The sequence below is a fragment of the Gimesia sp. genome, assembly GCF_048262075.1.
In the GTDB taxonomy this organism is placed as follows: Bacteria; Planctomycetota; Planctomycetia; order Planctomycetales; family Planctomycetaceae; genus Gimesia.
The window spans coordinates 115,344-1,005,430 of the sequence record NZ_JBLXFK010000001.1 but is presented as its reverse complement, the minus strand read 5'-3'; the positions used below and the strand labels follow the sequence as shown (position 1 = coordinate 1,005,430).

636 protein-coding genes, 5 tRNA genes and 12 pseudogenes (1 of these 653 only partly in view) are annotated in these 890,087 nt (G+C 49.0%); 329 read left to right on the top strand and 324 right to left on the bottom strand.

Annotated features, from left to right (window positions below; translation table 11 throughout):
• Positions 1 to 226: 226 nt before the first annotated feature.
• On the bottom strand, positions 227 to 1,246 hold the full coding sequence (locus ACN0YH_RS03725) for a Gfo/Idh/MocA family protein (RefSeq protein WP_417378202.1): 1,020 nt from the start codon (positions 1,244 to 1,246) through the stop codon (positions 227 to 229).
• 355 nt (positions 1,247 to 1,601) lie between these two features.
• Here ACN0YH_RS03725 and ACN0YH_RS03720 point away from each other — a divergent pair, with 355 nt between their 5' ends.
• Positions 1,602 to 2,462: a hypothetical protein gene (locus ACN0YH_RS03720; protein WP_417378201.1), complete on the top strand. Its 861-nt coding sequence runs from the start codon at positions 1,602 to 1,604 to the stop codon at positions 2,460 to 2,462.
• 58 nt (positions 2,463 to 2,520) lie between these two features.
• On the opposite strand, the gene ettA is transcribed toward ACN0YH_RS03720, so the two are convergent.
• Together ettA and ACN0YH_RS03710 are read right to left on the bottom strand one after the other, a co-directional pair.
• Complete coding sequence (gene ettA / locus ACN0YH_RS03715) at positions 2,521 to 4,194, bottom strand: energy-dependent translational throttle protein EttA (RefSeq protein ID WP_417378200.1); 1,674 nt, start codon at positions 4,192 to 4,194, stop codon at positions 2,521 to 2,523.
• Between the two features lie 186 nt (positions 4,195 to 4,380).
• Positions 4,381 to 6,516, bottom strand: a complete 2,136-nt coding sequence (locus ACN0YH_RS03710) for a DUF2079 domain-containing protein (RefSeq protein WP_417378199.1) — start codon at positions 6,514 to 6,516, stop codon at positions 4,381 to 4,383.
• A gap of 201 nt (positions 6,517 to 6,717) precedes the next feature.
• Here ACN0YH_RS03710 and ACN0YH_RS03705 point away from each other — a divergent pair, with 201 nt between their 5' ends.
• From ACN0YH_RS03705 to ACN0YH_RS03675, 7 genes are all read left to right on the top strand, one after another.
• On the top strand, positions 6,718 to 7,380 hold the full coding sequence (locus ACN0YH_RS03705) for a nucleoside 2-deoxyribosyltransferase (RefSeq protein WP_417378198.1): 663 nt from the start codon (positions 6,718 to 6,720) through the stop codon (positions 7,378 to 7,380).
• Positions 7,381 to 7,418: 38 nt separating this feature from the next.
• On the top strand, positions 7,419 to 8,750 hold the full coding sequence (locus tag ACN0YH_RS03700) for an HD domain-containing protein (protein WP_417378197.1): 1,332 nt from the start codon (positions 7,419 to 7,421) through the stop codon (positions 8,748 to 8,750).
• A gap of 64 nt (positions 8,751 to 8,814) precedes the next feature.
• A complete protein-coding gene (locus ACN0YH_RS03695) occupies positions 8,815 to 10,089 on the top strand; it encodes a formylglycine-generating enzyme family protein (RefSeq protein WP_417378196.1) in 1,275 nt (424 codons plus the stop codon).
• A 328-nt stretch (positions 10,090 to 10,417) separates the two neighbouring features.
• Entirely contained in the window at positions 10,418 to 10,873 is a 456-nt protein-coding gene (locus tag ACN0YH_RS03690) for a MarR family winged helix-turn-helix transcriptional regulator (RefSeq protein WP_417378195.1), read from the top strand.
• 60 nt (positions 10,874 to 10,933) lie between these two features.
• Complete coding sequence (locus ACN0YH_RS03685) at positions 10,934 to 12,229, top strand: efflux RND transporter periplasmic adaptor subunit (RefSeq protein ID WP_417378194.1); 1,296 nt, start codon at positions 10,934 to 10,936, stop codon at positions 12,227 to 12,229.
• A 12-nt stretch (positions 12,230 to 12,241) separates the two neighbouring features.
• A complete protein-coding gene (locus tag ACN0YH_RS03680) occupies positions 12,242 to 15,799 on the top strand; it encodes an efflux RND transporter permease subunit (protein WP_417378193.1) in 3,558 nt (1,185 codons plus the stop codon).
• A gap of 253 nt (positions 15,800 to 16,052) precedes the next feature.
• Positions 16,053 to 18,899, top strand: coding sequence for an FG-GAP-like repeat-containing protein (locus tag ACN0YH_RS03675; protein WP_417378192.1), 2,847 nt, complete (start codon positions 16,053 to 16,055; stop codon positions 18,897 to 18,899).
• Between the two features lie 25 nt (positions 18,900 to 18,924).
• Here the strand turns inward: ACN0YH_RS03675 and ACN0YH_RS03670 are convergent, their stop codons facing one another.
• Complete coding sequence (locus ACN0YH_RS03670; protein ID WP_417378191.1) at positions 18,925 to 19,626, bottom strand: hypothetical protein; 702 nt, start codon at positions 19,624 to 19,626, stop codon at positions 18,925 to 18,927.
• Positions 19,627 to 20,362: 736 nt separating this feature from the next.
• On the opposite strand from ACN0YH_RS03670, the gene ACN0YH_RS03665 reads away from it, so the two are divergent.
• Positions 20,363 to 21,364 carry a DUF481 domain-containing protein gene (locus ACN0YH_RS03665; protein WP_417378190.1) on the top strand — a complete coding sequence of 334 codons (1,002 nt, stop codon included), beginning with the start codon at positions 20,363 to 20,365 and terminating at the stop codon, positions 21,362 to 21,364.
• 21 nt (positions 21,365 to 21,385) lie between these two features.
• Here the strand turns inward: ACN0YH_RS03665 and ACN0YH_RS03660 are convergent, their stop codons facing one another.
• The gene (locus tag ACN0YH_RS03660; protein ID WP_417378189.1) at positions 21,386 to 23,455 is read right to left on the bottom strand and encodes a M20/M25/M40 family metallo-hydrolase; all 2,070 of its coding nucleotides are present in this window, start codon (positions 23,453 to 23,455) and stop codon (positions 21,386 to 21,388) included.
• 307 nt (positions 23,456 to 23,762) lie between these two features.
• Between ACN0YH_RS03660 and ACN0YH_RS03655 the strand changes: the two genes are divergently transcribed.
• From ACN0YH_RS03655 to ACN0YH_RS03610, 10 genes are all read left to right on the top strand, one after another.
• Complete coding sequence (locus ACN0YH_RS03655) at positions 23,763 to 25,802, top strand: AMP-binding protein (protein WP_417378188.1); 2,040 nt, start codon at positions 23,763 to 23,765, stop codon at positions 25,800 to 25,802.
• Positions 25,799 to 27,010, top strand: coding sequence for an acetyl-CoA C-acetyltransferase (locus ACN0YH_RS03650; protein WP_417378187.1), 1,212 nt, complete (start codon positions 25,799 to 25,801; stop codon positions 27,008 to 27,010). The genes ACN0YH_RS03655 and ACN0YH_RS03650 overlap by 4 nt, the downstream gene beginning before the upstream one ends.
• 18 nt (positions 27,011 to 27,028) lie before the next feature.
• Positions 27,029 to 27,964: a 3-hydroxyacyl-CoA dehydrogenase family protein gene (locus ACN0YH_RS03645; protein WP_417378214.1), complete on the top strand. Its 936-nt coding sequence runs from the start codon at positions 27,029 to 27,031 to the stop codon at positions 27,962 to 27,964.
• Positions 27,964 to 28,731, top strand: coding sequence for a 3-hydroxybutyrate dehydrogenase (locus ACN0YH_RS03640; RefSeq protein WP_417378186.1), 768 nt, complete (start codon positions 27,964 to 27,966; stop codon positions 28,729 to 28,731). Before ACN0YH_RS03645 ends, ACN0YH_RS03640 begins: the two co-directional genes overlap by 1 nt.
• Positions 28,732 to 28,889: 158 nt before the next feature.
• On the top strand, positions 28,890 to 32,129 hold the full coding sequence (locus tag ACN0YH_RS03635; RefSeq protein WP_417378185.1) for a DUF1549 domain-containing protein: 3,240 nt from the start codon (positions 28,890 to 28,892) through the stop codon (positions 32,127 to 32,129).
• 48 nt (positions 32,130 to 32,177) lie between these two features.
• The gene (locus ACN0YH_RS03630) at positions 32,178 to 33,476 is read left to right on the top strand and encodes a DUF1501 domain-containing protein (RefSeq protein ID WP_417378184.1); all 1,299 of its coding nucleotides are present in this window, start codon (positions 32,178 to 32,180) and stop codon (positions 33,474 to 33,476) included.
• A gap of 265 nt (positions 33,477 to 33,741) precedes the next feature.
• Entirely contained in the window at positions 33,742 to 35,082 is a 1,341-nt protein-coding gene (locus ACN0YH_RS03625) for a sulfatase-like hydrolase/transferase (protein WP_417378183.1), read from the top strand.
• Positions 35,083 to 35,111: 29 nt separating this feature from the next.
• Positions 35,112 to 36,527, top strand: a complete 1,416-nt coding sequence (locus ACN0YH_RS03620; RefSeq protein ID WP_417378182.1) for a neutral/alkaline non-lysosomal ceramidase N-terminal domain-containing protein — start codon at positions 35,112 to 35,114, stop codon at positions 36,525 to 36,527.
• A 46-nt stretch (positions 36,528 to 36,573) separates the two neighbouring features.
• Positions 36,574 to 37,359, top strand: coding sequence for a 3-keto-disaccharide hydrolase (locus ACN0YH_RS03615; protein WP_417378181.1), 786 nt, complete (start codon positions 36,574 to 36,576; stop codon positions 37,357 to 37,359).
• 81 nt (positions 37,360 to 37,440) lie between these two features.
• On the top strand, positions 37,441 to 38,472 hold the full coding sequence (locus ACN0YH_RS03610) for a nucleoside hydrolase (protein WP_417378180.1): 1,032 nt from the start codon (positions 37,441 to 37,443) through the stop codon (positions 38,470 to 38,472).
• Between the two features lie 21 nt (positions 38,473 to 38,493).
• Here ACN0YH_RS03610 and ACN0YH_RS03605 read toward each other — a convergent pair whose 3' ends face one another.
• On the bottom strand, positions 38,494 to 39,114 hold the full coding sequence (locus ACN0YH_RS03605; protein WP_417378179.1) for a response regulator: 621 nt from the start codon (positions 39,112 to 39,114) through the stop codon (positions 38,494 to 38,496).
• Positions 39,115 to 39,877: 763 nt separating this feature from the next.
• On the opposite strand from ACN0YH_RS03605, the gene ACN0YH_RS03600 reads away from it, so the two are divergent.
• Positions 39,878 to 40,513: a response regulator transcription factor gene (locus ACN0YH_RS03600; protein ID WP_417378178.1), complete on the top strand. Its 636-nt coding sequence runs from the start codon at positions 39,878 to 39,880 to the stop codon at positions 40,511 to 40,513.
• A gap of 371 nt (positions 40,514 to 40,884) precedes the next feature.
• Positions 40,885 to 42,564, top strand: a complete 1,680-nt coding sequence (locus ACN0YH_RS03595; protein WP_417378177.1) for a response regulator — start codon at positions 40,885 to 40,887, stop codon at positions 42,562 to 42,564.
• 45 nt (positions 42,565 to 42,609) lie between these two features.
• Here the strand turns inward: ACN0YH_RS03595 and ACN0YH_RS03590 are convergent, their stop codons facing one another.
• Entirely contained in the window at positions 42,610 to 44,604 is a 1,995-nt protein-coding gene (locus ACN0YH_RS03590; protein ID WP_417378176.1) for a PAS domain-containing sensor histidine kinase, read from the bottom strand.
• A 723-nt stretch (positions 44,605 to 45,327) separates the two neighbouring features.
• Positions 45,328 to 46,143, bottom strand: coding sequence for a hypothetical protein (locus tag ACN0YH_RS03585; RefSeq protein WP_417378175.1), 816 nt, complete (start codon positions 46,141 to 46,143; stop codon positions 45,328 to 45,330).
• A 401-nt stretch (positions 46,144 to 46,544) separates the two neighbouring features.
• Here ACN0YH_RS03585 and ACN0YH_RS03580 point away from each other — a divergent pair, with 401 nt between their 5' ends.
• From ACN0YH_RS03580 to ACN0YH_RS03565, 4 genes are all read left to right on the top strand, one after another.
• Complete coding sequence (locus tag ACN0YH_RS03580; protein ID WP_417378174.1) at positions 46,545 to 47,372, top strand: HNH endonuclease; 828 nt, start codon at positions 46,545 to 46,547, stop codon at positions 47,370 to 47,372.
• Between the two features lie 24 nt (positions 47,373 to 47,396).
• On the top strand, positions 47,397 to 48,116 hold the full coding sequence (locus tag ACN0YH_RS03575) for a hypothetical protein (RefSeq protein ID WP_417378173.1): 720 nt from the start codon (positions 47,397 to 47,399) through the stop codon (positions 48,114 to 48,116).
• Between the two features lie 181 nt (positions 48,117 to 48,297).
• A complete protein-coding gene (locus ACN0YH_RS03570) occupies positions 48,298 to 48,612 on the top strand; it encodes a hypothetical protein (RefSeq protein ID WP_417378172.1) in 315 nt (104 codons plus the stop codon).
• Positions 48,613 to 48,614: 2 nt separating this feature from the next.
• The gene (locus ACN0YH_RS03565; protein ID WP_417378171.1) at positions 48,615 to 49,109 is read left to right on the top strand and encodes a hypothetical protein; all 495 of its coding nucleotides are present in this window, start codon (positions 48,615 to 48,617) and stop codon (positions 49,107 to 49,109) included.
• Positions 49,110 to 49,307: 198 nt separating this feature from the next.
• Here the strand turns inward: ACN0YH_RS03565 and ACN0YH_RS03560 are convergent, their stop codons facing one another.
• Positions 49,308 to 49,949, bottom strand: coding sequence for a hypothetical protein (locus ACN0YH_RS03560; protein ID WP_417378170.1), 642 nt, complete (start codon positions 49,947 to 49,949; stop codon positions 49,308 to 49,310).
• A gap of 451 nt (positions 49,950 to 50,400) precedes the next feature.
• Here ACN0YH_RS03560 and ACN0YH_RS03555 point away from each other — a divergent pair, with 451 nt between their 5' ends.
• From ACN0YH_RS03555 to ACN0YH_RS03535, 5 genes are all read left to right on the top strand, one after another.
• A complete protein-coding gene (locus ACN0YH_RS03555) occupies positions 50,401 to 51,285 on the top strand; it encodes a hypothetical protein (RefSeq protein ID WP_417378169.1) in 885 nt (294 codons plus the stop codon).
• A gap of 170 nt (positions 51,286 to 51,455) precedes the next feature.
• Complete coding sequence (locus ACN0YH_RS03550) at positions 51,456 to 51,695, top strand: helix-turn-helix domain-containing protein (RefSeq protein WP_417378168.1); 240 nt, start codon at positions 51,456 to 51,458, stop codon at positions 51,693 to 51,695.
• 114 nt (positions 51,696 to 51,809) lie between these two features.
• Positions 51,810 to 53,720 carry a hypothetical protein gene (locus ACN0YH_RS03545; RefSeq protein WP_417378167.1) on the top strand — a complete coding sequence of 637 codons (1,911 nt, stop codon included), beginning with the start codon at positions 51,810 to 51,812 and terminating at the stop codon, positions 53,718 to 53,720.
• Positions 53,717 to 54,832, top strand: a complete 1,116-nt coding sequence (locus ACN0YH_RS03540) for a hypothetical protein (RefSeq protein WP_417378166.1) — start codon at positions 53,717 to 53,719, stop codon at positions 54,830 to 54,832. Before ACN0YH_RS03545 ends, ACN0YH_RS03540 begins: the two co-directional genes overlap by 4 nt.
• Positions 54,829 to 55,098 (top strand): hypothetical protein, encoded by a 270-nt coding sequence (locus ACN0YH_RS03535; RefSeq protein ID WP_417378165.1) that lies wholly within the window; start codon positions 54,829 to 54,831, stop codon positions 55,096 to 55,098. The genes ACN0YH_RS03540 and ACN0YH_RS03535 overlap by 4 nt, the downstream gene beginning before the upstream one ends.
• A 279-nt stretch (positions 55,099 to 55,377) precedes the next feature.
• Here the strand turns inward: ACN0YH_RS03535 and ACN0YH_RS03530 are convergent, their stop codons facing one another.
• Positions 55,378 to 55,812: a hypothetical protein gene (locus tag ACN0YH_RS03530; RefSeq protein ID WP_417378164.1), complete on the bottom strand. Its 435-nt coding sequence runs from the start codon at positions 55,810 to 55,812 to the stop codon at positions 55,378 to 55,380.
• A 111-nt stretch (positions 55,813 to 55,923) separates the two neighbouring features.
• On the opposite strand from ACN0YH_RS03530, the gene ACN0YH_RS03525 reads away from it, so the two are divergent.
• From ACN0YH_RS03525 to ACN0YH_RS03495, 7 genes are all read left to right on the top strand, one after another.
• The gene (locus ACN0YH_RS03525) at positions 55,924 to 56,175 is read left to right on the top strand and encodes a hypothetical protein (protein ID WP_417378163.1); all 252 of its coding nucleotides are present in this window, start codon (positions 55,924 to 55,926) and stop codon (positions 56,173 to 56,175) included.
• 404 nt (positions 56,176 to 56,579) lie between these two features.
• A complete protein-coding gene (locus ACN0YH_RS03520; protein ID WP_417378162.1) occupies positions 56,580 to 57,827 on the top strand; it encodes a hypothetical protein in 1,248 nt (415 codons plus the stop codon).
• Positions 57,828 to 57,975: 148 nt separating this feature from the next.
• On the top strand, positions 57,976 to 58,206 hold the full coding sequence (locus tag ACN0YH_RS03515; RefSeq protein WP_417378161.1) for a hypothetical protein: 231 nt from the start codon (positions 57,976 to 57,978) through the stop codon (positions 58,204 to 58,206).
• A gap of 208 nt (positions 58,207 to 58,414) precedes the next feature.
• Entirely contained in the window at positions 58,415 to 58,645 is a 231-nt protein-coding gene (locus tag ACN0YH_RS03510; protein WP_417378160.1) for a helix-turn-helix domain-containing protein, read from the top strand.
• 37 nt (positions 58,646 to 58,682) lie between these two features.
• On the top strand, positions 58,683 to 59,144 hold the full coding sequence (locus ACN0YH_RS03505) for a helix-turn-helix domain-containing protein (protein WP_417378159.1): 462 nt from the start codon (positions 58,683 to 58,685) through the stop codon (positions 59,142 to 59,144).
• Positions 59,141 to 59,395 carry a hypothetical protein gene (locus tag ACN0YH_RS03500; protein ID WP_417378158.1) on the top strand — a complete coding sequence of 85 codons (255 nt, stop codon included), beginning with the start codon at positions 59,141 to 59,143 and terminating at the stop codon, positions 59,393 to 59,395. The genes ACN0YH_RS03505 and ACN0YH_RS03500 overlap by 4 nt, the downstream gene beginning before the upstream one ends.
• Positions 59,396 to 59,619: 224 nt before the next feature.
• Positions 59,620 to 60,585 carry a tyrosine-type recombinase/integrase gene (locus ACN0YH_RS03495; RefSeq protein ID WP_417378157.1) on the top strand — a complete coding sequence of 322 codons (966 nt, stop codon included), beginning with the start codon at positions 59,620 to 59,622 and terminating at the stop codon, positions 60,583 to 60,585.
• A gap of 60 nt (positions 60,586 to 60,645) precedes the next feature.
• Here ACN0YH_RS03495 and ACN0YH_RS03490 read toward each other — a convergent pair.
• The 8 genes from ACN0YH_RS03490 to ACN0YH_RS03455 form a co-directional block, all read right to left on the bottom strand.
• Positions 60,646 to 60,729 (bottom strand) — tRNA-Leu (locus ACN0YH_RS03490).
• Positions 60,730 to 61,087: 358 nt separating this feature from the next.
• Entirely contained in the window at positions 61,088 to 61,471 is a 384-nt protein-coding gene (locus tag ACN0YH_RS03485; protein WP_417378156.1) for a GlsB/YeaQ/YmgE family stress response membrane protein, read from the bottom strand.
• A gap of 327 nt (positions 61,472 to 61,798) precedes the next feature.
• Entirely contained in the window at positions 61,799 to 62,860 is a 1,062-nt protein-coding gene (locus ACN0YH_RS03480) for a dihydrodipicolinate synthase family protein (protein ID WP_417378155.1), read from the bottom strand.
• 48 nt (positions 62,861 to 62,908) lie between these two features.
• Complete coding sequence (locus tag ACN0YH_RS03475) at positions 62,909 to 63,949, bottom strand: NAD-dependent epimerase/dehydratase family protein (RefSeq protein WP_417378154.1); 1,041 nt, start codon at positions 63,947 to 63,949, stop codon at positions 62,909 to 62,911.
• Between the two features lie 102 nt (positions 63,950 to 64,051).
• Positions 64,052 to 64,588 (bottom strand): SelL-related redox protein, encoded by a 537-nt coding sequence (locus tag ACN0YH_RS03470; protein ID WP_417378153.1) that lies wholly within the window; start codon positions 64,586 to 64,588, stop codon positions 64,052 to 64,054.
• Positions 64,589 to 64,669: 81 nt separating this feature from the next.
• Positions 64,670 to 64,909 (bottom strand): hypothetical protein, encoded by a 240-nt coding sequence (locus ACN0YH_RS03465; RefSeq protein ID WP_417378152.1) that lies wholly within the window; start codon positions 64,907 to 64,909, stop codon positions 64,670 to 64,672.
• Between the two features lie 73 nt (positions 64,910 to 64,982).
• Entirely contained in the window at positions 64,983 to 66,362 is a 1,380-nt protein-coding gene (locus tag ACN0YH_RS03460; protein ID WP_417378151.1) for a DUF1501 domain-containing protein, read from the bottom strand.
• Positions 66,363 to 66,513: 151 nt separating this feature from the next.
• A complete protein-coding gene (locus ACN0YH_RS03455) occupies positions 66,514 to 67,419 on the bottom strand; it encodes a YihY/virulence factor BrkB family protein (protein ID WP_417378150.1) in 906 nt (301 codons plus the stop codon).
• Between the two features lie 218 nt (positions 67,420 to 67,637).
• Between ACN0YH_RS03455 and ACN0YH_RS03450 the strand changes: the two genes are divergently transcribed.
• Together ACN0YH_RS03450 and ACN0YH_RS03445 are read left to right on the top strand one after the other, a co-directional pair.
• Positions 67,638 to 68,342 (top strand): hypothetical protein, encoded by a 705-nt coding sequence (locus ACN0YH_RS03450; RefSeq protein ID WP_417378149.1) that lies wholly within the window; start codon positions 67,638 to 67,640, stop codon positions 68,340 to 68,342.
• 100 nt (positions 68,343 to 68,442) lie between these two features.
• Positions 68,443 to 69,891 carry a right-handed parallel beta-helix repeat-containing protein gene (locus ACN0YH_RS03445; protein WP_417378148.1) on the top strand — a complete coding sequence of 483 codons (1,449 nt, stop codon included), beginning with the start codon at positions 68,443 to 68,445 and terminating at the stop codon, positions 69,889 to 69,891.
• A gap of 10 nt (positions 69,892 to 69,901) precedes the next feature.
• Here ACN0YH_RS03445 and ACN0YH_RS03440 read toward each other — a convergent pair whose 3' ends face one another.
• Positions 69,902 to 71,395 (bottom strand): leucyl aminopeptidase, encoded by a 1,494-nt coding sequence (locus ACN0YH_RS03440; protein WP_417378147.1) that lies wholly within the window; start codon positions 71,393 to 71,395, stop codon positions 69,902 to 69,904.
• Between the two features lie 102 nt (positions 71,396 to 71,497).
• Between ACN0YH_RS03440 and ACN0YH_RS03435 the strand changes: the two genes are divergently transcribed.
• Complete coding sequence (locus tag ACN0YH_RS03435) at positions 71,498 to 72,454, top strand: nitrilase family protein (RefSeq protein ID WP_417378146.1); 957 nt, start codon at positions 71,498 to 71,500, stop codon at positions 72,452 to 72,454.
• Between the two features lie 5 nt (positions 72,455 to 72,459).
• Here the strand turns inward: ACN0YH_RS03435 and queC are convergent, their stop codons facing one another.
• Together queC and ACN0YH_RS03425 are read right to left on the bottom strand one after the other, a co-directional pair.
• The gene (gene queC, locus ACN0YH_RS03430) at positions 72,460 to 73,158 is read right to left on the bottom strand and encodes a 7-cyano-7-deazaguanine synthase QueC (RefSeq protein WP_417378145.1); all 699 of its coding nucleotides are present in this window, start codon (positions 73,156 to 73,158) and stop codon (positions 72,460 to 72,462) included.
• 141 nt (positions 73,159 to 73,299) lie between these two features.
• The gene (locus ACN0YH_RS03425) at positions 73,300 to 73,935 is read right to left on the bottom strand and encodes a hypothetical protein (RefSeq protein ID WP_417378144.1); all 636 of its coding nucleotides are present in this window, start codon (positions 73,933 to 73,935) and stop codon (positions 73,300 to 73,302) included.
• 282 nt (positions 73,936 to 74,217) lie between these two features.
• Here ACN0YH_RS03425 and argH point away from each other — a divergent pair, with 282 nt between their 5' ends.
• From argH to bioA, 5 genes are all read left to right on the top strand, one after another.
• Complete coding sequence (argH, locus tag ACN0YH_RS03420; RefSeq protein ID WP_417378143.1) at positions 74,218 to 75,597, top strand: argininosuccinate lyase; 1,380 nt, start codon at positions 74,218 to 74,220, stop codon at positions 75,595 to 75,597.
• A gap of 51 nt (positions 75,598 to 75,648) precedes the next feature.
• Positions 75,649 to 76,452 (top strand): tRNA pseudouridine(38-40) synthase TruA, encoded by an 804-nt coding sequence (truA, locus tag ACN0YH_RS03415; protein WP_417378142.1) that lies wholly within the window; start codon positions 75,649 to 75,651, stop codon positions 76,450 to 76,452.
• A gap of 138 nt (positions 76,453 to 76,590) precedes the next feature.
• On the top strand, positions 76,591 to 77,766 hold the full coding sequence (locus ACN0YH_RS03410) for a hypothetical protein (protein ID WP_417378141.1): 1,176 nt from the start codon (positions 76,591 to 76,593) through the stop codon (positions 77,764 to 77,766).
• 233 nt (positions 77,767 to 77,999) lie between these two features.
• Entirely contained in the window at positions 78,000 to 78,992 is a 993-nt protein-coding gene (locus ACN0YH_RS03405; RefSeq protein ID WP_417378140.1) for a malate dehydrogenase, read from the top strand.
• Between the two features lie 99 nt (positions 78,993 to 79,091).
• Positions 79,092 to 80,459: an adenosylmethionine--8-amino-7-oxononanoate transaminase gene (bioA, locus tag ACN0YH_RS03400; RefSeq protein WP_417378139.1), complete on the top strand. Its 1,368-nt coding sequence runs from the start codon at positions 79,092 to 79,094 to the stop codon at positions 80,457 to 80,459.
• 9 nt (positions 80,460 to 80,468) lie between these two features.
• Here bioA and ACN0YH_RS03395 read toward each other — a convergent pair whose 3' ends face one another.
• From ACN0YH_RS03395 to aceE, 4 genes are all read right to left on the bottom strand, one after another.
• On the bottom strand, positions 80,469 to 81,551 hold the full coding sequence (locus ACN0YH_RS03395; RefSeq protein ID WP_417378138.1) for a hypothetical protein: 1,083 nt from the start codon (positions 81,549 to 81,551) through the stop codon (positions 80,469 to 80,471).
• Positions 81,552 to 81,628: 77 nt separating this feature from the next.
• A complete protein-coding gene (lpdA, locus tag ACN0YH_RS03390) occupies positions 81,629 to 83,056 on the bottom strand; it encodes a dihydrolipoyl dehydrogenase (RefSeq protein WP_417378137.1) in 1,428 nt (475 codons plus the stop codon).
• A 47-nt stretch (positions 83,057 to 83,103) separates the two neighbouring features.
• Positions 83,104 to 84,417 (bottom strand): 2-oxo acid dehydrogenase subunit E2, encoded by a 1,314-nt coding sequence (locus ACN0YH_RS03385; RefSeq protein WP_417378136.1) that lies wholly within the window; start codon positions 84,415 to 84,417, stop codon positions 83,104 to 83,106.
• 56 nt (positions 84,418 to 84,473) lie between these two features.
• Positions 84,474 to 87,167 (bottom strand): pyruvate dehydrogenase (acetyl-transferring), homodimeric type, encoded by a 2,694-nt coding sequence (aceE, locus tag ACN0YH_RS03380; protein ID WP_417378135.1) that lies wholly within the window; start codon positions 87,165 to 87,167, stop codon positions 84,474 to 84,476.
• Positions 87,168 to 87,838: 671 nt separating this feature from the next.
• Between aceE and ACN0YH_RS03375 the strand changes: the two genes are divergently transcribed.
• The 5 genes from ACN0YH_RS03375 (at position 87,839) to ACN0YH_RS03355 (ending at position 94,200) form a co-directional block, all read left to right on the top strand.
• Positions 87,839 to 88,888 carry a sigma-70 family RNA polymerase sigma factor gene (locus ACN0YH_RS03375; RefSeq protein ID WP_417378134.1) on the top strand — a complete coding sequence of 350 codons (1,050 nt, stop codon included), beginning with the start codon at positions 87,839 to 87,841 and terminating at the stop codon, positions 88,886 to 88,888.
• A gap of 115 nt (positions 88,889 to 89,003) precedes the next feature.
• Positions 89,004 to 90,062: a pseudouridine synthase gene (locus ACN0YH_RS03370; RefSeq protein WP_417378133.1), complete on the top strand. Its 1,059-nt coding sequence runs from the start codon at positions 89,004 to 89,006 to the stop codon at positions 90,060 to 90,062.
• Positions 90,059 to 90,931, top strand: coding sequence for a dihydroorotate dehydrogenase electron transfer subunit (locus ACN0YH_RS03365; protein ID WP_417378132.1), 873 nt, complete (start codon positions 90,059 to 90,061; stop codon positions 90,929 to 90,931). The genes ACN0YH_RS03370 and ACN0YH_RS03365 overlap by 4 nt, the downstream gene beginning before the upstream one ends.
• Positions 90,932 to 91,106: 175 nt before the next feature.
• Positions 91,107 to 92,120 carry a hypothetical protein gene (locus ACN0YH_RS03360; RefSeq protein ID WP_417378131.1) on the top strand — a complete coding sequence of 338 codons (1,014 nt, stop codon included), beginning with the start codon at positions 91,107 to 91,109 and terminating at the stop codon, positions 92,118 to 92,120.
• Between the two features lie 385 nt (positions 92,121 to 92,505).
• Positions 92,506 to 94,200 (top strand): serine/threonine protein kinase, encoded by a 1,695-nt coding sequence (locus tag ACN0YH_RS03355; protein WP_417378130.1) that lies wholly within the window; start codon positions 92,506 to 92,508, stop codon positions 94,198 to 94,200.
• A gap of 317 nt (positions 94,201 to 94,517) precedes the next feature.
• Here the strand turns inward: ACN0YH_RS03355 and ACN0YH_RS03350 are convergent, their stop codons facing one another.
• Positions 94,518 to 95,579 carry an Ldh family oxidoreductase gene (locus ACN0YH_RS03350; RefSeq protein WP_417378129.1) on the bottom strand — a complete coding sequence of 354 codons (1,062 nt, stop codon included), beginning with the start codon at positions 95,577 to 95,579 and terminating at the stop codon, positions 94,518 to 94,520.
• A 525-nt stretch (positions 95,580 to 96,104) separates the two neighbouring features.
• Here ACN0YH_RS03350 and ACN0YH_RS03345 point away from each other — a divergent pair.
• Positions 96,105 to 96,404 (top strand): hypothetical protein, encoded by a 300-nt coding sequence (locus ACN0YH_RS03345; RefSeq protein ID WP_417378128.1) that lies wholly within the window; start codon positions 96,105 to 96,107, stop codon positions 96,402 to 96,404.
• A gap of 23 nt (positions 96,405 to 96,427) precedes the next feature.
• Here the strand turns inward: ACN0YH_RS03345 and ACN0YH_RS03340 are convergent, their stop codons facing one another.
• Positions 96,428 to 97,048, bottom strand: coding sequence for a hypothetical protein (locus ACN0YH_RS03340; RefSeq protein ID WP_417378127.1), 621 nt, complete (start codon positions 97,046 to 97,048; stop codon positions 96,428 to 96,430).
• 214 nt (positions 97,049 to 97,262) lie between these two features.
• Here ACN0YH_RS03340 and ACN0YH_RS03335 point away from each other — a divergent pair, with 214 nt between their 5' ends.
• Complete coding sequence (locus ACN0YH_RS03335; protein WP_417378126.1) at positions 97,263 to 98,933, top strand: arylsulfatase; 1,671 nt, start codon at positions 97,263 to 97,265, stop codon at positions 98,931 to 98,933.
• Positions 98,934 to 98,996: 63 nt separating this feature from the next.
• On the opposite strand, the gene ACN0YH_RS03330 is transcribed toward ACN0YH_RS03335, so the two are convergent.
• From ACN0YH_RS03330 to ACN0YH_RS03315, 4 genes are all read right to left on the bottom strand, one after another.
• Positions 98,997 to 100,640 (bottom strand): hypothetical protein, encoded by a 1,644-nt coding sequence (locus tag ACN0YH_RS03330; RefSeq protein WP_417378125.1) that lies wholly within the window; start codon positions 100,638 to 100,640, stop codon positions 98,997 to 98,999.
• Positions 100,641 to 101,129: 489 nt separating this feature from the next.
• Entirely contained in the window at positions 101,130 to 102,686 is a 1,557-nt protein-coding gene (locus ACN0YH_RS03325; protein WP_417378124.1) for a UxaA family hydrolase, read from the bottom strand.
• Positions 102,687 to 102,840: 154 nt separating this feature from the next.
• The gene (locus ACN0YH_RS03320) at positions 102,841 to 104,313 is read right to left on the bottom strand and encodes a sulfatase (RefSeq protein ID WP_417378123.1); all 1,473 of its coding nucleotides are present in this window, start codon (positions 104,311 to 104,313) and stop codon (positions 102,841 to 102,843) included.
• Positions 104,314 to 104,347: 34 nt separating this feature from the next.
• Positions 104,348 to 105,982 (bottom strand): arylsulfatase, encoded by a 1,635-nt coding sequence (locus ACN0YH_RS03315; protein ID WP_417378122.1) that lies wholly within the window; start codon positions 105,980 to 105,982, stop codon positions 104,348 to 104,350.
• Positions 105,983 to 107,183: 1,201 nt separating this feature from the next.
• Between ACN0YH_RS03315 and ACN0YH_RS03310 the strand changes: the two genes are divergently transcribed.
• Positions 107,184 to 108,377, top strand: a complete 1,194-nt coding sequence (locus tag ACN0YH_RS03310; RefSeq protein WP_417378121.1) for a PP2C family protein-serine/threonine phosphatase — start codon at positions 107,184 to 107,186, stop codon at positions 108,375 to 108,377.
• Positions 108,378 to 108,447: 70 nt separating this feature from the next.
• On the top strand, positions 108,448 to 109,365 hold the full coding sequence (locus ACN0YH_RS03305) for a bestrophin family ion channel (protein WP_417378120.1): 918 nt from the start codon (positions 108,448 to 108,450) through the stop codon (positions 109,363 to 109,365).
• Between the two features lie 7 nt (positions 109,366 to 109,372).
• Here ACN0YH_RS03305 and ACN0YH_RS03300 read toward each other — a convergent pair whose 3' ends face one another.
• The 4 genes from ACN0YH_RS03300 to ACN0YH_RS03285 all read right to left on the bottom strand — a co-directional run bounded on the left by ACN0YH_RS03300 (position 109,373) and on the right by ACN0YH_RS03285 (position 112,693).
• Positions 109,373 to 109,816 (bottom strand): DUF695 domain-containing protein, encoded by a 444-nt coding sequence (locus ACN0YH_RS03300; protein ID WP_417378119.1) that lies wholly within the window; start codon positions 109,814 to 109,816, stop codon positions 109,373 to 109,375.
• Positions 109,813 to 111,768 carry a cation acetate symporter gene (locus ACN0YH_RS03295; RefSeq protein WP_417378118.1) on the bottom strand — a complete coding sequence of 652 codons (1,956 nt, stop codon included), beginning with the start codon at positions 111,766 to 111,768 and terminating at the stop codon, positions 109,813 to 109,815. The genes ACN0YH_RS03300 and ACN0YH_RS03295 overlap by 4 nt, the downstream gene beginning before the upstream one ends.
• Complete coding sequence (locus tag ACN0YH_RS03290; protein ID WP_417378117.1) at positions 111,765 to 112,070, bottom strand: DUF485 domain-containing protein; 306 nt, start codon at positions 112,068 to 112,070, stop codon at positions 111,765 to 111,767. The genes ACN0YH_RS03295 and ACN0YH_RS03290 overlap by 4 nt, the downstream gene beginning before the upstream one ends.
• Before the next feature lie 227 nt (positions 112,071 to 112,297).
• On the bottom strand, positions 112,298 to 112,693 hold the full coding sequence (locus tag ACN0YH_RS03285; protein WP_417378116.1) for a ComEA family DNA-binding protein: 396 nt from the start codon (positions 112,691 to 112,693) through the stop codon (positions 112,298 to 112,300).
• 217 nt (positions 112,694 to 112,910) lie between these two features.
• On the opposite strand from ACN0YH_RS03285, the gene ACN0YH_RS03280 reads away from it, so the two are divergent.
• Positions 112,911 to 113,885, top strand: a complete 975-nt coding sequence (locus tag ACN0YH_RS03280) for an alpha/beta hydrolase (protein ID WP_417378115.1) — start codon at positions 112,911 to 112,913, stop codon at positions 113,883 to 113,885.
• 31 nt (positions 113,886 to 113,916) lie between these two features.
• Here ACN0YH_RS03280 and ACN0YH_RS03275 read toward each other — a convergent pair whose 3' ends face one another.
• Entirely contained in the window at positions 113,917 to 114,846 is a 930-nt protein-coding gene (locus tag ACN0YH_RS03275) for a hypothetical protein (RefSeq protein WP_417378114.1), read from the bottom strand.
• A gap of 497 nt (positions 114,847 to 115,343) precedes the next feature.
• On the opposite strand from ACN0YH_RS03275, the gene ACN0YH_RS03270 reads away from it, so the two are divergent.
• Entirely contained in the window at positions 115,344 to 115,913 is a 570-nt protein-coding gene (locus tag ACN0YH_RS03270; RefSeq protein WP_417378113.1) for a hypothetical protein, read from the top strand.
• Between the two features lie 506 nt (positions 115,914 to 116,419).
• A complete protein-coding gene (glgX, locus tag ACN0YH_RS03265; protein WP_417378112.1) occupies positions 116,420 to 118,516 on the top strand; it encodes a glycogen debranching protein GlgX in 2,097 nt (698 codons plus the stop codon).
• Between the two features lie 13 nt (positions 118,517 to 118,529).
• Here glgX and ACN0YH_RS03260 read toward each other — a convergent pair whose 3' ends face one another.
• Positions 118,530 to 119,297 carry an undecaprenyl-diphosphate phosphatase gene (locus ACN0YH_RS03260; RefSeq protein WP_417378111.1) on the bottom strand — a complete coding sequence of 256 codons (768 nt, stop codon included), beginning with the start codon at positions 119,295 to 119,297 and terminating at the stop codon, positions 118,530 to 118,532.
• A gap of 327 nt (positions 119,298 to 119,624) precedes the next feature.
• Between ACN0YH_RS03260 and ACN0YH_RS03255 the strand changes: the two genes are divergently transcribed.
• The gene (locus ACN0YH_RS03255) at positions 119,625 to 120,026 is read left to right on the top strand and encodes a thioredoxin family protein (RefSeq protein ID WP_417378109.1); all 402 of its coding nucleotides are present in this window, start codon (positions 119,625 to 119,627) and stop codon (positions 120,024 to 120,026) included.
• Positions 120,027 to 120,039: 13 nt separating this feature from the next.
• Here the strand turns inward: ACN0YH_RS03255 and ACN0YH_RS03250 are convergent, their stop codons facing one another.
• Together ACN0YH_RS03250 and ACN0YH_RS03245 are read right to left on the bottom strand one after the other, a co-directional pair.
• Entirely contained in the window at positions 120,040 to 121,875 is a 1,836-nt protein-coding gene (locus ACN0YH_RS03250) for a GTPase (RefSeq protein ID WP_417378107.1), read from the bottom strand.
• Between the two features lie 69 nt (positions 121,876 to 121,944).
• Entirely contained in the window at positions 121,945 to 123,849 is a 1,905-nt protein-coding gene (locus ACN0YH_RS03245) for a GTPase (protein WP_417378106.1), read from the bottom strand.
• Positions 123,850 to 124,213: 364 nt separating this feature from the next.
• On the opposite strand from ACN0YH_RS03245, the gene rpsB reads away from it, so the two are divergent.
• The 3 genes from rpsB to pyrH all read left to right on the top strand — a co-directional run bounded on the left by rpsB (position 124,214) and on the right by pyrH (position 126,841).
• Complete coding sequence (gene rpsB, locus ACN0YH_RS03240) at positions 124,214 to 124,972, top strand: 30S ribosomal protein S2 (RefSeq protein WP_417378105.1); 759 nt, start codon at positions 124,214 to 124,216, stop codon at positions 124,970 to 124,972.
• A gap of 147 nt (positions 124,973 to 125,119) precedes the next feature.
• Positions 125,120 to 125,956 (top strand): translation elongation factor Ts, encoded by an 837-nt coding sequence (tsf, locus tag ACN0YH_RS03235; RefSeq protein WP_417378104.1) that lies wholly within the window; start codon positions 125,120 to 125,122, stop codon positions 125,954 to 125,956.
• Positions 125,957 to 126,073: 117 nt separating this feature from the next.
• Complete coding sequence (gene pyrH / locus ACN0YH_RS03230) at positions 126,074 to 126,841, top strand: UMP kinase (RefSeq protein WP_417378103.1); 768 nt, start codon at positions 126,074 to 126,076, stop codon at positions 126,839 to 126,841.
• 108 nt (positions 126,842 to 126,949) lie between these two features.
• On the opposite strand, the gene ACN0YH_RS03225 is transcribed toward pyrH, so the two are convergent.
• The 7 genes from ACN0YH_RS03225 to ACN0YH_RS03195 form a co-directional block, all read right to left on the bottom strand.
• The gene (locus tag ACN0YH_RS03225; RefSeq protein WP_417378102.1) at positions 126,950 to 127,729 is read right to left on the bottom strand and encodes a class I SAM-dependent methyltransferase; all 780 of its coding nucleotides are present in this window, start codon (positions 127,727 to 127,729) and stop codon (positions 126,950 to 126,952) included.
• 141 nt (positions 127,730 to 127,870) lie between these two features.
• Positions 127,871 to 128,332, bottom strand: a complete 462-nt coding sequence (locus ACN0YH_RS03220) for a hypothetical protein (protein ID WP_417378101.1) — start codon at positions 128,330 to 128,332, stop codon at positions 127,871 to 127,873.
• A gap of 304 nt (positions 128,333 to 128,636) precedes the next feature.
• Positions 128,637 to 129,566, bottom strand: a complete 930-nt coding sequence (locus tag ACN0YH_RS03215) for a hypothetical protein (RefSeq protein ID WP_417378100.1) — start codon at positions 129,564 to 129,566, stop codon at positions 128,637 to 128,639.
• Positions 129,567 to 129,592: 26 nt separating this feature from the next.
• Entirely contained in the window at positions 129,593 to 130,081 is a 489-nt protein-coding gene (ruvX, locus tag ACN0YH_RS03210) for a Holliday junction resolvase RuvX (protein WP_417378099.1), read from the bottom strand.
• A complete protein-coding gene (locus ACN0YH_RS03205; RefSeq protein WP_417378098.1) occupies positions 130,065 to 131,141 on the bottom strand; it encodes a mannose-1-phosphate guanylyltransferase in 1,077 nt (358 codons plus the stop codon). The genes ruvX and ACN0YH_RS03205 overlap by 17 nt, the downstream gene beginning before the upstream one ends.
• Positions 131,142 to 131,221: 80 nt before the next feature.
• Positions 131,222 to 132,643, bottom strand: a complete 1,422-nt coding sequence (locus ACN0YH_RS03200) for a UTP--glucose-1-phosphate uridylyltransferase (protein WP_417378097.1) — start codon at positions 132,641 to 132,643, stop codon at positions 131,222 to 131,224.
• A gap of 36 nt (positions 132,644 to 132,679) precedes the next feature.
• Positions 132,680 to 134,371: a dihydroxy-acid dehydratase gene (locus tag ACN0YH_RS03195; RefSeq protein WP_417378096.1), complete on the bottom strand. Its 1,692-nt coding sequence runs from the start codon at positions 134,369 to 134,371 to the stop codon at positions 132,680 to 132,682.
• Positions 134,372 to 134,991: 620 nt separating this feature from the next.
• On the opposite strand from ACN0YH_RS03195, the gene ACN0YH_RS03190 reads away from it, so the two are divergent.
• From ACN0YH_RS03190 to murA, 4 genes are all read left to right on the top strand, one after another.
• Complete coding sequence (locus tag ACN0YH_RS03190; RefSeq protein WP_145229334.1) at positions 134,992 to 135,279, top strand: type B 50S ribosomal protein L31; 288 nt, start codon at positions 134,992 to 134,994, stop codon at positions 135,277 to 135,279.
• Positions 135,280 to 135,446: 167 nt separating this feature from the next.
• The gene (gene prfA, locus ACN0YH_RS03185) at positions 135,447 to 136,529 is read left to right on the top strand and encodes a peptide chain release factor 1 (protein ID WP_417378095.1); all 1,083 of its coding nucleotides are present in this window, start codon (positions 135,447 to 135,449) and stop codon (positions 136,527 to 136,529) included.
• A gap of 51 nt (positions 136,530 to 136,580) precedes the next feature.
• Positions 136,581 to 137,498, top strand: coding sequence for a peptide chain release factor N(5)-glutamine methyltransferase (prmC, locus tag ACN0YH_RS03180; protein ID WP_417378094.1), 918 nt, complete (start codon positions 136,581 to 136,583; stop codon positions 137,496 to 137,498).
• A gap of 59 nt (positions 137,499 to 137,557) precedes the next feature.
• Positions 137,558 to 139,006, top strand: a complete 1,449-nt coding sequence (murA, locus tag ACN0YH_RS03175) for a UDP-N-acetylglucosamine 1-carboxyvinyltransferase (RefSeq protein ID WP_417378093.1) — start codon at positions 137,558 to 137,560, stop codon at positions 139,004 to 139,006.
• A 32-nt stretch (positions 139,007 to 139,038) separates the two neighbouring features.
• Here murA and ACN0YH_RS03170 read toward each other — a convergent pair whose 3' ends face one another.
• From ACN0YH_RS03170 to ACN0YH_RS03150, 5 genes are all read right to left on the bottom strand, one after another.
• Positions 139,039 to 140,568 (bottom strand): PQQ-binding-like beta-propeller repeat protein, encoded by a 1,530-nt coding sequence (locus ACN0YH_RS03170; RefSeq protein ID WP_417378092.1) that lies wholly within the window; start codon positions 140,566 to 140,568, stop codon positions 139,039 to 139,041.
• Positions 140,569 to 140,592: 24 nt separating this feature from the next.
• Positions 140,593 to 142,095, bottom strand: coding sequence for a DUF6798 domain-containing protein (locus ACN0YH_RS03165; protein ID WP_417378091.1), 1,503 nt, complete (start codon positions 142,093 to 142,095; stop codon positions 140,593 to 140,595).
• Positions 142,096 to 142,271: 176 nt separating this feature from the next.
• The gene (locus tag ACN0YH_RS03160) at positions 142,272 to 142,514 is read right to left on the bottom strand and encodes an RNA polymerase subunit sigma (protein ID WP_417378090.1); all 243 of its coding nucleotides are present in this window, start codon (positions 142,512 to 142,514) and stop codon (positions 142,272 to 142,274) included.
• A gap of 149 nt (positions 142,515 to 142,663) precedes the next feature.
• Positions 142,664 to 144,232, bottom strand: coding sequence for a pyridoxal phosphate-dependent decarboxylase family protein (locus ACN0YH_RS03155; RefSeq protein ID WP_417378089.1), 1,569 nt, complete (start codon positions 144,230 to 144,232; stop codon positions 142,664 to 142,666).
• Positions 144,233 to 144,391: 159 nt separating this feature from the next.
• Positions 144,392 to 145,510 (bottom strand): FtsW/RodA/SpoVE family cell cycle protein, encoded by a 1,119-nt coding sequence (locus ACN0YH_RS03150; protein WP_417378088.1) that lies wholly within the window; start codon positions 145,508 to 145,510, stop codon positions 144,392 to 144,394.
• A 189-nt stretch (positions 145,511 to 145,699) separates the two neighbouring features.
• Here ACN0YH_RS03150 and ACN0YH_RS03145 point away from each other — a divergent pair, with 189 nt between their 5' ends.
• The 3 genes from ACN0YH_RS03145 to ACN0YH_RS03135 all read left to right on the top strand — a co-directional run bounded on the left by ACN0YH_RS03145 (position 145,700) and on the right by ACN0YH_RS03135 (position 150,164).
• The gene (locus tag ACN0YH_RS03145) at positions 145,700 to 146,962 is read left to right on the top strand and encodes a rhomboid family intramembrane serine protease (protein WP_417378087.1); all 1,263 of its coding nucleotides are present in this window, start codon (positions 145,700 to 145,702) and stop codon (positions 146,960 to 146,962) included.
• Positions 146,963 to 147,235: 273 nt separating this feature from the next.
• Complete coding sequence (locus ACN0YH_RS03140; RefSeq protein WP_417378086.1) at positions 147,236 to 148,828, top strand: hypothetical protein; 1,593 nt, start codon at positions 147,236 to 147,238, stop codon at positions 148,826 to 148,828.
• Positions 148,829 to 148,889: 61 nt separating this feature from the next.
• On the top strand, positions 148,890 to 150,164 hold the full coding sequence (locus ACN0YH_RS03135) for a hypothetical protein (protein ID WP_417378085.1): 1,275 nt from the start codon (positions 148,890 to 148,892) through the stop codon (positions 150,162 to 150,164).
• An 18-nt stretch (positions 150,165 to 150,182) separates the two neighbouring features.
• Here the strand turns inward: ACN0YH_RS03135 and ACN0YH_RS03130 are convergent, their stop codons facing one another.
• Together ACN0YH_RS03130 and ACN0YH_RS03125 are read right to left on the bottom strand one after the other, a co-directional pair.
• Positions 150,183 to 151,967, bottom strand: coding sequence for a HEAT repeat domain-containing protein (locus ACN0YH_RS03130; protein WP_417378084.1), 1,785 nt, complete (start codon positions 151,965 to 151,967; stop codon positions 150,183 to 150,185).
• A gap of 145 nt (positions 151,968 to 152,112) precedes the next feature.
• On the bottom strand, positions 152,113 to 154,731 hold the full coding sequence (locus ACN0YH_RS03125) for a PVC-type heme-binding CxxCH protein (RefSeq protein WP_417378083.1): 2,619 nt from the start codon (positions 154,729 to 154,731) through the stop codon (positions 152,113 to 152,115).
• Between the two features lie 204 nt (positions 154,732 to 154,935).
• On the opposite strand from ACN0YH_RS03125, the gene ACN0YH_RS03120 reads away from it, so the two are divergent.
• Positions 154,936 to 158,232: a PAS domain S-box protein gene (locus ACN0YH_RS03120; protein WP_417378082.1), complete on the top strand. Its 3,297-nt coding sequence runs from the start codon at positions 154,936 to 154,938 to the stop codon at positions 158,230 to 158,232.
• Here ACN0YH_RS03120 and ACN0YH_RS03115 read toward each other — a convergent pair.
• The 3 genes from ACN0YH_RS03115 to ACN0YH_RS03105 all read right to left on the bottom strand — a co-directional run bounded on the left by ACN0YH_RS03115 (position 158,229) and on the right by ACN0YH_RS03105 (position 163,009).
• Positions 158,229 to 159,554, bottom strand: a complete 1,326-nt coding sequence (locus ACN0YH_RS03115; RefSeq protein ID WP_417378081.1) for a 4Fe-4S binding protein — start codon at positions 159,552 to 159,554, stop codon at positions 158,229 to 158,231. The genes ACN0YH_RS03120 and ACN0YH_RS03115 overlap by 4 nt on opposite strands.
• A 103-nt stretch (positions 159,555 to 159,657) precedes the next feature.
• Entirely contained in the window at positions 159,658 to 161,955 is a 2,298-nt protein-coding gene (locus ACN0YH_RS03110; protein WP_417378080.1) for an FAD-dependent oxidoreductase, read from the bottom strand.
• Positions 161,956 to 162,124: 169 nt separating this feature from the next.
• Positions 162,125 to 163,009 (bottom strand): hypothetical protein, encoded by an 885-nt coding sequence (locus ACN0YH_RS03105; protein WP_417378079.1) that lies wholly within the window; start codon positions 163,007 to 163,009, stop codon positions 162,125 to 162,127.
• A 267-nt stretch (positions 163,010 to 163,276) separates the two neighbouring features.
• Between ACN0YH_RS03105 and ACN0YH_RS03100 the strand changes: the two genes are divergently transcribed.
• Together ACN0YH_RS03100 and ACN0YH_RS03095 are read left to right on the top strand one after the other, a co-directional pair.
• A complete protein-coding gene (locus ACN0YH_RS03100; protein WP_417378078.1) occupies positions 163,277 to 163,897 on the top strand; it encodes an ECF-type sigma factor in 621 nt (206 codons plus the stop codon).
• A complete protein-coding gene (locus ACN0YH_RS03095; RefSeq protein ID WP_417378077.1) occupies positions 163,894 to 166,449 on the top strand; it encodes a protein kinase domain-containing protein in 2,556 nt (851 codons plus the stop codon). The genes ACN0YH_RS03100 and ACN0YH_RS03095 overlap by 4 nt, the downstream gene beginning before the upstream one ends.
• A 24-nt stretch (positions 166,450 to 166,473) precedes the next feature.
• Here the strand turns inward: ACN0YH_RS03095 and ACN0YH_RS03090 are convergent, their stop codons facing one another.
• From ACN0YH_RS03090 to ACN0YH_RS03080, 3 genes are read right to left on the bottom strand one after another with little or no spacing between them, the layout of a single operon-like run.
• Positions 166,474 to 167,112 (bottom strand): hypothetical protein, encoded by a 639-nt coding sequence (locus ACN0YH_RS03090; RefSeq protein WP_417378076.1) that lies wholly within the window; start codon positions 167,110 to 167,112, stop codon positions 166,474 to 166,476.
• Between the two features lie 48 nt (positions 167,113 to 167,160).
• Complete coding sequence (locus ACN0YH_RS03085) at positions 167,161 to 168,858, bottom strand: FAD-dependent oxidoreductase (protein WP_417378075.1); 1,698 nt, start codon at positions 168,856 to 168,858, stop codon at positions 167,161 to 167,163.
• Positions 168,859 to 168,881: 23 nt separating this feature from the next.
• Positions 168,882 to 169,343, bottom strand: coding sequence for a GNAT family N-acetyltransferase (locus ACN0YH_RS03080; RefSeq protein WP_417378074.1), 462 nt, complete (start codon positions 169,341 to 169,343; stop codon positions 168,882 to 168,884).
• A gap of 198 nt (positions 169,344 to 169,541) precedes the next feature.
• Here ACN0YH_RS03080 and ACN0YH_RS03075 point away from each other — a divergent pair, with 198 nt between their 5' ends.
• The 6 genes from ACN0YH_RS03075 (at position 169,542) to ACN0YH_RS03050 (ending at position 176,939) form a co-directional block, all read left to right on the top strand.
• Complete coding sequence (locus ACN0YH_RS03075; RefSeq protein WP_417378073.1) at positions 169,542 to 170,699, top strand: XylR family transcriptional regulator; 1,158 nt, start codon at positions 169,542 to 169,544, stop codon at positions 170,697 to 170,699.
• 181 nt (positions 170,700 to 170,880) lie between these two features.
• On the top strand, positions 170,881 to 171,444 hold the full coding sequence (locus ACN0YH_RS03070; RefSeq protein ID WP_417378072.1) for a DJ-1/PfpI family protein: 564 nt from the start codon (positions 170,881 to 170,883) through the stop codon (positions 171,442 to 171,444).
• 41 nt (positions 171,445 to 171,485) lie between these two features.
• Positions 171,486 to 172,814: a Gfo/Idh/MocA family protein gene (locus ACN0YH_RS03065; RefSeq protein WP_417378071.1), complete on the top strand. Its 1,329-nt coding sequence runs from the start codon at positions 171,486 to 171,488 to the stop codon at positions 172,812 to 172,814.
• A 61-nt stretch (positions 172,815 to 172,875) separates the two neighbouring features.
• Positions 172,876 to 173,634 (top strand): phytanoyl-CoA dioxygenase family protein, encoded by a 759-nt coding sequence (locus ACN0YH_RS03060; protein ID WP_417378070.1) that lies wholly within the window; start codon positions 172,876 to 172,878, stop codon positions 173,632 to 173,634.
• 39 nt (positions 173,635 to 173,673) lie between these two features.
• Entirely contained in the window at positions 173,674 to 174,615 is a 942-nt protein-coding gene (locus tag ACN0YH_RS03055; RefSeq protein WP_417378069.1) for a sugar phosphate isomerase/epimerase family protein, read from the top strand.
• A gap of 524 nt (positions 174,616 to 175,139) precedes the next feature.
• Positions 175,140 to 176,939, top strand: a complete 1,800-nt coding sequence (locus ACN0YH_RS03050; RefSeq protein ID WP_417378068.1) for a sulfatase-like hydrolase/transferase — start codon at positions 175,140 to 175,142, stop codon at positions 176,937 to 176,939.
• A 29-nt stretch (positions 176,940 to 176,968) separates the two neighbouring features.
• Here the strand turns inward: ACN0YH_RS03050 and gltS are convergent, their stop codons facing one another.
• The 5 genes from gltS to ACN0YH_RS03025 all read right to left on the bottom strand — a co-directional run bounded on the left by gltS (position 176,969) and on the right by ACN0YH_RS03025 (position 184,328).
• Positions 176,969 to 178,156: a sodium/glutamate symporter gene (gene gltS, locus ACN0YH_RS03045; RefSeq protein WP_417378067.1), complete on the bottom strand. Its 1,188-nt coding sequence runs from the start codon at positions 178,154 to 178,156 to the stop codon at positions 176,969 to 176,971.
• A 48-nt stretch (positions 178,157 to 178,204) separates the two neighbouring features.
• Positions 178,205 to 178,465, bottom strand: coding sequence for a hypothetical protein (locus ACN0YH_RS03040; RefSeq protein WP_154933456.1), 261 nt, complete (start codon positions 178,463 to 178,465; stop codon positions 178,205 to 178,207).
• A gap of 229 nt (positions 178,466 to 178,694) precedes the next feature.
• Positions 178,695 to 179,372: a TPM domain-containing protein gene (locus ACN0YH_RS03035; RefSeq protein WP_417378066.1), complete on the bottom strand. Its 678-nt coding sequence runs from the start codon at positions 179,370 to 179,372 to the stop codon at positions 178,695 to 178,697.
• Between the two features lie 51 nt (positions 179,373 to 179,423).
• On the bottom strand, positions 179,424 to 180,221 hold the full coding sequence (locus ACN0YH_RS03030) for a TPM domain-containing protein (RefSeq protein WP_417378065.1): 798 nt from the start codon (positions 180,219 to 180,221) through the stop codon (positions 179,424 to 179,426).
• A gap of 147 nt (positions 180,222 to 180,368) precedes the next feature.
• Positions 180,369 to 184,328, bottom strand: a complete 3,960-nt coding sequence (locus ACN0YH_RS03025; protein WP_417378064.1) for a PQQ-binding-like beta-propeller repeat protein — start codon at positions 184,326 to 184,328, stop codon at positions 180,369 to 180,371.
• Between the two features lie 436 nt (positions 184,329 to 184,764).
• Between ACN0YH_RS03025 and ACN0YH_RS03020 the strand changes: the two genes are divergently transcribed.
• Both ACN0YH_RS03020 and ACN0YH_RS03015 read left to right on the top strand, forming a co-directional pair.
• The gene (locus tag ACN0YH_RS03020) at positions 184,765 to 186,090 is read left to right on the top strand and encodes a leucine-rich repeat domain-containing protein (protein ID WP_417378063.1); all 1,326 of its coding nucleotides are present in this window, start codon (positions 184,765 to 184,767) and stop codon (positions 186,088 to 186,090) included.
• Positions 186,091 to 186,106: 16 nt separating this feature from the next.
• Positions 186,107 to 186,994: a uracil-DNA glycosylase gene (locus ACN0YH_RS03015; protein WP_417378062.1), complete on the top strand. Its 888-nt coding sequence runs from the start codon at positions 186,107 to 186,109 to the stop codon at positions 186,992 to 186,994.
• Between the two features lie 15 nt (positions 186,995 to 187,009).
• On the opposite strand, the gene ACN0YH_RS03010 is transcribed toward ACN0YH_RS03015, so the two are convergent.
• From ACN0YH_RS03010 to ACN0YH_RS03000, 3 genes are all read right to left on the bottom strand, one after another.
• Entirely contained in the window at positions 187,010 to 187,537 is a 528-nt protein-coding gene (locus tag ACN0YH_RS03010; protein ID WP_417378061.1) for an HPP family protein, read from the bottom strand.
• Positions 187,538 to 187,827: 290 nt separating this feature from the next.
• Positions 187,828 to 188,907: an alpha/beta hydrolase family protein gene (locus ACN0YH_RS03005; RefSeq protein ID WP_417378060.1), complete on the bottom strand. Its 1,080-nt coding sequence runs from the start codon at positions 188,905 to 188,907 to the stop codon at positions 187,828 to 187,830.
• A gap of 19 nt (positions 188,908 to 188,926) precedes the next feature.
• On the bottom strand, positions 188,927 to 189,559 hold the full coding sequence (locus ACN0YH_RS03000; protein ID WP_417378059.1) for a redoxin family protein: 633 nt from the start codon (positions 189,557 to 189,559) through the stop codon (positions 188,927 to 188,929).
• A 151-nt stretch (positions 189,560 to 189,710) separates the two neighbouring features.
• Between ACN0YH_RS03000 and ACN0YH_RS02995 the strand changes: the two genes are divergently transcribed.
• Entirely contained in the window at positions 189,711 to 190,952 is a 1,242-nt protein-coding gene (locus ACN0YH_RS02995) for a hypothetical protein (RefSeq protein ID WP_417378058.1), read from the top strand.
• 13 nt (positions 190,953 to 190,965) lie between these two features.
• Here ACN0YH_RS02995 and cls read toward each other — a convergent pair whose 3' ends face one another.
• The gene (gene cls / locus ACN0YH_RS02990; protein WP_417378057.1) at positions 190,966 to 192,396 is read right to left on the bottom strand and encodes a cardiolipin synthase; all 1,431 of its coding nucleotides are present in this window, start codon (positions 192,394 to 192,396) and stop codon (positions 190,966 to 190,968) included.
• Positions 192,397 to 192,722: 326 nt separating this feature from the next.
• Here cls and ACN0YH_RS02985 point away from each other — a divergent pair, with 326 nt between their 5' ends.
• Positions 192,723 to 198,803: an alpha-2-macroglobulin family protein gene (locus tag ACN0YH_RS02985; RefSeq protein ID WP_417378056.1), complete on the top strand. Its 6,081-nt coding sequence runs from the start codon at positions 192,723 to 192,725 to the stop codon at positions 198,801 to 198,803.
• Positions 198,804 to 198,818: 15 nt separating this feature from the next.
• On the opposite strand, the gene ACN0YH_RS02980 is transcribed toward ACN0YH_RS02985, so the two are convergent.
• The 4 genes from ACN0YH_RS02980 to ACN0YH_RS02965 all read right to left on the bottom strand — a co-directional run bounded on the left by ACN0YH_RS02980 (position 198,819) and on the right by ACN0YH_RS02965 (position 205,219).
• On the bottom strand, positions 198,819 to 200,795 hold the full coding sequence (locus tag ACN0YH_RS02980) for an ArnT family glycosyltransferase (protein ID WP_417378055.1): 1,977 nt from the start codon (positions 200,793 to 200,795) through the stop codon (positions 198,819 to 198,821).
• Positions 200,796 to 201,042: 247 nt separating this feature from the next.
• A complete protein-coding gene (locus tag ACN0YH_RS02975) occupies positions 201,043 to 201,432 on the bottom strand; it encodes a hypothetical protein (RefSeq protein WP_417378054.1) in 390 nt (129 codons plus the stop codon).
• A 127-nt stretch (positions 201,433 to 201,559) separates the two neighbouring features.
• A complete protein-coding gene (gene mutS, locus ACN0YH_RS02970; protein WP_417378053.1) occupies positions 201,560 to 204,160 on the bottom strand; it encodes a DNA mismatch repair protein MutS in 2,601 nt (866 codons plus the stop codon).
• Positions 204,161 to 204,202: 42 nt separating this feature from the next.
• Positions 204,203 to 205,219, bottom strand: a complete 1,017-nt coding sequence (locus tag ACN0YH_RS02965; RefSeq protein ID WP_417378052.1) for a ribose-phosphate diphosphokinase — start codon at positions 205,217 to 205,219, stop codon at positions 204,203 to 204,205.
• 264 nt (positions 205,220 to 205,483) lie between these two features.
• On the opposite strand from ACN0YH_RS02965, the gene serC reads away from it, so the two are divergent.
• Both serC and ACN0YH_RS02955 read left to right on the top strand, forming a co-directional pair.
• Positions 205,484 to 206,569 carry a 3-phosphoserine/phosphohydroxythreonine transaminase gene (gene serC, locus ACN0YH_RS02960; protein WP_417378051.1) on the top strand — a complete coding sequence of 362 codons (1,086 nt, stop codon included), beginning with the start codon at positions 205,484 to 205,486 and terminating at the stop codon, positions 206,567 to 206,569.
• Complete coding sequence (locus ACN0YH_RS02955; RefSeq protein ID WP_417378050.1) at positions 206,566 to 207,324, top strand: 5'-methylthioadenosine nucleosidase; 759 nt, start codon at positions 206,566 to 206,568, stop codon at positions 207,322 to 207,324. Before serC ends, ACN0YH_RS02955 begins: the two co-directional genes overlap by 4 nt.
• A 292-nt stretch (positions 207,325 to 207,616) precedes the next feature.
• Here ACN0YH_RS02955 and ACN0YH_RS02950 read toward each other — a convergent pair whose 3' ends face one another.
• The 5 genes from ACN0YH_RS02950 to ACN0YH_RS02930 form a co-directional block, all read right to left on the bottom strand.
• Positions 207,617 to 208,195 carry a DUF1559 domain-containing protein gene (locus ACN0YH_RS02950; protein ID WP_417378213.1) on the bottom strand — a complete coding sequence of 193 codons (579 nt, stop codon included), beginning with the start codon at positions 208,193 to 208,195 and terminating at the stop codon, positions 207,617 to 207,619.
• 12 nt (positions 208,196 to 208,207) lie between these two features.
• Positions 208,208 to 208,525, bottom strand: a complete 318-nt coding sequence (locus ACN0YH_RS02945; protein WP_417378049.1) for a DUF4339 domain-containing protein — start codon at positions 208,523 to 208,525, stop codon at positions 208,208 to 208,210.
• A gap of 69 nt (positions 208,526 to 208,594) precedes the next feature.
• Positions 208,595 to 209,344 carry a DUF1559 domain-containing protein gene (locus ACN0YH_RS02940; protein WP_417378048.1) on the bottom strand — a complete coding sequence of 250 codons (750 nt, stop codon included), beginning with the start codon at positions 209,342 to 209,344 and terminating at the stop codon, positions 208,595 to 208,597.
• A 356-nt stretch (positions 209,345 to 209,700) separates the two neighbouring features.
• Entirely contained in the window at positions 209,701 to 210,474 is a 774-nt protein-coding gene (locus ACN0YH_RS02935) for a DUF1559 domain-containing protein (RefSeq protein ID WP_417378047.1), read from the bottom strand.
• Positions 210,464 to 211,423: a DUF1559 domain-containing protein gene (locus tag ACN0YH_RS02930; RefSeq protein ID WP_417378046.1), complete on the bottom strand. Its 960-nt coding sequence runs from the start codon at positions 211,421 to 211,423 to the stop codon at positions 210,464 to 210,466. Before ACN0YH_RS02930 ends, ACN0YH_RS02935 begins: the two co-directional genes overlap by 11 nt.
• Before the next feature lie 206 nt (positions 211,424 to 211,629).
• Between ACN0YH_RS02930 and ACN0YH_RS02925 the strand changes: the two genes are divergently transcribed.
• From ACN0YH_RS02925 to ACN0YH_RS02915, 3 genes are read left to right on the top strand one after another with little or no spacing between them, the layout of a single operon-like run.
• Entirely contained in the window at positions 211,630 to 212,433 is an 804-nt protein-coding gene (locus ACN0YH_RS02925; protein WP_154933417.1) for a creatininase family protein, read from the top strand.
• Positions 212,414 to 214,165 carry a CRTAC1 family protein gene (locus ACN0YH_RS02920; protein WP_417378045.1) on the top strand — a complete coding sequence of 584 codons (1,752 nt, stop codon included), beginning with the start codon at positions 212,414 to 212,416 and terminating at the stop codon, positions 214,163 to 214,165. Before ACN0YH_RS02925 ends, ACN0YH_RS02920 begins: the two co-directional genes overlap by 20 nt.
• A gap of 2 nt (positions 214,166 to 214,167) precedes the next feature.
• Complete coding sequence (locus ACN0YH_RS02915) at positions 214,168 to 215,292, top strand: tetratricopeptide repeat protein (protein ID WP_417378044.1); 1,125 nt, start codon at positions 214,168 to 214,170, stop codon at positions 215,290 to 215,292.
• A 27-nt stretch (positions 215,293 to 215,319) separates the two neighbouring features.
• Here ACN0YH_RS02915 and ACN0YH_RS02910 read toward each other — a convergent pair whose 3' ends face one another.
• The 5 genes from ACN0YH_RS02910 to ACN0YH_RS02890 all read right to left on the bottom strand — a co-directional run bounded on the left by ACN0YH_RS02910 (position 215,320) and on the right by ACN0YH_RS02890 (position 219,311).
• Positions 215,320 to 215,703: an Hsp20/alpha crystallin family protein gene (locus ACN0YH_RS02910; protein WP_417378043.1), complete on the bottom strand. Its 384-nt coding sequence runs from the start codon at positions 215,701 to 215,703 to the stop codon at positions 215,320 to 215,322.
• Positions 215,704 to 215,712: 9 nt separating this feature from the next.
• Entirely contained in the window at positions 215,713 to 216,168 is a 456-nt protein-coding gene (locus ACN0YH_RS02905; RefSeq protein WP_417378042.1) for an Hsp20/alpha crystallin family protein, read from the bottom strand.
• A gap of 264 nt (positions 216,169 to 216,432) precedes the next feature.
• A complete protein-coding gene (locus tag ACN0YH_RS02900; RefSeq protein ID WP_417378041.1) occupies positions 216,433 to 216,666 on the bottom strand; it encodes a hypothetical protein in 234 nt (77 codons plus the stop codon).
• A 170-nt stretch (positions 216,667 to 216,836) separates the two neighbouring features.
• Entirely contained in the window at positions 216,837 to 218,246 is a 1,410-nt protein-coding gene (locus ACN0YH_RS02895) for an MFS transporter (protein WP_417378040.1), read from the bottom strand.
• Positions 218,247 to 218,303: 57 nt separating this feature from the next.
• Positions 218,304 to 219,311 carry a 3-keto-disaccharide hydrolase gene (locus ACN0YH_RS02890; RefSeq protein ID WP_417378039.1) on the bottom strand — a complete coding sequence of 336 codons (1,008 nt, stop codon included), beginning with the start codon at positions 219,309 to 219,311 and terminating at the stop codon, positions 218,304 to 218,306.
• A gap of 302 nt (positions 219,312 to 219,613) precedes the next feature.
• Between ACN0YH_RS02890 and ACN0YH_RS02885 the strand changes: the two genes are divergently transcribed.
• Complete coding sequence (locus ACN0YH_RS02885; protein WP_417378038.1) at positions 219,614 to 221,074, top strand: tetratricopeptide repeat protein; 1,461 nt, start codon at positions 219,614 to 219,616, stop codon at positions 221,072 to 221,074.
• Positions 221,075 to 221,446: 372 nt separating this feature from the next.
• Positions 221,447 to 221,719 carry a 30S ribosomal protein S20 gene (gene rpsT, locus ACN0YH_RS02880; protein WP_417378037.1) on the top strand — a complete coding sequence of 91 codons (273 nt, stop codon included), beginning with the start codon at positions 221,447 to 221,449 and terminating at the stop codon, positions 221,717 to 221,719.
• 88 nt (positions 221,720 to 221,807) lie between these two features.
• Here rpsT and ACN0YH_RS02875 read toward each other — a convergent pair whose 3' ends face one another.
• Complete coding sequence (locus ACN0YH_RS02875) at positions 221,808 to 222,617, bottom strand: SDR family NAD(P)-dependent oxidoreductase (RefSeq protein ID WP_417378036.1); 810 nt, start codon at positions 222,615 to 222,617, stop codon at positions 221,808 to 221,810.
• Positions 222,618 to 222,759: 142 nt separating this feature from the next.
• Here ACN0YH_RS02875 and ACN0YH_RS02870 point away from each other — a divergent pair, with 142 nt between their 5' ends.
• From ACN0YH_RS02870 to ACN0YH_RS02835, 8 genes are all read left to right on the top strand, one after another.
• The gene (locus ACN0YH_RS02870) at positions 222,760 to 223,581 is read left to right on the top strand and encodes a sugar phosphate isomerase/epimerase family protein (protein WP_417378035.1); all 822 of its coding nucleotides are present in this window, start codon (positions 222,760 to 222,762) and stop codon (positions 223,579 to 223,581) included.
• Positions 223,582 to 223,744: 163 nt separating this feature from the next.
• A complete protein-coding gene (locus ACN0YH_RS02865; RefSeq protein ID WP_417378034.1) occupies positions 223,745 to 225,004 on the top strand; it encodes a sulfate adenylyltransferase in 1,260 nt (419 codons plus the stop codon).
• Positions 225,005 to 225,235: 231 nt separating this feature from the next.
• The gene (locus ACN0YH_RS02860) at positions 225,236 to 225,772 is read left to right on the top strand and encodes a sigma-70 family RNA polymerase sigma factor (RefSeq protein WP_417378033.1); all 537 of its coding nucleotides are present in this window, start codon (positions 225,236 to 225,238) and stop codon (positions 225,770 to 225,772) included.
• Positions 225,769 to 227,139 (top strand): FecR domain-containing protein, encoded by a 1,371-nt coding sequence (locus tag ACN0YH_RS02855; RefSeq protein ID WP_417378032.1) that lies wholly within the window; start codon positions 225,769 to 225,771, stop codon positions 227,137 to 227,139. The genes ACN0YH_RS02860 and ACN0YH_RS02855 overlap by 4 nt, the downstream gene beginning before the upstream one ends.
• 61 nt (positions 227,140 to 227,200) lie before the next feature.
• Entirely contained in the window at positions 227,201 to 228,157 is a 957-nt protein-coding gene (locus tag ACN0YH_RS02850; protein WP_417378031.1) for a DUF1559 domain-containing protein, read from the top strand.
• An 811-nt stretch (positions 228,158 to 228,968) separates the two neighbouring features.
• Complete coding sequence (locus ACN0YH_RS02845; RefSeq protein WP_417378030.1) at positions 228,969 to 229,373, top strand: hypothetical protein; 405 nt, start codon at positions 228,969 to 228,971, stop codon at positions 229,371 to 229,373.
• An 88-nt stretch (positions 229,374 to 229,461) separates the two neighbouring features.
• Positions 229,462 to 230,751 (top strand): Gfo/Idh/MocA family protein, encoded by a 1,290-nt coding sequence (locus tag ACN0YH_RS02840; protein WP_417378029.1) that lies wholly within the window; start codon positions 229,462 to 229,464, stop codon positions 230,749 to 230,751.
• Positions 230,752 to 230,753: 2 nt separating this feature from the next.
• Complete coding sequence (locus ACN0YH_RS02835) at positions 230,754 to 232,004, top strand: PmoA family protein (RefSeq protein ID WP_417378028.1); 1,251 nt, start codon at positions 230,754 to 230,756, stop codon at positions 232,002 to 232,004.
• A gap of 31 nt (positions 232,005 to 232,035) precedes the next feature.
• Here ACN0YH_RS02835 and ACN0YH_RS02830 read toward each other — a convergent pair whose 3' ends face one another.
• Together ACN0YH_RS02830 and ACN0YH_RS02825 are read right to left on the bottom strand one after the other, a co-directional pair.
• On the bottom strand, positions 232,036 to 232,689 hold the full coding sequence (locus tag ACN0YH_RS02830) for a hypothetical protein (protein WP_417378027.1): 654 nt from the start codon (positions 232,687 to 232,689) through the stop codon (positions 232,036 to 232,038).
• A 253-nt stretch (positions 232,690 to 232,942) separates the two neighbouring features.
• The gene (locus ACN0YH_RS02825; protein ID WP_417378026.1) at positions 232,943 to 234,247 is read right to left on the bottom strand and encodes a hypothetical protein; all 1,305 of its coding nucleotides are present in this window, start codon (positions 234,245 to 234,247) and stop codon (positions 232,943 to 232,945) included.
• Between the two features lie 606 nt (positions 234,248 to 234,853).
• Between ACN0YH_RS02825 and ACN0YH_RS02820 the strand changes: the two genes are divergently transcribed.
• The 3 genes from ACN0YH_RS02820 (at position 234,854) to ACN0YH_RS02810 (ending at position 237,946) form a co-directional block, all read left to right on the top strand.
• Entirely contained in the window at positions 234,854 to 236,500 is a 1,647-nt protein-coding gene (locus ACN0YH_RS02820; RefSeq protein WP_417378025.1) for a hypothetical protein, read from the top strand.
• A 345-nt stretch (positions 236,501 to 236,845) separates the two neighbouring features.
• Positions 236,846 to 237,130 carry a hypothetical protein gene (locus ACN0YH_RS02815; protein WP_417378024.1) on the top strand — a complete coding sequence of 95 codons (285 nt, stop codon included), beginning with the start codon at positions 236,846 to 236,848 and terminating at the stop codon, positions 237,128 to 237,130.
• Positions 237,131 to 237,394: 264 nt separating this feature from the next.
• On the top strand, positions 237,395 to 237,946 hold the full coding sequence (locus ACN0YH_RS02810) for an RNA polymerase sigma factor (RefSeq protein WP_145229181.1): 552 nt from the start codon (positions 237,395 to 237,397) through the stop codon (positions 237,944 to 237,946).
• A gap of 90 nt (positions 237,947 to 238,036) precedes the next feature.
• Here the strand turns inward: ACN0YH_RS02810 and ACN0YH_RS02805 are convergent, their stop codons facing one another.
• The 4 genes from ACN0YH_RS02805 to kdsB form a co-directional block, all read right to left on the bottom strand.
• Positions 238,037 to 238,612, bottom strand: coding sequence for a Maf family protein (locus tag ACN0YH_RS02805; protein ID WP_417378023.1), 576 nt, complete (start codon positions 238,610 to 238,612; stop codon positions 238,037 to 238,039).
• A 142-nt stretch (positions 238,613 to 238,754) separates the two neighbouring features.
• Positions 238,755 to 239,687, bottom strand: coding sequence for a tRNA pseudouridine(55) synthase TruB (truB, locus tag ACN0YH_RS02800; protein ID WP_417378022.1), 933 nt, complete (start codon positions 239,685 to 239,687; stop codon positions 238,755 to 238,757).
• 58 nt (positions 239,688 to 239,745) lie between these two features.
• Positions 239,746 to 241,422 (bottom strand): CTP synthase, encoded by a 1,677-nt coding sequence (locus tag ACN0YH_RS02795; protein WP_417378021.1) that lies wholly within the window; start codon positions 241,420 to 241,422, stop codon positions 239,746 to 239,748.
• Between the two features lie 169 nt (positions 241,423 to 241,591).
• Positions 241,592 to 242,344 (bottom strand): 3-deoxy-manno-octulosonate cytidylyltransferase, encoded by a 753-nt coding sequence (gene kdsB, locus ACN0YH_RS02790; protein ID WP_417378020.1) that lies wholly within the window; start codon positions 242,342 to 242,344, stop codon positions 241,592 to 241,594.
• Positions 242,345 to 242,588: 244 nt separating this feature from the next.
• On the opposite strand from kdsB, the gene ACN0YH_RS02785 reads away from it, so the two are divergent.
• A complete protein-coding gene (locus ACN0YH_RS02785; RefSeq protein ID WP_417378019.1) occupies positions 242,589 to 243,083 on the top strand; it encodes a DUF420 domain-containing protein in 495 nt (164 codons plus the stop codon).
• Between the two features lie 16 nt (positions 243,084 to 243,099).
• Here ACN0YH_RS02785 and ACN0YH_RS02780 read toward each other — a convergent pair whose 3' ends face one another.
• The 3 genes from ACN0YH_RS02780 to ACN0YH_RS02770 form a co-directional block, all read right to left on the bottom strand.
• Positions 243,100 to 243,528 carry a response regulator transcription factor gene (locus tag ACN0YH_RS02780; RefSeq protein WP_417378018.1) on the bottom strand — a complete coding sequence of 143 codons (429 nt, stop codon included), beginning with the start codon at positions 243,526 to 243,528 and terminating at the stop codon, positions 243,100 to 243,102.
• A 209-nt stretch (positions 243,529 to 243,737) separates the two neighbouring features.
• Positions 243,738 to 244,394 carry a phosphoribosylanthranilate isomerase gene (locus tag ACN0YH_RS02775; RefSeq protein ID WP_417378017.1) on the bottom strand — a complete coding sequence of 219 codons (657 nt, stop codon included), beginning with the start codon at positions 244,392 to 244,394 and terminating at the stop codon, positions 243,738 to 243,740.
• 101 nt (positions 244,395 to 244,495) lie between these two features.
• Complete coding sequence (locus ACN0YH_RS02770; protein ID WP_417378016.1) at positions 244,496 to 245,704, bottom strand: lactonase family protein; 1,209 nt, start codon at positions 245,702 to 245,704, stop codon at positions 244,496 to 244,498.
• 184 nt (positions 245,705 to 245,888) lie between these two features.
• On the opposite strand from ACN0YH_RS02770, the gene ACN0YH_RS02765 reads away from it, so the two are divergent.
• From ACN0YH_RS02765 to ACN0YH_RS02740, 6 genes are all read left to right on the top strand, one after another.
• Positions 245,889 to 247,232 (top strand): AAA family ATPase, encoded by a 1,344-nt coding sequence (locus tag ACN0YH_RS02765; protein WP_417378015.1) that lies wholly within the window; start codon positions 245,889 to 245,891, stop codon positions 247,230 to 247,232.
• Positions 247,222 to 248,169, top strand: a complete 948-nt coding sequence (locus ACN0YH_RS02760; RefSeq protein WP_417378014.1) for a metallophosphoesterase — start codon at positions 247,222 to 247,224, stop codon at positions 248,167 to 248,169. The genes ACN0YH_RS02765 and ACN0YH_RS02760 overlap by 11 nt, the downstream gene beginning before the upstream one ends.
• Entirely contained in the window at positions 248,159 to 248,467 is a 309-nt protein-coding gene (locus ACN0YH_RS02755) for a hypothetical protein (protein WP_417378013.1), read from the top strand. Before ACN0YH_RS02760 ends, ACN0YH_RS02755 begins: the two co-directional genes overlap by 11 nt.
• Positions 248,468 to 248,481: 14 nt before the next feature.
• The gene (locus tag ACN0YH_RS02750; RefSeq protein ID WP_417378012.1) at positions 248,482 to 249,192 is read left to right on the top strand and encodes a DNA repair protein; all 711 of its coding nucleotides are present in this window, start codon (positions 248,482 to 248,484) and stop codon (positions 249,190 to 249,192) included.
• Complete coding sequence (locus tag ACN0YH_RS02745) at positions 249,189 to 250,625, top strand: POT family MFS transporter (protein WP_417378011.1); 1,437 nt, start codon at positions 249,189 to 249,191, stop codon at positions 250,623 to 250,625. The genes ACN0YH_RS02750 and ACN0YH_RS02745 overlap by 4 nt, the downstream gene beginning before the upstream one ends.
• Positions 250,626 to 250,762: 137 nt before the next feature.
• Positions 250,763 to 251,392, top strand: a complete 630-nt coding sequence (locus ACN0YH_RS02740) for a hypothetical protein (protein ID WP_417378010.1) — start codon at positions 250,763 to 250,765, stop codon at positions 251,390 to 251,392.
• Positions 251,393 to 251,481: 89 nt separating this feature from the next.
• Here the strand turns inward: ACN0YH_RS02740 and ACN0YH_RS02735 are convergent, their stop codons facing one another.
• Positions 251,482 to 253,509 carry an efflux RND transporter periplasmic adaptor subunit gene (locus tag ACN0YH_RS02735; protein ID WP_417378009.1) on the bottom strand — a complete coding sequence of 676 codons (2,028 nt, stop codon included), beginning with the start codon at positions 253,507 to 253,509 and terminating at the stop codon, positions 251,482 to 251,484.
• A gap of 676 nt (positions 253,510 to 254,185) precedes the next feature.
• Here ACN0YH_RS02735 and ACN0YH_RS02730 point away from each other — a divergent pair.
• The 3 genes from ACN0YH_RS02730 (at position 254,186) to ACN0YH_RS02720 (ending at position 258,827) form a co-directional block, all read left to right on the top strand.
• Positions 254,186 to 255,130, top strand: a complete 945-nt coding sequence (locus ACN0YH_RS02730; RefSeq protein WP_417378008.1) for an efflux RND transporter periplasmic adaptor subunit — start codon at positions 254,186 to 254,188, stop codon at positions 255,128 to 255,130.
• 64 nt (positions 255,131 to 255,194) lie between these two features.
• On the top strand, positions 255,195 to 257,417 hold the full coding sequence (locus ACN0YH_RS02725; RefSeq protein WP_417378007.1) for a biotin/lipoyl-binding protein: 2,223 nt from the start codon (positions 255,195 to 255,197) through the stop codon (positions 257,415 to 257,417).
• 54 nt (positions 257,418 to 257,471) lie between these two features.
• Positions 257,472 to 258,827 (top strand): tetratricopeptide repeat-containing sulfotransferase family protein, encoded by a 1,356-nt coding sequence (locus tag ACN0YH_RS02720; protein ID WP_417378006.1) that lies wholly within the window; start codon positions 257,472 to 257,474, stop codon positions 258,825 to 258,827.
• A 17-nt stretch (positions 258,828 to 258,844) separates the two neighbouring features.
• Here ACN0YH_RS02720 and ACN0YH_RS02715 read toward each other — a convergent pair whose 3' ends face one another.
• Positions 258,845 to 260,101 carry a HEAT repeat domain-containing protein gene (locus ACN0YH_RS02715; RefSeq protein WP_417378005.1) on the bottom strand — a complete coding sequence of 419 codons (1,257 nt, stop codon included), beginning with the start codon at positions 260,099 to 260,101 and terminating at the stop codon, positions 258,845 to 258,847.
• Positions 260,102 to 260,866: 765 nt separating this feature from the next.
• Here ACN0YH_RS02715 and ACN0YH_RS02710 point away from each other — a divergent pair.
• Positions 260,867 to 262,075, top strand: a complete 1,209-nt coding sequence (locus tag ACN0YH_RS02710; RefSeq protein WP_417378004.1) for a PQQ-binding-like beta-propeller repeat protein — start codon at positions 260,867 to 260,869, stop codon at positions 262,073 to 262,075.
• A 203-nt stretch (positions 262,076 to 262,278) separates the two neighbouring features.
• A complete protein-coding gene (gene purH / locus ACN0YH_RS02705; RefSeq protein WP_417378003.1) occupies positions 262,279 to 263,856 on the top strand; it encodes a bifunctional phosphoribosylaminoimidazolecarboxamide formyltransferase/IMP cyclohydrolase in 1,578 nt (525 codons plus the stop codon).
• A 539-nt stretch (positions 263,857 to 264,395) separates the two neighbouring features.
• Here purH and ACN0YH_RS02700 read toward each other — a convergent pair.
• The 3 genes from ACN0YH_RS02700 to rhaB form a co-directional block, all read right to left on the bottom strand.
• On the bottom strand, positions 264,396 to 265,838 hold the full coding sequence (locus ACN0YH_RS02700; protein ID WP_417378002.1) for a porin: 1,443 nt from the start codon (positions 265,836 to 265,838) through the stop codon (positions 264,396 to 264,398).
• A gap of 408 nt (positions 265,839 to 266,246) precedes the next feature.
• Entirely contained in the window at positions 266,247 to 267,194 is a 948-nt protein-coding gene (gene ftsY, locus ACN0YH_RS02695) for a signal recognition particle-docking protein FtsY (RefSeq protein ID WP_417378001.1), read from the bottom strand.
• A gap of 119 nt (positions 267,195 to 267,313) precedes the next feature.
• Entirely contained in the window at positions 267,314 to 268,816 is a 1,503-nt protein-coding gene (gene rhaB / locus ACN0YH_RS02690; protein WP_417378000.1) for a rhamnulokinase, read from the bottom strand.
• Positions 268,817 to 269,065: 249 nt separating this feature from the next.
• Between rhaB and ACN0YH_RS02685 the strand changes: the two genes are divergently transcribed.
• From ACN0YH_RS02685 to ACN0YH_RS02675, 3 genes are all read left to right on the top strand, one after another.
• On the top strand, positions 269,066 to 270,079 hold the full coding sequence (locus tag ACN0YH_RS02685) for a nucleoside hydrolase (protein WP_417377999.1): 1,014 nt from the start codon (positions 269,066 to 269,068) through the stop codon (positions 270,077 to 270,079).
• Between the two features lie 41 nt (positions 270,080 to 270,120).
• Positions 270,121 to 270,678 (top strand): TMEM43 family protein, encoded by a 558-nt coding sequence (locus ACN0YH_RS02680; protein ID WP_417377998.1) that lies wholly within the window; start codon positions 270,121 to 270,123, stop codon positions 270,676 to 270,678.
• A gap of 305 nt (positions 270,679 to 270,983) precedes the next feature.
• Positions 270,984 to 272,342: a BBP7 family outer membrane beta-barrel protein gene (locus ACN0YH_RS02675; RefSeq protein ID WP_417377997.1), complete on the top strand. Its 1,359-nt coding sequence runs from the start codon at positions 270,984 to 270,986 to the stop codon at positions 272,340 to 272,342.
• Positions 272,343 to 272,363: 21 nt separating this feature from the next.
• On the opposite strand, the gene ACN0YH_RS02670 is transcribed toward ACN0YH_RS02675, so the two are convergent.
• From ACN0YH_RS02670 to ACN0YH_RS02655, 4 genes are all read right to left on the bottom strand, one after another.
• Positions 272,364 to 273,842 (bottom strand): DUF1501 domain-containing protein, encoded by a 1,479-nt coding sequence (locus ACN0YH_RS02670; RefSeq protein WP_417377996.1) that lies wholly within the window; start codon positions 273,840 to 273,842, stop codon positions 272,364 to 272,366.
• A gap of 66 nt (positions 273,843 to 273,908) precedes the next feature.
• A complete protein-coding gene (locus tag ACN0YH_RS02665; RefSeq protein WP_417377995.1) occupies positions 273,909 to 277,022 on the bottom strand; it encodes a PSD1 and planctomycete cytochrome C domain-containing protein in 3,114 nt (1,037 codons plus the stop codon).
• Between the two features lie 172 nt (positions 277,023 to 277,194).
• The gene (locus ACN0YH_RS02660; protein WP_417377994.1) at positions 277,195 to 278,136 is read right to left on the bottom strand and encodes a PIG-L deacetylase family protein; all 942 of its coding nucleotides are present in this window, start codon (positions 278,134 to 278,136) and stop codon (positions 277,195 to 277,197) included.
• Positions 278,137 to 278,290: 154 nt separating this feature from the next.
• Positions 278,291 to 279,169, bottom strand: coding sequence for a hypothetical protein (locus ACN0YH_RS02655; RefSeq protein WP_417377993.1), 879 nt, complete (start codon positions 279,167 to 279,169; stop codon positions 278,291 to 278,293).
• 398 nt (positions 279,170 to 279,567) lie between these two features.
• Here ACN0YH_RS02655 and ACN0YH_RS02650 point away from each other — a divergent pair, with 398 nt between their 5' ends.
• Positions 279,568 to 280,614 carry a phosphotransferase family protein gene (locus ACN0YH_RS02650; RefSeq protein WP_417377992.1) on the top strand — a complete coding sequence of 349 codons (1,047 nt, stop codon included), beginning with the start codon at positions 279,568 to 279,570 and terminating at the stop codon, positions 280,612 to 280,614.
• Positions 280,615 to 280,726: 112 nt separating this feature from the next.
• Positions 280,727 to 282,097 carry a phosphopyruvate hydratase gene (gene eno / locus ACN0YH_RS02645; RefSeq protein WP_417377991.1) on the top strand — a complete coding sequence of 457 codons (1,371 nt, stop codon included), beginning with the start codon at positions 280,727 to 280,729 and terminating at the stop codon, positions 282,095 to 282,097.
• An 83-nt stretch (positions 282,098 to 282,180) separates the two neighbouring features.
• On the opposite strand, the gene ACN0YH_RS02640 is transcribed toward eno, so the two are convergent.
• Positions 282,181 to 282,669: a hypothetical protein gene (locus ACN0YH_RS02640; RefSeq protein ID WP_417377990.1), complete on the bottom strand. Its 489-nt coding sequence runs from the start codon at positions 282,667 to 282,669 to the stop codon at positions 282,181 to 282,183.
• A 21-nt stretch (positions 282,670 to 282,690) separates the two neighbouring features.
• Between ACN0YH_RS02640 and ACN0YH_RS02635 the strand changes: the two genes are divergently transcribed.
• Positions 282,691 to 282,846 carry a hypothetical protein gene (locus ACN0YH_RS02635; protein WP_417377989.1) on the top strand — a complete coding sequence of 52 codons (156 nt, stop codon included), beginning with the start codon at positions 282,691 to 282,693 and terminating at the stop codon, positions 282,844 to 282,846.
• Here ACN0YH_RS02635 and ACN0YH_RS02630 read toward each other — a convergent pair.
• Positions 282,834 to 283,145 carry a hypothetical protein gene (locus ACN0YH_RS02630; RefSeq protein WP_417377988.1) on the bottom strand — a complete coding sequence of 104 codons (312 nt, stop codon included), beginning with the start codon at positions 283,143 to 283,145 and terminating at the stop codon, positions 282,834 to 282,836. The two genes, ACN0YH_RS02635 and ACN0YH_RS02630, sit on opposite strands and share 13 nt — an antisense overlap.
• A gap of 242 nt (positions 283,146 to 283,387) precedes the next feature.
• On the bottom strand, positions 283,388 to 285,628 hold the full coding sequence (locus ACN0YH_RS02625) for a serine/threonine-protein kinase (protein WP_417377987.1): 2,241 nt from the start codon (positions 285,626 to 285,628) through the stop codon (positions 283,388 to 283,390).
• A 194-nt stretch (positions 285,629 to 285,822) separates the two neighbouring features.
• Between ACN0YH_RS02625 and ACN0YH_RS02620 the strand changes: the two genes are divergently transcribed.
• Positions 285,823 to 286,446: an RNA polymerase sigma factor gene (locus ACN0YH_RS02620; protein WP_417377986.1), complete on the top strand. Its 624-nt coding sequence runs from the start codon at positions 285,823 to 285,825 to the stop codon at positions 286,444 to 286,446.
• Between the two features lie 121 nt (positions 286,447 to 286,567).
• Here the strand turns inward: ACN0YH_RS02620 and ACN0YH_RS02615 are convergent, their stop codons facing one another.
• The 3 genes from ACN0YH_RS02615 to ACN0YH_RS02605 form a co-directional block, all read right to left on the bottom strand.
• A complete protein-coding gene (locus ACN0YH_RS02615) occupies positions 286,568 to 287,638 on the bottom strand; it encodes a TIGR00730 family Rossman fold protein (RefSeq protein ID WP_417377985.1) in 1,071 nt (356 codons plus the stop codon).
• Between the two features lie 58 nt (positions 287,639 to 287,696).
• Positions 287,697 to 288,062: an STAS domain-containing protein gene (locus ACN0YH_RS02610; protein ID WP_002645248.1), complete on the bottom strand. Its 366-nt coding sequence runs from the start codon at positions 288,060 to 288,062 to the stop codon at positions 287,697 to 287,699.
• 121 nt (positions 288,063 to 288,183) lie between these two features.
• The gene (locus tag ACN0YH_RS02605; RefSeq protein WP_417377984.1) at positions 288,184 to 290,895 is read right to left on the bottom strand and encodes a HEAT repeat domain-containing protein; all 2,712 of its coding nucleotides are present in this window, start codon (positions 290,893 to 290,895) and stop codon (positions 288,184 to 288,186) included.
• 446 nt (positions 290,896 to 291,341) lie between these two features.
• Between ACN0YH_RS02605 and ACN0YH_RS02600 the strand changes: the two genes are divergently transcribed.
• Positions 291,342 to 292,151, top strand: coding sequence for a prolyl oligopeptidase family serine peptidase (locus tag ACN0YH_RS02600; protein ID WP_417377983.1), 810 nt, complete (start codon positions 291,342 to 291,344; stop codon positions 292,149 to 292,151).
• A 14-nt stretch (positions 292,152 to 292,165) separates the two neighbouring features.
• On the opposite strand, the gene ACN0YH_RS02595 is transcribed toward ACN0YH_RS02600, so the two are convergent.
• The 3 genes from ACN0YH_RS02595 to ACN0YH_RS02585 all read right to left on the bottom strand — a co-directional run bounded on the left by ACN0YH_RS02595 (position 292,166) and on the right by ACN0YH_RS02585 (position 296,343).
• On the bottom strand, positions 292,166 to 293,092 hold the full coding sequence (locus ACN0YH_RS02595; RefSeq protein WP_417377982.1) for an ABC transporter ATP-binding protein: 927 nt from the start codon (positions 293,090 to 293,092) through the stop codon (positions 292,166 to 292,168).
• Positions 293,089 to 295,398 (bottom strand): hypothetical protein, encoded by a 2,310-nt coding sequence (locus ACN0YH_RS02590; protein WP_417377981.1) that lies wholly within the window; start codon positions 295,396 to 295,398, stop codon positions 293,089 to 293,091. The genes ACN0YH_RS02595 and ACN0YH_RS02590 overlap by 4 nt, the downstream gene beginning before the upstream one ends.
• Positions 295,399 to 295,602: 204 nt before the next feature.
• Entirely contained in the window at positions 295,603 to 296,343 is a 741-nt protein-coding gene (locus tag ACN0YH_RS02585) for an alpha/beta hydrolase (RefSeq protein WP_417377980.1), read from the bottom strand.
• Between the two features lie 268 nt (positions 296,344 to 296,611).
• On the opposite strand from ACN0YH_RS02585, the gene ACN0YH_RS02580 reads away from it, so the two are divergent.
• Both ACN0YH_RS02580 and ACN0YH_RS02575 read left to right on the top strand, forming a co-directional pair.
• Positions 296,612 to 297,484, top strand: coding sequence for a hypothetical protein (locus tag ACN0YH_RS02580; protein WP_417377979.1), 873 nt, complete (start codon positions 296,612 to 296,614; stop codon positions 297,482 to 297,484).
• Positions 297,485 to 297,598: 114 nt separating this feature from the next.
• Positions 297,599 to 298,051 carry a YiiD C-terminal domain-containing protein gene (locus tag ACN0YH_RS02575; protein WP_417377978.1) on the top strand — a complete coding sequence of 151 codons (453 nt, stop codon included), beginning with the start codon at positions 297,599 to 297,601 and terminating at the stop codon, positions 298,049 to 298,051.
• A gap of 18 nt (positions 298,052 to 298,069) precedes the next feature.
• Here ACN0YH_RS02575 and ACN0YH_RS02570 read toward each other — a convergent pair whose 3' ends face one another.
• Positions 298,070 to 301,603: a mechanosensitive ion channel domain-containing protein gene (locus ACN0YH_RS02570; RefSeq protein ID WP_417377977.1), complete on the bottom strand. Its 3,534-nt coding sequence runs from the start codon at positions 301,601 to 301,603 to the stop codon at positions 298,070 to 298,072.
• Between the two features lie 432 nt (positions 301,604 to 302,035).
• On the opposite strand from ACN0YH_RS02570, the gene ACN0YH_RS02565 reads away from it, so the two are divergent.
• From ACN0YH_RS02565 to ACN0YH_RS02525, 9 genes are all read left to right on the top strand, one after another.
• Complete coding sequence (locus tag ACN0YH_RS02565; RefSeq protein ID WP_417377976.1) at positions 302,036 to 302,536, top strand: hypothetical protein; 501 nt, start codon at positions 302,036 to 302,038, stop codon at positions 302,534 to 302,536.
• A 124-nt stretch (positions 302,537 to 302,660) separates the two neighbouring features.
• Entirely contained in the window at positions 302,661 to 304,121 is a 1,461-nt protein-coding gene (locus ACN0YH_RS02560; protein ID WP_417377975.1) for an efflux RND transporter periplasmic adaptor subunit, read from the top strand.
• Between the two features lie 55 nt (positions 304,122 to 304,176).
• Complete coding sequence (locus ACN0YH_RS02555) at positions 304,177 to 307,290, top strand: efflux RND transporter permease subunit (protein ID WP_417377974.1); 3,114 nt, start codon at positions 304,177 to 304,179, stop codon at positions 307,288 to 307,290.
• 169 nt (positions 307,291 to 307,459) lie between these two features.
• Complete coding sequence (locus tag ACN0YH_RS02550; protein ID WP_417377973.1) at positions 307,460 to 308,221, top strand: IclR family transcriptional regulator; 762 nt, start codon at positions 307,460 to 307,462, stop codon at positions 308,219 to 308,221.
• Positions 308,221 to 311,181, top strand: coding sequence for a PSD1 and planctomycete cytochrome C domain-containing protein (locus tag ACN0YH_RS02545; RefSeq protein WP_417377972.1), 2,961 nt, complete (start codon positions 308,221 to 308,223; stop codon positions 311,179 to 311,181). The genes ACN0YH_RS02550 and ACN0YH_RS02545 overlap by 1 nt, the downstream gene beginning before the upstream one ends.
• A gap of 17 nt (positions 311,182 to 311,198) precedes the next feature.
• Positions 311,199 to 312,614 carry a DUF1501 domain-containing protein gene (locus tag ACN0YH_RS02540; protein ID WP_417377971.1) on the top strand — a complete coding sequence of 472 codons (1,416 nt, stop codon included), beginning with the start codon at positions 311,199 to 311,201 and terminating at the stop codon, positions 312,612 to 312,614.
• 148 nt (positions 312,615 to 312,762) lie between these two features.
• Positions 312,763 to 315,039 (top strand): ethanolamine ammonia-lyase subunit EutB, encoded by a 2,277-nt coding sequence (gene eutB, locus ACN0YH_RS02535; protein WP_417378212.1) that lies wholly within the window; start codon positions 312,763 to 312,765, stop codon positions 315,037 to 315,039.
• Positions 315,040 to 315,235: 196 nt separating this feature from the next.
• Positions 315,236 to 315,967, top strand: a complete 732-nt coding sequence (locus ACN0YH_RS02530) for a class I SAM-dependent methyltransferase (protein ID WP_417377970.1) — start codon at positions 315,236 to 315,238, stop codon at positions 315,965 to 315,967.
• Positions 315,954 to 316,427 carry a hypothetical protein gene (locus tag ACN0YH_RS02525; RefSeq protein ID WP_417377969.1) on the top strand — a complete coding sequence of 158 codons (474 nt, stop codon included), beginning with the start codon at positions 315,954 to 315,956 and terminating at the stop codon, positions 316,425 to 316,427. The genes ACN0YH_RS02530 and ACN0YH_RS02525 overlap by 14 nt, the downstream gene beginning before the upstream one ends.
• A gap of 15 nt (positions 316,428 to 316,442) precedes the next feature.
• Here ACN0YH_RS02525 and ACN0YH_RS02520 read toward each other — a convergent pair whose 3' ends face one another.
• Positions 316,443 to 317,435 carry a S1/P1 nuclease gene (locus tag ACN0YH_RS02520; protein ID WP_417377968.1) on the bottom strand — a complete coding sequence of 331 codons (993 nt, stop codon included), beginning with the start codon at positions 317,433 to 317,435 and terminating at the stop codon, positions 316,443 to 316,445.
• 1,180 nt (positions 317,436 to 318,615) lie between these two features.
• Here ACN0YH_RS02520 and ACN0YH_RS02515 point away from each other — a divergent pair.
• Together ACN0YH_RS02515 and ACN0YH_RS02510 are read left to right on the top strand one after the other, a co-directional pair.
• A complete protein-coding gene (locus ACN0YH_RS02515; protein WP_417377967.1) occupies positions 318,616 to 319,722 on the top strand; it encodes a DUF4419 domain-containing protein in 1,107 nt (368 codons plus the stop codon).
• Between the two features lie 280 nt (positions 319,723 to 320,002).
• A complete protein-coding gene (locus ACN0YH_RS02510; RefSeq protein WP_417377966.1) occupies positions 320,003 to 320,308 on the top strand; it encodes a hypothetical protein in 306 nt (101 codons plus the stop codon).
• A 536-nt stretch (positions 320,309 to 320,844) separates the two neighbouring features.
• Here ACN0YH_RS02510 and ACN0YH_RS02505 read toward each other — a convergent pair.
• The 3 genes from ACN0YH_RS02505 to ACN0YH_RS02495 all read right to left on the bottom strand — a co-directional run bounded on the left by ACN0YH_RS02505 (position 320,845) and on the right by ACN0YH_RS02495 (position 324,462).
• Positions 320,845 to 321,114 carry a hypothetical protein gene (locus ACN0YH_RS02505; protein ID WP_417377965.1) on the bottom strand — a complete coding sequence of 90 codons (270 nt, stop codon included), beginning with the start codon at positions 321,112 to 321,114 and terminating at the stop codon, positions 320,845 to 320,847.
• A gap of 606 nt (positions 321,115 to 321,720) precedes the next feature.
• Complete coding sequence (locus tag ACN0YH_RS02500; RefSeq protein WP_417377964.1) at positions 321,721 to 322,290, bottom strand: hypothetical protein; 570 nt, start codon at positions 322,288 to 322,290, stop codon at positions 321,721 to 321,723.
• A gap of 204 nt (positions 322,291 to 322,494) precedes the next feature.
• Complete coding sequence (locus ACN0YH_RS02495; RefSeq protein ID WP_417377963.1) at positions 322,495 to 324,462, bottom strand: ATP-binding protein; 1,968 nt, start codon at positions 324,460 to 324,462, stop codon at positions 322,495 to 322,497.
• A gap of 404 nt (positions 324,463 to 324,866) precedes the next feature.
• On the opposite strand from ACN0YH_RS02495, the gene ACN0YH_RS02490 reads away from it, so the two are divergent.
• The 8 genes from ACN0YH_RS02490 to ACN0YH_RS02455 all read left to right on the top strand — a co-directional run bounded on the left by ACN0YH_RS02490 (position 324,867) and on the right by ACN0YH_RS02455 (position 332,785).
• Positions 324,867 to 325,370 carry a response regulator gene (locus tag ACN0YH_RS02490; RefSeq protein ID WP_417377962.1) on the top strand — a complete coding sequence of 168 codons (504 nt, stop codon included), beginning with the start codon at positions 324,867 to 324,869 and terminating at the stop codon, positions 325,368 to 325,370.
• Positions 325,363 to 326,946, top strand: coding sequence for an ATP-binding protein (locus ACN0YH_RS02485; RefSeq protein WP_417377961.1), 1,584 nt, complete (start codon positions 325,363 to 325,365; stop codon positions 326,944 to 326,946). The genes ACN0YH_RS02490 and ACN0YH_RS02485 overlap by 8 nt, the downstream gene beginning before the upstream one ends.
• 120 nt (positions 326,947 to 327,066) lie before the next feature.
• A complete protein-coding gene (locus ACN0YH_RS02480) occupies positions 327,067 to 327,507 on the top strand; it encodes a response regulator (protein WP_417377960.1) in 441 nt (146 codons plus the stop codon).
• Positions 327,497 to 328,501 (top strand): response regulator, encoded by a 1,005-nt coding sequence (locus ACN0YH_RS02475; RefSeq protein WP_417377959.1) that lies wholly within the window; start codon positions 327,497 to 327,499, stop codon positions 328,499 to 328,501. Before ACN0YH_RS02480 ends, ACN0YH_RS02475 begins: the two co-directional genes overlap by 11 nt.
• A 38-nt stretch (positions 328,502 to 328,539) precedes the next feature.
• The gene (locus ACN0YH_RS02470; protein ID WP_417377958.1) at positions 328,540 to 328,920 is read left to right on the top strand and encodes a response regulator; all 381 of its coding nucleotides are present in this window, start codon (positions 328,540 to 328,542) and stop codon (positions 328,918 to 328,920) included.
• Positions 328,921 to 329,074: 154 nt separating this feature from the next.
• Positions 329,075 to 330,373, top strand: a complete 1,299-nt coding sequence (locus ACN0YH_RS02465) for an ABC transporter substrate-binding protein (RefSeq protein ID WP_417377957.1) — start codon at positions 329,075 to 329,077, stop codon at positions 330,371 to 330,373.
• An 89-nt stretch (positions 330,374 to 330,462) separates the two neighbouring features.
• Positions 330,463 to 332,301 carry a sensor histidine kinase gene (locus ACN0YH_RS02460; protein ID WP_417377956.1) on the top strand — a complete coding sequence of 613 codons (1,839 nt, stop codon included), beginning with the start codon at positions 330,463 to 330,465 and terminating at the stop codon, positions 332,299 to 332,301.
• Positions 332,302 to 332,347: 46 nt separating this feature from the next.
• Complete coding sequence (locus ACN0YH_RS02455; protein ID WP_417377955.1) at positions 332,348 to 332,785, top strand: response regulator; 438 nt, start codon at positions 332,348 to 332,350, stop codon at positions 332,783 to 332,785.
• A gap of 326 nt (positions 332,786 to 333,111) precedes the next feature.
• Here the strand turns inward: ACN0YH_RS02455 and ACN0YH_RS02450 are convergent, their stop codons facing one another.
• A complete protein-coding gene (locus tag ACN0YH_RS02450) occupies positions 333,112 to 334,584 on the bottom strand; it encodes an aldehyde dehydrogenase family protein (RefSeq protein WP_417377954.1) in 1,473 nt (490 codons plus the stop codon).
• Between the two features lie 383 nt (positions 334,585 to 334,967).
• Positions 334,968 to 336,380 carry a sialidase family protein gene (locus tag ACN0YH_RS02445; protein ID WP_417377953.1) on the bottom strand — a complete coding sequence of 471 codons (1,413 nt, stop codon included), beginning with the start codon at positions 336,378 to 336,380 and terminating at the stop codon, positions 334,968 to 334,970.
• A gap of 437 nt (positions 336,381 to 336,817) precedes the next feature.
• Between ACN0YH_RS02445 and ACN0YH_RS02440 the strand changes: the two genes are divergently transcribed.
• Complete coding sequence (locus ACN0YH_RS02440) at positions 336,818 to 339,241, top strand: fatty acid cis/trans isomerase (RefSeq protein ID WP_417377952.1); 2,424 nt, start codon at positions 336,818 to 336,820, stop codon at positions 339,239 to 339,241.
• Between the two features lie 206 nt (positions 339,242 to 339,447).
• Here ACN0YH_RS02440 and ACN0YH_RS02435 read toward each other — a convergent pair whose 3' ends face one another.
• Positions 339,448 to 340,884 (bottom strand): sulfatase-like hydrolase/transferase, encoded by a 1,437-nt coding sequence (locus ACN0YH_RS02435; protein ID WP_417377951.1) that lies wholly within the window; start codon positions 340,882 to 340,884, stop codon positions 339,448 to 339,450.
• 785 nt (positions 340,885 to 341,669) lie between these two features.
• Positions 341,670 to 343,106 (bottom strand): hypothetical protein, encoded by a 1,437-nt coding sequence (locus ACN0YH_RS02430; protein WP_417377950.1) that lies wholly within the window; start codon positions 343,104 to 343,106, stop codon positions 341,670 to 341,672.
• A gap of 335 nt (positions 343,107 to 343,441) precedes the next feature.
• On the opposite strand from ACN0YH_RS02430, the gene ACN0YH_RS02425 reads away from it, so the two are divergent.
• From ACN0YH_RS02425 to ACN0YH_RS02410, 4 genes are all read left to right on the top strand, one after another.
• Positions 343,442 to 344,773 (top strand): Gfo/Idh/MocA family protein, encoded by a 1,332-nt coding sequence (locus ACN0YH_RS02425; RefSeq protein ID WP_417377949.1) that lies wholly within the window; start codon positions 343,442 to 343,444, stop codon positions 344,771 to 344,773.
• Between the two features lie 141 nt (positions 344,774 to 344,914).
• The gene (locus ACN0YH_RS02420; RefSeq protein ID WP_417377948.1) at positions 344,915 to 345,538 is read left to right on the top strand and encodes a hypothetical protein; all 624 of its coding nucleotides are present in this window, start codon (positions 344,915 to 344,917) and stop codon (positions 345,536 to 345,538) included.
• Positions 345,539 to 345,818: 280 nt separating this feature from the next.
• On the top strand, positions 345,819 to 346,055 hold the full coding sequence (locus ACN0YH_RS02415; protein WP_417377947.1) for a hypothetical protein: 237 nt from the start codon (positions 345,819 to 345,821) through the stop codon (positions 346,053 to 346,055).
• A gap of 143 nt (positions 346,056 to 346,198) precedes the next feature.
• The gene (locus ACN0YH_RS02410; RefSeq protein WP_417377946.1) at positions 346,199 to 347,845 is read left to right on the top strand and encodes a hypothetical protein; all 1,647 of its coding nucleotides are present in this window, start codon (positions 346,199 to 346,201) and stop codon (positions 347,843 to 347,845) included.
• Between the two features lie 299 nt (positions 347,846 to 348,144).
• Here the strand turns inward: ACN0YH_RS02410 and ACN0YH_RS02405 are convergent, their stop codons facing one another.
• The 3 genes from ACN0YH_RS02405 to ACN0YH_RS02395 form a co-directional block, all read right to left on the bottom strand.
• Positions 348,145 to 348,408, bottom strand: a complete 264-nt coding sequence (locus ACN0YH_RS02405) for a hypothetical protein (RefSeq protein WP_417377945.1) — start codon at positions 348,406 to 348,408, stop codon at positions 348,145 to 348,147.
• Between the two features lie 17 nt (positions 348,409 to 348,425).
• Complete coding sequence (locus ACN0YH_RS02400; RefSeq protein WP_417377944.1) at positions 348,426 to 349,436, bottom strand: hypothetical protein; 1,011 nt, start codon at positions 349,434 to 349,436, stop codon at positions 348,426 to 348,428.
• 596 nt (positions 349,437 to 350,032) lie between these two features.
• Positions 350,033 to 350,623 carry a hypothetical protein gene (locus ACN0YH_RS02395; protein ID WP_417377943.1) on the bottom strand — a complete coding sequence of 197 codons (591 nt, stop codon included), beginning with the start codon at positions 350,621 to 350,623 and terminating at the stop codon, positions 350,033 to 350,035.
• Between the two features lie 403 nt (positions 350,624 to 351,026).
• Here ACN0YH_RS02395 and ACN0YH_RS02390 point away from each other — a divergent pair, with 403 nt between their 5' ends.
• The 4 genes and pseudogenes from ACN0YH_RS02390 to ACN0YH_RS02375 all read left to right on the top strand — a co-directional run.
• Positions 351,027 to 351,191: a hypothetical protein gene (locus ACN0YH_RS02390; protein ID WP_417377942.1), complete on the top strand. Its 165-nt coding sequence runs from the start codon at positions 351,027 to 351,029 to the stop codon at positions 351,189 to 351,191.
• Between the two features lie 92 nt (positions 351,192 to 351,283).
• Positions 351,284 to 351,565, top strand: a complete 282-nt coding sequence (locus ACN0YH_RS02385; protein ID WP_417377941.1) for a hypothetical protein — start codon at positions 351,284 to 351,286, stop codon at positions 351,563 to 351,565.
• A 51-nt stretch (positions 351,566 to 351,616) separates the two neighbouring features.
• Positions 351,617 to 352,042, top strand: coding sequence for a hypothetical protein (locus tag ACN0YH_RS02380; protein ID WP_417377940.1), 426 nt, complete (start codon positions 351,617 to 351,619; stop codon positions 352,040 to 352,042).
• Between the two features lie 15 nt (positions 352,043 to 352,057).
• Positions 352,058 to 352,339: pseudogene (locus tag ACN0YH_RS02375) on the top strand (IS66 family transposase); the annotation flags it as partial.
• Positions 352,340 to 352,556: 217 nt separating this feature from the next.
• Here ACN0YH_RS02375 and ACN0YH_RS02370 read toward each other — a convergent pair.
• Complete coding sequence (locus ACN0YH_RS02370) at positions 352,557 to 353,813, bottom strand: hypothetical protein (RefSeq protein ID WP_417377939.1); 1,257 nt, start codon at positions 353,811 to 353,813, stop codon at positions 352,557 to 352,559.
• Between the two features lie 977 nt (positions 353,814 to 354,790).
• Here ACN0YH_RS02370 and ACN0YH_RS02365 point away from each other — a divergent pair.
• Entirely contained in the window at positions 354,791 to 358,108 is a 3,318-nt protein-coding gene (locus tag ACN0YH_RS02365) for a hypothetical protein (RefSeq protein ID WP_417377938.1), read from the top strand.
• Between the two features lie 196 nt (positions 358,109 to 358,304).
• Positions 358,305 to 358,730, top strand: coding sequence for a transposase (locus tag ACN0YH_RS02360; protein ID WP_417377937.1), 426 nt, complete (start codon positions 358,305 to 358,307; stop codon positions 358,728 to 358,730).
• Here the strand turns inward: ACN0YH_RS02360 and ACN0YH_RS02355 are convergent.
• Positions 358,717 to 359,004 carry a hypothetical protein gene (locus ACN0YH_RS02355; protein ID WP_417377936.1) on the bottom strand — a complete coding sequence of 96 codons (288 nt, stop codon included), beginning with the start codon at positions 359,002 to 359,004 and terminating at the stop codon, positions 358,717 to 358,719. The two genes, ACN0YH_RS02360 and ACN0YH_RS02355, sit on opposite strands and share 14 nt — an antisense overlap.
• Between ACN0YH_RS02355 and ACN0YH_RS02350 the strand changes: the two genes are divergently transcribed.
• Both ACN0YH_RS02350 and ACN0YH_RS02345 read left to right on the top strand, forming a co-directional pair.
• Positions 358,957 to 359,154, top strand: a complete 198-nt coding sequence (locus ACN0YH_RS02350; protein ID WP_417378211.1) for a transposase — start codon at positions 358,957 to 358,959, stop codon at positions 359,152 to 359,154. The genes ACN0YH_RS02355 and ACN0YH_RS02350 overlap by 48 nt on opposite strands.
• A 77-nt stretch (positions 359,155 to 359,231) precedes the next feature.
• Positions 359,232 to 359,540 carry an IS3 family transposase gene (locus ACN0YH_RS02345; RefSeq protein WP_417377935.1) on the top strand — a complete coding sequence of 103 codons (309 nt, stop codon included), beginning with the start codon at positions 359,232 to 359,234 and terminating at the stop codon, positions 359,538 to 359,540.
• Between the two features lie 165 nt (positions 359,541 to 359,705).
• On the opposite strand, the gene ACN0YH_RS02340 is transcribed toward ACN0YH_RS02345, so the two are convergent.
• Positions 359,706 to 360,734: an alpha/beta hydrolase gene (locus tag ACN0YH_RS02340; protein ID WP_417377934.1), complete on the bottom strand. Its 1,029-nt coding sequence runs from the start codon at positions 360,732 to 360,734 to the stop codon at positions 359,706 to 359,708.
• Positions 360,735 to 361,176: 442 nt separating this feature from the next.
• Between ACN0YH_RS02340 and ACN0YH_RS02335 the strand changes: the two genes are divergently transcribed.
• Positions 361,177 to 361,980, top strand: coding sequence for a hypothetical protein (locus ACN0YH_RS02335; RefSeq protein WP_417377933.1), 804 nt, complete (start codon positions 361,177 to 361,179; stop codon positions 361,978 to 361,980).
• Between the two features lie 114 nt (positions 361,981 to 362,094).
• Positions 362,095 to 362,289 carry a hypothetical protein gene (locus ACN0YH_RS02330; RefSeq protein ID WP_417377932.1) on the top strand — a complete coding sequence of 65 codons (195 nt, stop codon included), beginning with the start codon at positions 362,095 to 362,097 and terminating at the stop codon, positions 362,287 to 362,289.
• Between the two features lie 5 nt (positions 362,290 to 362,294).
• Here ACN0YH_RS02330 and ACN0YH_RS02325 read toward each other — a convergent pair whose 3' ends face one another.
• From ACN0YH_RS02325 to ACN0YH_RS02305, 5 genes and pseudogenes are all read right to left on the bottom strand, one after another.
• Complete coding sequence (locus ACN0YH_RS02325) at positions 362,295 to 362,603, bottom strand: hypothetical protein (RefSeq protein WP_417377931.1); 309 nt, start codon at positions 362,601 to 362,603, stop codon at positions 362,295 to 362,297.
• A 204-nt stretch (positions 362,604 to 362,807) separates the two neighbouring features.
• Positions 362,808 to 363,142: pseudogene (locus ACN0YH_RS02320) on the bottom strand (transposase); the annotation flags it as partial.
• A complete protein-coding gene (locus ACN0YH_RS02315; protein ID WP_417378210.1) occupies positions 363,094 to 363,276 on the bottom strand; it encodes a transposase in 183 nt (60 codons plus the stop codon). The pseudogene ACN0YH_RS02320 and the gene ACN0YH_RS02315, both read right to left, overlap by 49 nt.
• Positions 363,277 to 363,782: 506 nt before the next feature.
• On the bottom strand, positions 363,783 to 364,184 hold the full coding sequence (locus ACN0YH_RS02310; RefSeq protein WP_417377930.1) for a transposase: 402 nt from the start codon (positions 364,182 to 364,184) through the stop codon (positions 363,783 to 363,785).
• Complete coding sequence (locus ACN0YH_RS02305) at positions 364,181 to 364,513, bottom strand: transposase (protein WP_417377929.1); 333 nt, start codon at positions 364,511 to 364,513, stop codon at positions 364,181 to 364,183. The genes ACN0YH_RS02310 and ACN0YH_RS02305 overlap by 4 nt, the downstream gene beginning before the upstream one ends.
• 253 nt (positions 364,514 to 364,766) lie before the next feature.
• Between ACN0YH_RS02305 and ACN0YH_RS02300 the strand changes: the two genes are divergently transcribed.
• From ACN0YH_RS02300 to ACN0YH_RS02290, 3 genes are read left to right on the top strand one after another with little or no spacing between them, the layout of a single operon-like run.
• Positions 364,767 to 365,009 (top strand): hypothetical protein, encoded by a 243-nt coding sequence (locus ACN0YH_RS02300; protein WP_417377928.1) that lies wholly within the window; start codon positions 364,767 to 364,769, stop codon positions 365,007 to 365,009.
• Between the two features lie 54 nt (positions 365,010 to 365,063).
• Positions 365,064 to 365,327 (top strand): hypothetical protein, encoded by a 264-nt coding sequence (locus tag ACN0YH_RS02295; RefSeq protein WP_417377927.1) that lies wholly within the window; start codon positions 365,064 to 365,066, stop codon positions 365,325 to 365,327.
• Complete coding sequence (locus ACN0YH_RS02290) at positions 365,328 to 365,627, top strand: transposase (protein ID WP_417378209.1); 300 nt, start codon at positions 365,328 to 365,330, stop codon at positions 365,625 to 365,627.
• Positions 365,628 to 365,706: 79 nt separating this feature from the next.
• On the opposite strand, the gene ACN0YH_RS02285 is transcribed toward ACN0YH_RS02290, so the two are convergent.
• Entirely contained in the window at positions 365,707 to 366,231 is a 525-nt protein-coding gene (locus tag ACN0YH_RS02285) for a hypothetical protein (RefSeq protein WP_417377926.1), read from the bottom strand.
• A 72-nt stretch (positions 366,232 to 366,303) separates the two neighbouring features.
• On the opposite strand from ACN0YH_RS02285, the gene ACN0YH_RS02280 reads away from it, so the two are divergent.
• Positions 366,304 to 369,555, top strand: coding sequence for a hypothetical protein (locus ACN0YH_RS02280; RefSeq protein WP_417377925.1), 3,252 nt, complete (start codon positions 366,304 to 366,306; stop codon positions 369,553 to 369,555).
• Between the two features lie 170 nt (positions 369,556 to 369,725).
• Here ACN0YH_RS02280 and ACN0YH_RS02275 read toward each other — a convergent pair.
• A protein-coding gene (locus tag ACN0YH_RS02275; RefSeq protein WP_417377924.1) for an IS3 family transposase occupies positions 369,726 to 370,900 on the bottom strand; the annotation gives its coding sequence in 2 pieces (ribosomal slippage) (positions 369,726 to 370,621 and positions 370,621 to 370,900; 1,176 coding nt in all).
• A 50-nt stretch (positions 370,901 to 370,950) separates the two neighbouring features.
• On the opposite strand from ACN0YH_RS02275, the gene ACN0YH_RS02270 reads away from it, so the two are divergent.
• Complete coding sequence (locus tag ACN0YH_RS02270; RefSeq protein ID WP_417378208.1) at positions 370,951 to 371,103, top strand: IS66 family transposase; 153 nt, start codon at positions 370,951 to 370,953, stop codon at positions 371,101 to 371,103.
• Between the two features lie 263 nt (positions 371,104 to 371,366).
• On the opposite strand, the gene ACN0YH_RS02265 is transcribed toward ACN0YH_RS02270, so the two are convergent.
• A complete protein-coding gene (locus ACN0YH_RS02265; protein ID WP_417377923.1) occupies positions 371,367 to 371,630 on the bottom strand; it encodes a hypothetical protein in 264 nt (87 codons plus the stop codon).
• A 165-nt stretch (positions 371,631 to 371,795) separates the two neighbouring features.
• Between ACN0YH_RS02265 and ACN0YH_RS02260 the strand changes: the two genes are divergently transcribed.
• Positions 371,796 to 372,812, top strand: a complete 1,017-nt coding sequence (locus ACN0YH_RS02260) for a hypothetical protein (protein ID WP_417377922.1) — start codon at positions 371,796 to 371,798, stop codon at positions 372,810 to 372,812.
• 221 nt (positions 372,813 to 373,033) lie between these two features.
• On the opposite strand, the gene ACN0YH_RS02255 is transcribed toward ACN0YH_RS02260, so the two are convergent.
• Entirely contained in the window at positions 373,034 to 373,276 is a 243-nt protein-coding gene (locus tag ACN0YH_RS02255; protein ID WP_417377921.1) for a hypothetical protein, read from the bottom strand.
• Between ACN0YH_RS02255 and ACN0YH_RS02250 the strand changes: the two are divergent.
• Positions 373,204 to 373,528: pseudogene (locus ACN0YH_RS02250) on the top strand (tyrosine-type recombinase/integrase); the annotation flags it as partial. The gene ACN0YH_RS02255 and the pseudogene ACN0YH_RS02250 overlap by 73 nt on opposite strands.
• A 151-nt stretch (positions 373,529 to 373,679) precedes the next feature.
• On the opposite strand, the pseudogene ACN0YH_RS02245 reads toward ACN0YH_RS02250, so the two are convergent.
• The 5 genes and pseudogenes from ACN0YH_RS02245 to ACN0YH_RS02225 form a co-directional block, all read right to left on the bottom strand.
• A pseudogene (locus ACN0YH_RS02245) lies at positions 373,680 to 373,841 on the bottom strand (ISNCY family transposase); the annotation flags it as partial.
• A 4-nt stretch (positions 373,842 to 373,845) separates the two neighbouring features.
• Positions 373,846 to 374,193 (bottom strand): IS66 family insertion sequence element accessory protein TnpA, encoded by a 348-nt coding sequence (gene tnpA, locus ACN0YH_RS02240; protein ID WP_417377920.1) that lies wholly within the window; start codon positions 374,191 to 374,193, stop codon positions 373,846 to 373,848.
• Between the two features lie 29 nt (positions 374,194 to 374,222).
• Positions 374,223 to 374,366: pseudogene (locus ACN0YH_RS02235) on the bottom strand (IS3 family transposase); the annotation flags it as partial.
• 70 nt (positions 374,367 to 374,436) lie between these two features.
• Complete coding sequence (locus tag ACN0YH_RS02230; protein ID WP_417377919.1) at positions 374,437 to 376,698, bottom strand: tetratricopeptide repeat protein; 2,262 nt, start codon at positions 376,696 to 376,698, stop codon at positions 374,437 to 374,439.
• Positions 376,695 to 377,222 carry a DUF4062 domain-containing protein gene (locus tag ACN0YH_RS02225; RefSeq protein ID WP_417377918.1) on the bottom strand — a complete coding sequence of 176 codons (528 nt, stop codon included), beginning with the start codon at positions 377,220 to 377,222 and terminating at the stop codon, positions 376,695 to 376,697. The genes ACN0YH_RS02230 and ACN0YH_RS02225 overlap by 4 nt, the downstream gene beginning before the upstream one ends.
• Before the next feature lie 384 nt (positions 377,223 to 377,606).
• Here ACN0YH_RS02225 and ACN0YH_RS02220 point away from each other — a divergent pair, with 384 nt between their 5' ends.
• The 3 genes from ACN0YH_RS02220 to ACN0YH_RS02210 all read left to right on the top strand — a co-directional run bounded on the left by ACN0YH_RS02220 (position 377,607) and on the right by ACN0YH_RS02210 (position 382,185).
• Positions 377,607 to 378,791 carry a hypothetical protein gene (locus ACN0YH_RS02220; RefSeq protein WP_417377917.1) on the top strand — a complete coding sequence of 395 codons (1,185 nt, stop codon included), beginning with the start codon at positions 377,607 to 377,609 and terminating at the stop codon, positions 378,789 to 378,791.
• Between the two features lie 13 nt (positions 378,792 to 378,804).
• Complete coding sequence (locus ACN0YH_RS02215) at positions 378,805 to 380,910, top strand: hypothetical protein (RefSeq protein ID WP_417377916.1); 2,106 nt, start codon at positions 378,805 to 378,807, stop codon at positions 380,908 to 380,910.
• Between the two features lie 81 nt (positions 380,911 to 380,991).
• Positions 380,992 to 382,185 (top strand): hypothetical protein, encoded by a 1,194-nt coding sequence (locus ACN0YH_RS02210; RefSeq protein ID WP_417377915.1) that lies wholly within the window; start codon positions 380,992 to 380,994, stop codon positions 382,183 to 382,185.
• Between the two features lie 73 nt (positions 382,186 to 382,258).
• On the opposite strand, the gene ACN0YH_RS02205 is transcribed toward ACN0YH_RS02210, so the two are convergent.
• The 13 genes from ACN0YH_RS02205 to ACN0YH_RS02145 all read right to left on the bottom strand — a co-directional run bounded on the left by ACN0YH_RS02205 (position 382,259) and on the right by ACN0YH_RS02145 (position 405,950).
• Entirely contained in the window at positions 382,259 to 382,729 is a 471-nt protein-coding gene (locus ACN0YH_RS02205; RefSeq protein ID WP_417377914.1) for a PGDYG domain-containing protein, read from the bottom strand.
• A gap of 134 nt (positions 382,730 to 382,863) precedes the next feature.
• The gene (locus ACN0YH_RS02200) at positions 382,864 to 387,645 is read right to left on the bottom strand and encodes a tetratricopeptide repeat protein (protein ID WP_417377913.1); all 4,782 of its coding nucleotides are present in this window, start codon (positions 387,643 to 387,645) and stop codon (positions 382,864 to 382,866) included.
• A gap of 68 nt (positions 387,646 to 387,713) precedes the next feature.
• Positions 387,714 to 390,650, bottom strand: a complete 2,937-nt coding sequence (locus ACN0YH_RS02195) for a hypothetical protein (RefSeq protein WP_417377912.1) — start codon at positions 390,648 to 390,650, stop codon at positions 387,714 to 387,716.
• A gap of 275 nt (positions 390,651 to 390,925) precedes the next feature.
• The gene (locus ACN0YH_RS02190) at positions 390,926 to 391,777 is read right to left on the bottom strand and encodes a TIR domain-containing protein (protein ID WP_417377911.1); all 852 of its coding nucleotides are present in this window, start codon (positions 391,775 to 391,777) and stop codon (positions 390,926 to 390,928) included.
• 138 nt (positions 391,778 to 391,915) lie between these two features.
• Positions 391,916 to 394,870: an ATP-binding protein gene (locus ACN0YH_RS02185; RefSeq protein ID WP_417377910.1), complete on the bottom strand. Its 2,955-nt coding sequence runs from the start codon at positions 394,868 to 394,870 to the stop codon at positions 391,916 to 391,918.
• 30 nt (positions 394,871 to 394,900) lie between these two features.
• Complete coding sequence (locus ACN0YH_RS02180; protein WP_339683107.1) at positions 394,901 to 395,497, bottom strand: hypothetical protein; 597 nt, start codon at positions 395,495 to 395,497, stop codon at positions 394,901 to 394,903.
• Positions 395,497 to 396,369: a hypothetical protein gene (locus tag ACN0YH_RS02175; RefSeq protein ID WP_417377909.1), complete on the bottom strand. Its 873-nt coding sequence runs from the start codon at positions 396,367 to 396,369 to the stop codon at positions 395,497 to 395,499. The genes ACN0YH_RS02180 and ACN0YH_RS02175 overlap by 1 nt, the downstream gene beginning before the upstream one ends.
• Before the next feature lie 15 nt (positions 396,370 to 396,384).
• Complete coding sequence (locus ACN0YH_RS02170; RefSeq protein ID WP_417377908.1) at positions 396,385 to 397,203, bottom strand: DUF429 domain-containing protein; 819 nt, start codon at positions 397,201 to 397,203, stop codon at positions 396,385 to 396,387.
• Positions 397,200 to 400,235 (bottom strand): DUF1156 domain-containing protein, encoded by a 3,036-nt coding sequence (locus ACN0YH_RS02165; protein ID WP_417377907.1) that lies wholly within the window; start codon positions 400,233 to 400,235, stop codon positions 397,200 to 397,202. Before ACN0YH_RS02165 ends, ACN0YH_RS02170 begins: the two co-directional genes overlap by 4 nt.
• Before the next feature lie 7 nt (positions 400,236 to 400,242).
• A complete protein-coding gene (locus ACN0YH_RS02160) occupies positions 400,243 to 401,172 on the bottom strand; it encodes a hypothetical protein (protein ID WP_417377906.1) in 930 nt (309 codons plus the stop codon).
• Positions 401,173 to 401,301: 129 nt separating this feature from the next.
• The gene (locus ACN0YH_RS02155; RefSeq protein WP_417377905.1) at positions 401,302 to 402,288 is read right to left on the bottom strand and encodes a hypothetical protein; all 987 of its coding nucleotides are present in this window, start codon (positions 402,286 to 402,288) and stop codon (positions 401,302 to 401,304) included.
• Positions 402,266 to 405,715 carry a helicase-related protein gene (locus ACN0YH_RS02150; protein WP_417377904.1) on the bottom strand — a complete coding sequence of 1,150 codons (3,450 nt, stop codon included), beginning with the start codon at positions 405,713 to 405,715 and terminating at the stop codon, positions 402,266 to 402,268. The genes ACN0YH_RS02155 and ACN0YH_RS02150 overlap by 23 nt, the downstream gene beginning before the upstream one ends.
• Positions 405,716 to 405,737: 22 nt before the next feature.
• The gene (locus tag ACN0YH_RS02145; protein WP_417377903.1) at positions 405,738 to 405,950 is read right to left on the bottom strand and encodes a MerR family transcriptional regulator; all 213 of its coding nucleotides are present in this window, start codon (positions 405,948 to 405,950) and stop codon (positions 405,738 to 405,740) included.
• A gap of 422 nt (positions 405,951 to 406,372) precedes the next feature.
• On the opposite strand from ACN0YH_RS02145, the gene ACN0YH_RS02140 reads away from it, so the two are divergent.
• Positions 406,373 to 406,687, top strand: a complete 315-nt coding sequence (locus tag ACN0YH_RS02140) for a hypothetical protein (RefSeq protein WP_417377902.1) — start codon at positions 406,373 to 406,375, stop codon at positions 406,685 to 406,687.
• 6 nt (positions 406,688 to 406,693) lie between these two features.
• Here the strand turns inward: ACN0YH_RS02140 and ACN0YH_RS02135 are convergent, their stop codons facing one another.
• Positions 406,694 to 406,915 carry a helix-turn-helix domain-containing protein gene (locus tag ACN0YH_RS02135; RefSeq protein ID WP_417377901.1) on the bottom strand — a complete coding sequence of 74 codons (222 nt, stop codon included), beginning with the start codon at positions 406,913 to 406,915 and terminating at the stop codon, positions 406,694 to 406,696.
• 250 nt (positions 406,916 to 407,165) lie between these two features.
• Here ACN0YH_RS02135 and ACN0YH_RS02130 point away from each other — a divergent pair, with 250 nt between their 5' ends.
• The 11 genes from ACN0YH_RS02130 to ACN0YH_RS02080 all read left to right on the top strand — a co-directional run bounded on the left by ACN0YH_RS02130 (position 407,166) and on the right by ACN0YH_RS02080 (position 413,335).
• The gene (locus tag ACN0YH_RS02130; protein ID WP_417377900.1) at positions 407,166 to 407,909 is read left to right on the top strand and encodes a DUF4339 domain-containing protein; all 744 of its coding nucleotides are present in this window, start codon (positions 407,166 to 407,168) and stop codon (positions 407,907 to 407,909) included.
• 62 nt (positions 407,910 to 407,971) lie between these two features.
• Positions 407,972 to 408,520 carry a hypothetical protein gene (locus tag ACN0YH_RS02125; protein WP_417377899.1) on the top strand — a complete coding sequence of 183 codons (549 nt, stop codon included), beginning with the start codon at positions 407,972 to 407,974 and terminating at the stop codon, positions 408,518 to 408,520.
• Between the two features lie 278 nt (positions 408,521 to 408,798).
• Complete coding sequence (locus ACN0YH_RS02120) at positions 408,799 to 409,167, top strand: DUF1257 domain-containing protein (protein WP_417377898.1); 369 nt, start codon at positions 408,799 to 408,801, stop codon at positions 409,165 to 409,167.
• Positions 409,164 to 409,352: a DUF2997 domain-containing protein gene (locus ACN0YH_RS02115; RefSeq protein WP_417377897.1), complete on the top strand. Its 189-nt coding sequence runs from the start codon at positions 409,164 to 409,166 to the stop codon at positions 409,350 to 409,352. Before ACN0YH_RS02120 ends, ACN0YH_RS02115 begins: the two co-directional genes overlap by 4 nt.
• Positions 409,353 to 409,406: 54 nt before the next feature.
• Positions 409,407 to 410,891, top strand: coding sequence for an AAA family ATPase (locus tag ACN0YH_RS02110; protein ID WP_417377896.1), 1,485 nt, complete (start codon positions 409,407 to 409,409; stop codon positions 410,889 to 410,891).
• Positions 410,892 to 410,978: 87 nt separating this feature from the next.
• A complete protein-coding gene (locus ACN0YH_RS02105) occupies positions 410,979 to 411,923 on the top strand; it encodes a hypothetical protein (RefSeq protein ID WP_417377895.1) in 945 nt (314 codons plus the stop codon).
• 13 nt (positions 411,924 to 411,936) lie between these two features.
• Positions 411,937 to 412,182, top strand: coding sequence for a hypothetical protein (locus tag ACN0YH_RS02100; protein WP_417377894.1), 246 nt, complete (start codon positions 411,937 to 411,939; stop codon positions 412,180 to 412,182).
• A gap of 92 nt (positions 412,183 to 412,274) precedes the next feature.
• Complete coding sequence (locus ACN0YH_RS02095; protein ID WP_417377893.1) at positions 412,275 to 412,496, top strand: hypothetical protein; 222 nt, start codon at positions 412,275 to 412,277, stop codon at positions 412,494 to 412,496.
• A gap of 82 nt (positions 412,497 to 412,578) precedes the next feature.
• A complete protein-coding gene (locus tag ACN0YH_RS02090) occupies positions 412,579 to 412,821 on the top strand; it encodes a hypothetical protein (RefSeq protein WP_417377892.1) in 243 nt (80 codons plus the stop codon).
• Between the two features lie 47 nt (positions 412,822 to 412,868).
• On the top strand, positions 412,869 to 413,192 hold the full coding sequence (locus tag ACN0YH_RS02085) for a hypothetical protein (protein ID WP_417377891.1): 324 nt from the start codon (positions 412,869 to 412,871) through the stop codon (positions 413,190 to 413,192).
• A complete protein-coding gene (locus tag ACN0YH_RS02080) occupies positions 413,144 to 413,335 on the top strand; it encodes a hypothetical protein (RefSeq protein ID WP_417377890.1) in 192 nt (63 codons plus the stop codon). Before ACN0YH_RS02085 ends, ACN0YH_RS02080 begins: the two co-directional genes overlap by 49 nt.
• 311 nt (positions 413,336 to 413,646) lie before the next feature.
• Here ACN0YH_RS02080 and ACN0YH_RS02075 read toward each other — a convergent pair whose 3' ends face one another.
• Positions 413,647 to 414,123 (bottom strand): hypothetical protein, encoded by a 477-nt coding sequence (locus ACN0YH_RS02075; RefSeq protein ID WP_417377889.1) that lies wholly within the window; start codon positions 414,121 to 414,123, stop codon positions 413,647 to 413,649.
• 118 nt (positions 414,124 to 414,241) lie between these two features.
• Here ACN0YH_RS02075 and ACN0YH_RS02070 point away from each other — a divergent pair, with 118 nt between their 5' ends.
• From ACN0YH_RS02070 to ACN0YH_RS02060, 3 genes are all read left to right on the top strand, one after another.
• Entirely contained in the window at positions 414,242 to 414,976 is a 735-nt protein-coding gene (locus ACN0YH_RS02070) for a hypothetical protein (protein ID WP_417377888.1), read from the top strand.
• 44 nt (positions 414,977 to 415,020) lie between these two features.
• Entirely contained in the window at positions 415,021 to 415,677 is a 657-nt protein-coding gene (locus tag ACN0YH_RS02065; RefSeq protein ID WP_417377887.1) for a ThiF family adenylyltransferase, read from the top strand.
• 394 nt (positions 415,678 to 416,071) lie between these two features.
• Complete coding sequence (locus tag ACN0YH_RS02060) at positions 416,072 to 417,337, top strand: IS110 family transposase (RefSeq protein ID WP_417377886.1); 1,266 nt, start codon at positions 416,072 to 416,074, stop codon at positions 417,335 to 417,337.
• Positions 417,338 to 417,909: 572 nt separating this feature from the next.
• Here ACN0YH_RS02060 and ACN0YH_RS02055 read toward each other — a convergent pair.
• A complete protein-coding gene (locus ACN0YH_RS02055; RefSeq protein WP_417377885.1) occupies positions 417,910 to 418,452 on the bottom strand; it encodes a hypothetical protein in 543 nt (180 codons plus the stop codon).
• Between the two features lie 283 nt (positions 418,453 to 418,735).
• Positions 418,736 to 418,903, bottom strand: a pseudogene (locus ACN0YH_RS02050) (ISNCY family transposase); the annotation flags it as partial.
• Between the two features lie 784 nt (positions 418,904 to 419,687).
• Between ACN0YH_RS02050 and ACN0YH_RS02045 the strand changes: the two are divergent.
• The 3 genes from ACN0YH_RS02045 (at position 419,688) to ACN0YH_RS02035 (ending at position 425,254) form a co-directional block, all read left to right on the top strand.
• Positions 419,688 to 422,684 (top strand): hypothetical protein, encoded by a 2,997-nt coding sequence (locus ACN0YH_RS02045; RefSeq protein ID WP_417377884.1) that lies wholly within the window; start codon positions 419,688 to 419,690, stop codon positions 422,682 to 422,684.
• Between the two features lie 100 nt (positions 422,685 to 422,784).
• Positions 422,785 to 423,720, top strand: coding sequence for an ATP-binding protein (locus tag ACN0YH_RS02040; protein ID WP_417377883.1), 936 nt, complete (start codon positions 422,785 to 422,787; stop codon positions 423,718 to 423,720).
• Between the two features lie 913 nt (positions 423,721 to 424,633).
• A complete protein-coding gene (locus ACN0YH_RS02035; protein ID WP_417377882.1) occupies positions 424,634 to 425,254 on the top strand; it encodes an RNA polymerase sigma factor in 621 nt (206 codons plus the stop codon).
• A gap of 62 nt (positions 425,255 to 425,316) precedes the next feature.
• Here ACN0YH_RS02035 and ACN0YH_RS02030 read toward each other — a convergent pair whose 3' ends face one another.
• The 17 genes from ACN0YH_RS02030 to ACN0YH_RS01950 all read right to left on the bottom strand — a co-directional run bounded on the left by ACN0YH_RS02030 (position 425,317) and on the right by ACN0YH_RS01950 (position 454,210).
• On the bottom strand, positions 425,317 to 425,982 hold the full coding sequence (locus ACN0YH_RS02030) for a DUF4230 domain-containing protein (protein ID WP_417377881.1): 666 nt from the start codon (positions 425,980 to 425,982) through the stop codon (positions 425,317 to 425,319).
• 467 nt (positions 425,983 to 426,449) lie between these two features.
• On the bottom strand, positions 426,450 to 426,728 hold the full coding sequence (locus tag ACN0YH_RS02025) for a hypothetical protein (RefSeq protein ID WP_417377880.1): 279 nt from the start codon (positions 426,726 to 426,728) through the stop codon (positions 426,450 to 426,452).
• 344 nt (positions 426,729 to 427,072) lie between these two features.
• Complete coding sequence (locus tag ACN0YH_RS02020) at positions 427,073 to 429,874, bottom strand: protein kinase domain-containing protein (RefSeq protein WP_417377879.1); 2,802 nt, start codon at positions 429,872 to 429,874, stop codon at positions 427,073 to 427,075.
• A 453-nt stretch (positions 429,875 to 430,327) separates the two neighbouring features.
• Positions 430,328 to 430,936: a sigma-70 family RNA polymerase sigma factor gene (locus ACN0YH_RS02015; protein WP_291169906.1), complete on the bottom strand. Its 609-nt coding sequence runs from the start codon at positions 430,934 to 430,936 to the stop codon at positions 430,328 to 430,330.
• Positions 430,937 to 431,318: 382 nt separating this feature from the next.
• Positions 431,319 to 431,609: a hypothetical protein gene (locus ACN0YH_RS02010; protein ID WP_417377878.1), complete on the bottom strand. Its 291-nt coding sequence runs from the start codon at positions 431,607 to 431,609 to the stop codon at positions 431,319 to 431,321.
• Between the two features lie 1,046 nt (positions 431,610 to 432,655).
• Positions 432,656 to 433,336 carry a hypothetical protein gene (locus ACN0YH_RS02005; protein WP_417377877.1) on the bottom strand — a complete coding sequence of 227 codons (681 nt, stop codon included), beginning with the start codon at positions 433,334 to 433,336 and terminating at the stop codon, positions 432,656 to 432,658.
• A 13-nt stretch (positions 433,337 to 433,349) separates the two neighbouring features.
• Positions 433,350 to 433,661: a hypothetical protein gene (locus tag ACN0YH_RS02000; protein ID WP_417377876.1), complete on the bottom strand. Its 312-nt coding sequence runs from the start codon at positions 433,659 to 433,661 to the stop codon at positions 433,350 to 433,352.
• A 402-nt stretch (positions 433,662 to 434,063) separates the two neighbouring features.
• Complete coding sequence (locus ACN0YH_RS01995) at positions 434,064 to 435,830, bottom strand: DegT/DnrJ/EryC1/StrS family aminotransferase (protein WP_417377875.1); 1,767 nt, start codon at positions 435,828 to 435,830, stop codon at positions 434,064 to 434,066.
• Between the two features lie 140 nt (positions 435,831 to 435,970).
• Positions 435,971 to 437,389 carry a glycosyltransferase family 39 protein gene (locus tag ACN0YH_RS01990; protein WP_417378207.1) on the bottom strand — a complete coding sequence of 473 codons (1,419 nt, stop codon included), beginning with the start codon at positions 437,387 to 437,389 and terminating at the stop codon, positions 435,971 to 435,973.
• A gap of 190 nt (positions 437,390 to 437,579) precedes the next feature.
• Positions 437,580 to 439,007 carry a glycosyltransferase family 39 protein gene (locus tag ACN0YH_RS01985; RefSeq protein WP_417377874.1) on the bottom strand — a complete coding sequence of 476 codons (1,428 nt, stop codon included), beginning with the start codon at positions 439,005 to 439,007 and terminating at the stop codon, positions 437,580 to 437,582.
• Between the two features lie 366 nt (positions 439,008 to 439,373).
• Positions 439,374 to 441,329 carry an SUMF1/EgtB/PvdO family nonheme iron enzyme gene (locus tag ACN0YH_RS01980; protein WP_417377873.1) on the bottom strand — a complete coding sequence of 652 codons (1,956 nt, stop codon included), beginning with the start codon at positions 441,327 to 441,329 and terminating at the stop codon, positions 439,374 to 439,376.
• A 60-nt stretch (positions 441,330 to 441,389) separates the two neighbouring features.
• On the bottom strand, positions 441,390 to 447,242 hold the full coding sequence (locus ACN0YH_RS01975) for a hypothetical protein (protein WP_417377872.1): 5,853 nt from the start codon (positions 447,240 to 447,242) through the stop codon (positions 441,390 to 441,392).
• Between the two features lie 147 nt (positions 447,243 to 447,389).
• Positions 447,390 to 447,986: a prolyl oligopeptidase family serine peptidase gene (locus tag ACN0YH_RS01970; RefSeq protein WP_417377871.1), complete on the bottom strand. Its 597-nt coding sequence runs from the start codon at positions 447,984 to 447,986 to the stop codon at positions 447,390 to 447,392.
• Positions 447,987 to 448,732: 746 nt separating this feature from the next.
• A complete protein-coding gene (locus ACN0YH_RS01965; RefSeq protein ID WP_417377870.1) occupies positions 448,733 to 450,052 on the bottom strand; it encodes an EF-hand domain-containing protein in 1,320 nt (439 codons plus the stop codon).
• Between the two features lie 319 nt (positions 450,053 to 450,371).
• Positions 450,372 to 451,790 carry a glycosyltransferase family 39 protein gene (locus tag ACN0YH_RS01960; protein WP_417378206.1) on the bottom strand — a complete coding sequence of 473 codons (1,419 nt, stop codon included), beginning with the start codon at positions 451,788 to 451,790 and terminating at the stop codon, positions 450,372 to 450,374.
• Between the two features lie 211 nt (positions 451,791 to 452,001).
• Positions 452,002 to 453,090 carry a DUF1559 domain-containing protein gene (locus ACN0YH_RS01955; RefSeq protein ID WP_417377869.1) on the bottom strand — a complete coding sequence of 363 codons (1,089 nt, stop codon included), beginning with the start codon at positions 453,088 to 453,090 and terminating at the stop codon, positions 452,002 to 452,004.
• A complete protein-coding gene (locus ACN0YH_RS01950; protein ID WP_417377868.1) occupies positions 453,080 to 454,210 on the bottom strand; it encodes a DUF4339 domain-containing protein in 1,131 nt (376 codons plus the stop codon). Before ACN0YH_RS01950 ends, ACN0YH_RS01955 begins: the two co-directional genes overlap by 11 nt.
• A gap of 274 nt (positions 454,211 to 454,484) precedes the next feature.
• On the opposite strand from ACN0YH_RS01950, the gene ACN0YH_RS01945 reads away from it, so the two are divergent.
• From ACN0YH_RS01945 to ACN0YH_RS01925, 5 genes and pseudogenes are all read left to right on the top strand, one after another.
• Positions 454,485 to 454,754, top strand: coding sequence for an integrase core domain-containing protein (locus tag ACN0YH_RS01945; RefSeq protein ID WP_417377867.1), 270 nt, complete (start codon positions 454,485 to 454,487; stop codon positions 454,752 to 454,754).
• Positions 454,755 to 454,937: 183 nt separating this feature from the next.
• On the top strand, positions 454,938 to 456,662 hold the full coding sequence (locus ACN0YH_RS01940) for an ArnT family glycosyltransferase (RefSeq protein WP_417377866.1): 1,725 nt from the start codon (positions 454,938 to 454,940) through the stop codon (positions 456,660 to 456,662).
• A gap of 1,372 nt (positions 456,663 to 458,034) precedes the next feature.
• Positions 458,035 to 458,238, top strand: a pseudogene (locus ACN0YH_RS01935) (IS256 family transposase); the annotation flags it as partial.
• A gap of 97 nt (positions 458,239 to 458,335) precedes the next feature.
• Positions 458,336 to 459,400, top strand: a complete 1,065-nt coding sequence (locus ACN0YH_RS01930; protein WP_417377865.1) for a hypothetical protein — start codon at positions 458,336 to 458,338, stop codon at positions 459,398 to 459,400.
• A 41-nt stretch (positions 459,401 to 459,441) separates the two neighbouring features.
• The gene (locus ACN0YH_RS01925) at positions 459,442 to 460,185 is read left to right on the top strand and encodes a DUF1573 domain-containing protein (RefSeq protein ID WP_417377864.1); all 744 of its coding nucleotides are present in this window, start codon (positions 459,442 to 459,444) and stop codon (positions 460,183 to 460,185) included.
• A 178-nt stretch (positions 460,186 to 460,363) separates the two neighbouring features.
• On the opposite strand, the pseudogene ACN0YH_RS01920 reads toward ACN0YH_RS01925, so the two are convergent.
• The 4 genes and pseudogenes from ACN0YH_RS01920 to ACN0YH_RS01905 form a co-directional block, all read right to left on the bottom strand.
• Positions 460,364 to 460,572, bottom strand: a pseudogene (locus tag ACN0YH_RS01920) (transposase); the annotation flags it as partial.
• 424 nt (positions 460,573 to 460,996) lie between these two features.
• Complete coding sequence (locus tag ACN0YH_RS01915; protein WP_417378205.1) at positions 460,997 to 461,689, bottom strand: IS3 family transposase; 693 nt, start codon at positions 461,687 to 461,689, stop codon at positions 460,997 to 460,999.
• A 194-nt stretch (positions 461,690 to 461,883) separates the two neighbouring features.
• Entirely contained in the window at positions 461,884 to 462,009 is a 126-nt protein-coding gene (locus tag ACN0YH_RS01910) for a hypothetical protein (protein WP_417377863.1), read from the bottom strand.
• Between the two features lie 354 nt (positions 462,010 to 462,363).
• Positions 462,364 to 463,854 (bottom strand): hypothetical protein, encoded by a 1,491-nt coding sequence (locus ACN0YH_RS01905; RefSeq protein WP_417377862.1) that lies wholly within the window; start codon positions 463,852 to 463,854, stop codon positions 462,364 to 462,366.
• A gap of 314 nt (positions 463,855 to 464,168) precedes the next feature.
• Here ACN0YH_RS01905 and ACN0YH_RS01900 point away from each other — a divergent pair, with 314 nt between their 5' ends.
• On the top strand, positions 464,169 to 464,642 hold the full coding sequence (locus ACN0YH_RS01900) for a hypothetical protein (RefSeq protein ID WP_417377861.1): 474 nt from the start codon (positions 464,169 to 464,171) through the stop codon (positions 464,640 to 464,642).
• Positions 464,643 to 464,909: 267 nt separating this feature from the next.
• Entirely contained in the window at positions 464,910 to 465,113 is a 204-nt protein-coding gene (locus ACN0YH_RS01895; protein WP_417377860.1) for a hypothetical protein, read from the top strand.
• Between the two features lie 108 nt (positions 465,114 to 465,221).
• On the opposite strand, the gene ACN0YH_RS01890 is transcribed toward ACN0YH_RS01895, so the two are convergent.
• The 3 genes from ACN0YH_RS01890 to ACN0YH_RS01880 form a co-directional block, all read right to left on the bottom strand.
• Positions 465,222 to 465,560: a helix-turn-helix domain-containing protein gene (locus ACN0YH_RS01890; protein ID WP_417377859.1), complete on the bottom strand. Its 339-nt coding sequence runs from the start codon at positions 465,558 to 465,560 to the stop codon at positions 465,222 to 465,224.
• Positions 465,561 to 466,259: 699 nt separating this feature from the next.
• Positions 466,260 to 466,332 (bottom strand) — tRNA-Lys (locus ACN0YH_RS01885).
• A gap of 273 nt (positions 466,333 to 466,605) precedes the next feature.
• A complete protein-coding gene (locus ACN0YH_RS01880; RefSeq protein ID WP_417377858.1) occupies positions 466,606 to 468,189 on the bottom strand; it encodes an aldehyde dehydrogenase (NADP(+)) in 1,584 nt (527 codons plus the stop codon).
• Positions 468,190 to 468,289: 100 nt separating this feature from the next.
• On the opposite strand from ACN0YH_RS01880, the gene ACN0YH_RS01875 reads away from it, so the two are divergent.
• Positions 468,290 to 469,771 carry an NAD(P)/FAD-dependent oxidoreductase gene (locus ACN0YH_RS01875; protein ID WP_417377857.1) on the top strand — a complete coding sequence of 494 codons (1,482 nt, stop codon included), beginning with the start codon at positions 468,290 to 468,292 and terminating at the stop codon, positions 469,769 to 469,771.
• Positions 469,772 to 469,957: 186 nt separating this feature from the next.
• Here ACN0YH_RS01875 and htpG read toward each other — a convergent pair whose 3' ends face one another.
• Positions 469,958 to 471,868, bottom strand: coding sequence for a molecular chaperone HtpG (gene htpG / locus ACN0YH_RS01870; protein ID WP_417377856.1), 1,911 nt, complete (start codon positions 471,866 to 471,868; stop codon positions 469,958 to 469,960).
• Positions 471,869 to 472,163: 295 nt separating this feature from the next.
• Between htpG and ACN0YH_RS01865 the strand changes: the two genes are divergently transcribed.
• Positions 472,164 to 473,057, top strand: coding sequence for a TIM barrel protein (locus ACN0YH_RS01865; RefSeq protein ID WP_417377855.1), 894 nt, complete (start codon positions 472,164 to 472,166; stop codon positions 473,055 to 473,057).
• A 44-nt stretch (positions 473,058 to 473,101) separates the two neighbouring features.
• Here the strand turns inward: ACN0YH_RS01865 and csrA are convergent, their stop codons facing one another.
• The 13 genes from csrA to ACN0YH_RS01800 form a co-directional block, all read right to left on the bottom strand.
• A complete protein-coding gene (gene csrA, locus ACN0YH_RS01860; RefSeq protein ID WP_417377854.1) occupies positions 473,102 to 473,299 on the bottom strand; it encodes a carbon storage regulator CsrA in 198 nt (65 codons plus the stop codon).
• Positions 473,300 to 473,543: 244 nt separating this feature from the next.
• The gene (locus tag ACN0YH_RS01855; protein WP_417377853.1) at positions 473,544 to 474,335 is read right to left on the bottom strand and encodes an MOSC domain-containing protein; all 792 of its coding nucleotides are present in this window, start codon (positions 474,333 to 474,335) and stop codon (positions 473,544 to 473,546) included.
• A gap of 25 nt (positions 474,336 to 474,360) precedes the next feature.
• On the bottom strand, positions 474,361 to 475,959 hold the full coding sequence (locus ACN0YH_RS01850; protein WP_417377852.1) for a hypothetical protein: 1,599 nt from the start codon (positions 475,957 to 475,959) through the stop codon (positions 474,361 to 474,363).
• A gap of 44 nt (positions 475,960 to 476,003) precedes the next feature.
• Entirely contained in the window at positions 476,004 to 478,532 is a 2,529-nt protein-coding gene (locus ACN0YH_RS01845; protein WP_417377851.1) for an ABC transporter substrate-binding protein, read from the bottom strand.
• A complete protein-coding gene (locus ACN0YH_RS01840; protein WP_417377850.1) occupies positions 478,529 to 482,182 on the bottom strand; it encodes a PQQ-binding-like beta-propeller repeat protein in 3,654 nt (1,217 codons plus the stop codon). Before ACN0YH_RS01840 ends, ACN0YH_RS01845 begins: the two co-directional genes overlap by 4 nt.
• Before the next feature lie 65 nt (positions 482,183 to 482,247).
• Positions 482,248 to 483,393 carry a biopolymer transporter ExbD gene (locus tag ACN0YH_RS01835; RefSeq protein ID WP_417377849.1) on the bottom strand — a complete coding sequence of 382 codons (1,146 nt, stop codon included), beginning with the start codon at positions 483,391 to 483,393 and terminating at the stop codon, positions 482,248 to 482,250.
• Positions 483,394 to 483,462: 69 nt separating this feature from the next.
• Positions 483,463 to 483,939 (bottom strand): ExbD/TolR family protein, encoded by a 477-nt coding sequence (locus ACN0YH_RS01830; protein ID WP_417377848.1) that lies wholly within the window; start codon positions 483,937 to 483,939, stop codon positions 483,463 to 483,465.
• A 20-nt stretch (positions 483,940 to 483,959) separates the two neighbouring features.
• Complete coding sequence (locus tag ACN0YH_RS01825; protein WP_417377847.1) at positions 483,960 to 484,616, bottom strand: MotA/TolQ/ExbB proton channel family protein; 657 nt, start codon at positions 484,614 to 484,616, stop codon at positions 483,960 to 483,962.
• 22 nt (positions 484,617 to 484,638) lie between these two features.
• The gene (locus tag ACN0YH_RS01820) at positions 484,639 to 485,538 is read right to left on the bottom strand and encodes a hypothetical protein (RefSeq protein WP_417377846.1); all 900 of its coding nucleotides are present in this window, start codon (positions 485,536 to 485,538) and stop codon (positions 484,639 to 484,641) included.
• Positions 485,539 to 485,576: 38 nt separating this feature from the next.
• Positions 485,577 to 487,274, bottom strand: a complete 1,698-nt coding sequence (locus ACN0YH_RS01815; protein WP_417377845.1) for a HEAT repeat domain-containing protein — start codon at positions 487,272 to 487,274, stop codon at positions 485,577 to 485,579.
• A 219-nt stretch (positions 487,275 to 487,493) separates the two neighbouring features.
• Positions 487,494 to 487,862, bottom strand: coding sequence for a MazG nucleotide pyrophosphohydrolase domain-containing protein (locus ACN0YH_RS01810; RefSeq protein ID WP_417377844.1), 369 nt, complete (start codon positions 487,860 to 487,862; stop codon positions 487,494 to 487,496).
• A gap of 38 nt (positions 487,863 to 487,900) precedes the next feature.
• Positions 487,901 to 490,804 carry a tetratricopeptide repeat protein gene (locus tag ACN0YH_RS01805; protein ID WP_417378204.1) on the bottom strand — a complete coding sequence of 968 codons (2,904 nt, stop codon included), beginning with the start codon at positions 490,802 to 490,804 and terminating at the stop codon, positions 487,901 to 487,903.
• Between the two features lie 94 nt (positions 490,805 to 490,898).
• Positions 490,899 to 495,497 (bottom strand): DEAD/DEAH box helicase, encoded by a 4,599-nt coding sequence (locus ACN0YH_RS01800; RefSeq protein ID WP_417377843.1) that lies wholly within the window; start codon positions 495,495 to 495,497, stop codon positions 490,899 to 490,901.
• A gap of 443 nt (positions 495,498 to 495,940) precedes the next feature.
• On the opposite strand from ACN0YH_RS01800, the gene ACN0YH_RS01795 reads away from it, so the two are divergent.
• The 10 genes from ACN0YH_RS01795 (at position 495,941) to ACN0YH_RS01750 (ending at position 511,837) form a co-directional block, all read left to right on the top strand.
• Entirely contained in the window at positions 495,941 to 498,241 is a 2,301-nt protein-coding gene (locus tag ACN0YH_RS01795; protein ID WP_417377842.1) for an NfeD family protein, read from the top strand.
• Positions 498,242 to 498,568: 327 nt separating this feature from the next.
• Positions 498,569 to 498,838, top strand: coding sequence for a 30S ribosomal protein S15 (gene rpsO / locus ACN0YH_RS01790; RefSeq protein ID WP_145228993.1), 270 nt, complete (start codon positions 498,569 to 498,571; stop codon positions 498,836 to 498,838).
• A 55-nt stretch (positions 498,839 to 498,893) separates the two neighbouring features.
• Positions 498,894 to 501,029, top strand: coding sequence for a polyribonucleotide nucleotidyltransferase (locus tag ACN0YH_RS01785; protein ID WP_417377841.1), 2,136 nt, complete (start codon positions 498,894 to 498,896; stop codon positions 501,027 to 501,029).
• 141 nt (positions 501,030 to 501,170) lie between these two features.
• On the top strand, positions 501,171 to 501,905 hold the full coding sequence (locus ACN0YH_RS01780; protein WP_417377840.1) for a sensor histidine kinase: 735 nt from the start codon (positions 501,171 to 501,173) through the stop codon (positions 501,903 to 501,905).
• A gap of 163 nt (positions 501,906 to 502,068) precedes the next feature.
• Positions 502,069 to 503,499: a sigma-54-dependent transcriptional regulator gene (locus ACN0YH_RS01775; protein ID WP_417377839.1), complete on the top strand. Its 1,431-nt coding sequence runs from the start codon at positions 502,069 to 502,071 to the stop codon at positions 503,497 to 503,499.
• A gap of 377 nt (positions 503,500 to 503,876) precedes the next feature.
• Positions 503,877 to 504,605 (top strand): TetR/AcrR family transcriptional regulator, encoded by a 729-nt coding sequence (locus ACN0YH_RS01770; protein WP_417377838.1) that lies wholly within the window; start codon positions 503,877 to 503,879, stop codon positions 504,603 to 504,605.
• Between the two features lie 22 nt (positions 504,606 to 504,627).
• A complete protein-coding gene (locus tag ACN0YH_RS01765; RefSeq protein ID WP_417377837.1) occupies positions 504,628 to 505,935 on the top strand; it encodes an efflux RND transporter periplasmic adaptor subunit in 1,308 nt (435 codons plus the stop codon).
• A gap of 86 nt (positions 505,936 to 506,021) precedes the next feature.
• Complete coding sequence (locus ACN0YH_RS01760) at positions 506,022 to 509,189, top strand: efflux RND transporter permease subunit (RefSeq protein ID WP_417377836.1); 3,168 nt, start codon at positions 506,022 to 506,024, stop codon at positions 509,187 to 509,189.
• A 98-nt stretch (positions 509,190 to 509,287) separates the two neighbouring features.
• Positions 509,288 to 510,385 (top strand): sialidase family protein, encoded by a 1,098-nt coding sequence (locus tag ACN0YH_RS01755; protein ID WP_417377835.1) that lies wholly within the window; start codon positions 509,288 to 509,290, stop codon positions 510,383 to 510,385.
• 312 nt (positions 510,386 to 510,697) lie between these two features.
• Positions 510,698 to 511,837 (top strand): DUF3179 domain-containing protein, encoded by a 1,140-nt coding sequence (locus tag ACN0YH_RS01750; protein WP_417377834.1) that lies wholly within the window; start codon positions 510,698 to 510,700, stop codon positions 511,835 to 511,837.
• 81 nt (positions 511,838 to 511,918) lie between these two features.
• Here ACN0YH_RS01750 and ACN0YH_RS01745 read toward each other — a convergent pair whose 3' ends face one another.
• Positions 511,919 to 513,241 (bottom strand): PQQ-binding-like beta-propeller repeat protein, encoded by a 1,323-nt coding sequence (locus ACN0YH_RS01745; protein WP_417377833.1) that lies wholly within the window; start codon positions 513,239 to 513,241, stop codon positions 511,919 to 511,921.
• A 749-nt stretch (positions 513,242 to 513,990) separates the two neighbouring features.
• On the opposite strand from ACN0YH_RS01745, the gene ACN0YH_RS01740 reads away from it, so the two are divergent.
• The 3 genes from ACN0YH_RS01740 (at position 513,991) to ACN0YH_RS01730 (ending at position 516,723) form a co-directional block, all read left to right on the top strand.
• A complete protein-coding gene (locus tag ACN0YH_RS01740) occupies positions 513,991 to 515,022 on the top strand; it encodes a DUF1559 domain-containing protein (RefSeq protein WP_145228969.1) in 1,032 nt (343 codons plus the stop codon).
• A gap of 103 nt (positions 515,023 to 515,125) precedes the next feature.
• Positions 515,126 to 515,512: a carboxypeptidase-like regulatory domain-containing protein gene (locus ACN0YH_RS01735; protein WP_417377832.1), complete on the top strand. Its 387-nt coding sequence runs from the start codon at positions 515,126 to 515,128 to the stop codon at positions 515,510 to 515,512.
• A 221-nt stretch (positions 515,513 to 515,733) separates the two neighbouring features.
• The gene (locus ACN0YH_RS01730) at positions 515,734 to 516,723 is read left to right on the top strand and encodes a DUF1559 domain-containing protein (protein WP_145228965.1); all 990 of its coding nucleotides are present in this window, start codon (positions 515,734 to 515,736) and stop codon (positions 516,721 to 516,723) included.
• 42 nt (positions 516,724 to 516,765) lie between these two features.
• On the opposite strand, the gene ACN0YH_RS01725 is transcribed toward ACN0YH_RS01730, so the two are convergent.
• Both ACN0YH_RS01725 and ACN0YH_RS01720 read right to left on the bottom strand, forming a co-directional pair.
• Positions 516,766 to 518,112, bottom strand: a complete 1,347-nt coding sequence (locus ACN0YH_RS01725) for a DUF1501 domain-containing protein (protein ID WP_417377831.1) — start codon at positions 518,110 to 518,112, stop codon at positions 516,766 to 516,768.
• A 256-nt stretch (positions 518,113 to 518,368) separates the two neighbouring features.
• Positions 518,369 to 518,656: a hypothetical protein gene (locus ACN0YH_RS01720; protein WP_417377830.1), complete on the bottom strand. Its 288-nt coding sequence runs from the start codon at positions 518,654 to 518,656 to the stop codon at positions 518,369 to 518,371.
• A 475-nt stretch (positions 518,657 to 519,131) separates the two neighbouring features.
• On the opposite strand from ACN0YH_RS01720, the gene ACN0YH_RS01715 reads away from it, so the two are divergent.
• Positions 519,132 to 520,580 carry a DUF1501 domain-containing protein gene (locus tag ACN0YH_RS01715; RefSeq protein ID WP_417377829.1) on the top strand — a complete coding sequence of 483 codons (1,449 nt, stop codon included), beginning with the start codon at positions 519,132 to 519,134 and terminating at the stop codon, positions 520,578 to 520,580.
• A gap of 19 nt (positions 520,581 to 520,599) precedes the next feature.
• Here ACN0YH_RS01715 and ACN0YH_RS01710 read toward each other — a convergent pair whose 3' ends face one another.
• The 17 genes from ACN0YH_RS01710 to ACN0YH_RS01630 form a co-directional block, all read right to left on the bottom strand.
• Positions 520,600 to 521,739, bottom strand: a complete 1,140-nt coding sequence (locus ACN0YH_RS01710) for an ABC transporter permease (protein WP_417377828.1) — start codon at positions 521,737 to 521,739, stop codon at positions 520,600 to 520,602.
• Complete coding sequence (locus tag ACN0YH_RS01705) at positions 521,736 to 522,467, bottom strand: ABC transporter ATP-binding protein (RefSeq protein WP_417377827.1); 732 nt, start codon at positions 522,465 to 522,467, stop codon at positions 521,736 to 521,738. Before ACN0YH_RS01705 ends, ACN0YH_RS01710 begins: the two co-directional genes overlap by 4 nt.
• Before the next feature lie 2 nt (positions 522,468 to 522,469).
• Positions 522,470 to 524,023 (bottom strand): HlyD family secretion protein, encoded by a 1,554-nt coding sequence (locus tag ACN0YH_RS01700; protein ID WP_417377826.1) that lies wholly within the window; start codon positions 524,021 to 524,023, stop codon positions 522,470 to 522,472.
• A 3-nt stretch (positions 524,024 to 524,026) separates the two neighbouring features.
• The gene (locus tag ACN0YH_RS01695; RefSeq protein WP_417377825.1) at positions 524,027 to 524,566 is read right to left on the bottom strand and encodes a hypothetical protein; all 540 of its coding nucleotides are present in this window, start codon (positions 524,564 to 524,566) and stop codon (positions 524,027 to 524,029) included.
• A gap of 52 nt (positions 524,567 to 524,618) precedes the next feature.
• A complete protein-coding gene (locus tag ACN0YH_RS01690; RefSeq protein ID WP_417377824.1) occupies positions 524,619 to 525,788 on the bottom strand; it encodes an ABC transporter permease in 1,170 nt (389 codons plus the stop codon).
• A gap of 110 nt (positions 525,789 to 525,898) precedes the next feature.
• Positions 525,899 to 526,276 carry a hypothetical protein gene (locus ACN0YH_RS01685; RefSeq protein WP_417377823.1) on the bottom strand — a complete coding sequence of 126 codons (378 nt, stop codon included), beginning with the start codon at positions 526,274 to 526,276 and terminating at the stop codon, positions 525,899 to 525,901.
• A gap of 60 nt (positions 526,277 to 526,336) precedes the next feature.
• Entirely contained in the window at positions 526,337 to 527,512 is a 1,176-nt protein-coding gene (locus tag ACN0YH_RS01680; RefSeq protein ID WP_417377822.1) for a multiheme c-type cytochrome, read from the bottom strand.
• Complete coding sequence (locus ACN0YH_RS01675) at positions 527,509 to 529,656, bottom strand: tetratricopeptide repeat protein (protein ID WP_417377821.1); 2,148 nt, start codon at positions 529,654 to 529,656, stop codon at positions 527,509 to 527,511. Before ACN0YH_RS01675 ends, ACN0YH_RS01680 begins: the two co-directional genes overlap by 4 nt.
• Positions 529,657 to 529,857: 201 nt before the next feature.
• Positions 529,858 to 531,981: a neutral/alkaline non-lysosomal ceramidase N-terminal domain-containing protein gene (locus ACN0YH_RS01670; RefSeq protein ID WP_417377820.1), complete on the bottom strand. Its 2,124-nt coding sequence runs from the start codon at positions 531,979 to 531,981 to the stop codon at positions 529,858 to 529,860.
• 167 nt (positions 531,982 to 532,148) lie between these two features.
• Positions 532,149 to 532,592, bottom strand: a complete 444-nt coding sequence (locus ACN0YH_RS01665) for a carboxypeptidase-like regulatory domain-containing protein (protein ID WP_417377819.1) — start codon at positions 532,590 to 532,592, stop codon at positions 532,149 to 532,151.
• 103 nt (positions 532,593 to 532,695) lie between these two features.
• On the bottom strand, positions 532,696 to 533,694 hold the full coding sequence (locus ACN0YH_RS01660) for a DUF1559 domain-containing protein (RefSeq protein ID WP_417377818.1): 999 nt from the start codon (positions 533,692 to 533,694) through the stop codon (positions 532,696 to 532,698).
• Between the two features lie 232 nt (positions 533,695 to 533,926).
• Positions 533,927 to 534,790 (bottom strand): DUF1559 domain-containing protein, encoded by an 864-nt coding sequence (locus ACN0YH_RS01655; RefSeq protein WP_417377817.1) that lies wholly within the window; start codon positions 534,788 to 534,790, stop codon positions 533,927 to 533,929.
• Positions 534,791 to 535,019: 229 nt separating this feature from the next.
• Positions 535,020 to 535,391, bottom strand: coding sequence for a cupin domain-containing protein (locus ACN0YH_RS01650; protein ID WP_417377816.1), 372 nt, complete (start codon positions 535,389 to 535,391; stop codon positions 535,020 to 535,022).
• Positions 535,392 to 535,586: 195 nt separating this feature from the next.
• On the bottom strand, positions 535,587 to 536,906 hold the full coding sequence (locus ACN0YH_RS01645; protein WP_417377815.1) for a DUF1552 domain-containing protein: 1,320 nt from the start codon (positions 536,904 to 536,906) through the stop codon (positions 535,587 to 535,589).
• A gap of 15 nt (positions 536,907 to 536,921) precedes the next feature.
• The gene (locus tag ACN0YH_RS01640; RefSeq protein ID WP_417377814.1) at positions 536,922 to 539,237 is read right to left on the bottom strand and encodes a DUF1592 domain-containing protein; all 2,316 of its coding nucleotides are present in this window, start codon (positions 539,235 to 539,237) and stop codon (positions 536,922 to 536,924) included.
• A 207-nt stretch (positions 539,238 to 539,444) separates the two neighbouring features.
• The gene (locus tag ACN0YH_RS01635; protein WP_417377813.1) at positions 539,445 to 540,167 is read right to left on the bottom strand and encodes a 3-keto-disaccharide hydrolase; all 723 of its coding nucleotides are present in this window, start codon (positions 540,165 to 540,167) and stop codon (positions 539,445 to 539,447) included.
• Positions 540,168 to 540,302: 135 nt separating this feature from the next.
• Positions 540,303 to 541,712, bottom strand: coding sequence for a DUF1501 domain-containing protein (locus tag ACN0YH_RS01630; RefSeq protein ID WP_417377812.1), 1,410 nt, complete (start codon positions 541,710 to 541,712; stop codon positions 540,303 to 540,305).
• Positions 541,713 to 542,384: 672 nt separating this feature from the next.
• Between ACN0YH_RS01630 and ACN0YH_RS01625 the strand changes: the two genes are divergently transcribed.
• From ACN0YH_RS01625 to ACN0YH_RS01615, 3 genes are all read left to right on the top strand, one after another.
• Positions 542,385 to 542,948 (top strand): sigma-70 family RNA polymerase sigma factor, encoded by a 564-nt coding sequence (locus ACN0YH_RS01625; protein WP_291172032.1) that lies wholly within the window; start codon positions 542,385 to 542,387, stop codon positions 542,946 to 542,948.
• A complete protein-coding gene (locus tag ACN0YH_RS01620) occupies positions 542,935 to 544,239 on the top strand; it encodes a hypothetical protein (protein ID WP_417377811.1) in 1,305 nt (434 codons plus the stop codon). The genes ACN0YH_RS01625 and ACN0YH_RS01620 overlap by 14 nt, the downstream gene beginning before the upstream one ends.
• Before the next feature lie 99 nt (positions 544,240 to 544,338).
• Complete coding sequence (locus tag ACN0YH_RS01615; protein ID WP_417377810.1) at positions 544,339 to 545,799, top strand: sulfatase; 1,461 nt, start codon at positions 544,339 to 544,341, stop codon at positions 545,797 to 545,799.
• A gap of 18 nt (positions 545,800 to 545,817) precedes the next feature.
• On the opposite strand, the gene ACN0YH_RS01610 is transcribed toward ACN0YH_RS01615, so the two are convergent.
• The 3 genes from ACN0YH_RS01610 to ACN0YH_RS01600 form a co-directional block, all read right to left on the bottom strand.
• The gene (locus tag ACN0YH_RS01610) at positions 545,818 to 546,858 is read right to left on the bottom strand and encodes a Gfo/Idh/MocA family protein (RefSeq protein WP_417377809.1); all 1,041 of its coding nucleotides are present in this window, start codon (positions 546,856 to 546,858) and stop codon (positions 545,818 to 545,820) included.
• 48 nt (positions 546,859 to 546,906) lie between these two features.
• Entirely contained in the window at positions 546,907 to 548,196 is a 1,290-nt protein-coding gene (locus tag ACN0YH_RS01605) for a Gfo/Idh/MocA family protein (RefSeq protein WP_417377808.1), read from the bottom strand.
• A gap of 154 nt (positions 548,197 to 548,350) precedes the next feature.
• Complete coding sequence (locus ACN0YH_RS01600; RefSeq protein WP_417377807.1) at positions 548,351 to 549,631, bottom strand: sialidase family protein; 1,281 nt, start codon at positions 549,629 to 549,631, stop codon at positions 548,351 to 548,353.
• Positions 549,632 to 549,846: 215 nt separating this feature from the next.
• On the opposite strand from ACN0YH_RS01600, the gene ACN0YH_RS01595 reads away from it, so the two are divergent.
• Complete coding sequence (locus ACN0YH_RS01595) at positions 549,847 to 551,124, top strand: PQQ-binding-like beta-propeller repeat protein (RefSeq protein WP_417377806.1); 1,278 nt, start codon at positions 549,847 to 549,849, stop codon at positions 551,122 to 551,124.
• A gap of 66 nt (positions 551,125 to 551,190) precedes the next feature.
• Here ACN0YH_RS01595 and ACN0YH_RS01590 read toward each other — a convergent pair whose 3' ends face one another.
• Entirely contained in the window at positions 551,191 to 553,107 is a 1,917-nt protein-coding gene (locus tag ACN0YH_RS01590; protein ID WP_417377805.1) for an exo-alpha-sialidase, read from the bottom strand.
• A 79-nt stretch (positions 553,108 to 553,186) separates the two neighbouring features.
• Positions 553,187 to 554,290 (bottom strand): twin-arginine translocation signal domain-containing protein, encoded by a 1,104-nt coding sequence (locus tag ACN0YH_RS01585; protein ID WP_417377804.1) that lies wholly within the window; start codon positions 554,288 to 554,290, stop codon positions 553,187 to 553,189.
• Positions 554,291 to 554,528: 238 nt separating this feature from the next.
• Here ACN0YH_RS01585 and ACN0YH_RS01580 point away from each other — a divergent pair, with 238 nt between their 5' ends.
• Positions 554,529 to 556,124: an arylsulfatase gene (locus tag ACN0YH_RS01580; RefSeq protein WP_417377803.1), complete on the top strand. Its 1,596-nt coding sequence runs from the start codon at positions 554,529 to 554,531 to the stop codon at positions 556,122 to 556,124.
• Between the two features lie 5 nt (positions 556,125 to 556,129).
• On the opposite strand, the gene ACN0YH_RS01575 is transcribed toward ACN0YH_RS01580, so the two are convergent.
• Entirely contained in the window at positions 556,130 to 556,921 is a 792-nt protein-coding gene (locus ACN0YH_RS01575; protein ID WP_417377802.1) for a polysaccharide deacetylase family protein, read from the bottom strand.
• A gap of 58 nt (positions 556,922 to 556,979) precedes the next feature.
• Positions 556,980 to 557,741: a hypothetical protein gene (locus tag ACN0YH_RS01570; protein WP_417377801.1), complete on the bottom strand. Its 762-nt coding sequence runs from the start codon at positions 557,739 to 557,741 to the stop codon at positions 556,980 to 556,982.
• Positions 557,742 to 557,946: 205 nt separating this feature from the next.
• Between ACN0YH_RS01570 and ACN0YH_RS01565 the strand changes: the two genes are divergently transcribed.
• The 3 genes from ACN0YH_RS01565 (at position 557,947) to ACN0YH_RS01555 (ending at position 563,759) form a co-directional block, all read left to right on the top strand.
• Entirely contained in the window at positions 557,947 to 558,519 is a 573-nt protein-coding gene (locus ACN0YH_RS01565; RefSeq protein WP_417377800.1) for a sigma-70 family RNA polymerase sigma factor, read from the top strand.
• Positions 558,520 to 558,708: 189 nt separating this feature from the next.
• Positions 558,709 to 563,274 carry a protein kinase domain-containing protein gene (locus ACN0YH_RS01560; protein ID WP_417377799.1) on the top strand — a complete coding sequence of 1,522 codons (4,566 nt, stop codon included), beginning with the start codon at positions 558,709 to 558,711 and terminating at the stop codon, positions 563,272 to 563,274.
• Positions 563,275 to 563,345: 71 nt separating this feature from the next.
• The gene (locus tag ACN0YH_RS01555; protein ID WP_417377798.1) at positions 563,346 to 563,759 is read left to right on the top strand and encodes a hypothetical protein; all 414 of its coding nucleotides are present in this window, start codon (positions 563,346 to 563,348) and stop codon (positions 563,757 to 563,759) included.
• 40 nt (positions 563,760 to 563,799) lie between these two features.
• Here the strand turns inward: ACN0YH_RS01555 and ACN0YH_RS01550 are convergent, their stop codons facing one another.
• The 3 genes from ACN0YH_RS01550 to ACN0YH_RS01540 form a co-directional block, all read right to left on the bottom strand.
• The gene (locus tag ACN0YH_RS01550; RefSeq protein WP_417377797.1) at positions 563,800 to 568,020 is read right to left on the bottom strand and encodes a Calx-beta domain-containing protein; all 4,221 of its coding nucleotides are present in this window, start codon (positions 568,018 to 568,020) and stop codon (positions 563,800 to 563,802) included.
• A 442-nt stretch (positions 568,021 to 568,462) separates the two neighbouring features.
• Positions 568,463 to 569,476: a DUF1559 domain-containing protein gene (locus ACN0YH_RS01545; RefSeq protein WP_417377796.1), complete on the bottom strand. Its 1,014-nt coding sequence runs from the start codon at positions 569,474 to 569,476 to the stop codon at positions 568,463 to 568,465.
• Between the two features lie 70 nt (positions 569,477 to 569,546).
• A complete protein-coding gene (locus tag ACN0YH_RS01540) occupies positions 569,547 to 571,016 on the bottom strand; it encodes a DUF1559 domain-containing protein (RefSeq protein WP_417377795.1) in 1,470 nt (489 codons plus the stop codon).
• A 385-nt stretch (positions 571,017 to 571,401) separates the two neighbouring features.
• Here ACN0YH_RS01540 and ACN0YH_RS01535 point away from each other — a divergent pair, with 385 nt between their 5' ends.
• A complete protein-coding gene (locus tag ACN0YH_RS01535) occupies positions 571,402 to 572,673 on the top strand; it encodes a beta-propeller fold lactonase family protein (RefSeq protein WP_417377794.1) in 1,272 nt (423 codons plus the stop codon).
• Between the two features lie 100 nt (positions 572,674 to 572,773).
• On the opposite strand, the gene ACN0YH_RS01530 is transcribed toward ACN0YH_RS01535, so the two are convergent.
• The 14 genes from ACN0YH_RS01530 to ACN0YH_RS01465 form a co-directional block, all read right to left on the bottom strand.
• A tRNA-Leu gene (locus tag ACN0YH_RS01530) sits at positions 572,774 to 572,858 on the bottom strand.
• A gap of 118 nt (positions 572,859 to 572,976) precedes the next feature.
• Positions 572,977 to 573,762, bottom strand: a complete 786-nt coding sequence (locus ACN0YH_RS01525) for a sensor histidine kinase (RefSeq protein ID WP_417377793.1) — start codon at positions 573,760 to 573,762, stop codon at positions 572,977 to 572,979.
• 667 nt (positions 573,763 to 574,429) lie between these two features.
• Positions 574,430 to 575,431, bottom strand: coding sequence for a glycosyltransferase (locus ACN0YH_RS01520; protein WP_417377792.1), 1,002 nt, complete (start codon positions 575,429 to 575,431; stop codon positions 574,430 to 574,432).
• Positions 575,432 to 575,667: 236 nt separating this feature from the next.
• The gene (locus ACN0YH_RS01515) at positions 575,668 to 576,894 is read right to left on the bottom strand and encodes a hypothetical protein (RefSeq protein ID WP_417377791.1); all 1,227 of its coding nucleotides are present in this window, start codon (positions 576,892 to 576,894) and stop codon (positions 575,668 to 575,670) included.
• A gap of 6 nt (positions 576,895 to 576,900) precedes the next feature.
• On the bottom strand, positions 576,901 to 578,175 hold the full coding sequence (locus ACN0YH_RS01510; protein ID WP_417377790.1) for a glycosyltransferase family 2 protein: 1,275 nt from the start codon (positions 578,173 to 578,175) through the stop codon (positions 576,901 to 576,903).
• Positions 578,172 to 578,756, bottom strand: coding sequence for a serine O-acetyltransferase (locus ACN0YH_RS01505; RefSeq protein WP_417377789.1), 585 nt, complete (start codon positions 578,754 to 578,756; stop codon positions 578,172 to 578,174). Before ACN0YH_RS01505 ends, ACN0YH_RS01510 begins: the two co-directional genes overlap by 4 nt.
• A gap of 49 nt (positions 578,757 to 578,805) precedes the next feature.
• A complete protein-coding gene (locus ACN0YH_RS01500; protein ID WP_417377788.1) occupies positions 578,806 to 580,215 on the bottom strand; it encodes a hypothetical protein in 1,410 nt (469 codons plus the stop codon).
• Between the two features lie 28 nt (positions 580,216 to 580,243).
• Positions 580,244 to 580,981 carry a polysaccharide deacetylase family protein gene (locus ACN0YH_RS01495; protein ID WP_417377787.1) on the bottom strand — a complete coding sequence of 246 codons (738 nt, stop codon included), beginning with the start codon at positions 580,979 to 580,981 and terminating at the stop codon, positions 580,244 to 580,246.
• An 11-nt stretch (positions 580,982 to 580,992) separates the two neighbouring features.
• Positions 580,993 to 582,243, bottom strand: coding sequence for a glycosyltransferase (locus ACN0YH_RS01490; protein WP_417377786.1), 1,251 nt, complete (start codon positions 582,241 to 582,243; stop codon positions 580,993 to 580,995).
• Positions 582,244 to 582,293: 50 nt separating this feature from the next.
• Complete coding sequence (locus ACN0YH_RS01485) at positions 582,294 to 583,553, bottom strand: GNAT family N-acetyltransferase (RefSeq protein ID WP_417377785.1); 1,260 nt, start codon at positions 583,551 to 583,553, stop codon at positions 582,294 to 582,296.
• A gap of 5 nt (positions 583,554 to 583,558) precedes the next feature.
• The gene (gene pelF / locus ACN0YH_RS01480; protein ID WP_417377784.1) at positions 583,559 to 584,707 is read right to left on the bottom strand and encodes a GT4 family glycosyltransferase PelF; all 1,149 of its coding nucleotides are present in this window, start codon (positions 584,705 to 584,707) and stop codon (positions 583,559 to 583,561) included.
• A gap of 26 nt (positions 584,708 to 584,733) precedes the next feature.
• A complete protein-coding gene (locus ACN0YH_RS01475) occupies positions 584,734 to 585,906 on the bottom strand; it encodes a GNAT family N-acetyltransferase (RefSeq protein WP_417377783.1) in 1,173 nt (390 codons plus the stop codon).
• A 33-nt stretch (positions 585,907 to 585,939) separates the two neighbouring features.
• Positions 585,940 to 587,451, bottom strand: a complete 1,512-nt coding sequence (locus ACN0YH_RS01470; RefSeq protein ID WP_417377782.1) for an oligosaccharide flippase family protein — start codon at positions 587,449 to 587,451, stop codon at positions 585,940 to 585,942.
• A gap of 33 nt (positions 587,452 to 587,484) precedes the next feature.
• Positions 587,485 to 588,651, bottom strand: a complete 1,167-nt coding sequence (locus ACN0YH_RS01465) for an O-antigen ligase family protein (protein WP_417377781.1) — start codon at positions 588,649 to 588,651, stop codon at positions 587,485 to 587,487.
• A gap of 644 nt (positions 588,652 to 589,295) precedes the next feature.
• On the opposite strand from ACN0YH_RS01465, the gene ACN0YH_RS01460 reads away from it, so the two are divergent.
• Entirely contained in the window at positions 589,296 to 591,074 is a 1,779-nt protein-coding gene (locus ACN0YH_RS01460) for an ABC-F family ATP-binding cassette domain-containing protein (RefSeq protein ID WP_417377780.1), read from the top strand.
• Between the two features lie 12 nt (positions 591,075 to 591,086).
• On the opposite strand, the gene ACN0YH_RS01455 is transcribed toward ACN0YH_RS01460, so the two are convergent.
• From ACN0YH_RS01455 to ACN0YH_RS01445, 3 genes are read right to left on the bottom strand one after another with little or no spacing between them, the layout of a single operon-like run.
• Positions 591,087 to 592,565, bottom strand: a complete 1,479-nt coding sequence (locus ACN0YH_RS01455; protein WP_417377779.1) for a Gfo/Idh/MocA family protein — start codon at positions 592,563 to 592,565, stop codon at positions 591,087 to 591,089.
• Positions 592,566 to 592,597: 32 nt separating this feature from the next.
• A complete protein-coding gene (locus ACN0YH_RS01450) occupies positions 592,598 to 594,592 on the bottom strand; it encodes a sulfatase-like hydrolase/transferase (protein ID WP_417377778.1) in 1,995 nt (664 codons plus the stop codon).
• Between the two features lie 47 nt (positions 594,593 to 594,639).
• Positions 594,640 to 595,821 carry a sialidase family protein gene (locus tag ACN0YH_RS01445; RefSeq protein WP_417377777.1) on the bottom strand — a complete coding sequence of 394 codons (1,182 nt, stop codon included), beginning with the start codon at positions 595,819 to 595,821 and terminating at the stop codon, positions 594,640 to 594,642.
• A 379-nt stretch (positions 595,822 to 596,200) separates the two neighbouring features.
• Between ACN0YH_RS01445 and ACN0YH_RS01440 the strand changes: the two genes are divergently transcribed.
• The 3 genes from ACN0YH_RS01440 to ACN0YH_RS01430 all read left to right on the top strand — a co-directional run bounded on the left by ACN0YH_RS01440 (position 596,201) and on the right by ACN0YH_RS01430 (position 598,786).
• Positions 596,201 to 596,479: a GlsB/YeaQ/YmgE family stress response membrane protein gene (locus ACN0YH_RS01440; protein ID WP_417377776.1), complete on the top strand. Its 279-nt coding sequence runs from the start codon at positions 596,201 to 596,203 to the stop codon at positions 596,477 to 596,479.
• A 149-nt stretch (positions 596,480 to 596,628) separates the two neighbouring features.
• Complete coding sequence (locus ACN0YH_RS01435; protein ID WP_417377775.1) at positions 596,629 to 598,419, top strand: ATP-binding cassette domain-containing protein; 1,791 nt, start codon at positions 596,629 to 596,631, stop codon at positions 598,417 to 598,419.
• A gap of 25 nt (positions 598,420 to 598,444) precedes the next feature.
• Complete coding sequence (locus ACN0YH_RS01430; RefSeq protein WP_417377774.1) at positions 598,445 to 598,786, top strand: translation initiation factor; 342 nt, start codon at positions 598,445 to 598,447, stop codon at positions 598,784 to 598,786.
• Between the two features lie 13 nt (positions 598,787 to 598,799).
• Here the strand turns inward: ACN0YH_RS01430 and ACN0YH_RS01425 are convergent, their stop codons facing one another.
• Positions 598,800 to 600,302 (bottom strand): M81 family metallopeptidase, encoded by a 1,503-nt coding sequence (locus ACN0YH_RS01425; RefSeq protein WP_417377773.1) that lies wholly within the window; start codon positions 600,300 to 600,302, stop codon positions 598,800 to 598,802.
• Positions 600,303 to 600,493: 191 nt separating this feature from the next.
• Here ACN0YH_RS01425 and ACN0YH_RS01420 point away from each other — a divergent pair, with 191 nt between their 5' ends.
• Complete coding sequence (locus ACN0YH_RS01420) at positions 600,494 to 601,666, top strand: FAD-dependent oxidoreductase (RefSeq protein WP_417377772.1); 1,173 nt, start codon at positions 600,494 to 600,496, stop codon at positions 601,664 to 601,666.
• 21 nt (positions 601,667 to 601,687) lie between these two features.
• On the opposite strand, the gene ACN0YH_RS01415 is transcribed toward ACN0YH_RS01420, so the two are convergent.
• Positions 601,688 to 602,425 carry a CorA family divalent cation transporter gene (locus ACN0YH_RS01415; protein ID WP_417377771.1) on the bottom strand — a complete coding sequence of 246 codons (738 nt, stop codon included), beginning with the start codon at positions 602,423 to 602,425 and terminating at the stop codon, positions 601,688 to 601,690.
• Positions 602,426 to 602,584: 159 nt separating this feature from the next.
• On the opposite strand from ACN0YH_RS01415, the gene ACN0YH_RS01410 reads away from it, so the two are divergent.
• Together ACN0YH_RS01410 and ACN0YH_RS01405 are read left to right on the top strand one after the other, a co-directional pair.
• Positions 602,585 to 603,889: an efflux RND transporter periplasmic adaptor subunit gene (locus ACN0YH_RS01410; RefSeq protein WP_417377770.1), complete on the top strand. Its 1,305-nt coding sequence runs from the start codon at positions 602,585 to 602,587 to the stop codon at positions 603,887 to 603,889.
• A 76-nt stretch (positions 603,890 to 603,965) separates the two neighbouring features.
• A complete protein-coding gene (locus ACN0YH_RS01405) occupies positions 603,966 to 607,121 on the top strand; it encodes an efflux RND transporter permease subunit (RefSeq protein ID WP_417377769.1) in 3,156 nt (1,051 codons plus the stop codon).
• 13 nt (positions 607,122 to 607,134) lie between these two features.
• Here ACN0YH_RS01405 and rlmB read toward each other — a convergent pair whose 3' ends face one another.
• Positions 607,135 to 607,920: a 23S rRNA (guanosine(2251)-2'-O)-methyltransferase RlmB gene (rlmB, locus tag ACN0YH_RS01400; RefSeq protein WP_417377768.1), complete on the bottom strand. Its 786-nt coding sequence runs from the start codon at positions 607,918 to 607,920 to the stop codon at positions 607,135 to 607,137.
• 211 nt (positions 607,921 to 608,131) lie between these two features.
• On the opposite strand from rlmB, the gene map reads away from it, so the two are divergent.
• The 4 genes from map (at position 608,132) to ACN0YH_RS01380 (ending at position 613,957) form a co-directional block, all read left to right on the top strand.
• Positions 608,132 to 608,923, top strand: a complete 792-nt coding sequence (gene map / locus ACN0YH_RS01395) for a type I methionyl aminopeptidase (RefSeq protein WP_417377767.1) — start codon at positions 608,132 to 608,134, stop codon at positions 608,921 to 608,923.
• A gap of 226 nt (positions 608,924 to 609,149) precedes the next feature.
• Positions 609,150 to 611,327, top strand: a complete 2,178-nt coding sequence (locus ACN0YH_RS01390; RefSeq protein ID WP_417377766.1) for a GDSL-type esterase/lipase family protein — start codon at positions 609,150 to 609,152, stop codon at positions 611,325 to 611,327.
• 51 nt (positions 611,328 to 611,378) lie between these two features.
• Positions 611,379 to 612,269 (top strand): acetamidase/formamidase family protein, encoded by an 891-nt coding sequence (locus tag ACN0YH_RS01385; RefSeq protein WP_417377765.1) that lies wholly within the window; start codon positions 611,379 to 611,381, stop codon positions 612,267 to 612,269.
• A gap of 74 nt (positions 612,270 to 612,343) precedes the next feature.
• Positions 612,344 to 613,957 carry a N,N-dimethylformamidase beta subunit family domain-containing protein gene (locus ACN0YH_RS01380; protein WP_417377764.1) on the top strand — a complete coding sequence of 538 codons (1,614 nt, stop codon included), beginning with the start codon at positions 612,344 to 612,346 and terminating at the stop codon, positions 613,955 to 613,957.
• 11 nt (positions 613,958 to 613,968) lie between these two features.
• On the opposite strand, the gene ACN0YH_RS01375 is transcribed toward ACN0YH_RS01380, so the two are convergent.
• Together ACN0YH_RS01375 and ACN0YH_RS01370 are read right to left on the bottom strand one after the other, a co-directional pair.
• A complete protein-coding gene (locus ACN0YH_RS01375) occupies positions 613,969 to 615,438 on the bottom strand; it encodes a DUF1501 domain-containing protein (RefSeq protein ID WP_417377763.1) in 1,470 nt (489 codons plus the stop codon).
• A 42-nt stretch (positions 615,439 to 615,480) separates the two neighbouring features.
• Positions 615,481 to 618,999 carry a DUF1553 domain-containing protein gene (locus tag ACN0YH_RS01370; RefSeq protein ID WP_417377762.1) on the bottom strand — a complete coding sequence of 1,173 codons (3,519 nt, stop codon included), beginning with the start codon at positions 618,997 to 618,999 and terminating at the stop codon, positions 615,481 to 615,483.
• A gap of 222 nt (positions 619,000 to 619,221) precedes the next feature.
• Here ACN0YH_RS01370 and ACN0YH_RS01365 point away from each other — a divergent pair, with 222 nt between their 5' ends.
• From ACN0YH_RS01365 to ACN0YH_RS01350, 4 genes are all read left to right on the top strand, one after another.
• On the top strand, positions 619,222 to 620,628 hold the full coding sequence (locus tag ACN0YH_RS01365) for an SBBP repeat-containing protein (RefSeq protein WP_417377761.1): 1,407 nt from the start codon (positions 619,222 to 619,224) through the stop codon (positions 620,626 to 620,628).
• A 70-nt stretch (positions 620,629 to 620,698) separates the two neighbouring features.
• On the top strand, positions 620,699 to 621,691 hold the full coding sequence (locus ACN0YH_RS01360) for a hypothetical protein (RefSeq protein WP_417377760.1): 993 nt from the start codon (positions 620,699 to 620,701) through the stop codon (positions 621,689 to 621,691).
• Positions 621,692 to 622,172: 481 nt separating this feature from the next.
• Positions 622,173 to 623,117, top strand: a complete 945-nt coding sequence (locus ACN0YH_RS01355; protein ID WP_417377759.1) for a DUF1559 domain-containing protein — start codon at positions 622,173 to 622,175, stop codon at positions 623,115 to 623,117.
• 100 nt (positions 623,118 to 623,217) lie between these two features.
• Positions 623,218 to 623,658 (top strand): carboxypeptidase-like regulatory domain-containing protein, encoded by a 441-nt coding sequence (locus tag ACN0YH_RS01350; RefSeq protein ID WP_417377758.1) that lies wholly within the window; start codon positions 623,218 to 623,220, stop codon positions 623,656 to 623,658.
• A gap of 87 nt (positions 623,659 to 623,745) precedes the next feature.
• On the opposite strand, the gene ACN0YH_RS01345 is transcribed toward ACN0YH_RS01350, so the two are convergent.
• The 7 genes from ACN0YH_RS01345 to ACN0YH_RS01315 all read right to left on the bottom strand — a co-directional run bounded on the left by ACN0YH_RS01345 (position 623,746) and on the right by ACN0YH_RS01315 (position 631,480).
• Entirely contained in the window at positions 623,746 to 624,108 is a 363-nt protein-coding gene (locus ACN0YH_RS01345) for an EamA family transporter (protein WP_417377757.1), read from the bottom strand.
• 30 nt (positions 624,109 to 624,138) lie between these two features.
• Positions 624,139 to 625,323 (bottom strand): ATP-grasp domain-containing protein, encoded by a 1,185-nt coding sequence (locus ACN0YH_RS01340; protein WP_417377756.1) that lies wholly within the window; start codon positions 625,321 to 625,323, stop codon positions 624,139 to 624,141.
• Positions 625,313 to 626,419 (bottom strand): FkbM family methyltransferase, encoded by a 1,107-nt coding sequence (locus ACN0YH_RS01335; protein WP_417377755.1) that lies wholly within the window; start codon positions 626,417 to 626,419, stop codon positions 625,313 to 625,315. The genes ACN0YH_RS01340 and ACN0YH_RS01335 overlap by 11 nt, the downstream gene beginning before the upstream one ends.
• A complete protein-coding gene (locus ACN0YH_RS01330) occupies positions 626,416 to 627,564 on the bottom strand; it encodes a Gfo/Idh/MocA family protein (RefSeq protein ID WP_417377754.1) in 1,149 nt (382 codons plus the stop codon). The genes ACN0YH_RS01335 and ACN0YH_RS01330 overlap by 4 nt, the downstream gene beginning before the upstream one ends.
• Positions 627,557 to 628,549 (bottom strand): glycosyltransferase family 2 protein, encoded by a 993-nt coding sequence (locus ACN0YH_RS01325; protein ID WP_417377753.1) that lies wholly within the window; start codon positions 628,547 to 628,549, stop codon positions 627,557 to 627,559. The genes ACN0YH_RS01330 and ACN0YH_RS01325 overlap by 8 nt, the downstream gene beginning before the upstream one ends.
• 77 nt (positions 628,550 to 628,626) lie before the next feature.
• Entirely contained in the window at positions 628,627 to 629,817 is a 1,191-nt protein-coding gene (rffA, locus tag ACN0YH_RS01320; RefSeq protein ID WP_417377752.1) for a dTDP-4-amino-4,6-dideoxygalactose transaminase, read from the bottom strand.
• Between the two features lie 790 nt (positions 629,818 to 630,607).
• Positions 630,608 to 631,480: a hypothetical protein gene (locus ACN0YH_RS01315; RefSeq protein WP_417377751.1), complete on the bottom strand. Its 873-nt coding sequence runs from the start codon at positions 631,478 to 631,480 to the stop codon at positions 630,608 to 630,610.
• 924 nt (positions 631,481 to 632,404) lie between these two features.
• On the opposite strand from ACN0YH_RS01315, the gene ACN0YH_RS01310 reads away from it, so the two are divergent.
• From ACN0YH_RS01310 to ACN0YH_RS01275, 8 genes and pseudogenes are all read left to right on the top strand, one after another.
• On the top strand, positions 632,405 to 633,727 hold the full coding sequence (locus ACN0YH_RS01310; protein ID WP_417377750.1) for a hypothetical protein: 1,323 nt from the start codon (positions 632,405 to 632,407) through the stop codon (positions 633,725 to 633,727).
• A gap of 160 nt (positions 633,728 to 633,887) precedes the next feature.
• On the top strand, positions 633,888 to 634,205 hold the full coding sequence (locus ACN0YH_RS01305) for a transposase (protein ID WP_417377749.1): 318 nt from the start codon (positions 633,888 to 633,890) through the stop codon (positions 634,203 to 634,205).
• A pseudogene (locus ACN0YH_RS01300) lies at positions 634,196 to 635,086 on the top strand (IS3 family transposase); the annotation flags it as partial. The gene ACN0YH_RS01305 and the pseudogene ACN0YH_RS01300, both read left to right, overlap by 10 nt.
• A gap of 1,238 nt (positions 635,087 to 636,324) precedes the next feature.
• Positions 636,325 to 637,818 carry a glycosyltransferase family 39 protein gene (locus tag ACN0YH_RS01295; protein WP_417377748.1) on the top strand — a complete coding sequence of 498 codons (1,494 nt, stop codon included), beginning with the start codon at positions 636,325 to 636,327 and terminating at the stop codon, positions 637,816 to 637,818.
• Between the two features lie 100 nt (positions 637,819 to 637,918).
• A complete protein-coding gene (locus ACN0YH_RS01290; RefSeq protein ID WP_417377747.1) occupies positions 637,919 to 639,568 on the top strand; it encodes a glycosyltransferase in 1,650 nt (549 codons plus the stop codon).
• 249 nt (positions 639,569 to 639,817) lie between these two features.
• Positions 639,818 to 642,265 carry a tetratricopeptide repeat protein gene (locus ACN0YH_RS01285; protein ID WP_417377746.1) on the top strand — a complete coding sequence of 816 codons (2,448 nt, stop codon included), beginning with the start codon at positions 639,818 to 639,820 and terminating at the stop codon, positions 642,263 to 642,265.
• Between the two features lie 571 nt (positions 642,266 to 642,836).
• Positions 642,837 to 643,739, top strand: a complete 903-nt coding sequence (locus ACN0YH_RS01280; protein WP_417377745.1) for a YybH family protein — start codon at positions 642,837 to 642,839, stop codon at positions 643,737 to 643,739.
• Between the two features lie 59 nt (positions 643,740 to 643,798).
• On the top strand, positions 643,799 to 645,226 hold the full coding sequence (locus ACN0YH_RS01275; RefSeq protein ID WP_417377744.1) for a hypothetical protein: 1,428 nt from the start codon (positions 643,799 to 643,801) through the stop codon (positions 645,224 to 645,226).
• A gap of 174 nt (positions 645,227 to 645,400) precedes the next feature.
• Here ACN0YH_RS01275 and ACN0YH_RS01270 read toward each other — a convergent pair whose 3' ends face one another.
• Positions 645,401 to 646,885 (bottom strand): neutral/alkaline non-lysosomal ceramidase N-terminal domain-containing protein, encoded by a 1,485-nt coding sequence (locus tag ACN0YH_RS01270; protein ID WP_417377743.1) that lies wholly within the window; start codon positions 646,883 to 646,885, stop codon positions 645,401 to 645,403.
• Between the two features lie 404 nt (positions 646,886 to 647,289).
• Here ACN0YH_RS01270 and ACN0YH_RS01265 point away from each other — a divergent pair, with 404 nt between their 5' ends.
• Entirely contained in the window at positions 647,290 to 647,430 is a 141-nt protein-coding gene (locus ACN0YH_RS01265) for a hypothetical protein (protein WP_417377742.1), read from the top strand.
• 65 nt (positions 647,431 to 647,495) lie between these two features.
• Here ACN0YH_RS01265 and ACN0YH_RS01260 read toward each other — a convergent pair whose 3' ends face one another.
• Positions 647,496 to 647,933 (bottom strand): CBS domain-containing protein, encoded by a 438-nt coding sequence (locus ACN0YH_RS01260; protein WP_417377741.1) that lies wholly within the window; start codon positions 647,931 to 647,933, stop codon positions 647,496 to 647,498.
• 277 nt (positions 647,934 to 648,210) lie between these two features.
• Between ACN0YH_RS01260 and ACN0YH_RS01255 the strand changes: the two genes are divergently transcribed.
• The 5 genes from ACN0YH_RS01255 to ACN0YH_RS01235 all read left to right on the top strand — a co-directional run bounded on the left by ACN0YH_RS01255 (position 648,211) and on the right by ACN0YH_RS01235 (position 651,720).
• On the top strand, positions 648,211 to 648,462 hold the full coding sequence (locus ACN0YH_RS01255; protein WP_417377740.1) for a hypothetical protein: 252 nt from the start codon (positions 648,211 to 648,213) through the stop codon (positions 648,460 to 648,462).
• Between the two features lie 186 nt (positions 648,463 to 648,648).
• Positions 648,649 to 649,179, top strand: coding sequence for an Hsp20/alpha crystallin family protein (locus ACN0YH_RS01250; RefSeq protein WP_417377739.1), 531 nt, complete (start codon positions 648,649 to 648,651; stop codon positions 649,177 to 649,179).
• A 554-nt stretch (positions 649,180 to 649,733) separates the two neighbouring features.
• Positions 649,734 to 650,219 (top strand): hemerythrin domain-containing protein, encoded by a 486-nt coding sequence (locus ACN0YH_RS01245; protein ID WP_417377738.1) that lies wholly within the window; start codon positions 649,734 to 649,736, stop codon positions 650,217 to 650,219.
• A gap of 246 nt (positions 650,220 to 650,465) precedes the next feature.
• Entirely contained in the window at positions 650,466 to 651,131 is a 666-nt protein-coding gene (locus tag ACN0YH_RS01240; RefSeq protein ID WP_417377737.1) for a response regulator transcription factor, read from the top strand.
• 193 nt (positions 651,132 to 651,324) lie between these two features.
• A complete protein-coding gene (locus ACN0YH_RS01235) occupies positions 651,325 to 651,720 on the top strand; it encodes a rhodanese-like domain-containing protein (protein WP_417377736.1) in 396 nt (131 codons plus the stop codon).
• Here ACN0YH_RS01235 and ACN0YH_RS01230 read toward each other — a convergent pair.
• A complete protein-coding gene (locus ACN0YH_RS01230; RefSeq protein WP_417377735.1) occupies positions 651,717 to 652,097 on the bottom strand; it encodes a BON domain-containing protein in 381 nt (126 codons plus the stop codon). The two genes, ACN0YH_RS01235 and ACN0YH_RS01230, sit on opposite strands and share 4 nt — an antisense overlap.
• A gap of 420 nt (positions 652,098 to 652,517) precedes the next feature.
• Between ACN0YH_RS01230 and ACN0YH_RS01225 the strand changes: the two genes are divergently transcribed.
• Positions 652,518 to 653,954 carry a PAS domain S-box protein gene (locus tag ACN0YH_RS01225; protein ID WP_417377734.1) on the top strand — a complete coding sequence of 479 codons (1,437 nt, stop codon included), beginning with the start codon at positions 652,518 to 652,520 and terminating at the stop codon, positions 653,952 to 653,954.
• Positions 653,955 to 653,975: 21 nt separating this feature from the next.
• Here the strand turns inward: ACN0YH_RS01225 and ACN0YH_RS01220 are convergent, their stop codons facing one another.
• From ACN0YH_RS01220 to ACN0YH_RS01195, 6 genes are all read right to left on the bottom strand, one after another.
• Positions 653,976 to 655,403: a DUF1552 domain-containing protein gene (locus tag ACN0YH_RS01220; RefSeq protein WP_417377733.1), complete on the bottom strand. Its 1,428-nt coding sequence runs from the start codon at positions 655,401 to 655,403 to the stop codon at positions 653,976 to 653,978.
• Positions 655,400 to 658,063, bottom strand: a complete 2,664-nt coding sequence (locus ACN0YH_RS01215) for a DUF1592 domain-containing protein (protein ID WP_417377732.1) — start codon at positions 658,061 to 658,063, stop codon at positions 655,400 to 655,402. The genes ACN0YH_RS01220 and ACN0YH_RS01215 overlap by 4 nt, the downstream gene beginning before the upstream one ends.
• A 188-nt stretch (positions 658,064 to 658,251) precedes the next feature.
• Positions 658,252 to 659,580 carry a sulfatase-like hydrolase/transferase gene (locus ACN0YH_RS01210; RefSeq protein ID WP_417377731.1) on the bottom strand — a complete coding sequence of 443 codons (1,329 nt, stop codon included), beginning with the start codon at positions 659,578 to 659,580 and terminating at the stop codon, positions 658,252 to 658,254.
• A gap of 33 nt (positions 659,581 to 659,613) precedes the next feature.
• Positions 659,614 to 661,521, bottom strand: a complete 1,908-nt coding sequence (locus ACN0YH_RS01205; protein WP_417377730.1) for an alpha/beta hydrolase family protein — start codon at positions 661,519 to 661,521, stop codon at positions 659,614 to 659,616.
• 25 nt (positions 661,522 to 661,546) lie between these two features.
• Positions 661,547 to 662,998, bottom strand: a complete 1,452-nt coding sequence (locus tag ACN0YH_RS01200; RefSeq protein WP_417377729.1) for a DUF1501 domain-containing protein — start codon at positions 662,996 to 662,998, stop codon at positions 661,547 to 661,549.
• A gap of 5 nt (positions 662,999 to 663,003) precedes the next feature.
• Complete coding sequence (locus tag ACN0YH_RS01195; RefSeq protein WP_417377728.1) at positions 663,004 to 665,415, bottom strand: PSD1 and planctomycete cytochrome C domain-containing protein; 2,412 nt, start codon at positions 665,413 to 665,415, stop codon at positions 663,004 to 663,006.
• A gap of 361 nt (positions 665,416 to 665,776) precedes the next feature.
• Here ACN0YH_RS01195 and ACN0YH_RS01190 point away from each other — a divergent pair, with 361 nt between their 5' ends.
• The 4 genes from ACN0YH_RS01190 to ACN0YH_RS01175 all read left to right on the top strand — a co-directional run bounded on the left by ACN0YH_RS01190 (position 665,777) and on the right by ACN0YH_RS01175 (position 672,239).
• Complete coding sequence (locus ACN0YH_RS01190; protein WP_417377727.1) at positions 665,777 to 667,966, top strand: sulfatase-like hydrolase/transferase; 2,190 nt, start codon at positions 665,777 to 665,779, stop codon at positions 667,964 to 667,966.
• A gap of 199 nt (positions 667,967 to 668,165) precedes the next feature.
• Positions 668,166 to 669,845, top strand: coding sequence for a DUF1549 domain-containing protein (locus tag ACN0YH_RS01185; protein ID WP_417377726.1), 1,680 nt, complete (start codon positions 668,166 to 668,168; stop codon positions 669,843 to 669,845).
• A gap of 37 nt (positions 669,846 to 669,882) precedes the next feature.
• Positions 669,883 to 671,145, top strand: coding sequence for a DUF1501 domain-containing protein (locus ACN0YH_RS01180; RefSeq protein WP_417377725.1), 1,263 nt, complete (start codon positions 669,883 to 669,885; stop codon positions 671,143 to 671,145).
• Positions 671,142 to 672,239 carry a WD40 repeat domain-containing protein gene (locus ACN0YH_RS01175; RefSeq protein ID WP_417377724.1) on the top strand — a complete coding sequence of 366 codons (1,098 nt, stop codon included), beginning with the start codon at positions 671,142 to 671,144 and terminating at the stop codon, positions 672,237 to 672,239. The genes ACN0YH_RS01180 and ACN0YH_RS01175 overlap by 4 nt, the downstream gene beginning before the upstream one ends.
• 36 nt (positions 672,240 to 672,275) lie before the next feature.
• Here the strand turns inward: ACN0YH_RS01175 and ACN0YH_RS01170 are convergent, their stop codons facing one another.
• The 4 genes from ACN0YH_RS01170 to ACN0YH_RS01155 form a co-directional block, all read right to left on the bottom strand.
• Entirely contained in the window at positions 672,276 to 673,757 is a 1,482-nt protein-coding gene (locus ACN0YH_RS01170; RefSeq protein WP_417377723.1) for a DUF1501 domain-containing protein, read from the bottom strand.
• Between the two features lie 36 nt (positions 673,758 to 673,793).
• Positions 673,794 to 676,424, bottom strand: coding sequence for a DUF1549 and DUF1553 domain-containing protein (locus ACN0YH_RS01165; protein ID WP_417377722.1), 2,631 nt, complete (start codon positions 676,422 to 676,424; stop codon positions 673,794 to 673,796).
• 300 nt (positions 676,425 to 676,724) lie between these two features.
• Entirely contained in the window at positions 676,725 to 677,354 is a 630-nt protein-coding gene (locus ACN0YH_RS01160; protein WP_417377721.1) for a family 16 glycoside hydrolase, read from the bottom strand.
• Entirely contained in the window at positions 677,351 to 679,327 is a 1,977-nt protein-coding gene (locus ACN0YH_RS01155) for a sulfatase (RefSeq protein ID WP_417377720.1), read from the bottom strand. Before ACN0YH_RS01155 ends, ACN0YH_RS01160 begins: the two co-directional genes overlap by 4 nt.
• 313 nt (positions 679,328 to 679,640) lie before the next feature.
• Between ACN0YH_RS01155 and ACN0YH_RS01150 the strand changes: the two genes are divergently transcribed.
• The 5 genes from ACN0YH_RS01150 to ACN0YH_RS01130 all read left to right on the top strand — a co-directional run bounded on the left by ACN0YH_RS01150 (position 679,641) and on the right by ACN0YH_RS01130 (position 685,499).
• Positions 679,641 to 681,065, top strand: a complete 1,425-nt coding sequence (locus tag ACN0YH_RS01150; RefSeq protein ID WP_417377719.1) for a sulfatase-like hydrolase/transferase — start codon at positions 679,641 to 679,643, stop codon at positions 681,063 to 681,065.
• Positions 681,066 to 681,172: 107 nt separating this feature from the next.
• Complete coding sequence (locus ACN0YH_RS01145) at positions 681,173 to 682,153, top strand: hypothetical protein (RefSeq protein WP_417377718.1); 981 nt, start codon at positions 681,173 to 681,175, stop codon at positions 682,151 to 682,153.
• Positions 682,154 to 682,235: 82 nt separating this feature from the next.
• Positions 682,236 to 683,714: a neutral/alkaline non-lysosomal ceramidase N-terminal domain-containing protein gene (locus tag ACN0YH_RS01140; protein ID WP_417377717.1), complete on the top strand. Its 1,479-nt coding sequence runs from the start codon at positions 682,236 to 682,238 to the stop codon at positions 683,712 to 683,714.
• A 20-nt stretch (positions 683,715 to 683,734) separates the two neighbouring features.
• A complete protein-coding gene (locus ACN0YH_RS01135; protein ID WP_417377716.1) occupies positions 683,735 to 684,757 on the top strand; it encodes a sialidase family protein in 1,023 nt (340 codons plus the stop codon).
• A gap of 256 nt (positions 684,758 to 685,013) precedes the next feature.
• Positions 685,014 to 685,499, top strand: coding sequence for a T6SS immunity protein Tdi1 domain-containing protein (locus ACN0YH_RS01130; protein ID WP_417377715.1), 486 nt, complete (start codon positions 685,014 to 685,016; stop codon positions 685,497 to 685,499).
• Between the two features lie 220 nt (positions 685,500 to 685,719).
• Here the strand turns inward: ACN0YH_RS01130 and ACN0YH_RS01125 are convergent, their stop codons facing one another.
• The 5 genes from ACN0YH_RS01125 to ACN0YH_RS01105 all read right to left on the bottom strand — a co-directional run bounded on the left by ACN0YH_RS01125 (position 685,720) and on the right by ACN0YH_RS01105 (position 692,539).
• Positions 685,720 to 686,013: a hypothetical protein gene (locus tag ACN0YH_RS01125; RefSeq protein WP_417377714.1), complete on the bottom strand. Its 294-nt coding sequence runs from the start codon at positions 686,011 to 686,013 to the stop codon at positions 685,720 to 685,722.
• A gap of 230 nt (positions 686,014 to 686,243) precedes the next feature.
• Positions 686,244 to 686,453 carry a hypothetical protein gene (locus ACN0YH_RS01120; RefSeq protein ID WP_417377713.1) on the bottom strand — a complete coding sequence of 70 codons (210 nt, stop codon included), beginning with the start codon at positions 686,451 to 686,453 and terminating at the stop codon, positions 686,244 to 686,246.
• Positions 686,454 to 686,628: 175 nt separating this feature from the next.
• Positions 686,629 to 688,584 (bottom strand): PQQ-dependent sugar dehydrogenase, encoded by a 1,956-nt coding sequence (locus ACN0YH_RS01115; protein WP_417377712.1) that lies wholly within the window; start codon positions 688,582 to 688,584, stop codon positions 686,629 to 686,631.
• A 222-nt stretch (positions 688,585 to 688,806) separates the two neighbouring features.
• Positions 688,807 to 690,078, bottom strand: a complete 1,272-nt coding sequence (locus ACN0YH_RS01110; RefSeq protein WP_417377711.1) for a hypothetical protein — start codon at positions 690,076 to 690,078, stop codon at positions 688,807 to 688,809.
• Positions 690,079 to 690,808: 730 nt separating this feature from the next.
• Positions 690,809 to 692,539 carry a hypothetical protein gene (locus ACN0YH_RS01105; RefSeq protein WP_417377710.1) on the bottom strand — a complete coding sequence of 577 codons (1,731 nt, stop codon included), beginning with the start codon at positions 692,537 to 692,539 and terminating at the stop codon, positions 690,809 to 690,811.
• 565 nt (positions 692,540 to 693,104) lie between these two features.
• Here ACN0YH_RS01105 and ACN0YH_RS01100 point away from each other — a divergent pair.
• From ACN0YH_RS01100 to ACN0YH_RS01070, 7 genes are all read left to right on the top strand, one after another.
• Positions 693,105 to 696,572: a hypothetical protein gene (locus ACN0YH_RS01100; protein WP_417377709.1), complete on the top strand. Its 3,468-nt coding sequence runs from the start codon at positions 693,105 to 693,107 to the stop codon at positions 696,570 to 696,572.
• Positions 696,573 to 697,369: 797 nt separating this feature from the next.
• A complete protein-coding gene (locus ACN0YH_RS01095) occupies positions 697,370 to 698,335 on the top strand; it encodes a DUF1559 domain-containing protein (protein WP_417377708.1) in 966 nt (321 codons plus the stop codon).
• 345 nt (positions 698,336 to 698,680) lie between these two features.
• Positions 698,681 to 699,109, top strand: a complete 429-nt coding sequence (locus tag ACN0YH_RS01090) for a hypothetical protein (RefSeq protein ID WP_417377707.1) — start codon at positions 698,681 to 698,683, stop codon at positions 699,107 to 699,109.
• Positions 699,110 to 699,704: 595 nt separating this feature from the next.
• On the top strand, positions 699,705 to 700,232 hold the full coding sequence (locus ACN0YH_RS01085; RefSeq protein WP_417377706.1) for a sigma-70 family RNA polymerase sigma factor: 528 nt from the start codon (positions 699,705 to 699,707) through the stop codon (positions 700,230 to 700,232).
• On the top strand, positions 700,225 to 701,871 hold the full coding sequence (locus ACN0YH_RS01080) for a FecR family protein (protein ID WP_417377705.1): 1,647 nt from the start codon (positions 700,225 to 700,227) through the stop codon (positions 701,869 to 701,871). Before ACN0YH_RS01085 ends, ACN0YH_RS01080 begins: the two co-directional genes overlap by 8 nt.
• Before the next feature lie 20 nt (positions 701,872 to 701,891).
• On the top strand, positions 701,892 to 705,107 hold the full coding sequence (locus ACN0YH_RS01075) for a DUF1549 domain-containing protein (protein WP_417377704.1): 3,216 nt from the start codon (positions 701,892 to 701,894) through the stop codon (positions 705,105 to 705,107).
• Positions 705,108 to 705,116: 9 nt separating this feature from the next.
• Entirely contained in the window at positions 705,117 to 706,550 is a 1,434-nt protein-coding gene (locus ACN0YH_RS01070; RefSeq protein WP_417377703.1) for a DUF1501 domain-containing protein, read from the top strand.
• A gap of 22 nt (positions 706,551 to 706,572) precedes the next feature.
• Here the strand turns inward: ACN0YH_RS01070 and ACN0YH_RS01065 are convergent, their stop codons facing one another.
• On the bottom strand, positions 706,573 to 707,472 hold the full coding sequence (locus ACN0YH_RS01065; protein ID WP_417377702.1) for a DUF6268 family outer membrane beta-barrel protein: 900 nt from the start codon (positions 707,470 to 707,472) through the stop codon (positions 706,573 to 706,575).
• Between the two features lie 1,021 nt (positions 707,473 to 708,493).
• Between ACN0YH_RS01065 and ACN0YH_RS01060 the strand changes: the two genes are divergently transcribed.
• The 3 genes from ACN0YH_RS01060 (at position 708,494) to ACN0YH_RS01050 (ending at position 713,988) form a co-directional block, all read left to right on the top strand.
• Positions 708,494 to 710,629, top strand: coding sequence for a peptidase domain-containing ABC transporter (locus tag ACN0YH_RS01060; protein ID WP_417377701.1), 2,136 nt, complete (start codon positions 708,494 to 708,496; stop codon positions 710,627 to 710,629).
• Positions 710,619 to 712,103 (top strand): HlyD family secretion protein, encoded by a 1,485-nt coding sequence (locus ACN0YH_RS01055; protein ID WP_417377700.1) that lies wholly within the window; start codon positions 710,619 to 710,621, stop codon positions 712,101 to 712,103. Before ACN0YH_RS01060 ends, ACN0YH_RS01055 begins: the two co-directional genes overlap by 11 nt.
• A gap of 208 nt (positions 712,104 to 712,311) precedes the next feature.
• The gene (locus tag ACN0YH_RS01050; protein ID WP_417377699.1) at positions 712,312 to 713,988 is read left to right on the top strand and encodes a TolC family protein; all 1,677 of its coding nucleotides are present in this window, start codon (positions 712,312 to 712,314) and stop codon (positions 713,986 to 713,988) included.
• Positions 713,989 to 714,012: 24 nt separating this feature from the next.
• On the opposite strand, the gene ACN0YH_RS01045 is transcribed toward ACN0YH_RS01050, so the two are convergent.
• A complete protein-coding gene (locus ACN0YH_RS01045) occupies positions 714,013 to 716,031 on the bottom strand; it encodes a CehA/McbA family metallohydrolase (protein WP_417377698.1) in 2,019 nt (672 codons plus the stop codon).
• 486 nt (positions 716,032 to 716,517) lie between these two features.
• Here ACN0YH_RS01045 and ACN0YH_RS01040 point away from each other — a divergent pair.
• The 6 genes and pseudogenes from ACN0YH_RS01040 to ACN0YH_RS01015 all read left to right on the top strand — a co-directional run.
• A pseudogene (locus tag ACN0YH_RS01040) lies at positions 716,518 to 716,683 on the top strand (DNA methyltransferase); the annotation flags it as partial.
• Entirely contained in the window at positions 716,676 to 717,116 is a 441-nt protein-coding gene (locus tag ACN0YH_RS01035) for a hypothetical protein (RefSeq protein ID WP_417377697.1), read from the top strand. The pseudogene ACN0YH_RS01040 and the gene ACN0YH_RS01035, both read left to right, overlap by 8 nt.
• A gap of 54 nt (positions 717,117 to 717,170) precedes the next feature.
• Positions 717,171 to 717,437 (top strand): annotated as a pseudogene (locus ACN0YH_RS01030) (DNA methyltransferase); the annotation flags it as partial.
• Positions 717,438 to 717,539: 102 nt separating this feature from the next.
• The gene (locus ACN0YH_RS01025; RefSeq protein WP_417377696.1) at positions 717,540 to 718,928 is read left to right on the top strand and encodes a hypothetical protein; all 1,389 of its coding nucleotides are present in this window, start codon (positions 717,540 to 717,542) and stop codon (positions 718,926 to 718,928) included.
• A gap of 26 nt (positions 718,929 to 718,954) precedes the next feature.
• Positions 718,955 to 719,833: a DNA adenine methylase gene (locus ACN0YH_RS01020; protein WP_417377695.1), complete on the top strand. Its 879-nt coding sequence runs from the start codon at positions 718,955 to 718,957 to the stop codon at positions 719,831 to 719,833.
• Between the two features lie 17 nt (positions 719,834 to 719,850).
• Entirely contained in the window at positions 719,851 to 720,408 is a 558-nt protein-coding gene (locus ACN0YH_RS01015; protein WP_417377694.1) for a hypothetical protein, read from the top strand.
• Here ACN0YH_RS01015 and ACN0YH_RS01010 read toward each other — a convergent pair.
• The 4 genes from ACN0YH_RS01010 to ACN0YH_RS00995 form a co-directional block, all read right to left on the bottom strand.
• Positions 720,360 to 723,155, bottom strand: coding sequence for a UvrD-helicase domain-containing protein (locus ACN0YH_RS01010; protein WP_417377693.1), 2,796 nt, complete (start codon positions 723,153 to 723,155; stop codon positions 720,360 to 720,362). The two genes, ACN0YH_RS01015 and ACN0YH_RS01010, sit on opposite strands and share 49 nt — an antisense overlap.
• A complete protein-coding gene (locus tag ACN0YH_RS01005) occupies positions 723,152 to 723,730 on the bottom strand; it encodes a hypothetical protein (RefSeq protein WP_417377692.1) in 579 nt (192 codons plus the stop codon). Before ACN0YH_RS01005 ends, ACN0YH_RS01010 begins: the two co-directional genes overlap by 4 nt.
• An 874-nt stretch (positions 723,731 to 724,604) precedes the next feature.
• Positions 724,605 to 725,813, bottom strand: coding sequence for an ankyrin repeat domain-containing protein (locus ACN0YH_RS01000; protein WP_417377690.1), 1,209 nt, complete (start codon positions 725,811 to 725,813; stop codon positions 724,605 to 724,607).
• A complete protein-coding gene (locus ACN0YH_RS00995; protein WP_417377689.1) occupies positions 725,804 to 726,988 on the bottom strand; it encodes a hypothetical protein in 1,185 nt (394 codons plus the stop codon). The genes ACN0YH_RS01000 and ACN0YH_RS00995 overlap by 10 nt, the downstream gene beginning before the upstream one ends.
• Before the next feature lie 241 nt (positions 726,989 to 727,229).
• Between ACN0YH_RS00995 and ACN0YH_RS00990 the strand changes: the two genes are divergently transcribed.
• Positions 727,230 to 729,338, top strand: coding sequence for a hypothetical protein (locus tag ACN0YH_RS00990; protein ID WP_417377688.1), 2,109 nt, complete (start codon positions 727,230 to 727,232; stop codon positions 729,336 to 729,338).
• A 482-nt stretch (positions 729,339 to 729,820) separates the two neighbouring features.
• Here the strand turns inward: ACN0YH_RS00990 and ACN0YH_RS00985 are convergent, their stop codons facing one another.
• Positions 729,821 to 731,287 (bottom strand): alkaline phosphatase family protein, encoded by a 1,467-nt coding sequence (locus ACN0YH_RS00985; RefSeq protein WP_417377687.1) that lies wholly within the window; start codon positions 731,285 to 731,287, stop codon positions 729,821 to 729,823.
• 316 nt (positions 731,288 to 731,603) lie between these two features.
• Between ACN0YH_RS00985 and ACN0YH_RS00980 the strand changes: the two are divergent.
• Positions 731,604 to 731,762, top strand: a pseudogene (locus ACN0YH_RS00980) (IS3 family transposase); the annotation flags it as partial.
• 108 nt (positions 731,763 to 731,870) lie between these two features.
• Positions 731,871 to 732,686: a hypothetical protein gene (locus ACN0YH_RS00975; protein ID WP_417377686.1), complete on the top strand. Its 816-nt coding sequence runs from the start codon at positions 731,871 to 731,873 to the stop codon at positions 732,684 to 732,686.
• A 333-nt stretch (positions 732,687 to 733,019) separates the two neighbouring features.
• Here ACN0YH_RS00975 and ACN0YH_RS00970 read toward each other — a convergent pair.
• From ACN0YH_RS00970 to leuC, 10 genes are all read right to left on the bottom strand, one after another.
• Positions 733,020 to 733,093: transfer RNA gene (locus ACN0YH_RS00970), tRNA-Pro, on the bottom strand.
• 354 nt (positions 733,094 to 733,447) lie between these two features.
• On the bottom strand, positions 733,448 to 734,470 hold the full coding sequence (locus tag ACN0YH_RS00965; RefSeq protein ID WP_417377685.1) for a tetratricopeptide repeat protein: 1,023 nt from the start codon (positions 734,468 to 734,470) through the stop codon (positions 733,448 to 733,450).
• Positions 734,471 to 734,778: 308 nt separating this feature from the next.
• Positions 734,779 to 737,154 carry a hypothetical protein gene (locus ACN0YH_RS00960; protein WP_417377684.1) on the bottom strand — a complete coding sequence of 792 codons (2,376 nt, stop codon included), beginning with the start codon at positions 737,152 to 737,154 and terminating at the stop codon, positions 734,779 to 734,781.
• 256 nt (positions 737,155 to 737,410) lie between these two features.
• Positions 737,411 to 738,247 (bottom strand): DUF1573 domain-containing protein, encoded by an 837-nt coding sequence (locus ACN0YH_RS00955; protein ID WP_417377683.1) that lies wholly within the window; start codon positions 738,245 to 738,247, stop codon positions 737,411 to 737,413.
• Positions 738,248 to 738,355: 108 nt separating this feature from the next.
• Positions 738,356 to 739,654, bottom strand: coding sequence for an MFS transporter (locus ACN0YH_RS00950; RefSeq protein ID WP_417377682.1), 1,299 nt, complete (start codon positions 739,652 to 739,654; stop codon positions 738,356 to 738,358).
• Between the two features lie 117 nt (positions 739,655 to 739,771).
• Positions 739,772 to 741,319 carry a Gfo/Idh/MocA family protein gene (locus ACN0YH_RS00945; RefSeq protein ID WP_417377681.1) on the bottom strand — a complete coding sequence of 516 codons (1,548 nt, stop codon included), beginning with the start codon at positions 741,317 to 741,319 and terminating at the stop codon, positions 739,772 to 739,774.
• Positions 741,320 to 741,443: 124 nt separating this feature from the next.
• Complete coding sequence (locus ACN0YH_RS00940) at positions 741,444 to 742,685, bottom strand: DoxX family protein (protein WP_417377680.1); 1,242 nt, start codon at positions 742,683 to 742,685, stop codon at positions 741,444 to 741,446.
• A 255-nt stretch (positions 742,686 to 742,940) separates the two neighbouring features.
• The gene (locus ACN0YH_RS00935; protein ID WP_417377679.1) at positions 742,941 to 744,047 is read right to left on the bottom strand and encodes an FAD:protein FMN transferase; all 1,107 of its coding nucleotides are present in this window, start codon (positions 744,045 to 744,047) and stop codon (positions 742,941 to 742,943) included.
• A gap of 91 nt (positions 744,048 to 744,138) precedes the next feature.
• Complete coding sequence (gene leuD, locus ACN0YH_RS00930; protein ID WP_417377678.1) at positions 744,139 to 744,729, bottom strand: 3-isopropylmalate dehydratase small subunit; 591 nt, start codon at positions 744,727 to 744,729, stop codon at positions 744,139 to 744,141.
• 69 nt (positions 744,730 to 744,798) lie between these two features.
• Positions 744,799 to 746,220 (bottom strand): 3-isopropylmalate dehydratase large subunit, encoded by a 1,422-nt coding sequence (gene leuC, locus ACN0YH_RS00925; protein ID WP_417377677.1) that lies wholly within the window; start codon positions 746,218 to 746,220, stop codon positions 744,799 to 744,801.
• Between the two features lie 628 nt (positions 746,221 to 746,848).
• On the opposite strand from leuC, the gene ffh reads away from it, so the two are divergent.
• From ffh to ligA, 11 genes are all read left to right on the top strand, one after another.
• Complete coding sequence (gene ffh, locus ACN0YH_RS00920) at positions 746,849 to 748,327, top strand: signal recognition particle protein (protein WP_417377676.1); 1,479 nt, start codon at positions 746,849 to 746,851, stop codon at positions 748,325 to 748,327.
• 95 nt (positions 748,328 to 748,422) lie between these two features.
• Positions 748,423 to 748,815: a 30S ribosomal protein S16 gene (gene rpsP, locus ACN0YH_RS00915; RefSeq protein WP_417377675.1), complete on the top strand. Its 393-nt coding sequence runs from the start codon at positions 748,423 to 748,425 to the stop codon at positions 748,813 to 748,815.
• A 46-nt stretch (positions 748,816 to 748,861) separates the two neighbouring features.
• Positions 748,862 to 749,563, top strand: coding sequence for a tRNA (guanosine(37)-N1)-methyltransferase TrmD (trmD, locus tag ACN0YH_RS00910; protein ID WP_417377674.1), 702 nt, complete (start codon positions 748,862 to 748,864; stop codon positions 749,561 to 749,563).
• A gap of 75 nt (positions 749,564 to 749,638) precedes the next feature.
• The gene (rplS, locus tag ACN0YH_RS00905; protein WP_417377673.1) at positions 749,639 to 750,004 is read left to right on the top strand and encodes a 50S ribosomal protein L19; all 366 of its coding nucleotides are present in this window, start codon (positions 749,639 to 749,641) and stop codon (positions 750,002 to 750,004) included.
• 107 nt (positions 750,005 to 750,111) lie between these two features.
• Complete coding sequence (locus tag ACN0YH_RS00900) at positions 750,112 to 750,510, top strand: YraN family protein (RefSeq protein ID WP_417377672.1); 399 nt, start codon at positions 750,112 to 750,114, stop codon at positions 750,508 to 750,510.
• Positions 750,511 to 750,687: 177 nt separating this feature from the next.
• Positions 750,688 to 751,131, top strand: a complete 444-nt coding sequence (locus tag ACN0YH_RS00895) for a RidA family protein (RefSeq protein WP_417377671.1) — start codon at positions 750,688 to 750,690, stop codon at positions 751,129 to 751,131.
• 595 nt (positions 751,132 to 751,726) lie between these two features.
• The gene (locus tag ACN0YH_RS00890) at positions 751,727 to 753,016 is read left to right on the top strand and encodes a beta-ketoacyl-[acyl-carrier-protein] synthase family protein (RefSeq protein ID WP_417377670.1); all 1,290 of its coding nucleotides are present in this window, start codon (positions 751,727 to 751,729) and stop codon (positions 753,014 to 753,016) included.
• A gap of 323 nt (positions 753,017 to 753,339) precedes the next feature.
• Positions 753,340 to 754,818 carry an aldehyde dehydrogenase family protein gene (locus tag ACN0YH_RS00885; RefSeq protein ID WP_417377669.1) on the top strand — a complete coding sequence of 493 codons (1,479 nt, stop codon included), beginning with the start codon at positions 753,340 to 753,342 and terminating at the stop codon, positions 754,816 to 754,818.
• Between the two features lie 189 nt (positions 754,819 to 755,007).
• Positions 755,008 to 756,717, top strand: a complete 1,710-nt coding sequence (locus ACN0YH_RS00880) for a cation:proton antiporter (RefSeq protein ID WP_417377668.1) — start codon at positions 755,008 to 755,010, stop codon at positions 756,715 to 756,717.
• 130 nt (positions 756,718 to 756,847) lie between these two features.
• Complete coding sequence (gmd, locus tag ACN0YH_RS00875) at positions 756,848 to 757,831, top strand: GDP-mannose 4,6-dehydratase (RefSeq protein WP_417377667.1); 984 nt, start codon at positions 756,848 to 756,850, stop codon at positions 757,829 to 757,831.
• A gap of 40 nt (positions 757,832 to 757,871) precedes the next feature.
• On the top strand, positions 757,872 to 759,884 hold the full coding sequence (gene ligA / locus ACN0YH_RS00870; protein ID WP_417377666.1) for an NAD-dependent DNA ligase LigA: 2,013 nt from the start codon (positions 757,872 to 757,874) through the stop codon (positions 759,882 to 759,884).
• A gap of 12 nt (positions 759,885 to 759,896) precedes the next feature.
• Here the strand turns inward: ligA and ACN0YH_RS00865 are convergent, their stop codons facing one another.
• Together ACN0YH_RS00865 and ACN0YH_RS00860 are read right to left on the bottom strand one after the other, a co-directional pair.
• Positions 759,897 to 760,817, bottom strand: a complete 921-nt coding sequence (locus tag ACN0YH_RS00865) for a radical SAM protein (protein ID WP_417377665.1) — start codon at positions 760,815 to 760,817, stop codon at positions 759,897 to 759,899.
• 21 nt (positions 760,818 to 760,838) lie between these two features.
• The gene (locus ACN0YH_RS00860) at positions 760,839 to 762,170 is read right to left on the bottom strand and encodes an asparagine synthase-related protein (RefSeq protein ID WP_417377664.1); all 1,332 of its coding nucleotides are present in this window, start codon (positions 762,168 to 762,170) and stop codon (positions 760,839 to 760,841) included.
• 284 nt (positions 762,171 to 762,454) lie between these two features.
• Between ACN0YH_RS00860 and ACN0YH_RS00855 the strand changes: the two genes are divergently transcribed.
• The 3 genes from ACN0YH_RS00855 (at position 762,455) to metH (ending at position 771,788) form a co-directional block, all read left to right on the top strand.
• Positions 762,455 to 763,819, top strand: coding sequence for a DUF1501 domain-containing protein (locus ACN0YH_RS00855; RefSeq protein WP_417377663.1), 1,365 nt, complete (start codon positions 762,455 to 762,457; stop codon positions 763,817 to 763,819).
• Between the two features lie 295 nt (positions 763,820 to 764,114).
• The gene (locus tag ACN0YH_RS00850; RefSeq protein WP_417377662.1) at positions 764,115 to 767,666 is read left to right on the top strand and encodes a hypothetical protein; all 3,552 of its coding nucleotides are present in this window, start codon (positions 764,115 to 764,117) and stop codon (positions 767,664 to 767,666) included.
• Positions 767,667 to 768,083: 417 nt separating this feature from the next.
• Positions 768,084 to 771,788 (top strand): methionine synthase, encoded by a 3,705-nt coding sequence (gene metH / locus ACN0YH_RS00845; RefSeq protein WP_417377661.1) that lies wholly within the window; start codon positions 768,084 to 768,086, stop codon positions 771,786 to 771,788.
• A 109-nt stretch (positions 771,789 to 771,897) separates the two neighbouring features.
• On the opposite strand, the gene ACN0YH_RS00840 is transcribed toward metH, so the two are convergent.
• Positions 771,898 to 772,551 carry an ATP:cob(I)alamin adenosyltransferase gene (locus tag ACN0YH_RS00840; protein WP_417377660.1) on the bottom strand — a complete coding sequence of 218 codons (654 nt, stop codon included), beginning with the start codon at positions 772,549 to 772,551 and terminating at the stop codon, positions 771,898 to 771,900.
• Between the two features lie 306 nt (positions 772,552 to 772,857).
• Here ACN0YH_RS00840 and ACN0YH_RS00835 point away from each other — a divergent pair.
• From ACN0YH_RS00835 to ACN0YH_RS00810, 6 genes are all read left to right on the top strand, one after another.
• A tRNA-Ser gene (locus tag ACN0YH_RS00835) sits at positions 772,858 to 772,942 on the top strand.
• Positions 772,943 to 773,449: 507 nt separating this feature from the next.
• The gene (locus ACN0YH_RS00830; RefSeq protein WP_417377659.1) at positions 773,450 to 776,194 is read left to right on the top strand and encodes an MGH1-like glycoside hydrolase domain-containing protein; all 2,745 of its coding nucleotides are present in this window, start codon (positions 773,450 to 773,452) and stop codon (positions 776,192 to 776,194) included.
• Positions 776,195 to 776,314: 120 nt separating this feature from the next.
• Positions 776,315 to 777,370 carry an alpha/beta hydrolase gene (locus tag ACN0YH_RS00825; RefSeq protein WP_417377658.1) on the top strand — a complete coding sequence of 352 codons (1,056 nt, stop codon included), beginning with the start codon at positions 776,315 to 776,317 and terminating at the stop codon, positions 777,368 to 777,370.
• Positions 777,371 to 777,634: 264 nt separating this feature from the next.
• Entirely contained in the window at positions 777,635 to 778,204 is a 570-nt protein-coding gene (locus ACN0YH_RS00820; protein WP_417377657.1) for a hypothetical protein, read from the top strand.
• Between the two features lie 124 nt (positions 778,205 to 778,328).
• Positions 778,329 to 778,859, top strand: coding sequence for a hypothetical protein (locus tag ACN0YH_RS00815; RefSeq protein ID WP_417377656.1), 531 nt, complete (start codon positions 778,329 to 778,331; stop codon positions 778,857 to 778,859).
• Between the two features lie 125 nt (positions 778,860 to 778,984).
• Entirely contained in the window at positions 778,985 to 779,233 is a 249-nt protein-coding gene (locus tag ACN0YH_RS00810) for a hypothetical protein (RefSeq protein ID WP_417377655.1), read from the top strand.
• Between the two features lie 223 nt (positions 779,234 to 779,456).
• On the opposite strand, the gene ACN0YH_RS00805 is transcribed toward ACN0YH_RS00810, so the two are convergent.
• The 7 genes from ACN0YH_RS00805 to ACN0YH_RS00775 all read right to left on the bottom strand — a co-directional run bounded on the left by ACN0YH_RS00805 (position 779,457) and on the right by ACN0YH_RS00775 (position 788,756).
• The gene (locus tag ACN0YH_RS00805; RefSeq protein WP_417377654.1) at positions 779,457 to 779,906 is read right to left on the bottom strand and encodes a DoxX family protein; all 450 of its coding nucleotides are present in this window, start codon (positions 779,904 to 779,906) and stop codon (positions 779,457 to 779,459) included.
• Positions 779,907 to 780,085: 179 nt separating this feature from the next.
• Positions 780,086 to 780,565 (bottom strand): hypothetical protein, encoded by a 480-nt coding sequence (locus ACN0YH_RS00800; RefSeq protein WP_417377653.1) that lies wholly within the window; start codon positions 780,563 to 780,565, stop codon positions 780,086 to 780,088.
• A gap of 90 nt (positions 780,566 to 780,655) precedes the next feature.
• Entirely contained in the window at positions 780,656 to 782,056 is a 1,401-nt protein-coding gene (locus tag ACN0YH_RS00795) for a pentapeptide repeat-containing protein (RefSeq protein ID WP_417377652.1), read from the bottom strand.
• 138 nt (positions 782,057 to 782,194) lie between these two features.
• Positions 782,195 to 782,887, bottom strand: a complete 693-nt coding sequence (locus ACN0YH_RS00790) for a hypothetical protein (protein WP_417377651.1) — start codon at positions 782,885 to 782,887, stop codon at positions 782,195 to 782,197.
• Positions 782,888 to 783,140: 253 nt separating this feature from the next.
• Entirely contained in the window at positions 783,141 to 784,157 is a 1,017-nt protein-coding gene (locus tag ACN0YH_RS00785; protein ID WP_417377650.1) for an alpha/beta hydrolase family protein, read from the bottom strand.
• A 194-nt stretch (positions 784,158 to 784,351) separates the two neighbouring features.
• The gene (ilvA, locus tag ACN0YH_RS00780) at positions 784,352 to 785,872 is read right to left on the bottom strand and encodes a threonine ammonia-lyase, biosynthetic (protein ID WP_417377649.1); all 1,521 of its coding nucleotides are present in this window, start codon (positions 785,870 to 785,872) and stop codon (positions 784,352 to 784,354) included.
• A gap of 802 nt (positions 785,873 to 786,674) precedes the next feature.
• A complete protein-coding gene (locus ACN0YH_RS00775) occupies positions 786,675 to 788,756 on the bottom strand; it encodes an amidase family protein (protein WP_417377648.1) in 2,082 nt (693 codons plus the stop codon).
• Between the two features lie 600 nt (positions 788,757 to 789,356).
• Between ACN0YH_RS00775 and ACN0YH_RS00770 the strand changes: the two genes are divergently transcribed.
• The 5 genes from ACN0YH_RS00770 to ACN0YH_RS00750 all read left to right on the top strand — a co-directional run bounded on the left by ACN0YH_RS00770 (position 789,357) and on the right by ACN0YH_RS00750 (position 795,205).
• Complete coding sequence (locus ACN0YH_RS00770) at positions 789,357 to 790,229, top strand: sulfite exporter TauE/SafE family protein (RefSeq protein WP_417377647.1); 873 nt, start codon at positions 789,357 to 789,359, stop codon at positions 790,227 to 790,229.
• A complete protein-coding gene (locus ACN0YH_RS00765; protein ID WP_417377646.1) occupies positions 790,229 to 791,692 on the top strand; it encodes an MBL fold metallo-hydrolase in 1,464 nt (487 codons plus the stop codon). Before ACN0YH_RS00770 ends, ACN0YH_RS00765 begins: the two co-directional genes overlap by 1 nt.
• A gap of 224 nt (positions 791,693 to 791,916) precedes the next feature.
• Positions 791,917 to 793,167: an FAD-dependent oxidoreductase gene (locus ACN0YH_RS00760; RefSeq protein WP_417377645.1), complete on the top strand. Its 1,251-nt coding sequence runs from the start codon at positions 791,917 to 791,919 to the stop codon at positions 793,165 to 793,167.
• A gap of 58 nt (positions 793,168 to 793,225) precedes the next feature.
• The gene (locus ACN0YH_RS00755) at positions 793,226 to 794,248 is read left to right on the top strand and encodes a DsrE family protein (RefSeq protein WP_417377644.1); all 1,023 of its coding nucleotides are present in this window, start codon (positions 793,226 to 793,228) and stop codon (positions 794,246 to 794,248) included.
• Positions 794,249 to 794,380: 132 nt separating this feature from the next.
• On the top strand, positions 794,381 to 795,205 hold the full coding sequence (locus ACN0YH_RS00750) for a c-type cytochrome (protein WP_417377643.1): 825 nt from the start codon (positions 794,381 to 794,383) through the stop codon (positions 795,203 to 795,205).
• A 74-nt stretch (positions 795,206 to 795,279) separates the two neighbouring features.
• On the opposite strand, the gene ACN0YH_RS00745 is transcribed toward ACN0YH_RS00750, so the two are convergent.
• On the bottom strand, positions 795,280 to 795,852 hold the full coding sequence (locus tag ACN0YH_RS00745) for an antibiotic biosynthesis monooxygenase (protein ID WP_417377642.1): 573 nt from the start codon (positions 795,850 to 795,852) through the stop codon (positions 795,280 to 795,282).
• 358 nt (positions 795,853 to 796,210) lie between these two features.
• Here ACN0YH_RS00745 and ACN0YH_RS00740 point away from each other — a divergent pair, with 358 nt between their 5' ends.
• Positions 796,211 to 796,816, top strand: coding sequence for a glycine zipper domain-containing protein (locus ACN0YH_RS00740; protein ID WP_417377641.1), 606 nt, complete (start codon positions 796,211 to 796,213; stop codon positions 796,814 to 796,816).
• Here the strand turns inward: ACN0YH_RS00740 and ACN0YH_RS00735 are convergent.
• Together ACN0YH_RS00735 and ACN0YH_RS00730 are read right to left on the bottom strand one after the other, a co-directional pair.
• Positions 796,813 to 801,951, bottom strand: coding sequence for a protein kinase domain-containing protein (locus tag ACN0YH_RS00735; protein ID WP_417377640.1), 5,139 nt, complete (start codon positions 801,949 to 801,951; stop codon positions 796,813 to 796,815). The two genes, ACN0YH_RS00740 and ACN0YH_RS00735, sit on opposite strands and share 4 nt — an antisense overlap.
• Before the next feature lie 130 nt (positions 801,952 to 802,081).
• Positions 802,082 to 818,653, bottom strand: a complete 16,572-nt coding sequence (locus tag ACN0YH_RS00730; RefSeq protein WP_417377639.1) for a LamG-like jellyroll fold domain-containing protein — start codon at positions 818,651 to 818,653, stop codon at positions 802,082 to 802,084.
• Positions 818,654 to 819,569: 916 nt separating this feature from the next.
• Between ACN0YH_RS00730 and ACN0YH_RS00725 the strand changes: the two genes are divergently transcribed.
• Entirely contained in the window at positions 819,570 to 820,433 is an 864-nt protein-coding gene (locus ACN0YH_RS00725; protein ID WP_417377638.1) for a hypothetical protein, read from the top strand.
• Between the two features lie 7 nt (positions 820,434 to 820,440).
• Here the strand turns inward: ACN0YH_RS00725 and ACN0YH_RS00720 are convergent, their stop codons facing one another.
• Positions 820,441 to 821,631, bottom strand: a complete 1,191-nt coding sequence (locus ACN0YH_RS00720) for a mandelate racemase/muconate lactonizing enzyme family protein (RefSeq protein ID WP_417377637.1) — start codon at positions 821,629 to 821,631, stop codon at positions 820,441 to 820,443.
• Between the two features lie 138 nt (positions 821,632 to 821,769).
• Here ACN0YH_RS00720 and hpnH point away from each other — a divergent pair, with 138 nt between their 5' ends.
• From hpnH to ACN0YH_RS00700, 4 genes are all read left to right on the top strand, one after another.
• On the top strand, positions 821,770 to 822,927 hold the full coding sequence (gene hpnH / locus ACN0YH_RS00715; protein ID WP_417377636.1) for an adenosyl-hopene transferase HpnH: 1,158 nt from the start codon (positions 821,770 to 821,772) through the stop codon (positions 822,925 to 822,927).
• 211 nt (positions 822,928 to 823,138) lie between these two features.
• Positions 823,139 to 823,537, top strand: coding sequence for a BlaI/MecI/CopY family transcriptional regulator (locus ACN0YH_RS00710; RefSeq protein WP_145223984.1), 399 nt, complete (start codon positions 823,139 to 823,141; stop codon positions 823,535 to 823,537).
• Positions 823,537 to 826,323: a M56 family metallopeptidase gene (locus ACN0YH_RS00705; RefSeq protein ID WP_417377635.1), complete on the top strand. Its 2,787-nt coding sequence runs from the start codon at positions 823,537 to 823,539 to the stop codon at positions 826,321 to 826,323. The genes ACN0YH_RS00710 and ACN0YH_RS00705 overlap by 1 nt, the downstream gene beginning before the upstream one ends.
• 562 nt (positions 826,324 to 826,885) lie before the next feature.
• A complete protein-coding gene (locus tag ACN0YH_RS00700; RefSeq protein WP_417377634.1) occupies positions 826,886 to 828,259 on the top strand; it encodes a DUF1501 domain-containing protein in 1,374 nt (457 codons plus the stop codon).
• 149 nt (positions 828,260 to 828,408) lie between these two features.
• Here ACN0YH_RS00700 and ACN0YH_RS00695 read toward each other — a convergent pair whose 3' ends face one another.
• The 13 genes from ACN0YH_RS00695 to ACN0YH_RS00635 all read right to left on the bottom strand — a co-directional run bounded on the left by ACN0YH_RS00695 (position 828,409) and on the right by ACN0YH_RS00635 (position 838,603).
• On the bottom strand, positions 828,409 to 829,566 hold the full coding sequence (locus ACN0YH_RS00695; RefSeq protein WP_417377633.1) for a hypothetical protein: 1,158 nt from the start codon (positions 829,564 to 829,566) through the stop codon (positions 828,409 to 828,411).
• Between the two features lie 29 nt (positions 829,567 to 829,595).
• Positions 829,596 to 829,970: a hypothetical protein gene (locus ACN0YH_RS00690; RefSeq protein ID WP_417377632.1), complete on the bottom strand. Its 375-nt coding sequence runs from the start codon at positions 829,968 to 829,970 to the stop codon at positions 829,596 to 829,598.
• 387 nt (positions 829,971 to 830,357) lie between these two features.
• Positions 830,358 to 830,558 carry a hypothetical protein gene (locus ACN0YH_RS00685; RefSeq protein ID WP_417377631.1) on the bottom strand — a complete coding sequence of 67 codons (201 nt, stop codon included), beginning with the start codon at positions 830,556 to 830,558 and terminating at the stop codon, positions 830,358 to 830,360.
• A 106-nt stretch (positions 830,559 to 830,664) separates the two neighbouring features.
• A complete protein-coding gene (locus ACN0YH_RS00680; RefSeq protein WP_417377630.1) occupies positions 830,665 to 831,066 on the bottom strand; it encodes a FoF1 ATP synthase subunit delta/epsilon in 402 nt (133 codons plus the stop codon).
• Positions 831,067 to 831,164: 98 nt separating this feature from the next.
• Positions 831,165 to 832,616: a F0F1 ATP synthase subunit beta gene (gene atpD / locus ACN0YH_RS00675; protein ID WP_417377629.1), complete on the bottom strand. Its 1,452-nt coding sequence runs from the start codon at positions 832,614 to 832,616 to the stop codon at positions 831,165 to 831,167.
• Between the two features lie 74 nt (positions 832,617 to 832,690).
• The gene (atpG, locus tag ACN0YH_RS00670) at positions 832,691 to 833,566 is read right to left on the bottom strand and encodes an ATP synthase F1 subunit gamma (RefSeq protein WP_417377628.1); all 876 of its coding nucleotides are present in this window, start codon (positions 833,564 to 833,566) and stop codon (positions 832,691 to 832,693) included.
• Between the two features lie 54 nt (positions 833,567 to 833,620).
• Positions 833,621 to 835,138 carry a F0F1 ATP synthase subunit alpha gene (atpA, locus tag ACN0YH_RS00665; protein ID WP_417377627.1) on the bottom strand — a complete coding sequence of 506 codons (1,518 nt, stop codon included), beginning with the start codon at positions 835,136 to 835,138 and terminating at the stop codon, positions 833,621 to 833,623.
• On the bottom strand, positions 835,089 to 835,742 hold the full coding sequence (gene atpH / locus ACN0YH_RS00660; protein ID WP_417377626.1) for an ATP synthase F1 subunit delta: 654 nt from the start codon (positions 835,740 to 835,742) through the stop codon (positions 835,089 to 835,091). Before atpH ends, atpA begins: the two co-directional genes overlap by 50 nt.
• A 70-nt stretch (positions 835,743 to 835,812) precedes the next feature.
• On the bottom strand, positions 835,813 to 836,403 hold the full coding sequence (atpF, locus tag ACN0YH_RS00655; protein WP_417377625.1) for a F0F1 ATP synthase subunit B: 591 nt from the start codon (positions 836,401 to 836,403) through the stop codon (positions 835,813 to 835,815).
• A 138-nt stretch (positions 836,404 to 836,541) separates the two neighbouring features.
• On the bottom strand, positions 836,542 to 836,826 hold the full coding sequence (locus ACN0YH_RS00650) for an ATP synthase F0 subunit C (protein ID WP_002643745.1): 285 nt from the start codon (positions 836,824 to 836,826) through the stop codon (positions 836,542 to 836,544).
• Positions 836,827 to 836,909: 83 nt separating this feature from the next.
• Positions 836,910 to 837,770 carry a F0F1 ATP synthase subunit A gene (gene atpB, locus ACN0YH_RS00645; RefSeq protein ID WP_417377624.1) on the bottom strand — a complete coding sequence of 287 codons (861 nt, stop codon included), beginning with the start codon at positions 837,768 to 837,770 and terminating at the stop codon, positions 836,910 to 836,912.
• 65 nt (positions 837,771 to 837,835) lie between these two features.
• On the bottom strand, positions 837,836 to 838,231 hold the full coding sequence (locus ACN0YH_RS00640) for a hypothetical protein (RefSeq protein WP_417377623.1): 396 nt from the start codon (positions 838,229 to 838,231) through the stop codon (positions 837,836 to 837,838).
• An 87-nt stretch (positions 838,232 to 838,318) separates the two neighbouring features.
• Complete coding sequence (locus ACN0YH_RS00635; protein WP_417377622.1) at positions 838,319 to 838,603, bottom strand: AtpZ/AtpI family protein; 285 nt, start codon at positions 838,601 to 838,603, stop codon at positions 838,319 to 838,321.
• A 953-nt stretch (positions 838,604 to 839,556) separates the two neighbouring features.
• Between ACN0YH_RS00635 and ACN0YH_RS00630 the strand changes: the two genes are divergently transcribed.
• On the top strand, positions 839,557 to 840,666 hold the full coding sequence (locus ACN0YH_RS00630; protein ID WP_417377621.1) for a DUF4912 domain-containing protein: 1,110 nt from the start codon (positions 839,557 to 839,559) through the stop codon (positions 840,664 to 840,666).
• Between the two features lie 48 nt (positions 840,667 to 840,714).
• Here the strand turns inward: ACN0YH_RS00630 and ACN0YH_RS00625 are convergent, their stop codons facing one another.
• From ACN0YH_RS00625 to ilvN, 3 genes are all read right to left on the bottom strand, one after another.
• Positions 840,715 to 841,584 (bottom strand): radical SAM protein, encoded by an 870-nt coding sequence (locus ACN0YH_RS00625; protein WP_417377620.1) that lies wholly within the window; start codon positions 841,582 to 841,584, stop codon positions 840,715 to 840,717.
• 185 nt (positions 841,585 to 841,769) lie between these two features.
• On the bottom strand, positions 841,770 to 842,774 hold the full coding sequence (gene ilvC, locus ACN0YH_RS00620; protein WP_417377619.1) for a ketol-acid reductoisomerase: 1,005 nt from the start codon (positions 842,772 to 842,774) through the stop codon (positions 841,770 to 841,772).
• Between the two features lie 176 nt (positions 842,775 to 842,950).
• Positions 842,951 to 843,466, bottom strand: a complete 516-nt coding sequence (gene ilvN, locus ACN0YH_RS00615; RefSeq protein WP_145224001.1) for an acetolactate synthase small subunit — start codon at positions 843,464 to 843,466, stop codon at positions 842,951 to 842,953.
• A 345-nt stretch (positions 843,467 to 843,811) separates the two neighbouring features.
• Here ilvN and recJ point away from each other — a divergent pair, with 345 nt between their 5' ends.
• The gene (gene recJ, locus ACN0YH_RS00610) at positions 843,812 to 845,575 is read left to right on the top strand and encodes a single-stranded-DNA-specific exonuclease RecJ (protein WP_417377618.1); all 1,764 of its coding nucleotides are present in this window, start codon (positions 843,812 to 843,814) and stop codon (positions 845,573 to 845,575) included.
• 1 nt (position 845,576) lies between these two features.
• Here recJ and ACN0YH_RS00605 read toward each other — a convergent pair whose 3' ends face one another.
• Both ACN0YH_RS00605 and ACN0YH_RS00600 read right to left on the bottom strand, forming a co-directional pair.
• Positions 845,577 to 849,923, bottom strand: coding sequence for a PQQ-binding-like beta-propeller repeat protein (locus ACN0YH_RS00605; RefSeq protein ID WP_417377617.1), 4,347 nt, complete (start codon positions 849,921 to 849,923; stop codon positions 845,577 to 845,579).
• Positions 849,924 to 850,019: 96 nt separating this feature from the next.
• A complete protein-coding gene (locus ACN0YH_RS00600; protein ID WP_417377616.1) occupies positions 850,020 to 850,217 on the bottom strand; it encodes a hypothetical protein in 198 nt (65 codons plus the stop codon).
• Positions 850,218 to 850,532: 315 nt separating this feature from the next.
• On the opposite strand from ACN0YH_RS00600, the gene ACN0YH_RS00595 reads away from it, so the two are divergent.
• From ACN0YH_RS00595 to ACN0YH_RS00515, 17 genes are all read left to right on the top strand, one after another.
• A complete protein-coding gene (locus ACN0YH_RS00595; protein ID WP_417377615.1) occupies positions 850,533 to 852,185 on the top strand; it encodes a DUF1549 and DUF1553 domain-containing protein in 1,653 nt (550 codons plus the stop codon).
• Between the two features lie 29 nt (positions 852,186 to 852,214).
• A complete protein-coding gene (locus ACN0YH_RS00590) occupies positions 852,215 to 853,870 on the top strand; it encodes a hypothetical protein (protein WP_417377614.1) in 1,656 nt (551 codons plus the stop codon).
• 37 nt (positions 853,871 to 853,907) lie between these two features.
• Positions 853,908 to 855,530 carry a hypothetical protein gene (locus ACN0YH_RS00585; protein ID WP_417377613.1) on the top strand — a complete coding sequence of 541 codons (1,623 nt, stop codon included), beginning with the start codon at positions 853,908 to 853,910 and terminating at the stop codon, positions 855,528 to 855,530.
• Positions 855,527 to 856,570 (top strand): extracellular solute-binding protein, encoded by a 1,044-nt coding sequence (locus ACN0YH_RS00580; protein WP_417377612.1) that lies wholly within the window; start codon positions 855,527 to 855,529, stop codon positions 856,568 to 856,570. Before ACN0YH_RS00585 ends, ACN0YH_RS00580 begins: the two co-directional genes overlap by 4 nt.
• Entirely contained in the window at positions 856,567 to 858,033 is a 1,467-nt protein-coding gene (locus tag ACN0YH_RS00575; RefSeq protein ID WP_417377611.1) for a hypothetical protein, read from the top strand. Before ACN0YH_RS00580 ends, ACN0YH_RS00575 begins: the two co-directional genes overlap by 4 nt.
• Positions 858,033 to 859,901, top strand: a complete 1,869-nt coding sequence (locus ACN0YH_RS00570; protein WP_417377610.1) for an ATP-binding cassette domain-containing protein — start codon at positions 858,033 to 858,035, stop codon at positions 859,899 to 859,901. The genes ACN0YH_RS00575 and ACN0YH_RS00570 overlap by 1 nt, the downstream gene beginning before the upstream one ends.
• Positions 859,898 to 862,936: a VWA domain-containing protein gene (locus ACN0YH_RS00565; protein WP_417377609.1), complete on the top strand. Its 3,039-nt coding sequence runs from the start codon at positions 859,898 to 859,900 to the stop codon at positions 862,934 to 862,936. The genes ACN0YH_RS00570 and ACN0YH_RS00565 overlap by 4 nt, the downstream gene beginning before the upstream one ends.
• A gap of 28 nt (positions 862,937 to 862,964) precedes the next feature.
• Positions 862,965 to 863,981, top strand: coding sequence for an AAA family ATPase (locus ACN0YH_RS00560; protein ID WP_417377608.1), 1,017 nt, complete (start codon positions 862,965 to 862,967; stop codon positions 863,979 to 863,981).
• A 6-nt stretch (positions 863,982 to 863,987) separates the two neighbouring features.
• Entirely contained in the window at positions 863,988 to 864,893 is a 906-nt protein-coding gene (locus ACN0YH_RS00555; RefSeq protein WP_417377607.1) for a DUF58 domain-containing protein, read from the top strand.
• A complete protein-coding gene (locus tag ACN0YH_RS00550) occupies positions 864,890 to 866,773 on the top strand; it encodes a vWA domain-containing protein (protein WP_417377606.1) in 1,884 nt (627 codons plus the stop codon). Before ACN0YH_RS00555 ends, ACN0YH_RS00550 begins: the two co-directional genes overlap by 4 nt.
• A 30-nt stretch (positions 866,774 to 866,803) precedes the next feature.
• On the top strand, positions 866,804 to 868,984 hold the full coding sequence (locus ACN0YH_RS00545; RefSeq protein ID WP_417377605.1) for a hypothetical protein: 2,181 nt from the start codon (positions 866,804 to 866,806) through the stop codon (positions 868,982 to 868,984).
• Between the two features lie 130 nt (positions 868,985 to 869,114).
• The gene (locus tag ACN0YH_RS00540; protein WP_417377604.1) at positions 869,115 to 870,062 is read left to right on the top strand and encodes an ABC transporter ATP-binding protein; all 948 of its coding nucleotides are present in this window, start codon (positions 869,115 to 869,117) and stop codon (positions 870,060 to 870,062) included.
• Complete coding sequence (locus tag ACN0YH_RS00535; protein ID WP_417377603.1) at positions 870,059 to 871,948, top strand: ABC transporter permease subunit; 1,890 nt, start codon at positions 870,059 to 870,061, stop codon at positions 871,946 to 871,948. The genes ACN0YH_RS00540 and ACN0YH_RS00535 overlap by 4 nt, the downstream gene beginning before the upstream one ends.
• 77 nt (positions 871,949 to 872,025) lie before the next feature.
• Entirely contained in the window at positions 872,026 to 873,873 is a 1,848-nt protein-coding gene (locus tag ACN0YH_RS00530) for a hypothetical protein (protein ID WP_417377602.1), read from the top strand.
• Positions 873,854 to 874,813: an ABC transporter ATP-binding protein gene (locus ACN0YH_RS00525; RefSeq protein ID WP_417377601.1), complete on the top strand. Its 960-nt coding sequence runs from the start codon at positions 873,854 to 873,856 to the stop codon at positions 874,811 to 874,813. The genes ACN0YH_RS00530 and ACN0YH_RS00525 overlap by 20 nt, the downstream gene beginning before the upstream one ends.
• Positions 874,813 to 876,372, top strand: a complete 1,560-nt coding sequence (locus ACN0YH_RS00520; RefSeq protein ID WP_417377600.1) for an ABC transporter permease subunit — start codon at positions 874,813 to 874,815, stop codon at positions 876,370 to 876,372. The genes ACN0YH_RS00525 and ACN0YH_RS00520 overlap by 1 nt, the downstream gene beginning before the upstream one ends.
• 37 nt (positions 876,373 to 876,409) lie before the next feature.
• On the top strand, positions 876,410 to 877,309 hold the full coding sequence (locus tag ACN0YH_RS00515) for a hydroxypyruvate isomerase family protein (RefSeq protein WP_417377599.1): 900 nt from the start codon (positions 876,410 to 876,412) through the stop codon (positions 877,307 to 877,309).
• 81 nt (positions 877,310 to 877,390) lie between these two features.
• Here the strand turns inward: ACN0YH_RS00515 and leuB are convergent, their stop codons facing one another.
• The gene (gene leuB / locus ACN0YH_RS00510; protein WP_417377598.1) at positions 877,391 to 878,464 is read right to left on the bottom strand and encodes a 3-isopropylmalate dehydrogenase; all 1,074 of its coding nucleotides are present in this window, start codon (positions 878,462 to 878,464) and stop codon (positions 877,391 to 877,393) included.
• Positions 878,465 to 878,926: 462 nt separating this feature from the next.
• On the opposite strand from leuB, the gene ACN0YH_RS00505 reads away from it, so the two are divergent.
• On the top strand, positions 878,927 to 879,205 hold the full coding sequence (locus tag ACN0YH_RS00505) for a hypothetical protein (RefSeq protein ID WP_417377597.1): 279 nt from the start codon (positions 878,927 to 878,929) through the stop codon (positions 879,203 to 879,205).
• A gap of 61 nt (positions 879,206 to 879,266) precedes the next feature.
• Here the strand turns inward: ACN0YH_RS00505 and ACN0YH_RS00500 are convergent, their stop codons facing one another.
• On the bottom strand, positions 879,267 to 879,863 hold the full coding sequence (locus ACN0YH_RS00500) for a hypothetical protein (protein WP_417377596.1): 597 nt from the start codon (positions 879,861 to 879,863) through the stop codon (positions 879,267 to 879,269).
• 175 nt (positions 879,864 to 880,038) lie between these two features.
• Between ACN0YH_RS00500 and ACN0YH_RS00495 the strand changes: the two genes are divergently transcribed.
• From ACN0YH_RS00495 to ACN0YH_RS00480, 4 genes are all read left to right on the top strand, one after another.
• Positions 880,039 to 882,600 (top strand): excinuclease ABC subunit UvrA, encoded by a 2,562-nt coding sequence (locus tag ACN0YH_RS00495; protein WP_417377595.1) that lies wholly within the window; start codon positions 880,039 to 880,041, stop codon positions 882,598 to 882,600.
• 207 nt (positions 882,601 to 882,807) lie between these two features.
• Positions 882,808 to 883,266 (top strand): hypothetical protein, encoded by a 459-nt coding sequence (locus ACN0YH_RS00490; RefSeq protein WP_417377594.1) that lies wholly within the window; start codon positions 882,808 to 882,810, stop codon positions 883,264 to 883,266.
• Positions 883,267 to 883,459: 193 nt separating this feature from the next.
• A complete protein-coding gene (locus ACN0YH_RS00485) occupies positions 883,460 to 883,687 on the top strand; it encodes a winged helix-turn-helix domain-containing protein (protein ID WP_002643778.1) in 228 nt (75 codons plus the stop codon).
• A gap of 111 nt (positions 883,688 to 883,798) precedes the next feature.
• Entirely contained in the window at positions 883,799 to 884,749 is a 951-nt protein-coding gene (locus tag ACN0YH_RS00480; protein WP_417377593.1) for a tetratricopeptide repeat protein, read from the top strand.
• Between the two features lie 7 nt (positions 884,750 to 884,756).
• On the opposite strand, the gene ACN0YH_RS00475 is transcribed toward ACN0YH_RS00480, so the two are convergent.
• Together ACN0YH_RS00475 and ACN0YH_RS00470 are read right to left on the bottom strand one after the other, a co-directional pair.
• Entirely contained in the window at positions 884,757 to 887,378 is a 2,622-nt protein-coding gene (locus ACN0YH_RS00475) for a ComEC/Rec2 family competence protein (protein WP_417377592.1), read from the bottom strand.
• Between the two features lie 19 nt (positions 887,379 to 887,397).
• The gene (locus tag ACN0YH_RS00470) at positions 887,398 to 888,336 is read right to left on the bottom strand and encodes a glycosylase (RefSeq protein WP_417377591.1); all 939 of its coding nucleotides are present in this window, start codon (positions 888,334 to 888,336) and stop codon (positions 887,398 to 887,400) included.
• 172 nt (positions 888,337 to 888,508) lie between these two features.
• On the opposite strand from ACN0YH_RS00470, the gene ACN0YH_RS00465 reads away from it, so the two are divergent.
• Positions 888,509 to 890,087, top strand: the 5' portion of a protein-coding gene (locus ACN0YH_RS00465; RefSeq protein ID WP_417377590.1) for an ABC transporter ATP-binding protein. It continues 293 nt past the right edge of the window; the window shows 1,579 of its 1,872 coding nt (coding positions 1-1,579); the start codon lies at positions 888,509 to 888,511; its stop codon lies off the right edge, out of view.

Genomic DNA, 890,087 nt, shown 5'->3' with positions numbered 1-890,087 from the left:
GACGGCAGCAGCTTCCATGACCAGGTTGACTACTGTGATGGCGAGAACGATATCGTCTGCGACCGTTCACCACGTAATGAAGGTAACGGCTACTACAACTGATGGTCGGCTTGAATAGCTGACTGAAACATCCGGCTTTCCTGACAGGGAAGCAAGCTTGCATCGAGGCGGAGGTCTCCACCTCAGGCACTCTCATCGAACTGGTGAGAGTGCTTTTTTTATGCGCTTATGCAGGGAAGAAGTCAGCAAGGTTCACAACTGTCTCTGTGCGTGCGGAATAGTCCAGAGCGTTCAGAACCCGTTGTGTATTGATTCCCAGATCGGGCCATTGCTGTTCCAGGTGACCTGAGCGAATGATCTTACAGAAATGATTGATCATGCAGGTTTCCTGTAAGGGGTTCTCTGTTTCATAATTCTTGGAATTCCCCTGGGAATCTATAATACGAAAGTTTGGTTTTGTCTTTTCCCAGGGCCGTGTAAAATCGTCGCAGACTAAGGAGCCTTTCGTTCCGGCCAGTTCAAACCATTTTCGCATGCTGACATCAAAACCACAGTCAAAGGATGCGATGCGATTTTTACTGAACCACATGATTCCCGAGAAGTTGTAGTCCACATCGTTATAAGGCCGTGCTGTTCCAAAAACTTTTTGTGGCAGTTCATTAAATGCCCACAGGCTGGCTCCGATGCAATACCAGCCCAGGTCACCCAGGGAACCACCTCCCAGATTTCGCTGTAATCTCAGATCATTTTCCGGGACCGTCTCCCAGCAGAAGCTGAATGCGGATGTCAGGCGGCGGTGCTCTCCGAGCGCATCACTGCGGATCAGTTCCAATATTTTTTTGGCTCGCGGATGATGATACCACATGACCCCATCCATCAGTTGTACTTGATTTTCCAGACAAACACGACGCATTTCGCGTGCCTGATTCACATTCAGTGCCAATGGTTTTTCACAAAGTACGTGCTTGCCGGCTTTTGCAGCACGGACAGTCCACTCGCCATGAAGTGAAGGGGGGAGGGGGATGTAGACAGCGTCGATTTCGGGGTCATGCAGAAGAGCGTCGTAACTGCCAACACTACGTTTCACTCGATGTTTCTTTGCCCAGGCAGCTGCTTTCACTGGATCACGACTTGCGACACAGGTGAGTTCTGCATGATCTGCCTGATGAATGGCGACGCTGATTTTCTCTGCAATTCGAGCCGTACCCAGGATTCCCCAGCGTACAGTTCGGTTTGAGTCTCTCATGAGATGTGTTCCATAGCGGTATGAAATAAGATTTATGAAAAAAAATTTGAAATCTTCAGACCAAATCGTTATTGTTGAGAGAACGAGCAGCCTGTCTTTATTTAATTATCAATTCTTAATTTCACGTAATATCTGCTCAATATCACAGACTTACAAAGTTCTGTAAAGTGATCGTCGTTCAGTTTACCTGTCAGATTTTAAGTCGCGCTCAAATCACTATTCATATTCACCGCGTTTGACGAGGCATACACGTTTCTACTGTGCAGGCCTTGTACATATGCGTTCTAAAAATGCGTTCGCATTGAACACTATTGCAAGGTCTTCATTCGAGTGACGTGGTAGACAGGAGTTGAAAATGGTCAAACGAATACAACTGCCGACTGTTCTGGGGATCGTGCTGCTGTTGTGTAGTACATCCATAGCACCCGTAAATGGCACACCTAAAAAAGGCCCCATGACAACCTTGAGTGTCAAGCCGGATGCTCCCCAGGTGGAGCTGTTTGAGGGGATCGAAAAACAGCAACTGGGAGCCCGTGTCTATCCGATGAGTGCTTACAGTTCTTCCGTTTACATTTCGAATCTGACGACAGCGCCACTCACGGTCAAAGTTCCTGCTGCCGTTTCTTCGGTTCATATACTGGCCCAGGCGGGACCAAACCCGGGACTGTTGCAGGGATTGCAGGGAGGTCAGCAGACTCAACTGGGAGACAGTCAGGCTGTAGGAGGTAACCTGAATCCTGTAGGAAATAATCAGAATAATGACTTCAATGGGTTCTTTACCATTCCCCCCGAGAAAACGGTGAAATTAAAACTGAGTTCGGTTTGTCTGGAACATGGTAAACCCTGTCCCTCCAGTTTGAAAACTTATGAATTAAGACCCATTGAATCCCAGGTGCAGGATAAGGCGCTTCTTTTAGTTCTACAGAAGTACAATCCGAAACGTGATGATCTGGAAATGGTGCAGGCCATCGCCTGGCATCTGAGTAGTCACCTGGGGTGGCAGGAGCTTGCCAGCAAAAAGAAACATCAGATTGTGGGTGGTGGAGTTCCGTTTTTTACTGCTGCCCAGTTGATGGCAGCGAAAAAAGTGGTTGAAGTTGCCAGAATTGAATCACATAAACTGGCCGCCCAGGAAGCAAAATCATTTCCTGATTCCAAACAGGATTCAGAAACGCGTCCCGTATTGAGTCGAGTTCGCCAGGGGGCGCGACGATAAAAAAAGTGGGGACTATGAAAGTCCCCTGTCCAAGTCTCAATTCTGGTCTGAGTGAGCATTAGCGCGAAAGAGGTTTAAACTGCAGTCGGTGTGGAGAGTCTGCATCTTTCCCCAGTTCTTCATGCCGCTTGGCTTCGTACATCTTGTAGTTGCCTTCGAACCAGCGGACCTGGCTATCGCCTTCGAACGCGATAATATGAGTCGCCAGTCGATCCAGAAACCAGCGGTCGTGGCTGACTACCAGCGCACAGCCAGTGTAATGTTCGAGGCCTTCTTCCAGGGATCGCAGTGTATCGACATCAAGGTCGTTGGTTGGTTCGTCCAGTAGCAGCAGGTTTCCACCGGATCGCAGAAGTTTGGCCATGTGGACCCGGTTGCGTTCTCCACCAGACAACTCGCCAACCAGTTTCTGTTGATCGGGGCCTTTGAAGTTAAAGCGACCTACGTAGGTACGGGCATGAATACTCGTTTTTCCTACAACCAGATGTTCGTGTCCCTGGGAAATTTCCTCGTATACGGTTTTTTTAGGGTTCAACGAATCACGGCTCTGATCGACATACGATAGTTCTACAGTTTCGCCTAACTCCAGTTTCCCGCTGTCAGGCTGTTCCTGTCCCATGATCATTTTGAAGAGTGTTGTTTTACCGGCTCCATTCGGACCAATCACTCCGACAATCCCCCCACGGGGTAATTCAAAATTGAAGTTCTCGAATAACAGTTTGTCACCAAAGCCTTTTGTCAGATTTTCAGCGACGAGTACCCGGCTGCCCAGAGGCCGGGAAATCGGGATTTGGATATCTGAAGCATCGTCACGATTCGCATAATCTTCCGCGGCGAGTTCTTCATAGCGTTGCACTCGGGCTTTGTTTTTGGTGGCCTGGGCTTTGGGGGACATGCGGACCCATTCGAGTTCCTTCTTAAGGAATTTCTGTCGCTTTGATTCCTGTTTTTCTTCGACAGCCAGTCGCGCCTGCTTTTGCTCGAGCCAGGATGAATAGTTGCCTTCGAAGGGAATGCCCCGTCCGCGTTCAAGTTCCAGAATCCAGCCGGCAACGTTATCCAGGAAGTAGCGATCGTGAGTGATCGCGACAACGGTACCCTGGAACGTATGCAGATAGCGTTCCAGCCAGGCGACCGATTCAGCGTCCAGGTGGTTGGTCGGTTCATCAAGCAGCAACAGATCAGGGTTCTGCAGCAGGATTTTACACATGGCAACGCGGCGTTGCTCACCACCAGACAAAGTGCCAATCACAGCATCTCCGGGGGGCACACGCATCGCGTCCATGGCGATTTCAAGCGTTCGGTCCAGTTCCCAGAGATTGGCGGCATCAATCTGATCCTGCAGTTTGGCCTGCTCTTCGATCAGCTTTTCCATCTCTTCAGGAGTAGGGTCTTCGCCGAACTTCATATTGACTTCATTGTATCGATCCAGAATTCCCTGTGACTCTGCAACCGCTTCAGCAATACATTCCTCAACGGTCTGATCAGGATTTAAATCGGGTTCCTGTTTGAAATAACCGATTTTGATTCCCTTGGCAGGACGGGCATCACCTGAGAAGCTGGTGTCCTCGCCGGCCATGATTTTCAGCAGTGTACTTTTACCCGCACCATTAGTACCCAGGACACCGATTTTTGCTCCCGGGAAAAAGGACAGCCAAATGTCTTTCAGAACCTCTTTCTGTTCAAAGACTTTGGTGACGCCTTCCAGTTGCATAATGTATTGCTGTGCCATGACTTATTCTCTTGTCCTGCAGGACGGATACTCTTGATTGAAAATTTAGTTTTGAACGCTTGTGTTCGACTTGCCGCATACCATAGCTGTACGGTCGCTGCAAGTCACTCGAAACGGGGGGCTACTCTCGGAAATAGTTAAAAAACCCGGTAAATGGCGCTGATTTTAGTCATCTTGAAGAGGAATTCAAGGGCCCGCGGGGGGCTGCATTTGTGAGGGTGCCGATTCAGGCTTTCGCTTTAAAATGATGAAATATCCATCGGTCTGATCAGGGACCAGCTCCCAGCGTTCGGGATGATCGTGGTATTCAGGGATCTGGTCCGGCGTTTTAATTTTGCTGTAAGGGTGTTGTGTATCGATTACGATAAAATCTGTATCAGGGGGCGCGCCGGGCTGATAATCATTCACTTTGCGACCAAAGTCACTGTAATCATAGGAACGATCAAAGTGGGTATACCGAGGGTGAACAAAATCCGTTGATGCCACCCGGCTTTCCGGTGGGATCAGGTTTTCTATTTTGGCAAACTGGCGGGCGCGTTCACCGGGAACATAAAGGCGTCGCCAGTAATATTCTGAGCCGGGATCCCAGAAGACCAGCCCCAGCGGGCTGAGACTGAAAAAGATTGCCGTTGCCAGAGACGAAGTCCAGAGGAAATGTGTTGAAAAGCTTGAATGGTGAACCGAGTCCGTTTGAAATGCTTTACTGTAACGTTTCAATACCACAGGGACATTAGTCACACCAAAAGCAGCCGCCCATGCCAGGATGGGAACGATTGGGGCATGAAAATGATGACGTGGATCAGTGGCGACTTCATTCAGACAAAGCAGAGCGAACAGTGGTGCCACAACCAGCAGTCGACTGGGGGAAAACAGAGGAAGGAAACCGAGCGGAACCAGAAATGCCAGCAAATTCATTAAGGTTGCAGGACGCACGAGTCGGCCGAACAGCAGGCTGGGATTAAAGAGTATGTTTTCGACAATTTCTTTTGGTGTTTCACCGAACTGGCTGAAATAGCCAACATAATGGACTTTCGCTCCGTCGCGGAACAAGGGGATCAGCACGACCACTACCAGTGCCAGGTAAACAACTGCGAACAGCGAGAGGCTAATCCCTGGTGCAATCGACTTTAACTTTTCCAGGACTGACGGTGGGGCTGAATTAGTAGACTGTTTGAGTTCCTGAACAGCGCGCCAGGCAATCCAGAGTCCCAGCGGACCCAGGATGATGGCATAGTCTTCTTTTGCGGCGAGGGTCAGCAGCATGAGAATAATGGCAGTTTTCCAGTGTTTGAGCTCGATTGCTTCCAGGGCAAATAATAACAGGGGAACTCCAAACGAAATGGGGCGGAACGTTTTCAGGTCAATGGAAATGTCGAGAAAATGGAGAGGGAAGTAACACAGGTAAGCAGCGACCATCGCTTTCCCTGCAGTGCTGGAACCACTGTGTCTGACCGCCATGCGATACAGGGGGATTGCTCCCACAGCCAGCGCCACGGTTTCACAAAGTTCCATAGTCAGGTGGGAAGGCCAGATCAGATAGAGCGGGAGCAGAAACAGATGAATGAACTGGATGTGTTCCCCCCAGAACAGTCCCTGATCCAGATAACTGCGAAAACCTTTTCCATGAGCAAAATTCCAGAGGTGCTCTTCATACATGGCCGAGTCGCCGTGGGGAATCAGCAGTCCGTCGTATAATCGCCAGTTCATCCAGGTGAAAATGAATGTAAAGATTCCCATCATCAACCATGTGGTGAGGGGAATCGATACCTTTGTCGAAACTTCTTGCTTAACCGCAGGTGAGTTGTACTGGAGAGGGATCAGCATACTCGCCAATGTTGCCAGCCAGCCTGCGATGCTGACAGCAAACCAGAATTGGGAAGTCGCCAGTAGAATCGATTCAACGTTGTTCCATTTCAGGATATAAGATGTGATCCGCAGCATTTCCCACCCAGCAGGCAGCAGCCACCAGCGAAATCCACGGACGCCCCAGTCTGTTAAAGCCGTTCTAAAAGACTGGCTACGGATTTTAGAGATCAGGAACGTACCCGCAAACCAGAAACCGCAGGCAGCGATGAGTAGATACAGCAGTAAGGGAAAAAATGGGATGATGGCTGTCTGGCTGGTGGGATCGATTTTGTCGGACCAGGTTTGAACCAGTGATTGCCAGAGTGAGTCACTCACATAAAAACCGGACAGTTCCCGGTTCCCTAAAATGGTCTGCAGGACCAGAGTGACAGAACCACTGCCCAGTAGAATACAGAGCAGGGCAAAGGTAAACTGTCGGCTGTCGAAAGTTGACTTGGTGTCAGGACGCTGGTTCATTAATTTCGATCTGGATTCAGGTATATATCAGCAGATTGTGACAGGACAGATAATTCAAATTTCAATTTTTTAGAGAAGCAGGCTGAAAAGAATCTGATTCGGGTGAAAAAAAACAGGCTCTTGCTACAATATGCTGCACACCCCTCTCAATCAACATTCTAAATGGTTTTCATTCAGCAGGGAAGCATTACAGGTTAGACCATGAAACATTCTGATGAGCCGATTCGTGTTTACTGTGCAGGTCCTCTGTTTAATCGCAGTGAACGTGAAGAAATGACAGCAATCGCCGACCTGTTAATGGAGTCCGGTTACACCGTTTACCTGCCCCACCGTGATGGCATGGAGTTTCGACTGATACTGGATGTTCTGGTTGAACGCAACTGGGATACGCCGACTGCTGCCCAGTTCCTGCATGAAGCGATTTTTGCACTGGATGTTTACCAACTGGTCATAGAATGTGAAGTGATGGTCTGGAATCTGAATGGTCGTACGCCGGATGAAGGAGCCGTTTCAGAGGCAGCGATGGCCTGGATGCTGGGCAAACCGTTGATTGCATATCAGGATGACGTACGCTCGCTGATTCAAGGTCGGGTTAATCCGCTACTGGTGGGAATGGTGGATTTTGAATCAGTCGATGAAATTGATCTCATCCCGGATACACTTTCTGCAACCATTAAGGTTCAGGGGATTCATTCATCGGTCTCGACAGAACAGTTACCTCTCAAGGTTCAACGGGCAGTTAAAGCAGGTCAGATTTTGTGGGAAGCGCTCTGTTCCGAAGGGGCACAGGAAAATAATGAAATGATTGCCTCTGTCGTCGAAGAACTCTTTGCTCCCAATGATCCCTCTACAATACTCGCTTGATCTGTAAGATTAAGCGACCGGAAAACTATCGAATTCATATGAACCATCCTTATGTAGAGATCCCGGAGTTATCGAGTTTGCAGTCAGGTAGCGGCCTGGTGCGAATTCCCTACCAGCAGGATGTGCCTTTTACTAAACGCGTTCGGGCGCTGGTCGATACGGCCGAATTTCGCAGGCTGTCGCATATCACGCAGTTGGGTTTTACTGCGCTTGTTTATCCGGGGGCAACTCACACGCGGTTCGAGCATGCGCTGGGTGTGTATCAGAATGCGCTGCAGTATCTCTGGCAGTTAGGGAAAGATCCGCGTTTCACTGCCACGATTGACGTGCATACAGCCGAAGTATTGATCGCAGCGGCTTTGCTGCACGACCTGGGACACTGGCCTTTTTGTCATTTGATTGAAGATATGTCACTGGAAGGGATTCCCCGACATGAATCCTTTGCAAGAGAGTTTCTCTCAGACGGTCGTGAACTGGCAGAGATTCTGCGATCAGAATGGGGAATTGAACCAGCCGAAGTACTCGATATTTTAGTACCCAGTTCCGACACCCCGCAAATGCGACTGGTCCGTTCGATTCTGTCTGGGCCCATTGATATCGACAAGATGGATTATCTCGATCGGGACAGCCTGCATGCCGGTGTTCCCTATGGTCGTAATTTTGATAAAAACCGACTGATTCAATCGTTGATGGTCAATGCAGCCGGAGATGGCCTGGCGATCGGATCTAAAGGGAAAACAGCAGCAGAACTGATGGTTTTTGCCCGTTATGTCATGTTCAGCGAAGTGTACTGGCATCATGCCGTTCGCTCAGCCAGTACCATGTTTGCGCGGGCCTTCTACCACTTGTATCCACGGCTGGATCTATCCAGTTACTTTCAGCTGACGGAAGCAGATGCAGTTTCCGTGTTACGTGCGCAAGCGCGCGGAACGGAATGCGAGCGCCTGGTGGAAGGGATTTTCAGCACGAAACGATTGTTATATAAACGCGTTGCTGAATTCAGTTACTATGAATCTTCCGAAGTTTTCGAGCTGATAGCACATCAGCCGGTTTCATCACTGGTCCGCTGGAGTGAAAGTCTGGCAAAACGGCTGTCTCAGAAATTTCAACAACCGGTCGCTTCCACCGATATTCTGATTGATGCACCTCCCACACATCGTGAAGTGGAATTCAATGTTGAAATTTATTCTTCGCGTGAGGGGAAATATCGACCGTTGCATGTGGTGTCTCCCGTGGTGGATACCCTGGCCCGCAAGCAGTTTGACGATTTTGTAAAACGCGTGCGGGTTTTTGCCCATCCCGATATTGCCCGACTTTGTGTTGAGATGGATGATTTTGAAAACTTGTTGATTGTAGCAGTCACAGAATGATACGATTGAGATACATAAAAGGCTGTTTTTCATAAACTCACTGTGATAAACTTGTGGATGTGATATGTACCGTCAGACACATTATTCTAAATGGCTGGTCTCTAATATGGTCCGAAATTATCAATTTAATGAGCAAGTCTGTGCTGGTTTTGTGGGATTCTCTCTGTTGTTCATCGCAGGGTGTGGTGGAGGTAGTGAACCCGTCAGGCAGCAGTCACAACCGCCTCGACAGGCTACCGGCTCTTCTTCTAATATGCAGGCACCGACCTTAAAGCCGGCTGGAGTCAAACCGACTCCGAAAAAAACTGTGAAAAACAATCAGACAGTACCAGGGGGGAATCCGGACGATCTGTTTGATGTGGTCGATTACCTGCATAACTTTGAGGTTCAGAAACCGGATACAGCAGGTTCATCTGAGGATGAGTTTGTAGCGATGTTGCCTGCGGGACCGGGAGTGAATTCTTCCAGTTATTCCATCGTCAAATCTGGTACAGAAGCCGAACCGAATCAACCGGATTCTTCCTTCAAATTACCGGAAGGCTTTACTGTGATCAAAGAAGCCGGGTATTCACAGCAGGGGCTTCCCAACCGAATTCGCAGCGATCTCGATTATAGTGAAATGGTGCTGGTACCTGCAGGAGTTTCTATACAGGGAGTCCTTGCAGGAGATGCGAATGCCAAACCTCAGTTTTCTGTTTATCAGGATGCCTTTTATATTGATGAGCATGAAGTGACACTGGAGCAGTATCGTCGCTGGCGTTCAGAAATGATTGCGAAGAAAGGGAAAGTTCCCGAGCCTGCGGGCAATGATTCGCAATCATCAGATTTGCCGGCGATGGGAGTTTCTTACACGGATGCCCTCAACTATTCTCGCTCGATGAAGAAGCAGCTTCCCCGAGAGACACAATGGGAAAAAGCAGCGCGAGGAGAGCAGGGGTTTCCTTACCCCTGGGGGAGTGGTAGACCACTCTGGCAGGTGAATCGTCAGCCCGGACAAATTGATCCTGCAGCAACGTTTCCCGGCGACCGCAGCCCCTATGGAGTATATGATATGGCGGGAAATGCCCGCGAATGGTGCGATGACTGGTACTCGAAAAATGCGTATCAGGCGGCGCTGGCTCTGGCGGATGCAGGTGTTGTTCGCGGCTGGATGGGCCCGCGACGAGCTGTCGAACCCAGTATGCGTGTGGTACGTGGGGATCAGAAATCCTGGGAAGTCTGGAAACGGTCTGGAGAAAATATGAGAACTCCACCCGCCGATGTAGGATTTCGCTGTGTGCTTAATCTCAATTCTGCCTCTGCTGATCCGGAAAAAACAAAATCAGACAGTACTTTTTAAGTCCTGGTCCCTGTTGTTTTTTTGCCTCATTCTTTGTTCAGGGCTCTCTGGACAAGCAAGAATCTGTCGATCTCTATCGAAAAATCGCTAGACAGTGTGCAGCCCTACTGAAGCGTCTCCCAGGCTAGTTGGCCCGGGTATATTTGATTGAGGACGCTATCGCTAACATTAATTCGCTCTAGATCTCCTCAAACTGCTTAAATAAAAGCTTCAAAGCGGGATAGATCGCGAAATCAGGTCTTGTCACAGGGGGGAAATCATTAGTATAACAGGGCTAATGATTAGCCAGGCTAATAAATCCCGATTCTGATGTCACAGGGAGAAACTGATGCTGCAATACGACTTTGAGGAAAGTGTTGGTTATTGGATTACCATGACCTCTCATTGCTATCAGGATGCATTAAATCAGGAGTTGATTCCTTACGGGATCACTTTTCGTCAGTTTCAGGTAATTGGCTGGCTGGTCTATGAAGGTCCTCTCTCGCAAGTCGATCTGGCTGAGCGGATGCTGATTGAACCTCCCACACTGGTTCGCATTCTTGATCGAATGGAACGTGATCAATGGATCAAGCGCGAGAACGATCCTAATGATCGTCGTCGCAAAGTAATCAAGGTATTACCAGAAGCAAAACCGGTCTGGTCAAAGATGGTGGCCTGTTTAAAACGTCTCAGGAAGAAAGCAACCGATGGCATGACTCCCGAACAGGTGCAGACACTGAAATCATTACTGGCTCAAGTTCAGGAAAACCTGGGAGCCAGAGTAACTGAACTTGAGGCTTCCTGATCACAGAGAAATATAAAGTGAATCAGATTCACCTAACTTAATATGTTGTTGAGGAATCAAATGAGAATTGTAACCAGTCTTACTGCAGTGATGTGTATGACGGTCATGGCCGTTGAACCACTTCAGGCGCAACGGGGGCCAGCTAAGGTCGATGTCGCAAAGATCGTCGAGCGTGAAGTCGCCTCGGGGCAGACCTTTGTGGGGACCGTGATGCCGATTAAACGCAGTGTGATCGGCAGTGCTGTGGGGGGGCGTGTTGCAGAATTTCCTGTTAATGAAGGTGACTTTGTTCGTGCCAAACAGCCATTGGCTCAGTTGCTGATCAACACGATCAGCCTTGAAGTGGATTCCGAAACAGCCACTCTTGATCTGCGGAAAGAGGAATTAAAGGAACTCGAAAATGGATCGCGACCCGATGAAATTAAGCGGGCAAAAGCATTAATGATGGCTGCCAAAGCAGACAGCGAATATCAGAAGAAACGTCTCAAACGCCTCGAATCATTATATGCCCGAAAAGCGGTCAATGATGATGATATTCAGTCCGTCGTTTCTGAGTCAATTCGAGCTGAAGAAATGTTTTCGGAAGCGGAGGCTGCTTATAAGCTGGCAGTGGAAGGCCCCCGGAAGGAACAGATTGCCCAGGCACGGGCCCGGGTAGCCGTACAACAGGCGCTGGTCGATAAACTCGAAAGCCAGGTCGTCAAACACACAATCATTTCACCCTTTGATGGCTATGTGGTAGCCGAGCATACCGAAGTCGGTCAGTGGGTGAATTCGGGTGAACTGGTCGCCGAAGTGATTGCACTGGATTACGTCGATGTTCGTGTGCAGGTTCTGGAAAATCATGTACCACATGTTCGACTGAAAACCGAGGTCCGGGTAGAAATCCCCGCCATTCCCGAAAAGGTCTTTATCGGAGAAGTTGTGTTGATTGTTCCACAGGCGGATGTCAGAGCAAGAACCTTTCCTGTTAAGGTTCGTATCAAGAATGAGATTCATGACGATGGTCCCCTCCTGAAATCGGGCATGCTGGCACGGGCGGTTCTTCCTACAGGCCCCAAACAGATGGCATTAATGGTTTCCAAAGATGCGCTGGTTCTGGGGGGACCGACTCCCATGATTTATGTAGTGGAACCGGGAAAAGAAAACGGAAAACAGGGCAAGGCACGTGCCGTTCCCGTACAGGTAGGTGTGGCCGAGGGCCGGTTGATACAGGTAAAAGGAGATCTGGAAAGTGGTGGTTATGTTGTCATAAGGGGTAACGAACGCTTGCGCCCCGGGCAAGATGTCACGATTTCGAACGTCCTGTCACCTGACGCATTACCAACAGCCAAAGCCATCAATTCTGACGGTTAAAGAGGAACAGCAATGAATTTCATTAACGCCATTGTACATAACCCAGTCAAAGTGACGGTGGGCGTATTGATGACTGTTTTATTCGGTCTGGTTGCCTTGACGCGAATGCCGATGCAACTGACACCCGAGGTACAACGTCCCACGATTACTGTCGAAACACGCTGGCCTGGAGCGAGTCCGCAGGAAGTGGAACGTGAAATAGTGCTGGAGCAGGAAGAGCAGTTGAAGAGTGTTGAAGGCATTACCAAACTGAGTTCCGAAAGTGCTGATTCCAAAGGGACGATCACACTGGAGTTTCTGGTTGGTACGAATATGGATGAAGCGCTGCTGAAAGTGAATTCGCGTCTACAGCAGGTTCCCGAGTATCCGGAAGACGCAGATCAGCCGATTATCAGTACGGCGAATGCTGCGGACCGTCCGATTGCCTGGTTCATTCTCAGCAGTCGTTTGCCTGCAGATGAAAAGATTGTGGCCTTTCAGGAGGCACACCCGGAAGTCAAAGATCAACTGGAGATCGTTCGGAATACACCCAATCCAGGATTGGCAATGTTACGACTGCGTTTGCTGGCAGAGGAATATCCCGCGGTCCGTGGCGGGATTCTGCCGGAAAAAGATATTGAAGTCACAAAATTACGACGTTTTGCAGAAGACGAAATTGAATCGCGGTTCGAGCGTGTGTCAGGAGTTTCACAGTCAAATGTACTGGGAGGGCTGGAAGATGAACTGCAGGTGGTTGTGGACTCGGAACAACTCGCTGCGCGACAGTTAACCATTGGGGATGTTCGCAATGTATTGCGTGGTCAGAACGCAGATACTTCTGCCGGTGATTTCTGGGAAGGAAAACGCCGTTGGGTCGTGCGAACTCTGGGGCAGTTCCGCAATAAAGAAGAAGTAGAGAATCAGTTACTGGCGGTCAGTGATGGTGCGCCGGTCTATGTAAGAGACGTAGCGGAAGTACGCCTGGGTTACAAAAAGCCCGATGGTCTGGTCAGGCGGTTTGGTGAATCGAGTATTGCTGTGAACTGTGTCCGTGAAACCGGCGCCAATGTGCTGGATATTATGGATGGTTTAAGAGAAGCAGTCAAAGACATCGATGAAAATATTCTCAAGCCACGCGGCCTGCAACTGGTACAGGTTTACGACGAAACCGATTATATCTATTCCTCAGTTGATCTGGTGCAGAATAATATTTTCATCGGCGGTGCCTTGACCATGATTGTATTGATGTCCTTCCTGCACCTGGGGATTCGCACGCTGATCGTCGTGCCTTTCATTATCATCACTGCCGTTGCTGCGACTTTTATCTCACCCTGGTTTTTTGCGATCTGCCTGACTCTGATCATTGGATCCGGGTTCTGGTTTGCCCGTGGCGCGCTGGTGGTGGGGTTGGCGATTCCGACCAGTATCATTGGTACCTTCCTGATTCTGGGCGCGCTGGGACGCTCGTTGAATGTCATCAGTCTGGCCGGTCTGGCTTTTGCCGTCGGGATGCTCGTTGATAATGCAGTGGTGGTGCTGGAAAATATTTATCGACATTATTCATTGGGGGAATCTCCCTTCCGGGCAGCGATCAAGGGGACACATGAGGTCTGGGGCGCGGTTCTGGCATCGACCTTAACGACAATCGCTGTCTTTCTGCCTGTTGTTTTCATAGAGGAAGAGGCGGGACAGTTGTTTCAGGATATCGCGTTGGCCATCAGTGCAGCCGTCGGTTTGTCACTGCTTGTGTCGATGACATTAATTTCGACCGCTTCAGCACGCCTGCTGCATAAACGAGATGACCAGGGACTTGAAGACGACCAGATTTCCAGTCATCCTGAAGATGATATTGATCAGACCAGGAAAAAAGGCACACTGCATCGAGCCATTATTGGACCGATTGAATCCGGCGGCGCTTTGTTTGTAAAAACCGTCGTTGGCGTGAATCGTTGGATCCAGGGAGGGACACTGAGGCGGTTGGTCGTTATCTGCACCCTCGTAGGAGCCGCCGTTGGAATCAGCTGGCAGTTATGGCCAAAGGTAGAATATCTGCCTACCGGTAACCGGAATCTGATTTTCTGTATTTTGATTCCGCCACCCGGATACAACCTGAACCAGTTAATGGAGCTGGGAGAGACGGTAGAGTCAGATTTGCGTCCCTACTGGGATATCGATCCAGAGAGTGAAGATGCAAAGAAACTCAACTATCCGGTTATTGGAGATTTTTTCTTTGTGGCACGTGGACGACAGGTATTCATGGGGATTCGCGCTTTTGATTCGCAGCGTGTTGCGGAGCTGATTCCGTTGGTGCAGCAGGCAGGCTCGAAGCTGCCTGGAACGTTTACCGTGGCGAAACAATCCAGTCTGTTCGAACAGGGTTTGACGGGGGGGCGGACAATTGAGATCGAGATTATTGGCCCTGATCTTGAGAAACTGGTTGCTATGGGCGGACAGGTTCTGGTCAAGTCCAAGCAGATGATCCCTGATGCGCAGGTGCGTCCAATCCCCAGTCTGGATCTTTCCAGTCCGGAAGTGCACATTGAACCAAAACTGATGCAGGCTGCTGAAAATCGAGTCAGCAGTGCAGATCTTGGGTACACGGCCAATGCGCTGATCGATGGTGCTTTTGCCGGTGATTATTACCTGGGAGGAGATAAAATTGATTTGACGATTATCGGACAGTCTCGTCATATTCAGAACACCCAGGATGTTGCAGCACTCTCCGTGGCGACTCCGGACGGGAAACTGATTCCATTAGGAGCATTGGCTGATGTGCATATCACCAGTGGTCCGGAACAGGTCAATCACCGTGAGCGGCAGCGTGCGATTACTATCGAAGTTTCGCCTCCCGAAGAAATGGCGCTGGAAGATGCCATGAATCAGATTCAGTCGGAAATTGTCCAGCCTATGCGCGAAAGCGGGCAACTGGCAGGCGGCTATCGTATCAACCTGTCTGGTACGGCCGATAAGTTACGTGATACCTGGGCCGCTTTGCAATTTAATGTTTTGCTGGCGTTGATGATTACCTATTTGTTGATGGCTGCTTTATTTGAGTCGTGGCTATACCCGATGGTTATTATTTTCAGTGTGCCACTTGGTGCGGTCGGTGGAATTCTGGGGCTCAGTATTCTGAATCTCTTTATGCTGCAGACTCTGGATGTGCTCACCATGCTGGGATTCGTGATCCTGATCGGAACTGTAGTGAATAACCCGATTCTGATTATCCACCAGTCACTGAATCATATTAACGAAGATGGTATGACTCCCCGGGAAGCAATTCTGGAAAGTATCCGAACTCGAATTCGTCCGATTTTTATGACAACGACCACTACAGTGCTGGGATTGTTACCACTGGTATTGTTTCCCGGTTCCGGAAGTGAACTCTATCGCGGACTGGGAAGTGTGGTGCTGGGAGGATTGATTGTGTCCACTTTGTTTACACTGATTCTGGTTCCCACTCTGTTCAGTCTGACAATGGACGCCAAACAGTGGGGCCTGAAGCTGCTACGACCCAGCACATTGAAACGGTCAAAGCAGTCTGCCGCTCCAGACGAGGTGGAAATTGATTCCAAGGAAAATGTGACCGTGTAACGTGTTGGTTTCACACTGGTATCAGGCCTACTGCCCGTTTATATTACAATACAAGGCAGACATCGAACGGGGGGGCAGTTATTCATTCCAGAGAGAAGCGGTATTCTGCTGAAAACCGTTTAATTGAAGGGGAATTCGTCTTTCTCAATATGGATAAATTTATTGGAATGAAAGTATCAGTACATTGGTGCGTGTAATCTGGATCAGTGTAATACTCCTGGCAATAGGCTGCGCCGTTTTTTTTTCAGGACTGTTGAAGCAGGACCCGGATGCAGTTTTTCAACGAGCTGCTAATGCATACCGCACGCTGAAATACGAGGAAGCAAAGCAGTTTGTTAATCAACTGCTCGATACTCCTACACATCAGATTCCAGCGGCCATGCTTGGTGCAGAAATTGCAATCAAAGAACGCAATCCGGTCGAAGCTATTCGCTATTATGAGTATGTTCCCGATAATGGCAGTCGGGAAGCATTGAAAGCCCGAATACGTTCCGGTGAACTCTATTTGTTTCAGTTGAAGCAGCTGTCAAAAGCACAGAACGAATTTCTGCGCGCACAACAGTCGTTTCCGGATGATCCTCTCATTCTTGAGCGATTGTCTTATCTTTATGGACTGACTGCCCGTTCCTGGGAAGCAGTTCCAGTCAGACTGAAACTGCTGCAGCAAAAGAGTCTTGACCCTCTGGTGCTTTATCTGCTGGCAATGAGTGATCGGTCTCTGGAAAATCCGCAGCTGATTTCCGAATACGCAGCAGCGGCACCAGACGATCCACTGGTCCAACTGGTTCAGGCGCGGCTGGAAATTGACAGACAGGAATATAAGGCTGCGGAAAAACGATTGTTGCAACTGGTTTCAACTCAACCCGATTTGAGCCAGGCGCAGGTTTTACTGGGGCAGATTCTGTTTCTGCAAGATGAGGGACGACGCTTCGAGGAATGGCAGTTATCGTTGTCCGGTCATGTTCGGGAACATCCCGATATCTGGACTATTGAGGGGAAATGGTATCAGAAACAGGGGGAACGTGATTCAGCAATCCACAGTTTTGCAGAAGCACTCAAAAGGGATTCGACAAATTCCACTTCCTGTTATCAATTGGGGCAATTGCTGTTGCAGACGGATAATGAAAACGCTGAAATCCTGCTGGAATATGCCAGGAAGCTACAGGAGTATGAAGGTCTGGTTAAAGTGGTCTATGGTGATAAAGATCTTCGTCCTGCGCCACGGATGGTCGCGCTGGCAAAAGAACTGGGATTACTCTGGGAAGCGTATGGCTGGAGTCGGGCGTCCTTACTGCTGAATCCTCAACTGGAGTGGGCGCAAACGACAGAGCAAGAACTTAAACCTGTGTTGGCAAACTTATCGCTTACCAGAATGATTACAGGCAGGAATCCCGTTTCTCATTTATCACTTCCCGAACAGAAAACAATTTCAGGGAGAAACACAGCAGGGAAGTTGAATCAACGCAAAGAAGTCGAAGCGGTCTCTTCCATCTCATTTGAGGAAGTATCTGAAGCTGCGGGGATTTCCTTTCAGTATTTTAATGGTCAGGATTGGCCGGATACTGCTCATAAAATGTATGAATTCACCGGCGGGGGCGTTGGCATTCTGGATTTTAACGCGGATGGCTGGCCTGATATTTATCTGACACAGGGATCCGCATGGCCTGTGAATGAACTGCAGAAGCAATATTATGATCGTTTGTTTGAGAATCAGGGCGATGGTACATTCCGTGACGTGACCAGTTCAACGGGAATCTTTGAAAATCGATTCAGTCAGGGAGTTACGATCGGCGATCTGAATAATGATGGCTTTGATGATATTTATGTTGGCAATATTGGTCTGAATCGATTGTATCTGAATAATGGAGACGGGACCTATTCTGAATCAGATCAGGCACGGGGATCAGACAGAGACTGGACAACCAGTTGCCTGATTGCAGATTTGAACGGCGATGGCGGACCGGAGATCTATGCCGTCAATTATCTCTCAGGAAATGATATCTTCGATCGTGTTTGTCAAAATACAGATGGTTCAGAGCGATCCTGTATGCCTTTAAATTTTCCGGGAGCACAAGATCAGCTATTTGAAAATATAAATAACGGTCAGTTCGAAAACATTACTTCGTCCTCTGGTATTCAGGTAACCGAGGGAAAGGGGCTGGGAATTATCGCCGCTGATCTGAAAGGTAACGGGTTTCCAGATTTATTTATCGCCAATGATGCGGTTGCCAATTTTTTCCTGGTGAATCAGGGGGCACAAAAGCCTAGGTTTCAAGAAGAAGCATTGTTGTCGGGCCTGGCTTTAAATGGGCAGGGGCGAACAGAAGCCTGTATGGGAGTAGCAGTTGGAGACGCTGATGCGGATGGGCTGCTCGATTTTTTTGTGACGAATTACTTCAGGGAAACGAATACCCTGTACCGTCAAGTGGCCCCCGATTCCTTCATCGATGAAACTCAGGCAGCGAAGATGTCTGATACGACACTCTATCAACTTGGGTTCGGAACACAGTTTCTGGATGCTGACCTGGATGGCCTGCTGGATCTGCTGATCGTCAATGGGCATGTCGAGGATCTGTCTAAAGAAGGTGTACCCTGGCAGATGGAGCCGCAGTTGATGCTGAATCAAGGTCAGGGAGTTTTTCAGGAATGGAAGTCACCTGGAATGGGAATGTTTTTTAAGCAGAAGAGGTTGGGAAGGGGACTGGCACGTATCGACTGGAATCGAGATGGCCGGGCAGAAGCAGTGGTGACCAGTCTGGATCAACCTGTGGCTCTGCTTAAAAATACAACAGAACCACACGGGCATCGGCTCGTGGTAACTTTGACAGGGACAATGTCCAGCCGCGATGCCATTGGTACGACTGTGCGATTGCATTCAGAAGGTCTGACATTGTTACGGCAGTTGACAGCCGGCGATGGATATCAGGCTCGAAATCAACGTTGTCTGATATTTGGAACAGGAGAGCGTACTGCTGTTGTGCAGCTTGAAGTCAGTTGGCCTTCAGGCTTGAAGCAGGTATTCGAGGGGATAGGCATTGATCAGGAAATACAACTGATTGAAGGGCAGGGGACACCTGTTGTTAAGCGGATCTTCGAATGAGTTGGCTTTCGAGGTGAGTTGGGAATCAGAACGAATCAGAATGTTCGAATTCGATCCCCAGTCGGTACTTCAACTGTTCCAGCTCTTCAATGGATTCATCACTGGATGAGTGCACATGCTCTGCTTCGGTGATGAATTTCAAATCGTTGATATGGGGGATTCCATATTCATCCAGCGTCTGTTCGAACTGTTCAATACCCTGGCCATACATAATCAGCAGTTTGTGTTCATCGAACTGGACTTCGAGAGGAATTTGCGGGTTCAAAACAGCAATTCCTGCACAGCCATCATTCAGAAGCAGATCTTCGTAATCGTAGAGGGTACTTTTCAGAACGGGTAGATCCATATGTTCGCGATACAGATCCTGATGCTGGTTATTAGAACCATCGTGACTGGTTTCCAGCACGACATCCACTTCATGTCCCAGTGGATCCAACAGATCAATGAAGAGGTCAAACAAAATTTCCCGGGAAGCGGAAGCCATCAGGACGGGGATTTTTATACCGGTTTCTTTGTCGGTGTAAACATCGTGACGATAACCAGCCTGAGGTACGACTTCCAGATCGTAGGAAGGTCGAATTGCATCGGTCAGCATAAAATCGCCGTATTTAGCAATCCTCAAGTGTGTTTCCAATTGGTCTTCTGAGAGACTTTCGAAACTGCTGCGCGCTTTACCCGCGGCATTATCTCGATAAGTTGTCTTCAAGAATCGTTTCAAGAATCCCATAATCTAATCTTTCCCCCCTCACGACAGGCAACAAACATGTTGCCAACCGGGCTAGAACTGCCCATGTTTTGCTTTGTGTTTTGGTTTGTTGTTTTGACTGCTCAGAAAGTTCATTGCTGCTGGCCCGGAACAAACTGCAATCAAAAAACTCTAGCACGCAAAATCAGGCGAGGTCTGAAGTACTCGGGATGTTGTCTGCTTTTTCGTGGAGTATGAGACGGGGAAGCCGGAAGGATGAGATACGGTAAGAGTTCCAGACAGTTAAAATGTCCGGTTATACTGATCAGGCAATTTTCCGGAGATCATTCGGGGGGTAAGAACGCGCAGAACTGCTGTATTCCGTGTGATCGCTACGATAATACTGGATCAGAAAAAAAACAGAGCGTCATACATACGGATATTGCATAAGTGCCTGTTTAATAGCGGCTTAAGAGGGTTTATCTTTGATTTTTCTGATAAGGCTTATCTGGTGAGACTGGTTACCAGATTCAATAGAGATTCACATTGCAGTAAATCAGGAGCCTTACTAAAATCCGAACCCCACCTCTCCTGTTCTAAAATTGTGAACTCCACAACAATATCCTGAATCTCACAACTGAGTTGTCCAGCCACGGATGGTTAAATGGGTTGTTCCAGCCTCTTTATTCAATCAAAAACCCTACTGCAGATCCTGTTGATACATTTAATGTGTCTCTGGGGACTAACAGGCATTTCGTATTCAGCCGAAGAGTATGAAATGGAAACACTTTACCTGAAGAGCGGTGAGTTCTTCTCCGGTGAAAGTATTGGCTTTGAGAATGGAAACATTCTGTTTCAGCTGTCAGACGGACAGGTACAGTCTATTCTGCTGGAGAACGTGGATCGACTGGAATATAAAGGAGCCGGTACCGAAGCAGATGGAAGTGATCGACTCCTGGTCAGTAATGACAATGCAGAATTACCACCATTACCTTCGATGATCAATCAGGTTCCTGTGCCGAAACCACTGGGAGTAGCTCCTGATTTTGATGCTGGCGTAGATGAAGAATCGGCTTTAGGGCAAATTTCCGAATATTCTGATCAATGCTGGGAGTATGTAGAAGTCTGGACAAAACGGTTCGAACTGGGGGGGACATTTCTTTCCGGGAATACCGATCGGGATTACGTTACAACAGGGTTGAATCTCGAAAAATCGGACAATGATAATTTGTTCGAGTTCGAAATTGGTGGTCGCTGGGGCCAGGCAAATGGAGTCCGGGATGCAAACCGCTGGTATGGAAATGCTACGTTAGATATTGCACGTACCACCAACTGGATCGTCTTCGTCACAAATAAAAATACATATGATGAGTTTGAAAACCTGGACTGGCGTGGAACGATTTCCTCTGGTCTGGGATATCGGTTTATCAATGAGGGTGACAAACGACTGATTATTCGTATTGGACCTGGTGGAACGCGTGAAATTTATAACAGTCCCACATTGAAGCGAACCACGTTCGATGTGTTTGCGGAACTCGAGTTTAAGTGGCCACTTTCCGACCATATCAAGCTGGAACATAAGCAGACCTGGACTCCCAGTGTGGATGTAGCACAGATTCTACGTGTCACCACTGAAACCGGACTGTTGTTTAAACTGGATAATCAAGATCGATGGAATCTGCGTATGGGACTTCTGCAGGTTTATAACTCATTTCCGAACGCTGGACGCAAGAAAAGTGATTACACGGGAAGTGTTTCACTGGTCTATACACGCAAATAGTTATCAGTATCACGGCTGATTTTATTTGGGTTTTCCCAATTTGACGGTCAGCTTTTCTCGCTTACCCTCACGCAAGACAGTCACTTCCACCTCTTCACCAGGAGAGAACATACGAAGTGCCAGGTCAAAATCGTCGAGCCCATCAATTTTCGTTTTTCCCATTTTGATGATGGTATCGCCGGCTTTGAGGCCCGCTTTATCCGCAGGGCTCCCGGGAGAGGCACCGGAAATATGATAACCGGGACCTTCGCCACCAAAATCAGGAATACTGCCAAAGTAAGGACGATTACCAGATCGCATGGTTGTGGCAGGGCGTTCGATTTTTACGTACTCAGGACGCTTCGGGTTTTCGGCCGTCGCAATGGCAATCTCTTCCAGAAACCCGATCACTCGCTGCATACCTGGAATGTTGATTTTGTCCCAGTCATCGGATGGTCGATGGTAGTCGCTGTGTGTACCGGTAAATAGATGGAGCACGGGAATCTGTTTCCCGTAGAAAGAACTGTGATCACTCGGGCCAAACCCCTCTGGTTTAAGCGACAGTTTCAGATCGTATGCTTTCGCAGTTTCTTCGACCAGTTTTTCCCAGCGGGGGGCTGTCCCCGTACCGAAAACGGTAAGTTTATCATCGGTCAGTCGTCCTACCATATCCATGTTCAGCATGGCGACGGTGTTCTTGATATCGAAAATCGGATTCTTCACATAATGCGCAGAGCCAATCAGTCCCCGCTCTTCGCCGGTAAACGCAATAAAAACAATTCGGCGTGGCAGTGGTTTTTTTCGAGCTGCGAGTTTACGTGCCAGTTCGATTAGTGCGACTGTGCCGGACGCATTATCATCTGCTCCGTTATGGACGTCGGTCGAACCGGGAGCCAGAGAACCTTCTCCGCCGTAGCCTACATGATCGTAATGAGCACCAATTACAATGGTTTCATCAGCATGCGGACCTTTCCCTTCCAGTACGCCAATCACATTTTTGATTTCCGTACGGATCTGCTCGACGGATATCTCACCTTTGGCTTTCCAGTCTGTCAGGACAAAGCTCTCTGGTTTCAGATCTTTATCAATATTCTCTTCCAGTTCCTGAAGCATCGGCTTTCCGGCTGCTTTAAATAACTGATTACAGGCATCAATGGTAATATGCGCAATTGGTATCGAACGTCCGTCTCCACTGCCAGCGTAACCGAACTCCATCAGTTTATCGAACTTCGCATCTTTTAAAACTTGCCGTGCCTGTTGTATGTCGTGTAACGCTTTTTTGAGCTCGCGTTCAGCATCTTCCTGTTTTTTATCGTCCGCTTTCTCCCATTTTTCCGTCGCCGTGATCAGTTCTTCGATGGCATCCTGCTCAAGTTCTTTCGCTTCTTTTTTGTTTTCTTGAATCGAATTAACATCATTGACGAACAGAATCGCTTTGGCCCCTTTGCCGAAAGCTGTACTGACTTTGTAACGTAAGGCAGCATAACGGGAAATTCCATGAGCACCGGCAAACGGACTTTTTTTATCTCCCTGTTGAGGCGTCCGGCGCATAATGATCACGACTTTGTCTTTGACATCTACATTAGTGTAGTCGTTATATTTCAGGTCATTGGCATCTATGCCGTATCCACAGAACACCAGTTCCGCATCGAATTTTCCTGAGCCTCCAAACGAACAGGAGCGAAAATCCTGATCGTATTTCAGGGGTATGGTTTTTCCGTCTGCACCAGTCAGATCCAGTTGATTGACCGGTCCCAGTTTGCTTCCCGTATTGATTGAGAACTTCTGGAAGGCACCCTCTTCGATGACATTTACATTCAAACCGGCCTGCTGAAACTCTTTGAATATATAATCCGCAGCGAGGTTGATCCCCTGTGTATCGACTCCACGGCCCTCCAACTCATCGGAAGCCAGATATTTGATGGCATCCAGCATGCGTTTCCCACTGGTAGAATCAGGGACTGATTTGACTTTGACTTCTGGTTTGGCGGGTGCCTCCCCATAAGTGAGTGAGGAGCCTGGCGTGGAGAGCAGACTCAAACCGAACAGGCTGAATAAACAGGCTCTGAATAAAACCGGGGTCACAGCGGATTTGATATTCCAGACAGACATATAACCTCTTTCTCTTTCGATTTGTCTGTAAAACAAGTCATTACATACTACGTCAACCAAGGGGCACATGTTGGAATGACAAGTCGATTTCCAATTTCATTGAGTTGGCATACTCTCTATTTTCGCAATTACCAGACGGAATGGAAGTCAGTACACAGGATTAAATAGAAATTCAAAAATGGTTATCAAATCTTTTTGGCTGCTGAGTTTATGCAGTGCGAGCCTGAACTGGCGATTTGATTCCAGAACGGGTAGAGTTTAAAATTTCATACAGACCTGAGACCCCCGATTGATAATGGAACCATTGATGGAGATTCCCACAGCGGCGCTCATAGACTGTGGTCTACCAGCAGAGGAAGCAAATCAGCTGGCTGATTTACTGAAACAGATCCCCGTCCAGTCGGATGAGGAGTTCTGGCGGTTTCTGATTGAAGAGATACTGACACCTGCCATCCCATTCTGCGTCCACCAGTACTTGTATCAACGTGTTTTTGCAGAACGCATATCAAAAGGTGAGCCGGCACCTGCCTGGTTTCCTGGGGAACGGGAACGTAATGGTTCACACCTCGCTGCATGGACGGCTGACTTGAAGCTGGATGGCTTTGAAGCGGTATACGACTGGTCGATTTCGAACCGGGAAGAATTCACGGTTAGGTTAATTGAATCTCTAAGAATTCAATTTCAAGAAGCACCTCAAAAGATCATGGATTTGCATGCTGATATTGAGCAGGTTGAGTGGTTTAGTGGAGCGAAACTGAATATTGTAGAATCCTGTTTTCGGGAGAAATCGGAAGAAACGGCGATCCTGTTTCAGCGCCATACTGATGAAGTGCAGCGTATCAGCTATCGGGAACTCAAGACATTGACAGCCCGGGTGGCAAACGGTTTAACCGAGGCAGGCATCGTACCAGGGGAACGTGTAGCGGTGATGCTGCCTATGACGCTGGAATCGGTGGCGATCTTTCTGGGAATCATTGCTGCTGGCTGTGTGGTCGTTACCATTGCAGACAGCTTCTCTGCTGAAGAAATGCTGGTGCGTCTTAAAATTACCTCGCCCCGGCTGATCTTTATTCAGGATGTCATCACGCGAAATGGACGTCAATTACCTCTGTTTACAAAGCTGGAGTCTTTACCGGAGTTGCCGGCAGTTGTACTTCCTGAATCGGAATCGCCTGAAGTTTCACTTCGTAAGCGAGACCAACTGTGGTCGGAGTTTCTTTCTACAGACTCGGAGTTAACCTGTGTTCCTCGACAGCCGCACGATGAGACGACGATTCTGTTTTCCTCGGGAACAACGGGCAGTCCAAAAGGAATTCCCTGGGATCAGACGACACCGATCAAATCCGCGGGGGACGGGTTTCTGCATCATGATATCCATAGGGGTGACATTGTCTGCTGGCCGACCAATCTAGGTTGGATGATGGGCCCCTGGCTCGTATATGCCTCCTTGATCAATGATGCCACGGTTGCGCTGTCAGATGCGGTGCCCACAAGTCGTCGTTTTTGTGAATTCGTTCAGAACGCAGGCGTCAACATGTTGGGACTTGTGCCGAGTATCGTTTCCGCCTGGCGAAGTCAGGATGCGACCGCGGGGCTGGACTGGTCGCGGATCAAGGTTTTCAGCTCCACCGGTGAGTGTTCCAATCCTGAAGATATGTTGTGGCTGATGTCGCGTGCGGGTTACCGACCGGTGATTGAATATTGCGGCGGTACAGAGACCGGCGGGGGGTATATTACAGGGACCGTTACGAAGCCAGGCGTGCCTGGTCTTTTCTCCTGTCCGGCGCTCGGATTTGAATGGCTGTTACTGAATGAATCGGGGGCGGAAACAACGAATGGAGAAGTCTTCTTTGTACCTCCTGTGATTGGATTATCGACGCGATTAATAAATCGCGACCACCACGAAGTCTATTTCGCGGAGATCGCACCTGGTCCTGACGGACAGACACTCCGCCGACATGGAGACCAGATTGAAGCTTTACCCGGTGGTTATTACCGGGCCCATGGGCGTGTCGATGATGCCATGAATCTGGGAGGGATTAAAGTCAGCTCTGTTCAAATCGAAGAACTGTTAATGCAATTATCTGTGATAAGAGAAGCCGCTGCCATTGCGATGGCGCCTCCCGGAGGAGGTCCTGCCCAACTGGTGATCTTTGTAGTGATGCAAGGCGGAGTGGTCTTTGAAACAGCAGAGCTACAACAGAAGATGCAGCAGATCATTCGCAGTCAATTGAACCCCCTTTTCAAAATCCATGACGTCCGAGAAATTAAACGACTGCCCCGTACGGCATCCAATAAAGTGATGCGGCGGAAATTACGTGATCTATATCAGAGTGAGGAATCATGAGTCAGCAGAAACAGACAAGAGTCGCCGTGCTGAGTGCCACCCGCACTCCGATAGGTTCATTTAATGGTGTTTTTAAAGACCTTACAGCAGTCAACCTGGGAACGATTGCTGCAAAGGAAACGTTGACACGCGGGCAACTGAGCGCCAATCAGGTGGATGAAGTTTATCTGGGGCAGGTATTTACAGCCGGGTGCGGCATGAATCCGGCCCGGCAGGTGGCGCTCAACGCTGGTATGCCGTTTGGTGTGCCCGCCACCACTGTGAATATGGTATGCGGGTCGGGTTTGAAATCGGTGGCGCTGGGCGTGCAGTCTATTCTGTGTGGCAATGCCCGTGTTGTCCTGGCGGGGGGCATGGAAAGCATGAGCAATGCTCCCTATCTGCTGCCCGGGGCCCGCAGTGGTTTCAGGATGGGAAATCAGCAACTGATCGATTCGATGATTCAGGATGCATTGTGGGATGCTTTTTATGACTGTCACATGGGAATTACGGCTGAGAATCTTTCCGAAAAATATGACATCTCACGGGCAGAACAGGATCGCTATGCGGTTCAGAGTCAGGAACGCTGTCAACTCGCTATTGAATCCGGAAAATTCATTGAGGAGATCGTGAATGTTCCCGTTACGAACAGAAAAAAAGAAACAACGCTGATTTCCCAGGATGAATACCCCCGCAAAGGCACCAGTTATGAAACGATCTCCTGTTTACGTCCTGCATTCAAACCGGAGGGAACTGTTACAGCCGCCAATTCTTCAGGAATTAATGATGGCGCCGCCACGCTGCTGATTGCTGAGGAAAGTTTTGTTGCCGAACACAATCTACAGCCACTGGCTTGGATTCGCGCATTTTCCAATGTGGGACTGGATCCAAAATATATGGGGATGGGGCCCACGTATGCAATCCAGGCTTTACTGAAAGAGGAACAACTCTCACTGGCAGACATTGATCTGCTGGAGGTCAACGAAGCCTTTGCCGCCCAGACGCTGGCGGTGGGGAAATCATTGAGCTGGGAAGAGGAGCGGGTGAATGTAAACGGCGGTGCGATTGCTCTGGGGCATCCTCTGGGAGCCAGTGGCGCGCGAATCGCAGTGAGTTTATTACACGAGATGCAGAAACGGAGTGCACAACGGGGAATTGCATCATTATGTATCGGCGGCGGAATGGGAATTGCCATGATGTTCGAAGCGAATGGAACTGATAAGTCATAACAGGAAAGCAAACGAGTGATGCAGGAAATCGGAATTCTGGGAGCGGGGTTAATCGGTGCCAGTTGGGCTACTTTCTTTGCAGCGCAGGGATTGAAGGTCCGCATCTTTGATGTAAATGACACAGTGAAACAGCAGGCATTAGATCAGTCAGTTAAAAATCTGCAACGTCTGACAGAGCTGGAATTGCTCACTCAGCAGGCAACGGCAACAGCAGAGGAGAACCTGAAATTAGTTGACTCGCTGGAGGAACTGCTTCTGGACGTGGAATACGTTCAGGAATCGGTGATAGAAGATTATGAAATCAAAGCAGACGTCTATCGTCAGTTTGAGCAGCATGCACCGGAAACAGCGATTCTGGGCAGTAGTTCATCGGGGTTGTTGATGACGCGGATGCAGGCGGTAATGCAGAATCCCGGGCGGGCATTAATCGCGCATCCCTTTAATCCACCACATCTGATCCCGCTGGTAGAGTTGGTTCCCGGTGAGCAGACAGAAGTAGAGACAATGGAGAAAGTCAAAGCCTTCTTTCTTGAATTGGGAAAACATCCTGTGGTTTTAAAAAAGGAGGTACCCGGGCACATTGCCAATCGGCTGGCGGCGGCGGTCTGGAGGGAATCACTGGCGTTGCTGGATGCAGGAGTTGCCAGTGTGGAAGATATCGATGCAGCGCTCTGCCAGGGGCCGGGCCTGCGGTGGGCGCTGATGGGCCAGCATCAGATCTATGAACTCGGCGGAGGCGCAGGCGGCTATCAGAAATTTATTGATACGATCGGAGCTTCCTTTGAAGCATACTGGGAAGATATGGAGCACTGGACGAGTATCCCTGAATCGGCAAAGCAGAAGGCAGTCTCCGGAACACAGGTTTATCTGAATCAGAAAAGCCCCGCTGAATGGGCTGCCTGGAGGGATGAGAAACTGGCTCGTATTCAACAAATCTTACGTGAGGAACGCTGATGTCCACACCTCGAACTGTTTTGATAACTGGAGCCGCGAGTGGCATTGGAGCTGAAATCGCCCAGACCCTGTTTCGTGAAGGTTGTCATGTAGTAATTGCTGACCGGAATGAACCAGAGTATCTGGTGGACCTTACTGCAGAGCATCAGCGTACAAGGTTTATTGCCACTGATCTATCACAACTGGCTGACTGTCAAACACTGGTCGAACAAACGTTAAGGGAGTTTGGATCGATTGACATTTTAATCAATAATGCAGGTTTTCAACATGTCGCACCGTTGGAAGAATTTCCAGAAGCAACATGGAATAATATGCTGCAGGTCATGCTGACAGCACCATTTCTGTTAACTAAGTATGTCTTTCCCGGCATGAAACAACAGGGCTGGGGACGCATTATTAATATGGGATCGATTCATTCACAGGTAGCATCACTCAATAAAGCCGGTTATATCGCAGCAAAACACGGTCTGGTAGGACTGACGAAATCGACGGCTCTGGAGGGGGGGCCGTTTCAGATTACCGCGAATGTTATATGTCCTGCTTATGTGAGAACTCCCCTGGTCGAGCAGCAGATTGCAGCGCAGGCAGAAACCCTGGGAATCAGTACCGAGGAGGTCGAAAGCCAGGTTTTTCTGAAAGCATCCGCGACCGGAAAGATGATTGAGCCGGCGGAAGTCGCTGCGATGGTTCGTTATCTGTGCTCAGATCAGGCGAAGTCAATCACCGGTGCCTGCTGGACCATAGATGCGGGCTGGACTGCGCAATAAATTGAACCCACCATTGCTTCAAGGCCTGCCTGAATAATTGAAAATCAGTAGACAGTCATTTATTTAACATTGCTTAGATCTGCCAGACGCATTAGAGTGTGTTTATGTAAGTGGCTCAGTCAGATACCTGTTGGAATTGATTTTCGAAGGGGTGAGAGATGCAGCTCCGACAGCGGCTTATGGTGGTTTTGCTCGTATTGATTTTCGCGCAGCCAGTTTTTGCAGCGGAGGTTGAAACTCCCGTTGAAGCCAAAACTCCCGAAGAGCTGGCAGTGGAAGGACTACGGGGGTTTTGGACAAACCTGCAGACGAATAAAGATGGCAGCGTTCGTCTCGTCCGATTGAGTAAACCACATGTGACACTCGAAGCATTGGCCCATCTGGAACAGTTCCATCAACTCGACTATCTGGCACTGGTCTGTCCACAGTTTGGTGATGAAGCACTACCGTATATTCAAGAGCTGACCAACCTGGATAGCCTGATGCTCTCCGAATCGGCGGTTGGTGATTCCGGAATGAGTTATCTGCAGAAACTCCACAAACTGGAACGCCTCTATCTGGACAATACGAAAGTCACCGATGCAGGATTGCGGCAGTTAGCACATCTCCAGCAACTCAAAGTGCTTTCCTTACGAAATACGACTGTGACTGATCAGGGAATGCGCGCTCTGGCTGGTCTGAAAAATCTCGAAGTGGTGTTTCTGTCCGGGACGAAAGTCAGTGATGCCGGCTTCAAATCGCTGGCGAAACTGAAACAGTTGAAAGTTCTGTATCTCGCGCGGACGGAAGTGACCGGGACCGGTCTGTCTGAACTGAAGTCTTTGGCGAAGCTTGAGTATCTGGTCCTCAATCGAAATAAGTTACAGCCGACTGTGGTTGAAGCTTTATCCAGTCTGACTCAATTGAAAGGTCTGGAGCTTCAATATACTGGCCTGCCTGATTCTTCGATTCAACAACTCAAAAAAAGTCTGGAAAAGACCGATCTTTTTGTGAATGAGAAATCAGACGCATCCACAAGTCTGGTCTTACTTGCTGAACCGGACTCCATTAATTTAAAAGCAGTCCTGCCGTCGATTCAATCGCGAATTACAGCCGGTGAAAAACTCACACCCGATTTTCAGCAACATGTCATTCCCCTGTTGGGACGCCTGGGCTGTAACAGTCGGAACTGTCATGGTTCTTTTCAGGGACGGGGTGGGTTTCAGCTGTCGATGTTTGGCTATGACTTCAAGCTGGACCACGACAACCTCTTGAAACGGATTGATAAAGAACATCCGGAACAAAGTCTGGTGCTGAATAAGCCCACTTCGGAAGATGAACATGAAGGTGGCTTGAGACTGCCTCCCGGTGGCTGGGAGCAGAAACTGTTACGTGAGTGGATCAAAGCCGGTGCAAAGTCGATTGATAAAACAGCACCGCGGTTTGTCCGTCTGGATGTGACGCCACAGCAGATTGTCTTCTCAGAAAAGGGAGATTCAGTCCCACTCAACGCCATCGCGGTCTGGTCGGATGGCACTCGCGAGGATGTGACATGCCTGACGCGATTTGAATCAAAAGATGACAGTGTAGCGGAAGTAACGCCGGAAGGAACGATCCATTCCAAAGGTTCTGGAGATACGTATGTGATTTCCTACTATGATAACGGAATCTTTTCTACGCAGGTCATTTTGCCGGTTAAGAAGTATGAGGACAATCTCTATCCTGATATACCGACGCCGACCAAAGTCGATGAGCATGTCGTCAACAAGCTGCGCAAACTGGGAATTCAGCCTTCGGTATTATGTACGGATGAGGAATTTTTAAGACGCGTCAGCCTGGATATGACGGGCACTCTGCCTGCTCCTGACGAAATTCAAAAATTTCTAAAAGATTCATCTAAGGAAAAGCGGGCACAAAAAATTGAGGAACTGCTCCAACGCGAAGCTTACGTTGCCTGGTGGAGTATGAAACTTTCAGATCTGACGGGCAGCAATGCCGGATATCTGGGCGGGACAGAAATGGCACAACCTGTTGCCGGTCAGTGGAATGCCTGGATTCAAAGACGAGTGGAAGACAACGTCGGCTGGGACAAAATCGTAAGCGGTATTATTCTGGGAACCAGCCGTCTGCCAGGGCAGACCTTTGAAGAATTTATGGCCCAGCAGAGTGAATTCACCAGTATTAAGGACCGGGCTGATTTTACCGCGCTGGAGAATACGATGCCCCATTACTGGGCGCGGGGAAATATGACGGTGCCTTCAGATAAAGCGCTTGCTTTCGGTTATACCTTCCTGGGAATGCGGCTGGACTGTGCCCAATGCCATAAGCATCCTTTTGATGAATGGTCCAAGCAGGATTTTGAACTCTTTACCGAATTCTTTACCCGGGTCAAATTTGGCGTGCCCCCCGATGCCGCTGTTTTGCATGAACAGACCCGTAACATGTTGGGGGTTCCCGTGAAGTTAAATACAGCTGCTTTACGGAGACAAAGTTATTTACGTATTGCAGCAGAAGGACGTCCTGTTCCCTGGCGCGAAGTTTATATTGAACCTGCGAAAACAGAAAAGCAGGTCGCTAAACTGTTGGGGGGAGAGGAAATTGACATCAGTGAGATTAGTGATCCACGCGAGCTACTGATGCAGTGGATGCTGGAGGAGCCGAACCATTATTTTGCCAAAGCGTTTGTGAACCGGATCTGGGCACATTATTTTAATGTGGGTATCATCAATCCGCCGGACGATCTGAACCAGGCCAATCCTCCCAGTAACAAGGCTCTGCTCGATTACCTTGTGAAAGGGTTTATTGACAGTGGTTACAATATGAAGTGGCTGCATCGGACCATAGCAAACAGCCGAACGTATCAACTCAGTTGGCGGCCCCATCCGACGAATCGAAAGGATTTGCGAAATTTCAGTCACGCGGTATTAAGACGACTGCCAGCGGAAGTGGCCATAGATGCGATTCTGCAGGCCACAGCCAGTCAAAAGAAGCTTTCAGAACTGGCGATTCAGACTGACCGGCGTAAGATTACGCAGCATCCGCTTTCCTATCAGACCCGGGCGATTGATTTTTCTCTACTGGTGTTTGGAAAACCTTTAAGGACGACCAACTGTGACTGCGAACGTCAGGATGAACCGACACTACTGCAATCACTCTATGTGCGCAATGATGCTGAAATGCTGGGCCACCTGACACGTTCGGACAGCTGGTTGTCGGAGTTAAAGGGGAAATCATTCACTCAGGAAGAGCAGGAAAGACTGGTTACTGATGCGTACCTGCGGACACTTTCGCGTTTACCGGAAGAAACAGAATGGAAAGAAAGTCTAAAGCATCTGCAAAATATGGAAACGGTTCAGGAAGGTCTGCATGATCTGATGTGGGTACTGTTGAACACACAGGAATTCATTACCAACCATTGATCCAGCGAGACAGACCGGAAAAGATAATTCCCTGAGAGGGCAATAACGATGAATCACCACAATTTAATCAGCAGACGTAATGCCTTACAGATTGGGTTTCTGGGTGGACTCGGATTATCTTTGCCTGGATTCCTCAAGCTATCTGCTGTCAACGCAGAGCACGCGGCTTCGAAGAAAACAAAAGCGGATGCAGTCCTGTTCCTGAATCTGGCGGGAGGTGTCTCGCATCTGGATACACTGGACAGGAAACCCGAAGCGCCGACTGAGACGCAGGGAGAGTTTAAGTCGATTCAGACCTGCATTTCCGGATTTAATGTCTGTGAGCACATGCCAAAATATGCCGCGAAAGCGGATCAATTTACATTGATTCGCGGGATCTCGCATTCGGCAGGTGCCCATCCTCAGGGACAGTCCTGGATTTCTACCGGGAATCGACCTGTACCCGCGCTGATCTATCCCTCACTGGGGTCGGTGATCAGTAAGGAAGTCTCGAGCAAACCGGATCTGCCTGGCTATGTGGCGATTCCCAAAACTGAATGGAATGCCGGCTATATGGGAGATGCCTATGCACCTTTCAAAACCAATACCGTGCCGCGACCAGGACAACCTTTTCAGGTGCGCGGAATTTCGCTACCTGAAGGACTTACACTGGAGAAGGTTAACCAGCGACAACAACTGCTTGAGAAATTGAACCGGCGTTTTAAAGACGAAGTGACCGAAAGCCAGTTGCTGGAAGCGCTGGATCAGTTTGGCTCACAGGCATATAATATGATCACTTCAAAGCGGGCGCGGGCGGCGTTTGATGTGGAACAGGAAGCGAAACCGATTCGGGATCTGTTTACACCAGATGAATTCAATCAGTCTGTCTTTCTGGGGTGCCGACTGATTGAATATGGTGTGCCCTTTGTGACGGTGACTTATGATGGCTGGGACACGCATACAGAAAATTTTGTCGGTCATCGTCGGCTCCTGCCCGCGTTAGACGGCGGGATGACAGCCGGAATGGAAATGCTGAAGCAGAAAGGATTGCTGGAACGGACGCTGGTTGTGATTATGGGAGAGTTCGGTCGCACACCTAAAATCAATATCAATGCAGGACGCGATCATTATCCACGTGTGAACTGGTGTCTGATGACGGGGGCTGGTATCAAACCAGGTCAGTTTGTCGGTGGGACAACCAAAGCAGGGGATGCACCTGATGAGAGTACCGAGATCAAACCCGATGATATCGCCGCGACGATTTATCACAGCCTGGGGATTGATCCTTTGAAGGAATATTTTACTAATACCGGACGTCCCACGATGCTGGTCCCCCACGGTCGCATTATGCATGAACTGTTTGCCTGAACGCATTTGAGACAGACAGGGGATTTAATTTAAGCCCCCCCCCATGGTTTGGATTGAATTGTATCACAGCCTGCGGTCTAATTGAGTGTTGGTGCAGTGATCCGTTTCGCTAATCTAAAGCCATCCCATTTAACCGTAGCGTCTCTCAATCTGATATACTCGAGTCAAACAGCCCTGGCGACGCTACAGAAAAACTGGACACAGTCTAAACAGATAAATGAATTTCCTGCATGGCATCGTTTGCTCCTGAATATGAGGTAGCTCTGTGATAAGAACTCTGATCATTGCTCTGTCGGTGAATACCTTTCTGCCTGTCATGCTGTCAGCCGAAGACAGCATTCAGAACCCCAATATCGTGCTGATTATGGCCGACGACTTAGGTTATGGAGACCTGAGCTGTTATGGGAGTAAGGAGTGTGATACTCCGCATTTGGATCGACTTGCTGCGAATGGAATGCGATTTACCGATTTTCATTCCAGTGGGGCTGTCTGCAGTCCCACCCGGGCAGGATTACTGACAGGTCGTTATCAGCAGAGAGCAGGTATTGCGGGAGTGGTCTTTGCGAACCCCATGAAGAACCGACATCATGGTCTTCAGAAAAATGAAATCACCCTGGCACAATGTCTGCGGGATGCAGGTTACCAGACGGGTATGTTTGGCAAATGGCACCTGGGGTATCAACGGCAGTACAACCCGACATTTCGTGGGTTTCAGAAGTTTGTTGGCTACGTGAGTGGGAATGTTGACTACTTTGCTCACCTGGACGGAACCGGCGTATTTGACTGGTGGCATAATGCGGAGTTGAACCGAAATGAGCAGGGATATGTGACTCATCTGATAAATGACCATGCCGTGGAATTCATTCGCCAGCAACAAGAGAAACCATTTTTTGTCTATATCGCGCATGAGGCCGTTCATTACCCATATCAGGGACCTCATGATCAGCCGATGAGGAAAGAGGGGGTTGGTGACATCAAGTCTGCCAAACGAAAAGATATTACGAATGCCTACCGCGAGATGAATACTGAAATGGATAAAGGCATCAGTAAAGTGGTTGATGTTTTAAAAGAACTGAATCTGACGGACAATACGTTCATTTTCTTTCTGTCCGATAATGGTGCAAATAATAAAGGATCGAACGGAAAATTGCGTGGGTTCAAGGGAGGGCTCTGGGAAGGGGGACATCGTGTGCCGGCAATCGCCTGCTGGCCAGGTCAGATTCCTGCAAAAACCGTTTGTGATGAGACCGTGATTAGTATCGATCTGATGCCCACCATTCTGGAATTGACGAAAGCAAAAGTCCCAGCGGGACACAAGCTGGATGGAGTCAGTCTGGTCACCCTGTTAACAGACCAGCAGTCATTAGCACCCCGACAGATCTTTTGGGATTACAACGGTAAATCTGCAGTAAGGCAGGGACCTTGGAAACTGATAATGAATCAGACGCGCAAGGAACCGGTTGAACTATATGATCTCAGCGGGGATCTATCGGAATCAAACAATCTGGCTGACGCCCAGCATCAGCGTGTTCAGCAAATGCAGTCTGCGCTCGCTGCCTGGAAAACAGAGGTGCAACAAACCGCAACGCCTCAGCCTGAAAAATAAACTATGCAATGTTGGCAGGAGAATCAAAGATGCTTCGACTCACGATTTTGTTAGTACTACTGTTTCCCATGTTATTGACGACGGCAGAAGCAGCACCGGATTCATTACAGGCGGGAGCGGCAAAATATAATATCACACCGCGAAAATTTCCTGTCTCAATGACGGGCAGCTTTCAGGATCGTCAGGCTCAATCTGCGCATGACCCCTTGCATGCCCGGGCGCTGGTTTTAAAGAGCGGTGATACCAGCATTGCTTTTGTCGTCTGTGATATCTGTCTGATTTCCCGCGAGATATTTGATGCTGCCAAGCAACAGGCATCCCTCAAGACCGGTATCCCCACCAGCAACATGCTGACCTCAGCCACTCATACGCATACAGCTCCCACTTCTGTACCCTTGGCACAATGTCATCCCAGTCCGGCATATGTGCAGTTTCTGACGGAGGGAATTGCACAATCCATTATCAATGCGCATGCGCAATTAGCACCAGCACAGATAGCCTGGGGAGTGACAGAGGAACCGGCTGAAGTAAACAATCGGCGGTGGTATGTCAAAGAAGGAGAGATCCAGCTTAACCCGTTTGGGAAGAAGACGGACAAGGTACGGACAAATCCCCCGCGCGGTAGCGAAATACTGATCAAACCGGCCGGTCCCATAGATCCGACAATTTCTTTTCTCTCAGTTCAGACAATTGAGGGGCGGCCTTTGGCGTTGCTGGCTAATTATTCGTTACACTATGTAGGGGGAATTCCGCCAAATCAGCTCTCCGCAGATTATTTTGGGGAGTATGCACGGCAGATTAAAAAGCGGCTGGGTGGAGATGATACTTTTGTAGGCATTATGTCTAATGGCGCGAGCGGAGATATCAATAACTACAATTTTAAAGAACCACGTCCGCGTGCGGCCTCCTTTGAACGTATTATTCAAGTCGCCTCAGTCATCGCAGAGCGTACATACGAAGCTGTAAAAAAACTAAAGTATCAGAGGAAGTTAGAAATTCTGATGCTGGAACAAACTCTGGATCTGGGTATTCGCAAACCGGATCAGGAGGAGTTGGCCTATGCGAAGAAACTCTTGTCTGAAGCGAAAGATCGCGACCGTTTAACCACAAACGAAGTATATGCCCGGGAAACAGTGAATATTGACCAGGGGCCCGATACCGTCAATATCAAACTGCAGACTCTGAGAATTGGTGAACTGGGAGTCGTAGCGATTCCCTGTGAGGTCTTTGCAGAAATCGGACTTGAGATTAAACGGAGAAGCCCACTCAAGCCAACCTTTGTTATTGGGCTGGCGAATGGCTATAACGGTTATCTGCCTACTCCGGAACAGCACGTGTTGCAGGGCTACGAGACCTGGAGGTCCAGTTGGAGTTATCTGGAACCGGATGCCTCAAATAAAATCAATTCACAGATATTTAAGATGCTGAATCAGATTTCAGACTGACTTACTTTATCAAATATGATCTAAAACGAAACACTGAGGACGGAATATGAAAAAGCAGATTTCAATCATCTGTCTGGGATGCCTGGTCCTTCTAATGTCCAATCAGTCAGGTTGTACTTCTGAGCCGAATCAATTATCGGAACAGGAACAGCAGCAGGGATTCAAACTTTTGTTTAATGGTAGGGATCTGACAGACTGGCAGCACAGTGGCAACTGGAAAGTGGAAGAAGGGGTGATTACCCGGTCCGGCAACGGGGGAAGTCTGGTTTATGAAACAGAGCCTGTGCCCGATAACTTTGAGCTGAAGTTTGAATGGAAGGTTGCGGAAGGAAGTAATAGCGGTGTCTATTACCGTTCCGGTCAATATGAATATCAGATCCTGGATAATCAGAAGCACGTGGATGGCAAGAACCCTCGCACCAGTGCGGCTTCGATCTATTTTTGTCTGCCTCCTTCACACGACGCGACACGACCGGTGGGCGAATGGAATACGGGACGCATCGTTTGTCAGGGGACTGTCATTCAACACTGGCTGAATGGGGAAAAAGTGATTGATCTGGATTATACGGACCCACGCTATGCCTGGCATGTAGAACTTCTGGCCAATCGGGGAGGAAACCTGAGTGATCGTGGAGCAAACCTGTCTCTCCAGGATCATGGTGATCCGGTCTGGTACCGCGCTTTAAAAATGCGGAGTATTCCTGATACAGAGAAACTCAAACACAGTAATGTGAATCCTGCGGAAATTACCGATGCGATGATGGCTGCTGAACAACGTAAACTGCAGCGGATTATGGAAAGTCGGGCACGGCAACAACAGAAAAAACAGTAAGCGGTATGCTGGGGCAAATTCAAACTGATGATTCGATTATAAAATCTGACGAGCAAATATATATTAAAGGATGATTTTTCCATGTTCTGGAAACGCTTAGGTGAAATCTGCTTAATCATGTTAATGACAACCCGATTTGTGTCAGCAGCAGAGCCGGTTCAAGTGATTTTTGATACGGATCTCTCTGGAGATGTCGATGATGTACTGGCATTGGCAATGTTACACACGCTGGCGGATCGGGGAGAATGTGATTTACTGGCAGTGACCATATCCAAAATCAATCCTTTGACTGGTCCCTTCACAGACGCCACAAATACATTTTACGGACGAGGCGATATTCCTATCGGAGTGACACGCGATGCACAGAAACGCGAGAGCCGCTATCTGAAACTTATCAACGAAAGGCAGGGCAATCAGAGTCGTTACCCGCATGATGTCAGGTCGAATCAACAGCTTCCGGATGCGGTCAAACTGCTGCGGAAAACGCTGGCTGCATCAGCTGACGGTTCCATTGTGATTATACAGGTCGGTTTAGCAGCAAATCTGGCTGATCTGGTTGAGTCGAAAGCAGATGAGTTCAGCCCGCTTTCCGGTCCCGAATTGATCAGACGAAAAGTCAAACTGGTCTCCGTGATGGCAGGTGCGTTTGAACCCATTGATGGGAATACACATTTTCTGGAAGCAAACGTGCGAAATGGAATTCAATCCATGCAGCGATTTGTACGACAGTGGCCTGTGAGTACGCCTGTCGTCTGGAGTGGATTTGAAATCGGCATTGCCGTCCGCTATCCGCGCGAGAGTATTGCCCGGGATTTTAACTATATGGAACACCACATCGTACGGGAGGCTTATCTGCTGCATAGTGGGGCGGAACACGATCGTCCCAGTTGGGACTTAACGAGTGTGTTGTATGCAGTTCGACCCCACGATGGCTATTTTGATCTTTCCGAGCCAGGAAAAGTTACCGTTGACGATGATGGCTTTTTGAGTTTCCATTCAGCAAAACAGGGGCGGGATCGCTATCTTAAAATGAATCCCCTGCAGGCGGTGCAGGTAAAGGAAGTCTTACGCAGTCTGGTCAGTCAGCCTCCAGTCATCCGAACACTTCCATAATAAAGTGCGAGAGCGTGTTGATTATTGATCCGAGTTTCGACTGACTTCCTCCAGCAAGGTATCGATTGATTCACACATTTCTTTTTTGAGGGCATACAGACTGTTCTGCATTTCTTTGAGTTGATCAATTCGATTTTTTGAATTGACGGGCCGCGAACGCTGTTCAATTTCGGTTTCGTGAGTGTTTTCAGTCTGTGAGTCTGCTTCTACAGGATGGTCACTACTAACCTCTTTACTCTCCATGATTATTGAGCTTCTTAATTTAGTCACAAGCAACTCAGTATCAATCGGTTTGACCAGCAGGTCTTTAAAACCAAGTGCCAACGCCTCACGAGTCAGTTGCTTCATCTTAGGCGAAGACGTGCCGTGCTCTTTGGTCACCATCAGATAAAAATTCAGCGGAGGAATTACTCCTTCGTCATTGAAGCGTTCGATTCTGGCGGCAGCCCTGTATAAATCAAGGGCATTCATCGTTGGTAGAAACAGACTTGTTAAAACAGCGTCAATCGAAAAATCGGTTTTCAAAATCAGTAATGCTTCTTCACCACTTTCTGCAGAGATAGTCTCGAAGTGATGCAGCCCCAGTTTCTGGTTCAAACTTTGACGAATGAATCCGATTTCGTCAACAATCAGTATTTTCATAGTTTTATCCTGATGTGAATTTAAGAATCGATCGCGATAGCTATCTGATTTGAAAGAAGTTCACATAATCTTGTATCGCCCTCTCGAAAAAAAATAAAAATGGGGGAAATTACCCAATTCTTTGTACTGTAATCACCTCAATATTGAATGAGGAGCTACGTTTGGGTAAAAGGGATAGAATGGGGTGGTGTGGGTGCATGCTGGGGATGTGTGATACAGGAGAATGGATAAATAAGGCAGATACTGTAGATTTCAGAATATAATCGAGATTACAGACTGTGAAATTACAGTCTGTAGTTTTGGATAATCTGTTGAACGGGAGCATCCAAACAGTTTACCAGGGAATATATCGGATCAACAAAATCTGTCATCAGGTCCGTTGTTTATTGTTGATAGTTTATTCGTGAACTGACCTTTCATTACTGTTCCATTGAATTCCCGCTTAGTGGAAACAATCTGTTGGCACTGCTGTTATGTTGCCATCATTTCATACAAATAAATGCCTACTGACAATTAGTATTCCTGATCCTGCTATGAGGAGGAGTGTTGATATCCTTTGTGGAAGTAATGGACTTTGTTGTCGTATTTATTTGGAAGCTGAATTGAAAGAGGATATGTAAATGCGAAAGTTGGCAAAAGCATTTCTTTACGCGCAGTGTTCTCTTTAAATCGTGTCAATGAATTTTGCTAAACACTGAAAGAGGAGCAGAAATCATTTGTATCAGATCGTATTACGTTTGAGGGCCCAATGACGGAATTTATTGTGTACATCATTGACGATGACCCTGATGTCTTAGATTCGATTTCCTATCTGCTGCGAACTTCCGGCTATAAGGTCAAACCGTTTAACAGTGTTTTCTCTTTTCTGGAATCAAACGATTTTAATACGCCGGGCTGTGTTCTCATCGATCTGATCATGCCTGAAATTTCTGGAATCGAAGCTATGCTGTTATTTGACAAACGTCAGATTCGATTTCCGGTGATCATGATGAGTGCTTATGGAGATATTGAAAAAGCAGTATTAGCTGTAAAGCAGGGGGCATGTGAATATCTGGAAAAGCCATTTGCGAAAGATAAGTGTGTTCAGGCAGTAGAAACAGCACGTGCAATCTGGAATGAGAATTCACAAGAGACAGCCGATAACAGCATGAAATATCTGCAGTTATATGATGGTCTCACCCGTCGGGAAAAACAGGTATTTCATCTGATTGCAGAAGGCCATTCAGGGAAACAGATTGCGAATTCCATGTCGATCAGTTATCGAACTATGGAAAAACATAAAGCACATGTTCTCACTAAATTAGGTGTTTCCAGCACCACTGATATCGTACATATTCTTTATAAAATTAAAGATATGCCAGGCTACCGAAAAACTGGAATGCCTGATGCGTCTCAATAGGTTGTAGTGACTGCGGTTAGGTAGTTATCTCTTGCACTCTCTTCTTCGGTATATCAACCACCTTGCCGGCCCCGTAAGTGCCTGTCAAAGAATCTGTTTCGGATTGTTAAAGTAATCAGATTGGCAGTTAAGTGGGTTATCGCTGCCATTTGCCTGGCAGGATCGTAATTCCCAGCTGTTTAAGCAGGGGTGGGGGAATTCCCCCATCAATTGAGGAGGTCTTTCACGTCGATAAGAAATGAACTGATGAGTAAGAAAAAAACAGGGGTCGAAGATATGAACACAAAGTTATTCAAAATCGCGTTTTTAAAGGCAAAGGGGTAAATCCAAAAGTATTGAACCGTAGTATTACCAAAAGATAAGGGCCAGGTATGAAATCCAGACAAACCGGATATTGTAAAGATCACTTCGCTGAGCAGATGATGAGATTCAGTATAGATGTGGTTGTTGCAATGACCGAGGCCGGTAATATTCTGATGGCGAGCCCTTCCATTGAATCTGCCTGGGGATGGAGCACGGAGGAGATTTCTGGAAAGAATATTTACGAACTGCTGACTGCAGCGTCCTGTGAACCGTGCCAGCATTGTTTTTCAGAGTGTGTCGTTTCAGGAAACTCTGCTGTTTGTGAGCTTGTGATCAAACGTGAAGATCACTCCTGTAGTCCGTATGCATTGACTCTCCATCAACTTGAAGAATCAAATGAAGACGTTCAATTCATCGGTATCTTCCGCGAAATCGCTGAGCGATTTCGGTTTCAGGACCAGCAGACTGAATACCTGGAACGTCTGAAACAGACTCGCCGGGAACTGAAGCGAAAAGAATTTGAGCTTAAATCCGCACTCGGCATGGTTGAACAGGCTAATCGGGCAAAGAGTGAGTTCCTGTCGAATATGAGTCATGAGATTCGTACTCCAATGACAGCAATTGTTGGTTATTCCGAAGTATTAAAAGAATCGACAAGTCAAGCGGAGCAGCATGATCTGATTGAAATCATCCAGAGAAATGGTGACCATCTTCTGCAGTTGGTGAACGATATTCTGGATATTTCAAAAATTGAGTTGGGGCAGTACGAAGTCAGAGAAGAAGAGTGTTCTCCTGTAAAAGTTCTGCAGGAAGTGATGACGGCTTATCAACCCAAAGCAGTTGAAAAGGGACTGCAGTTGCTTACCAATATTCAGGAGACGATTCCCGTCGTTATTCAGTCTGATCCAGCGCGGCTGAAGCAGGTTCTGGAGAACCTGGTGAGTAATGCGATCAAGTTTACGGACAACGGCTTTGTTCGCCTTGAGATCAGAGCGATTTCCCAGCCGAACCATGAGCGCCTGCTACAGTTTAATATTGCAGATACAGGAATTGGTATTTCACAGGAAATTCTGAAGCATATATATGATCCTTTTATTCAGGCTGACAGTTCCTCGTCGCGAGCTTATAGTGGTACAGGACTGGGTTTGACACTGACACATAAGCTGGTGCAGTTACTGGGAGGAAAACTGACTGTGCAATCATCGGTGAATCAGGGAAGCGTGTTTTCTGTGACTTTGAATGTCGGAAATATAACTTCGCAGATGAGGCAAACAGGCAGACGGCCTGATCTTAGTTGTAACAAAACACTTTCGCAAACAGCACCTGGTGTCCGAGTGGGGAGAGACCCCACTGGTATGAAAGGCAGGGTATTGCTGGTTGACGATACACACGAGATTCGCAGACTCTTCAATTATATGTTGTCAAAGATGGGGTTGGATGTAGTGACTGCTTCTAATGGCAGGGAGGCTATTGAGCTGATTCAGGATGCAGAAAACCAGGGGGAGCCTCACGATCTGATCCTGATGGACATGCAGATGCCGGTCATGGATGGTTATGAAGCGACCCGGTTTCTCAGAAGTCAGAATCATCAGGTACCCGTCATTGCAATTACTGCTCATACTCTGATTGCCGATCGAGAAAAATGTATTGCTGCAGGTTGCAGTGACTATCTTGGAAAACCCGTCAAATATGATGTACTGACAGAGATGGTCTCCCGCTATCTGAATGCTACTTTGAAAGTACGGTAAATCCTGCCCCTGTTTTTTCAAGCTCAGTTCAAAGAAAACACCGTCTCAGGAAGTTGAGTCAGCATGATCCTGATGAGGTGGAGATGCAGGCAGTGACAGATGGAAAATCGCACCTCCCTCCGGATTGGGGGTATACCACATTTTTCCACCAGAGGCATCGACGAGAGAGTGGCTGAGCGAAAGCCCGATACCAATGCCCTCTTCCTTGGTTGTGGTAAACGGCGTGAATAACCGGCGGGCAAGCTCAGCCGAGATCCCGAGGCCTGTGTCTTTAACCGATATTTGAATCATATTGTGTTCGACAGCAGCTGATGTAATTGTCAGAATTCTGGGAGAGGGAGTGTGTGCCATGGCCTCAACCGCATTTTTTAACAGATTGACCAGTACCTGTTCGATCTGGACCTGATCTGCATAAACCATAGTGAATTTATTTTCGTTCCTGGTTTGTACCTGAATCTGTTTTAAGCGGATCTGGTACTTCATTAATTGTATGGCGCTACGGATACTATATTGAATGTTAAACAGAAACCGTTGCTGCCTGCGTTTTTTGACCAGGGAACGCAATCGTCGGACGATCTCGCCGGAACGCAGGGACTGCTCGACCACTTTATCAACCAGTTCAGAAATATCTTCTCCCCGCTCCAGAAGATTTTTTATGGCAGCGCTGTAGTTGGCGATCGCAGTCAAAGGCTGATTTAACTCATGTGAAAGACCCGCAGCAAGTTCTCCCATCACAGAGAGCCGGGACACATGCGCAAGCTCGTCCCGATATTCCTGAGTGATACGATCCGTTTCGTATTTTTTGGTAATATCCTGAATCGTGCCATACATTAACGGCGTTTGTTGATCGGGCGACATTTTGAGTGCCGCCTGTTGATGCACGTAACGGATCTCACCATTAGGCCTGATAATCCGATGTTCGATGCTGAATGGTAAATCGTTTTTTAACGTATTGATGATAACCCGTGACACTAACTCCCGGTCTTCCTCATGGATGATCTGGAGAAAAGAGTTGTAATCTGGTTGCGGTTCCGTTTCAGGCATATCTAGAATGCGAAAAACTTCTTCCGACCACCAGAGGGTGTTATTCTGTGGATCCCACTCCCAACTGCCGATGTGCGCTAGCCGTTGTGCTTCGTACAATCTTGAATGAACGCGATTCACTTCAATTTCTGATGCCTTGAGTTCGGAAATATCCTGGATGATGACTAGAACTTCTTCCGGCTGATAAGGCAGTAATCTTGCCTGGAACCAGTGCGTATGAAACTCGGCTTGCAGTGAATACTCAAACGTCACAGTTTTCTGAGTCTGTATTACCTGATCAATCGCCAGTTCAAACTGGGAGACTACGGCTTTGGGAAACAGCTCACAGATCTGCTTTTGATACAGTGTTTCTGTCGGGAGCAAAAAGTTTTTCAGCTTTCCACTTTCATCGCCGACAATGGTTCCGTCAATACTCAAGTGAAAGAACAGATCAGGATTGACCTGCAACATGGCTTCAAGTTCCGCTGTCTTTTTGATAACGATATTTTCTGCTATCAGTCGGTCAGTAATATCCACTGCAGAGCCGATAATCTGGCAGAGTTGTCCTTCATCGTCATAGAGTGGTCCAAATGTAAAGTCCAGATCCATCATTCTGGTTTCTGACAAGCGGACTTTTGTGTCGAGACGGACGATTTCACCCTGCGCAGATCTCAGCAGAGCCTGCCTGAGTGTCTGTTGTGCTTTGAAAGAATGTGACCACCAGTATGTTTCCCACAACGGTTTTTGCATCACGTCAGATTGATTGAAAATATCCGTTTCCAGAGGGGCATGTTTTAGTTCAAGCAAGACACCTTCTGTCGAAAAGACACCCACAAAAACAAACAGGCTGTCCAGGAGATCTTGAGTCTGTTGTGATGAAGGTTGCAGTTTTTTTTTATTCTGCCTGTGTTTTAAAAGTTCCTGCTTGTGGCTTTCGTGAGTCTGGTTGAGTGTTGCAGGACTGGAAACGAAGTGCCTGGATGTCTGTGAGATCTGCTGGTTTGTTGAGGTGTCCATACCGATTTTCGTACGCCTTAGATTGAGTAACTAGAGCGTATCACAATTAACTGCAGCGTCTTTCGAAAAAATATATTCGATCCAAATGCCACTAGAGACGTTACAAATAACTGGACACAGTCTGGTGTGTTCGTCTTTGAATTTCAGAGTAAACAACTATGGAATTCTCAGGAAAATAACGCAGGCAGGAGACGAAACAGATCTTGGGTCGAAGTTGACATCCATTTTCCAGACACACCGAGTCCTTGCCATTCAATGATCAGTCGCTACTATGGTCTGAGGCTATTGCGTCAGGCATATCACACTTGATCGTTGCATGGTGGCCAGAGGAATCTGATTAACGTGAGTCTAAACTCCGATTAATTGTTCGGGATCCGTAAAGAGGACAGAGATATGATATTATGTGCTTTATCTGAATTGAGATAAACCCCGGTTTATCTCAGATTTTGAATCTTTCAGATTGGCAATTTACACATGGGAAAGAGATATCCCCGATAGAAAGTCTGGGAATCATGTGGGCATGCTACGAAGAAACAGAGACAGAACGGAAATCAATTACTCTGTTTGAGGGGGCTTTGAAAAAGATAGCCGAGGTGGGACTCGAATTGTTATCTCTATCCGCATTAAGCGTAAATAGTTACGCAATCTGTAAACCAGAATGATGCTGTATGCGCTGCAGTTCTTGGTTTCAGCTTTAAAAGTCATGGGGAGATTGATTCTAATCTAGAGGCGTGTCCACCAGTAGTAGAGCCAGAGAGGAATGATTTTAGTTGAAATATAACATCTCCAACAATCGGAAATCAAGAAAAGCGTTCGAAAGGTAAAGTAAAAATTGAGCCATCGTTTTGCCCATTTGGTTCTGTCTCTTTTTGACTCGATATAATCTTCAAGAAGCTCTGTGTGAGCAGGGGCATAAACACGTTCTCGGGTTGATTTTGGTAATAAAAATCTACCTAAGGCCCAAAATCGAGGCCAACCTGGTAAAAAATTTGCAGGCAGAGTTTTGGCTATATTATAAGGATGAATAGCGAGTATGTTATTATAGAATAATGTTGTAAAGTCAGCAAAGAAGCGTAGAACTGCCAAAGGTATTTTCGCAAGAACACCAATAATTACTGATGGAAAAAAAACGATTGTAGCCGCAAACAGTGAGCAGCAGATCATATATAACACGCTTGTGATATTGACCACGCAAAAACCAAGTCCAATGCCAAAAATTACAGGAAAAATCGTCGCTATGAGGGTATAAATGGCATTAGCATTTTGAGAATATTCAACTTCTTGAGATACTGTCTCACTGGTTCTCGCAACTTGATCCTTAATGCTCAATGTATTCAAATCTAAATAAAGGCCATTCAGAAAACCAACTAATAGCCCGGCTGCCATTCCAACCCAAATTCCTACATCTTGACTAGGGAAGTTCGTAAGGTATATGCAATAACCAAGGTAAAATGAAACGGAAAAAATTGTTAAGTAAAGACCTGAGACAAAACAGTCAAATACTCTAGAACTAGTTTTAATTTCGTTAGCAAGTTCCATTACACAGCCCTTCCCATCCAATTCCATGATTTGACTGCAGATAAAAAGCTGTAGATTCTTCAGCGGATTTAATTCCAAAGGATAGAATCTTATATCGCCGCTCTTTTATAGTGACACCATCAATGTGTTTCGACTCATACCAGCCCCTTACCATATTAGTGTCCTCTAACCGAGACATGAGCTGATAAAAGGCTGCAAGTGTTTTCTTCTGCTTATGTTCTGATTGCAGCTTTTCGCGGACCTCACGGCCTGACTTCTCGCCATCCATCAAAGTGGAAAGCACGTAGAATTGTAAGTGGGTCAGTCTAGGGAACATTAGTTTTGCTTTGGTATACGAGTCTACAAAACCAAATCGAAGCAGTCCTTTCCTTAAGTATCCGCTAGAAATAATATGATTTACCATGAACAGTCATTGGTCTGATGAAGAATTGGAAGTAGCAAGTTTTCTTTATACCTGGAACCCAGACGACTGGAATTGGATTGATCTCCAAGATGCAATTTATCGTGTTAATAACGACAAAAACTATTGTACGCACTGGAGCTGTGGTTCTACAAAGCACAAGATTCATATTGGCGACATGTTCTTTTTGATGCGTCTTGGTGTAGATCCAAAGGGAATTGTTGGTTGTGGGTACATAACTTCGACTCCGTTCCTTTTACCTCATTGGGATAAGGAAAAAGCTGCTAAGGGAATAACAGCACTACAGACGGATACATTGTTTAAGGCTTTGTCCAATGTGCCGATAATTCCTTTGGAAGACTTGAAGGCTAAGTACCCAAACTATGGATGGACTCCTATAGGCGGTGGGGTAACTATACCAGGTGAAATAGCAACGGACCTTCTGTCATTCATTGTGAAAGACGAACAACATGAGTTTGAACAACAGTCTGTAGAAAAAATTCATTCATTTTCAGAAGGAAGCGTGAAGACTGTAACTTGTAAATCGTATGATAGGAGCGCAGAGGCCAGACAGTCATGCTTAGAACATTGGGGTTATACATGTATTGCTTGTGGATTTAAGTTTGAAGATAAATATGGGGAGTTAGGTCGTGATTATATTGAAGTTCACCATTTGAAACCGATTTCTGAAATTGGCGAAGAGTATGAAATCAATCCGATAGATGATCTTCGTCCTGTCTGTGCCAATTGCCACAGAATGCTACATATGAAAAAACCAGCCCTCTCAATTCAAGAATTAGAGTCTTTAATAAACCTTGGCAGTAATTGAGTAAAAGTATTTTGGAGCGATATCGTGAACCGGTTATTTGTCTTACTCATATTATTGTTTCCATCATTTGCAGATGCCGAGCCAAACACGATCATTCATATCCTCAATTATCACTATGTTTCACCAGGGGAATTCGCAGCCGACCTGAAAGACCAGGACAACACGGTCACTCAAGAGCAGATCGACAAGGCATACAGCTACTTCCTGAAGGTGGTTGAAGCGAATCAGCGGGATCAGATGAAACTGCTCCGGCGGCTGATCAAGGAACACAATCTGAAGGCTGTCTACGTCGAAGGACTAACAGAACAGAACCATAAAGGAACGCTACGGTTCATCGAGACTCTTAAGAAGTACGAGCGAACAAAGACAGATCCACCAGAAAGCGGTATCGACAGACTGGTTGCAGCACAGAACAGACTCGACCGTCTCGAACTGGGGGCAGTTGGGCTGCTGGTTGTCTCAGGCGAACTGGAGACGATCCTACCAGCAGAGGACTCAGCAGCCTTTGATGCAGCAAATCCGGTTAAGGCTGATGGTTCAATAGAGTTTGATAAAGAGGCCGAAGAACGGCGCGAGGATGCGATTGTCAGAAACCTGTTGAAAGCTGATGGAGTTGCAGTAATCACTCTGGGAGAAGCACATGTTTTGAGTGACAATCTGCGGCGGTTGGGATCGGACTGTAAGTATAAGCTGGTGGTTGCTAACCCACAGGTGATTAAACGGGCCCCATCAGTCAAAGAATGACACATTTGAAGGAGCACCAACTACAAACGTACTGCACTTATAAAATCTAAAGTAGTGACGAAAGGCTAAGTATTATTGGATTTATGGCTATTCGTTAAAAATCCGTGAAAATCCTCTTGCCTAAATAAACTATGCAGTGAATAATAGGTCGTGTTACATTCACTTTGGTCGAGGATCTAAAATGTTGCCTACACTCACTCACTTACAGTTTTACGTTCTTTCTATATTGATGGAAGGACAGAAAACGGGGCGTGAAGTCAGAGAAATGCTCCGAACAGAACATGGACAGAAGAAAACACTGGCTGCGTTTTATCAGCTCATGTCACGTTTAGAAGATAGTGACCTTATCAAAGGTTGGTACGAGTCGAAACATATTGATGGTGTAACGATAAAAGAACGCAGATACGAGATCCTGGGGGCAGGAGTAAGAGCTCTTCAATTGCAGGATGAATTTTATAATTCAATACGTCGTAAAGTCGTATTTGGAGGTGCTTGATTATGGTAGGAAGAGCCGAATTTAATTTTCCGGATTTTAAAAAAACTGAACCTCCAATCGTCTCATCAACATCAAAGGGAGACTATGAAATCCAGGGAGCAGAATTTGATTTGAGTGCGGTTTGGGAAAGGATAGCCTCTTTCGCAATCTCCCAACTTAATAACATCAAAAATTTGGCCGATGCTTTTCAAACGACTTCAAAAAAATTAACGCCAGGCTGGCCCCGTTTCTGGGAGATGGGACAATATCTTTTGCCAAAAAAGACACGGGAGCGAGTTTATACCCCCGCTCATCAGGAGCTTACTGAGGATTATATCAAAACCAGAAAGATTCGTTCTAAGTGGGCTAGGCGATGGTTAAATCTCTGTTTTACATTTAGAACGCTTTTACTAATTACCGACTGCTGGCGTGCTCTACTTACCGACAAGTCATTTCAGATGCTTTTAAAATTAGTTCCGGTACCTTTTCGTGAATGGTGGTCACGCCCTCGGTTCTGAAGAACCCTTTGCGCTATCTTATCAACTTGAGTTAACTGGCTCTGTCCACTTTGAGGTAGACCAGTAAGACGTATGCTGATCATTGAGACTACGCCAAGAGGCTTAGAGGTTGTGGAAAATATGCGGCTGCGGTTTTGTGGGGATGTTTCGTAATTAAACGTCTAAAATAGATGTGAGCAGATAGTGTTTTAAATTCACTTAATCAGGTGTCAGGTATTCGTTAAGTAGATAATCAACGTCTGCTATTGTTTGGACTCGGAACATATCGGTAAAGTGGCTTCTTTTGAATTCACGCAGTTTATTGAGCCTCAATCCAAAGAAGGAGAATAAACGCCATTTAGCATACCGTTTTACTTCCTTTGATTTATCAGGCCCGATTTCCAATCCGGTAAATATCAAGTCGTATACAGAATACAGAACTATCAAAAATACCATTGGGGAAAACATCAGTGACATAGCAAAAGGAAAAATGAATTGCCGAAATGTATCCCATAGGTCGAGAGTATCGAATCCGGTATAAGCTTTCCAGATTGAATAACCTAGCAATCCTATCCCACATAATCCAAGAATGACATCAAACAGAAGTTCAACATCCTTAAGCTTATCATCTTGGCTTGCGACAGCTTTCGTGACTGCGATCACAGTAATAAATGGCACAAAAATCAGTTCGAGAATTAGAGGCATTGTGAAGAAATTTACCATGAATTCAGCCAATATGATTGCCTTGATCGAATCTTTAAACACCTTCTTGAAAACAGAATTATCTTCGGGTGATGTGATTAAATCACCAGTTACTAATACACCAGTAAAGAACAACCAAACAGCTGCATCCTTAACCATTCCTGTATTCCACAAATTGATCGAATACAATAGAGCGCAGGCACAAGCGGTGTAGGCAATCATAATGAAAACCATCAATAGTATTTTTCGGCAGAGAATTGAGAGAACTAATCGCACTATCGATGCTCTGACGTTCGGTTCACACAAGGCCCATATCATGAACGCGGAAAACCATATCAGAATGGAGATCTCTCGATTGGTATACAATAAATATTACCTTGTCAAAACGTGCCCGCTTTTTTCGTTGAGACTGTATAATATGAAATTGATGCTATGGACTATTAACGTCAAAAGCAAGGAAAACTACAGAGTCAGGTTCTCATGAATTATTTCAGGATACCTTTCTCATCTGTCAACAACACGCGGCTAGGTTCGCTACCGAAACACCAGCTCCCTGAACTGGTTTGCCGCGCTGTTTTTCTTATCAGGGATTATGCCACAGGGGGCAATTATGGATTTTCCAATCGAAGATGAGAAGCTGAAAGCAGCGTCTTCCAACCTTGTTATTTACCTCGTGTATGCTGTGAGGGTGATCAACTGGCATAGCTGGGAGAAAGCCAGGGTAAAAGACAAAGCCAAGCGGGAGAAAGTAACGGCAAATTTCGACAGTATGGAAAATAAGGTGAGGGAAAACTTCCCGAATGCGGATGAGATTATCAATAATTCATTTCATGTTTTTGCTGCTAAGTCTGATCTGTACTCGATTGAATCCGTAGCCATCCCATCTACCAACCCGTTTATATTCGTTGAAGAGTATGACGAAATCATCGGAACGAGCGCTCACCATGCTTGTGTGTGTTTCCTACGGCGGTGCCTGCGGGCTGATTTCTGGAAGGACAACCAGTCTGTTATGGATCGGTGGAAGTCTGAACTGCTGCCAAAACTCAACCAGAATCAGCTACAGTTGCGGATGTATTGGGAACGGATGCGCGTTTTTGAAACTTCTGATTTCGGAGTCAATCATAATTATGAAGGGATTCCCACTACAGATCAGTTGATTGAGGACGCAAATTCCAAAGGGGAGAAAATCAAGAAGGGATTTCACTCGCCTACGGAAGACATTCCGTCAACATTCAGTGATGAAAAAAGAGACTCATCTTGCAGGCTCACTGGGAATCAGGCTCAGTTAGCCCACGCACTAGGCTTATCAGAGTACCGGTTCAAGCAGAAGGCAAGAGGTAAATCAATTTGGGTCATACAACATACACCTAACGATCTGGAGGTGTTGATTCACAAAATGGATCGACACAAGGTTGAGGAATACCGGAATAGACTCGCTGAATATGAGCCATCTCCCCCAAAAAAGAAGACTTCCCGTAAACGAAAACAGAAGTAATCTGAAATAAAATAAAGTAATCTAAAACAACCTTAAATCCTCTTTTTTTACTGACACAAAAAAGGGTTCTTTAGTCTTCTCACCCTGATCGGACCGCTTATAAATAGTCCAGACGGTGACTCACAGCGAGTTATCACAACGGACCATTTAGTACGATTTAGGGAGAAGTCATGTCAACTACCATTTCTCAGAATCCCCCCCTGCTGTTATCCGAAGCTGAAGCCGGTGAACTGCTCAATGTGTGCGCGAAAACCGTGTACCGGATGCGGAAAGAGGGGAAGATTTCATTCTTACGTCTTCGCGGAGTAGTCAGGTATTCCCGCGACGATCTGCTCGCCTTTATAGCTGCAGAATCGAAGACCGTCTCAGCAGACGACTCAACCACAACGGACAACGCCCCCAGATCCTAGCCGATCCGAGGGCGTTTTTTCGTGTATCCAAAGGACACAAATAACAGGTAACCATAGTATGAATGATGCGTGCGTATTGGTCAACTGTTTTCCAGATCGGGAGTGCGTTTGACCATGAATAAAAACATTCTGACCAACTTCAAAGAAGTGAAGGTTACGAACAAAGACGGTTCGGTAAAAAAGGCATGCGTGCCTAAGTCGATGCAGGAGATGGTGAAAGAAACACAATCTTTCCTGAAGGGCTGGCCGAAGGTTTGCGGCAATGAGCTGTTCTACCATGATCATAAATCAGGCACGAAGGTTGATTTCATATCGAATGCGGCGGCGCTGGGCGGGATCATCGGCACATTAACAGGGCAGCCGTCTAAGTTCCTGAATTTTCCAGGCTATCACAAACTGTCTGAATTCTTAAAAGAGCTGATCCGGGTTTCTGAGAGATTCGATGACATTGCTGATTTGCCACACGAACCGAAAATGCCGGGTACTTATTACGCCTGCGATATTCCAGAACCGGGAAATGGTGATGCGCTGCAGGGGTTGGTTGACCGTTTCAGTCCAGAGACTCAGATTGACGCGCATCTAATTCTAGCTGCAATCGTGACGCTGTTCTGGGGTGGTCGTGGAGGACAGCGGCCCGCGTTTCTGGTCACCTCAGACGATGGACCGGGCAGCGGTAAAAGTCAGTTTGTGAACTGCTTGAGCAAACTTGTAAATGGCAAACTGGATATATCATCGAAAGAAGATTCTTCGCAAATCAAACAGCGAATGCTTTCAACAGAGGCCACAGGCAAGCGGATTTTCTCAATTGATAATCTCAAGTCATACAAGTATTCAAACTCAGAACTTGAAGCCATGATTACGCTGGCTGAGATTTCCGGCAAACGTCTCTATGTTGGCGAAGCGACCAGGCCGAACACGTTCTGCTATTTCATTACGGTGAATGGTGCTTCTCTCTCAAAAGACCTCGCTCAACGGTGTGTGATTATCAAACTTTCCAAACCGCGTTACTCGCTCGGATGGGAAGACGAGATTCACGATTACATCGAAAAATATCAGGCTGCAATTATCTCTGATGTGATTGGTTTTCTCAGGAAAGACGTTGAAGAGCTGGAACACGTAAGCAGCCGATGGGGACCATGGTATCGCGACGTATTGTCCAGGCTACCCGATCCAATCGAAGCCCATAGGGTTATTCGTGAACGACAGCAGATCACCGACGTTGACCAAGAAGAGACTGGAATCATTGAAGACTACTTCAGGGAAAAACTGAAGGACTGTCAGTACTTGGTTGATACTGAAAAAGTCTTCATTCCTAACCCCTATACGGTCGAACTGATTACAGCAGGTGATAGTAAATCTGATCTGGATGGTTTGTATCAACTGAATTCCCGTTACAACGGCAAGCAGCAGCGCAGAGACCACGTAAGCACCACCAGAGTTAATACCAATATGGTAAGGAAACCAGGTGCAACAATGGTTCTGTCTTTCGTCGGAACGCATGACAGCGGGGAGGTGATTAGAACCAATACCCTGACGGTTACACATGCTGCGATCACAACCACAGTTTACGAGGGGACCGGATACCAGCTCACGAAACAGTCAGGTGATGCCTCTCTCCCTGACGATGTTTGGTTGTCCTACAATCTCGAGGCGAACATGCCTTTATGGTTTGAGATCGATCAGGATTGCAGCCTAGACGGTCTTTATACCTTATGGCCGGATTATCTACCCACTACCACAGACGCAGAGTTTGCAACGTCTAAAGGCTACTTTCACCAGCCAGACGGAACCAGATCGACACTGCCTTACCACATGGAATACAACGCGTCGTCGGATGTATTCACCATTGATGCCGGTGATTTTGAATATACCTGTGATCTGTCAGACTTCAGTTTAGAAAACGGTTCTAAGATGACATTCAATAAAACGGTCGATACTACTGGTTTTGATCTGCCTGACACCATGACAGTAAAGCGACCGGCAACAAGTTACACGCGCACTATTAGACTGGAAGATCAATTATGAACGGACAATTTGAAGCCTTTGAATTATATCAGACGGTTGCTCAAGAGGGGGAATCATACCCGGCAGCGCCTGCCCAACCTGACATACTGACTCAAGTTCAGAACGCGCCTACTGTCTGGCATGTTAAAAAACTGAACAAAGCAAAACACACGACACGAAGCCTGCCAGACGTTCACGGAATCGGCGGTGAGGATACCGGCAAGGTTCACAGTATGTTTGTGATGGGAAACGGCCCGGTGTATGGAAATTATACACTTACCAGGGGTATGGTGCGGGCGTATCTGCCTGAAGGAACCTATCTGGCTGGGTTCTGGAATAATGGTCAGTTATTCGGCGTACCCCTCACAGAGTCGATACCGACAGTAACGCCAACGTGTAATATTGAAGTGTATCCAGTGAATACGACATCGGACGCGGAACGAGTTTTCTATAATAATCTGGTCGACAGCAATATTGATATCCTCTTGGTACACTCTTTAAATTTCGGCGGCTCAGGGCAAGCGTATAACAGCGGTTGCACATGGCAGCCCCCTTTGTATCCCGGTGAATCAGATACAGACAACCAGTTTATTGAGTTTCTGAAGACAGGCAGGTCAATCATAATCTCTGCTGAGCAGGAAAGTAGGCCCCCTGATTTATTCGGCCAAACGTTTGACGGTTGTTTTAGTCAAGATGATTGCGACCAATTGAACGATTTCTGCTCTTCTATCGGTGGGATTGCGACCGTATCGCCTGCAGACCTAGCACCAGCAGCAGCAAACCCGGCAGGCGTGGAGTGCTTCACAGGCTCTATTGTGGCAGACGACGAGCATCCTTTTTGCCTAGATGAGAATGGAGATCAAAACGTTTTTTACTTCCAGGTGCGCGGGAGTGGGAAAGTAACCGCGAACGGTAGCACTGAATTAGCGTATGTCTGGGATTCTGGAACGGGAACGGACTCAAGTAACTGCTTGATGGCTGGTAATCAATACGATGCCCCCAATGCCGGGTGGGTGTTCCTTTGCGGAGACGCGGACATGGTGAGAAATGAAATTTGTTACGGCCCGGATATGAGTGTCATGTTTTCCAATATCTGCAGACTTCAGAACGGCTTTAAGATACCGACAGAATGAAGATAACAAACCCTAACATGCTAGCGATTGCCAGCGGGCAGACTGATCATCCTGACGCAGCGGTGAGGGTGTACCGGGCTGAGTGGGAGAAGCAAGGCTATGAACTCCCTGACTGGAAGCCGAGCGGCAAGGTGTCGGGCAGTTCAAAAGGTTGCGGCGGGTGCCAGAAACGGCAGGCGGCCATGAATCGAGTGATACCGGGTTCTGGGGATCTGCTGGAAAGTGTTCTGACTGCCATCGGATTTAAGCAGGCTGAGAATGAGTGAAAAGGGCGTAAACCGCTATGTTTTACCGAGTGGCAGTTTCTGCCGTTCGAGAGATTCACCAAAGGTTCATTTTGGACCTTTGGGAAAAACAAGGCAAAAACCGCTATGTTTTGCCAGAGTCTCAAAATGAGACTTTGGGAGAATACTCGACTGTCCAAAATGGACACTCGACAAAATAAGGCAGAAAACGCCTATGTTTCTCCGAAGGTCCAAAATGAACCTTCGGGAGAACCGGCAATTTTTGGGAGAGTAGTTATTCAGAAAGAATCAAAACAATACTTAAGCGGTCTGTTTAACCGTTCGCCTCTGTACGGTCATCATGGTGCCGACCTTCTCCCGTTCCGGTACTGTAATCTGTTCTTTGCAAACCGGGCAGGGAAACGAGCGCCCCGCGTGCTTCTGGTCATTGTTGACGGTGGAACCACAGTGTTTACAGGGCCATATCAACTTGTCTTCCTTGATCCAGACCTTTACCCGTTTGTTGTGGCAGCCAGGGCAGAGAACGGCAGTTCCCGAGACACGCGATCCGCAAACATTACAGGAACCGAACTCAACCAGCATTGCGATCACGATTCCCAGCGGCCCGAGCAGGAAGCCAACAGCAAAGGCTTTGCCCGGATAGCGATCCTGAACGAAAGCGGCAATCATGCCACAGACAAGAGACGTAGCAAGAATGGTGAAAATGAATAAACCAGAATTACTATCGTTTGACATGGTATCCATAAGAAGAAAGCCCTTTGCAGTAATGACGGATAGTGCCTGCTTCCCGTTTGTGTCTGTTGATGGTATCCAGCGGGTGCAGGTGTAGCAATGCGGGAGGCTGGAATGATGATTTTACAGCGGTCTGTCTGCTCCACAGTAGGGGCAAAGATATTCAGCACTGGGGAAACTGTTACGACATCGTTTGCACTGTACCAAACGGGAAGCCTCAACCCTTTTCCGATGCTCGAAATAAATCAGAACCATCAAACCCGGGAAGCTGAAAATGAAACAAAACAGAAACCACAGTTGCTTATATTCGGTGGATATCAGCAGAGAAACCAGAGCACAGGCCAGCAAATAGGAAAAGATAACTAACTCAACCATATCGAGGCCCCTTTCTGGTTCAGGATGGAAACGGCAATGATCATCATACTCAGTAAATCAACTGGTCGGACGAGCAATGTAATAACCAGGGGGCGTGCCTGCTTCCCGTTTGCGTTTATTCATGGTACAGGCTGTTTTTTGGACAGACAAGCATTATTAACCCTTAATGCAATATTGACAGGGGATGCAGTCGGGGCGATACTGCTTTCTTCTAAAAGCTATATGCGTAAAGTAACAAATTCTAAAATCAATAAAGTAAACAGGAGCGCCAGCTCTTGGCAGTGTGGAATTTCCGTGAGGGATTCCGGGTGGCACTTTACCGCCTTAGAAGCAGTGCTCAGAGCTGGCACTCTTTTTTTACGTACTGTCCTCAGTGCGTGGAAAGGTGGTTCTCAATGACCACTACACAAAACCCCTCTTGCAGCTGTAACGCTCAAACCGTTTCCCCAGTTGACCAGCCACAGCAGACCGACGACCAACCGCCAGAGCTGGCAGAATGGCCGGTCTATATGTGTTCCGTTCCTGCTGACTGGGAGCCAAAATCAGGTAGCGCACTTCCCCCCAATGCAAAGCGGTTTAACAATGGCCGAATTGCCGTTGAAGTCGCGACTATGCTCAATCGTGAGATTCTGAAGCAAAGCACAGACGGAACTGTTCAATCATGGTTTATCAGGATCAGCAAAAGGTCAGAGGTACAGGGTGTAATCAGTGTTTCGATTCCTGCCTATCTGGGCTGGAAGCCTGTAGACGCGCACGACATGCCCCCTGCACAGCTCACCATTAAGGGGATGCTTGCCGATGCCCGGCGCGAAGTGGCAGCGATGAATCAGGCTTTATCTGACGACCAGTACAAAGAACACAGGTTTTATATCGGGTTCTCCATCAGTGCTGTACCAGAGTGGAAGCAGAAGCCAGCACAGCCTGAAAAGGTTGAAGCTGATCCGGTGAAAGACCAGGAACGTAAAAAGGAATTCGGAACAATCTACCTAGTAGATATCCCCAGTGATTACGATGCATCGTCAAGCTGGAAGGCATTGCCATCGTTGTTCCAGAAAGTCAAAAATAAAGAGATTGCCAAGATTGCAGCCGTTGGCGGAAATCAAAGGATTCTTAACAGGTCGCAAGATGGAACCGTGCAATCATGGTATGCCGTTGTAGAGGCGGTCGGTGGTTTCGGTATCGTGCAAATCTCTCTCCCTGATGGCTGGAAGCCTGCAGACGTGTACGACATGCCTAAAGCATTCAACATGATCGAAGGGCGTAAAGAGCGAACCGAGTACATCAAAACACTCAATCAGCAGCTCGACCGGATAACAAACAAGAAGTCGCGTAAACGTGCTTATTCTGCCTTGCGGGTATTTCGTCCCGAAACCACAGAAGACCAGCCAGACGCGAAACCAGAGCCTCAGACAGTGCCTGCAGAACGGAAGCCAATTTCAGCAGGAACCCCGGTTGCAGACTGGGAACAGTTCATCCCTCAGGGCGGGAATCCTGTAACGGTGTCGGGTATCCGGTATGCCTCAGACGACAGGCAGCCACTGACAGCGGTTGACCTGCTGAAACGTCATGGACTCGAGATCCATCAAGTGAATGTTGACCAGCGGGAAAAACGGATTGAACGATTTTTAAGTGAGATGAAGTAGCGTGATTCTCCCCAGTCTGGCCGGTGCTGGGCTGGGGTTTTCTTACTAATTGCAGAAAAACAGCATGATATTTCATTTCCCGTTATGCAGAATGGCAAGTATCGGATAGTCCGGCCGCTTGAACATTCATCAAATGGGAATAGAAGAAATGAAACAACAGAAAGAAGCGTTGTCAGGCGCAGATGCAAAACATGGTTATCCTTTCGGCTGTAATGGTGTGATCGATTACGAGGCAGCAGCAGACCGGCTTGGCGTTTCAAAGCGAACTGTCGATCGTTACACGAAGAAAGATCGATTCCGACATGGGAAACATCCAGACGGAAAGAACGTCGTTTGTGTGAGGTCCCTCAATGAATACATATCTAGCCTAGAAAAATAATCGGAGTGAAACCCAATGAACCGACCGAAACCAATCAAGCCGATTATGCCTTTCATACTGGGATCGATTTACCGAAAGACTGATGCTCAGGATCTACTGAGAATAGGGCGAGACCTGATGACAGCCCTGAAGCGGAAAGGATTGATCGAAGTTCTTAGGATCGGCAGCAAAGAGTATTATCAAAAACTGCAAAAAGGAGACCGAAAAAATGAGCAATCCTAAAGAACAGTCAACTGGAGCTGACGCAAAGTATGGGTATCGATTCGGTTGTGATGGTGTGATGGATGTCAAGGAAGCAGGCGACACACTTGGTGTCTGTGAACGCACGGTGTGGAACTACATCGAACAGAATCGATTCCGACACGGTAACCATCCGGGAGGGAAAAAGATAATCTGTACTCGGTCGCTTCGTGAGTACTTATCCAGCCTGGAAAGTTGACCGGGAGTGAAATCAAATGAAACGACGGGAGGGCAAAATGAGCGAAACTAAACTAGATACAAGTGGACTACGAAAGCTCGATCTTAATTGCATCTATCCAGCCAGTGAAATAATGAGAATCACAGGAGCAGACAAAGAGGTAATGAAGCTGTTGAAACGCGATGGTCTTGAATTCCGCTGGCTGGTGGGTGATCAGTGGATAAAGGCTATTGACCTCTGGGAAATGATGAAACCGGTTTTTAACAAATACGCAAAACAAAAGACTGAGACCAGTGAATTAGACTCAACTATTACTGACCAGCCCGGACTGGCTACATATGCTGAAGTTGCTGAGTTTCTGAAGATCAGTCGTACAACTCTTCACAGGCTGGTGAGCAAAGATGAATTGCCAGTTATCTACATCGGAACTGCTCCCCGTATTGAGTGGTCAGAGCTGGAGAAGTATTTAAAGAAACAGCGAGCATCATCAAAGACTGCCAGAAGGAAACCGAAAAAATGAATCATCAGAAAGAAGAGCTGACAGGAGCTGATGCGGAATATGGATATCGATTTGGCTGTGAGGGATTGATGAGCCTCAAGCATACAGCTGAGTTTTTGGACGTTTGCGAGAACACGGTTCGCCAACTGTGCAAAGACGGCTATTTACGAAAAGGCAAACGACCTTACAAGGGAGCGAAGTCAGACCAGCACAAACGCGTCGTGATTTGCCGTTGTTCGCTTCGTAAGCACATTGAATTAACTCAGGAGTAGAGGATGGTGAAATTATGGCGAGTGTAAGTACAGATAAAAACGGTCACAGGATTATCCAGTTCTACGACGCGTCAAATCGGCGTAGGACGTTAAGAGTTGGAAAGGTACCTATCAAGACAGCGAATTCCATACGGTCGCATGTAGAGCGTCTGGTTTCGTCTCAGATCACAGGCCACGCGGTTGACGATGTAACCTCGCTTTGGGTGTCGAACCTGGATCAGAAGATGACCAAGAAATTAGCCAATGCCGGATTGATTGCCGCGCGGGAGTCTTCCACGTTGGGAGAATTGGTCGATAGTTTTATTAAACTGCGAACAGGTGACGTGAAGCCTCGCACAATGGCGAAATATACTGGAGTCAGAAAACACTTGATTGATCATTTTGGCGAAAACAGACCGTTAAAATCATTGACCGTAGCAGATGCAAAGGAGTTTCGCGCGTTCCTGATAAATAAGAATCTGTCAGAAAACACGGTTCGCAAAGTCTGCGGTGTATCTAAGACATTTCTTAACTTGGGGATCGACAAGGAACTACTCTTAAAGAATCCGTTTGAGGGGGTACCTTCAGCATTCGTGGCGACCAGGGTGCGACATTATTACGTCACGCCTGCAGAAATCGAACAGGTGATTGCTCAGTGTCCTGATGATGAATGGAAACTGATTATCGCACTGGCCAGGTATGGAGGGCTCAGAACGCCATCAGAGACGTTTGCTCTGACTTGGGATGATATCTGCTGGGAGAAAGATCGGTTCTATGTCAGGTCTCCTAAAACAGAACGCTACGCAGGTAAGGAAGGACGCGTTGTGCCGATCTTCCCAGAGCTGCGACCATACTTATACAAGTGTGCTGAAACTGCAGAGGATGGCGCACAGCAGGTGATAACAAAGCACAGGCCGAATAGTCACAATCTGAGGACTCGGTTTCATAGGATTATCACACAAGCCGGTTTGGTTCCGTGGCAGAAAGTGTTCCAGAATCTACGTTCCAGCCGGGAAACTGAACTGCTCGAACAATTCCCGATTCAGACGGTAGTGAGCTGGCTTGGGAATAGTCCGCAAGTTGCACTACAGAGTTACCTGTTAGTGAGGGAAACTGACTTTGAGAAGGCGGTGAAAAGTGATGCCACAGGCGCTGCAGACCATGTCGAATTAGGCCGAACTAAAGGTGACAGCGTGAAGGTGGCAAACTAATGAAAGTCCTACGCAGTCAGTGTTTTTCGTTCTTAGTCCTGGCAGGGCATGTTTGTATAGTAGCCGAGGTGGGACTCGAACCCACACGCCCTTTACGGACCCGGGATTTTAAGTCCCGTGCGTCTGCCATTCCGCCACTCGGCCATGCTGTTTAAGAGTATATAGCGTATTAAGTTATGCAGTTCAACCCAGTTTACCAGGAAAATCCCGGCCATTTCTTCGCCCGATGAAATATTTATAGCTCACGTGTCATGCGAAAAATGTTTTTCAAGAAGTTGGTAGTCTCTCCTGGACTGTATACAGTTTTAGTGTAGCGACTCCAGGGCTGTTTGGCCCAAGTCTATTCGATTGAGAGATACGATAGTTAAATGTGATGCGCTCTTGCTGGCTGACTGCAAATATGGGATGGATTAAGATTGTGAATGAACCTCAATTCGACCCGGCAGCCGGGAACTTCTGTCTCTGTTCTGACCGGGAATTAAGAGATTATGAAGGAATCTGCTTAATACGTTTCGTCCGCCAGACCACGGGCACGACGACGTCGGCGGCGACGGTGGAGCCAGCGTTCGCCATCTTCGGCTTCAGAGAAAAAAGAACCAGAGAGCAGTCGATAGAAAAACAGGAGGACAAAGGCGCCGCCTGTTGCGGCGAGAAAACCAAATGTACTGATCGGAGTGACCCGGGCTCCATCCCAGAAAAACATCAGAGTCCCACATCCGACCACGCTGCCGCCGATGCCCATCAACAGAGTGCTCACAGCGCCCCCAGGATCTTTTCCCGGCATGATTGCTTTGGCAGCCAGACCGACCAGAGTCCCAAAACCTACCCAGACTAACATCTCGTTAACGGCTTCCTGGAGGATTCGGCTGGTATTCTCATCCAACATTATGACGGTCCTTCGTCGATAAATACTTATCAGTAAAAACTTTACAGTGTAGAAGTGATAAGGGCTTGTATACTGGAAGTGAGCCTTTTATTACTTGTTATTATCATTATCGTCAACCCCGGCCTGAAACTTGGGTAATCAAGTAACGAATTGATTTTAGCCTAAAGTTTTGTAGCGTTAAGTAGTGCTTTGAAGTCCGCAACTTTGAAGCAGAGTCTGTTAAATGCGCATGAAAATTCCAGAGATGATTTCCGTCATGACAGGCAGAGTTCATATACTGACTGCTCCAAGTTGGGAAATATTCTGTTTCTAACTGCGGAAAAAGAATCAGCCACTAAGCCAGTCACTCCGATTCGCTGCGACAAACTCATCATCATTCAGATGGGGGTAAGCTGCATAGATGCGGTCTATCTCTTCCAACTGACCATGGCCGAGAGTCTCGTTGGGATTGAGACACCAGGTGCCTTCGAGTAATCCCTGGCGTCGCAGCACATCGTGGATGCCGGGGATACAGCCTTGGAACCGGTTGGCAACGTCAAACAGCACCGCATTGCAGTCAGTGACCTCGGTGTTGCGATGCAGGATGGAGAGTGGGATATCCGAGTTTGTGGCTGCGACCTGCTGGCATTCCTTGAGAAGTTCTACGGCTTTGCTGGTCCAGACCGCCCAGTGACCGAGCAGTCCCCCCGCGATTCGACGCTCGATCTGCTTCCCATCTGAATTGAAACGAAAAGGCGTGACTAGATCAAGCACGATGTTGTCATCATTGCCGGTATATAAGGCTATCTCCTCACGGCCCGATTCTGCAACAGCCCGGATGACGTCCAAAGTATGATAGCGATTGAAGGGGGCCATCTTGATTGCAGCGACATTTTCGATTTCGCAGAATCGGCGCCAGAAGGAATATGGCAACAGACGTCCGCCTACATCGGGTTGCAGGTAGAAGCCGAATACAGGGATGACTTCCGAGACAGCCTGACAATGTTGAATCAAAGTGTCTTGATCGGCGTCTTTCAAGGCAGACAGACTGAGCAGGCCGAAATGGTAGCCGGCTTCACGTGCGATGGCAGCTTCACTGGTTGCCTGTTTTGTATCTCCACAGATCCCGGCGACACGCAGGAGGGGATTCTCGCGCAGCGCATCGGCACGGTTCATTTCTTCTGCTGCCAACTCCAGAACGGGCTGGTACAGGTCAATGCCGGGATTACGAATTTCAAACTGCGTCGTATGTACGCCGACGGCCAGGCCGCCGACACCGCTGGCGATATAGTAACGCGAGAGTGCCCGTTGTCGTCGCTCATCCAGTTTACGGGAAGCAGTCAAAGCAAGAGGGTGAGCGGGGATGGCAGTTCCCTGCTGCAGAATTTCAGTGATCAGAGAAGCATTCACGGTTCTAAATTCCTGAACTATCGATCGTTGATGCCAGACAGGCTATGATTAAAATTTGCCACTCCGCGATTCAAAATGCGTCGGTTTGCCCAGCAGTGGCTGTTCGTTTTGAATCCAGTCAGCAGTCCAGTCGAAGATCTGGTCCACATTGATCTGAGGTGTACCATAACGTTTGTGTCCGAATTGACCGTTATTGAGCAAGGCATCTTCGGCCTCTATTCCAGTAAATTTGGGTTGTTTCTTGAACCGGTTACCAAACTGTTCACAGATGTCACGAACTTTGAGTATCTGAGGTCCTGAGACATTTAAGTATGCCGGGGGGGAAGCAGCATCGGGCATTGAGCAGAGTGTCATTGCATTCGCGTCCCCCTGCCAGATGACATTCACATAACCCATGGAGAGGTCAACCGTCTGCTCGTGGTAGACCTGCAATGCCAGATCAACGAGCACGCCGTACCGGCATTCGGTAGCGTAGTTCAGACGGATGATGGTCATCGGGATATTCAGGGTACGACTGAAGTATTCGAACATCCGTTCGCGTCCCAGGCAGCTCATTGCATATTCACCGACTGGATCAGGCTTGTCTGTTTCGACCGAACCCTGACCGGAAGCCGGGACCAGGCCATAGATATTACCTGTTGAGAATGCGGTGATCCTGCTGTTTTGGTATTTGTTGCAGACTAGCGCGGGGAGATAGGTGTTCATTGCCCAGGTAAGGGACTCATTGCCTGTGGCGCCAAATTTCATCCCTGCCATATAGATGACATTGGGGACGTCGGGCAGGCTGTTGATAAATTCGGTATTGAGCAGATCCCCTTTGATGGTCTCTATCCCCAGTTCTTCAAGAGGCTGTCTGCTGGCTTCATCAGAAAAGCGGCTAACACCAGTCACCCGTCTTTTGATGCCTGCGGCTTCATCGCCACGTAGAATCATGCGGGCTAATGTCGGTCCCATTTTGCCGGCAATACCCAGCAAAATAATATCTCCTGTCGTCTGCTGGAGTGCTTGAATCACCTGGGGAGTGGGGCGGCTTAAGAGTTCATCGAGTTGTTCGATCTGATTGATCTTCTCTGGGAAATCGGTAGTCATGATATGGCTGAAACTATCAGTGTTGAAATTGAATAAAGCGAGGTTTGTTCCACGTTACCGCATTATGGCAGGTTCGTGAATGAATTGGAAATCAACGTTAAGTTATTCCCGGGGAAGCTCACAGGCCAGGAGTTGATCCCAGTCGGGCAGGTCGGCTGAATTTTGTGAGAAGTAACTGGTGACGACTTTGCCTTGATCAAGTATCAGGGCGGCCCCCAGTTGTTGAACATCCTTGCCTGGAATGCCGGGAAGGTAACCAGAAAGAATTGTGGTTTTAAAGCCGGACCACCAGACAGCTGGGCCTACGGTCTCAGACAGATTGCCGCGTTTGACCTGAAAGAGTTCGTAGAGCTTGCGTTCCGGGTCGCTGAAACTGAAAACGTTCTGTAACGAGTAGTGGGACAACAATTTCGTTGCCTCTTTTTCATCCATCATATGCACAATGGCCAGTTGCAGATGACGTTCCGCCAGTTGAGCAGAGAGTGCTTTCAGTTGATCAAGTACCTGACGACAGAACGGGCAACCACCGTGTCTGAGAAAAACAACCAGTACCGGAGTGTCATCTGACAGCTCTATGAGCGTTTTTCCCTGAGCAGAAGGAAAGCGGGAAAGGGACTCTCGGAACGGGGGGGATTCCATGGAAAACTTTCGGTTTGAGAATCATGAGCCTGATCAGACTGTCGCGTAAGATCAGTTCAGAAGTGAAGGTCTCTATCCAGCTTACCACAAGGCGTCCGGATGTGCCTTGTGAAAGTTCGAAATATTCTGCACTGTGTCTTCGATCGTTTCCAGGTCAGAATAGAACATGGCCGTGGGATCAATCTGTTTTTCTTCAAGAAAATCGATTTCTGCCTTCACTTGCGGGATGGTGGCGATCTGAGGAAAGACGACCAGCCAGAGCAGGCAGACGGCGGCTAACAGTAACAGGAATCGAACCCATCGCTGTCGGGAATGAGCCATACCTTCCGGTGATTTTCCAGAACATGATTCAGGATGTGTGGTAAACACTCTAATATACAGACTGTTGTGAGGTTTAAAAAAGTTCGTGAATGACTTCACCGTGGTCGATGGCAGCAATGGGTCTGCCTGAGTGATCGGGGAAATAAGTTTCAGGATCCATACCCAGCACACGATAAATAGTGTGGTGAATATGCCCGGGGCGTACCGGTCGGTCAGCGGGGGCTTCCCCCAGTCGGTTGGTGGAACCGATGATGCGTCCGCCTTTAACACCTCCGCCACCCATCAGGCAGGTCATCGAGTTCCCCCAGTGGTCGCGGCCCGGGGTTCCCTTGCTGAGTGGAGGACCGCCGTTACCACCATTATTCATGCGTGGTGTTCGACTGAACTCTCCACAAAGTACAACGAGCACCTTCTCACTCAAGCCACGCTGCGCCAGATCTTCAAACAGAGCACTCACTGCCTGATCGACGCGAGGCAGGTAGCTATCCATTCCACTTTGCAGATTCCAGTGGTGATCCCAACCACCAAAATGCACGGTAACAAATGTAGTTCCCGCTTCGACCAGACGGCGTGCCAGAAGGACGCTTTGTCCCCAGGTGTTTCGGCCATATTTTTCACGTAGCTCATTATCTTCTGTGTTCAGATCGAATGCCTGCCGGGCCTTTTCCCCGGTCACCATTTCGTAGGCCTTCTGATCCAGTCGATCCATGGAATTGAGCATGCCTGACTGATCTACATCGCGACGTAACTGGTCGAAGCTTTTCAGCAGAGTTTTTCGTTCTTTGAGACGATCGATCGACAGGCTTGTATTGGTGTTCAGATTCTTGACCTGGAAATTCGGGCTGTTGGGATCGGATCCGGTTTCAAACGGGTCATGTTGCACGCCCAGAAAATTTCCTCCAAAATAGCCCGGTCGCAAGCCGATGCTGGAGGCATAGGGGACCGAAACATAAGCAGGCATGCTGGGATCCCGCGGGCCCAGGACTTTGGTCGCCATGGACGAGATCGAAGGGTTTCGTCCGGGGGTGCTACCACCACTCACGCCACCACGACCGGTGAGCATCCAGTGGCCGCCGGTAAAGTGGTCGCCGGTGTTATGATGTAATGAACGCACCAGCGAGAATTTGTCAGCACATTTTGCCTGCAGCGGGAACATTTCGGTGATGTCCATGCCTGGTACATTCGTGTGGATGGGATTCCAGATTCCCTTATACTCACTCGGGGCTTCGGGCTTCAGGTCATAGAGATCCATGTGGCTGGGGCCACCATCCAGCCAGAGTAGGATGACTGAAGTATCTTTCTTTTCCACACCCGCCTGTTCGGACAGCGATTTCGCGTGCAGAATTTGTGAGAGACTGGCCGATCCCATCCCGGCGATCCCTGCCTGTAGAAAATGGCGTCTGCTGATGCCATCACAGTACTTCCCTGATTTACCAAATTCAACGCGGAACATATTTGCGATCCTTAGCGCGAAATAAAAATAAGAGTTCTCTTATGTGTGTATTTTATTGATCGTGATCTGGTTTCGTCAATAAGGAACCACATTGATTTATGGCGAATTACAGGCCCGGGTAACAAGTTCCTCAGGGAGAGCTGAGTGACTATCAGGAAGTTTGTTCCGATTTCCGTTTCGCAGCTCGATAGATCACACCGTTGATTTCACCACCGATCATCAGGATTGCCCCGGTCAGATAGAGCCATGCCAGCAGCACAATGAATCCCCCGATCGTGCCATAGGTTTCGTTGTAGTGGGCAAAATTTTCGACATACAGGCGAAAGCCCTGCAGCATCAGGACCCAGCTGATGATGACAAACATGCTGCCGGGAGTAAAAATCTTCCAAGGCAGCGTAATACTGGGGACGGCCCAGTAGATCACTGAGGTGGAAATCAACATGAAACCGCAAGCCACAGACCAGCGGACGCCAGCAGAAAATAACAGATGCAGCCAGGCGGAGTGAAAATTTGCGATCAGCAGACTGGCAATTTCAGGCCCTACTACCAGAAGAATGGATGCAGTGAGCAACAAAATCAGAACTCCAAACGTCAGTAGGAGTGCCAATCCACCCGATCTGAGAAATGATCTGCGATGTTCGACTTCAAAGACAGAATCCAGGCCATTTTCCATCGTAATAAACAAGCGGATTCCCCCCCAGGCGAGTAGAAACACCCCCCCGATAATCAGGCTAAGGGTGGTTTTCTGTTGTATATCTGAGATTTGATCAAACAGCATGTTGGAAACATTACTTGGTAATCCCTGATTGATGGCATTTTCGATGCTCAGAATCACGCCCTGAATCGGCAGTTGTGCGAGACATCCGATGATGACAATCAGTAAGGGGAAAAGTGTGAAAATGGAATAATAGGCAAATTGCGCGCTGTGGGCGCCGAGCTGGTGCTTGTTGTACCCTCTCAGCGTTTGAATAATTAAGTCCCAGGGAGTCAGCCCTCCGAATTTCCACATGGCGCGGAACCCAATTTTTCCCAGCTGTATCTGTTCCTGTTCTGTCATTTCAGGCCATTCTTATGTGTTGTGATTTCGTACTTTAGGGTGACTGGAGTGGTTTCAATATAATTGAAGCGAATTCGTTATAATTCCTATAATCATTAAAGGTTAACATTTTGAAATGTCGATGACAGTGATAAGGGGAACTTGCATCAGAAGTTCTCCCTCACCGAACTGACTGAAACTACTAAATTTGAAGAACAGAGATTAATCGGATTTTCAAAATGAATTCGTTGCTCAAACTGATTGCGGGAATTGTACTTTGTCTGCCACTGACGGGTTGTGCGGGTCCGGGATATTATGATCCTGCTACTGGCATGGTGTGCAGCGGTCCCATGTACGGCCCCACAGATTTCATGGATGATATCAAATGCAAGCTTTCAAAGCACCGTGCTCAGCGAATGATGAAACATTGCTGTAATCCCTGTTCGTCTTGTGATCCTTGCAATACTTGTGATCCCTGTGGTGGAAGTAGTTTTGGTGGTACGATTCCCGGCATGATGACTTCAGGAACATTCAGTTATGGCGGGGACAATGGTTCTATGGAATCCTACCCCACGCCAAGCTATGCTCCGCAGTCCAGCTGTCCCACTTGTGGGCCTCAGGGCTATTCGGGGCCACAAGCTTATGAAACCCCTCAAACCTACGAAACGCCTCAAACCTATGAAGGCGAATATTTGCAGGAGTCCGTACCGCCAGAGACCGCCCCACATACAGGACCGGCCACTGTGGTTCCCCAGAAAATCTCACCGGTTCCCCATAATGGAGCAAAAGGTGTGATGGGCAAACCAGCACCGGCTCCAGCTGCGGAAGAACCAATGTCATCGGTTCCTCCCGCATTATTGCATGCCCCGGCTATGATTCCCAGTTCCGCTCAACCGCGTCAGGGAGCCCGGCCAGTGCAGTGGGTTCCAGCCCAGGTTCATTAGTCTTTCGCGACATCAAACGAACAGATCAGCGGGGACGGAGAGTTGAGCATCCCCATGCTTCACAGGCAAAGACGGGATTGTTCAGAAAGGATCAAGTGGTGTGAATCAGCCTGATCGTGTGAATCAACGGTATCTCAGGCTGCGAAGCCAGGATTATTCTCGAATTCTTATCTGCCTTGCTTGCGGCCTGTTTTGTCTGTTCACTGCTGAAGTCGAGGCGACTGTCTACGAAGTCGGCCCCGGCAAAAAATATTCCCTGGTCGAGAAAGTTCCCTGGGAAAGTCTGGTTGCCGGGGATGAAGTGCAGATTCATTGGCGAGCTCAGCCTTATCACACCAAGTGGGTTCTCTGTCGTCGTGGCACTAAGGAGAAACCGATTGTCGTCAAAGGCATTCCCTCGGAAAAAGGGGAGCTGCCTGTTCTCGATGGGCGCCGGGCAATGACGCGTCCCCAGTTACGATTCTGGGGCGAACAGCGAGGCGTTATCAAGATTGGTGGCGCTCGCGACCCTGCAGATACAATGCCCGCTTATATCGTGATTGAAAACCTTGATATTCGCAGTGCGCGTCCTTCCTTTTTCTATTTCAGTTCGGAAGGGCTGCAGAAATACTTTCAGAATGCGGCGGCCATTTTTATTGAAAAGGGGGAGCATATTACGATTCGTAACTGCTACCTGCATGACTGTGGCAATGGGCTGTTCGTAGCGTATGAGACTAAAGATCTGCTGGTCGAGAACTGTTCGATCTACCATAACGGGATTGCCGACAGTTATTACGAACATAATGTCTACACAGAGGCAGCGGGAATCACGTTTCAGGGGAACTACCTGGGGCCATTACGAAAAAACTGCCTGGGGAATAACCTCAAAGACCGTTCGGCGGGACTGGTTGTGCGCTACAACTGGATAGAAAGCGGAAACCGCCAGCTGGATCTCGTCGATTCCGAAGGCGGCGATAGCATTCGCTTTGATCCCCGCTATCGCAGCAGCTACGTGTATGGAAATGTGCTGGTCAAACTGGAAGAAGATTCCAACAGCCAGATGATTCACTATGGCGGCGACAGTGGTGATGAAAGTGCCTATCGAAAGGGAACACTGTTTCTGTATAACAACACGATGGTTTCCAGGCGATCCTCAACAACTCTGGTAAGACTCTCTACCAACAGCGAGCATCTGGAGTGCCGCAACAATATCTTATTTACCACGCATGCAGGCAGCAGTTTAGCGATTCTGGATGAGAAGGGGACAGCGGGCCTCAGCTATAACTGGATCAAATCGGGCTGGAAAGCCGCCCATTCCAGCAGTTACGGGAATGTGAAATCAGAAGCAGAAATCCATTCCGGTGATGATCCTGGTTTTCAGGATGAAGCGAAGAATCTCTTCTTTCTGACGGCAAAATCTGCTTGCCTTAACAAAGCCGGTCCGCTTACGGCTGCGATTCAAAAAAACTTCCCAGTCACACAGCAGTTCAAAGGTCCGCGTGGAATCGAAAAACGCCCCACAGTATCGTTGAAAGACCTGGGGGCGCTGGAAAGAGAATCAGAGGAGTAACTGGTTCATCTTATTTGGATGAGCCATACTGCGCGGCGACTTCTACCAGAGTTTTGACCATGCAGCCAGTTCCCCCCCCTTCGCGGTGAGGGGCATTCGCAGATGCAAATGCCGGTCCAGCGATATCCAGGTGAACCCAGGGGGTTTCGCTGACAAAGTTCTCCAGAAACTTAGCGGCTGTGATCGCACCGCCCCAGCGGGTTCCGATATTCTTAAGGTCGGCGACATCGCTTTTCAGTTGATCGGCAAACTGCGGAAACATGGGCATTTCCCAGACATCTTCTCCGCTGGCTTGTGCTGCATCCTGGACCGCTTGGGACCAGTCGGCGTTATTTGCAAAGACCCCGGTTACTTCTTCGCCCAGGGCAACTACGCAGGCCCCCGTCAATGTCGCCAGGTCAATAATGTTGGAAGCACCACGATCGACGGCGAAAGAGAGAACATCCGCCAGAACGAGTCGACCTTCAGCATCAGTATTGAGGACTTCGATTGTTTTGCCGTTGCGGGCCGTCAGGACATCTCCCAGTTTAAAAGACGAACCGTTGACCATGTTTTCCACGAGGCCCATATAGCCGATGACATTCACGGGCAGCTTGAGTTGGGCGATTGCATTCAAGGCTCCCAGGACTGCTGCGGCGCCCCCCATGTCACACTTCATTGTTTTCATGCCGTCGCTGGGCTTGAGGGATAGTCCACCACTGTCGAAGGTGACTCCTTTGCCGACCAGCGCCAGGGTCGGAGCAGAAGCGTCTGCCCCCTGGTATTTCAGAATGGCCAGACGGGCTGGCTGATCGCTGCCTTGTGCGACGCCCAGCATGGAGCCCATCCTTTCCTGTTTGAGTTGATTTTCATCCAGAATTTCGGCTTCGAGTCCTGTCGACTTCGCCACTTCGAGCACACGGTCAGCAAAACTGATGGGGAAAATGTCTCCCGCATGGCGGTTGACCATTTCCCGCGCGAGGTTGATCGATTCCCCCAGAACCGAACCACGATCCACTGCCTGCTGACAAGTGGCTGCATCACCGTTGCCTGCGATCGTGATCTGCTGGAAGGGAGACCGTGCTGCTTCTTTGCGATACAGATCCTGGCCGACGGCACCCACGATCATTGATGCGCTGATCACAGTGGCGAATTGTTCTGACGAGAGTGAACTGTTTTCGATCTCGGGCAGGGCAACGACGACACTGGTATTCGGTTTACTGGAAATCGAACGGGCGGCGGTTTTCATCGCTTTTTCCAGCGATGCGAGACTGATGTTTTCGGCAGTTCCCAGCCCTGCCAGCAGAATGCGTGGTGTTTTGATTTCGGTGATGCCGAGCAGTGTGGTGGTTGTGCCGGCCTTACCTGTGAAGTCTTCGCTTTCGATCAGTCGGGAAATCAGACCGCCTAATGCCTGATCCAGTTCAGCAATAGGGGCATTCAGGGGAGCCGATTCGGCCAGCCCCAGAACCAGCCAGTCAGCAGTGAGAGAGGAGAGTGATTCATTTGAAAATTGCGTTGCCATCGGTTCGATCAGTCCCTTTATTGTTGAAAATCATCAGATTAAGATAGGTTTGTTCCACAGATTGGTTGTTCTACAGTTTAGCAGATCAGGAATAAAAACGAAATGAGAGACATCAGGATCGCTGCCGTCCAGTTTGAACACCGTAATAGAGACAAAGCTTTTAATCTGCAACGGATTCGTGAACTCTCACAACAGGCGGTCGAACAGGGAGCAGAAATTGTCAGCTTTCATGAGTGTTGTATCCCCGCTTACACGTTTGTGCAATCATTCTCGAAAGAGGAACTGCTGGAACTGGCGGAGCAGGTTCCCGATGGCCCTAGTACCCGGGAGCTGATGCAGATTTCACAGGAAGTGGGAGTGCCGATTCTGGCGGGGCTGTTCGAAGTGGATCAGGGTGAAGTCTATAACACCTATATCTGCGTGGATGGCGGTGAACTGGTAGCCCGTTTTCGCAAGCTACATGCGTTTGTGAATTCGCATCTGGCTTCAGGCAGCGAGTATGTGGTTTTCGATCTGCGGGGATGCCGCTGTGGTATTTTGATCTGTTACGACAATAACCTGGTTGAGAATGTGCGGATGACAGCGATGCTGGGGGCCGACATTATTTTTATGCCTCATGTGACCTGCTGTCTGCCGTCCGTGATGCCCGGACGCGGCCTGGTGGATCCTGCACTCTGGCACAATCGCGATCGTGATCCGGTCAGGTTACGTCAGGAATTTCAGGGACCGAAAGGGAAAGGCTGGCTGATGAAGTGGCTGCCTGCACGGGCCTATGATAATGGCGTGTATGCGATCTTCACAAACCCGGTTGGCATGGATGATCAGGAAATCAAACCGGGACTCTCGATGATTCTGGATCCGTTTGGGGAGATCATAGCCGAATGTACAAAACTGGGGGATGATATCGCGATTGCGTTGTGCACGGATGAAAAACTAAATCAGGCCGGGGGACGTCGTTACATACGTGCCCGTCGACCGGACCTGTATGGAAAACTGGTTGAAGCACCGGTGGAGCCACCGGTCACAGAGCCTGGCTGGGAACTGAAACCGTCCAGTTGAGTTTGTCAGTCTGTTTTTAATGCGGGATCGGCGTAACCGGCTTCCTGAAAACCTTTGGCGCGAAGCTGACAGGAATCACAGTGGCCACAAGGGGTGCCGTCAGGTAGTGGATCGTAGCAACTGTGTGTCAGTCCGTAGTCGACGCCTAGCTCCATACCTGTTTTGATAATGTCAGCTTTCTTCAACGAGATGAGGGGAGTATGGATTTTCCAGTGGCCAGAATGCTCGACTCCGGTTTTTGTCGCCAGTGAAGCGACTGTCTGAAAGGCACTGATGAACTCGGGACGACAATCGGGATAGCCACTGTAGTCCACAGCGTTCACACCGATAAACAGATCAAAGGCGTTCAGCGTTTCTGCCCAGGCCAATGCGATTGAAAGAAAGACAGTATTCCGCGCGGGGACATAGGTGATGGGGATGCCGGTTTCCAGATCATGGTCAGAGCGATCTTTGGGGACATCAATATCAGCCGTCAATGCGGAACCACCAAAGACGCGTAAATCCAGCGGGAAGGTCACGAATCTTTTGACATCAAATGACTGGCAGACTTTCTCCGCTGCTTTCAGTTCGTGCCGATGGCGCTGACCGTAATCAAAAGACAGGGCATACAGTTCAAACCCGGCATCGGCAGCAATGGCTAATGTTGTTGCCGAATCGAGGCCTCCACTGACGAGAACGACGGCTTTAGGGGCTTCAGTCGTCATTGATATTCAGACTCCTTCGAGGATCAGTTACGTTTAAAAAAACCTGCAGGCAGGTTGAAAACTGAAAACTAGCAGGAGCGATCTGCGGATGCAATCCTCTTGAGAAGGAGAGACATGTTTTAGATAACTTTGAGAGGACGATTACAAGCCAAGTTGAGAGGCAATCGCGAGAGCCGCATAAAAATCACGCAGACCGGCGAACTGATATCCAAAGGGAATAATCCGCGGATTATACATGCGATCATAATTACCAAATCCACGGAACTGCAGAGAACCAAAACGGAAGGAAGGCCGGTAACCGTTGTAATAGAATGTGTTTCCGTGGTAAGGCGAACCAAACCAGTTAGAGCGAATGAAATCACCGTACATGTAACTGGCCGGGGAACCCTGCAGACGTGCGAATGAGGAACTCTGATACCAGGGCATGGATCGCAGGTAATAACTGCGATTAATTGGTGTCGAATGTGCGGTGCAGTTTTCACAAATCGCGGTGGATTTAACATCAGGAATCGCACGCGGCGTAATGACGATCAGATCTTTTGAGTCAGACTTGCTGACAACAGGATGCGGTCTTTGATCCAGGGGAAAGCGGGTTTCCCGTGTGGCATACGAATTCACACCCGGAGCCGGTGAAATCTGAACAATCCACTCCGGAGTTGCGTCAGTGCTTGTGGTTTCTGAGTTAGAAACCGGTTTCTGAGCTTCAATAGCAGCTTCCGACTGGGAGATTCCCAGCAGGCAGGCAACAGTGGTCAGGAGTAGCAGGAAGTTTTTCATGTTAGTGGCTTCAAAGGTTCAAATTGTAGTCTTCGGATGTGTCGAAGCGAGGCAGAAATGCCACGCTCTGAATTCCATCGTAAAGGGGGAAAGAGACCATTTACCAACAAAAACCAGATTACCGGGCCAAAAAGCATAAATTATCGCTGCATTTTGACTCCGGGCTGGCAGGCGGCTTGATGGATGGCGGTCTGCCGATTAATCTCCTGTTCAGGACCTGTTACCTTTTGTCACAGGGATCCGAGATCAACTTTCAAATTCAACTTGCAGTGGAGAAGCACCGTGGCCGCAAAAGCCTGGGGAGGACGATTTCAACAGCAAACTGATGCCCGCGTGGAAGCGTTTACGGAATCGATCAGTTTTGATAGCCGACTGGCGGCAGTGGACATTCAGGGGTCGCAGGCCCATGCCCGCATGCTGGCCAAGGTCGGACTGATCAGTGATGACGAATGCACGCAGATCGTTGAGACGCTGACCCAGATCGGTAGTGAAATTGAAGCCGGAAATTTCGAGTTTCGTTTTGATCTGGAAGACATCCACATGCATATTGAAAGCGCACTGATCGAACGGATCGGCGATGTGGGACGCAAACTGCATACCGCGCGGAGCCGTAATGATCAGGTTTCGACTGATCTGAAGCTCTACACTCGTGAAGCGATTCAACGCGTGGACGGTCTGCTCAAAGATCTGCAGACCGCATTCGTCGAACGCTGCGATCGAGACCAGGATCTCGTACTGCCTGGCTTCACACACCTGCAGCGGGCACAACCGGTGAAAGCCGCCCATTACTGGCTGGCTTACTGTGAGAAATTCGACCGCGATCGACAACGACTGGAGGACTGCCTGAAGCGGGTGAATGTCTCACCACTGGGAGGTGCGGCTCTGGCGGGAACTTCATTGCCCATAGATCGGCATTACACGGCGGAACTGCTGGATTTCACTGACGTAGCCCGCAACAGTCTGGATATCTCCAGTGACCGGGATTACCTGGCGGAGTTCTGTTTCTGTATGGCGTTGACCGCAACCCATCTGAGTAACTGGGCGGAAGAATGGATTGCCTGGTTCTCCACGGAATTCGGGTTCATCAAACTGCCCGATGCATTTACGACGGGTTCTTCGATTATGCCTCAAAAACGAAATCCGGATGTGCTGGAATTAATTCGTGGCAAGTCGGCCCGACCTATCTCCGATGTGCAGCAGATCCTGGTGTTGTTGAAAGGTCTGCCGATGGCTTACAACCGTGATATGCAGGAAGACAAGCTGGCGCTGTTCGATGCCTATGATACAGTAGCTGCCTGCCTGGAACTGGCAGCAGCAATGGTAGAAGGGGCAGACCTGCAGCAGGAAACGATCGCCAATAAGCTGGAAGATGGATTTCTTGACGCGACCGCGCTGATGGAATACCTGATCAAAAAAGGGACGCCAATGCGGACCGGCCATGGTATCGTAGGAAAACTGGTTTCACTCTGTGAATCCCGTTCCATTCGTCTGGTAGATCTGTCTTTAGAGGATCTACAGCAGGCCTGTCCGCAGATTGAAGAGGACATCTACCAGGTCCTGGGGGCGCGTAATGCGATGGCGGCACTCTGCAGTTTTGGTTCAGGGGGAGAAGCACCGGTGCAGGAACAGACCGAGTACTGGAAGAAAAAACTGGGACTGTAAGAGAATTGTTGTAGTCTTCTGCGCCTGCTGATCTCTGATAACTGAATGTCCATGAGAAATATCAAACTGACTTTAGCCTATGATGGAGCAGACTACGCGGGGTGGCAGGTGCAACCCAATGGGCCGTCAGTCCAGGCTTGTGTGGAAAAGGCGATTGAACAGCTTACGCAGCAGCGAAGTCAGGTGCTGGTTGCCGGCCGCACGGATGCCGGCGTGCACGCGCTAGGTCAGGTGGCCAGTTTTCAGACGGAATCAGCCATTCCCTGTAAGAACCTGCAGACAGGATTACAGCGGTTTCTGCCAGACAGTATCTGTGTGCGCGAAGCACGAGAAGTACAGCCAGACTTTCATGCGACCTATTCGGCGGTTCAGAAACGGTATCGGTATGTGATTCACAATTCTGCAGTGCCTTACCCGTTCCTGAAAAGATATGTGAGTGAGTTTGGCCGCCCGCTGGACTCTGACAGTATGCATATCGCCGGCCAGGAGTTGCTGGGGAAACATGATTTTCGTTCTTTTGAATCACATTTCCCGAATAAAGCGACCAGCGTGCGGACGATTAAAGAACTGACGGTCCAGCGGACCGGGGTTTGGCCTGTCTGGGGGAGACTGGAGCAGGCGGATCTCTCGCCGGGCAATTCAACCGGAGGGGAGTTTATTACGGTTGATATCGTGGCAGACGGTTTTTTATACAATATGGTACGAGCGATTGTGGGGACACTGCTTGAAGTCGGCGTTGGCCGCTGGACTCCGAACGATGTACAGAATATTCTGGCAGGAATGGATCGTTCCCAGGCCGGGCCGACTGCGCCGGCCTGTGGATTATATCTGGTTCAGGTTGACTATCCGGAATGAATTCTGCAAATTAGATTTGATCCAAACGGGGAAAATTTACGTTTGCTGTAAGTCGAGTGTTCTTAAGGGACCGGGATTATATCCATTCGGATTCAGGGAGATTGAAGGGTTCGCCACCTTCAATCCGGAAAGTGAAAGATGAGTCAACAACCACCGCCTTTACCTCCGCACGATGCCGATGAGCCTATCTTTCTGGAAGACTCATTTGATGGAGGGGGAGAACGGATAGACGATGAGAATGGCCGGATCTTTCCCTGCGAGAGTTGTGGTGCCGATCTGGTCTTCAATATTAAAACACAGAAACTGCGTTGTGCTCATTGTGGATATGAAAAAGAGATCGGCATCGACCCGGACCGGGAAGTCGAAGAGCAGGATATCTACGCGATGCTGGCGCACCTGCGTGAACTGCGGGAACAACCGGATCAGGAAGGAGACGAGCGGGAACAGGAAGTGCGTTGCGAGAGTTGTGGTGCCACGCTGCTGTTTGTGGATTCAGTTACCAGTTCCGAATGTCCATATTGTGCGTCTCCCATTCAGCTGGAGCATGCACATACCTCTGAAAAGCGGGTTCCCGTGGATGCGGTTCTGCCATTTCTGATTGCAGAACCTGTTGCGCGGGAACAGTTACGAGCGTGGGTGAAGTCACTCTGGTTTGCGCCGAATGAGTTTGTAGAGAAGGGGGTCGAGGGTAAATTTCACGGCGTATATATGCCTTATTTCACTTACGATTCGATGACCAGTACCCGCTATTCCGGTCAGCGGGGTGAGTATTATTATGTTACAGTGGGGACAGGTAAGAACCGTCGGCAGGAAAGACGGACGCGGTGGTATCCCGCTTCGGGGGCCTTTCAGCGTTTTTTCGATGATGTGATCATTCTGGCTTCGCATGGCTTACCAAGACAGTTGATTCGCGAACTGGAACCGTTTCCACTGCATCTGATGGTTCCGTTTAAGCATGCCTATCTGGCGGGCTTTACTGCGCGAACTTATGAGATCGAACTGGATGACGGGTTCGTGCTGGGAAAAGAGCGGATCGATGCCGCTTTGTATTCCGAAGTCTGCAGCCGCATCGGCGGCGATACCCAGCGGGTTGATTCAGTCGAGAGTCATTACGATGCTATTACGTACAAACACCTGCTGTTGCCTTTGTGGCTGATGAGTTACAAATATAAGGATACGCTGTATCAGGTCGCCGTGAACGCAGCGACTGGCGAAGTGAATGGGGAGCGTCCTTACAGCTGGGTGAAAATCATGTTTGCTTCACTGGCCGCGGCTGTAGTGGCTATCGGTGGAACCGTGCTGTTCAATCAGTAATGACCATGTTGTCTGCTTGAGACAGATTTGCCGGAATCTCTGGATTTATTCAAGTTTCTGACCTCTATTTACGGGCAATGCGCAGTAGTCTCCAGAAATTAGAAACAGATGCCTCACGACGGTTGCCGATCTGTCCGCAGGGAGGTAAAAAAACGTAAGATTCCGCATTAATCCTGACCTGTGTTCAGGGGCAGGTACACTGGTAATATTCAATGTTAAGGAGTGTTTAAGAGATGACTCATCCGATTCGAGTTGCGGTAACCGGGGCAGCAGGCCAGATTGGCTACGCGATGCTGTTCCGTCTGGCTTCCGGGGAAATTTTTGGCCCTGACCAGCCTGTCATTCTGCATCTTGTCGAAATTCCTCCGATGCTGTCCGCATTAGACGGAGTTGAGATGGAGCTTGACGACTGTGCCTTCCCAACTCTGGCTGGCGTTGTCAAAGCAGACAGTGACCATCTGGAAGACGCGTTTGCGGGCTGTAACTTTGTCGTGTGTGTCGGAAGTATTCCCCGTAAAGCCGGCATGGAACGCGGTGACCTGATTCGGATTAATGGTCCGATTTTTACCAGTACCGGAAAAGCAATTGAAGCTGCTGCTGCTGATGATGTCCGAGTTCTCGTTGTCGGGAATCCCTGTAATACCAACTGCCTGATCGCGATGAGCAATGCTCCTAAAGTCCCCCGTGATCGCTGGTATGCCATGACCCGTCTGGATCAGAATCGTGCCATGACACAGATCGCCAAGAAAGCAGGTCAACCTGTTTCAGCGATTAAGAATATGAACATCTGGGGCAATCACTCAGCGACTCAGTTCCCTGATTTCTATCATGCAACAATCCACGGTAATCCGGTTCCTGAAATTATTGAAGACCATGACTGGTTACGCGGCGAATTCATCGAAACCGTGCAGAAACGTGGTGCCGCCGTCATTCAGGCTCGTGGTGCTTCCAGTGCTGCTTCTGCTGCAAATGCGGCCCTCGATACGATCAAGAGCATTATCACACCGACCCCATTGGGCGAAAGTTTCTCAGCTGCTGTCTGCAGTGATGGCAGCTATGGTGTAGATGAAGGCCTGATCTGTGGTTACCCCCTGACCAGTGACGGAACTACCTGGAAAATCGTCGAAGGTCAGGAGCATGATGATTTTGCTCAAGCCAAATTTGAAGCGACTTTGCAGGAATTGCGGGATGAACGGGATGTCGTTCGTGACCTGCTGCCTGGTTAGTCCTGTGTAAAAATTGAAGTCTCAGTGAAAGAGTCACGCTCAATCGACGTGGCTCTTTCTCTTTTTATAATCATCTATGAAAACCATTCCGAGTCAAAAATGCAGTCTGACGAGTTACGTAAAATCGATAATGAACATGTCTGGCATCCGTTTACCCAAATGCAGGGGCACCGCGATGAGAACGTTCCGATCATCGAATCGGGCGATGGCTTCTTGCTGATCGATACGGATGGGTGTACGTATCTGGATGGCGTGTCGTCGCTATGGTGCAATGTGCACGGGCATCGGGTGCCTGAGCTGGATCAGGCAATCCGTGATCAACTGGACCAGATCGCGCATTCGACATTATTAGGGCTGGCGAGTGTGCCCTCGATTGAACTGGCGGATGAACTGGTCAAACGCACGCCTGCTGAATTGACCAAAGTCTTTTATTCGGACAGCGGTTCGACGGCAGTGGAAATTGCGCTGAAGATGGCGTTTCAGTATCATTCACAGAAGCCTGTTGCTGAAGAGCAGCCCCGCGATCTGTTTGCATGTATGCAGCATGCTTATCATGGAGATACGATTGGTTCGGTCAGTGTCGGCGGGATTTCGATTTTTCATCAGATCTTCGGCAAGCTGCTGTTTGAATCAGTACAGATTCCGTGCCCCACAGCCTATCATCGTCCTGAGGGGTACACGGAAGCGGGTTATCTTGAATTCTGCTTTGCAGAACTCGAACGACTGCTTGCAGAACATCATCAGCGACTGGCAGCATTTGTGATTGAACCGCTGGTCCAGGGGGCGGCTGGTATGCTGATGCATCCGACTGGTTATCTGAAACGCGTGCGGGAGCTGACGAGCCAGTATGGAATTCCACTGATTGCCGATGAAGTGGCAGTCGGCCTGGGACGGACCGGGACGATGTTCGCCTGCGAGCAGGAAGGGGTGACTCCTGATTTTCTCTGTCTGGCGAAAGGGATTACTGGTGGCTATCTACCGTTGGCGGTGACGATGACGACCGATGAAATCGCCGCTGCCTTTGAAGGTGCTCACACAGACTATAATGCGTTTTATCACGGACACACTTATACAGGGAACTCTCTGGCTTGTGCCGCGGCTCTGGCCACGCTGAAACTGTTCGATGAAAACAGGACGTTGGATAACATTCGGGAGACTTCTGAAGTTCTGGCGAAACGTCTGGATGAGCTCAAAGATCATCCGCACGTCGGAGAGATTCGTCACAAAGGGTTAATGGTGGGGATTGAACTGGTTGCGAACCGCGAAGCCAGATCTGCTTTTCCTGCTGAGCAACGCATGGGGCACCAGGTGACACTGGCTGCCAGAAAGAAGGGAGTCATTGTGCGTCCGCTGGGGGATGTGATCATTCTGATGCCAGCCCCGGGGATGCCCGCCGAGCTGATTGAACAACTGTGTGATACCGTGTTTGCCGCGATTGATGAAGCGATTCAGATGCAGGTTGCTTGACCTGCTGTGTCATTTCTGGCGGTCGGTCTGATCTGAGGCAGGTGGTTCCTGATTTTCCTGGCCCATTTGTTTCAATACATCGTTGATGTCCACGGTTTCGATATTGTTCAGACTGTCCATGGACATGTCAGGGCGCTGCATCAGTTTCGCGGTTCGACTGCGGGAAAACTTCTGATCGCTGACCATAAATCTCCAGATCAGGAAACCCAGCGCGATGCCAATGACCAGAAACAGACTGACAATGTATTTGACTGCTCCTGAGGAAGAGGGAGCGGTCTGTTGCGAAGGGGGAAACCAGCGGACCTGGCGGGCAATCAGCAATGGTGCTGTCTGAAGTTTTCCGGATGCTGATGGATAGCCGTATTTTTTAAAGTAATATCCAGTAACCTGGACTTCAGGCATATCTGTAAGGTTATCACCGACAGGGATTCCCGGCGGGAGTTGTGTACAGAGTACTCGCCAGGGATGAGTCCCGGAATCTTTTGAGAAAAACCAACCCTCGTACAGGGAAGACACACCGTACTTGTTTTCTTCGACAGGTAGAGATCTAAGTCGTTTCAGTTGTCCTTTGACGGTCATCAGTGTTCCCCGGTATTGGGGAGATTCTGTCATGACCACGACAAATGGCGGTGCAGGTTCTGCTGACTGTTCCAGAACGTTCTGCGGGATGGCAGTAGCTTTGGCAAGCAGATAATACAGAGCGTTCGCCTCATGAGACCGAATCCCCAGGGTACTGTCGGATACGGAATTCAGCAGTCGCGGATCGACACGCACATCAAATTCACCACTTTCCAACTGGGTGATGACCTGCTCGGGAACCTCGATTTCAGGTGCTGGCTCAGAGAGAAATTCTTCCGGTCTCAGTGTCGGTTTTTCCTTGACACTAAAGTCAATTTCGCGGGGCGCTTCTTTGGCCTGCTGTCGGGCGGGATCGTCTGCGGGGCGTCCCGTGAGCCAGTACCAGTTTTCTTCGCGCGATGCGTAAAGCATTGCGAGGAAAATGACACCTAAAGCAGCAACCAGTCGAAACAGCCGAATCTGATCACGGCGGCTAAAATAAGAAGGCGTCGTTGATTGTTTATGAAATCGCATTCAACAACGCCCTTTTGCTGCTTCCTGTTTATTTTGATCCGAACTGCAGTCGATTCTGACTACAGTTCGAACGTCAGTTATTTTCGCCTGGGTTTATACATGTGTGTCGCCTGACCGATGAAACCTTCTGCCGCTTCCATTAAGGTCTCAGACAGCGTGGGATGGGCGTGAATGCTTTGGGCGACGTCTTCTGCGACGGCAGCCATCTCGACAGCGATCACGCCTTCAGCAATCAGTTCACCGGCACCCGGTCCAACGATCCCGACGCCGAGCACGCGTCCGGTTTTTTTGTCGAAGATCATTTTGGTGAGACCTTCCGTGCGGCCCAGAGTCTGGGCCCTGCCTGAAGCAGCCCAGGGGAAACGGGTGATTTCCACATCCAGTCCCTGGTCTTTGGCTTCCTGCTCGGTCACGCCACACCAGGCGAGTTCCGGATCGGTGAAGACGACCGCTGGGATGGCGATGTTATCAAACTCGCCGAATTCACCGGCAATACTATCAACGGCAACTTTGGCTTCACGGGTTGCCTTGTGTGCCAGCATTGGTTCGCCTGCAATATCACCAATGGCATAAATGTGAGGCTCGGCAGTCCGCTGCTGCGCGTCGTGTTTGATAAAGCCGCGTTCGTCGAGTTCCAGTTTTGTATTTTCGAAGCCGATGCCTTTGTTGTTGGGGCGACGGCCAATCGAAATCAGCACGCGATCGAAGACCTGTTGAGGTTCGACGCCTTCACCGCTCAAGTCGGCAGTGATTCCCTTGTCGCCGGGAGTCAGTTTTTCGACTTTGGTATTCAGGTGAATTGCGGCAAAGCTTTCGGTAAGACGTTTCTGCAGCGGGCGAACCAGATCGCGGTCGGCACCGGGGAGCAGTCCGCCTGTCATTTCTACCACGGTGACTTCCGAGCCGAGTGCAGCATACACGCTACCCATTTCCAGGCCGATGTAACCACCGCCAACTACGAGCAATTTTTTAGGGATGTCAGCCAGTTCCAAGGCACCCGTGGAATCCATGATTCTGTCATCATCCAGATCGAATACCGGAGGGACAGCTGGTGAAGATCCTGTAGCCACGATCGCGTATTTAAATTGAATCGTTTCTTTGGTGCCATCCTGTTTCGAGACTTCTACCGAGTTGGCATCCTTGAACCGTCCAAAGCCTTTGAGGATTTCCACATTGCGGGCACCGGCCAGTTGTCCGATACCGCCGGTTAACTGTGTAACAACCTTGTTTTTGAAGTCCCGTAACTGATCGAGGTTGATTTCCGGTTTCTGGAACGTGATACCCCACTCAGCGGATTCTCTGGTTTCGTTGATCAGCTTGGCGACGTGCAACAGCGCTTTGGAGGGAATACAACCCCGATTCAGGCAGACACCACCGGGGGCAACGTCATCATTGACCATGATGACCTTATAGCCTTTGTCAGCTGCTTCAAATGCCGCCGGATAACCGCCGGGGCCACCGCCGATGACAACAATATCCGTTTCTCTGGTAGCTAATCCAGACATAATATCGATCAACCTTTTATTGTATTACTTCAGTGTAGATAACGATCTCAGCAGTCAACCAGCAGATTGAACGGATCAGAGAGCAAACTGGAAAGACGCACGATGAATCGAGCAGCATCTGCACCGTTGATGACTCGATGGTCGTATGATAATGACAGCGGGAGCATCAGGCGGGGAACGGGGTTATCATTCACCAGTTGGAATTCATGCCGCGAGCGTGACATACCCAGAATGGCAACTTCAGGATAATTGACGATCGGTGTAAAGGACGTACCACCGAGTCCACCCAGATTAGTGATGGTAAACGTGCCGCCCTGCATGTCGCTCATTTCCAGTTTACGATCGCGGGCCTTGATTGCCAATGCGTTCATTTCGTTGGCAATGGTGATGATGTTTTTCTTATCAACATCTTTGACAACCGGAACGACCAGGCCGTTTTCGGTATCAACGGCAACGCCAATGTTGATGTAGTTTTTAATAACAATTTCATCGGTCTGCGTATCGAAGCTGGAATTGAAGCTGGGATATTCGTGCAGCGCGATGGCGATGGCTTTCATGGCCAGGGCAGTCATGGTTACTTTAGGGCCCGAATAATTTGGCTTGGAGATGAACAGCTTGCGTGCTGTTTCCAGGTCGGTGATGTCCGCCAGGTCGTGTTGTGTGACATGGGGAATGACCTGCCAGGAAAGGCTGAGGTTGTTAGCAGAGACACGTGCCAGCTTTTTGAGTTTCTTGCGTTCCACTTCTCCGAACTGGGTGAAGTCAGGCAGGGGAGGAACAGTGATACCGCCGCCACCACCTGCAGGACTGCCATTGGCGATCAGGTTCTTCACGTAGTTCTCGACGTCTTCCTGAGTGACGCGACCACCGGGTTCGGAGCCGGTGACCTGATGCAGGTCAACTCCCAGCTTACGAGCCAGTTTGCGAGTGGCAGGACCAGCGGGAACAGGTGGTTTATCGCCAGACGAAACCGTGGAAGCAGGTTTCGCAGCAGCTGGTTGTGCAGCTGGTTTGCTTTCTTCTTTTGCTTCAGAAGGAGCAGGCTGTTCGGCTTTGGCCGGTTCTGGTGCTGCTGCTTTGGGTTCTGCTGGCTTTTCTGCAGCGGGAGCGGAAGGAGCACCATTGGATTCTTCAATCGACAGCAAAACCGCGCCGATTGAGACCGAATCACCTTCAGAGACTTTGAGCTCTGCAATAGTCCCTGAGTAAGGCGATTCGAGCTGGACGACCGCTTTATCGGTTTCAATGTCCATCAGAACCTGTCCCTGCTCCACTGTATCGCCTACCGCGACAGAGATTTGTCCGACATCCGCTGTCTCGACACCCTCACTCACTTCAGGAAGTTTAAATTCAGTAGCCATAGTATTCTGTTCTATCTTCTTGTGGTAATGCTTCAATGAAACCTGTTATTAGGGAATTAAGCGAGCCGTGGATTCACTTTCTCCGGATCGATTCCCAGTTCTTTAATGATGGCAGGCAGCTTTGATTTATCGAACTGACCTTCTTCGGCTAAAGAGACCAGCGTTGCGACGACTACATTTTCAGCATCAATTTCAAAATGACGTCTGAGTGATTCACGGGTTTCACTGCGGCCGAACCCATCGGTTCCCAGTACACAGTAATTACCGGGAATGTCTTCACGAATCTGGTCTGCGACCAGCTTGATGTTATCACTGGAAGCGATGAAGGGGCCTGCGACTCCTTCGAAGATCGTTTCCAGATATGACTTCTGTGGCTCTGCATCCGGATGCAGCCTGTTCTCACGTTCGACGTCTTTGACATTCCGGGCCAACTGGTTATAGCTGGTGACACTCCAGACGTCTGTCGCGACGTTGAACTGTTCCGCCAGGATTTCCTGGGCCCGCAACACTTCACGCAGGATGGGACCACTGCCAAACAGTTGTGGCCGCATTGAGACAGCCGGTTTTTCCACTTCCTGAGCCCGGAATTTATAAATTCCGTTGATGATGCCTTCAACGACGTGATCGCCTTCAGGCATGGGAGCCATTTCATAGTTTTCATTGTAGACGGAGAGATAATAGAAGATCTCTTCGCCTTCCTGGTACATGCGACGCAAACCTTCCTGGATGATGACAGCCAGCTCATAAGCGTAGGCTGGATCGTACGCCAGCAAGGTCGGTACGGTGGAAGCCATGACATGGCTGTGTCCATCCTGGTGCTGCAGACCTTCACCGTTGAGTGTGGTTCTCCCGGAAGTTCCTCCCAGCATGAAACCTTTGGTGCGGGAATCTGCTGCTGCCCAGACCAGATCGCCGACACGCTGGAATCCGAACATGGAATAATAAACGTAGAAGGGAATCATGTTGACACCCTGGTTGGCGTAGGCGGTGCCTGCCGCGATGAACGAAGAAATCGCTCCCGCTTCATTGATGCCTTCTTCCAGAATTTGCCCATCTTTTGCTTCTTTGTAGTACATCAACTGATCACGGTCGACCGGCTCATATAACTGTCCCTGGCTGGCGTAGATACCACATTGTTTGAAGAGGCCTTCCATACCGAATGTACGGGCTTCATCAGGAATGATGGGGACAATACGTTTGCCGATGACTTTGTCTCTCAACAGGCTACCCAGCAGGATGCCGAAGGCACCGGTAGTGGACCCTTTTTTGCCTGCCATACTCGACAGGAATTTATCGAGGGATTCCAGGGTCGGCGTTTCCAGCCGTTCTTCGGTGGGCGTCCGTTTGGGGAGATAACCACCTAGTTCTTCCCGTTTTTTCTGCAGGTATTGCATTTCGGGACTGTTTTCATCGGGGCGATAGAAGGGAGTGTCCTTGACGTCTTCGTCGCGAATCGGAATACCGAAACGAGATCGGAAATCCCTTAATTCTTCTTCGTTCGCCTTTTTCACATTATGTGCAATGTTTCGGCCTTCGCCTGCTTCACCGAGGCCGTAACCTTTGATGGTTTTCGCCAGGATCACGGTGGGAGAACCTGTGTGGTTCACAGCCGAGTTAAAAGCAGCGTAGACTTTTTCAGGATCATGTCCACCACGCTTCATGCGTTTGAGCTGGTCGTCAGACAGGTGCTCTGCCATTTTTGCCAGTTCGGGGTTGTCACCAAAGAAGTGTTCGCGGATATAGGAACCTGGCTCGACGACGTACTTCTGGTACTGTCCATCGATGACTTCACCCATGCGTTTAACAAGGAGTCCATCTTCGTCTTCCGCCAGCAGGGGATCCCAGTCACTGCCCCAGACGACTTTGATGCAATTCCAGCCGGCACCACGAAAAGCGGCTTCCAGCTCCTGAATGATTTTGCCGTTACCACGAACCGGACCGTCCAGACGCTGCAGGTTACAGTTGATGACAAAAATCAGGTTGTCCAGGTGTTCGCGGGACGCGAGGGTGATGGCTCCCAGGGTTTCGGGTTCATCGGTTTCTCCATCGCCAACAAAGCACCAGACTTTGGATTTGGAGGTATCCATGATACCGCGGTTATGCAGGTATCGCAGAAAACGGGCATGATAAATGGACATAATCGGGCCCAGACCCATGGAGACAGTCGGGAACTGCCAGAATTCAGGCATCAACCAGGGATGCGGGTAGGATGAGAGTCCACCACCGCGGGGAAGTTCCTGCCGGAAACGTTCGAGGTTCTCTTCAGTCAGGCGCCCTTCAACGAAGGCACGTGCATAAACACCGGGAGAAGCGTGTCCCTGGAAGTAGACCACGTCTCCCGAGTGATCTTCTGTGCGGGAATGGAAGAAGTGATTGAATCCTATTTCCCAGAGTGTGGCTGCGGAAGCATAGGTTGAAATATGTCCGCCGATGCCATCATGATATTTATTGGCACGCACGACCATCGCCATCGCATTCCAGCGGATGATACTTTTGATGCGACGTTCAATCTCACGGTTCCCGGGGAAGGGGGTCTGCTCATCGACGGGAATGGTATTGATGTACGGTGTGTTGGCCGTGAAGGGCATCGTCACTCCCTGACGATAAGCACGTTCCTGGAGGATTGCCAGCACATTTTTGACTCTCTCTTTACCGTACCGGATGATAAGGTCATCCAGCGATTCAAACCATTCTTCGAGTTCCGCCGGATCGACTCCAGGCACTGCACCTGTAACTGTCTGTTCTACCATGAGATATGGTTCTTTCAACCTGCTTAAGTATTTTCGATGAGCGTAACTTCTCTTAGATCACTGACAGTAGCCATCCAGGGAGAAATCACGCAGATGAGTTCTCTACAATTCTAGGTATGCACCGCGACTAAAGGAACTATCACGGTTCTTTTTTGAGATCATTCAGCTTCCGATTCAGAGTTGAGAATGCTGCGACAGATCTCAGTTAGGGAAATGCTAACTAATTTCAGTCTGTTTTGCGAGTCAAAGCAATGGGTCTAAACTCTTTAATAGACATAGCAAACGGCAAACAGAACTGAGATCGCGTTTGGGAGGGAATTTTTGAGGAAAATGAGACGGAAATAATGAAATGGTTTAAGGGATCATCGGATGAGTTCACCCCTTATTTTATTGATCGGCTATTGTTGAATAAGGCGTGAGTCCGTCTCGGAATTCCTGGCGGTGTAATAATAGTCAGTTGTGTTTTGAATGGTCAAAATTTAGCTGCTGAAAATCAGAGTCCGAAGTGTCTACAAGTTCTTACCCCGTCTTAAGATCATTAATTATCGAGCAATATTAACAATTCTGCCTGTTAAAATTGTTTTATTGAAACAGATTTCCTAGTATGTCCGCAGTGTCTCTGAAGAGAGGTCGCGATTTAAGTAAGCATAACTTCAGCGAGTTTCTATTTCATGTACAGCACATCGACGGCTGAATTCCTGCAGGCGGATTCATTCTCCCAACTGGGTGAGCGGGCGATTCTTGCAGATCAGTCGAAATCCTGTCAGTGCGAACTGCTGGCCGTCAAAAAAGCGGTTCGTATGAGGAAGGTTTGCGTTACACGTGAGTTACAGAAACGCGCCGAACAGATCTATGCGACTGAAATCGAATATGTCTACAGTGAGCGGTTTGAACAAGCTGCAGCCAGAGATGAAATTTTGCAGCCACTCCAGAAGCTGTGTACGGATTTAAATCCGAATTCAGATTACGAAGTGTCTGAATTCAATTTCCAGCAGGCGCAACTGTATACAGTGCCTCTGCTGAATAAGGAGCAGGAAGTCATCCTGTTCCGGGGGATGAATTATCTCAAATTTCGTGCCGAGTTGCTGAAGTCACAGATTGATCTGAAGTCTCCCTGCATAGGTCTGTTGGACCGGATTGAGCAGAAACTGAAAGATGCACGGCGACTCAGAAATTACATTATTCAAGCCAATCTGCGTCTGGTTGTTTCAATCGCGAAAAATCTGACTGACCGTGCCAATCTGTTCGAAGATATTGTCAGCGACGGTCATCTGCCGCTGATTCGCGCGGTTGAGATTTTTGATGTAGAGCGTGGCAACCGATTCAGTACCTATGGGACCTGGGCAGTGCGTAACTTTCTGTTTCGTACTACAAAAAAAGGGCGAAAATACCGCAAAACATTTCTGAATGGTGCGGAAACACTGGCGCTGGGGATGAGCGACAGCCGCTCGACACAGCGTTCGCATGAAACTTATCACCAGACCATTGATGCTGTTCTGCAGAAGGTACTGCACACTCTGGATGAGCGGGAGCAACTGATTCTGAAGCGTCGGTTTGGCCTTGCAAAATCAGATACCCCGGAAAAGTTTCGTGAGATCGCGGAAGACCTGGGGGTCAGCACAGAACGGGTTCGGCAGTTGACAATTCGCTCACTGCAACGAATGCGGGAAGCGATTGAGGAACAAAAACTGGAAATACCGGATATTCCGGAAATCATTTGAGTTCCCTGTAAAGAAACCCTGCAGCATAATTGGTATCGCGCGCCCGCTGTGTTATAAGAAACACAGGCGAAAATGCCTTTTCCTTACGTTTTCCTTTTCACCATAGTTGAAAATCATGAGTTCCGATTCCGACCCGCAAACCCAGCCCGAAGAACCATCAGCCGAAGACGAGAGTCACCTGATCCGCTTGCAGAAATTTCTGGCAGCCACCGGTCTGGGATCCCGCCGTCATTGCGAAGAATATATCGAAACCGGACGCGTGAGCATTGATGGTGATGTCGTCACGGAGTTAGGAGCGAAGGTTGATCCGGAAACACAAGTAATCGAAGTGGATGGCGAGCGGGTTCGACTTCAGCCCCGTCGGTATTATCTGCTGAATAAACCTTCCGGATTTCTTTGTACCAATAATGATCCCGCGGGTAGAAGACGGGTGGTCGATCTGTTTCCGAATGATGGTCAGCGACTGTTTACCGTTGGTCGTCTGGATGAAAACAGCGAAGGGCTGATTCTGGTAACCAATGATGGTGAACTGGCCCAGCGGTTGGCACACCCCCGGTATCGTGTTGCCCGCACCTACCATGTGCAGGTGGTAGGGAATCCGCCGCGCGAAAAGCTGGACGAGCTTCGAAAAGGGGTCCGTTTTAAAGAAGGCGTGTTTCGGGTCGCGGGGCTCAAGTATCTCAAAAAACAGGGCAAGAGCGCCTTTCTTGAATTAACGCTGCATGAAGGGCAAAATCGTGAAATTCGTCGCATGATGGCGCGAATCGGTCACAAGGTCATTCAACTGGTCCGGATTCGCTTTGGTCCACTGAATCTGGGAAAACTCAAAACAGGGGAGTTTCGGCGTTTAACCGATACTGAGCTGAAAAAATTGCGGCAATTGTTAAATGAGAAACATTCCCCGGACATCCGTCATCGCAAGGGGAAGAAAAACGCTGCACCTGCGAAAGCCCGGGCACCGCGAAAAGCTGTGGGTAAGAGGTCGGGTGAACGAGGGGCAGCCGCTGGTAAAAATGTTTCAGAGAGAGTTTCAGGCGGTAAAAAAGCAGGTGGAAAGCGGTCTGTCACCCCAGGGCGAAAATCTGGAGCAGACTCCACGAAACCGAAAACAACAGGACGTAGAATCATCGGCGATGTTTCAGGCAAACAGACACGTCAAGGAAAGCGCAAATGACAGAGTCTTCACAATTCAGTGATTGTGCAACTCCCCAGTATCTTTCAGCCCATGTGGTCGAGCAGGAACGCATGGCGCAGGACACTTATCGATTGCGTCTCGCGTGTCCCGAGGTGGCGCAGGTTATTTTACCAGGCCAGTTTTTCATGGTGCGGGAACCAGGAGTCAATGACCCCCTGCTGGGACGGCCTTTCGCCTTGTATGATACCTGTCTGGATGAAAGTGGAACGCCGAGTGGCTTCGATTTTGGTTATGTCGTGGTCGGAAAACTGACGACCCGGATGACGCACTGGCAACCGGGAGATCGCGTTGAGATCTGGGGGCCTTTAGGAAATGGGTTTCCCCATCCGGGCAGCGGGTCACTGGTTATGGTCGCGGGGGGAATCGGGCAGACACCGTTTCTGGCCACAGCACGAGAAGCATTGGGACAGCGGAAATACGGGCAACCCGAGCGAACCCTGCCGGAGCTGCCAGAACGTGTGAGCCTGCTCTATGGCGCACGATCAAAAGACTATCTGGCTGGTCTGGATGATTTTCAGTTAGAGGGACTGGATGTCGAAGTGGCGACCGATGATGGATCGTACGGACATCCGGGCTTTGTGACCGAGTTGTTACAGCAGCGAATTCAAAACGAGAAGCCACCCACAACCATTTTCTGTTGTGGTCCGGAACCGATGATGGAAGCGGTCAGCAAGATTGCTGCGCAGGCAGGGATTTCCTGCTGGTTGTCTCTGGAGACTCCCATGGCTTGCGGTTTTGGTGCCTGCTTCAGTTGCGTGGCCAAAGTCCGTATCAGCGATGAGGAGTGGGATTATCGGCGCACCTGTGTTGAAGGTCCTGTTTTCAATGCGGAATCGCTGATCTTCTAATCCCGTTCCGCGGATTTCCCGCTTTGAGCCTGGGTCTGATGACGATTTGGGGTATTCTGTGAGCCGGGACGGGCCAGAGAATCATAACTAGCTTTAAAGTCAGCAGTTGCAGCGATCTCATATTGACAATTTTCATTAAAAAACTCTATAGTCCTGCCAATAGACAGGCCCGATAATGAGTGTGAAACATGATAAGCACAATCTGATCGACACGGAATCCTTTGCCGAATTGATGCAAAGTCAGACAGGGTCCGGCTCAACCGACTGCGAAGAGCAACAGGCAGAGAGTTCTCTTCAGCAACTGATCCCTTCTGGTTTTAAAGGCTTGTTTATCAGTGAGGTACGACCAATATGGGTGGGACTGGCATTACGACTGGATGCGATCGGCTGTAGTGAACCACGCTTTGAATGGGTATCTACAGCGGAGGAAGCGTTAACACAACTGAGAAATGACAGCTATGACTGTCTGCTGATCGAAATTGATAACGTACTGAAAAAATCACGGTTGGAACTTTTGAACGCCATTCGTATCAGTGGATGTCATGAGCCTGTTGTCCTGTTGCTGTCAGCTCCCGATGATCAGGTCACGCTGGCTGCCTGTGAATATCAGGCGGAAATACTTGTTTCTACCGCGTTATGGGAGTCACCCGCTCTGTTAAGTGTCGTGCGTCGCGCCTTACTTTTTCAGCAACTTGGCGAAGAAAACCATCAATTGCAGGTGGAAAAACACCGGCGACTGATACGTGAACGCGATGAAGCAGAACGTCTACTGAATCAGCAGCGTTCCATGGTGGAAGAACTGCAGACCCTGGTTTATCCAGATGCATTAGGTGAACCGCAGTCTGGTTCAGAACGGGCCGATACACCGGATCTCCACGAATCCGATCTCCCGGTAGAACTTCCGCAGATTCCGTTTGAAGTTCGGGATTACTATCACGAATTACTACGAACCTATGTGATTATGGGAGCAGGAAGCCTCAAAGAAGAAATCCTGCAGATTGCAGAATTACTGGCGGCGGCTGACTTAACGCCTCCTCAGGTTCTTGAATTCCATCTGCAGTGTGTAGAACTGATTGTCAAAGGTCTGGGGAATCGTAGTTCCCGGCACGTGATGAGTCGAGCTGATCTGCTGGCGCTGGAGATGATGGTTCATCTGGGAGAATGCTATCAGAAAAAACAGGGCTGTTAATTGCTGTTCAGAATTGATTCTGTCTGTTTTGAATCGTTAAATCGAATTGAAGCGATCAAGAGATGAAGGCTTTTAGAGAGTTGCGTTATTGTTTAAGTGTCTGTCATTAAAAAACTTATGAGGTCTGAGTCTTATTTGTGGGACGCCGTCAAAAAGTACTATAAAACATTTCTTTTACAACGTATAATAGAGCAAAATGATCTGTAAGATGTGGTCAGCTTTTTACTCTTTCCCCATGATACGCAGATCCTGATTGTGTTTTTCAGTGTCATGATCAAGGTAGACAGACGCATCAGGGTCGATCGTATCAGGTCGTGAAATTGACTCGCCAATTCTGATCCGCAATCTACATTTACAATAATTGACCATGTCTGGGACATTGAGGATGGGTTCAGAACAAGATGCCGGGGCGAACACTCAGGCGATCGCGAAATTGATTCCTGAGGAATTTAAAAAAGAAGCAGGCAAATTCTGTCCGCATGCCGGTGTGGTATCACGTGGCTCCGGGATGTTTCAGGAGCAGGGACGTGTCCTGCTGCTCAGTCGGCTCAGAATGGCATCCCTGCTGCTGGCTCTGGCTTCCCTGGCATTTCTGGTACGTGGCTTATGGCTGGGAGAGTTTGACGACCGCCATGGTCAGGAAATGCTGATTCTGGATTCCATTTTGACGGGAATTCTGTTTGCAGTATCGGGGGTCCTCTGGTTAAAACCCTGTCTGTGTCTGTGGCGTCTGAGAATTTGCGAGGCGATTACTTTTGGCGCGCCGGCTGCTTTCTTTATCTGGTGGCATTTTTGTGAGCTATGCGCCTGTGATCCCGTGCTGCTGGGCAAGGTGGCGTTTGCATTTCCGTTGCGCACCGTGTTCCCGTGGATGATCCTGATCTATACATATGGCTTTTTCATTCCTAACTCTCTGCGGGGGGTGATCTCTGTAGTGAGCCTGATGGTGATCAGTCCGATCGCCGGGGCTATCATGACAGGGATGCAGGTGCCTCAGGTTTCGGAAGTGCTCTACTCAGGTGGATTGTCTGAAATGATCATTCTGCTGTTGATTGCTGCGAGTACAGCCGTCTACGGTTCGCATCGTGTGGGCAGCTTGAGACGAGAGGCCTTCGATGCGAAGAGCATCGGCATGTACACCTTGCGTAAGCAGGTTGGCAGTGGAGGAATGGGAGAAGTCTATCTCGCAGAGCATCGTCTGCTCAAACGACCGTGTGCGATTAAACTGATTCGACGGGATAAAGTAGATGATGAAAATGTCTTGCTGCGGTTTGAAAGCGAAGTGCAGGCAACGGCGGGGTTAACACATCCCAATACCATCGAAATCTATGATTACGGTCATACTGAAGAAGGAACATTCTATTATGTGATGGAGTTTCTGCCGGGCTTGAATCTGCAGGAAATTGTCGAACGATTTGGTGTCCTGCCTCCCGAACGGGTTGTCTATCTCTTAAAGCAGGTCTGTTCGGCTCTGGCGGAAGCACATCATAAAGGTCTGATCCATCGGGATATCAAACCGGGAAATATTTTTTCAGCCGAGCGTGGCGGGCTGTACGATGTTGCCAAGCTGCTGGATTTTGGACTGGTCAAGGATAATCGCTCGAATGAAGATTCGCTGAATTTGACCATGGAGGGAGCTGTTGTTGGATCGCCACTTTATACCAGCCCCGAAGCAGTGACTGGAGACGGGACCCCTGATCCCCGTTCCGATATCTATTCCCTGGGAGCCAGTACCTATTATTTACTGACAGGCAAACCAGTCTTCGATGGTGAAAATGCGTTGAAAGTCATGTTTGCACATGCGAGCAAGACGGTCGTTTCTCCGACTTCGATTAACCCCCGCATCCCGGAAGAACTGGAAGCGATCGTCATGAAGTGCCTGGAGAAAAAACCAGAAGATCGATACCAGCGAGCAGAAGAACTGAGTGCCGCATTAAACTCGTTACAGGTTGAAGAATGGACGCAAGAGCAGGCGATTGCCTGGTGGTCTGAAGCCGAACAGATTGTGCAGCGGGAACCTGATGCAGAGTATGTATCAGATTATATGAAGGCCACCACCATCCTGCCTGTAAATGCCTGAGTTTTTAACTTAGCTGAGTCGGAACGTGGCAGCGGTTCTTATCTTTTCCGATTCTGCCAGTTCAAACGGTCCCGGGTCAGGAAACCGTGCCTGAGAGCACAGTCGACACAATATAGTTCATGGCCGTTAGTCACCAGGATCTCACCATGCATTAACAGGTGAAAGTGGTCCTGCCCGGGAAATTTGGAGAAGCAATATTCTTTGGACGACGAACGTTTCACGATGAGGTTGATGTTATCTGTCTCGTTGACAGGAACATATAACCGCGCATCAGGAGTTTGATTTTGATCCGTTTTGTTATCCATTTTGAATACAGACTATGCCTGGACTTCAGGTACAGGGACTCCCAGTTCCTCTGCGAGTTTGGTTAAGGCTTCCCAGTTGCCTTTATCCAGCGAGATTCCTGTTGTCTTACGGGTGGCAGCGGTTTTCTTTTCCGGATCGCCGGGTAAAAAGATCTCACTGGCGCCCTCTTTGAGGGGGACGCTTCTGACATATTTCTCCAGATTGGTGATTTCGTTCAGCAGATGATTCTGGCCTCCCAGGTGACCGGGATCAATGACCACGACGAACACACAGTTTCCCTGTGGTGGTGGTGGGTCAGGGAAGGCACATTGTCCGCCAGAGAGCGCACCACACAGCATCTCAACCATGAAAGAGAGTCCGAAGCCTTTGTATGCCTGGTCTCCTCCCATTGGAAGAATCGTGCCTGGGGGATCACCATAAAGCATGTTGGGGTCAGTGGTGGGGTTTCCATCGGGGTCCAGAATCAGTCCGGGGGGGACCTGTTCGCCGGCGATTTTTTTGATGCGTACTTTACCTTCCGCGGTGGCAGAGGTACCGAAGTCGAGGACGAAGGGGCCTTCCACACCGCCGGGCATGCCGATACAGATCGGGTTGGTTCCGAGTCGAGGTCGTTTACCGCCTACGGGAGCGACGCGGGGGGCAGAGCCATGTGTATTGGCGCAGATGATGGAAGCCATGCCTTTAGCGGCAGCCATTTCAGCATATTCTCCCAGACGTCCGATATGTGAAGCGCGTTTGAGTGTGCCGCAGGAGACGCCGAGGGTGCCCGCTTTTTCAATTAACCGATTCATGAGATCGTGCATGACAGTCTGCCCAAACCCCCAGCAGCCATCACCGGTAATCGCTGCCGGTGTTTCATTTAGAATCTGCAGTTTTTCCCCCGCCTTCAGGATGCCCTCTTTCACACGACCCAGATAAAAGGGTAGACGCATGACGCCGTGCGAGTCGTGTCCCAGCAGATTGGCGTCGACCAGACTGTGAGAAACGATCCGTGCTTCTTCTTCGTTGGCACCTCCCTGGAGCAGGAGTGATTCAGTAAAGTTTTGCAGAGACTGAGCAGAGATAACGGGCACTTCAGGTAGTCCTTCGGATAAGTAATATGGTTGAGCCAATTCGGGACAAAAGATTGAATTGCAGTTTGCATCAGTTTCTATCATACAAACTATTTTATATCGGGTAAATTTAGGGGATATCAGGATTTTCGCTGTTGCTCAGAAAAAACGATGCACCGCAAAGGCATATTTGAATCCTGCAGGCAGTAAAGTAAACCAGCTGTTCTGATTAGATAAAACAATTCAGCCTGAACAAGCACTGAGCACTCGAGATATTGGCGCTGTTTTTGTATTGATCTTCAGTTCTGTTTTATGGATTTCGTGGAAAACTGAGAAATAGTTCCTCCGAGTAACGAATACGGGAAATTCATCATCTTCTCAAATTTTAACAAAGAGACGGGCGCCTCAACTCTTCTGACAGATGCCTGCCTGACTGGACGATACTCGTCAGGTCAACCTGTTGATTCGGGATTAAGTGAAAGTAAGCGAACAGCTGACTTCACTGAAAAAACAGGTGAACGAGATTATTTGAAAGAGGGACCGTGAATGAGTTTCAGTGTAGAGAACATCCAGTCGCTTGACGAACTGCGACAATTTATTCATAAAACGCTGTGCGAGAAAGAAAACCTGCTGGAAGAGCAGTTCTCGATGTCAGAAATGTCCCTGATTCGTCGAGGACGCAGCTGTGGTCTGCAGTTTTCGATCAACGGCCCGCGTAGCGTACGCCTGGGCGCTATCTGGGCCTCTGATTCAAATATGGTCTACTTTTACGACGCACGGGGAGAACGCTATAACAAGGTGCATCTTCCCAATCGGATTTTTATTGCGGAAGAAGAAGCTGCCTGATCGCTGCGTTACTTCACTCCGATTCAGTCTGGTGTGTTCTGTGCACTGATCGAAGTCAGTTCCTGCAGACGAGCCGCAGCTTGATTGCTGCCATACTTTTTCGCGTTCCGATAATGCAGGATGGCGATGGTGGGGGTGGAGTGTTTTTTCTCCGCCTGCTGTCCCAGTTCATAAAACCGTTCTGCCTTGGACTGCCTGATTTCAGTGGCATTTGAAATTATATTCGAAGGTGTCCTGTCTACTGACTGAGTCACCGCGGTCTGATTCAGTAACTGGTTTCGCCAGTGCTGATGTGCAGTAGGGGATTTCCGGGAATCGCGTACTACGCGGGGCGCGGAATTAAGTAGCATCTGATCCATGGCTTCAAAGTCATGGATGTAGACACCGACACTGCTGGTAGAACTCTGGAAAGAATGACCGTATGTGGAACCTCTGCGAAATGGTCCACTCTGCCTGGAATGCATGGCCCCTGATTGAATCCCTCCCAGTAACGCAGAACCCCGATCGGGAACAGTAAGTGTTGTTCCCACTGAATATTGTTGTACGATAGGTTGCTGGATTCTGACAGCCTGTGCTTCAGTAACTTCAACGTGAACTGTCATCAGGCAGATCAACATGCAGCAGCTGACAGCAATGGATTTCATAATTGGTGTCTCCGCTTCGAGAATGCGGCTGATTGATCTCTCTATCGTAAGATATCAGTCAGGGAGCAACAACTGTTTTTTCCGGATAAGGCTCAGCACAGCCTTAAGTACAGACCTGTTTTTGGAGTGATTACATCAACTTTTAAAGGCTGGGATGATGATGAACGAGTTTTATTTCTCTACTGTGAAATGGATTGCGGGAATTCTGTTCCTGGTGTCATGCACTTTCGGTGCGGAAGAAACAGCGTATGCCGCAAAACGTCCGAATGTGATCATCATTCTGACCGATGATCAGGGGTATGGTGATGTCGGATTTCACGGGAACTCCAAAATTAATACGCCGCACCTGGATCGCATGGCAGAAAAAAGTGTCGAGTTGACCCGGTTCTATTGCAGTCCCGTCTGCGCACCAACGCGTGCCAGCCTGTTGACGGGGCGTAACCATTATCGCACGGGAGTCATTCATACCTCGCGCGGTGGTGCAAAAATGCAAGGTGAAGAAGTCACTATTGCCGAGTTACTGCAGCAGTCGGGTTATCAGACCGGGATCTTCGGGAAATGGCATCTGGGTGATAATTATCCGATGCGGCCACAGGATCAGGGATTTATGGAAACGTTGATTCATAAAAGTGGAGGGATTGGGCAGAGTCCCGATCAGCCCAACAGTTATTTTAATCCCAAGCTGTGGAAGAATGGCGAAGCGTTTCAATCTACCGGTTATTGTACGGACGTGTTTTTTGATGCAGCGCTGGAATTTATTGATCAACACAGACAGACAGAAAAACCGTTCTTTGTTTATCTGTCGACCAATGCGCCTCACACGCCTTTGGAAATTGCTGAATCGTACTGGAAGCCTTATCAGCGACAGGGACTCGATGAAACGACAGCCCGCGTCTATGGAATGATTACGAACCTGGATGAAAACATCGGGAAGCTGTTATCTCATCTCGATCAAACCGGCCTGGCCGAAACAACGCTGGTACTGTTTCTGGGAGATAATGGCCCGCAGCAGAAGCGGTATACCGGAGGCCTGCGCGGTCGGAAATCCTGGACTTATGAAGGGGGGATTCGTGTTCCCTGTCTGGCGCAATGGCCTGGACATATTCAGGAAGGGGAAAAAATAGATCAGATTGCCGCACACATTGATCTGATGCCGACGTTGTTGGCCCTGACGAATACTAAAATTCCGGAAGGTCTCAAACTGGATGGAATCGATCTGTCACCGCTGTTGACAGGAAGTAAAAATAAAATGCCGGAACGAAGTCTGTTTTTCCAGGTGCATCGCGGATTGACGCCACAACGCTATCAGAATTTCGCCGTGGTGACAGAACGGTTCAAACTGGCAGGTTACCCTGGTACATTTGGAAACGAAAATCTGATGCTGCAGGCAGAACCCGTTCTGGAGCTGTATGATCTTTCGGTAGACCCGGGTGAGCAGAAGAATGTGCTGCATTCACATCCGGAAACGGTGAAAAAATTGCTTTCACAGTATGAAGACTGGTTTACAGAGATGAAATCTACACGGAACTTTGAACCCGGTCTGATTGTGATCGATCGGGAACAGGAGAATCCCAGTGTCCTGTGCCGTTATCAGGATGGATCGTTTCAGCAAGGTATGTCAGAAGGCTGGATGGTGAAAATCGTCCGAGCAGGGCTGTATCAGGTCAAGATCAACCGAGGCACTGCCAGACCGGGCAGACTATGTGTGAACTGGCAGGGCAGGACAGTGCATGATTTCCTGTCCGAGGGAGAATCCGTGACTGAGTTCGAATTGACAGCCGGGACCGGGCTGCTTGATATCTGGTTTCAGGCGGATGGAGAGGAACGGGTTTATCCTGGCGATAACAGTGTGAGAGGGGATGTTGTTCTCACTCAGGTCAAATGAAAAACCGGCAGGGAACTCTCATTCCCAGCCGGTTCATCTGTTTGGTTGTATCAACTGACTGTCTTAATAGTTCCAGTCCAGACCGACACTCCAGGTTCCGACACTCCATTTTTCCCGTTTAACATCAATGGTTGGGAACAGGCCTCGTGTTGGCATCCCTGTCCAGAGAATACTTTCATAAGGTCGAGTGACTTCCCCGGCGACAATGTATGTATAGCCGACTTTCAGTTTGGCTTCTTCCAGCAGCTTCATGCGTTTCAGTACTGGTACTTTGTCAAAGAGGTTCATTTCAGCAAAGATTGACTGTTCAAACAGTGGTGAAATGTGTGTGTGAGTCTGGTAATCTGTGAATTCGTTTGGATTGGGGTCAGCGGTGGTTGGTGTAATCAGAGCCTGAGGACGATCGAAGTCGGTCGGGTCATCCCGGGTGATAAAACCAATATTATCACCGTTGAGTTTGATCTTTTCTCTATTAGCCATGATACCGACTTTAGTCTGACCCCAGATTTTGAATTTATCGCCACCCAGATCAAACTGAAAACCGATTTCAGGACCAGCCAGATTCGTATCGACTGTGTTGTTTACATAGGAAGTTACAGGGTCATTCTGGAAGAGGAAAATGACGGCTGTGGTGCTACCGGTCGTTCCAGTAGAATCATCTTCTGAGAAACCGGTGTTGTCAATAATTCCATCCTGGTTTTCGTCTGTACCAGTGGGGAGTGAAACCAGTTTCAAGTCAGGCTGGGTACTGGCAGCCGTTGTGCCTTCGGCATAAATCAGACCACTGTCACGACCGTAGAAACTGAATCCTTCCCGGACCTTTAAGTAGCGGGCACCAGCCAGACCACGGATTTTCAGGTTTTTCTTATCCACAATGGGGGTTGACATCCAGGTCACATTGGTACCCCAGGATTGACTGATAGTCTTGATTCGAAAGTCAATATCATAAGGGACGGAAACCCCGTCGACCGTGCCGTCATCCAGAGGGAGTGAAGCAAGGTTTTTCAATTCCTCTTCCAGAATATTTGCAATATCTTCGACAGAGTAGCCGGGAATGGCATTGAAAATGAAGTCTGGAGGAGACATCAGGATATCAAAGACTGCCTGATTGGCCGGGTTTGATTTGTGTGTTGAACGTTCATCAGCGGACCAGACTGAGTCTGCTCGTGAGAGCCACCAGCCAGTGACTTCAAAGCCGCTGTCATCGTCGTTCGTCCATCCCCAGCGAAGTCTAGTACCAGGTGCATTCATATTGGGGACCACATCGTATGTGGTACGGTCGAAAAAGTTGAGTCCTGTATTATCGTTGAACCGATCGTAGTACTCTTGATCGATTTCCAGAATGAGTTCATCCTCCATCATATCCAGATAGGAAATGGAAGAATCATCACCAAGTACAGCACTGCCTGGTCGACGATAGCGAGCGAACAGGGCTTCCATGCTGAAGAAATGTCTCTTCCCCTGGTTGCTTGATCGAAACATCCAGAGTCCATCTTTTTCAACTCGATGCTGTTGAAACTGATGTTCGAAGGGAGACATTCGGGGGAATGCACTCACTGGTGCCTCGGGACCTATATTCATAGGAACTCCGGGTGCCGTGGGTTGTCCATATGGTCCAGCTGGTTGCTGAAAGTAACCAGGTGGTGGTTGGACCATGGTTCGTCCATAGGGGGGAGCCCCGGGATCGTATGATACAGGTTGTACCATTCCGGCTCCCTGGTATGAGGGCGGATATCCCTGCGCATGAACTTGAGAGTGTGCATGCGAGATGAGAACGATGCTCAATACCGGTGCTAGCCAATGAAGAAGCCGCATCTATACGTCCTTACAAACAGCGGAAACTTTGATAACAATCCGCGCGGTCTAATACGGAAAAGCGCGGAGTCTGTTGCTGGTTATATCGGACAGTGCTTCTGGTAAACTGTAGCGATTATTCGGAAGATGCCGAATTTTCCTGTTTCAATAGTCCTGACGATTTTACTGGCGCAGCGTATGTGTGTACGTAGGTATCTTTGTGGAGCCTGGGGATCTCCGAAACAGGGATTACGAACGGCAGAGAGCTTCAGGTTGGGGATGTTGTAAGGTACTGATATAAAACAACATAAGCGCTGGTAGATACAGGGTGGTTATCAATTGCACTTAAAGTGGTGCCCCATACGAAGTCAGTTCAACCGAATCCGTGTAACTATGACAAAATTAGAGAACCGGGCCGATACTCCAGGGGCAAAATTCCTCATCTCCGATGCCCTGAGCCTCGCTTTTTGTTTTTTTACCACTGGCAACTTCAATGATCAGCTCAAAGATTTCCTGCCCCACCTGCTCGACAGAAGTGCCATGCAGGATGCGGCCCGCGTCCAGATCCATGTCATCTTCCATGCGTTCGAACATGGGGGTATTGGTCGAAATTTTGATACTGGGAACCGGTTTGCAACCGAAGCAGCTGCCTCGTCCGGTGGTGAAGGCGACAACATTGGCACCGCCGGCAACCATCCCGGTGACGGAAGCCGGGTCATAACCGGGCGTATCCATAATGACAAAGCCTTTTTCGGTGACAGGTTCTGCAAAGCGGTAGACTTCCCGCAGCGCGGTGCTGCCCCCCTTGGCGATGGCTCCCAGTGATTTCTCGTAAATCGTGGTCAGACCACCTCTTTTGTTACCGGGAGAGGGGTTGTTATCAATGACAACTCCAAACTTTCCTGTGTATTCTTCCCACCAGCGAATGCGTTCGATGAGTTTTTTTCCGATTTCAGGTGTGATTGCCCGTCGCGTCAGAAGGTGTTCGCCGCCATAGATTTCGGATGTTTCACCCAGAATGGATGTCGCACCATGGGCGACCAGCAGATCGCTGGCGATACCGAGCGCGGGATTAGCCGTTACACCACTGTTACCATCACTGCCCCCGCATTCGGTGCCTAAAATGAGTTCCGAGACGGGAATGGGGACGCGAGTGACATCATTAACCTGGGGGAGATACTCTTTCAGCAGAGCCGAAACCTGTTTCACGGTCTTGGCGATACCGCCGATATCCTGAATGTTAAGTACAAGAGGTGCATTAGCAGGCGGTTCTTTGAGATTGGGGAGTTGCACCAGGCCTTCTGAATCAGAGAGAAACGCGCCCTGACCCGTTTCGCAGCCCAGTCCCAGAATTACATAGGCGCCTATGTTGGGGTGTTTCGCAAAACCACCCAAAGTACGCATCAGTTGATGATGGTCTTCTCCATCATATTGCATGGCGCATCCCCCCTTGTGAACCAGGGGAATAATTCCATCGATATTGGGGAAGTCCTTCAGTGAGGTTTGAGCGAGTTCTCGGGCGATGTACTTGGAAGCGGTGGCAGAACAGTTTACCGTACTGACAATCGCCAGATAGTTTCTGGTTCCCGCTTTACCATTGGGTCGGCGGTATCCCATGAAGGTGCGGCCTGTGATTGGCTCAGGGGGAGCGGGGACATCGGTTGAGTATGCGTAATCCAGGCTTAACTCGCCTGCTGCCAGGTTATGGCTGTGAATCCAGTCTCCGGGCTGAATATCACAAGTGGCGAATCCGATCACCTGACCAAATTTGCGGATCGCTTCCCCTTTATTGATCTGTTTAATGGCGACTTTATGTCCCAGATCGATGTCTTCCCGCGTGGTGACGCTTTCCGTTTCTGATAATTCACACTCCTGGTTCTCGCCAACTGAATTGCGGGCGATGGCGATATTATCTTCAGAATGTAATTTTAACAGGGGAGAGTGGGCGACGGCAGACATGTTTTATAACGATCTTATTGAGAGATAAATGGATGCGCAACTGACTCAGATGACGATCCAGACTGTTTCCTGCTGAATTCAATAGAATTCAGGTCACATATCATAGAATATCCCGATTTATGCCTGCAGAATCAAGGGAGCGATCACTCAGTCATCAGTTTACCTGATCGATGCGCGTCTTTTTTCGTTCGGGAACCGGTCGATTCGTGCGACGATTCCAGAACTCAGAGGCCCGCGCAGGATCGTATTTCGGATTCATGACGGGCATCGCCGCTCCGGTACTGGTTCTCCAGTCTGCCAGTTTCTGCTGCAGTTCCGCTGCTTTTTCTGGATTTTTCGCGGCCAGATTGGTCGTTTCAGAAAGATCCTGTTTCAGATTATAGAGTTCCAGATTTCCATCTGCGAAGAACTCAATCAGCTTCCAGTCTCCCGCACGAGTGGCACCTGCCGGGGTTGAATGATGGTAATGGGGGTAATGAAAATAGATCGCGTCGCGATGGAGGTGGCTGGAAGGATCTTTTAACAGGGGAACCAGGCTCAAGCCATCGATGGTCTGGTGTGGAGGAGGGTTCGCATGTGCGATTTCAGCAAAGGTCGGCCAGAAATCGACGCTGATGGTGGGTTCGGCACACGTTTTCCCTGAAACGGCGACTCCAGGCCACTTGATGATCAACGGAACCCGAACCCCCCCTTCATAGAGTGAGCCTTTCTCATCTCTGAGTGGCGCGTTCGTGGAAACAATGTCACCTCCCGAGAAGCTCTGTCGCAGACCACCATTGTCCGAAGTGAAAATTACAACGGTGTTATCAGTCAGTTCCAGTTCTTCCAGAGCAGCGACGATACGGCCTACACTTTCGTCCACGTGTGCAACCATCGCAGCGTAAATGGGATTATTGATTCCAGAAGCCGGTTTGGGTTTCTGCTGGTATTTCCTGATCATCTGCTGTTTGGCTTCCAACGGGATATGGACTGCGTAATGCGACAACTGTACGAAGAAAGGTTCTGATTTACTCTGTTCCATAAATTCGATCGTTTTGTCTGTCAGGAAATCAGCGAGATAGGCTTTGTCAGGAACTTTAGTGGGCGGAGTTGTGCGGAAGCGCGGAGCAAAATGACGACCGCCGGTGACCAGTGAAGTCTGATACCCCTGCTGGTCCGGGTTATGTGATTCCGGGCCCAGATGCCATTTTCCGAAGTAGGCCGTTTTGTAGCCTGCCGATGACATCAATTCACCCGGTGTGACGATTTCCAGAGGCAGATGGGGGGCGTTTTCAGGAACAATCAGTTTCTCAAATGGGCGCCAGTGGCCAGGAATAAAATCGGTCAGCTGCATTCGCGCCTGGTATTGTCCTGCCTGGATACTGGCTCGCGTGGGAGAGCAGACCGGGCAGGCGGCGTAAAAATCGGTGAAGCGAACGCCCTCGCTGGCCAGTTGATCGATGTGCGGCGTATCGTGAAAAGTATGACCGTAACTGACGGGGTCGGGCCAGCCCATGTCATCTATCAAGATGAATACAATGTTCGGGCGGGAAGAGGCGGTCTTCTGCTCTGCGTGTAAAGTAGTGACTGGTAACAGCAGCAAACACACGGCGAGCAACTGACTCTGATGAAGTGATTTCAGTTTCATATCTTAAGCCTCTTAAAGAGATGGGATGCGTGGTTTACTTTTTACGATAAAAATCGGGACCCTTACTGCGATAGCCTGGCGCCGGCAATTGCTCCCAGGGGACGACTCCCACTTTCTCTGCCCAAGTCTGCCAGGCATCCGTAAGAGAAGCAGCGCGTTCTGGTTCTGATTTTGCCAGATCGTGCAATTCGCTTCGATCCTGATTCAGATCATAAAGTTCCCAGTCGTGCTGGTGTTCTTTAACCAGTTTCCATTTTCCCTGGTGAATGGCTTTGTTCCCTTCATGTTCCCAGAAGAGTGTGCGGGGTGTTGTCTGTTCAGGGTTCTTAAAAGCAGGTAATAGACTGATACCGGCAAGTGGAGTGATCTGTTTCCCATTGTTAGTCTTTTGATATTTAGCTTTTGAAATATCAACAAAAGTGGCCAGCAAATCAATGACATGCCCGGTCTGTTGCGTCCAGCCGCCGGTCTGATTGATCTGAGCAGGCCAGCGGGCAATCAAAGGCGTTGAGATACCTCCTTCATGCATCCACATTTTATGGAAGCGGAACGGTGTGTTACTGGCATTGGCCCAGCCGACTTCGGCACAGCGATATGATTCGCGCGTGCCTGTGATTGCGCCAGGCTGATGTCCGCGATCGATGTATTCGGCACTGGCTCCATTGTCAGACAGAAAGAGGACCAGGGTATTATTAGCGGCATCCATCTGGTCAAGTTGTTTGAGTACCTGACCGATGCCTCGGTCCATACTGGTAATCATGGCGGCGTAGACGGACATCCGCAGATCCCATTCCTGCTGTTCCTCTTTCGTGAGTGATTCCCAGGCTCTCGCATCCGGATCGCGTGGAGAGAGCGGGCTGTTGATCAGGCCGAGTTGTTTCATTTTCTGGTGTCGCTGTTTGCGAAGTTGATCCCAGCCTTTCTGATAGTTTCCACGATAGCGGGCGATATCTTCTGGCCAGGCATGCAGCGGAAAGTGAGGAGCCGTATAAGCCAGGTACAAAAAGAAGGGGTGCTGCGGCTGTTTTTGTGTATGATCTTTCAGGTAGTCGACGGCGCGCTGGCTGAAGGCATCGGTGACGTAGTAACCCTGTTGTGGTGGCTTGATATGCTGATTGTCCTCGTAAAGTGGGCGGGGTGCAAAATAGTTACCGCCTCCCCCGGTTCCATAGGCGCGGGCAAAGCCTCGTCCCAGAGGCCAGTTTTCGTTGGGTTCCCGCATGCGGAAAGTCAGATGCCATTTGCCGACGTGATAGCATTGGTAGCCTGCCGGCGAAAGGACCTGGGGAATGCTGAGACAGTGTTCGTTCAGTTCGCCCCGATAGCCGGGCAGTTTGTCATTGCGATTCATCCAGCCCACACCCGCCTGATGTGGATAGAGACCGGTCATCAGGGAAGCACGCGTGGGACAGCAGCGTCCTGCATTATAAAATTGCGAGAATCGCAGTCCATCTTTCGCCAGCTGATCCAGATGGGGTGTCTGGATTTCCGAGCCGTAACAACCCAGGTCGGAGAAACCAAGATCGTCGGCCATGATCAGGATGATGTTGGGTAACTCAGCCTGACAGGTACTTGTCGGAACACAGAACAGGATCGCGCAGAGCAGAAGCAGTAAACCAGGCCGGTTCCGTCGGCAAGTTGCATATTTCGAGTTTTGATCCTGGTACATGATGTTTCTGGTGGTCCTTTGCCGTGAGCGTCTATATGCGAAACTGTATCGTGTCAATCAAGGGGAGCCAGTTCTAAGAACTGCTTTAATTGTCTTTTACCCTCTTCTGTCTATCTCCTGCAGTATGCTGTCAGCGTATTCTGCTAGTGACTCTGATTGAGCAGCATGCGTTGCTTACAGCGTCATTCAGAATCAGAAAAAAGATGGTGGTTGACTGGTAGAAAGGGACAATAACTGAATGAAGTGGATTGCGAGAGAGATGCTCTCTGTCAGCTTTCCAGTTATCAATTATCACTTCCGGGTTTGGAGAGAGTCAATGAGCCTGCAAGCTTTTCGGAGAATTCTGAGTTCTTTAGTGAAATTGATTTATTCATGCTAACTCGTCAGGTTTCTGATACTGACTGGGAATCAGGAGATTCGCTGGCCGTCGGGATCCAGGCTAGAGCGACGCGCCGCTGGTTTGAATTTTCCTGCCTTCAGAATAAATGATCGCATCATCTATTCGACTTCTCGACTTCATAGAGACAGATCTGCAGCTCTGCTGTGTGTTTATCTCTTGAGATGAAATGGCTTCTGTTAAAATCGCAGCGGAACCGGGACTCTCACATTGTCAGATTCCCACTGGGTAGTCGCGTATGTCTGTCTGATTCAACCGTTCTGAATAGAAGCAGGATTGTTCTTGTGAAATATAATTCTACGATTTGTTTTAATGACATCATTTTCGACAGAGGCATGAGATCGTCAAGACTGACTCACAAAAGGAGTTGGCGATACTGGTGTGAAGTGTTGCGGTGCCGTGTTGATTTATGCCCACAAACTGGTGAAGCCGTCCGAGGTGTGTCGACCCGCAGATGGCTTTTGTGCACTGGTTGGGAAAAACGGGCTGAAACCAGTGGTTTTGATCGTGCTGGTTTGAGCCCGGTTACCGGTGATCACTTGAAATTCCAGTGCACTCGCGCGCGACTCACAATGAAGTATCTTGCGCCGCGGCGTGTGAGGATCAAGTGCTGTTTTATCAGCACTCAAGAGAGCAGATTGCGAGCGGATAGCTGCAGGTGTGAGAATGTGCATGACTGTTAGTTTGAATGAGTTATCTCTTCCTAAACGTACTGTTGCCGGTAATTTGTGTCGATATCTGAAGATAAATTTTATATGATAGATCAGTTAATTAATTATGAATTCGATTTTAATGGGGCCACATATGCGAATTCTGATTGGGTGGGATAATCCCGATGAATGCGAACTCATTTCTCTGTATCTGGGAGTGGGTGAAAATGATCTGACAATCTGTGCGACGCCTGAAGACTTCCTGTCGCAGGCACTGGAAGAACATGCGTGGGACATCATCCTGATGTCGATCATGTCACCGGATCCGCAAATTGCCTTTGAATATTTTGAGCAGATACGGCAGAAGCACCTGGATACCCCCGTTGTAGGTGCGTGTCCCACACAGGGTACTTTTCATGTCGCCCGCTTCTTAACAGCAGGTATGCGGGCTTACATTATCCGCGATGAAGGCGGAGACTTCATGTTTCTGATGGAGACCACATTGCAGAGCGTTGTGGATTCGGTCCGCGCAGAGCGCGAACGTTTTGTGGCAGAGCGTTTGCGCGAAGAAGTAGAGTCGGTGCGCAAGCTGCAGGAATCGATCATCCCGACAAACCTGATCTCCCCCGACCGGTTTGATGTTACTGCGCGGTATGAATCGTCGCAGATACGTGTGTTCGGTGGTCAGCCGGTAACGCTGGCGGGGGGAGATTATTACGATGTCTTTATGCTGGATGATGATAATCTGGTGTTACTGGTCGGCGATGCTTCGGGGCATGGCATGAAAGCCTGCATGTCGATCATGACCATGCATACGCTGGTGGGAATGATTCGTTCCAATAAATATCTGGATACGGCTGCCTTTGTGAAAGATGTGAATAATCGATTATGTGATCAGGCGATCGTAAATGATGATGGGGGTTTTATCACGCTGCTCTATGGAATCCTGAATTCCAAAACCAATGAATTTCAATGGACGTCCGCCGGGGCGCCGATTCCGATGATTCAGGAACTGGAAACCAATCAAATTCATGAATTGGGAACAATTGATGATGGGGGGCTGCCACTGGGTATTGTGCCTGATGCAGAATATGATATTCACACCTCTGTTGTCCCGCCTGACAGTCGCCTGCTGATTTTTACCGATGGTCTGGCGGAAGCGTTTCCCGGAGAGAAAGAGACCTTTGGCGAATTCGGAATTCCCGGGATCATGCAGTCATTGCAGGCATCGAGGAGTGAGAATCTGGAACAGTCGCTCGATAATCTGTTTCGTGATTCCAATGCTTTTACAGACGGATCTGGCAGGCACGATGATACATCAGTTGTATTATTAGAGCGAAAAAACTAGAGTTCCTGTATTAATTTGAAACGAACTGAACGGATAAGTTTGTCTGGTTTAATGCAGGGTTTTCGGTTTTATGGCAGCTGATGCAGAATTGAATCTCTCGTTTATCGAGAAGAAATTAGGTACGCTCGGACGTATTTCACTCTATGCCGGCCTGGTTGGCGTTTATAGTTTGATCCCTGTGATAAAAGAGAACAGTGACTGGCTACGGCATCTGGGACTGTCTCCCACTCAAATTGAAACAGTGGAAAAGTTCGGTGATCTGTCTTCCAGTCTGCATGGTATTCTCGGTCTGGTGCTTGGTCTGCTATTGGTGTTTCGTACGAACAGCTCGTATTCCCGCTGGTGGGAAGCGCGCAAACTCTGGGGGCGACTGGTCAATGTGACCCGTAACATGGCGATCAAGTTTCGGGAATTTACCAATTTCGATCGTGAAGGGCTACGGGAACTGGCAGGAATCATCGTGGCATTTCCTGAAGCGTTACGAGATCACCTGCGTGAAGATGATGACTTCGACATGTTTCCGGAACTCGAACAGATCGATCCTCCTCCGCGTCATATTCCCGCCTATATTGCTGACCTGATCTACCGCCGTGTGATTGGCTGGAAACGATCCGGTGTGATTGATGGTGACGATATGCGAATCATTGATACCGAAGTCCGGGAGTTGATGGAAATCTGCGGTGGTTGTGAGCGAATCCGTAGAACGCGGCTTTCCCCTTCGTACCGTCTGTTCGTGCGTCACTGTATTACGCTTTATCTATGTACGCTCCCCTGGGGGCTGGCAGAAGATTTTGCATTATGGACGGTGCCTCTGACGGTCATTATGGCTTACTTCATGATCGGGATTGAAGTAATTGCGCATTCAGTAGAAGAGCCTTTCGGCCTGGACGAAGACGACCTGGATCTGGATGGTCTGTGTATAACGATTCGATCCACGGTCAATGAAATTCTGGATCGCTTCGGTAATCAGACAGAAAAGGAAGCCTGAACTGCAATCAGGCTGTAACCTGTTCCATAAAGTTTGAGTAAGCATACCAGTCGGGATCGGTTTCGGTATGGAATTCGATTGGCAGTGGTGCCGCGTCAGCAAGCGCTTCGTTCAATACCTGCAGCGCCTCATCTGCATCGCGCAGATACCATTGCCATTCGCAGATCTGGTTGCCTGTGATCAACATGGTGAGGTGTCCCAGACCCGGTTTGAGCCAGATCTCGACCAGTTGTTCTTCAAACTGATTCATCTGCTGCTGATCGTTCGGACCGGGCATGCCCGTGGCGTTAGGTGATGTATACGACCAGATGATTTCGACCCGGGCAGGAAACTCAGCCGTACTGATCTCCTGTGGTATTGTCGGCAGGAGGCGAAACAGGACGGAGAATTCATCCTCCATGGCGGTCGCCGTGAGCCATTCCTGTTCTGGTTCAAGTGGTTGTTCTGTCAATTGACTGACTCCTGTGATTTGGGCTGCGTCATTAATGAGACGACTATCAGGACAATGAAGCCCAGCGGTATGGTCACCAGTCCGGGTTGACTGAAGGGGACGATCGCATCTTCCGGATTCCATCCGTAAATCCCTTTATATGAGTCTGCGCTCAACAGGATCCAGCCCAGGGAAGAGATCATTCCAGTGAAGATGGCAACAGTGATTCCCTGCTTAGTGGTTTTGGGCCAGAAGAGCAGCATCACCAGCGCCGGCAGATTCGCAGAAGCAGCCACACTGAAGGCCCAGCCAACCAGGTAGTTCACGTTGAACTTTTCAAACAGGATACCCAGGATGATGGCAATCACACCTACGACAACTGACGCAATCTTAGCAATGCGCACTTTGGCGAAATCATTCATTTCAATTTTCAGAAAGCTCGACATCAGATCGTGCACAACGGCGCCGCTGGAAGCGATAATCAGACCGCTCACGGTTCCAAGTACGGTGGTAAAGGCAATCGCAGAAATAATCGCAAACAGCCAGTCCCCGATGCTTTTTGCCAGCAGAGGGGCAGCCATATTGGAGTTGGTCACATCCATGGCGCCACTGGTCATGGCTCCCAGGCCCATAAACAGGGTCAGGATATAGAAGTAGCCAATACTGCCGATGCCGACGATTGTACTTTTGCGGGCACTGGCCTGATCTTTCACCGTATAGTAGCGAATCAGAATGTGTGGCAGCGACGCGGTTCCACAGAAGAGGGCCAGCATCAATGAGAGGAAATTGAGTTTTTCGGAGAATTTATCACCACGGATACCGGCAAACTTGGGGTGGTTGCCGGGACTGAGGACTTTTTCCCCGGAAGTCGGTTTGGGGAAATAAATCGTCAGTGCTGAACCGTCTTCTTCTTTAATGGATTCCGAACCCCAGAGAATGATTTCACTTTCCCGAATGGTACTTAAAAAACTGGTCAGTCCCAGTGGGCCGGTTTCAGTTTTATCACCGGGCAGTTTGCTGATCCGACCGACAGGATAAAAATCGGTTTCTCCTTCGCCGGTCCCCTGTGGCAAGCCATTAATGATGACTGCGCCCTGGGAAGTAGTCAGTTTGTATTGGGTTTCGGAAAGAAAATACTGTTGTTCTTCATTTTCAGAAATCTTCCAGTAAGAGGTTTTGCCGTCCTGAGTCAGTTGCAGAAATCCTTTTTTTGCCCATGCGCCCTGATCGAGAGAAGTCAGTTTGTCCTGATCGGTCAGCTTGAGTTCTGATCTCCATTGCTGAAGATCATTCTCTGCAACGGGACCGAGGATCTGGAACTGGTGTGTGCTCTTGCCGTCGTTGACCGGTTCGGTAGAAAGCCCGCGTTGCAGAATCAGAACCGTGAGAATTGTGCTGAAGATGACGAGCAGAGAGCCTTTGAGAAACTGCACGTAAGTTGTGCTGACCATGCCTGCGGTGACCACAATCAGGATAACGATGGTTCCGACCATCAGTACGCCCACATAATGCGGAAAGCCGAGCAGGGGGGTAATCAGTGCGCCGGCACCGACCATCTGGGGGATCAGATAAAAGATGCTGACTGCCAGTGTGCTGATGGCGGCAGCCAGTTTGATCCCTCTTGACTGGAATTTGCTGTCGAGCGCATCGGCGAAGGTAAAACGCCCCATGCGTTTCAGTGGTTCTGCAATGACGAACAATGCGACGATCCAGCCTGCCAGGTAACCGATGGAGTACAGGAACCCATCGTATCCATAAAAGGCAATCATGCCACAGATACCGAGGAATGAAGCGGCTGACAGGTAATCTCCTGCGAAGGCCACCCCGTTTACAAACCAGTGGATACCACCGCCGGCTGCGAAATAACCTTTCGCTGATTTGGCTTTGGCTCCCAACCAGAAACTGAGCCCGAGCGTCACGGCAACGATGGCGCCGAAGATTAATACGGCCATCAGGGACGGTTCATAAATCATGATTTCGCCTCCCCGTTCTCTGCAGTCGGGGAGTCAATCTCATTACGGCACATCCAGCCATAAATCATGGCGAGCAGAAACGCGGCGATGATCAGGGTAAAGCCATACACGATGGCCAGATTTAATCCGGCAAAGACGACCAGTTCCATCTGGGCAGGCGAAAACGTATTTAGAAAAACAAATCCGCCATACAATACCAGATAGACTATGAAGAGTTTGAGACCCAGGCGCGTGTTTCGCGAAATGGTCTCGAGGCTCTCCTGTTCATCTGGCTCATTGGAGCCATGATCAAAACCTGCCATAAGAAGTAAACCCTTTAGATGAAACGCTATTTCGGGCAAGATCCGCCAGAAAGACTGGATCTGGATAAATGATTGAAATGACTATTCAACCGTGATTCGGGTGTGGAATCAACTGACTTCAGAACGAGAGCCACAAAGATATTGAAAAACGGCTGTTTTTGTTGGTGAATCAACGGGCTTCCCCTTTCTGGGCTGTACAAGCCTGAACAGATCCCGGCTTCAGTGACTTAAGGGGGGCCAGTCGGATTCAAAATCAGATGCTTCCGGTTCACGTTCAGTTTCTTTTCGCCGATTCCATTGACATTTTTAATATCATCAATGGAGGCGAACGGCCCATTGGCTTCCCGGTAGGCGACGATCCGTTTTCCCAGTGAAGGGCCGATACCCTCAAGCTGAGCAAACTCCACCCAGGTTGCCCGATTAATATCAATCTGATACTCGAAATGGAGATGTGGCAGTCGTTCTATTTCAATTGATTTTGATCCCCAGTGTGACATCTGAATTAAATGAATCAGCGCAACAAGAAGGATAGCGGCGAACAGGATTCCCAGGAAATACTGATCATCCCTTTGCAGACCAAGAAATGGTCGCGCGGGGGTTTCGTTGGTTTCCTGGTTCTGCATTGACGATCTGTTCTCGCGTTGAAATAAGGATTAAATGTACTGAAAAATACAGTAATCGTGAGAGGGAAGATCCTGAAAAGCGAGGACACTAATTGACCTCACTGTAAATAAACCATAGAATAAAAGTATAGTTCAACAAAAATATTGCCTATCCAAGACCGTTTGCAGCATCAAGCTTACAGCCACTAAGAAATTATTCCAACGTTGAGGGGGTTCCGTGCGAAATCTTTTATACTGTACGAAAAAAAGTCACCTGATTTATTCGATCTTCACGTTGGTTACCATCTCGTTGGTCAGTAGCAGTGCGGTCTTTGCCCAGTCGAAAGATACCAAGGGACCACCTAAACCTCAGGAGATGAGTTTAACGGCACAGGGTGGTTGGCCGATTGCGATTACCTACTTTGAATCCAGTAACGCCTCAGATTCGCCCGTGGTTGTGTTGCTGCATGGCAAAGGGGGAAATAAGCGGGCATGGGATATGAGTTTAGCACCCCTTCTGCAGAAGAACGGGTATGCTGTGGTATCTGTTGATTTGCGAAAGCATGGCAAAAGTCAGTTGACTGCCGCCGATGCAGGAGGCAATCAGAACCAGAAAGGGAGTTCCCGGGATAAGCTTTCGGCTTTGGATTACAGGGCGATGGTCGCTTACGATATGGAAGCTGTCTGGAAATTTCTGTACGACGAACATCAGAAAAAACATTTAAACATGCAGAAGACGGCGATCATTGCTGCTGATATGAGCGTGCCGATTGTTTTGAATTATGCTCTGTATGACTGGAGTAAGGTTCCCTATGACGATGCACCCGTGCTGGCTGCTAAAACTCCCAAAGGCCAGACTGTCAGGGCGCTGGTGCTGATTTCACCAGATGCCAGTGTGCCAGGAGTCTCGGGCTCTCGCGCTGCAGTTAAGGTCAAGGACCCGATATTAGGGATGGGCTTTTTCGTGTGTACAGGTGCCAGCGATTCTCTGGATCGTGGGGCTGCCAGCAAACTGTACACGCAATTATCTTCTGCACAGGATTCCAAAGAGCGGATGTACTTCAAGGAGTATCCCGGCAAACTGCGCGGCACTGATATGCTCGGAAAGCGATTGGGGCTTGAACTGGATATCTTAAAGTTTCTGGAAAAGCACCTGAAACGACTGCCTGGCGACTGGTCTGATCGTCGTCCCCGTTATGATCGTGATGAGTAATCACGCTGCCATGATTTGAGGGGAAATGCTGTCAGGCTGCTTTTCTTTGCGGTGTATCGTCCTGGCAGGTCTCCTCGCAGACGGACAGCGAGTTCAAGGCAATCCTGTCCGAGAGCATCGCGATTTCAGTTTTGATTTTAGTGATTTCGCGTTCTTTCTCCTGGAGCTGGGCTTCCAGGCGTGTGATCCGTTTTTCCGGATTTCGTTGCAATATTCGGTTGATGGCCTCCAGCATCAGCATGGCACGGTAGAGTTTCATGACCAGACTCTTGATACGGAAGATGCGCGCCGATTTCGATAACTGCTGCAATTTTGATAACTGCTGTAGTTTAAGCAGTCCGCTGATTTTAAGGGCACGCAGGAATGCAATCATTGGCAGGCAGATGACAGCCAGGTCAATCCAGTGCTTGCGGCAGTACTCGATACGTTTCTTTTCGATAGAAATCATCACGATGAATTCGAGAGTGAACGCAAACCAGATGAGCCCGGTTGCTAAGGCTGTGATATCTGCCAGGGTCGGGCTTGCTTCAATTTGCTTTTGCCAATAGTGCTCAACTGCAAACAGCGGGAGTACCAGCAGTGCCATCACCAGCATCGGTAGTGCAAATGACTTTCTGGTTCGTTCCCGGAATGCCTGATTCACTTCTCGCCATGCCAGGATGGGGAACCACACGGCGCGTCCGGTCATTTGATCGCGTGCGCAAATTCTGAGAGGGGGGATGAGGCAATACAGAAGGTTAAATTTCCAGCGAGGGCTGCCTAAAGCGATGTGAGTAACCGCTTCTATCACAAAGCAGGGGTAAATTAAAAACAGACACCAGTTGCAGATGGTCAGGGCAAGTCCTGGCGAATCCAGGTTATAAAGATGCATCGAGCCTGCAAAAAAAGCCAGAAACAGAATGGAACAGCAGAACATGGGGGCTGCTGCAAACTGGTCGACTTTTTTGGTGTAGCGATTCATGGTTCTCATCACTGCAAATGGGGATACGTGAAATCACACCCCAATGAAAACGTCTGTTGAGCTGAGGGAGCGGATTTATATTGGATATCGGCAGGAGCGTCTATTCAGAATAACCGGACGAGTCTGCCAGAAGAAAAAACTGGCTAATCAAAATGATAACATAAATGAGCTGTCTGATTGACTGTAAACCCCGTTCAAAATTGACTGATCATTACAGATTAGCCGGACAGTTTACCACTTTTGATAGAAAACAGTATTATGGAGAAATGTTTGTAGAAATGATGTCGTAATTGTTACAAAAAAGTTGGTGATGTGTTGCGGATATGATTTATGTGAAGTGTTGAGATATTCTGTAAAGTGTTTGTGGGAAATGGTATAGGGTTGTGTTTTTTGTTAGGGGTAAACTGTTTGGCACGGCGGGTGCATTAGTGTTTGATTACCACAATGTGGTTTAAATGATAACAGTAACCCGTCTTTACAAATGTGGAGAAATCTCGATGAAACGTTTCCTTACAACTTTAGCTATTTGTGCCGCAGCTGTTGTGATGCTGGCTGGTGACTCTCAGGCTGCTGAAACTCAGACTGCTTTTTTTCAACCTCGTCCCGGTGGTGTCGTTGATGTAATTACCTCACCTTTTCGGGCGTTGACGCGACCGGTCAGCTATCGTACCGCTCAGCAGACATACCGTCCCTATTATGGACAGTCTTCGTATGGTCAAGCTTCTTATGGTAGTACAAATTGTGTGAACGGTGTCTGTTACCCCACCAGTAACTACACGAGCAATTACGCCAGCCCCTGTGCTTCAGGGAACTGTGGAACCGGATATGGCTCTGCCAGTTGCCCCGGTGGTAATTGTGGAACAGGTTACAGTACCGCAAACTGTCCTGGTGGCAACTGTAACTTGACTCAATATCGTTACCCTACCCAGAGTTACACCGGGTACCGGGGAACAGGTTTGAACAATGTGCAGTATCCGGCTTACCGCCCCGTGGCCCAGCCAGTCAGATACCGGACCTCGGTGCCGGCATCTACTAATTCCATGCGAAATGATCCATTTTTCCCTTAAGAAAAAGCGTGATTTCACTGGAAAACTGGTTCGAAACTACAGGATGAAAAATGTGGTTATGCAAGCACTGAACTGCTGGGACGTTCCAGCAGTTCAGTTGTCATTTTTGGGAAATTACTCTGGGTAAAGTTATTTTACTTGTTAAACTATCTGCAGCTGTGAGTTAATTTATGTATAAACTGAGTATTGGTTGAATAAAGTGCAAAACGATCTTTCTCTCGGTCATAGCTTCAATCTGATACTGATTTTAAAGTTCTTAATTTCAGTAAAAAAAGAATGATCAATTACTGGCAGGGACGTCGAAGTATAGAATTAGGGATAATGGTTAAAATTTAATGGCGGTTGCCTCTGTCCGATGGCATAAGGCTAACAGCCGTTTGGAAATATTAGAGATAGATTACTGTGTTGGACGGAACGTTCTGATTTCTTTTTTTGGCGCTCAGGAGAAGAGTTCGTAATTTTCAAATTAAACGTTCAATGCAGTCATTGTGAGGAACAGGTCAGCAATGGGTCGCGAATTGGTACACTCTCTCAGCTCCCCGATTCATTCAATGCATACTTTTTCCTACGGCGCTGTGCCGCAGGACAACGGGGTGCTTTTTTCTGTTTACAGTCGATCAGCCACATCTATGTGGCTCTTGCTGTATAATCATGTTGATGATACAGAGCCTACGGAAGTCATCCGCTTCAACCAGGAATATGGACGCCTCGGAGATATCTGGACGGCGTTCATCTCGGGCATTGGCCCGGGCCAGCTTTATCATTTTCAGGCAGATGGTCCCTTTCAGCCGGAAATCGGCCAGCGATTTGATAAGCGGGCGCGCCTGATTGATCCCTATGCGAAAGCGCTGGCCGGAAATTTTCAGCCTTCATTAGATGGTATCGTGAGACCTCCCAAATGTGTGGTCGTTGATGATCAGTTTGACTGGCAGGGAGATCGCCATGTCCGTCACCACCTGGCTGATACCGTCATCTATGAAATGCATGTGCGCGGCTTTACCAACTCACCCTCGAGTGGAGTGGAGAATCCCGGTACTTACCTGGGAGTCATTGAAAAAATTCCTTATTTGATCGACCTGGGCGTCACCGCCGTTGAGTTAATGCCCATTCATGAATTCCCGATGAATGAAGCCGATGGTACATTTACAGACCATCAAAATTATTGGGGATATGAAACATTGGCCTTCTTTGCGCCGCACCGTGGTTATGCGACGAATTCAGAGCCAGGTGCGCAGGTCCGCGAATTCAAAGAGATGGTACGGGCACTGCATGAAGCCGGCATCGAAGTCATTCTGGACGTGGTATTCAATCATACTGCGGAAGGAAACGAGAACGGTCCTACCCTCTCATTCCGTGGACTGGAGAACCAGGTTTATTACCATCTGGATCAGGGAGGGAAGTACTATAAAAATTATTCCGGGTGTGGAAACGCGATCAATGGAAATCATCCGGTAGTTCGTGAAATGATCTTTCATTGTCTGCGGCACTGGACCTGCAATTATCATATTGATGGCTTCCGTTTCGATTTAGCTTCAATTCTGAGCCGCGATCGTAGTGGTAATCTTGTTCCCAGTCCTCCCCTGGTGGAAGCGATCGCTGAAGATCCCTTGCTCGCAGATACCAAGCTGATTGCAGAAGCCTGGGATGCTGCCGGCGCTTATCAGGTCGGTTCGTTTTCTCATATTCGCTGGGCGGAGTGGAACGGTCGCTATCGGGATGATATTCGCCGATTCTGGAGGGGGGATGTTCCCACACTGGGCGATTATGCTACACGACTTTCAGGGTCGAGCGACCTCTATCAGAAGACGGGACGCGAACCTTTTCATGGCGTGAACTTTATTACCGCCCATGATGGCTTCACGCTGAATGACCTGGTGAGCTACGAACACAAACATAATTATGCCAACCGTGAAGATAATCAGGATGGCGAAAATAACAATATCAGCATGAATTTTGGTGCTGAAGGTCCCACTGATGACCCTGCAATCATCGGGATGCGTGAGCGTCAGATTAAGAATATGCTGGCAACACTCTTTTTGAGCCAGGGGGTTCCGATGCTGCTCGCCGGTGATGAATGCCGCCGAACTCAGCGTGGAAACAATAATACTTACTGTCAGGATAATGCGATCTCATGGTTTGACTGGTCACTGGTCAAAAAGTACAAAGGCCTGTATCGGTTTACCAAAGAACTGATCCATTTCCGGCTTTGTGAGCCCACGCTCAGGCAGCGGAATTTTCTTACCGGCGACTCAGATGGTGTAGAGAAATTGCCCGATGTCAGCTGGTATAACGTCATGGGGCACTCTGTCGACTGGGCCCATGATAAGAACTGCCTGTTGTGCATCCTGGGAGCAAGGCATACCTCACGTAGGGTACGCGATGGTTCTGATTTGATGATCCTGGTGAACTCCTCACACGAACCGCAGGCATTTGAATTGCCTGTGGGAATCAAACCTAAGGAGTGGAACCTGACGATTGATACCTCAGCCCGTTCTCCATTGGATATTTTCCCCAAACGGGATGGAGCGACGCTGTATCCCCGTGTTGCCGTACTGCCACCACGCTCACTGCGTTGTTATGTACGTCGGAGTGGTCGTAAGTAAGCAGATTGATCTTTCAGATCAACTGCATGATGACAATCAGGATTCCCAGGGGAATGCACCAGTACGCGAAGTAGTGCAGCTTACCTTTTTCCAGCCAGCGCACGAGCAGCCAGAGTGCCACCAGTCCTACCACTGCTGCGATCAGTGCACCGGTGAGTAACAGGCTCAGTGGGGTGCTGAGATGCTGGTTCGAAATGATTTCCGCCGTTTCCAGAATGGTTGCGCCGGAAATTGCCGGGATGGCAAGCAGAAAAGAGAAGGTGGCAGCCGACTGTCTCGACATCCCTGTGAGCAGTCCTGCAACGATCGTACTCCCACTACGGGAGATTCCCGGCAGAATTGCAATTGCCTGTGCCAGTCCAATCAGGATCGCCTGCTTGTATGTGATTTTGGTGTAGCTCTGGTCGTGATGTGGAATTCGGGGAATCAGCAGCAGGAACAGTCCCGTCACAGGCAGCATGCAGCCAGCCAGCAGCGGGCTCTCCAGATAATGTTCAGCATATTTTTTGGCCGTCAGTCCAATCACAACAACTGGCAGCGTACCTACAATCAGCAATGGAATGACGCGCATGTCCTGGCTTAGGAGTCGGAAGATCGTTTTGTGATAAAAGATCAGGATCGACAGCAGTGTTCCCGCATGCAGCACGATGTTCACGTCCGTCTGATCTGCCTGGATCTCCAGCAGGCTTTCCACAATCACCAGGTGCCCGGAAGAGCTGATCGGCAGGAACTCGCTGATTCCCTGTATGATGGACAGGAGTATCATTTTTAACCAGGTCATGGGGCGTCTTTTCAAGGATACGGGACGTGATTGATTAACACTGGCGTGTGAACCGATCAATTGTAATAGATGCTGATAATGACGGGAGTTTTAATGCTTCGAAGTTAAAGGTAATGTAAGTGCTAATGGTGAAGAGGATTACGGATTGTGATGGATAGAGAATCTAAATGAAAATCATTAGATTCTATTGCAAAGACTCTATAACGAGGAATCGGAATCTTGTCAATTTGAGTCAAGTTTAACGGTTGAACGGGTTAGCTTGAGTCGCTATGGTTGTTGCCTACTGTAAATGAGGTTTCAATAGTCTTTAAATTGTAATGGATCACAATGAATACACTCATCCCAGCAACATTGGTGTTATCTCTTTCATTAGCACCAGCTCAGTCAGTGGAAGTGCCTGCGTTGCCTGAAAATGTCATTCAGCTTTTTAAAATGGAAGAAGATGTCTCCAGCCATCAACTGTTACTGTTTACAGCAAGCTGGTGTCCTGCCTGTGTGCAAATGAAGAACAATGAATTTCCCGCGCTGAAAAAACAGAACTGGGAAATCAGTGAATCAGAATCAAGTCATATCCGTGTGATCGATGTCGATCAGCACGCAGGTTTGACTGATAAATATAATGTGCAGTCTCTGCCAACACTGATCCTGATCATTGATGGCAAAGAAGTCAGTCGATCCGGTTCATTGAATGCCTATAGCATTGCTGAGATGTTCTATAATCGCAAATGACCAGCGTCCAGGTTTAATGCGTTGATTGTGAGCCGACGTGTTTTGTCGGCTCATTTACTTTCCAGGATCCTAAGATTCTGGATGATGCAATTTCTGAGCGGAGCTGATGTACTTCTCCCCGCATGCGTTCCAGTGAATGTTGTTGTGAGTAAACCTGGCGACACTCGCGTTCCAGATGTGGGAACAGGCCGTGTGAAAGTCTGGTCTTGGCCAGATGATCTGCCAGCTGATTAATCTCCTGTTCCAGTCCTCGTTTCAATTTGCGGGTAAACATCATCACCAGGAACCCGGTCCAGATCAGAAAAATGACTCCTGCTGTGACATAAAAGTCAATCGCCAGGATATTCGATTCGTCGAGGAACGAGTCGTAGAAAAAGTTTTTTCCAATACGGACGAGTGCATAGACGACCAATACAAGAAACAGGGTCTCATACACACAGCGCGTCAACCAGCCTGAGTTTTTATGGGCCAGTCGGGTAATAATACTGTCGATTTTTGTGCCGGCGTCATTCAGGAACTGTTCTTCGACATGCGCAGCTTCCGTCTGCAGATATTCCAGTGATCCGCTCTGGTGTCCGGGCGGAGGAGTGAGTCCTGCAGCCTGTGTGTAGCCGTCAATCATCAGTTGTGATTCGCGCAGCTTGTTATCATCCAGTCCGAAAGAGCCAATACGTTTCATGCGGTCATCCGCCGCCTGTTCCTGGTGGCGATTACCCAGCCAGCGAGCACCCTGCAGGGCACCGATTAATGCGACCTGCGCGGAATTTCTGGCACGAAACAGACTGGCTGAGGCAACCAGGTTGCCTAATCCGTTATACAGACGGAGCATCATGGAAAACGGGCTGGAGCCCCAGGAATCAGAGACACAGGACAAGAGTCTGCGCTCCCAGAGATTGCGGCTGACGAGTAATTCCGATCTTAGTTCCTGTGACATTTGTCCGGTGAGAACGACCTGTTGTTGCTTCAGGAAGGACTCAAGTTCATGGACCGCAGGCAGTCCGTTTTCGATTTTTCTGGAACAGTGGTCGATGGCGTTTTGCATCAGTTCCAAGAGGTTGGCTCGGCGGACCTGAAGTCGTTCCGACTTACCGAGCTGTGCACTCAAGATGTTTTGTAAAGCAGCAAATTCCGGGTCTGGAGTTCGGTCCGCCAGCTGATCTTCTAACGCCTTGACCGAGTCGACAAAATAGATTTCCGGAACTTCAAACTGTTGTGAAAGTTGTTGTTTCCAGTCATCGCGAATATCTTCATCCAGGCCGGCGTGTGTCTGTACGAAGATCAGTCGTCGGCCGATTGCTGCTTCAATCAGCTCTTCAGAGACCCGTGCGGAACGGTACTTCTGCTGGGTCGAGGTGTAGAGCAATATGTCGCATAGTGGAATGATATGCTGCAGGCGAGTCAGGTTGTTTTCTTCGAGATTGGATTCGGATGTGTCCGGGTCAGGGCAGTCGATCAGGATGATATTCTGCAACTGATCCAGTTTTTTCTGTTCGACATGAAACTGGCTCAGATCCAGCCCGAGTCGGTCAAGGTCGGTCTCCGGGTGAGAAATCAGGACCGGCTTGGTTGTTGTCGGCCTCTGTCTTCCGGATGTGGTGCAGTAAGATCCAATCAGCGCATTGACGAGGCTGCTTTTACCTGTTCCCGTGCCGCCAAAGGTAGCGATGACCAGAGGAGATTCCAGTCGCACGCGGAGCATGTCCAGCCGGGGCAGCAACTGCTGGATCACTGCCTGGCATTGGTGTGCCGTTTTCCAATGCGTCTGCTGCTCACTCCATTGTTTGAGCTGCTGAATCAGATTGTCCACAGCTGCCAGCATTTCAATTTGTGCTAATTCTGATGTAGGCATGGTTTCTGTCTTTGTTTGTGGTCTCTTATCTCAGGTGAAGTTTGATACTGTTCCCCAACTCAAGGGGGCTTAAAGTGTAATTTGAATTTGATTCAACTGTTGTTCCAGTTCGTTGGTGGTCTGTTGGACTGCGTGAAAATGTTCGGAGTCTGGCAAGGCAACAGCCGACTTCAGTTCTTCCGGAAGTGTTTTCAGTAAATGGGTTCGAATGGCATTCGCCAGCCATTCGGTTCGTTTCTGTGCGAAGACGGCGTGAAATCGTCTGATTTTTGCTTCGAGATAACCCATACCCGATGCAGCGGAGCTGCTGACGGCGGTCTCTCCGACTGTCGTGGCAGCGGCGCCTCCGGCCACATCACCGGCTACATTGACGACCGACTGGATCATGGTATCGGTGACGATTTGCGTTCCCACATCGCCGACCGCACCGAAGCCGACAAAGAATAATCCGACACTGAGGACCGGGCGTCCCACGGCAGCGGCACGGTCAATCTGTTTGATTAATGCATAATATTGCGGGCTTTCCGATTTGAAACTGGTCATTTCTCTATCGACCAGTTCTTCAAACTGAGTCGTGAAGTCGAACTGTGAGTGTTCCTCATGTAACGTCTTCAACAGGGCCTCACGCGAAGTTCCATTTAACAGCATTTTCAGCCGACTGGTCAGCAGTTCGTTACCCAGTTCACTGACGAGTGTCAGGCGATCATAGATTCCCTCGACAGTCTGCAGCACCACAGACCATTCCTGGTCACGGTAAACTTCCATGGGGGGGCGTTTTTCTTCTGTTGTAAGCGAATGCAGGTAACGGACCGGCCAGAGGACTCCTTTACCGAGTGAATTGTAGAAACCGTGCACATGGGCTGACCAGCCTTCCCGTTGTTCCTGCCACCATTTTCGGACGGCGGCGACGATCACGGCATTGGGGACCAGTGGCCAGTTTTCGATCTCGGCCAGTTCATGCTCTGAAAGTAACTCCGCAGCAGAACGGAATTCCTGACTGCGCGATTTGATTTCCCGCAGATAAGAGGGTACTCCCGAGTCCTGCTGGATAAGATATTTCAGTGCGCCACGCAGCGTCTGAACTTTGATCTCGCCGAATTGCATTTGTGACAGGACTTCCATCAGATTTACAGCGGTAGCCGTTTGAGGATGACTGGCATCGACCTCGGGAGTTGAATCTGTTGTCGTCGGTTCAAATTGACGCGGGTAGAAAGGGAGTTCCAGGTTGGTTGCGGCACGTCGATCGTTCGGGGCAATGAAAACCAGCTCCGGATGCGCACCGGTCTCCTGGCAGAATGTGTTTAACCAGAGAGGCCAATAGGCTTCATCATCGGGCAACTGGCATTGATTAAAAACGGTGATAATGACCTTATCTTCCCGGGCAGCTTCCCGGAAAAACTTTTTCACCGCGGCATCATTGTATTTCTGTTGTGTCAACACGGTAACCAGTACATCCGCGCATTGCCTGATCCGCTCTGCGCGTTCCCAGTTGACTTCGGCATCGCTGTCAATATCGGGCGTGTCCAGTACGAGGAGATTCGAAGCGAGTGTGTCACAGTTTTTCCAGAAGAGCAGATGCCGCTCATCCTGTTTGAGGGGGTCTTCCGCCGATGACCAGGGAGTCAGCTCGAACCCCTGGAATACCTTGCGTAAATCGTGCTGCTGCGCAAAGTGCCGGGGCACGAGGCAAACCGGATGGCGTGTCTGAGAGGCCAGGGGGCTGATGGCGCTGGTCTGCTGATCTACCAGATGATTGAAGATGACGCTCTTGCCAATATTGGTTCCACCCACCACTGCGACGACCAGATACATCTCGTTAGTCAACTGGGGGATCAGCTTGCGTTCCAGGATATCGAACCATTCGCGGCCACTGAGCCTGGGGATTTCCAGCTGACTGGATTCTGCTTCCAATGCCTGCAGATGGTTCCGCAACTGGTGGATCGTATTCGAAAATTTGTGAAGCGTGGTGGACATAGGGTAATTGAGTTCAGGAATGGTTGATGTTAGCGTTTGTGATTCGTCCGTCAGAGCTCATTCTTATTACGAAGTCGCAATGTTTGAGTATATCGATTTCGGGAACTCAGGATGAGTCCAAATTGGCTAACAGACGCTTCAAATTCGATCCAATTCCCTGAATTAACGGTCGCGAGGTTTGACGGGCACAAATAACTCAGATAGGATCCACCCAGCCGCACTTTGCAGTGTTCTCAGCTCAAGTTGCGCAAAGAGAATTTGTAGATGCTGTTTGACGCCTTCAATAGATAAGTCTATTGATTGTAATTCTTTAAGAACGTGGCCCCTGGCAGGTCATGTGCCCATTAACAAAGAGGAGTGAAAAATGTCGGAATTGGTAGTCAAGGATATTCTTGAGGCAGGTGTTCACTACGGTCATAAAACCAGCCGCTGGAATCCTAAAATGCGTCCCTACATTTACGGACGTCGTAACCAGATTCATATTATCGACCTGAAAGAAACCGTCCGCGGTATTATTCGTGGAAAACGTTATCTGGAACGGGTCGCCTCGCAGGGAAGTCTGATCCTGTTCGTCGGTACTAAAAAGCAGGCTCAAGGCCCGATCCGCGATGCAGCAACCGCCTGTGGTATGCCTTATGTGACCGAACGCTGGCTGGGTGGTGCCTTAACCAACTTCCGCACTGTGCGTAACCGTCTGAAACGTCTGGAAGAGCTGGAATCATTTGATGAAACTGGTGAAATCCATTCTTATTCCAAGAAGATGCAGTCCACACTGCTGCGTGAAAAGCGAAAAGTTTTCCGTAACCTGAACGGAATTCGTACTATGAACCGTCTGCCCGAAGCCCTGGTCGTGGTTGATCCGACCAAGGAAAAGAATGCGGTTCACGAAGCACACATTCTGGGAATCAAGGTTGTGGGTCTGATTGATACCGACTCCGATCCTGATGAAGTCGATCTGCCGATCCCCGGTAATGATGATAGTATTCGTTCTATCCGTCTGGTAATGAACCAGTTGGCATCTTCCATCATGGCAGGCAAAGGCAAGCTGCCTGACACTGGTAAAAAAGATGATAGTGGTGAAGCAGGCGCTGAAGAAGAATTCAAGCCAGTCCCTTCACTGTAAGAGATACATCGCAAATCGAGATGGCAAAAGTGTCTGCCGCTGACTGGTGATCGAGCCAGCCAGCGGAGTCACTTCAAAACCCAAACAAATCGGAATATCAAATTAAAGCAATTGATGAAGCAGTTGCTTTCGAAGGAGATTACTGAGATGGCTGAAATCACAGCAGCAGCCGTGAAAGCATTACGTGAAATTACCGACCTGCCCATGATGGCCTGCAAAAAAGCACTGCAGGAAGCAGGCGGCGATCAGGAAAAGGCAATCGAAATTCTGCGGGAAGAAGCCGGCAAGATTCAGCTGAAGCGGAGTGACAATGCGACTTCCGAAGGTCGCATCACAGTTCTGTCCAGCGAAGATGGTTCCGAAACCGTGATGCTGGAAGTGGCCTGCGAGTCGGCCCCGGTTGCCAGTGGCGAAGACCTGGTTAACTTTTCCAACGCATGTGTCGCGCAACTGATTGCCAATCCGGAAGTGGATACGGTAGAAGGTCTGCTGGCACTGCCATCCGTAAAAACACCGGGAAAAACTCTGAATGATGATTTCATGGATATGTTAAACAAGATCCGTGAAAAAATTGTCGTCACCCGTATTGCCCGCTCACAGGGACCAACAGGCAGCTACGTGCACCATGATGGCAAAACCGGCGTTCTGCTGCAGGCAAAAGGTGAAACAGCTGATGCCGAACTGCTTCGCGGCGTGGCAATGCACATTGCTGCTTTGAAACCGGTTGCTGTCAATGAATCAGATCTGGACCCTGCCGTTGTTCAGGAAGAACGTGACCGTCTGGTTGCGGAAGCCAAAGCGACAGGCAAGCCAGATAATATTATTGAAAAAATTGTAGATGGCCGCATGAAAACATTTTTTGTGGAACAGGGAGTACTGAATTATCAGCCGTATGCGGTTGATGATTCCAAAACTGTCAGCCAGGCTTTGGCCGAAAAAGGTCTGGAAGCAGTTTCCTTTACCCGTTGTGCAATTGGCGGTTAAGCATTTGAAAACTGTGACGCATGCGTACTGATTGAGTGCGCGTGCGTTTTTTTCTATATCGATTCTGAGTGCTCTGATTTTTTACTAACTCCTGACCGACTATTGAGGATACCACGGATGACCGATTCTCCTGCCCCTTTGCTTAAGCCTGCTTATGAGCGTGTTTTACTCAAATTAAGTGGCGAAGTATTCTGCCGCGATGGTGAAGGTGGCATCAGCATGTCTGAGTTGGAGTCAATTTCCGCTCAGATCAAGCGACTGGTTGATTCAGGAGTTCAGTTGGCCATCGTCTGTGGTGGCGGCAATATTCTGCGAGGCAAACAGTTCTCTTCATCCAGTGGTTCCATCAATCCCGCCACCGCGCATTATATGGGTATGCTGGCGACAGTAATTAACGGTCTCGCCTTACAGGATGCTCTGGAAAATGCGGGTGTGCCAACTCGCCTGCAGACGGCGATTCGTATGGAAGGAGTGGCAGAGCCTTTTATACGTCGGCGCTGTGTTCGTCATCTGGAGAAGGGGCGAGTGGTCATTCTGGCTGCCGGAACCGGTAGCCCCTTTGTCACAACTGATACTGCTGCGGCATTGCGTTCGCGTGAGATTGACGCGGACATTCTTCTGAAGGCAACCAAGGTCGACGGGATCTATTCTGATGATCCTGAGAAAAACCCGCATGCCGTCCGTTTTTCTGAGATCAGCTACCAGGACGTTCTGCATAAGAATCTGCAGGTCATGGATGCCCAGGCACTGCATCATTGTATGGAGCATGGAATCCCGATCCTGGTTTTCAATTTCCGCAAAACCGGGAACATCGAAAAAGCAGTGGCCGGCGAAAACATTGGTACCCGCGTGCTGCCGACCGTCGAATCGCGTACCGACGGTTAGATCGCATCACTTTTAATCATAGCGTCTCTCAATTTAATATGCTCGGTCCAAAAGCCTTGGAGACGCTTCAGTCAGCCTGGACACAGTCCAGGCTGAGTCGCTTCCCGATTATTTTTTACGCAGAATGAAGACAACATCTTCGGTCTGCGCATCGAGTTCGATGGTAAAGTCCATTTCATACATGAAGTCGTACAATTCAACGACCTCGAACTCAGGGACTTTTTTCAGCAACGCCTTAAATTGCGGCGCAGTATAAGTTCGGTAGTCCATCGTATCGAACAACTGAAACTGTCGTGATGGAGTGTAGACGTCAAACGTCATCTCCAGATGTTCGTTACGCTTTTTGTGATCCGTCCAGATCGACTGCATATGTGAGTTGATCTGAAGGTTTCCCCGTCGGGCTGACCAGCTTTCGCTCTGCATTGGTTCGCCTACTGTAGGAGTCAGGTGCAGACCCAGAATATACAATCCGCCTGGGGCGAGTGCATCAGCCACGCATTTTAAGTGATTTTTTGCTGCGGATTCGGAAGGCAGGTGACGAAAGCTATTGATGGTATTAAAGGCAGCATCGACGGGCTTTTTCAGTTTGAAGTCTGACATGTCTCCCAGGTCGGCAGAGCGGGGGAAGCCGAAGCGTTCGAGTCGGTCATTACAGTATTTGATGGCATGTTGATTGAGGTCGTTACCCGAGACCTGATAGCCGGCCTGAGCCAGTTTGATCAGCAGGCGGCCGGTTCCACAGGCTGGTTCAAATAATCGTTTCACCTTACGTGTGGCGTGCTTCTTGAAGCAGCTTTGCAGAAAGTCAAACTCGGCTTTCCAGTCATCACCAAAAATGAGATCGTAATATTTGGGGTAGTCGTACAGGTGGCCTTTAATTGTTTCCATGTTTTATTCTTACCGGGGTTCGTATTCTGCTCTGGAATGTGTGTGGTTCTAAGCGTCAGTAAAAAAAGCCTTAAGCAGACGTTATAGTCTGCTTAAGGCTGATGTTCAACCAGTGGCGAAAGAATCTGTCTTAAGCCGAGCTTACAGGGTTTTTCCCAGGGTATGTGTGGGCAAGTCTTTAATCATCTCTCCCGGGCCATGGACGAAATCAATCGAGGGGTTTTCTCCCAGGCCGACATATACTGAAATCGAATAGTCTTTAAAGAAACCTTTCCAGGTATACTGCTTCATTTTTTTACACATCTGAGTATGGTTATCTGCAGGCTTTGTCACAACACTGGGGGTGCCTGCGATGTATAGATTCACATCAGACATCCGCAGATCTTTGTTCTGATCGAGCATCTCAGTCTGTGCATGTTGTAAAGCAAGTTCGGTCTCATGAGCGTAGGTCTGGGCATAAAAGTCAATCATTGCCAGGCAGAATACGATTGTACCCAGGGTCCAGGTCAACATTCTGATCGCGGACTGTGTATATGATTCGACAGAGAATGTGGAGGGACCGTTGGAGCGCGATTCGGGCGCTTCGATGGTGATCGTTGACATCTTCGGGCCTTTCTGTAGTTCCTACGTAAGGTGGGTGTAGGTAAGGGGTGGGAAAATAAGGCGTTTCATCTTTAAAGTAGGGTGGGAACGTAATCTTTAACTGGCGGGATGTTACCTCCTGATTTTGAAAAAAACAAAGTCAACAGGTTAATTTGTCATGAATCAGCAGAGTTTTCCGGAAGAGAATCCTGAATGATCCATGGCCTGTTTTAGTACAGGCATTTGTTACATATATGGTAGGGGATTAACAGCAGGATTGACAAGTCTGATTTCCGGGATTGCCGGAAAATGATACGAATGAATACTACTTTGGGTCGAGATCCTCAAACTTAACGTCTTTGACCATAAACTGATTCAAATCTAAATTTCCTTTCAGTTCTGAGTCAATCAACTGCAGACGCGCTTCAATCTTATGTAATCGGGCTTCCAGAGCAGGATGAAACACAGATTTACCGGTTTGAGGCAGATTTCTCGGGACTTCAGGATAGCCCAGTTGTCGTTGCAGGGCCCCGAACATATACAGGGGGTCACGATTGTGGTTGGCTTTGGCGATGCGCCCATCCTGGCTGCTGAATAAAACGGGATAGCGGGGCTGAAATTCAGCATTTCCCGGGCGTTTACGCTGTTCATCAACAAAATGCTGAGAGCGCAGGTAGATCAGATCTGCAAAATCAACCGATCCCAGTTGCTGTTTCAGCTTTCGGATCCACTCTGACCAGTCGGTGTTATATTGCGTATCTCGGGAGATGGCTTCCAGTCCATGATGATATCCCAACCTGTTGCGTGAAATACATTCAAACTGATAAATGAACATGCCTGCGCTACTGGGGTTTTCAGTACGATATTTTGCTTCCCGTTCCAGAATTTTCAATGCAATTTTCTGGTCGAATTTTGATTTATCATCTTCCGCGTTTTTCATGATGTATGTCTGAAATGGTGTGAAATAGTGCGAAAGTTTTTCCATTCCGTCAGAGATACGACCGGTTAACATTAACTCGCCTTTGAGGAAGTCGATCGCCATCGGGAGTTTGGTCGTGGCGAGAACTTCTTCAAAGATCGTGGACAGAACGACCTGTGAAGGGATCGCGTCTTCCAGTCTTTCGCGGTAATTGCGAAAGAAATAAGTCTGTTCGATGTATTCTTCACGATCGAGGGGCATCTGTGTCATAGACTTGAATTCGAAATCATAGGGTGTGAGAAAGCAGGTCGACAACGTTTGCCGTATTGTTTTCATTATACCGCATCAGGAGCATAAACGATTCAAAAAGATCCGGGAATCTGTGTACGGTCGGGACTGTCGAGAAATGCCTGCAAAATGATCTGGGCTGCGAGTTTATCCAGATAGGCTTTGCGTTTATTGCGGCTCATATTCATGTTGACCAGAATCTCTTCCGCCGTCGCGGAAGAATAGCGTTCATCCCAGTAACAGACGGGGATTTCTGCAAATTGGCTGACCCAGTTCCCAAACTGTCGTGCTTCTTTGGCTTTCTGTCCTTCGTCACCACTCATATGCACGGGAAGACCTACGACCAGCCCTTTACACCGGTATTCCGTAATGATTTTGGAGAGATGTTTCTGGTCCTGCTGCAGGCTTTGGCGGTTATAATTATCGAGCGGGCTGGCGATATTCTGTTCAAACGTGGAAATGGCGATGCCGACGCGTTTTGTGCCATAATCGAGTCCCAGCAACCGTCCCTCCGCAGGGAATTCCGCTTCAAAGGGCTGTCCTGTCTCAGAGGTATTGCTCATAGCCGCGCTCCTCGATCAGGGTGACCAGTTTTTTGACGGCGGATTCATCGTCTTTGGGAGCAATCAATGTCGCATCGGGAGTGTGCACGATCAGGCAGTCTTCTACCCCAAACGTTGCGATCAGATGGTCGTCGGTGGAGCGGATAATGCTGTTACGTGTTTCCAGGCCGCAGTGCAGTCCCAGTACAGTGTTTCCTTCGGCATCAGTCGGAAAGTATTTCTGCAAAGTATTCCAGTTTCCAACATCGTCCCATTTAAACTCGGCAGGGATCACTGCCAGATGTTCTCGCGAGTGTTCAAGGACCGCATAATCGATGGAAGTGGACTTCATTTTGGGAAAAGTGTCTGCGAGTACTTTCGTATATTCCGGTTTTTCAATGACCGCCGCAATCTGCATCAGTAGCTCATACATTTCCGGTTCAAATTGTGAGATCGCATCCAGTATCGTTTGCGCTTTCCAGGCAAATATTCCGCAGTTCCAGAGATAGTCACCACTGTCACAATACTGCTGCGCGGTTTCCGGATCTGGTTTTTCCTTAAACTCTTTGACATTTAAACCAGGCAGGTTTGCCGTGATCGCTGATCCGGTCTGAATATAGCCGTAACCAGTGGCAGGGTAAGCAGGTGAAATACCGATGAGTGCGAGAGTTTTCGGTTCAGCTTCAATCAGTGTAACCGTCTGCCTGATGGTGTTCACAAAAGCCGATTCAGGCTGAATGGCATGATCAGACGAGACCACGAGCATAATGGCTTCGGGATCAACGTGGAGCAGGTGGATCGCTGCCAGTCCAATACAGGGAGCGGTATTGCGCGCCGCTGGTTCGACCAGAATGTGTTCCGGGTTTAACTGAGGCAGTTGCCGTTTGACTTCAGGTGAAAGTGTACTGTTCGTGGCGATCCAGATCTGTGGATCATCTGAAAGATCACGGCAGCGCGACACCGTCTCCTGAATCATGGTCTGTTGGCCTACGAGTTTCAGCAGTTGTTTGGGAATTGCTTTGCGGCTTTGAGGCCAGAAGCGTGTTCCGCTGCCACCTGCCATGACAACTGTATGAAGCATGAAGCCTGTTACTCCGAAAGGGAAAGGTTGTTCTCTTGATTCAAAGCGAGCGTAGATCCTGACTGCGCCGCTGCCGACTACTATTCTCCCAGATACAAGGGAGATGTAAATTGTGCATCGGCTGAGATCTTTTGTTTTAACTCTGTTTCATCGACAGCAAATAAGGGACTGATCTCAACAGTTGCGTCTGCAGGGAGCGTAACACCACAGGACTGCAGCCAGCCGGAAAAGATCCGATTGAGTGCCTCATGAGCTGTCTGGGGAGAATCCTGGCCTTCCGCATTTTTGACGGGATTAAATTCGCGCGATCGATCAATTTCATAAACCAGAACGGTTTCTGCTTCAGGCAGCACATCAAAGATAAACCGTTCAAACTTGATGGCGTTGGGAACTTCAGGAGTAACTTGTCTCCCCGATTCATCAATATGGGGCACTTTTTTATTCGCCTGATGAAACGGGAGCCGCGCATCGTCATTGGCAATTTGCTCCAGAAAATCGCGGTTGAAAATATGAATCGCAGTGCTACCTGCCCAGTGCAGCAGGTTGCCGTCGTCATCAGTCTGTGCGGCGATATCATCTGGAAGATCACTGTATTCGATAATCTGAGTTTTCTGGTCGACGTCGCAGACGATTCCCATTTTTTCATCGGGTGAGCGTTTCGAGACCACTTTGACCGATACGTCTGCTTGGGCATTCTGATGATAACCCAGGAACTCGGGGTCACACACGATGGCGGTCGGGTTGTCGACCTGATGATAATAGAGCGTGTCGATTCCTTTTTCCCGCATCACATCAAACATACCGTTGTTCTTGAGGGCTGCGAGCATGCCCCCATGTCCGTCCGGGCTGACAGCAATCCGTTTTTTTTCTTCCAACAGGATCTGACCGGATTCCGCGTCGACTGCGGGCATTGTGCCCTGTTTGAAGAAGTGCAGATCGTCTGAGGACATTCCAAAATTCTGATGCTGCTGGAAATAATCCACTGTTTCATCGTGAGTGGCATCGCTGGTCATGATGAAGTAACTGATCGGCTTTCCCGCCTGTCGTGCGCGGGCCCGCAATTGTTCCACCAGAATCTGGAACAGGGAAGTCTGCTTGACCGGTCCGATGGGGTACATGCCTTTGGGATGGCTGAAGCCCAGTCGGGAACCCTGACCGCCTGCGACAAGAATCGCACCCACTCTACCTGCTTCCAGCAGTTTTCTGCCTTGTTCCGTCGCCTTTTCAGATTTAGCGGGAGACGTGTTCCGCTCTTCCAGACGGACAACAGTCGCCGGACGCGTGGCACGTTCTGCTTTCTGTGCTGGCGATTCTGACTTTTGCGCTGTCTCTCCGGGGGCATACAGTCGCTGGATCTGCGCGAAGTTGATCGCCTGGAGTTGTGTTAACAGTTGGGACTGCTCTGTATCATTCAGGTCATTCCACCATTTTAGTAGATGGGTTTGCTGAAAGTCTGCTAATGTCTGGTAAAGATCCGCTGGAAAGGATTCGGGGGCTGACATATATCTGGTTCCCTTATCTTTAATGGGGGGCCGGGTTTATTCACAATCAGGCAACAGGGCTTTACTCACACAGCCATGATGGGCCTGTGAGGTCGTGGCTGAAAAGTCAGCCAGATATCCGCGGGTATGTCTGACGGGTTTGAGTTGGTAACTGTCGTGGCGTTGCTGTAATTCCTGATCAGATACATCAACGCTGATTTCGCCTTTGAGCAGATCAAATGAGATCGGATCTCCATCCTGGACCAGGCCAATGGGCCCGCCGACGGCTGCTTCCGGAGAACAGTGCACGCCAATCGCACCGTGTGAAACACCGGATACACGTGTGTCCGAGATGAACGCTACTTTGCCATCGAGTTCCGGCACAGTCAATGCGGCTGTCGCCACAAGCACCTCAGGCATGCCGGAAGCGACCGGTCCGAGGTTGCGTAATACAATGACACTGCCTGGCTTAATCTTACCGGCTTCGACGGCTTCGACCACCCCTTTAGCTTCATCAAAGCAACAGGCGGTTCCTGTGAAATGTGATTCCTGCATGCTGGAGACTTTAAAGACAATTCCCCCCGGTGCCAGGTTACCAAAGCAAATTTGCATATCGGCATAAGTTTTATAAGGTTGATCCAGCGGTGCGATCAGTTCCTGGTCAGCGGGGACATCATCGATACCTGCCAGATTTTCAGACAGTGTTCTGCCTGTTACGGTCAGACAACTTCCGTCAATGATGCCTGCTTTGAGCAGGTGTTTCAGGAGGATTGGTGTGCCACCCAGTTGGTGCAGATCGACCATGGTCTTTTTGCCCCGCGGTGCAAAACTGCAGTACACGGGCGTTTTTCTGAGGATTTCCTGAATGTCCTGCAGATGGAATTCGACTCCCGCTTCCCGTGCTAACGCGAGCAGATGCAGGATTCCATTCGTGGAGCCGCCGACGGCTGCGATGGTGGCAGCTGCATTTTCAAATGCTTTACGAGTCAGAATGTCGCGCGGCCGAATATTTTTCTGCAGAAGGTTTCGCACGGCGGAGGCGACATTGAGACATTCTGTTTTCTTAGCATTATCGATGGCAGGCGTTGAACTGCTGTAAGGAAGCATAAGACCGATGGCTTCGAGCGCGATGCCCCAGGTATTGAAGGAAGCGGCGATCCCACATCCCCCCGGACCCGGGCAAGCGGTTTTCAGAATCTGTTCCGCTTCCTCTTGCTCCATCGCACCGACAGAGGCAGCGGCCTGGGAGTCGTAAACGTCGAGGATCGAAATGTCCTGTCCTTTATGGCAGCCGGGCATGATACTGCCGCCACTGACGACCAGTCCGGGATAGTTGAGTCGTGCCAAAGCCATGGCGAATCCCGGTCCATTTTTGTCACAGTTGTGCAGGCCAATCAGGGCATCATAAGAGTGAGCACTGACGACGCATTCTGCGGCGTTGGCGATCATGTTGCGAGAGGGGAGGCTGGCATTGCCTCCTTCCTGTCCCTGGGTGATGTTGTCACTGACGGCGGGAACTCCGAAGGGAAGACCAATCATGTCTGCAGATTGACATCCTTCTGCAATGACTTTCGCCAGTTCATAGGCGTGCACATTACAGAGATTGCCATCCAGTAACGGAACACCAATACCGATCTGGGCCTTATCGAAATCCTGGTCCGAAAAACCCAGCCCATAGTAAAATGCGGTGACTCCCCGCTGCCAGCCGTGAGTCAGGTTTTGACTGTTCCAGTTTAAAGGGTGATCCATGATGATGTTCCTGAGCGAATTGATATGTGACTGGGGACAATAGCCCTCTTTTTTATCTAACTCTAAACAGTCGACTGCGGCAGGCCAAGTTACTTAACATTTGATTTTCAAAACGGATACAGAGTCCTGCTTTCTATTCTTGAAAGGTCCCTCCTGGAGTTGGCAGATATCCTGAAAAGGGACAGTCAGGTGCAAAAAATAATCATATGAGTGTCTGAAGATCCAAATCCAGGTCAGGAAAATCTGAAAAATTGCTTGAATTGTTTAAAATTAGAGGGTCTGAAATAACTGTATGTCATATTTATAGAAAGAGTTGCGGCGATTTGTTCTTGCAGGCCTTTGCGCTTGCTCATTCGTGCAGAGGAACGTAAACTGTGATGTTTCATGAAGCAGATATTTCTATAAGCTGTTTTGTTTTCTAATTTTAGGAATCTGAGTACTCGGGCGTTTTCGTTTGAGAGATCATTCCGGCAAAACGGTCCGATGGTTGGCATCGGTTATAAAGCAGAGTCAGGGACAGCACACGGCAAGAAGTGCTTTCGGAGTCCCGATCCACAAGACTGGCAGCAGACAGTCTGTGAAATCGATTAAGGTTTTCAGGTAATAAAGAAGCTGAGAAAATGAAAAAAGACATTCATCCCGACTATCATCCTGTTGTATTCAAGGATACTTCAACAGGTGATTCATTCCTCATTCAGTCAACAGCCACTTCTAAAGCGACAGTGGAATGGGAAGATGGAAACACTTACCCATTGGTGGCAGTGGAAATCAGCTCCAAGTCTCATCCCTACTACACAGGTAAGATGAAGTTTGTTGACAGTGCCGGTCGCGTTGAAAAATTCCAGAAGAAATACAACTGGGACAAACGCAAAGGTGCAGAAGAAGGCGACAAAAAAGAAGACCAGTAGCACAATTCCCTATTGTCTAAAATTGAGGCTCTACGGACGATCCGTATGAGCCTCGTTTAATGCATGGTCGTCACTTTTCTATTTTTTTATGTCTGGGTTTGAATTTCAATACTATATTGAGATGCAAACCAAACACCACAGACAGGCTTATTCGTGGATTTGGGTAAATGAAGTTTCCTACCCTGCAGGTAAAACTGGATCGTTACGAGGAGTTGGAAAAAGAACTCCAGGATCCGGAAGTTCTGGCTAATACCAGTAAGCTGGTTGAAATCCAGCGCGAGTATGGCGGCCTGGCGAAGGTTGCGTTAGCAGTTCGCGCGTATAATACCCGGGCCGAAGACATTGAAGTCGCCCAGGAGATGCTGGAAGAAGAAACTGATCCGGCTGCTAAAGAATATGCGCAAAAGGAACTGGACGAACTCTGCGAAGAACACGAGAAGCATACAAAAGAACTCGAAGATCTGGTCGTCGCCGGTGATTCCATCACACGTGGCGGCTTAATCATGGAGATCCGAGCTGGTGCGGGCGGTGATGAAGCTGCCCTGTTTGCACGCGAACTCTTCGATATGTACATGCATTATGTCGAAGCGCAAAAAGGCTGGAAAACAGAAGTGTTGAACATGAGTGCCACCGAGTTGGGTGGGATGAAAGAAGTCACGTTTTCGATTGCCGGTGAAGGTGCCTATCACCGATTACAGTTTGAAAGCGGCGGACACCGCGTGCAGCGAGTTCCTGAGACAGAAACACAGGGGCGCGTGCATACGAGTGCCGCTACCGTCGCAGTGCTGCCTGAAGCCAGTGAAGTGGAAGTTGATATTAAACCAGACGACATTCGCCTCGATACCTTCCACGCGAGTGGTCCTGGTGGGCAGAAAGTGAATAAAACGGAAAGCGCCGTGCGGATCACTCACTTGCCGACAGGTACCGTGGTGCAGTGCCAGGATGAAAAAAGTCAGCATAAGAATAAAGCCAAGGCGATGCGTGTGCTGCGAAGTCGTGTGCTGGAACAGATGCAGCAGCAGGCAGCCGATGAACGTGCGGATCAGCGTCGGACTTTAATTGGCTCGGGTGACCGCAGCCAGCGAATTCGCACTTATAACTTCCCTCAAGGTCGCGTGACGGACCATCGCATCAATCTTTCGCTTTACAAAATTGATCAGATTATGCAGGGTGACCTGGATGAACTGGTCAATGCCCTGTTACAGTTTGACCGAGAAGAGCGTTTACTGGGCAACGGCTCAAAAAATTAAATACAACTATCTACCAATAATCGGTTAGCTGTAACTACGATGGATCGTGCCGTGAATGAGAACTCACCATCACCGGATCGCTCTTCTGATGCTGCATCGGAACCCTGGACGGTTCGTCGGATTCTGGACTGGACGACCGCCCATTTAGAGAAACACGGCAGCGATTCTCCGCGTCTGGATACTGAAGTTCTGCTGGCTCATGCGCGAAACTGTGAACGGATTCGCCTTTACACGAATTATGAGGATGTCGTCACAGAGCAGGAGCGTGCCTTAATGCGGCAACTCGTGCAAAGGCGGGCGAATTCCGAACCGGTTGCCTACCTGGTAGGGAAGCGTGAGTTTTTCGGACTTGACTTTTACGTCGATAAGAACGTGCTGGTTCCCCGGCCCGACACGGAAACTCTGGTCATCGAACTAGTCGATGAGGCGCAGAAACTCACGAACCCTTCCGTTTTGGATTTGTGCACCGGGAGTGGCTGTATCGCCATTTCGGCTGCTGCGAATTGTCACAATGCGAAATTTCTGGCAACGGATCTCAGTGAACCTGCGCTGGCGATTGCTCAAAAAAATGCTTCTGCGAATGAATTGGCAAACCAGGTCCAATTTCTGCTCAGTGACTGTTTCGAACAGATCCCCTCCGGCACGTTGTTTGATATCATTGTGAGTAATCCACCATATATTCCTGATGCGGAAATCGAACAACTGGAAAAGGATGTCAGGCAGCATGAACCTCGACTGGCTTTGTCAGGGGGAAGGGATGGGTTGGACTTCTATCGTAGAATCATTCAGCAGGCGGGACGCTATTTAAAAGACCAGGGTTTGCTGATGCTGGAGTTCTCACCAGAACAGGAAACTGATTTACGGACACTGTTTAAAGCGACTGGTGAATACACAGATGTGAGGGTGAAAGCCGATTTGGCAGGGCGGGCTCGGGTGATTATCGGGCAGAAATTGCCTATCTTAAAATGAATGGATTTTCTATACTGCGTCAGTAAATCTACGTTTAATCTACAACAGGAGATCCAGGGATGGATATGTTTATCGTTCGCGGAGGCGAGCGGCTTTCGGGTAGCGTTTCTGTCAGTGGTGCGAAAAATTCCGCGTTACCACTCATGGCAGCAGCAATGGCCTGTGAAGGTGAGACCACCCTGTGCTCCATCCCTGATCTGGTAGACGTCAAAACTCAGTCCCAGGTTCTGGGTTCTCTTGGAATGGATGTCAATCGCGATTCAGACGGTGCATTGCGTCTCAAGACGGTAGATGAGACATCCTGTATCGCCGATTATGAACTGGTGCGACGCATGCGGGCCAGTGTCTGCGTGCTGGGACCACTGCTGGCCAAACGTCGGATGGCATGTGTCTCGTTACCAGGCGGATGTAATATTGGTGATCGACCGATCGATCTGCATCTGAAAGGACTGTCCGCACTGGGGGCTCAGATCCGTGTAGATCGTGGTTATGTCATCGCGAGAGCGGATCGTCTGCGTGGCGCGAATATCTTTCTGGGTGGTGCTTTCGGGAGTACGGTCACGGGGACCTGCAATGTGATGATCGCTGCTGCTCTGGCGAAAGGTACAACCACTATTGAATCGGCGGCCTGTGAACCGGAAGTCGTTGATGTCGGTAACTTCCTGAATGCGGCGGGAGCAAAAATCGCAGGATTGGGAACACCGTTTCTGACGATTGAGGGTGTTGAACAACTCAATGGCGTCAAACATGAAGTCATCCCTGACCGTATTGAAGCTGCTACGCTAATGATTGCCGCCGCCATCACGGGAGGCGATGTCTGTTTGAAACAGGTGAGACCCGATCATATTACAGCGGTGATAGAAAAGCTCAGAGAAATCGGTGTGTCAGTCCAACTCGAATTTCCAAATCAGCCTGCAAAAAAACAGTCTGTCACGGTGCAGGTGACTCAACCTCTGCGTTCAATTGACTGTATCGCGCTACCTTATCCGGGTATTCCGACGGACGTACAGGCGCAGTTAATGTCCTTGCTGGCGTGTGTCCCCGGAATCAGTATTGTCACCGACAAAGTCTTTCCGGATCGGTTCATGCACGCTTCCGAGCTGGCACGTATGGGAGCGAACATCCGCAGAGAATCGGCCAGTGCGATTTTGAATGGTGTCTCTCGTTTGAGTGGTGCGTGTGTGATGGCCTCTGATTTACGTGCCAGTGCCGCGCTGGTTTTAGCCGGCCTGGCAGCGGAAGGGGAGACCGTCATTCGACGGATTTATCATCTGGATCGCGGCTATGAACGTCTGGAAGAAAAACTGATCTCATTGGGCGCACACGTCGAGCGCGTCAGAGACGAACCACAAAACATGCCCGATAGTCTGAAGCTGACGGATGGGGAAAGTCGTCCCAGTTATTCTGAACTGCTCGATGCGTTAACGGGGCCGCATTGGAATCAGAGTGCCACTCAACAGAATCCCGAAAGCATAGCTACACCAGGGGACGCCACAGTCGAAGACTGAGGTGGCTTCCTTCGAGAACTTGGGTTGAGTGATTATTCTTTCTTTTCAGACTGCTTTTTGGCAAAGTCCAGGCAGATCAGATGTGATTCGCTTCTGAGATACAGTTTCTTATGAGCGAGCACGGGGGCCGCCCAGGCGGGATAATTGATTTGTGGAAATGACGTGCGGCAGACTTCATGGAATTTCTGGGGATCGACTTTGACTATCGCCAGAGTGCCCCGTTCTCCCAGGACAATGAACTTGTTGTCCGCCAGGATTGCTGAGCCACGTCCATAAAAAGGCCAGGGCGCAGTTTTGCCGGAATCAATCCACTGGAACTGTCCGGTGAGAGTATTGCGTTTGATTTTGTCGACCACGGGGGCAGTTCCATCAGTTTCCCACATTACTTTGCCGTCAGACAGACGCACGCAGCGCATTGTCGCGTCGCGCTCGTGGCGACCGCTGAAGCCATAGAGATAACCATCGTGATGGATGGTGGTCGACCAGTGAGTCAGCATGTTGGTCGGGTTACGCCAGAGTTCTTTATAGCTTTTGCCGTTAGGCTCAACCTGGAGCAGTGCCGAACCTACCTGATAGGCGGCGGAGAGAAAGATTTTATCCTCGATGACAACCGGTCGGGCCGCATTGACGGAGTCGTTGATCATCGATCGGAACCAGTATTTGAAATTGAGCGAACCATCATCGGGATTGAGAGAAACCAGCCCCTGGCGCATCAGGCAGAGCAGGTGTCGTTTTCCATGAATGGTGACGGCAAGCGGAGAGGAGTAGCTGGAGAGTTTTTCATTTCCGCGCCATTTGTAGGCAGGCATTCTCTCCCAGCCTGTCGCGGTGCCATTCCAGACGTCTTTACCGACATTATGCCAGAGTGTTTTGCCAGTCTTCGCATCGAAGGCGACCATTCCGAAATCAGGCTTACCGCCGACCATGACGATGAGCTTATTGCCTTCCAGAATGGGAGTGGCGCCGACGCCGAAGAAACCGGGTGGCACATCGAACTCCTGCAGGCAGTCATGATGCCAGACCAGCGTACCGTCTTTGATATTGAGGCAGTACAGCTTTCCCTGTGCACCAAACGTATAACAGAATTGTTCAGTCAGCAGGGGAGAGCAGCGTGGTCCATTGTTATATCCATAGGGGTCACGGAAATCAGAGTCGTAGGCATATTTCCAGATTTCCTTTCCTGTATCTGCAGCAAGACATTGAATGACTTCCTTCCCTTCATCATCCCCTTTTTCCGGACGATGGTGGATGACCAGACGGTTGCCCAGAACCGAGGGGGCGCTGTAACCAGTGCCAATTCTCTTTTCCCAGAGCAACGGTGGTCCTGACTGCAGGAAGTCATCAATCAAATTAGTCTCTGCTGAAATACCCGTCTGTTCTGGTCCGAGAAAGTAAGGCCAGTCACCTGTTTTGACAACCGGTGGTTGGGCTGGAAGAGACGCCGTTGGCTGGCCTGTTTGAGGCATGGGTAATGACAGGTTCAACAGGAGGATGATTCCCAGGCAGATGCTGAGGCAGAATTTTCGGTTGAAGTGATTCATGGGAGAGTCTGTCGCTTTCATCAGTAAACCAGTCAAAGGCAGGTATCAGGGAAGTTGGTAGACTTTATAAGTTCGATTTTGATAGATCGGGTCGATGCTTGTAAAGGGGCCCAGACGTTTTACCAGCAAATGCGTAATCCCGGTCTTCTGCTGCAACGCCTGTAAGGCACGATCATCAAAGCCTTTATTATAATATTCCTGGCCCCATTTTCGAAGGTACTTGAGGCGTCGATTCCACTCAACGATACCACTGGCGTCCTGGGGACAGTCTTTGAATGTCACATATTCGGGCCGCTGGGCATACCATTTGAAATCAGTTGTATGCGCCGGTGTCAGAAAAAGCGTATCATCCGGAGTATGATTTTGAATCCACTCACAGGCGTCGATCCAGTCAGCCCGCTGTGAGAGGGACATCTTATGGACTGGTGGATGGTTCCAGGCAGAATAAAGTGTGCCGGTAAAGATTCCCAGGCAGAGTACAACCAGAATCGTTTTGCACAGGGAAAGCGTGAGCCAGTCAGGTTTGGCTTTCTCTGTTGCGCTGTGAAACAAATATTGCTGGATCAGGCGAATTAAGGCAATTGAGAATGCCAGCGGTAGTAAGGCGTCAAACAGGCGAAAGGGATAGAATTTGAGGAGCGACATGCGAAATGCGTAATAAGGCATTTCGCTGGCGGGGCGGGGGCCAATCCCCAGTAGAATTCCAATGCCGGCCAGACCGACGGAGCCGATGATGAAACATTGGAAGAAGCGATTGGCGAACGACGGACTTTCCTTACGTACCAGAAACAACCAGGCTACCAGCAGAATCGCATACAAGAGGTAGCTGAAAAGATCGAAATCCATGGGGTCCAGATGGTGCTTCAGTCGATAAAAAACCTGAATATAATTTGCGGCAAAACTGTCCTGTGGATTTCCCTGTATGAGCAGTGCCACCGAGGGGACCAGTCCAGGCAGCGAACAGAGAATGAGGTATCCACAGGCAGGAATCGCAGTTTTAATACAGCTTGTGGTCATAGCGCGATCGATGCGTGCTCGGTTCAGAAATCCCAGGCAAAGCAAACCAAACAGACTGCAAGCCAGCGCCCAGATTCCCACGACAGGATGCCAGGTGATGCTTAGTCCGGCATAGATGCCGGCCCGGTTCCAGTTTTGTTCACAGGCATTTGCCAGAGCCAGGAACAGAAAACCGTACGCGAAGACTTTGGATTCAATTCCGCCAATGATCCATTCCCCCGAGAAATTTCCGATTGCTGCCAGCGCGAGATAGAACCAGGCTGTAATCAAAGGGGACCAGAGCCCCGGGCATAAAACGCGAATCAGGCGATACCAGCCAACCGCCAGCAGCAGGAACGCTGTGATTCTTCCCAGTACCGCTGTCAGCGACAGGGACAGTACCTGTGTTACCGCGCCGACTGTCTGGAAAAAAAAGAGATGCGCATTAGATGATTCGAGAAAAAAATCATCGGCGCACCACTGTGGATTCCAGTAATGACGTGCCTTTGTGAGGTAATGCGGCTCGTTGGTGCCTGGGATCGGAAATCGCATGAATGAATCAGCGGCAAATGATCCGCCGATCAATAATATCATGAGTATGGCTGGAAACGGTATCTTAGTCGCTGTGGATTCAGGATTCACTGAACTTGAGACCTTGTTTAGCCATCAGACGTCGACCGGAATAGCGCCTGCCGGATCAGTATCTGGGAGTCTGTTCCGGAATCAGATTATTTTTTCTTAGTTTTCTTTTTAGCCGTTTTTTTTGTTGCGGCTTTTTTGGCAGTCACTTTTTTAGCAGAAGTTTTTGCAGCGGGGGTTTTGCCTGCAGTTTTTTTAGCAGTTTTTTTCTTTGTACTTTTTTTGGCTGCTGCTTTCTTTTTGGTGCCTTTTTTGGCTGGATCGCCGAAGATCTTGTCATAATTTTCCCAGAACTTGGGAGTCGTACCTGTTCGAACAATCGGGCCACTCATAATCTTACTTCTCCATTTCGAATCTTGATTCACACGCTGGCGAATTCAAACACAACATATTTACGTCAAAAGTTAGTAATCGAATTATAACAAGAGACTGTGTTCTTGTCTTTTCTGAGCGGTGATTCTTTCGATCTCACCTTGAATTGTCAAGTCTGTTCACAATGATCGAGCAGAGGCAGGGTATCAAATGTCTTTTGCAGTTCGCTGGCGCTATGTCGAATTGTATTTAATAACTGATTCAGATGGACTTCTGTCGTCAGTGGATTCATTACAGTAATCCGGAATGCTGCCTGTTCGTTAATAACGGAATGCACGATGTAAAATTCGCCAGATTCAATCAGTTGTCGTCGCAGCTTGAAATGAAACAGGTTCTGTTGTTCCAGCGGCAGGGCATTGAACCATTCAGACTGATAGCGAAAAACGACAATATTACATTCCGGTTCATGGACAGGTTCAAAATCAGTTGCCTGCTGGAGCAGGTCATAAAATGTCCGGGCTGTGGCAAAGGTGATGTCCACCAGGTCGGCGAACAGGCTTTTTCCAAACAGCGACCAGATTCCCCAGAGTGCGTAGCTATTGGCGCGTTTGGTACATTCGATGGTACGCAGGCCGATATCGTATTCTGCAATTTCTGGTGCTGAAGGATCGAACAGGTAAGCAGCCTGCTGCTGGAAGGCTGAGAACTGATGTGCTTTGTTTTTATAAAACAGAAATGCACAAAGCGCAGGCATGAACATCATCTTGTGGGCATCGAAGACGACGCTGTCTGCCCGATGCAGGCCTGCAGTTAAATGTTTATGCTGCGTTGAGAAACAGGTCGGACCACCATGGGCGGCGTCCACGTGCAGCCAGAGGTCATGTTGTTCGCAGAGGTCGGCAATGTCATTCAGCGGGTCAAAGGCACCGATGGGGGTGGCACAGGCACAGGCGACCACGGCAATGATATTCCTGTTTTCAGCCTGACAGGACAGGATCAGTTTCTGAAGGGCAGCGGGGTTCATTCTCCGTCGATCATCGAGAGGAACCTTAATAATATTATCCGCACCGATTCCCAGAATCCCGGCCGAACGTGTGACACTGTAGTGGGCATCGCTGGAAACCAGGATCACGGGGACAGAATCCAGTTTCGCCTGTGGTCCTTGTGACCAGAGTTCAGGGCATTTCAGATTGCGGGCCGCCAGCAGGCCTGTCAGGTTTGCCAGCGAACCTCCATGTGTCACCAGACCGGCAAACTTACCCGGTGTGAAACCGATTTCGCGGCCGAGAGATTCGATCAGAGCCAGCTCGACGGCAGTGGCCCAGGGCCCCATTTCATAGACGGCCATGACCTGATTGGTGACCGACACGATGGCTTCGAACAGACCAGCCAGAGGCAGGGACGCAGGGACTTGGTGGCCTATATAACGAGGGTTCTGCAGGTTATGTCCGCTGTCCAGCATGGTCTGAGCCAACTGGCGAAAGGCTGCGATGGTCTGAGGGATATCAATTTTCTCCGCACCATTCATCGGGGCCTGGTTGAGTTGCTGAAATGCAGCTTTGAAGTTGTCTGCCGGGGGCGCCCAGTTGAGGACGTTCGTGGTCTCAAGTTGCAGGGAACGCGCATGTTGTGTGAGTAATTCACTTAAGGTCTGGCTGGCCGATTCCAGTAACTCGGGGGAGTAAACCGCTTGAATGCGGGTTTGGGCTGCTGAAAAATCGGGGTCTGTTGTACTCATGAGAATTTCTATATAGATGGCGAATTCAGGCAGTTCTATGGGAGGAGAGCAGTCAGCCTGTTCGTCTATTGTATCTGTTTTTCAGCATGCGGGAATGTGTACAAAACGAAATCTGAATGGTTCGAAGCAGAACAGCCGGGAAGCTTCCTGAAGAGAGATTTAAAACCGAAATGGTTCGGCATTCATTTCGTAGCCGGGGTGCATGCAGATATTAATCAGCAGTCCCAGCGCCAGACAAGTACTGAGCATACTGGTGCCACCGTAACTCATCAGGGGAAGCGTCATCCCGGTGATCGGCATCAGGCCCACGGTCATGCCGGTATTGATAATTGTCTGTGAAGCTAACAGCGTCACGATGCCGACAGCGACGAGACGTCCGAATGGTTCGCGGGTGGCAGTCGCGATTTGCAGACCGCGAATATACAGCGCAGCGAACACCAGGATCGTAAACAGACAGCCCATCATGCCAAAACGTTCGCCGACAAGGCAGAAAATAAAGTCGGTCCGTCCGGCGGGAAGATGGTAGGCAGCAGGATCGTCCACGGGCATACCGGCAATTTCACTCCCCCAGACACCCCCCAGAGCCAGCATCTGCTTGGATTGATAAAGATGGTAGCCATCTCCCTTGGGTAACTCACCTCCATCCTGTTGTGTGAACAAGGCAACGATACGTGATTTCTGTTCCGGGTTCATTTCCAACCAGAGCAGGGGAAGTGTGCAGATTCCCAGAATCACGATGGTTACCAGATGTCTGGGACGTGCCCCGGCGGAAAACAACATGGCAAACAGAATGGGAAAAAAGAGCAGCGATGTTCCCAGGTCTGGTTCGCGTAGAATCAGAAAGACGGGGACGCAGGTCAGAACAAAGGGGACGATCAGTCCGGGGATCCGTCGGTAGTTCTTGCGATACATCAGGTAATGTGCGAGGGCGAGGATGTACGTGATTTTTGCTAGCTCGGAAGGTTGGAACTTGAAAAATCCGAGGGGAATCCAGCGGCGGGATCCGTTGACCGCGGGAATAAAAAAGACCGCGACCAGGAACAGGAGTGTTCCTAGAAAAAGGGGATAGCTGATGCCACGCAGATTACGATAGGGAAACAGCATGGTCCCAAACAGGGCGGTCAGGGAGATCAGAATCCAGATGCATTGCTTCTGAAAATAGTGTCCCTGGCCGACCAGTTCATCTCCGCGCGCAATTCCCGCCAGGCCGCATCCCATCAGAATCAGGATACAGCAGAGGATCGACCATGGAATCCTACGAATGCCTGTATGGATCATTGCGAACTCGACCTCAGAGTATTGAAACGAACAGGCGTTTTTTAGCGAAAATCAGCAGATCAGGAAAGAGGGATCTTTTTTTGATGAAGTTCGCTCGGTGGAAATTGAATTACGGGTGTCAAAGCTCTGTAAATCAGCTATTCTTTGCATGTCAGTCCTTCATTTTTCGGTTTAAATCAATCATTTTTTATGTTTCATTCACTGCGAAGAGCCTGTTCAAAGTATCCTGTCACTGCAGCCTATATTGCCTGTGCAATCGGGTTATTTCTGGCGGTACAGATATACAGAATCGATCAGGGGATCTCAAATCAGGGAAGTTTTGACGATGCGCTGTGGAATTTAGGTGCTGTTCAGTCACTGGTCTTCGTGTACGACCATCCGCTGGTTGAGGAAAAAGAATATCCGACCGGGGGGCCCTTTGATCTGTGGTCGGGGGAGTGGTGGCGCATTCTGATCAGCGGCTTTCATCATGGCGATGTGTTGCATCTGCTGATGAACTGCCTGGCAATTGGATTTTTAGGGCGGCTGATTGAGCCTGTGATGAAGCATTGGATTTATGCTGCGTTTCTGATTCTGGCGACCTATGTTTCCTTACTGCCGGAATATTTTCTGGAACATTATCCCGTGGGTTTATCGGGGGGCGCCTTTGCGATGTTCGGGTTACTGATGATGCTCCGCCGCATTCATCCTGAAATCGCGGAAGTGTTTACTGATCGTGAAATCAACTGGGGCCTGAGCTGGCTAATCCTGTGTTTTGTTTTAACACATTTCGGAATTCTGAATATTGCGAATGCTGCACATCTTTCCGGATTTGTCTACGGGCTCCTGGCGGGGGCCGTCATCATCAATCGATCCCGCTTTGCTGGGACGCTGCGGTCTCTGTTTGTATTGTCCCAGATTTTGGTAATTCCGGGTACGTATCTGGTTTGTCATCCGGTCTGGAATGGTAAGTATTACTGGTACCTGGCGCGGCATGAAAATGATCTTGAACAAAAGATTGCCTATCTGCAGCAGGGGGTAGAACTGTCGCCAGGTGAACCGAAGATCGGGGCAGAACTGGCACTCAGTCTGTTTCAAACGGAGGAAGTTCCATTACGTTCCTGGGAGATCATGCTGCGATCTCTGGAGCGCAATCGTTCCTATGATAAAGGGGTCGAGATTACACGATTAATCTGGAAACAGTTCAATACTGATCAACAGAAGCAGGAAGCGCTCGGGATCGTCACGGATGTTTTCGGCGACGAATCCGCTGCCTGGCTGGAACGGTTCAAACTGGATCAGTCCGCAGTGGCGTCGGCAGATGTGCCTTTTCCCAAGTCAGATGAATCCGGAAATGAGCTTCTGTTTCTGAGAGAAGCGGACCGCCGGGTCGCTCCCCAGCCACGTGATCAGTTTGCACCTCCGGTTGATCCCCGCTCTCCCCAGAGTGCGGTGGAAGGGGTTACACTTTAACTCAGAAGTGTGACTCACAGAATCGGCAGAATTGATACATTAAGCATGACTGTCAAGGACGAATGTTGTTTTTTGGCGACAGTCCCGATTCCCGCAAGACAGTTTTTCACCACTGGCTTACCTGACCTACTCTTTACGTAAACAAATCTGTTGTGATGCTGCGCTACTGGTCTTTTCGCAGAGAGAAATACCGAATTGGTTGTTCTCCCTCGATTGGCCTGTGCGGGCAACATATGATGTAATTAATTCCCTTTTCATATCGATCTGTTTATTATGGCTACAGCTTTGGAAAACCAAAACGACTCCACAAATCAGAATACTGACGAAGAACAGTCCGAAGATGCGGTTCTGGTCGATCGCTTTCCGGAGGCGCTGCGTGTTTCGCGCTTTACTTTCTTCACAGTCTGTGTTCTCTCCGTCGCATTTGTGTTATTCAGTTCAATGCCGCTCTGGCATACCGATATCTGGGGCCATTTGACTTATGGTCAGCTGATCTGGGAGACCGGTGGCATTCCTGCGGTGGAGCCCCTGGTTCCGCTGTCATCGGGAGTGCCATTTATCGATACCGCCTGGTTGACTCAGATCTTTGCCTTTCAGACGTATGAACTCTTCGGTGTGGCAGGAATTAAACTGTTGTATGCGGCTGCCATTACCGCCTGCCTGGGGCTGTTACTGTTTCGTGTGCAAAAGCGGACCAGCAGTTTCTGGTGGAGTCTGGTTTGCGTGTCTGCCTTTCTGGTCTGTGACTGGAAGCAACTGGGGATCGTAAGGCCTCAACTGGCTGGACTGCTTGGTTTTGTGTTGCTTTTCACATTATTGAATGCCCGCCAATGGCGCAATTTCTACTGGTTTATGATTCCCGCGGTATTTGCGATGTGGGCGAATCTGCATGGCTCATTCCCGGTGGGACTGGGATTGATTGGCTGTTTTCTGGTGGGTCGCGCAGTGGATGTAGGCCGAAAAGCTGGTTCCTGGAAAGCCATGTTTGGAGACAGCGTCACGCGTCGCTATTTTCTGCTGCTGGAACTGTCAGCGGTTGCCGTTCTGTTCAATCCTTATGGAATCCAATTGTATTCAGAAGTCTTTAGCTTTTCTTCCAATCCTAATCTGGAGGCCCTTATTGAATGGAATCCGCTGACGCTGCGAATGTTCCAGGGGAAAACAGCCGCTGTACTGGCATTGCTGATCGTGATTGCCAGCCGTTTTACTCCGCGTCGAATTGGAACTTCAGAGGTTCTACTGCTGGTGGGACTGGGAGCAGCCGCCATGTGGAGTTCGCGAATGGTACTGTGGTGGGCTCCTGTTGCCGCCTATTACCTGGCGTTACACGGTGCAGCGATCTGGGGACAAAAACGCCGACAACTGGCAGATCCCGAGGCTGAAGAGGTATATTGTGCCGGGAAATGGACGGTGGTTTCTGTGGGGATGGTATGGATCTGTTTTGCGATTACTCCGATTGGTTCACAAATTCTGCATGGTAAACAGGTCGATTTCAAGAAGAGTGTCTCCGCTTCGACTCCCATCGGTGCTGCAGAATATCTCAAAGAGAAAAAAATTGAAGGTCAGCTGTTTAATTCGATGGAACTGGGAGATTACCTGCTCTGGGATGGCCCGGAGAATGCCTCTGTTTTTGCAGATTCTCACGTGCATCTTCTGCCTCGCGAAGTCTGGGACCATTATCTCAGAATTGTGAATTCAGCCGGAGATGCGGAAGAACTGCTGGAACGTTACGGAGTGAATACCGTTGTACTTGATTTACCACGGCGCAATGTACTGATGCGACGTCTGCAACGGGACGGAGCGTGGCGTGTAGGTTACAAAGATGATCGCTCAGTTGTCTTGCTGAGAAACAAGCCGATTCAATAAGCGATATCGCTTCACATTATAAATTACATTGTTCTTATTTTAATCTTTATCGAGATCTGTCATGAAATCACGCAAGTTGTCATCGAAATCCATGATTGCGGTTCAGGTTCTGGTAGTCGTCGCTTTTTGCGGAGCGTATACATTGGGATCACGCGATACCCGCCAGGCATTCAACAGCACATTTCTGGATCAGGCATACTACCCGGAAGTGAAAATCGAACGGGAAGTCCCATTGCGTATTTCCGCCTTATATGATGATCCTTCGGTGGTGACTGATGAGGAACTGGCGGCTGTATTGAAGCAGGTACGGCCCAGGTTTCCGCGTAAACATCTGAAACCAAACCATGTCGAACATGCCTTACGTACCTGGAGTATCCATTCCACATTTCAGGATCCGAGTGTAGTTTCGGGCGCTGAAATGTGTGATTTTCTTACCGACCACGGCCGCTACCTGGCATCGTGGGGTGATGAAGCTTCGCCGCTGCTGGTTGATGAACCGCAGGGGATTTCAATTCGCTGGGGTAGCCAGGTAGGAGGCTCGGTCCACCACGACCACTGGCTGGCTTCCTTAACGGAAGCTGGCATCCAGCGAGATGCCCCGGTGTTTGCACCATCCCGACGCGACATGGATATCAATGATGTGATTCAGCAGTCATTAAGAGATTTTCGTCTGGATGAACGCGAAGTTGAATGGTCCGCGATGGCGTTTGGCTTGTGGATTCCTCCTGTAAAAGAGTGGCAGACGACCGATGGTCGGACTGTTTCGTTTGATCAATTAACACGCAGACTGATACGCGGGCATAAGAAGTATGGTGTCTGTGTGGGAACTCACCGGGTTTATTCCCTGATGTTGTTGATTCGCCTGGATGACGAGTACAATATTCTCTCCGATTCAGCACGGGCGGAAGCATACTCCTACCTGGAGCGGGTACGGGACTTGATCAGTGAATGTCAGTATGAAGATGGGCACTGGCCTGCCAACTGGATGGAAGGTAAGGCGGCATTGACCAGTAGTGAGGAGATTCCCGAATACAAAAATGTAATTGCGACAGGCCATCATCTGGAATGGCTGGCGATTGCTCCCAGGGAACTGCATCCTCCGCATGAGCAGATTGTAAAGGCTGCGAAGTGGGTGATTAAGAATACCACTTCGCATACCGAAGCAGAAATTCTGCAGAAATATACCTTCTACAGCCACGTTGGAAATGCCCTCGCGCTCTGGCGGAATACTCATGCCGCTCCCTTCTGGAAGGAATGGCAGAAGACGCATCCCTATGTACCGGATGCGACTGCGGAACAGGATGAAGCGATCGAAGCCCCTAAGCCTGCACTGTAGGGGCTATTCGCAATGAGATTACTTTCCACCGACCACGGTAAATGATGCTTTCGAGCCGGCAGGTTTGAAGAACTCAGCTTGTACGCCCTGGTCACTCCGCTTGGAAAGGTCGATCAGCAGTGTCAGTTTATGAACGCCTTTGGAGAGTTCAAATACATTTTCTGTTTGAGATTTCAGGCGATGTGAATCGATCCAGATGCGCGTGTCCTGAGCGGAATTGATGCGAACGCCAACGGTGCCCGGTTCGGTAACATTCAGCTCAGCCTGCAGCAGGATTTTCGAGTCGGAACTCAGGCTTTTGAGCTCTTCGAAGGGGAGCAGACCAGCCAGCATCGCGTATTGGGGAACGAATGCTGTGATCGGTGCTCGCAGTATCTGTTCTTCGAACAGTTCTTCATCCGGGTTTTCATTGGTGGTGAGCAACAGGTTGGGGATTTCCCGCATTGCCAGCCAGCGCTGAATGGTTGGTTTCGAGCGGATGGCATAAGGACCTGGTTTGCCCAGCACGGACAGGTATTTTACAAGGTCAATCAGTTCATCACGTGTCAGGAATTTGGTGAGACCCTGCGGCATCAGGGAGCCCCCTTCTGCTTCATCGTCGATGTCATCAACGGGAATGATGATTTCTTTACCGTTGGCATCTTTGAGTAACACGCGTTCTTCATTGCGATCTACGATGATGCCACGAATGATTTTGCCTTCGATGGTGACGATCACATAGGTCTGGTAAGCTTCTTTGACTGCCTGGTTGGGGTAGAGGATGGAACGGACAAGATAATCAACGGGTGAACTGGCGCCGATGGGACTCAGGTCAGGGCCGACTTCACCGCCCGCTTTGCTGATAGAGTGACATTTCATGCAGCTTAAATCGGCGCGTCGGAAAATCTGTTCGCCTCGTTCAGCATTACCATGCGCGATGACATCAGCGAGAAGTTTTTTGAATTCTTCTTCTGTGAGCTTTTTGTCTTCGTTTGACATGCCGGCTGCTTTACTGAGGGCATCGCTTAATGCTTTATCACTGCGGCCTACAGAATACATATAGCGCAGCTGTTTTTTGGCGACATCTTCCGGTATTTTTTGTGTTGAAAGAGCGGCTGCGAGTTGATCGGCGGCGCCTTGTGTATCGAGGATTGCTGCAATAAACGGGGTGGGATCACCTTCTTTCGAAGTAGACATGATTTTGATACCCGCTGTGATGGCCTGTTTCAGATCAAGCGTGACCAGGGCGGCTGCACCCAGATAGCGGATGTCTGGCGGGGAATTCTCTTCCGTCAGTTTCCGCATGGCTTTGATGCTCTCAGGGCCACCAATAGAAACCAATGCGTCGATGGCTGCGGTTCGTGATTTTTCACCCGTCTTGGCAGAGAGAGCCAGTTGCTGTAATTTGTCTGCGGCCCCGGCGACTTTCCATAAACCTGCCAGTTCGATGGCGATTTGATTGACTGGAGGCTTGGCGTCGATCAGTTTGCTGATGTCTGCCAGGGAGCCTGCGGGGATGATTTTTCGATTTTGAAACGCTTCTTTCAGCGCGAGCAATGATTTTTCTTTGACTTCTCCCTGGAACTTATCATTGACGATCTGTTCCCAGATATACCCGAGTTCTTCCGGATTTCCTTTGCGGCAGATCAGTTCAATAATTGTTCCCTGGCGAGAGGCAGGCACGCGGCCGCTTTTGAGTAGCCGCATCATGGGAGAGACACTGCTTTGGGACTGGGCGAAAACAGGTTCGTGGCTGGCTAAACTCAGCAGCAACGTGATTGCTGAGAGGCTAAGGGCGGAAAAAATACGGGGTCGAATTCTCATTATCAAACTAACTCTGCATAAGGTGTGAAAACAGGACAGGCTGTCAGATGCCTGACAGCAAAGGAATTCAGGGTGAGGGTAAACCATCCCGGAGAACTGATTGGCTCCGGAATGGTTTTGATTCCTTCAGGTGTAACTCGAAAAGCTAATTGGCTTCCATGCGTTTTTCGAGCGTATCCATCGTTTCTTTCAATGCGTACTCGAGATAATAGTCCTGTGGGTGAATCAGTGATTCAACGGCAATCTCAAGTGCACGAGGATCATGATAAAAGCTGAGTGCACGAATGGCTTCCAGCCTGACCCGTGGATTTTCATCATTAATCTGAACCTGCAGCAGATCCAGAGAGTTGTCAACGCGATCGCGCCAGTAGCAGAGGACCCGCGTGGCGGCGGCACGTGCTTTGGGCTCCGGGGACTGCAGCATCTTTTTCAGGAAGTCGACATCGACGACATCCAGGTTCTGGCGGACCCAGAGGGCTTCCAAGAGGTTATGCTGATAGTTTTCGTCTTTAGTATCCAGGCCGGCGACCCATTTATCAAGTGCGTCGATGACTTGCTTGGTGTCACGAACACGGAGTTCACGACGAACCCGGTAACGAACCTGGTCTTCATAGGTTTTCAGCAGATCGAGCAATTCCGGGATGGAAGCGTCTGCGATATTCGGATCTTTAAGCAATGGTTTTTTGGAATAAGTGACACGCCAGATACGACCGTGCTGTGCATCGCGGTTGGGATCACGAATTGAATGCTGCATGTGACCTACGAGCGGGTTGAACCAGTCAATCAGGTATAAAGCTCCGTCGGGGCCGAACTGCAGGTCAACAGGACGGAAGTTCGTGTCAGTTGATTTGACCAGTGGCTCTACTGGATCGGCTGCGAACCCGGAACCATCTTCTTTCATTTTGTACTGCAGAACGCCGTGAAATCCGATGCAGTTATTCAGCAGGTAATTTCCCTGAAGTTCTTCCGGGAACTGGCGACTGGAAACGAATTCGCAACCGGCGGTCGGTCGCCACTGCTTTTTCAGGAAGTGTTTCATACCGGCATGCTTGCGGGGGTAATCCAGATCACCTGAATAGGCTGTGCCGAAGTAATTGGCTCCGCCTGAAGCATCGGCGACAAAGTTCTGTCCCCAGCGATCGAAGACATGTCCCCAGGGATTGGCGTAGTTGTAGGAGACAAAGATGCTTGTTTTTTCAGTACGGGGTTCATAGCGGAAGATGCCTGCGTTCTTCACCCGTTGTGGACCATAGGGAGTTTCGACCTGGCTGTGGTGGAAGGTCCCTTCCTGGAAGTACAGTCCACCGCCGGGTCCCCAGGTAAAGGCGCTGATGGAGTGGTGTGAGTCTGCAGAATCGAATCCGTGCAGGACGATTTCTTTATGGTCAGCATGATCATCACCATCCGTGTCTTTCAGGAAGACCAGGTTTGGTTGTTGAGCAACATAGACTCCACCATCTCCGAGTTCAATCCCGGTAGGCAGATGCAGGCCGTCTGCGAAGACCGTTTGTTTATCGGCACGTCCGTCGCCATCTGTATCTTCCAAAATCAGGATTTTGTCATCCACTTCTTTTCCCGGCAGGTACATCGGGTAGGAAGCCATCGTGCAGACCCAGAGACGACCTTTGCTGTCGAAGGCGAACTGCACGGGGTTCTTGAGTTCAGGGAACTCGACTTCGGAAGCGAACAGGTTAATTTCGAAACCTTCCGGTAATTCGAATTGTTTCTGTGATTCTTCCGGAGAGGTGATTTTAATGGAAGCGGGGTCTTTGACATTAGTTTTGATGTCGGCAAAGTCACCGGTATTGCTGTCATCAATTTTGACAGGAACGGTTTTGCCTTGTGCAACAGACCAGATGCGTTTGTCTCGATTGGCGATCATTTTACGGAGTTTGGCAAACTCTGCGGGAAAGTTGACCACGCCAAACGGTTCTTTGCGGCCGCCATAAATATAGTAACCATTGACGGCGCGATAGTCGTACCAGAACTGTTTGTTCTTTTCCAGCACTTCGGCGCGGAGTTTCTTCATGTCCACCGTGGAGCCTGATGAGTCACGCGGTCCAAATAAGGCTTCGTCAATTACAGGAGCGAGTTGCTGGTATCCGTAATCTGTCAGGTGAATGCCATTGAAAGTTAAATCGTGATCGTCAGCTTCCATCAGCTTTTTACTGGGAGTGAAAAGATCAACGAAGATCACATTCTTTTCTTTGGCGATTTTCTGCATCGCGTCCGTGTAGAGCTTAATACGTTCGTTATTTTCTTTTCCGTCTGTGAGGCCAGGACGGTTCAGCTTTTCTGTGGCAATGGGGGAAAAGAGAACCAGACGCGGATGTGATTTCCCGTTGTATTTAGCAGACAGCGTTGTGTCGATGAAATTATTCAGATCCTCTTCGAATTTGGGGAGTCCTGCTTTTCCGGCAAAGGACTCATTGAACCCAAAGCAGGCGATAATGACATCTGCTTTGTGATCTTCCAGGTTATGCCCGTGATCCTGGAAGTCTTTGGAGCGAGGACGCAATGTCAGTTCATCAGCCGACCAGCCCAGGTTTCTGACAACGAGTTCCTTATCCGGGAAGCGACTGTGAAGCAGGGTTTCAAAATAACCTGCGTCCTGCATCCGCTCGGGAAAGGTATTGCCGATGAAAACAATATGATCGTGAGGTTTCAGTTCGAGTCTCTGCTCGTTTGCTCTGATCTCTTTTAATGATATTGCAGCCAGACTCGCTGTGATCAGGCACAGAGAAAATATTATCGATTTCTTCACTACTGTGGGCTTTCTTTTAGGACTTATGAGGCAGGAGACCCTGAGGGCAAATTTGTGAGTCAAATCTTCAGGATCGTGTGTTTGGCATATCGATCTCAACTCTAATTTTGTAGCATATGCCTACCTATGTCAAATCAAAGTCAGGGGTTGTAAGGAATGACCGGGTACTTTGAATATCAGTAACAGACCGGGGAGTCTCAGTGAATGAAGTTCCACTTCGCTTCCACCAGAGGGAACATTAAACAGTTCCGTATAGATACTACGCAAAATAGGACGGATTCAACAAAACAATCCTATCCGCAAGTTTCTGACAATGCATCTATTAAATTAATAATCGAAAGTATTCCCGCGGGTGTGGTATTCTGCTCGGGTGAAACGCTCTTTATCAACCAGCAATCCGAAGAGCTACTGGGGAACTCAAGCGAATCTCCCGAATTATTTGAAGCGAATCTGGAGCGGCTGTTTGAACTGAAGGCGGCGGAATCAGAAACAGATTCCAGCGATCCAGATCAGGCTGAAATCTGGTTTGAACAAGCAGATGGTGTTCAGCATTTATGTGAAGTCAAACTGCCGAACAACCCCGAACAGCAACTCTGGCTGTTGAATAGTATTTCCGCACAGCGACAAAATGAGCGATTACTGAAAATTTTGACTGAAGCTACAAGTGATGTCACCGGCGATGAATTTTTTAAACGTCTGGTGCAGGAATTATCTCGTGCTTTAAAAATGAAATATGTCTGCCTGGTTCAGCATCGAAATGACCAGCGACTTAAATGTAAGACCTTCGGTGTTTCTGTTGATGGAGATCCGGGACCCGATTTTGAGTACGACATTGAGGGCTCTCCCTGTGAGCATGCCATCGGTAGGGAACCCTATGCAGTACATCAGGGAGTTTCCAGGATGTATCCGGAAGATGAATTTCTCATCAAAAATGGCATTGAATCTTATTTCAGTCTCCCAATGATCGATAAGGATGGTGAGGTTCAAGGCCATCTGATGCTGCTGGGAGATCGTCCTGTCTTAGAAAATCTGTGTAAACTTCGTGTCATTCGGAATTATACCTATCGGGCATCTGCTGAACTCAGTCGCGCACAGGCGGAAAAGAAACTACAGGAAAGCGAACTGCGCATTACCATGGCTGCCCGGGGTTCGTCCATCGGATTCTGGGAATATAACCTGACGACAGGTCAAGTCTATTTTGATGAGCACTGGTATGCCATGCTCGGTTATGGTCCCGGCGAATTTCCTGACTCGTTTGCGAAGTTGCAGGATTTGAAAGATCCGGCAGAACTGGAAGCTGCCATCAATCAGGCGTGGACTCAAATGATCCACCCTGAGGACTATGTGACATCGGTGAAAGCGTTGAACGATTATGTTTCAGGGAAAGCGAGTTCTTATGATGTCGAAGTTCGAATCAAGAAAAAAGACGGTAGCTGGAAATGGGTTTTTACACGTGGCAGAATCTCTGCTTACAGCCCGCAAAAGGTTCCGCTGCAGATCATCGGAACCCATATTGATATTGATGACCTGAAACGTTCCCAGCAGATTCGCCTGGAAAGTGAAGCACGCCTGCGGATCATTATGGATCAGATTCCAGCCATCCTGTGGACGACTGATCTGGATAATCAATATACATCTATCGTAGGAGCCGGGCTGAACCAGTTGGGGATTCAACCGGAAGATACGGTGGGTAAAGGGATCTATGATTTTCATAAATCGCAGGATGTTTCTGTCAATATGACCGCGATGCATCAGCGAACCCTGACAGGTGAATCTGTACGCTTCGAACAACAGTATGAGAATACCTCCCTGGATATCCATATCGAGCCGTTACGGAATATCAATGATGAAATTATTGGTTGTATCGGGTTGGCGATTGATGTAACGGTTCGAAAGAAAACGATCGAGCAACTGAATCGGCAACGAATATTATTACAGACTATTTTCCACTCCGTAACCGATGTGATGATTGTGACTGACCGCAGCCATAATATTGTCATGTGTAACGAGTCGATTCAGATCCATTTCCGGTGCAAAGAAGCTGATTTGCTGGGAAGGCCGATTCGCGAACTCATTGTCTCCTCCAGTCTGTATGAAGAGCAATTCAACCGTGTTTCGTTTCCCAATACCCGTGTTTTAAAACCGTTTATTGTAGAGTATTTGCGTGCCGATGGTTCCCGCTTTCAGGGGGAGACGATCGTAACCCCTCTCAGACGTTCTGATAATCAGATTACCGGATACATCAAGGTAATCCGGGATATCACAGATCGCATTCAGATTGAGGAAGAAAAAGATCATCTGCATGCACAAATGCTGCATGCTCAGAAATTGGAAAGTCTGGGTGTACTTGCTGGTGGTGTGGCACATGATTTTAATAACTTACTTCTGGCGATCATCGGGAATACGAATCTCGTGTTAATGGAACTGGATGAGGAATCTCCAGTGAGTCCCTACGTGAAAAGCATAGAAATGGCCGCGCGTCATGCTGCGAAAATCTGCGAGCGGCTCCTGGCGTATTCCGGGCGACGCACCTTTGCCTCAATGACCTTTAATTTAAATCGCGTGATTCAGGAAACAGTGGAGATCATGAAATCGATTGTTTCTCCGAATGCACCCATTGATCTGGATCTGTCCGCTGAAGAATTAATGATTCATGGTGATACAGGACAGATAGAGCAGGTCGTGCTGAATTTACTGACCAATGCTTCTGAAGCGATTCAAAACCAGGCCGAAGCAGGCAAGATCAGGATTCGTACCGGAGTCTGCGAGATAGGCAAGCACGAATTTTCAGATTACTACTTCTGTGAAAATGGAACTCCCGGACGGTTTGTCTATCTCGAAGTGGAAGATAACGGGAGCGGTATGGATGATGACTGTCAGTCCAAAATGTTTGATCCGTTTTTTACAACCAAATTTACCGGTCGGGGTCTCGGGCTGGCTGGTGTTTCTGGAATTATCAGAGGGCACCATGGGGGTTTACGCGTAGAGTCTGTGATAGATCAAGGCTCCTGCTTTCGCGTCATTCTGCCTCTGGCAATCGCGGCGTCTACCGATCTCGATGATGAAGGCAGTGCCGAATCGCATGTACCGGTGGAAGCCGGTTCTATCCTGGTAATTGATGATGACATGGCGGTATGTAATGTGGTGAATCGCGTGTTGCAACGTTTTGGTTTTTCCGTGATGTCAGCTTATTCCGGTAGAGAAGGTGTCGACATTTATGAGAATCATCGTGATGAGATCAGCGTGATTCTGCTGGATATGACCATGCCAGGTTTAAGTGGTGTCGAGACGTTTGAACTGCTCAGGGAGAAGGGAGTGGACATCCCTGTGATTCTTACCAGTGGATTGAGTGAAACTGATATTTCGGAACAGATGCAGGGGTCAGAGATCGTGCATTTTCTCAAAAAACCCTACAAACCTAAAAAACTGGTGAATGTGATCAGCAAAGCATTGATCAGACAACAGATCCAGGACGATGCGTCCAATATCAATATCGATTAGAGTCCGTTCAGCAGTAACTGCTGTAATTGATCCGCATAGCGGTTCAAAATCATCGCCAGAACCAGAAACAGCCCGGCTACCAGATCGCTTCTCCCGAAATGATCCGCCCTGCCATGCGATCGTACAAATTCAAAGATGGCACCGGTGGGGCAGCCATAGTGACAGTAAGCCTGTGGGACAAACAGGGAAGCTACGAGTCCGACAACTGCAATGATAATCGATGCGATCCCTGCGGACGCCAGCAAATATGCATCAAAGGCTTCCAGTTCTGCCAGATCAATTGGGATTCCTAAAAAGAGAATCAAAAGAATCAACCCGATTAATAAAGCCGGGATCCAGCGTAATGCCCGTTTGATATCGGGTCTGATTTTCCACTTTGACCGTGCGGGAAGTAATCGTCCCAGAAATTCCTGTGCGGTACCATGCGGGCAGATGCTCTGACAATAAACATTCCGACGGGTCGTCCAGGGAATCAGCACCGCGACTGCAGCCAGAACCACAAGTCCAAAGACTGTTCTCCAGGGAACCGCATATCTGGCCCAGCCGGCAAATAATGATTCTGCCAGCAGGTCTCCCGTCCAGAAGCCGAGATAAATCAATGCGACGAGTTTGAAAAACTTTCGTAACCAGTGAATTCGCTTGAGGCGTGTAAAAGTAATCAGACACGCGACAACACAAAAGCCAATAATAGTTGCGTCTCTTCCCCGGAACAGAAAAGGGGGATCTTCCTGCGTCTTCTGTTCCGAAAAGCGAATTCGATGAGCGATGGCATGTGCGATGCCCATGCTGGTCATGGTCGCGCCGGAAACGCCTTCGACTTCCCCTGACTGAAGATCCAGGTTGGCGATACGATTCCAGCCATATTCTTTCCAGAGGTTCATCCAGTATTCATTCTGGCGGACATCATTTACATGAGAGGTAGTGTCACCACTGCTGCGGACTGAGATGCCGAGGATTTGGTCTGTCTGAGAATTAAATACGATTAAGGTATCCGAGGGGCCGCAGTAGCCGATAATGTCGTCGGAGACCGGAGAAGTGCGGATGGCGTACCCAACAGTTTTCTGTTTTTCGTCCAATACAAACAGCCCCATCCGGTCCGAGTGATCGACTTTTAGCGAATGCGCAGCAGGTAGTAGCTTCCGGACTTCCTGTAATTCGATGGGAGACTCGCCCTGCACGCGCTGTCTTACGAAGTAGTCTCTGATCAGACAGATAATAAGAACCAGGATAGCGATCCGGTAGAGTTTGAGAAAAAGCGACTTTAAGTGACTGGCGCGCCGTTTCGGTCGTGGAGGCTTCACGGCTTGCGGTATGTCTGTCATCCTGTTCTCATCGACTCAGGCAATCTGTATTGCCTGAGTCGTTTATCGCATAGGTGTTGAGTTCATGTGAAGTGCAGTCAGAGTCGTATTCCAGACGGCAAAATCAGTCAGCAGGCAGGACCTGGATTGCATCGGCGTGCACATTGCCATCCACTCCCTCATTGGACATGACGACCTCAATTTGCTGACCTTTTTCAAATTCAAAGGTTCCAAGAGAAATAAAGCCATTCTTTAAAGGTGGTTTCACTCTCTGATTGATTTTTACTGTTTTCTCATTCTGCGGTGAGCGAACGGTGACAGGAGTGTTGGTTGCACGATTTTCATGGTGACCATAAGCCAGGCGGACTTCATATTTTCCCGTTTTATCGACCTGGAAATGAAAGTGGATTTCGGCTTTTTTACCTTTGCCATGATAGACATAGTGATTACCAATAAAGCCTTTCAATCCTTCACCTTTGGTCCAGGTGCCCACGAACTGAACGTTGTTGTTTTCATCATCGATGACCAGCCCCGGGAGAGTTTCCGGGTCGATATAGGCATCAATGATAGGAGGCAGTTCTTTGGAGTCCTTCCGGATATAAAACTGACCATCAATTGTATCACGGCGTTCGACGCCTTTCCGCGACATCAGTTTTTCGAGGTCCTGATAGTAGTCTGTATAGACTTCACGGGGGCTGCAGTCTTTAGCTGTGCAGACGGCTGCCGCCTTACCGACGACTTCGCCCATCATACCCCCCGTTTTCATTACACGCACTGTTCCGAGTGCTTCATGCGTCACACTGATGCAGCGCCCAGCCATAAACAGGTTCGGGATGTTGCGTGAGTAAAAACAGCGGTAGGGAACGGGATAGCCGAATCTGCGGTCAACACGACTGTCGAATACGGCTTGTGAAATAAAGGGGTCTTCCGGGTATTTCTGCATGTATTGTTTTTTGGGATAGTGTAAATCGATGGACCAGGTGCTGGGGACGCAGCCATCGGGAAATGTGATTTTGTTTACGATATCTTTTTTACGCAGAATGACATCGCCTCGGAGCATACGGGATTCACGTGGTCCGCCGATGTAAGCCATCCAGGTTAATTCCGCGTTGGCATGTTTGTCTTTGCCTGCTTTGTTTTTCATGGCGTTCCAGGCACCATAGACGGCGCGGAAATTCCAGTCCCGCATAGATTCCAGATCTTTGATCGGATCTTTATCAAAGCCACTCTCCCAGAACCATTCGCCATGAAAACGCTTGGGGTAGGGGAAGTCTTCCATATTCAGGTTGAGTGCCCAGCTGACATCCGGAAATGATTTTTCCGTTTCGGCTTCCTTCCAGGTCCACATGTTGCTCATGCCCATGTGTCCTTTTTCGTGTGTATAATAGTCGGCACCCGCCAGGTATCCGATTTCTCCATGGCCTGTGCAGTCCGCGAAGAGGGAACCTAGAAATTCCGTGCGTTTGCTGGATTTGGTATTGAAGGCAGTCACGCTCTGAATTGCTTCACCCTCTTTTTTTACAGCATACGCACGCGTATTCAGGAACAGGTCGATATTTTTTTCGGCGTGGACAATATCTTCTTTTAATTTGTCGCCATATTCTTCATAAGTGCCCGGAGATGCTGCAGCCGAATCTGCAAATTCAGCGATGATTTCCCCGATATGTGGATATTTTCCACGACGAACCAGTCCCTGTGCCCAGACACGGACTTCTGAACTGCCGTTACCACCCAGAACAGGACGATCCTGGATGAGCGCGACCGAACAGCCCATGCGGGCAGCGGAGAGGGCGGCACCCATGCCGGAATAACCACCGCCGACAACGACCAGGTCGTACTTCTTCGTTTTTTCCGGTTGGTCCGGCAGGCCGAGCATCCCTTTACGCCACTGATCCATGGGGGACAGATCGTTGGGGGGCTGATAGTTGAGATCTTTGGTAAACAAAATGGCATCACAGCGCCCTTCAAAACCTGTCAGGTCATGCAGTGCCAGTTTTGCTTCCGGTTTTGTGATCTCGATCGTACCACCATCGTGCCAGAACCATTTGGCGCTTTTTGTTCCAAAAGTTTCTTTTAACGGTTTCCCATCAATCAACAGCTGGAAACGGCCCGGCACCCCGGAGGCTTTCCAGGGAGCAACCCAGTCTTTAGTGCGAACGAGAACGCGATATTTTCCGGTAGAAGGAAACTGGACGGTCGTTTCTGCGTCTGCCACTGGCTGGCCCAGTCCATGCGCCAACAGATAGGGAGAGCCCATGATGTTGATAAACTGGGTATCCAGTTTCCAGCCGCCCTGCTGGTCGAAACTTTCTGCTTCTACCAGAACGCCTTCAACAGGCTGGGAAGCGGCCGCGTATTCGACCGTGAATAGTGTGATCGCAAGCACTGCGAATAAAGAGAGGTATTTAACCGGGTAACGCATTCTCACAGACTCCTGACATTGATTTGCCGCGTAGATATCATCTCACTCTTATTCAGAACGGATTCGATCCGAAATAAACATTTGATGAGATTATAAACCCGCCCGCGAATCAATTGCAAACAGGGTGTCGCGTGAAATGTCTCGAGGGTCTGTTAAGTAATGTTCTTAATTATTGGGCTTGCTCACCTAGAAACTGTAAAAGTTGAGAATCTGAGACCTCTGCCGGGTTCGAGAATGATTTCCCCTGTAATGAGGTCGGCACGTCGGGACGCTGGAAATGCACATAGTCAAATCCGGCGACCAGATCCGGACGACCGTTCCGAATGACCTGCGTATTCTGCTGGGGCGCTTTCAAGCGGGAAGCAGTCGAGTAGTCAGTATAGACAGTGAGTCCCACCTGTAACTGATCAGGCATATCAGCGCGGCGATAGCGTTGATGGACATTCCAGTTTCCCTCTGGTGTTTTTTTCAGCAGGATGAAGTCATTTCCAATGCGCGCGATCTGGATGATCGCGACAGGAGTCCCGGCGTTGGTGACCGCCAGTGTCGATCGACTGTTGAGGGTGGTTTTGACTTCAAACTGAAATGAGCCAGGTCGATTCGCAGCGCCCAGGGAGAGAAAGATATAATTTTCGCCGCCCGGTTTCCAGGTTTGAGGAGTGACATCACGGGGAGTACGAATCATGAGTCCTGCCAGAGAATAATTACTGCGTGGTGCACCATCGCCACCCCGTTGGGCGACACGAATGCGGGAAGTGACCACAAAATCTCCTTTGATTTCTTTGTAGGCCAGAACCCCCCGGTAGTCCTTGTACCACGTGCTGCTGTAAGGCATCATGACCATCCAACCCGGCTTCGTTTTAGCGATATCAAACTGTTCGAGTTGGTCGGCATTGCTCTGTTCCGTCTGATAAATTCTCGACCACTGTTTCAAAGTAGACGCATCATCAAAGTCATCACTCAATATTTTGAGATCGTCCCGCTGGTTCCGAATCTGTTGAGCATGCGCAGCGACGTCCATCAGGCAACTGACTGCAAGAAAGCTACAGCTCAACAAGCAAGCTTTGAATTGGTTTGAGGAAAAATGGAACATAATGACTTTCTTCGCTGAAATCGGGTGATGTACACAGATCAGCCTGCTTTTTCTGATCTGCTCAGACGGCTGTTGCAGAGAATTCGTCAGCGAATGTTAAGATGCGACAAAAAATTCGCGAAATAAGATACTTTCCGCGAGAATGAGACCGAAGCTGTTGAATGCCTGGACTTCACGATATAATAGCAATCTGAATTTCGGAAAAGCCGTTCAGGAAAGCATGTCTGCATGTCTGTCATTGAAGAAACCGTCACACAGTGGATTGATCAGATAAAATCGGGTGACGCTCAGGCTGCGCAGAGGTTGTGGGAATCGTATTTTCTGGAAATGGTAGATGTCGCCCGCCAGAAATTACGAGGTGCTCCACGAGCGATGGCGGACGAAGAAGATGTGGCGCTGAGTGCTTTTAAAAGTTTCTGTATGGGGGCACAGAATGGCCGTTTTTCACAGATCACCGATCGGCAGAATTTATGGCCGCTCCTGGTGGCCATTACCACGCATAAATCAGTGGACCTGATTCGACTGGAAAACAGGCAGAAACGCGGCGGTAGCGGGAAAAGCGAAGGGGCTGGGATGCACAGGAAGCAAACGTCCATGCAGGTTGATTTTGAATCGATTATCCAGCAGCAACCCTCTCCCGAATTTGCGGTTCAGATGGCCGAAGAACTGGAAGGTCTGTTGAATTTATTAGACAAAACAGGTGATTCGGCCTTAAGACAGGTTGCATTGGCCAAAATGGAAGGGGAAACTACAACTGAAATTGCGCAGAATCAAGGTTGCGCCCGCCGAACCGTTGAACGAAAACTTCAGTTGATTACCCGTCTGTGGCATGAGGATTGCAATTTGTGAAATCGCGAAATGAAACAGATTTCGAACAGCTTCCTTCAGACCTGATGCTGAGAATCAACCAACTGTGTGATCAGTACGAATCAGAGTTGAGGCTGGGGGAACTGCCTTCGATTGATGACTATCTGGAAAATGTCGCATTAGAATACCGGGAAGTCATTCTCAAAGAATTGATTCCTCTGGAGATCGAGCATCGCTGTCAACTGGGGCAAACTCCGAAATCTGTCGATTACCTGGAACTGTTTCCCGGCCTTGAGCCGGACTGGTTGGTGTCTGTAATCGAAACGACACAAGCGGACCAACTCGCAACTGCAATGAATTCTGCAGCCGACGCACAACAAAGCGTTCCAGCTCCAATTTCATTGGAGCGGTGTACGCAACGGATTGTGGAAGAGGGCATTGTTTCGCAAGCAGAACTGACGAAACTGCAAGAATCGACAAAGGGAGAGCAAACCAGTCAAACCTCTGCAGATCTGACTGAACAACTGGTGGAGTCCGGGAAAATGACGGACTACCAGTCGGATGTATTGCTGTCCAACGATAACAGGCGTTTGTTAATTGCCGATTACCTGATCCTGGAACCAATTGGTTCGGGTGGAATGGGCACCGTTTATAAGGCACTGCATCGTCGGATGAAACGTATTGTTGCGTTGAAAGTGATTCGCTCTGACCTGCAGAATATTCCCGATCGCCTGAAACGTTTTGAACGCGAAGTAGAGACGGCAGCAAAGCTTTCACATCCTCACATCGTGACTGCCTATGATGCTGGAGAAGATCAGGGAATCCATTACCTGATCTGTGAATACATCGACGGTGAGAGCCTGACGCAGTTGGTACGTAGCTCTGGTCCACTGGACTTTTTCGACGCCTTGAACTGCATTCTGCAGGTGGCACAGGGACTGGAGTATGCACACCGCCAGGGAGTCATTCATCGTGATATTAAACCTGCCAATATTCTGGTCGATGACCAGGGGGATCTGAAAATCCTGGATATGGGACTGGCTCGTCTCCAGCAGCCCAATGATATGATCCAGGGAGCTGATGCGCAAACCGAATTAACTTCCAGCCAGTTTTTTATGGGGACCATTGACTATATGGCTCCCGAACAGGCGCGGAATACGAAGCTGGCGGACCACCGGTCAGACATTTACAGTCTAGGCTGCACGTTCTATTTTCTGTTGACGGCCCAGCCTGTCTATCGGGGAGAAACGACAGTAGAACGCATTCTGGCTCACAGAGAAGAACCGATTCCCCGTCTGTCGGAGCGGCTCAGTCTGGTCCCGGCCGAATTCGATCCCATTTTCGAAAAGATGCTGGCAAAGTCTCCCGATGATCGCTACCAGTCAGCAACCGAACTGATTAGTGATCTGGAAAGTTTCTCAACGGAATTTTCGAATGATCAGACCGTGATGGTACCGCAGGACGAGCGTTCACAACGGCAGGCCAACCAAGCTGGCTGGGCCAGTGCGCCGACCGAAATTGAACCAGCGATTCCCGAGTTGACCATGCTGGCGAGTAACAGTCAGCAGGAACTGGCAAAGACTGGTTCCAATTCTAACCGCGGTTTGATCTGGGGGGGACTGGCTGTTGCCGCTGCCATTCTGATTGGCGCCTTTTCCTGGAAACCGGAGGGGCCGGATCACACGGTTACCGAATCCGAAGTAACAGCAGGTTCTTCGAAAACAAATCCGGCTGATCCGACAGTTGCTCCCCTGCAGCTGACGTATGCTGCGAAAATGAATCTACCTGTCAAGCGTGAGGTTGTCGTCGGTGCCGGTGAATCAGAAGTCGAAATTGATCTGATGTTGATTCCCCCCGGCAAATTTCAGATGGGAGATCAGGGGGAGTCTTCAGCAGATTCTGATGCACCAGCTCACAATGTGACTCTTACCCGGCCGTTTTACATGAGCGCCACTGAAGTCACGAACCAGCAGTTCCGTGAATTTGTCAACGCGACGAACTATCAAACGGATGCAGAACGCAGTGGTGGTTATGGAATGTCAGGCGGCAACTGGGTGAAGACGATGGAGTATTCCTGGAAAAATCTGGGTGACCTGCCTGTGAATGATCAGGCCCCCGCAGTTAGTATCAGTTGGAATGATGCCACCGCATTCTGTGAGTGGCTTTCCGATCAAACAGGGGATCGGTATCGTCTGCCTACAGAGGCCGAGTGGGAATATGCGTGCCGGGCCGGAACCGATTCCGCGTGGTTTTTTGGAGATCAATCTGAAGAGATGCATCAGTATGCGTGGTTCCTGAATAATTCTGAAAGTCAGGTCTATCCGGTCAAACAGAAACGTCCCAATGACTTTGGTCTGTATGATGTCTATGGGAATGAATGGGAATGGTGCCAGGATTATTACAGTCCCCGTTACTATTCCGATTCACCTGTTGAGAATCCAACGGGACCGGCTCAAGGGCGTGAACGTGTTCGGCGGGGAGGGGGATTTCAGCAACCAGCGGAACAACTGACTTCATATCTCCGAGGACATGGTCTGCCGGAAACACCATCTCGCGGGGCGTTCCGCATTGTTCGTGAAGTGCCGCTTGACTGATACCGTGTGCCGTGTATCGGGGGATTAAGTACTACAGAACCACCAGAACGTTTCGACGACGTCAGGGAATTCATTACACTGTAATGCAATGACCGGAAGATTCCTTGCGTTTACAAAATCCAGGTAAACGGAAAATGTGAGCCCCATTTTCTGCATGTTTTCGTCTCCAATGGGAAAGCGTGTTCCCGGTCTGGAGTCCATGATTTGGTCATGCATCTTGAAATCCATACACAACGACAGCGCCATATAGGTGTCTAAAAAATCAGCTGCGATTTCTTTGATGTAGGCCATTTTCGCTTCTGGTTCAATGAAACGGGAGTCGATGTCGATGATATCAATCGTTAATGCGATTTTGGCTGCATCCCTGAGCACATAGGGCTTGTGGATCTTTTCACCCGGACTCCAACCCGATCTTAAAGAGTGTCGGATGATGCGTTTCACATGGGACGGTTTGATCGATTGCATTTGCGACTGGAATCGCCATTTGCCGTCAGGACTGCGCACATAGAGGTCGCGGCAGTGGAAGTAGGTCTGCAGTTTTTGACCTGGCTCGTCAGCCAACTCAATCACGAGATTGATTGCATTATCATGAACCGAAGCAACCCAGCGATAGCGAACCTCATCAACAACCAGAGAGCGGCTCCCTTTTTTGGGAATTGTCATTTGTCTGAGTCCCACTTGATGAAAATAGAAAAAAAGACAATCCGCTGATTAACTGACGGCTTTCCCGTAATACTTCGCCAGATGCTGTTTGTATTCATCGATTGAAGTGGGGATTTCCGCAGCATCCAGTTTGCCCGCTTCCACCAGGCAGTCAGCGAGCGCCTGCAGGGTGGATGCCTGCAGGGTTTCATCAAAGATCAACATCAGCCGACGTTCGACGAGGTCACCGATGGTCTCGACCCATTCGTTATTAATGGTCCAGAGGACGTATTGGCGGGGAATGTTGGTTCCGGGCAGCAACTCGGAAGAAAAGTCGGGCAGGGATTCCAGGATTTCTTCGATCAGGGTTCCCTGTAGAACCCAGAGCGTCTGAATACTTGCCAGAGGCAGTTGAAACTTCTCGGCGAGGCGATCCTGTTCTGCTTTGAGGATCTCGGGTGTTTGCGGATAATGTTCTGCGCCGGGGATCAGTCTGGTTTTCGATTCTGTGTGATAGCTTTTTCCCAGTTTTTTCAGGATGCGACTGGTGACGTTCTCAGCGAAGGCACGCCACGATGTTAATTTCCCACCCACCAGAGTGACGATCCAGCCAGAAGGGCCTTCGTATTCCTTAATGGAGTGATCGCGCGAAATCGATGCTGCTTTGCCTTCCGGCTGATAAGGCAGGGGACGAACGCCGCTGTAATGCAGGTTGATATCATCGGTCGTCAGCTTCACTTGCGGGAAGACCATGTTGACCATGCCGACCAGATAGTCCAACTCTTCGGGACTGGCAGCGACGTCGAGCGGATTGCCCTCAACGCGGACGTCGGTCGTGCCAATCAAAGTGCAGTCTCCAAAAGGAAGAATAAAGACGAGTCGTCCGTCGCTGGCTTCGGAATAAATGGCCTGCTCACCTAACGCGTCCCGAAGTGGTTGATTGAAGGTGATGATGTGGCTTCCCTTGGTGCCTCCCATCAGGCGGGGAGAGGGAATGTCAACCTGTTGCAGGGTCAGATCACCACAGGCCCCTGATGCGTTGATGATGACTGTGGGAGCAAACAAGTCGTGATTTAAACCTGGATGCCGCAGGGAGGTCAACTGGGCGTTCCTGTTTTTCAGTGACAGTTGATGGTAGGTCAGGAGTTCAAACGCGACGCCTTTCTGCTGGGCAATTTTCTGGCAGTCATGTAATAATGCGACGACAAATCGTTCGGGGAAATGCATTTGTGCGTCGGAATAGCAGGCAAGCCAGCGAAATTTCTCTTTGTTGATCTCTGGTAATCCTGGTTCACCCACATCGTGTACCGAATGGCGGGGGAGATTGCCTTTGGAGGCGAACCAGTCATACATGGTGAGTCCCATGTCAACCAGATACATGCCTCGCTCAGACGAAAAGGAAAACTTGTTGTTGAGCCAGTGTGCGCCGGGAACGCGGAAACCACTGAGGAAACGGAGTCCGGACGACATGACGCCCGTTGCGCGATGGGCCAGCGGGATGGCGAACCTCAGCGGTTTGACAAAATGAGGCGCCAGGTCAAGCAGAATCCCGCGTTCATGAACGGATTCTTTTACCAGCGAAAAATCACCATATTCCAGGTAGCGCAGGCCGCCATGAACCAGTCGGGATGATTTTGATGTTGCCCCCTGTGAGAGATCTCCCTGGTCAATCATGCAGACGGGAATCCCGTTCAACAATAACTCGCGGGCAATCGCAACGCCATTGATGCCTGCTCCCAAAATGAGTACCCGCTCAGTCTGATTCATAAAAAAATCCATTTGTCAAAAGATTAAGTGGCAGGTTGGAATTCCATCAACAGTCGATGTTCATGGGGGCGATAATAGCCTTCGATTTTCTTTCTGATCTGGAAACCAAAGCTCTCATACAGCTTCACAGCAGGTCTGTTTTCGGGGTTCACGGTGAGTAATACAACCTTATCAGCCCGTTGCAAAGCCTGTTTCATTAGCGCAGAGCCGATCCCCTGTCCCCGGAAATCTGCGTGAACCATGATTTTATGCAGAAAGATTTCGTCTGTATTCGTCGGAAACATCAACAGCGCACCTGCGAGTGTCTGTGCCGGTCCTTCAGCGGTAGAAACAGCGATGAGGACCGTTGCGTATTCACACCAGAGTCTCCAGGCATGTTCGCCATCCGGGATGTAAGTATCCGGCTCTATGGGCCAGGCGATACGATCTAACGCTGCAATTTCCAGAAAATCATGAGCCTGAGCCTGCTTGATCTGATAGTCCACGAAAGCCTTTCACTGTCAATTCTTATCTGGCGTGGTGTAAATAAAGTTCATGAAAAGTATTGTACGAAGTCTGCCTATCTGTTTCGATCATGATTGAACAGAAAACGGACTTGCTGTAAAAGATTACCTTCATTGAATTGAAATGACGTCCCCGACTGCATTCCTGATGCAGAATAGATATCGATTGAATCGACACTGATGGCTAAGACTTCCCTACCTCATGTGGCTTTACTGATTGAAACATCTCGCTCACACGGGCGGGGGTTGCTGAATGGGATTCGTCAGTTTATCACGGAAAAAGAAGAATGGTCTGTATTCGTGATGCCGCGATCACTGGATTCCCAGGTTCCGGGATGGATTTCCCGCTGGAAAGGTGATGGGATTCTGAGCCGCACGACCAGTCAGGAAATGGCGGATGCCATTACGGATTCGGGGATTCCTGCGGTCGAATTACGTTCCACCAAGCTTGAGCATTCCTTTCCTTTTCTGGGAATTGATAACCAGGCGATGGGGCGGATGGTGGCGGAACACTTTCTGGAACGGGGGATTCGTCACTTTGGCGTCTATGAAATCGGTTGTGAAGTCTACTTCGAAGAACGTCGCGATAACTACATTCAAACCATCAAAAACGCCGGCTATGAAGTGAGCGTGTTTTCCTCTCCCGATGACTCCGAAGTGCCGCGCGAGTGGGAAAAACATCAGGAACAGATGGTGAAGTGGGTCCGTGAATTGCCTAAGCCCGTGGGGATAATGGCTTGTACCGACCAGTTGGGTTTCTGGCTGCTCGATGCCTGTGATCGTGCGGGAATTTCGGTTCCTGATGAAGTTGCTGTCGTCGGAGTCGAGAATGATGAAATCCTGTGTATGATGGCGCGGCCGCCTTTGTCGAGCGTGGCTTTCAATTCGACACGTATCGGCTTTGAGGCAGCGGCGCTATTGAGCCGCATGATGAAGGGGGCTCCTGTTCCTGCGGAGCCTTATCTGCTCAAGCCATTGGGAATCGTGACGCGACAGTCCTCCGATGTGGTTGCCGTTGATGATCCCGAGCTCGCGCTGGCATTACGATTTATCCGCGAAAATGCCTGCAAGGGAATTCAGGTTTCCGATATCCTGAAAGCGGTTCCCATGTCTCGGACCGCGCTGGAACGCCAGATGAAATCCGCGATTGGCAGGTCTCCCAAAGCAGAGATCATCCGCACGCAGATGGAGCGGGCCAAGGAACTGCTGGCCTCGACCGATTTGTCCCTCTCGCAGATCACGCAACGCATTGGTTTTCGCCATACACAGCACTTCAGCACGCTGTTCAAAGAAAAAGCAGGCGAGACCCCTGGCGAATTCAGGGCGAAAATGCATTGATCACATGCATACTGCACTACTCCAGAAAATGCCTGAAAACAGAGGCATTCTGCACTTTCAAGTTTTATAATCTACGCAAAACCTGATAATGTTTATGAGATTCCGTAATGACCGGTCTGGATTCCCCAGTAGAATGGAATCCAATTCAATGCTTGAATTTAACGTAGAAGGAATGTTTTGAATGAACAAAGTGTTAATCATCGTTGGTGATGCAACTGAGACTGTCGACACACTTTATCCCTACTATCGACTGATTGAAGGGGGCTATGAGCCCGTCGTTGCTGCACCTGAAAAACGTCTGTATCAGATGGTCCTCCACGAAGTGAAACCGGGCTGGACGATTACTAAGGAGTGGGAAGGCTATACGATCCAGGCAGATATTGCCTTTAAAGATATCAAAGAAGAAGAGTACCTGGGCATCTTTTTCAGCGGCGGCCGTGCTCCCGAGTACATTCGTGATGATGAAGACCTGATTCGGATCACTCAGCATTTCTTTGAAAAGAATAAACCCGTTGCTTCTGTGTGTCATGGCGTAGAAATTCCAGCACGCGCCGGTTGTGTGAAAGGGCGTCGTATGGCGACCGTTCCCAAATGCCAGTTTGATCTGGAAGTCTGTGGCGGCATTTTCGTGAATGAAGCCTGTGTGATTGACGGAAACATGGTCAGTGGGCGTACCTATCATGATCATGGTCAATACATCGGTCCCTGGATGAAATTGCTGGATGAGGCACGAAATCAGTACTGATAACTAGTTTTAAAATCACTCGATACTCAGAGGAGACTGCGATGACTTCACAAAAACTTTCTCGTCGAACGTTTGTTAAAACAGCGGCTGCAGGGCTGCCCCTGGCCTGTCTGGCGCCGGGAGTTTTTGTGAATACGGCTCGTGCTGCAGAGAAGGCCCGCAATCCGAATGAACGGTTGAAAATCGGTTCGATTGGAATGCGGTACCAGGGTTCGGTCATTGCGGATAAAGCCCAGCAGTATGGCGACATCGTGGCGATTGCCGATGTGGACCGGGAAATCGCGGAGAAAGCCCGCAAGCAGTTTGGCGGAAAAGCGACCCTGTTTGAAGATTATCGGGAGATGCTGGAGAAGGCCGACATCGACGTCGTGACAATTGGTGCCCCCGATCACTGGCATACCAAAATGCTGATCGATGCCTGTCGTGCCGGCAAGGACGTCTATTGTGAGAAACCATTATCGTTGACTGTCGATGAAGGGAAAATCATTAACAAAGTTGTTGATGAGACCAAAGCCGTCGTTCAAGTCGGTACCTGGCAGAGAAGCGATCACCGTTTTCGTCAGGCCGTCGAAATGATCAAGGATGGCCGGATTGGTAATTTGAAGAAAGTAACGGTCACTCTCAGCAAAAATAAAACTGGTGGACCCTTCAAACCTGAAGCAGTTCCCTCTGTCTTGAACTGGGATTTGTGGCAGGGACAGACACCCGATGTTCCTTACATCAAGGAACGCTGCCATTATACGTTCCGCTGGTGGTATGAGTATTCGGGAGGTCAGATGACCGACTGGGGCGCGCATCATATTGATATCGCCCAGTGGGGGGCCGGCATGCAGGAAACCGGTCCCGTTGATATTGAAGGAACGGCGACGTTCCCAAATGTCGAGAACGGATATAACGTAGCCCTCGATTATCATTTGAAAGCCCGGTATGCCAATGGCGTGATTCTGGAAGTCAATGATACCGGGCGTACCGGAGTCATGTTTGAAGGAGACGAGGGACGCATCTTTGTCAACCGGGGTACGATTGCCGGTAAACCCGTTGAAGATCTGGCAAAGAATCCCTTGCCTCGCGAATCGTTTAATGTCTATGCCCACGATAATCTTTCGCGACCGCCCCGCATGGGCAAACTGGATGCGATTGTGAATCACATGGGGAACTTCTTCGATTGCATCGAGACGCGGGCCACGCCGATTTCCAGTGTGCAGAATCAGCATCGCTCAGTGACAGTCTGCCACATCGGAAACATCTCACAGCGGCTGGGGCGCAAACTGACCTGGGATCCACAACAGGAGCAGTTCGTCGGTGATGCCGAAGCCAACACCTGGCTTAAACGCGAACAGCGTGCCGGTTATGAGATCAAGGATACTTAAAGTTCTTTGAATTCTATCACTCGTGATTGCTTAACCATTTCTTTTGTTTTCAGGAGAAACGATGACTGTCTCGACCGGGATCATTACCGAAGAACATAAAAAACAGTTTCAGGAAGAAGGCTATTTCATTCTGGAACGGGCGATTTGCGAAGAACATCTGCAGATTGTTCGCGACGCCTGTGATCATCTGATTGATCTAATGCATCAGGAGATGGATCGACTGGGTACCGATCACATTCACATCAGCCATCGGGGCAAACGTTATCATATTGCGAAGAAATATGATCAGGCGCCGCGTCTGGAAGAATACGTATTCAGCGATCTGATGGCAGAAATCTGTAAAGCCACGATCGGTGATACGTCGTACCTGTTTTACGATCAGTATGTCGTGAAAGCGGCGGAAAAAGGGATCAAGTTTTCCTGGCATCAGGACTCCGGCTACCTTGGTTTCCTGCATCGACCTTACGTGACCGTCTGGGCCGCCGTCGATGACATGACACTGGAAAACGGGACGGTTGACGTGCTGCCTTATTCCACGGTCGGCATTCGTTCGCTGGTCGAACATATTCGCGATCCCGAAACCGGTGACAAAACGGGATACTTTGGCAAAGAACCGGGGGTGACCGCAGTCGTTCCCGCAGGCAGCCTGGCCGTGTTCAGCTCGTTGACGTTTCACCGCAGTGGTGCGAATACCACAGACAAAATGCGGCGGGCTTACGTGACACAGTATTCTCCCGAACCGATTATCGATCCCGAGACTCAACAGCCTAAGCACCTGGTGGTTCCTTTTCTGAAGGATGGGGAACGAGTCGTTTCTTAAACCGCTTAGGATTTATCAGCAACAGAAAGATACCGAATCATGAACGCTCAGCTCAGTCGACGCGATTTTAATAAACAGCTTCTGGGAACCGCCTGCTCGGCGGGTTTACTGGGAACGGCGTTGGGAGCCGGAACAGAAGCTTCACAGAAGCCTTTCCAACTGAACTATATTGTCGCTTCCTGTATGTATGGCACACTGCCATTGGAAACGATTCTGCAGGAAACTCCCAAAACAGGTGCCGAATATATTGAGATCTGGGCGAAGCGTCACGGTAATCAACGCGAACAGATTGACGAACTGGGTGTCGAAAAAACAAAGCAACTGCTCGACAAGTATAAGGTCAAACTGGGGAGTTTCACCTGTTTTAAATACGGCCTGTTTAACATGCGAGGCGAAATGGATCTGGTGAGTCAGCTGGGCGGAGACATGGTGATCTGCAACAGTGGTGGTCCCAAAGGATTAAAAGGGGCCGAGCTGAAAGCCGGGATTAAAGCATTCGCCGAAAAACTCAAACCGCACGTCGCTGCTGCCGAAGAAAAAGGCGTGATGATCGGTCTGGAAAATCATGGCGGCGGCTTGATTAACGACCCGGATACACAACGCTGGCTGATGGAAATGCTGCCGGCAAAGAATTTCGGTATGGCACTCGCCCCTTATCATCTGGAGCAGGACCCGGAAATGATCGGTAAGTTGATTACCGACCTCGATGATCGTCTGCTGCACTTCCAGGCCTGGCAACATGGCATGGGCTGTATCAAGAAACTTCCGAAAGAACAGGAATTGTTACAGTTACCCGGACGGGGTGAGTTGAACTTCGTCCCTCTGCTGGCAGCTTTGAAGAAGATCAATTACCAGGGACGCACTGAGATCTTCATGCATCCGGTACCACGGGGCATTCCCATTCTGCCCACGGCAGAAGAGGTGACCGCGGAGATTAATCACTCGCGGGAATATCTGGAAAACTGCCTGAAACAAGCATGATTCAGGTAGAGAATGGAGTGGAACTGGTGAACAGTTCGATTAGCGAATATGATTTCGATGAGGAGGGACTGCTCATGTCCGAAAATCTAACCATCGAAACCAACACGATCGAATATCATAATCGGGGCTTACAGTTAATCGCCTTATTGTCGTTATTCGTATTCGCTACCTGGGTACCGACTATATGTTTTACACTCTATTCTTTTCTCATTCGCGGCGGCGGTGTTATCAATGAATTACCATATACATTAATCATCGTAATTACGTTTATGTGTTCTTTCGACTCAATCGTAATTCAGTGGGAATCCTTAATATTTACCTGGTCTTTATTGGCTGCAATCGTATTTCTTTGGCCTGAACCATTTAGTAGAAAAGCCTGGTGTGCAGGGTTCGTCCTGTTGGTCCATGGTTTTGTGGGCGGCTACTTGGTTTTTCTGAGGTTTGCTTAAGGTCTAAGAGTTCTTAATCTGATTCCGCGATCTCAATAATATATTAAGAATAACTCTGAGAAGGTAATCTGACTTATGAACCCGCGACGTATTATTCTGACTTCGATTGTATTTCTAGTCTATATTCTGCTATGTCTGGACAGTCAGTCACTTCACGCGAAAGAAAAATCCCGACAGCCGAATATTATTCTGGTGATGACCGACGATCAGGGCTATTGGGATACGGAGATTTCCGGTAACCCGAAGATCGAAACGCCGACGATTAAGCGGATGGCAAAGGAAGGGGTTACCTTCACTCGCTTCTATGCGAACATGGTTTGCGCACCAACCCGGGCCGGGTTGATGACGGGCAGGCATTATCTGCGCACCGGTCTGTACAATACGCGGTTTGGGGGAGACACACTCGGGCAGCATGAAACGACGATTGCGCAGGTTCTGCAGAAAGCAGGCTACAAAACGGGTTTGTTCGGCAAATGGCATCTCGGGCGATACGCACAATATCAACCGCATCGACGGGGGTTCGATCATTTCTTTGGACATTATCATGGACACATTGAACGCTATACCAACCCGGATCAGGTGGTCGTGAATGGGAAGCCGGTTGAAACACGCGGTTATGTGACCGACCTGTTTACGGATGCGGCCATTGATTTCATCCAGCGAAATCAGAAGCAGCCTTTTTTCTGTTATCTGGCGTATAACGCACCGCATTCGCCGTTCCTGCTCGATACGTCTCATTTCGGTCAGCCCGAAGGAGACAAACTGATTGAAAAATATCTGGCGAAAGGGCTGCCATTACGCGAAGCGCGGATCTATGCCATGATTGAACGCATTGATCAGAATCTGAATCGTTTACTGCAGACAGTCAGCGAATTGAAACTGGATCAGGAAACGGTGGTGATCTTCACCAGCGATAACGGTGGCGTGAGTCGTGGCTTTAAAGCCGGTCTGAAAGGGGGCAAAGCGAGTGCCTATGAAGGAGGAACCCGCGTCCCGTTTGTTGTCCGTTGGACCAACCATTTCCCGGCAGGCAAGACAACCGATGCGATGGTGGCGCAGACCGATCTGTTTCCGACATTCTGTCAGCTGGCGGGAGTCAAGATTCCCAAGGGGCTTAAGCTGGATGGAAAGTCGATTCTGTCATTGATGGAACAGGGGAGTGGGAAATCACCTCATCAATATTTATATCATACCTGGGATCGTTATACCCCGAACCCGTGGCATCGCTGGTCAATTCACGGCGAACGGTTCAAGTTGGTAGGCCATGATCCTCAAGGAAAAAAGAAACAACAGGAGCCAGCGGGGCAGTTGTATGATCTGCAGGCAGATCCGGGAGAGTCGAAAGATGTGTCGCGCCAGTATCCGGAAGAGGCGTCACGTCTACGTAACGAATTTTTGCGCTGGTTTAATGAGGTAACCGAGGGGCAAAATTATCAGCCAGCGGCCATTCCCGTCGGCGATTCCGAAGAACCAGTCGTTGAACTGCAGCCGAGCTGGGCGATTCTCAAGGGGGACGGGCTGGAATATTCGTTTGACGGTTACGACTGGGATACGATTGATGGTTGGAATTCAAACACCGGCTCAGCGACCTGGCAGTTGGATGTACTGCAGCCAGGCCGGTATGCGGTGGAGTTGAGTTATGGATATCGAGACGCATCACCTGCTACAGGAATGCTTGAAATTTCAGTCGGTGAAACGACTCTTTCCTGTGATCTTTCGATGAGTACGAGCCAGAATGTGTTTCTCAAACAATCGGTGGGGACTCTGGATCTCAAAGCGGGTAAGCAGACTTTGAGGGTTCAAGCAGCCGATTCAGGCGGTATTCCAGGCCTGCGATTGAATTCGCTCTGGTTGAAGTCGCTGAGCATCGAGTAGCGGGCTGGGGCCTTCAACGGGGACGCAGATCAATAAATCGGCAGTGATAAAAACAGGCGCAGAATCATTGCATTGGCGATATCAATAAAGAAGGCCCCCAGTAAGGGGATCACCAGAAATGCCTGGGGTGAGGGACCATACTTTTTCACGATCGCGTCCATGTTTGCCATAGCGACAGGTGTGGCGCCTAATCCCAGGCCAATGAAGCCGCCCGACATAACCGCGGCGTCGTAATTCTTTCCCATGAATCGAAACACAATATGGTAAGCAATGAGGGCCATCACGGTGATTTGAACGAGTACGACAGTTAACAGCGGGCCGATCCCGGAAGCAAGCGTCCAGAGCTGCATGCTCATCAGGCTCATACTGAGGAACAATTCCAGTGAAATATCGCCACAGAGCCGAATCGCGTTGGAATTGAGTTCTTTCTGAAAGAGATCCAGAGAGTTGGTCAATACGATGCCCACAAACAGTGCGGTGAGAAAACCGGGTAGCCCCAGTCCTTTGGTTTGCAGCCACTGGTTGACAACATCGCCGGCGGACACACAGATGGCCAAAGCCAGAATGGTGCCGAGCATGCCATCGATTGTGACCGGGATCGAATTGGTGCTCGATTCGATCTCGTTTAAATCATTTACCTGGTCGCTTGATCCATTGAGCTTGTTTTTTTGAATCAAGTACTCGGCGAGCGGGCCACCGATTAAACCACCGGTAATCAGCCCGAATGTGGCGCAAGCGATTCCTGCTTCGGTCGCACCGTGGAGGCCAGCTTCCCGCGCCACCTCTCCCCAGCTGATCGCCGTGCCAAATCCGCCGGCAAATGAGATACTTCCTGCTACCAGACCATAAGCGGGGTTGGCATCAAACAGAGCAGCAACGCTGATTCCGGCGATGTTTTGCATGACCAGAAACAGAACGGAAATGAGCAACATCTTACCTAAAGCGATGCCGCCATCAGCCAGCGTGCGCAGCTTTGCTGATAAGCCGATGGTGCTGAAGAAAACAAGCAATAGCAGATCGCGCAGAGACAGGTCGAACGTGATCTCATGGCCGGTTGCCGTATAGAAAATCGCTACGAGAACGCTACAAAGGATGCCTCCCACCACGGCGGACGGGATGTTGTATTTACTCAGCCAGCGAATACGGGTCTGCAGGAACGTTCCGACATAGAGCACGATAATACTGATAATCAGTGTTTGCGTGACTGAGATGTTCATAAATCAAATGCTTGCTGAGAAAAGAATCTGAACTCTCGCGGGAATGATTCAGAGCGATTTGCGAATCCGCTGAAAACTCGCCTGGATCTCTTTTCCCACGTTGAACAGGGCATCGGTCACGCTACCGGCAGATTCTTTCATGGCGTCTTTGACAGGCCGATAATCGTCTTTTAATTTATCCAGCCGATCTGTGACCTGCTTCCATTCATCTTTCGCTTCCTGCTTACCCAGATGAATTTTCAAGGCAAGTTCATCTTTCTGTTGCTCCAGAGCTTCGATCAGTTCATCCATTCGATTGCGGTTGGTCATGATGCGGTCCTTTTATTGATTCGATTTTCCCAGTACACGATTCAGGTGTCATTGACAGACAATTAAGAATGATTCTACAGCATTCCTGGTGCAGGCTGTCCATTCTCACCAATCATTATACCATTTCTCAATGGGCGCCAACAGTTGACAATTTGAAAGAATCTCCCGTTATGACTTTTAAAAGGTTTCAACTCAGGAAACCTTGATGGCGATTTTCTTACTGCTTGACTCAATCGATCAGAACCAGGGCATCATGAAGCTCATTCTGATCATCTGCTGCGCGGGGTAGTGGCGTGGAAGCCTGATCGCCGATCTCCTGGATGACGTTGCAAATTGCTGCTGTCGCATCGCCTGAATGCAGACCTTCCGTCAGTTTCTGACAGATTTGATCAAGGAAAGGCTGCCCGAGTTTGTCAATAACCGACTGGTCCGCAAGAGCGACTGCCCTGTGCTCGAACAGGGAGATGTAGATCAGGATGCCGGTTCCCCCTTCGGTGTGGTGTACGCGTTTGTCGAAGAAGATTTCGCGAGCCCGAGCGGCGACTTCATCCTGCATTTGTAGACGGGGTGTAAATAGTCGTCTGAGCCACCCGATCCGACTGCCGGCGATTGCCCCTAAAATGAATGCGATGGCAAGCAGGACCGCAGCGAGAAACATCTCAACGATCACGGGCATGCCCCCCCAGTCGCCTGCCTGACCACCATTGCGGGGGAAGAAAAACCAGAGACAAAGTGCGGTAATGATCGTCAGCCAGAGTCCGACAACGTCTTCCGGTCGATCGTAGCGCCCTGAGGAAGTGGCGATGACAGGCACGATTTCACAGGATGTCTGTTTTTCTGCAGCGACGACGGCCTGTTCTACCTGCTGCTGTTGCTCTTCATTTAAATAGTTGAATGCGCTTTGCATGAATTTAGTCTTTTCGTAAGACGGAGTTGCGAAGGGGAAAGAACTCAGAGATTACCAGGAGCCGGAAGCACCGCCACCGCCTGAAAAACCACCACCAAAGGAGCCACCGCCAAATCCTCCGCCTCCCCCACGATTATTGAGCATCTGGTATAGAATCGTGCCTATGACAGCGAATACGACTCCCCAGAACAGCCAGGCCCAGCCACTGGAGCCTCGGCGGATGAGAGAGACGACTGTGAAAATAACCAGACCAACGGCAACAGCGATGATAACATAGGTCCAGGGAGAAACTGGTTTAGTGGGCAACTCCAGCTTTCGCGCCATTTTATCGAGCGCTTCTACGCCCGCGAGAATCCCCTGGTCAAACTGTCCCTGTTTGAAATGGGGAATGATGTAATCATCCATGATCTGGCGACATTGCTCGTCTTCACGACGTCCCCAGCCAGCCCCCAGTTCGATGCGGGCTTTGCGATCATTTTTGGAAACGAGCAGCAGAATACCTGTGTTCCAGTCCTGGTCTCCCAGCTTCGCATGTCCGATCTGCCATTGGTTAAACAGGATCGTGGCGAAGGTCTCAATCCGCATGTCCGCACCGCCGTACTGGGCCATCGAATCGATGGTGACCACAATGATCGGGGTTGCCTTGTCGGTGAGTAGTTTATCGCAGAGCTCTTTGATCTTTTTGGTCGTGGTCTCATCGAGCATACCGGCGAGATCGCGAACGAATTCCCGATCTCCAGGCGGTTCCAAAGTCAGTTCCAGTGCCTGGACAGAGGAGAGCCTGCTGAAACCAGTTAGAATGAGGACCAGACAGAAAACGGCTGATTTGCTGTAAAGATGGTATTTCACATTATCTCGCTTGAAGTAGAGAGCGGGCAGAAGATATGTATCTAGAACGCATCACATTTTAGCATCGTGTCTCGCGTACTATTTTGTACTCGGTCAAAATGCCTCTGGAGATGCTACAGTAAAACTGGATACAGTCTGAATGCCAGTCTATGAATCTGAGCGGATAATTTCAATTCCACTTAAAGCCGCGGGGGTCAGTCTTGCTGATTCATTTTGCGGGACCAGTTCGAGCTGTAAATTCTCTTTAACGGGTACCCCTTCGAATTTGAGTGTCTGTGTGGACTTTGCTGTCTGAGGGTTAAAGTCTTTCTGAACCACTTGACCCTGCAGTTTGATCTCATAGAGCGGTGGTTCCTGCTGGTTGTTTAAAGAGACCGGTTCCAGTCCTGAGAAAGAGAGTTCCACGGTGTAAGTGGCTGGGGTATCGTCTTTCCCCAGTAGCGGGATTGTGCATTCCTTCAGCCCTTTGGCCCAGGAAGTATAGACCCAGCCCGGTTCGGCATTTTTGACAGGATGAGTGATTTCATTCAGACTGTCGTAGCCTCCCCCCTCGCTGAATTTGGGTTGGATATCAAATTTGAAGTCGAGTCCGGTTTCCCGACTTGGTTTGGGGCGGGGATAGGCCATCCAGACTGTCCCATGCGCGTCGCGGCGGTCACCGGGGGCACCCATGTTCAATGCCATATGCTGGACCGGAGTCTTGGGGCCGACAGAACTGAAGATGGTCCAGTGAGTTCGTTCTTCGCGCGGTTCCAGCACAATGGTCGAAGAGATTGAGAATAGACAGACGCAGCCTGCAGAGGATTCGGGAATCATTACCAGTCCGTTGGCAGGGATGGCATTGATCCAGCAGCCGGTACGATGGCCGGCAAAATGGCGGGTACCAGCATCTTTTTCCAGATCATAGAAACCGGTGTAGCCGGAGCGGAACATTAACAGGTTTTCTGAAGCGGAAAGCATGCCACAATGATGACCTTCCCGCATGATGCTCCAGGGGACTTCCTGTCCGGTCAGGGGATGTTTGCGTGTATGTTGAATGCCGGTGTAAAGATCGTAGGACCAGGGTTCTGCGATAATCTTGTCACCGACGACGATCGGGCGATGGCGATAGTTGGCATCTTTCTTCCAGAGCAGGGCGCCATCGCCGGCATTGAGAGCTACCAGGCGTCGGCGGGAAAAGTCACCGGCAATAAACTGTTTCCAGTAATGGCCGTTGGCGTTGGCTCCACAGAGCAGTAGCACGTTATTCTGGTACAGTAATGTCAGCTTGCCACCGCCGATCCCGATTTCACTGCAATCTGTCACGTCGACAGGTTTAGACCAGAGTTTTTTGCCGGTTTTGATATCGAGAGCGACAGCCAGCCGCAGGTCCTGTTTTTTGAGCCGATCTTCGGCGATTTCGCGTTCTTTGCCGGTCAGTTTTTCCAGATGTGATTTGTCCTGACGCAAAATTTCAGCGCGTTGCTCGCTGGTGATGGAACTGTCGATGAAGTAAGCCGCTTCCGGCCCGATGGCAATTGTGTGATGAGCGATGTTTTTGCCCTGATAGCTCCAGGCCGGTTTTCCGGTTTTGACATCGATGGCGAACAATGCATCGGTAGAATCTTCTGTTCTGCGGCCACGGCGAATCTGTCGGGCTTCGAGTTCTTTGCGTGTCGTGGCGGTCCCAAAGATCAAACCGTTCTGATACGCGAGATAACCCCATTCGTGTTTGCCATCATTGAGTTTTTCAGGCAAAGGGATTTTAGCAACAGTTTTCCCGGTAGCCGCATCGAGCTGGTAGCAGCTTTCTTTCATCATAAAGTACAGATTGTCATCGCTGGCAACCAGGTTACCCGGATTCTGGTTCTGGAACACGCCGGTACGAATTGCCTGTGGGTTTTCCCGTTCCCAGAGGAACAGACCATTGTAGGCATCAAACGCCATAATGGTGCTTTCACCCTGAATAAACAGACGACCGTTGATCGCGAGGGGGCCGACAGCGCCTTCATGGCGGTTGACCATCTTCTTTTCACCGGGATCGCCAAACCAGAGAACACCTAATCCGCCTCGAACAAGCTGGTCTTTACTGCTCGCGGTATTACCCGGATCGCCGTACTGATGGGACCAGCTGCCTGCGCCGGGTAAGGCACCCCGAACCAGTGTGGCGTAACCTTGCTGGTCCTTGATTTTGGAAGTTTCCGTGAGTCCAGTCTGTTTCAGCCAGTCCATCAGTTGTGGTTTTTCGGCCTTGTCAGCTTGAGAATCGGCGGGTACTCCCAGACAAATCGTTCCCCCCAGCGGTTTGACATGAGAGGCGATATCTTTGGGGATCCCCGGGATCTGGCCTGTTTTGAGCAGCGAATCTGAGACGACCAGGTTTGCAAAGTAACGCGAGTACGGGAGTGGAGAGAGTTCGGTCTGATGCACGGTCACACGATGGCCATAAAAACCGGCCTGGGAGAGCTTCTGCCGAGACGCTTCTGCTTTTTTTGTATCTGGTTCGATGCAGTAGATTTTCAGATTACTGTTACGGGCCAGTTCATAAGCGAGTCGGCCTTCTTCGCTACCCAGAACCAGACAGAATCCATCTTTAATGTTGGTGTGTGCTAGAATATCTTTGGCTGCCTGCTGATACACAGGAGTCATTTTATCTGCAGCGTAGGGTGAAGCTGCTGTCAGAGGATTGATCTGAGTAGCCGGTTGAGCAGACTTTGAACTTCCGTACCCAATGACTTCACCAGCCGAAGTGCTGACGACCAGTTGTCCATCGGAAACCGCCAGTCCGCGTGCCTGTCCTTTGACTTTTAATGTCTCCAGAAGTTTTCCCGTGGCTTCATCAAGTATTAATACCTGATCTTCACCACCCACAATGACTTTATCACCGGCCACAATCAGAGCATCACGGGCGGGGGCAGCAACTTCCCAGAGGACTCCTGCTTCAGCGAACGTTTTATTTTCTTCCTGCAGAGCTTTGATTTCAGCTCGTGCCTCTTCCGCTTTTTTCCCTTTCAGACTACGAAGTTTTCTTAGTAGCCCGTTAATGGTCATGTCATTTTTGTGAGCTTTCTGCGAACCCAGGGCGTGTTCACCCCGGTTGACTTTCAGGATCGAAGATCCTGTAGCGAGGTAAGCGAACTCTCCCTGGACCGCCATCTGCTGTCCGGTGATCCAGGCAAAACCGATATCACCTTCATCCTGTGTTAATGCCAGAATATGGTGTGCCCCCATGGAATAAATCTGACCATCTGCAAGCAGAGCCTGGGTTCCTCCCACGACTCCACCGGCAGTACTTCTCCAACTGTAAGACCGTTTGTGTTCTTCCTCGCCCGTTTTTTTGTTGAACGCAGCCGGCAGTGACCGCCCTGATGGGAAAAATAGAAACTCGTCATTGGCCAGAATGTATCCCTGGGGAGAGAGTTCATTGCGGCCGGCTGAGGTCTGGCTAAGATTATCAATTTTCCAGATGACGTTTCCGGTTTTCGCATCAACGGCGTAAAGATAGATATTTTCGTGAGGAAAGATGCCAGCACCAAAGTAGGCGATCCCTTCATCGACCAGAACATTTGTCCGGACAGGCCAGCGCGAGACCATTTCCCCGCGGGCAATAATCATTTCTTCGTTAAGACCAGCGCGTAGCTTCCAGACTTCTTTTCCCGTTTTTGCGTCCAGACAATATACGAATCCATCATCGGAACCGAAATAGATGCGAGAGTGACTGATCGTGGGGGAGAGCCGGATTGGCCCGCCCGTAAAATAGGACCAGAGAACCTTACCCGATTTCAGATCGACACAGCGCATCAGATGATCGACGGAGGAGCCGAAGTAAGCACGACCATCGGCGATCGCGACCTGGAGCGCATCATCAAAATCAACACGTGATTCCAGATCGTGGCCTTCAATGACACGCTCTCCCGGATCAGTCTGACCGGTTTTTGGCGTACTGGGAGCGACGTATTTCCAGGCTGGAGCGAGCGGTAGCGAAATCGTATCAGTTGTGGACCCCGCACGTTCTCGGTCTGCGAGATAAGTATTCCAGTCTTTTGCCTGTATCTGCTGGGAGAACAGTGCACTGATAATGGTCAGACAGAGAAACAGCAGGGCGGGAAAAGCGAGGCGATGTTTCACTTAAAGATCCTTGGATGGTTGGTGGTGATCGAACTTACCGTGGGGGGTAAACGGGTCAAAATCTCAAGTCAACATATAGAAGTCTGTTTATGCTATTGAGTATAGCCGGTTTGGACCGGGAATCGCAAGTAGTTGCAGAAAACAGAGTCACTGAATTGCAATGTTTCGGTATTGGCTCTATTTTGGGGATCATTGTTAGCATCATAAGAGGCTTCTGTGAAACTTTGATGTCAAGCAGGATTACGTTAATAATGCTGGTCGGCACATAGAGCCAATCCATTTAGACTGTGTTCAGATTAACTGTCGCGTCTCCAGGGCTGTTTGGCCCGAGTATATTAGATTGAGAGACGCTATACTTAAATATGATGCGCTCTAGAATGTGCCTGGAACGCTCTACCCGGTTTTAGCCAGTTCGAGCATAACAAAGGATATCAGGATGAATACGAGAGTGTTTCTTTCTCTGGCGGGATTATGTCTGTTAACAGGATGTCCCAGTACAAGTACTCCCCCCGCTGATCCAGAGAAGACGGCTTCATCAGCGACCAGTGAACAGGCTCCTGAAACTGAAAAACAGCAGGCAGCATTCGAGCCAGATTCGCCGGAAGCGGTGAAAGCGTTTAAGGATCTGGATGCCAAGCTGGGGATGTCCAGTAATGGTCGCGTTCAGATTCTGGACCTGAAGGGGACCAATGCGAAAGATGAGGATCTCAAGCATCTGGCAGGTCTGCCTTCGCTGGAGCGGCTGATTCTCTGGGGGCCTCAATTCACCGACGTTGCCACAGAGGAGATTGGCAAAAAAAAGAAACTGTGGTTTCTGAGTCTGGAAAGTACCGCTGTCGGAGATGAGGGAGTTAAGAATCTGTCGGACTTGAAAGATCTGCAGGTGCTTTCACTTCGTGCAACGAACATTACTAATGACGCATTGAAGGTGGTCGCTGGGTTCCCGGAGCTCAAAGATCTGGATCTGCGTTTTAATAAAGAGATCAACGATGAGGGAATGCCTCATATTAAAGGGATGAAAAACCTGAAAGTGCTCAAAGTCCAGGCGACGCAGGTTACGGATGATGGAATGAAAGATATTGCTGCCCTTCCGAATCTGCAGCGTTTGAATACCTGGGGAAGAAATATTTCCGATACGACTCTGAAATTGTTGAAAGATAAAAATCTGGTTTCACTGGAACTGGATGATACGGAAATCTCTGATGAAGGGATGAAGTATTTAAAGGACATGACAAACATGGAAGCCCTGCATCTGCGGCGGGACTTTGTCGGCAATCCCGGAATTGAAAATATCCAGAACATGAAAAAACTCCAGACACTTCACCTGCGGGACACGGTGGTTACCGATGAAGGCATGAAGTATCTGTCAGGACTGACCGATCTGACTTATCTGGACCTGGATGAATCGATGATTGGTGATCAGGGACTGGAACAGATCAAGAATCTGAAGAAACTGACCCGACTTGGATTATGGGGCACGGAAACGACGGATGAAGGGTTGAAGATCATTTCCGGTTTCACGGAACTGAACCGCCTGAATCTGGAAGGGACACCGATCACTGACGAGGGACTGAATCATTTATTGCCCCTCAATAAACTGGAATATCTGAATTTGAGTAAAACGGATATTACCGATGATGGTTTAAAGAAACTGGCTGCTTTGAAAAACCTGAAAGAACTTCAATTGAGTTTTTCTCAGGTTACCGATGACGGAGTCAAACAATTCGAGGCTGCCGTCCCCGGATGTAAAGTAAAGCGATAAAGACTGGTAAGGACTGATGAATCAGGATGCGAAAACACGCTCACAGCGAGCGGTCCGCCAGTTGCTGGAAAGCTGGCAGCGGTCTGGGGTGACGTATTTGAGGCAGATGGAACCTGTTTCTCAAATGTCTGCTGATGTGCCATCAGTCGTAGAAGCTCCTCAGGAAAAGCCTGTGCAAACTGTTGCGCCCAGAGCTTCGTTCCCCCCGCAATCAATCGTACCGCCGCCTCAATCAACTGAAACTCCAGAGGAGCCGACCCTGGAGTCGGATCAAGCTCGAAAGGAAATGAGTGTGCCCCGAACGACTAAATCGAAAATGAACAAGGGTGATCGTCAGGCAGAACTGGAGATCATCGCTTCGCAGGTCTCCCAGTGCACGAAATGCCCGGAACTGGCTGAGACACGAACTCAAACCGTGTTTGGCGTAGGAAACCCCCGGGCAAAAATCATGTTTATCGGCGAAGCCCCGGGAGCAGATGAGGATAAACAGGGAGAACCATTTGTAGGCCGGGCTGGAAAGCTGCTGGACAAAATTATCGAAGCGTGTCAGCTGAAACGCAGCGATATTTATATCGCGAATATCCTGCGGTGTCGTCCGCCGGGAAACCGTAACCCTTCGGATCTTGAAGCATCCAACTGTCGTGGGTTTCTGGACGCACAGATTGAAATTGTAGACCCGGATTATATTGTCTGCTGGGGGTCTGTGGCGGCAAAGAACTTATTACACTCAGATCTTCCTATCGGGAAAATGCGGGGAGACTTCTACGAATATGGGCGGGCGAAAGTCGTGTGTACTTATCATCCCTCCTACCTGCTGCGGAATCCTTCCGCGAAGAAGAATGTCTGGGAAGATATGATCTACCTGTTTGCCGACATGGGCATTGATTTGAAAACCCAGGACTGATCAATCTGCGGACCGTTATTTGTCGGAACTGGAGTTCAACTGTAGTCGATTCACAGGTGTTCTGTAGGGAGGTAAATGCGGCGGGTTGATTGTTGCTGAGGCTGAGTGAATTACCTCTTTCTCCGACGTATTCTGTTCTGATCTTTGTTCGGGATCTTCTATCGCATCGAGTGTCAGTATCGCACGAAACAGGTCACGGCAGCTTAATTTTCCTACCAGGAGACCATGTTCAGTGACAGCCATACAGCTGTTTCGACGATCTCGAAACAGAGGGGCAAGCTGGAGTGCATCATCTTCCGGCGAGAGCGATTCAATCTGGACATACATCAGAGAATCAATGGGCGCCTCGAGGTGATAATGTGTCAGGCGGTATTTGAGAAGATCATATTCGGGGACTACACCGACCAGCCGTCGCTGCTGGTCTATTACATAGATTTCTGAGGCTTCTCCCTGCACCATCTGTTCTGCAGCTGCCTGAAGTGTCGTTCCCAGACATACACTAACCGGATTAACGGTCATCAAATCGCGAACTCGTACCCGCATCGTGACTCCCCTGATCAACTTTCGTTTTGTTCAAAGTGAACAATAACGAATCACTAAAGAGACGGATGAACCACTTTTATCTAACAGTAAGATAAAAGAACTGGCCCGCTGGAGAACTCAACTGCGGATCAGGTGAAAACGTAATCCACTCTTGAGTCTCTACTGAGAGAATAAGTTGCCCGCAGACAACATGATGCCTTTATTCAACAGAAACTAATGAAAATGTGAGTATTCTAATTGTAGAGAGACAGGTCATACAGATTGTAACGGTTGCATTTTCTCTACTGCTACTACGTTTCTTTTGTAGTCGAAGCAGCAATAGAATCTACGGGAAACTTCCAGAAATGAAGAATATCTTCTGCGACCCGCGCGACAACCTTCGGACCTGTAGTCGCTTCAATGTGTCCCAGGGCATGGTGAGTAATTTGTGCGTTCCATTGCTCTGCCAGTGCCTCAATTCGGAATGAAGGAACAAACCGGTCATAGTCGGCTGCGTGCAGAAAAATGGCTGAGCCAGGCAACTGTGAATTCCAGTGTGGGACTCTCAGTGGCTGGCAAATCTGTTCGAGTTGCTGTTCACTCAGGTCAGACTCGCGAACGCCGCGTCGGATGGCATTCACGACTGTGCCGCCTTCATCAAGAATATGAAAGAGGTCTACAGGAGGAGTGATCGCCATCACAAACTGGAGCTGTTCTATTAAAAGCGATGCCGTCAAAGTCATCCAGGCTCCATGGCTGATACCCATCAGGCCGACCTGGTGACCCTGTGATTGCAGATGTCGAATCAGGCTCCAGAGATCAAGAATGCCCTGGCGGGCTACGGACAGTTGATGTTCCAGATTCCCTCCTGCAATTAACTGGCCGGGACGGTATCCCGGGGGAGTTCTTCTATAATTAAAAGGACTGTCCAGCATGACGACATCAATTCCATGCGGAGTGAGCCGCTGTGCGAGACTGTTAAAGCTGCGTACGCCCAGTTGAACAATGCCGTCGATTCCAATCACTGTGCAACGGGAACCTGAATTCACGGCAGACGGGGATTCCGTTGATTTCCAGTGGCGCCCTTTAACGAGATCATTTTCAGGAAAGCCCGTTTGCATCGAACTGAGAAACTGAAAGTCTTGCACCTCGGCCGCGGGAAATATTGTCTGCGAGGGGGGATGAAGTTGAGACAGGTATTCTAAAGCCGCTGCTTCAGGGACTGGAGAAAAAAAAGATGACAGCTCACCACTCATCAGGTCAGGTGATTCCTGCCCGGCAGTCGAAATGATCAGGGGTTGCTTTTTATAATAGAAAAACCTGTGTAACAGGTAGAAGCCTGTGATTTCATCCAGGCAGGTCGACCAGAGTTTACGAATCATGGATTTCACTGAATCTGTCGATCCTGAATTATTCTGGTTTCTGTTTCAGGGCTTCCTGAATTGCGGTTTCAATATCCTCTTGAGTAAACAGCTTGTCCGGGTCAGCGAAGGAAAACTTTTTGATCAGCTTGCCCGTTCGGTCATAAATCCGATAATGCGGCAGTGCCCCGCCATCAATGCCAAAGGTGTCTATCGGATCCTGGTCGTCTGCAGCAGTCGCGAGAATATTTGTAAATTGTGCGTCTTCTTTTTCCAGAAACTTGAGGACTGCTTTCTGAGTATCTTCATCCGACTCATCCATCGAGACTGAAATCACGCTGAGACCCTGGTCGGCATATTTCTGACTCCATTCGACGGTGTGATGAAAATTCTTGACACAGGGGACACACCAGGTGGCCCAGAAATCGACCAGGACGACTTTGCCATTTTGTTTCGCCAGTATTTCCTTAAAACCTTCTGCATCGCTTAAGGTCAGGGTGATGTCAACCGTTTTCTCCGGTTTGATCTCAGCAGATGTGCTTTCAGGTTGTGTCTCAGGTTGGGAAGTATCTGTCGGCTCATTTGAAGAACAACTCCAGCAGATGATTCCGAGGAGCAGCACGCTGAGTGTGTGAGAACCGGTTCTGGTAATATGATGAAATCTGGACTGGCAGTCTGGCATGATTCGTCCCTGAAAATGAGAAGGAGTGTTGATTTACCTGAGTTAATTTTAAACAAAAATCAGAAATGAACATAGTGTGAAGCCTGTGAACTTCTGTAAGATTATGATTCCATTATGATTTCAACATTTCAGACGAAAGCAGGCATCTCAGATGGGCAGCCAAAAGAAAAAAATACTGATTCAGCTACTCGTCTTCGGTCTGGTGTGCACTGGAATCGGGAATTTCAGCCGAGCCGAAACGCCATCAATTGCCTTTAAGATTGATCGCCTGGAAGACACGATGCTACAGGAAGTAGCAGAAGGTGATTTTCGAATCATGGTCGCAGGCGAACCCCTGGAACGTTTAACGGGAGCCGAATTTACTGCCCTGCGCGAGCAGGAACTGAAACTGCAAAACCAGAAACCCGGCGATGCAGAAATGGAACGCAAACTGATTGCCTTATTAATCGCGATGGCGCGAATTGCGGATGAACCCACGCTGATTTACCTGCATGAACTGTTTGAATCTTATCCGGAGCGGAGAGATGATGTCGCAGAGGCCATCAGCTGGTATGCTGAAGAAAACCAGCGTCGGGACGCCGACTGGCGGATTCTGGTTCGATCGCTGAATGTCATTGAGGGTGATCAGGCGAAAGCAGTCATGCGTGCGCTGACACGTTTTCGTCGTCGCTCTAATAAAGCACAGTGGATCAGACAGCTGATTCTGGTCGGGTTGGAACAGGATCCAGAGGGGCAACAGATCGCTGCCAGCCTGTTAACTCATTGGACGGGGCAGACATTCAAATCGGAAAATGATGCAGCATACCCGAGCATGCAGCATTGGCAGAAATGGTTTACATCAAAATATCCAGATGAGCTTCCCGCAGTTCTGCCGATCGAGGCGGACGACAGTCGCTGGAAATACAATGAGCTACTGGCAGTATTACAGCGGCAGACTAAAGACACGCTCGATTTAAAACTCGGTGCGCAGGCGTTTGTAAAAGCAACCTGTATCAAATGCCATCGCTTCGGGGAGTTAGGAGAAAAGGTTGGTCCTGATTTGACCTATGTCAGTCGTCGCTTCCAGCAGAAAGAGGTTCTGCAGGCTACTATGTTTCCTTCCCATTTCGTTTCGGAAGAATATCCCACGTTTACGATTGTAACTAAATCAGGTAAGACCTTTACTGGAATGATGGGGGCCGCGGGAGCAGATGAGATCATGCTACTGACGGAAGCTGGTAAGCGGGTGATGATCAACAAGCAGGAGGTAGATGAAATCGTGCCTTCTAAAAAATCTGCAATGCCGGATGGCTTACTGAATCTGCTTTCAAAGGGCGAAGCGATCCAGTTGATCAAGTACCTGGGGACCTTGCCTGCAGGGGCTTCAGATAAATATCGTCATAAACTCCCTTAGGCAATCGATCGCATTACATGACAGGTGCGAATAATCGACACAGATTTTGCAACAAGATCGTGGGTTTGCTCCGTTTGTCCCAGTCAGTGTGTGTGATCTTGATCGCGTTCAGAAAATCCTGTTCGATGGATTCCCTCAGACGCTGGGCAAATTTTCGATCATAAAGCGCCAGTCCCACTTCAAAGTTCAGGATTAAGCTTCGGAAGTCAAAGTTAGGGGTGCCGACCAGAGACCAGCTGTCATCAATCGTCAGGGTTTTCGAGTGCAGAATCCCTTTGGTGTATTCAAAAATCTCGACACCCGCATCCAGTAGCGAGTCATAGTACGAACGACCTGCGTGTACCGTTGCCGGATTGGCTGACTTACTGGAAAGCAGGAGCCTTACATGCACTCCGCGGCGCGCTGCCGACTCCAGTGCAGTAGTCAGGGATTCGGGGGGGACAAAATAAGATGTGGTCAGGACGATACTGTGTCGTGCTTCATTGATGGCTGCAAACATCAGAGTTAAAAAGACATCGGCATTCTTTTCCGGACCTGAAAGTAAAGTCTGGGCAGTCACCGTACCTGTCGGGTCCGGGTGGGGGTAATATTTCTGCTGAGTTAATGCTTCGCCGGTTGCAAAAAACCAGTCTTCAGCGAACACCTGTTGAAGTTGTAGCGTTTCCGGACCTTCAATCTTGAGATGGGTATCTCTCCAGAATCCCAGATCCTGATTTAACCCCAGATATTCATCGCCGATATTCATTCCGCCCGTGAACGCCATTTTTCCATCAACAATGACGATTTTACGGTGGTTTCTCAGGTTAATCGACCAGCGTTCGCGAAAGGAGGCACCGGGAAGAAACGGGGCAATCTGGATGCCTGCTTCCCGCATCGGTTTAAAAAAAAGTTTACCTAATCCAAAGGACCCCAGTCCATCATACAGAAAACGGACTTCCACTCCCGCGCGGGCTTTTTCAATCAGCAGATCGCGGAGTAGCGTTCCGGACTGGTCGGGTTGCCAGATATAATATTCCAGATGTAAAGAGTGCTCGGCAGTTAAAATTGCCTGTTTGATCAAGCCCAGAGTTCGATTGGTATCGGTTAACAGCTCCACATGATTACCAAATGTGGGAACGGTATGCCCGATATTTTGAGCCAGTCGCATCAGATTCTGGTTTAAAGGCAGATAGTCTTCACTGGAGAGCAGTTGGTTCTGGACGATTTGAGGAAGTTTGGGAGCGAGAGACTGATTGGCTTTCTCTTTGGAGAGAGACCGCCTTTGAACTCGATTGATACCGAAGAACAGGTATGTGATTCCCCCCAGTCCAGGCAGAAGAATAATGGTTAAAATCCACGAAACCGTAGAAACCGGATGACGGTTCTTTTTTAAAAGGATGCTGGGGATTAAAGCCAGGGTAATCAGGTAGCCACAGAGCGATAAGGCAGCAGTAATCCAATCCATTAAACTTTCTCTTCGGCGCTTTAGAGCAGAATGCTGTGTAAGTCGGATGCGGTTGATGTCGGATTATGCAGTAATCTGATTAGTTCTCATACCTCGTTCCCGTGCAGTTCGTTTAAAATTATGAGAATTCCGGGAACCGAAGGCAAATTCATTTCGTCAAACAGACGTAACGTATTATGATCCCGTCTGATATTCAAAACTGAATCCCATCTAAATATACAGGTTTCACCATGTTTTTGCTCAAAACTCTTCGCAGTGTTTCTGCTATGCTATTTTTACTCTTGTTGACGACCCTGGGCGTTTACCTTTTTGCAGATGAGAAAAGTATGACTGAATCGCGTTCCCTGGCTCAAACCTATCAAAAACAGGGAAATTATCGAGATGCCTGGCAAATCTATCAGAAACTGGCTGTCCAGCCCGGAAATTCTGAAACGGGAGTCGTTCATGATTTACAGAATGGGATTGAGTGCCTGCAACATTTAAACAGGGTTAGTGAGTTGGATGAATACCGCGAAAGTGTCTTAAAAGTTCATGCAGAACAGCCCCTGGTATTATGGAAGCTCGCTGAGAGTTATCTTCACGGTCCTCATTACGGATACATACTCGATGGCAAATTCATTCGAGGCCATCAGCGAGGCGGAGGTCGTTATTTCAATACTCATGAGCAGGATCGAGTGACAGCCCTTAATTTGATGAATCAGGCCATTGAGCAAATCAAGAACCAGAATGATTCTGAGCTGGCTTCCAATATTTATTTTCATGCTGCTGCATACTATCTGTCCGGTCGTGAGGGGCAGAATGCCTGGAAACTGCAGATTCTGACAGACCTGAATACGCCCCCTGATTTTGAAGGTGTTGGCTCGGAACCGGGGCGTTTCTTTCGAGGCGGTCCCAGTGGGGGACCAGAGGGAGCACCCGTTGATAATGCCGGAGATCCTGTCTATTACCGGGTTCCCACTTCATTTGAGACAGCGAAAAATGATGGGGAACGCTGGCGGTGGATGCTTGATCAATCCATGAAACAAAAGCCAGAGAGAAAGGCAGAGGTGATTCTGCAGATTGCTGATTTTAATCGCAGCCAGTTTGGGGTGCAGACACTGCAGAACTATATGCCTTATTTCTTCGGACCGAAAAATGATGAGGATTCTCAGGACGAAGAGCAGGTCAATCCCTTCTCGCTGGAGAGCCTGAAGGAAACAGAATCACTGACTCGTCTGGCGACAGGCATTCAGCGGATCAACCTGCCGGATGACCTTAATTATATCCGCCTGTACCAGCAGGTCGTCGAACTGGGGAAAAGCAGTTGGGGGGAAAACGCGTTAGGTCAGTTAGCCAGTATATTCGAGAATCGTCGCCAATATCCCCAGGCGGCAAAGTACATTCAGCAGAGTATTCAGGAATATGGTGACCCCCATCAGCATAAACGGCAGCACTTGAATCAGATTGTGGGGAACTGGGGACAGTTTGCCCCGAATCCTTCACAGGTCGCCGGGCAGGGGGCCCAGGTTGATTATCGGTTTCGCAATGGACAGCGTGTGGAGTTTGAAGCATATCAGATTCATGTGGAAAAATTGCTGTCGGATGTTAAAAACCATCTCAAATCACATCCCGAACAACTGGACTGGAATCAGATCAATATTTCGAACATCGGATATCGGCTGGTTCACGAACAGCAGAAAAAATATTTGGGGGCTCTGGTCTCACGCTGGGGGCTGGACCTGAAACCCTTATCCGGGCATCGCGATCAGCACGTCACGGTAACAACACCGCTGCAGAATGCAGGCGCGTACCTGCTGGTTGCCAAAATGCAAGATGGAAATACCAGCCGCATTATTGTCTGGCTGGATGATACTGCCATCATTCACAAAAGAATGTCAGACAAGACGTATTATTACGTTGCTGATGCTCGAAGTGGTAAACCAGTGGCTGGTGCGAATCTCGAGTTCTTCGGCTATCGACATACGCGGGTCGGGCGGAACCAGCAACAGACGCAGACCGTTAATTTCGCAGAACGAACAGACGAAAACGGTCAGGCATTTCCTTCAGAATCCCAGTTGGAGAAAAACTACCAATGGATCACGATCGCCCGCACAGCAGAGGGACGGTTTGCCTATACCGGTTTTGACCGTTTCTGGTATTCGCATCAATCTGACCAGAGTTTGGACGCTGTCAAAATTTACGGAATCACGGATCGTCCCGTGTATCGCCCCGATCAGAAAGTGAACTATAAATTCTGGGTGCGAAATGTAGGTTATGATTTAACGAAAGCAGAGGACTCTGAATTTGCAAACCATAATGTGAACCTGAAACTGATTGGGACAAATAACAAAACGGTTTTCCAGAAAACATTGAAGACAGACGAATATGGTGGCTGTCAGGGAGACTGGAGCATACCGGCAGATGCAGACCTGGGCGTTTATTATTTACAGCTCACTGTTGACACTCGTGCGCAGGCAGGCAGGAACCGACGACCTCAAGTTTCTTCTCAGATTTCATTCCGCGTGGAAGAGTACAAAAAACCGGAATTCGAAGTGCTCGTTGAGGCTCCGGAAGAACCTGTGGCTCTGGGGGATGTCGTTACGGCAAAAATTAAAGCGAAATATTATTTCGGTAGCCCGGTGGTGAATGGGCAGGTCAAATACAAGGTGACCCGTACCGCATACGATCAACGCTGGTATCCCGTGGATCACTGGGACTGGTTGTATGGTTCCGGTTACTGGTGGTTCACCGGAGATTACACCTGGTATCCGGGTTGGGGCAAATGGGGATGCGTTGCGCCCGGACCGTGGTGGATTCATCGTCCTACACCACCGCCGGAAGTTGTGCTTTCCAATACCGTGGAGATTGGCTCAGACGGGGAAGTTGAAATTAAAATCGATACCGCCCTGGCGAAAGCAATTCATGGGGATCAGGATCATAAATACGAAATCACTGCGGAAGTCGTCGATGAGTCACGGAGAACGATTGTCGGGCAGGGTTCGGTGCTGGTTTCGCGTAAGCCTTTCAAAGTCTTTGCCTGGATGAATAGAGGCTACTATCAGGTGGGCGATACAATGACCGCATCGTTTAAGGCCCAGACACTGGATTCCAAGCCAGTCAGCGGTAAGGGCAAAGTGGTACTGTACCGCATTTCCTATAATGATCAGGGAGAACCAAAAGAGACTGCCGTTCAGGAGTGGGAAATGAATCCAACGGAAGACGGTACAGCCAGCCAGAAGATCGCGGCGACTCAGGCAGGACAGTACCGTGTCTCTTATACGGTGACTGACAGACAAGGGAATCAGATCGAAGGGGGGAGCCTGTTTTCCATCCGTGGCGCAGGATTTGATGGCAGGGAATACCGTTTCAACGATCTGGAACTCGTCGTCGAGAAAAAACATTACCAGCCAGGCGAAAAGGTACGGCTGTTAATCAATACGAATCAACCGGGCAGTACGGTCCTGTTGTTTGTTCGACCGGTCAACGGAATATATTCCAAACCGGAAGTCCTTAAACTGGCAGGTAAGAGTACGGTCTATGAGTTGGATATCGCGAAGAATGATATGCCCAACTTCTTTGTCGAAGCGGTCACGATTCATCAGGGGGACGTACATACGATTGCGAAAGAAATTGCGGTTCCACCGGAACAGCGAGTGGTGAATCTGGATGTTGAGCCTTCCGAAACAGAGTACAAGCCGGGTGAAGAAGCCACCGTCAAACTGAAAGTAACCGACGTGGATGGAAAACCCGTACCCGGCTCACTGGTAGTCAGCGTGTATGACAAGAGTGTGGAGTATATCAGTGGTGGTTCCAATGTGAGCGATATCAAATCGTTTTTCTGGAAGTGGAAACGCTCTCATCATCCTGCCACAGCCGACAGTCTGAGTCGATATTTTCATAATTTGTTACGTCCCCAGGAAGTGGGGATGCAGGTGATTGGTGCCTTTGGGAATCTGATCATCGAATCAGAGTCGCAGTACCCGAATTATGCAGCCGTAGGGGCAGGCTTCGGTGGAGGCGCTATGCGAAAGTCCAGGGCCATGGACGGGATGGCAATGGAAGGTGCGGCAATGCCGATGGCTGCGAAATCAATGGCGGCGGATGCAGCCGCACCTGCAATTTCCTCTGCGGTCGTTGAGCCTGTCGTGCGTCAGAATTTCGCTGATACCGCGTATTGGAACGCAGCGATCACAGCGGATGCCGAAGGTCTGGCGGAAGTCTCGTTTAAAATGCCCGAAAACCTGACCAGCTGGAAAATTCGCAGCTGGGCGATGGGAGAGGGAGCACGCGTCGGTGATGGAGAACAACTGGTTGTCACGCGCAAAAATCTGATATTGCGATTGCAGGCACCTCGCTTCTTTACAGAGACCGATGAGGTCGTGTTGAGTGCGAACGTGCATAATTATCTGAAGACCTCCAAAGAGGTGAAAGTCGTACTGGAACTGGACGGAGATACTCTGGAACCTTTAGACGCTGTTGCTCAGACAGTCACGATTGACGCCAACGGCGAACAACGGATCGACTGGCGTGTGAAAGCGGTTCGTCCCGGGTTTGCTGTGATTCGGATGAAAGCATTAACCGATGAAGAGTCGGATGCGATGCAGATGACGTTCCCGGTCAAAGTGCATGGCATTCTGAAAACCGAGTCTTTCACCGGCATGATTCGCCGTGATGCAGATCAGGCACAGATCAGTTTTCAGGTTCCCGATCAACGCAAAGCAGAATTGAGCCGTCTGGAACTCTTCTACTCACCCTCACTGGCAGGAGCAATGGTTGACGCACTGCCTTACCTGGTCTATTCACCCCATAAGACAACCGACTGCACACTCTATCGTTTTCTGCCAACGGTGATGACACAGAATATTCTCAAACGGATGGGTTTAAATCTGAAAGAAATTGAGGAAAAACGGACGAATCTGAACGCCCAGGAGATTGGCGATGACCAGAAACGTGCCGAACAGTGGAAGCGCTATGATCAAAATCCGGTCTTCAGTCAGTCGAAAGTGGAGCAGCTGGTCAAGCAGGGGGTTGCTGATTTAACCAGTATGCAGTTGTCTGATGGAGGCTGGGGCTGGTTTTCCGGCTGGCAGGAACGTTCTTCCCCCTACTTCACCGCACGTATCGTTCAAGGGCTGGCTCTGGCAAAACAGAATGACGTTGCGCTGGTCCCTGGCACTCTGGAACGGGGAGTTGAATGGTTGAAAACCTATCAGCAGAAAGAACTGCAGAAACTGCTGAATGCTGCGTCGAAGAAAAAACCGTATAAAACCACGGCTTCCAACCTGGATGCATATGTATTTCTTGTGCTGGTCAATCAGGGAGTTGCCGATCAGAAAATGTATGATTTCCTGTATCGGGATCGGACCAAACTCTCGGTTTATGCTCTGGGAATGTTAGGACTGGCATCGCATGAACTGAAAAATCAGGATCGTCTGGCGATGATCATGAATAACATGGATCAATACCTGGTTCAGGATGCGGAAAATCAGACTGCTTATCTCAATCTGCCTCAAAGTAATTACTGGTGGCACTGGTACGGCAGTGAAGTCGAAGCCAATGCGTACTACTTGAAACTGCTTTCAAAAGCAGATCCTCAGAACCCCAAGGCGGCTCAACTCGTCAAGTATCTGTTGAACAATCGCAAACATGCGACTTACTGGAGTTCCGTCTCCGATACTGCGATCGCCATTGAAGCATTAGCAGAATACTGGTCAGCCAGCGGTGAGAATCAACCGGACCTGACGCTGGATATTTTTCTGGATGGGAAGAAACAGAAAACGGTTCAGATTAACGCGGAGAATCTATTTACCTTCGATAATAAATTCGTGTTGGAAGGGGAAGCACTGACGTCAGGCGCCCATCGTCTGGAGATTCGCAAACAGGGGAGCGGACCTTTGTACTATAATGCGTACGTGACGAACTTTACGAAGGAAGATTTCATCACGGCGACGGGACTGGAAATCAAAGTGCAGCGGAAGTATTACCGGCTGATTCTAGAAGAAGCTGCCATTAAAACCTCGGGGTCGAAAGGTCAGGCCGTGGATCAACGGGTTGAAAAATACCGCCGTGAGGCAATTGATTATGAAACAGAACTGACCAGCGGAGACCTGATTGAGGTAGAGCTCATTTTCGAGAGCAAAAACGATTACGAGTACCTGGTCTTCGAAGATTTCCGGCCGGCGGGTCTGGAAGCGGTCGAGCTGAGCAGTGGCTATTCCCGGAACGGCCTGGGGGCTTATCAGGAGTTTCGTGATGACCGGGTGGTAAATTACCTGCGACAGTTACCGCGTGGGAAGCATAGCCTGAGCTATCGACTGCGGGCAGAAATTCCCGGTCGTTTCAGTGGATTGCCCACGCAGGGATATGGAATGTATGCTCCGGAACTGAAAGCCAATTCCGATGAAATCAAACTGAAAATCAAGGATTAATACTCAACACCATTATCATACACGTTCCCAGAAACGACCGTTCCAGCGACTGAGTCGGTTCTGGGCAGCGTCGAACAGATAAAGGGTTCGATCCGGGAAAATGGACTGCAGTTGAGCCGGAGTATGCTGCTCGGGACGGTAACGGCCTGTGAGAATCGGAGTATTTAATTGTGGGGCATTGATGACATAATCAATGTGCCGATCAGAGGGATCGTGGGCAATCAGAATCAAGGCAGGCTGTTTGATCTGCGGATGGTGCTGAATCATCTGTTGGAACTGGAAATGTTTCAATCGTGAAAACGCGACATTATTGATCACGATTTCCAGTTTGGAAACAGTCCAGAGGGGCGGGATCGCGGCCAGGTTGGTGGCAACCGCGATCAGTATCATGGCGGACCAGAGCCAGCTCATCAATGGTCGTTCGAGATGATGCCAGATGCGAAACAGGCTCTGCGTCACCCGCGCGAAAATGAGTGCCCACAATGGTCCGGTTTCGAACACATAATGCCAGTGCATGATTCCATCGTACCAGTAGGGAATATGAGCCACATGCAGGGAGATGATGGAGGCAAAGATCAGCCACCAGCGACTCCAGCGCCTGCATTCGGTGATCAGGAATAGCAGTCCTGCCAGTGAGAGTGGTACCAGCCCCAAGGTCCATTGGAGACTGGCCAGCAGGCGATTTTGAACATTCTGGGCCGCTAATGCTGGCGTCAGGTTCTCAGCCCACTTGTCATAGTTATCCAGAACTTTCGGGCCAAGCTTCTGTTCTCCCCGCACGACATTATCGAAGCCGTAAACGTGTCGCGGGGTGTAGATATCAGTATATAACTGGTAGGGCATTTTCCAGCCACTGCCGGTGATTGATTGATTGTAAAAGAACATCCCCATCAGGCCGCAGGCCAGGGGAATCGCCAGGCCTGTTACCAGGGGTAAGACTGGCTTAACTTTTAATTGGCTGGTCTCTTTACGATTTATTCTCGTCAGGCACCAGCGAACGAGTTCCACTCCCAGCCAGATACCGAACGGTAATGCAAAACCGGCAGCAGTCATCGGCCGGCATAGCATCCCAAAAGTAAGTCCTGCACCCGCCAGAACAGCATCCCGAAATGAACGGGTTCTCTGCATTCGGAGAAAAAAATACAGGAAGAGGGACAGCCCCATCAGTGTGGGGTGATGAGCCAACAGCAGGTTGCTGAAGATAGCCATGCCTGGTGAGAGGGCTACGATGAATCCAGCCAGTAACCCGACGCCGTTTCCGGCCAGTTCCCTTCCGGACCAGAAGATAAAGAACGTGGTGATCGCTCCTGCCAGCCAGTAAGCCCAGTCAGGATGTCCCCAGGCAACAAAAGGAGCCAGCCAGAGACCTGTTCCCGGAAAGTAGCGGCTGGCCATTTTACCTTCATTCAGGACATGAACCTGATCGAAAATTGCGGCGGCTTCGGGGTGACCGGGAACCGAGGTCCGACCGTCGAGAAAGGTTCTGGCCTGAAACAGATAGCTGTATTCATCATGATAAGCAGGAGGCAGGTCACCCAATGTCAGTTGCATTTCCGGATTCACGGTATGAGAAGCCGTCCAGAAACTCATGCCCAGTGAAGTGAAGGCCAGAAACAGACCAAGTACGATGGCAAAAAAGTCAATCTGTTTTTTTGTCTGTCGGTTACGTACCCACTCCTGTGATAATCTGGGACGAATGTGACTTGAGAAAAATCGAAAGTGAATTGCAGGGCGAATCCACCAGCAGAAGGGGCTAAACAGTAACAGCAGGAAATATGGCGTTGTATCGATATTCACATACAGAAAAAAACGGGTCAGGAGTGGCAGATGCTGATTGTCGGTCTGAACGCGTTGCCACTCGAAATATCCCAGAAAACAGAACAGCAAGCTCACTATCAGGAAATGGATCAGTGGGATCCAGAACGAAGTGCCTGGTTGATTCTGCCCTGTCCCGGGAGGCTGTTGAACTGATATGGGCTGATTGGAATCCATTAATGAGTGGTTTTCAGTAAGATAGAATCGGATATGTCTGGATCGGGAGTTAGTTAACTAGACTGTGTCCAGTTTTACTGTAGCGTCTTCAGGTCCATTTGGGCCGAGTCTATTAGATTGACAGACGCTATGATAAAATGTGATACGCTCTAGAGAAAAGTATAGCTTGAAAGTTCGCTAAAAAGAAAGGGCGTGATCCGGTTCAGATCACGCCCTGCAGTTGTTTCAGTATTGAGACTCAGTGGTTTTATTTTTTCGCCGTCTTTTTACTTGAGGCATCCGCAAGAATCTTGTCCAGGATTGTTTTCTGTGAGGGTTCCAGAACGGTGACAATTTCCGCATTCTTCTTTTTATTCAATTCTGCCAGTTGCTTTTTCAGGCTGTCGATTTCGGACTTGTAGTTGGCCTGAATCTTATAAATTTTGTCGCGTTGGATATCGGAGAGATTTAATTTCCCGTAATGATTGGGGAGTCGCCCTTTGGGCTTCTTAACGGCTGGTTTACTCTCTTTGGCTGTGGCTGCCGTTTTACCTGCTTCCTTCTTCTGAGCAGATAAGGAATCGACTGAGCAAATGGTTAATGATACGCCTGTCAATACAATAGCAAATACTCTTAGAGTGTTCTTTGCAAACATCATCTTCTCCTGTTCATTGAATACACACAACACTTGAACAAGGTACTCGTGTACCTCTAATGTGTATATTGTGAACAAGTGGTTTGTGCGAGTTCAACTGCCAGCAGGTGTAAATTTGAAAATATGCTTTTTAGTTCAGTTGTTCGCGAATGCGGTATAATTCTTCCAGCGCGGCGAGAGGAGTCATTTCATCGACTTTTAAGTCTCTGATTTCATCTAAAACGGGATGTGCTGTATTGCCGAACAGGGAGAGTTGCTGATGTGAAGATTTCTTGTCGATGCGTGGAGGGATTGTCGTTTGACCACTCTCGTCAATATGATCTTTTTCCAGGGTGGAAAGGATCTGATTGGCGCGTTGAATGACCTGATCAGGAATTCCAGCTAACCGAGCCACGTGAATTCCATAACTTTTATTCGCAGACCCTTCGACGATTTTGTGCAGAAATACGATTTCCCCGTCCTGCTCGTGCACGGCAACATTCCAGTTACTGGTCTGTTTGAGTGTCTGGGTTAACTCGGTCAGTTCATGATAATGTGTCGCGAACAGTGTCCGCGCTTTAATTTTGTCATGCAGATATTCTGTCATGGACCAGGCCAGAGAAATGCCGTCATAGGTGCTCGTGCCACGCCCGATCTCGTCCAGGATGACCAGGCTTCGTTCCGAGGCTGAGTTCAAAATGCGGGCGGCTTCCGTCATTTCGACCATAAACGTACTCTGGCCTTTACTCAGTTCATCGCTGGCACCTACGCGTGCGAAAATTCGATCGGCGATGCCGATCCGTGCTTCACTGGCTGGAATGAAAGAGCCAATCTGCGCCATCAGGGTTAAAAGTGCTGCCTGGCGGATATAAGTACTTTTTCCTGCCATGTTGGGCCCCGTGATAATCTGCACGCGACCATAAGGTTCTCCCAGCAGAACGTCATTGGGGACAAATTCCCCGGAGGGTTGCAGACGGTCAAGCACGGGATGCCGACTCTCTCTGATGTCAAGCACTGGTTCTTCCGTCATCTCCGGTCGCGTATATCCTGCATGAGTTGCCAGATGCGCCAGACCGAACAGCACATCAATCTGGGCCAGGATTTCCGCTGTTTTCTGCGTACGTGGCGCTTCTTTGGCCACGCGTTCCCGCAATTCATCGAACATGGACTGTTCGAGTTCGACTGCCCGGTCTTCAGCCTGGAGCACTTTCTCTTCGTACTCTTTCAGTTCGGGAGTAATATAGCGTTCCTGGTTTTTCAGGGTCTGTTTACGAATATAGTGATCAGGTACCTTCGCTGCATGAGCGGCAGAGACTTCGAGGTAATAGCCGAAGACTTTGTTGTACCCGACTTTCAAATTGGGGATGCCAATCCGTTCGGATTCTTCATTGCGATAACCGGCGATCCATTCTTTTCCCCCCTTGGAGAGCGAGCGGAGTTCATCCAGTTCCTCGCTGAACCCCGGACGAATGACGCCCCCTTCGTTTAACGTTAACGGAGGATCTTCGATGATCATCGTCTCGATATCTGAACGAACCTCGGCACACAGGTCAATTTCTGCTTCCAGAGATTGCAGCAGTTCCGCTTTGCGACCCGCCAGTTTCGCTTTCAGTTTGGGAAGTAATGCCAGTGTCTGTGCCAGAAAACTCAGGTCCCGGGCGCTGGCTCTGCCCGTCGCGATGCGTGCAGTGAGTCGCTGCAGATCGTAGGTTTTGGCGAGTTGCTCGCGTACTTCAGTACAGAGCACCGGGTTCTGGGAGAGTTCTTCGACGGCATCGAGACGATGTTCAATCTGTGAGAGTCTGGTTAAAGGATTGGCGATCCAGTCTGTCAGCAGACGGGCTCCCATGGAAGTCACGGTTTCGTCCAGAACCGAAATCAGGCTGCCTTCCCGTTTGCCTTCTCGAATGGTGCGGGTCAGTTCGAGGCTGCGACGGGTGGCTTCATCGATCAGCAGTCGATCACCGCGTTCATAGGGTTCGATCTGATTGATATGCGGGATGGAACTTTTCTGGGTATCCTGTACATATTCGAGCAGCGCGCCGGCAGCTGTGACTGAGGGAGTGCCTGTTTGCAGGTTGAAACCTTCCAGCGTTTTTGTGCCAAAGTGATCCAGCAGTCGTTTTTCTGATTCCCCTTCTGCAAACGACCAGGGAGGTCGCTCGGTCAGCATCGTATCGAGATGTCCCACCGCATTCTGTAAAGCCGTATTACCTTCTGCGAAAATACATTCGGCAGGATGAATGCGGGCCAGTTCGTCAACCAGGTGTTCTGCTGTTGTATTGGAAGTCAGGAAGCGACCGGTCGAGAGTTCCAGCCAGGCCAGTCCGATATTGGATTTGCCAAAATAGATACTGGCCAGGAAGTTGTTCTCATGCGGATCCAGCAGGGCATCATCAGTCAGGGTTCCGGGAGTGACAACCCGCGTAACTTCCCGTTTGACCATGCCTTTGGCTTTTTTGGGATCTTCCACCTGGTCACAAATGGAGGCTCGATAGCCGGCATGGATCAGTTTATACAGATAGTTGTCCAGAGAATGATGTGGGAATCCAGCCATCGGAATCGGGTTGCTGGAAGTTTTATCGCGACTGGTGAGTGTGATACCCAGAATGCGGGCTGCGATCTCAGCGTCTTCATGAAAGAGTTCATAGAAATCGCCCATACGAAACAAGAGGAGTGTACCCGGATTCTGGCGTTTGACTTCCAGATACCGCTCCATCATCGGGGTCAGCTTCTTGCCTGATTTCGTCATGCGTCCTGATCTTCTCTGACTTTAAGCTTCTAAAATACGTGATTATTTCTTCGACCGTTTTTCCGGAAACAGCGTGCTGACACTGGTCCGGTCGTGAATCGATCGGATGGCCGCGGCGAAGGAATGCGCGACTGAAAGCACTTCAATGTTCTCCGGCAGCGGGTCAAATTGTGTTTCCAGGGTATTGGTCATAAACATCTTTTTCAAAGGACTTGCACCAATCCGCTCGGCTGCCCCCTTGGAAAGGACGCCGTGTGTGACCGCTGCATAAATGTCTTTGGCTCCTTTTTTCTTCAGGACTTCCGCCATACTGATCAGGGTGCGTCCCGTGATGGTGAAGTCGTCGACCAGGATCACATTTTTGCCTTCCACTTCGCCGATGACTTCCAGAACTTCCACGGTTTCCGAATGGTCTTTGCGTAGTTTGTTGCCGATCACGACAGGAGTTCCCAGCAGCTTCGCGAAATCGGATGCTTCCTTGGCAAACCCGACGTCTGGACTGCAGACAACCAGATCTTTAATATTCAACTTGCGAATATGGTCGCTGATCACATGTCGTCCGTAAAGATGGTCCACGGGAACACTGAAAAAGCCCTGAATCTGTGGACTGTGCAGATCCATCGTCAAAACACGGTCGGCTCCCGCGACTTCAATTGCGTCGGCACAGACACGCGCCCGGATCGAAACCCGCGGCTCATCTTTTTTATCCCCCTTGGCGTAGCTGAAAAAGGGGATGACCGCGGTAATCTGCTGCGCGCTGGCGCGTTTCAGAGCATCGATCCAGAACAGAAGTTCAACAAAGTTGTCATTTACAGGGTAATGCACGCCCTGGATGATATAGACATCGCGGCCTCGTACATTTTCCAGAATGCGGACAAAGATATTACCTTCACTGAACTGGTGCGCTTCACAGGGTGTCAGACGGATGCCAAGCTCATCGGCAATCGCTTGAGCCAGAATGGGATTTCCGGAGCCGGCCATGATGGTCAAATCGCCTTGAGGAGGCTGAAAGGACTGGACACGGGGCCCTCTGGAAAGTGGATTGGGAGAGCTGGACATTAAATAACAGATCAATCAAACAGGGCAATGATTCGCCGGAAAACGTGACTATTCTTGGGAATTCTGGATAATTAGGCTCTACTCCATTTATGAAGAAAAGCAGACTCCATAATATCGATGCTGAATGGCAAAACAAGCGAACGCTTGCCAATATCCTCAAGGATGGTTCCAAGAGGTACGGTATCGTCCGTAATATTGACACAAAACTGATGACTCAGGACTGAACCCATCAATCAGTCCGCAATTGATGTTGAGATATCTAAAATGACAGAAAGAATTTATAACTTTTCTGCGGGACCGGCGGCTCTTCCCTTACCAGTACTGGAACAGGCACAGAAAGATCTGATTTCCCTGGGCGATACCGGAATCGGGGTTCTGGAACACTCGCATCGAAGTAAAGCATTCCTTGCCGTTTATGAAGAAGCAGAAGCCCTGGTTCGGGAGCTGGCTTCGGTTCCCGATAACTACAAGGTTCTGTTCCTGCAGGGTGGAGCATCGAGCCAGTTTTTCATGATTCCCATGAACCTGTTGAAGAAAGATCAGACCGCCGATTACCTGGTCACCGGTTCCTGGTCGAAAAAAGCAGTGAAAGAAGCCAAGAGCTTCGGGAATGTGAATGTCGCCTGCAGCAGTGAAGACAAGAACTTTTCTTACATTCCTGAGGACGTTTCGCTCAGCGACAATCCAGCCTACGTGCATTTCACTTCCAATAATACAATTTATGGAACTGAATTCGCGACTGAGCCGACGGTGCCGGCTGGCGTTCCCCTGATCTGTGATGCGAGCAGTGACATTTTCTCGCGTCCTATTGATATCTCAAAATATGGAATTGTTTACGCGGGTGCTCAGAAAAATCTGGGGCCTAGTGGCGTGACGCTGGTCATCATTCGCGATGATCTGATTGAGCAGGGACCGACTGATATTCCAACGATGTTACAGTACCGTACCCACTCTGAAGCGGGCTCGATGTACAATACGCCTCCCACTTTTGGTATTTATGTGTTGGGGCGAGTTCTGAAATGGCTGAAAGATCAGGGCGGGTTAGCTGCGATCCAGGAGAAAAATCAGGCCAAAGCAGGTAAGTTGTATGGTTACCTGGAACAGAGCAAGCTGTTTAAAGCGACCGCTGCGAAACAGGATCGTTCGTTGATGAATGTCACCTTCGTCACCGGCGATGCCGACCTGGATGCTCAATTCATCGCTAAGGCAACCGCAGCCGGGCTGGATGGTCTGAAAGGACATCGCAGTGTCGGCGGGATGCGTGCCAGTATCTATAATGCATTTCCTGCTGAAGGTGTGGATAAGTTAATTGAAATAATGAGTCAGTTCGAACAGGAACACGCCTCTTGAATCAACCCGAAGTCGATAAATCGCATGCGGATATAGGGCTGGTTTGTGCTCTGCCGATGGAGATCCAGCCTTTTCTGGATCGCTGTGAGCACGTCAAAAAGTATACCGGCGGTTCGTATGTGTTTCGAGGTGGGTTTCTGGATCGAATCAAAGTCGCGGTCGTGCAGACGGGAGTGGGTTTTGCCCGCGCCCGGGCTGCCACCCAGGCTTTGATTGACGCGCATTCGCCTCCCTGGGTTTTGTCAGTGGGATTTTCTGGTGCTTTGAAACCGGAAATGAAGATTGGCGATATTGTGGTAGCGACTGCGGTGTGTGACCTGCATGGACAGGAACTGCAGAACGATGTCCACTTTCCGGAAGACCCTGAACATGGTTTGCATGTCGGGCGGATTATCAACACAGATGAGATTGTTCGCACCGTCGAAGAAAAATTAAAACTGGCAGCACAGTTTGACGCGCTCGCGGTCGACCTGGAGAGCCTGGCGGTAGCACAAGTCTGCCAGGCAGCACAGAAAGGCTTCATGGCGATCCGAGCGATCAGTGATGACTGCTCTGCCGACCTGCCTCCCGAAGTGATGTCAATTCTGGGCGAAACCGGGGCTGTCAGAGCCGGGGCTGCGCTGGGCGCCGTCTTCAAACGACCGGAAAGCATCAAGGAAATGTGGAAGATGCGCGGCGATGCTTCGCGGGCGGCAACACGACTGGCCAGTTTTCTGGACGGTGTCGTCGTCCAACTCTACGAAGCCAGGCATTAGACTGTGTCCAGTTTTACTGTAGCGCTTCCAAGACCATTTGCACCGGGTATTGCAGATCGGGAGACGCTACGGTTAAATGTGATGCGTTCTAAGGTGAGGTTTCCTCTCTGCGAGATGAAGAACCGGGGCTAAGGCCCTTCGGCTAATAGCGAATGGCGCGCGGTTACCAGCGTGGTGGATCAGGGAACGCCGACTGACAAAGTTCCGAAAACAAGATCAGCCTCGGGTAGTACCAATTATGGTAAACGTCACTTACCTGAGAATCACCTCAAATCGATTTAATAAACTCGCTCTAATACTCACCAATCTCTTCACCGCCGGCGGGTGTGCTCAAGGCTTTTAATATTTCCGGATCAATGTCTTCGGGGATAAATCGTACTGCGCCATCTGCCAGCAGGACATTGGTCCCCCCGGTTGAGGGAGATTTTCTGTTGGGACCGATCACTTTTTCTGGTGTGGTCAACGAAGTCGGGTCGCCCCAGGGTTTGAAGTGTTCGCCGATTTCCACGGCCAGGATGGTATTGGACATCCCATCGCGAATTTCATTGAAAGGCATGCCGGCTTTCTGTTTCAGAAGCAGCTCATTTCCTACGTAATGCGATAAGGCATAACCATCGGACGAGTGTCTGGCTTCCGTTTTCGGATTGAGATATTCAGGGACTTCCTTCAGGAACGGTTTCTGGTTGGCGCGGGCATGCCAGGGCTTGCTGAAATCAATCTGTTGGTAAAGTGCCTGCTGATCCAGATAGGGCAGAATCAATGTTTGCCAGCTATGCAGGGGCTTTCCTTGCGGATTGGTAATCGCACCTGGTGGAAATATCTGCAGGGCCGTTGGTTCCTTTGAGTTGAAGCTGTAGTTGTGTAATGCCAGCCCGATCTGTTTCTAGTTGTTTTTAGTAATAGAGCGTCGATATCCTCTTTTCTGTTGTAAAACGGGTAACAAAACTCCTGCTAGCATAATCACGAACAGCACGAATAGCAGTGCCGGGACTCTACTGCGGCGGACTTCAAACGCCTGTCTCGGGGCATCGATGTCAATGAACAGACCGGGCAGCAGGGAGGCGGGGAAAAAGTCTCGACCCTCTTTCTGGCTGATCAGGTCTGATTCGATGACTTCGCCCGCTGCCACAAAGTCTTCGAGCTGCTGCCTGGTAAAGGGACCTGTGATTTGATCATTTTTTTTGAGATACCAGAGTGACATGATAGTTCCACCCGACTTTAGCTTTCACATGAGGAATCTGGGCCTAACATCATTGTATCTGCCTGGTACTTAAAAATCTCCCACTTTTTCGCCGCGATCAGGTGTGCTTAATGCTTTCAGGACAGCGGGATCTGTGAGTTCTGAAAGAAATTGCACTCGACCATCGCCGAACAGGACGTGTTTGCCTCCCACATACGGGGTCTTTTTTCCGGGGGCAAACATTTGAGCGGGGTTGGTGAGATTCGCGGGATCGCCCCAGGATTTGAAGTCTTCTCCCACTTCGACTGCAAAAATGGTGTTCGACTCACCGTCCCTGATTTCATTGATACCTGTTCCCTGGTTCGGATGTAAAACCAGTTCATTTCCCTGGTAGCTGCTCAGTGCATAGCCCTCGGGGGAGACCGTTTCCTGAATTTTGGGATTATGATAAATATTCACTAATTGTTGAAACGGACGCTGATTGGCGGGATCATTCCAGGCATTGTTAAAATCGATCTGTTGATGCAGATTCCATTGATCGAGATAGGGTAGCATGGCAGTCAGCCAGCTGTGGCCGGGTTGGGCTTCCGCTGTTTCAATGGAACCAGCGGGAAGCAGATCATACTGATTATGATAGAGATGGAATGCGAGTCCGATCTGTTTCAGGTTATTTTTTGATGTACTCCGCCTTGCCGCATCTCTTGACTGCTCAACCGGAGGGAGAATGGAAGGCAGGATGATCAGTCCCAGAATCAGAATACCACCAGCGATTGCCGTGTAATACAGGAAGGAGCTCTGTTCTGCATTATGGTTGTCGGGTTTATCCAGTTCGAAGTTCATCAGTCACTCCTGGGCACAGACTGATCTTGTAAGGGCTCATTAGTTTGAGCGTACTGTCTCTGCTCTGCTTCTTGAATATGATAATTCTGTAACGCGAGTTCAATTTGTTTCAGATTATGTTTTATATTTTCACGTTGAGTTGCTGAGCGCGCTTCATGGTATCCGGTCCTGACCAGTGCGGTGAGAACAAAGAGGCTATACAAGGCAATCACGGCAATCAATAGGATCATCGCGAAACGGGGGACGCTCATTTTCTGTCGTGGTGGTTGAGAGCGATTGAAGTCCTCTTCAGATACATGATCGCCGTGAGGCATAAATTTGTCTTTTTTTTCGTGTGGTAATTCAGATTTGTAGAATTAAAATTCGCATTTTGTTTTTCCCCCATCGGGGGTGCTGAGGTCTTTCAGGATTTGCGAGTCGATTTTATTGGATACGAATTGAACGTGACCGTCACTGAAGAGGATGAGATTACCGCCGGGTAACAGGGTATTCTTATCGGGACCAATGATATCGGCGGGCCTGGCAAGATTGGTGGGATCTCCCCAGGCTTTGAAATCATCCCCTCGATCGACTGCCGTAATCGTGTTCGATTTTCCATCGGTGATCTGGCTCAGCTTCATACCCTGATTCTGTTTGAGCAGAAGTTCGTTCCCTACATAATGAGACAGCGCATAACCCTCAGGCGAGATTTTTTCTTCACTCCAGGGTACGACATAACACCGGACTATTTGTTGAAAGTGCTGTTGATTTACCGGATCGTTCCAGGGTTTCTCTAAATCGATCTGCTGATACAGTTGATCCTGATCGACAAAGGGGAGGATCCGGGTCTGCCAGCTGTGCAGAGGCGTTCCTTCTGCGGTGAACGTCGCGCCCGCAGGGAATGTCTGGTGTTCTTCCTGATAGTTCCACAATGCCAATCCCAGTTGTTTCATGTTGTTTTTTGAAACCCGTTGACGGGCCATCTCGCGTTGATGGATATTCATCTTTTCGAAAACGGGAGCGAACAGGAAAATCATTAAGCCGACGGCAATCAGGCAACCCGCCAGGATCAAGAAAAAGGTACCGGCAGAGGGGGTGAAGTTGTCCGGTTCTGATTGACTGTTCAGGGGTTGTTCGGAATTAGTATTCATCGATACGTTCGCCTCCGTCAGGCGTGCTCAAAGCTTTCAATACGGCGGGATCAATCTTCTCTGACACAAAACGGACACTGCCATCTCCCATCAGGACCTGGTTCCCTCCTGTGGTAGCAGACCGGTTGGAGGGACCGATGCGATCTGCCGGGACAGCGAAATTAGTGGGATCTCCCCAGGGCTTGAAGTCTTCCCCTGCTTCATAAGCCAGGATCGTATTGGCCAGACCATCTGTCACATTTCGAAACCGGCTATTTCCATTTGGTCCCATCATCAATTTATTTCCCACATAATGGGAGAGTGCCAGTCCTTCCGGGGAAACTATTTCGTCGATATTCGGGTTCAGGTATACAGGTATCTCCTTTGTGAAGAAGCCCTGATTGGCAGGATGGTTCCAGGCATAGTCGAAATCGATCTGGTTATAGAGGGGACCCTGATCCATGTAAGGCAGAAGGAATGTTTGCCAACTTTGTGAGGGGGCGCCTTCCACTGTTAATGTGCCTCCGGGAGGTAAAACTCGATGAGTCTCATGGTAGTTGTGCATCGCCAGGCCAATTTGCTTCAAATTGTTTTTTGATTGTGATCGGCGAGCCGCTTCACGTGCCTGCTGTACTGCCGGCAGCAGCAATGCAAGCAGGATTCCCACGACAAAAATTCCTCCCACGCCGACCACTGCCAGAATGATTATCAGTGACATCTTACTGCTTTTGGGAGCGGGTTGTCGGGAGAGAGATTCTGTTTCCGGGCCGGACTCGAATTCATCCCTGGCGGATGATTCAGAGTCAGTGAAGAGGTCAGTCACTTCTGCGGCAGGGTAAAACTCGCCGTCCTCACCCTCTCTGACCAGATCCGTTTTTTGAACTTTGCCTTCGGCAGCCAGTTGATCCAGACGTTCTCGAGTCAGGGGGCCAGCGACTTGACTTCCGCGTTTCACATACCAATTCGCCATGATTCTTCTTTCATAATGACCTGTCAGATATTAACTCATTCAGCATACTGGTTCTGTTCATTAGAATACAAGGAAACATAAGAGAAGAATGTATATATTTCTGTTATGAGCAGGTGCGAGAACATGAGGTTCTGCATGGATTATGATAGTATGATTGTACTCTGAAAATGGTCGATTCAAATCTAAACAGGTGAGGAGAAAACCGCGTGTCTGCTGAATCTGCAATCCGTCCCTGGATTCTGTCCGAGATCAATTATGCTTATGTGAAAGAGAATCCTTACCAAGTCGCCGTGTTACCGATGGGGGCGACTGAACCCCATAATCTGCATCTGCCTTACGGGACCGATACCTACGAAGCTGACGCCATCAGTTCGCGCGTCTGTGAAGCGGCGCATCAGCGGGGGGCAAAAGTCGTGATGCTGCCTCCGATTCCATACGGCACGGAAACCAATCAGGCGGCTTTTCCGCTGTCCATGAATGTGAATCCTTCGACGCTGGGGCAGATGATTATGGATCTGGTTGATTCCCTGGCAAATCATGGGGTTAATAAACTTCTGATTCTCAACAGTCATGGCGGGAATGACTTTAAACCCCTGCTGCGTGAATTGCATGGTTCCACGTCAGTACAGATTTTCCTGGCAGACTGGTTTCGGGGCACGTCAGCAGATGTGAAAGCAGAGATTTTCGAGAATCCGGATGATCATGCGGGGGAGATGGAAACGTCGCTGGCGCTGGCTTATTTTCCTCAGCTGGTCAACCGCGATGCAGAAACGGGCGCGTTACATGCAGACGACGGTGCGACGAATGCGACTCGCTTTTCCGCAGTCAATGAGGGCTGGGTCAGTATTACCCGTCCGTGGCATTTACTCACGACCAATTCGGGATCAGGAAATCCACACCAGGCGACAGCAGAAAAGGGGGAGCGGTTGATGCAGATCTTAGTTGACCGCCTGTCTCAATTTGTCGTCGAACTCTCTGAGGCGAAGGTGGATGACCAGTTTCCTTTTTAATCGAACTATCGGATCGGTCTGTCTGGCTGCTTCCTGCGGTCTCCTGCTTTTCTCGATGAATTGCTCCCTCTTCGCAGAGGAGAAACTGTCGTCAATCTCCTTTCAGGATGTGACCAATGCTGCGCAGATAACTTTTCAGCATCGTTCTCCCGTGACAGTAAAACGACATCTGCATCTGATGATGGGGTCTGGGGTCGGATGGATTGATTATGATCGTGATGGATTTCCGGATCTGTACTGCGCACAGGGAGAAGAGTGGAGTAGCCTCGAACGCAAACAGAGTCAGCCTGTCGACATTGCACGCTCCAATCGGCTGTACTGGAATCGCAGGAACAGTCAGTTTCAGGACGTGACCGCGGTGTCAGGTTTGACGGTTTTGAACTACTCGATGGGAATCGCGGTGGGCGATTATAATCATGATGGTTTCGACGATTTGTATGTGAGCGCCTTCGGACGAAACCTGTTGTATTGCAATCAGGGGGATGGAACTTTTTCAGAAGATTCTTCGGCTGCGCATGTCGACGATCCGGGGTATGGGGCGAGTTGTACCTGGGCCGACCTGAATGGTGACGGGCTGCTGGATCTGTATGTCGTGAACTACCTGGAGATTGATCGGGACCACTATCCGATCTGCAGTCGTCGAATTGATGGGGCACGCGTGTATTTTATCTGTCACCCGCGCTACGTTCCGGGGCAGTATGATGTGGTGTATCTCAATCTGGGGAATGGGGCGTTTCTGGATGTTTCCCAAAAGGCAGGTCTGCATAGCGAACCTGCGCGCCAGGGGCTGGGAGTCTTCGCTGCTGACTTTGATCAGGATGGAGACATGGATTTGTACGTTGCCAACGATTCGGTGGCAAATCAGCTCTGGATCAATGACGGCCGAGGGGTTTTTACGGATCAGGCGCTGGTCGCCGGCCTGGCATTTAATCGGACCGGGGATCGGGAAGCCGGCATGGGACTGGCAGGAGCCGACTATAATGGCGACGGTCAACTGGATCTGTTTGTCACAAATTATTTTGGTGAAACCAATACACTTTATCGCAATGAAGGCGCGTTGTTTTTTCTGGATGTGACTGATGAAACGGGGTTGGCTGCGCCGAGCCGCGCGCGTCTGGGGTTTGGGACATCGTTTCTGGATGTGAATAATGATGGCTGGGAAGATCTGTTTGTGACGAACGGACATGTGCACGATCGATTGTCTCAACTGGGGAAAACGGAGCCCTACGAACAGGAGCCGCAATTGTTTCTCAATCTGGCTGGTTCGCGGTTTGATAATGTTTCCGCGCAGTCTGGGGAATTCTTCCGCACGAAACAGGTGGGCCGAGGTTGTGCCGTAGCTGATTTTAACCAGGATGGACTGGTGGATCTTGCTATTTCCCACCTGGATGAGCGACTGGTATTGCTGGAAAACCGCTCGCAGCGAACACACCCGAGCCTGGCATTGCAACTGGTGGGCACCACTTCCAATCGGAGTGCGATCGGGGCCGTTCTGGAAGTGAAATGTGACTCGCGAAAAATCACCCGGTTGAGAAAAGGGAGCAGCAGTTATCTTTCGGCGGATGAAGCGTGGCTGACGTGTGGACTGGGAGACTGCAGATCGCCTGTCACAGTCAAAGTCAGATGGCCGGGGGGCAAAACCGAAAACTGGACTGGATTACAGCCGGGAGGACGTTATACATTGATAGAAGGAACCAGCGTTTTACCAGACCAGTCTCAAATCCAGCCCTGAAAATGAATCGCCTGACCGATCCTGAAAATTTGACGAATGCTTTTGCTCAGCAGAAGAGAAACCCCTTTTTATCAAGTGGTTCCCTGATTCTGGCTGGTGGCTGCATCGTGCTCTTACTCTTTCTTCTGCTTCAGGGGGAATCAGGGAACTCCCGACATGATCAGTCTGCAGTTTCGGAACAGGAAACTCAGACTTCAGAAAAGACGAAGCGTAAGGAACTGATTGCCTATCTGCAGAAGTATCCCGATGACGAATTTGCTCATTTTCAGCTGGGAGAACTGATCCAGGATCGTGCTCCGTTTCAAGCTCTGGAAAACTTTTCGCATGTGACGGAACGACATCCTCGGTATTTCGAGGCAGTCGAAGCAATTTCAGAGATCGCGTTAGAACAGGGGCTCGATGGTCGGGCGAAGTCTGCGTTACTGATACTGGTCCGAGAGTATCCGGAAGAAGGCCACTATCAGAAACGTCTGGCGCGATTACTTTTCGCAGAGGGTAAATTCAATTGGGCACTCAGATACGCCAGGCGAAATATCGAATCAGGCGGTCGGCAGGCAGAGGATTATCTGCTGGTTGCTGAAATCTTACGGCAGGCGGGACGCACCATTGAAATGACGGGACCGCTGAAACAGGCACTCTACCTGGAACCCGATTTATATGAAGCCCATTTAAATCTGGCGTATGCGGCTTTGTATTCTGGAGATCCGGAAACAGCGACACGGGAAGCGCGCTGGTGTCTTTCAGAAAATCCTGAGTCGACAACCGCTCTACGGTACCTGGCTATAATTAATCGAAATCAGGGAGACATTGATGAGTCGATTTCTTATCTCAATCAGGCATTAAGTATCGACCCTCAGGATCTCGAGTGTCTACTGCTGAAAGCTGATATCCTGGTTTTTCAGCGAAAGGGTGAGCAGGCGTATGAGCTGTTAAAGCCTCTGTATGCGACTCAACAGACAGACAGACGCTATGTTTCTGCTTTGGCGCGAGCGGCGGGTTTAACGGGGAGGCGTGAAGAAGCCCTCGAGTTGCAGCAGCTCAATCAGCGGCTGATCAAAGAAGAGGATTTACGGCCTTCTTCCCTGCAGAGCGAGAGTGTGCAGAAAACGCAGGCTGGCCGAAAGTAATGTATGAGAAGAGTAGTGAGACGCATCTCAGCCGGTATTCACCTGGATGCGGCGTGGTTCTGCTTTGGGGGCTTTCGGAAGAAAAATCCTCAGGACGCCATTCGCTAGCTTCGCTTCAATTTCGCTGTGAACGATTTCGCCACTCAAGATAAAAGATCGAAGATAATTGCCGACTTCGTATTCTTTATGTAAGGGACGCGCTCCCTCGGGGATTTGTGGTTCGACTTTTCCCAGGAGAGTCAGCTTATTGTCCTGAACCTGAAGTTCCAGCGATCCGACCGAAACGCCGGGGAGGTCCGCGTAAAGAACCAGTCCTTCGTCGGTTTCATAGATATCAATTGGTGGAGTAAAAACAAACTGCTCCGGAGAGGAGAGTTCCCTTTGCTCATCATCACTGTGTTGGCGGCTCATTGCTTTGTCCTATTCTCCTGAACTCACAGGAATCTGACGGGGAAGCTCCTCTTCCAGCTTGGGAAGATGAATTTTCAGCACACCATCATTGAATTCTGCGGAAAGGTGTTCGTCAGAGATTCGGTCCGGGATACTGATGGACCTCTGCCATTCACCAAAAGTACGTTCTCTGCGCCGAAATCGTTCTTCGGGAATGTCTCGGTTATCTACAACCGGGGAATCTCGATGTCCTTTTAAGGTCAGAACACCATTGGCGATTGTCAGTTCCAGGTCTTCAACCTGCATTCCCGGTAGTTCTGCTGTGATCAGGAACTCATGTTCCAGCTCAAATATATTGACCGCAGGGTACTGGCGAGGCATACGAATTCCCTGAACGGTGAATTCAACGCCCTGAATCAGGCGGTCTACTTCACGCTCAAGATCTCGTAATGGATTCCATGACTGGTCCCAGCGAAATATTGGCATCTTCCCTAATCCTTCTTACTTCTGTAAAAAATAGCTGAATAGTTAATAAGCAAAGGGCATACCATTTAATAAGAGTTAGTGTTTTTAGAGGCTATGGGCTGTAAGTGACTAAATTATAAGACATTAGGGGATTGTAGTCTGGTCATGAGCCGGGAGGGATCTGGTGCTGGATGTCAATCTGGCATGATGTTAACGTCACAATCACAGACAGGGTATGTGCCATTCTGGCAGATCTGATCTCTACGTGGAAAGGCTTTTTTCGCATCAATCCCATTGAATAGGTTGGATCCATCCAGCCGCCAGTGCACCCCCGAAGAGTAAGCCTGTCATGAAAATCAGGCGTAATACCCAGAGGGCGCGTGCTGCTCCAAAGGAATTCGTGAGTCTTTGACCCTTGCGAGTATTGGCGAGAAACCACTGGTCTTTCAGCAAGCCAATCAAAGACAGAATCAAAACGACTCCACCAATCAGTTGATGTTCTGCAATATGAAATGGCATCCAGACTGTGTCCAGTTTTATTAAAGCGTTTCCAGGGCTGCTTGGCCCGAGCATATTAGATTGAGAGACGCTATCGTTAAATGTGATGTAATCCAGGCTGTGTCCAGTTTTACTGTAGCGTCTGCAGTGCGATTCGGACCGAGACTGTGTCAGGTGGGACTGAGGTATTTTTATCCCAGATCTTCTGTATGTGCCATACGTTGAGATGTGTCTGTTTTGGGAAATAATACCCAGAACATCAGCGTGGCAAATAAGGCAATCGCAGCACTACTGAGCCAGATGCCCGGCCAGTCCCGCAGCATCTGCGACGTTTCGCCTACCAGGTTTTTCTGGGAAAATTCGATGATACCCGACTGAGAGGGAATATTCCACTTTGTGCGCAAGAGTGTGTCTTTTCCAGTCGAGGTGAAAAAATCGCCTATTGTCCCGCTGATGAATCCTCCAGCGAACATTCCCAGACCAAACACAAACGTCCCAAAAAACGTCTGCATGGAGCCACGCACATCCAGAGGCGCGACTTTGTCGACGTAAATATAAGCAGCGGCCAGAAAGCAACCAAAGCAAAGCCCATGCATCGCCTGTCCCAGGCAGGTAAGTGCGATAGCAACAGTGAAGCCTTTTGCAATGGCGACTGTTCCAATTGTAGAGGCATAGGCAAAGATGAGGCTGCGTACCAGGTAGGAGAGCAGTCCGACCAGCATCACCGTTTTAAAGCCGTATTTTTTGATTCCGAATCCAAGGACCGCCATCACCAGCACTTCAAAAACCTGACCGATGGAACTGATGCGTTGTTCCCAGGCCCCGGTGATATCAGCCTGCTTAAGGACCGCACTCAAGAAGGGACTGTTCCATTGAAAGTAAAACTTATGGACGATTGAAATAATAAAGGCAACGGTCACCAGCACCAGAAAATGCCGATACCTGAGCATTTTAAGTACTTTCCCCGGAGCCAGATCTTTTTTATCACTTTTCACAGGGGGAGTATGCGGCAGTGTTAGACAGTAGGCAGCCATCAACAGTCCGACAACTCCTGCCATCGCCAGCACGATACCGCGACCTGTATTCAGCGCTTCCCCTTCAAGACTTGCCAGAAAGACTCCTTCTGCAATCCAGGCGGGAACAACAAAGCCGATTGTGCCCCACAAGCGGATCAGGGGAAATTCCTTATCGCTGTCTTTCAGGTGTTGGAACGATAACGAATTCGTCAACATCATGGTGGGAACATAGAGAATGGAATACAGCACCCCCAGGATGACGACCGGCCAGAATCTCTGTTGTACGAATAGTGCCAGCATAATGACACCACCAGATAAGTGACAAAATGCGAGTACCCGTTCTGTCGCATAGTGACGATCGACGATTTGACCAAACAGGAAAGGAGCTAATAACGGTCCCACAGCCAGCGCTGCGCCAAAGACACCAATCTGCCAGGCGGAAAAGCCCAAAGCCTGGATCAGATACAGAGTAATAATCGGCAAGTAGCATCCCTGCACGAAGTACTGCAGAAACATCATCAGGCAGAGTCGGGTTTTGAGTGCTGTTTCTGTACTTTCAGCGGGCAGATTGTCCGTGTCTGTCATCTGGTTGTGGCCCTTTTAAGGAAAATCAGGATGTGAATGCGGGAAGGGGGCGCGTGCTTATTTTTCCATCACCCAGATATTTCGGAAGCGGACCGGATTGGAATGGTTCTGCAGAAACAGGGGGCCCGCTACGGATTCATCCTTGTTGGTCCCGCCCGGGGTTGGCTCATTAATTTCCTGGTCGTCCTGGACGGTCACTCCATTGTGCTTCACAGTGATGCGTGCTTTGGCTGTTTTGTTACCTGCTTTATCATATTTGGCAGATTGGAAATCGATGTCATACGTCTGCCAGGCCAGGGGAGGGAAGCACATGTTGACACTCGGAGCGCCCAGTTTGTAGATGCCGCCACATTCGTTATCTTTGCCTTCCAGGCCAAATGAGTCCAGGATCTGAACTTCATATCGCCCTAACACATAACAACCACTGTTGCTTCTCCCCTGTCCACGGGCCTGTGGCATGAAGGGCAATTGAAATTCCAGATGCAGGTGACCATCTTTAAAGGTCTTTTTGCTGGTGACTCCTTCTTTCAGCAGGCCCTCTTTGGTGATCTGACCGTTCTCAAAATTCTTGACCGTTTGTTTTGCCTGTTCTGAATCAAACAAAACAGTGGCTCCTGCTGGTGCTTTTTTGCCAAGAGTGGGGCTTTTGCGATGAACTTTATTCAGAACGCCCACTTCAGTTCCTTCTAAGTCGAACAGCGTCATTTCTTCATCGACCAGATCACCGCGGCCTTGCTCTGAGACGAAGCTGATTACGTCGCCTCTTTTTTCACCTTTGGCAGTGATTTTCTCTTCCTGATTCCAGCCATCACCGGGCAGGCCACCTGGATAACCGACCGCCTGGAATTCACCATCTCCCAGAGCGATGACCTGAACCCCGTATTTCAGTGCATCGTCACCTTCACCGATTGTGCCCGAGTATTCTCCCTGTTTCTGGTAATCGGGGCCCGCCTGCTCTACGCTTGTGGCAGCCCACTTGGGTGACTTAGATTCTGCCTGACCAAGGTGAGTGAAAATTAATAGAGCACAGCAGCCTGAAAGGGCGCAAATCGAAAACTGCTTCATGGTATTCTCCAATTGCCGTTATTTGTTGTGGGGATGAATGGTTTAATTCTGCATGGAGTTCAGAGCCCGGCAGGCTCATGGTTTGAATTCTATTGTGGGTTTCAGAGATCAGAGTTGCAAGTACCGTGGCAGAGGTTTCTGACGTGTACGGTACGAGTGTGTATTGAAATTAAGTAAAACTTGTGATGGTAAGGTGTTAAAAAATTTAGTAAGATGTAACACTGGTACGTAAGGAAGTGTAGCCACTGGAAGTGCAGGCATCGCCACCGAATCGGTACGACACAGATTCGAGGGGGGCTGTCATGGCCTCCTCTTTTGATTTAAGTATTGGGTTAACAGCGGAAGAGCAAATGACATCGGACAGAAATAAAAAGATCGCTGCAGACTGCTGGAGACGGGGCAATGAAGCCTTGTCAAAAGAGAACTGGGATTATTCCATTGAGATGTTTACGACTGCGGTAAAACTGGAGCCGGAAGCACTGTTGTATCGACAGACCAAGCGGGGTGCCGAGCGTAAAAAGTACGGTGATAATCATTCCGGTTCGAAAATGGGAATGTTGAAATTAGCGGGTTTAAAAACGAAAATCAAAAATTCCCGACGCAAGAAAGACTGGGCAGCAGTCGATCAACTGGCTGAAGAAGGTTTGTCACTGAATCCCTGGGACCCGGGATTGAATGCCGACATGGCGGAAGCCTGTGCAAACCTGGGCTACGAAGATGCTGCCATCTTTGGGTTTAAAAGTGCGATTGAAAATGATAAGTCCAATAAAGGGTATTATACCGAACTGGGTGAACTGCTCGAAGAAAAAGGGGAGTTCAAGTCGGCCCGGGAATGCTGGGAGATGGCGTTCAAACTGGATCCCATGGATGGAGTTGCGCGTTCTAAAGTGACCTCGTTGATGGCGACCGAGACGCGGGTTCGAGGCGGATATGAAGGCGCGCAGAAATCAAGCAGCGTCAAACGCCAGTCTGCCTACGACGAAGACCGTGCGACTCCTGAACAACGTCAACAGGCCCAAAAGGGAAATGTGGCAGATGGTCCCGGGCAGTCCCAGGAAGCAGATTTACAACGGGCTATTCGCAAAGAGCCTGAAAATAAGGACCATTATCTCAGACTGGCCGATTTCTATCGTCGTGAAGGGAAATTGATCGAATCCAAAACTAATTATGAAAAGGCTTACGAGCTTTCCGGAAAAGATTCCAATATCGGCGAACAGATCGAAGATATTGAACTGGAATTGTTACGGGATAAACTCACGTCTGCGAAAGATGAATTTAATCGTGATCGTGAAAATGCAGAGGCCAAAAAACAGGTCACTCTGATCAGCAAAGCCCTGATCAAAAGAGAAATCGAAATCTTTACCAAACGTGTCGAACGCTATCCCGCGGACATGAGAATCAAGTATGAGCTGGCACAGAGATTTATTCGACTGAAGAAATGGTCGTCCGCGATCTCTTTACTGCAGCAATCGGTGAAAGATTCACGTATCAGCTCTGATGCGCTCGTGGCATTAGGAAAATGCTTCTATGCTGATGGCAAAAAAGAACTTGCCAAGCGTCAATTCGAAAAGGCACTTCCCAAACTGTCGGGTGATGATAAACCGGAAATATTCAAAGAAGCCCATTATCTCCTGGGGCGGCTCTACCAGGAGGCTGGGCAAAAAGCGCAGGCGGACGATCATTACAGTGAAATTCTTGCCTTGGATTATGACTATAAAGATGCCCGGCAACGGCTAGAGGATGATGGTACGGGCGGAAACTGATGAATCTGGATTGTGTCCCGGTTTCATGTAGCGTTTCCAGGGCTGTCTGGTCCGATTACATTAGATTGAGAAACGCTCTCGTTAAATGGGATGTGCTCGAGTGAGGATGTCGTAATCGAATTGAAACCAGATTGCTGCTGTTTTTACCGGTCGATTGCAGAGCTACTGTATGAATGCTCTGCTATTCAATCTTGATGGTTTTTCCAAAATTCCTGATAAAAGCTGGTTTTAGCTGTTCTGAATGGGTGGAATATCGATCAGCAGGTTGTTAAACTCCTCAGTCTGCCTGAGATCTTCATGTGGCGACTGTCTTCAACGACGTGAGCCAGTTTGTATCGTAAACAGTTACTCAGAAAATACTTAAGTCGAAACATGCCAAACACAAAAAGTGCCAAAAGAGCGTTGCGAAAAAGTGATGTCCGTCGTCTTCGTAATCGTTCGACCCGTTCGGAATTAAGATCTGCTATTAAAATTGCCCGTACCGCAATCTCAGGTGATGATGCGCAGGCTGCTACAAAAGCTCTGCAGTCTGCTACCAAGCAGATTGATCAGGCGGCTGCGAAAGGGATCATTCATAAGAATGCTGCTGCCCGCACCAAGTCACGTCTGGCTAAATCCGCCAACAAGGCTCAAGCTGCTGAGTAGTCAGCAATACTGAATTCAAATAGCCCTTCGTAACTGGTTCTATTCAACAAGAACTGATTTACGCAGGGCTTTATTTTTTGACCTCTGCTTACCAGTGCATTACAAATCCACCATCGACATTGATGGTCTGTCCTGTCACCTGAGCCGCCCGGTCTGAGCTGAGAAATACGATCATGTCGGCAATATCTTCCGGGGTCTGCCAGCGCTGGAGTGGAACCAGTTGCCTGATTTTTTCACCAGCCCAGTCAGCATATGATTTCTGATTTTCCGGTGCCTGTCGATCATTCCAGGACTGCCAGACGGATTGATTCAGAGGAGTCTGCACCATGCCGGGACAGACTGAATTCACGCGAATCCCATGGGGAGCCAGATCTTTGGCCATGCATTGCGCAAAGTTAATGTTCGCTGCCTTGGAGGCACTGTAAGGCGGATCTGTCTGGGAACCTATCTGTCCGGCGATTGAACTGATAAAAGTCAGGCAGCCCTGTCTGGCATCCTGCATGACGGGAGCCACAGCATGTGCGACGTGAACCATTCCCTGCATGTTGACTTCAAAGACACGTGGCCAGTCTGCAGGAGTCAGGTTCGTAAATGGGAAACCGAATTTGCCGGAACCAATCGCTGCAGCATGCACCAGGTGGGTAATCCTGGAGACAAGCGCTAATGTCCGTTCTGTGGTTTTCTGAACTGCAGAAAAATCGGTGAGATCAACCTGGAATCCCGAGACACTTTGACCGGTTTCTTCGCTTAATTGACTGGCTATTTTCGTGACCTGGTCCGACTGATCCCAGAGTACGGTTTGTGCGCCTTCTGCAGCGAAAGTGCGTGCCGTCGCCAGTCCTATGCCGCTGGCACCGCCGGTGATGACCACAGACGCGCCAGATAAATTCAGATCCATGGGCTTTCATCCTGCAGAGGAATGGGTTTCAGAGGAAGAGTCAAAAGCTCATTCTGATCAATGACTTTTCCCACTGCAAGCGGGCTGTTATCTTAATATGGCAGGAAATAGACGATGATCACGATAGGATGAGGTACAGACCATGAAACTGGGCATGATTAATTCCGCATGGGCGCAAGCGGGCCGCGATACCGCCTGGGGGTTACAGAAAACAAAAGAGATCGGTTTTGACTGCGTTGATATCTTCATTGATCCGTTCGATGTGGATGTTCGCGAACGAAAGCTGGTCAAAGATACCTGTGAGCGTCTGGAGTTGCCGATTGTTTCCGTCTGCTGTGTCGCCGTGGGACTGATCGATTTTAATCCAAGCGTCCAGCGTTTCCATCTGCAGCGCGTGAAAGCGTATCTGGACCTGTGTTATGAATACGAGGCAAAAAACCTGCTGCTTGTGCTGGGCGAATACATCTGGAACCGTGAGGTTATTCCACCGGAAGAGCAATGGCAGCTCGGCATTGATCAGTGTCGGGAACTGGCTCGTTATGCCGATTCGCTGGGGCTGCAGATCGCTTTGGAATTGGAACCCTTTCCACTTTCGCTCCTGAATAGCGTGGATGCGATGGTACGTTTTGTAGATGAAGTCGATCATCCGGCATTGAAAGCCAATATTGACGTTTCACACCTCCTGTTAGCGAATGTGGAGCCAGTGGAACTCCGAAAACTGCAGGATAAGGCGATTCATGTCCATGTTTCGGACTGTGATGGCAAAGTTCACGGCGACCTGCCTCCTGGACGAGGAGTCGTCCCATTTGAACCTTACCTGAATGAAATTCGGGATTTACACATTTCCGGAGCCATCTCGCTGGAACTGGAGTACTCTCCTGAACCAGATAAAATTGAGGAATGGGTCCGAGAAGCTTACACTGCGACTGACTTACTGATGCAGCAGGCAGGTTTAAGAGGTTAAATGCCTCTGAAATCCTTCTGAAACAAGAGAGTTTTTTGAATTCGGTGAATCCTCGCGTCTGTTGCTTGAAGTTTTCCCTGCGTTTCCCTAATTTCGCAACTAGAAACGCCCAATGGTTGGCGTTACTTCTGGAACCTTTTTGTAAATATTGAGAATACAAACAATGGCCGATCTTATTGCCCCTCATGGAGGTTTGAGCGAACCTGTCTGTTGTACAGTACCTGCTGGCGAAATTGACAGCTTCAAATCTGAAGCAGCAGGACTTCCCCAGGTCCCTGTTTCTGCCGCGGATTTGTCAACCGTATATCGTCTGGGCGATGGCACACTCAGTCCTCTGACAGGACCGATGAATAGTGAAGTTTATAACCGTGTACTGGACGAAGCCTGCATTGAAGTCAACGGCAAGCAGTACGCCTGGACCATTCCCCTTTCACTGCCAGTCACATCAGAACTTGCGGGCACACTGTCAAGCGGACAGAAAGTCGCTTTAACCAATCCTGATGGGGAAATCGTCGCCACTCTGGATATTACTGATGTATTCGAATGGGATAAACCCAAATACATCAAGAGTGTTTATCAGACTGAGCGTACAGATCATCCCGGTGCCGCGATGGTCCTCGAAGGGGATGCAGATAAAACCCATCTGATTGGTGGAGAAATTCGCGTTCTGCCTCAGCCCAAAAACAGCGCTTTCGGAAAATACGTTCTCACACCTCGTGAAGTTCGTGCCCTGATCGCTGAAAAAGGCTGGGATGCTGTTGTCGCCTTTCAGACCCGTAATCCACTGCACCGTGCACATGAATATGCTCTCGTGTACGGTCTGGAATCCTTGTTGAAAGCCGGCAAAAATGCAGGCGCTGTTCTGAATCCGCTGATCGGTGAAACCAAGAGCGATGACGTCAGTGCTGAAATCCGGATGGAAACGTATGAGAAGCTGATCGAAAATCGCGAACTCGGTGAAGGTGACAGTGATCCTGAACTCTGGGGGCCACGCGAAGATACACCTCCGGATCGTGTTTTACTGCTCGGCCTGGATATTAAAATGTTCTATGGCGGACCCAAAGAAGCGGTCATGCACGGTATTTATCGTCAGAACATGGGCTATACGAACATCGTCATTGGTCGTAAGCACGCTGATGCTCCCTATGCAGATGGGACCGCCATCTGGGGTGACTTCGACGCTCAGGAAATCTTCAATAACCTGGCTGGCGAACTGTTGATCGAACCAGTCAATGTTGGATTTGCTGCCTACTATGAATCATTGGGACGCGTTGACCTGATGGAAAACCATTCTGAAGAAAAACCGGTTTTCATCTCTGGTAAACAGGTCCGTGCGACTCTGCAGGAAGGTGAGTTGGTCGATCCTCGCATCATGCGGGAAAGTACTTCCAAGATTCTGGCTGAAGCCATGAAAGTTTCCTGATTCACTGTCAGGTGAACTAAATAATTTATGAAAGGCAGACAGGTATTTGACCTGTCTGCCTTTTTTCGTGAACGGGTAGTAAAAAACGGAAATCACGGACTATGTTCCGTTCCGATTGCTGTTGGACGGACTATTTTGATAATTATTTAATAATCTTCAAATTAGCGCGTCAAAAAATGAGGAGTTGATTCCTCTATGAAATGGGAAGTTCAATTTTTTCGAAAGTAATGTATGCCTGCTGATATGGAAACACAATCAGACGCTGCTCAGTTGCTGGTACAGTATAAAGCACCGCTGTATGCCTACATTCATGCCAGTGTTCGCAACCGTTCTGATGCAGACGACATCTTTCAGGAAGTATCAGTGGCGGTGGTCGAATCATTTGCAAAGTTGAAATCGGAGGCCGGTTTTTTTCCCTGGGCTCGGGAAATCGCGTTTCGTCGCGTGCTGGCCTACTATCGAAATTACGATCGGGAAAAACCAGTGAACCCGCAGTTAATTGCTGTTTTGGCGGAGGCAGCTGAGCGAGTAGAGCAGAAACAACCTGTTTCAACCAGGCGAGAAAAGTTACTGGAATGTCTGGAGCGTTTGCCAGACGTGAGTCGAACTCTGATTGCACGTTGTTATGACAATTCGGGCGAGAGTCTGGGGGCGATTGCTGCCCAGTCTGGACTCAAAGTGACTGCTTTCTATGCCAGGGTTCATCGCATTCGCGCCATCCTGAGAGATTGCGTTGCGCAACGACTCCTGGAGGAATCTGTCGAATGATTCAGCTAAACGATGACCGGCTGTTACAGGAGTACCTCGACAGAACACTGTCTCCAGAAGAACTCCATTCATTCGAAGAACGTCTGTGTCATGAACCGGAACTGGCCGAGCGATTGATCACATTTGCCAGCGATGATCTGGTATTGGCTGAGTGGGGGGCTGACATTGAACTGGAACAGCAGACTCTTCCAGATGAGAGTGCTGTAGTTTCACGAGCTAACCAGTTCTTTTCCAGAAGCAATAGAACAGTGGGCATCTCAGTACTGGCTTCGATATTCAGTATTTTCCTCTTACTGGGCGGGTATTTTCTTTACCAGTCTGTCTCGAGTTCTCCCCTCGTGTCGATTTCAGAGGGCGTTGTTTTCAGCTCAGGCGAACCGATTAAAAACCATATCCGACAGACTCTTAAACAGGGATCAGCCGAGTTGCATTTTCCGACCGGCGCTAAAGTTCTTATTTCTGCTCCTGCCTCCTATGAAGTGACAGGCAATAATTCGATGCATTTACAACAGGGGAGTTTTATTGCCAACGTTCCCCGTTCCGGAATCGGATTTCAGGTGGACACTCCTCATGGGCGTGTGATTGACCTGGGGACTTTATTCTCTGTACAGACCGTCGAAAAAATTGATACGCGGATTCAGGTTTACCGGGGGAAAGTGATTGCCTCGCTGATGAATCAAGCGGGAGGGATCCAGTCGAGTAAACAGGTTTCAGAACATCATTCAGCTACGATCGACTCTGTTAAAAATGAGATTGCGGAAGCATCTGATACTCTCTCTCTCGCTGAAAAGTGTGGCATTCTTAATTACTCTGATTCTGTGGTGTTACAGGAGAACATGCCTGATGCACTGGCAACTGGCATGTATCAGGTCTTTGAGCACGATGGCCTGGCATTTATCTTTCCAGAGCGGATGCAGGTATTGCTAAATAGAGAGTTGATGCTTGTGGCAAAACCCTCGGAAACCGGACCACCGAAGAGAGCAGGCACGGTATCCGCAGGGACGAAAGTGGACTGCTACCGCATTTATTATGATCCTGCAGTACAAGAAGGGACTTTTATTCCTGTTCAAGGTGAGATTCATTTTGACCGACCCATTCTGGGGGTCATATTGGATAAAAAAATCCTGTCTCAAACGGATCGACTTTTTCATCCCCTGAGTCTGAACAATTCCAAGCGTGAATTTGTTCATCAGGGAACTGAAACTGATACTGGCGGCAATGATCCACAGGCCAGATATGATGAAGTTTCTATTTCACCAGACCGACGCACACTGTCGTTCATGCTGCTTTCAGGAGAGCGTTTCGTCGATGAATTTCGTGTGATCGTTCAATCTTCGCATCAAGAATCCCTCACCGAACTCCCCTGACAGCCTTACCTTCCCTGAAATTGTTTTCATTCCTTTTATAATAATTATGAAGAGAGGAGTTATGGAATTTCTAGATCGACATCGAAAGGGTTTTACATTAATTGAACTGTTGGTGGTGATCGCGATTATTGCGATCCTGGTTGCACTGTTATTACCTGCAGTACAGCAGGCCAGGGAGGCTGCCCGCCGGAGTACCTGTAAGAATAATTTAAAACAGCTGGGGATTGCGCTGCACAACTACCATGATTCTCATCGCGTCTTTCCTTTTGCAACCGTTTGTGGTGTGAATACTGCAGCCTACACCGGACAGAATCATGCACGTCAATCATGGTTTCATATGGTTTTGCCTTACGTCGATCAGGCACCATTGTATGATAAGCTGAGAGACGGTTTTCAATCAGGCACTGTCAGTGACTTTGCTTCCCATCCGCAGCGATCAGTCAAAGTACCGGTTTTTATGTGTCCCTCCGATCCCAACAGCGGCAAAATTGGGAGTCAGAAGAGTACGTTTTATTCGAATTATTTACTCTGCTCAGGATCGACGACACAAGGAGCAGATGGAACCTTTCCTAAATTAAACGGGATGTTCTTTTATGTGTCACGGGTCAGAATGAGCGATGTGACCGATGGCACGTCCAATACCATCGCCGCCGGGGAAATTAATCTGGTTCCCGATGTCGCAGGGGGTAGCTCCATTGCAGATTGTCTGACGATTGGTGATCTCCGTGGGAGGATCTGGGGGACCAAATATGTGGGTGGCGGGACGTTTACCACGTTGCAGGGACCCAATACTTCAGTACCTGATACCGTGACCTACGGTTACCACAGAGATTATGCCCCCATCAGTACAACCTGCTCCAGTAGTGATAATGCCGTATATGCACGCAGCAGACATACAGGGGGAGTCCATTTTCTACTGGCAGATGGTGCAGTGAGGTTCATTTCCGACAATGTCGACACCACTACATTTCGTCATCTGGGAACACGGGCAGGGGGAGAAGTGCTGGGAGAATTTTAGGTCTGGTTTAACCTGTTCAGTGATTCGGGATTTCCATCTGCGTGGGACTAAAGAGATCGAGTAAAATCTGTCTGCAGGGCAAGTCGTGGATTGTGACTCACTGCCGGTTCTGCGGGCTGACACTTGAAGCACGCCTTTTGGGCAAGGCAGGTCGGGTGTGTGACACTGTTTTACATGTTTACCCTGACTGTTTCCTGTTGTTTGCGACAACCCCGAATTGCATTCGGGGCTATCCGGTCGGGAGGAGTGACTCTTGTTTTTCAACAGTAGCATTGGGCAAGTCAACTATACCACCTGGGGGCGTGAGAAGACATTGAGTATTTTCGTTATTGCGGGGTTCAGTCCTGTGTGGGATCGAATGTCTGATTTCTGTGTTGTGTTGCATGGTGGAGTATTTTCGGGAAGGGCATGGGGAGGTCAAGGGGAGATGAACAACAAAATGTGGCGATATATGTTGATGTGGGCGCGATATGGGACGTTACCGGGGCGGTGCCGGGACGAAGTATTTCGAAGTGTGGCGATCCGCAGGCATACATTACGAACAGGTGTGGTTTCAGGCAGTGCAAATCTGGAAAAAACAGGCTCATTTGCAGTGAAGATAAAGAACAACTGGCCCGTGTTTCAGTGCACTGTAAACTGGTCACGCGCGCGACTCAGTTAGGCGCTTATCATGGTTCGTCGCAGGAGGGAGTCAAGTCGAATTTATTCAGTGTCTCTTTTCAACAGATTGTGAATGATTTTCGTTGTTGTGTAGAAGTATTCGGTTCGAATTTAAAAACTGTTCGAGGTGTCAGCCATTTTCAATTCAAGAATGATTCCAGTTTATCATGTCCTTTCGTGTGCACTGCTTCTGCCAGTCTTCAGCGGTTGCGGGAATCAGGGAAGTGAGGAGCCAGTATTTGTCACAGTCAAAGGTTCTGTTTCACTGGACGGAGATTCCATTCCGGTCGGGGACATTATTTTCGAGCCCGCTGATGGTGCAGGACCAGCAGCTGCCGGGCAAATACAGGCTGGGAAATTCGATCTGCAATGTCCTGTCGGAACAAAAAAAATAATCATTTCAGCGGCGCGAAAGACCGGCAAAAAAGGGAAAGACTTTGGTGAGGATATCATGGAATCCTACATACCTGCGAAATACAACACGGAGAGCGAGCTACAGGAAAATGTCAGCCAGGACTCTGAAAACGAATTTCATTTTGTCCTGAAATCAATGTAGAATATAAAGAGAAACCCGATCCATAGATCTGAAAGCATGGAGAAGTGATAAAGTAATGCCATTAGATTCCAGAATTACGCGTCGAAAAATGTTACGAGATTCGGTACTGGGAAGTGCCGGTCTCTGGGTTGGGGGGAGTTCCCTGGCTGCAGAAAATAAATCAGCCAATGAGAAACTCAATATCGCCTGTATCGGCCTGGGGAACCAGGGGAATGCGAATCTGGGATTGGTTTCCAGCCAGAATATCGTCGGACTGTGTGATGTCGATTCAGCGCGTACGGCAAAATATGCAGCGAAATATCCCAAAGCGAAAACCTATGCCGATTTTCGCATCATGCTGGAGCAACTCGATAAAGAGATTGATGCGGTCGTCGTCACCACTCCCAATCATTCACATGCGACGATTGCCATTGATGCGATGCGCCGAGGAAAGCACTGCTATTGTGAAAAACCCCTGGCACATTCCATCCATGAAGTCCGTGAGATGCAGCGGGTCGCGAAAGAGCAAAAAGTCGTCACGCAGATGGGGACACAGAATCATGCGGGAGATAATTACCGCCGGACTGTCGAACTGATTCAGTCAGGCGCGATTGGCGATGTGAAGCAGGTGCATGTCTGGTTTGGACGACCGGGTGGCTGGAGACGCTATCAGCGTGTCGTGGATCGCCCTGTGAAACCACAACCGATTCCCAAAACTCTGAACTGGGATTTGTGGGTTGGTCCGGCTCCTATGCAGAATTTTCATCCCTGTTATCATCCCCATGACTGGCATTACTGGTGGGACTTTGGCAATGGCACGCTGGGCAACATGGGATGCCACTATATGGATCTGATCTTCTGGTCTCTCAACCTGCAGTATCCCACATCCGTTGAAACTAAGGGACCAGAGTTGCATCCCGATTCCACTCCCTTCTGGCTCGACTGTCATTGGCAGTTTCCTGCACGGGATTTGATGCCTCCGGTAGAAGTGATCTGGTATCACGGCCGTAATACTCCGCAGGCTGTTCTCGATCTGGGAGGCCCGGAGTGGGCAGCCGGGATTCTATTTGTTGGCGAATCGGGGATGCTCGCGGCAGATTACAATAAGCGGGTGTTAATGCCTGAGGAAAAATATGTTGGCTTCAAACCACCCGAAAAAACGATTCCAGACGCGATTGGCAATCATCGCATGGAATGGTATGAAGCCTGTAAAGGAAACGGGAACACATTGTGTCACTTTGATTATGCCGCTCCCCTGACCGAAACGATTCTGCTGGGGAATCTGGCATTTCGGGCGGGTAAAAAAGTGGAATGGGATGCGGAAGCCATGCAGGTCAGAAATGTTCCCGAAGCAGCCAAATATCTTCAACGCGAATACCGCTCAGGATGGACTCTCTGATAATGACAAATCGAACAATCAAACAGACCCTGATTTCTAACCTTGCAGCTTTGATGGTGAGTCTGTTGGGGGGGCTCGCCGTTACAGAAGCCGGTCCCGGTTTATATCTGGAAGTTGCTGCAGGAAATCAGGCACGTCAAAACTGTGTGATCAGTATGCCGGTACCGGACATCTTTAAAAATCAGCAACGTCTGGCACTGTTCCGTCTGGATAACAAGCAGGAAATTCCCATTCAGATCGATCAAGCAGGAGAGCAGCAAGAACTGGTCTGGATTTTAAGGGACCCATTACCTGCAGGCGCGACCAGGAAATACCAGGTTCTCACCGGTGGTCCTGGAACAGCGCAGGTTGAGCAGGTCAGCGTGAACGATGATGGCAAACATTTGAAAGTCAAAGTCGCTGAGAAACCGGTCCTGACGTATAATCATGCGATTGTTAAAGCACCCAAACGGGATGAAGCTTATTACGACAAAAGTGGTTACATTCATCCGCTCTACACGCCTTCGGGAAAAGTAATCTCTGATGATTTCAATCCCGATCATCCGCATCAGCATGGCATTATGTTATCGTGGCGTAAAATCATCTTCGAAGGTCGCGAAAATAATGGCTGGGATCAGAAATCGCAGTTAGGAAAAGTGGAACACAACCAGGTCAATTCGTTCTCCGGCGGCCCGGTTTTTGGATCATTTACGACGACCATTGATCATATCGATCTGACAAAAAAATCGGGACCTGTGACGATGCTCAAAGAAACCTGGCAGGTCCGGGTTTATGCACTGGATGAACAGTTTCTATTCGATATTCGGTCGACCCAGAAGTGTGCTACAGACCAACCGGTCACGATAGATAAGATTCATTATGGAGGCATGACGGTGCGCGGCCATGCTGACTGGCATGGAGCGGATGCGTATAATTATCTAACCAGCGAAGGGAAGGATAAACTGAATGGCAATCAATCCCGTCCGTCGTGGGTCGAGATGTATGGCCGATTGGGAGCCGAGACAGCGGGTATCGCTATTCTGGATCATCCGGGGAATTTCCGGTTTCCACAACCTGTCAGGCTGCATCCCACGATGCCTTACTTCTGTTTTGCTGTTGCTTCGCTGGATCCGTTTATCATAGAGCCGGGGAAAACGTTCGTCTCACGCTATCGCTATTACGTGCACGATGGCAAGCCGGATGCGGAACGGGATCAACGTTTATGGGATGATTACGCTCATCCTCCCAAAATCAAAATTATTTCGGCTCCGTGAATCCACGTTTCAAACGGATTGATCCATTTGGTTATTCTGGTTTCGAAACCGGCTTCTGGTCTATTGCAGGTTTTTCTTCATCTACTGGCTTCTCCTCAGCCTTTGGATTTTTTGAGGGGAGTTGTATCGATTCGATCATCTTGACAATTTCTTCTTCGTTATAACTTTCGGTCGCAATCTGCACAAACAGGAAAGCGGCTCCCTGCTTGCCTGGAAATACTCCTGTAATCTGCTGGAATTCCGTACCGTTTTCATCATTACCTTCTGCGAAGTTAAATTTTATTTTTTCCCCATCAATAGTGAATTCCCGCTCTTCCTCTTTGGTGATGGTGAGCTCCCGCTGGTTTTGCTTTTGTCGCTTCATGCCGTCGCGGAATTCCTTGTCCATATCAACCATCCCATCGTTGGGGATTCCCAGGCTCATTATCACAAGTGCGCCTTGTTGCTCTTGTTCTTCGTAGATCACCATGCGGATTCGTGAACTGGCAACATTGATGGAGATACCACCCTGGGTATGGAAACTGTCAGGAATTGTTATATCAGTGATCTCATTTTGAATTTCCAGGATCTCATTTTTTTTATCAGTAACTTTGAATTCTGTACCGCGAGCCACATAATAAACCCCGCCACAGCACAACAGCATACACAGCCCGCCAAAGCCGAGTAGTGCCAGCAGCACTTTCACCCCAGTGCTCATTCCCTGTTTGGGTTGTAAAGAAGACTCAGGAGGAAAATCGTTATCTTCTGAATAAAAGTTGTCGTCAGACATGGGGGTAGTACCTTTTCACGAAGCTGCAGGTCGATGTTATAGATGGCTGCAGGAATTGAAATTCCAGGAGCCTGAGTGGAAAAACGCGGTCTTCCATAAAGGGAAAGTCTATACGGAATGAAGTAGAGAAACGAGCGTAATCTAAAACCGGATCATAAAAATGTGAGAATTATGACCAGTCTGATTCGTCCTCAGTGGAATTCTGACGTTCAGCTTCACGCCATTGTTTCTGCAGTTTGCGGCGTTCCCGTTTGCTTAAGCCTTTAAGCTGTTCCGGGTCGTGTGGCTGATCGACACGAATGTTCTTTTTTGCCGATCTGGTTTTTTGTTTCGTGACGGTTTTAGCTGGAGCAGGCTGTGATTCAGCTTGAACAGGTTCAGGGGTCTTTGCCTTTTCGGGAACTGAAGCCTTTTTCTTTGGAGTTGGGGCAGGTTTAGGTTCTTTAGATTCAGCAGGAGGATCTGGCTGATTCTGTTGTACTCTGGCCGCTTCTTCACATCGCGTTTTTTCTGCGGCTTCCTGTTCTAACCGGGTGACTGCCAGCTCTTTTTTGCGAAGGATTGCTTTCGCGACTCGTTTTGCTTTCTGTCTGATACGACGACGACGCAGATACTCGCCTCCGATTTTTGTGAATCGTGAAGGAACCTTTTCCGGCAGGTCGACAGACTGATATAGCAGGTGATGTATATGCAAGAGCAGGCTTGTGAAGAAACACCAGTGTGCGAACAACAGCAAGCCAGATCCAATTAAATGGTGATAGGCGGTTCCCGGAATCAGATTATCAGTAAACTGGAATGTTAAATAGGCAACATATGAAGCGACTGCGATGATTGTCATGTTCAATCCCGCACGGTCGCCACGCAGCTCAAGATACGTCATCAAGGCCACACTGGAACCCAGTACCAGTGCCGGAACCATCCAGGCTAAAAGATTGGTATGGGGGCCCCAGTCAAACAGCCTTAATTCAATCACGGTGCTGGCCCAGACCTGATGCAGGCTCGTGGTAGTGCACAAGGCAAATAGAAACAATCCGCAGGCAACCCACTTCCAGAGGCGATATCTGCCTGAAAAATCATGCAGACTCTGAGTTCGCAAGGAAGCGATCAGAAGTGCCAGTTGTCCAGAAACTAACAAGAGTGCGCCACTAAGAACATGCGACAGGGGACTGGTTTTTAATGACAGATAACCGGCCAGAGCGGAATCAGGTTTAGTCAATTCCGGTCGATAAAGGTCAGCAGCCACTAACGCGGCAAAACAGAAGAGAACAGGTAGATAAAAAGCTGACAGTTTCCAGCGTCGGGGGAAAATGACTGTCCGCAACGGATACTGTCCAGCCGCGAAACGATGGGTTCGGGCGATATTCTGAGATGTAGTGTCCTCGTTCGAATCCTCCAGGGACTCGGAAGATTCCGACGCCAGTCTGCGACGTCGGCGTTCATCTATGGAACGAGAGCCGGCAAATCCTGTAGACATTGATACTCTGTACGATCCTTCAACGAGATCTTTGTCGTCTATTTGAGATTACTGTAAGACAGTTGAGAAACCAAAAATGAGTGGGCCACGATCCTCGGGCGAACACGCGCTGATTTCATCAACCGGAAAAAGTAGGACACTTCTTTCATCGGACGAATTCGATCTTAGACAAGAGGGTCGGTTTTGAATTGGATTCTGATTTAATGGTTCAGACTGCTGCATGAGATTTATGTTTTTTAATCGATACAGTTTGTTTGATAGGCAGTGTCTTCCCAGTTGTTCCATGGCTCCCAGATTAAATGGGGATGATTTGATACGATCAAACCTTCGCGAAAATAATCAGACGCTAAGAGTGGTTAACTGCCGAATTATAAGTGGTTTAAGAATAGTTGCGGTTTATAGGTCTGGGGCAGTGCTCTCGCTGATTTATAAAGTATATAATAGGGCATCAGACTACCAACCTTCGCAATTTTTAATAGATGGAGTGTTTCTATTATGTTCGCTAACTGGAAGAATCTGCTGATTATCAGTGTGCTTCTTTTTTCTTGTACAGGCGTTTTGGCGGCTGAATTTCCGCATTCAGCTGTTTCTTCAGGGGCTGGTATTGTGATCCGTCTTAAACAGCCTCGTGTAACACTACAAAAGTTGACGGCCATCATAAATCAGGTGGATGAATCTCTGAGCCCAATACTGCAGGGAAATTTACGGACTGTTCTGGGACGTTCCATATCTAACCCCACACTGGCAGGAGTCGATAACACGCGTGATATGTATGTGGGTGTATTTCTGAGTAAAACCAAATCACCAGGGATTTTGTATGTGGTGCCGGTCAAAGATGAAGCTGTAATCATAAAGGAACTCGGTGAAAAATATAAAAGTGTGGTTCAGGAAAAGTGGATCATTTACAGCGAAGACCGGAGCCTCATTGATCAGGCGGTACTTGTCAGTCAGGATCCAATACTCAATTTCCAGTCCCTGATGAGCGCTGAAGCGAAAGATATGTTTGAGAAAGGCGATTTCTCAGTCTATGTCAATTCAGAGAATCTGGTCTCGATCTACGAGCCTCAACTGATGTTGGCCGGTCAGCAGTTCGAGCAGGCTTTGAATCAGCTTTCGAAATCGGTAAAGGCATCACCTGGTGTGAACACAGAACCGATTTTAGCGATGTATTCCACGTTGGGTAAAGGAGCTCTGCAGGCTGTTCAGGATTCCCGCAGTTATACAACTGCACTTCACATCGAACAGGGGGGCATCGGCCTGGAAAGTCTGTTTGAAGTAAAATCAGACTCACAAACCGATCAATTGTTTCAGAAAAACCCTCCCCAGAACTTTAAGCTTCTGGGGAAGTTTCCAGCCGGTCAGCTGACTTATTTCGCAGGTGCCGGTAATACCGATGCCCTGATTACCTGGGGGATGAATTTCACGGCACAGATGTTTGATGAGACTAAAGAGAGCGATGAAGCTCGTAAGAACTTTGAATCAATTGTGAAAGCGATCCGTAGTTTGAAATTTGGGAGCTATTACTTTTCATTCGAATTAGGCAAGCTGTCAGACGGTGTGTTGAATGCGTATACGGTTTCAGAAGTATCACCGTCTGCTGAAATGCGAAAATACACTCGTCAAATGATGGCAATGATGAAAGAGATGTCCTTTCCCGGTATAAAGCAGGAGATTAAGTACACACCGGACGCGGAAAAAATTGGAGAGGAAACGGTGGATCTTACTGTAATCAAGCAGGAAGTAGATCTCGCCTCTGATCCACTCCAGGTGCAGAAACGTATGCTGGAAATTCTGTACGGTCCTGAAGGGATAACCAACCGGATGGCTTACCCTGAAGGCATGGTGCTTCAGGCAATGGGGGGGACAGCGTCTATGAAGAAATTCCTGGATGCGATAAATGCTTCTGACAGTTCTGAGGAAATTGCACAGAACCAACCTGCTTTTCAGGCTGCCCGCAAACAGGGACTCAGAGAAGCTAATATTCTCGCTTTAATAGATGTGCCTGCTACAGTAGCCAGAATCTATAACGTGTTATCAGAAAGTCGCCAACAGGACGGGGTGTTCTCCGATGAACTGCTGAAAAAACAGGGAATACCTGCTTCGTATCTTACTTTCAGTTTGGGGCTGAGCAGGCAGTCAATGGTCACGAAAACCTATCTGCCAGTTCAGACCCTGCAGGGTGGTTTTAAAATCTTTTCGATCATATCCGGCCAAAAACTCTCTCAGCAGGTTGAAAAACAGAAAAATAACTGAAAATCTGTCTGGCCTGAAAAATGGCTGTATGGTCGCTTGTAAGTTGAATTCAGTAAGTGAGATACGTCTTCTGGTTATTATGATTGATATCTTGTCGATTGTAGAATCAGAGCTGATTTTGCAAAACATCTCTTGAATGATTCGACATTTTACCGAAAACTGTCAAAAATACGCGAACCTTTATCAGCCAGGCTCGGTCTAGCTGGTGTAGGAGGATTCCTGATTTATGAGTTGGGAATTTTCTGTATTTTATTTGTGAACGGAATTGTTCCGTTTTTTCCTTTCGAGGTAGTAACCTCGCTTTTTTAGTCTCTTTCTCTGCGGTTTAACGCAGGAGGTGCACTGATGATTTTCAATAAACAGAATCGTCGTTTCGTCGTCAAAGCAATTAACAACAGCGCGTTTGTCAAAGCAGCTGTCGTGAAAGCCATTGATGTCGTCTGTGCCGCCCTCCGTCTGGATTCGTTAAGCCCTCTAAGTGGAGAACGATTGTCGGAATCCGGTGGTATGCCGGGGACCCCCCCGATGGGTTGGCATTCTTGTCAACATCAACCATCAAGGCATTCGCTATATCAAAGATATACGCGGATAACGGGTACCCAAACCACTGTGACCGGAACTGCTTCGTAGGCAGTCTCCAATTCCCTGCTTTTCAGCAGAAAATCGTTCCTCAAAGTGGTTGGTTTAACTCAATTCGGGTTGAGCTGACCGTGCCGTTTTTGATGGCGTGAGCAACACTTTGGTTGTCTTCCTGCAGTTAAAAGAATCTATTCTTTTAACTGCACTCGACTGACATCTGATGCTGTTCTGTTCTCACATCAATACTGCATGTCATGCCACTTTGATACTCCTTGAATAAATGTCCTTTTTCAGGGACAGAGAAGAGATAGTACAATGGAAGATCAGAACTTAATTGAATTAGTTACTGCTGCTCAGAATGGTGATCGAGAAGCTTTTGGTTCACTGGTGGTTCAGTTTGAATCAACTGTATTTGCGATCGTCATGAAGCGACTACGGAATCATGCAGAAGCCAGCGAAGTAACTCAGGATGTATTCATCCAGGCAATGCGAAAACTGTCTCAGCTGAATGCACCAGAGCGATTCGGTGGCTGGTTGCGACAGATTGCCGTCCGGATGTCAATCAATCGAGCTGTGCGTCGGCCTAATGAATGCATTCAGAGCCCGGATACAATTATCGTCCTGGACGATGAGCCAGAAAGTCCTTTGGACAAACTTCTGGAAAGTGAACGGGCAACTGAATTGCGAGGCGGACTGGAACAGCTGGGTGAAGTTGACCGGCAGACGCTGATCTCATTCTACTTCAAAGGTCAGTCCCTGAAGGAGATGAGTCACGAATTTGATCGACCCATCGGTACGATCAAGCGGCGACTGCACACGGCCCGTAATCGACTGCGGGAAGCATTGCTGGATCTGCAGTCCGTTTAATGCGGATTAATAGTAACAAGAAAAACGCCTGTAGAGGGAAACTTCTGCAGGCGTTTTATTTTATATCGATCTATGAAATACCATCCCCGGTCAGGGAACCGTTATGCCTGCTTTGATCAGCAGCGAGGTCAATGCGATCAGCGGGATTCCTGTTATCGCAGAATGATCTGTGGATTGAATCTCTTCAAATAATGTAATCCCCTGGCGCTCCAGTTTATAAGCTCCCGCACAATTCAGAGGTTGATCGAAGCGGACATAGCGTTCGATGGCAGTTCTACTGAGTGCTCTCATCTTGAGGGTGGTCTGATTGAGGTGAGTCTCTAAAAAATCAGGACCAAGTACTGCGATAGCGGTGATCAATAGATGGGTTCGACCTTGCATTGACAGTAACTGTTCAATCGCAAGTTCCTCTGAGCCAGGCTTTCCCAGAATGCAGTTTTCAAAAGAAACCAGCTGATCACCTCCAATGACTACTGCTTGGGGGTTCTGTTGAGCTACCGTCTTTGCTTTCTCCAAGGCCAGAACTTCAGCCAATGTATCAGGGGTAAATCCGGCTTGTTTGAACAGTTCTTCATCCACTTGGGGATCACATGTCTCAAATTCTAATCCCATTCGTGTTAATTGTTGAGCACGATAGGGAGAGGTACTGGCCAGAATGAGTTTCATATTGTGGTCTCTCAACGAAAATCTACTCAGTTCTTCTAGAGCGCATCAAATTTAACCATAGCGTCTCTCAAACTATTATACTCGGTTCAAATAGCCCTGGAGACGCTATAGTAAAACTGGACACAGTCTAGCTGGATTGAATTTATTTATCAGGTGCGGGATGGAACACCTGACGTGGAGACAGCTGGTCTTCTGCTGGCTCCCAGTCGGCAATCGCTACCAGTCCACCTTGGGGGCTGATCACCGCGATTTCAATATTCTCTTGCGTTGCCGGAAATTGTTCTGGCTTACATTTCAACTTTTGTCCCTGGCTGAGCGACAGGAGTTCCCGTTCATTGCAGTGGTAGTGGGGCAGTTGTTCCACAGCGAGTATCGCCGGTTGTAAATTCTCGGCAATCGTGACGAGAGATAGTTCTTCATTCAGTTCCATTGCTGAATCCAAATTGAAGGGACCGATTCGGGTACGCGTCAGTGCCGACATGGTGGCGCCCACGCCCAGTTGTTCGCCCAGGTCACGGCCGATTGAGCGGATATAGGTTCCCGAACCACACAAGATTCGTAATTGAAACCGGGGAAAAGAAAAGTCCAATAATTCGATTTCGTAAACATCGACTTTACGGGGCTGAATTTCAAAAGATTTACCACGCCGCGCGAGATCATAGGCTCGTCTTCCGTCGATATGAACGGCGGAGTACTGAGGCGGAATCTGATCAATTTTTCCCTTGAATGCAGGCAGGCAGGTTTCCAGCTCCTGCTGTGTTACCAGTCGACAGTTGGCTGTCTCGCTGATAACACCTGTGATGTCATCAGTATCACTGCGCTTTCCCAGAATAAATTCACCGATGTATTCTTTGGGCTGTTGTTGGATGAAGCGAATCAGACGTGTGTTGGATCCAGTACACAGTACCAGTACCCCCGTCGCCAGCGGGTCAAGGGTTCCCGCATGACCAACGCGGACTGGTTTGATCAACTTCTGGACCTGATTAACCACCTGCCGGGATGTAATACCTTTTGGTTTATTGATATTCAGCAGGCCTGAAATGGTCAGACTGGATCCAGATGTTTTGGAACTCATCGGAGAATGTGCCCATTGTTTCTGGTGGTTACAGCAAATGGTACGCTCTATCTTTGATTCAGACAGAAACCCGTACTTTTTGTTGATGATAATTCAAAGCAGCACCGACAAAACCTGCAAACAGAGGATGCGGGCTGACTGGTTTGGATTTGAATTCCGGATGAAACTGCACTGCGAGGTACCAGGGATGATCCGGAATCTCAACAATTTCTACCAGGTTACCATTGGGACTGGTTCCGGTTGGAATCATGCCCGCTTCAATCATCTGTTTGCGATATTCAGGATTGAATTCATAGCGATGTCGATGACGCTCACTGATTGAGTCAGCTCCGTAGCAGGTATGAGCGTGTGAGTCTTTGGAGATGATGCAATCCTGGGCTCCCAGTCGCATCGTGCCTCCCTTCTCAGTAATCTCTTTCTGCTCTTCGAGTAGGCAGATGACGGGAGCATTTGATTCGCTGTTAAATTCAGTGCTGTGTGCGTCCGGCAGTCCCAGGACATTTCGGGCAAACTCAATGACAGCACATTGCATCCCCAGACAGATACCAAAGTAGGGTATTTTATTCTCACGGGCAAATTTTACGGTAGCAATCTTTCCTTCGATGCCACGTTTGCCAAAGCCTCCCGGAACCAGAATACCGTCTACATTCGACAGCAACGCTTCGGTGCCCTGTTGTTCGATTTCTTCTGCTTCGATCCGCTTGAGAAGGATACGTGTAGAATGATGGAAGCCGGCATGAAACAGGGATTCATAAATCGATTTGTAAGCATCTTTGTGGTCGATATATTTGCCAACCACTGCAATCGTGACTTCATGTTCCGGATTCTTGATACGGTTCAACAGGGAACGCCAGTTTGACAGATCCAATGGTTCCGCATCGATCTCCAGTTTTTTGATGATCAGCTTGTCCAGGCCATCATCGGCAAGACCCTGTGGGACTTCGTAAATTGAATACTCCGTATCAACCTCTTCTATTACGGCTCCTTTTTCGACGTTACAGAATAAGGCGATTTTGTCTGCATGGTCTTTTTCCATCGGACGCTCTGTGCGGACAATCAGTACGTCTGGTTGAATACCAATCTGACGAAGCAGGCCGACGCTATGCTGCGTCGGTTTCGTTTTCATTTCCCCGGCGGCTTTGATGTAGGGGACCAGGGTTAGATGGATGAACAGACAGTTTTCCTTGCCGATATCCAGAGGGATCTGTCGAATCGCTTCCAGAAAGGGGAGCCCTTCGATGTCCCCCACGGTCCCTCCCAGTTCAGTAATCACCACATCGACATCGGAACTGGCCAGGTTATAAACCGACTCTTTGATTTCGTCTGTAATGTGGGGAATCACTTGCACGGTGGCCCCCAGGTATTCGCCGCGACGTTCTTTTTCAATTACGCGCTGATAAATCTGCCCCGTCGTGTAGTTCGATTTTCGCGAAAGAGGGCTGTTGGTAAATCTCTCGTAGTGTCCCAGGTCCAGATCGGTTTCTGAGCCATCGTCGAGCACATAAACTTCGCCATGCTCATAAGGGTTCATTGTGCCTGGATCAATGTTAATGTAAGGGTCGAGCTTTTGCATGCGGACTCGCAAGCCGCGCTGTTCCAGCAGGAGTCCAACGGATGCCGAAGTCAGGCCTTTACCCAGGGAACTGACTACTCCGCCAGTAACAAAAATATGTTTTGTTGTGTGTTTGGTCATTTCGCGATCTGTTTCTCGAGACGTCATTGAATAATGTTGCATGATAGGCAATTCTTCCTGAAATTGCACGCTTCAAAATCAGGAAAACCCCAGCCAGATTTAAGGAAGAACAACCGACAGTGATTGTGAGGTAAATCTGGTGTATCGGATTAAGGTAAATAATATCAGTCACTTAAGATGGGTGGCAGTATCTTGTTCCGGGTAGGGAGGCTTATTTATTCTGCTGATAGCGTGAAACAAATTGAGCGTAATCTTCAGGAGTATCAATACCCACGGAAGGGTGGGAAACTTGAGCGACTTGAATAGTGGCACCTGATTCCAGAGCACGTAACTGTTCCAGCTTTTCCAACTGCTCCAAAGGAGTCGGTGGAATCTGAGTCAGGTTCAGCAGGAAAGGCCGACGGTACGCATAGATCCCCAGATGTAGCAGCCAGGGACTCTGGTCTGGCAGGAGTGATTCTGGACTCTGATCACGAGTAAAAGGGATAGGCAGGCGACTAAAGTACATTGCAGAGCCATCCGTGCGACAGACAACTTTCGTACAAGAAGAATCCTGCAACTGCTCCAATTCACGAATCGGAGTAGCCAGCGTAGCCATATCTGCAGTCGGAGACTGAATTAAAACTTCGATAAGCTGATCGATAAATACGGGTGAAATTTCAGGCTCATCTCCCTGAATATTAACCAGAATTTCAGCATCAAACAGCTCGTGCTTTGCCAATTCTGCAATTCGGTCGGTACCATTGGGATGCTCACCTGTCAGGCAGGCTTTCCCGCCAAATCCATGTACACATTCCATGATTTCCAGACTGTCTGTAGCGACGATCAACCGATCCAGCTTTTCGGAACTGGCGGCGGCTTCCCAAGTGTGCTGAATTAACGTTTTACCCGTTTCGTTCAGCAATAGTTTTCCGGGTAGTCGAGTGGATTGCAGTCTGGCGGGAATCACGCCGCACACTTGCATGTGAACACCTCCTGTGTTTTATGATGGACGGCTCTCTTGGTAACAATTGTCTGTTTCGTCAATTTATCAACACTCTGACAAAGACATCAAGCGGGGGACAAGCAAAACTGCAGCATTATTGACAGGAATCTTCCGGAGAGCAGATCGCTGGGTTAACAGGCTGCTATTGGAGGGGATCAGCACTTCTGATATGGTGTGCTGCTAACAGTTTAGCCCCTTACAGATTCCCAGACAGGATTTTCAGATGGAACATGGATTTCTAGGCTATCGCTCAACTTTCATGTTGGATTTTGTTGTCTCGGCACTCATCCTTATCGTGCCTTTACTGTTATTCAGTCTCTTCACAGTCAAAATTAAACGTAATTTTTCCTTACACAAAAAACTGCAGATATTACTGGGAGCAGTACTGCTGGTTGCTGTAACTGCGTTTGAAGTCGACGTGCAACTCATGCACGGTGGTTGGCAGAATATTGTCAATCAGCGCGAGACACCGTTGACTCCCGAACAGTTCCAGTATGTTCGGAATGTGCTCTATGTTCACCTGGTATTTGCTGTCAGCACACCACTGTTCTGGGCTACTACGTTGGTTCTGGCATTGAAACGGATTCCTAATCCGCCCACACCCTGTGCACACAGCGGGCTCCATAAGAAGCTGGGTTGGATTTCAACAATTGATATCACGCTGACTTCGGTAACAGGCTTGTATTGGTACTACGTCGCGTTTGTTGTCAGCAGTTAAGAGCCTCTTTTTCTGATCAGGACTTTTTGCGAGAGCGGGTAACTGGTCCTTTGGCTGGCTTCGCGTCGTCACTGCTGTCTTTAGCAAGGACGCGTGCGATCGCATCCAGAAAAACATCCATTGCGAATGGTTTTCGGAGATAATCATCTACGCCCAGCATTTCAGCGTAAGCTTTATGGCGTCCTCCTTCGTTCGCAGTAATCATGATGACTCTCGGAGGGGATGGGAGTGATTTCAAAGACTCTAATACCGGGAACCCGCCCATTTTGGGCATCATCATATCGGTAATGACCAGATCCGGGTTTTCAGCTTGTGCCAGTTTTTGACCTTCCAGACCATTGGGGGCAACAAGCACATTGTAACCTGCTGCCTTGATGACACCGCTTAGCGTACTTGAAATTTCACGGTCATCTTCGATCAATAAAATCGTATAATCGGTTGACATGGTTTTTAAATTCCCTGGAGAAACCAGTTGTTTCTCGCGACTCCTGAATTAAAGTGACCCAGCGCCACATCCTCGAGACACACCTGCCCTGTGTATATGGTATGCCTCTATCAATCGATTCTCAAGGCAGTTATGGAAAACTGTGATGAATCTTAAACTTTCAGGTGAATAGTAAGCCCTGTTGTAGCGGCTTTAGCGAAGAATTTTCTTCACTTTTTCGCCTGATTTATAAATGCTTCAACTCGGGCCCGGTTTTTCACGCCCGGTTGCTCCTCGACTCCGCTGGCAGTGTCGACACCAAAGGGCTGAACGGCGCTGATTGCTTCTGCTACATTCTCTGGGGTCAGTCCTCCTGCCAAAATCAGTGGTGGCCAGTCGTCAATCTGATAGTGTTCCTGAATCACAGTCCAGGGAGCCACTTTTCCGGTCCCACCAAAGGCCGTTGGTGAATAAGCGTCAATCAACAGGAAGTCCGGTCGTTTCCCACAGCGATTGCATTCATTCATATAAGCGGCGACAGATGCAAGGTCGGATTCTCGTACCCGAAACGCACGAATCAGGGGCAGCTCAGGAAAGCGTAGTCCCAGTTCAGCCAGATATTCGGGGGATTCATCGCCGTGCAACTGGAGCAGGTCGAGAGAAATCGCCCCGCAGATCGTCTCAATTTCCTCCAGACTGTGATTGACGAACAGTCCCACCAGAGACACATCTTTGTCTGCGACAGCAGCTTCAATTTCCCGGGCGGTTTCGACACTGATTGACCGCGGTGAGGGGGTATAAAAATTCAATCCCAGCGCGGAAGCACCGAGCGCGGCCACCATTCGGGCTGTTTCGGCATCGCGAATGCCGCATATTTTCGTCCACATTGTTGATCGGTCTTATCCTGGCTCGATATCTTGAAAAGCGAATCGACCGCGGCAATCATCGGGTGACGCGGACTGGACTCTCATTATAGTCGCCGGGCCACTCAGCGCGTAGAGCTGACAGGCAGGAACTGGATACAGACTGGCTTGGGCACAGTGATTTCATGGCCCGTCGGTATGAGCAACCCCGTTTTTTGATCGATCTTGAAAACGACTACATTGTTCGAATCCTGGTTGGCAGCCAGCAGAAATTTTCCACTGGGATCGATGTTGAAATTACGGGGAATGGCCCCGCCGGTCGGCTGATAGCCCAGTAACGTCAGTTTCCCTGTTGTCTGATCAATCCGGTACATGACAATTGTGTTCGGTCCCCGGTTCGAGCCGTACAGGAATTTCCCGGAAGGATGCACCAGGACCTGGGCCGTCGAATTCCCTTTCCGCCTGGTTCCTGCGGGAACCGTAGAGATATTCTGAATGATCTCTAATTCGCCCGTCTTTTGATTGTAGTTCATCGCAGTCACGGTCAGGTTCAGCTCGTTGATCACATAACCCCATTTCCCGCTCGGATGAAAGGCGAAGTGGCGAGGTCCGGCTCCCGGGGCCATTTTGATCTCGTGGGAGCCGTTTGAATTCGGAGATAGAACACCCTGTTTGGGATCAAAGATATATACAAGCAGCTTATCGATGCCTAAATCAGCTGCGACCGCATATTTATTCTCAGGATCCAGGTTGATGGAGTGAGCGTGGGGCGACTGCTGACGCTGGGGGTTAATACTTGAGCCACTATGTTGTATTACCGATTTGCAGTCATCGATCGCACCGTCTTTTTTGATCGAAAATGAACAAATTCTCCCGTTGGAGTAATTGGCCACGAGCACCGTTGTTCCGGTCCGGTCGACCACCAGATAGCAGGGAGAGCCTCCCTCGGATGCAATCTGGTTCAGAAAAGTCAACTTACCACTGTCCGAGTCAATCGAAAACGCACTGACAGCTCCGGAGGGCAGATTTGGAAAATCAACAATCCCATGGGGGAAATCATTGATTTCGTTGACAGCATACAGGAATTTCTGATTGGGGTGAATCGCCAGGAACGACGGGTTTACGACATTTTCCGTAGCATCCACGTGCGTCAGTTTGCCCGTCTCGCTGTCCAGCAGCAGCTGGTAGATCCCTTTGCTATCACTGCCGCGGGTGTAAGTGCCCACATAAACCCGGTATTGATCGGCGCCCCGGGCGGTCTCAGTGAACAGGGTTGAGCAGACAGCACCTGACAACATGGTGACGTACAGGAAATATTGAGTCTGCGAGAGCATGGGTAGTCCTATTTAAGAATGCAGGAAGAAACGAGCAGGTCACGAGTTTCGAGCCCTATGGTCGTATTTCAGATTATTTGACTCCAATCCACTACGGAACGCAAGCCTCTGTTTCGGACGAGATCTGAAATACCGGGGGTATAAATCCTGTGATTCGGAAAACGAAATGATTATACTTTGAAGCATGTTGAAACGGATTACACTACATAACTTTATGAGCCATGCGTTTACCGAGATCGAGCTGTCGCCCGGATTGACCGTGTTGACAGGGCCTAATAACTGCGGTAAGTCGGCGTTCGTTTCTGCGCTGCAGGTTCTGGCTGAAAATACCTCTGGCGATTATATGGTCAGGCACGGTGCGAAAGAGTGCCGTGTGATCGTGGAAACCGATGATGGCCACGTCATCGAATGGAAGCGCAAAAAGAAAGTGGTCAGCTACACGATTGACGGGCAGGATTTTCATCGCCTCCGAAACAGCGTCCCGGAGAACCTGAACGAAGTTCTGCGGCTGGCGAAAGTCAAGTCGGGGGACAGCGATGAATTCGACGTGCATTTCGGCGAGCAGAAGTCGCCCATTTTTCTGTTAGGCGACCGGGGTAGTCGTGCCGCCCGTTTTTTTGCGTCTTCCTCTGATGCATCGGTCCTGATCGAAATGCAGAAGCTGCACCGCAGTAAAGTCAAAGTATCACAGCAGGAATGTCAGCGTAAGCAGGCCGAGCAGAAACTGAATGCCGCGACCCTGGAACTCCTGCAGCCAGTTCCGGATCTGGAATCGCGACTGGATGAACTCGACCAGACCTATCATACGCTCCAGGCCGAAGTACAGCAGATTCAGCAGCTGGAAACCCTGATACAGGGACTGACACAGGCTAGTGAACGTGTAGAATTCTGCTCCCACCACACGGCCTGTTTGAACGACTTGCCAATGGAACTCCAGCAGGAAAATGAGCGTCCGCTGGAAGCACTCGTTCATCGCTGGCAGGGGATCGAACAGGAACTGCAACGTTCCCAGGTCACCGTCACCGCATTACAACCTTTAAATACACCGCCAACGATTGAAGATGAGTCCGCGCTAGTGGCTTTGATCAGAGAGACGGAGCTGCAAACCGGGATCTGTCAGTATTCCACTATTACACACAGTTGCCTGGAAGATCTGCAGGATCCTCCCCAGTTGACCTCACCAGACAATCTGGAGAAGCTGATTACTCGACTGTCCGCGGCGGCAGAACGGGTTCAACTGGATCAGCAGGAAGCACAAATACTCGTGGGATGTGTTCCACCCCCTGAACTGGTTGACGGCGCCCGCCTGGAGCAGGTCTGTCAGCAGTGGACCGCCGCGGAAACCGAGTTTTTGGAACGGAAACAGATTCACGCGGAAGCAGAAGCAGCATTTGAACGCGTGCGTGTGGAAATGCGGGACTGGGTGGCAGAAAACCCCACCTGTCCGACCTGTGGCGCGGAGCTTGAACCGGATCAGTTTCTGCAGTCTGCAGAGACTGGATTGAGGGGGCACACACATGACCCATGAGGAATACCAGGGGGTGCTGCTCATCGGGGATCCACACGTCGAGGGACGGGTTCCTGGCTTTCGTAAAGACGACTATCCCCGCGTGGTGCTGGAGAAGCTGAAATGGTGCCTGCAGACAGCACAGGAGCAGAAACTGCTGCCCGTGATTCTCGGGGATCTGTTTCATGTCCCCCGAGACAATCAGAACTGGTTGCTCTGCGAGCTGCTCACGCTATTCGATACGCCCGTGTATGGTATCTACGGGAATCATGACTGCCGGGAAAACCAACTGAATGAACATGACACGCTGAGCATCCTGATTCAGGCCGGCCGCTATCGCCTGCTTTCGTCAGAAACTCCCTGGCGGGGCACCATGGCGGGACGATCTGTCCTGGTGGGGGGCACCTCCTGGGGACAGAAACTGCCCAAAGCCAATGCTTTTGAGAAAGAAGCTGAATCGCCACTTGTTGTCTGGGTCACCCATCACGATATTCTGGTACCCGGATACGAAGAACAGGGGCACTTGAGACCATACGAAATCGAAGGCGTGGCTTACGTCGTGAATGGGCACATTCACCGGCAGCTGGAAGACGTGCAAAAGGGACAGACCACCTGGGTCACGCCGGGTAACATTATCCGCCGCTCTCGCAGTGATGCCACGCGGGCACACGTTCCCTCTGTACTCAAGCTGGAAGTATCCGCAGCGGGCTGGCAGCGCTCGAAACTCGTCATTCCGCATGAGTCATTTGAGGATATCTTTCATCCCGAAGTGCAGGATGAAACCGAGGAAGGGCTCCCTTCCGCTTTCATTTCGGGGTTGGCCGAATTACAGTCTCGCCGAACAGATACAGGGGCAGGTCTTAAACTGTTCCTGGAGAAAAATCTGCCACAGTTCGAAACAACCGTGGCAACTGAAATACAGAAATTAGCAGATGAGGTGTCCAGCCATGACGAATAATGACCAGCCGGGAGCCGTTCCCGATATTGAAACGTTGACGGAGCAGTTCCAGAAACTGAATAAACGCAAAATTGAGTCCGAACGCGATCTGGTAAACGCCGAAAAGAACCTGAACGAGCTCAAACAGCAGGCCCAGGAAGAGTATGGCACCGATCAGCTGGAAGAACTCAAAACGAAGTTGCAGCAGATCAAAGATGAAAATGCCCGTAAGCGGGCTGAGTACCATCAGAGCCTGGAAAAGATAGAGGCGGAACTCACCAAAATTGAAACGGCCCACAATGCGTCCGATGCATCCTGAACGGGGCGGCTGAAATGAGCGATATGAACGGCGATATGACTTCTCAAACTGATGCGGCGACCACGCCAGCGGAACTGCGGGCTCCCCTGAGTCTACAGCGTCGCTGCTGGGAATTATCCGCGGTGCGCAAACAGAAAGAGAAGGATCAGGCGCAGCTCAAACAGCAGTTGCAGCAGACAGAAGCGTACCTGGCCATTTCAGAGCAGGTGACCGAAGCGCTGGAGACGCTGAGCGGACAATTGTTCGAGCAGGAACTGCAGATGATTCAGGACAAGCTGACCATCGCATTACAGGAAGTCCTGGAACAGCCACTCAAACTCAAGGCGGTTGCCGAGTGGAAACGTAACGCGGCCACCGTCGAGTTTCAGATTGAACGAGAAGGAAACACGGAAGACATCATGCGGGGGCAGGGAGGCTCGGTTGCGAATATCCTCTCGGTCGGTCTGCGGATGTTTGCTTTGATGACACTCGATGAAAAAGAGCATCGACGCGTACTGGTACTGGACGAACAGGATTGCTGGCTGCGACCCGATCTGGTACCACGGTTAGTCAAAATTATTCATGAGGCGGGGCAGGCACTCGGCTTCCAGATTATCATGATCAGTCACCACGACCCGGTGATGTTTGAACGTTATGCCGACACCATCTTTCAGTTCACACCCTCTCCCGAAGGAGTCCAGGTGGAACGGATCGTAACGGACCGGCAGCAGAATGAGTCAACTTGAACCGAAGTCGAGAACGCATTGAAGGACCCTACCCACTGATGTCATCGCCAACTTACAAGACCGCTCCCGTTCCCTCGAAAAAAATGCCGACCGGCATCCCCTATATTGTCGGTAATGAGGCTGCTGAACGCTTCAGTTATTACGGGATGCGGGGGATTCTCGTGGTTTTCATGACTCAGTACATGCTGAATTCAGAAGGCATGGATGATCATATGAGCGATCAGCAGGCAAGTACTTATTTCCACCTGTTTGTCGCCGCCTGTTATTTCTTTCCGCTGCTGGGATCCATTATTTCTGATATCTTCTGGGGAAAGTATCGTACAATTCTGGTCCTCTCTATGGTTTACTGCTTCGGGCATCTGGCTCTGGCCATTGATGAAACACGCACAGGACTGCTGATCGGTTTAACATTAATCGCCATTGGGGCGGGGGGCATCAAACCCTGTGTCTCCGCGCATGTGGGAGACCAGTTTGGCAGCCAGAACCAGTCTCTGCTCAGCCGGGTGTTTGGCTGGTTTTACCTGTCCATCAACATGGGGGCGTTTGCTTCCTCTTTGTTGATTCCGGTCATACTTGAGGAGTATGGACCGCATTATGCATTCGGTCTCCCCGGGGTGTTGATGCTGATTGCCACCATCCTGTTCTGGTTGGGACGCAATGAATTTGTACACATCCCCGCCTCCGGCTGGAAAAAATTCCGCACCGAAACATTCAGCCGGGAAGGTATGCAGGCACTACTTAATCTCTGCGTTCTGTTTTACGTCTTTCTGCCCGTCTTCTGGTCACTTTTCGATCAGACCGGTTCCTCCTGGGTGCTGCAGGGGCAAAAGATGAATCTGAAATTGGGTGAGTATGTACTGAACCCGGCACAAATGCAGGCACTCAATCCCCTGTTTATTCTGTTGCTGGTACCGACCTTCACCTACGTGATTTACCCTTTGATCGAGAAGGTCTTTCCGCTGACACCCCTGCGTAAAATCTCGATCGGTTTCTTTGTGGCGTCAGCCTCGTTTGCAATTAGTGCCCTGCTCGAGTCGTGGATTAATCATACTCCGGATACCCCCCCGCACATTTTCTGGCAGGCCGTTCCCTACCTGGTATTAACGGCTGCGGAAGTCATGGTCTCTATTACTTGCCTGGAGTTTTCTTATACACAGGCACCCAAATCAATAAAATCCTTCATCATGTCCTTGTTCTGGCTGGCAGTCACAGTCGGGAATCTGCTGACGGCGGGAGTGAATAAAGCCAATATGATTGATAAAGACCGCTCCTATCTCGAAGGGGCGAAGTACTTCTGGTTTTTCTCCGTTTTGATGCTGGTTGCAGCGGTACTATTTGTCTTCGTGGCTCAGCGGTACAAAGGCAAAACCTACATTCAGGATGACGGCACTGACGAATCGCAGGCGACAGCAGAAGGGATTCAGGTCCAGTGATCTCTGATCGAAACTTCCTGGCATGCTTTCCTTTGTGGATGATCCTGCTATGATTTGCACAACAAAGGTATTTACGCGAACCGGTTTCGCTTTTCGAAATAACCAATGATTTAATCTACCTGAGAAAGGAATTAGAAATGCGTTTCTCGCAAACATTTCAAGTAGCTCTCTGTGGTCTCGGACTGGCATTCTTCGCAGGTTGTTCTGCACAGAGTGACACTCGTACTTTTGATGAAAAAGATTCGACAGCATCGGCGGAAGCAGAGCATGCACACGAACATGAACATGAACATGGACCCAATGGTGGCCATCTACTGGAAGTAGGGGAAGAGCAGTACCATGTGGAAGTGGTCTTCGATGAAACGGGGCGCACACTGACAGCCTACATTCTTGGACCTGATGCCAAAACAGCATTTCCAATTGCCGGAAAGTCGATCGACTTTGATCTTGAAGTTGGTGACAAAGAGCACGAAATTCCCCTGGCTGCCAAACCCCTGGAAGGGGAAAAGGATGGGAAATCCTCACGGTTTGTTGCGGAAGGAAAAGCCATTCCCGATTCAATCAAAAAGGAAGCAGATTTGAATGGTCACTTCCACCTGGATATCGGTGAAAATCACTTTCATGTTGATCTGAGTCATGGTGAGCATGAAGGACACGATCATGCGGAACACGGACATGATCATGAAAAGACTGAGACTAAAAAGCCAGAAGCTGAAAAGCCAGCTCCGGCTAAAGAGGAAGCCAAAGCCAAAACAGACGAGAAATAATTCAGCAGTGAATGATAAGAAAAAAACTCCCCTGTTCAGTAAAGCAGGGGAGTTTTTTATTTGATTGCAGTTTACAGTAGAAAAAGGGATTAAAACCAGAAGTACCGACGACAGGTTTCGACCACGTCTCCAAACAGTACGTAGAACAGACTACGTTCGCCACAATCAATTTTGGCACTGACTTCCGCACCGATACGGAGTAGAGGCAGTTTTTCCTTATCAAACGTGGCATAGGTTTCTACGATACTTCCACTCTCTTCAGAAGGATTGGCACGCGTCGAAATTTCGGTAACTTCACCTTCATAAGACAATTCATTCGATGTAGCCAGAATAAATTCGACAGGCAACCCGAGGTCTCCCTTTTTTTCGGCGGCACGCAGGATATGGCCCATCCGTTTTTCTTCCACGTCCAGCTCCAACTGCCAGGGACCATTCGGGTCCATAATTTCCAGAAGCAGTTCCCCACGCTGGACCGGGCGATTGATGAGCAATTGTTCGATCTGGAATGTGGTCACTACACCATCAATGGGAGCTTTTACATTCAGTTTGTCCAACCGGTCTTTCAGAATCTCGAGCTGTTTCAGTATTCCGGAGATCTGGGTCTCTGTCTCGTTTAACTGGCCACGCAGTTTCGTCATCTCATCGACGGGACGATTGTTGTTATTTCCGGATTGCAGTTGGGCATTCAGTGTTAAACGCATCAGCTTGAGCTCATTGAGCTTGTTCTCTGTTTCCAGTAACTGCGCTTTGAGATCCTCATTACGAATTTCGATCAGGAGGTCTCCCTTTTTGACGCGTTGACCACTTTCAACGTGGATCTTGATAACTTCGCCTTCCCAGTTGGTAAAGACTTCACGCTGGACTGTAGGCATTAGCCGACCATCACAACTCACTCGATAATCGTAAGGGACGAGTGCCAGAGCGATACCTGCAGCGACGATTAAGCCAATAATAACCAGTGTTTTTACCAGTGTTTTGCCTCGTAATGCAGCGAAGCAGCGGCCGACAAACCTCCAGAGAGGCATCAGAAAGATACTTTCATAATTGCGCGAGTTAGCAATTCCACTGGCAATGTGCCCGGATAGAAGCTCAGCCCGGCTTTCGAGGTGGGGGCGGGGCTGGCTGTCGGTAATCTGTTCTACAATCAGGCCACCAATCAGTTTTTTCGGCGCATCTTTCATGCGTCCCAGTGCTTCTTCGTCTGATTTAATAATCTGGTCTGGCTCGAAGAGAGGCACTATCAGAATCATACGCGCTCCACTTTCCTGCAGGTAATCAGCCAGTGGCTCTTCAATCTGGGGAGGAATTGCTTCGTTCGATCCGGAATAGAGGAAGTTTTCCCGCATTGCCAGTGATTTGTTTGCTAATTTGGATAGCAGGCGGACTGTGTTGGCACGTTTGTTGACCTTATCCTGCCCGTTGATGGCTTCAATGACAGTTTTCTTTCCGTACTGCATCGCCAGGCTGACACGATCTGCATTCAGCAGTTGACGACCATCATTAACAACAGTAGCGCCGACTTCCGACAGATTCAGGCTGCGATGAATCTGTTGTACAAACTGATCAACTTCTTCCCATACTTCCAGTGAAGCGTCTGTCTGGCTGGCTTTCTCCCGTTCGGCCAGATAATGAGAGGCGTAACCAGACATTTGCTCAACAAACTGCAGATAGCCGGGGTGAGCCTGTTTGGGGGCGTTGGATCTCTGAAAGATTTCTATGACACCAACTGGTTTTTTTCGAATCGTGAGCGCTGCGACAATAATCAGATTGTCTGTCGGTAAATGGACGTCGTTTTCGGCATCGGCAGTAAAGATCCGTGCTTCCGCAGTTGATAAGACATCAGATAACAGACGCTGGTTTTTGAGAATCGCTTCCGGTTCTTCATAGAATCCGGTATCAGCCAGATTTATTTCACTTTTCACTGCCAGCCGACCGCTGTCGTCAATGAGCCACGCAGCTCCCGCAGTCGCGCCCAATCCTGCGACTACTCGTCGGAGAAATTCTCGAAAGAAGGTCTCTGCAGCCACATTTGAGTGAGCGAACTCTTCGATCTCCCGTGCGATACGAATAACACGTTCACGGGTCTGCCCCGGCGTCGGTGATTGAGTGCTTGTCATAGAGATACATTACCTGTTATGTCGTTCGAGTAATTCCGGTACCTGATTGTCAGAAGCTGAGTCACTTCCACAAATTATACGGTATGTTTGTGAGAAACACGGGTTTTTTGCTGTAAGCTCACTCCGGATTTATGATCTGGACAGTCTTACATTCTGATCATTTTATGGAAGCAGGGGGGCGATTGCAAAATTCCATTTTGCTGTAAATGTATTTTTTTACCCATGTTGCGTAGAAGAAACGGAAGATTTGCCTAACCCATCCAGTAGCCAATAATCCTATAAACGGCCTTCATAGGAAAAGACGGTCAAATATTTAAAGTATAACATACGTATCATGTTTAACCGGTTTAATATGAATTCTGGTAGCGACTTACAAGAATCAAGAGTTATTGGGGGCTCATGTCAGGGGTTCGCAGTATGTTAATATGGAGCGAAGGGGGTGTGTATGAGGATTGTGAGGCTAAGTTACTATTTGTCAGCGCGTCGTTACGGACCGTTCCGTCCTGTCAAATTCAACTGAGTTATGTAAGAAAGCGCTTGTCAGAGGGGGGAGAGAAGCGTTAGATATTATGCCCAGAAGTGTCTATATTTATATGTCCGGGTATTTTGTCTGACAGAGGCACTACGAAATACAATATTCTCATCACAATCTGCGAATCTGATTTGGAACAAAGTCATGAATTTAACTTTGAAGAAAACGTTGCTCTACTCGATGCTGACATTCGGAGCCTGTCTGATTCTGGGCGACAGCCCCCTTCCTGCAGACGAAAAGCAGGGGGCTGATGCATCAATCGTTAATCCGGACTCTTCGATTACTGTCAACAACTGCCGAATCAAATTGATCGACCGGGTGATCCTGGGAAGTGATCGACCAGGAGTACTTGAGTTCGTTGAACCCAATGAAGGCGAACTGGTCAAAAAAGGCCAAGTGATTGCTGCCTTAAAAAGTGATGCTTTACAGGCAGCAAAAACAACTGCAACGAAAAAAGCGACGAATGATATCGAGATTCGTTATGCCAAAAAGGCAAAAGACACAGCCTATGTTGAATTGGAAATCAATCTGGATATCAATCGGCGTTTACCGAATGCCGTGACTAAACTGGATATCAAACGCCTGACACTGAATGCTGAGAAAAGTGATCTGCAGATCGAGCAGGCGGAGCTGGAATTTGAAATGAATAAATTACAGCTGAACGAAATTGATGCGCAGATAGAAGAGACTAAAATTATTGCACCCTTTGATGGCATTGTTACCAAAAAGTTTCGATCAACGGGTGAAGTCGTCCGGCATGGCGATGAAGTTCTGGAACTCGTCAGTACCAAACGCGTCAAGGTGGAATCCTATGTGAATATCGAAGACACATGGAAGTTTCAGATCGGAACACCGGTAGAGGTTCAATTGGACATTCCAGGCATCCGTCTGCCGATCGAAGAAAAACTGTATCCTGGCAAGATTATTTTTGTTGATGTCGAAGTCGAACCGATCCATGGGAAATCGATTCGCGTCTGGGCAGAAGTCGAAAATCAGGAAAATGATTTGAAAGCCGGGTACATGGCGACCATGAAAATATTAACTGATAAGCCAGACAGCAAGGTCGCCCAGAAGTCCGAATTAAAATAATCACATCATCAGTTACAAAAGAGATTACAAATCACATTCTCCTGATTGAATTCAGAACAGGCTTATGAGCACATTAAGTGAATCCATGACATCCTCAACGGAACGCCCTATTCCGTTGAGTGTGCGCGATGATTTAATCAGTAAATGGATTCATTATAAAGGGCTCGGGTACTGGGTCATCAAAGATCCTGTTTCGCTGAAATATACTCGACTCCATCCAGAACAGTATTACATCCTTAATCTTTTGAACGGGTCGCGATGTCCAGAAGAAATCAGGGATGAAGTTCATCGACAATACCCCACACTGCTGCTTTCCATTTCAGAGATTCAACAATTAATCTCTGACCTCTACCGAAAAGGTCTGCTGACCAGTGGGCGACCCGGGCAGGGGGTTACTCTGATCAAACAAAGCCGGGAAGAGCATAAAAAGAAATTAACAACAACATTTAAGAATCTGCTTTATCTCAGGCTCCCGGGCTGGGACCCGGAAACAACATTACAGAAACTTTATCCGTATGTGAAATGGATGTGGAAGCCCTGGGCAACGTTGATGTTTGCCCTGTTGATTGTCTCTTCCTGGGTATTAATCGGGGTCCAGTTTGAAGCCTTTCGCAGTCGACTTCCGGAATTTCAACAGTTCTTTGGCTGGCCTAACCTGATCTACATGTGGTTTGTGCTGGGGGCAGCAAAGATTATCCACGAATTTGGGCACGGGCTATCCTGTAAACATTATGGTGGTGAATGCCACGGCATGGGAATCATGTTTCTGGTATTCAGCCCCTGTCTTTACTGTGACGTTTCTGATTCCTGGATGCTTAGAAATAAATGGCAGCGGATAATTATCGGCGGAGCCGGGATGTATATCGAGGTGATTATGTCAGCTATTGCAGTCTGGGTCTGGTGGTTTACCAAACCTGGTCTGCTGAACCATTTGGCATTGAACCTGTTCTTCGTTTCAACAGTGACGACTGTGATCTTCAACGCCAACCCGTTGATGCGATTCGACGGTTACTACATGATGAGCGATTTACTGGAAATTCCGAATCTCAGACAGAAAGCTGATAAGCATCTGCGTGATACTTTTGCCTGGTATTGCCTGGGGATTGAGTCTCAGCGTGATCCCTTTATGCCGGAAACTGGAAAATTCTGGTTTATCATTTACGCCCTTTCTGCAGCGCTTTATCGCTGGTTTATTATGTTTGGGATTACACTGTTCCTGTACACCGTCTTGAAACCTTATGACTTACAGAGTATCGGGATCACGTTGGCTGTGGTCTCCATCGCCTCTTTTTTTGGTGGTATCGTCTTTAACATTTACAAAATTATTGCTGCTCCGAGGGCCGAACCCATGAATTACTTCAAAGTCTCAGCGACGCTGACCGTTGCCGCCGCTCTGATTCTCGGAATTCTGCTGATTCCTGTTCCCATGCATTTTGAAGCACCCTTCATTATAGAAGGTTATGACGTAAGGGAAGTTCGTACGACCGGCAGCGGTCGCCTGGAGAAAGTCTACGTCGAACCGGGGCAGCATGTTGTAAAAGGTCAGAAGCTCGCGAATATTGTAAATATTGAAAAGCAGGATGAATTGCGCCAGTTAAACACGGATCGCGAGATTCAAATGGATGAGATTGCAAAATATCGGGCTCTGGACGATCTGGCAGGTCTCACTGTTTCAGAAGAAAAACTGTCAAATATTGAAGAACGAATCGCTGAGATTAAAGAACAACTCAAAAATCTGGAAGTCATCGCTCCTGTCAGTGGAGTCGTTGTAGCGCCCGCGAGTCAACCAGAACCGAAACTGTCTGATTCCAAAAAACAGCTTTCGCGCTGGTTTGGGACACCTCTTGATGCCAAAAATGCGAATTGTTATCTCGATGAGCGCACTCACATGTTGAGTATTGCACCTGAATCGCGTTATCAGGCAGTATTGTTTATCGATCAGGAATATCGAAATGACTTCACCCAAGGCCAGACGGTTGAGCTGAAGTTGGAACACCTTCCCGATAAGATTTATACTTCAAAAATTGAAAGTATCGGGCACGGGCATCAGGATTATGTTCCTTCCACTCTTTCTAATAAGATGGGGGGAGAATTACCTACGGTGACTGATAAAGATGGTGGGGAAAAACTGACAAGCACTGCCTACAAGGCAATCGTGCCTCTAGATGAAGACGTAGTTCTATTCCGGTCTAATATGCGGGGGAAGGCACGATTTCTGGTGAGTAAGTTAACGACGGGGCAATGGATCTGGCGCTACTTCCGAAAAACATTTCATTTTCGACTCTGAGACTACGATTACAGCGACTTGGGGAAACGTTGAAATCCAGAATCGGGGATCAGTATGAGTAATGTCATAACCGAAGCCGTAAAACTTTTGCAGGCAAATCAGCCAATAAAAGCTGAAGCCCTGATGAGGCCTTACTATCCAGCCAACGCTGGTAATGCTCAGTTTCTCCATTTCTATGCTCTGGCGAATTCTCAATCCGGCGAACACTCTCTAGGAATCGACCTTCTAAAGAAAGCGATTTCGCTTAATTCGAATGTCGCAGAGTATCATCATAACATTGCCGCGATTTATCGGCTGGTAGGGGACTTCAATCTCTCGGAAGAACATTATCTGACCGCTCTGAAATTAAAGCCCGATTATGCAGAAGCATACTTCAATTATTCAGCGACCAGAAAGTTTAAAGCAGATGAACCAATTCTAGCTGAGCTTGAGCGACAGTCGGCCAGAACCGATTTATCCGATCAGGATCGCTGTTTTCTGGGTTTTGCTGCCGGTAAAATCTTTAATGATGTCAAAGAGTACGATAAAGCATTTTATTTTTATCAGATGGGAAATCGCTGCAAAGGTGCTGCATTTGATATCGATTGCTTTCGAAAAGAGATTGACCGAATTATCTCAGTATTTACAGCCGAACGAATCGGGGAACTGGCAGTCCTGGGACATCAGAGCAGGGTTCCTGTTTTTATCGTCGGCATGCCTCGGACAGGAACCACCCTGGTAGAACAAATCCTGTCAAGTCATCCTGAAATCCACGGGGCTGGTGAACTTCCCGATATTTCCAGTATCTCTGGAACGATGCCGCAGCATGCTACACCAAAGACGAATTACCCGGAATGTATAACCTGTCTGCCGCAAAAGGTCTTTGCTGGATTTGCTGATGCTTATCTGCGTCGGCTGCGATCTTTCAATCAGTCGGCTGCACGTATTATTGATAAAATGCCTGGAAATTTTTTACACCTCGGTCTGCTTGCGATAATGTTTCCTCAGGCGAAAGTAATTCACTGTCGCAGGCATCCGCTTGATACCTGTCTCTCCTGTTATTTTCAGCGCTTTCGTCGTGGTCACGAATACTCGTTCGATTTGTCTCACCAGGGGCTTTACTTTCGTGAGTACGAACGGCTGATGCAGCACTGGCTGGAAGTATTGCCAACAACTCCTTTTGATCTGCATTACTCTGATCTGGTGAATCAACAGGAAGATGTCTCCCGGAAACTGGTCGAATGGACAGGCATGCCCTGGGACGATTCCTGCCTGTCATTTCATGATAACTCCCGGCCTGTTACAACGGCGAGTAACTGGCAGGTCCGCAGGCCGATGAATAAATCTGGTCTTGATCGCTGGAAAAACTATGATCAGTATCTTGCACCGCTCCGAGAAGCTTTAGCTGATACTGACCTAAGTCTTAATTGAGTCGGGCCAGATAGTGCTTACTGAACCACAGGTACAATTCCTGTTTTATTTTGGGTTGAAGACCACCAGAGTTGCCAGAGTCGTTGATTATATCCAAAATTCTGCTGAGTGATCTGCTGCAGTGCAGACAAAACGGCTTCGTTCTGATGGCTATGTTTGACTGAAACTGTTCGCATCGGGACCCGGGGCTGTTGTGAAGGCAGTACGATAACTCCATTGGGATACCGACCTGCCAGCAGTCCCGCTTCTATATCAGGAGGCAGGACAACTCCTGTATTACCAAAACTTCCGTTCGTGCCAAAACTGTATGTCGATGTTGTATCGGGAACCCTGACGCGATAGGTGTGACTTGTTATCAGAGCAGAGATCAACTCCGGTACAACAGATTCGTCTCCGATGACTTCCAGACCCTCCCCAGCCCTCTGGACAATCTGGTTTGATCTGTTTTTCAGTGCTTCTATGAAATAGACGATCGCTTGTGATACATCTCGTTTGGAAAGTGCTTGCAGGGCTGACTTTCGAATCGCCTGCACGGGATCTGTCAAAGCGAGTTCTGCCAGTGGTCTGAGAGGCTTGTCACCTGTAATCTGAGAAAGTGTGACAACAAGAAGTGATCGTACCAGATAGTTTTCATGTTTGCCCATCTGCCGCGCCAAAGCGGACACGGCGAACGGGTCTTTTATTGTCTGAATATTTTTGAGGCCCTCCTGCTGAAGTTGGGCATCGTTACTGTTCATCAAAGTCAGCCAGAGCTTGACTTTTTTAAACCATTTTCGCTCTTCTGCCAGTTCCGCTTCATTTTTTTCCAGTAATTCCAATTCAGCGGTAGAGACATATCGTCCTTTGTATTTGATGTATCCATTTTTTCGCATCAATTCATCTCGGGTCATCCATTCCCCATCTCGTAGTGTATACCCCAGCGCTGCTCGGGCTTTTGCATGATCCGGTTCCAGTAAGAGCACTTTCTCCAGTTCTGCATGTCGTTGAGAGGTGAGATGATTTTCAGAACACCAGTTTGCCAGTTCCAGATGCGCTTCTACCGTATCAGCGATTGAATTGCAGCGGGATTCATATTCTTCGACTGACAACGGGCGATTTGTGATGAATTCAATGTGTTGCGAGGCAACGGCGATCTTACCGCCAGTCAGCGTTTCAATGATACGAACCGCTCCCGATTCTGAAGCCAACTTCTGCAACTTGCCGCGAATTTCTCCACCCTGTTTGAGTTTGATCAGATCGCAATGCCCCGGAACCTGCTGACCCCCAATGATCATTAGAAGTGTTACAGAAAATGCGAGTCTTGAAGCTTGGAGAATATGTTCTGGATACATTATGCCAGTTCTCATATCCATTGAAGAATTGATTTAATGTTCTGTGAGCGACGAGCTAACTCATATAATAGCTGGAATCTGATTTTATCATTTTCAATAAGAGTAGGACAGCATCTTTTTTCTGGGAGATGCCTGTTTTTGTGATTCGTATCGATTAATGATGCAACCTCCAGTAGAGAAAGCCAGATTCAGAAAAGAACTAGTGCTTTGTCAAGCTTGAAATTGAGGGGGGGGGGGGAGAGTCGTTTACGTGCTCCGTTGTCGCACTCTCGTGATATCTATCAACCCATAATTTAAAAATGACAATCCACCAGGGGAGGAACCAACTTGAAGCCTATAGCGACAAAATACCGGTGATTATAAAGGGATGTACAGTTTTTCTAGTGGAAATTCTTTAAATGATTTGATAACAATGCTGGATTCCCCTTTGGTGGAGTGGGTAGAATGGGATATGTGAGCCAGGGTGGGATACTGAGAATTCTGCTTTGCAAACGGTTTTTAAAGACAGTTTGCGGTCAAAGTCAGTCTGTATTGTAGACTTGAGAAGAGTAACTTCTATTTGCCGTAGACGATCCAGATCATTTTACTTGATCTGAGTATGCCCGTTCTAAAAATCATCTTGAAAAAGTTGGTACTATGCCTGTGTGGAAGAAATTGACAATTAGTTTTCTGATGTTCGTGGTAGCAGTCACTGGGAGTGATTGCCTGATGGCTCAACGTTTGAATGAGTCTTCGGTTGGTATCACAATTCCTACACAACGGCAATTGGGACAGGATGATCTGGAACGCGTCTGGTGGGGACAGGCTGTCGTCGATCCGCAACGGGACCGAATTGTGCATTTATCAATTGATGAAATCAATTTGTATGCACTATCCACCGCAGGCATCATAACTGCGTTTAACAATGAAACCGGCAAAAAGCTGTGGGCGACTCAACTGGGGCGGGGTAACAATATCGGTTATTCGCCGGTATCCAATTCGAAATACGTCTTCATCACAGTGGGGACTAAATTATATTCCATTAATAGATTAAATGGTGAAATCGACTGGGAACTGCAACTACCGGGCTCCGCTTCAACCAGTCCTACTGTCGACGAAGATGCAATCTATGTTGGCACGTTGAGTGGTCGGGTTTATGCCTGGGATCTGAAAAAACTGAATGAATTAAGCAATGAGTCAAAACTTCCGGCATGGCGTGAAAGTGCAATCCGCTGGACATATCAGTCAGGTGATACCATTAACACACCCGCACTTGTCACCAACCGGACCTTATTGTTCGCCAGCCAGGATGGTTCACTGTATTCAGTGACACTTCAGGATCGGCAACTTGCTTTTCAGTTTGAGACTGATGCGCCTATTTCAGCCAATCTAGCTGAAGATGAGAAGAGCATTTTCCTCGCTTCAGAGGACCAGAATCTCTATTGTCTGAATAAACTGAATGGTATTGTTCGTTGGAGAATCCGAACTTCGTTTCCATTAATTTATCCGGTTTCTGTTCTGGATAACGAAGTCTATCTTTCTTCGAAGAAGCGGGGGCTGTTTCAACTTTCAGCTCAAACGGGACAGGAGCAGTGGTGGCAACCACTGGGTTCACGATTTATTTCACTGTCACCAACTCGAGTCTATGTCACAGATGAGCTTGGAAATCTACTGGTACTCTCACGCATAGATGGTGCAGTTCTTTCTGCGGTACCCCTGCGTAAATACCAGGTTAAACTGATGAACGACCAGACGGATCGAATTTACTGTGCTTCAGAATCGGGAATTATTCTGTGTCTGAAACAGAAGGATCTGCCTTTTCCGATCCGCTTCAAAAATCAGGATAAGTATCCGATTCTTCCCGAGGTGACACCGGAACCGACAGTAAAGGATGTTCAATCAGAAACCCCTGCAAACGATGAAAATACGGATAACTAAGTCGTTTTTAACAACTTCTTCCGCTACTCAGGCCTCATTTGTTTTCTGAACAGATTCTGGCTAAACTGAGTCCGTGTTATGCCTGGAATGGCTTTGGTAAGCCCTGCTACTGAAGATCTGATTCGCCCAGGCCCGGGAAAATTCTTTCAACTACAGCTGGACTGTGTCCAGTCTGTATTCTCAGGTGATTGACTAAGAAACAAATGAGTAATTCACATCCACGTCGTGCATTAGTAAGTGTCAGTGATAAAACGGGTCTTGATGGATTTGTAAAAGGTCTGGCTGAACTGGGTTTTGAGTTTATCTCGACTGGTGGAACCCGCCGTTATCTGGAAGAACAGGGTGTGAATGTTATCGATATTTCAGAGTACACCGGCTTTCCTGAAATCATGGACGGGCGCGTTAAAACTCTGCATCCTAAAGTTCATGGTGCAATTCTGGGCCGCCCTGATCTGGCTGGTGATGCCGCTGCGATAGAGGAATTTGAGATTGTGCCTTTCGAACTGGTTGTCTGCAATCTTTATCCGTTTGAAGAAACAATTGCAAAACCGAATGTGTCTCTCTCAGAAGCAATCGAACAGATCGATATTGGTGGACCAAGTATGGTGAGATCAGCCGCTAAAAACCATGCTTATGTCGGAATTGTGACCTCGCAGAACCAATACAGTCGTGTGCTGGATGCATTACAGTCAGGGCCATTGACTCCGGAATTCCGTCTTGAACTTTCTGCTGCAGCCTTTGAAATGACCACCTGTTATGATCGTGCCGTTGCAAATTACATGTCGTCAGTTCTACCCGACAGTGAATCGACTCGATTTTCGCAACAGATCAGTATCAAGTTAGTGCGAAGAGATCAGTTGCGCTATGGCGAAAATCCCCATCAAAGTGCCGCTTTCTATGTGGAAAATCAACCACCAGCAGCAAGTGTGGCACAGGCAGAACAGTTAAATGGTAAGGAACTTTCCTACAATAACTATCTGGATCTGGATGCGGCTCTGCAGATTGCCGGTGATTTTGATAAGCCGGCTGCTGTCGTGATTAAGCATACGAATCCTTGTGGTTGTGCCACTGCTGATTCTCTGGTGGAAGCGTTTGAAAAAGCCTATGCAGGAGACCCGGTCAGTGCATTTGGATCTATTATCAGCTTCAATCGCGCTCTTGATAAAGCAACCGCTGAAAAATTATGCGAGCCCAACCGTTTTATCGAAGCGATTATTGCCCCCGGTTATGATCCAGATGCGTTTGAACTGCTGACCACAAAGCCCAAGTGGAAAAAAAATGTCAGACTCATGAAGTGTCCCCTGATGGAAGCACCTGCAGTAGCCAGCCTCGACTATCGTAGAGTCTCTGGAGGTTTACTCGTGCAGGAGAAAGACGAATTACGAGATGACTCCCGTGACTGGAAAGTCGTCACCAGTCGCGCACCAGATTCTCGTGAATTGAATGACCTGGCTTTTGGCTGGATCGTCTGTAAGCATGTGAAATCAAACGCCATTGTGCTGGCAAAAGATGAAATGCTTCTGGGGGCAGGAGCAGGTCAGATGAGCCGCCTGGATTCTTCCTATATCGCCGCGTACAAAGCTGGCGAGCGTAGTCAGGGGGCAGTAGTGGCGTCTGACGCATTTTTCCCATTTCGTGATGGAGTCGATGAAGCAGCTAAGGCCGGGGTGACTGCCATTATTCAACCCGGGGGATCAGTTCGAGATGAGGAAGTGATTACTGCCTGCAACGAGCATGGAATCGCCATGATCTTCACGGGACGACGTCATTTCAAGCACTAGAGCGCTTTGCCAAGCTAGAAATTGAGGGTTGGGGGTATGGTTTACGTGCTCCGTTGTCGCATTCTCGTGATATCTATCAACCCAAAATTTAAAAATGACACTCCACTAGGATAGAACCGGATACTTACGGCGCTGATGCTTCAGTTATCCGTTTGTACCACCTGGCAAAATCATTTGACATGGATTTACTCGCTCTGGCTCCTGTGTGAAGTGAGCTGTGGTTTCTGTTCTATCTTCATTCTGGTCGAATTACCCGGACCAGGTTCTGTTTCCGGGGCTGAAACAAGGGAACCGAAGGCAGGAAACAAACTGCTTTCCCCACCCCCAGGTATTCATGTTGAATGCTTTGTATTCAGTGGCGTCGGGACGATACCAACCTGTTTCAAGCGATTTGATATGTGTCGAAGATGGGGGCTGAATCTTCGTGGCTGAGATAAAATTAAAGGAGCCTTCTTCAGCGAAGAAGGCTCCTTTCGTTATGGCCTGTTGATTCGGAATGATCCGAATGGTAGCTGGTAAAAAGTTACCCGCTGGTTTTATTAGAAGACAAGAATAACGTCTGTACCAACAGTGAACTGGCTGTCTTTGGTAGCACCGCTTTTGGTTGTCCAGGGATTTGAACCATCAGCCCAGTCCCAGCGAATTTCAGGACGAACCTGAATGCAGGAGTTGAGTTTGTGATTCAAGCCAGCAGTGATTTCGTAGTAGCTCGTACCGGGGTTACCCAATTGAGTACCATTCTGATCACGCCACCATTCAGCTCGCAGACCGGCACGAGTGCAATCACTCATGTCGTAGAACAGGTACTGGTTAATACCATAGGCTTCTGCGTTTCTTCCTGCATCTGCAGCATCACCATTCATGAAGAACATGTGGTCGTGCTGGAATACGTAAGATAAATTGTCTGTCAACTTCTGTTGAGCAACGATACTGTAAACGGTCAGGTTAGAAGTTCCACCTAATGCATCATTTTCATTACCAGAGCTCAAAGCGAAAGCAACAGAAGTGTCTTCGCTGTCGCTGGTCCAGGTAGCCATACCCAGGAAACTCCATTGATGGTTCTGGTTTTCGAAGTCATCCCAACCTGTAGTGATACCACCCGTTACTGAGACATTGTCACTCAGGTCGGTGCTGGCTAAGACACCAGTGTGGGTAAACGGCTCATCATACTGCATTGTGTAAGCATGTGAGTAAAAGAAGTTACCGGTAGCAGGTACAACTTCATATCCGATGAGGGTATAGAAGTGACCAGCGTTGACGGTGACACCGTTACCAATTGGGGCGTAGACCGATGCATATAACTGTGGCATCGCCAGACCGATCTGGTTGGCAGTAGCGTTATTGTTGTCAGACCAGATCCCATCGAAGTTAGGGTTGCTGTTAGGTCCACCGAAAGTTGATGTGTCCTGAGCGTCAGAACCAACAACCAGGTCGACACGACCACCCCAGCCGAAGCAATCTTCGTTGGCAGCAGCGTCTTTTTCCAGAACAAAGTACAGCTGGTTCAGCATGAACTGGCTGTCAGCCTGGTTGAAACCCACACCGGGAGTGTTTAAGTCGTTAGCAGGTCGGTTACCATTGAAGGTAATACCGAACTCCAGCCAACCGCTCAAAGACCAACCGTTATCTTCGAGGAAGTTTCCACAGCCATCGCAGTCGTCAAACAGACGAGTCAGACGGCCGCTGCAGCAGTCTCCGTCATCACTTGATTCTTCGCCGCAGCAGGTGTCAGGATTGGTACAGGTAGGAGCACAAGTCTTAGGTGCACAGCACTCTGCTGTTAACCGTTCGAGTTCTGCAGCTAATTTAGTACCAGCTTCCTCATACACTTTCGTGCAGCAGGCATTTGGTTGATCTGGTGTGCACGAAGGGGCACATCCAGCATCACCACCAAATGCAGGTGATACAGCCATGAGACCCAGCCCACTTAATAGGAGCCCAGTCAGTCTGGCTTTTCTTTTCAGTTCATTCAGTTTTCGCATATTTTAACTCCTGAGTACACGCTAAAGGTGCTTGGTCTCCATACCGTCAGAAGGGAGGCGTATATGCTTTCCAAAACATTGAATTGGTAGAAGCCATACTGACGGTCTAATCAAAATCCCATCGTTACAATTAGATGACCTGCGAGGTCCGACAAATTGAGCGCTAACATAACGATGGCTCTAACACGGAATATCGGAATTCTCCGTAGTAGCTTTGATGAAAAGAGATACGTCAAGAATATCCTGACTGATCAGGAAGGTCTGGCTTGTTCTGCCAGATACCGGAAGCGTTAAAGTTTAACAAATCATAAATTATGTTAAGCTTGCGCGAAGAGTAAGCACTCAAGATACGTAATGGTACTCAATCCGGAGTAAAGTCTTCATAATAAGACATTATCGAGAGAGTAATTATGAGGCACTTGCAAAGAGCGCGTCCACGAATCCTTGTGAGTTAAACAGTTCGAGGTCATCAATTTGCTCTCCGACACCGACGTATTTCACTGGGATTCCCATCTTCTGACGGATGGCAACAGTGACTCCACCCCGCGCTGTTCCATCTAATTTTGCTAAAATTAGTCCAGAACATTCGATAGATTTTGAAAAATGTTCTGCTTGGCTAATGCCATTTTGTCCAGTAGTCGCATCCAGGACTAACAGGCTTTCATGAGGCGCATTGGGTATTTTTTTGCTCACAACACGTTTGATTTTTTCCAGTTCTTCCATCAGGTTTGTATGAGTCTGCAGTCGTCCCGCCGTGTCGATAATCAGGTAATCAACGCCAGTTTCCAGGGCTCGCTCACAACCTGAATAGGCTACACTGGCAGGGTCAGTACCATCGGGTCTGGTGACAATTTCACACCCTAGTCTATCAGCCCACATGGTAAGCTGTTCAACGGCAGCGGCCCGAAATGTATCTCCCGCTGCTAATAGGACTGTTTTTTTCTGTTTCAGGATCAGATTTGCCAGTTTTGCAATCGATGTGGTTTTTCCAACACCATTCACTCCTGCCACCAGAATAACGGTAACACCTTCTGGATTCTTATTTAATGGAGACAATGGGTCTGATGTATCCCATTTTGCATCTCCTTCACCCTCTAGCAGCGTACGGATTTTCTCTTTAACGGTCTCTTCGATTTCATCCAGTATGACAGTACGGCCGCCATGCTTTTTGCGAATTTCCTCACAAATTGCTGAAGAGGCAACAACTCCCATGTCCGTTTTGATTAAACGGGCCTCAAACTGTTCAATCTTCTGGTCATCCAGGATTTCGCCCGCTTTAAATAAATCGCGAACATCTGTCCTCAATACTTCTTTTGTTTTTTCTAAACCACGTTTTAATCGGTCAAACAGACCCATTTTTCTTCTCTCTTACTGGATACAGCTGATTGATATTAGTTCTGGATCATTAGGATCTCAGTCGGGGATAATATAGTGTCGGGAGTCAGACAGCAAGTATCTGCTTTTCTGACATAAATCTATGATTCTATTTTCCTATGGTTGAGCAGGCCCTCAAATCGATGAATTGCCAGTTCCCAAACGGCCTGATCCTGTGGATCATACTGTTGGGTTTCTATTGAATTCAGCACAATCTCCCGTATTTCGGATAGTGAACTGACCGCGCCTACAGCCCTTGCCTGAACTAATACATTTCCGAGTCCTGTAGCTTCTACCGGACCGGTGATGACCGGTATCTGACAGGCATTTGCGGTGAATTGATTCAGTAGCTCGTTTTTAGTTCCTCCCCCGACGATATGAATGACTTCGATGGGGATTCCGGTCAATTCTTCCAGCCAGCCTGAAACCTTGTGATATTTCAGTGCCAGGCTTTCCAATGCACAGCGAATATACTGGCCCGCAGTTTCCGGTACTGGCTGTTTGGTTTCTTCGCAGTACTGTGAAATTGCTTCCAGCATGTCAGGTGGGTTTAAGAATCGTGGATCATCCGGGTCAACAAGTGAACGGAACGGTTCTGCAGAGGCTGCAGCTTCAGCCAGTTCCGAATACTCCAGGGTTTGTCCCTGGCGTTCATAGGAACGCTTGCATTCCTGTACCAGCCAGAGTCCCATAATATTTTTCAGTAATCGATAAGTGCCATCAATGCCGCCTTCGTTTGTAAAATTCAATTCAAAGGCTCGTTTGCCTAAAACGGCAGAGTTGACTTCGACTCCCATCAGAGACCACGTACCGGAACTGATGTAAGACCAGTTTGGATTTCCTGTCTGAGTGGTCGGGATGGCAGCGACTGCAGAAGCTGTATCGTGAGTAGCAGGAGTGATGACATCAATTTTACGGAGTCCTGTATGGAGCATGACTTCTTCGCGTAAGGTTCCCAGTTTTGTTCCAGGTGGGACTAATTTGGGAAGCATGGATGTCGGGATTTCGAGCTTATTAAGCAAATCATAGGCCCAGTCTCCCGTCAGGGGATTAAGGCATTGTGTTGTCGTGGCATTCGTAAATTCTACAACCTGACTACCGGAGAGCAACCAATGAAAGAAGTCAGCCATCATCAGGAATGTCCCGGCCTGGTTGAGTAATTCAGGGTCAGTCTGCTGCATCGCTAACAGCTGGTACAGAGTGTTGATCTCCATGAACTGGAGGCCGGTAGCGTCAAATATTTCCTGTTGCGGGACTCGCGAGGTAGCTAGATTCAGCATGCCTTCCGTGCGCGGATCTCGATAATGATAAGGTTGCCCCAGCATTTCCTGGTTTTTAGAAAGCAGAACATAGTCAACTCCCCAGGTGTCTACCCCGACGGAAATAATCTGATCGCCATATTTTTGTGAGGCGAGCGAGAGGCCTTTCAGTATGGAAGACCAGAGGCCTGTTACGTTCCAGCGACGTGTTCCTGCAAGAGGGACAGGCCCATTACTGAAACGATATATTTCTTCCAGCTGAATTTTATTTTCATTCAGGATGCCTGCCAGGACACGTCCGCTTTCTGCCCCCAGATCAACTCCTAAAAAACACTGCGCCGGCATTGATGATCCCTTTTGATTCACTAAAGACTTCTGCCTGGTAAAAGGTAAAGAATGTTAATTACAGTCCTGTATCATACAATAACTTCATTTAAATTTCATTGGATACCGGTTGTCACACAGTAAAGATTTACAGATCATGGAATCTTATTACTGGTTGATTGTAGTTTTTGAAAACAGATTCTATCCTGAATAAAACCGAATATGAATAATTACATAATTGAATGAGAACTGGTTCCCATGAAACTGACGATGTCTTTGTTGGCTCTCTTCCTGTGTTTCTCGATGGTTCAGTCGGGATCGTATGCCTCTGATCCGGCAAAACTGATATTCGATACGGATATGGGAAATGATATCGATGATGCGATGGCGCTGGCGGTCATACATGCTCTCCAGAGCAGGGGGGAATGTGAATTACTGGCAGTCACCAGCAGTAAAGATAACCCCTGGTCAATTCTGTACTGTGATGTGGTAAATTCTTTTTACGGCCGACCAGAGATACCACTGGGAAGAGTCAGCCAGGGAGTGACTAACCTTGACGGATCGTATACACGAAAGGTCGTGGAAACATCTGAGAACGGAAAACCAGTTTTTGCCAGACGCTTTCAAGATGCCAAGGACATACCTGAGGCTGTTTCTGTTTTAAGGTCTACTCTGGCAGCCCAGCCAGATCATTCTGTGACTCTTGTTGTAGTCGGGTTTTCAACGAATGTCGCCAGACTACTTCAGTCGCCTGGGGATCAGATCAGTCCCCAGACAGGGCTGGAACTTGTGACCCGGAAAGTAAAACTTCTCTCTCAGATGATTGGTCGCTTTGACAGGGATAAGCCTGCCAAATTCCATGAATACAATGTCAGGCTGGATGTGCCTGCCGCGAAAGCTGTGTACGAAATATGGCCAAAGGAAATTCCCGTTGTTGTCAGTGGCTGGGAGGTGGGACGTGCGATTCAGATTCGGGCCACCAGCATCCAAAATGATTATGATTATGTGAAATATCATCCGATCAGGCTGGGATACGAATATTGGCATAAAATGCCTTACAATCGACCTACCTATGATTTAACAAGTATTCTCTATGCGGTCAGGCCCGAGCGAGGATATTTTGGATTATCCAAGGCGGGTCAATTTAAGATCAACGAACTTGGAAAACTGGAACACATTGATAAAACAGATGGAAAGCAGCAATTTCTGACTGTGACTCCAGAACAGATTGTCAGGGGACAGGAAGTTCTGGAAAATCTTTCCAGTCAGCCTCCCGCAAAATAGAACAGAATTAGACAGATCAATCACACTGGAGGAGGATTCCTGTGAATCACAAAGCAGAAGATCATATAGAACCATCCTTCGGTAAGCGCTTTCAAACCGCTGTGAAGAATCTGGGGATCGGGATCATTTTCCTGATGGCGGGATTGTTTTTGCTCTGGCACAACGAGTCTGAAATTCTTGAGAGGGAAATCAAAAACTCGTACGCAAAGTCTATCCTGTCAGAAAATCAGGAAGAGAGTTCCGAGCAGCAGAACCAGGCAACGAAAGAAGTTCGTGATTTGCAATCAACGACACTTTTCAACTGGGGACTTCGCTTTGCCGGTTGGATTATTGTTTTTCTGGGGTTGGCAACTCTCTTTAAGCCTCTGGTGGTCCTCGTTGATAAGATCCCCTTCCTCTGGAATTTTGTCGGTCGTGGAATCACGGTATTTGCCTTGCTGAGTTCGTTCAGTCTGACATTGATTCTACTGTCAGCTGTCTGGATGGTAACGCGACCTGTTTTTGGTGCAGTCTTACTGCTGTCCGGGGTCGTTCCATTACTCATTCTCTATCGTTCTGGAAGACGGGCCCGATTGAAGCATGCACTTAAAAGAGCCTGATTTGATCTGACCTGCCCCGATTCGAGTTTTGTAACAATTGCAAGTCAGGTTGTTTCTTTTCTGGCTGACCCAGGTTCTCTGTTTTGTGATTTGGGGCCACTCTTGTTCCCAACTTTCTGCCTGAGATCTCAGGATTCCTACAAGTCGAATAACCCACATAACCGATACCTTTGATATATCTAATACCCTTCACGCGGAATTTCCTGCGCCGCAGGGTGGTTATTTGTTAGGGCTGTCTGAGTTTGAAGACAGTTTCGTAGAGCCTCCGGCTTGTAGACTTCTTTAACATGAGATTGAAGTAGAACATGGTAAATCCGGCCTGCCGATTATTGCTTGGGATGGTTGTTCTCCTGTCAGGGGTAGAGACACTTTCTGCACAGGCTCAATATTCTCCAGACATGGGAGCGATGATTCAGCCTGTCAGTTACAATACGGCTGCAGCTTATCGTCCCGATTACCAGCCTCAAAATATGTATGAACCATCGCCCGATTACTATCAATCGGTTGATGGGTACCCTGCAGAATATTATGGGGGGATGCCTCCATCCGATTCTGTCATGCGGGTTCTTCCAGAAGATCGTGGCTGGGGATACGACCATCCCATGGATGGTCTTTTTAAGAATCTGGCAAATAACAGTTGGATGCGAATCGAATATTTACTCTGGAAAGCGCCTCCGGGGAACATGCTGATCGGTACACAAAACGACTCGAACAGTGACCCACGAAATGCTTATATAACGGATGATTTTCTGGGTTTTCCCACGCTCTCGACGAAAGCCGCTGATTTGGGTTCTATTGGCAAGAATGGTTCCAATGGGATTCGTGGTACGTTTGGCATCGATTTCGACAGTGGTACTATTGAGGCCATCTTTTTCGGTATGAAGACAGATACCAGCGGATATACCTATGACCAGAATGATCTTCTCGGTGCTTCGTTTGGTGAGACCGATATGATTTCCATTCCCCTTTTATTCAATGGCCAAATATCAAATGCCCAGCGAAATTTCAATGAGAAATTTCGCGTCAGTTATAAAACGCAGGCGTGGGGAGCGGAAAGTAATTATGTTTTCAATACGGAGAGACTGTTTTTTCGAACCTATTATGGAGCAGGTGGATTGCAGATTCGTCCTTTGGTTGGTTTTCGTTATCTGAAAATCGGAGAGGAGATGGTGGTGAAAGGAGAGTTTGAACGTGCAGACACGATCCCACCATTCCCGTTATTTGATTCGACAATCAGAAGTCAGACACACAATAGCCTGTATGTTCCTCAGGCTGGTATCCGAATGGAATTCGTGCATCCCTGGTTCACGATTTCGGCTGAACCGAAGTTTGGTTTCGGCGTTAATCAATACAATGGAAATGTTATGACCGATCAGTTCCTGGGACCTGATGACCCGACTCATTATACCTCTATATCTGCGACGCGTTTTTCACCGACATTCGAATTTGGTATTAATGCCCGCTTTCATCTAAGTGAATACTTCACCTTCAATGTTGGTTATAACTTCCTATGGGCCAATCATGTTGCCCGGGCAGGGGGGATTCCTTATTACAACCTACAGGATTCTTTCGCAGCCAACGATGTCTCTATTCGAGCCCAGGACAGTACGGATACCTACAAGCTCCACGGCCTGGTGATCGGTGGGGAGTTCAGTTGGCCATAATAGCCACTTAGATTGTAGATTTCACGCAATCAGTTTTTCGACAACTTTTCCACCGACATTCGTCAGTCGAATATCCAGGCCACCAAAATTCTGCGCCAGTTTCAGGTGATTGAGACCGAACAGATGCAGAAGTGTGGCATGGAAATCATTAATGTGGACGGGATCTTCTTCCACTGACCAGCCTAATTCAGTCGTCTTGCCGATGACCTGTCCCCCTTTGACTCCCCCGCCCGCCATCCACAGGCTAAAGGCGCCCGGATGATGGTCTCGGCCTGTGACTGCTTTCGAACCAGTTCTGTTTTCACCAAGTGGTGTCCGCCCGAATTCACCAGCCATAACAACCAGCGTTGAGTCGAGAAGCCCTCGTTGCTTCAGGTCTTTCAGAAGTGCTGCGACGGGTTGGTCTACGATTCCTGCATTCCGTTTTATTCCTGCATCCAGACCACTGTGGTGGTCCCACGAAGCATGGTACAGATTGACAAACCGGACTCCACGTTCCACCAGTCGACGGGCCAGCAGGCAGTTCCGTGCAAATGCGGCTTCCGTATCGGATCCCCCACCACGTTTACCGCTCTTTGTGTCTCCCTTGCGGTTTACACCATAGGCTTCTTGCGTCTCTTTTGTCTCACTGGCTAATTCAATCAGCTCCGGTGCCGAAGACTGCATTTGAAAAGCAAGTTCGTAACTGGCAATGCGACTGGCGATTTCATCATCGCCTGATTCAGAAAGTTGTTCATTGTTCAATTGTTTGATTGCTTCCAGCCCCGATTTCTGCATGGCGGAGCTGATCCCGGGAGGATTATTCAAATTTAGTACCGGCTCACCCTGGTTGCGGAACAGTACGCCAGCATACGTTGACGGTAGAGAGCCACTGGACCAGAGCGAGGCGCCACCGCTGGCACCCCGGCCTGCCGTCAGAACCACGTATCCTGGCAGATTATTAGATTGACTGCCCAGTCCATAGGTCAGCCAGGAACCCACACTGGGTCTTCCGAAGCGTCCAACCCCTGTATTCATCATCAATTGTGCCGGATGATGGTTAAACTGTTCGGTATACATTGAGCGAATTAAAGCGATGTCGTCTGCACAGGATGCAATATGGGGGAGCACATCTGAAAACTCGGTCCCACATTCACCGGATTTCGTGAACTTTCTTGGACTGCCACTCAGGGTTGCCGTCTCTTTATTGATGAATGCAAATCGGACTTTATCAGTCAGTTCACTGGGAAGAGGCTGTCCATTTAATTCCTGCAACTTGGGTTTAGGGTCATAGAGATCAATCTGGCTGGGACCTCCCGCCAGAAAAATAAAAATGCAGTTCTTAGCGGTTCCAGGGAAATGTGCATTTTTGGGAGCCAGTGGATTGGCGAGGCTTGTATCTGAGGCAAATAATCCCTCTTTTTCCAGCATTGCCGCCAGAGCATAGCTGGCGATACTGCAGGATGAATTCATCAGGAAGCGACGTCGTGCCAGATTGAGATTGAATGGTTCAGCGTTCATGATTACTTCGTTCCGGTGTTGAGATACTGGCACTCAGGTATTCAGGACAGTTAATAATGATTAAAATTATCCGCGGGTTACAAACTCATCAAGATTCATTAATACCCGTCCAATCATTATCCAGGTGGCGACTTCCCGGGGGGGACTTCCATCAGGGATCTGGAGTTGATTTGTCAATTCGCTGACTGCCGACTGATCTGCCTGCAGCAGTTTTGTCTGTTCCTGATGGAGTTGACGGATAATATGCATTTCCTGTTCTGACGGCTGTCGTGCCAGACAGAGTTCAAATGCGTAGTTGATGCGCTCATCCAGAGAGGGAGAATCATTTTGTGTTCCGGCGACAATTCGTATTCCCAGCTTTTGTGAACATTCAAAAAAGACGGGGTCATTCCAGATTGTTAAAGCCTGCAGTGGTGTATTGGATCGCTCTCTATGGGTACAGCTCAGATTAGAATCGGGTGTGTCAAAAGTCATCAACATGGGATACGGTACGGTACGTTGAAAGAATGTATATAGCCCACGACGGTAGCGGTCATCACCTTTGCTGGCAGTCCATTTCACTGAATTGGCATAACCCAGATTAGCGATACCCTCGGGTTGGGGAGGGTTCACACTGGGGCCGCCTACCTTATGTTTCATCAGTCCGCTGACTGTCAGAGCCTGGTCGCGAATGATTTCCGCTTCGACGCGGAGGCGGTTCTGATGAGACAACCAGGTGTTATAAGGGTCTCGTTCCGCGAGTTCCGGTCGGTTGATGGAAGACTGGCGATACGTGGCAGAAGTGACGATCAGTTTGTGGAGTTGTTTGAGACTCCAGTTATTTTTTCGAAATTGAATGGCCAGCCAGTCGAGTAACTCCGGGTGCGAGGGGGGCTCACCCTGTGTGCCAAAATCGTTAACCGTGAAGACGATTCCCCGACCAAAATAACGACTCCAGATGCGATTAACAGTCACCCGTGCCGTTAAAGGATGACGACGATCAAATAACCAACGTGCCAGATCAAGACGGTTGGGACTGTCTGTTCCAATAGGTGGCAGGATCGCCGGTGTATTCGCCTTGACTTCATCCGCAGGATTCAGAAAGTCACCTCTTACCAGCAAGTGGGTTTTGCGGGGTACCTTGAGGTGATCGACTACCTGGGCTTTCGTGGTTTCTGCGGGATCACGAGGTGCTTTTTTACGATGTGCCAGTTCCTGTGCTTTCAGTTTATTTAACTGAGGATCGATGGTGCGAAAATATTCCAGTAGTTCCTGCTGTTGCTGAGAAGTTCGTTGCTCAGTCGGTGTATTCAATGCCTTTGCGATCAGGTCTGTCATTCCAGTGAGAGGCAATGGCGCGTCTGCAGTTGTCAGTGAAATGCGGAAACGTCCCAGGTTATGGTATGTTTTACGCGTGGTGGACTGCCGCAATGAGACGGTGACCAATGTACCCTTTTCGAATCCAAATGGTTTTTTTGCCTCGAATGTGGCAATCTGTTTTTTCCCCTCCTGGGGAGCGATTGACCAGCCGGTATGGGGACTGTTGTTGATGACACGATCAACTTTGTAGCCCTCCATTTCAAAACTGGCCTGTGCATTTTGGAGAGCGACTTCCTTAGCTGAATCTGGAGATTCCAGTGGGGCAGTTTTAATCGTAAGCATCGTCAGTTCGAAATCACCGGTTGCACTCCTCCCAGGACCCTGTCGGGGGAGACTGGGGTCTGGGAGTGCTTCGAGCCGAATACCATTTATATTCTGTAAATCTGTTTTAAAAGTAATTGTATAAACTTCAGCACGCCCGGGATTTTCACCTGTTGCCAGCACACTGCGATCCTGCAGGATCTTCAATGTCGTTTTCTGTTTGGCTTGTACGGCTTCCGGTTTCAGGACTGTCCAGACAGGATTCTTTTCCGGATTTTGTTTTTCCCAGAGGCTCAAGGCTGAAGCCAATTGGTTCTGTTCATAATCTTGAATGGCCTGTACGAGAGGCTGATGGGCTGTCTGATAGACCTGATTCGCTTTCTCAAAATTTGCCTGTTCGGCGGCCAAGGGGGCACCGATATCAGGCTCTGTCATTGAATTGAAAAAGGAGTACAGCCGATAATATTCGCGTTGGGTGACAGGATCATATTTATGAGTGTGGCATTGGGCACACTCTACTGTGATCCCGAGCCAGATCGATCCCAGAGTATTCGTGCGATCGACAGTACGTTTAACGCGATCTTCTTCCGGGTCTGTTCCACCTTCCGTGTTGATCAGGGTATTACGATGGAATCCCGTAGCAACCAGTTCGGACAGGGAAGGATCGGGCAACAGGTCTCCGGCGATCTGCTGCAGTGAAAACTGATCGAAGGGGATGTCCTGGTTCAAAGCATTGATCACCCACGTTCGCCAGCGCCAGGCATGTGGTCTTTTACGATCTTTTTCGTAACCATCGCTATCCGCGTACCGGGCGAGATCGAGCCAGTGCCGGGCCCAACGTTCTCCATAATGTGGAGAAGCCAGCAGATGGTCAACGAGATGTTCGTACCAGTCCGGGTTGGGATCTGAACTCCACTTTTGCCATTCTTCAACTGTAGGGGGAAGCCCGGTCAAATCCAGATAGATGCGCCGAATAAGAGTGCTGCGGTCCGCTTCTTCAGAGGGACTCACTTTTTCCTGTTCTAATTTTTGTAGAATAAATGCATCGATGCCATTTTTAATCCAGTCAGGCTGCTGCACCTCTGGTAAGGAAACCTCTTTGATGGGTTGAAATGACCAGTGGTCAGATCCAGCCAGACCCGTTTTTGAATTTGCTGTCTCAGGCCATGGGGCTCCCAGTTCAATCCATTCTTTGACCAAAGCCAATTCGTCTTTACTCAGTGGGGTTCCTTCGCCTTCCGGGGGCATCTGATCGCCATCCCCGGTACCAGAAAGACGGTGATAGAGTTCGCTTTTGTGGCTGTTGCCGGGAGTAATGGCCCGACCACTGTCTCCCCCTTCCAGGGCGCGGCTTTTCAAATCCAGGCGAAAGCCACCTTCCTGAACTTCTCGACCGTGACAAGAATAACATTTGGCTTGAAACAGTGGTTTGATCTGTTTCAGAAAATCGATTTTGTTTTTCTCTACAACAGCTTCTGCAGCAGACAGGCATGCAGGTGGGAGTAATAGAGTACTCAGGCTTAACAGCCAGAAAGTAGAATCGAAGAAAAGGCGGTTCATTTGCTTGCCCTCATTGTTATCAGGCAATTCAACGATCCGGGTGCGTCTCTGGAAGGCCAATGCTGCTCCATTGCAGCATGGGAGAACAGGTAAGTCCCCTGGGTGATCGCTTTTTTATATATTACTAAGTAATAGCCACAAATGTCAAATAATGACTGACTGAAGCGGAGGCTTATTTATGATCGGAGACAGGGATTGAGGCCTGGATGGGAAACAGTTTCAGTAGCAATTTTTTATTTGGTTTGGAACCATATTCGCAAAGTTCAAACGATTCCGCGAATTTGACCTGCTTACCAACTTCCTCTCCATAGATGTTGATCAATTCTGTGCGATATTTATTTGCTTCAGAGGACTGACGTCGAGACCAGGCAGGACGAAGATATTCAACACGCAGTTCTGGTGGATCAGCAGGTGGGACTTTAGCAGCCCGTTCCGGACTTCCGCCAGCGCCTCCTTCCAGCGATTGTGAAACGAGTTGTGCAACAGCTTTCAGTTTCTGGTCAAAAACATTATCCACGGCAACGACCACATCCGGACGAAAGGGGTAAGGCTTCTGAAATCCGTCACTGGAGTACATGAAGACTGGATTCTTCTTAAGGCGAGGGACATCAGGACAGAAGTAGGGGACGGTTACCATAAACGCGGCATCCTGAACCAGTACACCAACGTATCGATGGTCGGGGTGATAATCCCAGGGACGATGTGAAATGACGAGGTCTGCATTCCATTCCCGAATCAGTTTTACGATCTTCTTACGGTTCTCCAGTGTCGGAAGTAATTCTCCATCATGTATATCCAACACTTCCGATTCGACTCCCAGGATATTTCCTGCGGCTTTGACTTCGGCAGCTCTTCGCTGGGCCAATGTACCTCCCGCCATTTCGAAGTGACCAATATCCCCATTTGTCACCGAGACCAGTTTTACTTTATGCCCCTGTTGAGCCCAAAGTGCTGCAGTTCCCCCGTTTTTATATTCCGCGTCATCAGGATGAGCCCCAAAGCAGATAATACGTAAGGGGGCATCTTCGTCAGCCTGGAGCGAATGAGTGTTACACAACAGGGGGAGAGTTATTAAAAGTGTAGAGCAGATTATACTTCTCAGGTACAGCAGCATGATTTTTGACTCCAGTTATCTAAGGAAGAATCAACGAATGTTTATTTAAAGTACCTGAGATGGTGTTTAGATGAAAGTGATTCAATAAAAAAAGGCTCGCAAATGCGAGCCTTGGTGCAGCAGTCTTTTCAGACCGGACTGATTCTGTCATGGGTTATTTTTCAAAACTGCGAGCGGTTTCTGTTCTCGCTTTGGTTGTTGAAGCTGTCTCGGTTGTTTTGCTTCTGTTGCGGGCACGTTCATGAGCCATACCAACCAGCTGAGATGCATACTGCAGTTCTGCACGATTGAAGTAAGGAGTTGGAGGAGCACCACCTAAATGTTTGACTGACTTTGCGGCCAGTTCCTGCCAGCTCATTTTATCTGCCAGATGCCATGCTGCTGCCTGCCCTGCCTGTTGATTCACGCGACCAGTTGCAACTAAAAGGAGGAGTTCCTGGAGTGCAGGATCTTTCACCATTTCTTCGGTGGGGACCATACGGTATTCCATACGGGGTGCTGGTTCAACCTTACCGTGTTCGAGACAGACTGATGTGTAGGGGACATAAACTGTTTTTTCAGGAGGTATGGAGAAGAAACCACCGCCGGCACCGCCAGCTCCACCGGCTCCCATTCCGCCGAGTCCGCCACCCAGACCACCGCCGCCACCTCCGCCAGTTGTTTGTGCCTGACCACCTTGTCCGCCGCCTCCCAGGCCGCCACCCAAACCACCACCGCCGAGTCCACCACCCAAGGCTCCCTGTTTCAGGACCTGAACCGCGAGGAATGTGTCGGGCAGTTTCACATTGAGTGGTTTCTCATTATTGTTGGTAATCATAACGTTGCCACCCTTAGAGTTTTTGGCAACAATTTTGACGTCAACCAGACCGGCTTCCATTGCTTCAAATAAATCATCAGCTTTTTCTGCTGAAGGATCATACTTCTGAGGAGGGATTGGTTTTTTCGCTGCTTCCAGAGTGGTACTCAAGCAGAGTGCCAGACATGTCACAGAAAAAAACATCAAAAAACGCGAAGCCGATTTTGTGGACAACATAGAAAATGTTCCTGTGGTTCACTGGAAGGATACCACGCTGACGTGGTGTAAGGTTAGTAATCACTCTTTAGACTGAAATAGCTATTTACTACAACTATCCCAATATTATCATCTTACAGCATACAAAACGGGTCTGGCAATAAAAAGTTGTCGTGAAAGTAACTTTTTCACAACTCGGAGTGCCGGCTATTAATATAGAACCGATCAGGTAAAGGCTGAGCGGTATCAGATTATGCTGATTATATCGAGTAAAACAGTAGCAGAACCTGCCAGGCAGCGTCATAATTTTCCAAGAGTGGCTGAAATCAGAAGAAATTGGCAGGCAGATCAACACATCTGGTATTTCAGCATAACTAACTCTTAAATGGTATTGAGCCAGTAACTTACGGGAATTCATCATGGTCCGGGAGATCACCGCAGATAATGCCATCGTTTACCTGGAGGAGATGCAGCAATTATCTCCTGAGGAAGAGGTTTCAGCGGAAGCACTGGCGTGGGGTGTTTCGAATATAGTCATTCGTATAGATCGTGAGGCTGGCGATGATTTTGTCATCAAGCAGTCACGCAAGCAACTGCGAACTCAGGCAGAGTGGTTCAGTCAGCTTGAACGGATTTGGCGCGAGTTGGAAGTCATGCAGGAATTGCAGTATCTGCTGCCTGCCGGAGTCGTTCCCCGCGTCCTGTTTGAAGATCGTGATAATTATCTGTTTGCAATGGAGGCAATCGATAAGAACCATAAGGTCTGGAAAGCGGAATTGCTGGATGGAAAATTTGACCTCTCGATTGCCTCGAGATTGGGAAGGTACCTGGGGGCCATTCACCGGTTGAGTTTTCAGAGTCAGCAGTTTCAAGATCGGTGGGGTGACTGGACTATCTTTGACCAGCTTCGCATTGACCCATTTTATCGGTTTATTATTAAAGCTCATCCCGAAATAAAGGGGTGGGTGGATGATCTGATTACCGAAATGGGGGACAATCGTATCTGTCTTGTCCTGGCCGATTTCAGTCCTAAAAATATTTTGATTTCTGGAGATCAGATTCATCTCGTCGATTTTGAGACAGCCCATTATGGGGATCCGGCATTCGATCTGGGTTTCTTTCTGAGTCATTTGATGTTGAAAGCAGTCTTCTTCCGCGAACGCGGAGCTCATTGTATTCAACTGGTAGAATCTTTCTGGGAACAGTATCTGGCTGAAATTCACCCCTTGTCTGATTCCGGAGAAAAAGAAGCCTTTAAGATGAGCCAGCAGGAGTTGGAGCGTCGTACGATTCGCCATCTGGCAGCATGCATGTTGTCTCGTGTTGATGGTAAGAGCACAGTTGATTATCTTGGCGAACCAGATTTACAGGATCAGGTTCGTTCGTTTGCGCTCTCGCTGATCCTTGATCCACCGTCTACGATTCATCAATCGACATTAAGATTAAGTGAGATGCAGAATTCCTGAAGGAGCTATGGGTGAAGGTTATGTTCGATCCTGATATCATATGAGGGAGAATTAAGTTTTTGCTGTTTATAAACAATGTCGCTGAAAATCACTGTTGGGAGTGTGATCTGATATGACGCAAATTGAGTACGTCAACGCGCGCGAAGTATTTGATAGTCGTGGTAATCCGACTGTAGAGGTCGAGATCTGTTGTGCCGGCTCACGTTGCGGGCGTGCCATCGTTCCCAGCGGTGCCAGTACCGGAAAATTTGAAGCCGTTGAGTTACGTGATCAGGATGCAGCCCGGTTTGATGGTTTAGGTGTCACCCAGGCGGTCGAAAATGTCAGACGGGAAATTGCTGCTGCATTAATAGGGCAGGATGCTTTGGACCAGAGGGGCATCGATGCGATTCTCTGTGAACTGGATGGGACAGAGAATAAGTCTCGCCTGGGAGCGAATGCAATACTGGGGACTTCACTGGCAGTCGCCTATGCTGCTGCCGAGTCACAGGGACAGACACCGGTCGAGCGTTTTGCGGAAATCTGGTCCGATTATATCAGTTCTGGTTTTGCAGAAGACACGGAGCAGAATCAGCGGACGAATCTTCTCTCCCGATCAATGTCCCTGCCTCTGCCGATGGTCAATATGATTTCCGGTGGACTGCACGCAGGTCGCAATCTGGATTTTCAGGACTTCCTGATTCTACCTGTAGGCGCAACTTCTTATCGGCAGGCTTTTGAATGGATTGTGACAATCTACCGCCGACTGGGGCAAATTCTCAATAAGACCGGACATGAAGGAACTCTCATTGGTGACGAAGGCGGTTATGGCCCGAAATTAAATTCCAACAGTGAAGCAGTTAAATACGTCGTTGCAGCCATTGAAGCTTCAGGATTGAATCCTGGTGAAGATGTGGCAATTGGACTGGATGTGGCCAGTACCCATTTCTACGATGCTGAGACTGACACTTACCATCTGAATGCGACGGGAGATGAAGCGTTATCGGCGGATGATGTGATTGATATGCTGGAACGCTGGGTTGACACTTATCCCATCATCAGTATTGAAGACGGATTGGCGGAAGATGACTGGTCGGGCTGGAAGAAACTGACCGAACGACTGGGGCATCGCGTCCAGTTAATTGGTGATGATCTGTTTGTGACGAACCAGAAACGCCTGCAGCAGGGAATCGAAAGCCAGACGGCAAATAGTGTACTGATTAAGTTAAATCAGATTGGAACACTGACGGAAACTCTGGAAACGTTGAAGATGGCCATTGATCATGGTTACTGGCCGGTGGTCTCTGCCAGAAGCGGAGAAACAGAAGATACGACCATTGCCGATCTGGTTGTCGCAACGGGGGCTGGTCAACTTAAGGTAGGATCGGTAGGACGTAGCGAACGACTGGCGAAGTATAATCAACTGCTGCGACTGGAAGAGTCTCTTTCTGACAGGGCTCTGTATCATGGCGGCGGAATCTTTTCCAGTTTGAAATCAAAATAAGATTACCACAGTTTCAAGGGTAAACTGAAAAGCGTCTTCGAGTAGATCGAAGACGCTTTATTTATTCTCAGAGTGGATACAGCTCAGTTGGAAGCAACTGGATTTGTTACACTTTCGGTCGCGGGCAGCAGGTTAATATCCAGAGTCGCCAGTAACTGACCTTTGCTGTTCATGACATGCATTTTGGCTTCTGTTGCTTTAGCCAGCCCGATCTGAGGGGTCTGGAAAGCCAGAATGTTGTCTTCCCATTTTTCAATTTTCGCAGGCAGCCCCATTTCATTGATTTCCAGAACAACCATCCCCTGCTCATTTCCCAGACCTTCTGCTGAGAGTTGAAACAGTTTTCCAGAGACCAGTTCCAATAGTTCCTGTTCAACGGGTTCCGGACTGGTTTGAGTTTCTGCAATTTCTTCTGTTCCGGATCCTTCAGATACTTCAAGGACTGTTACACCGGCTTCATTGTAATTCAGGGGGGCACATGCTGTGATCACACAGGGAGTCAGAACAGGTTCTGCACAGGGAACCGGAAACCAGGGGCGACAGACTGGAGGACACCAGGAGCGAGTATTCATATGAATCCAGGAACGATTCCAATGATGATGTCCATGCTGGACGTTATGGTGGCCATTGTGATGGCCATGGAACTTGTTGTGTTTGATTGTTTTCTGGTCAGTCTTGAAGGGACGTTGTGTTGCTTTGTGTTGCGGGTTGATCTTTCTTTTATCGTCAAACCGACTCAGTTTGTTTGAAACGTTCTGTTTGGGAGCTGGTTTGAAGTGATAATTGTTTCTCTTTGAGAATTTGCTGGATTGAACTGGAGTGGACTTTGAGTTGTCGGATGCTTTGTAGTTGTGTTGTCCCATAGAAGGTTTCTTGTTTTGAGAGAACCGTTGATTTGTGGAACGATGATTGTACTGCGAATTACTGGAACGATTGTTGAAGTTTTTGCTTCGATGATTATTGTTTCTGTTCCCGTGATGGCCGAAGGAACGGCTGGAAGAGCTCTTACCTGATTTACCGGAAAAACGATTGTTTCCAGCTGATGCATTTTCTGAAGCCAAAAGCAGTGAAACTATAAAGCAAGTGAACAGGGTGGCGGTCGTTTTCATCGTTTCGTTCCTTGGAATTTTGATTAAGTGTTGTGTTGTGTGTCTCACACTTAACCAAGCGGGAACGGATAAAATCTGTTACAGCAATTATCAAAAAAAATAAAAAACGAAATGTACACTTTGTTTGAGGTGTTTTTGACTGAAATGACCGGGGTTTTAGCGATGGCAGGTTGAACCAAAATTATTTCAGTGAGGAGTGAACACGCCTGGAAAGCTCTTCCAATGCATCCAGATCTGCCTGCAAAGTCTGAAAAATCCGAAAGATGCTGACCGCTCCCAGGGTACCAGCGACGGTGAGAATGCCGATTGCAATTTTGTCATCCAGGTTGATCATCGCCAGCGAAGCAATACTGAGCGTTGGTACCAGGAATGCCATGATCAGATAAACCCAGCTCAAGCGTTTGAGTTGCTGATAAGAGTCAGGTGCCAACTGAGTGAAATCGGAATTCTGGATCAGCCGAGGGTAGATCGTATGTAGACTGAAATAGGTAACGCCAAAAAAAGGATAGCTGGCGGCGATCAGGCCACACAGGAGCAGGGAGCCCAGGAAATGAATATATGCGGTCACTGGTAATGAACCAATCGCATAATGCATGCTGACCGGATACGCGATTCCGGCAATGATCCACTCCGCCGTACAGATCAAGGCGGCATAATGGCCCAGACGCAGGCAGCGTTTCTGTATGATGACACTTTTTTGCAGATCCGGCTTTGAACGTGTTTCACTATCAGCAGCAAACCTCAGCAGCAGCCAGGTCAACCAGCCTATCAAACCAAGTCCTGTCGGATAGGCGATCAGGTTGATCGCAAATTGGATCTTCCAGAAGGCATCCTGGGAGTTTTTTAAGTGTTCAATAATATGTTTCTGATTGTGAAAGAAATTGAACATTCCCGCCAGAATATTTGGGATTGCCACAATCAGGATGACGAGCGGTACTTCCCAGCCTTTGAGCTTCGCAAACCAGCTTTTTGATGAGGGAAACAGAATCTGCTGAGCCCGGGGATTCAGACAGAGTTCCAGTTGGCTGGCGAGTTCAGCTCCTGAACGCCAGCGATCGGCAGGATCAGGGGCCAGGCATTTTTGCAGGACAGAAACAAGATGCTCCGGGCAGTCAGCAGGCAAATGTTGGGGGCTGGCAGCTAATGAGATTCCTGTTTTACGTTGTTGGATCATCTGTTTCAGCAGGTCGGACCAGTTGGATTGGGTGGAGGGATCCTGAAAGGGACGGGTTCCCGTTAATAACTCTGCCAGCATTAGCCCCAGTGAATACAGGTCACTGCGTTCGTCCAGACTTTCAGGTAGTCTGGCATCGGTGGGGTCGTAGGCTTCGAGTTGCTCGGGCGACATGTACGCCAGGCTGCCGCCAAAATAGGCGGCGGGAGTTGTGCTACTGAGATGGGAACTGAAGCTGATGTTGAAATCAGCCAGTTTCGGGATGCCTTCTGCTGTCAGTAGAACATTAGCGGGCTTAATATCCCGGTGCAACACGCCTTTATGATGAGCATAGTCTAAAGCCTGAGCCAGTCTGATTCCCAGCCAACAGATTGTTTCAGACCAGGATAATGATTGAAACTGCTGATAAGTGATCGATTCTGCAGGTCTTGATTCACCTCTCAGGTCCAGAGACTGATCGAGTGCATTGATCAGAATTCTTCCAGAACGCTCATCAGGGGCCGTTTTGCGAACAATCTCGACGACCGCATGTAAGGTGCCTCCCGGCAGATACTGCATGTAGAGCAATCTGATTTTCTGATCTGCCAGCAATCGCTGGTCGAACACGCGCACGATATTGTCATGATCCAGTTGGGCAAGTGTTTGTGGTTCATCACTTGAATCCTCTGAAACTTTCAGTGCCACGATTCGCTGCATCGAGTTTTGCCGTGCCTGGTAAACTTTAGCAAAGGCACCTTTACCCAGCAGTGTTAAGAGCTCGAAGTCATCAACAGTATCCCCCGGCTGAAACTGCTGGAAAGTCTGATGTGGGGAATGATTGAACATCTTCGTCGTGCTGTAGGCATGGTCGAGGTCAAACAGCTGTCTGACCTGCGGGTTGGCTGTGGGGATAAAACTGATGTACTCTTCCGGGTCGACCTCGAAACCATTTTGACGGCGCAGGTGGTATTCCTCATACAGCAAATCGACTGGAACTTCTGGTTCTTTCAGGATGGGAAAGTCATCGAGATATTCAAGAATTCGTCTGGGAAAATTAAACTGTTGCCAGCGAAATTCCAGATCAATTTTGATCAGTTCAGTTAACAGAAACCGAAATTGAGGATCTGCAGCTGAAACATAGTCTTTTAAGTCAGGCGGGGTCTGACGGGATTCCCACTGAAAAACAAATCGCTCCATCACTTCGGTGAGTGCATCAATCGCAAGTTGACTTTCTGAAACCTTTTGGTTTGGCTCTGAAGCAGACAACATTGAGCTCCCGGAGTTCTGGGTAAAGGCCCTGCCTTAATGATCCTCAAAGTTTCAGTGGATGACAGGCTTTTTTGATGGTATAACGATGACAGGTAAGTATTCTGAACTGGCATAGTAACCGATTGGGAACAGGTAGGAAAGCAGAATGCGTCACAGAATCAATGGACTTGGCTTAGCAGGGATTACTGAGTTTTATGACGACTGATATCGAGATTCTGATTAAGGAGATCAAGCAGGGAAGTGAGTCGGCTTTACTGACTTTTCTGGAACTGCATCGTGCTCCTCTGCTGGCATTCATTAATAAAAATATGAGTGATGCACTCAAGTCCAAAGTGGAGGCTACTGATATTCTGCAGGAAGTCTCATTGAATGCCGTCGATTCCTTTCTGAGTATGGATTTCGAACAGAAACCCCCATTCAACTGGTTATGCCACCTCGCTGAACGACGGATTATCGACAACCATCGGAAATATTTTCAGGTTCAAAAACGGGCGGCGGGACGCGAAGTAAGACAACCGGTCTCCGCGGAAGGAGAAGGACAAGGGTTTATGGATCTGTTGGTTGCCAGTATCACCAGTCCCAGTCAGGCGTTTTCCCGAGGGGCTAAGGAAATGAAACTGCTGGTGGCTTTGGAGAGCCTGCCTGCAGAGAATCGGGAAGCCATTCGTCTAAAATATGTGGAAGGCCTGCCGACAAAAGAGATTGCAGAGCAGTTGGATAAATCTGACGTTGCCGTCCGTGTGATGATCAGTCGTTCGATGGTCAAGTTGCAGGAGCTGCTAAAACATGAAGACGAATTTAAAAGCCTGCTGGGATAACCTGATATCAGACAGACGCGTGAAACACGCTAGATCGCATCTCATTAAAGAATAGCGTATCTCAATCTGATTTACGCGGGCCAAACAGCCTTGGAAATGCTCCAGTAAAACTGGACACAGACTATTCTTCCTCTTCTGCTTCTTCAGAACTTTGCGGGCCCAGTTCCGAGTTGATGCGATCAATCATCTGTCGCAGTCGGCCGAGATTCTTGCGATTGAACATGAGAGAAATACGAGGCAGGTCAGCTAGATGCTCGTCATCTTTTTCCAGCTCGTGTGCTTCGACTTTTGTGATAATTCCTGACTCGAGTATATCTTTGAATTCATTGTTCAGCTGTTCAATGAATTCATTGCTGGGTTCGACATGCAGGCGGAGCACAAGCCGCCCTTTGACGTATCTCATACTGTTATAGACGCTGTAAAAGCCAATCACTTCATCAACGGCATCTTCAATATCATCTGTGACATGAAACAGTGACAGGTCTTCTTTGGAGATCAATTCCTGTTTCAAAAGGTTGTTTTTAAGAAATTCTTCCCAGTCTTTCCAGTAAGATCCTCCGGGAGTGTCCAGCAGCACAATCGGCATGGGATCGCGTTTTCCTGTCTGTACGAGCGTCAAAGTTTCAAATGCTTCGTCCAGAGTGCCAAATCCACCGGCACAGCAGACGATGGCATGGACTTCTTTGACGAACAGGAGTTTGCGAGTGAAGAAGTAATTTAAATTAACCAGCTTTTCGTTTTTATGGATGACATAGTTGGGTTCCTGCTCGAATGGCAGCATGATATTGACGCCCATCGACATGTCGGTTCCGGCACCAACATGTGCGGCTTCCATGATTCCCGGACCAGCACCTGTAACGATCATCCATTTTTCTTCCGCCATTCTCCGTCCAAACTGCAGGGCCTGCTGATAGGCAGGGTCGTCGGGATTCGTACGGGCAGAACCAAAGACGGTGACCTTACGTTGCTTTCGATAGGGAGTGAAAACCTTGAAAGCATACCGTAGTTCTTTGAGTGCGCGATCCAGAATTTTGAGGTCGCCGCGGGTTGCCTGGTCCTGTTTGAGTTTATCGGCCGTCTCTTTGATACTGGCAACGATAGACTGGTGCGGATACAGTTCCGAACTATGTTCTGTTGGTAATACGTCAGACTCTGAGACGCCGGGACGTGTTTTTCGATATTTCCTCGACATGATCCATTAATCCTTTAACATAGCGGGTCGAGACGAATGTGAGAACCAGACTCCCTGGTCAGCCCATCAGGGCATCCAGCGCTTCATCTCTGGTCTCGTAGATAGCCCAGAGAGTGTCCAGAGCTGTGATACGCAAGAGTTCGTTGGCCATCTTGCTGGCACCACACAAAACTAACTCTCCTCCTCGACTGCGAACATGTTTGTGGCAGCGCAACAGAAGTGCCAGGAACACGGAGCCGAAATAACTGACGTCGCTCAGGTCGAAGACGACCATCGGGATTTCGACTTCCTGTAGCGGTGCCATGACGATATCAGCGGCCTGTTCAATCAGATCCCAGCTCATTGACTCGACATTGCTCGCAGGAATGATTACGACCGTATTTCCATGCCATTCCAGTTGAAAGTCGTCGTGGTAGTTAGCCATGTAGTGGTTCCGCAGTGATGAATACATTCTTTGGAGAGAAAATAATTGATTGAGGCTCCATGATACTGATATCCTTAAGACGAGAACAACCATCAAGTACCTCAAAAACAAGAATTCATACTTAACGTCCTGTAAACAGTCGCGAACCTTGTCCAGAGTGTTGTGTTTGCCACCAGTTCATCCAGCTTTTAGCCTGATCTGACTGGTCCTGCTGGGGTGTCAGATTGGCGGGTTGTTCCGAATCTGGTACCAGTTGATCGAGACTGTTCAGGATTTCTTTGAGTGTAGAGTTGTTTCTCTCGGTCCAGGCCATCTTGATCAGAGGTTCCACATAACGGGTCTGTCCGGAGTTGCCCATTTCCCGTATGGCCTCTTTTCGCATCGCAATCTGGGTATCATTCGAAAGTCGCAGTAGTTCCTGCATGCCGGCAAAATCACCGAGTCGACTTAAAGCCACAACCGTTTCAAAGCGGACCCGTCGATTTGAATGAGTCAGTAGAGAACGAAGTGAAGGCGTTGAATTCTGGCTTTCACCTGTTTTATGCAAGCCTGATATCGCGATGGGGTTATGGCATTGCCCGATTGCCCGGATGGCAGCCAACTGAACTGTGTGGTTCTTGTCATCCAGCAATGGGAGCAACCAGTTTGCATACTGGGGCAAGCCATGGGAACCAAAATACTCGCAACCCAGGATTCTAATATCAGGCCAGTTATGATTGATTGCCAGCAATGCCAGTTGGGAAGCCTCATCGTAGTTGTCTTTTTCAACAGATGACATCACAATTCGCCAGACCAGCCGATCCTGTTCATGTATCATCAGCTTTCGCAGTCGGGCTACTACCACTGGGGTCAATGATATGTTTTGTGAGCTGATAAACAACTGTTGCGCGGCTTCACGTCGATCTGTGATATGGGGACTGGTCAGTTGATTTAATGCAGCATATTCGGGAGTCTGGTCTGCCAGTAAATCTGTGTAGATTTCACTCGGAATTTCGATCGCAGTTTCTCTGATCAGCTTCTCCAGCACTTTGACTTCGGCAGGACTGATGTTTGACAGTTCCTGATAGGCCTGCTGGTACTCAGGAGAATCCCGAGATTGATTTACCAGGTTATGAAAGTAGGACTGGAGTTCAGCAGCGCGTCCCTGGTTGACTTTCTGAGCTGTTTTAAGTCCCTCTTGCATGAGCTGTCCCCAGAAGCTTCCCGGGAGTTGGCCACTCTGGACCAGTTCATTGACAGCAGCGACTCTTTCATTTTGTGGGGCTTCGATCGAAATAGAACCTCCCAGACCGGTTCGGTTAACCAGCTGTAGTATGCTTTGGCGTCGTGTTTTATAGACACCCTCCTGAATCCCATCGAGCAGTAATGGTACGGCCAGATCATCGGGCCAATCAGAAATGGCTTGAATGACCGCGTGTTGTACCTGGGGACTGCGATCGTCAATCAGGGAACGGAGATGCAGAGCAGATTCGGCAGTCGGAGTTTTTCCCAAGCCTGATGCAACCTCCAGTCTGACGGCGGAAGAGGTGTCATTTTTCAGAGGGATGAGATGCATCGGGCCCCAGGAACTGAGACCTTTCACGGCAGCAACACGGATACTTTCTTCCGGACGTTGCGCGTACTCTTTCACGGTCTGGAGGGCTGTTTGTGTCTTCATAATTCCCAGGTGTTCGATGGCTTTTGTCTGAACTACCAGATCCGCATCTCTCAGTTGGGAGGTGAGAATTGTTTCGGCATCAGGGTGGCGAATTAACGCAGCCCAGTAACCAAAGTTCCAACGCATATTCGCATCGGAGTCCCAGCGGACCTGCATGATATTGGCAGGCCACTCCCTGGGGCTGAATGTACGAGTCCGATCAGGACCATCAAGCCGATTCTGTTCTGAGTGAAACCAGAGTCCATGTAGAATACAGGCTTGCATCGCTGCTCGTCTTAGTGATTTGGGTGGGGTTGCGCTTTGCTCAGTGATTTCCAGCGACTGTTCCAGTGAGGGAATACTGGCAGGAGACATGAAGCGGGCCAGGGAGAGATAAAGTTCGCTTCGCAGTGAAAGGGAAAGATCCGGACGCTGCAGTCGCTGTGTCAGTCGATTGCGGGTTTTGAGAGGTATCGCGTCGGCTTGAGCCAGTACCAGTGAGATCGCATTCAAGGCGGCATACTGCATCGCCTCTGAAACAGCATGCTGATCTGGCTTTCCAGAATCATCTTCTGCATTCACGTGAGATCCATATGGGGGATCCAGGCCTACTTTTTCCAGAACAGGCAGTGCCTCAATAGCCGTTGCAGGCGATAAAGTGGCCCAGAGGATCGCCGCATTCCAGCCAGCCAGGTTATCCCATGTGGACAATTCCTGCAGTGCTTCAAGTTTGTCTGATCGTTGTTTATTTGTCAGCTGTGAGTTTTGATTTTTCTGATCGAAGAAAAAATCCTGCAACGCGTTAAATGACCAGTTTTCCGGTTTCTGCAGATCTGTCTGCTCAGTCGCATTTGGTTTTGCTGTCTGATCGGGGACTGACTGCTCTGCATCAGACTCTGTTTCTGAAGATGTCTGTTGGGGGGCAGTCAATGGTTTCCGCGTATTAACTTCGCTCAAAAGGGTTTTCTGGTCAACGGATCCAAATACCCAGCGTTGCACCTCAATCGGCGCGAGGTGGTCCTCTGTCTTGACGCGCTGAAATGTTTTCCATTCCTGTTCTGTAGACCAGTTACGATTTCTGACCCAGAGGTCACGAGAAAGGTAAGCCTGTAATCCTGCCAGGTCTTCCGGTACTTTTCGTGTCACTTTCTCTTTCAAGGATACGGCTATCGGAGTTTCGCGCACATTTTGCAGCATGCTTTTCTGGCATCCGGAAAAAGCTGCGCAGCATAATAAAACTCCCATCCAGAACGGTTTCCAGGAAACTCGTTTGAAATCAGAATTGGATTGTGAAATAAATTTTCCGCCAGGAATCGCAGAATTCATGTGTGAGAGGGGGATTGAGTTAAGATGAATGGAAGGGAGAGAATTTGAGAGTTGAGACCTGACTTTAGCAAAAAAACGTTTCTGGTTGAAGAGCATTCTGGAGTGATATCATACGATCAGAATGGGGACCGTCACGAAATCTGAGTTCTTCATACTGTTTATTTTAACAGGATTTATGGTCTTGAAGTGGTAGGGGCAATCCCAGACTGAATTAGAGAACCTTTTATGCTTGAAGTCTTTAAGACTCTCTGTCATGCTCGTGTCCTAGATTACTTATTTTATCAGTGGTGACATTGTTGATCCGGAGAGAAACTCAGATGTTAAAAAAAATAGTAACTGTCTGTGTCATATTTACTGCTTATGCGACGACTGATTCCAGTGAAGCAGCAGAGAAAAAGGAATCAGGAAGTCAGTCTGCAGCCGAGCTGAACACTACGATTCCCGTTAAGATGAAATACCTGCTCTATCTTCCTGAGAACTACGATGAAAAAGAAAAATGGCCTCTGGTCTTGTTTCTTCATGGTGCAGGAGAACGGGGGGACGATCTGGATCTGGTGACGGTTCATGGTCCACCAAAGCTGGTCAAAAACGGAAAACAGTTTCCATTTATCGTTGTTTCTCCTCAATGCCCCAAAGACCAGCTCTGGCAGCCGGTTGAATTGACTGCGCTACTGAATGACATCGAGAAGAAATACAAAGTCGATAAAGACCGCATTTATGTGACTGGTTTAAGTATGGGAGGATTTGGTAGTTGGTCTCTAGCGGCTTACACTCCCTATCGTTTTGCCGCGCTGGTACCTATCTGTGGGGGTGGCGAAAAATTCTGGGTCAAGAAAATCAAGCATGTTCCGATCTGGGTATTTCATGGAGGCAAGGACACGGCAGTGCCTCTCGAGCGATCTCAGACTTTGGTAGATGTCCTGAAGAAAGAAAAGTCAGACGTAAAATTCACTATTTACCCGGAAGCGGGGCACGATTCCTGGACAGAGACTTATGATAATCCGGAAGTCTATGACTGGTTATTGCAGCAGGTGCGCAAGCCGGAAGCGGAAGTGAAAGCGGCTGAAGAAAAAGAAGCAGAAGCCCGTAAAGCAAAACGGGCTGCTGCCAGAAAGAAGAAAAAGTAGTTTGCCGGTCAGGGTTACTGGACTAGACCTTTAGTCAATTCCATGAATGCCGTTTCCAGATTGATTTCTTCTTCGCGGAACAGGCAGAGCTTGAATCCCTCGCTGATCAGCAGCGAGGGGATGAAGGTGTAGTCTTTCACATCATTCTTGAGTGTCACCAGCATGACATTTTTATCAATTTCAAGTTTGGAAACCAGTTCGTGAGCATTCAACAGTGTAGCAGCCTGTTCTGTATTCTCACTCACGCCGACATACAGCAGGATACGCTGTCTGGCTTTTTTCATGACCGCATCGACATTGTCGTCAACAATCAGGTTTCCTTTTTCGATCATTCCGACGCGCGTACAGACGTCAGCAAGTTCGGGCAGAATATGACTGGAGACGATCACTGTTTTTTTCAGTTCTCCCAGTCGTTTCAGCAGGTTTCGAATTTCTATTCTCGCACGGGGGTCAAGCCCACTGGCCGGCTCATCAAGCAGAAGTACCTGGGGCTCATGTAACAGTACGCGAGCCAGTCCGATACGCTGTGTCTGGCCTCGGGAGAGCTGGTTGACCATCGCATCCCGTTTGAATGTCATGTCGACCAGTTCCAGTTTTTCCTCACAGATTTTTCGACGCTGTGGACCTTTAATCCGGTATGCAGACGCAAAGAATTCGAGATATTCAATCACTGTCATATCATCATAGACACCAAAAAAGTCAGGCATGAATCCGACCAGGCGTCTGATTTCTTCCGGATGTGTATAAATCGACTTTCCACACACATACGCTTCACCATAATCCGGGCTGAGCAATGTGGCGATCATTCGCATGGTAGTGGTTTTACCTGAACCATTAGGGCCGATAAAACCGAAAACATCGCCTTCGCCGAGGCTCAGGTTGATATTGTTAACAGCGATCAGATCGCCGTAGCGTTTCGTTAAATTCCGTGTTTCAATCACTCGTTATCGCTCCCGGAAGTTGTTTCCTGCTGATCTTTGGTCTCTTTGTCTTTTTTATCTAATGACGGCAATTCATATTGAATTTCGGTCGAAATACTGACGGGTATCACAACTCGAATATAGGTATCCTGGTGTTTTGGATCGAGTTGGTTCTGATCCAGCTCTGCAACACTGAGTGGTGTATCCAGACGCGCGAACAGAACAGCTCTCCCCAGGCGAAGTTGTTCTGTCAAATCCAGCTGCGCGCTTGAAATATTGGAAAGTCCAGTGTAGCCATAACCACCTGACATCTCATGGAACGTCAGGATTTTGAGGATTTCATAAGTATCTTTTGCAAATGGATTATAGTCAGTTTGAACCGTTACGATGGTGGCATTATTCTGCCCTTTTTGTTCAATCCGACGAGAAACAGACCGGGTCAGATATCCCTTGATATTCCTCGATTCGATCCGGGGGCCGTTAATCGACCAGGCCTGGTTGGCGGGAATATAAGACTCGTCGAGCTGTTCTGGATTGGTAACCGGCAGATACACTCGATTTCCGTAAGCCAGGACCCAGTCTTTCAGGGGGGTGGAAAATTGATGAGTAAGAGTCCCCGAAAGTTGCCCCAGATTGTTTCCTGTCAGTTTGGAAGTGACCAGATCTGATTGCTGTTGTGTCCACTCAGCCAACAGGCTTTTTGTACCCCACTTCAATACCGGCAGATTCTCAATACCCATCGATTGTTCAGAGAACTGGTATGCAGGTCCGGAAATGGTGCCTTCCGCCGAGCGATACATTCCTGCAAATGTCGTTTCCGGTAGCCCGTTCCAGCTGAGATGTGTGGGAAAGTAAGGTTGATCCTTTGACTGAGAAGGAACGGATGATTTGACACTAACCTGATAACGCCGAGTTTCCGGACTGTATAAATTCAGATAAAACCGTCCGCGCATCTGTCCCGCCGAGGCATCGTAGTCAACAACGTTTAGCTGAGTCGAATGTAAGAGGCTGCCGTTATCTTTCAGGGCTGTAAATCCCCCCCATGCGATGGCGATGCACACCATCACTGGAAAGGTAAACCAGGTGATATGAGGTTTTTTCAAGATCCTGTGTACCAGGAAATAATCGAGCGGGCCAATCAACAGCAGGTAACTCAGAATCAAAGCCATGACCCACCAGTGTGAAGGTCGTTCGATACCTGGAAAATTTTGCTGAGAATGAAAGAGCTGTGTATCCAGTTCCGAGATCCCGGTTTGAGAAATTCGTTTACCCAGAACCGCATTCTGTTGACTGGTTGCGATCGGTTGTTTGGCTCGTGTTGCCAGTTTGGGGCTCAGGCTATTTAAGCCATCCCAGTTTTGCAGCGGGCTGGTATTCAAGTCGAGCGCCAGGAATGTGACGATTCCCAATCCATACGGAACCCGGACTAACAGTGGACCATCGAGTCCAGTTGCCAGGATCTCGCCGGTTGAGATTTCGATCCGACTGGCTGTGGCGACCCCACGAATCCGGGAGCGAACAGCAGCGTATAATTCCAGGCTGCTCAAATCACGGACAGTCGTAGTGCCCAGAGTTTTTACGGGTACCCAACTTGCATATTTGCTCTGTTGATAAGCTTCAACATCTGAACCGACGCATAAAACCAGATGTCCGCCATTGGCAACCCAGTTTCGAATGACTTCATTTTTTTGCGGTTCCGAAGAGAAATCTGCATCCACAACCAGCGTGTCGAGAGAGTCATAACCGTAAGCGGATTCGGGCAGAGATGCCTGGTCTTCAATCAATGCTGCATACTGATCGAGATTCTGATCAAGGTCCGCCAGTGATTCGGATGAGACTGCGTCCAATCCTGGGACCGGTCCAATCATGGCCCAGAGTTCGACAGATTGTTTCAATCCAATGGCGGTGAACTGATTTTGCTTCGACTGGGGGGTGAAAGAAAACTCTTTCAGGATTGATTGTGTTTGAGCATCCCGCAGGCGAATTTTAAGCGGACTGTCCAGCAAGCCCGTTTTAAACTCTGAAAACAGGCGGTGCGTTCCCGGCGTCTTGAGTGAATAGACCTGGGAAGGTACTTCGGTCGGATTTCCATCAGGCGAACGTGCGATCGTAGAGATTTGCACGTCGAGGGGGCTGTCGGTCGTTAATTCCAGGTAGACCGGAACCCAGCGTCCTACCTTGTAGAGACCGTCAAAACCAACTTGAATATTTGTGATTTCCAGGCTGTCTGTTTTCTGATCTGCTGCAAAAGACAGCGAAGCATTCAGCAAATTACTCAGCAGCAGGACCAGCAGAGTCAAGGATCGAAAAAACAGAGATGATTTCATGAGTTTATATTCTGGTTGCGACAAGGCAATATTTCGTCTGGAGACCAGTTTCGGTAATGATAGTGTACGAAAATGTCTAATGACGCTTGAGTTGCGAAGTGGGCCGTTTACAGGAATTAAATCATATTATGGCTTGGGTTTGCATCAGGCTCAATGCATTGCCTTTACAAATAAAGGGTTTCCGCAGATTAACCTGTGATTCATTCAAAGACTGCCCGTCAGATCACTAAGCAGGTTACGAAATTTTTCGATTGCCATTTCAGGAATGGTATGTGGGCCGACAAATTCTGAAAAGTCGACCGTAAAATCATGCTGTTCCAGCATCTCTTTTAACCAGAGGGCACCCGCAAAGGGAAGAATCGGATCCTGCGTTCCGTGGCTCTGCTGAATCGGAAAGCGAGGTGACTGATCAGCCAGGCTTCCCCAGCGTTGTTCACAAAGTAAGGTACCTGACCAGATCACCAGCGCCGCGGGTGTTTGTGGCAACTGAAAGGCGACTTCTGTTGAGACCATCGATCCTTGTGAAAAACCAGCCAGCACGATTTGAGAATACGATAAGCCCGACTCCTGTTGAACAGCGATGACGAATTCTCGCAGTTGTTGACCCGCTTCAACTAAGCCTTCTGGAGTTTTATCTCGCTGGTCCCGGATTGATCCGGAAGCAATCGCGGCATTTAATTCTGCGACATCCAACATCCACCACGCACGACCGCCAGGCATTCCCATCTCCAGTAACGAAAGGGGAGCAGCAGGAAAAATAAACCGTACACGGTCAGATAACTGTGGTTGATTCCTAAGGATCTCCGGCCCTAAAGCTACGAGATCGTCTCCCGGCGCACCAAATCCATGACTGACAATAGCGATGACGTCAGGGGACTGATCGGCGGGTAAATTATCATAGATCTGACAACTGAGCGGACCAAACTTACGTGTCGTGAGAGGCATAGTGAATGAATCTTCCGAAGTATTTGAATAGACTGTGTTTAAGCTGAATTAATGATTATAGGCTGAAGACAACAGGGGAGAAAGGGCAGGCAATCTGGTTTCATTCGCTTTGAGATCAATTTGAAGCAGCTGTCATCGAATTTACTTCGGAACTCAAGTCACCCTGCAGGCGAATGGCCAGGAGTAAGTGATCTCTGATACGTTAAGTGACTGAATTCAAATAGTTTACAGGCGGTGAGATATTTACGTGGAAATTAGGGAACATGTTTTGCTTCATTGCACACCTGATGCAGAAATTCACTGGCGGTCAAAAGGTTTTACTGACGTCGATGGCTGGGTAGCCATAGACCAGGAGGATAGCAAGATGTTTCATAAAGGTCGAAATTCAATCATACTCGCACTTGTTTTACTTGTTACGATATCTGCGAATTTCGTACAGGCTCAACCAGCGGAAGTCGCGACTCTGGGGGGGAGACTCAATCGGGACTCATTTACGGTATGCAGAGAAATTCGCACACAGTTTCGTGGGATCAGGGGGCAACGCCTGTTATTCGATAAGGCATATGAAATTCATGAACTGGCAGATAATATCCATCGAATGATGATCCTGCAGGCACCAGTGCAAGGCATGCAGCGGGCATTAGCAGATCTGGAACGCCTGGTGGATGATTTGGATCATACTCTGGCCGTGATGCAATTACCCGTACTCAGGGAGCCTGTTATTCGACCAACGGGACCAAACGGTTACATTTTCGAGGGGGGTAATGGCTACCCTCAGCCACGATTTGAATACCGTGGCTATCCGTATCGAATGATTCCGGAACGTGAAATAACCAGCTTAAGTCAAACACTGGAAGGGATGCAGACTACCATCAGTCAACTGCAGGCTCATTTCTCCCCCCAGCCTGTTCGCGCACCCGTTAGAGAAACCTTTCCGGCTCCTTTTCCTGATCAGGAATTTGAGCAGAACAAGACTCGACCACAAACAGGACCAGTCGGACCGGCGTTACCAGATTGGGATAGCGGCTGGCAACCTTCCCGAAAAACGGGACCACTCTTTCCATCAGTACAGCCACCCAAATTAAAGGCTCCTGCCAGTGGAGGCCCTGAATTCTTACCGCCACTTCCTTCTCCAGAGTGATGCAGGAGCCAGTGATTCAATCGATCCTGCAACGCTTGTGTTTTCTTCAAGGATAGACCAGTATTGCTTCAGAGGTGATTTCTGAATGTGGTGCGTATCTGTCTGGAAGGAACAATGATGGAATTCGATGTTGAGGAGGTGACTGCTTACTTACATCAGCACATTCCGGTAACCCGGGCTATGCAGTTCAGTGTATTACCTGTGACAGGTGGTTCACTGAAACTGAGCGCAAAACTAACTCCCAATCTGAACCACCAGGAAACTGCTTTCGGGGGCAGTATCGCAAGTCTGGGGATTCTGGCAGGCTGGACCTTGATTCATCTGCGGCTCAGAGGCGACCAGCAGAAATATAAAATCGTCATTCAGAAAAGTGAAATTGAGTTTTTGCGACCTGTCGAAGCCGACTTTACAGCAGAGTGCCCTTTTCCTGATGACGGCTTATGGACGCCATTTCATAGTAGTCTTCAGCGAAAACGGCGCGGAAGAATCACATTAGAATCGACAGTGAAAGTAAACGGTCAGGTTGCGGCAGTGATTAAGGGTACCTTTGTGGCGAAGCTATTCTGAATTCTTGTGGAGGACAGCTTACTCACCTTCAGTTTGATTTTGAGGTCCTGGTTCTGTGGCCTGTAGATTCGGTGTCGCAACCAGGGTTGACTGATTCTCGTAAAACAAATGAACGTCGCGCTGGGGGAAGGCAATTTCAATTCCAGCTTTGGCATATTGTTCATGGATCGATGTGTGGATTTGGTGAATCACAACCAGGCGCTTTTCCAGGTCCGGCAGATAAGCTCGCAGAGTCAGGTTCAAGGTACTGTCGCCGAAGGATTCAAAGGTGATACTTGGTAGCGGGTCTTCCAGGACCAGGGGATGATCCATAAGAATTTTCATGGCGATTTCAGAGGCATGATTCGTATCTGTTCCATATGCCACGCCCACGGTGATGGTAATGCGATTTACCGAATCAGTTAAAGTCCAGTTGAGTAGTTTGCCGGTAATGAAATCACGGTTCGGAACAATATATTCCTTGCGGTCCCAATTGGTAATTGTAGTGGCACGCATGCGAATCCGGGAGACAATTCCGGTGATGTCATCGACGGTGATGATATCGCCGACTCGGATCGGACGTTCTATCAACAGAATCAGGCCAGAAACAAAGTTAGCAAATATTTCCTGAAGTCCGAAACCAAGCCCGAAGGTTAGAGCGGTCGCCAGCCATTGCAATTTTGTCCAGCCAATCCCCATCGTCGAGAAGACGACAAATATTCCAATCAATGCGACAAAGTAGCGTGCAAGAGTGGTAATCGCATATTTGACAGAAGCGTCCAGAGGCAGTCGTTGCAGGACCAGAAACTCCAGTAGCCCGGGCGCATTGTTGGTGGCAACAATGGCAAACACAGCGAAGATCAATGCCATGCCCAGGTCCAGGTAGGTGACTGGTTCCAGCCGTTCCGTTATTTTGCCATTTGGAGTACCGTCAGCGTCTTCTCCTACGACCTGCACTGTGGTATCCCACACTTTATAGTCTACGGTATCCAGTCGATTAAAGGCCGGAAGTGTGTCACTCCAGATCCAGAATGCCCCAACCAGCAGAATCACCGTCATACTCGCATTGACCAGTTTTTTAATTTGAGCAGAAATCTTCGTGAGATCAGCCGGATTCTCCTCTTCGGTAGTTATTCCGGCAATATTTGTTTCTGAGCTGGAATCGAGTGATTCCTTACGGATCGTATCCAGTCGTTCCCGGTTCTGCTGATAACTGAGTTTACGGTGATGAATCAGAATCCAACGTAGTAAAATCGCTCTGAATAGAATCACGACCAGGAACAGCCAGAGTGTCAGAAAGATCAGATGGAACAGGCTCATGGCTGTAAAGTAAAAGCCAATCAACGCCAGGAAGATCAGTAAGCAGGGAAGAAACAGCGCCTGGAAATAGACTACATATTTCAGGCGGTCATACCAGACTTCATGGTTGTAATTCATGATGGACTGAAACAGTCCAGACCGCGGGTGAAATACACGTCGGGCAAAAATAGTGTAGACGACCAATAGCCCTATGAAGAACAATCGTTCCAGCAGATCCTGTGTGCGGTCTACTTCTTTTCCATGTAACAGCAGCGTAATGAACAGCAGTGGAATAGAGATCGGGATCACCCAGCGAATATTTTTGCGCACGTATAAAACGGTTTGTTTATACCAGCCAAAATGCGATTCACCGAGCCCGAGGGGACGGCAGATCTGCCTGATGAGTTCCCAGAAAAACAGTAGCCAGCCCACTTGGCGCAAACTGTAATCGACGGCTTTGACAAAGGGGGGGGCATCAGGATGACTGCCCACACGCCAGGCAATGAACCAGATGAAGCCAGGCCAGACAATTGCGATAAACAGTGTGAGGAACGCAACCCGGGCTGTGATTCCAAACTTGCGAAAACTGCTGCGGATGATTTCTTTATTGATAATGCGTAACTGCTGACGCACATTATAAGCCAGGTACAGCAGGCTGAGAAAACAGAAAAAAGCCGTGAAATAGATGACAGGATTCCCGAATACATCCTGTTTGACGGCGATAAATAATTGCTTCCAATGAGTGGGAGCAAAGAGCCACTTAATGGTATTGGAAGTTTCTTTGGCTTCTGAGATCGAGATCGGAGGCGAACTTTTAATCCAGAAGATCCGTTCCTGGATATAGTCGGAATATTTTTCCGTTTCTTTTACCAGTTGACCTTCAGTAGTGTAGATGTCGAGAAGTTTGGTGAAGTAGCTTTTATTACTGCGAATCAGTGTATCTAAGTATTCTTTTTGTTTACTGAGAGTTTCTTCGATGACATTTTTGAGATTGAGTTCTTCTTCTTCGGTCAGTTCACGCGGACTGTTATCACGGATTTCATCAAACTTTTCATCGACGGAGGGAAAATCAGCCCAGGCCTCATCCAACTCAAACTGATTTAAATTGACCTGATCAATCGTTTTACTGTATTTTTCGATATCCAGTTTTCGGTTTTCAATATCGGGCAGGTTGGCCTGCTGACTGCGGAGCATTAAGCCGATCGGTCCAGTCAGGCCAATCAATTCTTCTTTTGCCTTAGTCTGGTCAAACTGCTTTTTAAGGTCTTCGAGAATCTTAACCGTTTGCGAGTATTTTTTATCTGTTGACTCGATTTTTTTATTGAGAGCTACGATTTCTTCGGCATAGTTTTGATTTTTTTCCGCGAGTGGCTGCAGGAGTGGATTGGTTTCGAAAACCTGTCGTTTTGCTTCTTTCACCCGCATTGAAGCTTCACGATCACGCAGCTTTTTAATCTGAGCTTTGAGTGCATCTACCAGCTCTGACTGTTTTTTGACTTCAGCTTTCAAAAAATCCTGATTGGTGCGAGGAAATCCGATTGCTTCTTCCGCTTCATAAACAGTCAGTTCGCTCTTTAGAGCTGGCTTTTCGGCTTTCCGCATGTTTGAACGGGTAAAGAGCTCCATTCTTCTGGCATCTGTTACAGCCGCAGGTTCGTCGGCTGGAGCAGGCAGTTTCAGCTGTTTCTCCAGCTCACTAATTTTATCATCCAGTTCGGTCACCCGGGTTAACACCTCTTTCTGGCGATTCGACCGGCGTGCGATTTCTTCGTCCCAACTGGAAGCAGCGGCTTTGTCAGCTTCCAGCTTCGCTTCTTCCTGAACCAGTTGCTGCTCTAGTTGGGAGAGTGTCTGGTTCTCCGCAAATGAAGGAACCGGTTTTTTATTTAGATTCTCTATTTCTAATTTTTTCGCTTCCAGACGCTGCATCGCATTCTGAGCGAGCGTTGCGTTTCCTAGTGCGTCAGCCTGGAAATCCGCTGTTTTTTTCAGATTGACCAGTGATTGATTATATAAATCGAGAGCTTTCTTCTGGTTCTCTTCAGAAAGGTCTTTGACCTCCTTGAGTTGTTCTATCCGTTTTTGAACAGCATCGCTGGTGACGGTTGGCGTTTGCGTTGTAGAAGTGGCAGGCGCAGGCGTTGAGGGAGGGGGAGTTGGTATCGGTGAATTAGTCTGTGTCTGTCCATTAGCCTGTATGGTTAAAAACAGGACCAGAAGCAGACAGACGACAGGTAAGGAAAGTGTTCTCAGAGAATCAGTACGAGCAGGCATACGATATTATGTTTCTCAAATAGATTAAGCTGGCTTGGTAGTTTAGGAGTCTTTATCAAAATAAAGCGCAGCCCAGTTTAGTAGTTTCCAGTGGAATAGGGCAAGGTGGGATCAAAACTTCGAGAGGACTGGCTTAATCCAAGATGCGAATTACTGTCTTATGATAATCAGAGAGAAGAATTTGTCAGCCTGCTAAACAGCGGCTACTGACAGAAAATAGTGAGGATGTATCTGATAATCTGTCCTGTAGATCCGAAATTCCGCCCGATTGGCAGGTGAGACAGAATCTCTTGTCGAAGAAGTTAGGGGAGATCGAATAGAAATTACTTGACATAATTACTCTCTGGTCCGAATAATACAGTAACTAATTCTGCCACACAGATTTCCTGCCTGAATTCCTCCTGTGTAACTTCCTTCATTGGCTCTATTCCCGTGCAAATCACTTCCATTTTAAATTACGAAATGCAGTTACGCTGGACGACGCGCTGTCTGATTCGCGCCTGTCTGCTGCTTTCGTTGTGGAATCTGCCGTTCCCATGGGTTCATAACCATGAACTGGCTCTGGGAGCAGAACAGGGGGTCTGGCTGCCAACTCATCTGAAAGAGTATCACGGAATTCCCGAATCAGACGAACAGGGCTGGCATCTGCACTTTGTCTACTTTGGGATGGACAATTGTAATAATCCCCTGGAAAAGAAGTATCCGCCTCAGCACTATTTTATTGCAGGTGAATCTGCCAATTCGCTGCCTGCCTGTGCACGCCTTTCTGCAGATCAGTTACAACTTGCGACATCTGTGACGGTACCCGTGGATTGCTCTCTCCAGGAAAGTCAGCCCCAGCCGGTTCACCGGGATAGAGTAGCGGGGCTCCATTTCATGCAGGCTTTCCAGCAGCGATCCCTTCACGATCTGATCAGTATCTCTCTTTGCTGATTCTGTTTCTTTCTGAGTAAACGACGTCTCGTTTTAACAGCGGGATTATGCGCAGAAATCCTCTTACGATATTCTAAGCTCAGCATAATTCCTCTCTCATTTCCGTCGATTCGGGAGAAGAAACATGAAAATTCAGAATCAAATTATCCTGGCGATCATCATTCTTGCCGCAGCTATAGGCATTATATGGAAAGTATGGCCGCAGGCAGCGAGTGAGTCACAATCAACGCAAGTGGATCCATCAGAAAATAACGCCGATCAGGAGTTACAGCCTGTAGAGGTTTCTCTTTCCGATGAGAAGATGAAAGCGATTCGTTTAACCGTATCACCGGTGCAACGACAGAAACTGAATCAGGCCCGGGTTGTCCCCGGACGATTGCAATACGATGATCGTAAGCATGTCGCAGTCAAAGCACCGGCCGAGGGGGTACTGGTTGAAATCCGCGTCAAGCCCGGGGACATTGTTGAAGCAGGGGAGGTTCTGGCAGTTCTGAACAGTCGGGAAATTGGAACCGCGCGAGCTGATCTCCTGCAGCGGACAGCGGATTATCAACTGGTGCGTAAGCAGTATGACTGGAAATTATTGATTCAGAATAATGTACAGAAACTGGTTGACGCGCTGTTAAGTCATCAGGCTATGGAGGCTGTCGAGACTCAATTCGCTGACACTAAACTGGGGAGTTATCGTTCGCAGTTATTGCCGGCCTATACCCGGTATTTACTGGCCGTGATGATCAGTAAAAAATCGGCTCCCCTGGCAAAGTCGGGAGCAATCTCACAGCAGACAATTCAGATGCGAGAAGCTGATGTCCAGGAAACCAGAGCCGCGTTAAAGGCCTTATGTGAGCAGTCAATTTATGATGTCAAACTGGAACGGGATCAGGCATTCGCAGATCTGAATGACGCGGAACATCGTATGACGATCACGCGTCAGCATCTGGAATCTCTGGTGGGGTGTGGCGTTGATCTTAACAGTGCCGACTTAAAAGCAGCAGAGAAATTATCGCGACTGGAAATCATCGCTCCTTTTACCGGAACGATTGAGGAAAGAACTTTCAGTCAGTCAGAACGGGTGAATCGTGCCGATTCCCTGTTTACCCTGGCGCAGACTGACACCCTCTGGGTGGCTGCCGATATCCGAGAATCAGACTGGAACTCGATAGAGTTAAACAAAGGGCAAAACCTGACCGTGACTGTGAACGCAGTTCCCGGATCGACTTTTCCCGCACGATTACACTACCTGGGACGTCAGGTGTCGACAGCGACAAATTCAGTCCCATTAATCGCTGAAATCAAAAATCCAGACGGAATTCTCAGGCCGGGCATGTATGCTCAGGTACGAATTCCAGGTAAGCAGCACGCAGAAGTGATCGCAGTACCTGCGCGAGCGGTACTCGATGATGCGGCTCAGGAATTTGTGTTTGTCAAAGATTCGGACAGATCATTTCGACGCGTCGATATTCAGTCAGGGCTTAAAACAGAGGATTGGGTTGAAGTCCAACAGGGGCTCAAGGGGGGGGAGCAGGTCGTAGAAGACGGCGCTTTTACCTTGAAGTCCGAACTGCTGCTGGAAAGAGAAGAGTAGTTTTTCAGCAGGTCCATTTCTTCCTGTTTATCCGTATCCTCATGGAGTAAAGCTGATGCTCTCGCGATTGATTGAATTTTCTCTGGCAAACCGGTTTATTATTCTGGTCCTGACCTTTTTGATGGCAGCAGGTGGAGTTTATTCGGCGATTCACCTTCCCATCGATGCAGTACCAGACATGACCAACGTCCAGGTACAGGTGGTAACCGATGCCGGATTCCTTTCACCGGTGGAAGTGGAACGTTACGTGACTTACCCCGTGGAAACAATCATGGGGGGACTGCCTGCTGTGGAAGAAGTTCGCAGTGTGTCCAAGTTTGGTATCTCTGTGGTAACGATTGTCTTCGAGGAAGGCACCGATATTTACTGGGCGCGGCAACTGGTCACCGAGCGCATTACCATGGTTTCTGCTGACATACCACCGGGATATGGAACTCCTCAACTGGGACCGCTGGCTACTGCTCTGGGGGAGATTCTGCAGTTCGAAGTCCGCGGGAAAGATTACACTCCCATGCAGTTGCGTACGATGCTCGAATGGGAGATTGCTCCCAAAATGCGTGAAGTGCAGGGAGTTACTGAAATTAATACGCATGGCGGTTTCTACAAAACATTTGAAGTTCAGCCGAATCCGGATCGTCTCAACAGCTATGGGATTTCACTGGGAGATCTGTTTCAGCGGATTCAGGAAAACAACTCGATCGCCGGGGGAGGCTATGTTGTCCATAACCAAGAGCAGAGGTTTATTCGTGGTCAGGCTTTATTGAAAGATCAGCATGACATTGAAAATATCTTCGTGCGAAATGATAAAAACAGTACGCCCATTCTGGTTCGAGATGTTGCCGAAGTCAAAATTGCACCGATGACCAGGCAAGGCGCAGTGACCCGCGATGGTCGGGGTGAAGCCGTGACAGGGTTGGTGATGATGTTAATTGGCGAAAATTCACGCGAAGTGGTGACCGCCTCCAAGGCGCGCTTGAAAGAAATTGAGAAAACACTTCCCCCGGGAGTGACGCTGGAAATTACCTACGATCGTTCTTCGCTTATCAGTCGTACATTGCGGACTGTACTGACTAATCTGGTCGAAGGGGGCATCCTGGTGATTATTGTGTTACTCGTGATGCTGGGCAGTTTTCGTGCAGGACTGATCGTGGCATTGGCCATTCCGCTTTCAATGCTGTTTGCCACAAACCTGATGGCGGCCACAGGAATCACGGCCAGTCTGATGAGCCTGGGAGCCATTGACTTTGGACTCATTGTAGACAGCTCGGTGATCATGGTCGAAAACTGCATTCGCCGACTTTCCATGAATCAGTCGGGAAAATCGTATCTGGCTGTGATTCGCGATGCAGCAATTGAGGTTCGGAAGCCGACCATGTTTGGCGAACTGATTATTTCCGTTGTCTATTTACCTATTCTGGCGTTGCAGGGAACCGAAGGAAAACTGTTTCGTCCGATGGCATTGACCGTCCTGTTTGCTTTAGCCGGTTCACTGGTACTCTCATTGACGTTGATGCCGGCACTCGCTTCGCTGGCGCTCCCCAAAAAGATGTCGGAGAAAGAAATCTTTTTAATTCGCTGGGTAAAATGGATTTACCGGCCCCTGGTGAGTTGGACCATCCACCGGCCCTGGCTGACAGTCGGGATCGCATTTCTGGTCTTTATCATTAGCCTGCCAGTCGGCTGGAACCTGGGGGCAGAGTTTATGCCCCGTCTGGAAGAAGGAGATTTACTGGTAGAAGCCGTTCGCTTACCCTCTGCCACCATCGAAGGTTCGGTAGAGATGTCGACCCAGATTGAAAATGTGCTGATCAAGTACCCGGAGGTCGAAACAGTCTTCTCTAAGACCGGTCGTCCTGAAATCGCGAATGACGTGATGGGAGTGCATCAGACTGATGTCTGGGTAATTCTGAAACCTCAACCGGAATGGCCGCAACCTAAGACGCGTGATGAACTCATTGAGGAAATGTCGGCTGAATTGAACCAAAGTGTCCCCGGGGTCGCATTTGGTTTTACACAGCCGATTGAAATGCGAGTGGATGAACTGGTGGCAGGTGTGAAAGCCGATGTGGCCGTGTTGCTTTATGGTGACGAGCTGGAAGTTTTGAGTTCCAAAGGGAAAGAGATCGAACGTGTACTGAAAAAAGTTCCCGGTGCCGTTGATGTCAAAGCGGATATCCAGTCCAGCCTGCCGACGATTCGTATCGAACCAAAATGGGATGTACTCGCGCGGAATGGAATGGATGCCAAAAATGTGATGGATGTTGTTTCGTCATTGGGCGGGCATCAGGTCGGACTGATCTTTGAAGGGCGCGCGAGGTTTCCGATTATCGTCAGGATTCCACAGAGCTGGCGTGAGAAAATGAGTCTGCTTGAGCAATTGCCGGTTTCCAATTCCAATGGTACTCCGGTTCCTTTAAAGGAACTGGCTGAGATTACGTTTGAGGAGACTCCTCCCGCTGTGCAACATGAGTCGAATCGACGACGGACGTTTATTCAGGCCAATGTCAGAGGTCGTGACGTCGCCAGTTTTGTTGCCGATGCCAAGCAGGCAGTGCAGGACCATATCCAGTTACCCAATGGATATGAAATTCGCTGGGGTGGAGATTTTGAGAACCTGCAGTCTGCCAGCAAGCGTCTGGTGATCATTACTCCGATCGTGCTGTTGTTAATTTTTCTACTGTTACACACAACATTTCGGTCGGTACGTCTGGCATTGCTCATCTTTCTGGCAGTTCCCATGGCGGCCTCGGGAGGTGTGTTTGCACTGGCGTTGCGCGACATGCCTTTCAGTATTTCCGCTGGTGTGGGGTTCATTGCCTTGTTTGGAGTAGCGGTATTGAATGGCCTGGTCTGGGTCAGTGCTGCGGAGAATCTGCGCACCAAAGAACTGGTCCCCGTGTCTGATGCAACATTCCAGGCAGCCATGGCGCGATTACGGCCTGTGCTGATGACAGCGATGGTGGCCAGCCTGGGATTCCTGCCGATGGCACTCTCACATAGTGACGGTGCAGAAATGCAGCGACCGTTGGCCAGTGTGGTGATCGGAGGGCTGATTACTTCCACCCTGTTGACATCATTGGTCGTGCCGGCAATTTATCCCTGGTTTGCTCCTGAACTGAAAGAGGTTGAATTGAAGAATCTCGGTTCTCAGACACAGGATGATTTCTAAATCTAGATAGTTCGAATATTTTATGGGGCCATCAATTCAATATGAGTATCTACCGTAAGCACTAAGGTATTGCGTATTGAGAGAAAAGTATTTGACTGATTGTAAGGCTGTTGTTATTCTGGTGTGACGCGTTACGTATATGTGACATGGTCCTGCCGTCGGAGGAAGAATGAAAGCAGCAACCACGAGTGTGCCTGCCTTGGAGCGTGGCCTGGATGTTCTGGAACTTCTGAGCCAGGTCCCTGAAGGTCTGGGGATCAGTGAACTCGCCACACGACTCGTTCTCAATAAGAATGCTGTCTTTCGGATTACTCATACACTGATGGCTCGCAATTATCTGGAACGTGATCCACTAACAAAACGTTTTCGGTTGTCGACGAAGTTTCTGACCCTTGGTTTGCCACAGATTGGGGATGTGAGTCTGGTCGAAGCAGCCTTGCCCGTGATGAGAGCCTTGCGAGACGAGACCCGGGAAACGGTACAACTCGGTCTACGCGTCAGGGATGAAGGCATCATCATCGAGCAGGTAAGCGGCCTGCATCCTTTACGGATCGCCGTCGATATCGGATTACGCTTTCCTCTGCATAATAATGCTCCCGGAAAAATATTATTGGCCTGGCAAAGCACATCTGACCTCAAAGAAACGATTGAACGAATTCCCTTAACGCAAGATACTACGCGAACCATCACAGATCCGAAATCATTGCGTCAGGAATGTGAGCAGGTTCGCGAGCGAGGTTATGCGACTGATTATGCAGAAGCGGACGAAGGGATCCACTGCATTTCTGCACCTGTTCTCGGGCAGGATACACAACTGATCGCCGTCCTCTGGGTTTCTGCTCCTTCGAAACGACTGCCAAAAGGCATGTTCTCAAGTGTCGGGAAACAGGTCATGCTAAGCGCAGATGAGATTTCCAGGAGGCTTTTCTAATGAAAGACATCCTCGCCTTATGCATGTTCTTAAGCCTGTTGATGCCAGTTTCCAGTAGCTTTGCCGACGAGAAAACATTTTTTCGTGACTCGGTTGAACCCATACTGAGCAAACACTGTTATGACTGTCATTCACATTCTGCCGGTCTCATGGAGGGAGGGCTTACCCTGGACTGGCAGAGTGGCTGGAAAACCGGAGGCACGCGAGGTCCTGCAGTCATCCCCGGTCAACCTGACCAAAGCCTTTTAATCAAAGTGATTCAACACACAGACCCGGAATTGCAGATGCCAGAGGCAAAAATGTCGCAGGTTGAGATTGCGATATTGGTACGCTGGGTCAGGCAGGGGGCCGTGGATCCCCGTAATACAAAGCCGGTCAGCAAGAATGCCGATGCGACCGACTGGTGGTCGTTGGAGCCACTTCAGCGTCCGGACGTGCCAGCAATGCAGGCAGGCAATTCAATTGATGCCTTTATCCAGGCACGCCTGAAGACGGAAGGAATGACTGCATCCCCACCCGCAGATCGCCGTACATTGATTCGACGATTGACCTTTGATTTGCATGGCTTACAACCCACCCTCGCAGATGTGACAGCTTTTGAGAATGACTCAGCCCCCGATGCCTACTCCCGCCTGGTGGATCGCTTGCTGGATTCTCCCCACTACGGAGAACGCTGGGCACGCCACTGGCTCGATACCGTTCACTTTGCAGATTCGCACGGCTTCGAACATGATGTCTTCCGACCGCATGCCTGGAGATATCGTGATTATGTTATCCAACGTTTGAATGCAGATGTTCCCTGGTCACAATTGATCCGAGAGCAACTTGCCGTTGATTATTTCTTTCCCGAGCAAACAGAATTAAAGCCGGCCCTCGGGTTCCTGGGGGCAGGCCCTTATGACCAGAGCGCTGCTGCGACGGCTCCGAAATCATTTGAGTATCTGGACCGCGACGATCTGGTGACGCAGACCATGGGAGCCTTTGCCAGTACTACCGCCAACTGCGCGCGATGTCATACTCATAAATTCGACCCCATCACCCAGACAGATTATTTTGCGCTCCAGGCCGTTTTTGCGGGGATCGGGAAGGGAGATGTCTCGTTTGACGCCGACCAAAAAACAGCATCACAGCGCTCCCATTGGGAAGCATTGAAGACGGCAGCGTTGAATCAAAATGCCGAAGTATTATTGTCACCCGAAAATCAAAAACTCGTCGCGGAGTGGGAGCAGTCCCGCGGTCCTTTACCGCGCTGGGAAACATTACAATCAGAAACTTTCGTTTCAACGCAAGGTGCCAACTTAAAACGATTACCCGATGGTTCTATCCTGTCCGCAGCAGGACCTCCTGAACAGGAGACCGTTGTTGTGACCGGGAGCACGAAGCTTTCAACGGTTACTGCAGTACGACTGGATCTATTGACAGATGATGCGCTTCCCCACAAAGGACCTGGCAGAGCCCATAACGGCAATCTGCATCTGAGCGAATTCGAACTGCAGTTCTTTCCAGCTAATGCGACAACTGGTACAGTCATTCCGATTCGACGGGCGACCGCTGATTTCAATCAGGAAGGCTGGACGATTCAGCATGCCCTTGATGGGGATCTGAAAACCGCCTGGGGCATTTATCCCCAGGTCAGCGTCGGACATTATGCCGTGTTCGAGTTGGAAAGTCCGCTGGTAATTGAACCTGGTATCAAGTTGGTAGTCACATTAAAACAGTTACATGGCGGCGCTCATATTATTGGTCGTTTTAAACTGTCCGTGACCGATGCCTCGAAGCTGGATGGGGTTGCACTCCCCGCTGAAGCGGAAACGGTACTCACGATTCCTCAAGCACAGAGAACACCCGCGCAACAGCTGATTCTGGCTCCCATCATTCTGAAGCATCAGGCAGAACAGAAATTAAAGCAGCTTCCCCCTCAAGTCAAAGTCTACGCAGCCGCAGCGGAGGCTGCTAATGAACGTGGAGTGGTAAAGTATCCGCAGCCTCGCGAAATTCATCTGCTGGCGCGAGGCGATCTCGAAAAACCACGGGAAGTTGTTCCTCCCGGAACCTTGAGTGTATTGTCGCCGCTACCAGGTCGGTTTGATTTACCCGCTTCGCATCATGAGTCTGCGCGACGGGCTGCCCTGGCAGACTGGCTGGCAGATACCAGGAATCCATTGACCTGGCGGAGTATCGCCAATCGAGTCTGGCACTATCATTTTGGGACAGGGCTTTGTGATACACCGAATGATTTCGGTCGTATGGGAGGATCACCATCACATCCAGAGTTGCTGGACTGGCTGGCCTGTGAATTACGGGACGGGAATGGATCACTGAAGCACCTGCATCGTCTCATCTGTAACAGTCAGACGTATCAGCAGACATCTGCTTCCCGACCTGAACTGGTAAAAGTGGATCCGGATAATCGGCTCTTAGCCCGGTTGTCACGACGTCGGCTCGATGCAGACAGCTTTCGAGATTCCGTTCTGCTTGTCAGCGGTGAACTTGATCTGAAACGAGGCGGTCCCGGAGATTCCCATTTCACAACCACGCCTGGTCCGCAGGTAACACCAGTATTGCATTATGATCAGTTTGATTTGAATCGCCCTGATGCACACCGGCGAAGTATCTATCGAGTCGTCTGGCGAGGAATCCCCGATCCTCTGATGGATGCTCTGGATTTTCCAGATCTGGGACTGCTGGCTCCAACACGCGGTTTTTCTGCTTCCCCCTTACAGTCGCTGGTGTTGTTAAACAATCGATTTGTTTTACACTTCGCTCAGAAAATGGCCGAACGGGCAGTGAACTCGGAAACCAGACGACCTGATCAAATCAGGCAAATCGTCCTCTGGACCTGGCTGCGTGAGCCAACTGCAGATGAATTAAACCAACTGACAGAGCTGGCGAATCAGCACGGTCTGGAATCCGTCTGTCGGCTGGTCCTGAACAGTAATGAATTTCTTTTTGTCGAGTAAGGAAAGGCAACCTGCTGATGCACAACCCTCTCACCAGACGAGAATTGCTTTCCTGCTCGGGCAACAGTTTTGGCGCAGCCGTTCTGGCCTGCTGGCTCGGAAGTGAATCATCTGAAGCTGCTAAACCGGACTTGAATGGTGGGCTGCATCATCGGGCAAAAGTAAAACGGGTCATTCAACTGTTCATGAACGGTGGTGCCAGTCCCATGGATACGTTCGACTTTAAGCCGGAGTTAAAGCGCCTGCATGGACAGAATCTGGGCCCGAAGGAAAAACCGGAAGGCTTCACGGGAGCAGTCGGCTCGGTGATGAAAAGTCCGTTCGAGTTTAAGCAATACGGAGAAACAGGACGCTGGGTCAGTTCCGTCTTTCCACATCAGGCTCAGATTGTCGATGAGCTGGCATTCCTGATGGCCATGACCACCAAAACGAACGTGCACGGACCGGCGAGTTACATGATGAATACCGGTTTCATGCTGCCGGGCTTTCCCTGTCTGGGGGCCTGGGTCTCTTATGGGCTGGGAAATCTCGCTGACAATCTTCCCACATTTGTAGTACTCCCCGACAGCCGCGGTCTTCCTTATAATCAGAAAGCCAATTTCAGTTGTGGGTTTCTGCCTGCGAAGCATCAGGGAACTCTGGTGAATGCCGCCAGTCAGACTCCGATTCCGGATCTGTTTGCCGACACACAATACAAATTCGCCCGCGGTTCTGCAGATCAGGATACGGTCGCATTGCTGCAGCAGTTGAATCGACAACATGCAGCAATCCGTCCGGAAGATTCCCGTCTGGAAGCTCGTATCGCGGCCGGGGAACTCGCAGCAAAAATGCAACTGAGTGCGCCGGAAGCGTTCGATCTGACTCGCGAAACCAAAGAAACTCATTCCGCCTACGGACTCGATCAAAAAGAAACCGAAGACTTTGGCAGACGCTGTCTGCTGGGAAGACGTCTGCTCGAGCGGGGGACTCGCTTTGTGCAGGTCTGGAGCGGCCCGCAGGGCGCGGTCAATAACTGGGACAATCATGGCAATATTCAAACCGAATTACCCCCCATTGCCAAAAGTGTCGACCAGCCGATCGCAGCCCTGTTTCGAGATTTGAAATCTCGGGGTAAGCTGGATGATACGCTGGTCATCTGGACGACCGAGTTCGGCCGCACTCCCTTTGCGCAGGGAAGCCTGGGCCGCGATCATAACCGGGGAACCTTCGTGACCTGGTTGGCAGGAGCAGGAGTGAAAGCAGGTGCCAGCTACGGAAAAAGCGATGATCTGGGGTATCAGACAGCGGAAGGGAAGACGTACTGTTACGACCTGCACGCCACGATACTGCATCTGCTGGGGATCGATCACAAACAGTTAACCTTCCGCACCGCTGGTATCGACCGCCGTCTGACAGATGTGCACGGACACGTGGTGCAGGAGATTCTGAGTTAATCTCAGTCATTTCTTGCTCTCACGTTTTCCAACATGTTATCATAAATATCTTCTCTCAGGGCGCGCTGTCCCTGGATGCTTGAATTCCAGTTCGCTTCTTAAAGGAATCTGAACCGTGCCGTTGAACAGACGTGACTTCGTACAGGCGATGCTGGGAAGCTCGATGGCTCTGACACTTTCCTACACGCAGTCCAGGAAAACTTCCGCTGAAACGGAAAGTGTCGGCGATGTTTCAATTCCTGAGACTATCGCTGGAGAAGATCTGTTCTTCTATATCAATCGCATGCGTGGCACTTTTGATCCAGTCCTGTATCGCCAGCTTCTCGGCGCGGCAAATGAGTTCAAAGAGGGAGATCAAATGATCGGCGTGGCTGCCGCGGATCAACCCTCGCGGCTGCATGCCAGGTCGCTTCTGGCAAATACACACATCAAAGATATTGACGCCCATCCGGTCTATCAGGATAAATTGACAGAATATATCACCCCGGACAAAGTAATCTCACCTCCTTCCCATTCAGTTAAAACTGTGGGTGATTTGAAACAGTTTCTGCTGACCGAAAACGAAGCAACGATCAAACAGATCTCAGAGCAGCTTTCCAGCGACGTCATTGGCTGCGTTGTCAAACTGATGAATCAGCAGGAACTGATTGCCGTCGGCGCCAAAATCTTCAATCCACTTCCCGACAGCCGGATTGGAGCGAAGGGCTATCTGGGCGCCCGCATTCAACCGAATTCTCCGACTGACAATCCGGATGACATCTTCTGGCAGGTGCTGGATGGCTGGTCGTATGCAGTAGGCGATGTCGTCTTGGGGACGAATCCGGTTTCCAGTGAACCTGAATCGGTAGCTGCGATTGAATTGGTACTCCGCGATCTGCTGGTGACCTTTGGAATCGAGAAGGTTCTGCCATACTGTGTGCTTTCGCATATCGATGTCCAGGCCGAAGTCGAACGCCGCAATCCCGACTGTACTGCGCTCTGGTTTCAAAGTATCGCCGGCAGCGATGCCGCAAATCAGACCTTCGATATCGATCTGAAGAAGATGCGCGACTATGCCCGCTCGCGCACCGGGCAGTATGCTTTGTACTTTGAAACCGGGCAGGGGGCCGACTTCACTAACGGTCACAGTCATGGCTTTGATATGGTGTTACATGAGTCCCGCAAATATGGGTTCGCTCGATCACTGACTCGGGAAGTCGCGACCGCGCAGCAGAAGAGTGGCCAGCAACCTGCTCCCTGGGTGCACCTGAATGATGTTGCCGGCTTTATCGGCCCCGAAGTCTTCCGCACGCGGGATCAACTCGTGCGCTGTTGCCTGGAAGACATCGTCATGGGCAAACTGCATGGCTTGACCATCGGCCTGGATGTCTGTTCGACACTGCATATGGACGTCTCTCTCGATGATCTCGACTGGTGCCTCGATCAGATTATGCCAGCCAACCCGGCCTATCTGATGGCTCTGCCGACCAAGATTGATCCTATGCTCGGTTACCTTACTACAGGATTTCAGGATCATGTCAGAATTCGCGAGAAGTTCGGCTACCGTGTCAATGATGCCATGTGGTCTTTCTTCCAGGAACTGAATGTCATCGACGAGCAGGGCAAGCCGACCGGGAACTTTGGGAATCCGTTGCACGTGTATCTGCAGTATCGACGAAAAAAAGGGGATACCCGCGGTGAAGACGTCATCCTGAATGAAGGTCGCAGACAGATGAACGAAGTCCGCAGTCGTGGTCTGTTTCTGGCGGAAGGTTTTGGGAAAACTGAAGGAGAACTGGAGCCGGCGTTGAAGATACAGATCGATCAGATTTACGATGATGCCAAACAGAGCATCTGGGCTGAACTGACTCCGGCGTTTGTCGCCAGCGTCCCCGAAGTACTTCCCGTGGAAACGAATTCCAGCGATCGGTTGGAGTACATTCTCCACCCCACAACCGGAGAGCAGCTTTCGAAAACATCTGTCAAATCGATTCAGCAATTACGCGAATCCTATCTCGATCAATATAACGTGCAGATTGTGATCTCCGATGGACTCAATGCCCTGTCCATCATGCAGGAAGGACATCTCGATCCCTTCCTCAGTCAGCTCAGACAGGAGTTAATATCCGCGGAGTTCTCTCCAGCCGACCGGAATATTATCGTGAGATCAGGCCGCGTCCGCGCGGGGTACCAGGTAGGTGAGCTACTGTTCGGGGGATTGACTGGTAATCGAGCCATCCTGCATATCATCGGCGAACGACCGGGAACCGGGCACCGGACCTTTTCCGTTTATATGACCTCCCCCAACGGATCACTCTGGGGAAAAGCAGGTCAGGTCGATCATAATATCACCCGCGTCGTTTCCGGAATCGCCGCCACGGCACTCAAGCCGGAAACTGCTGCCCGGGACACCGTTCGCATCCTGCAACAGATGAATGCCGGTTGAAGAAGCATCGCATCACTTACTGCTGAAAAGTCTTGAATGCAGCGGGTTTGTGACTGTTGAAAATACGAATTGCATGAAATGATGATTTTTCTTACAGTTCGGTGTCATCAGGTGCATTCACAGCCTCTTTAACTCGATGTCCTCACACAGTTTCTGCCCGGCGGAGCATGGACGATCACGAAGGCGGTAGCGGAACATGTCTTACTCAGACTATACATTTCAGGATAAAAATCCAGTGAAACGCTGGCTGCAGCAGCGGCGCATGGTCTCCGCCACCAGGCTCGGACAGCAGACTCGGCAACCCGCTGTCATCTGTGATTATGGCGCCGGAAATGGCGAACTCTGTAAACAGCTTGCTGAGCAGATACCTGAGGCAAAATATATCTGCTATGAACCTTCTCCCGCCTTTTTCGAAGAAGCAAAAGAAAATCTGAAAATGGTTCCCCACACGGAATTCTTTCAGGACATCAATCAGGTTCCCCGGGGAACTGTTGATCTGCTCTTTTGTCTGGAAGTGTTCGAGCATCTCCCGGAAAAAGAGACTCACGACGCGCTGCAGACGATCTCCGGTTTATTGAAGCCGGGCGGTGAAGTTGTCATCGGGGTTCCTGTCGAAGTCGGAATTCCCGCGCTCTATAAAGGCATCTTTCGCATGACCCGTCGCTTCGGTGCCTATGATGCGAATCCGAAAAACGTTTTTCTGTCTTTTATTGGCAGTCCTCCTCAAGATCGTCCTCACGGAGAAATTGAACCCGGTTTCGGATATCATTTTCCCCACACCGGTTTCGATTATCGCGAGTTCTCTAAAACGCTGGCAGGTTACTTTGATCTGAAGAAAGTCTCCACCAGCCCGTTCCACGCTCCCGGAACACTCTTCATGCCGGAAGTCTACTTTTCATTAGCGAAGGCCGATAATGCAGCAGCATAAATCCCTGCAGAATCTGATGACTGTCGGTTTACTTCTCCTCGCTGGGGCATCTGCAGTCGCAGCAGAACCCGCGCCCGAAGAAGACTATCAGGCTTTGGAAGGGAAGTGGATGCGCAGCATTCACGATTCCAAACTCGGCCCGCTTCGCGTTGAAAATGAGATGAAATCGAATATCTCAAACATCAGGATTTATGATCGCAGCGGGAATATAACATATTTTCATCGTGTCAAATATCGCCTGCAGCGCGTGGAAGATATGAAGCTGCTGGTCTACTACGATCTGGAAGTTCTGGAAGGGCCGAAAAAAGGACTCAAACAGAACACTCTCCAACCCTGTATCTATCGGCTTCGCGGCGATCAACTGGTGGTCGCCGAAGGAATGATCGAAGGCGACAAATTTCCTTCGCTGATCCTCGTCTGGTGGAAGGTCAAACCTGCCGAACCCGAACCCGGCATTTGAAAGATTCTCGCGATATTACTGAAAGCCGTTAATCACCGCCGCCAGTCGCCAGCCGGACTGAGCCGCCCGTTTGACAGCGATCGCGCCCGCTGATCGATAGTATTCAGCGGGCAAGGCTGTGAGTTTGATGAATTCATTCTGAGGCGCATCATTCTGTTTCACTGCGTCCAAAATCAACTGAGTGTAGCCGGCACTTTTAGCCAGTGCGTGACTCTCATCGATCCAGGCAGCGTAATTCAGATTCTTTGTCGCCTGTTCGCCCAACTGCTTTAACGCCGGATCGCGGGCCAGCCCGACCGCCTGACTCACAATTTCCGAATCCTTGAAACTGTTCCCCAGCAAACCATCCCACTGCGCATGCAGATTCGATTTGCCAATGCGAATACTGTTCCCCCCGCGGTCTCCTTCGGGAAAGGAGCCTTTGCTGAACAAAGCAGACGAATGCAGGGGTTGATGGCTGTCCCCCGTCAGGTGCATGATCCAGCAGAGCGCCAGCGCTTTGTCCGCCGGGCTGACAGCAGGGGCTGTCATTTGCGCGACGTTATACTCCAGCGCCTGCAGAATATTGAACTGCAGCGGGTCATCTCCTGGCCTGATCGACTTGGCGGTGTTCACAGGCAGATTTGAACTCAATGCCTGTTCGGAAGCTGTGTCCAGGTAGATCGGCTGATTGATGTAATGCCAGGTTCCGTGATGATATTTCTCACGATCCGCATCTTTAAAACTGCGAACGATATCCGGCCAGGTCGCCGCCCGCATGAACAGCCAGCGATCCTGAACCGCAGGGTTCGCCTTCCGGATCACCTCCGGCATTCGTGACTGGAAATCCTGTTCAAACCGGGGATGCTGTTTCAGCAATGCAATCATCGCCGCCTGCGTTTCCGGCGTTAGTTGATCCCAGGCAATCGAAGCAATCACCCGATGCCCGGCGTAATTCCAGGCCTGAGTTGACTCTGGTGTCAGCAAAAACAACACGAGGAAAACAAACAGGAGAGAGAAGCGTTTCACAGTCAGACCTCAATTCAGCAGAATGTATGCAACAGACAAAGATCAGAACCAATTGTGCTCAAGTGCGCGGCTGACACAAGTAGACAGGGACATTGTTTATCGAAAATTCATATTCAGACCCGTGCACATCGCGAACCGCTACTGAAGAGATTCGACTTGACCCCGCCACGACGATATCGATAAACGCTGTTTTGAGTCGCGCGCGTGCCCAGTTTACAGTGCACTGAAACACGCGACACTTGTTCGTCATCATCACTCGAATATCAGCCTTTTTTTCCAGATAGTCAGTTCTCATAACAGCACCGGTTCCCCATGTATGCCTGCGGGTCGCCGCACATCGGAATGCTTCACACCGAAACCGCCTCGAGATCGCCTTATATCGGTCCTGTATCAACCAATATCGCCAACTGAAATTGTTCATCTCCCCTTGACTCTCCCATGCACTTCCACAAAATAATCCACCATGCAAAATAGAACAAAAACAGGCCAACTGAAAAACTCCCCTACAATTAGCATCACCGTGTGCGATTGTCTCCCGCCCGACAGTGATCGAATTAAAAAGACACACCAATAAAAAAAGGTAGCAGGAAACAGACAGGTCGACTCTCAAAATGCATCCGGGCCGAGCGCAGCGAGCAGGAAACTGTCAGGGTAAACGCACAAATAAATTCAATCTTATCGACCTGCCCAGACGCAGGGGATACACCCTGTGTCATTCAGCAAATCGACTCAATAGACAGATCCTACCAGATTTCACCCGAAACCCGGCAGATGAATATGTGGCACGTAATTCATTTGGTCGCGAGGATGCTTCGTATTACTGATTAACTTGTCGAATGTTGACATCTTGAATTCTTTGATACTTCATATTCAGGAATTACGAACCAGTATGGCACTCCCAGCATCTTTACAGTTGACGACGATTTCTTCGTTTGTAGCAAGATTTTGTGTCCCATGATGATCTAAACAGTTAAAATGTTATCTCCGGACTCACTTTAGATCGCTTCCCGGAACCGTGATTGAGAAGAAGCAGAGCACATGCAAGTCCGAACCATAGTTAATTTGATGTAAATATCCGAATCAACAGTAAGTACGGTGTGGTTCATAATGCAAGTATGTGAAGCACCATGTATCGGAGCAGTTTATTATGACACACACGAAATTCCCTGTCTCACCGGATGTGATTCCCAAGACGCCTCCAGAGAAAGTGGACTACGTGGGTAAATTAAGAGTTGCCTTTCGGCGTCCAATCGAAGCAACGTGGTTTCCTCGTAAGCCGCTTGTTGCCTGTGATGATGACCATGCCTTGATAACGGCGATGAAAATGTCATTTTACGATCATTTCCCGCTTCGACTCTCGCCGGATGTGATCTGGATTACGCTGGTGCGCGGCTTTGCACTTCATGTAAATGAAAACGCTGAAACTCTACGGCATCATTTTGTTTCGCATTCGGGCAAGAAGGAACTAATTGTTAGCCGAACGGATTTTTCACCAGGTGAAGAAAATCCATGGCCAGAAGTGTTTTCTGATTTCAATCAGCAGATTGCGGATCACACCGGAGGATTATCAGAACTGGTCCAGGCTGATTTCAGCACAACCGGACCGGTGGAACGAGCCGTCTCTAGTCTGATGGCAATGGAGACATTCAAGTCATACTACGAGTACATTTTATATGCAGGATGCGGGATGCCTTCGATTACGCTTACCGGAACAATTGAAGACTGGGAGAAACTGCGGCACTGTGTTCAACGATTTGCGGACTATGGACTGTACGAGTGGATCAGTGCGCTCGACCCGATTCTTGGAGAGTTTGTTAATGCTAAGAAAGGGCTCGTAAATACAGAATTCTGGAAGTCCTTGTTTCGTTATAACAGCGGATCAGGGCCTGCGGTGATGACAGGGTGGGCCAATGTGCTGTTTCCCTATTTCAAGGATTACAACTCCGAAAAGCTCTACCCGAATCCCTATCTGAGTGACTGGAACGAGCGATTGAGCATTGATGACCAGCAGAATTGGAAGGAACGATGGGATAATCCACAAGGCGTCGGCTTGTCAGCGATCCCGTCCTGCTTCACGTCCGTTCCACTCACAGTATTTTGGGGTGAACGAGAAACGAAGATGCGACTGGTTGGTGGCCTGCTTGAGGTTTCCCAGGATGATGAGACACTGGAAGTCGAACCCGAGTGTGGATGGGCCATTGTTTACGAAGAACCCGTCGATCCCCTTTCCACTGACAACCAAAGATTGGAAAACTTGCAACGCAACCGAGAATCAGACAAAAATTAATCAGCCACTCTAAAGGAGAGCGACTACTGGCATGCTGGATCGTCCTCCGTCAAATCTGATACGAGACAGGTCAATAAACTGCGCCCAGACAATCAGTTCCACATCGATAGAAAAGACGATCCAGACAAGCCGCAGATGAACATCTCGCAGGTCTTTTATAAATAATCAGATTGCGAACACATTTCGGGAACTCTCTTACGCTCCGATAACTCATACAGGTATGCAATGCTTCATTCTATTAAATCTGACGCTGCTCACAGCCTGTCCCGGACATAAGGTCATGGACTACCCGGTCCCGTATCAGCCCGTGCCGACCCCTGGAATTTCATCCCCCCAGGTTGGGGCAGCGGATGGTCTGTTATTCGTTTGTCCCAGTGAGGACCAGATACCACCGATGGAACCCGATCCCTGGCTCGATTGGCAGGAGTGGGAAGACTTCTCTGGTGAAGTGGAGATTCTCAAACAATCAGAAGCCTTCGAACCCGAAGTCGTTGTTCCAGGGCTGAAAGATCGAATTTTTATTGGCCCCATTCCAAAATCATTCGAAGCCTATTCGTATCCCGAATTCAGGCTTGATATAGATTAGAGGGAAGCCAACTGACGCAACGTAAATGAAATTCTGGCGGACGACGGATTTGATGAATATCAGATCTTCAAGTCTCTCAGAACGGTACTGATCATCAAAGTAATCATTACAATATAAAGAGTTCTGCGCCATCAGCGCCGGGGGCCATCAGTCGGCTTTCCCGACAGTGCTGGTACAATACCACTCCCGATGCATGTAAGAGTTGAGCGGGTTGCATGTGTCTGCCCGCCTGATGGAATATCTGTATTCTCCCTCCCCAGTAGAGTCATTAGTAGTGGGGACTGCATATTCTGTGATACTCTGCATAGAACTTTCGGCAAGTCTGATTCTTGTCGATGATCCATACCAGGGGAGCATAAAAAGAGCGCAGGGGGGCATGGTATTGGGGAGGCAGGTTCCCATTTGAGTCTTCTAACGACACCACCACAGGACCAATGCTCAACACATAGGACACTAACAAGAGCGGGATCGCAGAAGATCCAAGCCGAATAAATGTTGATACTTTGTTATCGGACATATAGGAACGACTTTCAGTACTACAAATCTTCATCAGTAATTTTAGTGCCCTTGCAAAACTCGATATATGAAATAAATAACTTTCCCACATATTCGTTTTTATTAGCAACCCAGGCCAGCGGCGCATAAAAACGTGTTGCCAGTTTTTCAGATTCGGGATTCAAAGCATTCCCGTTTGAGTCATACATAATTGCTGCTAAAGGACCAATACTCAACACATAGGACACCAGTAAGATTGGCGCCGTATAGCTAAGAATTCGGATTGTTTTTGACTCTTTGACTTCTGACATTTGAAGAACCTTAATGAACCAAATCTTTCTAAAGTTATATTTTAGTCCTGGCAAGACAAAACTAACAGCAAAATTCTTGAGATCGACTAGTGGAGTGTCATATTTAAAATTTTGGGTTGATAGATATCCCGAGAGTGCGACAGCGGAGCACGTAAACAATACCCCCCAACCCTCAATTTCTAGCTTGACAAAGCACTAGACTGTGTCCAGTTTTACTGTAGCGTCTCCAGGTCCACTTGGACCGAGTATATTAGATTGACAGACGCTATGGTTAAATGTGATGCGCTCTAGAAATATCAATCAATTCGCAGGAGAACATTTAACTACACTGAATGTGATATTTTCACTACCACAATAAAAACAAAAGCTCACGAGAAAGACGGACCTGAAATCGAGCAGGTCAAAACTGGTTGTTATCAGCCCCAAATCCAACGACATACCGTTTCAATTGAGATTTTGGAAACGGTTCAAACAGCATCGGCAAAAAACAATAAGTTACCGGCAGATTAACAGAGGTAATTCTGAAAGTTCACTACTAGCGTCCTACCTGCTTTCGTGTTATTTCATGTTTTTCGTGGTAGCAAAAAAGTCTAAATGTGATGCGCTCTACTCAGCATGAGCGACGGGTGTTGTTCTTAATATTGGATGCAACTGATATTGCTCTGCGGCTTCGAAGACATCACTCCGAAGGATGTGGTCCCAGTTGACATTGTGCAGGAATTTCCGGTCAAGCGTGACGGACGCTACTGTTGTGTTATTGATATGATCTTCAACAGGATAAGTGGCACTGAGTGAGACCGCCTCCAGGTCTTGATACCCGGAGGCATGCACGGCTGAAAGAACTTTCGCAAAAACGCGAACTACTCTTCTATAGGTGATGTCAGATTTAGCTTCGCCACTCAGGTCGACGTGGATCGCCAGGTCTTTTCCGTTTGTGGTCACTTCAAACGTACCAGGTAAAACGGCAGCCAGTTCATGATCAAGCCGTTCACGAGTCGCCAGCGGTAATTCCTGAGCCATCAGCGCATTTCGCTCTGCATCTGTCACCAGTCTGATCCGCTGTGTCGAGAATGCATACATGATCGCACCTGTGAACACACAAAACAGGCTCACCAGTATCAGGGTAGCCGTGCGCCAGACGTTTTTTGCTGACTTGATTTCTCGAAAGTTGTCCATGATCATTCCCATCTGGAGCATGCCTGCTTCTTATCTGAAGTATACAAAACATACTTGCCAGGACAACTGAGAGCAAACAGTTTTAAACTAAGGACAGCGGACCCAACTCATGAATAATGTGGACCCTGAAGAACAGTCACAGGTTACCAGCTTGAGTTTCGTGTTATTTCATGTTTTTCGTGGTAGCAAAAAACGGAGCTGGAATCATTTTTCCTGATCCTGAGCCTCTGTCATTGGCTCGGTTTTGTTGTTGACTTGATCTTCTGCCGGCAATGTGAAGTAGAATGTCGTTCCAGTTCCAACTTGCGATTCAAGCCACAGTTTACCGCCGGATTTTTCGACGACTTTTTTACAGATCGCAAGACCGATACCCGTCCCGGAGTATTCATTCTTAAGGTGTAAGCGTTGAAAGATCTGAAAAATTCTCTCGTGAAATTCGGGCGCAATTCCAATGCCATTATCTTTAACATAAAATTTCCACTGGGAACCTTCCGGTTCTGCACCGATTTCAATGACTGACTGGTCTTCACAACAGTACTTAATGCCGTTCCCGATCAGATTCTGGAACAACTGGATCAGTCGCTGTTTGTCTGCCAGAATGATGGGTAGCGGCCGACAAATAATTTCCGCATGATTCTGTTCAATTGAATCAGACAGATTGTATAATGCTTCCTGGCAAGCCTGATGTGCATCAGTGGGTTGGACATCGTATTCGAGTGTGCCAATTCGTGAAAATTCCAGCAGGTCATTCACCAGTTGGCGCATCCGGACGGCACCATCTATTGCATAACCAATCCACATGCGACCGTCATCATCTAACTTGTCATCGTAATCATCTTTCAGCATCTGGCAGCATGATGCGACTTTGCGGAGTGGTTCCTGCAGATCATGCGAAGCGATATAAGCAAATTGCTCCAACTCGGAATTGATACTTTCCAGGGCAAGGTACGAGCTTTTCAGTTCTTCTGATTGTCGTTTGTTTTCTGCTTCAGCATTTTTCCACTTTGAAATATCCACAACCGAACAAATGACGGCAGGTCCATCCCTGGTCGTTTGCACGTAATTAATAAAGATCTCGACAGGAAATTCGTGTCCGTCCCCATGCAGGCCAATGAGATCGCGTCCTACATCAAGATGACGAGATCTACCATCTTCAAAAAAAGCGGCAACCTGTTTTGGATGGTGTTTACGAAACCTTTGGGGGAGTAGTTTCTCGATTTTCTCTCCCAGTAACTGCTCTCTGGTATAGCCAAAAAAATTAGAGGTAGCCGGGTTAGCGATGATAATCTCTCGCTTCTGATTAATCATAATCATGGCTACCGGCGACTCTTCGATTAATAGCTCAAATTGTTCATTCACCAGTTGCATGTCAGATTGCATTCTAGAGGAGAGGTTGTGAATGCCGACCAGCAGTCCGATGAGCAGACACGAGTAAGAAACAATCTTCATGATGTGTGCCAGATTAAACATCGAATCGAAAAGTGCGAATGAACGTGACATGACCAATACCTGGCATATCGTTCCAATGAGTAATGACATCACGATCCAGTACTCAAACGCGTCGTGTTTCCAGTCCCCCTTCCGGTAATAGCCGATGAGGGCTAATAGAAAAAAAACACCGGCCAGGATTTCTTCCGGTCGTCCCAGAAAAAGTTCCGGATAATAGGCGCGGGGTAAGGGGACAAAGATAAAGAATACAAAGCTGCAGAGAGTCAAGATCGTGGTCACAGCCAGAACGTTACGGTCGCTGATTTGTCCCGCTTTCCCCAGTTTCTGTTCCCGCTTCCATGCCCAGAAACTGAGATACATAAAAGCAGCCAGATAGACTCGCGAAGCATTCCAGCTCCAGGGGATCAATGACCTGGGCGGAGAAGGAAAATGATCATGAAAAAAGGTACTGGTGACGAGGCAATGATAGCTGTCAAGCAGTGCCACGCCGAGGAAACCCATACTCACAAACAGGTACAGGTTATTTTTCTTTGAATAAAAACGAACCAGGGATAAGGCTGCGACAATAATTGCCAGCATCGTTGCTACCACTTCCATGGTGGTATGCAACTGTTGTGAGCCAAGATAGTCTGAGTGTTGGAGCAGGACCGCCAGAACAACGCAGAGGCTCGCTGTGATCGTGTAGACCCAGATCTTTAAGTTCTGTCTCTGCTCAAACGTCATGTTCGATGCTTCCCTGCTTGTCCCTCATCCAGACATGTAAAACCGGGCTATTTGAGGTGAACCGGCAGGTCCCATTCAAACGCCACTGGTCATGTACGTTCAGTTTATAGTCTTTGATCCGTTTTGGTGATAGAGGGGCTTTACATATCCTTTAATGGTGAAGGGGAAAACCTCATGGATTCCAAGTCTAAACCCTCGAGCATCGAATTTGGGTCAAAACCCTCACTGCATTGTTAAGCGAGGTAATGCAAGCTGTTAAATGAAGTTAAAGCGACACGCACTATCAAGGCAATCATCAGATACAGAAATGAATGGAAAAAATATCTGGCTCTGGTGTACGTGTCATATGCTTTTTCAGGACCTATATGATTTTTGCAATCTAAATCAGCATCAGGAGAAAGATCATGAAAGAGCGAAGCCAAGCAGCAACTACTGACCTGTTGGAACCCACATCCCGTTCGACAATTCTGTGCGTTGACGACGATCCTGATATCACGCATGCAATTCAAAAGATCTTGTCTAATTACGACGTGGATGTGATCAGTGATTGCTGTGGACGTCTTGGTACGTGGGACGTTTACAAGAAGAAACCCGATTTAATCATCACTGATTTAAGAATGCCGGACGGAGACGGACAGCACTTATTGGAAGAAGTGAAAGTGAATACGCAAACGTCACATATTCCGGTAATTGTGCTGACGGGACAGCGGGATACCCATCTACCCGGGCAGATGAGACATCTTGGTGCTGCCAGTTTTCTGCAAAAGCCAGTGCATCACACCAGGCTTCTGGCAGAAATCAGTCGTTTTATTTCGCTGACGGCTCTCGATTGGGCCACGGCAAATAAGAATGGATTAGTTTATAAGCAGATAGAAAGTCAGACCTTCGTGGAGTATGACAATGAATAAAGAGATCCTGCGCGTATTGTTGATTGAAGACGACCCTGTTGATCATCAACTGATCAAGCTCAGTCTGTCAAAATCAGCATCCGCCTTTGAACTGGTCTGGGCGCAAACCCTTGAAACGGGCTTGCTGAAATTTGAAGAGAGCAAGTTTGATGTCGTTTTGACAGACTTGTCATTACCCGATAGTTTCGGACTGGAAACCATAAAGAAAATTCGTGATCACAATCGAGATGTGCCGATTGTCGTGCTGACGACACTCAATGACAATGACGTTCGCTTAATCGCGCTCTCCGTTGGTGCTCAGGATTATTTTCTCAAAGACGAAGCTTCACCGCATATGCTGGAACGGGCAATCCACCACGCAATTCAGCGGCAGGAAAGCGTCGTGGAAAATCAGCGTCTGTTAACAGAAGTTGAAACGAGCCGGGAACTGCTGATGAAACAAAAGGTGCTGCTGAAAAAGAAAAACCGGCGACTGCGCAGGCTTAATAAAACAGCACATCGTTTTGTCGACAACGTATCGCATGAATTTCGTACTCCCCTGACCGTGATTAAGGACTATGTGTCTTTAGTCCGCGAAGGGTTGGTGGGGGAGATTAACGATGAGCAAGGCCAGATGCTGGATATTGCGAGTATCCGTACTGACGAACTCAACAATATGGTCGATGACATGCTTGATGTCAGCAAACTGGAGGCGGGCCTGTTAGGAGCCTGGAGACGTCCCTGCCAACTGCCGGATATTATTGAGTCTGTTTGTTCTCCGCTGGCAAAAAAAGCTGCTGTAAAAGGGATCCATTTCGAAGCAGATGTCGATCCAACTCTCCCGGCGATTTACTGCGATTCCGAGAAGGTCGGTCGTGTGATTGTCAACCTGGTTACCAATGCCATGAAATTCTGTGGCAATCCGGGAAGCGTACGATTGTGGGCTGAAGAGAGGGCAGACCAGGAAGAAATTATGATTGGGGTTACCGATAATGGCCCGGGCATCGATGAAGAAGGACTGGCTGAAATCTTCCAGCGATTCAAACAACTCAAAACCCAGCTTAACAGCAGTACCAAAGGATTTGGACTGGGATTGAATATCGCCAAGGAATTAGTCGATCTGAATTTTGGTGAAATGTTTGTGGAAAGCCAGGTGGGACAGGGGACCACGTTTTCGTTTAGCGTCCCTCTGGATAATTCATCCAGTGTCATGACACGTTATCTGGACCGTACTCAAAGGTTAACAAACAGTGAATCAGTAGTGGCTCTGGTCTTTGCGCGGATTGATCAAGATACACCCGATACGGATAAAGAAGACATGGACGCTTTTTTCAACTACTTACTACGGACAAATGACCTTTTATTCCGAACAGGCACCTGTGAATGGCTGTTTGTACTGTCGATTCCCTGCCTGGAACTTTCTGAGTTTGTAACCAGACTTGAGAGCGAGTGGGAGAAGACGAACCGGAATCGTCCCTTTGGTCCCTTGCCTGGTTACAAGTTGAATATTGAAGGCAAGTGGAAAATAAAAGCAGATTCGGAAGAGATCCACAGGCACTTTTGCAGAATCATCCAGCAGTCAACCGTCCCTACATAATGCAAAAATGACGATTGAGTGAATACTGGATGTCATCACCAGGCGAGATGTGACTTGCCGGATGGGGGCAATTCGTTGGCCTGAAAATGTCCAGGATTAAATTATTAAAGGAGCAGGCATATGGAGCATCGAAAGAGAATATTACTGGTTGATGATGATTCTGACATACTTCGCGCCACCAGTCTCAGGCTGTCAGGTGCCGGTTTTGAAACGTCTACCGCACTAAATGGAATGGAAGCAGTTACGAATGCAATGAAAGATCAACCGACGGCTATTGTCATGGATGTCAGGATGCCTCTCAAGGATGGGCTGACCGCGCTGGATGAACTTAAACAAGAATCAGGGACCCGCCAGATACCGGTAGTAATGCTTTCGGCGAGTCTGGTAGACAGGGAAAAAGCGTTGGATGCCGGCGCCAGCTATTTTCTCAGTAAACCCTATGAGGGCCGCGAATTAATCAAGGCTGTCAATGCTGCGATAGATCAGGCAGAGAGTGATGAGTATCTATGTTCCACTGCTGTCGTCCCCAAAATGAAAGCGAAATACAGATATGACAGATAAAGTAGTATTGATTGCCGATGATGATAATGAGTTATCACAGGGACTGGCCATTCGCCTGAGAGGCTTAGGCTATACCGTGATGCGATCTCCTGATGCCTCTCATGCACTCATTGGTGCGATGAGACTCACGCCCAACCTGATCATTCTGGATGTTGATATGCCCAGCGGAAATGGTCTGGCGGTGTGTGAAATGTTAAATGGTGATGAACGCTGCAAGGGAATACCAGTAATTATACATACGGGCCATACCGATACCGAGACGGTCCAACGGTGTCATCACCTCGGGGCGGTTTATATCCAGAAATGTCCAGGATCTCCCGCAACGATTACAGAGATCGCCAGGAATTTATTGCTGCTTGATATTCAACCCATTGCTGAACCGGTAGCGGACGACCAAATAATATCTGAGACGCGAGAGCTTAACCTTTCCTGCATCAAGTCGATGGGCAAAGCAGAGGCGGAAGAGTTCGAAGCAAATGAGACTCCGGTTGCTCCTGTTTCAGAAGAGGCTTTAAAAGAGGAAGACTCGGCCTACGACGTTTCGAGTGAAAAACGCGCTCCGGTGGTGCTGTCCATTGATGATGATCGCGATCTTACCAAATCGCTGCAAATGAAACTTAAACCTCACGGGGTGGTGTGCCTGACTGCTCACACTGGTCAGCAAGGATATGAAATGGCTGTGGAACACAGACCTGATGTGATTATCACAGACCTGGTGCTACCAGAAACAGAGGGGATCTATATTGTGCGGCGTATCCGGTCAAACCCTTCACTCAGCGAAATTCCAGTAATTGTTCTGACAGGGCAAAGCTATCCCGCAATCAAGCATCAAATCTTAAGTCTTGGGATAGAATGTTTTCTTACCAAACCCGTAACGATCAATGAACTGATCCAGGAATTACAGAATGTCATCACGATTCCGTCGATTGACTCACCATTAGCTGAAACGCTTTCATTTAAGAAAAAAGAAAACAAGCTGGCCTCAATGACATGAGCATAAGCTTGCGAAATAAGTCCCTGAAAGGTGATTTTATGATTCTAATAGCAGACGACGATAAGGATCTGGTGGACCTGTTAGCAATGCGTTGCCGACATGTCGGACTGGGGGTCGAAACCGCCAGCGATGCCATGACTGCCTTACGAAAGATCGATCAGATTCGCCCTGATCTTGTCATACTCGATGTTGAAATGCCAGCAGGCAATGGACTGCTGGTGCGTGAGATGATGGCTGCCAATGAACAGTTGTCACAGATCCCCGTTATTATTCTGACGGGGAAATCGGATGAGGATACCATTCGACGCTGCCACCATTATTGTGCCTATTACGTTGCCAAGTGTCCCGATGTCTGGCCGCGTATTGAACCCCTGTTAAATGAACTATTAGAGCAAGATTGTAAAATGCTGCCGATTTGACCACCGCGTCTCTCACTGGTTCAAGTTGATCGGCAGACAGAAATCCCGATCCCCAAAAATCATCTACTTCATTTCAGCTGGAAATGGTAAGATCGCGAAACACAGCGAATTCAGTGAGATCTCAATACAAATCAATTACTCACGAGAGTTGAAAATGAGCACTGTTGATCCGACGGACGATAGAAAACAAACCAGGACAACTCGACGCAATTTCCTTAAAAGTACTCTGGCTTTGTCGAGTGGGATGGGAGCATTGACACATGCTCCTTATGTTTTTGCACGTCATCGTACGAAGTTGCGGGTTCTGGGTACGCATGTGACACTGCAGGAAGAACTGCGTAAAAAAGCGCAACAGGACCTGGGGATCGATATTGAATTTCATCCCGGAGGCAGTGCGTCTGTTCTGCACCAGGCTTCCACTCATCCGGAATCGTTTGACCTGTACGAGCAATGGTCGAATAGTCTGAAAGTCTTATGGCAGGCCAATGCAATACAAGCGATTGATATCGAGCGACTCAAGTACTGGGACGAGATCAACAATCTTACCAAAACCGGACGAATCACGTCGGGAGCCAAACTCGGTGCAGGGGATGCTCCCTCTAAACTGTTGTATGTTCAAAAAGATGAGTCACTAGGTTCTGTTCCCAGTCAACAGGTCAGCTTTCTGCCTTACGTCCACAATGTGGATTCTTTTGGCTACAATGCAGGTGTGATTCCACGTGGTATCCCATACAAAACAGAAAGCTGGAGTTGGCTGCTGGACGAACGCTATGCGGGTAAAGTCGCACTCGTCAATGCTCCTTCAATTGGATTGTTTGACGCCGTACTCGCGGTTCAGGCGAAAGGGTTAATGAAATTTAAGGATATAGGAAATCTTTCCAGAAACGAAATCGATGAGCTGTTTGAGATATTGATCGAGCTCAGGCATAAAGGCCACTTTCGGGGGGTCTGGAGTTCCGTGCCCCAATCAGTGCGATTGATGCAGCGCAAGGAAGTCGTAATTGAAAGCATGTTTTCGCCTGCGGTATTTGATCTCAAAGGACAAGGGCTTGACTGTGTCTATGCTGCTCCGAAAGAAGGCTATCGTGCCTGGCATGGTGTGATGTGCCTGTCTTCTAAAACTCAGGGGGCAGTTAAGGACGCGGCTTATGAATATATGAACTGGTGGTTGTCAGGCTGGCCTGGTGCCTTTATCGCAAAACAGGGGTATTACATTTCTAACCCGGAGCGTTCACGTTCGCTGCTTTCGGAAAACGAATGGGATTACTGGTATGAAGGCAAACCGGCGCTCACTGATCTTGCCGGAACGGATGGTCGTGTCGTAGTCAAGAAAGGTGAAATTCGTAACGGCGGCTCCTATCTTGAACGTTTCAGTAATGTTGCGGTCTGGAATACTGTAATGGATACGTACGAATATTCTCTCCTGAAATGGAATGAATTTCTCTCGGCTTGAAACAAGGTAAAATGAGATTCACTTCCGAAGTAGACTGATTAATGCCCGAAGTAGACTGATTAATGATAGACAAGATTAAACAAAAACGAATGTCGAGCTTGCAGTGGAAAATCTACATCGGTTTCGGTGGGATTATTCTGCTTCTGATTTCGAACGGAGTTTTAGGCATTTACGGTCTTGGCAATGCGATGCAGAGTTTTGATCAATACCGCGATGTGGAAAAAACCTATAACGAATCCCTGGCCATCGATCGTAATGTGCAAGAGCTGAAACGCCGTGTGAATCAGTATATCAATACCGGCCATTCTTCGAATCTTGATGCCGCGCATGTCACCTACGATAAACTGCAAAATCAGGTCGATGGTCTCCTGTCTGGCGTGAATGACGAAGAGATCAGTGAGTCATTAATCATTATGAACTCACACCTGGAAGGCTATTTCAAAAATTTTACTCTGGCAACCGAAGAACGACAGCTCAGAACTTCCCTGGTACAGACCTCTCTTCCAGAACAGGGGCAAAAAGTACAGGCGTTTCTGGAAAAGCTTGAAGCACAGGCGCATGCCAATCCCCAGGAATCGAATCGACATTATCTGGCTGCGTTATCCGCACAGCGTTATTTTTCGATTGCCGAACAAAACGCGTTACGCTATTTTGCCGAACCCAGTACCCCTTTTGTCGATAAAACTTTAAGCTCGCTTCAGGACGTCCGATCGATCATCGAATCCATTCAAGCCGAGGCAATTGATTCTGAATCAGAACTCCTCAGCGATCTTCTAAAGCAGCTGGATGGGTACAGTAAAATATGCATGAGAGCATTTCAGGCAACGCGAAGTTACCTTTACCTGGTAAATGTCGTGATGTCTGGTGAAGCTTCTGAATTCGCATATTATTCGATGCAGATTAAAAATATCGCGGAAACCATGCGAACAGAGATCAATCAAGCCACCATCGTGCATACACAGAATATTAAAAATATCACAACGATAGCGATTATTGGAGCATTGCTCATCGGCTTGTTTTATGCCTGGCAACTCGCATATTCTGTCGTGCAGCCAATTACAGCAATGACAGATACATTCAGAAGACTGGGAGCCGGTGAAACACTCGTTGCGATTCCGGCTACAGATCGTAATGACGAAATCGGGGAGATGGCAATTGCAGCAGATATCTTTAATAAGCAGAACTTTGTTACAAAAAACCTGCTGCAGAAATCACAGAAATTAAGCCAGGAACTGATACAAAAAACCCGGGAGCTTGAAATGATCAACTCCGAACTCGACAACTTTGCATATATCGCTTCCCACGACCTTAAGTCTCCTCTCCGCGGCATCGACCAGCTGGCAAAATGGATTCAGGAAGATTCTGCCGAGGACCTTTCTGAAGAATCGTGTGTCAATCTGAATAAGTTGCAGGGGCGAGTCAGAACCATGGAGACACTACTGAACGACTTACTGGAATACGCCCGCATAGGACGAGTCAACGGAGAGTGTGAGCCAACCGATACGGGAGCCATGCTCAGAGAAATCAGTGATCTGATTGATAACCCGGAAAAAATTCAAATTTCCATTGCCCCTGATATGCCTGTTCTGAATACCTTTCGCACACCACTTCGGCATGTATTTCTCAATTTGGTCACCAATGCCGTGAAGCACCATGATCATCCGGAATCAGGGAAAATTGAGATCGATTATCAGGATCTTAACGAATTTTATGAGTTCAGCGTCAAAGACAACGGGCCGGGGATTGATCCCAAGCATCACGATAGAATATTTCAAATGTACCAGCGTGTAGGTAATACGAATGCCGATGGTAGCGGAATGGGCCTTGCCATCATTAAAAAACAGATAGAAACCCTGGGGGGCACAATATCTGTTGAATCAGAGGGCAAGCAGAAAACGACATTTCACTTCACATGGCCCAAAAAATAACCTATGATATTAATAAGGAGTTTTTAAGTACTTGAGGATAACAAAAATGGTGCAAAACCAATTTTCAATTTTATTAGTGGAAGATGACGACGTAGATCGTGAAGTGGTCAACCGGGCCATTAAACGTCACAATTTAGGTTGCAACTTGTATACTGCCACTGAAGGGGCCGAGGCCTTATCGATTCTGCGCGGGGAATCTGCAGCCAAGTTGAATGAAGATTTTGTCGTGCTGCTTGATCTCAACATGCCCGGCATGAATGGCCTGCAGTTTCTGGATGAGCTTCGGGAAGATCCCGCACTCTGCCATACCATCGTCTTTGTGCTTTCGACCTCAGAGCATCCACGCGATATTGCCAAAGCCTACAAAAAAAATGTGGCAGGCTATTTCAGCAAAACACAGGTCGACTTGCTGGTCAAAATGCTCAGTGATTATTCCCAGGCTTCCCTGTTTCCAAATCCTCAAGTCATGCAGAGCATCCCTTAATAACGGCTGATTCAGCTCCCTTTCTTCAGTGTGTGCCTGTCATTTATCGATCGAAGATGCGCTGTTACTCTCCCGCGACAGCGGTAACCATCCGCAGCGACTTCGTTTGATTCGCACTCTCAAACGAGGCAAATCGGTGATCGAAGCTGCTCGCTCAGCATCAACAAAAAACTATTCGTTTCTCTGCATCAGCGCAATCTGCTTCTGCTCAACCAAGACGAGTCACAGCAACATGGTCAGGTGATATCGTGTTTTTCGGTGTAGAAAAAAAGGCGGGACACAATTGATGGGAGTCCCGCCCAGTTTGGATTCTCCGAAATTCACGCTTACTCAGGCCAGGGAGATTTCTCGGTCGCCAGGGAATAAATCACGGACTTGGAATTGCAGTACTCATGGGCAGCTTCGATGAAGCCCAGTTCCGCACCGAACCCACTCTTTTTGTAACCATAGATCGGCACGTTCGGCCTGAGGTAACCGCCACCGTTGATGGAGATCCGGCCTGCCTGCAACTCACGCGCGACCCGCAAGGCCCGTGTTCCATCAGTCGACCAGATATTGGCCATCAAACCAAAGTCGGAATCGTTGGCAATACGAATCGCTTCTTCTTCCGTTTTAAAGGTCATCACGCTTAAGACCGGACCGAAGACTTCTTCCTTCGCGACAGCCATGTCCGGTGAAACCTGGTCGAAAATGGTCGGCGGATAGAAGCAGTCCAACGGATCATCGGACACATCTCCCGAGAGGACTAATCGTGCCCCTTCCTGTTTTGCCTGTTCAACGCGCTGACGAACAAAATCGCAGTGCGTCGGCGTCGCCAGGCAGCCCAGGTGCATTTCGGGATCGGTCGGATCACCCTGCTTGAGACTCTGGGCCTTGGCGATAATCCGCTCCAGCAGTTCATCATGCTGGCTCTCATGCACCAGCAGTCTGGAGCCGGCCACACAGATTTGACCCAGGTGACAGAAAATCCCCGTGATCACACCGTTGACAACATGATCCAGCGGGGCATCGGGAAAGACGACGCTCGGTGTCTTGCCGCCCAGTTCCAGCAGTACCCCTTTCATGCCATCCTTGGCCGCTTCCATCAACTGCGCACCGGTTTCAAAACGTCCCGTAAATGCGATCTTATTGATGCCCGGATGCTTCACGAGAGCAGTACCTGCTTCCGCGCCCGTACCGTGAATCACATTAATCACGCCGGGGGGGAAGCCCACTTCCTCAGCCATCTTCGCCAGCATCAATGCAGACAGCGGCGAAACTTCAGAAGGCTTCAACACCACCGTATTGCCACAGGCAAGAATCGGCGCCAGTTTAATGGCGGCGTTGGTCATGGGATAATTCCAGGGAACGATGGCCGCGATCACACCCATCGGCTCCCGAAACTGCATCGTCACATTGTCGGGCAGGCCTCCGTAGGAATGCCCGGCGATTTTGTCCGGCAGGCCCGCATAACTTTCAATTACATCTGCCCCACAGGGAATGTCAAAGCCCAGCGTGTCGCGAATGGGCTTGCCGATATTCAGTGTATCCGTCATCGCGAGATCTTCTGCGGACTCACGAATGCGTTCTGCCAGCTTATAAAGCAGTCGCCCCCGCTGCAGGGGATCCATCCGCGGCCATTCACCCTTATCAAACGCCCGGCGGGCTGCGGTGACGGCCAGGTCGACATCACTGGCATTCGCCAGGGCAATCTCCGCCAGTGGTTCCCGGGTCGCCGGGTTCGTGATCGTCCAGTTCGTTTCCGAGCGACCGTCGACCCATTTTCCATCAATATACATTTTATCTGGCCAAACTGGCATGTTCTTATTTCCTTACTGTAGTGATTAAATCTTGAGTGGTCTGATCGTTTCGTGGTTTGACGTTGACCAGAGCAGGATCTGTATTATCTTAACAAAGCTAACCAATCCAGGGCAACAGTTCGAGAGCGCATGTGAGCAGACCAAAACAGAATTCGAGATTGAATTGATCAGGTCAAAAACGGGTATTACCGGCGGTAAATCCACGCAAAAACAGGGCAATTTATTGATATGAGATCGTCTCAAATCGCATTAGCGAAAGGCAACAGGCTATCTACATATCAACAGAGTTGGTTCCGAAATATCACTTGCAGCGCTCCACCTGCTTTCGTTTCATTTCGTGCTATACGTGGCAGCAAAATGAATGGGAGAAATCTGCCCGCATTTCATTCCGCCTCCCGCTCCACCGTAATCTTTCGGCACAGAATCGTTTTGCGTTTCACGCCATTCTCATCCGGATAATAAAAGTCACTGTAGAAGAGCAGGGCACTATTCTCATCCAGAGGCACGATCTCCGGGTTATTGCAGGAGCCGTCCCAGTCGTGAAAGGTGGGGTCAGCCACCGGCTTGTTGGCCAGGCCGCTCCGATCACCGGGCGTCATCACGACCAGCGGTTCGGTCCACTTCGTTCCGCTCTCGTTGAGCGCAGCCCGCACGAAGGTACCCGGCCGTGCATAGCACAGCAGCGTCACCCCGTTATCAAGTCGGCACAGTCGTGGCAGGATACCAACTTTGTCGAACTTTACCGGCTTCGACCAGGTCCGTCCGCTATCGGTCGAACGCGTCATATACATCGGGTCCCATTCCTTGCCGGTCGAGGAATACCAGGTAGATCGCAGGAACCAGACAATCGAGCCGTCCGGCATAAACTCAAAGTCGCTGTCGCTGAAGCCACCACTCTTGTAGGGAAACGCGTGGCCGTCAGCCTCATATTCCAGATGTGACCGCCGCTGGAACGTTTTACCGTTGTCTTCCGAACGAAAGATCTCCGCAGAGTAGTAGGGGCTGTATTGCCCGTTTTCCGGATTGAGATGCCCCTCACCTGAAAACACACTCACCCAGATCGCGCCGTCGGGACCCAGTTTGGGATTGCCCCGCGGAAAGATCGACTTCAACGTCTTCTTTCCATTGCGGCTGATATGGACCACTCGCGTCAGGTACGGCCAGTCCACCCGGGCGTGTTCGAGAACGGGTTTTGTCTGCCCCTTCGGAATTCGATACAGGGTCCATTCCTTTTTAGACAGACTTGGCGGCAGGCGATCCGCGTTAAATGCATTGATCGTCGTGCCTCCCATCCAGAAGGTCATGCCATCGGGAATCGGCAGCGTTCCTTCCTCCGCCTGCTTTGAGAAATCATAGCCAGGCGTGTATTTGTTCCAGGGAATCTGCTTGTATTCGCTCACGTCGACACCGGATTCCGGCGGAAGATAGACCCGGTCACCACTGGGGAGCAGCAGACCGCACTCCTGCGCGACCGAATCAGCGACCTCTTTCCAGGTCACACCCTGATCGCGACTTTCAAACCAGAGAGCCGTCGCACCATAGTTACTGATATCATCGTTTTTCACATGCACGGAAACCACAAACCGGTCCTTCAGCCGATAGGGCCGCGGAAACTGATACGGCCCCCACAACTGCTCCTCCGGCCGAATCCCCCGCGCGATCACATGCGGTTCCCCCATCGTCAGTTTGATCCGGGGCGCAGGTCTTTCTTCGGTGTTCGACTTGCCGCTGTCTTGCGCAACTGCGTTGGTCGTGCAGACGAGCACCAATAATAAGGGACTGAAGAGGAAACGCATGTTAGTTCTCATTTTAGTATGACTTGAAACGTGTACAGACCCCATCGTACACGCGTCCCACCGCGCATACAACTAATGCAAAAATCGGAACCCATTGTATTGTTTCACCTGCCAGTCTGCCATTTATGATAACAGTCGACCGGGTGCATCTGTCGGCTGGCCCGACAGTGCGCATCAAATCAAGTCCTCCCACCTCAACGGATGGGGCCGAATAAAATTCAGACCGAGCACAGTGAGCAGGAGGTCCCAGAGCAATGCAATACAAAAAGAAGATTGTCTCTACTCCTGTAAAATGCAGGTGCAGTCGCCCACCTACCCAAACCAATTCACCGGCGTGGGTTGACAGCAATTTTATGCACGCCTATCTTGAATTTCGGTTCAGGTGAGCGTGAACCTCGAGCTACAATCGTTTCTCAGGATGGTGTTGGGATAGGGCATTGAAAAACAAGGTTCGCTACATTGTTGTTGCGCTGCTCCTCTTCGTTGTTGTCGGCGTGATTGTGGGGAGTATTCTCTGGGAGCAGGTACGCGAAGAGTCAAACTGGCAACCCTTCGTTTATTCTCCGCCCGTATACCCGGTATCGACAGATTCGCATCTCGATGGCAGCTACTATCTCGACAAGATTCAGCCGATCTTCAACCGGCGTTGCATTGTCTGTCATGGCTGCCTTGACTCGCCTTGTCTGCTGAAGCTCACGTGTTATGAAGGATTGCTCCGCGGTGCACGCAAAGTCAATCCCGACGCCACGCACCTGTTTGCGGAAAAACCGGTCCGCTTACATGACGAGCCTTCCCTGGCAGCCTGGCGCGAGCAGGGCTTCTGCAGCGTCGTCGAACAGCAGGGCCCGCCTGAGGAACGACCCGCGAAAAGCATTCTGTTCCGCATGCTGGTGGCGGGCACCGAGCATAACCAGCCCCCCTTTGATTTGCAGCCACTTGAACCGGTTTATCAATCAGTCAACACTCATATTTGTCCGTGCACCCAGGGGGGCATTGACGCTTATCTCAAAAAACGTCCGACTGCGGGCATGCCCTTCGGGCTGCCTGCCTTGTCAGCGGACGAGAATCAACTCTTTTCCGAATGGATCACCGCTGGCTCACCAGGACCCACGGCGGACGTGATGGCCGAGGTCGAAAAATTAGCGCAGCCGGAAGTCATCGCCCGCTGGGAAGCCTTTCTGAACCAGCCAGCCGCACTCTCGCCCCTGGTCAGTCGCTTTATCTTCGAACATGCCTTCCTCGCCACGCTGCATTTTGACGAATCACCGGGCGAATACTTCCGCCTCGTCCGTTCTACCACACCGCCGATCCAGGTCAAAAACGACGCAGACGGAAAACAGGTCGTCGTGCCGAGTCCGGTTCACGAGATCAAGACGGCCCGACCTTATGACACACCCTACCTCGACGGCGTCGACAAGGTCTACTATCGATTGAAAAAAGTTACCGAAGCGCGGGTTCAGAAGTCGCTGTTTGTGTGGCAGCTCGACGACGCCAGACTGAAACGCCTCGAGGAACTCTTTTTTCAAGTCGATCCGATAGCCGACAAGAGCCTGGCGCCCGGCTATTCGAGCCACAACCCCTTCGAAGTATTCCAGGCGATCCCCGCGCGGTCGCGTGCTCAATTCCTCGTGGAAAATTCTCACTTGATCGTCAGCGGCATGATTCGCGGACCGGTCTGCATCGGAAACCTGGCGACTTATGCCATTAAAGACAATTTCTGGGTCTTCTTTGTTGATCCCGCTCACGATCCTTCCGTCCTCAAGCCGGAACTCGGTCTTCAGTCGTGGAATGATTTTATGGATTACGGCATCGAGGGTAACGCCGTCTATAACGAGGCCTATAACCGGATGCTTGATAAATACAAGCCAACCGGTTATCAGATCGACGATGTCTGGGACGGGGATCAGAAGAATTCAAACGCCTGGCTGACGATTCTCCGGAATGAAACCAACGCCACCGTCTTACGCGGACGACAGGGCGGCATTCCCCCCACATTCTGGATGATCGACTACAGTGGCTTCGAACGCCTCTACTACTCCCTGGTCGTCAACTACGAATATTATGGCAGTGTCGAACAAAAGCTTGCTACCTGGGAATTCATGAGTCGGCTACGGCAGGAGTTCGAAGACAACTTTCTCCGCCTGCTACCGGTCGACGACCGTCAGAAATACCGAGACCTCTGGACGCGCGGCATCGGACAGGAACTGCTCTTCCGGATGCCGTTTCCCGGCGAAGAAGCCGGACAGGGGATCGACATGCAAGGGCTGGACCCTATTTCAGGCGTGCTCAGCAAGATTCAACGCCGCTTCACGGAAGCCGTCAGTGGCCCGCGCGATCTGCTCAACACCGGGGACAAACCGGATGTCAAACTGACCGACCCGGTGGTTGACTTCGCTGGCTGGGAGGCAGTTGTCTCGACACTCACCATGCGGACCCAGCTTAAGTTCACCCGGTTTTTACCCAGCAACACCTTCATCCGTTTGACCAAGGGGAAAGAAAGCCGCGTCTACTCGCTGGTCGCCAACCGTTCGTACGCTTTTAATAATGTTGTCTTCGACGAAAATGGCGCCCGGCAGCCAGAGTTGGATACAATGAGCGCTTACCACGGCTTGGTGGGAGATTTCCCCAATCTCATCATCGATCTGAAACTGGAGCAGGCTTCGGCATGTCTCACCGAACTGAACGCCGTCTCCACGCCCGCACAATGGACAGCCTGGAAAAATAAATACGGCACACTGCGTAACACAGCCGCGTTCTGGCCTCTCCTCGACTGGCTGACCGACTGGAACTTCCAGAACCGTCAACCCGATGCCGGTTATTTCGATCTGAAATACTACATGCTGCTCGATTCCAGATACTGAAGATGGCAGCACCAGACAGCGGAAGACCAGACGAACCCCACATGTCAGCCACCCGGGTGCCCTCCGTCAGCTTGGCCGACAGTGCGCATCAGATAAAAGTCACCTGTTTGAATTGACAGTCGCGGTTACAATTAGAAACATTCGCAGCGAGCAGGAAGCTGACAGGGAAAACCTACCACACCGATTCGGATACCGGGCTCCCCCTGTTACTTCGATTCCTGATAATCTTTTCCATTGAGACTTTGGATGACAGACCGCATCCATGCATTCAGCTCCTGCTTCATCTGTTTCAGTCGTTGCATCTGTTCTGGATCTTGGGAAAGATCGGATTTCTCCAGCGGGTCATCGCTCAGATTGTAGAGTTCGAATTTGGTACCGTTGATGCGATGCAGCTTCCAGGGCCAGTCGTTCCACGCGGCATGTCCGGTCGTGGTGTTTTCGGGGAACTGGGGGAATTCGTCGACGTCTTTGCGCATTCTGACAGGATCATGTGGTAAGGGGGCGTCCGCCTGTTGCTTTTCCATGATCGCTTTCTGTATCTGGTCGCTCCGGGTGCCTTGACCGCCCTGTAATTTGTGCCAGAAACCCATCGGCTTACTGCGTTTGGTAACCGATCCTGAAATGATGCTGCTCACATCCATGCCATCGAGCGGGTGCGGCGCATACAATTCCACGCCGGCCATAGACAGGAGGGTCGGGTAGATATCAAAGGTCGCCACAGGAACCGAGGTGCGACCTTTGAGCTTGCGTGCCGGCCATTCGATAATCCCGGGGACGCGCAAGCCCCCTTCGTAGATACTCCCCTTTTTCTCACGACCACCGGAAGTCTCCTTGACCAGTCCACCATTGTCGCTGCAATACCAGACGATGGTATTCTCCGCAATGCCCATGTCCCGGAGTGCGCGTCGCAATCGTCCGACCTGCTGGTCCAGCAGCGTAATCTCACGGTAGTACCCCGCATGTGGTTTACCCTTATAAAGACTGGGGCCTTCAGGCACTTCCGCGTGCGGGTCATGCGGAGAGGGGAACCAGACGACCGTGAAGATCGGACGATCGCCGTCTTTGTGTTTCTCGAGGAACTCGAGCGTATCATCCATCAGAATGACCGAGCCTTTTCCTTTACGATGCTCGATCTTTCCCATACGGCTCAGGTAGGGATCGTTGTCGAAAAAGTTGAGTCCGATCACCCATTCATCGAATCCCATACCACTGGGATTGCAGGGGGAGTCGGGCTGTCCTGAACCCAGGTGCACTTTGCCGAAAATGCCGGTGACATAACCGGCCGCATTTAATGTTTCCGCGATGGTCTGCTCATGCGGACGCATGTAGCGGCCATGGTTGGTGACTTTGGCCCGATTCGGATTGCGACCGGTCATCACACTGGCACGGGTCGGCGAACACACCGGCGCGCCGGCATAGAAGCGGTCAAAGACGAACGCGTCCTTAGCCATGGCATCAAGTTCCGGCGTCTGTACAAACGGGTGACCATTATAACCGGTGTCTCCCCAGCCCTGGTCATCGGCCATCACCAGAATGATGTTGGGTTTACCGGACGTATCCGATTTGGATGCAAAAGAGACTTCCGTCGCGGTCAGGAATAGTACGGCTCCCATTGCTGCTAACAAAATACGTCGATTCAGCATGATTTACTCTTTTCTGCTTTGTGGCTGAAGTTGTGAAAAAAGCCCGATTGAAATCAGGATCATCAGCTACGATCATTACTGTCGCTGCGGATGATTCAACCTCCGCGGCTGGCAGAAAGACATAAAATGCTGATACCTCTACAGCGCACGGATGATCTACAAACCGCTCCGAATGGAAAGTAGACTACCTCGTTTGTTTGTTCTTCAAAATACAGCAAAAACCCACCCAATGATATAAGCGCCAGTCATTGGGCGGGTTCATCGCTCCGGGACTATGCGAACAGAACGGAGCGACTAACCGTCAGGCTGATCATCATTATGAACGCGCTTACCGGAAGTTTCCACCAAAGAAATAAGAAATGGCAAACGCGATGAGTACCAGGATGAGATAGAGCATGATAAGGGCGCACACCAGGTTTCTGCTTGGGTTTGTCACTCACTTTGTGTTCCTTCAGTCACTCCTGAACTCCAGTGTTTTGTTTTGGTGGTAGGTGTGCCGAATTAGCAGCATGGATGAGTTTGATTAATCTGTCCACATAGCGAGTGATTTTGTAAATCAAATATTGTCAGATGATGAGTGACACCTTGTTTCTTGCTAATATGAAAACCAGGACCTGTGATGAGTAATTAAGTCATCGGTGAAGCTGGTGGACTTTGCATGGAGTTACTGATGGTTCACATCGAAGTACGATTTGGTTAAGGTGATGCATCGCTGCGGACTCGTGTCATGACTGTCATTATTCATACCCTCGAGCGAGCAGTGTATTCGCTACTGTTGCTGAGCATTAGTGACGCATATGAAGTTCTCCCAGCATCTCCAGCAGATTGTCGGTCAGGATCACTGACGCATCTTTCTGAACGACATTCGTGCCCAGCCAGGTTTCGTAACCGCCGAGTCGATGTTGTTCGGGAGTGGGCAGGTAGCCGTGTCGACCATTGGCCAATCCAATGACCATCGTGCGAGTGAACGGGCTTCGATCTTTGATTTCCAGACCGATCTCAACCAGTGTTTCAAAGGGGATGCCAACAATGGCATATTCACCAATGCGAATGGCCTGGATGGTGACGGTGAGGGAGTCTTCTTCCCGTTCGTGAGCCTGGACCACTTTGCGTGCGTAATTGATGGCTTTTTTAGGCAGCCTGGCGATTTCGTTCTTGTCGTTTAAAGCGAGCACTTTTTGTGCTGCAGAGACATCTTCTGCAGAGGGGCGTCGGTATTTCAAGTCGACCTTTCGCTCCAGCATGTCGATCGTGAGATCGCGTTCGTGGGTCTCAATTTTCTTGTAAGCAAAATAAGCGGTATCGGCGGCTTTACTCGCCACGATACGAACCTGCTCGAACGGCTCCCGTGGGGGGCGGTTCACGAGAAAGGGGATATTGTTGATATCTCCCGAGGCGCCATTCGACATCATGGCTACGAAGTCTTGCCCCGCACGCAGCCGACTGGGCATCAGGCGCGCGAACTCGCCAAAGTAGTCTGCTGAAGCATGTCTCTGGGGAATGCCTCCCACATAATGCAGCGCATAGTTGGCCAGTAAGGCCAGCGGTTTTCGCTTCTGATTCTGTATGGAAAGGACCATCAATTCAGAATCAACAGGGCCAGCGGGCCGCTCCAGCACGGCCGGGCTGGTTCCCGGATTCATTTTCACGATGTCCATTTTCCCGAAGGGATTCGCAGGCATCTTTCCGGGCTGCAGAAACCAGCGTCGATTGAAGACTTCTTCAGGTAGATCATGAGACGCCATGCCCAGCGAAGCGGTTTGCTGTTGATCGAATGCCTGGATGATGGATTGGGCAAGTCCTTTGATCAGAACGTCCCGATAAGCGACATCCCCCGGAGAACCTTCCGTCCGGTTGGAAGGCGGAGCCGAGTGCGAATGCGTCGACGAAATCAGGATTCGATCAACGGGGATGCCCGTTTTTTTAGATGCGATCTGTTTCGCTTCGTTCAGCATTTCGGGGGGAGCACCGAGTGCATCGAGTACGGCAATCGCAACAATGGTCTTGCCATCATTCAAGACGATCGCTCGGGCATGCAGCGGGTCGTGGATGGCACTTTGATCCATTGCTTTTCCGCTTCGCAGGCTGACAGGAAACTGCTTTGGTGAAACATCCACTGCGGAAGCCCCCGCTCGCAGTTGACTCGGCTCGGCCTTTACCTCGCTGGCAGGTTTCGTGGCACACCAGACGAGCAGCGTGAAGAATATTGTCCGCACAAACATGGTATCCTCTTTCAGTCAAATGGTCATGGTTTTCCTGTGCACCGATGGTTACAAACAAACTGCTCCTTCCAGAATCGTATTCGTTTTATGTATTCTGGATCATCTTCTGATTGATATGTTAACAAACAAACGCTGAAGAATCACGAATCAAAATTCATGGACTACCACCAGACCTGGATGCAGAACAAATTACGAATTTACTCCCACTTCACCACGCTGACTCAATTGACGTATCGCGGACTGTTTATGTTATAATCGTGATTCTACCGAAAACGATAAACCGGCTCTGACCCATAATACTTCCCACTAAAATACTTAGCAGGAATCCCGCAATCATGACATCCCCCTCAGATACCACCCGCCGCGATTTTTTGAAAACATCCGTTGCAGCCGCGTCCGCGTTCGCCGCTCCTGCTTTTGTCCGCGGACAGAATTTGAATTCACAGTTGCAGTTTGCGGGCATCGGCACCGACGGCAAAGGGTATTCCGATATCAAGCTCATTGCCAGCCACGATAAAGTGAAATGCGTCGCCTTTTGCGATGTCGATCTGTCGCGGACCGCAAAAGTCAAACCTTTGGCCCCCGAGGCTCCTGTCTTTCAGGACTACAAAAAAATGCTGGAGGAGATGGGGGATAAAATCGATGCCGTCTCGGTTTCAACCCCTGACCATACTCACGCCATCATCAGCATCGACGCGATGCAACGCGGTAAACACGTTTACTGCCAGAAACCGCTGACACGCACGGTTTGGGAAGCCCGCCAGATGCGATTACAGACAAAAAAATCAGGTGTCATCACACGGATGGGTAACCAGATCCATTCGCACTCCGCTTATCGCACCGGTGTGAAAGCGATTCAGGATGGCGTTATCGGAAAAGTGTCGGCCGTACATTCCTATGTCGGCACCACCGGACATGGACGCAGCGGTCTGCTCGACCGGCCTGCGAATAATGAAGCAGTGCCCAAATCACTCGATTGGAATCTTTGGGTCAGCGTGGCCCCCATGCGTCCTTACGGCGGAAACCGGGTCTACCATCCCTTTACGTGGAGAGACTGGCAGGACTTCGGTTCCGGAGCCATCGGCGATTTTGGCTGTCATTTACTCGACCCGGTGTACACGGCCCTCAAAATTACGGGCGATCCGATTAGCGTGCACTCGGAACACACAGGCATGAACGATGAAGTCTGGCCCGCCCAGGAAACCATCAAATACGTCATTCCCGGCACTCAATATACGGCTGGAAGCAGTCTGCCGATTACCTGGTACGATGGCGGACGACGGCCAAGTGCCGGAATCGCCAAACTTTTACCCGGCCAATCTCTGCCGAACGGAGGCTCAATTTTCGTTGGTGAAAAAGGCAACATGATTCTGCCCCATGTCGGCCAGCCGTTCGTCAATATCGAAGGTGTTAATATAGAACCGGTGGAGAGTCTCGACCATTATCATGGCTGGGTCGATGGTTGCCTGTCCGGAAAACAGCCCAGCGACGGGTTTGAATACGGAGGCCATCTGACCGAAGCCGTACAATTAGGAAATGTGGCCGCGTTCTTCCCGGGCGAAACCCTCGAATTCGATGGCAAAGCGCTCAAGATTACGAACAACTCGGAGGCCAACAAATACCTGACGCGGGACTACCGCACTGGTTTTGAAATCGCTTCGATTTAGACTGTGTCCCGTTTGTCAGTAGCGTCTCCAAGGCCATTTGGGCTGAGTAGATTAGATTGAGGCACGCTATGATAAAAAGTGATACGCTCTAAACCCCCGCAATCCTCAAGATGGAAAGTGCCTTGTATGCAGGCTTTTGTAATGCGCCGATTTCTAGTTATTCTGGCAATTCTGTCTGGATCGATCACCGTGTTAGCTGCCGATGCGGAATTGGCGCAGCACATCACTGTTCCCGCTGATTGGAAGGGGGAGCAAATATCACTGCCCCCTTCCTTTGCCAGGGAAATGAAGTTCAAAGGGATCGAAGAAGCTCGGTTTTCGCCGGGCATGTTTCTGGAAAAATCGAATACGTTTTTCTCCTACTTCTTCGTATTCAAAATCGATCCCGGCACTGAACTGACACAAAAAAAAATCGAACGCGAATTACTCACGTATTATCAGGGGCTGTCGCGTACCATCTTCAACAGCCGAAAAAAGAAAATCGATACCAGCGGGTTCACCTGCAAACTGACAAAAGTCATGCCCGTCGATCCGCAGAAGATTTACCCCCAGGGGCTCACAGAATATGCCGCCACGGTCAATTGGACAGAACCGTTTGTCACACAGAAACCGCAAACGTTGAATCTGATCATCCAGGCCTGGACAGATAAAAGTTCCAAACACGGCTATCTGTTCGTCTGCGTTTCGTCACAGGATATGAAAGCCAATATCTGGCAGTCGATGCAAAATATACGCAACAAGTTTTACCGCAATCTGCAGAAGTAATCCGCCTCGATTGAACACCGCTCACCTCCCCCCAGACTTGTTCACTTGAGAAAGTGAATGAAAGGTGATGTAGACTGTATCCAGTTTTACAGTAGCGTTTCCAGGGCTGTTTGCCCCAAGTCTATTAGATTGAGAGACGCTATACTTAAATGTGATGCGCTCCAGGATCAGGTGACCAGAGTAAACCCGCAAATTATAATCAAAGCTGGTAGGGGGGCTGTTTACCGATCTCGGTGAACGCTGGTCATTGAAAGTGATGTTCCAGGTATTGATGCAGCTGATGCGACACGAAAGCATGGAAACAACGCTCAAATTCTATGTCGGACGCAATGCAGAGAAGGCAGCAGAGGCGATCTGGCAGACAGTGGCGCATCTTGGTGACGTTTCTGGTGACACTGCCAAAAATCGCAAGAAATCAGAGAAGCCCGAAAAGACGCAAGTCATTAGGGCGAAAGAGAGTAAGAAAATGAGGGCGCAGGGACTTGAACCCTGGACCTACGGATTAAAAGTCATCTAGATTATGCATGTTCTAGCTGTAAAACAGCGGTTCTTGTACCTAAATGATTTCAAAAAAGGTACGATTTAGGTACAACACAATCAGGTACAGAACACCGTTCCGAATTTAAATTAACGTGTATCTGATTCAGGAAGCGCATTCATATGACAAAAATCCAAGTCTCTAAATCAAACGGCAAGCCCCAAAAAGCAAGAGTCAAGACGTGGGCAGACCGACAAAAGGCCGCAGGGGTAAGACTGGAACTTTCGCAGCATAAACCCCGCAATCACTGGAAAAAAATGGTGGATGGGAAATACCACTATTTCAAGCACCCCATTACGAAAGCAGGCTATGAATCAGCATTACGGGAATGGTTAAACCTGAAGGCGGAAATGGATTTCGAGAAGCCATACCTAGCTTTGATTCAGCACCATATTGACATATTCAAAGCAGTACAAAATTATTTTGATCATGCTGTAGAACAAACCACCAAAGAAAAGAAAATGGCACAGCAGGTTGATCAGTTTATCAACTGGCTTGAAGTCGCTTTTGATGATCCAGATCAATATATTGCAGAAGTTGATTCTTCAACATCTCTGACTCAGGATGAAATTGAAGAATTCGAAATTGTCAACCCTGATATAAGCTCAGAAGAAAACAATTTCAGGTGGGCGGTCATGAGCGCATTGAGAGGCAAGAGTGAACTCGCAGATAACATAGTACGCCGTTATTTTGGAAAAGATCATATTGGCACTATGACTTTTCAGCTTCCAGAAGAATGGAAGGAAAAAACAGAATTTACAGAATCACCTGAAAAGCTCCCACAGACAGTAGGCTACTGGGTTGAGGATTATCTGAAGGCTAAAGGCAATCAGGCTTTGAATGGTGAAATTGAAATCAGCACTTTCAGAGATGCTAAAGAAAGGCTTTGCAAGTTTAGTGAGTGGATCGGAGAAAAAACACCAATTGAAAAAGTGGGCAGTGAAACACTAAAAAAATATCACAGCTATTTGTCAGAATCTAAGTATGCGAATAAGAGTTTGTACTTTCAGTTCTTCAAAACATTCGTTGTCTATTGCGTGTCAGAGGAAGCCTGTGCTTTAGAGCACCTGCCAAATAACATCACAAGCAGGCTCTTTGTTTTTCGGTCTAAGAACAATAAGAAAATAGCATTTGCCAAAAGCAAGTATGAAAAACTCTGGACTAAAGCAGACATTCAAAGGGTTATCGCGAAAGATACAAAAGTTCCTGAACGCTATCAGTGCTGGATTTTATTAATGTTAAATTGTGCAATGACACAATCAGACTTAAATGATTTGAAGCGGGACGAAATCGACCTGAAAGAGGGGAGAATCATCAGGATCAGAAAGAAGGCGGAAAAATACCCTAATCCACCTGTAGTAAATTACAAACTCTGGGACATCACCTTAAAGCATTTAAAAAAACAGATGGAAGCCTGCACTGACGAAGAATATGCTTTGCAATCCACCAGATCAGCACGGTTAATTTCTGAGTCAATTTCAGTAGATAAAGATAATAACATCGTTTCTACCAGATCAGATAACGTTTGCAGGTGGTGGGATAAAAATAGAAAAGAAATCGGCTTTGATGGCCTCCAGTTGAAGTATGTAAAAAAATCAGGCATAACAGCTCTAACTGAAAATATTAAATATATGCATTTAGATCAGTTATACTTAGGCCATTCACATAGAACTCTTGCTGATAGAAATTACAATTCAAAAGGTGGCAGGGCTTATAAACCTCTGGACGATGCAATTGCTTTCATCGGTAAACATTTTGGTTTAAAGTAAAATAATAAACGAGGCAAGCAATTCCGCATGACTCTGGTGAATTGAATTCCACCTTGCAAGTTTGTAGCCCGAGCAATCATGAAACGCCTGATCGTTACTCTATATAGCTTGTTGTTCACTTTTGCATAGGGATGCAGAAGTGAAGATTCTACTTCTGCCACAGTCCCGCAGAATCTGATTAATTAGGCAGTACTGTGGTTGGGAGATGAACCGGGCATTACCTTCGAGAGGTCAGTTCCAAGGCCTGTCACCCTGAATGCCAAAAAGAATCGCACCGTACACGTTCTGTTTTCGATCCTTTACAATGATTCTTTTCCGACATTACCGATCTTCTGAATCTCGACATCGACTATTTTATTACTTCTCGGGACGGGGAGAGTTTGGGGAAAGGATTGTCGTTCCTTTTCGTTCATCGGCAACTCCGATACATAGACTGCGACACGGTAGCCGTGATTAAATGTTGAGCGAATAATTCCCAAACCGACGACTTTGGGAATTTTCATCAGCGATTGTTCAGCAAACTCAATCGCCTCGCGACAGGATTTCTTCGAACCAGTTTTCATTTCCGCCTTAATTTTACCTATAGATCCCTAGTTACAATCTCGATATCCAGTTCATTGATTACGTGATGAATTTTATTAAAAATACTCGTGGAAGGGGAACCGGCAAAATGGAGACCGAGGATTTTGTTTGTCGTCTCGTGAAGCACGATTGAACCGCTGTCGCCCCCCGCAGTGTATCGCGTGCACAGAACCTGGTCAGCAAATTTAACCTCACCTTCTGTAGTCTTGGTTTTCTTATATTTTAACGTGGTTTTAAAGTCTGTATCCAACACTTCACCCAAAGTGAAGCCAGTTGTACGGCCGGTCTTTTTTACGCGCGTTCCAATCCGAGCCACCCCGACATCGGACGGCGGGACACCAATGACCGCGATTTTGGAAATGACCTGGTTTTTTCGTATTACACGAGCAATCGCAGCGTCTACATGATTCTCGGCAGATACATTGAAATCAAAGGGGACAAACTCGGCCAGTTTGGCAATTACGTCGTTAGGAGCATTCCCTCCGTCATAATCCCCTGGTTGAATGATGTTGTCACCGATCGATGCCAAACCTTCGTTCGCTAGAATGTGTGAATTACTTAAAATATAGAGCTTGGAACTATCCCCCTTTTTCTGAACAAGACAACCAAAAGTTCCCACCGTCACATCGACATGGCCCAAACCGCAACCTGGGAAGGCGGGACGATGTCGAGCTGTATCTAATTCTAGTTCGATGGAACCGATTTCCTCGACATCAGTTTCGACCGTAATCCCCAATTCGGGAATCTTGATTTTCGGTGGAACTAATTGATCCCCTAGAATATGTTTGGGCTTCTTCTTATCTACATAAACTTTAAGCGCGAGATCCTTTAATCGATCACCACTCGTCTGACGATGGGAAACTCCATAGCCTTGGATCTGCGGACTCGATCGCCACGGGAGGGTTAACTCATGAGTGGCCACAGCTTCTGATAGCAAGGTTTTTGCAACGGGAGCGTATTTACCTTCGGTAATCATTTCCATTGCAGTTCGGATGACACTTTTCTTCATTGGCTTGTTCTTTCAGGTCAGGAAGACGATCTAAACGCTAAACGGTATATTGACTTCATTCACTGTCAGGGTTGTAACTCCTGTATCTGGAAAGTCGATACTCATGCTAAAACTGAGGTCCCCGAAAGGGGGAGCGATATCGGCGGTTCGCGAAAAAGTGAAAACGTGAGCGGATCATCGCTTTCAAACACTGTTTCCAACCAAACAGCAAACCCGACTTCTGGATTTGTCCTCTCGACTTTCAACGAGAGAATGCTCGGCGAAATCCGAGTGACAGTACATGTTAGACCGGCAGTTGGAGATTCCAATTGAGGACAACCGGCCTCTTTCCAACATTTAAATAGCGCCAGCCACTCGTTGGGCCATGGCCCGTCAAAGCTCGTGGGCGGCATTTCTCCATGAACGGGTGAATGCTGTGCTCGGTTGATCCGATCTAAGATCATGTCCACATTTGCGACTACATCGTCATAATTCCACAGGTCAAACCGGTTTAAGATCCGATCTCGATCCACCTTTCGAATCATATGTCGAATGTGGGACTCAAAGCGAATAATACGTTCTACCATAATCATTTCACCTGATGGAATGAAGTGGTTTCAATCAAACTGGACAGAAATGGAATTGTATTTCAACGGTACATCCTGTGCGGTTTCAGATTGAGGGGCAACTGCTGGCGACATATGTAGCCCGTGGGTATGCAGGTTCGTTGTGTTAAATCGGAGGGGAGTCAAGTGCTCTTCTGTTGAATGATCATGACTGCCTGCTCCAATTTGATTGGGATTCTTCAATTTATTGATAAGGCGAACCCGAAGCAGATTACCCGGCTTCACTCGTAAGGTAGGACCGACCATCTTTCCTTCGGAACAACGGTGATGAAGTGTCAAAACTTTGTTGTCCTTGACCGACCAAATCGGGTGGTCGGCGTAATCGATGGTCAAGGAAGTATCAAATTTACCCGATGCCGACTTCCGGGCTTCGGCAGATTTGAACGCCTGGCGTACCGTCCCCATCGCCAGCGACTCAATAACAGAGTCTTTTTTCAGACTTTGAACAATCCGGGCTTTTTCTGCTTGATACGCCTGTCGTGCCACTTGAAGCGCTTCCGGCGAAAGTTTGCCTCCAAGCAATGAGGTAACATTAGAAACGAAACAAATTAACACAACTAATCCTAAGTGGATTTTCTGCATGAAACAAATACCCATTGGATGAGGTTATAGAATAGCCCGTTTTAACGCTACTCAGGCTAACACCTTCTTAATTTTCCAAGAATGTTCACTGGGTTCTTTTGTTCATTTTGGCGAGGTTTGCCCAGAATTGCTAGAACAATTTCAGAACTATCTAAAAATACCTTAGTTGTCCAATTCGGGATCATATAAGGATAGGAGCCTGCCCAGGACCACGGTCCCCAGTTTTCAACGGGCAGATTCGTCGTCACTATCAGGCTGAAGCGTTCATGCGCCGTGCGATGGTATCGAAAAGCAACACAGAGTCGAGTTTACTGGCCGGAACATTACCCACTCCAGCTAGGATCAGCAGATCGAGTTTTCCGAGCTGTTATTTCAAACGCTGTCAATCGGCCAGTTGTAGAAGATGCTGTTCGGCGTAAAGACGGAGAAGACCAGACAGGTCGTGGGCAATTCTGATCAGTCCGATGCCGAGCCGAACTTCGGCAAATCCGTGGAGCATACCGGGGACGTGGGCGATACCGAGTCCGACAAAGCCGACAAAAAGCGGAACGGCAAACCACCTCCTTGAGGCCACAGTCGAAACGGAGCCGACGCGTATCGCGGAGCCGAGCAGATCGAAATCCCTCACCTCTCGCTTCACGTCGGCGAACCTTGTCCTTAATGTGGGAAGGGAACCCTCCCTCAAAGCCGCCCCGCACTGTGATGCGGATCACAGGCCATGCTCAGCTGGGGGCCAGGACCTATGCACTGGAATGCCTCCGCTGCGGTCTGTGCGGCGAGGTCTCCACGGCCGCGATTCCCCAGGAAGCCAGCCGCGAGAAATACGATGCAAGGGCCGGTGCGATGATTGGCCTTTTAAAATATGGAAGCGGGCTTCCCTTCAACCGCCTCCAGGGCCTGCAGGGGAAACTGGAAATTCTTCTGCCGGCCTCGACTCAGTAGTATGTGGTTACCACTTTTGCCCCTCTACTCAATTCGGCTTTCGAAGACCTCATGCGCGAAGCCGCTCAAGGAACGATTCTCTACAACGACGACACAACCGTGAAGATTCTGACCCTGATGGGAGAACGACGGATTCCCTTCGTGGACAATCCGGACCTCACTGGTCTGTTCACGTTCGGCATGATTTCCAGACGGGAAGGTTGCCGCATTGCGTTGTTTTTCAGCTCTCATCGGTACGCAGCCGAACTTGAGTCTCCGATTCAGATGTGCGATGCGCTCGCGCGGAACATACCCCGGGAACTGGGGACGATCGTCGCCAACTGCCTGGCCTATGCCTGCCGGCAGTTCGTGGAGAGTCACGATCTGTTTCCCGCAGAGTACGGCCGCGTGCTCGAAGCATTGAAGATCGTCTATAAAAATGATGCCGCTGCCCGGAAGGAGGGGCTGTCTTCTGAAGCACGTCTGAAGTTACATTAAGCCCACAGCCAACCGGCGATGACGGAATTGAAGAGTTGGCTGCTTCGGCTCGACGAAAAGCTCGTCGAGCCGAATTCAACTCTGGGCACCGCCGTCAATTGTCTGCTCAGACACTGGGAGAAGCTGACGCTCTTTCTGCACAAAGCCGGATCCCCGCTGAACTATAACATCTTCGAGCAGGCTCTTAAAAAAGCGATCTGCCATCGCAAGAATACGCTTTTCTATCGCACGCAAAACGGGGCCCGCTTCGGCGACATGTTCATGAGCCTAATCCACATCTGCGAGCTCAATCAGTGAAACCCCTTCGATTATCTCACCGAACTCTTCCGCCATCCCGGCGAAGTCGCCGCCCATCCCGAACGGTTCCTGCCTTGGAACTACCGCCAGACAATCCCTGAACTCCCCGCCGCTGCTTGAGCCCCCGCCGCCGACTAGTCCCCGTTTCCCGACCTGCCCACAAAAATTCACAACGGAAATTTTGCATGCTTACCGGAAGGACACAAAAAGTGACAGGCTAGTTTTGTAGACTCTGAACCCTAACGTCAGGGGAGGTCAGTGAAGGTGAAGCTGAGTTGGCTTGTCGGTTGTTTGGAGGTGATTTCAGATGTATCGGAAATACTTCAGCCGATTCCAGTACCAATGTATTGTAAACATGCATAAAGCTCTTTGCTAATTTTTTCTGTTCGGTGCGTTGTTTTCTGAGAAGTGTCACGTCCGCATCACGAACTCCCAAAGCGGCGAGTCGGCGGATTGTTTCCTGGTACTCTGATTGAGAAGGGATGGCTTTGAGTATCGTGGACATTTTTGTCGCATTCGTAGCTAGCAGGCTTAAACGCGTTAGAACAGGAGTGTTCTTCTTTTGGGTCTCCACGATTAATTTTCTGAAATCAGAACCTTTACTGGGAAGATACGTAACCGGGTATTCTGCAATCTTAGGAAAAGTTTTTTTAAGATCAATCGATTTCAGTTGTTTTTTAGCTGCGGCAATGGATTCCAATGTCTGGTTTATCAGGTCGAGCATAATGCTGAATCGCGCGTTGGTAAGTACCATATTTATATAAGTCAGAGTATTAAGCTGATTTGTTTGCTCAGTAATGAAAACCTGCGAGGAAATATTACGGTCTGCCGCTGCTGTGAGATTGATTCGATCCATCAATTCTTTCTGAATCGAAGTCAGTTTTGGAGCAAGCCCGAGAAGCGGATCGTCTGTTTCAATCAGTAAATTTAGCTCAGGAAGTGTCGTGACATGGGTGAGTCTTTCAGACTTGCCAGATTTGAGATCAATGTTTATTTTTGGAGTGATCTCGAAAGAAATCTCCAGTATCGATCGTGAAGTGTATTCATAATCATAGTCGGCACAGAATTTACTTTTCAAAATATTTTTATCGGTGTTATCCAATATCACAACGGCATCATACGTATCCGAACGATTCACCTGCAGGTCTTTGTTTTTGAACAGCGATAGTTTCGGATTTGTTGTGATCGATGTGAATTTGTCTGCTTCGAATTCATAGCTCCGCGAGATGCGGTCTACGCAGACTTGGATCTTGCCAGGTAACTGATAATAAACGGGACTTTGAGGCCAAGCCTGTTTCAAATCCACGACCAAACTTGGATGAGCCTTTGTGCCTTCAAACTCAGTAATGCTGACGCTGTATTGCGCAATCTTATTTGTGATCGATTTCTCTTCAAAAGGTAAATAGATTTTCTCTTTAGGCTCATGTCGTGCTTCTAGTGATGCGATCAGGGTATGAACTTGATTCTCTTTCACCAATTTGATTTTGGTGTTCTGGCACCAAGGATAACATGTCCTGTTCGTCACCGTCAGATTGCCTGATATTTTACTGTTGGTTCCCTCTTTCTGAAGTTCTACTTTATATTGCGGGGCAGCAAATGTAATTGTGGTGTCGACATACTCGAGGAGATAATCGCCTTTATCTAATTTCAGTTTGAGCAGTTTTCCCTCAAAGTGGTACCCAAACTGTTTTTTCTCCTGCTTCTTTGTGATTACATCCATCGTGTCTTCAACCATTTTCAGATCAGTGACATTGTCCAGATTAATGGATACCTCTTTAGTGGGGCATTTCACACTGATCTCGAAACAGATTTTGCCCGTCCTGTCTTCCAGCATAGTGACACTGTGAACTTTGACCGTATTTTGGTTGACTGCTTTTTGTTTTTGCACTTCCAGTTTCACTTGCTGTCCCCATGTTGGGGGACACAGAAGCAAGAATAACACTAAGGTGACTAAAGACGAATTGCTTGATCGAGACATTAGGATGGCCCTCTCTAAGGTGTGGACTTATGGATATTTTTGTTTCATTGTACACGTGAGCGCACTGGCTATAAAAGTATAAATAGTGGGGTTGAGTGGAAAATAACGAATTTGCTGATTCGCAGTCAGAGCGATGTTTGGGGTAACACATTTCTCGGGAAGATCCTGTATTTCCAGTTAAAAAAGAAAAAAGGGGCGTTCTAAGATTCCGTCAGGCGATCAACCGACACGGTGATGGTTTTGTCGAATATTCGGATCATGAACGAAATCTTGATTCTTACCCATTTAATCATTGAATCGGGGAAATTTATTCTGTACAGGACGACACAGAAGGCCGATTTTGAAAGTGGTGTGAGAGCTTGTGTATAGCTCAGTGATGATAACTCAAATAGGGCTGATATTTATAAGCTGAATCATTTGGCTTGATCATCAAGATCAAGTCTTGGCACGAAATGGTTCCAGGGAAGGTAACCATGTTGAAGTATAAGGGCTGTGTTGTTCGGATCTTATTGGTCTCCACGCTGACGTTGGGAAACCCTGTCATTGATTGTGTGATGGCCGGAGGCGGCCTCCCCTGGTTTTCAAAGAAACCCAAGCCACAAACATCGATGGAACATGTGGCGGTCAAGCTCGACCATATGGAGCACAAAATCGGCAAGGACGGAACCGTCGTCATCAAAGCCCCCGACATCTGGGGCGAATCACGTCTGACCAAACACCGTCAGGAATTCGAACGCGTGATGGCTGCCAAGGTCGATCAATTCAATATAATAATGAATGCGTCCCTGCGTCGTAGTGACCAGGCTTATCTGGCAAATGCACTGGCAATCCAAGCGGCGGCGACTTCAAGGACCGGGATAACCAAGCCTGATGCGACTAGTATAAACATAGTCCAATCTCTGATGGAAGACGAAACAATTGCTCCTGCTGCCGCGCCAACTCAAAATTCAGATGGAACAACAACTCCACCTTCACCTGCACAAGAAAGTTCAGCCGCGCCTATCAGACGGTCAGCAGGTATTTACAATTTTACAGATTTAAATAGTGTCAACAGTAACTTTAAGAATACAAAACTCGGGCTCGAACCGACGATTGAACTGGACCAGTTAAAACGATATCTGGACCACTTAAATGAAATCCGTCGCGTCAATGAAGGAGACGACACCGCTGATTCACCGGGTTACTCTTTAAATCTGGTACGAATTCCCGTCTCTGTGTTACCGGGCTACCATACGCGCAAGGGGCATGGTGCTGAGGTGACCGTTACGGCGACTCCCCATATTTCAGGGGAAATTCTGCCACGCGTCTTCCGTGAACTGGTGATTAACGATCTGGTAGACGAATTGAGCTTGTCAGTGTTAAAGCTCCAGGATGCGATGGGACAAGCGCAGCCCGGCGCTGCTGAGAATGGCAATGCGGGAACTGCAACACCGACGTCCGGAGTGACAGCTCAAGCTATGGCGATGCCGAAAGCTTCTGCTAAAGAGGCGATTCAACGAGTCGATAAATACATTGAAAAGGGGGGAAGCCCTAGTCGAGTGGTTTTAGTGGCTCCGGGAAGTCGTCGGGCGAGAAACCCGATTCCTGCCACTCAGGTAGTGAATGTGTTTGGGGAACGTCAACTGGTGGCGATCAGTTATCAGTATTATCTGCGCAAGCCAATCGATCATGACACTCATCTTTCCGACGTACGGAGCTTTCTGCGGGCAGAACTGGAAGCCGCCTATGATTATCTAAAATCAAACCCTCAGTTATGGAATACACTGGAGAGCCAGGTGGGTAGCCCCGAGGGAATGGCATCACAGGAAATTCGAATGGCGCTGTGTGAGAAGATTAATAAAGCGGTCCGTACAGAAGATTATGCCACATTGCAGGACCTTCGACAGCAGTTATGGGTAACGCATCGGACACTGGAAAAACAGGAAGATCCTGGAAAATACCTGCGTTCAGATCTTTTTGATGCTCAGAAATTTGACGGTACGCTTGAGAAAAAGAACTATAGTGACAAGAATGGTCAGATTAACCTGCTGCCGACAACGATCAGTTCACTGGCTTGGGCAGTTCTTGTCGAAGCGGCGCTGTTAAATGAGCAACTCAATGAAGATATCAAACGTGTGAGCCGCGACCCGAACTGTAACTGCATGTGTACTGGTCGGCACTGTTTCTTTGGAACCGATTTCCACATGACTGAAGCGGAATATCCCGGGATAGATGACAGCGAACTGCGATCCGATCCTGCCGCCGAGCAGGCTTTCGTCGAGTATGTCAAATGTCGCTGGCCCATTCATGTGTTTGCCCTGGATCCACAGCGACAGGATCAGAATATCGCAGATACCTATAGCATGCGGCGCGAAATGCAACTCGCTTTAGCTCTGGCGTTTTCTTCTGGAAGTATTAATGCTCAAAACCTGACGCGGTACGCGCGACGGATTGAGATCGATATGCAGACCGTTGCCTTGAATTCAACGGCGGTGGCCTTCGGGCATGGGGCAGATACATTCGGCTGGCGGTTTTATCCGCGCGTCCAGTCTCCACCGATCGAAAATAATTTGAAAGTGGCTGTCAAAGATTTACTGATAGGTGGCCCTTCCAATGACGAACTGAAGAAGAAGTGGGAACTGGAACCCGGCATGCGGGAGTGTGTGGCGATTGTGCTGATGCCTTCTTTCATTGAACATGTGACGTTTGATTCTCATGGTCAATATTTCAAATTGTCCGGCATGAGTCGGCCCTGGGATGGCCATAAAACCCGCTCTACGATGCTGGAAAATACCCGTTGGAGCGAGGATATTCGTTCAATGGAACTGTCTCTGGAACAAGTGGTTTGTGAAGCGGACCGCTACCGGGAAGGAGAAGTCGAAAGGATCATGCGGCGTGTGCATCAAGTTGCCAGCAAACTACCGATGCAGACTGTCTATGCCCGGGTGCCGAATGAAAATACGTTGGGTGGGTTTGAAATGTTCTCGTCGGGCATTACCGATCTGGCTCCCGAGTTGATCGACTATTATGGTCAACCCGGCATCAATCCTGCCAAGGAAACCAGAGTTTTCCTGGTCGGCAATCACTTCAGTGTGCATGAAACTCAGGTGCTGACTGGGAACCGAAATGCCGCGTTCTCACTGCTCAGCCGGGATGTGATGGAAGTACAGATTCCGGCAGGGGTTCAGACCATGGAGAAAACTGCAGAGTTCCCTAATGGCTATGTGGACGTGCACGTCGCGACGCCTTACGGGGTGTCCGGCCATCTGGCGATTCCGGTCATTCCTGGAAGTCAGTCAACGGCTTCGCAAAGTTATCTCTGGGATCGACAGAATGTGGTTCTCGAGTATGGATATAAGAAAACGGAAAACTCTGGCACGTACTCATATACGATCGAGGACATCGGAATTAAAGTGGGAGAACCACATGAACTCACCATTTCTGTACCTGGAAATGACCTTGTTGCCCATGCTGACGATAATAAAGAAATAGTGGCTAGCGTTGTTTATTCTGGTCAAGGGTTGTCAACCATTTTAGGTCCAACTGCTAAGTCGAATCCGTTTGATTCATTGAAAATGAGGCATGATGCAAAGCGACGTGCTTATGTGATCGAGTTACGTGACTACTACACGTTTCATCAAAATATCAAGGATATGGTTCAGGGATATTTGAATGATAACTTCCCTAAGGGAGATCCACCATCTGATATCCCTTTAAGAGTAGTTGGTATGTTGAAAATCGGGGGTGTCGATATCTCGATTGAAAACGAATTGCATCTGATGATTAAGCTGGTTGATAAGCATCAGGAATAATCGCGCAGAATCTATCAGTCTGCATTTTCTGGAAAACGCTCATCCAGAGCGTTTTTTCAGATTGGTCTTTTCAAAATGTGGCCCTGAGGGCACAGTGGTGTTTATTCACGACATCACTGAACCCTCAAAGGAGCCACGGATGTCATCATATCACACGACGCGCGAATGGATAGACTAGATCGCGGAATTAGCCGGGATGTGGCATGGGCGATCTGCCTGGCGGTTGTCTGTACTGATGCTGGGCGTGCTGTTTGCTCAGGGGCGGCGAGTGGTCACATACTGGATTCAGACCGCTGGTGCGGGTGACGATTATCAGGATCACTATTACTTCCTGCAATCGGTGGGTCGCCGTTGGAAGGCGATCGGCATGCAGTTGTTGGCGATCGCTTTGAAAGTTGCCCTGCGTGATCAGCAGCGCGTGTTGCTGGTAATCGATGATTCGCCCACGAAACGCTACGGTCCCCAGGTGCAGGGAGCCGGGATACATCACGATCCGACGCCCGGCCCGGCGGAGACGCCGTTCTGTTATGGACACGCATGGGGTCACGCTGGCGGTGGTGAATCGGCATCGACTGTGGGGAACCATCGAGCTGCCGATTCTGGCGTGGCTATACGTTCGTGATAAGGACGTCAAGCAGATTCCCAAGTAGCATGGTTAGTGCTTTCAAACGAAACTCGCACAGGCGGCGTGGCATACTCCCCTTAAATTGATCCATTTGTTGTGAGAGTTTCCAATAGACTTTTCTAAGGAGACGATCATGACGAAACGTCGTAGTAAGCTGCATACCCCGGAGCAGATTATCCGCAAGTTGCGTGACGCCGAGGCGATACTGAATGCCGGATAAACCATTGGCAAAGTCTGCCAGCAGCTGGGGATCAGTGAGCCGATCTATCACCGTTGGCAAACTCAGTATGGCGGGATGAAGGCCGAAGAGGCCAAACGGCTCAAAGAACTGGAGCAGGAAAACGGTCGGCTCAAAAAACTGCTCGCTGAAGCAGAGCTCGATAAAGCCATGCTCAAGGATATTGCGGAGGGAAACTGGTAAGCCCTTCTCGCAAACGCCAGGCCGTCCAGCATCTGCAGGAAACGTATGACGTTTCCGAACGCAAAGCCTGTCAACTGTTGGATCAGCCTCGTTCCAGTCAGCGCTACCAGTCGGAAACTCCCGATGACGAACCGGCGTTGCTGAAGCAGATTCTGGAACTGGTACGTCGTTATCCTCATTTTGGATATCGACGTATCGGCAGGATGATCCAGGCAGCCGGCTGGAAGGTGAATCTCAAACGGATTTATCGTTTGTGGCGTCGAGAAGGGCTCAAAGTCCCCCCGGAAACAGAAGAAAAAGCGTGCATTGGGTACAAGCGCGAATGCCTGCCATCTCCGTCGACCGGAAAGGAAAAACCATGTGTGGTGCTGGGATTTTATTTTTGATCGGACAGAAACCGGAACCACGCTCAAGTGGCTCTCCGTTTTAGACGAGTAACAGAAGCATCGGTGAGAGGATCAGTATTGTGAGTGCACAGAATCGAAAATTCATTTCGATCTCCTTGTTATAAATATGATTTGACCGAAATTGAAAACTTACCTTTTGCCGTCTTACTTATCAGTCTTTGTTCGTTTTCTTCTTGTTGATATTTTGGACGGAACACGTGCAGGTTCAAGTATGCTGGTATTGATCAAACTAGTTTTCTCTGGGACACGCCCAGTTAATAGAACTTCAAAGATGTGTTTAAAAACTACACCTGATTGCCCCTTTCGAGTTCCTGACCGAAAGTATGTATGCCCTTTGGGGTAGTCATACTGCGTATTAATATCATCACAATCAACGCTATAGACATTCTTGGGTACACGTGTAAGGTCTTCAGGTCCACTATGCCCTAATCTTCGGGAAGCAATCTTGCTTTTGAGGTTGGCACCTTTACTGGCTCTTAGGGCTAAGTCATCCGATGCATAGTAAACCACAACATTTCGAGAAGCGTTGCAAATATGCTCTCCCTTTTGCCCTGGCTCTAATGTCTCGTTTACTACATCAGCTGCAATCAAGAATGAATTTCTGAATATAAGAGGAACACCATCTGGTAGATCGTAATAATTCCAGTTGTATAATGTTTCTCTATAGACTCGGTTGCCCATGGAGTGAGCTAGAACGTTTATTCTTTTCAGGCACGGGTCGAGCTCAGGATCATTGTCTGGAGAATTTCTCCACTCGATAAATCTTTGGATAACTCTAGAAAAAGCATACCCGCTTGCATCTGCAGATTTCTGGTCATCCCAATAGTTGGATGCAATAGAATTTTCACTGCTACAAGGCCAAATGAGAGGAACTACAAGGACTTCTTTGCGTTTTGATTTATTGCAAAGAGATTGGAACTCTTGTGCTGCTTTAAAAATGTCAGCAGGCTGATTTGCATAACCATGAATATAAAGCAAGATCTGTTTGCATTCTGATTCTTTTATTTTGTTTAGAAGGGCTGCGCTTCCAATTTCTGTGATTGATCCATTGGATTTTCTTTCACAGAAAAAAACTGATTTAGATGAATCTGCATTAGCTGGATCGAAGGTAAACTTTCGATCTATTTCTGTCTCAATCCCTTCAATAGGGATTCTGTTTGTAATAAATAACATGGTGGCCCTTCTGTACAGAGTGATTGGAATGATGTGAACTTGCCCATCTGCTGTCACATAGTTACACTATTGTGATATGCCTAACTATTCAAACAAATATATGGCAACATGAACAATTTATTGACAATTTCACATTTCGAGAATCTGTAGAAATCCGATGCTATGCACTGAAAAGGACGGGACACGGTTAATTACGATCCGTAGAGATGCAGAGAATGCCCGGAGCGGATTGGTGTTCCATGATGGCTCAGAATAGACTGCCCCGTCGCTTTTGAAACATCAACTTCGGCGAATGTAAAGCGAGGCCAAACTGAGACGGGAACATACGTGCGATTTCCTTTCGGTTTTTCACATTTGTATCCTTCGTTTTCCAATTCTTGGTATGCCAACACCAACTCCGTTGGTCCGCCAATACGGTTACCTCAAAAATTGGAGCAATTGAATGAGAAAGAAACTTCCATTTGTGGCTGTTTGTATTCTGGGTGTTGCATGGCTCATGAAGGACGTCGTTTTACGATATACCACCAATACGGTGCATGAAGAACGAATCCTTACGGAAATCGCGCTGCAAGATGTCGTGGGAAATCGTGAAGTGATGTTCCGTATTGAAAAACTTGAAGGGACACTGCTCAAAGCCATTCAGAGACAGGAGCCTCAAAATAATAGCAGGAATCATCCTCTATGGGTCGTTTCGAGTGCCTGGAAGACTAACATGTTCGCAGGTGTAAATTTCATTAGACACGAAGCGGAACCAGAGCAGACAGATGTCAAGAGATTACTGAAAGTCTTACAAGAGAATGAGTCAGGAGAATGGAATGCCGACTATAGCAACATCTTGAAGCGTCTTGAAGACTGCATAGCCATTCTCAAGGTTAGAAAGGATGCTCTGAAGGCATGGATTATCCACACAAAGAAGAGTTTGGATGTAAAAAGTCCAGACAATAACTATGACTTAGCATCTGAAAACGCCAAGGGCGAGAAGTTAGTGACTGAAATGTGGGAAGCAATTGATAGCATCCTGGATACGTCGGTTGCCGAAAGGGAACTCAGAGCAAAGATCAGAGACAAGACACACACATCCATTTCCACTACGAACCGCCGGGCTGAGAATATTTACTTATTGTTTCTTAGCCTGACTTTTGTTGCTACCGTCATCGGTGTTTATAACGAGTACATAAAGTCGATTCCCGAAGCATCCAAAGTCGATGCACCTAACTCAGATTCCGCTAGCGCTCCATCTGAGTAGGTGATCTTATCTCTACTCTTGCCCAGTTCGATCTATTCAAACGTCTTCTCAAATGCATTTTAAAATGACCCATGGTGACTCAGAGTCAGATGCTTAATTTTAAAGATTAAATCAATGGTTGCCCCGATTGGTGAATTACTCACCAGTTGGGGATTTTTTTATTCACGGGTTTCCAATGCCCCCGTAAGCATGGCAGACCGGCACTACACCACTGTCCCGCAGGATCTGCTTAATGAAGCAGTGCTGTGGTCGGGGGATGAACTGGGCATTAAGAATCTATTAAAAGCTCAGGAACAATCAGTTAAATAGAACTTTTAAAAAGTACTTTTGGAATACTTCAAACGTCTACCGGTTGGCCGTGCGCAGTTCGTTATCCCCAACGGAGACTTCATCCCGAAGGGGAGGTAACCCTGTGAGGGATCGACCCAGGCGCGTGTCCGCCAGCATTTCTCTGGACTCTGCTCATGCGGTTCGTTCAGGTACTCCACAAGAATCAACGTTTTTCCATACCGGTTTTCTCGCCCTACAACCCGGTACCGATGCGGCGGCTTTGTCAGGCAGGCATCCAGACTGTATTCGGGCAACTCTTCTGCCCAGTGAATCTGTTTCCCGCAGTGCTTCATATAGGTTGGTGCGATTCAGTAGGATGTCTTTCAATCCCTGTTTGATTTTGCCCGAGTTCAATACCTGAGTGCTCATTTCCGTGAATGCCTCTTGCCAGCGTAAATCACCGATTGTTAGCGGATATGACTCGTGAGGTCCCGAAAACAACGATAAAGCAACAAACTTTCTGTTAATTCCCGGGTCCTCGGTCTCTGCGATCATTATTAAATTGTCAAGTATTTCATTCCGGTTTCCCAGTCATCGCTGAGTTCCACCAGGACCGCGGTCACCAGTCTCAGCAGCGACTACTCATTGGGAAACAGTCCCGCCTGCTGGTGCGCCGTTTTAATTCCTTGTTCTGGCGTTCCAGCATGTTCGTGGTTCGCATCCGCTTGCGATGTCCAGCAGGAATAGCGAATACCGTCAATCCTTCCGGGATGTTGTCTTCCGCCCAGCTCCCCAGTTTCGGTGCTTTTTTTTTATGAGTAGTGACGAACCGTTTCAGTTTCTTCATCGCATCATCCAAATCTCTGGCATTAAAAATATTGCGTATTTCATCGGCAGCTTTAGTGCGCGTTCACTCCGCTCCAGTGTAGAGGGGTAGAAGTCGCCATCTCGTGTCTGGGGCACTTGAAGTTCGAGCTTTCCGAGACGGCTTTGAAATGATTCTGACTTGAAACCGTTTGGAAGGATACTTCTTTGAAGAATGGGAGAATGATGAGAGTCGATTCTTAAAGCTCTTTTACGGCTTCCTGCACCAAGGGGACAACTGCGACCCTATCCCTGATCCCAAAACATTCAAAGGGACGCTCACAGGCGAACAACAGCAGCTTTCGACACTTCCTGAAATGGAATTGGGCAACATTGCCTGGCGAAGACGGCAATTAAGAGTGTCTACAAAACGTCGAAAGCTCAAATAGGAATGTCCCTGTAAGGCGGATGAGGCGTTCCTGACTTCCGGTAAGTCTCCTTTTGATTGCGAGAAGATTATGGACTGGCCGCTTCGCGATCCCATTAAAACCAATATCGAAGGACGGCTCAACTACTGGGTAAAGCTGATCAAAAGAGGCGGTATCTGGTCTCCTGTGACTGTGTGTCCGGTGAAGGCGAAGAGAAAACAACTGATGAAGATGAGAAAGCCCGTCAAGTCTACCAAATTAACGTACTCGGGGTATTTTGAATTCTTCATAGAGGGCATCTCAAAACCGTTTTAATAGTGTAAATAAACAACCAAGAATAACAAAGCTTTCGTAGAGGTAATCGTGATATTCCCACCGTGTGACAATTCGACGATAATTGTGCAGCCAGGCAATACTGCGCTCCACAATCCAACGTCGTTTGAAGCGTGGGAGCTTTCGACCATCTTGCGTCGGTGGTTTGACTCTCGACTTACGATGCGGGCAGATCAGATCGATCTTATTTTCCATCAGCCGTTTGCGCAATGGGTCCGAGTCGGCGGCTTTGTCATAAACCAGTCGCTCGGGTTGTCGATTTTGCAATGTGTTTTTTGCAAGCAGCGGCTCGATCAACTTGACTTCGCTACGGCTGGCCGATTCTGTGTCGATCGCCACAGGTGTCCCGCGACGATCGACGAAGATCATGATTTTAGTGCCTTTGCCACGACGAGTCGGGCCAACTCTTCTACCCCCTTTTTTGCCGAGGCAAACGTGCCATCAGCAAAGGTTTCCGAGAAATCAATTTGGCCGGCATCATCCATTCGTTCTAAGATGATTTGCCAGGCAGACAAGAGCCGTCCTTCGATCGTCCATTGCTGGAAACGTCGATGGCACGTCGCTTTAGAGGGATACTCTTTTGGTAAATCTTTCCATCGCGCTCCTGTCACCAGAATCCAGAGAATGCCTTCCAGGCAATCTCGTGGGTGGGCCTTGGGACGTCCTCCTTTTTTGGAAGGGGGAGTCCAGGGAAACAAATTTGCGACTAAAGACCCATTGTTTATCGGTCAAAACGACCGGGCGTTCCGTCCTGGACGCTGTTTTTGTGGAAACCCGTTTTCGTTTGGGCCACCAGACCAGCGTCATATACATGAGAAATTCTCCATTCAGGAGAACATTACATGCAAACATCACGCCAAACAGTTCACTTTTTTTGACGTTATGAGACAGCTTTGCTCTGTTTAAAACAGCTCTTGAAATTTAATTGTCCAGGCGCTAAATGTGTCTATTATGAACGAATCAAATAAAAAGAACGTCCTTCTGGAAGTCACCTCACTTGCGATGAAAATATCCAGGAAGTATGTCGAACCGTATTCCCATCCTAAAAGCCCCCAAAAATATACGCAGTCTCAACTACTCACGATTCTCATTCTGCGAGCCTACCTAAAGACTACCTATCGTGGCATCATCGAAATTATCGAAACCTCTGACCAATTACAAAAACGACTCTTGTTAAAACGACTTCCCAGTTAATCCACATTGAAACATTTTGCCGACCGCTCTCATGTGTTGGAAATCATAGACAAAATGTTAGCTGATATCATTCAACAATTCGCTCCTGATGCTGAAGAAGCGACCCTCGATTCGACCGGAATGGAAACCTCGTCAATGAGTGCCCACTACCATACGGGCAGTGGAAAAGCTCGTAAAATATATGTGAAACTTTCGTTGTGCGTTCTGGTCGGGAGCATGTTTTCCGCTGGATTAGTAGTCAGTTGGGGGCCGTATAATGACAAACGCGAAGCGAGACCATTTCTTGCCAAAACCAAAACGGTAACGCAACCTCAATGACTGTTTGCCGATAAAGGTTACGATGCAGAATGGGTACACGAATTTTGTCGTGAAGACTGGAATGTGGAAAGCTGGATTCCTCCGGCTGTACATCGTGACGATGGCGGCGTGAATGGTCACTATCGTTCACAGATGACGGAAGAAAAGTTAAAGGAAAAAGGTTATGGGAAACGATGGATCGTGGAGTCATTCATGAGTGGATTAAAACGAACCACCGGTTCAGCATTATGTGCCCGAACGGAGAAATCGTTATTTACCGAAGCCGGCCTGCGAGTCCTGGCCTACGCCCTGCGGCGTTAGCCGACACTCGACCAAAATGGATTTTGTTTTAAACAAGGCAAAACCACCTCTAGTAAAGTGAATGTGATAATTCATTGTTCTAATGAACAGAAGGATCATTTCCAGCGTTATTAGCATTTGTATTGTCGTCAGCTCTTTCTGATACTGGTTCAGTTCTCGTGAAGACGAATGCCATAGCTGCAGCAGCTAGGCCTTGGATAGGCCCCAGCCAGAAATTTGACAGTTTGTATAGCTCGATTGCAGAAATTGGACTAAATGGTTGGAGGATTATTGTTGCAAGAAGCACTCCAATGTAAGCTAAGGAAACCCACTTAGCAAGCTCATAAAAGCTCAACCTGACCTGTCGTTTGTCGAGCGGACCGAATGCCGTCGCTCCAACGACACCAAGAATCATAGAAAGCGTTGGAACTACTGTAGGTATGAACCAAGAGAACACATCATCGACATGATTACCATATCTACCAAGAATTGCCTGAATCACAAGCACAAAGAATCCGGCTCCGGCACCAATGAACCAGATTCGCATCAGCCCAACTCGCACATGTTCTAATGAGAGAATGGCATGCACATAAATGTGATCAGAATCATTTTTTTTAGTTGACATATTGAAACCGTTTATATCTCATATAGATCAAACATCCACTTAGATCATTCAGTATACTACTGGAGGTAGACAATGTTTGCAACACTTCGCATTACTGGACTTCTAGGGTTTATCAGCGTCAGTCTAATTGAACTACCTCCAGTCCTAGCTCAAAATCGAGCCCCAGCACCTCCAGCCCGTTTTCAAAATCGAGCCCTAGCACAAGCAAATAAATCTATATGGCGGGTATTTGACCGCGCTGTGACTAATGAAAAAATCCCACTGAAAAGTGGATCAATACCGGCTGGTGTTCTCGTGAAAATCGTTTCTCTAGTGGATTCTCCAAAGCCTGATAGCGTAGTAAAAGCTTCCCAGAAAGCTAACATTTTGTATCAGGATTCAATAGTGGCTGTTTCAACCTCTAAACTAACTGTAGTAAATCCAAAAATCGCAGCCGCGATGATCCTACTTGATAGGATTGACATGGACTCCTCGTCTGATGACTTCGAGTTACTGTCTGAACTTTCATTTTCTCGTAAAAATTTGTCTAATCCTCAACTGCAAGCAATTCGTCAAAAGACCGTTTCAATTCTTAAGCAATTAGACAGCGTAAACACTGACTGGTTTATTAAGGTCTTGAATAAGTATAAGGACGAATTGGAGCAAGATCCTGGATACGTCTATTCGCTTTGGGCACGGGCTAATACAAACACACGCCGCGGACACTACCTAAAGCTTCTTTTAAAAATTGATCCAACGAATCTAGAAGGAATCAATGGTATCTGCCAACTACTTAGGAAAGAAAACTCTCGTGGATTTGCTCTGGAACTTATAGAGAGCATCAAATACGGACCACATCCGGAAAGCACTCAGTTCACTGAGGCTTTCATGAATTCCTTACATGACTGGCTTACATCTGATGAAGAGGAAGTGCAGATCGGTGCTATTTATGCCACTCTTCAATTTGCAAATTCAGAAGAGTTTTCCAAACAACTAACTGCGCCCCTGTCAAAAGCCCTCAAAACATTGTCGCATTCAGATTTAGTCCAGTTACTCCAAAGTTTTCCAAGACATGTTTCTAATGCTACGGAAATTGCGGAAATATTTTCAGAAAAATTACTGAATGAAAAATCATCTGATGGAGCTACTAGACTTTTGATTGCAAACGCAGTTCTAAACATTGATTCTAGCAATGAACTTGCACAGAAAGTCATCTTAGAAGGTCTGCTTAAAGGTACTGAAATTAACAGACGACTTGCTGAAGATTCTTTATTTTCAGGCCGTCAAGTTAGGTTCCCATTGCGAATTGATTTCATTAATCAACTTTTAAAAATGGAGAATCCAGAATTTACTGGTTCAGCGTTACGAATTCTATCCAGAGTCCCATTGAAAATGTTTGCTGATGTCGAGAGCACTCCACAAAAAGATAAACAGCGAAAGCAAACAATCCAACAAATCGTAGAGACCCTTGACCACATAATCATTACTGATGATGGCTATTTGCATTCACTTGCTGTATTGTGTCGGTCAACAGACGAAGTGGCCCTAAGAAATCCGCCAACTGCAATAGTTATCACCCGCCTCCAGAATGATCGGTCTTCTGCTGGGAAATCCAGATATGCGAGACTCGCTGCAGCAGTAGCATACTTTATCGAAGCCAATCCGCAATACGCTGATCAATATCATTGGCTTGACGAAATTCATAAAAATTCAGATATCGAGACACGAATTGCATACGCCCAGTTCCTCGGTAAGACAGGATTATTTTCGAGAGGTCGCCTAACAAATAAACTGTTGCTAATGCTTCAGGATAAAGAAGTAGATGTCCAGGTCGCTGCTTTCCGTTCGCTAAAAACTATTGATAACAATTTGGCGGAAGTAGTTGCCCTTGGGCAAATTAATCATCCAGCCCCTGAGTTTCGATACGAAGCATTATCTTGCCTGAGATTTGCCAGCGGGCCGAAGAAGACGACTCTTTTATTGATGCTTGGGGAACTATTAGAATCCGATAACATAAAAATCCGAGACGCGTCGCTTGAATTGGCTCAATCAACTTTTTCTTATAGTCCCTCATCAGATGATGTTCAAGCAGCAATTCATGCTTTACCACAAATTGTGCACCTAGCGACATCCTCATCAGATACCAAAATAAGAAACATCGCTCTTGAAACGTTGGCTGGAATTGATATCGACAGCGCACGAAATATTGTGAATTATCGATTTGCCACAGCGAAAACACCTGAAGAGCGCATATCTCTATATCAACTAATTCGAACCAAACCTTCTCTGTTAACGCTACAAGTGTATAAATACGCAGTTAGAAGATTGCCTAATATTCAAAATGCATCTGAAGCAGAGGAATTTTGGAATCTCTTTATTAGTCTAGCAAAATCATTAGGTGGTAAGGTCAATCTGGAAACGGATCAAGTTCTGGCCACAATGCTAATCAGTCCGCAGGCAGCAGAAGCGATGTCCAAAAATGATAAACTGTACTTGAGGTACCCCAATACTACTGTTTTACCCATGCTAGACATTCTCGAAAACACCTCAAATTCGACGATACCAGATCATGTTAAATTGCTACTTACATCAAATTGTTATTCAGGGATGGCGGGAATCGGGCCAGTGGCAAATAGAGGACCCTCCAGCTTCCTTCCTCGGCTATGTGAAATGTACATTGAAGCAACAAGAAAAGAACGTAAGTGGATAAGAAAAGCCATACTATTAATCATAAAAGAACTCTCTGCTCCAGCACCTAAAGGGAGTGATGTTCTGACCAATGTTTGGCCTCTTCCATTACCAACTTTCCGCACTACTCTAGCTGGATTCCTCAAACATAATCAAACATTGCAAGGATCATTAGATCGGCTCCTGGAACTTCTTAACGAAAAAGGTTATACCCATCGTTCTGTTTTGGAAATCAATGATGGATTTCTGATAATAACTAATGTTGAAAGGATTGATGCGCAGCATGGTAAACCATTCGATGGAAATGCCAGATGGTCACGTGAAAAAGATAGGGCAAATCTTCTAAATATCGGAACTTGGTTTCGCTTGATGTTTTCTAGGCCTCCCGGAGATTATCGTATGTTCGCGTTTGTGGTGACCTCAAGTGAGCTCAAAAAATCGAACATGGATGGCCTTGATACAGTTCTGATAGATAAGATTCTTCGTTCACATGGAACTGATCGGATTTTGAAGTGTGGGAAAGATCTCGTTACTGATTCGACTTTTTGTCACGTCTATATTTACCGATACAGAAAAGCAGCGAATGGAGCACTAGACTTTCTCACTTCTGATGCTATTCAGCCTGATGTTCATCTACAAGCCGCAGGATTTCGTTAAGCTTTAGACAAAGTGCATTGGCTTTGTTCAAAAGGATGTAAGTGAACTAATAGATAAGACATTACAAGAACAGAGAGGCGATAAAGCTGCAACCAGAGAAACCGAAAATTCGACTGATTGAGGATGATAACTACTGGACTTCCCCAGTAATAGTGGGCGCGTTGTTAAGGTTAGGTGGCCTGTTCAAACTGTTCGGGGCTTTTATAGCCCAGTGCCGAATGTTTTCGCTTGCGATTATAAAACGTTTCGATGTAGACAAAGACGCTCAAACGCGCCCTCTGACGGGTTGTGTACCGTTCCTGATAGACCAGTTCCTTTTTCAGCGTTGCGAAGAAGGATTCCATGGGGGCATTGTCCCAGCAGTTCCCCTTCCGACTCATGCTGCATTTAATCCCGTGTTCTCTTAACAGCCGTTGGTACGCATCACTGGCGTACTGATTCCCGCGATCAGAATGAATCAGTAATCCTTCCCCAGGATGCTGCCGGCCGATGGCCATTTTCAAGGCATCGCCTACCAGATCTGCTGTCATGGTCTTTGACATCGACCAGCCCACAACCTTTCGGGTATATAAGTCGAGCACGGCAGCCAAATACAACCAGCCCTCATCAGTCCACAAATATGTGATATCACTCACCCAGACCTGGTTGGCTTGCGTGGGAGAGTCGAACTGCTGATTTAACAGATTCCCAACCACCCGCAAATGGTGATTCGAATCCGTTGTGACACAGAACTTCTTCGTCGTTTTGGCACGAATTTCTGCTTCCCGCATCCATTTTGCCACGGTATTCACACTACATTTGCGACCACGCTCCTGGAGTTCCTGATGAATCCGTGGTGAGCCGTAAACCTGTTGGTTCTCCTGATGGATCGCACGGATTTCCTCGGTCAGCTTCTGCTGACGAAGTTGACGGACACCCGGCTCGCGTTGTTTCCAGGCATAGTAACCGCTCCGTGAGACCTGGAAGGTCTGGCACATGGCAGTGACTTCAAAGGACTGCTCGTTTTCTTCGATAAAGGCAAACCTCATTGATTTTCCTTCGCAAAAAAAACGGTGGCTTTTTTTAAAATATCCCGTTCCATTTTAAGACGACGATTCTCAGCACGTAGTCGCTTCAGTTCTGCTTTTTCATCTTCTGTCAGCGAAGGCGATTCTTTGTCTTGGGGCATGAATTTCTCTTTCCATTTACGAATCTGGCTGACGTGGACTCCCAGACTCCGGGCAGCTGCAGCAAGTGAATAGCCCTCTTGAGTCACCAGACGCACCGCATCCAGCTTGAATTCCTCGGAATAAACGCGTCGTGATACCTTAGGTTTTGACGACGATGACTTAGCATTTCTGGACATACTGAACTCCTCTCAGAGAGTATACACTCTCGGGAAGGCGCCCACTATTACTGGGGAAGTCCAGGTCCGAGTTTACGCGGTATTGTACCGAAGGCATTCTATCGATTGACAACAACCTGGCCGAACGCACCTTGCGCCCCTGTGCTAGACGGTTTGAGGTTGAGCACAGGGTACGAATTTTCAGAAAAACTAATTTTCAATGAAGTGTTTCTGCGCTCTGATTATTATGTACTAACAGTGTTTGAAGAGTGATCTATCCTGGTTTGATTTGCGTTTGATTACGAAAAAACCTCAAACAATTATCAAACCGTAGTAGCCTGAAACACTGCCATCGATGGAGTCTGCTAGGCATTTCATCCCGGCTGAAGCCAGTTGATCATGCAAACGCTTCACCACGCCTCGAATGGTTGATGCCTCTCTCACCCGATGCCAAACGTCATCCAGCAGCTCAACATGTGCGATATAACTATTCGTGGAAAGAGCAAGCCGATGAAAACCAGAACAGTAAAGTATTTCCAAGCTGGCATGAATGACCATTCCAGGAAATGGTAAATGTCGTGCTGTCGACAATTAGTCTGTCTGAATATTTCATCTCTCCTGTTTGATCAAGTTCCAGTATGTTGGCTAGCTCAGATGTCGCGCTTTCAATTTGTTTACCTATTTCCTGATGTGAAGAAGCCCATTTTCTTAAGGAATCACGGATTTGGTTTTTCATCTGATTTGTCAACATCGGTCATTCTCCTAAAGCAGAGTCTATAAAAACTTAACGTGTTGCGGGTTAACGTTACTGTTAATAGAGATCTCTATTTCATCGATGAAAACAGATGAGTGAAGTTATGTAACACTTCAAAAATGTCTGTTCTGTGAAACCTCTATTTAATAAAAAAGGAGAAGTATGCGAAAAAGAAATGTTCTAACAAAAGAAATTGCGACCCAATTCCTGGAAGATCCAGGCTCTGTAGAGCTTTATGGCTTCACGGAGATTGAGGGTGAAGCTGCAGAATTTCTCAGTAAGCATGAAGGAGAACTAGATCTCCAGGCACTAATTACTGTATCCGACAATGCGGCCCAAAGCCTTAGTCAACATAAGGGACAATTAATTCTTGCGGAGATTAGATATTTATCGCTTGCCGCTGCTAATTCTTTGGCTAAACATGAAAATATTATCTTCATTTCCCAAACACGTCCCGTGATTGAGGGATTTCAGTCTCTTCCTCTCACTCATTTTCCTGACACAAGCGATTTCCCAATTCTGGTGAATCTATTCGGTTGGCTAAAAGGCAAGGATAATACTTGGATAGCACCAAACGAAATGAATTTAACTTCAGAGAATGCCGCAAAGCTCGTCAGTCACTTTTCCTCTGATCAAACAATGCACTTAAACTATTGGTTTGGGAAGATAGGCTATGATGCGCTGGAGCAGCTAGTTCCCTATTCGGGATCACTTGAAATAGCAGCTGATCAATTGAAAGAGGGGGCGTACAGTCTGGTGTCGCAACTGAATGCCAGAGAGCTTACTGTAGACGTCGTAGAGACATGCGAACCTGACGAATTAAGAAAGGGATTTGCAGATGCTCTGATATCCTTCAGAAATAAACTAAATGTGGTGCTATTATGCCTGTCAGATGAAGTTAGATCAATTCTGCAGCACCATCACTCCTATGCAGAGTGGGGGGAGTGTAGTGAACCATTTGTTCGCGTTAATTGTGGAACATGTGGTGTTTCAGAAACTTATTACCTTGAAATTGATGAGAGTCGAGTAGACTTTGAAAATAGTTTAAGTTGCATCGCAAGAAATGCATGGACGGAATCCTCCGACCATGGTTTTATCTGTCCGGACTGTAGTCAATATTCTGTATTTCTGGATACTACTCCAATCAATGTGCATATGGAGTCCAAAGAAGATTATTAGGGGCGATTACATTATGCTAACTATGTAAGTCGCTTGGCGTGACGAATAAGAATAATGTTCTTGAGGTGGAGCACCTCTCGTTAATATGATACTGCCTTGGTAAGGCGTAAATATTTTGGTTTCTAGATTCGTCATTACAACGGACCAAGGCCCATGAGCTGTGTCGATCGTCACGGTAAAACTGTGGCGAACGGCATGGTGGAAGTCTAGTTATCGTAGGTTTAGGCACTGGTTGACCGTTTGCGGAGTTTTTCATACAGGTTGGTGTGATTCAGCAGAATGTCTTTCAGTCCCTGCCTGATCTTTTCTGAGTTCAGCGCCCGTGTACTCATTTCGTTGTGGGCGTCTAATGCGTTCATGATGTCTTCGGTCAGTTCAGTGCCCAGGTCAGGAACCGATGACTCGGTCCGGCTACGAATACGTCCTTCGTAAGCACGTGAAAACGGTGGCAATCGCTTGCCCATCGATTGCCACCAAACGCGTTTCGCCCCACGTGCTGCGCCACACTTGTGCGATGCATAACACTCCAGGCCACTCATGACGTCCGTAAGGTCTCGCTATGGTTGGGTCACGCGAGCGTAAAGTCCACGGAGGTCTATTTACGGGCAGATCCGACAGACAAGCTCGAAGCTCTGGAAGCCGGCATCTCGCCGTCATTACGGAGGGGACGATTCAAGGCGCCTGACCAGCTTCTCGCAATGCTTCGATCTTATTAAGAAAGGCATTCAGTTATGCAGAGAACGAACCAGACTCGACCACACCCTTGAAACACTTACTGTGCTCCAACTCCGCATAAATACCTTGACCACATAACTGCGAAAATCCGCCGGTTGGGTGGCGACCAGGATCTTCATCTGCGGTGTAATGGCCAGCCGCATCTTCGAATACCAGAACCTGTCGACCAAACGGCATCGGCTGACCGGCCTTGCCACGTTTGTAAAGCTGAGTGTGCGGCTCGAAAATACTGAAGAGCTTGTCGCTGTTGGCAACTGTTTCGCCGTGGATGATACGCCGCCGGTTTGTGTCGGCAGATTCACCATGCACGCTGCTCCAGCGCGGCGAGCACGATTTCGAGCGTGGTTCGATCACAGCCGCTTCCGACGCGAACCGTGGTGCCGTGTGAGAACACGATTTCAATCGGTGTGGCAGGGAGTTGGACTTCAACGGGCAAAAAGGAAGTTGCCGCAGTTTGCTCGGCATCCCGCTTTTTCAATTCGCGTCGCCAGTAATGGTACGCTGGTTCGCTCAGTCCTTCACGCTCACAAAAGGCACGAATCGAGAGTCCGGATTGCAGACGGTCTGAAAGGGTTTGTCGCCAGAACGCTTCACGGTCCGGGTTCCGCCGCTGGTCGGCACGTTGTGTTGACTGGGATGTGGGCATTACTTTCGCTCCTGAATATGCTGGTGGTTGCGATTCACCTTCCAGCCTCGCCGTCGGAGTAACTCGGTCACACGACGGTAACCATAACGGCCGTACTGGCTCGCCAGATCGATGATCTCCCGCACCGCGGTTTTCAAAACGGGCTGGTTTTCCTCTCCCAAATCCCGGTGACGCCAATCAGGAAGAGATTAAAGTTGTACCAGATTTATTTGCTCGCTTTATTGTCCTACATCGTAGGCTGAATTACTCAAGATTTGGAACCAACCCAGTCAGTCTCTGTACTATATCCTGCTCGTTCAATCCCATTTCAATAAGGAACTCCACGTAATTATTCACCACAGTTTGAAAATGAACGTGTTCTTTACCCGTATACCTGTAGAAGTCAGTAAAGATCTCCAAAGTACGCCTCATGAGTGGTTCCGCTTCAGTCAGACGATTGGTGGCCATGAGCAGTTGTGCCAAATTGTTGAGCCAAATGGCGACAGTGGGATGTTCCGGTCCATAGGCGGCTTCATCGATTTCAAGTCCCCGTCGCATGAGTGGTTCCGCTTCGGTCAGCCGATTGGTGTCCTGGAGCAGTTGTGCCAGATTATTGAGGGCAGTGGCAACCTTCGGATGATTCTCGCCGAATGCGGCTTCAAAAATAGTTACTACCCTCCTCATGAGTGGTTCCGCTTCAGTCAGACGATTGGTGGCCATGAGCAGGATTGCCAGATTGTTGAGGTCTCTGGCAACTTTGGGATGTTCCGGTCCATAGGCGGCTTCATCGATTTCAAGTGCCCGTCGCATGAGTGGTTCCGCTTCGGTCAGCCGATTCGTGGCCTTTAGCAGTTGTGCCAGATTGTTGAGGTCAGTAGCAACTTCAGGATGTTCCGGTCCATAGGCTGCTTCATCGATTTCAAGTGCCCGTCGTATGAGTGGTTCCGCTTCTGAAAAGCAGGAGAAATCGTAGAGGAATAACGCAAGTATGTTGGCAAGATGTGCAACTACTGGAGTGTCGCCTCGGGCGCGTACCCATTGCTCAAAGGCGGCCGAGTAACTCGATCCCATTTCATATTCGTCTGGAAGTAACTGCCAGTATCGTCGTAATTCATATTCATCACGGTTATTCAACGCAAGGAAATAGGATTGATCTGTAAGGATGGTATGTAACTCTTTCCAATCTCTCGCTTCAGCCAGCAACCAGGGGAGTTCAGCAAAGTTCCGATCGCTCCAGATCTCTTCCCGCTGGAAATATTGTGCCAGTTTCTTGCGTGCAAGCTGCTGGTTTTCAATATTGGGTAGATAAGATGTTTCAGTTGCATCTCGCAGATAGTCGTGCGCGAAGGAGAGTAGGCCCTTACGACTGACGAGTGATTCGGACATCGCCAGAAACAAGGGAGAAAACAAAGCACTTGGAAAGGGGTCTTCAGACTCACTCAGCAGATCTAGAAGTTCGGATTCAGATATCCCGTAACGCGAGGCCCACAATAATGACAGTACATCACCGACTAAGGTCTCATTGGCCTCATCTTCAAAAGACTCTTCCCACCGGCATATCACCTTTTCAAACAACTCTCCTGGATGCTTTGCTTCGAGATACCAGTCAATTCGCTCATTCAAAGTCTCATAGACTCCGAACACTCGTAATTCATCCAACAACACTCGTAAAAAAAGAGGGTTTTGCGACTGCACGGCCAGAGCAATCTTTCGTCTCACAGGCTTACTGAGCTGTTTACGATAAGATCGTAGCAGCTTCCAGGTGAGTCGCACTCGATCGACATTATTGAGCGGCTCAACGTAAAGTGGAGATATTCTTTTCATCCAGCCTCGATTTTTGGCGGCTTCCAGTGAACGCCCTGCGAGCGTTGAGAATATAACTCGGCATGATTTGGGTAACAGGTACGGGAACCAGCTCAACCCGGGGGCATCATTGAAATTTTCAAGCTGATTTAAAGCGTCAATCACCAGAACAATCCGACCATGTTCGGCTGCCTTGGTTAACCAGGTTGGAAATGCAGCTATCATTTGATCCAGATTTGCTGGGACTTCATCCGCCAACTGGAACTTTTCTTTCAGTTCCAGCATGATACGTTGTAGCAGTCCGGTAATACTGGCGCTGTTCGGCGAACCACCAATGAAATGCAATAGCACAAATTCATCGGGATGCTGTTTGCAATATGTCGTTGCCCAATTGGCTAGCAGTGCCGATTTCCCGCTTCCAGATTCCCCCAGCACCACCATTGGCGGTCCATCCCCGGCTACATGGGTATCGAGTTGGTCGAAGTAGTCCTGCCGCCTGATATATACACTAGTTCGACTATCTGCAAACGCTGCGTGGTCTAATCTTTCTCGTTCCAGTGAAGAAGGTTTCTCTTCTTCTGGATAAAGCGTGTTGATTAACTTTTCGAAATCACTCAGGACAAGATCGCTCAGATCACTTGCGTTCCTGAAGTTTTCATGTGGCGTGTATTGTAATTTTCCTTCCTGGTGTTTTTTTCGTATCTCATCTTTCAGTTGATTCAACCTGTAGTGGCTATTTTCGTTTTCCGGTGCGAAGTCTTTTTTTGGTCTTCCGGCACCGAATCGAGAAATTTTGGATCACGAAAGTAAAAGAAAGCGTGGTCGGCCATCTCTGGATCATTGAGCACACCATGCAAGATTTCCAGCTCTGTGTATGATTTCTTCTGACCCTCGTCTGTATATTTCTGAATCCAGGGCTCACGTTCAATCACTTCTTGAGGAATCGTTTCTGGACACGCACCATATCTCTCTCCAAGCAGACCAATAAAATAAGGGCGGCATCGTTTGATCTCTTCCAGACAAATTGGTAACACATCACCTCTTTCAGCCTGTTCTTCGGTGATTCCCCAACGCAGATCCACATCTCCCCACATAACGCCACGCGATTCGTACAACTTACGAAGTTTCGGAAATGTCTTCAGGACCAATTCGTTCCGTTCGTCCTGCATATCGTGAAACGTAGAAGAAATAAAGACACGGATATGGCGATCTTTGTGCAGATTGTCTGTTGCACTGCCTATGTTCATGAGACAAATTCTAACTTGAGATCCGGGAGATTGAATATTCTATCAATTTAACTTGATCAGCATCCATTGCCTCAGGTGACGCATGTTTCTCACGAGTGAATCACATGCTGGTAATTTGCACGGATAGTCTCCTTTTTCAGGACGAATGTACCGTATGGTACCTGACGTACCATGTATGAATACAGCAGCCCTTTTCAGTAAAATAATGAAAAAATCTTAAATTGAGCAGAGGTCTATTGAGCTATTCTATCAATTCAATATATTCAGATATATGTGCGAAGTGCTAGTATGTCCAGAGTGGATGTCTGATAGGTTCAAACTGAGTAGCGTCTTTCAATTATGTTTGACTCTCCCAAGAGGGGCCACGGTTAAAAAATGGATCTAATGTTAGCCATCTCCGGAGGACACACTCGAAGTCAGGCCATTGCATTGACAGGCCAGCACATAATGGGGACCGCTACAAGCCCGGGTCTGAACGATCATGTCATCCCCGATCTTCCCACAGCACCCAGCGACCAGATACTGGCAACGAAACTACGGCTACTATTATCTAAACTCGTCGAGTCAATCAATTACAATTCTGACACAATCAAGCAGATTGGGAATTTGAATGAATTATGTGATTCGACCCGAAAAGTAGTGATCGCCATGCCTGGGGTTAGCACAATTTACGATGAAGCACGAATTAAGTCGACACTTTCACAATTTCGATTTGCCTCTCCGGAAGAAATAACTATCATAGATGATACTTGGGCGGTACTGATTGCCGGACTCAGGAACTGTCGTGGCCTCTCTGTTATCGCTGGCACGGGGGCCTCAGCCTATATCGGACTTGACCGGTTTCGTATAGGCAAAAAATTCAAGTTGGATGGATTTGGATCATTATTGGGTGACTGGGGGAGTGGGTTTCGACTTGTGACGCGTCTCCTTGAAGAAGCAGGACGGCATAATGATCGTGACCAGGAAGACTTTCCTCTAGGGCAAGAATTACTGAAAAAAGCTAGTGAAATCCGTGCTAGCGCGCTTCTAGACTCTTTCATCGGCCTGCAGAACTGGTTTGATGATCTTGTACGCGATACACAAGCCGATTGGCGTACTTCCCTCGCAAATCTGGCTTCAGTGGTGACGGAGGCAGCTGATGCTTCTACCCCTTGTGAACTCGCCAAAGATTTGGTTGTCGAATCAGCAAACCAGTTGCTCGATACGATTGAGATTGCTTTTTCCCGCCTCAAATCTCCATCAATGTCAGAATTTCTACCTGATGACTTCGACCCAAATCAGTTTCCTATTGTCTTCAAGGGGGGACAGATGGAGCACAGCCACATTTATTGTAAGGCATTAATTGAGGGACTCGTTCAGCGTGGAATCAAATCGCCACTGTATTTTTCAGAATTCGGTCCCGTTGTGGGATCTGCGATGCTGGCAATGACAGACCGAATCTCCCCGGAGAATGCCGATTTAATCCGTTTTTTAGATGAGCTAAGACAATGGCCTACAGCAAAGAATGACCGATTCATTGTTGAGTATCCCTACGATCAAAAAGAAATAATGAATAAAACTGCTACTTAGCCTAGGAAAAAAAATGTCATTGATTCAACAGGCACAGCGTCGTGAATTTTCACTTGATTCATGGGAATCTCTAATTAACGATCCTTCCCGGATGAAGTTGCTGTTGGCTGTCGGGAGAGGGTATACTAGAAACTTCACTGATTCGGTAGAATGCCTGCGAATGATGCAGTCGCATCGTCAGTTTAATTGTCAGTATCTGGTCGATTTTGATGTCATTACAGATCTGTTCTCTGTTGATTTAGTCAATGCAGATTATTACCGAGATCCGAATTCAATCAAGCGTCATCGCTATATGATCTATTCCTGGTTTCGACATTCGGTTACTGCCGGTCGTAAGTTCTGCATTCCCTGGGGAGCATTCCAGGAACTGATGGAAGAGTTGAACAAGTTAAAACGCATCAGTTCCAATCTGGGAATGCGCAGAACAAAAAAAGAATTGAAGAGAGAGGAAGTATTACGCGATGTCGCTAAGGCTCTGGGAGTGGCAGATTTTGACCAGATCGAGATGGATACCTTGAATCTTGAAATTCACAAGTGTTTACAGGATTCGAACTATAAACTGGGACGTTTGGATGAGTTTTTGTCACCGGCATCATTCAGAGGAGTCAAAGCAGAATATGATAAACGGATCATGAACTTGTTGTGCGAATGGCTTTCTGCTTGCCCGCGCAAGAACAGTAATGATCCGAATACAACACGACACAATCGCAAAAAAGATCCACGCGACCAACGGGATGCTTTAAATATTGCGATCGCGATTGAGTCGGCTATTCACAAGTTATCAAACCCTCTAGAAAAACATCCTTTGTTGGTTCTGACGACATCCACAAAAATTGTGAAGGATCTCTCCAATCTGGAGTTACTCCTGTATGGAGATTTTGATGCGTTCATTCCCGAAGAACGCCAACCTCAACTGCCTCACTCACGTAGAATTGAATTGCTCCGAGAACTGAAAAACATCTTTCAAGAAAAAGAGGCGTTAAGTGTCTTTTCTGCAATCCCGATTATGGATCCTAAATCTGCATTGACTGCTGAACTGCTCAACTTTTATGAACGGCCTGAAATGGCCCTCAATACTCTGAATCAACAGCAACAGGATTTTCAGAATATTTTAAGCTATTGCTCATCTTACTTAGCATTGCATCAGGGCTCAGAGTCGAAGTTAGATGAAGGAGTCGACCGGTTACTCGAAGTCAAACGCAATCAGGTAATCCGTCTGATCGGTGATGTCGGAAATCGTTTTCTGACTTCCGACGATCCTTTACACAGATTTGAATGCGAAAGATCAATTGAACAGGGGATTGGCAGACAGTTTCGCAGGGATGATCAAGAAAATTTTTATGTGGGGAGCAGTTCCGATTCCATCGAGGCAAACTCAACTCATTTTCTTTTTGCCATTTCCAGCGTCACCAATAAGGTTCAAGATCACCTCTGTTATGAATATAATATTAACGTGGTTAACGCATTTCCCCCTTATTTGAAATATTCGATCAGTGAAGCAACGGGAGCTCTCAATGATGAAATAATCATTTCAGGGGAATGTTATCCGGCCCAGTATGACTGCGAACGACTTTATTCCAATCGTATATCGACTGTAGCCTTTCTCAAAGAGTATCTTGATTACCTGGATAGCACATTTCTGATCAGCGCGAACAAACAAGTCGTTCCTGAAACGATTCTGGTTGAGGATTCTTCCGATCTTTGGAAAGAAGGGCTGCTTATTTTCTGCGGAAATGAATGGCTGGGGATGCCTGTTACCGATAGATCAAGTGAGAACCTGAGTCTGATTGATTCCTTTGAGCGTGCATTGAAAAAAGTCAAAGTGAATCGGGATTTTGCTGGAGAGAAGGTGAGTGTTCAGGCAGCTCCCTATCAGGTTCGGTTGGCAACTCCAGACATTGATATCGCTTTTGACATAGAGTTGCTAGATGATGAACTGGAACGCTATGTGCGTTTAATTTCACCCAATCCTCACATTAAGGTACTGGTTGAGAATGTTACGAGTTTTCTCCCTCGGGTTGTAAATCCAAATAAATTCCAGAAAATACTAAAGGAATTGTTTGAAGAAATTCAGACTCAATGTGAAAGCATTGAGATAGATTTGAACGTTTCTATATGAACTTCAGTATTCGTATGTCTTAGGAATCTGTCGAATCAATAAAAAACAATCAGAAATAACTTCTAGTACTAAGGGGTTTCAATGAGCGAGCGTGAGTTCTTTTGTCAGTACAACTTCGAAAATCCCGACGGTACTCTGAAAATTGTAAACCAATTAAATGGATCGTGTCCGCATATAGCCAAAGTGAATCTGGAAAAACTTTACTTGTCCGTGTCTGTAATTTTCGATAAACCGTGTTTGATTTCAGCACTGCCTGAGTGCGATAAGCCTGAGAACACTGGTTTTGTAAGAATCATTGCGTCCAGCTTAAATTCACCAGATCTTTATACTCGAATTGTAGAAGTCACTCTGCAATCTTCCGATAAGGATGCCATTTCTTTCCCCAACAACAAAGGTCCAGAACCATCTGCTGAATATTCCAAACAGATTACAGTCCGACCCAAATTTTGTGGAAATGAGAACGCTTCAACTCCCGCCCAGATTTCGACCAAAGTCTATTCAGAGACAGATGGTCCCCTCTCTCGTACATCGGTAGCAGTTCGTTGCAGCGGTTTTAGAGAAGGAATCATCCGAAAGAAGATTAAAGGACAGGACAGTTTAAATGCAGTTTCGGGAACCCTCGCAACAGACAAAAGGGAACCTGCCTCAGTAATGAAACGGATCTTTTTTTCCTATGCTTGGAATCCCGAAACAAATACATTCCTAAAAGATTCGAAACGGGATGAGTCTCTCGAAACCCCTGTAAAAGTTGTTTATGAAATCTTGAGTCAGCATAAAGAACTTGATCTGTTGTATGATAAAACGAATATGAAACCGGGAGATTATCTCACCAGATTTTTGGAGCATCCAACACGTGGGGAAGTAGATTTGATGATTGTATTCTCCAGTGCCAAATACTGGCGGTCTTGGTATTGTATGGCTGAATTCTGCGCTATGATGGAACGTTTTCAGAAAACCAGCCAAAACGAGCGTTCTTCAATTATCATTGTTGAACATTCCTCGGGTATTATACGCAAATTCGATGATCTCGAGCAGATCTGCAAATATTGGGACGATCCTCAACGAGATCGTGAATTTCCAACCTGCTTTAACGACCAGTGCATTTCCAGTAAAAAAATGAGAGAAAAGTTCAAAAGTTTCTTAGATCAAAACGCAGCACGAATCTGCTCAGATCTTCAAGGGGCGACGCATCAATGGTCAAAAGCAAACTCAGAAGAACTCGAGAATTGGATTAAAGAGACTGTTATCCAAAAACTAGGAATTGACCACATATAAGACCTCAAGCAAATCAGTGAATGTCCCGGACTCCCATTGTCACCGAGAATAGATCCTAAAACTTTCAGAAATATTAGCACTCTTTAGACAGCGATTCATACGTCTCTTCAAAAATTGTAGCAGCCACGATCCAGATATCATCCGGGTACTTGACGTCCTTATCAACTTCGCTTTTGACCAGATAGTCTCCCGGCTGTCCGGTCAGATCGCCCCAACTGGCTTTGACCGTAAAAGGATGCTTGATCCGGGCCGCCTGCACACCGGCGCCTTCCGGTCGGGGGGTGAACTTTTCCCATCCCTCGTTGTCAAATTCGCCGGTTGCGGAATATTTCTTGTGTAGTGTTTCTGCTTTTTGTGGCCAGATATCTCCTGCACTACCACGACACAGATAGTCCCCGACATTAGCTGCCATCTGTCCCTCAATCGTGGGAACTGTTAGCGCTACTGTGATCTCTTTCGCCCAGAGGGGCCTGGTTTTCCGTGCCGTAAACCACAGGCCGGCGGAATTGACCTCATCCAGTAGAAGTTGATTTGTGATTGACATGATGACTTTCTGAAATAGTGATCTCACTCGTTTGATAATCATTTATTATATACGGCATCACAATAACATGACGTATGTGTAGAGGTTAAATTCCTGTATTTTTTCATTTCAGCTTGAAGACGTTAGAGCCTCTATTAACCGGGAGCAGGTAGTTCGGGCTGACGATGACGTGTCTGTATGACCCAGTCGGCATTTTCAATTAATGCATCTTCGCCCAGCAGTTGGACGATCTCCTGTGCTGCATCATATTGACATGATTCTACGTTCTCTGCCAGTCTCTTATGGGCCGTGGCGAACAAAGAATGCATCCATTTATATCGGCGTGCCAGCACACTGAAAGCCGCCTTTTCGCTGAATTCATGTGCGAAAGCTGCTCCCGCCGCTGCGATAAACACCAGCACCGCCAGAATATGATTCATCTTTTCCGTCTTCAGATGGATAAGCAACATCACCACAGCCAGAGAGATGGCTGTTCGGAAACAGAAAGTGATCCACCATTCCCATCGATGTGCCGTTTCCTTGTTCTTCTGAGCGGATCTCTCGTAATAGTTTAATTGATCTTCTACCCAGTATTTCTGTACCAAATTAAAATTATGTTTCTGGTTTTGTTGCACAAGTTCCTGTTCCAAACTGCTGTGTGCCTGGGTGAGTAACTGGCTGGAGCGAACCGCCTGACGAATCCAGTCCAGTTCACTGCGCACCGTGCGCAGGTAATGGTCGGAGACCGTCAAGGGGAGTCCAGCCAGTCGCCAGAAGAACTGCACCCGGAGTGCTTCTGCCAGCGACCGGTAATCGATAAATTTATCGTGAAATTTTTGCCGGGTGACATACCGGTGTAAACCGACACCAGCAGACAATAACACGATGTAGGCAATCAACAGTTCCCACCAGTTGATCAGCAGGTGTGTATACAACTCAAAACAGACCACTGCCACCCCCACGAGGAAAAACAGCCCTCCAATGGTCCGGTTCTTTTTCTTCTGATTATCGAGCGCTGCGGCATCAGAGGCTGCATACAGACTGAGCAGTCTCTGGTGCTGTTCGTATAGTTGAGCCTGATGCTGCTCAGGGAGGATCCAGTCTTTACTCTGAGAGACTCGTGACTGGAAAGAAGCTGTTTCGACCGAGATATCCCGATTGAAGTCATTGATAGACGACCACATGTTGTGGAAGTAACTCTCTACTTTGTCTTTGTCTCGTCCGTGTTTGGGATAGAGGGTGTTCCTCTCTCCTGCCTGCATATCCGGATCAGACTGTTCGCGCGGGACAGCGATATGATAGACGGGGCCGCACTCCGGTTCGTCGAGCGAGTTTTGCGTTTTGATAAAAGGGGCGTCGGTGCCCTCCTGTTGCCAGCGGATCACCCGGGCCGTGCCTCCCTCCGGCTCTTGTACGCCATCCCATAGCGCAATCAGCATCTGGCTGTGCCGGGCGATGAAACGTCCGACTTCTCGGTACTGTTTTGCACGCGATTCTTCTGAATTCACAATTTCTTCTGCCGCGACACCCTCGACCAGTGGCATTTCAATAATCTGCGTTGCCTGATTGAGCAAAGCGTCAAACTCGCTCCGCTTACCGGTACGATGCAGCAGGTCTTCACAGACGGCCCGCGGCCAGGGAAGCGGTACGACCAGTTCGATAGTCGCCTGGAACGAATCGTCCGCCGCCAGTTCCAGCGCAACCTCCGCCACCAGCCGATCTGCACCCTCCGCCAGCGGCGAGAGCAACAGAAACGACGTCTGCGGGTATTGCTCGTGAAGATCCGTAAAAATCTTCCGCACCGCTGATTTCAAAGCGGTCGGGTGTTCCTCTCCCAAATCCCGGTGCCCGGTAACACCGATCAGGAAGGCTAAACGTTGTGACATGTGGTGTGCTCTCTGTTGTTCTACTTCGTCTGTCGAATTAATTCCTATCTCAGTCAGTCTTTGTTGTATTTCCTGCTCATTGAATCCCATTTGAGAAAGTAACCTCGTATAATTATTCACAGCAGTCTGAGAATGAGGATGTTCATGCCCCATTTGTCTGTTGAAATCAATGAAGATCTCCAGAACACGCCGCATGAGGGGTTCCGCCTCGGCCAGCCGATTGGTGGCTTTGAGCAGTTGTGCCAGATTGTTGAGGGAAGCGGCGACATCGGGATGTTCTGGTCCATAGGCGGCTTCATTGATCTCCAGTGTCCGCCGCATGAGGGGTTCTGCCTCAGTCAGCCGATTCGTGACAAAGAGTAGTCCTGCCAGACTGCTGAGGGCAGTGGCGACATCGGGATGTTCCGGCCCATAGGCGGCTTCAGCGATCTGGAGTGCCCGCCGCATGAGGGGTTCCGCCTCTGTCAGCCGATTGGTAGCCTGGAGCAGTTGTGCCAGATTACTGAGGTTCCTGGCGACAGTGGGGTGTTCCGGTCCATAGGCGGCTTCATCGATCTGGAGTGCCCGCCGCATGCGGGGTTCCGCCTCGGCCAGCCGATTGGTGGCAAAGAGTAGTCCTGCCAGATTGTTGAGGGCAGTGGCGACATCGGGATGATTCTCGCCGAATGCGGATTCATAAATAGATACCACCCACTGCATGAGGGGTTCCGCTTCGGTCAGCCGATTGGTGGCCTGGAGCAGTTGTGCCAGATTGTTGAGGTTCCTGGCGACAGTGGGATGTTCCGGTCCATAGGCGGCTTCATCGATCTGGAGTGCCCGCTGCATGAGGGGTTCCGCCTCGGTCAGCCGATTCGTGGTAAAGAGTAGTCCTGCCAGATTGTTAAGGGCAATGGCGACAGTGGGATGTTCCGGTCCATAGGCAGCTTCAGCGATCTGGAGTGCCCGCCGCATGAGGGGTTCCGCCTCGGCCAGCCGATTGGTGGCCTTGAGCAGGTTTGCCAGATTGTTGAGGGCAGTGGCTACTTCGGGATGTTCGGGTCCATAAGCAGCTTCATCGATCTGTAGTACCCGCCGCATGAGGGGTTCCGCCTCGACCAGCCGATTGGTGGCCTGGAGCAGTTGTGCCAGATTGTTGAGGTCCCTGGCGACAGTGGGATGTTCCGGTTCATAGGCGGCTTCATCGATCTGTAGTGCCCGCCTCATGAGTGGTTCCGCTTCGGTCAGCCGATTGGTGGCCTGGAGCAGTTGTGCCAGACTGCTGAGGGCAGTGGCGACATCGGGATGTTCCGGCCCATAGGCGGCTTCATCGATCTGGAGTGCCCGCCGCATGAGGGGTTCCGCTGCCTGAAACAACCCTTTTGTTTCCAGGAATAATCCATACTGATTCATTAACCGTGTTGTGGGCTCATCAATCTGACTCGCGTCGGCATATTCGATGATTTCCGCAATGTGGGGAACCAACGGTTCCAGGACCGGCCAGGTACGGACGTCAGTTGGATTAAATGGGGTTGAATTGTTAACAATATGAAGGGACGCTTCGAGCCAAAGTAGATATTCCGGCTGCGGAATGTCGAGCCGCTGGACGGTTTGCACCAAAGCGTGGAGTGTGAAGGAATGACCCTGACGGTTGATCAGAGAATAGCGGTCCAGATCTTTGAGTGCCTGGCGAATCGCCAGTTCTGCGTTTTCACAGGTAGGAACTGTTTCTGTTTTCTCTGATGAATGCAACGCTTCAGTAATTTTATGCAGCAGTTCAAATGATTCAGCAAACAGCGAGTTGGGAATCGGTTCAGTGCTGTAAAAGGAAGAGAGTCGTAGAATAACCCGTGCGAGGTGGTTCTCTTCCAGACGTTGCATTGTGGCGTGCCAGGTAGTCATCACGGAGTCGGGATACTCCGTCGAGCCGAGCACGCCCGCCGAGAGCAGTTCCCCGGTCGCCGTTTCATACAGTGCCAGATAATCGGCGAAAGTATACTCGGCTCCTTCTTCTTTGATAAATGCCGCTGCCTGTTCCAGCGCCAGGGGAAGAAAGCCGAGTTTTTTTGCCAGCAGATCGACGGAATCCAAATCGGTTTGGGACGCTTCTCTGGCGGAACGCCGCAGTAACAGTTCTCGTGCCGGTGCGGGTTCAAGCACATACACGTGCAGCGTGGCGATCGCGGCGGACCAGTGGGCGAACCGGGAAGTAATCAGTGTGTGACAGCCCCCCGCTTTGGGGATCCAGTCCTGGACTGAGGCTTCGTCTTCCACATTATCCAGAATCAACAGGCGTTCGGTCGACTGATTGAGGACCTGCAGTGCATAGTCGGCTTTGGCAACGGCGTCTTTAACCTGCTTTAATTCGGGATTAAAAATCTCCGCCAGCCGCGCAAATTCACTATCGAGGCCGATATTAGCATCGACCCACAGGATCTGTTGATAACAACGCCAGTAATGCTCGGCATATTCCCGGGCCAGTGTCGTCTTACCCACCCCTCCCATCGCATGCACCGAGACCGACTGTCCCTGCGTGAGGGCGGCCGTCGGCGTGCGATAGAGGGCTTCATGAATCTTAAGCAGATCCTCCTCGCGGCCGACAAAGTGAGGGTTCGGTCGATAGCGCAGATGAGCCGTCCGTTCCCGTTTATCGGGCCGCGGCTCAACCAGCAGCTTGCGAATCGCCTGGAACAGGGTTTCCCAGTCATCCGGACCGGCAGTTTTAGGGTCGAAAGGAAATATCTGCATTCGGGACAGGGGCGGCGTCAGGACGTCGTCCAGTTCTCCCGCGACATGCAACGGTAAGGTCTGCTCGGCGCCGTACGTTTCATAGCAGGTCCAGGTAGAAGTCTTCCAGTTCGGCGTCAACACGGGCAACAACACCCGGCTGGCGTTACAGCCTGCTTCAATCCCCTGGTGCCAGTTGAAGCCGGGAGTCAGACGGATCTTGTCCAACCAGACACTGAACCCGGCAGCCCGCAGCTTCTCGCACAGCGGCTCTGCATACTCCTGATCGAGGGAGCTGTAACTGATGAAGACATCGTATGTTTCTGTTGACGGTTCAACATCGTTCATGGAAGTGGCCCTGAAGGGAAAGTGACCGGACAACCAGATTTTAGAATGTGTGTTCTGGCAATTCAGGATTAGGAGTCAGACGATTCAGCGTGATTCTTTTTTTGGAGTTGAAAGCGATGCTTCCACAAAATCCCGGGGAGGATTTCGACAAATAGTTTATCGTATGCCTGATCTTTGGACGGTACTTCATAAAAGGGACAGATATCGCGATGTTGAAAGTTGTCTTTGTTATTTTCCTTTGCCCATTCAAAACCCTTGACCATGTGATTGCGAGTCCAGACATCATGCTCGATGAGCGCCAGTTCATCGGCTTCTTTATGTGGAAACTTGAAAGGGCAGTCTGAGTTTGGGTTCTCTTCGTGAAATTTAAGTTCATAGCCAATCTCTGCCAGTTTAGCAAAGATAATGCGGGCCGTGACGCGACTGTTCTCTTTGCCCTCTTCGCTGAGATCATCATAGTCTTTCAGTAAGGGATTATTCTCTATTTCTTCCGCAGTCGGTTTTTTCGAGCTTTTCCATTCGGTGTGATAGTTCCGGGCGAGGGCTTCTACCGAATCGGCTTCCAGATGACTGCGTGCCATCAATGTTTTAAAATCTTTTGAAACGTGCAACAGAAGTTGTTCTTCTGAAGGGAGCTGGGCCATACTGAAATAATCGGCTTTCAACAGACTGCTGATACGGACCACCGATTCCAGTGAGCGGGCGCCGTGGAGGAACTCTTTTACGCGCAGGAAACCATAGATTACACTCTGGCTGACGGACGCCATTTTGCTTTTGCGGTGAATGAGGTGCGGGTAGTCCCGTTCCAGCAGCGATCGCAATATCAGGGCTCGTCGTATCGGGTAGGCAATGTCCTCAGATTTGCCCTTTAGATCGATAATCGGGTTGGGACCTTTGATGTTAATGAAGCCCCGCAGACGACTCACAAAATCGGGACCTTTCTGTTTCACAAACGCTTTAGTTTCTCTTTTGGTTTCGGCTGATACATCAGCATCTGCCTTTATGTTATCGACGTTTTTATTGAACTCTTCAAAAGTCTGACAGGTGCCCCCTGCAAAAATGAAAATGGCTTTGCCAAAAGGATGCAGGAGATTGCCTGAGAGAAATTCCGAATCCTGCATCGGAGCGAGAAAATGTTTCAGCCAGTTAAGGTTGTCAGTATCGAATTCATCCCAGAACACCAGCGGGACCGTATCTTTGATGGAAGCGTCTCGAATCTGATGGAAGGCTTCGTGCAACTGCATATGATTACTGGCATCGAACTGAGAGAGATTGAATTCCAGCTTGATGCCTTTTTTGCCCAAAAGTTCCTCGGCCAGTTGCTTAATAGCAAACGATTTTCCGGAGCCGGGGGAACCGAAGACCGCGATTGAGAGTGGACGCCGGTCGTCGGGGGAGTTGAGGTACTCTTCAATCAGTCGGCGAACGGAATTGATACGCTCGATTTCCTCGCGATCGACGGTCAGGTATTTACCATAGCGTGCCTGGGGAATTTGCGCCAGGGCTACTTTCGCTCCACGACGGACAACGTCCATTGCCTGGGCGGTGATATAATCGATGCCGTAACCGGCAACATCCTGCAGTAGATCCAGCTTATCATCGGGAATATTCTTTTGTTGATCGCGACTGAACACCACATGCGGAAACGCAGTAGCATACTTAGCTTCAAGGCGTTTCTGTTTCTCCTGTTCTGGTTTGCTCTTTTCAGCTTTTTTAACCGTTGTTTTGTCGTCCTTCTCGTCCTCGGGAGAGGGATCATCCAGAAGTTGCTGGATTCCTGTGGTATCTGGTGTCGGGTGGTCCCCTTTGTTCCCCGCAATATCATAATTGTGACGCATCGCCTCCAGGGCACGGCTCAGGCAGGAGAACAGTGGATGCTGCTCCGGTTCCAGAATGTATCGGACCATGGCTGCGGTCAGAATAGAACCTGCGCCGACCATATGTCCGGGGCGTTGTGATTCCCAGCTTCCTTCCAGATCGTCGGGAGCATATACAAAACGCTCGAACCGAGCCCGTTCAGTCCTGTCGCGGGAATCATCAGTTTGTTTTTCAATCTGTTTCGGATCTCCCAGCTTGAGCATCTCCCGTGTAAAACTGGCAATCCCCGCGCAGCCGAAGTAGACAATCACCCGTTTGCACATAGCCAGATCATTTTGAGAGAAACCTGATTGGAATTCTTTCACAATTTCGCTGACCGTGCGGTCCCACGAAAGGCCTTTGGAGAGATCGGCACCGCGAGTACGTAAAATATCGGCTGAGACAACCGCGGTAATCCGATTGCCGACTTCGGCATCGAGCAGTGTGTGAAACAGATGGTTTTTGTCATCCAGACAACTGAGTTTCAGCAGAATGTCTTCAGGAAGATTCTGCTGAAGAAATTCCGGCCCATCCCAAGTATCCTGATCGGGACTCAACTTCGGCCACAGATTCGAATGTCCGGTGAATCCCAGGCACAGGTCGTCGATGACAAGCAACCGGCTCTCGGCGAGCGATATGAGCTCTTGAGGCTGATTTTCATCTTCCTGATCTGAGGTTTGCTCTGTAAGACAACTGAGAAGTGGGAGAGGCTCAAATGTTGTCGGCAGTTGACAGCCCAGGAAGTTATCAATCCGCCAGACCAGCTCGTCCTGGGACTGAATACGCCTACGTTCAAACGATTTCCAGGTCATAAACGCTTTGCCGACCTGATTCCAGGAGTGCAAAGGGGCATCTTTAATTTTTGATGAATCTTCTTTAGCTGGGTCTGCCAACTTTGGTCGATTTACCTGTTCATTCTCCGGACAGTACACGACAAATGGATTATCGGAGCCCAGTCGGTTTGTCATGCTACTGCAGACATTTTTAATTAGATGAGTCAGATACCAGGCTCCTCCCGGCTGGACATCGATCATGGTCAGATCACAGGGGTGCGTGTGCCGGTCCGACTGGCCAGGGTCATTTCTGAGATGACAATCCCATAATAGGTCTCCGGTAACGACAATCTGGTGTTCTGGGGTGCTTGGCATGGCTGGAGCTTCAGAGATTGGGACAGAGATCTGATAATTAAACTTGCCGATTTCTTCAAAACAAGCTCTGCTAAGGCGAGAGCTATGTTGGAGAAGGGGGGGGTAAGAAACGTGTAAGCTGAAACTAGAGTTCAGATTATACTGGAACATGAACGGAAAGGCACGTAAAATAAATGCGCAAAATGCCATTTACGATACAAGAAGAGCAATTAGCCAGAGACAGGTTGATTTACTGACAAAATAGGATAGGAAGAGCTTTGTTTTTCACCTCTCAGTTAGGACCACTTTGCAGAGTGTCGTCTGGATCGAAGTTTCGAGATAACAAGTTCCGCAATCTGTTTGGGCGTCTTGGTGGTTAAATCCTGGTAAACGACATCCGATGCCATTCCGGGGATTTCCGTCTGATCGAATCGACAAGCCAGTATGTAGTCGTCTCGCTGCTCCGCAGCACTGTGCATCGCTCTTTCCATCGCAATTTTACTTTCATAGGTAGGCCACACCTTTCGAGCGTAGTCCGCGGATACAAACATGAGGCAATGACGCCCCAAGTTCCGATATATTACATCCAGTTCCTTTCTCAGACTTTTGCCCCACAACTCCGGCTCTTCAAAAGGTGCATAGAAGAAGCTAACCTCGGCTTTCTTCAAATAGTGTGCGACCTCGTCAACATACTCGATGTTCTCGCTGGCGTACGATATAACGATTTCGTACGGAAACTCCTGATAAGTCCCTCTGATCAGTTCAGAAACGAACTTTTGAGGCAGGTCACCATCCTTGACGGCCCAGTGTGACCTGCTTTGTTCCCAATCGTGAAGTTGCAGTTCCCTCCGGCAGTCGTCGAGCAAGTCGACAGTCGTATGGGAATGTTCCTTAAAAGTGAATTGGATCTGTCTGCCAACATATTTCACACTTTTTACAGAACCCACGCGTACCACCTGCGAAGTGTTTCTACCCCACTCACCGGTCACGATGGTTGGCAATTGAACAAGCCTCGTAAGGTTCCTTCGGTCCTTGAAAAGTTCCTTTGCTTCATCGCAGCTATATTCAAGGAAGCGAGACGCATCGATCGACCAAGGTTGCGATTCCGTCCACATTTCACCATCTCCGTAAATGATGAGGTTAAACATCTGACTTGACTACCCCTTTTTTCTCACCGATGTGTTGTTTAAGTGCCGCTTCTGCTAGATCACGTCCGTAGTTATGACGTACAAATTCAGCGTTCGCTTCTGGTTAGTTTCCTCATGACTGTTTTTGAGACAAAAGTATCAACCCAAGTTCACGTCGTCATGCAGGCCCAGTTCTTTCAGGCCAGATCTTGCTTCGTCGGCCTTTGCCTGTCCCTGTTCGCCTTCAGCGGGAACCTCGAAGGAGACTTTCAGCTTCAACCCCTCACTGGATGCGAAGCGGCTCAGCACTTTCGTATAGAAGTTCATCCACTTCTGAGGTGGCACAGTACCCTCCCATCGGATCACTTTTTGTTTTGACTGAAAATCATCGTTATCAGCTGAACTATCGTCACCACCTTTCTGCGGGATGACAATGCGGACCTCTGCAATAGCCTCAAGACCTTCCGACTCGACTTTTACCGCGAATAGTCCCCCTGAGCTGTCTTCATCCGCTTTGTAAAGCCCGTTACTGTTGATCTCACCACTGGTCGCAGACCATTTCACGTTGCTGATAGAGAAGGACTCTCCGTACTGATCTACGCCTGTGCAAGAAAACGTAGCTTGCTCACCTGGTTTGAGTGTGACTTCTGCAGGGCGGACAGTGATGTGGTCTAATCTGGGAGGTTCACGGAGTTTCTGGGCATCTTCTGCTTTAAGAATAAATACGTCGTCTGCGAATTCAACATCGGACTCGGCGAGACTTTCATCGAAGTGCAGTAGTTTGAATTGGCCACTGTTTTGTTTGACTGCATATCCCAACGTGCCTTGACTGACGCCATCTGCAATCGTCCGTTTGATCGTGTCTGCATCGAGCAGACGTGGAAGTTGCGGTGATGAGAAAAATGCATCGCGAACTCCTTTTGTAGACCATTCCGTCAGAGCAGGCGGCCAGTATTTGAGCAGCTTATTTGCTCCCACACCGGATGTTATTTCATCAGTCCGGCTCAACTCATTAACATATAATTCAACAAGACTGCCAGCCATGCTTGAAGTGATCTGACCGAGGTCAATCTGCTGTAGTTTGTTGTCTTTGCCTAACAGGTAGATATAGCGGTATGTTCTCCAGATGGCTTCTTTGAGATCGGATTTGGCTCGACCAAGATTACGTTTCAGGAGACGTTCCTGTGCCTCGTCAAGTTGATTGCGTGTATCGGTGTCGTCCTCAATCGCTCCCCAGGCCAGTACGTCGCGGGTGGCATCGTGAATCGCATCAGCTGAATCAGGAACAGCGAATAGCAGTGCCGACTTATAGGTACGGCCAGACGTTCCACACTCTCTCACGATAGTTTCGAGTAGTTTTTCGGTGGATCGGTCACTAGCCGAGTGCTCCAGGCTCATCACCGTCAGGGTCAATACCGGTCGATTTGGAACATCATTACTTCGTTCAGGAAAGTATCGTCGATCCAGGGCTTTCGTACCTTTATTGAACAGGTCCTGTGTGTCCTGTTTGATCCGCTCGTTAATCTCTTTAGGCTGAACAGCACCACGGCGTGTTACGAGTATCTTATTCAGGTTTGGATACAGCCCGAATCGATAGTGGTTTTTGTCCCAGTTCAGGTAGTAGCAACTTCCCACCAGGCCTTCCAGCACGTTTTCAATGTCGACCATGTTGAGGTCTGGATTGCCAACCGCTGCCCGGATTTCCGGAAGTGTTGCTACTGCTTTAGATTGGCTCATACCCCCGTTGGACTCAAAGAAGATCGCAGACGCAACCTTGCGGTGCAGATTGACTTTTTTGATCGCTTCAGACGCTTCACGATCCAGGCGGACTGCGTGAGCATCCTTTTTGCCAGCAATGTCCGTAGTGAGAGGCACTTCCAGCTCATTAGAACCGAGTTGCTCGAACATGGCCGAACGGAAAATCGGGTCTTCCAGAGGTGCAGAGCCGAGCGTAATCAGCGGTTCACGTAGTGCCTGACGGTGTTCGTCCTGATACGCATGCGCGACCCACAATGCGAGCAGACGCAAGATGCCGCGAGTTCGTTGAAATCGTGGCAGACTCTGCCATTTTCGTTCAAACACGGAGAGTACCGAGGGATGAAACGGATAACATGTCTTGAATAACTCACGTGCTGTAGTGGGATCAATGCCACTCAATTCCTGTGCGTGATCGACTGCCCAGTCAGCATATGCTGTAGCAACTTTACCCGCCTCTACATCGAAGAGGTCCCACTCGAAGAGTCTGCGGCGAATGATCTCGGCGATCTCCGCATCAGCCGACATCATGATCGCCTTCCCGAGCCGGTCGAGCATTTTCTTGAGAGATTGAAAATCCCGAACATCTTCAGGAGACATTTCCAGGTCTTCGGATGCAGGAATCGATACACAGACTACGACATTATTGTGTGCCCGGGCTTCTTCACACAGACTTTGCAGAAAAACGAAGAACTGATCGCGAAGTTCCAGCTTGCGTGCCCGGCTGATGTAGTTCATCAATTCATCAACAAGAATCAGCGCTGGCTCGTTACCCAGGAGTTTCTGCAGAACGTCACCGCCAGGGGCGATTCCTTTGGCATCATGCTCTGAAACCAGGTCAAATCCCTGCTGTCCGCCCAGTTGCCAGGCAATCTCTCCCCAAGGTGTTTTACGCACCGGTTCACCGTCACCACCACGACCCTGAATCGCATCGAACTCGGTCCCGACGAAGACCGCTACACGCGCCTCTGGAATTTGAGAGATCTGAGCCTTACTGAGAATCCGATCGACGCCCTTCCAGGACTTCGCCTTTTCGCCAGATGTAGCCAGGTGCCAGAGTGTCGTCAGAGAGTGTGTTTTTCCTCCACCGAACTGGGTTGCCATGTTGAATACGGCAGACGTTTCGACCTGGAGGCCTGATAGCCGACGTACAACCTGGGAAGCCAGATCAAGCAGGCTGCTGGTTAAAAACGTTCGCTCAAAGAACCGTGCCGGATCTATGTAATCCGGCGAGACATTGTCCCGCTTCTGTCGAATGTGATCCAGATGGACCGCAAACTCAGAGGCGTCCATCGGCCGGTTCTCCCGCAGATCTTCGCGAGGAGTGATTACTTGATACCAGGGTTTCAATTTTGCCATTATTATTATCCTTGATGCCGCTCAGTCGGCTCAAATTCGTTCAAATTTCCCGAGGTTAGCGTCCAGTAGCCAGAGCTTGAAATATCCGTGAGGAAAGGTTTCACTTTCACCACGACTTCCGGTCACTACTGTGGTGATACCATCCAGTTTTTTTCGATCGTGCAACGACAGACTGCCGACGACTTCACTCGCCAGGTGATTCATCAGCCTTCGTGTTTCATCCCAGTTTCTTCGATAGGCATAGACCATTCGCAGCGGTGATCGTATGCAAAGTACCTTCCACAACGAATAGGCGACACGGTCATCGCGGGGACTGTTTTCCAGCTCGAAAACTGCCACCGGCATTGGCCAGGCGACCTCACCACAGCTTTCACGATCGGGAAACGCCATTGCGTCCAAGGCAAGATACTCAGAGGCAGACTCTGGAAGACGCTTGAGTCGATGGCCACGGGCGGTGGCTTCCCAACCTATCGATTCACTTGTGAGGACGACCGCTTCGGTAGTCAATCGAGTCCAGTCCCCAAGGTTTTCTGCCAACGAGGCTTCCTTGAGAGCCACAGATCGTTCCGGCTCCTGTACCTGTTGCAGGAAGCTGTTCCACCAGTTCTGGATTATGCTCTCCTGCATCAGGCTACCTCGTGTTTTTGCAGTAATTCAGTTTCCTGGGCCACAAAATTACATAGTGCTGAATAGTAATCAGACTTGGGCATTGCTGATAACAGGTCCTCGTAGGTGACCCAGTTCATCGATAAATGGCCGAGTCGCTCATCCAAATCATCTGGATAGGTCCATCCTTTTGTATCTGTTCGAGCAGCTACACTGGATCGGTCAATATCGGTCCGGATTGCATCCAAATTGATGTTGCCATCTTCGTTCACATACTCCCACCACTTATAGGCATACAGACGGCTGGCCGATGATTCACGTGGCGTCTTGAAGATTGCAGGAGTGAGCAGCGTGACATAGACACGCGATGGCCACTGACCATCGCCCTGAAAAGTCAAAGCCGTTTCGATCACTCGCGCGAGCTGATTGCGTTCCCAGTCGTGAGTTGTTTTGACCGCAATGTCGCTCAGCCATTTTGCTTCGACGAAGCAGGCCCAGCCATCATCCTCGCGCGGCTTCGCCTTGTATTTGACGCCTGATTCGGTCTTGCCTCGTTTTGTGATGTCGCCAACCAACAAGTCGATTTGACTGTTGCGTTCACTTTTGCCTGAAACTCCTTTCCGCGGCGGCATAGGTTTCATCTCCAGCCACGCCTTCGTAACCGATTCCTGTTTAGTTCCAGTCAATACTTTCGCCAAGTCGAGCAGCGACATCTTACCACAAACGATGTATCCGTAGACCAGCAGTAACGTCCACACTTCTTCGTCGTTGAGTGCTTTTTGTTTGTCGGTCGATTCGTACTTCTTCAGGCGAGCTAGGACATTCTTAGTATGCTTCGTACGTGGCGCAATCCAGTTCAGAATGTCACTTTCAATCAGTGAAGATAATGTCATAGTTCCAATCCCATTTTATTTGTCATTGGAATCAGACCTCCTCTCGGCTGTCCAGGGAGACGCTGGTAAGACTGCGGAACCTTCATAATCAAGTTCGTCCCTTTCACCCTCTTCAAACCCTGGTCGAAGGGTCATGCTCAATGTGTGACACAACGCAACGTAAGCACATATCAATGCTTCAAAATCGTCCGCACTATCGATCGCGGATTGCTGATCTTGATCAGACTGCGACTGAATGCGAGTCTCCTGCGTGAATATTTCCAGCATTTCACGACGCACAACCATTTCACCGTCTTGATTGTTGGTCCCTTTATACCCGCTCACGAATCTAGCCAACTCGTTGCGATCATATCCTGAGAGTGCAACAGCCCATGCGACACGAGGATGAGTCTCAATGATTTTCGACTGGCAACGACATACCTCAATCCGTGACAACCCAGATTGCCTGGACAAGGCCAGTGCTCGCCAGACGTTGTGGCAGCGATTCGGAGACATGACGTATTCGTGTCTTAGACCCAGGTCCTTGAGAATCTCACGCATCCGCCGATCTGTACGACGAGTGGCATAGTCTGCCACTGCACAATCTCCCGAAGAATTTTGTTCGCTTTGCAGGAGTTTCATTGTGGCCATGGAATAGGAGAAAGGCTGGTCAACCGCCGTTTGATTCGCCTGCCCGATTAATGCAGACATGCGTTGAATTCCGACTGACCCCTTCCAGCTTTCACGTGGAATATGGTATCTCAGTCCATTCTCATTCTGAGTGATAAAGGCGACGCCAGTTCGTCTGGTGTCGCCTGCCAGGTCGATTCCAACAAAAGTTTTACTTTCCGTCATAGTCCTAATCCCTTCTTCCTCGCCAGTACGCCGTCAACCCAGCGTTTTTCATCCGTCTCTTTCGGGTAGAGGGCGGAGAGGGACTGGGCAAGTTTCCAGAAGCGGGCATCGTTGCCAGCCCCGTCATCGACGAGGAACCGACGTAAGGCTTCTCCACGACCGGAAGCGAACAGGATCATTGACTGATGCACGCGATCCAGTACCGTCTCGCCAGCCTGTGGTTTCAGTTCCCCCGCGGCGGTTTCTTCCGCTTCGGCTTCAAGTTCGTCGATTGTTTTGAACAGGTCGAGTTGTTTAGCCTTGGGCTTTTTACGACCACGAGCAGTGCGGGGGGCTGGCTCGTCTTTACCGAAGAGATGGCGAGTGCGTTCTCTGACGGAGAGCAAGCGTGCTTTGTCCCCAGAGACTTCCACGATTGAGTCACTCTGTTCCAGATGAATTCCTAAGCCCTGAGCGATTTTGCGGGCGGCATCGTATTCCAGTGTGTATCCCGTGCTGGTGACGACTTTCTCATCTGTATCGTTCTTCTTTGGGGAACCATTGCCGTTGGTGTCCATGCCTCCCAAAGTCCAGAGCCACATGGCGGTCAGACGAGCATCCGGTTCCAGGCCGACTGCGTCGGCGTCCTTGAAGATCATCGACAACGCTTCGGTCGAAACGGTCGCCCAGACCTGTTCCAGGTATTCCCGTAGCGGCACTGCCTCGCCGCTCGCCTTTTCGACCCGACTGTACCGGCTGAAGATTTCGAGAGCCGGCCCCAGACAGGCAAAGATCGAATCCGCTCCCACAACCCCTTCGGCCGCCAGTCGCGGCATCCATTCGTGAATACGTTTGGGAAGTTCGGAAAGGACGTCACGCCATTCTCCGGTTTTGTCGTCAGTGGCAACCGCGTCGTTTATTCTTGGGCGGCAAACAATATGAACGGACGAGGCGAGGGATGCGGTGCCAATCGCATTCATCCGTCCCCCACGCTCAGTGTCGACTGGCCAGGAGCCAGTCACTTTCCAACCCGAATCTATTAGCGCAGAGAGCATCGCTTCCCAACCGGATGTGGATTTGTGAGCAAAGACAACGACACCTATCCCATTTGATGCAAGAACACGCCGCCCTTCTCGCATCGCCATCTGCATACCGTTTTCAAAATATGAAGCCGTCTTGTGAGAGTACGGTCCCCGAAATCTTTTCGAGAGGTGGACCACTTCATCAGTTTTGTCCACAAGGCTTTCGCGAAGCAGTGAAGGATAGTGGTCGGCAAGAGTACGCCGCAGCCACACATAGAAGAAATCCGACAGGTCACCATATGCGATGGCATCGTAGTAAGGCGGATCAGTCACGAATGCAGCAGCGGCACCATCTGGAAGGATGTGATTCGTCGCAGATGCGCGCTCGGCGTGACCACCGATAATGTTGGCAGTTTCGGCTTCGATCGTCGCGACGTAAGTGTCTACAGAGCCAGCCCAGTTTGCTCCCACATCATTAAATGGGTTTGTTTCAAGAAAGTCCCACATCATAGGAAGAGCTTGTCGACTAAAAGTGTTCACAACGCCGCGTCCACCAGTGGAGTTCAAACGGCATAAACTGGAACTGAAGTCGGCAAGTCTATTCAAAGATTGAGCAAGGCACGTCCGAGTTGCAAGTCGTAACCCATCGTCGCCAACCATCATATTACACGCCTCGTCGATATACTTGATGAAAGTTGTCAGTGCCAAAGCCTGTCGCGGAGTAAAGATGTCCCCCCACGATTCAAATCCATACAGAACTGAAGAACTAAGTGCACCTGCTCCCGTCTCATTGGGGTAGGGTTCATCTGGAACCAACGTCAAGTTGCGGTCATTTGCTTGTGTTCGGCTATTCAGTTCCATTCCTGCTTTCTCAGCAGCCACTTCGTCCACTGATGTCGGAAGTCGATACACTCGACGTCGAGTTTGTGGATCGTCTTGTCTGATGGCAATCAATCGAGCATCTCTAGAACCTCCTCTGCGCGGTTTGAGTTGGGATTTCACTGCATCCGCAGGAGTCGTGTAGCCACAAGTTGGACAAGTGGCGGCTCCTCTTCCACTGGTTGGATTCGCTACATCTTTCGCGGTGGCACGATCAATGATCTCGAAGTGCAAGACCTTTGATTTCTTGTCAACTACGATTCGTAGTGCACTGGACTCGGCTCCCTTCTTTGCGAGCCACAACGACCTCAGAAGTGGTACTTCCGCACCACACCCGGGGCCTTCACATTGAATCGTCCTTGCCCAGAGGTAAGCGATTGGCGTCGCGCCGTCTTGGTCTTTGGGATAGAACCCAGCCAGTTCCTGCTCGGTTTGTTCTTTGACCCACTCGCCCCACTTGCGGACTTCATCTGCCAGTCGCTGCCCATATTTGGGAATATATTCCAACACGACTTTATTCAATAACACTGCGACTGGATTTAGATCGCTGGCGAACGCATCGCCCCCAACCCGCAAGGCTTCCAGTGGAATCGAACCGCCCCCGGCAAATGGGTCGACCACCAGCGGTCGCGTTCCCGGTACGCCTCCCAGAGTTTCATGAGCGGCCTGCGTGAGTGCCCGGCTCGTCTCCAGATAGGCTGGGACCGTGCTGTTGTCCCAGTTGGCAAAGTCAGCAATGAAATCGAGCAAAGCCCCCCGCAACACCTGCTGATGAGCGGCATCGTGGGGATCGAGAGGGTGTCCCTCGCGTTCAGCCTGCAACAACCCTTCCCAGCGTCCCCGACTTTCCTTAGATGCGGTTGATTGCAGTTGATGTCCCTCCTCGTTGATTCTGGCCGGGAACATCCGCTTAGCAAATGAAATGAGCAGTTCGGAAGCCGCTTCCCGAAACGCAGAGGGACAAAGTTCATCAGCCGGATCGGGCCACAGCGACGCACAGATGACCGCACGACAAGCCGCCAATGGTCGCCGCGCCCACCAGATATGTAAAGTCGAAATATGCCCATGACGAATCGACTTTTCCCGCCGCGCATGAGCCGAGATGCGGGCGATAGGGAGATCAACTTCAATAAGGCGTTTAAGGTAGTTCAATTTAGTTTCAGTTCTGTATTAGTTGACAAGTTGTTGTGTTGGCATCACCTGTGAAGTGAACCTGCACTTTAACGTCGAGGAGTGGGAATCTGTCTGAAAGAACCTGATAATGGAGTGTGTAATCTCTCGGAACGGTTATGATGGGAGTCCGTGTAACATCGGCAGCGCTATGCAGGAACACTTTGGACTGTGGATCAATGGATAATGCCAAAGCATCAAACGATTCCCGATCCCTTGGCCGAATAGTCCGAGAGTAGCCGGACTGTCCTGACCATTTGAGATCATTTAGATCGGGACTATCTATGATATTGCCTTCTGTGTCTTCAATACTCCGAAGCCTCACAATCGCATTGAACGCGGCTGTGTCATTGCGCCGATTTTCAATATGAACAAAGTAGACACGTTGCTCCATGGACCCAGTATGATCGTGGTATGTAACAAATGATTCCGTCCAGTCGTCCTTGAATGCAACTAGTTGCCGAGAATAGTTTGGACTCCAGTTGTGCTTCTTTACTTGATCCTCCACTTTGGAAAGTACTTCATTATACTCTGAAAAGGTTGAGGCGTTCGCCATTTGAAACTGTGCTATTCCGCGTAGTTCTACATCTTCGTGTTTTAAAAAAACGGCCTCTGGGAACTCCAATAAATAAGCTAATGCAAGTTCCTGGTGCGAAAATAAGGAACCTCTTCGTTGAAGTCCAGTACTGGATTGAAGATCGTCAGGGTGAATTCTTTCACGTGGAAAATCTATAAATAGATAGTAATCAGATCTTCTCAAGTGACGGATTGTTCCTGAGTTAATGTCGCTTAGACTTTGGGTCTCAAGGGCAACAAACACATCGTAGCCCTCATTCTCAAGCCATTCCTTTACTTCGGCAGCAGTTTGTCGCTCTTCTTCGGTCGCTTGTCCACAGCTTACAAAAACTAGGGCTGCCATAAAAAACTCCCCGTTAATTTAATACGGTATTACGATGTGTGATGTCGAATTTTACCCATGTCGATTCGTATATTCTAACCATTCATGAATTGAAATACGGGAATGGGAAAATCGACTTCGATCAGCTATTTAGGATACTTCATTAGATGCTAACTTTACTTGCATTGAGTTAATGTCTGAAGTGTGTTTGATTTTGATTTCAAACTCGTATATTGGAAACAATTCGGCAACGATCTGATATTTAAGTCGATAGTTGCCAGGTAAGATAATGATTGGAAGTTGAGGTGGTATGTCTCTTTGACTATGCAAATAGAGATAGCTATTTTTATCTCGATCGATTCCAAACAAGGAAAGCGATTCCGTATCACCTGGAAAGATTAAACACTCATAACCTGATTGGCCACCCCAAGCTAACGGGCTTTGGTCATGGAGTCTTTGTTCCTCTCCGTCACGCCATATTTTTGCCAGCCGCCCGATGCAGTGCCGGGCAGCTGCGTCGGTTCGATTGTTACGAATCTTCACATAGAAGTTCCAATCGTATCTATCATTGCCGAGCGAATCATAAATTAGCGGAATCGATGAACGAACGATTTCAGTTGTTCTTAAATGACGAGTAAACGATGGAGACCATTCATGTTTATCGATAAGTTCTTGAACAATCTTCGGAATCTCCTGGTAGTCTGAGAACTCCGCAGCATTAGCCATCTGATATTGGGCGATTCCTTTCAGTTCCACATCGTGATGTTTAAGGAAAATCGATTCAGGAAATCCTAAAACGTACGCAATCGCAAGTTCTTGGTGACTGTAGACCGAGCCGCGTTTGTTATTCTTTTGCGAGGAAGCACCTCCAAATGGAACAATTTCTTCTCTAGGAAAATCAATAAATAAAAAATAGTCGGCCATGCGAAGATGATTGATGGTTCCCGTATTGATGTCATTAAGACTTTGAGTCTCTAAAGCGACAAATACTTCGAACCCTCTGTCTTCAAGTAGCTTTTTGACACAGTTTGCTGTGGTTCTCTCTTCTGCGGTGGCCTGCCCGCAACTGACAAAAACTCTTGCTCTCATGTTGACCTTCGTTTGCCAAATATATTTAGTTTTGGTTGCCGCAATCATTTTTTATAGATTCTGGGCCAATGCGGTAATGCTCCACGGCCATCACAGGTTGCCAACCTAGCCTGGCAGGGTTTCGCACGATGTGCAGTTCTGGCGTTCCAGCACAGTTGAAAACGGCATACAACCAATAATCGTCCTTCATCCGTTCCGAGGTTCGGTATTCATTCTCGCTGAGTGCCACTATCCCTACTCCTGCACGTCCTTTAACTTCGATGAAGCGGACCTCAATAAACATTTGCGGGTCTTCCGGGTGCGGACGTCGAGAAATCAGATCGAATCCCCGATTCTCGTCTTCTACGCTTTCGACAACCCATCCTCGCTGCTCTTCATGCCGTGTGGCGAATTCTATCGCGATGCGTTCAATTTCGTCGTCACGCACCATTGGAGCCAGGTCAGGGGTGCCGCGATCCGGGTGAGGAGTGACCCAGGCCCGACCGAGATGTTTAATGTCAGAAATCGAGCTGTGACGTTCGAGTTCCAGTTCCTGGCGGCGGGTTTCGAGCCGATTATTGAGTGTATCCAGATGCTGTTCAGCCTGAGCGATCAAGCCGTCGAGGCCAGTTACAGTTTGCCCCTCAACCTGTCGATTGAGGTACTCAGCGAGTTGAAACTGACCACGATCGATCAGGGCATTCAGGCTGATTTCGACATGGCGTTCGATTCGCTGGACTTCATCCTGACGGTCAGCGGCGACCTCTTCACCCCACGGCTCTAAAGTATGCTCATACAGAAACTGCTCGACCACCTGCCGATCGGGTAATGTGATGGCATCATTCGGCCCAGATGCACCGGCCGGAGCGGGGGCAACATCGAGCAGGATTGTTGGTTCATGAAGCTTCATTTCGCCGCTGAGGGCGGTCTCCACTGCAAAGAGACGGCGGTGGAGTGTTCTCCCTCGACCGTCTTTGACGGAAGCTGCAAAGACGTCGAGTAAGGCTGGATCGTTCCGGTGCAGATCATAGAACACGGCACCTTGATTTAGATGATCTTCCGTACGCTGGAGAATATCATAGCGAACAACTTCGAACAGCGGATGTCCGGGAGTGACCCAATCCAACGTCGGATCATCACGCAGCCGCTCTTTATCAAATACGATCTGTTTGTATTCACGACCAAGCCGACCAAAACGGTCTTCCTGGGAATCGCCGATCGGAAGGAGGTTGCGAGGAGTTTTGCCGACGCGGTAGATGTGGCTGTCTTTACTTGTTTGTTTCGCTCGCAGGCCGCATTCGGGAGCTGCGTCGACAAAGAACTGTTCGATCACTTCGGGAACCAGGCGACGCTCTTTGGCTTCTACACTCTTGCCGACCATCGCTGAGAGATTGAGTTCCTTCTTGGCCAGCCCCTCGAGCGTGGATTCAGTGATCACACGGAATTTCTCCGGGCTGACATCACGGACGATACGATCTTCGATCTTGTGGATGTCTGTCTGGCGGGCGTACATATCCCGGAGCATGCGTTCGAGCTGGTTTGCCGGAAAGATTTCACCAACAACATCAAAGACCTGATCAGAACCGAGGTCATCACGAATTTCAGCCAGTCGATCGAGTAGTTTACGAAGTACTCGTCCTTCACGTGTGTTCTGAGCGACAAAGTTGAAGATCAGGCAGTCCTTTTCCTGGCCGTAGCGGTGGATGCGGCCCACACGCTGTTCGAGTCGCACTGGATTCCAGGGGATATCGAAGTTGATCATCAGCCAGCAGAATTGGAGGTTGATCCCCTCGCCAGCTGCCTCGGTCGCCACTAAAATCTGGCAGCTCTCCTTAAACTCACGTTCTGCGTAGATACGAGTACCCGGTGTATCTCGATCCCCAATTTTCATCCCACCGTGAATCTGTGTGACCGTCAGTCCCCATTCGACGAGCTTTCCGAGGGGGCGCCCGTCTCTGCCGTCACCCGCCAGGAAATCCAGAGTGTCCTTGTGTTCTGTAAAGATCAGCAGTTTCATCTGCGGATCATCAAAGATACCCTCCTGATTGAGGACAGCCCTCAGCTTTGTCAGCTTGGTCTGGTCCTCGCGATCCTCAAGCTGAAGGGCCTGCGTCACGAGGTTAGAGAGGCTGGTAATTTCTTCCCGGAGGACAACAGGATTGACGGAGAGCACCTCACTTTCCAGTTGCTCGACGATTTGCTGCTGTGCTTCGGCATCAAGATCTTCAAAGTCATCCGGCATACGACGCTGGATCTGTTCCTGCCGGTATGCTTCTGGATCTGCCAGAATCTTCTCACGGCGGTCTTTCATGCGTTCGAGGCTGCGACGGACTGCATAAATAGAAGACGCCATACGCCGCTGGAGCATTGCCATCGTGAAACCTACGGCACGACCACGGGCCGACAGATCCTGGGCAGCAGCAAACGACTGGTCTTCCACAAAACGTGTCAGATCGTCGTAAAACTCAAGTTCGTCACCATTAAGTTCAAAAGCCGCACTACGGACTTCTCGCTTTGTGAATAGCTTATGAACATCGCCTGTTTCCGGATCGGGAAATGTAACCAGGGCTTCTTTTGTTCGACGCAAGTAGAAGGGGGCTTCCTGCTCGCGCATTGCCTGTTCGAGGCTTTGAATGTCACCGTAAACATCAGCATCGAGCAAAGCCAGGAAACGCCGAAAGTGATCTGGATCACCTTTATGCGGCGTGGCAGTCATCAGCAGGTAGTGATCCGTCATATTTGAGAGCGATTCACCGAGACGGTAGGCATACGTCTTATGGTCTTCGCTGCGGGCACTCATTTTGTGTGCTTCGTCAACTATAATCAAATCCCACCGGGACCGCAGGAGGCTCTCACGAGCATCTTCAACGATGGATGCCCAGGAAACTGAGGTTACCGCTTGATCGTGATCCTGCCAGGGATTCTGCCCGTAGTTTTCCCGGAGGACAGTGCCGCGAATCACCTTGAAACTTTCTCGAAACTTATCAGCCATTTCACGCTGCCACTGGAACGTCAAATTAGCTGGGCAAACGATGAGCACGCGCCGAACCAGTCCACGGGCTTTCAGTTCTTTGAGCAGTAAACCGGCCATAATCGTCTTCCCGGCACCCGGATCATCGGCCAACAGGAAGCGAATACGAGGCAGTCGCAGAAAATAACTGTAAACCGCTTCAAGCTGATGGGGCAGGGGATCAACTCGCGCAATGGAAAGTGAGAAGAACGGGTCATATTCATATGCCAATCCTAGCCGGTGAGCCTCGATACCTAAGCGGAACATGCGGGCATCACCATCAAACGGCTCGCGTTCAGCAGACACCTTCAACTGGCTTAACTGAGCAGCCGTCAATACCGGATCATGCGTCATCCCGCTGTTGCGGCCACGTCCGATGACTTTCATGGATGATCCCATCTGTACGGTGGCGAGCACTTCGATCGGCTCAGGCAGCGTCGGCCCGGTTACGATGCTGCCGATTCGGATTTGATTTGTGGCTGTCATATGGTGTCGCGCCCGTGGGTAATCATCCTGCTTGATGTTTCTTGTTCGTAGCTGATTCAGCTGTCTCCCTCAGGAAGTGAGCCAGATCGGACCGTTTGAATAGCCTGTAGCCGTTAGCTGGATTACGGTGGACAGGGATTTTTCCATCCGCTGCCCATGTCCGCAGTGTGTTTTGCGATACGCCCAGGATATGCGCTGCTTTCGCGACCTGAACATAATCACTTAGTTTTTCCATAGGGTATGCTCCTGTGAAATAAGCTTGAAACCGCCCGGGATCAAACGTTTAGCAGCTTACCAAAGTCTTCAGTCGAGAACAATCTACTGGGAACAAATCATTTAGAAGCATTGATGAGCCCTCAGACTGGGGATGTAAGGTTGTGTTCAACAGGGGGGAACTGATTATCCCCGAAAGTGTGTTACCGGGACGGATATCGTTACGCGGCTTTCTGCCTCGATCCGACTCTTCTACCTTTAAACGCTAAATTATTACGGTTTCCGCGTCAGAATACATGAAGGCGCTGCCTTTAACTATCAGTAATCGGTACTGACAAATTCAACCGCCCTGGAACAGTCTCTCTGCAGCCTGTTTCAGGGCGTTTAAATTTCCAGACCGTTAACTCAAATATTCCATATCCCCGGTTCCAAGAAAGGAACGATATGCTACACAGACAAGAAATCCTGCTAATCAGAGCTACGCTGCAGTTTTGGTACGAAGAAATGGATCTCGAAGATGCAGATCTGTTTGCGATCTATTCTGGTGCCCCCCTGATAAAACCAACATGGGGCAGGGAGGACATCCAGCGGCTACGTCAGCAGCTACTGGCAGCACGACTACGGTATGCTGTGTGCCAGAATGATGCAGCCTGCGTAAAGAATCCCTGCCTGTTTAGCACTCCAGATGCAGCCAACCAGGCAAAAACTGACGACTCAGACCAACTGGGAGTCGTCCTGGTTAATACTCCGGCAATCTGAGTTCCCTCAAACCCCCTCCATAAGCTCTGCCAGGCTGATATCGAGCGTCTCAGCGATCCGCTCAATATTTCGCAGAGACAGATTCCTCTCTCCCCGTTCAATCCCGCCGACGTAGGTCCGGTCCAGCTCACACGCGTAGGCAAAATTCTCCTGCGAGTAACCTTGCCCTTTGCGCAATTCCCGGACCCGCTGTCCAAATCTCACCAGAATATCTTTTCGTTTTGCCATGCAAGTATTTAATACTTGACAGTGACGATAAAGCCACGGACTATAAGTATCATGCGCTGTCTGTAAATCTGTCCTGCCGGTGCCTGTTTAAACCTTAGGGAACAGGCAATCAGCTGTGTCGATTTCTTTAAATAATACCGACTGGGGGACGCAGATACTGACTAACAGCAGAACCCGTACCAACTGAGACCACAATCTCCTGTGAATTCCATACTCAACTCAAACCCTATTCAGAAGATCGGTATATACCATGCATGAAGAGAGTAACAAAACGATTGAATGCCCCCAGAGCCAGTGGTGGCTGGCGAAGAATGGTGAGGCGGAAGGCCCTCTGTCTCACCAGGAAATCAGTGATGCCTTGAAGGCAAACCGAATCAGCTCGGTAGATTATGCCTACTCATCAGCTGAAAAGCAGTGGAAGCCGTTATCTAACTGGGATGAGTTCGAAACCGGAGCTGAAGAATCCGCGTTGCAACATCCTCCGACTCTTCCTGTCGACAGTTATCATATCGAGCCCCTGATCACTAATCCCAGGCTGCCCGCCATGGCAAACTGGATCTGTATCTATACGCTCCAGATCTCTCCCTGGCTCTGGTGCCTTTATACTGCTTCAGAAATGATCAGTGGCACCACGTTAGACGAAAATGCGCCTCTGGTGGGCGTGGAAGCCTTGGCGATGTTTGTCACCATTCTCGTTTCACTGGGGGTGACGATTTCACTGTTCATCGGCGGGGCCCGTCTCAGAGCGTTAAGCCGTTCCGGGCCGACGATCATTATGCTCAGTATCGTATTTGCAATTGCGGTCCACCTACTGTTGTTCCTCGGGATGATGGTGGTGATTACGATGACCGATCAAAATAACTTCGCCTCAAAAACCGTGGCAGTCGAGTTGATTGATTTTTTTGTAGGGATTGTCGGACTGTGTGAATCGGCGTTTCTGCTCACCGCTTTTTTCTGGCTGAGGCGGAATGCCCGTTATCTACCCCTCTCCTGAAGTTCCAGCATAAACAGAACAGTGACGATTGAAAAACTTGAACAGGAAGGAGAACGAGCCTCATGACCGAATATCTTGTCCCCGAAAACCGGGAAGCCACAGAGTGGCGGTTTGATGACCAGGGTCTGCTCGCAGGCCCCTATTCTTATAACGAACTTCAGGAATATGTAGAACTCGGTTACATCCAGCCGGATACTGAGATTTTTCACGACGGCGGCCGGAAATATGAGGCATTCGAGATCGGATTGTTCCCCGACTTCGTCCCTGAAAAAACAGCCCCTGCCGATGAGAATACGAACACGGTCGCGCACTTGCCTGGCTGGAATTATCTGGCCGGAGTGGTAGTGTTATCTTGGGTCTCCGTGAACGTACTGCCGTGGGTGCCAGCTGGTCACTGGTTTCACGGCGTGAGACCATACTCGATGATCGTCGGTGGCTTCACAGTAGTTTTAATCGGCTGTTATACGTTACTGACAGGGACAGCGCATGATTCCAGAGGTAACCCGGAGCATAGACCCGTGGCAAACAGAATTGCAGGACTCATTACGATTGTAATTGGTGTTTCCTTGATCGCTGTCGGAGGTCAGTTCCTTTTATTCGGGAAGAGATAACCGAGCAATAATTATGGCGGGAAACCTCAGTGGATTAAAATTGACGGCATTCCAAATCAGCAGCCAGAGCCTACCTGAGAGTTGATCATTCACTTCCGCCGATCCTAATCCTACCGCCTTTTGGTTTAGTTCAAAGCCACAGGCATCACCATAGTCAATCCATGAACGCCACAGCAGTTCCAAACGCCCTGGAATGGTCTCACCACAGACTGTTTCAGGGCGTTTTTCGTTTCCAGCTCGATAGTATTACACGATTTATTTCCAGAAGGAGTGCTTTTATGTCTCACATTGTTCAGATTCAGACCGAGGTGCGTGACCCGGTCGCTATTGCTTCTGCCTGTCACCGGCTCAAACTCCCGGAGCCAGTCCAGGACACGTTCAAACTCTTTAGTAGTGAAGCCACCGGCTTGGGAGTGGAATTGCCGGAGTGGCGTTATCCCGTTGTCTGTGACACAACCAGTGGTCAGTTGCAGTATGACAACTTCGAGGGACGCTGGGGGGATCGGAGCCATCTGGACCAGTTTCTCCAGTCCTATGCCGTTGAAAAAACGCGCATCGAAGCGCGCCGCAGGGGGCACACGGTGACGGAGCAGACTCAGGCTGATGGCTCCATCAAACTGACGGTCCAAGTGGGAGGTTCCGTATGACTCAGATCATTGAAATCACCGTTGCCACAGATGGCCAGACCCGCGTTGAAACCAAGGGCTTTTCCGGAGAAGAGTGCCGTGAAGCCAGCCGATTTATTGAAACAGCTCTCGGCAAGCGGACAGAAGAGCAACTGACTGCTGAATTTCATCAGCAACTGGGGCAGCAGCAAACAAACCGTCAGTAATCCTGAACGGTATCCAATCTAAAAAGTACTTTCTAAATTGAAAGGGAGATCAGCTTGAATATTCGCACTCGACTAACAGAATACGTGAGGGCCTGCTTTACCGGGATCTGGATCGAATCCCACGAACACCAGGAGGCCCTGACTGAGATTGCAGAACTCTGCCGGGATGAACAGTGGCGACTTGCTACCTGGGATATTGATGCGGGATTGAACATCCCCGGACAGAGTGAGACGGAGGCTGCCGGTTCCGATCCACTGGCCGCCATCCGTACGGTTAACGCACTGGCGACACCAGACGGAACAGCGATCATCGTGCTGCAGAATTTTCATCGGTTCATGCAGTCAGCCGAAGTCGCACAGGCCTTATCGCGTCAGATTATCGCCGGTAAGCAGAACCGCACGATTGTGGTGGTGCTCTCTCCCGTCGTACAGATCCCGACCGAACTGGAAAAAATGTTCGTTGTGGTTGAGCATGATTTGCCTGATCGTGAACAACTGACAGAGATCGCCCGGGGAATCGCCACCGAAGCAGGTGAATTACCTGAGGGAAACGAGCTGCAGACAGTGCTTGATGCCGCTGCTGGTTTGACGCGCATGGAAGCAGAGAATGCGTTCAGCTTAAGTCTGGTTCGACAGGGACGTATCACCGCCGATGCGGTTTGGGAACTTAAAACCCAGACGCTAAAAAAAAGTGGTCTGCTTTCACTACATCGGGGAACCGAAGATTTCAGCAGCCTGGGGGGCCTGTCAGCCCTCAAGGCGTTCTGTAAACGGGCTCTTCTGCAACCGAGTCGTGATAATCCGATGAAGCGACCACGGGGCGTCCTGCTGCTGTCTCCGCCTGGTTGCGGGAAGTCACAGTTCTGCAAGGCCCTGGGAAAAGAGGTGGGGCGTCCGGTGCTGATGCTGGATGTGGGAAGCCTGATGGGGTCATTAGTAGGAGAATCTGAACAGCGAACACGTCAGGCGCTGCGTGTGATCGACGCCATGGCTCCCTGTGTAGCGATGATTGACGAAGTCGAAAAGGCGTTTTCGGGCATGAACGGAAACGGGGACTCAGGTGTGTCGTCACGCATGTTCGGTGCGTTCCTTTCCTGGCTCGCCGATCATCAGTCTGATGTGTTCGTGGTCTGTACTGCCAATGACGTTTCCAAACTGCCTCCAGAATTTGGACGCAGTGAGCGGTTTGACGGCATCTTCTTTCTGGACCTGCCCAGCCGGGAAGAGAAAGCGGCCATCTGGGATCTGTATCTCACGCAGTTTGAGATTAACCGGGACCAACGGCTACCGGAAGACGAGAACTGGACCGGTGCGGAAGTGAAGTCCTGCTGCCGTCTGGCGGCGTTACTGGATCTGCCGTTGGTGCAAGCCGCTCAAAACGTGGTGCCCGTCGCAGTGACTGCTGCGGAATCGGTCCATCAACTGCAGTCCTGGGCCAGTGGGCGCTGCCTGTCTGCGAATCAGCCGGGAATTTATCAACGGGCTCAGAATAAGTCCCGTTCCCGGCGCAGCCTGAGCCGTGAGACAGCAAAGAACTGAAAGCACTTTTCCTAATTTAACCTACCAGAGCCGGTGCGTGACACAGATTGTCATTCACGGGCTTGTTTTGTTTCTGGAGATCTCGATATGTCAACATTACTGGAAGAACCGCATACTCAGAGCACCAACGTCGCCAGCGATCGACTCCGGTCCAGTATGGCAGCGGCCCGATTGAGTTTTACCTGGCTGGGTGTGCGGAAGTCGCTGACAGCCCAGCAGAAGAATCAGGCCGCCGATTCGTTTGGAGCTGAGGGGAAATTCCTATCTGCGGGGAAGAAGCTGCTGGATACGCGTCATGCGGCGTTTAAGGCAGTGACAGCCATTCGCGGTCAAACGGTTGCGTACTGGAAAGGTGCGTCGCTGCCCTTTCCAGAGCCGGGGATACGCCTGATCCGTCAGGCTGCGATCTCTGATTTCGATCAGCAGATCGCCGCTTTCCGCGAAGAGCTGGATGAAGCCGTATTTGAACTGGATCGCCATTATGATGAGCTGCGGAGTGCCGCCCAGAATCGGCTGGGGGATTTGTTTAATCCCGATGATTATCCGCCGTCGCTGATCGGGATGTTTGCCATCGAACATGACTACCCGTCAGTGGAACCACCGAATTATCTGCAACAGCTTAATCCCGAACTATATGTGCAGGAGTGCCAGCGGGTGCAGTCTCGGTTTGACGAGGCAGTGCAGCTGGCAGAGCAGGCGTTTTTAAGTGAGCTGACGCAGATGGTGGAGCATCTGACAGAACGTCTCAGTGGACGGCAGGATGGAAAGCCGAAGGTCTTTCGCGATACGGCAGTCACCAACCTGACCGAGTTCTTTGATCGGTTTCGCAGTCTCAATATCCGGTCGAACGAACAGCTGGATGAGCTGGTAGAGAATGCCCAGCGTGTGATTACAGATGTTGACCCACAGCAGCTGCGTAACAGTCAGGCGTTAAGAGACCAGGTGGCGTCACAGATGTCTGTGGTTCAATCCGGCCTGGATCAGTTACTGGTGGACCGTCCCCGCCGAAAAATCCAGCGACGACCACGTTAACGAGGGGGAGTTGATGCAATTATTGATTAAACCGGACGGCGGCGTTCGCTGTCTGTATGACGAAACACTTGATCTACAGGGACTGGGCCAGCTGCACATCGAACGCGGTTCCCATGTCGAACCAAATGCAGACGGGCTATGGATGGCCGATTTGTCACCGGTCGCAGGACCGCTGCTGGGGCCGTTCCCCAGTCGCAGTGCTGCACTGGACGCAGAACGTGACTGGCTCAATCAACACTGGCTGATTTCCGGCCCGTGATGTAATTCTACCTCGTCTGGCGCGGGGTGGTTGTGTATTTCTCATGACCATCCTGTGTGGGTGGTCGTTCTTTTTTATCCAAGGAGTAAACGATGACCCAACAAGACCTGGACAATGCAGTCGCCTCAGCCACCGGTGAAGACCTCCATGCGATCCGAAAGCGAGGCTTCAGTCTGGCTGACCCACTGGAAGTGGACTTTGATCCGGAGCCGGATAATCACCCACCCCAGACAATGGACTGGGATGCCTGGGAGCTGGAATCGAATGTCTCCCTGTTCGCTCAGCCGTTCGGCAGATTCCCGGGACTGACCTGAAATCACAGGATCAGGTAACCCTCCTCATTTCCAGGGAACCATGATGATTCAATAGAACCAGCGTTCTTTCTCTGCGGGACAGATGATGGCAACGTCGGATGTACTGCTCCAGATTCCGGACTATGAAGTACAACGGGCACTGGCCCGGCATCTGGCCGGAGACTGGGGTGACTGCTGCCTGGAAGACGCAGAAGCCAACAATGCGGCCCTGCAGACAGGCGGTCGTCTGTTTTCCGTCTATCATACGGCAGACGGGATCACATTCTGGATTATTACCGAAGCAGATCGTTCGGCGACGACGGTGTTGTTGCCGGAAAATTACTGAAAATTCACTCACAACGGAAAGTTGTATTCTTAAACAAGGAGTAACGTATGCAGATTTTATTCATCAATAATGACGGTTCAGGTTTTGCAGACCAGATTCAGATCACAGAAGGCACGACAGTGGAAGCCCTGTTTCAGCAGCGGGTTTCCCACGGTCGTCCGCAGGACTACCTGATCCGCGTGAACCGTCAGCCGACCACCGCCGGTTATGTTCTGCAGGAAGGAGATCGTGTTTCAATAACTCCGACCAAAATCGAGGGTGCGATATCCCGACAGCACATCACCGTGTTTTTACTTCCTGTTCCCCCACCGAAAGGAGCCCCATGGGAGCCCGACAACGTCTTAACAGTCTCAACCTGCTCGCCGTCCTGATGATTTCAGCCATCATTGGCGGCGTCGTGCAATCGTGGCTGTTGTTTCTGATCAGCGCCGTTGCACTGGCCGCTATCCTGATTCATAGCGGTGATATTCGTCCGACTTCCCGCTCATCCCGGAAAACAAGGCAGCGACGCTGAATCTTGTTGACATTTTCATTTACAGAGGCCACCTGCCACAACGGGTGGCCTCATTTCATTTAAGGAGAAGGCTTTCCATGAACCAACCATACCCGCAGCGGCTCTGGATCAGGGCTGCTGTTAAGATTCGGGAGCAGTACCAGTCGCAGGCGACCGGGTTTCCTACTGTGAATTCACCACCGGTGGACCAGTGGACGCGGGTCATGCGTCTCTCACGGCTGCTGACGAAAGCCCAGCAGCGTCACTGTCCGGTCGCCTTCCAGCGTTGTCTGGAGCAGTATAAACATTCTGTGTCTCGAATGATTCACGCTTTAACAGCCTGTCAAAGCGAGCTCACCGCCATCAAACGACCGACGGTGGTCCCGTCTCTGCGGGATCTGGTCGACGAACTTTGTTCCCTGCCAGATGAATTCGAGGAAACCCGCATCGACTGGTCCGAACGGGAAATCATCGTCCGTACTCCGCCCATAATCCTGAGGAATGTCAACCTTGGTGAATTTGAAATCCGGCTTCGCTGGAGTGAACTTGGTGATCCCCAGCCCTATCAGGTCATTTCTTTGTCTCAAACCGGCACAGATGACGTGCATCATCCCCACGTCCAGGGAGACACGCTCTGCGAAGGAGAAGGGAAAATCCCCATCACCCAGGCTCTGACAGAGGGCCGTTTGGGGGATTTTTTCTTGTTGGTGCAGCAGGTCCTGCAAACCTATAACCCGGGTTCTGCCTACGTTCCTCTCGATCGCTGGTGGAATACTACTTGTGCGGACTGCGGTGACTCCTTGGACCATGATGAAAGTGGCCCCTGTTCGAACTGCGAACATCGGATCTGTGAATACTGCCGTCGCAGTTGCACAGCCTGTGGCGATCACCTCTGTGCGAGTTGTGCTGACACCTGTCCGGAATGTGATGACACGTTCTGCCGCTCCTGTCTTTCTGATCAAACCTGTTCCCATTGTCTTGAAGAATCCCTGGAGAATGAATATGCCTCGTCCGAAAACTCATCCCCTGACGCGCCGCCTGCTGCAGCGACCCCGTCGGAAACGTCCGAAGCAGCGGAAACGTCGTCCGCTCCGGTTCAGCCCGTATGCCTGGGCCAAACTGCTCTACCTGCGTGACCGGGGGCCGACTGAAGTCGGTGGATTCGGGATTACTGAAGCTGCCGATCCCCGTTTCGTAACAGATATTGTCCTGATCAAGCAGACTTGCACTGACGTGACGGTCGCTTTTGACGATGCCGCGGTCGCGGATTTCTTTGATGACCAGATTGATGCAGGGCGACGCCCGGAAAACTTTGGGCGGATCTGGATTCACACGCACCCTGGTTTTTCGGCGCGACCCAGTCAGGTTGATGTGGAGACGTTTGCCCGCGTGTTCGGAAACTGTGACTGGGCCGTGATGTTTATCCTGGCCCGCAATGGCGCCACCTACGCGGAGCTGAAACTCACCGAAAAACCACAGGCGGAAAAACTGCCTATCGGTATTGATTTCAAACCGGAGTTCGCTGCCAGCAATCAAAGTGCCTGGGAAGCGGAGTATCTGAAATGTGTGCAGGAAGAGCCATTACCACCGCTGTGGGATCTGGCGGAATGGCTGGATGAGGAATTTGCTTATACCGAGCAGTGGCCTGTAATTCCCATCTAAGTAACCCCGTTTTTTACTACTTCGAATCATTATGAGGAGAGACCATGAATCTTATATCCGATCGTTTTGTCCGCCAGTCAGAACTTGTGCCCATGGATAAACTCAAACCATTGACTGTCACGGTAATTGGCGTGGGTGCCATCGGGCGCCAGGTGGCCCTGCAGATGGCGGCCCTGGGAGTACGGCGGCTGCAGTTGATCGACTTCGATCAGGTTGAGCCGACTAACATCACGACTCAGGGATACCTGGCAGCAGATCTGGGACGTGATAAGGTTGAGGCAACGGCTTGTGCCGTGCAGGCCATTGATGCCAGCCTGGAAGTGGAACAGGTAATTGATCGCTTCCGGCCCGGGCTAGTAACAGGCGAAGTAGTATTTGTCTGTGTGGATTCGATCAGCAGTCGGTCTGCCATCTGGCGATCGCTACAGCATCAGTGTGCGTTTTGGTGCGATGGACGGATGCGGGGGGAAGTGCTGCGGATTCTCACGGCCACTGATTCGAAGTCGCGGGACCACTATGACACGACACTGTTCACCCAGGCGGAAGCACAAACCGGTGCCTGCACTTCCCGCAGTACGATTTACACGGCCAGCATTGCAGCCGGATTGATGCTGCATCAGTTCACGCGCTGGTTACGCAGTATTGTTACGGATTGCGATATGACGCTGAACCTATTGGCAGGCGAGACTACAGTAAGCTGACAACTAGACCATTTCACGTTTCCTCAACACGAACCAGCGAGATAAGAGCAGGCAGGCCACCTTCGATGGTGGCCTGCCTTCATTTTTTTTTTTTAACGGGTATGATGAAAATCAAGTCGCACTGTCAGCAAATAAGTCGTTGCCTGAGTCCGCAGAACCGGTTGTAATTAATGGTACCGGGTCACGGGACGAGGTGCGATCTGTTTTCCTAATCTATGGTATGAGTGGGTCATTCACCTCGGGGGCTGGCCGATGATAGCTATGGGTCTCGAACCCGTTTTTTTAACTGGCCACCCCGCGGCCCACCCGGTTGAGTCACGAACTCGAAGAGGTAGTTGCCGAATGGCCCATGTTTTCTTGCTACCCACTCATCCAGCATTCGAGGAGGTTGTGTATGATGCGGTATATAGGGCTGGACGTTCACAAACACTTTATTGAGGTTTGTATAACGGACCGAAAAGGAAAGATTCTTGAACGGGGTAAAGTGAATTGCCAGCGTGATGTCCTGCTGGAATTCGCAACAAAGAAACTCCGGAAGCATGATCGAGTGGCCCTGGAAGCAACGACAAATACGTGGGCCGTTGTCGACTTGATCCGTCCTCATGTGAAGCAGGTCGTTGTCGGCAACCCAATGAAGACCAGGGCGATCGCAGAAGCAAAAATCAAGACTGATAAAGTCGATGCTGAAGTATTGGCCCATCTTCTGCGTTGTGACTACCTGCCATCTGTCTGGCAACCAGACGAACGAACTCAAACGCGGCGTGCTCTGTTAACGCACCGTAATGGCCTGATGAGTCGACGAGGACGCCATATGAACCGCGTCCAGTCAATGCTCGCGAGGTTAATGATCAAGCCTCCCTGCAAGTACCTGTGGTCAAAGACTGGGGTTGCTTGGCTTGAGACACTGGAATTGTCTCCCGTCGACCGACTGATGCTGGACAGTCAGCTTCGGCAAATCACCCAGGTCAACCAGGAACTCGAGATTGTCGATCAGCGTCTCGTTGAGATCGCTCGAAATGATTCCCGAGTCCGACTCCTGATGACACTTCCTGGAGTGAGCCATGTCGTTGCTGTGGGACTACTGGCTGCGATCGGTGATATTGAGCGTTTCTGTGATGGCAATCATGCCGCTTCTTATCTGGGGCTCGTGCCTTCAACACGACAGTCAGGAAATAAGTGCTATCACGGAAGAATTACAAAGATGGGAAATCCCCACTGCCGCTGGCTGCTGACTCAGGCCTGCCAGCATGTATCGCGTCACCCAGGTCTACTGGGAGCATTCTATCGCCGACTGGTGAAACGCAAACCACGTCAGGTAGCAATCATGGCTTTAGCACGAAAACTGGTAACCATCGCCTGGCAGATGCTCAAACAGAATGAACCTTACCGATATGCCAAACCTATGCTGATGGCAAAAAAGTTCACGGATCTGGATCGTAAGTATCGGCAGGAGCAACGAAGAACTCCTTCGGCTGCGAGAGCGAAGGCAGGAGATGGCCTGACGGCAGTCTACGACGAAATTGGATTCACGGATTCATTATCCCTCAATCAAGTTCCCGATGGAGAACGCCGCATGTTAATTGAAAAGGATGTGATGATGTTTGTTGAAGAGCTGTACCGCCCAGTCAAGAAAGATAAATCTACTCGATCAGACAAATAGCATGAGCTGGGATCGTCCTGACGGACTGATCCCAGCTCATGCATTTTTTTATCTATCGCAAACCGTAATGCGGAGAAAGCAAGCTTGGATTTTTAAGGCATCACTCCGATGTCCGAAACAAATCATGATCATCAGGAAAACGGCTTCCGACCAGGAGTGGCCTCATCGGAAACCGTACGCGCTTCGGCGCATCGTCGGTCCAGTTATTCCTTGTTCGGTTGCGTCCCCGCAGAGCCGAACTCTGCTTCACTGGACAAAATCATTGTACCAAACCAGATTTTAAAATTGCGACTAGAATTTCTCAGAGGTACCTATCAGAAAAATTGAGTAAAATGGTGGAAGAAGGTTTATTACAGAGTCCCTGAAATCAAGTTGGAAACCGACGGGGCTCGCCCAGCATCTTCAAGTACATCAAAGAGTTTTACAATCGTGAGAGATTCCATTAATTTCTGGACTATCAGAGCCCCGAAATGTTTGGAAAATCAGCGTCTACTATTTCTGACGAACTTCAATATCTGGCCGTTTTGCAAATCCACTCTATGATTATCCGTGCTGCTTGAGCAATTGCAGTACTAAGAACGGGTGTCTGGAAGTAAGTGCAACGTCTGCTGTAGATCTTCCAGGGTGAAATACCAGACAACATCGTTCCAGTCAAATTCACAGTAATTGCCATCATGTTGCCGCAAAGCCAGATCCTCACCGCTATTTAAATTACAGACGAGGACTGAATCGACTTGCCATGTACGAGCCGTGGAGCCACCTGCTGGTGCATGCTTGGACAAGGTAGCAACGAGCAAAACCTCTCCTTCAATTAGCTCTTTTTTTGATCTCGCATACTTCCAGCCCAGATATGGTTTCTGAGTGAATCGCGGACTGCGAACCTCTGGCAGCGGTCCGGAAACGACTTCAAGCTGGACGTCCTGGTCAGCTTCGGTAAAACAGATCTCGCATACTTCGTCGTCGTTTCTCCGCATCCAGTCAATAAATCCACATCTCGGGCACCGCAACAACTGATAGCCTCTCTCACGTGCATGCTGCTCACAAAAGAGGATTTGGCCAGACTCTGTCTGAGCTGCTGCCAGCTTACATCCGATTTCCTGACATGTTTTTGACATAACTAAATTTCTTCTTTTTATGAACTGTGACATCAGCGGAGAATTCAGAAATCGAGTGTCGAATCGCATCGTTCACACTCTTCTCACTCTGTGGTTCGTATATTCGGATCGCAAGTTTGTCAATGAAATTCTACTGAGGATCGCCGCCCACATCAACGGCGACAGTCGCACCGCTCTGGACGAAGGGGCTGACATATTTATGTGCTGGCATCCGTGCGGCTGGGCTGCGACTTCTCCACTCCGAGCGGTCGCGACTTTGGGTTCCCCCGTGCTATTACACTCTGATCACCGATTCCACTCCCGTATGATTCTGCTGAGTCGATAGAAACTCGTCATCGGTCAGTTGAATCGCTGACTGCTTGACGCCGGTTCTGGGAAGTCACAGATGATCGACAATCTCAGTCAATTCCCTCTGGTTGTCGGGAGAATTAAATCCACGGTGGAACAACAGGAACATCATGTCGGTTAAGGACTAATGCACCGGAGTCAACTGTGATAAAGCAGGGAAAAACCCGACTTCTAAAAACCACTTTTGAAATCAGCTGATCACGCTTCCGAATCTTCCGGCAACTGTTCCATTTCCTGCTCGGTGAACTCAGCGCGTTGCAGATAGAACGTAAACTTCACAATGCCTGTTTCGTCGTAGCAGTTCTTATCGATATTCAATTCCCGAACCAGATTAACAGGTGTTGATCTGTGTTGCCTTCAGTTACGGCTCGTCCCAGGTGAGGACAGTGAGGGCTTCTGTGAATATAAAAAGTGCTTTTTAAATTTGTTTTACCTCAGCGATAGTCGTGACTTCATCCACGTTCCCGGAATTCGAGCCTGCGGCTGAATGCAGGATATCACGGCCACAGGCTCCCTGGAAAGGAGTTACATTATCGTGAAAGCCGAAGTCCACCTGGACTTCTTCCCGGGAATGGTGAGGCCGCAGAAAACATCACAGGACTGAATTTTCCGGTCACGGATCACTCACGGCTTAAGATCTAGAGATCGACACTGGTTCTTTTATCGGTAGCGAGAATGGGAAGCTGAAGGGGACAAAATAATCCATAAATATCTTGATCTTTTACCCTCAAAATTAGGTAAACACCTTCGATCTCTATTCTTTATAAAAAATCACATTGAAACCAGTTTACCTGTCCCGCATCCGATGTTTGTCTCGCTTAGTAATCACTTGAGCCTTCTGTAGAGCTCGTATTCAAACTTACGACCAGAGATTGAAGGAAAACCCGATGACAAAACGCGACCAAAATGACCGTCATATAAAATGGTTGAAGCGGCTTACGGAAAAGCCTATCGAAATTGCCATTGATACTGAGTATCAGGATGCTCAGACACTTACCGTTCAAGCCGCGGCAAGGAACCCTATAGGGGATATTATGGTTCAGCTTTTTCATTCTCCTAGCATACCATCTTTACCTGAAGATTTTGACCTGGATGAATTTTTACCGACAACAGAAGAAGGTTATGGTAAATATTCGCACAAGTTTATTCTCGGAACGCCTTCAATCCTCCACGTTCAACTTTCACCAGTCGAAATTCTAAGTAAATTATTACGCTTACCAAATCTCGAAGGGATTTCAAAAGCAGAAATCGAACCATTAATCCAAGATCGGAACCGGAAATATCGAGAAGCTAAATGGGATTCTGAGAAAGAACAATGGAAACTTCCCACTATCAAGATTGTACTGATCGGACATTTCCTGACTGCCGATATAGGTCGATCGTTCGGAAGCTCCTTTAATCATTCGCTCTTTCACAGAGACAAATTCAAGTCCTCATCTATACAACTCGCCAATCGTAGCATTCTGGGGTTTATCGAAGAATATGCAAATCACACAGTTAACAATCCGATCATTGAGTATGTGAAATTAGGCTCTACCCGGCTTTATCAAGTTCGGATCGAAACACGGGATACAATACTGCCTTTCGGTAAAACAAACCTGAATAACCTATCAGATATTTTCATTAATCAGAAGAAAGTCGATTCTATTTCCAAGGCTGAATTAGCTGCCATGTCGAATACGTTTCGTACCAGAACAAATGAAGCTTACGGTTATGCAATTGTTGACGTTGTCAACACATTACTGATTTACGAGCAGATGAAAAAGTATGACTCTGATATCTATAGCGAATTCGAAGTACCGGAGATCGATATACCAGAAATGGCGGCAACAATCGGCGGTCGTGTCAAAGATTTCATTCTCACAATGACCACTCAATCTATAAAAAATTCTCAAAACCTCTCAACGGAAAGCGAAGTCAAGAAGCTCATGCGGAAGAGCGGTATTTCCCCATTGCACGGCCAGCACGGGACAAGTCGGTTTGGCCCTCAGACGGGACGATTTCATGGAGGACTAACGTTTAGCCGAACATCAACAACAATCTGGCATCATTCTCCGGGAATGCTTAGCGATGTCGACCTTGCAGGATGTTACAACAATATTCTAGCGAACATGAACGTGTATTGGGGACGTCCGATTATTCTCGAACCCGGGAGTCAAAATATAAATCTAGCCGAAGGGGTAGAGATGGTTCGCAAGGTATCCTACGACGATGCGTGGTATATCCGTGTAACAGGCGAATTCTTACATTCAGAAAACACTCTGATCCCTTCAACTCTCGAATCACTGAATTATGAGAACTACAGGGAAAAAGTCGGGCGTGAACGGATCACTGCGCTTCAAAAAGAAGCTGAAAGGTCTGACGAGGAAGACAGTGGCGCTAAATTGTTCTCTCGTCGGATTGACTCAGGTATCGTTACTTACGATACCTGGTTGACGATTCAAGCTCTCCCCGAGTCGATGCGATCTGAATATGAACAGTTACGCGTTGAGTCAATCGTCTTTTACGATAAAAGAATGATTGCCAAAACCGGTGAGGAATTCGATCAATTGATTGAGGAAAACAGGACGGGAAAGTTACCCTGGAATTCAGTGTATCTCGAAAGTGAAATGACCCTGATACATAAAGAATTGATCGATCATGACTATGTAGCCATAGAATTTCCTATATCCACATTTGCACGTGAAATAGGGAATAAGCGTCGCGAGGCTAAGCAGAAACACGGAAAAGGGAGTGACTGGGACTACGTCTGGAAAATGCAGGCGAATACGATGTTCGGAGTCTTAGTCTGCAAACACCATCCTACCAACAACATAGTCGCTGGTAACATTATAGGTGCCAGGGCGAGATCTCAAGCCTATACAATGATTCAGTCATTGAATGGTTTACAAGTCATCACAGACGGTTGTACGTATCGGCGTGACCGGATTCCAGCATGCACGTTCACAGAGTGCCTGGAAATCATGCCTGACTACCCTCTACGTCATGCTGATGAAGAGTCTGGTATCCCTTTTCACGATCCAAAGAAAATACCGACTGATGATAATAAGTTTTCCAGCTGGTACCTGGAACACCTGAAGCGTTTCTTCAACGTTTCGGATTCAGAGTACGACAAATTCTTCGGTATGCACACTCTCGAGCATAAAGAGACAGGGAAACAAGGTCCTAAAACCTTTGACGCGATCGCCTGCGACGGATGTAGTAATCACATCAAATTACTCGAGAAAGAAGGGGACTTGGAAATCAAAGAGAACAAAATGCGATCGTTTCGAGATGAGAGTAAGGAAGAGTACGGGACATGGATCATGAAAACCTATTCCGAAGACAACATGACTGATTTACCTCCGATCACTACGGATAAGGTTCTTCTAAAACTCAAGCCCGCTAAAATGTTCGCGAAAAAAGTGATCAGGAACGATCCCAATGCAGAGGTTTATCTCCCGCTTAGCTTGGAATTAAAAACTGTGAAGGCATTTAAACTCATTAAGTTGTCAGCATTCATCTTTCAGACCCCCGACCAACGTCGCTTGTTTACACGACAAGTGGAACGATTTCATGAGAAGACATCCTGCGGTCTCGAGTTGTTGGTATTACGTCAATCCAAAGGAGAGCGTCAAAAAGGATCTGTCGAGAACATCCTCCAGGAAATTTATGATTATATACAACTCGGAGGGCGGGATTTAACGAAAAAGTTGAATCTCAGAGAACAACATCTATCAGAGAAGTTGCGAACTGTAACAGATAAGAGAAGAAAACAGATTCAGAAATTGAAGGATAAATACGACGCGGAGTTATTTGCCAAGATTGATATGAACACTCTCGATAAGACTGAGATCATCACAGGGATTCTTATTAACTCAGACAACCTGTATTTAGTTTTATGATCCGACTCTTGAATATCACTTTGACGGAAAAACAGGCTTTATAGCAAGAGAGTATATTCCGTCAAACTACTCCCCGAATTTCTCTATTACAGGAAGTATCATGAATACATCACAACCCAACCGTAGCAAAGCTCGTGTTCCCGAGTCGAAACGTCCTGGAGAGGCTATCAAAAGATATGGTTTCATTCAATCCGGGAAATTTGCAGAATTAGATTGCGAACATGACTGGTTAATTGAGGGTATTCTTATCAAAGGGCAAGCGGGTGTGATCGGTGGCCCGGCTAAATGTCTCAAGACGGGAATCGTAATCGACATGGCTCTCAGCTTGGGATCAGGAAAACCTTTCTTAGGAGAATTCGATGTTCCTACAGATTGTCGAGTAGCCGTTATGTCCGGAGAAAGCGGTAAATCGTCACTACAAGATACTGCGAAACGGGTTTGTAAATCCAAGAATACGAGTCTAGAAAGGATAACTAAAGTGCATTGGGCTTTTACGCTACCCAATCTGACAGATGAAGAGGACTTGTCAAAATTAGGTGAGTTTCTTGAGTTCAGGGAAATTAAGGTAGTCTTTATTGATCCGTTGTATTTATGTCTCTGCGGTGGAAGTAAAGTTATCTCTCCAACAAATCTATATGAAGTAGGGCCTATACTCAGACGGATGACGGAAACCTGCGTGAAAGCTGGTGCTACTCCCATCATCGTCCATCATAGTACGAAGGGGACTGCAAAAGCTTCTGAAGACTCACCGATCACGCTGAACGATCTGGCATTTGCCGGAGTCAGTGAATTTTTTCGTCAGTGGGTGCTTCTTAACAAGAGAGAGGAATATTCTCAGGCTGAGGGTTTCCATCAGATCAGAATGTCAGTCGGTGGGAGTGCAGGGCAATCAGGGTGTTGGAATGTGGATGTGAGAGAAGGTGTCTTAGGAAAGAACTTTCAAGGAAGAGGGTGGGACGTTCAGGTGAGGGACGGACTGGTTGCTGACGGGAAAGAGAACTTTTCAGAGATGGGATACGACGATGACGAATTTTGAAAATTTAAAAAGTACTTTTGAAATCCTTTTATGATACCGGAAAAACGAGATCCATGATTATATTCAAAGGGAGCCTGTGGCTAAAGGTTGATTGATAGAGCCGGAGGTTCCTTTTAAACTGTTTGAGTATTCAAGTTCGATGATTCAAAGACTGTATTCTGACGGGGATGTAGAGAGGATGCATAACCTGTCCATGTTCTCTACGGTTTTCGGTTCACGGAATGGTTTTACTTTCCGGTACAGTATTACCGTGTCCAGGAAGTTGTTCCCTGTCTTGATGAGAAGCTTCGTGAACGTTTTAAGGAAATACCTTTTGAAGATCCGGGACAGTTTATCGAGTACGGTATGCGGGACTTTGCTGTCAATCCGTTAGACTCAGGCTTTCCGAATCGAAATATTTCAAATGGCACTCTCGCCGGTTTTTCAATCCGTGTTAACGGTTCGGCTGTTTCGGCAGAAATTCACGTCAGTATGAAGGACTGGTTCTAAGGACGAATTCTTGGTGATGCTTTGTAGCGGTTGTGATTTCAGCCTAGCATGAAAACCTGATTTGGCATCAGGAGCAGTTTCCGATCTTGTAATAGAATTTAAAAAGTACTTTTTAAATATGTCGATCTTTGAATTGAGTAAATTACCAATCACGGGAGAGACGAACGGTCCATTTCATGACTGGAGAATTATCTTCTTTGAGTTAAGTAATACGCTAATTTCCCTCTGGTAGACTGAGCCGTATACTGGTAGGGCGACTTCTGCATATTAGATCCAGGCTTCACCAGCAACTCATTAACTCACATAATGATCCGAACCCGATCGCGTACATAGGAATTCCGGTCCTTTCTTTTGTATGTCGAGGGCGTCATAATCTGAGAATCGCATAAGAACGAGTTTAATTATTTGCGTTTCCGGAGGTGAAATGACTGAACAAAATGGATATACGACGCGACTACAGAACTTGTTGGATCGGTGGAGTGCCGGGGATGAAAAGGCTATAGACGAAATCATTGTTCACTCACAGGATCAGCTTCGCCGAATAGCGAGTCGGATGCTGGCTGCTAAACCGCATGTGGGCCGCTGGAACCTGACAGATGACGTGCTTCAAAACTCTCTTATTCGCCTTCACCGCTCGTTAAAGGCTGTGAAGCCTGATTCCAAGAGAGCTTTTATTGGCTTGGCGGCAACTCAAATTAGGCGTGAACTGATCGACATGGCTCGGAGTCTCTACGGGCCGGAGGGGCGTGGGCGTCATCACAAGTCCGATCCCGGTCAGGCTGATCCTGACGGTAACGCCCATCCGTTATACGAAGAAGCAGGTCCTGCAGACGATGTAATTGACCAACTCGAAATGGCCGAGTTTCATGAAAATGTTGACATGCTTGCTGAGGATGAGCGAGAAGTTTTCAAGTTAATATTTTACCAAAGCATGACTCAATCTGAAGTCGCCAGCTTACTGAAAGTTTCGGAACGGACGATCAAACGGCGTTGGCGTCAGGCTCGGCTTTCTCTCAAGCGTATTCTCGGTTCAGATGAAAAGTAAACCCCGCTCCGAATTTGAAGCGGGAGTTTATTGAGAGAGGTTGGAGGAGATATCGACTTCTATCATTCGGAGTGGCTTACTTCGGCACCAGAGGCATTTGGCGACTTCCACTCGTATGAAATGCTCCACTCCATTTCACGAAAAAGTTCCTTGAGAACTTGTTCCGCTTGCAGCTTAGTCGCTTCCAAATACCCATCGTGATTTGCAAGGCGTGCCACTTTTTCATCAGCATGTTGCCACACCTCATCACGAAGACTCTTCAGGCCAGGAGAAGGCAACCAAGTCTTTTGCTTCACACCTATCTCCGCAGACCGATGATGATCCACTTTGCTTGAAATGACGTGAGGAGCCGGGAGCGATAGTGTAGCTTTACGGCTTTCTGCATCTACAGATGAGTAACTGGCTAGGGAGAGATCAACACCCAATACCGCCTCGCCGTGCAACATCCAACTGACTTCCCAGTGCTCGTTGTTGCCTGATATGGAATCGGCAATCTGTACTCGGAGTGTCGCCAGATCGCTCAGAGCACGGATACGCGCGATTGGTGGAACTGGAGGATGATTTGTGCCAGGCTGACCTCCGTAGGCAAACCAGAAACCTGCTCCAAAGACAGTAGCAACGATTACGAACGAAGTGATAAAACTGTACTTATTTATTTGAGATCCTCCGAGTTGTACGACATCAAGAGAGCCAATTGAGTGAACACTGCATTTTTCGAGTGATTGCACTTAGAGAAACTGTTAGTTCCAGGATTGCATCCGGTTTGAAGCAAGATCAAAAGAGTTAGCAAGAAAATTATGACTTTCCCAAACATGGACTTTCTACTCCTTACAAAGCTGAGAGTTCTGAGAAACGCTTAATTAGTGTTTTCCATGAAAGCGAGAGCAGGCTGTTTTCAGGGACACCGGATTCCGGGTTTTTCCCAAATTAATTAGAATTCGGACGGTTGATGTGGAAATGTATGAAACCCCGACCGCGCTGGCTGAGAACTTCCGTGCTTCAGATGATCGAGAAAAACTACCGGGAAAACCAGTTCGAATCTCCACCGACATAGGGGGCGGTACGGCGGCTGGTGCACCAAGCCTATAGTTGCAACTACAGAACACGTTAGGTGTGCTGGTACCGTTGGTCTGGCCAAACAGGTACTTCAGTCTGCCGAAGATATTATGGCCAGGCCAGAGAAGCCAAAGGTAATTTAAGGATGAGATGACAAGTACAACCAAATCCAATCATCACTGACGACCGTGAACTGCCCACCCGACTTTTTGGCCAGAGTGTGCATCTTCTCGATCTGCGTTTTCTGACCGATCCATCCTGTACTGCCGAGCCGAGGAATCGCGAAAGTGTGGATCTGAATCTCACCGGCCAACTCGACAGGATCGAACTTTTCGAGATCAGCTCGCTGGCAGACAACTGCGATGGCCGCTGGAGGCTTGCCGGTTAGGTTTCTTGATTTTGATGCAGTAGCAATCACCTCTGCAAGATTTCCCCGTGTGGAAGAGGACCTGTCCGGCTCGCTTTGATCTTGTTCCTTGAGCCAACTGGAGAGGCGAGTTCGAGCAACCGAGTCCTTTCTCTTTGGTAACCGTGTCAGCAGCGCGAGGCTCCTCAAAAAAGTGATTGAGGAGCTTCTTTATTGACGTAGCCTGCCCAAAGGAAGTTGAGCCGCGTGTCCCCCGGCAGGGCACGAACTGCGTCACCTAAGGATTTTCGCACGTGATCTTTAATGCGGTTCCGCGCGATGTCGAATCCACCGAGTTCACCAACGTGCCATACTACTAGGATGGGAGACCCCGCCAGTGGTTGGTCGTAGAAGTTTTACGGCTTGTCGTCGGAAGTTGCTGGTAAGCCCTCATTGACACGGACTTGGTGGACAAAACGAACCAGGAGTATGTCGGCTTGTTCTCGCTTAGTGGCATCGGTTTCTATTCTGGCGATTCTTTCCAATACGGGAAGTGCATTCTGGATAACCGCTGGCTCCATCTGGCTCACATCGACACGGTCAAGCAGTCGCAGGACACGCCCTTGAAGATCGCGCAGCTCTTTGGCCAGTGGCATGGGACAGTCAGGCAACCGCCCGTAGTATTGTGCAATCGATAAATAGATTTGCAGGTTTTCGCTGAAGCGTTCTGGATTCTTCTTCTGGTCTTCCAGAACTCCCCCATAGTCAATGACTGCTTCCAGATAGTCATGCGGGTCTGAGGGCAGATCGGCTTCAAACGAGGACTTCCAAGATTCTTTTGCCAGGGGAATGGATGCAATATTTGCCTGACCAAATGCAGTCCTCGCATCCTCGCTGAACGGCCAGATCACAGACCACTTCGGCCAATGAAGGTGGCCCTGTAACTCAGTCTTCAAATACTTCTTACTCGGCGTCATTCCACCGATGCCGGACAACATGATACCATAGTCACCCGAATCAACAGTCTCTTGGAAGAACTTGCTCTCGGTTGCTATCGAATCGCGTATTTCTTGTGCCATCACAAGGGCTTGCCAAGGCGGGACGGATTCCGAAAATCTCTTCCAGAAGGTAACTAGCAGTTGTCGCTCTTGATTGAAATCGCCGAACAATCCTGCGTGAGCGGCCAAAACGATCGTGCTGGCGAAATAGTCTGCATCTCCACGATCTCGATCTACGATTTGTTGGTGTTTATTCCAATGCTCTTGGAGAAGCTGGCCAATCTCACCCGCCGCTTTTGCTCTTTCTTGTTGAGAATCGGAGAGCCGGAAGAGGGCTTCGGATTCGAATTGATCTAACTCGCGTGCTGCGAGCGAAAAATCAGGATCGAGTTCTAATGCTTCCTTGAAACGCTTCTTGGCCTCCTCACGTTGACCTTTCAACTGGGCAAGACGAGCTTCGCTGTACAATCGAAATGCATCAAACTCGTTCGTTTGCGGATCATTCAAGGCCACTTGCTCTGCCTCGGATGGGTGGATGTCAAGTCCTGCCAACACTTTCGCACTGAGAGCTTGTTGCAAAAGAAAGATATTGGACTTTTTGCCAGTAACGGCATCAGCAAGCATCACTTCGCCGGTTTCCACTGAAACGAGTCGAACATCGATCCGGATATCGTTACCCGCGATCACATAGGAGCCGGTCAATACGTGTTTTGCCGACAAGCCTTTGCCAAATCGAACAGCCGCCTTGGGGTCGATGAAGGGAGACTTGGCTAGTTCGTGTTCATCTAGCAAGTCCTTCAGCCGCCCGCGTTCAAGCACCTTGATTGAAGATACGTGCGAAAGGTTGGTAACAAGTATGTCGCGAAAACCGAGCCGGAACCCATCGAGATTTCGGTCCTGCGAATGGTTGTCAAAATCCATTATTGCCAACGTGATCGGCTTTGTCGCTGTATCAGCGTCATCCAACACCGCGACGGACGCCCCGTTTGATCCGACTTGCGATTGGTCGTTTTCGTCTGGCTTATCTCCAGAGAAAAACAGAAGCGACAGACAAAACAGTAAAAGGAAGGCGATCGCCGCGCCGCCAAACAACCGCTTTTTCGGCAATTTAGCAAGTCGATGCTGAACTGTTGTGACCAGCGATGAATCAGGTGAGATCCCTGGCTGAGAAGCAGAACCGGCTAACGCTTGAACAAACTCAGTGCATGAGTTCCAGCGGTCTTTGGGGCGCTTTGCAAGTGCCTTGCCGATGGCGGGACGTTCGTTGGCTGGGACCATCGAGAGTTCCGGCTGCTTTTTGCGGTGTCCCTCCATGATCTCGACCTGAGTGCCCTCGAACGGCAGTTGCCCGCCGCGGAGATGGCAGTAGCTGACTGCCAGGGAATACTGATCGCTGCAATTGGATGTGGTTCCATCGAAGCACTCGGGCGCGGCATAAGCGAACGTCAGGCTCCCCGTGTGCCCGGTGACGTCGTATTGGATCGACCGGGCGAGTCCGAAATCCCCGACCTTGACGCTGCCACCAGAGAGCAGCAAGTTCTGAGGCTTGATATCCCGGTGTTGAATCCGCATCCGCCCCGATTTGCCGGGATCGTTGAGAAAGTCGATTCCCTTGGCGGCTTCAGCAAGATAAACAAACAACTCGTCCTTGGGGATGCCTTCGTGACCTTCCTTCTGGGATTCGTGAAAACGGTCGAGCAGTGTGCGATCGGCCAGTTCCGTGGCGATGATCAACAAGTCACCCATCTGCCAGGTGCCGAATACCGAGAGTAAATGCGGGTGGCGAACGTCCTTGATGACTTCGAGTGATCGTTCTTCGATTTCACCGACACGGCCGCCGACAGGCACAAACTTGAGAGCTACGTGGAATCCTCCTGGAGACTCAGCCTTCCAGACTTCACCGAAGCCTCCGCCTCCGAGCCGGGAGACGAGCGTGTAGCCGGGAATGGGTTCGAGTCCGGGCTGCAGTGCTGACAACCGTAAGTCATCAAAATTCTGATTTGGAGGCTTATCCATGTTCGGCAACGGCCCTGCGATCTGGTTTATTCGTAGGTCGATCAAGGCCAGTTCTTCAGCCTGATGCCGGAACTCTTCGACGAGTTCGCTTGCGGTCCCTTCCAGCCGCTCCTTAATGAACTGCTCCAGCGATAAAGGAGCCTTCGATTCCAGCTGCTCCTCCCATTCATCCAGGAATTGATCGATTAAGAATTCGTCCGACACTTATTACCTCATTGATTACATTTATTCTCGATCAAGCATACAAATCTCATCATACAACTTAAAAGCCACAAACGTCCACCAGTTGCGGCAGGGAAAACACAAAATGATAGAACCCCATTCTGCGTCGTTGGATCAGGATTTCTTTTAGATTTTCACAGTACCCAGCAAGAGCAATAAGCTAAGGGAAAAACAAATGATCCCATCGCGTGCGACTGGTTAACCATCAAATGAATTTGTATTGCGGTCTCCTCAAAATCCCCTATCCAAGTTACTTGCCGCAACCCGGCGATTCAGGGGGGCGTGCAGGAGCAGTCGTAGTCAATACCCGATGTAATTTGAGTCAACTCCAATACGTAACAGTTGGGGAATTCAACTCCACGTAACTGACTTTAACGCCCTATAACGACAAAAAGAGAGTTCTATTAATAACAACGCTAGGCTGTAACACGATATTCACTTATTTTCTGAGTTCAGTTGATTTTTCAGTTTTCTTAGAACACGAGATTTACCCACTCGAACTCCCGCAGCTGAAAGTCCTAGCCTTTTTCCTACTTCAGTCGAAGAGCGTCCCTCAACGATAACTCCCCAGAATGCATCCCATGTTTTATTCTCCAATTTTCCACGAATGTGATCAATTGCAGGTAAGACCCTTTGATACCAACTGTGTGGAAGAAGTGTCATTCTGGGAGAGGGGATGTGTGAGTTTCGGAGAGTGGGTAGACGATCTAAGAACTGCTCATCCATCACGGTCATTTTCTTCTTTTTCAACCGTCGAAAATGGTCGATTATTCGGCTTTTTGTGATGATGCGCAGCCAACCAATGAAATTCATTTCTGGCCGATCCCAGTCTTTCTTGCCAATAGATTTTACAACTGTTAGAAATACCTCTTGGTAAATATCGTCCCGATCAGCATGTGAAAGATTTGCTTTTGCAATCCAATGACGAATCTGAGGGCCGTATATTTCTACCAGTTTATCCCAAGCCTCAGGCTCTTGCTCCTGACATCTCTTCAATAATTCAATCAGTCCTGTAAGAAGATTCTGCCGATCCACGCAATTCATATCATTCCCTCCATTTCAAAATCTCATCTGTAAAGTTCATACCTTCAAGGGGTAGAGCGAGAGGACAGATGGAAAAGGGACTGAATATCTCGTAAAAAACGCTTCGGATGGGAAATATGGTCTTTGATTTGGAGATCGCTTCAGAATGGAAGGCTGAAACAATTAGCGGATGTTTCATATCTTAATGAGTAAGGTGAACGTACGAGTTGCGCGAATCCTAAAAACTAATGACTGTATCGTTCATATCGGAGTACTCTGTCTTTTTCAGAGCTTCCTCGATAGTAATGTCGCTCATGCTTGAAAATCCAGACTTCTCAGTGGCTTATACGTCGAGATCTTGGCCGTACTTAAACGTCTTTCGGCGATTCGGAAGGTAATAATTCTACGCGGAATTCTGCTGCGTCCTGAAAAACCTGAGATCGGGCAGTTGGTTTTCACAAGACATCATTTTCTTGATATGGCAATGTTGCTTGATGGCTGATGTGAGCCTGCGTTGCGTTGATTCAAGGTGTTTCATCATCAAGGCACTCTGACCAGCGGTCCTGTTAGTGGCGTCGACATCAACACTCATCAGGTAATGCATCTCCAGCCAGGTCGCTCGAATCACGTCTGCCAGTATCTGGTCAAAGATATGATTTGAGTCGCCCAGAATATCCTGTTTGAGGGCAGCCATTTTTTTTTGCTTTAGCGACTCCTGAGACGGATCTCAGTATATACCTTGTCTGTATAAAGTCTTGCCCCCGCTGTTTCCAGATCAGTGAGGAATCAATATTGAAACCCTATCCTAAAACGGATCATTTGACTGGTAGTATTTTAGTACCAAATTGCTATTTCCGGGCAGTCACTACGCCTTCTGACCGGTGTTTACAGTGCTCGTGAGAGGGAATATGGACTGCTTCGACTCAAATTCAGTCGTTAACATGATGCCAACTACCGGAAAAATGCGCCAGCAGCGCGCCTTTCTTTCTGAGAGGTTTTCACTGTTAACCGTGTCTCATAACAGTCACCTAAGGGCGTCAAACAACCTGAATAGTAGAAATCCACTTAACGCCTGAGTGTTTATAACCAAATACGTACCTTACCCACGCTTCACGTAAACGCGTTATTCAGAGAAGTGCGAATCTTTCACCGGCCATAACGACTCCTCCCTTGTGCTACAAATTACCAATCCATCACTCTTAACTGTTCAAAACAGATTCGTAAGCTCCTAAGACAATTATGAAAAAGTAGGGAGAACTCGACTTCTAAAAACCGCTTTTGAAATCGGCAGATCACTCTTCTGAGGGGAACTCAAATCGCCATCCCTGTAGGCCTCACTTAATCAGAGATAACCTCGCCCTGGTGCGCGTCGCTCTCACGATCTATTTCGGTGGACGGTTCCTCCTCCGAGTATCCGCAGGCCCTAATATCAGTTGCTTGAGTAACTTGACCGCAGCGCGTCGCACCGAGGATGATTTGTCAGAAGTCATGCGAATAATCATGTCATGTCCCAAGAAACTCACTCCTGTGTTCATCTTCTGCAAAACTTGCAAAAGTCGAACTCGGTGCATAGGACGTTTCCGCTCATCGGCTGCGAGATGCAAGAGGCATGCGAGCAACTTGGGCCGTAATGCACGATCGGCCTCCACCAGTTGCTTCGTCGCCCACTCATTTCGCTCACGATCCCCTTTACGAAGTGCTTCAACCACATCCGCAAATGTGATCTGACGTGTTTCAGGTTCAATGTGACTCATGATCATTCACCTTCCGCTGCGAGCCACCAACAGAAACCCCACCCCCCACACCAAGCAATTGTGCCAAGCGATTACGGCCAATGATGCGATGCCCGTTTGCGGGGTGCTGTCTTTCCGCGTGAAAAGTGGGTTCAATCGCACATGGGCTCCCCGGTTCGACTTTCTCGTCAATCTGAGTCTCTTTCTCTTCAGGCGGTTCGACGCGTGGGGTTTCGGTTACCGGCATCAGCTTCCGCAACATCGTCAATGCCCCGATCGACTTGACGTGTAAATCAGCCATCGTCCGATATCGCTTCAGTCGATACTCAGCCCACTTCAAGGATTTTTCATCTTGCTGAGCATCGTGGGCTTCGCAGTAATGAACCCGAAGCCATGTCGTCACGACCCTTTCTACTAAGAGCTTCTCCATCGGGGAGGGAGATATCCCGGACAACTCCTGCTTCATGTCATTTACCTTCCGCGCCAGGCACTGCTTGAGATGTTTGTCTTGCCCGGCAATCAGAGTGACCCAAGCGGCCTGGGCCTGGAGTGCAAGATTACCAGGCCCGGTCCACAAGATCGGGTTATTGTCGAGATATTCGCAAAGCCGGGGAATTACTTCCGCGTCACCTTGTTTGGCTCGTGCGATCAGATTATTAAGCTCTGCCACCGCATCCTCGTGCTTCATTCCGTTCGATTCCTTAGTTTCCACGACGTTTCCTCCATCGGCTGTAGTTCTGACGCCAGAATCCCGCTCCCAGCAGGACAGCTTCCATCAAACATGTGCTGAACGTTTCGACCTGTTTACTGAGTTGGCATGCCTTGGCAGTCTTCAGCTCCTCCCGTGAAATCAACTGGTTGCCAGCTTCCAGGTTCGCGCGCTCAATTGCCGCATCCTTCGCGGCTTTATGTGCTGCAGAACCTTTACCGAGATACAGCTTTTTGACCTGCCCGTCCTGTCGCACAGAACGATAGTAGTAAGTTGCTGTCTTGCCTCGCCGTTCCCAGGCCATAACGCTCCTCCTTGTGCCACAAATTACCAACTCATCACTCCTTTCTATTCTAACAAGATTCGTAAGTTTCGAGGAGATGAATGTGATCAAGCAGGGAAAAACCCGACTTCTAAAAACCACTATTGAAATCGGTTGATCATTCTTTCGAAACTTCCGACAACTGTTCCATTTCCTGCTCGATGAACTCAGCGCGTTGCAGATAGAACGTAAACTTCAAGAAGCCTGTTTCGCCGTTGCAGTGTTTGTCGATATTCAAGTCCATCAGCTTGTAATCGATGTTAGATGCCTGCGCGAGTTCCGAATCATTACCACTGCCGGTTAAGATCGCCCGAAAGGTTAGGGGAGTAGGAACAGATAATCTGGCGAACAGTTGCAGGCGTCCTGATCAGGCCACACTTTGCATTACTTGACTATAAGATTCTTGGAGTCGTATACCGCCTGACATATCAATCCTATCTCGCGATCACTTAGCTGATGGTGACATGGCACATATAAATACCGAGACGAAATATTTTCTGCTTTGGGAAAGTCCCCATCTGCATTAAAATGCTCTGATGCTATACAGGAAAACAAAGGGCGACACTCGATTCCCTGTTTACTGATCATGATAAGCGCACGATCCCTTGATGTTTTGTCCGGGTACAAAACCGGGAATCCGTGGGCGACAATTCCGTCAGACGCAACACCGAAATCGTCTCCTAACTGATTTGCGAGTTTCTGTACGACTTGTTTCCTGCTATTGATAATTTCTTCGAAATCATCAAAATGAGCCGTTGCATAAGCGGCCTGAAGATTAGACATTTTGCCGTTGAATCCCATTCTGGGAAAGCGAAATCTTTCTTCCACTTTATCTCCCAGCCTGCCATGGGCTCTAATCGATCTACAGAGCATTGCAATCTCATCATCGTCTGTAACGACCATTCCTCCTTCCCCACTTGTAAATGAATGTGAAACGTACATGGAGAATGTGCCGGCTATCCCCATTGTACCGGCATATTTTCCCTTTACCTGACTACCCAATGCCTCACACGCATCTTCGAGGACCGGGTATCGGTTAGCGAGTTGACTTACAGAGCGACAGACTTTACCCATCAAATGCACCGGGTAGACAATGCAGTCATCTGACTCCGCGAATTCCGATATGTCATCCAGTAATCCATCTTCACCCACGTCAACAAATATTGGCGTAAGGCCTGCATGCAGAATTGCATTCGCCTGTGCAATGAAAGTGAGTGCAGGCGTAATAACATTTTTGATACCCGTTTTTGCTGCCATGGCAGATAAGGCGATGGCATCCGCCATCGTACCATTACAGACTGAGATGGCATGCTTTACTCTAAGCTTTTCACAGAATTTATTTTCCAGCTCCTCAACAAATCTTCCCCCGGCAATTCTTCCTGTACGAGTCGCTTCGAGCAGGTTTTCGTCTGCCGCGCGCTTATAATTGACACAACCAAGTGAAACATGAGGTGTTGCTGCATCTATTTCATACCTTCCATCCAGATAGCTCTTGTTTGTCTTCAAATCATAGATCGTCCAATGATGTTTCAGACACCAGATATTAAACAATCTGTCAAATACAACTTCCAGACCTTTGCCGGGGTGATCAAGTAGGAATTCATGGGATTTCAGTTTCTCAGAGCTATAGTGAAGGAATGGAGTCAGCCAGTCCATAAACTGGTTAAATAACGATTTTTTCATTAACAGTGTCTCTGTCGTAAATCCAATCTTCAGATCAAAATAAATTCCGGGAATTTTATCATTCTGATCTGCAAACATACTTAACATCAACGAAGTAATGCCGGGGTAATCTTTTTCAGTCTGAGTAGCTACGCCCTGATTTGAACAAAAAGTTGATCCTGACAGAACATTATTCTTTTCCAGTAGCAATTCGATTTCGCCTGCAACGAAACAACCAATTTCTGATCCGTCTTGTTTTTCAGTGGAGGTAAACCCGATCCAGTCATGATGATCTTCTCGTGGGTTTTTCCAGAAATGCTGCATTGCCGAAAAATGTCCAGGCTGTATCTGAAATTCAGATAAGAGTTGTTCTGGGCAGTGTCCTGACTTCGCTGGACTGCTGACTGCTCCAGACAAACTCTCCGAATAAATCGAAGCTTCCATTAAACTGATTGACTCATCTGATCGAAAGCAAGTCTGGTAAATCATGTGGAGTTTCCTGAGTGGTTAAGGCATCTATAGTTCCGGTCGATCTCTGATTGAATTTGCGCCTCGGACCACTAAATTCAATCCAAGTCCGACCTGTTTATCAGGTTCATAAAATGACATATAATTAATAGGAAAATTCGTTATTGGGTATTTGCTGACTGTTCTGTGGACCGTGCATAAAGACGAACAGCATATTTTGCTCTGAATCCAGGAAATCGACTCTCGCCTACAAGTTTATAGCCACCAAACATCGGGACTTTCCAATTATAAGAGTCTGCATCCACAGCCCAGATCCATGTATCTCCGCGATTCGCAATATCTTCAGCAGTGAGATATTCGTCTGGATGCATGGCAGCGGCACCATGGGTAAATGGATAATCTTCTCCAGGATGAAAAGTGAATATACCTTGGCGTTGTTTCGTATGTGCAATCACAGAAACATAAATCGCAGGGTCACACACCAGCACCAGTTCATCCGGTTTACGACGGGAATCCACACTTGCCATCGCTCCCTGGATACCGGGCAGTTGGAAATCCGCCTCCCGATTATGCCATTGATGATATGCCAGAAAACCGCTGCAACCTACACACAGTAGAACCAGGGTATAGCGTATCAACCTTAAAGGAACTCTACTGACAAGTACTGCAATCGCTGCCAGCAAAAAGATCTGACTGAACATGAAATAGCGATCATTAAATATGTTTCGCGAGAACGCGGACACCAGTATCCCCGCCAAAAAAGGAAGTCCAGAGGCCAAAGCCAGGAAATAGTCACCAGGGCGCCTACCTAGCGTAAGTAGCAGTACTACTAACAATGCGACCTGGCCAATGATTAAACCTATTGTGGGATTCAGATCCATTATGTGATCGACCCCAAACATATCGAACAACGTGGCTCCCGCAGTTTCCCAGCTAAATGGTTTTGTCCAGAACCCATCCACTACAAGCTGCCTTTGATGCAGAAATGAGGGGACCCAAGGCAGCCAGGCAAGACTGGTACACGTTGCTGAAACGATTAGAGGCAGAAAACGCTGAACTGTACTACGTTCAGGATGAGTTCGATGGCGAAACGACAGATAGCCTGTAGCAAACAGGTATTGAGCTGCCACTGTGAACAGGCCAAAATTGTGGGTGTAAACAAGCGCGATGGCCGTTATGGTAAAAAAACACCAGTTACTTTTGTGGGATGGTTCCCGAAAAAGTGCTTTCAAGAGAAACCAGCTTGAAAACGCTGCTAAGGCAGTCCCCAACGCATACATGCGCACCTGATACGACCACAAAATATGAAGTGGACTGAGTGCAATCAGAGCGGCAGCAAGGACGGCTGCCATGTTTACCGCTCTGGTACATTCTTTTGTCTGTTGATCTCGATACGCTTCTCGGACCACGAGAAAGATACCGATGATCGCCAACAGCCCCGGTATTAAACTGGTTAATCTGGTTGCGAATGTAGAAGAGCCGAACACTGCCATCCAATACTTCAGTACAAGATAGAAAAAGGGGGGGTGCGGGTCTTCCCGAGCATGTACCAACAGTTCAGGTTCGGAGAACTCAGCCATCTTGAGACAGAAACTTTCATCGAACCAGAAAGTCATCGCACTAATTCGGTGAGTTCTTAATCCAATCGCAATTAATATCACAACAATCAGTAACCAGACAGTAGCACTGAAACGCCGCTTCTCTCTCGTAAAATTGACAGATAGGTCCGTTTGCATCACCGTACTTAGTCCCTGTGCTTGATCAGAAATCTCAATCGGATACTTTCGTATTGATCACTTTATTTTCTTTTTCTGGTTTATCATCACGCACGTATAATCTCAAAATGATGTCGGCATAAAATTCCGGAAATTTCATTTCTCCCGTTTTATTCCATCCGGCAGGCATATCAACGGACCAACTGCGGTTAAACCAGCGTTGTGCATCCAGTGTCCAGACTGCCTGTACTGAATCATCAAGAGATTGTGAGGCTGAGAAATATTCGCCGTCTCGAATGACGGCAGTCCCCTGATAATAGGGATACCTGTCTGCAGAACCACTGACAAATATGGAATTACGATGTTTGGCATAAGCGTCAGCAGAGGTATATAACATCGGATTACAACAGATTAGAATTTCTCTCGGTCCACGTGTTTTTTCAAAGCGGGCTATCGCAGCTTGCATGCCAGAGAGTACACCATAACGTTCTCTGATTTCAGTGTGTCTCCAGGCAAGGACGCCCATTCCTGAAATGACAAGAACTGTGATTCCTAAACGTAATGGTTTTATAGGAAGTCGCGAAAGCAGGACGGCAATCGCGATTAACATGAAAATCTGTGAGAATTGTAAATAGCGATGGGCGAAGACACTCCTTGACAACTTGGATATGAGGGCCGCGGAAAATATCGGTAGACTGGCAGCCATAGCAATGTAGATATCGGCAGGACGTCGTCCCATTATCAGAATTGCGAGAAGTACAAAACAGACTTGAGCTGCGATCAATCCAGTGCTGGCGGAATTTGAGAACCATAAATTCAGATCAAAAAGTAAGAAAAGCTGGGACCCGAAACGATCCCAGGTAAGGGGGCTGCTCCAGAATGCCTGATTAACATGCGACCTTTGATATAAGAACTGTGGAATCCAGGGTGACCACACAAACCAGACACAGGCAGCAGAGATGAGTAATGGTTTTAAATTTGCCAGACGCGCTGAGACGTTTTTTTCGGAAGTATTCAGGAAGAGATAACCACAGGCAAATCCATATTCGACAGCCAGGGTAAACATTCCAAAGTAATGGGTATAAACCAGCAGGATGGCAGTGACGGTGAAGCATGCCCAGTCGCGCGTGTGTGTTTGATGTTTGTGGATCGCACGAAAAAGTAGCCAACTCGATAAAGCAGTGAGCGCTGTCCCCATTGAATACATGCGAATTCGCTGAGCCCAGGAAATATGTAACGGACAGAGCGCCATCAACAATCCTGCCGTGACTGCTGCAAATATCGCTTGTCTTTTTCCATTGGCATCCTTCTGATTCCGATATGCTTCGTATACAAAAAGATAAACACAGGCTACTGCGATAGTGCCGAAAACGACGCTCAGCATACGTGTTGAATAGGTTGAACTGCCGAATAAGCCCATCCATGCTTTTAAGGTTAAATAGAACAGGGGCGGGCTAATATCTTCAGGTATTCGCTCCAGCATTTCTCCTGAGGGAAATTCAACCATCTTGAGACTGAAACTTTCATCAAACAGATAGCCAACCTCAGATAAGTACTGAATTCTGAGAACAATGGCGATCAATATAATAGGAAAGAGCCACCATAGTGCTGCACACGATCCTGAGGAAGCAGTATCCTGTTGTGGTTCATCCAGAGTGATCATTTCAATAAGGCTCGTTTCTGCAGTTCAAGAGTGAGTCCCTCTCAATGTTGATATTATGACTCTGTTATACTCGTTTCAGGCAACACTAAAGACACTTTAGTTGATCTCGACACAGGCTGATGCCTGAGTTCTAAGTTATCCTTCAGGATGATAACAATATTGCCTCCCAGAAATTGATCCTGGAGGTCAATCTGCCTCCGGCTTCTGTAGCAGCTCACAGATCACGCGGAATCCAACAAACGGGCTGGATTTCCAGGGAGGCATCATCGCATAATCGATCCGGCAGGTGTCACCGGTAAATCGCCAGTCACTGCCTCTCACAACTTTAATGTACCCCTCACCAGGTCCGCGAGGATTTTTCTGCGGTGACTTGGTATAATAATCTCGATCAAACCAGTCAGAACACCACTCCCAGACATTCCCGCGCATATCATGTATCCCAAATTGATTTGGCGGATATTGTCCGACAGATGTCACCGGTAATGGTGGTCTGATTCCTGCTGCATTTCCCGATTCATCATTTTCTGTTCGAGTACTGGTCCAGAGGAATGGGTCTGAAGAACCAGCCCGGCAGGCGTATTCCCATTCCGCTTCGGTGGGGAGCCGATAGGTTCGACCGGCTGCCTGTTCTTCCGGGAGTGAAGAGAGCCGATTACAGAAATCCTGCGCCTGATACCAGGTCACTTGTTCGACTGGATAACGATTATGATTTTCTTTTTCAGCGTCTTCGGACAGATGGTGGCTCGGATTGCTTCCCATTACTTTCTCATATTGTGACTGAGTCACTTCGAAGCTTCCCAAGAAATAATCTGTGGTAATCGTGACAACGTGTGCCGGAGTTTCAGGAGGGGGATCAAAATGATTTCCTTTATCTGGCACCCCCATTGTAAATTCACCTGCTGGTAACAGCTTGAAATGCATATCGAGTGAATTCGTCAATTCAGACGGATATTTTTTGGATGGTTTCAGGTCAGAAAACTGATGCGGGTGTTCTGCCTCTGCATTGAGGTTTTCGGTAGAAAGTTGCTCTGCAAAATGCTCTGTATCAAACAGGTCCGCAGGTGCCTCACGAGAATGAATTGCATGCCAGAGTCCTGAATCAATCTCATCTGAAATAAACCGGCTTGCCCCGTCGAGGAAAAGCACATTCGCGCCTCCGGTGTGACGACTGCGGGCCGTGGCATTGGTATTACTGTCCAAATACGAAACACAGGGCATTCCTTCACGGGTCAGGGTTTCTGTTCCCACTGTTTCATGCAGCCGGGCACATCCCAGAATGTCATCTGAGCGGGGCCATTGATTATTAGGTCCATAGTCATCCCCGTTTACCCCGTGAGCCCAGGTAATGCTCCCTCCAATCTGGCCAAATGCCCACACCCCACGGGGATCGACTGGATGAATTCCGGCCCGCACTTCATCTAATACGACCAGAGACGAGCTACCATTCACGAAATCATCCGGCTGAAAAGCAACATTGATACCGGCAACTCCGTTTCCCCAGTATTGAAAGACTCTTTTTTCCTGATCCATTTTTAACTCGGCGCCGTCTCCCGCAGGGATCGTTGTGGAGCCGGGAGTAAGTCGCATATTGTGGGATCCGCCATTGATGGCATAATTGCCACGGGCAAATTCGACAGCCGAGCCTGAAATCGGTTCGAACTGATGTGGATTACCTGGCTGGCTATAATCATCTTCTGGACAACTCATCAATGGCAGGGTTGCCTTTCTGATCGGTGAATTCTGCTTTGAACTAATCTTTTGATGGTAATCCATCTGGTTCGCCAGCTGTTCCTCTCCTATAAAAGGTAACAACATCAATGCCCAATTGGCATGGGTAAACAGATCGGGGCGTGTGCTCATATTAAGCGCGAGAGAGTGCAGTTCATTGGTGCTCCAGACCGCCGCTGGTGGCAATGAACCATGTGTGGTTTGATAGGCCTGCAACCCTAACCCCAGTTGTTTCATATTCTCCTGGCATTGCAGCATCCGGGATGATTCACGGGAATAGATTATCAGCGGAGAAATGATCGCGATCAAAATGGTGACTACGCAGATCACCAGCAACAGTTCAACATTTGTGAAACCAAACCGTTTCACCCGAAGTGAAAATTGGATCTGTCGTTGAATCATACGATTTCTCATAGTCTTAATTCTTAATTGGACTTCATACCCGTTAGTAGATGCGGCACTTCCCTGTAGCAGTCAGGCTTTTTTAAAACGAGATCGAAGTAGAAAAGTAAAGACTCCCAACATTAATAAAATATTCAGTCCCAGAACCACGGACATCATGCTGGAATCTTCCCCGGGGGAATTTGGCTGATTTCCTGCCTGCAGGCTACTGGTATTACCCGTCTTGAAAGACATGTCTGGAGAGATAATCTTGTGCCCTGCTGCCGAGTTGAGTTCCGCGAGACTGATCAGTTTGTCGCCATTGACGTCAGCCTGATAAAAGGCCTCTTCGATCTTTAAAACGCGTGGCTCCTGACTTCTATCCAGCTTAATTTTGCCACTATTTTTCTCTGTGGTCAAAAATTCATCCAGAGTAAGTGAGCCATCCTGATTCTCATCACAGTGGGTAAAAAACAGTTCTTTGGGAACATTACTCAGATCAACCGTAAATTTGAACTCATTAAATTCAAGGTATCCACTATTATTGATATCCAGGCGATCGAAGTATTCCTGTCGCAGCAGATTTAATTCCAGCCCGGAGCTCCAGCCCAGTTCTGTCAGACTTAATTTACCATCACGATCGGCATCTCTTGAGTAAGAAATCCAGTTTTCAACACGGTTGGCAGACAGAGAAGTACGGTACTCATCCAGCGAGAGTACTCCGTCCTGATTTAAATCAAACCCGGGGAACGTATAATTTGCCAGTGGCTTCAGGAAGGGGGCGGTGCCTTCCATCAACTCGCTCTCATCCAGAGAAGCATCATAATTGAGATCCATCTTTCGAAATTCCGCAATCGGATCGAGCAGATGTCCCGGCATCTGTCCCCATTCGGCTAACGTGATTTTCTCATTCTGATCTACATCCCCCTCCTGAAAACGTTTCGTGCCAGCTTCCTCTCCCATTCGCTGGTAGTAAGCCATAAATTCTTTCAGTGTCAAGCTGTCATCGTGGTCCCGATCAAGGGCCTTGAAGTGCCACCAGTAAACAATTTCACCTGTGGGTAAATGCAGTGGCTGACCATCCAGTCGTCGTAAGCCATATCCGGCCTCTAACAGCCAGCGACAGTCATCCAGACTGATCGTCCCGTCAGCATTTCGATCCCAGTCCTGCCAGGTGGAAAGTGCCAGACCGGGAATTTGTCTACCGATACCGGCTTTTTGAAATTCTTCCTGCGAGAGCGTGCCGCTCTGGTCCGCATCCCACTGATTCCAGTGTTTGTCAATGTTCTCCATTTGCCTGTCGACTAGAATTGTCAGGGGGTTCGTTAGACTGCCACGTAAGGGAACTGGCGCCATTCCCGGTATTGTGGAATATTCATGAATTGATAATTTTTCATCGGAATCCCGATCAAAGAGTTGAAAATCACGCTTCGCTTCTGTCAGTTTTTCCTTGGGAAACGATGCAATGTATTCTGCCTCGGATAGCGATCCGTTCTTGTCCGCATCGCGACTTTTAAATCCCAGTTCCAGGATGATATCGGGCGGCGCCTGCTTCATATCAACAGAAAAAGTGAATTCATCCAGATCGAGATATCCATTCGCATTCCTGTCCAGCCGGTCCAGATACTCCTTTCGCAGCAGGCTCAGTTCCAGTCCAGGGGTCCAGGGGAGTTCTTCCAGACTTAATCTGCCGTCATGATCCTGATCGCGAGCCACGACCATCCAGTTTTCGATACGATTAGCCAGTAAAGTCAACCGATACTCATCCAGAGAGAGTAAGCCATCCTGATCCGTATCGAATCCAGGAAAAACGGTCTGCGCGAGTGGTTTCAGGAAAGGGGCAACCCCCGCAGATAACTCTTGCTGATCGAGGAAACCATCAAAATTGGTATCCGTTTTACGAAATTCTGAGATCGGATCAAGGAGAAAGCCGGGCATCTGCGCCCACTCTTGAAGTGAGAGCATTTCGTTCTGATCCGTGTCGCCCTGTTGAAAGCGCTTCCGGGCAGCTTCTTCTCCAAAACGGTTGTAATAGTTCTGGAACTCTTTCAAAGTCAGCTGGTCATTGTGATCACGATCAAGGTCTTTAAAATGCCACCAGTAGACGACTAATCCGGTAGGTAGCTGGAGAGGCTGGCCATCCAGTCGTCGCATCCCATAAGCGGCTTCTATTACCCGATGGCAGTCTTCCTGACTGACTTTTCCATCTCTGTCCCGATCCCAGTCTTCCAGTTTGAGGGTAGTAAGACCGGGGATCTGCATATTCAGTTTTGAGGATGCATACTCTTCAGACGACAGACTGTTATCTTCATTCGTATCCCAGTTCGGCCACTGAGTCTCTATTGCCGCCATCTGTTTTTCAATCAAAGGCATCAACGGATGCGGCAATTCGCCCCGCAGTGTCAGGGGAACTGCTCCCGGAATTGTACAAAATTCTGCCAGGGATAACTGGTCATCACCATCCAGATTAAACAGCTGGAAATCGCGTTTTGCTTCCGTCTGCTTCTCCTTTGGAAATGAGGCGACATATTCTTCTGCTGTGATACGACCATCCTGATTGGTATCCCGGCTCTGGAAATTGATCTGCAGGACGATTTCCGTGGGTGCTTTGCTGCTATCAATGGTAACTTTAAATTCATTGAAATCGAGATATCCATTCTGATTTACATCCAGTCGCTGAAAATATTCCTGTCGTAACAGACTCAGTTCCAATCCCGGAGTCCAGCCCATCTCTTCCAGGCTTAAACGTCCGTCATGGTCCGCATCCATGGAAGTGACATCCCAGTTCTCCAGTTTATTAGCCGGTAGTGTCATGCGGTATTCGTCTAATGAGAGTCTTCCATCACGATCCAGGTCAAATCCCGGAAAGGTATAGCCAGCTAAAGATTGCAACCATTTTGCTGTCTGGTCGAATAATTCATCAGGATCCAGGTAACCGTCCAGATTAAGGTCCATCTTTTGAAATTCAGCGATGGGATCCAGCAAAAGCCCGGGTATCTTTGCCCATTCACGTAAGGAGATCATCTGGTTATGATCGGTATCCCCTTGTTCAAATTTTTGCTTTCCTTGCTCCTCACCATATAGCCGATAATAACTCAGAAATTCTTCCAGAGTCAGCTGATCATTGTGATCGCGGTCCAGGTTTTTGAAATGCCACCAGTAAACGATCTGCCCCGATGGTAAATACAGTGGCTGACCATCCAGACGCCGCAAACCGTAACAGGCTTCGAGCACCTGTCGGCAATCTTCGCGACTGACTTGTCCGTCTGCATCGCGGTCCCAGTCTTTCAGTACCACCGGCGGTAGTCCTGGAATCTGCTCATTAATTTTCGCACTCTGCAATTCATCTGGAGACAGGCTGTTATTCCCATCTGCGTCCCATTGCTTCCAGTGTTTGTCGATGATCCCCATCTGCTTTTGGACCTGGGGCATCAGGGGATGTGGCAAACCACTGCGCAATGCCGCTGGAACCAGTCCCGCAATTGAACGATACTCTTCGAAGGACAGATTCTCATCTCCATCCCGATTGAACAGCAGGAAATCCCGTTTTGCCTCCGGCTGTTTTTCCTTGGGAAAGGAATTCACAAATTCTGTCTCTGTGACCCGTCGGTCCCTGTTGGTATCCCGGCTGTAATAAACAACCTTTAACGCAATTTCTGCAGGAACTTTAGCACCATCGATCGCCACTTTGAATTCATCAAGATCAAGATAGCTGTCCTGATTCAGATCCAGTCGCTGAAAATATTCCTGTCGAAGCAGGCTTAGTTCGAGCCCCGGAGTCCAGGCCATTTCTTTCAGGATCAGACGGCCATCATGATCGGTATCCCGAGAGATCACATCCCAGTTTTCGACTCGATTTGCCAGTAAGGTCAAGCGATACTCGTCCAGTGAGAGTGTGCCATCCTGATCTTTATCAAAGCCTGGAAAAGTAAATTGCGCGAGAGGTCTTAGAAAGGGGGCAACTCCCCCGATCAATTCGTTCTGATCTACGCGGCCATCAAGGTTCTGATCGAGATTTTGAAATTCTGAGATCGGATCAAGCAGGTAACCGGGCATTGCAGCCCACTCTTTCAAAGAGATTGATTCATCCTCGTCAGTGTCTCCATCCTGAAAGCGTTTTTTGGCTGCTTCCTCTCCAAAGCGATTGTAATAAGCCTGAAATTCTTTCAGGCTCAGTTGGTCATTGTGATCGCGATCCAGATCTTTAAAATGCCACCAATAAACGACCAGACCGGACGGTAATTGCAAGGGCTGACCATCCAGACGGCACAAACCGTAACAGGATTCAATCACCTGTCGACAATCTTTCCGGCTGACCTGACCGTCTGCACCCCGGTCCCAGTCATCCAGAACTACCGGCGGTAAGCCGGGGATCAGTTCATTAACCTTGGCATTCTCTAATTCTTCTGGAGACAGGCTGTCATTCCCATCCACATCCCACGACTTCCAGTGTTTTTCAATAACTGATAACTGCTTATCGACCAGAGCAGTTAAGGGATGGGTTAACTCGCCACGAAGTGCGACCGGAGTCAACCCTGGGATTGTGCGATACTCATCGAACGATAGATTTTTATCACCATCACGATTAAACAACAGAAAGTCCCGTTTCGCTGCCTGTTGCTTCTCCATGGGGAATGAAGCGATGAACTCGGCTTCGGACACATGGCCATCCTGATTGGTATCTCGAGAATTATAACTCACTTTCAGTACAATTTCCGCAGGGGCTTTTGTTGGGTCGACGACGTAATTATATTCATCCAGATCGAGAAAACCATTCTGATTCACATCTAAACGCTGGAAATATTCCTGACGCAACAGGCTCAATTCCAGGCCGGGAGTCCAAGGCATTTCTTTCAAGCTCAATCGCCCATCATGATCTGTATCACGTGGTATTATGCTCCAGTTTTCTATACGATTTATGGGAAGTGTCATCCGAATTTCATCCAGTGACAACTGACCATCGTGATCCAGATCAAAACCTGGAAATGTATATCGCGTCAAAGGACGTAGGAAGGGCATGACTCCATCCCGAAATTCCTGCTGATTTATTTGGCCGTCCAGGTTTATATCCATTCTCTGGAATTCAGAGACAGTATCAATCAGGTTACCAGGCATCTTTGCCCATTCCGACAGAGTGATCAATTCATTTCCATCTGAATCTCCCTGTTGAAAACGTCTTTTCGCATCCTCTTCACCAAAGCGATTGTAATAGGCCTGGAATTCCTTGAGAGTCAGTTGATCATCCCGATCTCGGTCCAGATCTTTGAAATGCCACCAGTAGACAACAAGACCGGTTGGTAACTGTATTGGCAGACCATCCAGACGCCGCAAACCGTAACAGGCTTCGATCACCAGACGGCAATCTTCGCGGCTGATTTGCCCATCTGCATTCCGGTCCCAGCCTTTAAGAACCACTGGCGGTAGCCCTGAAATCTGCTCATTGATTTTCGCGTTCTCGAATTCTTCTGGAGACAGGCTGTCATTCCCGTCAACGTCCCACTGTTTCCAATGTTTATCGATGACAGACAGTTGCTGTTCGACCAGTGGAGTCAATGGGTGCGATATCGAACTGCGCAACGATTGAGGAACCAATCCTGGAATGGAGCAGTATTCATTGAAGGAGAGAACATCATCGCCGTCCCGGTTAAACAACCGAAAATCTCTACCAGCAGCGGCGTGCTGATCTTTGGGGAAGGAAGCGATGAATTCCTGCTCTGTTACACGTCCGTCCTGATTAACATCACGAGCCTGAAAAGCTGCTTTAGTTTTTTCAAGAGGACTCGTAACAGGAGCGCTTTTTGGCTTCTCTTTCTTTGAATCGATGGTCTGATTCTCAGGAACTGCCGCAAGAGTTGAATGACTGTAGAGAAGAACGATGAGAATGAGAAAGCAAGAATAAAAGACAATTTTGTAAGATGGATGGATGAGATACCTGAAGCCCAACATGATCTAATGTCTCCAAGGACAAATTGACAGTTCGTTTTTCTCATACTACTCACATACCCACATATGTACAACAGCTTTTATTAAAGATATTGAAAAATCAAGAACATACCAAATCCCTGTTTTATAAATGAGGAGTTTGGTCGATTCTTATTTTTTTCTCTGCTGAAACAGCCAGTCAAACATTCCACCATCAATTGCATATGTCGCAGTCCAGCTGTCATGTTTGATTCCCTCCAACTCCTGATAAATGGGATTCCCGCCTGCCTTGCAAAACGCATCTACCATGTCTCTTGAACTGGTAACGGGAACGATTTCGTCTCGCGTGCCATGCGCGACCCAGATCGGGAGATGGACAAAACCGGAAACCGTGTTCGTGTTGCCGCCACCACAGATGGGAACTGCCGCTGCAAACAGATCAGGATAACGGGCGATCATACTCCAAGTCCCAAATCCTCCCATCGAATACCCAGTAATGTAGATCCGCCGTTTATCGATTGGATATTTGCGGGAAATATCCAGAATCATCTGGTGAATCTGGTCCAGCAGGTTCTGATCATTGTTATCAGGAGAGTCTGCTGCGCGTGCGGGAGAAGACCAGTTCATATTGCGCGGGCACTGTGGTGCCAGTAGAAAACAGGGATACTTTTCCTGCCAGGGGAACTGCGCCATTTGCTGCGGCAAATATTTGAGTTGCCGCTGATTGTCGTTCCCGCGTTCCCCAGCGCCATGCAGTGCAACGATCAAAGGATAGAACCTGCGTGCTTCAATCCTGTCAGGCTTCAAGATTCTTGCTTGAAATTCGATGGGTTTATTTGAGTCCGCTGGGAGGACCAGAGTTCGCAAGGTGTCAAACCTGCTGACTAATTCGGGAGCCAAATTTACTTCTGTTGGGTTTTCATAATCATTTGATTGCATGTATACAATCAAACCGATGTTTACGAGACCCCAGAAAATAATCGTTACAATTGTGCATTTTGTGATTTTCATTTTTGACTCAATCACATTCAAATATTTTTAATCAATATCTTATTGAATTGTCGTAACAGAACTTCAATCTGGAATATACGCACATGCAATTCGAATCGTGACAACAGGGCTGGATTTCCAGAGAGTTAGTATCGGATAATTGAGGCTGCACTACGCTCCTGAAATGGGCCAGTTATCACCGCTAATCACTTTGATATATTCGCCTACAGGAACTTAAGGATCTACCAGTGAAGATTATTGACAAGAATTTCGATCAATTTAGTCTGAACTTTTTCCCCAGACATTTCCTATCATTTCTTCACAAGCCAAACTCTTTAGCAGAAAATATTCCAGTCTTTAGCACAAGAAGTGGAAGCGAAATCCGGTCGCTATTCCAGAGGAGAATGTTCACTTTATCTCAAATTGAACTGACAGGGTCACCTCAAATAAGAATTCAGCAAACACAGTACGATAACGACTGCAATGCCTTCCAGGATCAGATGACAAGCGATTAAAACAGAAATTCAATGGGTACTTCTTTTTGTTTTTCGCAAAATAAAGACGATTGCACCAATAAGTAATAAACCATTTAAAGTAAGAACAATCCATATTTCAGTGTTTCCGCCAGCCGCCTCTGATCCATCAGATTTCCCGACAGTCAGACTACTCAAGTTTTTTTTCTTTTGAACTAGATTGGGGGCTATGGCTTCCAGACTTGGTTCACTTTGGAATTCAAGTTGATCAAGTTTTTTATTTATATTGATATCAGCTTTTCGAAATGCATCTTCAAGGCGCGCAAGTCTGGTTTCGTAATAGATTACCTGCTTTTCGTTGGCATTGGGAGGTAGCTTGAGGTTCCCCAAATACTCTTCAAAAGAGAGACTCCCATCTTGATCAAGATCAAGTTGTGCGAACATCGTCCCCAGGCTAGCTTTAGAAGGAGCTACTTTGAAAATAAATTCATCCTGGTCGAGTTTCCGGTCTTGATTGAGATCCAATCGCTCAAAGTATTCCACTGTCAATGTCGCTGCCAGCAGACCATCCCCCCAACTGAATTCAGAAAGATTCAAAGCTCCATCCTGATTCCGATCTGATCGCAAAGAGTGCCATTCGCGGGCCAGATTTGAAAACGGCGTCTGACGGAATTCATCGAGCGAAAGATGTTGGTCACTATCTAAATCAAAGGCTCCAAGTAGATGCTCGCTCACGCCTTTCGTCCAAGACTCGGCAGCCGCGACAAGTTCTTCCTGACTTAAATAACCGTCATAGTTTTTGTCCGCTGCCAGAAAGGCTCCCACCGGATCTCGCCAGTGAGAGGGTTCTGCCTTCCACTCGGTGATGCTCAGCTTCCCATTACCATCCTGGTCCCACTCTTTAAACAAGACTGGCGTCTGTTTGCCATCCCGGAAACCGAATTTGGCCTGTTTCGCCTCCTGTAAATCGATCTGATGATCGCCGTTCAGATCCAGATGATCAAACAGCATCGTGGTCAGCATTCGCCCTGAAGGCTCCCAGAGCACCACGCCTGTGATGTATCGTAGACCGTAGGCAATTTCCAACATCTGTTCGGCATCCTGCTGATCGACAACACCATCCTGATTACGGTCCCAGTCCTTCCAGATAGTCGCAGCCAGACCAGGTACAGATTGTGCCAGCTTAGAATCCTTGAACTCTTCAGGAGAGAGTTTTCCGTCACCATTGGTGTCATAGCTGCCCCAGTCAGCCTGCAGCTGATGACACCGCTGTGAAACCCGTTCCTGTATTGGGTGCGGTAACGTTCTCTGACTGGGAGCAACAAAAAATCTTATATTCCTGGAAGGTGAGCTGTTGATCGTGATCTCCATCAAACACCTTAAAATCCCGAATCAATCGGGGACGCTCTTTTTTTTCGGCTGTTTTCAGAAACTCCTGCTGTGACAGTCGCTGATCCTGATTCGTATCCAAATTATTAAATCTGGTAACATCAGATTCAGAGTCGCGTTTTGCATTTTGCGGGGGCGAAGTTTGTCCCAACAGATACGCCCCCCCTGAAAAGGTCAAACAGACCACTAACGAAAAACAAGACAGATATGACCGCCCTAAAGTTGGGAGGGAATTTGCTCCTGAGTTTGTAAAACTTTGGCAGTAGTGTCGATTCATCTGATTATTCTCTTTGTTAATGTTTTATTCTGTTTCATGTTCATACAGGCGAAAGACAAGTTCGCAATAATATTCCTGAAAACGGGCTTCTCCGACTTGTTTCCATCCAACCGGCATGGGAACACTCCAGCTATCTTGCATCCAACGATTGACATCAAGTGTCCAGATCCATTTCGAATCACAGTTATTGATTCTGTCTCGCGAAAAATAATCCTGGTCCCGCATTACCGCGTTTCCGTAAAAATACGGGTAGTTCTCATCACCATGATAAGTAAACAGTCCTTCACGGTTTTGCATGTAGGCTATTGCAGAAGTGAACAGAATGGGATTACAAACAAGCAGATTCTCAGACGGTTTTTTCTGGGAGTCAAAATATGCCATGGCTGCCGACATTCCTGAATACTTCTTCGAGATTTCACTTCGTCGCAGGTAGTTCTGAAAGCAGGAATACAACAATAAGCCCGACACCAGGATGCAGGTAGAAATTCGCAGCTTTATAGAAGGGATGCGACAAACCAGAACTGCAATTGCAACTAACAGCAGCAAATGGGCAAACAGAAAATATCGAGAGACAAAGATATTCCGAGACATTACGGAATAGATTATCGTGACAAGAAATGAGACAAAGATGGCAATAAACAGATAGAGATCGGTGGGACGACGTCCGAGCAGCAACAGAATTAGCGACAGAAAGACAGCCTGGGCGACTCCCAAGCCAATGACCATTGATGCAGGCGACCAGCGAGGCGGTGCAATGAACTGATAAAAGACTTTTCCTACATATTCCAGGTCAAATGGTTTCGTCCAGAAATGATTTTGTACCTGCTGGCTTTGGCTCAACAGACGAAACAATAACGGCGACCACGCCAATGCCAGCACAAGAGCTGACAGCAAGACCGGCTGCACTCTCCTGAACCGACTTCGATTCTCATCAATGGGTGCCTGAATCCAGCGGTAGCCGAAAGCGAAAATGTACTGGGCCAGCAGGATAAAAAGCCCGAAATGGTGAGTGTATGCCAAAGCGATGGCAGAAAGTGTGAATAAAATCCAGTTTCGAGTTACATGAATTTCATGTCGAATCGCTCTGATTAAAAGCCAACTTGAAATGGCAGTCAATGCAGCGCCTGGTGCATACATGCGGACCTGAAGAGACCAGGACACCTGGAGCGGACTCAAAGCGACAAATAATGCAGCAATAAGGGCCGATAATACAGCAGTGCTGTTCTCTTTCGAGGTACGATAGTTGTCTACTCGATAAGCCTCATACACGAAAAGATATGTACTAATAACTGTGAGCAGTCCACTTGATACGCTAAGCATCCGCGACGCAATCACGGAGGTTCCAAATAGCATTCCCCAAGATTTAAGAAGGTAAAAATATAATGGTGGATGCGTATCCTGAGTTGTTCTCGTCCAAATTTCGGCAAAGGAAAATTCTGCCATTTTCAGACAGAAACTCTCATCGAACCAATATGCAATATTTGTAATACAATGCAACCGAAAAAAAAGTGCAATCACCAGTATCACAATCAACACATAGATCGGATCTTTCCTGTAGTATGAGTAAGTGTTTGACATAATTGATTCTGAGCGCTCATGATAAATTACATCTGTCAATATAAAGTTGAATTACTGTTTCTTTTCAGGATCTGGTTTATTGTTCCAGCGGGGTACCACTCAAAGCCGCTCCCTGGGGACTGGCGAGCGCCGCATAAACTTTCCCATCGATATTTTCTGAAAGAAACTGGATGTGCCCATCACAGTAGCCAACGTTGACGCCACCTTTGTGTAATGAATTGGGGTAAGGGGCACTCCCTTCAGGCTGAGTGATACCAGCATTGATTGCGCTGGAGCCTGAATTTGCCAGATTGTAATCGACGTTTCCCTCAGAACAGCTTCCATTTCGACAAGGATTGCCAATATAAAAACTGGTGAGATAAGGATTGGGTGAAGCCCAGTTGGAGGCCGGATTAGCAGGATTATAACCTGTGCGAATATTTTCTGAAATCAGCATGGTATTGGAAGCACCATCCGTAAGTCCGGCCATGTTATAGTGTCGTTTTGCACGGATTTCACCTTTCCAGGTTTCATTAAAAAACAGGCCCATCTGGAAAAAAAGTTCCCGATCTGAAGGGGTTCCATCTCCTTCAGTCGATGAATTACAGGTAATTCCGTTTCCATTCAGATCCAGTTTTCCACTGGAAGGACCAACGGGGCAATCATGAATACCAGAAATCTGCGCTGAAAATCCGACTCCACTGCTGACAACGTAGGTTAAATTCCCCTGGCCGGGAACTTCCGAAATATCGTCCGGGCAGGTTAAGACGGGGATATGCGTTTTTGCCAGCGGTGCGTTCACTGGATCTTTATAATTATTTTCGACATCCCATTTATTATAGAGAGTCGCCTGATCGATGTAGGGCAGGGTTGCGACAACCCAACTGCGATAAGAGCCCCCCGAACCCGGAGTACCATCACCAAAATAACCACAGGCCGGAAACCGGTTGGCACTGTCCGTTGCCTGCAGTATTCCCAGCGTAACATTTCTCATGTTGTTTAAGCATTGCACTTGTCGGGCTGAGTTACGTGCTGACTGCACTGCCGGGAGTGCAAGTGCTATTAAAATACTGATCACTGCCGTGACAACCAACAGTTCCAGGATCGTATAACCGTTTTTCAGGCGAGACGAATCTGTAGGCGGTATTCCCGTCACGTTATCAGCAAATGCGCGTTCACACTTCATCAGCGTGAGTCTCCAGCCACCAGGCGGCAAAGTAGGTTAGAACTGCGACAAATATCACGACATCCACAAAGTACATCCAATAAGAAAAATGAGAACATTCTCCTATGAGTGGAAAAATCAATTTCGCTTCAGTCGGCTTCCGCGAAGGAAAAATCATGCTCTGTTGCTCTGACCAGTTTAGCAGGAAAAACACGGTAATATTGGCTGTCACAAGGGCGGCTCCCAGTTTGTAGCCGAGACGCAGATAAGGCGAAGCAACATAGACGAGCAGCGGCACCAGTGTGATGCTCAGCAGGAAGGAACAGGCCGAATACACGAGAAACAGTAAGGGAGAGGTTTCACCGATCAGTGGAAAGTAGAGTTTTCCTTGGCCCATCCAGCTGACAAAGCCGTAAATGCCGACACTGGCGCACAGGACCAGTACGCACGCAAGAATCATCTTACGAAAGACCGGATGTTCCAAAAAAGAAAGATTGATCGCGGGTACTATCTGCCGGGGAGGTGGAAGCTCTTCTTGTTTGGGAGCGCGCGCATCAATCCGTTCAACGGCTGCATTCACCGTCGATGCCCAGGTCTCTTCAGAATACGCGCCCGTCGATACATCATCCAAGGATCCAACAAGTTCGTTTGACTCTGGCAGAGTGTCTGATTCGGACTTGCTCTCGGCACCAGGCATCGCAGAACTGTTCGGGGCAGGTCGACTGAGATCGACACTGACTTCGAGATGACGATCAATGGGCACCGGGGGGATTTTGCTGTTCCTTAAGGAAAGCAGTCGCTTGAGCCAACCCGGCCGTTCAAGTTCCTGCTGCACAACGTCGGCACCAGTTCCCACAGGCTCATCTGATTCTTCCAGAAACACGTCCAGATCATCTGCGCCAGCAAACTTATCATCCGGCTCATTAATAGCATTTTTGACAGGCGGGAGTGTGGCGGGATCCCGTCGTGCCATATGAAACAGACCGACCACGGAATCAGCTCGCTGCCATTCGTCCATATAGTGGGGACGAACCATGGTCTCAGGCAAAAGCTGCTCTTCGCGGACCATCTCCACCATCTCACGGAAGGTGACAGGCCCCAGTGTTTCATCCGACTGTTTGAAGTACCACTCGGTTGCCATTTTCAGTCACTCTGATAATGGAAATAAGTTATTATGTGCCTGAAATACTTATCTACCCTGCTTAATAAAATGGTAAAATAACACACCGAAAAGCAGTATACAGTACAGTATTGGTGATTGCAAACATTTGCTCACTAGACTGTGTCCAGTTTTACGATAGCGTCTCCAAGGCCGTTTGCTATAAGTATATTAGATTGAGCGACCCTAGGGGTAAATGTGACGCGCTCTAGTATTTGTGGTGTAAAACTTAACGAGATGAAATGGTACCCAGGCTGTGATTGCTCCTCTGGCCGAGTTGTTTTCTCCCAGAGGAGTGCCGCAGTGTATCCGGAGTGACAACGGTCCAGAATTTGACTCCAGAACGATTCGACGCTGGCTGAGTCAACTGGAGATCAACTCGTTGTATATCGAGCCGGGAGCCTCTTGGGAAAACAGTTACATCGAATCCTTCATTGGAAAGCTGAGAGATGAATTGCTCAACGGTGAAATCTTGGATACTTTATGGGAAGCCAAACTGCTGCTCGAACGCTGGAGGAGAGATTAAAACTCCATCAGCCCAACAGTTCCCTGGGATAGAGAGCCCCGGTGCCGGAAGCGAAGCTGTTCTGCTCGCCTGCTTCCGCTCCGCTCCAACAGGTGGGCAGAACAGCCATTGAAAACTATAGCCCTGAGTCTTGTGGCTGGTGTTATTCTCGGAGGCAGGTCAACTTAGTAAAGATTATCAACAATGAAGCAAAATCACTTTAAGTGGATTGCTGTGATTCTACTTACAATTCATGCGAGTCTACTCGCGTGGAGCGCCACAACGCATAGCCCCAATCTGAATGAGCCGGCTCACTTAGTTGCTGGAGTGAGCCACTGGAAATTTGGTCGTTTCGAACTCTATCGTGTCAATCCGCCTTTAGTGCGTATGGTGGCTACCCTCCCTGTCTTGGCTTCTGTTGCAAAATATGAATGGAGTGGGTTTTCCGAGTCTGCTGGAGCCCGTCCTGTGTTTCGCATGGGGAGACAGTTCATTAAAACGAATGGCGAGAAATCGATTTGGTATTTTACGATAGCCAGATGGGCCTGTATTCCATTTTCGCTGCTTGGAGGATTGATCTGTTATCTCTGGGCCAAAGAGATATATGGCCAGTTGGCTGGTCTGTTTTCATTAACTCTCTGGTGTTTTTCGCCAAACATACTGGCGCATGGGCAGTTCTTTACTCCAGACTGTGGAGCGACTGTATTAGGAATCACTGCGGCCTATTTCTTCTGGCGGTGGTTACGCCAGCCAAACTGGAAACTCGCCATAATTGCAGGTCTCGTTTTAGGGCTAGCAGAACTCACTAAAATGACATGGATTATTCTTTTTGGACTCTGGCCTTTGATCTGGCTGGTCTGGCAAATTCCCCAGAAGCCAGACAACACGATTTCGTGGAAAAAACAAACAGCACAACTTGCTTGCATCCTCTTATTAGGATTATACCTGCTCAATCTTGGTTATGGATTTGAAGGCACTTTTACAAAACTCAATCATTTCGAGTTTATCAGCAACTCACTGGCTGGTTATGAAAATGAAGAACAACGAGAAAAGAAAAAGAAAATAAACTGTTTTTCTGATTCTTTTCTTGGAGAGATACCGGTTCCACTTCCCAAAAACTACGTTCTTGGGATTGATGTTCAAAAAAGAGATTTTGAACAATTTGACAGGGAGTCTTATTTGCGAGGTGAATTTCGAGATCATGGCTGGTGGTATTACTATCTGTATGCACTAGCAATTAAAGTTCCGCTTGGTTACTGGATTATTTTTGCCTTGTCATTTCTCCTCGCTTTTTATCAAAGATCAGCAGGTAGCTCCCATTGGCTGGATGGTCTAATGCTAGCGGTTCCTTCACTAACTGTATTGATGCTTGTCAGTATTCAAACCGGTTTCAATCATCACATGCGGTATGTGTTGCTAATCTTCCCGTTTTCTTTTATCTGGATGGGTCAATCTGCATTGTGGTTTGCGGAAAAGAAAAAGATTGCTGCTGTAGTGACAGCCTTCAGTCTCGTCTGGGCCATCGGAAGCAGTTTGATGATCTACCCGCACAGCCTTTCCTACTTCAATGAAGCTATCGGCGGTCCAATGGAGGGGCATAACCATCTTATCAATAGTAATATCGATTGGGGACAGGATTTACTGTACTTGAAAGAATGGATTGAGAAACACCCGGAAGTACAACCTCTCAACATATGTTACTACGGTGAATATGCCCCGACACACATTGGTATGAATTACCCTTTACCGCCAGTTAATGAAAAACAGGACCCTAATTTTCAACCTCCCCCAGGATGGTATGCAATTAGTGTTAATTACCTGAAAGGGTATGGTTGGCGCCAGCCTAAAGACGGATTTATTTATTTCCAGAACTACGAACCGATCGCGACTGCTGGGTTTTCGATCTACATTTACCATATAAAGAACTGAATCGATGACTCATATTTTGAGTATACAATTGAGGACAAGGTCAAACCCTTGTTCGCTCGCATTCCAACTGGTATCGCGCTGGGGCAAAACTAAATATAAGAACCCCGGCCTGTGGAACAGGTGCTATTCCTGGGGGCGTCGCAAGATGACTTTTTTTGTAAATTGTATTGCTATTTTGCTGCACATTGTTTATTTGTATATTCACTGTGTATAGTGGTATCTGAAATAGTATGCAAATGAACTGTTCGTAATGCCCTTAATAAGTATGGTGATCACTAATTTTTATTTTCTGTGATAGCAAAACTTAGCGGTTAATTTATGCGTTCAGTGCGCTTATGTGATGCGTTTGTAAAAATTGATACTTCAATATTGGGGAGGACTATTAAATGAAAGTTCTAGGGAAGGTCTTTGTCATGGTTCTTTTAGGAGTCTTGATAGGGAAAGCCAATGTATGGGCATTAGACAATTGTGTTGGAAATTCTACTAGTTGCGGTTCCTGGGGGCCACACGATCATATGGGTACTTGCTGTAGGCCACGAACGAACATACGAGGTTTTGATAGTTCACCTGATGAATTCGGATGGTGTCATTCCAGGAACCATCCAAACGTTTTCTACTGCGGAGACGAGTTAGATACAGTCTGGGACCCAGACTTTGAAGACGTTGTTTGTGGTTCGGTTATAGCTCTAGAATCATGTGGGGGGGGCGCAACTCTAATTGGAGGATGCGATGAAGTGAAATGTGGAAGCTAGTAAATTGTTGAATAAATATCACTTCAGTAGCTGCTAGTTAAAAATGTGTATTCCTAAAAAGAATTTCAAATTGCCAATTAGTGGGTTTACGGATTCACTGGTTGGCTCTCTATGAACATGTTGCTGGAATTTATTTTGTGTTAATCTTTACACAATAACAAGTTTAATAGAGGGGCTCCGATAACTCAGTGAAGTGTTAACAACCTGGTCTAAGATTTGCATGATATTGTGCCTTGGAAGGATGTTTAACCATGCCCACACGATTTCATACAAAACTAAGCCGTATTTCGTCGCCACAGATTGAAGACGGGGGCAATTGTTGAATTAACCGACTTATCGATGGAATTTCATAGGGACTTTTTTAGGAAGCCTTCGCGTATCCTCTAGGAATATATCCTTAAGCAAAATTCAGAGCCTGTTTATATGGCATTATTTGGGGCTACGATCCCTGACTGAAATGTTACTGTAACATCTCTTCTGTAAATTATCTGTATGGCGGAGTTGTGCTTGTTTTTTTGAGCGTAGCGAAAATAACAGGCACAACTCCGGCGAGCCCTTGAAAGGGTGGGCGAGATCGGTTTCTTTTTAATGTTTTCCACAACAGAAAAGGAACTCCAACCATGGCCCACCAACAACAATCTAACATCATTCTCGACGCTGTCCAGCTCCTGGCCGATCATGGATTCGATGAAATGTCGCAAGCACTCCAGGTCCTGTTCAACGAAGCAATAAAGCTGGAACGTACTGAATACCTTGGTGCCGAACCGTATCAACGCAGCGTAACATGTCGTTCTTATGCCAACGGTTTCAAGCCGAAACCATTTTAATGCAATATTTGTGAAAAACGCCTGTCTATTCACTCTTCGTCATCGGTTTTTATACCAGATAAAGAAAAATTCTATTCATATTGGGGATTGAGAAGTGATTGTGAAAGAATGGTTGTGTGTGTTCATCTTCCTTAGTGTTTCGATAGCTTCAGCAGCTGCAAGTGTAGATGCAAATTCATCTCACCAGGCTCTCACTGGAGCAGAGAATTATTTACTGAAAATTAATACTCTTGATTACACCTTCAAATTCTCAAAGTATGACCATCCTTTAAGATTTAGGTCTAGTGGGATAATGACACGAAGTGACAGTGCCTTTGAGGTGATGACTAAAGGTGGTAAAAAATTAACAGAAAACGTTATTGTGGCATTCAACGGCGAAATATATCAGGATAAAAGAGACCTTTCCATGATTATGACTTGTAGCCGCGAACCTTCGAACTCGATGCTAAAATCCAGTCAATGCTGGACACCTATTGAATATATCTATAAATGGTGCCAAACGAAAGAACACCCTCTTTCTTGGCAAAGCCTACATAATCCGTTGACTTGGAACCGGATCAGAGAAATCGCAGATCCGATTGCAGAGCAATCTGAAGTTCAAATAGGGACTGAGTTACTTAATTGCGCACGTATAATTATCAAAAAAAAATCTGGATTTAAAACTTACATTTACCTTGCAAAAGACAGGGGGTTTCTACCGGTGAAGCGGGAGGTACTTGATTCAGATGGCAAGATCATATCTGTTTTGAAAGTTGAAAAACTTCTGAAAGTTTCAGATGAACAGGGATCTTTATGGTTTCCCATTATTGTTTCAGCAACTCAAGGTGATTTCGATATAAAAATAAATGATAAGACAGAACTTATGACCGGGTTTGAGCTGAACTACACAGTAGAATCAGGGTCAATTAAAGTGAATCAGAAAATCGATGAGGAGATATTCACCCTGAATTACGATGGTATGCAAAATGTGTATCTAAATAAAAATGAAGTTTATCTTCCTGTGGAAGACAGGATCGTAAAGCTCGATCAACCATCAAGTGCGAGTAAGATAAGAATAGAAGAATCTGCTGATTCATCGAGATGGACTGCATACTTGATCGTAGCGAATACTCTGTTTTTTATTGCCATATTTTTATTTCTTCGATTCAAAAAAACTTGATTTAGTAATCAATAAAATTCTATCTGTAGAAATCTGGCTCTATGTTCAAACCTAATTATTGTAAATCAGTTGGCTATATTTTAATTGCTTTAGTATCGTGTATGCTTGTGTATTCAATTTCACGTTCGGATTCAGCTACGCTTTCTAATTTTGAATTCTCCGAAAATCAGTTTACTTTTGATACATTGACTATTGGTGTTACCTCTGAGAAATCCATTCGATTTCGAAACAGATCCAAAAGCGTACTCAATATTTTAAGCGTTCGAGCGAGCTGTGGCTGCACTTCTGCGCGAGCTATTAAAAAAAAACTCTCCCCTGGTGAGGAAACTGAAATTATTGTTTCACTGAAAGGAGAGGTTGGTACAACAGTTGGAGAGGTTGGAACTGTAACCATCAAGACAGACATACAAAATAATTCTTCAATAGTTGTTCCCGTTGTTGTACATGCTCTTGAGGGCATGAACATTGTACCGACAGTACTTGATTTTCAATATGTTAATTTAACAGCAAAAGATTCCATACAAAAGAAAATATATGTGGTTTTTAATTCAAAAGAATTAGACTCAGAAAGTCCTATCATATGCACTTCATCTTCCAGTTGGTTTACAATTGAAAAAAGCACATATTCACCAGAGCGAAATGAAACACTATTCGTAGTTACTGTTAATCCTGACTCCCTATCAGAACGTGGGACTTTTGTTGATTACATCATGGTGCATGCGTTAGATTCTCGCCAAGAAATTCTTGTCTCAGAAATGATTAGTGTACGTATCAGGGCACAATAACAGATTCTATTAAATTTGTAACAGTTAAAAGTGGTATGTTTGGTCTGCTTTTCAAGAAATTGATCCAAATGTTATGAAGGTTCTTAGCGTTCTTTTGACGAGGAGAACTTTTGATGATAAAGCAACAAACTTTCTGTTAATTCCCGGGTCCTCGGTCTCTGCGATTAGAATTAAACTGTCAGGTTTTCATTCCGGTTTCCCAGTCATCGCTGAGTTCCACCAGGACCGCGGTCACCAGTCTCAGCAGCGACTACTCATTGGGAAACAGTCCCGCCTGCTGGTGCGCCGTTTTAATTCCTTGTTCTGGCGTTCCAGCATGTTCGTGGTTCGCATCCGCTTGCGATGTCCAGCAGGAATAGCGAATACTGTCAGTCCTTCCGAGATGTTGGGCGTGCCGCCGGGCAAACCCATCATGAGCGGGCCTCCTTATTCCAGGCCGGGATCTCGAATCGAATGCGAATGCCGCCCGGCAGATCTACGGCCATGACGGTGGCCGGTGAGGGCTTTGCAAGCGTGACGGGCAGGAAACCTGCCGACTTTCTGGCAGTCTGTCGCGGAGGGGCAGGCGCGCTTTTGTGAAACCGTTGATGGTCTGTCCGTTATCGGCCCACCAAATACACCTTGACTGCTGTAGTATTCTGAGTGTGTTTCAACCATCAACATATTCAGGAGCGAAAGCGATGCCCGCATCGCAGCCAACACAACGTGCCGACCAACGGCGGAACCCGGACCGTGAAGCGTTCTGGCGACAAACCCTTTCAGACCGTCTGCAATCCGGACTCTCGATTCGTGCTGACTTCCGTACCAGTTGTTATGAGAGCTTTTGGGGAACAGCAGTGTTTCTCTGGAAGGCGGACGTAGTCCGACTGGAAGAGATACACTGCTGCGAAAATTGTCTGGGGGTGAGGTAGCCCAGCGAACTGTGCGGGCGGACCTCGTTGTAATGTTGCTTCCAGGCCTCTGTCTGCCGGCGGGCGGATCTGAGGTTTTCAAACACCTCACAGTTCATGAATTCGTCCCGGACACGGCTGTGGAAACTCTCAGTGTATCCATTCTCCCAGGGGCTGCCCGGTTCGATATACAGCGTTCCCACGCCGATCTGCTTCAGCCAACTGCGAATCGCCTTGGACAGGAACTCACTGCCGTTGTCGCTGCGGAAATGCTCCGGCACGCCGTGAGTCCGAAACAGTTCAGCCAGTTGGTTGATCACATCCTCGCTGGTGATGTGCCGGTCCACCTTCAAGGCCAGACACTCCCTGGTATACTCGTCTAAAATGGAGAGCCACTTGAGCGTGGTCCCACTTTCTGTCCGATCAAAAATAAAATCACAGCACCACACGTGGTTTTTCCTTTCTGGTCGATGACGATGACAGGCATTCGCCCCCGTACCCAGCGCACGTATTTTCCTCTGTTTCCTGGGGACTTTGAGCCCTTCTCGACGCCACAAACGATAAATGCGTTTGGGATTCACCTTCCAGCCGGCTGCCTGCAACATTCTGCCGATTCGTCGTTACCCGAAACGGGGATGCTGGCGCACCAGTTTCAGAATCTGCTTCAGCAGAGCGGCTTCATCGTCAGAGGGAGCCGCCTGGTAGCGCTGACTGGAACGCGGCTGCTCCAGCACCCGGCAGGCTTTGCGTTCGGAAACATCGAACGTCTGCTGCAGATGCTGGACGGCCTGGCGTTTACGAGAAGGGCTTACCAGTTTCCCTCCGCGATTTCCTTGAGCATCGCTTTATCGAGTTCCGCCTCGGCGAGCAGCTTTTTGAGTCGGGTGTTTTCCTGCTCCAGATTCTTCAGTCGCTTGGCCTCTTCAGCTTTCATCCCACCATACTGAGTTTGCAGGGCATTGAACTTTCCACGAGCCAGCCACCGCTACAAAAGTGTTCGAGACGAGAGGACCGAATTACGTATCCGGTTATGCGAGAGATATTTTTATCTTGTATATGTTGTAAGAATTCGTTTCCCTTCAATTGGTCCTTTGTCAAAAACATATTTTGGTTGATTTAAAAAGTACTTTTTAAATCGGAAGAGAGATGATATTGTTAAAATCAAGTTCAGAACAATCTGGTCGACTTATCGCAGTCGGAGATATTCACGGCCATAAACTGGCTCAGGAATTATTGCTCAACGAATTGTCGCCCTAAAAAGAAGGTACAGTTATCGCTTTATTACAGACTACGACTTTGCTTTCCGCTTGCGGTAATGTCTGATGTATTTCTTAACAGTGGCCTCAGAGCGGTGGACTGCTGCCGCGATTTCTTTGCGGGGGACTTTCTGTTCATAGAGTTGCTCAATCTGTGTGACAATGTCGGATGTTACTTCCTTTCGCGAACCTTCAGATCGCACTCGCTCCGGAACCCTTTTCAACCAGTATTTGACCTTATCTTTGCTGAACCCCGTCTCTTTTACAATCATAGACAGGCTCCAACCTTTATAGGCAAGGTCAATGATCAGGTCTATCCCATTCTGGCGTTCTGCCACGTCACCACTTCTGGTGACTATTGTTTCTACGTCTATGTCCTTCACGTTGTCGTATATAGTTGCATGATGGATTCCGATCTCATCCGAAATCAGATATAAGCTCCAACCTCTCTCCCTCAGTTCACGACAAACTGCAATGAGTTGAGGGTCTGTTCTGCGGCCTGGCAAAAATTGCGTAACATCGACTTGGGGCAAACCCTTGCAGTGGTTCTTCACACGACCACGTGATATCTCCATTGCTTGCGCAATGAATCCGTAGCTCATTCTGAGTAGTCGAAGTTCGCGCGCTTCAGCGATCTCTTGTCGCACTGAGTCCACATCGCGCTTGGAGGGATCTGCGTAAATAGCAAAGATCTGTTCTGCAACCAACCGTTTGCGTTCAAGGCAGAGGAGATCCGGCGAGTAGTAAAGCCAACGGAGGACCTTATAGGCCGACCAGCTACCGATCCGAAGCACATGTACTATCCCCGTTTCCGGAACTAGGTTGGTCCCACCGCTTTCTTTCTCGAGTATAGAGATCGTCAACTCTCCCTCAATCTGGCTCTCGATCGCGATTTTCAGCTCTTCAAGGAACGGCTTGCTTGCAGAGTATACTGCGATGCCGGGATACTGGTATTCGTAGACCGTTTCCTTGCCCTTAACTTGGCGATAGTTGTGAATCCAGATGGAGCCATCACCGTCGATCACGCCACGAACGAAGTCGCGAATGTGTTCTACCGGAATGTTCTTTGGGAATTTAAGGATATGCGATTTATTTGGAACGACGCCAAACTGCGACAACCAAGCTACAAGTTTGGTTTCCCGTCGTTGCAGGGTGTACAAGGCCTGACGCTCTCGACGCACCCGGCAGCCAGGTGCCAATGTAGCCTGAATACTCTCCAGGTAATTCCTATTTGACGACGATTCGATGATTTCGCCATCCTTCTTCTCAAGCACCCAGACTTGTTCTGCTGTCTTCCGAACTGTTGCCTCTGGCCAGAGTCTCGACTGGATAGCCAATAGCCACGGTTCGTTTACTTGGTCAAGTTTTGGACGGTCTTCGTAAACATTTCCATCGGTAGCCGTGGCACCAAGGAAGTACATCGCATCTGGATGAAGACTTTCGAAAAAATGGAACTTCCTCATATTCTCTGTGGCCTTATCATCAAACTCGACAGTATCGTCCCCAAGGACGAAAAGAACCACGCGCTTTTTCGTTTTGGATTTGTGCTAAAGCATTACATCCATCAAGGCACCATCCTGATGAAAAACATCTCTCATGATACGTTTCATGTAAACGTCTGTAAACGTTGTCTGTTCGTTTGTTTTAGGCCATTACTATTCTGGTACAGCCTTCTATGGGCTGAACAATTCGGGACACGACTTCCGATTTCCATGATTTCGATGTGAGTGTGAAGAGGGGGGCAAAGCTCCGAGGGACATGTCATTGAAAGATTGTTGTGATAAATCTCTTGAAACCAAAGTACACACTAAACTTTTTTTTGAGTTAATTCAACTGAATGGCCAGGCTCTCACAACTAACTTCAACGGCCGAAATCGCTACCTGTTTCCGAGATGATAGTATCCACGAGATTCCAAATGAACGACTTGAGGAGTTTCAATACCTTTCTGGAGAGATCGCAGATTACTTGGCTCTTTATAATAAGAACGGTGATGTGATTGTATGTGAGGTATTCCACTGTAAAGGATCTGGCGGAACCTCTCCAGGTGGTCGAGTTGGAGACGCATATGAAGTTGCAGGACAAATTGTAAAAAGTGTGATTTTGGCAAGATCGCCCTCGGCTCTGAAGTCCCAGTTGATTCGGCGCTTGGCTTCAGGTTCTACCATTTGTAAAAGGACTCTTATTGAACTGGAAAGCTTAATTGATGATGCTGAAAGAATGAGGTTTGAATTTCGTGTGTGTCTGGTTCAACCTGGTATTTCAGTTACTACTATGACTGATTCGGTATCTCGGGTCCTTGCAGCAGCCTAACCGTTTATCGCTCTTTGTTTTGTGCAGGAGCAGCTCTTGGTTTCTTCTTAAAATCACGGACATCAATATGAATGGAGAGCTGATTAAGGGACGATCTCGATTACGACGATTTTGGCAAACATAATGAAAAACACTTTATTGAAAATGATTTTATTGCACAGAAGCATGTTCTCCAGTGGCATCCCTTAGCACTGGGTAATCGACCCCACAACTGGGCGTCTCGCGACTTAATCCTTGACCAAAGGGGATGCCCCCGACGTGGCGTAGATGAACGCCCGCGTGCAGAAGATGATTACGGAGACGCTGCGGAGCGAGGGAGTCGAAGAGATCTTCAAAATGGGGCAGGTCGATATATTCGACCCGGATTACTGCAGAAATCAGATTGAGACCAATGGGCTGATTGAGGGAGTGGTCAGGCAGAGTTACCCGCAATCCTGTAATCTCAACCTCGTGAGTTGTTCCGGAAAGTAACTGCTTGATTGCACGCGGATCTTGTGAGAATTCTGATAATAACCAGCCATCAATGGTAAACGATTGATAGCTGGTTTCTCATTTACCTTTGTCGCAGGCTACGAAAACTCAGCATGTCAAATCCCGTTTCTCGATCTGCGAGAATGATCTGATCTGCAAGAAATTCACTTCTTGTCTGTGGGTGTAAATTACTTGTTTCAATTCAGACCCGTTAAATTGATTCAGCAGACGATGAAGCGTCATCCGTGATATCCCGGTGGCTTCTGAGATCTCACGCACGGAAGCACCTTGCTGGTGCAGTTCCCGGATCTGGTCGACTGCTTTGCGGGTTGTATAGGCCTGTGGCTGACGTTGGATGGGACCACTGGGAGCTTCGGCAAACATGGGTCTCAGATAGCCTCTGACTTTGCGGATTGCCTGGCAGGTATTTACACCTGAAATTTGCATTCAATTCAAGGGCTGGAAATGAGCAAAATAATGGTGGGAAAAATGAGCGAGGCTTCCTGTTTTAACGCAAAAAAAGGTATCACCAAGGGTATCACCGGGGGAAATTTAAAAAAAAAACGAAGATTTCAAAAATGCATAAGCCTTTATTATATAACGCAATAGCGTTAGTCGGGATAACAAGATTTGAACTTGCGACTTCTGCGTCCCGAACGTATTGGCTACGTGGGGAGCTTTCAAGGTCAGTGGTTGAGTGTGCGAGGTGAATCGGAGCGGGAGATATGACCGGTTGGCCGTACGCTGGTCGTGATCCCCGACGGCGACTTAACCTTGAAAGCGATGTCCCAACATGGCTGAGCCATTTCGAACGATGATGGTGACTTGCGTTTTATTTTGGAAAGGATTTGACTCTTTCCAGGCACGGTTTCTCAATATCTACACGCCGCGAGATGCCGGTTATCTCTTCAACACCAGCGCGAATACCCCCCCCCAATGAGAGCCATCGGTATAACATTTAGTAGTTGAAATGTCATCCGGACAAAGGCGTAGAGTACCATCAGCACAGGTGGCGTATCATTTTCTAACCGCTGTTTGCATACAAATAAAACGAGCAAATCAGGTACACTTTGAAAATCAAGCACTTAGGTACAAGGTCAGTAAAATAAAAAAGCCCTAAGCTGTTGAAGCTTAAGGCTTTATGAATGAGGGCGCAGGGACTTGAACCCTGGACCTACGGATTAAAAGTCCGTTGCTCTACCAACTGAGCTACGCCCTCATTTGTTCTTACTGTATTGGATACGGCTGGATCTTGAAGCGTTGGAATTCACTTGCTGTTCTCGACAGGCCGTTTGTTGACTGAGTCAGGATGATAGCAACAGACACGTTGATTACACAACATTACGAGCAAAAAAAATCATTGTAAATTCATATTTTCTCAGTGCTTAGTCGTATAGACGCTTCTTCATCGCAGCAGGTTCGCCGATTACGCTCTCTGAACGTTTCTGAACCCGTTTTCCTGCTGCCTTTGCTACCACAAACTGCCCTGTGATTACGCCTCGTAGTCGGCCTGTGTGTACATTCCATCAATATACCGCCATAGACTGCCGTTCGGGTTTTTCGGTTGTAACGCTGCGGGAAGACGCTGCGGACGGACGTTGTCGTAGCACTGCAGCATCGAAAACCGGTGAATGGCGGCGGGAATTCCGACCGAGGTGAAGACCGGATGTCCTGTCGAAGGGTAGGGGCCGCCATGGTTCATCGCCGGGCTGACAGCCACGCCGGTGGGCATCTTGTCGTTCAGCAGGCGTCCCACTTTCTGACGCAACGCAGGGGCCAGTTGCTCGTACAAGCCTTCATCTTCGTCATCGGTATGACTGTAAATACAGCCGGTGAGATTGCCTTCCAGGCATTCGGCGATCTGGACCAGTTGTTCGTCGGAGTCGGCCACGACGATCAGCGAGCTGTTTCCGAAGGCTTCTGCTTGCAGGGCTTCCGGAGTTTCCAGAAACTGGCTGCCGCTGACTTTGAGCAGGGTGTTCGCACAGGAGAAGCCGGGGCCGTCGGTCTGCTGGCCACCAGTGACCAGCGTGGCGCCGGCGGATTGGATGGCGGTGATACCGGACTGGAAGCCGCGCTGTACCCCTTCGCCTAGCAGAATGCCCGCAGGGGCGGCTTCGAATTTCTGTTTGACCGCTTCAATGAAGGCCTCGGCGGTTTCACCTGATTTGATGGCGACCAGACCGGGGTTGGTACAGAACTGGCCAGTACCCATCAGGCAGCTCCCTTTGAATTCTTCGGCAATGTCGTCGCCTCGTTCGGCTAACGCACCGGGCAGAATGAAGACCGGGTTGATGCTGGAGAGTTCGAGGTAGACCGGTTTGCCTGCTTTGTCGGCGGCTTCTTTGATTGTGAGGCCTGCACTCCGTCCGCCGGTATAACCGATGGCGCCCATCAGTGGATGAGACACCAGCCTGCAACCATCTGCGTGACTCGTGCGATAAATGAGCTGAACGAAACCAGCGGGCATGTCGGTCGCTTTGGCAGCAGTATCGGCGGCTTCCGCGAAGATCTGTGTGGTTCGGGGATGCGAAGAGTGGCCTTTGGCGATCACAGGGTTTCCCGCGGCGACGGCAGCAGCGAAGTCACCGCCGGCGATGCTGTTGAACGCGAAGGGAAAATTGTTCGGGCCAAAAACAGCGACTGGACCAATCGGACCAAACATCGAACCGATGCCGGCAGCAGTGTCGATCGTCGGTTGTGCCCACGAACCTTCGCGGGCATGTGTGGCTGCCTGACGCAGTTGATTGGTTGTGCGGGGAAGTTCGCCGTCTCGCAAGCGGGGTGACTCGGGGTAGCCCGTTTCCAGATTTGCAGTCGTGACCAGTTCGTCGGCTCGTTTTTCGATTTCGTCGGCATAGGCTTCCAGAAAGGCGGCAAAGCGTTCGCCTGGCCAGCCTCGCATGGCTTTCGCGGCATCGGCAGCCGCTTCGACTGCGGATTCGATTTCATCCCAGGCGCTGACGGGGAACGCGGGTTCCAGTGCTTCCGCTGTGGCCGGGTTGACTGCCTGGAAGCTGGTGGTGCCTGTAGAAGTAATCCATTGTCCGTTGATGAGAACCGGTTGTATCTGCATGATCTATCCTTCTGAACCTGCCTTTGAGTCAGCAATCGGTTAGTATGTCTGCTGCGATTTGTTTATCAAACTCTGAATCAAGTAGAATCAATCCACTCTCATGCAGCAATTTGACGTCGTGATTCTGGGAGCCGGCTTTGGTGGCAGCCTGACGGCACTGTTGCTGGACCGCATCGGTCTGTCGGTCGCTCTGATCGACCGCGGCACACATCCCCGTTTTTCGATTGGGGAATCGTCAACACCCGCCGCCGGCTATCTGCTGCAATCACTGTCCCAGAAGTATGATCTTCCACAATTTCAGCCATTTTGCAAGTATGGGACGTGGCAACAGACCTGTCCCGACATCGCCTGTGGGGTGAAACGGGGCTTCAGTTACTTCGCCCATCAGCCAGGCCAGATGTTTCAAACAGAACCCGCGCATGGCAGTGAACTGCTGGTGACAGCGAATTTAAGTGAACCGCTGGCGGATACACACTGGTACCGGGCGGACGTTGATGAATTCTTCGCAAAGGAGGTCCGGAAGTCAAACGTTTTGTATCTGGACCAGACGGAAATTCAACTGCAGCGGACGGCAGGCTGGGAGGTATCAGGCAGGAGAAACGGGGAGGATGTCTCTCTGCGGGCAGCCTTTCTGATTGATGCGAGTGGAACTGCAGGTCTGGTGCCCCGCGCGTTGGGAATGGTACCACAGACGGAATTCGCCACACGGTCCCGCGCGATTTATGGACACTTCCAAGACGTCAAACTGTGGGATGAGATACTGGAACAGAATAACGTTGACCGCGGTGATTATCCGTTTGTCTGTGATCAGGCAGCCTTGCATCACGTACTGCAGGAAGGCTGGATGTGGCAATTGCGGTTCAATAACGGTATCACCAGTGCAGGCTTTGTTCTGGATGAGCGACAGGCAGATCAAGACTGGCAGCAGATGCTGGATCGCTATCCAGCGATCCAGGCACAATTCGCCGAGGCATCTGTCATCGGGCCGGAAACGGGACTTGTTACTACGGGGCGTCTACAGCGGGGGTGGGCACAATGTGCGGGACCCGACTGGGCATTGCTGCCTCATACGGCGGGATTTATTGATCCATTGCACAGCACAGGCATCGCGCAGACATTCTGCGGGATTGAGCGACTGGTCTCTGTGCTGGAACAGCATTGGACAAAAGACGCGAGGCGGGAGCAGTTAGCCAACTATTCAGACTCATTACAGAAAGAGCGGGCGTTGATTGATCGGCTGGTGGCCTGTTGTTATCGCAGCCGATTTGATTTCAGTCTGTTTGCTGCGAGTACCCTGTTTTATTTTGCGGCGGCGACTTGCTTTGAGCATCAACGCAGTCAGGAACAGAAACAGCCGTTGTTTTTGTGTGCCGATGATGGGGAGTTTACGCAGACGGTGGGGCAGTGGTTGGAACTGGTTTCACTGCTGGAGCAGAGGCAAGCAGTTCCGGCGTATGAAATCAGGCAGGCAGTGAAGCAGGCGGAGCAGATGCTGGTGCCCTGGGATCGAGTCGGCTTGTTTCAGCCAGTAGTGCCTCACATGTATTACTACACCGCGGCTCCGGAGATGGAACCGCGGTGAGCGAAATACGACTCAATAACGTTTCTGAAATAGAACGCGTCATTGCAAATGCGAGGAACCGGGCTAATGCCCTTCGGCTAATTGCTGTTAACAAAATCAGCCGCACGGCGTTAGTCGCGGTTATCTCCGATCTCTGTGTGATCGTATTTCTGAGAATTACTCTCAATACGATTCAATTCGCATTACCTATGTGATGATGGGAGATCGTTTCTGCGCGAGTTCTTCCATCATGCTCTGGATGTTTTCCGTAATCTGTTCGGGGCTGGTTGCGATGCCCGTCATCAGGGAGGCATTCCAGAACAGCTGTCGGCCGCATTGTTTGATGAAGGCGTGCTGATCGCTGTTCGAAGAAAGCGTAGTGAGTCGTTTGATGAGCTCGGCGTCGGGATTGATTTCCAGAATCCGTTTCGTCGTCGGGAAATCTTTGTTGCCCATGCTCAACACTTTTTGCAGTTGCGAGCTGATCGCGCCTTCCGGCATGACCAGGCAGCAGGGGCTGTCAGTCAGACGATCTGATTTCGTAACCGATTCAACATCGTCCTTGAGTTCTTCCTGGAACAGGGAGAGGACCTTTTCGAATTCGGGGGAAACCGGTTCTTGGGACTCTTCTTTTTTCTCTGCGGTTTCTTCAGATTCATCGTCGGTTTTTTCTTCGCCGGGCAGCTTGACGTTTGACGAATCGATGGAAACGATGTCATGGTCGGAGAACTTTGCCAGATTGGACAGGACGATTTCGTCCATCGGGTCTTCCAGGTAGAAGACTTCAATCCCTTTCTTGCGGAAGATTTCCAGGTTGGGGTTACGGGCAATTGTATTGAAATCGTTTCCGCCCAGGTAATAGATCTGCTTCTGATCTTCACCTGCCCGTTCCAGGTAGGCTTCCAGCGAGAAGAGTTCTGTCTGGGAGGCACCCTGGGACGACGGGAATCGCAATAATTTAGCGAGGGCATCGCGATTATCAAAATCGGAGCCAATGCCTTCTCGCAGGGCGCTGCCGAACTGACGATAGAACTCGAGGTATTTTTCCTCGTCGTCTTTGGCGATGGATGCCAGATGAGAGAGCACACGCTTGGTGAGCACTTTTTTGATTTTGCGGAAGACGGTGTTGTCCTGCAGCGATTCACGCGAAATGTTCAACGGGAGGTCTGCGGAATCGACGAGTCCGTACAGGAACCGCAGGTATTCAGGGAGTAGGTCACGGTTATCGTTCTGGACCAGGATGCGTTTGGCACACAGGCTGATGCCGTGTTCGGTGCGTCCGAAGCCCATCAGTTCCAGGTTGGTCTGCGGGCAGTAGAGGATGCAGTGGAACTGGAACGGGGAATCACTGCTGAGGTGCAGATGCCAGCGGGCGGAATCTTCGCCGTTGTGAGCAAGATACTGGTAGAAGCCGTCGTACTGTTCCTGGGTGAGCTGCGTTTTGGGCTCGATCCAGATCGGTTTTTGATCGTTGACCAGTTCTTCGCCGATTTTGATCGGGTAGGGGACGAAGGTGGAATATTTTTTCAGGATGAATTTCAAACGCGTATCGTCGGTATACTCATCCAGATCTTTGCGCAGATGCAGGCGAATGGAAGTTCCGCGTTGCAGGTCGGCCTGGGGTTCGATGGTGAAGGAGCCGCTTCCATCTGATTCCCATTTATAGCCGGTCTCGTCTTTGTAGCTGCGCGTCAGGACTTCCACTTTGTCGGCCAGCATGAATGCAGAATAGAAGCCGACGCCGAACTTACCGATCAGGGAGACTTCTTCTTTCTGGTCTCCGGCGGCTTTGCTTAAAAAGTCCAGAGAACCGCTGTGGGCAATGGTGCCGATGTTTTCGATTAATTCATCGTGCGTCATGCCGACACCATTATCGGTGATCGCAAGGACCCGGTTTTCAGAATCGGGTTCCAGGCAGATTTCCAGCGGCTGATCGTCTTTGGCAGATTCATCGGTCAAAGAGATGAAGCGGAATTTGTCTAACGCATCGGAGGCGTTTGAAATGAGCTCCCGGATCGCGATTTCCCGGTTCTGGTACAGCGAGTGTGAGAGCAAATCCAGAAGTTTTTTGATTTCAGCCTGAAAGGTAAATTTTTCGGGTGCGGTTTTTTCGTTCATGGTCTTACTCGGAATCAAATTATAAAAAGTCAACAGTCGTTCTATTTAAACGCGGGAAAGAATTGGTTTTCCCGCTGACAGTACTGATCCTGACCTGTTTTATAAAAGGAATGAGTTTTATTGTAAAGCAGCCGGCTCCTTCTGCTTGTGTTGTTGATTCAGAAATCAGCAGAAAGTTGTTTGTATTCTCTCTTGTGAATCAGTAATAATAGGTAAGATCAATGAACCGGGCAGAGAGCTGATTTTTCTCAGCGATCAATAAATACCGTATTAATATACTCTGGAGAATGCACTCATGGACTATTACTCACGTCGCGACTTTTTGAAAACCGCTGCCGCTGGAAGTACTCTGGCGTTAGGCTGTGGTTTAGCGGGTTCCGTGTTTGCAGAAAAAAAATCACCAAAACAGGCGCAGTATGGCCTGGTGACATATCAGTGGGCCAAGGACTGGGATCTGCCAACCCTGTTGAAAAACTGTGAAACGGCGAATGTTCTGGGCGTCGAATTACGCACTACCCATGCCCATGGTGTGGAACGTACGTTGACAGCAGATCAGCGGAAGGAAGTCGCCAAACGATTTACGGACAGCCCGGTGACTTTGGTTGGAATTGGCAGCAACGAACGTTATGACAATCCCGATCCGATCAAATTGAAGAAAGCGATCGCCGATACGAAGGACTTTATTAAACTCAGTCATGATGTCGGGGGAACGGGCGTGAAGGTGAAGCCCGATTCATTCCACGTTGGCGTTCCGGAAAATGTGACGATTGAACAAATCGGAAAGTCGCTGAATGAACTGGGGGAGTATGGTCAGGGCTTCGGTCAGCAGATTCGCCTGGAAGTGCACGGCAAATGTGCTCATCTGCCCACGATTCGAAAAATCCTGGACGTTGCCGTTCATCCGAACGTAGCGATCTGCTGGAACTGCAATAAGCAGGACTTGGAAGGGGCAGGGCTGGCTGCGAATTTTGCGATGGTCAAAGATCGCTTAGGTGACACGACACATATTCACGATCTGATCCACAACCCGTATCCACACAAAGAGTTTTTCGAGTTGATGGCAGGCGCAAATTATACGGGTTGGCTGATGCTCGAAGAGGGGAAGCTGCCCAAGACAGATACAGTAGCTGCATTGGCCGAGCAACGAAAAGTCTTCGATAAAATGTGGGCCCAGGCACAGGACAGCTGAAAGCAGCTTATGAACGCCTGATGGTGTGAAAGGGAATCGACTGCTTACGGAGTTTCGCAGTTGGTGTTGTCGTGCTCGCTCTGTGCTTTAATCGCGGCGTAGACTTCTTCCCGATGCACGGTCACATCTTTCGGTGCTTCAATACCAAGTCGTACTTTATCGTTTTTGATTTCAATCACCATTAAGGTGATGGAATCTCCAATAATGATCTTTTCGTCTTTTTTTCGGCTGAGGACAAGCATCGCGATTCCCTGCGAATAAGTGGGGAGAACATCTGCGTTAAAGGCTTCCTCTGAGTCTGAAAAAATATTCATGTTCAGAAAAAGCGACACCTGAAACTTAGCGTACTGTTTTCAGGGTGTCTGCTGCGATCTCCAAAAAATGCAGGGTATTCCAGTAACCGATTCACTTGAGGAATCAGTTGTAGGAGTTGTACCGTTTATAGTTTCTCATTTTTGGGAGTCTATTCGGATTGTACCCTATGCCTCATTTGAGGATTTTCAGCGAATCTCCCACGTGTAGCCGTAACGAAACATCTTTTGAAGAGCTGGGAAGTCGGGTATTCACGGCCAGTCGGTACATGTTTTGAAACAGGCTGCGATTTCCCCAGGCTGGAAATGTTTCCGCTCGTTTTCGGATGAATGTTTTCATGAATTGCGGATCGCCGTCTCCGGAATAAGGAGAACGGGAGGGGACCACACAGCGTTTACAGGGGTTGGAACCATCGAATGTGACGGAGCCGATCTGAAATTGTACCGGGGGATCTTCCGCCGAATATAAACGGTCTTCACAGAAGGGAAGGTCGCCGTCAAATTCCAGGTTGGCTCGAAAGCGCAGCCGTAATTCTTCGACTGAAATAGTCGGATACCAGCGCGCCAGTTCCTCATAAGTCTGTGTGCTGATGATTGTTGGTCCGGACGCGACCGGGTCATCGGGAAAGCCGGTCTCGCAATTCTCCTGTATATGAACCCTGGTCTTTAATTGGTCGCTTAACCAGTCTGCGAGTTCACGCTGGTCAGCAGCCAGTGCGAAATGGACGGATTCTGTGGACTGATGCGGGACAGAAAGCGTGACCGATTGTGCGGCGAGATCGAATTTCGCACGGATCTGCTGAATCGCCGGGTACTGTTTTCCATTGATCAATTTTCCGGACTGATCAAACAGGGCAAATTGACGATCACTTGTGAGTGCACCGCAGGGGAGAAGATCGGACTGATCGACGTAGACCGGATCCAGTGATTTCACGGGATACACAGCGATAGAGGAGAGCGTCCACATAGTGCGGGTAGTTCCATCAAAGAGTTCAGCGTTTACGGTTATTTCCGGACAGCTGTTTTAAATCCTGGATCTCGGTTTTCAGATCAATGATCCCCGTAGGACTCAGGAAACGGTCAATGCGGTTACCGGTTTCTTTGCAGAGGCTGGCAATTCTCGCCTGAGCGGTTCTGTTATTTTGTGCCTGAGCTGCTTCGACCGATGACACACGAATTACATTCAGTTTATCCTGAAAAATCTTTCTGGGAGAAAGTTCACTTTCCAGTCCCCGGATACCGGCGTCAACTTTGTCCCATTCTTCGCGTTTGGCCCACCTGCGGATGCGCGAGAATTTCATAGAGAGTTCAGCCACTGCTTCGATCAGTTCTCCGTTGAGGACTGCCAGTTCACCTTCTACGCCGAGCCGAATTCGATCGTCGGGTATCTGGATCGAGATTTGTGAGTCAATGCCGGGAAGATAAGGGACATTCGCCACCAGTGCTTTGCCACTGCGGATGTATAGCCAGATCAGGGGTTGCTGTGGATCTGCGTCGATCTCAATTGTTCCACTGCGATTTGTCAGAAACTCACCTGTTACATAATCCGGTTCTTTCAGAGGCTTTTTGGTTTCTTCGCTCTCCTTTTTCGCCGCAATCTGCAACTGACGGACTTCCTGCGGGTTGAGAGGCGAAGTCTGGACTTTCATGCCAGCATAAGTTTGTGTCGAAGTTCCCCGGGGAATCAGAGATAATTCTGTTACCTGGTGACGTGGCTGGACATGGAGGGCCAGCGTTTCGACACGCCGCCGGCTGCCGCCCAGGATGCCACGTAAACCGGATGTGACAGAGCAGGTCGCATGCTTGCGATCCACTTTTTCGATCTCAAGATAGGTCCAGGGGATCATCTGGATGTTTTTGACTTCTCTGTCACGATTCAGATAGCGAAAAAATGGCAGAAAGAACGTGTTGATTTCCAGAGTGGCAACACCGGGATCGGGAGTGAGAAACTGGCTGGCCTGCTCGCTGACGGTTACCTGTTCTCCGTCCACTGTTTCAATACTCACGACAGAGGAAAACAGGTTGCGCAGTAAATCAAACGTTGTTTCCGCAAGAAATAGTTTTTCATATGTGATTTTATCAGACAGCGGACTGAGTCGCTGTGAATAATAATCAAACTCTCTCCCGGAAATGCGATAGCCGATGCCTGCCGGTTCAATGACAATCAGAAACAGTTTCTCAAAAGGCTGATCGGGGTAGCGTGCGAGGATCTCTTCCGGCTGTAAACGTGACAAACCAGCCGCAGTACAGAGTGGTAACCAGCGATTTTCGAAGATGCCTGTTGTCGCTTCCGCCTGGGGAATACCTGGTTGATTCAGCAACCATTTCTCACCGACAGAACGTTCAATGATTTGATGCAGCTGATGCTGCAGACGCTGTCGTTCAAACTCATTGAGTCTGGTTTCCGGATCGCAGGCGATTTCAATCCGGGTACGGTACGGCTTTAAGCTGATGTGCAGGTTCGGGTCTACGCTGGACTCAGTAGTAACTGAAACTGCTGCTTGCGCATAAAGCGTTCTTGTCGCGGGAACAGAGAGAATCCCGAGAATGAGCATACAGCAGTAAAATTTCAAACCAGTGAACTGAGACATTACTTTTCCGAACTTGAAACTGACAGCATCATCAGAAACACAATTTATTTATAGGAAAACGATTCCACATCAGGGTAGTAGGGTTCCGGTATCCAGCGCTCGATGTTGTCATAAAAATTCAAAGGGCGATCTGCGTAACCTTTAATGTTTTTTCGAAAGACATGAAATTGATCGATCTCCCAAAGTGGAATGATATGTGCCATCGAGTAGAGCTGTTGCTGCAGTTTTTTGATGAGTGCAGTTGCCGATTCCCAGTCTGTAGCTTCATCAAGTTCAATAAGAGACAGTCGCATCCAGTCAGGCAGGATTTCCAGTGATTCGATTTGTGCGCCCTTGCCTACCGTCAGGAACGGCCAGAGTTCCATCACGGGTTCTGTCATCGAGACCGTGCGGTACACGATATCCCATTGCAGATTCTCTTTCTTTGCTTCTACAGCAGTATTGGGGATCAGCACGACTTTCAGACCGATTTGTGACCATGCCTTGATCATCTCCTGTGCAGCGATCTGTGCTTCCGGATTGGGGTCACATAGCATGCGCAGCGTGGGAAACTTACCCCCCAGTTTTTTTTGTGAAGCCACTGCCAGCGCGACCGCGAGCGGAAAACTGTATTCCCGTTGAGGCACTTGCTGATTATAAACCTGCAGGCCTGTAAAATACGGCGCGGTGACCAGGCGGCCGTTCAGCAGCCTGGATTCATGCAGCAGGGTCTCAGATAATATTTTTTTCCGATCTATTGAGTATGCCAGCGCACGTCTGAGTTCGACGACCTGCATCGGTTTGCTTTCAGGATTGAATTGCAGTACGTGAGTGAGCGGGATCACACTTTGGACGACGTTGAAGTCTTCACTATCCTGAAAAAACGAGACCAGCTTAGCCGGCAGGAAAGGCAGTACAGTGACTTCTCCCAGCAGTAATCCCTGGAATGATTTTTCAAAACTGGGATAGGGGATCTCATTGATCTGCGCGACACTGAATTCTCGCACGTCGGTTGGTTCGGGTACCGCCCGGCTGTAACTGACAATACCATCCCGCTGCTGATCAACAATAAAGCGGCTGGAGACGAGGACTTCATCCCGGACTGGTGATTGATCCGACTCTGGTATGGTAGAGATCTTCTGCCAGAGGGGAGGAGAATTCACGGGATCTGAAAGCAGCCATTCGATCCGCAGGGGGACACGATCAAAATAGATACTGAATGTAAACGGGCCCGTTGATGAGACAGAACGGACATAACTGTCAAAACGTTCGTCGTATTTAGTGGTGCCAGGAGTGATTTTACTTCTCAGGTACTGCGTGATATCCGCGGCGATCATGGTGGGATGCGATTCCCAGGGGGAATAAGACTGTCTTAAAATAAAGTCAGCACGACGTCCCAGGTCGGTGGGTTCCCATTGTTCCAAGAAACGGCTTTGATAAAGAGGGGTCTGGTTGACTTTTGTTACTTCGAATAACGGGATCTGCGTTAAAGTGTGATGGCGGCGGGTTGATTCGCGTTCGAGAAAATAGGGTGTTTCTTCCAGGGCTGTTTCCAGCACGCCTACGTTGATCATCGGAAAACGCTTCTGGTACCTCAGGAGTGGTTCACGAAGTTTCGGATTGGCAGGCCAGATCACAACTGCTGTCGAGACTGCCTGGATCGCCTCCTGGTATTGTTTCTGGCCGGCGGCCTGTTCCGCGGCTTTCAGAATGGAATTGGACTCGTTGAGAAAGTTGGTTTTCCACTTGATCACCGTTTGCTGCAGGGGAAACATCGATTCGAGACGTTTCAGATAGTAGTGAGCCTTGCGGTAAGCGTTTTCCTGAACCGATTGTGAGATCATCACGTCAATGATTTCACCAGCGAGCTGACTTAACCCCGGATATTTGGGGTCGCGGCTGTGGAGATCCTGAACATAAGCCAGGGCATTGAGATATTGCTCCGCTTGTTGTTTGTCTTTTGCTTCCAGAAGCAGTAACTGTTTCTGCCTTTGCTCAAAGCCAGGCCAGTCGCGATGTTTTCGGTCGAGAAACAGCAGCAGCTCGAACGCGGTTTTCAGGTCGTTTTCTTTGAGTAACAGATCAATCCTCTGGAGGATCTGGTCTTCGTGATGGATCACCTGCTTGACGCTTTTTCGCTGAATCCGATATTCCGGGTTTTCTTTATCATCGGTCAGGGTGATCAAAATAAAATTCATATCCGCCCGCATTTTTTTCTGTTCTTCGATTTCCTCTTTGCTTTTGGGTTTCGGCCAGTTGTAGCTTTCTTTAAGTGCCAGGTCGAGCTGTCCCAGGGTATCTGGGCGGGGATAGATCGGCTCGACGACCAGCACGGAATCGTTTTCTAACACAATCCAGTCAACGGGTGGTTTCTTAAGCAGTTCTTCCACAGTCGGGATCTGCATCTCTTCCAGCTTAGGCAGGATATCCACATTCTCATTGGCTGAATCTTTGTCCTTCGATTCTTTCGTTGCGCTGTCTGCTGGCGTATCTTTTTTGGCGTCGTTCTGAGCGACGGCAAACGGGAGATCCACTGTGAAGCAAAGGCCGATCAATACAGACAGGATCAGCAGAGTATTGCGCGGTGTTCTCATAATGACGCCTGACCTTTCTGCTGCAGAGCCTGATCGATTCGATACAGGCTGCCATCCACGGTCGGAACCAGCAGAAGTTTCTCAAGATTAACGACCGAACCGATAGCCGGGAGAGGTGCAACCAGTTCGGCTGAGACTTTTCCAGTCTGTAAGTCGACAGACTGCACTTTTCCATTCTGCAGGGAAAGCAGGAGTTGATTTTTTATTATGGCAGGCGGACCTGACAGTGAGGCGTTTGGTAAGTCCAGATTCCAGATCTTCTCAAGTCCCTGGTTGATGTTATAGCAGCTTAATTTCTGTCTGGATTGTACAAACAGTAATTGGTCCATTAGCCAGAGATCATTGGTGGCAGGCGTCTCCAGCTGCAGCCTGGCTTTGGGATGGCCTGTAGTCAGGTCCAGCAACTGCAGTAAACCTGAAGCATCCGCCACAGCCAGTGAGTCTTTTCCGACTCCTGCCTTGAAGTCGATGGGTTGTTTTTTATCTGTAACAGAGAGCACAGCCAGGTGGCGGACAGGGCTCGTGCGATATTGCAATGAGAAGATCTGGCCAGCCGACGTGATGGCAATACATTGATCTTTGGCAGACGGGATCAGCTGTTTCCAGCTTACACTGTCATCAACGTCATCCGGAAGTACATGTTCCAGCACGGAATCCAGTCCGCGCCCTTTGCGGAAAACCGCGATTTTCTTTCGAAAAGGAAGGGCAATTCCATCGCCAATCACCACAGGAGGCGCATCGAGAGGCAACTTTAAATCGATCGTCTGTTCCAGTTGTCCAAACTGATTGAGGATCCAGAGGGTCGGCTGGGGAGCACCGCAGTAAACTGCGATCTTGCCATTCGACAGACGACTTGACTTGAGCGGTGCAGCGAGAGATTCCGGAAGTTTGAGTTGAGTACTGGGCTTTTCTTTGAATGGTGATTCCGCAGATTCAAAGTCATTTTCGCGCAGGCGGAAGATGTCACCGTCGGAAGTGATACAGAGCAGTCCCTGTTGATCACCTGCGCCGTAGGGATAGGTCGCGACGATGTCAGTCCCCAGAATGGATTTCCAGGAGCTCGACATTTCATCCCGATTGGCAATGGTAAAGATAACGGAATTGGATGAGAGCAGGCGGCGGGCCAGGTAAAGGTTGTTTCCGATGATCTGCATCGGTTGTGTACCTAGACCATCTGCTATTTTTTTCTTATCCAGTTTAATACCCGTGTTCTGGAGTGTGAATTTACGCAATGCGGAACTGCACATCCAGAGTTGACCACTAGAACCTGCAGAAAGATAGATCTGACAGGAAAGGGGATCCTGTAACTGGGCTGAAGCGATTTCCGTCAGCTTGCGTTTGCCTTCTTCGTCTGTGACAGTAAAAGCAGTGATGCGCTCCGGAACGGTGGGGAAAAACAATTGTTTGCCGCGGAGGGCAGGCACGCTGTGGACCTGGCCTTTGATCCGGACCTGTTCCAGTTCGTTGAGGGTTGCGTTTTGTCCGTTTCCATCCAGAACATGCAGTAAGGCCGAGTCGGCACGATCATTCTCACAAATCAGTAGCAGTTTGCCCATCGAGAGAATTGGGATTTGGATGGTACCTGGCCGATGCCCGAGGGAGGCCACCTTCTGACATTCAAAAGGCCGCAGGCTCACCAGGTAAATTAAGGCTTCATGTCCGGCAACAGCCACGGCCTGCTCACCATAGACCAGTCCCGGAGCGCCAACGAGAGGTTGTGCAAACTTGAGTTGAGAAACAATGTTCCCCTTCAGCAGATCCAGGTTGAGCAACTCGCCTCCGCTGCAGGAAATGATAATCTGTCCCTGGTACACCAGTGGTTTCCCCGTAGGTCGAGAAGGCAGAGGCTGTCGCCAGACCAGTGCGCCGTTTTTCTGAGTAACACACAACAGTTCATTCTGACGGGTATCGTACAGCAGCAGAGAGGGTTCACTGCCAGCGACCGTCAAAGGTGCAAACGGTGCATCCAGGCCTGTCGGCCGACGCCAGATGGGATCTCCCGTAATCGAATCAATTCCAAAGCAACTGCCATTGGCTAACGCAAACACATTTCGTCCATCCGAAACTGCATTGGACCGGGATCGCGTATGAAGCGAGAGCGTGACTGCCTGGGAAAACGGTTCTGGGTAGTCATCTGTCGCTGCCGGGACTGCTTCATTGCTGGACTGTACCAGCGTTTTTTCCAGATCCAGGATTTGCGTCAGCACCGTCGCCATCTTGCGATCGTCTTTGTAATAGGGGTAGCGGTCCAGCAGGTGGCGTCTTTGTTCCAGAGCTTCTAATGAATTTTTCTGCTTAATGGATTCTTCAATATTTTTGACGGCGACATCAAACACTTCGTTTCGCAGAATTTCCGCTTCTGCTTTTTCATATCCCGCCTTGATTTTGGCTAAGGTTTCTGTCGGGGGGGAGTCTGGCGGACTGTAACGCGTCAAGATCTTTTCAGCATTGCTGGATACCGTTAACAGGTCTCGCTCTTTAGTGCGACTGGCCGTTTCGACGGCCCCTAATGCGATTCGCTGTCCATAATCAACCAGTGTTGGATACAGCTCTTTAAAATCGGAATCATCACGGTGTTTTTTAATGAACTGATTGGTGGCTTCCAGACCCGCGTTCCAGGCCGGTGTCGAGCCTGAAATTTCTTTTTCCACCAGTGACTCGCTGAGCAGGATCCGCGCTTCGTCGGCGTAATCACTCTTGCTGTAATTTTCCTGAAAATGTTCAAACAACTGAATGGCCTGGGAATATTTACCTGCTTCCATTTCCTGGACTGCCGCATCGAAATGTCGTTTCGCGGTATCTCGCCCAATGATGAACCAGAAGGTTAATGCGACTAACACCAGGAGAACACTACCGCCTGCCAGTGAAAGGACAAACGGAGACTTAACCACCTGACGCTCACCCGGTCGGACTGCATTGCGGGAAGAGCGTCGACGGACCCGGTCTTTCAGTGAAAGCGGGCGCTGTGGTTTCGAATGATTGGCGTCTGCTTCTTCGTCATCATCTGCGGCATATTCACTGGAGCGAGCCAGAAATGTGCCAGCAGGAGCGGAAGCGGGGGCGTCATCGATCAGTAATTCTGCGGCGGAAGCCAGATCGAGGTCGTCGACATCCAGGATTTCTTCGTCCTCATCTGCTGGTGTCTCAGCCTGTTTAGAAGACTTTGATGATTTGGAAGCTTTCTTTTTTTTCGGTTTCTTCTCTTTAGGAGGCTTCTTCTCCTCAGATGCCACATCTTTTTCTTTGAGCGGATTCTGTAAAACCAGTTCCAGTTCATCCTGGCTGACTGGTTTCAGATCATACATGGAGCTTTCCGAAGTATCAGAAACATCAGGCAGTGGTGCGCTAAGCTCAAGCAGATCGATTTCATCAACAAATAGAATGTCCGCTTCTCCAATTCGGATCAGATCGCCATCTTTTAGCAGGGAACGCCCGGACATGGTTCCATTGATTTCGATGCCGTCACTGGTGGCGGCGAGAGCTTCAAAGCCTTTTTTGTTCCAGCTGATCCGACACTGCATCGAAGCAACATTCTCACTGTCAATCTGTAAATCATTGGATGCATGGCTGCCGATCGAAACGGGCTGTTGTTTCGACAGCTCGATGATCTGACGTTTTCCAGACAGGAATGAGATTTCTAAACTTGCCATTTCAAATACTTATCTTTACAGAAGGTCGGAGGCGTACATTGCAGGAGTGATCTGCCTGGTCTGAGTCAGTCTTCTGGTCCTTTGTAAGAGGCCAGCCGGATCTTTTGCATCCCGACTTCATTCGCTGCGTCCACAACCGCTACCACCGTTTCATGACGCGCTGCCTTGTGAGCACTCAAAACCAGTTCTGATTTCGGTTTTCCCTCCGAGTCCCGTCGATCCAGGATTGCCTGGACGATTTCAGAAGGATTGGAGAGTTTTGTGTCATCAACATAGATGCCGTTATTGTTATCGATTTCAACGATGATCGATTCTTCCCGGAAATCATCCAGTGTCTGCAGGGATTGCGAGACGCCATCTTCATCCGGATTGGGTGGGGGGACCTGAATGCTCTTCTGCAGGCTGAAAGAGGCAGTAATCATAAAAAAGATCAACAGCAGAAACGTGACATCGACCATCGGTGTCAGATCCATCTCTTCAAATTCGGAATCGGCTGAACGAATCGAGAAACCATCGTCGTCGTCGTCGTCATCATCTTCGTCTTCCTCAGGCGGGAAATATTTTTTTGCAGCAGGCTCTGGCGGGGGTGATGCAGCGGGGAGGTCAGTTTGTTCTTCCAGCGCGGATGCAAATTCACTGCGGACGGATTCAGGCGCAGTTTCAACAGGAATGACTGGTTCTACCGCTTCCGGAGTGACCGCTGGCTCATTTTCTGCAACTGGTTCCGACTCCGGTTCATCTATGAATTCCTCTTCTTCTTCTTCGAAACTCTCTGCGGGAACAGATTCAAGCTGAGGCGGCTCCTGTTCCACCCGGGGCTCTGGCTCTGTCAGATCAGGGGCGCCAGTGGTTTCAGGTTGTGAAAGCGATTCCGGTTCGGCTTCCTGTTCCCAGTCACCGGCGAGCAATTCGTCCCAGCTTTCGCCGATCGGTCCCAGGTCATCCAGGTCATCTAAAAACTGGTCCTGTTCTTCATCCAATGGCATGTCTGCGGCAGGTGTGGGGACTCGCTCTGGGGGTTGCTTATGGGGTGGAGCAGGTGACTCCGCTACCGCAGGAGACGCTGCGGGGGGGGGATTGTGCTTTTCTTCACTCTCAAAAGGGATGGTTATTCGGCTCTTGCACGCAGGGCAAGCGACAGCCTTACCCGCTTTTTTGCTGGTAATGCTTAGCCTTTGACCACACTTTTTACAATAAAACTTGATTGGCATTAGGAATTCAGTGTTTGAGTACCATTTTTTTTAGATCTAATCTGTTTTACGTCGTTTTGGGCTGAAAGCTCAGTTGTTTTTCTTCTCTTCAATTCCAATATAAAATTTCACACCATCGACTTCGGTCACAGCACGTGTGACTTCCTGTACAAATCCATGAGGAACGCCTCGATCGGCTTTGATGATGACGTCCATGACCCCATTCTGCACACGTTCGCGCACGCGAGCCGCCAGTTCTTCCAGCGTCACTTCAGTCGTGCCACCGGCTTCTTTCATCTCAATGACACTTTGACCGTTAAGTCCGTTTCCATCATTGTGAACCAGGACAATTGTGGAACCACGCGTATCGACGCCGACACCATGCCGGGCAACGGGAACATCAGAATCCTGAGTGGCCTGCATGGTTGAAGTGACCATGAAAAAAATCAGCAGCAGGAAAGTGACATCAATCATCGGCGTAATATCGAGATCGTCACCAGCCCCCGCAGCCGGACGCTTCTTCCAGCCATCGGTATCACCATCAAATAATGTTTTCTTGCGCGCCATGTTCTTTTCGCCTTATGGAATCACGACTTACGGGAGTCTTCGAGAATCTCGAGAAACTCGCCCGTGTGTTCCTGAACGGAATCCTGCAGTTTGCCGATTCTCACATGGATTAATGCGCCTGCCATGACAAGAGGGATCGCTACTGCCAGACCGGCGGCAGTGGTGAATAATGCAAAACTGATTTCCCCTGCCAGCTGACTGGGGTCACCCCCTGATTCCTGCATGTTGCCGATTTTGTCAAACGCGTTGATCATCCCGATAACGGTTCCCAGCAGCCCGAGCATGGGGGCACTTTTGACGATGGTGCTGATCCAGGACATGCGGTATTCCAGGTCGGCCAGAATATCCCGTTCAAATTTTTCTGCGAGCAACTGTCTGAGCTTTTTCGCAGGACGTTCCAGGTTCGCCATGGCAACCAGAATCAACTGGGGGACTGCTTTGCTCCAGTAGGGAGGAGAATCACAGAGATTGATCACGGATTCATAATCTTTCTTCTCGATATCTTCGTGGATCTGGTCGAGAAATTCGTTCGCTGCATTTTGTGTCATAAAGCGTTTTTGTGAGATTTGCCTGACCAGCAGAATCACACAAAAAACACCATAGAGCGCCGTTAAGCCCAGTGATACATAGATAGCAATTCCGGCGGCATTTAAAATCGGAGCAAGGGAGTAATTCATAGTTGCCTGCTGATTATCTCGTTTAATGGAAATATGTTTGTCGAGTTACATCAAAGGTATATCCAGAGCGATTTCCTCGAACCGTAAAATAGGTTCTGCGGATCTCATCAAAATTCTTATTGCGATACTTTTTTTCCTGCATCAGTAACTGGGTTTCTGTTTCCTTGGGGTAAAAATGAAACAGGATGGCCCCGGTGACATCGTGTCCGGCTTTTTTGAAGAGGCTGATATCGCTGGTTCTGCGTTCCCCACCCTGCCAGGTCATGTAGAGCCGTTTTTCGTCGGCGCCTGAAGAAGCAGTGCGCGTCACGGGTTTGTCGGAGGACAGATTGGACAGATAGATCATTTTGCCGCTACGGAGCAGGGCTCCCAGTTCGATTTTGAAATAGTCCAGTTGCCGGGAGTAATCAATGAGTGAGCCACGGTCTGAGAATTTAATAAACCACCGTTGCTCGCGCGGCAGACCTTTTTTGCCAGGCCCGAAGCCTAATGCCCGTTTTCCCGTGCCGGCAGCACTGCCCACTTTTCCCGAGTTGGTCAGATCGGTCTGCATCTGCTGTTGTACTTGCTGAGTGGCTTTGTCTGACAGTTCCACTACACTGTCCAGCATTTCTTCCACCTGGTTTTCTTCAGAGGGAGTATCTACCTGGGAGGGATCATCAACTGGATCTTCAGGTGATTCGACCAGCAGGCTTTCATCGGGCGAACCATCTTCCGCCCCTCCTGACAGATCAATCATCTCCAAAGCGACATCGTTTTCGGTCTGGGGCAGACGATTTGTAAACCAGACGATTGAAAGCCAGAGGACAGCAATGACCAAGGCCAGCACAATCGCGATCAGCGACGAACTCACCTGGTCATACTGGGTAACCCGCATGACCGGCGACTTGCGATGATCTTCTTGAGGTGGAGCCTGTGCCATCGTATGAAATTAACCTGTGGTAGACGAATTGATTGGGGTTATTTAGACATGGGAAGTTGGTTGAGTATTTCGTAGAGATCGAACTTTTCTTCAAAGGGTTTAATGTTGTTATACCATTCCTGCCAGCGTTTTGTGGTTTCTTCTGACCACTGGTTTACAATTTTAATACGCGCTTGTTCATCCAGGTTTTCTGGAGTTCCAGCCAGGGGATCTTCAGGCATTCCCAGCCCTCTGATTTTTCTGCTGAGAGTACACAAACCATTGCGGGCTTCGATGCGTACGCCTAAATCGGGATCTTTGAGTGCATCGATCAGGAACGGTGCGACACGAAAATCATTAGTACGTGCCAGGGCCCAGATGGCGGTCCTGCGGACATCAGGAGAGCGGGCTTCGATCAATTTCAGAACACGTTCTTTCTGCTGGATCAGTTTTTCACGATCACCTAGAGTGATCGTTTCAATCAGTGATTCCTGGGTGGCTTCCAGGTCTGCATTAGCGGGATCTTCCAGTTGTGCCAGCAGTTCGGTGAGATCACCGGCCAGTGATTTACTTTCGACTTTGCCGTTTCGCAGCTGAACTTCTGCGAGATCTTTAGGCAGCCCTCTGCCTCCTGCCAGCAGTCCGGCTCCGACTGGTTCCGGTTTAAATTTCCGTTTTATCGTTTTTACAGTTGCTTTAGACAGAAAGATTATTGCCAGGCAGGTAGAAGGAGGACTGTTTCCCGCCCCGAACCAACTGCCATCTTCGCGCTGGGTTGTGAGCAGTTCGCGGGCTCCATCCGCATACCAGTCGTGCGGTCCCAGTTTTTTCGCGTTTGCCAGCGCAGCGATGCGCTCCAGACCATACAGATAGTAAATAGGCCAGCCGGTGGGGTTACGGATGTTGTAGTTTTTTATAACCCAGTCTTCCCCTTTTGATCTGGCTTTTTCGATCGCCGCTAATGGTACGGTAGGTTTGGTGAACAGGTTCTTTTCCTCATCTGAACTATCCGTAAGATCCACTTTCTCAAGGAAGCCAAAACGTTTTTTCTTGACGCCATCGGATTGGTTCTTGTCAGGAACAGGTGGTTTGCCGTTCGGATAAAGCATCATACCGATGATATACAAACTGCCCGTACCGGCGACTCCCATGGTATGTTTGGCTGCCGCCTCACCAGGTGTGGCGGGGTGGTAACCAAAACCGCCATCACGGAGCTGGGTTGTTAAATGCCAGCGGGCGGCCTTATCCCAGACTGCTGTGGGAATCTGGATTCCGGCGCGCTCTGCTGCCCAGAGCCCCAGAATGGCATATTGTGTAATACTGGTGTCTCCATTATGCGGCGTATCACCGGGATAGTACCAACTGCCGGTTGAGTGTTGAGTTCGAATCAGAAAGTCCGCAGTGGTCTGAATTTCGACGTGGTATTTTTCCGGATCAATTGCTTCGAGGACCATCAGTTGAGCCCCCGCGCAGTAATTGAAATCCCCTCCCGGCCGATAGACGATTTCACCCTCAGCATTTTTCTGATTGTGGTCGGTCAGGATATTTTTGACGCATTTCTGAATAAAGGGGGACTCAGGTGACTCGCCTGCTTTCAGAAGGGTATAGGCAACAAAGGCATTCAAACCACTGCGACCGTAATTAGGATTTGTTTTCAGATAAGCCACGCCCCGTTTTATGGCGGCATCGATTTCTGCCTGGGGGGGTTGAGCACGCACGATCGCTGGAATCAGGCTGCATAGAATCAGAGCAGTCATCCACATTTTCAACAAGAGAACAATGTGATGGCTTACTGAAATTCGAGAATCATCTGCGCCATATGTTATCATAGTGATGCGATAGCAATCTGAGATGAGAGATAATTGCTGACAGGAATCTGGAGTCACTACTTTCTACGCATGACTCCAGTCTAAATTCCAGAGGGAAGCAGTGTCAATCTTTATGACTCAAATCTTTATGGGAATCGCATTTACGTTTCAGGGCTTCCAGGCCAGATCACAAGTACAAACGGTCTGACTACAGCGGGGGCATCCCTGTACATACTTGCGGGTTACCGCCTGTTCCAGATCCACTCCCGCGACATTGGCCATGGTAGCCAGCCAGGCGAGTACATCCGCGAATTCTTCTTCCAGATTATCCCGGTCCGTATTTTCCCGCAGTGCCGAGGATAATTCTCCCACCTCTTCCATGAACCACATAAAGGTCCCTTCAATGCCTCGCGACTGATCCTTTTCGTAGAACATCTTATGGATCACCGCCTGGAAATCAGACAGTGACAACGCATTCTGCTGTTGCATATCATCATTGGTGGAGGCTGAAGAGGGGGGCTGGGGCGTCTCGCTCACGAGGGTTCCTTTAGTCAAGTAAATAGAGAATATCAGTGTTACAGTTTTTCTTTTAGTGTAAGACCAGCGGCATGATCGGGGTTCTGTTTCAACAGCAGATCGACTTCAGTTTCCGCCTCCTTTTTCTTTCCACTTTCGAATAAGGTATTTGCCAATTGGTAGCGGGCTTCCGTATTCTGACCGTCAAGTTGCAGCAACACACGGAATTCACGAATCGCCAGTTCGGGCTGCTTCAGTTGCAAGGCTGTCTCTGCCAGACATTCATGGGTATCCGGGTCCAGCACGTCTATCTGTAACGCCGCCTGTCCCCACTGAAGTGTTTCTTTCAGGTCTCCTTCACTCTGATACAGATACATTAAATCCTGCATACTGTCTACATCGGTGGGATCCAGATGGACGAGTTTAAGCAGTGCTTCTTTCTGTTTTTTAGATTCTTCCAGGTGGCGATAGATGATCGCGAGCCCCTGCAGCCATTCGGTCTGATAGGGATATGTTTTGTGAGCCGATTCATAGATTGTTAACGCTTCGGGGTACTGTTTCTGTTTCAGCAGGATTTTACCGGCGAGTTTTAAAACTTCAACATCGTCTGTTTTCGCTTTCAAAGCAGGTTGCATAATTGCCAGGGCAGCGGGAAGATCTTCGGAGAGCAGTTCTAGCCGCGCGATCGTCAGTGCGGCCTGTGGTTGCGCTGGATCTTGACTCAGGACAGATTGGGCGAGTTCACGTGCTTCCTGTTTTTTTCGATATTGCAGCAGGTTCGACGCATATTCGCCTGCCAGGGCCAGATTATCTTTATCTGCCTCGTATTGTTTTTGCAGATCCTTAAAGCTGAGCGTTGATTCTGTCTGGTAACCTTTGAGGGAGGCTGTGATTTCTTTCAGATAGGCATGATAACGCTTTTCAAATTCTTCGAGACTGATCGCAAAGCACTCTTTGACCGCTTCATCAGTGGAACGCTGGTTCTGGTACGACGTCAGCAGCTTTTTTAAGGCATCGTCGCCGAATTCTTCCACCATGAAGTCAGCACACATCAGGCTCTGGCAGTAAGCGAAGCTCCAGTTATCGGATGACTTGGGCCTGACGAAAACACCGTCCAGTTCTTCCAGCGAATAGATTTCTCCTTTCGGAACCCGTTCGACCAGCAACTGGTTGAACCGCTGCGGACGGGCGCTCCCTTCACTACGGACAGCCAAAGCTTCAGTGAACCAATGGGGGATTTTGTATTTTGTCTGCTGCAAAGTAAAAACATGCACCAGTTCATGCTTGAGTACGCTGGCCCAGTTGAAAGGTTCTTTCATAGCCGTTGGTGATGTCAAAGCGACGACGGCCCCGGTTGAAGCGCCGATGGTCTGAATCCAGGGCAATCCAATCATGCGGGCGCTGAACCACTGATGAGCGCCCAATCCTTTGGCATCGTGATAGATTTCAAACTGGGTTTTCCCCGGCGGTTCATAGTCGAACTGCGCGGCGAGTTCGGGGTAGATCTCTTCCAGGTAATCAGCCATGTATTGACCGAGGATGGCGTCAGCTTTGGAATCGTAACGAATCACAAAGTGATCAGTCACAATGGCGCCATAAGACTCCAGCACGCCGAGCACTTTCCGCATATTACTGACGCGAACATGATAGGGGTCAGACTTAAACGCTTGATCCAGAGTCTGCTGGGCCAGTTCCGTTTTTCCCATCTGCATGTAAAGCATTCCCAATGCCGATTTGGGGCCGGAAAGTTGAGGCATGAGACTCATGGTTTTCAGATAAGCGAATTCAGCGAACACAAATCGTCGTTTCATTTCCATCAATTGGGCCAGTTCATACAGAAAGTAGCCCGGCTTGGGATTTTGTTTGAGAAGTTCCGTAGTCAATTTGGTAAAGCGTGTTTCATCTACGTTCGCAACTGACTCTTCAGAAACGGTAAACAGTTTCGTCAATGCTTCGCGGTCGGGTACGCCATCCAGCAGCAGATAGCAGGCCGCGAGTCTGGCAAGAACGAACTGGCTGCGGGCATTCATGTCTGCTGCATTCTCTGCCGTTTTCAATGCCTGTTGATATTGGCCGTTAATCAGTTCCAGGTCACAGCGGGTGAGCAGCGCATCGACTGACTGGGGATTAATTTCCAGTGCTCGATCAATCATTATGACAGCCTGATCGAATTCATGTCCTTCGATGGCTGAATAAGCGAGCCCAACGTACACGTCTACTGCCTGGGGATTAATTATGAGTGCCGCGGCGAATTCATCCGCGGCCTGGGGACGATTGTATTTCTCCTGTAAAATAGAACCACTGAGGTAAGAAGCCTGCCAGGTCAGGGGATCGGCTTTAAGGACATCCGGGCAAACCGTGTTGATCACAAAGGTAAAGATCTGCGAAACACTGTTCCACCGCGCATACTGAGTGGCGCCTTCCGCAATCAACAGCAGTGTTTCTGCATCTTCAGGTTGAGCCCGGTTGTAGTAGCGGACAAACCAGCGATACCCTTCGTTGGCCTCTTCAATTTTGCCGGCATCAGTTAATAAATGGGCCTGGATCAGATGGGCCAGCGGTTGATCCGAATTCAGAGCCAAAGCGCGGGTGACATACTGATTCGCTTTGTCATAATTGCCCGTTTCGTAATAGAGTCGGGCACCAATGGCGTACAGAATCGGTACCGCGGGAGATTGTTTGAGCGCTGCCTCCAGCCGCTTGATGGCTTCAGTGGATTTGCCCGTCAAGCGGTCCAGTTCAATCAGTCCCCGCTGTAATTTCAGATTCTGCTCGGTATTCTGCGGCGTTAGCTTTTTCAGTTGTATTGCTGCATCATTATAGACTTCGCGCGACTCTTCATAGCGTCCATGCTGTTGATGGTCGTATGCTGTTTTCAATAATTCTTTGATGTCCGCCGAATTCGAACTATCAGAAGCAGCCTGTAGTAGATCAGGATTCAAAGTCGCGCAGAATAAAATCATCAACGCAAAAAAAAGGTTTCTGCACGAGCTGAGAAGAGTGTCTGACATTCTTAGTTCCGAAGTAATATTAATGGAAACGCCACATCTGCTCGTTTCAGAGAAACGAAGGACGCGGCGATTTTTTATCAGTGGGAATTGTCTCATTACCCGTGGGGATGAGCTGGTCTGCTGCATTAGACACGGATTGGGACGCCTCTTCCAGCTCAGGGGGGGAATTCTGATCCAACAGTTGCTGTCTGTTCAAATCCTGAACGGGAAGCCCGAATCCCAGAATCAGCTCCCGTTTCAATTTCTCCGAAACGTTCGTCAACAGAAACAGTTCTTCGTTCTTGGCCCAGGCAATCAGATTTCCATTCCACAAAGCGATGCGATTGGCGGGAGTCGCTGGGACGCGCGCATCTTTGGTCAGAATTCCTGTCAGGTTCAGCGGGTCGGTAGCGGACAGAATCGTCAACTCATCACCGGGTGGGGCGTCGCGTAATTTACGGAGTTCCTGAATTGTACCCGACATTGCAAATTGCTCACCCGCCACTCCGGTCACAAATCGCCCCCCTCGAATTTCCCCACGGGCTTCCAGGCGGCGATAGATCTGCAGCAATTCAAACCATCGCGGTGCGCCGGATTCCTTGGTCAGTAAATCGCGAAAGACCACACCCCAGCGTCTGATCAGCTGCCAGGCCCATTGCTCAACGTATTCAAAGTACTGCAGACTCCGTTCTTCCACTTCCTCGCTGGTTTCACGTCGCCAGATCGACCAGCGTCCGGTGTTGTTCGGCGTCGAGCGTTTACGAACCAGACCGATTCTTGATTTGCGGGATGACCGTCTCTGCCTGGTAGATCGATCTTCCGTAAATTGTCGCATGCCGGAAAAACTGTCTGAGGTGACCAGGCCGCGGGAGATGAGTTCTCCCAGTGAATCAGCAATCTGCGATGGCAGTGACTGAGTCGCCGCCATCAGGTCAGCGGCAAACAGGGCACCCCGTCGCGTTAACAGTTCCTGAACCTCCAGAGCGGGGCTGCTCAGATGGTGTTCTGCTTCGCTGTCTTCGAGATTCGATGAGACCTGATTGAAACAGGCCAGCCAGGGGATATCTTCTCTCAGAAAGAATGAGACCGGGGCATTGCGGGTGATGCCGGTCATCGATTTTCCCTGATCTGCGGTTCGGCGGGGAGGATACAGGCGACCCCAGCCCACTTCGCCTGTAAAGCAGAGTTCGTCCAGTTGACTGTTCTGATAATTTGACAAGCGGGCAGGCAGGATATCCCGTTCCCAGCAGATTGCCGGGATATCGATGCCTTGCAGCATCGAGAGGACTTCAAATAACCCGTTAGTGCCGGTCCGTTTTTCGTCTCCGGTCAGGCCATGCAATCTGGTCAGATATTGAATCAGCACACTCACATCCACAGGTTGAACCTGGGCGCGCAGACCCTGCAGTGTCAGACGATGAATGCGGGACAGCAGACGACGATGGCACCATTCTTTAGGTGGAGCAGGCGAGGTATCCCGTTTTGTTTCTGTAGTCTCAGACTCTTCCAGGCTCTGATCCCAGTTGGGATCTTTGACGCGGAAATAACCCTGCAGGGCGATGCCTTCGCCTTCCAGCGCCATTAAGGCGGCTTCGGTCTGAGAATCTGTCATACCCGCCTGATTTGCCATTTCGGCAACCGTCAGCGGTCCACAGTAATCCAATAGACCGCGGATGATCGAGGTGCGGGCTTCCGTTGATTCCCATTCCTGCTGCACGCCAGCGGGCACTTTGACAGGTGGAGCATGCTGGCTGTCCGGAAAGGCAGCCAGTGCCGCCGGCAGTCGTTCCGTGGCGACCCAGCTGTTTGCGGTCCTCTGTTCGGGAGAGATTTCCGTTCGGACCAGGGTGGTGGCCCGTCCGGTCGCTTCCAGCTCCTGATACCATTCAACCCATTCCGGATGTTCTTCCATGGGAAGATGAATGCGCCCCAGCAGTACGTCATGGAACTCATCGGCATTTCGGACGACAGGGTGCGCTTCCTGGCAGACCTGCGCGATTGCTTCGGGAGAGAGCCGACCCAGATCTTCCACACTTTCAACAGAAAGGGTATGCCGAGTCGCAACGGCGCGGGCGCGACGTTCCTGCGCTTCGCCTCCATCCAGAAAGGTATACGGGCTGGAATTGAGCAGTTCATAACAGAAGGGGGACGGTTCTCGGGTGTCGCGGGGAATGAGTTTGACTGCACCCTGTTCGATCTCCAGCAGAACATTTTTCAAGCCATCAATGTCGAGTTGTTCATTCAGGCAATCGTAAAGAGTCTGATCGACGAGGATATGATCGGGGCGGACGATTTCGCCAATTTCATTTTCAGGGCAACCTGTCAGACGCGGGAAAACTGCGGTTAACAGGTCTTCTGCACGAAAACGTTGTAACGGTGGTGGAACTTTTTTGCCGTTCTGCATGCGGGAGACCAGTAGCGCCCGCGTTACGTTCCAGCGCCAGCGCACGTGGAACATGGGATGATCCAGAATGGCTTGTTCAGAGAGTTGCTGCACATTCCTGGTATTGAGCATGGAAAACAGGCTCTCCAGCGGAAAGCTGTGCTGCGGTCCCAGTGAAAGAATGATGCCGTTATCGTCGGCTGTCGCCTGTAGTTCGAAATTGTAGGAGCGGCAGAAACGTTTCCGCATCGTATAACCCCAGGCACGGTTGATGTCACCTCCAAAGGGAGCATGGATTACCAGTTGCATTCCTCCGGATTCATCAAAGAACCGTTCAAATACTATGCGTTTTTGCGTGGGCACGATTCCCAGGGCTGCTTTCTGTGCCTGGAAGTATTCTACGATCTGCTTGCTACCCCATTCGTCGGTATTGGTTTCCTGTGAAAGCCAGAAGATCGCCTGTTCGGTATCTTCAATGCGTCGTTCCAGCTCTTCTCTCAAGTGCGAGATTTCCGTGGACAGTTCCAGGGATCGCCCCGGTGCTTCCCCAAACCAGAAGGGGATGGAAGGGGGCGCACCATGCGCGTCGACGACTGTGACATCTCCGCCGCGCACGTAACGTATCTGCCAGGATGTGTTACCCAGCAGGAAGATATCACCGGCCATACTTTCAACGGCGAAATCTTCGTCTACAGAGCCAACGACAGTCTGATCGTCTTCGGTCACAACGCGGTACGAAGCGATTTCAGGAATCGCACCGCCGTTCATGGTCGAGACGAGCCGGGCATTTTTGCGACTGCGGATGCGGTTCTGAACCTGGTCATGATGCAAATAAACACGACTGCGACCTGAAGTACTACTGATGCCTTCGCTGAGGAACTGGATCGTGCTGTCAAAATCGTTTCGCTTGAGATTCCGGTACGAATAGGCGCGAGTCAGGGTAGCAAACAACTCATCCGTGTTCCATTCCTGGCAGGCCACTTCCGCAGTGATCTGCTGCGCCAGGATATCAATGGGGGCTTCCGGCATGCGGACCGTATCCAGAATCCCCTGTTTGATAGATCGGACCAATGCCATACTCTCGATGAGCTCATCACGCGAGAGTGCAAAAATACGTCCTTTGGGAACCAGTCCCAGTGAATGCCCGGAACGACCGATGCGCTGCAAAAACGTGGCGATGCCTCGCGGGGAGCCAATCTGTACGACCAGATCGATGTAACCGACGTCGATGCCCAGCTCCAGCGAGGCCGTTGCAATTACTGCTTTGAGTTCACCGCTTTTCAGTTTCTGTTCGGTACGGTGTCGAATTTTTGCAGATAACGATCCATGGTGGCTGCCAACCACTTCTTCTCCCAGCCGTTCGGTGAGCTGGTGGGTGATCCGTTCTGCCAGGCGGCGGGTATTCACGAAGATCAAAGTACTGTGATGTGAATGGATCAGCTCGATAATCTGTTCCAGCACTTCTGCCCATTGTTCGTGGCTGCAGATCGCGCTCAATTCCGAAGGGGGAACCTGAATGGCGACATCCAGCGTGCGTGAATGTCCGATATTGACGATCCGACAGGTCTGCTCGGGATATTCACAGGCAAATTCCGAAGGGGGATCAGCAGTAATTTCAATTTCAGGTCGATTACCGACCAGGTATTGTGCCACGCGATCCAGAGGTTTCTGGGTGGCGGACAAGCCGATGCGCTGCAGGGGATGATCAACCAGGGCTTCCAGCCGCTCCAGCGTGATTGACCAGTGTGATCCTCGTTTGTCTCTTAATAAAGCGTGAATTTCATCAACGATCACCGTTTCTACTGTTCTCAGAGTTTCCCGGCTTTTGGGACCAGTCAACATTAAGTAAAGCGATTCAGGCGTCGTCACTAAGATATGCGGCGGTCGTTTGACGAGCGCGGCACGCTTCGAGGAGGGCGTATCTCCCGTTCGCAAACCGATCCGAATCGGCGTGAAGAGCAGGCCTGCTTCTTCCATCAGTTCGGAAATCTCTTCCAGCGGTTGTGTCAGATTACGGTGCATGTCGTTGGACAGGGCACGCAGTGGCGAAACATAGATGACGCTGGTTTCATCATCCAGGTCACCAGCAAGCGAGCGTTTTACCAGGCGGTCAATGACCGACAGGAATGCCGTCAGCGTTTTTCCACTTCCTGTCGGAGCCGAGATCAAAGTGTGCTCACCCCGATTAATACACGGCCAGCCCTGCTGCTGCGGTTCGGTCGGACCCTGAAACCGTTTCCGGAACCATTTTTCAATAATGGGATGATAGCCGTAAAATGACATGACTGTCCTTTGGAGTGCCGAATGAGAGTTGCCCGTCTATTGTAAGTGGCTGGTTACAATAATTTAACCTGTTTTCTTTGAATTTCTTCCGGTTTGGTATTTCCAGACGGGCAGGGGAGACAAATCGTCCTGAACTGTTCTGGCCGAACGGGAATTCTATTTGAGTGTCTATACCAGAAAAGGAGAATTGATGAAGTTTCTTCATCTTGAGGTGTTAGCAGGAAACAGTAACTTAATTCACTGCAGAAAATCGACTATAATTGCGGAAATGAATTGATCTGACTGGTGTAAAATCTCGTTAAAAAGAGTACACCAGATGATCAGTATCTGGCTATGATACAATAATGATAAATATCGAAACCGTTCCGGGTTCCATGGCGGCGTAATCGCCGTTGGAGCACAGACCTTGCATCTCTCATACTGAACACGGTGAAAGTCACACGATGAAACATATCAACCAGATGATACTGGCTTTTATTCTGGGACTGCTGGTGCTCAATGGGAGTTCAACTCTGTGGGCCGACCCGGCTCCGTCAGACAAGCCGAAAAAGCAGCCTGCAGAACAGCAAAAAAAGGCAGAGGCGGATGCCCCTCCTTCGAAGCCGGCATTGTTTATGACAATCGAGAGTCCGGTGGGGGAAGTGACCTATGGGAGAGTCACCAATGCCGCGTTGTCATTACAGAATGAGGCAGCCAAAACGGGGCAGAAAGGGTATTTGATTCTCAAAATCTCTCCCGGCTCCAGCCCGTTTCATCAGGTGCAGGGACTGGCCAAATTTCTGGCTTCCGCCCAACTGTCTGATTTGAAAACGATTGCCTGGATCCCGGAAACTGTGATTGGAAATAATGTCGTTCTGGCGCTGGCCTGTGATGAGATTGTCATGCATCCGGATGCGGAACTGGGCGACATCGGATACGGCAAAGCCCTGGATCGGGATGAACGCGAATTCGTGCTGTCTATTGTTGAGAAACGCCACAATGCCAAGCTGAGTCGCGCCCTGGCGCTGGGAATGATGGACCCGCAACAGGCTGTCCTTAAAGTGAAAATTCAACAAGGGGAGGGAGAAAACAGGCAGATCATATCCCGCATTGTGACTCCCGATGAATTAAAACGACTGCAGGATAATATGGCCGTCATTACTGATGTCGAAACCATCAAGGAAGTCGGATCACTGGGTGTCTTTTCCGGTAGCAAAGCCCGCGCCCTGGATGTGCTGGTCCAGCAGTTGGCAAACACACGTGGCGGACTGGCGGAACTGTATGGAATTCCCCGTGAAAAATTACGCGATGATCCCACCGTGGGAGATGCCCCCAAAGTCATGCTGATCAAAGTGGACGGGATGATTGAGCCACTGCTTGAGGCATTCCTGGAGCGGCAGATCAATCGAGCAATCAATTCCGGTGCCAATATGCTGGTATTTGAGATTGATTCAGGAGGCGGCTACCTGATGTCCGGCACGAATCTGGCAAATATGATCGCCAATCTGGATTCCCGACAGGTCAGAACGGTAGCTTATGTGCCTGAGCATGCCATGAGCAGTGCTGCAATCATCGCGTTGGGCTGTGATGAAATCTTCCTCGAACCAGGAGCTCAAATGGGAGACGCGGGCCCCATTGAATTGAAAGAAGGCGGTCAGTTCGAGCATGTTCCAGTCAAAATCCTGAGTTCACTACGGGTAACGCTGAAGGAGTTGGCAGAGAAAAAAGGGCGACCTGCTGCAATCTGTGAAGCGATGTCCGATAAAGATCTGATTGTCTATGAAGTCACAAACAGTAAAACCGGACAGATCTGGTACATGAGCGAAGATGAAATTCATCAGTCGAATGGCGAGTGGATCCAGGGACCTGCCGTGCCCGAATCACGGAAGGCGAATCTGTTAACCGTCAACGGCGTGCGGGCACATGAATTGAAAATTGCGGAACCTTCAGTTCGGGATCTGGATGAACTCAAACAGCGACTGGGCATTCCCGCTGATGTCAAGTTGCAAGCGGTGGGTCGTACCTGGGTTGATACTCTGGTTTATGTCCTGAATTCCCAGATTGTTACTTTTTTCCTGTTCATCCTGGGTGCAATATTTGTGTACCTGGAACTCTATACAGCAACAGGATTGTTCGGAATTATGTCAGCGGTCTGTTTTGGACTGTTTTTCTGGAGCCGCTTTCTCGGGGGAACAGCCGGTTATCTGGAAGTCATGATTTTCAGTATCGGGCTGATCTGTATTTTGCTGGAGATTTTTGTGATCCCCGGCTTTGGGATATTTGGTATTTCGGGCGGTCTGCTCGTGGCCACTTCGGTTATTCTGGCCAGCCAGACGTTTGGTGATTTTAACACCCTGCGACCCGGTTCTGATTTTGCCACCATGTCTCGTACGGTGGGGACCATGAGTGCCTCACTGGTGACGGTGATTGTCCTGGCGATCGTGTTAAATCGATTTTTACCCGAATCAAAGTTGATGAGTTCCATCGTATTGGCACCGCCGGGCGACTATCAGAAACCCTCCCCTCATGAGATCCAGCTGGATCCCGATCTGATTCCCGGCAAAGCAGGTTTAAAGGTCAAAGGTCTGCACCTGGAAGTTGGTATGCAAGGGGTGACCTGTTCCGTTTTACGACCTGCTGGGCGGGTTGAAATTGATGGCGTCTGGGTAGATGTCATTAGTGAGGGGCCGTTTATCCAGTCCGGCGCCCCGGTTGAGATTTCAAGTATCCAGGGGAATGAAGTGGTTGTTCGTGAAGTAACATGAATGTGGTAAAGGAATTAGGGTATTTGTCGTTTTCTGCAATCATGTGGGCTCATGTTTAGGTGTAGTGAGGTTGCAAAAAAACAGCCCGTCTGATTCTATTCAGACAGGTTTTTGTAATCGAGGTGTCGTATCCATTGAATAATCTATTCAAATTGCTACATTAAGTACCTTAAATACCCTGAAAGCTAGCGTAATAGCTTTGTTTTCTCTCGCCATTACCAGTCTCAGATGAAGTCAAGACACGGACGTAGTGGCTGTCTTTGCATTGGGTTTCCCCCGATCTTCTCTGTTTGTCAAGTGGTTTGTTTTAAAGGTTTAGGTTGAAGAATGTCAGTCACGCAGGAACGAAGAGCAGAATTGATTCAAGAATATCAGTCCAAAACAGGGGATACCGGATCTGCTGAAGTGCAGATTGCTGTACTTACAGAACGGATTGTTAATTTAACAGAGCATTTACGGTCAAATTCGAAAGATCACGCCAGCCGTCGAGGTTTGCTGCAGATGGTCAGTCGTCGCCGTAGTCTGCTGGATTACTTGCATAAGAAAAGTGCAGAAAGCTATAGGGAAATTCTGGAGAAGTTAAACATCCGAAAATAGTTTCGTTGTTTGCTCCTCTGTGTCGGTTTGTCGGAAAAAGAATTAGGAAAATATTGTGAAAGTAGTTGTTGAATGTGAGGTTGGCGGACAGAAACTTAGTCTTACAACTGGTCAGTTAGCGAAACAGGCAGCCGGTGCTGTTCTGGTTCAGTATGGTGAAACAGTCGTATTTGTTGCCTCTGCAACAGGGCCGGGAAGACCCGGAATTGATTTTTTTCCACTCACGGTTGATTATCGGGAACGCACAGCGGCCTCCGGTAAATTCCCTGGTGGATTTTTGAAACGTGAAGGTCGTCCTACGACCAAAGAAATTCTGACGGCTCGTTTAACCGACCGTCCTATTCGTCCGCTGTTTCCCAAGGGGTTTCACGACGAATTGCAGATCCAGTCCAACGTGATGTCCTGTGATGGCGTCAATGAACCGGATGTGCTGTCAATCAATGGTGCCTCAGCGGCACTCTGCCTCGCACCTGTTCCCTTCCAGGGACCTATTGGTGCTGTTCGCATCGGTCGTATTGATGGTGAGTTAATTGTCTTCCCGACTCACGAGCAGATTGCGGAAGGTGATCTGGATCTGATTGTGGCTGGAACCGTCGAATCGGTGCTGATGATCGAAGGTTTCGGAAACCAGATTCCGGAAGACGAAATGGCAGCCGCCATTATGCTCGCTCATAAAGAACTGGCAAAAATCTGCAAATTACAGCTGGAACTGCGGGAAAAAGCAGGGATCAAGCCCTTCGAATATGAAGCGCCTCCGGAAAATCCGTTTGTGGCCAAACTGGATGATGCTGTTTTCCAGAAACTGAGTTCTGCCATGCAGAATACAGTGAAAGCAGAGCGACGTGATGGTGCCAAAGCGATTCAGGAAGAACTGATTGCCAAGTTCTTCCCGGAAGATGCCGACACCACAGAAGACGGTGCCACCATTGGCGATTTCAAAGAAGCATTCCACGATCTGGAAGCCAAAGCAGTCCGTGAAATGGCGATCACCGGTCGTCGACTGGATGGTCGTGCCCCGGACGTTCTGCGGGATGTCTCCTGTGAAACAGGTGCCCTGCCGCGAGTGCATGGATCTGCCGTCTTTACCCGTGGTGAAACTCAGTCCATGGCAACCGTCACACTGGGAACCTCACGCGATAAACAGCGAGTCGATGGTCTGTTTGAAGAAGAACTGCAGCAGTTTATGTTGCACTACTACTTCCCCTCTTTCTCTGTTGGTGAATGCCGACCGATCAGGGGACCGGGACGTCGCGAAATCGGTCATGGTTGTCTGGCGGAACGATCTGTTTTACCAGTACTGCCGAACGAAGAAGATTTCCCTTACACCATCCGCGTGATCTCAGACATTCTGGAATCAAATGGAAGTAGCTCGATGGCTTCTGTCTGCTCAGCGACTCTGGCTTTAATGGATGCCGGTGTTCCTCTGCGTCAGCCTGTCGCCGGTATTTCCATCGGTCTGGTGACCAAAGGAAAAGAGTATAAGATTCTGACTGACATTATCGGTGACGAAGACCATTTCTGTGATATGGACTTCAAAGTAGCCGGTACTCAGAAAGGGATCACCGGGATTCAGCTGGACCTCAAGAATGATGGAATCAACGAAGAAATCATTCGGGCAACACTGGAACAGGCCAAAAAAGCCCGTCTGGAACTGTTGCGAACCATGCTGACTGCGATTCGTCGTCCTCGTGCAGAAATTTCTGCTTATGCACCACGCCTGCATCAGACCAAGATCAATCCCGAGAAAATCGGTCTGCTGATTGGTCCTGGTGGAAAAACGATTCGTGCGATTCAGGAAGAAACCGGTGCCTCCATCGATATTCAGGATGATGGTACAGTGACTGTTTCCGGTGGAAACGTTTCGATCGTCGAAAAAGCCATGGCTCATATTGAAGCTCTGACCGAAGAAATTCGCGTTGGTCGGATCTATGACGGTGTGGTCAGTTCGATTAAAGAATTTGGTGCTTTTATCGAAATTGCTCCAGGTAAAGATGGACTGTGTCATATCAGTGAACTGTCTGACGGCTTCGTCAAGTCGGTCAGCGATATCTGTAAAATGGGTGACCGTTTGCAGGTGAAGGTGATCGCCGTTGATGATCAGAATCGTGTTAAATTATCCCGTAAAGCAGTACTGGCCGAACAGGCTGGTGAAAGCAACGGAGATGTTGATAAAGAAGCAGAAGAAGAGTAAGAGAAGATTCTCTTTAATCTGAGAAAATAAAAAACGATGAAGGAGCTCGCCGTGAGATGACTTCATCGTTTTATTTTTGTAGATGCGGTTTCGGCAGTGGTTTGCCGAAGACCTCTTTTCCTGGACGATCTGGAATATTCTATGACAAGATCATCAGCCATAAATGACAGTCCGTTGAGCGTTGAAGAACGCGAGAAGTTTGAAGCGCAGTATTCCGAAATCGCGACGCTGGCAGGAGGGCTGGCTCACGAAATCAAGAATCCACTTTCGACGATGAGTATGAATCTGGAACTGCTCACTGAAGATCTGGAAACACTCGATGTTCCCTCAAAGCATCGAATGTTGAAAAAGGTAGAGAGTGTCCAGAAGGAATGTAAACACCTGCAGGATATTCTGGATGCCTTCCTGCAGTTTGCCCGGGTGGGAAAACTCGCCTTGAGTTCTGCCAGTCTGAACGACCTGGTGAGCGACTTTATCGATTTTTTCAGACCACAGGCTCGCGACGCGTCGATTGAAATCAGCCCGCATTTCGACGCCGATCTGCCTCAGGTTCAGGTGGATCAGGCATTGTTTCGACAGGTGCTGATGAACCTGGCATTAAATGTGATTCAGGCGATGCCCGACGGAGGGCTGATTGAACTACAGACATCGCATAAAGATGGCATGGTCTATCTCGACATCATCGATAATGGAAAAGGCATCGATGAAAAAGTGAAATCACGGATTTTTGACACTTTCTTTTCCACGAAGCCGGGGGGGAGTGGCCTGGGGCTGCCTACGGTCAAAAAGATTATCGATGCACATCACGGGACGATTGAATGTGAAAGTGAACCGGGAAGAGGAACCCGTTTCACGATTTCATTTCCCGTTTGCTGAACTTTGACAACTCCCGGGAATTTATTTGTAATTCTGACTTGAATATGATGGGGGCTGACTGGTCCGGCAGAAATCTGCTGAAATCAGCTTCTTTAGATTCAACTACTGTTCTCCACGGGAAAGAGTTTTCTCAACCAAACTGGAAAGGCAGAGAGTCCGCTCAATGAGCACGAAAGACGCCACGGGAACCGATCTGGAATCGATCGTCATTCGCGTATTAATTATTGACGACGATGAAGCCCATGCGCAGGCTGTAGCAGAAAGCCTGGAACGGGTTGGCTGCGATTGCAAAATAGCCACTTCCGGTGAACAGGGCGCCAAGTTAATCGAAAGCGAAACGGCTGATATCGTGATTACGGATCTCCGCATGGATGGCGTAGACGGGTTAGCGATCCTGCGGACTGCGAAAGACGAATTGCCGGATGCAGAAGTCATCGTGTTGACCGGGCATGGATCCATCAACTCAGCAGTCACCGCGATGCAATTGGGGGCCTATACCTACCTGACAAAACCACTGGATATCAATGAACTGCGCAATGCGGTGGAGAAGGCATCCACACGGGTGCGCCTGATGCGGCGGAACGCAGAACTACACCGACGCCTGGATGAAAAATTCGGTTTTGAAGGTGTCATCGGTAACACGCCACAGTTACATAAAATTGTCGATAAACTGAAAAATGTTGCTTCGACCAACAGTACCGTGCTGATTGAAGGAGAGAGTGGGACAGGGAAAGAACTGGTGGCCCGCGCAATTCATCAGAATAGCGAACGCAAAAGCAAGCCGTTCGTACCACTAAATATTTCCGCGTTGCCCGACAGTATTCTGGAAAGCGAACTGTTTGGTCATGAGCAGGGGGCATTTACCGGAGCGGTGGGAAAACGAATCGGGAAATTCGAACATGCAAACGGTGGCACTCTGTTTCTGGATGAAGTCGGCGAGATGCCGATGCAGACACAGATCAAGCTGTTACGTGTGCTGGAAGATCGAAAGATAGCTCGTCTGGGAACGAATGAAGAGATCAGCCTGAATGTCCGACTGGTGGCAGCGACAAATGCGGATCTGTTGGAGATGGTAAAAAAGGGCTCATTTCGCCAGGATCTGTATTACAGGCTCTCTGTTGTCAAAATTGAACTGCCTCCATTGAGAGAGCGACGTGGCGACATCCCACTGCTCACCGATCATTTTCTGAAAGAGCTGTCCTCGCAATATAATAAACCCTATGATGGGGTTTCGCGGGCTGCACGTCGTGCCCTGATGTCCTATGACTGGCCCGGTAATATTCGCCAGCTCAAAAATGCCGCCGAGCGAATGCTCGTATTGGATACTGATGGAATTCTGGACCTGGATGACCTGCCCGAAGAAATCGTACCGGTGTCAGGACCAGAGGGGGACAGTAGTTATACTTCAGATCGTTCAGGCGCTGATTTCCTGATTGGACGCCCGTTTTCGGAGGTCGAACGTTACTACATCGAACGCGCTCTCGACCTGGCGGATGGCAAACGGGAAGAAGCTGCCAAAATGCTGGGCATCGGAGAACGAACCTTGTATCGAAAGCTCAAGGAGTATCAAAAGCAGCGGGAAGAACAGACTTAGAACGCACCACATTTAAATAGAGCGGCTCTGAATCTCATCTACTCGGGCCAATCAGCCCTGAAAACGCTACACTAAAACTGGACACAGTCGAGTCTGTTTACGGCGCGTTTGATATTTCCTGAGGTCATCACTTGGCGCAACGTACGCATGCTTCCGGGGGAACCGTTCTGCTCGCACTGTTGAACCCCTTCCGAGACGAATGTCGGAATACCGGTTGTTATGATCTTGTAAATGGTATCTATGAAAAGAGATAGGTGCTGTTTCTATCTCTCGTTGAACAAGTGCCTTTATGAAGGTCCTCACGACAATTCCGGCATTCGAAATAAATGCGGTTAATATCTTGACAAAAAGTGACGATCCGTCAAAATGGTGATGTCATGAGTACCCGAGATCGAAAACAACGAGAAATTCAGGAACGCGAAGCGAAAATCCTGGAATGTGCGCGCCCGATGTTTATTGAAGGCGGGTATAACGGTCTGAATATGGACCGACTCACCAGTCTGGTAGAATACTCAAAAGGAACGATTTATAACCACTTCTCCTGTAAAGAGGAGATTATTATTACACTGGCGATTCAGACGCTGGAAAAACGATTAGCCATGTTTCAAAAGGCGTCTCTGTTTCAGGGAACCTCGCGTGAACGAATTGCTGCCATCGGTGCGGCCGCCGAACTGTTTGTGAAAACCTATCCCGATCATTTCTGTGTCGAACAGACGATTCGACTCGATTCCATCTGGGACAAGACTTCTGAAGAACGTCGCAATCTGATGTCGAATTACGAGCATCGCTGCATCGGAATTGTCGGCGGTATTGTGCGTGATGGCATCTCGCGAGGCGATGTGCATCTGGGAGATTCTGCAACCCCTGAAGAAATTGTATTCGGCCTCTGGTCACTTTCTGTAGGCGGTTATTCGATCATCACGACCAGTAATTCCCTCAGCGAACTGGGCATTTCGGAACCCTATGAAATGCTCCGCCGAAATTTTAATCGTTTTCTTGACGGAATTCAGTGGCAGCCACTCAGTTCCGAAGTCGACTATGATGCGGTTTATGACCGGGTCAGCCGGGAGGTGTTTGGAAATGAACTTCAGCAGAGCACGGTCTGAGTCGTTTTTTTTTGGAAACAAAATGACGTTTCGTCAAAAATTAACATTCTACGGTAGACGGTTTCGTTTCGCAGTTGCAGCGTTGTTGCTGGCAGTATTACTGGCTTTGTTCTGGTTAAATCCGCACAGCGCTTTTTCCACAGAAGTCTCTGTGAATAAATCAAAGCCGTCAGGAGTCCCTGTGGATGTGGTCGAACTCAAGCCCGTTGATTCGTTTGCCCGAAAACGAAACTATACCGGAAAAGTAACGGCGGCTCGCGTGAGTGAACTGGCATTCGAGCGGAGTGGAAAGCTGATTGAAATCGTCGTCGATGAGGGGGATACGGTCCAGGCAGGCATGGTATTGGCCCGCTTGAATACGCGGCATCTGCAGGTCATCCGGCTAAAACTGCAGGCAGAGCGTGCTGCCGCCCAGGCAAAGCTGGATGAACTGGTAGCAGGGCCGCGACCTCAAACAGTCGCTGTCGCGGAAGCCGAAGTCAGACAACTGAATGCCCGGCTCAAAAATCTGCAGGCGGATCTCGACCGGAATCAGAAATTGCTGAAACGTAATGCGATTACCAGTTCCGATTATGAAGCGTCTCAGTATGACGTAGAGCAGCAACAGGCCCAGCTTGATGCTGCGCGCAGTCGGCTGTCGGAGTTGCAGGAAGGAACCCGTAAAGAGCAGGTCGCAGCCCAGAAAGCAGTCGTGGCCAACCTCGATGCCGCTCTCGAAGACAACCAGGTTGATCTGGACGATACGGTGCTCAAAGCTCCCTTTGGTGGTCGGGTTTCAAAACGCTATGCCGATGAAGGCACTGTGATTTCTCCCAATGCCCCATTATTCCGCCTGGTCGAAGATCAGAAGCTGGAAGCACACATTGGTGTGCCCGTGGATATGGCCGTCCATCTTAAACATGGCAGCCAGCAGGAGGTGAGACTGAATGGAAATAATTATCAATCCACTTTGAAAGCGATCCTGCCCGAACTGGATCCGGTAACACGGACCCAGGAAATCGTGTTGTCACTCAGTGAGCAGGCTGCGAAACAATTGGTGCCAGGTCAGGTTATTCGCATCGAAATCTCCGAACCGGTCGAAATGCAGGGATTCTGGCTGCCCCTCAGTTCGCTGGCACGGGGTGAGCGGGGACTCTGGTCTGCGTATGCTGTGATTGCAGGGAAAGAGCCGGGAGAAAAAGTTCTGGAAAAACGCCAGCTGGAAGTATTACATACAGAAGACAATCGGGTACTGGTGCGTGGTACATTGAAAACCGGCGATCAAATTGTAGCAGATGGAATTCATAAGCTGACGGGTAATCAGCGGGTGGTGATTAAAAACCGTCGTTGAGCCGGAATGAGAGTGATACAGTAATCAATCGCGGAGCGTTCATCAGGAAAAAACGGACCTTTCAGAACTCAATGGGGAATTCAATTATGCTGGAAGGACTATTTTACCGAAATCGGCGGTTACTCATTTTGCTGATCGCGTTGATTACCGTGGCCGGCCTTTCCAGTTTTTACGTGCTGCCTCGCATGGAAGATCCCGTGCTGACGCAACGGGTTGCGCGGGTTAATACGCGCTTCCCGGGAGCCGATGCCTCGCGAGTCGAATCTCTCGTCTCTGAAAAGATGGAGGAAGAACTTCGGGAGATTGATGAGATCAAAGAACTGCGGACCATTTCCCGCAGCGGCATGTCTTCCATGACAATTGAGCTTCGTGATGATGTTTATGAGGTCGACGAAGTCTGGTCGCGGATTCGGGATAAGATCGATGATGCCCGGGTTGAATTTCCCGCGGGGGCCGAAGAACCCGATTTTGAAGAGCTGGAAGTCAAAGCCTATGCGTTGATCGTGGCACTGGTGTGGGACAATCCAAACGATGTGAACTATGCTGTACTGCGTCGCTCTGCCAAACAACTGGAAGACCGTCTGCGTTCGATTTCCGGGACTGAAGACATTGATACGTTCGGTGACCCGGATGAAGAGATCGTGGTGGAAGTCCAGCCTGATAAAATCGCTTCATTGGGATTGAGCGTAATAGAAATCGCGCAACAGGTGGAATCGTCGGATGCGAAGTTAACTGCCGGACAGTTGCGCGGTGCGAAAAGCGATTTGCTGATTGACGTGGATTCTGAGCTGGATTCCCTCTCACGGATTGCGAACACGCCGGTGCAGTTCGGTTCGGATGGCCACTCCGTGCAACTGGGGGATATTGCGACGATTCGTAAAGGCGTGGCATTACCTCTGAACAGTCTGGTGATCGCGGATGGCAAGTCGGCGGTCACGCTGGGAATATTTGTGCGCGACAGTGTGCGGATTGATCATTGGAGCCATGCGGCAAAAGCGGCACTGGCTGAGTTTGAACAGTCGCTGGCAGACGATGTCAGCGTGCAGACTCTCTTTGATCAGAATCGTTATGTCGAGGCGCGTCTCAGTGGCCTCGTCTGGAACCTGGTGCTGGGCGGTATTGCGGTGATTGCCGTGATTGTATTCATGATGGGCTGGCGCAATGCACTGGTAGTAGGGACCGCGTTGCCTTTATCTGCGTTCATGGTACTGGCGGGACTCCGCTTTATGGAGATCCCCATTCATCAGATGTCAGTCACCGGATTGATTATTGCTTTGGGATTATTGATTGATAATGCGATCGTCGTCGTCGATGAAGTTCGGTCCAAGTTACATACAGGGATGGCTCCCGATGATGCCGTCATTTCTACAGTGAAACATCTGGCGGTTCCCTTATTGGGGTCCACTTTAACGACGGTACTCGCCTTTGCACCCATCGCATTAATGCCCGGGCCCGCGGGTGAGTTTGTCGGTTCGATTGCCATCAGTGTGATTCTGGCGATCTGCAGTTCCTTCTTCCTGGCGATGACGGCGATCCCTGCCATCGCGGCTCTGTTTGCTGATAAGAATGAAGATCCGGAACACGCTCACTGGTGGCAGGTAGGTTTCAGTCATGCTGGTCTGCGAAATGCCTATCAGAACTCCCTGGATATTCTGTTTGCACGCCCGCTGCTGGGGGTGGCGCTGGGATGTCTACTGCCGATCTGCGGGTTTATCGTCGCCGGTTCTCTGCCCGAACAGTTTTTTCCTCCCGCAGACCGCGATCAGGTGAATATCGAACTGGAACTGAATGCGCATGCATCACTGGCTGAGACTCGGCAGACCATCGAAACGATCCGCCAGGTCGTCCTGGAGCATCCCCAGGTCAAGGGGATCGAATGGTTTCTGGGTGAAAGCGCACCACAGTTTTATTACAACATCGTCGCCAAGCGAGAAAATGCTTCAAACTATGCACAGGCACTGGTACAGCTGAACTCCGCGGAAGGAGGCCAGGCACTGATTCATGAACTGCAGCGAGAACTGGACCAGAAGGTACCCCATTCGCGCGTGCTGGTAAGGCAACTGGAGCAGGGGCCTCCCTTCGACGCGCCGATAGAAGTGCGGCTGTTTGGACCTGACCTGCATCAGCTTAGTGAGAGCGGGGATGAGTTACGGACAATTTTAAGTCGCACGACGAATGTCCTGCATCACAAAGCGGAACTGGCTGATCCGCTCCCCAAACTGACACTGAAGATCGACGAAGAGCAGGCGCGACTCGCGGGACTGGATCATGCAGAAATCTCCCATCAGTTAAATGCGGCCCTGGAAGGCTCCCTGGGGGGAAGTATCCTAGAAGAGACAGAAGAACTGCCTGTACGGATTCGCGTGCCACAGGCACGGCGGGGTTCCATTAACCAGATTGCATCGCTGCAGTTGATTTCCAGTAAAAAGACCGAAGACGGACAGCCACAGTTTGTCCCTTTGACGGCGATTGCCGAAGTTAAAATGTCATCTGAAGTGGCCGCCATTTCTCACTTCAACGGTGAGCGGATGAATGAAGTGCAGGCTTATCTCAAAGCGGGGGTCCTGCCTGCGGAGGCACTGGCGGAATTTCAGTCAAAAATGAAACAGGCAGGTTTTGAGCTGCCGCCCGGCTATCGACTGGAATGGGGAGGCGAGGCATCTAAGCGGGACGATGCGGTCGGAAATCTGCTCGCAAATGTCGGCGTGTTGATGGTCCTGATGGTGGCGACTCTGGTATTGTCGTTTGCTTCGTTTCGTGTGGCAGCGCTGGTGGGCACCGTGGGGATACTTTCCATTGGTCTGGGTCTGGGGATGTTGTGGCTGTTTGATTTTCCCTTCGGTTTCATGGCGATTGTCGGTTCGATGGGGCTGGCAGGAGTTGCAATCAACGACGCGATTGTGGTACTGGCCGAGCTGCGCGCGAATCCCGAAGCACGAAAAGGGAACCGGGTGGTCGTCCGTGACGTTGTTCTGCGTTCGACGCGGCATGTGGTCGCCACTTCGCTCACTACGGTCGCCGGCTTTGCACCGCTGGTGATTGCGGGAGGCGGCTTCTGGCCTCCGCTGGCGATTACGATTGCCGGCGGAGTCGGTGGGGCCACGCTGCTGGCCCTCTATTACATTCCCTCGGCTTATATCCTGGTGATGTGTCGCCAATGTCCGCTCCAGGTGACAGCCACTGAACCGGTGCAGGCGGACAGAGAAGCGACTCTGTTTTCAAAATTAAAAGACCGGCTGCCGGTGTTACGCTGAAATATTGATGGACGCGAAAACATTATTTTCTGTATCATGAAGCGAAAATTGTATTTTACAATAACACTTATGATCATGGAAAAATGTCAGGTATCCTCATGCGTATCTTAATATTATTCATTGTTGCCATTACGCTGGCTGGTAAATGCGAGTCTGAACTTTCTGCAGAAGAGCCGCATGTTCTCAAACAGGTAGTGGCTGTCGAAAATGTCTGCGCCTGGCCTAACCTGACGCTGCTGCCGAACGGAACCATCATCGCGGTCTTTCATAATCAGCCCAGTCACGGACAGCAGGAGGGAGACATTGACTGCTGGGCCAGCCCGGATGGAATCAAGTGGGAGAAACGCAGCACAGTCACGCAGCATGAACCGAATACGGTGCGAATGAATCATGCGACGGGGCTGGCGAAGAATGGCGATCTGATGGTACTCTGTTCCGGCTGGAGTAATCTCAAACAACCCGAGCGGCCCAAGCAGGCAGCCTTTCGCGATGCGATTCTGAGAAGCTGGGTACTGCGGTCGAATGATGGGGGACGCAGCTGGTCGAAATCGGAAGCCTTTCCGGCAGCGGAAGCGGGCTGGTCTGAATTGATTCCCTTCGGCGATATCTGGGTTGGCGCAGATGGCGCGCTGCATGTCTCCTGCTACCAGGGAGAATTTAAAGATCCCAGTCAATCAACTAAAACCAAAGGCTGGAAATCTTCCCATTTGAAAAGTGACGATGACGGCCGGACCTGGAGTGTGGTTTCTGTCATTGGTCCTGCTCACAATGAAACGGATCTGTTTTACCTGGGAGATAAACGCTGGCTGGCAGCAGCCCGCATCGACAAAATGGAACTGATTCGCAGCAACGATAATGGAGTGACATGGCAGCCGCCGCAACCTGTGACGGGCCGCAATGAGATCAACGGCCATCTGACACGACTGAAAGATGGACGGCTGCTGCTCAGTTATGGCATTCGTGTCAACGGACGACGGGGCGTGTGTGCGAAGCTCAGCAGTGATGCGGGGCAGAGCTGGAGCGAACCGATCCGCGTCTCCCACACAGCCGATGGCGGAGATTGCGGTTACCCATCCAGTGTCCAGAAGGAAAATGGCGAGATCGTGACAGCCTGGTATTCCAGCGAATCACCACAACACACGGGATATCACCTCGGTGTGACGGTCTGGAACGTGCCTGCAGCAGAAACGAAATAAGCAGGCACGCGGACTTTCTGGTAGCAGTCTGCCAACGGCAAGAATTCTTTTGTTACTGATCTTGGGGACTGATCTGTTTTACTGATCGGCTTCTATATTGAGTGCCATAAGTTAACTTTCTAAACGAACTCTTCGCAAAAATTTCAATAATTTCTTTCCCAAATTCATAGCAACTCTGTATGGTTTAAGCTTTCGTCAGATCCTGATTGCGAATTTCTTCGCTGCGTTTATCTGCTTCAATTCTGAATGAGTTTTTTGATTGCATGTCGAGCCTCGAGAGATGCAGTCGATCTACATACGAAAGCGCTTGTTATGGAATCCTCTCAATTGAGTGAGGATGTGCCGGTTCCGGAACCGGCACAAACATCCTCCCACGCGACAGCTTCAAGTGATAAACCATCACAGCCTGTGTTACTGTTGATTGCTGTTTCTGGATTGTTATTTGCGGGCTGGTATGCGTGGGTCAATCAGGTCTATTTTCTGGCGGCCTGGCATAATCGTTCCCTGGCGACAATGACGCCGCAGCCTCTCTTCAATGTCCAGGGGCTGATGCTGCCGAAACAGGAAATTGTGAACGCACGGATTCCCAAGGATGGAATCCCGGCTTTAACAACTCCTGACTTTATTCAGATAACACAGGCGACATTTATGAAACCAGGCGATCGTGTGGCGGGAGTCTGTCTGGAAGGCGAGGCACGGGCTTATCCACTTAAGATCCTGGATTGGCATGAGGTGGTGAACGACCAGATTGGAGACACGCCGTTTATCGTGACGTACTGTCCTTTGAGTGATTCACTTGCGGTCTACAACGCTCAGGGAACGGGAGGTAAAATTGAGTTTGGAATTTCGGGCTACCTGTATAACAGCAATCAATTGCTGTATGACCGCACGGGATCGGGCAAGACGGATGGGCTCTGGTCACAGATGATGTCGCAGGCCATTTGTGGGCCGCGCGTACAGGAGACGCTAATGCATTTACCAGTCCAACTGACCGACTGGCAAGACTGGAAACAGCGCTACCCTGACACCAAAGTCCTTTCACAGGAAACCGGGTTTCCATTTGAATATCAGGCGGGCGCCTACACCGAATATTTGAAAGACGAGAGTCTGATGTTCGAGGTCAACGTGCATGATCACCGTCTTCCGAATAAAACACCACTTCTCGGGATCTGGGCGGGAGGTCAGAAGCGGGCCTATCCAGTGACCGCTTATCAACATTTGACGGAAGTGACTGAGTGGGAAGAGGAACTGGCAGGAAAAAAATTCACTCTGGCGTATCATCCAGATGCTAAATCGCTGCGCGTGGTGAAATCGGATGCAGGGCTCAGCTGGATGTATGCATTGTGGTTTGCCTGGTATGCTTTTTATCCTGATACAGAACTACACCCCGAGTCTGCATATGCTGTCGCAGTGGTAGCGGAAAAACCTGAAATCAAGATCCTGGCAGACTAAGGCTTCAGTAGGAAACGTGTTACGAAATCCCTCTGGTCGCTGTTGCTGAGTGACCAGAGGGAAGCGCAAGGGGCTCAGGAATTATTTCTTAAGATTGACGCGAACCAGTTCCTTATCGTTTCGGGCGAACAGAGACTGATTGGCAAACGCGGGATGACTCCAGACGACGGGGCGGCCAAAAGCTTCATTCGTTGGTTCCAAGACATGGAAACGACTGATTTCTTTGTAACCTTGCGGGGTGAGGTCAGCGAGGATCAGGTCGCCGTTTTCCGTGAACAGGAAAAAATGCTCGTCATGTTTTACAATAAAGGCCGTCGCGTGGCGATCACGGCGGCCAGCGTTCGTCACTTTTTTCGTAGACCAGCGTCGACTGCCGTCTTTCAAATTGACGGCAACAAAGTCGCCCGACTGTATATCACTTCCATAAACGGTATCCCCTTCAATGTAGGGAGTGCTGTTGCAACAGAACAGGGCGGATCTCGGTTTCCCTTTCCAGATAACTTCGGCAGCAGGTTTTGAGTCTCCCGAGAGTTTGATCCAGGCGGCTTCATCGCCGATGGCGGAGACATACAGAAAATCTCCCTGTTGTCGAGGCACCGTGACCGACATTCCGTAACCCGGTTTGAGGGGGAGCGACCAGAAGACTTTACCTGTCGCAGGATTCAAGGAGTTCAATGAACCTGGATGCCATATAAGCAGTTGTTTTGTGCCATTATGGGTAATCAGGGTCGGAGGGCAGTATCCAGTTTCTGTATGATCCAGTGAGTGCCAGAGTTCTTCGCCGGTATCTTTATTAAAAGCGACGGCGATGGAATCTTTGCCGCCGACCAGGCAGTACAACGTATCGCCATCGACCAGAGGGCTGGCGGCGTGGCCCCAGAAAGGTGATTTGGCCTGGTAGTCTTTCTGAAAATCTTTTTTCCAGATCAGCTTGCCTGTTTCAGCATCCAGACAGGTCAGGTTTCCCTCGGCTCCCAATGCATAGACTTTGCCAGCTGCGACTGTGGGAGTACAGCGCGGACCCGCTGCATAGGAAATATCGTAAGGGCGGTCATACTTGTATTCCCAGATGACTTTCCCTGTATCTGCGGACAGGCAGAGGATGCGTTCTTCGCCCTGCAGACGGGAAGCCCCCCCTGGATTATTCTCGACTTTCCCGGACTTTTTCAGATAGTCCATGACATAGACTTTGTCGTCAACCACCGCGGGGCCACTGTACCCTAATCCAACGGGGGCTCGCCATTCCACCTGTAGACCCGATTCAGGAAAGACATCGACAATCTCAGACGCCTTCCATTGACTCGAACGATCCGGGCCCAGCCATTGAGGCCAGTCTTCTGCAAAACCGGTTGACGATCCAATGAGCAGCATTGCAGTTACAACAGCGAGAATACGCGTCAGCATGGTTTGACGTTCCTTTTCCGGGCGGCGGCAATTGAAGTTCAATACTCCTGTGAAGTGATTCAGTCAGGAGTCTACAGTCACTTTAAATGTTGATTGATGAATAATCAACATCCCGATTATATCTTGAGCTGAGTGCGGACGTATAAAGATTGGGAAAAGAGTCTGTGATTCTGCTGGGAACTGCTCCGTTATGGATCTGGACATTTAGAAAACCGCGGTGTGTGAAGATTTCAGGAATCATCACTTGAGATACGGAAAATCAGAAACTTTGCTATCGGGACACTGGGAAGGTGGTCAAATACTACATGATGGCCAGACGGTGTTAATAGGAAATTCACAAAACTATCTATCTGCTATCGCTTTACGCTGAAATGAGTAGCCATCTTGTACAGGTTGGGTTCTGGGTTGTCCTTGGACGGATCAGTACTTATTAAGTTTTATTAAGTGCTGAATATTGAGTAAGTTAAGTCGTGCAGGGCGAATTATTTTGACAAATCAAAACTGATTGATTAAATAAGTGAACAGGGTTTGTAGAAAAATAGTCGCATTTCTACCAGTGTCTCTGTCTGGTCGGTCATTTTGTCTGACTGTTTGAATCACATCTATCATCGCAGTCTTTTCTCATCGATCTTTTAAGAGCACTTCAGGAACGGGGTTCGTTTCAATTTCCTCATGGGCTGGATGTTTATGAGGCAAACTATGTGTTTCTTTTTTTATTCAATTCTTTTTTAAACGTGCTGGAGAGTATTATGAAAAACAATACAGGTCATCGACAGAAAGCGGGATTTACGCTGATTGAGTTGCTGGTCGTGATTGCGATTATCGCGATCCTGATTGCCTTGCTGTTACCGGCTGTGCAATCGGCACGCGAAGCGGCGCGGCGGAGTACCTGCAAGAACAATCTGAAACAACTCGGACTGGGACTCCACAACTATCATGAAACACATGGTGCTTTCCCCCCCGGCTCAATTGTCACACTGACCAATGGTGGCAGTGGTAACACAGTACGCTGGCGTGAGTGGATGGAAGCAGGGAATACCAGCGGAGTAGGAACGCATGGAACCAGCTGGATGCTCCAGATCTTACCCTTTGTTGATCAGGCAAATACATATAATAAATGGAATTTCAATACCAATGTGATGGGAAACCGGGCTGTTGCGGAAGTGGATATCCCCATCTTCTATTGTCCCTCACGTCGTAGCAAGGTTCGTAAGGTTGATGCAAAACTTCAACTGGATGAATCCCCCGGCTCCACGACAATCAATAATGCATTTGAAAAGGGGGGCACTGATTACGGCGGATGTAAAGGCGCCGGTAACGGATTCGGTGATGGTTTTTCCGGCACCGGGCATGAATCTTTAGGTGTGGGTGCCAGCGGTGAATGGATGGGAACACTCTCAGGTGGCCATCTGGGTATCTTCTATCCGAACGGTGATACGCAAATGCGTGACATCAAAGATGGAACCACCAATACCCTGATGACAGGGGAAATGCAGCGCTTACGCGGGAACGATGCCAGTCTGAGCCTCGACAGCTGGTCCGCCGGTGGGGTCGCCAACATTTTCGACACCGACACTGCCGGTAGCAGTTCCGAAAATGGCAGTGGTAATAACCAGGGCATCAATGGTGGTCAGTACGAAGCCCCTGGGAGCGACCATGAAGGGGGCGCTCATTTCGGTTTAGCCGACGGGTCCGTACGGTTCATCAGCGAAAATATTGATAACCGGACTTTCAACCGGATTGGTACCGCTGACGGCGATAAGATTCCTGGTGAATTTTAAATCAGGGATCGCTATCACACAAAGGCAGACAGGAGGAACTGGCTTCCTGTCTGCCTTCTTCCTGCAAACATGTCTTCAATATGATCTTAAGGATATTATCAGCATGCAACATATGCGAGTCGTCGGTTCTGTTGTCCTCTGTCTGGGATTACTGGTTAGTCTGTCAGCCTGCGGTGGCAGCGATGCACCACCGTTAGGGCAGGTGAAAGGCAAGGTGACATTGGATGGGGCACCATTGGCTGATGCCAACGTGACATTTATGCCAGAGACAATACGTGGTTCTTCCGGCACAACAGACAGTGATGGAAATTATGAATTAACTTATATACGTGATCAAAAGGGGGCGGCTATCGGGAACCATAAAGTGGTGATCAGCAAACTCGTTGATGAAAAAGAAACGATACCGCCAAATTACAGCGACGAAACGGAATTGACGGCAGTTGTCAAAGCCGGGCCAAATGAAATCAATTTTGATTTGACAGAAAATTAGCCAGGAGACTGCAAGACTGAATTCGAGTCATTATTCGCGCACTGTGGTTGAAACAACCACAGTGTCGTGGCTTGCTTCAGCCTGCACTCAGGTTTACTGTCGCGTCTTCAGAGGTATTGAAGTCACATAGAATCGCAGGAGAGACGCGCTGAAAAGTAATGCGCTCTGGATAATTCATTTCATACTATCTTCATTTCTATTATCTGATAAAGGGCCCTCTGATGCGCTATCGGAACAGAATACAGGGTTTTACTTTGATCGAGTTACTGGTGGTGATTGCCATTATCGCCATACTGATTGCACTTCTGCTGCCTGCAGTACAACAGGCACGGGAAGCGGCCCGCCGCAGTACCTGCAAAAATAATCTGAAACAGGTCAGCCTGGCGCTACACAATTACCATGAAATTCATGGCGTATTTCCCCCGGGAGCCATTGCGACAACGGCAACATCGACCGCATACAATGTCTGGGGTGATGCTGGGAATACCACTGGGGCCGGTCTGCATGGTACGAGCTGGATGCTGCAGATCCTCCCCCTGGTGGATCAGGCCAACATCTATAATCAATGGGATTTTAATACGAATGTGATTGGGAACCGGTCTGCTGCAGAAAATAATATCCCTGTTTTTTACTGTCCGACGCGGCGGAGTAAAGTCCGCAAAGTAGATGAGAAAATTACGATCGGAGAAAATCCGGGAACCAGTACGCCACCCTCCAATCGTTTTACAAAAGGAGGCTCTGATTACGGGGTCTGTATGGGAGGTGGGAACGGCTGGGCCGATGGAGACCTGATTCATCTCACACACCGTACGGATGCGTTGATTGGCACTTTTGGTGGAGGCACCGGTGCATTTCTGGGAGTTTTTTCTGTCAACAGTGACACCGCGTTGCGTGATATCGATGATGGAGCTTCAAACACGATCATGAGCGGGGAAGTACAGAAATTGCACGGCTCAACCGCACCCAAAACAAGTCAGGATAGTTGGGCCGCTGGTGGCGTGGGAAACATGTTTGACACTGGAATATCAGGCGGTACCGCTGGCGGATTCAATAACAACTTCTATCAGTCTGCCGGCAGTGATCACACCGGGGGCGCTCACTTCGGTTTCGCTGATGGTTCCGTCCACTTTCTCAGTGAAAACATGAGTTCCCGAGTCTACCTGGAACTGGGAACGGCTGACGGAGGTGAAACAACAAAATTTGTCCCCTGACCGCAAGCTGATAATCAGATCAATGGTGCGCGTTCTGGCAATTTATACCAGTTCGCGGATCGGGGTCTGTTCATCAATCAGATACTGGGGGCGGCCATTGTTGTCTTCGATGGTGGTCGACGCGACATCGATGCCCAGGTTGTGATAGAGGGTTGCGAAGACTTCCTGCATATGCACAGGACGGTCGACCGCTTCTTCTCCCAGACGGTTGGTTGATCCGATGACCTGCCCGGTTTTCATGCCACCACCTGCCATGAGGGCAGCGTGCACGCGCGGCCAATGATCGCGCCCGGCATTCTTATTGATTTTAGGTGTGCGGCCGAATTCACCCCAGACCAGGACTGTGACATCTTTGTCCATGCCGCGTTCATGCAGGTCTTCCACCAGAGCAGCAACTCCCTGATCGAGCAATGGGATCACGCTGCGGGCATGGCCAAAATTATTGCCGTGCCAGTCGAAATGGGCAAAGCTGCAGGTCACGCAGCGTGCCCCCGCTTCCACCGCCCGGCGTGCCAGCAGAAAACGGGACATAATCGCCTGGTATCCCATTTCCAGCGGGTACTTCAAAACTTTAGGGTCATCTTTCCCATAACGGGCTCGGACTTTGGGGTCCTCTTTTTCGAGGTTTAATGCCTCTACCAGACGGGATGAGGAAAGAACTTCCAGTGCCTGCTTCGTGTAGCCATCGTATGTACCATCAGTCAGTTTTGTCTCTGAAACGCGGCGGAAGCGATCCAGGTTATTTAACAGACTGGCGCGCTCAGTGAGACGCGTATTGGAAATCGAGTTGAGCGTCATGTTCTCCATGACATCGCCGTCCGGACGAAAAGGCGCATGTTCCAGTCCCAGGAATCCAGAACCTTTGATATTCCAGGGATTGTGCGCCATCGTGTGTGACAGGTCGATGTAAGATGGTACGGTGGGATTGACCGGACCTTTGACTTTGGAGATTGCCGATCCGACGGAAGGCCAGCCCCCCTGTGGTTGTGAGCTGCGGAAATGATGACCGGTACAGCACTCGAAGGAATCGTGACGGCCTTCCGCGCCGACCAGTGAGCGAATGATTGAAAACTTATCCATCATACCGGCGACGCGCGGCATCAATTCGCTGATTTGAATTCCGGGTACGTTGGTGTTGATCGGTTTAAATTCGCCACGAATTTCGTCGGGGGCGTCCGGTTTTAAATCGAACATGTCCTGGTGTGGAGGACCGCCTGCCAGGAAGATCATAATGACTGCTTTATGAGACGATCGTTTTCCACTTTCTTCCTGCGCTTTTAAAATCTGAGGCAGGGAGAGACCGCCCATGGCCAGGCCGCCAATTTGCATGAAGGAACGTCGCGGCATCCGGTCGCATAAACGAATCGATTGATCTTCAATCCTGAGCATCTACTAAGAGCCTTCCGATAAGATGAAACAATTTTAACTCGAGGCTTAAAAAGGGCTTATCCAAGTTACATAAGCGTACACTCATGGGATGGGTTTGAATAGAAGAATCGGCTTAAATGAAAGGAAAATTAAGAAATTATCTGAAACCCGCCTTAATAATACCAATCCTGATAAAATCAGCCCCTGTCTGTACTCCTTCAAGCAGGAAGTAGACTGAAGCTACGGGGGACCTGAATTTCAGTTTCTCACAGAGAACTCAGGATCTTTTTTTGAAGTCAACCCTGCGGTCTTCGATATCGCCACAGACAGCGAGTCGGTATTGATTGCCGTTTTCCACCAGGGCAATTCCACCTTGAGGAGAGGCGTTGCAGGTGATCCAGCCTTTGCCTTCCAGAGCATGCAGGTATTGAGTGACCCGGTTGAGTGAGGGGATATCAAATTCGGTAGCAATTTGTTCCGTGTTGGGAGCGAGACCCGTTTGATCAATTTCGCGGGTAATATAGTCCAGAATTTTCTGTTGTCGTTCGGTCAAATACTGGTTCATTGATTTCTCCTGTGCGCATCATGGTGCGCGTTGCGGGGCGCAAAATGAGCCCACATCATCCTTGAGAATCAGACCCGGATTCCAATACAGGTCTTAAGAAGAAAACAGTAAATTAAAATTTCAACGTGACTTCCTTCAGCGAGCCACACGCGGCCACCACCTGGTGAATGGGGAGGGAATCAGTTAGCGAAAAGCATATATACGGTATCGTCGATCGTCAATCAAATTTTGAAGCATGTTTTCCTGATTTGATCTCATTCTGCTGAAAACCCAGTGATTCAAGGCCCGAAAAAAATTCAAATTGACCTGTCATCTTGAGAAGGCCTGACGTCAAAAAAACTCATTCCCGTAGGATACTTTATTTCAATTGGACTTTTACTCACTATCATATTAGATTATATTGATCTGAATATATAAGGTATATTAAGATAACTACTTGCGCTAAAATGTTTCGTCTCTTGAATTCAGGAGAGTCATGATGCCTGCGAATACTCCTGCCCGCCATCCCAACATGTCCCGCCGGACGGCATTGGAAGTTGGTTCGATCAGCCTGCTTGGTTTTGGAATTAACCATCTGGACGCGCTCCGCGCGGAAGCAGCAGCACCTACTAAATTTCGAACCGCGAAATCCTGTATATTTATTTTTCTCTCGGGTGGACTTTCACAACATGAAAGTTTCGATATGAAGCCGGAGGCGAGTGCCGAGGTCCGTGGAGAGTTCAATCCGATTGCAACAAAAATTCCCGGCCTACAGATTTCAGAACATCTCCCGATGCTGGCGAAACGAAGTCATCTCTGGTCGGTCTGTCGCACTTTGTCGCATGGTACGAATGAGCATTCGATGGGGCATCATATGATGCTGACCGGTCGCTCAGATGTGCCTGTAGGTTTTAATCCCAGTCGTCCGATGAATACCGATCATCCTTCGATTGCCGCAATCGCCGGCGATGTCATCCGTGCACGTACGAATCTGCCTCCGGCGATTGTGCTTCCGGATAAAATTGTACATCGTACCGGGCGTGTGGTCCCGGGACAGTTCGCGGGCAGAATGGGTTCTAACCGTGATCCCTGGTTTATCGAAGCCTCGCCATTTCATGTGCAATCCTATGGTGCGTTTCCGGAATATGCCTTTGACCATCAGCAGCGCGGGGGGAGCGATAACCGGATTTTCCAGACACCCCATTTGAAACTCTCGCAAGGCATGACTCAGAAACGCATGGGGAATCGGATTGGTTTGCTCAAGGAACTGGGTAAGCAGCGACAAGTGCTCGACATCGCCGGCCAGGTCGAAAGTTTTGACCGTTATCGCAGCGCTGCCATTTCATTGCTCAACGATGACAAAGTTCATTATGCAATGGACGTGACGCATGCTGATGATAAAGTTCAGGAACGTTACGGGAAGAATTCATTTGGCTGGTCTTTGCTGATGGCGCGGCGCCTGGTGGAAACAGGCGTCAATCTGGTGCAGGTCAACATGGGGAATAATGAATCGTGGGATACGCATGGCAATATTTTCCCGCATTTGAAAGATAAACTCCTGCCACCAACCGATCGGGCTGTCTCCGCTTTGCTGGATGACCTGGAAGCCAGCGGACGCCTGAAAGATACGCTGGTGGTGATGTGCAGCGAATTTGGCCGGACTCCCAAGATTTCTCAACTGGCGAAAGTTTATGCTCGACCGGGCCGTGATCACTGGGGAGCGACGCAGTCGGTCTTCTTTGCCGGTGGTGGAGTCAAAGGGGGACGCGTGATCGGAACGACGGATAAAATTGGTGGCTTCCCCATCGATCAACCACAGAAACCGGAAAACTTCGCCGCGACCATTTACCGCGCATTAGGACTTCCACAAACCACCTATTGGCATGATGATGTCGATCGACCACACTTCATTTATGAAAGTGATCCAATCGCTGGACTCACTTGATGCACGACAGGTAAGATTGTCAGGCGTTGCGTAACGCCGGAACGATCTCTGCACGTGAGGCATAGCTGGCAGGAATGATACCCGCGCAGATTCCTGTGGCGCAGGCCAGCAGCATGCCAACCCATGCCAGATGCAGCGAAGGGATAAATGCTACGGTGACCGCTTCTGCGCCGACGGAAAGACTGCTGAGTTTCAGTGTGACCAGGGCGGCTCCGACGCCTAGTAAGCCTCCAGCGACACTGAGAAATGTGCTCTCCGCAAGAACCAGTGCGAAGACTTTGAATCCGGAAAAACCAAGCGTACGCAACACAGCGTGTTCCTGGATCCGGTCTTCGACCGACATCAGTGTTGTCGTGGCCACCAGTGCCAGCACCAGTCCGACACAGGCCAGTCCCAGATAATGAGCCATTTCAATCAGTTGAGAAAGATCACCCAGGCTCTTGGCTTGAAACACTCCCTTGGCACGTGTGTTGGTTTCCACTGGACCTCTGCGATAACGCTCATCAATGGCGCTGCTGATTTGTGTTGGATCCGTACCCGGCGCAAGAATCACTTCCAACTGTGTGACCGTGCCAACCAGGTTGGCACCTTGGCGTCGCTGCAGAAATTCCAGGTGGCTGTAGATGTAGTTTTCTTCCGCGGGATTGTCCGAACGATAGATGCCTGCGACATTCACTGACAGATCACCAATCGAGAATTTATCTCCGACCTTGATTTTCCTGCGATTGGCAACAGCCTGACCCACGATGGCAGCATCCTGGTGTGTTTCAAAATCATCCCAGTTGCCTGTGACAAATTCGAAGTCCCGCGCGGAGCGCAGTTTGTTGGGGGGGACACCATAAAAAACGACCACATCCAGACTGGCTCGACAGTTGTTGGTAAAGACCTGAATGGGAATAACATCGTTGACTCCAGCGAGATTGGCAATTTGCTGATCGTAATCCTGGGGGAGATGACTGGTCGCCGGGCAGAATTTATTGGCTTGAAAAACAATTAACGATCCACGGGCTTCCTGTCGCTGTTTGAGATCGTTCATACCTTCCTGAATCGACTGGATAAAACAAAAGACAAACAAAGCGACCGCAGAACCTGCGACGGTTAACATTGTTCGGGCTCGATGTCCCCACAATGTTTTCAGGATGTAACCGATCAATTTCATAAAGTCTCTCCCCGGTTGGCAGTTGTTGCCGTCAAAACAGGTTCCTCTGAAGAGAACTGCTGGACCAGTTTACCGTGATCGAGGTAAAATTGCCGATCAGCGATCCTGGCGGCATCGGCATCATGGGTGACCATCAGCATGGTAATGTCCAGTTCCCGGTTGAGTCGTTTGAGCAGAGCCAGAATCTGGTCGGAGGTTTCCGGATCCAGATCTCCCGTTGGTTCGTCGGCGACCACGATCTTGGGGTGTTTGACAATCGCACGGGCAATCCCCACCCGCTGTTCCTGCCCGCCGGACATCTGACGGGGATAGTGGTCTGCACGATCCAGCAGATCAACGGCCTGCAGCGCAACTTCTACCCGTTTCCTGCGGTCGGAGCGTGACATGGGTAATAATAGCAGCGGGAGTTCGACGTTTTCGTATGCGGTCAAAACGGGGACCAGATTGTGTGTCTGGAAAATGTAACCCAGATTTGCCGCCCGCCACCGCGCCAGGTTCGACCGGGATAGTTTAGTGATTTCGACTCCATCGACCCAGATCGAGCCGGAATCCGGATGATCGATGCTGGCAATCAGATTCAGCAGCGTCGATTTTCCCGTTCCGCTGGCCCCCATGAGTGACAGAAATTCTCCCTGCTCAATATCGAGACTGACCCGATCAAGGGGAGTGATCGTTTCGCCTCCCTTGTGATATTGTTTCGTCAAATTATTGATGACAACAAGTGGCATGTTCAGTTTCCTTTTTGATCGGTTTCACCTGTGATCGTGATACGGTCACCTGGTTCAAGATCGGTAGTGGAGGACGAGATCAGGTGGCTGGTCAGGTTTAGACCGTTTGTCACTTCGACCAGCGGACCACCGGGACTGGTGCCCGTTTGAATGAGTTGTGGCTGTGCCGTGCGAGTCGATTGATCCGCAATCCAAACAATGTTTTGGCCCGCTGCATTCTGTACGATCATATTTCGTGGAATATAAATTCGTGTTTCTTCTTTTTCTGCTTTCGCATCATTTGAGAGTTCCGGAGCCAGAAAAGTGACATCAACCAGCATCTCTGGTTTTAAGACAGGATTTGAGGCATCAATGGCGACTTTAACCTGCAACGTATTTTTCTGGATATCAGCTTCGGAACTGATGAAGAGAACCTTGCCTGTCACCGGCTGGTTGAGTGCCGGGTTGTTAATTTCGACGGGCTGGTTCAGACTGACTTTCGGGATATCCTCAAAGCGGACATCGACTCTGATCTGTAGCTTTTCCGGCTGGTACATGGTGACCACAGTGCTGCCATCATGGCTTGACATTTGTGTGAGCATGTTGCCGATACTGGAACCCGGATGGCCAATCAGCCGATAGATACGTCCGGTGACAGGAGCGCGTATCGTCATGCGATCTAATGTCAGTTTTGCCTGATCTACGGCGACGCGTGCCTGGTCCAGCCGAGCGGTGGCTGCCTGGATGATGGCGATCGTCTCGTCCCGCGCCTGAGTTTCTTCGGTCAGCAGTTCCAGTTCTTTACTGAGCGCATCGCGGCGTGCTTTGAGTGCTTTCCGCTCTGCAATCAGAGAGGTCTTGCGGCCTTCCAGTTCTTCTGCGGCTGCCCGTGCAGATTCCAGTTCAGTCAACGCTTCATCAACGGATCGTTGCGTGACAGCAGCTTTTGCTGATAGCCTGCGTTTATAATCTGTCTGGGCAAAATTTAATTGTGACTGTGCGCGACGGACCATGAAGGGAAGGTTCTTCAGTTCGGTTTCAATCTTCGCCAGTTCCGCTTCGGCAGCTCTTAAGGTTGCCTCTCGGTGTACCGGTTGCGCCAGACGGACTTCGGCAGCGGCCAAAGTGGCTTTGGACTGTTCGAGCTCCGCCTCTCGCAGATTCAGATCCGCGGTTGCCGCACGCAGGGAGAGTGCGGCATCTTCTTTAACCAGCAAGGCAATCGGTTCACCCTGTTTGACTTTCTGATCTTCCACTACCAGCAGATCTTCGATCACACCCGGTGATAACGCAGCCACACGGATGGGCGTAGGTCGCGGTTCCACCCAGCCTGCAGCCTGAAATAGCGGAGTCCCTGCATCCCGAATCGATGACTGCGTTACTATGACGGGCATCACGGTGACCTGCCGGGGAGGGAAGATCAGGTCACGGGCCGCCCATGAAATCAGCGCCAGGAAACCCAGTACGAGTACTCCGGGGAGCAGGAATCGTGTAACGAGCCTTAATCGCGTGTGCCCTCGTACCTGTGAGGGCGCACTGCGATCAATGGCTAATTGTGAAAGGTCTACTTGTGACATGACTTACTTTCGTACAAAGATTCCGTTGGCAAATACGGTCAGATTACCGGCGTCATCACGTTTGGCTTTGCCTTTGACAACAACAGTTTGAAGTTCTTTCAGATTTAACAACTTGCGTGCATCTTCGGTGATGAGTGTGCCATCCTGATCCACGACTTTGACCAGCGCTGTCGCGGTCGGGAGTTTGTCGGTTTCACAGCAATAATCCCAGGGCTTTTCACAACCATCGCCTTCAATATCAGAGCAGGCTTTCAGGGAGTTGTCGACGATTGAAAATGCAGCGCGACCGTCGATCCAGGGGTTTTCGCTGCCACCAATGCGGCCCACAACGACGACTTCCGCATCATCTTCGGCAGATTTACGCGCTGCAATCACTTCTGCTGCTCCCGCTGGTTCACTGGTCAGCAGGACTTCAGAAGCCGTTACCGATTCTGTTGTCGCAGGTTCTGGGGAAGTTGTCTGTTCGGGAGTAGACTGACCGCAACCGGAGAGCAGGCTGACGATAACTGTTGAGAGTACAATTTGGTTCACTAAAAACTTCATTCGTTTCAATCCTTTTGGAAATAGATGTTCGAACACAACGTTCGAGTGTTGGCTAAACTGATTTTAAACCATCGACGACCGGCAACCGGAGTGCACGCAAGGCAGGGGGAATGGCTCCCAGCAAACCCAGCATCACGCCGACACCGCAGCCGATTAACAATGAGATACTATCGATCTGGAGCGAAAAGGCTCCCATGGTAAAACGGACCGCGACTCCATTAATCAGGAACACGGCAATCAAAGCAGCAATCAGGCTGGCCGCAGTCGATAACAGCACGCCTTCCTGAATCAGGCTGATCACAATCGCGCGTCGTAAAAAACCGAGTGTCTGCAGCGTGGATAACTCTCGGGTGCGACCGACGACAGCACCATAGAGCGTATTCAAACCGGCAAACACCCCCGCGCCTGAGACCAGAAAAACGACCAGCCAGGCCAGCATACGAATTGGCCCGTAATCTTTTTTCAGCCCCTGGTAATAATCGATTTCACGCAGGGCCTGCAGTTCGAGGTCGAGTCGTTCTTTGCAGAATAAATCCAGGTCCGGAAAGTCGGCAGGCGAATTCATCGTGATGGCGACCAGGCTCAGGTCCTGGCGTTTCATTGCCTGCTGGAGTTCGTCCAGCCGACACCAGATTTCTGATTCAAATGCGGAATCGGCTGCAGAGAATGTTCCGCTGATCCGCCAGGTTCGACCCTCCAGTAGTACTGTCCTGCCGATTGCCAACTGCTGCTCGGTAAGGCCCAGTTTGGTGGCGACGAGTGTGCCGATCAACACTTCTCCCGGTCCAGGCCAGGCACCTGATTCAAGTTCTACCTGCCGGCGGACCAATAGGGCTGACTGTGTGACGCCCCGGACCAGCCCCATGGAAGATTGATTCTGGTCAGGCACTTCAATCTGCGTTCCCAGGTAGAGTTCCGGTGAGACATACTTGCGATCATTGAATTCTTTAATTTCAGCGACACTGGCCGCTACCAGTTCGCTGCTGCGCATCGGAATGGATGAGTATTCCAGATTTTCCCCCATGCCCAGCGAAAAGAGCACCGCGACTTGAGGATCACCACTGGCGGTGAGTGAATGCTCCAGCCCGCGGATAAATCCGATGACGATAAAGACCAGTACGATCACCGTGGTTAATCCGGAGAGGGTCAACAGGGTGCGCACCGGTCTCCTGAAGAGATTACGGACGCCATATTCCCAGGGAATAAGTGAGAACCAGAGCATTGATTATCATTCTGAAAACTTCTGCCGACGCCTGACATGCATCGATGAGCGCGCAGCAGAATTGAAGCTAAGATCGAGTAACAGGAGCGAATCAAAGATTCAGAATGAGATCAGCACTGAAAGGACATCTGCTGACAGCGCAGCGCGCGACCATACAGCAGAACTGGTTCCGAAGGGAGTGTCTGGAGTTCCAACTCACAGTGTTGTGCAGGAGAATAGAGGCCAGGCAGCGTACGGTCGATCCAACAGATAATCATTGCTGCATCATCAAGCTGCGGTGCCTGTTCCTGAATGGCACCCGAGCAGAGACATTGGCAGCATTCAGAGTCTGAGGAAGGGGCCAGTGGTGCCTGCTCCGATTGAGACTGACAATGACTGCAGCAACTCTTAGTCGTAGAATCCACACCGGCTTCGCTTTCTGGCATGCAGTTGAAGGGGCATACCAGAATCAGCAGAGAAAACAGGATGGATAATACTTTTGCAGTCACAATCTACCTTCATGTTGAGTTACTCCTCTATCGTAGTAGCTCATGCGGCGTCTGACAACATTAGTTTGAATTGTTCAACAAAAATTCCGGGAAGCGTTCCTTGTCTCGTTCACGAATGCGAATCCAGTGATCTGTGAACGGCAGGTTATCGTGAACCTGCACGGAAGGCATATGGCATGGCAGGCACTGGCTTTGCATGGATTCTTTAGAACAGACGGGAGCATGGCCTTTTAAGTCACTATGACAGTTCAGACAGATCTGGCGATAGTATTCTGGATCTCGACTCGCCTGCTGGTGGGGATTATGACAAGTGGTACAATCCATGCGTGCCGTCTTCCCATCGGCGAGTTTCACATCACCCTGTTTAAGGAAGCAGGGACTCTGTGAGAGACCAACCGGTGCGAAGCGAATCAACAGTTCGTTGTCCGGATGAATTTCGTCCGGTTCCAGTTGATCGGAACGGCGATGGCATTCACCACAACGATTGATCGAAGCGATTGGCGACAGCTGTTTCCAGTTGAGAATGTGAAGATTCTTGTCTCCCCGTTCAGCTGCCTGGATATGTTCTTCACCCTCCAGGTGGCAGCGAACACAGGAGACGCCGGCTATCATTTCTTTCGTGTTGATTTCTCCCTGAACGTCTCCCAGGTAGGACGTATGACAGCCAAAGCAATTCAACGTGCTGGCATGAGAGCTAACTTCCCCTAAAGCTTGAATTCCAGTCTGATGGTGGGCCAGTTCCTGCAGGCCGAGGGTGATGCCTAGCTTGTCTGAGGGATACCATGAGACTATATGCTGCAGCAGTTCAGACTTGCCCTCTTCATTCGGGAACAGGGAAACCGGGGTAATTGCATGCAGACCGGAACCGAAGAACCATTCGATGCGAATCGGACTGGGATAGCTGTCACACTTCACCCACAATTCGTCATGATCCTTGTAGAATTGATAGGTGTGTCCATTCTCTTTGAGCGTGATCTCCCTGCCTGCAAATTTATCCATCACAGACGGATCAGTGGCTTTACGAAGTGTCCTCAAGTGTGGTGCGCCGGCGTACTGCTGGCAGACTTTGTCATGGCATTCACAGCACTGCTGCATTTTGACCGGTTGTTCCACCGCGCGCACTTTGGGAATGAACAGATCGGATTGATGAGAGCCGTTCAAATACCAGGCTGTTCCTGATAGACAGGCCAGCAGCAGTATCAGTAGCGGCGGTAATACAGGATATTTGCGGTTCATTGCAGAGAATCCAACATGTTCTGACTGGTTTTAGCCAGTTGATCATCAGGATAAAGTTGAATTAGTTTACGAAATGTTTCTTTAGCGCCCTCCGGGTCTCCCGATTCCAGTTGGATCTGAGCTTTCGCGTATAATGATTCGCTATCATTAGTAGATAATATATTCAGGGCCGCTTCCCAGTCCCCGCGGATGTAGTATTCGATGGCACGTATCAGCGAATCAGGTACAGGACGAGGGGCCACCAGTTCTTTGATGAAAGGACCAGCATCGTCCAGGTCGAAATCAGATGCGCTTGCTGAATGATCACTGGCATGGGAACGTAACAGACTGGGATGCAGATGCCCGATCTCCAGTTTTTCCCGATAGGCCAGTTCTTTCTGACAGAGATGGAATTCCCGACGCGCTGCCGGAGAAGAATAATGCTGCAACAGAGGTTGCAGAACTCTCAGAGCAGCGGTATACAACTCCATCGCGCGAAAGGTTCGTGCCTGCAACAAAGCCGGATGCAGATTGGGAGAACCCGTCAGGATACCCCACCAGTCAGAACATTCAGGTGTGCCGGACGGATTGGGGAGAGAGTAGGTCCACTGTTTCCGGTTCAGAAAATCTTTGACAGTTAACAGGGCCACGATTTTGGGACTGCTCAATAGTTCTCCCGACCAGCCATAGGGGATGACTGCTGCATCGACCGACATGGGCTGCCAGCGACTGTTGACCAGCGCACGGATCGTTTGCGCGTCTCCATTCGGGACGAGCAGGAGTTGGCAATTTCTGTTTTTAAGGCGAATCCACCAGCCTCCCCAACTGTTGTCAGCGCGGGGATGTTGAAACTCCCACCCGTTTGAAATTTCTGCATTCAGCGAAAGCTCTTCGTACAGTCTGCCCTGCAGTAATGCCTGCCTGAGGGTCCTGACGGGACGGATTTTGCGGTCAGCTTTGATCCAGGTCAGCATGCCGGTGGAAGCAATGTCCATCCCGTGCGCGGTGCCTTCGTAGTTGACCGGGCCAATCGATTGTGCCAGCAGTGTGATGTCTAGTTCGGGAGTGATCCCCCAGCCCAGTCGCTGTGACTGTCCTGACAATGTTCCTGAAACGGATTTTAAGCTTAAGACGAGAATCCCGATCGCCAGTAAAGATCTCCCCAACAGGGGAGAGACGTACCGGGTGAATTTCAGCCTGTCAAATGAAATGGGGTGTGCAGCCAGGCATTGACAGGCCAGCAGCGCGATGCCGATCACACAGGGGGCCAGGCAGTCCTGATTTGTCCAGGCAGGAATCAGGAACAGGATGCATGCGATGCTCTCGATCCAGCCTCGAGAAGCAACCACCAGGTAGATCATCATCCCCACTGTCAAAATGCCCAGCCCGAGCAATTCAATTGTTGCACCATTTAAAAATGTGGGTTTCCAGACTGTCAGCGCGAGCAGACCATGATCGTAAAATAAGCCGGGGAACAGCTGCATGAACGAATCATACGGAGTAAACCAGCCTCGCGGTGTGATCATGATCGCGATCAAAGCAGACAGGACGAGTAGAGCAGATTGTTTTGGAAGCAAAACATGATCATTCCGGATTCCCAGTAGCCAGGGAACACAGGCAACCACAATAATTCCCAACAAACTCAAAGGCGCCAGATTGGCCCAGGCCAGCAGTGTCAGAAATACGGCTACCATTTTTTTTGAATTGGGGTCATATGCCCACCGTTCCGTAAAGAGCCAGGTCAGCAGAAGAAACCAGCAGTCGAGGAGGCGGGGCGTGGGTTGCCAGGCGGAGTTTGCGGTCACGAATGCGAGCGATACAATAGCAAATGCGCCCCAGTTCAAACGGGTTTCAAAATGTCGCATGAGAGAATAAGCCAGTAGACCTGCTGCCAGGAACTTCATCAGCATCAGTCCCGAAAATCCTGCGATTTGAAGAGTCAGGTAAAAAGGGAGTCCGCTCAGCCAGTCTGCCTCAGCGACGTTGGTACCGGCAGTCAGCAGTGGGCCCGGTGGAGCCAGTTCGGAGAAGGCAACGCGGCCACGACTCAACTGCCACCAGAAATCCGGGGCCGCGATCGGTGTCAGTGCAAAACTGACTGTGATCACGAAGAGCAAACCGCGGCGCAATCTCCGGTCGATCGTGGAATAGTCGTGTTCAATCATGGGGCGCTGGAATCAGAGTGGAAAACCGAATGCGATTGATAAGAAATGGTGTCTTCCTCCATTATAGAGTCGATGAGAGGGTATGAATATGCTGGATTCCTGCTCGAGCTTGAGAAAACTAATTCCGGAACGAACAAAAAAATCAGCCCGATCACGTTGTAATCGGGCTGATACTCTTAGAATCAGGTGTTAAACTGGAGACTATTTAGTCAGTTTCGCGACTTCATCTTCCGAGAGAACGCGATCAAAGACGGCGATTTCATCCAGGCGACCCTCCCAGTTGGACTGATTGTCCGTGCGACCCCCAAAGAAGAGCTGGTCGAGCAGGGGACCCGCTTTGGTGGATGTGGTTTCCAGATCGATTTCGAGTTTACCATTCAGGAAGACTTTGAGCGATTTCCCGTTACGGACCAGGGTGACCTGATTCCAGGTCCAGCGTTCGATCGCAGTTTTGCCGGCATGTAGTTTGCGGTCCGCACTATTCATGAAAACCAGTTTGCCGGGGAACTGAGTGCCGCCAACCCCCAGATGATCGCCGTAAGCAGCCAGACCGTGATCGGGGCCCTGTGAAAACATCCAGCCACTGATGTCACGGGCATCCAGAGGCATACCATTCCAGATCCAGAGCGAGATCGTGAACTGATCGCTGAGATCGTTGATGCGGGCCTGCAGACGATCACCGGCGAAATGGACAGCGCGATTGGTTTCTCCGTCTTTGCAGAATGATTTCGATGCAGGCCCTTCCAGGAAGTAAGCGATGGCCGGTTCATAAAAGGCATCGCGTTGATTGCCGGATAGATCGCGGGCGCGCGGGCCGTTGAATTCATCCAGACGCCAGTAGGCGGCTGGTTTGAGCGAGAGAATGGCTTCTGCCGCGGGTCCACGACTCTGCTGGTAGAACTTGCGACGCTGATTGCTCACTTTTTCCAGCAGTTCCAGATCGGATTCTACAATGCGGGGTTCCGCTAACACTTCAAGACCAGCCGAACGGGCAGCCCAGGTGTTATAGCCGCCCAGCAGATGCTGTTCGGGTGGAGGAATGTAGCCGTCGCCTCCATTAGCCAGTTCAATAACCATTGTCTTTTTGAGTGGGCTCTGTCGTTTCAGTTTCAGACCAGTCAGAGCGTAGGTTTCATTGGGAGTAGTTGTGATGGCAATATCGCCAATACGGAGTGCCTGCGTGACGATTTCCGTGGTCTGACGTTCGTGGAGAATCACCTGCTCACGCGCGTAGATTTCTTCTGCGGTCTTCGGGAGTCGATCGCCTAGTTCCTTGACGATGCGTTGTGACCATTCCAGCAGCTGTTTATTGGGGACACGATAGTTCATCTGCAGACGGTTTTCCGCCATTTCGATGTCGGCGTCTTCGAGGTACTTGATGTTCTGATAAGCCTGCAGCGTAATTTTGATCAGGCCCTGGGCATATTCACCAATATCATCGGTGATGGCCCACTGGTCTTTCGGTTTCGTATAGTCACGACGGTAAATGTCACCACTGCAGCCATGCGACATGATGGCGACAAACGGTGGCGCGTCTTTCTCGTCCTTTTTGCCTAACTGTTCCTGCAGACCGTTACAGTACAAACCGAAGTAATCGGCAGACAGGGAAGCGTCACCGAAGTAGTGCATGGAGAAATTCGCCAGCAGCGCGATAGGGCGTCCATTTTTCGCGCGGAAGGAAATCAGCGATAATTCGGGATCTTCCGGTCCTGATTCGCCTACGGCATTGTCCCAGTTGGTACCGGCGTGCATTGTGGCGCGAACGGTCGGATTGCCGAACGGGTCGTTTCTAAGTCGATCAGGACGCAGGATCCAGCGCCTGAGGGCAGTGTAGTCGGCAGCATTTTCCGACCCCCAGCCGACTTGAGCAGGTTCCAGATTCGCTTCTGCGGCGGCGATCGCATCTACCAGTTTCCCTCTGAGGAAGGGTACGTATTCAGGATCGGCGTCGGTTCCCAGGCAGGCCAGACTAGATGGAGCCGAGTGGGCATGGGTCGCGGAAATCAGAATATGGTCGGCGGGTATTTTTGTGCGTTGTGCCGCCAACGTTTTGACTTCATCCAGCAGGGGACGCGGCAGCATGCAGCTATCGACGACAACTATCGCCAGACGTTCTTCTCCGTCAGCAACAACAATGGCACGCGCGTTGACTTTGGTTTTGACCGTGCTCACGCTGCGACTGGTCATACTGCCATTCACGAGCACAGGAAATTTGGTGGGGGTGACATCCACAATGGTGGCACCTGCCTGGAGCTCCGCAAAGACCTGTGTGGGGATCAGCAATGCCAAGGCGGCAAACAGGAGTGGGGCGAGTGGCGATTTCATAAGAGGATCCTTTTTGATGGTCAGCCATTGAGGGGGATTTAATAAATCATCACCGGTTATTTGAGTATAACTGGCTGCATCCCAGAGGGAAACATAGATAGTTAAAAATGTTAAGTAAAAAGAAATTGTCTGAAACACCACCTGAAATCAGGCACTGCTGCAGATTGCTACTTACTTTTCAAATCAAAATTGGCTTCGTTGGTTCCTGCCTGTTCGATACGGACACTGAGGTCGCTGGTAGTACGTTTGGAGTATTGGGCGGGGATCTTCGTGGTTGTTTTTTTCTGAGGCTGTTCTGCGAGTGCCATCGCGTTTTCTTCCTCGACAACAGGAGCGCTGATGGTGACTTCGTAGGCGGAACCGATGTCAGCTTTGGGAAAGGCGATGGAGTACTGACCATTTTCATTCAGGTTCGCATAGGCGCTTTCTCCGGTTTTAGGAGAAGTGAACTGAATACTGGCCTGTTGTAGAGGGGATCCATCCAACGTCACAGTTCCTTTGATTTCTACAGCAGGCCGGGCATCAGAATCCCCACTGCAGCCTACGAGCAACACGGTCATGAACAGTAGGCTGGCATTCCATTTTAACAGATCCAATTTCAAAAAATGCATGAGAAGTTTCCAGTGTAATAATCGTAATACGATCTACTAAGTAGAGGCTGATTGTATCACGTGATGAGATTGTGTTATCAAGCAGAGAAATCCGTTTTACACCTTACCATTCACCTACAGTCTGCCCATCATTCCGGGCGCAGAGTCGTTGAATCAGTCGCAGGTCTGCATTGTCACTGAGAAACCGGGTTGCACCGTCTCCCAGCAGCACATGCACGCCACCAGTGTGATAGGATGTGAGTGGTGTATTCCAGTCCCACTGTGCATTGGCTTCCGAACCAGTGGAGCTGGGATTCGGACTATGGAAAACCGATGTGACACCGGTCCCGAACTTATGTTGCATGGGAGAACCGGCGATCCATTGAGCGACTGTCCCTGCGACACTGGTACCTGCCCAGCCCGAGGTATAATCAGAACGTCTGAGAACCGGACTGCTGCTGGAATTACGTGACTGTTCGCCGATGATAATCGTATTGGAACTACCGTCGGTGATATCGCGTAAGCCACGACATTCATTGATTAACAGCGTGCCATTGTTTGTGGCAAAACTGTTGTACTGTGTTTCATAGGCGACATTGGCGTTACCAGCGGGATCGGGATAAGCGCCCATAATACCGACATACATGTGTGACTGGGAGCCTTGTCCCAGCTCTCCGTTGGCGTAGCTGATCGCGGGGTCTGCACTGGACGGACACATAAAGATGGGGGTGATGACTTTGTCTTTGAAAAGTAAGGTGTCTCCATTGTAAGTGCCGCCGCCCCCTTCCCAGAAATCGACATCAGAGCTGGGGCCGGTTTTCGCTTTCTCGTAAATATTGGCCTGATCCATATAAGGCAATAATGCGAAACGCCAGTTGTTCGGCTGGTCGTTGGGGTAACGTGATCCGATCGGGAACTTGACGTACACATCATGGTAATTGTGGAGAGCCAGTCCGATTTGCTTCATATTATTTTTACACTGACTGCGGCGGGCTGCTTCGCGGGCCTGTTGAACGGCGGGCAGGAGCAGGGCGATCAGAATTGCGATAATCGCAATCACGACCAGTAACTCGATTAGTGTGAAACCAAAGCGGCGCGCTGCGCGCGAAGAGAAAGTATTCATGGAAAGCCTCAGGAAAATCATCAGGTAGGAAAAATATCAGGTGGGAACAGAATCGCACAAAATGTTTATAGAACTCATTTTAAGATGGAATGAACCTTATTGCAATAATATTAAATAAGCAATGTTTATATTCTGGCATACCATAAAAAAGAGCCACAGGCGGTCCTGTGGCTCTCAGAAGATCGAAATGGTTTCAGCTTAGCGAACGACAGATCGCCAGGTGAGAGTACGATTAATATTCGCCAATCACTTCTCCACCATTTTTGGTCGCCAGATCTACATAGAGATCGCGGTTAATGTTCTCAGAGATAAAGCGGACTTTTCCGTCTCCCAGGAGAAAGTGACATCCACCAGTATGGGTACTGTTGAACGCGTCAGAATCGGTTCCGTTGATCGCCCAGGCAGCAGTATTGGTTGCATTGGCCATGTTATCATGAACGTCATCGATCACGCCCATCCAGACGGCCCCTACATAACTACCCATGGTTGCAGCCTCGCCCACCTGGATGGTATTGCTGGTCCCGTCGGTGAAGTCGCGCATTCGGGAAGTGACAGCACTGGTACCAAAAGTATAAGCCTGGTTGGTGGCTTCGTTGGTAACACCCTTGTAATTGGATTTTCCAAAAATTTTGGTTGAAATGTCGGTGTTGATACCACCCATAGGATCAGAAGGGCAGTTGTAGACTGGAATGGAAGCCCTGGCTCCCGTGCCACCTGTGTCAATCAATGCAGTCGTGGTATGCCAGATTGGACAGTCTGAGGCCCCTTTGGAGTTACTGTACTGGTAGAGTGGTGCCTGATCAATGAAGGGCAGAATGAAGAAACCCCAGCCAGTGCGGATGTCTCCGGTTCCATCGGCACAGCCACCACCGGGAACGGTATTATATCCATAAGGGAAGATGCGGTGAGTCTCGTGATAATTGTGTAGCGCCAGGCCGATTTGCTTCATGTTATTTTTACATGTGCTGCGGCGTGCTGCTTCGCGTGCCTGCTGCACGGCTGGCAGCAGTAATGCAATCAGAATCGCGATGATGGCAATCACCACGAGTAGCTCAATCAGGGTGAATCCCTTCTTACGGTGTACGTTCCTCGACATCAAATAACTCCCCCTTAAAATTTACAGGATTAAACAAAGTGTTGAAGTTGATATTGGAATGGATGTTTTTAGAGATTGTGAAATGAGAAGAACTCTTAAAGAATAGATGAATATCGTACTCAACTTCTAACGGATTGCAGGAGGCAGGACAACAAAATATTTAAAATATTAATATATAACCTTAACAATGGTTAAAGTGTATACTGTCAATATGTTGCAGAAGGGGATTTTATCGTCCACTTTCGGTGTCGATGTAGCATGATTTGAGAAAATGTGGATTGCAGACCACGAAGAACACCAGGTCTTCATCGCCGATATTGGTGATACTCTGATCGGTGTCGGGGGGGATGCGAACGACATCGCCGGGGTGGACTTCGGTGGGAGGATAGTCGCCGACTTCGACGAGGCCGGTTCCCGAGAGCATGATATATCGCTCAAAGGTGCCTTTGAGTCGATGAAAGCGGGTTTTCATTCCCGGTTCCACGCGCGCTCTGGCGAGAGAGACTTCCGGATCAACATCGGGGTGTGACATTTCCAGGATGAAGCAACCTTCTTCGAAAAAGTATTCGTCTTCTGCTTTAGGACGAGTGATGTGATGCATCCTGTTGTTTCCTTTCATCGCGTCAGTGATTCTGTCTGATCGGTTATCTCGTTTAATTTTGAATATTGATTATGACAGGGCAATACGAGATCGTCAAAGTTATCAGACAGTGATGGTAAGAAAAAACTGCGTGTCCCTCTTCGAGAAAAGGAACACGCAGTTATGTGTAGGTCATATTTACCAAGTGAGATTGAATCAGGTCAGTTCAGAGATGATACCATCGCCACAGAAATTCGGATTACCGAAGCTTTTGACCCGATGCCCCATGGCGTGAGCGAAGGACATCAGTAATCGGTTGTGTGCCAGGTTTTTGAACTGCAGGGAACGGCCCATTTTGAAGTCGAGGCCTTTCCCGATCAGAACCAGGGGCACATCATTCAGCGTGTGTGAGTTACCTTTACCCAGTTCGTTGGTCCAGACGATGGTGGTATTGTCCAGCATTGTGCCTTCTCCGTTGGGCTCAGGCGTGGTATCGAGCTTGTTCACAAGGTAAGCAAGTTGCTCACTGAACCATTTATTGATTTTGATGAGTTTCTTCTGTGATTCTTCGTCGCTATCCGGTTTATGGGAAAGTGAATGGTGACCATCGTCGATGCCCAGCCATTTCATCCGTGCCTGACCGACTGAGTTGGTGTACTGTAGCGTTGCAACTCTCGCCATATCATTGGCAAGGCTGTTGACCATCAGATCAATCTGCATCTTACTGGTGACAGGCATGTTGTCGTTATCATTTTTGATGCCCACTTCCTGGATGGGAACTTCGACGGCCAGTTTCTGGTCCTGGCTGGCTTTCAGTTCCTGTTCCATCTGTCGGACATAGCTCTCATGTTCTTCCAGTAACTGGCGATCGGCGCTGCTGAGTTTTGTGCGTACCTTTTTCAGGTCTTCGCGTACGTCGTCCAGAATACTGGCGAGGCTCTTGCGGTCCTTCATGGATCCGTAAATCTTTTCAAACATCTGATACGGGTCATCAATAGGAGCGATCGGTTTGTTGGAACCGGCGTAAACCATACGCGTCCAGGGATCGGCGCGATGTGGAACGTTCACACCAAACTCCAGTGAACCAAAACGGGTACGGGTTTCAGGTTGACTTTGCAAAAAGCGTTTGATTTCCTGATCGATCGAATTTCCGCTGGCCCAGCCTGCGGGTGTGTGGGAACCACCCTGAATATTACCGGGCAGTAATTCGATTCCGGTCAGCAGGCAGCTCATGCCCCGCATATGGCTGTCACCATCGCCGCGCACGCGGTCGGCGATCCCTTTAATCACCAGCATCTGGTCCTGGTAAGGCTTCAGGGGTTCCATGATTTCTTTGAGTTCGAATTTGTCCCCCACTTCATCGGGCCAGTAAGCTTTCGGCACGATTCCGTTGGGGCTGAACATCACTATGAGACGCTGTTTGCGAATTTGGGCATCGGCGGCAAAGCCGAGGCTGGGTAGATGCATTACCAGCGGGAGTACGGCAGTCGAGAGTCCTAGTTCTTTTAAGAAAGCGCGACGGGATTGAAAAGCCATGGTCTGTCTCTTTTCTCAGGATTGAGGTTGATGTAAGGCAGCAACCTGCATGATTTCGATCAAAAGCTGTTGAATATTATAACCGGATTTTTCAAATTTGGTGGTTAATTCTTCACGGATATTTTGTCCATAGGCGTTTATCGGCTGTTTTACCGCCTGATGGAATAGCTGGTCGACAAATGCAGCGTGGGCCTGGTGATCGCCGGCAATAAATTCTGCCAGATCCCGGGCGCCATTAAATTTGGCAGGGTCACCCGAGAGGGCCGGTAGCTCGGATGAGGCGTCAATGGTTCGATCCGCTTCTTTTTCTCTATATCGGCCAATCGCATCAAAGTGCTCCAAGCTAAAACCAAGTGGATTAATGATGCTGTGGCAGGACATACAGGCAGAAGGTTTCGTAATGAGCGCCACTTTTTCGCGCGTCGTCATCCCTGGTTTGAAGTCACCGTCTTTGAATTCGGTTGCCTGTGGAGGTGGCTTTAAGGAGCGTCCCAGCAGCCTTCGGGTGACAAACACACCACGATGAATCGGGGAGCTCAAGTTGTGATACGCGAAATTGGCCATCAGGTAGGGGTGGGTAATCACACCAGCCCGTTTGTCCTGGTCGAGGGATACTTTTTGGAATTCCTGTTCAGCCGGAAGTTCCACTCCATAAACTTTCGCCAGCCGCGGGTTAAGATAGACATAGTCTGCCAGCAGTAGTTGTCGGTAGTCTGATCCGCCGCCCCAGACCACGTCGTCAATAAACAGGTCGAGAGAGGTTCTCAGGTCGGAAACCACCAGTGCGTCAAAATCAGGGTAGAGCGTTTTGTCTTTCGCGAGTTCTTCTTTTTCATCCAGTTGCAGCCAGTGATGAAAGAAATATCGCAGCTTGGCCTGGGCACGTGGATCTGCGAGCATCCGCTGAGATTGTTGTTTAATCTGTTCTGGAGTTTTCAACCGTCCCGCTTTGGCGGCGTCATATAATTGCCGATCGGGCATGGAATCCCATAAGCCATACGAGAGCCGTACAGCGATGTCAAAGTTGTCTGGCGCATTAAACTCGCGGTCGGTATAAAGAAAACGGGGAGACTTCAAAGTCAACAGGATTGCACGCTTGGTGGCAAGTTCAACGGGCAGTTCTTTCTGGAAATGCTGGTCAACAAAAAATGCTTTCTGTTCGTCTGTCAGAGGCCGACGAAATGCCTGTTCGGCAAACCGATGGCAGAACTGCCTGATTTTATCGGCTCTGTTTTTGTCATTCTGTTTCGTACCCGCTACCCGGTCCAGATGTTTAATGACGACACCCATAACTTCGAGCGCCGCAGAAGTTGTGGCTTCGTCCCAGGATTTGGAAACGGCAATTCCACGTTCGTAACCGGAGACACTGTCATCGGGAGGGAATATCGTCGAACAGATAAATGTGCCGGGCACCTGCTGGGGAGTCAGGTTTCGTGTCGGGATCACTTCCTGTGCTTTATGAGGCGGTTTCCATTCCAGTATAACAGATGAAGATTTTTCTTTGTATTTGAATACATGTAATTTTAAAGTGTATGGCTTACCTGCCAGCAGGCGGATCGTCGCTTTATGTTCTTTGGGGCGCCCCTGGGAGCTGACCCATTCGTCGATGATTGGCTCCTGCGCATTCACCCACAGCCGCGCCCCGTTTTCTGTTTTGAGGATGAATTCGTAGTCGCCCGTTTCTTCAGCCAGGACCGAGCCTTCCCATTTCATGGAAAATTCTTCGGCGTTTTTGATTTTGTCGTGCGGAGTCTTGTCACCAAACTGAAAGTTCACGACGGGGTCAATGCGTTTTTCAACCCGTTTGTCCCCACGGAAATTACGGGTTGAGAAATATTCAGCACGTAATCCCCGTTCCTGCGTAGTGGTTTTTGCGGTTCCCAGAAACGACGACATCAGGTCGGCTGTGGTATACAGGTATTGCCTCACCGTCATGTGTGATAATTGAACTCGCGCGCTCTGGCTGTCCTGTGCAGAAGAAGATGTGAAAAAATTCTGCAGGACATATGCTGCCACCTGTCGGGCATCTTCACCCTCGCAGAGTTCCGGATCTTCTTCAGGCATTGTTTCTTCGATGAGCATCGTCAGCTCGTCGAGTGTTTTTCTGCCGTGGAAAGGATTGGCTTTGTCAGTGACACCTTTTCCATTGGTCGCGTGACATTCAATGCAGAGTTTGCGATAAATGGCAGCGCCTGTCTGTCGTTTGGCATCAGGGGCAGCAGATGTATTTTCTACGTTAAAGAGAAAGCAGCCAACCATTCCCATCAGGAACAGGGCAGAGATCCGACTTCGGGCAGGACTCGATTGCGGGCTGGAATTCATAAATCGCATCACAGTCTCAGGCAGGAAAAATAAGGAGGGATCGCGTATGCTCTTATCGAGAGTTTCCGCTAACAGCCCGCTGGCCAGCGGATCTGTCTATCCCATTATATGCTGCCTGAGACCGCTCGTCAAGAATCCGTATGGATCACAACTCCTTTGAATTACTGAGGTTAGTTTAGGAAGTGGCTGTGTCGATACTGATCAACTGGTCTATGATTATTTCAGCAGCGGCGCGGTCTGTTTCTGAGTCGTGATCCCGGGCGGGAGTTCCATAATCTGGATATTGCGGAACTGGATTTCCGCCCCTTCTGATTCCAGGCAGAGATAGCCCTTTTTGATGGACGCATTACGGACTCCATTGACAAATTTTCCGTTCACGGAAAGTTTGACCACCCCATCTACGCACACAACATCATAAACGTTCCATTGTCCTTTACCTTTACATCTGTTTTCAATCGATTTGCTGCGTGAGCCCCGTGGGTTGTCGGGAGTGGTGATGAGTCCGTTGGCGCCGAAGAGTTCGCCGTGCACGTATGCGATGGGAGGCAGGCTGCCATCTTTCTGTTTATGCTGATTGACCCAGTCCAGTTCCAGCATCTGGATCTCCATCCCTTTGGGGAGACGTCTGCCTTCCGGAACGGTTCCTTCACTCCAGGCAAAGACACCGGAGTTGCCCCCAGCTTCCATGTGCATCCATTCGATGTGCAACAGAAAATTCTCGTACTGCTTGTCGGTGCGCATCACACCGATAGGATGTCCGGTACAGACCAGCATGCCATCTTTTACGTACCAGGTATCTTTGTCCGTATTAACATTCACCCAGCCGCTGAGATCTTTACCATTGAAGAGTGGTTTGTATTGCGGCAAGTCAGCGGATTGTGCTGTGGTGGAACTGCTGAGAACGAATAGAACCATTCCGATTGTGAGTATGTGTTTCATCGTTGAATCTCTCCTGTTCGAAAGCGGCTGTTTCAGTGATGCGGCTGCAATGCGAGGGCTCCCTCACAGCAGATTCGATCATAACTGTCCGATTCAAGTGAAACAAGTAGCAGCTGAGTTCACGACGAAGTCGGATCAGGTGAGTTCCGCGATGCGTGTGCCCGCGTCAAGCAGGTACTGCGGGCGACCGTGGGGATCTTCAATTGTGACAGCGTGCGGATCGATACCCAGATTATGATAAAGTGTGGTGAAGATATCTTTGTAACGCACGGGGCGTTCTTTGACGGCGCTGGCCGTTCGGTCAGTCGCGCCGATGACCTGGCCAGTCCGCATCCCTCCTCCAGCAAGTATAGCAGGACCCACGCGCGGCCAGTGATCGCGGCCACCTTTTTTGGAGTTGATGCGGGGGGTACGTCCAAATTCACCCCAGGCGACGATCGTCACATCGTCCAGCATGCCTCGTTCTTCCAGATCGGTAACGAGAGTCGTCAACCCATGATCGACGATCGGAAGTAACTGGCGGAGACGATCGAAATTACTGGAGTGCGTATCAAAATCACTGATGGAAAGGCTGACACAACGGACCCCCGCTTCTACAAGTCTTCGTGCCAGCAGAAATTTTTTCACGGCTTGAGGGCCTTCACTTGTATAAAAACGAGTTTTTTCTGTTTGATTTGCGGGTGTGTAACGCGCCAGGGTAGCGGGATCTTCCAGCGACAGGTCCAGCGCATCTGCCAGGCGACCCGATGTGAGAATACTGACAGCCTGTTGAGAAAAGCGGTCCATGGCATCCATCATGCCGCTGGCATCCACTCTGCTGCGGATCGTATCCAGTTCGGAAAGTAGTGTCGTACGGTTTTCCAGTCGTTGCAGACTGAGAGTGGGGTTCAGTTTCAGACTGACCTGATGGTCTGTGCCGAGTCGTTTCAGTTCATTTTGCATCCCTTTCTCCAACTGACGATCAAACAGGTCAGAAAGATCGGGCCGGAATGGTTGAAAGGAGGGACCCAGGAATCCAGGGCGGGCACTGTTTCGGACCAGTCCACGTCCCTGCATCAGATCGACAAATAAAGGGGTACGGTCTTCTGGTGTGCCTTTCAGTTTTGAAACGACAGATCCCAGGGCAGGGCGTCCGCCCGTTGAAGCCAGATCCTTTTTGCGAAACCCGGATTGGCATTGGAAGGCATCGTGGGCACCTGCGGAGCCAACCAGAGATCGAATAAAGGCAAACTGATCAGCCTGAGCCGCCATGCGTGGCATGAGCTCACATAGTTGCACACCGGACACATTTGTGGAGACGGGCAGGAATTCTCCCCGAATTTCAGCCGGGGCTTCCGGCTTCAGGTCGATCATATCCATATGTGGCGGACCACCATCCAGGTGTACATTGATGATGGCTTTGTTTGAATTAATAATGCCTGATTGTGCTTCAGCCCGTAAAAGATCGGCCAGAGTCAGTCCGGCGAGACCGAGTGTTCCCATCTGCAGGAACTGTCGTCGCGAACCGGAGTGGTGCTGTTTCTGTGCATTGAAGAATGACAGCATTGATTCCCCCTGTTTCTTAACTGCTTAGCGCAAGCTCATCTTCAATCCAGCTTTGTTCGCCTTATGAAGAGGAGGTTTCTGGAAGTCTGATAGATCAGCGTATGTTTATACCAGAATGAGTGTGTTTAACTCAAGCGCGATTCCGATGTCGGGGGGAATATCGAGATCTATCAGACTGATGATGTAAGGCGATGAATGTAGAAAGAATGGTCCAGATTGCTCAAAAAGACAATGTCGCGAAATAGTACGTCTACGTACCTGATGAACAAAATTTACTGTTCGGAGTAATCGGAGGTTGTCTTGCGATTGGTTTATGGAGATTCGATCCAGAAAGCTGGAAGCGTAGATTACTGCCAGAAACAGGGCTGTTTACAACAGGGGGCATTCTGCCTTCTATTGTATATCGCAAAAGAGGCCGAAACGTTAACAACAAATTTCTAAAAATGTCAGAATCGTGCTAACTTCAGATTTTTACCCGATTGATTTAAAGTTCTTCCGGTATCTTCATTTAATCTTAATACATTCTACTACAATATAAAATATTGCTATTGGTGAATGCCCAGATTACAGTTTTTTCTTTCAAGCCAGAAAAATTCTTCTACTCTGTTTCGTCTGGTGACATTAACTTTAAAAATAAAACTAACTGTTTTAAAGAAAAGATGTACGTGCCCGATGGATGCGACACAAACAAGAACATTGCAAACTGAGTCTGCGCGAAGCCGTGCAGAACTCGCTCGTAACTGGGTGAAAGTTCAACCCTCTCTTATGGCATTTGTAGTGGCTTCGACTCCTCAATTCAGTGATGCAGAGGATCTGCTACAGGAAGTCGCTGCGGAGATTGCAATCCGCTATGACGAATATGATAACACGCGGCCGTTCCTGCCCTGGGCACTTTGGATCGCCAAAATCAAGATCGCTGATTTTTATCGTGGCAAACGGCGAGATCGCGTATTGTTTATGGGCGAAGCGATGGATGCTCTGGCTGATGCCTGCTCCCGGGTTCAACAGTTGATGACAGAAGAACGGGATTTACTGGAATATTGCCTGGATCAATTAACAGAACGTTCGCGTCGCTTACTTGGTTTACGCTATACAGATGATTTGAAACCAAAGCAGATTGCTGACGAATTAGGAACCTCGATGGGATCGGTACGAGTGACTTTATCCCGAATACGAACCACCTTGATGGACTGTGTTCAAAAGCGAGCTGCTGGTGAAGCGAATGTCGGAAACTAAAACAGAACTCGTAGAGAGCACGGCACTCGAAAACATCGATGCCTATCTTGATGGGGAAGAGCTTTCCGAAGAAGAGGCCCGGAAGCTTGAACAGTGGATCAAAACGGACAGCGAAAATGCGGATCAGGCCTTTCGTCGTGTGTTTCTGCATTCCTACCTGAGAGAGCGTTTCCAGGTTCGCTCACTTAGTGAAGCCCAGGCTCGTGAGCGGGAAAAACAACTCAAAGAACCACTGATTCTGCCGGCAGAATCAGAAATTGAGATTAATCCTGCCCCCAAATATCCTAAGCCCAAACCGAAACAGCAAACGAAGTCGAAACCAGACAGGCGGATTCTCACCTGGCGCTGGTTTCTGTTGATCGGGATTGGTATTGTTTCGACTATCAATCTCTCGGTGATGTTCATCAAAGACTTTCAATTGCCTTATGATGAAGACAAGGCTTTCGAACCGATCAATTTCGAGTCGGACTACGTCAAAAAAACATTTCTTATGGCGCGGAAAGCTGCTCAACCATTTATCTATGAAGGCTTCAATTATTCTGAAAATCTCCTGGGAGAAAAAGCATCAGAGGGAGTCAATGATCTGACTGGCGGAGTTGGCTGGGCAGCTCCCTGGGTTGATGAAGGACGCAACCGGTCCGCGATTGTGCACGACACCAAGAAAGTGAATCTTGGGAAAAACGATATGCGGCTGTTTGGACAACTCGGGTTTTCCGATCAGTATGGCAACATGCTGTTAACAAAGGGGGGGCAGTATCGCTCGGGGGCAGGTACTGAAACCATCGCCGTTCGTCATATCGATTTGCAACAAGTGCCTAATGCCCTGTCAGACTCTAAAGGGTTCGGGGCCGATGGAGAAATACTATGGCTGAGCTTTATGGCACAGTCTTATGATAACGCTGGCGGTGGTCGTTATGCGTATCTTGACTTCGGAAGTGAAGAATCCAGCTTGCGGATAGGTAAACTGGCGTCTGCAGACCGAGGTAACTGGGCAGCAGCAGGCCAGGTGAATGGGACAGAAATTAACACCGCCTCAAGTGAAGTTCTTTCCGGACAGGCTGCCCTGATTGTAGTACGGATTCTGTTTCGCCCTGGCGCAGAAGAAGTGGATCTCTGGCTGAACCCCCCTTTAAATCAGATTCCTGATCTGCAAGATGTGGACGTGCGGCTGATGGCACCTGATCTGCGGATCGAGCGGGTAAAGATCGTCAGTAATTATTCCACCGACTTCGACGAGCTCCGCGTGGGAGTCTCTTTCGTCGATGTAATTCCTGCCGGCGATTATGACTGATTAAGAGTTGTGACCCGTTCGTGCGAATCATAGAATAAATATTTGATGTGACTAATACTGGTTGCATCTGAAATTTTCTTCTGATCGCCAGGGTAAACGATGAAATTCTCTGTTTTTCAAATTATGGTTTGCTGTCTGCTGTTCTGCTCGAACCAGATTCATGCTGCTGAAAAGCCATTCAATGTGTTGTTTATCATCTCAGACGACCTGACGGCGACCGCCCTCTCCTGCTATGGGAATCAGGTGTGTCAGACTCCCCATATTGATAGCATCGCTGCCCGGGGAACGCGTTTCACACATGCTTACTGCCAGGCAACGTATTGCGGTCCGTCGAGAGCGTCCTTCATGTCAGGCTATTACCCACATGCCTCTAAAGCATTCGGCTATGTCAGCCCGCGGTCGTATATTGGTGAGCGTCCTACCTGGGCACAACATTTCAAAAATCATGGGTATTATTCCGCCCGCGTCAGTAAGATTTATCACATGGGCGTTCCCGGTGATATTGAAAAAGGGAACGATGGTACCGACGATCCTGCTTCGTGGACCGAGCGATTCAACAGCCAGGGCCCTGAATGGACCGCTCCCGGGAAGGGGGAGACTCTGGAAAACAATCCGGATGGAAAGAAACCAGCGGTGGGGGGAAATACGTTCGTTGTGGTGGAAGCGGACGGTGATGATCTGGTGCATTCTGATGGCAAGACCGCGCGAAAAGCAGTCGAGCTGATTGAGAAGCATAAAGATGAACCTTTTTTTCTGGGTATTGGTTTTGTGAGACCGCATGTCCCCTTCGTCGCGCCGCAGAGCTACTTTCCTCCTTTTCTGCCTTATTCCAAACATATCCTGCCAGAAAAGGTCGACGAAGACTGGGCTGACATTCCCAAGCTGGGGATTAATTACAAAACCAGTTTGAATATGAAAATGGATGTCCGACGTCAGAAAAAAGCGGTGGGAGGCTACCTGGCATCAGTTGCTTACATGGATGCGCAGGTGGGGAAAGTGCTGGAATCCGTCAAACGTGCCGGCATTGAGGATCGGACGATTGTGATCTTCACCAGCGATCACGGCTACCACCTGGGGGAACATGATTTCTGGGCCAAGGTGAGTCTGCATGAAGAGTCGGCTGCAGTTCCTTTCATCATCAGTGTACCCGGCAGGCAGCCTGCGGTTTGTGATTCGTTGGTGGAGTTACTGGATTTGTATCCCACCATCAGCAGTCTGTGTGGTTTAAAAATTCCGGCGGGAATTCAAGGCAAAGATCTTTCACCCCTGCTGGATGATCCCAGTCAGCGCGTACGTGATACGGCTTTCAGTGTTGACCCACGCAACAAAGGAAATCGTGGCTTTCTACTGCGTGACGAACGCTGGGCCTTCATTCAATACAAGGAAGATGCATCCGGTGGAATCGAATTGTATGACATGCAGAATGACCCGCAGCAGTTTACCAACCTGGCTGAGCGACCGGAAAATGAGTTGACGGTAAAGGTGTTTAAGGAAAAACTCGCCGAGAAATTGAAAGACATTCGCACGAATGATCTGGGACACACCTATTCACAGCGTTAAATGGCTATGATATTCCCTTCAGTCAATACGGATGTGTTGCGTCTCTCCAGTTTCTGCTGCTTTATAAGCGGCATAGATGGTTCTTAACACCTGCAGACTGTCATGGCTGTCGAGCGTCGGTGGTTCCTTATCCAGAACCGATCGCACGGCGGCATGCACGCAGGGGGAGTAACCTCGAGGTTGGATGGATTCTTCGAATTTGTGAATCGTGCCTGGTTTATCTGAATTGAGTGACCACTGCAGATATTTGCCGGTGGAGTAATCCATTTCCAGCCAGCCTTTGGATCCCCAGATTTTAATCAGCGACTGTTTACCACGATTGACGTAATAGCCGGACGTCATCGTGCCTAGAAAGCCTTTGTCGAACTTGAGGCTGAGAGCAGCTGAATCTTCCACATCGAGAGGCTGTCCGCCGATATTGGTGATGAAGCCACTGACATCGGTGATTTTCGAATCGGTAATGTACATGCCCAGATCAAGCCAGTGAATCCCCAGCCAGATCAAATGCCCGCCTCCCGCGCGTGCTTTCTGTGCGAACCAGCCGGACTGATAGCTCTTGCTGGTCAAACGGGTCTGGTCGGCGATGAAATTGAGTTCGATGCCGTAAATCTTACCGAACGTCCCTTTGCGAATCATGCGGCGGGCGGCTTTGACTTCAGGATTGTTACGATTCGCCAAAGCCAGCATCAGATTGAGATGTTTACTGTCTGCTTTCTGAACCAGGGCCTCAAAGGCTTCGATATTCGTGCAGGCCGGTTTTTCCGCAAAGACCGGGCAGCCATGATCCAGGGCAATATTAATCGCTGCAGGTGCTTTGCCTGCTTCCAGTGTAATCAGTGCCAGATCTGGCTTTTCTTTCTGAAAGAGTTCTTCCGGACTGTTAAAGACATGTGTAAGTTTATCGCCGAGCTTCTTGCGGGCTTCCTCGACATGCTTCTGACCTTCATCGCTGAGGATGACTTCGCCGATGTCTTCACAAGAGGCGAGTGCCGGGAAATATGCGCCGAGATGCGCAGATGTATCACTGATGATGAGCGCTACTTTTGCTTTGTCTGCCATGATTCTGCTTTCTCTCAATCGATATCATTGTTGAAGATCTTGTTGCAGTTAAACCTGCGGCAGTTCATATCCGTCGCGATACTGGCGGGACAAATATTGATTGGCCTCTTTGTCTTCGGGGAAGGTTTCGGTTTTGGGATCGAAGACCAGTCGCCTGCCGGTACGATACGAAATATTACCGAGGTGACTGAGCATGGCGGAATAGTGCCCCTCTTCAATTTCTGCGAGCAGTTCGTCTGATTTCCGGTTCTTCACACAGTCGATGAAGTTCTGATAATGCGTGGGTGTGTCCTGCCATTTTTCTTCGAAGGCAGGACCTCGTTCGTGTTTGTAGAAGATGCGATAGCCCGAGCGATCGACCATCATGAAACCTTTATCGCCATAGAAGATATTGTCGTTGTCGTGTCGATGGGCCTGCAGGCGATAAGGAGTGAAGTCGCGCTGCTCATAAACGTAAAGCAGGTCATCGTATTCCCAGGTCACGACCATCGTATCAGGCGTTTCCTGGGCGTCTCCTTTGGAACCCAGCTTGGCGCCACTGCAGGAGACGGCATTGGGCGCTTTCAGATTCATGCCCCAGCGGCCGATGTCGATCTGATGCACCCCGTCATTGCCGATATCACCGGTTCCAAATTCCCACGTCCAATGCCAGGCCGTATGGAATCGATTGCGGTTGAACGGTTGCTTTTTTCCAGGTCCCAACCAGAGATCATAGTTCACGCCACTGGGTACCGGTTCGTCCGGGCGGACAGGATACAAAGCCCGTCGTTGATTGTTGATGGCTTTGACCATCATCACTTTGCCGATGGCGCCGTCCTGTATCTGTTTCCAGGCTTTCTGATAGACGGGGGTCGCGCGCAGATTGGTGCCATGCTGCACGACGCGTTTGTATTTACGGGCTGCATTCACCAGTTGGCGACCTTCGTGAATATTATGCGAGCAGGGTTTTTCGACGTACACATCCTTGCCTGCCTGGCAGGCCATGATCGCTGCAGGGGTGTGCCAGTGATCCGGGGTGGCGATCACAATCGCGTCGATTTCATTTCCGTCGAGCAAGGTACGGAAATCCTCGACTTGTTTTGGTCGTTTTGCGCCCGATTTTTCAATCTGATCAGCCATAAGTCCGGAGCGGCTCTGGTCGGGATCGCAGACGGCTACCAGTTGACTGTCAGGAAGCTTTGCAAACCAGCTACCCAGCCCTCGTCCACGACCACCACAGCCAACGAGTGCGACATTCACTTTATCATTCGCTGAGTAGGAGGCCTGACTGAGTGAGGACATTCCGGCCCAGACAACAGGAACGCTTCCCAGAAACTCACGACGGTTCAAGCGACTCATAGCGATTCTCCTTCAGGGGCGTAAAGGCTGTAGAAACTTCGTCTCGATTGGGATGCATTATCCTAACATGGTGCAGAATGATATATCAAGTGCGGTTGATGTTAACACTCGGTTTCTACATCTGCTACTGAGCTACAATTTTTCAGCGGTCGGTTTATTTCATTAACCGGTTGGGCTTCTTCCACAGGATTTTGGAAACATAGACACTGTTATCCGAACCGTATTTGTTGTTGACAGGCATCACATAATCAGGCCCGAATCGCTGCATCCATTCGGTGACAATGACCCAGGTTTCGTCTTCGTTGACATCGACGACGCCGAAGTTGCCCAGGCGGGCACCCCGTTCGGGAACCAGAATACGTTCAGAATCGCGGATGATGGCCATTTTGTCAGGATTAACGCGACCCATAATCAACGGGGCACGATGACGGATGATATGATCGTTATTGGCACCGCGGCGGGTATAGACCAGATAAAGTCCATCGGAATGAGTGACCCAGTGAGCCTGCGTATTGTAGCTGCCTAAATCCTTGCCGTCTTCGAAGGTCCATTTTTGTGGCTCTGGAAAATGCAGTCCATCTTTGCTGCGAGTGACATAAGCGGCATTGTCGTTTCGTAGCGTGAGGTAGAACCAGTCCCCGAATTTCGTAATGGAAGGTTCCGCGAAACCACGACCATCGTCGATGGAGAGTTCGTTTCCATGTTCTAGGTATTTCAGCGTTTTACCGTCGAAGCGGCAGCGAAGTACCATCACGTCAGAGTACTTTCTTTCGGGACGTTTATAATAGACGGGCAACAGAATGTCGCCGTTCGGTAAATCGTAACGCTGCACTGAGCCGGCACCGCTGCTGACGAATTCCGGGCCGTCCGGAAGTTCCAGAGATTTCCAGGCAGACCAGAGGTTTTTATTCGGGTCATAGGTGGCATAGGATGTGACTCGAATATTTTTCTCTTTTACAATGCGATTGTTGTAATACCGGACGGTATGACCGATGCCCAGCAGAGTTTTTGATGCAGCATGCCATTGCGGCCAGAAATCAGAGACAACGACTTCGCCTCCATCGGGCAGATGATGGCGGCTCAGATTATTCTGCTCGATGGGACCTTGCCAGATTTTTCCCAGGTCATCAGTCCGCATGGAATTCAGGGCGTAAAAGATATCGCTGCCGGAGAGCAGCAGTTTCTGCATGGTCATCACCACAAGTGGATTGTCGAGGTCATTACCCGGCGCTCCCACGGGAATGGCACCTGCGCGGGCATGTACCCAGCAGGTTTTGCCATCATAACCTTTGGTGGCGGTCGTGAGCTGAACACGAAAGTCGGGAGATTCCCGTTTCAATTTCGCATTTTTCTGGGCGAAGAGATTGCCCTGGGGAGTACACAGCATAATGAAGGAAAAAATGAAAATGAAAAAGGAAGCAAAATTCAACAGCATCTTTCAAATTCCTGTTCAAGGGAGTGCCAGTCATGTGTTGTTGAGGTGATCACAGATTCATCTTACCTCGATGGATTCCCCTGAGCAATCATCGTCTGATTGTTTGTTGAATGGCCAAATTACTTGCGGTTGCGTATTGACCGCTTACAATAAAGTTCATTCTTGCCTCTATCAGAACAACTTCTTAGTCGTACCTACCTGAAGAAAGCACGCCCATGTTTCGACTCCTGATTCTCTGCCTGTCGGTTTTTTCCGTTTCAATCAATTGCCCTGCTGATGAAAAAGAGCCCTTGAAGCCGGAACCGATCCAGGTTGAAGCGACTGACTGGCCCTGGTGGCGCGGCCCTGAGCGAAACGGTATCGCGAATTCCGATCAGAATCCACCACTCAAATGGAGTGAGACGGAACATATTCTCTGGAAAGCGCCGATTCAGGGAAGAGGTTACAGCTCACCCACGGTTGTGGGAAACCGGATCTTTCTGGCCTCAGCGGAAACAGAAAACGAAACACAATTTGTGTTGTGCTATGACCGAGAGACGGGCAAACAACTCTGGAAAACCGTGGTCTTCACCGGTGGCTTAAGCAAGAAGGGGAACAAGAAGTCAACGCACGCATCATCAACGGTCGCCTGTGACGGGACAAAAATCTATATCAACTTCATCAACAATGGAGCCGCATTTACGAGTGCACTGACCCTGGATGGTCGATTGGTCTGGCAGACGAAGATTACCGACTACATCATTCACCAGGGCTACGGATCTTCGCCCGCCATTTATCAGGATCTGGTCATCGTATCTGCTGACAATAAAGGTGGCGGCGCCATTGCCGCCATGAACCGGGCGAACGGCATGCTGGTCTGGAAGATCGATCGTCCGAAAACCCCCAACTATCCTTCGCCAATCATTCTGGAAGTAGCTGGCAAAGAACAACTGCTGATGACCGGCTGTGATCTGGTGACTGGCATCGCGCCACTGACAGGTAAGAAACTTTGGGAAATCGAAGGGGCCACCACCGAGTGTGTGACATCGACCGTGACGAACGGTGAAGTGATTCTGACCAGCGGCGGGTACCCTAAAAATCATATAGCAGCCGTCAAAGCCGATGGTTCAGGAGAGGTGGTCTGGGAAAACAGCAACCGTATGTATGTGCCTTCCATGCTGATTCAGGATAATAAAAATTATTCGGTGACGGACAACGGGGTTGCGGTCTGCTGGAATGTAACGACGGGTAAGGAAATCTGGAAAGGGCGTCTGGGCGGAACCTTCAGTTCGTCGCCTGTTCTGGTGGGCGACCGGATTTACGTCACTAACGAAGCCGGTGAGACCTATATCTTTAAAGCGAGTCCCCAAGAATTCGAACTACTGGGGGAAAACAAACTGGGAACCGAAGTGTTCGCAACTCCCACTTTCTGCGACAGCCGGATTTATATGCGTGTTTCGCAGGAAGTGGACGGTAAACGACAGGAAATGCTGTACTGCATCGGCAGGAAATAAACGGTCTCATCACAAATCGCCAGTGTGCTCCCCGTAACGGAAACGAAACGGGGAGCCTGGATCGTTTCAGTCCGCTGTCGGCTCATAGAACCAGGCCAGTGGAATCGAACGAAAGCGAGATGAGATCATCCGGTTTTCGTCACCCACATAATAACTCATGATAGCCCGTCCACGGTAAAAGGTGAGACTGATGTAGGAATAGGTATGGTCTGGATCAGTTTCGAGATTCTTCTTGAACTTCCAGGTTTTGCCCTCATCATCGCTGATCGCGGCGGTGAGAGGTGTCCGTTTGCCGCTGTGTCCGGCGCCGGGTTCAAAGTTATCATTCCAGATGAGCAGCAGGTCACCAGTGGAAGGGATGCGACGCAGGGTGGCTGGTGCTTCCGGCGCCCGCACACCCCAGGAAACGGGCTTGCTCCAGGTATCACCCTTATCACTGGAGAGGCTGGAACCAATATGGCCAGACTGCGTGCGGAAGATCATCAGGACCTTACCGTCTTTAAGTTCTAAGACTTCCGGTTCCATGGCACCCCGCTTGGCATAGTCGACACTGCCTTTGGACTGCTTCCAGGTTTTTCCTCGATCGTCTGAGATAAAGCAGGTACAGACAAAATGATTGTTTTTGTGGACATCGGGAGTCGATGCGACGGGTGCCAGCCAGCGACCATTGGAAAGAATGGTGATCCGGTCGTTGTTCATCACGTGGTAACCGGGAGGCGTTGTGATTTCGATCGGGGGGCCGAAAGTTTTGCCGTTATCGTCGGAAACTTTGAGATAGGCCTTGAGGTCGGACAGCGTGTTTTTCTTGAGGTAGAACAGTCCGATGGGGCGCTTTTCCTGTAGAGAGCCTGCGAGATAGCGCAGCGTAGCCGACATCACATTTTTCTTGCCCGTGTTTTCCTGCAGCACACGTTGTTTGCCCCAGGTACGACCGCCATCGGTGGATTTTTTCGCGATGATGCGGGCCGTCGCAAAATCGGAACCACTGCCGATAAATTGAGTAGTGGCATACAACAGAGAACCATCGTTGAGGGGGAGGATGGAGCCTTCACTGTAACGGGGATATTCTTTCGATGCTTCATACACATCGTTGACGACAATTTCGTCTTTAGGATGTTCGCTTTTAGCGAGCACAATCAATGCCTGGGCGGCACGAATACGGGCGTCCCGGTTTTGATCACTGAGTTGTTTGATCAGATTTCCTTTAAGGTTGGCAGCTCCTGCTTCGCCGGCAAAGATAGCAGAATAAGTTTTGACGGCCGCATTGTCGCTGGAGAGATTGGCTTTGATGGCTGCCAGTCCCTCTGGATCACCGTGCATAGCGAGTGCCGTTTCAAAATAAGCACGCGTGAACGGATCGTCGGTTCGTTTCAGATTGGCTTTGAGAGCGGGAATGTCTGATTTGTCTCCCACTCGGGCGATGATCCAGGCGGCCGTTGCAGCGATACTGACATCTTCGTCCTGCAGAAATTTACGTACGACTTTAAAGGCCTCAGGATTACCCCAGCGACAGAGCAGGGCGGCAGCCATCATCGCTTTTTTAGGGTTGTCTGATTTCATCGCTTCACGAATTAGAATTCCCTCGCCCAACTCATTGACTTTGTAGAGCGATTCGCAGGCATGGACGTGGCCGTGCGGATCTTTACCAGCGAGAATCTGCAACATAATCGCTGCCTTGGAGCGATCGCCCGCACGGACCAGTTCGCGGGCCAGGCCGCAGCGGTGCTGGTCGTCTTTTTCGGTTTTGAGCTTGGGTTCTATGATCTGACGGACTTCATTCCCTTTGCCGGCCAGTGTCAGCGCTTCAGCAGCGTGCATTGAAGGCCAGAATTCATCACTGTTTATCGCTTCCCGCAGAACTTCGAGACAGCGTTTTTCTGTCTCCGGGCTCAGTTTGATTTTTGGGGTTGGCGAATCAGCGTTTGCCGGTGAGAGTACGCAGCATAGCAACAGGAATGTCAGTACCAGTGAAATCTGTTTCATGTTGGGCTTCTATGGTAAGTGAGAGGTTAGTGGCGCTTAATGATTCAGGTGAGACGAACAATGTTGAAAAGTGTGGATATTAGCTGAGTCGTTTGAGTTTGCTCACGCGTCCGGTGGCGACCCACTCGGCAACGAAAATATCACCATTCTGATCGAAACAGGCATCGTGTGGATGTACGAAGCGGCCTGCCTGCCAGTTCTCGGGTGTCTCTCTCATGCGGGGTTTCGCTGTTTTCATGGCTTTTTCCCATTCCGGATCCTGTCCCAGATGGGCGATGACTTTGTTCTCTTTATCAAGCAGTGTGATGCGGGAAGCCAGATCAGGGACTAGCAGCAGATCCTGGTAGGTATCGAGGTTGGCAGGCAGAATGAAGCCTGTCATGGTCTGCAGATGTTTGCCTTCCAGTGTGAACCATTGCAGGCGGGCGTTGGCACGGTCTGCGACGACTACGGATGGTTCGCGACCTGGTCGGTCGTCAAGCCACAAACCGTGGGGCAGTTTAAATTTACCATCCTCTTTACCTTCACCACCAAATGCAGACAGCCAGAGTCCGTTTTTGTCGTAGCGGTGGATCTGATACGCGCCATAGCCATCGGCCAGGTAAAAACCACCATCGGGATGGAAGGCAAAGTTGGTCGGCAGGAACCGATCGCGGCCCCAGACTTTTTCGGGATTGGTGGCTTCCCCTTCGGCATAACACTTAGAAATCATGGGGGCATACTTCTGCCAGACGGTTTCCCCTTTGAGATCCAGCTTGGCAAACGTTTTCAAATGTTGATACGCGGTGACATACAGGAACTGGTCAGCCCCCTCCTGACGAACCTCGAGTCCATGTCCGCCTCCCTGGAACTGTTTCCCGAATGAACGGATATATTTTCCCTTTGGATCAAATACAAAAATCGAAGGATGATCGGTCTGATCGGCGCGGCCTTCATGGATCACATAGACGAATCCGTTTTTATCGACGGCCACATTGTGAGTGGTCTGCCAGGTGAATTCGGAAGGGAGCTGAGCCCAGTCGTGTGTGACTTCGTATTGATAATCGCCTGAGCCAAGAATTACACGGGAATCGGTTTTGGAGTCGGCATGAATGGCGGGTGCACCAAACAGGGCCGCAGTGGTTCCAGCGGCTGTGGTTTTCAGGAAATCCCGACGTGTCTGTGTCTCTCTGGAAAAACTCATCTCTTTTCTCCTGGGGAGGCTGGCTGATGTAAAATTACGGATAAATAGAATCAGAGCCCGTATCAGTAAACTGTAACCTGCGAGAGAACCGGAATCAATTCGGAACCAGCAGGTTCCTGTATTTCCGAAGATGCGGGTTAGGATTCGGCATTCAATTGTTGTGTGGTGTCAGTTGTGAACTTACAATGAAGTTTCGTCCCTGCTGATTTCAATAACTCTCTGAATTTGAAATGATATTATGAACTACCGACGCTCGCTCTCTGCCATGGCAATTTGCCTGGTTTGCGCTTTACTGTTTATTTCAACTGAATTGCTGTCTGCTGCTGAGAAGCCGAATATCATTCTCATTATGTGTGACGATATGGGATTTTCCGATATCGGCTGTTATGGAGGTGAAGTGCAAACGCCAAATTTAAACCGGCTGGCACAGGAAGGAATGCGGTTCACACAGTTTTATAATAACGCAAAATGCACGACGACCCGCGCCTCGATTCTGACCGGATTGTATCCCCGCTTCGGAAAGGGAGGACACATGCGGCAGAATATGGTGACGCTAGGCGAAGCGATGAAAGGAGCAGGATACCATACCGGATTGAGCGGTAAATGGCATCTGATGAAAACGCAGGGGTACGCCAAGAGTGAAAAACCTGGCGGATGGCTCAATCGCTACGATAAGACCACGCACCCCTTTTTTCGCGGCTTTGACTCGTATTACGGTGTGCTGGATGGCTGCTGTAATTTCTTCGATCCGACGATTTCCGATCCCCCCTACAAACGGGCGGGAATTCGCAGCTTCGGTCACGATGACAAAGCCGTCACCGAGTTCAAAGAGGGATATTATACGACCGATGCCTTTACCGATCATACGCTGGGCATGATTCGCGACTACAGCGACGACGAACAGCCGTTCTTTATCCATCTGTGTTATACAGCGCCCCATTATCCGCTACATGCGAAACCGGCTGACATTCAGAAGTATGTGGGTAAATTCAAAATTGGCTGGGATCAGATGCGGAAGGATCGCTGGAAACGTCTACAGGAAATGGGGATTGCCGGTGAAAATTGGTCTCTATCGGAGGGGGACAGTCGCGCGTATGAATGGGAGTCGGCGAATCAGGAATTTGAAGATCTGCGGATGGCCGTCTATGCAGCGATGATTGACAGTATGGATCAGAATATCGGCCGCATCATGACGACGCTCAAAGAGACCGGGCAGCTTGACAATACGCTGATCCTGTTTCTCTCCGATAATGGGGGCTGCAGTGAAGAACCGGGGGGGCGCAATCCCCAGGAGAGAACTCCCGGGCCAAAAGATGATTACGTCGCCGTCGGTCCAGCCTGGGGCTGGGCTCAGAATTCTCCATTCCGCCGCTATAAATCGTGGGTGCATGAGGGAGGCATCTCGACACCCCTGATTGCCTGGTGGCCGGGCAAGGTGCCAGCGGGATCAATCAATCGCAGCCCGGCTCATATTATTGACTTGATGCCCACTTTTCTGGAGATGGCAGGGGCAGAATATCCAAAGACATATCAGGCACATGAGATTCTACCTGTGGAAGGAACCAGCATACTTCCTCTCTTACAAGGGGAAGAAAAGACCTTGCACGATTCGCTGGCCTGGTACTGGTCCGGGAATCGGGCGTTAAGACAGGGACCCTGGAAACTGGTGTGGGACAAAGGAGTCGGGGAATGGGAGCTATACGATATCAGTGCCGACCGGTGTGAAACGAAAAATCTGGCAAAGCAGCAGCCAGAACGGGTGCAGCAGATGTCGAAAGACTGGTTTGCCTGGGCGGAGAAAGTAGAGTTGGGGCCGAAGGTCAAGCAGAAATAAGTCGCTTATGGCAGATCGTCATAAGTGAGAGTGGGCAATTCGATCTGTTGGGCGTGCGCCAGGATTTCTTCGAGAGCCCGCGGTTGTAGATGATGACCTGGTCCCTTGTCGCTGATGTTGTGGGCATAAAACACGACGATTTCGCCGCGCTGTTTGGCGTGGTCCATCGCGTCTTTGATCTCAGTCAGATAGTCGGGCCGTTTTTCCGTCCCGGCGTAATCAATGCCGGTCCCGATCAGACAGCCTCGACCGTCGATTTGATCAACGGGAGTAAAGATGGTTTTCAGATCCCGCATCCGCTGACCGGGTTGCAGGCCTGTTCCACCCCGCAGATGGCGGAACGTTTTGAGCAGAGCGGCATCAATTTCCTCACTGCGGGAACTGTTAGGATACGCGAAGGCAGTTGGCTTAAAGCCAGCTTCAGTCAGCCGTTTGACGGAAGGATCGATTTCATTTTGCAGATACGCTTTCATGCCTTTCGTACGGACATAGTCAACGGCTTTGATATGGTTGACGCTGTGACTGCCAATCGCATGGCCGGCGTCCTGTAGTTTTTTCAAACCGGCAATCTGTGCGGGTTTCAGCGTGTAAAAGTGATCGACAAAGAATGTGACATGCGCGTCGTACTTTTTGAAGAGAGGGATCTGCTGGACCCATTGGTCGACGTATCGGTCATCAAAAGTCAAAACAACGCCAGATTGGAAGGACTTTGCAGTTGTAGTTGTGGTTGGTTTCTTTGCAGCGAGAGAGACAGAAGTGATTAGAAACAGGCAGAGCAGGGGGATGAGAGATCGCATGTGGGAACTTTATGTATAAAGAGTATGAACAGAAGACATCGGAGATGTCTCTACCTGGTTATTTACCGACAGTCTTTTGCTCAAACAACTTGGGCGAGACCTTGATCACCCCCAAATCATTTTTTCCTGGTTTAATCTGCATTAAAATCCGGCCCCTCTGCCATTCTTCGCGGGCAGCCAGATGCCCCACTCGTTCGTGCCAGACACGAAACTCCCATTCTCCGACGGGCAGATTTTTAATGTTGAACGTGCCAGTTTCATCCGTGATGGAAAAATAAGGGTGATTCTGAACGAGCAGGTAACTGCTTTCCCAGGGGTGGATATCGCATTTGATCAGCATGGGAAACAGTTCCGCATGTTTAAACGGGATGATTTTCTTACGATCCCTGTTTTCATGAAGCGAATCCGGCAGGTGATTTTTGAGGGGAAATAAGTGTGTCAGATGCAGATGAGGGGTTTTATTCAGCACCACCAGTTTCTGGTGCGGTTGCCAGAGACCGGCAGCATGCGGTTCGATATGGTCTCTCTGATGTTGGATCACAACCTGATCCGGTAGTTTCTGATAGTCCGGATGAATCAGCTCCTCTTTGAAACTTCGGTCCTTTGAAAACACAAAGATATTCTTGATGCCTCTCTCTGGTCCGATGATCAATGACTGGTCCTCAGAGATTCTGGGATCCGTTTGTTTGACAGGAGTGCCTGTATAGACGAATTTCCCTGATAGTGTCCCCCACTCGGCAGCCTGCAGAAACTGTCCCGGAGAAATGATCAGCCCACTGATCAGCAGGAACCAGGCGAAACACTGTTGAGGACGGTACAAGGTTCTGAACTTTCTCTGATAGAAGAAGATTGATTATCAGGAAACGACTGACGTCAGTCATCTAAAGTGCCAGTTTTCATGTTACCTGATCGAAGAGCTGATGGGAAACATAATTCTGATTTGCATCGGCTGACTGACAGGTTACACTGGCCAGTAGCATTTTGTATTACCAATCTCAAACTTTCAATGTGCTCGAGTTTAACGCATGCAGGATGTAACCCAAATCTTACAGGCTCTGGAAGCAGGCGATGTCGCGGCGACGGATCAATTGTTGCCAATCGTGTATGCGGAATTACAGCGACTGGCGCGGCATAAGTTGTCAAACGAAGCACCGGGGCTGACACTGACGGCGACGGCGCTGGTACATGAAGCCTATTTGAGACTGGTGGGGAATGCCAACGAACAGCGGTGGGATCATCGGGGTCACTTTTTCTCTGCCGCTGCGGAATCAATGAGGCGGATCTTAATCGAGAATGCCCGCCAAAAAAAACGGTTGAAGCATGGCGGTGAGCATGAACGGATCGATTTGCCTGAGATTGCTGCACCTGCACTCGACCGCCCGGATGATCTACTGGCACTGGATGAGGCATTGACTCAGTTCGCGATAGAGAGTCCGGACAAAGCAGAACTGGTTAAGCTGCGATACTTCGCAGGACTGAGCGAGCAGGAAGCAGCTGACGTACTGGGGATTTCACGCGCGACCGCGGCCCGCCACTGGGCTTACTCGCGTGCCTGGCTCTTTTCTCAAATAAAGTCTGACACTGATCAAACGATTTGATAGTATGTGTTTACGGCGAACTCTACTGGCCCGTCTCAATGAAAATTCTGAGAGAACCTCTTATATCTTCAGATTTGGTGAGGCGCGCCAGAGCTGAAAATCGCATGATGAGATAGAGGGGGAACAATGAATGTTCCGTAATCAATTCTGAGCCTGATGGGATCCTCCATCCTGACGAAAAATGAAATCATGTCTGATCCTGCATCCGAAAATCCGGAATTTGAACCGACGCGTGAGAATGTGAATCCACAGTCAGTCGAAGGTTTATTTCTGGTCGCGTTAGAAAAAAAGACACCAGCAGAGCGGTCCGCTTTTCTGGATGAGATGTGCGGCGACAATCGGGAGCAACGCCGTCGCGTCGAAGCACTGCTGCTGGCTTATGATGATGCCGGTAGTTTTCTGGAAAAGTCACCCGTCGGTTCAGGAGATGCTCAACCTTTTAGTCTGGAATTTCTGACGCCTTCTGATGACCCGAATCTACTGGGGACCCTGGGTGAATACCAGATCTATAATATTATCGGGCAGGGGGGGATGGGAATTGTCTTTCGTGCTCTGGATCCCAAGTTGAATCGCATTGTGGCAATTAAAGTCATGTCACCTTTACTGGCAGTAAATCCGAATGCGAAGAAACGGTTTATCAGGGAAGCACAAGCAGCCGCTGCGGTGAGCCATCCCCATATTGTAACGATTCATGCCGTCGATGAAGACAAACTTCCTTACCTGGTAATGGAGTATGTAGTCGGTCAATCATTACAGGAGAAGCTCGATAAGGTGGGGTCGCTCAAAGTAACCGAGATCCTGCGAATTGGCAGTCAGATCGCAGAGGGGCTGGCGGCTGCTCACAAACAGGGACTGATCCACCGCGATATCAAACCAGCTAATATTCTGCTGGAAAATGGTGTAGAGCGGGTCAAGATTACTGATTTTGGCCTGGCGCGGGCCGTCGATGATGTCACAATCACCAGGACCGGTGAAGTCTCAGGCACTCCCCAGTACATGTCTCCTGAGCAGGCGACAGGGGATCGGATTGACCAGCGGAGTGATTTATTCAGCCTGGGTGCTGTGATGTATGCGATGTGTACGGGCCGTTCCCCCTTCCGGGCGAGCAATCTGGCCGCTGTGGTCCGCCGTGTCTGTGATGATACACCCCGCCCGATTGCGGATGTCAACGAAGAAATTCCTCCCTGGTTGAGCGAAATTATCGAGTGCCTGTTGGAAAAACGCCCCGAAAATCGTTTGCAGACCGCGAGTGAAGTTGCCGAATTACTGGGGGCGCATCTGGCTCATGTGCAGCAGCCAGGTGCAGTACCACCGATCGAGTGGAAACCGTCACGACCACCGCGACAGGAAACAATGTCACCCGACACAGAAACTGTTCCTGTGGCTCATCCACAGGCAGGAGTTCCATTCACAATGGAGACTGATCCGCGGGTATTTATGCCAGTCGGATACGCCATATTATTTCTGGCGGGGATGATTTTGTTTTCGGAAGCGCATGCTGCGTATTCATTTCTGATGACTGCAGCAAGTAGTATCTTCTTGGGAATTTTGATTGCTTTGGTTGTTTATGAAGCGGAACGCCGTCAGGCTGAACCTTTTTTGTCATTGCGTATGTCTGATGCCCTTTTCATGCCCGCTGCAGCAGCTGGCGGAACGTGGGTGATGCAGATGCTGTTTTATCTGGGGATCATCCCCGATTTTCCGAGAGTTCTGCTCTATATTCTGTTTGCGATTGGATTCACGATTTATTTCGTGGGGGGATTGCGTAAACGTTATCCCCAGTGGGGTCAGCTACAGCAACAACCAGTGGAGTCTGTCTCATCACAGGCTAAACAAACAACTGGTTTGAAGTCTGCGACCTCTGTTGTGCTGGAAAAAGGGAGCACACCGGCAAATTACATTATTGCCATTGTGATGGGCCTGGTATTAGGAACGATCATCGGATTGAAGATGATCAGTCCCAGCACTCCCGAATCGAGTATGACTTATGAGACCATGAATAAAATGATGAAGTTCACGGGCACGCTCATAGTTATTTTGTCTATAGCCTCAATAGTCTATTGGAATCGAGCAGATAAAAAACCGCTCCCTTTCTTAACATGGTTTCTGACGACGTTGGCGATGTTTATGACGTTGGCGTTGTCATTTATCACTACAGCAGTCATCCGTTCTGCACCCCCCGGATCGGAATTTCAATCGGTGCATGCATCGATCCTGGCGGCTTCGGTGTTGGGTGTGCTGGCTATTGCCGGGTTCGCTATCTGGGGGCAGTGGCAGCATATCTCCAAACAAGGACCTGAATATGTCGCAGCAGTAAAACAGAAAGATGCTCGTACTCTGACGGGGACCGGAATTGTGATCTGGGTGATGATGGTTTTGTTTTACTGGATGTTTACGACAGGAGTCTACCAGCCTGCGTTCCTGGTTCAGGGAGAAAGGTATTTTGTGCCGGTCTTGATTTTCTCCCTGGTGGGGGGACTGTTTGTGACAGCAGGGTATCTGATGGAACGCAGTCGGGCATTGGGAACTGCATCGCGCAATGATCAATTGCAGGGGACGTCCGCCTATTCTGTGACGAAATCGGTTCCCACGGAAGCACCCCGGGGAAGCTGGAATCACTGGGCCGCTGTCTGGGCAGGGGGCATTATGATGCTCCTGCCGTTGTTCATCTGGATCTCTGGAATGTCAGCCGGAATGCATATGCAGTCCAAAATCATGGAAACGGCATTACTTTCTCTGCTGATCTTTGGCCCGGTAGGAATGTTGGTACTGCTATATGGGGCGCAGAAAATTGTGAAACCGGGATCAAAATCACAGAAGATTCTGGATGGCCTGTTTTTGCTGGCTTGTTTATGTTTGGGGCCGATTGGCATTTTATTGTACATTGCGCATTACTTAAAACGCCGTGATACTCCGGTGGCAGGTAACCTTGAGCAACCACCTGTCACCTCCGGCGATGCCCCGTTTGTTCGCGAGCATCGTCGCTCCAATAAGCGGGTCATCCTGGGAGGCATGTTTGTCCTCTCCATGCTGTTGGTTTCGATGATTTACGTACATATCTGGATTCATCTGCAAGAATTTGAGAAAATCTGGATCAGCACCTGGGGATTGAGGCTGGCTGTGTTCAGCGGAATGTTTGTCGCCGCGTATTTCATTAAACGGAATGCAGCTTCTGTTGCGAAAAATAATCCCTGGAATATCATGGGCTGGGTGACCGCGTTGCTGGCGGCCATGTTTGCACTCACGTGGTTGATGGGGCAAATTGGTCCAGCGGAGTATGTCAATAGAGAGCAAAAGGTTTTTGAAATTGATGACCAGGAACCAGTGACGCTCATTTCACCAGAAACCGGTGAGAAGAGGGAGGTTTATTCTCCGCGTATTTTAGTTCAGAAGAATAAGCTGAATAAACAGGAATCTGCAACAGGTAAGGATCAGCTTGGGGCGATCTTACTCAGTGGGCAAGAGCCCGGTCTGCGGGCCGGCGTTTTCCCGGTTGATCCGATGCAGGTGGGCCCGGAAGATGGTGTCTTCGGTTTTGCCGATCGATTCTTTACTCTGGAGCCACAGCTGGTGGAACTACCCGCTGGGAAGTATCTCATCCGCGTTTCCAGTAAAAACGCCGGTTGGGAAGTTGAGGGAGGAAATCCAAAATATGATCTGGCTGAGGTCGAAGTGAAGCCGGGGGCGATCGTGGTTCCCGTCACGCTTAAACGGGACTATGCAAAACTGGCTGAGAATCCCCCGGACTGGTCCACAGGAGGGCTGTTCAAGTTTCGCTGGCCTGACTGGAAAATGGGGGGGGCTCAGATATTTACACTTACCGCGCCTCAGGCAAAGGTCGTGCAGGAACTGCTCAAGGCCTATGCCACCAATCAACCGGAAGTTTCTGAGAAGGTCCTCCTGCTAGTGGTCCCGGCAGGCGAGGAGGCAGAGTCTTTCCAATCACTGAAAGACGTGTTTAATGACGGACAGCATCCCGCCTGGGATAAACTGATCGTCCCTGGAAAAGAAACAGGGACCTGGCGACTGGTGGAGCCTCAAATTAATAGGCCATCGACAGGGAAAGTGTTTGGAAATGCCAGTAATCAGCCTACAAAAATGAGAGCAGCAGGGGGGGCACTCATTCTTTCAACAGAGGCTGGCTTGCAAGTGGATATCAAATTGTCGGATGCTCCACAGAATCCGGTAGAGAAACCCTGGGTGATGAAAAAAGGTATGGTTGGCACATCCATTTTCGAAATGTCTCCCGGTAACTATGAGATTGAAGTTGTGAGTAATGCTGTGGGATGGGAGATCAACCGGCAGCCAGCTCACTATGTCGATTCGCAGGTCACGGTGAAGCCAGGCGAAGTCATTAAGCAAACGATTCGACATGATTTCCGGAAACTCGCTGAGCAGCATCCCGATTGGTCTAAGGGGGACCGTTTTAAATTCCGCTGGCCTGAGCATAGGGAAGAGGCAGGGATGGGGATGCATATGCCTTATACTCTCTCGGCCACTCAGGCGAAGGTCGTTCAGCAGTTACTGATTGCGTTTGCTGCAGAAAAACCAGATGTGGCTGAGTCAGATTTGCTCAAGACAGCAAATTCCGATTTTGAACTCGTACCATCTACATCGCTCCAGGAAATATTCAGCTCAGTGCAATATCCTGCCTGGGATAAATTGATTGTTCCCGGAAAATCAGAGGGGACCTGGCGATTGATTGCACCCAGATTCAAACTCTTAAAAAATCAGAGAAGACAGACCAATTCCTGAATGACCCGGGAAAGTCGTTCTAAATGGTTTTACTGATAATTGCAAATGATCCTTCAAGTGGAGAAAGTGATATGAGAGAATTTATCACCACAGTTTCTTCTCTAATTATTATAGCCTGCTGCTTCTGCAGTTTTCTGACACCTGAAGAACCGGTCGTGGGGCAAAGCAATCCGGAGCAGTCAACGAATCTCAAGATGAACTGCATCCAGAGTGAAAAACTTGTTTCCAGGTCAAAACTGTTTAAAAAGGTACAGTCGGTCGAAATGAAAGAAGGCGTTCTGATGTTCATAACCCTCCAGGAGAAAGGAGGGTTGCGAGAACACTACTTTCAGATGCGTGGAAAGAATGTGATCCTCTGTAATCGGGGGGACGATAAAATGCCTCTCAATTCCATCAAATTTGAAGAAGATGGTTCAAATACCATCATCGTGACTATTCCGCCAATGTACGAAGTGAATTTGATGGAAGCTATGACTGCGATGTGATGAAATCTTCATTCAGCGGATAGGAATATTATTTTCAAATTCAAAAAGGATGCAGATTAATTTCATCCTGCATATTTGAGAAGTAGGGATCGACAGCTTCAGGGGCAAGTTCCTCTTCGTATTCGAAATTTAATTCCCATTCGGGTAGATAGCGAATTCCAGGAGCGAGGGTTTCCTGCATCAGACCGGTCTCAACGTGTTCATAACCCAGCAGGTGTCCCAGTTCATGTTGAATGACGGTCCAGAGATCAATGACACCAGCAGCATCGCTGTCGGGCATCGCGATCAGGGTCAGCTCGCTGGACCAGATAAATTCATTGTTGTCGGCAGGTGTCGAATCAATAAACCACCCGTGTCCCGCGGCGTTGATATCGACGTAAATGATATTGCCAGCTGCACGTCCCAGTGTATCGCCACCTAAATCAATGACCTGGATGTCAATCTGTTTCAGGTATTGCTGCTGTCCGCTGGTGATGACGGGGCTGGACTGTGAGACGACACTGTCAAATGTGGAGATAACGTCGACTTGTGAAACGGAATCTGCAGTAACGGATGGTGACATCAAAGTGTCCGCGCGGAGTAAATGATTCCATGCATTCGGGTAATTAACTGGATAATTAACCGGAGACGAGGCCTGTTTACTTTTGTTGTAATTCCCTATGAGTTTGATTAAGTCACGGTGGTTAATGCGATCATCCTTATTGAAGTCAGCAAACCACGTGTACTCTAAATCAGACTCGCTGGGTATGACGTTATACAAACCAATCAACAGGATCAGGTCTCGATAATTGATCACATCGTCGTCATTCAAATCGAAAGGATTGGCGTAGATGGAAGCGCCCGGGGAGAATCCCTCATTAACTGTGACAGGCGTGTTGCCTGCCAGGCTGACTTGAAGATTGGTGAGCTCAATCCCTAGATCATAGGGCCCAATTATATGAGACTCAGTATCGAGAAGAACCTGATCTTCCGATCCCGGTGCGAAACGAATGCGTGCGAATAAAAGGGGCCTGTCTTTTCCCAGATCAGCAGATGTACTTTCTGCTGTGATTCCGCTGACTGTTCCGACCAGATCATTGATGCTTCCGGCCTGGTTCTGTGTAAAACCTGATCCAAATTCAATTTCTGTGGCGGATGTATATTCAGAATTGTAACTTAAATCGACCTGGACAGAAAGTATCCCCTGGTCTACAGGGGTGGTGTGTTTGGCCCAGATCTCAACCCAATAAGCGGACCATTCACTGATCAGACTTTGATTTACAGGAAGTGAGTCTGCTTCACCGTTCAAACTGGTGCTGGTTACTTCGTTCACAATTCTGAAGTGAATGTTGGCAGTGCCGATTTCTTTGTCCAGAATTGTGACAACTGCCTGATCGTCAGCTAGTGTGACATCGCGACCCGCATTTTGAACGTTTACCAGATCAATGTGAAATGTCTCATTGATTTCAAAATCATCTGCATCAACGATAGAGATCTCAATTGTTCGTGACAGATCACCGGGGTTGAAAAACAGAGTCCCCGAAACAGAATGATAATCGCTCGGGCTTTTCGCAGTCTGATCTGACGTGGAAAACTCCACACTAATGGGGATCTCGACGGGCCTGTCCAGTGATACCGTGATTTCTGCGGTTCCGGCATCTTCATAGACGGAAATATCTTCAATAGATATCCGGGCTTGTTCATCATCCAGGAGTGTGACTTTCGCCTGATCGTTTAAAAAAAAGACAGGGAGAGTGTCATATCTGTTCGCGACAGCATCTGTCAGTCTGACAAAAAAGAATTCTACTGGTTCCCATTCTGAGTCATTGATGAGGGGGATCATAATAGGGCCACTGGTTGAGGAGCCATCAAAGCGGACATACCCAGTCAGGGAAGAGTAGTCGACTTCCTCTGTGGCGGAATCCTGCTGTGTGGTGAAGTGTACCTGCAACCCAATTTTGACTGGTTCAGATGCCTGTAAAAAGAGAGTGGCATATTCCTGATCTTCATGCACAACGACATCATCAATCCAGATGTCTATGATGTCATCGTTGACAATCGTAACTACTGATTTACTATTCAGTCCCACTCTGTAGTTATCATCGTGTGGTCCTCTCAGTAGAACCCAGAAATCTTCACTGTCCTCCGGTTTTGCATCTTCAACGAGATCGACTGAGAAAGTGGTTGTCAGCTGACCGGCAGGGATTGTTACTAATTGGGGAGTCGCGTCGAAATCGGTAAATGCATAAGCAGATCCTCCTTCATAAGTAATCTTAACTGACACATCTTCTAAGAAGATTTCATCCAGTTCCAGAGTCAGCCAGACTTTTCCGTCTTCTTCGTCTACCGAGATTTCAGCTTCGACTAACTCCACGACCGCCTTATCATCTGCTTTGATAAGGGCTTCTCCCAGTGTGTCGAACAGTTGAGTACCATTTGTGGGATTGAAGAGTTGAAGATAAAAATATTCATCCCCTTCGTAGATGCCATCACCGTTAACTGCAATCGTGACTGTCTGGAATTGAGAAATGGCATCAAGGTCAGCATCAAAGATCAAGGTTCCCGACTGCGCTACATAGTCATTGTCCGCAACAGTCGCTGTACCGTCTATAGTCGTGAAACTGATGGTCGAAGCGAAATTTAGATCACCTGCTTCGCTGGCTTTGCGTTCGATGCTATATTCAAACAGAGTCTGACCACTGTCCCCTTCGTATTCAATGACATCATAGATTTCGTATCCGGGGATGAATGGGCCCAATACGTGTATCATCCCGGATTCGAGAGTACTTGCATCAACATTCGGCTCGCCGACGATGATCTGTGAATCTGCCAGCGCGACTCCTGTGCCAAAACCCGTCGTGTCATTGCTGCTTTCGTCGTAATAGTCCTCTGTACGGATCCATTGGTCTCGAATCAATTGATATTCAGTCACTATTCCTGAGGAATTAGTAGAACCGTTTGTTTTGATCGAACCAACGACCAGTGTGTTATCACTCAAATCAATAGAGTTGATCCGTATCGAAGAGATAGATGAAACAGGAGACACTCTCTGATGATATCCCCAGTTTCCTTCAGTAAGTTCAAATAGATAGACATAACTGTAATCTGCTGCGATGACAGCCAGATGGTTCCCCGAGACAATCAGATCCGAGCCGGTATAGTCATAACCATTGGTAAACGTCAATGTGAGTTGTTGCTGTGTTTCCCAGGTTCCCACATTGTTCTGATATGTAAAGACACTTCCCACACTAGCGCCAGCATCATCAACTTTGGCTCTCCTGGCAGCAACAAATACTTCTCCATTTTCAATAGCGATGGAAGTGCCGAGCCTGTTATCATAGCTGTAAAATTCTGTTTCTGTCAGAATTTGATCTTCAGACCAGAGACTGTCTGAGCGGGTAAAAATGTAGGCAGCACCCGAATTGCTATAAGAGGGCGCGTCATGCAAAGGAGCCCCGATTACGATGAGGTCATTCTCGATGGCGACGTCAAAGCCAAAATCATCGTCAGCTTCAGAATTGGAGGCAGTGAGTTTTGTTTCCAGTTGCCATTCACCCGAAGTCAGGCGGAAAACATATGCGGCACCTTCATTTGATTGATTCAGGTCAGCACCGTAAGCACCGATCACGATGGTATCGCCTGAGATGGCAATGCTGCTCCCAAAATGGTCGTCTGCAGCACCGTCAAATGCTGTTAAAGTGGTAGAGTATGACCATATGTCATCTGTTTCATCAGCAGTCCCCTGGCGGTTACGTTCATAGATATAGACCGCTCCTGCATCACTGGCAACCAGGTCACTGTCCGGGGCTCCCGCTAGCATATAGTCGCCATCGACTTCGATAATTTGCCCGACGTGATCTCCATCGATTACAGGAGCAGGCGGGGAGAGTAATTGTGTTTCTTCAACACGACGATACTCATCGTCGTAAATGGTTACTGTCACAGAATCATTTTCAATAGTGACGCCGGACATTTGAGTCGAAAGCAGGACCTGGAAACTTTCATCACTTTCTTCCCTGAAATCACCCTGGATTATTACTTCGAACGTTCTTTCTTGACTTGTCGCAGTGCTGGAAGTTGCGAATTCAAAAGATCCGCTTTTAGCCAGGTAATCATTATCAGCATTGGTAGCTGATCCATCCTGAGTGGTGAAGTCAATCGTCAGACTTTCATTCAGATCCCCAGCATTGACTCCGGTCCTCGTGACTGTGAATACAAGAGTTGTTAAGCCAGAATCTCCTTCCACACTACCTCGATCAGCAACGCTGACTATTGATGTCAAGAGTGTGCGGTCTTCGAGTGCTTCGACAGTAACAAGTCGTCTTTGGTGATTCAGAACTGCATGGTTGTCATATCGGGAACGAACACAGTGTCTGTGCAATGGACGGCGTGAAGGCTGGAGGAGGGATAAAATCGACCTGAACCAGTGGGTCAACAGCATGAGTGTCTGGATCTTTCTGATGTATTTTGAGTTCAGAGATCTCCGTCGATCGAGATCTGAAGTCGCAGGGCATGATGGCAAAGATGGTCAATCAGGGTTGAATTTGACTCGCAGGATAAACATGGTATACAAATATAATTGAGGTGTACGGTGTCTATGTTCACAAGCATACAAAACAAGTTGAGCATAATCCAGATTTATTATATTAACTAAACTGGATAGGAGCGTATTTATGTGTATAGTTTTGCGATGGGTTAAAGGTCTTTTGTATTCAGCGGTATTGCTAAAAGAGGGGATTCACATTTCCGTCATTATGCTGGATTGCATTCTTCAGCGTCTGAGGTGCAATACCCGCTGGGATTTTTTTGATTGATCCGTCAGCCATGATACAGAGGAATGCGCCCCGGGATGTCTGCCCGAGTACGCTCACCGGGTTGGCCTGATTGAACGGGAGGTCAACGGGCTGAGTCCAGGGAACAGCTTTATCTGCACCGGCAAGGACACAGAGGATGACGTTGGTAGCACCGTCAGTAAATTTGCGGATCTGAGGACCTCTGCCTCCAGTGAAGGGGGTACCCTCGCCGCTAAAAGTCATGATGGGAGTATAGCCCGCCTGATTGACTCCCTCGGCCTGGTAGATATCCGGCATTTGATTCAGCAGAGCAGAATTATGGGGGCTATCCCACGCTTCATCCAGATTGAAACGTTGATAAAGCGTTTTCTGACCGAGAAAGGGCAGCATGTGTACGCGCCAGCTGAGCAGAGGTTTTCCATCGACCAGATGCGCATCAGCAGGAGGGAAACGGGTAAATGAATCATGAAAGTTATGAAACGCCCGGCCAATTTTTTTCATATTATCAATGTCCGACGCAGCGGATCTACTTCCCGCATTACTACCAGACTTATCTAATTGCGAATTGACGACCACATCGACTTTATCCGTGATTGATTTAAAGAGCCCACCGCCTGATTTACTGGAAGAGAGCATAAAGAACAGGCCGCCACCGATCAGAATGAGCGCCACTGCGCCGCCTGCAATCAACAGCGTCTGATTCGAACCGGTTGCTGTTTTTTTTCGGCTTTTGGATTTTGACTGATTCCTGGATGCACTGCTTTTACGACGTCGGGCAGGGGCTTCATATTCTGGTTCTTCCCAGTCTTCTGAAAAGTCATCGACTTCGAGTTCCGGAATTCTCACAGAAGCATCACATTGGCGGCATTTGACTTTCTTGCCGGCTTTATCGTCGCTGACTTTGTAGTTCTTGCCGCACTGTTTACATTGGAAGTTAATCGTCATGGTTGCTTTCAGTAGCGGATTGATGTCGTCTAAATTTTCGTTCTGAGATAGAACTTATGGGAGTCTTCTCTTAACGAGGTCTAAATGAGGGCAGGTCTACGTTGATGATGTTGCCATCGCCAGGTTGAATCAGATTGGTAAGTGTTTTGGCAGGAAGATCGATAGGAGCGGTTCGAATCGAACCATCCATCATTACTGCCACATAAGCAGGAGAGGTGATCTTACCCAGGGCTTTGACTGGATCAGCCGGATCAAACGCCAAGTCTTCCGGTTTTGTCCAGGGGACTGCTTTATCTGGGGCTGCAATCACAAAGAAAATGGTGTTCGATGTGCCGTCGGTGATGTCTCTGAGTCTGGGACCAGGACCACCTGGAAAAGGGGTGTTCTTACCCGAAAAAGTCATCACTTGCGTGACGCCTGGTTTGCCTTGTGGATTGAACTGATAAATATCCGGCATTTGATCCAGCAATGCTTTGTTATGGGGGCTGTCCCACGCTTCATCCAGTTTAAATTGCCCGTAAAGTTCTTTCTGATCTAGGAAAGGCAGCAGGTGGACGCGCCAGCTTAAAAGGGGTTTTCCGTCAACTAAATGTTCTTCAGCGAGAGGAAATCTCCGAAAAGTATCATGGTAGTTAAATAAAGCCATGACGATCTGTTTCAGCTGATTTAATAATTGAGACTGTTTTGGTGACAGTGTCGAATGCTTGATTTCGATGACTCTCCAGTCAATCACAGTTGCGTCATTCGGACCAATCAACGCTTTCCAGGTAGCGTCGTCAATATCCCGCTTAAAACATTTGGTAGATCCATCACCTATCAGCACGGGAATCCCTCTGGCGGCAGCTCCGAACTCTGCTTGAGGATGTGCAATATTCAGACCGCCAGGTTTCGTCCATTCGACCGCTTTATCAGGCCCGACTTCGACGACCATCACCGTATTGGATGTTCCATCCAGAATATCGCGAAATCCAAGGGGAGCCCCCAGCGGAAACATCGTTGTGGGGTCTTTTTCTTTTCGTGTTCCTTCAAAAACCCGGAAGCGGGTTTTATCTGAGCCGGCTGGAGTATCAGGAGAACGGAAGGCATCAGGCATGTTTTTCGCCAGCAGTGCATTGTGAGGGCTGTCCCAGGCTTCATCCAGTTTGAATTGTCCATACAGTTTTTTCTGATCAAGGAAAGGCAGGAGATGCACGCGCCAACTGACTTTCAGGCGACCATGCTCATCATAGTATTCAGGATGTTCCTCAACAGAGGGAAGGAAGGTACGATTTTGATCAACAAAGTTGTGCAGCGCTAATCCAATCTCTTTGAGACGTGCTTTGACCGCCTGATAACGCTCTACTGTCATCGGCTCGCCTGGCTTCGTCACCATCTTGGGGTCGATGGTTTTTTTTTCAGCGGCAGCCGGAATTTTTTTCCCCTCAGTAGTGGAGACCTGAACTGAATCGGGATCCGTTGGTTGACTCTTCTGGCAACCAGATGTGATTGAAATGAGCAGTATGAGACCCATGATAACAACGGTGTATCGAATGGCAGGCATGAACGGAACTTTCTATTTACGTATTTACGGACAAGATCCTATGGTCAATGGATCTACAATTAAGAAGTTAAGTGCCTGCCTTCAATTAGACCCAACAAGCTTGGCTGAATCAGAATGAAGAGCATTAAGTCTATCCGTCAGTGCTACTTGGGGCAAGTTAATTACAGGTAAAGAAAGTGTGAGAGGACCAATTTGCAGATTCTGATACCAGGGAAGACTGGAAATTAATCAGAGAGGAAATGTTGATCTCAGTCGTGGTTTTGTCTATTGAATTATTGCTGATAACAAATGCATTGTGTCCACGATCAAGATAGTATAGTGATCTGATAAACTTAAGAATCTCACCCACTGTTTAATCCCTACTGACCAATTTAGAGACTCACTTATGAATCTTACCGATCAATCTCGTCGTTCGTTTCTAACAACTTCTCTTGCTATGGCGGGGACAATTCCACTTGTCGCTAATCTAGCTCAGGCAGGAACGCAGGCGGCGGAAAAACCACTGATGGCTTATGTGGGCACGTTCAGTTCTCCGCTTCAGGATGTATTAGACACTCAAGTCGATCTGCCGCCCGGAAATGGGCGCGGCATTCATCTTTTCGAAATTAATCGTGAGACCGGGGCGATGACACCTGCAGGCATCCAGCGGATGGGAAACAGTCCCAGTTGTCTGGCGGTCAATGCAGCAGGCACACGCCTCTATTCCACCAATGAAACCGATCGTGTGGGTCAGGAGAAACACGGTTCCGTTTCCGCATTTGCCATCAACAGAGAGCACGGATCACTCACACCAATCAACAAAGTCAGCTCAGGAGGAGACGGGCCGACTTATGTGAGTATTCATCCTTCAGGACGATATCTGTTAATCGCCAATTACTTTGGCGGCTCGGTGTCGGTGCTTCCCATTCTGGAAGACGGACGACTGGGGGAGGCGACTGATGTGAAAAATGATTCCGGAAAAATTGGTCCGACCATTGCCCAAAATGCACCCGAGGGCAGCTTCGCCTTCAGCGGACATGATCATACGCACGCCCACATGATTCAGGCCGACCCGAGCGGACGGTTTGTACTGCACGTCGATCTGGGGCTGGATAAAATCTATATCTGGAAGTTCGATGAGAAAACGGGCAAACTTACCCCGAACGATCCCCCATCTGTCTCCCTGCCTCCCGGTGATGGTCCCCGGCACTTCCACTTTCATCCCAATGGACGCTGGTTCTATTCGATTCAGGAGGAGGGCTCGACCCTCGTTCTATTCGATTATGACCCGAAAGCAGGAACACTGACTTCCCGGCAGACCATTTCCACTCTACCAGCCAGTTTTAAAGGCAGCAATTTCTGTTCGGAAATTCTGGTTTCACCTGATGGAAAATTCGTCTACGCAGGCAACCGCCTGCATGACAGCATTGGTGTCTTCGCCGTCGGTCCCCAGGGGGAGCTGACCTGGGTGGCCGATGAATGGACTCGCGGAAATTACCCGCGCAGTTTCAGTTTCGATCCCACAGGAGAATTCCTGTACTGCGGCAATCAGCGAGCAGACAACATCGCCATTTTCAAGGTAGACAGACACACGGGGAAATTAACGTTCACCGATCAGTATGCCGCAGTGGGTAACCCCTCGCATCTCGTCTTTCTGGATTTGGCCAAAAAACAATAGCTGATAGAGACATCAATTGATTCTCAGCAAGGATCAGTCTTAAATACAAAAACCCGACGGGGAAGGTTTTAATACCATTTCCTGTCGGGTTTTCATGTAGTACCGGAGGGGGGACTTGAACCCCCACGAGGTTTACCCTCACTGGATTTTGAATCCAGCGCGTCTGCCGATTCCGCCACTCCGGCCTGAGATTAAGATTATATAGTCTAACGCTTTAAGGAATTCAATGGAAATGCCTGAAAATATCACATTCCCTGCAGGGTCAGTGTATGAACCCTGATTTTTTCCCAACTGCCTCTTGTTTCAGGCGGCTTCGATAGCAGTTGTGGAAAGCGGAAACTTGAGCGTAAACGCTGTCCCTTTACCGACGGCGCTTTCCACACGGATGCGGCCGTTATGCGCTTCCATGACTTCTTTCGCCAGCGAAAGCCCTAAACCGGTTCCCCCCTGGCCATTTTCGTCGGCCTCTTTCGTGGTGTAGAACTGGTCAAAGATGTGATGCAAACGGTCTGAGGAGATGCCAGCTCCACTGTCGCGTACGATGACTTCTGCCATATTCGCTTCTGCGTTCAGTCGAACGGCCAGGTCGAGTCGACCTCCGGTAGGCATGGCCTGTCGTGCATTGACGATCAGATTGACAAGTACCTGCTGAATCTGGTTCGGATTGAGAACAACTTCCGGTTGAGCCTCGAAGTGAGTGTGCAGATTGACACGGTTCATGGAGAGGTCTTTTTCGACCAGTGCAATCACACTTTTTACCAGCACGACCAGATCGACCGGTTCCTGACGACTTTCACTGCCACGGGCATAGGAGAGCATTCCGGTTGTGATTTTTGCAGCACGCTGTCCGGCAGACAAGATTTTGTTAAATGCTTTCTCGCGGCGTTCTTCTTCTTTGTGACGCAATCCCAGTTTGGCGTAATTGATCACAGTCGTCAGGATGTTATTGAACTCGTGGGTAATTGAAGAAGCCAGTGCACCAACGGAACTCATTTTCTGGGCATGAATTAGCTGTTTCTGGTAGTCTTCGATTTGGGATTCGAGCTCTTTAACCCGTTGTTCCAGTGATTCGATGGTTTGATTTGACATGAACCGCTTGCATCCTTGCCTGGCGATTGAGTGACTTATAGAAAACAGCGTCTCACCGCTGATTCTGGAATACTGACTAATAATAAGATATCGGCGTCTTGGATACAGGAATCCAGATCGTCAGAGGTGACGCGTTCAAAGCAATTGGAGAAATAGTCGGCAGGATCCTGTTATTAAGAATAGATAGCATTGAGTGGATGGGGAGAATGGGGCCTGGTGCGGGAAAACCTGCGATCGTCGCAGCCTGTCTGATGACAGTTCAAATTCTGGGTTGAACTTGAAGTTCAAATGATTATCAGCGTTCAACAGCTTGGCTGTAAGTCATTAAAATGGAGTAGGATCGAGACAAAACATCAGGCAGTGAAACTCAAAACATCTACTTCAGAAGAAGTGAGTTTCAATTGTGTTTCTGCCAGTGGTTCCAGCCAGGAAACAGGAGTCATCAGACAGCTTCTGCGTCTCAACTTGCTAACAGCTCCAGGTGGAACACTTTGTGAAAAATACCCAAGTTGCCACGAAGGTCGGTAAGATGTCGACCAAAATGATAGAGTCTGGGCGATTGAATCATTCAAGACCGATCAACTTAACAATCAGGAACAGTATAAGCTGCTGGCTTTCCTGCCAACGCTTGGATCATGATCGATAACAGCAGTCGGTGGTGAACAGACTATGCGGCGATGCGTTCTTCCGAGGGACCTTGATCCTGTTGATCCTGGCTTTGCTTTTTCCTCGCTGCCGTTTGTATACGGTAGGCAATTTCTTTGGCGATGGCCTGATTAAAGGATATCTGAAACTGCTGGAAAGAGAACTGGGCCGCACAGCACCAGCCAATCACTGGCTGACAACGCTGTGGTCTGAGTTCCAGTTCACGAATGGCACTGGCGAGTGAAGTCACCGTTTGCTCTTCAAAATGAATTCCACTTCCCAGGCCATTCTGTTCGAAACAGATGACCGACCGAGCGGCTTCGCAGTCAGAGTAAATTATGACAGGAGTGCCACAGCTTTGAGCTTCGATGGCTGAAAGGTCGAAATCAACATCACGGGGGCAGATGACTGCTGAACAAAGGCGATATTGATCCCGCAGTTGCTGGTCTTCCAGTGGGCCCAGAACTTCAATCATGGGATGATCCTGCAGATCCTGTGGGAGATCCTCAGCACTGATCCCTGCAATCGAGAGGCTTTGTCCCAGGTCCTGACAGGCATTCACGGCAAGTTGATCAGATGCAGTCCACTGGCCATCGACAACCAGCAGGTAAAATTCCGTTCTCTGGTCAAATCCGGAGCAGAAGAAATCGGTATCTACGGGCGGTTTGACAAATGAAGTGAATCGATCCCGATTCTGGTTCTGGAGTGTTTTTGTAGGGACGACAAATTCCACTTCCGTCATACTATTGATGAGTTGCTGGTTGAGGGGGGCCTGGTTGCTGGAACGGGGTTCCAGATAACACATATGTAACTGGTGCTCTTTACATTTGATCGATGCGGCTGCTTCCAGACTGGTACTGATAATCAGATCGGAGTCAATTGAGTTGATATCCTGCGCAGGAGAAAACCCAGTACCAAAACGGGCTATCGTAGCTGAGTGAGGCCAGACTTGATTCAGTGCTTCCCAAATACAGTACTCGATACGAGTATGTGATACACCGGTATGCACTAATGTGACACTCATTTTGTTTCCTCCTTGAAACGTTGATGAGCCAGTATGAATTTCTGTCGCGATCAGGCAAGCAGTGCGCTTGCCGGTTTTTCGATATCGAATGATAAGATAGGATGTCTGGAGAGAGGTCTCTCGACCATATCACCTTCACTCAGGATCTTGACAAATCTTAAAAATTGGGTCAATGCGAATTTGTTCCGAAACAGGTATCTGTTGAGATCATGTGAAAAATAGTATGAGAACCTTGTTTATTTTCTACCGCTGAACGCAGGCGACTCAGTAGTAACTATTGGTCCTGATGACGAGGGGGCGTCCTTGTGAAGCGTATCAAAATCGGGAATGGTTGCTCCCTGTTCTGCCTGATGGATCAATGCAGCCATCTCCCAGGCAGTAACGTAATAGTACTTCCATTCCGGATGGCGTTCGGCTTCTGCACGGAGTTCTTCATGGAATGTTTCAGTTTCGGCTCCCAGCAGAGTATCAATATTGCCAGGCTTGGCACCATGTGTATGTAGTTTGATGAATGTCCAGTCGGGACGTCCCGTGACATGCACATCGGCGGCCAGCCAGTGCTGCAATCGATTGACTGTTCCGGGGCGCCCCGCATGCAGGTCGGAATTTTCGATGCGAGGCATCAGCCCCCATTTTCGTTGACTCCAGTCGAGTTTTAACGGACCCTGGATCATCAGCAGGCTGTCTGACTCAGGTGACTGTCCAACCTGGGCATGAATTCCCTGGTTCTGTGATTTCCGTTCTCCCGGGCGGTTTTTTGCGTAATAAATACTGTTGATGATTTCAGTCTGAGTATTACTGGGAGCAGAAGGCATGGTCAGGTCGGCATAGCAGCCCGTTTCCAGCAGGATTTCAATCTCATTGTCAACGCCACACCAGCGTCCATCGGGGCGCGAGTTACAGAGTGCCCAGTTTCCATGTATGAAGCTGTAGAGAATCTCTCCCGTCTGGGGATCTTTTCTCAGCAGGCCATGTCGGTCGAAGAGCGTCTGGCGAAACTCATTCATTTTCTGCCTTAACCCGTCGGCTGTGTCGTGATCGTGATGTAAATGAATTTCCACATCACCGTATCCTAGTTTACACAAAGAAGCCAGGCGGTCCAGGTACTCGGGCGCATATTGGTCCTGCGGGTAAAAGAAGGTATGTTGTGGCACCTGTCCCCGCGAATCACTGAACCGGGAAAATCGAGCCGGGTATTCTTCACACCAGCGATCGACGCGGGCGATCGCTTCCGATTTCGTGGGGTTACCCCATTCTGGTTCAAAGTGGTCACAGACAGCGATGAAAATATGACGGGGTTGTTCCGGGCTGAAGGAAACTTTCGGATCTCGTTTCCTGGAAAACAGATAAGCGGGAAGCCAGTACTGCATGTTCCGGGAGCGAATGGCTAAAAAGACGGCGACTGCCAGACCAAACAATAACGTGATACAGATTGTGATACAGGTAAGAAGTAACGGGGACATTATGGTTTAACTTTTTGTAAAGGGGAGTGTATCTGTCGTCAGCGTTTCAGAGTCGCTGATGACTGGATCCGTTTCCGGGATGTCCTGATCATTCACTGGTACTGAAGCAGGCAGGCTGCGTTCGGTTCGTTCCCAGATGCCACTCTGACTGGTAAAGAGCCAGCGAAACAATCCGATTCCCAAAGCCAGATTCATTTGAACGAACATGCCCGGAACCCGGCAGAGCTTTAACAGGCTGCTGCTGCCTTTCAGTTTCATGCCAACGAATGCAGTAGCATAAAACAGGATTTGCAACGCCAATGTTGCCTGGTATAGCGGTTGATTTAATAAAAACAGGTTGCTAAGAAAAACCAGGCTCATAAAAACCGGGCAGAACCAGCGCAACAGTTTGTGTGACCAGAAGGCGAAAGCGATAGAACCATAGCGAGGGTTCAGAAGTCCTTTCAGATGTTTCAGGCTCTGGAACGCTCCGGTGCCAATACGAATTCGTCGTTTGAATTCGGCCTGAACGGAAGTTGCTGTTTCCTCGACCGCAAAGGCTGTTTCGTCATAGATCAAGCGTTGTCCGGCCAGGTGGACCCGCATGCCAATCAGAAAATCATCGATAATTGTGTCTGCCGGAATCGGCTGGTAGAGTGATTTTCGTAATGCATATATTGCACCATTCACACCCAACACTGCGCCGAGGCGGGTCTCACAATGTTTGAGAAAATTCTCATATTTCCAATACAGGCCGTCTACATTTTTGCCGGTTTCTGCATCTTCCAGTATGAGTTGTCCGCAGACGCAACCAGTCGAATCATCCTGAAAATGTCGCACGAGCTGTCTGATACACTGTGGATCCATGTTGGTATTCGCGTCTGAAAAAACGAGAATCTCTCCCGCAGCCAGGGGGACACAATCATTCAGGACCGAGGCTTTACCTCGACGGTGATCAAACTGGATCAGACGAATCTGATCGTCGCCGTATGATTTAACAAGCTCGCCCGTCAGATCTTCATTACCATCACAGCCAATCAGTATTTCGAGTTTGGATGTCGGATAATCGAGTCTGGCAAGATTGTTGAGGCGTTCGAGGATGACAGCTTCTTCGCGGTACGCGGCGATGAGAATCGAAACCTGGGGCAGAGAATTTGTATCGAGTGGTTCGCGGTGTTCTTCAACCTGTTGCCTGGATTTATTACGTGCCAGCAGCCAGATGACCAGAGGGTAACCGAAATAGGAAAAACCGATCAGAATCAGGGAGGTCCAGAACAGACTGGCGATCAGAAGGGGATTCATGTGGATGATCCTTTCTGGAGCTGCTTGTAGGGTAATTCAGCCTGATTCACTTCGAGTTGCTTTACCGGCTGATTATCATTATGCACTTTGAGCACCCGTGCCGGGATTCCGCCGACAGTGGTGTGTGAATCAACATTTTTAACGACAACCGCATTGGCACCAACTTTCGAATGCGAGCCCAACTGAATGCCACCAATGATCTTGGCTCCTGCCCCAATGAAAATATCGGTTCCGAGTACGGGAGAAGTATTGCGTTCTGCACCAATGGTGACCTGGTGTTCGAGCTTGATGTCGTCACCCGCTTTGACTGAGCCATTGATCACGATTCCCTGGCTGTGGATGATCACAAACCGTCTGCCAAAACTGGCACCCCGGCCGATGATACACTGGCAGAAGATGGCATTACATTTATTGAAAATCATGGATAGTGGAAACAGTTTCCAGGAATCAGACCATTGCATCAGGCGATACCATAGCATTGCCATCGTGCCATCTGTCAGGCAGGTCTTTAGCAGGCAGCGGTAGGTGATGCTCCCGTAACACCATTCTGATTTTGCTTTCAGGTCTTCCCAAAACTTCATATTCAGCTCACTTCGTATTCACTGTATTGATGTTATGCAATTTCGCGGATTAGACAGTATTGTTTACCAGTTGATTCAACAGGTCTGCCAACTGTCCTGCCTGATATTCGCGCTTGAACTGGTCGATCTGTTCCGGTTGGGAAATACAGGCATCATGTGTCTCTGTGAGTCGTTCTGTTAACCAGCCTGCCATACCCGCAACATTGTCTGCACGGAAATTGGAGGCAGGCCAGAAACTACCAAGGATGTCTGCAGTCTCGCCTGCAGGAGTGATCGACAGTATTTCCCGTTTCACCGCCAGATACTCAAATAGTTTTGCCGGAGCGACCCGGTCCGCACCTTCAACATCACTCAGCAACAGACAGAGCGCGTCAGCGTTTGCCATTTTTTTCAATGCTTCGTGATGGGCACAGTATTCTTCAGTAATCAAGGTGCAGGCCGTCTGTTTAATTCGTTCCAGTAGAGCCTGTTGTTCTGGTGTTTTTCTCCCGATGAACTGCAGTTCCAGATTTTTCAGGATCTCAGGCTGCGATTGGTGTACGGCTTCGATCGCGTGAATCAGTGGTTCGACCGTGGTCAGGTTCCAAAGTGTACCCGTATAAACGATTCGAAATCGTTTCTGAGCGGTATGGGAATCTGGCTTCTGAAAAGGTTCATCCAAATGGTCAAAGTCATCCAGATCGAAGCCGTTGTAGATGCACTTGCCGATGGCGTCTGTACCAAACTGGTGTGCACGCTCAAGAAGCCTTTGTGTGCTGGCCTTGGTTGTCGCGACAATCGCATCGGCGTGTTTCATAACCGATTTCTGTAAGCAAGTCTGGATCAGATGCGAAATCCGATCCTGCTGATGATTTTCCAGATACTTGCTACTCAGGTCCCATTCGTCTCTGAAATCCAAAATTAACGGCAGCCCCGAGATTCGTTTCAGTTTGCTGGCAAGAACCAGATTGGAGTAGGGAGGGGCGGTTGCCAGAATGGCATCGTGGTGTATTTCTTTGAGCAGTTTTTTTCCTGCTTTGAGTGCATTGGGATACCAGAGGATCTGTGAATCGGGTTGGAGTAAGAGTCCGGCACCTGACCTGGCGATCTTACGGCAGGCAGACTTTACAGGAGACAGCAGACTGGATGAATGATGGTTCTGATTTTTGTTGGCCACGTTCTTTTTGAGAGAATAATCTGGTTCCCAGGTACGGGCTTTGACCAGATTCGTCTCTTCCGGGATGTCGACCAGCAGGCTATTGTCAAATACAGGGACAGAGGGATTTGCTGCCATCAGCACACTCACATCCCAGCCGAATTGTCGCAGGTATTTGACAAATTTCACTGGGCGTTGTACGCCAGCTCCGCCGACGGGTGGGAAGTGATAGCTGACCAGCAGCAGCCGTTTCCGCATTCCTTCCGGAATCGAATTGTCCCGGGAGTCAGAAGTTTCGGTGGGTCGAGTGATAATGGTGGACATGGTTTCGTTGTTCTTTCAATATTCTAAATCAGGCACAAGCCTGCTGTGTTCTCGTTGGTTGCAGTGCTTTGTTTTCAATCCAACGGCTGACTGGATGCGACTGAATGCGGGCCTGTTGGTGTTCAGAGAGCTGATGGACCGCCTCAATCGCGTAGGGGTGGTTGTCGTGCATCAGACAGAAATTTCCGGAATCGGGCTGATAGTTGTGACACCAGTTGATGATTTCAGAATGGTCGTTCATTAAATAATCACGGGGATCGGTATCCCAGAGAACCACGGTACGTTGTTGACGCCAGAGTCCCAGCAGTTTGCCGAGATTCAGTTTACCTTTGGGTGGGCGAACCAGATTCACCTGCTTGCCGGTAATCTGTTCCAGGATTTCATCCGTCTGCTGAATTTCTTTAAGAAAGCTGCGCGTGGAGGTTTGTGCCGGTTCAGAATGGGTCAATGTATGGTTACCGATTTCATGGCCTTCCTGGACGATGCGTTCTATCAGGTGAGGATATTGCCGGGCTTTTTCGCCGATGACAAAAAAAGTCGCCTGTTGCTGGTATTTCTGCAAGACGTCCAGCAGAAGAGGTGTGTGTTCAGGGTGGGGTCCATCATCAAAAGTGAAGGCAATGTTGATGAGGGAACGACTGTCTGTTTTACAGCAGCCGACATCTGTGTCCGAATCAAAGTGATCGGCATCGCCATGAACCAGATACAGTTTCCGCGGGATCACCGTGGGGATCGTTTTCTTGACGAATTGACGAATGATATTCATGGCGGCTGATTTCAGGTTTGTTGTTTCGTTTTTTGAGCTTTACGCTGATACGACGAGCGTGATTTCTGTTGTCCGGTCAGGCCAGCCGTATAACGTGTACTGCAGTCAGACAAAAACTGACTGATTTTTAATGACGACTCCTGCCATGACATCGGTTCAATACTCCGCCGTTCAGCAGGAGCCTTTGATACCAGCATTTCTGATAGCGCCACAGCCAATTCACTCGAATCATCAGGTGTTACCAGTCGATCACAGTCAGAGTCTGCGATTTCGGGAATGCCACCCACACGACTGGCAACAAACGGTTTTCCGCAGGATATTGCTTCCAGAAGAACATTGGGAATCCCCTCAGAGAGACTGGGTAATGCGATGACATCTGCTGCACGGTACCAGTCCACCAGGCGGTGTTGAGGTTGTGATCCCTTCAACTGGAAGAACTCTCCCAATCCGTTTTGTTCTACTTTTTGTACTAATGCTGATTCCAGAGAACCGTTACCTAAAACATAGCACGTAAATTGAGTCCCCACTTTACTTATTTTCTCACAGGCATTCAGAAGAATGGAGTGTCCTTTAACCGGTTCCAGGCGTCCGACACTAACTATGATTTTTCGATCGAGCGGGAGCCCCAGGCGTTCGCGGGCGGCTCGCTGGTCGCCGGGACTGAACAGTTCACGGTCAACGCCACGGTACACAGTCTGGATTTTCTCTGGATGGATCTGCAGTTGTTTCACTGCGTTCATAATGTCATTACTGACTGTGATCACGCCGTCTGCCTGTTGAAGCACATTCTGAATGACACGTTTTCTCTTCCGGTTTTGTGTGAGTAGCAGCACGTCACTGCCTCCGGTCATGACGACGACGGGGATGCCATGTTCGCGGGCTGCTTTGACGGCAACTTCACCATCAGGGTGTATCCAGTAGGACAGGATAATATCAGGTTGAAAACGGGAGATGGTTCGCTGCAGAGTCTGGTGCAGTGACCATGACAAAAATTGTCCATAATGCTGGTGTAGTATCTTCGGTGGATAGTAGAATCGTGGGTACTCCACACTGAGTTGCCCCGTGTTTTCAACGGGCATCCATTTTCGATCCATCCGGGTTCTATTTTTGATCGCATGCGAAAACTCATCGATCCAGGAGACCGGTGTGATGACATGTACCCGGTGTAATTGAGACAGCGAGTCAATCATGGATCTGTTGAACGTACCTTTCCCGGGATGTAACGGGTTAGGGAATACGTTGGAAAGAAATAAAATATTCATGGCAGGCCTGGCTTCAGTAGATAACTCTTCGTGGTGTTTTCGCGCATTCATTAGCGACTGCCCAGCTTCCGATACCGGGACATTTGGCGCAACGCGGTATAGACGCCGGAAGATTTCAGAACCTTTCTGGAAGTCTGGTCAATCCAGCAGGACGATTTCAAATAACTGATGAGGCATTTATTCCTCCAGGTGGAAGGGAACAGCAGTACGGAATGACTCTGAGTGATTTCGGTACTGTATCGCTGCTTGTATTCCGCATCACCGGTTCCAAAATCAAAAGTGCGGGGGGTATTGGATTCAATCAGGTCTTCCAGAATCAACAGCAGCAAGGTTTCTCCGGGCGAGACGCTGGCATAGTTCAGATCAAATCCAAATTCCAGATCGTTGAAAGTACCTCGATGCTGGCTGCCGATTTTGAACGCGATCGGCTGGTCCTTATCCACGAGGAGATAGGAACGTAAAGAGTCATTTATGGCAAGGAACATCATTTCTTCGAGTTCTTTGTCACTGTTTTTAATTCTCAGTCCCAGACGCTGTGTTTGCCAGGTGTTAAGCGAAATCTGGTGAGCTGCCTCAAGAAACTCTGCAACCTGATCGGGGCGTGTAACGCGGATTAGTTGTAACTCTGAATTGTCACGTAATAATTTGCGATGTTTTCGTCGTGATTTGGAACGAAACTGGTTCCAGTAATCTACCGGATGCTCTGGAAACTGAATCAGGCTTCGTGGCTGAAAACCAGTATGAGAATAGGATAAAAAATGCTTCGAAAGATGTTTCAGTGATTGGTTGAGTGGTTCGTTAATCAGAATGTCTTCAAGTAACAAAAACCGGCCTGCGTTATGACCGCAGAAAGAGACGCTTGCTCCCAGCAGGAAATTGTGGAACGCCTGGTCATGCTGATAATCCTCTGACATCAGAAATCGATGACCGGACAGGAAGTATCCACCTATCTGTCTGGCAGGTCCGATACCCCGCAGTGTTTTTGTATTGAATAATTTTGGAAGCAGTACTGCTGCTGCAACCGGTTTATTGCCTTTTCGACAAAACAGGAGATGGCCTCTCGCAAATGCATGTTCTTCCTGCAGCAGGGGAGAGATCCGGAGTACATGATCGGGGTGCTGATCGAGTTCGGAATGAGGATCTTTTTGAAACAGTTCCATCCAGCTCTGGTACAGTTCAGACATCGGGTGGAAATGACCAGGGGCCAGTTGGATGAAGTCCAGCTGCAGAGATTCAAAGCCCGTATCCTCCTGGTCCGTTTGCGTGGCCCAGTAGTCTGCTTGTTGTTTTCGTTTCAGATTTGTCTGCATAGCGATTAGCTTTTTAATGAAGTGTTTAAAATATCGAGATACAGGTTTTCGTAATCTTTAATCATAGTGCGGATATTAAAGTACTGTTCCACACGCGCACGTGCCCGCTGACCGGTTTCTGCCCACTGGTCCTGATTCTCACACATCTGGATCATGGCCGACGCCAGGAGAGCAGGGTTAGCAGAAGGGACAAGTAATCCAGTAGCCGGTTGTTGTACAATTTCAGGATTTCCGCCAACGTTTGTCGCGACGATTGGCAGACCGACTGACATGGCCTCCAGAAGGGTGAGAGAAATTCCTTCCGTCAGTGATGAGGAAACATAGAACCCTGCCTGGCTGAGCAATTGAGGAACATCATTGCGCTCCCCCAGAAATTCGACTTGCGATTTCAGATTCAATTCGGCGGTGAGACTTTCGAGTCTGGCCCGTTCCGGTCCATCTCCAACAATGAGAAGACGGAATTCCGGGATTTCCTGTGCGACCTGTTGTACTGCGCGCAGCATCGTCGCTAGATCTTTCTCAGGTGAGAGTCGCGATACGGTGATCGCGGTCTTTTTATCAGCAGGCCCGGTAAAGACAAACCGGTCGACATCAATGCCATTCCAGATGCGTGTTACTTTACTATCGTTCAGCCAGCCGACTTTCTTACAACGCAGGCCGGTGTCATCAGAAACAGGAACAACGCGGTCAGCAAAGCGGCTGGCAATAGCAAACTGCATGCGCTCACTGAAAGTCGTTCCAAAACGTCTGCCGTGACGTGTTTGAATAGTCACAGGTATTTTAGACCGGTAGGCCGCCAGGCTGCCGTAAAAGTGAGGGTAAGCATTGTGTGTATGCAGCAGATCGTAGTCCCTCTGATTCAGGAAGTCAGATAACTGCCTGATCTTTTCGAGTTTTCCCCGCGCTGTCAGCGGGAACTGAATAACGGGACAGCCAATCTGTTTAATTTCTTCCGCCGGGACGCCTGTTTCTCCCAATGCAATAAACTCAAGTTCAAATAGTTCCCGGTTATGGTAGCGGGCAAAATCGACCAGCAGTCGTTCCAGACCTCCAGTGCAGAGCGTCAGGCTCAAGTGACAGACGCGCAGCCGTTTTCCTGCAGATGTATAGCTGGTCGCAGGGGCTATTGTTTTGATTGCTTCGATTGTGCTCATCGCGATCTATCCATTGAGTAGGGGGATTACTGATCTGCTTTGCGGATCAGCTTCATGGTCTGTTTGATTTTTCGTAATGCATTGAGTGCCGTGAATTTCCAGCGGGGACGCTGGATTTGGGCCCAGGTCAGGAAATTGTGGTGCGTACTCATTTTCTGTTTATGGTGACTGTTGCCTGCGAGAAAATCATAGGCATCAAATCCGCGCTGGAAGCATTCTTCGATACAGAGGTAATCGGTGATGACTCCCGGGCTGAGTTTGCCACGATATTCCGCAGAACCACCCTGGTAACAAAGCACCCGATTTCGATCGATCAGGACCTGGACACAACCGATGACTTCGTTCTCAATTTTGACGCGAAACAACCCCATTTGACCGGAGGGAATCAGTTTTTGAATCAGCGCTTCATGAAACCGGGTAAATCGCTGGCTGGCATAAGAGCCGGGCTGACCTTCTTTCTGCCAGCGGGTCTGGTGTAATGCAACCAGGTCGGCAAAGATGGACTCGGCCTGTTCAATGGTTTCAGCCCACTCAGTCGTCAGATTACCATAAGTCTTCATGTTCTTGCGTAAGTTCTTCCGGGTGGAATAGCCAAAGCCGGAAATCACATCCCGCTCTTCTTCACGAATCAACTGTAGATCAAAATAGCGACTTTCAATCTTTCGGACGGATGTTTCGGGTAATTCAAGATTCCAGTCTTCGAGCTCGGCACTGGCAAAACCATCGAAGTACAGGGAATCCCATGTCTGGTTTTTAGAAAGCAGTTCGACCAGAGCATTCATGAATGCTGACTGGTCAGCGGGTTGAATCAATAGTGAGTTGTATTCCACACAGACACTGTCTGCCGCTGGTTCCCCAGCAGTTCCCAGGTGCAGGGTTTTAATGGGAAGGGGGCCGTCAAACTGTTCTACACCTTCAGCTAAGAGACAGATACCACAAGGAGTGTTGTTTCGGGAGGCAATCACAAAAGAGTAGGGTTGTAAATCGCCATAATGTTCGATCCATGTTGATGTCCATACTGAGGAACACATCAGGGGGACAGCATCAAATTGTGCTTCCAGGGTTTGCCAGATTTGCAGGCAGTCCTGTGTCTGGTCTTGGTCGCGCAAATGCAGTGACAGTGGACCGGCGACCGTGTTTTCAGAACGGTTTTCGGAATTCGGTTTGATTTCATGTTGTGCACAGTGAATGGTAGACATTGTATTACTCATCATATTTTTAATTGCTGAAAACTAAGAATTAATCGATTCAGGAACTGACCGATGCAGCAGTAAGGTTCCTTTTTCAAAAACCAGCCAGGTGCCCAGCAGAAAGACACCTCCTCCGGCGGCAACTCCCACCAGAATGGCCCAGGAATTACGAATTTCAATAAAGTGTGGTAAGAAGTAGGAATAGCCCAGCAGCATCAGCAGTGGCGCCAAAGTGGGAGCGATGGCCGTTCGCAGCAGTTGACTGGTTGAGATATTCAGTTTCTTCATCGCGTAAGGCAGGATGATTCCCAGCTCCGCAATAAAAATGGGGATCGCTGTACCTAACGCGACGCCGATGAGACCCAGTGACTGAATTAGGATCAGTGATAAAATCAGATTGGCAATGGCCTCACTGATGTAAATCAGCGAAGGAACTTTGACATGTCCCATTCCATACAGGACTGAACGGAATGTTGAAACTGGTAAGGCGATGATGCGGGCACCCAGGAGAATCATCAAAATAATATGGCTTTCCGGGTAGCCGGTTCCGATCCAGGTGTTGATCAGCGTCGTGCCAAAGAAACAGACGCCGATAAAAAAACCGGTGACCAGCAGAAAAGAGAGCGAGACACCATTCAGAACCAGCTTTTGCAGGGCATGGTGATCCTCATTGGCATGCAGTTCTCCTGCCCGGGGCATAAAGACTTTTCCGATTTGTGCAATCGGCATGTTAATAAATTGTGTGAGTCGCAGCGCGATGTAATAAGGGACGATCATGGCCGGACTGAAAAAGATTCCGATCAGAATGGAATCGGTTGCTTCGATCAGAGTCCAGGCGATAGCATCGATAAATGCGAAGCCACTGAATGAACCACACTCTTTGAGGATGCTCCAGTCCAGGTATTGGCGACCAATTCTGAATGTTTTCACCTGACGAAACGCAAAATAGCATTGGCCGATATTTTCTACGACAGTGACCGTAAAGAAAATCAGCGCAATTGTCAGCAGTCCCCATTCCGCTTTCAGGAACATCAATGTCAGCATGAGTCGCAACAGAGCACCGGTCAGATTGACACCGCGCTCAATGTCAAACCGCTGGATACCCATTAGGACACCACCAAACACACTACCTGCCAAACCAACAAAGACATTCAGACCTAGAATCAGAATGACCAGCCTGATTTCATATAGGGAGATCGTGCCCCAGTCACTTAAGTGAGGTGCCAGCCACGCGATGATACCTGCGGTTAATAAAGCCAGACTGCCCATACCCAGATAGATGACAAAAATCACATTTGAAACATGGTTCAGTCGATTCCAGTCCTGCTTGGCATGGTAATGTGCGACATAGCGACTGATAGTCTGACCAAATCCCAGGTAGAGGAGACCGGAATATCCGGCGATGGCATTAATAAAGATCCAACTGCCATACTGTGCATCTCCCAGGATATGCAGAACGTAAGGCATCAGGAATACGCCGATCACCAGGCTCACTCCATGATTGAGCCATGTCGCACACAAATTCATTTTGACTGATCGACGTTGAGTCATCATTTTACTTTCAGTGTATTATCACTGCACTGATTTTTAATGGGCAAAAATACGGACAAAAATAAGGAACGCAATGAGCATTCCCATGCTCACACCTAACAGATAAATCACATGTTGTTTGTTCCAGTAGACCAGTGGGGTCGGTCTTGCAAGACTGGCTCCCGCCAGATTCAGATAGGCAGCAGAGATGCCCACAACCATGTAAGTGGGAACGACATAGCAGCGGGATAATGACATCATTCCGCCACACCAGGCAGCCAGAATGGCACCGGCATAAGGCAGATACCGTTCCAGTTCCCGACTGCGGAAAATGGGTCTGCCGTGATTCTTACTTTGAAATTGTGCCAGGCGATATATTCCCAGTGCGGCAAAGAAAAAACAGCCGATGAAAAATGTACCACCAAACAGACCCAGTTCGGTAAAGGCATGTACGAACGAGTTATGAGCTGCTAAGCCAGCCAGATCGGAATACTGTCCTTCGCCGATACCAAACAACAGGTCGGGAGACTTGATTGCCGACAGGCCTTCACGCCACAATAGGATCCGGTCATGTCCGGTTCCGGAATTCAGGTCAATGTTTCCCTGGCGCCCGGCCAGAACTGTCACTCCTGCCATGCCAACCACTGCGCAGGCAATCGCTGCTTTTTTACCATACTTGGGTAAAACAAAGACCATGCCGGCTATTCCCAGTGTCAACAGACCTCCGCGGGAACGGGTATAGATCAGGCCGATCCCCAGAATGATCATGCTGACGACCCACAGAAATCTGAGTGGACTCGCTGCGGGATCATTAAAAAAGTACCAGCAGAGGATACCCGTCGTCACGATCAACACGGACAGGTCATTGGGATCCTGGAAGATCCCGGTGCCTCGCATGCGGAATACACGAATCACTTCTCCTGCATCAGAAACTCCGTCACGGTCACTGACGTGTTTGATAAATTCAAAATCGAATATGCCCACGTAATCAATCACACACAACAGGATCATGACAGACGACGAAATGGCAATGGTTTTCAATAACCCTTTTAAACGCTGAGGGGAGTCGATGATGCAGATCAACAACAGATAATACATCAATGTTTTCAGGAACATGACAGTCGATGTGCGGATGCCATAGAAATACATGTGTGATGCATGTGACAAGGCAACCGCGACCAGAACTCCAATGACACACAGGGTGATCGGTTGCCGTTTCAGCATCGGCAGCTTAACTGCTCGCTTGATTTGATCGAGGGATAAGAAAAATGATGAAAGGATCAAAACTTCATAAATGGGCAGATTAGCCAGAGCAGGGATCAGCTCAGCCGGTCTCAGGAATAAGGTGATATTGACCAGCAGAAACAGAATATAAGCGTTTTTCGGGGCCGAGGATCCGCCCATAATTGAAAGTGGAAGGGGCTGACGTCGCCTCTGCGAAGCATTTCGTGAACGCGCAGCTTGACCCTTTGCGGTTACAGATGCGGTAACCGCTTGTTGTACAGGAGCAGGATCAGAACACGCTTCATTCGCCATAAATAATCTATTAGGCAGAAACAGTCGAAGAACAAAATCGGGCCACTTCCATATTTGACCCTGAAAAACTATCAGAATTCATATTGATGCATTTTTAAAACGATAGTTCAGGAACCGGTACCGCGTGGCTGGAAATAAGTGTTTCAGGTCATTCCCGGCTGGAAAAATTGTCATAACCGGTACGAAGCAATCAGGAGAGAGGATTACGCGAAACCGGCCCCTTGAAGAAGGCACGTATGATCAATTGTAATGATTACGCTTAGCCGTTATCTTCTCTGTCCTCGTGTATACGCTTAACATTGAGGTTTTCGGTTCATTTATTGAGAAGAGTGATGGCGACGCTGATTGAAATATCAAATGTGACAAAGAGTTATGGTGCTCAAGAACTGCTGAACGAAGCATCGATTGCGCTCGCGGATGAGCAGAAAATCGGCTTCATCGGGCGCAACGGGGCCGGTAAATCCACATTGTTGAGGATCCTGCTGGAAGATGAATCGGTCGACAGTGGACAAATCATTCGTCACCCCAATCTTCGGGTTGGTTATCTCAGGCAGCATGATCCGTTTCAGCCTGGCGAAAGTGCGCTGGATTTTCTGATGCGCGACAGTGGTCAGCCCGACTGGCGCTGTGGTGCTGTTGCCGGTCAGTTTGAATTGAAAGGCCGTTTTTTAAATGGCCCTGTCAAAGAACTTTCCGGTGGTTGGCAGACACGTGTGAAACTGGCGGCTTTATTGCTGCATGATCCCAATTTTCTGATGTTGGACGAACCGACGAACTTCCTCGACCTGCGTACTCAGCTCCTGCTGGAAGATTTTTTGAAAGATTACCGCGGCGCAGTGTTGGTGGTTTCTCACGATCGTACTTTCCTCAAAGCAATCTGTAATCAGACTCTGGAACTCAAGCGAGGCAAACTGACTCTGTATAATGGGAACGTCGATCAGTACCTGGAGAATCAGGAAATTCTGAAAGAGCGTGATGAACGAACCAATGCGACGGTACTGGCAAAACGGCGTCAGCTGGAAACGTTCATTGCAAAAAATAAAGCAGGCGCGAATACCGCCTCTCAAGCGCGAAGTAAAGAAAAACAGTTGGCACGACTGACCCTGACCGAGATCGAGGGAGCAGAATCCACTGTCAATATCATCATCCCACAGACAGAGAAGCGGCAGGGGATTGCATTGATCTGCGATGATCTGGCAATCGGTTATCCCAAGAACCGCGTCGCAGACAATATTAACCTCGAGATTGAGCATGGTTCCCGGGCGGCGATTGTCGGTGATAACGGACAGGGAAAAACGACCTTCTTGAGATCCATTACCGGTTCGCTTAAACCGTTAGACGGAAGTCTGAAATGGGGTTATCACTGTAATGTCGCCTGCTATGCACAACACGTCTATACATCATTGCCTCCGGAACAGACGATTCGTGACTACCTGGAATTAGAGTCGGCTCCCGGGACAACGAACCAGCAGATTCTGGCAGTCGCAGGCAGTTTCCTGTTCAAGGAACAGGCCCTGGATAAACCCATTAAGGTCCTCAGCGGGGGGGAGCGGGCGCGTTTGTGCCTGGCCGGAATTCTGCTGGGTAACTACTCCATACTGATTCTGGATGAACCAGGTAACCACCTTGATGTCGAAACAGTGGAAGCATTAGGAAATGCGCTGGTGAAATTTCAGGGAACCGTGATTTTCACCAGCCATGATCGCCACTTTATGAGTAAAGTCGCCACCGATGTGATTGAAGTGGTAAACGGTACGGTGAAGAGCTATGAAGGCGATTACGATGCCTATCTTTATCGTGTAAAGAAAGAAGTGGCGGATGGTCACCGCGAGCAGAATCAGGCATCGATTGCGACACAGGAACAGAAAAAGTCGGTTCCTCGCGAAAAAGGTTTAGGCGGTAAAATCAAAAATGCGCGGAAAGAACTCTCTGCCATTGAACGCAAAATTGCCCAACTCGATGAACAGCGAAACGAGATCAACAAGAAATTCCTGAAAGCAACGAGCCCGGAACAGGCACAGGAACTCCATGACGAAATGCAGCCCCTGGTCGAAGAGATAGGAGAACTGGAAATTCGCTGGATGGAGCTCTATGAATTTCTGGAACAGTAATCGAATGTATGATCAGGTATTTTCAGGCGGTCTGCCATCAATCCAGGGGCCAGCCAGTTTTTGATATTTTGGAGGTATGAGAACGCTGCCTCTGTCACCTGCATGCCAGCCTGCAACATGTCGGGGCTTACTGTGTTCTTTCGACATGGTCTCCCAGTTGTCAGCCCAGCTGGAGTCCCCATTGTTGATCTGCAGAGAATCACGTTCGACCTGAAAGACTTTTCCTTCTCGATAACTGCGAACAGCGAGATTGACCACCATAATCGCTGCTGCCCCCAGTTCCGGGGAATTATTAACCAGCGAGGGGTCTTCGGCTTTTACAGCAGCCAGGAAGTTTTCGAAGTGCAGTAGCGTCTGGTCGGGAACACGCTCGGAGACGACTTCTTCCTGCTTTAACTTGCTGTCGAGTGTTACTTGTGGACGTTCGGGAATAAATTCATATGCCTGCCGCTTCCCGAATACGTTTTTATCGAAAACGACCGTTCCATGATGACCACGAATCAGATGTCGTATGGGGACTTCGCTGGAAATCATCGTGCTGGAAACCAGCCCTTGTACGCCTTCATGGAAGTCGGCAATGATCGAGGCTACATCGGTGACTTCCCGGTTATCGTACTCCAGGAAAATTCCACCACCGCCAACAACGCGCCCGGGGTACATCAGCCCGGTGGCTTTCAGCATGGCAGAAACACGATGCACGAACAGGTCAGAATACATTCCGTAGCCGAAAGGCCAGTAGCAGCGCCATTGTCCGTATGTCGCCCGGTCGAAAGGTAAATCAGGAGCAAGACCTTCTTCGGCACCCAGCCAGCGTTTCCAGTCGATAGTCCGGGGAGTCATTTCTTTGGTAATGACATTATGACGTGACATGCCCCCCAGCGAATTTCGAAACGATTCTGCCTGGAACTGGACGATTTTTCCAAGTTTCCCTTCATCGACCAGGGCACGTACCTCATTCCAGATGGGCATGCTGGTGGACTGCACACCTACTTGAACAACCAGTCCGGATTTTTTCCAGGCATCGACGACTTCCATGGCTTCTGAGATGTGATGCGTCATTGGCTTTTCACAATAGACATGTTTGCCGGCTTTCAGAGAATCCAGAACCTGCTTTGCATGCCAGTGATCGGGAGTCGCGATACAGACGACGTCGATCTCTTTATCATTCAATAAGTCCCTGTAATCTTTGTAAGTTTTGGGGATTTTTCCCGTTTCTTTTTTGATATAGTCCACGGCCTGATCGCGGTGCACCGAATAAACATCATTGATGCCGGTGATATCGAGATTTGCCCCTTTTTCGTTGCGAAGTTTCACCAGTGTTTTCACGTGGGAACCAAATCCCCGTCGTCCCGGTCCAATAATACCGATGCGGAGACGTTCATTTGACTGGTATGCATTCGCGGGCGCGAGGGACACCAGCTGACTGGCGGCGACAGTGGCTGCCGTGGAGTGTTTGAGAAATGAACGGCGACTTTCTGGTTTCTCACTCATGATTTCCCCCTGAGAGAATTTAAATTCGAGGCTTAAAATTCTTTGATGCGAATATTTTTATACTCCACGTGGCTGCCATGCCCCAGGAGTCCAATATGACCACTCTGGTTCTTGAGCCCAGGATGTCGGGCGAGCACCTGTTTGTCTTTGATATCAGCCAGATCAGTTTGTAAAATGGGAATGTCATTCACAATGACCGTGATTTTTGAACCGCGACAGATGATTTCTTCCTGATTCCATTCGCCGACTGGTTTCAGTGCGCCGCGTTTTGCCGGAACCACATCGTAAACCGAACCGTGATATTGGGTCGGTTTCAGTTTTTTCGGATACCCTTTATTATCGAGCACCTGGATTTCCATCCCTTCATAGGCCGGTTTCTGGTCTACCAGGGGACAGCGGATTGCAATCCCGTTGTTGGCAGCCTTGGTCAGTTTGAAATCAAACTTCAGGCTGAAGTCTGAGTACTCTTTTTCCGTAAACAGAAATCCGCCCCCATCGGCGGGGCAGACCAGTTTACCCTGTTCGACATGATATCCCTTTCGGTTAGCCCGTTTCAGCGTCCAGCCGGTTAAGTCGTGACCATTGAAGAGTGGCTTGTACTCAGTAGTTTGTTCGTCAGACTCCGAGACGCAGGAAATTGGCAGGGTATACTGTTTGAGCCACAGGTCATCGGTCTGTTTTAACTGTTTCAGCAGTTTCAGAGAGAGTTCTTTTCGCAAATCCTGATATTCAGGCTGGCAGGCCAGGTTGATCACCTCATCCGGATCCTGTTGGAGATCATATAGTTCGACTTCGTCCCGAAACAGGAATTTGTGCACACTACGCTGACCAATTACGGGGGCCTGGAGTCTTAAGGTTTCGTTCCATGTTGCGCGTGAGAGCGTATCGATGGGAAGTGGGTATTTTGAACGCCATTCCAGGTTCCAGATCAGTTTATAATCGCGAGTTCGCAGTGTTCGCATGGGATAATACATGGTCACTTCATGAAACACATGACTCAGACTGACATCATCCCAGCCGGGCGTATGTTCTTTTCCTACTGTCGGCAGGATACTGCGACCGTGCAGTTTGTATTTCGGTCCTTTTGTATTCGTCCAGTCGAGAACGGTCGGAGTCAAATCCAGAAGGGAAACCATCGCATCGGAGATCACTCCCTGTTCTGACTCGGGTTGTCTGGGATCACGGACAATGAGAGGGATACGCACACCGGGATCATAGTGATTCGCCATCGCGCCCGGTTCAGAAGATCCATGATCGCTGGTGAATATGACTAAAGTGTTTTCTGCCTGACCTGAATCTTTCAGCGCTTTCAGGACGCGGCCGATGCCTTCATCCAGATAGCTGATCTGCTGGTAATAACCGGCTAATCCCGCGCGGACTTCAGGGCGGTCGGGCAGATAAGAGGGAACCGGAATTTGTTGCGGGTCATAGATTGTGAGTGACATCCCCGATTCTCTGGTTTTAACGCCCCATTCCGGTTGTGTGCGCGAAGTGGGATGGGGATCGTGATATCCCATTACCAGGAAAAAGGGTTTCTTGCTCTTCTGATTCATAAACTCCGTTGCCAGATCTGCCATCGCTTTGACATGGTAGCCGCTGACTTTGGGTTGAAAATCGATGGTGCTGTCTTCCGGGTAGAGGTGGTATTTCCCGATCATTCCCGTGCGATACTGATTTTGATCCAGCAGAGCAAAAACCGTTTCGACTTTTGGTTTCAATCTAAAGTTATGGTCGCCATGCGGGTGTCCATACTGTCCGTTGGCGTGCACATGCAGTCCCGTGTAGAGGACGCCACGCGAGGGCCCGCAGGAAGCGGTTGTCGCGAAAGCATGCTGGTAGCGGGTTCCTTCACGAGCCAGCTGATCAATGTGAGGAGTTTTAACGACGGGATTTCCATAGCAGCCACAATCGTTCCAGTTCTGATTGTCAGAAAACAGTATCAGAACATTTCGTTGTTCTGCCGCAATGAGCGGGGTTATCAGAAACAAGTTGAAACTGATACAAAGATAATACAGAACATGTCGCATACGTCAGTCCCTCTGATCAAATCAACTCATTTTAGAATCTGGAATGCTTATTTTTTGGATCCTGTTGCCTGATTGACGAGAACACGCAGACGTGCTTTATCGGAGACTGGTTTGCCCGCCAGAACATCTTCTTCCGTAAAGGTTGCCATCAGGATTTTCTTATCACGGGTTCGTGCAAAATCATAGATAATGTAAATCGTACCATCTTCACTTTGAACTCCATCCGGATACGAAACGCCCGATCGTTCATCCAGAAGCAAGCCACCCTGCCAGGTTTTTCCTTCATCTTGAGAGAGAAACGCAGTCAAATCACGGCGGCTCTTTTTGTCTGCTGGGTTATGTCGGACCAGTAGCAGATTCCCTGATTTCAGACGTCGAATGAAAAACCGGGCATTCACATGCGGGATGTCAGATGCTTTTCCGTCTGACCATGTCTTTCCCCCATCAGTGGAACTGGATTCCCCAATCCCATAGCGGGTTCTGACCAGGGTCCAGAGGCTGTTGTCTTTCCGTTCCACAATCATGTGTTCGTCGAATGTTCGCTCGGGAACATCGGTTTGTCCCAGCAACTGGAACGTTTTGCCCTGATCTTTTGAAATGAAAATATTTCCGCCGCGTTCTTCAGGCAGATCAAAACGGTGTTCTATGGATTTGATGGCAGGTTGTTTCCAGATCGCAACAGGCAGCAGCCAGTCTCCATTCGAGAGAACCGTTGGTTTATTCATCATAATGCCGTTACACAGGCGGCGGGGTTCTGTCCATTTCGGGCTTTCCTGATCGGAATCGTCCGTCGTAATTGCCCAGACCCCACTGCGACCATCCCACCAGCGATAGGATTGCGCCCAGAAGACCCACATGCGACCACTGGGATCATGCCAGATGGCCGGGTCATACGCACGGACAGGGCCAGGGGGATCAATGACCAGTTTGGGACCCGACCAGGTTTTGCCATCATCACCACTGGTGACGAGCACGACATAATTCAGTTCACCTTCACCCGTTCCACCGGCGTACCAGAGTGCCCACAGACGCCCGTTGTCAGCGCGTGACAGACCGGGAATCCCCTGGAACATTCGGGTATTATCTGCATATTCTTTGCCAGGGTTGATATTGATGGGAGGGGGGACCAGGGCTGGATCTGTCTGGTCTGATTTTTCTTCAGCCTGGGTATATGAAGTGAAGATCAGAAATGTGAGTAAGAAAAAAACAGGTCGAAGCAATGAACGCACGATGGGACCTCTCTGTTGCAGGTAAATTCAGTAATATCATGTTTGCTGGTTTCTATTGTCTTGTATCATGCTAACAAAATGCCATACCGGGGGCGAGTATTTCAGATCAACAAACAGAAATATGAAATGAATTGCCACTGCTCAATCAGATGAGAATATTGCTCTGAAATCTGCGTCTGGACAGACTCTCAATTCTGACCTAGACTGTGTCCAGTTTTACTGTAGCGTCTCCCGGGGTGTATGGCCTGAGTATATTAGATTGTGAGATATTTATAGTTAAATGTGATGCGTTTTAGAGTATGTTTACCAGAAGTACTCTTTTCCCACGTGATTTTGAAATCAGTCATAACTAAGTATTCAGAAGCAGTTGAGGAATTTCATGGACCTGACAGAGTTGATCATTTTACTGGTCGTGGCCGGACTTTGTGGCAGCATTGCCAGGGGACTGGCAGGTAGTACACGTGGCGGCTGTCTGGTCTCCATCGCGCTGGGTTTTATCGGCGCGCTGCTGGGGAGTAAATTAGCCATGCTGCTGGGGCTGCCTGAGATCTTCTCTTTAAATCTGGGAGGCAGAGATTATCCCATTGTCTGGTCGATCATCGGTGCAGCGCTGTTTTGTGCGGTTCTGGGGCTGTTGTCAGGCAGACGCCGCCTGTAATTCTGTTTGATCCTGATCATCACACGATAGACTCTTGGCGCAGGTATTGCAGAAATCAACTGAGTTGAACATACTATGCCGGTGTCTCGAGGATACCCGACTTTCAGAGTCGGGTTTTTTTATAGCAGTATGATCGGAAGTATCGCGGTATGTCGCTGTTGAGTATTAATCAAGTCTCCTTTACATGGAGTGGGCCTCCGCTGCTGGATGAAATCAGTCTGGAAATATATACGGGCGAGCGTATCGGTCTGCTGGGGCGGAATGGTGCGGGAAAATCGACGCTGATGAAGATGATCGCCGGAGAATTAGATCCCGATGATGGACAAATCAAACGGGACAAAGATGTGCGGATTGCCCGCTTGATCCAGGAAGTTCCCGGAGGCTACTCAGGACGAATTCACGATTATGTAGCAGAGGCTGCGGCGCCGTTCTTTGAACATGACTGGGAGACCGAACATGCTGTCGAGCGGATTCTCTCCCGGATGGAACTTAACGGTGATGACAATTTCGAAGCATTGTCTTCCGGCATGAAACGACGTGTGCTCCTGGCAGCTTCGATCGTACAATCGCCCGATATACTTTTGTTGGATGAACCGACCAACCACCTGGATATCCCGGCAATCAAGTGGCTGGAGCAGTTTCTACAGTCGTATGAAGGTACCCTGTTGTTTGTAACTCACGACCGGGTATTTTTACAGTCGCTGGCCACGCGGATCATTGAAATTGATCGCGGCAAGATCTATGACTGGACCTGCGATTATGACACGTTCCTCAAACGAAAAGAAGCATTTCTGGACGCAGAGGAAAAACAGAACGCGCTGTTTGACAAGAAGCTGGCAGAGGAAGAAGTCTGGATTCGACAGGGGATCAAAGCGCGCCGGACACGAAACGAAGGGCGTGTACGGGCATTGAAAAAAATGCGTGAAGAACGCAGCCAGCGACAAAGTCGAGTCGGAAATGTCAACATGCAGGTTGCGACCGCCGATCGCTCCGGCCAGTTGGTGATCGAAGCGAAGAATGTGACATTCTCGTATGGTGATGAACCTGTGATTCGAAATCTGACAACCCTGGTCTCACGCGGCGACAAGATCGGAATTATTGGCCGTAATGGCGCCGGGAAAACCACACTGCTGAAACTGTTGCTTGGCGAACTGAAGCCGGATTCGGGGACGATTCGACAGGGAACCAATCTGGAAATTCTCTACTTCGATCAGTTACGCGAACAGATCGAAGAAGAAAAAACAGTCATCGAAAACGTCGGGGAAGGTCAGCAGACACTGACGATTAACGGGCAGCCCAGAAATATTTATGGTTATCTGCAGGACTTTCTGTTTACCCCCGAGCGGGCACGTCGACCGGCCCGCTATCTTTCGGGGGGAGAACGAAATCGCCTGCTACTGGCGAAGTTGTTCACACGACCGACGAATCTGATGGTACTGGACGAACCAACAAACGATCTGGATGCTGAGACCCTCGAGCTTCTGGAAGAGCTCATCTGCAATCATCCGGGAACATTATTGCTGGTAAGCCACGACCGTGCCTTTTTGAACAATGTCGTTACCGCGACTTTGGTGTTTGAAGAAGGAGGGGAGGTTAAAGAATACGCGGGCGGCTACGATGACTATCTACTGCAGTCTCAGAAAAATGAGAAAGCGGCAAATGAGACGGTTGAATCACAGGTCAAGGCAGTGCCCCAGGTTGAGAAGCCCAAAGTAATCAAGTTGAGTTTTAAGGAAGAACGGGAACTGAAAGAGATTCCACAACGAATTGAACAACTCGAGCAGGAGCAGGTTGAACTTCAGGCGAATATGGCTTCTCCGGAGTTTTTCAAACAGTCGGCTGAAGTGATTGCTGATGCAACTTCACGTTTGTCAGTGATTCAGCAGGAACTGGAATACTTACTGGAACGCTGGGAAGAACTGGAGTCACGGGTTTCTTAATTTGATTCCGTTTGAAAGGACACTCATGCGCTTATTTGAAGGGACTCCCTTTGACCGTCCTCCCCGTTGTGAAAAATGTGAGCAACTGGAAGAAGAATGTATCTGCCCTCCCGAGCCAGCGTTTCGGATTCCCCCAGGGCAGCAGACGGCGAAACTGGCGATAGAAAAACGTAAAAAGGGCAAACGTGTTACGGTCGTCCGCGGGTTGCCCATCGAGGGCAATGATCTGCCAGAACTTTTGAAACAACTGAAAGACCGTTGTGGCGCCGGCGGTGCTCTGAAAGAGGATGAACTCGAAATTCAAGGCGACCAGCTGGACCGTGTGCGTGAAGCATTACTGCAAATGGGGTTTAAGGTCAAAGGCTGAGACTCGACACAGTCTAAACTTCTGGTGCGCTGTCGTAGGGGATTTCAACCGGATAAAAGTCCCGGTTTCTCCTCTGGTGGTTGAGCTTTGCGAAATCGTGCGTGTGGATGGCTTTTGCCTCCACGTTAAATATGGAACCGGCAAACGGTTCAAAACTGGCTCGGAAATGAGCTGACGATTTCACTGCTATATATTTCATCGATTCACAGTCGATTCCCAGTGTTTTGGAGAAGGCCGGTCCGAAAGGTTGTTCCCGGGCTTTCACAACGACCACGGAGACACCGTCCTGCTGAATCCAGGCCGATGGACCCATATTTCCAGTCAGACCCGCGTACATGGGCCCATCATATAGGAATTTTCCTTCTGAGAGTGCTTTGACTTCCGCTTTCATTTTTACCGGAGGACCCTGAATCGGGTCTGATTTACCTCCGACTTCTGTTTCAATCTCGCCTCCCACTCCTGCTTTCTGGGCCAGCGCGACAACATCGGGATCGACGATATACAGAATTAACGCTTTATCGAGTTTCTGATCCAGGAAAGTTTGCAGGATTTCAGTAGAGTCGCCGGCTGTGCCACCACCTGTATTGTCAGCATGATCGGCGAGGATAATCGGGTATTTGCCGATCTCCTCTCCCTGTTTAAGTGCGTCTGTGACTGTGAACGGCAGTTTGTACCAGCAGCGACGGCGCTCCCAGATCCAGGTGCCGAATTCTTCCGCGGTCTTGTCTGCCAGATCCTGGTCATTGTCAGCGACCACAATCAGTGAAGGTCCCACATCGGGCACGTCTGCCCATGGGAAACCAGTCGAGACTGTCACACCGAGGATGCCAGGACGCGTTTCGATTTCGTGTGCATAGTCCATGACTTCTTTCATGGGCATGTGAGCGGTTACCTGGCAGGCAGTGCTCCAGAACAGGGGGATCTGACGAAGAGTCATAACCGGTTTCACTTCACCATTAATAATTTTCACAATGAGGTCGGCAGCTTCCTGTCCCCGTTCATTCATGTCAATATGCGGATACGTATCGTAACCTAAAATCGCGGTTGCCTGTTCGACGCGGAGTTGAGAATGATTGCCGTGCATGTCGGGGGTGACCAGAATGGGGCGGTCGGGGCCGATGTATTCTCTGACCTTAGAGATGAAGTGCCCGTCGCCATCCTCGATGCCATCGATCACCATGGCTCCATGCAAATCAAGCAGTACGCCATCGACAGGACCGTGTTTCTCTTCCTCTGATTTCAGGCGTTCCAGGAATTCAGCCAGTAGATCGTCATAGGTTTTCCGCTCGATCAGGCCACTGGGAAAAGCAAAAGTCCACAGCAGTGGGATTAATTCAAAACCATGTTTTTTGGCACCATCGATGAATCCGCCGATACAGACATTTGCTCCCGGGAACGTTTCCATAATTTCCTGACCACGAAATAATCCCCGGTCATTGATGAAATCGTCAAGTGTGGTGGGAAGGCTGGAATAGGTACTGGTTTCATGCAGCACACCGCCGGTGGCAATTCTCATGGTTGCAACTCCTGGAATTTCAGATCATGGATGAGCACAGCTTCAATAAAGATAAATTATCAGCAGTAGAATAGAAAGCGTTACCTGCCTGTTTAAATTCGGCTTCTCAGAAAGTCTATGATTCGCTAAGAAGAGCATTCTGTCATGGCAGTTTAATCCGAGAGCAGGCGATTCCCTGTAGAGAGTCAATCATGAAAATAGCGATTACAGGATGTGGTATTGCGGGAACCGCTGCCGGATTTCTACTTTCGCAACAGGGACACGCCGTCACAATCTTTGAACAGGCTGAAAAATGCAGGCCCGTAGGGGCAGGAATTCTGATTCAGCCCATTGGTCAGACGGTGTTAAAGCATCTGGGGATTTATGATCAAATAGAACATCAGTCTGCCCGGCTGGATTATATCGAAGCAATCAAACATACGGGCGGGCGACTGGTTTTTCTGGAGTATCAACGCTTGCGAAGACAGCTTTTCGGTCTGGGAGTACATCGCGGGCTGCTGTTCAGCTCACTGCTGGATTTAAGCATCAAGGCAGGAGCCGAGATCAGGGAGAATGCGCGAATATCCGGTTTCACTCATACAACTGATGGCGTGGTCCTGGCAATGGATGAAGATGAGCAAAGTGAAGCCTTTGACTGCATTGTGGCGACAGATGGTGCCCGCTCGATATTGCGCAATGCTGCAGGGATACGTCATCGGAGTATCGATTACGAATACGGGGCACTCTGGAAAACCGGTTCCTGTACTGCAGTCTCGGACCGGTTGTTACAAATGGTGGAAGGGACAAAAAAACTGGTGGGGCTGCTTCCGATTGGGAAGAACCAGTGCAGTTTCTTCTGGGGTTTGACAGCGGATCAGTTCGCAGATTATCAGCGACAGGGAATCGAGGTCTGGAAAGAGGATGTCAGGCAGCTCTGTCCCCGGGCAGAAGAGATACTGGCACAAATTGACTCTTTCGCAGAGTTGACATTTACCACCTATCGCGATGTATCAATGAAATCCTGCTGGACTGATCGAATTGTCTTTCTCGGCGATGCCGCCCACCCTACCAGTCCGCATCTGGGACAGGGAGCCAACCTGGCTCTGGAAGATGTCTGGGAGTTCACGGAATGCCTGAAGAACACAGCCGAATTTGCGACCGCATGTCGTCAGTACGAAGCGTTGCGAAGACAAAAGATTCTATACTATCAACAGGTCACTCGCTGGTTGACTCCGTTTTTTCAATCGGATGGCTGGCTAAAGGGCTGGGGGCGTGATCTGTTTCTGCCTTTGATGTGTCAGACTCCCGTTTTAAGAGAACAGATGTTGAAAACGCTATGTGGCTTCAAAGCCGGATGGACAAGTAGCAGGATCGAATCTCCATAGAAGCGAGGGCTGCGTGTGACATCACCTGGAGCCCCGCTTGAGAAAGAGATGAATTACAAATCCTAATGCCAGACCTGTTGCCACCATGATCCAGAAGGGCCAGGGAGTCAAGTGTTTTTCATATCCATGCTGGAAATTGGAGCCGAAGATGGCACTGAGTGTGGCGATGGGAAAAAAATAAGCGATCAGAAGATTCAGGCGGTGCGATGACAATTCGATACGGGCAGAAACTCTGGCCTGTTCTTCGGCCTGTTTGGCGACCACATATTCCAGTGCATTTTTCGCATCCTCGATCAGCAGTTCTGCGGCACGCTCCAGACGGTAGGAGCTGTCCCGAAAATCGATGATCAGTTTGTCTTTCGGGATCGCTTCCCGTGCGATCTGCAGGGCCTGGGTCATATGACAGAGCGCACGATAAACCGGTCCTAGATGATTAAGCACTTCCAGGTATTCCAGTGAATTCGTTGCCTCATCTACCTTATCGTCAAACTCTTCCAGCAACTGCTGAAATTCATCCAGATGCTGGTTGAGTGCATCAGGGCCTCCTTTGAATTCAGTAGCATGCCAGGTGCCATCAGGTTCCCGCCAGAAAAATCGACCTTTACGGTTCATGTCATCCGGATGGGGGGGCGCGTGTAAAATGATGAGTGCGTGGCCTTCCGCAATCATAGTCCGTTGACGGCCTACCTGTTTTCCCAGACGATCTCTGAACTCTACTGGTACATTCCAGGTGGCAGGCAATAGTGAAGATTCATGCATCTTTCGGTTCCACTCTCGTTTTCACGGAAATGAGAATTGCAATTCAGGTGATTATATTAGTAGTATGCCTGTTAATCCGGCCCATGTGAATTGGTCGCTGGTAAGTTTCGTTGATTCTACAAGACATGCAGGTCTTGTTCGAGATTTAAAGGGAGAACTGTGAACGTATTGCCCACATGTTTGTTTGATCTGAGAATTTCCGGTTTACTGTGTCCCTTCCTTTTCCTGTTTGGCTGTAATTCCACGCCTCCCCCTCCGCAGATGAAGCCCCCCGCTGTGACAGTCGCGGAACCATTACAGAAGACAGTGATTTTTAATCAGGACTTTACGGGAAGTCTGGAGTCAATTGCATCTGTTGACATTCGTGCGCGTGCCGATGGCATTCTGGAAAAAGTTCTCTTCACTCCCTCAGAAGAAGTAAAGCAGGGGCAGTTGCTGTTTGAGATTCAACGCAATCAATATCAGGCAACACTGGATAAAGCCCAGGCAGCGCTGGAAGCAGCCAATGCACAATTAATTGATGCCAATGCAACTCTGGAGCGTAACCTCATTCTATTAAAGAAACAGGCAGTTACACCACAGGATGTCGATGATGCGAGAGCAGACCAGGAACGGGCTCAGGCGGCAGTGGACGGTGCCAAAGCAGATATTGAACAGGCAAAAATCAATCTGGGATATACGAGTATCAGTGCACCGATTAGTGGATCTGTCAGTCGTAACCTGGTTGATGCAGGTAACCTAGTGGGGTCTGGCGAGAATACTCTGCTGACTACGATCGTGGCCATGGATCCGATTTATGTGTATTTCGATGTGAGCGAAAGAATTCTTCTGAATGCCTTAAAAAACGGCAGAGATCCCGGGGGGCCTAATCCCATTAAAGTTTACGTGGGATTGTCCAACGAAGAAGGTTATCCGCATGAAGGGACCGTTGATTTCTGGGATAATAAGGTCGATTCCGGAACCGGAACAATTCAGTTACGGGCAGTGATTCCTAATCCTGAAGTCGAGGGGCCGGAAATGCCTGCTGCTGCTCAAACGAAAACCACTAAAAATGGTAAGGATGAGAACAGTAAAGATAATAATCTTCGCAGGCTGCTTTATCCCGGTGTCTATGTTCGTGTGCGTGTGCCCGGAAATCCTATTCCAGGAGCTATGCTGGTACATGACGTGGCGATCGGCACCGATCTGGCAGGTAAATATCTGCTCATCGTTGGTGAGAAAAACATGGTCGAGAAACGGCCCGTTGAAATTGGCCAGGTGGAAGACAACATGCGGGTGATTCTGAAAGGAATCAAGCCGGGTGAGAAGTATATTTATGAAGGGCTGCAACGTGCACGTCCTGGTCGTCCCGTTACGATTACAAACAAAACTACGGCTACGGAATCCGTTAAACAGGGATCCGCATCCCAGACCAATGCGAAAGCCGGCAAAAATCAGCCTGACTCGAAACCCAGCTCAAAATAAAGAATTTCCCAGTTCACTAGACTGCTTTACCTTTGGGTTGTGATTCTGATCTCTAAAAATAACGAAACGGACGACGATGTTTTCCCGGTTTTTTATCTACCATCCGATTTTTGCCAGTGTGGTTTCAATTGTAATTGCGATCGTCGGAGCCCTCGCATTACCTCTACTGCCGGTGGAATTATTTCCAGACATTACCCCACCGACAGTCGCTGTGACAGCCACCTATCGTGGTGCTGACGCGGAAGTGGTTGCTGATACTGTCGCTACTCCTGTTGAAGAACAGGTCAACGGGGTGGAGAACATGTTATACATGTCTTCCAGCAGTACCAGCGACGGCAATATGACGTTGACTGTCACGTTCGATGTGGGAACGGATCTGGATATGGCCAACGTACTGGTTCAGAACCGGGTGGCCATTGCCAATCCCTCTCTGCCTGAAGATGTGAAGCGTGAGGGAGTCACGACTCAGAAAAAATCGACGAACATGACATTGGTCGTTGCTCTGAATTCGCCGGATGAGACCTTCGACGGGCTCTATTTGAGCAACTATGCAACGATCAATATTAATGATGAATTATCACGGATCAGTGGTGTCAGTGACGTGAATATCGTGAACGCACTCGATTTCGGGATGCGAATCTGGATGGATCCCAACCAGATGGATACGCGGAATATTACGACGACCGACGTGGTCGACGCGTTGCGTCAACAGAACGTCCAGGTGGCCGCTGGTCAAATCGGGCAGGAACCCAGTCCCAAAGATCAGGACTTTCAGCTGACAGTAACAACACTGGGACGTTTGTCGAGCGCAGAAGAATTTGAAGATATTATTGTCAAGACTGGCCAGGAAGGGCAGATCACGCGAATCAAAGATATCGGGCGCGTGGAACTCGGTGCCCAGAGTTATTCCGGTTATTCTCAGCTGGACGGTAAGCCTGCAGCGCTGATCGCTATTTATCAGTTACCCGGTGCTAACGCGCTGGATGTCGCAGAACAGTCCAGAAAAGTACTCGAACGCCTTTCCCAGGATTTCCCCAAGGGACTGGAATATTCGGTTCCCTACGACTCGACTGAATTTGTGACGGCGTCCATTGATGAAGTCGTAAAAACACTCGTTGTGGCGCTGGTGCTGGTGTTTATTGTAATCTATGTCTTTCTGCAGGATTTTAGAGCTACTTTGATTCCCGCGGTCACGATTCCAGTATCACTGCTGGGAACAATGGCAGTGATGCTCGCGATGGGCTATACAATTAATACACTTTCACTTTTTGGGATCGTGCTGGTGATCGGGATCGTGGTGGATGACGCGATTGTGGTTGTAGAAAACGTGACTCGTATCCTGGATACCGAAAAGTGCTCACCTAAAAAAGCCACTGAAATCGCGATGATGGAAATTACCGGGCCGGTGATCGCGACAACCCTCGTGTTGCTGGCGGTATTCGTGCCGACCATGGTGCTGCCGGGAATTACCGGTCGCCTGTATCGGCAGTTCGCACTTACGATTTCGATTGCCACCCTGTTTTCTTCTGTCTGTGCATTGACCTTGAGTCCGGCAATGTGTGGATTCATGTTACGTGAGACAAAGGAACGTCGAGGACTATTCTTCCGCGGGTTTAACTGGTGCTTTGATCGGTCTCAGAATGTTTATATGAAACTGGTCAAATCCTTCGTGCGTCACGCCTTTATCATGATCATTCCACTGGTTGCTATCTTTGCCGCTACAGGGGTAGGTTTTGTATCAGTACCAGGGGGCTTCCTGCCTAACGAAGACCAGGGATATATTTTCATCAATACCCAATTGCCCGATGGGGCTTCGTTGAGTCGAACGCGTGAAGTGCAAAACCGGATTAATAAGATTTCCGCTGATCTGCCCTCAGCAACACATGTGATCACGATGGGCGGATTTTCAATTCTGAATAATTCGAATGCATCCAACTATTCCACAACAATTATCGCTCTGGAGAACTGGGATCAACGACAGGCTCCCGATCTGCATGTGTTTGCATTGGTGAAAAAACTGCATGTTGAGCTGGCCCAGATTCAAGAATCGATCTCTTTCCCGTTCATTCCTCCTGCCATTCAGGGGTTGGGAAATGCCGGAGGATTTCAGATACAGATCCAGGATAAGAATGCAGCCGGAATGGATGTTCTGCAGATGGCAGTCACCGATATTATGGATCGTGGTAACGTAGATCCGGTAGTGACGGGACTTAATACCAGTTTCAGCGCCACCGTGCCGCAGGTCTATCTGGATATAGACCGGGAAAAAGCCATCAAGATGGGGGTTCCACTGGACTCGGTCTTTAATACGCTTCAGGCAGATCTGGGTTCTACTTATGTGAACGATTTCAATATCTTCAATCGTGTATTTAAGGTGATGGTTCAGGCTGATGAAGATTATCGCAGTAAAGTATCAGATATCGGGCAGCTGAAAGTCAGAGACAAAAGAGGCTCGATGGTACCATTAAATACGCTGGTCAAAGTGGATAATTCTGCCGGGCCGCAGGAAGTCGACCATTACAATCTATATCCGACAGCATCCATTACAGGTAACCCTGCAGCTGGATACAGTTCTGGTCAGGCAATCACGAGGATGGAGCAATTATGTAATGAAATCCTGCCAGAAGGGTTTGGGTATGAATGGACGGGAATTGCCTATCAACAGATTGAAGCCGGTAATATGGCACCCTTCATATTCGCGATGGCACTGGTATTCGTATATCTGTTCCTGTGTGCCCAGTATGAAAGCTGGACGATCCCGCTGTCCGTGATTCTGTCAGTTCCACTGGGGATTTTTGGAGCGATCTTTGCCACCCTGTTGCGCGGGCTGGATAATAATATCTACACCCAGGTGGGCTTTGTCCTGCTGATTGCGCTGGCAAGTAAAAATGCGATTCTGATTGTGGAGTTTGCCAAGTTGCAGCGCGAGTCAGGCAAATCAATTTCTGATGCTGCGATTGAAGCCTGCCATCTGCGATTCCGGCCAATTTTGATGACCGCTTTCAGTGCGATTTTAGGCGCGATTCCACTGGCGATAGCCTCCGGAGCCGGTGCCGCCAGTCGACAGGCACTGGGAACCGCCGTGGTGGCAGGTCTGTCTGCGGCCACGTTGTTTGGTGTATTCATGGTTCCTGTAATGTATGTACTCATTCAGAAAATGAGTGAATGGTTCGTGGGCAGTAATCCCGTACCTGTTGAAGAAGGAACAGCGGATACAACTTCGGCGGGTTAAACTTCAGTTTGTATTAACGGAAATTACGCTGACGGCTTGCTTCATACAGTATGATACTGGCTGAGACAGCAACATTCAGGGATTCAGTTCGCCCCTGTTGCGGGATGCGAACCAGATCAGTACATTCCTCCAGAAGATCAGGGCTGATTCCGGTTCCTTCATTACCAACGATCATTGCCGTCGGTTGTCGGAAATCATAATCTGTCAAAACCTCTGCTGCCTGCATGGCGGTTCCTACGACTCTGAGACCGTTTTTTTTCCATTCACGACAGAGGGAAACCAGGTCGCTTGTCTGTACGAGTGGAACATGATTCACAGCGCCTGCTGAAGTGCGACAGACCAGGCTGGTGACTTCACATTGCTCATGAGTTCCTGAGAAAATAGCATCTGCGCCCATGATCTCCGCAGACCGGATGATCGCCCCGAAATTAAACGGGTCCTGGATCCGATCCAGAATCAGGTAGAGCGGTGAAGTGATTTCCTGTTGATTGAAAAAATCAATCGATGTATAAGGAAACGGTGCCATTTTTGCGATCATTCCCTGGTGATCACTGGCGCGACATTTTTGCGTGAGTTCTTTATCAGTCGAAATGAAAACGGGAACGGATAATAGTGTCGCTTGTTGTTCAATCTGTTCTCGGTCTTCTGTCGTGAGGCGATCAGACAAGTGCAGTTCATATATCGGCCAGAAACCGGCTGATAAAGTTTCCCTGACGGCGTTTCTGCCCCAGATCCAGCACTTCTGATGGTTTCCCAGCAATGGCTTGTTTTTCTTTAACTTAGAAGGCTTTCCAACCATAGGAATTCTTTTTCAAATTGTTTATTCTATGAAACACTGTGAATCTGATCATAACAGCCTGCGCTGCTGATAGAGTCAATTTAGTATTCCATCGAAGGTATTGAAATGAAGGTGGACCTGACATTGCATATGAATCTATGAAAAACTCTCGCTGAACTCGGCTTATATTATCGACAGTATCTTACTGACATCTGAAATAGAGGCGGTTATTTTGTCTGGAAATCAAATCATCTATAAATCTTACGAATGGGAACGATTAAGAATCGCATCCCAGTTTAACGCCAGCCTGATGGATCATCTGCGCTCTTATGTCAAACCTGGTATTACCACGGATGAAATCAATACGATCGTGCATGAGTACACAGTATCTCATGGTCACACACCGGCAACATTAGGCTATATGGGTTTTCCGAAAAGTTGCTGTATCAGTATAAATGAAGTGGTCTGCCATGGTATTCCCGATGATACTGTTCTTAAAGAGGGTGATATTGTCAATGTTGATATTACCAGCATCGTCGATGGCTGGTACGGCGATCAATCAGAAACCTTTCTGGTAGGAAACGTTTCTGAGGAAGCCCGCAAACTGGTGCAGGTTACCTTCGATTCCTTGTTTCTTGCAATTAATACGATTCAACCCGAATCCAGCGTGATCGAAATCGGCGAAGTGATCTACAATTACGCGACAGAACTGGGATATGGTGTCGTCCGTCAATACCAGGGGCATGGGATTGGTCGTGAATTTCATACTGATCCGGGTATTCCCCATTATCCTGTCTCGGGATCGGAACGCGAATTATTACTGCCGGGCATGTGCTTTACCATCGAACCGATGTTGAATGCCGGCACCTGGAAAACAGTTGAAGATCGTAGCGATGGCTGGACAGTCCGCACGAAAGACGACAAACTTTCTGCCCAATTCGAGCATACGATTCTGATGACTGAAGAGGGTCCGGAAATCTTGACGCTGACAAAGAACGGCCCCCAGCCAGGGCATCAGTTCTAAGGGATGCTCCTCAGATGAATTCTGGGTTCAGAAACCGGGAATTGCTGTCAATGGCGATGTCTGTTTCAGGTTGAAATTAATTCTCGAACTGCAGAATGACAGGCAGCTCGCGCTTGCAACCTTGTAAACAGGGTGGGTATCGTAGATGTAACAGATTCCTTCTGTGGCACTTATGATTCCTCTGACCGCTCACTCTCCCCCAGTAAAGCCAGTACCTGGAGCCATTATGATTCGTCCTGTTTTCCTGTTCCTGTTTTTATTACTTCTGTTTAGTAATTTCAGTTATGCTGATGAACAGAAACTGAATTGGGTTCAAGTCACAGAAAAAGCGGGATGGCAACCGCGGGATTCCCAGGGAGAACTGGTTTATCAAGATCAGCTTTGGATTTTTGGCGGCTGGTTCAATTCGTATGAAGCACCGCCTCGCGATGTGTGGAATTCTGCTGATGGAAAATCCTGGAAACTTGTCACGAAAGAAGCGCCGTGGATTCACAGTGATCTGCCGATGACGGTTGTCTTCAAAGACAAAATGTGGCTGATGGGAGGCTGGTATAATGGGAGGTTAAAAGGACATTCAGCAGGAAATCAGGTCTGGTCTTCGGTTGACGGTAAGAACTGGGATCTGGTAACTCCACATGCAGAGTGGACGCCCCGTCTGGCTGCTGGTCTGGTTGTTTTTAAAGACCGGCTGTGGTTACTGGGGGGGACTGAAAACTATTATTTTGGAGATCAGAAGAGCCTGAAAAATGATGTCTGGAGTTCGGCGGATGGAAAAACCTGGAGGCAGGAAACAGCAGACGCTGGCTGGTCTCCCCGCGCGTATCATCAGGCAGCTGTTTTAAACGGTAAAATGTACGTTCTTGGTGGCGGAAATTATACTCCGGAATACCATGCAACAAATGATGTCTGGAGTTCAGAAGACGGAGTGAACTGGAAGCAGGAAACAGCCCAGGCGCCCTGGCATGAACGGCTCTGGTTTTCCACGGTCGTCTATCGTGATCGACTCTGGGTGATTGGAGGCTGGTCAAATAACCCGGCTGCCAATAAAAATGACGCCTGGTATTCGCAGGATGGGAAACACTGGAAGCAGTTGAAGTCAGACCATGTCTGGAAAGCACGCCATGAACATTCTGCATTTGTGTTTCAGGATAAAATCTGGCTGGCGGGAGGTCATGCCCAGCCTCTGAACAGTGAAGTCTGGACACTGGATGTACCACCTGACTGGTTTAAGAAAAAAGAAAAATCTGTTTCGGCACCGTCTGAGTTTCCCAATACGGTTGCAAAACTTAAAACGGGAAAACCAGCAAAAATAGCCTGCTTTGGTGACAGTGTGACGGGGGTTTACTATCACACGGGGAGCCGACGTGCCTATACCGACATGCTGGGGATCGCTTTAGAAAAAACGTTTCCCGAGGCAAAACTAAAGATGATCAATGCGGGGATCAGCGGACATACGACTGTCAATGCCTTATCGCGGATCAAGCGGGATGTGATAAAGCATCAGCCGGATCTGGTAACAGTCATGTTTGGACTGAATGACATGACACGCGTTTCCCTGGATCAATACCGGGCAAATCTCAAGGAGATCGTACAGCAATGTCGTGACGCCGGAGCCGAGGTTTTGTTATGCACGCCTAATTCCGTGATTACGACTTCAGGCCGCCCGGCTGAAAAACTGGTAAAGTATTGTGATGTCGTTCGTGATGTTTGTCAGGAACTCCAGGTCCCGCTGTGTGACAATTATCAAAAGCTGAATGCGGTGAGAGATCGGGATGCATTAAGCTGGCGCCTGATGATGAGTGATGAAATTCATCCGAACATGACGGGCCACAAAAAAATGGCGGAACTGATGGCGGAATCGATTACCGGGAAAACGATTTCGCTGGCCGATGTTACTCCGTTAACGCAGGCAATACCCCGGGTGCAATCATTGGTCAAGGAGAAGAAACCAGTTAAAGTGATCGCCATGCCTCCGCTGGATAAACTTATTCAATCTGCGTTTGAAAGAGTCGCTCCTGATGTGAAACTGGAGGTCACTACCTGGCAGACGGCAGGCAAATCATATCGTCAGATCGAAGCTGATGCCAAAGCACTGGTACGTCCCAGTAAACCGGACCTGGTCCTGCTGGCCATTCCCCCGACTGCGAAAGCAGGCAATCAGGAAGAGTTGATTCACAGCCTGATGTGGACGATGAACTACTCCCTGAATTTTGGAGCAGGGGGCTGGGATTGTGTGGTATTTCACCCTGATGTTTATCACGCAATTCCTGCCGATTCGGAAACCGATTCTTTGACACGAAAACTGGTACGGGGACAAGACCTGACACTGATAGATCGTGCAGATAATCAAATGGGCTCCCCGGAGGAAGTTGTTACAAAATGGCTAAAATCGCAACTTGATTGAAGCGATGCAGTAAATCTCAATAGCACATTAGTCCGATACAGGAATTCTTAAATGCATCAAATCTCACTGGGTTCATTGAACTATGAATTCAACCGCTTTCAAGAACCACGTATCAGAATCGAGGCGGGGGAAACAGTCCGGGTGGAATCAGAGGATGCGCTCTCCGGCCAGATCCGCAAAGTAGGAGACCTGCGTGATAAATCCACCGTTCCCTTCAGTAATCCGTTGACTGGTCCGATTTTCATTAATCAGGCGGAACCGGGGGATACACTGGCGATCAAAATTGAAGCTATTGAATCCCGGGACGGACAGTGTGCGACTTATACAGGTAACCCGAAACAGCTCAGTCAGTGGCTGGGAACTGACGTTCCGGATGGTGCCCATGTCTGTCCGATCCGTGAAGGTTTTGTCTATTGGAGCGATGAGATTAAAATTCCTTATCAGCCAATGTTGGGTTGTATCGGCACGACGCCTGCTTATGGCATGCCCAGTACAATGCCCGCGGGACCGCATGGCGGCAATATGGATATCCGTGAGGTGACTGAGGGGAATACTCTGTATTTACCGGTATTCGTTCCGGGAGCTTTGCTGTATCTGGGAGATGCACACGCTGCGATGGGACAAGGTGAATTGTCTGCGACCGGTCTGGAGATGGCGGCTCATACTACATTGACAATTAATTTAATCAAGCAGAAAACGATCGCCGGGCCCCGGATCGAATCACCGAATGAGCTGATCACCGTATCCAGCGGCACGCCGATGGAAAGGGCGACAGCAGATGCATTTGCACAACTGATTTTGTGGATGGAAGCAGACTATGGCTGGAACCGCTGGCGCGCTTATGATCTGCTGACACACGTCGCTGAGATTTCGATGGGGTACTATGAAGGGGGAGGGTTAGCGGTCAAAATTGCTAAAGAGTATGTGGCACACCCTTCTTGACGACACGGGGCGATACTACCGATCCAAAACAGGATGCCTCGCAGAACGCTTTTTTACTTTCGCAGGAACAACTGATGTTAATTGGATATGTCAGCGACGAAGATTATCGCGCTTTATATGACGTGGCTGTGGAATTTCAATCTGAAGGTCAGTTTATCAGTACGCGCTCGACTGCTTCCGGTGCTGTCATTGCGGATCTTGCTCCAGGGAATTATGAGGTCGTTTTGCAGCATCGGGACTATTGTTCCAAACGGGTGCAACTCAAAGTAGAGACCGGGCAGGTCCATCACTTCCGGTTGCTCTCAACGAAACTGTACGGGTTTGCCTGGCCTCGTTGTATTCAGAGTGGAGAAGCTTCTGAGTTTCGTGTCCATTCCACTTCAGAGTATCAGTTGGAACTCTGGCGATATGGCAAGGAGAAGGAATACATTCGGCGGATCGGTACGTTCGACGATCATGCACCCCTGGCGAATCTGCAGATCACGCCTGATGGTGATTACACCCGGAGAGGTGTGGACTGGAACAATGTCGGCTACCGCACGGTCACACAGAGGCAAACCGTTACAGCACCTGACAGGTCCGGACTGTATATGTTCCATCTCAGTAATCAGTCCGGGCAGCAGTTTACGTTTCCCTGGGTGGTCTCTCCCCGGACCCCACAGTCAAAAATCGCGATTCTCGCCAGTGATTTAACCTGGAACGCCTATAATAATTTCGGCGGACGCAGTAACTATTTGAATCCCGAGGGGCTTCCAGATACGCCTGTCGTCAACAGTCGGCAGGAATTACGCCGGTATCTGAAACCTTCCTTCGGAGCCTATTATGTTGAGGATTATCCTCCTTTATCGCTGGAACGCCCACAACCTTATCTGCACATTGATCTGGAAGAACAACTCCGAGATCCTATTTACAGTCGGATGGGATGTGGCATGTTGCATTCTGAGTGGCGGCTGCTGGGATGGATGGAAGAGCAGGGACTGGAATACGACTATTACAGTGAAACACAATTTCATTTCGATCAGCTCCCCTTAAATGAATATGAGGTTTTGATTCTCAGTTCACATCCGGAATACTGGTCAAAGCAGATGTATGAGCGTTTGAAAACCTGGGTGTATGAATCGGGAGGACGATTGATTTACCTGGGGGGAAATGGATTGAATTGTGAGGTGGAATTTCTGGATGAGGAACGGATTGTTTATCACAATACTGACTGCACCAGTTGGTGCGGTGTCGCCATGGACCCGCCGATTCCTGAAAAGGATTCTAAGTATGAAAGTCGCTATCATGCGCGGCAGGAATCCGAAGCGAATCTACTGGGAGTTGTCTTTTCTTTTGCTGGCATCATGACGGGGGCGCCTTATCGAGTCGTTGATGAGCAGCACTGGTGTTTTCAGGGAACCAATTTGAAAAACGAAGATCTGTTTGGGACAGAAAGTCAGCACATGCGGATTCCCGGCGGTGCATCAGGACATGAGACCGACAAAATCTCGCCCGGTTCCCCAGCGAATGTACAACTGCTTGCGCAAGGTATCAATCCTGATGAAGGGGGCGCAGATATGGTGCACTATAAAACGCCATCCGGCGGAGAAGTCTTTTCGGTCGGTTCAATCTGCTGGATCACTTCGATGCTGGTGGACCAGGATATTTCAAAAATCTCCCGTAATGTGATTGATCGATTTACCAGCTGAGTAGGCTCAACTCAGGTGATAATATCCAGGATCGGTTGACCATGATCAATTTCCAGTCGCTTGCGACCAGGGATATCCAGCCGATGCGGGTCGAGTCCGAGCAGATGATACAGCGTGGCATGAATGTCGGTGACGTAGTGTGGAGATTCGACTGCATGAAAGCCAAGCTCATCGGTGGCGCCATGTACGTAACCCTGTTTGATGCCTGCTCCGGCAAACCAGACTGTAAAACCATGTGGATGATGATCACGTCCACTGGGCATTTTGGTGTTTCCACGTGCTTCCACAGCCGGTGTTCTTCCAAATTCGGTACAGAAGACAACCACGGTATCTTCCCACATACCGCGGCGTTTAAGGTCTTTCAAGAGTCCGGCGACTGGTTTGTCAACGCGTTTACAGGAACGGGTATGGTTTTCCTTGAGATTCTGATGAGAATCCCATTCACCGTACCCGCTCAAATAAACTTGAGTAAAACGGACGCCCCGTTCTGCCAGGCGTCGGGCTGCCAGCAGGCGACGTCCATAAACAGAGGTCTCTTTTTCATCGATGCCATACAGTTGCTGTGTTTCCTGTGTTTCTTCTGTCAGCTCCAATGCTTCAGGCACGGAGTTCTGCATGCGAAATGCCAACTCGTAGGAATTGATACGGGCGCGTAGTTTTTCATCGGTCGGATATTCAACTGCGGCCAGCTGATTGAGTTCGTTGATGAACTGGTACTGGTTGGACTGCTCCTGTTTCAGAATTGATTTCGGACGCGTGCCAAAAGGAAGTGGGTTTTTGGGATCCAGCGAGAGTTCTACACCCATATATTTGGGGCCGAGATAATCAGGACTGAAATTTTCTTTTACGCGGGTGTCTGTATAAGAGCCAAGAAAAACATATTCAGGCAGATTCTGGTTGAGACTACCCAGTCCATAACTGAGCCAGGACCCCACGACGGGTTCTTTCTGATCCAGTTTATGACGGCCATGGTGAATTTGAAACTCTGCTGCATGATCGTTGTCAGTTGTGTACATGGATCTAACAAAAGAGATGTCATCGACGCACGTCGACAGGTGCGGCCACCAGTCGGTGATTTCAATTCCGGATTCTCCCTGTTTTCTGTATCCAATCTGCATCGGCATGATCTGGGAATGTTCACGTTTCACCTGCACGACCGAGCGGGCGCGTGCCTGATAGCGCGGGTCCTTGAAGGGATCGGGATATATTGTGTCTGAAAAGGTTTTGCCGGCGTATTTATTCAACTCCGGTTTCGGGTCAAAGGTTTCCATCTGACTGTAACCGCCTGACAGAAAAACCCAGATCACCGATTTTGCTTTGGGAGTGAAATGGGGCCCCGCAGTGGGGGCAGAATTCTTCGCAGCCTTTGATTCCTGACCGAGCAGGCTGCTTAACGCCATGCCTGTTGCACCAAAACCCAGATCGGCCAGAAAAGCGCGACGCTGTATCTGGTTACATTGTGGTGTGGTTACATGTTTCATGAAACGATTCCTCTTATCTGCGTTTGCAGATCGTTCTGGAACTCAACGGATTGTGACAAAATCATTATGACTTAATAACGCGTGCACCAGGCTTTCGCGTGCACGCGCCGCGGGGGAGTGTGCTGGTTGCGCGTAATCTCGTTTTGAATCAGTTAACGCTGCTTTTGTTTTTTCAGGTGAATACAGCGATTGCTGGCGCGACAGGAATGCTGTTGCTGCTGACTGTTCACTCTCATTGGCTGGGCGGGATAAGATCAGTTTAAAGGCGTTGTTGATGAATGTGCCCTGTTTTTGGTCTAGTGACTGAATAGAAACTGATTGAGCCCAGAGTTGCTCGGCGATCATTCGAGCCTTTTGCACGGCAAGTGTGCTGTTGGTTAATGCCAGTGCCTGTTGTGGCATGACGGTGGTTGTCCGTTGATAACAGTCTGTTGCACTGGCACCGTCAAACAGTTCCAGGAATTCCATTTTGGCCTCGCCATGATGCGAATAATACAGACTGCGGCGGTTGGTGATCAGCCCCTGATCCTGTTCCAGTTCCTGTCCATACATGGTCGGATCAAGATCGCCGGCTAGATAAAAGATACTGTCCCGCACGACTTCAGCTTCCATTCGGTTCGTGGGGTATTTCCAGAGTAGAAGATTATCGCGGTCTTGTGTGAGGTTGTGATGATCTGAAGGCACCCCTTTCGAACTGCGCTGATATGTCTCACTGGTAAGAATCACTCGATGCAGGTGTTTGATACTCCAGTTATGATCCATGAATTCTGCCGCCAGCCAGTTGTGTAACTCCGGATGAGTCGGCTCCGCTCCACTGCGGCCAAAATTATTAACTGATTTGACCAGTGGCTTTCCAAAGTGCCGCATCCAAATGTGATTCACGGCAACCCGCGCGGTTAACGGATTGTCTTGACTGGTAATCCACCGGGCAAGGGCGGTCCTTTTGCCCGTGCTCTGTTCAGGGAATATCCGACTGAGTGCCGTGTATTTGGTTGAAGTTGCTTCGACGGGTTTTTGGGCGGCAGTCAGTTGCGCTCGGTTCTGAGTGACCTCTGTTTGCGCGGCGGATATTTTACTGGTTCGTTTCTGGTCTGAGTCCGGCAGCATTTTAGCCTGCAGTAAAGTGAGTTCGGATGATTTCAGATTTGATTGCGCCCGGTTCAATTTCGCCTGCCATTCTGCCTGACAGGCAGCCTGTTCCAGCGATTCTACATGATCGGATTTCTGTATGTAGCGCGCCGTCGCTGCGCGGACCCGTGCGGAATACTCTGTTCTTTCAGTTTCTGCTGCGTGTAGTTTGAGCTGCAAATCAGTCTGAATTAATTTTGTAAGATCACGTTGCCGTTGGCTGGCTTTGACCTGTTGTTGCCATTGATGATCCGCTTCGGTCAGTGGAGTTTTAAGGATGACCTTGGAAGTGGCAGCACCTGTACTGAATCGTGTGAGCTGCCAGTTGGCGATTCCAGGAAGATCTTCGCCTGACTGATACTCCGGGAATTCGAAATCACAGTGAAGCAGTTCCTGTCCACTCTGATTCTCAAAAACAATCTGATCAAATTCCGCAATGCTTCCCTGGTGTGCATCGAGGAAGAGTCCCCGATTTGCCTGGATCGCCGGATTCCAGCCATTCAAAGCGATCGGAGATTTGTTGAGAATGGTATCCTTCTTATCAGCTCCATAGATCGATAATTCGGCAATGTCCTGATCCGGTTTGAGGTGGAGAGTCATATTAAATTCAAGATTACTGGGATCATTTTTATAGGAACCGACCGTAGTAGGGTTCGTGGTGCCCGGAACATAAGCAATGATTTTACCTGCTTCAAAAGCAATATAGAGATTGGTTCTCCCGCCAATTAAATCATTGGACAACTGAAAATTCACGTGGGCATCTTTTAAAATCCGGAGTTGAAACCGAACCCGGATTTCTGAATCAAAGGTCTTCCAGTCTGTGATCTCGTATGAGAGTGTCCGACGTCCCTGTTCGGCATTGAGTTGCAAGGCCTGTTGGTTACTCCGGGGAGAAACGATGCGAGTGGGTTCATTTTCTGTGGTTGCCCTATTTGCTGGTCTGGCCGCCAGCACATTCGCCAGCGCAGATTCGTGCTGCTTCAATTCCTGTTCCAGCTCTGTTTTCTGCTGTTCCCAGTTTTTGAGAGCACCCTGATAAGCCGACTCCCGTTTCTGTGTTTCTTCCTGAATGACAAACGGTTTCAAGCCGGGATACCAGGCAGTGGGAGGCAGCGGAACCGGCTTGAAGTCAAGCTTGTCGCCTCCCAGAAAGGCGATGGCAGACGCTTCTACTGGCGGTTTGTCTTTGACTACGTTCTGTTCCAGACCACCGGTATAGAACTTTGCTTTCGCATCCAGGTGCCTGTCATAGATGCGGACCATGCCCGTACGAACGGGACCATTGCGGACACTCAGCTTGTAATCAGGAAAGATTCCTGGATCGACTTCACCCGGGACGCGATCATGGCGGAGATCAATGGGTTCAAAGAAGGAGCGGAAGGCAAAGTATTCATTTTGCGTGATCGGATCATACTTGTGATCGTGACACTCGCAGCAGTTCATTGTCAGCCCCAGAAATGCCTTGCCTGTATGTTCGACGTTATCTTTCAGCCAGGTGTGATAATTCCAGCGATAGAAATTGCGTACAATAAAACCGGTGGCCACCAGATTCTCACGATCATTGGGTGCAATTTCATCAGCCGCCAGCATTTCAAGAATCATGCGATCATAGCCTTTGTCCTCGTTAATCGACCGGATAATCCAGTCGCGCCAGCGCCAGGTCAGAGAGTAACTGTTGGTCATATCTTTGGCACCGCGCCGCCCGTACCAGTCACTGTAACGCCAGACATCCATCCAGTGGCGTCCCCAGCGTTCTCCATATTGTGGTCGAGCGAGCAGATCCTCAATCACCCTGTTCCAGGAATCTGGTCGAATGTCACTGAGATAGGCATCCAGCTCTGTGGGAGTGGGGGGAAGTCCAATCAGGTCGAGATAGACTCTCCGCAACAGGGGCGCTTTATCTGCTTGCGGCTGCGGGATCACTTTTGCCTGATTTAGTCGCGAAACAATAAAGGCATCAATCGGGTTTGTCGATTTCGATTTGACTTGAGGCACATCAGGGCGGATCACCGGTTGAAATGCCCAGTGCTCTTTAGGATCGGCTTCAGGTTGATCTCCGGTGGGATACTTTGCACCCTGGGTAATCCAGTTTTTAATCAGTTGGACTTCGTCCTGTTTGAGTCGTCGTCCCTGTCCGTCAGGGGGCATCTGAATGTCCGCATCCGGCGTCAAAACCTGATACAGCAGGCTTTCCTGTGGCTTTCCAGAGACGATCGCCGGGCCGATTTCTCCCCCTTTGAGAATGAACTTGCCGGCATCCAGTCTTAATGCGGATTCCTGTTTCAAACTGCCATGGCACGCAAAGCAGTGTGACTTGAGAAGTGGTTTGATTTGTGTGAGGTAATCGATTTCAGCGGGAGATGGTTCTGCAGAAAGCGGGCTCTGGTAGATTGTCAGCAGTATCAGAGTGACGATTGTTGCTGCGTATTGCATACTCCGACTCCCACTTTTGTATCAATTGATTACATATCACGAGTCACTGATGTTTAGGATAAATTCTCTTTCCTGTTGTCACAAGGTGCTTTATGCTAGATTGTTAAATATGCTAAGAAAATAATTTATTCAATCTCATTCTATATCTTGCAGCAAATTATTGTCATGATAAGTTTAGTGTCACTGCATTGTCTGGATGTACTGTTTCAAAGAAAGTCTGTTATGAAGTCATTTTCTTTCAGGGCTCACCTGCTTCTGTTTCTATTTCTGTTGAGTATGACTGGGCCTGTCTCCTTATCAAATCATGCCTACTCCGGAGAAAAGCAGGGGATCTCTGCTAAGCGTGAGATTCTCTGGGTGCAACAGGCAGGGGGAAAGAAGCATGACAAAATTCGTGGCATCGCCGTCGATCAGGAGGGAAACTGTTATGTGACGGGTGAGTTTACAGAGACCGCGCAATTTGCGGATCAAAGTGTAACCAGCCGGGGGAATATGGATTTTGTTCTCGCCAAATATGATCCTGCGGGCAAGTTGCTCTGGATTCAGACTGCGGGAGGCAAAGACATTGATCGGGGTTATGGAGTTGCCGTTGATCGAGCGGGGAACTCTTACGTCACAGGACACTTTCAGAGTCCGACCTTTCAGATTGGTGGCAAGACTCTCAAGAACCAGGGCGACTACGATTATTTCATCGCCAAGTACGATCCACAGGGAAAACTTCTCTGGGCCGAGAGTGCCGGAGGAACGGGCTATGATTACGGACATGGAATTGCGGTGACCCCGGAAGGTGACTGCTATGTGGCGGGGTCCTTTGCCGGAGATGTCACATTCGGCACATCGCAATCACCGAACAAAAAAGGTCGTTCCATGTTTGTGGCCCGCTATGATGCGGATGGCATGCTGATCTGGAGTCAACAGGCTGGAAATGGTCGCAGTCAGAGCGGACATCAGATTGCCGTTGATGCCAGTGGGAACTGTTATGTATGTGGGTATATTACAGGATTGCTTGAACTGGATGGGCAACAGATGGGGACCGACACCACAGTGCAGGATATCTTCCTCGCTAAACTGTCACCGGCAGGAAAACTGATCTGGTCAGCGAATTCAGGCGGTCAGGCAAACGGTTTGAGCACGGGAATTGCAGTTGATCAGCAGGGAAATTGTTATCTGACAGGGATGTTTAAAAATAAAGCGACCTTTGGCAAAACGTCTCTGACCAGTAAGGGGGGGCATGATATTTTTGTCGCGCGGATCAATGCAGATGGTTCTCCTGCGTGGGCCTATACCGGGGGGGGAGAAAAAACTGATTATGGACTGGGCATTGCCGCAGATCAGGCAGGTAACTGTTATGTCACCGGTGAATTTTCCGACGACGTTCATTTCCTGGGAAAACATCATACGAAGCTGGGAGGCCGTGATCTATTTATCGCTCGTTTTGCTCCGGACGGAAAGCCTGACTGGCTGGAAATACTGGGCGGTGATAAAAGCGATTTGAGTTATGCCATCGCCGTTGATAAAAAGCAGAACTGTTTTGTATCCGGGGCTTTCTCTCCAACGACTCAATATCAGGGACACGAGTTGAAAAGCCAGGGGAGTAACGACATTTTTCTGATTAAATTGAGCCAGTAACATGATATTTCGAGTTTTAAGCGTAATCATGACTCTATCCTCATTTTGTGCAGTGAGCATTGCACAAACGGTGATTCAAGCACCTGAGGTAAAACCAGCCCAGCAGGCGGGACATCCCCTGGCAACGACCCGTCGTTCGGCAATTAATGTTCTACCATTTCATCGAAAACTGGATGCCACCAAACTCAAGAAATGGCTGGAGATCAGTTCCCGCTGTACGATGTCGGAATTCGAATTGTTTCTCTCTCCGTTGACTGCGGAAGAACAAAAACTATTGAAAGCGATTGAAAACAAACCTGCTCCAATCGTAAATCGACTGCATCTGGAAAATCTGCGCGATGTCCTAAAACAAAAGGCGCTGGTCTCCTTACGGGTGGAAGATGAAATTAAAAAAGATGACTTATCACATACGACTCCTGCGGTAGAAAATCTGTTGTATGGTGCATTTGATGCCGTCTTTGCCAGTGTCGGACCGCCGAATGGCTCTCCCCGTTATGGCGATGTGGTGATTCATCTGAAAGACTCTGTACGGGAAAACGGGTGGGCTACTCCTTTCAGCGGCATGCATTTCATGTATGCGATTCAGCATAAAGATGCACGAAAAATGCAGGACATGCTGGCAGCCGGAAAGTCACTGCCAGAATCACCCTATAATCCACTCCATCTGGGATTTAATGACCGGCTGCATTTTTCTCACTATGTGGTCACGGAAAGGTACTGGAATCAGATGCTGGCCTTTCAGGCGATACTCGTTTATCGAAATCTGGACGATTCACCGGCCAGCGAAAAAGTCAGGCAGCGGTTTACTGCATTATTGACAGAAGAAGATCCTCAAAAATTCTGGAATCTCTATATCCCCCCTCGAATCGAAAACGGAACTGCCGAACAGGATGCGGAGAATATTCCCTTTGGCTATCTGGAAGGAAAGTTTGACGATCGGGTTTCGATTGATTTCTTCACAGCAATTCAAGTGCCCGCCTCAAAACTGGCAGAGGTCAGGTCCTGGCCTGAAGCGCAACCATATTTGCATCTCATTCAGGCAAAACCAGCAGATATCCCGTAAACCGGTGTCTACATCAGCAGAGGAAGACCTCCATTCTGCGCAACGGGAAAGCATCCTGATGCGCTTCGCCCTGAATCAATCATGGGATCAGGAAAATGACCGCATGATTAATTCCGCACCGACTTGTCTTTCAGCAACCCCTGCTTAATTTTCATGCAGATTAACCTTTCGCATGCGCATTCGTAGCGGGAAGCCTGGAATCTGGCAGGAAGCAGTGATGCATCTGTTTGAGCCGTTTCGCCTTGAGACAAAGGTTTTTTGGGGACTCAATATTATTCTGTTCAGGCAACCCCAAAAAAATCTCTGCATTGGTGCATGATTTGCGATTGAGGGGTATGGAGGAGGTTGTATTCAAAACTTGAGTTCTCAACGCAGTCATTTCTTTATTTATTTCGACTCAGGCAGGGACGATTAGAAATGCCACTTTCTCTTCACTGTATTTTCATGATTATTTTTTACTATTAATTGGAGTATGGTCTTTATGCGTTATCGAGAAAGACAAAGACGAGGTTTTACACTCATTGAGCTGTTGGTCGTGATTGCGATTATCGCGATCTTAATTGCGCTGTTATTACCAGCCGTTCAACAGGCGCGAGAGGCTGCCCGTCGCAGTAGCTGTAAGAATAATCTGAAGCAGATTGGTCTCGCTTTACATAATTATCATGATTCTCATCGCGTATTTCCTCCGGCGGCAATTGCACCAGGAAGCTGTTATTGCGAACGCGTGTTGGATATGCCATCCGGATCATCTCCGCTATTGATGAACCACTCGTTTTATCAACTGCTGTTACCCTACCTGGACCTGGCAAATCTTTATAATCAATATGATTTCACGCAGTCGACGTCAAATCATGTCGCACGCTCTGATGGAAGTTATTGTGGTTCCGTCGGCCCCACATTTGCCGGCTCGGGACAACTGACCGTTGCCAAAAATAACTTTCCGGTCTTCCTGTGTCCCTCTGATCCCAATCCCACGAAATATGGTGACTACCAGAAATCGAGTTATGGACATGTAGGGTATACAACTGAGTATAGCCTGCTGACAAGTTACGGCAGGAATACCAGTTCGCTGAAAGGGACACTGGGTTTCAATGGCTCTGCTAAAATCTCTGATATCAAGGATGGCACGAGTAATACGATGATGATTATGGAAGCCTCGATGTTGCTGACAAGTGCTTCATATGGTCCCTTCTGGAATTCCTACCGGCATACAAATGTGTTGCTACCATATTCTTATGGAATCAATAAAAATCATCCGGGTTATGACAAGCCTTATGCCTGGGGAGCCGGGAGCCATCACGAAGGCGGCTGCCAAATGTTAATGGCCGATGGTGGAGTTCGTTTCCTGAGTGAAAATGTGGATCGCATCGCTGTCGTGCAGGCCTTGGTCTCCATCAAAGGTGGGGAAATCTTACCGGAGTTTTAAGCTCTACTACTGTTTCACATTTTTATTTCTTTCCGTCGAACGCACCACGTCAAAGCGTTGGTGCGTTCCTCATTTGATTTCAGCGCCGAAAGTTCATTCCATGCTCTCGATACCAATTCAGTTCCCTGTTGTTTGTCGATTTCTTTGCCTGCTGATGTTGCCGTTCATTCTGGCGGGGTGTTCCGGAAAAAGTAACGACTTACCCGATCTGGCAGAGGTCACAGGACAGGTTACCCTGGATGGAAACCCTTTGCCGGGCGCGATCATTGATTTTTATCCCCAGGGAGCCGTGGAAAAGAAACAATCACGTGCTTCATCTGCTGCCACAGATTCCGAGGGGAAATACTCGCTGATGTACAACAATGATACGGCAGGCGCGATACTCGGTGATCACATGGTTCGCATCAGCAAGACAGAAGGAGGCGCGGAAGTGGCCGGTCCCGAGATGCTGCCCAAAAAGTACAACGAGAACACAACGCTCACAGCAACCGTGACGAAAGACGGCCCGAATACGATTGATTTCGAGTTGAAGAGTAAGTAAACAACGAGAGTGAGTTGCCCCGAAAACAGAGTCGGGTTCATTTCTGAATGGCGGGTAAAAGTTGTGGCGTTAAAAACCGACTCTTATTCAGCCCTGACTACTCACAACGATTCCCAGGACGATCAGAATGAGCCCGACACTCTTGGCGAGTGTAACTGGTTCTTTGAAAAAAAATGCGCTGAGAAACATGACCAGCACAAATGCCAGGCTCATAAACGGATAAGCATAGCTGAGAGGGAATTTGGTCATTGCCGCCATCCAGAATAATGAGGCTATGAATGCCGCAAAAAAACCACTCAGGATGTAATGATCCAGCAACAAACGTAATAGGAACCAGATACGGTCTGTCATTTCAACTGGCAGGTCTCCATATCTTCCTATCCTCCATTTAAGGATAAGTTGTCCGTAGACTGTGAAGAGAATTGTGCCGAATATCAGAAAGTAGTTCATAGATTCTTTTCAAGTTATCAAAGAATGGTTTTACTTCATATCAACGTGAATCAGGTCAGGTAGCTTTTCTGTCTGGCAGAGCATTTCATCCATGCTATTAAAACGCAGGAATACGATTCCCTGTTTCTGAATCAGATGATTATCGATTCGCTCTCCTGCTTTCCACCATAACATCTGGTCGATGATGTTTTCGCTTATTTCCGGATCAATGGTTACATCTTTAATATTTCCATTTTGATAAGGCATGATGCAGTGGCGTGTATAAAATCCATTGGGGTCAACCTGCACTAAATCATCACAATCCAGGCCAGCTGCAGCACGAATGATATATGCAGGATAATCAACTCCTGTAGCATGTTTCACAAATTGAATATAGAGGTCACCTGGTGCACGTCGGCAAATTTCAATAATGACCGGTTTATCGCGCTGCAAAATATACTGGATATGGAAGATACCTGTTTTGAGATTCAGCAGCGAAGCCATTTTCTCTGCAGTGGCACAGAGAATGGAAGACGTATTTTCTGGAACTTGTGCATGAGTGGAAGCTGCAGAAACCAGATAAGGATTCAGGAAATAGTGTTCATTATCATTAAAGGAAAATACAACACGTCCGTCTCGCAGAAATGTCGATAACCCGTGTCGAGTTCCTTCTATATATTCCTCTATTACAATTCTTTTTACGCGCGAAATTTCAAAAGCTGCTTCCAGTACAGATTTGGCATTCTCGATGTGATCAACTTTTGATATTCCTTTGCCACCCGTGAGGTCGACAGGTTTAACCATCACCGGGAAGACAAAATCACCGAGTTCATCCATTGCGGCACTGACAGAATCAAATCCTTTCGCACGTGGTGAAGGAATATCATTTTCAAAGGCAAATTCACGATATCGATCTTTATGATGGATCAGGAGTGATGTTTCATAGGAATCATGCCCCGGTAGCTTCAGGTGTTCTGCGACATAGGCAGCGGTGATCGCAGAAAAGTCATTGCAGGAAGCACAGATGGCATCGATCTTCAGCGTTTCAGCCAACTGCAGCATGGCATCTTTATTCGAAAAGTCCTGCAAGAAGAATTCGTCCGAATAGCGATGTCCTAAATCGTCTGCACGATTTCCACTGGTAATAACGTGAAATCCCAGGTTTTGTGCTGCCAGGATCAGCGGAATATCAGCATAGCCTCCCCCTGCAATAAGCAGTTTCTTTTTAACTGACATTGGCAGTCTCACTGGGGATAAAAAACATGACCGTTTCAGTAACGCCTTCCGTATAGTGTCTTAAATAAACTTTATAATCAGAACGGAAGGATAAGATCAATTCGGGGATCTTCCAAAAGTCGTCTGGACGGTGATAAACACAGATTGCCAGCTTGGGATGATGCTTGATAATACTTTCTTTTGCTCCTTCAATTGCACTCAATTCTTCGCCTTCAATGTCCATCTTTAAAAAAGTAAACGGAGTATGAATCAGATCATCCAAGCGTTCAACTATGATGAGAATATCGCCTGCATTACTCACTTTCGATGAAGAACCCTCTACTGAAAAGCGTAATGTCTGTGACTGGTTTGATAATCCAGAATCGTGGAAAGTAATATTGGGGAGCCCTGCGAGATTCTGTTTTACATTGATCATGTTTTCCGGTTCAGGTTCAAAAACATGAATCCCGGCATAATCCGCACAACGTTTTATGAATTCCAGACTTGTCTTTCCATCAAAACAGCCAACGTCAAGAAAAGTTTCTTGTTCAGGTTGTAATTGCAGAAAGTCTTCAAAATATTGTCGATATTGAATATCGGCAAAGTCCTCCATGTAGGAGAGATCACTTGATAAGCGAAAATTGATCAGATTTGAAAATTCGGTTCTTGATTGTTGATCGGCTAACAGACTGTAAATCCAATCAAACTTATCTCGATTGAGTTTGAATTCATTCAAGAATTCATCCCAGAAGAGAACCGGTTCCAGCGTAAGCCCTGAGTACTTTCGAAAGGCGAAATAATCGATCTGTTGAAGGTTATGCTCGATTAGTTTATTTTTTACAGTAATAGGGCGACCAAGTACATTTGCTGAAATAATTAATGCGTTTTCTGGTACGTCGTGTACTTTTAAAATGGGTTTATCAAGAAAATATTCTTCACTAGTAAAATCATCTACAAACCCGTCAACATCTATTTCGTTAGCTATACTTCTAGCCCAGAAATTACGGCCAAGAATATATCTTGGCTGATTTCCTTGTAGGAAATTTGCACAAAAATCAGATTTATTAAAATCGTTTTTATATGTGTCCAGTTTTAACTTAAATTGACTTAAATTCATCTCTGCCCTGTGCGGTTTATAGTAGTCCAAGTTAAGTTTTTAGACGAGTAGGTCATGGCATCAAACATAATGAGTCCCTCGAGGGCATGATGAGATTCAAAAACATATTCGCATGCTTTCTGACTGCCTGTTGACTTAAAAATATCCAGGCTGTCAGCGATATCACAATATAGATTACCAAAAGCCTCCAGAAAGCCTGCCGGATGTCCCGACTTGAAGCGGTTGTATCTGGGGAGATGCGCCACTCCCACATCAACACTGGCCCGATCCAGAATCATTTTATGCCCCCGGTTATCATGACAGATCAGAAATTCGGGTTCCATCTGATGCCATTCCGCAGAACCCGTTTCACCAAATACCCGGATGCGTAGACCATTTCGATAGCCGAGTGCGGATTTACTGAACCAGATATTGCAAGTTAAATCATTAGAATACCGGGCGATGCATAATGAGTTGTCAATGACCTGACTGAAGCGTCCCTGACTGCTTTGGAGAGCGACCAGTTCTAATGGTTTTTCACCCGAAATGAAATCGACAATGTTATGGACATGGCCACCCAGATCAAGTGAGAGTGTTGGTAGTTCTGCATCATGCAGGCGCCACTGCTGTGGAACCATCGGATTTCCGTCCCGGTTCAGACGCGAATAACCTTCCTGAGGCATTTCGATATGAATTTGCTGAATCAAACCAAACTGATTATTTTCAATCTGATATTTCAGCTCACGGAGCATGGGGTAACCCGTATAGTTATAAGTTACCGCTAAAAAACCATTGTGTGTTTTCTGTACTCCCTGAATGGTCAATGCATCAGCAGTAATACTGGTCAATGATTTTTCACAAATGACCGCATAACCTTTCTTGAGTGCTTGCGTGACCGGTTCAACATGGTCTGGAGTGGGAGTTAATACCACGATGGCATCCAGACTGCCAGTTTCCTGGTCCAGCAGATCGGTGAAAGAAGAGTATTTCCTTTCAGGCGATATTCCCCAGCGTTCAGCAGTCTGACGGTTAATATCCGGATTTCGACTGAAACAGCCTGCCTCAACTTTAAAGTGACCATCCATCTGGGAAGCGATAAAATGCGTCGTACCAACCGCAGAATTAAGACCACCTCCAATAAATCCCAGTTTGAAAATATCAGTCATTGTCTGGGCTCATTTCAAAAGTAGTTGAATCAATGATATAGAGTGGGCGTCTTTTTACTTCGTCAAAGATTTTTCCGACGTAGATTCCAACCATGCCGATAACAGAAATTGTAAGTCCGGTGGTTAAATAGATTGAAGCGATTAAACTTGTCCATCCAATCACGGAGATTCCCCACATGATATACCTGAAAACAAGCCAGATCACGACCGTAAATGAGAGGCCTGCAATCAAAAAACCAAGGTTAACGAAGATGACTAATAATTTGTTGGAGTGAGCAATAATGCTGCTGAAGGCAAGACTGAGCATACGTTTGAAATTGTAGCTGGACTTACCGTAAGGCCTTTTGGCATGTTCAACAGGGATTTCAATTCTGTGGAAGCCCACCCAGATAGCAAACAGGCCAAATGAACGGTTCTGTTCTTTGAGGCTGACGATACTCTGAATCACTTTTTGAGAATAGATACCAAAGTTTCCAATGCGATGATCTACTTTTGAGTTGGTGAAATAGGCCAGAACACGATAGAAAAATCTTGAGCTCAGTTTTTTGAAATATGTGTCTTGTCTCTGCTGGCGTAAACCAACAACAACGTCATAACCTTCATTTGCTTTGTTATATAATTTATGAAGTTCTTCGGGCTGGTCCTGCAGATCACAATCCATGACCACAACCCAGTCACCTTTAGCGAAGTCAAGACCAGCGCAAATCGCATGATGCTGACCAAAGTTCCTTGAAAGATTGATCCCTTTGATGTGAGAGTCTTTTGCAGCCAGATTTCGAATGATTTCCCATGCATTATCTGGACTGGCATCGTTAACCATAATAATTTCAAATGAGTCTGTAATCTCAGATAACGAGTTAAACAGTCTCTGATGGAGTTCATCCAGAATGTCACTGGCTCCATAGACTGGGGTGACAATGCTGATATGGGGAGCTTGTTTTAATGCTGAATTGCACATTGCATCAATCTTGTGTAATGATTCCAAAAGTATTATTGCCTTTGCAGAATCGATACTGGGTCCTGTGGGTTTTGCCAGGTAAGAATTTAATCAGAAAAATTTAGTTATTGTGAAATATCTTTTGCAGAAAGAACTTCTGTTTGCAGCTCAGTAGTTCTTTTTGAGAGATACTGCTGAATTTCATCGACCACACGCTGTTGCTCTTCGGTGTTGATTTCATAGAAAAATGGGAGGCGTAAGAGGCAGTCTGCCGCCTGTTCTGTGACTGGTAGATCACCGTGTTTGTAATCCCAGGTACTTCCCATGGGTGAGCTGTGCAGGGGGACAAAGTGAAATACTGAGTGAATCTGTTGTTGCTTCAGGTGGTTCAACAGGCCGTCTCGCAGAGTTTTGTTCGGGAGCAGAATGTAGAACATGTGATGATTGCTGAGGCAGTCTTCAGGTACATAGGGGAGACGGAGTTGCTGATTATTTGCCAAAGGTAAGAGGCTTTGATAATAAAAATCAAAGATCTCTTTGCGACGCTGGTTGATTTCGTCAAACATTTCCAGTTGCGCATACAGAAACGCACAGTTGATCTCGCTGAGCACGAATGAGGAACCGATGTCGCACCAGGTATATTTATCGACCTGACCCTGAAAGAAGGCCTGTCGATTGGTTCCTTTGTCCCTGATGATGTGTGCCCGGTCTATCAGTTCTTCAGAATTCAGGCAGAGCGCCCCGCCTTCGCCACAAATGAAGTTTTTCGTTTCGTGAAAGCTGAAGCAACCTAACTGTCCCAGCGAACCCAGATATTTCTGGTTATATTGGGCATTGACTCCCTGGGCGGCGTCTTCGATGACTTTGAGATCATATTTATCAGCGAGTGTTAAGATCAGATCCATTTCACAACTGACGCCAGCGTAATGAACAGGAACGATGGCTTTCGTTTTTTGGGTAATGGCCTGTTCCACCAGCCGCGCATCCAGATTCAATGTGTCAGGTCTGATATCAACAAACACGGGTTTGGCACCGACTCTGACGAACGCATTTGCTGTCGAGACAAACGTGTAGGATGGCATAATGACTTCATCACCCGGCTGAATATCCAGCAACATAGCTGACAGTTCCAGGGCCGCGGTACAAGAAGGGGTAAGCAGTATTTTCTTGATCCCGAAACGCTCTTCCATGATATTCGTGCACCGTCGTGCAAACTCCCCATCGCCTGAGATATTGCCGAGGGTGACTGCCTGGGCAATATAATGCAGTTCTTTCCCTGCAATAAATGGCCTATTGAATGGGATTAACGAGTTCATACAAAGTGTATCCGTTTGTTAACATCTGTAATAATGGCGTTACGAACGTGGCGTTTCGTTTTCTCCAGGGATATGAAAACTCTCTGGAACCAGTTTTAAATAGCAAGAATGATGCCAGATACAGAATCGGCGGGGTTGAACAAGCGACTATTTTGCTGTTACCGATGAGTCGTGTTTTTCACGCTGTTGGATTGTGCTTAGAAAGTAAAAATTAGGGTCACATAGATTCTTTAGAATTTCCGAGTGTTTCTGGAAAGAATCGTCTGACAGTTTCGGTTTCAGGTATTGCAGAGGATGGAAGACATTTCGGTCTAGCCGGTGTTTCAGAAGATCGAAATTAATCACCCAGAATGGTGATTTTAAATAAGCTACTATCTGATTATCATCAATATTCTTAAAGTGAGACAGTGTTTTGAAAGGGGAGTCAAAAGCGATCATGTTGACACTCATCTGGCAGCACGTACTTAAAAGGATTACACAATACAGGGCTGATTTCTGCAGGCGAGTTAATAACGAAGAGGCTGGTTCGAACAGTTTGAGCACCGGCAGGCTTAGCAGCGGCAACACGAACAAGAGGTATCGTGGACCGTAGCACCAGTCTCCTCTCCAGTTAATGAAACAGGAGTTGGTAATGTAAAAGACTAGAAAAACTGATAGAACAAATGAAAACTCAAATGTAAAACCTTTCAGAAAGCTCCGGAAACTGAACAGGGAAAAAAACAATAAAGGGAAATATAGAAAGATGCTTTTATGACTGTCAAAAAGATAACCATATAATCCTTTAAGCGGATTACCTGATAAGAAGTGTTTTTCCGGCTCCCACTGGGCGTAGCCCGTGGTTAAAGGAGAACCAAATCGATACCAGTTCGCCCAGCAGACCAGTATGAGCAGGCATATCAGAAAAAAAGTAAAATACAATCAGATACTGTTTGAAAGTAGGAAAAAAACGAAAGCGAAAGCTTAGCTGCGGATCTGGTTGAGAAAGTATTTCCGCCCAGAGAATCCAGAGTAACGTCATGGGGACAAGCAGGATAAAAACCAGTTTTTCCAGTACCAGCAGACCACAGAAAATCAGGATCAACCAGAAATGCATACGTGAGTATTTGAGATTACCTTTCTGTTTCCAATGTTTGAATCTGATTAGACTGAAATATATTCCCAGGAAGAAGCAAAGCTGGAAAATCTCAAAAGTCTGTGCCCGGAGATAATTCCAGACAAATGTTCCAAACAGGCAGGCAAGGGCATAGACTGCAGCGACTTTTGCTGACTGATTAAAGTTCAGGGCAATAAAATATAAGTAAGCCGCAATAATCAGAGAGCAAAGTATGTTGTACAGATTCAGATAAAAGATTCTTTTCTGTAACTGTCTGGGAGTTACTGTCTGTAATTTGATGAGTTGCCCCTCCAGAAAACGCTCCACTAATAAAGGGGGTAAATAGAGGGCAGTATTCAGAATCCCATATTTGGGATACCATCGTCCTGAAAAATTGTTTTCAAAAAAATACTGCCCGCGTTCCCCAAAATCTTGAGCAACTGTTTTTGGGACATCCAGACTGCCTTCGTTAATCAACTGTCCTGTTGAGTATCGAACACTGATTGCATCTCCAGGATAGATTTTAGCAGGTTGAAATAGAATCAGCATAAATGCTACTAAAGTGAGCATTATCCAAAAAGATTTTCCCAGGCATGAAGTCATCGCATCTTCAAACTGATGTGGATTCGTGAGGTATGTGACAGGATCTGAATCGGACACATTAATGGATTTTACTGAGAAGGAACTGAGCTGAAGCAGTCAGTTTAGTTCAGAACACGTGAAATCAACTGAAACATTCTCAGTTCTCAGCTGGTTTCAGGCAAATTCTATACCGGTGTCCGGGATCGTCGTGGATCATCTGCCCGGTCACTTATAAGTTGTGATTGGCAGGGAATGATGAAGCCATAATTCTGTTCGAAGTTCTTTACAAAATGTATTTTATTCGAAACAAAACGCACAAAGATGCTATTTAAAACTCCTGACGCCAGGAATTGAATCGTCCGAAGCTGCGAATGATTTTCCTGCCGAAGGTACATATTTTGCTTTACTCTATGAAATCGCTGTGTATTGAAGCAAAAAACATGTTTAGACAGTTGAGCAATAATGTCTTCAAGAGTTTTTCATTTAGAAAGATCCAGGTTTGTGAACTGGTGTTGCAAGTCCCCGGGGGTTTGGGCACTGGGAGTTATCATTGGTCTGTTTGGGTTCTCCTTTCTGATCCTTACGCCTGTGTATGACACAAATGATGATCCATCAATGGCGCTGGTTGCCTCCGGCTATGGAAATGCGGGGGGACCCGATGAGCATTTATTGTACACGAATGTGCTCATTGGTCACGTTCTGAAGCAATTGTACGAAGCAGCTCCTCTTATTCCCTGGTATGGCTGTTATCTGCTTGTGATTCAGTTTCTGGCTCACTGGATTTTGCTTTATGCATTACTGTCGTTAAACAGAACTTTTTTTTCTGTTCTGGGTTATATTCTGTTTTATCTGACTGTTGGAGTTTATTGCCTGACACATCTTCAGTTCACAACAACTGCATTTCTGATAGGTATGGCTGGTCTTTCGATGATCCTGTCCAGCTTGATTTTAGACGCGCAGGGACCGCATCATCGCTGGCTCAAGTGGGGAGGAGCCTTGTGCCTGATCGCATCCAGCTTAATTCGGTATGCCTCTTTGCAATTACTGATCCTTGCCAGTGTTCCACTATTGGTGTGTATTCTTTTTCACTTATTTCGATCAATCAATTTTAGATGGTACCTGTTACCGGCAGCGTTAACTGTCATTAGTGTATTGGGCTGCCATTTCTATGATCGTCATTATTATCAGCAGGATGAAGATTGGAATCACTTTCTCCAACGTCATGATGTCGCTGCGAAACTAATCAACTTTGCACAGATTCCTGTTACAGATCAGACGAAGCCTCTCTTCGCTCAAGTTGGCTGGAGTTCATTTGATTACTGGATGCTCCGCAACTGGATTTATCTTGATTCAGAAACGTATAGTCTTTCGCGAATGCAGGAATTTAAAAAACAAACGGATGCTTTGAGTTTGAGAAAGATTCCTCAAGTCATGACGTACCGAGTGAATATGTTTAAGGCTGCTTTTTCTCATCCCATTTTTGTTGTTTGTTCTCTTTCAGCACTGTTTCTAGCCTGGCTGAACCCGAGGGCACTCTGGCAGCGAACCATCGTCAAGTGGATGCTCATGTGGTCTGCCCTGATCATGTTAGGGTTGATCAGCTCCATGAAATTACCCGAACGAATCGTGATTCCTTTGGGGGCGCTGTCTTTTTATTTTTCGATGTTTTTAAATCTTCCCCTTCTAATATCACAGATTGATTTAAAAGAATTTAACAAGAACCTGGTTTTTCGGTTGGGGGCTCTGATGCTCCTGCTGGCAGCATGTGTATTATGCCGGGGAGAAGTTCAACGCTCAGATCAAAATGTAAAATATAATGCACGATTAAAGCAGGATATTCAGTACTTACAGCAGAAATGGCCTGATAAAGTGTTTCTGTCAGTATATACATTTCCTATCGAACATTTTCTTCCTCTGGATAATCAGTCAGAGATTCGGAATTTAAAGTATTTATATCTGACCGGGCGACAGGGCTCTCCCCTGTTTAATGAGAAAATCAAAGGATATGGTATTAAGTCACCTTATACTGATTTATACGAAACAGACCGTCTTTATCTGCTGTTTCATCCTAAGATGATTCCTGTTTTAAAAATATATTTTAAACAGCATTATGGAGTTGATCTTGAATTTAACAGTGTTTACGAGGGGGGCTATTTTCAAGTTTATCCTGTGACACTTGCTGAAGACGTAACAAACAGGAGTGCAACAACAGCGTCCACCGGGAAGGAAGAGTAAGTATCGAGATTGTTAAATCGACTTAAATCGGGACTGCATTCCAACTCGAGGATCGTATCAGCAATGCAGAAGAGGACATGGAAATTGCTCGTACATAGTGCGATGGCCCAAGACTGGCGGACTCCTGAAGAATACTTCAGAATCTTCTTAGGAGGAATTTATGAGCAAGGAGTCCAAAGTGACTGGGAAACAGCATCGGCGATCGTTTACGGAAGAATTCAAGCGGGATGCGGTCAATCTTGTTGCCGTTGAAGGTTATTCATTCAACCGTGCTGCACAAGCCGTTGGCGTGAGTGCCAGCAGCCTGCGAGGGTGGTACGAGAAGTATGCTCCTGAACCCCAGGCGTGCGGTGAAGACGCCACGTTTCAACAGCTTCAGGAAGAGAACAGTCGGCTGCGGAAGAAGCTTCGCGAAGCCGAAATGGAAAGAGAAGTGCTAAAAAAAGCAACGGCGTTCTTTGCGAAAGAGTCGCAGTGAAGTACGCCTGGATCAAACAGCAACGCGACTTGTTTCCGGTGATTGCCATGTGTCGTATTCTCGGCGTATCGAAAAGCGGTTTTTACAAATGGCTGAAGGCCGTACCCAGTCCGCGGGCTCAGCGTAGTGAACGCATTCGAAAGACGGTGCAAGAAATTCACGAGCAATCAAACGAGATTTATGGCAGTTATAAAATCGCTGAAGTCATGCAGGCGGATGACAATTTGGAAACAGCTTGCCGCAACACGGTCGCCTCGGCGATGCGTGAAATCGGCTTGAAAAGCAGGGTCTCCAAAAATTTTAAACCTACCACGACTGTCGTCGATCCGGATAAACGTCCCGCGGCTAATCTCTTGGATCAGGACTTTTCTGCGGATGCTCCCAATCGAAAGTGGGTCACCGACATCACGTACCTGCCAACTCAAAATGGCTGGGTTTATCTTGCTGTCGTCCTGGATCTGTTCAGCCGCAAAGTTGTCGGTTGGTCCATAGCGGACAGGCTCGCTACACCTCTGGTCAAAACCGCTCTGAAAAACGCCATCGAATCCCGGCGGCCCGAGACTCATCGGTTGCTGCACCATAGCGATCGGGGCTGCCAGTACACCAGCGACCTCTATCAAACAACGTTGAGGACGCTCGGCATCACATGCTCCATGAGCCGAACCGGATGCTGTTACGATAACGCCGTGATGGAACGATTTTTCTGGTCACTCAAACACGAGTGGACCAAACATGAGAAGTATGCCGATCTCACAGAAGCACGCCTGAGCGTGTTCCGCTACATTGAGACGTTCTACAATTCAAAACGTTTACATCAAACATTAAACTATCAATGTCCCGACCAGTTCGAGAGAATATACGCTCAACAACTGGCCGCATAATTCACTTTTCGGGAGTCCGCCAGTCTTGGGCCATCGCATAGGTCCTGTTTCGCTGCATTTCCCATTCCAGTGTATCACATCTTCTGCTCTCAAAAAAACTGGTATCCCTGTGCGGTCCAGAAAATGGTTTTCCCTGTCAAGTGGTTCTCACACTCAAAGCCAATTCTAAAACGCACCGTATTCTGCAACGTGTCTTTCGTACTATTAGACTCGGATCCAGGGCCATTTGGACCGAGTCTAATAGTTTGAGAGACGCTATGGATAAATGTGATGCGCTCTAGAGGTAAACTGGGCGCAGTTCAAACGCATCCAAGCTCTTTAACGTCGACAAGGCTTAACTGGCAAAAAAATGACTGTTGAAGCAGATCAAAGGGGACATTTTCAGACTGATGGAGACCGTTTGAATTAGGCCTGTGCTGCGAAGTTTTGCTAGCTGATTGATCTCTGGAGATATGAAATTAAGTTCATTCGGATGTAATTAACACATGCCTCTCAGATTCTGGTAACCAGCTCCCTGCTGACGTTTTCATTGGAGCATATGCAAGGCTTAAATTGTCTCTCAAATCAACAATCCATCAATGAGGTGTACGAAGGTGTATTGAAAAATAGACATCCCAAAAGACGCTGTTCAGTTTATTTAACGAGGGACAGAAAAATCTTTGCGGGATTTTGCGGCTGAGGAAATAAATAGCTGAACCTGCCCTTAAAGTTGATACTGGGTATAATAAATGCTTTACATAAAGTGTCGGGCTATGCCAGAATCTATGAGATACAAAGAATGCCTCTGTGTTTCGAGAGATCACACAGAAATCTGATGTGACAATTACAGAATAAAAGCATTCATATGTAGGATGTTCAGTAATAAGTCAGGGTATCGAAAAAGAGACGAAAAGATTTCAAAACTGCTCTGTAGTCAGCAGATGTGACTAAGAAATGCCAGGCAGAACTGGTATGGGGTTCGAGGGCTGGTAATAAGGTATCGTGAATTCCAGATCGGAACAGCATCAAAGCCTGACTGGGTATTAAGAATCCAGTACCTGCAAAAGTCGAATCAAGTATTTGTAAGAAGGTCACGTAAGAAAATGGGTAGCGCTGTAGATGAAAATATGACCGCTCTCCATGCGAACCATCCTGTTGAGAAGCTCCAGTCGACTTCCCGGGAAATAGAAGTGAAATCTTCACTGACTGTCTGGTTCTTGGTTGCTGGAATAATCCTAACAGGTCTCGTCTTTAGGTATATGCTGTTGAATGCATTCTTCCTTGATTTTGACGAGTCGATGCATTTTCAGGTTGCACGGGAAGCATCATTTTATGATGCGTGGCTTGCCAGTCGAATTCATACTCACCCTCCACTGGTGTTTCTGTTCTATCATTACTGGATCGCTTTGGGCGATTCAGAAGTGATACTCAGACTGCCTTCGCTGCTGTTCAGCATACCTGCTTTGGTTCTCAGCTTTTTGTGGTTCAGGGAAATCTTGGGTGAGCGACCGGCACTGGTAGGACTTACCTTTCTCACCTTTTCGATGCCTGTGATCCACCTGGGAGCGCTGATGCGCGGTTATATGTTACTGCTCACTTTTGTTTTCGCTGCTTTGTATTTGCAGGAGCGATTTTATCAAACGCGTTCATTGCGCACACTAGCGGGAAGTTGCTGTTGCCTGATACTGGCAATGCTGACTCACTATAGCGCCGCCTGGCTGATTCTGGTGCTGGGATTGCTGGCACTCATACGTATCGTCTCAGGGACTTTCACGAAGAGGATGATCGTTGGCTGGGTGATTTCACAATTCGTATTACTCGGAGTCTGTCTTATATTTTACTTGGGTCACGTTCGCCAATTTGTGAAAAGTGAAACCCAGACGAACATGTGGGAATTCTGGTTGAATGACAGTGCTTATGACCCGACTACAACAAGTCCCGTTTACCTGGCGATAATGCGGGTTGGGGAATTTATTCAATACCTGTCAGGTCCCTTAAGAATTTTCATACTCGGCCTGATAGTGACAGGCATTCTGATGCTGTTCAAGAAAGGGAAGCAGGATAGTAATTCAATATGGATTGCCATCGAGAGGGTAATGCTGGTTCTCCTGCCCTTAATGGTGGCAATGCTACTGTTTCATTTTCACATCTATCCGGTCGGACATACACGCCATTCAATCTGGCTAACACCATTTGTTGTATTAGCGTTGGCTGCAGGTACATGGCCGTTACTTAAACGTCCCAGTTTGATCAAAAACGGTATTGCGGTAGTGCTTATCGTTTTATGGATCGATTCGTTCGCCTATCCGAATGTGTGGAAACTCAAAACCACTCAAACGCCCCAAATGGCACAGCAGATGGTTTCTGTATTAAAAAAGACAATCCCTGCTGGTGAGACGATTCTCACTGATGACAGTACCAGGAATGTCCTTGAATACTATCTGGTCGGCCGTTCTATTGTGCACGGGAAACCGCTGGGAAATGGTTATACGGAATATAAAATGGAAGGGTATCGAGTGATCACAATCCCTAAATTTCATTTTTACTTATACAACATCGAAACAGACTGGGCGACCTTTACAGAGGTCTTCGGTTCTAAATCTACAAAGCCGCTATGGCTGGTTTATCTGGGATTTGAAACAAGCGATAGTCATCCCTCCAATGTATTCAAACGATTTCCACCAGGAAAAATAATCCAACAAGCCAGCTTTCTCGATAATCAGATTTTGCAAGTTCAGTTTCAGGAACCTTGAAAAAGTCCTTTGTGAGTTGATTGGTTCAGTTCGAAGTACATGAGAGCTTTCCGGATCTCATTATCTTTCATGTTTTTGTTACAGGTTTAATATCAAGTCCATGCCACAAGTTCAAACTACCCATAGATTCCTGGTCTATGTTGTTGCGTATGAAGCGGAACAGCATTTGTACGATTTATTTGAGCGAATTCCTTATGAATTGTTTAATCGATCTGATTTTCATTTTCTGGTAAGTGATGATGCGTCTTCGGATAATGGGCCGGTTGTATTGAAAGAATGGCTGGAAGCACATGAAATCTACAACGTGACCATTTTGAAAAATCGAGTGAATCAGGGGTATGGCGGGAATCAGAAAACCGGTATGCGTGTTGCCGTTGATGACGGTTACAGTTGTTTGATTCTGTTGCATGGGGACGGTCAGTACTCTCCGGAATTATTATCAGAATTTGCCCGGGTCTGGAGCGAAAGTGAACCGGACGTCATTCTAGGGTCGCGCATGCATTCAGCTCAAAGCGCTCGCGAAGGTGGTATGCCCTACTACAAGATTCTTGGCAACCGGATTTTAACAACTTTTCAAAACCGCATGACTGGTTGGGAGTTAAGTGAATATCATACCGGCTATCGAGCTTATGCGACAAAATTTCTGGACAGCGTTCCTTTCGAGATCAATACAAATGATTTTCATTTTGATACAGAGATACTGCTACAGGCGGCCCATGTGAATGCGAGTGTTAAGGAAATCAATATCCCAACATACTATGGTGACGAAGTCTGCCGTGTATCCGGTTTCAAGTATGCCTGGAATGTTTTTACCGCCACATTGCAATATAAAATGCACCAGCTTGGCATGTTGTGCTCGCTAAAATTGAGGAATCTCTCAACAGACCGGTATCGCGATAAGACTCATGCTCTCTATTCCTCACATGCGCTGGCATTGCAGTTATTGGACGAACGGCAGACAAAACGGGTTCTGGACATAGGTTGTGGTCCAGGTCATATAGCTGCTCGCTGTGAGCAGGCTGGAATGCATGTGACGGGAATTGATTGTGCGGTTCCCCTTTCTGGTTCGATGTCAGAATTCCATATTGCGAATCTGGAACATGACGAACTACCCGTGTCGATTTCAAAATATGATACCGTGCTGCTGATGGACGTGATTGAGCATTTAGCAGATCCGGAAGCGTTTCTGCTGAGGATTCGAAATCAAGCCCATGATCGTTTGTCTGATGCTGCTGCTTACGAAGTTTCTAAGTTAGAGTCAGCGCTGAATCTGAATCAGTTTGAATCCGGGTCTAATGCAGAGCAGTCAGAAAACAACGAAAAGGAGCCGTCTTTGCCAGCCTTTATCATATCAACTCCGAATATCGCTTTTGCTGCTGTACGAATCAATTTATTGCTCGGGCGATTCAATTATGCAGAAAGAGGAATTCTTGACATTACGCATAAGAGACTTTTCACTCGAAAGTCTTTGCTGCAGATGTTAAGAGATTGTGGCTATGAAGTTGATCGCGTTCGCGGAGTGGGAGTACCGTTTGCGGCTGTAATGGCGGGCAGGACGGGGAGATGCCTGGGCTGGTTAGCCAATTTGTCTGCAAGAATCTGGCCTTCACTTTTTGCTTTTCAATTTCTGGTAGAATGTCGCCCTCGCCCAGGTGTTAAGGATGTCCTGCGAAATGCGATTCGAATCCATGATCTGTCACTAGAGGAACATGGTGAATCCGTTGAAATAGCAGAGACCGAAAAACGATAGATCTCCTGTAAGTTCAAACGAGTATTTCGAATATTAAACTCTGAATATGAAGATCTGAATGATCTCAAAGCAGTATTTCCAAATCTAACCCCTGTCAGTAATGGTTGAAGTATGAAGTGGGAGAGTTTTCTAAAACTGATTCGTTCGCAAAAGCTGATGATTGTAATTGCAATCGCATTTACTGTTCTTTGCAGTGCACGGCTGAGTGAACTCTTAATGTATAATCCCGATAGCGCAGACTACGTTATCATGGCTCGAGGGCTGATTAATGATTTTGAATATCGGCAAGTTTATTCGCCGGGAGAGCCATACTTTACTTTACGTCCTCCGGGGATGTCACTTCTGCTCATTCCTGCAGCTCTCATTGCGCCTTACGATGTCATTATGGCGAAAATAACGGTCCTGGTGACAGCAGTCTTCATGTTGTTTTTGTTTTATGGTCTGATGTGTCGCTTAGAAAACACGATTTCCGATTCTGAGCTTGAGCAGGGAGAACGAATTCATTGGCCTCAGCTGCTGCTTACACTCGTCATTGCCACAAATCCGTATATACTGCTGTATTCCACGTTGATGATGACCGAAGTGCCATTCATTGCCGGCACTCTGGCGGTTTTGTATCTGATTGCTCGTGATTCCGAAACGATATCAAAGAAACATCTGTTTCTAATGACATGCCTGCTGATGTTTCTACCGTTATTGAGAACGATTGGAATCAGTCTGGTACTGGCTATAGGGCTGTGGTCTATCACCAGTCGGAAACGCTGGCCTTATCTGATCAGCGTTTTCTGTTCCATGGCAGTGACAGGTGCCTGGATGCTGCGTAACAGTGCGCATCAATCGGTGAGTTATTCATCTGTGTTAATGGATGAATTTAAAAAGGTCGGGGTCGTGGGAATGATCGTGAGTATGATCAATCGAGTTTTAACTCACTTCGAGGGGCTGTGTCAGAAATTCTTTCCCGGGATGCCGGGCGAACTTCCTGAATACGAACGTTTGGTATTGAATGACAACTATGTACTGCCGGGATCCCAGTTAATTTATATGCTGGTGAGTCTGATTATCATTTCCGTAGCGGTATATGGAATGTTGAAGAAATGGAACAGGGGGGGGGCTGTCAGCTTTTATTACCTGTTACTTACTTTTTTCATACTCTCAGTCTGGCCGTGGTTACAGTTACGATTCACACTGCCACTGATTCCTGTTCTTCTGGCATACTTACCTTCGGGAGTCAATGCATTGGGAGCCACCGCAAAGCCGCTCGCTGTTCGAGGGAAACAGGTTCTGGCTGGGGGTCTGATTCTCGGATCAGTCGCATTGGGAATCACACAGGTCAGAACTGACCTGAGACTGGTTGAAGCAAACCAGAAAATGAGTTCAATGGGAGAGTCGTTCTACGAGACCGAATTCCCAGGGCATAATTTTTGTAATTTTGTCGCAGCGGGAAAGTGGATTCAGAAACATTCGGATCCTTCTGCGCGGGTTTTGACCAGACGAACTGATACGGCGATCAGCTCACATCGATTTCAGCAATTAACATACCTGGAGAAGTTAAATGCTGAACAACTTCATCAAATGATTCAATCTTTCTCGGCGAAGTATCTGGTGTGCTATGATCGAAATTATGTCGGAGCATTTAAATGGTATTTACTCGATTCTGATCCGATTTACCGGCTGACCCCCGTTTATACAGAAAAAGGGGTGATGGTGATTGAAGTCCAGCCAAACTATGAGGGAACGGTGCGACATCAATACTGGCGTGAAGAGGAATCCACGGAAATTGCCCGACGAGCCTATGAGAAAAACCCTGACCAGTTCTCTTGTCAAATAGGGTATCTTGCACAATTGCAGGCAGAGCAAAAATATCAGGAAGCAATTGAACTGATTCAGGAATTACAGCAAAAACAGATTAATGATGTCCGCATCGTGTGTTTACTGGGCTGGGCGTATGCTGGGATGAAGCAGTACGAAACGGCATTGGATGAGTTCAGGAAAGCTTCGTTAATGCCCAATTCCAAACTGCATCGCGGTAATATCCAACGAGGTTATGAATATGCCCAAAAGGGGTTGGAGCAGAAAAATAATCCTGATAAAGGAGAGTCGGAGGAGGCCCCCGCAAAAAACCTACGCATCGCTGAAAACTACTGGAAACTGACGCGATATGAGCATGCAATGAAGTATGTGCAGAAGGTTCTTGATGCTCAAGAAACAACGACACAAGATAGAGACTCTGCGCGAGTCTTAGAGGCTCGTCTGCATTTATTAAATGGTCATACTGATCAGGCTCTGAATGCGTTGCAGAAACTCAATCACACCACGAACAAAACAGCATCCACCTTAATGACAATGATTCAACAGGAACAGTATTTTAATGACTTCTTTGCAGGGCAGGGCAAGTCACAGGAATTTCAAAATCAACAGCTGGATTCAGGAATTCGCGAATCCCTGTTAAAACTGGCAGCAATTTATGAATCAGAGGGAGTTCCCGGGAAAGCACTCAGGCTACTGGAGCGTGCCCATGATCTGGATCCAGAGCAAGTGGAAATAAGAAAGCAACTCGCTAAATATCAGTTGTTTTATAACATGCTTTCCCAAGCAGAAGAGAACTATCAGATCCTGCGACTACAGTTTCCTGAGGATCAGGAAATCCAGGATAGTCTCTCTAAAATCAAGCAGCTCAAAATTGCTCCCCACTTTTAAAGAGATCAGGTTACGATCTCTCCTGCATGTAAAATACTTGAGCAATGCTCTGGGTTTGCAGGCAGAAAACGCGGCTGACTACTGGTTCCGGGGAGTATTGCCAAATAATCTGATACCAGTCATTTGCCCAAGAATACACATGAATTACCAGTGACGTGATACATAGAATCCCAACTATGATATTTTGACAAAACCCATGTTTTGCAGGAATACAATTCTGGCGAAACGGTTTCAATTATGCGAAACTGAAACAATCGGGGTCAATTTCAACTCTTCTCTCAATACATGAGTTCTCTCTATTATTTCCGGAGACTTTATTACAGCCCGATTTTCATCATCGCGGGAAGAGCGGTACGTCTGCTTATCGACTTTGGTTAAAGCGTATGAAGAGTTATCTGGATTGCTTGTGTGCAGATATCCTGTCGCATCTTCAGGGGGATTTAGATCGAGTAGAATGGAACGAGAGACAGGATCGTTATTAATAGTGAAGCAGTCTGGAATTGTTCGGCCATGAGTTTCGGGGAACTCCCGCGAAGTTCTATAGAAAACTGTCTAATATGGAGATACAAAAATGCGTCATTTAACATTGCTGTTGCTGTGTTTGTTCTGGGGAGGTGTGTCAGTTTCTGCTGCAGACTCTGATTCGGATCAGACAGCTTCTTCTGCAGATGAGACTGCGATTCGCGCAGCGATTGATTCTTACAAAACTGCATTTGACAAAGGCGATGCCAAAGCCGTCGCTGCGCACTGGACTTCCACTGGTGAATTTGTGACGCCAGCAGGTGAAACGTTAACAGGGCACGATGCTCTGGCGAAAAGCTTCACTGAGTATTTCAAAACTACTCCCAATGTAAAAATTGAGTTGGATAGTGTTGGGATCCAGTTTATTTCTCCCGGTGTTGCCGTTGAGGAAGGGGTGGCCAGGGTCCTGGCACCAGATAAGGAGCCGGATGTAACAGAATATGTGGCGGTCCACGTGAAAACACCTTCAGGATGGAAACTGGATAGTGTCAAAGAAACGGAAGTCGTCGTTCCCCAAACACATTATGAACAGCTCAAACCACTGGAATGGATGATTGGAACCTGGATTGATGCCAGCGATGATTCAACAATTGAAACTGTCTGCCGCTGGACAAAAAATAATAATTTCATCACCCGTTCATTCAAAGTGCATATTGAAGATCGCGTACAAATGGAAGGAACACAGATCATTGGCTGGGATCCGGATAAACAGACCATTCGTTCCTGGTTGTTCGATTCAGAAGGTGGTTTTGGAGTAGGTATGTGGTCACAAAAAGGGAACCAGTGGACGATTCGCACTCTGCAGGTGCTGGCAAATGGTGAAAAAGCCTCTGGCATTAATATCATGACAAAAGTAGATGAGAATACCTTTAAGTTTCGTTCTCTCGGGCGTGAAGTCGATGGGATCCTGCTGCCTGGAGTGGATGAAATTACTGTTGTGCGTCAGCCATAAAAAAGACAGCACCAGTCACCGTGTTCAATATTTTATGTTATTTAAAAGGTGAGACCATTATGAAAACTCCCTGCATTGCAATACTTGTGGGAATTCTATCCCTTACTCTGATATCCGAAGATATTTATGCCCGTGGCGGCCGCGGAGGCGGAGGAGCGCGTGGCGGTGGTGGTGGCGGACGTAGTTTTAGCGGCGGCGGCGGAGGTCGCAGTTTCAGTGGAGGGGGACGCAGTCCTTCGATGAGTCGGCCTCAGCAACGTCCGTCTGCATCTCGTCCTACCAGTCGACCCAGTGGGGGAAATCGTCCCAATTTTAGTAACCGACCTTCTGGTGGTAATCGTCCGGACCTCAGTAATCGTCCTGGGGGAAATAACCGACCCAATATTGGAAACAGGCCAAGTGGCGGTAATCGTCCCGATATTGGTAATCGACCGGGGAGTGGAAACAGACCTGATTTTGGGAATCGTCCCAGCCAGGGGCAATTGCAGGACTTTCTGAACCTGCCAGGAAATGGCAGCTCAGGTAACCGACCCGGAGGCGGCAATCGTCCCGAGATCGGAAATGGTTCCAATATTGTGAACCGTCCCGGCAGTGGTAAACTTCCTGAAATTGGAAATCGACCTGGAAACGTCAATCGTCCCGGCGATGGGAACCGTCCTGGAATCGGAAATCGCCCCGGTAATCGTCCTGGCAGTGGCGATCGTAATAACATCAATATCGGAAATAATCGGGGACCTGGTAAGAATAATATCTCAATCAATCAGATCAATAAGAACAATGTCCGCGTCGGTAATAATGTCAGAAACAACTGGAACGGACGTCATGTGAATGCGTTTAACCGTTCGTGGTGGTCAAATCGTCCTGGTTGGAACAGCCCTGCCTGGCGTTATCAGCATGGCTGGGGGCGTTATCCTGCAGGATACTGGTGGAGACCTGTGACTGCGGTTGCTTTAACAGGCTGGTTCACTGGCTGGTGGAATACCCCTTCCTATTATGATTATGGTGAAAATATTTACTACCAGGATAACTCGGTCTATTATGGAGATCAGCCAGTCGCGACCGCTGACGAATATTATCAGCAGGCAGTGACTTTGGCAGACTCGGCTCCGAAAGATACATCAGATGCTTCAGATGATCAGACCGAATGGATGCCCCTGGGAGTGTATGCCATTACCAATGCGGATGCGGAGGATACCAATATGGTATTACAACTGGCCGTCAATAAGGATGGGGTGATTGCCGGTACCTTCTATAATGATATCACACAGGTGTCTCATCCCGTGGAAGGGATGGTTGAGAAGGAGAATCAACGGGCCTCCTGGCGTTTCTCTGATGGTTCCAATCCCGACCTGGTAATGGAAACAGGGATCTACAATCTGACGAAAGATCAGACTAATGTTCTGGTTCATTTCAATGCAGAAAAAACTCAAACCTGGATGCTCGTGCGTTTGCCTGAACCGGAAGGTGAGGGAAATAAAACTAACTGATTCCATTTAATTGACGGTATTAAATGATAATAACGGATGATCTGAGCTGTTTCAGATCATCCGTTTTCTTATGGGGCGTCTAGAGCGCGTCACATTTAGATATAGCGTCTCTCAATCTAATATACTCGGGCCAAACAGCCCTGGAGACGCTACAGTAAAACTGGACACAGTCTATTACTTTAATTGAGTTGACAGCTGTTTGTCTTTGAGCGATTGAAACAGTTCCAGCAGTGTGGATACGATTTTTGTGGATGCATCTTTTTCTACAAAATTGGTTCCCAGCCAGGTTTCATATCCACCCCAGCGATGTTGTTCGGGAGTTGGCAAATATCCGAATGAGCCATTCGCCAGTTCAATGGTAAATGTTTCTGGAAAGGGACTGCGTTCTTTCAGTTCCAGACCTGTTTCTGTAAACGTTTCAAACGGAATGGCAGCAATGCCGAGATCACCAATGCGAATGGCCTGGAGGGGGACCTTAATTTCATCAGGAGCACCTTTCAGGCCGGCAATTCGTTCTGCATAAATTTCTTCGCGTGAGTGTCGCGTGCCTGACTTGTCTTTAAGGGCAGATGTCACTTTAGCAAAATGTTCCAGCATCGCCGGAGTTGGTTTTCTGAGTTTCAAAGGCAGGCTGGCTGTGGTAGCGCCAAGAGGAACCCAGTCATGAAAATTGATCTGCTGGTGTGCTTCCTGAACCCGGCTGGCTACCTTCTCAGCGACTTCCTGCATCTTTTCATAGCGTTTATAGCGGCGGCCATTCTTCTGAGTGAAGTTGATGTTGTTGACATCGCCACTGGTTCCATTGGAAAGAATGCCGACAAAAGGAGGGTGTTGATTTTCAGCATTCAGTTTTTGGGTAATGAGACGGGCAAAGTAACCAAAGTAGTCTGCTGAAATCTCACCAGAACGAACGCCCCCCACGTAATGCAGTGAGTAATTAGCAAGTAAAGCGATGGGACGCTGATCCAGGCTCTGAATCGAGATAAAGCTGATTTCCGGATCGGTAGGACCTGCAGGACGGTCCAAGGCTTTATGGGCCCGCGGCGGATTCATACGAACCCGGTCGATCCCGCCAAATGGATTGGTCAAGAGGCTCGAATCATTTACAAACCAGCGGCGATTGTGAAGTTCTGATGGTTCATCTACCTTGCCCCAGCCAATCCGTGCCGGTTCTAGCTGGAAGAGAGCTCGTTGAATACTATCAGAAATTCGACTTGCCAGAAACTTCTGGTATTCTGTGAATTCTGTCTCACGAATTACTTTGGAAGGCCCTCGAGCGGTAGTCGCAGAATGCGTATGTGTTGACGCCAGCAGCATGTGAGATTTGGGGATGCCGGTTGCCTTGTGTGCCTGTTCCTTGGCTAGATCAAAAACGGCTTCGGGGATGCCGACATTATCGCATAGTACGATAGCCACCTGGATCTGGCCATCATCGAGTACGATACTCCGTGCATGAAGTTCGTCATGGACTTGAGTCGCCGGAATTGGTTTCCAGCCTCCCACGATCATCTGTCCCAGTGGGGGAGTAATGTTACTGGTTGCTGCACCAGCTTTAAAAACTGCTTTTTTATTGGCAGCGAAACTGGTCGTCGCGGTGGACAACCAGATCAGGGAAAGCAGAACTACGGTTAAGTATCGTTTTGAAAAATGATTGATCATGGAGTGTCTTTCATTATTACGGGGGATTCTATTACGGGGGATTCTGAAGATCGGGGTTTCAGTCTGTCGCAGGGCAGAGTTACAACGCAGGAAGGATGGCTACTGGCAAAATGCTGAGATATTTATTGTAAACAACCAGGGGCCCGCTTGCCAGATTCAAGCCTGTTTAGCGCTTGTACTGGCAGGCAGGCAGAGTGATCGTCGAAACACAGTTATTATCAGATCGTTGTGAATTCGGAAGGGGAGATGATTGATCTGGATCGGGGAGCGAACAAAAACAACTGGTTTCATTGGGATTCCCAGGCAGCCGTCGGAATATTAATTCGACAGCAGAAATATGATGACGCCATGAATGTTTTGACTCTGATTAAGATAAGAGACCTTAAGGGTTCGGGCGTCACGAAATGATGCTGGCACAGGCGAGTGTGCCGACTGAGGCAGATCAGATTGAGCAGGCGCTCAAAGTCTATCGTGACTTTCTGAAAGATCCAGGCGTAGCAGCAGGCCATCGCAAATCAGCGGAGACTGCGCTAAATCAAAAATAGTCGCTTCCTGTCTGAAGCAGACCAGTGTTTCATCGTATCACCAGAACCGGTGAAACATTTGCTGCTTAATATTCCGCCAGATTGGCCGGGCTCTCTTTTTTGATTAGCTTGCCAATTTCTGCGAATTCGGTACTGAGCAACTCCAGAATATCATCTAAAGTCAACACACCGATCAATTTTCCCTCATCATCAACCACGGGTAGTCTACGAAATCCACCTGACCTCATTTTAGAAAGCGCAATTTCAATCGTTGTCTCTTCGCAGACATTCTCGGGGAATCTGGTCATAACTTCAGAAACCAGGGTTTTAATTGAATCTAGCCCCTTGCCCACGATACGCAGTGCCAGATCACGATCAGTAATCATACCAATGGGATGCGACTCCTCATCGATCACAATCAGCGTCCCCACATTACGTGAGTTCATGCGGTCTGCGGCGACTTGTACTGATTCATTGGCGTCGATTAAATCGACGTCTTTTGAGCAAATTCGGCCTACAGTCATGACTTAGCTCCTAAATCTGATTGATGCTAATTGAATTTATACCTGAAGAGTAGCGTGTTGAAACATCTCTCCAACCTCTTTTCTAACTTACAGTCACGACGACTTCATGTAAATATTCTCGGAATGGTGAATCAGCCGACTGCTTTTATAGGGGAAATCCCTATCCCTGATTCACAATCATCCCTGATTCATATTTTGATCGAGAAATTATATTTTTACTCCAGCGTGACGGTTGTTCCGACGTTAATTCAAATTTTATTTGATAAAGGAGTGAACGATGACATTGGTAGCCGAACAACAAATGGAACATATTGGAGAAACCAAAGGGTGCGCAGATCACGACCACGACATGATTCATGAGTTGAGTAAGAGACTGGATGCTTTGTGGCGCTGTGATCAATATATTGCCAATGCGGAAGGCCATGCCGAATTGAAACGCTTCTGGAAAGACATCAAAAAACAGGAAGAAGAAAATATTGCAAGGATGAAAGAACTGTTAGCGAAGCATATCCAGTGTGGCTGTTTCTAATTGTCTAAAAGGATAATGTAGGAACCGGTCTTTCTCTGTCAGAAATATTAAGTTGCGATTTAAGATCAGAGAATGATGTTCTGCTTGTAGATGAGTATTTCTGTTGGTGTTCATATTTAATTCAGTTGAAAAATCAGAAGTGTCTTCTGAACGATCCGTCAAATAATCAATAAGGAGTAATTGAAAATGGCTACAACAATGACTGAAGAAAAACAAACGAATCTATCCCGGAAAAATGAGGTGCAGACCAGGCCGTTGTCACGTTTTTCACAGGACCTAAGTTCGTTTATGGGGCGGGCTCCCTTTCTATCGTTACGGAATGAAATGGACAATCTGCTCAACCGTTTTTCCGACGATTTTGGTAATGGCTGGCTGACGCAGGGGTATGCTGCATCCCTGGATTTATCAGAAACGAATAATCACATTGAAGTCCGAATGGATGTTCCCGGAATTAAGCCGGAAGAAATTGATGTGGAAGTTTCTGGGAATCTGCTGCGAATTACGGGAGAGCGTAAGGAAGAACAGGAAGAAAAAGGAAAAACGTTTCACCGTATCGAACGACGTTCAGGCAGTTTTTCCCGTTCAGTCACCCTGCCGTGTGAAGTTGAAGAAAATCAGGTAGAAGCGAGTTGTAACAATGGCGTGTTGACAATCACACTTCCAAAGTGTGAGTCAATGAAAGCTCACAAAATTAATGTGAAGCCGGTTGCGAAATAGTCCAGCCTGAGTCTACTTCACAGTAGTGAATCCAGGTGTGTCACTTGATGAATTTAGTGGCACACCTGATTTGTCTTTAACACACATCTTGACTGTGACTCTCTGCTAAGACCAAGGGAAATAATTAAGAAAGAGGAATGGTGAGTTAACAAATGAGCTCACATTGCAGGGCCGTTATGGGAAAAAATGCTTTATGGCATCTCTGAAAAGTGTCTTTCTCTTGATGTGAGATTATTGACTTAATTACTTCTGAGAGAAACCAACCGTAGTACTTCTGCAGCGCATATTTCTTTTCAGGAAATGAACAGCGGAAGGTTGAGACATGACTCCGTAACAGGAAGTCGCTGGTGCTGGTAGAGTTATTGTTGTTCTTCTGGTAGCTGGAATTGTTCTGTAGGCCGTTACGGTGCTGAGTGCGCATATGGGAGGGACAGAATGGCAATTGCACTTTGCTTTATACGGAACCCGTCACCAGGTAAGTGCCAAATTGATAGCTACAAAGTTGAACTGCAAAATAGATATCCTGTTTAAGAAAAGGAAGAGGCCATACGATTATGAAAAATCAAAAGAGAACACAGTATTTAGAAGAATCCCATATCAGTACAGACGCGCATTTACAGTATCTGCTTGACGAGCATGAGCAAGTTTTGTCTCATATCAGGGAATTGAATCAATGGTGGTGCGAACTGGACGAACACGGCCTACCAAAATATGGTGAAATGGGAACCCGGATTGAAGGATTGCGGGATCTGCTCTCCAAGCATTTCAACGATGAAGAGCAGGAAGGGTACTTTAAACCTCTTATGGATGAGGAGCCCGCATTCTGTATCATGGTGCCAGACTTTCAGGAACAACACAATAAATTCCTGACCAGGCTTGATGAATTCAGCTGCCGTCTCAAACAGCCAGAACCACCGTTTGAAAACTGGTATGAAGCCATTGCTGAACTTCAGAGTCTCCTGGCTGACTTGCGAACCAATGAGAAGCGTGAAATTGAACAAGTTCGCAAAGCGTTTGAGAAATCTTCTCAACAAAAATGATGATGAATGGTCCTCTGTATCAGAAATTGATTCTGTAAATGAAATATTCTGATTTCGTACCCGGGACAATTGCTTCGCTTAATAGAAGAACTGCAGATCCTGATCTTCCCTGAGCGGTGACTCTATCGTTATACTCATGCTGGTCGTAAGACGCGACTGGATCGCGTGTATCTGAATACTGGAGTCTGAATAAGAGGCTTCGCGTCTTGATATTACCGTTCGGGAATTGCTTTTAGAAGTCAGTATATGAACCAGATAAAGCAGCAGAAGATGAAGGTGATGATTGTCGATGACCATCCAATTGTCCGGGAAGGATATTCACGACTGATAGAACATCAGGCAGATCTTGAGGTCTGCGGAGAAGCAGACAGTAAGGTCGATGCGATCCGAAAAATTATGGAGAATCCTCCGGACCTGATCATTGTCGATATTTCTTTGAAAGATGGCAGCGGTCTGGAGTTGATCAAAGATGTTAAAGCCCAGTTCAGTCAGATCAAAATGCTGACCGTGTCAATGCATGATGAAATGCTATTCGCAGAGCGTTCGCTACGTGCCGGTGCTCTGGGATATGTCAACAAGCAACAGGCACCGGAGCAGTTGGTCAAAGCCATCTACCAGGTTTCAAAAGGAAAAGTATTTTTAAGCCCCGCGATGACCGAACGCATGATCTGTCGCTCCATAGGCTCTGATAATTACTCTGACCAGTCTCCGATCGAACGTCTTTCCGACCGGGAACTGGAAGTATTTGAACAGATTGGTGAAGGTGAAACCACACGTTCGATTGCGCAGAAGCTTAATTTAAGCTCAAAAACTGTGGAAACTTATCGGGAAAATATCAAGCATAAATTGAATCTGGAGAATGCGACAGCGCTGACCCGACATGCGATTCAATGGGTTCTGGAAAAGAACTGAAGCTTTTATCAAGCCTGACCTTTTGTGCTTTGTCACTCTGAGACGGCATATTATCAGTAGGGTAATTCCCGATAGGGGCATTCGAATATTACCCGGTAGATTTCATCTACTGCCGGTTGTTACACTCGCTTCAGTGTCAAAAATGAGAGAGCATCTTCAAGGGCAAGACCGCTGTTGACAGGGTATAGTACAAATGGTGACAATCAGCAGAAATGAGTTACGGGAATTTCTGAAGGCGTGCCCGGACCTCAGGCTACTGGAAGTATTACCGGAGGTTTCTTATCTGGAATACCATCTTCCCGGTGCCATCAATTTACCCTTGGGTGACTGCTTTAATGAGCGTGTATTACGCGTGTTTCCTGATCGCAGCCAGGCAATCGTGGTCTATAGCCTGGATTTTGAATGCCTTCAATCAGAACTGGCAACAGAGTGCCTGCTGGAATTGGGGTATCAGGCCGTCTTCGATTATGAGCCGGGAAAAATTGATTGGCGCGCTGCAAAACTTCCGATTGAATATGGTTCGCCGATATTGGATTTTGAAGCTCAGCCAGATACTTTCAACTCTGTTAATAACGATCCCCGGGCTTAAATCATCTCAGAGGAAACATCGACATTCACTGGTCGATCAGATCTGTCAGTCCGCGGTGCAGGTTGTGGGCGGTGTTGTACCGATTTTGCTTGATCGGTGATCAAATTGACTTCAGTCTGTGGTCCCGCTGTTTCCACGATTAAAAAATTATGAATTATTCTGACTTCCTTCAATTCCAGGATCCGAACCTGAGCCATCTGTTTCATAAAATAAGATTTAACAGTTCCTTCCAGATAAACCTCTCCGCGACGGACTTCAATCCGGATCGCATTCAGAGACGCATATCCTGCGGAATGCAATGTCCTTCTGATCCGTAATTTGAGCTGCAAATCGGGACAGGAGTTGTACTGGATTCGAGATTTGTTCTGCAGTTTCACAGTGGTCTCCTTGTTTGTTATCGTGATTTCGACAAAGAAAGCAGGCTATCATATCGTTGGGAGGTGTGGTCTCTGGTGGATCGCCTAAGTATTCCTATTATCGCAACTTTTCATTAAGTTCCTGTTTTGGCTGTATGAAAAGCAAAGTAACGTGCGATAATGTCTCCAGAAATCACAGTGGGATACTCAGATTACACCGACAATCACTTTAACTGTCCTGTTGGTTCGGCTCCTGATGTCAGTGAAAAGTAGCTTATAAGATCCGTGTCATGGCTGAAATCGGAAAACCAGTGGTTGTTTCATAGGGGAATTCCCCAGACAAGATTCGCGCACCCGGCAGAAATGAAGCGTTCCGCAAATGATTAAACCTGCAGTGGCTGACCTGGTAGTTTCACCGTATTTGCTCTAAGAGACAGAAACATGTCAGACAAACAGAGATTTTCAGTACTACTGGTCGAACCTGATCGGGAATCGCGTTTACAGATCATGCAGATACTGTCGAGTGAAGGATTTCAGGTTGATACCGCGGAAACCATCGAGCAGTTGATGAACCGGGATAACTGGTCAGATTATTTTCTGATTATTCTTGAGCATGAGCTACCCGATGGTAAAACAGACGAATTACTCTCTCAAATACAAGAGCGGGCGACGCATGCCGAGTTAGTGATTATTACTTCCCGGTCAGAAGTGCAGAAAATGGTTCTCGCATTCCGAAACGAGATTGCTGATTATTTTATAAAACCAATCGACCATGATCTGTTTAAGAATTCTCTACAGCGAATTCGGGCAGAGCGGGAAGTTTCCAGCAAGTTACGACAAACACAGGCTCAGTTGAATGCAATTGTCGAAGCAGCGATAGAAGCGGTGATTACGATCAATCGCCAGGGAATTATTCAGTCGTTTAATCCCGCTGCAGAAAAAATGTTCGGGTATTCGGCTCGAGAAATCACCGGGCAGAATGTCAGCCTGCTCACGCCCCAGTCGATCAGGGAACATCACGACCAATTTATCTCCCATTATCTGGAAACAGGGATTTCAAATATTGTCGGCGCCCGGCGTGAACTGCAAGCCTGTCATCGGGATGGTACTTTGATACCGATAGAGCTATCGGTTACTGATCTGCCTCAGTTTGAAATCTTTGCCGGTATTGTTACCGATATCAGTGAACGAAAGCAGGCTGAACGAAAACATGTCGAACTGACACGAGCCGTTGCCGTCGCAGCACAACAGGAGCGTCGCCATCTCGCCAATATACTGCATGACCATCTCCAGCAGTTACTGGTCGGGGTTCGGATTCACCTGGAGATTGCCAGGAAAGAAACTCATTCTGAATCAGAAGCTCAGGCACTGGCTCGCGCAGATGAACTCTTGAACCAGAGTATCGAAGTTACGCGTTCTCTGACCGCAGAATTGAATCCGGTGGTCCTGCATGAAGAAGGTCTGGCGATAGCGCTGGAATGGCTAGCGCATAATATGCTGGAACGTTACAATCTGACTGTGACGCTGGATCTGGACCCCACTGTCAGTCCACAGGCAGAATTGACTAAAATTGTACTCTATGAGTGTATTCGAGAGATTCTGTTTAATGTTGTTAAACACTCTCAGACGACTCACGCCCAGGTCCGCATGCATGCCCTTTCAGATCAGGAAGTAGAAATTACTGTCTCAGATCAGGGGATTGGTTTTGATCCACTGCTCCTGGAAACGCATTTGACTGAGACGGGAGGGATGGGGTTGAGTAATATCGAATTCCGACTTTCACTGATAAAGGGTAAATTTCGTCTGGAGTCCGCGGTTGGAAAAGGAACAGTCGCACACATCATCGCTTCAATGGAGCCAGAAGAACCAGATTCTTGATCAGTAGTAACCAGTCCAATGTTATCGACGAATGACGTCTATCGAAGTGGCATCGCGTCGCGCAGGGCCCAGTCGGTCTTTCACATCCATCCCGGCAAGCATAGTGTTGTAGACATCCATTCCCTCGGCTTTGACATCCAGAATGGAACCAGTTTTAAAACGTCCATTGGCACCAGTTATCGCATGGAAGACGCCTGAAAGTTCTCGTTTGACATCATTATGTCGCCCATCTCCGGATTCAGTAGAAATCGTAATGAGAGAGTTTTCCAGGATGGTCTGGCCGTTGGCTTCAACAGCTTCGGCATTGTCCAGTTTACTAAGGAAGTAGGCAATCTCCCGCATTTTCATATGAGCATGAGCTCGTAGTGCTTCATTTTTGTTTTTCTCATCAAACTTGTGCCACCATTCATGGCTACAGCCTTTGTCTCCTGAAGCCTTCAGTTGACGGGCATCGTCAAACTGCCAGAGTAATTTTCCATTAAATTCGTAATCTCCGGACAAACGAATCCGTTCTCCCGCTGCCAGAAAGGTGAGGGCGCCGAAGCGAGCCCGGTCCAGTTGAATGGCCAGCGCATATAAGTCAGCCATCAAACGCCATTCAGTAGTCAACTCCTCAAGAGTGATATCAATTCCCATGCCACCGGGATCAGCCTGGCCGCCATGTAGAATGTGTGAAGGGGGCGGTGATGTGGGGGCGTTCGGAGTATTCTCTTTTAATGCATAAGCACGCTGTTCAAATTCACGGATCCGATCGAGATGATCGGCTACCCGCGCTTTCGATACAGCCCCTAAGGGTGAATTGGAACCTGTGTAGAATCGGTAGTCTGCGATGACTGAGTCCAGGACACTGCGTTTGAGCCTGCGTTTTCTGAGGTCGGTTCCATCTTCGGACAATGAAATTGAGCCAAATACGCGTTCGAATAGATCACGAGGTTTTTCCTGCATCGTGGCGGCGACAGTGCAATCTTCATTGTAGCTGTGAACATATCGTCCCACACGACTTCGGCGGAAAAAAGTTCCCCCCACCAGGGTGGGGACCATTCCCGATGGCAACCCCTCTGGGTAGTGGGCTTTGCGAATCACCTGATCAATCGAAGGTCCACCTGATTTGGCTTCTCCGTCGGGAGGCTCCGCGGTAAAAGCTCCTGAAGCACCGTCGTAATGAGCGTTGATCCCTTTTTCATCACATCGAATCTGGTCGACATTTCGCATGATCAACAGTTTTTTTCTTAAGGGTTTGAGCGGTTCGAGAACGCCATCAAAACGTTCTGACTGCAATGGAGCAGGGATTCCCAGGCCGAAAAAAACATTAAATGCCCTGACAGGAACCTGTTCCGCAGGGGAGGCAGATGCCTGTGTTACCACCATTTCTTCGAGTAGAGGAAGACCAATCGTCGCAGCCCCAATACTTCGCAGCAGTGTTCTTCGATTGAGACGCTTCAATGTCATTCTCCCTTCTCCGCATGTTGGTTTTCTGTTCTTGTCTTCTGCACCAGATCACTCAAAATAATAGCTGTGATCAGACTTGCATACGTTCCGCCCGCTTTATTGGCAGAATTGTGAATCTGCTCGAGATCTCGAGCATCGGCGGCGGTTAAAGGTCGCCCCAGCGAAAATTGTGTGATTTTCCAGGTCATTGTCTGTTGCACGCGCGGGCTGTTTGCGAGCAGATTCATCAGTGCTGCACAGGAATCGTAGGCAACCGGTTTGGCTTCGCCTGGGAAAAGGATTTCGCCGTCCTCACGTAATAGGTTATTGAATTGGTCTCGCTCATGAAATACACCCAGGCCGTCAAATTTCTCCAGGCCAAAAGCCAGGGGTTCAAAACGGGAATGACATCCACTGCACTCCGCGTTTGCAATTCGCTGTTCCGCAATTCCTCGATGTGACATTCCCGGCCTGGAAGGAATGGGAGTGATATCCAGTCCTGCGGGTGGGGATTTAATGGTCCCCCGTAGAACATCTTCCAGAATAAACAGACCACGGGTGACCATCGAGGCGTCGTCACCACCAATGGTTAATATACTTCCGTGGGACAGGATTCCACCCCGGGATGGGATCGCTGTAAGATCGTATTTTCGCAGACCGGGACCTAGTGGTTTGATCCCATAGTGCTTTGCCAGGCGTGGCGTGAGATAGGAGAATTGCGCATTGAAGAGATCAGCTACCGGGCGATTTTGTTCCCAGATAATCTCATGAAAGAATGCCAGCGATTCCTCATGCATGTCTGAAGCGAGTATCTGGTCCCATTTTGGATATTTGTGGGAAGCAGGTCGGAGATGATTCAGACGGTCGAGGTGCAACCATTCAGATGCAAACAGTTGTGAGCGGGAACGGGCACGGGAATCCAGTAACATGCGCTGTACCTGTTTGACAGCGACTTCAGGGGACTGCAACCGACCAGAGTCAGCTGCTTGCATTAACTCACGATCTGGTGGTGCTCCCCAGATGATGTAGCTCATACGTGAAGCAAGTTCGTAGGCTCCCACAGGCCTGTTCCCGCCATTACCACGCTGGTTTTCGATCCGGTAAATAAAACGCGGAGATTGCAGCATGGCTTCAATTATCAGACCGACAGCTTCCCGGTAATTACCTCCCGTACTGGCAACCGTGGTGGCAATACCGCTGTAAGTTGAGATTTCCCGATCACTCAGTGGACCGCGGAGCATCCATTTTCCCATGTCGGCAACGAACTTTCGCATAGTCTCATCAGTTGAGAGTTTCCGACTTTTGGAAAACCTGCTGGCAAAATCCAGTACGTCCATGCGATCTACGATGATCTCGGCCAGACGTGCGTAGATTTCTATGTGCTTGAGGTCCACATTCAGGTTGTAAGCGGTATTGCTGAATCCATCGGTTCGGAGATCAGGGGGGAGTAGATCACGGGCCTCTTTTTCAATATCGACATTCACCGAAGCTCGCACGGTTTCAATATATTCAGGAACCGTCAGTCGTTGCAGCCAGTAACTCCCGGTGGGGGACGCATGGCGATAGAGGGCAGGATCCAGTTTTTCGATCGACCAGTTCGCACCACCGTTGATCCATTGTTTCAGCAATGATTTCTGCAGACCTGTCAAGGAATCTCCCGAGGGAGGCATTTCGCCGGAATGAACCTGTTTCCAGAGCAAACTGGTGTCCGAATTTCCCGGAACAAGTACTGCCCCGCTTTCTCCACCTTTTAATACGGCTGATTTGAGTGATAAATCGAGTTGTCCTTTTCGTGCTGCCGAGTCGTGGCAGTCCAGACAGTGTTTCGCGAATAAGGGGGCAATGTGTGTTTCAAACAACCATCGATTCTCAGCGGCTATGATTTCTGCTTTCGTAAGTTTTGGACTGCTGGGTGGATGTGGGCCAGCCTGGTAATTCTGTAGAACTTCGCTGGGAGTGAGCGCCCGGCTGAACAGCGCCAGTAAGTGAAATTCACCAAGCCAGGGACGATCTCCGGTGACTTCATTCGCCAGAATCAGACGATAGTTCTTGTCCCAGTTACTGAGTTTGCCTTTCACTTTCTGCTGCTGAACTTGTTTTCCATTGATATAAATACTTGCAGTACCGTAGGCATCGCGCGTAAACACGACATGTGTCAAAGTGGTTTTTACCGTTTTATCCGTAGTGGAAGTGGAAGGAATGCCATTGGCGCTGGTCGAAGTACTGCGCAATCGCATGTCATACTTCTGCTTATCCTGGCCGAGAGTGAAATTTCGCAGGTTGGAATTATTTGATAGCGAAACGATACGCGCAGGCCCGTCTTGAAGAAGGTCAACAGGTTTGAGCCAGACTTCGACACTCAGACTGTGGGAACGTTGAACCGCAGATATGATTTTCACTGCAGGAGCGGAACTGATAATCATTGTGGGTTTGAGAATCTGTAACCGATCGGATTTCCATTCGACAGAAGCGGGATGATCTATTTTTAAATCAAGCGGTTGTCCGACACCAGAGCGATCCTTGATGTACGCTCCCTGTGACTGGTCAAATGAGTAGAACACCTGTAAATCACGGGTGACACGAAGAGTCTCCGCGCTGATGACTTCAGAACTACCTGTCAGCAGTAAGGAAATTGCGAAAAATCGTGTAACGATAAATAAGGGGCTATAGCGCACGCTCATGCCAGGAATCCTGTCGACCATAAATCAATATCAGAATTGTTCTTTGAAATGCAGTCATGTCATCGGAAATGACATATATTATTCTGGTAAGAACAACTCGAAATTATAACAGGCCCTTATTGGATTCCTAAAGAAATCTCAACGAAATATGGCAACCAGTAGCGTCGGTCGGTTGGTTATCACCCCGGCTATGGTTGAGGGAGTGGCCCTTGCAGTTCATTCAGAACTTTTGTCAACGCGGCATGGTGTTCCTTTGCCTGACCTGTCAGCTGTTCCGTTTTTAATCGCGACTTTTCACCAGGATCCTGCTCCAGATTATAAAAGCGGCCATCCCGATACAGTTTCCATTCCCGTGATCGGACACAGCTTTTATTCCGGAGTTCGATATAGATCCATTCCCGTGTTTTACGCTGATCGGGTGTTCCAAACAGGACGGGCGCGAAACTGATGCCATCGCGGGGAACATCTGCTTCTTTCAATCCTGCAATCTCGGCGACTGTGGGCAGATAATCACTCATGTCAACCAGATCATCGACCTGGGTTCCGGCTTTAATATGACCGGGCCAGTTGGCAATTAAGGGAACGCGGGTCCCTGTGTCGTCGAGTTTTCCTTTACCACCGGGGACGATGTTCCCATTTCTGACGGAAACGACTTTGGGACGGACCATTTTGCCGTTCTCGTTGACGGTCAGATAACTGGCTGCAGGAGTGCCATTGTCGGTTGTAAAGATGATCAAGGTATTGTCACGCACGCCCATTTCATTCAGAGAGGCAACGACTTTGCCTACCATATCATCCATCGATGCAATCATTTCGCCGTAGGTCATCCAGCGTCCATATTTGTAGTAGGCGACATGTTCGTCTTTTAAATCGTCGGTGACATCGTGGCAGAGGGCCATCGGGTAATAGGCAAAGAAGGGCTTACCAGCTTCGTGGCTGCGTTTCATGAAATCAATCAGGAAGTCGGCATAGACCTCAGGGCCATACAGGCTGGAGGCATCGTCCCGCAGTGAACCGTTCTGATAAATCAGGGGATGATGATAGCGACCCCCTTCGTGCCAGCCGAACAGACACCATTCATCAAACCCGACTCGGCTGGGATGCTGTTTATCATCTTTCATCATGCAAAGCTGCCACTTCCCGGCGACTGCGGTGGCATAACCGGCCTGTTGCATGCGGTTGCCGATGGTAATCCCTTCGGCTTCACGGGGAAAATCTCCCCACTTCGAACCGGCTTTCCCGAATCGAAATGGATAGCGACCCGTCATCAGACAGACGCGCGTTGGATGGCAGACAGGCATGGCGTAGGCATGGTTGAATTTCATGCCTCCCCGAGCAAGGGCATCAATGTGTGGCGTGGGATAGCTGCGACCACCGTAACAGCCGATGGCGTCACTGCCAACATCATCTGCTAAAATCAGCAGAATGTTCGGTTTGGTCTCGGCAGCATCCAGGCTGACAGGCATTAGCAGCAGCATACTGGTGAAAAACCAGCAGACAGATTGTATGAATTTCATAGGAGTATCCTCTGTGATTGATATTAATTCGGTCTAAAGTTTATTGAGGTCCGGTAAATCGTAATATGCCAGACCATTCTGAACTGCGATATGTAGTTGATGAAAGGCATCGCGTGATGTCAGCAGCTCCCGCCACGAATTGAGCTCTGATTTCAGTTGCAGTTGAGAGATCAACACTGGTTCCAGGGCTGCTGCATGCAGAGCCGCGGGGCCGAGTGCTCCATCCGACTGGAGCTCCACCGATTTCGCATTGTGTAGTGACTGCAGCCAGCGGGCGGAAACCAGTAAATCTTCAGCCTGCATGCCCAGCCAGCAACGTCCCAGCATATGTGCGATGTAGTAGTCTGCACCGGGGAAACGCCAGTTTCTGGTTTTAGTCTCGCCGGTATCACGGACTTCGACAATGAGTACCGGATGCCCTTCGGAGTTAAGTTGTTCCGCTGTTTTGATACTGGAATTCATACCTGCTGACGGCGCGAGGAGGATAGGCGATTTATTCCCCTCGGGCCAATAGAGTGCTGGTAGAGAAATACCGGGCTCCGGGGTCAGGACAAGGCGTTCGGGAGCGTTCAGTGTTTTTTGGTTTTCGAGCAGTTCAACCTTAGGTTCAGGCAGATCTTTCAATACGCGAATGCCTGTGAGTTGACGTACGAGCCTGCGCGTCAAAGGGGGACGTTTAGCGGCAAGCTGCTGTTCGTAATCGGTGAAGAGGTCAAACAGGCTGCGTTCGTCTTTCATATTGAGTACCTGCCCCTGCGGCGTGACTTGCAGTTCCTGGTCTGTCAGTACAGGAGAATCGTCAATTTCAAAAACTTCGAGTCGCCGTCCCTGCAGCCAGCGGGCAAAGAAGCGGACAGCACCTTCGCGCAGCCGCTGGCTGAATCCATGTTTTTCATTGGCTTCGATCAGGTCAACGCGTTCCGGGTAACCGAGCTGGGTATAAACACGTTTGGCTTGTCGATACGCGTCCCAGGTTCCGTCGATAGGCACAAAGTCTTTGGTGGCAGCCAGAATCAGTGTTGGTTTGGGAGCACGCGTCAGAATGTAATCGGGATGGTCGAAGCCGGATCCGATTTGCCCATACAGATTCTGTTCTGCATCGCCTGGCCCAGGGCTTTCGTTTTTGAAGCGATGTGTCGTCATGAAACAGCCGGGGGCTGCGGCGACAATACGATCATCAAAGGTCATCAGGTAACTGGTCAGATTGCCGCCCCCCGAATTACCGGTACAGCCAATTTTCGCACGATCCACATCGGGGCGACTGCAGAGATAGTCGATGCCACGGACACCGTCCCAGAGCATGTATGTTCCCAGGCTACGACCGAGCAGGATAGGAGCAACGCCCAGTTCCTGATGTTCGTGAGTTCCCCGGTGGTGAGGGCTGCCGGCTTCATCGAGGATCTGTTTGCGCTCTCCCTGACCGATGGGATCAAAGCAGAGCACGATGAAACCATTTTGAGCCAGCAGGCGATTGGCGCGTTGATAGGATTCGTAGGCTTTTCCATTTTCACTGTGGCCCACCGGATGCAGGATGGCGGGGAATGGACCCGTTCCTTCGGGGCGATAAACGTGAGCCGTCACATGAAAGCCGGGCTGACTTTCATACAGAATCTTTTCGATGGTGAAACCAGGTTGTGATATGGTTCCCCTCGTTTGTGGGTTGAGTGGCGTGCGTTCAGGGAGCTTTCCCAGTGAATTCTGTAATGCTTTGCGTCGCTTTTGCTGATAGGCGGCGATTGCTTTTTCAGATTTGAGCGAGGTTTCGAGTTCACTGCGTCGTTGATCCATGGCGGCATGGACCTGTTGACGCAGATAAGACCGCATCATCTGTTGTGTTTTATCAGAGTTAAAATCACGCGGCAGGACGCGGTATTCAGACTGAGCCTGCACGTTCAGAACACAGCTGATAATTAGAATACAGAATGAGATCGAAGCTCGCATCAAGGTGGATTCCTGCTGTATGACGTTATGCCAGAAGCTGTTCGACAATGTTTCCTGAAACGTCGGTCAGGCGGAAGTCGCGGCCCTGGAAGCGGTAGGTCAGTTTTTCGTGGTCCAGTCCGAACAGTTTGAGAATGGTGGCGTGTAAATCGTGAACATGCACGGGATCTTTGGTAACCCCCCAACCGATTTCATCTGTTTCGCCGATCACCTGTCCCCCCTTAATTCCACCACCGGCCAGCCACATGCTGAAAGAGTAAGGGTGGTGATCGCGGCCGGTGACTTTCTTGAAATTGACTCGATTCTCTCCCAGCGGTGTTCTCCCAAATTCGCCGCCCCAGACGACGAGTGTTTCATCCAGCAGGCCGCGCTGCTTAAGGTCCTTCAGTAGAGCAGCAACGGGCTGATCGGAAATCTTTGTGTACCGCTCCAGTCCACTATCGAGGGAACTGTGATGATCCCAGGTTGACAGAAACAGTGAGACAAACCGGACGCCCCGTTCCACCATACGTCGTGCCAGCAGACAGTTGCGGGCATACGAACCCATGAAACCGGTGGTACTGCTTTTAGAGGCTTCTTCGCGGGTGACGCCATATTCCTCTAACGTGTTTTTCGTTTCGCCAGAAAGATCGAGAAGTTCCGGCGCTGTCTGCTGCATGCGAAAGGCAAGTTCATACGCTTTGATGCGGCTGGAGATTTCCGGGTTCCCAATCTGTTCGTAACGCAGGCCGTTTAATTCGTTAATCGTCTGCAGACTGCGCATCTGGGCTGATGCTGAAATTTCGGGTGGGTTCGCCAGATTAAGGACCGGGCTGCCCTGATTGCGAAACAGCGTGCCTGCATACTGAGAAGGTAAAAATCCACTCGACCAACTGGAGGCACCTCCCGGTAAGCCTCGTCCCAAAGTCGCCAGTACCACGTAGCCCGGGAGGTTTTCAGATTCACTTCCCAGCCCGTAATTCAACCAGGAACCCAGTGTCGGGCGGCCCTGCAGATCCGAGCCGGAGAGCATCATCAGTTGACCGGGCAGATGATTGAACTGTTCACAATGCATGGAGCGGATCAAGGCGATATCGTCAACACAGGTACTCAGGTGAGGCAGCAGATCGGAGAGTTCCATCCCACATTCACCATAGCGTTTGAATGTACGCGGACTGCCCATGATGCGGGCGGCGTCTTTCTGAATGAAGGCGAACTTGATGTCTTTCAACAGGGACTCGGGCATCGGCTGGCCGTCGAGTTCATTCAGACGTGGTTTGGGATCGAAGAGATCCATCTGGCTCGGACCGCCTTCCATGAACAGGTAGATGCAGCGTTTCGCGCGGGGTGCAAAATGGGCCAGTTGCTGTTCAGCCCCCAGCAGTCCATCCTGTTGCATCAGCGATGCCAGGGCGAGTGTACCCAGTCCGCTGGCACCGGTAGCGAAAAAGCGGCGCCGGTTCAATGCGTTAAGATCATTGTGTTGCGGTAATTGCATAGTGGTCAGTCTCGCGTGATAAATTCATCCAGATTCATGACAATCCTCGCCAGTTGAATCAGGGCGGTCAGTTGTGCAGGCTCTGCTGATTGAGTTTTCTGTTGATTATTTTCCGCCAGGTAGAGCAAATCAGCATACGCTGCGTTGAGGTATTTCTGTTCGCGCGGTGTGGGGGACCGGGAAAAACAGCGAAGAAACATCACTTCTGTCGCCGCTGGGAGGTCGTCCTGATACTGTTTCCACATGAGTTTTCCCAAAGCCTGGGCACTTTCGAAAAACATTGGACCATTTAGCAGGGTCAGTGCCTGAAGAGGGGTGTTCGAGCGTTCGCGGCGGCTGCAGGAAACAGTGGCATCTGGCGCATCAAAGGTCATCAGCATCGGGTAGGGGACGGTGCGTTTAAAGACGATATACATGCCTCTGCGATACCGTTCGCTGCCTTCCGAGGCAGGCCATTTCACACTACGACCAACATCGGTGACAAAGGCGGGTAGAGGAGGACGTATTCCCCGCCTGCCAATCGTGCGGTCCAGCAATCCACTGGCGGTGAGATGAATATCGCGGACAATTTCAGCTTCCACACGATAACTGTTCTGCCGCCAGAGTAACTGGTTGTTGACATCGTGTGCCACCTGTCGAGCATTCGCTGCGGATGACATGCGGTAGGTCGATGACATGACGATCAGCCGAATCATCGCTTTGCGACTCCAGTTTTGTGATTTGTATTCTGCCGCCAGCCAGTCGAGCAGCAGCGGATGTGTCGGCGGTTCTCCTTTAGTGCCGAAGTCGTTGGGGGTCGCGACCAGCCCCCGGGCAAACAGATGCTGCCAGATACGATTGACGGCAACGCGGGCGGTAAGCGGGTTATTTTCCTGAAACAGCCACTGTGCCAGATCCAGCCGGTTTGTTAACCGTGTCCCTGCATTGAATTCGGGGAGGACTGCGGGTGTGCCTGGTTTGACTTGCTCTCCGTGCTGATTGTAAATCCCCCGGACGTGCACAAAAGTGTCGCGGCGGTCTTTCGTTCGTTCTTTAAATGTGGGAGCTCTGATTGACGGCGGCGCGGGGCGGGTTTTCAGAAGTTTTTCCAGCTGAGAATAGAGTTTATCCCAGCCTGGCTGTTTTGTCTGATAGTAGGTGCTGATCTTTTTGAGGTCGGATGATTTCTTATATTTATCCAGAGCTGTCGTGATTTCTGTTTGCTGTTCCGCGGTGAGATCTGCTTTCTGGAACTTTTGCAGATCGCTCAGTGTTTTATTATAGGCGGGCTGCCATTGTTTCTGTTTCACTTCGTATTCTGCCAGATCCCAGTCACGGCTGACTTTGACGCTGGAATCGTCGGCATTATTGAAGAACGAATAAAACTGGTAGAACTCTTTCTGTGAAATGGGATCATGCTTGTGATCGTGACATTCGGCACACCCCAGCGTAAATCCGAGCCAGATCATGCCTGTGGTATTCACGCGGTCGACGAGTTCTTTCGTGCGATATAATTCGAGATCAACGCCCGCTTCCGTATTGCTCAATGTGTTGCGATGAAAGCCGGTAGCAATGAGTTGGGTATCCGCCGGCTTTTCCAGCAGATCCCCTGCCAGTTGTTCGATGGAGAACTGGTCGAAAGGCAGATCATCGTTGATGGCCTGGATGACCCACTCGCGATAGACCCAGGCATGCGGGCGTATGCTGTCACCAAGATAACCATCGCTGTCTGCATAGCGCGCCAGGTCGAGCCAGAAGCGACCCCAGCGCTCACCAAAATGGGGAGAAGCCAGCAGCTTGTCGACCAGCTTTTCGTAGGCGGCAGGATCCTCGTCATTAATAAATACGGCAACTTCTTCAGGAGTTGGCAGTAATCCGGTGAGATCCAGATAGAGCCGTCGAATGAGTGTCCGCCGTGATGCCTGTGGCGCGGGTTGAACACCGGCTGACTGATGTCGGGCAGCAACGAAGGCATCAATCGGGTTACGGATCGGGAACCCGGGAGATGCCTGGGTAATATTCGGTACCGGCGGGCGCTTTAGTGTTTTCAGTGACCATAACACGGAAGGCTCTAATACGACGTTTTCCGGCCAGTGGGCCCCCTGTTTGATCCAGAGTCGAAATGCCTGTACTTCATCTTCTGTCAGAGGAGCCGCCTCTTGAGGCATCTCTGCAGTTCCTTTGTGCGGAGTGATGAGATCCATGAGGTAACTGGCGTCCGGATCGCCGGGATCAATGATCTCTCCGCTCTCTCCTCCTTTCTTCAGTTCCATTGAGGAGTGTAGCGCAAGGCCACCTTGGCGAATACGGTCCTGATGACAACCCAGGCAGCGGCTTTGTAGAACAGGGGCGATGTCGCGCTGGAAATCAATTTTATTATCAGCAGCAGAAATGCGCGAAGATACCAGCAGCAGGGGTATCAGAATCGTAGTCAACAAGATGCGATATCCCTGATCAGTCATATTGCAGGCAGGCTTTCAATCTGGGATACAGTGATTGTATCGATCACGATTCATGACCGTAGCGGCTCATGATGGATAACGCCGATTCATGAGCCCGCGCGGAAACGGCAGGCAGGTTTAATAAAGTAGATTTACTATTCTACAGTTCTGTTCCCCCCCGTTACAAGTCTTTGATTCGGGGAGGTCTGAATTTTCAGAGAGGAGAGTCGCCTTTGCCTTTCCGGTCAGTTACAGTGTATTAAATGCATCCGCATCAGGAGGAAGCGGCTTGTATCCATGTGTCGGCATGAATGGAAGAGCCGGACTTTTCAAAACTCAAATCAGTGAAACTACAGCCATGAAATTATTCCTGCATCTGTCTGTACTATTCTTTGTTTCTTTCGGTTCGTTGTATGCGGACGATAAGCCAAACATCGTCTTTTTCTTTGCCGACGATCAGACCACCAGCACACTGGGCTGTTATGGCAACCCGTTGATCAAGACCCCTAATATTGATGAGCTGGCAGCGCGAGGGACACGTTTTGAGAATGCCTGCGTCAGCCAGGCGATCTGCTGGGTGAGCCGCACGACGATTCTGACCGGCTTGACAGGGCGCAGTTATGGAACGCCAGCCAATCCCGAGATGGCACGGCCTGAAGCCGTGGAGACACTTTATTCAGACCTCTTGCGAGAGAACGGGTATCGTGTCGGCTACTATGGTAAATGGCACGCGAAAATGCCGAAGGGCTTTCAACGCGAAAAACACTTTGATGAATTCGAAGCGATCAGCCGTAATCCATATTATAAAAAACAGCCGGATGGCAGTTTACGGCATGAGACCGAACTGATTGTCGACCGGGGGATTGAGTTTTTAAAAACGCAACCGAAAGGGAAGCCGTTTGCATTAAACATGTGGTTTAATGCCTGTCATGCGGAAGACAGTGACCGTCGCCCCGGAATTGGTCATTTTCCCTGGCCACGTGCCGTGGATGGGATGTATGAAGATGTCACGATTGCGCCGCCCCGCCTGAACGCACCAGAGATCTTTGACGGGCAACCTGATTTTCTCAAAACAACGATTAATCGGGAACGTTATTTCTGGCGGTGGAATACGGACGAGAAATACCAGACCAATATGCGGGCCTACTACCGGATGGTGAGTGGCATCGATGGAGCCATCGGTCGCTTCTTGGCGGCTTTAAAAGAAGCAGGCCTGGATAAGAATACCATCATCGTGTACTCGGCTGACAACGGATATTATATGGGAAATCGCGGGTTTGCCGGGAAATGGTCGCATTATGAAGAGGCGTTGAATGTTCCGTTGATTATCGCCGATCCTCGTGTGCCCGCAGAACAGCATGGCCAGGTGACGAGCGCAGCTGCATTGAATCTGGATTTGCCTGCCACATTCCTGGACTGGGCGGGAGTCAAAATACCCGAACGTTATCAGGGGCACAGTCTGCAGCCGATCGTAACGGGAACGACACCTGGCAACTGGAGAAAAGAAGCGTTTCATGAGCACTTTGCAGTTCGAAATCGTATTCCCGCTTTTGAAGGTCTGCGGAATGACCGCTTCAAATACGTGCGGTATTTTGATCATGGTGATCATGAGTTTCTGCACGATCTGAAACAGGATCCCGATGAACTGGTGAATCTTGCAGGGCATCCACAGTTTCAGGACACATTAAAAGAAATGCGTGAGCGGACAGCCAGCCGCGTGAACGAACTGGGCGGGCCTCTCGATCCGTTAAAGGGGAAATTTACTGATTCGACTGCACCGCATCCGGTTGCTAGTGCTGCTGTGGGAACCAAACCTGATTCGGCGGGCTTCGTCCGTGTGTTTGACGGCAAGACATTGCGTCACTGGAGCGGTGATCCGCAATTCTGGTCTGTGGAAGAGGGGGCTCTGACAGGAAAGACTGACGGCAACTTGAAGATGAACCGGTTCATCACCTGGAAGGATTCCACAATTCGCAATTTCGACTTGAGGGTCAAAGTCAAAGTAACAGCGGGCGGTAACAGCGGGTTACAGTATCGGGGTAAATCGCGACCTGATCTGGGGCTGGACATAGTGACCGGCTATCAGTGCGATGTGGTTGCCAATAATCCGAACTATAACGGTATGCTCTATGAGGAGAAGGGGCGTCGGATTCTCTCGCATACCGGGGAGAAGGTTGTCATTGATCCTGAAGGGCAACCCTGGGTAGTGGGGAAAATTCCGGTAAAATCATTTGCTCCCGATGAGTGGCATGATTTCCGGGTGCTGGTGCAAGGCAATCATCATCAGCACTGGATTGATGGACATCAGACAGCAGATCTGATTGATCTGGATGAAAAAGGACGTGCCCTCGAAGGCGTACTGGCAGTTCAGGTCCATGTGGGACCCCAGATGAAAATCCAGTACAAGGATTTCAAGATCAAGCATCTGCCCGATGATCTGCCGCTGCAGACAGCCCAAGATCATCCGATCCCCGCAGACGCATACGGTGTACGACCACAGGGACGACTCCCCAAGGGCTGGAAACCACCCGTGTATGGTAAGCGTTGATAAAGCAGGAGATCTGCATGTTTTTAGGGGAATCACTGATCCCACTGGAATTCCTTGTGTGATGGAACTTCCTGAAAAATGTCAGGTTACGCATAAAATAATTGATTTCGCAACAAGATTCAGGTAACATATGAATGCCAGTTGATGCATGGTGTTAACTGGTCCCCCATATTACTTCCTGCCTGAATCGCGTGATCTTATGAGCTTACGTTCCAACCTGAAACTGCTCACGTTTTCCACGATCCTGATCGCTGTTATAGTCTCACCGGCGTCAGCAGAAACTGCTCTGCATGAGCGGCTTGATGCTGCTCTGAGTGCTGGCGATCCACAGTTCGATCAACAGGCTGCCGCTTTAGCAGATGATGCGACATTTTTGCGGCGCATTACGCTGGATCTGACCGGCACGATTCCTTCCGCAGAGAAAGTGCGCGCGTTCTATGCCGATTCCTCTGCAGACAAACGCATTCAGGAAATCGATCGCCTGCTGGCATCTCCAGAGTATGCCCGGCGGATGCAGTATGTGTTTGACACAATGCTGATGGAACGTCATCCCGATAAACATGTCCCTGCAAAGGACTGGCAAAATTATCTGCGAGAGTCATTTCTTGAGAACCGGCACTGGGATGACCTGGTTCAAGAAATGTTGACCGTCGATGGCACGGATGAGAAGACCCGACCGGCTGCCAAGTTTCTGCTGGATCGAGAATTAAAAGCCGAGCAGGTCACCCGCGATCTGGGGCGTATGTTCCTGGGACGCGATTTAGAATGTGCCCAATGCCATGATCATCCGAATGTGAATGATTATCTGCAACGTCACTACCATGGGCTGAATGCGTTTTTAAGTCGCAGCTATCTGTTCAGAGATCCGAAAACAAAAAAAACTTCGATCGGTGAGAAGGCCGAAGGGCAAGTGGAATTTACCTCTGTCTTCACGAAAGAAGAAGGTAAGACGGCCCCCCGTGTGCTGGATCTGCCTGAAATTCCTGATCCCGAGAAGCCTGAAGAACCTTACAAAGTCAAGCCGGCCAAGAATGTGCGTTCGATACCAGTTTACAGTCGTCGGCTGCAACTGGCGGATGCGATTACCAGCACGGAAAATCAGGCGTTCCAGAATAATATCGTCAATCGTCTGTGGGCGCTGATGATGGGCCGAGGCCTGGTCGAACCGCTCGATATGTGGCATTCCGATAATCCACCAACTCATCCGGAAGTCCTCAAGCTATTGACGGCCGGATTACAGGAACGGGACTACGATCTGCGGTATCTGATCCGTGAACTGGCGCTGACGAAGACCTATCAGCGGAGCAGTCACAGACAACCGGATTCAGAATCGACTGACGAACCAGATTATCGAGTCGGCCTGTTGAAACCGTTGTCGCCTGAGCAGTTGGCCTGGTCGATGATGCAGGCGACAGAAGTGACAAAGAGAACACTTGTCGGCCTGAAAGCAAAGAAAATAAAAGACGATCCTGAAAATGGCGTCAAAATCACAGCCGAGGCACGCTGGCAGGAAGAAGCATTGCACGATGCTCTGTGGAGAAACGTCAATTCTTTTACGGTCACTTTTGGCACTGTGGGGGCGCAATCGTCCCGGTTTGATGCTTCCGCAAATCAGGCATTGTTTCTTTTAAACGGGCCGTTAATCCAATCCTGGCTGGTACCAGGTGGAAATAATCTGACGGCGCGGTTGAAGAAACTCGAAAGTGGTCCGCAAGTCGCCGAGGAATTGTATCTTGCCATCTTTTCCCGTTTCCCTGACGAGTTCGAAACCAAACAGGTGGTCGAATTTTTAAAAGCGAGTGAGCAGGAAACCCATCAGGGGATTCTAGAACTGGTTTGGGCGGCACTGGCATCTGACGAATTTCGGTTCAATCATTGATTCAATAACACCTTCTCCCTTGATAGCAGAAAGACCAATGATGCAGAGAAATCAAGGCTGTCAGCAGCTTGATCACCGTGTAGCCAGGCGTCAGTTTCTGGCGGGGGCCGCGAGCGGCGCGCTGGCATTCAGTATATCGGGCTCACCATTGGTTGCAGAACAGGTCGACGGGCAGCATAAACGTATTCTGCAGGTCTATTTGCAGGGAGGCGTCAGCCAACTGGAATCGTGGGATCCCAAACCGGGGACAGAATTCGGAGGCCCCTTCCGTGCGATTCCGACATCTGTACCAGGCATGCATATTTCAGAACTGCTGCCTTACACAGCGCAGCGGATGCATCACCTTTCGATTGTTCGTAGCATCAATCTGAAAACCAACGATCACAGGCAAGGCCGCCTGTTTATGGAAAAAGGCAGACGGGCCGGCGAATATCCCTACGTGGGTTCCATCGCTTCGAAATATCTGGCGCCTGAGAAAGCCGAGTTGCCTGGATATATTCATATTTCGACGCGGGGATTGTCTGACAGTACCTCAGCGTTTCTAGGGGCCAAGCATGCTCAATTGAAATTTCAGGGAGTCACTCCACCGAAAAATCTGTCATTACCAAAAGGACTGGCACCCACCGCGGCGACACGAAGAATGGAACTTCGCCAACAGTTCAACAGCCAGTTTCGGGCAGGGCGTCCCAAAGCGATGACGGAAACATTCGATGCTTCATTCCAGCAGGCAGAAAAACTGATGGCCCGTAAGACCTTCTTTGAAAAAGCTCCTGCGGATAAAGACCTGGAACGTTATGGGAAGCATGATTTCGGTCGAAACTGTCTATTGGCGAGAACATTGCTGGAGAATAACGCGACCTGCGTGAAGGTAACCCATCACGGATACGATTCTCATGCGGAGAACTTTAATTTTCACCTGGAACAACTGGGGGAGTTCGATAAAACGTTTTCGATGCTGCTGGATGACCTGCATGTAAGAGGCATGCTGGAAAGTACGCTGGTCATGGTCTATTCGGAGTTTGGGCGAACACCTAAAATCAACGTGCGTTACGGACGCGATCACTGGGGTACCGCCTGGTCAATTGCGTTGGGCGGTTGTGGCATTCAACCCGGTGCGATCATCGGGAAAACCAATGACAAGGGGACAGCGGTCGCAGATCGTGAAGTGGATGCGGGGCACCTGTTTCACACCTACCTGCAGGCTCTGGGAATCGACTCCACAGGCGACCACGAAATCGCGGGACGTTCGGTGCCCATCGGTGATCCCGCGACGGAATCCATCAAGGAGTTGTTAGCATGAGTGTCAATAACAACCAACCCATTGCAGCTGAAAAGCCGATTCTGGATGATGCAATCGAAGCGCGGAAACCAGAAGTGGATTATGATGCCATTGATCCAGTGAAAACGCACGCGGTTGTCGAACTCAAGCATACGGTTCCATTGACTTCCTGCAGAGTTGATCCGACAAGTCGCTTTGTTGTGGCTGGCGCAGAAGACCTGGATATCCATGTATGGGACTATAAGACAAAAGCGAAACGGACCCTGAAAGGGCATACGAGCTGGGTCAGATCGTTTGATTTCTCGGCTGACGGCAATACGCTCTTCTCTGCCTGCTGGGGAGGGGATATTAAGGTCTGGGATCTACAGGAAGCTGAACCGAAAGCCAAAATGACAATTCCGGCCCACAAAGGGTCGGCTCGCTGGGTTCGTGTTTCTCCAGATCAGACTAAACTGGCGACCTGTGGAAATGATCTGCTGGTTAAACTCTGGGACCTGAAAACCGGTAAGCTGCTGCAGAGTTTCGCAGGTCATGAACGACACGTGTATGCGGTTGATTTCCACCCACAGGGGAAACAGCTGGTGTCGCAGGATCTGATGGGCGTAATCTATATCTGGGACCTGGAGAGTGGGAAGCAGGCACGCAGTATCGATGCGAGTCTGATGACCGGTTACGATAAAAAGTTTGCCGCTGATATGGGAGGGGCGAGAGATCTGCAGTTCAGCCCTGATGGAAGTGAACTGGCGACGGCTGGTATCACCAACGTGGTGAATTCCTTCGCAGGAGTTCAGGACCCGATAATCATGTTGTTTGACTGGAAAACCGGTCAAGAGAAAACAAAGCTCAAGCCGGAGAAAACGTTTCAGGGAATTGCCTGGGGCGTGCGGTACCATCCCGATGGGTTTCTGATTGGCGCCGGTGCCAACCGGAGTGGCAAAGGTGAGCTGTGGTTCCGGAAGCCGGAGGAAAGTGAGTTTTTCCATACGATGAAACTGCCAGCGGCTGCCCGGGGGCTGGACCTTTTGAGCGATGCCCGGCACCTGATCGTGGCGCACTCTGACAGTGCTATTCGCGTTTATCGGATGACCGCAGAAGCGAAAAAGAAACAAGCCTGACGAACTTGCTGTTCTGACGCTCTGTATTTTTATGAATCAGCCGATAATATCGTGGATGACTTCGCCGTAATCGCGTTCGAGGCGTTGTCGACCGGGATAATTGAGGCGGGTCGTGTCGAGCCCCATCTGATGCAGTACCGTCGCATGCAGGTCGGTGACGTAATGTCGGTTCTCCACAGCATGGAAACCGAGTTCATCCGTGGCACCATGAACATGACCACCTTTGATGCCACCTCCTGCCATGGCGATACTGAAGCCATGCGGATGATGATCGCGGCCGGAACCGGCAACGGTTTTATTGCTTTCGCGGTATTCGGCACCCGGAGTTCGTCCGAATTCGGAACCAATGACAACCATCGTTTCATCCAGCAGACCACGCAGTTTCAGGTCTTTGATGAGACCGGCGATCGGCTGATCCACTTCTTTGGCAAGCCTTGAATGCAGGCGTTTGATATCACGATGGGAATCCCAGGCACCGGCATTACCACGATAACCGTGGAACAACTGGATGAAACGGACTCCCTGTTCGCTCAGACGGCGGGCTGCCAGACACTTTTCACCGAAGGCTTTCGTGGAAGAGTCGCCGAGACCATACAGGTCCTGCACAGATTGGGTTTCTTCCTGAAAATTCATAACATCGGGAACGGCGGACTGCATCTGGAAGGCCAGTTCGTAGGATTTGATTCGTGCCTGCAGGTTTTTATCATCGGGGTAATGGATGCCTGTCTGTCGATTGAGTTTTCCGAGCAGGCCGAACATTTCCTGTTGCTCAGTGGACGTCAATGATTTATCTGCAGAGCGGACAAAAGAGAGTGGTGCTTTGGGATCGACTTTCAAGCGAACGCCGGCATGTTCTGGACCAAGATAAGAAGAACCGTGTGTCCAGGCGGCTCCACAGCAGTCAGCACTGGGATTTCCCAATACGACATAATGTGGCAGGTTCTGATTGGCTGTACCCAGGCCATAACTGATCCATGAGCCAACTGTCGGGAAAGCGCCTTCGGTAATTTTACGACCGGTGTGATAAGTGAGCTGGGCACCGTGGTTGTTATCGATGGTCCACATGGAGCGAACCAGCGTCAGGTCGTCGGCACAAGATCCCATATGCGGAAACCAGTCACTGATTTCGAGACCACTTTCGCCGTACTGTTTAAAGCCGGTCTGCAGCGGCATCAGTGATTTATAGATCTTTCGTTTCTGCTTGGAGGGATCAAGCAGGACCTTGTTGATTTTGTCCTTATTGAGAACCGTATCCGCAAACGGTGTTTCTTCGATTGATTTTCCAGCATACTTGTTGAGTGCCGGCTTGGGATCGAAGCTTTCCAGATGGCTGAGTCCGCCAATCAGAAAAATCCAGATGACTGATTTGGCGCGGGGAGCCAGGTGGCGACCTTCTCCGGGAGCGGAAGCCTGCAGTTCGCCTTGTTGAAACAGGAGCGAAGTCATGGCCATACCGGTCATACCCATTCCGGTGTCGGTCAGAAATCGACGGCGATTTGTGTGAGGCATGTGTGACATAGTGAATGTCTTTCTGTTATCAGTCAACGTGGATCCTCAGCGGATCGTAACGAAATCATTATGGTTGAACAGGACGGTGATCAATTGCTGAAACTGGTCTGTTGATGGTTTGATGTCGCTGGATTCAGAAGCATGAGTCAGGAATTCACGGCACATTTTCTGTTCAGCGGCATCGGGATGGCGGGATAAAATGCTGAGGAACGCCTGCTGGATGAAGTTATCAATTTTGCCTGATGTCTGTTTGAGCAGTTTTTGTGTCAACGCTTCAGTCGCCTGAAAAGTCAGTTTGCTATTCGCCATGGCGAGTGCCTGATGAGGTTGAACGCTCATGTCGCGCATATAGCATTCAGTAACACTGGGACCATCAAATATCTGAACGAATTCCACCAGCTTTTCATGGGCATGTCTGAGATAGATGCTTTTACGGACGGAATCCTGGGCCTGGGTGTTATCGATATCAGGGCCGCCCAGTTGTGGGTCGAGACGACCGGGAATGAATATCAGATTGTCGCGGACGATTTCCCCTTCCATCCGCATGGAAGATTTTTTCCAGTAGTATTTATTGTCAGGATCGATTTTGTGGTTTTCCTCAGCTCCTGTCCCCGCCATACGATAAGTGGAACTGGTGACAATCAGGCGGTGCATTTCTTTCATACTCCAATCCTGCTTAACCAGTTCTGCTGCCAGCCAGTCGAGCAGAGCAGGATGTGTCGGGCCGCGACCGTTTCCGCCGAACTCGTTGACGGTGGGAACAATTGGCTGGCCGAAGTGACGCAGCCAGATATGGTTCATGGCGACACGTGCTGTCAAAGGGTTTTTGCCATCTGTCAGCCAGCGGGCAAATGCGAGCCGACGGCCTGAACTGGATTTAGGATAGACGGGCTGCTTGCGCGGCGTGTATTTTATGGTCAGCTTGGCTTTGGAATCCGTTTCTGCTTTTTTGAGAGCCGTCTCAGCGGTTTTATGTTGTTGCTCAGCTTTTTTTAACCGTTGTTTTGCTTTGGTAATGACGGACTTTTTCTTTTTGGCTTCCGCTTTTTCCAATGCCTGTTGTGCCGCTTGTTGTTCCTGCTCTGCGGTCATCAGGTTCCATCGGGCATTTTCAAGGGCAGATTGTCTCTGCAGCTTGACCAGATTTAGGGCGGCATCTTTCCATTTATCAGATTTCTTGTCGCCGTTTGATTCCATTTCCTCAATGGCAAACTGAGCCTCCAGCACTGCCAGTTCGCTCTCCGCAGCGACTCGCTGTTCTTTCGCTTTGGCCTGCTCCATCATTTTTCTGGCGTGTGTCAGCAGGTCACCTTTGACCGATTCACGTCGTGCAGGTTGACTGGCAACCATCGGAAGCGAAACGGGGGTGACTTTAAATTCTCCGCCCAGGAAGGTGGGAATCCCGGGAGGAATAACTTCTTCTTTGACGGGGCGGCGTTCATCCCCTTTTTCGAACAACCAGGTTTTGGCTGCTACCGATTTGTCGTAAGCACGGGGGATGCCGTTCTTGGCTGTATCGAGCACACCTTCGACACGATCGGTACGTACATGGTACGTTTCAAAGATAGCCCGCATTTCATAATATTCACGTTGTTCTATTTCGTCATACATATGGTCGTGGCATTTCGCACAACCCACTGTGATTCCGAGGAATGCCTGCGAGGTATGTTTGACCACGTCATCCATCCACTGGTCACGTTGGGAGTGATAATTTCGTGCCAGATAACCGGTGGCACGAAGCGTATCCCAGTCATCGGGTTTTAATTCATCGGCGGCCAGCATTTCGACCAGCATCTGATCGTAGCCTTTGTCGGCATTGAGCGATTCGATGATCCAGTCCCGCCAGTGCCAGATATGACGCTGGCTCTCTCTGAGAGCTTGTTTGTATCCGGCCCAGTCACTGTACCGCCAGACATCCATCCAGTGACGTCCCCAACGCTCGCCGTAAGCGGGATGGTTCAGCAGACGTGTGACTACGTCTTCGTAAGCCTGTGGATTGGTTTTCTGTTCCTTGAGGAAATCCTGAATCTCAGCAGGAGTCGGGTTAAGTCCGATGAGATCGAGATAGACGCGTCGCAGCAGAATCTCCGGACTGGCTTCTTTCGCGCGTTGCAGTCCTTCCTGTTCATGACCGGCGGCGATGAAATGGTCGATGGGATTGCGAGCCCAGTTGGTGTCTTTGATCAGTGGGACTCCGGGGCGATTCACTGGCTTGAATGGCTTCCAGGCATAACGGCTTTTGTATTCCCTAAAATCAGCAGTCAACTGTTTTAACTTCTCAGCTGCTTTGGTATCCGGGAATTTTGTTTTATCGCCAGGTGCAGTGCCGAACAGGATTTCCTGTAGATTGGAATACCCGTCGTTGTCGGCGTCTGCTTCGGACAGTAGTTTGAGCCGCAATTCAATTTCAGGATCACGTTCTGCTTTGAGCAGTTTGTCTGCTTCCTGTCGTAACTGATTGCCGAAAGGATTGTGAGGGAAGTCTTCGAGTGATTCTGCGCCTTCCGCATGCGCACCGACATGACAGACACTGCAGGAATTCAGATTCGCGGGCAGGTATTCGCCGAAGTAACGGACGAAGGACTGGCGGTTGGCCGGGTTAGCCCAGGCGGGGGTCGATGTCAGAGTGCCAAGCAGCAGCAGGCAGATCGAAAAGTATCTGTGAAATCCGTTCATAGTAAACCAATTAAGTTCTGCGCGATCGCAAAATAAATGAACGCTGGTGGTGGAATCAGGCTTGTTAATGAGTGATATCGCGAGTATTTAACCCACGTATCCGGCGAGGTTTAAGGCAGGAAAACGTACCCTCTGTAAATCGTTATCTGGTAATTCAAAAAGATACTTTATTTATTATAGCAGAATATTGTGAAAATGCCAGAAGAATCGGATAAGGAAGCGGTCTGCTGAGAACAAAAAAGATTCTGCCTGTATGGTACTTCGGATCTGATTTTTAAATGATCTACTCTGATTATGGTTTCATCTCAGCGTCTGAATTTTCAAGTTTCTGAACTCAATGGCGCCCGCCTTTTCCCCCGTAGGGCCTCCGGAATTCCCACCGAAGCCGAAATTCTGTTTCGTTTCACCGATGGCGGGATGTTTAACGGACCACGATTTCCCATTAAAGTTTACTTTGACCTCTGGCCCTTGAAACATAATCTTGACCGAGTGCCATTCCTGTTCAGGAAGCGTGATCTTTTCTCTCAACAGGTCCGTGGATTCTCCTCTTTTTGCGTGAGCCAGAATGCGGATTTCTTTTGGCGTCATCAATACGTGGACGAGGTGTCCCCGTTCCTGGGAACCATTGAAGATGATCCCTGCAGCCTGCGCCCCCCGTTCAAGTCGAAAATCGTATGTCACCACGCCATCATTTAATTCGAAACGGCGGAGTTTCACCGGGCCATGACGGCGGGGACCGGATTCATAACCCCGCAGCACACCGTCTTTGGTGTTCCAGGTTCCCAGTCCCCAGAACCAGTCTTTGGAGAGTGGTGTCTGGAACGTTTCCGCCAGTATTGTTTCTGCAGCGGAGACAGATGTGTGTTGTAATTCAGACATCAGGCAGAATGAAAACAGCAGTAAGGATGAGATGAGTCGAGATTGAATCAAGGCTTTGCTCCCTTGAAGTCCCAGATACGAATGTTTTTCTTTGTCTTCGCTGTCTGGAAATGAATGGATTGTATATCGAGTGGACCTGACTCGACAGGTAGATAGATTCTGACGATGCCTGTTTTTCCGGTGACGGGTAAGTCAAGCTTGACCTCCTGCCAGTCGTCACTCGCAGCGAGTTGAAACTTGATCGTCTGTCCCTGCCTGGGGAACGTTGTCTGCTCTGCGGTTTTCCAGGTGATGCTTCCGTCACCGCCGGCGGTACTGCGCAAACGCATCTTCAGTGTCAGCGGGCCAATCTGTTTGACCTGGGCCGTACCTAGAAACGGCTTGCGACCATCGGCTTCCATTCTCAATGCTCCATCAATCAGCTTGATTTTCGAGAATTTAGGAACCAGACCCCGCTCTGGATCTCCCCCCTTGTTGGCAATATTGGCAGGTCGCGGTTTATAAGCGGGATTGGGTTGGGGATAGAGCGCGCCGGTCTCCTTAACGAATTCGTCGATTAACGCATCGAGTTCGCGGACTTTGTCCGGGTTCAGGCTTGCGAGGTTTTTGGTTTCAGAGATGTCGGCTTTCAGATCATAGAGTTCGCGCACCTCGGGATAGAGGCGATGCGGTTCAAAGCGACGGATCAGTTTCCAGTCTCCCTGTCGAACAGAGACCGCGGGAATCAGGTGTGGAAACCAGGTGAAGTAAGCGGTTCGCTTGAGTTGTCCCGTCTGTTCCAGAACTGGCAGGAACGATTCGCCATCAATGATCTGAGACTTCGGATGTGGCAGATTTAATGCAGCAAGGATCGTCGGGTAGAGATCAATGGGACCCACAATTGCGTCAGAAGTGGTACCAGGTTGAATGTGGCCGGGCCAGCGGACCATGAGTGGAACACGCTGTCCTCCTTCATAGATCCGGCCTTTACCTTCCTTCAGGGGGGCGTTATTCGTAGGTGGTTCTCCGCCTGCCCATTTGCGATAGCTATTAATGGTTTGATACAGAGGATGTTTTTCGGTGATCTTCTTTAGTTTCGGATCATCGCTACTCCAACTGTGAGCATTGCCTCCGTTATCGGAATAAAAAATGAAGAGGGTGTTGTCAGCCAGTTTCAGCTCGTCCAGTTTATTCAGGATGCGTCCCAGGCTTTCATCGACATTACGGAGCATGGATGCCATCACGGGATTGCGTTGTTCTTTGCGCGGGTCCTGTTTCTTTGCAAATTCGGCTGTGTATTCTTCTTTATGTTGCCAGGGGCGATGTACCGAATAATGCCAGAGATTCAGAAAGAAGGGTTCGCTGCGATGTGCCTCTATAAACTGGATGGCTTCACTGGTCAGACGATCGGTAATGTGTTCGCCGTCCGGTCCGTCGGTGATGTTTCCTACCCGGTGCTGAGCCGTCGGTTTGCCTGTCGGAGCAACTCCGTATGGGGAAAAGTAACTCGGCGGACCAGGATCGGGTGCGCAATGCCAAACGGTTTCGAATCCCTGTTTATCGGGGCGATGCGGGGTGGTCAGACCCAGGTGCCATTTCCCAAAGTGCCCCGTGCGATAACCGGCGGAACGTAATGCTTCGGCAATCGTATATTGCTCTGGATCGAGATAGTTTTTACTGACGGGCATGCGTAACTTCTGGTTCGGAGGTGCGGCTTTCGGCAGGTATTTAAAATTCTCGGGCTGCGGGGGACGATGTCCTGTCGCGCTGGTGACGCCGTGTCGGGATGTGTACTGGCCTGTCAGGATCGAAGCGCGTGTAGGAGAGCAGAGGGGAGTCGCATAGGCGTTGGTAAATCGCATCGACTGTTTTGCGAGTCGCGACATATTAGGCGTTTCGTAATAGCGGGAACCATACGGTTCACTGTCCATCCAGCCCATGTCGTCGACGAGAAACAGGACAACATTAGGGGGGCTGTCAGCTGCTATGGTTTCAGCAGAACTGACTGCTGTCATACAAAGTAAAACTATCAGGAATCGTTGCATTATATCCCTCTGAATGGAAAACGCTGCATTGGGGTTATTAGAGGTAAACATTCTGCCGGGCTCACATTCTACCAGAGCAATTCGATGGAAACTACATTCGAATTGAAAACTGTTGCTCAAAACAGATTTCCTTCATTGAATTCGAAAATGAGGTTAAAAAAATGAGGGGTGAGATTGGAGCCCAATGATGTAAACTCAGCACGTGAGTTGTTAGAATAAGTTGTTTGACACATCATATGCTAATCCAGCATGCACGATCGTTGAATTCTCAAAGATCTCGTAAGACTGATTGATAATTCCTGGGACCGATTCCATGCGAAATGTTTTCCAAGTGCTTCTGTTTCTGCAACTGTTGACGACGCTGGGTTATGCTGAATCCATAAAGCCCAATATTATTACCGTCTTCATTGATGATATGGGCTGGAGCGATCTCTCCTGTTATGGAGGGAAGGTGACACAAACGGAAAATATTGACCACCTGGCGAGTGAAGGGATCCGCTTTACTAATTTCTATGTGAATTCACCCATCTGTTCGCCGTCACGTGTGGCTTTGACCACAGGGCAGTATCCACAACGCTGGAAGATTACTTCTTATCTGGCTCGTCGCCAGGCGAACAGAGATCGAGGTCTGGCGCAGTGGCTGGATCCAGCTGCGCCGGTGCTGGCGCGGGAATTGAATCAGGCAGGCTATGCTACCGGGCACTTTGGAAAATGGCATATGGGCGGACAGCGGGATGTCGGGAATGCGCCCTTGATTACAAAATACGGTTTTGATCGCAGTCTGACAAATTTTGAAGGACTGGGGCCACGAGTGCTCCCTTTAAAAGATGCCTATGATGGTAAACCGCCGAAGAGACACGACCTGGGGTCTGCCGATCTTGGTCTAGGACCGATTTACTGGGAAGACCGTTCTGTCGTGACGGCTGCTTTTGTGAAAGACGCGTTGACGTTTATCGATCACGCCGAGAAAGCCGGTCAACCTTTCTTCCTGAACCTCTGGCCCGATGATGTGCACTCTCCGTTCTTTCCCCCTGAAGTTCTGCGCGATGCCACCGATGAGAGTAAGCGGGCCTTGTATTACGCCGTGCTCGAAGCCATGGATGAACAACTGGGACTGCTGTTTGATCGGGTTCGCCATGATGAACGCCTGAAGAACAATACACTGATATTGATTGCATCAGATAATGGACCGGAAGAAGGAGCAGGACTGGCTGAGCCGTTACGAGGGGCGAAGACCTGGTTGTATGAAGGAGGCGTCCGCTCGCCTCTGATCGTCTGGGGTCCGGGGCTGGTACATCCCGCCGCAGTCGGTACGACGAATACAAATTCGGTTCTCTCTGCGCTGGATGTTAACCGTTCGCTCTACACGCTGACCGGAACGAAGCTACCGGCTGGTGTGACGCTGGATGGCGAAGATCTGGCAGAGACGCTGCTCGGGAAAAACAAAGCAGGTCGCAATGCGCCCCTTTTCTGGCGACGTCCACCTGATCGGCCGGGGACGAAAGAGGAGCCAAATCCCGATCTGTCCGTCCGCGACGGGAAATGGAAGTTCTATGTGAATTATAATGGAAACGGTGTCCAATTGTATGATCTGGAAGCGGATGTTTCCGAGACGCAGAACCGGGCAGACGATTATCCTGAGATTGTTGCGCGACTGAAGCAAGCGGTCGTTAACTGGAACAGGGCTCTACCAGTCGACGCTGGCGATCCGGCGTGGCGACCTGCTGCGAAAAAGTGAGCAAGGAAGGGTTCATAGACAAGTCCTTTGACTCGGTACTGAAGTCTGCTCATAATGAAGAGGTCGTTTTCCTCTTTATCCTGCCGAGCCAGTAACGAGATCGAATCATGAAAATCAAACTGCGATTATTTGCATCCTTTCTGTGTCTCTGTTTCCTTGCCGTGTCCCTGGTTTCAGACGCTGAGGCAGGCAAGGGGGATAAACCAGAGACGCTGAATGTACTCTTCATCGGAAACAGTTACACGGCACGGCACAATCTGGCACAGGTTGTGAAGAAGATGGCAGAAGCAGGCCATCCGGATCTGACATTCAAACCAACTACTGTGATTTATGGCGGGCGACGCCTGGTCGATCACTGGAATCTGGGTTCGCAAAACTTTGTCAAGCTGCATGAGCTGACACCAGACGAAGAGAAACAGACCATTGCGGCTCTGGAGAAAGCTGCGAAAGATCCCAAGAATCGGTACGCTGCTGCGGCTTTGAAACGGCATCGCCAGTTATTGAAAGATCTGGATCAGGAACACCCGAAATGGGATGTCGTCATTCTGCAGTCATACCGTGATGACCTGAAAGGGGCTGACTCACTGTATGCGCAATATGCTCCCCGATTTGCAGCGCTGGCAAAAAAGCAGGGTGCTCGTGTAATTCTATATGAAACGACGCCGAATACGCAAAACGCGAAGGCTTTAAAGAAAGCCCCTGAATCTGCAGCAGTGATGCAGAAGGCGAAAGCCATTGCGGCGCTGGCAAAACAAGTCGATGCGAGTGCCGCGCCGATGTCGCTGGCGGGTTTTTATTGTCAGACAGAACGTCCTGATCTGACACTGCGGTTCATCAACGACGCGCATCTGAATCAGACGATGGCTTATCTGACAGCCTGTTGTCTGTATGCGGCATTGTTCGATCAAAGCCCGGAAGGTCTGCCCGTGGATTCGATTACCGACATCCGCTTTCTGGACAATAAAGATCGGACGAAGGACCGGGATGGAAATCCGATTACAACGAACTTCTCCTCCAAAGATCGAGCCGACCTGCAGCGAATTGCCTGGAAGAGCTACCAGCAGTTTAAAGCATTACGTGACGATTAGACTGTGTCCCGTTGTACTGTAGCGTTGACGCATCGCTCGCCTGTTTACCACCACCTGACCAATCACTAAAGGCACCTGTTCCATGCTGTCTACTTTTCGAATGATTGCTTTTCTTAGTTTTCTTCTGACCGGTTATGCCGTTAGTTCTGCAGACTCTAACACAGATATCAAAGTGGGGGTCGCGGAAGTTGATATCACGCCGCCGGTCGGTTTTCCGATGGCCGGTTATTATCACGAACGACTGGCAGAGGGGACGATTGATCCGCTCAAAGCCAAAGCGGTTGTATTCCGCGAGGGGGAAACAGCGGCTGCCCTCGTGGTTTGTGATTTAATTGGTATCGCGACAGATCTGTCGAAAGAAATACGACGAATTGCTGCTGAAAAGACGGGGATTCCTGCTCAGAATATCGTCGTCGCTGCCACACATTCCCATACCGCGCCAGACTACATGAAGGAATTATATCTGTATCTGGGCAAGGAATCGCAGGAGACACTGCGTAAACAGTACATCGAAAAACTGATCCACGGTCCGGTGGCGGCAGTAGAACAGGCAAATGAGAATGCGCAACCGGCTGTACTGGCGACAGGGAGTGCCACACAAGAGACGCCGGTCGCCTTCAACCGTCGTTTTGTGATGCGTGACGGAAGTGTGAAAACCTGGCAGTCGTTGAAGAACCCGGAAGTGCTTCGCGCCGCAGGCCCGATTGATACGGAAATCGGCCTGCTGGCAATTCGTGACCCGGAATCGGGGACGAACAGAGGAGTGATCAGTAATTTCGCTTTACATCTGGATACGGTCGGCGGGATGAAGTGGAGTGCGGACTATCCGTATTTCATTGAACGCAGCTTGCGAGATGCATTCGGGCCGGATGTGGTTTCGATTTTTGGAACCGGTTGTTGTGGTGACATAAATCATGCGAATCCTGCTTCACCGGTGCGAAATAAAGTCGATTTCATTGGTAACTCACTGGGTACTTCCATTACAGATCAGCTTCCCAAATTACCCCCCCTGCAGAACACGACCTTAACGGTTGGCTCTCAAGTCGTGCAACTGCCTCTGCAGGATGCCTCCCCCGCAGAGGTCGCGCGTTCGATCAAAATCCTGGAGATTGCCCACAATGGCGGCAAGGTTGATTTCTTCGAGCATGTGACCGCCTATAAAAAAATGATTCTGGATCAGATCAGACATAAAAAGCCGCACGCCAACACGATTGAGCATATCACCTGGGGGCTGAGTCGTTCATTGGCAGGCACTGGTGAGACGCTACCTGTAGATGTGACGGTGATAACAATGGGAAATGAGGTTGGCATTGTCTGTCTGCCCGGTGAAGTGTTTGTCGAATTGGGGCTGGCGATCAAACAGGCTTCTCCCTTTAAAACCACAATCATTGTGGAACTGTCGAATACGGTCGAAACAATTTACATTCCCCACCGAGCCGCTTATGCAGGGGGGAGTTATGAAGTCACGAACTCCAACGTGCAACCGGGCAGTGGCGAAATGCTGGTAGAAGCGGCTCTGAAACTGTTGCGGGAAGCAGCGACCAAAAACAAGGCGGATTGAGCTCTGAAAGGGGTGTGACTATGTTCCTCGTTCGATACATACTACTGTTGATGTTTCTGGTGAGTTCCCATGCATTTGGGGAGGACAAGCCGGTATCGATTCTGGCGGCACGCATTCAGGGGCACATTCATCCTTCAATCTGCCGGGCTCAAGATGGCACATTGATTGTGGTTTATAAAGGGGCGAATGTCCTGATGTGTTCGCGGTCACTCGACCAGGGCGCGACGTGGTCCACGCCGAAAGCGATCGCCACTTCGGCAACACGACCGGCTGTGATTCGTGAGGTGAAAAAGTATGAAGTCTATCCGGGGACTGTGGATACTTTACCAGATGGCCGCATTCTGGTGACCTGGAATTATATTGCCGATGATAAGGCGAAGGACGGATATTACGAACGTGCGTTGCTGTATTCCATCAGTGATGACCAGGGCCGCAGCTGGAGTGAACAGCGACTGATTGGTCCCGCTGATGGCAAACATCTGGGAGCGGTGCGGCATAATGTGTTGCCCTGGAAGGGGGGGCGCTGGCTGTTACCATTACGTGTGGGCGTGCCGCGGTTGTTTGAACCAGCGACGGGAGAACTGATTGCCTTTCCGCTGGTGGGCCCCGATGGAGTTCAGCATGAGTTCCAGCAGATTGTGCAGACTGCCGGTGGTTCATTACTGGCGATGGGGCCTGTGCTGCTGCGTTCAACTGATAAAGGCGTGCACTGGAAGAAGGTCGAAGGCTTTCCCGCGGTTCCGGATCAGCGGGATAATGCAGAAGGTCGTTATTTGACGACGCTCTCCGATGGTCGCGTTCTGGTGACGTGGGGCAGGGGGCAGAAAAATCGGGGGCTGACCTATAACCTGTCCACCGATGACGGACAGACATGGGAAACGCGTCGAACCGTACTTCTGTTGCCTGACACGCCTGTAGCAGCCCGCTATTATTCTGCGCGAACGATTCAGGTCGATGGCAAACACATGGGCACTGTATTCATGAACCGGGATGGTGTTCATTTTCTGAAAGTCCCTCTTCAACGTCTGGATAATGCTTCTTGACAGATCTCTGCGTTCCCTGGTTTTACCGATTCGATGTCATTGGCGGTTAGATTGCATCACATTTAACTATAGCATTTCGCAATCTAATATACTCGGGCCCAATAGCCCTGGAGACGCGACCGAAAAACTGGACACAGTTAAGAATCTAAAAAAGTGATTTGCACTCTGAAAATAGACGTGTTAACGTGACTCCCCTATGCAACGCTCTGCCTTCAGAGATTTATTAATTACGACGACTTGCGGTGTGAGGATTACGATGGAAATTACTTTGAACGATCTGACAATCAATCCTGAAGGTGTTGATATTGATGAGTTACTGCAAGACTGGACCTGGGCGATGTCGGAACCGATGCGGCCCGTACTGCTGACTGCGTTGGGTGATTTATTTGCGCAAGGAGATTCAGGAGCCGTCTATTTTGTGGATGTTATTGAAGGAGAGATCAGAACAGTTGCCGAGGATGGCACTACGTTTGAGGACCTGCTTTCTGATGCGGAGTTTGTAGCGGATCATTTCTTTCCCGCGCGAGTGCTGGAATTACGGGATGCCGGAATCCAGCTGGAAGCCAACCAGGTTTACAGTCATCAGCAGCCACTCGTGCTGGGTGGTAATGACGAACTGGAGAATTATGAGACATCAGATGTGAGTGTCTACATCAGCATTCAGGGGCAGATCCATGAACAGGTGAAAGATCTCCCCGAAGGAACAGTGATTTCGGATGTGGAGATCGAGGATATTGAGTAAAGTGGTAACTGTTCGCCGGACCAAAGGAAAAGTCATTTGCAGAACGCATCACATATAACCATAGTGTCTGTCAATCTGATATACCTGGGCCAAATGGACCTGGAGACTCTACAGTAAAACTGGACACAGTCTATTCGAATCTCGACAGATCCAGCTGAGCGAAACGAGTAAGAATACTGGCAGTACTGCTTCAAAAAATGAATTCGATTGATTTGACGCATCACTTTAGTTTGTCAGTATTTCGCCGATACGGTTTTCCCTCTTTGAACAGGCTCACGCGTTTGCTGGCGTCGTATTTCTCTTTCTCCGACATGTCCATTTGGTTTTGCATTTGCGCCAGAGTTTGGGAGTAGCCAAACCGGGCGTTACCTTCAATAAGCACCACAATCAGGGCTATGAAAATGAACCCCCAGACAATGGTTCGTTCGAGGGGGGATCGCTTTTTGCGGGTTACCGATTGGTCGGTATTCCAGTCCTCTTCAAAGATAGGAGCATCAGGGTCTATGTTGGTCATTGCGCGTCATCCCATAAAGCTGAATCGCTGAAACGACAAGTGGAATGGTCAGGCCACGATACGTGCTCGACTGTCTACCGGTTTTCAATGATATCGATGAAATTCAATGAGAGCCAGAAAATTCAGGAAAATCTCAAGAGGAGCAGGGGGCGTGAGTAGTAATACCTATGGATGAAGGGAGTGGGAGCTACTGGATGATTAATCAATTTTGCATCATCAGAGATCTTCTCTTATTGCCCCAGTGCACTTAACAGGAACGACATCAAGCCCAGTACAAGAAACATGAATCCCAGTTTCCACTGGAAGTAGAGGCGATGTTGTACTTTCGAATCGATCAGGTTTCGGTTTTTCCAAAACGAATGCAGACTTTCGTGAAAGCTCCAGTTGGGGACATCGACACCAAACGCTTTCACAGAATGCCAGAGCCCTGCTCGTTTCATTATGAAAACGCTGATGTTTAAAGTCAGAATTCCTGCGAGACAGAATATCGCACCCAGCAACTAAAATAAATCTTTCGTTTCCATGGGATGTCTCAAGAATGTTTAAAAAGAAAGAGCCAGATCTCTTGTATCAAAGAAATCTGGCTCATTTCAATCATTCCCTCTTGTTAAATGTTTACTTCTTCTCAAAGCGGAAGATACCTTCCCCCCCTTTGACGGTCTGGACGGTGTAGTACAGTTCGCCGTCTTCGTCGGTGCCGAATGACATGACGGGGACCGTACTGGCAGCCAGGCGGAGATTCTTGGTCACTTCACCTGACTCCTGATCGTATTCGAGAGCCCAGATTTTGCCGGAGACGAAGTCGGCATAGACATACAGGCCATCGAGTTCAGGTAGGCGTTTACCGCGATAAACGATGCCGCCGGTAATGGAGCGACCGACGCCGTGATCGTATTCCCAGATGGGATCGATGGGTTTTTCTTTCGCGGTCTGTGCACGATTGCCGAAGTTATGTGTGCCTTCACGAACACTCCAGCCGTAGTTGCCTCCCTTTTTGATGATGTTAACTTCTTCCCAGAGATCCTGCCCGACATCGCCGGCGTACAGCGTTTTGGTTTTGGGATCAAAACTCAGCCGCCAGATATTCCGCACCCCGTAAGCAAAGATTTCCGGTTTTGCATTGGCACGATCGACAAACGGGTTGTCTGCAGGAATCGCGTAGTTTTTGCCATCGGCTGCGTTATTCACATCGATCCGCAAAATGGAACCGAGTAACGTTTCCAGATTCTGACCGTTACCCAGGGGGTCGTTACCAGAACCACCATCGCCGAGACCAATATACAGATAGCCGTCCGGACCGAACTCAATGCAGCCGCCATTATGGTTACCATAAGGCTGATCGATCTCCATAATAGTGGTTTCACTTTTGGGATCGGCTTTGTTGGGATCGTTTTTGGAAACAGTGAAGCGGGAAACCTTCGATTTTCGCGGTGTTCCTTCGGCAGAATAATAAACAAAGAACTGACCGTTCTGTTTGAAGTCGGGATGAAAGGCCAATCCTAACAGGCCTTCTTCGTTATTCTTTTTCCAGGGAGCAACCTGATCACGGATATCAAGGAACAGTTTTGTGTTCCCAGGTGATTTTTTATCGATGACGTGTACCATGCCGCGTTGTGTGGCCACAAAAATGCGCCCGCTGCCATCGTTGGCGTGTGTGATGACCATCGGTCGCAGGGGGACTACTTTTCCGGTTTCTTCATTGACAGGTTCCCAGCCTTCCCATTGCAGTTCAGGGAAAGTGGGTACGCCTTTGAGGGCGAGTTCGCCATCACTGGGATCCTGTACGGAACCGTCGGCGGGAATTTCGCGGATTTTGATGTTGCGGAAAGAGACCAGGTCATTGTGATCCTGCAGGCAGATATGTCCCTTGGTCGGTTTTCCGAATTTGGGGAACTTGGCAAACTTGCTGGCGGCGACGCGTTTATTCCAGTCGGCACTGCCTTTGTCAAACTGAAAATATTTGACACCGTTCATGATGACCTGGGATCGATCTGGCCCGACTCTTAGAAACAGGTGATTCCATTCTCCAGCGGGGCGTGTGGCATCAACGACTTCCGGAGTGATTTTCTTGCCTGCTTTTTCGGCCTCGATCATCCATTTGGGCGTTGCCGGTTTGTAGAGTTGATAAAGCCAGCCTGCTTTCTGAGGATCGTGCCCATCGACGTTATCCTGAATTTGCACTTCCGGTCCGGTCCGCCAGGGAGTTTTTTCTTCTTCGGTGACATGGAACATCAGGCCGCTGTTGCCTTCAGGAGAAATGCGATACTCCAGTGAGAGTTCGAAGAATCCGAACTGGTCATCGGTAATGATATCACCGGCCCCTTTAGCGGAACGTGACAGAACGCCATCTTGGATCGTCCAGCCGTCACTGATGGTGTCTTTCTGATAGTTGCGCCAGCCGTCGGTGGTCTTGCCATCAAACAGCAGTTTCCAGCCACTTTTTTGTTCGGCTTTGGACAGCTTGTTATCGGAATTATCAGAGTCGGCCTTCGTGACTGCTGCTGTACTCAGGAGCAGAGTCAGACAGGCGGGGATCAAAAACAGTGCTAAAGATCTGGGTTTTCGAATCACAGGTGCGCTTCCTTTATTAATCAATAATCGGTGTGAGTTGGTAAATTAAGTCCTGTAGGGGGAACTAGTCTATCTTCCCTACAGTTATCTAACAAATTGGGTTCAGAAGCAACTATAAACGCAGACTGACTGTCCAGAATCGGGTTTGGCTCGACAGGACAATGTTGTGTGCGAATTGGCAAACCGGGCAGAATCTGGCTGATTCAGGTTTATCCGACCAGATTACGCTGCGTGCTCAATGTCTGGTAGAGGTCGTTGGCGTCTCATGCACCAGCCGATGAAGAACAGACCTGCAATCGTGACTGGGATGACGGTTTTTGGAAAATAGCGTCGCAGGAGGACTCTAAGGTAAGTCAGGTTCAAATAGGGAATCCCCTGGATTTCACCCTGGGCGCCTCCCTTGCCGTCTGCAGAAAAAGACACACCTCGGATATTGTCTGTTACATCAATCCCCGCCGGGAACGTGAAAGCCAGCTCGTCTTGTGAAACGGTGTCAAATGCGATGGATTCTACTTTCACATCGTAGGCTGCCACCAGTTTGTCAGCGGTCGGGAGCCCCCCACTTTGCAGCCATTGAAATCGCGAAGGAAACCAGTGCCCCTGTTGTTTGACGGCATCCAGCAACAGCATCGCTTCAAGCCAGCGCACTTCAAACATTCCTGCTCTATTTTCCGTGCGTTCGAGTCGATAAGCAACCGGCAGAAACTGGCGTTGCGGGTCAAAATGGACGGTCAGAGTTCCCCTGCGACCTGTCTGTCGAGGAAGTTCTGACCTGAAAGTCAAAGCGATCGTTTCCACATCATTAATCTTACCTGGTTCGATCGATTCGTTGGGAGCCTGACTGCTTCCTGCGTAACTGATCAAGCCCTCCAGTTCCAGGGCCGCATCATTGATAAAGTACACGCCGCGAGTTTTGGTGGTGCCGTATCCCCAATATTCAAGGCGATCTTCCTGGTTGACCCAGTCTTCGTATGAAGCAATCACAGCATAAGGCGCAATCAAAGCCGGTTTATGTTCCTGAACCAGATTCATTCTCTGATAGATGCCTTGCGGTGCATCATAGGCGAATTCTGAATGTTCGACCAGATTCGAACCAAGTTTCGGAATGTAAGGCCAGACCTGCCTGATCTGTTTGTGGTAAGAATCAGTGAGGCGTTTTACCGAATAATACTTTTTCATTTGCTTCGGGGGCTCTGTATCAGTTGGTACTGTAAAGGGACCCTCTTCAGGAAACATGCTCAAGTTTTGATGGGGATTGAAGACCACGTTGTTCGTCGAGTAAGCGATGTTGTCGAATAACTGCAAGCGGTGTTTGACTGCAGCATAAAGCTGTTGCCGCTGCTGATCGGCCTGTAGATTGAAGAAGTCAGTAACGCTCATTGCGGGTGACGTTTCTACTGGTTCACCCTGCGAATACGCGTCTCTGTTGCTGTAGAGGAACTGCACCAAAAATAGCAGTAACAACAGAAGGACTTTCTCTCGTCTGACTTTCATAGTGGGGAGCCTCTTCACGATATACGGGCAACAAAGAATTAGAGTGTGTCCAGTTTTACTGTAGCGTCTCCAGGGCCATTTGGACCGAGTATAATAGGTTGAGAGACGCTATGGTTAAATGTGATACGCTCTAGATGTGTGCCTGCTATCAATGGTACCGTCGCGGTCGCTCGAATTTCAAGAGGAGTTGTGCAACCGCCTGGGATTTTCAATTTCGTGCACAGGTTTTATTTTTAAAACACACGTTCCCCGCTGAACGGTTCTGTCCTGCTGAGACACCCTGGTCTCATTAGAGGTCGTATTTGTGATAGAATATAGTGCTATGAAAAATCCTGAGTGTCACTCAATTCTGAACTGTCGTGATAGCTCTGATCGGACTGCCTCTTTCCGTGGGCAATTCCGACTTGTGGGAGACGATTTTGTCGAGTGGCGTAGGGCCGTCAAGGGGATCTGTAAAACATGTTGTGGCGATACCGTGGCGATAGGTATTGATATCAGAACGAAACCAGGTCGAAGCCGGCTTGAAAGTGCGGTGAAGTGTGTCGATACGAGAGGAATGGATGAGCAGTTATCTTTCAAATCGTGCTGAAACCAGGGACTTTCATAGTGCTGTCTGATAATTCGTTTCTGTTATTCAGGTGAACTTATAGTGGATTGCGCGCGACTCACAATTAAGCGTATCATTCGAAGTGGCGCGCAGCTGTCAAGACTGGTTTATTCACTGAGGTGTTTAATGGAGCAGTGATGGTTTAAAGATCAGGACCAGTCCGAGCAAGAGGATGACGACTCCGCTGAAGAGCTTGAGCCAGCGTCCCTGATTCTCCTGCAGTTTGTGACGACCCATGGTGACGACAACAATAGAAACCATGAGGGCATCATCAAGCATGTAAGCGAGGATATACAGGCCGAGGTAGGCGTAGGTTTTCCAGACAGGATAGTTCTGCATGGTTAAAACCTGGGTGTAGAGCGCAGGGAGGCCAGCGGTGCAGAGGAGTTCGATGATATTGACCAGTACGGCCAGGATTGAGGCACCGAGGATGGCACCAGTCAGGTTTTCGGCGGTGACGATTTTACGGGCACGGGCATAGAGGCCGGGCTTGGCCCATTCCGGAATCGACAGTGAGATGCCTTTTTTGAAAGCAAAGAAATCCTTGATATGGATCAGACCAATGAGGACTGCAAACGTCCCCAGCAGAAACTGAACCAGGGGCAGATAGCCGATGATCAGAAAGACATTGAGCCAGGCTGCCATGAACGCATAATAAGCCATGCCACTGATGAGCACAAAAGTCCCGGCAACGGCAAGAACTTTGGCCCGGTTTTTTAAGTTGACGAGTAAGGAAAGCAGAAACAGCAGGACCCACATGGCGCAGGGATTAAAGCCGTCTACCAGGCCGATTAAAAAAGTAAAAGCCGGCATTCCTAACCGGCTTTTGCTCAGCTCTCCCAGCAAGGGAACTTCTATCGTATCCACCTCCTGTGAGGGAACAGGAGCCTGGGGCTCTCCCACAAGTGGAGGTGGGATGGCTCCCGGAGGTGGGGGGAGACTGGCATCGCCGCCTGGAACAGGAGGGAGTGAATCATCGCCAGCCACTGGTGGTGGACGTAGAGAGGAATTGTTTCCGGGAACGGGGGAAACAGGAACCGGTTCACTGTCCGATGCCGGGACAGGACTGTCTGGAGTCGTTTCACTCTGGAATGTCACAAACTGCAGTTGAACATGATCCGGATATAGCAGGGAACTCTGCTTGTTATCGTCCTCTTCCGGTTTGGGGCAGGTCGTTGTCCAGAATTTGAGGGCCTCTTCGATTTTCGATCCCGTGTGCTGTTCGCTGATCCAGCCGATTACCAGTTGGTTGCAGAAATGAAATGCCGGGACACTGACGGCCTGTTTACCGTAGCGATTGGCGAGTTCCTGGACCCTGGTTCCTGCAGCGCGGTTTGACACGACGTCGTGCAGATGAAATTCAAACACCGGGTAGCGCTGTTTTAGTTCTTTCAGGAAGATTTTGGCGGCGTCACAACGCGCGCATCCCGAACGGACATAGATATCGACTGTGAACAGTTTATCGATGCGTTCGTTTGTGGAAGTATCGGGTTGTAGTTTTCTGAGGAGGGAATTACAGCCATAGGCGACGGGGAGTTCGGCATCCTGCAGTTGGAAGTATTTCAGAATCTGCTGATACCGTTCTACATGCTTTCCCGGTTCAGACAGATTATGGATATGGAGTTTGATGCGTCCCCGTTTTTTAGCATAGGCTTGGATTCGCTGCTGGACTTCCGGACAATCAGCGCAGTCATTGCGAATAAAGAGTTCCAGAGCCACACACTGGGGGCCCGCTGGATCTGTAGATTCCCGGGCAGAGAGATCCGAAGTAGAAAAAGAAATCGTCAGCAGGCTGCTCGCAATGATTACGAGCCACTGCAGCGGTTTGCCAGGTACAAAAACCGGGTCAGACACTGTATCCTCCTTGTCCTGTATTGAGTTCCAGAATCCCGACTTAAGCCTGTATCCAGGTTTGCAAAAGCGTCTTCAGTGCCATCCAGCCCGGTTTTTAAAGCATGAGAGACGTTTCAGGTAACCAGTTTACTCTCTTAAAGCGAATTGATCCTTTGTATGGATGCAGAATCATAAATGCTCCACTATTAAAAATATAATAAAACAATGACCGGGGCAAGCGGATGCCAGGTGAAATGGTTGTGGATTTGACAATTGCGGATCTAATATCGACTTACCTGGCAGGTTACAGCCCGGCGTTTTATCAGTTGTCCAGACGAGCTTTTGGGTAAGTCTCTTCTCCTGGGCTTCATTGCCAGTTTCCTTCAATGAAATGCTGATGCGTTCGCGGCTGTGACCATCTACTTTTCAGTTTTACTGGTTGCTGACGTAACGCGTCGTTGGTGGTCAGCCCATTGTTTGAGAGTTATGAAAGAGAACTTGAAGATCTGAAGAATAAGTCTACAATTGTACAAGGTCGGTTCAGTTCTCTTTAACTCAATCTCCCACCAGGGACATGAGGTCTGCGATGCACACGATTTCTTTTCGTTTTTTTCTGAGCCTGATTATTTCGTGTCTCTTTTTGGTGCCAATTGCCCTCATTTTTGCCGTTCAGCACAAAAAAGAGTCTGCTGTGCGAATTGAGCAGGGGGCCATTGATATTAATGTTCAATTTACTCCGCAACAATCTTTGAACACCTCGTTTCGCGTTTCGTTTACGCTGCATAATCCGTCAGACAAACCTGACAGTCTTACGCGAACCTTTCCCGTGTCTGCTCCACTAAGGGCGATGTATAATACCAAAAAGCCGTGGTGTCGTATCCTGGTTGATGGTAAGCCAGTAAAGTATGAAACTCAGCCGGTCTTAAAACCAGCAACTCCTTATACTGGATTTCGGGAATTTAAAAATCAGGACGAGTGGGAGGATCGGCTTGAAGCCTTGATTAAGCAAGATGCGGAACTACTTGGTTTGGTCACCAAATATCGGCAACTTATCAGAGACCGTGAAAATCTCAGGGAAATTTCCTCGACATTTAAGAGTCGTGTGAAGAAATATTTGATTTATAAAAGTGATGCTAATGTATCTGCTGCGTATCATGTTGCCAGGGGAGATACTTCACTTCTCGATCTGATCGAGTTGATGCCTGAGATCGATCCGAAGTTTAGAATTGACTTACCCAATACTCATAAGAAATACGTTTCGATTCTTGCTCGTAGTTATAGTTTCGCTCCCTATGAGAAGCAATGGCGTGCGAAGGCCGACAAGTGGTTTGCCTCTAAGCCAGATCTCGCAGAGCTTGTACCGAAGCTGCGTCAGGCCTGGAATATGCAGCGTGAGCCAGAGGAACTGCTCAACGGTCCGATACTAAAATACATGCACGACAATATGGGGTTGAGCCTGCAACTGTCAAAGCAGTTTGTCCAAAATATCGCAACCGGTTCTTACCATCCCCACCCCCATCCCCATGCTAATCCCCCAAGTGTATCGCTTATGAGAACCTTGTTTCCTGATATCGATCAAGAAATAAAAATGGAGGATAACGAAAGATCAAAAAAACTCGCTGAATGGGGTTTCAGTGATTCATTAATGAGCCCCTACACTGGAAAATTGATGAAGTATGCCTTTGGCCCAGGCAGAAGAAATAACACTTTTTATACTGACCCGACAGTGTTGGATGAAATTGGTCGGCCACAGCAGGCGAAATTGTTTTTGTACAGATACCGCTTAAATCCCAATTGTCAGCCAGTATTAATTTCATTTGCTGCACCATTACAGGCTAAAAGTCATAGTAAGATCGTCATTGAGTATGATTGTTTCATGGCTTCATATCCCAGTCCGGGCAACGCTGGCCGGTCTTTCGGTGAAATCACTGAACTGTCGGCCGTATTTCCTGCGCTTCAAGCTGTGCCTGTGACGGTAACGTGCCCTGCAACAGTTCAGCCAATTATTGCTCCTGTTCCCCAATCAGTCACAATTCTGGAAAATGGTCGCTGTCGCTTTGAGACTCGACTCACCAATGAGGCAACGATGCTGCATTTTATTGCGGTCGATTTCCAAGGTGATGGCTATTCTTTCGGCAGGCCCCGTGTTGATTTGGCTGATATTGAGACCGTTCTTAAGAAAACCAAAAATATGACGGTCAGACCTCTGTTAATGACTGCCTTGTTTTCCACGCTGAGAGCAAAACAGGCCTATCAATTTTTAGTTAAGATCCAGCAGGAATACCCTGACTTCCAGTCCAAACTTTCGCGATTACTGAATAGCAAACCTGGTCGCGATGCAGAAACCGATGAATGGATTGAGGCTAAGGTGAAGTCGCCTAAAATCATATCCGACAGTGACTTCGAAAGATTTAAAATAATCTACAACTACAGGGGTTTTGATTCAAGATTAGAGTTGATAAAGCGGCTCGATCAACTTGATAGCGCGAAGCTTGATGTGCAGGAACAAATGGGCCGATTGTTTATGCTGTGTACTGCTGGAGTTGACTCAAAGCAAAACTTCGCCACGTTGTTGAAGCTCGCTGAATCGAACCCAAAACGAGTTAATGAATCGCTCAGGTTGATTCGAGAATTGCAAATGGATAAGTCAGCCGCGTTACCGTTTGTGCTCAATCAATTTAATCCCGATCTTCGTTTAATAATGCATGCGAAGAAACATACTATTCCAAGAGCAGTGTGGCAACGACAGGACCTGGCTCACAGTGCCCTTCGTTCCTTTCGATCACCCCAGACTGCGCAACGGATTATTGCATTTATTCAGTCGACCGATGATCCATCAATTTTCTGGTCTGGCCTGGAAGCTTTATTTTCTATGACTCTCCCTGAGCATTTTGAGGAACTCGTTCGCATTTCTGATCATGTTGCAGAGTATTCTGCACGTTCTTTCACTCAGTATCTCGATTTATTAGTTCGGTCAGATGATCAAAAAAAGGCACAGCCGGTATTAAATCGTCTACGCAAAAAATATCCTGAACTGGCATCACGTATCACCCCGTTTCTTGCTCAATACCAGACTTCTGAGGAAATCGCTCGCGCTCAAAGCGTCTATCGTAATACTAAATTTCTTTATGAGGCACCTCAAACAGCCAAAACAGTTTTATCAAAGTATGCTAAAGGGACTGATATTACAAAACTTACTTTCTATCTGAATTCTAAAGCTGTTACAGAGGAACTGCGAACAGCTATTAATGTTTTAGCAAATCATGCTGAACCGACTGATATTGCAAAACTCACTTATAGAAAAGGACTAGGCCAAGGGGTGAACCAACGGCTCGTTAAAGTTATTGCGGAAAAGGGGGGAGATAAATCGGCCTATCCATTTGTTGAAGGTTATTATCTGGAGTTTGTCCAAGGCCGGAAAGCAGACTTTCACTCGACTTGTATATCAGCTTTCATAGAGACCGGAGATCAACGCGCCATTCCCCACCTCAGGGAAATCGTAAAGAACTCAGATCAAAATAAAGGTGTAGGATACGCATTTAATTCTACAGCATACGCAATAGGACATATTATCTTTGACAAACGAATCAAAAGGAAAATTAGTTACAATAAGTTGCGCAAGTTGGATGAGAATATTCACATAATCTTTCGAGATCCCACATACATAACTGACATGACTGAGAAGGAACGCACTAAGGCACTCGATGTTTTGCTCAAAGACCCTGGTGAATCAATCGAGCGCATGTTTCAGTATGGAGCTTTGCATTCAATCATTGATGCACCCGATTCTCAAACGTATATCCTGGATCGACAAGTTTTTTCTATCCTCAATCGATTTGGCGATTTGCCGACACGTCTCATTCTGGAAAAAAGTGATGGTTGTTCGTTGGAGAAGCGATACAAGATTGCAGAGATACTAACGGTCTTACTGCCCGAATCTCGTCCGCTGATCGAGGCAACTGCCCTCGACAAAACTGCGGATTACGATCGCAGGGCAACGGCTCAACTCGCTTTAAAAATGTATAAAGAGCGTCAGTTGATCTCTTCTCACTAAGCTGCATGTGTGCCTGAGAAGAAAACTCAAGAGTGACAAACTGGTGGAGTGTCATTTTTAAAATATGGGTTGATTGATATCCCGAGATTGCGACAACGGAGCACGTAAACCATACCCCCAACCCTCAATTTCCAGCTTGACAAAGCACTGGTAAGGCCAGCAGGCATTCAATCAGCAGGTCTAAAGGTGAATGAAATTCACAGTTCAATGCATGTGCTCTGTGTCACCTGCTGAATATTTTAGAGCGCATCAATTTTAACGATAGCGTCTCTCAATCTAATCTACTCGGGCCAAACAACCCTGGAGACGCTACAGGAAAACGGGACACCGTCTAAAGTTACCTGTAAGCTCTTTGCTTTATTTAGTGACAGCCAAGCTTCACGGTGAAATTTCGTGTTGCACATAGTAAAAGTCGGCTTCATGCACGTCCTCTATTTTGTTCTCCTCACACAAACAGTCAGAAATAATTATTATTTTTTAAAAACAGACCTGAATTATTCGATGAGCATACGATTACTTATGTGACTCGATATTAATTGAGCCTGAACTCGTATGGCAACAACTTGCTCATCGAGCGGTTCGACGCTGCGCATGATGATTGTTTTATGTTTGATTGAACAAAGTGTTTAATCATGTTTAATCAAGTGGTACTGCTGACTTTTATGTCTAGGAATCGTGGCAATGATTGAGAGCGAATTTGTGAAAACAGTTCCTCGCTTAATGATCCCATTTCTGGTTTCCTTGTATTCAGTTCTTATTCCAGCGTTTGATTATCTTATTTCAGGAAGGGCTTTGTTATGTTGAACCGTAGTCGTGGGAAGAAATCAGGTTTTACGCTTATTGAGCTACTGGTTGTAATTGCAATTATCGCGATACTTGTTTCATTGCTCCTTCCGGCGGTACAGCAGGCACGTGAAGCGGCGCGCCGCAGTAATTGCAAAAACAACCTGAAACAAATCGGTCTGGCGCTCCACAACTATCATGAGACATACGGCATGTTTCCCATTGGTGGAACAGGAGATCGTGACCGTCCGCCGCGTGTAAGCTGGCAGGTCCGTATTTTACCGAACATAGATCAGGCAGCATTGTTTAATCAGATCGACATGTCCGGTGCGACCGCCTCTGCAGTGCAGGCAACGCTTGCTGATGGCAGAATCGTACGAGAAATACCGATGACGATATATAAGTGCCCCAGCGACCCATATAATCAACCGCGGGCAGGATATGCCCAATGCAACTATGCCGGTTCCATGGGGTCGCAATCAGCACCCAGTGGCTCCTCCGCTTGCAGTCCTTTTCAGGTTTATGCACTAAAATCAACCCTCTATGGAAAGACGCTTTTGAAGAGTGGTATCTCTGGCATGATCTCCAGGAATGGAGCAAGTATCCGTATTGCGGATGTTCTAGACGGCGCGTCAAACACCATCCAGGTAGGTGAGACTCTGCCATCATGCCTGGACGCAGACAGGGGGAGTTGGTCTTACGCACAGTCAACCTGCAACGCTGAAACGATGACGCTTACTCCCATCAATGAATTTACAACGTGCGATCAATTAGGAGCTTCCCGTCGTATCACAAATTCTGCCTGCACTGCTCATACTCAGTGGAACTACTCTCTTGGGTTTAAGTCGATGCATGCCGGAGGGGCTCACTTTTTGATGGTCGACGGTGCCGTGCGTTTTCTCAGCGAAAACATCGATCATGCCGACACGTTCCAGCATCTGGGTGATCGCGCTGACGGGGCCGTACTCGGCGAATTCTAGAGCGCATTACATTTAACGATAGCGACTCTTAACCCAATCTACTCGGGCCACACAGCTCTGGAAGCGCAACAGTAAACCTGGACGCAGTCCAGTCGTGTTTTGGATTTGAGGAGGGGAAGGCGGTTCTCAGAACTCGATTTTCAGGTGAAGTGCGCACTCACGTCAGTGGGAAGCTGATCTGCGACCGCAGCTCGAATGCAATACTCAGTCAACAGGAAGTAATCCCTTTAATCCTTCCTTCGGAGTGTTCACCACCTCCTGCTTTGTAACTTGGAGAATACTGATCTCCGTTTGTTTCAAATTATAACATCGGACACTATGAATATATTTTAATGGGAGAATTGAATGAACAGATTCACTGGTTTCCTGCTACTCATTTCTGCGCAGACCCTGGTTGGCTGTAGCGGGAGCGATGGCCCCCAGGTGGCTGCCGTTGAAGGAACTGTCACGTGGGAAGGAAAACCGCTTGCTGATGCCGGCATTGCCTTCACTCCGGAGAAAGGCCCTGTCGCCATAGGCAGGACGAATGAGTCAGGGCAATTTAATCTTTCCACTCAAGGACGCAACGGGGCTGTCGTTGGCTCACATCGAGTAACGATTGAGGCCTTCCAACCACTGCCTCCCGGCAAGAAAGCTGTCAGCTCGGAGGGAGAAGTTCTCATTGCACCCGTCTCACGTATTCCTTCAAAGTATGGAGTTCTTATAAAAAGTGGTCTGGAAGCCAAAGTGACTGCAAATGAAAGTGAAAACAATTTCGATTTTGAGCTGAAGTGACGGATACCACCGCGATTGGTTCTTTCAATTGCATGTCGCTGCCCACCAGAAAAACGGGAGCTCATTCCGGACCGCCAAATTGAGTATTGTCTCAATGTGGAATGCTGGCAGACTAACTTTGTGGGTGAACAAGCACTTACAATGTTTCAACAGGAGCTTGCGGTGGCTGTGTGGCCATTGAGACAGTGTATGATGAGAATATATGCGACCAGCAATGCTTCATATGTAGCATCAGAAATTAAAGACTGTCAAAGCAGCGGTAAAAACTCCATTGGTTATCTCAAACGGTGAGAGCTATGAAGGGGCAATGTAAGAATACGGGACCCACCTGATTAAAGTGTCCACAAACTACGTCGTGGAATACTGATTCCGGCTCTTCAGAATATTCCGCCTCCCGTTCTTTACTGACGTCAATGGACAAACAGTCTCTGGAAATTCGTTAAGAATAGTCGGTATCGGAAACTACAAATAACGAAATAATTTGTGGATTATTTGAATACACGACCTGTAATATCTTCTGGGCGTACGATTACTTATAGAGACCAGGGTTATTGCGTGTTGTCCTGCAGGGGAGGGTATCATAGTGGAAAACCTCATGGAACAGAAAAACCAGGAAAGGCAATTCACAAAACTTCTGACGGCGAATCGTCGACAGTTGTATGCTTTTATATATTCATTGTTGGCGGATCACGCTGATGCGGAAGATGTTTACCAGCGTTGCAGTATGATTATGTGGGCAAAGTATGACCAGTTTGATACGAACTGTGATTTCCTGCCCTGGGCGATGGGCATCGCGTTTTACGAAGTGAAAAACTTTTTACGTGTGTCTTCACGTGATCGACATCTTTTCTCAGAGCAGTTACTCGAACAGCTCTTCGAATGCATGTCTTCCCAGAAAAATAATCATAGTACACAGATGCTGTCACTGGAGAAATGTTTGAAAACGCTGCGTCAAAAAGATTTATGGTTGATACAGCAGGTTTACTGGGAGAGGCGGAAGTGCTCGGCCGTCGCGGAAGAAACCGGAATGAAAATTAACGCGCTCTATGACCGGGTTGGCAGAATCCGTAGCCAGCTAAAAGAGTGTGTAAGGCGCCGGGTGGCGGAGGTGGAACATGCCTGATCAAAATCAGAAAAATGAGAAAGAATTTGAACGGCTACTCTGCCGTCTGGCCGATGGTTCTCTTGATAAAGCCGATGCTGAACTTTTGGAGTCCTTGCTCATAGATCAGCCAGAGCGCCAGGCATTGTACCTGGAATACATGTGGCTTGATTCGTCACTGATCGAACTGGGAGGCGTCAGCAAAAACGCTCCCGAACTCAATCTTCAGCGCAGCCGACAAAAAAAATCTCTTGCTTTCAGCGTATTGGCACTTACAGCGTGCACTCTGGCCTGCCTGCTTGTGATTCTCCTTGTGCTACCTGCCCTTGAATCAAGAAATCAATTCGCTGAAAACAAAGCTGCAGAGAGTGATCTGCCATCAAAAACAGTAGAGTCAGCGACCATAAAAAATACGCCGAAAGAATTGGTTTCCGAAGCACGATTTATCGCAGGACATCGTACTGTGTTTCGTGGTTCCAATTCTCCCATGCTGATTGGAAGTCGCTTACACTTCTCAGAGCATTACATGCTGCAAGAAGGGTTGATAAAGATTCTTTTTCCTTCAGGCGCCGAAGTGATTCTCAGTGCACCTGCGCAATTCCAGGTCGTAAAAAATGATGAGCTTATTGTGAATCTCGGCAAGTGCTCTGTTTATGCGCCAAAGGGGGCCGAAGGTTTTGAGGTCACGACACCCACAAGTGAAGTGGTCGATTTAGGGACTCGTTTTTCCGTTGCCGTCGCTGAAGATGGATCATCCAATGTGGCGGTCGTCGAAGGCGAGGCTGAAATATCCTCGCTGAATCGAGCCCGCAAGAAAACATTGTTCAAAGGCGATACCGCCTATGTTGGTACTGACCTGCAAATAAAAGACGGAGATAAAACCCCGCAAGACGAACAATATGTCGCCACGATACCGGACCGGCTGATGGCATATGAATCGATCCAGGATGAATCTGGGCTGGCAAAGGAGCTGTCGTCTTTATACGTGCAACGCGCAGGTCTTCCTCGTACTTATCATACAGATGATTTTATTCTGCCACGTATCAATCATTATCTACCGGGAACCCACGCTTTTGGGATTGTTCCCGCGGATTCCCCTGCTGAAGCATACAATCAATTTGGTTCAATGAATCTGTTATTTGCTTCGGCATTCATTAACCCGTCAGGCCAGAAAGAACTGCATCAGGGAGAATTTACATTAGGCCCCCAGGGAACGCCCGGCATGAATCTCATATTTGATCGGCCGATTATTAATTCACCCGGTCCCGATCTCGTTCTATTCGACGCACAGTCGATCGCGCATTCTCTGGAGGGAGACGTGTTCCATTTGTATCCGCATACAGAGCATCCCGACGCACAGCCGATCACCATCAGGAAATACGATATTGATGGTTATTCGGCAGAGGCCAGACTGATGACGGGATGTCGTTTGACTTTCTTGAGTTCAGAAAAAGCTGACGATGGCACACCTCTTCCCAACACAGCGCGGTCACAGCTAATAAATAAAGTTCCTTCTCGCTTGTTTGTCGTTGGTATCGATCTGAGTGACATGAACATCCCGCCTGGCGCAGCAATCACCGGACTTTTCCTTCAAGACGCCGACGACGACAAAGACCGGATTGATCCGGTTGTCATTGTTGGTCTTCCCCCCGTCAAATAACGTAGTAGATCTCAGGTTTTATGCTCAACTTGTTCAAATTTATTGTGACCTCTCTTTGCATCGCTCTGTGGCTGGGGGCTTCGGCGAATGCCGCTGAACTTGCTCCGGATGTAATGAAGTTCTTTGAATTAAAAGTGCGTCCCTTACTCTCAGAGCACTGTTGGTCTTGTCACGGTGAACAGGAGCAAAAAGGTGCTCTGCGGCTCGACACGCGTGGCCATATGCTACTGGGGGGAGAGTCGGGAACATCAGTGGTTCCCGGCAAACCGGACGAAAGTCTGCTCATGGAGGCGGTGCGCTATGAATCGTATGAAATGCCTCCGGCGGGAAAACTCAAGGAAGACCAGATTAAGATACTTGAAAAATGGGTCTCCCTGGGTGCTCCCTGGCCGGGAGCGGACGACTCGGTTCCGGTTCGCCAGGAACATGGCCCTGGATTCACTGAGAAAGACCGCGCCTGGTGGGCGATTCAGCCTTTACAGGAGGTAACTGTACCGTCATTAAAGATCAAACAGCGTCACAGTAACGAAGTAGATCAGTTCATCTTTTCCACGCTGGAACAGCAGGGACTGACTGCTGCTCCAGAAGCAGACAAGCGGTCATTGATCCGTCGGGTCTATTTTGACCTGCACGGCCTGCCTCCCACTCCGGAGGAAGTGCAGAGATTTGTAAACGATCAGCGCCCGGATGCTTACGAGCGTCTTGTTGATCGTCTGCTTTCCAGTCCTCGCTATGGAGAACGCTGGTCGCGGCACTGGCTTGATATCGTGCGGTATGCAGATTCGGACGGTTATCGTGCCGACGGCTATCGACCGCATGCATGGCGCTACCGCGATTACGTAATCCGATCGCTCAATGAGGATAAGCCTTATAATCAGTTCGTCCAGGAACAGTTAGCGGGGGATGAACTGTTCCCTGATAATGTCGATGCACAAATTGCAACCGGTTTCCTGACGCACGGAACCTATGAGTGGAACAGCCGTGATGTTGCCGGGCAGTGGAACCTGATGCTCAATGAATTGACCGATACTGTCGGTGACGTCTTCCTGGGAGTCGGTATGCAATGTGCCCGATGTCATGATCACAAATTCGATCCCATTCTGCAAAAAGATTATTTCCAACTGCGGGCATTCTTTGAGCCGATCCTGATTCAGACCAGCGAAGTAGCCGCTTCAACCAGTCAACATGAGAAGTACCAGCGGGAAATTGCGGCCTGGGAGCAGGCCACGCAACAAATTCGTCAGGAAATTGCTGCAGTTCAGGATCCCTATCGAGCGAAAGCCGAAGCCGTCATCAAGTCATTTCCGCCCGACATCCAGGCGATGATTAAAAAACCGGCAGGAAAACGAACTCCGCGTGAACAACAGCTGGTAAAGCTGGCATGGCGTCAGGTGGAATATAATTATGAGAAGCTTGACAGGCTACTGAAACCGGCGGATAAAGAAAAGGTCCTGGATTTGAGACGCCAGTTGGCAAAGTTCGATCAACTGAAACCCGCGCCGCTACCTGTGGCGCAACAGGCTCGGGATATCGGACCACAGTCCCCCACGACAACCATTCCCAAGAAACGTACGGAATGTGAGCCCGGTTTTCTGGCAATTCTTAATGAAACCCCTGACGAACATCTGGGACCCCCAAACGATAAGACTACCAGTCGCAGAAGCGCATTGGCTCGTTGGCTGACACAGCCGAGCAATCCCCTGTCGACACGAGTGATCGTGAATCGCATCTGGCAGTATCACTTTGGCAAAGGCCTGGCACCACACAGCAGTGATTTTGGAAGTCTGGGTGGCCCGCCTACGCATCCTGAGTTACTCGATTGGCTGACTCAAGCGTTCCTCGACGACGGTTGGCGGTTCAAAAACCTGCATCGTTTGATTGTTACCTCTGCAACTTATCGCCAATCTGCTTTGCATCCACAGGAAGAGGCGATGATTGCCATCGATCCGGGAAACAAGTTTTACTGGTGTGCAGAGACACGCCGACTCGACGCAGAACAAATTCGCGATTCCATATTGGCAGTAACCGGACAGCTTAACCTGCAAGCCGGCGGTCCCGGAGTCGCTGCCAGTGTACCAAGGCGGTCCATCTATTTACGGATGATGAGAAACAGCAGTGATCCGTTATTAGAGGTGTTTGACTTGCCACGGTTTTTTGCCAGCGTCCCTGCACGCGATACGACAACGTCTCCGGTTCAATCATTGCAGTTGTTCAATAGTCAGCAAATGTTACGATTTGCCGATCAGCTTTCAAAAAGGGCATTTGACGAATCGAAAACGGTTTCGGGCATTGAAAAAGAAGATGCCGAATTGATACGAGCGTGGGAAATTGTTTTTGGCAGAGCAATTACCAGTGAGGAACTGACGATAGCTAAAGAGTTTCTCACGCGCCAGGAAAAACTGCTGTCTGAGCAGGAAACAACGGTGAATCTGCAGCAACTGGAAACGGCGTCCATGCCTTACCGGAATGGGCAATCGGTTGTCTTTCATGCGGATCAGCCATCACCTTTTTATGTCGCAGATGACAAACAGTTGAAACCGGAAAACAACACCATCGAAGTTTTCTTCCAGATCCGGTCGATCTATGAATCGGGGGCTGTGCGTACGCTGGTTTCGAAGTGGAGCGGCAAGGTGCCTGAACCGGGCTGGATTTTCGGTGTCACGGGCCGAGGTTCGCGACGGAAGCCGCAAACCCTTGTTTTTCGCACATTTGGGCAGAGAAGCGACGGCTCAGTGGGTGACGAGATCATTTTTTCTGATCAACACATTCAACTTAATACGCCGTACTATGCCGCGGTCAGTTTTCACGTCACTGGTGAGCAGGCAGGCACGATCGACTTTTACCTGAAAGATCTCTCGAATGACGATGAGCAATTAGGCCGGATCACGAAAAAACACCGGATAGTTCAGGTGCAGAACAATAGCCTGCCCATCGCCTTCGGTCGCATGGTTCGCAATCCTCAGAGTTTCTTTGATGGTCTGATTGATGATATCCGCTTTTCATCGCAGGCGCTGGACTCCCAGTCTCTACTTTTCACACAGGAGTCTGTTACGAAGGACACACTGGGCTATTGGAAATTTGATCCTGTACCAGGCATGCTCCAGGACAGTTCGAAGAATAAGCATCACATTAGCAATGATGACCAGATGTCGTCAGCCGGCAATCCACGTCGGCAGGCGTTTGTCGATCTGTGTCATATCCTGCTGAATTCCAATGAATTTCTCTACGTCCATTAAGGCGATTACATGTTTTCAATGCCACATTTTCAAATACCCCAAAACCGTCGGGAATTTCTGGAAACGAGCGGACACGGATTTGGCGCTCTCGCGTTGGCCAGTCTGCTCTCCCAGGCAGAAGGCTCTTCCGAATCTAGACGGTCCGTGACGAACACCGGCCAGGTACCACATCATCAGCCGCGGGCGAAGAATATCATCTTCCTGTTCATGGAAGGGGGCCCGAGCCAGATCGATACGTTTGATCCCAAGCCACTCTTAAATAAGCTGGCAGGCAAAAGTCTGCCCGACAGCTTCGGCGAAATTCTGACCGCGGCCGGAGAATCACGATCACCCTTACTGGTTTCAAAACGGAAATGGAAACAGCACGGCGAAGCGGGCACCTGGGTCTCCGACTGGCTACCCGAAATCGCAACCTGTGTTGACGATATCGCCGTGATCCGTTCCTGCTGGGCAGATGGCCTAAATCACTCATCAAGCGTCTGCCAGATGAATACCTGCTCGCTGACAGGCGGTCGTCCCTCACTGGGGAGTTGGGTGACCTACGGCCTTGGCTCGGAAAACCGGGACCTTCCCTCGTTCGTCGTCATGCAGGATAACCGCTCACAGGTTGTGAATGGACCACGCAACTGGGGAACAGGATTTATGCCGGCGGTTTATCAGGGAATTCAACTGCGGGAAGGCAAACAGCCGATTCCGAATCTGAACAATCCGGAAGGGATTACGGATATCCGCCAGCAGAGTAAACTGTCGCTTCTGAAATCTCTGAATCAGGACTTTACACACGAGCATTCCCGTCAGACCCAATTGGAAGCACGTATCGCCAGTTATGAGTTGGCATTTCGTATGCAGGCCGAAGCCCCCGAGGCGGTCGACCTCAGCCAGGAGACTGAAGCAACACGGAAGCTCTATGGTATGGACCAGGAGGAGACATCCTCTTTCGGTCGGTTGTGTCTGATGTCGCGTCGTCTTGTCGAAAAAGGCGTTCGCTTTGTACAGCTTTATCATGGAGCCGGGAGTAAGTGGGATGCCCACAGCGGCATTGAAAAAAATCACACGAAACTCTGTAAAACGATGGATCTTCCGGTCGCTGGATTGATTAAGGATCTGAAGCAGCGAGGGTTACTGGATGAGACTCTCGTCGTGTGGGGCGGCGAATTCGGTCGTACTCCCATGTCGGAAAAAGGAGATGGCCGCGATCATAATCCAACTGGATTCACCATGTGGATGGCCGGCGGAGGAGTTAAGGGAGGTCAGACGATCGGCGCGACCGACGAACTGGGCCTGCGAGCCATAGAAGATCGCATGCACGTACATGACCTGCATGCATCGATCCTCCACCTGATGGGGCTGGACCGTATGAAACTGGTTTATGAATACAATGGCCGTCCCGAACGCCCCACAATCAATGAAGGTGAGTTCCAAACGAAACTGGTGACCGGTTAGGACACGCTTTGAAGAAACCAAATTAAAAGCTGAGACCACTGTGGAGCAGTAATGTGTTATCGATTTTGATATCTGTGGCATTCCTCTCCAGTTCAAATTTACGTCCAAAGACATAACCGATTTCTACATTATACTTCCTGCCAGCGTTGCCGAAGCGCCCGGGTTCTTGCGGTGGTATTGATTCCCAGCCCAATACAAATCGCCATTCTCGATAATTAAGTCTCTCTGAAGTTCCATTGGCACGTTGGTAGGCCCAGTTTCCACCAGACATGCCTCCGCCCACATATCCCCAATGCTGCCGATCGGAAGACTCGGACAAGAGGAATGAAACTCGCGGGTTAGGCAACATGAGATTGACTTTTATCGAGTCAGATGGTTCCCAGATTGCGCCCAGAACGGGAATCACCGGGATGTCCTCCTGGCCGGTGGCTAAAGCGCCGAACGCCCAGTTCCACTTTTCATTGGGGCGGTACATGGCGAACATCCCGCCTCGGAACTGCCAGGCCATACTGCCTGTGTTCTGCAGATCAGACGCAAATACGGCGCTGAGCATCGTTCTGGTCATCCACTTATCATTGATTCGTCGCATCCATGCCAGTCCCAGTGAAAACTGATGCAGGTTCTCAGGTAAATCCAGGGCAGGGGAGGCGTTGATCCCGGTATAAGAATAGGCGGCTGTCAGGAATGGGGGCGGTGGTCCAAAAAGGGGATATAAAGGCAACTTCATTGCGAGGTCAGAGGAACTGATCTCAACACCATCGGTTTCCGGTTCCCATTCGGCAGCGAGATCAAACCGGGGACGCATTAAAGATTTCAAGTCTGGTGGACGCTTTGATTCCGTCTGCTGATCGAAGCCTGGATCTTCCAGAGGATCTTCAGGGATGGTTTCTGGAACCGGGAACTCATCTCGTGGAGATTCCAATTCATTCCGCAAAAACTGATCGGTTGGCAATAAAACAACATATCCGGGCTCAGTTGATGGTGGGGCTGAAATTTCAGATTGTTGCATCGTCTGCGCAGATAGATTCAGTTGGCAACTGAATAGTACGAGACTATAACACAATATCCTGAAAAGAAACGGCATCAGATTATGTCATCCATGACAAATTGAAGAAGTGAAAGCCAAATACAGAGATGAAGGAGTTGAATAGATAAGAGAGGAATTTAGTTGATTGTAGTTCCAGGGTAAAAGTTGACCAATACAAAAACAAAAATTTACAGGGAATCGGGGCTGCTCAATCGCAATTTAGCTTGAATCATTTAGAAAAATAATATTCCGCGGCTAACTGGAACTGGTCAATTAATCGTTTCTGCCATTCGCTGGAACTTCAAAAGGAGCGTTTAAAACTTTGGTTTTCAGTATTTTTGCTTTGAATGAACCTCCGCGCATTACGATCTTTAGAGAGTTCGGTTCATTTGTGCACTGTGTTCTGGTCGACAGTTGCTTAAAGCTTTAACACGAAATCAATGCATAGTCGGTTTCTTGAGTCAGGGTAAGAGGTTATGGAGTATTACGTATTTTAAACTGATCTATCAAATTTGATTCAAATAGAATCACGTTGTCCTGTTCCAGCATTAATTCGTGGCTCATGCGGGCAGGACAGTGAATGGCGCAATCTGCCTCGTCGTTTAATTTATGGTCTGATGAGAGGGGGGGCGGATCAATGGTCCAAAGTGGGCATCCGCAGATCGTTTAAAATATGGCTTGAACAGGAAACAAAGAAATCTGGAAGTTGTGAACTTTGTAACGCTGATCTTCCGATGTCAGAATTACAGGCTACTTTCATTGAACAGGAACGCGAAATCTACTAAATCAATTCCATAACGCCTGCTTCTGATTTTCGTCCAGCGATGCCATTTTACTATTATTTAAGTACTTCGAGTGTTTTATGTCTAATAACCCGCCAGACAATCAGGATTCCTCCATAGATCCAGGTTCAAATATGATTCCATCTGATATCAAATCAGCGGCCTGGTTATTTGAACAACTGGCCGTCGATTCTGGTCGCTCAGCGGATCGAACCCGGATTCGACGCGCTTTAATTGAAGCGACTTCAGTTAACTCAGCAGAATCAGATGTCGAATGGTGGGACTGGCTGGTTGAAGCCAGTCGTAGCCTGGGACTGAAATACAAAGTAATGGATTGCACATTTCGTGAATTGACTGAAGTCGCCAGTGAAGGCGGACGGATTATTACCCATGTGGAGAATCCTCCGGAATGGGTGGCGCTGGTAGCAGCTAAGAGGAGACGTTTTCAGATATTGCAGCCGGGGCAGGAACAGCACCGGGTTTGGATGAGTGCTCGCAGGATGCGCAGAGTACTGCAGATTAAGAATCGGGATGAAGTGATTCGGTGTCTGATTATTAAACCCGAACTGACGACTTCCACTGATCCCGGCCATGAGTTGCATGCACAACTGCCGCTGGACCGGGTGCTCGCTTTGATGAAACCGGAATCTGCAGATATCTGGACAATCACCGTTTTTGCTCTGGTGACTGGATTGCTGGCTCTGGCAACGCCACTCGCTGTCGAGACCCTGGTGAATACTGTTGCCTTTGGACGTCTGCTGCAACCATTGATTGTTCTGGCTTTGATGCTCCTGGCATTTCTCTCATTTTCTGCTGCTCTGTTAGGGTTACAGACCTATGTCGTGGAAATTATTCAACGTCGGCTCTTTGCGAGAGTCGCGGCAGATTTATCCTATCGGTTGCCACGAATCGTGCCGTCAACCCTTGAAGGACAATCAGGCCGAGAACTGGTGAATCGTTTTTTCGATGTCATTACCGTCCAAAAAGCCTCGTCAACACTACTGCTCGACGGGATATCTCTGGTATTGAGTACGCTGATTGGTATGACCGTTCTGGCATTTTACCATCCCTGGCTGCTGGGATTCGATGTGGTGTTACTGGGGCTGATCGCATTTATTATCTTTGTACTGGGGCGCGGTGCCGTCAACAGTAGTATCAAGGAATCAAAGGCGAAGTACAAAGTCGCAGCGTGGCTTGAAGATCTGATAGGCTGTCCGACAGCATTTCGTTATCGGGGGGCGGCTGAATTTGCGCTCGATCAGGCCGATCATTTGACGTATGAATATCTCATCGCACGTAAAAAACATTTTCGCATCGTGATGCGGCAGATTATCTTCGCCTTAGGGCTACAGGCGGTTGCCAGTACCGCATTATTGGGACTGGGAGGCTGGCTGGTTATTGCCGGACAGTTAACTCTGGGGCAACTCGTAGCAGCGGAACTGATTGTGACTGTCATTGTTGGTTCTTTTGCAAAAATGGGAAAGCACTTGCAGAGTTATTATGACCTGCTGACATCGGTAGATAAGCTTGGGGTTTTATTTGACCTGCCGATGGAACGCCAGGATGGTTTGTTGGGATTACCGCATGATAAACCTGCAGAAGTCGTGATCACTAATCTGCTTGGTCCCAAACGTCATGCTGGAAATCATGGAGAACCACTCAACCTGAAGATTAAATCCAGTGAGCGTTTGATGTTAATGGGATCCAGTGGAAGTGGTAAAAGCGAGGTCCTGGATCTTTTGTTCGGCTTGTCAAAACCTGAAGAAGGTCATGTCTCCATCAATGGCATCGACCCCAGAGATTTGCGACCGGATGTACTCAGGAAACATGTGGCGCTGGTGCGCGACGTTGAAATATTCTCGGGGACACTGGAAGAAAATGTTCATCTGGAGCGGTCTTATGTTTCGACCAGTGATGTCCGCGAGGCATTGGAATGGGTCGGGTTGATCGATGAGATTATCAAACTGCCTCAGGGACTGAATACCCACCTGGTCGATAATGGATATCCACTGTCTATCAATCAGGCTCGTAAGTTGATGCTCGCAAGGGCAATTGTCGGACGTCCTCGTTTGCTGCTCGTGGATGCTGTGATTGATTGTTTTCCGGATGGGGAAGCAGAACAGTTGATGGCTATGTTATCAGATTCGGAGCGACTCTGGACGATGGTTATGGTCACGGGACGACAAAGTCTGGCGGAGGCTGGAACAATGATCTGTCAATTGGATGACGGGCAGCTGGTGTCGCAGGAGGGGAACTCTCATGTCAACTAAGAAAGCACTTGATACAACGGCATCGCATTCCAAAAGCAATCGCTGGTCGTTATTGAGCCCTGTGGCGTACAGCGAATCCAGTATGCCTGCATTGAGGCTGGCGCGGTCATCAAGGCTGGCACGTAAGATCGCGAAAGTATTGTTCGGAATTCTTGCATTAACAATTACGGTCATGGTTTTTGCACCGTGGCAGCAGTCGGTGAGGGGAACGGGCAATGTACTGGCTTATTCCCCAGACCAGAGGCAGCAGGTCATCCAAGCAACTATCAAAGGTCGCATTGCACGCTGGGGGGATCAGATTTATGAGAATGCCCTGGTTAAAAAAGGGCAGGTCATCGCCGAGATTCGCGATCTCGATGAATCCTACGCTGCACGCCTGGATCTGCAGGTCATGAATACCCAGCAGGCGCTGGTTGCTGCAAAGCAACACCTGGAAGCAAACAAGCGGGCACTGGAAGCAGCAAAAACGATTGTGGAATCCTACCAGGCACAAGTTCAGGCTTTTGAAACGGTCAAGCGTGAAACGGTGAATGCACAGAATGCTTATATTGAAATGGCTGCCAAGAAGGTGCGGGCGGAACAGCAGAAGCTGGCAGAATATGAAGCAGCATTACCACAACTGCAGGCAGAGTATGACCGTATGAAAACTCTGCAGGCGGAAAATAATATTTCCTTGCAGAAGCTGCAGGAAGTAACTCGAAAATTCAAAGAAGCAAACAGCAAAGCCAAAGGCGCAGAATTCTATTATGGCGCTGCTAAAGATGAGCTGTCAGGTAAACAGAGTGAGCGAACTGCCAAAGTCGAGAAAGCCCAGGCTGAGATCGACAAGACAAAAGCCATGTTACGAAAAGCAAATGGTGATGTGTCAAAAGCGGAGAGTGATATTGCCAAATCACAACAGGAGCTGAATAAAGTGGAGAAGGAACTGCTGGATATGCAGGTCAAAGTTTCACGTCAGGAAAGCCAGGTGATCAAAGCTCCCTTCGCCGGTTACATCGTACAGATTACTCCCAATCTGGGGACTGCCATCCTCAAGCAGGGAGACCCGATTTGTACGATCGTCCCCTTTACAAAAGACCGCTCTGTTCAAATCTGGCTTGATGGAAATGACGCCCCCCTGGTTCAACCAGGGCGACACGTGCGTCTGCAGTTTGAGGGCTGGCCAGCCGTGCAGTTCTCCGGTTGGCCTTCTGTCGCGGTGGGAACTTTTGGAGGCCAGGTTGTTTCAGTGGATTCCATTGATAACGGACTCGGGAAATTTCGAATTCTGATCCGTCCCGATCCCAATGACGAACCGTGGCCGCGGGATCGGTTTCTACGCCAGGGTGTACGCGCGAATGCCTGGGTGCTGCTGAACCAGGTACCCCTCTGGTACGAAGTCTGGCGGAAGCTAAATGGTTTCCCTCCCGCCGTTTCGGTACAGGAGCCGGACCAGAAGACCAATAAAAGCAAACCTCCCAAAATACCAAAGTGAGACAAGGTAGATTGCGGTGAGTTTGCGGCCTTCGTTGTGTCTTGCGAAAGGCGCGCGATGATCTTCAGAGAAAATGCCTGCGCCCCAACTTCAGGTCAATTAGTTGTTTGCGTTGTGACGAATTCATGAATAATAACCGTCGTATCGATTGTAGTGACAGCGTCATTGATTCGGACAATATTTAACCCGCCCATTGAGTTATGAAATAATGTTTCGAGTTTTGATCGTGATCATCGCTTTCGGCCTGGCAGGTTGTGCCGGTTCCAGACAGAGCCTGACTCAATCTGCGCCGGAACCCAAGAATACTCCTGCTCGAATTTCGCTCGACGATTCATCTGTCGTTGAACCGGAAAAAACGCTGTTGCTGGCAACAGGCGATCAGGAGTCTCAAGAAGAGTCGAAGAATACCCGAGTCCTGGATAACCTCGAAGCGGAACCGGTCATCGAACAGGTCTCTTCAGATTCGGTGACTGCGGAGACATTTGCCATTCCCGAAATTCCTCCGCTGCCAGATAAGAATTTCACTCCCAGCGCGGAGGGGATTGACCTGGAAGATGTCATCAATTCGGTTTATCAGAGCTATCCTCTGTTGGAGGCTGCCCTCTATTCGCGTGAGGTGGCATCCGGAGAACGATTGGAAACACTGGGTGAATTCGACCGAAAATTGAAGGCGGGTACAGAGAATGGACCGATGGGCTATTACAAAACCTATCGTCAGCATATCGGTGTGATTCAACCTCTGTACCAGGGGGGAGAAGTATTTGCCGGTTATCGTGTGGGACGGGGGAGTTTTCAACCCTGGTACCTGGAACGTCAGACGAATGAAGGGGGGGAATTTAAAGCAGGGTTTTCAGTTCCCCTATCACGAAATCGTGATATCGATGCGCGACGGGCTGCGTTGTGGCGTTCCACTTTCGGAGTGCAGGCCGTCGAGCCGGATATCCAGGCTCAGCTGATCAGCTTTGTGCAGGAAGGCACATACGCCTACTGGGACTGGGTGGCAGCGGGAGCAAAGCTGGTTATTGCAGACCGCATACTTAAACTGGCGGAGGATCGAACTGACCGGATACGTAGTCAGGTTGAGAATGGTTTTCTGGATCCTCCCGAGTTGACTGATAACCTGCGCCTGGTCGCAGAACGTTCTGGCAGACGTGCTTTCGCAGAGCGGAAATTGCAACAGACGGCAGTGAAGCTTTCCCTGTATTTTCGGGATGCCAACGGCGCTCCGGTGATTCCAGGTCCCGAACTTCTCCCCCCATTTCCTGAGCTGGAATCGGTCGATGCAGAACGGGTTGCCTTCGATGCACAACTTGCATTGGAACAACGACCGGAGATTTATGCGATCAATCTTCTGCAGCGTCAATTGGATATCGATCACTCAGAGGCGCAAAATGACTGTCTCCCGTCCGTCGATTTAGTCATGGCGGCCTCCCAGGATGTGGGATATCGAACCAGTCCTAAGAACGATAAAGGCCCTTTTGAACTGGATGCCTTACTTTTGATGGAAGTTCCCCTGGAACGTCGCAAGGCGCGCGGGAAAATACAGAAAGTGAGCGGGAAAATCTCGCAGCTCAGCGCGAAGCGGAAACTGACCGAAGAAAAAATTGTCGCCGAAGTCGAATTTGCCTATGCAGGTCTGATCGGAGCCTATAAACAGGCGCAGCAGGCTGAGCAGGCTGTCGGTTATGCGGAAGATCTGGCACGCAGGGAACGTCGTAATTTCGAAGAAGGTTTGTCAGACCTGTTAAAAGTAACTTTACGCGAACAGTATGCCGTGGAATCTGCTGAGAAAGCAGTGGACGCGAAACTCCTCTATTTCAGGGAAAAAGCCGATTATCGAGCTGCCCTGGCTGAAGATCAGGTCCCTGAATTTGTTCAGGAGTGATCTCAAGAGCAAGTCAAGTCCCATTCACTCAGGTTGCTGATCGACCTTTACTGGGAGCAGAGCTTTGACATGCAGCAGGACGGCTGGGTCTGCTGTTACCGCTGCAGATTCAAGCAGCGTTTTCTGCAGAGCCGGTGTGAGTTGTTCATGCTGTTTTCTGTAGGCGGCGAGCAGTCTTTTTGCTGTCACACGGGGGGCACTATATTTTGTGTCGCCATCCACATCCAAAAAGATCGGGTTTGTGATGGCCTGCGTGGCCTTGCCATAGGTCGTCCAGCCAGGGAGCGTGATTCCATCACCGAGCACAAATGCCACCACGTAGGCATCATGCGCAGGCTGTTCAATCTCAAACTCCAGTGTCTGATCGGTGGGCTGATTAAGCGTGGAATCGATGGTTTTCTGTGCGACCTGCCTTCCATTGACATAGATCATCGCTTCGCGTGGACGAACCCATGATGGAGCAGCGACACGTAAGGTGGCAGTTAACTTTGAGGGTTGGTTTTTGCTGCTGTCTGTGAGTCCTTCCGCAGGAACCAGGTCTCCCATGCCAAATTGTCCGTCCAGCTTCAGATTGGCAAAAATACCTGCTGCCGCTGTGGCCCGGCCTTCCGTGAAGGCACGATACACCTCCTGGCGATCGATCTGAGATATGTCGTCGGTCTGACTCTGGAGATAGGTGCGGGCCTGGCCGACCGGATCGTTGACCGTGTGGGAATCAGTGGCCCCAACAGCGGTGAGTTTTAATCCGCGGTTGAGCAATGACATCCAGTCTTCGAGTGCGTAGAAAAAATCAGGGGTTTCATTTGCCGGCTGTACCACTTCATAGCCGTTGAAATTAAACGCAGGTCCCTCGCTCCGCTTCCCGGTGCTGCGATTGAAGTGAAATCGTCCGAAGGGGCCTTTCAGAATGGAAGGCCAATAGGGATGGTTCAAGATGATTACTTCTGCCCCTTTTTTCCGCATGTCGGCGATCAACTCGTCCCAGTTGTCATTTTTCAGAAACAGTGGATTGCGGCCCTTCACACCGCCGGGAACTGCCTGCGCAGGATCAAATGGGAATGCAGTAAAATGACCATTGTGGGTTGTGACTTCATCACCGGAAATCGAATGGAAATGCGTTTGAGTCCCCGCCGCCTTTTGATAGGGCGTGTAATCAGAAATGTGATTGTGATCGGTGGCAACCGCGACTTCAATGCCTTCGCCGGCGATCGTAATCATACGTTCCTCGAACGTGGCATTTCCGTGACCGCTGCCAGGTAAAGTATGAATATGACTGTCGCAAGCGAGAAAGCCGGTTGTGTCGACTTCGTGTGCAATGACCAGCGTCTGGTTCTGGGGCTGGTTGTTCTCGACGACGATCGGCTGCCTGGCCACGCCCCATTCCATGCCGCGTGTTGCATACAGGGTATACTTTCCCGGAGGCAACTCGAATGTATCACCGGTTCCCAGTGTATAGAGTATTCCCGGTCGGACGGCGGTGGTTGGCTGACGGGCATGGTAAAGTTTGGCGAGTTGCCCACGCTGGTTCACCACGGTGATGCGGGCAGGAACGGGCTGTCCCTCTGGTGTCTTCACCTGCACGGTCACAGCCTCCAGTTGGAGTGCCTGTTTCAGCGGGTGGGGTTCCAGGACAAAATTGCGTAAGACCGCAGGCTGTCCCCGGCCCGTGATCGTCAGACTGTTTTCGCCCTCTTTGAGAATCTTTGCCGGCACCGCTAAACCGATGCGGTGAAACCCATCATGTTTTTTGTCCGCACCGAGCTGGGGGGTATGTGCTTCCAGTCGTCCCAGCAGTTTGCCGTTGATGTGCACGTTCCAGTATCCGCCTGAACTTTGTTTTTGCAGATCCTGATCGAAGAGCAGGGCATACTCGGTTGTGTTGACAGGTGCAGAAAACGATTTGCTATACGTGACTTTTCCTTTCAGCTCATGCGACTCAGCATCGATCACGATCGGCTTCAGAGAGGCTTCCAGGGGACTGATGAGATTTCCAATTCCACAGACTGTGAGCAGAATCACTGTTCTGATATGACGCAGGTCCATTTGCTGGACTCCTTTGGTGGTGGGATGATGATTTTAAAGTTGGCAGGACAAGAAGATGTTTTCGTATTTCCCGGCAGTGGGTCCCCGGCAGGTCTGATTATCAACTCTACCCGAGATCGCATCACATTGAAACAGAGCGCCTCGCAATCAACGCTACTCGGGGCGAACTCTCATGGTGACGCTATAGTATAGTGGGACACAGTCTAGCGACTGAAATCAACAGGTTAAACGATATCACGGTGTTAGTATGTGAATTCTTGATGAACATGCAGATATCGTCTGCCAGATCACCCTGCAACGCGTATGTTTGTGTGCCTTTCGCCGTAGTCAAAATTCGAACCTTCCGTGATCTCAAAGTCCGGGTGGTACTGTAAACTTGCCTCAATTCTGTTCGTCGGGTGGCACTGTTGGCTTGACCAACAGTCAGAAAACAACACTCGACAGACATCTGCAAACACCATTAATAACCAACACCAGGGAACCATCATAGCGAAGAAAAAAGCAGCCCCCCAAAAGAGTGAGAAAGGATTTGAGGAGTCCCTCTGGGATTCCGCAAATCGGCTGCGGGGCAGTGTGGAGTCTTCCGAATAGAAACACGTCGTTTCTCAAGTTCGTGTCCGATCAATTCGAAGAACGCCGCGAGAATGTCCTGGGGAGTCGAGGGGGAAATCAGAAAGCGGTTTAACGTTCTCAATCGGCTTACCTGGCGGAAAGCTGCCGGCAAACATAAAGGGGCCGACAAGGCCGCGCTGAGGGGTTATTTTCCGCAAACGGAATGCATCATCTTTGCCGAGCAAATCAACGAACCGGCCGACTCGAGCGCCCCGGCGGGATACCGTCAAAAATGCGATGAAGCCGCGCGGGAGGTGTTCGGCAAATACATCACCCAGGTGAGAGAACAGCATAGCCTGACCAAGATAGATCTCACCGCCGCGGTAGGAGCCTACGGCAATGTGAACCACGGCGGGGCCTGTTCGAACTGGGAAAAGGGTTACAGCATCCCTACCCCACTGTATTACGAACGCCTGCAAGAGGTGTTCCCCCATTGCTTTAAACGGCACTACTCAGAATTAAAATCAGAGTAGGAAAAACGGAAGGCCGAACACGAGCAGTTACGCCGCCCCTTCAACGCCACCCCACGTCGACCGTTTACCGATGTCTGGGATTTTGCCACCGTCAAACCATCCAAGCACAAACACCCCTGTCAGAAGCCGCTGAAAATGCTGGAACATATCATTTTAACCAGCACGCGCGAGGGGGACACCGTCCTGGACACCTTCGGCGGTTCCATGGTGCTGGCCCTGGTTTGCAGAGACCACGGCCGCCGGTTTATTGGCATTGAAATTGAAAAACACTGGTGTGAACAGGCGGTAAATCGGTTGTCTCACAGGGTTTTGTTTTATTAAAACTGATAAAATAGTTTCTTTGAAATATTTGCAATCCGCACCAGTATGTGTTCATATAAACATTGAAACAACTGTATATGTTTTATTAAGGAACACAAAGCTATGCCTGAAAATAAGTCGATAGAGGTAAAAAAGTTAAAACTAGACCTGAACAATTTTCGAACAGTCACACAGAAAAATGAAGCCAGCGCAATTAATTCGATGATTGCATTAAAGCCAAATAAATTTTGGGCACTTATGGAAAGTCTTCTAGATGATGGTTTCCATCCAACAGAGAATATTATTGTTCTAAAATCTGGACGATCATTGATTGTAAAAGAGGGTAACAGACGAATCGCATCACTCAAATTGATATTAGGATATGTAGAAGATTCAGATAATCTTTTGCCAGATTCTATAAATGAAAGCATCAACGAACTTGCACGAGAATGGAAGTCAATTAATAAACGCGTACCTTGTGTGATATATGATTCATCAGAAGAAAACGAAGTCGATAAGATCATCACATTAGCGCATGGTAAAGGAGAGAAGGCAGGGCGAGATATCTGGAACGGAGTTGCAAGAGCCAGGCACAATCGTGACAAAAATGGTGGAAGTGAACCTGCATTAGATCTATTAGAGAAATATCTAGAAATTGGAAAGACTTTAAGCAGGGATCAGGCTGAGCGATGGGGGGGAGACTATCCTATAACAGTGTTGGAGGAGGCAATAAATAAACTTGCCACTCGTTGCGGTGTAAATACTTCAAAGGAACTCGCAACTAAATACCCTAAAATCAAGTTTCGGCGCAATTTAGAAATGGTAATGCAGGATATAGGACTCAAACGACTTAAATTTCCAGATATACGCGCTAAAACAACAGAATTCGGTGAGCACAAATATAAATTCCCAGCACTCCCCATTCCAAATGCCACATCTTCAAATACTTCCGGAACTGGAGGAAATAAATCTGGGACTAAAAAAACTAAAACTACAACCAAAACGAGCACCAACAAAAAATCAGGAAAGATTGTAGCAAAGCCGATTAATACAGAAAAAGCATTAAAAGATACACTAAATGCGTTCACTCCAATCGGACCAAATCGCCAAAAAGTCGCAACCTTACTAGCGGAAGCTATCTCGCTTAGATTAACAAAACATCCTATCGCGTTCTGCTTCTTGTTAAGAAGTATGTTTGAAATTTCTGCAAAGGCATATTGTGATGATCATAAAACATCCGGCGGCCCTCGACTAACTAAAACTAATGGAATGGAAAGACCCCTCAAGGACTTACTGAGAGATATTGCGAAGCATCTCACGAAGAATAACACTGACCAAGGAATGAAAAAAGCTCTCCATGGTGCAATCACAGAGTTGAATACGCCTGAGGGATTCTTATCAGTGACATCTATGAACCAGTTAGTTCACAGTCCAACCTTTACAATTAATGAATCTCATATTTGCACGGTTTTTTCAAATATCTTTCCGTTACTTGAGGCAATGAATACCTAGGAACTCAGATGACATTGGGGGTATTAATGAGTCAGTTCAAAACACCATTGCGTTATCCAGGCGGTAAACAGAAGTTAGCTCCTTTTGTTCATGAAATACTTTTAACAAATGATCTACTAGGAGGGGAGTATGCAGAGCCATATGCAGGTGGGGCTGGAGTAGCAATTGAGCTGCTTTTAAATAAGTACGTAAAAAAAATCCATCTCAATGACGCAAGCCGTCCTATTTACGCTTTTTGGCATTCTATACTAAATGAAACGGAGCAGTTTTGCCGTAAGATAAGACGAGCTTCAATGACCGTGTCTGAATGGCGAAAACAGAAAGAAATTTTCTCACGACCTCACGATGTTGATCTTTTTGAACTAGGATTTAGTACATTCTTTCTGAATCGATGTAATCGATCAGGCATACTTTCCGCTGGTTTAATCGGTGGCCTGAAACAAGATGGAAAATGGAAAATGGATGCCCGATTTCCACGAAATGATTTAATCACCAGGATCGAATCGATTGCTTTGAAAAAGAAACACATTCGACTTAGAAATTGGGATGCAGAACGGTTTATTACACAGTATCTTCCACGTCTTCCAGAAAATTCACTAGTCTACTGTGACCCACCGTATTTTAAAAAAGCAGATCGGCTTTATCTACATCATTATAAACCAGAAGACCATCAGCGTATTGCAAAAACAATTCAAAGACAAATATCACAACCATGGATAGTTTCATACGATGGAGTACCTGAAATTCTTGAATGCTATGCTGAACGGAATAAATTTCTCTATGAGCTCCAATACAATGCATCATCTGCTTACAAAGGCAGTGAAGTGATTGTGTTTAGTGATAAAACAAAAATCCCGCATCAATCTTCACTCTCATACATCGATGCGGGACTGGCAACGAATTAAATCAATAGGTGTCATTTATGCCACAATGGTTAAAGAAAATATCTGGAATTATCTGGCTTAAACTTGGATTCACTGGTACCGCAACAGTTTTTATTGTAGTGCATCTCATCTTTCCAGACCTTAAGATTGATTCTATTACCATCGGCCTTTTAGTTTTTGCTGCTCTTCCTTGGTTCTCGACATTGATTGAAAGTGCAAAGCTACCAGGTGGTTGGGAAGTGAAATTTCGTGATTTGAAAAATGCGTCGGATGATATCACACAAAGTTCAACTACAACCACAACTACAGCTGATCCCTCTCTAGACGAACTCCCGTTTTTAACAATTGCTAACCGCGATCCCAATTTAGCGCTGGCAGGCTTAAGAATAGAAATAGAAAAGCGCGTAAAATTAATTGCAGTGAGGCATGGTGTGAAAGAATCATTTTCAATTCGACAAACATTGGACAGTTTGAGCCAAGCAGGTGTGTTCGATTATCGTGCAATAGGTGGGCTGGACAAAATTATTAATGCAGCAAATGCAGCTATTCATGGTGCTCCTGTAGAGCCATCTGTAGCTGAATGGGCTATCCAGTAATGTGACGGTCCTGGCAGATCCTCAGTTTCAAACTTGGCACCCCCTGATTCTATAGTAGCTTGACTGGGAGAATGAAAGCGGGGGGCGAATTCCGGGGGATTTGAGTTTCCAGACAACGACAGCCAGCGTTCTTTGTGTTTTGTGTCGAAGCGACAGTCGTCGATCATATCGGCATCAAGTCGTCGCACGACGAGCGTCGTGTCAATTCCGTCCAGTTCGTGTTCGCCTTCGCCTAGGCTGCAGTCGAGCAAGACATCTACGGCGTCGAGCTTTGCTAGCCAGGCGTACTTATTGTCTCGATGTGCAAACACGAGCTTCTGCCTCGCTCGCGTGCATCCCACATAAAGGAGCCGCAGATTCTCGTTAGTCTCGCGAATCGTTTGTGCCTGCCCCTCAGGCGAGAGCAAAGCGTCATCCTCAAGGCCGCTCCCGGTACATAGCCCACCGAATGGACCATCGGTTTTACCAAAGGGCCACGTCCACGATCGCAGCGTCCGCCCTGACAGTGGTGATTCATTACCTTCTCCGCCACCTGTAACAACAGGCGACCACATGTCGGGAGATCGGTCGGAGTTCAGCCCACTCAATACAACGACTGGCCATTCGAGTCCCTTGGCTGAATGGTAAGTCATCAGAGTTACGGCATCGTGTCCCTGCGGTGGGTAGCGAAGATCGAGTTCATCTGCTTGGAGCTGTTCGAGATACAAAATAAATCCACTTAAGGTCGCCGCTTGACCACTGTCTAATGCTACTTCCTCATATTCATGTACATGTCGGAGCATAGAGTCGAGGTTCGAGCATCGACGTCCGGGATCACCCCATCGTTGGACGAGTATCGGTAAATCGAGTGATTCAATGACTTGTTGAACGATTACGGTTGGCGAGAGGAGCGATCGATCAATCTTTTCAATGCGAGAAAATCTTGCGTCGTCGCTCCAGGGTATGTAGCTATCAGGCGACAACTCATCCTCATCACCGTCCTGCGTGTTATGAACAGCCTGCAGACGCTCTCTAATCCAGTCTGGTGTGTCCTTTTCTGGATCGCTCAACAGATGAAGTATCGTTGCTGCAGCAAGCGAGTCAGTGCGGTCGGCGACCAATCGCAGACCAGCTAGGACAATTGCCCCTTCCCGCGTGGATAATAATCCGGGGCTTTCAAGCAGATAGGGAATCCCAAGGCCATCAAAAGCGGTGGCGATGGGGGGTAACAATCGGTTCGTTCGTTCAAGGATCGCAATATCCCCAAATCGAACTCCTTCTCTCTTTAACTTCGCAATTCCACAGGCAAGTGCTGTAGCGTCGTCCGGTTGATTCCGCGTGTCGTACACCCATCGCTCAACTCCACGCGATTGGGCCGGCCTCTTCGGATTCTGTTTGGCATCTGTTCCAAATATCGGCTCGAACAACACACTGACCAACTGAACCAGGCCACGTTGGCTGCGGTAGTTGTCGGGGAGTTCAGTCCGTGTGGCGTCGGATGAATTGTTCCAGATGTCGTCGACCAACTCTGGATCTGTATCGCGAAAGCCATAAATCGCCTGCTTTGGATCACCGACCCAGCGGTTCCGCGGTGAGAATTGTCGTAATTGCTGGAAGATTGCGAGTTGCAATGGATTAGTGTCCTGGAATTCATCAACCAGGACAAGGTCGAAGTCTTCAGCCAAACGAGCGGCGAGAGTTTCATTCTCAAGAAGTCGCAGCAATAAAGTTTCGAGGTCAGTAAAGTCAACCAAGCCGCGTTCCATCTTGTATTCCGTGTATTGCGACTCAAGACGAATCGTTTCCTGGGCCAGAATTGACGAGAATTCTCTAATATCCGACTGCAACTGATTATTCTGCCGTACTTGTGATGCATGGTTCCTCAATGCATCAAGCATTCTATCCGCACCTGAAGTCGTGCCGGCTTTAATTCGGCTTGCAAACAGGTAGCTGCCCCAAAGCGGAATCTGTTTGGATTTGAGTTGGCGGAGCTTCTGTCGCGCACCGTTCGTATTTTTCTGCGTGTCGTTGATCAGTGCGTCAATATTCGTCAACGCCTGATCGGCAAAGTCATACAATTGGTCAATCGGCGTTTCAAATCCAGAAACTCCGGAGGGCGCAAGGAGCTCGCAAACCCGGTCGGCACTGACCGCCATTTGTGACGTAAAGTCATCATCGCTGATCACATTGCCTCGCTTTGCCGTAAGCAGATCCAGGATACGACGATGCAAGTCTGTGATTCCCAGTCGCTTGGCGCGGTCAGAGAACGGTTGCCAGACCGTGAGCGGTATGTTGCCAAGCAAATCGCTCAGTGCCCGGTCACTTGCGATTTCAGTGACGACTTCAAGTCGTGGTGACAACCCCATCTCGATTGCATACCGGGACAAGAGCCGGTGTGCCACGCTATGTACCGTACCGATGGCCGCAAGATCCAGCCGATCGGCATTTCGGTGTGCTGCCGCTTGCTCAATGGTTGCAGAAATCCTGTTGATCGGGACAAACACTAAAAGCAAGCAGAGCTTAACTTTGTTTTTCTTTCTCCCGATCAAATAATAAGATTTCGGCACATTGACGGCGAAGCCGAGATGTGCCGGGTTTCTTAGTAAGTCTTTGTATGAACTCTTAGAAAGGTAACTCTTAGTTATGTTTCCGCCATTTGACGGGTTACCTGCTGACCAACCAGCCAAAGAGCGGTTTCCAAGTTGCCATTTGGCAGGTTGGTGAAAGCAATAGGTGCTGCAGGGACACCTTTTGACTAAATCAATCATTTCTCTTCTTTCCTTGCTTTTTGATATTCGCTGGCGATCTTTTCCCAGTTGACCCAGATATGACGCTTTCGGAAGCCGCCGAACATTTTTATCTTCCAGTCGATTAGCCCAGAAGTCTTCAACCGCTTGAGTGATTTCTCAATCTCGTCCTCTGTTCGATAGAGTTGTTTACCAAGCTCTTTCGATGTCAATGCAGTCCATTTGTAAAAAAGTTTCTTGTGAGGTATGGGATCGTGCCCAGACAAGTTAATCCAGTAGCGAATCTGTGACAATGTCAGAGCGTCGGCAGCATTTCTAGTTATGGACAGCACATATTTGGGCACATGGGTACCACGTTCCTCATCTTCAGGATCGAGCTGCTTAAGGAACTTTTCACGAGCCTCCTCATTCAATGTGTTCTGAGGTGTCTCTCCTTTGTGGAAGGATGTGTACGAACTTCCGTACGTGTCATCATCATCGTCCCCGCAAAGATCATTGAGGGTTTGAATCGATGTTCGCGGGGGGAATTTTCGAGATGTACGCCGCTTCTTTGTGGTAACATTCAGCTTCCCGTGGTCTGGGTTTTGAGTTAACATATTCCTTGCTTTCTACGAGCGTCGGCACGTGGTTTCAGAGGCGTGTGTCGACGCTCATCTTTTGTAAATGTGAACCTTTCAAAATCGCTCTCAAGGCTACTCTGTAGCAGGATGATGAAAGTAAAAACTACTTTTGGATTCCATCTGATAGGGGTATCTCTATCTCCCTGCTGAATCCACCGTTCAACTCTCCTCTGACTGGCAGCAATCTTGTCGATGTGGTTTTCGCATCGGCGGTCACGATTTGTCTCGCATAATCTGCCATGCTCGTGCGATTCAGAGCCGCAGCGACTCTGATTAAATCATGTTTGTCTTGTGAAACGTAAAACTTGACCAACTGCTTGGATTTCACCGCATTACTCATTTGAACTTTCCTCTGGCTTGTTCGTTCCTGATTTAGAAGCCCCCTTGGCTCCAACAGACCTTCAGCATGACTTTTAAACCCATCGTCACGAAGGTCAATTTGGAACCGGTGGCACAAGTAATGACATAAGGTGATGTGAAGTAATGGCTTATGGTGAAAAAATATTTCTTAGTCTCGTTTTAATTTCAAAAATGGAAACGCATTTCTGTCACATTTTATGAGTCAAGCGGATGACGGCAGAAAAAAGGACCAATCCAGAGTCGAATTTGGCTCAGAAGATGTCATTAAGGCATCGAAGTAATCGGTTGGATAGAACTTTTGAAATTCTTCAAACAGGTTGGGCTAGAGCGGCGATGTCCAGGCTTCTTAAGTAAGTTGCCAGGGTTCCTGGGTGAACGAAGTCCCGCTCTGGCCAGTAAGTATGCGTCCATCCTGCCCAGGACGGATTGTAGGCTCCTGGAAGGTAAGTACTGTCTCAAGGCAAGCAAATATTAGATTTTCTCAGGCTGGCTATTCAGTCCTAAGTTGATCGACCAGTTCGTTCAACTTAGGACGGTGCGCTTTGGTATGTTTTTTGATCGTGGGAGTTTTTAGCAGAGTCTTGATATCCGATTTCGAGCATGCTTGGTACTTTGACATGATCCAGACAAACTCGATGGTGTAATCTTCGGTCATCTTCAATAGAGACCGGCGAGCAGCTGTTATGTCGCCAGGATCAACAGGTATCCACTTTCCGCCGTGCTTCGCCAGAAGATGAATTAGCTTCAGCTTGTTACGTGCAGTCTCTGTATCATATTTCCTGCCATGATCCTCCCGGGAGCTGTATCTCATAAACATGCATGAGTCCAGTGAAACCAGTAAGGATTGGATAGCAGAACAACCTCCATTGTCCTGCTCGTTCGGGTTCATTCCTTGTTTGAGCAGATTATGGATCAGGTCGTAACCTTCGTCTCTGTCGGCATATTTCAATATTTCGTAGACCGCGGGATGATCGGGCCTGATCTTGATCTGTTTCAAGGAGAATACTTTGTAGTTCCCCCAGAGTGCTGCAAAGCCGAGAGCGGATAGTCCGCCATCTTCGGGATCAATTTCCCTGCCAGGCTCAGATTCACCAGGGGTAAACGGGTCAGCACCTGCCCACAACAGCAGTGAGACCCACTTCAGGTTTCCTTCCTGGCAGTGATGACGCAAAGCCACATTCGCCTGTTCCTGAAAACTGGGAAAACGCTCCCGGTATTTTTTGAATATCCGAAGTGCGGTCCGGGTTCGATTACACAATGCAGTTGCCAGTGGCATACCAGTTTCCACGTCGGCACCGTTATCGATGAAAAACTCCATGATTTCAGGTTCCCATGACTCGAAGACTTCATCCATGTCGATCCTGGAAGGTTGAAATCCGTGATCTGCGATCAGCTTTACCAGGTCCAGCCTTTGTTTTGAGATCGCCAGGCCCATGGGGCAGTAGCCATATTCAGAGCCGATTGAGGCTCCCCCTTCCAGCAGCACTTCTACCAGGCTGTGAAAACCACGCTCTATCGCGTACCGTAGCGGGGTATGTTTTTGGTTACCTCCATTGACAGGGACTGGGGGATCGACTGGTCTGTTCTCAACGATCCATTCCTGGACCTGGAACACCTTTCCCTCTCTGCAGAGTTGGACCAGGGGTTCAATTTCTTCACGTGACTGTGCCAGACGGTATCGAGTCGGTATTAGAACCACGATCGAGGCTCCTCCGGGATATCGAGGTCGAGGATCGAAGACGGAGACTCTTTGAGTGGGTCCAGGCGGTCAGCCTGATCTTCGGCCCAGGACAGCCATTGCTCCAGTTCGGGAGACAAAGTAATAGCCCCGGAACTGGATTTGTTCGATTCACGGATGAAATCCAGATACTGCCGAATCTCACGACTGGTTTTCCAGGATCTGGCTTCCTGAACCAGGCTATTTACCCGTTCCTGTTCCTCTGCCTGTTGTTGTCGCAGCTCCGCTCGCTGTTGTTTTTCTAACGCACGTTGTTCGGCAGCTTGTTTGTATTCTCTTTCACGTTCTTCATCCTCCAGTCTGACTTCTCGCTTGCGAGCGGCAAATTTGACTAAGCCGCTGACGACTTTGTTTAAGCAGTCTTCGACCCTTTGTTTTTTGGCATCTCTCCATTGCTTGCGATAACTACTTATTCGATACGAATTCGGTTCATCGATATAGATAGATAATTCCCCGGTGGCGATTTCGTGCGTCACGTAGTTTTTATAGGCAAATTGGTAAGCACCGGTCAGGTCATGTTCTTCAGGTAGTTCCTTCGTGACTTTGATACGTTCCTTGATCCCAAAAGCAACAGATTCCCCGAAGATGGAAACAGTGGGGCCCTCAGAGACGATCAGGTCTCTCAGCTCCAGTGCTTTAATGAGTGCATCCATCACTAAAAACGCACGGTGAAGGCAGTTTCGAGTGACACTGATGTTCAAGGATGGATTTTGATCAGGAACAAGGATTCCAGCATCACCTGCTTGAGCTCCGATAAATTCTTCTTTCGTTGCAGTAATCAGCTTATGGGCACCTCTTAAACTGCAGGCAACTTCAATTTTCTTCTCAGGCTTTTCTTCTTCCGTTTCAGTTCTTTGAATCTGCCCACTCAAGCCTGATTTTTCGTAGCGTTCTTGTTCTACATAGGAAACGATGATCTGGTCGTCATTTTCGCCCGGAGGGAGTGGAGTTTGTGCTGGAGCTTTACCAACTTCTTTCTTGGCCCAGTAGCCGCGTGGTGGGCGGGGAATATTGTGGCGTTTACAAAGTTTTGCCAACCCGACATCAGAAAGCCCAAATTCTGTCGCCAGGCGAGAGGTTGGGACAGACCAGATTTGTTCGTATAGTTCCTGCCGGGAGAGTTTTGTGTCTGACATAATGGAAAACAGCCTTTGCAATTATTACTGTAAAGGTGTTGTCTATTTTGCCAACTGTGTCGTGACAGTCAAATACTTTCTGGGGGGAGTAACGATAGACGCCTGCTGAGATCTGAAATAAGCTGTTTAGCTCAGTTGTTTCGTGGTCTGTCATGAAGTGGACAACCGTGTTGTGTCAATGTACGATGTCAAAATCGTTTCTTTGGGACGACCGGACACAATACTCAGGCAGGACTCCCGGATGGCAAAACGTCAGCCCACGACAGCAGACTTATCAAACCCCGACTGGATGGCAGCAATCCTCAATAGAAAAGGCATCGATCATTTAATCGAAGAGTACTCCGAGAGTACTGCCCCGGAAACGCAAATCATCCAGGCGGCTCTGGATTTATCCCGCCACACTTTACGTGATCATCCCGAATCACTGCGGGAACAGCTACAGGCACGGCTGGTGAGTCAGACTGAGCCGTTCCTGGCACCCTTTCAGAGTTTTCCGGAAGATCAACTGCTGATCCGTTCCGAATGGCCCGCGTTTCAGCGACCGGGGGGACCGCTGCTGCGGACTCTACCCGGGCATGACGATGCGATTAACTGGGTAGCAGTGTCACCGGACGAGCGATTTGCCGTATCAGCCTCAGATGACAGGACTCTGAAAGTCTGGGATATCAGCCGGGGCCTGTTGTTGACGACTCTCAAGGGGCATACTGATTCGGTCATTTGCGCCATTGTGACGCGCGATGGAAAACAGATCATTTCAGGTGCCCTTGATGACACGATCAAAGTCTGGGATGTAAAGTGCGGAAAATTAATCAAAAACCTGAAATGTAAACTCAAACAGACGTTGCGACAGCATTCGGACTGTGTGATCAGCCTGGCTCTGACACCAGACGGCAAGCGGTTCATTTCCGGATCGGACGATCAGACAATCTTAATCTGGGATCTAAAACAGAAAACGGTATTACAGCAACTGGAAGGGCATGACAGCTCCATTAACCGTCTGGCCGTGACGCCAGACAGCAAACATCTGGTTTCTGCTTCGGATGATGAAACACTCAAAATCTGGAACATCGAGACTGGGGAATTGCTGCATACACTCAAAGGCCACACAGAGCGAATTGAAAGTGTCGCCGTCACCCCTGATGGCAGCAGGATTCTTTCCATCTCGGGTAATGGCAGGCTGAAAATTTGGGACTGTGCCCAAGGTAAACTGCTGAAAACGATCCGGGCGCACTCGGACTGGGCTTACAGCGTCGCAATTACCCCGAATGGGCGTTCTGCGATTACCGGTGCTCTGGATGAAACTCTCAAAGTCTGGGACCTGGAGACAGGCACACTCTTGCAGACCCTGACGGGTCATACCCGCGGTGTGCATGATGCCGTTGTGTTTCAGCAAGGGAAGCGGCTCATTTCAGGATCGGGAGACAATACTCTCCGCGTCTGGGACCTGGAAAAAGAGAGTCTGGCTCCTCTCGTACCACGACACACCAGCTATGTAAACTCAATGGCACTGACTCCTGACCAGACAACGATTGTATCCGGGGCACATGACGAGACTATCAAGCTGTGGGATTTGAAGAGTGGCAAGGTCCGTCGGACCCTGAAGGGGCATCATGGTTCGGTTGAGGGGCTGACAGTCACGCCGGACGGGCAGCAGATCGTTTCCTGTTCTTTTGATGATACAGTCCGGATCTGGGATCTCAAGCAGGGCACTTTGATAAACACGCTCCTGGGGCACGATCATGTCGTACACTCTGTCGCGGTAACCCCCGATGGAAAGAAGGCCGTCTCCGGTGCTTGGAATAACTGTCTGAAGATCTGGAACATCGCCACCGGAAAAGTACTTCACACGATCCAAGCACACGACGAGTCGGTAAACTGCGTTGCCATCACGCCGGATGGCAAAAAGATCGTTACAGGCTCCGATGATCAAAGTCTCAAAGTCTGGGACCTCAAGTCCAGAAAGCTGCTGCGGACACTGTCAGCACACAAAGGCAAAATAACCTGTATGGCGTTATCCTCTGATGGTACACGGATTATTTCCGGCTCGACCGATCACAGTCTGAAACTCTGGGATCTCGAAACTGGAAAACTGCAAAAAACATTCAAAGGACATTCTGAAAGAGTCTGCTCTGTGTTGATCTCCGCTGACGGCACTTTTGCTGTTTCCGGTTCTGATGATCATAGCCTGATTCTGTGGGATTGTGTGAAAGGAAAACGCAGACATGTCTGGCGAATGGATGACGCAGTCACCAGCGTGACGCTCTCTAAGGATCTGCAGACAATTGTAATTGGCGATGACACCGGACGCGTCCATAAACTGACAATCCAGTGGCCATATGAGGCAGACTGATAATCTCGTAAGTGCTACAGGATGCATGTCTTTGTCACACCGACTGCCAAGAGACCGACCCGGGATGAATTAGACATTGTGTAACCGCTCTTCTAGAAATACGCTGAAGCCATGCTGCTGCACATCCCACATCGCACCAATGCAGAAGCTCAATCGTAAGAAAAACCCGCCACCATTGCTCCGGGTTGGGGATCTAGCCTTAGGAGACTTAATTGAACGGATTCCTGCTGCAGTTTACGGAGCGGAAGAGGGAGTATCGAACCACTCGTCCTAAATACATTGGAACGTATAACTGGATATTTAACATATCTGGTAATTTCAAAAGTGTTTTTTAAGTTCGTCGGAACACACATCCTTCTCTACGCAGACGCGCCCCAGTTCGCGACCCAGCCAGGCGATGGCCTCGTTCAAAAGCTCTTGAGGGACCGTCCTGTAGTGGAATTCAGACAAAGTCTGCGGGGCGTGATCGTGAATCATACGCTTCAGTCGCTGGTCTGTATTGCTTGCAACAATGGCTTACCGTCGACATCAGGGTATTTGAGTCCCAGTAGTTTGGCGATGGTGGGAGCGATCACGGTATTGTCAACTGTTGGAAGTTTTACTCCTGATTGGATGCCAGCACCGGACAGGATGCACATGGCATTCATCTTCGGTAGTTTTGCCAGAAACCCATGAGAGCCAAGAGACGTTCGCGCGTCTTCATACGTGGTGACAAAGGTATCTCCTGTCACGGAACCGGAAACGGCGTATCCATCTTTCGCGATCAAAATGGCGTCAGGTACCTGCTCATTTTCACGCGGATGCGGGAATCCGACTTCGTCGAAACGATCTGGCAAGAGAACGTCGGCGACGCCTTCCTGCCCTGAGAGCATCTTCTTGAAATCAGCAGAAGCCCGAGCAGCATCAGCTGGATTAGTGCAGTACACAAGACCAATGCCACCTTCTGGAATCACATGGACCTGTGCCTGCGTCAGCTTGCCACCTTCGACCTTCAGTAAACCTGCCTGTCGCAGTAAAACGTTGGGCCGAATCGCTTTGGGCGTGAGCGTAAAACCATGATCAGACACCAGAATAATCGTCGTCTTTTCACGAATGCCAGCATCATCGATCGCGTCTATAATTCGAGAGACACACATGTCAGCATACGCATTGGCAGTGTAGCCTTCTTGTGACTGTGCTCCCCGCTTGTGATGTGTCGCATCATTATTCAGCAGATGGACAAGCATGAGATGTGGTTTACGTTCACGAATTAAGTGACACGCTGCTTCAGTCCAGACATAATCCAACCCAACGATGCTGGCTTTCCGAAAAGAGGCGTGTGTCTCGTCCTTCAAGAGCCCCTCTTCAATCAGTTCGGTTCGTAATCGCGGCGTTGTGAAATCAAGAGCGTTGGGCACATCAGGAAACTGGTCATCGAGCGACTTTGAATTTCGAGTACATGGCCAGTTCACTTCAGCGGTTCTCAGCCCTGCGGTATGAGCCACATCCACCACGGTGGGAACTTTCACAAGATCACTCTGGTCGCGATGTGAATCAATCTTTACTGGCACTCCAATTCCGCCACGCACCAGAACCCCATTTGCAAGTACACCATGTCGACCAGGTTTCATGCCTGTTATCAAAGTTGTGTGGTTGGGCCAGGTGACAGAAGGATCAGAAACTTTCATTCCACCGTCAACGATACAGCCTTCGCGCGCGAGTCGACGAATTGTTGGCAACGGAACTTTAGGATCATCAACAAGATAGGCTGCTAACCCGTCAATGCTGATAACAACCACGTGATGTTGCGCATCGGCTGCTTGAGCCACAGTCAGAGTGTTTAGACAGACCAGAGCAACAACAATCAGACAGTAGAACCGACCATAACTATTACACATGCAAGTTTTCTCCCAGGCGATTGATCCATAAAAAATCGCTTTAACCAATGAACTATCCAATTCTAAAATCATTCCAAAAGATTCTGGTGACCATGCAGGTGTCCTGACACACCCCAGGAGTAACACCGAGAACTCATCGTCTTCCGACTTGTCCGCCAATGCGGTTGCACCCCGCTGATCGCTCGTAAGAAACAGTCTATCATGCAGAGAAAAGTATGACAAACGGGCATGTGACAGATACAATTGGTCCTACGACTACTTCCTGCCTGCGAGTTAGACCGCTACTTTGCTCTCTTTCTGTGATAGACGGATAATTTGGTCTGCTTTTAAAAAACTGGTCCAAATGTTATGAAGGTTCTTAGCGTCCTTTTGACGAGGAGAACTTTTGATGAACGAGAGAAGAAAACATCGCAACCCCGAGCAAATTGTCCGCAAGTTTCGTGATGCGGATGCGATGCTGAATGCTGGTAAAGATCTGGCTTCCGTGCTGCAGGTCCTGGAAGTCAGTGAATCGACTTACCTGCGCTGGCGGAATCAGTACGGCGGATAACAAATCGATGCACCGAAGTGCCCGCTGGTGCGCGTTTTTTGAATTGATCATCGATCGCGGGCACTCGGTGATCTCAATCATTAGCGGGCTGACCAACGTTCTCTCATGATTCACCACCGAAGACGACTGCTCATCATCGTTCCACTGCTCGCCGCCGTCGCGTGTTTCCTCGGTTGGTACGCATACGCTGAATACCGCAAGGCCCAATTCCTGCGAGATCTGCATCTTGTCGGCTTCAGCACTTCAATGATCAGTGAGCCACACGAGGAACAAGAGAATGCCGCACATGATCGAGCGGAAGAACTCGGCATCGATTTGTTCGCCGCATACAAAAGCAACCTTGAATCAGGCTTGCGTTTCCAACTTGCATGGATGCTTATCACCAATCAATCAACTGAATACTCCCAATTCGCGAGTCAAAACATCGATTCTGTCCCATGGCCGGAAGTGCGGATTTGGGTCTCGCGCCGAAATCAAGAATCATTGTCACCCGACTATCGCCAGAAACTGTTGGATCTTATCCTCGCGTCACCCACATCCGAAGCAAAACTCGTTGCGGCTCGTTGGTATCTCAAACAAGGCAAGATTGCCGAATCCGAAGATGCCTATCACGCGGCAATGACAAATGGTCTGTTTTGGGATGCGCTGGATGCGGCCGATCAACTCCTCGAATCAGAACGGTATCATAATGATGCGGTCAATCATCTGCTTTCGGTCGTCCGCGACTCAGAACATTTCGCTGGTCGGGCTGCTTACAGCCTTTTGAATCTGTACGACGTCCGCGACGAATTGAAACCGCTGGTCGACGGCTGCCGCAAAGAACCCAAGGATGGCCCAAACCGAAAACGGCTTGTTGACAAATTGACGCAACTGTTCGAAAAAGATGTTGGCGATTCGAGGCCGAAAACGCACGATCGCTAACCATGCCGTGAATGGGAGCGGTCGATAACGCGGTTTTTGAAGTTGAAGTCTATGACGGCTGCCCAGTTACGGCTGTCGTTGGCATGCCAGGAGTCGTCCATGGGTGAACACTCGGCTTACTACGTGCCAGAAAAACAACGGTCAGTCATTAGCAAAGAGGATGGGCGCGTTTGCAGTTCAGGAGGCGGGAGCAGCGATTCTGGGGGGCCCAGAGGGTTGTAATTTTGCAAGAAAAATTACAGAATAACGGACCACTTAACGGACCAGGGCAGTCTGTTGAATAACGGACCAGAAATTGTTTTTGTAAGTTGTTGTTATAAAACAGTTTAAAAGTCGGGATGACAAGATTTGAACTTGCGACCTCTGCGTCCCGAACGCAGCGCTCTACCAGGCTGAGCCACATCCCGCGGGACGTTCATTCTATCATGCGTGAAAGGCTGGTCAACGGAGACGGGGTATCAAGAGTAGAGATTTTGTACTGTGTTATTTTGATTGTTGAAACACAGGATCCCCGGGTAAGTCTGTAGTTGGATTACCGGGGTAACCACAGATTAATTGAAAAGCTAGAGCTGTTTACCCTGGTTTGTGTCCAGCATTATTGGAGCGCCTCCCGGGGCATCAGGAGGGAAGATCAAAGCAGGAGAGACGCTAGGGTAGTTGTGATACGTTCCAGATCGCATCACATTTAAGTATAGCGAGTCTCAATCTAATATACTCGGACCAAACAGCCCTGGAGACGTTACAGTAAAACTGGACACAGTCTAATATGGTTGAACGATGGGAGTGCCTGCTGCTGTGGCTGGTTCGCTCGGGAAGTGAGCAGGATCGACATTGAGCGGTTCTGGAGAGGCGGTCATGACCGGGGCTCCCATTTGATATGGTTGAGCCGCCATGCCTGGTGCAACTAACATTGGCTGAGAGGTTATCACCTGGTTGCTATATCCGCCAGCCTGGCTGATTTGGCCTGCATTCATCATGGCAACAGTTCCAGAAGTTCCGCCGCTGTTAAAGGTGGGCAGGGGATGTGTGTAGTCAGCCTGTGCTGTGCGAGTTCGATATCGCAGGAGACTTCCGTTCCCCATCGGGCCGTGTTCCCAGCCTTTCGCGACGATACGATTCTGGGAGCTGGTTGTGTCATATGGTTTTTTGATTGAAGCAATACGTGACTGTACCTCAGGCTGATACCATTCTGAGTAGAGTGATTTCTCATACATGGCGATCGCTTCTTCCGAACGTCCGGTCTGTTGATAGACCTGTCCCAGGTGAGCTAAAACTTTGGGATGGTTCGGATCTACGTTTGCTGCTGCTTTGAGTGATTGTTCGGCACCATTGATGTCTCCCGACTGTTCGAGCAGCCAGGCCATTTCCAGGTGTGATTCGGCGATGTAAGGTTGGGTATCCCGCCAGGCAGTAATGTGCTGAACTGCTTCCTGCTGTCGTCCCTGGCTGATCATTAACTCTGCCAGACCATGGTGTGAAGGCTGGTGAGTTGGGTCCATGCGTAGCGCGTTCTGATATGTCTGTTCGGCTCCTGCCAAATCCCCTTCTTTCTCCATGGCCACTGCCAGATTATGGACATAATCCGGGTTGTTCGGGTTGTCGGCAACTGCACGCGTAAATGACTCGCGGGCTTTGGCGTATTCACCACGTTGATAATATCCATTTCCCATTTCATTACTGGCAACGCCATGCATCGAATTACAGCCGGAAAGCATGAAGATTCCCAGTGAAAGTAGAATAGCCAGGTTGCCGATAAATGAAAAATTAGTCCGGGTCAAGTGCATCGTGCACAGCTCCATCGTTTGTAAGCATGGTTCAGAGTCCTATTCTGAAATACATGCTGTCGGAAAATGGTATGGATTGGGGAAGTCAGTTTAAAGGATTTAAAAGTCACTCAGAAAATGACTGGGAGAGAAGTGTCAGGAAGATAGCAGTCTGTGAAAATTGCAGCAAGAGGAGTTTTTCGATATCCCTTCAAAAACTGGATGATGACTGAAAAATATTTCGGAACACAAGTCCCTGCTGAAAATGAAGATACAACATTTCCAACAGGGAGAAACTATAGCGTAACCGATTGGAACTCTTTCTACTGTTATTGGATGGTTGGTTTAGCTGGAGAAGCCGGGATGGCCTCTTGAGGATCGAGTAAAGATCCATGTTTTTCAATGTGGGTGAACCAGCGTCGCGCTGTGGCCCGTCTCTGTGTTGGTGTCGCGATTGCCGAGTAATCGACGGAGCGTCCCGTCAACTGGTTGATATAATTGAAAGACAATTCGCGCACTGCAACATTGCTGTTCTCCAGCCATTCGACAAGTCGACCTGAGATAAACCGGTCTTGTGCATCTTCCTGCTGGAACCCCCAGAGCAGGCGTTCCAAAATTTCTGCCATCTGTGGAGAGAACTGGCTTTGCAGGGATACTGTCAGCAGTGTTCCATTTTCCGGATCACGGAGCAGCCAGTTGCGGATACCAGCGATGGCAGCAATACGTGATTCATGGTGATCGACCTCATTGAGCACTTTCACCAGTTCCTGATAACGGTTTGTCAGTGCCAGTGACTTAGTGGCCAGATCAGACACATTGGGTTTCAAGTCCTTGGTAATGGCAGGCATGGTAAGTGAAACGAGCTGACCATCTTTCAGTTCCTTGACGAACGCGGCGATTAAACGACGTGAAAGATACGAATTGTCTTTGTGGTCAGGTTCGACCCAGTGTGGTACACGCAGTGGTTTAGGACGGTCAGAGGGATTGATCAGCCCCTTGGTCCGATCCTGTGCTGATAGAGACATCCAGTTTCCGGCGTCGATGGTCTGAACTTTTCCTTTGCCGTCAGAAAAGCGAATCATGCCCGAGTATGCATACAGGATCCCTGTGTAATTATCCGCATCAGGAATCTGTCCCGGTTTATTGGGTTGAACCGGAACAATTTCGATGCCACACACACTGTCTCTCGTGACCAGGTCGACGCGCCAGAGTTCGTCGTTCACCTTGATTGAGAGTACCGGGCCGGCTGCGTCTCTGGCATCATTCAAGCCACGAGATGCTTCAATGCGGATGCGACCTTCCTGAATCTGGAAGCCCATGTCTGCGGCTTTGTTTTTGCCGGTATATGTGACAGCCGTTCCGGGAAGAAGTACGACTTTGCAACGCGCTTCAGGGATATTGATCCTGGCTGTAAACGGTTCAGGGGAGGCAACGGTTGAACCAACCTGAATCGGGCTGACTTTGGACAGGATCACCCAGTCATTCTTGTCAGCCAGTTCATGAGTTTTATCAACCTGTTCCAGAAAGAAGCCATCTTCCGATTCGATCTGCGCTGCTGGTGCCTGTTCCGCGACATCGGCCATCTCGATTTTCGGTGGCGCTGGAGCGGAGGGTTTGGTGTTCATGGCTACTGTTTTACCGTCAGGCGAAGCGGGCTGAGGTGGTTCTGTTTTTCCCGCTTGTGGCTGTGGTTCAGTGGGGACCGGGATCGGAAGAGGCTCCGTCAACGGAGGCGTTGTGGGGACCGCCTTGGATGGGGATGCTGTTTCAGCGTCCGCCGGTGGGGGAGGATCGAATGCGGGAGGCTTTGTGTTCATTGCTACGGTTTCGCCTGCCGGTTCTTTTTTCTCCGGAGTTGAAGCGGCAGGCTTCTCATCCGACTCTGATTTTGTTGCGGGAGCAGCGGGAGAACTTTCTTCGGGTGTCATTTCCGGCTTACTGACCGTTTGAGACGGTCCCAGATCGACTTCCAGGTTCTCAACCGAATTACTGGCTAACTGGTCTGAGTTATCACTGCCGGAGAAAATGGGCGGGAAGTAGGTACTGTCGCTGAAGAACAGGCCTGCCCATACTACTGCTGCCAGGAGTACCAGGAAGTACGGAGTCACCCGCTTCCAGAGCGGTTTGGTTTTCAGGTAATCAGGAATGCGCGAAGAGAAGGATTCAGGTTCCTCTGCTGGGATCGTCTGTTGTTTGGCAGGTGTCGGGTTTCGCAATGGTGCTGCAGAAGGGGATTGGGCAGGCATCGAAGTATCAGGGGCGGACGTATCTGGCAAAGTCATTGCACTAGCAGTGGCAGCCCCGGTCTGAGTGCCAGCGGGAGCCGGTCCTAAGGCATAAATACGATCCCTGGTGTCCGGGTTGATTGTAGCGGGCTCACCCAAAACCAGTGTCAATATCTGATGCGAGGCGGCGACTTCTACAAGATTTACATCCGAATTCAGACAGATTTTTTCGACGTCAGCGACGCTTTCCGGCGTGAGCGTATTATCCAGATATTCTGCGACGGTATTCGGATCGGGATTCGAGCCGGGACCTTCAACTTCAGGTGCCGTCAGACGGCGCCTGCGTAATACGTCTTTGATGCGTTCGACCAACGAGGAAGCATAGCTGCTTTCTTCCAGTTTCTTGCCGATTTCTTTGATTTGAGAGGGTTCGAGGACATCGTCCAGGTAGGCAATCAGGGTTCGCAGTGTTAAACGCATACAGCACCATTGCAGGAAAGAGGATTGTGGGGAGATCCGCAAAATTCGGTTTCTCTACCCTTAAATAGTGGGGCTGAAGCGTACTTCCCGTACAAAAATGTGTCAAAAATCTCAAAAAGTTTGAAATTTGCTTGGAAGGAGACGAGCCGCAGGAAGTTGATGATCTAGAACGCGTCACAGATAACAATAGCGTCTGTCAATCTAGTATACTCGGTCCAAATGGACCTGGAGACACTACAGTAAAACTGGTTACAGGTTAATTTGCGTTAGGTGAACCAGGCAGATTCTGCAAGGCTGTTTTCTGATCGGGGCCCTGGATGATAACCGGGACATAGAGTTCCGGGAAATCGGGGTCATTGGTTTTAATGACAATCATCCCGTTATGTTTTCCAGGGGGCACCAGGTTTTCCACGATGACTTCCAGTTTCTGGGAGGTGACTCCTTTATCGAACTCCCGATCTGCCAGTTTTACTGTGGCGTATTTGGAAGTGCTTTCTACGCTGGTGATTTCAAAATCCTTGCCGCCTCGGTAGTCGGAAACGGTCAGTGGGTGAATGGTTCGACCTGGTGTGAATTGATAGATCACCAGTGCTTTCGGTTTGACGACAAGTCTGCGAACAGGCAATTCCAGCTTGAATGTCAGACGGGTGGACCGTTCCTGTGTGTCTTCGTATTTGAAGTCGACGAAATATTCTTTAGGGCCCGGTGATTCACTTGCCGTTTCCATTTTTAGCTGAAATTCACCGGATTCATTCGGTGCGTAAACTTTCTTCTCCAGGCGTGGTTTGAGGCATCCACAACTGGGGACAAGCTCTGTGACGGTCACGGTATGCTCACTCAGGTTTTTAAAGCGGAAACGAGCACCGACAACCCGGGCGGTTTCTTTAACCATGCGGGCATCAACCAGGTAGGTGTCAAATGCTAACGCCGGTTTTGCTTCGGCAGCCCGAGATTCCTGCACGCGTGAGCCAGACCAGTGTGCGAAACTGGCGGTAATGAAAGGGGAAACTGCCAGGGCCAGCAGAATACTGCGGGTCCAGTTTGATTTGAAAATATTAGCGCGCATGGCATCCGTGCCCGTTTGTGTTTGCATAGGGTGGTTTCAATCTCAACAGCACCTATCATTACCACAAACAAAAAAACAGGGCAAGACCGGGTTTCAATCAGGCATCGCAAATGCTGCTCTGGAACAGGTTATTGGCTATGTTTCAGCCGGTGTTGAGATTTCGGGCTCTGTATCTTTATCGTTCGAACCAGATTTCAGAACGGACATCAGGATCAGACCGAGCAACATAATCCCGGCTCCCACCCAGTAGGGGGCAGTAATGCTGCCTGTAATCAACCCGCCTTTGGTTCCCTTAAACAGAATAATGCCCGCAAGAGGCCCGAGGATCCGAGCCAGGGCAGAAATGCTCTGGCCGACCCCGAGAATTCCGCCCTGTTCTTCATCGGAAGTATTCAGTGACAGCAGTGACTGCAGGGAAGGGGTTGTGGCGGAAAATCCAATCACTGAAATCGGGAGCACGGCATAAAGCATGGGGTACGACCCGGAATTGCCAGCCACGCCGATTAACAGCAGTCCGATGACCATCAGAATGATTCCAATGAGTCCCATGCGATATTCACCCAGTCTGGGAATCAGTCGTCTGACCAGAAACCCCTGGCTGAGTGTTAAGATAAAACCGATGTAGGCAAAGATGAAAAAGTTGCTGCGGGCAGCGAATCCGAGTTCCTGAGTCAGCAGAGAGAGAGTGGATTCAAACTGGGCAAACGCGAAGGTGGTCAGAAAGATCGCCAGCAGGATCAGTCCAATCCGCGGTTGTGCCAGGGCATGTCGAAAGCTGGCGATGTCAAACCAGTGATGACGTTTGGCGAGGGATTCGGTCGATTTTTTCGTCAGGGATTCGGGCAGAATGAAAATGGAGAGCAGGGCGGCGATTCCAGAGAGTACGCAGGCGACATAACCTGGCGCTGCGCTGGGGGTGGCACCTGTTTCTGCGGAAACAAAGGCGGCGCCAATCAGGGGGCCGAATGTGAAGCCGATACCAAAGGCGGCTCCAATGAGAGCCATACCTTTACCCCGTTCTTTCGGTCCTGTGATATCTGCGATATAAGCCTGTGCGGTGGGAATCGTTGCGCCAGCAATTCCCGCTCCGATGCGGGTGATGAATAACCAGGAAAGGGCATCAATTCCGAGAAACATACCGGTTTTGCCCAGGGATGTCGCAAATCCGAACATGCCATAAAACAAGGTAGAACCGAGCAGTCCCAGGATCAGAATCGGGCGGCGTCCCACGCGGTCAGAAACCCGACCCCAGATGGGAGCGAACAGAAACTGCATGGCAGAGAACGAAGCCATAAGGAGGCCGAGTGTGGTGCCTCCTGCTTCAAAGTGTTCGCCGTAGCGGGGGAGTAACGGTAAGACGATCCCAAATCCCAGGAGATCGATAAAAACGGTTACGAATATGAGAAACAGGCCTGCCTTGCGTCCATCCGACACGTGATTCCCCTTTGCAGTGGATGCGATGACTATTTAAAAAGAAACAATGCCGAGGGGTTTATTCCTCGGCATTGTGGAATCATGATCGAAATTGAGTCTGATTTCAATAGACTGCGATCAGGCCAGTTTGTCAGCAAAATCTGCTTCGGGTGTGGCCGGATTATCGGGGTCAAACCATTCGGGCTTGAATTCAATGCGAACCTTATGTTTCATGGCCAGGTTGGATGTCAATGCCATGATGGCATCGGCCATCGCGACGGTTCCATTACATTTCAGGCCGCCATCTTTAGGCTCGCTGTGGTTGTCCGTTCGGATACAGTGGCAGAAATGTTCCATTTCTTCGGTGTATCCTCGGCTGATTTCATCGCCCATGGCTTTGGTGGTGTCGGAAGCAGCAGCAGAAGGAGCAGTCGTTTCATAGGCATCCAGAACCGGCCCGCTGCCATCGCTGGATTTGATGACCCACAGACGCTGATCAGGACCGCCGCCACCGGTAGAGGGGCTGGATTCCTTGAAGAGCAGTGCTTCTTTTTCCGTCTTCATAATCAGGGTACCGCGACTACCCAGGACGGTTTCGCCGTAGGGTTCCCAGCGGTTGGTGTTGATGGAGGAGTAAGTCACGATGCAGATATCGCGTGGATTGGTTTCTGCATCGTAGTGAGGCCCTGGGAATTCAAAGGTGACATAAACATGGTCGTCGATCTCTCGATCGTCTTCCTGTTTATCCTTGGAACCGATGCCTTTCACGCCATAGAAGTTTTTGCCGCCATATCCCTGCACTGCCAGGGGGTGAACTTTACCCAGGAAGATGCTGCAGGCATCCAACTGGTGGCTTCCCAACTCGGCCATCAAACCACCGCCCGTCTTGTTGTACAGGCGCCAGTTGATGAGTTCATCCATATTATCGTAGCCATACTCTTTGACTGTCTGGGCGAGCGCCTTTTCGTCTTCTTTCGGAACACTTTTTCGCCAGCTGTCCCGGCCGGGGAAGCTGTTGTTGCGGTGCCACTGGGCACGGATGTGTCGAATGTCGCCCAGCAAACCGGTTTTTACGAGTTGATTTGCATTGTCGTACAGCACGCTGTAGTGGCGTTGATGCCCAACGGCGAGCAGCAGGTTTTTATCTTTGGCTTTTTTGATGAGCTCTTTGCATTCAGTGATGTTATGTGCCATCAGTTTTTCAGAGAGCACATGCAGACCGGCATCCAGGGCTGCCATGGCGATGGGAGCATGCTGGCTGAGAGGAACTGCAATCACGACTGCCTCAAGACCCAGCTCATTTTTTGCGGCGATCAGTTTTTTATGATCATCGAACTGTTTGATTTTTGACGCTTTTTCCTGACCTAATTTGTTGATCAGTCCAACGCGATGCTCATTGCCATGTCCATGCATTGCTTTTTGGCGGTTGGAGGGTCGCAGGTCTGCAATCGCGACGATTTCCATGTATTCGGGCGGATGCTGGGTAATCAGCACGCTGCCTTCATCACCTGTGCCAATGAAGCCAACTTTGACCGGTTTCCCCTTGAGCTCTTCGTATCCAAAGTAGGCTGCACCTAATCCGGTACCCGCTGCTGCAGCTGTCGTGAGGAAATCACGACGCGTAAAAGAAACGGCTTCGTTGAAGTTATCTTTGCCGATCTGTTCCTGTTCGGGAGTCAAATTCATTTTTTATTCTCCTGGTACGCAATGCGTAGCTGTGATCCGTAGAGAGTGATAATTGGTTTAATTATAGGCGGGAAACGAGGTCTTTGTTAGATGTACCTTCATTTCTTACGCAATTTGTACTGAATCAGTTGGTTTTGTTTGTCTTGTTTTTTCGACTATGGAAAAAACGGTAAACCAGTCCATCGATGCCGAACCAGGTTCCCGTAGGTAATGCGGCGATGGCCAACAGTGCCAGAACTTCAATCAGGTTCTTGTTGACGATAAAACTATGTTCAGGCCCGGGGACAGGAGGGACTCCCGGCCAGGGAGGCATGACCAGATAGAAGGAGAGCAGCATTCCCGCTGAAGCGAGTGCTGCGATCCGGGTACCAAAGCCAATCAGGAGCAAAACCCCCAGTATGGTGAGGCTGTAAATGGTCATCATGTTCACGCGATGGATCTGCGTGTTTTCGAGAGGGACGGGGCCAGCTGCCAGTTGTTCGGGAGTAAGCAGTTTGCTGGCTTCCGCTTCCATTTCGTCTTCCATGGCCCGAATGGGATTGACCAGGCTGGCTTTCGTTTGCTGGATTTCAGCCCAGATCTTATTAAGGTGATCCACCTTGAAATCCTGATCGGCTTTGGCAAGTCGCTGTTCATAGCGATCCAAAGCGATTTTGTATTGCTCGATTTTTCCGACGCGTTTCCCGTCGATGGTGCCTTCCTGTTCGACGTCGATTTCTCCGGCCAGTTCCGGATTGCCTCGCAGTGAAGCCTGCATTTTCTCGATATAACTGAGTCGGGCCGAACGGGCATAGACTTTTTCGACGGCTTCATAATACTCACGGTCGAGTTCTGTTCCACCAGTCAATTTCCCATCGGGGCCTTTCTTAACGGGCACCATTTTCTGCAGACGCTGTTTTTCTGCCGGGGTGAGGTGTGTTTCACCATTCACAATCAATCGTTTGCGTTGAGGGTCAAATTCAATGACTTTCCCCAGGCTGCCATTGAATTTAACAGTGGGGGGTAAGGCACTCAGTACTGCTGCAAATGAACTGCTGCCTTTAACCATCTGGTCTAACCGGGATTTCTGGGCGTCAGTCAGGTTGGGATAGTGGTTCAGGAAACGCTGTTCCCAACCCAGCCACTTGGCTTTGACTTTGTCCGCGTCAAGCCAGTTCAGGTCATTGGGGTCCCCGGTCATGTTGCGAAAATGGTCTCGAAAAGGCCCTTTGGCATTATTGAGGTAACCGGCGGCCGTCCAGGGGCGATTGGAACTGAGCGTGTCGATCTTCCAGAGACCTTCATAGAGCAACTGCCAGCCAATACTGAGACGTAATACGACGATGAACAGGACCGCGATGCCTGTTATTTTCTTTAAATCTTGCACTCGTAAACCCTCTTTTATTCAGGGGATTTCAATTTCGTTAGTCTGATTCAATGTGACGATTCTGGCGTGTTTCATTCCAAAATGGAATGAATGGTTCTGGTTCGCACCCTGGTATTTATGCTTCCTGAAAGAACATGAATGCTGAGTCAGATAACTCAGATCCAGCCGTCTTACCGCTCTCGGTAACGAGCAATCGTGACCAGGGAGCGTGCGATTTACGAACCTGTTCTTCAAAGAGTCCTTTATAACGACAAATCATTGTGACAACAATTGGTCGCGATCCAGGAACAGAAACTCATTCGGAATTCCACGAATGACCGGACTGAGTTTTCTGCCTTGGGCAGGGGGGGGAATTAAAATCGTACCGACCTGACTATGATTATCGCAATACTCCAGAGCCTTTTCGATACCGATTACGTAAAAAGCGGTAGAAAGGGCGTCCGCGAGGGCTGCATCAGGGGCGATAACCGTTACAGACAGTAATTCCGAGACCGGCCAGCCCGAGCGTGGGTCGAGAATATGTCCGTAACGTTTTCCATCAAGTCGAAAATGCTGTACTGAAGAACCACTGGTTGACATGGCGCAATCCTGCAGCAGGATGGTTCCCAGCCGCTGGCTGGTAAAGAGTGGGTTTTTGATTCCCACGGGCCAGCCTGGCAGTTCGTTGTGAGATCCCGTGGCGAGAATACTGCTGAAACCACCATAAAACAGCCAGTTATCCTGTTCTTCTGACTTTAGAAACTGGCCGGCGAGATCCAGGGCATAGCCTTTGCCAATGCCTCCCAGGTTCAGTTCATTCTGGGGTGACTGGTACTGGATTGTTTGCGCGTCCTGATTAAACACGAACTGATCGATGCCGGTATGCTGCAGGCAGGCATCGATTTCCTGTTGTGTGGGAAGGCGACCAGACAGTCTGCATTCACGCCACAATGCGATGAGAGGCCCCGAGGATGGGTCAAAACCCCCTTCTGTGTCCAGGCAGATCTGGCGGGCCTGATTGAGAACTTCAAACAGGCGAGGATCCATGCTGACAGGTCCCTCCGCCGCCGTGGCGTTGACGCGCGACATCTCGCTGGTACTGCGGTAGACTGTCATGAGTTGTTCGTACTCGTGTATCAGATCCAGTGCATCTGATGCACGCATGACCTGCTGGCTGGGCCCCGGATTCATGACCATGGCGAATTCCGTTGCCATGGCCCGGGTACTTAAGCGAATCGTGGGACCGCCTGTAGGGGCAGCGAACTCTTCAGTCGCCTGATTGAGATAATCGGCCAGATCGCTGCCGGTATTCTCAATCGCCTGTTTCAGAACGCGTCCTGTCAGGAAATCACGACGATTACTGTTCGTTTTGTTCTCAGGCATGGGAGCACATTTGAATTTTAAGTCAACGTTTGCCTGATGAGATCAGTTAACACTCGCCTGTTTTAAAGCAGGCGAGCGACTCTATCCGTTCTCAGGCAAATGAGGTGAAGTAAGGAACGTCAGCGGCCCGTTCTTTGATTTCAGAGGTACTTTTTAGCAATTGGGCTAAAAAGTCGTAGGTTCCTGAAATCAAGGCAGAGCGTGCATTATCAGGCAGGGTGCAGTCAAACTGCTGATCACCACAGGTGATTTTCATGGTTTGCAGATCAACCGTAATTTCCTGCTTCGGATTCTGTTTGATGGCTTTATCTAATGCTTCGAGGGTCTGTCGACTGGCACAGACGGCGGGCACTCCAAGGGAAGTGCAGTTACCAAAAAAGATTTCCGCGTAGGATTCTGCAATAATCGCCTGGATGCCCCAGCGGATCAGCGATTGCGGTGCGTGTTCACGAGAGGAACCGCAGCCGAAATTACGGCCGCCGACAAGGATGGATGCTTCCTGGTATTCGGGCTTGTCAAAGGGGTGATCGGGGTCCTGGATGCGGTCGTCTTCAAACGCATGTTCGCCGAGGCCTTCAAAAGTAACGCAACGTAAAAAGCGGGCCGGGATGATGCGGTCGGTGTCGATATCGTCCAGTAAAAGGGGAATCCCGGTTCCAGTGATGTTTTCTACTTTATTCATGGTTCTGTTCTTTTGATTTATGCAATCGAATTTATTTTGACAGTTAAATATTTAGATGCTGTAGTTGAGTTATACTGTTGCGGGACTGAGGAGTTCCCGGACATCGGTGACACAGCCATTGACGGCTGCAGCAGCGACCATCGTCGGACTCATTAACAGGGTACGGCCGGTAGGGCTGCCCTGGCGTCCTTTGAAGTTCCGGTTACTGGAAGAGGCACACAGCTCGTTTCCAACGAGTTTATCGGGGTTCATGGCCAGGCACATTGAGCAGCCTGCTTCACGCCATTCAAAACCTGCATCAGAAAAGATTTTGTCCAGTCCCTCTTCAATCGCCTGTTTGCGGACCAGTTGTGAACCGGGGACAACCAATGCCCGAACATGTTCGGCGACATGCCGCCCTTCAACGACTTTTGCTGCTTCACGCAGGTCGGAAATTCGAGAATTCGTACAGGAACCGATGAAGGCGACATCGATTTTCTGTCCCTTAATCGGCTGGTTTTCTTCCAGCTCCATGTAACGGAAGGCTTCCTTGATCAGTGTCTGCTCATCGGGGGCATAGCTGGAAATCGGCGCCAGGTTTTCAGAGACGCCTACAGACTGCGCGGGGGTGATGCCCCAGGTGACGGTGGGTTCGATGTCAGCGGCATCAAATTCCACGACATCGTCGAATTTTGCATCAGGGCCGGAAGCCAGGCTGAGCCACCATTCAGCGGCTTTGTCGAATGCGGCGCCTTGTGGAGCAACCGGACGGCCTTTCAGATAGTCGACGGTGGTCTGATCGGGATTGATGTATCCACAACGGGCACCCCCTTCGATGCTCATGTTGCAGACCGTCATGCGTTCTTCCATCGACATACGATCGAACACTTCGCCCGCGTATTCATAAGCGTAACCAACGCCACCCTGAACTCCCAGTTTGCGGATAATGTAAAGTGTCACGTCTTTCGCAGTCACGCCGGGGCCAAGTTCACCATTCACGAGAACCTGGCGGACTTTAGGGCGTCCCAAGGCCATGGTCTGTGTGGCCAGCACATGTGCGACCTGACTGGTCCCGATTCCCAGCGCTATCGAACCGAAGGCACCGTGGGTACTGGTGTGACTGTCTCCACATACAATGGTCATACCAGGTTGAGTCAGTCCCTGCTCAGGGCCGACGACGTGTACGATTCCCTGGCGGCTGTCATCCACATCCAGCAGGGTGACGCCAAATTCCTGACAGTTTTTTTCGATGGCAGACATCATTTCTTCAGCCAGCAGGTCTGCAAAGGGACGTGCCTGGTTCTGTGTGGGGACGATATGGTCTACCGTGGCAATCGTGCGTTCGGGGAACAGTACTTTCAGTCCTCGGTCACGCAGCATTTCAAAGGCCTGTGGGCTGGTGACTTCATGAATCAGGTGTAAGCCAATCAGCAACTGATCCTGCCCGGATTCAAGAGTTTTGACGCAGTGTAAGTCCCAGACTTTATCGAACAGATTTTTTGTGTTACTCATCTTTTTCTTTATTTCGTTCAACTCAAATATGCAGTGACAGAGGGATAACAGGCTTTGGAAGCAGACGGAAACCGGCGTGTTCCCAGATGACACGCTGGCAGCGGCATGGGTTTTCTGAACTCATGGTCACATGGTTTTCCTGATCAGAAAACGTGATCAGAAACCTTACACAAAACCATCAGTAAATATAAGGTTTCCGAGCCTGACAAATCCAAAAAACTCCAGCCAGAGTGGTGGAAATCACAGTTAAACCAAAGAATCCTGTGTTCCTGCCGGGGTTGGAATGATGACATTATTGCAAGTTTGTCTGCTTTCTCTACTACATTGTAGGAATTTTACAGAGTAAATGGGACAAGAATTTTAAAAAGGGGTGCTGGAACCGTTGTGTATTGTTCAGTCAGCTTTTAAACTCCACGACTTGATGCAAGTTATTGCCTCACCATAACTTTGAGAACACTGACAACGACTGGGGAGTAGGCGGCATGCCTTAACCTGCTGTCGTTGTTCGGCTTAGGTTCCGGTTTTGCGCTCAGGTTCTGTCATGGATGAGCTGCGGTGAAGCAGGTTTGTCTGGCATCCCCAGTAGAAAAACAAATTCAATTTAGTTCGTAACGGACTGGTTTTTAACGTGTTTGAAGGTTTAACGTCCAATCTGAAAACTGCACTCAGCGGTCTTGCCCGTGGTGGAAAACTCACCGAAGGCAATATCAGGGACGGGTTGCGCGAAGTGCGGCAGGCCTTACTGGAAGCAGACGTTAATTACGAAATTGCCACCAGCTTTATTGAGCGGGTTACCGAGCAGGCGGTTGGTGAAAAAGTTCTCAAATCAATTCGACCTGATGAGCAGATTGTCGGTATCGTTCATCAGGAGCTGATCAACCTGATGGGCCCTGTCGAGCCTGGATTTGCATTCAGGCCGTCTGGTATCACAGTGATCATGATGTGCGGTCTGCAGGGGAGCGGTAAAACGACCACCTGTGGTAAGCTGGCCCGTCTGTTAAAAGAACAGGGCCGGAAACCAATGCTGGTCGCAGCCGACCTGCAGCGTCCCGCGGCGATTGAGCAGTTGAAAGTGATTGCCGGCCAGGTCGACGTTCCTGTACATGCAGAAGCCCCTGATGGCAATAACGCGGTCAAAGTCTGTCAGAACGGGTTGAACCAGGCGAAAAAGCTGGGGAATGTTGACACCGTCATTCTGGACACCGCCGGCCGTCTGCATGTTGACGAAGACTTGATGAAAGAGCTGGAGCAGATTGAACGCAAGCTCCAGCCTGACCAGGTAATCTTCGCCTGTGATGCGATGACGGGGCAGGATGCTGTCAATAGTGCGAAAGCATTCAATGAAGCGCTGGAACTGGATGGAGTCATCCTGACCAAGCTGGACGGCGACACGCGTGGCGGGGCCGCGCTAAGTGTCAAAGAAGTAACCGGCGTACCGATCAAGTTTATTGGTGTTGGCGAAGCTTTGGATCGCCTGGAGCCGTTCCACCCTGACCGGATGGCAGGACGAATCCTGGGAATGGGCGATGTCGTCTCCCTGGTGGAAAAGGCACAGGAACAGTTTAATGAAGAAGAAGCCGCTGATCTGCAGAATCGGATGGCTTCCGGAAAATTCAGTCTGAATGACTTTCAGAAACAGATGGCCACCATACGTAAGATGGGGCCGATGCGGGAAATCATGAAAATGATCCCCGGCATGGGCGGCCTGATGGATACGAATCCCGATGTGGATCCCGGTTCGGAAATGAAGCGGATTGATGCGATCATCAGTTCGATGACACCGGCAGAACGGGAAGAACCCGGCCTGATCGATCACAGCCGCCGCCGTCGCATTGCGTTGGGAAGTGGATCAGATCCTTCGGATATCAGTAGGCTGGTCAAAGATTTCAACAACATGGCGGGCATGATGCAGAAAATGGCCGGCATGGGTATGCGTGACAAGATGAAAGCCATGCGAGAACTGTCATCGGGAGCCATGATGGATCCAATGGGTGGCATGGCCAATAAGAAGGAACGCAGCAAACGGGGTGGCGACCCCATGAAGCTGCGAGAGAAAAAGAAAAAAGAGCGTAAAAACAAAAAGAAGCAGCGAAAGAAAAACCGTTAGTCGGACTGACGGTGATCGTTGCTTTCAAGTAAGAGTGTATCGCAACATTTTGTATCTTCCATAAGATTAGAGTTAGTTTCCTAAAGGAGAATTTAGTGGCAGTTCGTATTCGTATGAAAAGAATGGGACGTAAGCATCGCCCCTTCTATCGTATTTGTGTAATGGATTCACGCAAACAGCGTGATGGTGCAGCAATTGAAGAAATCGGTACTTATGACACTTCAGTTGCCGACAAGTCAAAACGCGTTGAAATTAACATGGAACGCGTAGACTACTGGATGTCTGTCGGTGCAAAGCCTTCGGAAAACGTGGCTACACTCATCAAGAAGGTCAAGAAAAACAAATTTGGTACAGCGGCTGCTCCGGCACCTCTGACCGCTCCTAAAGAGCCAGCCCCCGAGCCAGAACCAGAAGCGGAAGAAGCATCTGCAGAAGCAACGGAAGCCGGTTCAGAAGAAGCTGCTGCCGAAGAGACACCCTCAGAATAGTAAACTTCTGGTTCGTTTAGAAACAGTTTCGCTCTGAGAGAGCATTATGCGATTTGATATTCTGACTTTGTTTCCCGAACTGTTTGACAGCTACCTGGAACAGGGCCTGCTTAAACGGGCCATCCAGAATCAACTGGTTGAGATTCAACGTTGGAATTTTCGAGACTGGGCTACAGACAAACACGCCTCGGTAGATGACCGCCCTTACGGTGGCGGGCCGGGAATGTTGATTGGTTGTGACACGGTATTTCAATGTGTTGAACATGTTCAGGAAGTTATTCCTGAGCCAGGCAAGCTGATCATGTTAACCCCGCAGGGGCGAACATTGAACCAAAGCCTGGCACAGGAGTTATCGAAAGAACGGCAACTGACTTTACTTTGTGGAAGATACGAAGGGTTCGACGAACGGATCCGCATTGGTCTTGAGCCAATGGAAATATCGGCGGGTGACTTCATTACCAATGGAGGGGAAGTGCCGGCCATGTTGATTATTGAGACTGTGATCCGGTTAATTCCGGGAGTGCTGGGCGATGAAAGCAGTGCCAAATACGATTCGTTTTCCGAATCGGGGCTGCTGGAATATCCACAGTACACGCGGCCTCAAAACTTTCGTGGAATGGAAGTTCCGGAAGTGTTGTTAAGTGGAAACCATCAGGCGATAGCCCGCTGGCGTCATGAGCAGAGCCTGTTGCGAACTCGTGAACGACGCAGTGATCTGTTAACTGAATCGGAATCAAATTCAACTTAAACCAGATATTGTAAACAGTGCATTACAGGCGTCCTCGTCAGGGCTCCGGAGAATGTACCAAGAGGACTTTGAGTCATGCAGGAATTATTGAAAAAAGTAGAAGCGTCCAGCCTTCGCGAAGAGCCACTTCAGTATGAAATCGGCGACACCGTTGATGTGCACACACGAATCCAGGAAGGTGACAAAGAGCGCATCCAGATTTTCAGTGGTGTGATTATCGCCAGCCGCGGTGGTGGAACACGTGAAAGCTTCACTGTTCGTCGCATCGTTGCCGGTGAAGGGGTGGAGCGGATCTTTCCCGTGAATTCACCTAAAATTGCCAAGCTGGAAATCAAACGACATGGTCGCGTGCGTCGCGCCAAGTTGTACTACCTGCGTGACCGCGTTGGTAAAGCAACTCGCTTGACCGAACGTCGTGCCAAAGTCAAAGACGCAGAGTAACAGCGAAAATGCAGCAGGAGCACTGGGACTGTTTCAGTGCTCCTGAATCAGCTGCCCGATGCGCTAATGCGATGGGGGAGCTTTACCCCGGTTGACGGTATTCGCGTATGACTGGAAAATGGCTCAGTCGATTACTGGGAGACAAAGGCGAACGCGCTGCCGTTCGCTTTCTAAAGCAGCTGGGCTATTCAATCATTGCGAGGCAATACAGGACCGACCAGGGGGAAATCGATGTGATTGCCCTCGACGGGAACACGGTCGTCTTTATCGAAGTCAAAACGCGCAAAAATGATGCCAAAGGACAGCCCTTTGAGGCTGTCACATTGCAGAAGCAGAAGCAACTGACCCGCCTGGCAGGTGTTTTTCTAAAAAAGCAGCAGATGTTGTCCCAGCCTGCACGCTTTGATGTCATCTCGATTTTATGGAATGCTGCGCAGTCCCAGCCAGAGATAAGGCATTTTCAGAATGCGTTCGCTCCCTCTGGTGAGTTTCAGTTTTTTACGTAATCCCTCAGGATTGTAATCTTCTGACCATCCTTCTACATTGACTCTGTCCACGCTGGCAGGTGCGCTTTCAGCGAAGGATCTGTAATTTTGTGTGACTGCATCCAGGCGTTGTTGATACGGTGAATGCGGTCACTCACTGGTTGTTTGAGAAACTGTTTGCATGTGAAGGAGTCGAGTATGTCTGTTGAGCAAAAAGCAGCTGAGTCAGGTCTGGTTTTTGAACCGATTGAACCTGGATATCTGAATCTCTGCATCCGCAGCGGTAATCTGTTGATGACATCGGGGCATGTCAGCGATCAAAAAGGCCGACTGGGTGAGAATGTGTCTGTGGAAGAGGGCCAGGCAGCTGCCCGCGACTGTGCGATTAAAATTCTGCGCTCCGTACGCGATGAGCATGGTACCCTGGATGGTTTGAAAGTGATCAAACTGCTGGGCTGCGTGAACTCAACTCCTGATTTCACAGATCAGCACCTGGTGATTAATGGTGCTTCCGATCTGTTCCATGAACTGTATGGTAAGACCGGCGATGGTTATCATGCCCGCAGTGCACTTGGATTTGCGTCATTACCGACGGGGGTTGCCGTTGAAATTGAGGCTGTTTTTGAGATCAAAGATGCCTGAAACTGGTATGAGCCTGCCGATCGGGGAAGACAGAGAGGCTGGGTGGGAACTGTCAAAGAAATCAGCTTTTCTGGAAAACCGCTTGACAAACTGAACGGCAAAGTGTGTAATACATACCGATTGGTATCACTCAGATACTAGATATAGTTGAAGGGGACCTCAATTATATTAGTAGATCTGAACTGATTTCACTCGAACCTGCGAAAAGGATTTCCAACCTGAATACGGGAGTTTTACTCTCAGCACGCCTTACTTTTGAAGCACCTTCCTTTATTTCTGTGGGCTCAGTCCGGAGCAATGTCTTGTCTCCGGTGACATCTGGGCCTCTAAACGGTTATTACAGTATAACTTGTTTAATCATTAGGGTTTATGTGTTTTATTTCAAAGGCTTGAGAACACTCTCAGCTTTCAGGTGATCTTTTTCCGATATAGATAGATAGAGAAGGAACTCATTAGAGCTGAAAAAGTAACTCCCAGAGTACTGAGCACAGATGTGTTAAGCTGAGAGTTTCAAAGATCTTACAACTATAGCAATAAACCATACCGTTAATGGATTTGTATTGTTTATCTATAGGAGATTGAGGGTCAGGCTAAGATGGCTGGGTCAAATCAAACACGCGTAGTTATATCTGGGATTGGAATTGTTTCTCCCATCGGCATCGGTATCGATCCATTTTGGCAGAACATCTGTGCAGGTACGTCTGGGATTGGTCGTTTAACGTCCATTCCCACTGAGAACCTTCCTTCCAAGCTCGCAGCGGAAGTAAAAGACTTTCATCCAGAGCTGCATGTCTATAACAAAAAATTCCTGAAAGTCATGTCACGCGATATCCAGTTGGGAGTTTCCGCGGCCTCTGACGCAGTGAAAGATGCCGGAATCAAGCGGGGGGTTGTTGATCCGGAGCGATTTGGCGTATCCTTTGGTGCAGGACACATCCCAACAACGCCCGATGAGCTTGTGGCTGCTGTCAAACGATGTGCAGAAGATAATTCCTTCGAAGTCACGCGCTGGGGTGAAGACACGATGGGGCAGATTACTCCCCTGTGGATGCTGCGACAGCTACCCAATATGCCTGCCTGCCATATTTCGATCGAACACAATGCTCAAGGCCCCAACAATACAATTACCAGCCAGGATTCGTCGGCCTTGCTCGCCTTGGCTGAAGCGATGCGGTGGATCAAGCGTGGTGCCGTTGACTGTATGGTCGTGGGCGCCTGCACTTCAAACATCAATCCCGTTGACCTGTCTCGCAAGAATCTGATTGACCTGCTCTCCCGGGATGAAGACCCTAAGCGTGCCTGTCGTCCCTTTGATCGTTTTCGCAATGGTACAATTCTTGGTGAAGGGGCTGCTGCTTTTGTAGTGGAAAACTATGATCACGCAGTTCGTCGCGGTGCTGAAATTTATGCAGAAGTGATCGGTCTGGGAGCTGGCTGTGATGGGAAGTCCCTGAACAACAGCGATGAGGAAAGTGATACTGGTCTGGTGCGTGCAGTCGAATCGGCCATGCGTCAGGCCAACCTGATGCCTCATCAGCTAGGTCATATCAACGCGCATGGGAAGAGCACGAAAATTGATGACCAGGTCGAAGCCCGGGCTTACCATCGTCTGTTTGGCGATGATGCGATTAAGATTCCGATTACGGCTCTCAAGAGCTACTTCGGTCATTTTGACGCTGGATCAGGTGCTGTTGAACTGGCTGCGAGTATTCTTTCGCTCCGGCATGGTGCGACGCCGGCGACTTTGAATTATGAAACTCCCGATCCCTTATGTAATCTGGATGTCATTCATGGTGAAGTTCGTCCCATGTCAAAACGGACAGCCATGACAGTCAGCCGCACCTCGTTTGGTCAAACTGCAGCTGCTATCCTGCGGGCCATCTAGACTAAATCCCGTTTTACTGCAGTGTCTTCATTGCTGTGCGTCTCTCTTTTTTTATGTACGTATGCTTTGAATGGCCAGGAGATGCTGTCCTTAGCCGATCTGGTGTGAGATTTAATCTTTCAGGCGTAAGCTGAAATTGAATCCCCGGGGTATCGCTTTCGTCTGTTCTCACGCTTTTTTACACGCATGAGTACATCCCTCTTGAGAACCTGATTCAATTTAATCAGAATGAATGTTCGAGAAGACTGTTTCGGGTCTTCGCAGGACATCCAATCACGTTCTGATGAATTTAAACGCTCAACATATTCTCAGGAGATTCAGTCATGGCGACAGAGATGCTTGATACCGTAGCCAACACCCCCCAGATCCGACAGACGCAACTTCTGATTGATGGGAAATGGGTTAATTCTGTCAGCGGTAAAACATTCACAACGATTAACCCCGCGACGGAAGAAGTCATTGCTGAAGTGTCCGAAGGGGACGCCGCCGATATTGACCTGGCTGTGAAAGCCGCCCGCAAGGCTTTTGAATCGGGTCCCTGGTCCAAAATGGATGCGCGAGATCGTGGTCGATTAATCTATCGTCTGGCAGACCTGATTGAGGAAAACATCGAAGAACTGGCAGCATTGGAATCACTGGATAATGGTAAACCGATCCGCGACAGTCGTGCTGCCGATTTGCCGCTGGTGATTGACTGCCTGCGGTATTACGCTGGTTGGGCTGACAAGATTGAAGGGACCACCATCCCCATTCGCGGAAACCATTTTTGTTATACCCGACGTGAACCACTGGGTGTCGCCGGGCAGATCATTCCCTGGAATTTTCCATTGTTAATGGTTGCGTGGAAATGGGCGCCTGCTTTGACGGCGGGTTGTACGATTGTGATGAAACCCGCCGAGCAGACACCGTTATCCTGTCTGCGACTGGCAGAACTCGCGCTGGAAGCAGGGATCCCTCCTGGTGTGATTAATGTTGTTCCCGGTTACGGTCCGACAGCTGGTGCTGCACTGGTGAAACATCCGGATGTCGATAAAATCGCGTTTACCGGCGAAGACGCGACGGCCAAAATTATCATGGCAGATGCCGCGGCTACGTTGAAGCGTTTGACGTTTGAACTAGGCGGGAAGAGCCCGAACGTGGTGTTTGCAGACTGTGATCTGGATGCAGCTGTTGCCGGCGCGGAATTCGGCCTGTTCTTCAACCAGGGGCAATGCTGCTGTGCCGGAAGTCGTCTATTCGTGGAAGAGTCGGTGCATGAAGAATTTGTCGCGAAAATCGTCGCGAAAGCGGCTGCACGAAAACTTGGTGATCCGCTGAATCCCGAAACCACGCAAGGGCCCCAGGTAGATCAGGCCCAGATGGAAAAAATTCTAAGCTATATCCAGAAGGGATCAGATGCCGGGGCAAAGTGTGTCACAGGGGGATCCCGCTTTGGCTCGAAAGGCTATTTTGTGGAACCGACGATTTTTGATCATGTGACCGATGAAATGCCGATTGCCACCGACGAGATCTTTGGCCCCGTTTTGAGTATTCTCCCCTTCAAAAATGTGGAAGAGGTTGTCACTCGTGCAAATAACACCCATTTTGGGCTGGCTGCTGCAGTCTGGACCAGTGATGTGAAAAAGGCGCATCTGATGGCCAATCGAATTAAAGCCGGTACCGTCTGGGTAAATTGTTATGATGTGTTTGACGCGGGTGCTCCCTTTGGTGGATTTAAAAGAAGCGGAATCGGACGCGAACTGGGCGCCGCGGGACTGGCCAGTTATACAGAGCTAAAAACGGTGACGATGAATCTTGATTAAGCCGTTTTGATCAGGAAGTCATCTCCTGCGTATTCTGGTCTGATTGCTGAAGGCCGAACTTACTGTCACATAGTAGTTTAGAATCAAATATTTCTAGCGCGGATTAGAGCCTGAGGATCGACCGAAACTGTTGATCTGCTATAATCGGCCCGTATCTGGTCATCGATTACTCAAGAACAGGAAGTTCGGATGGGCTCTTGGCACATTATCTTTACATTGGGAATCTTTCTGGCAGCCGGTCTGTTGTCAGGAACGCTGGGAGAGCTGTTTCGCTTGCCGAAGGTGACTGCCTATTTATTAATGGGTGTGATTCTCGGGCCCGCGATCTTTGATCTGATCCCGCACAAGCATCTGGAAGAACTCAAACCTCTGACCGACCTGGCGATGGCGCTGGTCTTATTTGGCCTGGGGAACCATTTTACGCTCTCCCGCCTGAAACGCCTGTTTCGCCGTGTGCTCCCGATCTCGCTGGGGGAAATTCTAGGTACATTCTTTATCGTGTATGTCGGCTTGCTGCTGATAGGTGAAGCCCATGGTGCCTCGATCCTTCTGGGGGCATTGGCGATTGCAACTGCGCCTGCCACAACAATTCTGGTGCTGAAGGAAATGCAGTCGGAAGGACCGATTTCAGAATATACCGGTATCCTGGTCGCGTTGAATAATTTAGTTTCCATCGTGGCTTTTGAAATTATTTTTGTCGCTGTTTACTTCTTTCAGGGTGACAGTCAGAACACATCTGTATTCACACAGTTAGGCCATCTGGGACTGGATATTTTTGGTTCAATCTTTATTGGTGTGTTCGGCGGTCTGATGATCAGTTATGGGAGTTCGATCATTAAAGGCAGCCGCCGGATGGTCATGTTTATCGCATTGATCGCGATTGCCCTGGGCTTATGTCGCACCACCGGTTTGCCTTACATGCTGACGTTTCTGGCAATGGGATTCACGGTAGCAAACTCATTGACCGAGGAAGAAGTTCCCAAAGTCGAAGCCGAATTATACCCGCTGACCGGGTTTTTGTGTGTCCTGTTTTTTATTATCCATGGGGCCGAATTAAAGCCAACTCAATTCATTGAAGCGGGGCTGATTGGGACCAGCTATATTGTATTTCGTCTGGTGGGTAAATATGTCGGAGTTTATATTCCTGCACGCATGCGAAAGGAAGAGCCAGAAGTCTCAGCCTGGCTGGGCACGACTCTGTTTGCCCAGGCGGGGGCCGCAATTGCGTTATCCCAAATTGCTTTCACCCGCGATCCAGTGTTGGGCGGACATCTCAAGACGATTATTCTGGGCTCCGTTGTCTTCTTCGAAATTGTGGGGCCGATTATGATCCGCCAGTCTGTGCTGCGGGCAGGTGAGGTTCCGCTGATCAACGCGATCCATCACACGGCCGGTGATCCGATCAGCGAATTCCAGTCAATGATACGTCGCTTTCTGGTCTCTTTTGGTCTGCTTTCTGAAATTGATCAGCCTCCGGACCAGATTCTGGTGGAACAGCTTTACCGCAAAAATGTAAAAGGCATCGCGCAGACGGCGACCTTTAATGAAGTAATCTCTTTTATTGAACACAGCCACGATAATACCTTTCCCGTACTTGGTCCCCAGGATGAAGTAGTGGGAGTGATTCGCTATCAGGATTTAAGTAATACTCTGTTTGATCCTAAAATCGGATCGCTGGTCCGGGCAGCCGACCTGGCGAATAGCCTGGAAACTGTTGTATATCCTGATGATTCGCTGGCGCGTGTCTGGACTAAATTTCGAGAAGATTCATATGACTGTTTACCCGTTGTATCACGCGAGCAGCCACATCGGATGCTGGGGGTGATTCGGCGTTGGGAAATTTTAAAATATTACATTAAAGGACATCGATCTGCTCAAAGCAGTGACTTAAAGTCATAGTGATGAGTGAGTCGATTGAAGCCGGCAGACCATGTGTTGCTCACTGATTGGAATTGAATACACCATCTACAGTAACAGGATCCTGTCCTGTTTTCAGAAACTGACCACACTCAAATAGAGGAAAATTGTTGTGAAACGAGTTGCATTAGTTACCGGGATTAATGGTCAGGATGGATATTACCTGTCGGCGTTTCTGAAAAGTAAAAACTATGAAGTCCATGGTATTACATCCTGCAGTAAACCGGGAATTGGTGAGCCACCTGAGAATTGCTATTACTGTGATTTCGCAGATGGCTCCAATCTGAATGAAATTATGGATAAGGTGAAACCTGATGAGGTTTATCATCTGGCGGCTCAAAGCCATGTCAGACTCTCGTTTGATATTCCAGTTTACACCGCTGAGGTTACAGGTGTCGGGACACTGCGACTACTGGATGCCATCCGTTACTTTGAACAGCAGAATGATAAACAGGTCCGTTTTTATCAAGCCTCTTCCAGCGAGATGTTTGGCAAGGTGGTTGAAACACCACAAAGTGAAACAACACCTTTCCATCCACGTAGTCCTTACGCGTGTGCGAAAGTCTTTTCCTACTGGCAGACGATTAACTACCGTGAATCCTACGGAATGTTTGCCTGCAACGGGATCCTGTTCAACCACGAATCTCCCCGTCGCGGCGAGGCATTTGTGACCAGGAAAATTACCCAGGCAGTCGCACGAATTAAGCTGGGATTACAGGAAAAACTGTACCTGGGAAATATTGATGCGAAACGTGACTGGGGATTTGCCGGTGATTATGTGGAAGCAATGTGGCTGATCCTGCAGCAGGAGAAACCGGATGATTTTGTGATAGGTACAGGGGAGACACATTCTGTTCGTGAATTTCTGGAAGCGGCATTCGGTGCAGTGGAACTGGACTGGAAAAAATACGTGGAAATCGATCCACAATTTTACCGTCCCGCAGAAGTCGAACTGCTGTGTGCCGATCCAACCAAGGCACGTGAGAAACTGAAGTGGGAACCCAAGGTCTCGTTCGAGGATCTGGCTCGAATGATGGTTGAAGCAGATCTGAAACGGACCCAGCAGGAAAAAATTCTGAACGAGTCTGCTAACTGAATCGAATTTTTCCCAACCTCTTCCCGCGCGGATCAGCACAATGTCAGTTCGAACCGAGATTGAAGAACTTCGTAAGCAGCTCGAACATCATAATCGGCTGTATTATCTCGATGCGAAAACGGAAATCAGCGACCGTGAATACGATCGGTTAATGAAGCGGCTGGAACAGCTTGAAACTGCGCATCCCGAGTTTGATTCTCCGGAGAGTCCCTCCAAAAAAGTAGGGGGCGCACCGATTGAGGGCTTTCAGACAGTCGCTCACCGCTTACCGATGTTATCGATTGATAATATTTTTGAGCTCGAAGGCCTGGCTGAGTTCGAAACCCGAATCTGCAAACTGCTGGGAGAGGAACAGGTTGAACTTACCGCCGAGTATAAAATTGATGGCGTTGCGGTTTCTCTGATTTATCAAGAAGGGCGACTGATTCAGGGACTGACGCGGGGAGATGGCCAGCAGGGAGATGACATCACCCACAATGTGCGGACCATGACAGGAGTGCCATTACGGCTTGAGACAGGGAGTCCCCCGGAGCTGCTGGAGGTCAGGGGGGAAGCCTATATCAGCAATTCTGATTTTCAGGCGTTGAACGTTGAAATGCAGGCACAGGGGAAGGAACCGTTCGCAAACCCGCGGAATACAACCGCGGGTGGATTAAAACTTCTGGATCCTAAGCTATGTGCCAAACGTAAGATTCGTTTCTTTGCCCATGGTATTGGCGCAATGGTTGGCGCTGATTTTCAGACCCACATTAATTATCTGGCTGCCATCCAGGAGATGGGAATCCCCGCGACACCGGATGTAAAAGCGTTTCCCAACTTAAAAGCGATGATGGCACACATCCAGGCAATGATGGATGGCCTGCATACACTTGATTTTGAAGTGGATGGCATTGTTTTGAAGGTCAATCGATTTGAGCAGCGGGACGAGTTGGGAAATACTTCGAAAAGTCCACGCTGGGTGGTAGCATATAAATGGGAACGCTACGAAGCAGTCACCAGGGCCGAGTCGATTGTCTTCCAGGTCGGGAAAACCGGAACCGTAACACCGGTTGCCAATCTGGAACCGGTGCCGATTGCAGGAACCACGGTTTCCCGGGCCAGCCTGCATAATCGTGATGAAATGGAACGTCTGGGAATTCAGATCGGCGACTGGGTGGTCGTAGAGAAAGCGGGTAAAATTATTCCGCATGTCGTCCGCGTGGAAGAACATCGTCGTGATGGCAGTCAGCAGGAACTGGATTTCCCGACTCATTGCCCGGAATGTAATACCTTGCTGGTTCAGGATGAAGGAGGGGTCTATATCCGCTGCCCCAATCCTGACTGTCCTGCCATGCTGCGCGAAACTCTGCGATATTATGCATCCCGCCAGGCGATGGATATTGAAGGCATGGGCATCAAGATGGTTGAACAGTTGATTGAGCAGGGGCTGTTGAAAGGCCTGGCTGACATCTATCGATTGGACAAGCATTATGGTGAACTGGTAGCACTCGAACGACAGGGGGAAAAGTCGATCGAAAATCTACTGGCGGGAATTGAAAATTCAAAAACGCAACCACTCTGGCGCCTGTTGACAGGTCTGAATATCAGGCATGTGGGATCGAGCAATGCCCGGATTCTGGAAAAACAGTTCGGTACACTCGATGAGATCGCGGAGCAGAGTGTAGAAGAACTGGCGGCCGTCGATGAGATCGGACCCGTCATTGCTGAATCCGTTTATAATTTTTTCCATTCGGATTTCGGTTCCAGTCTGATAGCTGATTTGAAAGCAGCCGGGCTGAATATGGGAAATCCGGTTGAAAAACGGGAAGAGTCTTCCGGGATACTGGATGGAAAAACGCTGGTAGTGACGGGGACATTGACGCAATTTACCCGGGATGAAGCGAAAGAACTGATTCGTAAACATGGTGGGAAGGCTTCCGGGAGTGTCTCTTCCAAAACTGACTATCTGGTAGCAGGTGAAAAGGCAGGCAGTAAACTGGCGAAAGCGGAAGAGCTGAATGTGACTGTCTTATCAGAAACCGAATTTTTGGAACTGCTGGGTGAAACAGGGTAGACACGATTCGGTTTAATCAAAATCAGGAATCAACTGAGTCAGGTTCATCTCATGCAGGCGTGCCAGTCGCTGCTGTAGATTGGTTTCTGTTTGATAGAGCTGGTCCAGATCCCAGAGATCCATAAAGACTCGTCCCTGGTTTAGCCGCAGACAGGATTCCAGTGTCGTTTCGATGGACCTGAAAGCAGGCAGGCTGTATTGACCGCTCTGCTCCAGTTGTTCCAGCATACCGTTTCCTGCGCGGGTAGGAATAATGGAACAGCAGGAGACTCCCAGTGAAAAGGCATACTCCACTGAGCGGATCGCCCAGTCAATTCCCTCCTGTTCTTCCTGAAATGGAGGTTTCAATAGAATGAATGCCCTGGTGTGTATCGCATGCTTTAATAAAAAATCGTTGGCGCGGGCGAAATCATCCAGCGTCATTTTTTTATTTAACGCCTTTAGAATCTCCGGATGGACTGTTTCCAGCCCCAGCGCGATTTCCAGTTCTCCAGTGAGTTGTTGCTGGAAGTCCAGGCAGGACTGATTGCAGAGCAGGGGATGATTTTCCACTATCACCCGGTCATAGTTTTGTACCAGCGTGGCAATGTCAGGCAGATCTTCCGGGGGAATGGCTTTGACATCAAAAAAGTTTCCGCTGTTATATAGTTTGATCTGACTGGCGGGGGGCAGGTTCTCGAGTGCATAGCGGATTTGTTCGATAATCTGCCCTGGTTTGAGGGACTCGTCCAACGTGTTTTTCCAGAGATCACACATCAGGCAGCGAAAGGGGCACTCCCGATTTGTCAGAAAGATCGTGGAAATTTCGGCAGTCTGGCCTGCTGCGGCAGGCTCGGTTTCATTCAAAAACGCATACGGACGGTGCGGGGAGACTCTATTTTTGGGAGGACGTGCTGAAAGAATCCGTTCGTCGCTGAAAGTGGGGTAAGGCATTTTCATGAATCAAGTTGGTGATCATTGTTCATAGATCGCGAGCAGAGATTGGCGGTAGACTTTTTCTGAATCGGAAAACAGCGAATTAAAAGAATCATAATTCACAGTGCCTTCCTGAAAACGCCGCTTGGGATAGACGGGCATGGAATATCCTGTTACCTGTTTTACACCGCGTGAAACAATATCGCCTTTGAGTGCGTAAAGTTTCTTATGATCCCATTCAGTCAGTTCGATATAGGGAATCCCTTCTGCGACTTCAATGACATTCGGGAGTGCATAAGGGCTGAATCCACTAAAACCCAGACTACGCGCCGGGGCATACGTTCTGACATGTCCGCGACTCTGGCCACCTGAATAAGTTAGTGAATGCTTAACGGCCTCTACTCCCCAGCCTTCCTGGTAAAGCATCAGGTTATTGAGGACACTGCGAATGGTCAGTTCCTGGTTTGCTTCAATCGGGTAGTCTTTGAGATTTTCATCACCGCCATCGCCGTCGATCAGATATTTCCAGCGGGGATAAAGTTCCCGAATCTTTTTGCATAAGCCATAGGTCATGGTCGCAGCCTGAACGTCCAACTGTTTATAGTCCTCAAGGACACGAATTGTTTCCTGGCAGTTGAGAGTTTCCTGGGGAACATCGACTACTTCCAGAAACAGGCTGAGATTCATCTGTTCCAAAAACTGTCTTGCCTGTCTGTAGTCACTGCCTTCTCCATCAATCGACAGCGAGAACGCTTTCAAGCGTGACGGGGATTCCTTCCGCATCAGCAGGGCATGATAGACGAGCAGGAAGATCGCGCCGCTGTCGACTCCGCCTGAGAATAAAACACCGATCGGTTGTTGTGATGGAATCGTATCAAGCCACTTGTGAATTTCCTGCGAGACCGCACTGATATACTGTTTTCCAATCTCATCCAGTCGGTTGGGAAGCCGATTGCGCGCCGGTGTAAAGAAGCGTGTTGTTTTCGGATTCGGATCGGGGCAGCCGATCAATTGCAGTTCCAGAATATAATGCGCGGGAACCATTCGGGTATAGGATGGATGGAACTGATCGTCCAGACCTTCGCTTTTGAGAAATTCATAAATTTCATCAATCCGTTCAGCAATAATCAGGCAGGGGCCTTCAGTCCGTTTTGCCAGAAAGAACCGCATCGGTCTGCCAATCGAGCGAGCCATACGGACGCAAGTGCCGTTCTTATGTACCAGCGCGAACTGACCGTCAATTTGACGTACCTGTTCTGCAGAACCGGTGCCTACAAGTTCAGTGGCTTCTTCAAACGACATATTGAAGATCAGGTTTGCATCGGCGTCCAGCAGGTTGACTAGACGTTCTATATATTCTTCGTGAACCATTAAGAAATCGATTCTGAGATTTAAATTGAGTGATTTAGGTGACTCTGGGTGTGCCGCTGATTTTATGAATCCGGTTCTGAAATGAAAACAGCAATCAATAGTATGCTTTTCTTTTTAAGAAAGATTTAGAATCCCAACTGTTTATGTGTCAATTGTTTCCGATTCAATTGATTCTGTTTACTTTAAGCAGGTACAGTAAACAGATTAGATTGAGCGACAAAAAAGCTGGGGTTGAGATCCCGTAATTGGTCTGGTAGTTTACAATTACATATGGGAGATCATTTATGAGAGAAAATTTGTCTATAGCGAATCTTTCGCGGCGTCATTTTTTACAACTTGGCTCTCTGGGAGTCGCAGGTGGACTCGTTTCAGGAGTGATGCCTGAAGTTGTCGCCAGCTTTCCGCAGGCTTCGAAACAGCAATCTGTGGTGATGATCTACCTGCCGGGGGGGCCGACACAGTTTGAGACCTTTGATCCCAAAGCGGGTGCTCCGAGTGAGATTCGTGGTTCCTTTGCGTCGACACAGTCGCGCGTACCGGGAGTTCAATACTGTGAACTCCTGCCCGAGTTATCAGCGATTGCAGATAAATTCTCGATCGTGAGGACGCTGGTCGGGATGGAAAACCGACATGAATCGTTCCAGTGTTATACGGGACGCGCTGGTGGGCGAACCGAAGATGGTGAGCCGGCTGGTGGCTGGCCTTCATTTGGATCGATCGTTTCTCAGCTGCTGGGACCTGGGAGAGGAGGCATGATTCCCTACGTCGATGCCGCTCCTAAAATGAGCTACAACCCTTACAATAATAATGGAAGCCATCTGCAGGGGAATCCGTCCTGGCCTGGTTTTACCGGCTACAAGCATGTTCCCTTTGCGCTGGAAGGCGAAGTTAAATCGGATCTGATATTGAATGGCATTGATCTGAATCGTTTTCATGAGCGCCGTGCATTACTGGAAACAGTCAAACAGAATCAATTGAATTTTACAGCAGACGGCATTGATAATTTTCAGGAACAAGCGTTTCAGATGCTTTCTTCAGGCCGTTTCGCTGCAGCCATGGATCTGGAACAGGAATCCCAGGCCGTGCGAGACCGCTACGGTAAACTGCAAAAGACGGATCCGAGCTTTGGTGGCGCCCCGCAAAGCCCGCAGCATTTATTGCTGGCGCGACGTCTGATCGAGGCGGGAGTCCGTTGTGTGAGTGTTGCGTTTGGGGCCTGGGACTGGCACGCCAACCGTGAAGGCACGATTGAATACCTGTCGCGAAAATATTTACCCGTATTTGATCATGCTCTCGCTGTTTTTTTGCAAGATCTGGAGGAACGGGGATTGCTGGAACAGACGACTGTCATCGTCTGGGGAGAGTTCGGCAGGACCCCACGCATCAATGCTAAAGGGGGCCGTGATCATTGGCCGGGAACACAGTCTGTGCTGCTCGCCGGTGGCGGTATTCAGGGCGGTCGCGTGGTGGGACAAACAGATCGTGTGGGAGGAGTGCCTCTGGATCGTCCCGTACATGTTCAGGAAATCTTTGCGTCGCTCTATCAGAATCTGGGAATTGACTTCACCACGGCCCAATTCACAGATCTCTCTGGCCGTCCTCGTTATCTGATTGACGATGATAAACAACCAGTTCGTGAACTGTACTAATGAGACGACTCTCGCATTCTCTGCCTGCGCGAAGATCAGTTCTCCCTCCGAATGCCAGAAGAAGGCAACTGGTTTCTAAGTCTCGTTAAGATAGTTGCTTAGGTTTATGCTAATTCTAAGTTCATAGAGAGGAACTATGAAAGCGAACCGTTGACGCTACAATATTTTCGAATATACTGCAGGCTAAGCTGAGGCTGCGATCTTGCGCCTGGATCTCATTCAGATGCCCGACCTCAGTGCGCTCGAAACGCCCAAGATCTAAACCGCTCTTCATTTTTCCAGAAGTCATTCCATTATGTTAAACAGCGACGGACCACGGATATCTCCCCCCCGGTCTCTGAAAATCAGTACCGATAAAACAAATGAACCATTTCGCCAGGCGCTGGGACTGGATGAAAATGGGAATTCGACCTGTAATGAAGACCGTGATGAGATCCTGCGGTATCTCAATCTGCAGTTAATCGCCAACGGTTACCCGGCCGCTTTAACTGATGCAGACCGTACCTTCGCGGAAGTCGCGAAGGGTTTACTGGAAAATCACCGTCAGAAAAATCGTCTGCTGGTAAACCACCGTTGTCCGGCAGACCAGCGGATTGAAAAATTTCTGCAGTCTCACTTCAGTGATGTGCCCGGCGGGGGCGATCTGAATTTACCTGGTCGGACACTGGTGCTTGATCGGTTCGGCCTGGCACGCGAATTGTCACTGCCCATTGAACATGACGAGTTTTTCAGTGATCTGGTACAATCCTACCGGGTCAAGAACGGTGTGCTGCATAATCCGAAGCACGACCGCCGAACGACAGTTGGAACGTTCCATGTCACCGAAGGCGGACTGCCGATTGCTGGTGATAAACGAGCGGTTCCACGCGCGACCTTTGTGAAGATGTTCCAAAGCGCGATGGCGCCCCCTGAAGATCTGAAACTGTTTCCATTTACTTCACGTCAGGAAGAACCGGCTTCAGGCTGGGCTTCCTTGTTGTTGCGCCCGATCGTCTGTCCGGAAGTGAAAGGGGTGACCCCTGAAAAACGGATGGAAGTTCGTTTCTTCGCCCCCGGAACTCTTGTGAGTAACCTGGATTTTGTGGAATCGATTTTTGGCAACGCCGGCGACCCGTATGTGCCAATCAATGATTCCGGCCTGGACGTGATGCACTGGACCGGACATACCGGTGCCGTGATCCTGGCACCGCATTTGACGACGCTGACGAAAAAAGAAGTCGGTTTACCTCACTGGGATGATGCGACAGCACGCCAGCAACGGGACAGCATGTGCTGGAAAAAGGAAGACGAACTCTATAACGACGGGATGGCATTCAAGATGACCTGTCGTACCGATGCCGGTGTGATTGTCACCTTGATTGCCGATAACTATTTCGGCTACTGCAAAAAAGAAGTCAAAACCCAGATCAGTTACTCCGCGAACCTGTTTGGAAATGCGGAAGAAGAGCATGCTGGTGGAACGATGGCCTATCCCAGTTACAATCTGGGTGAAGGCTTTCAGATGAACAGCGTTCGCTATAACGGCCGTACCTTAAAAGATGTCCTCAATGATTATGGAGATCATATTGACGGCAAGGAAGAGGGATACGGAATCGATCAGAATTATCCAGAACTGATCTATATTCCGGAAGATGCCTACGCCAGTCTGCCTGAACAATGTATCCGCTGGACACGCGATGGCAGGCAGCATTCAATTCCCTTGTTGCCCGGGAATGTGTATATGGCTCCTTCCGGGTATCACCTGCGAATGGAAAAACACCCGGCAGCCCCCTCTTGGCGTATTGTGGGTACTACAGGTGAGGGTATTTTCTGTCATAAACCGTGTACTGTGTCCGGTGGTGGTAAGAGCGAAATCAGTAAATCACTGATGGACTACATGCTCTATGGTCCCGTGTTTGTTTCCAACTACGAACAGGACATGGAATACGTCCGTGAGATCATCGAGAAAGATTATTCCGACCGCTGGCTGGAACCACTGCCTTCAGGTCATCCCAATCTGCGCCCGAGCCGCAAAGTTCTGGATCAGAATCGTTCGCTGGGGAGTGTGATCAAACTGTTGACTCCGTCGCCGGCTTATACTGCTGAGTTTAACGAATGGCTGAATGACATTCCCGATCATATCCGGGCACTGGTATTCATTATCAAGCGGATTTACTGGTCTGACTGGGGACAGGACTGGGACGACCATTTCGGCGTGGATATCGTGAATGGCACTTTCGGGCATGAGCTGAAGTACCGGGAACGCAAGCTGGTGGGAACCTATCTGCGAGTCGGTCTGTTTTCATTATCTGGCTGGCGTACGTTCAAAGTCCGACAGGATTTCATCGCTTCGATGAAAATTCAGACAGAGGATGACATCAGTGCCTCTGTCGTGGTTCCCGCGCGTGCTTTAAATCATCTGGCAGAAGGGGAAAAATTTGAAAGCTGTAAATTTGTAATTAACAGCGAGTATCGCCTGTTCCAACGGCCCGATGATGCGATCGTCCGCGGCCTGGACAAGCAGACTGAAGCCGATCTGTCTCGACCAGGTAACTTCATCTCGAACTTTGAACCGCTGACGAATGAGCAGGTTCGCGAGATGAGCAAGTACGTGGTCGACTTTGACGCCTTCAGCCCGCCGATGCAGGAAATGCTGAAAGCGGCAGAAGAATCAAACAGCAGCTATGTCGTCTGTTCGGCGAATCCCCGCCAGATCGATGGAAAACCTACAAAAAATCCACGTTATCTGCAGATTCGTCCTGACTTGGTCAAACCTCTAAATACCTATGTCGCGAAGATGGCCACTCGCCTGTTTCGGGCGATTCCAGCCGATGAGCCGGTCCATAATCCGGTCAACGCGGTTATGCTGGGACGCCGCAACAATCCACCCGATAAGGAAAAGGGAATTCGCAGCCTTGCCGTCTATTCACCGATTCATTATCAGGAACTGCCCGAGCTGTTCATGGATTTTGTCTGTTCTCTGACAGGGAAAAGCCCTTCCACAACCGGCGCGGGGAGTGAAGGGGCCTTGACCAAAGGTCCGTTCAACGCATTACGTCCGGCTGCAGATTTGAATAGTGCCCTGGTCGGATTTATTCTGACTGGGTATGCCGGTTTTTCAACGGCCGCCGGTCATATCGGACCGAATGTACGTGTAGACCATGATATCAGCCTGCTGATTCCGGAAATCTGGTGTCGCATGTCAGCCGAAGAACGTGATCCGCAATTTCTGATTAAAGAGGGTCTGCTGGAACCGATCGAAGATTTCAATCATGGGGGACAACAGATCCCTGCGAGTCGCCTGGGATATCGGATCACCTATAAATTCCTGCTACGGTTCTTCGGGCGTGTCTTTGATAATCCTGCCTCGGTCTTTGATGAGACGATTCTCAAGCCGGAAAAACAGGATCTGGAATCGTTTGTAGATGGAATCCAATACATTGCGGAAGCACAACAGCGTGTGGCGAAGCAGTACTTTGAAGATGGTTCCTATGAAGAGGCCTGTCCTCCGTTGCAGGCGATACTTTCTATTATGGCACATGGAAACTGGCAAGGCCATACGATTCACGATCCCGAAGTCCGGTCCCTGTTTACCCGGGAGTCGTTACTGAAGAGTGAGTGGTATCAGAATCGCCTGCTGGCACGTCAGGAACGCGAGGTCGCATTGTTGAAACGTCATCTGGAGTATCTGGATGCTTTCGCAGTGCATCCGGGATATGACCGGGAAGTGACTCGACTTTATATTCCAGAACGACGCGAGTGGGTTGAGCAACAACTGGCTCATGTATCTTCCCCGGCATACCTGGAGGAACTATCAGGTATGATCGGTGCGCAACCACGAGCAGATTTGAATCTGTGTACTGAATAAAGCAGTGCACGAGCGGTTTCGTTTTTCAGATGATCTGCTAAAATGCCTGCTGTCACCGTATCCTGGTGGTCAGAACTGGTGTCTTAGTCAATGTCTGACTGCGCGCCGAGGCTGTCCCGTTGTGCCATGCGCGTGCATCCTGGTAGCCAGTGACGCGGTAAAATCTAGTGGAGTGTCATATTTAAATTTTGGGGTGATATCTATCACGAGAGTGCGACAGCGGAGCACGTAAACAACACTCCCAACCCTCAATTTCAAGCTTGACAAAGCACTAGATCGCATCACATTTAACCATAGCGGCTCTCAAACTATTATACTCGGTTCAAATAGCCCTGGAGACGCTACAATAAAACTGGACACAGTCTAGTTCATCCCCAGTCAATCCCCTTTAAGACAGTTAGTACAGGTTTCTCAGGTATGTCCGATCGCGCTGCTCGCATTGAAGCTCTCTACGCCGCCATTCAGAAACGAATTCTGATACTGGACGGGGCAATGGGAACCATGATTCAGAATCACAAGCTGAATGAAGCTGACTATCGGGGGACACGGTTCGCCGATTATCACATGGACATTGCGGGGAACAATGACCTGTTGACCCTGACACAACCGGATATTATTCGGGGAATTCACCGCGAGTACCTCGAAGCGGGCGCGGATATCATCGAGACCAACACCTTTAATGGAACGCGGTTGTCTCAGAGTGATTACCAGATGGAGTCTCTGGTTCACGAGCTGAATCAGGAATCGGCACGACTGGCACGGGAAGTCGCTGATGAGATTACGGCAGACAATCCGGATAAGCCACGCTGGGTCGCTGGTATTCTGGGGCCCACGAGTCGTACCTGCTCGATCTCTCCTGATGTGAACGACCCCGGTGCCCGTAACGTAACTTACGATGAACTGGTCGAAAATTATCTGGAATCCATCGATGGTCTGGTCAAGGGAGGAATCGACCTGATTCTGATCGAGACCATTTTCGATACGCTCAATGCCAAGGCAGCAGTTTTCGCAGTAAAATCCTATTTTCAACGGGAAAACATCGAACTTCCGATCATGATTTCGGGGACCATTACAGATGCCTCTGGACGAACTCTGTCTGGTCAGACCACCGAAGCCTTCTGGAATTCACTCGCGCATGCAAAGCCGTTTTCAATCGGTTTAAACTGTGCACTTGGTGCCCAGGAACTGCGGCAGTACGTCAAAGAGCTCTCACGTGTTGCTGATACTTACATTTCTGCCCACCCCAACGCGGGGCTACCTAATGAATTTGGTGAATACGATCAGTCAGCAGCAGAGATGGCCGAGATCGTCGATGAATTCGCCGAAAGCGGTTTCCTGAATATTCTGGGGGGATGCTGCGGTACGACGCCGGCGCACATTAAAGCGATCGCGGAGGCGATGGAAAAACATTACCCGCGCCCGATTCCGGAGATTGAGCCTGCGCTACGACTTTCCGGACTGGAACCTTTTAATGTCACGAAAGACAGCCTGTTTGTAAATGTCGGAGAGCGCTGTAACGTCACCGGATCGGCCCGTTTTAAACGACTCATTAAGGAAGACGATTACGACACGGCCCTGGAAGTGGCGTTAGAGCAGGTTCAAAACGGCGCCCATGTCATGGATGTCAACATGGATGAAGGCATGCTGGATGCCGTCAAAGCGATGACCCTGTTTCTGAATCTGGTTGCAACTGAACCGGAAATCGCCCGTGTGCCGGTGATGGTGGACTCATCCAAATGGGAAGTCATTGTAGCTGGCTTGAAGTGCATTCAAGGCAAACCGATTGTGAATTCGATCAGCCTTAAAGAAGGGGAAGCAGAATTTCTGGAACGGGCCCGGCTCTGTCAGATGTATGGAGCTGCCGTGGTCGTCATGGCATTTGACGAAGAAGGGCAGGCCGATACCCAGAAGCGGAAAACGGAAATCTGTGAGCGTTCTTATAATCTGCTGGTAAATGAAGTGAACTTTCCCCCTCAGGACATCATCTTCGACCCGAATATCTTTGCGGTTGCGACAGGCATCGACGAACATAACAACTATGCCGTTGATTTTATCGAAGCGACGCGCTGGATTCGTCAGAACCTGCCTTACGCGAGTGTCTCGGGGGGAGTTTCGAACGTCTCTTTTTCATTCCGGGGAAACAACCCGGTGCGTGAAGCCATTCACTCGGTCTTTTTGTACTACGCGATTCAGGCCGGGATGAATATGGGGATCGTGAATGCCACTCAGTTAGCGGTTTACGATGATCTGCCCGCCAAACTCAAGGATCGCGTGGAAGATGTAATCCTGAATCGGACCCCGGAAGGTACAGAAGCATTACTGGCGATTGCTGAAGAGTACCGTGGCGATGGGAAAGCCGGATCCAGTAAAATGGAAGATCTTTCCTGGCGGGAACTGCCGGTAACCAAACGCATTGAGCATGCTTTAGTGAAAGGGATCTCTACTTATATCGTCGAAGATGCAGAACTCGCGCGCCAGGAACTGCCTCGACCTCTGGATGTGATCGAAGGCCCCCTCATGGACGGCATGAACGTGGTCGGGGATCTGTTCGGCGCAGGGAAAATGTTTCTGCCTCAGGTGGTGAAGTCGGCACGGGTCATGAAGCAGGCGGTCGCTTATCTGCAGCCCTATATCGAGATGGAAAAACAGGAAGAGAGCAAGCCCAATGGACGCATTCTGATGGCGACTGTCAAAGGGGACGTACACGATATCGGCAAAAATATCGTGGGTGTTGTACTGCAGTGTAATAATTTTGAAGTCATCGATCTGGGAGTGATGGTTCCCTGTGAGACGATCCTTAAGACGGCGCGGGAGAAACAGTGTGATGTGATTGGGCTGTCAGGCCTGATCACACCCTCGCTGGATGAGATGGTCACAGTGGCGGCCGAGATGGAACGTCAGGGCATGGACCTGCCTTTGATGATCGGCGGTGCGACGACTTCTAAAGCGCATACGGCGGTGAAAATTGAACCACAATACACGCGAAATCAGGTCGTATACGTTTCCGATGCATCGCGAGCCGTGGGAGTTGCGGCGGCTTTGATCTCGGAGGAACAGTATGCTGACTATGTTGCGAAAATCAAGGCGGAATATGTGACTGTTCGCGAACGGGTGGCCAATCGCAAACCGCAGGGGACCCCGGTTCCTTATGCAGAAGCGGTCACTCAGGGAGTACAGATCGACTGGGAGAATTATACTCCCCCCAAGCCTGCATTTACCGGCACTCAGGTACTGGATGATTATCCTCTGGAAAAACTGGTCGACTATATTGACTGGACGCCGTTCTTCATCAGCTGGAATCTGGTCGGAAAATACCCACGAATTCTGGAAGACGAACTGGTTGGGGAAGCCGCTCGTGACCTGTTCGAAAGCGGGCAGGCCATGTTAAAGAAGATCATCGACGGGAAACTGCTCAAAGCTCGGGCTGTCATTGGTTTCTGGCCGGCGAATCGTGTGCAGGGAGATGACATTGAGGTCTATGCAGATGAAAAACGTGGCGATGTCATTGCGAATCTGCATCATATTCGTCAGCAGGTACGCAAGCGGGGACAGGAAGAGAAGCCCCTGATGTCACTGGCGGATTTCATTGCGCCGAAAGAAACCGGACAAACAGATTATATCGGCGGTTTTGTAGTCACTGCAGGAATCGGGGCTGAAGAACTGGCGAAGTCGTATGAAGCAGACCATGATGACTACAGCAGTATTATGGTCAAAGCGCTGGCCGATCGACTGGCCGAAGCCTTCGCCGAACATCTGCATGCACGCGTCCGCAGAGAATTCTGGGGATATGCGGCTGAGGAGTCTCTGAGCAATGACGCATTAATTAAGGAAGAGTACCAGGGTATTCGTCCTGCGCCCGGCTATCCTGCCTGTCCCGATCATACGGAGAAGGCAACATTGTTTAAGATGTTGAATGCGGAAGAAGAGATTGGTGTGAAGCTGACAGAGCACTTTGCGATGTACCCGACCGCAGCGGTGTCCGGCTGGTATTTCTCTGCTCCCGAATCCCGTTATTTCCACACGGGAAAAATTGATCGGGATCAGCTGGAATCGCTGGCAAAGCGAAAAAACATGAGCCTCGAAGACATGGAACGCTGGTTGCGTCCCGTACTCGCGGACTAGAATGTCCCGTTTTACTGTAGCCGCTCCACGGTGATTTAGACCGAGTAGAATGAATTGAGAGATGCTATGGTGACATGTGATATACTCTAATCAGCGGGCAGGGTAGAACTCAGGCGGGATTGATCTGAAAGCCCCGATCCTGTTTCTGTCGGGGTTCCCATTTTTGAATCTCAGTCGATCCGGTTTGACAGTCTTCTGCGAACAGAATTCTGCCAAGTACGAACCAGAAGTCAGACAGGCGATTGAGAAACTGGGGTACGGCTGGATTCACTGCTTCTTCAATCTCCCAGACGTGAATTTCGGCCTGTCGCACCAGGGTGCGGATATCATGAGAGATGAGCACTCGCAGACTGCCTTGCGGGAGAATGAATGAATCCAAAGGTTCAAGTGCCGGCGTGAGACTGGCAATCAGTTCGGTCAGTTCTTCCACCGATTCCTGAGGAAAACGTACGCGGTCTTCGCCGTCAGTGATCGGTGTGCTGATATCAGAGCCGAGATCATACATTTCCTGTTGAAATGAAGTGGCCAGTTGTCCCAGGTTGATCTGACAACTGGTTTCTTCTGGTAGTTTCACCTGCAGGATCTGGTCTTCGCAGGCGTGAATAAAATAACCCAGTTTGACAGCCACCTGTTCGACAGACGCTAAAGCTTTGATCCGGGTGCTGGCTTTCGCAATCCGCGAGCCATCATTGAGGTAGGTTTGCCCCTCATCCCCGGTTTTGGTGACGATCATATTCAGATGCACTGTTCCACGTTCCGCCACGATTGTATTCCTCTATCAGACAATATTCGCCTGATGTATTACCGGTTGATCAGACAGTGAGATAAATGACAGGTTTAAGAATGTATCATAGTCCGTTTTAGTCAAAGAAACGCATCAGAGAAGTGAGAAATGACATTTTCATGGCTGGATTATGAAATCATATGCAGTAAATTCGTTTTAACTGGAAACCCGTGGGTTTTCAGTTTGAATGCTGCAGCGACAGAACAAATATGAGACTTTACAAGCTTGGTGAGAGTCTATATACTTTTGACCGAAGCCCAGTCCTTCAAGGAATTTCGGGCTGCAGGAGAGGTGGCAGAGTGGCCGATTGCACCGGTCTTGAAAACCGGCGTGCCGAGAGGTACCGGGGGTTCGAATCCCCCCCTCTCCGTTTTTGAAAAAAGCCGATGAGCTCTTATTAACAGCTCATCGGCTTTTTTCGTCTGGCGAACGTCTTATCCCTTTCACTGGATTGGCTGGTGTGCTGACACAGAAATGTTTTCCAGGTAGTTTGAGAAGAGTGACATCTGGGAATTCGGGCTGCCGCCGAAAAGGGACGCCCTGATTTTTTTTTCTGATCTTATTTCTGACGAGCATTGATAATTTTGATCAGTGCTTTTTCAGCATGCTTCTTATCAGGCATCGATCACACTGTAACCCTTCACAGGGACAGGCAAATGTGGCTGAAATCATTCAGGGCTGTTCAGTCAGTTGCTTTTCATTACAATTCTGATAAGACCTGAGGGATAGGAACGAAATTCGCAATTAGAGTATCAGAAGCGTAATTCTGGTGCAGAGATATTGATTCCCGTGCAGGAAAGCAATATTCTTGCGCACATCCTGCAAAATATTCGGGCACGCCTGCCTCTGCCTGACCGTTAACAAAGTATATACATTTATGTCTGAAGTAGAATGGGATCGTCTTGTCACCGAATCGGAGCGTGGACCTGGTGCCAACTGGAAACGCTGGGGACCGTACCTGGCTGAGCGTCAGTGGGGAACAGTCCGCGAGAGTACGGCGGATAGTGATCCTTGGTTGAATTTCACCCATGAAGGAGCGACCTGGCGCACCTACCGCTGGGGAGAAGATGGACTGCTGGGAATTTGTGATCGGCAGTGCCGACTCTGTTTCGGTCTGGCTTTGTGGAATGGCAAAGACCCCATTCTGAAAGAGCGACTGTTCGGTCTCACCGGGCCGGAAGGCAACCATGGGGAAGACGTCAAAGAGGCTTATTACTACCTGGATTCAACGCCTTCACATTCGTATCTAAAGGCACTCTATAAATACCCGCAGGATGAATTTCCTTATGCAAAGCTCCGCGAAGAAAATGCGAAGCGTTCACGGAAAGAGCCTGAATACGAATTAACCAATACCGGGATCTTTGACGAAGCGCGTTACTTCGATGTTCAGATCGAATACGCCAAAGCGGCTGACGAAGACATCCTGATTCGCATCACTGTATTTAACCGCGGGCCAGAGGAGGCACCGCTGCACTTACTGCCGACCTGGTGGTATCGCAATACGTGGAGCTGGGGAGAAACTCTGGAGCGCCCCAAACAAAAGCCAAGCCTGGCGAAACTCGAAGCGGACCGGTTGCTGGCGAAGCATGAATCGCTGGGCGACTTTCAGCTGGTTGCGGACGTGGGACCAGACGGTAAACTTCCGCAGTGGATGTTTACCGAGAACGAAACAAACACCTGGCGATTTGATGATCCCAACAGCAAGCGTCCTTCCTGCAAGGATGCGTTCCATCTGTCAGTGGTGGAAGGTATCGAAGGCGTGGTGAACCCACGACCGAAGGGAACGAAATCAGCCGCCCATTATCAGTGTACGGTCCCTGCTGGCGAGTCCGTCGAGTTTCGCTTTCGCATGTCGGCGGTTGCTGAATTGCCTGACGAAGCCTTTGGCTCCGGGTTCAATGATGTATTCAAACAGCGGATTGATGAAGCGGACCGCTATTCTAGCTCGCTGGTTTCGCCGGGACTCTCCGCGGACGAACAGCAGATTATGCGTCAGGCTGATGCCGGGCTGTTATGGACAAAACAGTTCTATCACTACGTGATTCCCCGCTGGTTGAAGAATCCACGCAAAGGGGAAGACGAGACCCCGTCACCGGGGCTGCCGAGCCCGCGGAATGCGGACTGGGGGCACTTGTACAACCGGAATATTATTTCGATGCCTGACAAGTGGGAATACCCGTGGTATGCCGCCTGGGATTCGGCATTTCACCTGATCCCGTTTGCCAAAATCGATCCCTACTTTGCAAAAGAGCAGGCGATCCTGTTTCTGCGCGAATGGTACATGCATCCCAACGGTCAGTTGCCCGCTTACGAGTGGAACTTCAGCGATGTGAATCCACCCGTACATGCCTGGGCCTGCTGGCGTGTGTACCAGATGACCGCGTCTAACGGTGATCGCGATCGGAACTTCCTGGAACGCGTGTTTCAGAAACTGCTGTTGAATTTTACCTGGTGGGTGAACCGCAAAGACATCCGCGGCAAGCATGTTTTCAGTGGTGGCTTCCTCGGTCTGGATAACATTGGTATCTTCGATCGCTCCAAGCCACTGCCGACAGGGGGACACCTGGAACAGGCCGACGGGACCGCGTGGATGGCGTTCTACTGTTCGAGCATGCTGTCAATTGCCTTTGAACTGGCAGATGGAAACCCCGCTTATGAAGACATGGCCTCGAAATTTTTCGAGCATTACGTTTCGATCGCCGAAGCGATGAATTCGCTGGACGGAACCGGCCTGTGGGATGAAGAGGATGGGTTTTATTACGATCATCTGCACCTGGATGGTCGAAGTATCCCGCTGAAAATTCGTTCGATTGTGGGGTTGATTCCGCTGTTTACCGTTGATGTGCTGTTCGATGAGACCATTGATAAGCTGCCTGGTTTTCGCAAGCGGATGGACTGGTTCCTTAAAAGCCGTCCCAATCTGACCAAATTCATGACGTACATGGAACGTGATCAGGAGACTGAAAACTGCGGCCGCCGATTGCTGGCGATTCCTACCCGCGAGCGTCTGCTGCGCATGTTGCGTTATCTGCTGGACGAAGACGAGTTTTTATCAAACTACGGGATCCGGTCACTTTCGAAATTCCATGAAGAGCATCCGTTCGAATACGACTTGAATGGAGAACGACTGCGTGTGCAGTATATGCCGGCGGAGTCGGACAGTGGGTTGTTCGGGGGTAACTCCAACTGGCGCGGGCCGATCTGGTTTCCGCTCAACTATCTGTTGATTGAAGCGCTGGAACGCTATCACCTGTTTTACGGGAAATCGCTGCGGGTGGAATGTCCGACACGCTCGGGGAATTACATGGATCTGCAGGAAGTGGCCGACGAAATCCGCAAGCGTCTGTCGAATCTGTTCCTTTCGAAAGAGGATGGGGGACGTCCCAGCTACGCGCGGACCGATAGCTTGTTGAATGATCCGCACTGGCGGGACCTGGTTTTGTTCTACGAATATTTTGATGCGGAAACAGGACGCGGTTTAGGTGCCAGCCATCAGACCGGCTGGACAGCATTGATTTCACCGATTCTGGGAACACTGGCCAGTCGCTGTAAAGAGAGTGAGCAAAGCAAGCAGACTGCACCGGGAACGATGCAGCCTCAGGAAGACGAGCTGGATACTTAACTTGCGGGAGCTGACTCCACTTTCACGACTGCTAAATTGATCAGGGAGATGAAATCGAGTAGCCTTTATGGCTGGTTCTGTTTTCTTTCCCCGTGTCACCTGCAATCGATGGAATCCCTTATGCTGCTCAAATCGAACTATCTCTTTTGTCTTCTTACATTTGCCGTGTCTGGTTTTACTTCCGGTCCCATGTTATCTGCAGAAGAATATACGGAGAAACCCGGCACGCAAGGCAATGGCAATTTTGTGATTGGACCGAAATATCAGATTGCTCCCGATTTGACTGACCAGGGAAATCCGAAGGGAAAAAGTTTCGAATTCTCAATGCCTCTGGCGGACAGCAAAATCTTTCCCGGCACCGATAAGACACTCGACCCGAAAAAGCCGGTAAGGGAAACTCGCAAGATTTTCGTCTACGTTCCCGCAGAATACAAAGATGGTACGAAAGCGCCGATTCTGGTGACGCATGACGGGCCGAGCCGCATGGACCTGGTTCGCAATGCCCTGGATAACCTGACGATCTCCAAAGACCCCGCACGCAGGCTGCCAGCGTTTATCGTGATTGGCGTGCAGAATGGCGGTAACGACGGCAAGGGGAGTGAGCGTGGACTGGAATACGATACAATGTCCGACCGCTATGCCCGCTTCATCAATGACGAAGTCCTGCCAGCGGTGCTTAACAACAAAGAGATCAAAGCTGCTTACCCCCATATTGCTTTTACCGACAATCCCTGGGGCCGGGCTACCATGGGCTGCAGTTCGGGCGGAGCGGCGGCGCTGACAATGGGCTGGTTCCGTCCCGATTTGTTCCGTCGCCTGATTACCTATTCCGGCACGTTCGTCGATCAGCAGGACGACGATGCCCCTGAAGAAGCAGAGTTTCCCCTGGGGGCCTGGGAATACCATTCCAGCATGAAGTTGATCGAAAACAGCGACAAGAAGCCGCTGCGAATCTTCACGCACGTCGCCGAAAACGACCTCCGTGCCAACGACCCTGAAGAAACTTATCACAACTGGGTGATGGCCAATAAGCGAACCGCCGCTGCCCTCAAGGCCAAAGGCTACGACTACCGCTACGTTTTCAGCAAATGCACCCGACACTGCGACCGCAAAGTTTTCGAACAGACTTTGGCTGACACCCTGATCTGGACCTGGCGCGGCTGGCACGCTGAGTGATTTGACTGCGGACCATGAACCACACGATCAATCAGCAGAGTAAGTGAATAGAAGGGGTGGGCCCGAATGTAATTCGGGCCGAGCGCAGCGAGCAGGAAACTGTCAGAGAAAGCGTCTGGTATAGTGACAAATCCGGGGAGGCCCCTTAAAGTCTCCTAATTTAAGAGAATTGAGGCAAGACAAAGGGGGGGGACCGAAAATGAGACACCGGCGTCTGACCCTTTCAAACTCAGCCTTCATGGCTGTTGATTGAGTTTCGATAAAATGAATCGTACAAGTCTGCCTGATGAGATGGAGGAACGTGGAATTGCCCTGTTAGCAGAATTTCGCACCATATTGAATAATATTATGATGGGGGAACCACTGCATGATTATCAATTGAAGGGTGTCCTGCTTTGGAATGAGGGCCCCACATTTGATTTACACGGAGATGATGCCACTGTTTATATCGGTCCAAATGCAATGCAATACGAACCGACCTTCTTCGCAAATCTTGCTCATGAGGCTGCACACTTGCATGTTTCAGATGGCACCCGCGGAAACGCAAGCGGGCTTGAAGAAGGTTTTGCAACGTATTTTGAACTGTTCATGATCCAGGCCCAATACGGCAATGATGAACGAACTCATTTTGAAAGACACCTTCCTCAGAATTATTTGATCTGTTTGCAGGACTATCAACTGCTCCTGAATGCGTACCCGAAAGCAGTCGAGTCAGTTCGCAATTCGTTTGACAAGCTCACGGGACCAACATGTTTTCAGCTTCACTCGCTGTTTCCAACAATGAGTTGGCGAACATGTTACCGTTTGGCTCGTCGAAAAAAGATGCGGCCGTAATCAGTTATTTCTGGAAAGGGTTAGAGTAGTCAGGAACCGAAAATGGATGTGGGACTGATGAATCGGGGGCTGACCCTTTAAAGCCCCTCTTGGAAGCTAATGAAATCGGAATTAGGATAGTCCCATGAACGATACTTACGTTATATTTGATCCGAAAGTAGATAGACCACTTCACGAAATGCCACGTAATGATGCTAAGGCTGCGTACAATTGGTTTATTTCGCAGAAAGACGAGCGAATTGAAGTTCTCAAGCGGTATGCGCATGAACTTGGGTTCTCACTTGATGATGAATTCAATGCCATCGAGCAACTTCATAATCTGCTCGTAGTTGAAGTTCATAAAGACAGTGTAAGAGATGTTCCTTCAACACGTGTATTTTCACTATGTAACGACATCGCAATCTTCATTTCAGAGATGTTGGTCCGAAATGGATCTTCGCTTCAATGGACTTTTTACATAGCAAACGAAAACGACCTTTCGTATCACCGTCCAGTGATAACTGGCTTCAATGTTAAAAACAATAATTATAGCGTGGACATAGACTATGTACTTTGTCAGTATGCCCATCGTCTGTCACAAGGAGGGAATCAAGAAGAAGGACTACTTCGTCGAATCTACGAAAGTACGATTTCGAAAGCGCACAGAAAAAAGTAAACAGAAGAAAATATTAAAGTGGTCGGGAACCGAAAATGGAACTGGGACTGCCGGGTCGGACCCCTTATGTGCCTTCACATTCCAAAGCATCTATCATTCAGTGACTTCGTGAAGGAGTTGTGAACATGCAACAGGTGACGGTCGAATTCGAGAACGTATTGACGAAGCAATCGGTTGAAGATTGGGCGGATGCTAGAGAGTTTATTGCAAAAGACATGATCTCTTTACATTTTGAGGAAAAGTTTGGAGTCGAACGGGTCATGATTCACAGTGTCGATAACCAGGCTGACTTCCTGCTGTTGAAAGTCAGCACTGATCAGTGGTCCGATCATCGGGAATTTGTGTTAACGTCGATAGGATCGCTTGCTTGGTAAAGCTATGGGCCCACCCCAGTCAAAGGCGACAGTTGCATCTCACTATGTACAAAGCTAGATCGCATCACATTTAACCGTAGTGTCTCACAATCTACTATACTCGGCCCAAATGGTCTTGGAGGCACCACTGTAAAACTGGACAGAGTCTAATGGCAATTAAATAAAGGTGTCCGGAACCGAAACGGGGAAGTGAATGTTTACATTCTGTTAGATCTGGGGTTTCTTAAGCAATGTCTTCTTCTTTTTTACCGTCGATGGAAGCGTCGAGTGACCAGGGGCCGGCGCCGCGGATGAGCAGGTAGATCGATCCTAAGAGCATGCAGAAGTCGGTACGGGCTGCGTGGGCCATCTCCCAGAAGCCTGCGCTGGAGAACTGGGGGAGCTTTGTCGAAATAATCGCGACCAGCATGATCGTGATCGTCGGCAGAACGACCAGGCGTGTCAGTAACCCCAGCACGATCAATGAGCCGCAGACGACTTCAAAGCTGGCTACGAAATAGGCCAGAAATTCCGGTTCCGGCAGGCCGATCTTGATGAATCGTCCCACGCCACGCGTCTCCGGGGTCAGGAACTTCTGAATCCCCTCAGACAGGAAGACCAGCCCCACCATCAGCCGGATCAATATGATGGAGGAGGACGCCGAGGAGTTCGTGAGCTTTTGGATTAGTTTCATGAACGGGTTCTCTAATATGATTGAGTATTCGATTTGGAGGGAATTCTGCGGAATGTTTAAAACATGGGGATGATTCTAAATCAATTACGCTCTGTCTGTCGAATTACAGCTTGAATATGATTTTGTAGTGTACCAGTAAAGTGATCACCCAGAAAGAGCGGGGACCCCGATCACACTTTTCAAATCACAATGGGGTTCAGCGCTGCATCCACCAAAACCTGACCGCTGGAGAACAGGAGCACAATCGTAGCGACAAACGTGGTCACATCGAATCGACGTGTGCGGATTTCCGCGCTGAGCAGGATTGTTGCATATAAAAAAACTCCAGATGAGCAGACAATCATGATCGGGTAAAACAAGAGCCCCAGGGGAATATTCTGCGAGAGCAAGACGAGCAGCAGCCAACCTCCCCCATAGGCGGCCCAGAGCATCACCGCCGGTTCGAAGCGGCGATAGCGGATCCATTGCCAGAGTAGGACCAGCGGCCCCGCTTGCAGAGTAGCGAAGAAGATCTGGAACAGGTTTCTGGTCGGATTAAATCGTGATGGCGGGGATTGTCCCACGATCGCATATGAAATGAGATACATGGTACACAAAATCACCGCCGCGGTAATGACCCGCTGGATGCTGGTTTTTAATGGTACTGTTTCTGTAACCATAACATTATTCCCTGTGAGTTATCATATACTAACACAGGAGTGCAATCACAGAGTTCACCTTATGCAAAAGGCCGACAATCCATCATTGGTTCAGGTCATTTCAAACGGGTTCTTTCTGGATTGGTCCCCCAGGCAGGTGACGATCACCAGTCCGAACAGTGCGACGGCAAATAATTCTGGTAGAACGGTAATGGAGAGGATCGCGCCGAGAGCAAAAAACAAGAAACAGATAATAAAGCCGAATTCTCCGGGATATCCTTTGTCGAGGGCAGTGTATACCGATCCGACAAGAAAACCGATTCCCAGCGCCCCGAATGCCAGTCCGATAAACGTATTGGAATACAGATCGTTATGTGATTGTTTATCCACTTTCTCCGGATACATGAGCGCGCCAATACCCAACAGTACCAGGAAGGTAAACAGACTGTACAACAGGATTTGGTTTCCGCGACCGATCCATGGTTTCTTGCTTCCTTTGGAATTCACTGCGATCTGTTTTTCACTCAGTTCGTATCCTGTGGCATTTTCGAGGATGACACCTCTCAGGCGGGCCCCCTCCAGTTTGGCTCCAGTGAGGTCTGCGTTTATTAAATTATTCTCAATCAGTACTACATCCTGCATGTTGCTGTCCCACAGGTCAGCACCTCTCAGATAAGTCCATTTCATAGTGGCACCACTCAAGTTCGCTTCGACTAATGTGGCACCTTCCAGGTTGGCCTCCGATAAATCTGCACCACTTAAGTCAGCACATGAGAGATTGCAGCCTTTCATATCACAACCCACTAAATTGGCACCTTTCAGATTAGCACCACGTAAATCAGCGTTGACCAGGGTAGCGAAACTTAAATCTGCCACGGCCAAATTGGCATCAATCAGATTGGCGTTGTTTAGATCGGCTCGTCTCAAAAACCCATTGCTTAAATCGGTATCACTTAAGCAGGCCCCCTTCAAACAGGCTTTATCTAAATTCAATTGCGTCAAAACCAGTTGGCTTAAATTTGCTCCGCTCATATCTGGTCTCACGAGAGTAGTCGCAGTAAAGTCCGTGTCCCTCAAATCACTGTTAATTAAATTAACCATAATCAGTGTGGCCCCATACAGGTTTGCTTTTCTCAAATTAGATTCACTGAGATTGACTTTTTCCAGAAAGGAACGAGAAAGATTAGCTTCCTGTAAATCACTGTTGTTCAAATTACACTTATTTAATCTCGCGCAATACAGATTGGTATTCTGCAAATTGGCTTCACTCAGATCGGCATTCTCAATAGTTGCCATTTCGAAGTCTGCCTGACTTAAATCCGCTGCTTTCAATTTTGTTTCCTTCAGAAAAGCTTTTCTGAAATTAGCCTGACTTAAATCGGCTCCGTTCAAGTCTGTTTGATACAGCTTGGCACCTTTCAGGTCAAATTGAAGCTCCGGTGACTTTGAGCGAGCCACCTGAATCAGTTTCGCTCCCTGTTTTACGATCTCAACATGCTTTTTGTTTGCCATCGATGTCTTTTCTCAGATGCAGGGGAGGAAACCCCAAATAAAAATTGCGATAAACGGTTAGTAAGTCCAATTAATATGTACAGACTATGCTAGCATTCTATTAAATGAGTGTACAGAAGCTTTTCGCTGTTCCATCGATTACTCAGGCGCGCTCAGCTTCCAGGTGAACGGGGGCGGGATGACGTAGCCGTCTGCGAAGAGGGCGAACAGGATTGTGGGTGAGGTACTGGCCTGGTCCTGCTCTAGTTTATCGATTACCTCGGAGATCGAATAATCGACCGGTCTGGTCCAGGGGACTCGTTCCGCTGCAGCGACGCCGACGCAAAGGAACGGTTTGCTGTTAATATAAAGCACAGGCTCGCTGTCCGGGTCGGTGCCGTTCCAATTGCCACTTGGATTTTTCACCCCCAGGGCACTCGTCAGACCTGCCACACGCTGGTCACTCAGAGTGACCGGCAAGCCATTGCTCGCATGTTCATACAGATCGGGAAGAAAGCCAGTCAGCGCGCGGTTGCCGGGGGCGACCCACGGTTCGGAATTTTGATAACCAGGCAGCCTCTGATTCCATTCTTCAGCCAGACGCACACGCCAACTGAGCAGGTTCAGGTCCGTTGATGTGTCCCTGATGTCGTCTGGCAGAGACCCATGTCGCTCTTGATAATTATGGAACGCCAGCCCCAGCAATTTCATCGTGTTTTTGAGCGGGGGATCGCCGTTATAAGGTTCAAGTCGAGTCTGACAATAGCGCAAGAACTGATCAAATGCCACAACCAGAACCAGGAGCATCAGCATTGTGTAACCGATTTTCTTGCGAAGTGGTGAGTTTGTCATCAGGGAGCCCTCTGAGGAATCGGGGAGCATATAATGCTTGTAGAGAGCTCATCATTACAGGAAAATCAACGGAGAGCAAACTTATTTTCAGCTGGCTGCAATTCCACTTAAACATCCGGGACCAGAGATGATTCAGATTCACACCACCTGCCATCGACGTATCGCTGCTTTGATATTTCTCTGCCTGCTGCTTCCGGAGCTCAGGCTTCCCGGCCCGCGTGTTTGCGATCCTGCCGTGAATGATGAGGCATTTCTACTCTGTTTTCTTTCCCGATCGGGTCTGGAACTGCCATTCGTCTTTGGGGTCGAGTTGCTGCTGGCAGGGTTTGCCCTGTAACCAGACGCGGGCGTGTTCGTTCCGGCGGAGGTAGGTGTCCCAGAAGGCGGTGGTGACGGCCAGGATCTCCTGATGATATTTGGGATTGCGGCGGAAACGCCCCGGGCGTTCTGTGCCGTCGGCAAATGCGGAGTGCGGGGCGTCGATGAGGACCAGTTCGTATTTGTCGATTGTGTCGGGCAGGCCCTGATAGACTTTGCGGCGGTCTGCGACCGTGGTGTCTGTGATGGGGGAAGTGTCTTTGGTGCCCGTCAGCAGCATCCAGGGAATCTTGACTTCGCCAAACGAGAGCGCGGGGTCGGTTCTGCCTTGCGTACTGGGGCTGAACATGACGGCGGCGGCAATCCGGGGGTCGGTAAATCGCTGGCCGACGAGTCGCCAGGCCTGGCCGCTGACTCCCTGGGTGGTGACCGCACCATAGGAATGGCCGGACATGCCGATGTGCTGCAGGTCCAGCTTTTTGTGGAACTGATTTGTTGAGTCATTGTTCCACATGGCCAGTTGATCGAGTACGGCAGAGACATCCTGATAACGGTCGACCGTATTCTGCACCGTGGTCGCCGCTTTCATCGCTTTGAGTCGTTCTCGTAGAGCAGCCTGTTTCCACACTGCTTCATCGCTGCCGGCGTGTTGCATATAGACGACAACATAACCGCGGGCCGACCAGTGTTCTCCCAGATATTGACAGCCTGTCCGGGAACCGCCCAGTCCGTGGCTGAACAGGACTACCGGAGCGGCCTGCTTCTGTGCAGGTAGATAAATCCGCAGGGGGATGTCCCGATCCCGGTTTTTGTCACGCATTGTGATGTCGATTGGTTTCCGAGGACTGCTATCTGTCACTTTCAGGGGATTATAGGGTTCTGCCTGCGCGGAGTTGTGGTCGAGCAAGAGCAGGTTGGCGGTCAGAAACAGACAGAGAGGCAGAAGTTTCATGGGTTCATCCTGTTTTGCTTGCCGATTTGGAAGCGACTTGATTTCGACAGTGATTATTGTGTATCGGCGCTCGAAACACTGAACGGTGAAAATGGGAGATGCTTATTTAACACCTGGTAATGCTCAGCGTGTCGTTTGATTTTATGAGATCAGGCGCGAAAAGCGAAGGAAATTCTGTACTCACACTGATAAGGTTACCGCAGAAACAGGCGATAGACGGGGTTGTCTGATTCATCGACGTAGCGGTAGCCTAATGTTGCCAGGAAGTTCTGGAAGTCAGGTAACTCGGCAGCGGGGACCTGGATACCGACCAGAATACGGCCGAAGTCGGAGCCCTGACTACGGTAGTGAAACAGGCTGATGTTCCAGTTGGGATGCATGCGTGAGAGAAACCGCATGAGTGCGCCGGGGCGTTCGGGGAATTCGAAGCGGTAGAGTCGTTCATTGCCGACCAGGGGGCTGCGGCCACCGACCATGTAACGGAGATGGTCCTTGGCCAGATCATTGTCGACCAGGTCGAGGGCGACGAACCCCCGGGAAGCAAAGTCGTTCGTGATTTCCGGGACTTCGCTGCGATTGCGAATCGACAGGCCGACCAGCACATGCGCTTCGCGTTCATCACAAATACGGTAGCTGAATTCGGTGACACTCCGCTGGCCGACAATTTCACAGAACTGTTTGAAACTGCCGCGTTCTTCAGGAATGGTGACGGCAAACAGGGCCTCACGTTCTTCCCCGACCTCGGCCCGTTCGGCGACAAACCGCAGGCGGTCAAAATTCATGTTGGCGCCGCAGGTGATGGCGACCAGATCCTGTCCCTGCAGTTGCTGTTGTGCGACATACTGTTTCATCCCGGCGATGCCCATCGCACCGGCGGGTTCGAGGATGCTGCGTGTATCTTCAAAGGCATCTTTGATGGCGGCACAGACGGCGTCGGTATCGACGGTCACAAAGTCATCGACCAGTTCCTGAGTCAGGCGGAAGGTTTCCGTGCCCACCAGTTTGACGGCGGTGCCATCGGAGAAGAGTCCCACATCGGGCAGAGTGACGGGCTGGCCAGCTTCGATGGACTGCAGCATGGCGTTGGAGTCGGCCATCTGCACGCCGATGACTTTGATTTCAGGGCGGACTGCTTTGATATAGGCGGCGATGCCGGAGATGAGCCCGCCGCCGCCGATAGCAACAAAAACGGCGTGAATGGGATGCTGGTGCTGACGGAGGATTTCCATACCGACCGTACCCTGGCCGGCGATGACATCAGGATCATCAAACGGATGCACGAATACGTACTGGTGTTGTTGCTGCAGTTCGAGGGCGTGCACGTAAGCATCGGAATAGCTGTCACCGCAGAGGATGACCTGGGCCCCCAGGGCGCGGACCGCGTCGGATTTGAGTTCGGGAGTGGTCACGGGCATGACAATATGCGCCTGGCAGCCGAGCTGACGGGCACTGAGGGCGACTCCCTGGGCATGGTTTCCGGCGGAGGAGCAGACGACGCCCCGCTCGAGTTCGGCGGGTGTCAGTCGTGACATCTTATTGTAGGCACCACGGAGCTTGAAGCTGTGGACCGGCTGTTTGTCTTCCCGCTTGAGCCAGATTTTGTTTCCCAGGCGGATTGACAGTTTTTCCGCCAGTTCCAGCGGCGATTCAATGGCGACATCATAGACGCGGGAGTTGAGAATTCTCTGCAGGTAATCCAGCAAACGTGTTTCCATGAAGTGTGACTTTTAAAGCAGGGGGTAGTTAATGGTAAAGTGTTTCTTAACTGACAAAGCGGAACGGTTCTGGTTCATATTGCATGCCTTCTGGTTCTGCATGTTCATCTGCATGCGGAATGTTGAGAACTGTTAGAATACAGGGAAATGTATTTTTAAGCCAGTGTGCTGTTAGCGAGTTGCGTTTGGGATCTGATTTGCTGGGTTGGGAGAGTTTATTCTGCCCTGTGAAACGATCAGTCAGTTTCCTGCTCGCTGCGCTCGTCCCGGATGTGCATTCGGGACCATCCATTTCTTATCAGTGTCATTGGGTAATGGGGCATAGAGGGCAGTTCGCAAACGTATTATTTTTTGAAAGAAGAGGTTGCTGGAACATGAATTTCAATGCCCTGCTGTTTCATACGACAGGATTTTCTACGGAGGCGCGGGGGCGTCAAGGGGGGAGGCATCAAAGGATACGGCGATATTTGTTGATACGGGTACGATACTGGTATGAGCAGTGGCGGTGCCGGGACGAAAGGCTGCAATGTGCGGCGACCCGCAGGGTTACATCACGAATGGGTGTGGTTTCAGGCAGTGCAAATCTGGAAAAAACAGGCTGTATTGCAGTGAAGATTCAGAACAAGTGTCGTGTGTTTCAGTGCACTGTAAACTGGGCACGCGCGCGACTCAGTTTAGCACTTATCGCCAGCGGCGCGGCGGGGTCAAGTCGAATTTTCTCAGTTGGAGAAGTCTGAACAGGGGTGGGCTGATATCGACTGATGACTGATTTACAGAGGTGATGCTATCGGGCAAGATTGAATCAGCGAGAATCGAACCCGCTTGGTTGGGTCGTGTCTTTTTGCTCAAATTTCATTGCGTTTAAACGATATGTGATCCTGCGAAAAATGCCGGTTGAGTGTTGGTCGTCTGCATCTTCCGAATAAAGCGGGAAAGTACGAATGAGGCATGTGTCAGTTAGCGAGTAGTGATCTTTTCCGTGGTGTTCTGCTCTATCTGTGAGTTTGGGAATCTCGATCTTTTTGAGAAGCGTCTGGTTGTCTGATGAATAAACCAACATTGATTCCCCCGCTGTTTTATCTTCACTGAAGACGAACAGTTCGGGAAGCCCATCCTGATCGAGGTCTCGGGCTTCGATGCGGGAGATCAGTCCGGTCAAGTTCTCTCTGACAACTGTATTCGGATGGTGTGCTGATGAGGCTGTCAGTGTATATGAATTTCCAAAGTGAATTCCCGGGGAAGTGATGCGAAAGACGATGCCGTGAGATTTGATAATCTGCTTTAAAGGTTTTCCCGGATTGATACGATATTTTGTGGCCTGTTCAAACGCGAAGGCCCGCGACAGTAGTTTTCCATCTTCTCCCTGTTTGCCGATGAGTGTGACTCCGATGGGGGAACCATCTCGATCCAAACCGAGGGGGATGTTAATCGCCGGATAACCCGCGGTGGCGTACAGCGCTGATTGATCATTCCCCAGACTGACGATCAGGTCAATTTGATTGTCAGCAAATATTTTGTCGAGTGTTTCGGCGGCCTGTTTACGAAGCAGTAAAGCCAGTTCTTGATATTCGTTTGACAGATTGTCTTCACTGAAACTTACTCGGTTGGCAAATTCACCAGTCAGAGAACAACCATAGTGGACCAGGAGTTGGCCGAAGGGGACGCGGATGGCTGGCTGTTGTTCATTGTAGTTTTTCAAGTCAGTGAGAGAAGTAACGGGGGCTCCTGCATTGATGAGATAGCCAATGGTATCTTGGGCGAGACCAATAAAGATCAGTCGACTTAACGATGTTAGTTCGTCCGCGGGGAGCTGAATTGCCTGGGAATTCGCGTGCGTTTTATTCAGTCCCCGATCAATTCGCTGCATGATGGCATGTTGTTCCGATAAGAATTCCAATGGGAAGAGAGCAGGGCCGGATGACCAGAGAATTTCGTCTCGTAAAACGCCGACAGATACTCCTTCAAGGGAATTTTTGTTTAGCCGGGATGTGTAATCAACATCTTTATCATCGAGTGCTGCCAGCATGATTGCGGCGTCAGTGACATTTCGAGTAATGGGCCCCGCCGAGTCCTGGAACCGGATCAGCGGGATGACTCCTGCGCCGTTCACCATTCCCAGACTGGGTTTCATGCTGACACATCCATTCTGGGAAGCAGGTGAGATGAGTGAGCCTGACGTTTCCGTGCCGACACTGGCTGAGGTCAGATATGCTGTGGTTGAAATTGCGGAGCCACTGCTGGATCCTGAGACCTCAAGTTCTGGATTGTAAGGGTTAACACCAGCTCCGCTGACGGCATTCGCGCCTGTCGGATCCATCGTCAAAGCTCCGGCGAATTCAGACAGACTGGCTTTTCCCAGGATGACGGCGCCTGCCTCGCGTAGTTTTATCACAAGCTTTGCATCAGCTTCAGGGCTGTGATTGAGCAGGATTTCCGCACCACCGGTCGTATGCAGGGGAGATTTGGTATTGATGTTATCTTTAAGATTGATGGGGATGCCATGTAATTGACTGTGTACGATGCCTTTTGCTCTCAAGATATCGGCGGTTTTGGCTTCAGATAGTGCATTGGGGTTCAACTCAATATAGCTCCGCAGACTCTCATCAAAACTCTGAATACGAGCAAGAAAATAAAGCGTGAGTTCTTCCGAAGTCAGTTTGCCGGCTTGCAGTGCTGCCTGAAGATCCAGGATGGTCGCATCAAGGAGCAAATCCTCGATTTCAGTCGATCTGCGGTTTGAAAAGTTATCCAGTGATTTTTGAAAGGGCGAGAAGTCGAGAGTTCGTAAGCGCGGAGTATTGCCTTCTCCGGCGAAGAGTCTGCTCCATGAGAGGGATAACATCAGAACAAATAAAATGCCATAGATCCTGCCGAGACGATTCATACAATCACACTTCTATATTATTGAGAGCGCTTTTAAGACGGACAGCGCACGTTATAAACAAACTGACTGGCATGTGATTTTATAGATACTAACCTGAATCAAACCATCTACCAAGACAGAGCTCTCTATTAAGGAAACACCGACATTGTATGAATCAGCCTGAAATAAGAATGTTGACCAGGTTTGTGTCTTAAATGGAGGCTCTGAATGCTTTATTTGAGTCCTCGTTGAGTGTCCAGTTCAATTGGGGAGTTGAGCGTCGGTAAGCCAGGGTGTGAAAATTCCCGTCCTGTGAACGGAGAAAGACGGTGACCCGGCGTAACATGCAATTTCCTGAATCGTCGTAAGCTGCCTGTTAGATATGACTTATGCGATGTTTGCTTGCGGCTGTTTTGGGATACCAGTCCTGCATCTCAGAACGAGGCTCCCTCGCGTTTTATGCGAAAGTAATTCGATTCAAGAGAAATTATTCGTTATTTCGACAAAGAGTAGACATATCGTGACATAACGATATAATGTTAATGCAGGACAGGAAGCTTCGACGGATCATTCGTCTGTATGCCTGCGAAACGGACGATCTGTACAAATCGGAATAGAGTCATGGTTTATATATTGACTGGTTCTCTACTGATTGGATTGACCTTAGGTCTTCTGGGGGCAGGAGGTTCCGCGCTCACAGTTCCGGTTTTGATTTACCTGGTGGGGCATGGGACCAAGGAATCCATTACTGAATCAATGGCAATCGTGGGGTTGATTGCCATTGCAGCAGCAATTCCCTATGCAAATTCGAAACAGATCGACTGGCGAAGTGTACTTTTTTTCGGGCTTCCCGGAATGCTGGGGACTTTAGTGGGGGCATGGTTAGGAGGTCTGGCGGCTGAGGCCATTCAACTGGTCGTTTTTGGTGGAGTCTTACTGGCAGCCGCCTTGATCATGCTTAGAAAACCAGGAAAAACGGATGCGGTTCGCGACGATTCGTCTCAACGATCCCCCGCATGGAAAATTGGAATGCAAGGCGTGGTAGCGGGTGTCTTGACAGGTTTTGTCGGAGTTGGAGGCGGTTTTCTGATCGTGCCGGCATTGGTCATACTCGGCAGACTTCCGATGCGGCTGGCGATCGGCACCAGTCTGGTTATCATCGCGTTTCAGGCTGCGGTTGGTTTTACAAAATACGAATTCTATCTGGTCGCGAATAACATGTCGGTCGACTGGCAGACTATTCTGATTTTTGCGGTCATCGGTATCATTGGCAGCATCATCGGTCGCCATATCAATACTCGTCTGAACCAGCAAAAACTGAAATCTGTATTTGCGGGATTTCTGTTTCTGCTGGGAGGCTTTGTGATTGTACATGAAGGTGGCAAATATCTGCATGCTTCTGTTCCTGGCACAGCCCATTCTGAAAATATCCACTCGAAAGTGATTCAAACTGCGAGTCTCACATCGGTTCACAAGAACAAAGGAGAAGAGTGATGTTACTGAAATATTTCTATGACCCGAAACTGGCCCATGCTTCTTATCTGGTAGGGTGTCAAAAAACGAAAGAGGCGGTGATCGTTGATCCGGGCAGAGATATTGATCAATACCTGGAAACAGCGAGACGCGAAGGTGTCAAGCTGACAGCAGTCGCGGAAACGCATATTCACGCCGACTATGTATCCGGTGCCCGTGAGCTGGCTGATCGTATTGGTGCGAAGTTGTTTGTATCTGATGAAGGTCCGGCAGACTGGAAGTATGAATATGCAGATCAGTATGAATCACAGATGCTGAAAGAGGGAGATACGTTCCAGATCGGAAATATTCAATTTCAGGTGATGCATACTCCGGGGCACACTCCCGAAAGCATTTCGTTTCTGCTGACAGACCAGGGGGGCGGCGCGACTGAGCCGATGGGGATTTTTACCGGCGACTTTGTTTTCGTGGGATCAATTGGTCGTCCTGACCTGCTGGAAGAAGCCGCGGGAATTAAAGGGAGTGCGGAGGCAGGTGCGCACGAATTATATCACTCGGCGGAACGTTTTAAACAACTGCCTGATTATCTACAGGTCTGGCCGGCCCATGGTGCAGGCAGTGCCTGTGGGAAAGGACTGGGGGCGATTCCATCTTCCACCGTCGGTTATGAAAAACGATTCAATCCTGCATTGCAGTATGATGACGAAGAAACTTTCGTAAAATACATTCTATCTGATCAGCCTGAAGCACCGAAATATTTTGCTGTCATGAAACGTGTGAATAAGGAAGGCCCCCTCATCCTTGGAGATGATGGCATGCCTGAAATTCTGGCACCAGATCAAATTGGGAAACTCGAAAGTCAGGCGACCATTCTCGATCTCTCAACTTCCGCAGAATTTTCACAAGCCCATGTGCCGGGAACAGTGAATATTCCCCATTCAATGCTGGCAGCCTGGGCTGGCTGGTTAGTTGACTATACCAAACCTCTTTATCTCATCACGGAAGCTGCTGAATTACCAGAGTCGGTTCGTGTCTTGCAGAAAATTGGTATTGATAAACAACTGCAGGGGGCATTTCGTCGCTCTGAAATCATCGAACAAGGGTTGGCGACAGAAAGTTATCAAGTGGCTTCTCCCGCTGATCTGGCTCCTCGGATTGAAGCGAATGAAGTCAAACTGATTGACGTGCGTTCGGACTCGGAATGGGGTGTCGCTCATATTCCACAGGCTGAGCATCATTTTCTGGGACGTCTTCCGGAACACCTGACTGATATAGAGCGGACAATGCCGATTGTCGTGCAATGTCAGAGTTCTGCGCGATCCGCAATAGCCGCCAGTATTTTGCAGGCAGCCGGACTGGATGTCATCAATCTGTCTGGCGGATTTCAGGCATGGCTGGCAGCCGGTTTACCATCAACTTCTACTGTTCAGGATAACGTCACCTGCAGTCCCGGCAGTATGAAAGCCTGTTCTCTGGAGAAATAAAAATGATTCCACTTCTGGTTCTACTCATAATTATCGCAGTATGGATTGTGTTTCATGTGTATCTCCTGCCTCGTTTGGGAGTTAATACATGTCTATCCCAATGCTGCTGCAGGCCGGTCCTGTCTCCGGCTGAAAAGTCCGGGGACACAACGCACAATCAGTCCAAGACTGACTCCTGCGATGACTGAATCCCGTTTCCTATCGACGTCTAGCGGAGAATAAAAATGATTTCCAATATCAGTGAAAACTGCCAGAAACCTGACCAGGCAATAAAAAACTCTGATCAGGTAATTCATCACCAGGTTGTGATCGTAGGAGGGGGGACGGCCGGAATTACGGTTGCTGCCCAACTTACCCGTGGCTGGTCGAATCAACTTGATGTGGTCATCGTGGATCCTTCGGACAGCCACTATTACCAGCCCGCCTGGACACTCGTTGGCGGGGGCGCCTTTCGTATGGAAAAAACACGACGTGACGAAGCGTCTGTCATACCCCGCAAGGCGAAATGGATTCGAGATGCGGTGAGCGAATTTGAGCCACAAAAGAACTCTTTGAAAACTCGTGATGGAAGAACGATTCAGTACGATTATCTTGTGGTTTGTGCCGGGATTCAGATTAAATGGGATGACGTCAAAGGGTTAAAGGAAAATCTGGGACACGCAGGAGTCTGCAGTAACTATTCCTTTGAGTCTGTCGGCAGTACCTGGGACAACATCAGTCATTTCAAGGGGGGGACTGCAATATTTACACAACCAGTCACCGGAATTAAATGTGGAGGTGCTCCCCAGAAGATCTGTTATCTGGCAGACGATTATTTTCGTCAGCAGGGAGTCAGGGATGCGACAAAAATCATTTTTATCTCAGGAACCGGTAGCCTGTTTTCTGTCGAGAAATACCGCAAGGTGCTGGAACAGGTTGTTCAACGAAAAAATATAGAGACGCGGTTCAATCAAAGTCTGGTCGCCATATCTGCTGACACGAAGGAAGCGATTTTTCAAGACACGGAAACAGGAGAGGAGACTTCGGTCAGCTATGATATGATTCATGTCACACCGCCTATGGGCCCGCCGGCATTTATCGCGAAAAGTCCTCTCGCTGATGAGAAGGGGTGGGTCGATGTCGATCAAAATACGCTGCAGCATGTGCGGTTCCCCAATGTATTCGCGCTGGGGGACAGCAGTAATCTGCCGACCTCAAAAACCGCAGCTGCCATTCGCAAACAGGCTCCCGCGGTAAGTAAAAATCTTAAGTCACTGATCGCAGGCAAACCGCTGACTGCCAGATACAACGGTTACACCTCCTGCCCACTGGTGACCGGCTACGGAAAACTCGTATTGGCGGAATTTGATTACAACAAACAACCCGACGAAACGTTTCCTTTTAATCAAGCCAAAGAACGCTGGAGTATGTGGCTGTTGAAAAAATATCTGTTACCGATGTTGTATTGGAGGGGCATGCTCAAAGGACGCGTTTGAATACGATAAGAAAACTGATCCTTTCACGAGAACGGAAAACATAAAAAGGAAGAAACAAATGAAAACATCACTTCTGCGAAATGGGATACTCATCATCCTGGTCTGTGTGGTAGCAGGTTCCGCTCTGGCCCAGCGCGGACCAGGGGGCCGTGGTCCCGGGCGAGGAAAAGGAGGTCACGGGCACGGGCAGGGGCATGACCGCGATCATGTCGACTTTCGTTACCTGCTTACCAATCATCAGAAAATCAAACGTGATGTACGGGAACTACCGGACGGGGTCCAGACGTTAACGGAATCGGATGATCCTCAGGTTGCTGCGAAAATTCGGGAACATGTCTATTGGATGAAAGAACGTATCGAAAAGAAGCAGCCCATTCGGATGCGCGACCCTCTGTTTGCAGAATTGTTTAAACATGCAGGGCAAATAAAAATGGTGACTGAGAATACTCCCAAAGGAGTGCGTGTAAAGGAGACTTCAGATAATCCCTACGTTGTGAAACTGATTAAAGAACATGCGAAGACGGTTTCCCAATTTGTAAAACGTGGTTTTCCCGAAGCAATGAAAAACCATCCCGTGCCCACGACAAAGAATGAAGTGAAGAAACCGGAATACATTCATCCGAACATTCAACAGTACGGGAAAGTGGTTCCATTACCTGACGCTGCTCAGCAACCGCGGGCTGAAAGTAAAATCTGTGTCGATCTGACCAAGGGGGGAGCCGCCGACCAGTTGAACCCTTCTATCGAAAAAATCGCGAGGTATGTCAATATTTACCAGGGAGCCGGTAAAGAGCCCGCGTCGGTTCAAATCGCCGTAGTACTGCATGGCGATGCCACATTGTGTGCTTTAAACGATGATGCTTATGCCGAACGGTTCAAAGCAGAAAGTAATCCTAACCTGGATTGCCTGCACGAACTGCATGAGGCAGGTGTTGCGATTTATGTTTGTGGTCAATCGCTGATTGGAAAGGGGAGTCAGCCGGAAGAGGTGGTCGTTTTTGCCGATGTTGCGGTCTCTGCTTTAACATCACTGGTGAATCTTCAGGCAGACGGATATGCGTATGTGCCTTTATTAAAATAGTATTTTGTATTCATTCATACAGAATCGGAATTTCTGAATGGTTATACTCGTGAGCGGCAAGGTGCCGTGTGACAAGGACGAGCGTAATCCGTTTCAGTAATAAATTGATAATCTGCACTAAGAAAGTGTGTCATGAGACATCTTTGGAGTATTCTTTTCATTCTGCTCGTTTCGGGAAGTATTCTATCAATCAAACAGTTTACTACAACGTCTGCAGCTCCACCTCAGGAATACAAAACGCCAGCCGAGTATCCACCTCAGGAACTGGGTGAAATTGTCAAACTGGGACGCGCTATTGTTGAGCAGACCAATGTGCATCCACTTTCAAAAGATTATGTCGGTAATTCACTCACCTGCAGTTCCTGTCATTTAAAGGCTGGAACTGATCCGTATGCTGCTACTTTTATTGGTACGGCTGCCGCCTATCCTGCCTGGTCCCCCCGTGAAAAACGGGTAATCACTCTGGAAGACCGAGTGTTGAATTGTTTCATGCGAAGCCAAAACGGCAAACGACCTCCGCTGGGAAGTAAAGTGTCGACGGCGATCACTGCATATATTACCTGGCTCTCGATGGGAAGCACGATCAATATGAATCATCTGAAACCGTTGGGACCGAACCACGTTAAACCGCTCGCTATCAAGACAGAACTGGCCAATACAGAACGGGGGGCATTTTTGTATGCAGATAAGTGTGCTGACTGCCATGGAGAAGAGGGGGAGGGAACCGAAGAGGGCCCACCTGTCTGGGGGGCAAAGTCGTATAATGCGGGAGCGGGAATGAGCCAGAATGGTAAGTTGGCCGCCTGGTTGAAGGTCGCAATGCCTATGGATAATACCAGCCTCACGGATCAAGAGTCGCTGGATATCGCTTCCTATATCAATTCCCATGAACGCCCCGCCTTTGTACTCAAGGAGCATCTGCCAGACGCAGAAGGTCTGGGAGTCTACGGCTGGTGAGTTCCTGATTCAGATCGCCGGGGACTGCATGTTTAATTGAAGCGGGTGAAAGGCGTCAACTGAGCTGGTCCTTTTTATTTGTTCGAACCCGGATACAACCAGCCTTTCAGTATCCAGCTCAAAAGTGGGATCATGACCCAGGTCATCAGGGGGACAGTAATGGTGGTGGTAATCGCACTGGCGAGCAAAAAATGCAGTTCGCTCATGTAGGGGCGGATGGCGGTAATAATGGGAATGACGGAGACATAGACGGCGATCCACACGATGACAGCAATTTTATACTTGGGAGGATGATCGACCTGCTGTTGTTCGTCGTGATGTGTCAACTCAAACCAGGTTTCCAGCCCAGTATTATGTGTGATCGCTGGAGGACAATGTTCCAAAGCATGTAGCTTGGAAATCCAGTGCTCCCGTTCCGGTGAACTCTTCCAGCGGTCCAGATTCTCAAGTCGGTCAAAACGCAAAACAATCTGGTAGGTGGGTTTTCGGGTCGATTCCTGTTTCAGGACCGTGGTTCCCAGGTGACCGGGGAACTTGAGCGAGGCTTGAATCGTATTCGTCAGAGTTTCTTCCCACTCTTTTTGATTACCAGAAGCGGGATGGGCTGTCACCACCATCGTCACAGGGTCAGAACTGGTTGTGGGCATCGAATATCAGCTTTCATGGAATGTAAATTGCTACTTTTTTTATTTGCTGGAGACGAGATTTTCAGCAGCATCTTCTCACAGGATATTTGTCTGTATTATAGCAGTCACAAAGCAGGTTATTTTGGATATTTGAATATTAAAAACGGTAAAAGATCAATGCGTAACAGCTTAGGGGATTTGATTGTGGCAGGCACTGAATCTGGTTTCAAAAATTGTCTGTACAACATTTAAAATATCTGATAATGGATGCCTGCAATCCCGATATATTTAGAGAGGGCCAATTGGACGGACTCTCTTACAATTTAGATAGCACCTGGATTGTAAAAAGTGCAAGCGAAGGGTGGAAGGATTCACACAAATGAACTGTCTGTCACATAAATCAGGGATAACTCTGCTGGTTCTGGGATTATTAGCCCAGGTTGGTTGTGCTTCAATGAACCATACCGAAGCAGGAGCCGCCCATGGTGCTGGAATTGGCGCCATCACGGGAGCCATTATCGGGAATCATTCCGGTAACGCCGGGGCAGGTGCTCTGATTGGTGCCGCGACCGGGGGATTGGCAGGAAGTCTGATCGGAAATGCAGAAGATGCCCGTGAAGAACGTGACGTCGCCATTGCCCAGGCAAATCACGAACGAATGGCCCGCGCTGCGATTCACAACAACGATGTGCTGCAGATGGCCCATAGTGGTGTGAGTGACTCCGTCATCATGGGAGCCATCCGCAGTCGAGGCGGTGCGTTCGACCTGAGCCCTCAGACAATTATTGCTCTTAAGCAGCAGGGGCTCAGCGACCCACTGATCGAATTCATGCAGCAACATAACTATGTAAGTTCATCACAGCCGGTCGTTGTTAAACAGGTGCCTACGGTAGTCAGTTCGCCATCAGTTGTTTTCGTGCGACCACGTCCGCGGCCACGTTATGTTCGACCACACTATGGTATGCACGGACATTTTCACTTTTAACGGTTTAACTGCACAACCTGAGGCGCTTGATTCTTCCAGTCTACGGTCAGCCATAAAATCGCCTGGCCATCCTGGCTGCCTGTAGCAACAAAACGTCCGTTTGGTGAGAAATCGACCGATGTCACACCCTGTGCATGGCTGCTGAGAGTGAGGATTTCTTTTCCTGAATCGGTATCCCAGAGTTTGGCTGTACCATCATCACTGGCGGTAAAGGCCCGGCTGTCATCAGGTGAGAAAACGACAGATGCCACCGGTGCCGTATGACCGGCGAGGACTGTTTTCTTCGCGGTGTCAATATCCCAGATAATCGCAGTGTTATCCTCGGACCCCGAAATCAAACGTTTGCCATCATGGGAGTAGGCAACTTCCCGAACAGGCCATTCATGTCCGGTGAACGTTTTCATTTTTTTACCGGTTTTCGTATCCCACATGACCAGAGTTTTGTCGTTGGAAGCGGTTACGATTTGTGAACCGTCGGGTGAGAAGATAGCACTTTTCACATGAGTATTCGGCTGCTCCAGACTCATCAACATGTCACCGCTGTCAGCATTCCAGAGTTTGGAAGTTCCATCATCACTTGAGGTGAGGATAAGTTTTCCATCCGGGGAGTAGCGGACTGTGTTGACGTAGCCATTATGTTTCTGTTCCAGTTTCTTTTCAGCTTGACCTGTCTGGGTATTCCAGATTTTTGCAGAGTTGTCCCAACTGCCAGTCACCAGCCATTTCCCATCAGGAGAAAACGCCGCGGAAGCAACGACACCATGTGGATGAAACGCCATGATCTGTTGCGCGGTCACATCGCTCCAGAGCCGCGCGTCACGTCCGCCGACTGTGAGAATCGAATTATGATAAGGCGAAAAGATGGCGGTCCACAGCATGCCCCCTTTAGTACGAAAATCCAGAAACGACTTCAGTTGACCATTCTTTCCGGGAATCCGCAGTTCGGCCCCGGTTTCCAGAGCCCAGAGTTGAATCACGCGCTGTTGCACATTCGCAGTCAAGAGTCGTTGATTATCCCGAGAGACACTGACAGAGTTAATCAAACCGTTCACAGGTTGAATCGTTCGTGTGACCTGGGAAGTACCCAGGTCCCAGATTCTAACGAGGCCGTCAGCGCAACTGGTCGCCGCCTGCTTACCCTGGTCGAAAACTGCCATAGACAGAATAGCATCGGGATGCTTCAGGATCTTCCCTTGATTTTCTTTACCTGTCACAAGATCCCAGTTGCCTACGGTGTTATCTCCACTGGCAGAGAGTACGGTTTTGCCATCAGGCAAGATCTGAATCACAGTGATCCGTCTCGTATGGCCGATCAGTTTATGTAAGAGTTTTCCTGTCTCGATCTCCCAGATCATACAATGTCCACGGGCATCGCCGCTGGCACAATATCGTTTGTCTGCGGAAATGGAGACGGCACTTACTTCAGAATGATGCCCGGCAAATTCTTTGAGCATTTCTCCTGTTGAGATGTCCCAGATTCGAACGGTCTTCTTATCACTGCCTGTTACGAGCAGCTTTGAATCAAGCGATACAGCGATGGCAGCACTGCGGCCTGTATGCTCAAATCGTTTGTGTTCTGTTCCTGTCTGTATATCCCAGATGCGAACCGAATTATCAACGGCAGCTGTAGCAAGTCGCTTACCGTCTGGCAGGAAGACTGCGCTCGAAGCCAGGAACGCGTGCCCTTCGGTGAATTCTTTGTTGAGCTTTCCGGTAGAAACATCCCAGGAAATGGCGGTTTTATCGCGACTGGCAGTGACGAGCTGTTTTCCATCGCGTGAAAAAGAGACATCCAGAATTGCATCCACGTGCTGAGCGAGAACTCGTCCCTTGAGGGTGCGGATTTCAGCGTAATTGGCAATGTTCCATAACTTCAGTTGCGCATCGTGGCTGGCGGAAAGGATCCACTTACCATCATTCAGGATCGTGGCAGCCTGAACCCAGCTGTCATGACCGCGAAATGTTTTCAGAGCCTTTGTTGTTTCGATATCCCAGAGTTTGACGGAATTGTCATGGCTGGCAGAGATGATCATCTTTCCATCGCTCGTGAATTCAGCAGACTGGACGCTTTCCTGGTGACCTTCAAAGGCGACGTAGGCTGGTGGTTCATTTTCTTTTCCGGAGACCAGCTTTGAGAAATCATAAGGGACGATGTCTTCCGGTCGCCATAAGAGAATGCGGCGATCATAGCCGCTGGTTGCAACGTGTAAACTGTCAGTATCGGGCGAAAAGTGTGCTGAATACACGGGCCCCTGATGACCGGTGAAGGGGGCTCCTTTTTCTCCGGTTTCGGTATTCCAGATAACCGCGGTTCCATCCTGGCTGGCAGTGACGATGCGTTTTTCATCCGTGGAGAAATTCGCATCCCAGACCCACCAGTTATGTCCCCAGTAGCGTTTTAATTGATCGCCTGAATTCACATCCCAGAGACGGGCGGTTTTATCATAAGAACTCGTTAAAAGACGTTTCCCATCTTTCGAAAACGAAATACTTAACACGCCTTCGGTATGTCCCTGGTCAAAGGGGGTTTTCTGTGAAGCATCTTTGAAGTTGATTGGTATTTGCGTATGCGAATCGAGATCCCAGAGTTTGATAAATCCGGCAGGGTCTTCGCTGCCGGTCGCCAGAGTTTTCCCGTCAGGGCTGATGGCGACTGCGAGTACCGGGTGTTTCTGGTGGTCAAAAGTGGCAAGGACTCTCCCGGTCGTACGATCCCAGAGTCGGGCGACACCATCTTTGCCACCCGTTACAAACTGGGATCCATCCCGGGAAATCGCCAGGGCGTCGATCGGAGCCTGCGCATCAAAAGTTCGACTGCTCTGCGAACAGAGATGCATTAAACGGCCCCATTCCCAGTTGCGCAGATTTTCGGGGCATTCGTTAAGTAATTCTACCGCGCTTTCAAAGGCATTCTCATCAATTTTTGCAGCAGCCAGGCCGATACGGGCAATATAGGCTTCGTACTCCTCCTGTTTTTTGGCTTTAATCGCCTTTTTCTCTTCGATTTCTGCTTTTTCTTTTTCAGAAATAGCAACCTTGAGCGCAATTGCTTCTTTCTTCTGTGCCTCAATGGCTTTTGTTTTTGACGCAACTGCTTCATCACGTGCTATGTCAGCTTTTTCCCGTTCTATTTTTTCCTGGGCGCGGGCTGCATCTGCCTTTTTGCGTTCCTGCACTGCTGTGTCGCGTTCCGTCTCTGCGACTTTTTCTGCCTCGAGTGCACGATTGGCCTCAGCACGGATCCAGAAGAAAGCACCGGTGACGACAAACATAACAGTCGCCACCATACCCACAAAAACGCGTTTCGCAGCGCGAAGACGTTGTTGTCTTGCATCGCGTTCTGTCTGGGCGGCACGAATTTTCTCAACCAGTTCCTGGTGTGCGGGTTCGTCTGAATTTAGAAGTGAGAGTCCCAGATCATAGTCACCCTTGCTATACGCCAGGCCGGCATAACTGAGTGTCGCTTTTTCAGCCCCGGCTTGCGCTGTACTGTTTTCCGGCCAGAGCGAGAGGGCTTCCTGAAACCCAAACAGGGCACGGGAAAAGAGTTCATAATTTTCTGTCTCAATGGCTTTATTCAAATCGGACTCGGCACGGGTTGCCAGTGAGATACTTTCTGAATGCGACTGATAAGCCAGGATCGCCTGTTGGAAGGCCTGCACGCTGGGATAACGATCCTGCGGAAGCAGAGCCATCGCTTTCATGGCGATGTCGATGAGTTCGCCTTTTTTCTCGGTCGGAACAATTTTATTCTTCGCAGCCGCCATCAGGCATTTCATGGCAGTCTTGCCTGTATGGGGCGGACGTCCTGTCAGTATTTCGTAGAGAATGGCGCCCAGCAGATAGACATCTGAGAGTGGCGAAATTTTATCAACAGGACCGGTGGCCATTTCCGGCGCCATATAAGCGGGGGTTCCCCCCATACTGGAAGTTGTGATAATGCTGCTTGACTTGCGGAAGCCGGAAGTCGATTGTGCCAGCCCCCAGTCCATGACCAGGACTTCGCCAAATTCTCCCAGCATGACATTTTCAGGTTTCAGGTCCCGGTGGACAACACTTCGGGAATGAGCGAAAGCGACCGCGTCGGCTACTTTCATCAGGATATTCAGATTCTCACCCAGTGTGTTTTTGCGAACCGTCTTGAGCCAGGGACGACCCTCTACTTTTTTCATCGAGTAGAATAACGCACCGGAATTGTTACTGCCGACATCGTATATGGGAACAATATTCGGGTGGTCGAGTTCACCGGTGACCACAGCTTCTGCGAGAAATTTATGTCGTTGCTCAGTACTTTGTGCGGTTTTGCTTTTCAGCATTTTGACAGCGACCTGTCTGTCGATGGAAGTCTGTCGCGCAGTATAGACAACCCCCATCCCCCCCTGACCAAGAATCTCCAGCAGTTCGTATTCTGCATTGTCATTGAATTCGGAGTTTGTGGTATCGCTGAAATCACGTTTCTTAATCACCAGCGAAGTTTGATTTGAAATTAACTCTCCGGGTTGATCAGGGGCTTTGATCGTCATATCCGGGCGCTCTGCCATGGTCGCCATATCATCCCCCCAGGCAGAATTCATGGTTGCCATCAGCTCAGGAGGGACATCATCGGAAACCAGGGTGGCTTCAATGTCAGATCGGGAGTTACCATCTTCTACAAATGTGGCTCCGATATCGGAATTCTCAACGGGTTCATCCAGAATTAAAGTCTGCTCATTCCTGTCTTCCGGTTGCTCACCCGGATTTTCGTTGATCGTCTGCATGCCCGCCCAGTCACCTTGTTCATCCGATTCCATGGTCTGGTCAGGGTCAATGGATTCAGGTTCTACGACTGTTGCATAAATATCATCCTCGGGAATACTCTCGCTGATTGTCTGATCATTCGATGGCAGATCTTCAAAAGTATCCTGTCCCGATTCCGAAGCATCGCTGGTCTGGAAAAGCTCTTCCGATTCTGCCGTGTCAAATGTGTCGCTGTTGATCGTTTCGGAATCCCACTGGTCAGAAATAATGGTCTGATCAATTTCGCTGCTGCGGTCATCTGAATCGAATTCCGAATCGGATTGAGTCTGGCCGTTTTGAGTATTCAGCTCATCAGACGATTCTTCGTTTTCTTCATTTCTGTCTGGATTGTCATTCATAATGTTACCCGCGGTTTGGCGTTACAGTCGACAGTGATTGTAACGTCGCTCTCTTTTCATAATTGAGAATGATGACTGTGTTCTGATATCTGATTATTTATAACAGGAATGATGTGAGCAAAAGCCGACATCAGGGATTATTACGATAAATATTGTAACGGCGATTCAACAGCCGGTTGCCATATTTCGCGAGTGCCGTTTCTCGTTCGTCAGTCGTCGCTGGTTTCTTTAACAACGATTTTCCATGAAAGTAACCTGAAAGCAGAGCTGCGCTACTCCAGGCCTGCTCGCCGCTGATAGTCTGGTGTTGATTGTCTCGGGTATCTAATTGGTTGAATTCCCGCATGCTATCACTCGAATCCAGCGGGGGAAACTCAGTAGCTCCCTCAAGGAAAGTCGTTTCAGACGGGAACCAGTTCTGCATGAAATCGGAGATTCCGCTGTCGGCAAGGAAAACTGTCACCAACGCCTCAACCTGTTGCAGCGAGCCAGAAAGTGGATCTCCCGTACTCAATTGACTGGTGTTCTGCTGATTTGAGCCAGTACCGGAATCTTGTTCTGTTGGGGGAGCAGACTGCTCCTCAGTGACATCACTGGCTTTCCCATTTCGAATATCGACATCCATCAGGAGACGCACTCGTTCTTCTCCGGCCTCTTTCAGGTAGATCTGATATCGCCCATCGGGCAGTGTTTTGAACAGTTTCGGCAAATTGTCCAGATCTGATTCTTGAAGAGGAACATCATCGATCGTGTCACCGTTGGGGGCCAGGATTCTCAAAAAGACGAGGCGTTCTATATTTTTATTTGCCTCGTTGATTGCCGCGTCGATCAGCTGTGTCTCTTTGTTGGTGAAGATACTCTGGAAATTCGAAGTCGAATCGAGAATCACTTCCTGTTGCGGGAAGATCAGGAGTGGTACTTGGGGCGTTGTGTCAATCGCGACAGTCGCCAGTCCTTCACCGGGAGTTTCCAGTAGCCCGGATTCGGTAGTGAAATCGAGACTGCCGATTCCGTCAGTGAAGGTAAACTGTTTATCACCTTGCATCGTGACCAGAATCGGAATATCTGCCGCCGGGTTTTGTGAATTTGGATTTCCGGCATACGTGTGCTGAAATTCGAAGGAGCCGGGGTTATTAAAGTTAAAAGTTTCCACGGTACCATCACCCCAGTCGATAGTGATGAAGAAGTTCTGTTCCGAGAAACGCCCAAAGTCACCAGTCACAGTTCCGACACCTGTTGGGAGAATCTGTGGAGTCAGGATATTCCGTAAGTCGGGAGGCAAGCCTGCAATAGCGCCTGTCTCTGAATTCAGCGTGGTGTTCGAATCAATTGAAACACCACTGGCTCCATGCCCTGAAAAGACACCTGTGCCTGCGATACTGTAATCGGACGAATTACCGGTGTCATTGACGTCCAGGATGCCGTTTCCTGCTTCGACATTAATGTTTCCATTTCCGCCGAATGCCCGGACGGACGCATTCAGCGTTAAGTCACCAGGTCCTGTTGATTCCAGATCGATATTTCCACCAGAGCCATTAATGACAGGCGAATCAACGGTCAGAGGACTCGCATTGGAAATGATAATATCACCAGGTGTAGCAGCTGAGTTTGTGATTCCCTCGACTCCATCCACGGTAGCAATCGTTAATAAAGCCCCTCCCAGGTCGTTATTGATCTGGATGCTGCCCGCATCAGTATTCACCGCTGCCAGCGTTGAGACAGCCGTCTCGATAGAGTCTGTTGAACCGGCTCCGGTTGACGTTCTGATCACCAGTTGGTGAGCGGTAATGTCTCTGCCGTCTGTATCACCGGAATCGGTCACGCCACCAGCTGTGCTCGTGAGGCGGGTAAGTGTTGTTGTGAACAACTGACCGACATCAATGTTATCACCGGCCTGTAAATCCAGAGTGCCAGTTCCTGCGTCAAAGACTGTACCATCAGACATACTGATACCACCACCGCCCGTACCCAGATCAGCAGAATCGGCCAGTAAGGTGATCTGACCATTTGCGGAACTAAGATCGCCTTCAGTGCCAAAGTTCAAACTATTTTGCGCAGACAGGCCAATGGTTCCACCAGCGGTATTGAAACCATCATTGACTTGAACTGATGAATTCAAACCGGTCGCGGTAATATCAATGGTGCCTGATCCATCCGTTGATACTACATTCGTCAGAATTCCCGGATTTTCAAAGAGCATCGATCCATCAGTGGTGATGGTGATCGCAGAACCAGTTGTTGAAACTTCTTCGAACGTCGTGTTCCTGCCACCCGATTGCTGGTAATCGATAGTTCCATTCCCGGTGGAAAGGCGGGGCAAGCTGACATTGCCAGTTTCTATAGAAGAGGAATTATGCAGATCAATGTTACCTGTTGTCGTATTGACAGAGAGTGTGCCTCCGGAAAGTTCAACGGGATTCAAATTACCCACGCCGTTTGCAGCCTGGAGTGTCACCGATCCACCGGCGGCATCGATGTCAATTAGCGGAACGCCTTGATCGTCAACAACATCATTGATTTCACCTGCAGATGAGATCGCAATTACTCCATCCAGGCCAGTCACGGAACCCAGTAGGATATTACCAAAGTCGATGGTGGATACCGTGATTTCCGGGGTTTCACCACCGGCTGCTATCGAAGTCAAAGTCAACAGATCTGTCTGTGCATCACCGGTATTGGATATCGTAAGGTTCCCGTTCAAGGTCGATGTGAAGTCAATTGTCAGGGATTCATTTCCAATCTGCTCCAGCTCAACATTTCCCTCTTCGGTCGAAATACTGGTTGTCGTGGTGGATGTATATGCCGTGTTGTGCAGTCGAATGTCGCCTGTCGTTGTATCAGCCGCAAATGATTCGACACTGAATTCGAGTGTATCATCGACTCCGATTCCCGTAGCAGCATTGAGATCCATACTGCTGGCGTGGATATTGAGCGGGTCGGGTAACCCATCATTCTGATCGATGATGGCCGCTTGCGTATCAATCAGGACATCATGCGAGACAGTTTGGATGAATCCCGCGAGGGACACATTTCCGCCAGCGAGGATGCGAATATCACCGGATGTTGTCTGACTTATGTCATGTACGATCAGGGCATCCGTTTCGATAATCTGAATTTCACCAGCCGTGGCATTGACGATATTGATCTGGTCTACGTTCGTCTCAAGATGCTGGTTGGAATCGGCAACTTTCCCCACGCCCTGAGATGCGATAATTGTGACTCGCGCGCCGGATTCATTGGCGATCAGGTCTTCTGTGACGACTAAGCCTGTCCCGGGAGTGTCTCCCGAGTCAATCAGGCTGGAATCCGTTTCGATGCGGATCGCAGAATCGGTCGCATTCGTTGTTATAATCTGGCTCAATTGAATATCGTCGGTAGCATCCAGGCTGACCGTTCCGTCGCCGGCATTAATCAGAGTGCCGTCATTCATCGTGATACCGAGAAGTGTATCACCTCCGCCGACTGCATCCGCGGTTAAAATAATGCTGCCAGACGTACTGGTGAGATTTGTTGTGTCGTTGAAGAGAATATCGTCGGCGGACGAAATCGTGACTGCGCCTGTGTTGCTTAGAATATTAGCATCTAGAGTGAAGTCCGCATCCGTATCGGTCGTCTGCAGGAACAGTGTTCCCGAACCTTGTGTCTGTATCAGGTTTGAAGCAGTAATACTGCCTGTTGAGGTCAGCGATACATTGGTATCCGTTCCACCGAGTAATGCAATCGAGTCTGCATTGACGTCAACCAGTTCCAGGGCAGAGGTGTCGTTGCTGAGAATAAAATCGCTGCCTGTTGTTGTGCCATCAAATTTCTGGGCCGAGATCTTGACGGTTTCTTCAGATTCAGACTGGAATAAGATTGTGTCGACGGCATTGATGTCGATATCCCCGCTACCGGCGTCAATGATATCAGGTGCATCAAGTCGCAGGTTTCCGGTTTGTAATCCGGTCGGCACTGTAATGGAGACATCAGAGACCAATGCAATTGTGTCTTGAGTATTATTGATCCCCGTGGTGGAAGAAACATCGATATCACCACCGGTAACTTTAAGATATGTGGTTCCGGCGGTTCCGGTTCCTGCGTCCAGATTGAGCAGGTTGGGTGTCGTATCAAAGTTTGGAATCGTTATAAAATTATGAATCGCAATTTGCGGGTTAATGAGTGCATTACTGGTGAGATTCAACTGGTCAACGGAGATCTGTAGTGGATCCAGGCCAGCATCCGTGAAAATATTGGCGATACCGCCAATATGACGTCCTGCCACGATGGTTAACAGGTCGCTTGTGGACAGGTTAAGATCGGTTCCGTCCGAGTCGAGCACATCCCTGTCGGAAATCAGAGTGATGTCTGCCGTGTTTTGTGCATTCAAGATGGTAACGATAATATCGTTGTCAGTTCCACTGGCAGTAAGCGTGATCCCGTGATCGGTATCAGAATCTGAATCGTTGGTGGAATTAAGATTTAAAGCGTCAATCGTTCCAACAGCATTCACAGTTATGAAACCATCGAAGGTCATCATCTGGGTCAGGGTGACGCCATCCACTTCGTCAATGTGGATGCTACCCGCATTGGTATTCACGTTGGCTGTAATACTATTAACGTCGGTATCGACTTCAATTCCGTCCGACGTCATACTTTCACTGTTCGACGTCAACTGGAGATCATCGGCAGTAATTCGGTTGGCATCGGTCGCCGTATCGAGAATACCATCATCGGCGGTCAATATTACGTCGGCATTTCCGGCCGCCGTAATTGTGGTGACGAGTATGTCGCTGCTGCTGCCGGTTGCAGTCAATGTGATATCGTTACTGTCATTGTTGGAATCATTGGTTGATACAACAGAAGTCGCAGTGATTGTTGTTGTCGAATTGATTACGATTTCACCATCTTCTGTGGACAAATTCAGCAGGTTGATGGCGACGACACTGTTATCTATATACATACTACCTGCTGCAGATACCTGCGCAGTAAGTGTACCGATCTCTGTTTCCAATGGGTTGGCGGTCCCAATTCCCGTCAATGCATTAAGAACGGCTATGGATGACGTGATGTCGGTATGAAAATCACCATTATCAAGAATGGAAGCTGAGAATGATTCCACTTCTACGGTGCCTGTGGTGAGCAAACCTGCCAGCAAGACGTTGCCATCCGCAGTCAGACTGATGTTTCCGGTACCGGCATTGATCAGAGACTCATTGGTCATGAAGATAATATTGCCATTTAAACCGGCGGTATTGTCAGCTATGAGAGTTACAGTCCCTGAAATGGAATCGATCAAAGCGTCGCTGCCAAGATGGATATCATCTTCGGCGGTCAACGTCACCAAACCGGTATTACTTTTGATTGTGGCATCATATTCAATACCATTGCCCGTTCCGGTGGAATTCCCCAGTAGTTCAATGTCACCTGTTCCGGAAGCAGAGACAAGAGCACTGTTGGAGATGTCAATTCCATCATCGCCATTCGATGTCCCGTCGATCGTAATATTTCCATCAGTCGAAATGACCTGTCCGGCGGCTGTTTGAATTAAAACACCTTCTGATGTAGCGCCAGCACCGGTTGAGATCCCGGTAATGTTGATTGCTCCGTCGGTTGATTGAACATTGCTGTTGATTTCGACCCCCGCCTGATCTGCAGAGGTTGTGCCGTTGATGATTACTTCTGCTGCGTTTCCACCGGTCCCATTGGAAACAACTTCTGCCTGGTCTACGAGCAGGAATCCTACACCGGAACTCGCGTTGCCTGTGAATTCCATGGTTCCGTCGATCGATTTAACAGCCGTCCCTGCATCCTCAATATAGATGCCTGTATTTTGATCGATGCCCGTCCCACCAGTTCCATTGATCGTAATTGTTGCTGCTAAGACTCCGGTATCCGTTGAACTGACAGTGGTTCCCGAATGCAGATGCACGCCGTAATGATTGCTGGTTCCGGCATCTAATCCGCCGTATCCAGTAAGGCTGATGCTTCCGGACCCTGATGTTGTAATGCTGGCATTCTCGGCTTCAATACCTGTGAAATCGCCGACCGTCGTTCCCCCATCATTGGCCAGAAGGGTGATGCCGCCATTGACTGTTTTCAGATTACTGCCGCTGTTGAGTTTGATATTCCGAGTTGAAGTGAGCAGAATTGCCCCGGCTCCCACGGTGCTGACCGTCGTCGCCAGGTCAACGGTTAATGTATCGCTGGCAAACAGGGTAACGGTACCAGCGGTTGTTGTGGACTGAATGGTTTCGGTGACATTCAGAGTACCCGTATTGTTGATCGCAATATCCACTTCTGCATTCAGTCCCACCTGGGCACTGATTCCGCCGATGGTCAGATTGCCTGTATTGTCGAGGAACAGGCTCCCGGTACCGGCATCTGCTTCGAGGAACGAAATCGAGGTATCAATGGCAGCATCAGCCAAACCACCGATACTCAAATTCGAATTCATAATCAACTGGCTGGCAGTAACATTATCGACGTCTGTGCTGTCATTGTCAGTTATCCCCCCATTCGTGGAAGTAATATCAACGAGACCTCCCGTTGTCGTGACGGATGACAATGCGACATCGTCATAGGCAGACATGAGAATCTGTCCGCCCTGGGATTCAATAGAGCTGCCAGAGTCGAGTGTAATGGCGCCTGCACCGGAATTATCTTTGTCGGCAGTTAAAGTAATCTGACTGCCGGATTGTGCCACAATGCTGCCGGTGGGCGTCAGATGAATATCATTGTCGGCCAGGAACGTCAGGCTGCCATTGGTACTGGAGACCAGCGCGGTGATCAGGATGTCATTTCCGGCAGTTGCCGAGATATATTCATCGGTTGTGAATGCGCCATTGATGTTGATGTCATTCGTTGAACTGATATCAACGGTAATGCCTGCACCGCCAGTGACTGATGAGTTGTAGGTGATATCGCCGGTTAAATTCGACGTGAAGACTGTAGAATCTCCAAGAACAACATCATCATGATAAGTCTGTGATCCCGTGGTTTTGATAACCCCACCATTAATATTTGTGGTGCCACCAAGATCAGTCGTCAAACTGGCGAGCTCTGCCAGGGCTCCCACTTTATCTTCAAAGATCGTGTTACCAGCCGTATTGATATCGAGATCGAAAGAACCATCCAGTATCGACTCAAATGTGATGTTGCCAGTGGATGAACTTTCCAGGCGTGTATCTGCGCCTAGCAGGACTTCATCCTTAAATGTCTGCCCTGCAATGGTATCAATGCTGCCACCATTGATATTGGTAATGCCAGCCACATTTGTCGTTAGACTTGCGAGAGCATTATCATTTCCGACAGCGCCATTAAAAGTCGTGTCACTAGCCGTGTTTATTTCGAGTGTATAGGTACCATTCAGAGTCTGATTAAAGATGATGACATCATTCGCAGTACTTGAGAGAACGGTATTGGCTCCCAGTATGACGTCGTCATTATAAATCTGACTATCTATCGAATCCACAATTCCACCATTGAGGTACGTTGTACCACCGATGTCCGTCGTCAATGTAGTGAGGTTCAGAGTATTGCCTACGGCACCCCCGAAGATCGTATTGCCCGTTGTGTTAATGATCAGGTTGATGTTGCCATCGACTGTTGAGACAAACTCGATCGAATCTGCGCCTGAACTGGTTAATGTAGTATCAGTCGAGAAATTGACGGCATCATTGTAGAGCTGCGAGCCAGTTGTTGTGATTAGTCCGCCAGTGAATGTACTGTCGGTAGACCCCGATGTGCTGATTTCTACAGAAGTCGCTAAGACTTCAGTCTGGATGTTGACATTCCCTGTGTTAATGAGCACATCTCCCAGTGAAATGGGAGTACCCCCCTGGAAGGTGACACTATCATCGCTGTCCCCCTCAATCGTCAGGTTGGTAGTAAACGAACTGTAGAGCGTACTTACCAGTACGGTATCAGTACCAGGAGTTGCACCGCCGCTGTTGGTACGAATCGTGATCGAACTGGTAGCATTCTGAAACAGAACGGATTCGCTCTCTGTGGAATCGATAAAGGAGTACTCGTCTAAGGTATTTCCATTATCAGAGAGCGAAATTATTTCATCAGCATCTGTAAAGTCGAATACACGATCAGCGATGGACAGGTTGTCGATAATCGGTTCCAGACCGGTAAATGTGATGGTTGTTGTGAAATCACTCAAGCTGACATCACTAATGGTAATGACACCATCTTCCCCATCCGCGGGAACAGCATCTGGAGTAAAAGCATAGGTAACCGAATCCGCTTCCACCGGAACATCATGATTGAGTACTAAAGCATCTCCGCCACTGATGCTATCAAGGTGATTCCCGTCGTTATTCTGAGAGCCACCATGAAAGAAGATACCACCCGAAGGATTTGCAAATCCCGCATCAGGTTGGTTCAGGATGAAGACATCGTCACCGTCCAGACCGTTAAAGGTAATTGATGTGATATTTGTCAGAAAGACCGTATCCAGAATAACGGGAGTCCCCGTGACATCGCGCGTTAATACAAAGGTTGCTTCATTTTCACTGGTGAAAGTGACTTCGAGCAGATCGTCCTCACCAGTTCCATAAATAATGATATCACCGGTTCCATAGATTCCGGGGTAAAGTGTCGGTGGGTTCTGGTAAGCTCCAATATGCGGAGTGGTTGTGTTTGTATCAGCGTCAAATTCGGATGAACCATAGGCCGCCGCAGATCCAAAACCGATGGTAAATTGTTCTTCCAGCGAATCGGTCGGCAGATAGCCGGGATCATTCGCATAGGCAAACAGGGGATCGCCGAATGTGTTGGTCGCGTCCAAAGTGACGTTAGAATCCAGGTCATTCCCATTAAAGGTGTTGAAGGTGACGTTCGCATTCAGGGGGGCGATGACGCCGAATCCCTGAATCGGGGGCAGGGGAGGCTCCGCTTGAATATAGAGTTGGATTGTCGTGCCACTGTTTCCAGTAGCGATGGTGGTGCCGGGGGCATCATCAAGGTTCCAGTGCGCAACCAACCGGGAATCACCGGTTAGAGCAGCAACACCACTGGTGCGAATGGCATCACGGTCTGTCTGGTCCAGTACATCATTAAACCAGCCGATATCATCCATCAGGCCATCGAATGAACGCGCAGGATCTCCGGGGTCTCGTCCCACATTCATCAAACCGTTGATGGTATCGGTAAAATGTGAGCTGTCAAATCCTGACAGGTTTTGGTCATAGCCGGAAAGGTAAAGGTCCTCAGTTCCATCTATATAAATATGCATTTCACCAGTATCGGCGTCCCACGTGTATTGGATATTGGTCCAGACGCCAGCTGCACTGGCCTGTCCACCGGCCTGAATTGTGAAATCGGAGCCATCCTGTGTGCGTCCATAAAACTGTCCGCCACTATTATCACGGTACTGGAACTCCATACCACCATTTTCGGGGCCTTCGAAGAGCTGATTGCGTCTTCCGGTATCATCCATTTTGACCCAGAAGTTCAGCGTTCCCTGGTAGCCGACATCGAAACTGGCATCCTGGAAGGTCGCGAAATCGTCGATCCCGTCAAATTCCAGGGCACCACTCCCAAAAACACCGGCTCCCGGTCTGAATTCAGGGCCAAAGGGCACAATCCCATTGGTGGAAATCAGCATTTCAATTCCACTGACGTTATCAGTGGCTATATTGCCTGTCGTCTCATCAAAATCCCAGTGCGCGATCATACGACCGTCGCCTGCGAGTGCCGCTGCACCATTAATACTGGTGCGGATGGTATCAAGATCAGCCTGATTTAAAGCCTCATTGAACCAGGCAACATCATCCATCAGACCATCGAAGAAGCGAGTGACGTTACCCGGATCTCGGCCGACATTCATCAACTCATTGACCGTACTGACGGTAGCTGTCCACTGGCTTAAATCGGAATCATATGTGGTATTGAAGTAGCCGACCTCTGTGCCATCAATATAAAGATGCATTTCAGGGCCGGAAGTTCCATTAAAGTCCCAGGTGTACTGGATGTTCTGCCAGACTCCTGTTGTCCCTCCGGCTCCGCCGTCCTGAATGATATAGGTATTTCCATTCCCATCATTTCGATTGGGACTACCGAAGAACTGACCGCCACCATTGGTCCGGTACTGGAATTCCATGCCGCCATTGTTGGGGCCTTCAAAGAACTGGTTGCGGCGTCCCTGGTCATCCATATTGACCCAGAAGCTGAGAGTGCCAGACTCACCGACATCAAAGCTGGCATCCTGGAACAGGCCGAAATCATCGACACCGTCAAATTCCAGAGCACCACCAAACACGCCACCTGTTGGATTCCAGAGAGGGTCGGTTGTGGGCTGAGGTCCATCGTAAGTGAAACCGTTGAAAATATTGTCTGTGATGTTGACTGTATTCACAGCCACAGACAGGGCAGGGTCAAAGTAAATGCCGCCTGGTTGAGCATAAATCCCATTCCCATTGGTGACAGCAGAGTCCTGCCAGTCGAACGTATTATGGACGATGTCAATTCCATCAGCGGTCATGGCGCCATTGGTGATTGTCAGTGTGTAGTTCTGGTCTCCGGCTTCCTGGAAGTCACCAGCGATCAGGCCGTTACCAAAGTAGTTATAAGAGATTTCACCACTGAAGGCGTTGTTATAGGGATCTCCAAATGTGCCCTGCGGTCCAATGGAGATCGGTCCCCAGCGGAAATGGTCTTCACGGAATTCATTACGGGTGATCAGAAAGTTTTCGCCACTGCCGCTATTACCATCTCTGATCGCAGCACGCCCATAGATGCCTTCAAAGATCGAGTCAGAGACTTCCAGGTTATCGGCACCTTCAAAAACAATCGCACTCCGGTAATTATCACCGAACAACAGATTGTTCAACGTCGTAAAGTCAGCCGAGGTATAAAGGACGTATCCACGATAATCAGTGGCCGATGTGTGAGTTTCCCAGCCCAGTTGTGCGCCTGAGATAGTAACGTTATCCGCAGAGATATTCACAGCTGTGTCATATGTGCCTGTGGGGGCACCTGCCTTGCGAATTTCGACAACGTCTTTACCTGCGCCCAGCAGTGAAACCGATTCATCAACCTCTAGAGTTCCATTCGTCAGGTAACTGCCGGCAGCAATATTGATCATCCCACCTGTGCCAGCGATATCGACAGCATCCTGCAGGTCAGCTCCGCCCGCGGACCCTGATACATCGATAGTTGCTGCATCACCGGAAACATTCGCTGAGACAAGATCACCATCAAGTTCGACTATATTTGCATTAAAGGCGATGGACGAAGCAGTGAGTGTAATACCATTCGCGACGTTGATTTCTTCCACATTGAATTCCAGGTACTTGCCGGTATTCAGTGAAATGCTGCCGTTTGCGTTGAGCGTATCGGCATCTCCCTCCCCGTTAATGATGAGGTTGGCCGTAAAGCTGGCGGTCAATGAATCGAGGTCAATTGTATCGTCGCCGGCACCTGTGTTGATCGTCAGAGTGCCTGTAGGATTGGCAAAGGTGATGATTTCACCAGCCGTTGAATCAACGGTAGTCTGTCCACCCCCCGGGTCTGTTATGGTAATCGTTTCGGAAACACCACTGTAATTCAAAGTGACATCTGTGGTAGTCACTGTCGAGGTAATGGGTTCGAGACCGGTATAGATAATGAAATCGGACAGTGAACCATTGACTTGAATACTGCCAGAGCTACTGTCGGCAAAAAAGTATTCGACAGAAGTGGCAGTTCCTTGCAGATTTAAAACATCGCCCGGGTTGCTTGTGTTCTGCCCCTGGCCATCGTAATTGATCACAATGCCTTCGGCAGCCAATGCAGTATCAACCGTCAGGCTGTCATCACCGTCTCCACCATTGTAGTTGATGATGTTCGTGGCAGTCAGAGAACTGGTACCAATCAGAATTCCGCCACTGTAGTATTCGATATTGGCACCTGAAACCAGGATTTCAATCTGATCGTCATTCGTGCTGCCCTCCAGCTGAATATCCACTTCACCTGAAATGGCAAAGTTTTCGATTTCGCTGTAAGTGACCGTGGGGAAAGTGCCGGTTACCGAACCAGAGCCGTCCCCATTTGAGGAAACGACGGCGGTACCTACTGCTGATGTATCGATATTAAGTTGATCGCCCTGTGGATTGGTGGTGGGATCACCGCCTGCGATTGTGTAGGCTTCGGCATCAGGTGTCACATCAAAAGTATCAGCGGCACTGCCACCTGTCAGGTTAGTAAAGCTGCTGAAATCGAGTGCATTGGTACTCTGATACGAATTGGTTCCCGTCAATGTCCAGGAAGCGACGCTGTTAATGCCAGTCAGGGAATTCGTTCCTGAACCGCCGGTGATCTGGTCAATATTTGCAAATGTGAGAGATTTGTTTGCTTCCGTACCGTCAAAACCATCCATGCCTCCGAGAGCCGATAAGCTTACATCCAGGTCATCGGTATAGACGGCAAGGTTGAGGTGATCAGTCCCTTCCTGGCCATCAAATGTGCCGTTCAGGGTTGAACCATTATTGTCGAACTCCAGGGTGTCATTTCCTGCGCCTGCCTTGATATCAACGGTCTGATTGCCTGAGACATGAAACAGGTCTGCTTCACTCCCCCCCTGTAAGAGTTCCACATTTGAAAAGCCAAATGAGTTTGTGCTGCCATAGTTGCTGGATGCTCCTATCGTCCAGGTGGCGGCTGCATTTTGCCCTGTCAACTGGTCTGCAGCCCCTGATCCGGCAACGACCTGATTGATATTGTCAAACCCACCCGAGATGGAAGCTTCCGTTCCCTGGTGACCATCAAAGGTTCCCAGAACAGTCAGCGTGACATCAATCGATGAGGTGTAGAGCGTGTAATCCAGGCGGTCTGCTCCGCCCTGTCCGTCGATATTTCCTGTCAGGCTTGCTCCGTCCGCAAAGGCAAAGACATCATTCCCCGAATTACCGGACAGATTATAGGACTGACTGCCTGTAATCGTAAACGTGTCGACCTGGGTGCCTCCGGAGAGATTCTCAAAACCACTAAAGCTCAATGTATTGGTAGAAATATATTCGTTGGTTCCATCAATGGACCAGGCAGCAGTCGCGTTGATACCTGTCAGCGAATCGGAATCCACACTGCCGACAATGGAATTGATATTGTCAAATGAAGTTAACGTGGAAGATTCTGAGCCGGAGAATCCGTCTGTAGAACCCGTTGCAGACAGAATAAGATTTAATGCAAACGTGGAGTTGGAGTAGTCAATTACGTCATTTCCAGACAGACCATCAATGCTGCCAGTAATCTGGCCCGCGCCACTAAATTGGAATGTATCAACGCCGGCCGCACCTACGAGTTGATTAAATGCTTCGAATTCTATCCCTCCGACAGTTCCCTGGTTGACGCCGTCAATCAGGTAGGTGGTTCCGGCGGTATAGCCGGTAATTTTGTCGAGTGAACCATCGCCGATGCCTTTGTCGATTCCGGTCGCAAGATTAATCCCGGTCGCGCTGCCATCATTGAGATTGACCGTCACCGCTGCGGTCACCGCTGAAAAATCGATGCTGTCAAAACCGATGCCAGCAGCAATGGTTCCGTCAATCTGCCCCCCATCGAGCATGACGAAGGTGTCTGCGGCATCATTTCCAGTCAGATTTTCCACATTCGAGAAGACAACAGCCCCGGAAAGCAGGCTGCCAGAATTGATGCCGTCGATTTCCCAGTCATTATTCTGATTGGGAGCCACGATGGTATTTGAGCCAGCGCTGCCATTAAAGTTGATGCCACCAATGGCGACGATATCGGCTTCACTCAATTCGATTCGCAGAATGTTATTGCTACTATTTCCCGCAATCTGCACATCGGTCACTTTGTCAAACGCATGGGATGGTACAATTTCGTTCGAAGTCCCGGTTTCCAGAATTCGAATCTGACTGCCGTCTCTGATAATGGTAATATCGTCCACAGCCCAGTCTCCCGGGTTAACGACCAGTGTCTCTGCGAGATCGTTCAGGTTGATGGTGATCGTCGCGGTTGCCGTTGATCCTGTATCACTAACGATCACATCCAGACTGTAGGTGGGATTGGTTTCGAAGTTCAACATGCTCTGATCGACAACGATAATCTGTCCGTCAAGAGTAATATCAAATGCGGCAGATCCAGAGCCTCCGGATTCTGTAAATGTGAGTGTATCACCGGGAAGATCGTCGTCCGTAGCTACGATCACAGCACCGACACTGGTGCCATTGACAGAATTTTCATCAATACTGCGAATCTGATTGGCAATGATCGGGGTATTGTCATTCAGTGGATTAAGATCGATGGTCATCGTGGCAGTAGCAGTGGCCCCCCCACTGTCGGTGACGAGGATATCGAGTTCAAATGAAGTTGCCGTTTCATAGTCAAGCTGTGTCTGATCGGCGACGGTAATTTCACCTGAATCACTGACGGCAAACGCGGTCTCACCGGTTCCCCCTGTGATACTGAAGGTCAGACTGTCAGGCGGCACATCCACATCCGCAACGGCAATCGTCCCGACAGAAGTCGTATTGCTGGTGTTTTCATCAACGCTGAATATCTGATCGCTGGTAAAAGGAGGGCTATTCACAATCAGGACCACATCGTTCCCATCCCCTCCCTGGTATGTGATATAAACCTGATTGCCGTTAAAAGTAAACAGGGTACCTTCCGCACGGTCGACAAATTCGCCTGTCACGGAATCAACGTCATCGTTATCAATCAGCAGGAACTCTGTTCCCGCAGCAGCGGTAAATGTACTGGAGATATTGAGCGTGGCACCGGTCACATCGACTTCGCCGGTCACATGCACCTGATCGTATTCAGTAACAGCGCCGCTTCCATTAATTTCAACATCAAGTGAAGAGCCAGCTTCCAGGGTCAGGTGTTGGGTGCTGATGAGACCAGGACTGGAACCGGGGGTAAAACTCCCATCGCTATTCACAGTCACATCGGCATAGATTGTTCCTGAACCGCCGAGGACTGCATCTGCAGAGACAATGACTTCGTCCGTTGTGAGGGAACCTTCAATTTTCAGAGTTCCCTCTTGCACGGTTGTGGAACCGGTATAGGAATAGGTTCCAGTAAGAATGAATTCACCTTCGCCTGTTTTGATCAGACTCCCATCGCCTGAGATGCCTCCTGCATAGCTTGCGGAAGTGCCCGTGGCCATATTCACGCTGAGAGTGCCTGTCGCTCCTCCCAGCAGGACCATGCTTGTGCCTGTGCCTGTCAGAGAAGTGAGTGAAAGTTCGAAGCCATCCAGATCAAGAAAACTGGTGATTGAGGTGAGATCAACACTCGATGTACCGGGAATGGCATTTGATTGTGCCAGTTGCAGTGTACCCCCATTGATAATGGTTTGACCTGTGTAGCCGTTTAAAGCATCCAGAATCACCGTTCCGGGGCCGTTTTTAATCAGATCCGTTCCGTTCAACTGTGCCTTGACTGTTCCAGAGCGAAGGTCCAGATTGGACTGAGCAGACAGGATGCCAGTGGTGGCGATGACAGTCCCTTCTTCCAGGATGAAATTGTTGACGGTTTCATCATAGCTGTCCAGATCCAGGGTCGCGCCACCTGCCAGCGTCAGGGAAACCGTATCAGCCAGCAGGTCGCTGGCGGTCAGTTTGTATGTATCGCCTGGATTGCCGGAGAGAACGAGACTGGAAGGAGCAAAGGCTGCGTCCAAGGAATCCAACGTGACGACGGAACTGCCACCGGAGGTATGGATTGTTAATGAATCTGAAGGGACGGCAAATGTGGTCAGTTCGAATGCGGAAGACAAACTGCGGATCTGCATTTCACCGGGAATGACCGAGTTTTCCAGAACAGCATCTGAAGTACCGATTGGAAGATTAATGACAACGTTGTCAGCAGTACTGGCACCGCCGAAAACTGGTTCCAGACCGGAGTAGCTGATTTCAGTAATTCCATTCCCACTGATGTCAATGGAGCCAGAACCGGGGCCGGTCAAATTGTGCGTCACAGTCTCAAACGTACCGCCCATGAATTCCAGCGCATCATTACCGCCCGTTCCGCCATCAAACATAATTGCGATAGCGGTCAGTTCCTGATTGCTGTAATTCAGTGTCAGCAGATCCGATTCTCCATCAGCGCCCAGGAACTGGATTGATGTCAGCCCCGCAGCGGGTGTCGAGAAGAGCAGGGGAGTCGTCTGGTCGGGATCGAGAATCTCCAGGTTCGAGCCGTTCATCTGAACTACGAATGCATCATCCGCATTCAACTGATTCGGCAGAATCATATTTAGCTGATCTCCAGACAATTCAAATTGTCCGAGGTAAGTTACCGTGGATTCCGTGCTGAACTGGGGGGGCGTACCGGGATCGACCTGAATTTGAATGCCAATATTCACATCGCCTGAGAAACCAGTGAGATCCATTGAACCGGGTAAGACCAGTGGCTCGTCTCCCAGAAACTGTACCGTCTGGGAGGGGTCGATACCTGTTACCAGGATAGATGAGATCTGTGTCAGATCAAACTGCAGAATGCTGCCCGGCATTCCCTCGCCATCATCAACCTGAAGTGTGGCGCCGCCGTCAACGACAGAGACTGTAGCTTCATCATCTGCCTCAGTCAGATTCAGCTCAAGCACATCAGTGGTAACGTCAACCCCTGCAGTGACATTCAGAACAATTCGATCTTCCAGACGGACCAGTTCAAGATCTGCGTTTCGGTCCTGTCTCAGGCTGTTAAACTCAAGGTTGAGAGAAGGGTGAGATTTGCCCAGGCATCGATTCAGCCATTTTAAAAATCGCACGTTTAAGACGCTCCTTTGAGTTTTTGCCCGTGTCCAGAATCATTTCAGTGTCTTCGTATATCTTGGCCCTGCAGAGGGGAGATGAAAACACACTGGTTTAATCGATCGCGCTCTAAAATAGTTAGTTTATGAATAAAAATGGTATCCTTTGTGAGAGGTACCATCGGGGTGTCTCTATTTAGAGGGGGATCAAATACAGGGATGAAGTTCGCAGGACCGGCCCTGAAATCCTGACTTAACAGCAATATGCAGCTCTCCCAGTGCACTCAGGAAGCGACATGTCTCGTGGCTGAATATCTCCCCTACATTATCTTTACCCACTAAATGTTATGTCAACGATTTTTAACGGTGTAGAATCATCTGCTAAAAAACGAAAGCAGATGCCTGCACAAACGTTATATGCAGTCTAATCAGTTCCGGAAGGGCGGCTTTTCCTCTTGTGTACAAAGTTGCTTTAAATAACCAGTTCAACTGTTGTACGTATTGTAACTGATAAATTACGAAACCTGTTCTCTTAGTTTTCCTGAATGACACACAATTGATTGTATTTAAATAACAACAAACGCAGGAAATGTGTTCTCCTGTTCACTTTTGGTGGTGGTTTTATCGCTACGCATCAGGCAGGTTAGGGGCACTGTGGGGACCTTGATGCTATCCAAGGTGGTAATGCTTCCCCCTGATCTGCAAAGCCGATAATTGAAAAGAGTACTCCCCGATTTCGAAATCGAGTTTTTTACTGTTGTTTTAAGCTTGAAGCAGCATACTTTCATGTGGAGCGCCTGATTCAATGAGGTTGCTATCGTATCATCCAGTTGTTTTGACATGCATAAGCTGCCTGTTAATCAGTGGCTGTGCTGTGAATCAGGGTGCCCATTTCTCGGTAGCACCTGAGTTTGATCACAGCAAGTACGCTGCTATGGCCAAAGCGCTGGATGCCAGAAGCCAGAATACACCTCAAAAGACGATCAATGACGTAAAAGCTGACAGTTTCAGGGTTACGGGTTTTAATAAATACGAATTTACGACAAAACGGGTGGAGCAGAACGTTTCAGCAGCTTCAATCCAGGCAGATAAGCCAGTGACTCAGGCTCTCGAATTTGATGAGACCTCACAATTTCAGTCGATTGAGCTGGTTGAAACCAGTCTGGAATTGACTGGGGAACCAGTCGAAGCGCGAAAACCGATTCTGGAAGCACCAGAAATCCAGCTTATTCTGGGCCCCAAACCGATGACCTTACCTTCTGTGCCACCAGCTCCGGAATCAGGAGTAGCTAAACCTGCCCCCCAGCAGGTGAATCAGAAAACCAAGTCACCACACCTGGTCGAACTGGGACTGAAACCGCTCACAGAATTAACATTAAACACGAAACCACCCACGGGTGACTTACCTGTCAATACAGCAGGAGCGCAACTGGAAAAAATTCCCGTGCAACAGGTTGTTATGGGAACTACTCGGGACTGGACTCTGACAACGAAAGAATGGGAAGCGCCAGCCATCCCCTGTAATCCGCTGTATTTTGAAGAGCCCTACCTGGAACGCTATGGATATAATTACGGACCAGCAATTCAGCCATTTATCTCTGCAGGTCGATTCTTCGGGCGCGTCCCGGCTTTACCCTACATGATCGGCGCTAATCCGATTCATGAGTGTGAATATGACCTGGGTTACGAACGACCGGGAGACTGTCCTCCCTATCAGGTAGAGCGGTTGCCTTTCAGTGCACGTGGTGCCTTGTTTGAGAGTCTGACGGTAACAGGCCTGATCTTCCTGATTCCCTGATTAGAATTCAGATGAGTATCAGTTCCCGCTCTTTGTACTCCTGAATGAAATGCTCATCGACCGTGATACCCAGCCCCGGTCCGGATAACGCAGGAGCACGACCTCCCCATTGAAATGAGATGTCTTCCTGAATGAGATTCTGCTTGAGCAGATAGCGATCAAAGCTGCCTTCCAGAAAGTCTATTCCTCGAATGGAAGTCGCAAAATGCCGACCTGCTGCGGAAAGGATTCCCGTTTCACCCACCTGACACCCCAACTGATATCGGAGACCCGTCTGGCGGGCTAAGTGGGCCAGTCTGACCGTGGGAATCAAACCTCCCAGCTTCGAGATGCGGAGATTGAATGCATCACAATATCCCTCAGCAATCGCCAGTTCACCATCCTGATAGGAACACAGCGATTCATCGAGCATGATCCGTGTTGCGAGTTGCCCTCGTATTTGACGGAGTGTGTCGAGATCTTGATGGGGTACCGGCTGCTCTATCGATTGAATGGCCAATGCATTGAAATCAGAAGCATGATCTTCCAGTATTTGACGCGACCAGGCTTCATTGGCATCAATGCGTAAACTCATTTTCTGTCCCGTGAGCATTCTGATTTTTCGCAGCAGAGTAATATCATCGATGCCAGGCAGTCCCACTTTGACTTTGCAGCTTTGAAACCCTGTCAGGCGGTAGAGCAGTGCCAATATGGTCTGCTTTAGTGGTTTCATCGATGTCAGGACAGCACTGTATTGGATACAGTCCCGAGTTTCGCACAGGTCCGCGATTCCTGGAATTGAAGCAATCAATTCTGAAAGTGAAATGTTCCATAGACGTGCCGTGGCGTCCAGCAGGCTGAGTTCAATCGCACACCGGGCTGCATTACCGAAGCAACCTCGTTTTTGATATTCAGATGGTGCATTTGACAGTCTGGACAGCTTAAAAGCAGAGCAGACTTCCACAACGTTTTCGATGGTTTCCAGCTTGTTGTCGACGAGAAATCGAAAATCCGTTGCCTCATATTGTGCCAGGACAGTTTCCGCTGATTCACCGGTGACATACGGGCGTGGAACCGATTCTCCCCAGCCCGTCGTTCCATCTTCCAACTGACATTTCACGATGATCGATGTGGATTCGGAACGACTGAATGAGGCGTGCTTAATTTTTCGGCGTAAGGGGACAGAGACCTGATACGCGGAAAGTCGGGTAATTCTCATGAGGTCGGCATTAAACCTTCATTAACTCTATACTCTATTGAGACATAGGTGCAAATTGGGGGTGACAGGAATTTAAGAAAGTACTAGGATTGCCGTATTCTGAATGGATTTCGAATTATTCGCAACATGGAGGCGATCGTGGGTGTTCCCCTTTCTCAAATGTGGACTGTAGCTAAGTATGTACTGACACAACGCATTAAAGGTGTCGAACGCTATCCACTGGTCCTGATGCTGGAGCCTTTATTCCGCTGTAATCTGGCCTGTGCCGGCTGTGGAAAGATCCAGTTTCCCTCTCATATTCTGAAACAGAACCTGAGCCCCGAACAGTGCTTCAAAGCTGTTGACGAATGCGGTGCTCCCATCGTTTCGATTCCCGGCGGCGAACCATTATTACATCCCCAGATGCCGGAAATCGTGGCGGGACTGGTTCAGCGAAAAAAATTCATTTATCTATGTACCAACGCGATCTTACTGGAAAAGCATTTAGAGAACTATCCCCCCTCAAAATATCTGACATTTTCAATTCACCTGGATGGCATTCGTGAAGACCATGATGCAGCGGTTTGCCGGGAAGGGATTTATGACAAAGCGATCAGCGCGATCAAAGCAGCCGTCAAAGCCGGGCATCGCGTGACGACCAATTCCACCCTGTTTGAGAATGCCGAACCAGAGAGGGTCCGTCAGATGTTTGACGAACTGGCCGAACTGGGAATTGAAAGCATGATGCTCTCACCCGGTTATCAGTACGAAAAGGCCCCTGATCAGGAACATTTCCTGAAGCGGAATCAGACCATTCAGAAGTTCCGCGAGATCCTGTCTGCCCCGAAAAAAGCCTGGAAATTCAATCATTCTCCGCTGTTTCTGGAGTTCCTGAAAGGCAACTGGGAGCTGGAATGTACTCCCTGGGGTAACCCCACTTATAACATCTTCGGCTGGCAGAAACCCTGTTATCTGCTGGAAGAAGGTTATGCCGAAACCTTCGAGGAGCTGATGTCTTCTACCCGCTGGGAACAGTATGGGAAAAAGAGTGGCAACCCGAAATGCCGTGACTGCATGGTCCACTGTGGCCACGAACCGACGGCCGTCGATCAGACTTTCTCATCCTGGAAAGGTTTCCTGAAAGTGGCTTCGCTGACGCTGTTTGGTTCGAAAGAAGCAGACAAGGCATTGCCTGCCACTGAAAAGGAAAGCATTGGTGCTCCGCATTATACAATCAGTGACAGGGAACTGTTTCAACTGCCAACGCTCTCTGAAGAGTCCTCTGACGAAGAAGCTGAAGCGCTCGTGGAACGTTAATTCCAGCTGAGATCACGCGGATAAACAAAGCAAACCAACAGATAGAAGGTGTCCTCTTAAATAGACTTAGGGAGGCACCTTTTTCTCATTCTGTCAGTGCCCTCATAATTTTTTATATTTTCTTTGACTAACAATACAGAAAGGATTACTATAAAACCAAATCTAAATAACCAAATTAAGATTCGAGTAGAGTATATTCCAGGAGCCGAAGATGGCCAGACCGAAAGCGAAAGAGCTCACGGCACGTGAATTAGAAATCATGCATGTATTCTGGGAACGGAGTGCCTCAGATAAACAGATCGAATTAACGGTGACGGAAGTGCGCGATGCTTTAGAACGGGCAGGGAGAGAGCTGGCCTATACTACAGTGGCAACTCTGGTGCGCATCCTGGTAGAGAAAGCTTTTTTGAAGCAGACAAATGAGGAACGGCCTTTTTTGTATTGTTCGATCCGGTCGTTTGATGACGTATCCGGCAGCATGCTGGGGGAGATGATTCAGAAAGTATTTGGGGGCTCGCATGAAAAATTGCTGCTGCGATTACTTGAAGAACGAGAGCTGAAACCTCACGAGCTTGAGAAAATCAAGGAAATACTGAAGGAGAAGTCTTGATGCACACATTTGGAATCAGTCTGCTCTGGTTGTGCCTCCAGGTGACAATTGTGGCCTTGTCTGGAGTGGTCATCTACTGGAGTACAAAGCGTCTTGGCTCCCGTACGCGATCCTTTGTTCTCTCCAGTTCGATCGGAATGACACTGCTGCTGGCACTGCTCGCATTCAGCCCCTGGCCGCGCTGGCAGTCAAGCTGGAATGCAGAGACGGTCATTGAGAAAACAGAACAGGTGAATCAGACTTCTCTGCCCCCTGTATCTTCATCCCAGGAATCGAAATCACCGCTCATTGACAGGCCCCGCGTGGAGTCGGAGTGGGGAACCGTCTGGGACGGTTTCCTGAAAGGTTTAAAGCAGGAACCAACTATCAACCAGACAAATTCGATACCCACGCCGGCTGGTATGATGGGCTGGATGTTTGCAGGAGGATTTTTGATCGCGATGATCCGCTTCCTCATCGGTTATGTGTCAGTCAAACGCATGGTTCGTCAGTCGAATTCTCTGAATGGTTCTACTGCGGAAGAAACACTTGATATTCTGGCTGCGGAACAACAGCTGACGCGCCCATTAAGATTACTGGAACATGGTCAGCTTACGACAGCAGCAGTGATTGGCTGGTGGCGACCGAAGATTCTTCTGCCAACAGCCTGGCGCCAATGGAATCAGGAACAACTCCGCGCGGTCCTGGCGCATGAACTGGCACATATTGAACAGAACGATTACCTGACGATCCTGGGGGCTGAACTCAGCCGGTCGCTTTATTTTTATCATCCGCTGATTCACTGGCTCGTCTCGCGATTGCGTCTGGAACAGGAACTGACGGCTGATGAAGCAGCAGCAGAGACAAGTGGTGGTGCCGGCCCATACCTGGTCGTCCTGGCAGAGATGGCCGTCTCTCAGACCCCCTACCGCCTCACAGGTCCGGCACGTGCTTTTCTACCCACTCATTCCACATTTATGAGGAGAATCGAGATGCTCAAACAGAAGCGTTCCCTGAAATCAGTCATCTCTCGGCCCGCGCGTGCGATCATAATCTGTTCCCTGCTGGCAACCGGTCTCCTGGCAGCTGGGGTTCGGGGGTCCCAGAGCAGTCTGGCACAACAGCCAGCAGAAGCAGCGGCTGCACAGCCTGCGGCGGGGCCTGTTGATTTTAATGAAAGCATGCGCAGTAAGCATGAAGGCTTCAAGATTAATTCCGTCCCCAGTGATGCGCTGGGCGTGCTGGCGTTCCGGCCTGCCGAACTTTTGAAACAGAATGCGCTGCAATATGCCAAGACATTGATGCAACGGGCAGAAAAAGAAAATGCCCGTCTCTACCCCTTGGGGATACCGCTTACGGAGATCAAAACATTAACCCTGATTTTTCTGACTCCCGAGCCAGAAGATCCGTGCAGTCGGCTTTGGGATTATGTGACTGTGATTGAGACGACTAAGGATATCGACCTGAAACAGGTGACTGTCAATTTTAGCGGCGGAAAACTGACCTCTCGTGATGGAATCCTTTACCTGCGAGACAAAAACCACTCCGGAGCTCGGCTGGTGATTCTGAATAACCGCGAGATGATTTTCGCGAAACAGGAAAAGGCCCTCAAGCAGATCCAGGAAGTACGCAAGACAGATCAAACGAGTCGCTGGGCAGAGCAATGGAAGCCGATCGAGAAGGATTCCATTGCAGCGCTGTTCAACCTGCGTCATCTGCGAGAACTGATCTGGAAGAACCAGTGTAAGATCGACTTTGACGAGTCAGTCTGGAGAGCTTCTCTCGCTCCTGTCTGGGAACATGCTGATGTGATTACACTGGGAGCCAATGTCAGTAACAAGACCTCTCTGCAGGCCACGCTCTACCAGCAGCAGAACGGCGAGCAGATCTTCAAAACTCTGGACGCCGCGCAGATCCTCGGTATCAACATGTTACAGCAGCATGAGCAGCAGATTCTCCTGCAAAAACAGAGGGGGCAACTTGTGAAACTTCCCCTCGTCAAACTGGCGCTCCAACTGGTCAAGTCAATCCAACTGGAGCAGCAGGGGAAAAATGTGAGTTTGACTGCATTCATATTAGATCTAAGAGACTTGACCAATAGTACAACAATCTTAGTCCCAGCCATGGTCGAGGCTCGCCAGGCGGCACTGCGTCTGGAATCATTACGTAAACTGAAACATTTAGTCTTAGCCATGCATTACTATGCCGGTGAACACAAACATTTTCCGCCCGCCGTCGTGATGGGCCCGGATGGAAAAACGCCTCACAGCTGGCGTGTGGCGCTGCTGCCGTATCTGGACGAGAATGAACTTTACAAAGAATATCGACTCAACGAGCCCTGGGACAGCGAACACAACAAAAAAGTGTTAGAGAAAATGCCAGCGGTCTTTAAAAATCCGAATGACAACCGGTCCGATTATTTTACATCTTACCTCGCAGTCGTGGGCCCAAATACTGTATTCGGCAAATCGACCCGTACCGCTGGCGCTGTGGGCGCGGGGTTTGGGGGAGGCAGCAGTCCCCCTTTAAAACAAGAGCCATCAGCAGGCGTCAAACTCAGCGATATTACCGATGGAACATCAAATACGATTGCGATTGTCGAAGCCAGACGCGAGATTCCCTGGACGAAACCGGAAGACATCCCCTTCGATGGAACGAAAATACCGGTAGTCGGTGGTTTTTATGCAGGAGGTTTTAACGTGGCACTCTGTGACGGTAGTGCGCGGTTTTTGCCGGATCAGATCGATCCGAAGACATTGCGCCATCTATTTCTGATCAACGATGGCAATGTTGTTGAATTTCCCTGACTTCGACTGAGTTACTACTGAAGAGAATGATCTATCGGTTCTGGCTGGCCTGAATAAGCTATTTAGTCACAAATGGTAAGAGCCTGTGCGGACTGATACTTCGACGGAAACATAATGATCCCTCAAATGGAAAACAATGCCCGGAACTGGTCCCGAACTGTCGCCAACGGGGACAGGAAGAAGTAGAAAGGGACCATTTTGTTAACCCATTCGTGTCTCAAACCCGCTGTTACGCAAGGGAAAATGGTGAACGAGCAGTAGTAGATGAAGTGTGTCGAAAACATTTCCTGGTAATCCAAGGGACTTTTATAGGGTATTAATCAACAGTGACGCCGATTTGTCAGTAGCTGATAAAAAAGACACGCGCGCGACGCGCAGACAGCAGGATAAGTAACGAATTCAACGCTTCAAGCTGAAAATCGGGAACAGGATGTGGCAAACAGTCAGTTGACTGAAAAACAGGTTTTAGTTTGCTTCGCTGGGGCAACTTCGCTATCATATCAATGACAGTTTATGTTGATTCGATGGTGCTGCGGATCAGAGTTCCCAGGGAAGAGATACTATGCTGACGATTCTTGGCAAACCGACCAGAAAGAACAGCCATTTCTGTGATGGCGTTTCCCGCCGCAGCTTTTTGAAAATTGGTGGCATGGCGCTTGGCGGTATTTCATTACCCGATGTGCTGAGAGCGGAAACAGAGAACCAGTCAGGCAGTAATCACAAAGCCATCATCAATATCTATCTACCCGGCGGTCCCTCGCATATCGACCTGTGGGATCCTAAACCGGACGCCCCGAAAGAGATTCGTGGGGAATTCAGCCCGATTAAAACCAATGTGCCCGGTATCGAAATCTGTGAGCTGTTTCCGCGCATGGCCACGATGATGGATCGGTTTATTCCTGTCCGAACGATTTCAGACGCAGATGGCAGACACGATGCTTATCAATGTATGACAGGACGCAAATTTGGTAGTCGTCAGCCTCCTGGTGGCTGGCCGGCAGCAGGCGCATTTGTTTCCAAGCTACAGGGGCCAGTCAATTCCGCAGTTCCTGCAAATGTCGCCTTGATGTATAAGACGGGAAACGGAACCTGGGGTGAACCCGGCACGGGTGGCTTCCTTGGCGTTCAGCATTCCCCGTTCAATCTCGTAGGTCGCAAGGCCCGCAGTTCGCCTGAGAATATGGTTTTGCAGGGTATCACACTCGAAAGACTGCGTGACCGTGTCAAATTACAACAGGCATTTGATACGTTTCGTCGCGAAGCGGATACTTCAGGTCTGATGGAAAGCATGGATGTTTATTCTGAGCAGGCCATGAATATTTTGACCACATCCAAGCTGGCGGACGCCTTGGACCTGTCGAAAGAGGATCCTCAGATATTGGCTCGTTATGGGAAGAGTGTTGAAACCTTCCAGCGTGACGGTGCGCCCCCCATGATTGAAAACTTCTGCCTGGCGCGACGCCTGGTCGAAGCAGGAGCCCGGTTTGTTTCGCTGAATTACAGTCGCTGGGACTGGCATGGTCCGGATGGAATGAACTTCCCCAAATCGCGTGAAGAGTTTCCATTGTTGGATCAAGGATTGTCTGCGCTGGTGACGGACCTGCATGAACGGGGGCTCGACAAAGATGTGTCTGTCGTGGTCTGGGGAGAGTTCGGACGCACGCCCAAGATTAATCAGAATAATAGCCGTGATCACTGGCCTAAAGTCTCTTGTGCCATGCTGGCGGGCGGCGGAATGCGAAGCGGACAGGTCATTGGTAAAACCAACCGAAAAGGCGAATACGCCAGTGATCGCCCCGTAAAGTTCCAGGAAGTCTTCGCCACTCTCTACCAGAAGGCGGGACTGGATCTGAATGGAACGCGAATCTTTGACACCAGCGGTACTCCTCAATACCTGGTGGACCAGGGCATCGAGCCAATGCGGGAAGTGATCTAGACTGCGTCCAGTTTTCCCCAGAGTACTCCTGGAGATCCTGAGACTCTTCGTTCGAGGCTATTTCACAAAAGAGATCAGCGCCTTAGGTCGTACTTTTAAGGTCTCTGATTGCGGATCGACTCCGGTTGCGATAAACACTTTCTGTCCAATTAGAGTTTAACGCGACCCGGTGCTTCCTCTGGTTCTTCATCAAAGGAAGTGGGAGGGCGGAAGGGGTTCTGTTCGGGCAGAGGAGTCGAGTCATTCGCAGGAAAAGTTTCTGCCTCGCCGAATCCGACGTTTGCTGGCTTCCACTGTGGCACTGATTCTGCTGGTACTGACCAGTTTGGTTCTGCCCGTTCTGCAATGCGGGAATCAATTCGCATGGGACGCGTCTCTTGCAGAGATGCCTGCTGGGAAGGCAGGTGTGCTCCCAGATCCAGAACCGGATAGCCCGGATATTGTGGTACTTCCCAGACCTCGCCGGGCACATTGGCCGGATTGATGTCGATATTTGCCATCGTCATTGTCAAGACAATCCCAGTTTGAGGCCAGTCGAGCTTGATGACGTGTGGCAGAATGGCATTCGTATTACTGCAAGTCCGATATTCGCCAAAGGTTGCCGTGGCGATCCGCTGCCCCTGGCTGTCATACAGGGACTGTTCAATGATGTAACCGGTACAGAGATTGACCACAAGAATTTTTTGAACGAGCTTGCCATTGGGCAACAGGCGATCTGAAATCAATTTGACATTGGGTGAATTCTGACCTTCTTTCTGGATAGAAAGTTCTTTTTCATTCAGGGGTACTACGCGTAATGCTTCGAGTAACCAGTCTGGTTCAAAGGGGATGTTCAACTGAGATCCCATGGATTCATAGTGGTCGTGCCTGAGAGTAAAGACCTGTTTCGGGTCATTGCGTTTGACCCAGAACCAGAAGCGTTCGTGATTTGAGCCGAAATCAACTTCCGCGCCCAAAGGGGAACTGGCACGTAGTCGGAAGCGTTTAGGCTGTTCGACGATTAACATGGCGTTTAAGGCCGGCATCGGCAGCCCGCCTTTTTGACGCGCTTTGATTTTGACAGAAGAAGACTGCCAGCCATAGACGCCCGCCGTCTGGTTATTCAAATGATTAACAATTTGAGTATAAGATGCATTGGGAGGTAGCACACACACAGGAGCCTGCTGAGGCAGGAAAGTACGAACGGAAGCACAAGCGGGAAGGAACATGCCCATGCAGAGCAGAAGTACAAACTTGGGAGCCAGGAAGGGAGTGCGCATCAGTTTCGTAGGTCTGCTGATCTCTGTTCTTCCTTGAACATGCGACATAAGTTTAATCCATCAGCGGGGCGTACCCCTTATTCCCACTCTTCGAGAAATTGTGTATTGAGTTGCTGCTGTAATGCTTCGATCTCAGCTTCTTCGAGGTTCTGGTCCCGGATATCAAAATTTCCTTCGCCATGAGTCCCTGAAAGTTGCAGATATGATGTCTGATCTTCCGATCGTGAACCTTCCAGTTTTAATCGCCGTTTCTGCACTAGAAATAAAGCGAGTACGTATAGAAATTTTTCCTGTACCTGATTAGGGGTTTCATAGAGTTGCTCGAAATATTGCATCAAAGCATCAGGGTCAATTTTTTTAGGGCCAGCAGCCGCTGCTTCCGGGACGTTCAGTTTCCATTCCCCGACAGCCCCTTCTGGTGGACCTGTCCACGCCTCTGCTGAAAAATCCATTCTGATCAACTGTCCATTTTTATCTATAATTACAGAATGAACCAGTTCACCAGGGACAAAGTCTCTGCCTGTGGAAGAGCAGGATTTTCCTAATGGTTTTAAATGATAGTCCATTTAAAAATGCTTATTCTGTAGTTTCAAAACGGATTTTAATATCATGCGGAATGAATATGTACACACGGCGAATCCTAGAGTAATCGCGAATTTACCTCAAGGTGATTCTGGGGAGAATGAAGTATTTCCGACAGTGACATTCAAAATATTTTCGGGCGATAAAGGTAGGTCAGTTAGTGGGTTAGGCTATGTCTGTTTTCACAGGGTTGTCTCAAGAAGCATTTGAATCGACATCTTCGAATGAGAAACAAGTCTGGTTAAAGACAATACGCATTAGGAGCCGGTAAAGAAGCGGCCTGAAGAGCCTCCTTTTTCAACAATGGGGACTTCAATGCGAGCAGCACAACGGGGGCAATGCCCTGTATAGGCAGTCCCTGCATGGTTCTGGTAAATATTGAAATAGACATTACAGCATTTGAAGTGCACCCCGATGGTGGGGCGAGGCTGGTGAGGAGTGGGGCTTTGATCCGCCATCCGATGACTCCAGATACAAAAATAAGCTGAAACGCACGAGGCAGTTTCAGCTTATTTATTAAATTCAACGTAGCAGATCAAGGTGAGTTTTTTGATCTCAAGTCATTTATTTCTGGTGTGCCAGAGCCAGCATCGCGCGAGCGCGGGTTTGATCTTTTTCACGTGCATTACACTGATCAACCCCCACTGCTGTTCGGTTCAATGCTTCCTCAAGCAGTTTTTCAGCCTCGGCAGCATCCAGTTTACTGACGGGGACTGCCTGTTCTGTCAGTACCGAAATGACAGTGCCTTGTACTTGAAGAAAGCCACCATCGACAAAGTATCTACTCTCTGATCCATCGATCGACTCGAAAGAAAGTTCACCATATCCCAGACGACCAACCATCGGCATGCGACCGGGCAGAATTCCGATTTGTCCGTCGTACAGGGTACAGCGCAAACTCTGAATCGGTTGATCCAGCAGAGTCGTTTCCGGAGTGACTAACAACAGGCGAAATTCTTGAGCCATTGGTGCTCTAACCACATCTAAAACAGGATTGCATTAAAACCTGTGACTGAAAAAGTATTCACAGTCACAGAGATGTCGAATGACGATATGACCGAAAACTATTCAGCCATTCTCTTGGCTTGTTCTTCCGCTTCTTCAACAGAACCGACATACATGAAGGCGGATTCAGGAAGATGGTCCCATTTACCGGCACAGATTTCTTCAAAGCTGCGAATGGTATCTTCCAGCGGTGTAATTTTACCAGCCTTACCTGTGAAGACTTCCGCCACGAGGAACGGTTGTGACAGGAAGCGTTCGATACGACGGGCACGATGCACGATCAGTTTGTCTTCTTCGCTCAATTCGTCAACACCCAGAATCGCGATGATGTCCTGCAATTCGCGATATCGCTGAAGAGTCTGCTGAACTTCGCGGGCCACCCGGTAGTGACGTTCACCCACATATTGAGGATCGAGAATACGACTGGAAGAAGCCAGTGGATCGATCGCGGGATAAATCCCTTTTTCTGAAATCTTTCGTTCCAGATAAATGAAGGCGTCCAGGTGGGAGAATGCAGTTGCTGGAGCAGGGTCGGTCGGGTCGTCTGCAGGTACATACACAGCCTGCACACTGGTGATCGCCCCGTTCTTGGTAGATGTAATACGTTCCTGGAGTTCACCCAGTTCTGTACCCAGGGTAGGCTGATATCCTACAGCTGAAGGCATACGTCCCAGCAACGCAGACACTTCACTACCAGCCTGTGAGAACCGGAAGATATTGTCGACGAAGAGCAGGGTGTCAGTACCGGTAGTATCACGGAACCATTCCGCCATCGTTAATGCGGACAGAGCGACACGCAGACGAGCTCCTGGAGGCTCGTTCATTTGACCGAACACCATACAGGTCTGTTCAATCACGGAGCGGTCAGTCTGGCCGATTTTTGTATCCTGCATTTCGAGCCAGAGGTCGTTTCCTTCACGGGTTCGCTCACCCACACCAGCGAATACAGAGTAACCCCCGTGTGCACTGGCGATACGTGCGATTAACTCGGTCAGAATCACGGTTTTCCCGAGACCAGCCCCACCAAACAGACCGGCTTTACCACCACGAACAAAGGGGGTCAGCAGGTCAACCACTTTAATCCCGGTTTCGAAGAGTTCAGTTTTCGCACTCAGGTTTTCCAGCAATGGTGGCTTACGGTGAATAGGCCAGCGTTCGTCAGTTTCAACTTCACCACGACCATCGACGGGGTCACCCAGCAGGTTAAATACGCGTCCCAGGGTCCCTTTACCAACGGGAACAGATACAGGAGATCCCGTGTCGATAACGTCCATGCCGCGGACCATACCATCAGTCGACGCCAAAGCCACACAGCGGACACGCCCACCACCCAGGTGTTGTTGAACTTCGCCGGTGACGTTGATCTCAACACCTTTATTACTCGTTTTCACAGTCAAAGCGTTGTAGATTTCCGGCAGCTGATTCTCAGGAAATTCAGCGTCAAATGTAGAGCCAATGATCTGAGTGATTTTTCCAACTGTATGTGTTGTGCTGGCTTCGGTTGTCGCCATTGATATGTCTCTGCTTTCTGATATTGATCAATCTGTAAAAAACCATAAAGTGCCCACGTAAGGCATGACAGAAATTACTCCAAGGCAGCGGCACCACCAATAATTTCGAGGATTTCCGAGGTAATCTGTGACTGTCGTGCCCGGTTGTATTGAGCCGAGAGTGAGCCGACCATTTCGTTGGCGTTCTCTGTAGCCCCTTTCATTGCAACCATACGGGCAATCTGTTCGCTGACTGCTGCATCCAGAAAGGATTTAAATAAACGGGCTTTAAATGCTGTCGGGACGATCTCTTCCAGAATTTCCTGGGCTGAGGGCAGAAATTCGTAGTCATATTTTTGAGTTGCTGGAGTCTCTTCCGCAGTTTCCAGTGCACCAATTGGCAGCAGGGAGTGTACTGCAGGTTGTTGTCGAGAAGACGAAATAAATTCCGTATACGCGACATCCAGTCGATCAATCTTGCCTTCAATATATTCTGTAATATACCGACTGGCGAGTTCGTCGACTTCTTCGAAAGTTGGACGGTCTTCGAAGTGAGTGTAGGAGTGGGAAGGCTCAATTCCCTGAAATTTCAGGAAACTGATTCCCCGCTTACCGGATATTTCCAGTCTCACATTTTGACCGGCGGCAGTCAGTTCTTTATGGCGTTTTAAAGCCGCTTTCAATACGCCTGAGTTATAACCGCCACACAATCCACGATTGGAAGTTAACACAAGCAGAACAGTATTTTTTTCTGTCTCATGTTTCTCCAGCAGTGGGTGATGAAACTCCAGATTTGCCTGGGACAGATCTGAAACAAGCTCAGAAATCTTTTTGGTATAAGCAGCAGCCTCCGAGGCACGATCCATGGCTTTTTTGAATCGCGCGGTGGCGATCAGTTCCATAGTCCGTGTAATCTTACGGATGTTTTTTACCGCTTTTAATCGTTTAACGATGGCACGTGCTTTGGCCATTAGATTCTGAACCCGTTTTAGATTATCTGTTCAAACAATGAATTCGAAAGTTGACTACGCGTTTTTTCGTTGAAACTGTTCAACAAAAGTTTTCAATACCGTTTTCAACTGTTCGATCGTGTCGTCTTCCAGTTTACCTGTCTCAGTGATCTTATCGGTGATTTCCGGATATTGATCATGGATAAACTGCAGCATTTCTGATTCTGCCTGCTGTACCTGATTGATAGGTACAGTATCGAAGAATCCTTTAGTACCAGCATACAGACTGACAACCTGATCGGCCATCGACATGGGATTGAACTGCGGCTGTTTCAGCAGTTCGACCATGCGATATCCACGATCCAGTTGGGCCTGAGTCGCTTTATCCAGCTCCGTACCCATCTGGGCGAATGCTTCCAGTTCGCGGAAAGCAGCCAGGTCCAGACGAAGACTACCGGATACGCTCTTCGTAGCTTTGGTCTGAGCATTACCACCCACGCGGGAAACACTGATCCCCACGTTAATCGCAGGGCGAATCCCGGCGAAGAACAGGTCTGGTTCCAGATAGATCTGACCATCGGTAATCGAAATCACGTTGGTAGGAATGTAAGCCGATACTTCCCCTTCCAGCGTTTCGATGATCGGCAGGGCAGTCATTGAGCCACCACCCAGTTCGTCACTCAAGCGAGCAGAACGTTCGAGTAGACGGCTATGACAGTAGAATACGTCTCCAGGATACGCTTCACGTCCGGGAGGACGTCGCATCAACAGTGACAACTGGCGGTATGCCTGAGCCTGTTTGGAAAGGTCATCATAAACAACCAGTGTGTGTTTACCCTGATACATATAATGTTCTGCAATCGCAGCACCAGCATACGGTGCAATGTACTGCAAAGGAGCAGGGTCACTGGAAGAGGCACTGACGACAACGGTGTAATCCATTGCGCCATGTTCCTGGAGTTGATTAACTATGCCGGCAATGGTTGCGGCACGTTGTCCGCAACCGACATAAACGCAGATGACATCTTTACCTTTCTGGTTCAGAATGGTATCGATGGCAATCGCGGTTTTTCCTGTCTTACGGTCACCAATAATCAACTCGCGTTGACCTCGACCGACAGGTGTCATGGCGTCAATCGCCTTGATACCGGTAGCCAGAGGCTGTTTCACAGGCTGCCTGGCAGCAACACCAGGTGCCGCTACTTCCAGGGGGCGGGATTCCGTTGCCACAATGGGACCTTTTCCATCAAGTGGAACTCCCAATGGGTCAACAACCCGTCCCAGCAGTTCATCACCCACGGGGATGGAAAGCAGGGTACCTGTACTGCGAACCTCATCACCTTCAGCGATTGCCAGATAATCACCAAAGATAATAATACCAACCGAGTTTTCTTCGAGGTTGAAGACCTGTCCACGCACCCCATTCGAAAACTCTACCATTTCACCAGACATCGCAGAAGAAAGTCCGTAAACGCGTGCGATACCATCGCCCACTTCCAGGACCCGTCCTACTTCGCTGGTCTCAATTTCGCCGCGAAAGTCTTCAATTTCCTTCTGGATAACTGAAGCGATCTCGTCCGCTTTGAATTTCATGAATGCTCCTATTGCTCAACCGCCCGCGTAACTGTTTGAGACGCGTACGAAGAGAACCATCATATACTGTGTCATCAACCTGAATCACCAGACCACCGATAACAGACTGGTCTATAGATGTTTGTAGTACTGGAGAAAAACCCAGTGTGTCACTCAAGCGTTGTTTAATACTCGCTAAGATTTCATCCGTCAGCTCAAAAGCGGAGCGAACGATTACCGTTTTCTTACCAGATTCGGTATCACGCAGCTTAATTACCTGAGACATGATCTGCTCAAACAGTTCCAGGCGGTCATGCCGGGCCAGAACTCTGAGGAAATTAGTCAACAGCTCAGAAGCATGCGGGGCAATCGCACGATCAATCAGACTTAACCGTTCATATTTATTCAGAGAATGCGATGTCAGGATCTGTCCGAAGTCCGGGAACTGAGTGGTCACCGCGTTCAGAAATTCAGAAACCTCTTCGATTGTTGAATCTTTATCAGACTCCTGAATCGCTCCCAGAAATGCTTTGGCATACACCTTGGCAATCGAAATTGCACTGGGGTCTTCCATTACACTGGGAATATGAGCTTTTACTTTTCCCTGATCGTTCACGCGGATCATAACTCACAACTAAAGGATAAATAAATTCAAACAAAACAACAGCGTTTGAATAAGTCGTTATTACTCTAAATCAGTTGGAACTGCCTGATATCTGAGACAGCGCCTCGTTAATCAGCCGGTCACGATCTGATTCATTCAGAGCACGTCCGAGGACCTGCTCTGTAGCATCAATCACGCGTCCATTCATCTGGTCGAACAGATCTTTCAGAGCCAGTTCACGTGCTCGTTCAATTTCGTCAACAGCGTGAGTTTTAATGGACTCTGCTTCCTGACGAGCCTGTTCGAGAATGTCCTGCTTGATACGATCTGCATCTGATCGAGCTTCGACCATCATTGCCTGGATCTCATCCTGAGCCGCCTCGATTTTACGTGCGTGTTCTTTAACTAATTCTTCCGACTCTTTCTGCTTGGATTCTGCCGTATTGATGGCAGTAATCACTCGCAATTCCCGTTCATCTAATGCCTGAATCAATGGCCCCCAGGCAAATGCCCTGAGGACAAAGATGAAGACGACAAACACGATGAGCGACCACAGTGCCAAGTCTGTTTTCCAGCCCAGAGGTGGCCCTGATGCATGCTCAGTTCCTTCGGCCGCATACAGTGATGCATCTAAGCCAAGCAATCCACTGCCCAGAATCACGCCGCTGACAATCATCAGCATGATAAGGCACCGGCTTGTAAAAAGACTTTTTAACATGATCAGAATTTCTCACATTGAAGTCGAAAGTAACAGTTGGTAACTCGCACGCTCACAATAGAGTGCGGCTTGTCCTGTAAGTTCGTAATACTTTAAGTACAATTAAGACATGCAGATGATAAGTGCGAAGAATGTAGCACCTTCGATCAACGCTGCTGCAATAATCATTGCTGTCTGGATTTTACCACCAGCTTCTGGCTGGCGAGCAATCGCTTCTACAGCAGAAGCACCGATTTTACCAATGCCGAATCCAGCACCGATAATGGTAATGCCTGCACCGAGAGCACCCAGTGAAATTCCGCCACCAGCTTCTTGCGCCATTGCAGGAACAGCTGTGGCCAATACAACAACACATGTCATGTACATAATCCGTAAAGCCTGGATCATTGTTTTTATCCCCTGACCTTTCTCAACGAGGAACACTCAAACGAAATATACTAAGCAAGTCTGTCAGCAGGAGAGCTGAACCTCTAGTGAGGATTGACAGCAGCACCAATAAACAGAGTTGCAAGAAACGCAAAAACATATGCCTGCAGGAACGCAACAAACAGTTCCAACAGACCAACTAATATCTGGGCAATGATGCTCGAAGGCATCACGATGGCCCACATACCGGAATCGGCAGTCATGGCAATAAAACCCAGAAAGACCGCAATCACTGTATGACCAGCCATAATATTGGCAAACAATCGAATTGCCAGTACCGCATGTTTAATTAAAAAGCCAGCCAGTTCAATCACCCAGATCATCGGGAGTAAAACGACTTTGAGAGCAAAAGGCAATTCCATTGAAGGAGCCAGTGACAGCCAGAACTGAATGGGCCCCTGTTCCCGCGAACCGTAGATAACAACAGCACAGAATGTCGTGAATGCCAATGCCATTGTTACATTTAATTCACCGGTTGCCGAACCCAGCCAGGGAAAGACACCCAATAAATTGCAGATTAAGACATAGAAGAAACAGGAGAGCACAAAAGGCAGATATTTATCAGCAGGATGGCCTACTTTAGGTCCATGGTGATGTCCGTGTCCATGCCCATCATCATGATGACCCTCGCCGATGGTAGGGCGGACGACCTCATCACGCATGTAGATGACAATTGATTCCCAGAAGTTCCACCAGCGTCCTGTCACAACCTGCCCACCCGCAGCCCGTTTAGCCAGACCACGAAACACAAAGAACAGGAACGTAACAGCAACTAACTGCAGGAGCATGAACTTCGTGAGCTGCAATCCGAAGATCTGGGGCAATTGAATATGCATTTCCCAGGGGAGTTCGAAGTGCGGTATGTCGCGAACGTGATGGAATTTATCATCGTGACCAGCGGCCATTGTTTAAGCTCGATTCAAAATTATTTCTGATTAAAACATCGTTAACTAGAAACAGCTTCGGCAGGTTACCGAATGATCAACAAGGTTTCAACCAATAGAGAAGCAAAGTAACAAATCAGTAACCAAATCAGGAAATTCAAAAACTCTGCGGATCCAAAATCAGTTCGCAGCTTGATGATTATTAACGTACCGATGCCGACAATCATCAAGCGGACCAGTGTGGAAACACCCATGACAGCGACAGGCGCTGCATCGCGATATAGAAAACCCGAGATGAGAAACACCAGCATTCCGGGAACTAGACACAAAACAACAGCATATGTCAAACCTTCAACGGCTCGCACGCCCACAAGCAGATATGCGGGAACACTCAGAAGGGCATATAAACCCAGCAGGCTGACAGTGAGAATGCTGCACTGCTTGAGCGGGTTTCTGGTTGGCGTATCTGGCGTTGATTGCATTAGAAGAGCTAATATCGTTGCGATTTATTGATCATCGTGTAATGAGAACTGTGATTTGATTGGATCGGTTTTCCACAGTCATCGACATCAGTTGTTAGTGATCGCTTCATCGGATTCACCCTTTGATCGATCTTTACTCTTTCGTTCTTTACGCTCTGCTTCTTTAGCCATATGCAGTAAATGTGTCATGCCGGTAGCAAAACCGAGCAGGGCACCCACCGCTGTCAGCCATGGGGAAGTATCCCATTTTTTATCGAGCCAATGTCCCAGGAAAGCAGGCAGTGCCATCTCCAGACTCACCGATGTCAATTTACTGACCCATTGATGGGCTTCCGCTAATGACGAGCGAGTCTGCCGATCTGGTCGCGGCATGGCGGCTGCTTTCAGAAATGAAGCATTAACGCGAAAAACGTGACAGTGCTGTCTGTCCGCTTAATTCAAGCAAACAGAGTCTGTCCGCTTAATTCAAGCAAACAGAATAGAGACAGACTCTAAAGGCAATGCCCCGGATAGTCAAAGAACTCACCTGTGGAATTATTCGAAAACTTTTTTTCTCAATTATGACACTGCCACTAATCAGGACCTATTAGTCATAGGAATTAAAATCAGACTTAAAGGTCATAGTAACTTGTGTCCCCTGAGGCATATGCCGCAGGATTAAAGACGATTCATGTAATAATCACGGGCTTTGTGGTCTTATCAATTTGTTAACGCCGAAAGGGTGCCACGCTCAATGTGAGATTGGCAGGAAGTGCTTTCTATGAAATTTTGACGAGACTAAAATTATAACTTCAATGACAGTAGTGTGATACGGTGTTGCGCCGGATGTTTCTCTATAAATCAGAATACTCCGATAGTTGCTTTTTGTATTGTATCGTGTTAAAAGTAGAGCCATGTTTCAATAATGATTCATCCGTCAGACTGTCGTAGCTGACAGTGAATCTGGGGCAGACATTCGCCTGAATAATTGGCTTATTCGATTGTGAAACCGATTTTTCGACCTGTTTGAACGTCCATTGTTGTGGCACCAGGATAACTGTAACAGTTATTATCTAACTGGTTATGGTTCCTGAAATTGAGAATAACTACTTAGTGGCTTTCTGTTCTGAGGAGAGTAGCGTCCTGGTCGAAATATAGATTTGACGTTTACATATTGTTCATCACATTACGGTCGTCCGAAATAAAGGACTTTTCATCTCAGGCGACTTGTTGAGTGTGCTGAAACGGGGCAGATGTGCTAAAACTTGAACCTGAGTGTCATGGATGACTAAAGCAAAATTAAGACGCCGACCAGTGTTTTGATTGATATTTGGGAGTCATTCCTAATGTCCCCAACGATTCTAAAGTCCCTCGAGAGTCAAACTCGTCGTGATTTAGCAGCCACTGCAAAATCTCATGGTATTGCCGGTTGGCATGGCATGCGAAAGCAGGAGTTGGTTAAGGCCATTGCCAAGATTAAGATGGCAAAATCCAAACCGAAACGCAAAACAACGACCGCAACACAAAAGACCCCGCCTGCCGAGGCTCACAGACCCGCTTCTGTTCCTGCTTTCCCTTCTCAAAGTGCTTCCAGCCAGACTCCCACAGAGCATCAGGCCCGCATTCAAAAACTGCTCAAATCTAACGGGCACACTTCTCATAGCGATAAAATGCATCCGACTTCTGAGTCGGTTGAAACCAAACTCAATGCACAGGTCAAAGATTCTCACTGGTTATTGGCCAACTGGACGATTACCCAGGGAAGTCTTGATCGGGCGAAAGCAGCATTGGGTGCCTACTGGTATCAGGCGGTCCCGGTGATTCGTGTGTATGATATCACTACGAATGAAAACAGCCGCACCAGTAAAGCTTATGTGAAAGATGTTGAGATCAGAATCGATTCTGGTTTGTGGTATGTTCAGATCGACCAGCCGGCTCGTTCTTACAAACTGCAACTGGGTTTCGTGACTCCTCAGAATAAATTCTTCGGACTGGTTTACTCACATAAGCTGACTCCACCGATGCCTGAAGTCTGCGAAAAAGGAAGTAAAACCAAACGTGCGCTCGACAGTAATTATTCTGCAACACGTTCCCGCCGGTATACTTCACGTAATGAGAATAATGGAACTCCGATTTCCCGACTTTCTCTGCCATTATCATTGGATTCGAATGGCGATTCAAACGGATCGAAGAGCAAGAAGGCCAAAAAAGAGTTTCACGTTGAAACGGAACTGTTGATTCATGGAACTTCAGACCCGCAGGCAGAAGTCACCCTGCTGGGCGAAAAGATCCCTGTCAGCAAAGAAGGACGGTTCGCACTGCGATTGAGTCTACCTAATGGCAGACAGGTCATTCCTGCAGTGAATACGTCGTCCAACAAGCGTCGTCAGCAGACAATTGTGCTGGCAATTGAACGGAACACGAAAGATCTCGAGCCAGTTCAACTGGACGAGTAACGAATTCGCGCTCGCATCGCCAGATGACTGACAGAGAGCGCTTCTCTGTCAGTCGGCGTTTCCGTAATAGACTTCAACCGGTAGCTGCGTCTGTTCGATGACCTTACGGGCGATTTCATCCACTTGTGGGATACTGAGTGAGCTGACATACTCTTCAGCAGTACGCCGCGCGATGGTATAGACCTGCACCAGCTTGATTTTCCCACCAGCTTGAACAATCTGAGTCAACCGTGAACAATAAGCGTCGATCTCTTCGTTTGACGGTGGTTGCTGATTTACCTGCATAAACAGACTCTGGATAACAATGGGGCGTTGTTCAGCTGCCAGTTGCAGATTGTCAAGCACCTGGGAGAAGCGGATTTTGGTTCGATCGATGGTTTTGAAATAGTCTTCCGTACCCGCGTCGAGTTTAGCCCAGATTTCTCCCTGGTTTTCATCGAATATTGCCAGTGCTGCCTGAGTCCCCGCCCGATGAAACATACTGGCATTACTGATCAGTACCATTTTTACGTCAGACGCAGAATGCTTACGCTTCAGCGCTGCAACATCTTTGACGATCTGATCAAAGTTGCGATAAGTGGTCGGCTCCCCGTCTCCTGAAAAAGCGATGTCATTCAGACGTCGTAACTCTGCAGGGACTTCCGAAAACTTCGGATCCTGGTAGAGCTCACCACTGAGCACAAACTTCAACATGTGATCCAGCTCCTGAATCAACTGTTCTGTACCAACAAAGCGAGTTTCTGATTCTTCCCGGCGATCAACCTGACAGTAGATACAGTCGAAGTTGCAGATCTTATCGGGATTCAGATTGATCCCGATTGAAATCCCCCTGCTGCGGCGGGAAAGCACCGGGTAGACAAACTTATTATCATGATAAGTTCGTTGATGCTGTGAGTGCAGAGGCAGTGATGAAGACATGTCGTGTTTCCCATTTTTCCCATTGAATGAAAGGATAGCTCTCTTTTTTATATGACTGCCCCGCCATAAAGACAAGTCGATCGGAAAATGTTATCACTTGGATGAGAGGGATTCCGTCAATAAAAAAACGTGGTAGAAACTTCATAAGCTTCTACCACGTTTCCAGTTATGAGTTTTATTCGCGATTATACTTCTTTGGAATCAATCCAGCTCATCATGCTGCGGAGTTCTTTTCCAACGGCTTCAATCGGATGCTGTCGATTCAGACGGCGAATGGCTTTGAAGGAAGCCTGGTTCGCTTTATTTTCCAGTAACCAGTTTTTCGCAAATTCACCAGTCTGGATTTCAGTCAGGATTTTCTTCATTTCCTGGCGCGTTTCGTCTGTGATGATCCGGGGACCACTGGAGTAGTCGCCGTACTCTGCAGTGTTAGAAACACTGTATCGCATGTAGTTTAAACCACCTTCGTAGAACAGATCGACGATCAGTTTCAGCTCATGCATACATTCGAAATAAGCCATTTCCGGCTGGTATCCCGCTTCCACCAGGGTGTCAAAACCGGCTTTCACCAGTTCGCTGACACCGCCACACAGTACGACCTGCTCTCCGAAGAGATCGGTTTCTGTTTCTTCGGCGAAGGAAGTTTCAATCACACCACCACGTGTACCACCAATCCCCTTAGCGTAAGCTAAAGCGAGCTGACGGGTACTTTCAGCAGCACCATCGACCAGGGCAATCAGAGAAGGAACCCCGCCACCTTTGACGTATTCGCTTCGTACAAGATGCCCAGGGCCTTTGGGGGCAACCAGAGCTGCATCGACACCAACTGGTGGAACAACCTGATTAAAATGAATGTTGAATCCATGTGAGCAAAGCAGCAGATTTCCTTTGCTGAGGTTCGGCAGGATTTCCGTTTTATACAGGTCACCCTGAACTTCGTCGGGCAGCAGAATGTTGACCAGGTCACCTTGTTTGGTTGCTTCTGCGATGGAGACCGGTTCGAAACCATGGCTGACGGCCAGATCGTAGTTCTCGCTGCCCTTACGCTGCCCGATAATGACATTGCAGCCACTGTCGCGAAGGTTTTGCGCCTGTGCATGCCCCTGGCTTCCGTAGCCAAGAATGGCAATTGTCTTGTCTTTCAACAAGGACAAATCTGCGTCGTCATCGTAATAAATTGTTACTGCCATAATCCTGATCTCTTGTAATTTTCATGTAAGGCTGAGAGAAGCAGAACCGGATCTACTTCTATGGGAACTTGGACAGTCAGCCGTTATCTAGTCGCTGAGAATAAGAAACAACATTCTGCCCGGAGAGAACAAAGCAACCGTAATTTACAGTTCGCATTGTTAGTTCTGGTGGATTATTAAACTGTTTCCACAGTCTCTGAATCCACGTCTGCTTTCACTGTTTCTGAGCGTAACAGGGCGATTCTCCCTGTACGTACGATCTCCAGTATTCCAAACGGTCGCATAACATCAATGAATGCATTGATTTTAGATTCTTGACCGGAGATTTCGATCATCACGTTTTCAGTGCTCACGTCAACGATTTTCGCACGGAAAATGTCGACTAATTCACGAATTTCTGAGCGTGTTTTGCCAGGTGCTGACACTTTCATCAACATCAGGTCACGTTCCACAAAATCCTGACCGGAAAAGTCAACTACTTTCACAACAGTCACCAGTTTTTCCAGCTGTTTTCTGACCTGGTCAAGTTTGTTGTAATCGCCTACGACGAAAGTGATTCGGGAAAATTCAGGTTCTTCGGTCTCACCGACGGCCAGACTCTCGATATTGAAGGCGCGCGAAGCGAGCATACCGGAAATATGGGCCAGGACCCCTGGTTGGTTCATGACAAGAGCAGAAAGAACGTGTTTCATCCCAAAACCTTAATTCGTATTCATTCAGTTACAAAAGTATCGTGAAATCGATAGCAGCCCACAGTTTAATCAGGAAGCAAGGTCGCGACAAGTCACGTCACTAATATCTCAGATTTCTACCTTGATGATCAGTTCGATTGGACCGATTATGCTGCTACCGTACTGCCAACACAGACAGTTTTCGGACAGACCGGGTTCATCGCCTGCCAAACATCACGGTAGTTTAGTCCCGTTTTTTGTTCATTTAGGGATTCCTGAAGTTTTGACAGCCGGACATGACTCTGTTTTAATTGTTAAACGCCGTACTTCTGATATTAAACTTTAAGCATTGAATCGAGAGCAGGGATGACTCAAAACTGGCGTTTTGCCCCCCATGACCAATCACAGGTACGCCGCCTCAGTTCCGAAATGCGAATTTCGCCACTGTTGGCCCAGGTTTTGATTGCCCGGGGACTGCAGGATGCTGCCGCGGCCCGGAGTTTTATCGATGCCCGGATGACCGAGTTACTCGAACCTTGTTCGATGCCTGGCGTCGAATCCGCTTCAGATCGGATTGTTGCCGCTTTGAAGGATAAACGCCGGATCACCATTTATGGTGACTACGATGTGGATGGGATGACGGCCACCAGTATTCTTCTCCAATGCATCACGCTGGCACAGGGGCAGTGTGATTATTTTATTCCCAATCGCCTGGATGACGGGTATGGTTTGAACTGTGATGCAATTCGGCAGTTGCACGAGGAAGACCCGCAGCGATTGCTGATCACTGTCGACTGTGGAATCACCAGTGTTAAGGAAGCGGCACTCGCACGGGAGCTGGGACTGGAATTAATTATTACCGATCACCACCAGATGGATGAAGAACTACCTGCAGCTGATTGCCTGGTGCATCCGCGTTTGCCCGGCAGTGATTATGGATTTCCCCATCTATGCGGGGCGGGTGTTGCTTTAAAACTGGCCTGGGCAGTCTGTCAGAAACTGGGGGATGGTCAGAAAGCATCTCCGCAGATGCGCGAATATCTCAAGTGCGCCGTCGGACTGGCGGCCATTGGTACAATCGCCGATGTAGTACCTCTCGTAGGCGAGAACAGAATCCTGGTTCGCTACGGTCTGAGTGCACTGGCAGAACGTGCTCCACTGGGCTTGCAGGAGCTGATGAAAGTCGCAGAGATTAAAGCCGGTCAAATGCTTGATACCGAAGACATCGGTTTTGCAATTGCACCTCGTCTGAATGCAGCAGGCCGCCTGGGACAGGCCCGTCTGGCTGTCGAACTCTTGACCACTAATAATCAGGATCGTGCCTCTCAGTTGGCAGCTTATCTTGATGAGCTCAATAAAAATCGTCGAACCGTTGAACGGCGAATTTTTAAACAGGCCAAAGAGATGGTCGAAGAAAATTCTGCGTGGGAAGATCATCAGACCCTTGTGCTGGCACATGCAGACTGGCATCCGGGAGTGATTGGAATTGTAGCGAATCGGGTTTCGGAGCATTTTGAAAAACCAACGGTGCTGATTGCCCTGGATACCGCCACGCGAACCGGGCAGGGCTCCGCCCGATCCTTTGCCGGGTTTGATCTCCACGCCGGCTTTTCTTCCTGTGCCACTCATCTGGCGCGGTTTGGAGGCCATCAGGCTGCGGCAGGACTCAAAATCGAAGAAGACAAAATCGAAGATTTTCGTCAAGCGTTTGCAGAATATGCTGTTGATGCACCAAAGCTTTCTGACGACGAACTGCTCGTACGCATTGATGCGGAGGTCTGCCTGAATGAAATCACCAAACAGGCGGTACGTGAACTGGACTGCCTGGGACCCTTTGGTCAGGAGAACCCCCGACCTCAATTTGTGGCAACACGCGTGCAACTGGCTGAACCGCCACGGACCATGGGTGAGGGGGGACGTCACCTCTCACTGGTCTTTCAGCAGCACAATACCAAAATTCGTGCCATTGCCTTTGGTAAAGGGGAGTGGGCCAGCCAGATGGATGAAGATGGTGGCCCCTTTTCTATCAGCTTCGCCCCCGGCATCAATCGTTTTCGCGGTTTCGAAAGTGTGCAGTTGCAGTTAAAAGACTGGGTTTCTGAAAAATCAGAAGCACCTGTATCATCTTGAACTATTGTCCGGCCTCATTTTCGCTGATCAGCTCTATCCCGGAAATCACCGGTAAATATTTCGAGTTTTCAGCCGGTGTCAATTCAATTTCGATCCGATCCTCAACCGGTACTTTTTCGAATTTCAAAACCAGGCTTTGCATGGCTTGGCCCGTTTGCTTTCTGATATCCAATGCGTTCTGGACCTGCTTCCCCTGTAGATTGAGGTGAAACAATCTTTGGCCTGCTGCTACTTTTTCATCTGGTTCTGTGAAGGTCAGTTTGACGGTATAATAATTTGAACCTGTAGAGTGGGTTTCTTTTGCTGCGGTATCCTGTTTTGCAGACGAATCTTCTTTCATTTTCAGCACCAGGCGCGCCGAACCTGATGAGGCACCTTTATAAGACCGGGCGATGCGGGTACCTGTTCCTGTTATCAGAAAACAGACAGATCCACCTTTGGACCAGCCCGGTTGTGACAGGACTTCCTGTAACAGCGTTTTCAGTTCGGGGGTTGCCTGGCCGGCATCGTGCGCATCGACTTTCGACCAGGCAGGTGGGGACCATACCACGGATGCTTTCGTTCTCTTCCGGGAGGAGAGGTTTTGTTTCGATTCAACAAAGGGCTTCGGATTCGCTGACGCTTCTGCTTCAATTTTTAATTGAGCAGAAGACTTACCTGTCTCATCCACAGTAAATTGGATCGAGGCCGACTCCAGTTGGTCACTCGCAGAGAGTGGAATATTAGAAAAACGCAGTCCCACGACCTGTGGGTCTCCCCCGTCTAATCCCAGTTCCAAATCGCTACTGTGCAGCTTGACTTCTCCTTTGGAATCTTCTTCCGCATCATCCTCAACACCGCCAATCGGTATGCCAGGTAGTGGGTCGGCGTTTGTCTGTTGTTGAATTTCGATGGTAATTTTCTGTGGATCGATCATGCCTGAAGCGGCGACCCAGTTCATACCATCCTTGCCGGAGGAATTCTGAATTTTCAGGGCATGATGGCGAAATACGCCATACTTTTTGTTGGAAACAGTCACATTCAGGTCGGGTGACCGCCCGCCAACGCTGGGGTAATCCAGCCAGAGGGTGCCATTTTCCGCACTTCGATCTCCAGGCGCGCCAAAATTAATCCCCGCCTGTTTCACTGTTCCTGCTGATTTTGCATCACTACCTAACTGACTGTTCGTCCAGAATTCAATTTCAGGCATGTGGATCAGCGCCAGCGAGGTCTGGTTCTGATAGGAACAGCTGCAGGTGCGTGTGTAATCCGGAGCATTCAGAACGCCGTTTGCGACCACCAGGTTCGATGTACAACTGGATTTGAATCCACCAAAATTTCCCGTCCCACTCTGGGATTTCAGGTCATAAAAGCCAGCAGCGCCAGAGCGAAACGTCAGTAAATTTTCACTGGCAATGACATAATTGCAGCCATACGTTCGTGAAAACTTGAGCGGTTCCTGCTGCTGGGTAATCGGATTGGTAATGGTATAAGGCGAACCATCCAGAATGTTGAATGCGCCTCCCGAAACTTCATAGGAATTCGCAGAGGTGATGATCAGATCGTTATGCAGAACACACGGCCCGGTATATTTCCGCTTCTGATTTTGCCAGCGTATGGTGCCGTCTGCAGCATTATAGGCGATCATTCCCTGTCCAATTTCATCGCTTAACCGATCTTTCGCTCGCGCACCTGCCTGCAACAACAGATCGTGTGCTTCGGAATATCCCAGCCACGACCCGAAAATACTTTCGCGGGTCGACCAGAGTTCTCTACCGGTTAAGATGTCGAAACAGACGATGCGGTATTTTGATGGATCCACGAGGCCACGCCTCGAGAGTTTCTTCTCGGCACTGGCGGGTAGTTTATCAAGACAGTAAATCCGGTCTTTACCTGCTACGATGGCGTTATGCAGAAATGAATGAATGGCATCAGCCTGCCAGAGGATTTCTCCCGAATGGCGATCATAGGCGATTAATCCCTGACTGGCAGAAAGATCCGTGGCAGCCGGGCCGTCTTTACCCGGTTTTTCATCTATCTGTTTACCAAAATGGCCAAACCCGTTCCCGGCCAGCAGAACGTGATCATAGACGGCAATGAAAGCCCACTCCTTTTGTGAATCAGGCAGTTTGATAATACGTTTAGTCGTTCCGTTATTGGCGTCTAAAACATGACATTCGTGTTGCATGGCCAGATAGACTTCATCGGAAGTCGCGATATAGTTTGTTCCACGGGCATTGGCACCTGGAATGTGGCGTTGGTTGTATTGTGTACTGAGGGGAGTGTCTTCATAAGTAGAGTTGAAGTAAATCCCAAACGTACCCAGGTCCTCAAATTCTCGCCGCCAGAGGACCTGTCCTGTATAGACATCACGCGCACTGAGGCTGTTCATCCCTTCGAGAAAGGTGCGTCCGCCGATCACCTGTTCCGGGGGGCCATGGCCATGACGGGGGAGAATGTCTTCGTGAGTATTTCCGCCAAACCAGAGGACGCCCAGGGGAAGTTTTACGCGTTTGTCATTTGATTTGACCGTGTTGGCAATGTCACCATACTGGTGAGTCCAGTCTGCGGAATCGGGCAGGGCACCTACACGGGATATCAGGTGACCGGCTGCCGTTGTTTTCAGTTGCGCCTGTGCCAGATCGGATTCCTGCGTTAGTCGATTGAGTTTTTTCGTCAAGCTGTGATCTGAATCAGGGATCCAGATCACACCGCCATATGGTCGAACCGAACGATAAATCTGCTGTAATTGTCCTGCGTTTAATGCTTTCGCATAAGAGTTGCTGAGCAAAGTCAGCCGTGCTATATGCTGAGGAGCCTGGTACGAGTCTGGCGTCCCCTGATGGGCTGAAATGCGGGAACCATATAAACCCGGCGCGTCGTAGCGGGCTCTCAATTGGTCAATCTTGTCCTTGTTTTCCTCGACTACAATCAGTTGTAATTTTGATTTTAATAACAGCGCATCAAACAGCGCTTCATTCTCAGTTCCATAGCAGATCGCGTATCCCTGGTTGGAATCGGCATCTTTTATGAGAGCATTGGCCAACCGTATTGCTTGGGCATCTGGTGCAGGCAGAACCGTCGATTTCGATTGAACTGGTTTGATAGTCTTACCTGAAGATCCAAATGCCAGGATGTCTCCAGTCAGAGTGACAGCAAACAACTTATCATCAGCGGCCAGCAAACGCATGATGCCCTGTGGAACCGGTTGTTCCCAGGCAACTTTTGGTTTTTCCTCAGAACCAGCAGGGAGTTGGATCGCAGCCAATGTATTTTCACCCGCTGCATAGAGTCGTTTGCCGGCGCGGATGAGATCTCCCCGCCCATCAGCTGCGATTGTCCAGAGAGGTTGATGGCTGGTTTTGCTGGCCTGAATCAGCGGTTGCTTGTCTTTTTCGATCGAGGAATAGATGCGGTCACTATGGAGTACCGGTTCGTTATAAACAAACAGATTCGGCAGCCCCGTTTCCAGGTTATAAGGACGGACGCTACGGTAGCGAGTATGCACAAAGAACTCTTTCCTGCCGGCGATCACAAAAGACCCACCATTGCCTTTTCCCCCCAGGTGAAAATATTTGAGTGTACCTGTTTTGCGGTCCAGAGCTGCGGGAACAGAACGACCGCCGGGAACCAGGAGCAGGTCTTCTGTTGCAACCAGAGTGCCCTGGGGGGCGACCCCCGCGAAAGAGGGCGCACTATGGGGCTGTTTGATATAGCTGGCACTGGTCGAATCATTGACCCAGATAACGTTTCCAGTCTCTGCATCAAGTGCATAGATAAATGTGCCCATGAAAGGCCAGATACTCGCGGCAAAATAGACTGTATCATCATAGAGTACAGGGCCGCCCCGCGCGGGCCAGGCTGAGATGACGCGTTTGTTACCCAGGGCTTTTTGTGCCCCAGGGGCGCCACGGAACTTCCAGACCTGTTGACCGGTCGTCGAATCCAGGCAGTATAAAAAACCATCATCACTGACCAGATAGATGCGTTTTTCAGTCGCAACCGGAGAAAACCGAATGGGCCCCTCTGCGTAGAATGTCCAGAGTGTCTTGCCGGTCTCTGTATCCATTGCGATCAGTTTGTCTGCATTATTAAAACCGACATACATTCGTTGGCCGAATACCACCGGTTCAAGAATTTTATCATATGTCATCAGGTCATTATTGAGCGGATCGTCCCACACCTGTTCGCGCGCACCAAATGAACGGGACCAGACAGGCTCCAGTTGATCGGGCAGATCAGCGGGAGAGGATGCGGTGTGACCTGCATCATATCTCCACATCGGCCAGTCTCCCGCGCTGAGAGAAGTCAGGGGGAGAAAACAAAGTAACAGCAACAGGTTTCGAAAAAACAAATTGGGAAAAGACATAAGCAATTCTATGGATTGGATGGTTGCAATAGGGGGTGTGTAAATTCAAGCTTACCCGCTGATGTTAGCGTATTGGAAGCCGAGGATGCTAACACTTTATTTCTGATTTTTTCCGGAACGGACATTCATACATAAAGTGGCGATTCCCCAGAAAAGAATCACGCATCCAGCGATATTCCAGAACCACCCCAACTCTCTGTCCAGAGTTGCAAAATAAAGCATGCCCGCACCGGCGGCAATGACAAATAAATCATCCTTATACAGTTTGATAAACAACTTCAGGTGAGTCAGCATTCTTAATTCGGATTTCTTTTAGAAATGAGGCGGCTATTTAAAACTAGATACGCAAAAAACAAGAGTCTAACGGTCTAACAGGTGAACCAGACGGGCGAATTGAATTTTCATGGTAAAAAGGAGCGACATTGATCGCCCCCAGCGATTCTAACGATCTCTGATAGCAGCGGGACAGGTCAGATCGACCTTGTATTCATAATCCGGGGTTGTACAATTGACTATATAAAAGGAGGCATCTTTTTCAAAGTCTCAGTTGAGATATGGAGGGCCCCTGAATCAGGCAGGATCAATGCGATTGAGGATGGAAGTAAAGTGTTGAGTGAACTCAAAAGCCAATTCGATCTCAGGCAAAAGGCACGCTGGCTGTCTGGATTGATTGTGTTGCTGTTCACTCTGATCATATTCTCTTCTCATACTTCACTTGCAGATTCACAAGTTCAGAAAAAAAACGGCCTGTTGTCCGCGAAAATCGATCGATTAATTCAGGAAGCACAAAAACGCGAAGGTGTGATTCCTGCGCCACGCTCTACAGATGCAGAGTTCATGCGTCGCGTTTCTCTGGATTTGACTGGAAAAATACCCGCTGTCGCCGAATTACGCCGTTTTCTTACAGACCAGTCTCCACAGAAACGGGAACAGTTGGTAGATCGACTACTTGCGAGCCCGGGGTATACCGTTCACTTCACCAATGTCTGGCGTGATCTACTGCTGCCCGAAATAACGACGAACCTCCAATTCAGAGGGCAGGTTCCGGAATTTGAAGCCTGGTTGCGCTCGAAGTTTCAGGAAAATACTCCGTATGATGTCTTGGCTCGCCAAATCATCAATTCACCTTTAGGAGCTAATCCACAAAATCAGTCTGGCGAACCCGTGCAGGAACTGACACCGCGTGCCTACTATATTGTGAAGCAGTTGAAACCTGAGAATCTGGCCGCCGGAACTTCGCGGGCTTTTCTGGGAGTGCGGATTGAATGTGCTCAATGTCATGATCACCCTTTTGACAGTTGGAAGCAGCAGCAGTTCTGGGAGTACGCGGCATTCTTTTCGAATATTGATCAGCCTCAGCCAAATCAGATTGCCACTGCTCTGAATCTCCGAGAATCAGGAGGTCGCCCTCAGATTAAAATTCCCGATACAAATCGGCTGGTGGACGCCACGTTTCTGGATGGAATTCAACCCGAGTGGGACCCGGGGCAATCCGCTCCCAGGCGGCAACTGGCAGACTGGATTACTGACAATGACAATCCTTATTTTGCCAAAGCGACTGCAAATCGCGTCTGGAGTCTCTTTTTCGGGCGGGGATTCATCGATCCGGTTGATGACTTTTCTTCCACCAATCGTGCCTCGCATCCACAACTGCTTGAATTGCTGGCGAATTCCTTGCGTGAGCATGAATATAACCTGAAATTCCTGGTTCGTGAAATTGTGAACAGCCAAACTTATCAACTCACCAGTCGTGAAACTGACTCCAGTCAATCCCGACCTGAATGGTATGGAAAAATGCCGACACGGGGACTGACGGCGGAACAGATCTTTGCCAACCTGGTGCAGGCTACCGGATTCTTTCGACAAACTTCCGAGGTTGATCCTTTCCTGTTCTCTCAGGGGAACAACAGTCCGGAAGCCGAAATTGGAGACTTGTTCCAGACGGATGCTGAGAATCAACTGGACCCGCGGGCAACAATTTTGCAGGCATTGGCTCTGATGAATGGCGCATTTATGACAAACGCCACCAGCCTCGAACAATCGGATGTTTTTACTGCGATTGTCGAGTTTCCCCAACTAACAGTCTCAGCCAAAATTGAAGCTTTTTACCTGTGCACATTATCTCGTTTTCCCACTGATTCAGAAATAAAGAGACTGACAGAGTATGTCTCCACTGCCAAAACGGAAGACGATAAAACTCATGCGTATTCCAATCTATTCTGGGCGCTGTTAAACAGCAGCGAGTTTTTATTGAATCATTAGTAATGACATCCGTAGCGAAAACTCTTATCTTGTTCTTTGCGACAGGAATATTGGGGGCTCCTTTATCGTCCCGTATTCAGGCGGGAGAGGTACCGCCTGTTGCTGCTAAAAATGATTCTGCCCAGCGTATCATTTTGCTGGCCCCCTCTGCTCCTGTCATCCTGGAAATCAACCTGCTGGTTGATCAGGCTGATTTCCGTTCCATCAGCAATGATTACATCGACAGGATGTTTGCTTCGCTCGATCAGGATGAAGATGGGGTTCTTAATCTAAAGGAATTGAAATATTTACCAGCCTTTGGTATCCGGCGATATGATCAAGGTACTCTACAGGCACGTCTCAAACGGCTTGATTTAGACCCCGTCGATCAGCGTCTCAACCTGAAGGAATTTTCAACATATCTGCATAGTGGTCAGGGTTCTGCTTTCAGAATTGCCGGGGTCCCCTCACGAAGTTCTCAGGTGATTGAACTGTTTCGTAAACTGGATCAGGATCAGAATGGCACGCTCAGCGATGCCGAGCTGAAGGCCAGCCCTCAGACGCTGTTTTTGTTTGATCGGGATGAAGATGGGGTTTTGAATCTGGCCGAATTGCGTCCCTTCAATTCCAATCGATTGAATGCAGTGCCCCAGAGCCCCTTTCGCCAGACGGAAGTAGAAACCCCTTTTCTCCGACTGGATCACGATCGTTCGGTCAATAAAGCCATTGATGAGATCTTTAAAAAGTATATTGAGCATACGAATCCCGAAAAGAATGCGATTGCCGTCAGTTGCTTTCAGCAGGAACAGCAGAATGCTCTGGAATTATACGAATCAGATCAGAACGCGGATGGTTTCTTAAACCGGGAAGAACTGTTCGATTATCTGCAGAATCCCAAGGCGGATGTCAAACTGCAGATTTCAATACCTCGTCAGCAAACTTTTCGGCCACAGTTGATATTTCTCAACAAAACAACGAACCGTGTTAAGGAAGTTCAAGTCGCTTCAAGTTCGAAAATGGAATTTCATATAGATGGGCTACTACTGGAATTGAGGGTCAAAAGTACCCGCCATCTGTTGGCTGATAATGTACGATTTTATCAAACTCGATTTCGTGTCGTGGATGGTGATAAAAACGGGTATTTAACTGAAGCGGAATATATGCAATTGAATTTGCCGGGAATTAAATATCAGAAAGTCGATAAAAATAAAGACGAGATGCTGTTTGTCGAAGAATTAACCGATTTTTTAATTAAAGATACTGCCGAAGTACAGAATCAGGTTGTCATGACAGTAGCCAATGATGGAAAATCACTGTTTGAAATCCTGGATGCGGATCTGGACCGACGGTTAAGCCCTCGTGAATTGCGGAACAGCATGCAACGCGTTAAAGAATATGATGGCAATCGCGATCAGGTACTGGATCACAGCGAGTTGAAAGGGCATTTTAAAATCACGTTTGAACTGGGAAAACCAGAGTTATTTATTTTTGCCCCGCGAACAGAAGCGATGTCGATGCAACAGAATATGACAATCCCCCGAACATCGAACGGCCCACGCTGGTTTCAGCGCATGGATCGCAATCGCGATGGTGATCTATCGCCACGGGAATTCCTGTTCGATCAGGATTTGTTTATACAGTATGACACTGACCAGGATAAACTGCTCAGCCCGGCAGAAGCAGCAGCCATCGGAACGACAGAATAATTACAGTTTTACTCCTCCGTCAATTGAGGTGAGAGCAATGGAACCAATGACAAAATCCACTCGATTAATCGATCGTGTTCAACAGCGGCTGTCTTTGGCTGTGTATGGACGCAAGGTTTTCGTTTCATTTTGTATTTCACTCGGAGTCTATCTGGCTGCAATGCTTTTCAGCCGTTTCTCAGGATACCTGACTGACTGGTTCACGCTGCCATCACTGGGAGTGGTTGCTGTCGGGACAGTCCTGCTGTCGTTTATCCTGTTTCGTAAACCCGATAAAGAACAGGCAGCACGACTGATTGACCAAAAGCAGAAAACCAGGGACCTGTTTTTGACTGTCACCCTGCTGGATGAGGCGATGGGTAACTATAAGCCTCTGGTGGTTCAGGATGCTGAACAGCAGGCAATGAATATCCAACCGGCCCAGGTGGTCCCTTTTGTATGGGCCAAACGATTTTCCATCTGCTGTTCTGCGGCTCTGTTGCTGTTTCTGTTACTGGAATACACCCCACAGTTTGATCCGTTTGGCAAGGTGCAGGCGGCTGAAGTTGAACAGGAAAAAGTAAAAGAGTTTCAGAACACAAAAAAAGCGACCAAAGCCCGACTCGCGGAATTAAAAAATAAAGATAACGGCGAAAATGACGAAGAATCAAAAGACGTCAAACTGGCAGTTGAAAACCTGAAATCCGATTTTCGCAAGATGGTGCCCGGTAAAAAACAGAAAAACGCAAAGACCCTCGCCGCACATCAGAAATCTCTCGGCGGCCAATGGCGCAAGCGGGCCGAAGAGAATATGAAAAACATGATGATGAAAACAGATCAGGCACAAAAGTTTGGAGCAATGTCAAAAGCAGAGGGGATGCAGAAATGGAGCAAGGAACTACAGGAAGGATCAACACAGTCTCTGATGAAAGAAATGGAAGAACTGAAAGATCAACTACAGAGATTACAGAAAGAAACAGACCCGGTAAAACGGGAACAACTGAAAAATGAGATTCAGAAAAAAATGAAGGAGATGGAATCATTTGCCCGTGAGCAGACGAATTCCAAAGCGATGGCAGCAGCGCTCAAGCGGGCGATGAAACAGATGCAGATGGCACGATCCAAGGGTATCTCCCAGGAAGAGGCGCTCCGCGAAGCCATGCAGTCAATGGATCTGGCGAAAATGGAATTAAAAGAAATCGCACAGTCGGCCAAAGATCTGAAAAAACTGGAAGAGGCGCTGACCGTTCTATCCAAAGCGAAAAAGGCAAATGATAAGTCGGGTTTGGATGGGGAAGCCTGTGAAAACTGTATGACACTGGAAGATTATGAAGACCTGTACGCGCAACTGATGGGTAATACGCCGGGAGAAGGCACCGGCGGAGAAGGACAGGGAGGCGGAGGCAAAGTTGATGAAGATGATACGGGAGACAAAGGTTTCAAAACAGAAAAATCAAAGTCAGCCATTACCGCCGGTAAAGTGTTACTCTCTTTCAAGACGAAAGGACTCAGTGATCGGGGAGAGGCCCAGAAAGAGTACAACAAACTGTTCGTCGATCTGAAACAGGGAATGAGTGAAGCGATTATGCAGGAACAGATTCCTCCCGGATATCATGAAGGCATTAAAAAGTATTTCAACTCGCTTGAGAAAAAAACTGAAGAGAACGCAACCGGCAAATGAATCAAACTAGAGGACGCAGGACCTGGTCCGGATGGTTGATGCTGGCATTTGTTGAATCAGCAGTCATTATCATTATCGGAGCGGTTTTTTATTTCCAGAACCAGAATGAGGCGCTTGTTGTCTACTGCGCCCATGATGCCGTTTTCTCAGAGAAAATTCTCAATCAGTTCGAACAGCAAACGGGCATCAAAGTCGAACCTCGTTTTGATACGGAAGCCACCAAGTCACTGGGCCTGACAAATTTAATTATCCGCGAGAAAGATCATCCACGGTGTGATGTGTTCTGGAATAACCAGACACTGGGCACGGCTGCCTTGAAAGAGCAGGATTTACTGGAACCCTATCAGGGACCAGGTTACGACAGCATCCCTGCTGAATTCAAAGATCCGGAGGGATGCTGGACGGGCTTTGCGGCCCGTCTGCGCGTTTATATTGCTAATACCGATTCGTATGTGTTGTCCTATGAAAATGTTGAAACGACATTAGCGGGGCCATTGCAGCAGGTCGCGATCGCAAAACCTCTGTACGGTACAACCCTGTCTCATTTTTCCATTCTCTGCGATGCCTGGGGATTAACGCGACTGCAAGAGTGGTACCATTCTCTATTGAAGCGAGGAATCCAGGTCACCTCCGGAAACTCCAGTGTAAAAAATCTGGTCGCCTCCGGGGCCTGTATTCTGGGATATACGGACACGGATGATTATTTCGTTGCCGTCGATGCCGGGCAACCTGTAGCGGCAATACCAGTATTAGTTGAAGATAAAGCTCTACTGATTCCCAACAGTGTAGCCATCATCAAAGGCACAAAAAGGCGAAAGCAAGCAGAGACGCTGGTGGATTACCTGCTTTCAGCTGATGTCGAACTGGAATTATCAAAGTCACAGTCACGTCAGATTCCATTAGGTAAAGTCAACTGGGATCAGGTCCCTGAAGAAGTACAGAAGTTTCGCCCTTACATTAAACAGGCATACCCATTATCCGATCTGGTCAAACAGAGAACATTGGTTTTGGACTGGCTCAAGTCGGAGTATTTGAAATGAGCCTGACCACAATCTGTGGTGTGACTGTGCTACGCAGTATCATCATTTCTTTGACTGGCGTCTTCCTCAGTCAGAGACTGTCGTATCTGATCGATCAATCGGAATCTCGATTCACTTTTTTTTTATGGCTACTGATACTGGCTCCGTTACTGGTTCCTGAACTGATTGTCGGTTATGCCTGGTCGCTGTTGACGATACAACTGATTCATTTTCCTGTTCTTGCTGAATTCGTCTATTCCTCACTGGTTCTGTTAAGAGTTGTTCCTGTTGGAATCCTCTGTTATCACATGACTGCTCGAACACAAATCTCGGCAGAAGCTGATTTCATTCGCAGGTCTGCTGCGATCGCCGGGACTGGGATTTCCCATATCTCTAAACGTTGGAGTTTCTTTCTCCGAAATACTTTAGTTCGAATTCTACCCGTGTGGTCGCTGCTGTTTCTGCTGGCCTTTCAGGAATTTGAGATTGCCTCACTGTTGTACCAGGATTCCTGGACGGTCTGGATCTTTGATGCCCAGGCAGGTGGGGTACCTGTTAGAAAAACACTGGTCTATCTCATTGGTCCGCTGATCGTAGAAGTGATACTGGTAGCCGGTGTGTTAGCTTTATTGAAAATACTTGAGAAACGACCCCATTATCTGCAACAGCATTGTGGTTCAAGAGTGAACCGCATGCGGCGACTATTTGCTGGCAGCTATCTGACTGTCGCAACGGGCTGCGTGGTTCTGGTTCCTCTGGGCATGATGAGCTGGGGGGCTTTGCTTTCCATGGCCAGTGTTCTGCAAAATCGATTACAGATCATGGGGACGCTTCAGGAATGTGCCTGGGGGCTGTTATATGCGACGACGTCCGCAATTGCTGCCTGGGGGCTGGCAAGCTTTTTTTTTAACCGGAATCAGTCCCGCTTCATTAAGACATTGGGCCTGACATGTTGTGTGCCAGGCATGTGTGGCGCTTTACCCCTGGCGCTCGTCATTGCAACTTTATTTTTGTCTCGGGCTGGTAACTGGCTTTATGGAACCCCGGTGCCGATATTGACTGGCTTCGTGTTCTACCTTTTTCCCAGAGCGGTATTCTTGAAGCTGGTTTTTCAAAAACAGGAAAAAAGCGATTCCCTCTTTCTCGCGCATTTACTGAATCAATCTGTTTGTCCCCAACAGGTAGAGAACGGCGGTCGTTTGTTATGGATCACCAAAGGACGCATGCAATACTGGGCAGTCGCGATCCTCGCCTTCTGGGTTTACTGGGATGTCACGATCAGCTCTATTCTCGCTCCTAACAGCGGCATGACTTCAGCCGTCCGTCTGTATGGCCTGATGCATTATGGTCAAAATACAGTTTTATCAGCAATTTGTTTGATTAGTTTCTGTATCCCTGTTTTACTGGCAATCATACTGTTTCCTGTCGTTCGCAAAATCTGGATTCGTTTCAACAACCAATCTGAACTCAGTCAGTTCGTTTAATGAATATATCAACTCTCAGTCCCAAATCTGAATCGCTGCTATGGTCTCTGACGGATGTCAGTCTGAACTGGGCAAACGGTACGCGGTTGACTGAGATCAATCTTGAAATTCCAGCTGGTGTGACGTCCGTTATGGGATATTCCGGAGCCGGTAAAACATCACTGTTGAATTTACTGGTGAAATTCGAACATCCTGATCGCGGGACTGTTTCACGAATTGAAGAATCGTTGTCAGCAACGAACAGCGTCGATCTGTTCTGGGTTCCTCATACGTTGGGCCTGTGGCCTCAATATACGGTTTTAGAGCATCTGACTTTAGTCTGCCCCCGATCAGAACGGCCACACTTTTCAGCAGAATCACTCTTGGATGATTTCAATTTGAAGGCGCTGGCCGCTAAATATCCAGGGCAACTCTCTCAGGGAGAAGCGTCCCGGTTAGCAGTTGCCCGTGCGCTGGCGAGCCATGCCCGGGTGATTGTGATGGATGAACCCCTGGTACACGTTGACCAGGCACATTGGCCCGCCTACTGGAAATTCATTCATCAGTTCTGCCAGGAGCAGCAGACCTCGCTCGTATTTTCTACCCATTCGCCGGAGCTGGTTCTGGAGGAGGCCACTCATGTCGTGTGCCTGGACCAGGGGCGTATCGTTTATGCTGGAGATGTGCCAAAGCTGTATTACGATCCCCCCTCTCTCCAGGTCGCCAGCTACCTGGGCCCTGTCAATGACCTGAGTATCATTGAGGCTCAAGTAATCGCAGGCAGCGAGAGGAAGTCACGTTTTGCACGCCCTGAGCAGCTATCTATTATCAACGACGACCAGGGAGTCTGTGAGGTACAGGCTACAAAATTCAGTGGGGTTATGGAAGAAGTCATCGTAGTCTGCGAAGGAGATCCGCAAAACAGCACGACATTATTTCATCGTCCCGCTCGCGCTAAGCTTCAGAGAGGTGACCGTGTATCCCTTCGACTGCTGCTGCTTTTGTTGTGCCTGATCATTCAAGCGGGTTGTGGACCTGACTCAGTTCCACAGTTGAGGTTTGCCGAAACCATCCAATGGCCGGTCCCCGCAGAGGGAATGAAAGTTCCCGCGCCGCGCAGCCTGAATGTGGGGCCCGATGACGAACTTTACGTGTTAGATAATGCTGGTCGTGTTCTGGTATATGATGCAGAGGATCAACTGGATCGACAGTGGAAGATGCCTGATTATGAGATTGGCAAACCTGAAGGAATCTGTCTGCTGAAGAATGGCCAGATCGCAGTCGCCGATACGCATTACCATCGGATTGTGTTCTTTGATCACCAGGGAAATGTCGTCAAGATGCTGGGCGAATACGGAGAAGGCCCCGGTCAGTTTATCTATCCCGTGTCGATTGTGCAGGATCCTGCTGGCCATATTTATGTCAGTGAATATGGGGATCATGATCGTGTGCAGAAATTTTCTGAGCAGGGTGATTTTCTGCTGGAATTTGGAACTGTTGGGACCGGCCCGGAAGAATTTCAGCGTGCAGCCGGTATGATCTGGCATGATGGGAAGATCTATGTAGCCGACGCGGCGAATAACCGCATTCAGATATTTTCCGATGAGGGCACTTTTCTCGAAACTCTGGGAACGAAAACCGGAGGTGTACCACTCTATTACCCATACGATATTGCCATTAATCGCCATCAAAAGCAGCTTTATATCGTGGAATACGGGTCAGGACGCATCACCAAAACCGACTTGTCTGGTCGGGTCTTAGGGACATATGGGGGGACAGGGGCGAATCAAGGAGAATTTCGGACTCCCTGGGGACTTTCAGTAAATTCCAAAGATCAGGTATTCGTAGCTGACACAGGAAATCGATTGATCGTAAAATTGATACCATGAAAATCAAAGAACTTTATCGCCAGTTAGTTCCTCGACCACGCACACCTGTGACGTGGATGCGGGCGGTTCCCTTGATTTTCTTTCTGGTGCTCTACGCGGGCTTGTGTATTGGGCTGGAACAGTCAGGCGTACTGCTGTTCGCGCGACCGTGGGCCTTTGTATTAATTCTATTTTCTGTCTGGGTCTGGTGGCTTTCCATCGCCGGTTACGGAGGGTTAAGCAAAGGACGTGCGCTGGCTGCCTTAATTTCGCGGCTGTTGATGCTCGGTCTGTTTGTAATGCTAATTGCAGAACCGCGGTCGGTCCGTGTGCGTGATGTTATCTCGGTGGTCTATGCCGTCGATCTTTCCGACTCGATCGGTGAATCCTCTGTCGAGTCCGCCCTGGAATTTGTGATGAAAACGGTGACCGAGAAACCTCAGACTGATGAAGCAGGTCTGGTGGTATTCGGCAGGAACTCAGCAGTCGAACTTCCCCCGCGCGTCTCATTTCCCTATGAAGCTTTAAATTCCCGGATTGATCGCGACGCGACGAACCTGCAGCAGACACTGTCTCTCGCTGCTGCGATGCTACCTGAAGAAAATCGGGGGCGCATCGTCCTGATCAGTGATGGTACCGAAACAGAAGGTTCGATTTCACAAGTACTGGACGAGTTGAAATCTCGCGATATCGCCGTTGATGTTCTCCCGCTTCAATATGAATATGATAAAGAAGTCTGGCTGGAAACTCTGGAACTTCCCCGATTTGTCAAATTGGGAGAAAACTATGAGGCAGCGGTTGTTCTCTCATCATTGAAACCAGGCTCAGGTAAGCTGGTTTTACGAGAAAATGGTCAACCGATTTATGAAAAAGAAGTGGCATTTAAAGCTGGTAAAAACCGCTATGTAGTTCCGATCTATTTACGTTCCGCTGGTTACTATGAATATTCCGCTACGATCGAAACGAAACGCGACGAAGACCAGATCAGGGAAAACAATACCGTTCTGAACTACATCTTTGTCGAAGGAGAAGGCAAGGTTCTGGTTGTTACAGACCCTGCCGGTGACGAACGCGACTGGCAACCACTGGTGAAAGCAATCCAGGAAGGGGAGCGAGTTGTTGAGACGGTCTCAGCTTACGAATTCCCCAGCGATTCCCTGTCTCTGATGCCTTATGATGCGATCGTGTTTGTCAATGTTCCCGCCGATGCTTTTAATGTCATCCAACTGAAAGCCGTTCATGATTCTGTATTTAATCAGGGTATCGGCTTTATGATGGTGGGGGGAGATAACAGCTTTGGCCCGGGCGGTTATCATCGCACTGTGATCGAAGATGCGTTACCCGTTACCATGGACATTACGAAAAAGAAAGTCCTGCCCAAGGGGGCCCTGGCCATTATTCTTCATACCTGTGAATTTCCGGAAGGAAATACGTGGGGAAAAAGGATCACAAAACAGGCCATTAAAGTTCTGGGGGCACAGGATGAAGTTGGTGTTCTGGTCTATGACTATATGGATGGTGAAAAGTGGCTCTTTAAATTGATGCCGGCAGGGGACTATGAAAAAATGGTGCCCAAGATTAACGGTGCCCAGATCGGAGACATGCCCAGTTTTGCCAATACGATGCAACTCGGGCTGAATGGCTTAATTAAAAGTGATGCTTCCACCAAGCACATGATCATCATTTCTGATGGTGATCCTCAGCCTCCTACGCCGCAGTTACTTGGACAGTTCGTGAAAAATAAAGTCAGTGTCTCCATGGTCGCCATTTTCCCTCACGGCGGCCAGGACATCTCCTCAATGCGCGGCATCGCCGGTGCGACGGGAGGACGCTACTATTTTCCTTCCGATCCGAATCAGTTGCCTTCCATTTTCATCAAAGAATCAAAAACCCTGAAGCGGAGCATGATACAGAATGAAACGATTACCCCGGAAGTCGGTATGATCTCTCCTGTCCTGAAAGGGATCGCTGCCATTCCACCGTTACATGGGTATGTACTCTCGACAATCAAACCTCGGGCGGAAGGGGTTCTGAATGCTCCTGAAAAGAAAGACGCTGAAGGGGAGATTGATCCGATCTTATCTTTCTGGAGATACGGATTGGGAACGACAGCTGCTTTCACTTCCGATCTCTCACCTAACTGGGGTGCAGACTGGGTCAACTGGGATCATTACCAGGCATTCGTCAAGCAACTGATGATTAAAATCTCGCGGGTACAAAAGCAGGACCACCTGAAGATGTGGAGTCATACGTCGGGTAACAAAGCCACGATCATGGTAGAAGACTTTCATCCGGAAGAGTCATTCTTGAATGTGGCAGCCCGTATTTCAGGCCCGCATGATCGGCAGGAAACAGTGGTTCTCAAACAGGTCAGCCCCCGTCGCTATCAGGCTACCGTTCCGTTATGGGGTAAAGGTCGCTACCAGGTCATGTCAATCGGGAAAACAGGTGATCGGGAAGATCATGCGAACGGAGGATTCATCGTCCCTTATTCTCCCGAATTTCTGCGATTCCGATCGAATCCGATCGTACTGAATCAGATCGCAGAACGGACGGGGGGACAGCAACTGCCATTGGATGATGCATCCGAAATCATCTACGGTCGCCGGGCACCTAAAATGAGCTCTAATCCGATTTTTGACTGGTTCCTGATTGCATTAGCGATTCTGGTACCGTTGGATGTGGGGATCAGACGAATTCAACTGGACTGGTATGCGATCAAAAGCTGGTTTAATTTTGGGAAAGATGACAAAAACAGTACAGCCACAATGGGTGCTCTCCTGCAGCGAAAACAGGATGTCACAGAAGAAATGGATTCTCGCAAGGGGCCGTCAGACCAGCAGAATCAACAGTCAACCATCGCGAAACTGCAGGAACAACGCCAGCAGGCAACCAGACCGCCTGAAACTGGTAAAACAGAAACAAAACCACCCGACAAGAAATCGAAAGAACCTCCTGTGTCACCAGCGGGTGGTTCCGAGGGAAATCAGACAACAACGGGTCGTCTCCTCGATTTGAAACGCCGCAGAAATTCCGACGACGATCAAGATCAATAAGACCGTTTAACATCGTGGAGATATGAAGATGAATCAGCCAGAAACCACTGAGGAACCAATAGTTATGCAGGCGGAAGCCGACCATTTCAAAAAGGTTTTCAATGAAGCCCGGACCGAAATCGCACGGATGATCATCGGACAGGAGCGGGTGGTGGAATCAACGCTCTACGCTCTGTTTTGCGGTGGAAACGTTCTGTTGGAAGGGGTGCCGGGACTGGGAAAAACTGAATTGGTCAAAGCGCTGTCACGCGTTCTGGATCTGCATTTTCAGCGAATTCAGTTCACGCCCGACCTGATGCCGGCAGATATCATCGGAACGAATATCATGAGTACCGATGAAACAGGCACTTATCGATTTGAGTTTCGCAAGGGCCCCATTTTTACGCAATTACTTTTAGCAGACGAAATTAACCGCGCCTCTCCCAAAACCCAGTCTGCGCTGCTGGAAACCATGCAGGAGGGGACGGTGACTGCAGGTGGCACTCACTTTCGACTCGATCAACCTTTTTTCGTAATGGCAACACAAAATCCGATTGAACAGGAAGGGACATACCCACTGCCTGAAGCACAGCTTGATCGATTCATGTTCAAAATCAATGTCCCGTTTCCGAACCGGAGCGAACTGAATACGATCGTGCAGCAGACGATTCTGAAACAGCCTGTAGAATTGAAGAAATTGTTGAACAGCCAGCAAATCCTGGAACTGCGGAGCATTCTGGATAAAGTGGTGGTTGTCGAACCCATTCGGGATTATGCCATTCGACTGGTACTATCGACCCATCCCGGGACCGATTTCGCCATTGATGAAATTCGACGTTTCGTACATTGGGGAGCCAGTCCACGTGCAGCCCAGTCTTTGATCAAAGCTGCTCGCGTGCGGGCATTAAGCGAAGGCCGGGCACATGTGGCTTTCGAGGATGTACGCTATTTTGCCAATGAAGTGTTACAACACCGTGTTTTGTTGAATTATGACGGTCAGGCCGAAAACATCAGCGTGAAAGATCTGGTAGAACGAATCTGTCAGGAACTACCGGAAAAGGAATAATCTCAAGTGTCTCAGGGATCTTCACTCACTCAGTTTACAACCTTATTTGATAACAAAACGTTATCGATGCTGGAGCGGATGCGCTTAAACCCCACTAGACGATTGACCAATCGCAGTCGTGGAGAACACCTCTCGGGAAAGGGGGGGACGAGTACGGAGTTTTCCGATTACCGAAACTATGTTCCCGGCGATGATGTCCGCTATATCGATTGGAATATCTTTTCCCGGCTGAACCGCCCCTTCATGAAGCAGTATCAATATGAAGAAGAAATGCATGTGGTTCTGATCCTCGATGCCTCGTCCTCCATGGATTACGAAGACAAATTTCTGCGTTGCCGACAGTTGGCAGCGGCTTTTGGCGTTATGGGACTGCTCAATTTTGAAAAAGTCAGTGCTTATGTCTGTCATAATAAGGGAGGGCGTCCCCAACAGTTCCTGCCGACAACCGGTCGGGGCAGCATGAAACGACTGTTTGATTTTTTATCCCAGATTGAACCTGGTGGCGATTCTCCCATTGAAAGTGCAGTCGACGATGTTCTGAGATCGCATCGTGGCCGTGGGATCGCAATCCTGCTTTCGGATTTTGAATCATTTGGCGATTTGCAACGCCCGATGAACCTGCTTTACAGTTCTGGCCTGGAAATATTTGGTGTGCAGATCCTGGCGCCTTCTGAAGTGAATCCGGAAATTAATGGCGATCTCAGACTGGTTGACAGTGAAAGTGGTCAGACACTGGATATTTCCTCCGCCGGGGATCTGTTAGGTCTGTATCATGAGCATCGTTGTTTACTGGAAGAGCATCTGGCATCTCTCTGTCGTCAGCGTTCTGGTAAGTTCCTGATGGTCAACAGTGGCGATGCGCTGGAACATGTCCTGTTTGATCAACTGAGACGGAAAGGGTGGGTCATATGAATTTCTGGCCTGGCTTTTACGCTCTCCAGGGCGCCTGGTTCCTGTTGCTGCTGGTACCACTGGTCATCTTTTATTTCCTCAAATTAAAACGCCCTCATCAGCGTGTGCCTTCACTGGCACTCTGGAGTCAGGTGATCAATGACCGTCGTGTGAATTCGCCGTTCCAGAGGTTCAAACGCAGCATCTTGCTGCTGCTGCAAATCCTGCTGTTACTGTTTCTGGTATTAGCGTTAATGCAACCTTATGTTCAAAGTGGTGCGGAACGTGCTGAGTATCTACCCATTTTGATCGACTGTTCTGCGAGTATGGCTGCGACAGATTCGGAGTCGGGTAAAACACGATTGGACCTGGCGAAAGAACGTGTGGCTGACCTGATAGACAACATGTTGCCTGACCAGCAGATCTCACTGGTTGCTGTCAGTTCGACTGCCCGTCGCTTAACTGCTTTTACTGATAATCAGCGTGTCTTGAAGAAAGCACTCGCTGATTTAGCGGTCGATGATGTTCCCAGCCAACTTGAAGATGCTCTGCGTATGACGCAGGCGCTGTCACGTACTGCTCCGATCAATACAGTTCTGTTTTACTCTGACGGCAATTTCCCCCGTGAAGTGAATTTCGAACTCCCCTTCGACTTGAACTTTCAACTACTTCCGCCAGCAGGGGCAAATATTGGAATCACGTCCTTCAATGCACGAAAAAATCAGGCTGGTAACTGGGATGTCTTTATTCGTGTTGAAAATTCGAAACAGGCAGACAGTCCAGCTCAAGTCGAGTTGCTGCAGGATGGAACCAGTATCGCTAAGGAAGAGATCGTCCTGGGGAGTGGGGATTCCCAACGACTGGAGTTTTCGGTCGCTGCAGATAAAGAATCAAAGCTGGAAGCGGTTTTATATCCTGGATCGCAAGACAGTCTGGCTGCTGATAACCGTGCGTTCCTCACAATACCACAGTCAAGATCTCTGTTGGTCTACATTGACCCGGAATTAGCCAGTTATCGTTACGCGCTGGCCGATGATAAAGAATTGATTCTCTATCCACAGGAAAAAAGTCCAACCGCTCCTCCCGATTATGACCTGATTATTGGTAGTTCAGCAAAAGATCTCGACAGACCTGCACTCGTAAAACTGGGGGTCGGATTTATCCCTGAAGATTTACAGGAACTGATCACGTTAGAGAGTAATCTGACCGATGTTGTCGACTGGAATCGCAGCTCCGCCTTTTTACGCCACGTTGAGCTGGCTGATGTGCAGATTTCGCAGCAACCGGTCTGGGCAGAGAATGCCAACGTTGAAGACCTGGAAGCACTGGGATACGAAGTCCTTATTCACGGACGTCTCGGACCTTTGTTATTACAGAAACGAAATGCAGGCGAACTCGAATTCTATTTTCTGTTTAATACAGATCGCTCCACAATGCCTTATCGCGTCGGTTTTCCGATTATGGTATCCAACCTGATTCAATTAACATCACAGGAAGCGGGGATTTCCGAGACCCAGGCAGCGGCGACTCCCGTGCTCCCTCCACTGGAGTTTCAGCCAGAAAAACAGTATGAGATCCTGACACCTGCCGGAAAAGAATTACGTGCTGAGAGCGATCAAAACGGGCGAATCTCCGGCGTCGCCGCTTTGCATACCGGACAATATACCATTAGCGGGGCGGGAGCAGAAAACACAAAAATCAGTGTAAGTCTTTTAAACCCTTTAGAGACTTCGCTCGTTTCAGTAGAAGAGATTCAGTTCAGTGAAGTGCCCGTTACCGCGACTCAATCGCAGATCGACAGTGACAAGCCTCTCTGGGGGGAGTTTGCCTTCATCGCATTTCTGTTGCTGTTGGGCGAATGGTGGTATTTCCAGAAACGCCCGGCAGGAACAATGTCGTAAACCAGATATAAGAAAACAGGTTGAAAACGTATGAATTGGAAAGTCGTGCCACTGGTCTGGTTATCCTGTGTTTTGACAGCACACCTGGCGGCAGCGCAGACAACTCCGATCACGGTTGATATTCACCAGGTGACTCAATTCCCTAAGGGTAATGGTCCGATTTCCTTAGTCTGGCAATGCTCTGTCTCCACATCCGACCTGCTGGAAGGCCATTTCCTGGTTACTGCCTATGATGGGAATGAACAGTTTGGACAATTTCAGTCACATGATGTCGCCTTGCATTCGGGATTTCATGAAGTTCCCATGATGCTGCCTGCAATGCAGGTAGATGGTTCCTATCCTGAATTGAAATTACGGCTCAGTTTTATCACACCGGAAACTCGTTATGACTTTAAAGATCCCTATACTCTGAAAGTCGGTCGCAGATATCTGAGAACACTGGCAGTTGGAGTCTGTGATCCGTTTGACGAAAATTTAATGCCAGTTCTGAAAACCTTCCTGGATCAATTAAAATTTGAAACGATCAGCCCCAAAGAACCGGTAGAGATTGATTATGACCAGTTTAACCTGCCCGCTCACGTGGCAAATCAGTATATGTCAAATGCTTATCCTCTGAAACTTAAACTGAAAACCTATTCCATTCATCTGCATCCGGAAGACTTTCCACAGCTTCCCGTTGACTGTCATCAGTATGACATCCTGGTGATCACAGCCCGAGGGCTTGAAGCATTAGAGTCGCGTCATCTGAAAGCAATTTTGCAATGGGTTCGTTCCGGCGGCAGTTTATGTGTGCTCCCCGGTGAAATAACGGGAGCAAATCAACTGGAATTTCTCAATGCCCTGCAGGAAAATCAAACGGGATCTCCGTTATTACAGAATTCCGATGGTCAAATTGATTTCTCTGAGAAGAATCAAATCCTGTTTTCCAGAACGGGTTGGGGGCGGACTGTGATCCTGCGTCAGCAGGCACTGGAAAAAGGCCTGCTCACTTCTGATGAACAAGCTCGAGTTCCATTTTTTTTATGGAGACTGAAAGAGTCGCAAAAAAAATTCTATGACAAACAGCAGCGCTGGGATGAGCAGCAATTGATCGCGGATTACTTCCAGCAGGAAAAACAGACGAACTATCGAAACTCTAATGGATATTCCACCTTAGAAGTCCTCAGTATGACCTATCAACCTCTTTTTACCGGGGGTATGTTAATCAGCGATCTCATGCCGGCAGAATTACAGATTGTCCCCAGTTGGATTATCGGAACGATTTTGCTGGGGTATGTTTTGATGATCGGCCCTGGAGAGTACTATCTGCTGGGATACTTTAAAATACGACGCTTCACCTGGATCACATTTCCTGTGATTTCAATTTGTGTGGCCTTGTTTGCTTTTCTCATCTCTAATTATTTTATGCAGGCGTCCCACGAGCGAAAAAACCTGTCGATCATTGACCTGGATAGTAAAGGGGAACCAGTCAGAGAGAATGAGATTGAGTTGCTCTTCACGGGAGCCTATCAGACCATTGAAACCAGGATCAAATCAGGGTTGTTCAGTCCACTTAATCAAACAGAACTGGGTGGGGGCTACAATAACTACAATTCTCGGCAGAATCCCACCACTTCTATGGTAGGGGCACCTTTCTATCAGGGATCCCTGCCGACACAATATTCTGTCTATCAGAATATGCCTCAATGGACGCCACAACTGAACCGAATTGTCAAAAATTATCCTCAATCAGAACAACCTGGCTTCGACTGGGGATCGATCACCGCCGATCAACTGAATTCGGACGATAGCCGCGAGAGACTGATGAAAGAGGCTAAGCAGACATTTGGTGAGAATGCCATCCTGTTGATCTATCACGGAACGACCGATGGAAAACCAAAACGATTTATTAATCGCTATCCGACAGAACTTCAGACGGGAAACCCGCTACAAGTTGGGGGGCTCACGCCATTATTAACCCCCATAAACCGGCCTTATGCGCAATATCGGGATCAGTCTCAGGAACGGACCTGTTTTATGGACGATCTGTGTGCCCGGCAATCGCGGGGCTTATTTCAGATTGTCTCCCAAACATCCCCTGCAGGCGGAAGTAATTTTGAGGACTTGAGTATTCTTGACTCATCCGATCCCCGTCAGTGGCTGGTTGTCGTGTATGTTCCAGGAAATCAACAGGATATTATTTATCGTCAGTTAATCGTGTCAGACACTTAAGACCATTACCTATTCTCCAGTTCGACTGTGTCCAGTTTTACTGGAGTGTCTCCAGAGGCAATGGGATCGAGAATCATAGTACGCGAGACGCTATATCAAAATGTGATACGCTTTAGAATGTTCAAATCTTATGAGTACGCAACCTGCAATGGTGGAAGTAAATAATCTTTGGGTCCGCTATGGGAACTACGAAGCCGTCAAAGGTATTTCCTTTTCGATACCCAAAGGAGAAGTCTTTGGTTTTATCGGACCAAATGGAGCAGGAAAATCATCGACCATCAAGGTCCTGGCGACTCTGCAACGTGAGTATGAATGTGATTCGGTCAAGATAAACGGAATTTCCGTAAAAAAAGCCCCGCATCTGATTCGAGAAATGATCGGTTATATGCCGGATTTTTTTGGCGTCTATGAAGATCTGACTGCCCGGGAGTATCTGCATTTTTTTGCAGCCGCTTATCGCATCAACCGCAATCGCAGGAAAGCAATTGTGAACGATGTTCTGGAGTTAACGGATTTGACAGAAAAGATCGACGCGCCCGTGGATTCACTTTCCCGCGGCATGAAACAACGCCTGGCGCTGGCGCGTGTATTATTACATGACCCGGACCTGTTATTACTGGATGAGCCTGCCAGTGGTCTGGATCCGCGTGCTCGAATCGAAGTGCGGGAACTGTTAGTTGCGCTGAAGGAGATGGGAAAAACCATTATCATTTCCAGCCACATTCTGCATGAATTATCACAGCTTTGTACCAGTATTGGCATTATTGAAGCAGGTCAATTCGTCACACAGGGTTCTTTAGATCATATTTACAAACGGCTGGAACTCAGTCGCATCATACATGTGCAGATTGTCGGTGAAATGAATGGGATCTGCCAGAAAATCGAATCATTCGAGGGGGTGAAATCAGTTAGTGTGCAGGCTGATCGCCTGGCAATTCAACTTCAGGAAGATCAGCTGGCGGTGGAAGATTTGCATGCCAAACTGGCTGCGACGGGCGCTAAAATCCGTATGTTTCAGGCTGAAGCCATGGATATGGAAACGGTCTTCATGAAATTGACGGAAGGGAAGACGGCATGAAACAGCGATTTCTCCAGCTCGGATTGCCGCTGCTCTCCAAAGAACTGATCGAGATGGCAAATCGCCGCCGAACCTACGTTATTCGTTCGGTTTATGCGTTGCTGTTTCTGGGATGTGTGGGTTTTATTTATATGGATAGTCTGGCCCCACAAATTAATAATCCCCTGGCGATACTGGGGCGGGGGCGGGAAATCTTTCAAGCCATGGTTTTTCTGCAATTCGTTGCCATCTATCTCCTGCTGCCTGCCATCACTTGTAGTGTCATTACACAGGAAAAGGAACGTAACAGCCTGGGGCTGTTACTGATCACTCGATTAAGCCCTGCTACTATCATTCTGGAAAAATATCTGGGACGACTGATTTCCATGCTGACGTTCCTGATGCTGGGGCTGCCGATTTTGGCCTTTGCCTATTCACTGGGGGGAGTCTCTCCCGCCATGTTTATTAACGGTCTCTGGCTGCTGATATTGACTATGTTCCAAATCGCTGCATTGGGAGTGATGTGCTCCAGCTTTTTTCGCACCACCGTGGCAGCCTTCATCGCAACCTATCTGCTTGGTTTTCTCATGTTGTTTGGACTTCCCATCGCTTATGAATTGAATCTGCTGTTTTATCGGGATGTTGTCAATCTGATCGTCGATGTCCTGCAGCGCGTACCATACCTGGGAGAATTATTTCAGCGCGGAAATCGACCCAATGAGGAAATTAACTTTTTGTTTTTTGCTCCCTATTGGTTTGATCGGTTTTCCTGGACTCCCGGGGGAGCCTCTGTCGTGAAAACCTTCATCTTCAGTCTCCCAATATTTATAAGTACCTTATTCTTTTTATTACTTGCGAAATTATTTCTAGTCCGACGTGCATTTATCCCTGCCAATAATCTTTTATTAAATATCTTCAAAAAACTGGATTGCCTGTTTTCCAAGATCAACAATAATCGGGTGACACGCGGGATCGTGCTGGTGAAGGACACCGTTTCCCTCCCGGACAGCAATCCGATTGCCTGGCGAGAAACATCCAAAAAGTCCCTGGGAACATTTCGTTACCTGTTTCGAATTCTGGTTCTTCTGGAAGTCCCGACTCTGTTTTTATGTATTGTCACTGCCATCGGTAATCCAAGTCCTGTAGTCCCGGGCGCTGTCATATTACTATGGTTAATCTGGGGGCTCAGCGTGTTGTTACTGGCCGTTTCTGCGACCAGCCTGATAGCCGGGGAGCGGTCTCATGAAACGCTTGACGTATTACTGACCACTCCCATTTCGGGAAGCGAGTTGTTAGATCAGAAGATTACCGGTGTTAAACGTTTATGCCGGGTTTTACTGATTCCACTGTTAACAATTGTGTTGTTTGAAACCTGGTGGAAATGGGAACACGCCCAGATGGGGCGGAGAAATCAATACGAATCTCAGTGGCTGGCCTATTTAGTCGGTTCTCTGCTGATGCTGGGCATTTATTTGCCGATGCTGGTTTACCTGTTCTGTTGGATTGGAATGAAAATCAAATCGCAGACCAAGGCGATTCTGGCTGCCTTGGGAGGGATTATTGTCTGGTGTCTGCTGCCATTTATTCTGGCTTTCCCGCTTTTTATCATGATTCCCAACTTAAACGAAGATTCTATCCTCTATGGTCTTTTCCTGGGGCCTGCTTCCTATCTGGTGCTGAATGAAATTGCCGAATTTCAAGAATTCGGATCGATGTGGATTCCCCTGGTCGTCAATGCCATAATTTATGGTGGGTGCCTGATGTTGTTTCGCACGCTCTGTCGGAATCATATTGATGAAAATCTGGGACGCCTGGGCTATGATAACACGAACTACTATCGTCCTGACATTGATTCAATCGATGGCATCTCCTTTGATCAACCGTCTCAACTGAGTTCTGATATATGAAATACCACTTGAGAATTTCCCCATATCCCCAGATACGGAATTTAAAGCTGAGCTTCCTATGGGGAGCATTCTTTGTAATGCTCCTGCCCGGCTCAGTTTTCGCAATAGATATCGAAGAAGTTGTCTGGGGGTTTAACAATCAGCAAACCAGTGGGAAGTGTATTCCCCTTTCCATCCTGCTTCGCAATAACACCCCCGAGGCATTTGATGAACCGGTTCAGCTCAACCGATTGCAATATGGCGGCAGCAAAACAGGTGCGCCGTTGATGCGAAAAGTTTTTGTGGCCCCATTCAGCTCTCAATGGGTTCAGTTCTATCCTTATATTATTGAATCATACCAGGAAGACTGGTCGCTTAACTGGGGACCCCGATTTGTCTACGGTCAAAAACTGACCAGAGCGGCGAATAATATCAGTTCCGATTCAAGACTAAATGCTGTGCGATCGCGAATCATTTTGAGCCGATCAGATGCGCTGGTCCAAAAACAAGGGTACTTCAAGCAATTTCCAGAGGAATTATTTCCACCATCAGTGACTGCAACAGACTCTCTAGACGAAATTCTCATCGGTCACGTTCCCCGCTGGGATGCGGCCCGCAAGGCATCATTTATGGACTGGCTTTACCAGGGAGGAGTGGTACACTTGCTACCCGATGATGCAACCGGGGAAAACCTGAGCTTCACAAGCAGCATGGTCGAATTAAATTCACCACTGGACTCCTTTCGGATAGGGGAAGGCCTGGTAATCCGCCATACTCTTAAGATGTCTCAAATGAGTGAGAATGTACTGATCGCGGCGGTCAATAAAATTCATGATCAGGAAGCAGAAAACATTCTCCATCGTAAACCGGAAGCCAGGCAGAGTAAAACAGTCACTAGTCAATACAGTGCTCAACGATATGGTGATATCAATTCCAGGTTGATGCACCAACTGACAGACTTAACACATCCCGACCATAACTGGCCTCTGATCTACCTGATGTCTTTCCTGTACCTGTTTATGATCTTTCCTGGCTGTTTTCTGTTCAATAAACGCCAGAAGAATTCGCGATACCGCAATTCGCTGTTATTCATCCTGTTTACCGTGGTCTGTTTCAGTACCATTTTCTGGAGCATCGGGAAACGGGGCTACGGTGAAAAAACCACGATTAACAGTTTACTCATCGCACAACCATTACCGGGGAATTATTTCGACACTACCTGCTGGATCAACTCCTTTGTCACGAATGGAGGGAAGTATCAATTTATCTCGAACGGAGAAGGCTCCATATTCACAACGGCTCAGGATACGGAACGCATCAATGGAATCATTGCGAATGGAATTGATGGGTTCTTCCAGGCTGATATTCCGGCATTTTCCAGTCGGCCGTTCATGTATCGAATCAAAGTACCATCTACCAAGCCAGAATGTCACATTGTTGATTATGAACTTAACCGCGACGGGAATCTCGAAGATCTTATGCTTGAATTTCAGCCGGGGTTACCTGCCAATCATTCTCGGATCCAGATTCTATTTCGCGAGAAACTGTATTCAATAGTTCAAACTAAAGAGAAAAATCGATCCCTGTTTAAGCTCAAGCAGGGAGGCGTCATTCCCGTTACAACGTGGCGGACAAAACTGAATTCTGATCTAGGTTATGGGCCACGGTATGCGTATGGCAATCAAGATAAGGATGCCAATGAAGTATACAGTAAATTGTATGAATCACTCGTCATCAAATCGTTGGATCTGACGACCGAAGAGCAGGTTGTTAACTATCGAGACCATCAGGCTCGTTTCAAATTATTTTATTATTGTGATATTCCAGATGAATTTAAGCTGAAGACGGATGTGCAGGGGGACCAACAGGGACGCATCCTGTTTGTCTACGATTTCGCCTTACCTGAAAAACAGATTGCTGAAAACAATGAACCAACCGATCCATAGTAAACCTGTTATTGATATTCAGAATGTATCGCATTCCTTCAAAGGACATCGCGCATTACAGGGCATCAATTTCCAGGTCCAGCCTCAATCCCTGCATGGTTTTGTCGGCCCGAACGGGGCAGGGAAGACCACTACTCTGAAAATCATCTGTACTCTGTTGCGTCCACAGGGAGGAAAGGTAGAAGTTTTCGAACATGACGTCCGGTCGTCCGTGAAAGAAATTCGAAAACGAATCGGGTTCATGCCCGATCATTTCAGCACCTACAGACAGATGACCGTCTTCGAGTACCTTGACTTTTTCGGTGCAGCCTATGGCCTGGGACTCGATCAGCGAAACCAGGTCATTAATGATGTATTGACCCTGACTGACATGGACGGTCGTAAGGATTCGCTCATCAGTGGATTATCACGGGGGATGCAGCAGCGTGTCAGCCTGGCGCGTGTTCTGGTCAATGACCCCGATCTATTATTACTGGACGAGCCGGCATCCGGGTTGGATCCCCGTGCACGCATAGAACTGATGGAAATATTGCAGGAACTGAAACGCATGGGTAAAACCATTTTCATCAGTTCGCATATCTTAAGCGAACTGGCGGAATTGTGTGACAGCGTCACAATTATCGACCGAGGATTGATAAAATACAGCGGTTCCATGGACGGTCTCCTGACCCATGAACAGGAACATCCGGTCTATAAAGTCGTGCTGGAAGCGGAAGTCGAAGGGCTGATGGATTCGCTGTCAGGTGAGCCGGGAATCCTGAAAGTCGAAGCGACCGAAAAACCACGCGAATTACGCATTATGTTCGATATTACGCTAACCAGTACGGGAAAATTATTATCTAAAATCATTGAGATGAATGGGACCATTGAGTCGTTCCAGCGTGACAAGAAACACCTGAACCAGGCATTTCTGGATCTGACAGAGCAGGGAGTGCGTTAATGTTACAGGGGACTTTTGCATTATTTCATCGTGCGTTATGTGTCGACTTTCGGTTAACGCGTACCCATTTATTTCGTTTTCTGTTTGCCGTTCTGATTTTATTTTGTCTGATGATCGCACATTCCAGCAGCCGATTCATGGGAGCTGCCGGACTCTATTTATTCACACAGATCGTCTATCTGAATTTTGTATTTATATTGATGGCCGGCATCAGTTTTTTCGCCACCGCGATCACAGAAGAAAAAGAAGAACAGACGATCGGCCTATTGTTGATGGCGGGCGTAAATCCGATTTCCCTGTTGCTCGGGAAATCTCTGCCGCGACTGGTTTCTGCTCTCATACTACTCTCGATCCAGTTTCCCTTTACCCTTCTGGCAATCACTTTAGGCGGAGTCACTTTCACTCAGGTGCTCGCAACCTACGCAACGCTGGCAGCATTTCTGATAGGACTATCAAATCTGGGGCTGGTTTGTTCGGTAGTCTGTGCACGTTCCCGGGCTGCCTCGTCTCTGGTTCTGATCTCTCTGTTCCTGTATTTCCTGGGGCCTCCCTTACTGACATGGGGTGTTGAGGGTGCCGTTTATGCAAAATGGATGTCAGGCAGCTCATTGATTGCCAAAGGGGTCGAGTCTTTTGTTGAATATTGCTACGAGTCCTCTGTTTTAACGCAGCTTAATCTGATCCTGACTTCGGGCTTTAGTGAGAGCCCCTGGGGATTTCAGTTCTGGACGAATCTCATTGCAGGTGCCGGGTTCTTCCTGTTAGCCAGTCTGTTCTTTAACCGTTTTGCGCTGACCGAAGTCTCTACTGATCCGGGACGCGGATTGATCTCCAAAAAACGGAACCGCATCTTTTCACCGGGTCGCGCATGGATGCAGGCGTTGGCGTGGAAAGATTTCTTTTTCGTGAATGGTGGCCTGGGAATGGCGATCATCAAATTTGTCTGCTATGGAGTCGCCCTTGTTTCCCTGTGCGCCTATATCAGTTATACCTCGCGCAGTTATTCTCTGCGTGAAATGGGGCTGACCGTCTTCTGGACCATGCTGATTGTGGTGCTGATTGAAATCAGTCTGATTTCGTCGCGGATATTTCATGTCGAAGTTCAATGGAAAACTCTGGTTTCGACGGCCATGCTTCCGCAGTCAATGGCGCAGATTGCGTATGCCAAGCTCTTTGGGTCAATGCTGGCAATTGTGCCCGCATTCGCCTACTTACTCATTGGTGGGCTGCTGGGGATCGAAGAAATGACGCAGGATCTGGGTATGGTGCTTGCTGAACCTAGTTTCTGGCTGACCTGTATTGAAGTTCTCTTTTTCTGGCATCTGACGGCTCTGTTGTCAACGTTTATTAAATGGGGGGCATTACCACTGGCATTCGTTCTGATGTGGGTCGGTAATATGGTATTTTTCTTTTCCATGAGTATGGTTGCCATGGGAGGCGGAGGGGGTCCTGAAGCATATGAAGCAGTTGTTATCCTGTTTACTTTGTTTCTCTCAGCCGGTATCGTAGGATCACACTTTTTAATTAATGAACGTCTGATGTTTCTGGCTTCACAATAATTGGGCCGACGTAATGTTACAGAAAAATGAGGTCGTGATGGATTCTAAACTCAGTCGAAGAAGGCTTTTACAATCATCCAGTCTTTTAGCAGCTTCTGCCCTCGGTCTGGACTGGCAGCAGGTACAAGCCGGTGAAAAACAACTGGCTTCGTCTCAGCCGCTCAAGGGAAATATCAATCAGTCTGTGGTGCACTGGTGTTTTAAAAAGTACTGGGATATTGAAAAAACAGCGCAGGTTGCCAGTCAGTTAGGAATCAAAAGTGTCGAGCTGACTCCTGCAGAGAACTGGAACACCCTGAAAAAGTATGGATTAACCTGTGCCATCGCTTCCAGCCATGGTTTTAAAACCGGTTTTAATAACCCGGAACACTGGGATGAATGCATTCAGATTTTACGTAAACGGATTGATGAATGTGCTGCGGGAGGCGTCAAAAATGTCATCACTTTCACTGGAATGCGGGACGGCATCGATGATGAGACGGGGGCCAAAAACTGTGTCGCCGGCCTCAAAAAAATCATCGGCTATGCGGAGAAGAACAATGTCAACCTCTGCCTGGAAATGCTCAATTCACGCGATGACAGCCACCCGATGAAAGGACACCCCGGTTATCAGGGCGACCATACAGACTACTGTATCGATATCATCAAGCAGGTCGGCTCTGATCGAATGAAACTCCTGTTTGATATCTATCATGTACAGATTATGGATGGGGACGTCATTCGTCGGATCCGTGAGCATAAAGACTACATCGGCCATGTACATACTGCCGGTAATCCGGGACGCGGCGAACTGGATCAAAAGCAGGAGATCAATTACCCACCCATCATGCAGGCATTACAGGAAATCGGCTACAAGGGCTTTGTCGGCCAGGAATTTATTCCCACCCGTGATCCTTACGATGGTTTACAACAGGCCGTTTTGCTGTGTGATGTTTAAACTGAAACCGATTAAAAAATGAAAGCGGCGGAGAATAGATTAGTTCTCCGCCGCTTTTTTTGTTTTTGATATCATTCTTTGTCAGGCTGATAATTCCTGAATCACACAGTCACCCATTTCTGTTGTAGAAATGCTCTTACCTCCTGCAGAGATATCGGCTGTACGATGTCCGGCTGCCACAACCCGGGCGACTGCCTCTTCGACTGCAGTCGCTTCAGTTTCCAGGTTTAGGGAATGTCTGAGTAGCATGGCAGTTGCCAGAATGGTTGCCAGCGGGTTGGCAATTCCTTTACCTGCGATATCCGGTGCAGAACCATGAATTGGTTCATACAGTCCCGGTCCGTCAGATCCCAATGAAGCTGAGGGAAGCAATCCCAGCGATCCTGGCAGCATCGAACCTTCGTCCGTCAGGATATCACCAAACATGTTTCCTGTGACCACCACATCGAAGTCCGAAGGACGTGAGATTAAGTGCATAGCCATCGCATCGACGAGTACGACTTCATATTCAAGATCTGGAAATTCATTTTTGACCACATCTGCGGCGACCTGACGCCAGAGTCGAGAGACTTCGAGCACATTCGCTTTATCAACCGAAGTCAGCTTACCTCCACGATTGCGCGCCGCTTCCGCTGCCAGCCGAACGATCCGGGCAATTTCTTTGGTGGTATAGGTCATGACGCTGAATGCTTTTTCGCCGTCCGGATGTTCCATTCTGCCTGATTCGCCGAAGTAAATCCCCCCGGTCAATTCGCGGAAAAACAGAATGTCGGTCCCTTCGATGATTTCCCGCTTTAAAGGCGAAGCATCAAGCAGTTCATTGTAAGGTTTAATGGGACGTAAATTAGCAAACAGTCCCAGTTCTTTGCGGATTTTCAGGAGGCCGGCTTCGGGACGGGTTTTCGCAGAAGGATCATCCCATTTCGGACCACCAACGGCCCCTAGCAGAATCGCAGCGGATGCTTTACAGGTTTCCAGGGTTTCTGCAGGAAGCGGGTCGCCAAATTCATCGATGGCATTGCCCCCCATCGGGCAGGAGGGGGTGTCAAACTGATGATTGAATTTCTGTCCGATTGTATCGAGAACCCGTTTGGCCTGTTCAACGATTTCGGGACCAATTCCATCGCCGGGCAATAATGTAATCCGAGCTTCCACAGTCATTTCCTCATTTGTGCTGTTCAACGTGATGATTCAGGTGATTTCCTCTACGAAAGAGCTAATTTAGCGACTGTACATCCAAAACTCCAGCCGGCCTCGTCATGAATTTTGTCGAGACGAACAGAGAGTCTGAATCATTCCGAAAACAATCATCATTCAGAAGTGATTACAGTCAACATGGCAGCCCGTTGCGACCACTATAACCGGACTGAAGAAATCAATGAAACGCAGTTAATTCTAACTGTAAAATCAAGAAATACGCGTTTTGTACCGATAAGAATGATTAGATCCCGCTATGGATTTTGTGTCTTGTCATAGCGGGCCAAACATTCAAATTCGTCGTCGATTCGCATTCACAGCCCTGAAATGAATTCAGGAAGATACTTTGAGACAAGGGCTTACGCTCAGGAGGAGCAAGCGAAATAGTAATCGATGTAAGCGACAGGACAGGGACATCGCATGTTTCGCTCTTCATTTTTTGCTGCCGGTTTATTCGTCTTACTGACTGGTACTTCATTTTTGTTTGTCGACAAGATGGTTCTCACCCACAAAGTGACTGTGGAAGAAGAACCGGAACCAGTACGCGAACCTGAATTTCGCGGTTTTCTGGGAATGACATCTCTGAATGAAGAGCAGCAGGAAGAACTAAATCCACCTGACTGGGCTGCTTTCAGCCTGATGTCAATTGGTGCCGTCACAATGCTCTACGCAGCTGCACTACCCAAAAAACGATCATAAAACCAGATATTTTAACAGAATCAATAACCGTGATGGACGCCTGTTGTTCCTCACGGTTTTTTTATTGATCAAACCGCAGCGTTGCCCACAGGCTTGGATCCTGGGCGAAAGGGAATTCATGATCTACAATCATAAACTGTTCTCCCAGTTCAGAATCTGAGATCTTGTAGTAAAACCCAGTCTGTGGATAAGATGCCGGATCATAACCATAGAGTTCAGAGGCTGGCAACCAGATATCCAGTTCGTAGCCTGTTTTATTGATTTTGGACCAGAGTCTGACTTTCTTCAAATCAACTTGGGGGGCATCTTCCTGCGCACGATGAATTGCCTGTTGCAGGCAGATCGGTTTCGCCGAAGGGCCAACTGGCTGAAATTCAAAGGAATGACAATAACGGCTGGCCCGATGAATTGTTTTGGTATCGCGGGTATCTATCCAGACCTCAAGTGTTTCTGCAGGTGTGGCCGGATGTTTTTTTTGATTGACCTTCAGGCTGATTGCCAGACCTTCTGTATTCCAGGCAACTTTGAGCCCCCCCCATTTTTTTGATTTGTCAAATGTCAAATCGGGGAGGAGTGCCGAATCTGGAAGCTTTAACAATCGTCCCCGCTTACGGGGAAGGTCCTGTATCTGCGGCAGAGCGATAGAATGCCGAAACATAAATGAGCAGGGAATCATTGACATTGTGAAACTGACTCTGGGAATGACGTGATCTTTAAAAAATATCCTTACTGTGTAGAATCATAGCATTCTGGATTCAGAGTTTCTATTCCCGATCCATCGACTTCACTCGTTTTTTGAACAGCTGAATCAGGTTCTCTCCCTAAGGTATTTCATGCGATATCAGAATGATCAGATGATTCGAATCCGGGGAGCACGCTGCCATAATCTGAAAAATATCGATGTTGATCTACCCCGGAATCAAATATCAATCGTGACAGGCGTCAGTGGGAGCGGGAAGAGCAGCCTGGTGTTTGATACCATTCATCAGGAAGGACAACGACGTTTTCTGGAAAATCTCTCGCCTGGTACCAGGCAATTGTTCAGCCAGGCTCAACCCGTTGCTGTTGACCAGATTCTGGGACTGCCTCCTACGATCTGCTTTGATCAAACACAACGCGTGCAGTCAAAGCGCAGCACACTGGCAACCCTGACTGAGCTATATGATTTTTTTCGACTTCTCTATGCAAAACTGGGAATCGTTCATTGTGTGAATTGCGGGCAGGAACTCCACCAGCAGACTCCGGAGCAAATCGTTGACCTGGTGTTGGCGCTTGAAGATCGAAAGAAAGTGATGATTCTGGCTCCGGTTGTTTCAGCTAAGAAGGGAAATCATTCTACCCTGTTCCATCAGATTGCCAAAGAAGGATTTGTCAGGGCCAGAATTGATGGAGCCGTCATTGATGTCACTCAACCTCATGAATTCCCGGAGAATGTTCCGCATGATATTGAAATCGTGATTGATCGCATTATTGTAAAAGAGGGCATCCAATCACGCCTCAAGGAATCGGTAGACCTCGCATTAAAACAGGGGGGGGGGACTTGTCTCGTCAGTCAGCAGACAGAGGAGGGCTGGTCTGACCGTTATGTGAGTACGCGACTGGCCTGCGGTCAATGTAATCTCAGCTTTCCCGATCCAGAACCAGTCACCTTCAGCTTTAATAGTCCCTACGGCGCGTGCGCAACCTGTAATGGATTGGGGGTGATTGAACAAACTGACTCTGAGGCAGATCAGATATGTCCGCAATGCCAGGGAGCGCGCATCAGTCAGTATGGGCGCTCTATTCTTTTGAATCAGCATTCCATTGACCAGGTTATACGATTAACAGCGCCTGAAATAATGACCTGGCTTGATCAGTGGGAATCAGTGGCAGCTCAAGGATTGAGCCACCAGGATCAGGTCATTGCTGATCAAATCGTACCATCCATTCGAAAAAGACTGGACTATTTGACTGAGATCGGACTGGGCTATATTCAACTCTCGCGTCCTTCGAAAACGCTGTCTGGTGGTGAATTACAACGTGCCAGACTGGCTGCCTGCCTCGGTGCCGGAACAACAGGAGCCTGTTATATTCTAGACGAACCAACGGCAGGATTACACACTAATGAAACTCAGAAGCTGTTGACAATATTGCAGCGACTAAAACAGGCTGGGAATTCGATCATCGTTGTCGAGCATGATCACGATGTCATGCGCGCGGGAGATTATCTGATTGATATTGGTCCCGGAGCCGGGACCGAAGGGGGAAATCTGGTTTTCTCCGGCGACTATGAAGAATTTATTCAGCATCAGGAATCAATTACAGTTCAAGGCTTAACGGGCAGTATTCCATACAGGTCAGAAACGGATCGTACTAATGCAAACAGGGATCAGTTCCTGCAACTCACAGGAGCAAGCATTAATAACCTGAAGGCAGTCACACTCAAGGTTCCGCTACGACAGCTTGTCTGTGTTACCGGGGTCAGTGGCTCTGGAAAAAGTTCTCTGATCATCGAAACACTGGTTCCAGCAATCAAAGCGGAGTTAAACCGGCGTCCATCTCCTGTTTTACAATATGACTCATTGCTGGGGGTTGAACATCTCCAGCAGATTAAAATAATTGATCAAACAGCCTTGGGAAAGAATGGACGTTCTAATCCAGCGACTTATTGTGGTATCTGGGACGAGGTTCGAAAACTGTTTTCGAAGACAAAAACAGCACGATTGCGAGGCTATACAGCACGGCGATTCAGTTTTAATTCTTCTGATGGCCGGTGTGGAGCATGTCGTGGCACTGGTGTAAAACGAATCGATCTGAAATTTCTGCCTCCCGTCTTTCTTTCGTGTGAGAAATGCCATTCAAAACGATTTAACCAGGGAACTTTAGCGGTCAGATATCGTGGCAAAACCGTGAGTGATGTTCTGGAAATGTCCATTCTGGAAGCGTGGGGATTTTTTGAGTCGATTCCTCGAATCCGGAATGTGCTGCAGGTCATGCTGGATCTTGGCCTGGGATATCTGGCCTTGGGGCAGCCGGCCAATCTACTTTCCGGAGGAGAAGCACAGCGGATCAGGCTGGCTTCAGAATTAATATCTCCCTTAAACGGCAGGTCGCTGTTTGTTCTGGATGAACCGACACGAGGGCTGCATTCACATGATATTAACTGTTTGCTGCGAACATTAGATGAGCTGATTAATACAGGCAACTCGGTACTGGTGATAGAACATCATCCCCAGGTCATGTTTGCGGCTGACTGGATCATTGATCTTGGCCCTGAATCTGGTACAGCGGGAGGATCCATCATTGATGAAGGCCCCCCAGCGGAGATCGCGGCCAATCGGCAGGGGGCGACGGGAAAATTGCTGTACGAACTGATTGATAATATTGAATGTGATACGATCCAGAAGTCATCATAAATAACACCTGCAGAATTCACTCATTTTAATTATACTAGATTCTGCCCAATTTTACTGTTTCGTCTCCAGGGCTGTGTGGCCCGAATATATTAGATTGAGAGACGTTATCGTCAAATGTGATGCACTCTAGTTACAAACTTATTATCCACATCCTGAACACCCGTCAAGAACCCGGATTGCCTTAGAGAAAGTTAAGCTGCACGAATCATGAAATTTTTTAATGAGTACGGTATTTCGTTTGAATATCCAGATGACTGGGAACTGGCAAAAGAAGTGAACGAGAAGGATGGAGAAATCCAAATCGGTGTCACAGGTACTGACTCTTCATTCTGGATGATTTCTCTGTTTCTGGTTGATATCCCTGCTGAGGATTTACTGAAAAAGTCTCTGGAAGTCTTTCAGGAAGAGTATGACGATCTGGATGTGTATGACGCAAAAGTCAGGCTGGCTGGCAAAGAATGTCTCGGTTACGATATTGAATTTGTCTGTTCTGAATTGATCAACAGTGCCTTCCTGCGGGTCTTGAAAACCAGTCTGTTCACTGCATTTATTCTGTACCAGGGGACAGATCAGGACTTGCAGAATTCCCTGAAAGCTCTCGAAGCGATTTCTCTGAGTCTCGATATTTTTGATAATGAATTTGACGGATATCTGGATATAGTTTAAGTTTAAGTCCTGCGAATAAACAAAACTCCAAAAATCGATGATTGCTTATCGAAGTCGAACGGTTTTATAATACACAGACAAGACAGTTACTCACTGGCGTTCAACGGTGTGACACTGGTGCAGACTACTGGCAGTGGAAGCCACATCCGTACTGTTACCGCAAACTGCAGGTTTATCGTTCAGGAGCATTTTGATGTCAGCGGAAATTGAATCACATCAGGTTGAGAGCATCGGTGTTGTTGCAGGGGTCGTCTGGCAATATTTAAGTGAACACGAACCGGTGACACTGAGTAAACTGTCACGTGAAATCGAAGCGCCCCGTGATCTGGTCATGCAGGCAGTCGGGTGGCTTGGCCGAGAAGGTAAGATTGAATTCCATCAGGGATCACGCAGCAAACTGATCTCACTGGTGAATGAGTAATAGCCAAATGGTTGATTGCTTATCTGCCCATAGAAGTGCAGGGCACCATTCTGCGTCAGGTAGCGACTTCCGTTTTGCCTGTTTATTAGCCCGTAAGGGGAGGCCACACGTTTGAGTGACTCGAAAATTACTGAATTGTATCAACAGGCACGTCTACTCCAGAAATCTCGTGAAATCGAAAAAGCGATCGAGATATATCAGAGAATCCTGAGTACCAAACCTGCAGAAAAAAAGGCACATGTCGCGATTGCGACCGCTTATTTTCAATTACAACAATACCCGCAGGCAATAAAGCACTTTGAGGAAATGACGCGTCTGGCTCCCATGGATGCCTCGCCTTATATTAATATGGGTGCCATCTATAACCGCATGGGTGAATACAAACAGGCACTAAATGTGTTTAGAAAAGCGGTTCAGAAAGATAAGAAATCAGCAGACGCTTTCTACAACATGGGCATTGCTCACAAGGGGTTAAACCAGTTGAGCATGGCGGTTACAGCCTATAAACAGGCACTCGTATTTGACGATAAAATGGTCGATGCCCATTTTAATCTGGGAAATGTTTATCTGGAAATGAAAAATCATACCCAGGCGCATTCCAGCTTTTCACGGGCGTTGGAAATCTCACCGGGTTTCAAGAAAGCCATAAATGCCATGAAAATTCTGGACGCTGAAACAGTGAAAGAGAAAGAGAACATGAGTCCTTTCGGTCGCCTGGTTGATGAATCCGCACTGCGAAAAAAAGGCGAGATTGTTTCCACCCGCGATCTCAGTACAGAAGAACGTGAGAGTGACCGCCGGGAAATTCACAAGCTGTGTGATGAGATTACTGAAATCACACACACCATTGTTGACGATTTAAAGAAAGGAGTCAATCCGGGCCTGCTGAATCTGAATCGATGTATCTCGCAGGGTGAAAAGCACTACTCTGAACTGGATGAAGCTTATTCGACATTTCAGAAAAAAGTGAAATCTCTCAATGACATGAGAAAGCTTCTGAAACACCGTATGCTTGAGTTGCGATCTCATGAAAATTTGATCAATTCCCGTGGCGGCAATTAAAATCACACTACGGTTCAGTCTTTTCAAAACCATGTGCATCGCCTCGGAATGGTTTTACCATCAAGTGACCAGCCTGGTCTACCTCACAGACAATTGCTCCGTGTTGCCTTGTCGAATAAATCTGTGTGCTTTTCGAAAAAGTTTTTTTCAAATCAGGAATGGTCTGCTGTTGGCCTCCACTGACAATCACATACGCCGGATTTGCCCATTCGCTCAGATCATGTGTATTTGCAGTTCGACTGCCATGGTGAGGTGAGAGGAGCACGTCGACACTGTCAGTCGATGGTTCGCTTAACAGCTTATTGAGTCCTGCTCCTTCTAAATCTCCAGTCAGAAGAATCTGACGTCCACCATAATTGATGCGCAGTGTCAAACTGGATGGATTGTCGTCCTGGTATCGATCACCATATTCGGGATGCAGAACCTCGATGTTCGTTTCTGCTCCCAGACGAAAGTGGTCGCCTTTACCGATAAGTTGAACGGGCACATGAAACTCCAAGGCAGTATCACACAATTCGATCGTTCCCCGCTGCGACCGCGTCAGAAACGAATGCGGAAAGGCAAGTTCGCGCACGTATCCATTTGTAATCAGTTCTGCTGCAGAATTAAAATGATCGCGATCGGCGTGTGAAATCAGTAGAAAATCGACTCTGCGAATACCACGTGAGAGTAAAGTGTTTTTGATTTTCGAGTAGGTTTGTTCCACGGGGGACATGGAGCCGGCATCGTAGAGAATCGTCTCTCCACCGGGGGCTTCAATCAAAATTGAGACCCCATGATTGACGGCAATAAAGGTACACCGCAGGGAAGGCTCCTGGGGAATCACCAGAGGCACCAATAAACCCGTCAAGATCCAGACAGGCAGCAGCAACAGTCGCAATTTATTAACAGAGATGAGGGAACCCCATTGATGTTTCCAGAAAACAGATAATATTGATAACAGCAATAAGGCATAATACACCAGTATCCACCAGAGAGCGGAGGCAGGTAGTTCAAAATGGGACCAGGGCAAACTGGATGTCCACTCTACAATCCAAAGGAGCAACTGCAGACTCTGGTCAAAACAATAGCCAAATATCCCGGCAGTAAACGGGAGCAGGGAACCGACAAACATCAGCAGGTAGCCCAGCAGGAGGATCAGAAACAGAAACGGGAAGAGCAGAGTGTTTACGATAAGCCCGACAGGAGCCAGCAGGTGAAAGTGATAAAGAACCAGAGGGGCTGTTGCGATCCAGATAAAGAATGTCACCAGAAAAAGACTGTAGAGCAGCCGAAAATACTGAAAGCCAATCCGTTGTAAAGGTGTCTGTAAAAGTGGATCGTTGGCTTTTAAACGCCAGCGTAATGGAATCCAGGTTTGCTGATACAGGTTTTTATAAAAGTCCTGATTTACAGTCCAGAGAATAGACGCAACGGCCAGAAACGATAGTTGTGTTCCCACATCAAACAGATCTGTTGGATTTATCAATAGAATAATCAACGCCGATAAACACACCAGATTCAAGGTGGTAATTGTGCGCCAGTTAACCAGTCCCAGCGTAACAAGCACACAAAATGAAGCGGCTCTCAAGATTGGCGGACGGATCTCGATAATTGAGAGGTAAAACAGGATCGCCAGGATCAACAGTGTCACTGTCACTGTGCGAGGCAGATTGAGGATATGGCAGATGCTCCAGACAAACACACTGAAAAATCCAATATGTAACCCGGAGATCGCTAAAAAATGGATCAGTCCGGATTGACTGAATTCCAGACGCACTTTGGGGCTTAATTCCGTACGTTCCCCCAGCAGGAGCGCCAGTGCAACTGGCTGAGAAGACTCTGATGTATGTTCAACGATGAGTGTTTTGAACCAGTCATGGACTGATGCCCGTAGCCGGTTCCAGGAATAGTCAGTTGTTTTCTGGATCTGTCTTACCGCTGCTGGGATTTTGACCGAGAGTATGGCATCAATTTTCTGTTTGCGATAATAAATCGAAAAATCATAATCTTCAGGGTTATCGGGTTTCGCACAACGTTTTAACTCACCACATATATCAATCAAATCTCCGGCTGCCAGTTTACGGGAGAGCCCCGGCTTAGACGGTATTCGATTTTCTGTAATGAATACGCGCACTTTTCCCGCGACAGGAATCTCGGATTCTTTGATCAGAAGATTCCGACAGGCAAGTGTAAACTGAATCCGTCGCTGAGGTTGATCTGGATTCAGTAGTTCGTCCTCACTCAACTCGCGGACTTCTGGTTTTGAAGAAATCTTACCTGTCAGCCTGACAATACGTTTGGTAACCTGCTGATTTGTCGCAGAGGGGAGCAGGCGGGTAACATGGTCCGGAGAACGACAATACCAATATTCGTGATACCGCAGGGCTCCCAGTGAGACGACCCCGACCAGTAACATGAGAGTGGCGACTCTTCTCCAGTGAGCCCGATACGTCAGTAGCCAACAGATTAACGCAGTTCCAGCAGACAGGATCCAAACGGCTGTCTGCAGATTCAACCAGGCGTCCAACAGAATCCCCAAAGCAAAACAGATCAGCACGCTCAAGGCAGGAGACCGCTGAGGAAGATGCAGAATCTGCCCCCCTGGATTCGATCTCTGGTCAGTCTGTTTAGGGGATTCGTTCTTCAAAACAGGAACCCCGTCGAATTCAGGGGACTACGGGCAGATTTAAATCAACCTGATTATGCATCGTATAAAAGCGAAATCGATTCCCCTCTGGAATCAATAAACCGCTTGACTGATTGACTTCGGGCCTGGTCAGTGGATTTCCTGAATATTTAACCCAGTCAATCATGTTTTTCGAGGCAGCGATATTCGTGGTCCATAATGATGGCTTTTGAGCGGCTGCAGTGCCGTGAAATATCATATAATAAGTTCCCTGGTATTTGATCAACTGATTCATGGCGATCATTTTCTGATCATAAGATTCAGGGCCAGGCTGCATGACTGGCTGGTCATTATTAATATTCGTCCAGACTTTCATATCCGCAGACGTCGCCAGCCAGATCCCGGCATCCCGCCTTTCGTAGAACAGATACCAGGTTCCCTTTTCATGCCAGACGACCGGAGTTCCATAAGGACCGGCGGCAATGGGAGTCCCATCCGACATTCGTACATCCAGTGCACCAACGCGTTTCCAGTTCACTGCGTCCGTTGAGATGAGATGCTGGGCAATATCATCCTTGCCTTCTGCAAACATGTGATAGGTATTTCCCTGTTTAATCACCATCATGTCTTCAACCCAGTGCTGCTGGTAGATGGGATTACAGGGAGACCTGGTCCAGTGAATGCCGTCACAGGACCAGGCGTATCCCAGCTTTTTCATTCCTTCACGGGTTCCATCATAACCGGTAAACCAGAGGTGATAGAATCCACCCTCTTTGAGAATCCAGCCACGTTCCCTGATTTTTACATCCCAGTGACCGGGCCCCTGGGCCTCAAAGATCGGATTTGCTGAATAGGGACGAAATTTTGTTAATTCATCCGGAAAACGGATTTCTTCTGCAACGAGAGGCGTAGTCGTCCCGTAGAGAAACAGAGCCATTACGAGAAATAAGGAACATTGCAAACGTGTGTAGAAATTCACCGTGGGTCCGTTCTTTTATAACATTCATCAGGTTTCGTATGTTTCCACTGCCATCTTATAGAAGTTTCGCTATTATACGCAGATCACTTTCCGAAATTCAAAGTGCCAGAGATGAATTCTGAGTGTGCCTGCCAGACAGGTCATTTCGAAATCAGAACTAAAAGGATTTATCATGCCAGAGACAGCAACGTTACTCGATATTCAGGGATTGAAAACCTACTTCCACACCAGTCGGGGAGTGGTAAAAGCGGTAGAAGATTTAAGCGTCACCCTTGAAAAAGGGAAAACACTGGGGCTGGTGGGCGAATCGGGGTCGGGCAAGTCCGTGACTTCGCTGACGATCATGAAACTGCTGCCCGATGCCGCTGCCAAAATCGATGCTGGCTCAATCTCCTTCCTCGGTAAAGATCTCGTGAAATTATCTGACCCCGAAATGCGCAGCATCCGCGGTCGTGAAATCAGCATGATCTTTCAGGAACCGGGAACCTCCTTAAATCCAGTATTTCGTGTCGGTAAGCAGGTGATGGAAGCGATCATGCTGCATCAAAAGGTGACGTCCGAGGAAGCCAAAAAACGCACGATCGACCTGTTTCATGAAGTGGGCATTCTTGACCCGGAAAGACGTTTCTCAAGTTACCCCCATGAAATGTCGGGAGGTCAGAAACAACGTGTGATGATCGCGATGGCATTAAGTTGTAATCCGGAATTATTAATTGCCGACGAACCAACGACGGCACTGGATGTGACGATTCAGGCTCAGATCCTGAATCTGATCCGCAAACTGCGCGATGAGCGTGGCATGTCGGTGCTGTTTATTACCCATGACCTGGGTGTGATTGCAGAAATCGCCGACGATGTAGCCGTCATGTTTCGTGGAAAACTGGTGGAATATAAACCGGTTGTCGAAATCTTTGAAAATCCAGAGCACCCTTATACCAAAGGTCTCTTAGCTTGTCGGCCTTCGCTGGATTCAACGTTTAAGCGATTGCCGACCGTATCTGATTTCATGGACTTTGAAGAAACAGAGCCGGGAGAGTACCTGATCCAGGAAAAAGTATTTGATGAAACTAAATTCAAAGACATCACGGCTCACGGGCGCCCCCGGATCCTGCATCCACGATCCGAACTGGAATCACTTGGTTACCGCTGGGATGATGTCAAAAATCTGCCAGAATCTCGGTTTATTGAAGCAGGGGAGCAGCCGATCTTAAAACTGGATCAGCTTCAGGTCTACTACCCGATTAAGAGTGGCATTATCAAACGAACTGTTGACCATGTCAAAGCCGTGGATGGCATCTCTTTAAACATTTACCGGGGACAGACGATCGGACTGGTGGGGGAATCGGGGTGTGGAAAAACGACAACCGGTAAGGCGATTGTCGGCCTGGCTCCCGTGACGAGTGGTCGAATCCTGCTGGAAGGAAATGATCTGGCACATATGCCGCGAGCAGAGCGAAAACCGTTTCGACGGAAAGTACAGATCATCTTCCAGGATCCGTACAGCTCATTGAATCCGCGGATGATGGTTTCGACAATTATTACTGAATCGATGATTGCGCATCGGCTGGGAAAATCGAGGTCAGATCGGCGCGATCGCGCAGCCTCTTTGCTGGAAGAGGTCGGTCTGCCCGTTGACTACCTGGATCGTTATCCGCATGAGTTTTCTGGTGGGCAACGTCAAAGGATCTCGATTGCGCGAGCCCTGGCTGTCGAACCAGAATTTATTATTTGTGATGAATCGGTATCAGCAC

What these genes read in the sequence shown, in the direction of transcription:
- ACN0YH_RS03725 (WP_417378202.1), bottom strand. Translation starts at nt 1,246, where the DNA reads ATGAGAGACTCAAACCGAACTGTACGCTGGGGAATCCTGGGTACGGCT.
- ACN0YH_RS03720 (WP_417378201.1), top strand. Translation starts at nt 1,602, where the DNA reads ATGGTCAAACGAATACAACTGCCGACTGTTCTGGGGATCGTGCTGCTG.
- ettA (WP_417378200.1), bottom strand. Translation starts at nt 4,194, where the DNA reads ATGGCACAGCAATACATTATGCAACTGGAAGGCGTCACCAAAGTCTTT.
- ACN0YH_RS03710 (WP_417378199.1), bottom strand. Translation starts at nt 6,516, where the DNA reads ATGAACCAGCGTCCTGACACCAAGTCAACTTTCGACAGCCGACAGTTT.
- ACN0YH_RS03705 (WP_417378198.1), top strand. Translation starts at nt 6,718, where the DNA reads ATGAAACATTCTGATGAGCCGATTCGTGTTTACTGTGCAGGTCCTCTG.
- ACN0YH_RS03700 (WP_417378197.1), top strand. Translation starts at nt 7,419, where the DNA reads ATGAACCATCCTTATGTAGAGATCCCGGAGTTATCGAGTTTGCAGTCA.
- ACN0YH_RS03695 (WP_417378196.1), top strand. Translation starts at nt 8,815, where the DNA reads ATGTACCGTCAGACACATTATTCTAAATGGCTGGTCTCTAATATGGTC.
- ACN0YH_RS03690 (WP_417378195.1), top strand. Translation starts at nt 10,418, where the DNA reads ATGCTGCAATACGACTTTGAGGAAAGTGTTGGTTATTGGATTACCATG.
- ACN0YH_RS03685 (WP_417378194.1), top strand. Translation starts at nt 10,934, where the DNA reads ATGAGAATTGTAACCAGTCTTACTGCAGTGATGTGTATGACGGTCATG.
- ACN0YH_RS03680 (WP_417378193.1), top strand. Translation starts at nt 12,242, where the DNA reads ATGAATTTCATTAACGCCATTGTACATAACCCAGTCAAAGTGACGGTG.
- ACN0YH_RS03670 (WP_417378191.1), bottom strand. Translation starts at nt 19,626, where the DNA reads ATGGGATTCTTGAAACGATTCTTGAAGACAACTTATCGAGATAATGCC.
- ACN0YH_RS03665 (WP_417378190.1), top strand. Translation starts at nt 20,363, where the DNA reads ATGGAAACACTTTACCTGAAGAGCGGTGAGTTCTTCTCCGGTGAAAGT.
- ACN0YH_RS03660 (WP_417378189.1), bottom strand. Translation starts at nt 23,455, where the DNA reads ATGTCTGTCTGGAATATCAAATCCGCTGTGACCCCGGTTTTATTCAGA.
- ACN0YH_RS03655 (WP_417378188.1), top strand. Translation starts at nt 23,763, where the DNA reads ATGGAGATTCCCACAGCGGCGCTCATAGACTGTGGTCTACCAGCAGAG.
- ACN0YH_RS03650 (WP_417378187.1), top strand. Translation starts at nt 25,799, where the DNA reads ATGAGTCAGCAGAAACAGACAAGAGTCGCCGTGCTGAGTGCCACCCGC.
- ACN0YH_RS03645 (WP_417378214.1), top strand. Translation starts at nt 27,029, where the DNA reads ATGCAGGAAATCGGAATTCTGGGAGCGGGGTTAATCGGTGCCAGTTGG.
- ACN0YH_RS03640 (WP_417378186.1), top strand. Translation starts at nt 27,964, where the DNA reads ATGTCCACACCTCGAACTGTTTTGATAACTGGAGCCGCGAGTGGCATT.
- ACN0YH_RS03635 (WP_417378185.1), top strand. Translation starts at nt 28,890, where the DNA reads ATGCAGCTCCGACAGCGGCTTATGGTGGTTTTGCTCGTATTGATTTTC.
- ACN0YH_RS03630 (WP_417378184.1), top strand. Translation starts at nt 32,178, where the DNA reads ATGAATCACCACAATTTAATCAGCAGACGTAATGCCTTACAGATTGGG.
- ACN0YH_RS03620 (WP_417378182.1), top strand. Translation starts at nt 35,112, where the DNA reads ATGCTTCGACTCACGATTTTGTTAGTACTACTGTTTCCCATGTTATTG.
- ACN0YH_RS03615 (WP_417378181.1), top strand. Translation starts at nt 36,574, where the DNA reads ATGAAAAAGCAGATTTCAATCATCTGTCTGGGATGCCTGGTCCTTCTA.
- ACN0YH_RS03610 (WP_417378180.1), top strand. Translation starts at nt 37,441, where the DNA reads ATGTTCTGGAAACGCTTAGGTGAAATCTGCTTAATCATGTTAATGACA.
- ACN0YH_RS03605 (WP_417378179.1), bottom strand. Translation starts at nt 39,114, where the DNA reads ATGAAAATACTGATTGTTGACGAAATCGGATTCATTCGTCAAAGTTTG.
- ACN0YH_RS03595 (WP_417378177.1), top strand. Translation starts at nt 40,885, where the DNA reads ATGAAATCCAGACAAACCGGATATTGTAAAGATCACTTCGCTGAGCAG.
- ACN0YH_RS03590 (WP_417378176.1), bottom strand. Translation starts at nt 44,604, where the DNA reads ATGGACACCTCAACAAACCAGCAGATCTCACAGACATCCAGGCACTTC.
- ACN0YH_RS03585 (WP_417378175.1), bottom strand. Translation starts at nt 46,143, where the DNA reads ATGGAACTTGCTAACGAAATTAAAACTAGTTCTAGAGTATTTGACTGT.
- ACN0YH_RS03580 (WP_417378174.1), top strand. Translation starts at nt 46,545, where the DNA reads ATGAACAGTCATTGGTCTGATGAAGAATTGGAAGTAGCAAGTTTTCTT.
- ACN0YH_RS03570 (WP_417378172.1), top strand. Translation starts at nt 48,298, where the DNA reads ATGTTGCCTACACTCACTCACTTACAGTTTTACGTTCTTTCTATATTG.
- ACN0YH_RS03565 (WP_417378171.1), top strand. Translation starts at nt 48,615, where the DNA reads ATGGTAGGAAGAGCCGAATTTAATTTTCCGGATTTTAAAAAAACTGAA.
- ACN0YH_RS03560 (WP_417378170.1), bottom strand. Translation starts at nt 49,949, where the DNA reads ATGGTTAAGGATGCAGCTGTTTGGTTGTTCTTTACTGGTGTATTAGTA.
- ACN0YH_RS03555 (WP_417378169.1), top strand. Translation starts at nt 50,401, where the DNA reads ATGGATTTTCCAATCGAAGATGAGAAGCTGAAAGCAGCGTCTTCCAAC.
- ACN0YH_RS03550 (WP_417378168.1), top strand. Translation starts at nt 51,456, where the DNA reads ATGTCAACTACCATTTCTCAGAATCCCCCCCTGCTGTTATCCGAAGCT.
- ACN0YH_RS03545 (WP_417378167.1), top strand. Translation starts at nt 51,810, where the DNA reads ATGAATAAAAACATTCTGACCAACTTCAAAGAAGTGAAGGTTACGAAC.
- ACN0YH_RS03540 (WP_417378166.1), top strand. Translation starts at nt 53,717, where the DNA reads ATGAACGGACAATTTGAAGCCTTTGAATTATATCAGACGGTTGCTCAA.
- ACN0YH_RS03535 (WP_417378165.1), top strand. Translation starts at nt 54,829, where the DNA reads ATGAAGATAACAAACCCTAACATGCTAGCGATTGCCAGCGGGCAGACT.
- ACN0YH_RS03530 (WP_417378164.1), bottom strand. Translation starts at nt 55,812, where the DNA reads ATGTCAAACGATAGTAATTCTGGTTTATTCATTTTCACCATTCTTGCT.
- ACN0YH_RS03525 (WP_417378163.1), top strand. Translation starts at nt 55,924, where the DNA reads ATGATGATTTTACAGCGGTCTGTCTGCTCCACAGTAGGGGCAAAGATA.
- ACN0YH_RS03520 (WP_417378162.1), top strand. Translation starts at nt 56,580, where the DNA reads ATGACCACTACACAAAACCCCTCTTGCAGCTGTAACGCTCAAACCGTT.
- ACN0YH_RS03515 (WP_417378161.1), top strand. Translation starts at nt 57,976, where the DNA reads ATGAAACAACAGAAAGAAGCGTTGTCAGGCGCAGATGCAAAACATGGT.
- ACN0YH_RS03510 (WP_417378160.1), top strand. Translation starts at nt 58,415, where the DNA reads ATGAGCAATCCTAAAGAACAGTCAACTGGAGCTGACGCAAAGTATGGG.
- ACN0YH_RS03505 (WP_417378159.1), top strand. Translation starts at nt 58,683, where the DNA reads ATGAGCGAAACTAAACTAGATACAAGTGGACTACGAAAGCTCGATCTT.
- ACN0YH_RS03500 (WP_417378158.1), top strand. Translation starts at nt 59,141, where the DNA reads ATGAATCATCAGAAAGAAGAGCTGACAGGAGCTGATGCGGAATATGGA.
- ACN0YH_RS03495 (WP_417378157.1), top strand. Translation starts at nt 59,620, where the DNA reads ATGACCAAGAAATTAGCCAATGCCGGATTGATTGCCGCGCGGGAGTCT.
- ACN0YH_RS03485 (WP_417378156.1), bottom strand. Translation starts at nt 61,471, where the DNA reads ATGTTGGATGAGAATACCAGCCGAATCCTCCAGGAAGCCGTTAACGAG.
- ACN0YH_RS03475 (WP_417378154.1), bottom strand. Translation starts at nt 63,949, where the DNA reads ATGACTACCGATTTCCCAGAGAAGATCAATCAGATCGAACAACTCGAT.
- ACN0YH_RS03470 (WP_417378153.1), bottom strand. Translation starts at nt 64,588, where the DNA reads ATGGAATCCCCCCCGTTCCGAGAGTCCCTTTCCCGCTTTCCTTCTGCT.
- ACN0YH_RS03465 (WP_417378152.1), bottom strand. Translation starts at nt 64,909, where the DNA reads ATGGCTCATTCCCGACAGCGATGGGTTCGATTCCTGTTACTGTTAGCC.
- ACN0YH_RS03460 (WP_417378151.1), bottom strand. Translation starts at nt 66,362, where the DNA reads ATGTTCCGCGTTGAATTTGGTAAATCAGGGAAGTACTGTGATGGCATC.
- ACN0YH_RS03455 (WP_417378150.1), bottom strand. Translation starts at nt 67,419, where the DNA reads ATGACAGAACAGGAACAGATACAGCTGGGAAAAATTGGGTTCCGCGCC.
- ACN0YH_RS03450 (WP_417378149.1), top strand. Translation starts at nt 67,638, where the DNA reads ATGAATTCGTTGCTCAAACTGATTGCGGGAATTGTACTTTGTCTGCCA.
- ACN0YH_RS03440 (WP_417378147.1), bottom strand. Translation starts at nt 71,395, where the DNA reads ATGGCAACGCAATTTTCAAATGAATCACTCTCCTCTCTCACTGCTGAC.
- ACN0YH_RS03435 (WP_417378146.1), top strand. Translation starts at nt 71,498, where the DNA reads ATGAGAGACATCAGGATCGCTGCCGTCCAGTTTGAACACCGTAATAGA.
- queC (WP_417378145.1), bottom strand. Translation starts at nt 73,158, where the DNA reads ATGACGACTGAAGCCCCTAAAGCCGTCGTTCTCGTCAGTGGAGGCCTC.
- ACN0YH_RS03425 (WP_417378144.1), bottom strand. Translation starts at nt 73,935, where the DNA reads ATGAAAAACTTCCTGCTACTCCTGACCACTGTTGCCTGCCTGCTGGGA.
- truA (WP_417378142.1), top strand. Translation starts at nt 75,649, where the DNA reads ATGAGAAATATCAAACTGACTTTAGCCTATGATGGAGCAGACTACGCG.
- ACN0YH_RS03410 (WP_417378141.1), top strand. Translation starts at nt 76,591, where the DNA reads ATGAGTCAACAACCACCGCCTTTACCTCCGCACGATGCCGATGAGCCT.
- ACN0YH_RS03405 (WP_417378140.1), top strand. Translation starts at nt 78,000, where the DNA reads ATGACTCATCCGATTCGAGTTGCGGTAACCGGGGCAGCAGGCCAGATT.
- bioA (WP_417378139.1), top strand. Translation starts at nt 79,092, where the DNA reads ATGCAGTCTGACGAGTTACGTAAAATCGATAATGAACATGTCTGGCAT.
- ACN0YH_RS03395 (WP_417378138.1), bottom strand. Translation starts at nt 81,551, where the DNA reads ATGCGATTTCATAAACAATCAACGACGCCTTCTTATTTTAGCCGCCGT.
- lpdA (WP_417378137.1), bottom strand. Translation starts at nt 83,056, where the DNA reads ATGTCTGGATTAGCTACCAGAGAAACGGATATTGTTGTCATCGGCGGT.
- ACN0YH_RS03385 (WP_417378136.1), bottom strand. Translation starts at nt 84,417, where the DNA reads ATGGCTACTGAATTTAAACTTCCTGAAGTGAGTGAGGGTGTCGAGACA.
- aceE (WP_417378135.1), bottom strand. Translation starts at nt 87,167, where the DNA reads ATGGTAGAACAGACAGTTACAGGTGCAGTGCCTGGAGTCGATCCGGCG.
- ACN0YH_RS03375 (WP_417378134.1), top strand. Translation starts at nt 87,839, where the DNA reads ATGTACAGCACATCGACGGCTGAATTCCTGCAGGCGGATTCATTCTCC.
- ACN0YH_RS03370 (WP_417378133.1), top strand. Translation starts at nt 89,004, where the DNA reads ATGAGTTCCGATTCCGACCCGCAAACCCAGCCCGAAGAACCATCAGCC.
- ACN0YH_RS03365 (WP_417378132.1), top strand. Translation starts at nt 90,059, where the DNA reads ATGACAGAGTCTTCACAATTCAGTGATTGTGCAACTCCCCAGTATCTT.
- ACN0YH_RS03360 (WP_417378131.1), top strand. Translation starts at nt 91,107, where the DNA reads ATGAGTGTGAAACATGATAAGCACAATCTGATCGACACGGAATCCTTT.
- ACN0YH_RS03355 (WP_417378130.1), top strand. Translation starts at nt 92,506, where the DNA reads ATGGGTTCAGAACAAGATGCCGGGGCGAACACTCAGGCGATCGCGAAA.
- ACN0YH_RS03345 (WP_417378128.1), top strand. Translation starts at nt 96,105, where the DNA reads ATGAGTTTCAGTGTAGAGAACATCCAGTCGCTTGACGAACTGCGACAA.
- ACN0YH_RS03340 (WP_417378127.1), bottom strand. Translation starts at nt 97,048, where the DNA reads ATGAAATCCATTGCTGTCAGCTGCTGCATGTTGATCTGCCTGATGACA.
- ACN0YH_RS03330 (WP_417378125.1), bottom strand. Translation starts at nt 100,640, where the DNA reads ATGGTACAACCTGTATCATACGATCCCGGGGCTCCCCCCTATGGACGA.
- ACN0YH_RS03325 (WP_417378124.1), bottom strand. Translation starts at nt 102,686, where the DNA reads ATGTCTGCCGTCGCCCACTCTCCCCTGTTAAAATTACATTCTGAAGAT.
- ACN0YH_RS03320 (WP_417378123.1), bottom strand. Translation starts at nt 104,313, where the DNA reads ATGAAACTGAAATCACTTCATCAGAGTCAGTTGCTCGCCGTGTGTTTG.
- ACN0YH_RS03315 (WP_417378122.1), bottom strand. Translation starts at nt 105,982, where the DNA reads ATGTACCAGGATCAAAACTCGAAATATGCAACTTGCCGACGGAACCGG.
- ACN0YH_RS03310 (WP_417378121.1), top strand. Translation starts at nt 107,184, where the DNA reads ATGCGAATTCTGATTGGGTGGGATAATCCCGATGAATGCGAACTCATT.
- ACN0YH_RS03305 (WP_417378120.1), top strand. Translation starts at nt 108,448, where the DNA reads ATGGCAGCTGATGCAGAATTGAATCTCTCGTTTATCGAGAAGAAATTA.
- ACN0YH_RS03295 (WP_417378118.1), bottom strand. Translation starts at nt 111,768, where the DNA reads ATGATTTATGAACCGTCCCTGATGGCCGTATTAATCTTCGGCGCCATC.
- ACN0YH_RS03290 (WP_417378117.1), bottom strand. Translation starts at nt 112,070, where the DNA reads ATGGCAGGTTTTGATCATGGCTCCAATGAGCCAGATGAACAGGAGAGC.
- ACN0YH_RS03285 (WP_417378116.1), bottom strand. Translation starts at nt 112,693, where the DNA reads ATGCAGAACCAGGAAACCAACGAAACCCCCGCGCGACCATTTCTTGGT.
- ACN0YH_RS03275 (WP_417378114.1), bottom strand. Translation starts at nt 114,846, where the DNA reads ATGAATCGCTACACCAAAAAAGTCGACCAGTTTGCAGCAGCCCCCATG.
- ACN0YH_RS03270 (WP_417378113.1), top strand. Translation starts at nt 115,344, where the DNA reads ATGAAACGTTTCCTTACAACTTTAGCTATTTGTGCCGCAGCTGTTGTG.
- glgX (WP_417378112.1), top strand. Translation starts at nt 116,420, where the DNA reads ATGGGTCGCGAATTGGTACACTCTCTCAGCTCCCCGATTCATTCAATG.
- ACN0YH_RS03260 (WP_417378111.1), bottom strand. Translation starts at nt 119,297, where the DNA reads ATGACCTGGTTAAAAATGATACTCCTGTCCATCATACAGGGAATCAGC.
- ACN0YH_RS03255 (WP_417378109.1), top strand. Translation starts at nt 119,625, where the DNA reads ATGAATACACTCATCCCAGCAACATTGGTGTTATCTCTTTCATTAGCA.
- ACN0YH_RS03250 (WP_417378107.1), bottom strand. Translation starts at nt 121,875, where the DNA reads ATGCCTACATCAGAATTAGCACAAATTGAAATGCTGGCAGCTGTGGAC.
- ACN0YH_RS03245 (WP_417378106.1), bottom strand. Translation starts at nt 123,849, where the DNA reads ATGTCCACCACGCTTCACAAATTTTCGAATACGATCCACCAGTTGCGG.
- rpsB (WP_417378105.1), top strand. Translation starts at nt 124,214, where the DNA reads ATGTCGGAATTGGTAGTCAAGGATATTCTTGAGGCAGGTGTTCACTAC.
- tsf (WP_417378104.1), top strand. Translation starts at nt 125,120, where the DNA reads ATGGCTGAAATCACAGCAGCAGCCGTGAAAGCATTACGTGAAATTACC.
- pyrH (WP_417378103.1), top strand. Translation starts at nt 126,074, where the DNA reads ATGACCGATTCTCCTGCCCCTTTGCTTAAGCCTGCTTATGAGCGTGTT.
- ACN0YH_RS03225 (WP_417378102.1), bottom strand. Translation starts at nt 127,729, where the DNA reads ATGGAAACAATTAAAGGCCACCTGTACGACTACCCCAAATATTACGAT.
- ACN0YH_RS03220 (WP_417378101.1), bottom strand. Translation starts at nt 128,332, where the DNA reads ATGTCAACGATCACCATCGAAGCGCCCGAATCGCGCTCCAACGGTCCC.
- ACN0YH_RS03215 (WP_417378100.1), bottom strand. Translation starts at nt 129,566, where the DNA reads ATGAAAACAATACGGCAAACGTTGTCGACCTGCTTTCTCACACCCTAT.
- ruvX (WP_417378099.1), bottom strand. Translation starts at nt 130,081, where the DNA reads ATGAGCAATACCTCTGAGACAGGACAGCCCTTTGAAGCGGAATTCCCT.
- ACN0YH_RS03205 (WP_417378098.1), bottom strand. Translation starts at nt 131,141, where the DNA reads ATGCTTCATACAGTTGTCATGGCAGGTGGCAGCGGAACACGCTTCTGG.
- ACN0YH_RS03200 (WP_417378097.1), bottom strand. Translation starts at nt 132,643, where the DNA reads ATGTCAGCCCCCGAATCCTTTCCAGCGGATCTTTACCAGACATTAGCA.
- ACN0YH_RS03195 (WP_417378096.1), bottom strand. Translation starts at nt 134,371, where the DNA reads ATGGATCACCCTTTAAACTGGAACAGTCAAAACCTGACTCACGGCTGG.
- ACN0YH_RS03190 (WP_145229334.1), top strand. Translation starts at nt 134,992, where the DNA reads ATGAAAAAAGACATTCATCCCGACTATCATCCTGTTGTATTCAAGGAT.
- prfA (WP_417378095.1), top strand. Translation starts at nt 135,447, where the DNA reads ATGAAGTTTCCTACCCTGCAGGTAAAACTGGATCGTTACGAGGAGTTG.
- murA (WP_417378093.1), top strand. Translation starts at nt 137,558, where the DNA reads ATGGATATGTTTATCGTTCGCGGAGGCGAGCGGCTTTCGGGTAGCGTT.
- ACN0YH_RS03170 (WP_417378092.1), bottom strand. Translation starts at nt 140,568, where the DNA reads ATGAAAGCGACAGACTCTCCCATGAATCACTTCAACCGAAAATTCTGC.
- ACN0YH_RS03165 (WP_417378091.1), bottom strand. Translation starts at nt 142,095, where the DNA reads ATGCGATTTCCGATCCCAGGCACCAACGAGCCGCATTACCTCACAAAG.
- ACN0YH_RS03160 (WP_417378090.1), bottom strand. Translation starts at nt 142,514, where the DNA reads ATGAGTGGCCCGATTGTTCGAACAGGTACGACTCCCAAGTTCTGGGAA.
- ACN0YH_RS03155 (WP_417378089.1), bottom strand. Translation starts at nt 144,232, where the DNA reads ATGAGTACAACAGACCCCGATTTTTCAGCAGCCCAAACCCGCATTCAA.
- ACN0YH_RS03150 (WP_417378088.1), bottom strand. Translation starts at nt 145,510, where the DNA reads ATGATCCATACAGGCATTCGTAGGATTCCATGGTCGATCCTCTGCTGT.
- ACN0YH_RS03145 (WP_417378087.1), top strand. Translation starts at nt 145,700, where the DNA reads ATGTTTCATTCACTGCGAAGAGCCTGTTCAAAGTATCCTGTCACTGCA.
- ACN0YH_RS03140 (WP_417378086.1), top strand. Translation starts at nt 147,236, where the DNA reads ATGGCTACAGCTTTGGAAAACCAAAACGACTCCACAAATCAGAATACT.
- ACN0YH_RS03135 (WP_417378085.1), top strand. Translation starts at nt 148,890, where the DNA reads ATGAAATCACGCAAGTTGTCATCGAAATCCATGATTGCGGTTCAGGTT.
- ACN0YH_RS03130 (WP_417378084.1), bottom strand. Translation starts at nt 151,967, where the DNA reads ATGAGAATTCGACCCCGTATTTTTTCCGCCCTTAGCCTCTCAGCAATC.
- ACN0YH_RS03120 (WP_417378082.1), top strand. Translation starts at nt 154,936, where the DNA reads ATGAAGTTCCACTTCGCTTCCACCAGAGGGAACATTAAACAGTTCCGT.
- ACN0YH_RS03115 (WP_417378081.1), bottom strand. Translation starts at nt 159,554, where the DNA reads ATGACAGACATACCGCAAGCCGTGAAGCCTCCACGACCGAAACGGCGC.
- ACN0YH_RS03110 (WP_417378080.1), bottom strand. Translation starts at nt 161,955, where the DNA reads ATGCGTTACCCGGTTAAATACCTCTCTTTATTCGCAGTGCTTGCGATC.
- ACN0YH_RS03100 (WP_417378078.1), top strand. Translation starts at nt 163,277, where the DNA reads ATGTCTGTCATTGAAGAAACCGTCACACAGTGGATTGATCAGATAAAA.
- ACN0YH_RS03090 (WP_417378076.1), bottom strand. Translation starts at nt 167,112, where the DNA reads ATGACAATTCCCAAAAAAGGGAGCCGCTCTCTGGTTGTTGATGAGGTT.
- ACN0YH_RS03085 (WP_417378075.1), bottom strand. Translation starts at nt 168,858, where the DNA reads ATGAATCAGACTGAGCGGGTACTCATTTTGGGAGCAGGCATCAATGGC.
- ACN0YH_RS03075 (WP_417378073.1), top strand. Translation starts at nt 169,542, where the DNA reads ATGGCTAAGACTTCCCTACCTCATGTGGCTTTACTGATTGAAACATCT.
- ACN0YH_RS03070 (WP_417378072.1), top strand. Translation starts at nt 170,881, where the DNA reads ATGAACAAAGTGTTAATCATCGTTGGTGATGCAACTGAGACTGTCGAC.
- ACN0YH_RS03065 (WP_417378071.1), top strand. Translation starts at nt 171,486, where the DNA reads ATGACTTCACAAAAACTTTCTCGTCGAACGTTTGTTAAAACAGCGGCT.
- ACN0YH_RS03060 (WP_417378070.1), top strand. Translation starts at nt 172,876, where the DNA reads ATGACTGTCTCGACCGGGATCATTACCGAAGAACATAAAAAACAGTTT.
- ACN0YH_RS03055 (WP_417378069.1), top strand. Translation starts at nt 173,674, where the DNA reads ATGAACGCTCAGCTCAGTCGACGCGATTTTAATAAACAGCTTCTGGGA.
- ACN0YH_RS03050 (WP_417378068.1), top strand. Translation starts at nt 175,140, where the DNA reads ATGAACCCGCGACGTATTATTCTGACTTCGATTGTATTTCTAGTCTAT.
- gltS (WP_417378067.1), bottom strand. Translation starts at nt 178,156, where the DNA reads ATGAACATCTCAGTCACGCAAACACTGATTATCAGTATTATCGTGCTC.
- ACN0YH_RS03040 (WP_154933456.1), bottom strand. Translation starts at nt 178,465, where the DNA reads ATGACCAACCGCAATCGAATGGATGAACTGATCGAAGCTCTGGAGCAA.
- ACN0YH_RS03035 (WP_417378066.1), bottom strand. Translation starts at nt 179,372, where the DNA reads ATGCAAAGCGCATTCAACTATTTAAATGAAGAGCAACAGCAGCAGGTA.
- ACN0YH_RS03020 (WP_417378063.1), top strand. Translation starts at nt 184,765, where the DNA reads ATGAATACGAGAGTGTTTCTTTCTCTGGCGGGATTATGTCTGTTAACA.
- ACN0YH_RS03015 (WP_417378062.1), top strand. Translation starts at nt 186,107, where the DNA reads ATGAATCAGGATGCGAAAACACGCTCACAGCGAGCGGTCCGCCAGTTG.
- ACN0YH_RS03010 (WP_417378061.1), bottom strand. Translation starts at nt 187,537, where the DNA reads ATGCGGGTACGAGTTCGCGATTTGATGACCGTTAATCCGGTTAGTGTA.
- ACN0YH_RS03000 (WP_417378059.1), bottom strand. Translation starts at nt 189,559, where the DNA reads ATGCCAGACTGCCAGTCCAGATTTCATCATATTACCAGAACCGGTTCT.
- ACN0YH_RS02995 (WP_417378058.1), top strand. Translation starts at nt 189,711, where the DNA reads ATGGGCAGCCAAAAGAAAAAAATACTGATTCAGCTACTCGTCTTCGGT.
- cls (WP_417378057.1), bottom strand. Translation starts at nt 192,396, where the DNA reads ATGGATTGGATTACTGCTGCCTTATCGCTCTGTGGCTACCTGATTACC.
- ACN0YH_RS02985 (WP_417378056.1), top strand. Translation starts at nt 192,723, where the DNA reads ATGACTGAATCGCGTTCCCTGGCTCAAACCTATCAAAAACAGGGAAAT.
- ACN0YH_RS02980 (WP_417378055.1), bottom strand. Translation starts at nt 200,795, where the DNA reads ATGGATTCCAATCAGCCCATATCAGTTCAACAGCCTCCCGGGACAGGG.
- ACN0YH_RS02975 (WP_417378054.1), bottom strand. Translation starts at nt 201,432, where the DNA reads ATGATGTTTGCAAAGAACACTCTAAGAGTATTTGCTATTGTATTGACA.
- mutS (WP_417378053.1), bottom strand. Translation starts at nt 204,160, where the DNA reads ATGACGAAATCAGGCAAGAAGCTGACCCCGATGATGGAGCGGTATCTG.
- ACN0YH_RS02965 (WP_417378052.1), bottom strand. Translation starts at nt 205,219, where the DNA reads ATGTCCAGCTCTCCCAATCCACTTTCCAGAGGGCCCCGTGTCCAGTCC.
- serC (WP_417378051.1), top strand. Translation starts at nt 205,484, where the DNA reads ATGACAGAAAGAATTTATAACTTTTCTGCGGGACCGGCGGCTCTTCCC.
- ACN0YH_RS02945 (WP_417378049.1), bottom strand. Translation starts at nt 208,525, where the DNA reads ATGTCACTCTGGTATCTCAAAAAAAATGATCAAATCACAGGTCCCTTT.
- ACN0YH_RS02940 (WP_417378048.1), bottom strand. Translation starts at nt 209,344, where the DNA reads ATGAACTTCGAACTGGATAAACCCGACAACCATAATGCAGAACAGAGC.
- ACN0YH_RS02935 (WP_417378047.1), bottom strand. Translation starts at nt 210,474, where the DNA reads ATGAATACTAATTCCGAACAACCCCTGAACAGTCAATCAGAACCGGAC.
- ACN0YH_RS02930 (WP_417378046.1), bottom strand. Translation starts at nt 211,423, where the DNA reads ATGGCGAATTGGTATGTGAAACGCGGAAGTCAAGTCGCTGGCCCCCTG.
- ACN0YH_RS02920 (WP_417378045.1), top strand. Translation starts at nt 212,414, where the DNA reads ATGACCAGTTTCCTTTTTAATCGAACTATCGGATCGGTCTGTCTGGCT.
- ACN0YH_RS02915 (WP_417378044.1), top strand. Translation starts at nt 214,168, where the DNA reads ATGAATCGCCTGACCGATCCTGAAAATTTGACGAATGCTTTTGCTCAG.
- ACN0YH_RS02910 (WP_417378043.1), bottom strand. Translation starts at nt 215,703, where the DNA reads ATGAGCCGCCAACACAGTGATGATGAGCAAAGGGAACTCTCCTCTCCG.
- ACN0YH_RS02905 (WP_417378042.1), bottom strand. Translation starts at nt 216,168, where the DNA reads ATGCCAATATTTCGCTGGGACCAGTCATGGAATCCATTACGAGATCTT.
- ACN0YH_RS02900 (WP_417378041.1), bottom strand. Translation starts at nt 216,666, where the DNA reads ATGCCATTTCATATTGCAGAACATCAACTGATTGGTGGAGTCGTTTTG.
- ACN0YH_RS02895 (WP_417378040.1), bottom strand. Translation starts at nt 218,246, where the DNA reads ATGACAGACACGGACAATCTGCCCGCTGAAAGTACAGAAACAGCACTC.
- ACN0YH_RS02890 (WP_417378039.1), bottom strand. Translation starts at nt 219,311, where the DNA reads ATGAAGCAGTTTTCGATTTGCGCCCTTTCAGGCTGCTGTGCTCTATTA.
- ACN0YH_RS02885 (WP_417378038.1), top strand. Translation starts at nt 219,614, where the DNA reads ATGGCCTCCTCTTTTGATTTAAGTATTGGGTTAACAGCGGAAGAGCAA.
- rpsT (WP_417378037.1), top strand. Translation starts at nt 221,447, where the DNA reads ATGCCAAACACAAAAAGTGCCAAAAGAGCGTTGCGAAAAAGTGATGTC.
- ACN0YH_RS02875 (WP_417378036.1), bottom strand. Translation starts at nt 222,617, where the DNA reads ATGGATCTGAATTTATCTGGCGCGTCTGTGGTCATCACCGGCGGTGCC.
- ACN0YH_RS02870 (WP_417378035.1), top strand. Translation starts at nt 222,760, where the DNA reads ATGAAACTGGGCATGATTAATTCCGCATGGGCGCAAGCGGGCCGCGAT.
- ACN0YH_RS02865 (WP_417378034.1), top strand. Translation starts at nt 223,745, where the DNA reads ATGGCCGATCTTATTGCCCCTCATGGAGGTTTGAGCGAACCTGTCTGT.
- ACN0YH_RS02860 (WP_417378033.1), top strand. Translation starts at nt 225,236, where the DNA reads ATGCCTGCTGATATGGAAACACAATCAGACGCTGCTCAGTTGCTGGTA.
- ACN0YH_RS02855 (WP_417378032.1), top strand. Translation starts at nt 225,769, where the DNA reads ATGATTCAGCTAAACGATGACCGGCTGTTACAGGAGTACCTCGACAGA.
- ACN0YH_RS02850 (WP_417378031.1), top strand. Translation starts at nt 227,201, where the DNA reads ATGGAATTTCTAGATCGACATCGAAAGGGTTTTACATTAATTGAACTG.
- ACN0YH_RS02845 (WP_417378030.1), top strand. Translation starts at nt 228,969, where the DNA reads ATGATTCCAGTTTATCATGTCCTTTCGTGTGCACTGCTTCTGCCAGTC.
- ACN0YH_RS02840 (WP_417378029.1), top strand. Translation starts at nt 229,462, where the DNA reads ATGTTACGAGATTCGGTACTGGGAAGTGCCGGTCTCTGGGTTGGGGGG.
- ACN0YH_RS02835 (WP_417378028.1), top strand. Translation starts at nt 230,754, where the DNA reads ATGACAAATCGAACAATCAAACAGACCCTGATTTCTAACCTTGCAGCT.
- ACN0YH_RS02825 (WP_417378026.1), bottom strand. Translation starts at nt 234,247, where the DNA reads ATGTCTACAGGATTTGCCGGCTCTCGTTCCATAGATGAACGCCGACGT.
- ACN0YH_RS02815 (WP_417378024.1), top strand. Translation starts at nt 236,846, where the DNA reads ATGATTTTCAATAAACAGAATCGTCGTTTCGTCGTCAAAGCAATTAAC.
- ACN0YH_RS02810 (WP_145229181.1), top strand. Translation starts at nt 237,395, where the DNA reads ATGGAAGATCAGAACTTAATTGAATTAGTTACTGCTGCTCAGAATGGT.
- ACN0YH_RS02805 (WP_417378023.1), bottom strand. Translation starts at nt 238,612, where the DNA reads ATGAAACTCATTCTGGCCAGTACCTCTCCCTATCGTGCTCAACAATTA.
- truB (WP_417378022.1), bottom strand. Translation starts at nt 239,687, where the DNA reads ATGAGTTCCAAAACATCTGGATCCAGTCTGACCATTTCAGGCCTGCTG.
- ACN0YH_RS02795 (WP_417378021.1), bottom strand. Translation starts at nt 241,422, where the DNA reads ATGCAACATTATTCAATGACGTCTCGAGAAACAGATCGCGAAATGACC.
- kdsB (WP_417378020.1), bottom strand. Translation starts at nt 242,344, where the DNA reads ATGCAAGTGTGCGGCGTGATTCCCGCCAGACTGCAATCCACTCGACTA.
- ACN0YH_RS02785 (WP_417378019.1), top strand. Translation starts at nt 242,589, where the DNA reads ATGGAACATGGATTTCTAGGCTATCGCTCAACTTTCATGTTGGATTTT.
- ACN0YH_RS02780 (WP_417378018.1), bottom strand. Translation starts at nt 243,528, where the DNA reads ATGTCAACCGATTATACGATTTTATTGATCGAAGATGACCGTGAAATT.
- ACN0YH_RS02775 (WP_417378017.1), bottom strand. Translation starts at nt 244,394, where the DNA reads ATGTGGACGAAAATATGCGGCATTCGCGATGCCGAAACAGCCCGAATG.
- ACN0YH_RS02770 (WP_417378016.1), bottom strand. Translation starts at nt 245,704, where the DNA reads ATGCTCTCGCAGACTCAATATTTCCTGTACGTCACCATGTTGTCAGGT.
- ACN0YH_RS02765 (WP_417378015.1), top strand. Translation starts at nt 245,889, where the DNA reads ATGTTGAAACGGATTACACTACATAACTTTATGAGCCATGCGTTTACC.
- ACN0YH_RS02760 (WP_417378014.1), top strand. Translation starts at nt 247,222, where the DNA reads ATGACCCATGAGGAATACCAGGGGGTGCTGCTCATCGGGGATCCACAC.
- ACN0YH_RS02755 (WP_417378013.1), top strand. Translation starts at nt 248,159, where the DNA reads ATGACGAATAATGACCAGCCGGGAGCCGTTCCCGATATTGAAACGTTG.
- ACN0YH_RS02750 (WP_417378012.1), top strand. Translation starts at nt 248,482, where the DNA reads ATGAGCGATATGAACGGCGATATGACTTCTCAAACTGATGCGGCGACC.
- ACN0YH_RS02740 (WP_417378010.1), top strand. Translation starts at nt 250,763, where the DNA reads ATGCGTTTCTCGCAAACATTTCAAGTAGCTCTCTGTGGTCTCGGACTG.
- ACN0YH_RS02735 (WP_417378009.1), bottom strand. Translation starts at nt 253,509, where the DNA reads ATGACAAGCACTCAATCACCGACGCCGGGGCAGACCCGTGAACGTGTT.
- ACN0YH_RS02730 (WP_417378008.1), top strand. Translation starts at nt 254,186, where the DNA reads ATGAATTTAACTTTGAAGAAAACGTTGCTCTACTCGATGCTGACATTC.
- ACN0YH_RS02725 (WP_417378007.1), top strand. Translation starts at nt 255,195, where the DNA reads ATGAGCACATTAAGTGAATCCATGACATCCTCAACGGAACGCCCTATT.
- ACN0YH_RS02720 (WP_417378006.1), top strand. Translation starts at nt 257,472, where the DNA reads ATGAGTAATGTCATAACCGAAGCCGTAAAACTTTTGCAGGCAAATCAG.
- ACN0YH_RS02715 (WP_417378005.1), bottom strand. Translation starts at nt 260,101, where the DNA reads ATGATCATTGGGGGTCAGCAGGTTCCGGGGCATTGCGATCTGATCAAA.
- ACN0YH_RS02710 (WP_417378004.1), top strand. Translation starts at nt 260,867, where the DNA reads ATGGCTCAACGTTTGAATGAGTCTTCGGTTGGTATCACAATTCCTACA.
- purH (WP_417378003.1), top strand. Translation starts at nt 262,279, where the DNA reads ATGAGTAATTCACATCCACGTCGTGCATTAGTAAGTGTCAGTGATAAA.
- ACN0YH_RS02700 (WP_417378002.1), bottom strand. Translation starts at nt 265,838, where the DNA reads ATGCGAAAACTGAATGAACTGAAAAGAAAAGCCAGACTGACTGGGCTC.
- ftsY (WP_417378001.1), bottom strand. Translation starts at nt 267,194, where the DNA reads ATGGGTCTGTTTGACCGATTAAAACGTGGTTTAGAAAAAACAAAAGAA.
- rhaB (WP_417378000.1), bottom strand. Translation starts at nt 268,816, where the DNA reads ATGCCGGCGCAGTGTTTTTTAGGAGTTGATCTGGGGGCAGAAAGCGGA.
- ACN0YH_RS02685 (WP_417377999.1), top strand. Translation starts at nt 269,066, where the DNA reads ATGTCTTTGTTGGCTCTCTTCCTGTGTTTCTCGATGGTTCAGTCGGGA.
- ACN0YH_RS02675 (WP_417377997.1), top strand. Translation starts at nt 270,984, where the DNA reads ATGGTAAATCCGGCCTGCCGATTATTGCTTGGGATGGTTGTTCTCCTG.
- ACN0YH_RS02670 (WP_417377996.1), bottom strand. Translation starts at nt 273,842, where the DNA reads ATGAACGCTGAACCATTCAATCTCAATCTGGCACGACGTCGCTTCCTG.
- ACN0YH_RS02665 (WP_417377995.1), bottom strand. Translation starts at nt 277,022, where the DNA reads ATGAACCGCCTTTTCTTCGATTCTACTTTCTGGCTGTTAAGCCTGAGT.
- ACN0YH_RS02660 (WP_417377994.1), bottom strand. Translation starts at nt 278,136, where the DNA reads ATGCTGCTGTACCTGAGAAGTATAATCTGCTCTACACTTTTAATAACT.
- ACN0YH_RS02655 (WP_417377993.1), bottom strand. Translation starts at nt 279,169, where the DNA reads ATGTTGTCCACAAAATCGGCTTCGCGTTTTTTGATGTTTTTTTCTGTG.
- ACN0YH_RS02650 (WP_417377992.1), top strand. Translation starts at nt 279,568, where the DNA reads ATGGTCCGGGAGATCACCGCAGATAATGCCATCGTTTACCTGGAGGAG.
- eno (WP_417377991.1), top strand. Translation starts at nt 280,727, where the DNA reads ATGACGCAAATTGAGTACGTCAACGCGCGCGAAGTATTTGATAGTCGT.
- ACN0YH_RS02640 (WP_417377990.1), bottom strand. Translation starts at nt 282,669, where the DNA reads ATGAATACTCGCTCCTGGTGTCCTCCAGTCTGTCGCCCCTGGTTTCCG.
- ACN0YH_RS02635 (WP_417377989.1), top strand. Translation starts at nt 282,691, where the DNA reads ATGATGATGTCCATGCTGGACGTTATGGTGGCCATTGTGATGGCCATG.
- ACN0YH_RS02630 (WP_417377988.1), bottom strand. Translation starts at nt 283,145, where the DNA reads ATGCATCAGCTGGAAACAATCGTTTTTCCGGTAAATCAGGTAAGAGCT.
- ACN0YH_RS02625 (WP_417377987.1), bottom strand. Translation starts at nt 285,628, where the DNA reads ATGTTGTCTGCTTCAGAGCCAAACCAAAAGGTTTCAGAAAGTCAACTT.
- ACN0YH_RS02620 (WP_417377986.1), top strand. Translation starts at nt 285,823, where the DNA reads ATGACGACTGATATCGAGATTCTGATTAAGGAGATCAAGCAGGGAAGT.
- ACN0YH_RS02615 (WP_417377985.1), bottom strand. Translation starts at nt 287,638, where the DNA reads ATGTCGAGGAAATATCGAAAAACACGTCCCGGCGTCTCAGAGTCTGAC.
- ACN0YH_RS02610 (WP_002645248.1), bottom strand. Translation starts at nt 288,062, where the DNA reads ATGGCTAACTACCACGACGACTTTCAACTGGAATGGCATGGAAATACG.
- ACN0YH_RS02605 (WP_417377984.1), bottom strand. Translation starts at nt 290,895, where the DNA reads ATGCTGCAAAATGTGCGCGAAACTCCGATAGCCGTATCCTTGAAAGAG.
- ACN0YH_RS02600 (WP_417377983.1), top strand. Translation starts at nt 291,342, where the DNA reads ATGTTAAAAAAAATAGTAACTGTCTGTGTCATATTTACTGCTTATGCG.
- ACN0YH_RS02590 (WP_417377981.1), bottom strand. Translation starts at nt 295,398, where the DNA reads ATGAAATCATCTCTGTTTTTTCGATCCTTGACTCTGCTGGTCCTGCTG.
- ACN0YH_RS02585 (WP_417377980.1), bottom strand. Translation starts at nt 296,343, where the DNA reads ATGCCTCTCACGACACGTAAGTTTGGTCCGCTCAGTTGTCAGATCTAT.
- ACN0YH_RS02575 (WP_417377978.1), top strand. Translation starts at nt 297,599, where the DNA reads ATGATGGAATTCGATGTTGAGGAGGTGACTGCTTACTTACATCAGCAC.
- ACN0YH_RS02570 (WP_417377977.1), bottom strand. Translation starts at nt 301,603, where the DNA reads ATGCCTGCTCGTACTGATTCTCTGAGAACACTTTCCTTACCTGTCGTC.
- ACN0YH_RS02560 (WP_417377975.1), top strand. Translation starts at nt 302,661, where the DNA reads ATGAAAATTCAGAATCAAATTATCCTGGCGATCATCATTCTTGCCGCA.
- ACN0YH_RS02555 (WP_417377974.1), top strand. Translation starts at nt 304,177, where the DNA reads ATGCTCTCGCGATTGATTGAATTTTCTCTGGCAAACCGGTTTATTATT.
- ACN0YH_RS02550 (WP_417377973.1), top strand. Translation starts at nt 307,460, where the DNA reads ATGAAAGCAGCAACCACGAGTGTGCCTGCCTTGGAGCGTGGCCTGGAT.
- ACN0YH_RS02545 (WP_417377972.1), top strand. Translation starts at nt 308,221, where the DNA reads ATGAAAGACATCCTCGCCTTATGCATGTTCTTAAGCCTGTTGATGCCA.
- ACN0YH_RS02540 (WP_417377971.1), top strand. Translation starts at nt 311,199, where the DNA reads ATGCACAACCCTCTCACCAGACGAGAATTGCTTTCCTGCTCGGGCAAC.
- eutB (WP_417378212.1), top strand. Translation starts at nt 312,763, where the DNA reads ATGCTGGGAAGCTCGATGGCTCTGACACTTTCCTACACGCAGTCCAGG.
- ACN0YH_RS02530 (WP_417377970.1), top strand. Translation starts at nt 315,236, where the DNA reads ATGTCTTACTCAGACTATACATTTCAGGATAAAAATCCAGTGAAACGC.
- ACN0YH_RS02525 (WP_417377969.1), top strand. Translation starts at nt 315,954, where the DNA reads ATGCAGCAGCATAAATCCCTGCAGAATCTGATGACTGTCGGTTTACTT.
- ACN0YH_RS02510 (WP_417377966.1), top strand. Translation starts at nt 320,003, where the DNA reads ATGGACTACCCGGTCCCGTATCAGCCCGTGCCGACCCCTGGAATTTCA.
- ACN0YH_RS02505 (WP_417377965.1), bottom strand. Translation starts at nt 321,114, where the DNA reads ATGTCAGAAGTCAAAGAGTCAAAAACAATCCGAATTCTTAGCTATACG.
- ACN0YH_RS02500 (WP_417377964.1), bottom strand. Translation starts at nt 322,290, where the DNA reads ATGGACAACTTTCGAGAAATCAAGTCAGCAAAAAACGTCTGGCGCACG.
- ACN0YH_RS02495 (WP_417377963.1), bottom strand. Translation starts at nt 324,462, where the DNA reads ATGACGTTTGAGCAGAGACAGAACTTAAAGATCTGGGTCTACACGATC.
- ACN0YH_RS02490 (WP_417377962.1), top strand. Translation starts at nt 324,867, where the DNA reads ATGAAAGAGCGAAGCCAAGCAGCAACTACTGACCTGTTGGAACCCACA.
- ACN0YH_RS02485 (WP_417377961.1), top strand. Translation starts at nt 325,363, where the DNA reads ATGAATAAAGAGATCCTGCGCGTATTGTTGATTGAAGACGACCCTGTT.
- ACN0YH_RS02480 (WP_417377960.1), top strand. Translation starts at nt 327,067, where the DNA reads ATGGAGCATCGAAAGAGAATATTACTGGTTGATGATGATTCTGACATA.
- ACN0YH_RS02475 (WP_417377959.1), top strand. Translation starts at nt 327,497, where the DNA reads ATGACAGATAAAGTAGTATTGATTGCCGATGATGATAATGAGTTATCA.
- ACN0YH_RS02470 (WP_417377958.1), top strand. Translation starts at nt 328,540, where the DNA reads ATGATTCTAATAGCAGACGACGATAAGGATCTGGTGGACCTGTTAGCA.
- ACN0YH_RS02465 (WP_417377957.1), top strand. Translation starts at nt 329,075, where the DNA reads ATGAGCACTGTTGATCCGACGGACGATAGAAAACAAACCAGGACAACT.
- ACN0YH_RS02460 (WP_417377956.1), top strand. Translation starts at nt 330,463, where the DNA reads ATGTCGAGCTTGCAGTGGAAAATCTACATCGGTTTCGGTGGGATTATT.
- ACN0YH_RS02455 (WP_417377955.1), top strand. Translation starts at nt 332,348, where the DNA reads ATGGTGCAAAACCAATTTTCAATTTTATTAGTGGAAGATGACGACGTA.
- ACN0YH_RS02450 (WP_417377954.1), bottom strand. Translation starts at nt 334,584, where the DNA reads ATGCCAGTTTGGCCAGATAAAATGTATATTGATGGAAAATGGGTCGAC.
- ACN0YH_RS02445 (WP_417377953.1), bottom strand. Translation starts at nt 336,380, where the DNA reads ATGCGTTTCCTCTTCAGTCCCTTATTATTGGTGCTCGTCTGCACGACC.
- ACN0YH_RS02435 (WP_417377951.1), bottom strand. Translation starts at nt 340,884, where the DNA reads ATGCTGAATCGACGTATTTTGTTAGCAGCAATGGGAGCCGTACTATTC.
- ACN0YH_RS02430 (WP_417377950.1), bottom strand. Translation starts at nt 343,106, where the DNA reads ATGTTTGTGCGGACAATATTCTTCACGCTGCTCGTCTGGTGTGCCACG.
- ACN0YH_RS02425 (WP_417377949.1), top strand. Translation starts at nt 343,442, where the DNA reads ATGACATCCCCCTCAGATACCACCCGCCGCGATTTTTTGAAAACATCC.
- ACN0YH_RS02420 (WP_417377948.1), top strand. Translation starts at nt 344,915, where the DNA reads ATGCGCCGATTTCTAGTTATTCTGGCAATTCTGTCTGGATCGATCACC.
- ACN0YH_RS02415 (WP_417377947.1), top strand. Translation starts at nt 345,819, where the DNA reads ATGCGACACGAAAGCATGGAAACAACGCTCAAATTCTATGTCGGACGC.
- ACN0YH_RS02410 (WP_417377946.1), top strand. Translation starts at nt 346,199, where the DNA reads ATGACAAAAATCCAAGTCTCTAAATCAAACGGCAAGCCCCAAAAAGCA.
- ACN0YH_RS02405 (WP_417377945.1), bottom strand. Translation starts at nt 348,408, where the DNA reads ATGAAAACTGGTTCGAAGAAATCCTGTCGCGAGGCGATTGAGTTTGCT.
- ACN0YH_RS02400 (WP_417377944.1), bottom strand. Translation starts at nt 349,436, where the DNA reads ATGAAGAAAAGTGTCATCCGAACTGCAATGGAAATGATTACCGAAGGT.
- ACN0YH_RS02395 (WP_417377943.1), bottom strand. Translation starts at nt 350,623, where the DNA reads ATGCAGAAAATCCACTTAGGATTAGTTGTGTTAATTTGTTTCGTTTCT.
- ACN0YH_RS02390 (WP_417377942.1), top strand. Translation starts at nt 351,027, where the DNA reads ATGCTGTTCGGCGTAAAGACGGAGAAGACCAGACAGGTCGTGGGCAAT.
- ACN0YH_RS02385 (WP_417377941.1), top strand. Translation starts at nt 351,284, where the DNA reads ATGTGGGAAGGGAACCCTCCCTCAAAGCCGCCCCGCACTGTGATGCGG.
- ACN0YH_RS02380 (WP_417377940.1), top strand. Translation starts at nt 351,617, where the DNA reads ATGCGCGAAGCCGCTCAAGGAACGATTCTCTACAACGACGACACAACC.
- ACN0YH_RS02365 (WP_417377938.1), top strand. Translation starts at nt 354,791, where the DNA reads ATGTTGAAGTATAAGGGCTGTGTTGTTCGGATCTTATTGGTCTCCACG.
- ACN0YH_RS02360 (WP_417377937.1), top strand. Translation starts at nt 358,305, where the DNA reads ATGTGGCATGGGCGATCTGCCTGGCGGTTGTCTGTACTGATGCTGGGC.
- ACN0YH_RS02340 (WP_417377934.1), bottom strand. Translation starts at nt 360,734, where the DNA reads ATGTTATTTATTACAAACAGAATCCCTATTGAAGGGATTGAGACAGAA.
- ACN0YH_RS02335 (WP_417377933.1), top strand. Translation starts at nt 361,177, where the DNA reads ATGAGAAAGAAACTTCCATTTGTGGCTGTTTGTATTCTGGGTGTTGCA.
- ACN0YH_RS02330 (WP_417377932.1), top strand. Translation starts at nt 362,095, where the DNA reads ATGGTTGCCCCGATTGGTGAATTACTCACCAGTTGGGGATTTTTTTAT.
- ACN0YH_RS02325 (WP_417377931.1), bottom strand. Translation starts at nt 362,603, where the DNA reads ATGAAGCACTGCGGGAAACAGATTCACTGGGCAGAAGAGTTGCCCGAA.
- ACN0YH_RS02310 (WP_417377930.1), bottom strand. Translation starts at nt 364,184, where the DNA reads ATGATCTTCGTCGATCGTCGCGGGACACCTGTGGCGATCGACACAGAA.
- ACN0YH_RS02300 (WP_417377928.1), top strand. Translation starts at nt 364,767, where the DNA reads ATGAACGAATCAAATAAAAAGAACGTCCTTCTGGAAGTCACCTCACTT.
- ACN0YH_RS02295 (WP_417377927.1), top strand. Translation starts at nt 365,064, where the DNA reads ATGTTAGCTGATATCATTCAACAATTCGCTCCTGATGCTGAAGAAGCG.
- ACN0YH_RS02285 (WP_417377926.1), bottom strand. Translation starts at nt 366,231, where the DNA reads ATGTCAACTAAAAAAAATGATTCTGATCACATTTATGTGCATGCCATT.
- ACN0YH_RS02280 (WP_417377925.1), top strand. Translation starts at nt 366,304, where the DNA reads ATGTTTGCAACACTTCGCATTACTGGACTTCTAGGGTTTATCAGCGTC.
- ACN0YH_RS02265 (WP_417377923.1), bottom strand. Translation starts at nt 371,630, where the DNA reads ATGTTGACAAATCAGATGAAAAACCAAATCCGTGATTCCTTAAGAAAA.
- ACN0YH_RS02260 (WP_417377922.1), top strand. Translation starts at nt 371,796, where the DNA reads ATGCGAAAAAGAAATGTTCTAACAAAAGAAATTGCGACCCAATTCCTG.
- ACN0YH_RS02255 (WP_417377921.1), bottom strand. Translation starts at nt 373,276, where the DNA reads ATGGGCAAGCGATTGCCACCGTTTTCACGTGCTTACGAAGGACGTATT.
- tnpA (WP_417377920.1), bottom strand. Translation starts at nt 374,193, where the DNA reads ATGCCCACATCCCAGTCAACACAACGTGCCGACCAGCGGCGGAACCCG.
- ACN0YH_RS02225 (WP_417377918.1), bottom strand. Translation starts at nt 377,222, where the DNA reads ATGAACATAGGCAGTGCAACAGACAATCTGCACAAAGATCGCCATATC.
- ACN0YH_RS02220 (WP_417377917.1), top strand. Translation starts at nt 377,607, where the DNA reads ATGTTAGCCATCTCCGGAGGACACACTCGAAGTCAGGCCATTGCATTG.
- ACN0YH_RS02215 (WP_417377916.1), top strand. Translation starts at nt 378,805, where the DNA reads ATGTCATTGATTCAACAGGCACAGCGTCGTGAATTTTCACTTGATTCA.
- ACN0YH_RS02210 (WP_417377915.1), top strand. Translation starts at nt 380,992, where the DNA reads ATGAGCGAGCGTGAGTTCTTTTGTCAGTACAACTTCGAAAATCCCGAC.
- ACN0YH_RS02205 (WP_417377914.1), bottom strand. Translation starts at nt 382,729, where the DNA reads ATGTCAATCACAAATCAACTTCTACTGGATGAGGTCAATTCCGCCGGC.
- ACN0YH_RS02200 (WP_417377913.1), bottom strand. Translation starts at nt 387,645, where the DNA reads ATGAACGATGTTGAACCGTCAACAGAAACATACGATGTCTTCATCAGT.
- ACN0YH_RS02195 (WP_417377912.1), bottom strand. Translation starts at nt 390,650, where the DNA reads ATGCCAAGCACCCCAGAACACCAGATTGTCGTTACCGGAGACCTATTA.
- ACN0YH_RS02190 (WP_417377911.1), bottom strand. Translation starts at nt 391,777, where the DNA reads ATGTTTAACCTCATCATTTACGGAGATGGTGAAATGTGGACGGAATCG.
- ACN0YH_RS02185 (WP_417377910.1), bottom strand. Translation starts at nt 394,870, where the DNA reads ATGGCAAAATTGAAACCCTGGTATCAAGTAATCACTCCTCGCGAAGAT.
- ACN0YH_RS02180 (WP_339683107.1), bottom strand. Translation starts at nt 395,497, where the DNA reads ATGCAGGAGAGCATAATCCAGAACTGGTGGAACAGCTTCCTGCAACAG.
- ACN0YH_RS02175 (WP_417377909.1), bottom strand. Translation starts at nt 396,369, where the DNA reads ATGACATTATCTTCACTGATTGAAAGTGACATTCTGAACTGGATTGCG.
- ACN0YH_RS02170 (WP_417377908.1), bottom strand. Translation starts at nt 397,203, where the DNA reads ATGACGGAAAGTAAAACTTTTGTTGGAATCGACCTGGCAGGCGACACC.
- ACN0YH_RS02160 (WP_417377906.1), bottom strand. Translation starts at nt 401,172, where the DNA reads ATGGCAGCCCTAGTTTTTGTAAGCTGTGGACAAGCGACCGAAGAAGAG.
- ACN0YH_RS02155 (WP_417377905.1), bottom strand. Translation starts at nt 402,288, where the DNA reads ATGATTGCGGCAACCAAAACTAAATATATTTGGCAAACGAAGGTCAAC.
- ACN0YH_RS02150 (WP_417377904.1), bottom strand. Translation starts at nt 405,715, where the DNA reads ATGACAGCCACAAATCAAATCCGAATCGGCAGCATCGTAACCGGGCCG.
- ACN0YH_RS02145 (WP_417377903.1), bottom strand. Translation starts at nt 405,950, where the DNA reads ATGGAAAAACTAAGTGATTATGTTCAGGTCGCGAAAGCAGCGCATATC.
- ACN0YH_RS02140 (WP_417377902.1), top strand. Translation starts at nt 406,373, where the DNA reads ATGCTACACAGACAAGAAATCCTGCTAATCAGAGCTACGCTGCAGTTT.
- ACN0YH_RS02135 (WP_417377901.1), bottom strand. Translation starts at nt 406,915, where the DNA reads ATGGCAAAACGAAAAGATATTCTGGTGAGATTTGGACAGCGGGTCCGG.
- ACN0YH_RS02130 (WP_417377900.1), top strand. Translation starts at nt 407,166, where the DNA reads ATGCATGAAGAGAGTAACAAAACGATTGAATGCCCCCAGAGCCAGTGG.
- ACN0YH_RS02125 (WP_417377899.1), top strand. Translation starts at nt 407,972, where the DNA reads ATGACCGAATATCTTGTCCCCGAAAACCGGGAAGCCACAGAGTGGCGG.
- ACN0YH_RS02120 (WP_417377898.1), top strand. Translation starts at nt 408,799, where the DNA reads ATGTCTCACATTGTTCAGATTCAGACCGAGGTGCGTGACCCGGTCGCT.
- ACN0YH_RS02115 (WP_417377897.1), top strand. Translation starts at nt 409,164, where the DNA reads ATGACTCAGATCATTGAAATCACCGTTGCCACAGATGGCCAGACCCGC.
- ACN0YH_RS02105 (WP_417377895.1), top strand. Translation starts at nt 410,979, where the DNA reads ATGTCAACATTACTGGAAGAACCGCATACTCAGAGCACCAACGTCGCC.
- ACN0YH_RS02100 (WP_417377894.1), top strand. Translation starts at nt 411,937, where the DNA reads ATGCAATTATTGATTAAACCGGACGGCGGCGTTCGCTGTCTGTATGAC.
- ACN0YH_RS02095 (WP_417377893.1), top strand. Translation starts at nt 412,275, where the DNA reads ATGACCCAACAAGACCTGGACAATGCAGTCGCCTCAGCCACCGGTGAA.
- ACN0YH_RS02090 (WP_417377892.1), top strand. Translation starts at nt 412,579, where the DNA reads ATGATGGCAACGTCGGATGTACTGCTCCAGATTCCGGACTATGAAGTA.
- ACN0YH_RS02085 (WP_417377891.1), top strand. Translation starts at nt 412,869, where the DNA reads ATGCAGATTTTATTCATCAATAATGACGGTTCAGGTTTTGCAGACCAG.
- ACN0YH_RS02080 (WP_417377890.1), top strand. Translation starts at nt 413,144, where the DNA reads ATGGGAGCCCGACAACGTCTTAACAGTCTCAACCTGCTCGCCGTCCTG.
- ACN0YH_RS02075 (WP_417377889.1), bottom strand. Translation starts at nt 414,123, where the DNA reads ATGGTCCAAGGAGTCACCGCAGTCCGCACAAGTAGTATTCCACCAGCG.
- ACN0YH_RS02070 (WP_417377888.1), top strand. Translation starts at nt 414,242, where the DNA reads ATGACACGTTCTGCCGCTCCTGTCTTTCTGATCAAACCTGTTCCCATT.
- ACN0YH_RS02065 (WP_417377887.1), top strand. Translation starts at nt 415,021, where the DNA reads ATGAATCTTATATCCGATCGTTTTGTCCGCCAGTCAGAACTTGTGCCC.
- ACN0YH_RS02060 (WP_417377886.1), top strand. Translation starts at nt 416,072, where the DNA reads ATGATGCGGTATATAGGGCTGGACGTTCACAAACACTTTATTGAGGTT.
- ACN0YH_RS02055 (WP_417377885.1), bottom strand. Translation starts at nt 418,452, where the DNA reads ATGTCAAAAACATGTCAGGAAATCGGATGTAAGCTGGCAGCAGCTCAG.
- ACN0YH_RS02045 (WP_417377884.1), top strand. Translation starts at nt 419,688, where the DNA reads ATGACAAAACGCGACCAAAATGACCGTCATATAAAATGGTTGAAGCGG.
- ACN0YH_RS02040 (WP_417377883.1), top strand. Translation starts at nt 422,785, where the DNA reads ATGAATACATCACAACCCAACCGTAGCAAAGCTCGTGTTCCCGAGTCG.
- ACN0YH_RS02035 (WP_417377882.1), top strand. Translation starts at nt 424,634, where the DNA reads ATGACTGAACAAAATGGATATACGACGCGACTACAGAACTTGTTGGAT.
- ACN0YH_RS02015 (WP_291169906.1), bottom strand. Translation starts at nt 430,936, where the DNA reads ATGAATTGCGTGGATCGGCAGAATCTTCTTACAGGACTGATTGAATTA.
- ACN0YH_RS02010 (WP_417377878.1), bottom strand. Translation starts at nt 431,609, where the DNA reads ATGGCTGCCCTCAAACAGGATATTCTGGGCGACTCAAATCATATCTTT.
- ACN0YH_RS02005 (WP_417377877.1), bottom strand. Translation starts at nt 433,336, where the DNA reads ATGAAGCACGAGGATGCGGTGGCAGAGCTTAATAATCTGATCGCACGA.
- ACN0YH_RS02000 (WP_417377876.1), bottom strand. Translation starts at nt 433,661, where the DNA reads ATGGCCTGGGAACGGCGAGGCAAGACAGCAACTTACTACTATCGTTCT.
- ACN0YH_RS01995 (WP_417377875.1), bottom strand. Translation starts at nt 435,830, where the DNA reads ATGATTTACCAGACTTGCTTTCGATCAGATGAGTCAATCAGTTTAATG.
- ACN0YH_RS01990 (WP_417378207.1), bottom strand. Translation starts at nt 437,389, where the DNA reads ATGGCTGAGTTCTCCGAACCTGAACTGTTGGTACATGCTCGGGAAGAC.
- ACN0YH_RS01985 (WP_417377874.1), bottom strand. Translation starts at nt 439,007, where the DNA reads ATGCTGGAGCGAATACCTGAAGATATTAGCCCGCCCCTGTTCTATTTA.
- ACN0YH_RS01980 (WP_417377873.1), bottom strand. Translation starts at nt 441,329, where the DNA reads ATGAGAAATCGTATGATTCAACGACAGATCCAATTTTCACTTCGGGTG.
- ACN0YH_RS01975 (WP_417377872.1), bottom strand. Translation starts at nt 447,242, where the DNA reads ATGTTGGGCTTCAGGTATCTCATCCATCCATCTTACAAAATTGTCTTT.
- ACN0YH_RS01965 (WP_417377870.1), bottom strand. Translation starts at nt 450,052, where the DNA reads ATGGAGATCACGATCAACAGCTCACCTTCCAGGAATATAAGATTTTTT.
- ACN0YH_RS01960 (WP_417378206.1), bottom strand. Translation starts at nt 451,790, where the DNA reads ATGGCAGAATTTTCCTTTGCCGAAATTTGGACGAGAACAACTCAGGAT.
- ACN0YH_RS01955 (WP_417377869.1), bottom strand. Translation starts at nt 453,090, where the DNA reads ATGAAGTGTGAACGCGCATTTGCTGATAACGTGACGGGAATACCGCCT.
- ACN0YH_RS01950 (WP_417377868.1), bottom strand. Translation starts at nt 454,210, where the DNA reads ATGGCAACCGAGTGGTACTTCAAACAGTCGGATGAAACACTGGGGCCT.
- ACN0YH_RS01940 (WP_417377866.1), top strand. Translation starts at nt 454,938, where the DNA reads ATGAAGCAAAATCACTTTAAGTGGATTGCTGTGATTCTACTTACAATT.
- ACN0YH_RS01925 (WP_417377864.1), top strand. Translation starts at nt 459,442, where the DNA reads ATGTTCAAACCTAATTATTGTAAATCAGTTGGCTATATTTTAATTGCT.
- ACN0YH_RS01910 (WP_417377863.1), bottom strand. Translation starts at nt 462,009, where the DNA reads ATGAAAGCTGAAGAGGCCAAGCGACTGAAGAATCTGGAGCAGGAAAAC.
- ACN0YH_RS01900 (WP_417377861.1), top strand. Translation starts at nt 464,169, where the DNA reads ATGGCCAGGCTCTCACAACTAACTTCAACGGCCGAAATCGCTACCTGT.
- ACN0YH_RS01895 (WP_417377860.1), top strand. Translation starts at nt 464,910, where the DNA reads ATGAACGCCCGCGTGCAGAAGATGATTACGGAGACGCTGCGGAGCGAG.
- ACN0YH_RS01890 (WP_417377859.1), bottom strand. Translation starts at nt 465,560, where the DNA reads ATGCAAATTTCAGGTGTAAATACCTGCCAGGCAATCCGCAAAGTCAGA.
- ACN0YH_RS01880 (WP_417377858.1), bottom strand. Translation starts at nt 468,189, where the DNA reads ATGCAGATACAACCGGTTCTCATCAACGGACAATGGATTACTTCTACA.
- ACN0YH_RS01875 (WP_417377857.1), top strand. Translation starts at nt 468,290, where the DNA reads ATGCAGCAATTTGACGTCGTGATTCTGGGAGCCGGCTTTGGTGGCAGC.
- htpG (WP_417377856.1), bottom strand. Translation starts at nt 471,868, where the DNA reads ATGAACGAAAAAACCGCACCCGAAAAATTTACCTTTCAGGCTGAAATC.
- ACN0YH_RS01865 (WP_417377855.1), top strand. Translation starts at nt 472,164, where the DNA reads ATGGACTATTACTCACGTCGCGACTTTTTGAAAACCGCTGCCGCTGGA.
- csrA (WP_417377854.1), bottom strand. Translation starts at nt 473,299, where the DNA reads ATGCTTGTCCTCAGCCGAAAAAAAGACGAAAAGATCATTATTGGAGAT.
- ACN0YH_RS01855 (WP_417377853.1), bottom strand. Translation starts at nt 474,335, where the DNA reads ATGTGGACGCTCTCCTCTATCGCTGTGTATCCCGTGAAATCACTGGAT.
- ACN0YH_RS01850 (WP_417377852.1), bottom strand. Translation starts at nt 475,959, where the DNA reads ATGTCTCAGTTCACTGGTTTGAAATTTTACTGCTGTATGCTCATTCTC.
- ACN0YH_RS01845 (WP_417377851.1), bottom strand. Translation starts at nt 478,532, where the DNA reads ATGAGAACACCGCGCAATACTCTGCTGATCCTGTCTGTATTGATCGGC.
- ACN0YH_RS01840 (WP_417377850.1), bottom strand. Translation starts at nt 482,182, where the DNA reads ATGGCAAGTTTAGAAATCTCATTCCTGTCTGGAAAACGTCAGATCATC.
- ACN0YH_RS01835 (WP_417377849.1), bottom strand. Translation starts at nt 483,393, where the DNA reads ATGCCAATCAAGTTTTATTGTAAAAAGTGTGGTCAAAGGCTAAGCATT.
- ACN0YH_RS01830 (WP_417377848.1), bottom strand. Translation starts at nt 483,939, where the DNA reads ATGGCGCGCAAGAAAACATTATTTGATGGTGATACCGATGGCTGGAAG.
- ACN0YH_RS01825 (WP_417377847.1), bottom strand. Translation starts at nt 484,616, where the DNA reads ATGAATTACTCCCTTGCTCCGATTTTAAATGCCGCCGGAATTGCTATC.
- ACN0YH_RS01820 (WP_417377846.1), bottom strand. Translation starts at nt 485,538, where the DNA reads ATGGCACAGGCTCCACCTCAAGAAGATCATCGCAAGTCGCCGGTCATG.
- ACN0YH_RS01815 (WP_417377845.1), bottom strand. Translation starts at nt 487,274, where the DNA reads ATGACTGCTCTGATTCTATGCAGCCTGATTCCAGCGATCGTGCGTGCT.
- ACN0YH_RS01805 (WP_417378204.1), bottom strand. Translation starts at nt 490,804, where the DNA reads ATGATTTTATTCTGCGCGACTTTGAATCCTGATCTACTACAGGCTGCT.
- ACN0YH_RS01800 (WP_417377843.1), bottom strand. Translation starts at nt 495,497, where the DNA reads ATGTCATTTTACGGCTATCATCCCATTATTGAAAAATGGTTCCGGAAA.
- ACN0YH_RS01795 (WP_417377842.1), top strand. Translation starts at nt 495,941, where the DNA reads ATGAAACATATCAACCAGATGATACTGGCTTTTATTCTGGGACTGCTG.
- rpsO (WP_145228993.1), top strand. Translation starts at nt 498,569, where the DNA reads ATGTCAGTCACGCAGGAACGAAGAGCAGAATTGATTCAAGAATATCAG.
- ACN0YH_RS01780 (WP_417377840.1), top strand. Translation starts at nt 501,171, where the DNA reads ATGACAAGATCATCAGCCATAAATGACAGTCCGTTGAGCGTTGAAGAA.
- ACN0YH_RS01775 (WP_417377839.1), top strand. Translation starts at nt 502,069, where the DNA reads ATGAGCACGAAAGACGCCACGGGAACCGATCTGGAATCGATCGTCATT.
- ACN0YH_RS01770 (WP_417377838.1), top strand. Translation starts at nt 503,877, where the DNA reads ATGAGTACCCGAGATCGAAAACAACGAGAAATTCAGGAACGCGAAGCG.
- ACN0YH_RS01765 (WP_417377837.1), top strand. Translation starts at nt 504,628, where the DNA reads ATGACGTTTCGTCAAAAATTAACATTCTACGGTAGACGGTTTCGTTTC.
- ACN0YH_RS01760 (WP_417377836.1), top strand. Translation starts at nt 506,022, where the DNA reads ATGCTGGAAGGACTATTTTACCGAAATCGGCGGTTACTCATTTTGCTG.
- ACN0YH_RS01755 (WP_417377835.1), top strand. Translation starts at nt 509,288, where the DNA reads ATGCGTATCTTAATATTATTCATTGTTGCCATTACGCTGGCTGGTAAA.
- ACN0YH_RS01750 (WP_417377834.1), top strand. Translation starts at nt 510,698, where the DNA reads ATGGAATCCTCTCAATTGAGTGAGGATGTGCCGGTTCCGGAACCGGCA.
- ACN0YH_RS01745 (WP_417377833.1), bottom strand. Translation starts at nt 513,241, where the DNA reads ATGCTGACGCGTATTCTCGCTGTTGTAACTGCAATGCTGCTCATTGGA.
- ACN0YH_RS01740 (WP_145228969.1), top strand. Translation starts at nt 513,991, where the DNA reads ATGAAAAACAATACAGGTCATCGACAGAAAGCGGGATTTACGCTGATT.
- ACN0YH_RS01735 (WP_417377832.1), top strand. Translation starts at nt 515,126, where the DNA reads ATGCAACATATGCGAGTCGTCGGTTCTGTTGTCCTCTGTCTGGGATTA.
- ACN0YH_RS01730 (WP_145228965.1), top strand. Translation starts at nt 515,734, where the DNA reads ATGCGCTATCGGAACAGAATACAGGGTTTTACTTTGATCGAGTTACTG.
- ACN0YH_RS01725 (WP_417377831.1), bottom strand. Translation starts at nt 518,112, where the DNA reads ATGCTCAGGATTGAAGATCAATCGATTCGTTTATGCGACCGGATGCCG.
- ACN0YH_RS01720 (WP_417377830.1), bottom strand. Translation starts at nt 518,656, where the DNA reads ATGAACCAGTATTTGACCGAACGACAACAGAAAATTCTGGACTATATT.
- ACN0YH_RS01715 (WP_417377829.1), top strand. Translation starts at nt 519,132, where the DNA reads ATGATGCCTGCGAATACTCCTGCCCGCCATCCCAACATGTCCCGCCGG.
- ACN0YH_RS01710 (WP_417377828.1), bottom strand. Translation starts at nt 521,739, where the DNA reads ATGAAATTGATCGGTTACATCCTGAAAACATTGTGGGGACATCGAGCC.
- ACN0YH_RS01705 (WP_417377827.1), bottom strand. Translation starts at nt 522,467, where the DNA reads ATGCCACTTGTTGTCATCAATAATTTGACGAAACAATATCACAAGGGA.
- ACN0YH_RS01700 (WP_417377826.1), bottom strand. Translation starts at nt 524,023, where the DNA reads ATGTCACAAGTAGACCTTTCACAATTAGCCATTGATCGCAGTGCGCCC.
- ACN0YH_RS01695 (WP_417377825.1), bottom strand. Translation starts at nt 524,566, where the DNA reads ATGAAGTTTTTAGTGAACCAAATTGTACTCTCAACAGTTATCGTCAGC.
- ACN0YH_RS01690 (WP_417377824.1), bottom strand. Translation starts at nt 525,788, where the DNA reads ATGCTCTGGTTCTCACTTATTCCCTGGGAATATGGCGTCCGTAATCTC.
- ACN0YH_RS01680 (WP_417377822.1), bottom strand. Translation starts at nt 527,512, where the DNA reads ATGAACCGCAAATATCCTGTATTACCGCCGCTACTGATACTGCTGCTG.
- ACN0YH_RS01675 (WP_417377821.1), bottom strand. Translation starts at nt 529,656, where the DNA reads ATGATTGAACACGACTATTCCACGATCGACCGGAGATTGCGCCGCGGT.
- ACN0YH_RS01670 (WP_417377820.1), bottom strand. Translation starts at nt 531,981, where the DNA reads ATGAAATCGCCACTCGCCCCACTCCTGTTTGCCGCCTTGGCATTGCTG.
- ACN0YH_RS01665 (WP_417377819.1), bottom strand. Translation starts at nt 532,592, where the DNA reads ATGCATTTTTTGAAATTGGATCTGTTAAAATGGAATGCCAGCCTACTG.
- ACN0YH_RS01660 (WP_417377818.1), bottom strand. Translation starts at nt 533,694, where the DNA reads ATGAATACTTTCTCTTCGCGCGCAGCGCGCCGCTTTGGTTTCACACTA.
- ACN0YH_RS01655 (WP_417377817.1), bottom strand. Translation starts at nt 534,790, where the DNA reads ATGTCGAGGAACGTACACCGTAAGAAGGGATTCACCCTGATTGAGCTA.
- ACN0YH_RS01650 (WP_417377816.1), bottom strand. Translation starts at nt 535,391, where the DNA reads ATGCATCACATCACTCGTCCTAAAGCAGAAGACGAATACTTTTTCGAA.
- ACN0YH_RS01645 (WP_417377815.1), bottom strand. Translation starts at nt 536,906, where the DNA reads ATGGCTTTTCAATCCCGTCGCGCTTTCTTAAAAGAACTAGGACTCTCG.
- ACN0YH_RS01640 (WP_417377814.1), bottom strand. Translation starts at nt 539,237, where the DNA reads ATGCGATTTATGAATTCCAGCCCGCAATCGAGTCCTGCCCGAAGTCGG.
- ACN0YH_RS01635 (WP_417377813.1), bottom strand. Translation starts at nt 540,167, where the DNA reads ATGAAACACATACTCACAATCGGAATGGTTCTATTCGTTCTCAGCAGT.
- ACN0YH_RS01630 (WP_417377812.1), bottom strand. Translation starts at nt 541,712, where the DNA reads ATGCTGTCATTCTTCAATGCACAGAAACAGCACCACTCCGGTTCGCGA.
- ACN0YH_RS01625 (WP_291172032.1), top strand. Translation starts at nt 542,385, where the DNA reads ATGGATGCGACACAAACAAGAACATTGCAAACTGAGTCTGCGCGAAGC.
- ACN0YH_RS01620 (WP_417377811.1), top strand. Translation starts at nt 542,935, where the DNA reads ATGTCGGAAACTAAAACAGAACTCGTAGAGAGCACGGCACTCGAAAAC.
- ACN0YH_RS01615 (WP_417377810.1), top strand. Translation starts at nt 544,339, where the DNA reads ATGAAATTCTCTGTTTTTCAAATTATGGTTTGCTGTCTGCTGTTCTGC.
- ACN0YH_RS01610 (WP_417377809.1), bottom strand. Translation starts at nt 546,858, where the DNA reads ATGGCAGACAAAGCAAAAGTAGCGCTCATCATCAGTGATACATCTGCG.
- ACN0YH_RS01605 (WP_417377808.1), bottom strand. Translation starts at nt 548,196, where the DNA reads ATGAGTCGCTTGAACCGTCGTGAGTTTCTGGGAAGCGTTCCTGTTGTC.
- ACN0YH_RS01600 (WP_417377807.1), bottom strand. Translation starts at nt 549,631, where the DNA reads ATGCTGTTGAATTTTGCTTCCTTTTTCATTTTCATTTTTTCCTTCATT.
- ACN0YH_RS01595 (WP_417377806.1), top strand. Translation starts at nt 549,847, where the DNA reads ATGTTTCGACTCCTGATTCTCTGCCTGTCGGTTTTTTCCGTTTCAATC.
- ACN0YH_RS01590 (WP_417377805.1), bottom strand. Translation starts at nt 553,107, where the DNA reads ATGAAACAGATTTCACTGGTACTGACATTCCTGTTGCTATGCTGCGTA.
- ACN0YH_RS01585 (WP_417377804.1), bottom strand. Translation starts at nt 554,290, where the DNA reads ATGAGTTTTTCCAGAGAGACACAGACACGTCGGGATTTCCTGAAAACC.
- ACN0YH_RS01580 (WP_417377803.1), top strand. Translation starts at nt 554,529, where the DNA reads ATGAACTACCGACGCTCGCTCTCTGCCATGGCAATTTGCCTGGTTTGC.
- ACN0YH_RS01575 (WP_417377802.1), bottom strand. Translation starts at nt 556,921, where the DNA reads ATGCGATCTCTCATCCCCCTGCTCTGCCTGTTTCTAATCACTTCTGTC.
- ACN0YH_RS01565 (WP_417377800.1), top strand. Translation starts at nt 557,947, where the DNA reads ATGCAGGATGTAACCCAAATCTTACAGGCTCTGGAAGCAGGCGATGTC.
- ACN0YH_RS01560 (WP_417377799.1), top strand. Translation starts at nt 558,709, where the DNA reads ATGTCTGATCCTGCATCCGAAAATCCGGAATTTGAACCGACGCGTGAG.
- ACN0YH_RS01555 (WP_417377798.1), top strand. Translation starts at nt 563,346, where the DNA reads ATGAGAGAATTTATCACCACAGTTTCTTCTCTAATTATTATAGCCTGC.
- ACN0YH_RS01545 (WP_417377796.1), bottom strand. Translation starts at nt 569,476, where the DNA reads ATGACGATTAACTTCCAATGTAAACAGTGCGGCAAGAACTACAAAGTC.
- ACN0YH_RS01540 (WP_417377795.1), bottom strand. Translation starts at nt 571,016, where the DNA reads ATGCCTGCCATTCGATACACCGTTGTTATCATGGGTCTCATACTGCTC.
- ACN0YH_RS01535 (WP_417377794.1), top strand. Translation starts at nt 571,402, where the DNA reads ATGAATCTTACCGATCAATCTCGTCGTTCGTTTCTAACAACTTCTCTT.
- ACN0YH_RS01525 (WP_417377793.1), bottom strand. Translation starts at nt 573,762, where the DNA reads ATGTCAAATCAAACCATCGAATCACTGGAACAACGGGTTAAAGAGCTC.
- ACN0YH_RS01520 (WP_417377792.1), bottom strand. Translation starts at nt 575,431, where the DNA reads ATGAGTGTCACATTAGTGCATACCGGTGTATCACATACTCGTATCGAG.
- ACN0YH_RS01515 (WP_417377791.1), bottom strand. Translation starts at nt 576,894, where the DNA reads ATGTCCCCGTTACTTCTTACCTGTATCACAATCTGTATCACGTTATTG.
- ACN0YH_RS01510 (WP_417377790.1), bottom strand. Translation starts at nt 578,175, where the DNA reads ATGAATCCCCTTCTGATCGCCAGTCTGTTCTGGACCTCCCTGATTCTG.
- ACN0YH_RS01505 (WP_417377789.1), bottom strand. Translation starts at nt 578,756, where the DNA reads ATGAAGTTTTGGGAAGACCTGAAAGCAAAATCAGAATGGTGTTACGGG.
- ACN0YH_RS01500 (WP_417377788.1), bottom strand. Translation starts at nt 580,215, where the DNA reads ATGTCCACCATTATCACTCGACCCACCGAAACTTCTGACTCCCGGGAC.
- ACN0YH_RS01495 (WP_417377787.1), bottom strand. Translation starts at nt 580,981, where the DNA reads ATGAATATCATTCGTCAATTCGTCAAGAAAACGATCCCCACGGTGATC.
- ACN0YH_RS01490 (WP_417377786.1), bottom strand. Translation starts at nt 582,243, where the DNA reads ATGAATATTTTATTTCTTTCCAACGTATTCCCTAACCCGTTACATCCC.
- ACN0YH_RS01485 (WP_417377785.1), bottom strand. Translation starts at nt 583,553, where the DNA reads ATGCAGACAAATCTGAAACGAAAACAACAAGCAGACTACTGGGCCACG.
- pelF (WP_417377784.1), bottom strand. Translation starts at nt 584,707, where the DNA reads ATGAGCACAATCGAAGCAATCAAAACAATAGCCCCTGCGACCAGCTAT.
- ACN0YH_RS01475 (WP_417377783.1), bottom strand. Translation starts at nt 585,906, where the DNA reads ATGTCTACCATTCACTGTGCACAACATGAAATCAAACCGAATTCCGAA.
- ACN0YH_RS01470 (WP_417377782.1), bottom strand. Translation starts at nt 587,451, where the DNA reads ATGATGACTCAACGTCGATCAGTCAAAATGAATTTGTGTGCGACATGG.
- ACN0YH_RS01465 (WP_417377781.1), bottom strand. Translation starts at nt 588,651, where the DNA reads ATGCTGAAACGGCAACCGATCACCCTGTGTGTCATTGGAGTTCTGGTC.
- ACN0YH_RS01460 (WP_417377780.1), top strand. Translation starts at nt 589,296, where the DNA reads ATGGCGACGCTGATTGAAATATCAAATGTGACAAAGAGTTATGGTGCT.
- ACN0YH_RS01455 (WP_417377779.1), bottom strand. Translation starts at nt 592,565, where the DNA reads ATGAGTGAGAAACCAGAAAGTCGCCGTTCATTTCTCAAACACTCCACG.
- ACN0YH_RS01450 (WP_417377778.1), bottom strand. Translation starts at nt 594,592, where the DNA reads ATGCGACATGTTCTGTATTATCTTTGTATCAGTTTCAACTTGTTTCTG.
- ACN0YH_RS01440 (WP_417377776.1), top strand. Translation starts at nt 596,201, where the DNA reads ATGGACCTGACAGAGTTGATCATTTTACTGGTCGTGGCCGGACTTTGT.
- ACN0YH_RS01435 (WP_417377775.1), top strand. Translation starts at nt 596,629, where the DNA reads ATGTCGCTGTTGAGTATTAATCAAGTCTCCTTTACATGGAGTGGGCCT.
- ACN0YH_RS01430 (WP_417377774.1), top strand. Translation starts at nt 598,445, where the DNA reads ATGCGCTTATTTGAAGGGACTCCCTTTGACCGTCCTCCCCGTTGTGAA.
- ACN0YH_RS01425 (WP_417377773.1), bottom strand. Translation starts at nt 600,302, where the DNA reads ATGAGAATTGCCACCGGCGGTGTGCTGCATGAAACCAGTACCTATTCC.
- ACN0YH_RS01420 (WP_417377772.1), top strand. Translation starts at nt 600,494, where the DNA reads ATGAAAATAGCGATTACAGGATGTGGTATTGCGGGAACCGCTGCCGGA.
- ACN0YH_RS01415 (WP_417377771.1), bottom strand. Translation starts at nt 602,425, where the DNA reads ATGCATGAATCTTCACTATTGCCTGCCACCTGGAATGTACCAGTAGAG.
- ACN0YH_RS01405 (WP_417377769.1), top strand. Translation starts at nt 603,966, where the DNA reads ATGTTTTCCCGGTTTTTTATCTACCATCCGATTTTTGCCAGTGTGGTT.
- rlmB (WP_417377768.1), bottom strand. Translation starts at nt 607,920, where the DNA reads ATGGTTGGAAAGCCTTCTAAGTTAAAGAAAAACAAGCCATTGCTGGGA.
- ACN0YH_RS01390 (WP_417377766.1), top strand. Translation starts at nt 609,150, where the DNA reads ATGATTCGTCCTGTTTTCCTGTTCCTGTTTTTATTACTTCTGTTTAGT.
- ACN0YH_RS01385 (WP_417377765.1), top strand. Translation starts at nt 611,379, where the DNA reads ATGCATCAAATCTCACTGGGTTCATTGAACTATGAATTCAACCGCTTT.
- ACN0YH_RS01380 (WP_417377764.1), top strand. Translation starts at nt 612,344, where the DNA reads ATGTTAATTGGATATGTCAGCGACGAAGATTATCGCGCTTTATATGAC.
- ACN0YH_RS01375 (WP_417377763.1), bottom strand. Translation starts at nt 615,438, where the DNA reads ATGAAACATGTAACCACACCACAATGTAACCAGATACAGCGTCGCGCT.
- ACN0YH_RS01370 (WP_417377762.1), bottom strand. Translation starts at nt 618,999, where the DNA reads ATGCAATACGCAGCAACAATCGTCACTCTGATACTGCTGACAATCTAC.
- ACN0YH_RS01365 (WP_417377761.1), top strand. Translation starts at nt 619,222, where the DNA reads ATGAAGTCATTTTCTTTCAGGGCTCACCTGCTTCTGTTTCTATTTCTG.
- ACN0YH_RS01355 (WP_417377759.1), top strand. Translation starts at nt 622,173, where the DNA reads ATGCGTTATCGAGAAAGACAAAGACGAGGTTTTACACTCATTGAGCTG.
- ACN0YH_RS01350 (WP_417377758.1), top strand. Translation starts at nt 623,218, where the DNA reads ATGCTCTCGATACCAATTCAGTTCCCTGTTGTTTGTCGATTTCTTTGC.
- ACN0YH_RS01345 (WP_417377757.1), bottom strand. Translation starts at nt 624,108, where the DNA reads ATGAACTACTTTCTGATATTCGGCACAATTCTCTTCACAGTCTACGGA.
- ACN0YH_RS01340 (WP_417377756.1), bottom strand. Translation starts at nt 625,323, where the DNA reads ATGTCAGTTAAAAAGAAACTGCTTATTGCAGGGGGAGGCTATGCTGAT.
- ACN0YH_RS01335 (WP_417377755.1), bottom strand. Translation starts at nt 626,419, where the DNA reads ATGAATTTAAGTCAATTTAAGTTAAAACTGGACACATATAAAAACGAT.
- ACN0YH_RS01330 (WP_417377754.1), bottom strand. Translation starts at nt 627,564, where the DNA reads ATGACTGATATTTTCAAACTGGGATTTATTGGAGGTGGTCTTAATTCT.
- rffA (WP_417377752.1), bottom strand. Translation starts at nt 629,817, where the DNA reads ATGAACTCGTTAATCCCATTCAATAGGCCATTTATTGCAGGGAAAGAA.
- ACN0YH_RS01315 (WP_417377751.1), bottom strand. Translation starts at nt 631,480, where the DNA reads ATGCTCACTTTAGTAGCATTTATGCTGATTCTATTTCAACCTGCTAAA.
- ACN0YH_RS01310 (WP_417377750.1), top strand. Translation starts at nt 632,405, where the DNA reads ATGGCTGGTCTTTCGATGATCCTGTCCAGCTTGATTTTAGACGCGCAG.
- ACN0YH_RS01305 (WP_417377749.1), top strand. Translation starts at nt 633,888, where the DNA reads ATGAGCAAGGAGTCCAAAGTGACTGGGAAACAGCATCGGCGATCGTTT.
- ACN0YH_RS01295 (WP_417377748.1), top strand. Translation starts at nt 636,325, where the DNA reads ATGCTGTTGAATGCATTCTTCCTTGATTTTGACGAGTCGATGCATTTT.
- ACN0YH_RS01290 (WP_417377747.1), top strand. Translation starts at nt 637,919, where the DNA reads ATGCCACAAGTTCAAACTACCCATAGATTCCTGGTCTATGTTGTTGCG.
- ACN0YH_RS01285 (WP_417377746.1), top strand. Translation starts at nt 639,818, where the DNA reads ATGGCTCGAGGGCTGATTAATGATTTTGAATATCGGCAAGTTTATTCG.
- ACN0YH_RS01280 (WP_417377745.1), top strand. Translation starts at nt 642,837, where the DNA reads ATGCGTCATTTAACATTGCTGTTGCTGTGTTTGTTCTGGGGAGGTGTG.
- ACN0YH_RS01275 (WP_417377744.1), top strand. Translation starts at nt 643,799, where the DNA reads ATGAAAACTCCCTGCATTGCAATACTTGTGGGAATTCTATCCCTTACT.
- ACN0YH_RS01270 (WP_417377743.1), bottom strand. Translation starts at nt 646,885, where the DNA reads ATGATCAATCATTTTTCAAAACGATACTTAACCGTAGTTCTGCTTTCC.
- ACN0YH_RS01265 (WP_417377742.1), top strand. Translation starts at nt 647,290, where the DNA reads ATGATGCTGGCACAGGCGAGTGTGCCGACTGAGGCAGATCAGATTGAG.
- ACN0YH_RS01260 (WP_417377741.1), bottom strand. Translation starts at nt 647,933, where the DNA reads ATGACTGTAGGCCGAATTTGCTCAAAAGACGTCGATTTAATCGACGCC.
- ACN0YH_RS01255 (WP_417377740.1), top strand. Translation starts at nt 648,211, where the DNA reads ATGACATTGGTAGCCGAACAACAAATGGAACATATTGGAGAAACCAAA.
- ACN0YH_RS01250 (WP_417377739.1), top strand. Translation starts at nt 648,649, where the DNA reads ATGGCTACAACAATGACTGAAGAAAAACAAACGAATCTATCCCGGAAA.
- ACN0YH_RS01245 (WP_417377738.1), top strand. Translation starts at nt 649,734, where the DNA reads ATGAAAAATCAAAAGAGAACACAGTATTTAGAAGAATCCCATATCAGT.
- ACN0YH_RS01240 (WP_417377737.1), top strand. Translation starts at nt 650,466, where the DNA reads ATGAACCAGATAAAGCAGCAGAAGATGAAGGTGATGATTGTCGATGAC.
- ACN0YH_RS01235 (WP_417377736.1), top strand. Translation starts at nt 651,325, where the DNA reads ATGGTGACAATCAGCAGAAATGAGTTACGGGAATTTCTGAAGGCGTGC.
- ACN0YH_RS01225 (WP_417377734.1), top strand. Translation starts at nt 652,518, where the DNA reads ATGTCAGACAAACAGAGATTTTCAGTACTACTGGTCGAACCTGATCGG.
- ACN0YH_RS01220 (WP_417377733.1), bottom strand. Translation starts at nt 655,403, where the DNA reads ATGACATTGAAGCGTCTCAATCGAAGAACACTGCTGCGAAGTATTGGG.
- ACN0YH_RS01215 (WP_417377732.1), bottom strand. Translation starts at nt 658,063, where the DNA reads ATGAGCGTGCGCTATAGCCCCTTATTTATCGTTACACGATTTTTCGCA.
- ACN0YH_RS01210 (WP_417377731.1), bottom strand. Translation starts at nt 659,580, where the DNA reads ATGAAATTCATACAATCTGTCTGCTGGTTTTTCACCAGTATGCTGCTG.
- ACN0YH_RS01205 (WP_417377730.1), bottom strand. Translation starts at nt 661,521, where the DNA reads ATGCGAGCTTCGATCTCATTCTGTATTCTAATTATCAGCTGTGTTCTG.
- ACN0YH_RS01200 (WP_417377729.1), bottom strand. Translation starts at nt 662,998, where the DNA reads ATGCAATTACCGCAACACAATGATCTTAACGCATTGAACCGGCGCCGC.
- ACN0YH_RS01190 (WP_417377727.1), top strand. Translation starts at nt 665,777, where the DNA reads ATGAAATTATTCCTGCATCTGTCTGTACTATTCTTTGTTTCTTTCGGT.
- ACN0YH_RS01185 (WP_417377726.1), top strand. Translation starts at nt 668,166, where the DNA reads ATGAGCTTACGTTCCAACCTGAAACTGCTCACGTTTTCCACGATCCTG.
- ACN0YH_RS01180 (WP_417377725.1), top strand. Translation starts at nt 669,883, where the DNA reads ATGATGCAGAGAAATCAAGGCTGTCAGCAGCTTGATCACCGTGTAGCC.
- ACN0YH_RS01175 (WP_417377724.1), top strand. Translation starts at nt 671,142, where the DNA reads ATGAGTGTCAATAACAACCAACCCATTGCAGCTGAAAAGCCGATTCTG.
- ACN0YH_RS01170 (WP_417377723.1), bottom strand. Translation starts at nt 673,757, where the DNA reads ATGTCACACATGCCTCACACAAATCGCCGTCGATTTCTGACCGACACC.
- ACN0YH_RS01165 (WP_417377722.1), bottom strand. Translation starts at nt 676,424, where the DNA reads ATGAACGGATTTCACAGATACTTTTCGATCTGCCTGCTGCTGCTTGGC.
- ACN0YH_RS01155 (WP_417377720.1), bottom strand. Translation starts at nt 679,327, where the DNA reads ATGCAACGATTCCTGATAGTTTTACTTTGTATGACAGCAGTCAGTTCT.
- ACN0YH_RS01150 (WP_417377719.1), top strand. Translation starts at nt 679,641, where the DNA reads ATGCGAAATGTTTTCCAAGTGCTTCTGTTTCTGCAACTGTTGACGACG.
- ACN0YH_RS01145 (WP_417377718.1), top strand. Translation starts at nt 681,173, where the DNA reads ATGAAAATCAAACTGCGATTATTTGCATCCTTTCTGTGTCTCTGTTTC.
- ACN0YH_RS01140 (WP_417377717.1), top strand. Translation starts at nt 682,236, where the DNA reads ATGCTGTCTACTTTTCGAATGATTGCTTTTCTTAGTTTTCTTCTGACC.
- ACN0YH_RS01135 (WP_417377716.1), top strand. Translation starts at nt 683,735, where the DNA reads ATGTTCCTCGTTCGATACATACTACTGTTGATGTTTCTGGTGAGTTCC.
- ACN0YH_RS01130 (WP_417377715.1), top strand. Translation starts at nt 685,014, where the DNA reads ATGGAAATTACTTTGAACGATCTGACAATCAATCCTGAAGGTGTTGAT.
- ACN0YH_RS01125 (WP_417377714.1), bottom strand. Translation starts at nt 686,013, where the DNA reads ATGACCAACATAGACCCTGATGCTCCTATCTTTGAAGAGGACTGGAAT.
- ACN0YH_RS01120 (WP_417377713.1), bottom strand. Translation starts at nt 686,453, where the DNA reads ATGAAACGAGCAGGGCTCTGGCATTCTGTGAAAGCGTTTGGTGTCGAT.
- ACN0YH_RS01110 (WP_417377711.1), bottom strand. Translation starts at nt 690,078, where the DNA reads ATGAAAGTCAGACGAGAGAAAGTCCTTCTGTTGTTACTGCTATTTTTG.
- ACN0YH_RS01100 (WP_417377709.1), top strand. Translation starts at nt 693,105, where the DNA reads ATGCACACGATTTCTTTTCGTTTTTTTCTGAGCCTGATTATTTCGTGT.
- ACN0YH_RS01095 (WP_417377708.1), top strand. Translation starts at nt 697,370, where the DNA reads ATGTTGAACCGTAGTCGTGGGAAGAAATCAGGTTTTACGCTTATTGAG.
- ACN0YH_RS01090 (WP_417377707.1), top strand. Translation starts at nt 698,681, where the DNA reads ATGAACAGATTCACTGGTTTCCTGCTACTCATTTCTGCGCAGACCCTG.
- ACN0YH_RS01085 (WP_417377706.1), top strand. Translation starts at nt 699,705, where the DNA reads ATGGAACAGAAAAACCAGGAAAGGCAATTCACAAAACTTCTGACGGCG.
- ACN0YH_RS01080 (WP_417377705.1), top strand. Translation starts at nt 700,225, where the DNA reads ATGCCTGATCAAAATCAGAAAAATGAGAAAGAATTTGAACGGCTACTC.
- ACN0YH_RS01075 (WP_417377704.1), top strand. Translation starts at nt 701,892, where the DNA reads ATGCTCAACTTGTTCAAATTTATTGTGACCTCTCTTTGCATCGCTCTG.
- ACN0YH_RS01070 (WP_417377703.1), top strand. Translation starts at nt 705,117, where the DNA reads ATGTTTTCAATGCCACATTTTCAAATACCCCAAAACCGTCGGGAATTT.
- ACN0YH_RS01060 (WP_417377701.1), top strand. Translation starts at nt 708,494, where the DNA reads ATGATTCCATCTGATATCAAATCAGCGGCCTGGTTATTTGAACAACTG.
- ACN0YH_RS01055 (WP_417377700.1), top strand. Translation starts at nt 710,619, where the DNA reads ATGTCAACTAAGAAAGCACTTGATACAACGGCATCGCATTCCAAAAGC.
- ACN0YH_RS01050 (WP_417377699.1), top strand. Translation starts at nt 712,312, where the DNA reads ATGTTTCGAGTTTTGATCGTGATCATCGCTTTCGGCCTGGCAGGTTGT.
- ACN0YH_RS01045 (WP_417377698.1), bottom strand. Translation starts at nt 716,031, where the DNA reads ATGGACCTGCGTCATATCAGAACAGTGATTCTGCTCACAGTCTGTGGA.
- ACN0YH_RS01035 (WP_417377697.1), top strand. Translation starts at nt 716,676, where the DNA reads ATGTCCTGGGGAGTCGAGGGGGAAATCAGAAAGCGGTTTAACGTTCTC.
- ACN0YH_RS01025 (WP_417377696.1), top strand. Translation starts at nt 717,540, where the DNA reads ATGCCTGAAAATAAGTCGATAGAGGTAAAAAAGTTAAAACTAGACCTG.
- ACN0YH_RS01020 (WP_417377695.1), top strand. Translation starts at nt 718,955, where the DNA reads ATGAGTCAGTTCAAAACACCATTGCGTTATCCAGGCGGTAAACAGAAG.
- ACN0YH_RS01015 (WP_417377694.1), top strand. Translation starts at nt 719,851, where the DNA reads ATGCCACAATGGTTAAAGAAAATATCTGGAATTATCTGGCTTAAACTT.
- ACN0YH_RS01010 (WP_417377693.1), bottom strand. Translation starts at nt 723,155, where the DNA reads ATGATTGATTTAGTCAAAAGGTGTCCCTGCAGCACCTATTGCTTTCAC.
- ACN0YH_RS01005 (WP_417377692.1), bottom strand. Translation starts at nt 723,730, where the DNA reads ATGTTAACTCAAAACCCAGACCACGGGAAGCTGAATGTTACCACAAAG.
- ACN0YH_RS00995 (WP_417377689.1), bottom strand. Translation starts at nt 726,988, where the DNA reads ATGTCAGACACAAAACTCTCCCGGCAGGAACTATACGAACAAATCTGG.
- ACN0YH_RS00990 (WP_417377688.1), top strand. Translation starts at nt 727,230, where the DNA reads ATGGCAAAACGTCAGCCCACGACAGCAGACTTATCAAACCCCGACTGG.
- ACN0YH_RS00985 (WP_417377687.1), bottom strand. Translation starts at nt 731,287, where the DNA reads ATGATTTTAGAATTGGATAGTTCATTGGTTAAAGCGATTTTTTATGGA.
- ACN0YH_RS00975 (WP_417377686.1), top strand. Translation starts at nt 731,871, where the DNA reads ATGATTCACCACCGAAGACGACTGCTCATCATCGTTCCACTGCTCGCC.
- ACN0YH_RS00965 (WP_417377685.1), bottom strand. Translation starts at nt 734,470, where the DNA reads ATGCACTTGACCCGGACTAATTTTTCATTTATCGGCAACCTGGCTATT.
- ACN0YH_RS00960 (WP_417377684.1), bottom strand. Translation starts at nt 737,154, where the DNA reads ATGCGTTTAACACTGCGAACCCTGATTGCCTACCTGGACGATGTCCTC.
- ACN0YH_RS00955 (WP_417377683.1), bottom strand. Translation starts at nt 738,247, where the DNA reads ATGCAAACACAAACGGGCACGGATGCCATGCGCGCTAATATTTTCAAA.
- ACN0YH_RS00945 (WP_417377681.1), bottom strand. Translation starts at nt 741,319, where the DNA reads ATGAATTTGACTCCCGAACAGGAACAGATCGGCAAAGATAACTTCAAC.
- ACN0YH_RS00935 (WP_417377679.1), bottom strand. Translation starts at nt 744,047, where the DNA reads ATGCCTGAGAACAAAACGAACAGTAATCGTCGTGATTTCCTGACAGGA.
- leuD (WP_417377678.1), bottom strand. Translation starts at nt 744,729, where the DNA reads ATGAATAAAGTAGAAAACATCACTGGAACCGGGATTCCCCTTTTACTG.
- leuC (WP_417377677.1), bottom strand. Translation starts at nt 746,220, where the DNA reads ATGAGTAACACAAAAAATCTGTTCGATAAAGTCTGGGACTTACACTGC.
- trmD (WP_417377674.1), top strand. Translation starts at nt 748,862, where the DNA reads ATGCGATTTGATATTCTGACTTTGTTTCCCGAACTGTTTGACAGCTAC.
- rplS (WP_417377673.1), top strand. Translation starts at nt 749,639, where the DNA reads ATGCAGGAATTATTGAAAAAAGTAGAAGCGTCCAGCCTTCGCGAAGAG.
- ACN0YH_RS00900 (WP_417377672.1), top strand. Translation starts at nt 750,112, where the DNA reads ATGACTGGAAAATGGCTCAGTCGATTACTGGGAGACAAAGGCGAACGC.
- ACN0YH_RS00895 (WP_417377671.1), top strand. Translation starts at nt 750,688, where the DNA reads ATGTCTGTTGAGCAAAAAGCAGCTGAGTCAGGTCTGGTTTTTGAACCG.
- ACN0YH_RS00890 (WP_417377670.1), top strand. Translation starts at nt 751,727, where the DNA reads ATGGCTGGGTCAAATCAAACACGCGTAGTTATATCTGGGATTGGAATT.
- ACN0YH_RS00885 (WP_417377669.1), top strand. Translation starts at nt 753,340, where the DNA reads ATGGCGACAGAGATGCTTGATACCGTAGCCAACACCCCCCAGATCCGA.
- ACN0YH_RS00880 (WP_417377668.1), top strand. Translation starts at nt 755,008, where the DNA reads ATGGGCTCTTGGCACATTATCTTTACATTGGGAATCTTTCTGGCAGCC.
- ligA (WP_417377666.1), top strand. Translation starts at nt 757,872, where the DNA reads ATGTCAGTTCGAACCGAGATTGAAGAACTTCGTAAGCAGCTCGAACAT.
- ACN0YH_RS00865 (WP_417377665.1), bottom strand. Translation starts at nt 760,817, where the DNA reads ATGCCTTACCCCACTTTCAGCGACGAACGGATTCTTTCAGCACGTCCT.
- ACN0YH_RS00860 (WP_417377664.1), bottom strand. Translation starts at nt 762,170, where the DNA reads ATGGTTCACGAAGAATATATAGAACGTCTAGTCAACCTGCTGGACGCC.
- ACN0YH_RS00855 (WP_417377663.1), top strand. Translation starts at nt 762,455, where the DNA reads ATGAGAGAAAATTTGTCTATAGCGAATCTTTCGCGGCGTCATTTTTTA.
- ACN0YH_RS00850 (WP_417377662.1), top strand. Translation starts at nt 764,115, where the DNA reads ATGTTAAACAGCGACGGACCACGGATATCTCCCCCCCGGTCTCTGAAA.
- metH (WP_417377661.1), top strand. Translation starts at nt 768,084, where the DNA reads ATGTCCGATCGCGCTGCTCGCATTGAAGCTCTCTACGCCGCCATTCAG.
- ACN0YH_RS00830 (WP_417377659.1), top strand. Translation starts at nt 773,450, where the DNA reads ATGTCTGAAGTAGAATGGGATCGTCTTGTCACCGAATCGGAGCGTGGA.
- ACN0YH_RS00825 (WP_417377658.1), top strand. Translation starts at nt 776,315, where the DNA reads ATGCTGCTCAAATCGAACTATCTCTTTTGTCTTCTTACATTTGCCGTG.
- ACN0YH_RS00820 (WP_417377657.1), top strand. Translation starts at nt 777,635, where the DNA reads ATGAATCGTACAAGTCTGCCTGATGAGATGGAGGAACGTGGAATTGCC.
- ACN0YH_RS00815 (WP_417377656.1), top strand. Translation starts at nt 778,329, where the DNA reads ATGAACGATACTTACGTTATATTTGATCCGAAAGTAGATAGACCACTT.
- ACN0YH_RS00810 (WP_417377655.1), top strand. Translation starts at nt 778,985, where the DNA reads ATGCAACAGGTGACGGTCGAATTCGAGAACGTATTGACGAAGCAATCG.
- ACN0YH_RS00805 (WP_417377654.1), bottom strand. Translation starts at nt 779,906, where the DNA reads ATGAAACTAATCCAAAAGCTCACGAACTCCTCGGCGTCCTCCTCCATC.
- ACN0YH_RS00800 (WP_417377653.1), bottom strand. Translation starts at nt 780,565, where the DNA reads ATGGTTACAGAAACAGTACCATTAAAAACCAGCATCCAGCGGGTCATT.
- ACN0YH_RS00795 (WP_417377652.1), bottom strand. Translation starts at nt 782,056, where the DNA reads ATGGCAAACAAAAAGCATGTTGAGATCGTAAAACAGGGAGCGAAACTG.
- ACN0YH_RS00790 (WP_417377651.1), bottom strand. Translation starts at nt 782,887, where the DNA reads ATGACAAACTCACCACTTCGCAAGAAAATCGGTTACACAATGCTGATG.
- ACN0YH_RS00785 (WP_417377650.1), bottom strand. Translation starts at nt 784,157, where the DNA reads ATGAAACTTCTGCCTCTCTGTCTGTTTCTGACCGCCAACCTGCTCTTG.
- ilvA (WP_417377649.1), bottom strand. Translation starts at nt 785,872, where the DNA reads ATGGAAACACGTTTGCTGGATTACCTGCAGAGAATTCTCAACTCCCGC.
- ACN0YH_RS00775 (WP_417377648.1), bottom strand. Translation starts at nt 788,756, where the DNA reads ATGAATCGTCTCGGCAGGATCTATGGCATTTTATTTGTTCTGATGTTA.
- ACN0YH_RS00770 (WP_417377647.1), top strand. Translation starts at nt 789,357, where the DNA reads ATGGTTTATATATTGACTGGTTCTCTACTGATTGGATTGACCTTAGGT.
- ACN0YH_RS00765 (WP_417377646.1), top strand. Translation starts at nt 790,229, where the DNA reads ATGTTACTGAAATATTTCTATGACCCGAAACTGGCCCATGCTTCTTAT.
- ACN0YH_RS00760 (WP_417377645.1), top strand. Translation starts at nt 791,917, where the DNA reads ATGATTTCCAATATCAGTGAAAACTGCCAGAAACCTGACCAGGCAATA.
- ACN0YH_RS00755 (WP_417377644.1), top strand. Translation starts at nt 793,226, where the DNA reads ATGAAAACATCACTTCTGCGAAATGGGATACTCATCATCCTGGTCTGT.
- ACN0YH_RS00750 (WP_417377643.1), top strand. Translation starts at nt 794,381, where the DNA reads ATGAGACATCTTTGGAGTATTCTTTTCATTCTGCTCGTTTCGGGAAGT.
- ACN0YH_RS00745 (WP_417377642.1), bottom strand. Translation starts at nt 795,852, where the DNA reads ATGCCCACAACCAGTTCTGACCCTGTGACGATGGTGGTGACAGCCCAT.
- ACN0YH_RS00740 (WP_417377641.1), top strand. Translation starts at nt 796,211, where the DNA reads ATGAACTGTCTGTCACATAAATCAGGGATAACTCTGCTGGTTCTGGGA.
- ACN0YH_RS00735 (WP_417377640.1), bottom strand. Translation starts at nt 801,951, where the DNA reads ATGAATGACAATCCAGACAGAAATGAAGAAAACGAAGAATCGTCTGAT.
- ACN0YH_RS00725 (WP_417377638.1), top strand. Translation starts at nt 819,570, where the DNA reads ATGGCCAAAGCGCTGGATGCCAGAAGCCAGAATACACCTCAAAAGACG.
- ACN0YH_RS00720 (WP_417377637.1), bottom strand. Translation starts at nt 821,631, where the DNA reads ATGAGAATTACCCGACTTTCCGCGTATCAGGTCTCTGTCCCCTTACGC.
- ACN0YH_RS00710 (WP_145223984.1), top strand. Translation starts at nt 823,139, where the DNA reads ATGGCCAGACCGAAAGCGAAAGAGCTCACGGCACGTGAATTAGAAATC.
- ACN0YH_RS00705 (WP_417377635.1), top strand. Translation starts at nt 823,537, where the DNA reads ATGCACACATTTGGAATCAGTCTGCTCTGGTTGTGCCTCCAGGTGACA.
- ACN0YH_RS00700 (WP_417377634.1), top strand. Translation starts at nt 826,886, where the DNA reads ATGCTGACGATTCTTGGCAAACCGACCAGAAAGAACAGCCATTTCTGT.
- ACN0YH_RS00695 (WP_417377633.1), bottom strand. Translation starts at nt 829,566, where the DNA reads ATGTCGCATGTTCAAGGAAGAACAGAGATCAGCAGACCTACGAAACTG.
- ACN0YH_RS00690 (WP_417377632.1), bottom strand. Translation starts at nt 829,970, where the DNA reads ATGGATTTTTCAGCAGAGGCGTGGACAGGTCCACCAGAAGGGGCTGTC.
- ACN0YH_RS00685 (WP_417377631.1), bottom strand. Translation starts at nt 830,558, where the DNA reads ATGGCGGATCAAAGCCCCACTCCTCACCAGCCTCGCCCCACCATCGGG.
- ACN0YH_RS00680 (WP_417377630.1), bottom strand. Translation starts at nt 831,066, where the DNA reads ATGGCTCAAGAATTTCGCCTGTTGTTAGTCACTCCGGAAACGACTCTG.
- atpD (WP_417377629.1), bottom strand. Translation starts at nt 832,616, where the DNA reads ATGGCGACAACCGAAGCCAGCACAACACATACAGTTGGAAAAATCACT.
- atpG (WP_417377628.1), bottom strand. Translation starts at nt 833,566, where the DNA reads ATGGCCAAAGCACGTGCCATCGTTAAACGATTAAAAGCGGTAAAAAAC.
- atpA (WP_417377627.1), bottom strand. Translation starts at nt 835,138, where the DNA reads ATGAAATTCAAAGCGGACGAGATCGCTTCAGTTATCCAGAAGGAAATT.
- atpH (WP_417377626.1), bottom strand. Translation starts at nt 835,742, where the DNA reads ATGATCCGCGTGAACGATCAGGGAAAAGTAAAAGCTCATATTCCCAGT.
- atpF (WP_417377625.1), bottom strand. Translation starts at nt 836,403, where the DNA reads ATGCTGATGATTGTCAGCGGCGTGATTCTGGGCAGTGGATTGCTTGGC.
- ACN0YH_RS00650 (WP_002643745.1), bottom strand. Translation starts at nt 836,826, where the DNA reads ATGATCCAGGCTTTACGGATTATGTACATGACATGTGTTGTTGTATTG.
- atpB (WP_417377624.1), bottom strand. Translation starts at nt 837,770, where the DNA reads ATGGCCGCTGGTCACGATGATAAATTCCATCACGTTCGCGACATACCG.
- ACN0YH_RS00640 (WP_417377623.1), bottom strand. Translation starts at nt 838,231, where the DNA reads ATGCAATCAACGCCAGATACGCCAACCAGAAACCCGCTCAAGCAGTGC.
- ACN0YH_RS00635 (WP_417377622.1), bottom strand. Translation starts at nt 838,603, where the DNA reads ATGCCGCGACCAGATCGGCAGACTCGCTCGTCATTAGCGGAAGCCCAT.
- ACN0YH_RS00630 (WP_417377621.1), top strand. Translation starts at nt 839,557, where the DNA reads ATGTCCCCAACGATTCTAAAGTCCCTCGAGAGTCAAACTCGTCGTGAT.
- ACN0YH_RS00625 (WP_417377620.1), bottom strand. Translation starts at nt 841,584, where the DNA reads ATGTCTTCATCACTGCCTCTGCACTCACAGCATCAACGAACTTATCAT.
- ilvC (WP_417377619.1), bottom strand. Translation starts at nt 842,774, where the DNA reads ATGGCAGTAACAATTTATTACGATGACGACGCAGATTTGTCCTTGTTG.
- ilvN (WP_145224001.1), bottom strand. Translation starts at nt 843,466, where the DNA reads ATGAAACACGTTCTTTCTGCTCTTGTCATGAACCAACCAGGGGTCCTG.
- recJ (WP_417377618.1), top strand. Translation starts at nt 843,812, where the DNA reads ATGACTCAAAACTGGCGTTTTGCCCCCCATGACCAATCACAGGTACGC.
- ACN0YH_RS00605 (WP_417377617.1), bottom strand. Translation starts at nt 849,923, where the DNA reads ATGTCTTTTCCCAATTTGTTTTTTCGAAACCTGTTGCTGTTACTTTGT.
- ACN0YH_RS00600 (WP_417377616.1), bottom strand. Translation starts at nt 850,217, where the DNA reads ATGCTGACTCACCTGAAGTTGTTTATCAAACTGTATAAGGATGATTTA.
- ACN0YH_RS00585 (WP_417377613.1), top strand. Translation starts at nt 853,908, where the DNA reads ATGGAACCAATGACAAAATCCACTCGATTAATCGATCGTGTTCAACAG.
- ACN0YH_RS00580 (WP_417377612.1), top strand. Translation starts at nt 855,527, where the DNA reads ATGAATCAAACTAGAGGACGCAGGACCTGGTCCGGATGGTTGATGCTG.
- ACN0YH_RS00575 (WP_417377611.1), top strand. Translation starts at nt 856,567, where the DNA reads ATGAGCCTGACCACAATCTGTGGTGTGACTGTGCTACGCAGTATCATC.
- ACN0YH_RS00570 (WP_417377610.1), top strand. Translation starts at nt 858,033, where the DNA reads ATGAATATATCAACTCTCAGTCCCAAATCTGAATCGCTGCTATGGTCT.
- ACN0YH_RS00565 (WP_417377609.1), top strand. Translation starts at nt 859,898, where the DNA reads ATGAAAATCAAAGAACTTTATCGCCAGTTAGTTCCTCGACCACGCACA.
- ACN0YH_RS00560 (WP_417377608.1), top strand. Translation starts at nt 862,965, where the DNA reads ATGAATCAGCCAGAAACCACTGAGGAACCAATAGTTATGCAGGCGGAA.
- ACN0YH_RS00550 (WP_417377606.1), top strand. Translation starts at nt 864,890, where the DNA reads ATGAATTTCTGGCCTGGCTTTTACGCTCTCCAGGGCGCCTGGTTCCTG.
- ACN0YH_RS00545 (WP_417377605.1), top strand. Translation starts at nt 866,804, where the DNA reads ATGAATTGGAAAGTCGTGCCACTGGTCTGGTTATCCTGTGTTTTGACA.
- ACN0YH_RS00540 (WP_417377604.1), top strand. Translation starts at nt 869,115, where the DNA reads ATGAGTACGCAACCTGCAATGGTGGAAGTAAATAATCTTTGGGTCCGC.
- ACN0YH_RS00535 (WP_417377603.1), top strand. Translation starts at nt 870,059, where the DNA reads ATGAAACAGCGATTTCTCCAGCTCGGATTGCCGCTGCTCTCCAAAGAA.
- ACN0YH_RS00530 (WP_417377602.1), top strand. Translation starts at nt 872,026, where the DNA reads ATGCTCCTGCCCGGCTCAGTTTTCGCAATAGATATCGAAGAAGTTGTC.
- ACN0YH_RS00525 (WP_417377601.1), top strand. Translation starts at nt 873,854, where the DNA reads ATGAACCAACCGATCCATAGTAAACCTGTTATTGATATTCAGAATGTA.
- ACN0YH_RS00520 (WP_417377600.1), top strand. Translation starts at nt 874,813, where the DNA reads ATGTTACAGGGGACTTTTGCATTATTTCATCGTGCGTTATGTGTCGAC.
- ACN0YH_RS00515 (WP_417377599.1), top strand. Translation starts at nt 876,410, where the DNA reads ATGGATTCTAAACTCAGTCGAAGAAGGCTTTTACAATCATCCAGTCTT.
- ACN0YH_RS00505 (WP_417377597.1), top strand. Translation starts at nt 878,927, where the DNA reads ATGTTTCGCTCTTCATTTTTTGCTGCCGGTTTATTCGTCTTACTGACT.
- ACN0YH_RS00500 (WP_417377596.1), bottom strand. Translation starts at nt 879,863, where the DNA reads ATGTTTCGGCATTCTATCGCTCTGCCGCAGATACAGGACCTTCCCCGT.
- ACN0YH_RS00495 (WP_417377595.1), top strand. Translation starts at nt 880,039, where the DNA reads ATGCGATATCAGAATGATCAGATGATTCGAATCCGGGGAGCACGCTGC.
- ACN0YH_RS00490 (WP_417377594.1), top strand. Translation starts at nt 882,808, where the DNA reads ATGAAATTTTTTAATGAGTACGGTATTTCGTTTGAATATCCAGATGAC.
- ACN0YH_RS00485 (WP_002643778.1), top strand. Translation starts at nt 883,460, where the DNA reads ATGTCAGCGGAAATTGAATCACATCAGGTTGAGAGCATCGGTGTTGTT.